At 48.1% G+C, this 922,746-nt stretch carries 850 protein-coding genes, 14 tRNA genes, 3 rRNA genes, 51 pseudogenes, 2 riboswitches and 1 other annotated feature (2 of these 921 cut by a window edge); of the genes and pseudogenes, 588 read left to right on the top strand and 330 right to left on the bottom strand.

The genetic code is table 11. The features are described 5' to 3' along the window. The 4 genes in view from LA360_RS19135 to LA360_RS19120 are tightly spaced (at most 37 nt apart) and all read left to right on the top strand, a layout consistent with a single transcriptional unit that may run on beyond the window. On the top strand, positions 1-1,035 hold the 3' portion of the coding sequence (locus LA360_RS19135; RefSeq protein WP_022200259.1) for a YfcC family protein. 372 nt of this gene lie to the left of the window's left edge; only the last 1,035 of its 1,407 coding nucleotides appear in the window; its start codon lies beyond the left edge, outside the window; it ends in the stop codon at positions 1,033-1,035. Positions 1,036-1,072: 37 nt separating this feature from the next. Further along, positions 1,073-2,263, top strand: coding sequence for a M20 metallopeptidase family protein (locus LA360_RS19130; protein WP_022200258.1), 1,191 nt, complete (start codon positions 1,073-1,075; stop codon positions 2,261-2,263). Between the two features lie 18 nt (positions 2,264-2,281). Next, positions 2,282-3,199 (top strand): dihydrodipicolinate synthase family protein, encoded by a 918-nt coding sequence (locus tag LA360_RS19125; protein WP_022200257.1) that lies wholly within the window; start codon positions 2,282-2,284, stop codon positions 3,197-3,199. Between the two features lie 16 nt (positions 3,200-3,215). Next, positions 3,216-4,571 carry an FAD-dependent oxidoreductase gene (locus LA360_RS19120; RefSeq protein ID WP_022200256.1) on the top strand — a complete coding sequence of 452 codons (1,356 nt, stop codon included), beginning with the start codon at positions 3,216-3,218 and terminating at the stop codon, positions 4,569-4,571. Between the two features lie 83 nt (positions 4,572-4,654). Here LA360_RS19120 and tadA read toward each other — a convergent pair whose 3' ends face one another. Continuing rightward, the gene (gene tadA / locus LA360_RS19115) at positions 4,655-5,347 is read right to left on the bottom strand and encodes a tRNA adenosine(34) deaminase TadA (protein WP_089776417.1); all 693 of its coding nucleotides are present in this window, start codon (positions 5,345-5,347) and stop codon (positions 4,655-4,657) included. 94 nt (positions 5,348-5,441) lie between these two features. Here tadA and LA360_RS19110 point away from each other — a divergent pair, with 94 nt between their 5' ends. After that, positions 5,442-6,140 carry an anaerobic ribonucleoside-triphosphate reductase activating protein gene (locus LA360_RS19110; protein ID WP_022202139.1) on the top strand — a complete coding sequence of 233 codons (699 nt, stop codon included), beginning with the start codon at positions 5,442-5,444 and terminating at the stop codon, positions 6,138-6,140. Positions 6,141-6,245: 105 nt separating this feature from the next. Here the strand turns inward: LA360_RS19110 and LA360_RS19105 are convergent, their stop codons facing one another. Next, positions 6,246-8,771 carry a DUF6128 domain-containing protein gene (locus LA360_RS19105; RefSeq protein ID WP_057572343.1) on the bottom strand — a complete coding sequence of 842 codons (2,526 nt, stop codon included), beginning with the start codon at positions 8,769-8,771 and terminating at the stop codon, positions 6,246-6,248. Between the two features lie 209 nt (positions 8,772-8,980). Between LA360_RS19105 and nagB the strand changes: the two genes are divergently transcribed. After that, entirely contained in the window at positions 8,981-9,706 is a 726-nt protein-coding gene (gene nagB / locus LA360_RS19100; protein ID WP_022202140.1) for a glucosamine-6-phosphate deaminase, read from the top strand. 153 nt (positions 9,707-9,859) lie between these two features. Here the strand turns inward: nagB and LA360_RS19095 are convergent, their stop codons facing one another. After that, complete coding sequence (locus tag LA360_RS19095; RefSeq protein WP_057572342.1) at positions 9,860-10,120, bottom strand: hypothetical protein; 261 nt, start codon at positions 10,118-10,120, stop codon at positions 9,860-9,862. Between the two features lie 116 nt (positions 10,121-10,236). Here LA360_RS19095 and LA360_RS19090 point away from each other — a divergent pair, with 116 nt between their 5' ends. Beyond that, a complete protein-coding gene (locus LA360_RS19090) occupies positions 10,237-10,413 on the top strand; it encodes a hypothetical protein (protein WP_022202142.1) in 177 nt (58 codons plus the stop codon). Positions 10,414-10,510: 97 nt separating this feature from the next. Then, complete coding sequence (locus tag LA360_RS19085) at positions 10,511-10,669, top strand: hypothetical protein (RefSeq protein WP_160116307.1); 159 nt, start codon at positions 10,511-10,513, stop codon at positions 10,667-10,669. Between the two features lie 139 nt (positions 10,670-10,808). Here the strand turns inward: LA360_RS19085 and LA360_RS19080 are convergent, their stop codons facing one another. The 7 genes from LA360_RS19080 to LA360_RS19050 all read right to left on the bottom strand — a co-directional run bounded on the left by LA360_RS19080 (position 10,809) and on the right by LA360_RS19050 (position 17,707). Next, entirely contained in the window at positions 10,809-11,381 is a 573-nt protein-coding gene (locus LA360_RS19080; protein ID WP_057572341.1) for a GerMN domain-containing protein, read from the bottom strand. Positions 11,382-11,409: 28 nt separating this feature from the next. Then, a complete protein-coding gene (locus tag LA360_RS19075; RefSeq protein ID WP_330364527.1) occupies positions 11,410-11,859 on the bottom strand; it encodes a MarR family winged helix-turn-helix transcriptional regulator in 450 nt (149 codons plus the stop codon). 123 nt (positions 11,860-11,982) lie between these two features. Next, entirely contained in the window at positions 11,983-13,332 is a 1,350-nt protein-coding gene (gene murD / locus LA360_RS19070) for a UDP-N-acetylmuramoyl-L-alanine--D-glutamate ligase (protein WP_022202144.1), read from the bottom strand. An 11-nt stretch (positions 13,333-13,343) separates the two neighbouring features. Then, on the bottom strand, positions 13,344-14,780 hold the full coding sequence (locus tag LA360_RS19065) for a MurL-like N-terminal domain-containing (protein ID WP_057572340.1): 1,437 nt from the start codon (positions 14,778-14,780) through the stop codon (positions 13,344-13,346). Positions 14,781-15,007: 227 nt separating this feature from the next. Then, the gene (locus LA360_RS19060) at positions 15,008-15,535 is read right to left on the bottom strand and encodes a spore maturation protein (RefSeq protein WP_002584508.1); all 528 of its coding nucleotides are present in this window, start codon (positions 15,533-15,535) and stop codon (positions 15,008-15,010) included. A 165-nt stretch (positions 15,536-15,700) separates the two neighbouring features. Next, complete coding sequence (gene cysK, locus LA360_RS19055; RefSeq protein WP_022202146.1) at positions 15,701-16,633, bottom strand: cysteine synthase A; 933 nt, start codon at positions 16,631-16,633, stop codon at positions 15,701-15,703. Between the two features lie 150 nt (positions 16,634-16,783). Beyond that, positions 16,784-17,707: a LysR family transcriptional regulator gene (locus LA360_RS19050; protein ID WP_022202147.1), complete on the bottom strand. Its 924-nt coding sequence runs from the start codon at positions 17,705-17,707 to the stop codon at positions 16,784-16,786. Between the two features lie 350 nt (positions 17,708-18,057). Here LA360_RS19050 and LA360_RS19045 point away from each other — a divergent pair, with 350 nt between their 5' ends. Genes LA360_RS19045 through LA360_RS19005 form a run of 9 tightly spaced genes read left to right on the top strand, consistent with a single transcriptional unit; the run spans position 18,058 to position 26,933 of the window. Then, positions 18,058-20,325 (top strand): hydratase, encoded by a 2,268-nt coding sequence (locus tag LA360_RS19045; protein WP_022202148.1) that lies wholly within the window; start codon positions 18,058-18,060, stop codon positions 20,323-20,325. Between the two features lie 18 nt (positions 20,326-20,343). After that, the gene (locus LA360_RS19040; RefSeq protein ID WP_022202149.1) at positions 20,344-21,495 is read left to right on the top strand and encodes a 2-methylaconitate cis-trans isomerase PrpF family protein; all 1,152 of its coding nucleotides are present in this window, start codon (positions 20,344-20,346) and stop codon (positions 21,493-21,495) included. Between the two features lie 12 nt (positions 21,496-21,507). Beyond that, positions 21,508-22,773, top strand: a complete 1,266-nt coding sequence (locus LA360_RS19035; protein WP_022202150.1) for an SLC13 family permease — start codon at positions 21,508-21,510, stop codon at positions 22,771-22,773. 17 nt (positions 22,774-22,790) lie between these two features. Next, entirely contained in the window at positions 22,791-23,090 is a 300-nt protein-coding gene (gene citD, locus LA360_RS19030) for a citrate lyase acyl carrier protein (RefSeq protein WP_022202151.1), read from the top strand. Beyond that, on the top strand, positions 23,087-23,989 hold the full coding sequence (locus LA360_RS19025) for an aldolase/citrate lyase family protein (RefSeq protein WP_112481479.1): 903 nt from the start codon (positions 23,087-23,089) through the stop codon (positions 23,987-23,989). The genes citD and LA360_RS19025 overlap by 4 nt, the downstream gene beginning before the upstream one ends. A gap of 1 nt (position 23,990) precedes the next feature. Further along, positions 23,991-25,553, top strand: coding sequence for a citrate lyase subunit alpha (citF, locus tag LA360_RS19020; RefSeq protein WP_057572334.1), 1,563 nt, complete (start codon positions 23,991-23,993; stop codon positions 25,551-25,553). A 29-nt stretch (positions 25,554-25,582) separates the two neighbouring features. Beyond that, entirely contained in the window at positions 25,583-26,134 is a 552-nt protein-coding gene (locus tag LA360_RS19015) for a citrate lyase holo-[acyl-carrier protein] synthase (RefSeq protein WP_049589450.1), read from the top strand. Next, positions 26,040-26,714, top strand: coding sequence for a triphosphoribosyl-dephospho-CoA synthase (locus tag LA360_RS19010; protein ID WP_225537616.1), 675 nt, complete (start codon positions 26,040-26,042; stop codon positions 26,712-26,714). Before LA360_RS19015 ends, LA360_RS19010 begins: the two co-directional genes overlap by 95 nt. Positions 26,715-26,717: 3 nt before the next feature. Continuing rightward, on the top strand, positions 26,718-26,933 hold the full coding sequence (locus LA360_RS19005) for a hypothetical protein (RefSeq protein ID WP_112481478.1): 216 nt from the start codon (positions 26,718-26,720) through the stop codon (positions 26,931-26,933). A 108-nt stretch (positions 26,934-27,041) separates the two neighbouring features. Here the strand turns inward: LA360_RS19005 and LA360_RS19000 are convergent, their stop codons facing one another. Further along, entirely contained in the window at positions 27,042-27,728 is a 687-nt protein-coding gene (locus tag LA360_RS19000; protein ID WP_002584520.1) for a nucleoside recognition protein, read from the bottom strand. A gap of 280 nt (positions 27,729-28,008) precedes the next feature. Between LA360_RS19000 and LA360_RS32185 the strand changes: the two are divergent. Beyond that, positions 28,009-28,119, top strand: a pseudogene (locus LA360_RS32185) (YitT family protein); the annotation flags it as partial. A gap of 7 nt (positions 28,120-28,126) precedes the next feature. Here LA360_RS32185 and LA360_RS18995 read toward each other — a convergent pair. From LA360_RS18995 to LA360_RS18980, 4 genes and pseudogenes are all read right to left on the bottom strand, one after another. After that, positions 28,127-28,402: pseudogene (locus LA360_RS18995) on the bottom strand (relaxase/mobilization nuclease domain-containing protein); the annotation flags it as partial. A gap of 251 nt (positions 28,403-28,653) precedes the next feature. Further along, positions 28,654-29,121, bottom strand: a complete 468-nt coding sequence (locus LA360_RS18990; RefSeq protein WP_225537786.1) for a transposase — start codon at positions 29,119-29,121, stop codon at positions 28,654-28,656. A gap of 137 nt (positions 29,122-29,258) precedes the next feature. Continuing rightward, complete coding sequence (locus LA360_RS18985; protein WP_112481453.1) at positions 29,259-29,753, bottom strand: helix-turn-helix domain-containing protein; 495 nt, start codon at positions 29,751-29,753, stop codon at positions 29,259-29,261. Between the two features lie 345 nt (positions 29,754-30,098). Then, positions 30,099-30,743, bottom strand: a pseudogene (locus LA360_RS18980) (PrgI family protein); the annotation flags it as partial. A gap of 213 nt (positions 30,744-30,956) precedes the next feature. Here LA360_RS18980 and LA360_RS18975 point away from each other — a divergent pair. Continuing rightward, on the top strand, positions 30,957-31,640 hold the full coding sequence (locus LA360_RS18975) for a YitT family protein (protein WP_057571856.1): 684 nt from the start codon (positions 30,957-30,959) through the stop codon (positions 31,638-31,640). 33 nt (positions 31,641-31,673) lie between these two features. On the opposite strand, the gene LA360_RS18970 is transcribed toward LA360_RS18975, so the two are convergent. From LA360_RS18970 to LA360_RS18915, 12 genes are all read right to left on the bottom strand, one after another. After that, positions 31,674-32,510 (bottom strand): MerR family transcriptional regulator, encoded by an 837-nt coding sequence (locus LA360_RS18970; protein WP_057571865.1) that lies wholly within the window; start codon positions 32,508-32,510, stop codon positions 31,674-31,676. A 260-nt stretch (positions 32,511-32,770) separates the two neighbouring features. Then, complete coding sequence (locus LA360_RS18965) at positions 32,771-33,904, bottom strand: NAD(P)H-dependent flavin oxidoreductase (RefSeq protein ID WP_089775936.1); 1,134 nt, start codon at positions 33,902-33,904, stop codon at positions 32,771-32,773. Continuing rightward, positions 33,904-35,628 (bottom strand): acetyl-CoA carboxylase carboxyl transferase subunit, encoded by a 1,725-nt coding sequence (locus tag LA360_RS18960; RefSeq protein WP_002584542.1) that lies wholly within the window; start codon positions 35,626-35,628, stop codon positions 33,904-33,906. The genes LA360_RS18965 and LA360_RS18960 overlap by 1 nt, the downstream gene beginning before the upstream one ends. A 147-nt stretch (positions 35,629-35,775) precedes the next feature. After that, positions 35,776-37,128 carry an acetyl-CoA carboxylase biotin carboxylase subunit gene (locus LA360_RS18955; RefSeq protein ID WP_089775939.1) on the bottom strand — a complete coding sequence of 451 codons (1,353 nt, stop codon included), beginning with the start codon at positions 37,126-37,128 and terminating at the stop codon, positions 35,776-35,778. A gap of 20 nt (positions 37,129-37,148) precedes the next feature. Beyond that, a complete protein-coding gene (gene fabZ / locus LA360_RS18950) occupies positions 37,149-37,574 on the bottom strand; it encodes a 3-hydroxyacyl-ACP dehydratase FabZ (protein ID WP_002594172.1) in 426 nt (141 codons plus the stop codon). A gap of 27 nt (positions 37,575-37,601) precedes the next feature. Then, positions 37,602-38,120, bottom strand: coding sequence for an acetyl-CoA carboxylase biotin carboxyl carrier protein (gene accB / locus LA360_RS18945; RefSeq protein WP_002594173.1), 519 nt, complete (start codon positions 38,118-38,120; stop codon positions 37,602-37,604). A 16-nt stretch (positions 38,121-38,136) separates the two neighbouring features. Further along, a complete protein-coding gene (gene fabF, locus LA360_RS18940; protein ID WP_089775941.1) occupies positions 38,137-39,375 on the bottom strand; it encodes a beta-ketoacyl-ACP synthase II in 1,239 nt (412 codons plus the stop codon). A 50-nt stretch (positions 39,376-39,425) separates the two neighbouring features. Then, on the bottom strand, positions 39,426-40,166 hold the full coding sequence (gene fabG / locus LA360_RS18935) for a 3-oxoacyl-[acyl-carrier-protein] reductase (protein WP_002594175.1): 741 nt from the start codon (positions 40,164-40,166) through the stop codon (positions 39,426-39,428). 17 nt (positions 40,167-40,183) lie between these two features. Next, on the bottom strand, positions 40,184-41,107 hold the full coding sequence (gene fabD, locus LA360_RS18930; RefSeq protein ID WP_002594176.1) for an ACP S-malonyltransferase: 924 nt from the start codon (positions 41,105-41,107) through the stop codon (positions 40,184-40,186). A 66-nt stretch (positions 41,108-41,173) separates the two neighbouring features. Continuing rightward, a complete protein-coding gene (fabK, locus tag LA360_RS18925; protein WP_002594177.1) occupies positions 41,174-42,100 on the bottom strand; it encodes an enoyl-[acyl-carrier-protein] reductase FabK in 927 nt (308 codons plus the stop codon). Positions 42,101-42,198: 98 nt separating this feature from the next. Next, positions 42,199-42,432 (bottom strand): acyl carrier protein, encoded by a 234-nt coding sequence (acpP, locus tag LA360_RS18920; RefSeq protein WP_002594178.1) that lies wholly within the window; start codon positions 42,430-42,432, stop codon positions 42,199-42,201. A 50-nt stretch (positions 42,433-42,482) separates the two neighbouring features. Beyond that, entirely contained in the window at positions 42,483-43,445 is a 963-nt protein-coding gene (locus LA360_RS18915) for a beta-ketoacyl-ACP synthase III (RefSeq protein WP_038292510.1), read from the bottom strand. Between the two features lie 270 nt (positions 43,446-43,715). Between LA360_RS18915 and LA360_RS18910 the strand changes: the two genes are divergently transcribed. Beyond that, positions 43,716-43,979 carry an AbrB/MazE/SpoVT family DNA-binding domain-containing protein gene (locus LA360_RS18910; RefSeq protein ID WP_002565794.1) on the top strand — a complete coding sequence of 88 codons (264 nt, stop codon included), beginning with the start codon at positions 43,716-43,718 and terminating at the stop codon, positions 43,977-43,979. Positions 43,980-44,076: 97 nt separating this feature from the next. Here LA360_RS18910 and rsmI read toward each other — a convergent pair whose 3' ends face one another. From rsmI to LA360_RS18875, 7 genes are all read right to left on the bottom strand, one after another. Next, a complete protein-coding gene (gene rsmI / locus LA360_RS18905; RefSeq protein WP_112481476.1) occupies positions 44,077-44,922 on the bottom strand; it encodes a 16S rRNA (cytidine(1402)-2'-O)-methyltransferase in 846 nt (281 codons plus the stop codon). 76 nt (positions 44,923-44,998) lie between these two features. Continuing rightward, positions 44,999-45,781 (bottom strand): tRNA1(Val) (adenine(37)-N6)-methyltransferase, encoded by a 783-nt coding sequence (locus LA360_RS18900; protein WP_051077474.1) that lies wholly within the window; start codon positions 45,779-45,781, stop codon positions 44,999-45,001. Further along, positions 45,771-46,703: a PSP1 domain-containing protein gene (locus LA360_RS18895; protein ID WP_002594182.1), complete on the bottom strand. Its 933-nt coding sequence runs from the start codon at positions 46,701-46,703 to the stop codon at positions 45,771-45,773. Before LA360_RS18895 ends, LA360_RS18900 begins: the two co-directional genes overlap by 11 nt. Before the next feature lie 35 nt (positions 46,704-46,738). Beyond that, positions 46,739-47,728: a DNA polymerase III subunit delta' gene (holB, locus tag LA360_RS18890; RefSeq protein ID WP_022203397.1), complete on the bottom strand. Its 990-nt coding sequence runs from the start codon at positions 47,726-47,728 to the stop codon at positions 46,739-46,741. Positions 47,729-47,921: 193 nt separating this feature from the next. Further along, positions 47,922-48,683, bottom strand: coding sequence for a response regulator transcription factor (locus LA360_RS18885; RefSeq protein WP_002594184.1), 762 nt, complete (start codon positions 48,681-48,683; stop codon positions 47,922-47,924). Beyond that, the gene (locus tag LA360_RS18880) at positions 48,676-50,394 is read right to left on the bottom strand and encodes a sensor histidine kinase (RefSeq protein WP_022203398.1); all 1,719 of its coding nucleotides are present in this window, start codon (positions 50,392-50,394) and stop codon (positions 48,676-48,678) included. The genes LA360_RS18885 and LA360_RS18880 overlap by 8 nt, the downstream gene beginning before the upstream one ends. Then, entirely contained in the window at positions 50,391-51,542 is a 1,152-nt protein-coding gene (locus LA360_RS18875) for an ABC transporter substrate-binding protein (RefSeq protein ID WP_002594186.1), read from the bottom strand. Before LA360_RS18875 ends, LA360_RS18880 begins: the two co-directional genes overlap by 4 nt. A gap of 175 nt (positions 51,543-51,717) precedes the next feature. Between LA360_RS18875 and LA360_RS18870 the strand changes: the two genes are divergently transcribed. Continuing rightward, positions 51,718-52,572 (top strand): hypothetical protein, encoded by an 855-nt coding sequence (locus LA360_RS18870; RefSeq protein ID WP_022203399.1) that lies wholly within the window; start codon positions 51,718-51,720, stop codon positions 52,570-52,572. Between the two features lie 306 nt (positions 52,573-52,878). On the opposite strand, the gene LA360_RS18865 is transcribed toward LA360_RS18870, so the two are convergent. From LA360_RS18865 to LA360_RS18770, 20 genes are all read right to left on the bottom strand, one after another. Beyond that, complete coding sequence (locus tag LA360_RS18865) at positions 52,879-54,318, bottom strand: phosphoglucomutase/phosphomannomutase family protein (protein ID WP_002594189.1); 1,440 nt, start codon at positions 54,316-54,318, stop codon at positions 52,879-52,881. Between the two features lie 69 nt (positions 54,319-54,387). After that, positions 54,388-56,040, bottom strand: coding sequence for an ABC transporter permease (locus LA360_RS18860; protein ID WP_002594190.1), 1,653 nt, complete (start codon positions 56,038-56,040; stop codon positions 54,388-54,390). Further along, complete coding sequence (locus LA360_RS18855; RefSeq protein WP_002594191.1) at positions 56,034-57,113, bottom strand: ABC transporter ATP-binding protein; 1,080 nt, start codon at positions 57,111-57,113, stop codon at positions 56,034-56,036. The genes LA360_RS18860 and LA360_RS18855 overlap by 7 nt, the downstream gene beginning before the upstream one ends. 179 nt (positions 57,114-57,292) lie before the next feature. Beyond that, positions 57,293-58,420, bottom strand: a complete 1,128-nt coding sequence (locus tag LA360_RS18850; protein WP_002594192.1) for an ABC transporter substrate-binding protein — start codon at positions 58,418-58,420, stop codon at positions 57,293-57,295. Between the two features lie 246 nt (positions 58,421-58,666). Next, entirely contained in the window at positions 58,667-59,806 is a 1,140-nt protein-coding gene (locus LA360_RS18845; protein WP_002594193.1) for an aminotransferase class V-fold PLP-dependent enzyme, read from the bottom strand. 53 nt (positions 59,807-59,859) lie between these two features. Next, entirely contained in the window at positions 59,860-60,096 is a 237-nt protein-coding gene (locus LA360_RS18840) for a putative Se/S carrier protein (RefSeq protein ID WP_002584566.1), read from the bottom strand. A 137-nt stretch (positions 60,097-60,233) separates the two neighbouring features. Continuing rightward, a complete protein-coding gene (locus tag LA360_RS18835) occupies positions 60,234-60,440 on the bottom strand; it encodes a sulfurtransferase TusA family protein (protein WP_002584567.1) in 207 nt (68 codons plus the stop codon). Positions 60,441-60,452: 12 nt separating this feature from the next. Next, positions 60,453-61,547 carry a YedE family putative selenium transporter gene (gene yedE / locus LA360_RS18830; protein WP_112481475.1) on the bottom strand — a complete coding sequence of 365 codons (1,095 nt, stop codon included), beginning with the start codon at positions 61,545-61,547 and terminating at the stop codon, positions 60,453-60,455. Positions 61,548-61,692: 145 nt separating this feature from the next. Next, positions 61,693-62,625 (bottom strand): selenium metabolism-associated LysR family transcriptional regulator, encoded by a 933-nt coding sequence (locus tag LA360_RS18825; RefSeq protein ID WP_002594194.1) that lies wholly within the window; start codon positions 62,623-62,625, stop codon positions 61,693-61,695. A gap of 6 nt (positions 62,626-62,631) precedes the next feature. After that, positions 62,632-64,551 (bottom strand): selenocysteine-specific translation elongation factor, encoded by a 1,920-nt coding sequence (gene selB, locus LA360_RS18820; RefSeq protein WP_002594195.1) that lies wholly within the window; start codon positions 64,549-64,551, stop codon positions 62,632-62,634. A gap of 4 nt (positions 64,552-64,555) precedes the next feature. Further along, entirely contained in the window at positions 64,556-65,968 is a 1,413-nt protein-coding gene (gene selA, locus LA360_RS18815) for an L-seryl-tRNA(Sec) selenium transferase (protein WP_002594196.1), read from the bottom strand. Positions 65,969-65,998: 30 nt separating this feature from the next. After that, positions 65,999-66,092, bottom strand: a tRNA-Sec gene (locus LA360_RS18810). Between the two features lie 212 nt (positions 66,093-66,304). Then, the gene (gene grdD, locus LA360_RS18805) at positions 66,305-67,426 is read right to left on the bottom strand and encodes a glycine/sarcosine/betaine reductase complex component C subunit alpha (protein ID WP_022202086.1); all 1,122 of its coding nucleotides are present in this window, start codon (positions 67,424-67,426) and stop codon (positions 66,305-66,307) included. 27 nt (positions 67,427-67,453) lie between these two features. Further along, positions 67,454-69,010 (bottom strand): glycine/sarcosine/betaine reductase complex component C subunit beta, encoded by a 1,557-nt coding sequence (gene grdC / locus LA360_RS18800; protein ID WP_002584573.1) that lies wholly within the window; start codon positions 69,008-69,010, stop codon positions 67,454-67,456. 212 nt (positions 69,011-69,222) lie between these two features. Further along, on the bottom strand, positions 69,223-69,696 hold the full coding sequence (gene grdA / locus LA360_RS18795; RefSeq protein ID WP_080567077.1) for a glycine/sarcosine/betaine reductase complex selenoprotein A: 474 nt from the start codon (positions 69,694-69,696) through the stop codon (positions 69,223-69,225). Positions 69,697-69,824: 128 nt separating this feature from the next. Then, a complete protein-coding gene (trxA, locus tag LA360_RS18790; RefSeq protein ID WP_002584575.1) occupies positions 69,825-70,142 on the bottom strand; it encodes a thioredoxin TrxA in 318 nt (105 codons plus the stop codon). Positions 70,143-70,176: 34 nt separating this feature from the next. Further along, positions 70,177-71,118 (bottom strand): thioredoxin-disulfide reductase, encoded by a 942-nt coding sequence (gene trxB / locus LA360_RS18785; protein ID WP_022202085.1) that lies wholly within the window; start codon positions 71,116-71,118, stop codon positions 70,177-70,179. 206 nt (positions 71,119-71,324) lie between these two features. Beyond that, positions 71,325-72,632, bottom strand: a complete 1,308-nt coding sequence (gene grdB / locus LA360_RS18780) for a glycine reductase complex selenoprotein B (RefSeq protein WP_080633457.1) — start codon at positions 72,630-72,632, stop codon at positions 71,325-71,327. Positions 72,633-72,641: 9 nt separating this feature from the next. After that, positions 72,642-73,922, bottom strand: coding sequence for a glycine/sarcosine/betaine reductase component B subunit (locus tag LA360_RS18775; protein ID WP_112481474.1), 1,281 nt, complete (start codon positions 73,920-73,922; stop codon positions 72,642-72,644). 21 nt (positions 73,923-73,943) lie between these two features. Beyond that, positions 73,944-74,321, bottom strand: a complete 378-nt coding sequence (locus LA360_RS18770; RefSeq protein ID WP_112481473.1) for a GrdX family protein — start codon at positions 74,319-74,321, stop codon at positions 73,944-73,946. A gap of 406 nt (positions 74,322-74,727) precedes the next feature. Between LA360_RS18770 and LA360_RS18765 the strand changes: the two genes are divergently transcribed. Further along, on the top strand, positions 74,728-75,750 hold the full coding sequence (locus tag LA360_RS18765; RefSeq protein WP_022202081.1) for a sigma-54 interaction domain-containing protein: 1,023 nt from the start codon (positions 74,728-74,730) through the stop codon (positions 75,748-75,750). Positions 75,751-75,858: 108 nt separating this feature from the next. Here the strand turns inward: LA360_RS18765 and LA360_RS18760 are convergent, their stop codons facing one another. From LA360_RS18760 to LA360_RS18735, 6 genes are all read right to left on the bottom strand, one after another. After that, a complete protein-coding gene (locus LA360_RS18760; protein ID WP_057571852.1) occupies positions 75,859-76,485 on the bottom strand; it encodes a nucleoside/nucleotide kinase family protein in 627 nt (208 codons plus the stop codon). A gap of 78 nt (positions 76,486-76,563) precedes the next feature. Beyond that, positions 76,564-78,105 carry an aminotransferase class I/II-fold pyridoxal phosphate-dependent enzyme gene (locus LA360_RS18755; protein WP_022202079.1) on the bottom strand — a complete coding sequence of 514 codons (1,542 nt, stop codon included), beginning with the start codon at positions 78,103-78,105 and terminating at the stop codon, positions 76,564-76,566. After that, positions 78,105-78,638: a DNA topology modulation protein gene (locus LA360_RS18750; protein WP_002594199.1), complete on the bottom strand. Its 534-nt coding sequence runs from the start codon at positions 78,636-78,638 to the stop codon at positions 78,105-78,107. Before LA360_RS18750 ends, LA360_RS18755 begins: the two co-directional genes overlap by 1 nt. Before the next feature lie 137 nt (positions 78,639-78,775). Next, positions 78,776-80,284, bottom strand: coding sequence for a DUF4153 domain-containing protein (locus LA360_RS18745; RefSeq protein ID WP_112481472.1), 1,509 nt, complete (start codon positions 80,282-80,284; stop codon positions 78,776-78,778). Then, a complete protein-coding gene (locus tag LA360_RS18740) occupies positions 80,274-80,504 on the bottom strand; it encodes a helix-turn-helix domain-containing protein (RefSeq protein ID WP_002584586.1) in 231 nt (76 codons plus the stop codon). The genes LA360_RS18745 and LA360_RS18740 overlap by 11 nt, the downstream gene beginning before the upstream one ends. Before the next feature lie 15 nt (positions 80,505-80,519). Continuing rightward, entirely contained in the window at positions 80,520-80,966 is a 447-nt protein-coding gene (locus tag LA360_RS18735) for a DUF2975 domain-containing protein (RefSeq protein ID WP_022200272.1), read from the bottom strand. A 346-nt stretch (positions 80,967-81,312) separates the two neighbouring features. Here LA360_RS18735 and LA360_RS18730 point away from each other — a divergent pair, with 346 nt between their 5' ends. The 3 genes from LA360_RS18730 to LA360_RS18720 all read left to right on the top strand — a co-directional run bounded on the left by LA360_RS18730 (position 81,313) and on the right by LA360_RS18720 (position 83,385). Next, positions 81,313-81,750 (top strand): MarR family winged helix-turn-helix transcriptional regulator, encoded by a 438-nt coding sequence (locus LA360_RS18730; protein WP_022200271.1) that lies wholly within the window; start codon positions 81,313-81,315, stop codon positions 81,748-81,750. 38 nt (positions 81,751-81,788) lie between these two features. Next, a complete protein-coding gene (locus LA360_RS18725; RefSeq protein WP_022200270.1) occupies positions 81,789-82,469 on the top strand; it encodes a DUF554 domain-containing protein in 681 nt (226 codons plus the stop codon). Between the two features lie 118 nt (positions 82,470-82,587). Continuing rightward, positions 82,588-83,385: an ATP-binding protein gene (locus LA360_RS18720; protein ID WP_022200269.1), complete on the top strand. Its 798-nt coding sequence runs from the start codon at positions 82,588-82,590 to the stop codon at positions 83,383-83,385. 148 nt (positions 83,386-83,533) lie between these two features. Here LA360_RS18720 and LA360_RS18715 read toward each other — a convergent pair whose 3' ends face one another. From LA360_RS18715 to LA360_RS18700, 4 genes are read right to left on the bottom strand one after another with little or no spacing between them, the layout of a single operon-like run. After that, complete coding sequence (locus tag LA360_RS18715; RefSeq protein ID WP_022200268.1) at positions 83,534-84,418, bottom strand: class II fructose-bisphosphate aldolase; 885 nt, start codon at positions 84,416-84,418, stop codon at positions 83,534-83,536. A gap of 36 nt (positions 84,419-84,454) precedes the next feature. Further along, complete coding sequence (locus tag LA360_RS18710; RefSeq protein ID WP_022200267.1) at positions 84,455-85,540, bottom strand: PTS fructose transporter subunit IIC; 1,086 nt, start codon at positions 85,538-85,540, stop codon at positions 84,455-84,457. Further along, positions 85,540-85,848, bottom strand: a complete 309-nt coding sequence (locus LA360_RS18705) for a PTS fructose transporter subunit IIB (protein WP_002584593.1) — start codon at positions 85,846-85,848, stop codon at positions 85,540-85,542. Before LA360_RS18705 ends, LA360_RS18710 begins: the two co-directional genes overlap by 1 nt. Before the next feature lie 2 nt (positions 85,849-85,850). Next, positions 85,851-86,306 carry a PTS sugar transporter subunit IIA gene (locus LA360_RS18700; RefSeq protein WP_225537614.1) on the bottom strand — a complete coding sequence of 152 codons (456 nt, stop codon included), beginning with the start codon at positions 86,304-86,306 and terminating at the stop codon, positions 85,851-85,853. A 392-nt stretch (positions 86,307-86,698) separates the two neighbouring features. Between LA360_RS18700 and LA360_RS18695 the strand changes: the two genes are divergently transcribed. Next, positions 86,699-87,877, top strand: a complete 1,179-nt coding sequence (locus LA360_RS18695; protein WP_022200265.1) for an iron-containing alcohol dehydrogenase — start codon at positions 86,699-86,701, stop codon at positions 87,875-87,877. 296 nt (positions 87,878-88,173) lie between these two features. On the opposite strand, the gene LA360_RS18690 is transcribed toward LA360_RS18695, so the two are convergent. The 4 genes from LA360_RS18690 to LA360_RS18675 form a co-directional block, all read right to left on the bottom strand. Then, positions 88,174-89,136, bottom strand: a complete 963-nt coding sequence (locus LA360_RS18690) for a D-2-hydroxyacid dehydrogenase (protein WP_022200264.1) — start codon at positions 89,134-89,136, stop codon at positions 88,174-88,176. After that, the gene (locus LA360_RS18685; RefSeq protein ID WP_112481471.1) at positions 89,133-90,029 is read right to left on the bottom strand and encodes a sugar phosphate isomerase/epimerase family protein; all 897 of its coding nucleotides are present in this window, start codon (positions 90,027-90,029) and stop codon (positions 89,133-89,135) included. Before LA360_RS18685 ends, LA360_RS18690 begins: the two co-directional genes overlap by 4 nt. Positions 90,030-90,204: 175 nt before the next feature. Continuing rightward, positions 90,205-91,317, bottom strand: coding sequence for a hypothetical protein (locus LA360_RS18680; RefSeq protein WP_022200739.1), 1,113 nt, complete (start codon positions 91,315-91,317; stop codon positions 90,205-90,207). 91 nt (positions 91,318-91,408) lie between these two features. After that, positions 91,409-91,906: a reverse transcriptase family protein gene (locus LA360_RS18675; RefSeq protein ID WP_225537613.1), complete on the bottom strand. Its 498-nt coding sequence runs from the start codon at positions 91,904-91,906 to the stop codon at positions 91,409-91,411. Between the two features lie 221 nt (positions 91,907-92,127). Between LA360_RS18675 and LA360_RS18670 the strand changes: the two genes are divergently transcribed. Further along, on the top strand, positions 92,128-92,352 hold the full coding sequence (locus LA360_RS18670) for a hypothetical protein (protein ID WP_146774920.1): 225 nt from the start codon (positions 92,128-92,130) through the stop codon (positions 92,350-92,352). 23 nt (positions 92,353-92,375) lie between these two features. Here LA360_RS18670 and ltrA (LA360_RS18665) read toward each other — a convergent pair whose 3' ends face one another. Beyond that, positions 92,376-93,791 carry a group II intron reverse transcriptase/maturase gene (gene ltrA, locus LA360_RS18665; protein ID WP_112481470.1) on the bottom strand — a complete coding sequence of 472 codons (1,416 nt, stop codon included), beginning with the start codon at positions 93,789-93,791 and terminating at the stop codon, positions 92,376-92,378. 221 nt (positions 93,792-94,012) lie between these two features. On the opposite strand from ltrA (LA360_RS18665), the gene LA360_RS18660 reads away from it, so the two are divergent. Further along, positions 94,013-94,198 (top strand): hypothetical protein, encoded by a 186-nt coding sequence (locus tag LA360_RS18660; protein WP_146774919.1) that lies wholly within the window; start codon positions 94,013-94,015, stop codon positions 94,196-94,198. Between the two features lie 30 nt (positions 94,199-94,228). Here LA360_RS18660 and LA360_RS18655 read toward each other — a convergent pair whose 3' ends face one another. Genes LA360_RS18655 through LA360_RS18635 form a run of 5 tightly spaced genes read right to left on the bottom strand, consistent with a single transcriptional unit; the run spans position 94,229 to position 101,442 of the window. After that, a complete protein-coding gene (locus tag LA360_RS18655; protein ID WP_022203508.1) occupies positions 94,229-96,184 on the bottom strand; it encodes a BglG family transcription antiterminator in 1,956 nt (651 codons plus the stop codon). Between the two features lie 50 nt (positions 96,185-96,234). Next, positions 96,235-97,413 carry a thiolase family protein gene (locus tag LA360_RS18650; protein WP_022203507.1) on the bottom strand — a complete coding sequence of 393 codons (1,179 nt, stop codon included), beginning with the start codon at positions 97,411-97,413 and terminating at the stop codon, positions 96,235-96,237. A gap of 16 nt (positions 97,414-97,429) precedes the next feature. Beyond that, complete coding sequence (locus tag LA360_RS18645; RefSeq protein ID WP_022203506.1) at positions 97,430-98,278, bottom strand: 3-hydroxyacyl-CoA dehydrogenase family protein; 849 nt, start codon at positions 98,276-98,278, stop codon at positions 97,430-97,432. Between the two features lie 58 nt (positions 98,279-98,336). Next, positions 98,337-99,920, bottom strand: coding sequence for an acyl CoA:acetate/3-ketoacid CoA transferase (locus LA360_RS18640; protein WP_022203505.1), 1,584 nt, complete (start codon positions 99,918-99,920; stop codon positions 98,337-98,339). Between the two features lie 4 nt (positions 99,921-99,924). Continuing rightward, positions 99,925-101,442 carry a class I adenylate-forming enzyme family protein gene (locus LA360_RS18635; protein ID WP_225537785.1) on the bottom strand — a complete coding sequence of 506 codons (1,518 nt, stop codon included), beginning with the start codon at positions 101,440-101,442 and terminating at the stop codon, positions 99,925-99,927. Between the two features lie 386 nt (positions 101,443-101,828). Here LA360_RS18635 and LA360_RS18630 point away from each other — a divergent pair, with 386 nt between their 5' ends. Then, positions 101,829-102,860, top strand: coding sequence for a LacI family DNA-binding transcriptional regulator (locus LA360_RS18630; RefSeq protein ID WP_112481469.1), 1,032 nt, complete (start codon positions 101,829-101,831; stop codon positions 102,858-102,860). Positions 102,861-103,033: 173 nt separating this feature from the next. On the opposite strand, the gene thrS is transcribed toward LA360_RS18630, so the two are convergent. Beyond that, the gene (thrS, locus tag LA360_RS18625; protein ID WP_112481582.1) at positions 103,034-104,788 is read right to left on the bottom strand and encodes a threonine--tRNA ligase; all 1,755 of its coding nucleotides are present in this window, start codon (positions 104,786-104,788) and stop codon (positions 103,034-103,036) included. 627 nt (positions 104,789-105,415) lie between these two features. Here thrS and LA360_RS18620 point away from each other — a divergent pair. Continuing rightward, entirely contained in the window at positions 105,416-105,838 is a 423-nt protein-coding gene (locus tag LA360_RS18620; protein WP_002584624.1) for a DUF3842 family protein, read from the top strand. Continuing rightward, entirely contained in the window at positions 105,825-106,067 is a 243-nt protein-coding gene (locus tag LA360_RS18615; RefSeq protein ID WP_002565746.1) for a hypothetical protein, read from the top strand. Before LA360_RS18620 ends, LA360_RS18615 begins: the two co-directional genes overlap by 14 nt. 26 nt (positions 106,068-106,093) lie before the next feature. On the opposite strand, the gene LA360_RS18610 is transcribed toward LA360_RS18615, so the two are convergent. The 21 genes from LA360_RS18610 to dnaA all read right to left on the bottom strand — a co-directional run bounded on the left by LA360_RS18610 (position 106,094) and on the right by dnaA (position 125,710). Beyond that, entirely contained in the window at positions 106,094-107,899 is a 1,806-nt protein-coding gene (locus tag LA360_RS18610; protein WP_112481468.1) for a DUF5050 domain-containing protein, read from the bottom strand. Between the two features lie 138 nt (positions 107,900-108,037). Beyond that, a tRNA-Phe gene (locus LA360_RS18605) sits at positions 108,038-108,110 on the bottom strand. A gap of 6 nt (positions 108,111-108,116) precedes the next feature. After that, positions 108,117-108,189 (bottom strand) — tRNA-Lys (locus LA360_RS18600). Between the two features lie 27 nt (positions 108,190-108,216). Further along, a tRNA-Met gene (locus tag LA360_RS18595) sits at positions 108,217-108,290 on the bottom strand. Positions 108,291-108,342: 52 nt separating this feature from the next. Then, positions 108,343-108,424 (bottom strand) — tRNA-Tyr (locus LA360_RS18590). A gap of 43 nt (positions 108,425-108,467) precedes the next feature. Further along, positions 108,468-108,540: transfer RNA gene (locus LA360_RS18585), tRNA-Val, on the bottom strand. Between the two features lie 37 nt (positions 108,541-108,577). After that, positions 108,578-108,651, bottom strand: a tRNA-Asp gene (locus LA360_RS18580). Between the two features lie 78 nt (positions 108,652-108,729). Then, positions 108,730-111,619, bottom strand: a 23S ribosomal RNA gene (locus LA360_RS18575). Positions 111,620-112,026: 407 nt separating this feature from the next. After that, a 5S ribosomal RNA gene (gene rrf, locus LA360_RS18570) occupies positions 112,027-112,144 on the bottom strand. Positions 112,145-112,209: 65 nt separating this feature from the next. Further along, a 16S ribosomal RNA gene (locus tag LA360_RS18565) occupies positions 112,210-113,741 on the bottom strand. Together the 16S, 23S and 5S rRNA genes with 7 tRNA genes alongside form the textbook arrangement of a ribosomal RNA operon. Positions 113,742-114,150: 409 nt before the next feature. Then, positions 114,151-114,238: transfer RNA gene (locus tag LA360_RS18560), tRNA-Ser, on the bottom strand. Positions 114,239-114,315: 77 nt separating this feature from the next. Next, the gene (locus LA360_RS18555; protein WP_022201708.1) at positions 114,316-115,047 is read right to left on the bottom strand and encodes a lysophospholipid acyltransferase family protein; all 732 of its coding nucleotides are present in this window, start codon (positions 115,045-115,047) and stop codon (positions 114,316-114,318) included. Between the two features lie 9 nt (positions 115,048-115,056). Beyond that, positions 115,057-115,608 (bottom strand): Fe-S-containing hydro-lyase, encoded by a 552-nt coding sequence (locus LA360_RS18550; protein ID WP_022201707.1) that lies wholly within the window; start codon positions 115,606-115,608, stop codon positions 115,057-115,059. 22 nt (positions 115,609-115,630) lie between these two features. Next, entirely contained in the window at positions 115,631-116,473 is an 843-nt protein-coding gene (locus LA360_RS18545) for a fumarate hydratase (protein ID WP_057572744.1), read from the bottom strand. A gap of 42 nt (positions 116,474-116,515) precedes the next feature. Beyond that, positions 116,516-117,010: an EAL domain-containing protein gene (locus tag LA360_RS18540; RefSeq protein ID WP_022201705.1), complete on the bottom strand. Its 495-nt coding sequence runs from the start codon at positions 117,008-117,010 to the stop codon at positions 116,516-116,518. A 99-nt stretch (positions 117,011-117,109) separates the two neighbouring features. Next, the gene (gene gyrA, locus LA360_RS18535) at positions 117,110-119,635 is read right to left on the bottom strand and encodes a DNA gyrase subunit A (RefSeq protein WP_112481467.1); all 2,526 of its coding nucleotides are present in this window, start codon (positions 119,633-119,635) and stop codon (positions 117,110-117,112) included. Between the two features lie 31 nt (positions 119,636-119,666). Beyond that, positions 119,667-121,580, bottom strand: coding sequence for a DNA topoisomerase (ATP-hydrolyzing) subunit B (gene gyrB, locus LA360_RS18530; protein ID WP_057572742.1), 1,914 nt, complete (start codon positions 121,578-121,580; stop codon positions 119,667-119,669). A gap of 33 nt (positions 121,581-121,613) precedes the next feature. After that, a complete protein-coding gene (gene recF / locus LA360_RS18525; protein WP_022201324.1) occupies positions 121,614-122,699 on the bottom strand; it encodes a DNA replication/repair protein RecF in 1,086 nt (361 codons plus the stop codon). 19 nt (positions 122,700-122,718) lie between these two features. Then, the gene (locus LA360_RS18520; RefSeq protein ID WP_022201323.1) at positions 122,719-122,928 is read right to left on the bottom strand and encodes an RNA-binding S4 domain-containing protein; all 210 of its coding nucleotides are present in this window, start codon (positions 122,926-122,928) and stop codon (positions 122,719-122,721) included. 12 nt (positions 122,929-122,940) lie between these two features. After that, positions 122,941-124,059, bottom strand: coding sequence for a DNA polymerase III subunit beta (gene dnaN, locus LA360_RS18515; RefSeq protein WP_022201322.1), 1,119 nt, complete (start codon positions 124,057-124,059; stop codon positions 122,941-122,943). Between the two features lie 280 nt (positions 124,060-124,339). Next, complete coding sequence (dnaA, locus tag LA360_RS18510; RefSeq protein WP_022201321.1) at positions 124,340-125,710, bottom strand: chromosomal replication initiator protein DnaA; 1,371 nt, start codon at positions 125,708-125,710, stop codon at positions 124,340-124,342. Positions 125,711-126,157: 447 nt separating this feature from the next. Here dnaA and LA360_RS18505 point away from each other — a divergent pair, with 447 nt between their 5' ends. The 9 genes from LA360_RS18505 (at position 126,158) to rsmG (ending at position 134,155) form a co-directional block, all read left to right on the top strand. Further along, on the top strand, positions 126,158-126,799 hold the full coding sequence (locus LA360_RS18505) for an ECF transporter S component (RefSeq protein WP_022201320.1): 642 nt from the start codon (positions 126,158-126,160) through the stop codon (positions 126,797-126,799). A 228-nt stretch (positions 126,800-127,027) separates the two neighbouring features. After that, entirely contained in the window at positions 127,028-127,162 is a 135-nt protein-coding gene (rpmH, locus tag LA360_RS18500) for a 50S ribosomal protein L34 (RefSeq protein ID WP_038259243.1), read from the top strand. A 116-nt stretch (positions 127,163-127,278) separates the two neighbouring features. Beyond that, complete coding sequence (gene rnpA, locus LA360_RS18495) at positions 127,279-127,623, top strand: ribonuclease P protein component (RefSeq protein ID WP_022201319.1); 345 nt, start codon at positions 127,279-127,281, stop codon at positions 127,621-127,623. Between the two features lie 7 nt (positions 127,624-127,630). Continuing rightward, positions 127,631-127,843, top strand: coding sequence for a membrane protein insertion efficiency factor YidD (yidD, locus tag LA360_RS18490; RefSeq protein ID WP_074664212.1), 213 nt, complete (start codon positions 127,631-127,633; stop codon positions 127,841-127,843). An 18-nt stretch (positions 127,844-127,861) separates the two neighbouring features. Continuing rightward, positions 127,862-129,178, top strand: a complete 1,317-nt coding sequence (locus LA360_RS18485) for a YidC/Oxa1 family membrane protein insertase (protein ID WP_022201318.1) — start codon at positions 127,862-127,864, stop codon at positions 129,176-129,178. An 11-nt stretch (positions 129,179-129,189) separates the two neighbouring features. Next, entirely contained in the window at positions 129,190-129,981 is a 792-nt protein-coding gene (gene jag / locus LA360_RS18480) for an RNA-binding cell elongation regulator Jag/EloR (RefSeq protein ID WP_022201317.1), read from the top strand. Between the two features lie 96 nt (positions 129,982-130,077). After that, the gene (gene mnmE / locus LA360_RS18475) at positions 130,078-131,457 is read left to right on the top strand and encodes a tRNA uridine-5-carboxymethylaminomethyl(34) synthesis GTPase MnmE (RefSeq protein WP_022201316.1); all 1,380 of its coding nucleotides are present in this window, start codon (positions 130,078-130,080) and stop codon (positions 131,455-131,457) included. 29 nt (positions 131,458-131,486) lie between these two features. Next, positions 131,487-133,364 carry a tRNA uridine-5-carboxymethylaminomethyl(34) synthesis enzyme MnmG gene (gene mnmG / locus LA360_RS18470; RefSeq protein ID WP_057572745.1) on the top strand — a complete coding sequence of 626 codons (1,878 nt, stop codon included), beginning with the start codon at positions 131,487-131,489 and terminating at the stop codon, positions 133,362-133,364. Between the two features lie 11 nt (positions 133,365-133,375). Then, positions 133,376-134,155, top strand: coding sequence for a 16S rRNA (guanine(527)-N(7))-methyltransferase RsmG (gene rsmG / locus LA360_RS18465; RefSeq protein WP_022202913.1), 780 nt, complete (start codon positions 133,376-133,378; stop codon positions 134,153-134,155). A 363-nt stretch (positions 134,156-134,518) separates the two neighbouring features. Here the strand turns inward: rsmG and LA360_RS18460 are convergent, their stop codons facing one another. Both LA360_RS18460 and LA360_RS18455 read right to left on the bottom strand, forming a co-directional pair. Next, positions 134,519-135,349, bottom strand: a complete 831-nt coding sequence (locus tag LA360_RS18460) for a deoxyribonuclease IV (RefSeq protein WP_112481466.1) — start codon at positions 135,347-135,349, stop codon at positions 134,519-134,521. 127 nt (positions 135,350-135,476) lie between these two features. Beyond that, positions 135,477-136,427 (bottom strand): alpha/beta fold hydrolase, encoded by a 951-nt coding sequence (locus tag LA360_RS18455; protein WP_022202911.1) that lies wholly within the window; start codon positions 136,425-136,427, stop codon positions 135,477-135,479. 292 nt (positions 136,428-136,719) lie between these two features. Between LA360_RS18455 and LA360_RS18450 the strand changes: the two genes are divergently transcribed. From LA360_RS18450 to LA360_RS18440, 3 genes are read left to right on the top strand one after another with little or no spacing between them, the layout of a single operon-like run. After that, positions 136,720-137,490, top strand: coding sequence for a ParA family protein (locus LA360_RS18450; protein ID WP_002585031.1), 771 nt, complete (start codon positions 136,720-136,722; stop codon positions 137,488-137,490). Beyond that, positions 137,490-138,410 carry a ParB/RepB/Spo0J family partition protein gene (locus LA360_RS18445; protein ID WP_022202910.1) on the top strand — a complete coding sequence of 307 codons (921 nt, stop codon included), beginning with the start codon at positions 137,490-137,492 and terminating at the stop codon, positions 138,408-138,410. The genes LA360_RS18450 and LA360_RS18445 overlap by 1 nt, the downstream gene beginning before the upstream one ends. 24 nt (positions 138,411-138,434) lie before the next feature. Then, entirely contained in the window at positions 138,435-138,947 is a 513-nt protein-coding gene (locus LA360_RS18440; RefSeq protein WP_022202909.1) for a DUF4446 family protein, read from the top strand. An 824-nt stretch (positions 138,948-139,771) separates the two neighbouring features. Here LA360_RS18440 and LA360_RS18435 read toward each other — a convergent pair. Beyond that, a complete protein-coding gene (locus tag LA360_RS18435) occupies positions 139,772-140,293 on the bottom strand; it encodes a hypothetical protein (protein ID WP_160116305.1) in 522 nt (173 codons plus the stop codon). Between the two features lie 263 nt (positions 140,294-140,556). Between LA360_RS18435 and LA360_RS18430 the strand changes: the two genes are divergently transcribed. From LA360_RS18430 to adhE, 6 genes are all read left to right on the top strand, one after another. Then, positions 140,557-143,037 carry a hypothetical protein gene (locus LA360_RS18430; protein ID WP_022201306.1) on the top strand — a complete coding sequence of 827 codons (2,481 nt, stop codon included), beginning with the start codon at positions 140,557-140,559 and terminating at the stop codon, positions 143,035-143,037. Positions 143,038-143,200: 163 nt separating this feature from the next. Continuing rightward, on the top strand, positions 143,201-144,493 hold the full coding sequence (locus LA360_RS18425; protein WP_002585037.1) for a UDP-N-acetylglucosamine 1-carboxyvinyltransferase: 1,293 nt from the start codon (positions 143,201-143,203) through the stop codon (positions 144,491-144,493). Between the two features lie 107 nt (positions 144,494-144,600). After that, entirely contained in the window at positions 144,601-145,629 is a 1,029-nt protein-coding gene (locus LA360_RS18420) for a transglutaminase domain-containing protein (protein ID WP_022201307.1), read from the top strand. Between the two features lie 129 nt (positions 145,630-145,758). Beyond that, the gene (locus LA360_RS18415) at positions 145,759-147,603 is read left to right on the top strand and encodes a 5'-nucleotidase C-terminal domain-containing protein (RefSeq protein WP_112481464.1); all 1,845 of its coding nucleotides are present in this window, start codon (positions 145,759-145,761) and stop codon (positions 147,601-147,603) included. 95 nt (positions 147,604-147,698) lie between these two features. Further along, positions 147,699-147,846: riboswitch (SAM riboswitch) on the top strand. A 116-nt stretch (positions 147,847-147,962) separates the two neighbouring features. Further along, positions 147,963-149,150: a methionine adenosyltransferase gene (metK, locus tag LA360_RS18410; protein WP_002585040.1), complete on the top strand. Its 1,188-nt coding sequence runs from the start codon at positions 147,963-147,965 to the stop codon at positions 149,148-149,150. Between the two features lie 287 nt (positions 149,151-149,437). Then, positions 149,438-152,050: a bifunctional acetaldehyde-CoA/alcohol dehydrogenase gene (adhE, locus tag LA360_RS18405; protein ID WP_022201310.1), complete on the top strand. Its 2,613-nt coding sequence runs from the start codon at positions 149,438-149,440 to the stop codon at positions 152,048-152,050. 89 nt (positions 152,051-152,139) lie between these two features. Here the strand turns inward: adhE and LA360_RS18400 are convergent, their stop codons facing one another. Beyond that, positions 152,140-152,400, bottom strand: coding sequence for a helix-turn-helix domain-containing protein (locus LA360_RS18400; protein ID WP_002585042.1), 261 nt, complete (start codon positions 152,398-152,400; stop codon positions 152,140-152,142). Positions 152,401-152,534: 134 nt separating this feature from the next. Between LA360_RS18400 and LA360_RS18395 the strand changes: the two genes are divergently transcribed. After that, positions 152,535-152,795: a hypothetical protein gene (locus LA360_RS18395; protein WP_022201311.1), complete on the top strand. Its 261-nt coding sequence runs from the start codon at positions 152,535-152,537 to the stop codon at positions 152,793-152,795. Positions 152,796-152,870: 75 nt separating this feature from the next. On the opposite strand, the gene LA360_RS18390 is transcribed toward LA360_RS18395, so the two are convergent. Both LA360_RS18390 and LA360_RS18385 read right to left on the bottom strand, forming a co-directional pair. Continuing rightward, positions 152,871-153,860: a WYL domain-containing protein gene (locus LA360_RS18390; RefSeq protein ID WP_022201312.1), complete on the bottom strand. Its 990-nt coding sequence runs from the start codon at positions 153,858-153,860 to the stop codon at positions 152,871-152,873. Positions 153,861-153,866: 6 nt separating this feature from the next. Then, positions 153,867-155,168, bottom strand: coding sequence for a WYL domain-containing protein (locus LA360_RS18385; RefSeq protein ID WP_057572830.1), 1,302 nt, complete (start codon positions 155,166-155,168; stop codon positions 153,867-153,869). 323 nt (positions 155,169-155,491) lie between these two features. On the opposite strand from LA360_RS18385, the gene LA360_RS18380 reads away from it, so the two are divergent. From LA360_RS18380 to LA360_RS18345, 8 genes and pseudogenes are all read left to right on the top strand, one after another. Continuing rightward, positions 155,492-156,727, top strand: coding sequence for an RtcB family protein (locus LA360_RS18380; protein ID WP_022201314.1), 1,236 nt, complete (start codon positions 155,492-155,494; stop codon positions 156,725-156,727). Positions 156,728-157,003: 276 nt separating this feature from the next. Then, positions 157,004-157,592 (top strand): annotated as a pseudogene (locus LA360_RS18375) (SPFH domain-containing protein); the annotation flags it as partial. Between the two features lie 50 nt (positions 157,593-157,642). Beyond that, a tRNA-Tyr gene (locus LA360_RS18370) sits at positions 157,643-157,730 on the top strand. Between the two features lie 159 nt (positions 157,731-157,889). Then, positions 157,890-158,145, top strand: a pseudogene (locus LA360_RS18365) (hypothetical protein). Between the two features lie 177 nt (positions 158,146-158,322). Beyond that, positions 158,323-159,657 (top strand): NADP-specific glutamate dehydrogenase, encoded by a 1,335-nt coding sequence (gdhA, locus tag LA360_RS18360; RefSeq protein ID WP_112481462.1) that lies wholly within the window; start codon positions 158,323-158,325, stop codon positions 159,655-159,657. A 579-nt stretch (positions 159,658-160,236) separates the two neighbouring features. Then, on the top strand, positions 160,237-161,517 hold the full coding sequence (gene ltrA / locus LA360_RS18355) for a group II intron reverse transcriptase/maturase (RefSeq protein WP_002578445.1): 1,281 nt from the start codon (positions 160,237-160,239) through the stop codon (positions 161,515-161,517). Positions 161,518-161,825: 308 nt separating this feature from the next. Beyond that, positions 161,826-162,989 (top strand): DUF819 family protein, encoded by a 1,164-nt coding sequence (locus LA360_RS18350; RefSeq protein WP_057572998.1) that lies wholly within the window; start codon positions 161,826-161,828, stop codon positions 162,987-162,989. A 170-nt stretch (positions 162,990-163,159) separates the two neighbouring features. Continuing rightward, positions 163,160-163,858 (top strand): GntR family transcriptional regulator, encoded by a 699-nt coding sequence (locus tag LA360_RS18345; protein ID WP_022202136.1) that lies wholly within the window; start codon positions 163,160-163,162, stop codon positions 163,856-163,858. A gap of 173 nt (positions 163,859-164,031) precedes the next feature. On the opposite strand, the gene LA360_RS18340 is transcribed toward LA360_RS18345, so the two are convergent. The 3 genes from LA360_RS18340 to LA360_RS18330 are packed head-to-tail and all read right to left on the bottom strand — an operon-like array spanning position 164,032 to position 165,176. Next, positions 164,032-164,649, bottom strand: a complete 618-nt coding sequence (locus LA360_RS18340; RefSeq protein ID WP_022202135.1) for a manganese catalase family protein — start codon at positions 164,647-164,649, stop codon at positions 164,032-164,034. A gap of 19 nt (positions 164,650-164,668) precedes the next feature. Further along, positions 164,669-164,965 carry a spore coat protein CotJB gene (locus LA360_RS18335; protein ID WP_002585054.1) on the bottom strand — a complete coding sequence of 99 codons (297 nt, stop codon included), beginning with the start codon at positions 164,963-164,965 and terminating at the stop codon, positions 164,669-164,671. Beyond that, positions 164,958-165,176 (bottom strand): spore coat associated protein CotJA, encoded by a 219-nt coding sequence (locus LA360_RS18330; RefSeq protein WP_002585055.1) that lies wholly within the window; start codon positions 165,174-165,176, stop codon positions 164,958-164,960. The genes LA360_RS18335 and LA360_RS18330 overlap by 8 nt, the downstream gene beginning before the upstream one ends. Positions 165,177-165,407: 231 nt before the next feature. Between LA360_RS18330 and LA360_RS18325 the strand changes: the two genes are divergently transcribed. Continuing rightward, on the top strand, positions 165,408-165,641 hold the full coding sequence (locus LA360_RS18325) for a hypothetical protein (protein ID WP_057572999.1): 234 nt from the start codon (positions 165,408-165,410) through the stop codon (positions 165,639-165,641). 117 nt (positions 165,642-165,758) lie between these two features. Here the strand turns inward: LA360_RS18325 and LA360_RS18320 are convergent, their stop codons facing one another. Together LA360_RS18320 and LA360_RS18315 are read right to left on the bottom strand one after the other, a co-directional pair. Beyond that, positions 165,759-167,648: a PEP/pyruvate-binding domain-containing protein gene (locus LA360_RS18320; RefSeq protein ID WP_057573000.1), complete on the bottom strand. Its 1,890-nt coding sequence runs from the start codon at positions 167,646-167,648 to the stop codon at positions 165,759-165,761. A 68-nt stretch (positions 167,649-167,716) separates the two neighbouring features. Further along, positions 167,717-168,682: a LysR family transcriptional regulator gene (locus LA360_RS18315; RefSeq protein ID WP_022202133.1), complete on the bottom strand. Its 966-nt coding sequence runs from the start codon at positions 168,680-168,682 to the stop codon at positions 167,717-167,719. A 130-nt stretch (positions 168,683-168,812) separates the two neighbouring features. On the opposite strand from LA360_RS18315, the gene LA360_RS18310 reads away from it, so the two are divergent. The 5 genes and pseudogenes from LA360_RS18310 to LA360_RS18290 all read left to right on the top strand — a co-directional run. Then, entirely contained in the window at positions 168,813-170,099 is a 1,287-nt protein-coding gene (locus LA360_RS18310) for an aspartate aminotransferase type Ic (RefSeq protein ID WP_022202132.1), read from the top strand. 52 nt (positions 170,100-170,151) lie between these two features. Next, positions 170,152-171,414, top strand: coding sequence for a Glu/Leu/Phe/Val family dehydrogenase (locus LA360_RS18305; protein ID WP_022202131.1), 1,263 nt, complete (start codon positions 170,152-170,154; stop codon positions 171,412-171,414). Between the two features lie 338 nt (positions 171,415-171,752). Further along, a complete protein-coding gene (locus LA360_RS18300) occupies positions 171,753-172,583 on the top strand; it encodes a helix-turn-helix transcriptional regulator (RefSeq protein ID WP_022202130.1) in 831 nt (276 codons plus the stop codon). Between the two features lie 129 nt (positions 172,584-172,712). Further along, positions 172,713-174,023: an O-acetylhomoserine aminocarboxypropyltransferase/cysteine synthase family protein gene (locus LA360_RS18295; protein ID WP_022202129.1), complete on the top strand. Its 1,311-nt coding sequence runs from the start codon at positions 172,713-172,715 to the stop codon at positions 174,021-174,023. Positions 174,024-174,199: 176 nt separating this feature from the next. Beyond that, positions 174,200-174,454: pseudogene (locus LA360_RS18290) on the top strand (tryptophan synthase subunit beta); the annotation flags it as partial. Positions 174,455-174,521: 67 nt separating this feature from the next. Here the strand turns inward: LA360_RS18290 and LA360_RS18285 are convergent. Further along, positions 174,522-175,718 (bottom strand): NADP-dependent isocitrate dehydrogenase, encoded by a 1,197-nt coding sequence (locus tag LA360_RS18285; protein ID WP_002585062.1) that lies wholly within the window; start codon positions 175,716-175,718, stop codon positions 174,522-174,524. A 220-nt stretch (positions 175,719-175,938) separates the two neighbouring features. On the opposite strand from LA360_RS18285, the pseudogene LA360_RS31950 reads away from it, so the two are divergent. Together LA360_RS31950 and LA360_RS18275 are read left to right on the top strand one after the other, a co-directional pair. Then, positions 175,939-176,952, top strand: a pseudogene (locus tag LA360_RS31950) (ABC transporter ATP-binding protein); the annotation flags it as partial. Then, a pseudogene (locus LA360_RS18275) lies at positions 176,855-177,352 on the top strand (carbohydrate ABC transporter permease); the annotation flags it as partial. The pseudogenes LA360_RS31950 and LA360_RS18275, both read left to right, overlap by 98 nt. Here LA360_RS18275 and LA360_RS31480 read toward each other — a convergent pair. The 3 genes from LA360_RS31480 to LA360_RS18260 all read right to left on the bottom strand — a co-directional run bounded on the left by LA360_RS31480 (position 177,236) and on the right by LA360_RS18260 (position 179,419). Beyond that, entirely contained in the window at positions 177,236-177,631 is a 396-nt protein-coding gene (locus tag LA360_RS31480; protein WP_242997624.1) for a Gfo/Idh/MocA family oxidoreductase, read from the bottom strand. The pseudogene LA360_RS18275 and the gene LA360_RS31480 sit on opposite strands and share 117 nt — an antisense overlap. Positions 177,632-177,881: 250 nt before the next feature. Continuing rightward, positions 177,882-178,724 (bottom strand): DUF4397 domain-containing protein, encoded by an 843-nt coding sequence (locus tag LA360_RS18265; protein WP_022202125.1) that lies wholly within the window; start codon positions 178,722-178,724, stop codon positions 177,882-177,884. A 197-nt stretch (positions 178,725-178,921) separates the two neighbouring features. Then, on the bottom strand, positions 178,922-179,419 hold the full coding sequence (locus tag LA360_RS18260; RefSeq protein WP_057573099.1) for a hypothetical protein: 498 nt from the start codon (positions 179,417-179,419) through the stop codon (positions 178,922-178,924). Positions 179,420-179,448: 29 nt separating this feature from the next. Between LA360_RS18260 and LA360_RS18255 the strand changes: the two are divergent. The 7 genes and pseudogenes from LA360_RS18255 to LA360_RS18225 all read left to right on the top strand — a co-directional run. Further along, positions 179,449-179,754: pseudogene (locus LA360_RS18255) on the top strand (hypothetical protein); the annotation flags it as partial. Positions 179,755-179,763: 9 nt separating this feature from the next. Continuing rightward, on the top strand, positions 179,764-180,177 hold the full coding sequence (locus LA360_RS18250) for a hypothetical protein (protein ID WP_057573100.1): 414 nt from the start codon (positions 179,764-179,766) through the stop codon (positions 180,175-180,177). A 60-nt stretch (positions 180,178-180,237) separates the two neighbouring features. Then, positions 180,238-180,549 carry a hypothetical protein gene (locus LA360_RS18245; protein ID WP_225537608.1) on the top strand — a complete coding sequence of 104 codons (312 nt, stop codon included), beginning with the start codon at positions 180,238-180,240 and terminating at the stop codon, positions 180,547-180,549. 25 nt (positions 180,550-180,574) lie between these two features. Continuing rightward, entirely contained in the window at positions 180,575-180,823 is a 249-nt protein-coding gene (locus tag LA360_RS18240) for a hypothetical protein (protein ID WP_225537607.1), read from the top strand. 126 nt (positions 180,824-180,949) lie between these two features. Then, positions 180,950-181,549 (top strand): type IV toxin-antitoxin system AbiEi family antitoxin domain-containing protein, encoded by a 600-nt coding sequence (locus tag LA360_RS18235; RefSeq protein ID WP_057573101.1) that lies wholly within the window; start codon positions 180,950-180,952, stop codon positions 181,547-181,549. Further along, positions 181,546-182,385: a nucleotidyl transferase AbiEii/AbiGii toxin family protein gene (locus tag LA360_RS18230; protein WP_057573102.1), complete on the top strand. Its 840-nt coding sequence runs from the start codon at positions 181,546-181,548 to the stop codon at positions 182,383-182,385. Before LA360_RS18235 ends, LA360_RS18230 begins: the two co-directional genes overlap by 4 nt. 411 nt (positions 182,386-182,796) lie before the next feature. Further along, a complete protein-coding gene (locus LA360_RS18225; RefSeq protein ID WP_166433542.1) occupies positions 182,797-182,994 on the top strand; it encodes a helix-turn-helix domain-containing protein in 198 nt (65 codons plus the stop codon). A gap of 41 nt (positions 182,995-183,035) precedes the next feature. On the opposite strand, the gene LA360_RS18220 is transcribed toward LA360_RS18225, so the two are convergent. Next, complete coding sequence (locus tag LA360_RS18220; protein WP_146774919.1) at positions 183,036-183,221, bottom strand: hypothetical protein; 186 nt, start codon at positions 183,219-183,221, stop codon at positions 183,036-183,038. A 221-nt stretch (positions 183,222-183,442) separates the two neighbouring features. Here LA360_RS18220 and ltrA (LA360_RS18215) point away from each other — a divergent pair, with 221 nt between their 5' ends. Next, a complete protein-coding gene (gene ltrA, locus LA360_RS18215; RefSeq protein WP_166433694.1) occupies positions 183,443-184,858 on the top strand; it encodes a group II intron reverse transcriptase/maturase in 1,416 nt (471 codons plus the stop codon). Positions 184,859-185,101: 243 nt separating this feature from the next. After that, positions 185,102-185,557, top strand: coding sequence for an IS200/IS605 family transposase (gene tnpA, locus LA360_RS18210; protein ID WP_057572902.1), 456 nt, complete (start codon positions 185,102-185,104; stop codon positions 185,555-185,557). A gap of 157 nt (positions 185,558-185,714) precedes the next feature. Here tnpA (LA360_RS18210) and LA360_RS18205 read toward each other — a convergent pair whose 3' ends face one another. Next, the gene (locus LA360_RS18205; RefSeq protein WP_057573247.1) at positions 185,715-186,929 is read right to left on the bottom strand and encodes an ATP-binding protein; all 1,215 of its coding nucleotides are present in this window, start codon (positions 186,927-186,929) and stop codon (positions 185,715-185,717) included. A 144-nt stretch (positions 186,930-187,073) separates the two neighbouring features. On the opposite strand from LA360_RS18205, the gene LA360_RS18200 reads away from it, so the two are divergent. The 5 genes and pseudogenes from LA360_RS18200 (at position 187,074) to LA360_RS18180 (ending at position 191,603) form a co-directional block, all read left to right on the top strand. Beyond that, complete coding sequence (locus LA360_RS18200) at positions 187,074-187,571, top strand: DUF5720 family protein (RefSeq protein WP_057573246.1); 498 nt, start codon at positions 187,074-187,076, stop codon at positions 187,569-187,571. Between the two features lie 168 nt (positions 187,572-187,739). Beyond that, positions 187,740-189,068 (top strand): IS4 family transposase, encoded by a 1,329-nt coding sequence (locus LA360_RS18195; RefSeq protein WP_112481460.1) that lies wholly within the window; start codon positions 187,740-187,742, stop codon positions 189,066-189,068. 333 nt (positions 189,069-189,401) lie between these two features. After that, positions 189,402-189,602: pseudogene (locus LA360_RS18190) on the top strand (tyrosine-type recombinase/integrase); the annotation flags it as partial. Beyond that, a complete protein-coding gene (locus LA360_RS18185; protein ID WP_057572797.1) occupies positions 189,599-190,588 on the top strand; it encodes a tyrosine-type recombinase/integrase in 990 nt (329 codons plus the stop codon). The pseudogene LA360_RS18190 and the gene LA360_RS18185, both read left to right, overlap by 4 nt. Further along, positions 190,575-191,603, top strand: a complete 1,029-nt coding sequence (locus LA360_RS18180) for a tyrosine-type recombinase/integrase (RefSeq protein ID WP_112481459.1) — start codon at positions 190,575-190,577, stop codon at positions 191,601-191,603. The genes LA360_RS18185 and LA360_RS18180 overlap by 14 nt, the downstream gene beginning before the upstream one ends. A 156-nt stretch (positions 191,604-191,759) precedes the next feature. On the opposite strand, the gene LA360_RS18175 is transcribed toward LA360_RS18180, so the two are convergent. The 7 genes from LA360_RS18175 to LA360_RS18150 form a co-directional block, all read right to left on the bottom strand. Continuing rightward, entirely contained in the window at positions 191,760-191,957 is a 198-nt protein-coding gene (locus tag LA360_RS18175) for a DUF3847 domain-containing protein (protein WP_057573001.1), read from the bottom strand. A 158-nt stretch (positions 191,958-192,115) separates the two neighbouring features. Further along, positions 192,116-192,472, bottom strand: coding sequence for a hypothetical protein (locus LA360_RS18170; protein WP_089776159.1), 357 nt, complete (start codon positions 192,470-192,472; stop codon positions 192,116-192,118). After that, positions 192,469-193,410 carry a ParM/StbA family protein gene (locus LA360_RS18165; protein ID WP_112481458.1) on the bottom strand — a complete coding sequence of 314 codons (942 nt, stop codon included), beginning with the start codon at positions 193,408-193,410 and terminating at the stop codon, positions 192,469-192,471. Before LA360_RS18165 ends, LA360_RS18170 begins: the two co-directional genes overlap by 4 nt. A gap of 182 nt (positions 193,411-193,592) precedes the next feature. Further along, positions 193,593-193,850, bottom strand: coding sequence for a hypothetical protein (locus LA360_RS32180; RefSeq protein ID WP_330411084.1), 258 nt, complete (start codon positions 193,848-193,850; stop codon positions 193,593-193,595). A 114-nt stretch (positions 193,851-193,964) separates the two neighbouring features. Beyond that, on the bottom strand, positions 193,965-195,575 hold the full coding sequence (locus LA360_RS18160; RefSeq protein ID WP_330411083.1) for a recombinase family protein: 1,611 nt from the start codon (positions 195,573-195,575) through the stop codon (positions 193,965-193,967). Then, positions 195,572-195,787, bottom strand: coding sequence for a transposon-encoded TnpW family protein (locus LA360_RS18155; RefSeq protein ID WP_021633033.1), 216 nt, complete (start codon positions 195,785-195,787; stop codon positions 195,572-195,574). Before LA360_RS18155 ends, LA360_RS18160 begins: the two co-directional genes overlap by 4 nt. 173 nt (positions 195,788-195,960) lie before the next feature. Further along, entirely contained in the window at positions 195,961-196,329 is a 369-nt protein-coding gene (locus tag LA360_RS18150) for a cysteine-rich VLP protein (RefSeq protein ID WP_089776162.1), read from the bottom strand. Between the two features lie 159 nt (positions 196,330-196,488). Here LA360_RS18150 and LA360_RS18145 point away from each other — a divergent pair, with 159 nt between their 5' ends. Genes LA360_RS18145 through LA360_RS18135 form a run of 3 tightly spaced genes read left to right on the top strand, consistent with a single transcriptional unit; the run spans position 196,489 to position 199,446 of the window. Then, a complete protein-coding gene (locus tag LA360_RS18145) occupies positions 196,489-197,439 on the top strand; it encodes a hypothetical protein (RefSeq protein WP_057573003.1) in 951 nt (316 codons plus the stop codon). A 49-nt stretch (positions 197,440-197,488) separates the two neighbouring features. After that, positions 197,489-198,400, top strand: a complete 912-nt coding sequence (locus LA360_RS18140) for a hypothetical protein (protein WP_112481457.1) — start codon at positions 197,489-197,491, stop codon at positions 198,398-198,400. A gap of 17 nt (positions 198,401-198,417) precedes the next feature. After that, a complete protein-coding gene (locus tag LA360_RS18135; protein WP_057573005.1) occupies positions 198,418-199,446 on the top strand; it encodes a virulence RhuM family protein in 1,029 nt (342 codons plus the stop codon). A 51-nt stretch (positions 199,447-199,497) separates the two neighbouring features. Here LA360_RS18135 and LA360_RS18130 read toward each other — a convergent pair whose 3' ends face one another. The 4 genes and pseudogenes from LA360_RS18130 to LA360_RS18115 form a co-directional block, all read right to left on the bottom strand. After that, positions 199,498-199,869 (bottom strand): TnpV protein, encoded by a 372-nt coding sequence (locus tag LA360_RS18130; RefSeq protein WP_057573006.1) that lies wholly within the window; start codon positions 199,867-199,869, stop codon positions 199,498-199,500. Positions 199,870-199,942: 73 nt separating this feature from the next. Further along, the gene (locus LA360_RS18125; RefSeq protein WP_166433540.1) at positions 199,943-200,098 is read right to left on the bottom strand and encodes a hypothetical protein; all 156 of its coding nucleotides are present in this window, start codon (positions 200,096-200,098) and stop codon (positions 199,943-199,945) included. A gap of 93 nt (positions 200,099-200,191) precedes the next feature. Beyond that, positions 200,192-200,635, bottom strand: a pseudogene (locus LA360_RS18120) (type IV secretory system conjugative DNA transfer family protein); the annotation flags it as partial. A gap of 33 nt (positions 200,636-200,668) precedes the next feature. Continuing rightward, positions 200,669-200,842, bottom strand: a complete 174-nt coding sequence (locus LA360_RS18115) for a transposon-encoded TnpW family protein (protein WP_330411082.1) — start codon at positions 200,840-200,842, stop codon at positions 200,669-200,671. 202 nt (positions 200,843-201,044) lie between these two features. On the opposite strand from LA360_RS18115, the gene LA360_RS18110 reads away from it, so the two are divergent. The 3 genes from LA360_RS18110 to LA360_RS18100 all read left to right on the top strand — a co-directional run bounded on the left by LA360_RS18110 (position 201,045) and on the right by LA360_RS18100 (position 203,854). Next, positions 201,045-201,473, top strand: coding sequence for a winged helix-turn-helix domain-containing protein (locus LA360_RS18110; protein ID WP_170321168.1), 429 nt, complete (start codon positions 201,045-201,047; stop codon positions 201,471-201,473). 385 nt (positions 201,474-201,858) lie between these two features. Next, positions 201,859-202,710: a tyrosine-type recombinase/integrase gene (locus tag LA360_RS18105; protein ID WP_112481455.1), complete on the top strand. Its 852-nt coding sequence runs from the start codon at positions 201,859-201,861 to the stop codon at positions 202,708-202,710. Beyond that, on the top strand, positions 202,703-203,854 hold the full coding sequence (locus tag LA360_RS18100) for an IS91 family transposase (protein ID WP_057573010.1): 1,152 nt from the start codon (positions 202,703-202,705) through the stop codon (positions 203,852-203,854). The genes LA360_RS18105 and LA360_RS18100 overlap by 8 nt, the downstream gene beginning before the upstream one ends. Before the next feature lie 414 nt (positions 203,855-204,268). Here LA360_RS18100 and LA360_RS31475 read toward each other — a convergent pair whose 3' ends face one another. The 7 genes from LA360_RS31475 to LA360_RS18065 all read right to left on the bottom strand — a co-directional run bounded on the left by LA360_RS31475 (position 204,269) and on the right by LA360_RS18065 (position 209,117). Then, positions 204,269-204,490 carry an isochorismatase family protein gene (locus LA360_RS31475; RefSeq protein WP_081031271.1) on the bottom strand — a complete coding sequence of 74 codons (222 nt, stop codon included), beginning with the start codon at positions 204,488-204,490 and terminating at the stop codon, positions 204,269-204,271. A gap of 25 nt (positions 204,491-204,515) precedes the next feature. Then, a complete protein-coding gene (locus tag LA360_RS18090; protein WP_057573261.1) occupies positions 204,516-205,799 on the bottom strand; it encodes an IS630 family transposase in 1,284 nt (427 codons plus the stop codon). A 107-nt stretch (positions 205,800-205,906) separates the two neighbouring features. Continuing rightward, a complete protein-coding gene (locus LA360_RS18085; RefSeq protein ID WP_225537783.1) occupies positions 205,907-206,524 on the bottom strand; it encodes a transposase in 618 nt (205 codons plus the stop codon). A gap of 137 nt (positions 206,525-206,661) precedes the next feature. Beyond that, positions 206,662-207,156, bottom strand: coding sequence for a helix-turn-helix domain-containing protein (locus LA360_RS18080; protein WP_112481453.1), 495 nt, complete (start codon positions 207,154-207,156; stop codon positions 206,662-206,664). Positions 207,157-207,358: 202 nt separating this feature from the next. Further along, entirely contained in the window at positions 207,359-208,675 is a 1,317-nt protein-coding gene (locus tag LA360_RS18075) for a hypothetical protein (RefSeq protein WP_225537605.1), read from the bottom strand. Positions 208,676-208,686: 11 nt separating this feature from the next. After that, positions 208,687-208,890: a hypothetical protein gene (locus tag LA360_RS18070; RefSeq protein WP_057573184.1), complete on the bottom strand. Its 204-nt coding sequence runs from the start codon at positions 208,888-208,890 to the stop codon at positions 208,687-208,689. After that, positions 208,878-209,117 (bottom strand): hypothetical protein, encoded by a 240-nt coding sequence (locus tag LA360_RS18065; RefSeq protein ID WP_112481452.1) that lies wholly within the window; start codon positions 209,115-209,117, stop codon positions 208,878-208,880. Before LA360_RS18065 ends, LA360_RS18070 begins: the two co-directional genes overlap by 13 nt. A 617-nt stretch (positions 209,118-209,734) precedes the next feature. Between LA360_RS18065 and LA360_RS18060 the strand changes: the two genes are divergently transcribed. The 27 genes from LA360_RS18060 (at position 209,735) to LA360_RS17930 (ending at position 236,872) form a co-directional block, all read left to right on the top strand. After that, positions 209,735-209,938, top strand: a complete 204-nt coding sequence (locus LA360_RS18060; RefSeq protein WP_057573185.1) for a helix-turn-helix domain-containing protein — start codon at positions 209,735-209,737, stop codon at positions 209,936-209,938. Between the two features lie 15 nt (positions 209,939-209,953). Next, on the top strand, positions 209,954-211,348 hold the full coding sequence (locus LA360_RS18055) for a site-specific integrase (protein WP_112481451.1): 1,395 nt from the start codon (positions 209,954-209,956) through the stop codon (positions 211,346-211,348). A 1,031-nt stretch (positions 211,349-212,379) separates the two neighbouring features. Then, a complete protein-coding gene (ltrA, locus tag LA360_RS18050; protein WP_002578445.1) occupies positions 212,380-213,660 on the top strand; it encodes a group II intron reverse transcriptase/maturase in 1,281 nt (426 codons plus the stop codon). Between the two features lie 229 nt (positions 213,661-213,889). Beyond that, complete coding sequence (locus tag LA360_RS18045; RefSeq protein WP_002578444.1) at positions 213,890-214,978, top strand: hypothetical protein; 1,089 nt, start codon at positions 213,890-213,892, stop codon at positions 214,976-214,978. Further along, entirely contained in the window at positions 214,971-215,288 is a 318-nt protein-coding gene (locus LA360_RS18040) for a hypothetical protein (RefSeq protein ID WP_007037474.1), read from the top strand. Before LA360_RS18045 ends, LA360_RS18040 begins: the two co-directional genes overlap by 8 nt. Continuing rightward, positions 215,281-215,997 carry a hypothetical protein gene (locus LA360_RS18035; RefSeq protein WP_007037475.1) on the top strand — a complete coding sequence of 239 codons (717 nt, stop codon included), beginning with the start codon at positions 215,281-215,283 and terminating at the stop codon, positions 215,995-215,997. The genes LA360_RS18040 and LA360_RS18035 overlap by 8 nt, the downstream gene beginning before the upstream one ends. 183 nt (positions 215,998-216,180) lie before the next feature. After that, entirely contained in the window at positions 216,181-216,495 is a 315-nt protein-coding gene (locus tag LA360_RS18030; protein ID WP_002578441.1) for a YdcP family protein, read from the top strand. Between the two features lie 21 nt (positions 216,496-216,516). After that, positions 216,517-216,894: a YdcP family protein gene (locus LA360_RS18025; protein ID WP_002578440.1), complete on the top strand. Its 378-nt coding sequence runs from the start codon at positions 216,517-216,519 to the stop codon at positions 216,892-216,894. 36 nt (positions 216,895-216,930) lie between these two features. Further along, entirely contained in the window at positions 216,931-218,328 is a 1,398-nt protein-coding gene (locus LA360_RS18020; protein ID WP_112481450.1) for an FtsK/SpoIIIE domain-containing protein, read from the top strand. Between the two features lie 152 nt (positions 218,329-218,480). Beyond that, entirely contained in the window at positions 218,481-219,704 is a 1,224-nt protein-coding gene (mobT, locus tag LA360_RS18015; protein ID WP_048928902.1) for a MobT family relaxase, read from the top strand. 51 nt (positions 219,705-219,755) lie between these two features. Beyond that, positions 219,756-219,977 (top strand): hypothetical protein, encoded by a 222-nt coding sequence (locus LA360_RS18010; protein ID WP_002578437.1) that lies wholly within the window; start codon positions 219,756-219,758, stop codon positions 219,975-219,977. 130 nt (positions 219,978-220,107) lie between these two features. Further along, on the top strand, positions 220,108-220,596 hold the full coding sequence (locus LA360_RS18005; protein ID WP_038282373.1) for an antirestriction protein ArdA: 489 nt from the start codon (positions 220,108-220,110) through the stop codon (positions 220,594-220,596). 92 nt (positions 220,597-220,688) lie between these two features. Next, positions 220,689-221,081, top strand: coding sequence for a conjugal transfer protein (locus LA360_RS18000; protein WP_007037480.1), 393 nt, complete (start codon positions 220,689-220,691; stop codon positions 221,079-221,081). Continuing rightward, positions 221,065-223,518, top strand: coding sequence for a conjugal transfer ATPase TcpF (gene tcpF, locus LA360_RS17995; RefSeq protein WP_007037481.1), 2,454 nt, complete (start codon positions 221,065-221,067; stop codon positions 223,516-223,518). The genes LA360_RS18000 and tcpF overlap by 17 nt, the downstream gene beginning before the upstream one ends. Next, a complete protein-coding gene (locus LA360_RS17990; protein ID WP_002578433.1) occupies positions 223,515-225,896 on the top strand; it encodes a CD3337/EF1877 family mobilome membrane protein in 2,382 nt (793 codons plus the stop codon). Before tcpF ends, LA360_RS17990 begins: the two co-directional genes overlap by 4 nt. Next, positions 225,893-226,897, top strand: coding sequence for a bifunctional lytic transglycosylase/C40 family peptidase (locus LA360_RS17985; protein WP_002578432.1), 1,005 nt, complete (start codon positions 225,893-225,895; stop codon positions 226,895-226,897). Before LA360_RS17990 ends, LA360_RS17985 begins: the two co-directional genes overlap by 4 nt. Positions 226,898-226,912: 15 nt before the next feature. Further along, positions 226,913-227,821 (top strand): conjugal transfer protein, encoded by a 909-nt coding sequence (locus LA360_RS17980; protein WP_002578431.1) that lies wholly within the window; start codon positions 226,913-226,915, stop codon positions 227,819-227,821. Between the two features lie 130 nt (positions 227,822-227,951). Further along, entirely contained in the window at positions 227,952-229,043 is a 1,092-nt protein-coding gene (locus LA360_RS17975) for a hypothetical protein (protein ID WP_002578430.1), read from the top strand. Positions 229,044-229,599: 556 nt separating this feature from the next. Then, positions 229,600-230,271: a hypothetical protein gene (locus tag LA360_RS17970; RefSeq protein ID WP_002578429.1), complete on the top strand. Its 672-nt coding sequence runs from the start codon at positions 229,600-229,602 to the stop codon at positions 230,269-230,271. 368 nt (positions 230,272-230,639) lie between these two features. Beyond that, on the top strand, positions 230,640-231,053 hold the full coding sequence (locus tag LA360_RS17965; protein ID WP_002578428.1) for a BlaI/MecI/CopY family transcriptional regulator: 414 nt from the start codon (positions 230,640-230,642) through the stop codon (positions 231,051-231,053). After that, positions 231,034-232,452: a M56 family metallopeptidase gene (locus LA360_RS17960; RefSeq protein ID WP_022200996.1), complete on the top strand. Its 1,419-nt coding sequence runs from the start codon at positions 231,034-231,036 to the stop codon at positions 232,450-232,452. Before LA360_RS17965 ends, LA360_RS17960 begins: the two co-directional genes overlap by 20 nt. A gap of 125 nt (positions 232,453-232,577) precedes the next feature. After that, positions 232,578-232,931: a hypothetical protein gene (locus LA360_RS17955; RefSeq protein WP_225537604.1), complete on the top strand. Its 354-nt coding sequence runs from the start codon at positions 232,578-232,580 to the stop codon at positions 232,929-232,931. 271 nt (positions 232,932-233,202) lie between these two features. Then, complete coding sequence (locus LA360_RS17950; RefSeq protein ID WP_002578425.1) at positions 233,203-233,739, top strand: VanZ family protein; 537 nt, start codon at positions 233,203-233,205, stop codon at positions 233,737-233,739. A gap of 255 nt (positions 233,740-233,994) precedes the next feature. Further along, positions 233,995-234,417, top strand: a complete 423-nt coding sequence (locus LA360_RS17945; protein WP_002578424.1) for an RNA polymerase sigma factor — start codon at positions 233,995-233,997, stop codon at positions 234,415-234,417. Beyond that, on the top strand, positions 234,414-234,653 hold the full coding sequence (locus LA360_RS17940; protein ID WP_002578423.1) for a helix-turn-helix domain-containing protein: 240 nt from the start codon (positions 234,414-234,416) through the stop codon (positions 234,651-234,653). Before LA360_RS17945 ends, LA360_RS17940 begins: the two co-directional genes overlap by 4 nt. Before the next feature lie 538 nt (positions 234,654-235,191). Then, positions 235,192-235,392: a helix-turn-helix domain-containing protein gene (locus LA360_RS17935; RefSeq protein ID WP_002578422.1), complete on the top strand. Its 201-nt coding sequence runs from the start codon at positions 235,192-235,194 to the stop codon at positions 235,390-235,392. 19 nt (positions 235,393-235,411) lie between these two features. Then, complete coding sequence (locus LA360_RS17930) at positions 235,412-236,872, top strand: site-specific integrase (protein WP_007036287.1); 1,461 nt, start codon at positions 235,412-235,414, stop codon at positions 236,870-236,872. Between the two features lie 231 nt (positions 236,873-237,103). Here LA360_RS17930 and LA360_RS17925 read toward each other — a convergent pair. The 3 genes from LA360_RS17925 to LA360_RS17915 all read right to left on the bottom strand — a co-directional run bounded on the left by LA360_RS17925 (position 237,104) and on the right by LA360_RS17915 (position 239,114). After that, positions 237,104-237,180: transfer RNA gene (locus tag LA360_RS17925), tRNA-Arg, on the bottom strand. A gap of 330 nt (positions 237,181-237,510) precedes the next feature. Then, on the bottom strand, positions 237,511-238,383 hold the full coding sequence (locus LA360_RS17920) for a DUF3881 family protein (RefSeq protein WP_057572196.1): 873 nt from the start codon (positions 238,381-238,383) through the stop codon (positions 237,511-237,513). 314 nt (positions 238,384-238,697) lie between these two features. Continuing rightward, positions 238,698-238,841, top strand: a riboswitch (glycine riboswitch). A 39-nt stretch (positions 238,842-238,880) separates the two neighbouring features. After that, positions 238,881-239,114: a hypothetical protein gene (locus tag LA360_RS17915; RefSeq protein WP_146774918.1), complete on the bottom strand. Its 234-nt coding sequence runs from the start codon at positions 239,112-239,114 to the stop codon at positions 238,881-238,883. A gap of 221 nt (positions 239,115-239,335) precedes the next feature. Here LA360_RS17915 and ltrA (LA360_RS17910) point away from each other — a divergent pair, with 221 nt between their 5' ends. The 8 genes from ltrA (LA360_RS17910) to LA360_RS17875 all read left to right on the top strand — a co-directional run bounded on the left by ltrA (LA360_RS17910) (position 239,336) and on the right by LA360_RS17875 (position 248,612). Further along, positions 239,336-240,751, top strand: coding sequence for a group II intron reverse transcriptase/maturase (ltrA, locus tag LA360_RS17910; protein WP_112481449.1), 1,416 nt, complete (start codon positions 239,336-239,338; stop codon positions 240,749-240,751). A 113-nt stretch (positions 240,752-240,864) separates the two neighbouring features. Continuing rightward, positions 240,865-241,974: a glycine cleavage system aminomethyltransferase GcvT gene (gcvT, locus tag LA360_RS17905; RefSeq protein WP_022202282.1), complete on the top strand. Its 1,110-nt coding sequence runs from the start codon at positions 240,865-240,867 to the stop codon at positions 241,972-241,974. A 68-nt stretch (positions 241,975-242,042) separates the two neighbouring features. After that, the gene (gene gcvH / locus LA360_RS17900; RefSeq protein ID WP_022202283.1) at positions 242,043-242,423 is read left to right on the top strand and encodes a glycine cleavage system protein GcvH; all 381 of its coding nucleotides are present in this window, start codon (positions 242,043-242,045) and stop codon (positions 242,421-242,423) included. A gap of 53 nt (positions 242,424-242,476) precedes the next feature. Next, positions 242,477-243,844 carry an aminomethyl-transferring glycine dehydrogenase subunit GcvPA gene (gene gcvPA / locus LA360_RS17895; protein WP_022202284.1) on the top strand — a complete coding sequence of 456 codons (1,368 nt, stop codon included), beginning with the start codon at positions 242,477-242,479 and terminating at the stop codon, positions 243,842-243,844. Further along, positions 243,841-245,274 carry an aminomethyl-transferring glycine dehydrogenase subunit GcvPB gene (gene gcvPB, locus LA360_RS17890; RefSeq protein ID WP_022202285.1) on the top strand — a complete coding sequence of 478 codons (1,434 nt, stop codon included), beginning with the start codon at positions 243,841-243,843 and terminating at the stop codon, positions 245,272-245,274. The genes gcvPA and gcvPB overlap by 4 nt, the downstream gene beginning before the upstream one ends. Positions 245,275-245,399: 125 nt before the next feature. Then, positions 245,400-246,428: a lipoate--protein ligase gene (locus LA360_RS17885; protein WP_022202286.1), complete on the top strand. Its 1,029-nt coding sequence runs from the start codon at positions 245,400-245,402 to the stop codon at positions 246,426-246,428. 35 nt (positions 246,429-246,463) lie between these two features. After that, positions 246,464-247,894, top strand: coding sequence for a dihydrolipoyl dehydrogenase (gene lpdA / locus LA360_RS17880; protein WP_022202287.1), 1,431 nt, complete (start codon positions 246,464-246,466; stop codon positions 247,892-247,894). 124 nt (positions 247,895-248,018) lie between these two features. After that, complete coding sequence (locus tag LA360_RS17875; RefSeq protein ID WP_022202288.1) at positions 248,019-248,612, top strand: SOS response-associated peptidase; 594 nt, start codon at positions 248,019-248,021, stop codon at positions 248,610-248,612. 295 nt (positions 248,613-248,907) lie between these two features. On the opposite strand, the gene LA360_RS17870 is transcribed toward LA360_RS17875, so the two are convergent. The 4 genes from LA360_RS17870 to LA360_RS17855 form a co-directional block, all read right to left on the bottom strand. Continuing rightward, positions 248,908-250,209 (bottom strand): TRAP transporter large permease, encoded by a 1,302-nt coding sequence (locus LA360_RS17870; protein ID WP_002586662.1) that lies wholly within the window; start codon positions 250,207-250,209, stop codon positions 248,908-248,910. Then, positions 250,209-250,709, bottom strand: coding sequence for a TRAP transporter small permease (locus tag LA360_RS17865; RefSeq protein WP_022202289.1), 501 nt, complete (start codon positions 250,707-250,709; stop codon positions 250,209-250,211). The genes LA360_RS17870 and LA360_RS17865 overlap by 1 nt, the downstream gene beginning before the upstream one ends. 14 nt (positions 250,710-250,723) lie before the next feature. Continuing rightward, positions 250,724-251,749: a TRAP transporter substrate-binding protein gene (locus LA360_RS17860; RefSeq protein ID WP_022202290.1), complete on the bottom strand. Its 1,026-nt coding sequence runs from the start codon at positions 251,747-251,749 to the stop codon at positions 250,724-250,726. Positions 251,750-251,817: 68 nt separating this feature from the next. Beyond that, the gene (locus LA360_RS17855; RefSeq protein ID WP_089775781.1) at positions 251,818-254,319 is read right to left on the bottom strand and encodes a glycoside hydrolase family 31 protein; all 2,502 of its coding nucleotides are present in this window, start codon (positions 254,317-254,319) and stop codon (positions 251,818-251,820) included. A gap of 209 nt (positions 254,320-254,528) precedes the next feature. Here LA360_RS17855 and LA360_RS17850 point away from each other — a divergent pair, with 209 nt between their 5' ends. From LA360_RS17850 to LA360_RS17835, 4 genes are all read left to right on the top strand, one after another. Next, on the top strand, positions 254,529-255,368 hold the full coding sequence (locus LA360_RS17850) for an AraC family transcriptional regulator (RefSeq protein WP_089775783.1): 840 nt from the start codon (positions 254,529-254,531) through the stop codon (positions 255,366-255,368). Positions 255,369-255,402: 34 nt separating this feature from the next. Then, positions 255,403-255,573: a hypothetical protein gene (locus tag LA360_RS17845; RefSeq protein ID WP_225537603.1), complete on the top strand. Its 171-nt coding sequence runs from the start codon at positions 255,403-255,405 to the stop codon at positions 255,571-255,573. A gap of 230 nt (positions 255,574-255,803) precedes the next feature. Next, positions 255,804-256,034, top strand: a complete 231-nt coding sequence (locus tag LA360_RS17840) for a hypothetical protein (RefSeq protein ID WP_057571235.1) — start codon at positions 255,804-255,806, stop codon at positions 256,032-256,034. Then, positions 256,016-256,423 (top strand): ATP-binding protein, encoded by a 408-nt coding sequence (locus LA360_RS17835; RefSeq protein ID WP_089775788.1) that lies wholly within the window; start codon positions 256,016-256,018, stop codon positions 256,421-256,423. Before LA360_RS17840 ends, LA360_RS17835 begins: the two co-directional genes overlap by 19 nt. On the opposite strand, the gene LA360_RS17830 is transcribed toward LA360_RS17835, so the two are convergent. The 6 genes from LA360_RS17830 to LA360_RS17805 form a co-directional block, all read right to left on the bottom strand. After that, entirely contained in the window at positions 256,420-256,605 is a 186-nt protein-coding gene (locus tag LA360_RS17830; protein ID WP_002586670.1) for a PspC domain-containing protein, read from the bottom strand. The genes LA360_RS17835 and LA360_RS17830 overlap by 4 nt on opposite strands. 26 nt (positions 256,606-256,631) lie before the next feature. Beyond that, positions 256,632-257,489: a DUF4097 family beta strand repeat-containing protein gene (locus LA360_RS17825; RefSeq protein ID WP_089775790.1), complete on the bottom strand. Its 858-nt coding sequence runs from the start codon at positions 257,487-257,489 to the stop codon at positions 256,632-256,634. Positions 257,490-257,494: 5 nt separating this feature from the next. Beyond that, positions 257,495-258,304 (bottom strand): DUF1700 domain-containing protein, encoded by an 810-nt coding sequence (locus LA360_RS17820; protein ID WP_022202296.1) that lies wholly within the window; start codon positions 258,302-258,304, stop codon positions 257,495-257,497. After that, positions 258,301-258,621 (bottom strand): PadR family transcriptional regulator, encoded by a 321-nt coding sequence (locus LA360_RS17815; protein ID WP_002569085.1) that lies wholly within the window; start codon positions 258,619-258,621, stop codon positions 258,301-258,303. Before LA360_RS17815 ends, LA360_RS17820 begins: the two co-directional genes overlap by 4 nt. 323 nt (positions 258,622-258,944) lie before the next feature. After that, the gene (locus LA360_RS17810) at positions 258,945-259,103 is read right to left on the bottom strand and encodes a hypothetical protein (protein ID WP_160116304.1); all 159 of its coding nucleotides are present in this window, start codon (positions 259,101-259,103) and stop codon (positions 258,945-258,947) included. Positions 259,104-259,122: 19 nt separating this feature from the next. Then, positions 259,123-260,511: a sodium-dependent transporter gene (locus tag LA360_RS17805; RefSeq protein WP_112481448.1), complete on the bottom strand. Its 1,389-nt coding sequence runs from the start codon at positions 260,509-260,511 to the stop codon at positions 259,123-259,125. Positions 260,512-260,824: 313 nt separating this feature from the next. Between LA360_RS17805 and LA360_RS17800 the strand changes: the two genes are divergently transcribed. The 13 genes from LA360_RS17800 to LA360_RS17740 all read left to right on the top strand — a co-directional run bounded on the left by LA360_RS17800 (position 260,825) and on the right by LA360_RS17740 (position 274,098). Continuing rightward, complete coding sequence (locus tag LA360_RS17800) at positions 260,825-261,970, top strand: ABC transporter substrate-binding protein (protein WP_112481447.1); 1,146 nt, start codon at positions 260,825-260,827, stop codon at positions 261,968-261,970. Then, a complete protein-coding gene (locus LA360_RS17795; RefSeq protein WP_057571236.1) occupies positions 261,963-263,696 on the top strand; it encodes an ABC transporter permease in 1,734 nt (577 codons plus the stop codon). Before LA360_RS17800 ends, LA360_RS17795 begins: the two co-directional genes overlap by 8 nt. Continuing rightward, entirely contained in the window at positions 263,686-264,444 is a 759-nt protein-coding gene (locus tag LA360_RS17790) for an ABC transporter ATP-binding protein (RefSeq protein ID WP_089775794.1), read from the top strand. The genes LA360_RS17795 and LA360_RS17790 overlap by 11 nt, the downstream gene beginning before the upstream one ends. A gap of 11 nt (positions 264,445-264,455) precedes the next feature. Next, entirely contained in the window at positions 264,456-265,082 is a 627-nt protein-coding gene (locus tag LA360_RS17785) for a PHP domain-containing protein (RefSeq protein ID WP_022202301.1), read from the top strand. A 156-nt stretch (positions 265,083-265,238) separates the two neighbouring features. Then, a complete protein-coding gene (locus tag LA360_RS17780) occupies positions 265,239-266,591 on the top strand; it encodes a sodium-dependent transporter (protein ID WP_022202302.1) in 1,353 nt (450 codons plus the stop codon). Between the two features lie 77 nt (positions 266,592-266,668). Further along, entirely contained in the window at positions 266,669-267,400 is a 732-nt protein-coding gene (locus LA360_RS17775) for a FadR/GntR family transcriptional regulator (RefSeq protein ID WP_022202303.1), read from the top strand. Between the two features lie 156 nt (positions 267,401-267,556). Further along, positions 267,557-268,618, top strand: coding sequence for a TRAP transporter substrate-binding protein (locus LA360_RS17770; RefSeq protein WP_022202304.1), 1,062 nt, complete (start codon positions 267,557-267,559; stop codon positions 268,616-268,618). A 20-nt stretch (positions 268,619-268,638) separates the two neighbouring features. Continuing rightward, positions 268,639-269,142 (top strand): TRAP transporter small permease, encoded by a 504-nt coding sequence (locus tag LA360_RS17765; RefSeq protein WP_022202305.1) that lies wholly within the window; start codon positions 268,639-268,641, stop codon positions 269,140-269,142. After that, positions 269,139-270,413, top strand: coding sequence for a TRAP transporter large permease (locus tag LA360_RS17760; RefSeq protein ID WP_022202306.1), 1,275 nt, complete (start codon positions 269,139-269,141; stop codon positions 270,411-270,413). The genes LA360_RS17765 and LA360_RS17760 overlap by 4 nt, the downstream gene beginning before the upstream one ends. Before the next feature lie 12 nt (positions 270,414-270,425). Next, on the top strand, positions 270,426-270,923 hold the full coding sequence (locus tag LA360_RS17755) for a hypothetical protein (RefSeq protein WP_225537602.1): 498 nt from the start codon (positions 270,426-270,428) through the stop codon (positions 270,921-270,923). A 22-nt stretch (positions 270,924-270,945) separates the two neighbouring features. Then, positions 270,946-272,025 (top strand): iron-containing alcohol dehydrogenase family protein, encoded by a 1,080-nt coding sequence (locus LA360_RS17750; RefSeq protein WP_022202308.1) that lies wholly within the window; start codon positions 270,946-270,948, stop codon positions 272,023-272,025. Positions 272,026-272,037: 12 nt separating this feature from the next. Next, positions 272,038-273,285 (top strand): enolase C-terminal domain-like protein, encoded by a 1,248-nt coding sequence (locus tag LA360_RS17745; protein WP_022202309.1) that lies wholly within the window; start codon positions 272,038-272,040, stop codon positions 273,283-273,285. A 36-nt stretch (positions 273,286-273,321) separates the two neighbouring features. Then, a complete protein-coding gene (locus LA360_RS17740; RefSeq protein ID WP_022202310.1) occupies positions 273,322-274,098 on the top strand; it encodes an SDR family oxidoreductase in 777 nt (258 codons plus the stop codon). A 159-nt stretch (positions 274,099-274,257) separates the two neighbouring features. Here LA360_RS17740 and LA360_RS17735 read toward each other — a convergent pair. From LA360_RS17735 to abc-f, 6 genes and pseudogenes are all read right to left on the bottom strand, one after another. Further along, a pseudogene (locus LA360_RS17735) lies at positions 274,258-277,196 on the bottom strand (insulinase family protein). A 54-nt stretch (positions 277,197-277,250) separates the two neighbouring features. Beyond that, positions 277,251-277,953 (bottom strand): annotated as a pseudogene (locus LA360_RS31470) (hypothetical protein). Next, positions 277,950-278,707, bottom strand: a pseudogene (locus LA360_RS31465) (ATP-binding cassette domain-containing protein). The pseudogenes LA360_RS31470 and LA360_RS31465 overlap by 4 nt, the downstream one beginning before the upstream one ends. Beyond that, a complete protein-coding gene (locus LA360_RS17715; RefSeq protein ID WP_022202316.1) occupies positions 278,704-279,543 on the bottom strand; it encodes an ABC transporter permease in 840 nt (279 codons plus the stop codon). The pseudogene LA360_RS31465 and the gene LA360_RS17715 overlap by 4 nt, the downstream one beginning before the upstream one ends. Further along, complete coding sequence (gene modA, locus LA360_RS17710; protein ID WP_022202317.1) at positions 279,521-280,366, bottom strand: molybdate ABC transporter substrate-binding protein; 846 nt, start codon at positions 280,364-280,366, stop codon at positions 279,521-279,523. The genes LA360_RS17715 and modA overlap by 23 nt, the downstream gene beginning before the upstream one ends. A 79-nt stretch (positions 280,367-280,445) precedes the next feature. After that, positions 280,446-281,909: a ribosomal protection-like ABC-F family protein gene (gene abc-f / locus LA360_RS17705; protein WP_089775796.1), complete on the bottom strand. Its 1,464-nt coding sequence runs from the start codon at positions 281,907-281,909 to the stop codon at positions 280,446-280,448. A 549-nt stretch (positions 281,910-282,458) separates the two neighbouring features. On the opposite strand from abc-f, the gene LA360_RS17700 reads away from it, so the two are divergent. Both LA360_RS17700 and LA360_RS17695 read left to right on the top strand, forming a co-directional pair. Continuing rightward, a complete protein-coding gene (locus tag LA360_RS17700; RefSeq protein WP_022202320.1) occupies positions 282,459-283,634 on the top strand; it encodes a PhoH family protein in 1,176 nt (391 codons plus the stop codon). A 212-nt stretch (positions 283,635-283,846) separates the two neighbouring features. Next, positions 283,847-284,263, top strand: a complete 417-nt coding sequence (locus LA360_RS17695; protein ID WP_002586695.1) for a hypothetical protein — start codon at positions 283,847-283,849, stop codon at positions 284,261-284,263. A 118-nt stretch (positions 284,264-284,381) separates the two neighbouring features. Here LA360_RS17695 and LA360_RS17690 read toward each other — a convergent pair whose 3' ends face one another. Next, positions 284,382-285,281, bottom strand: coding sequence for an AraC family transcriptional regulator (locus LA360_RS17690; protein WP_022202321.1), 900 nt, complete (start codon positions 285,279-285,281; stop codon positions 284,382-284,384). 237 nt (positions 285,282-285,518) lie between these two features. Between LA360_RS17690 and gnpA the strand changes: the two genes are divergently transcribed. The 11 genes from gnpA to phoU all read left to right on the top strand — a co-directional run bounded on the left by gnpA (position 285,519) and on the right by phoU (position 297,999). Then, positions 285,519-287,798 carry a 1,3-beta-galactosyl-N-acetylhexosamine phosphorylase gene (gene gnpA / locus LA360_RS17685; RefSeq protein WP_022202322.1) on the top strand — a complete coding sequence of 760 codons (2,280 nt, stop codon included), beginning with the start codon at positions 285,519-285,521 and terminating at the stop codon, positions 287,796-287,798. Between the two features lie 233 nt (positions 287,799-288,031). Beyond that, a complete protein-coding gene (locus LA360_RS17680) occupies positions 288,032-289,366 on the top strand; it encodes an ABC transporter substrate-binding protein (RefSeq protein ID WP_057571240.1) in 1,335 nt (444 codons plus the stop codon). Positions 289,367-289,492: 126 nt separating this feature from the next. Further along, positions 289,493-290,398, top strand: coding sequence for a carbohydrate ABC transporter permease (locus LA360_RS17675; protein ID WP_022202324.1), 906 nt, complete (start codon positions 289,493-289,495; stop codon positions 290,396-290,398). A 16-nt stretch (positions 290,399-290,414) separates the two neighbouring features. Next, entirely contained in the window at positions 290,415-291,305 is an 891-nt protein-coding gene (locus LA360_RS17670; protein WP_022202325.1) for a carbohydrate ABC transporter permease, read from the top strand. A 56-nt stretch (positions 291,306-291,361) separates the two neighbouring features. Then, on the top strand, positions 291,362-292,297 hold the full coding sequence (locus LA360_RS17665) for a nucleotidyltransferase family protein (RefSeq protein WP_057571241.1): 936 nt from the start codon (positions 291,362-291,364) through the stop codon (positions 292,295-292,297). Next, the gene (locus tag LA360_RS17660) at positions 292,294-293,400 is read left to right on the top strand and encodes a phosphotransferase enzyme family protein (protein WP_022202327.1); all 1,107 of its coding nucleotides are present in this window, start codon (positions 292,294-292,296) and stop codon (positions 293,398-293,400) included. The genes LA360_RS17665 and LA360_RS17660 overlap by 4 nt, the downstream gene beginning before the upstream one ends. Positions 293,401-293,695: 295 nt before the next feature. Further along, positions 293,696-294,652 carry a phosphate ABC transporter substrate-binding protein gene (locus LA360_RS17655; protein WP_112481446.1) on the top strand — a complete coding sequence of 319 codons (957 nt, stop codon included), beginning with the start codon at positions 293,696-293,698 and terminating at the stop codon, positions 294,650-294,652. Positions 294,653-294,679: 27 nt separating this feature from the next. After that, positions 294,680-295,618 (top strand): phosphate ABC transporter permease subunit PstC, encoded by a 939-nt coding sequence (gene pstC / locus LA360_RS17650; RefSeq protein ID WP_022202329.1) that lies wholly within the window; start codon positions 294,680-294,682, stop codon positions 295,616-295,618. After that, on the top strand, positions 295,608-296,513 hold the full coding sequence (gene pstA, locus LA360_RS17645; RefSeq protein ID WP_112481445.1) for a phosphate ABC transporter permease PstA: 906 nt from the start codon (positions 295,608-295,610) through the stop codon (positions 296,511-296,513). The genes pstC and pstA overlap by 11 nt, the downstream gene beginning before the upstream one ends. Positions 296,514-296,553: 40 nt before the next feature. Then, on the top strand, positions 296,554-297,315 hold the full coding sequence (pstB, locus tag LA360_RS17640; protein ID WP_022202331.1) for a phosphate ABC transporter ATP-binding protein PstB: 762 nt from the start codon (positions 296,554-296,556) through the stop codon (positions 297,313-297,315). A gap of 21 nt (positions 297,316-297,336) precedes the next feature. Continuing rightward, the gene (gene phoU, locus LA360_RS17635) at positions 297,337-297,999 is read left to right on the top strand and encodes a phosphate signaling complex protein PhoU (protein WP_057571242.1); all 663 of its coding nucleotides are present in this window, start codon (positions 297,337-297,339) and stop codon (positions 297,997-297,999) included. Between the two features lie 105 nt (positions 298,000-298,104). On the opposite strand, the gene LA360_RS17630 is transcribed toward phoU, so the two are convergent. The 4 genes from LA360_RS17630 to LA360_RS17615 form a co-directional block, all read right to left on the bottom strand. Beyond that, positions 298,105-299,499 carry a M56 family metallopeptidase gene (locus tag LA360_RS17630; RefSeq protein ID WP_022202333.1) on the bottom strand — a complete coding sequence of 465 codons (1,395 nt, stop codon included), beginning with the start codon at positions 299,497-299,499 and terminating at the stop codon, positions 298,105-298,107. After that, positions 299,492-299,866, bottom strand: a complete 375-nt coding sequence (locus tag LA360_RS17625) for a BlaI/MecI/CopY family transcriptional regulator (protein ID WP_002586711.1) — start codon at positions 299,864-299,866, stop codon at positions 299,492-299,494. Before LA360_RS17625 ends, LA360_RS17630 begins: the two co-directional genes overlap by 8 nt. A gap of 139 nt (positions 299,867-300,005) precedes the next feature. Then, the gene (locus tag LA360_RS17620) at positions 300,006-300,527 is read right to left on the bottom strand and encodes a hypothetical protein (protein ID WP_022202334.1); all 522 of its coding nucleotides are present in this window, start codon (positions 300,525-300,527) and stop codon (positions 300,006-300,008) included. Positions 300,528-300,580: 53 nt separating this feature from the next. Further along, positions 300,581-300,955 (bottom strand): hypothetical protein, encoded by a 375-nt coding sequence (locus tag LA360_RS17615; RefSeq protein ID WP_225537599.1) that lies wholly within the window; start codon positions 300,953-300,955, stop codon positions 300,581-300,583. Positions 300,956-301,289: 334 nt separating this feature from the next. Here LA360_RS17615 and LA360_RS17610 point away from each other — a divergent pair, with 334 nt between their 5' ends. The 7 genes from LA360_RS17610 to LA360_RS17580 all read left to right on the top strand — a co-directional run bounded on the left by LA360_RS17610 (position 301,290) and on the right by LA360_RS17580 (position 308,452). Continuing rightward, complete coding sequence (locus LA360_RS17610) at positions 301,290-301,712, top strand: hypothetical protein (protein WP_022202335.1); 423 nt, start codon at positions 301,290-301,292, stop codon at positions 301,710-301,712. Between the two features lie 376 nt (positions 301,713-302,088). After that, a complete protein-coding gene (locus LA360_RS17605) occupies positions 302,089-303,009 on the top strand; it encodes a sugar phosphate isomerase/epimerase family protein (protein WP_022202336.1) in 921 nt (306 codons plus the stop codon). A gap of 35 nt (positions 303,010-303,044) precedes the next feature. Beyond that, entirely contained in the window at positions 303,045-304,136 is a 1,092-nt protein-coding gene (locus LA360_RS17600) for a sugar ABC transporter substrate-binding protein (protein WP_057571243.1), read from the top strand. A gap of 75 nt (positions 304,137-304,211) precedes the next feature. Then, a complete protein-coding gene (locus LA360_RS17595; RefSeq protein ID WP_112481444.1) occupies positions 304,212-305,699 on the top strand; it encodes a sugar ABC transporter ATP-binding protein in 1,488 nt (495 codons plus the stop codon). Between the two features lie 2 nt (positions 305,700-305,701). Then, positions 305,702-306,676 (top strand): ABC transporter permease, encoded by a 975-nt coding sequence (locus LA360_RS17590; RefSeq protein ID WP_022202339.1) that lies wholly within the window; start codon positions 305,702-305,704, stop codon positions 306,674-306,676. A gap of 21 nt (positions 306,677-306,697) precedes the next feature. Continuing rightward, positions 306,698-307,633, top strand: a complete 936-nt coding sequence (locus LA360_RS17585; RefSeq protein ID WP_112481443.1) for a ribokinase — start codon at positions 306,698-306,700, stop codon at positions 307,631-307,633. A gap of 108 nt (positions 307,634-307,741) precedes the next feature. Then, positions 307,742-308,452, top strand: coding sequence for a DeoR/GlpR family DNA-binding transcription regulator (locus tag LA360_RS17580; protein WP_022202341.1), 711 nt, complete (start codon positions 307,742-307,744; stop codon positions 308,450-308,452). 90 nt (positions 308,453-308,542) lie between these two features. Here the strand turns inward: LA360_RS17580 and fsa are convergent, their stop codons facing one another. The 4 genes from fsa to LA360_RS17560 all read right to left on the bottom strand — a co-directional run bounded on the left by fsa (position 308,543) and on the right by LA360_RS17560 (position 312,298). After that, a complete protein-coding gene (gene fsa, locus LA360_RS17575) occupies positions 308,543-309,196 on the bottom strand; it encodes a fructose-6-phosphate aldolase (RefSeq protein WP_002586721.1) in 654 nt (217 codons plus the stop codon). 228 nt (positions 309,197-309,424) lie between these two features. Next, on the bottom strand, positions 309,425-310,174 hold the full coding sequence (locus LA360_RS17570) for a DeoR/GlpR family DNA-binding transcription regulator (RefSeq protein ID WP_002576844.1): 750 nt from the start codon (positions 310,172-310,174) through the stop codon (positions 309,425-309,427). A gap of 1 nt (position 310,175) precedes the next feature. Next, on the bottom strand, positions 310,176-311,024 hold the full coding sequence (locus LA360_RS17565) for an alpha/beta hydrolase (RefSeq protein WP_022202342.1): 849 nt from the start codon (positions 311,022-311,024) through the stop codon (positions 310,176-310,178). 143 nt (positions 311,025-311,167) lie between these two features. Further along, complete coding sequence (locus tag LA360_RS17560; protein ID WP_022202343.1) at positions 311,168-312,298, bottom strand: glycoside hydrolase family 88/105 protein; 1,131 nt, start codon at positions 312,296-312,298, stop codon at positions 311,168-311,170. A gap of 440 nt (positions 312,299-312,738) precedes the next feature. On the opposite strand from LA360_RS17560, the gene LA360_RS17555 reads away from it, so the two are divergent. The 15 genes from LA360_RS17555 to LA360_RS17485 all read left to right on the top strand — a co-directional run bounded on the left by LA360_RS17555 (position 312,739) and on the right by LA360_RS17485 (position 330,500). Further along, positions 312,739-314,094: an ABC transporter substrate-binding protein gene (locus LA360_RS17555; protein WP_022202344.1), complete on the top strand. Its 1,356-nt coding sequence runs from the start codon at positions 312,739-312,741 to the stop codon at positions 314,092-314,094. Between the two features lie 125 nt (positions 314,095-314,219). Continuing rightward, complete coding sequence (locus LA360_RS17550) at positions 314,220-314,546, top strand: hypothetical protein (protein WP_225537598.1); 327 nt, start codon at positions 314,220-314,222, stop codon at positions 314,544-314,546. Between the two features lie 19 nt (positions 314,547-314,565). Continuing rightward, positions 314,566-315,459 carry a carbohydrate ABC transporter permease gene (locus LA360_RS17545; RefSeq protein WP_057571249.1) on the top strand — a complete coding sequence of 298 codons (894 nt, stop codon included), beginning with the start codon at positions 314,566-314,568 and terminating at the stop codon, positions 315,457-315,459. 6 nt (positions 315,460-315,465) lie between these two features. After that, entirely contained in the window at positions 315,466-316,317 is an 852-nt protein-coding gene (locus tag LA360_RS17540) for a carbohydrate ABC transporter permease (protein WP_057571250.1), read from the top strand. A 116-nt stretch (positions 316,318-316,433) separates the two neighbouring features. Further along, on the top strand, positions 316,434-318,002 hold the full coding sequence (locus LA360_RS17535; protein WP_057571251.1) for a glycoside hydrolase family 28 protein: 1,569 nt from the start codon (positions 316,434-316,436) through the stop codon (positions 318,000-318,002). Between the two features lie 91 nt (positions 318,003-318,093). Continuing rightward, positions 318,094-319,104: a LacI family DNA-binding transcriptional regulator gene (locus LA360_RS17530; protein ID WP_002586727.1), complete on the top strand. Its 1,011-nt coding sequence runs from the start codon at positions 318,094-318,096 to the stop codon at positions 319,102-319,104. Next, entirely contained in the window at positions 319,101-319,625 is a 525-nt protein-coding gene (locus LA360_RS17525) for an adenine phosphoribosyltransferase (protein ID WP_022202349.1), read from the top strand. The genes LA360_RS17530 and LA360_RS17525 overlap by 4 nt, the downstream gene beginning before the upstream one ends. A 310-nt stretch (positions 319,626-319,935) precedes the next feature. Further along, positions 319,936-322,221 carry a RelA/SpoT family protein gene (locus LA360_RS17520; protein WP_022202351.1) on the top strand — a complete coding sequence of 762 codons (2,286 nt, stop codon included), beginning with the start codon at positions 319,936-319,938 and terminating at the stop codon, positions 322,219-322,221. 21 nt (positions 322,222-322,242) lie between these two features. Further along, positions 322,243-322,929 (top strand): MBL fold metallo-hydrolase, encoded by a 687-nt coding sequence (locus LA360_RS17515; protein WP_112481442.1) that lies wholly within the window; start codon positions 322,243-322,245, stop codon positions 322,927-322,929. Positions 322,930-322,961: 32 nt separating this feature from the next. Further along, complete coding sequence (hemZ, locus tag LA360_RS17510) at positions 322,962-324,482, top strand: coproporphyrinogen dehydrogenase HemZ (RefSeq protein ID WP_112481441.1); 1,521 nt, start codon at positions 322,962-322,964, stop codon at positions 324,480-324,482. 119 nt (positions 324,483-324,601) lie between these two features. Beyond that, positions 324,602-325,867 carry a histidine--tRNA ligase gene (hisS, locus tag LA360_RS17505; protein WP_112481440.1) on the top strand — a complete coding sequence of 422 codons (1,266 nt, stop codon included), beginning with the start codon at positions 324,602-324,604 and terminating at the stop codon, positions 325,865-325,867. Positions 325,868-325,889: 22 nt separating this feature from the next. Further along, on the top strand, positions 325,890-327,692 hold the full coding sequence (aspS, locus tag LA360_RS17500; protein ID WP_022202355.1) for an aspartate--tRNA ligase: 1,803 nt from the start codon (positions 325,890-325,892) through the stop codon (positions 327,690-327,692). A 184-nt stretch (positions 327,693-327,876) separates the two neighbouring features. After that, positions 327,877-328,236 (top strand): ArsR/SmtB family transcription factor, encoded by a 360-nt coding sequence (locus LA360_RS17495; protein WP_002586735.1) that lies wholly within the window; start codon positions 327,877-327,879, stop codon positions 328,234-328,236. A gap of 77 nt (positions 328,237-328,313) precedes the next feature. Next, positions 328,314-328,532, top strand: a complete 219-nt coding sequence (locus tag LA360_RS17490) for a cation transporter (RefSeq protein ID WP_002586736.1) — start codon at positions 328,314-328,316, stop codon at positions 328,530-328,532. Positions 328,533-328,565: 33 nt separating this feature from the next. Beyond that, positions 328,566-330,500 (top strand): heavy metal translocating P-type ATPase, encoded by a 1,935-nt coding sequence (locus LA360_RS17485; RefSeq protein ID WP_089776526.1) that lies wholly within the window; start codon positions 328,566-328,568, stop codon positions 330,498-330,500. 160 nt (positions 330,501-330,660) lie between these two features. Here LA360_RS17485 and LA360_RS17480 read toward each other — a convergent pair whose 3' ends face one another. Both LA360_RS17480 and LA360_RS17475 read right to left on the bottom strand, forming a co-directional pair. Next, a complete protein-coding gene (locus LA360_RS17480; protein ID WP_022202357.1) occupies positions 330,661-331,230 on the bottom strand; it encodes a nitroreductase family protein in 570 nt (189 codons plus the stop codon). Between the two features lie 10 nt (positions 331,231-331,240). Then, a complete protein-coding gene (locus LA360_RS17475) occupies positions 331,241-331,621 on the bottom strand; it encodes a metal-dependent transcriptional regulator (RefSeq protein ID WP_074662976.1) in 381 nt (126 codons plus the stop codon). 211 nt (positions 331,622-331,832) lie between these two features. Between LA360_RS17475 and LA360_RS17470 the strand changes: the two genes are divergently transcribed. The 8 genes from LA360_RS17470 to LA360_RS17435 all read left to right on the top strand — a co-directional run bounded on the left by LA360_RS17470 (position 331,833) and on the right by LA360_RS17435 (position 339,726). Then, positions 331,833-332,015 (top strand): FeoB-associated Cys-rich membrane protein, encoded by a 183-nt coding sequence (locus tag LA360_RS17470; RefSeq protein WP_002586740.1) that lies wholly within the window; start codon positions 331,833-331,835, stop codon positions 332,013-332,015. Between the two features lie 490 nt (positions 332,016-332,505). Continuing rightward, entirely contained in the window at positions 332,506-333,735 is a 1,230-nt protein-coding gene (locus tag LA360_RS17465; RefSeq protein WP_022202358.1) for an ROK family transcriptional regulator, read from the top strand. A gap of 75 nt (positions 333,736-333,810) precedes the next feature. Then, positions 333,811-334,866, top strand: a complete 1,056-nt coding sequence (locus tag LA360_RS17460; RefSeq protein WP_057571257.1) for a substrate-binding domain-containing protein — start codon at positions 333,811-333,813, stop codon at positions 334,864-334,866. 102 nt (positions 334,867-334,968) lie between these two features. Further along, complete coding sequence (locus tag LA360_RS17455; protein ID WP_057571258.1) at positions 334,969-336,471, top strand: sugar ABC transporter ATP-binding protein; 1,503 nt, start codon at positions 334,969-334,971, stop codon at positions 336,469-336,471. Beyond that, the gene (locus tag LA360_RS17450) at positions 336,464-337,444 is read left to right on the top strand and encodes an ABC transporter permease (RefSeq protein ID WP_022202362.1); all 981 of its coding nucleotides are present in this window, start codon (positions 336,464-336,466) and stop codon (positions 337,442-337,444) included. Before LA360_RS17455 ends, LA360_RS17450 begins: the two co-directional genes overlap by 8 nt. A gap of 37 nt (positions 337,445-337,481) precedes the next feature. After that, positions 337,482-338,321 carry a transketolase gene (locus LA360_RS17445; RefSeq protein ID WP_057571259.1) on the top strand — a complete coding sequence of 280 codons (840 nt, stop codon included), beginning with the start codon at positions 337,482-337,484 and terminating at the stop codon, positions 338,319-338,321. 4 nt (positions 338,322-338,325) lie between these two features. Next, positions 338,326-339,270 (top strand): transketolase family protein, encoded by a 945-nt coding sequence (locus LA360_RS17440; protein ID WP_022202364.1) that lies wholly within the window; start codon positions 338,326-338,328, stop codon positions 339,268-339,270. Positions 339,271-339,450: 180 nt separating this feature from the next. Next, positions 339,451-339,726 (top strand): hypothetical protein, encoded by a 276-nt coding sequence (locus tag LA360_RS17435; protein ID WP_057571260.1) that lies wholly within the window; start codon positions 339,451-339,453, stop codon positions 339,724-339,726. Here the strand turns inward: LA360_RS17435 and LA360_RS17430 are convergent. The 3 genes from LA360_RS17430 to LA360_RS17420 all read right to left on the bottom strand — a co-directional run bounded on the left by LA360_RS17430 (position 339,723) and on the right by LA360_RS17420 (position 342,735). Further along, on the bottom strand, positions 339,723-339,935 hold the full coding sequence (locus tag LA360_RS17430; protein WP_057571261.1) for a hypothetical protein: 213 nt from the start codon (positions 339,933-339,935) through the stop codon (positions 339,723-339,725). The two genes, LA360_RS17435 and LA360_RS17430, sit on opposite strands and share 4 nt — an antisense overlap. A 69-nt stretch (positions 339,936-340,004) precedes the next feature. Then, entirely contained in the window at positions 340,005-341,210 is a 1,206-nt protein-coding gene (locus LA360_RS17425; RefSeq protein ID WP_174713906.1) for an IS256 family transposase, read from the bottom strand. Positions 341,211-341,397: 187 nt separating this feature from the next. Then, positions 341,398-342,735 (bottom strand): RHS repeat domain-containing protein, encoded by a 1,338-nt coding sequence (locus LA360_RS17420; protein ID WP_225537597.1) that lies wholly within the window; start codon positions 342,733-342,735, stop codon positions 341,398-341,400. 190 nt (positions 342,736-342,925) lie between these two features. Here LA360_RS17420 and LA360_RS17415 point away from each other — a divergent pair, with 190 nt between their 5' ends. Continuing rightward, entirely contained in the window at positions 342,926-343,111 is a 186-nt protein-coding gene (locus LA360_RS17415; RefSeq protein WP_174517522.1) for a hypothetical protein, read from the top strand. A gap of 910 nt (positions 343,112-344,021) precedes the next feature. Here LA360_RS17415 and LA360_RS17410 read toward each other — a convergent pair. Both LA360_RS17410 and LA360_RS17405 read right to left on the bottom strand, forming a co-directional pair. After that, positions 344,022-344,381, bottom strand: a complete 360-nt coding sequence (locus tag LA360_RS17410) for a hypothetical protein (protein WP_170321181.1) — start codon at positions 344,379-344,381, stop codon at positions 344,022-344,024. Between the two features lie 12 nt (positions 344,382-344,393). Continuing rightward, positions 344,394-346,760 (bottom strand): RHS repeat-associated core domain-containing protein, encoded by a 2,367-nt coding sequence (locus LA360_RS17405; RefSeq protein WP_112481438.1) that lies wholly within the window; start codon positions 346,758-346,760, stop codon positions 344,394-344,396. A 149-nt stretch (positions 346,761-346,909) separates the two neighbouring features. Between LA360_RS17405 and tnpA (LA360_RS17400) the strand changes: the two genes are divergently transcribed. The 3 genes from tnpA (LA360_RS17400) to tnpC (LA360_RS17390) all read left to right on the top strand — a co-directional run bounded on the left by tnpA (LA360_RS17400) (position 346,910) and on the right by tnpC (LA360_RS17390) (position 349,273). Continuing rightward, on the top strand, positions 346,910-347,305 hold the full coding sequence (gene tnpA / locus LA360_RS17400; protein WP_057571583.1) for an IS66 family insertion sequence element accessory protein TnpA: 396 nt from the start codon (positions 346,910-346,912) through the stop codon (positions 347,303-347,305). 14 nt (positions 347,306-347,319) lie between these two features. Beyond that, positions 347,320-347,673 (top strand): IS66 family insertion sequence element accessory protein TnpB, encoded by a 354-nt coding sequence (gene tnpB / locus LA360_RS17395; RefSeq protein ID WP_166433513.1) that lies wholly within the window; start codon positions 347,320-347,322, stop codon positions 347,671-347,673. Positions 347,674-347,737: 64 nt separating this feature from the next. After that, the gene (gene tnpC / locus LA360_RS17390; protein ID WP_112481437.1) at positions 347,738-349,273 is read left to right on the top strand and encodes an IS66 family transposase; all 1,536 of its coding nucleotides are present in this window, start codon (positions 347,738-347,740) and stop codon (positions 349,271-349,273) included. A 1,052-nt stretch (positions 349,274-350,325) separates the two neighbouring features. On the opposite strand, the gene LA360_RS17385 is transcribed toward tnpC (LA360_RS17390), so the two are convergent. From LA360_RS17385 to LA360_RS17320, 14 genes are all read right to left on the bottom strand, one after another. After that, positions 350,326-351,021, bottom strand: coding sequence for a hypothetical protein (locus tag LA360_RS17385; protein WP_089774438.1), 696 nt, complete (start codon positions 351,019-351,021; stop codon positions 350,326-350,328). An 11-nt stretch (positions 351,022-351,032) separates the two neighbouring features. Continuing rightward, positions 351,033-352,412 (bottom strand): Tox-REase-5 domain-containing protein, encoded by a 1,380-nt coding sequence (locus LA360_RS17380; protein WP_225537596.1) that lies wholly within the window; start codon positions 352,410-352,412, stop codon positions 351,033-351,035. A 454-nt stretch (positions 352,413-352,866) separates the two neighbouring features. After that, entirely contained in the window at positions 352,867-354,180 is a 1,314-nt protein-coding gene (locus LA360_RS17375) for a DUF1266 domain-containing protein (RefSeq protein ID WP_112481436.1), read from the bottom strand. A 249-nt stretch (positions 354,181-354,429) separates the two neighbouring features. Continuing rightward, positions 354,430-354,585 carry a hypothetical protein gene (locus LA360_RS17370; RefSeq protein WP_160116301.1) on the bottom strand — a complete coding sequence of 52 codons (156 nt, stop codon included), beginning with the start codon at positions 354,583-354,585 and terminating at the stop codon, positions 354,430-354,432. Positions 354,586-354,587: 2 nt separating this feature from the next. Next, on the bottom strand, positions 354,588-354,758 hold the full coding sequence (locus tag LA360_RS17365; protein ID WP_160116300.1) for a hypothetical protein: 171 nt from the start codon (positions 354,756-354,758) through the stop codon (positions 354,588-354,590). A gap of 316 nt (positions 354,759-355,074) precedes the next feature. Then, complete coding sequence (locus tag LA360_RS17360) at positions 355,075-355,470, bottom strand: hypothetical protein (RefSeq protein ID WP_112481434.1); 396 nt, start codon at positions 355,468-355,470, stop codon at positions 355,075-355,077. A 150-nt stretch (positions 355,471-355,620) separates the two neighbouring features. Continuing rightward, on the bottom strand, positions 355,621-355,794 hold the full coding sequence (locus LA360_RS17355) for a hypothetical protein (protein ID WP_155245153.1): 174 nt from the start codon (positions 355,792-355,794) through the stop codon (positions 355,621-355,623). A gap of 117 nt (positions 355,795-355,911) precedes the next feature. After that, complete coding sequence (locus LA360_RS17350) at positions 355,912-356,757, bottom strand: hypothetical protein (RefSeq protein WP_225537595.1); 846 nt, start codon at positions 356,755-356,757, stop codon at positions 355,912-355,914. Between the two features lie 50 nt (positions 356,758-356,807). Beyond that, positions 356,808-364,808, bottom strand: a complete 8,001-nt coding sequence (locus tag LA360_RS17345; protein ID WP_416824153.1) for a DUF6531 domain-containing protein — start codon at positions 364,806-364,808, stop codon at positions 356,808-356,810. 1,973 nt (positions 364,809-366,781) lie between these two features. Beyond that, the gene (locus LA360_RS17340) at positions 366,782-367,897 is read right to left on the bottom strand and encodes an ABC transporter substrate-binding protein (RefSeq protein ID WP_112481432.1); all 1,116 of its coding nucleotides are present in this window, start codon (positions 367,895-367,897) and stop codon (positions 366,782-366,784) included. 29 nt (positions 367,898-367,926) lie between these two features. Further along, entirely contained in the window at positions 367,927-368,724 is a 798-nt protein-coding gene (locus LA360_RS17335) for an ABC transporter permease (protein ID WP_002586755.1), read from the bottom strand. After that, on the bottom strand, positions 368,724-369,563 hold the full coding sequence (locus tag LA360_RS17330; protein WP_002594371.1) for an ABC transporter permease: 840 nt from the start codon (positions 369,561-369,563) through the stop codon (positions 368,724-368,726). Before LA360_RS17330 ends, LA360_RS17335 begins: the two co-directional genes overlap by 1 nt. Beyond that, positions 369,556-370,632 (bottom strand): ABC transporter ATP-binding protein, encoded by a 1,077-nt coding sequence (locus tag LA360_RS17325; RefSeq protein WP_002586757.1) that lies wholly within the window; start codon positions 370,630-370,632, stop codon positions 369,556-369,558. Before LA360_RS17325 ends, LA360_RS17330 begins: the two co-directional genes overlap by 8 nt. 31 nt (positions 370,633-370,663) lie before the next feature. Next, positions 370,664-371,197, bottom strand: coding sequence for a helix-turn-helix domain-containing protein (locus LA360_RS17320; protein ID WP_002586758.1), 534 nt, complete (start codon positions 371,195-371,197; stop codon positions 370,664-370,666). 298 nt (positions 371,198-371,495) lie between these two features. Between LA360_RS17320 and LA360_RS17315 the strand changes: the two genes are divergently transcribed. From LA360_RS17315 to rpiB (LA360_RS17305), 3 genes are read left to right on the top strand one after another with little or no spacing between them, the layout of a single operon-like run. Further along, positions 371,496-372,554, top strand: coding sequence for a lactonase family protein (locus LA360_RS17315; protein WP_002586759.1), 1,059 nt, complete (start codon positions 371,496-371,498; stop codon positions 372,552-372,554). Between the two features lie 48 nt (positions 372,555-372,602). Continuing rightward, on the top strand, positions 372,603-373,742 hold the full coding sequence (gene aroC, locus LA360_RS17310) for a chorismate synthase (protein WP_002586760.1): 1,140 nt from the start codon (positions 372,603-372,605) through the stop codon (positions 373,740-373,742). A 46-nt stretch (positions 373,743-373,788) separates the two neighbouring features. Then, on the top strand, positions 373,789-374,229 hold the full coding sequence (rpiB, locus tag LA360_RS17305) for a ribose 5-phosphate isomerase B (protein WP_002586761.1): 441 nt from the start codon (positions 373,789-373,791) through the stop codon (positions 374,227-374,229). 206 nt (positions 374,230-374,435) lie between these two features. On the opposite strand, the gene rbr is transcribed toward rpiB (LA360_RS17305), so the two are convergent. The 11 genes from rbr to LA360_RS17250 form a co-directional block, all read right to left on the bottom strand. After that, positions 374,436-374,975 (bottom strand): rubrerythrin, encoded by a 540-nt coding sequence (gene rbr / locus LA360_RS17300; RefSeq protein ID WP_002586762.1) that lies wholly within the window; start codon positions 374,973-374,975, stop codon positions 374,436-374,438. A gap of 193 nt (positions 374,976-375,168) precedes the next feature. Continuing rightward, on the bottom strand, positions 375,169-375,714 hold the full coding sequence (locus LA360_RS17295) for an NADH peroxidase (RefSeq protein ID WP_002586763.1): 546 nt from the start codon (positions 375,712-375,714) through the stop codon (positions 375,169-375,171). Positions 375,715-375,833: 119 nt separating this feature from the next. Then, entirely contained in the window at positions 375,834-376,886 is a 1,053-nt protein-coding gene (locus tag LA360_RS17290; protein WP_002586764.1) for a hypothetical protein, read from the bottom strand. Beyond that, positions 376,873-378,456 (bottom strand): MBOAT family O-acyltransferase, encoded by a 1,584-nt coding sequence (locus LA360_RS17285; RefSeq protein WP_112481431.1) that lies wholly within the window; start codon positions 378,454-378,456, stop codon positions 376,873-376,875. The genes LA360_RS17290 and LA360_RS17285 overlap by 14 nt, the downstream gene beginning before the upstream one ends. Positions 378,457-378,467: 11 nt before the next feature. After that, complete coding sequence (locus LA360_RS17280) at positions 378,468-378,695, bottom strand: acyl carrier protein (protein WP_002586766.1); 228 nt, start codon at positions 378,693-378,695, stop codon at positions 378,468-378,470. A 23-nt stretch (positions 378,696-378,718) separates the two neighbouring features. Beyond that, positions 378,719-379,972, bottom strand: coding sequence for an alanine racemase (locus LA360_RS17275; RefSeq protein ID WP_002586767.1), 1,254 nt, complete (start codon positions 379,970-379,972; stop codon positions 378,719-378,721). Continuing rightward, positions 379,965-381,482, bottom strand: a complete 1,518-nt coding sequence (locus LA360_RS17270) for an amino acid adenylation domain-containing protein (protein WP_002586768.1) — start codon at positions 381,480-381,482, stop codon at positions 379,965-379,967. Before LA360_RS17270 ends, LA360_RS17275 begins: the two co-directional genes overlap by 8 nt. Positions 381,483-381,673: 191 nt before the next feature. Further along, the gene (locus LA360_RS17265; RefSeq protein ID WP_002586763.1) at positions 381,674-382,219 is read right to left on the bottom strand and encodes an NADH peroxidase; all 546 of its coding nucleotides are present in this window, start codon (positions 382,217-382,219) and stop codon (positions 381,674-381,676) included. Between the two features lie 320 nt (positions 382,220-382,539). Next, a complete protein-coding gene (locus LA360_RS17260) occupies positions 382,540-382,899 on the bottom strand; it encodes a Fur family transcriptional regulator (RefSeq protein WP_225537593.1) in 360 nt (119 codons plus the stop codon). A gap of 146 nt (positions 382,900-383,045) precedes the next feature. Then, a complete protein-coding gene (locus LA360_RS17255; protein ID WP_002586770.1) occupies positions 383,046-384,011 on the bottom strand; it encodes a LysR family transcriptional regulator in 966 nt (321 codons plus the stop codon). Continuing rightward, entirely contained in the window at positions 384,008-384,817 is an 810-nt protein-coding gene (locus LA360_RS17250; protein WP_002586771.1) for a phosphatase, read from the bottom strand. The genes LA360_RS17255 and LA360_RS17250 overlap by 4 nt, the downstream gene beginning before the upstream one ends. A gap of 212 nt (positions 384,818-385,029) precedes the next feature. Between LA360_RS17250 and LA360_RS17245 the strand changes: the two genes are divergently transcribed. From LA360_RS17245 to LA360_RS17215, 7 genes are all read left to right on the top strand, one after another. Then, the gene (locus LA360_RS17245; protein ID WP_002586772.1) at positions 385,030-385,806 is read left to right on the top strand and encodes a S1 RNA-binding domain-containing protein; all 777 of its coding nucleotides are present in this window, start codon (positions 385,030-385,032) and stop codon (positions 385,804-385,806) included. Positions 385,807-385,829: 23 nt separating this feature from the next. Further along, the gene (locus LA360_RS17240; protein ID WP_002586773.1) at positions 385,830-386,489 is read left to right on the top strand and encodes a GTP pyrophosphokinase; all 660 of its coding nucleotides are present in this window, start codon (positions 385,830-385,832) and stop codon (positions 386,487-386,489) included. Continuing rightward, complete coding sequence (locus LA360_RS17235; RefSeq protein WP_002586774.1) at positions 386,490-388,292, top strand: glycerophosphodiester phosphodiesterase; 1,803 nt, start codon at positions 386,490-386,492, stop codon at positions 388,290-388,292. Positions 388,293-388,308: 16 nt separating this feature from the next. Further along, on the top strand, positions 388,309-388,764 hold the full coding sequence (gene dtd, locus LA360_RS17230; protein ID WP_002568982.1) for a D-aminoacyl-tRNA deacylase: 456 nt from the start codon (positions 388,309-388,311) through the stop codon (positions 388,762-388,764). A 107-nt stretch (positions 388,765-388,871) separates the two neighbouring features. Further along, positions 388,872-389,291 (top strand): DUF3783 domain-containing protein, encoded by a 420-nt coding sequence (locus LA360_RS17225; RefSeq protein ID WP_002586775.1) that lies wholly within the window; start codon positions 388,872-388,874, stop codon positions 389,289-389,291. Continuing rightward, the gene (locus LA360_RS17220; RefSeq protein ID WP_002586776.1) at positions 389,288-390,649 is read left to right on the top strand and encodes a vWA domain-containing protein; all 1,362 of its coding nucleotides are present in this window, start codon (positions 389,288-389,290) and stop codon (positions 390,647-390,649) included. The genes LA360_RS17225 and LA360_RS17220 overlap by 4 nt, the downstream gene beginning before the upstream one ends. 44 nt (positions 390,650-390,693) lie before the next feature. Further along, entirely contained in the window at positions 390,694-392,217 is a 1,524-nt protein-coding gene (locus tag LA360_RS17215; RefSeq protein WP_112481430.1) for an AAA family ATPase, read from the top strand. A 94-nt stretch (positions 392,218-392,311) separates the two neighbouring features. Here LA360_RS17215 and LA360_RS17210 read toward each other — a convergent pair whose 3' ends face one another. Beyond that, positions 392,312-393,154: a dicarboxylate/amino acid:cation symporter gene (locus tag LA360_RS17210; protein WP_112481429.1), complete on the bottom strand. Its 843-nt coding sequence runs from the start codon at positions 393,152-393,154 to the stop codon at positions 392,312-392,314. Positions 393,155-393,319: 165 nt separating this feature from the next. On the opposite strand from LA360_RS17210, the gene LA360_RS31455 reads away from it, so the two are divergent. From LA360_RS31455 to LA360_RS17070, 28 genes and pseudogenes are all read left to right on the top strand, one after another. Continuing rightward, positions 393,320-393,571, top strand: a complete 252-nt coding sequence (locus LA360_RS31455) for an AbgT family transporter (protein ID WP_089776323.1) — start codon at positions 393,320-393,322, stop codon at positions 393,569-393,571. A 1-nt stretch (position 393,572) separates the two neighbouring features. After that, a pseudogene (locus LA360_RS31450) lies at positions 393,573-393,752 on the top strand (MATE family efflux transporter); the annotation flags it as partial. 73 nt (positions 393,753-393,825) lie between these two features. After that, positions 393,826-394,536, top strand: coding sequence for an MBL fold metallo-hydrolase (locus LA360_RS17195; RefSeq protein ID WP_002586780.1), 711 nt, complete (start codon positions 393,826-393,828; stop codon positions 394,534-394,536). A 96-nt stretch (positions 394,537-394,632) separates the two neighbouring features. Next, a complete protein-coding gene (locus LA360_RS17190; protein ID WP_112481428.1) occupies positions 394,633-395,949 on the top strand; it encodes a dihydroorotase in 1,317 nt (438 codons plus the stop codon). After that, positions 395,924-396,619: a YjjG family noncanonical pyrimidine nucleotidase gene (locus LA360_RS17185; RefSeq protein ID WP_112481427.1), complete on the top strand. Its 696-nt coding sequence runs from the start codon at positions 395,924-395,926 to the stop codon at positions 396,617-396,619. Before LA360_RS17190 ends, LA360_RS17185 begins: the two co-directional genes overlap by 26 nt. Before the next feature lie 174 nt (positions 396,620-396,793). Then, the gene (locus LA360_RS17180) at positions 396,794-397,705 is read left to right on the top strand and encodes an amino acid ABC transporter substrate-binding protein (protein ID WP_112481426.1); all 912 of its coding nucleotides are present in this window, start codon (positions 396,794-396,796) and stop codon (positions 397,703-397,705) included. Positions 397,706-397,807: 102 nt separating this feature from the next. Then, positions 397,808-398,467, top strand: coding sequence for an amino acid ABC transporter permease (locus tag LA360_RS17175; protein WP_022203074.1), 660 nt, complete (start codon positions 397,808-397,810; stop codon positions 398,465-398,467). A 20-nt stretch (positions 398,468-398,487) separates the two neighbouring features. Next, positions 398,488-399,252: an amino acid ABC transporter ATP-binding protein gene (locus LA360_RS17170; RefSeq protein WP_022203073.1), complete on the top strand. Its 765-nt coding sequence runs from the start codon at positions 398,488-398,490 to the stop codon at positions 399,250-399,252. Between the two features lie 353 nt (positions 399,253-399,605). After that, positions 399,606-399,770 (top strand): hypothetical protein, encoded by a 165-nt coding sequence (locus LA360_RS17165; protein WP_022203072.1) that lies wholly within the window; start codon positions 399,606-399,608, stop codon positions 399,768-399,770. 28 nt (positions 399,771-399,798) lie between these two features. Then, entirely contained in the window at positions 399,799-400,434 is a 636-nt protein-coding gene (locus tag LA360_RS17160) for a hypothetical protein (protein ID WP_022203071.1), read from the top strand. A gap of 153 nt (positions 400,435-400,587) precedes the next feature. Next, positions 400,588-402,225: an ABC-F family ATP-binding cassette domain-containing protein gene (locus LA360_RS17155; protein WP_057571382.1), complete on the top strand. Its 1,638-nt coding sequence runs from the start codon at positions 400,588-400,590 to the stop codon at positions 402,223-402,225. A 130-nt stretch (positions 402,226-402,355) separates the two neighbouring features. Beyond that, a complete protein-coding gene (locus tag LA360_RS17150) occupies positions 402,356-402,841 on the top strand; it encodes an S-ribosylhomocysteine lyase (RefSeq protein WP_022203069.1) in 486 nt (161 codons plus the stop codon). A gap of 78 nt (positions 402,842-402,919) precedes the next feature. Further along, positions 402,920-403,675, top strand: coding sequence for an exodeoxyribonuclease III (locus LA360_RS17145; protein ID WP_057571381.1), 756 nt, complete (start codon positions 402,920-402,922; stop codon positions 403,673-403,675). 12 nt (positions 403,676-403,687) lie between these two features. Beyond that, positions 403,688-405,535, top strand: coding sequence for an ABC-F family ATP-binding cassette domain-containing protein (locus LA360_RS17140; RefSeq protein ID WP_022203067.1), 1,848 nt, complete (start codon positions 403,688-403,690; stop codon positions 405,533-405,535). Positions 405,536-405,715: 180 nt separating this feature from the next. Continuing rightward, positions 405,716-407,743, top strand: coding sequence for an alpha-amylase (locus tag LA360_RS17135; RefSeq protein WP_089776326.1), 2,028 nt, complete (start codon positions 405,716-405,718; stop codon positions 407,741-407,743). Positions 407,744-407,822: 79 nt separating this feature from the next. After that, positions 407,823-408,800 carry a M20/M25/M40 family metallo-hydrolase gene (locus tag LA360_RS17130; RefSeq protein ID WP_089776329.1) on the top strand — a complete coding sequence of 326 codons (978 nt, stop codon included), beginning with the start codon at positions 407,823-407,825 and terminating at the stop codon, positions 408,798-408,800. 82 nt (positions 408,801-408,882) lie between these two features. Further along, positions 408,883-409,056, top strand: a complete 174-nt coding sequence (locus tag LA360_RS17125; protein ID WP_207657882.1) for a hypothetical protein — start codon at positions 408,883-408,885, stop codon at positions 409,054-409,056. Next, entirely contained in the window at positions 409,040-411,754 is a 2,715-nt protein-coding gene (locus tag LA360_RS17120; protein WP_022203064.1) for a cation-translocating P-type ATPase, read from the top strand. Before LA360_RS17125 ends, LA360_RS17120 begins: the two co-directional genes overlap by 17 nt. Positions 411,755-411,877: 123 nt before the next feature. Beyond that, positions 411,878-412,774: a fumarylacetoacetate hydrolase family protein gene (locus LA360_RS17115; RefSeq protein WP_112481425.1), complete on the top strand. Its 897-nt coding sequence runs from the start codon at positions 411,878-411,880 to the stop codon at positions 412,772-412,774. A 16-nt stretch (positions 412,775-412,790) separates the two neighbouring features. Next, positions 412,791-413,255, top strand: a complete 465-nt coding sequence (locus LA360_RS17110) for a methylglyoxal synthase (RefSeq protein ID WP_022203062.1) — start codon at positions 412,791-412,793, stop codon at positions 413,253-413,255. 69 nt (positions 413,256-413,324) lie between these two features. Beyond that, positions 413,325-416,267, top strand: coding sequence for a 1,4-alpha-glucan branching protein GlgB (gene glgB / locus LA360_RS17105; protein WP_112481424.1), 2,943 nt, complete (start codon positions 413,325-413,327; stop codon positions 416,265-416,267). A 210-nt stretch (positions 416,268-416,477) separates the two neighbouring features. After that, a complete protein-coding gene (locus LA360_RS17100) occupies positions 416,478-417,980 on the top strand; it encodes a sensor histidine kinase (RefSeq protein ID WP_057571399.1) in 1,503 nt (500 codons plus the stop codon). Between the two features lie 10 nt (positions 417,981-417,990). After that, a complete protein-coding gene (locus LA360_RS17095; RefSeq protein ID WP_022203059.1) occupies positions 417,991-418,782 on the top strand; it encodes a response regulator transcription factor in 792 nt (263 codons plus the stop codon). A 191-nt stretch (positions 418,783-418,973) separates the two neighbouring features. Then, entirely contained in the window at positions 418,974-420,095 is a 1,122-nt protein-coding gene (locus LA360_RS17090) for a TRAP transporter substrate-binding protein (RefSeq protein ID WP_022203058.1), read from the top strand. Positions 420,096-420,167: 72 nt separating this feature from the next. Then, positions 420,168-420,692, top strand: coding sequence for a TRAP transporter small permease (locus LA360_RS17085; protein ID WP_022203057.1), 525 nt, complete (start codon positions 420,168-420,170; stop codon positions 420,690-420,692). Next, positions 420,692-421,987, top strand: a complete 1,296-nt coding sequence (locus tag LA360_RS17080; RefSeq protein ID WP_022203056.1) for a TRAP transporter large permease — start codon at positions 420,692-420,694, stop codon at positions 421,985-421,987. The genes LA360_RS17085 and LA360_RS17080 overlap by 1 nt, the downstream gene beginning before the upstream one ends. Positions 421,988-422,091: 104 nt before the next feature. Beyond that, on the top strand, positions 422,092-422,577 hold the full coding sequence (locus tag LA360_RS17075) for a YcxB family protein (protein WP_022203055.1): 486 nt from the start codon (positions 422,092-422,094) through the stop codon (positions 422,575-422,577). Positions 422,578-422,644: 67 nt separating this feature from the next. Beyond that, the gene (locus tag LA360_RS17070; protein WP_022203054.1) at positions 422,645-423,664 is read left to right on the top strand and encodes a TRAP transporter substrate-binding protein; all 1,020 of its coding nucleotides are present in this window, start codon (positions 422,645-422,647) and stop codon (positions 423,662-423,664) included. A gap of 115 nt (positions 423,665-423,779) precedes the next feature. Here the strand turns inward: LA360_RS17070 and LA360_RS17065 are convergent, their stop codons facing one another. Beyond that, positions 423,780-425,033, bottom strand: coding sequence for a hypothetical protein (locus tag LA360_RS17065; protein ID WP_057571377.1), 1,254 nt, complete (start codon positions 425,031-425,033; stop codon positions 423,780-423,782). 210 nt (positions 425,034-425,243) lie between these two features. Here LA360_RS17065 and LA360_RS17060 point away from each other — a divergent pair, with 210 nt between their 5' ends. From LA360_RS17060 to LA360_RS16995, 14 genes are all read left to right on the top strand, one after another. Continuing rightward, the gene (locus LA360_RS17060) at positions 425,244-425,822 is read left to right on the top strand and encodes an HD domain-containing protein (RefSeq protein WP_022203053.1); all 579 of its coding nucleotides are present in this window, start codon (positions 425,244-425,246) and stop codon (positions 425,820-425,822) included. Further along, positions 425,819-427,183: a polysaccharide deacetylase family protein gene (locus tag LA360_RS17055; RefSeq protein ID WP_022203052.1), complete on the top strand. Its 1,365-nt coding sequence runs from the start codon at positions 425,819-425,821 to the stop codon at positions 427,181-427,183. The genes LA360_RS17060 and LA360_RS17055 overlap by 4 nt, the downstream gene beginning before the upstream one ends. Before the next feature lie 414 nt (positions 427,184-427,597). Beyond that, positions 427,598-428,620 (top strand): hypothetical protein, encoded by a 1,023-nt coding sequence (locus LA360_RS17050; protein WP_022203051.1) that lies wholly within the window; start codon positions 427,598-427,600, stop codon positions 428,618-428,620. Positions 428,621-428,694: 74 nt separating this feature from the next. Further along, on the top strand, positions 428,695-429,528 hold the full coding sequence (locus LA360_RS17045; RefSeq protein ID WP_022203050.1) for a purine-nucleoside phosphorylase: 834 nt from the start codon (positions 428,695-428,697) through the stop codon (positions 429,526-429,528). Positions 429,529-429,671: 143 nt separating this feature from the next. After that, a complete protein-coding gene (locus tag LA360_RS17040; protein WP_022203049.1) occupies positions 429,672-430,505 on the top strand; it encodes a hypothetical protein in 834 nt (277 codons plus the stop codon). 215 nt (positions 430,506-430,720) lie between these two features. Continuing rightward, positions 430,721-433,312 (top strand): ATP-dependent chaperone ClpB, encoded by a 2,592-nt coding sequence (clpB, locus tag LA360_RS17035; RefSeq protein WP_022203048.1) that lies wholly within the window; start codon positions 430,721-430,723, stop codon positions 433,310-433,312. A gap of 311 nt (positions 433,313-433,623) precedes the next feature. Beyond that, on the top strand, positions 433,624-433,803 hold the full coding sequence (locus LA360_RS17030; protein WP_002576758.1) for a DUF4250 domain-containing protein: 180 nt from the start codon (positions 433,624-433,626) through the stop codon (positions 433,801-433,803). A 101-nt stretch (positions 433,804-433,904) separates the two neighbouring features. Next, positions 433,905-435,095, top strand: a complete 1,191-nt coding sequence (locus LA360_RS17025; protein ID WP_057571375.1) for a type II secretion system F family protein — start codon at positions 433,905-433,907, stop codon at positions 435,093-435,095. A 10-nt stretch (positions 435,096-435,105) separates the two neighbouring features. Next, complete coding sequence (locus LA360_RS17020) at positions 435,106-436,563, top strand: hypothetical protein (RefSeq protein WP_022200433.1); 1,458 nt, start codon at positions 435,106-435,108, stop codon at positions 436,561-436,563. Continuing rightward, complete coding sequence (locus LA360_RS17015; protein ID WP_022200434.1) at positions 436,550-437,185, top strand: chromo domain-containing protein; 636 nt, start codon at positions 436,550-436,552, stop codon at positions 437,183-437,185. The genes LA360_RS17020 and LA360_RS17015 overlap by 14 nt, the downstream gene beginning before the upstream one ends. Further along, a complete protein-coding gene (locus tag LA360_RS17010) occupies positions 437,169-437,501 on the top strand; it encodes a type IV pilus modification PilV family protein (protein ID WP_022200435.1) in 333 nt (110 codons plus the stop codon). Before LA360_RS17015 ends, LA360_RS17010 begins: the two co-directional genes overlap by 17 nt. A 13-nt stretch (positions 437,502-437,514) precedes the next feature. Beyond that, on the top strand, positions 437,515-437,784 hold the full coding sequence (locus tag LA360_RS17005; protein WP_225537592.1) for a type II secretion system protein: 270 nt from the start codon (positions 437,515-437,517) through the stop codon (positions 437,782-437,784). Between the two features lie 233 nt (positions 437,785-438,017). After that, positions 438,018-438,185, top strand: a complete 168-nt coding sequence (locus LA360_RS17000; protein WP_225537591.1) for a hypothetical protein — start codon at positions 438,018-438,020, stop codon at positions 438,183-438,185. Further along, complete coding sequence (locus LA360_RS16995; RefSeq protein WP_112481422.1) at positions 438,182-438,955, top strand: hypothetical protein; 774 nt, start codon at positions 438,182-438,184, stop codon at positions 438,953-438,955. Before LA360_RS17000 ends, LA360_RS16995 begins: the two co-directional genes overlap by 4 nt. 24 nt (positions 438,956-438,979) lie before the next feature. On the opposite strand, the gene LA360_RS16990 is transcribed toward LA360_RS16995, so the two are convergent. Beyond that, positions 438,980-439,735, bottom strand: coding sequence for a prepilin peptidase (locus tag LA360_RS16990; protein ID WP_002586821.1), 756 nt, complete (start codon positions 439,733-439,735; stop codon positions 438,980-438,982). Between the two features lie 72 nt (positions 439,736-439,807). Between LA360_RS16990 and LA360_RS16985 the strand changes: the two genes are divergently transcribed. The 10 genes from LA360_RS16985 (at position 439,808) to LA360_RS16940 (ending at position 451,882) form a co-directional block, all read left to right on the top strand. Beyond that, positions 439,808-441,514 carry a GspE/PulE family protein gene (locus LA360_RS16985; protein WP_089775961.1) on the top strand — a complete coding sequence of 569 codons (1,707 nt, stop codon included), beginning with the start codon at positions 439,808-439,810 and terminating at the stop codon, positions 441,512-441,514. A gap of 39 nt (positions 441,515-441,553) precedes the next feature. Further along, on the top strand, positions 441,554-441,910 hold the full coding sequence (locus tag LA360_RS16980) for a type II secretion system protein (protein WP_002586823.1): 357 nt from the start codon (positions 441,554-441,556) through the stop codon (positions 441,908-441,910). After that, a complete protein-coding gene (locus LA360_RS16975; protein WP_057571372.1) occupies positions 441,894-442,403 on the top strand; it encodes a type IV pilin protein in 510 nt (169 codons plus the stop codon). The genes LA360_RS16980 and LA360_RS16975 overlap by 17 nt, the downstream gene beginning before the upstream one ends. Positions 442,404-442,418: 15 nt before the next feature. Next, positions 442,419-443,951: a cardiolipin synthase gene (gene cls, locus LA360_RS16970; RefSeq protein ID WP_022200440.1), complete on the top strand. Its 1,533-nt coding sequence runs from the start codon at positions 442,419-442,421 to the stop codon at positions 443,949-443,951. 103 nt (positions 443,952-444,054) lie between these two features. Then, entirely contained in the window at positions 444,055-444,558 is a 504-nt protein-coding gene (locus tag LA360_RS16965) for a putative ABC transporter permease (RefSeq protein WP_022200441.1), read from the top strand. A 105-nt stretch (positions 444,559-444,663) separates the two neighbouring features. Beyond that, on the top strand, positions 444,664-445,416 hold the full coding sequence (locus LA360_RS16960) for a lysophospholipid acyltransferase family protein (protein ID WP_022200442.1): 753 nt from the start codon (positions 444,664-444,666) through the stop codon (positions 445,414-445,416). 2 nt (positions 445,417-445,418) lie between these two features. After that, positions 445,419-446,555 carry a bifunctional chorismate mutase/prephenate dehydratase gene (locus LA360_RS16955; protein WP_112481421.1) on the top strand — a complete coding sequence of 379 codons (1,137 nt, stop codon included), beginning with the start codon at positions 445,419-445,421 and terminating at the stop codon, positions 446,553-446,555. A 16-nt stretch (positions 446,556-446,571) separates the two neighbouring features. Next, a complete protein-coding gene (locus LA360_RS16950; protein WP_112481420.1) occupies positions 446,572-447,840 on the top strand; it encodes an ATP-binding protein in 1,269 nt (422 codons plus the stop codon). Between the two features lie 116 nt (positions 447,841-447,956). After that, positions 447,957-449,522 carry a Ppx/GppA phosphatase family protein gene (locus LA360_RS16945; RefSeq protein ID WP_022200445.1) on the top strand — a complete coding sequence of 522 codons (1,566 nt, stop codon included), beginning with the start codon at positions 447,957-447,959 and terminating at the stop codon, positions 449,520-449,522. Positions 449,523-449,524: 2 nt separating this feature from the next. After that, a complete protein-coding gene (locus tag LA360_RS16940) occupies positions 449,525-451,882 on the top strand; it encodes an RNA degradosome polyphosphate kinase (protein ID WP_022200446.1) in 2,358 nt (785 codons plus the stop codon). An 85-nt stretch (positions 451,883-451,967) separates the two neighbouring features. Here LA360_RS16940 and LA360_RS16935 read toward each other — a convergent pair whose 3' ends face one another. Genes LA360_RS16935 through LA360_RS16925 form a run of 3 tightly spaced genes read right to left on the bottom strand, consistent with a single transcriptional unit; the run spans position 451,968 to position 456,320 of the window. Further along, complete coding sequence (locus LA360_RS16935) at positions 451,968-453,089, bottom strand: anaerobic sulfatase maturase (RefSeq protein ID WP_002594399.1); 1,122 nt, start codon at positions 453,087-453,089, stop codon at positions 451,968-451,970. Positions 453,090-453,102: 13 nt separating this feature from the next. Beyond that, complete coding sequence (locus tag LA360_RS16930) at positions 453,103-454,647, bottom strand: response regulator transcription factor (protein ID WP_022200448.1); 1,545 nt, start codon at positions 454,645-454,647, stop codon at positions 453,103-453,105. Continuing rightward, entirely contained in the window at positions 454,644-456,320 is a 1,677-nt protein-coding gene (locus tag LA360_RS16925; protein ID WP_225537590.1) for a sensor histidine kinase, read from the bottom strand. Before LA360_RS16925 ends, LA360_RS16930 begins: the two co-directional genes overlap by 4 nt. A 245-nt stretch (positions 456,321-456,565) precedes the next feature. Between LA360_RS16925 and LA360_RS16920 the strand changes: the two genes are divergently transcribed. Genes LA360_RS16920 through LA360_RS16905 form a run of 4 tightly spaced genes read left to right on the top strand, consistent with a single transcriptional unit; the run spans position 456,566 to position 461,137 of the window. Next, positions 456,566-457,921, top strand: a complete 1,356-nt coding sequence (locus LA360_RS16920) for an ABC transporter substrate-binding protein (protein WP_022200450.1) — start codon at positions 456,566-456,568, stop codon at positions 457,919-457,921. Positions 457,922-457,935: 14 nt separating this feature from the next. After that, on the top strand, positions 457,936-458,826 hold the full coding sequence (locus LA360_RS16915; RefSeq protein ID WP_057571371.1) for a carbohydrate ABC transporter permease: 891 nt from the start codon (positions 457,936-457,938) through the stop codon (positions 458,824-458,826). Positions 458,827-458,840: 14 nt separating this feature from the next. After that, the gene (locus LA360_RS16910; RefSeq protein WP_002586837.1) at positions 458,841-459,671 is read left to right on the top strand and encodes a carbohydrate ABC transporter permease; all 831 of its coding nucleotides are present in this window, start codon (positions 458,841-458,843) and stop codon (positions 459,669-459,671) included. Between the two features lie 5 nt (positions 459,672-459,676). Then, on the top strand, positions 459,677-461,137 hold the full coding sequence (locus LA360_RS16905) for a sulfatase-like hydrolase/transferase (protein WP_225537589.1): 1,461 nt from the start codon (positions 459,677-459,679) through the stop codon (positions 461,135-461,137). A gap of 210 nt (positions 461,138-461,347) precedes the next feature. Here LA360_RS16905 and LA360_RS16900 read toward each other — a convergent pair whose 3' ends face one another. The 3 genes from LA360_RS16900 to LA360_RS16890 form a co-directional block, all read right to left on the bottom strand. Next, entirely contained in the window at positions 461,348-462,700 is a 1,353-nt protein-coding gene (locus LA360_RS16900) for a GntP family permease (RefSeq protein ID WP_002586839.1), read from the bottom strand. Positions 462,701-462,722: 22 nt separating this feature from the next. Beyond that, a complete protein-coding gene (locus LA360_RS16895; RefSeq protein WP_022200453.1) occupies positions 462,723-463,871 on the bottom strand; it encodes a CdaR family transcriptional regulator in 1,149 nt (382 codons plus the stop codon). A gap of 62 nt (positions 463,872-463,933) precedes the next feature. Next, complete coding sequence (locus tag LA360_RS16890) at positions 463,934-464,746, bottom strand: MBL fold metallo-hydrolase (protein WP_170321159.1); 813 nt, start codon at positions 464,744-464,746, stop codon at positions 463,934-463,936. A 318-nt stretch (positions 464,747-465,064) separates the two neighbouring features. On the opposite strand from LA360_RS16890, the gene LA360_RS16885 reads away from it, so the two are divergent. From LA360_RS16885 to LA360_RS16835, 11 genes are all read left to right on the top strand, one after another. Next, positions 465,065-465,931 (top strand): tyrosine-type recombinase/integrase, encoded by an 867-nt coding sequence (locus tag LA360_RS16885; RefSeq protein ID WP_112481419.1) that lies wholly within the window; start codon positions 465,065-465,067, stop codon positions 465,929-465,931. Beyond that, on the top strand, positions 465,924-467,081 hold the full coding sequence (locus tag LA360_RS16880) for an IS91 family transposase (RefSeq protein ID WP_112481418.1): 1,158 nt from the start codon (positions 465,924-465,926) through the stop codon (positions 467,079-467,081). The genes LA360_RS16885 and LA360_RS16880 overlap by 8 nt, the downstream gene beginning before the upstream one ends. A gap of 513 nt (positions 467,082-467,594) precedes the next feature. Next, the gene (locus LA360_RS16875) at positions 467,595-468,299 is read left to right on the top strand and encodes a response regulator transcription factor (RefSeq protein ID WP_112481416.1); all 705 of its coding nucleotides are present in this window, start codon (positions 467,595-467,597) and stop codon (positions 468,297-468,299) included. Then, a complete protein-coding gene (locus tag LA360_RS16870) occupies positions 468,289-469,425 on the top strand; it encodes a sensor histidine kinase (protein WP_022200456.1) in 1,137 nt (378 codons plus the stop codon). Before LA360_RS16875 ends, LA360_RS16870 begins: the two co-directional genes overlap by 11 nt. Before the next feature lie 34 nt (positions 469,426-469,459). Continuing rightward, positions 469,460-471,976 carry a hypothetical protein gene (locus LA360_RS16865; protein WP_022200457.1) on the top strand — a complete coding sequence of 839 codons (2,517 nt, stop codon included), beginning with the start codon at positions 469,460-469,462 and terminating at the stop codon, positions 471,974-471,976. Further along, entirely contained in the window at positions 471,976-472,938 is a 963-nt protein-coding gene (locus tag LA360_RS16860) for an ABC transporter ATP-binding protein (protein WP_022200458.1), read from the top strand. The genes LA360_RS16865 and LA360_RS16860 overlap by 1 nt, the downstream gene beginning before the upstream one ends. Continuing rightward, positions 472,916-473,848, top strand: coding sequence for an ABC transporter permease (locus LA360_RS16855; RefSeq protein ID WP_022200459.1), 933 nt, complete (start codon positions 472,916-472,918; stop codon positions 473,846-473,848). Before LA360_RS16860 ends, LA360_RS16855 begins: the two co-directional genes overlap by 23 nt. A gap of 2 nt (positions 473,849-473,850) precedes the next feature. Continuing rightward, complete coding sequence (locus LA360_RS16850) at positions 473,851-475,131, top strand: SPFH domain-containing protein (protein WP_022200460.1); 1,281 nt, start codon at positions 473,851-473,853, stop codon at positions 475,129-475,131. Positions 475,132-475,158: 27 nt separating this feature from the next. Beyond that, positions 475,159-476,244 carry a TFIIB-type zinc ribbon-containing protein gene (locus LA360_RS16845; RefSeq protein WP_022200461.1) on the top strand — a complete coding sequence of 362 codons (1,086 nt, stop codon included), beginning with the start codon at positions 475,159-475,161 and terminating at the stop codon, positions 476,242-476,244. Beyond that, positions 476,241-477,197, top strand: coding sequence for a TPM domain-containing protein (locus tag LA360_RS16840; RefSeq protein WP_022200462.1), 957 nt, complete (start codon positions 476,241-476,243; stop codon positions 477,195-477,197). Before LA360_RS16845 ends, LA360_RS16840 begins: the two co-directional genes overlap by 4 nt. Positions 477,198-477,480: 283 nt before the next feature. Continuing rightward, positions 477,481-477,795 (top strand): GIY-YIG nuclease family protein, encoded by a 315-nt coding sequence (locus tag LA360_RS16835; protein ID WP_022200463.1) that lies wholly within the window; start codon positions 477,481-477,483, stop codon positions 477,793-477,795. On the opposite strand, the gene trhA is transcribed toward LA360_RS16835, so the two are convergent. Further along, positions 477,743-478,414 (bottom strand): PAQR family membrane homeostasis protein TrhA, encoded by a 672-nt coding sequence (gene trhA, locus LA360_RS16830; RefSeq protein ID WP_002586851.1) that lies wholly within the window; start codon positions 478,412-478,414, stop codon positions 477,743-477,745. The two genes, LA360_RS16835 and trhA, sit on opposite strands and share 53 nt — an antisense overlap. A 257-nt stretch (positions 478,415-478,671) precedes the next feature. Between trhA and LA360_RS16825 the strand changes: the two genes are divergently transcribed. Next, the gene (locus LA360_RS16825) at positions 478,672-479,496 is read left to right on the top strand and encodes an RluA family pseudouridine synthase (RefSeq protein WP_022200464.1); all 825 of its coding nucleotides are present in this window, start codon (positions 478,672-478,674) and stop codon (positions 479,494-479,496) included. A 147-nt stretch (positions 479,497-479,643) separates the two neighbouring features. After that, positions 479,644-480,012, top strand: a complete 369-nt coding sequence (locus LA360_RS16820) for a DUF6465 family protein (protein WP_022200465.1) — start codon at positions 479,644-479,646, stop codon at positions 480,010-480,012. Between the two features lie 38 nt (positions 480,013-480,050). On the opposite strand, the gene LA360_RS16815 is transcribed toward LA360_RS16820, so the two are convergent. The 4 genes from LA360_RS16815 to LA360_RS16800 all read right to left on the bottom strand — a co-directional run bounded on the left by LA360_RS16815 (position 480,051) and on the right by LA360_RS16800 (position 485,191). Further along, the gene (locus LA360_RS16815) at positions 480,051-481,376 is read right to left on the bottom strand and encodes a sensor histidine kinase (RefSeq protein WP_112481415.1); all 1,326 of its coding nucleotides are present in this window, start codon (positions 481,374-481,376) and stop codon (positions 480,051-480,053) included. After that, positions 481,373-482,092 (bottom strand): LytR/AlgR family response regulator transcription factor, encoded by a 720-nt coding sequence (locus LA360_RS16810; RefSeq protein WP_022200467.1) that lies wholly within the window; start codon positions 482,090-482,092, stop codon positions 481,373-481,375. The genes LA360_RS16815 and LA360_RS16810 overlap by 4 nt, the downstream gene beginning before the upstream one ends. A 12-nt stretch (positions 482,093-482,104) precedes the next feature. Continuing rightward, complete coding sequence (locus LA360_RS16805) at positions 482,105-483,157, bottom strand: LCP family protein (RefSeq protein WP_022200468.1); 1,053 nt, start codon at positions 483,155-483,157, stop codon at positions 482,105-482,107. A gap of 477 nt (positions 483,158-483,634) precedes the next feature. After that, positions 483,635-485,191 carry an ABC-F family ATP-binding cassette domain-containing protein gene (locus LA360_RS16800; RefSeq protein ID WP_022200470.1) on the bottom strand — a complete coding sequence of 519 codons (1,557 nt, stop codon included), beginning with the start codon at positions 485,189-485,191 and terminating at the stop codon, positions 483,635-483,637. Between the two features lie 297 nt (positions 485,192-485,488). On the opposite strand from LA360_RS16800, the gene LA360_RS16795 reads away from it, so the two are divergent. Further along, complete coding sequence (locus tag LA360_RS16795) at positions 485,489-486,055, top strand: RNA polymerase sigma factor (RefSeq protein WP_112481580.1); 567 nt, start codon at positions 485,489-485,491, stop codon at positions 486,053-486,055. Continuing rightward, positions 486,052-486,852, top strand: coding sequence for a hypothetical protein (locus LA360_RS16790; RefSeq protein WP_057571365.1), 801 nt, complete (start codon positions 486,052-486,054; stop codon positions 486,850-486,852). Before LA360_RS16795 ends, LA360_RS16790 begins: the two co-directional genes overlap by 4 nt. Positions 486,853-487,010: 158 nt before the next feature. On the opposite strand, the gene LA360_RS16785 is transcribed toward LA360_RS16790, so the two are convergent. The 5 genes from LA360_RS16785 to pflB form a co-directional block, all read right to left on the bottom strand. After that, positions 487,011-487,727: a gamma-glutamyl-gamma-aminobutyrate hydrolase family protein gene (locus LA360_RS16785; protein ID WP_022200472.1), complete on the bottom strand. Its 717-nt coding sequence runs from the start codon at positions 487,725-487,727 to the stop codon at positions 487,011-487,013. 97 nt (positions 487,728-487,824) lie between these two features. Further along, positions 487,825-487,995: a DUF362 domain-containing protein gene (locus LA360_RS16780; RefSeq protein WP_002566904.1), complete on the bottom strand. Its 171-nt coding sequence runs from the start codon at positions 487,993-487,995 to the stop codon at positions 487,825-487,827. Positions 487,996-488,103: 108 nt separating this feature from the next. Next, a complete protein-coding gene (gene pflA, locus LA360_RS16775) occupies positions 488,104-488,856 on the bottom strand; it encodes a pyruvate formate-lyase-activating protein (RefSeq protein ID WP_057571397.1) in 753 nt (250 codons plus the stop codon). Positions 488,857-488,947: 91 nt separating this feature from the next. After that, the gene (grcA3, locus tag LA360_RS16770) at positions 488,948-489,193 is read right to left on the bottom strand and encodes an autonomous glycyl radical cofactor GrcA3 (protein WP_002566902.1); all 246 of its coding nucleotides are present in this window, start codon (positions 489,191-489,193) and stop codon (positions 488,948-488,950) included. Between the two features lie 46 nt (positions 489,194-489,239). Next, complete coding sequence (gene pflB, locus LA360_RS16765; RefSeq protein WP_002586864.1) at positions 489,240-491,348, bottom strand: formate C-acetyltransferase; 2,109 nt, start codon at positions 491,346-491,348, stop codon at positions 489,240-489,242. Between the two features lie 341 nt (positions 491,349-491,689). Here pflB and LA360_RS16760 point away from each other — a divergent pair, with 341 nt between their 5' ends. The 4 genes from LA360_RS16760 to LA360_RS16745 all read left to right on the top strand — a co-directional run bounded on the left by LA360_RS16760 (position 491,690) and on the right by LA360_RS16745 (position 494,900). Beyond that, a complete protein-coding gene (locus tag LA360_RS16760; protein WP_002586865.1) occupies positions 491,690-491,893 on the top strand; it encodes a DUF1858 domain-containing protein in 204 nt (67 codons plus the stop codon). A 191-nt stretch (positions 491,894-492,084) separates the two neighbouring features. After that, on the top strand, positions 492,085-493,152 hold the full coding sequence (uxuA, locus tag LA360_RS16755) for a mannonate dehydratase (protein WP_002586866.1): 1,068 nt from the start codon (positions 492,085-492,087) through the stop codon (positions 493,150-493,152). 19 nt (positions 493,153-493,171) lie between these two features. Continuing rightward, on the top strand, positions 493,172-494,191 hold the full coding sequence (yiaK, locus tag LA360_RS16750; RefSeq protein ID WP_112481414.1) for a 3-dehydro-L-gulonate 2-dehydrogenase: 1,020 nt from the start codon (positions 493,172-493,174) through the stop codon (positions 494,189-494,191). 31 nt (positions 494,192-494,222) lie between these two features. Further along, a complete protein-coding gene (locus tag LA360_RS16745) occupies positions 494,223-494,900 on the top strand; it encodes a GntR family transcriptional regulator (protein ID WP_057571361.1) in 678 nt (225 codons plus the stop codon). Positions 494,901-495,040: 140 nt separating this feature from the next. Here LA360_RS16745 and LA360_RS16740 read toward each other — a convergent pair whose 3' ends face one another. Next, positions 495,041-495,790: an adaptor protein MecA gene (locus LA360_RS16740; RefSeq protein WP_022200475.1), complete on the bottom strand. Its 750-nt coding sequence runs from the start codon at positions 495,788-495,790 to the stop codon at positions 495,041-495,043. Positions 495,791-496,112: 322 nt separating this feature from the next. Here LA360_RS16740 and LA360_RS16735 point away from each other — a divergent pair, with 322 nt between their 5' ends. From LA360_RS16735 to LA360_RS16710, 6 genes are all read left to right on the top strand, one after another. Continuing rightward, positions 496,113-497,600 (top strand): serine/threonine protein kinase, encoded by a 1,488-nt coding sequence (locus LA360_RS16735; RefSeq protein WP_084414847.1) that lies wholly within the window; start codon positions 496,113-496,115, stop codon positions 497,598-497,600. Continuing rightward, positions 497,597-498,127, top strand: coding sequence for a hypothetical protein (locus tag LA360_RS16730; protein WP_002586871.1), 531 nt, complete (start codon positions 497,597-497,599; stop codon positions 498,125-498,127). The genes LA360_RS16735 and LA360_RS16730 overlap by 4 nt, the downstream gene beginning before the upstream one ends. Before the next feature lie 105 nt (positions 498,128-498,232). Continuing rightward, positions 498,233-498,505: a hypothetical protein gene (locus LA360_RS16725; protein ID WP_002586872.1), complete on the top strand. Its 273-nt coding sequence runs from the start codon at positions 498,233-498,235 to the stop codon at positions 498,503-498,505. A 229-nt stretch (positions 498,506-498,734) separates the two neighbouring features. Beyond that, the gene (locus LA360_RS16720; RefSeq protein WP_022201275.1) at positions 498,735-500,417 is read left to right on the top strand and encodes a glycosyl hydrolase family 18 protein; all 1,683 of its coding nucleotides are present in this window, start codon (positions 498,735-498,737) and stop codon (positions 500,415-500,417) included. A 28-nt stretch (positions 500,418-500,445) separates the two neighbouring features. After that, positions 500,446-501,906: a metallophosphoesterase gene (locus LA360_RS16715; RefSeq protein WP_022201276.1), complete on the top strand. Its 1,461-nt coding sequence runs from the start codon at positions 500,446-500,448 to the stop codon at positions 501,904-501,906. 66 nt (positions 501,907-501,972) lie between these two features. After that, positions 501,973-502,686 carry an N-acetylmuramoyl-L-alanine amidase gene (locus LA360_RS16710; RefSeq protein ID WP_002586875.1) on the top strand — a complete coding sequence of 238 codons (714 nt, stop codon included), beginning with the start codon at positions 501,973-501,975 and terminating at the stop codon, positions 502,684-502,686. Between the two features lie 154 nt (positions 502,687-502,840). On the opposite strand, the gene LA360_RS16705 is transcribed toward LA360_RS16710, so the two are convergent. Both LA360_RS16705 and LA360_RS16700 read right to left on the bottom strand, forming a co-directional pair. Further along, positions 502,841-502,912, bottom strand: a tRNA-Gly gene (locus LA360_RS16705). Between the two features lie 174 nt (positions 502,913-503,086). Further along, positions 503,087-504,115: a LacI family DNA-binding transcriptional regulator gene (locus LA360_RS16700; RefSeq protein WP_112481413.1), complete on the bottom strand. Its 1,029-nt coding sequence runs from the start codon at positions 504,113-504,115 to the stop codon at positions 503,087-503,089. 312 nt (positions 504,116-504,427) lie between these two features. Here LA360_RS16700 and LA360_RS16695 point away from each other — a divergent pair, with 312 nt between their 5' ends. The 10 genes from LA360_RS16695 (at position 504,428) to LA360_RS16650 (ending at position 514,066) form a co-directional block, all read left to right on the top strand. Beyond that, entirely contained in the window at positions 504,428-506,839 is a 2,412-nt protein-coding gene (locus LA360_RS16695; protein WP_112481412.1) for a glycyl radical protein, read from the top strand. 59 nt (positions 506,840-506,898) lie between these two features. Further along, a complete protein-coding gene (locus tag LA360_RS16690) occupies positions 506,899-507,807 on the top strand; it encodes a glycyl-radical enzyme activating protein (protein ID WP_022201278.1) in 909 nt (302 codons plus the stop codon). A gap of 19 nt (positions 507,808-507,826) precedes the next feature. Continuing rightward, positions 507,827-509,287: a rhamnulokinase gene (locus LA360_RS16685; protein ID WP_174713903.1), complete on the top strand. Its 1,461-nt coding sequence runs from the start codon at positions 507,827-507,829 to the stop codon at positions 509,285-509,287. Positions 509,288-509,297: 10 nt separating this feature from the next. Then, the gene (locus LA360_RS16680; RefSeq protein ID WP_022201280.1) at positions 509,298-509,633 is read left to right on the top strand and encodes an ATP-binding cassette domain-containing protein; all 336 of its coding nucleotides are present in this window, start codon (positions 509,298-509,300) and stop codon (positions 509,631-509,633) included. Between the two features lie 73 nt (positions 509,634-509,706). After that, positions 509,707-510,201, top strand: a complete 495-nt coding sequence (locus LA360_RS16675) for a helix-turn-helix domain-containing protein (protein ID WP_112481410.1) — start codon at positions 509,707-509,709, stop codon at positions 510,199-510,201. Beyond that, complete coding sequence (locus LA360_RS16670; RefSeq protein ID WP_112481409.1) at positions 510,171-510,956, top strand: transposase; 786 nt, start codon at positions 510,171-510,173, stop codon at positions 510,954-510,956. Before LA360_RS16675 ends, LA360_RS16670 begins: the two co-directional genes overlap by 31 nt. Positions 510,957-511,062: 106 nt before the next feature. Further along, entirely contained in the window at positions 511,063-511,209 is a 147-nt protein-coding gene (locus tag LA360_RS30625) for a hypothetical protein (protein WP_225537585.1), read from the top strand. Between the two features lie 2 nt (positions 511,210-511,211). After that, the gene (locus tag LA360_RS16660) at positions 511,212-512,177 is read left to right on the top strand and encodes an ABC transporter permease (RefSeq protein WP_002586881.1); all 966 of its coding nucleotides are present in this window, start codon (positions 511,212-511,214) and stop codon (positions 512,175-512,177) included. Positions 512,178-512,225: 48 nt separating this feature from the next. Then, on the top strand, positions 512,226-513,314 hold the full coding sequence (locus LA360_RS16655; protein ID WP_022201471.1) for a sugar ABC transporter substrate-binding protein: 1,089 nt from the start codon (positions 512,226-512,228) through the stop codon (positions 513,312-513,314). A gap of 104 nt (positions 513,315-513,418) precedes the next feature. Then, positions 513,419-514,066 (top strand): class II aldolase/adducin family protein, encoded by a 648-nt coding sequence (locus tag LA360_RS16650; RefSeq protein WP_022201472.1) that lies wholly within the window; start codon positions 513,419-513,421, stop codon positions 514,064-514,066. A 74-nt stretch (positions 514,067-514,140) separates the two neighbouring features. On the opposite strand, the gene LA360_RS16645 is transcribed toward LA360_RS16650, so the two are convergent. Further along, a complete protein-coding gene (locus LA360_RS16645; RefSeq protein ID WP_146774916.1) occupies positions 514,141-514,329 on the bottom strand; it encodes a hypothetical protein in 189 nt (62 codons plus the stop codon). A 221-nt stretch (positions 514,330-514,550) separates the two neighbouring features. On the opposite strand from LA360_RS16645, the gene ltrA (LA360_RS16640) reads away from it, so the two are divergent. Continuing rightward, on the top strand, positions 514,551-515,966 hold the full coding sequence (gene ltrA, locus LA360_RS16640; protein WP_166433694.1) for a group II intron reverse transcriptase/maturase: 1,416 nt from the start codon (positions 514,551-514,553) through the stop codon (positions 515,964-515,966). A 122-nt stretch (positions 515,967-516,088) separates the two neighbouring features. Here the strand turns inward: ltrA (LA360_RS16640) and LA360_RS16635 are convergent. From LA360_RS16635 to rpoN, 3 genes are all read right to left on the bottom strand, one after another. Then, positions 516,089-516,159: transfer RNA gene (locus LA360_RS16635), tRNA-Gly, on the bottom strand. Positions 516,160-516,186: 27 nt separating this feature from the next. Further along, positions 516,187-516,259: transfer RNA gene (locus LA360_RS16630), tRNA-Phe, on the bottom strand. Positions 516,260-516,457: 198 nt separating this feature from the next. Beyond that, the gene (rpoN, locus tag LA360_RS16625; protein ID WP_022202591.1) at positions 516,458-517,843 is read right to left on the bottom strand and encodes an RNA polymerase factor sigma-54; all 1,386 of its coding nucleotides are present in this window, start codon (positions 517,841-517,843) and stop codon (positions 516,458-516,460) included. Between the two features lie 114 nt (positions 517,844-517,957). Between rpoN and LA360_RS16620 the strand changes: the two genes are divergently transcribed. The 3 genes from LA360_RS16620 to LA360_RS16610 are packed head-to-tail and all read left to right on the top strand — an operon-like array spanning position 517,958 to position 520,978. Continuing rightward, the gene (locus LA360_RS16620; protein WP_057572465.1) at positions 517,958-518,251 is read left to right on the top strand and encodes a hypothetical protein; all 294 of its coding nucleotides are present in this window, start codon (positions 517,958-517,960) and stop codon (positions 518,249-518,251) included. Then, on the top strand, positions 518,241-519,788 hold the full coding sequence (locus LA360_RS16615) for an MBOAT family O-acyltransferase (protein ID WP_112481408.1): 1,548 nt from the start codon (positions 518,241-518,243) through the stop codon (positions 519,786-519,788). The genes LA360_RS16620 and LA360_RS16615 overlap by 11 nt, the downstream gene beginning before the upstream one ends. Positions 519,789-519,802: 14 nt before the next feature. Beyond that, the gene (locus LA360_RS16610) at positions 519,803-520,978 is read left to right on the top strand and encodes an alginate O-acetyltransferase AlgX-related protein (RefSeq protein WP_022202589.1); all 1,176 of its coding nucleotides are present in this window, start codon (positions 519,803-519,805) and stop codon (positions 520,976-520,978) included. A gap of 97 nt (positions 520,979-521,075) precedes the next feature. On the opposite strand, the gene LA360_RS16605 is transcribed toward LA360_RS16610, so the two are convergent. Continuing rightward, positions 521,076-521,939: a YitT family protein gene (locus LA360_RS16605; protein WP_112481407.1), complete on the bottom strand. Its 864-nt coding sequence runs from the start codon at positions 521,937-521,939 to the stop codon at positions 521,076-521,078. A gap of 328 nt (positions 521,940-522,267) precedes the next feature. Between LA360_RS16605 and LA360_RS16600 the strand changes: the two genes are divergently transcribed. From LA360_RS16600 to LA360_RS16565, 8 genes are all read left to right on the top strand, one after another. Continuing rightward, positions 522,268-524,514 carry a ribonucleoside-diphosphate reductase subunit alpha gene (locus tag LA360_RS16600; RefSeq protein WP_170321178.1) on the top strand — a complete coding sequence of 749 codons (2,247 nt, stop codon included), beginning with the start codon at positions 522,268-522,270 and terminating at the stop codon, positions 524,512-524,514. Positions 524,515-524,554: 40 nt separating this feature from the next. Continuing rightward, the gene (locus tag LA360_RS16595; protein ID WP_022202586.1) at positions 524,555-525,598 is read left to right on the top strand and encodes a ribonucleotide-diphosphate reductase subunit beta; all 1,044 of its coding nucleotides are present in this window, start codon (positions 524,555-524,557) and stop codon (positions 525,596-525,598) included. Positions 525,599-525,630: 32 nt separating this feature from the next. Continuing rightward, complete coding sequence (locus tag LA360_RS16590) at positions 525,631-526,941, top strand: M20 family metallopeptidase (protein WP_022202585.1); 1,311 nt, start codon at positions 525,631-525,633, stop codon at positions 526,939-526,941. A 50-nt stretch (positions 526,942-526,991) separates the two neighbouring features. Further along, on the top strand, positions 526,992-527,915 hold the full coding sequence (locus LA360_RS16585) for a sugar phosphate nucleotidyltransferase (RefSeq protein ID WP_022202584.1): 924 nt from the start codon (positions 526,992-526,994) through the stop codon (positions 527,913-527,915). A 326-nt stretch (positions 527,916-528,241) separates the two neighbouring features. Beyond that, on the top strand, positions 528,242-528,751 hold the full coding sequence (gene yyaC, locus LA360_RS16580; RefSeq protein ID WP_002566873.1) for a spore protease YyaC: 510 nt from the start codon (positions 528,242-528,244) through the stop codon (positions 528,749-528,751). A 59-nt stretch (positions 528,752-528,810) separates the two neighbouring features. Beyond that, positions 528,811-530,244, top strand: a complete 1,434-nt coding sequence (locus tag LA360_RS16575; RefSeq protein WP_022202583.1) for a LysM peptidoglycan-binding domain-containing protein — start codon at positions 528,811-528,813, stop codon at positions 530,242-530,244. Positions 530,245-530,347: 103 nt separating this feature from the next. Beyond that, positions 530,348-531,637, top strand: coding sequence for a DUF5711 family protein (locus LA360_RS16570; RefSeq protein ID WP_022202582.1), 1,290 nt, complete (start codon positions 530,348-530,350; stop codon positions 531,635-531,637). A gap of 34 nt (positions 531,638-531,671) precedes the next feature. Further along, positions 531,672-532,616, top strand: a complete 945-nt coding sequence (locus tag LA360_RS16565) for an ROK family glucokinase (RefSeq protein WP_022202581.1) — start codon at positions 531,672-531,674, stop codon at positions 532,614-532,616. A 133-nt stretch (positions 532,617-532,749) separates the two neighbouring features. On the opposite strand, the gene LA360_RS16560 is transcribed toward LA360_RS16565, so the two are convergent. The 4 genes from LA360_RS16560 to LA360_RS16545 form a co-directional block, all read right to left on the bottom strand. Further along, a complete protein-coding gene (locus LA360_RS16560) occupies positions 532,750-533,790 on the bottom strand; it encodes a hypothetical protein (protein WP_022202580.1) in 1,041 nt (346 codons plus the stop codon). Between the two features lie 165 nt (positions 533,791-533,955). Next, positions 533,956-535,362: a HAMP domain-containing sensor histidine kinase gene (locus LA360_RS16555; protein WP_057572206.1), complete on the bottom strand. Its 1,407-nt coding sequence runs from the start codon at positions 535,360-535,362 to the stop codon at positions 533,956-533,958. After that, entirely contained in the window at positions 535,359-536,069 is a 711-nt protein-coding gene (locus LA360_RS16550) for a response regulator transcription factor (protein WP_002566867.1), read from the bottom strand. The genes LA360_RS16555 and LA360_RS16550 overlap by 4 nt, the downstream gene beginning before the upstream one ends. 27 nt (positions 536,070-536,096) lie before the next feature. After that, a complete protein-coding gene (locus LA360_RS16545; RefSeq protein ID WP_057572205.1) occupies positions 536,097-538,535 on the bottom strand; it encodes an endonuclease MutS2 in 2,439 nt (812 codons plus the stop codon). 189 nt (positions 538,536-538,724) lie between these two features. On the opposite strand from LA360_RS16545, the gene LA360_RS16540 reads away from it, so the two are divergent. From LA360_RS16540 to LA360_RS16465, 16 genes are all read left to right on the top strand, one after another. Next, on the top strand, positions 538,725-540,065 hold the full coding sequence (locus LA360_RS16540; protein ID WP_022200843.1) for a S1C family serine protease: 1,341 nt from the start codon (positions 538,725-538,727) through the stop codon (positions 540,063-540,065). Between the two features lie 304 nt (positions 540,066-540,369). Continuing rightward, on the top strand, positions 540,370-541,314 hold the full coding sequence (locus tag LA360_RS16535) for a 3'-5' exoribonuclease YhaM family protein (protein ID WP_022200842.1): 945 nt from the start codon (positions 540,370-540,372) through the stop codon (positions 541,312-541,314). A gap of 252 nt (positions 541,315-541,566) precedes the next feature. Beyond that, positions 541,567-543,060, top strand: a complete 1,494-nt coding sequence (rlmD, locus tag LA360_RS16530) for a 23S rRNA (uracil(1939)-C(5))-methyltransferase RlmD (RefSeq protein ID WP_022200841.1) — start codon at positions 541,567-541,569, stop codon at positions 543,058-543,060. A gap of 61 nt (positions 543,061-543,121) precedes the next feature. Continuing rightward, positions 543,122-546,772 (top strand): hypothetical protein, encoded by a 3,651-nt coding sequence (locus LA360_RS16525; RefSeq protein WP_022200840.1) that lies wholly within the window; start codon positions 543,122-543,124, stop codon positions 546,770-546,772. A 395-nt stretch (positions 546,773-547,167) separates the two neighbouring features. Next, the gene (locus LA360_RS16520) at positions 547,168-548,154 is read left to right on the top strand and encodes a virulence RhuM family protein (protein WP_057572887.1); all 987 of its coding nucleotides are present in this window, start codon (positions 547,168-547,170) and stop codon (positions 548,152-548,154) included. Positions 548,155-548,733: 579 nt separating this feature from the next. After that, on the top strand, positions 548,734-549,228 hold the full coding sequence (locus LA360_RS16515; RefSeq protein WP_112481404.1) for a helix-turn-helix domain-containing protein: 495 nt from the start codon (positions 548,734-548,736) through the stop codon (positions 549,226-549,228). Continuing rightward, positions 549,198-549,983, top strand: a complete 786-nt coding sequence (locus tag LA360_RS16510) for a transposase (RefSeq protein WP_112481403.1) — start codon at positions 549,198-549,200, stop codon at positions 549,981-549,983. Before LA360_RS16515 ends, LA360_RS16510 begins: the two co-directional genes overlap by 31 nt. 177 nt (positions 549,984-550,160) lie before the next feature. Continuing rightward, on the top strand, positions 550,161-553,115 hold the full coding sequence (locus LA360_RS30030; RefSeq protein WP_225537584.1) for an ATP-dependent DNA helicase: 2,955 nt from the start codon (positions 550,161-550,163) through the stop codon (positions 553,113-553,115). 702 nt (positions 553,116-553,817) lie between these two features. Next, positions 553,818-554,024 (top strand): virulence RhuM family protein, encoded by a 207-nt coding sequence (locus LA360_RS16500; protein ID WP_070104039.1) that lies wholly within the window; start codon positions 553,818-553,820, stop codon positions 554,022-554,024. 57 nt (positions 554,025-554,081) lie between these two features. Further along, positions 554,082-555,086, top strand: a complete 1,005-nt coding sequence (locus tag LA360_RS16495; protein WP_022200837.1) for a virulence RhuM family protein — start codon at positions 554,082-554,084, stop codon at positions 555,084-555,086. A gap of 415 nt (positions 555,087-555,501) precedes the next feature. Next, positions 555,502-556,977 (top strand): TIGR02677 family protein, encoded by a 1,476-nt coding sequence (locus LA360_RS16490; RefSeq protein ID WP_022201503.1) that lies wholly within the window; start codon positions 555,502-555,504, stop codon positions 556,975-556,977. Next, a complete protein-coding gene (locus LA360_RS16485) occupies positions 556,974-558,110 on the top strand; it encodes a TIGR02678 family protein (protein WP_057573076.1) in 1,137 nt (378 codons plus the stop codon). Before LA360_RS16490 ends, LA360_RS16485 begins: the two co-directional genes overlap by 4 nt. Next, positions 558,107-562,174, top strand: a complete 4,068-nt coding sequence (locus LA360_RS16480) for a TIGR02680 family protein (RefSeq protein ID WP_112481880.1) — start codon at positions 558,107-558,109, stop codon at positions 562,172-562,174. The genes LA360_RS16485 and LA360_RS16480 overlap by 4 nt, the downstream gene beginning before the upstream one ends. Next, positions 562,164-563,462 carry a TIGR02679 domain-containing protein gene (locus tag LA360_RS16475; protein ID WP_022201342.1) on the top strand — a complete coding sequence of 433 codons (1,299 nt, stop codon included), beginning with the start codon at positions 562,164-562,166 and terminating at the stop codon, positions 563,460-563,462. Before LA360_RS16480 ends, LA360_RS16475 begins: the two co-directional genes overlap by 11 nt. A 442-nt stretch (positions 563,463-563,904) precedes the next feature. Then, complete coding sequence (locus LA360_RS16470; protein WP_022201343.1) at positions 563,905-564,861, top strand: PDDEXK nuclease domain-containing protein; 957 nt, start codon at positions 563,905-563,907, stop codon at positions 564,859-564,861. Positions 564,862-565,094: 233 nt separating this feature from the next. After that, the gene (locus LA360_RS16465) at positions 565,095-565,415 is read left to right on the top strand and encodes a hypothetical protein (protein ID WP_225537583.1); all 321 of its coding nucleotides are present in this window, start codon (positions 565,095-565,097) and stop codon (positions 565,413-565,415) included. A gap of 301 nt (positions 565,416-565,716) precedes the next feature. Here the strand turns inward: LA360_RS16465 and LA360_RS16460 are convergent, their stop codons facing one another. Genes LA360_RS16460 through LA360_RS16435 form a run of 6 tightly spaced genes read right to left on the bottom strand, consistent with a single transcriptional unit; the run spans position 565,717 to position 568,660 of the window. Beyond that, complete coding sequence (locus LA360_RS16460; RefSeq protein ID WP_089776393.1) at positions 565,717-565,962, bottom strand: hypothetical protein; 246 nt, start codon at positions 565,960-565,962, stop codon at positions 565,717-565,719. A 45-nt stretch (positions 565,963-566,007) separates the two neighbouring features. After that, positions 566,008-566,820 carry an ExeA family protein gene (locus LA360_RS16455; RefSeq protein ID WP_112481890.1) on the bottom strand — a complete coding sequence of 271 codons (813 nt, stop codon included), beginning with the start codon at positions 566,818-566,820 and terminating at the stop codon, positions 566,008-566,010. Next, a complete protein-coding gene (locus LA360_RS16450; RefSeq protein ID WP_170321110.1) occupies positions 566,813-566,986 on the bottom strand; it encodes a hypothetical protein in 174 nt (57 codons plus the stop codon). Before LA360_RS16450 ends, LA360_RS16455 begins: the two co-directional genes overlap by 8 nt. Beyond that, a complete protein-coding gene (locus LA360_RS16445; RefSeq protein ID WP_242997662.1) occupies positions 566,983-567,618 on the bottom strand; it encodes a DDE-type integrase/transposase/recombinase in 636 nt (211 codons plus the stop codon). Before LA360_RS16445 ends, LA360_RS16450 begins: the two co-directional genes overlap by 4 nt. A 14-nt stretch (positions 567,619-567,632) precedes the next feature. Beyond that, a complete protein-coding gene (locus LA360_RS16440) occupies positions 567,633-568,451 on the bottom strand; it encodes a hypothetical protein (RefSeq protein WP_225537582.1) in 819 nt (272 codons plus the stop codon). Further along, the gene (locus LA360_RS16435) at positions 568,448-568,660 is read right to left on the bottom strand and encodes a DUF6431 domain-containing protein (protein WP_139017793.1); all 213 of its coding nucleotides are present in this window, start codon (positions 568,658-568,660) and stop codon (positions 568,448-568,450) included. The genes LA360_RS16440 and LA360_RS16435 overlap by 4 nt, the downstream gene beginning before the upstream one ends. 475 nt (positions 568,661-569,135) lie before the next feature. On the opposite strand from LA360_RS16435, the gene tnpA (LA360_RS16430) reads away from it, so the two are divergent. The 3 genes from tnpA (LA360_RS16430) to tnpC (LA360_RS16420) all read left to right on the top strand — a co-directional run bounded on the left by tnpA (LA360_RS16430) (position 569,136) and on the right by tnpC (LA360_RS16420) (position 571,650). Continuing rightward, the gene (tnpA, locus tag LA360_RS16430; protein ID WP_112481882.1) at positions 569,136-569,507 is read left to right on the top strand and encodes an IS66 family insertion sequence element accessory protein TnpA; all 372 of its coding nucleotides are present in this window, start codon (positions 569,136-569,138) and stop codon (positions 569,505-569,507) included. Next, a complete protein-coding gene (gene tnpB / locus LA360_RS16425) occupies positions 569,500-569,853 on the top strand; it encodes an IS66 family insertion sequence element accessory protein TnpB (protein WP_112481884.1) in 354 nt (117 codons plus the stop codon). Before tnpA (LA360_RS16430) ends, tnpB (LA360_RS16425) begins: the two co-directional genes overlap by 8 nt. Before the next feature lie 147 nt (positions 569,854-570,000). Beyond that, positions 570,001-571,650: an IS66 family transposase gene (gene tnpC / locus LA360_RS16420; RefSeq protein WP_112481885.1), complete on the top strand. Its 1,650-nt coding sequence runs from the start codon at positions 570,001-570,003 to the stop codon at positions 571,648-571,650. Between the two features lie 313 nt (positions 571,651-571,963). Here tnpC (LA360_RS16420) and LA360_RS16415 read toward each other — a convergent pair whose 3' ends face one another. Then, positions 571,964-573,166 carry an AraC family transcriptional regulator gene (locus LA360_RS16415; RefSeq protein WP_057573111.1) on the bottom strand — a complete coding sequence of 401 codons (1,203 nt, stop codon included), beginning with the start codon at positions 573,164-573,166 and terminating at the stop codon, positions 571,964-571,966. A gap of 125 nt (positions 573,167-573,291) precedes the next feature. On the opposite strand from LA360_RS16415, the gene LA360_RS16410 reads away from it, so the two are divergent. From LA360_RS16410 to LA360_RS16395, 4 genes are read left to right on the top strand one after another with little or no spacing between them, the layout of a single operon-like run. Next, positions 573,292-574,788: an MFS transporter gene (locus LA360_RS16410; protein WP_089776113.1), complete on the top strand. Its 1,497-nt coding sequence runs from the start codon at positions 573,292-573,294 to the stop codon at positions 574,786-574,788. Between the two features lie 15 nt (positions 574,789-574,803). Continuing rightward, positions 574,804-577,038, top strand: coding sequence for a glycoside hydrolase family 2 protein (locus LA360_RS16405; RefSeq protein WP_057573110.1), 2,235 nt, complete (start codon positions 574,804-574,806; stop codon positions 577,036-577,038). Between the two features lie 28 nt (positions 577,039-577,066). Continuing rightward, complete coding sequence (locus LA360_RS16400; protein WP_225537581.1) at positions 577,067-578,203, top strand: glycoside hydrolase family 88 protein; 1,137 nt, start codon at positions 577,067-577,069, stop codon at positions 578,201-578,203. Between the two features lie 22 nt (positions 578,204-578,225). Continuing rightward, complete coding sequence (locus tag LA360_RS16395) at positions 578,226-578,798, top strand: hypothetical protein (protein ID WP_089776111.1); 573 nt, start codon at positions 578,226-578,228, stop codon at positions 578,796-578,798. Positions 578,799-578,958: 160 nt separating this feature from the next. Here LA360_RS16395 and LA360_RS16390 read toward each other — a convergent pair whose 3' ends face one another. From LA360_RS16390 to LA360_RS16375, 3 genes are all read right to left on the bottom strand, one after another. Beyond that, positions 578,959-579,576 carry a transposase gene (locus LA360_RS16390; RefSeq protein ID WP_225537780.1) on the bottom strand — a complete coding sequence of 206 codons (618 nt, stop codon included), beginning with the start codon at positions 579,574-579,576 and terminating at the stop codon, positions 578,959-578,961. A 137-nt stretch (positions 579,577-579,713) separates the two neighbouring features. Then, positions 579,714-580,208 carry a helix-turn-helix domain-containing protein gene (locus tag LA360_RS16385; RefSeq protein WP_112481888.1) on the bottom strand — a complete coding sequence of 165 codons (495 nt, stop codon included), beginning with the start codon at positions 580,206-580,208 and terminating at the stop codon, positions 579,714-579,716. 692 nt (positions 580,209-580,900) lie between these two features. Then, the gene (locus tag LA360_RS16375; RefSeq protein WP_057573176.1) at positions 580,901-581,320 is read right to left on the bottom strand and encodes a pyridoxamine 5'-phosphate oxidase family protein; all 420 of its coding nucleotides are present in this window, start codon (positions 581,318-581,320) and stop codon (positions 580,901-580,903) included. Positions 581,321-581,414: 94 nt separating this feature from the next. Here LA360_RS16375 and LA360_RS16370 point away from each other — a divergent pair, with 94 nt between their 5' ends. Beyond that, a complete protein-coding gene (locus LA360_RS16370; RefSeq protein ID WP_057573177.1) occupies positions 581,415-582,356 on the top strand; it encodes a helix-turn-helix transcriptional regulator in 942 nt (313 codons plus the stop codon). A 305-nt stretch (positions 582,357-582,661) separates the two neighbouring features. Here LA360_RS16370 and LA360_RS16365 read toward each other — a convergent pair whose 3' ends face one another. Next, positions 582,662-583,246: a helix-turn-helix domain-containing protein gene (locus LA360_RS16365; RefSeq protein ID WP_057573178.1), complete on the bottom strand. Its 585-nt coding sequence runs from the start codon at positions 583,244-583,246 to the stop codon at positions 582,662-582,664. A 482-nt stretch (positions 583,247-583,728) separates the two neighbouring features. Between LA360_RS16365 and LA360_RS16360 the strand changes: the two genes are divergently transcribed. Both LA360_RS16360 and LA360_RS16355 read left to right on the top strand, forming a co-directional pair. After that, complete coding sequence (locus tag LA360_RS16360; protein ID WP_278336734.1) at positions 583,729-584,790, top strand: replication initiation factor domain-containing protein; 1,062 nt, start codon at positions 583,729-583,731, stop codon at positions 584,788-584,790. After that, positions 584,790-585,026, top strand: coding sequence for an excisionase (locus tag LA360_RS16355; protein WP_057573180.1), 237 nt, complete (start codon positions 584,790-584,792; stop codon positions 585,024-585,026). Before LA360_RS16360 ends, LA360_RS16355 begins: the two co-directional genes overlap by 1 nt. A gap of 222 nt (positions 585,027-585,248) precedes the next feature. Here the strand turns inward: LA360_RS16355 and LA360_RS16350 are convergent, their stop codons facing one another. Further along, positions 585,249-586,424 carry an IS91 family transposase gene (locus tag LA360_RS16350; protein WP_027641388.1) on the bottom strand — a complete coding sequence of 392 codons (1,176 nt, stop codon included), beginning with the start codon at positions 586,422-586,424 and terminating at the stop codon, positions 585,249-585,251. Further along, positions 586,421-587,269 (bottom strand): tyrosine-type recombinase/integrase, encoded by an 849-nt coding sequence (locus tag LA360_RS16345; protein ID WP_027641389.1) that lies wholly within the window; start codon positions 587,267-587,269, stop codon positions 586,421-586,423. The genes LA360_RS16350 and LA360_RS16345 overlap by 4 nt, the downstream gene beginning before the upstream one ends. A 265-nt stretch (positions 587,270-587,534) precedes the next feature. Between LA360_RS16345 and LA360_RS16340 the strand changes: the two genes are divergently transcribed. The 5 genes and pseudogenes from LA360_RS16340 (at position 587,535) to LA360_RS16320 (ending at position 591,516) form a co-directional block, all read left to right on the top strand. Next, a complete protein-coding gene (locus tag LA360_RS16340) occupies positions 587,535-588,224 on the top strand; it encodes a hypothetical protein (protein WP_330657126.1) in 690 nt (229 codons plus the stop codon). Positions 588,225-588,298: 74 nt separating this feature from the next. Beyond that, positions 588,299-588,655: pseudogene (locus LA360_RS16335) on the top strand (23S rRNA (uracil-5-)-methyltransferase RumA); the annotation flags it as partial. Positions 588,656-588,894: 239 nt separating this feature from the next. Next, on the top strand, positions 588,895-589,503 hold the full coding sequence (locus LA360_RS16330) for a type IV toxin-antitoxin system AbiEi family antitoxin domain-containing protein (protein ID WP_028087997.1): 609 nt from the start codon (positions 588,895-588,897) through the stop codon (positions 589,501-589,503). After that, entirely contained in the window at positions 589,503-590,435 is a 933-nt protein-coding gene (locus tag LA360_RS16325; RefSeq protein WP_089774755.1) for a nucleotidyl transferase AbiEii/AbiGii toxin family protein, read from the top strand. Before LA360_RS16330 ends, LA360_RS16325 begins: the two co-directional genes overlap by 1 nt. Next, complete coding sequence (locus LA360_RS16320; RefSeq protein WP_057573197.1) at positions 590,419-591,516, top strand: hypothetical protein; 1,098 nt, start codon at positions 590,419-590,421, stop codon at positions 591,514-591,516. Before LA360_RS16325 ends, LA360_RS16320 begins: the two co-directional genes overlap by 17 nt. Here LA360_RS16320 and LA360_RS16315 read toward each other — a convergent pair. Further along, positions 591,409-592,056 (bottom strand): annotated as a pseudogene (locus LA360_RS16315) (IS256 family transposase); the annotation flags it as partial. The gene LA360_RS16320 and the pseudogene LA360_RS16315 sit on opposite strands and share 108 nt — an antisense overlap. Positions 592,057-592,526: 470 nt before the next feature. Continuing rightward, on the bottom strand, positions 592,527-593,012 hold the full coding sequence (locus LA360_RS16310) for a DUF6512 family protein (protein ID WP_089774753.1): 486 nt from the start codon (positions 593,010-593,012) through the stop codon (positions 592,527-592,529). A 153-nt stretch (positions 593,013-593,165) separates the two neighbouring features. Between LA360_RS16310 and LA360_RS16305 the strand changes: the two genes are divergently transcribed. The 8 genes from LA360_RS16305 to LA360_RS16270 all read left to right on the top strand — a co-directional run bounded on the left by LA360_RS16305 (position 593,166) and on the right by LA360_RS16270 (position 601,083). Further along, entirely contained in the window at positions 593,166-593,795 is a 630-nt protein-coding gene (locus LA360_RS16305) for a DUF3841 domain-containing protein (RefSeq protein WP_022200778.1), read from the top strand. Beyond that, positions 593,776-594,489, top strand: a complete 714-nt coding sequence (locus LA360_RS16300) for a TetR/AcrR family transcriptional regulator (RefSeq protein ID WP_022200777.1) — start codon at positions 593,776-593,778, stop codon at positions 594,487-594,489. The genes LA360_RS16305 and LA360_RS16300 overlap by 20 nt, the downstream gene beginning before the upstream one ends. Before the next feature lie 104 nt (positions 594,490-594,593). Further along, positions 594,594-595,184: a DUF3841 domain-containing protein gene (locus tag LA360_RS16295; RefSeq protein ID WP_089774751.1), complete on the top strand. Its 591-nt coding sequence runs from the start codon at positions 594,594-594,596 to the stop codon at positions 595,182-595,184. Between the two features lie 150 nt (positions 595,185-595,334). Then, positions 595,335-596,660: a glycine/sarcosine/betaine reductase component B subunit gene (locus LA360_RS16290; RefSeq protein WP_022200775.1), complete on the top strand. Its 1,326-nt coding sequence runs from the start codon at positions 595,335-595,337 to the stop codon at positions 596,658-596,660. A gap of 26 nt (positions 596,661-596,686) precedes the next feature. Continuing rightward, on the top strand, positions 596,687-598,006 hold the full coding sequence (locus tag LA360_RS16285; protein WP_089774749.1) for a glycine/betaine/sarcosine/D-proline family reductase selenoprotein B: 1,320 nt from the start codon (positions 596,687-596,689) through the stop codon (positions 598,004-598,006). Positions 598,007-598,182: 176 nt separating this feature from the next. Beyond that, the gene (locus tag LA360_RS16280; protein WP_022200773.1) at positions 598,183-599,667 is read left to right on the top strand and encodes a glycine betaine uptake BCCT transporter; all 1,485 of its coding nucleotides are present in this window, start codon (positions 598,183-598,185) and stop codon (positions 599,665-599,667) included. A gap of 242 nt (positions 599,668-599,909) precedes the next feature. Continuing rightward, positions 599,910-600,296: a heavy-metal-associated domain-containing protein gene (locus tag LA360_RS16275; protein ID WP_022200772.1), complete on the top strand. Its 387-nt coding sequence runs from the start codon at positions 599,910-599,912 to the stop codon at positions 600,294-600,296. A gap of 193 nt (positions 600,297-600,489) precedes the next feature. Then, the gene (locus LA360_RS16270) at positions 600,490-601,083 is read left to right on the top strand and encodes a 5-formyltetrahydrofolate cyclo-ligase (protein ID WP_089774747.1); all 594 of its coding nucleotides are present in this window, start codon (positions 600,490-600,492) and stop codon (positions 601,081-601,083) included. A gap of 523 nt (positions 601,084-601,606) precedes the next feature. Here the strand turns inward: LA360_RS16270 and LA360_RS16265 are convergent. Both LA360_RS16265 and LA360_RS16260 read right to left on the bottom strand, forming a co-directional pair. Beyond that, positions 601,607-602,764, bottom strand: a complete 1,158-nt coding sequence (locus LA360_RS16265; RefSeq protein WP_112481418.1) for an IS91 family transposase — start codon at positions 602,762-602,764, stop codon at positions 601,607-601,609. Beyond that, on the bottom strand, positions 602,757-603,623 hold the full coding sequence (locus tag LA360_RS16260) for a tyrosine-type recombinase/integrase (protein WP_112481419.1): 867 nt from the start codon (positions 603,621-603,623) through the stop codon (positions 602,757-602,759). Before LA360_RS16260 ends, LA360_RS16265 begins: the two co-directional genes overlap by 8 nt. A 372-nt stretch (positions 603,624-603,995) precedes the next feature. Between LA360_RS16260 and LA360_RS16255 the strand changes: the two genes are divergently transcribed. Next, positions 603,996-604,430 (top strand): DUF3788 domain-containing protein, encoded by a 435-nt coding sequence (locus LA360_RS16255; RefSeq protein WP_170321118.1) that lies wholly within the window; start codon positions 603,996-603,998, stop codon positions 604,428-604,430. Between the two features lie 145 nt (positions 604,431-604,575). On the opposite strand, the gene LA360_RS16250 is transcribed toward LA360_RS16255, so the two are convergent. Further along, positions 604,576-604,761 (bottom strand): hypothetical protein, encoded by a 186-nt coding sequence (locus tag LA360_RS16250; protein WP_009295925.1) that lies wholly within the window; start codon positions 604,759-604,761, stop codon positions 604,576-604,578. A gap of 55 nt (positions 604,762-604,816) precedes the next feature. Next, positions 604,817-605,920 carry an IS91 family transposase gene (locus tag LA360_RS32175; RefSeq protein WP_442345930.1) on the bottom strand — a complete coding sequence of 368 codons (1,104 nt, stop codon included), beginning with the start codon at positions 605,918-605,920 and terminating at the stop codon, positions 604,817-604,819. Positions 605,921-606,586: 666 nt separating this feature from the next. On the opposite strand from LA360_RS32175, the gene ltrA (LA360_RS16230) reads away from it, so the two are divergent. Further along, the gene (gene ltrA / locus LA360_RS16230) at positions 606,587-607,885 is read left to right on the top strand and encodes a group II intron reverse transcriptase/maturase (RefSeq protein WP_112481811.1); all 1,299 of its coding nucleotides are present in this window, start codon (positions 606,587-606,589) and stop codon (positions 607,883-607,885) included. Between the two features lie 169 nt (positions 607,886-608,054). Here the strand turns inward: ltrA (LA360_RS16230) and LA360_RS16225 are convergent, their stop codons facing one another. Continuing rightward, positions 608,055-608,240, bottom strand: coding sequence for a hypothetical protein (locus tag LA360_RS16225; RefSeq protein ID WP_009295925.1), 186 nt, complete (start codon positions 608,238-608,240; stop codon positions 608,055-608,057). A gap of 55 nt (positions 608,241-608,295) precedes the next feature. Further along, positions 608,296-609,399, bottom strand: a complete 1,104-nt coding sequence (locus LA360_RS32170; protein WP_465245345.1) for an IS91 family transposase — start codon at positions 609,397-609,399, stop codon at positions 608,296-608,298. Between the two features lie 307 nt (positions 609,400-609,706). Between LA360_RS32170 and LA360_RS16205 the strand changes: the two genes are divergently transcribed. The 18 genes from LA360_RS16205 (at position 609,707) to LA360_RS16125 (ending at position 620,191) form a co-directional block, all read left to right on the top strand. Next, positions 609,707-609,958 (top strand): recombinase family protein, encoded by a 252-nt coding sequence (locus LA360_RS16205; RefSeq protein WP_225537578.1) that lies wholly within the window; start codon positions 609,707-609,709, stop codon positions 609,956-609,958. 32 nt (positions 609,959-609,990) lie between these two features. Then, positions 609,991-610,116 carry a hypothetical protein gene (locus LA360_RS29760; RefSeq protein WP_263870234.1) on the top strand — a complete coding sequence of 42 codons (126 nt, stop codon included), beginning with the start codon at positions 609,991-609,993 and terminating at the stop codon, positions 610,114-610,116. Beyond that, a complete protein-coding gene (locus tag LA360_RS16200) occupies positions 610,113-611,393 on the top strand; it encodes a recombinase family protein (RefSeq protein ID WP_225537577.1) in 1,281 nt (426 codons plus the stop codon). The genes LA360_RS29760 and LA360_RS16200 overlap by 4 nt, the downstream gene beginning before the upstream one ends. Further along, a complete protein-coding gene (locus tag LA360_RS16195) occupies positions 611,356-612,669 on the top strand; it encodes a recombinase family protein (RefSeq protein ID WP_242997650.1) in 1,314 nt (437 codons plus the stop codon). The genes LA360_RS16200 and LA360_RS16195 overlap by 38 nt, the downstream gene beginning before the upstream one ends. Positions 612,670-612,766: 97 nt before the next feature. Next, the gene (locus LA360_RS16190; protein ID WP_160116323.1) at positions 612,767-613,396 is read left to right on the top strand and encodes a P-loop NTPase fold protein; all 630 of its coding nucleotides are present in this window, start codon (positions 612,767-612,769) and stop codon (positions 613,394-613,396) included. Positions 613,397-613,431: 35 nt separating this feature from the next. Further along, complete coding sequence (locus LA360_RS16185; protein ID WP_112481803.1) at positions 613,432-613,644, top strand: hypothetical protein; 213 nt, start codon at positions 613,432-613,434, stop codon at positions 613,642-613,644. Between the two features lie 10 nt (positions 613,645-613,654). Beyond that, the gene (locus LA360_RS16180; RefSeq protein ID WP_112481801.1) at positions 613,655-613,987 is read left to right on the top strand and encodes a hypothetical protein; all 333 of its coding nucleotides are present in this window, start codon (positions 613,655-613,657) and stop codon (positions 613,985-613,987) included. Positions 613,988-614,060: 73 nt separating this feature from the next. Continuing rightward, positions 614,061-614,555 (top strand): helix-turn-helix domain-containing protein, encoded by a 495-nt coding sequence (locus tag LA360_RS16175; RefSeq protein ID WP_089776580.1) that lies wholly within the window; start codon positions 614,061-614,063, stop codon positions 614,553-614,555. Beyond that, on the top strand, positions 614,525-615,310 hold the full coding sequence (locus tag LA360_RS16170) for a transposase (protein WP_112481403.1): 786 nt from the start codon (positions 614,525-614,527) through the stop codon (positions 615,308-615,310). The genes LA360_RS16175 and LA360_RS16170 overlap by 31 nt, the downstream gene beginning before the upstream one ends. Before the next feature lie 48 nt (positions 615,311-615,358). Further along, positions 615,359-615,727 (top strand): hypothetical protein, encoded by a 369-nt coding sequence (locus tag LA360_RS16165; RefSeq protein ID WP_112481799.1) that lies wholly within the window; start codon positions 615,359-615,361, stop codon positions 615,725-615,727. Continuing rightward, a complete protein-coding gene (locus LA360_RS16160; protein WP_112481797.1) occupies positions 615,711-616,607 on the top strand; it encodes a hypothetical protein in 897 nt (298 codons plus the stop codon). Before LA360_RS16165 ends, LA360_RS16160 begins: the two co-directional genes overlap by 17 nt. After that, on the top strand, positions 616,600-617,181 hold the full coding sequence (locus LA360_RS16155) for a TatD family hydrolase (protein ID WP_112481795.1): 582 nt from the start codon (positions 616,600-616,602) through the stop codon (positions 617,179-617,181). Before LA360_RS16160 ends, LA360_RS16155 begins: the two co-directional genes overlap by 8 nt. A 27-nt stretch (positions 617,182-617,208) precedes the next feature. Next, positions 617,209-617,679: an IS200/IS605 family transposase gene (tnpA, locus tag LA360_RS16150; protein WP_112481777.1), complete on the top strand. Its 471-nt coding sequence runs from the start codon at positions 617,209-617,211 to the stop codon at positions 617,677-617,679. Between the two features lie 47 nt (positions 617,680-617,726). Then, positions 617,727-617,945: a TatD family hydrolase gene (locus LA360_RS16145; RefSeq protein WP_112481793.1), complete on the top strand. Its 219-nt coding sequence runs from the start codon at positions 617,727-617,729 to the stop codon at positions 617,943-617,945. Between the two features lie 87 nt (positions 617,946-618,032). Next, a complete protein-coding gene (locus LA360_RS16140; RefSeq protein WP_112481791.1) occupies positions 618,033-618,539 on the top strand; it encodes a hypothetical protein in 507 nt (168 codons plus the stop codon). A gap of 136 nt (positions 618,540-618,675) precedes the next feature. Next, on the top strand, positions 618,676-619,302 hold the full coding sequence (locus LA360_RS16135) for an antirestriction protein ArdA (RefSeq protein ID WP_225537576.1): 627 nt from the start codon (positions 618,676-618,678) through the stop codon (positions 619,300-619,302). After that, complete coding sequence (locus LA360_RS16130) at positions 619,299-619,943, top strand: hypothetical protein (RefSeq protein WP_225537575.1); 645 nt, start codon at positions 619,299-619,301, stop codon at positions 619,941-619,943. The genes LA360_RS16135 and LA360_RS16130 overlap by 4 nt, the downstream gene beginning before the upstream one ends. A gap of 5 nt (positions 619,944-619,948) precedes the next feature. After that, entirely contained in the window at positions 619,949-620,191 is a 243-nt protein-coding gene (locus tag LA360_RS16125; RefSeq protein ID WP_225537574.1) for a hypothetical protein, read from the top strand. Between the two features lie 217 nt (positions 620,192-620,408). Here LA360_RS16125 and LA360_RS16120 read toward each other — a convergent pair whose 3' ends face one another. The 3 genes from LA360_RS16120 to LA360_RS16110 form a co-directional block, all read right to left on the bottom strand. Further along, a complete protein-coding gene (locus LA360_RS16120; RefSeq protein WP_225537777.1) occupies positions 620,409-621,026 on the bottom strand; it encodes a transposase in 618 nt (205 codons plus the stop codon). A gap of 137 nt (positions 621,027-621,163) precedes the next feature. Then, a complete protein-coding gene (locus LA360_RS16115) occupies positions 621,164-621,658 on the bottom strand; it encodes a helix-turn-helix domain-containing protein (protein WP_112481787.1) in 495 nt (164 codons plus the stop codon). A 124-nt stretch (positions 621,659-621,782) separates the two neighbouring features. Next, on the bottom strand, positions 621,783-621,980 hold the full coding sequence (locus LA360_RS16110; protein ID WP_027642682.1) for a hypothetical protein: 198 nt from the start codon (positions 621,978-621,980) through the stop codon (positions 621,783-621,785). Between the two features lie 138 nt (positions 621,981-622,118). Here LA360_RS16110 and LA360_RS16105 point away from each other — a divergent pair, with 138 nt between their 5' ends. The 6 genes and pseudogenes from LA360_RS16105 (at position 622,119) to LA360_RS16080 (ending at position 627,678) form a co-directional block, all read left to right on the top strand. Beyond that, a complete protein-coding gene (locus tag LA360_RS16105; protein WP_022202973.1) occupies positions 622,119-622,364 on the top strand; it encodes a DUF1016 N-terminal domain-containing protein in 246 nt (81 codons plus the stop codon). A gap of 911 nt (positions 622,365-623,275) precedes the next feature. Continuing rightward, positions 623,276-624,025, top strand: a pseudogene (locus LA360_RS16100) (IS66 family transposase); the annotation flags it as partial. Positions 624,026-624,075: 50 nt separating this feature from the next. Continuing rightward, positions 624,076-624,246 carry a hypothetical protein gene (locus tag LA360_RS16095; RefSeq protein WP_022202971.1) on the top strand — a complete coding sequence of 57 codons (171 nt, stop codon included), beginning with the start codon at positions 624,076-624,078 and terminating at the stop codon, positions 624,244-624,246. Positions 624,247-624,555: 309 nt separating this feature from the next. Continuing rightward, a complete protein-coding gene (locus LA360_RS16090) occupies positions 624,556-625,518 on the top strand; it encodes a type 2 periplasmic-binding domain-containing protein (RefSeq protein WP_022202970.1) in 963 nt (320 codons plus the stop codon). Positions 625,519-625,651: 133 nt separating this feature from the next. Next, a complete protein-coding gene (locus LA360_RS16085) occupies positions 625,652-626,149 on the top strand; it encodes a tripartite tricarboxylate transporter TctB family protein (protein WP_057572218.1) in 498 nt (165 codons plus the stop codon). Between the two features lie 14 nt (positions 626,150-626,163). Continuing rightward, the gene (locus tag LA360_RS16080; RefSeq protein WP_044917944.1) at positions 626,164-627,678 is read left to right on the top strand and encodes a tripartite tricarboxylate transporter permease; all 1,515 of its coding nucleotides are present in this window, start codon (positions 626,164-626,166) and stop codon (positions 627,676-627,678) included. On the opposite strand, the pseudogene LA360_RS31425 reads toward LA360_RS16080, so the two are convergent. Next, positions 627,668-628,205: pseudogene (locus LA360_RS31425) on the bottom strand (transposase); the annotation flags it as partial. The gene LA360_RS16080 and the pseudogene LA360_RS31425 overlap by 11 nt on opposite strands. Before the next feature lie 104 nt (positions 628,206-628,309). Here LA360_RS31425 and LA360_RS16070 point away from each other — a divergent pair. The 4 genes from LA360_RS16070 to LA360_RS16055 all read left to right on the top strand — a co-directional run bounded on the left by LA360_RS16070 (position 628,310) and on the right by LA360_RS16055 (position 632,648). Beyond that, the gene (locus LA360_RS16070) at positions 628,310-629,668 is read left to right on the top strand and encodes a sulfatase family protein (RefSeq protein ID WP_057572215.1); all 1,359 of its coding nucleotides are present in this window, start codon (positions 628,310-628,312) and stop codon (positions 629,666-629,668) included. A gap of 71 nt (positions 629,669-629,739) precedes the next feature. Continuing rightward, complete coding sequence (locus tag LA360_RS16065; RefSeq protein ID WP_022202965.1) at positions 629,740-630,858, top strand: GntR family transcriptional regulator; 1,119 nt, start codon at positions 629,740-629,742, stop codon at positions 630,856-630,858. Between the two features lie 14 nt (positions 630,859-630,872). Next, positions 630,873-631,967 (top strand): radical SAM/SPASM domain-containing protein, encoded by a 1,095-nt coding sequence (locus LA360_RS16060; protein WP_022202964.1) that lies wholly within the window; start codon positions 630,873-630,875, stop codon positions 631,965-631,967. A 336-nt stretch (positions 631,968-632,303) separates the two neighbouring features. Beyond that, complete coding sequence (locus LA360_RS16055; protein WP_057572214.1) at positions 632,304-632,648, top strand: TIGR04076 family protein; 345 nt, start codon at positions 632,304-632,306, stop codon at positions 632,646-632,648. Between the two features lie 338 nt (positions 632,649-632,986). Here LA360_RS16055 and LA360_RS16050 read toward each other — a convergent pair whose 3' ends face one another. Beyond that, entirely contained in the window at positions 632,987-633,481 is a 495-nt protein-coding gene (locus LA360_RS16050) for a DUF6512 family protein (protein WP_022202962.1), read from the bottom strand. 175 nt (positions 633,482-633,656) lie between these two features. Between LA360_RS16050 and LA360_RS32165 the strand changes: the two are divergent. The 13 genes and pseudogenes from LA360_RS32165 to LA360_RS15990 all read left to right on the top strand — a co-directional run. After that, a pseudogene (locus LA360_RS32165) lies at positions 633,657-633,737 on the top strand (DUF3841 domain-containing protein); the annotation flags it as partial. A 4-nt stretch (positions 633,738-633,741) separates the two neighbouring features. Further along, positions 633,742-633,968, top strand: a pseudogene (locus LA360_RS16045) (BCCT family transporter); the annotation flags it as partial. A gap of 227 nt (positions 633,969-634,195) precedes the next feature. Next, positions 634,196-634,558: pseudogene (locus LA360_RS16040) on the top strand (heavy-metal-associated domain-containing protein); the annotation flags it as partial. A gap of 28 nt (positions 634,559-634,586) precedes the next feature. After that, positions 634,587-635,180, top strand: coding sequence for a 5-formyltetrahydrofolate cyclo-ligase (locus LA360_RS16035; RefSeq protein WP_027642692.1), 594 nt, complete (start codon positions 634,587-634,589; stop codon positions 635,178-635,180). An 81-nt stretch (positions 635,181-635,261) separates the two neighbouring features. Further along, entirely contained in the window at positions 635,262-636,236 is a 975-nt protein-coding gene (locus tag LA360_RS16030; RefSeq protein WP_112481785.1) for a leucine-rich repeat protein, read from the top strand. Between the two features lie 71 nt (positions 636,237-636,307). Beyond that, entirely contained in the window at positions 636,308-637,702 is a 1,395-nt protein-coding gene (locus LA360_RS16025; RefSeq protein WP_112481783.1) for an aminopeptidase, read from the top strand. A 166-nt stretch (positions 637,703-637,868) separates the two neighbouring features. Beyond that, positions 637,869-639,038: a trigger factor gene (gene tig / locus LA360_RS16020; protein ID WP_002587228.1), complete on the top strand. Its 1,170-nt coding sequence runs from the start codon at positions 637,869-637,871 to the stop codon at positions 639,036-639,038. Between the two features lie 35 nt (positions 639,039-639,073). Next, positions 639,074-639,658: a xanthine phosphoribosyltransferase gene (locus LA360_RS16015; protein ID WP_002587229.1), complete on the top strand. Its 585-nt coding sequence runs from the start codon at positions 639,074-639,076 to the stop codon at positions 639,656-639,658. Further along, positions 639,636-640,445 carry an HAD-IIB family hydrolase gene (locus LA360_RS16010; protein WP_002587230.1) on the top strand — a complete coding sequence of 270 codons (810 nt, stop codon included), beginning with the start codon at positions 639,636-639,638 and terminating at the stop codon, positions 640,443-640,445. Before LA360_RS16015 ends, LA360_RS16010 begins: the two co-directional genes overlap by 23 nt. A gap of 34 nt (positions 640,446-640,479) precedes the next feature. Then, positions 640,480-642,042: a metallophosphoesterase gene (locus LA360_RS16005; RefSeq protein WP_022202955.1), complete on the top strand. Its 1,563-nt coding sequence runs from the start codon at positions 640,480-640,482 to the stop codon at positions 642,040-642,042. A gap of 101 nt (positions 642,043-642,143) precedes the next feature. Beyond that, the gene (locus tag LA360_RS16000) at positions 642,144-644,138 is read left to right on the top strand and encodes a gluzincin family metallopeptidase (RefSeq protein ID WP_112481781.1); all 1,995 of its coding nucleotides are present in this window, start codon (positions 642,144-642,146) and stop codon (positions 644,136-644,138) included. A gap of 198 nt (positions 644,139-644,336) precedes the next feature. Continuing rightward, entirely contained in the window at positions 644,337-645,542 is a 1,206-nt protein-coding gene (locus LA360_RS15995) for an IS256 family transposase (RefSeq protein WP_173876956.1), read from the top strand. A gap of 45 nt (positions 645,543-645,587) precedes the next feature. Further along, positions 645,588-645,800, top strand: coding sequence for a hypothetical protein (locus tag LA360_RS15990; protein ID WP_002583243.1), 213 nt, complete (start codon positions 645,588-645,590; stop codon positions 645,798-645,800). On the opposite strand, the gene LA360_RS15985 is transcribed toward LA360_RS15990, so the two are convergent. Continuing rightward, on the bottom strand, positions 645,797-646,072 hold the full coding sequence (locus tag LA360_RS15985) for a hypothetical protein (protein WP_002583244.1): 276 nt from the start codon (positions 646,070-646,072) through the stop codon (positions 645,797-645,799). The genes LA360_RS15990 and LA360_RS15985 overlap by 4 nt on opposite strands. Before the next feature lie 184 nt (positions 646,073-646,256). Then, positions 646,257-648,404, bottom strand: coding sequence for a M13-type metalloendopeptidase (locus LA360_RS15980; protein WP_112481779.1), 2,148 nt, complete (start codon positions 648,402-648,404; stop codon positions 646,257-646,259). Positions 648,405-648,618: 214 nt separating this feature from the next. On the opposite strand from LA360_RS15980, the gene tnpA (LA360_RS15975) reads away from it, so the two are divergent. From tnpA (LA360_RS15975) to prfH, 3 genes are all read left to right on the top strand, one after another. Next, a complete protein-coding gene (gene tnpA, locus LA360_RS15975) occupies positions 648,619-649,089 on the top strand; it encodes an IS200/IS605 family transposase (RefSeq protein WP_112481777.1) in 471 nt (156 codons plus the stop codon). 384 nt (positions 649,090-649,473) lie between these two features. Next, entirely contained in the window at positions 649,474-650,064 is a 591-nt protein-coding gene (locus LA360_RS15970; protein WP_002587234.1) for an RtcB family protein, read from the top strand. A gap of 10 nt (positions 650,065-650,074) precedes the next feature. Further along, on the top strand, positions 650,075-650,665 hold the full coding sequence (gene prfH / locus LA360_RS15965) for a peptide chain release factor H (RefSeq protein ID WP_002587235.1): 591 nt from the start codon (positions 650,075-650,077) through the stop codon (positions 650,663-650,665). Between the two features lie 117 nt (positions 650,666-650,782). Here the strand turns inward: prfH and LA360_RS15960 are convergent, their stop codons facing one another. The 3 genes from LA360_RS15960 to LA360_RS15950 form a co-directional block, all read right to left on the bottom strand. Beyond that, positions 650,783-651,985, bottom strand: coding sequence for a DUF3810 domain-containing protein (locus LA360_RS15960; RefSeq protein WP_057572211.1), 1,203 nt, complete (start codon positions 651,983-651,985; stop codon positions 650,783-650,785). 132 nt (positions 651,986-652,117) lie between these two features. Then, positions 652,118-653,185 (bottom strand): sporulation integral membrane protein YtvI, encoded by a 1,068-nt coding sequence (gene ytvI, locus LA360_RS15955; protein ID WP_022202952.1) that lies wholly within the window; start codon positions 653,183-653,185, stop codon positions 652,118-652,120. 178 nt (positions 653,186-653,363) lie between these two features. Then, positions 653,364-654,935, bottom strand: coding sequence for a FeoB small GTPase domain-containing protein (locus LA360_RS15950; protein WP_022202951.1), 1,572 nt, complete (start codon positions 654,933-654,935; stop codon positions 653,364-653,366). A 219-nt stretch (positions 654,936-655,154) separates the two neighbouring features. Here LA360_RS15950 and LA360_RS15945 point away from each other — a divergent pair, with 219 nt between their 5' ends. The 6 genes from LA360_RS15945 to LA360_RS15920 all read left to right on the top strand — a co-directional run bounded on the left by LA360_RS15945 (position 655,155) and on the right by LA360_RS15920 (position 663,143). Next, positions 655,155-655,550 carry a DUF6483 family protein gene (locus LA360_RS15945; protein WP_022202950.1) on the top strand — a complete coding sequence of 132 codons (396 nt, stop codon included), beginning with the start codon at positions 655,155-655,157 and terminating at the stop codon, positions 655,548-655,550. A gap of 73 nt (positions 655,551-655,623) precedes the next feature. Next, positions 655,624-657,621: a helicase-related protein gene (locus tag LA360_RS15940; protein WP_112481775.1), complete on the top strand. Its 1,998-nt coding sequence runs from the start codon at positions 655,624-655,626 to the stop codon at positions 657,619-657,621. Between the two features lie 28 nt (positions 657,622-657,649). After that, positions 657,650-658,903, top strand: coding sequence for a uracil permease (uraA, locus tag LA360_RS15935; RefSeq protein ID WP_022202948.1), 1,254 nt, complete (start codon positions 657,650-657,652; stop codon positions 658,901-658,903). Positions 658,904-659,365: 462 nt separating this feature from the next. After that, the gene (gene iorA / locus LA360_RS15930; protein WP_112481773.1) at positions 659,366-661,246 is read left to right on the top strand and encodes an indolepyruvate ferredoxin oxidoreductase subunit alpha; all 1,881 of its coding nucleotides are present in this window, start codon (positions 659,366-659,368) and stop codon (positions 661,244-661,246) included. Positions 661,247-661,300: 54 nt separating this feature from the next. After that, entirely contained in the window at positions 661,301-661,894 is a 594-nt protein-coding gene (locus LA360_RS15925; protein WP_074662369.1) for an indolepyruvate oxidoreductase subunit beta, read from the top strand. A gap of 16 nt (positions 661,895-661,910) precedes the next feature. Beyond that, positions 661,911-663,143, top strand: coding sequence for a phenylacetate--CoA ligase family protein (locus LA360_RS15920; RefSeq protein WP_002587244.1), 1,233 nt, complete (start codon positions 661,911-661,913; stop codon positions 663,141-663,143). Positions 663,144-663,183: 40 nt separating this feature from the next. Here LA360_RS15920 and LA360_RS15915 read toward each other — a convergent pair whose 3' ends face one another. Further along, positions 663,184-663,423: a FeoA family protein gene (locus LA360_RS15915; protein ID WP_002587245.1), complete on the bottom strand. Its 240-nt coding sequence runs from the start codon at positions 663,421-663,423 to the stop codon at positions 663,184-663,186. 133 nt (positions 663,424-663,556) lie between these two features. Between LA360_RS15915 and LA360_RS15910 the strand changes: the two genes are divergently transcribed. Further along, positions 663,557-663,925, top strand: coding sequence for a hypothetical protein (locus tag LA360_RS15910; RefSeq protein WP_112481771.1), 369 nt, complete (start codon positions 663,557-663,559; stop codon positions 663,923-663,925). A gap of 127 nt (positions 663,926-664,052) precedes the next feature. Here the strand turns inward: LA360_RS15910 and sfsA are convergent, their stop codons facing one another. Continuing rightward, a complete protein-coding gene (gene sfsA / locus LA360_RS15905) occupies positions 664,053-664,799 on the bottom strand; it encodes a DNA/RNA nuclease SfsA (protein ID WP_112481769.1) in 747 nt (248 codons plus the stop codon). A gap of 205 nt (positions 664,800-665,004) precedes the next feature. Between sfsA and thrC the strand changes: the two genes are divergently transcribed. The 10 genes from thrC (at position 665,005) to rho (ending at position 680,363) form a co-directional block, all read left to right on the top strand. Then, positions 665,005-666,501 (top strand): threonine synthase, encoded by a 1,497-nt coding sequence (gene thrC, locus LA360_RS15900; RefSeq protein ID WP_112481767.1) that lies wholly within the window; start codon positions 665,005-665,007, stop codon positions 666,499-666,501. Between the two features lie 90 nt (positions 666,502-666,591). Further along, positions 666,592-667,455 (top strand): class II fructose-1,6-bisphosphate aldolase, encoded by an 864-nt coding sequence (gene fba / locus LA360_RS15895; RefSeq protein ID WP_002587249.1) that lies wholly within the window; start codon positions 666,592-666,594, stop codon positions 667,453-667,455. A gap of 312 nt (positions 667,456-667,767) precedes the next feature. Further along, the gene (locus tag LA360_RS15890; protein WP_002587250.1) at positions 667,768-669,882 is read left to right on the top strand and encodes a glutamine synthetase III family protein; all 2,115 of its coding nucleotides are present in this window, start codon (positions 667,768-667,770) and stop codon (positions 669,880-669,882) included. A gap of 212 nt (positions 669,883-670,094) precedes the next feature. Further along, complete coding sequence (locus tag LA360_RS15885; RefSeq protein ID WP_002587251.1) at positions 670,095-671,966, top strand: phosphotransferase; 1,872 nt, start codon at positions 670,095-670,097, stop codon at positions 671,964-671,966. 107 nt (positions 671,967-672,073) lie between these two features. After that, complete coding sequence (locus LA360_RS15880) at positions 672,074-673,135, top strand: PspC-like choline-binding domain-containing protein (protein ID WP_002587252.1); 1,062 nt, start codon at positions 672,074-672,076, stop codon at positions 673,133-673,135. Between the two features lie 89 nt (positions 673,136-673,224). After that, positions 673,225-675,036: a GH25 family lysozyme gene (locus tag LA360_RS15875; protein ID WP_002587253.1), complete on the top strand. Its 1,812-nt coding sequence runs from the start codon at positions 673,225-673,227 to the stop codon at positions 675,034-675,036. Positions 675,037-675,227: 191 nt separating this feature from the next. Continuing rightward, on the top strand, positions 675,228-675,956 hold the full coding sequence (locus tag LA360_RS15870) for a polysaccharide deacetylase family protein (protein ID WP_002587254.1): 729 nt from the start codon (positions 675,228-675,230) through the stop codon (positions 675,954-675,956). Between the two features lie 13 nt (positions 675,957-675,969). Further along, entirely contained in the window at positions 675,970-677,286 is a 1,317-nt protein-coding gene (locus tag LA360_RS15865; protein ID WP_022202942.1) for a replication-associated recombination protein A, read from the top strand. A gap of 560 nt (positions 677,287-677,846) precedes the next feature. Then, a complete protein-coding gene (locus LA360_RS15860) occupies positions 677,847-678,173 on the top strand; it encodes a hypothetical protein (protein ID WP_022202941.1) in 327 nt (108 codons plus the stop codon). A 546-nt stretch (positions 678,174-678,719) separates the two neighbouring features. Next, positions 678,720-680,363, top strand: a complete 1,644-nt coding sequence (rho, locus tag LA360_RS15855) for a transcription termination factor Rho (protein WP_022202077.1) — start codon at positions 678,720-678,722, stop codon at positions 680,361-680,363. A gap of 5 nt (positions 680,364-680,368) precedes the next feature. On the opposite strand, the gene mscL is transcribed toward rho, so the two are convergent. Further along, on the bottom strand, positions 680,369-680,821 hold the full coding sequence (gene mscL, locus LA360_RS15850; RefSeq protein ID WP_022202076.1) for a large-conductance mechanosensitive channel protein MscL: 453 nt from the start codon (positions 680,819-680,821) through the stop codon (positions 680,369-680,371). A gap of 169 nt (positions 680,822-680,990) precedes the next feature. Between mscL and LA360_RS15845 the strand changes: the two genes are divergently transcribed. The 5 genes from LA360_RS15845 (at position 680,991) to LA360_RS15825 (ending at position 686,151) form a co-directional block, all read left to right on the top strand. Then, a complete protein-coding gene (locus LA360_RS15845) occupies positions 680,991-682,082 on the top strand; it encodes an L-threonylcarbamoyladenylate synthase (RefSeq protein ID WP_022202075.1) in 1,092 nt (363 codons plus the stop codon). A 20-nt stretch (positions 682,083-682,102) separates the two neighbouring features. Beyond that, positions 682,103-682,807 carry a FadR/GntR family transcriptional regulator gene (locus tag LA360_RS15840; RefSeq protein ID WP_022202074.1) on the top strand — a complete coding sequence of 235 codons (705 nt, stop codon included), beginning with the start codon at positions 682,103-682,105 and terminating at the stop codon, positions 682,805-682,807. Positions 682,808-683,074: 267 nt separating this feature from the next. Then, positions 683,075-684,535 (top strand): NAD(P)/FAD-dependent oxidoreductase, encoded by a 1,461-nt coding sequence (locus LA360_RS15835; protein ID WP_057571912.1) that lies wholly within the window; start codon positions 683,075-683,077, stop codon positions 684,533-684,535. A gap of 3 nt (positions 684,536-684,538) precedes the next feature. Then, on the top strand, positions 684,539-685,771 hold the full coding sequence (locus LA360_RS15830) for an NAD(P)/FAD-dependent oxidoreductase (RefSeq protein ID WP_057571911.1): 1,233 nt from the start codon (positions 684,539-684,541) through the stop codon (positions 685,769-685,771). Next, positions 685,765-686,151, top strand: coding sequence for a DUF1667 domain-containing protein (locus LA360_RS15825; protein WP_002587268.1), 387 nt, complete (start codon positions 685,765-685,767; stop codon positions 686,149-686,151). Before LA360_RS15830 ends, LA360_RS15825 begins: the two co-directional genes overlap by 7 nt. A gap of 579 nt (positions 686,152-686,730) precedes the next feature. On the opposite strand, the gene LA360_RS15820 is transcribed toward LA360_RS15825, so the two are convergent. Beyond that, positions 686,731-687,630 (bottom strand): hypothetical protein, encoded by a 900-nt coding sequence (locus LA360_RS15820; RefSeq protein ID WP_174713914.1) that lies wholly within the window; start codon positions 687,628-687,630, stop codon positions 686,731-686,733. 502 nt (positions 687,631-688,132) lie between these two features. Here LA360_RS15820 and LA360_RS15815 point away from each other — a divergent pair. From LA360_RS15815 to nth, 3 genes are read left to right on the top strand one after another with little or no spacing between them, the layout of a single operon-like run. After that, positions 688,133-688,627: a deoxycytidylate deaminase gene (locus LA360_RS15815; protein ID WP_002587272.1), complete on the top strand. Its 495-nt coding sequence runs from the start codon at positions 688,133-688,135 to the stop codon at positions 688,625-688,627. A 4-nt stretch (positions 688,628-688,631) separates the two neighbouring features. Next, complete coding sequence (locus tag LA360_RS15810; protein ID WP_112481765.1) at positions 688,632-690,470, top strand: B12-binding domain-containing radical SAM protein; 1,839 nt, start codon at positions 688,632-688,634, stop codon at positions 690,468-690,470. A gap of 56 nt (positions 690,471-690,526) precedes the next feature. Continuing rightward, positions 690,527-691,222: an endonuclease III gene (gene nth, locus LA360_RS15805; protein WP_022202070.1), complete on the top strand. Its 696-nt coding sequence runs from the start codon at positions 690,527-690,529 to the stop codon at positions 691,220-691,222. Positions 691,223-691,259: 37 nt separating this feature from the next. Here nth and LA360_RS15800 read toward each other — a convergent pair. Continuing rightward, positions 691,260-691,412: pseudogene (locus LA360_RS15800) on the bottom strand (helix-turn-helix domain-containing protein); the annotation flags it as partial. Between the two features lie 27 nt (positions 691,413-691,439). On the opposite strand from LA360_RS15800, the gene LA360_RS15795 reads away from it, so the two are divergent. From LA360_RS15795 to LA360_RS15745, 10 genes and pseudogenes are all read left to right on the top strand, one after another. Then, positions 691,440-692,864, top strand: coding sequence for a sugar ABC transporter ATP-binding protein (locus LA360_RS15795; protein WP_242857889.1), 1,425 nt, complete (start codon positions 691,440-691,442; stop codon positions 692,862-692,864). 8 nt (positions 692,865-692,872) lie between these two features. After that, positions 692,873-693,811, top strand: coding sequence for an ABC transporter permease (locus tag LA360_RS15790; protein ID WP_057571915.1), 939 nt, complete (start codon positions 692,873-692,875; stop codon positions 693,809-693,811). A 49-nt stretch (positions 693,812-693,860) separates the two neighbouring features. After that, positions 693,861-694,841, top strand: a complete 981-nt coding sequence (locus LA360_RS15785; protein WP_022201304.1) for an ABC transporter permease — start codon at positions 693,861-693,863, stop codon at positions 694,839-694,841. Beyond that, positions 694,831-695,683, top strand: a pseudogene (locus LA360_RS15775) (hypothetical protein). The gene LA360_RS15785 and the pseudogene LA360_RS15775 overlap by 11 nt, the downstream one beginning before the upstream one ends. A 93-nt stretch (positions 695,684-695,776) precedes the next feature. Beyond that, complete coding sequence (locus LA360_RS15770; RefSeq protein WP_022201301.1) at positions 695,777-696,514, top strand: 3'-5' exonuclease; 738 nt, start codon at positions 695,777-695,779, stop codon at positions 696,512-696,514. Between the two features lie 183 nt (positions 696,515-696,697). Next, positions 696,698-698,278: a VanW family protein gene (locus tag LA360_RS15765; RefSeq protein ID WP_089776095.1), complete on the top strand. Its 1,581-nt coding sequence runs from the start codon at positions 696,698-696,700 to the stop codon at positions 698,276-698,278. Then, positions 698,278-698,871 (top strand): AIR synthase family protein, encoded by a 594-nt coding sequence (locus LA360_RS15760; protein WP_022200978.1) that lies wholly within the window; start codon positions 698,278-698,280, stop codon positions 698,869-698,871. Before LA360_RS15765 ends, LA360_RS15760 begins: the two co-directional genes overlap by 1 nt. Positions 698,872-698,919: 48 nt before the next feature. Next, entirely contained in the window at positions 698,920-699,402 is a 483-nt protein-coding gene (locus LA360_RS15755) for an Lrp/AsnC family transcriptional regulator (RefSeq protein ID WP_002593995.1), read from the top strand. Next, a complete protein-coding gene (locus LA360_RS15750) occupies positions 699,399-700,571 on the top strand; it encodes an aminotransferase class I/II-fold pyridoxal phosphate-dependent enzyme (RefSeq protein WP_022200977.1) in 1,173 nt (390 codons plus the stop codon). The genes LA360_RS15755 and LA360_RS15750 overlap by 4 nt, the downstream gene beginning before the upstream one ends. 19 nt (positions 700,572-700,590) lie before the next feature. Beyond that, the gene (locus LA360_RS15745; protein WP_022200976.1) at positions 700,591-701,097 is read left to right on the top strand and encodes a tRNA (cytidine(34)-2'-O)-methyltransferase; all 507 of its coding nucleotides are present in this window, start codon (positions 700,591-700,593) and stop codon (positions 701,095-701,097) included. 103 nt (positions 701,098-701,200) lie between these two features. Here LA360_RS15745 and LA360_RS15740 read toward each other — a convergent pair whose 3' ends face one another. From LA360_RS15740 to LA360_RS15725, 4 genes are read right to left on the bottom strand one after another with little or no spacing between them, the layout of a single operon-like run. Continuing rightward, positions 701,201-702,544, bottom strand: coding sequence for an MFS transporter (locus tag LA360_RS15740; protein ID WP_057571906.1), 1,344 nt, complete (start codon positions 702,542-702,544; stop codon positions 701,201-701,203). 12 nt (positions 702,545-702,556) lie between these two features. Then, positions 702,557-704,620 carry a beta-glucosidase family protein gene (locus LA360_RS15735; RefSeq protein ID WP_057571905.1) on the bottom strand — a complete coding sequence of 688 codons (2,064 nt, stop codon included), beginning with the start codon at positions 704,618-704,620 and terminating at the stop codon, positions 702,557-702,559. After that, positions 704,620-705,228 carry a helix-turn-helix domain-containing protein gene (locus LA360_RS15730; RefSeq protein WP_225537569.1) on the bottom strand — a complete coding sequence of 203 codons (609 nt, stop codon included), beginning with the start codon at positions 705,226-705,228 and terminating at the stop codon, positions 704,620-704,622. Before LA360_RS15730 ends, LA360_RS15735 begins: the two co-directional genes overlap by 1 nt. Further along, on the bottom strand, positions 705,218-705,550 hold the full coding sequence (locus LA360_RS15725; protein ID WP_225537568.1) for a cupin domain-containing protein: 333 nt from the start codon (positions 705,548-705,550) through the stop codon (positions 705,218-705,220). Before LA360_RS15725 ends, LA360_RS15730 begins: the two co-directional genes overlap by 11 nt. A 289-nt stretch (positions 705,551-705,839) precedes the next feature. On the opposite strand from LA360_RS15725, the gene LA360_RS15720 reads away from it, so the two are divergent. After that, positions 705,840-706,958: a protein kinase family protein gene (locus LA360_RS15720; RefSeq protein ID WP_057571904.1), complete on the top strand. Its 1,119-nt coding sequence runs from the start codon at positions 705,840-705,842 to the stop codon at positions 706,956-706,958. A 152-nt stretch (positions 706,959-707,110) separates the two neighbouring features. Continuing rightward, entirely contained in the window at positions 707,111-708,847 is a 1,737-nt protein-coding gene (locus tag LA360_RS15715; RefSeq protein ID WP_112481763.1) for a phospho-sugar mutase, read from the top strand. Positions 708,848-708,938: 91 nt separating this feature from the next. Here LA360_RS15715 and LA360_RS15710 read toward each other — a convergent pair whose 3' ends face one another. From LA360_RS15710 to LA360_RS15685, 6 genes and pseudogenes are all read right to left on the bottom strand, one after another. Continuing rightward, the gene (locus LA360_RS15710) at positions 708,939-710,084 is read right to left on the bottom strand and encodes a putative ABC transporter permease (RefSeq protein WP_002587293.1); all 1,146 of its coding nucleotides are present in this window, start codon (positions 710,082-710,084) and stop codon (positions 708,939-708,941) included. A 42-nt stretch (positions 710,085-710,126) separates the two neighbouring features. Next, positions 710,127-710,507, bottom strand: a pseudogene (locus LA360_RS15705) (tyrosine-type recombinase/integrase); the annotation flags it as partial. Positions 710,508-710,593: 86 nt separating this feature from the next. Continuing rightward, positions 710,594-711,439 carry a tyrosine-type recombinase/integrase gene (locus LA360_RS15700; RefSeq protein WP_002587295.1) on the bottom strand — a complete coding sequence of 282 codons (846 nt, stop codon included), beginning with the start codon at positions 711,437-711,439 and terminating at the stop codon, positions 710,594-710,596. 22 nt (positions 711,440-711,461) lie between these two features. After that, a complete protein-coding gene (locus tag LA360_RS15695; protein ID WP_002587296.1) occupies positions 711,462-712,331 on the bottom strand; it encodes a tyrosine-type recombinase/integrase in 870 nt (289 codons plus the stop codon). A gap of 254 nt (positions 712,332-712,585) precedes the next feature. Continuing rightward, the gene (locus tag LA360_RS15690) at positions 712,586-713,572 is read right to left on the bottom strand and encodes a choline-binding protein (RefSeq protein ID WP_112481759.1); all 987 of its coding nucleotides are present in this window, start codon (positions 713,570-713,572) and stop codon (positions 712,586-712,588) included. A gap of 127 nt (positions 713,573-713,699) precedes the next feature. Next, positions 713,700-715,505, bottom strand: coding sequence for an argininosuccinate lyase (locus tag LA360_RS15685; RefSeq protein WP_112481757.1), 1,806 nt, complete (start codon positions 715,503-715,505; stop codon positions 713,700-713,702). Positions 715,506-716,188: 683 nt separating this feature from the next. Here LA360_RS15685 and mreB point away from each other — a divergent pair. The 10 genes from mreB to rplL all read left to right on the top strand — a co-directional run bounded on the left by mreB (position 716,189) and on the right by rplL (position 724,357). Then, positions 716,189-717,232: a rod shape-determining protein gene (gene mreB, locus LA360_RS15680; RefSeq protein ID WP_002566632.1), complete on the top strand. Its 1,044-nt coding sequence runs from the start codon at positions 716,189-716,191 to the stop codon at positions 717,230-717,232. An 84-nt stretch (positions 717,233-717,316) separates the two neighbouring features. Next, positions 717,317-719,608, top strand: coding sequence for an SF1B family DNA helicase RecD2 (gene recD2, locus LA360_RS15675; protein WP_112481755.1), 2,292 nt, complete (start codon positions 717,317-717,319; stop codon positions 719,606-719,608). Between the two features lie 41 nt (positions 719,609-719,649). Then, positions 719,650-720,426 (top strand): ComF family protein, encoded by a 777-nt coding sequence (locus tag LA360_RS15670; protein WP_002587300.1) that lies wholly within the window; start codon positions 719,650-719,652, stop codon positions 720,424-720,426. A gap of 157 nt (positions 720,427-720,583) precedes the next feature. Further along, entirely contained in the window at positions 720,584-720,733 is a 150-nt protein-coding gene (gene rpmG, locus LA360_RS15665; RefSeq protein ID WP_007038517.1) for a 50S ribosomal protein L33, read from the top strand. 26 nt (positions 720,734-720,759) lie between these two features. Next, the gene (secE, locus tag LA360_RS15660) at positions 720,760-721,020 is read left to right on the top strand and encodes a preprotein translocase subunit SecE (protein ID WP_002587301.1); all 261 of its coding nucleotides are present in this window, start codon (positions 720,760-720,762) and stop codon (positions 721,018-721,020) included. A 45-nt stretch (positions 721,021-721,065) separates the two neighbouring features. Continuing rightward, complete coding sequence (nusG, locus tag LA360_RS15655) at positions 721,066-721,584, top strand: transcription termination/antitermination protein NusG (protein WP_002566636.1); 519 nt, start codon at positions 721,066-721,068, stop codon at positions 721,582-721,584. Between the two features lie 97 nt (positions 721,585-721,681). Beyond that, positions 721,682-722,107, top strand: a complete 426-nt coding sequence (rplK, locus tag LA360_RS15650; protein WP_002587303.1) for a 50S ribosomal protein L11 — start codon at positions 721,682-721,684, stop codon at positions 722,105-722,107. A gap of 159 nt (positions 722,108-722,266) precedes the next feature. Beyond that, positions 722,267-722,962: a 50S ribosomal protein L1 gene (rplA, locus tag LA360_RS15645; protein WP_002566638.1), complete on the top strand. Its 696-nt coding sequence runs from the start codon at positions 722,267-722,269 to the stop codon at positions 722,960-722,962. A 165-nt stretch (positions 722,963-723,127) separates the two neighbouring features. Then, positions 723,128-723,275 (top strand) — a sequence feature (ribosomal protein L10 leader region). A gap of 131 nt (positions 723,276-723,406) precedes the next feature. Continuing rightward, positions 723,407-723,907, top strand: a complete 501-nt coding sequence (gene rplJ, locus LA360_RS15640; protein WP_002566639.1) for a 50S ribosomal protein L10 — start codon at positions 723,407-723,409, stop codon at positions 723,905-723,907. A gap of 75 nt (positions 723,908-723,982) precedes the next feature. Beyond that, a complete protein-coding gene (gene rplL, locus LA360_RS15635) occupies positions 723,983-724,357 on the top strand; it encodes a 50S ribosomal protein L7/L12 (protein WP_002587304.1) in 375 nt (124 codons plus the stop codon). Positions 724,358-724,521: 164 nt separating this feature from the next. Here rplL and LA360_RS15630 read toward each other — a convergent pair whose 3' ends face one another. Then, the gene (locus LA360_RS15630) at positions 724,522-724,752 is read right to left on the bottom strand and encodes a hypothetical protein (RefSeq protein WP_081031182.1); all 231 of its coding nucleotides are present in this window, start codon (positions 724,750-724,752) and stop codon (positions 724,522-724,524) included. 198 nt (positions 724,753-724,950) lie between these two features. On the opposite strand from LA360_RS15630, the gene LA360_RS15625 reads away from it, so the two are divergent. The 9 genes and pseudogenes from LA360_RS15625 (at position 724,951) to LA360_RS15595 (ending at position 734,652) form a co-directional block, all read left to right on the top strand. Next, complete coding sequence (locus LA360_RS15625; RefSeq protein WP_089775069.1) at positions 724,951-726,288, top strand: tagaturonate reductase; 1,338 nt, start codon at positions 724,951-724,953, stop codon at positions 726,286-726,288. A 468-nt stretch (positions 726,289-726,756) separates the two neighbouring features. Next, the gene (locus tag LA360_RS15620; protein WP_112481753.1) at positions 726,757-728,481 is read left to right on the top strand and encodes a PspC-like choline-binding domain-containing protein; all 1,725 of its coding nucleotides are present in this window, start codon (positions 726,757-726,759) and stop codon (positions 728,479-728,481) included. A 148-nt stretch (positions 728,482-728,629) separates the two neighbouring features. Continuing rightward, complete coding sequence (locus LA360_RS15615; RefSeq protein WP_065549803.1) at positions 728,630-729,784, top strand: PspC-like choline-binding domain-containing protein; 1,155 nt, start codon at positions 728,630-728,632, stop codon at positions 729,782-729,784. 147 nt (positions 729,785-729,931) lie between these two features. Beyond that, a pseudogene (locus LA360_RS15610) lies at positions 729,932-730,612 on the top strand (IS256 family transposase); the annotation flags it as partial. A gap of 620 nt (positions 730,613-731,232) precedes the next feature. Next, on the top strand, positions 731,233-731,463 hold the full coding sequence (locus LA360_RS15605; protein ID WP_112481751.1) for a hypothetical protein: 231 nt from the start codon (positions 731,233-731,235) through the stop codon (positions 731,461-731,463). 522 nt (positions 731,464-731,985) lie between these two features. After that, positions 731,986-732,252, top strand: a pseudogene (locus tag LA360_RS29750) (reverse transcriptase/maturase family protein); the annotation flags it as partial. Between the two features lie 9 nt (positions 732,253-732,261). Then, complete coding sequence (locus LA360_RS29745) at positions 732,262-733,164, top strand: group II intron reverse transcriptase/maturase (protein WP_318653999.1); 903 nt, start codon at positions 732,262-732,264, stop codon at positions 733,162-733,164. Positions 733,165-733,307: 143 nt separating this feature from the next. Further along, positions 733,308-733,499, top strand: coding sequence for an HNH endonuclease (locus LA360_RS31945; protein WP_416388438.1), 192 nt, complete (start codon positions 733,308-733,310; stop codon positions 733,497-733,499). 34 nt (positions 733,500-733,533) lie between these two features. After that, positions 733,534-734,652: an IS110 family RNA-guided transposase gene (locus tag LA360_RS15595; RefSeq protein WP_225537566.1), complete on the top strand. Its 1,119-nt coding sequence runs from the start codon at positions 733,534-733,536 to the stop codon at positions 734,650-734,652. Positions 734,653-734,738: 86 nt separating this feature from the next. Here LA360_RS15595 and LA360_RS15590 read toward each other — a convergent pair whose 3' ends face one another. The 7 genes and pseudogenes from LA360_RS15590 to LA360_RS31940 all read right to left on the bottom strand — a co-directional run. Continuing rightward, a complete protein-coding gene (locus LA360_RS15590; RefSeq protein WP_465245344.1) occupies positions 734,739-735,647 on the bottom strand; it encodes an IS701 family transposase in 909 nt (302 codons plus the stop codon). Continuing rightward, entirely contained in the window at positions 735,631-735,864 is a 234-nt protein-coding gene (locus LA360_RS32160; protein WP_162201273.1) for a hypothetical protein, read from the bottom strand. Before LA360_RS32160 ends, LA360_RS15590 begins: the two co-directional genes overlap by 17 nt. A gap of 398 nt (positions 735,865-736,262) precedes the next feature. Then, positions 736,263-736,880 (bottom strand): annotated as a pseudogene (locus tag LA360_RS15585) (IS110 family RNA-guided transposase); the annotation flags it as partial. A 156-nt stretch (positions 736,881-737,036) separates the two neighbouring features. Next, positions 737,037-737,510, bottom strand: coding sequence for a transposase (locus LA360_RS15580; RefSeq protein WP_225537565.1), 474 nt, complete (start codon positions 737,508-737,510; stop codon positions 737,037-737,039). 155 nt (positions 737,511-737,665) lie between these two features. Beyond that, complete coding sequence (locus LA360_RS15575; RefSeq protein WP_112481748.1) at positions 737,666-738,160, bottom strand: helix-turn-helix domain-containing protein; 495 nt, start codon at positions 738,158-738,160, stop codon at positions 737,666-737,668. Between the two features lie 124 nt (positions 738,161-738,284). Beyond that, positions 738,285-739,568 (bottom strand): IS630 family transposase, encoded by a 1,284-nt coding sequence (locus LA360_RS15570; protein WP_112481746.1) that lies wholly within the window; start codon positions 739,566-739,568, stop codon positions 738,285-738,287. A 105-nt stretch (positions 739,569-739,673) separates the two neighbouring features. After that, positions 739,674-740,857: pseudogene (locus LA360_RS31940) on the bottom strand (hypothetical protein); the annotation flags it as partial. Positions 740,858-741,053: 196 nt separating this feature from the next. On the opposite strand from LA360_RS31940, the gene LA360_RS15550 reads away from it, so the two are divergent. From LA360_RS15550 to LA360_RS15505, 10 genes are all read left to right on the top strand, one after another. Continuing rightward, positions 741,054-742,460, top strand: a complete 1,407-nt coding sequence (locus LA360_RS15550; RefSeq protein WP_225537564.1) for an exopolysaccharide biosynthesis polyprenyl glycosylphosphotransferase — start codon at positions 741,054-741,056, stop codon at positions 742,458-742,460. Further along, a complete protein-coding gene (locus LA360_RS15545; protein WP_225537563.1) occupies positions 742,444-743,595 on the top strand; it encodes a glycosyltransferase family protein in 1,152 nt (383 codons plus the stop codon). Before LA360_RS15550 ends, LA360_RS15545 begins: the two co-directional genes overlap by 17 nt. Before the next feature lie 62 nt (positions 743,596-743,657). Then, positions 743,658-744,785 (top strand): glycosyltransferase family 4 protein, encoded by a 1,128-nt coding sequence (locus tag LA360_RS15540; protein WP_225537562.1) that lies wholly within the window; start codon positions 743,658-743,660, stop codon positions 744,783-744,785. After that, positions 744,782-745,903, top strand: a complete 1,122-nt coding sequence (locus tag LA360_RS15535) for an EpsG family protein (protein WP_112482320.1) — start codon at positions 744,782-744,784, stop codon at positions 745,901-745,903. The genes LA360_RS15540 and LA360_RS15535 overlap by 4 nt, the downstream gene beginning before the upstream one ends. Positions 745,904-746,002: 99 nt before the next feature. Then, positions 746,003-746,791, top strand: a complete 789-nt coding sequence (locus LA360_RS15530) for an ABC transporter permease (RefSeq protein ID WP_225537561.1) — start codon at positions 746,003-746,005, stop codon at positions 746,789-746,791. 13 nt (positions 746,792-746,804) lie between these two features. Beyond that, positions 746,805-747,545, top strand: coding sequence for an ABC transporter ATP-binding protein (locus LA360_RS15525; protein WP_112482324.1), 741 nt, complete (start codon positions 746,805-746,807; stop codon positions 747,543-747,545). A gap of 16 nt (positions 747,546-747,561) precedes the next feature. Then, positions 747,562-748,536: a hypothetical protein gene (locus LA360_RS15520; protein WP_112482326.1), complete on the top strand. Its 975-nt coding sequence runs from the start codon at positions 747,562-747,564 to the stop codon at positions 748,534-748,536. Continuing rightward, positions 748,536-750,041: a nucleotidyltransferase family protein gene (locus LA360_RS15515; RefSeq protein WP_225537560.1), complete on the top strand. Its 1,506-nt coding sequence runs from the start codon at positions 748,536-748,538 to the stop codon at positions 750,039-750,041. The genes LA360_RS15520 and LA360_RS15515 overlap by 1 nt, the downstream gene beginning before the upstream one ends. Next, the gene (locus LA360_RS15510; protein ID WP_225537559.1) at positions 750,010-750,657 is read left to right on the top strand and encodes an SIS domain-containing protein; all 648 of its coding nucleotides are present in this window, start codon (positions 750,010-750,012) and stop codon (positions 750,655-750,657) included. The genes LA360_RS15515 and LA360_RS15510 overlap by 32 nt, the downstream gene beginning before the upstream one ends. Beyond that, on the top strand, positions 750,654-751,025 hold the full coding sequence (locus tag LA360_RS15505) for an HAD family hydrolase (protein WP_112482221.1): 372 nt from the start codon (positions 750,654-750,656) through the stop codon (positions 751,023-751,025). Before LA360_RS15510 ends, LA360_RS15505 begins: the two co-directional genes overlap by 4 nt. A 218-nt stretch (positions 751,026-751,243) precedes the next feature. Here LA360_RS15505 and LA360_RS15500 read toward each other — a convergent pair. From LA360_RS15500 to istA (LA360_RS15475), 6 genes and pseudogenes are all read right to left on the bottom strand, one after another. Continuing rightward, a pseudogene (locus LA360_RS15500) lies at positions 751,244-751,927 on the bottom strand (IS91 family transposase); the annotation flags it as partial. Positions 751,928-752,212: 285 nt separating this feature from the next. Further along, positions 752,213-752,692: pseudogene (locus LA360_RS15495) on the bottom strand (IS91 family transposase); the annotation flags it as partial. After that, positions 752,685-753,197 carry a tyrosine-type recombinase/integrase gene (locus LA360_RS15490; RefSeq protein WP_242997689.1) on the bottom strand — a complete coding sequence of 171 codons (513 nt, stop codon included), beginning with the start codon at positions 753,195-753,197 and terminating at the stop codon, positions 752,685-752,687. The pseudogene LA360_RS15495 and the gene LA360_RS15490, both read right to left, overlap by 8 nt. After that, complete coding sequence (locus LA360_RS15485) at positions 753,185-753,544, bottom strand: phage integrase N-terminal SAM-like domain-containing protein (RefSeq protein ID WP_225537556.1); 360 nt, start codon at positions 753,542-753,544, stop codon at positions 753,185-753,187. Before LA360_RS15485 ends, LA360_RS15490 begins: the two co-directional genes overlap by 13 nt. A gap of 220 nt (positions 753,545-753,764) precedes the next feature. Next, positions 753,765-754,541, bottom strand: coding sequence for an IS21-like element helper ATPase IstB (gene istB / locus LA360_RS15480; RefSeq protein WP_027643473.1), 777 nt, complete (start codon positions 754,539-754,541; stop codon positions 753,765-753,767). Between the two features lie 6 nt (positions 754,542-754,547). Beyond that, a pseudogene (gene istA / locus LA360_RS15475) lies at positions 754,548-755,669 on the bottom strand (IS21 family transposase); the annotation flags it as partial. A gap of 150 nt (positions 755,670-755,819) precedes the next feature. Between istA (LA360_RS15475) and LA360_RS15470 the strand changes: the two are divergent. The 3 genes from LA360_RS15470 (at position 755,820) to LA360_RS15460 (ending at position 761,772) form a co-directional block, all read left to right on the top strand. Then, positions 755,820-756,263 (top strand): hypothetical protein, encoded by a 444-nt coding sequence (locus LA360_RS15470; RefSeq protein WP_112482218.1) that lies wholly within the window; start codon positions 755,820-755,822, stop codon positions 756,261-756,263. A 9-nt stretch (positions 756,264-756,272) separates the two neighbouring features. Beyond that, positions 756,273-758,375, top strand: coding sequence for a glycosyltransferase (locus LA360_RS15465; RefSeq protein ID WP_112482216.1), 2,103 nt, complete (start codon positions 756,273-756,275; stop codon positions 758,373-758,375). A gap of 298 nt (positions 758,376-758,673) precedes the next feature. Then, positions 758,674-761,772, top strand: coding sequence for a polysaccharide pyruvyl transferase family protein (locus LA360_RS15460; protein WP_160116343.1), 3,099 nt, complete (start codon positions 758,674-758,676; stop codon positions 761,770-761,772). A 224-nt stretch (positions 761,773-761,996) separates the two neighbouring features. Here LA360_RS15460 and LA360_RS15455 read toward each other — a convergent pair whose 3' ends face one another. The 3 genes and pseudogenes from LA360_RS15455 to istA (LA360_RS15445) all read right to left on the bottom strand — a co-directional run bounded on the left by LA360_RS15455 (position 761,997) and on the right by istA (LA360_RS15445) (position 765,754). Beyond that, positions 761,997-763,280 (bottom strand): IS630 family transposase, encoded by a 1,284-nt coding sequence (locus LA360_RS15455; RefSeq protein ID WP_112482212.1) that lies wholly within the window; start codon positions 763,278-763,280, stop codon positions 761,997-761,999. A 201-nt stretch (positions 763,281-763,481) separates the two neighbouring features. Next, a pseudogene (gene istB / locus LA360_RS15450) lies at positions 763,482-764,257 on the bottom strand (IS21-like element helper ATPase IstB). Next, positions 764,254-765,754 (bottom strand): annotated as a pseudogene (istA, locus tag LA360_RS15445) (IS21 family transposase). The pseudogenes istB (LA360_RS15450) and istA (LA360_RS15445) overlap by 4 nt, the downstream one beginning before the upstream one ends. Positions 765,755-766,440: 686 nt before the next feature. Here istA (LA360_RS15445) and LA360_RS15440 point away from each other — a divergent pair. The 3 genes from LA360_RS15440 to LA360_RS15430 all read left to right on the top strand — a co-directional run bounded on the left by LA360_RS15440 (position 766,441) and on the right by LA360_RS15430 (position 769,133). Then, positions 766,441-767,415 carry a glycosyltransferase gene (locus LA360_RS15440; RefSeq protein ID WP_112482210.1) on the top strand — a complete coding sequence of 325 codons (975 nt, stop codon included), beginning with the start codon at positions 766,441-766,443 and terminating at the stop codon, positions 767,413-767,415. Between the two features lie 254 nt (positions 767,416-767,669). Continuing rightward, positions 767,670-768,875: an IS256 family transposase gene (locus LA360_RS15435; RefSeq protein WP_173876956.1), complete on the top strand. Its 1,206-nt coding sequence runs from the start codon at positions 767,670-767,672 to the stop codon at positions 768,873-768,875. 45 nt (positions 768,876-768,920) lie between these two features. After that, entirely contained in the window at positions 768,921-769,133 is a 213-nt protein-coding gene (locus LA360_RS15430) for a hypothetical protein (RefSeq protein WP_002583243.1), read from the top strand. Here LA360_RS15430 and LA360_RS15425 read toward each other — a convergent pair. The 11 genes and pseudogenes from LA360_RS15425 to LA360_RS15370 all read right to left on the bottom strand — a co-directional run bounded on the left by LA360_RS15425 (position 769,130) and on the right by LA360_RS15370 (position 777,590). Beyond that, entirely contained in the window at positions 769,130-769,405 is a 276-nt protein-coding gene (locus tag LA360_RS15425) for a hypothetical protein (RefSeq protein WP_002583244.1), read from the bottom strand. The two genes, LA360_RS15430 and LA360_RS15425, sit on opposite strands and share 4 nt — an antisense overlap. A gap of 156 nt (positions 769,406-769,561) precedes the next feature. Beyond that, positions 769,562-770,227, bottom strand: a pseudogene (gene tnpC, locus LA360_RS15420) (IS66 family transposase); the annotation flags it as partial. A gap of 140 nt (positions 770,228-770,367) precedes the next feature. Beyond that, a complete protein-coding gene (locus LA360_RS15415; protein ID WP_112482208.1) occupies positions 770,368-771,105 on the bottom strand; it encodes an ATP-binding protein in 738 nt (245 codons plus the stop codon). After that, the gene (locus LA360_RS15410; RefSeq protein WP_146774947.1) at positions 771,095-771,511 is read right to left on the bottom strand and encodes a hypothetical protein; all 417 of its coding nucleotides are present in this window, start codon (positions 771,509-771,511) and stop codon (positions 771,095-771,097) included. The genes LA360_RS15415 and LA360_RS15410 overlap by 11 nt, the downstream gene beginning before the upstream one ends. Before the next feature lie 14 nt (positions 771,512-771,525). Further along, complete coding sequence (gene istA / locus LA360_RS15405) at positions 771,526-772,707, bottom strand: IS21 family transposase (protein WP_160116342.1); 1,182 nt, start codon at positions 772,705-772,707, stop codon at positions 771,526-771,528. A 98-nt stretch (positions 772,708-772,805) separates the two neighbouring features. Continuing rightward, complete coding sequence (locus tag LA360_RS15400; protein WP_225537554.1) at positions 772,806-773,792, bottom strand: IS66 family transposase; 987 nt, start codon at positions 773,790-773,792, stop codon at positions 772,806-772,808. 85 nt (positions 773,793-773,877) lie between these two features. Then, positions 773,878-774,063 (bottom strand): hypothetical protein, encoded by a 186-nt coding sequence (locus LA360_RS15395; protein ID WP_225532691.1) that lies wholly within the window; start codon positions 774,061-774,063, stop codon positions 773,878-773,880. Between the two features lie 55 nt (positions 774,064-774,118). Then, positions 774,119-775,362, bottom strand: a pseudogene (locus LA360_RS32155) (IS91 family transposase). Positions 775,363-775,688: 326 nt separating this feature from the next. Beyond that, positions 775,689-776,042 carry an IS66 family insertion sequence element accessory protein TnpB gene (tnpB, locus tag LA360_RS15375; protein ID WP_112482195.1) on the bottom strand — a complete coding sequence of 118 codons (354 nt, stop codon included), beginning with the start codon at positions 776,040-776,042 and terminating at the stop codon, positions 775,689-775,691. A 130-nt stretch (positions 776,043-776,172) separates the two neighbouring features. After that, the gene (tnpA, locus tag LA360_RS31935; protein ID WP_416822205.1) at positions 776,173-776,379 is read right to left on the bottom strand and encodes an IS66 family insertion sequence element accessory protein TnpA; all 207 of its coding nucleotides are present in this window, start codon (positions 776,377-776,379) and stop codon (positions 776,173-776,175) included. A gap of 65 nt (positions 776,380-776,444) precedes the next feature. Then, on the bottom strand, positions 776,445-777,590 hold the full coding sequence (locus LA360_RS15370) for a glycosyltransferase family 4 protein (protein ID WP_160116341.1): 1,146 nt from the start codon (positions 777,588-777,590) through the stop codon (positions 776,445-776,447). Between the two features lie 164 nt (positions 777,591-777,754). Between LA360_RS15370 and LA360_RS15365 the strand changes: the two genes are divergently transcribed. The 5 genes and pseudogenes from LA360_RS15365 (at position 777,755) to LA360_RS15345 (ending at position 783,205) form a co-directional block, all read left to right on the top strand. Then, positions 777,755-779,362: an O-antigen ligase family protein gene (locus tag LA360_RS15365; protein WP_112482191.1), complete on the top strand. Its 1,608-nt coding sequence runs from the start codon at positions 777,755-777,757 to the stop codon at positions 779,360-779,362. A 115-nt stretch (positions 779,363-779,477) separates the two neighbouring features. After that, a pseudogene (tnpA, locus tag LA360_RS15360) lies at positions 779,478-779,912 on the top strand (IS200/IS605 family transposase). A gap of 233 nt (positions 779,913-780,145) precedes the next feature. Beyond that, complete coding sequence (locus LA360_RS15355) at positions 780,146-781,840, top strand: phospho-sugar mutase (protein WP_112482190.1); 1,695 nt, start codon at positions 780,146-780,148, stop codon at positions 781,838-781,840. Between the two features lie 115 nt (positions 781,841-781,955). Then, a complete protein-coding gene (locus tag LA360_RS15350) occupies positions 781,956-782,450 on the top strand; it encodes a helix-turn-helix domain-containing protein (protein WP_112482188.1) in 495 nt (164 codons plus the stop codon). Beyond that, the gene (locus tag LA360_RS15345; RefSeq protein ID WP_112482186.1) at positions 782,420-783,205 is read left to right on the top strand and encodes a transposase; all 786 of its coding nucleotides are present in this window, start codon (positions 782,420-782,422) and stop codon (positions 783,203-783,205) included. Before LA360_RS15350 ends, LA360_RS15345 begins: the two co-directional genes overlap by 31 nt. A gap of 57 nt (positions 783,206-783,262) precedes the next feature. Here the strand turns inward: LA360_RS15345 and LA360_RS15340 are convergent, their stop codons facing one another. Beyond that, positions 783,263-784,546, bottom strand: coding sequence for an IS630 family transposase (locus LA360_RS15340; protein ID WP_112481746.1), 1,284 nt, complete (start codon positions 784,544-784,546; stop codon positions 783,263-783,265). Positions 784,547-784,847: 301 nt separating this feature from the next. Between LA360_RS15340 and LA360_RS15335 the strand changes: the two are divergent. From LA360_RS15335 to LA360_RS15305, 7 genes and pseudogenes are all read left to right on the top strand, one after another. Continuing rightward, a pseudogene (locus tag LA360_RS15335) lies at positions 784,848-785,693 on the top strand (phosphohexomutase domain-containing protein); the annotation flags it as partial. A gap of 59 nt (positions 785,694-785,752) precedes the next feature. After that, positions 785,753-786,124 carry an IS66 family insertion sequence element accessory protein TnpA gene (gene tnpA / locus LA360_RS15330; protein WP_112482183.1) on the top strand — a complete coding sequence of 124 codons (372 nt, stop codon included), beginning with the start codon at positions 785,753-785,755 and terminating at the stop codon, positions 786,122-786,124. Beyond that, positions 786,117-786,470: an IS66 family insertion sequence element accessory protein TnpB gene (tnpB, locus tag LA360_RS15325; RefSeq protein WP_112482182.1), complete on the top strand. Its 354-nt coding sequence runs from the start codon at positions 786,117-786,119 to the stop codon at positions 786,468-786,470. Before tnpA (LA360_RS15330) ends, tnpB (LA360_RS15325) begins: the two co-directional genes overlap by 8 nt. 147 nt (positions 786,471-786,617) lie before the next feature. Continuing rightward, positions 786,618-788,267, top strand: a complete 1,650-nt coding sequence (tnpC, locus tag LA360_RS15320) for an IS66 family transposase (RefSeq protein WP_112482180.1) — start codon at positions 786,618-786,620, stop codon at positions 788,265-788,267. Positions 788,268-788,353: 86 nt separating this feature from the next. Next, entirely contained in the window at positions 788,354-788,677 is a 324-nt protein-coding gene (locus LA360_RS15315; protein ID WP_225537552.1) for a hypothetical protein, read from the top strand. A gap of 171 nt (positions 788,678-788,848) precedes the next feature. Then, positions 788,849-789,961 carry a hypothetical protein gene (locus tag LA360_RS15310; protein ID WP_022202623.1) on the top strand — a complete coding sequence of 371 codons (1,113 nt, stop codon included), beginning with the start codon at positions 788,849-788,851 and terminating at the stop codon, positions 789,959-789,961. 14 nt (positions 789,962-789,975) lie between these two features. Then, the gene (locus tag LA360_RS15305) at positions 789,976-790,554 is read left to right on the top strand and encodes a nucleotide-binding protein (protein ID WP_225537551.1); all 579 of its coding nucleotides are present in this window, start codon (positions 789,976-789,978) and stop codon (positions 790,552-790,554) included. A 175-nt stretch (positions 790,555-790,729) separates the two neighbouring features. Here the strand turns inward: LA360_RS15305 and LA360_RS15300 are convergent. The 11 genes and pseudogenes from LA360_RS15300 to LA360_RS15245 form a co-directional block, all read right to left on the bottom strand. Beyond that, positions 790,730-791,292: pseudogene (locus LA360_RS15300) on the bottom strand (ATP-binding protein); the annotation flags it as partial. A gap of 2 nt (positions 791,293-791,294) precedes the next feature. Further along, positions 791,295-791,447, bottom strand: a pseudogene (locus LA360_RS31930) (Mu transposase domain-containing protein); the annotation flags it as partial. A gap of 73 nt (positions 791,448-791,520) precedes the next feature. Beyond that, a complete protein-coding gene (tnpC, locus tag LA360_RS15295; RefSeq protein ID WP_112482176.1) occupies positions 791,521-793,134 on the bottom strand; it encodes an IS66 family transposase in 1,614 nt (537 codons plus the stop codon). A gap of 86 nt (positions 793,135-793,220) precedes the next feature. Continuing rightward, entirely contained in the window at positions 793,221-793,406 is a 186-nt protein-coding gene (locus LA360_RS15290; protein WP_009295925.1) for a hypothetical protein, read from the bottom strand. 55 nt (positions 793,407-793,461) lie between these two features. Then, entirely contained in the window at positions 793,462-794,565 is a 1,104-nt protein-coding gene (locus LA360_RS32150; RefSeq protein WP_442345930.1) for an IS91 family transposase, read from the bottom strand. Positions 794,566-794,894: 329 nt separating this feature from the next. After that, positions 794,895-795,248, bottom strand: coding sequence for an IS66 family insertion sequence element accessory protein TnpB (gene tnpB / locus LA360_RS15270; protein ID WP_089776306.1), 354 nt, complete (start codon positions 795,246-795,248; stop codon positions 794,895-794,897). Next, the gene (tnpA, locus tag LA360_RS15265; protein ID WP_057573074.1) at positions 795,241-795,612 is read right to left on the bottom strand and encodes an IS66 family insertion sequence element accessory protein TnpA; all 372 of its coding nucleotides are present in this window, start codon (positions 795,610-795,612) and stop codon (positions 795,241-795,243) included. The genes tnpB (LA360_RS15270) and tnpA (LA360_RS15265) overlap by 8 nt, the downstream gene beginning before the upstream one ends. Before the next feature lie 61 nt (positions 795,613-795,673). After that, positions 795,674-796,546: pseudogene (gene istA / locus LA360_RS15260) on the bottom strand (IS21 family transposase); the annotation flags it as partial. 350 nt (positions 796,547-796,896) lie between these two features. Beyond that, positions 796,897-797,319, bottom strand: a complete 423-nt coding sequence (locus LA360_RS15255) for a protein-export chaperone SecB (protein WP_160116340.1) — start codon at positions 797,317-797,319, stop codon at positions 796,897-796,899. 7 nt (positions 797,320-797,326) lie between these two features. After that, a complete protein-coding gene (locus LA360_RS15250) occupies positions 797,327-797,971 on the bottom strand; it encodes a hypothetical protein (RefSeq protein ID WP_112482172.1) in 645 nt (214 codons plus the stop codon). After that, a complete protein-coding gene (locus LA360_RS15245; RefSeq protein WP_112482170.1) occupies positions 797,968-798,441 on the bottom strand; it encodes a hypothetical protein in 474 nt (157 codons plus the stop codon). The genes LA360_RS15250 and LA360_RS15245 overlap by 4 nt, the downstream gene beginning before the upstream one ends. A 397-nt stretch (positions 798,442-798,838) precedes the next feature. Between LA360_RS15245 and tnpA (LA360_RS15240) the strand changes: the two genes are divergently transcribed. The 3 genes and pseudogenes from tnpA (LA360_RS15240) to LA360_RS15230 form a co-directional block, all read left to right on the top strand. After that, positions 798,839-799,210, top strand: coding sequence for an IS66 family insertion sequence element accessory protein TnpA (tnpA, locus tag LA360_RS15240; protein ID WP_065549657.1), 372 nt, complete (start codon positions 798,839-798,841; stop codon positions 799,208-799,210). Continuing rightward, the gene (tnpB, locus tag LA360_RS15235; RefSeq protein ID WP_112481961.1) at positions 799,203-799,556 is read left to right on the top strand and encodes an IS66 family insertion sequence element accessory protein TnpB; all 354 of its coding nucleotides are present in this window, start codon (positions 799,203-799,205) and stop codon (positions 799,554-799,556) included. The genes tnpA (LA360_RS15240) and tnpB (LA360_RS15235) overlap by 8 nt, the downstream gene beginning before the upstream one ends. Positions 799,557-799,703: 147 nt before the next feature. Next, positions 799,704-800,645: pseudogene (locus tag LA360_RS15230) on the top strand (IS66 family transposase); the annotation flags it as partial. 8 nt (positions 800,646-800,653) lie between these two features. On the opposite strand, the gene LA360_RS15225 reads toward LA360_RS15230, so the two are convergent. Beyond that, positions 800,654-802,204 carry an IS1634 family transposase gene (locus LA360_RS15225; RefSeq protein ID WP_112482168.1) on the bottom strand — a complete coding sequence of 517 codons (1,551 nt, stop codon included), beginning with the start codon at positions 802,202-802,204 and terminating at the stop codon, positions 800,654-800,656. A 155-nt stretch (positions 802,205-802,359) separates the two neighbouring features. Between LA360_RS15225 and tnpC (LA360_RS15220) the strand changes: the two are divergent. Continuing rightward, positions 802,360-803,094, top strand: a pseudogene (gene tnpC / locus LA360_RS15220) (IS66 family transposase); the annotation flags it as partial. A gap of 240 nt (positions 803,095-803,334) precedes the next feature. Here the strand turns inward: tnpC (LA360_RS15220) and LA360_RS15215 are convergent. Further along, complete coding sequence (locus LA360_RS15215) at positions 803,335-804,372, bottom strand: DDE-type integrase/transposase/recombinase (protein WP_112482166.1); 1,038 nt, start codon at positions 804,370-804,372, stop codon at positions 803,335-803,337. Positions 804,373-805,082: 710 nt separating this feature from the next. Further along, positions 805,083-805,244 carry an IS66 family insertion sequence element accessory protein TnpA gene (tnpA, locus tag LA360_RS31920; protein ID WP_416822204.1) on the bottom strand — a complete coding sequence of 54 codons (162 nt, stop codon included), beginning with the start codon at positions 805,242-805,244 and terminating at the stop codon, positions 805,083-805,085. A 215-nt stretch (positions 805,245-805,459) separates the two neighbouring features. Here tnpA (LA360_RS31920) and LA360_RS15210 point away from each other — a divergent pair. The 13 genes and pseudogenes from LA360_RS15210 to LA360_RS15150 form a co-directional block, all read left to right on the top strand. Then, a pseudogene (locus tag LA360_RS15210) lies at positions 805,460-806,152 on the top strand (PDDEXK nuclease domain-containing protein); the annotation flags it as partial. 315 nt (positions 806,153-806,467) lie between these two features. Continuing rightward, positions 806,468-806,962, top strand: a complete 495-nt coding sequence (locus LA360_RS15205; RefSeq protein ID WP_112482164.1) for a helix-turn-helix domain-containing protein — start codon at positions 806,468-806,470, stop codon at positions 806,960-806,962. A 155-nt stretch (positions 806,963-807,117) separates the two neighbouring features. After that, on the top strand, positions 807,118-807,504 hold the full coding sequence (locus LA360_RS15200) for a transposase (protein WP_112482162.1): 387 nt from the start codon (positions 807,118-807,120) through the stop codon (positions 807,502-807,504). A 51-nt stretch (positions 807,505-807,555) separates the two neighbouring features. Continuing rightward, positions 807,556-807,795 carry a cysteine-rich KTR domain-containing protein gene (locus LA360_RS15195; RefSeq protein ID WP_465245346.1) on the top strand — a complete coding sequence of 80 codons (240 nt, stop codon included), beginning with the start codon at positions 807,556-807,558 and terminating at the stop codon, positions 807,793-807,795. A 153-nt stretch (positions 807,796-807,948) separates the two neighbouring features. Further along, positions 807,949-808,227, top strand: coding sequence for a hypothetical protein (locus LA360_RS15190; RefSeq protein ID WP_146774945.1), 279 nt, complete (start codon positions 807,949-807,951; stop codon positions 808,225-808,227). Positions 808,228-808,324: 97 nt separating this feature from the next. Next, positions 808,325-808,474: pseudogene (locus LA360_RS15185) on the top strand (RNA polymerase subunit sigma-70); the annotation flags it as partial. Positions 808,475-808,550: 76 nt separating this feature from the next. Continuing rightward, the gene (locus LA360_RS15180; protein ID WP_112482156.1) at positions 808,551-808,817 is read left to right on the top strand and encodes a hypothetical protein; all 267 of its coding nucleotides are present in this window, start codon (positions 808,551-808,553) and stop codon (positions 808,815-808,817) included. A 355-nt stretch (positions 808,818-809,172) separates the two neighbouring features. Next, positions 809,173-809,565, top strand: a complete 393-nt coding sequence (locus tag LA360_RS15175; RefSeq protein ID WP_112482155.1) for a MerR family transcriptional regulator — start codon at positions 809,173-809,175, stop codon at positions 809,563-809,565. Between the two features lie 13 nt (positions 809,566-809,578). Further along, positions 809,579-810,688, top strand: coding sequence for an aldo/keto reductase (locus tag LA360_RS15170; RefSeq protein WP_112482153.1), 1,110 nt, complete (start codon positions 809,579-809,581; stop codon positions 810,686-810,688). Positions 810,689-810,701: 13 nt separating this feature from the next. Beyond that, entirely contained in the window at positions 810,702-811,811 is a 1,110-nt protein-coding gene (locus LA360_RS15165; RefSeq protein ID WP_112482151.1) for an aldo/keto reductase, read from the top strand. Further along, complete coding sequence (locus tag LA360_RS15160) at positions 811,811-812,311, top strand: flavodoxin (RefSeq protein ID WP_112482150.1); 501 nt, start codon at positions 811,811-811,813, stop codon at positions 812,309-812,311. Before LA360_RS15165 ends, LA360_RS15160 begins: the two co-directional genes overlap by 1 nt. A 206-nt stretch (positions 812,312-812,517) precedes the next feature. Continuing rightward, complete coding sequence (locus tag LA360_RS15155) at positions 812,518-813,348, top strand: SDR family oxidoreductase (protein WP_112482146.1); 831 nt, start codon at positions 812,518-812,520, stop codon at positions 813,346-813,348. Positions 813,349-813,361: 13 nt separating this feature from the next. After that, a complete protein-coding gene (locus LA360_RS15150) occupies positions 813,362-814,033 on the top strand; it encodes a flavodoxin (protein WP_112482144.1) in 672 nt (223 codons plus the stop codon). 125 nt (positions 814,034-814,158) lie between these two features. Here LA360_RS15150 and LA360_RS31915 read toward each other — a convergent pair. Together LA360_RS31915 and LA360_RS15145 are read right to left on the bottom strand one after the other, a co-directional pair. Next, positions 814,159-814,298: pseudogene (locus tag LA360_RS31915) on the bottom strand (transposase domain-containing protein); the annotation flags it as partial. Positions 814,299-814,309: 11 nt separating this feature from the next. Next, complete coding sequence (locus LA360_RS15145; RefSeq protein ID WP_112482142.1) at positions 814,310-815,242, bottom strand: hypothetical protein; 933 nt, start codon at positions 815,240-815,242, stop codon at positions 814,310-814,312. 218 nt (positions 815,243-815,460) lie between these two features. Between LA360_RS15145 and LA360_RS15140 the strand changes: the two genes are divergently transcribed. The 7 genes from LA360_RS15140 (at position 815,461) to LA360_RS15110 (ending at position 823,286) form a co-directional block, all read left to right on the top strand. Next, positions 815,461-815,634: a hypothetical protein gene (locus LA360_RS15140; protein ID WP_166433706.1), complete on the top strand. Its 174-nt coding sequence runs from the start codon at positions 815,461-815,463 to the stop codon at positions 815,632-815,634. A gap of 14 nt (positions 815,635-815,648) precedes the next feature. Beyond that, entirely contained in the window at positions 815,649-815,894 is a 246-nt protein-coding gene (locus LA360_RS15135) for a spore coat protein (protein ID WP_002587328.1), read from the top strand. 85 nt (positions 815,895-815,979) lie between these two features. Further along, the gene (locus LA360_RS15130) at positions 815,980-816,375 is read left to right on the top strand and encodes a hypothetical protein (RefSeq protein WP_225537548.1); all 396 of its coding nucleotides are present in this window, start codon (positions 815,980-815,982) and stop codon (positions 816,373-816,375) included. An 85-nt stretch (positions 816,376-816,460) separates the two neighbouring features. Beyond that, positions 816,461-817,006: a hypothetical protein gene (locus LA360_RS15125; protein ID WP_022202165.1), complete on the top strand. Its 546-nt coding sequence runs from the start codon at positions 816,461-816,463 to the stop codon at positions 817,004-817,006. A 58-nt stretch (positions 817,007-817,064) separates the two neighbouring features. Next, positions 817,065-820,226: a hypothetical protein gene (locus LA360_RS15120; protein WP_022202166.1), complete on the top strand. Its 3,162-nt coding sequence runs from the start codon at positions 817,065-817,067 to the stop codon at positions 820,224-820,226. Positions 820,227-820,302: 76 nt separating this feature from the next. Beyond that, positions 820,303-822,282, top strand: a complete 1,980-nt coding sequence (locus LA360_RS15115; RefSeq protein ID WP_112482140.1) for a clostripain-related cysteine peptidase — start codon at positions 820,303-820,305, stop codon at positions 822,280-822,282. A gap of 23 nt (positions 822,283-822,305) precedes the next feature. Further along, the gene (locus LA360_RS15110; protein WP_022202168.1) at positions 822,306-823,286 is read left to right on the top strand and encodes a hypothetical protein; all 981 of its coding nucleotides are present in this window, start codon (positions 822,306-822,308) and stop codon (positions 823,284-823,286) included. A gap of 235 nt (positions 823,287-823,521) precedes the next feature. On the opposite strand, the gene LA360_RS15105 is transcribed toward LA360_RS15110, so the two are convergent. Together LA360_RS15105 and LA360_RS15100 are read right to left on the bottom strand one after the other, a co-directional pair. Continuing rightward, the gene (locus LA360_RS15105) at positions 823,522-824,286 is read right to left on the bottom strand and encodes a LytTR family DNA-binding domain-containing protein (RefSeq protein WP_022202169.1); all 765 of its coding nucleotides are present in this window, start codon (positions 824,284-824,286) and stop codon (positions 823,522-823,524) included. 199 nt (positions 824,287-824,485) lie between these two features. After that, on the bottom strand, positions 824,486-824,890 hold the full coding sequence (locus LA360_RS15100) for a sigma-70 family RNA polymerase sigma factor (protein ID WP_022202170.1): 405 nt from the start codon (positions 824,888-824,890) through the stop codon (positions 824,486-824,488). A gap of 336 nt (positions 824,891-825,226) precedes the next feature. Here LA360_RS15100 and LA360_RS15095 point away from each other — a divergent pair, with 336 nt between their 5' ends. Next, positions 825,227-826,510 (top strand): 4Fe-4S dicluster domain-containing protein, encoded by a 1,284-nt coding sequence (locus LA360_RS15095; protein WP_112482138.1) that lies wholly within the window; start codon positions 825,227-825,229, stop codon positions 826,508-826,510. Positions 826,511-826,580: 70 nt separating this feature from the next. On the opposite strand, the gene LA360_RS15090 is transcribed toward LA360_RS15095, so the two are convergent. Then, positions 826,581-828,131 (bottom strand): IS1634 family transposase, encoded by a 1,551-nt coding sequence (locus LA360_RS15090; RefSeq protein WP_112482136.1) that lies wholly within the window; start codon positions 828,129-828,131, stop codon positions 826,581-826,583. Positions 828,132-828,462: 331 nt separating this feature from the next. Here LA360_RS15090 and LA360_RS15085 point away from each other — a divergent pair. The 13 genes and pseudogenes from LA360_RS15085 to LA360_RS15025 form a co-directional block, all read left to right on the top strand. Next, a pseudogene (locus tag LA360_RS15085) lies at positions 828,463-828,831 on the top strand (SDR family NAD(P)-dependent oxidoreductase); the annotation flags it as partial. Between the two features lie 54 nt (positions 828,832-828,885). Then, positions 828,886-829,422, top strand: coding sequence for a TRAP transporter small permease (locus LA360_RS15080; protein WP_022202173.1), 537 nt, complete (start codon positions 828,886-828,888; stop codon positions 829,420-829,422). Then, positions 829,419-830,711 (top strand): TRAP transporter large permease, encoded by a 1,293-nt coding sequence (locus LA360_RS15075; RefSeq protein WP_112482135.1) that lies wholly within the window; start codon positions 829,419-829,421, stop codon positions 830,709-830,711. Before LA360_RS15080 ends, LA360_RS15075 begins: the two co-directional genes overlap by 4 nt. 12 nt (positions 830,712-830,723) lie before the next feature. Then, complete coding sequence (locus LA360_RS15070) at positions 830,724-831,488, top strand: 3-ketoacyl-ACP reductase (RefSeq protein WP_112482133.1); 765 nt, start codon at positions 830,724-830,726, stop codon at positions 831,486-831,488. A gap of 16 nt (positions 831,489-831,504) precedes the next feature. Further along, positions 831,505-833,487: an FAD-binding protein gene (locus LA360_RS15065; RefSeq protein WP_112482262.1), complete on the top strand. Its 1,983-nt coding sequence runs from the start codon at positions 831,505-831,507 to the stop codon at positions 833,485-833,487. 23 nt (positions 833,488-833,510) lie between these two features. Then, the gene (locus tag LA360_RS15060) at positions 833,511-834,512 is read left to right on the top strand and encodes a LacI family DNA-binding transcriptional regulator (RefSeq protein ID WP_112482131.1); all 1,002 of its coding nucleotides are present in this window, start codon (positions 833,511-833,513) and stop codon (positions 834,510-834,512) included. A gap of 53 nt (positions 834,513-834,565) precedes the next feature. After that, positions 834,566-834,943 (top strand): cupin domain-containing protein, encoded by a 378-nt coding sequence (locus LA360_RS15055; RefSeq protein WP_002594522.1) that lies wholly within the window; start codon positions 834,566-834,568, stop codon positions 834,941-834,943. A gap of 391 nt (positions 834,944-835,334) precedes the next feature. After that, a pseudogene (locus LA360_RS32145) lies at positions 835,335-835,604 on the top strand (IS110 family transposase); the annotation flags it as partial. A gap of 81 nt (positions 835,605-835,685) precedes the next feature. Continuing rightward, positions 835,686-836,192, top strand: a complete 507-nt coding sequence (locus tag LA360_RS15045; protein ID WP_022202179.1) for a YkgJ family cysteine cluster protein — start codon at positions 835,686-835,688, stop codon at positions 836,190-836,192. A 4-nt stretch (positions 836,193-836,196) separates the two neighbouring features. Next, positions 836,197-837,213, top strand: coding sequence for a DUF7309 domain-containing protein (locus tag LA360_RS15040; RefSeq protein WP_112482129.1), 1,017 nt, complete (start codon positions 836,197-836,199; stop codon positions 837,211-837,213). Between the two features lie 214 nt (positions 837,214-837,427). After that, the gene (locus tag LA360_RS15035; RefSeq protein ID WP_057571768.1) at positions 837,428-838,429 is read left to right on the top strand and encodes a DUF1848 domain-containing protein; all 1,002 of its coding nucleotides are present in this window, start codon (positions 837,428-837,430) and stop codon (positions 838,427-838,429) included. Between the two features lie 114 nt (positions 838,430-838,543). Further along, positions 838,544-839,167 (top strand): undecaprenyl diphosphate synthase family protein, encoded by a 624-nt coding sequence (locus LA360_RS15030; RefSeq protein ID WP_002587348.1) that lies wholly within the window; start codon positions 838,544-838,546, stop codon positions 839,165-839,167. Positions 839,168-839,276: 109 nt separating this feature from the next. Beyond that, positions 839,277-840,023, top strand: coding sequence for a LytR/AlgR family response regulator transcription factor (locus tag LA360_RS15025; RefSeq protein WP_022202182.1), 747 nt, complete (start codon positions 839,277-839,279; stop codon positions 840,021-840,023). A 94-nt stretch (positions 840,024-840,117) separates the two neighbouring features. On the opposite strand, the gene LA360_RS15020 is transcribed toward LA360_RS15025, so the two are convergent. The 3 genes from LA360_RS15020 to LA360_RS15010 form a co-directional block, all read right to left on the bottom strand. Continuing rightward, positions 840,118-840,723: a cytidylate kinase-like family protein gene (locus LA360_RS15020; RefSeq protein WP_089776531.1), complete on the bottom strand. Its 606-nt coding sequence runs from the start codon at positions 840,721-840,723 to the stop codon at positions 840,118-840,120. 147 nt (positions 840,724-840,870) lie between these two features. Beyond that, the gene (locus LA360_RS15015) at positions 840,871-841,404 is read right to left on the bottom strand and encodes a hypothetical protein (protein WP_022202184.1); all 534 of its coding nucleotides are present in this window, start codon (positions 841,402-841,404) and stop codon (positions 840,871-840,873) included. A gap of 190 nt (positions 841,405-841,594) precedes the next feature. Beyond that, positions 841,595-842,971, bottom strand: coding sequence for a PspC-like choline-binding domain-containing protein (locus LA360_RS15010; RefSeq protein WP_057571766.1), 1,377 nt, complete (start codon positions 842,969-842,971; stop codon positions 841,595-841,597). A gap of 249 nt (positions 842,972-843,220) precedes the next feature. On the opposite strand from LA360_RS15010, the gene LA360_RS15005 reads away from it, so the two are divergent. From LA360_RS15005 to clpX, 11 genes are all read left to right on the top strand, one after another. Further along, the gene (locus tag LA360_RS15005) at positions 843,221-845,227 is read left to right on the top strand and encodes a thiamine pyrophosphate-binding protein (protein ID WP_022202186.1); all 2,007 of its coding nucleotides are present in this window, start codon (positions 843,221-843,223) and stop codon (positions 845,225-845,227) included. Between the two features lie 65 nt (positions 845,228-845,292). Beyond that, entirely contained in the window at positions 845,293-846,288 is a 996-nt protein-coding gene (locus LA360_RS15000) for an NAD-dependent epimerase/dehydratase family protein (RefSeq protein ID WP_022202187.1), read from the top strand. Next, complete coding sequence (locus LA360_RS14995; RefSeq protein WP_022202188.1) at positions 846,285-847,418, top strand: class I SAM-dependent methyltransferase; 1,134 nt, start codon at positions 846,285-846,287, stop codon at positions 847,416-847,418. The genes LA360_RS15000 and LA360_RS14995 overlap by 4 nt, the downstream gene beginning before the upstream one ends. A gap of 13 nt (positions 847,419-847,431) precedes the next feature. Continuing rightward, a complete protein-coding gene (locus LA360_RS14990; RefSeq protein WP_022202189.1) occupies positions 847,432-848,385 on the top strand; it encodes an NAD-dependent epimerase/dehydratase family protein in 954 nt (317 codons plus the stop codon). A gap of 6 nt (positions 848,386-848,391) precedes the next feature. Then, complete coding sequence (locus tag LA360_RS14985) at positions 848,392-849,357, top strand: glycosyltransferase family 2 protein (RefSeq protein WP_022202190.1); 966 nt, start codon at positions 848,392-848,394, stop codon at positions 849,355-849,357. Continuing rightward, positions 849,354-851,582, top strand: coding sequence for a glycosyltransferase family 2 protein (locus tag LA360_RS14980; protein ID WP_112482127.1), 2,229 nt, complete (start codon positions 849,354-849,356; stop codon positions 851,580-851,582). The genes LA360_RS14985 and LA360_RS14980 overlap by 4 nt, the downstream gene beginning before the upstream one ends. Then, entirely contained in the window at positions 851,575-852,636 is a 1,062-nt protein-coding gene (locus LA360_RS14975) for a glycosyltransferase family 2 protein (RefSeq protein ID WP_225537547.1), read from the top strand. Before LA360_RS14980 ends, LA360_RS14975 begins: the two co-directional genes overlap by 8 nt. A gap of 110 nt (positions 852,637-852,746) precedes the next feature. Continuing rightward, on the top strand, positions 852,747-854,165 hold the full coding sequence (locus LA360_RS14970; RefSeq protein ID WP_022202193.1) for an undecaprenyl-phosphate glucose phosphotransferase: 1,419 nt from the start codon (positions 852,747-852,749) through the stop codon (positions 854,163-854,165). Between the two features lie 130 nt (positions 854,166-854,295). Further along, on the top strand, positions 854,296-856,686 hold the full coding sequence (locus LA360_RS14965; RefSeq protein ID WP_022202194.1) for an LCP family glycopolymer transferase: 2,391 nt from the start codon (positions 854,296-854,298) through the stop codon (positions 856,684-856,686). Positions 856,687-856,862: 176 nt separating this feature from the next. Then, positions 856,863-858,290, top strand: a complete 1,428-nt coding sequence (locus LA360_RS14960; protein WP_022202195.1) for a S1C family serine protease — start codon at positions 856,863-856,865, stop codon at positions 858,288-858,290. 133 nt (positions 858,291-858,423) lie between these two features. Next, complete coding sequence (clpX, locus tag LA360_RS14955) at positions 858,424-859,857, top strand: ATP-dependent Clp protease ATP-binding subunit ClpX (RefSeq protein ID WP_022202196.1); 1,434 nt, start codon at positions 858,424-858,426, stop codon at positions 859,855-859,857. Between the two features lie 44 nt (positions 859,858-859,901). Here clpX and LA360_RS14950 read toward each other — a convergent pair whose 3' ends face one another. Continuing rightward, the gene (locus LA360_RS14950; protein ID WP_112482125.1) at positions 859,902-861,653 is read right to left on the bottom strand and encodes a S8 family peptidase; all 1,752 of its coding nucleotides are present in this window, start codon (positions 861,651-861,653) and stop codon (positions 859,902-859,904) included. A 118-nt stretch (positions 861,654-861,771) separates the two neighbouring features. Between LA360_RS14950 and LA360_RS14945 the strand changes: the two genes are divergently transcribed. After that, positions 861,772-862,260, top strand: coding sequence for a signal peptidase II (locus LA360_RS14945; RefSeq protein WP_022201443.1), 489 nt, complete (start codon positions 861,772-861,774; stop codon positions 862,258-862,260). A 98-nt stretch (positions 862,261-862,358) separates the two neighbouring features. Here LA360_RS14945 and LA360_RS14940 read toward each other — a convergent pair whose 3' ends face one another. Continuing rightward, positions 862,359-862,718, bottom strand: a complete 360-nt coding sequence (locus LA360_RS14940) for a TIGR04086 family membrane protein (RefSeq protein ID WP_022201444.1) — start codon at positions 862,716-862,718, stop codon at positions 862,359-862,361. A 170-nt stretch (positions 862,719-862,888) separates the two neighbouring features. Here LA360_RS14940 and scfA point away from each other — a divergent pair, with 170 nt between their 5' ends. From scfA to LA360_RS14915, 5 genes are all read left to right on the top strand, one after another. Further along, entirely contained in the window at positions 862,889-863,035 is a 147-nt protein-coding gene (gene scfA, locus LA360_RS14935) for a six-cysteine ranthipeptide SCIFF (protein ID WP_002566540.1), read from the top strand. 125 nt (positions 863,036-863,160) lie between these two features. Further along, entirely contained in the window at positions 863,161-864,561 is a 1,401-nt protein-coding gene (gene scfB, locus LA360_RS14930) for a thioether cross-link-forming SCIFF peptide maturase (RefSeq protein ID WP_022201445.1), read from the top strand. A gap of 13 nt (positions 864,562-864,574) precedes the next feature. Beyond that, on the top strand, positions 864,575-865,735 hold the full coding sequence (tgt, locus tag LA360_RS14925; protein WP_022201446.1) for a tRNA guanosine(34) transglycosylase Tgt: 1,161 nt from the start codon (positions 864,575-864,577) through the stop codon (positions 865,733-865,735). 47 nt (positions 865,736-865,782) lie between these two features. After that, complete coding sequence (gene yajC, locus LA360_RS14920; protein WP_002587369.1) at positions 865,783-866,061, top strand: preprotein translocase subunit YajC; 279 nt, start codon at positions 865,783-865,785, stop codon at positions 866,059-866,061. A gap of 105 nt (positions 866,062-866,166) precedes the next feature. Then, the gene (locus LA360_RS14915) at positions 866,167-866,784 is read left to right on the top strand and encodes an HAD family hydrolase (protein WP_022201447.1); all 618 of its coding nucleotides are present in this window, start codon (positions 866,167-866,169) and stop codon (positions 866,782-866,784) included. Between the two features lie 367 nt (positions 866,785-867,151). On the opposite strand, the gene LA360_RS14910 is transcribed toward LA360_RS14915, so the two are convergent. After that, positions 867,152-867,225 (bottom strand) — tRNA-Val (locus LA360_RS14910). 208 nt (positions 867,226-867,433) lie between these two features. On the opposite strand from LA360_RS14910, the gene ade reads away from it, so the two are divergent. The 5 genes from ade to LA360_RS31400 all read left to right on the top strand — a co-directional run bounded on the left by ade (position 867,434) and on the right by LA360_RS31400 (position 871,277). Continuing rightward, on the top strand, positions 867,434-869,200 hold the full coding sequence (ade, locus tag LA360_RS14905) for an adenine deaminase (RefSeq protein WP_022201448.1): 1,767 nt from the start codon (positions 867,434-867,436) through the stop codon (positions 869,198-869,200). Positions 869,201-869,332: 132 nt separating this feature from the next. Further along, entirely contained in the window at positions 869,333-870,223 is an 891-nt protein-coding gene (locus tag LA360_RS14900; protein ID WP_002587372.1) for a S8 family peptidase, read from the top strand. Positions 870,224-870,277: 54 nt separating this feature from the next. Next, the gene (locus LA360_RS14895) at positions 870,278-870,496 is read left to right on the top strand and encodes a dihydroxy-acid dehydratase domain-containing protein (RefSeq protein WP_057571760.1); all 219 of its coding nucleotides are present in this window, start codon (positions 870,278-870,280) and stop codon (positions 870,494-870,496) included. Next, on the top strand, positions 870,493-870,924 hold the full coding sequence (locus tag LA360_RS14890) for a dihydroxy-acid dehydratase domain-containing protein (protein ID WP_057571759.1): 432 nt from the start codon (positions 870,493-870,495) through the stop codon (positions 870,922-870,924). The genes LA360_RS14895 and LA360_RS14890 overlap by 4 nt, the downstream gene beginning before the upstream one ends. Further along, positions 870,849-871,277 (top strand): TRAP transporter small permease, encoded by a 429-nt coding sequence (locus LA360_RS31400; protein ID WP_242997695.1) that lies wholly within the window; start codon positions 870,849-870,851, stop codon positions 871,275-871,277. Before LA360_RS14890 ends, LA360_RS31400 begins: the two co-directional genes overlap by 76 nt. On the opposite strand, the gene LA360_RS14875 is transcribed toward LA360_RS31400, so the two are convergent. Then, complete coding sequence (locus LA360_RS14875) at positions 871,222-872,082, bottom strand: class I SAM-dependent methyltransferase (RefSeq protein WP_112482123.1); 861 nt, start codon at positions 872,080-872,082, stop codon at positions 871,222-871,224. The two genes, LA360_RS31400 and LA360_RS14875, sit on opposite strands and share 56 nt — an antisense overlap. A 252-nt stretch (positions 872,083-872,334) precedes the next feature. Between LA360_RS14875 and LA360_RS14870 the strand changes: the two genes are divergently transcribed. The 42 genes from LA360_RS14870 to rpsI all read left to right on the top strand — a co-directional run bounded on the left by LA360_RS14870 (position 872,335) and on the right by rpsI (position 899,509). Beyond that, positions 872,335-873,690: a PspC-like choline-binding domain-containing protein gene (locus LA360_RS14870; RefSeq protein WP_022201451.1), complete on the top strand. Its 1,356-nt coding sequence runs from the start codon at positions 872,335-872,337 to the stop codon at positions 873,688-873,690. A gap of 470 nt (positions 873,691-874,160) precedes the next feature. Next, positions 874,161-874,478, top strand: coding sequence for a 30S ribosomal protein S10 (gene rpsJ, locus LA360_RS14865; protein WP_002566515.1), 318 nt, complete (start codon positions 874,161-874,163; stop codon positions 874,476-874,478). A 194-nt stretch (positions 874,479-874,672) separates the two neighbouring features. Then, positions 874,673-875,308 (top strand): 50S ribosomal protein L3, encoded by a 636-nt coding sequence (gene rplC / locus LA360_RS14860; RefSeq protein WP_002566514.1) that lies wholly within the window; start codon positions 874,673-874,675, stop codon positions 875,306-875,308. Positions 875,309-875,336: 28 nt separating this feature from the next. Continuing rightward, positions 875,337-875,957, top strand: coding sequence for a 50S ribosomal protein L4 (gene rplD / locus LA360_RS14855; protein WP_003525121.1), 621 nt, complete (start codon positions 875,337-875,339; stop codon positions 875,955-875,957). Beyond that, positions 875,957-876,256, top strand: a complete 300-nt coding sequence (gene rplW / locus LA360_RS14850; protein ID WP_022201452.1) for a 50S ribosomal protein L23 — start codon at positions 875,957-875,959, stop codon at positions 876,254-876,256. Before rplD ends, rplW begins: the two co-directional genes overlap by 1 nt. Positions 876,257-876,486: 230 nt before the next feature. Next, a complete protein-coding gene (gene rplB, locus LA360_RS14845) occupies positions 876,487-877,332 on the top strand; it encodes a 50S ribosomal protein L2 (protein WP_022201453.1) in 846 nt (281 codons plus the stop codon). Between the two features lie 20 nt (positions 877,333-877,352). Continuing rightward, complete coding sequence (gene rpsS / locus LA360_RS14840) at positions 877,353-877,637, top strand: 30S ribosomal protein S19 (RefSeq protein WP_002566510.1); 285 nt, start codon at positions 877,353-877,355, stop codon at positions 877,635-877,637. A gap of 30 nt (positions 877,638-877,667) precedes the next feature. Then, positions 877,668-878,054 (top strand): 50S ribosomal protein L22, encoded by a 387-nt coding sequence (gene rplV / locus LA360_RS14835; protein ID WP_002566509.1) that lies wholly within the window; start codon positions 877,668-877,670, stop codon positions 878,052-878,054. 9 nt (positions 878,055-878,063) lie between these two features. Continuing rightward, positions 878,064-878,720, top strand: coding sequence for a 30S ribosomal protein S3 (rpsC, locus tag LA360_RS14830; protein ID WP_002587379.1), 657 nt, complete (start codon positions 878,064-878,066; stop codon positions 878,718-878,720). Further along, on the top strand, positions 878,720-879,157 hold the full coding sequence (rplP, locus tag LA360_RS14825) for a 50S ribosomal protein L16 (RefSeq protein ID WP_002566507.1): 438 nt from the start codon (positions 878,720-878,722) through the stop codon (positions 879,155-879,157). Before rpsC ends, rplP begins: the two co-directional genes overlap by 1 nt. After that, the gene (gene rpmC, locus LA360_RS14820) at positions 879,147-879,350 is read left to right on the top strand and encodes a 50S ribosomal protein L29 (protein WP_002566506.1); all 204 of its coding nucleotides are present in this window, start codon (positions 879,147-879,149) and stop codon (positions 879,348-879,350) included. The genes rplP and rpmC overlap by 11 nt, the downstream gene beginning before the upstream one ends. A 122-nt stretch (positions 879,351-879,472) precedes the next feature. Continuing rightward, the gene (gene rpsQ / locus LA360_RS14815) at positions 879,473-879,727 is read left to right on the top strand and encodes a 30S ribosomal protein S17 (RefSeq protein WP_002587380.1); all 255 of its coding nucleotides are present in this window, start codon (positions 879,473-879,475) and stop codon (positions 879,725-879,727) included. A gap of 24 nt (positions 879,728-879,751) precedes the next feature. After that, positions 879,752-880,120, top strand: coding sequence for a 50S ribosomal protein L14 (gene rplN, locus LA360_RS14810; protein WP_002587381.1), 369 nt, complete (start codon positions 879,752-879,754; stop codon positions 880,118-880,120). 12 nt (positions 880,121-880,132) lie between these two features. Continuing rightward, positions 880,133-880,438 carry a 50S ribosomal protein L24 gene (rplX, locus tag LA360_RS14805; protein WP_002587382.1) on the top strand — a complete coding sequence of 102 codons (306 nt, stop codon included), beginning with the start codon at positions 880,133-880,135 and terminating at the stop codon, positions 880,436-880,438. Between the two features lie 22 nt (positions 880,439-880,460). Next, complete coding sequence (gene rplE, locus LA360_RS14800) at positions 880,461-881,000, top strand: 50S ribosomal protein L5 (protein WP_002566502.1); 540 nt, start codon at positions 880,461-880,463, stop codon at positions 880,998-881,000. A gap of 16 nt (positions 881,001-881,016) precedes the next feature. Next, positions 881,017-881,202 carry a type Z 30S ribosomal protein S14 gene (locus tag LA360_RS14795; RefSeq protein ID WP_002566501.1) on the top strand — a complete coding sequence of 62 codons (186 nt, stop codon included), beginning with the start codon at positions 881,017-881,019 and terminating at the stop codon, positions 881,200-881,202. Between the two features lie 132 nt (positions 881,203-881,334). Next, entirely contained in the window at positions 881,335-881,736 is a 402-nt protein-coding gene (gene rpsH, locus LA360_RS14790; protein WP_002566500.1) for a 30S ribosomal protein S8, read from the top strand. 73 nt (positions 881,737-881,809) lie between these two features. Further along, on the top strand, positions 881,810-882,352 hold the full coding sequence (gene rplF, locus LA360_RS14785) for a 50S ribosomal protein L6 (protein WP_002587383.1): 543 nt from the start codon (positions 881,810-881,812) through the stop codon (positions 882,350-882,352). Positions 882,353-882,369: 17 nt separating this feature from the next. After that, complete coding sequence (rplR, locus tag LA360_RS14780; protein WP_002566498.1) at positions 882,370-882,738, top strand: 50S ribosomal protein L18; 369 nt, start codon at positions 882,370-882,372, stop codon at positions 882,736-882,738. Positions 882,739-882,755: 17 nt separating this feature from the next. Beyond that, positions 882,756-883,265, top strand: coding sequence for a 30S ribosomal protein S5 (gene rpsE / locus LA360_RS14775; RefSeq protein ID WP_002566497.1), 510 nt, complete (start codon positions 882,756-882,758; stop codon positions 883,263-883,265). A gap of 15 nt (positions 883,266-883,280) precedes the next feature. After that, positions 883,281-883,463, top strand: a complete 183-nt coding sequence (rpmD, locus tag LA360_RS14770) for a 50S ribosomal protein L30 (protein ID WP_002566496.1) — start codon at positions 883,281-883,283, stop codon at positions 883,461-883,463. A 25-nt stretch (positions 883,464-883,488) separates the two neighbouring features. Beyond that, the gene (gene rplO, locus LA360_RS14765; protein ID WP_002587384.1) at positions 883,489-883,929 is read left to right on the top strand and encodes a 50S ribosomal protein L15; all 441 of its coding nucleotides are present in this window, start codon (positions 883,489-883,491) and stop codon (positions 883,927-883,929) included. Beyond that, on the top strand, positions 883,929-885,245 hold the full coding sequence (gene secY / locus LA360_RS14760) for a preprotein translocase subunit SecY (protein WP_002587385.1): 1,317 nt from the start codon (positions 883,929-883,931) through the stop codon (positions 885,243-885,245). Before rplO ends, secY begins: the two co-directional genes overlap by 1 nt. A 377-nt stretch (positions 885,246-885,622) precedes the next feature. Next, entirely contained in the window at positions 885,623-886,267 is a 645-nt protein-coding gene (locus LA360_RS14755; protein WP_022200415.1) for an adenylate kinase, read from the top strand. Between the two features lie 3 nt (positions 886,268-886,270). Continuing rightward, positions 886,271-887,017: a type I methionyl aminopeptidase gene (map, locus tag LA360_RS14750; RefSeq protein WP_022200414.1), complete on the top strand. Its 747-nt coding sequence runs from the start codon at positions 886,271-886,273 to the stop codon at positions 887,015-887,017. Between the two features lie 14 nt (positions 887,018-887,031). Then, positions 887,032-887,295: a KOW domain-containing RNA-binding protein gene (locus tag LA360_RS14745; protein WP_002587388.1), complete on the top strand. Its 264-nt coding sequence runs from the start codon at positions 887,032-887,034 to the stop codon at positions 887,293-887,295. Positions 887,296-887,308: 13 nt separating this feature from the next. Beyond that, entirely contained in the window at positions 887,309-887,527 is a 219-nt protein-coding gene (gene infA / locus LA360_RS14740; RefSeq protein WP_002566490.1) for a translation initiation factor IF-1, read from the top strand. A 186-nt stretch (positions 887,528-887,713) separates the two neighbouring features. Next, positions 887,714-887,827: a 50S ribosomal protein L36 gene (rpmJ, locus tag LA360_RS14735; protein WP_003497809.1), complete on the top strand. Its 114-nt coding sequence runs from the start codon at positions 887,714-887,716 to the stop codon at positions 887,825-887,827. A gap of 26 nt (positions 887,828-887,853) precedes the next feature. Beyond that, positions 887,854-888,222, top strand: a complete 369-nt coding sequence (gene rpsM, locus LA360_RS14730) for a 30S ribosomal protein S13 (RefSeq protein WP_002576420.1) — start codon at positions 887,854-887,856, stop codon at positions 888,220-888,222. Between the two features lie 155 nt (positions 888,223-888,377). Then, positions 888,378-888,782, top strand: coding sequence for a 30S ribosomal protein S11 (rpsK, locus tag LA360_RS14725; protein WP_002566488.1), 405 nt, complete (start codon positions 888,378-888,380; stop codon positions 888,780-888,782). A 26-nt stretch (positions 888,783-888,808) separates the two neighbouring features. After that, complete coding sequence (gene rpsD, locus LA360_RS14720) at positions 888,809-889,402, top strand: 30S ribosomal protein S4 (protein WP_002587389.1); 594 nt, start codon at positions 888,809-888,811, stop codon at positions 889,400-889,402. Between the two features lie 173 nt (positions 889,403-889,575). After that, positions 889,576-890,538 carry a DNA-directed RNA polymerase subunit alpha gene (locus tag LA360_RS14715; protein WP_002566486.1) on the top strand — a complete coding sequence of 321 codons (963 nt, stop codon included), beginning with the start codon at positions 889,576-889,578 and terminating at the stop codon, positions 890,536-890,538. A 193-nt stretch (positions 890,539-890,731) separates the two neighbouring features. Further along, positions 890,732-891,268, top strand: a complete 537-nt coding sequence (locus LA360_RS14710) for a bL17 family ribosomal protein (protein ID WP_022200413.1) — start codon at positions 890,732-890,734, stop codon at positions 891,266-891,268. A gap of 197 nt (positions 891,269-891,465) precedes the next feature. Beyond that, positions 891,466-892,716 (top strand): hypothetical protein, encoded by a 1,251-nt coding sequence (locus LA360_RS14705; protein WP_022201697.1) that lies wholly within the window; start codon positions 891,466-891,468, stop codon positions 892,714-892,716. Between the two features lie 88 nt (positions 892,717-892,804). Further along, positions 892,805-893,800 carry a hypothetical protein gene (locus LA360_RS14700; RefSeq protein ID WP_057571757.1) on the top strand — a complete coding sequence of 332 codons (996 nt, stop codon included), beginning with the start codon at positions 892,805-892,807 and terminating at the stop codon, positions 893,798-893,800. 45 nt (positions 893,801-893,845) lie between these two features. After that, positions 893,846-894,832, top strand: a complete 987-nt coding sequence (locus tag LA360_RS14695; protein WP_112482121.1) for a PspC-like choline-binding domain-containing protein — start codon at positions 893,846-893,848, stop codon at positions 894,830-894,832. A gap of 279 nt (positions 894,833-895,111) precedes the next feature. After that, positions 895,112-895,966 (top strand): energy-coupling factor transporter ATPase, encoded by an 855-nt coding sequence (locus LA360_RS14690; RefSeq protein ID WP_112482119.1) that lies wholly within the window; start codon positions 895,112-895,114, stop codon positions 895,964-895,966. 17 nt (positions 895,967-895,983) lie between these two features. After that, positions 895,984-896,862, top strand: coding sequence for an energy-coupling factor transporter ATPase (locus LA360_RS14685; RefSeq protein ID WP_022201701.1), 879 nt, complete (start codon positions 895,984-895,986; stop codon positions 896,860-896,862). After that, positions 896,855-897,655 carry an energy-coupling factor transporter transmembrane component T family protein gene (locus tag LA360_RS14680; RefSeq protein WP_022201702.1) on the top strand — a complete coding sequence of 267 codons (801 nt, stop codon included), beginning with the start codon at positions 896,855-896,857 and terminating at the stop codon, positions 897,653-897,655. The genes LA360_RS14685 and LA360_RS14680 overlap by 8 nt, the downstream gene beginning before the upstream one ends. A gap of 38 nt (positions 897,656-897,693) precedes the next feature. Beyond that, complete coding sequence (gene truA, locus LA360_RS14675; protein ID WP_022201703.1) at positions 897,694-898,437, top strand: tRNA pseudouridine(38-40) synthase TruA; 744 nt, start codon at positions 897,694-897,696, stop codon at positions 898,435-898,437. Positions 898,438-898,663: 226 nt separating this feature from the next. Then, positions 898,664-899,092 (top strand): 50S ribosomal protein L13, encoded by a 429-nt coding sequence (gene rplM, locus LA360_RS14670; protein ID WP_002566477.1) that lies wholly within the window; start codon positions 898,664-898,666, stop codon positions 899,090-899,092. A 24-nt stretch (positions 899,093-899,116) separates the two neighbouring features. Further along, a complete protein-coding gene (gene rpsI / locus LA360_RS14665) occupies positions 899,117-899,509 on the top strand; it encodes a 30S ribosomal protein S9 (protein WP_002566476.1) in 393 nt (130 codons plus the stop codon). A gap of 179 nt (positions 899,510-899,688) precedes the next feature. Here rpsI and LA360_RS14660 read toward each other — a convergent pair whose 3' ends face one another. Together LA360_RS14660 and ymfI are read right to left on the bottom strand one after the other, a co-directional pair. Further along, positions 899,689-900,144: a hypothetical protein gene (locus LA360_RS14660; RefSeq protein WP_022202105.1), complete on the bottom strand. Its 456-nt coding sequence runs from the start codon at positions 900,142-900,144 to the stop codon at positions 899,689-899,691. 194 nt (positions 900,145-900,338) lie between these two features. Continuing rightward, entirely contained in the window at positions 900,339-901,070 is a 732-nt protein-coding gene (gene ymfI / locus LA360_RS14655; protein WP_022202106.1) for an elongation factor P 5-aminopentanone reductase, read from the bottom strand. A 168-nt stretch (positions 901,071-901,238) separates the two neighbouring features. Here ymfI and trxB (LA360_RS14650) point away from each other — a divergent pair, with 168 nt between their 5' ends. Together trxB (LA360_RS14650) and LA360_RS14645 are read left to right on the top strand one after the other, a co-directional pair. Beyond that, the gene (trxB, locus tag LA360_RS14650; RefSeq protein ID WP_022202107.1) at positions 901,239-902,162 is read left to right on the top strand and encodes a thioredoxin-disulfide reductase; all 924 of its coding nucleotides are present in this window, start codon (positions 901,239-901,241) and stop codon (positions 902,160-902,162) included. A gap of 16 nt (positions 902,163-902,178) precedes the next feature. Beyond that, positions 902,179-903,678 (top strand): C40 family peptidase, encoded by a 1,500-nt coding sequence (locus tag LA360_RS14645; protein WP_057571755.1) that lies wholly within the window; start codon positions 902,179-902,181, stop codon positions 903,676-903,678. A gap of 87 nt (positions 903,679-903,765) precedes the next feature. Here the strand turns inward: LA360_RS14645 and hpf are convergent, their stop codons facing one another. Next, positions 903,766-904,296 carry a ribosome hibernation-promoting factor, HPF/YfiA family gene (gene hpf, locus LA360_RS14640; protein ID WP_057571754.1) on the bottom strand — a complete coding sequence of 177 codons (531 nt, stop codon included), beginning with the start codon at positions 904,294-904,296 and terminating at the stop codon, positions 903,766-903,768. Between the two features lie 800 nt (positions 904,297-905,096). On the opposite strand from hpf, the gene secA reads away from it, so the two are divergent. From secA to LA360_RS14615, 5 genes are all read left to right on the top strand, one after another. Further along, positions 905,097-907,670 (top strand): preprotein translocase subunit SecA, encoded by a 2,574-nt coding sequence (secA, locus tag LA360_RS14635; RefSeq protein ID WP_089774442.1) that lies wholly within the window; start codon positions 905,097-905,099, stop codon positions 907,668-907,670. Between the two features lie 125 nt (positions 907,671-907,795). Beyond that, positions 907,796-908,933, top strand: a protein-coding gene (gene prfB / locus LA360_RS14630) for a peptide chain release factor 2 (RefSeq protein ID WP_370804723.1) whose coding sequence is annotated in 2 segments (ribosomal slippage) — positions 907,796-907,858 and positions 907,860-908,933 — 1,137 coding nt in all. Because the reading frame shifts where the segments join, the coding sequence is not laid out codon by codon here. A gap of 244 nt (positions 908,934-909,177) precedes the next feature. After that, on the top strand, positions 909,178-909,621 hold the full coding sequence (locus LA360_RS14625; protein WP_002566467.1) for an ACT domain-containing protein: 444 nt from the start codon (positions 909,178-909,180) through the stop codon (positions 909,619-909,621). Between the two features lie 57 nt (positions 909,622-909,678). Then, positions 909,679-910,920 (top strand): homoserine dehydrogenase, encoded by a 1,242-nt coding sequence (locus LA360_RS14620; RefSeq protein ID WP_022202112.1) that lies wholly within the window; start codon positions 909,679-909,681, stop codon positions 910,918-910,920. 3 nt (positions 910,921-910,923) lie between these two features. Beyond that, the gene (locus LA360_RS14615) at positions 910,924-911,289 is read left to right on the top strand and encodes a DUF2752 domain-containing protein (RefSeq protein ID WP_002587462.1); all 366 of its coding nucleotides are present in this window, start codon (positions 910,924-910,926) and stop codon (positions 911,287-911,289) included. Between the two features lie 61 nt (positions 911,290-911,350). Here the strand turns inward: LA360_RS14615 and LA360_RS14610 are convergent, their stop codons facing one another. Beyond that, a complete protein-coding gene (locus tag LA360_RS14610) occupies positions 911,351-911,806 on the bottom strand; it encodes a DUF4190 domain-containing protein (protein ID WP_089774444.1) in 456 nt (151 codons plus the stop codon). Between the two features lie 213 nt (positions 911,807-912,019). Between LA360_RS14610 and LA360_RS14605 the strand changes: the two genes are divergently transcribed. From LA360_RS14605 to LA360_RS14585, 5 genes are all read left to right on the top strand, one after another. Further along, positions 912,020-914,167 (top strand): Tex family protein, encoded by a 2,148-nt coding sequence (locus tag LA360_RS14605; protein WP_112482117.1) that lies wholly within the window; start codon positions 912,020-912,022, stop codon positions 914,165-914,167. 19 nt (positions 914,168-914,186) lie between these two features. Then, entirely contained in the window at positions 914,187-914,615 is a 429-nt protein-coding gene (gene tsaE, locus LA360_RS14600; protein ID WP_002587465.1) for a tRNA (adenosine(37)-N6)-threonylcarbamoyltransferase complex ATPase subunit type 1 TsaE, read from the top strand. Next, positions 914,612-915,364 carry a tRNA (adenosine(37)-N6)-threonylcarbamoyltransferase complex dimerization subunit type 1 TsaB gene (gene tsaB, locus LA360_RS14595; protein ID WP_022202116.1) on the top strand — a complete coding sequence of 251 codons (753 nt, stop codon included), beginning with the start codon at positions 914,612-914,614 and terminating at the stop codon, positions 915,362-915,364. Before tsaE ends, tsaB begins: the two co-directional genes overlap by 4 nt. 52 nt (positions 915,365-915,416) lie before the next feature. Then, a complete protein-coding gene (gene rimI, locus LA360_RS14590) occupies positions 915,417-915,866 on the top strand; it encodes a ribosomal protein S18-alanine N-acetyltransferase (protein ID WP_002587467.1) in 450 nt (149 codons plus the stop codon). Positions 915,867-916,001: 135 nt separating this feature from the next. After that, complete coding sequence (locus LA360_RS14585) at positions 916,002-916,244, top strand: hypothetical protein (protein ID WP_022202117.1); 243 nt, start codon at positions 916,002-916,004, stop codon at positions 916,242-916,244. Between the two features lie 54 nt (positions 916,245-916,298). On the opposite strand, the gene LA360_RS14580 is transcribed toward LA360_RS14585, so the two are convergent. From LA360_RS14580 to rpiB (LA360_RS14570), 3 genes and pseudogenes are all read right to left on the bottom strand, one after another. Further along, complete coding sequence (locus LA360_RS14580) at positions 916,299-917,531, bottom strand: 6-phosphofructokinase (protein ID WP_057571750.1); 1,233 nt, start codon at positions 917,529-917,531, stop codon at positions 916,299-916,301. Between the two features lie 17 nt (positions 917,532-917,548). Further along, positions 917,549-918,339, bottom strand: a pseudogene (locus tag LA360_RS14575) (triose-phosphate isomerase family protein). 13 nt (positions 918,340-918,352) lie between these two features. Then, positions 918,353-918,811, bottom strand: a pseudogene (gene rpiB / locus LA360_RS14570) (ribose 5-phosphate isomerase B). A gap of 269 nt (positions 918,812-919,080) precedes the next feature. On the opposite strand from rpiB (LA360_RS14570), the gene LA360_RS14565 reads away from it, so the two are divergent. The 7 genes and pseudogenes from LA360_RS14565 to tsaD form a co-directional block, all read left to right on the top strand. Further along, the gene (locus LA360_RS14565) at positions 919,081-919,842 is read left to right on the top strand and encodes a DeoR/GlpR family DNA-binding transcription regulator (RefSeq protein ID WP_057571749.1); all 762 of its coding nucleotides are present in this window, start codon (positions 919,081-919,083) and stop codon (positions 919,840-919,842) included. Between the two features lie 40 nt (positions 919,843-919,882). After that, entirely contained in the window at positions 919,883-920,611 is a 729-nt protein-coding gene (locus LA360_RS14560) for a DeoR/GlpR family DNA-binding transcription regulator (protein ID WP_057571748.1), read from the top strand. Further along, positions 920,577-920,909 (top strand): annotated as a pseudogene (locus LA360_RS14555) (4-hydroxythreonine-4-phosphate dehydrogenase PdxA); the annotation flags it as partial. The gene LA360_RS14560 and the pseudogene LA360_RS14555, both read left to right, overlap by 35 nt. A 117-nt stretch (positions 920,910-921,026) precedes the next feature. Continuing rightward, the gene (locus tag LA360_RS29735) at positions 921,027-921,158 is read left to right on the top strand and encodes a hypothetical protein (protein WP_263870233.1); all 132 of its coding nucleotides are present in this window, start codon (positions 921,027-921,029) and stop codon (positions 921,156-921,158) included. Beyond that, positions 921,155-921,520, top strand: coding sequence for a YcxB family protein (locus LA360_RS14550; RefSeq protein WP_225537546.1), 366 nt, complete (start codon positions 921,155-921,157; stop codon positions 921,518-921,520). Before LA360_RS29735 ends, LA360_RS14550 begins: the two co-directional genes overlap by 4 nt. Positions 921,521-921,661: 141 nt before the next feature. After that, entirely contained in the window at positions 921,662-922,573 is a 912-nt protein-coding gene (locus LA360_RS14545; RefSeq protein WP_057571746.1) for a ribonuclease Z, read from the top strand. Positions 922,574-922,621: 48 nt separating this feature from the next. Further along, positions 922,622-922,746 carry the start of a tRNA (adenosine(37)-N6)-threonylcarbamoyltransferase complex transferase subunit TsaD gene (tsaD, locus tag LA360_RS14540; RefSeq protein ID WP_057571745.1) on the top strand. 910 nt of this gene lie beyond the right edge of the window, so the window shows 125 of its 1,035 coding nt (coding positions 1-125); its start codon is at positions 922,622-922,624; the stop codon falls past the right edge of the window.

Raw genomic sequence — 922,746 nt, 5'->3', positions numbered from 1 at the left:
ATGTCCCTGGGCGGAGCCACTGGTGTATTCGGAAATGCAACCCTTGTTTTAATTCCCATTGGGATCTTCCTGTCACAGGCAATGGGATTTGATAAGACTCTTGGATTCTTTATGATTTTCTTCGGACAGTTTGCCGGTTTTAATGTCGGCTGGGCTAATGCGGGAGTATTGGGGGTGGCGCAGTCAATAGCAGAGGTACCACTGTTTTCCGGTTTCAGTGCCAGAGTGATTTTCCATATCGTAAACTTTACATTAAGTTATGCGTTCGTTATCTTTTATCTCCATCAGATAAAAAAGGACCCTTTCAGAAGCCTGAACTATGAGCAAGGCTTGAAAGTAAATGATATCATGGGATATCAGGACGGTGAATTAGGTGATTCCCCCGTAACAAAAGTTCAGGTACTGTCTATGCTGTGTATGGCGACAGGTCTGGCTGCGGTAGTAATCGGCGCATTGAATTTTAAATGGGGCGCTGACAAAATATCCGCAACATTTCTGGTCGTTTGTCTCTTAATAGGATGTGTAAGCTGCAAGGATATAAATGTAGGTTTTGACCGTTTCATTAAAGGCTGCGCAAGTACAGTAAGCGCTGCATTCATCGTGGGCTTTGCAAATTGCCTGACTGTACTAATGAGTAATGGCATGATTCTGGATACAATTGTATACTGGCTGGCAAAACCAATCAGCCACATGGGTGCTGTCTTAGGGGCAGGATTCATGTTCCTTGCTAATGCTCTTATTAATTTTTTCATTTCTTCCGGTTCCGGTCAGGCAGCAGCAGTTATGCCAATTATGGTTCCAATTGCAGATTTGACGGGCATTACAAGACAGGTTGCTGTACAGGCATTCCAGTTCGGAGATGGATTTACAAACTGTGTCATTCCTACCATCGGTACTTTGATGGGAGGTCTAGGTTTTGCAGGTATTTCTTATGGGAAATACTTAAAGAAGGCAATGCCTCTTATTCTTGTTCAGATAATTCTGGCGTTTTTTACACTAATGTTTCTTCAGAGCATAGGTTGGACCGGACTTTAGATACTTAAGATACCAATGTAGCAAGAAGGAGGATAACATGACAATACATGAATTAGTCGCTTCACTTGAACCTGAAATTAATACAATCCGCGAACAAATCCACGAAAATCCTGAGCTCGGACTTAAAGAATACAATACAAGCGCTCTCATAGAAAAAGAATTGCGAGCAAAAACTCATGTTGACAGAATTGAGCATATCGGCGAAACCGGACTTCTGGTGGAAATAAAGGGAACGAAACCGGGCATTGCTCACTGCATCGCACTTCGAGGAGACATGGATGCCCTCCCTATAAAAGAAGATGAGAACCATAAACTGAGAAGCAGGACAGACGGCATAATGCATGCCTGTGGACATGATGTACACACGTCCATCTTATTGGGAGCAGTGAGAGTTCTTGAGCATTACAGAAACCAGATTGCCGGATCCATTCTATTCTTTTTTCAACCGTCAGAGGAAACGTTACAAGGTGGAAAACTGTTTGCTGAAAGCCCCAAAATTGACTTCCATACCATTGACGGCGTGGCTGCCTTGCATGTAACACCTGACTTATGTGCTGGCAAAATTGGAGTGCGCTATGGCGCAATTCTGGGAAGCTCAGACGAGCTTACTATTACAGTAAAAGGAAAAGGCGGGCATGGCGCCCATCCGGACACAGTTATCGATCCCATCCTGTTAGCTTCCCAAATTGTACAGGCACTGCAGATGCTGGTATCCCGTGAGCTTGCGGCAGACCAATCTGGCGTTGTCTCCCTCTGCTCCATCCAGGGCGGAAACGCATTTAATATTATCCCCGACTCCGTTGTATTAAAGGGCACTATCCGCGCTCTGGATTCAAGAGTCCGGGAGCATATATTAAAAAGAATTCCCGAAATTTGTAAAGGTGTGGCTGCAGCTGGACGGGGTGATGCAGAAGTGAGCATCAAACTGGGCCCTCCTCCGCTAATTAATGACAGCCAATGGGTTGATCGGGTAAAGCGCTGCGGCAGCAAACTTCTTGGTCATGAAAATGTAATCGAGCTGGAACATCCCAGTATGGGAGCCGAAGATTTTGCGTTTGTAATGCAGAAGGCACCTGGTGTTTTCGTTAGATTTGGTTCACGAAGTGAAGGGGGGCCTTATGGGGGGCTCCATAGCCCTCACTTTTACTGTGACCGAAAAGCTCTCACCACAGGTATACTTACACTTGCTGGTATTGCTTTAGATTTCTTTGGGGTCGATTTTGAATAATGAAAAAGGAGATAAACAATGATCCAATTACACGGTTCATGGGTAGCAATGCCTACCCCATTTACAGAGAATAATAAAATTGATTTTAATGGTTTTGAAACCCTGATTGACCGTCAAATAAAGTATGGGACTTCACAAATTTTCATTCTTGGTTCGGCAGGGGAGGTGACCCTGCTTACATTGGAAGAGAAAAAAGCCATCGTACATGAAGTGATTAAAATTGTAAACGGAAGAATTCCTGTGTTTTTCAGTGCAGCATCTATGACCACACAGGCAAGCACAGATTTCGCCCAATATTGTGAAAAGGAGGGAGCTGACGGGGTCATTTTTACAGTTCCACCATACGTTTTGATTAACCAGACAGCCACTTTTATTCATATGGATACTTGTATGAGTTCTGTAAGCATACCATGTGGTATCTATAACAATCCCTCCAGGCTTGGAGTTCAGGTTATGCCGGAAACAATTAAAAAACTATCCGATGCACATCCGAATTTTGTAGTCGACAAGGAAGCTCTTCCAAATGTAGAACAACTGGTTCAGGTACAGCGTCTCTGTCAAGGTAAAGTTAAGATTATGTGCTGTGATTTCCCGAAATATTCTATTGTACTTCCAACCCTAGCTGTAGGCGGAACCGGAACAGCAAATATTGGCGGTAATATCATTCCAGAGGAAGCGGCATTGTATTCCCGCCCCTGGACGGATATGAAAATTATTGAGGAATGCAGAGAGAATTATTTTAAATGGTTTCCTCTTCTTCAGGAACTGTACACTTTCTCTAATCCAGTTGTCATTAAAGCTGCTTTAAATATTCTTGGCCTTCCGGGAGGACACCTGAGAAAGCCTTATCAGGATTATGCCGGTAACAAACTGAAAGAGCTTGAAAATTTGATGGGTGAGATGGGTGTCATTGACAAATATGGAGTAAAGAATTGAAAACCGGAGGTTCAACATGGCAGAGAAATTGATTGTTATAGGAGGTACTGCTGCTGGCCTAAGCGCGGCATCCCGAGCACGTAAAGAGAAACCTGACATGGAGATCCAAGTCTTTGAAAAATCCGGATTTGTCAGTTATGGAGCATGCGGTCTTCCCTATTTTGTAGGGGGAATCATTCATGATATCAATGAGTTGGTGGCAATTAACGCAGAATCGTTAAAAAGCAAGCGGAATATATCCGCCTGGATACACCATGAGGTGATTCTCATTGACCCGGAAAAAAAGGAGGTTTCTGTAAAAAATTTAGATACAGACAGAGTCAGTATACATCCTTATGATAAACTGGTGATTGCCACTGGAGCAATACCAGTAGTACCGCCTATTCCCGGAATTCACTCAAATGGAGTATACTATCTGAGAAACATGGAAGATGGCATCCGTCTAAAAGCTGCAGCAAAGGAAAATGGGAGAGTCTGTATCATCGGCGGCGGAGCTATCGGACTTGAGACCGCCGAGGAGCTGAGCAAAGCCGGGCTTTCTGTATCCTTATATGAGCAATTCCCACGACTCCTTCCATTTTTAGACAACGCATTTTCTAAAGCGCTGGAGGATACTCTTATGAAGCGCGGCATAAAAGTACACACGGGCACACAGATATCTGAAATCCTTTGTGAAAACGGAGAAGCCAAAGGTATTCGGACAGCCTATGGAGAGAACGAACCATCAGACATAATCCTTGTATCGGCTGGCGTAAAACCGGCCAGTGCTCTGGCCGAGAAAGCCGGACTTGCACTGGGCCTGAATGGAGGAATTATTGTGGATGATGAGATGCGCACAAGCCACAAGGATATCTGGGCCTGTGGAGACTGCGTACAGATGAAAAACAGGATTACAGGAAAACCAGCTTACGTTCCTCTAGGTACAACCGCTAACAAGCAAGGACGTATTGCGGGTGGTAACGTGGCCGGCGGACATGACACCTTTAAGGGAGTATTGGGTTCCATGGTGACAAAAGTGTTTGAGCTTTTTATTGCCGCAACTGGCCTATCACAAGAGCAAGCAGTCAGAGAGGGATTTGACGCGATATCGGTCAGCATCACGAAAGCAGACCGCGCTTCCTATTATCCTGGCGGCCGCGACAATCACATCTGCCTGATAGTGGATAAAAAAACCGGCCTCCTTCTGGGTGCTCAGGGCATTGGAAGTGAAAGTATCCCAGGAAGAATTAATGTACTCGCAACTGCAATTACTTGTGGCATGACTGTAGAAGAGATAAATGAATTAGACTTAGTTTACGCCCCTCCCGCAGCTCCTGTTTATGATCCAATCCTCATCGCAGCAAGTCAGGCAATGAAAAAAATCACAGAATAAACGGTAATCGTTCAGGACGGTGCTTCTTAACCGGATTTTTCGTTCAAGAAGATATGCCGTCCTGCACCGTTACAATAAGAAAATTATTTTTTGCGTTCACGCAGGTTCTGGAAGAAATCCGACATCAGCTTTGAACATTCCTGTTCCAGCACCCCCTCCGCCACCTCTGCCTGATGATTAAATCCCGGCACATGGAGCATATCCAGTACGGACCCCGCGCAGCCGGCCTTGGGATTCATGCATCCCACCGCAATCCTGGGTATACGCGCCTGCACAATCGCTCCGGCACACATGGGGCATGGTTCCAGTGTCACATACATGGTGCAATCCTCCAAACGCCAGTCTCCCATCTTTTTGCATGCCTTTTTAATGGAAATAATTTCAGCATGGGACAGCACACTCTTATCCGCGTTACGCCGGTTATATCCCCTGGCTATGATCCTGTCCCCGCAGACAATCACGCATCCGATGGGCACGTCCCCGATGGCGGCCGCCTTTTTAGCCTGGCGAAGCGCCTCCCTCATAAACCCTTCATCCCGCTTTCTCTGCTTCAAACGCTGCTCCTCTGCCGCAAGGGCCGCAAGACGCCGCTTCTCCATTCTCTTTTCATAATTCCTGCGCCGTGTTTCCTGCCCCTTTAGACGGGCTGCTTCTGTTTCTGCTGCCTTTCTGTCGCGGGGTTGGCGGTTTGGTTCTGTGGGTTCCTGGTTCGATGCCATATCTTCCTGATTTAATGCCATATTTTCCTCTCCTATATCAATTGGCCCTTTTGCCATGATTTGATTCCTCTTTTTTTAAGGCTTCATGTGTGTTATACTTTTTTATTATAAAGAATAAATCAAAAATTGAAAAGGGACAGGTTAAGAGGCTATGAAAATATGCGGACTGCAAAAGACTACGCTGCTGGACTTTCCGGGCAGGGTGGCCGCAACTATATTTACAGGAGGGTGTAATTTCCGGTGTCCCTTCTGCCATAACAGCGGACTTCTGGGCTCAGACGCAGAAGAATATGAAACCCAGGAGGATATCCTGGCGTTCCTGGAAAAACGCAAGCGGGTACTGGAAGGAGTCTGCATCACAGGAGGTGAGCCTACCCTACAGCCGGACCTGGAGGAGTTCATACGGAAGGTGCGAAGCCTGGGACTGGCTGTGAAGCTGGATACCAATGGCTACATGCCCGGAATACTGAAAGATTTGTGTGCCAAAGAGCTTTTGGATTGCGTTGCAATGGACATTAAAGCCGGACGGAACCACTATGAAGAGGCAGCCGGGGTATCCGGTCTTTCCATGGAACGGATAGATGAGAGTATCGAATTTCTGCTGTCAGGCAGCGTTCCCTACGAATTTCGGACCACCGTTGTCCGCGGTCTTCACACATCGGATGATTTCAGGCAGATTGGACCGTGGATTAAGGGTTGTCCTGAATACTACCTGCAGTGTTTCACGGAATCCGGAGAAGTACTTGTCCCCGGAGTCTATTCAGATTTTACAAAGGATGAAATGACGGCGTTTGCTGATTTGGTACGCCCCTATGTGGGGCAGGTTTCCCTGCGGGGAATTGATTACTAACCCGAATAAGGGTTATGTGATAAATTTTGTATGGCATTTAAGTTAATTGCATCCATGTTTCGCCCCTTCCGGCAAAGTCAGACCGTACCGAAAGGGACGAATTATTTAATCCTGGTTTTCTAACCGCACATCCGTATACCAGTATCCAAAGCGGCCGTCCTGTGACGGCTGTTTTCTTGCCAGCACGAAATGTGGAAAGCCGAACATGGATGCCATGTATTTTTCATTGCTGTAATAATTGCCGGGGACCCCAAGTATGTATCGGGTCCGCCCCTTTGTCTCATCTCCGATACGGGCTAATATCAGATAACGGTAATTATAGTATCCGTGCAGCAGAAAGCTGTTATTGCCATAATTCCAGTTCTCCCGTGGCAGCAGTCCGATATCCTGAGGCTTAATTGTCAGAATCTCACACCCATTGGCGCTGTCAAATGCCTGTATCTTGGGATACCGCTTGCGCAAGCCATCCCACAGCCTGCCCGGGAAATCAGATTGCTGTTCTTCCTGCTCCAGCCGTTCTAACTCCTGGAAATTTCCCAGTATCATGGTTTCCTCGCCTGCATCAACAACGGGCACTCTTTCCTCAGCCTGCCCAACTGTTTCGCCGCTGTCACCGGTCTCCGGCCCGGCCGGCCGCATGAAGGGCTTCCTGCCCTGGTATACCTGTTGGTTTACCGGGCGCCGGGATGGCATGGGCTGCTGGTTCTGTGGCCGTTGATTTGGTGCGGGCTGTTGGTTTGACATCGGCTGCTGGTTTGACATCGGCTGCTGGTTTGGCATCGGCTGCTGGTTTGGCATCGGCTGCTGGTTTGGTACTGGCTGACGGGTTTGCATTGGCTGCCGATTTGGTACCGGCTGCTGGCTCATCGAACTCTGCCCCGGCGTTTGTTGACGTGACGGCATTATCTGACTGCTCGGCATCAGCTGGCGGGGTGCCCTTGACTGTTGATTCGACGTTGGCTGCTGCCCCGGCATTGGATGCTGACCCGGCATTGGCTGCTGACCCGGCATTGGCTGCTGACCCGGCATTGGCTGCTGCCCCGGCATAGACTGACGGCTCCGCATTGGCTGCTGATTCATTGGTCCCATTCCCTGTGATGGCTGCTGATTCACCGGATACTGTTCCATCAGCCGTTCCTTCTCCAACTGGCCTCCGGAAGAACCCGTATGCACTGTTCCCGCAGGCATATGCCTGCGTGGCATCCCGGGCCTGGTCATTATGTTTGGTCTGGGAACCGTCCTGTTTTCCGGCATACTATCAGGCTGCAGAGGAATACGGGTATCAGGAACCATTTCTTCCTGCCTGGGCGCTCCCATATTCAGCGGGTCTTGGACGGTCTGAGGCTCACGGGGCATTCTTTCATTTTCCTGAAAAAGCTGTTCTCTTATAGATGTCACATTCTTTTCATCACAGCTGTGCTGAGGCTTTTGCCGCTCCCCAAAATTCCATTTGTCTTTCCAGGCCCCACGGTCTGATTCCTGCTCTCTACCCGCATTTGGCGTCATCATGCCATTCGTCTGTTCCACATCTTCTATTGGCATGATTCCCGCCGGACCTCTATTTCGTAAAACCACTGTTTTCTCCGGCTCTGCCTCCTTCTCCGATTGGCACTCTAATCGGGAATCCGGGATGTCTCCTGATTCCTGTGCCTCCTGTATTCCATCCGGCATTTCATCCGGCAGGGATTCCGGCTCCAGCTCCATACTGTCTTCTGCATCAGGCAACAGCTCCGGTTCCAGCGCCAAATCGCCTCCGGCATCCGGGGTACCAAAAGTCTCCATCTGCTTTACAGCTTCCTCTGACTCCTGATTGTTTTGCTGGACGCTGCCGCCCTGCTCATTCTGATTTTCGGACATTTCGGCCGGCTCTGCCTCTACTGACTCCGATACAATTTCTTCTGCCCCGACTGTTTTTTCCGCTGCCTGTTCCAATACTTCTGTCCTTTGACTGGATTCTGCTGTCTGGTTGGCCTCATCCTCCGCCTGGAATACTTCCTCTGACATTCCGGCCGATACCTCTGCCTCCTGTACGGCCTCCACAGTCTCCGCGGCACGTTTTAAAGAGGATTCCTGTGTACCGTTCTGTTTTCCCGCAACGCGCATCTGACGGACCTCTGCCGGAGAACTGCTGAGCACAGGACCGTCCCCGCCTTCCGCTGCCTTTTCCCCGGACCGCAGCTCCTGATTCAGTTCTTCCATTTTTCTATGTATCTGCGCCTCTGCATCTCCCAGCTTACTGGAGGTCACATCCGCCAGCTCCACTTCCGCTGCATGGGCCACCGCATCCTCCCAGATGGTTGTATATGCCCGCCATGTATCCCCCTGTTCGTGTATGGTCAGACCGTAGCACTGGTCCATGCTGCAGCCGGAATCAGCGGCATTTTCCACATTTACCACGGCGCGGAACTCACCGCATCCGCTGCGGATAAATATACTGCCCAGGAAAATCTCCTTTCCCGAAGCCAGCAGATAAACCCCCAGGTCGCTGCTTCCAACGTAAACCTTCTTTACATTTACGCTGAGTTTGCATTGCCCATTCCGGGATTCCAGCTTGGCAAACCCGATATTCTTTCCCTTTACCTCACCTTCATAGGCGTAGATATAAGATATCAATCTCCGATAATTGGTCATACTTTCACTCCTCGCACCCATAATCTGCAGCTGCCCTGAACACGGCCTATCTGCTTTTATAAATATTTTATGCATTTACCCCTTGAAAGTATGTTAGGAAAATGTTATCCTGTATTTAAAGATTAATAAAAATTTTTTCCAAAGCAGTGACCCTCTGGAAATCCGGGGCACCGCAACTACTAATAATGTATGGAAAGGTGGCAATTATTATGAAAATCTACAAAGCAAAAGATTACGAAGAATTAAGCCGCAAGGCAGCCAGCATCATCGCTTCCCAGGTACTGATGAAGCCTGACTGTGTTCTTGGTCTGGCAACCGGTTCCACCCCAATCGGCACTTACAAGCAGCTGATTGAATGGTACAACAAAGGCGATTTGGATTTCTCCAGTGTAAAGAGCGTGAACCTGGATGAATACAGAGGTCTTACCAGGGATAATGACCAGAGCTACTACTACTTCATGTATAACAATCTTTTCAAGCACATTAACATCAACATGGATTGTACCAATGTTCCCGACGGCACCCAGTCTGACAGCGATAAGGAATGCTCCCGCTATGAGGACGTGATTAAGAGCCTGGGCGGTATTGACCTGCAGCTTCTGGGTCTGGGACATAATGGCCATATCGGTTTTAACGAGCCGGACGAAGAGTTTGCCAAGACCACTCACTGTGTGAATCTGACCCAGAGCACCATCGAGGCCAATAAGCGTTTCTTTGCTTCCATTGACGAGGTTCCGAAGCAGGCTTATACCATGGGTATCGGAACCATTATGAAGGCTAAAAAAATTCTTCTGGTTGTCAGCGGCTCTGACAAGGCTCAGATCCTCCATGATGTGCTCAGCGGCCCTGTAACTCCTCATGTTCCTGCATCTGTACTCCAGCTCCACAACGATGTGATCGTTGTTGCAGATGAAGCAGCCATGGCTAAATTCTAATATCAGTGCTGCTTATTACCGGCCTGCTTATTACCGGCATACTTAATAATGATATTTTATCATGGGAAATCTTATATTAAAAAAAGCCATGCCCCTATCCCCAACCGGAAAGAGGCATGGCTTTTTTAACTTCACATCACATATCAACAAAGCTTAAGACGGCTGCTCCCGCCCCATCTCCTGAGCCATCTTATTCCGTGACAGCTTTATGCATCCCAGGGCTGCCACCAATGTAAATGCCATGGATACCGCACAGACAGGCCAGATAATACTGTAGTTTTTCGTAATGTCATAGATCAGGGATACCAGCAGTGTTCCCGCCACGCCGCCAAACCGGTTCACGGAAACCGCCATTCCATAGATAAGGCTGTAATCCCTGTTTCCGAATATCCTGCTGGTAAGAAGGGTGGGCATGCTGGAGGTAATGCCGGCAGAAGCAGATATTTACCATTTCCCAAAAATCCACGGAAACCTGCCGGGAGCTGCTGACGCTGAGCAATGAGAACCGTGATACGGACCTGACCCGCGTCATGTTCGACTACTCCTTCTGCATTCCCAATATGTATTTCAAGTCCGCCAACCGGTATCTGGAGAAAGAAATCCAGCACGAAAAAATGTATGCCTCTATATTGCAGAACATGACTCTGGATGAACTGCTGGATACAGATGAGACAATCATCACCAATGCGGCGGCAGCCTGGATATAGAAGAAGTTTCTCCTGGACTTTAGCCGGGAGAATACCACCGGTATCCTGTTAAAGAAAACATTGCAGGGATTTGAAATCCATACCACACAGCAGGTGCTTGAACGGATTACCGAACATTTCACGGTCTGCCCTGGAACTGATTGGAGCCAGGGAGATCACGACCCAGGAGTTTGACTGCACCTTACAGATCACGGCGGCCAACACACCAACCGTTTTCTCAACGCCCTTCAGCAGAATGGCTTTGCCCAGATTGTAGGTGAAAAAAGTCCCTGATGAAGGGACGTCCCAGCCGTATTTACCGCCTGGAGCTGTAAATGCCTTATAAGGACAGAAGATCAGAGACGGCTGCCCTCAAGTGGAGTCTCCACTTACGGGCAGCCGCCTCTTTCACTTATTTATTCAACAGACTCATAGTCCGCATTATAGGTGAGATAGTCACTATCTCCCTGTTTAATGTCATCGCCTTCATAATTGGCGCCGTTCACCTTAAGCTTAAGCTTGGACAGCTCAAAGTTCTCCGTGAAGGTATTGCCAATCTCAGTGAGGAACATCTTGTCGGAACATCCCTCTGCGCTCTCAGCCTGACTTAAGTCCAGGGTTCCGACCGCGTTCTCATCCTTGCCCTCAACGTCAAAACTGAGGACCTTCGTACCGTCAGTCAGCACGCCGTATTCAATCAGCTTGTCTACCAGAAGCTGTGCGTCCAGCCCTTCCGTATCAAGGGAGTCCATATCCTGCACCAGACTTCCCTCGCCGCCGTGATATACGGAAATCACAGCTACCGGCATAACGTTGGGGTCCGGAACTTTATCGCTGGCTCCGCCTGTGCTTGGCGGCACCATATCCTCCTGGGATTTAGCTGCTGTAGCAGCGGTGGTTTCTTTTTTCTGTTTTTCAGTGGTAGGTGTACAGGCTGCCAGGGATACTGCCATCAGGACGGTCATGACACCAATCAACCATTTTTTCATAATTGTAAAGCCTCCTTAAATAATCCTCTTAAAAGCTTCTGAACCAGGTATTGAGCTTTGTCAGCGCCTTTACCAGGGCCTCCAGCTCCTCCTCTGTCAGTTCTTTTACCACGCTGTCTATCATCTGTTCGTGGAACTTCTTATGATGATAATAAGCCTTAACTCCTTTTTCTGAAAGGGATATGAATACGACCCTGCGGTCCTCACTGCTGCGGTTACGGACTACATAGCCCTTTTTCACCAGGCTGTTCACGGATATAGTCAATGTTCCCACCGTGACCGACAGTTCCCGGGCAATGGATGACATGTTCTTTGGCCTGTCTATGCCGATGGCGTCTATGACATGCATATCGTTATTGGTAATATCACTAAATTCCGAGATGATAATTGCCTTCTGCTCTATATCATTGACATCGCGGAACAGGCTAACCAAAACTTCATTCAGCGTCTCGTAAGCTCCCACGTTTCTCCCTTTCACTTTCTGCTTCAAAAGCTTCTTACTGATTGTACAGTATTTTAAGTGTTCACACAACCCCCTAAATCCTTATAAAATTCTTAAAAGGTTGTGATTTTTTTGTTTCATTTACATTCTTATCCAGATTTACTTTTTAAATACAAGACGCGAAAATGTTTCTCCCCGTTCCTCAAAATTCCGGAAGATGCCATAGCTGGCAGCGGCCGGAGACAGCACGCAGCTTGTACCGGGCCTCGTTATCTGACGCGCCCGCTTGACCCCGTCCTCCAGATGCTCCGCCAGTATAAGCCTGGCCCTGTTCTTAAATTCTGGATAATATTTATGTATTTCCTGGTATATCCTCTTGCCCGTGGCCTCCATCAGGATAATATGCGGCACCGGACATTCCGACAGATACTCAATCAGTTCCCTGTAGTCGATTCCCCTGTCCATGCCGCCTATGAGTACTGTATCCGTATCCTTCAGCGTCTTAAGGGCCTGAATGGTGGTATCGCAAATCGTGGAGATGGAGTCGTCATAATATTTCACGCCCTCCCGTTCCCCAATATACTGAAGCCGGTGGGGAAGGGGTTCATACGTCTTAAGCCCCCGGGCAAAAACCCGGTCATCGATTCCCAGTATGCTGCACACCCCATAGGCCACGCCGATGTCAAAATAATTATGCTGTCCCAGCAGCTTAATCTCATCCGTGGGTATGCAGAATTTCCTTCCCCGGAAATGAATCCAGGTGCCGTCCTGTTCCTGAACCACATCCAGCTCTTTGCCGCTGCCGTCCATGCCCGCCCTTATCAGCCCGGAGGGGCAGGTTCCCTCCTCCGGCAGGCACTGCACGTTGCAGATCAGGATATCGTCCGGGCGCTGGTTCTTAAAAATGTGGTGTTTTGCCTCCACATACTTTTCCATGGTTCCGTAATGGTCCAGATGTTCCTCGTGGATGTTCACCAGAATTCCTATATGGGGCGAGACCGTCATATATTCCAGCTGATGGCAGGAAAGCTCAAACACAATCCTTGTGTCCGGCTTCACTTCCTCCATGTGGTCCAGGGCCGGTATGCCTATATTCCCCACCAGAAGGGCATCCATGCCCGCCTGCTTAAGCAGGTGATACAGGAGGGTCGTGACCGTACTCTTGCCCTTGGTTCCCGTGATTCCGATAATCTGATCCCGAAAGCACTGGAAAAACACCTCTGTCTGGGACAATATACTGCACTTGTATTCTTTTTCGGGCCGTTCCAGGACAATTCCGGGACTTTTAAATACAACATCATAGTCATCCATACACTTCTGGTAATCCGGGCCGGTATGCCACACCGTACCGTCCTCCGGCACGGCAGCCGGAGCCTTTAAATCCGCTATATCCAGGACCTCATATGTTCCCAGCCGCCTGAGGACATTCCATGTGGACTGCCCTTCCCTGCCATAGCCCAGAAGCAGTATGCGCTTCCCCTTAATCCAGGGTTCTATCTTCTCAATCACGTTCTTTCTCCTTATAAGCCGTCTGCACAGTATTTCCTCACCAGCCGCGCCAGGTCATCCGGAACCAGGTTATTCCCGTCATAATAGGATGAGTACTGGTCCCCTTTGGCCTCATAGGTCCGGTACAAATCCGTGGTTTTATAATAGGAAAGAAGACGGGGCAGCGCTTCGCCCGCTTCCTCCAGCTCTTTGATCGTAAGCACTATGGCTGTATTTATTTCATCGCGGCTGCCCACACACTCAAACGGTTTCTCTTTCTCTATCCCAATGAGCTGGTCCAGGGTTTCCTTCATGTCCCAGTCGTCCAGCATGTTCCGGCCAAAAATATCCATGACCTCCTGCGGCGTAAGAAAGGGCGACAAAATCAGGTACACAAACAGGCACTTGGGGCAGTGTCCGCACCAGGAGTCAGTCCTGCTTCCGGCATTACAGCTCCGGAATATGCCATGGTACTGCTTCTGCCCCGCAAAATACCTGGCAATCTGGAATTCACTCAAAGGGCGCAGCAGACTAAAATAGTACGCGCTACCCCTCAGATATGTGTTCTGATAATAATGGAAATCCTCCTCAAACTTAAAGCTCTTGGAATACTGATGGTTTACCGTGCTTCCCTGGACCGTGCTCTCGTTGGCACTGGATTCATTGGACAGGGCCACCATGGACAGGCCGTGCATCCTGGCAGCTATGATGCCGGAAAATGCCACCAGCGCGGAAAACGGCGTATGCCCGTTCAGATATCCCTGCCGGTTAAGCTCCAGCATATTGGGGTCCAGGGTACGCTTTGCACTTATGACATGGGCCTCGTCCAGGCCCGCCGCCTCGGTGGTGTGTATGGTAGCTCCCCTGGGATTGATGATATAGGCGTAGATGGTCTTTCCCGCCAAGCGCAGAAGCTCCAGCGTCACCACGGAATCCTTTCCTCCGCCAATGGGAACCAGGACCCCGCCGGATGCCAGGGAATCACTGTTTACGGCGCTGATGCCCGCCGCTTTCCCATTCCCATCTATCTCCGCACCCCATGCTGCATGCCGCTCTTTACATTGGCCTGCACACCGGATATTCATAAAATGATTGGGTTCCGCTTCCTCTATGCCATTTACATAGAAAAATTCACCCAATCCGTTAAAATACAGATCCTTCCACCAGTCAATCTGGTCCTGGTTCAGCCATCCGGCCTCCACTGCCACTGTGGGCGGGCAGGCAATTTTCCAGTAGCTCACCAGCTCCACCATTCCCAGGGAAAATATCATGTCCTGCATGAGCCTGTCTTTTGACCATCTGTGACAGTCCCCCTCTGCCTTCGGAAACACCCAAACCGGCGCAAACTCAGACAGTCCCACTGTCTCAAACCGGTATGTGATCCTCAGACAGCTTTCATTTTCCTCTATCTCATATCCTCTGTAAGCAAAGCGGGGATACTGCTCCCGCAGGCTCAGATACTGTTTCATTCCTTATTCCTCTTCTCTCCACAGCATAAACCCGCTGTACGCTAGCGTATGTCCGGATCGTCCAGCCGGAATGTCCATTCCAGCTGCCCGCAGGCACACCCTAAGGCCCTGATATAATCATATACAGGGCGCACATACAACGGATTCCCTTTTTCTATGGCTATTATAGTCAATAACCCTTGATATTGCAATGTTTTTTTATGCTCCGGACAGCAACGGCCGCAGCTTTATCTAACCGCACCGGCCAGTACCACGCTGGCCGCCACTCCCGCCGCCGTGGCAATCATCCCCCCGGCCAATGTGTACCTGGTCCTGGTAATGCCTACACTGCCAAAATATACGCTCAGACAGTACAGCACTGTCTCCGTACTGCTCATGAGCACGGATGCAATAAGTCCCAGAGAGGAGTCTGTACCGTACTCCTTAAATATGTCCAGCACCAGCCCTGTGGCCGCTGAGTTGGATACCAGACGCACCAGGACCACAGGTACGATTTGGGGAGGTATATGTAAAAGGGCCGCAGGCATCTTAAGCAGCTCTCCCAGAAAATCCAGAAAACCGGATGCCCTGAGGACTCCCACCGACACCATAAGTCCCACCAGGGTTGGCAGGATACCGGCTACTGTCTTCATGCCGTCCTTTGCCCCGTCGATGAAATCGTCCAGCACCGGACGCCCGGACAAAAGGCCAAAGCCCACAATATAAAAAATCATCAGAGGGACCATTGCCTCTGACAAAAAAATCAGGAATTTCATATATCAGTTCCAGGTCCGTTTGTTTATTACATCTTATTCCATTGATGCTTGTTTCATGACGGGAAAAGACTGCCCGCTTGGACCACCTTATCCTTGGGCGCCGGAGCCGTCACAGCGTCCGGCGCATCCGCAAACCGTGTGATTCTTATTAATATCTAATCCTGATTACTCCACAAACAGCGCTGTGGAATAATACCTGTCCCCGCTGTCAGGAAGCAGCACGACAATGGTCTTGCCCTCATTCTCAGGCCGTCTGGCAACCTCAATGGCTGCGTACAGGGCTGCTCCTGATGAAATTCCGGTCAGAAGTCCCTCTGTCCTGGCTAACATCTTCGCAGTGGCAAAGGGCGCTTCATTGTCCACGGTTATGATTTCATCATATATATGGGTGTCCAGCACCTTGGGAATGAAACCGGCTCCGATTCCCTGGATCTTATGGGGGCCGGCGCTTCCTCCGGAAAGAACCGGTGATGTGGATGGCTCCACGGCTATAACCTTGATGCGGGGATTCTTTTCCTTCAAATATGTTCCGGTACCTGTAAGGGTTCCTCCTGTTCCCACGGACGCCACAAATATATCTACCTGCCCGTCCGTGTCATGCCAGATTTCCGGCCCCGTGCTCTCCATATGCGCCCTTGGGTTCACCGGATTATCAAACTGCCCCGGTATGAAGCTGTCCGGTATCTCCCTTGCCAGCTCCTCCGCCTTTTCAATAGCCCCGCTCATTCCCTTCTCACCGGGTGTCAGAACTATTTCGGCCCCGTATGCCTTCAGTATATTGCGGCGCTCCACGCTCATGGTATCGGGCATGGTCAGTATCATCCTATAGCCCTTGACCGCAGACACAGCAGCCAGGCCAATGCCTGTATTGCCTGACGTGGGCTCAATGATGACAGAACCCGGTTTCAGCCTGCCGGTGCGTTCCGCATCCTCAATCATGGCTTTTCCCACTCTGTCCTTAACGCTCCCGGCCGGATTGAAGTATTCCAGCTTCACCAGAAGACGCGCTTTCAGCCGCTCCTTCTTCTCGATATTGGTCACCTCTACCAATGGGGTGTTGCCTACCAGTTCAATGGCTCCCTTATAAATCTTAGACATAGCTTCCACCGTTCCCTCACAGGCGTGCAGGGCCTTTCTTTTTATTCATAGTTAATCACTAGGTTTTCTAGGATTATATGACCGCCGCAGGGATTTGTCAAGCATTAATTCCCTGCGCCGGCTAAAAAATAGAAAACTGTTGGCGGCAGGCTATATATTGATATAAAGGCGTTTGGCCAGTTCAATAAAATCATTGGCAAAAGATGGGAGATAACTGTTTTTGCGGGTTGCAACGACTAATGCGGAGGTAGTCCGCGGTTCTCCGAAGCTGAAGCATGAGATGGGATTTCTAAAATTATGATGTAATATATGAGGTTCAAATAAAAAGCTGACACCATATCCAACAGAAATAAGTTCCATGATTGCAGGAATGTTACTGGTATGCAGGATATTTTCAAGAACAACGCCCTGCTGGTGAAGATACTGGTCGATAATCTGGCGGGTTCGTTGGTTTTTCAGCATTAGCAGAATGGTTTCATTTTGCAGCAGGCGAACATCAAGTCTGGGATATTTGCTGGCAGGATTTGGCTGGGCAAAACGTTCCATAGGGTGGCCTTTTTTTACACAGATCAGAAGTTCTTCTTCTCCGAGAATTTCTGTCTGGATTAATGGATTGGTGTCTCCAAAACGCTGGTTATAAAAAGCAAGATCCACTTCCATGTTTAACAGTTTTTTGTCAAGCTCAGCGGAAGGTCCTTCCACAATCTGGGTTTTTACATTGGGAAACATCTCCTGAAATGCGGGAAGAATGGCTGGCAGCATATAGGTACAGCGCATGGTGGGAAAACCAAGACGTAATACGCCTACATTTCTTTTAACGATATCAGCCAGTTCCGCATCCAGATCGGATTTTAACTGCAGGATCTGCTCTGCTTTTTCCAGATATCGTTCTCCCACATAGGTCAGGTGATATTTATGACCGGCTTTGCGAAAAAGGCTGACGCCAAGTTCGTCTTCCAGATTCTTGAGAAACTTGCTTAATGTAGGCTGTCCGATATACAGAGATTCGGCAGCTTTTGTTATATTCTGATATTTGGCAATTGCGATGACATATTGAAATTCCCGAAATTCCATAGAAAAACCTCCTTTTAAAAAGTATAGCATACCTAAAAACGGAATTCAATAAATATTCCTTTTATGAATGAAAAATATAAAAAATATGAATATTAGCGAAAGCGCAGGACTTGAATAAAAAACCAAGGAATTCTGATATAAAAACGCATTTTTTGTAAGTTTTACATAAAAAAATAGAGATATATTTGTAAGTTTTCCACATAATAAATGATTAAAATGAATGATTTTTATGAATACTATGAATTTGATTATCAAATATTGTTTTGTTATGATGGATTCATAGGCAAGGTACCTTTGCAGTCAGGGAATTGTGCACTTCCCGGATAAACGTACAGTAAAGGAGAAAAACCATGATTAAGCTTTATGATGAAGGCGTCTATCTTTTGAACGGCAATACATTGGTTCCGGAATCTCAGGCAGCTCCTGAATTGATGAGAAAAAAAGAAGATGCTCATAAAGGAACTATTTCTTACAGTATCTTACAGGCTCATAACGTCAGTGGAAATGAAGAACAGTTAAAAATCAAATTTGATTCTATAACCAGTCATGACCTGACTTATGTGGGAATTATACAGACAGCGAAAGCTTCCGGTCTTGAAAAATTCCCGCTTCCATATGTACTGACCTGCTGTCATAACAGTCTTTGTGCAGTTGGAGGAACAATTAATGAGGATGACCACTTATTCGGTCTTTCTGCATGTAAAAAATATGGCGGAATTTATCTGCCGCCGCATATGGGAGTTATTCATCAGTACATGCGCGAAAGCATGGCTGGATGCGGAAAAATGATTCTTGGTTCGGACAGTCACACTCGCTATGGTGCATTGGGAACGATGGCAGTCGGTGAAGGCGGCGGTGAGCTGGTTAAGCAGCTGTTGGAACAGACCTGGGATGCAGAATATCCGGAAGTTATCGCCGTATATCTGGATGGAAAACCAAATCCGGGTATCGGACCCCAGGATATTGCAATTGCCGTTGTAAGTGCCGTATTTAAAAACGGCTATGTAAAAAATAAAGTTATGGAATTTGTAGGACCTGGAGTTTCTTCCATGTCAACAGATTATCGTAACGGTATCGATGTTATGACAACGGAAACAACCTGTTTATCCAGTATCTGGCGCACGGATGAAGATACAAAAGCGTATCTGGACAAACATGGCCGCCCGGAAGATTACAGACAGCTTGATCCGGCACAAACTGCCCATTATGACGGATGTATTTACATAGATCTATCCACTATTCACAGCATGATCGCTCTTCCCTTCCATCCGTCAAATGGGTATGAAATACGTGAATTAAATGAAAATATGGATGATATTCTTCATGAAGTTGAAGAAAATGCTTCTAAACTGATTAAAAATCCGAACCTGGGGCTGAATCTCAGAGATAAGGTGCGAAACGGAGCGCTTTATGCTGATCAGGGAACTATTGCAGGATGTGCCGGAGGTACATACAGCAACATTATGGAAGCGGCACATATTCTGAAAGGCAAGAGTACCGGAACGGATGAATATGCACTTGGAATTTATCCAAGCAGTCAGGCCGTTATGCTGGAATTGACACGAAATGGAGCACTGGCGGATCTGATTGAAGCAGGAGCAACCATTCGGACAGCATTCTGTGGCCCATGCTTTGGAGCAGGTGATACACCAGCACATAAAGGACTTTCTATCAGACATACCACCAGAAATTTCCCGAACAGAGAAGGTTCTAAACCAGGTAATGGACAGCTGGCAAGTGTTGCATTGATGGATGCACGTTCCATTGCAGTTTCTTCAGCAAATAGAGGACGGATTATGGCAGCGGATGAAGCTGGTTATGAGTTTGAATGTCCGGAATATCATTATGATCCAAAAGCATATCAGCATCGTGTGTTCCAGGGTGTGGGCAAAGGGTGTTCAGAAGAAACCGTTATCTGTGGACCGAACATTAAAGACTGGCCGGAACTTCCGGAATTAAACGACCATATGCTTCTGAAAGTATGTGCATATATTACAGATCCGGTTACAACTACGGATGAATTGATCCCCTCCGGTGAAACAGGTTCTTTCCGTTCCAATCCGATGGGACTTGCAGAATTTACACTCAGTCGCCGTGTTCCGGAATATGTGGGAAAAGCAAAAGCGGTAATGGAAAATGAAAAGGCAAGAAAAGCAGGAAATTGTCCGGCAGAAGTTGCAGATATTATTTCCAGGATTCGAAATATTTCCGGATTTGAAGAAATTCAGGAAGAAAAAATTGATCTTTCCAGTACGATTTATGCTGTAAAGCCTGGCGATGGAAGTGCCAGAGAACAGGCTGCTTCCTGTCAGAGAGTTCTTCTTGGCGGAGCAAATATTACCGTGGAATATGCAACTAAAAGATATCGTTCCAATCTGATCAACTGGGGCATGATTCCGTTTATCATGAATGGAAATCCTGACTTTGAAGACGACGATTATATCTTTGTCCCGGATATTAAAAAAGCACTGGATGGTGACATGAGTGATATTCCGGCATATGTAATCGGAAAAGAAATAAAGAAGCTTTCCCTTGCAATTGCACCTTTGACAGATGAAGAAAAAGAAATCATTCAATGTGGTTCTCTGATCAATTATAACAAAGCTCATAAAGCATAGACATGGGAGGGAAGAAAAATGTACAATGAAGATAAAAACAGATTCCTTCTTCCGGCTATGATTATTCGCGGAGGAACAAGTAAAGGTGTTTACCTTCTGGAAGAAGACCTTCCGGAAGATAAGAGCCAATGGGATTCCCTGCTTCTTAGCATGATGGGAAGCCCTGATAAAAAACAGATTGACGGACTTGGCGGTGCGCAGTCCGTTACCAGCAAAGTTGCAATTGTAAAAAAATCCTCAAGAGAGGATGCGGATGTGGATTACACATTTGCACAGGTTTCGGTAGATAAGGACCTGGTAAGTTATAAAGGAAACTGTGGAAATATTTCTTCCGGTGTGGGACCATTTGCCATTGAAAAAGGTCTTATTCAGACAAAAGAGGGAACAACTCCGGTAAGAATTTTTAACACAAATACCAATAAAGTCATTATTGCAGATGTTCAGACAGAAAAGGGCAGTGTGGTGTATGATGGTGATTTTGCCATTGCCGGTGTTCCGGGCACAGCGGCTCCGATCAAACTGAAGTTTGTTGAACCGGCAGGAACTCTTGGAAACGGACTTCTTCCCACAGGAAATGTAGTGGATATTCTGGAGGTTCCCAATTTTGGAAAAGTAGAGGTATCAATCGTAGATGCAGCCAATCCGCTTGTATTTGTAAAAGCGAAGGATCTGGGGATGACAGGTCTTGAACTTCCGGAAGAAGTAAATGCAGATGCGGATAAGCTTGCTTTACTGGAAACAGTAAGAGGACTTGCAGCTGTGATGATTGGTCTGATTGAAGATTACACCCGTTCCGCCTGGGAAACTCCAGGGATTCCGAAAATGACATTTGTTGCTGAGGCAGCAGATTATGTGACAGCAGAGGGTGTTTCTATTTCCAAAGAAAACGTTGATCTGCTTTCACGAATGATGTCTATGCAGAAAGCACATCCAAGCTATGCCATGACGGGGGCCATGTGTACAGCAGCTGCTGCGGTTGTTCCGGGAAGTGTTGTTAATCAGGTGCTTTCTGAAAATGTGGATACACAGTTTATCCGTATCGGACATCCCAGCGGTGTTCTGGAGTGTGGCGTAGATTATGAGGAAAACGGCGCAGAGCCGGTTGTAGCAGATACATTTGGATTCCGTACAGCAAACCTGCTGATGGACGGAACCGCACATATTAAATAGGGGGAGTTCATCATGAATCTTGCAATTATTAGTTTGATCGTATTGGTGATGGTTGTTGCTATTGGATTTATTAAAAAAGTTAATCTGGGTTTTCTTTCTTTAGGGGTAGCATTTATTTTAGGTACCATAGGTGATATGAGTGCAAAAGAAATCTCTAATGGTTTCAGCAGTTCTATGTTTGTAACACTTGTTGGTGTCACCTTTTTGTTTGGTATGGCGTCGAATAATGGAACGCTGGAACTGTTTTCAAAGAAAATTGTAGCGCTTGTAGGAAAAAAAACCGTATTGATTCCAATCCTTATGTTTGTACTGTCCGCTTTTATTTCCGCAATCGGACCGGGACATATTGCAGCCGGAATCCTAATGACTACATTTGCAATGTATCTTGCATTTGAAATGAAAATCAATCCAATTGCTACTGCGTTGTATGCAAAACTGGGTGCGAATGCAGGATGTGCATCACCGTTGTCTTTGACTGGTGTTCTTGCAAAAAGTCTTTCTGATCCGTTAGGATATTCCGGATTTGGCCTGCACCTGTTTCTGAGTACACTGATTTCTGGTTTTATCTTTACTTTGATTTTATATGTGGCATTTAAAGGTTATAAAGTAAAAGCAGACAACCCTCTGAAGCTTTCTGAAATTCCTAAATTTAATCGTGAACAGAGATATACCATTATCGGCATTATTGTTATGGTAGTTTGCTGTATCGGATTTAAATTAGATACAGGTCTTTTTGCCTTTGTTGTAGCTGCAGTACTGATTCTTCTGGGATGTGCAGATGAAAAGAAAGCCATTAAGAGCATTCCATGGGGAACACTGGTATTTATCTGTGGCGTAGGTACACTGATCAATGTAATCAACACACTTGGCGGTATCGAACTGATTTCAAATTTCCTGACAGGAATGATGAATGAAAAAACAGCAACTCCGATCCTTTCTGCAACTTCCGGTATTTTATCCTGGGTAAGTTCTACAACAGGTGTGGTTATGCCGGCATTGTTCCCGATCGCAGCAGATGTAGCAGCCTCTTTTGCAGGCAGTGTAAACTATGTGGAATTGATTTCCGCAATTGTAGCGACTTCCTTTGCAGCAGCAATCAGCCCATTATCAACAGGCGGTGCGATTATCATGTCTTCCTATTCTGCAGCAAAAGAAACAACAAATGACGAGCTGAACAAAATGTTTAAACAGCTGTTTCTTCTTTCAGTTGGAAACGTATTGCTGAATGTTGTTTTATCAGCTCTTGGCCTCTTTAATCTGGGCGGACTGTTTTATTAAGAAAAGGAGATTTTATCATGGAAATTATCAGGCCGGCAATAGCCGGAACATTGGAATCCAGTGACTGTCAGGTTACTGTAGAGGCTGGAAACGGCAGTATCGAGTTTGAACTGGAAAGTTCTGTGCTGAACCAGTATGGAAATCAGATTAAAAAAGTTACAATGGAAACATTAAAAAATCTTGATATTGACAGTGTGAAAATCAAAATTGTGGACAAGGGTGCATTAGACTGTACCATCAAAGCCCGTATTGAGGGTGCTGTATATCGTTCTATGCAGCAGTTTAAGGATTTGCCATGGGGAGGTGCGATCAGATGAATTGTCCAAATAAAAAACGTCTGAGAAGAACCATGATGTTCTTAAATGCTCAGAAACCAAGTCTGATTAAAGACCCGTATATTTATAAACCGGATTCCATTATGCTGGATCTGGAAGATGCAGTAGCAGAAAATCAGAAAGACGCAGCAAGATTTTCCCTGTACCATGCGCTGAAAACACTGGACTATCATGGATGTGAAAGAGTTGTCCGCATCAACGGTCTCGATACAGATCTCTGGAGAGAGGATATCCGCTGTGCAGTGGCAGGTGGCTGTGATTCCATTCGTATTCCGAAAACTGAATGTCCGGAAGATGTGGCAGCAGTGGAAAAGGCGATTGTAGCCGCTGAAAAGGAATTTGATCGTCCGGAAGGAAGCGTTTTGATCATGGCTGCTATTGAATCCGCAAAAGGTGTTCTGAAATCCTATGATATCTGTACTGCTTCTGAAAGATTGTTTGGTATTGCGCTTTCCGGCGGAGATTATACAAAAGATCTTCAGACCAACATTACAGGTACCGGAATTGAGCTGATGGGAGCCCGTTCTCAGATGGTGATTTCCGCGAGAGCTGCCGGCGTACAGTGCTTTGACACTGTTTACACAGATCTGGATAATATGGAAGGTTTCCGTAAAGATGTAGAAGGAATTCACTTAATGGGGTTTGATGGAAAATCTATTATTAATCCACGTCAGATCAATATTGTACATGAAATTTTTACACCATCTCAGAAAGACATAACCTTTGCACAGAAGGTTGTTAATGAAATTGAAACCAAGAAGGCACAGGGCATCGGGGTATTTGCCGTAGACGGCAAGATGATCGATATTGCATTTTATGATGGTGCAAAACGTACACTGGAGCTGGCTAAGGCATCCGGCGTGTATAAGGAGGTGCAGTAAAATGATTAATGCAGTAGGAAGAGACATTCCGGAACAAATTCTGAAAATTACCGGAAAAGAAGTATTCCAGGGCAATCATTATAAAGATGGTGTGGAATTTAAAAAAGTAGGTTCTAATGTAAAACCGATTATGAATAACACCGAGAGTAAACTGGCAGATTCCATTCATGATGTTCTTGTAAAATGTGGAGCACATGATGGAATGACAGTCAGCTTCCATCATCATTTCAGAGATGGAGATAAAGTTGTAAATATGGTAATGGAAGAAATTCATAAAATGGGACTGAAAGACATTACTATTTGTGCGAGCTCTCTTGGAAAAGCGCACGCTCCGCTTGTTCCGATGATTGAAGACGGAACGGTTACCAATATTGAATCATCAGGTGTGCGTGGTGCGATCGGCGAAGCTATCTCACAGGGAAAACTGAAAGGTCTTGCTATCATGCGTTCTCATGGCGGTCGTGTAAGAGCCATAATTACAGGTGAAGCGCACATTGATATTGCATTTATCGGTACACCGACCTGCGACGATTATGGAAACTGTCGTGGTATCGGCGGTAAAGCAGACTGTGGTGTTCTTTCTTATTCTCATGTTGATGGAAACCATGCAGATAAAGTAGTTGCGATTACGGACTGTCTTGTGCCGTTTCCGAATTATCCGGCACATATACCGATGCAGAGAGTGGATTATGTATGTGTTGTTGATGAAATCGGTGATCCTGCAAAAATTGCAACAGGGGCGGCAAAACCGACAACAGATCAGAGAAAGCTTCTGATGGCGGAATACTGTACACAGGTAGTTGCCAATACTCCTTATTTTAAAGATGGTTTTTCCTATCAGACAGGTGTAGGCGGTGCTTCGATTGCTTCTACGATTTCTCTTACCAAAATAATGGAAGATCGTGGAATCAAGATGGGCTTTGGTGTAGGCGGTCTGACAAAACCTATGTGTGATCTTCTGGAACGCGGTATGGTCCGCTGTCTGCTGGATACACAGGATTTCGACCTGGATGCGATCAAAAATGTGAAGAATCCGAATCATTTCAGAATCAGTGCGGGAGCGTATGCAAATCCGTTCAACAAAGGTTCTTTTGTTAATAAACTGGATTATGTAATTCTGGCGGCACTGGAAGTGGATGTAAACTTTAACTGTAATGTAGTAGTAGGGTCTGACGGTGTGATTACAGGAGCACAGGGAGGACATCCGGATACAGCTGCCGGAGCAAAATGTACGATTGTACTTGCTCCGCTTCTGCAGGGAAGAATCCCGGCAATCTGTTCTGATGTTACCACTGTTACAACACCGGGAGAAAGCATTGATATTGTGGTTACAGATTATGGTGTGGCTGTTAATCCGCGCAGACCGGACCTTCTGGAAGCGTTGAAGGCAGCAGATTGTATTCCGTTAAAGACGATCCAAGAATTGCGCGACATCGCATATTCTATTGTCGGAGAACCGGAAAAGGTTCAGTTCGCAGACCGTGTAGTAGGTATAATTGAAGCACGTGACGGCACAATTATGGATGTGGTTCGCCAGATCAAACCATTTGAATTTGCAGAATAATTTAAATCGTATCTGTTATAAAAAGCAGAGTGGTCCGTCCTCCTATCGGACCCTCTGCACAAATAAGAAACCGGAAACAATGTGAAAAGGGAGACGATATTTTAAGACATCAGCTTGTCAGTGCCGGAATAGAATGTCTGCATCAGGAATGTTATTGCGAAAATACGGGAAATGTATGTTATTATTGTGTAAAAGGCAATGCTGTGGAGATAAAAAAAATAACAGTGGAAATAGAAAATAATCTGTCGGTTGGGCGTCTCTTTGATATGGATGTTCTTGATGAAAACGGTACTCATATAGAGCGTATGGAAATCGGCGAAAGTCCCAGAACCTGTCTGCTCTGTGGTAACCCGGCGAAGGAATGTGCCAGAAGCAGAACCCATTCTGTTGCAGAGCTTGAGCAGACCACAAAGGAACTCCTGCTGAAGGAATTTCAGGAGCAGGATAGCCGGAGGATTGCGGAACTGGCTTGCAGAAGCCTGTTGTATGAAGTGTGCACAGATGGGAATGGAAACAGCCCAGGAACCTCCAAAAGAAACCTTTCGCAGACTGCGCTGGGCAGGAAAAATTGCCGGTTATGATATGAATCAGGCTACAAATGGTGTAAATACACATAAAGGTGCGTTGTTTTCTATTGGAATACTTTGTGGTGCTCTTGGTCGTCTTCCCCGGGAAAAATGGAAAAATGTAAAAGTTGTATTGGGAGAATGTGCGGCGATGACAAAAGGAATTGTTGAACATGATTTTCGGGAAGTGACAGAAGAGAATGCCGGAACAACAGGAGAAAAACTGTATGTAAAATATGGAATCACGGGAATCCGCGGTCAAGCGGAAAAAGGGGTTCCCGCAGTTATGGAGGCTGGATTACCGGCTCTGGAAAGAGGACTGAAAAAAGGTTTATCTCTGGAACAGGCAGGGTGCGCAGCTTTGTTGGCATTGATGGTATCTACGGTAGATACAAATCTGATTGGGAGAAGCAATCGGGAAACTCAGCTTCAGGTGACAGAAGAAATAAAAGAAATTCTGGAAAAAAATCCTTATCCGGAGGAAGATATGCTGGAGATTCTTGACAGGGCATTTATCAGTAAAAATCTTTCGCCCGGAGGAAGCGCGGACCTGTTGGCCTTTACATACTTTTTGTATTTCTTAAAGGAGCAATAGATTATGGGAATTGTGATTTCACAGATTTATCCAAATGACCATCGGGGGATAAAACAGGTAAAAGTGCTACTGGAAAAAGAAGGAATTACTTTGGATAAAAATCTGGATTATACATGCTGTTTGAAAGTTCCGGATACAACCTGGAATTACTTTACTTCAGCAGAAGCACAGAAAATAATTGCGGCAATTCAGAATTCGGACAACGTTATACATTATTAAATCAGGCTGTGGGATATGTCTTCGCATAGAGCCGTTCCCACAGCCTCCCTTCATCTGTTGTATCCGGTATAGCGTCTCTTTCGTCATCCTTCAATGCACCGCCCGCACCTACCGGTCCATGACCCTACAGAATATCACCGCAACCACTGTGCTGATAAAGGTAGCCGCCAGGGCCGGACCTACAATGGCAGTAGGATTCACGCTTCCGTACTGGCTCCGGTACGCAATCATGTTCATGGGTATAAGCTGCAGCGAGGATATGTTGATAATGAGAAATGTACACATCTCATTGCTGGCAGTCCCCGCCTGTCTGGCCGCAGCTCTCTGCCCGGCTGTCTCTTCTTGTCCTGGCGTATCTTTCCGCCCGGCCGTATCTTCTTGTCCTGGCGTATCTTTCCGCCCGGCCGCGCCTCCCTTTCTGCGCTCCTCCTCCACCTTTTTCAGCTCCTCCATGGCCTTTAAACCGGCCGGCGTGGCGGCCCACCCCAGTCCCAGTATGTTGGCAATCATATTGACGCTTATCTGCTTCCTTGCCTCTCCGTCCGGGTCCAGCCTTGGAAAAAGGAAGGTGAGTATTGGTCCCATTCTTCCTGCCAGCTGGTCCACCAACCCAGAGCGGTGCCCGATCTCCAGTACCCCGGTCCACAGAGTCATGACGCCCAGCATGGTGATGCACAGCGTCACCGCCTCCTTTGATGCCTGGATTGCACCATCGGTCACAGCCGTCATCTGACCGTGAAGCGCCCCCCAGAGTATTCCCGTCAGTGTCATTCCTGCCCATAGATAATTCAGCATGTTTCTCCGCCTGTTTCATGGCATTCTTATTCCATTCTATTCCCGGTCCAGTGGAATATACCCATACAGTACTACAAGACAGGCAGCAAGGGCAGAATCGTGGATTCCAGCACGGAAAAACCAAACTGATAACGGTCTGTGAAGTCCCCACTTGACAGCCACCCCCACCCCCGGATGCATGAGATATACTGGTACTGCAACATAACAGACGGCCCGGAATCCCCGGGATTCCCGTACCGCCCCTAACCGGTTTTATAACCCATTTACAGGACGTTTTATTATGAAGCAGCTGAAGAAGCCGGCTTGCCGCGCTGTACAGGAATTATCCTTAACCTTTCCCCCAAGAACTGTGTTATCCATCATCCTCGGTACAGCCATTACCACCTTTGGCAGTCGCCGCCACCCGTAAAACGGGCAATGTTTTTCCAGACGGGGGCCTTGAGCCGGATCGCTTTCCCGCGCCGGGATACTTCGCAGCCCATCTCGGAAAGCAGTTTCAGCAGCTCATCAAAGTCTGCGGGCTTTTGCTCCAGCGCCCGGTCAATCATCACCCGCAGCCGCTCCCGGCGGGAGGGCTTGGCCTGATCGCCCAGCCACTTGTAGTAGCTTTTTCCGTGGGGCTTGGGATTCTCCACAATGGATAAGCCGTTCTCGATGCATATGGTGTCGCTGACAGCTTGGCTCTCGGTGCGGCCCTTGCCGATGTGCAGCGGCATGATGCGTTTGGTTGCCATAGTGGGTTCCTCCTAGTACAGTATTGCTTAAATATCAGTGATTAAATTACTAATGGTATCCCGGCATATGTCCACTTAAATGGGTGTGCTGTAAGATTGTATTGTTCAATAAAGCGCAGGATGCTTGCTTCCAGTTCTTCTATTGATAGGCAGCTTTTCCGCTTCAGCAGCTTCCGGTTAATGATGCCAAACTATATCTCAATCTGGTTCATCCAGGAACTGTGTTTCGGAGTATAGACAAAGCGGAGCCGGTGGGAAGGGTCATGCAGGAAATCCGCCCGGCTTTCCATACTTTTAAGGATCCCTGTTTTCCCTTTTTTGCCCAGTTCCACGCCAAGGGCACAGGCTTCTGCCACATAGCGGACAAGGGCTTCCGACTTATGGGTGTTTAGGCCATCGCATATAAATGTCCATGGGGCTTGCGGGTCTGTCCCTGCCAATGCTTTCACGGCTTCCACAAAATCCTCTTCTGTGCGTGTGGAGTTTAAATACGGCATTTCCATACGGCCCGTTGCAACATCAAAGAACCCGATGAGGCTGGTCGTGCCATGGCGGATATACTCAAACTCCATTTTGGCGCACTGGCCGGGTAATGGGAGCTTGTCAGGATATTTATGTTCCAGCGCTTGTACCCCGGTCATTTCATCCGTGGAAACAATGTGTGCACCTTCCCGGCTTTGTTCCTGGGCACTCTGGTACAGGCCGCAGATTTCGTTTACTTTCCGCGCAAAAGATTCCGGGGCTTCCGTCTTTTCCGAAGAATGAAGCCGGTAACGGATTTTGTGGGGATGTAAATCTACCTCATTTTTAAAAAACGGCTGACAGATTTCTCAGAAATCTGTTCAGCGATCCCCTGCTTTTTAATTTCTGCCACTAACAGCGGGAGGCTCCACTGGCTTACTTCGTACCCAAAATCATTTGGGCTGCTGCAGGCAAGGCCGATGATCCGCATGATCTGGTCCGGCGTAAAAACAGACGGGGCACCGGGGCGTTTTTTATCGGACAGGACTGCCCGTATCTCATCTTCAAGCTTTTCCGGGTCGTCCATTTCAATCCTCCGCAAGGCTGGGAGCGCCGCGAGGAACCGACTGCGCCAGGTGGCAACATTATTATAATGAAGCCCGACCTGTGGTGCAATATTCTGGTTGAGTTCCCCCTGTGACGCAAGCAGGACAATGCTGGCTCTTTTGACCAGTCCTGACGGAAGGGAGCGGCTTTTTGAAAAAGCAGATAATATGTTTTTCATGGCATCAGATAAAACCGGGATAGTATCAATTGTTTTCCTTCGCATAATAACCCATCCATTCTTTAGTGATAGAATTATTATGCACCGACTACAATAAAAAAGCAACGTCTATTCATTATTATTTTGGCAATGCCGTACTAGACATGACTATTTTATAGCTTCTTGCGGTTATCCAGACTGTCTCAAGTCTCTTCCCCGCTTTTCACCGAGCTTCGTACAATCCATCTGTCACAATGAAATGCACGTCGGATATTAGAATTTTTGTAACCCGTCACACCGGGTCAGACAGGAACTTCCCCTGTCAAATCGAATATAAAGTTCAGATTTCAAAAGAAATCTGTCTTGCTTTGTTCCATATTTCTATGGAGATTAATAAGAAACAAAGCGCACATCCAGGGCAACGAACATGCCCACGGTCAGCAGGTCCCCGGTCAGGGAAGAGATATCCAGCACGGTATATTTGTTATCCAGGGACACGTTGGTCTGCTGGTTGAAGGTGCTGGCGGAGCCGTTCACCAGGCGGTTCAGGATATTTGCCAGCCGTTTTGTAGCAGCCGATTTCTTCAGTATTTCATAAAGGTCGCCCAGTACCGGCATTTCCCGGTATCGTTCCGGTTTTTGGGGGTCTGCCAGGGAAGCGTTGTCATGGGTGATTCCCTTCTTGTTGTAGGTGTGAATCAGGGCTTCGTCCAAAAGCTGGCGCTCCTCATGGTTCATATCCGGGATCAGCAGGCTGAAAAAGATATGGAGCCGCTGGATCTTCTCCGCCAGTTCCGAGAGCTGGATGCCGGGGCCGTCCAGCAGTTCGTTCACGGTGCGGTCCACCTGCCGGATCTCCATCACGTTGATACAGTGGGGGCTTGCCGGGGAGACCTGGATGAACTCGCCGTCCACGTTGGCGCAGGCCCGGTGGAACTGATGCCCTTTTAGCGGGGCAATGATGAAAATGGGGATTCCCTTGCGCCGCATCCGCAGGGCCATGAGCTGCATGGTGAAGGTCTTGCCCGCGCCGGAAGTGCCCAGGAGCGCCATGTTGAGTCTTTGATTAAATTTATGGTTGAATTTACGGTTGAATTTACGGTTGGTTTTACGGTTGAATCTCCGGTTGGATGAAGTCTCCCCTTGACAGCCCCCGGGGTACATGAGGTATACTGGTACTACAGCATAACAGGGCGGCCCGGAATCCCTTGGATTCCCGGACCGCCCCTAACCGGTTTTATAACCCATTTACAGAAAGGACGTTTTATTATGAAGCAGCTGAAGAAGCTGGCTTGCCGCGCTGTACAGGAATTATCCTTAACCTTTCACCCAAAGACTGTGTTATCCATCATCCTCGGTACAGCCATTACCACCTTTGGCATTTACAATATCCACCAGCAGGCGGATATAACGGAGGGAGGTATTCTGGGACTGATACTGCTCTTTCATTTCTGGTTTGGCATGTCATCTTCCATACTGTCACCTGTGCTGGACGCCTTAAGCTATGCCCTGGGCTTTCGTTTCCTGGGCAGGGAATTCCTTAAGACCTCCGTCTTTGCAACCTTATGTATGGCCGGATTCTTCCGGCTCTGGGAACTGTTTCACCCGGTACTTCCAAGTCTGGCTGATTACCCCCTTCTGGCGGCTTTGGCAGGCGGATGCTTCATCGGTACCGGCTGCGGCCTGGTGGTCCGCCAGGGAGCTTCCTGCGCCGGGGACGATGCCCTGGCCCTGGTCATCTCCAAGGTAACGGGCTGCCGTATATCCAGGGCATACCTGCTGACGGACGTATCCGTGCTGGTGCTGTCCCTGTCGTATATCCCGGCAGTACGTATCGTATACTCACTTATAACAGTGATCGTATCCTCCTTTATGATTGACTTCATACAGAACTTCGGCGTTCACAAGGAGGATGAGAACAGCGGCAAGGAAACACTGGCTGATAACGGGTAAGGATAAAGATACGGGCAAGAACCCTTACCAGTATCATACCGGCGACGCAATCCTCTTAAAAGGCATGTAGATTTCCAGACAGTACGTAGTCTTGTCCTTTGCGAAAAAGGAAGTCATATCATTGGCGTATACGCGCTCCATGGGCTCCAGGCCATGTTTATGGGCCCACTGGACCATCTTGTGAATCATGTCAAAATCCGGATGAGTATACTCTGATTCAATAATGGTATAGATACATTCCGGCTCCTCCGTCATAGAATACAGACTCCGGTTAAACTCCTGGCCCAGCCCCTTCTCCAGTCCCTCATAGAGCAGAAGCTGGGTTTCTTTTTCTTCCAGATCCTGTCCCGTGTAGGTGAGTACATTATAAAAATAAGCCATATCCAGTCCCGGAATGGTAGAGGACAGCTTAAACCACGTTCTTAACCCCTCCTGCAGGTCAGAACAGTTGGCAATCACATATGCTTTGGGGAATTTCCTTATGGAATACCTGCCCATGCACGCCTCTATGCGGCTTATATCCTTTTCAAACAGCTTAAGCCTCATAATTGCCTGGTTGTGCCGCCTGAGGGCTTCCTCCTCCTCGGCCATGCGCTGCCTGACATGCTGTCTCATAGCGGATGTGGAGTTCTGCCCGCTCATAAGGCCCCCTATCTCTTCCAGGCTGGTATTCATCTTTCTGTGATAAAGTATATACATCAATCTGTAGATATCGGCCTCTGAATAATATCTGTATCCGTTTTCCTTCTTATCTGCATGGATGATTCCCTTTTTCTCATAAAAACGCAGGGCATCCCTGCTCAGGCCAACCATCTGGGCAACGTCGCCTATGAGATACCCCCCTGTTTTCTCCGCCAACGCTTTTTCCATCTTCACCCCCTCTGTTTCATTCAGTTTCTTCATAGCTACATTTTAAGATCTTCCCTTTTGAGGGTCAATGGGCAGAGGGAAAATGAAAGAGAACCGTAATAAAAATGACAGATAGAATGGCCATGGCACAGCTCCGGATATCCGGTGGTGGATAATGTGGATATCTTGTGGATATCTTTGTTAATTATCTGGGGATAAGGGTTGTCCGGCTGTTCCCGGCAGCAGAAATTCCTTGTAAAATAAGGAAAAAAGAGCCGGCATTAAGCCAGCTCTCCTGTTAATTCCTTCATGACGTTATCCACAGTATCAATTTTCTCCGCACGGTAAGCATTGCTTCCGCAGAATAAAAGGCCATGGTCTGTATCCCCCTCTGCCGCATTTACCAGCGCCATGGTAATGCAATAGGGAATGGTCCTGATGTCACAGTGCTCAAGACACTGGAAACAGGACTTGATAGCCGGCCTGCCGCCGCCCTTTATCCGGCTTAAGAAAGGATTTAAGATTGCCCTTCCCGGCATGCCCACAGGACTCTGGGTGATGACAATATCTTCCTTGCCGGCATTTATATAAGCCTGCTTATAGGCGTCAGAGGCATCACACTCCTCGGTCGTCACAAACCTGGTGGCAACCTGGACGCCGTCAGCCCCCAGCTCAAGCTGGTGCATCACGTCCTCGTGGGTGTAGATGCCGCCTGCAGTGACCACAGGTATATGCCTGCCGTACTTGGCTCCATATTCCTCCACTACCTTTATGACAGCCTTTACTTCCCTGTCATAGGCATCCCGGTCATAGGTGGCCGGCACATCGGCGGTGTCTGCGCCATAGGCGGATAACTGGTCCGGTGAGAATCCCAGATGGCCTCCGGCCAGCGGTCCTTCCACCACAACCAGATCAGGGGCAATGTGGCATTTCCTGTCCCACATCTTGCAGATGACCATGGCCGACTTGGCGGACGACACAATGGGCGCCAGCTTAATCCTGCGGGCCGGCTTTTCCTCCATCTCAGCATAGGCAGCTTCCACGTATTCAGGCAGGGATACAGGAAGTCCGGCACCTGATATGATGATGTCGGCGCCTGCCTTCACAGCCTCCTTAACCCACATGTCATAGTGCTTGGTAGCCACCATGATGTTGAAACCAATCGCTCCCTGGGGTGCGATTTCCCTGGCCAGCTTCATCTCCCTGCGGATGGACCTTAGGTTTGCTTCCACGAAATTGGTGGTGAAATCCGGCTCCCTGAAACCAATCTGGGCGGCAGATATGATGCCCATGCCGCCGGCCTTTGCCACGGCTCCGGCCAGCCTGTGCAGGCTGATGCCCACGCCCATTCCTCCCTGGATGATTGGTTTTTCAACTACTAAATCACCGATTACCAATGGTTTTAACTCACTCATTACATTCTCCTAAATCTCTGGTACCTGTGCTCCCTAAGCTCCTCATCGCTCATGGCGAGATACGTTTTAAAGAACTCTGCCATGGCGCTGTCCATATATTCAGCGAGACGGTAGAGATTATCCGTGCATGCTGGCTGTTCCTCAGGCACGATACGTTCAATCAGCTTAAGCTGTAAAAGGTCCTTAGCCGTCACCTTCATGACCTTGGCGGCATCCGGCGCCTTCTTGCTGTCCTTATACAGAATGGAGGCAAATCCCTCCGGTGAAAGGATGGAGTAAATGGCATTTTCCAGCATCCACACCTCGTCGGCCACAGCCATGGCCAATGCGCCGCCGCTTCCGCCCTCTCCGATTACAATGGACAGCACCGGCACCTTGAGGTCAGATATCTCGAACAGGTTTCTGGCAATGGCCTCTCCCTGTCCCCTCTCCTCTGCCTCCAGTCCGCAAAAAGCTCCCGGCGTATCCACAAAGCAGACTACCGGACGTCCGAAGGTCTCTGCCTGCTTCATCAGGCGCAGCGCCTTGCGGTAGCCGTCAGGGGACGGCATTCCGAAGTTGCGGGTGATGTTGTCCTTGGTATTCTTGCCCTTCTGCTGTCCGATAACCGTTACGGGCATGCCGTGGAACATGGCAACGCCGCCCACAATGGCTCCGTCATCCTTAAAATACCGGTCCCCGTGGAATTCAATGAATTCATCAAACAGAGCGTTGATATAATCCGTGGCAACGGGGCGGTCAGATTTTCTGGAAAGAAGAACCGTATCCCAGGCAGTTTTTCCACCATCCTCCTGTGACTCAGATGGTTTATCCACAAAAGTCCTGGCTGTCTCCACCGGATTCTTTGATTCTATATTCATCTTGTGGCTGCGGTGCATGTACAGAATCTGTCCAATGACTCTTTTCTGGTCCTTCCGCTCCACAATCTTATCCACAAACCCATGTTCCAGCAGGAATTCAGAACGCTGGAACCCTTCCGGCAGCTTCTGTCCAATGGTCTGCTCAATGACCCTGGGACCCGCAAAACCAATCAGCGCGTGGGGCTCTGCCAGGATGATGTCGCCCAGCATGGCAAAGCTGGCCGTGACGCCTCCCGTGGTAGGGTCCGTAAGCACGCTGATAAACAGCTGCCCCGCCTCGTGATGGCGCTTTAAGGCAGCGGAGGTCTTGGCCATCTGCATCAGGGATACGATGCCCTCCTGCATCCTGGCTCCGCCTGAGCAGGCAAAGAGGATAACCGGCATTTTTTCCCTGGTGGCGCGCTCTATGGCGTCGGTGATCTTCTCACCCACTACATGGCCCATGCTGCTCATGATAAAACGGGCATCGCAGACGCCCACGACCGCGGGATTTCCGTCAATTTTGCATTTGCCTGTGACAATGGCCTCGTTGAGGCGGCTTTTTTCCCTGGCAGCCAGGACCTTTTTCTCGTATCCCGGAAAGTTCAGGGGGTTGGAAAAGGGCATTTCCTTGTTCCACTCCTCAAAGGTTCCCTCATCCGCCAGCATCTCGATACGGCGGTATGCATGAACACGGAAATAGCCGTTGCACTTGGGACATACGTAGTAATTGTTCTTTACATCTTCCACATAGATTGGCTGCCCGCACTTGTTACATTTGCGCCATAATCCTTCCGGGATTACCGGCTCCTGGTCGGAACCGGCCTGGGGCTTATATTTCGTATCTATTTTCGTATACGTTTTTTTGAACATGTTCCGCAACATTGCAATTTCCTTTCTGCATTGAGCACTTGCATTGAGCGCTTAGCGCCTGTCCTCCAGGCGTTTACGCGGGAAAGAACTTCGCAATACTCAGCAAGGTCTTTTCGAGCTTAGTATCGTCAAAGTTTCCTTTCCGCCAGGGAAGCAAAATCACCGCACATAGTCCGGGAAATGCTTCTCAATAAAGCTGGTATCTGTATCTCCCTGCTGGAATGCATCATTTTCCAGGATTTCGTACTGGAAGTTGATATTTGTCTCAATTCCCTCTATGATTACCTCACCCAGGGCGCTGCGCATCTTGGAGATGGCTGCCTCCCGGTCCTTGTCATACACTATCAGCTTCATCAGCATGGAGTCATAGTTTGCAGGCACCTTATAATCATTGTAAATATGAGTGTCCACACGGACTCCGTTGCCTCCGGGAATGTGAACATTGGTGATGCGTCCCGGACAGGGCATAAAGTTCTTAGCCGGATTCTCGGCATTGATACGGCACTCAATGGCATGGCCTTCAATCCTCACATCCTCCTGGCTGACGCTTAAGTTTTCCCCTGCCGCCACCCGGATTTGCTCCTTAATCAGGTCCATTCCCGTGACCATCTCAGTAACAGGATGCTCAACCTGAATCCTGGTATTCATCTCCATGAAATAGAAGTTCTTATCCTTATCCAGAAGGAATTCAATGGTTCCCGCGTTCTCATATCCCACTGCCTTGGCTGCCTTTACAGCGGTGTCGCCCATGGCTTTTCGCAGGCCGGGGGAAATCACATCACAGGGGGCTTCCTCCAGCACCTTCTGGTGGCGTCTCTGGATGGAGCAGTCACGCTCTCCCAGATGTACCACATTGCCGTGCTTGTCGGCCATGATTTGGAATTCCACATGCCTTGGCTTTTCAATGTATTTCTCAATATACATGGTGTCGTCGGAAAATCCCTTAACCGATTCCATCTGAGCCGCGTTGAACAGCTCCGTAAAGTCCTCCTGGCTCCTGGAAATCCTCATGCCCTTACCGCCGCCGCCGGATGATGCCTTAATCATCACCGGGAAGCCGGTTTCTTTTGCCATAGCCAGACCGTCCTCAGCCGTGTGCACCGGTTCCCTGCTGCCAGGCACCACAGGCACCCCGGCTTCCATCATGGTCTTTCGGGCTTCGGATTTATTGCCCATCTTATTGATGATTTCCGCGCTGGGTCCGATAAACGCAATATTGCACTCGGCGCACAGCTTGGCAAACCTGGCATTCTCAGACAGGAAGCCGAATCCCGGATGGATGGCGTCCGCCTTCATGGCCACCGTTGCAGCCAGAATCCTCTCAATATTCAGATAACTGTCCGTGGACGGCGCCGGCCCGATACAGATGGCCTCGTCAGCCAGCATGGTGTGAAGACAGTCCCTGTCAGCCTCGGAATATACGGCCACGGTCTGAATTCCCATCTCACGGCAGGCCCGGATAACGCGGACCGCAATCTCACCTCTATTGGCAATCAAAATCTTGTTAAACATCGGCATTCTCCCTCGATTCCCTAACCTACCATGAATGTAAGCTCTGCGCTCACCGCCAGCTTTCCGTCAACCGTTGCGGTGGCCTTGCCCACGCCAACCGGTCCCTTCTGCTTGATGATTTCGCATTCCAGCTTTACCTTGTCGCCCGGCACTACCTTGCGTTTGAACTTGGCCTTTTCGATGCCGCCAAAATAAGCCACCTTTCCCTTGAACCCTTCCTGGGACAGAATGGCGACTGCCCCTGTCTGGGCCAGGGCCTCAATCAGCAGCACGCCCGGCATGACCGGCTCCTGGGGAAAGTGTCCCTTGAAAAATGACTCATCATAGGTCACGCATTTATAGCCAACGGCGCGCACGCCCGGTTCCAGCTCCTCGATACAGTCCACCAGCAGGAAAGGATGCCTGTGCGGTATGATTTCCTGGATTTCTTTAACTCCCATCAACATATCCCTAAATCCCTCCGTCTTTTGATGTTATTTGATGCGGAACAATGGCTGGCCGTATTCCACCACTTCCTCGTTGTTCACAAGGACAGCTTCCACTACGCCGTCGTATTCGCTCTCAATCTCATTCATCAGCTTCATGGCTTCGATAATTCCCAGTACCTGGCCCTTTTTCACGGTATCTCCCGCCTGTACAAAGGGTGCTGCATCCGGTGAGGAGGCATTGTAGAAGGTTCCCACTAAGGGGGAGGTAACTACCTTGTCTGAACCGATATCAGCGCCGGAAGCCGTATCCCGGGCTGCCTGAGGCGTCATCACGCCCTGGGGCATCATGGCCGGGGACATCATGGACGGGCCTGCCAGGCCGTTCTGCACAGCTGCCATCTGCATGGACACCGCGTCTGCGGAAGGAGCGCTTACCGTCACAATTTGAGGCATCTCTTTTTCACGCTTCAGCGAAAGCTTAAGCTCCCCTTCCTTTAACTCCAGGCTGGTCAGCCCGTTTTCGGAAACTGCCTGCATCAATTTTATGATTTCATCTACGTTCATAGCTCATGGCCTCCTATTATTCGCTGAACTTTTTAACAATCAGGCTGGCATTATGTCCGCCAAATCCCAGGGAATTACTGATGGCCACATCCACGTTCATGGATACGCCGTCGCCCATGGTGTAATCCAGATCGCAGCCCTCTCCCGGCTTCTTAAGTCCTGCTGTGGCATGGACAAATCCATCCTGGATGGACTTCACACAGGTGATAAACTCCACGCCGCCTGCTGCTCCCAGGAGATGGCCAATCATGGATTTGGTGGAGTTGATCTTCACCTTTTCCGCATGGTCTCCCAAAGCCAGCTTGATGGCCTTTGTCTCAAACAAATCATTGTGATGGGTGCTGGTGCCGTGGGCATTGACATAGTCAATATCCTCCGCCGTGATGCCTGCATCCTTCATGGCGTTCTCCATGGCACGGGCAGCGCCGCTTCCGTCCTCTGCCGGGGAAGTGATGTGGAATGCGTCACAGGTGGCGCCGTATCCCACTACCTCTGCCAGGATATTGGCTCCTCTGGCCTTTGCGTGTTCCAGGGACTCCAGCACTACCACGCCTGCTCCCTCGCCCATAACAAAACCATTCCTGTCCTCGTCAAAGGGGATGGATGCCCTGGAAGCGTCCTCTGTGGTGTTCAGAGCTGTAAGGGAGGTAAATCCCGCAATGCCGATTGGCGTAATGCTGGCCTCTGCTCCGCCGGCCACCATCACATCCGCCTCGCCGTACTGAATGGAACGGAATGCCTCACCGATGGAATGGGTTCCGGTTGCGCATGCAGTTACCACGTTGAAGCATTTTCCCTTAAGTCCGAACTGGATGGCAACATTGCCTGCTGCCATGTTGCTTATCATGAGGGGAACCAGAAGGGGATTCACACGGCTGGGTCCCTTCTCGTTAAGCTTCTTCACATCCTTTTCCATGGCCTGGAGAGAGCCGATGCCGGATCCCACGCACACGCCTACGCGGTAGGGATCCTCCTTCTCCATATCAATGCCGGACTGCTCCAGAGCTTCCTTGGAGGCAGCCACCGCAAACTGTGAAAATGCCTCCATACGGCGGGCTGCCTTGGCATCCATGTACTGTTTGGGGGCAAATCCCTTTACCTCCGCGGCCAGCTTGCACTTATATTCGGTTGTGTCAAAATAAGTAATGGGGCCGATTCCAACTGTCTTATCCTTAAGTCCCTGCCAGAAGCTCTCCACATCATTTCCAATGGGAGTAATGGCGCCCATGCCGGTTACTACTACTCTTGTTTTCATACTAATCTCACTCCTGTTCTTTTACAGCCCGGAACGTATTCCGGGGCATCCTACATGGCCATTCCGCCGTCTACGCTTAAGACCTGGCCTGTGATATATCCTGCCTTATCGGAAGCCAGGAAAGCAACTGTCTCTGCAATGTCCTGCGTGCTTCCGAAATGTTTCATTGGAATCTGCTCCGTGGCAGCTGCCTTTACGCTGTCACTGAGAACATCGGTCATCTCCGTGGCAATGAAACCAGGAGCCACCGCATTCACCGTAATTCCCCTGCTGGCCAGCTCCCTGGCAGCTGATTTGGTGATGCCGATGACGCCGGCCTTGGCCGCGCAGTAATTGGCCTGGCCCGCGTTGCCCAGAACCCCTGATACGGAGGAGATGTTGATGATTCTTCCTGCCTTCTGCTTTAACATCTGGCGGGAAATGTGCTTGATGCAGTTAAATACGCCCTTCAGGTTAGTGCTGATGACAGCGTCGAAATCTTCCTCTGACATCTTCATGAGCAGGTTGTCCCTGGTGATTCCCGCGTTGTTCACCAGGATATCCAGACGGCCATACCTGGAAACCACGTCCGCCATCATCCTGCCGCAGCTCTCAAAATCGGAAACATTGCACTGAACCGCCTCTGCCCTGCCTCCTGCTGCTTCGATTTCCTTCACTACTTCCTCTGCCTTTGCCGCAGAGCCATTATAATTTACGATTACGGCTGCGCCTTCCCGGCCCAGTGTAAGGGCAATCTGACGGCCGATTCCGCGGCTTGCGCCTGTTACCAGTGCAATCTTTCCTTCCAGCATATGGTCTCTCCTCCTGCTTATGATTTAAGTGCTTCCACTGCTTTACCGATATCTTCTAATTTTTCCACATTGAGGGTCTTCACGTCCCGGCTTATCTTCCTCATGAAACCGGCCAGGGTCTTACCGGGGCCAATCTCGATGAAGGTGTCCACGCCGTCCCCAATCATGGCCTCCACGCTCTGCTGCCATCTGACTGAGGATGAAACCTGCCTTGTAAGCAGTTCCTTCACCTCTCCGGCGCTCTTTACATACTGTGCCGTCACATTGGCCACATAAGGAATCCGGGGCTCATGAAGCTCCACCCGGGAAAGGACCTGTCCCAGCTTTTCGCCTGCGGCTGTCAGCATACCGGAATGGAAGGGGCCGCTGACATTTAACATCACTGCCCTCTTTGCCCCGGCTGCCTTTAACTTCTCACACGCTTCTTCCACAGCTGCCTTCTCACCGGAAATTACAATCTGTCCCGGACAGTTATAATTGGCAATCCACACGCCTTCCATGGCTCCTGTCACTTCTTCAATCACTGCCGCGTCCAGGGCCAGAATGGCTGCCATGGCGCCCTCGCCCACAGGTACAGCCTCCTGCATAAGTATTCCCCTCTGGCGGACCGTCCGGATGGCATCCTCATCACTCATGACTCCGGCCGCTGCCAGGGCGCAGTATTCTCCAAGGCTGAGTCCCGCCGCCACATCCGGCTTGATTCCATTTTCTTCCAGAACACGCATCATGGCGATGCTGGCGGTTACCATGGCTGCCTGGGTGTATTCCGTGATATCCAGCCTGTCATTTTCCTCAAAGCACAGCTGGGGCATGGAAAATCCCATTAACTGTGTCGCCTTGTCAAAGATTCTTTTTCCGGTCTCAGTCTGCTCATAGAAATCCTTACCCATTCCGCAGGCCTGGGCTCCCTGTCCAGGGAAAATAAATGCAATCTTGCTCATACCTGTAATCTCCTTATCTTAAATCCTGTTTGTTTCCATCCAATCCGGCGCCTGCGTCCCAGGTCCCTAATTCCAATGCATCAATTTTCCTGCCTGCGCCATGATTTCCTCAATCATCTCCTTGCAGGTCTGCTCCTTGGATATCATACCTGCAATCTGTCCGGCCATAACGGTTCCCCTGTTTACATCGCCTTCCATGACTGCCTTGCGCAGGGTTCCCAGAGTCAGGTACTCCAGCTCCTCAAAGGACTTGCCCTCCTGCTCCAGCTTGATGTATTCCCTGGTCATCTGGTTCCTGAGTCCTCTTACAGGATGGCCGTGGCTGCGTCCTGTAACCGTGGAATCAATGTCCTTGGCCTTGATAATGCGCTGCTTATAATTTTCATGTACAATGGACTCTTTGGCAACCACAAACCTGGTTCCCATCTGGACTGCCTCAGCGCCCAGCATAAAAGCCGCGGCCATTCCTCTTCCGTCTCCGATACCGCCTGCCGCGATAACCGGAATGGAAACAGCGTCCGCTACCTGGGGAACCAGAGTCATGGTGGTCTGCTCTCCTATATGGCCGCCGGACTCCATGCCCTCAGCCACCACTGCGTCCGCCCCATACTTCTCCATACGGCGGGCCAGGGCCACGCTTGCAACCACGGGAATCACCTTAATGCCCGCTGCCTTCCACATTTCCATATATTTTTCGGGGTTTCCGGCGCCGGTGGTAACCACCTTGATGCCTTCCTCCACAACCACCTTTGCCACATCGTCCGCATGGGGACTCAGCAGCATGACATTAACGCCAAAAGGCTTATCTGTCAGCTCCCTGGCCTTGCGAATCTCGTCGCGCACCACTTCCCCAGGTGCGTTAGCACCGCCAATCAGTCCGAAACCGCCTGCCTCGGATACGGCAGCTGCCAGGTTGTGTTCTGCTACCCAGGCCATGCCGCCCTGAATAATAGGATATTCAATTCCTAACATTTCTGTAATTCTTGTTTTCATTGTTCTACCTCCAGCTCTACATTTCCTGGGTTCTCCCCTATTAAAGTAACAGCGTGCTTCAATTCATCCACACGCCGTTGTCAAACCCTATCTGCTATTTATGCCTCTACGCCCTTGCCTTTTAAGTAGTTCATAACCTCGCCCACAGTGGTTAACTGCTCTAAGTCCTCAGCAGGAATCTCTACGGAGTACTCATCCTCAAGAGCCATAACCAGCTCGAACAGGTCTAAGGAATCAGCGCCTAAATCTTCTTTGAAGGAGGAAGCCTCTGTAACAGAGTCTGCCTCTACGCTTAACTGCTCTGCAATAATTTCTTTCATTTTCTCTAACATGGTTGTTGTTCTCCTTTTACATTTTCTTAATTTATATTATAATTTTATTTTTACCACTCCAACAGTGCCGCACCCCAGGTAAGGCCCGCACCGAATCCGGACAGCACCACTTTATCTCCGGCTGAAAGCATTCCCTTCCGGTTCATCTCATCTAACAGGATGGGAACCGATGCCCCTGATGTATTGCCATAGTGTTCCATGTTGACCGGGAAACGGTCCACATTTACCTTCAGGCGTTTTGCTATGGATTCAATGATCCGGTAATTGGCCTGATGGATTGCAAAGTACCTGACGTCCTCCGCCTTCACTCCTGTGTCTTCCAGCACCTCGGTGATACACTGGGGTACCTTTTTTACTGCGAATTTGAATACTTCCTGGCCGTCCATGGTCATATATCCCAGCTCCGGCTTCTTGCCCAGGAGGAAATTTCCATTGGTCCTGGAACCGCAGGTCAGCACTCCGCCTTTTGTTCCGTCTGAGTGCATGTTCATTCCCAGAATACCGGTTTCATCGGCCTTTACCACCACTGCGCCCGCGCCGTCTCCAAATAACACACAGGTTCCCCGGTCCGTCCAGTCAATCAGCTTGCTGAGCACATCCGCGCCAATCACCAAGGCCGTCTTATAGATGCCGCTGCTTATGAACGCATGGGCTGTGTTCAGCGCGTAGACAAAACCGGTGCAGGCCGCGCTTATGTCAAAGCAGGCCGCGTTTATCGCGCCTATCCTGCCCTGTACCTCACATGCCCCATTGGGAAAACAGTAATCCGGCGATGAGGTAGCCAGCAGTATAAGGTCTATTTCCTCAGGTTTTACACCTGCATTCTCCAGCGCATTGACTGAGGCTTCAGCCGCCATATAGGAGGTACTTTCGTTTGTGGCAATCCTTCTCGCCCCTATCCCCGTCCGGCTGCGGATCCACTCGTCGTTGGTCTCCACAATCTTTGCAAGGTCGTCATTGGTCACAATCTGCTCCGGTACATAGGAACCGGTTCCTACGATTCTTGTTGTCATTCTTCTTACCCATCCCGAATCCATCAGCAATCAGCGGACTCCTGCCTTCCTTCTTTTGCTTGCTCAGAGGAAATACTTTGAACATCAAAGTAATACTACAGGAAACGTAAGTATTTGTCAAGAAATATTTTTGTCGCTTTTTGTTAACTTTACTGTTCTCTTACATTTCTTACCAATTCTGACATTTACATATATTGACTTTGCTCCCTGAATTTGGTAAGTTAGACTTGTACAAATGGGGCGAATACATTTCACAAGGGGGTATTAACCATGAAAACTACAGGTGTTATCCGTAAATTGGATGAACTCGGCAGAATCACCCTTCCCATCGAATTAAGAAGAAGCCTTGATTTGGATGTGAAAGATGGTCTTGAAATTACGGTTCAGGATGACTGCATTATCCTGAAGAAGGCAGAATGTGCTGACATCTTCACCGGAAGCACTGACGATTTGCTGGAATATGAGGGCAAGAAAGTATCCCGTCAGTCCGTTGTTGCGCTGGCTAAGTTAGCCGGCCTTAATGTCACCGAGTAATCAAAACACGTACATAGAGAGAACCTGCGGCTCCTTCTCAAAATCAGAAGGCACATAAGCCGCAGGTTTTTTCTATATCTTATGCTCTTGCGTCCATTTACAGAAGTTTCTGGTACACATCCCGCTTTGTGATTCCCCGGTCCCTTGCCACGGCCTTCATGGCTTCCTTCTTATCCATGCCCTGGTCCGTATAGCAGGCCAGATGCTCCTGGATTTCCATCTCCTCCCAGCGGCTTATCTGCTCCTTTCGCAGCTCTTCCAGCGGCTTTCCTTCTATTACTATGACACACTCACCTCTAGGCTCTTCCTCACGGCAGCGTTCCAGGGATTCCCGGAACGTGGTCCTGCAGGCTGCCTCATATTTTTTCGTAAGCTCCCTGCATATGGTTATGTTCCTGTCTCCAAGGACTTTATATAAATCTTCAAGGGTTCTCGCCAGATGGTGGGGCGCCTCATACACGATAATGGTCCTGGTCTCCCGCTTCAGCTCCTCCAGGATTCTGGCACGCTCCTTTTTATCCCCCTTCTCAGAGGGAAGAAAGGCCTCAAAGCAGAATCTCCTGGTGGAAAGCCCCGACATGGTGAGGGCCGTGATACACGCTGCCGGACCGGGTAGGGAGGTGACCTGGATTCCCGCCTCATAGCACTGCCTTACCAGCTCCTCTCCCGGATCCGATATACCGGGGGTGCCCGCGTCCGTAATCAGGGCTATGTTCACCCCTTCCTCCAGCCGGCCCACCAGGTATCTGGCCTTGTCCACCTTGTTATACTCGTGGTAGCTGGTCATGGGCGTTTTTATATCAAAATGATTCAGAAGCTTGATGCTGTGGCGTGTATCCTCTGCCGCAATCAAATCCACTTCCTTTAATGTCCTGAGTACCCTGAAGGTAATATCCTCCAGATTGCCGATTGGCGTGGCGCAGAGATAAAGTGTTCCTGCCATGAGCCTCTCCCTTCTATCCATTGGGCGCTTTGCGTCTGTTTTTTTAGACGCTTTCCCTCATAAGTCTGATAATCCGTCAATATCCGTAGGTGGTCCGTATCTCCCGTGAATACTCCCCGTTCTGATCAAAGACAATGACCGGGGCTTCCATCTTAAGGAGAGGACCGCCTCCCCTCACGGCCTCTATGAGCACCATGTTGGCCTCCCGGTCCGCATAAGGGTGAACCATCTTCATGCGCTTTGGCTCCAGGCCATGGCGCTTCATGACAGTAATAATTTCAATCAGCCGTCTGGGCCTGTGGACCATGCAGAAACGGCCTCCCGGCTTCAGTACCCGGGTTCCCTCCCTCACCACATCCTCCAGCGTACACTTCACCTCATGGCGGGCAATGGCCTTGGCATCCCCGGGATTCTTAAGCCCATGGGATTCATTCATATAAGGGGGATTGGCTGTTACCACATCAAAAGAAGCCAGTGCAAATAACCTGCTGGCCTCCACTAAATCGCCGGTGACGATGTCTACCTTGCCTTCCAGATGATTATATGCCACACTCCGCCTGGCCATGTCCGCCGACTCTTCCTGTATCTCCAGACCGGTAAAGTGGCTTCCCTCAGTCTTAGCCGTCAGGAGGATGGGGATGATGCCCGTGCCTGTTCCCAGGTCCAGCACCTTTTCCCCCTTTTTCACAACGGCGAAGCCGGACAGAAGGACGGCGTCCATGCCAAAGCAGAATGCGCCCTTCCTCTGGATAATTCCGTAATGGTTGCGCTGCAAATCATCGATCCGCTCGTCGTCCCGCAGCATGATGGTACCTTCCTGACGCCAAGTGTGTTTCACCGTAACTGTATCAGTTGTCATCCAGCTTCGACTTTCCTTCCTTCTTCTCAAGGGCTTCCAGCTGTTTAAGCTCTGCGTCCGGCGTGTCGCCTCCGTGCTTTTCCCCGCCGCCTTTGCCCTTCTTTTTCCTGGGCTTGAACTTGAGCTGGTCCACCTTGTATTCCCTGATTTCTTTCTCGTCCCGTTCCACGGTCACAATGACCTTAACCTGCTGGCGCAGCACGTTGACGCTGTGTACCTCGCCCTTTAACCCGTCGCTTGTGGTCACATAGTCTCCCGGATTGGGAAGCTTGCTGTTTAACACCTCGTATGTTTCCTCTTCATTTTTAAGGCAGCACATAAGGCGTCCGCACACACCTGATATCTTGGTGGGATTCAGGGAGAGGTTCTGTTCCTTTGCCATCTTGATGGACACAGGAATGAATTCAGACAGATAGGAATGGCAGCAAAGCGCCCTTCCGCAGATGCCGATGCCTCCCATAATTTTAGTCTCGTCCCTGACTCCTACCTGGCGCAGCTCAATCCTGGTCTTAAACACGCTGGCCAGGTCCTTCACCAGCTCCCTGAAATCAATTCTGCCGTCGGCAGTAAAGTAAAACAGCACCTTGTTGTTGTCAAATGTGTATTCGGCGTCAATGAGCTTCATCTCCAGGTGATGCTTTTTGATTTTTTCCTGGCAGATTTTAAAGGCATCCCTTTCCTTCTGCTTGTTCCTGGCCTCTGCCGCCTCATCCTCATCCGTCGCCATGCGGATAACTGATTTTAAGGGCGGGACCACCTTGGATTCATCCACTTCCCGGTTTCCCAGGACCACATACCCGTATTCAATGCCCCTGGCCGTCTCCACGATGACGTGGTCGCCTGTTTTAATCCGGCGGCCTGCGGGGTCAAAATAATATATCTTTCCTGCGGTGCGGAAGCGCACCCCGATTACTGTAATCATTCTGTGTTCTCCTTCTCTTACAGCCCTGACACGTTCTAATTCTCCTTCATGGTAAGAAGCATCAGCTCCATGACCAGTTCGGTGTTCACGTTGGCGTCCAGCCTGATTCTGGCCTTGTCAATGGCTTCCAGAATTTTCTCCAGACCGTCATAGCCGCTTGTGGTGCTGATACTCTTGACAGCGGAGAATTCATCCTTGAATATCAGCAGGTTAATATCCTTTGTGGTTTTATACATCAGGATATCCCTGTACCACATCTGCATAAAGTCCAGGCATTCCCGGATATCCAGGTTCTCCTCCTTAACCTTGTGGATGTAGTCTAAAAGCCCGGATATATCCGTATCCTTGATGTGCTTCAGGAGATGGAGCATCTCCCTGTACATCACCCCAAACGCCTCTGACCGGGCCAGATGGATGGCCTTGCCCAGATTGCCCCTGGCAAAAGCGGCATAAATATCAGCCTCGCTCTCATTTTCTCCCAGAGACTGAACCAGATATTCCTTCACCACAGAATCCTTTAAGGGCTTCAGCTTAAGCTGCACACACCTTGACAGGATGGTGGGCAGGAACGCGTCCTGATTGGTGGTCAAAAGCAGGATAACTGCATAGGCAGGGGGCTCTTCAATGGTCTTAAGAAGGGCATTCTGCGCCTGTACGGTCATCTTCTCCGCCTCATCCACTATATATATCTTATAATAACTGCTGTAGGGACGTACCTGGATGGTATCATTAATCTGCTCCCTTATATCGTCCACGCCGATGCTGGCGGGCTTTTCATGTGTCACGTAAATAAGATCCGGGTGGTTTCCGGAAAGTACCTGCCTGCAGGCATGGCACTGCATACAGGGCTTTGCCGTCCCCTTCTCGCAAAGCAGGCTGAGGGCAAATGCGTTAGCCAGGGATTTCCTTCCCATGCCTGCCTCGCCGCTCAGTATATAAGCATGGGAAACCTTCCCTGTCTGCACTGCGTTGCGGAAATGTTCCTTTATTTGTTCATGTCCTAATATATCGTTAAATCCCAACATAGTGATTGGTTCCCCCTTACGCTGCCGGCCTGGTTTCCAAAAATCCTGAAAATGCCCTAAACCGGTATATCCGGACCTCCATCCCGGCAGGGACAGACATCCTCAATAAGTATAGCATAAGAATTTTTCAATGTATAGTACTACATTTTTCCCTGCTTTCCCTGTTTATTATAACCTGTCCGGACTGTTGCAGCTATCTGCACCTGTCCTGATACTCCGACGGTGATACCCCCAGTATCTTCTTAAACTGCGCGCTGAAATAGGCTGTATCTGAATATCCCACCTGGTCCGCCACCTCGTATACCTTTACCCTGCAGTCCTTTAACAGGTTCATGGCAATCTGCATCCGGTAATAGGCCAGATAGTTGGTAAAGGTGTAGTCGGTTTCCTTCTTAAAGACTCTGCTTAAGTATCCCTCGCTGATTTCCAGAAAAGCGGCTACGGTACTGATGGTGATATCTTCCCGGTAATGTTCCCTGATATACCGGGTGGCCGCCTCCACATACTTGTTCTTGGATTTTTTATCGGAATGAAAGCGCAGGACCGGGGCAGCGTCTGTTTCCTCCTCCCTTGGCGGGCGTTCTTCCATCCGCTCTCTGATGTGCCCCACCGCATGTTCCAAATCTCCGTCCCTCAAAGGCTTCAGTAGATAATCGCTGACTCCCAGCCTCAGGGCGCTCTGGGCGTATTTAAAATCGCTGTAGGCGGTCAGGATAATAAATTTGGCGCGGCAGCCCTGTTCCCGCAGTTTTGTTATCATCTCCACGCCGTCCATTCTGGGCATCTTCACATCCGTCACAATTATATCCGGGGACAGGCGGACCGCCAGCTCTGCCCCTTCCTCCCCGTTCGCAGCCTCCCCTGCAATCACACAGTCCAGGGCCGCCCAGTCAATGGTCAGGATAATCCCCCGCCTGACCATTGTCTCGTCTTCCACCACAATGACTTTATACATCCGGTACCTCCTTCTGAACCGGCAGCCTGAGGGTGACGGTAGTCCCATCCTCCGTGACAGCTGCCTTCATACCATACTCCTGTCCGTAATATATTTTCAATATGTTGATAACATTGTATAATCCCAGATGGCCGTCCCTCTTTGCCGGAGCGCCGCTGTTAATCCAGTCCGCCATCCCCCGGCTCATGCCGCATCCGTCGTCAGTCACCGATATGTTCAGTATTCCCTCTTTCTGGAACGCGTAAATGCAGATGTAGCCGTGCTCGCATCCTTCCAGCCCATGGATGATGGCGTTCTCAACCAGGGGCTGCAATATCATCTTGGGCACCATACAGTCCTCCAGCTGATCCGGTATCTCTGTCTCATACAGGAACCGTCCTGTAAAACGTATTTTCTGTATCTCCACATAGCTCTCGATGGTCTCCAACTCCTCCCTCAGGGTGATGAAGGGCCGGCTGGATATGCTCTTTCTCAGGATGACAGCCAGATTTTCCGCCAGCACCGCAATCTCAGGCACCTGGTTGATCCTGGCGCTCCATTTGATGGAATCCAGGGTATTATAGAGGAAATGGGGATTCAGCTGGGTCTGATACAGCCTGAGGGTGGTCTTATTTAAATCCTTCTGCTTCTGCACCGTATCATCCAGGTACTTCTGAAGGTCCCCGGTCATCTGGTTAAAGCTTTCTGTCAGCCTGCCCAGTTCATCCTGACGGTTGGTGCGGATGCGGATGGACAAATCCCCCTTCTTCACCTTTGCCATGGCCTTGTCCAACAGGCTCACCGGCTGGCCGATGCTCCGGGACAACGCGCCTGCTATGAGGAGGCAGAGCACCAGTCCCAGGCCGGACAGCGCAAGGCTAACCGTACCCATGGTGCGCACGGCCGGGGCGCTGATGGGTGCCGAACAGCGCAGCAGGATGTAGAAGCCCTGGGAAGGTTCCCTGGTCCACAGATATTTGGTATAAACCCCCTTTTTCTCCGTCCCGCCCTGGCCCGATATGGTGTGCCCTATAATATCACTGATTTCACGCTCCCCGTATTCCGGCCTGGAACAGTAAAGGGGCTTTTGGTGGGAATCCAGTACCAGCAGCGTATCGCCGGACGAATAAAAACCGTTCAGCACGTTGTCGAAATTTTCCCTGGTAAAGTTCAGCACCACATACCCGGTTCTGGCACCATGGGTGCTCTCCAGAGAGAATGCACCCTGCATCAGAACGTCGCTGCCGGATGACGGCAGGTAAGGGTCCGTCCTGTAATAGGTGATTCCCTGTTCCTCCGACGCCTTGTTGAGCAGTCCCCAATTCACAGGCAGACGGCTGCTCTTAGGCGCTGTATCCGTCGTAAAACGCAGTTTTCCGCCAGCGTCGTAGATGCAAAACTGCGCATGGCTGTAAATCTCCTGAACCGCCTGGTACATGGACAAATACAAATCCTTCTGGAACTCTATGGTCTTATTGTCAATCATGACCCAGGCCGCGGAACCGTCCTCTGTCAGCGTTTCACAGGCTTTCTGGCAATTCTCTAACAGCTGGGTAAACCGTTCCCTGACTTCTTCCAGCTGCTGGTTTCCGTCCACGGTTATCTGACGGTTGATTGAGGCTGTAAACAGACGCATCATCACAACACTTGAAAATGTAAGGGGCACCAAAGCCACCAGAAGGCAGCCCAGGAATACCCTGGCCTTAAAAGAGAGTCTCCTGTACCACTTCATTCCACAGGCCTCCCTTCCCGCCGGGACAGAATGCCGTTCCACCTGGCCAGTACGTCCTTCTTTTCCCTGGTAAGCTCCTCCAGGTCCATCTCAATCAACGGCAGCCTGCCAATGGGAGAAAGTCCCGGCAGCGGCGGCACATCGCTTCTCACGGAACGGCGGTTTAAGTCAGACACCAGAATCCTCTGGGTATCCCTGCTCACCGTAAAATCCAGAAACTGCCTGGCAGCGTCAGGATTCGAGCATCCCTTTACAATGGCCGTACCGTCCGGAAGGGCCGTGGTCCCCTCCTGGGGATAGATATAATCCACGTCGGCCCCCTCTGACAGCAGAGCCTGGGCGGACTCCTCCATGGTGACCCCAAGGGAATACCGCCCATCCAGGATACCGGCATTTACTTCCTGCATGCTGTTCAGGGTGCCGTATTCCAGATTTTCCATAAACTGTTCCAGGTAATCCCCCCTTTTCTCCCATGTATGGACAGCCGTCACAAGGGCAGCCGAATACACATCAGACCTACGCGGGTCCACAAAGGCAATCCTTCCCTTCCACCTGGGCTCCAGAAGGCTGTTCCATCCCACCGGCAGTTCGCGGTAGGTCACCACATTTGTATTGTACATGATGACCAGGGGCAGGGCGGAGAAGCTGGTCCACCGGTTATCCTCACATTGGAAGCTCTCTGTTATAAACGCTGCTTCCGGACTTTTATATACCTGCCAATGTTCCTTAGACTGTTCCAGTGTCTCTATGCCCACTCCGAACACCACATCCCAATCCGGCCTTTCCTCCTCATACTCCAGCCTGCCTGTCATTTCCTCGGAGGACCCCCGTTCCACCTTCACCATCAGGTTGGTTCGCTCCTCAAATTCCTTGATGATGGGTTCGTATATCTCTTCCTCCTGAGCCGTATAGAGAACCAGGTCCGGCACAGCAGGCATGGGAGCTGTCTCCGGCCCTGACTGGCACGAAGAAAGAACAGCCGTGCAGAAAAGGCACAGGATGGAGAATGTGAATTTTCGTTTTCCCCCGGCAGCCCTGCCTGGGCCGGCGGCCGCCGCTTTTATACTCCTTACAGCCGCCTTCATCCCCCTCGAAGCCGCCTTCATACTCCTCACATCTGCCTTCATACCCATGACAGTCTCTTTCATCTTAATGTCCGTTCCTCCCCCCTGGCATTGGCGCCTCAATGCCAATCAGTCCCGTTTGCTACATTATACCAGAGAAAAACCTATTTTTCCATTGACGAAGCCATTGAAATCATTCCCGTCCCGTGTTACCCTTAAGACAGAACGCGGGAATTATCGTTAAACGGAGGCAAACAATATGGGAGTCCAAATCATTGAACAATTTATCTGCTCCAAATACCCGGACCAGCAAACATGCGAGGACGGCCTTTTTATCAGCAGTGACTTTATCGCTGTCATAGACGGTGTCACCAGCAAGGGAGAGCTTACATGGCCGGAGCCGTCAGAGGGCGGAGCCGGTTTTCTTCCTCCTATGACCAGCGGGCGCTATGCCAGGGAAATACTGACACAGGCTCTTAAAACCATGGAGCCCGGCATTGACGCCGCTTCTGCAATGGAATATTTAAACCAGGCCCTGGCAACGGCCGCCGGCGGCCGCCGCGATTTCCTGAGGGACCACCCTGAGGAACGGCTCCAGGCAGTAGTCATCCTGTATAGCTGTCAGAAAAAGGAGGTGTGGGCCTTTGGGGACTGTCAGTGCCTTATAGGAGATACCCTTCACTCCCACAGCAAGGAAATTGACGGCCTCATGGCGGAAATCCGCTGTCTCTATAACCAGGCTGAACTTATTTTAGGAAGATCCGAGGATGAATTAGCCCGCCATGACCCGGGCCGGGCCTGCATCCTTCCTCTGCTGCGCAGCCAGTTCCTGCTGGCCAACCGGGACCGGCCCTATGGTTATGATGTGCTTGACGGTTTTGCCATCCAGCCTCATCATGTATCCGTCTATCCGGTGCCGCCCCAAACCCAGGTCGTGCTGTCCAGCGACGGCTACCCCGTATTAAAGGGCACCTTGGCTGAAAGCGAGAAAGCCCTGGATGAACTGCTGCAAAAGGACCCTCAGTGCCTCCGGGAAAACAGAGGAACAAAAGGGCTTGTAAAAGGAAACCGGAGTTTTGATGACCGGACCTATGTGCGGTTTGTGGTTTTGTAACCAGAGCCTGATTTTCCCTGATACTCTTAATAAGGATGACCGCCGCTGCAGCGCCTGCGGTACATGTTCCGCAATCTACACTCCGGAGAAACAGCATATCATGGAAATGGTTGCATAGGATATGGACAGTGCTCCATATTCCTCGTTGCTAAAAAAGGCCGCGATCCCACTGGCTCATGCCAATGAAACCGCAGCCTCCATCGTACAATAATACTTAAACCCCTTAACATTTGACTTCATTAACCCTGATTCAAATATTTCTTCAGGCCTGCCCCAAACAGCCGCTCCCGCTGTCCGGTCCGTTTCCTACAGTCCCAGATACTCCTCAAACAGATTGCACACCCTGACCGTATCCGGCTCATGCTCCATCTCACAGAATATGCGAAGCAAAGGCTCTGTACCTGAGAATCTGGCGATAACCCAGCCGCCGTTCTTAAAATATACCTTGCATCCGTCCATATAGGAAACATGGTCTGTCTCAAAGGGCATTTCCGGCAGTTTCCTTTCCTCCATAAGGATGTTATGGATTCGTTCCTTTTCCTCAGGCGTGAACCTGTAATCCCGCTCTGCCATATGGATGGCTCCATATTCCTTCCTGATATCCGCCGCAATCTCCGACAGCTTCTTACCGCTGACAGCTATCATCTCCACCAGAAGTGCCGCCGCATAAATGCCGTCCTTTCCGTGTATATGTCCCTTTACCGTCAGTCCTCCTGAGGACTCGCCGCCTATAATGGCATCCGTTTCCTGCATTTTCGCGGATATATGCTTGAATCCCACCGGCACCTCGTAGCATTTCTGTCCAAAGCTCTCCGCCACCTTGTCCAGCACATGGGTGGTTGCCAGGTTGCGCACAGCAGGTCCCCGCCATCCCTTGTATTTCAGCAGGTAATAATAGAGCATGACCAGTATGCCGTTTGCGTGGAGATAATGTCCCTGGTCATCAATGACCCCCAGCCTGTCCGCATCCCCGTCCGTGGCTATGCCGATATCACAATACCGGTCCAGCACATAATTCTGGAGATTCCGCAGAGTACGCTCCGTGGGCGCCGGCATCTTTCCGCCAAACAGGGTGTCGTGCCTGGAATTAATGGTTTCTATGGTGCACCTTGCAACGGAAAGGATGGTGCTCAGCGCAGTCAGGCTCACACCGTACATGGGGTCAATGGCAACGCGCAAATCACGCTCCTTGATGGCGTCCATGTTAATTACGGAAATGATGTTATCCAGATATTCGTTCATGGGATTGATTTCCCTGACCATGCCCTGCCTTACAAGCTTCAGGTAGGATGGAGGCGGCATCTGCCCGTTTTCCTCCTCATTGGGTTCATAGAGCTTCTCTGCCTGTTCCAGGTAATACTCAATCTCCGCTGTCTGTCTCTCATCCGCATCCCGGCCCCCGTATGTAAACACCTTGATTCCGTTATAGATGGCCGGATTATGGCTGGCTGTCACCATCATGCCGTAGCTCAGCTCATGCTTCATCACATAGAACATTACCAGGGGAGTAGGCGAGCTGCGGTTTACGAACCACACCCTGATTCCCTGGTTTCCAAATATTTCGCAGGACCATATGATGGCCTCCTTTGAAAGGAACCGCCTGTCATACCCCATGACAACGCCCTGGTTCTCCACGCCTTCTTCCTTCATCTTAAGGCATATGGCCAGCGCCAGCTTCTGTATGTTCTCCTTTGTAAATTCTTCCCCGATGATGGCTCTCCAGCCGCCCGTCCCGAACTTTACCATATGTTTTCTCCTCATTTTCCTCATAAAAGCCTGAAGGTTTCCACAAAACGCTTCAGGCTTTTGCACATACTACACGATTGACACCTTTCCTTTGCTCACCTTCAGGAATATCAGCAGCATGACAACCGTACTCACAGTCAGAATCGACGCCAGCGCCGCCGCGGTGCCATAGCTGTTGCGGACCACCTCAGTATAGATGGCTACGGAGATGGTACTTGTCTTGCCGCCATAGAGCATGACGCTGGATGACAGCTCATTGATACAGGTAATCCAGCTGAGGATGGCTCCGGACAGGACGCCGGGCGCCATGAGCCTGGCGGTCACCTTGCCGAAGGTCTTCATGGGCGACACTCCCAGACTGATGGACGCCTCCTCCACACTTGGGTCCATCTGCTGCAGGAAGGCGCTTCCCGACCGAACCGTATAGGGCAGCTTCCTGACCACAAAGGCGATAATGATGATCAGGGCCGTACCTGTAAGAATCACTGGAGGCTTATTGAATGCAACAATTAAGCTGATACCGAGAACAGCTCCGGGAATGACAAACGGAAACATAATAATTAGGTCCATCAGCTGCCCGGCCACGCCCTTCTGGCGGACCACGATATAGGAAATCAGCATACCCAGCGCTATGATGAACACAATGGCAACCGTGGAAAATACAAATGTATTCCTGATGTTGGTCCACAGGCGGTTGAATATGGTGATATAGCTGCCCAGGCTGAACCCTTTCTGGAAGCCCGTGAAATCACATTTGATAAAGCTGGTGATGAGCACCACAATCTGAGGCAGGATTCCCACAAAGGTAACCAGCATCACAGGGAATGTGACCAGGAAACGCTTGAATCCGCGAAGCACCTCTTCCTTTGGCGGACGCATGGCTGTCATGACGTAATTCTTTCTGGATACATAATACTTCTGCACCAGCAGCACTGTGGTGGAACAGAGCACGATGATAACAGACAGTGCGCTGGCCAGATGGGCGTTGCCGCCAATCTCACTCATGTATTCATTGTATACCAGAACCGGAAGAACCATGTAGCCCTCGCCGATGAGCATGGGGGTTCCGAAATCAGCCAGGCTGGTCATGAATACCATGATGGCTCCAGCCGCGATGGACGGAAGCACCACCGGAAGGGTAATGGTCCACAGCCTGCGAAACTTATTGCTTCCCAGATTCTCCGCGGCCTCCTCCAGGCTGGAATCAATGCTTCCCATGGCCCCTGAGGTATACAGATACACATATGGGAACAGCTTAAAGGTAAATACGATGATAATACCCATCTTGCCGTAAATGCTTGGCAGATGGATGCCGATATTTGCAAACAGACTGGTGATAAAACCGGAACGTCCAAACAGGGTAATCCAGCTGTAAGCCCCGATAAAGGGCGGGCTCATAAGGCTCATGATGATGAAAATGTGGATGAACCGCTTTCCCGCCACATTATATCTGGACATGACATAAGCGATGGGCACACCCACCACCAATGTTGTGAGTGTGGTGACCACGGACACAAACAGGCTTCGCCCAAGGGCGTTGTAATAATACTTTTTTGTAAAGAACCGGATATAGTTCTCCAGGGTAAAACCGGCTGCATTTTTTGAAAAGAAGCTTCGTGTAATCAGGGTGCAGAAGGGATAAAACAGGAAAATAAGCATGAATCCCACTACCAGTACCTTGACCCAGAACCAAAAGTCCAGCTTTTTTTGCGACTTTACCATGAAATCACCTCCTGGTTCCGGGCGTCGTAAACTCCTACCGCGTTGATATCGAAGTTAACCTTGACCCGCTGTCCGTCCGGGCGAAGTTCCCGGACATCCTTGGTGTACTCGTTGAGCTGTACGGTCTGTCCGTTATCCAGTTCAATCTCATATTCAATGAAATCTCCCAGGAAGGTGGATATCACGATTTTTCCCGGCAGACCCTCCTTTTCGTCAAAAAACAGCTGCTCCGGTCTGGCTGAAATGATGCCCTCTCCCTTAAAGGGAGCCTTCAGACTGCATGTAATCGTGCACTCGCCCTTGATATCAAGGACAGCCGCCTCCGGATTTTCACCGTTTACATCACATTCCACGAAATTGGAGACCCCTATGAATCCTGCCACAAAAGTGTTCTGTGGTTTTTTGTATATATTCTCAGGGGATCCCACCTGCATTACCTCGCCCTCTTTGATAACCGCGATACGGTCAGAGATGGCCAGTGCCTCCTCCTGGTCATGGGTCACATAAATAGTGGTGATCCCCAGCCGGCGCTGCAGCTTTTTGATGACTGTCCTCATCTGCACCCTGAGCTTTGCATCCAGGTTGGACAGCGGTTCATCCATCAGCAGCACGCCCGGCTCTATGACAAATGCCCTTGCAAGGGCCACCCTCTGCTGCTGACCGCCTGACAGCTCGTTAGGCTTTCTGTCCTTCAGATTCTTAATCTGAACCAGGTCAAGGGCCTCCTCCACCTTGCCGGGAATCTGGTCTTTGGGATATTTTTTTGCCTTTAAACCATAGGCCACATTCTCTGCCACAGTCAGATGGGGGAAAATGGCATAGTTCTGGAACACCATGCCGATATCCCTTTTGTGGGCCTCCAGGTTATTGATGACCTTGTCGTCAAAGCGGATTTCTCCGCCGTCCACGCTGTTAAAACCCGCTATCATTCTAAGCAAGGTGGTCTTGCCGCATCCGGAGGGCCCTAACAGTGTAAAAAATTCGCCCTGTTTTATCTCCAGATTCACTCCCTTTAACGCTGTAAAATCACCGTACCTCTTAACGGCGTCCTTTATGATAACTCCATGGCTCATACCAGTTTCCTCCTTATATGCTGACGCTGCCTGTATCCCGGCCCATCTTCCAATCCTGATTCAATCATATCCTTTACGTGAAAGACTGTCCCGCCCTTCCGGGTCCGGACAGCCTTTTCACCGTGTTACTCTGATTCTTATCTCTGCTGCTTATATATAATACGCAATACTCCCACAGGTTAATCTACCATGATGTCATTGAAATGCTCAATGATGGCTTCCTTCTCATTGGCTGCCCAGTCAAAGTCATAGTCAACCAGAGGAATGTCCTCCAGTTTAGCCATGCCTTCGCCAACTTCCATGTCGCTTCTTACAGGACGGCGGCCCCAGTTTTCACTCTGCTCTGTCTGGCACTCTTTAGATGTAACGAAATCAATAAACAGCTTAGCGTTCTCCTCATTGGGGCATCCCTTAACCAGGGCCACGCCATCCGGTACTGCGCTGGTTCCGTCCTTAGGATATACAAATCCTACCGACGGGTCATCCTTGTACTGCACAGCGGCCTTCTCCAGAGTCAGTCCCACATAGAACTCACCGTCAGCCACCATTTTATGGCACTTGCCTGAAGAGTCAACAATCTTTCCGTCCAGGTTATCATATAATTTCTTGATGAAATCCCAACCGTCTTCCTTGCCGCCATGGCCCAAAATCATGGTACATAACTGTGTGTAAGCGGAACCGGATTTGGACGGCAGACAGTACGCAATCTTGCCCTTCCACTCAGGCTTTGTCAGGTCTTCCCATGTCTCAGGAATGGTCAGGCCGTCCTTCTCAATCAAGTCTTTGTTATAGAAAATAACCATTGGCAGCGGACTCTCGCCAATCCACAGTCCGTCCGGGTCCTTGTAAGCAGCTCCTATAAATTCGTCGTTAGCGCATACATAGGGCTCAAAATATTCTTTGAAGGCTGCCAGGGAATCAGCGCCTCCGCCCCACAGTACATCCGCGATGGGATTGGCTGTCTCGGCCGCAATACGGTTGCACAGCTCGCCGGTACCTGCCGCCACTACCTCAACCTTGACATTGGGATACTTCTCCATGAACAGGTTAACGCCTGCATTCAGAGGATCTGCGTCATGGGGCGAATATACCACCACGGTTCCCTTATAATCCTCAGGAGCCTTCCCGCCTGTAGCTTCCGCCTCTGCCTTAGTCTCCTCTGCTTTGTCCTCCGCTTTGGTATCAGCCGGTGCCTCTGTGGCTGCAGGAGCTGCCGTGGTATCGGCCGCCTTTTCACCGCCGCCGCATGCTGCCAGGCTTAAAACCATCATTGTTGCCAGTGAAGCTGCTAAAAACCGTTTCTTCATAATACACCTCTCCTTTTATATCATATTTTCAGTTCACGTATTCATTGGGAGTTTTTACCTCCGATAGTCATATTATATGACTTTACTGTGCGCTTTTCCATTTGTTATTCTTACATTTCTTTTGTTATTCTGAACTATTGCATATATTTTATGATATTTTTAATCTTTATATATGTATATTGCCCAACTAAAAGTTTTTTTCCCTCCACCGTCATTGTTTCTTTTGTTACCACCAGACTTAACGGACTACTCCTCTGCCGCCAGTTCCCTCACGGCCTGAATCCCGGCATCTATCTCTTCCTCCGTATTAAAGCAAGAAAAGCTGAACCGCACCATTCCCTGTTCCACGGTCTTAAAGGATTCATGCATCAGAGGCGCACAATGGGCGCCGGGGCGGGTGGATATTCCGTATGTGACAGCCAGTTCGTCGCTGACCTCCGAGGAATCGTAATCTCCGATATTCAGAGCCACGATGGCCGCCCTCTCATCGGAAGAAAAATCGCCGTACACCCGGACTCCCGGTATCTGCACCACGCCGTCATAAAAACGGCGCATCAGTTCTGCCTCCCGCCGGTGAATGATTTCCACCCCGGTTTCCTTTATAAAGCCAAGGGCTGCATGAAGGCCTGCGATTCCATGGCCGTTCAGGGTCCCTGCCTCCAGGGCCGTGGGCATGTCCCGGGGATGTTCCTTCAAATAGGTGTGAACACCGCTTCCTCCTGTCTTGAGGGGCCTTATGTGTATGCCGTCCCCCACACAGATACCGCCTGTTCCCTGGGGGCCCAGAAGCCCCTTATGACCAGTAAAGCACAGCACGTCTATATGCATCCTCTTCATGTCAATGGGAAGGACTCCCGCTGTCTGGGACGCATCTACCACCAGGCGGATTCCGTGCCTGAGGCATATTTCACCAATCCGGTCCAAATCCATCCTGTTGCCGGTCAGGTTGGAGGCATGGGTACACACCACCGCCTTTGTCTCCGGACGTATGCTTTCCTCCAGCCGGTCATAACACAGGACTCCCTGCTCATCACAGGGCAGAATGGTCAGGCTGATTCCCCGTTTTTCCATAAGATAAAGAGGCCGAAGCACAGAATTGTGCTCCAGCACCGTGGTAATCACATGATCCCCTTCGGAGAACAGGCCCTGGATGGCCGTATTCAGGCTCTCCGTGGAATTACTGGTAAATGCAACCTGCAGGGGATTACCCAGGTTAAACAATTCCGAGATTCGCTCCCTGGTCTCGTATATCATCCTGGACGCGTCCAGGGATGCCTCGTGGGCTCCTCTGCCCGAATTGCCGAAATTCTTCATGGCATCCGCCACTGCATCTATGACACAGTCCGGTTTTCTCATGGTAGTAGCTGCATTGTCAAAATAAATCATGATAGCGCCTTCCTTTCCGCCCTAATCGCAACCGTTGAGCCATGCCCTCTAAATCAATACATGAGCCGGACCATTTCTTCATGCTCCATGCCCTTTTCCTTCATGAACTCAGCCATTTCCTGTTCCATGTCAGGTTCACAGCACCAGGCAAGGCCGCAGCCCGCGGATATTTCCCTGGGAACCGGTATCATCCTCCCTGACTTTTGGTTTTCCTTACAAAGCTTCTCCATGGCAATGGCTTCAGCCGTGGTATGAAACGTAATAATTAATTTTGGTTCTTTTTTTCTCATCCCATAAATCCTTTCGTATCTAAAAATATGCTGCAGCAGACTGTCACCAGGCTGTCAAACAGCCTGACTGCCTTCCACTGCAGCATCCGGTTTCAGAAGCCCTGGTTCAGACACGCTGTGAATCCGGGACATCTGTATTATTCAATCACAATCTCAAATTCAGACCCTTTTTCGGTTACTGTAGCCGTCTTACCCTGGCTCTTTGCGTATTTCTCAACATTCATCCTGGTGTGAGGTTCACTGACCAGCACCTTCACAGACTCACCCTTGTGCTTCTTGAGGGCTGCTGCGGTCAGCATCACAGGTTCAGGACAGGATAATCCTCTTGCATCCACTTCATACATATCTCTTACCTCCTATTTCCCTTCCTCTGACTTTGGCACAAACCCGATGATAAACAGAATGACAATGCATCCAATCACCGCAACCTTACCAGCCATGACAAGGCCGCCCGGCGCAGCGGGGGTATCTGCGGTGGCTGCCGCTGCCGCCGATGCGGCCAGTCCAAAGTTGTGGCAGAAAGCAGCTCCCACCAGAAGTCCAAGGAATGTCACGGCGGAATCAGATGAACCCTGGCCAGCTAAAACCAGTTGGCGCAGCGGGCATCCGCCTGCCAGGACAGCAGCGAAGCCAACGGCGTAAAGTCCCAGAATATTCCAGATATGTTGTGAATGTGCAACCGGCTGTCCTGCAAAGGAAAGCTTGAATCCGCCTGTAGCCAGATTAAACACCAGCATGACCGCAAACAGTCCGCCGATTACAGTAATCAAATCAAAATTTCTCATTAAAATGACGTCACGGATACTGCCCGCAAAGCAGGTCCTGCATTTCTGCGCTATGGCTCCAAACAGCAGGGCCACAACCAAAGCAAGAAGAGCAGGCGCATGCATGCTGCCCGGACCTTTTTCACTGAACGCAAACAATGTGGTAGTCAGACTCAGCACAAACAGCACCGCCAGGACAACCGGAAGCACTGCCCCGTTTATCTTTCCTGTTTCGTGGGCCCTTCCCAGTGAAAATCCATTCTTTAAAGCGATTGTTCCGGTAAATACTCCGGCTGCAAATCCGATGAATCCCACATACGCATTCAAATCACCTGCCGCCATGCGGATTACCATGCGCAGCGGGCATCCCAAAAACGCCAGGGAGCCAATCATCATGATGACACCCAGGATAAAGCGCAGCATAGGAGACGACCCTGCCGTGGAACGGTATTCCCTGGTAGCCAGGGCAATCAGGAAGGAACCGCAGACAAAACCCACGATTTCGGGCCTGAAATACTGCACCACCGCCGCGGTGTGAAGCTTCATGGCTCCTGCGGAGTCCCTGATAAAGCAGGCCACGCAGATTGCCATGTTCTTTGGATTGCCAAAGTAAGCGAGAATACATGCCAGTATTCCCAGTGCCACTCCGGACAGGAGCAGCGTTTTTTTAGAGCTTGTCAGATTCATAATCATATCCCCTTTTCTTTTGGTAAAACTACCTTCATCTTACCAAAGTGAAAGGGGCAAATCCAATTCAAAAAAACATGGTATCTTTTTTTGTTATAGACATTTTCTATGCAAAATCCTGTGCAGGACAAGCCTGCATAAACACTTACATAAACCGCCCGATATCCTGCTGCCAGTTCCTGTCCCTGTAGTCAATCACAAGGTCCCGGAAGGCTTCCGCTATGGGTGAAAGACGTATGTTTTTGCTGTATACCATGTAAAAAGTCCGTTTCTTCTCCAGGCCGTCTATCTTAAAGTACTTAATCCGGTGGGTTCCTTCTTTTTCCCCGGCAGCCATCCTGGACAGGATGGAGATTCCCAGGCCTCCGGCCACTGCCTGTTTGATAGCCTCGGTACTGTTCATCCGGGCAATCACGTCCACGTTTTTAAACACAGGTACACCGTGAATTTCCGCCTTTTCCATCTCCTGTTTTGTACCTGATCCCTCCTCCCGAAGGATGAAGGTCTCATGTTCAAAGTCCCGGAAGCTCACCGTACTCCCCTTCTTCCATCGGGAATACTTCTCCGTATCAGGCACAATGAGCACCAGCTCATCCATAAAGACAGGCTCATATACCAGACTGTTATGCATCTTATAGCCTGTGAGTCCAATCTCGCCCTTCTGGCTCATGACATCTTCAATCACTGTCTTGCTGTCCGACTGCTCCACATAAAAACGGATTTTCGGGCATTTGGCGTGAAACTCCCCTATGAGCCGGGGCAGATAGTACTGACCCGGAATGCTGGATGCATATACGTCCAGAACACCGTCCATTGCCTCGCATTGGGCCTGTACCGTGGCCAGCGCCTGCGACCTGGTATGGAGCATATCAATGGCATAAGGGTAAAACAGCTCCCCCTGCTTTGTCAGGGTTATCTCCCTTCCTGTCCGGTTCACAAGGGTTGTCCCCATCTCATTCTCCAGGTTATTGATATGGGCGCTGATCGTGGGCTGGGTCAGAAAGGAGGCGTCCGCTGCCTTTGAAAAACTTTTGTACTTTACCGCATTTACGAATGCTTCTAATTGTCTGAATTCCATATCCGCCTACCTCGACTTCTGGACAAGGATACGCACATCGTCCTGTTTCCGTGTTATCTTCTGCTGGTCGCAGTACTCCAGGAACAAAACAGCATACTTCCTGGAGGTTCCCAGCAGATCCCTGTAATCTCCCAGTGAAATGGTTGGATGGTCCTCAAAGTATTTCTTAAGAAGCCCCATGGCCTTTTCCCAATTGTCCCTGTGAATCATGGCACCAGGATTTATCTTTACCAATGCGCCCTTCTTTACCAAATCATTCACAATCTGTTTCGACAGTTTCTTATCCTTAAACTTGTTAACCACATCGTCTGTGGCCGGTATCTCATACCCTGCCATCAAGTAGGTATCTTCAATCTCCTTTAACATTCCCTTTATTTCATGGGAATATTCGGCATTAAATCCGGCTGCCGCAATCGCACTGCCTATGGTAACCGTAATGCCGCGCTTTATCATCTCATTTAAAAGGACATCTGCTTTCTTAGACTCCTGAATCCTGAAATTATCCAGTATACGGCTTTTAAATTCTTCCTTCTCCATTCCGTCGGAAATAGGATTCTCCTTGTGGAACTGATTCAGAAGCTCTGTACCGTATTGGGTAATTTCATTCCAGTAATATTTATGAATATAGCTGCCATCGCTGAGACGGACAGCCTTCTTCCCCTTGACCAGGGCCTCCAGCTGATCCTCTGTCTCCTGATTTGTCCAGTTGAGCTTGGCAGCCAGTATCTTAGGAACAGGGAAGTACCGGCTCTCCTCTTTAAGCTCCAGTTCCAGGACCTCTAAATCAGTGCCCAGCTCCTTTATACGAAGGCTGTCAATGACATCCTCATGATTCCTCTTATGCTTTAACGCCTCTGCCTCCAGCACGATGCCTCCGCCAAAGGTAATGGTGGGAGAATAGAAACGGATGATGAACCGGTCATTCCTCCTCACGGCCACAGGCTCGTCAAACCGGAACTGCACATAGGCCTCCTCACCCGCGGACAGCACATCCTTGTCAAGCAGCACTGCCTTGCATATGGCCTGGGCCGACCCATAGTTGATGTGGACCCTGTCCCCGTTTCTCAGTTCTCTGTCCGTGGAAGAGAACAACTGTACCTTAGCGTCTATGAACTGACTTTTCAAAAGAGAATCCTGGGCAGCCAGAACCTCTCCCCTGTTAATCTCGTCCTTCTTGATATTGACCAGATTCAGGGCCGTTCTCTGACCGGCATAGGCCATGTCCACCCTGTGACCGTGGGTCTGTATCTCCCTGATTTTGACGGTTCTCTCGGTGGGATAGAGCTCCACCTCCTGCCCCACCTGGCAGCAGCCCTCCAAAAGAGTTCCTGTGACAACTGTGCCGAATCCTTCCATGGTAAATACACGGTCTATAGGCAGACGGAACAATTCCTTCTCCTGACGCCTGGCGCCTGCAGCCCTTACCTTATCCACTATCATCTGTTTTAACACATCAATGTTTTTTCCGGTATAGGCGGATACCTGAATGCGGTCGGCATTTTCCATGAAGGTTCCCCTAACCAGGTTGTCCACATCATCATTTACAAGCCCGGCCCATTCCTCATCCACCAGGTCGGCCTTGGTAAATACCACAATACCCTGTTTGATATGGAGCATCTTAAGAATCTCAAAATGCTCTACGGTCTGAGGCATGACGCCTTCATCCAGAGCAACCACCAGAAGCACCAGATCGATGCCCCCAATACCTGCCAGCATGTTTTTCACAAACTTCTCATGGCCCGGAACATCGATGATTCCAATATGGATTCCGGCGTCATTGGGCAGGTTGGCAAATCCCAGCTCAATGGTAATTCCCCTTTTCTGCTCCTCCTTCAGCCTGTCCGTATCCGTCCCTGTAAGGGCCTTTATGAGACATGTCTTGCCGTGATCCACATGACCGGCTGTTCCCACTATCACATTCTGCATATCATCACCCCTCAACCTGTCTGCTGTCCATTGCGGTAAACGCTGCTACAATATATTCAAACTCATCTTCCCTGATGGTCCTCACATCCAGATATACCTGGTTATGGGTAATCCTTACAATAATTGGAATTTCTTCCCTGCGAAGAAGGCGCTCAATCTTTTCCGGCGCCAATGTTTTTCCCTGAACGGCCACCGCATATCCGTCCAATAGCACGGTGGGCGCGGAGCCTCCCCCTACCTGGTCCTTACACGCCTCCACCTCCACGGTGAAGTTATGGACCGCACTGCGGATGTCCCCGGCCAGCCTCTCTGCCCTGTCCTTAAGCTCTCCGGCCGGCGTGGTTATCATGTTCAGCACCGGTATGGTCCTGCGGGCCTGGCGGATATCCGAATACTCAAAGAAGGTAGCCTCCATGGCCGCCAGCGTCATCTTGTCCACCCGAAATGCCCTTGCCATGGGATGGGCCTTCATTTTATCAATGAACTCTTTCTTTCCTGCGATGATACCGCCCTGGGGTCCGCCTAACAGCTTGTCCCCGCTGAACAGAATCACGTCTATGCCGGTCTTTAAGGCGTCCAGAACCGTGGGCTCGTCCACCCCATAGTCTGTAAGGTCAGCCATGAGACCGCTTCCCATATCGTAGATAACCGGAAGATTTAATTTCTTACCCAGCTCCACCATCTCAGGAAGCTCCACCTCCTGGGTGAATCCCAGTATCCTGTAATTACTCGTGTGGACCTTCATCAGTGCGCCGGTCTCACCTTCGTGGTAGGCGTTCAGATAGTCCGAGGGCTTAGTCTTGTTTGTGGTTCCCACATCCATCAGCTTGGCGCCGCTCTGTTCCATGATTTCCGGCACACGGAAGGAACCGCCGATTTCCACCAGCTCCCCTCTGGAGACAATGACCTCCTTGTCCTTTGCCAGGGCGGAGAGACAGAGCATGGTTGCCGCCGCGTTGTTGTTGACCACCATGGCGGCTTCCGCCCCGGTAATCTTGGTCAGGATTTTCTCCACATGGTCATGGCGGGATCCTCTGGAGCCGCGCTTCACATCATATTCCAGATTGGTATAGTTCCTGGCTACGTCCATGATGCTCTCGCATGCCTTGTCCGATAGATTTGCCCTTCCCAGGTTGGTGTGAAGCACCACCCCTGTTGCATTGATGACGCGCCGCAGGCTCTTTTTCTTCTTGCCTGTAATGCGGGCCACGATTTCTGTCATCAGTGTTTCCTTGGTACCCACCTGATTCCTTCTGCCTTCCAGGATATCCTTCCTCAACTCCTGGGTGACTTCCCTGACCGATTCCACAATCACTGCTCTGGGCGTACTTTCCGTAAAAAAAAAGAGACGCTCATCCTGCAGCACCTCGTCTATCTTCGGAATCTTTCGGAGTAACTCTCTTCTATCTTCCATCATATATTACCTCCACTACAGATATGGTTTAAACGGAGGAGGTGGGAATCGAACCCACCCAGAGGGCTCTTAACCCCCCACAACGGTTTTGAAGACCGCGAGGCACACCAGCAACCTATCAACCTCCATATCCTTTGGATAGCATTTAGCTTAAATATACTATCATGTATTCAGTTGTATGTCAATCCGTAACTTCCGAAAAAGTTATCGCGAAAACTTAAGCTTCTTCTGAGTTTCCGCCCCGCGAAAACGTTGTTTCGCGGGTACGGAACATGTATAACTTATGAATGAATGGCTTTATTTATGATATCAGGCCCGTACAGCCAGACCGGTATATATTTAGCTGACGTATCCGGCTGCCTTCAGAATCTCATGTGCCTTATCCTTGTTGGCATCAGACATCAGTACGATGGGGCCTGTGCATCCCATGCCGCTCTCAGCATAGATACCGGCTTTCCACAGCGCCTTAACAGCGTCCTCCAGGTCCATTACCTCGATACCCGGAATCTGTGAAGTAACTACTTCCTTAGGAGGCATCTTCACTTCCTCGGATGCCGCGCCTGCGTCCTTCCTGCCCGCGGACTTCAGCTCATTGATGATATCCTTAAGTCCGGCCTCGTTAGCCTTCTCAAATTCTTCATCAGCAACCTTCTTCCAGTCATGGCGGACCAGGTTGGTGGCGAACTCCATGGCTCCTGCAATGACAGGCGCGCCGGAAGCACGCGACACGATCATGATGAGACGGTCATATCCCTCGCCCACGCCGGGACCGTAACCGAATCCTAAGGACTCGTAATTACCGCCTGTGGTGTAGGATGAGAACACCTTCATCATCAGGTTGCCTGTCAGGGAATCCATAACCATGATATCAGGAGTTCCTCCCAACAGGTCATTTCCTCTCATGACAATACCGCCGTCAGCCCTTACAGACTCTGCGAAGTTAATATCATAGCCGTTCTCAGCCAGCTTGAGAAGTGCCTTCTCTGTCTGGCGGGCGCCGTCAATGTTGGCAATGCCTACGGTCGGGTTTTTCACGCCGTCAGCCTTTGCCGCAATGATTCCATAGATTGCGTTCTTAACCATGCCGCTGATACGGTCTGTGTCGGACGTACCTGTGGTGGTGGCAATATACATAGGTTTTCCCTTGCCCGGGGTGATAACCTTTCCCACTGTGGACACACCGATGGGGAATGGATAATGCATGGTTACAGCGCCGTCGATCTCGCCGGAATCCAGCATTTCTTCCATCTTCTTATGAAGGTCTTCCCCCTCGATCAGGACAGCCTTAAGTCCCTTCATCTCGGCAATTTTCATGGCTTCTTCTATATTATCCTGGCCATGTTCGCTGCCTTCTGAGGCGAAGCCGATAACCGGCTTTTTGCCATATTGTCCTGTTTCAAGAGCATCGGCCACCTCAAGAAAAGTATTAGCAATCATAGCTTTTATTTTCTTATCAGACATAACTTATTTCCTTTCTCTCGGTGAAAATTATTCCTCTTCGCCCATCAGACCCTGGGCAAACGCTCTCATGGCCTGGCCAATCATAGCCTTTACCTTGCTCTCATCTACACCGCCGCTCTCCTTTGAAGCAGAACCATCGTTGGCCTGAACCACGAAGGATACGCCGTCGAACAGATTGGTCATTCTTCCAAGGAATAAGCTTCCCTTACCGATAATCATGGCGCGCTTTGTCTCGCCTGCCAGAATTTCGTCTCTCAGAAGTCCAAGGTAAGGAACGCCTGAAGGAATATGTCCCTGGGTTGGAGCCCAGCCGGTCATACCATGCTCCTTAACGAAATCCGCAATCTCATTGCGCTGTAATTCGCCCCTCTTAACGCCAAGAGCAGCAATCATCTTGTAGTTAGCCTCAGGAACATCGCCTGCGCCTGCCGGCTTTGTGATGTCCGGATTCTGCATCTCAGGAGAGTACTTGTCGATATCCACAATCTTTAAACCAGCCTCATCCAGAGGATTAGTTACCAGGGAAGATATAACGTTCTGAGGAGCGGATCCTGTTCCAACTGTATGGCGTCCTACGATATCAGTTCTGATCTGTGGGTTTACGCCGTCGTCAGCACTTACTAATACGGAGAATCCTGCGATAGCGTCTTCCAGAATCGGAAGTCCCTTCTTCACATGGTCCTTGCCGTTCATACCTAATTTAGCGGTACAGCCGCCTGCCGTAACCACAACGTTCTTGAATGTTCCTGCCTTTACCAGGGCAGCTGCATGAAGCATTGCATGAGCTGGCCCTGCGCAGAAACCTCTTACGTCAGAACCGGTTGCATTAACAAATCCGGCAACCTCAGCGGCTGCCTTTGCAAAGTTGCCGCCGCCTCTCTGGTTCATATCGCCGCAGGCTTCCTCGCAGCAGTCAACAACATAATCTATGTCAGCGGGATTAACTCCTGCTTTTTTTACCAAGTTAAGTAAGGATAATACATTAGAAGCCTTTGTTACCAGGTTCTCTAACATAACGTGTGCGGATAAGTTAACATCCACGTCATGAGCTCTCTTAACAGCGCCAACCAGTGCATTGTTGAAGTACAGCGGCTCTGCGTGCTCGTCATTTACCAGAGCAGCGATTTCTTCCTGTGTTGTCTCACTGTTCTTATCAAGGATTGCTACATGCTCGTCTGTGAACATATGATGTGCATCCAGCTTTGCCTTAATGTCAGCTGCAAATCCCTTTTCCAGTTTAACCAGGTCAAATACGTCGCAGATCTGAATCAGGCCGTAGAACTCATCCTCAGGCATAATCTCTCCGTACTTGCCGTCCTTGCTGGCCCCATCCATTAATTTGTCATACCATGGAAATCCAACTTCAGCCATTTTCTGTGGCTTTTCATTGCCAATATATACCTGGTTCGGCATATAGTTAACGGCATCCTCAAAACTTCTAAGGTGGCTTGGAAGCTCCTTCAAATATTCCGACTCAGGATTAACAATCATCTCTGTTGTCTGTGTTGTACCATTGTGAATAACCATATCAGGTGTAACCGCCAATGTATAGCTGGCACCCTTTAAAACTGCATAACCGTTCATTCCTTCACCTCACCATAATTTATGACATCTAGTACTGCGTTGCGCAAGTCTCAGTCCGCGGCCGTCTTCGCGCGGCCGCTGCAAAGTACAGCTATGTATCATACTGGAACTTGCGCAATGCAGTACTAGCATAGTTGTGCAATAAAAACCCCTTTATTACACAAAACCCCCCGGAGCCCCCATGAAGAGCCTCCAGGGGAATTACATTTTAATTATAAATATTTGCAATACTGCTCTCTGATGGAAGACATCTCCTTAGCGATGTCATCAACGTCCATAACCATCTCCATCATGCTGATCTGATCGTCATAAACGCTGCTGTCAACCTCATCTTTGATCTCGTTCTCACAAACATGGAATACACTTAGTCCCAACTGGACTCCTGCTAGCGGACCTGCATAAGTTGGATCGCCTGCTGTAACGGTTTCTGCAGCTAAACCAGCTGCCTCACCCTCTGCTGCTCCAAGAACAACTACAATGTTCTCTGGGCCATACTGCTCAGCGAAATCTTTAACTCTCTTCTGATTTTCCAGATCCATAGCACCAGCGGCCGTTCAGACGAAGCATTCAGTTGAAGAATATACAACTTCAGCGCCTGCGGTCTTTACGCATTCTTCTATGGCTGGTCCCGGAATACCGTCACGGTCTCCGATGATAATGACCTTTTTGTCTTTCAAAATTGCCATATCCGTTTTCCTCCTTGTTTTATTTTTGGTATTTGATTTGGCCGCCGGGTATTAGCCCGGCACCATAATATAGACAAACGTCAGTATTGACGGTTGCTAGTAAAATAATGCAGTTATCTGAGGACAAATTATAAGTTAGCCTCAATCATAGCCTTGATGTTCTCAACAGTTGCATCGTCCTTAACGCACTCAGCAACCTTCTCGCCGCCCTTGTAGATAGCGATAACAGGAAGACCAAGAATCTTCTGTCCGATTGCCAGACGGCGTGCCTTGGTGGTGTTTAAAGAGGTGAATTTAATCTTATCGCCGTAATCACCCTCCATAGCATGGATATGTGGCATAAGCGCCGCGCAGGGTACGCATCCGTCGCCATAAAAATCAACCAGTACTGTGCCTTCAGCCTTCAATACTTCTTCTTCAAAATTGTCCTTGGTTAAATCTACCATTGGTATTACCTCCCTATTCTCAACTATGAATCACTTATTTCTGCTCTGCAAGCCATCTCTCAACCTGCATGGAAGCGATTGCTCCGTCTGCAGCAGCAGTAACAACCTGTCTTAAGCTCTTTACGCGGATATCGCCAACCGCGTACACGCCTTCCACATTGGTGTGCATGTCTTCGTCGGTCTTGATGTATCCGCGGTCCATCTCTAACTTGCCTTCAAACAGTTCGCTTCTTGGGTTGTATCCGATGAAGCCGAATACGCCGAACAGGCCGTCGTCTTCGTCTGCATCGATTCTTGTAAGCTCGCCTGTCTTAACATTCTTAACAGTCATGCCGGAAAGGATGCCGTCTCCGTGAAGCTCTTCCACAACCGTGTCCCACATGAAGAACAGCTTAGGATTCTTGAACGCGCGCTCCTGGATGGATTTTGCTGCACGCAGTTCATCACGGCGATGGATGACAGTAACTTTTCTTGCAAACTTTGTCAGGTACATGGCTTCCTCAACAGCAGAATCGCCGCCGCCAACTACGAATACCTCCAGACCCTCGAAGAAGGAAGCATCGCAGGTTGCGCAGTAGGAAACGCCCTTGCCCATGAACTCGCCCTCGCCCTTGCAGCCGATTGGCCTTGGGAAAGCGCCGGTAGCGATGATCAGGGTACGTGCCTTATAAGTTCCGTTGCTGCCAACCAGTGTCTTTACCGGGCCTTCGATATCAACGCTGACAATGGTATCGCAGACACGCTCAGCACCAAATTTCTCGACCTGCTTGGTCATTCTTTCAATCAGGGAAGGACCGCTCTCGCCGTCTACCATCTGTCCAGGATAATTCTCAATCTCGTCTGTGATGGCAATCTGGCCGCCGTCTTTTCCTTTTTCAATGAGCAGCGTATCCAGACGCGCTCTTCCCGCATAGATTCCGGCTGCAAGTCCGCTAGGACCCGCACCCAGAATGATGACATCATAAATCTTGTCCATCAGAATATCTCCTTACACATCAATTGAATTTCAGGGTTCACAAAATGCCGCTTCAAATTACATTTTATCATCAAATAAACAGTTTGCAAACTCTTTTTTTGTGCAATTACACCATTTTCAGAACGTTGTTGAATCATACCATGGTAACTTTAGCACCATTGGAGGGACCCGGCAATGTTCTTTTTTACGGATGTCGAACTTTCAGTTTACTCAAATACAGTCTGCTCTGTAACCGGGGTCTCCAGTGCTGTCAGAGCCTTTGTCAGTATATGTCTCCTGATTTCCTTCTCTTCTTCCATGGTCAATGCAGGATTGCCAAGAGGATGAGGAATAGCGATAGCAGGAACAATACGGTTAGCTCCTACTGTCAGCGAAATCGGAACTACAGTTGCAATATGAACTACTGGGATTCCTGCTCTTTCAATTTCTTTTACCATCGTTGCACCGCAACGTGTACAGGTACCTCAGGTAGAGGTCAGAATGACCGCGTCTACCCCGTCATTCCTCAGCTCCTGTGCGAACTCTGCAGCGAATCTCTTAGCGTTAGCTACGGATGTACCGTTGCCAACTGTAGTATAGAAATATCTGTGCAGGCTGCCGATTTTTCCTTCTTTTTCAAATTCTCTTAAAACGTCAACAGGAAGGACTCTGTCTGCGTCTTCGTTTGCATATACCGGGTCGTATCCGCCGTGAGCAGTCTCATATGTGGCCTCTGTCAGGTCCATGACACCGTCTATGTCATACTTGCCGTACTTGGAAGCACTGGAGGACTCGATGTGGTCCGGATTGCCCTTTGGTACAATACCGCCGGAGGTAACCAAAGCGATTTTTGCATGAGCCATATCCTTAACAGCCGGATTAGGATCTACCCTGTCGAAATCAGGCATTGGGAACTCGGTTGTGAATTCCTTGCCGGCCAGCTTCTTAACCAGCATCTCAACTGCTCTCTGAGAGCCTCTCTTGTCCTCGAAGAAGTTGACACGGATGCCGTTTGGCATATAGCCCTCTTCCTTGGAGGAACCAAGCTTCTCACCCTTGGCAAGCTTAATTGCCAGAGGAGCCATGGTGGCAACAGCACTTCTCATGCCGGCTGCGCTGTTCCTGGTCTCAACGATATATACTTTTGTCTTGTACATATCAGCGCCCGGGTTTTCTTTGTACATACCTGTCAGAACCGGAATGTTTAATTCTTCCTTAACTGCCAGTGCAACGGTACCGCAGGCAACGCCGTAGCGTCCTGCATTAAATGCCGGTCCGCAGATAACTGCGTCTGGCTTCTGGCTGCTGATCATATCCAGAATGGTCTTCTTAGCAGCTTCAACGTTCTCGTTGAAATAGGAGTCGCCGCAGATAACGGTAGCCACGATTTCTGCCTCATCTCCAAATGCCTGGTTGAACGCCATACCAGGGCCTACAATGCCTTCTCTTAATTCCGGCTGGTAATCAGCCTTTTCCTCGCCGCCGATGTTAGCGAAGAACTGGTTAATATAATGAACAATTCTTAACTTTGACATCTTATCCTCCTATCTGGCACTTAATTTATTGAAGCCCATCTCATTTGTTGCTCCTGTGATTACCTGAAGCTCAGCAACAATGGAGCCGTCTTCATGTAAGCTTCCGTCGAATCCGCCTGCAATGATATCAGCTACCTCAGGATAGCCGATTACCTTGTCCATTGCCGGTAAATTGATAACCATGTTTGCGTTTCCGCCTGTAACAACCGCATTGGCACTTGCATCTGCATCTGCCAGGGACTGGGAAGCTCCGTCGCGTCCTGCGTACTCATCGGTAATGATAACAGTCTTAACGCCTTTTCCTTCAATCTTCTTGCAGTTCATGATAAGGTCAGTATCCGGGTTACCGAAGCCCTCCTGGGAAACGATAGCGCCGTCAACGCCTAAGAACTCGCAAAGCTTGGATGTCCAGTCAGAAGAACGCATCTTGTCGGCAAGGTATACGTTCTCGTTGGTGATGATGACACCTACAAAGTTCAGGGTCTTTCCGTGCTGTTCAAATAAGTCTGCGACAACAGGGTTATTAAGGTGGTGATAGGTTGTGTTCTTGTCGCACGCAGATACGCAGTTACCGCTTAAAACAGCGCCGTCCATTAATTCGGTCGGGTTTAAGATGGTTGGCAAGGACTGTTTCATATCTACGCCGTATACATATGTATCATGCATCAGGCCCTGGCTCTGAAGCATAAGTACGTAAGCTACTCTTGGAAGCTCAGGATACTTTTCAATTCCCTCTTTAACGGAACAGGTCTCATATACTTTAACTTCATCAGGCTCTACGTCCTTAGCCAGCTTGCCGATGTAATCAGCAGCCTTCAGGCCTGCGAATCTGACAGCCTTCTCATGAGCATGCTTTGCAAGTCCGTCGATTGGCTCGCATACAACAACCAGGTTGTTTAACTGGGAGAATGGTGTGTACTTCGCTCCCTCGCCGCACATATCGATGATACCTTCCTGGAAGCCGACAATCTTACCTGTGGTAACAACCGCGGAACCCTTTAATACGTTGGTTCTTCCGCTTCCCACTGTCTCCACCTTGGAAATAACGCCCGGGAATAAGTTTCCACCTCCGTTGACTTTTACACGTGGCTCGATCACGTCCTTTACCGGCATGATACGGACACTCTCTCCTGGTTTTGCAATCTCAAACTCAACAGACTTCAGGTTCTCATCTTCCAACAAAAGTGCCTTTAACTCTTCTGCATTAACATAAATAGTTCCGTTTTCCACTTTTGATTCAGATGCAAACTGAATGTCGTTAATCTGAACGAACCCCAACTCAAGTTTCATCTAATCACTCCTCCTTGTATATTATTTTTTTACAGCTCCTTCAATCAAAGATAAATCAACGTCCCTGAAGTCTTCCAGTATATTTTCCGGCCAATCAGGAGTCCGTCTGTCCTTCATGAATTTCTCACAGGACTGAATACTGTTCTCCATCACCATCTCAAACTGGTAAAATTCTTCTCTTTCAACCTCAGAGTCGGAAATTATGATTGTTTTGTAAGGAATCTGGTTAGGCTTCAGGCTCCCTGCCATAGGATGGGTTTCCAGGCGATAACCTTTATGTATATAGTTTCTCACCTTGATTAACACATCAATGTAGGAACCATTTTCCAGGAAGTCCACTTTTAATTTGTCCTGATATCTGTCCCTGCACTTCATGTTGTTTGTCACTACGATGTACATGATGTTTCACCCTTTGAATCTTTCTTAATTTATTAGGCATAGGATTCCATTCCACATAATAATAGAGCAATTATCGTGCCAACTTTTTCTAAAGTGGGATTTTTTTTTATTTTTTATCTTTTAACCAATGAAAATTCATTTTTTCTATTGCTTTTCCGTCCTTTATAGGTTTTCTATATTGTCTATTTTGTCATTCTTTTAACTTCTTACTTTTTTTAAATTTCTTTTTTTCGTGAACTATTTTTCTTGATAGTGAAATAAATTTCAGCTATAATAGGGGGTAGAGAGGGATTCTTTTTATTTTTGTCATTCATTTTTCCCTTCTTTTACAATTTTTATGTTATTTTTTTCTCAATTTTATACATAATTAATAAAATTTGAAAATCTAACTACAGGAGACCCGCTTATGGACGAAAACGATATGAAAAAAAAGTTTTTTTTCAACACAAAATCCCCTGCCTACCGGAGGGCATTGGAAGACTGCGAACGTGTGGCAGCATCCAATGTAAACGTCCTCCTTATTGGGGAATCCGGTTCCGGCAAGGATGTGGCTGCCCAGTACATACATGCCTGCAGCCGCCGTTCCGACATGCCGCTCATAGCGGTCAACTGTAATGCCTATACGGAATCCCTTCTGGAAGCAGAGCTGTTTGGCCATGAGCAGGGCGCGTTTACAGGCGCCATCAAGGGCCGGGCCGGTAAGTTTGAGCTGGCGGATAAAGGCACCCTGTTCTTAGACGAGGTGGGCGACATCAACCTGACCACCCAGGTCAAGCTGCTGCGCGCCATTGAGACAAAGAGAATTGAACGAATCGGCGGCAACAACAGCAAACAGCTGGATTTCCGGCTGATAACAGCTACCAACCGCGACCTGGTGGCCAAGGTGCGCAACAGTACCTTCCGGGAGGATTTCTTCTACCGTATCAGCACCATTGTCATCCGCATCCCCGCCCTTAAGGAAAGGAAGGAGGATTTGGTGGACATGATTCACTTCTTCCTGGAGGAATCCCAGAGAGTGAATCAAATCAGAATCGACCGCATTGACGAGAAAGCCTGGGATTTCCTTATTAATTATGATTATCCGGGCAACATCAGGGAGCTGAGAAACCATGTGGACCGAATGGTGGTCCTCTCCAAGAACCATGTCATCACCACGGAAGGTATTCCCATTCTCTATAATCTGAAGACAACGGATGACGACAGTACTTCCAGCTCCTTCACCCAGGCGGGCATCGTGCCCTGGCGGGAATTCAAGCGTCGCAGTGAGAAGGAGTACCTGCAGTGGGTCTTAAACCAGATGGGGTGGAACATATCAGCCACTGCCTATAAGCTGGGAATCAGCGCCAGGCAGCTGTTTAATAAGATTAATGAATATAATCTGGAAAATCCCCAGACTGGCAGGCCTCAGAAGCCGGTGCACAGTATCTGAGGCCAGGTAAAGCAGTGATTTTTTTGTAATATTTTTCATACAAAAATAACGTGCTGCGAAAGCCGAATCCAGTCGGCATTCACAGCACGTATTTTATAATGACCGTTTTCAGATATTCTGAAATTCCGGCTGTCCTATATCTTGTTCCCTATGACAAATCCCCTCAATCTCCTGCACAATCTCCCTAAGACAATCCTCCAGCACCACATTTTCATACTGCCTTGTTATGCTGCTCTCTTCCAGATGGCTTGGGCTGAAATCCTCCTCATCTGCCAGGAAACGTCTGCACATTTCCTTATACTTAGGCACGGTCTGCTGCTGTTCCCGTTCCAGAGCCCGCCGCAGCCTCAATCCATCCTCCACATAAATATAGAGCGGGACAAGGGCCTCCTCTCCATAATAAGCACGCATCTTCCCGTAGGATTCCAGGGTACCCATAATCAGATAATTGCCTGTTTTCAAATCAATCTGCCCATCGTCAGCTGTAAAATAACTCCACGGGCCGTAAACCGTGTCATAGGTCCGGCACTCAATCAAAATACCATCCTTCCTGCACTGTTCCAGATAAGAACGGTCCACAAAAAAATACTCCACCCCATTTTGTTCCCCGTCCCGTATGGGTCTGGTTGTATACATGGTAACCGTCTTAAGTTCCGGCATCCTGCTGTGGAGCCTCTTATATATGGTATCTTTTCCGGAGGCACTCTTGCCCATGACATAAAATATTTTTCCCATGATTCACACTGCACTTTCTTATCTCATTCAGTCTTTCTGTTCCGTCCCTTTTTCTGTTTCATTCTTCCTGATATCCCGTCAGTCCTTCTGAACTATGCGGATAGTCCTGAGGGACTTGTCCGCAGGGCCCTGCACCGGAAGCCCCTTATCCCTGTATTCCAGAATCACCTCCAGGGTGGGCCCGCTAATCCATTCCCCCGGAGCCACAATGGGTATGCCCGGCGGATAGATATAAACAAACTCCCCGGAAATACACCCTGCGCTGTCCTCCAGACCAACGGACTTCATATTTCTGTCCATGGCCTCACCCATGGACATGGCCGTGTCACACCGCATACTGTATACACTGCCTCTGTGCATATCCTCTCCACCTGATTTATCATCCGTTCCCGTGACAGGCTCTTTGCCGTTTTTCCTGCGGGCATCCGAACCGCGGGATGCCAAACAGCTGTCAATCCGGGTCAGTGCATCCCCCAGGCGTTCCAGGCCCTGTGCGCTGTCCATGGCCGTCGTAATGGCTGTCACGTAATCAGCTCCGCACATTTCCATCTCCAGATGATATTCCCTGCGCAGAATATCGTCCAGCCGGGCGCCGGTAAAGCCGGTATCTCCATTTTCCTGTGAAACCAGGTACGTTCCCCTGGTTGAAACCACGATTTTAGAGATATCCAGGTCCTTGATTCCTGCCTGTCCTATGATTCCTGTATCCGCCAGGCGCAGATGCCTCATCTGACCCAGCCCCGACCGCAGCTTGTGAAGCTGTCTCCCATAGGACGTCATATCCATATGTTCCATCTGGAATATACTGTTTTCTATGCTGGCCATGAGCAAATAGGAAGGACTGCTGCTCTGTACCATGTGAAGATACCGGTCAATGCGCTCCCGGTCAGCATAGCATCCGCCGCCCGGCCGGTTGCACTTAATATGGAGCAGAGCTGTCTGGGTCAGGCTGGGAAGGGTCTTATGCACGCTCTGAATCACCACATCTGCCCCCAGGTCCAGTGCGGACGCCGGAAACATGGCGTCATACCGGAAATGGGCTCCATGGGCTTCATCCACAATCAGCGGAAGTCCTGCCCTGTGAACGATTTGGGCAATGGCCTCTATGTCGGATACGATTCCGTCATAGGTGGGGCATACAATGAGGACTGCCTGTGTGTCCATATACCGCTTAAGCATCCTGTCCACATCTTCCGCCGTGATTCCTCCCTGTATCCCCAATCCTTCTATCTCCTGTGGATAAACATAGGAGGTTTTAAGCTGATTCAGATAAATTCCGTGGTACACGGATTTATGGCAGTTCCTGCTCACCAGGATTCTGCCGCCTCTGGGTACTGCTCCGCATACAGCGGCAAGAATCCCGCTGGTACTTCCATTAATCAGATAATAGGTCTGGTCCGCCCCGTAGACATCCGCCGCCCATTTCATGGAATCCCTCAGGATTCCTTCCGGGTGGTGAAGATTATCAAACCCGTCAATCTCCGTTATGTCCACTGTCCAGGGATTGGCAAAGCTGTCCATAGGGCCCGGCATGCGCTTATGCCCGGGCATATGGAAGGGATACATGTCCGAACCGGCATAAGCAGCCAGGCGGTTAATCAGAAGTTCTTCCTGTTTCATCACAATGTCCTCTCACGGCTCCGTAATATCAGCCTTGTCATGCTGTCCTTTAACTGTTTCCGATTGCGGACCACCAGCGTCTTATGCGGATATCTGGCTTTAATGGACTGATGACTGTGGGCTTCATCCCGCCCGTCACGGAGAATCCATTTCACGAAGTCCCAGTCAATCTTCTCACGGCAGCCTTCGGCCATGCTCTCCCTGGTTTTATCTCTGTACTCCAAATACCGTTTTACTGCCTGCCACAGGCAGATTCTTCTGGTATAATCCATGAAAACGATGAGGTCCGCTTCCTCCAGACGCCGTTCCTGGCAGAATTTTGCGTAGTTGCCGTCAATAATCCAGCCCGTGTCCTGATTCTCGTCCAGGAATGCCTCTGCCATACGCTTCGCCTCCTCCCGGTCCCTCTCTTTCCATCCGGGTTCAAATTGTATCCTGTCCAAATACAGAACAGGGCAGTCATAGAGCCTGCCCAGTTTCTTAGCCAGTGTGGATTTTCCCGCACCGCTGTATCCCATCACTGCTATTTTCATATAGTCAACTCCATATCATCCGCGTTTTTCTTTTCATAGTATACATGAAAAACCATCGGATTCATAGAGGGATTCTCAGAGTTTTCTGCTTATAGCTGTACCCTGCATGAACCTCCTGCGCCGGTTTCCTGGCAGCCTTAATGACTTTTGAGATACGATCTGGCTTTCAGAACTGAAAAATTGCAGGTCCGAAGTCCCATTGGCTCCCCGTCATCCCATACCTCATATCTTCCGGCATACCAGGACAGCAGGCGCTCCTTTATCGCAGAATCCGCCATTCCCTCCAGGGCAGGGGCAGCATCCGTGGAAAGGCGCATAAAGTCATTCTGTTCTTCCCGGGCAATGTTGTCTCTGTGGGATACATTATAACGGGCCGTTATATAGTCCGGACGCGCCCACGCGAACACTAGATAGAAGGAAGATACTACTGCCAGGCAGAACCGGAACAAAGGGAAATCGTGATTAAAAATAAGAATTACCACCCCCGCAATCAGCACAAACAGCATGGCCAGGAACCACAGCACCAGGATTCTGAGAAATGTCAGCTGATACTGCTGCACATACAGCACCATCCTGTACACGGCAGATGCCAGCATCACATAGGTACAAAGGCTGACCAACAGCAAAAAAACGTTTAACAGGGCATGTTCACGAAAATACTTAAGGCACATGAGCACCATCACAAGATTCAGGACAGCCACAAAGAGAAGCTGGAAAAATCCCTGCCTGGCATACTGGGAATATGTCATTCCCAGGGGCAGGCTTCCCTTTCCCATAAAAAGGTACACAATCTGAATGACGCAGAATACCAGGTACACAAAACCTACCATGGCCATGAAGCTGACCGCTGCCACCGGCGAATGCCTGCGTACATTGACCATACCGTCACTGATGCTTCCCCCATAGGCGCTGCAAACCAGGCAGTACATGGCCAGTGACCAGAATATGGTCTGGAGCACCACCAGGAACAGGGTAACCGGATTGAGAAACTTTGAAATGACAACTGACAGCATATTCCTGAATACCATATCCGCCCCTGACAAAAGCACGCACAGGAATATGACGGCCGGGATAGCCGCACAGGCGCCGGCCAGCAGCCGGAACACATTCCGGCTCCGTTTATCCTTCAAGGACAGTATATATTCCCCTAAATGGCGGAAGGGATAGAAAACCATACCCACGGCCTGAGCCAGATACAGAATAATGGAGGCCATATATTTTCCTATATTCCACTTATTATCCTGATGACACTGGTGTAGGATGAATATGCAGAACAAAAGAATCAGGGCCAGCCGGTTCATATAGTACCCAACTGCCATATTTCCCGTAAAACAGGTGGAGAGCCCAATCAGCAGAGATACTGCTGCCAGCAGATAAGAATCCTTTTTAATGACCACTCCCATTTTCCTGAATATCAGAAATGCCGCCCCATAGGTCACTGCCACAAACAAAGGGACTGTAATCCCCAGAGGATTTCTAAAAAGGCAGAAACTGGCGCTTACGCCATAAAAGATGCTGAGTACCCCGAAAAATCCAAAATCCCTTCCTATCCGCTGCAGACGTCCGCCCAATTTTTCCTCTGTCCGGTCCCCTCTGCCGCTTACTTCCCCCTGGGCTGCCGCGTTCAAATACATCTTATCTTCCATTCTCGTCCTCTCCTTCCTCTTTTTCATAACTTAATATGTCTCCCGGCTGGCAGTCCAGGGCCTTACAGATCGCCTCCAGGGTTGAAAACCGGATCGCCTTTGCTTTATTATTTTTCAGGATGGACAGATTCGCCATGGTAATGTCCACTTCCGCGGACAATTCCTTCAGGCCCTTTTTTCTCCTGGCCATCATCACATCCAAATTGATTACAATTCCCATGCCAATCCTCCCTGTCTATATGGTCAAATCATTTTCCTGCTTGTAACGTATTGCCTGTTCAAATACCAGGCAAAGCACGAAACAGAAAAGACCCGCTATTGAAAAAACAATAATAATCACTGCTGTGGCCGGAGTAAATGCCACAAAAAGACGCAGAATGGACAGGAAGGCTATGAGGAAGCTGTATTTTCCCATTCGCTTTAAGGACGCCGCATTTTCCATGACAAATGCATCATCTGCCAGCACAGTGGCAAACATCCGCCGCAGCTCCAGCACAAGCAAAAGAGCCAGCACCCCGGATGCCATGTATAGCACACACTGGACCACATAATAGGTCCTGAACTTCTCAATATACATGCCTACATAATGAAAAAGAACCGGAATCGCCACTGTTATGGCCATCCCCACATAAAACATGATGTCCAGAAGCCCCTTTGTAAATCTTACCAAACGCATATTCATACTACAATCCACCTTTCTGTATTGCTTATGTGCCCCTTGGAGGGCTTTTTCCTTACTCGAAATTCTATTCAAAATCCTTAATTGGAATATAACACCGTTTATATTATTTTTCAATATTTATTTATTGATAATCGATAAATTAATATTGATATATAATAAGAATTAAGAAGATTGTAAGGACTGCAGGTGGGATGCGGGGGGGTGATGCTGGGAGGGGGGGATACAGAGGAATAAAGGGGGCGCAGAGGTGCGGAAGGGCAGGGATGCGGAAATCGGTTGACACCGCCTATAGTTAGAATTATAATGGTTAGGATTCTAATTATTGTGAAAGGCGGTCCGTTTATCCATGAATTTTCATTATCTGTTAATGTCAGGCCATGCCATTTATTTAAAGCAGCTTATGGCCCAGCTAAACCATACCGGCCTGACACCCGGCCAGCCCAAGGTCCTGGACTATCTCATGGCCCATGATGGAGCAAACCAGAGGGAGATTGCAGACGCCTGTCACATAGAGGCCGCCACCCTCACATCCGTACTCAACGGAATGGAGGCAAAATCCCTTATTGAACGGAGACGGACGGATGGCGACCGGCGTTCTTTTTATATTTATTTGACTGGCAGCGGGAAAGAGATGGGGCAGAAAGTAACAGAGGCATTTTCCAGACTGGAAGAGGATACATTCCGGGATATCCCGCCTGAAAAGGTACAGGAATTTATGGAACTGTTCCGGGAACTATATTTAAGAATGCAGCGGAATTTTGATACAGGAGAACCCGCGAAGTAAACATTGGAACAAATATCAGCAAAGGAGACAACTGTCATATGCCATATGGAATCATAACCAACTGCATTGCCGTATTCCTGGGAGGTGTGCTGGGGGCATTTTTAAAAAACCATTTTCCTCAGAAATTAAAGGAAGCTCTCCCCAATATCTTTGGCCTGTCAGCCATTACCATGGGAATCAGCCTTATTATCATGTTAAAAAGTCTGTCTGCCGTGGTGCTGGCCCTTATTGTGGGAACTGTCATAGGAGAACTTCTGAACCTGGAGGATAACCTGCTAAAGGGGCTTCACCGGCTGGAGGAACAGCTTCCCCTGACACTGGATGACGAACAGATGGATGTGTTAATCAGTATGATAATCCTGTTCTGTTTCAGCGGAACCGGGGTATTTGGCGCCATGAACTCAGCCATGACCGGGGACCATTCCATCCTCTATGCCAAGGCCGTCATGGACTTTTTTACAGCCATTATCTTCGGGACCACAGCCGGCTATCTGGTGGGCTTTATTGCCGTGCCTCAGTTTGCCGTGGGTATCCTGCTGTTTGGAGGTGCTTCTTACATACTCCCCCTGGTCACCGACACCATGCTGGCTAATTTTAAGGCCTGCGGGGGAATCATCACCCTGGCAGTGGGTTTGAAAATTGCAGGTATCAAGCGGACCAAGGTCTTAAATATTCTTCCGGCCATTGCCATCATTTTCCCGCTGTCCTGCCTGCTTTAAAAAATATGGTAAAAATCAGCAGATGAGATGTTGTCATAACAACATACATTTCCCGTTATCCATAGTATACTTCCAGCATAACAACAATTTACTGTTTTGCAACAAGGAGGATAAAGGAATGATTAGAAGAATTATTAAGATAAATGAAGACCTGTGCAACGGATGCGGCGCATGTGCCGCCGCCTGCCACGAAGGAGCCATCGGAATGGTGGATGGAAAAGCCAGGCTTTTAAAGGATGATTACTGTGACGGCCTCGGAGACTGTCTGCCCACCTGCCCTACCGGGGCCATTACCTTTGAGGAACGGGAGGCCGCTGCCTATGACGAGGCAGCTGTAAAAGCCCGCATGGCCCAGGGCCGGAATGCATCCGGCGCAGCCCCCTGCCCTTCCGCCGGTGTCTCCTCCAATGTCTCCCCTTCCGCCGTTTCCCCATTTGCAGCACCTCATCACAGCGGATGTCCGGGAAGCCGGTCCCGGAGCATTGCCAGGGAAGCAAGGGAAAACACTGTCTCCACAGGAACCCTTTTCCCGGAAAAAACCGTTTCCATGGAGAGCCGGCTGTCCCAGTGGCCTGTGCAGATTAAACTGGCTCCTGTCCAGGCCCCCTATTTTAAGGATGCCCGTCTTTTGATAGCCGCTGACTGTACTGCCTTTGCTTATGGCAATTTCCACAATGATTTTATAGCCGGACGCATCACCCTGATAGGATGCCCGAAGCTGGATATGGTGGATTACTCTGAAAAGATGACGGAAATCATCCGTCTCAATGATATCAGGGATGTCACCATTGTCCGCATGGAGGTTCCATGCTGCGGCGGTATTGAAAATGCAGCGAAACGCGCACTCCAGGCCAGCGGGAAGTTCATACCGTGGCAGGTTGTGACGGTGAGGACGGATGGCAGCCTGGTGCGGTAATAATAAATATGCCTGAGGAAAACCGATTTGTAATGGACAGCTCATAAATGGCAAGGGAGTGTCGCAACTAGCATTAGCTAGTTTTGCAACACCCCCATCGTTTGTAAGCGAAAATTCTTGCCTGTCTCTTATTTAAGGATTATATTTTTCAATCCAGCTCCGGTCCCTGGTCCTTTTCAAAGGTATAACGCCCACTGGAACCTATCAGCCGCATATATCTCTTGATAAACACCTTCATGGCTTCCTGGGCTACCATACACACATCCATATAATCAATAGACGGATCAGCGGCAATGGCATCGGCCATGGCCTGTCTTGCATGCTTAAACAAATCTGTACATACGTTAATTTTGTTAATTCCGCATCCAACTACTTTTTTAATATTTTCATCCCCTGCCCCTGAACCGCCGTGAAGAACCAGCGGCATCTTAAGAGTATCCTTGAGAAGCCTCAGCCGGTCAAAGTCCAGTTTTGGCACAAATCCCTTTGGATAGCTTCCGTGGGCTGTACCGATGGCAACAGCCAGGCAATCGCAGTGGGTTCTGGCTACGAATTCCTTTGCCTGTTCCGGATTTGTATAAAGGTCAGTTCTGGTATTATCCGACTGGTTTGCCATTCCCACATGGCCCAGTTCTGCCTCGCAGGACAAACCCATACCGTGAGCCAAGGCCGCCACTGTTTTGGTCCTCCTGACATTCTCCTCGAATTCGTAGCTGGAGGAATCAATCATTACACTGGAAAATCCGCATTCCATGGCATAGGTTATATCCTCCAGATTGGCACCGTGGTCTAAATTAAACGCAACCGGCACCGGAACCTTTTCTGCCATGTTCTTAATCATAGGAGCCATGATATTCCCATGTCCATGAGCTTTCATTTGCCTCGGGGAAATATTGATAATAACAGCGGAATGTTCCTCTGAGGCAGACTGGATGATAGCCTTGGCCTGCTCCATATTAACACAATTGATGGCCATGACCGCATAGTTATTCTCATGGGCATTCCACAGCATTTCTTTCATTGATACATACATTACACATTCCTTCTTTCCGGTATTGTAGCTGCTATATTACAGCAGCGGACTATCCATATCCTCGTCCACATATCCTTCCGGCAGCGGCTTTCTGAGAATCGCATACAGAACGCCGGTAACACAGGCTCCCAGAGTCCACAGTCCGATAAACAAAAGAGGATTAGAAGTCATGGCGATAACAAAAGCACCGCCGTGAACAGCCGGGGATTCCAGTGCCGTCACCATACACAGACCGCCGGTGATGGCGCCACCTGTCATGCAGGAGATAGCCACTCGTACCGGATCTTTCATCAGGAACGGGATAACACCTTCCTGTACATAACAGCAGGACAGGATTGCCAATGATTTCGCCTGCTCACGCTCACCTGGACTGAATTTCTTCTTACCGCCCAGAACCGTTGCAAGAGCAATACCCAAGGGCGCCGTCATACCTGCACACATTTTAGCTGAGGTAGGAATCAGGAAACCATCTGCGTTGAGTCCGTTTACAAACAGAGCGGCTGTCTTGTTGATGGGACCGCCATGATCAAAACAGATCATTGCGCCAATCACTGCGCCCATTACAAACTTTGAACCTGTGCTTAAAGATAAAAGCATTCCGGTAAGCGCTCCCATAAATGCCTTAATCGGCACACCAAATACATAATACATCAAAAGGCCTGAAATCAAGGTTGCAAATGTAGGTATAATCATAATCGGCATGATACCGGATAATGCCTTTGGCACTTTTAGTTTTTTAAATGCGATAACAATATATCCCACCAGCAATCCGCCTACAACACCCCCTACGAAACCGGTGTTAATAGAGTTGGCAAGAGCGCCCATTGCAAGACCTGGTGCTATACCTGGCTTATCAGCCATTGCATATGCAATGAATGCCGCGATAGCCGGGACCGTAAAGTTCATCAGTGACTGACCAATCAACATAATAACCTTGGCAAGGGTATCAATCTCCTGCATATGGCTTCCGATATCGTAACCACCCATCATCTTGGCGATTGCCTGGAGAACACCCCCGCCTACAATAACAGGAATCATATAAGAAATACCTGTCATAATAGAATCCTTAATAAACATTCCCTGACTTTTCTTTGTGTTTGTTTTTCTTTTTATCTCTGCCATTATGAAATCGCCTCCAGTAATTCTTCTACTATTGCTTTTGCATCTTTAACCGCTTCGCTTACACCTACCGTCAGTGTGGGTACAGGTTCGAATCTTCCGGAATTTTTAATACGGACATCACTTGCAATGATGCATCCATCCGCACGTCCTATATCCTCCGCGGTAATCTCGTTTTCCACGCCCTGGGCTCCCTGAGTCTCAACCTTCACTTCGTGCCCCTTTGCCTTAACTGCTTTTTCAAGGTTAGCAGCAGCCATATAAGTATGGGCAATTCCTACCGGACAGCTTGTTACGCATACAATATACATATTTAATCCCCTTTCTTAAAACATTTTTTAATATCTTCAATGGATGAGGCGCAAAGCAAACCATCTCTAAAATCATCATCCATTAAATCTCTGGCCAATTGTGAAAGCATACGCAGATGAACATTATCTGCGCTGTCAGGCGCCGCCAGCTGTATCACAAATTTTACCGGCTCACCATCTAAGGATCCCCATTCAATGGGATTTTTAAGTTTTATTAATGCAAACGCGGCATCATTGACCGCATCACTCTTGCAATGAGGAATGGCAACCCCCATTCCGATTCCCGTGGCGCATTCCGTTTCCCTCTTAAATACCGCCTCTATGTACTTTTCCTTATCATTAACAATTCCAGCCTCTGCCATCATCTGGCCAACAGAACGTATTACCTCATCCTTACTGGCCGCCTGATATTCAAACTGAACCAGTTTCTGGTTTACCATACTGCTTAAATCCATCATCCATCCTCCTTACCAATTAACAGCCGACAGTAAATCTCAGGTATTTCTCGCTCCTTTTCTGCCTCAGTTTCATTCCTCCGTCCGACTGTACCTTAAGTATATCACCCATTTTTACCATAGAAAAACCATTTGGTTGCACCATGATAGTGCAAATTTAGATTATTTTTAATATTACTGCGTATATAAATATGCATAATTACCTGTTTTTCTTTCTTATCATCCCCCTCAGCCCAGATTATTTGGTATATTTTCATACTCTTTTCCAATTCGACATTTTCCTGCACCATGAAGATGCAATCTTTTGATTATTCTATCAATCAGTTTTCATACTATAATAGGTCCGAAACAGATGACACCAACAGCTTTGATTTTAAAACGGAGGAAAGGATACTATGAATAATTTTGAATTTTACAATCCTACAAAAGTGATTTTCGGCAAAGGAACCGAAGAAGAGGTTGGAAAAGAGATTCAGGACAGAGGCTTTAAAAAAGTTTTGATTCACTTCGGCGGTACATACCTGTATGAAAACGGTACTCTAGACCGGGTCCATAAGAGCCTGTCTGACTGTGGTATCGGATATGTGGATTTGGGCGGCGTGGTACCTAATCCCAGACTTGGCCTGGTCAAAGAAGGTATACAGCTCTGCAGAAAGGAAGGCATCGATTTTATTTTAGCTATCGGCGGCGGAAGTCCCATTGACTCCGCCAAGGGAATTGCATACGGACTTGCTAATGATTTTGATGTAGAAGATCTTCTCATGGGCCGCGTTACCACCAACAGAATTGCTCCCCTTGGATGTATTTCCACCATTGCGGCCACAGGTTCTGAAACAAGCAACTCCATGGTTATCACCATTGAGGAGGGAATGCTTAAACGTTCCTACAACCACGACTGTGCCCGTCCTCTCTTTGCCATTATGAATCCGGAACTGACCTACACACTGCCGCCGTATCAGACGGCCAGCGGTGCCACCGATATCATGATGCACACCATGGAACGCTACTTTACTAATACGGAACATGTAGAGCTTATTGACCGCATGGCAGAAGGCCTGCTGGTTTCTGTCCGTGAGGCAGCTCTTCTGGCCATGAAGGAACCTGATAATTATAATGCCCGGGCTGATCTCATGTGGGCCGGAAGCCTGTCCCACAACGGTCTCACAGGCACTGGCCGAGTATCTGACTTTGCCTCTCACAAGATTGAACATGAGATGGGCGGCATGTTTGACGTTGCCCACGGAGCCGGGCTTTGCGCTATTTGGGGGAGCTGGGCAAGGTATGTTTATAAAGTAAATCCGGCCCGTTTCGCCCAGTTTGCTGTCAATGTGTTTGATGTTCCCATGGACTTTCACGATTTAGAGGGAACCGCTTTAAAGGGAATTGAGGCATGGGAAGATTGGTGCCGCAGACTGGGCATGCCTACATCCATGACCGAGCTGGGAATTCAGCCAACCGAAGGCCAGATTGAGGAAATGGCAGAGAAATGCGTTGCCACAGGAGGAGGACATGTAGGGTTCTTTAAAACACTCTATAAGGACGATGTCATAAACATTTATCATATGGCTGAATAGATATCATCACAGAACTAAAGAGACCTCGACCTAACCCACCTGTTGTTTTCATTATTCATTCTAAGAAATTGATTTTACTAGTTTTCCTTTGGGATTTCATCTATGCGCCTTCGATAATCGTGCATTTTTTCTGCTATATGACAAAATACAGAATAGAAACATTTTGATTCTTATCACAAAATTGGGGTGAAATCTATAAAAATCTCACCCCAACCATCAGCAAAGAGCCAAGGAGCATATCAGTAGTAAAATGTCCTTATGCTATCAGTATCCCTTTTCCTTCAAAAAGTAATTTATCAGTTTACCACATGGATAGGAGAGCCAGCAATATATGCTTTCACGTTCTCTACCGTATGGTCCATAATCCTCTTCCTGCTCTCCTTTGGGGCCCAGGAAATATGAGGCGTAATGATGCAGTTCTTTGCCTTCAGAAGCGGATTGTCTCCCTTAATCGGTTCTGCGGATACCACATCCAGACCTGCACCGGAAACCTTGCCGGAATTCAGTGCGTCTGCCAAATCCTTCTCCACAACCAGAGGACCCCGGGAATTGTTAAGGATTATTACCCCGTCCTTCATTTTTGCAATGGCTTCCTTGTTGATGATCCCCTGTGTTTCGGGGAACAGCGGGCAATGAAGGGCAATGACATCCGATTTCGCGTACAGCGTATCCAGATCCACATATTTGGCCATCTCTTTTCCGGATTCATTGGGGTATTTGTCATAGGCCAGGATATTCATACCCATGGCTTTGGCGATCTTTCCCGTCTGCTGTCCGATTCGTCCGAAACCTATGATACCCATGGTCCTGCCGTCCAGCTCTATCAGGGGGTAATCCCAATAGCACCAGTCCTGGCAGTGTTCCCATTTGCCTTCATGTACCGTCTGGCTGTGATGGGCCACATGGTGGCACAGCTCCAGCAGCATGGCGATTGCAAACTGACCCACGGAAGCAGTTCCGTAAGAAGGCACATTGGAAAGGGGGATCCCTTTTTCCCTTGCATATACATAATCCACCACATTGTAGCCGGTGGCCAGCATGGCGATGTATTTTATTCCTGGGCATGCATCCATGATATTCTTTGTGATCGGTGTCTTGTTGGTGATGACCACCTCAGCATCTCCGATACGGGAAATAATCTCATTTTCGTCCGTTACGCTGGTCCTGTCATAAACCGTAAGCTCACCTAATTTTTCCAATTTTTCCCAGTTTAGTTCCCCGGGATTCTCCGTATAACCATCCAGAACTACTATCTTCATGCGTTATCCTCCAGCAGAGCCCATGCCCGGTTCAGCACCCTCTTGGTATTGGCCAGGACAATATCCTCATCCTCACCTGGATGCAATGTCACTTCCATAGACAGTACATAAGGGTTCTCTGCATCAAAGAAGCCTTCCTCTTTCATGACTTTGAGATAATCCAGCAACTGCGGTGTGTCATTGGCGCTGTTGGGATATCCGAATCTTGGATGGAGGTCACCGTAGCCATCGCAGCCTTTTACGACAACTGCATTTCCAAAGTGGAAATGGGTGATATATGGCCTCAGTGTGCGTATTACGAACCGGCTTGTTTCATAGGTGGTTGGGAAATGGCTTAAATCCACCAGAAGTCCAAAGTTGCTGTGGGTGGTGCGCATATCAGCGGCGAACTCCGCTGCATAGGGCGCCGGGCCGATGAGTGCAGCCTTATCCATATCGTAATCAAACACCTCCAGCTCCACCATCATGCCCTTTTCTGCGGCATAATCGCATACGGCCCGTGTTGTCTTTAAAAGCTGCATATAAGCCTGCTCCTTTGTCTCCGGCTGCCATTTACCTGCCAGAAATGCAATTCCCTTTGCACCCAGGTATTCAGCCTCATCAACTGCTTCGATCAGTGTTGCTTCCGCCTTCTTGCGCCCTTCCTCGTCAAGGTCGTTGGGGTTTAACTTTCCGCCCAGAAGACGTGGCTGTGCGCCGTAGCAAACCTTCAGATGGCTCTGTTCCAGAAGCCTTTTCGCCTCCTCATTCTTATCGCCGTAGCCTTTTAACCCAATAGCATCAAAGAAATCATCTTTGCAAATAGCCTTCAATGATTCCATGGGATTTCCCTGGGGATAGCTCATCCATTGAATGGTTCCTACCTGAAAATATTTGTGAATTGAATCTTCCATTTTGTTTTCTCCTCTCGTGTCTGCTCTGGGCTTTTTACAAATTGAAGCAAATGATAAGAAAAGAGCCATTATCGCAATTGCCCGAATGATTCTCACTGCTATTTACCAGATTCTGTCTGCTGGCAAAGAGTGGAATCCGAGTGATTTGTATAAAATTGATATACCTGAGATACTATTAGCCGATAATGGGAAACATTTTTTTCCATACAATCTCAAATGTACTCCATGTCTCTACTCTTGCAGCCGAGACTGTCAGTATCCTCTCTTTATTCCGGACAACCACCGCTTTGGGACCCAAAAGAACTTTTACATCAGCACCCGACACCCCAGGAGGAAGGAGTAGGTTGAACTCCACATCTACCAGAGGCACCATCTTCATCAAAGGCCGTCCTCCCACTGAATTAATTAAGTGAAGCAGCGCTCCATTCTGGGTTTGGTACAAAACCGCTTCCAGTCCGGGACAGGGTTCCATGCGAAATACACGAGAATCCTTCAATGCCCAGTCTATCATATTTTCCAAAAGCCGCAAGTCATCAGGAAGGCCATACTCCCTCAGAAGACAACCAAACGCAAAGGGCAGATAAAGCACTGCCCCATCCCCCTCCTTATGTGTCACACACAGGGGCAGCTGCGTCCGTTGCACCGGGATGCTTGCCCGTTCCGGCGGAGCTCCTACCGCATCTAAAGGAGCAAAGGGTGGCACCAGGGTTGCTTCAGTGACAGAACTTTCCTTTACTGTACAATACAGGGTTTCCCCCTGGTGCGGCAGTAATAGAGTCTCCTCCAGATTTCTCCGAAGGCTGTCTGTCTCAAACCTCCAATAAGCAGCCTTTAGCTCCCCTCCTCCCTGTACTTCCTCCTCGATTCCAAGAAATTCATGTGACTCCCTTGCCCAGGAGGCGCGGTGTTCTTCTATCAGCAGGCTGACCCCTCTGCGTACGCACTCCTCCAGTTCCCTTTTCTTTGTTTCCAACATTTTTCCGCCTGACGGTACAATAACCGCTTGATACCGGCAGGCGCGCTGCACGCTAAAGCGTTTTTCATCCTCTACATCAAACTGGATCTGTGTATTAAGAAGCTCTCCAATCCATCCCTCAGCGCTTTTGGTACTATTCCATACCACCAAAACCTGAGCAGCACTTTTTGCACCATTCATGGCCATCTCCACCTGGACGGCATCCTGGTTCACTGCTTTGATGGTTCGTAAAAGTCTCTGGTCACCAATGGTCTCTTTAAATCCGGTAAGGCTGTGCCACAAATTTGCACCATTAGCTGCAACCCGACTCATCCAGCTTTGGTACTCCGCTTCAGGCAATCCGGCATGCCGCCAGTCCATCCCCGGGCAGGAATGGATGATGCCAAATGGAGCCGGCATATGTTCAGGCACTGATCCGTATTTTGCATTCAGGGAAGGAAGCCAAAAGGGGGTGATATTTTCTATCCCCTGGGAAAGAATATCCTGAGCTTCCGCACACAACACATACCGTGGGTATCCCCAGTTTCCTTGTTTTTCCTTTCTCCTCTTTGGGTATTTCTACCCTTCGGACTGGGTTTGGCTTGTATTTGCCTTCCCTCACCTGCTCGACCAATTCGGACTGGTGTTCTCTCAGGTAGGGTAGAAGTTCATCCACCTGCATTCCGTCAATCCCACCAACGCCTTTGTTCGTTTTGACCTTCTTATAGGCGGCATTTAGATTGTCGCTTCTAAGAATCGTATCTAGCAGGTTGTCCGTCCGAAAGTCCGTGTTGGTGTCGGGGTTCCCGGTAATCCTTTCATGGGCGTACTCTCCTGTTTCCCTTCCCTGTTCCGCAGGTATCTCTCGCAGGTAGTCCTCAATATGAAGTTGTCTGTACTTAATTCCATGTCCGGTTTCCATTTGGTAACGACACCTCCTACTGTTCAGTCCTTCCCGGTGCGTTTGCGACCGCCCGGTACTATGACCTCTGCTGACTTCTCACGGCAGGCTTTACTCCGTGACAGCGAATGTTTTATCGCCACTTTCACGTCCGTGAGACCTCCCCGGGTACTCACACGTTCTTTCCCACTTATACCTGCCCCGTTTACTGCTGGCGTTCCGTGCAGTTATTGGACTTTAGTTTGTTAGGCAACCTCATCCACGCTTCACAGCCTATCCGGACAACTTTTACAGGCCAGTGGTTTGCCTCCGGCTTCCTTCAGACCCCACCTCACGATGACGCCCTTGCCATTGGCTGCACCCTTCCCACTGCCGGGCGGGTCAGGGACTTTCACCCGTTAGAACGTGCGCCCGCCGGGCGCACATCGGATAGGGGAGATTTTAACCTCCCCTTCCACACCACGTAGCGTACCGTTCGGTACTACGCGGTTCAATAGTTTACTCGGACTTTCAGATAGTGGGCAGTCATATCGGGATAACCAAGTCTGTCCACTATGATTCTTTTGGTGAGTGCCGAGTTGAGCATTCCCGCCGCTCTCCACACTCCCTTTCGGCAGTTCGCCATCTCATGCACCTTCCACTCTGGTAAATGTAACGCCCGCAACATTTTATATCTTGTGCGTACCTTCTTCCATTGTTTCCAGTACACCGCTCGGATTCTGTGGCGCAGCCACTCATCCGTCTGTTCCATCAGGCTTTTCATGTCTGCATATCGATAATAGTTAATCCATCCCCTTGCATAGCTTCGGCGTTTTTCTTCCCTCTCCTGATTGCTCCATTTGTTCCCTCTGGTTGTCAGCTCCCGTATCCGGTTCTTCATTTTTGCCACCGACTTCGGGTGTATCCTCATGCGGCATTTCCCTTTATGCCGGTAAAAGCCGTAGCCCAGGTATTTTATCTTGCTGACGTGGCTCACTGTCGTTTTCTGAAGATTGACTTTCAGAAACACTTTTCCTGTGATGAATGGCACAATGTTTTCCATCGTCCTCTCTGCGCTTTTCCTGCTTTTGCACAGAATCAGGCAGTCATCCGCATACCTCACATACTTGTGTCCCCTGCGCTCCAGTTCCTTGTCCAACTCATTCAGCATGACATTTCCACATAAGGGACTTAGCGGGCCTCCCTGCGGCACGCCCTCGGTCGTTGCGTGAAATCCTCCGTCCTCCATTACTCCGGCTTTCAGGTACTTGTGTATCAGCGAGATTACCCTCCCGTCCTTCACCGTCCTCGACAGCACCTCTATCAGCTTGCTGTGGTTCACCGTGTCAAAGTAGGATTGTAAATCCATGCTGACCACGTAGACATATCCTTCGTTGATATATTTCCTACATCTTTCCAGTGCGTCATGCGCCCCTCTGCCGGGACGGAATCCGATGCTGTTGTCAGAGAACTGTTCTTCATATAAGGGCGTCAGTTCCTGTGCGATTGCCTGTTGGATTACCCTGTCTACCACTGTGGGTATCCCCAGTTTCCTTGTTTTTCCTTTCTCCTCTTTGGGTATTTCTACCCTTCGGACTGGGTTTGGCTTGTATTTGCCTTCCCTCACCTGCTCGACCAATTCGGACTGGTGTTCTCTCAGGCAGGGTAGAAGTTCATCCACCTGCATTCCGTCAATCCCACCAACGCCTTTGTTCGTTTTGACCTTCTTATAGGCGGCATTTAGATTGTCGCTTCTAAGAATCGTATCTAGCAGGTTGTCCGTCCGAAAGTCCGTGTTGGTATCGGGGTTCCCGGTAATCCTTTCATGGGCGTACACTCCTGTTTCCCTTCCCTGTTCCGCAGGTATTTCTCGCAGGTAGTCCTCAATATGAAGTTGTCTGTACTTAATTCCATGTCCGGTTTCCATTTGGTAACGACACCTCCTACTGTTCAGTCCTTCCCGGTGCGTTTGCAACCGCCCGGTACTATGACCTCTGCTGACTTCTCACGGCAGGCTTTACTCCGTGACAGCGAATGTTTTATCGCCACTTTCACGTCCGTGAGACCTCCCCGGGTACTCACACGTTCTTTCCCACTTATACCTGCCCCGTTTACTGCTGGCGTTCCGTGCAGTTATTGGACTTTAGTTTGTTAGGCAACCTCATCCACGCTTCACAGCCTATCCGGACAACTTTTACAGGCCAGTGGTTTGCCTCCGGCTTCCTTCAGACCCCACCTCACGATGACGCCCTTGCCATTGGCTGCACCCTTCCCACTGCCGGGCGGGTCAGGGACTTTCACCCGTTAGAACGTGCGCCCGCCGGGCGCACCTAAAAAAGATCCGGAATTCAATCCGAATCTTTTTTAGTTCCTTATTTTAATATCACTGAGGCGTTCAGCGTTAAGAATCTGTTCAATGGCCCACTTATTTTTTGTGATTGCTGCCAGTTCGGAAAATATCTCCCTGAATTGCTCCTGCTCTCTTATATCAATGGACAGCATCATGATAATCTGCACCTTTTCATTTCCCCAGACAATTGGTTTTTTAAGTGTCATCAGACCGATTCCTGTTTTCAGCACATATCCCTCAAAGGCATGGGGAACTGCAAACTTGTCGCCGATAGATGTAGGGGCAAGTTCCTCCCTCTTAAGCACAGATTCAATGAATCCCTCTTTTACGTATTTCTCGTGAATCAGACGGCGACCCATAAGGCTTATTACCTCTTCCAGCGAGCGACAGTCACACTTAAAGATTGATATACGCTCGCTCATGAGTGCAAACAAGGCCGGATACTTCTCTTTTCCTGATATCAGCAACTGTCTGCGCTCCGGATGAATTCGCTCTTCAATCAGAAGGGCGTCCCTCTCTCCCAGCATGGGAGATACATTAAGCACCTCTATGCCCTCCAGCTCCAGCGGAACCGTTGCCAGCACAAAGTCCTGCGTATCCTTTCCAATCTCATACCTGGCCCTTGATATAGGTACTATCTTTCTCACCTGTATCTCTGGAAAAATCCGGCCTAGCTTTGCCTCAAAAAACTGTGAAGTACCGATTCCGGAACCGCAGACAATGGTAACCACAGGACTTTGGCGGTTTCTCATGGCCCGTTCCCGTTCCAGGCTGGCCCCCAGATAGAGCGCGATATCACATATTTCATCTTCACCCAGATCCGCATGGAATTCCTCTTTAATGAGCTTGGCCACATAGGTGGCTACCTCAAACTCATATACCAGTTCTTCCCGTACCATACGCTTCATGGGGTTTTCCAGATGAATCTGGTGCTGCAATCTGTTAAACATGGCTTTCAAATGCAGAAACATGGCAATTTTAAGCGTTTCATCTCCTATCAGATTCTCACGAAACATATCTCCGGCGTGTCTGAGTATATCCTCCCACTGCTCCAGCATCTGTCCGGAGTCCGCTCCATCATCCCCCCAGGAATATGTCTCTGCCGGGATATGTTCCTGCATCCTTGTACCCAGCAGATTCATCATAAGATAAGAGCGGTCTCCTTCCGTCATATGGACAGAAAAGCTCTTTTCCAGGGCATCTGCTATAAACCCGCAGATGCCCCATTCCTTCATTTCACTATATGCCCTGAGCTCCGTCTCATCTATGGCGCACACTTTTCCCTTCCGGATTCTTCTCACAATAATGGAACAATGGATCAGCAGTTCCGAGTAGGAAGCATCTGAAAGGATGAAGCCAAAATGCTCCTCTGCCTCCTGTAGGATAGCATTAATATGTTCAATATTTAAATCCTCAAAAAATGGCTGCAGCTTCCGGGATACTTGGCTCCCCTGGTACACCACAATCTTACGGATTACAGATGCCTTTGCAATGCGCAGCTGACTCTCTTTTCCAAGAAGGCGTATTCCATATTTCACCCTTTTTTCCAGTGTCAGACCCTGCTTCTCAAAGAAAGGAATCAACTCATTAATGTCGTTGGTCGCGGTTCCTTTGCTGATATACATGGAATTTGATATGGATTCAGTGGATATATATGTATCGCTGTCCAAAAGTTGAAGCGCAATATAATACTTTCTGGTTTTCGGATCCATGGATGAAGCACATTCACCTCCCAGCAAAAGACTGTCCAGGTACTTCTTTCCCTGACTGTCATAGGACAGCCATATACCCTTTCCTGCTTTTGTGAGTATCTCACAGCCCGTCTTTTCTAATTCCTCCCTGATTCTCTTGATATCAGTTTTTACCGTACGCAGGCTGATATGCAGAGCTGCAGCCAGTTCAGAAGATGTATATCCCTGTTTTTTTGCATACAGTATCTCCAGAATTCTTTTTTCCCGAGGCAATAGCATAATTTCCACCCTTCCTATACACACCAAGGAACTTTATTATATCACGCTTATTACGGCTTCGTAAAGTACATAGATATACCCTGTCCTCCGCCAATACACATGCTCACCATGGCATCCTTCTTGTCTGTCCTCTGAAGCTCATACATTACCTTAACCGCAAGAATCACACCCGTGGCGCCAATGGGATGGCCGATTGAAATTCCACCCCCATATATATTCGTCCTCTCCGGATCCAACCATAAATCCCTTCTCACAGCATAGGCCTGGCTGGCAAATGCTTCATTAATCTCAACCATATCAATGGATGTAAGATCCAAGCCCAGTTTAGCAGCCAGCTTTTCGCTGGAAAGCTTTGGTGCATATCCCATAACAGCTCCGTCATTACCGGCCACAGCATATCCCTTGATTGTAAGGAGAGGCTTACATCCCAGCTCCTTTGCCTTTTCACCTGACATAATTACCACAGCCCCAGCTCCGTCATTCAGGCTGGACGCATTTCCGGCCGTCACGGTTCCGCTCTTAACAAAGCATGGTTTCAGCTTCTGAAGCTTCTCTATAGTCAAGCCCTCCCTTGGCCCTTCGTCCGTATCAAATATAGTAATATTTCCCTTCCTGTCCTTCAGCTCTACTGGCACGATTTCATCCTTAAACTTACCTGCCTTGATGGCTTGCACAGCCCTTCTGTGGCTCTCCAGTGCAAATGCATCCTGCTCTTCCCTGCTTACATGATACTGCTCCGCCACGTTTTCAGCGGTAACGCCATTGTGGTAGGGGCCCAGGGGCCAGGTAAGGATGTCGATGACTCCGTCCTCAAACACCTTATGTCCCATTCTGGCTCCCCACCGGGCATCCTTTATATAATATGGAAGTCTGGAAATGTTCTCAGTACCGCAGGCCACACATACGTCAGCCTGCCCTGTCTGTATCTCCATTACTGCCTCAGCTATGGCCTGAAGCCCTGAGCCACACTGTCTGTTCACAGAATAAGCCGTTGTCTCCTGGGGAAGTCCCGCCTTTAAGGATACAGCCCTCCCCACAAACCCATCCTCTGCAATCTGTCCTACCTGTCCTATAATTACCTCATCCACTGCCTCCGGGCTGATACCCGCCCGCGTAACAGCCTCTTTTATGACCAGCGCACCCAAGTCCTGGGCTGATATGTCCTTTAAACTTCCTCCAAAGCTTCCCACTGCCGTCCGGACTCCGCTTACTATTACTATATCGTTCATCTCCATTATCCTCCTGTTAGATATACTGATAGAATCCCTGTCCCGTCTTGCGCCCCAGATGTCCTGCCTTCACCATATTCTCCAATATGGGACACGGTCTGTATTTGCTGTCCCTGAAGCCGTTATACAACCCGGTCATGGTAGCCAGCATAATATCCACCCCCACAAAGTCACACAGCTCCAACGGCCCCATAGGGTGATTTGCCCCCAGTTTCATGGCATTATCCACATCCTCAGGTTTACATCCCTCCATAACCAGGAAGGCCGCTTCGTTCATCATTGGCACCAGAATACGGTTTACTATAAAGCCCGGTAACTCCGGACAATCTGCCACTTCCTTTTTAATATCAATGGCAAACGCCCTGACCTTCCCATATGTATCATCCGATGTTGCGATACCCCGTATTAACTCAGCCAACTTCATAACAGGGGCCGGATAAAAGAAATGAACTCCCATCACCTTATCCGCTCTCCCGGTAGCGGATGCAATTTCGGATATACTTAATGCAGATGTATTGGACACAATAATGGTATCCGGATCAGCCAGCTCGTCCACCTTCTTAAATGTATCCCTTTTGATCTCCATTTTCTCAGGAACCGCTTCAATCACAATACCGGTACCTTTCACATCGCCAAAATCGCAGCTATAAGTCAGCCTGTCCATAATCTCGGCCTTTTCCCCTTCTGTCATTGTTCCCTTGGCTATCTTCCTGTCAAACAACTTCTCAATATTAGACTTGGCCTTATCAAGAGCTGGTGCATAGAAATCAATATTAACCACCTCATACCCTGCCTGGGCGCATGTCTGTGCAATTCCGCCTCCCATAAGCCCTGCTCCAATCACCGCTACCTTAAAATCTTTCATATCAAAAATACTCCCTTCTTTTATTGTCCAATCCCGCTTCCGGGCATTAAACTGTGCGTCAACACTGTATCATCTGTTCCTTAAGGCCAAAGGGTCCATCCTGGATAAACAGCCTCTTATCCATCTCCTTAAGGTCCCTGTTGACAATCGGTTTAAAATCCATCATATCAAGCACCTGTGTCTTAAGGTCAATCCCCGGGGCTATTTCCGTAAGAACCACGCCTTCCTCCCTCAGTTCAAATACAGCCCGCTCCGTAACAATAAAGACCGGCTGCCTCTTTTCCCTGGCCAAAGGTCCGTTAAACGATATCTGGGCCACCTGCCTAACCATTTTACGTATCTTACCCTCTTCCAGAATCACCAGTCTGCCGTTCTCAAACCGGTATCTGGCTCCGCCGGTAGTAAATGTGCCAAGAAAGACCACCTTTTTCGCATTCTGTGTTATGTCGATAAAACCTCCTGCCCCTGTACACCGCGGACCCATTTTAGTGGAATTTACATTTCCCATTTCGTCCAGCTCCCCTAGACCCATATAGGTAATGTCAACTCCGGCACCGTTATAATAATCCATCTGTTCATGATGTCCTATCATGGCATACAGGTTCTGTCCGATACCAAAATCTATACCACCTGCCTGCACGCCTCCATAGATGCCTGACTCCACCGTAATCATCACATCTTCCGACACCCTTTCTTCGTTACACACCTTTCCCACCATATCATTGGGGATACCTGTTCCAAGGTTAATTACAGCTCCCGGGTACAGTTCCATGGTACCTCTTCTGGCTATAAATTTTCTCTCGTTAAACAGAACCGGTTCTATATTGCCCTGAGGGACTCGAAGCTGTCCGCAGTAGGACGGGTCAAAATACCAGGAAGATGTCTGTCTATGGTCCTCCCACGGATTATCACACACCACGATGGCATCTATAAATACCCCCGGAACTGTCACGTCCTTTGGATTCAGGGTCCCCGTCTGGGCTACATGCTTGACCTGGGCAATCACCTTCCCGCCATACCGTTTGGCTGCCAGCACTGCCGGAAGGACTTCCAGTTTCATAGCTTCCTCCGTGGTGGTCAGATTACCCATCTCATCGCAGACAGTGCCCCGGATGATGCATACGTCAATGGGGATCTCCCTGTAAAACATATACTCTTCTCCCCGGTACTCCATAATATCAATGATATCCTCCAGCGGTTTTGTCCTGTCATTCATCTTACCGCCCTCATATCTGGGATCAATGAAGGTTCCAAGCCCCACTTTGGACATCTTACCGGGAAGGCCACAGGCCATGCTGTGATAGAGCTGAGCAATCTGCCCCTGGGGAAGGCAGTATGCCTCCACCTGGTTGCCAGCAATCATTTCCATCCACCTGGGCTGAAGTCCCCAGTGTGAACCGATGATGCGCTTTATCATTCCTTCATGTGCAAAGTGCTGGATACCATCCTTTCGGTCACTCTGACCGCACGAATGTAAAAGCGTCATACCGCAGGGGTGCCCTGTCTCAATGAAATCCTTCTCAAGAGCCTTTAATATGCTCTCGCTAGCGCTGACCAGAGTCATACCTACGGTACAGACCGTATCTCCATCCTTCACCATGGCAGCTGCTTCCCGGGCTGTCACAAAATTTGCTTTAATCATATCCTTATCCTCCAAACATTGTTCTAATATGCTTTTTATCCACTTTAAGCCCTGGCGTTTTAGGTATCTCATCCACAAACAGAATTTTTTGGGGTATTTTGTACCTTGCAACCCTGTCCTTCAGTTCATCCTGTATCTGTTCCCGGCTCAGGCGGGTCCCGGGATGCGCCACCACCACGGCCGCTGCGACTTCCCCATAAACCGCATCGGGAATACCGGCTACAGCCACCTCTTTGACGCCTGGAATCCTCTGTATTTCATCCTCAATATCCGTACACCATATTTTTTCACCGCCCCGGTTGATCATATCCTTTTTACGGTCCACTATGTACACGTAATATTTTTCATTGTAATATCCCATATCTCCAGTATTAAGCCAATGGTCAGAGGTTATGAGCCCTGTTTCCATCTTGTAATACTGTTCCAGCACCATACTCCCACGTACCCAAACCTCGCCCACCTGTCCGGGACCAAGCTCCTTCCCCTTATCATCCAGGAATTTGAACTGAATACCTGGCACAGGCCATCCCGCCGCCCCTGCATACTCGCTGACAGACGAGTCTCCTGGAAATATAAGGGCTGGAGAAGATGTCTCAGTCATACCATATATCACCTGAAACTTCGTATCAGGCAGCCATCTGTGAAACTCCTTCATCTTCTCTACTGGCATATAACTGCTGCCGCAGGCCATAACTTTCAAAGACGGAAGCTCCGGATACTCCTCCTTAAAGTCCATCATCTTGCCATAGACCGTAGGGGAGCCGTGCATAAAAGTAATTTCTTCCTTTCTGATACACTCCAGTATGCGTCTGGCATCATATCTGCGGTACAGATATAAGGAGCCTCCCGCATAGATAAAAAGTCCTAATAGCGCAATCAGCCCAGTAATATGATATATAGGTACTGGTATAATAGTCTTATCCCCAGGCTTAATATCCAATACCCTGCAATACGTCATAATTGCATGAACCGCGTTGTAATTGCGCAACACCACCCCTTTGCTCTGAGATGTTGTGCCGGAAGTAAACATAATGATGATTGGATCTTCAAGTTTCCCCCTGGAAGGAGTATATTCTCTTCCTATCCACTCATCTGTCAGCAGATGCCTGAATCCGAATCCATTTTCTTCATCCTGGGACCGAAAACACCTCACATGTTCCAGCGGAAAGCCCTGTACCCATTCTTCAAATTGTTCATGATATATCAAAACATCCAAATCCGCTTTCTCAACCAAAGCTCTTAATTCCGGTTCCCTGTACTTAGTGGGAAATGGTATTGAAACCGCTCCCATTTTTGCCAATGCATAAAAGGTCACGCAAAACTCCCTGCTGTTGTGTAACAGCATACCTACGTGCGACCCTTTTTTTACCCCGGCCTCCCCTTCCAGCCATGCGGCCATTTGATCTACCCTGCGTTTCAAGGATGCATACGTCTCACTATGGCCCCAGTTATCATATATCCCGCATTTTTCAGGGTATTTATCCGCTGTCCGGGCCAGCATCTCATACAGGTTTTCTGGCATATCCAAAAAAGTAAACATCTCAATTCCATGTATGGTCCGCATCCCCATTTCTCTTGTGGCGGATGGTCCCCATATTTCATTACCTGTTATCATTTTTCTGCCCTCTGACTCTTTTTATGGGAGCGCTCTCATTTTTATTACGTGGTTTTAATATATACCCACTGGCATAATTTCGTCAATGGGTATTTTTTAACATAATACTATTATTTTTTTGTGCATTTTATATAGATATATTTATTTCATAAGACATCCTATATGAAATCGCTCCCATACTTAGCAAAATCATCTTTTACTATTCAATGAAATATGATATACTCCAATCATATATAGCAGTCATGGTGTATCTATATCGCTTTGACTCTGCTACCAGAATGAGGAATCAATATATGGAACAAAAAAAAGTAGATATTGAATATATTGCAAAAGTAGCTGGTGTATCCCGCTCAACTGTATCCCGGGTTCTTACCAATAAATCCAATGTAAAAAAAGATACCAAGCTCCGCGTCCAAGAGGTCATGAGGGAGCTGAATTATCATCCCAGTATCATGGCCCGTGGTCTTGCCACAGGAAAGCTGAATATAGTTGCCTTAATTGTCTCGGATATCCGCAATCCCTTTTATTCCGAGCTTGTCTGGTCTATCAACGATCATCTTCGGCAAAAGGGGTATCTTATGACTCTGTACAACAGTTCCCAGAACACAGGTGAAAACGATCGCCATCTGCAGAGCCTTTTTGATTATGGCTTTTCAGGCATCATCATAGCAGACGCAAGAAATGAAGCCTCTTTTACGGAGCTTTTAGGCCAGTCAAACTGCCCCATCGTCCTAGTCAACAGGGAATTAACCTTAGCTTCCGGCACCAGCTATGACACAGTATCCGTGGACAACCGCCAGGGAGGATACCTGGCAACCATGCACCTCCTTAAACTGGGCCATCGGAAAATCAGCATGCTCAGAGGTCCTAAGATATCCACCACCAGCCAGGCCAGGTATGAAGGATACCTGCAAGCCCTGTCAGAATATGGCCTGACCCCGGAACCACACCATGTATATGCAGGTACGCTGAATATGGAATCCGGCCACGAATTTGCCAGAAAGATTATTGCCGGTTCAGAAAATCCGCCCTCTGCCGTATTTGTGGGCGGCGACCTTACCTCTTTCGGTGTTATAGACGAATGTATGAAACTTGGAATCTCAATACCACAAGATTTAAGTATTGCTGGGTTTGATGATGTCCCCATGTCACAGACTCGCATGATTGATCTGACTACCATCAGCCACCCCTACGACATCATGGGGCAGCTTGTGGCAGAGCGTATCATTAACCGGATTAACGGCGACAATAGTCCTATCCTAAAGACAGTGCTGATGCCTACTCTTAAAATACGCGGCAGTACGGCTCCCTATCATAAATCATAATTTTGTGCTTTTTTATAGGGCCAACATTCATGACTTTTCCTTATTAACCGACTTTTCAGCATCATGATGTACTTACCAAGAACCATTCAGTGCCGTACGTAAAACTGCATATATGCTTAAAGGCGCTTAAGATACATATAGAACCCTATCTTAAGCGCCTTTTTTTGCAGTTGTTATTTCTCTTTCGTCTCAATCATCTTTTTAATATCTTCAATAAACGCATCCAGCTGCGCAGCGCCCAGGTCACCCTTATCACGGCTTCTCACCGTAATTGCGCCCTCTGCCGCTTCCTTTTCACCCAGGACCAGCATATAGGGAACCTTTTCCAGCTGAGCCTGACGAATCTTGTAGCCTACCTTCTCGTCCTTGTGGTCCAGCTCTGTGCGGATGCCGGCTGCCTTTAACTTCTCATATACCCCGGTTGCATAATCCATGGACTTCTCAGAAACAGGGATTACCTTAACCTGTACAGGAGCCATCCATACCGGGAACTTTCCTGCAAAATGCTCAATCAGAATACCGATGAAACGCTCAATGGAGCCGAAGCATACACGGTGAATCATGATAGGACGCTTCTTGGAGCCGTCCTCAGCCGTATATTCCAGGTCAAACCTCTGAGGCATCTGGAAATCCAGCTGGATGGTGCCGCACTGCCATGTTCTGCCCAGGGAATCCCTCAGGTGGAAATCAATCTTAGGTCCGTAGAACGCGCCGTCGCCTTCATTGACAATATAATCAAGGCCCATGTCCTCCAGCGCCTTCTTAAGGCCGTTTGTAGCCATCTCCCAATCCTCGTCAGAACCCATGGAATCCTCCGGCCTGGTGGACAGCTCCACAAAATACTCAAAGCCAAACTGTGTATACACTTCATTAATCAGCTTTGTTACGCCCTTAATCTGGTCCTCAATCTGGTCATCCCTCATGAAGATATGAGCATCATCCTGGGTAAAGCAGCGCACGCGCATCAGACCGTGAAGCTGGCCGCTCTTCTCATGACGGTGAACCAGCCCCAGCTCGCCCACCTTTAAAGGCAGGTCGCGGTAAGAGTGGGGCTGATTCTTATAAACCAGCATTCCTCCCGGACAGTTCATTGGCTTGACAGCATAGTCCTCCTCGTCAATGACAGTGGTATACATATTATCCTTATAATGGTCCCAATGGCCTGAATTCTCCCACAGCTTACGGCTCAGGATAATGGGAGTGGAAACCTCCTGGTACCCGTCCCTGCAGTGAATCTCACGCCAGTAATCAATCAGGGTATTCTTTAATGTCATTCCCTTTGGAAGGAAGAATGGGAACCCAGGCCCTTCCTCCGCAAACATGAACAGGCCCAGCTCCTTGCCCAGCTTCCTGTGGTCGCGCTTCTTTGCCTCCTCCATCATGGTAAGGTAGCTCTCCAGGTCCGTCTTGTTGGCAAACGCGGTTCCGTATATCCTGGTCAGCATCTTATTCTTCTCGCTGCCTCTCCAGTAAGCGCCTGCTATGCTTGTAAGCTTAAATGCCTTTACGCCCTTTGTATACATGATATGGGGTCCTGCGCACAGGTCCACAAACTCGCCCTGCTGGTAAAAGCTGATTGTCTCCTCCTCCGGCAGGTCCTCAATAAGCTCTACCTTATAAGGTTCTCCCTTTTCCTCCATGAACTTAATGGCCTCAGCCCTTGGCAGTACAAAGGGCTTAACCGGCAGATTTTCCTTTACAATCCTGGTCATCTCCGCCTCTAACTTTTCAAGGTCCTCAGGAGTGAAACCTCCTTCCCTGTCAAAATCATAGTAAAAACCGTCATCAATGGCCGGTCCAATGGCCAGCTTTGTGTCTGGATACAATCTCTTCACTGCCTGTGCCAGTACATGGGATGCTGTGTGGCGTATGGCCCTCAACTCATCCTCTGCTTCCTGTACACTTCCGTCCGGTAAAATAATTTTCATACAAATCTCCTTTCTTTTCACGGGCCTTTTCCGGCCCCATGTCTTTGGTATTAGCCTGCTGTGATGACTCCGGCTGCTGTAATGATTCCGGCCGCTGTAGTGATTTCGGCTGTTCTGCGGAATCCGCTTCCTACTGAATATGTCCGCCGCCGGAATCCTGTAAAAAACGGGAAAATAAAAACCCCTGGACATATTCATATGTCCAAGGGTGCATTCACACGGTTCCACCTTGATTTTCACTCATTTATCCCTTAACGCGGGGTACGGCGCCATTTCCCATCCTTCTTTGTGTAGTAACACCTGCCCGGACATCCCTGACGCGGCTCAGGACCGGTCTTCGTCAGTCTTTGGTATGCGGCCTTTCCACCAACCGGCCTGCTCTCTGGATACTTCCCACTGACTACTGTTTCCCTCAATGCCTTTGCTTCTTATTGCTAATCTTGATTATATCACCTGACTCTGATTTGTCAAGACCGGCTTACACTGCTTTTTATTCCCATATAAGATCGTTCCGTTCATCTTTATCCACAATTTCACCCTCATTCCCCACCCATCTGTGGATAACATTTACTTTCCCCCACATTTCTGTTAAAATATATCCAGCACAAAAGAAAAGAAGGTGAATCCATGAAAATTGTCATCATAGACGGACAGGGCGGAAAAATGGGAAAGTCAGTCATTGAGCAGCTGAAAAAGCGCTTCCCAAGTCTGGAGACATATGCCATCGGAACAAACAGCATTGCCACCTCCGCCATGCTGAAGGCAGGCGCCACCTATGGCGCTACGGGTGAAAACCCGGCCATAGTCAATGCTCAGGATGCAGATATCATCATCGGCCCTATCGGCATTGTCATGGCGAATTCCCTTTTAGGGGAAATTACGCCTGCCATGGCCACGGCCATCGGCATCAGTAAAGCATATAAGATACTGATTCCGGTGAACCGGTGCAATCACTACATCGTAGGCTGCCAGAACAGCACCTTATCTGACTATATCAATATGGTATGTGATGAAGTAGGAAAGGAAGCAGGTATCAATGAGAACCATTGAATTTAAGATGGAACGCCAGGGCCTTGTGAACAAAGGCGATAAAGTAAAAATAATCGAGCGGGAAGGAACCAGCAGCTACAGTTATATCATCGACCCTGCTGTAGCTATGTCCGGCTGCTTCGCCGCCCGTTACCGTATCAAGTCTGAATACGGAATCGTAAAAGACATCCGCGAAAATTCACGGGGTTTTTATGTGATAGTAGATTTTGATGAGGACGAACCCCGTTAACAGGTAACACTTCTCTTAATCCAATTTTAACCCAGGGGCACTATCTTCACCTCTGCGGACGATTCCGTTACCGGCGGAATGGTAGGAGCCGGAGCCGGCAGCGTGTGAGCAGCTGTTTCCGTATGAGGCCCTTCCGTACTGATTACAGGGTCATTATCCACAGAAGGCTCCACCGGTGAAACAGTTTCCGCAGAGGAAGGGGGCATGGTCTCAATTGGCTGAATAATGTCCCCTGACTCCTGGGCCTCGCTGCTCTCCTGTGTTTTTGCAGAAGGAACCATATCAATCAGGCTCCTGTCACCGGCATCCAGTTCAATGGCTTTGCTCCACAGAATACTGGTTATTCCGCTGTTTCTGTCCCACTCACAATCATGCCACAGGCAAATGACCTTACCATCCTTAGCCATAATGATTTCCAGCATATCATTTCCGTCCACATGCTTTCCGGTCCGCGCGGCTGTATCATTTATCTGATAAATATTCCCGTCTCTTGATATTATAGCAGCTGTCCCATAGGCCTGTTTCCAGATAGCCGGATTGTATTCCCCAAATATCTGTCCCTCATCCTCGTAGTAGTACATATTCTGCATCACACCGGGGAAACGCTCCGACACTGCCTGTTTATTCTGTCCATTCAAATCCGTCCTGAATATCTGGCTGTACCATTCTCCTCCCGTACCTTTATCCACATAACTGCTGTAATAAATCTGATTATCCACAATGCAATAGCTCTGTACACCATAGTTTTCCCTGATAATGGCAGTATCGTTCCCTTCGCTCTTTGCACTGACAGAAGATTTTGTTCCGCTGCCGCTCAGATAATACGTCTTTCCTCCTATAGTTACCTGGCCATGTTTTACATATTTTATCTTTCCGTCTTCCTCAATCCGGTAAACACGGTCCCCAATGCTGACACTGCTGCCGCTTTCAGCCACTGCAGGATTGCCCATGTCATCTACCAGATAACAATTTCCATCCTTTATGACCACCGAATATCTGGCTTCCCCAGTGGCCACCTCGGTGCCTGAGGTGGTGCTGTAAATCTTCCCGGCCCGGGAGTAATAGATTGTATCCCCCATCACCATATACCCGTCCACGTTCTCCGCAATCAGCTCTTTGGTATCGCTTCCCGGCCTCATCCTAAACAGCTTATCGCAAAGCCCCCTCTCAGCCTCGGAAAGGCCCTGTTTCTGGCTTTCCTTTACCTTAGGCAGGAAATATACGTAATCGCCGTAAGCACGCATAGAATTCCTTGTGGTCTTTTCCGAGGCCGTCTCCCCTCCCAGTACCATCACCTTGTTCTCTACGGTCTTGCGGTACAGGATGGTCTTAAACAGTCCTGCGTCTTCCGCCCTCAGATAACACCAGAACGCATTGGTCCTCACCAGGCTGTCCAGGTTTTCTCCTGTACTCTCAGGTTTGTAGTCCAAATCAATTTGGATATCCTTCAGATAGCCCTTTGTATCGTGGCAGGTATAGGTCTGGCCCTCCTGTTTTAATACCCCGGTGGCCATGATACCGTCGCTGTCAAAGTAATACAGAAACCCCTCTATATCCTTCCACTGGTCCGTCACGTACTCTTCTTCATCCAAATAATACATCCATCCATTATCAGTCTCATTCCATCCTGGCTTTGGTTCCTCCCTGGTATCTATGGTAATGGAAGGCATCTCCTTCTGCTCAGTACTGAAATCCAGATTTTTATAATCTGACCGTATTTTCCCAACCACTGACATAACAACATACACGGCTGCCGTCATAATAACAGCTGCCATAATAATCAAAAATACAGTCTTGATTGGTGAATCCTTTTTTTTGCGCCGTCTGCTCATTAATTTTCCCCTGGTATCTTTTGTTAGTAGTATACTTAATTCTTAAAACATTATTTATACTATCAGACTTTCGGCTTTTTTACAATGAAGTAAATCTTACAATAAAAAAGCACCCATCCGTCAAGGATAAGTGCTGAGTGCCCAAAGTCGGAATCGAACCAACGACACGAGGATTTTCAGTCCTCTGCTCTACCAACTGAGCTATCTGGGCATCTGATGAGCGTGCCGGGATTCGAACCCGGGACAACTTGATTAAAAGTCAAGTGCTCTACCGACTGAGCTACACGCCCATAAGGTTTAAGTTTTTACAAAAAAAATTGCGGGGGCAGGATTTGAACCTACGACCTTCGGGTTATGAGCCCGACGAGCTTCCAGACTGCTCCACCCCGCGCTAATATATAATTATAAATGTTTTAAAATGTTTTGTCAACCAACATTTTAAATGGGCGAAGGTGGATTCGAACCACCGAAGGCATTGCCAGCAGATTTACAGTCTGTCCCCTTTGGCCACTCGGGAATTCGCCCTTATTGAATTAGTATATACACTTTTCTGTAAAAAATACTTAAATGGGGCCTACAGGGCTCGAACCTGTGACCCTCTGCTTGTAAGGCAGATGCTCTCCCAGCTGAGCTAAGACCCCAATAGGTATCTCTTTCAGCGTGTATATGAAAGAAAAACGACCCGGAACGGGTTCGAACCGTCGACCTCCGCCGTGACAGGGCGGCGCTCTAACCAGCTGAGCCACCGGGCCATTAAAGGCATATACATACCTTCAAAACCGCATATTGAATTCCGATTGCTTCACAAACCAACTTTTTCCCTTAACCTTTTGGATAAGCCCTCGACCGATTAGTATTAGTCAGCTACGTACATTACTGCACTTCCACCTCTAACCTATCTACCTCGTCGTCTTCAAGGGGTCTTACTCGCTTTCGCGATGGGATATCTCATCTTGAGGGGGGCTTCACGCTTAGATGCCTTCAGCGTTTATCCCGTCCAGACTTGGCTACCCTGCCATGGCCTTGGTAGGCCAACAGGTACACCAGCGGTCTGTCCATCCCGGTCCTCTCGTACTAAGGACAGCTCCTCTCAGATATCCTGCGCCCGCGCCGGATAGGGACCGAACTGTCTCACGACGTTCTGAACCCAGCTCGCGTACCGCTTTAATGGGCGAACAGCCCAACCCTTGGGACCTGCTACAGCCCCAGGATGCGATGAGCCGACATCGAGGTGCCAAACCACTCCGTCGATGTGAACTCTTGGGAGTGATAAGCCTGTTATCCCCAGGGTAGCTTTTATCCGTTGAGCGATGGCAATCCCACTTTCATACCACCGGATCACTAAGTCCTACTTTCGTACCTGCCCGACCCGTCGGTCTCGCAGTCAAGCTCCCTTATGCCTTTGCACTCTCTGGATGGTTTCCAACCATCCTGAGGGAACCTTTGAGCGCCTCCGATACCCTTTCGGAGGCGACCGCCCCAGTCAAACTCCCCGCCTGACATTGTCCCCCGCCCGGCTCACGGGCGCAGGTTAGAAACCCAATATCGCAAGGGTGGTATCCCAACATTGGCTCCACACAGACTGGCGTCCATGCTTCTCAGCCTCCCACCTATCCTGTACATGCAATACCGAATCCCAGTATCAAACTGGAGTAAAGCTCCATGGGGTCTTTCCGTCCTGGCGCAGGTAACCAGCATCTTCACTGGTATTTCAATTTCACCGGGTGCATTGTTGAGACAGCGCTCAAATCATTACGCCTTTCGTGCGGGTCGGAACTTACCCGACAAGGAATTTCGCTACCTTAGGACCGTTATAGTTACGGCCGCCGTTTACTGGGGCTTAAATTCAAAGCTTCGCTTGCGCTAACCTCTCCTCTTAACCTTCCAGCACCGGGCAGGCGTCAGCCCATATACCTCACCTTACGGTTTTGCATAGACCTGTGTTTTTGCTAAACAGTTGCTTGAGCCTATTCTCTGCGGCCACATCTCTGCGGCACCCCTTCTCCCGAAGTTACGGGGTCATTTTGCCGAGTTCCTTAACAATGCTTCTCCCGCCGGCCTTAGGATTCTCTCCTCATCTACCTGTGTCGGTTTACGGTACGGGCATGTATCACACGATAGCGGCTTTTCTTGACAGCCGGAATCACACACTTCGCTACTTTTGTTCGCTCCGCGTCACGTATTCGGATTGCACGGCGGTTTTTCCAGCCGTACTCCTACCACGCTTGCCCCGGTATTCCCATTCCCGGGATGTGCTGTCCTTCTGTGTCCCCACAGTTCTGATGATACACGGTACAGGAATTTCAACCTGTTGTCCATCGACTACGCCTCTCAGCCTCGCCTTAGGCCCCGACTTACCCAGAGCAGATCAGCTTTACTCTGGAAACCTTGGATATTCGGCCTGGAGGATTCCCACCTCCATCTCGCTACTCATTCCGGCATTCTCTCTTCTCAGCACTCCACGGCTCCTTACCGGTACCGCTTCTCCGTCCTGAGAATGCTCCTCTACCAATGTCTTACGACATTCCTAAGCTTCGGTGTTGTGTTTCAGCCCCGGACATTTTCGGCGCAGGACCTCTCGACTAGTGAGCTATTACGCACTCTTTGAATGTGTGGCTGCTTCTGAGCCAACATCCTAGTTGTCTTTGAAATCCCACATCCTTTTCCACTTAACACACACTTTGGGACCTTAGCTGTAGGTCTGGGCTCTTTCCCTTTTGACTGCCCAACTTATCTCGTGCAGTCTGACTCCCATACATCATTTACGCGGCATTCGGAGTTTGATATCCCTTGGTAAGCTTTGACGCCCCCTTAGGAATTCAGTGCTCTACCTCCGCTAAACTAATATGAGGCTAGCCCTAAAGCTATTTCGAGGAGAACCAGCTATCTCCGGGTTCGATTGGAATTTCTCCCCTATCCACACCTCATTCCCACCCTTTTCAACGGATGTGGATCCGGTCCTCCACGGAATTTTACTTCCGCTTCAACCTGGACATGGATAGGTCACCCGGTTTCGGGTCTGCCTGTACTGACTTGACGCCCATTTGAGACTTGGTTTCCCTTCGGCTCCGAGCCTTAAGCTCTTAACCTTGCCAGTACCGGCAACTCGCCGGACCGTTCTACAAAAAGTACGCGGTCGCACCTTAACGTGCTTCCACAGCTTGTAAACACAGGGTTTCAGGTTCTTTTTCACTCCCCTCCCGGGGTCCTTTTCACCTTTCCTTCACAGTACTATGCGCTATCGGTCACTAAGGAGTATTTAGCCTTGGAGGGTGGTCCCTCCTACTTCCCACAAGGTTTCTCGTGTCTCGTGGTACTCTGGATCCTGCTGCTTCCTATTGCTTTCGTGTACGGGGCTTTCACCCTCTCCGGCCTGACTTCCCAGACAGTTCCACTAACAATTCGGTTCACGTACGCAGTCCTTAACCCCAGCATGCACGCACGCTGGTTTGGGCTCTTCCCATTTCGCTCGCCGCTACTTTGGGAATCGATGTTTCTTTCTCTTCCTCCGGCTACTTAGATGTTTCAGTTCACCGGGTTCCCCCTGCATGGCTATGGATTCACCATGCAGTGACTGAGGTTTGCTCAGCCGGGTTTCCCCATTCAGATATCTCCGGATCAAAGGATATTTGCTCCTCCCCGAAGCTTTTCGCAGCTTATCACGTCTTTCATCGGCTCTTAGTGCCAAGGCATCCACCCTGCGCTCTTTATAGCTTAACCAAAATGATTCCCCGCGGCGGGTTGCTGCGGTTCCTCTCACGTCCATAGCGTTGGACGCTTTGGTTCTAGGTTTGTTTATAAACGCTTTCGCATTTACAAGTTTGTTTCTTCCATACAATCTCTTGTATGGCCTCGGATGTCTTGATATTCTGATTTTGAATATTCAATTCATTTTTATCCAATATGCGGTTTTCAAGGTACGTATGTGACTGATGTTTTATCAGTCATTAGTGAACTCGATTTGCTCAAATCCACTAATCACTGGTAAAAACCAGCTATATGGAACAGCACTTCCCTGCTGACGTAGGTTAACATGTTCTTTAAAACACAGGTTTCGCTTTTACCTCCACCCATTGAAACATGTCTGTTCTATATAAAACACTCTTTCGAGTGAGTTTTTTTGATGAATCCGGCAGCCACCTGCTCTCCCATGCCGTCTCCAGCATAGTACCATCGGCCGCTTAAGTCTTAACCATCGTGTTCGGAATGGGTACGGGTGTTTCCCCTAAGCGCATCGCCACCGGAATTTCTTTGTGTCCTTTTCATTGAACACTAGACAGTATCTAAAACCCTTACTTCTTCTTCCTTAGAAAGGAGGTGATCCAGCCGCACCTTCCGATACGGCTACCTTGTTACGACTTCACCCCAGTTACCTGCCCCGCCTTCGGCAGCTCCCTCCTTTCGGTTGGGTCACTGACTTCGGGCGTTGCTGACTCCCATGGTGTGACGGGCGGTGTGTACAAGACCCGGGAACGTATTCACCGCGACATTCTGATTCGCGATTACTAGCGATTCCAGCTTCGTGTAGTCGGGTTGCAGACTACAGTCCGAACTGGGACGTTATTTTTGGGATTTGCTCCACATCACTGTCTCGCTTCCCTTTGTTTACGCCATTGTAGCACGTGTGTAGCCCAAATCATAAGGGGCATGATGATTTGACGTCATCCCCACCTTCCTCCAGGTTATCCCTGGCAGTCTCCCTAGAGTGCCCACCTTCACGTGCTGGCTACTAAGGATAAGGGTTGCGCTCGTTGCGGGACTTAACCCAACATCTCACGACACGAGCTGACGACAACCATGCACCACCTGTCTCCCCTGTCCCGAAGGAAAGGCCGCGTTACCGGCCCGTCAGGGGGATGTCAAGACTTGGTAAGGTTCTTCGCGTTGCTTCGAATTAAACCACATGCTCCACCGCTTGTGCGGGTCCCCGTCAATTCCTTTGAGTTTCATTCTTGCGAACGTACTCCCCAGGTGGAATGCTTACTGCGTTTGCGGCGGCACCGAAGGGCTTTGCCCCCCAACACCTAGCATTCATCGTTTACGGCGTGGACTACCAGGGTATCTAATCCTGTTTGCTCCCCACGCTTTCGAGCCTCAACGTCAGTTATCGTCCAGTAAGCCGCCTTCGCCACTGGTGTTCCTCCTAATATCTACGCATTTCACCGCTACACTAGGAATTCCACTTACCTCTCCGACACTCTAGCAAAACAGTTTCCAAAGCAGTCCCAGGGTTGAGCCCTGGGTTTTCACTTCAGACTTGCTTCGCCGTCTACGCTCCCTTTACACCCAGTAAATCCGGATAACGCTTGCCCCCTACGTATTACCGCGGCTGCTGGCACGTAGTTAGCCGGGGCTTCTTAGTCAGGTACCGTCATTTTCTTCCCTGCTGATAGAGCTTTACATACCGAAATACTTCTTCACTCACGCGGCGTCGCTGCATCAGGCTTTCGCCCATTGTGCAATATTCCCCACTGCTGCCTCCCGTAGGAGTTTGGGCCGTGTCTCAGTCCCAATGTGGCCGGTCACCCTCTCAGGTCGGCTACTGATCGTCGCTTTGGTGGGCCGTTACCCCGCCAACTGGCTAATCAGACGCGGATCCATCTCACACTACCGGAGTTTTTCACACACTGCCATGCGGCACTGTGCGCTTATGCGGTATTAGCAGTCATTTCTAACTGTTATCCCCCAGTGTGAGGCAGGTTATCCACGCGTTACTCACCCGTCCGCCACTCAGTCAATCAAGATTCCATCCGAAAACTTCATCTTAATTGCTTCGTTCGACTTGCATGTGTTAGGCACGCCGCCAGCGTTCATCCTGAGCCAGGATCAAACTCTCATGTTCAAAAGTTGATTCCAGGTTTTCAGACTACTTAGCTTGGCTAGTTATCTTTAACCTTCATTACTTGGTTTTGTTCTGAATTTTCTCAAATCCAAAGGCCTAAACCAGACCTTTTGCTTTTAGAATTTTCAGGGTTTTACATACTGTCTAATCTTCAATTATCAAGGTTCTTTGTTGTCGGCTTGTTCAGCAGCAACTTTTATATCTTATCACAGTCGCTCGTATTTGTCAACAACTTTTTTAAGGTTTTTTGATTTTTGTTTTCAGCCAAAGGGCTTTCCTCAATCGTCAAACGCTGTTTTTTGTCCAGCGGGTATTAACTATACCACAACTGTCATTTACTGTCAACATCTTTTTAATTTTTTTCATCTTTCAAACAAGAGTGAAAAAAATAATCATTTGGAAAACAGAGCGGAGAAAGAGGGATTTGAACCCTCGCGCCGGTTTCCCGACCTACACCCTTAGCAGGGGCGCCTCTTCGGCCTCTTGAGTATTTCTCCGAATTGATATTTTCCATATGATTGCTTCTTTAGACATGCTTGCCCTCAGACGCATTGACCATTATACTAAATAGACTTTAGCTTGTCAAGCCATTTTGGGTGAGATTTTTATTTATTTCTTCCTGTATCCGGTCGTGCACAAGATGTGCTATTTCTGAGGTTTTCATTTCCATATATTGATCCGGCAGAATGGGCTTCATGTAGTGAACCTGCACTTCTTCCCTTTTTAATGAGTTCATATCAAAGGGCCGGAAGGAATTAATCAGTGCCACAGGTACAATGGGACAGCCTGCTTTTACAGCGCTTTTAAATGTACCGCTCTTAAAATCCAGTATCTCGTTTCCGTTGCGGCTCCGGTGGCCTTCCGCAAATATAACAAAGTTACGGCCTGACTTTACCAGTTTGGTGACTTCCGTTATGATGCGTACCTGGTCTTTTATATCATCCCTGTTCATGGCAAGGCTATTGGTAGCCCCCAGAACCTGCTTTACCAGAATCCAGTTGGATGCCTCTTTCTTTATTACAACAGATAAAGGTCTTGGACAGGTTGAAAACAGGGCAAGCATATCAAACAGCCCCTGATGGTTCGGAAACAGTATAAACCCATCCTCAGACGGAATATACTCTGTTCCCGTTGCAGTGACCGTAACCCTTCCCCTTCTGTTAATCCTCTTTACCATCTCTGATATATACCCATACTTCTCAGCGGCTGTCCTTGTATCCTCTTCCCTGGCCATACGTGCAATGGTGAAGAACCACATGGGTGCATGGAGTAAATTCATGAGTACCATATATATAATCCGCTTCATATCCCCTCGCTACAGAGTACAAAATTCCTTTACTGCTGTTTCATATAGATTATTACCAAGTGTATCCATTACCACAACCACCGGAAAATCCTGAATGGTCAGTCTGCGGACTGCCTCCGTGCCTAAATCTTCATATGCAACAATTTCGGATGAAAGAATGCATTTGGACAAAATGGCTCCTGCTCCTCCCACAGCGGCAAAATAAACAGCCCCGCCGCGCACAATGGCATCCATAACATCCCTGTTTCTCTTTCCCTTTCCTATCATAGCTCTCATGCCCAGATCCAGAAGCCGGGGCGTATACTTATCCATACGGCTGGCTGTAGTTGGACCGGCAGAGCCGATGGGTCTTCCCTCCCTGGCAGGGGACGGTCCCATGTAATATATGATGCTGCCCTCTATATCAAACGGCAGTGCTTCCCCTCTGTCCAGGGCCTCGTCCATCCGCTTATGGGCGGCATCCCTGGCCGTATAAATGGTTCCTGTAAGATATACATAATCTCCTGCCTTTAAGGAGGCAGCTTTCTCTTTTGTCATGGGTACATTTATATGCCGATTCATCTGAACAGGACTCCTTTCTCATTTACAGTACTCTGCGGGCATGACGGTTTACATGGCAGCATATGTTTACGGCAAGGGGAAGGCCGGCAATATGGGTGGCAAAGGTCTCTATGTTCACGGCAAGGGCTGTCACCCTTCCTCCCAGTCCTCCGGGACCGATGCCGGACTGGTTGATTCGCTTTAACATATCCTCTTCCAGCTCTCTGACCCACTGCCTTTCAGGCTTATTCTCTATATCCCTGGTCAGGGCGTGCTTTGCCATCTGGGCGCATTTCTCAAAGGTCCCGCCTATGCCCACCCCCACCACCATGGGCGGACAGGCATTGGGTCCTGCCTCTCTCACTGCCTGAAGGATGGATTCCTTTACCCCTTCCAGGCCATCAGCCGGCTTTAACATGAATACACGGCTCATATTCTCACTTCCAAATCCCTTGGGAGCCACTGTTATGTCAATCTGTTCCCCATCTGTAATTTCACAGTGAATAACCGCCGGCGTATTGTCCTTTGTATTGATTCTCTCAATAGGGTCCCCCACCACGGATTTACGGAGATATCCCTGTTCATATCCCTGACGTACGCCTTCATTGACAGCATCAGCCAGTCTTCCCCCTGTGATATGTACATCCTGTCCTATTTTCATGAATACCACAGCCATACCTGTATCCTGACAAATAGGTATGCTGTCCTCTCCCGCAATTCTAAGATTCTCCTTAAGCTGTTCCAGAACCTGGCGCCCCAGAGGGGATTCCTCCTCCTCCACTGCTTTTTCAAAGACCTTTCTCATATCCGGAGCCAGTCCGTAATTGGCCTCAATACACATATCCCTTATTGCTTTTGTAATGGTTGCTGCGGATATCTCCCTCATTTTCTTTGTTCCTCCCATCCTTTTGCTATGGCAGCCTTAAATTCATCTTCGGGCATGGACTTTCCGTAGACTTCTGTCCAGCTTGATGTACTCAAGGGGAAGGGACAGGGCGCAGGATATATTGGAATATCCGGTACCGAAATCATCCAGATAAAACCCAAATCCTTCTCCTGTCATCTCCTCCATAATCATTTTCATATAGTCCATGTCCTGGAGCAGGACCCGTTCCGTAACCTCAATTTTCAGTTTATCCGGACTGAGTCCGGACCGTTTCAGACATTCATGGATTCTCCCGGAGAGACTGCGGTCCTCGAACTGCTGCATGGAAAGATTGATGGATACGGAATCTATTTTGCCCCGACTCTGTCCGAAAAGCATGCAGATCTCCTCCAGCACAATCCAGCTCAGGTCATCGATAAGGCCGGTCTCTTCTGCCAAAGGTATGAATTCCGACGGAGATACGGGTTCACCGTCATAATCCCTGAGACGCCGAAGGGCTTCCGCGGAAGAGAACCTGCTGGTTTTTAAGTTAAACACAGCACCGGGCAGTATGCAGTCCGGCTCCCTGGCAATATTATATTAAATCTTTTCGTAAAAAGGCTGTCGTAACTGACAGCCTTTTCATGGAACTAAATCTTAAACCGTTTCATCTGAATCTACATCTGCTTCGCTCTCTTCCTTGTAATACTCTTCATCATATACATTGCTGTCCTTGGTAACGCTTTCCCTTACCTTGGCTATACTTGCCACCTTGATGTCAGAATCCTGATTAATGCTCATAAGCTTGACGCCGGAGGTATTGCGTCCAATCACGGATATATCGTCAACCTTCATGCGGATAATAATGCCTTCTGTCGTTATTATCATGATTTCCCTGCCGTCATTTACCAGCTTGGCACCTACAAGATAACCTGTCTTATCCGTACACTTGTAGCAGATAACACCCTTTCCGCCCCTGTTCTGGGAGCTGAATTCCGTAATCATAGTGCGTTTGCCCATGCCGTTCTCGGAAACCACCAGAAGGCTGTCTCCCTGGCTCTGCATCTGCATTCCGATGACTTCGTCATCTTCCTCAAAACGCATTCCGATGACGCCTATAGATACACGGCCGGTCACTCTTACGTCTGTCTCGTTGAAACGGATACACATTCCCTTGCGTGTGACAAGAAGGATATCCTGGGTATTATCTGTTGCCTTTACCTCTATCAGCTCATCGCCGTCACGAAGCACAATGGCCTGAAGTCCATTCTTGCGCACATGCTCATACTCAACCATAGGCGTTTTCTTGACCATGCCGTTTTGGGTAGCCATGAACAGATATTTGTCATCGTTGAATTCACGCATGGGGATAATGGCCGTAATCTTTTCCTCCGGCATCAGCTGCAGAAGGTTTATAATAGCCGTTCCCCTGGCCGTACGTCCTGCCTCCGGTATCTCATATGCCTTCAGACGGTATACGCGTCCGGTATTGGTAAAGAACATCATATAGTGATGGTTGGTGGTCATGAGAAGGTCCTCAATATAGTCCTCCTCAATGGTCTGCATGCCCTTGATTCCCTTACCTCCCCTGTTCTGGCTCCTGAAATTATCCACGTCCATGCGCTTGATATAACCCAGATGGGTCATAGCAATGATGGTATCCTCGTCCGGAATCAGGTCCTCCATGGACATATCGTCGTCATATCCAATGGCCGTGCGGCGGTCATCCCCGTATTTATCAGAGATGATCATGATCTCGTCCCGGATAACGGTAAGCAGCTTCTTCTCATCTGCAAGGATTGCCTTCAACTCCTCGATCTTTGCCTGAAGTTCCCTGTACTCGTTCTCCAGCTTCTCACGTTCCAAACCTGTGAGAGCGCGGAGCCTCATATCCACAATGGCCTGTGACTGTGCGTCGGAAAGCCCGAAGCGCTCCATCAACTGGTTCTTGGCATCCGCCACATTAGCTGATCCGCGGATGATGCGGATTACCTCGTCAATGTGATCCAGGGCAATGAGCAGTCCCTTTAATATATGGGCTCTTTCTTCTGCCTTGTTTAAATCATACTGGGTCCTTCTGGTAACTACCTCTTCCTGATGCTTTAGGTACTCCTCCAGCATCTGGTGCAGGTTCAGTACCTTTGGCTGGTTATTAATGAGAGCCAGCATGATAACGCCGAAGGTGTCCTGAAGCTGGGTATGCTTTAACAGCTGGTTCAGGATTACATTGGCATTTACATCCCGGCGCAGCTCTATGTTGATCCGCATGCCTTCACGGTTAGACTCATCTCCAATGTAGGTAATGCCGTCAATTTTCTTTTCCTTGACCAGGTCTGCGATTTTCTCAATGAGACGTGCCTTATTTACCATGTAGGGAAGTTCCGTCACAATAATTCTGGACTTTCCGTTGGCCATGGTCTCTATGTTGGTCACGGCGCGCACCTTGATTTTCGCGCGGCCCGTGCGGTAAGCTTCCTCGATTCCTCTTCTTCCCAGAATGGTGGCGCCAGTGGGGAAATCAGGTCCCTTTACAATCTCCATGATTTCTTCCAGGGAGGTCTCCCTATCCTCCTCCACCCTGTTGTCAATCATCTTGACCACCGCGCCGATGATTTCCCTCAGATTGTGAGGCGGTATGTTGGTGGCCATACCAACGGCAATACCGGAGGTGCCGTTTACCAGCAGGTTAGGGTATCTGGAAGGAAGGACAAGGGGCTCCCTCTCGGTTTCATCGAAGTTAGGTACGAAGTCCACGGTATCTTTATTGATATCTGCCAGCATTTCCATGGAAATCTTGCTTAAGCGGGCCTCGGTATAACGCATGGCTGCCGCGCCGTCGCCGTCCACAGAACCAAAGTTTCCGTGTCCGTCCACCAGGGGATAACGGGTGGACCACTGCTGCGCCATGTTAACCAGCGCGCCGTAGATGGAGCTGTCTCCATGGGGATGGTACTTACCCATTGTATCACCGACGATACGGGCGCACTTACGATGCGGCTTATCCGGACCGTTGTTCAGCTCTATCATGGAATAAAGCACACGCCTCTGTACGGGCTTAAGGCCGTCCCTGACATCAGGCAGGGCCCTGGCGCTGATAACACTCATGGCATAGTCGATATAAGACTGTTCCATGGTTTTCTTAAGGTCTACTTCATGAACCTTGTCAAATACATTTGGTTCCATATTCAATCTCCTTTATGTTTGCAGTCTAAAATCAGATATCTAAGTTCTTCACCTTTTTCGCGTTGGCCTCAATGAATTCCCTTCTGGGTTCTACCTGGTCGCCCATGAGGGTGGTGAAGGTCAAATCTACTTCAGACGTGGTTTCCTCATCCATGGTGACACGCAGAAGTATCCTGCGCTCCGGATCCATGGTTGTCTCCCACAGCTGCTCCGCATCCATCTCTCCCAAACCTTTGTAACGCTGGATTTTATTGCTGTTGTCGCGTCCAATGTCCATGAGGATGGAATTCAGCTCCTCGTCACTGTACGCGTACCATACCTTTTTATTCTTCTCCACCTTATACAGAGGCGGCTGGGCCAGATATACATATCCCTGTTTGATTAACTCCGGCATAAACCTGTAAATAAAGGTCAGAAGAAGGGTACTGATATGAGCTCCGTCCACATCGGCATCCGTCATGATGATGATTTTGTGGTAGCGGAGTTTGGATATATCAAAATCGTCATGAATACCTGTTCCAAATGCAGTTATCATGGCCTTGATTTCCGCATTGCCGTAAATACGATCCATTCTGGCCTTCTCCACGTTGAGAATTTTACCGCGCAGGGGAAGTATGGCCTGAGTGGCACGTGAACGTGCTGTCTTTGCGGAACCGCCTGCGGAATCTCCCTCTACAATGTAAATCTCGCAGTTTTCCGGATTTTTGTCAGAACAGTCAGCCAGTTTGCCCGGAAGGGCCATGCCGTCCAGGGCTGATTTGCGGCGCGTTAAGTCCCTGGCCTTTCTGGCAGCCGCACGGGCCCTCTGTGCCAGTATGGATTTCTCACACATGGACTTGGCCACAGCCGGATTCTGCTCAAGGAAATAGGTCAGCTGCTCGCTGACAATATTATCCACCGCTGCACGGGCCTCGCTGTTGCCCAGCTTCTGTTTTGTCTGGCCCTCAAACTGAGGATCCTCGATCTTAACACTGATGATGGCTGTCAGGCCCTCACGTATGTCCTCGCCGGACAGGTTATCCTCGCTGTCCTTTAAGAGCTTTTTCTCCCTGGCATAGTCGTTGAAGGTCTTGGTCAGAGCATTCTTAAAGCCGGTGAGGTGAGTGCCTCCCTCAGGCGTATTAATGTTGTTTACAAATGTGTATATATTCTCGGTATAGGAATCATTGTGCTGCATGGACACTTCCACATACACGCCTTCCCTGGTTCCCTCACAGTAAATAACCTGATCATAGATAGGGGTCTTTCCCTTGTTCAGGTATGTGACGAATTCCTTGATTCCGCCTTCATAATGGAATACCTTTTCTTTTTTTTCTTCCCTGTTATCCTTAAGGATGATCTTCAGGTTCTTCGTCAGGAACGCTGTCTCCCTGAGCCGGATTTTCAGAGTATCGTAATCATAGACTGTCTCCTCAAATATTTCCTTGTCAGGCAGAAAGGTGACCTTTGTGCCATGCTGTTCCGGACCGCATTTGCCCACTATCTTTAAGGGATATGTTACCTTTCCCCTTTCATACCGTTGCTGGTAAATATTTCCATCTTTATAGACCTGGACCTCCAGCCATTCAGACAATGCATTGACAACCGAAGCACCAACGCCATGAAGTCCGCCGGATACCTTATATCCGCCGTTGCCGAACTTACCGCCCGCATGGAGGATGGTGAATACAACTTCCACGGCAGGAAGTCCTGCCTTTTTCTGGATATCCACCGGAATACCGCGGCCGTCATCCACCACTGTGATGGAATTGTCCTCGTTGATGGTCACATCGATGGAATCACAATATCCCGCCAAGGCTTCATCTACCGCATTATCTACAATCTCATACACCAGATGATGGAGACCTCTGGCAGATGTGCTGCCTATATACATGCCAGGCCGTTTCCTGACCGCCTCAAGTCCTTCCAAAATCTGAATCTGATCTGCTCCGTATTGCTCTCCCATGTTATATAATCATCCTTTCTTTCTAGTACGGCATTAATTCTCGTTGATGACAGTTCCGTCAATTACCTTGAATACCTTATCAATCTGGAACCTGTTATTGACAAAATCATCCAGACCCGTGCAGGTAATCATAGTCTGTATATGTTTAATGGCTGACAGCAGATGGTTCTGCCTGCTGCTGTCAAGCTCTGATAACACATCATCCAAAAGCAGGATTGGGTCGTTATGGCTCAATTGCTTGACCAGCTCAAGCTCTGACAGCTTAAGGGACAGGGCCGCAGTGCGCTGCTGCCCCTGGGACCCAAACCTGCGTATATCAATACCATTTACAATAAAGCTTATGTCATCCCTGTGAGGTCCCGACAATGTGGTCTTCTGTTTCATGTCCTGGGCCCGGTTCCTCTTAAGGACATCCTCCATCTGGTCTTCCTGGGTGTAGGGTTCATAGGAAATGGTAATATCCTCCCTGCCGCCTGTGAGACTCAGATGAATGGCGTGTATGATTTCATTGAGCTGCTTAATGAAATCCCTCCGGAACTTAATCACTTCACGTCCGTAATTCACCAGCTGCATATCCCATACATCCAGGGTTTCCTCATACTCCGGCCTGAAATACAGTTCCTTTAACAGCTTGTTGCGCTGAAGGAGGACCTTATTGTACTGTACAAGGGAATGGACATAGAGTTTATTCAGCTGGCACAGTTCCATATCAATGAACCGCCTCCTCTCGGAAGGCCCGTTCTTTATGATATTCAGGTCCTCCGGCGAGAAGAATACCACATTGGCTATGCCGAACAGTTCGCTGGCCTTGCGTATGGGAACCCCATTGATGGCAATGCCCTTTGGCTTGTTCTTTTTCAGATGCATGTCAATGCGGTAAGGGACATTGTTCTTCCTTATCTGCAATTTAATATGGGATTCATCCTGATTGAACCGGATGATATCCCTGTCCTTGGCGCTTTTATGTGATTTGGACGTGCAGCACACATACACTGCCTCCAGGATATTGGTCTTTCCCTGGGCATTGTCCCCATAGAGTATATTGGTTCCCTGATTAAACTCCATATGTAGTTCTTTGTAATTGCGGTAATTTTTCAGTTCTATGGATTCAATAATCATGGATTTCCCTGCCAGTCTGTCACTTCGTGATTTTAATGGTTTCACCCTTATAGGTGACCACATCACCGTCCACCAGTTTTTTCCCACGCTGATAAACAGTCTCGCCGTTTACCTGTATAAGGCCGTCCTGGGCAGCATATTTGGCTTCTACGCCTGATTCTGCCAGGCCAGCCGCTTTCAGCGCCTGACCCAGCTTGATATAGTCTTCCCTAAGCTTAATTATTTCCATACTTTTCCTCTCTTAGACAGTGGCAGCATTAAAATTAACAGGAAGAATCAGATAAATGTAACTTTCCTCCTCGTCCTTGATAAAGCATGGGGACTTGGGATTCATCATATAAATATTGATATCCTCGCCGTCAATGACGCGCAGCGCATCGATGAGGAACTTGGGATTAAATCCAATCATGATGTCCTTACCTGTCTTGTGAATCATCAATTCCGCATTCATGGAGCCAAAACTGGAGTTCAGCTTCAGCTCCATGGAGTTATCTCCGATATTGATTATAAGAGGCTTCTTGTCATTTTCACGGATCAGGATAGTGGCCCGTTCAATACAGTCCAGGAATTCCTTCTTGTTCACAGATACCCTTGTCTCATAATCGCTGGAAAGCATCTGGCTGATTCTGAAATATTCACCTTCAATCAGACGGGACACCACCATTGTATTGTCAAATTCAAAGAGAATATGGTTGGTGCTGAAATAAATCAGCACTTCTTTTTCATTATCTCCGCCTAATATTTTGCTGACCTCGCTGAGGGTCTTGCCCGGTACGATTACCTTGGTGTCCTCATAGTGGTCTTTTAAGCGCACCTTGCGGATGGAGATTCTGTGTCCGTCTAAGGAGACCACCTTCAGCTGGTTTTCATTGACTTCAAACAGCTCTCCGGCCATCATCTTATTGCTGTCATTAGGGGCGATGGAGAAGATGGTCTGCTGGATGACCTCCTTTAAGGTGAACTGGGACAGGCAGATATATTTATCCTTTTCTATATAGGGAAGGTATGCAAACTCTTCCCCGTCACGTCCCTGGATATTGAACACGGAGTTTTCACAGCGTATGGTTGTGTTGAACTTATCGTCTGATTCAATGGTAACGGACGCATTTTCGCTGGAAAGCCTTCTGGTAATTTCAGAGAACAGCTTTGCATCTAACGCGATCTTGCCGTGTTCCAGTATGTCTCCCTCAACCCTTGTCTCGATTCCTAATTCCATATCATTGCCTGTAAGCTTGATTTCGCTGGTGCTGGCGTCAATGAGTATGCATTCAAGAATGGTCATGGTGGTCTTGGAAGGTACAGCTTTCATTACAATATTAATTCCATTAACAATGGCGTCTTTTTGAAATCTTAACTTCATAATGTTGATAACTTCCTTTCAGAGTAATTGTGTGCCCGATGTGTCATCTGTGAGTGAAGATATAAATAATTTTCGAAGAAACCGTAGTAGGGGCTGTGGGTTTGTGTAAAACTGTCTGAAGTCCTTGATAATTAAGGACAAGCACCTGTGGAACAGGATGTGGAAACCATCCACTTTCATGAGGGAAAACTTAAAGTTTATCCACAGGTGGTTAAAAGTCATTCACAAGTCCTTCAGAAACGATCAGTTATCAACAGCCCGTCCACATGGATTCCACTGTCTATTGTGGATTGATCTTCTTTTTCAGTATCTCTATGGTATTTCTCAATGTGTCGTCCTTTGCCATGTCACCGGTTATCTTCTCGGCGCCATGTATAATGGTGGTATGGTCCCTTCCTCCCAGGTACCGTCCGATAGTCTGGAGAGGAGTGGCCGTCATATCCCTGCACAGGTACATGACGATCTGCCTTGGGTATACGATTTCCTTATTACGTTTCTGGGATGAGATATCCAGGGGGGTAAGGCCAAAATGATCGGAAACCACCTGAATAATCAGGTCCGGTGTCACTTCCCTCTGGGCATTGGGGGAAATGATGTCCTTTAAGGCTTCCTCGGCCAGTTCCAGTGTGATGTCGCATTTGTTAAGCCTTGATAACGCGACGATTTTTGTCAGGGCTCCCTCCAGCTCACGGATATTGGATTTGATATTGGTAGCGATGTATTTAATTACCTCGTTATCTATATTATATCCTTCCATCTCCTCCTTTTTGCGCAGAATCGCCATTCTTGTCTCATAATCAGGGGACTGGATGTCCACGGTCAGGCCCCATTCAAAACGGGATCGGAGACGTTCCTCCAGTGTCTCAATTTCTTTTGGCGGTTTATCTGAGGATATTATAATCTGCTTCTTTGATTCATATAATGTGTTAAAGGTATGGAAGAACTCCTCCTGGGTGCTTTCCTTACCTATGATGAACTGGATATCGTCGATGAGAAGGACATCGTTGTTCCTGTATTTTTCCCTGAATTCCGTGGTGGTTATGTTGTTTTTATTACGGATGGCGTCAATCAGCTCGTTGGTAAAGGTTTCTGAGGTGACGTACAGTATCTTGGATTTCGCGTTGTTCTTTAATATGAAGTGGGCGATGGCATGCATCAGATGGGTTTTGCCAAGTCCCACGCCTCCATATATAAAGAGAGGGTTGTATATCTCACCCGGGGATTCAGCCACGGCCAGGGCAGCAGCATGGGCCAGGTTGTTATTTCCGCCTACAACAAAGGTATCAAAGGTATACTTGGGATTTAAGTTGGCACTCTGTATGACATCGGGGCTGACAGAAACCTTGTTATTCTTAATCAGCTGGGGCGCAGACGGTTCCTCCGTCTCCGCGATTTGCTCCTTAACTTTGAAATCCACCTCGCATTCCTTTTCAAGGAATTCCGAGATGGTTACCTTTAATAAAAATCCGTATTTTTTATTTACATATTGTAAAAAGGTCTGTTCGGGAACAATGATGGTTACTGTGTTGTCTTTAAAAGAGTGCGGCTTTAAGGGTTCCAGCCAGGTACTGTAGGAGATATTGGATATTTCGTGTTCTTCTTTTAAAGTAAGTAAGATTTTGTCCCAGTTTTCTTTGATTTTTTCGATCATTTTTTGTCTCCTAAAACTGTATTGCAGAATTGCCCAATCTAAATCTATTGTATACTAAAGTAAAAATTTTTTCAATGACAAGTGTAAAATATTGTGGATAACTTTGTGAATTGGGGGTGGAAGCCTTGTGTAAGCAGTGTGGAAAGATCTTTTGTCCACAAAAATCGTGAGAAAGTTAACTGGAGTTTTACACATGGTGGAAATATTCATAAATTCTGGATTTTTTAGATCGGGCTGGGGAAAAAACGGCCATTATCCCATACTTATCCACAACTTATCCACATTTTGTGGATAATGTTATGTTAATCTGGGATCCGATGTGAAAATAACCTTGCACAGAAAGGAAAACATAAGCATGAAACATTGACGCTGGGGTGATTTTTACTTATAATTACGTTGTAGCATTGCATTGTATCTTTATCATAAGAACAGTAGCAGGAGGAAAAAATGAATACTTTATCCAAAACCCGCGACCTGGTATTGGCAGCAGTCATTGCAGCCATTATCGTAATCATGGCCTTTGTGCCATTCTTAGGGTACATTCCGCTTGGATTCATGAATGCGACCACCGTTCATATCCCTGTGATTATCGGAGCCATTATTCTGGGACCGAAATATGGGGCATTCCTGGGGTTGACATTCGGCCTGACCAGTTTGTGGAAGAATACCTTCATGCCAAATCCCACGTCTTTTGTGTTTTCACCCTTTGTTACCATGGGACAGTTTCACGGAAATCCGGGAAGCCTGGTTATCTGCCTGGTTCCGCGAATACTGATTGGGGTTGTGGCCTATTATGTGTACCGTCTGTTTATGAGGATGCTTAAGAACAGGAGAAATAAGCAGGGGACCGCATTGTTTGCGGCAGGCGTAGCCGGATCCCTGACTAACACACTTCTGGTTATGAACTTGATTTATCTTTTGTTTGGGGATCAGTATGCGTCTGCTGCCAGCTGGACAGCCAAATGGGTATATGGAGTAATATTGGGAATCATCGGTATGCAGGGAGTGCCGGAAGCCCTGGTGGCAGGAATTATCGTGACGGCTGTGGCCGGAATCCTGCTGAAGGTAATACCAGACAGCAGAGGATAGGCAGGGAACCGGATTTATACTAAATATAGTAATGTAGTTTTGCAATGCACACATCTTGTTGGGACAGTCTCTGAGACTGTCCTTTTTTGCAGCTTTTTTGTTGATTTTTGAGAAAATCCGCTTGACGAAGGCGGATTTCTTCTATATAATTGAGAAGATGTTTAATTATACTAGTCTAAATGTGTGTTTTCACATTGCCACATAATTTTTGATAGGAGGTGCCCGGATATGAAGATGACATTTCAGCCCAAGAAGAGACAGAGAGCGAAAGTTCATGGCTTTAGAGCAAGAATGAAGACTACAGGCGGTAGAAAAGTTATTGCTGCCAGAAGATCTAAAGGTAGAGCAAGATTATCTGCTTAATTGTTTCAAGCTTAAAGCAAAAGAACTACGGGCCACAGCATCATGTGGCCTTTTCTTTTCTTACCTTCCCGGAAAAAAGGGGAGTGTTTTGACAACCTGATTGTAAGGAGTTTCGGATGAAACGATTTCCTTCCGTTAAGAAGAACAGTGAGTTCCAGGTGATATACAGGAATGGAACTTCCTATGCGAACAGACTGCTGGTGATGTATGTGATGAAAACCGGGGAAGATGAAAACCGCATTGGCATATCTGTGAGCAAAAAAGTGGGCAACAGCGTTGTCCGCCATCATATAACAAGGCTTTTAAGAGAGATTTTCCGTTTAAACAATTACAGAATAAAGACTGGGTTAAACATCATCCTGGTAGCGAGAGGCGCTGCCAGACAATCGGATTACAAACATTTGGAGGGTGCTTACCTGCACCTGTGCGGACTGCATCACATTTTAAAAGAATCGAAGTGAAGTGATTATGGCAAGATGTCTGATTTTGTTTGTAAGGGGCTACCAGAAATTTCTGTCACCCCTTAAAGTAAGAACTCACTGTATTTACACACCTACATGCTCTCAATACGCCATTGAGGCATTGAAGAAGTATGGTGCGTTAAAAGGTACATGGTTGGCCTGCAAGAGGATACTCCGTTGTCACCCATTTGCAGAAGGCGGTTATGATCCAGTTCCGTAGATCGAAGGAGGTAGTGTATTGAACAGTATAGCTGGCGCAGTATTATTGACAAAAACAGGAGGTATTCTGGGGCCGATAGCTGATATCCTGGGGGGGATCATGGACTTATTGTTCCGTTTTACCAGTGCCTTCGGGATATTGAATATTGGTTTATGTATCATTTTATTTACCCTTGTAACAAAGGTGCTGATGATACCTCTTACCATTAAGCAGCAGAAATCATCAAAACTCATGGCGGTCATGCAGCCCGAAATTACAGCCATTCAGAAAAAGTACAAGGGCAAGGAAAATGACCAGAAGTACGCCATGATGATGCAGACCGAAATTAAGGCGGTTTATGAGAAGTACGGCACATCCATGACAGGCGGATGCCTCCCTCTTCTGATCCAGATGCCTATTATTTTCGCGTTGTACCGCGTCATCTACAATATTCCTGCATACGTACAGTCCGTAAGGGTATATTATGAAGCAGTGGTAAGCAAGCTTCCCAGCGGATATGAGGCGTCTCAGGCATTTACAGACCTGGCGCAGGCCCACAAGATGGTGGGTGAGAGATTTGACTATACCAATGTAAACACAGTCATTGATTTATTATATAAGCTGACAGGACAGCAGTGGGATTCACTGGTCAACGCTTTTTCTTCCGTGGGACAGGCAGTTACGGAAACCGGCGTAAGAGTAGTGGATGCCATTGAGAACATGCAGAACTTCTTTGGTCTGAACATTGCATACACACCTATGCAGGTTATCATGAACTATTTTAATAAGGTTGACAACACCACGCTGATGACTGCAATTGCGGCGCTTTGTATTCCGCTGCTGGCAGGTTTGAGCCAGTGGTACAGCACCAAGCTGATGACGGCCAATCAGCCCCAGCAGTCTGAAGATGCTCCGGGCGCAAACATGATGAAGAGCATGAATGTGACCATGCCTTTAATGTCCGTATTCTTCTGTTTCTCATTTGCATCCGGTATCGGACTTTACTGGGTTGCACAGAGTGTATTCACCATTATCCAGCAGGTGGGAATCAATTCTTACCTTAATAAAGTTGATATTGACGACCTGGTTCAGAAGAACATTGAAAAGACCAACAAGAAGCGTGCAAAGAAAGGCCTTCCTCCTACAAAAGTGGGCAATGTAGACGAGATGCTCAAGAAGATTGAGGCAAGGGAAGAAAAGGCAGAACAGGCCCAGATGGCTAAGATCGCTAAGACTAAGTCCATTGTTGAGGAGTCTACCAAGTACTATAATGATAATGCCAAGCCCGGAAGTCTGGCGGCTAAGGCTAACATGGTTTCCAAGTATAATGAGAAGCACGAGAAGGGTAAAAAGTAGGAGGGTTTTGTATGGATATGATTACAGTTACTGCCAAGACAGTGGACGAAGCAGTTACAAAGGCGTTAATCGAACTTGAAACCACCAGCGACAAACTGGAATATGAAGTGGTTGATAAAGGAAGTACAGGATTCCTTGGTATCGGCGCAAAACCAGCCATCATTCGTGCTAAGAAAAAAGAGTCCATTGAGGATAGAGCGATGGATTTCCTGTCTCAGATATTTGAGGCAATGAATATGCAGGTGAACATTACGGCTGCATATAACCAGGAGGAGCAGGAGTTGTCCTTAAACCTGGAAGGCGAGGATATGGGAATCCTTATCGGCAAGAGAGGCCAGACCCTGGATTCTCTTCAGTATCTGGTGAGCCTTATTGTGAACAAGGGAACGGAAGGATATCTCAGGGTTAAGCTGGATACTGAGAATTACCGTGAGAGAAGGAAGGAAACCCTGGAGACCCTGGCTAAGAACATTGCCTATAAGGTTAAGAGGACTAAGAGACCGGTATCCCTTGAACCTATGAATCCTTATGAAAGAAGAATCATCCATGCGGCCCTTCAGAATGATAAGTATGTTACCACCAGAAGCGAAGGGGAAGAACCCTTCCGCCATGTGGTGATTGCGCTTAAGAAGGAAGCTGCATCCGGCGACCGCAAAGGACGCTATGACAGGAATAAAGGGGGACGTTATGAACGTTCCGACCGTTCCGGCGGATATAGGAATAACCGCCGCACCAATGGAAACAGTGCATCTCAGACAAGTTCAGATGCATCAGCAGAGACTGCTGCCGGTGAAGAAGAATAAGCCCATCCACGGTTGATTGGATGCAGGCAGTAATGAAACAGGTTAAGAGGCTGTTGCTGAAGCGACGGCCTTTTTGCTCTATTGTGAGGAGAGCTTATGAAGACAGATACGATAGCGGCCATAGCCACAGGCATGAGCAACTCAGGAATCGGAATCGTGCGAATCAGCGGAGAGGAAGCATTTTCCGTGATCGATTCCATATTCCGAAACAGGAAGGGAGAGAGGGTAAGTCTGAGTCTTGCCCAGTCCCATACAGTCCATTACGGGTATATATATGACGGGGATGAAAAGGTGGACGAGGCCCTGGTGATCATTATGAAGGGACCCCACAGCTATACGGCTGAGGATACGGTGGAGATTGACTGCCATGGGGGAGTGCTTATGGTCAGGCGGATTCTGGAGACCGTTCTTCACGCGGGGGCCAGAACAGCTGAGCCGGGAGAGTTTACAAAGAGGGCTTTCTTAAATGGAAGGCTGGATTTGTCTCAGGCCGAGGCGGTGGCAGATGTGATTCACGCCACCAATGAGTATGCGCTGAAAAGCTCGGTGAGCCAGCTGAGCGGTTCGGTGTCCAATAAGATTAAGGAACTGCGCAGCCAGATATTGTATCAGATTGCGTTTATCGAATCAGCTCTCGATGACCCGGAACACATATCACTGGATGGATATGGGAGTCAGCTTATGGATGCGCTGGCACCCATGATTGATGAGGCGAGAAAGCTTCTCCTGTCCGCAGATGACGGCAGGGTTATGTCTGAAGGGGTAAAGACAGTCATACTGGGCAAGCCCAATGCAGGTAAATCCTCCCTGATGAATGTGCTTTTAGGAGAAGAGAGGGCCATTGTCACCGAGGTTGCGGGAACCACCAGGGATACTCTGGAAGAGCATATATATTTGCAGGGAATCAGCCTTAATGTGGTGGATACGGCGGGAATCAGGGATACGGAGGATGTGGTTGAGAAAATCGGTGTGGACCGGGCGCTGAAAGCGGCCAGGGATGCTGATTTGATTATCTATGTGGTGGATGGTTCCAGGCCGCTGGATGAAAGCGACAGGGAAATCATGGATTTTATCCGTGGCAGGAAAACCATTGTATTGCTGAATAAATCGGATTTGGATCTGGAAGTGGGGACAGAGGAGCTGGAACAGCTCTGCAGTCATAAGGTGATCCCTGTTTCAGCAAAGGAAGAACAGGGAATTGAGCTGCTGGAGCAGGAAATCAAGAAGCTGTTTTATCATGGCGACCTGTCTTTTAATGACCAGGTTTACATTACCAATGCGCGCCATAAGGAGGCGCTGGAGCAGTGCCTGGAGAGCCTTTTGATGGTAAAGGGAAGCGTTGAAGACAGCATGCCGGAGGATTTTTATTCGATTGACCTGATGAATGCATATGAACAGCTGGGATTCATTATCGGGGAGTCAGTGGATGATGATGTTGTGAATGAGATATTTGCAAAATTCTGTATGGGTAAATAGGGGAATTTAAGATGGAAGAGGAACGTGGAATGATGCCTTATGTAGAAGAAACATACGATGTGGTGATTGTCGGCGCCGGTCATGCAGGATGTGAGGCCGCCCTGGCCAGTGCAAGACTGGGCATGGAAACGATCATGTTCACTGTCAGCGTGGACAGCATAGCGCTGATGCCCTGTAATCCCAACATAGGAGGGAGTTCCAAGGGCCATCTGGTCAGAGAGCTGGACGCACTGGGCGGAGAGATGGGGAAGAACATAGACAGGACCTTCATACAGTCCAAGATGCTCAACGAATCCAAGGGACCGGCTGTTCATTCCCTGCGGGCTCAGGCTGATAAACAGGATTACAGCAGGCATATGAGAAAGACCCTGGAAAACACAGAGCATCTCACCATACGTCAGGCGGAAGTGTCGGAAATTATGGTGAAGGACGGGAAAATCAGGGGCGTAAAGACATTTTCCGGCGCGGTGTATCACGCAAAGGCTGTGGTACTGTGCACAGGAACGTATCTGAAAGCCAGGTGTATCTATGGGGATGTGAGCAATCCTACAGGGCCTAACGGCCTTCAGGCAGCCAACCATCTCACGGATTCCCTGAAGGAAAATGGGATTGAGATGTTCCGGTTCAAGACAGGGACACCGGCCAGGGTGGATAAGAGGAGTATTGATTTTTCCAAAATGGAAGAGCAGTTTGGGGATTCCCGGGTGGTGCCCTTTTCCTTTTCGACGAATCCGGATGAAATCCAGAAGGAACAGGTTTCCTGCTGGCTGACGTATACCAATGAAGATACTCACCGCATCATCAAGGATAATCTGGACCGTTCACCTCTGTTTTCAGGGGCTATTGAGGGAACCGGGCCAAGGTATTGTCCTTCTATCGAGGATAAGGTGGTCAAATTTCCGGATAAGAACCGCCATCAGGTATTTGTGGAGCCGGAGGGGCTATACACCAATGAAATGTATCTGGGAGGCATGAGCAGTTCCCTGCCGGAGGATGTACAGTATGCAATGTACCGTACGGTTCCGGGACTTGAAAAGGTAAAGATAGTGAGAAATGCCTATGCCATTGAATATGACTGCATTAACGCGCTTCAGCTTAAGCCTACCCTGGAGTTTAAGAAGATTTCCGGCTTGTTTGCGGGCGGACAGTTTAACGGAAGCTCAGGGTATGAGGAAGCGGCCGTCCAGGGATTCATGGCTGGTGTGAATGCCGCGATGAAGATACAGGGACGGGAGGCCGTGGTTCTGGACCGTTCACAGGCATATATAGGCGTTCTTATTGATGACCTGGTAACAAAGGAAAACCATGAACCATACCGGATGATGACTTCCAGGGCAGAATACAGGCTTTTGCTCCGCCAGGATAATGCAGATATCAGACTCAGGAAAATCGGTCATGATATCGGCCTGGTAAGCGATGAAGAGTATGAACATCTTTTAAAGAAGGTGGATGATATACAGTCAGAGATCAAACGGTTGGAAAAGACTGTTATAGGAGTAAACGGTCAGGCACAGACTTTTTTGGAAAAATATGGAAGTACTTTATTGAAGTCTGGAATTACACTGGCAGAGCTGGTCAAGAGGCCGGAATTGGATTATGATAAACTGGAGGAACTGGATGAGGACAGGCCCCGGCTTCCTGATGATGTCAGAGAACAGGTTAATATTGAGATTAAATATGAAGGTTATATAAAGCGTCAGATGCAGCAGGTGGCATCGTTTAGGAAACTGGAGGATAAGAAGCTGCCGGAGGATTTTGACTATTCAGAGGTCAACAGTCTTCGCAGGGAGGCAGTGCAGAAGTTGAATAAAGTGCAGCCGGCTACCATTGGACAGGCATCCCGTATATCAGGTGTTTCACCGGCAGACATATCTGTTTTGCTGGTGCATTTTACAAGAAAGCAGTGAGAGGGTCTGATATGACAGATACATTTAGACAGCAGATGGACCGGGAGCTGGGGCTTCTGGGGATAAAGTTAAATGAGAAACAATTGGACCAATTTTTTACTTATTATGAAATGCTGGTGGAAAAGAATAAGGTCATGAATCTGACAGCCATAACAGATGAGGCAGATGTTGTATCCAAACACTTTAGTGACAGCGTGTCACTTTTTAGAGTATTGAAAAAGGTGATGGATTCTGGCGATGGATGCTGCGGCAGCGGCGTGTATGAGGAAGATATGTTGAAGGGAAAATCCATTATTGATGTGGGTACAGGGGCTGGATTTCCCGGAATACCTCTTAAGATAGCTTTTCCCGTAATAAAACTTACCTTGCTGGATTCCTTAAATAAGAGAGTTAAATTTCTGGAGGAAGTCTGTAATGAGTTGGGGTTACAAAACGTGGAATTTATTCACGGAAGAGCGGAGGATATAGGAAGACAGAAAGAGCACAGGGAAATGTATGATTTGTGCGTATCCAGGGCTGTGGCAAATTTGGCTTCTTTGTCTGAGTATTGTATGCCTTTTGTGAAGATTGGCGGATTCTTTGTTCCATATAAATCCGGAGAGATAGAAGATGAGCTTAGGTCCGCAGGTAAGGCTGTTGGAATATTGGGGGGAGAGCTGGTATTTGTAGATAAATTCATGCTGCCCGGTACAGATGTTTCCAGATCTTTGGTGATAATTAAGAAGGTGAAAGGAATATCAAAGAAGTATCCAAGGAAAGCGGGAATGCCGACCAAGGAGCCTTTGGGGTAGAAGTGGTTGCGGGGATGTTTCACGTGAAACATCCTTTTTTTGGTGCTATTTTGAGATTTTTTGGAATGATCGATATAATTTAGTTACCTATCATTTAAAATGTGCTAAGGGTATTTACATATGCTTTGTATATTAATTTTCTATATTAAATAAGAAGGCACGGTGTCATTTGTGCCTTCCTATTATTTTATTCATATAGGTATTTATATAGGTAATCATATAGGTAATCATATAGATATTCAGATAGTCATTCATACAGTTATTCATATAAGTATTTATGTAAGCATTTGTATAAATGTATATAAGTGTTATATAAATTCATGAGAATGTTTATACTCATTAAAAATTTCCATACAATCAGATTTAATCTGCGGCCTCACGCATCATTTGTATTTCATGTGCATATCCATCCAAATCATTAGGGGTTTCCAGATAAAATGGGAGATGTCTCAATTCGGGGTGAGTGACAATACGCTTAAAGGTGTCCAATCCTATATATCCTTCACCTAACTTTGCATGTCTGTCTTTATGCGCGCCCAACGGATTCTGACTGTCGTTTAAGTGTATGGCCTTTAAACGTTTTAACCCGATTTTATTATCGAACTCTGTCAGGATATCATCTAAGTGATTGGCTATATCATATCCTCCATCCCATATATGGCATGTATCAAGGCAGACACCCATGTGGCTGTTTAATTCAATTAAATCAAGAATCTGTCTCAATTCTTCAAAAAATCCCCCTACCTCGCTGCCTTTTCCTGCCATTGTTTCCAGCAAAACAGTAGTGGTCTGTTCCGGAGAAAGAATGTCATTTAACATCTCAGCAATAAATTGTATGCCAATTTCAGTACCTTGTTTTACATGGCTTCCCGGATGAAAATTATACATATTGCCAGGAGTATACTCCATTCTAACTAAATCATCAGCCATGGTTCGTTTGGCAAAGTCTCTTAATTTAGGATCGGTCGAACAGGCGTTTAAGGTGTAAGGGGCATGGGCTAATATAGGATTAATGTCCAGTGACTGGGCTTCCGCCAGAAATTCTTTTACATCATTTTCATCTATGGATTTGGCGTTTCCTCCCCGCGGGTTACGGGTGAAAAACTGAAATGTATTTGCGTTTATTTTTTTTGCGTCCTTTGCCATGGCACGGTATCCTTTTGATGAGGACAAATGACATCCAATTCGTAGCATATTGTGTTTTCCTTTCTTTATATAGGTTCTGTAGTTAATCAACGGGTTTCATCATCTAGCAGCGATAGTAAAAACGGCTCGGAGTATATATCCGAACCGTATGTTTCACGTGAAACATTATCTTGTTTTAGGATAAATAAGTTTGAATCACATCGAATACTTCTGTAGGCTTCTCTAAATGTGGAAGTGATTTTGTATTGGGTACAACAGTCCATTCAATAGCTGGATTGTATTCTTTGTATTCTTCCATGCATTCACTTATATCATCTATGGCATCTCCGCCTAACAGGTATATGCTGTTATCAATTTTCTTTAAGGCAGCCGCAATATTGCATTTAACATAATTGCATTTTAAGCTGGCATAGACAGACTTGGGCGACTCACCTAAATGAGCTGATTCATGATACGCGTCAATTATCCTGGTTTTTACTGAGTAAGGATTATAATAGTAATTGGTTAAGAATTCTTTTGTTATAAACTGTTTACTGCAGGCTATATTATATATCAAGGTTCCCACAATGGGCAAATCTAATATAATCTTGTAAAGCTTTGCATTCTTTCCAGGCACCTGACTGCAGGAGAGAAGGCTCTCCGGATTTATGAATAATAACTGATTAAATAATTCGGGACTATTGCTGCAAGCCATGATTCCCAGAGCAGCAGATGAACCGCTGGCAACTATGTCTGTCCTGTGTCCGATTTCTGATTTTATGAAATCAGAGAGAAGCTGTACATACAGATAATTTGTATAGGTAAGATTGGGCTTTTCTGAACGTCCAAATCCCAGCAAATCAATGGTATATACAGTATATGTCTCAGCAAGTTTACCAACCAGATTCTTCCATTCGTACCCGCTGGAAGCAGGAGCAAGGTCATGTACCATCAGAATCGGTTTACCGGTTCCTGTCTTAGTATAATGTATATTTCCTAAACGCCACTTATAACACAGTGCCTCTGGTTCTTCCAATACATTTCGGGACGTGGCCGAAAGTTTTATCGCTTTGTTAATCAGAGCAGTAGCAGCAGCAGCTCCGGATGACAGTATGAGTAAGGTCAGTAATTTATTCCTTGTTTTCATTCAATAGTCTCCTGAAATTATATATTATATAACCGGTTTTTTGATTCTTCTCCATTATAATACAAGCTGGGGGCTATTACAACGGTTAGAGAATTAAATTATTATTAAGACACAATAGAATTAGGATGCCACTTTTCTGCCTTAAAAATGTTTCACGTGAAACATTTTTTTGTATAAAACATGAAAATTCTCCTTTTCTCCTAATTTCCCGTAGGAAAAGAATAGGACTTGTGTTATAATCGTAAAAGTAATCGAAGAAAGGTTTGTTTTTTCGAGAAAGGAATTTATACGTATGGGACGAATCATAACAATAGCCAATCAGAAAGGCGGTGTAGGTAAGACTACCACAGCCATTAATCTTTCCGCCTGTTTGGCTGAAGCAGGACAACATGTTATGCTGGTGGATTTTGATCCCCAGGGAAATGCCAGCAGCGGACTGGGGTTGGAACAGGAAGATTTTGATAGAACTGTTTACGATATGATGATTGAAGAGGCATCTGTGGATGAATGTATTATTAAGGAAATACAGCCGAATCTGGATGTGCTTCCTTCTGACATGAACCTGGCAGGAGCGGAGATTGAATTTCAGGAAGTCGAGAATAAGGAAAAGCTTCTGAGCAGTTGTCTAAATCAAGTTCGAGATACATATGATTTTATCATCATTGATTGTCCCCCGTCTCTAAATATATTGACTATAAATGCATTGACGGCAGCAGATACCGTACTGGTTCCTATACAGTGTGAGTACTATGCCCTGGAGGGACTCAATCAGGTATTAAAGACAGTGGACCTGGTTAAAAGAAAGTTGAATCCGGAATTGGAATTGGAAGGCGTTGTATTTACCATGTATGATGCAAGGACAAATCTATCACTGGAAGTAGTGGAAAGTGTTAAGAGCAGTTTGAACAGAACAATTTATAAAACCATTATACCGAGAAATGTACGTCTGGCTGAGGCACCCAGCCATGGCATGTCTATTAATCTTTACGATTCCAGATCAACGGGGGCCGAGAGCTACAGGATGCTTGCGGCAGAAGTAATGAGCAGAGGAGAAGAATTGTAATGGCTAAAAAAGGATTGGGTAAAGGATTGGGAGCCATCTTTGGAGAAGATGTTATAAAGGAAAGCGAAGAGGAGATTGCAAAAGCAAAAGCGGCTACGACTGAAAAAGAGGATGGCAAAAGCGGGGAATTGATGGTAAAAATGGCATTGATTGAACCCAATAGAGAACAGCCCAGAAAAGATTTTAATGAGGAACAGCTGGCTGAGCTGGCTGATTCCATCAGGCGATACGGAATTTTACAGCCCCTTTTGGTTCAGAAAAAGGGGACATTTTATGAGATAATTGCCGGAGAACGCAGATGGCGTGCAGCCAAGATAGCCGGATTAAAGGAAATCCCCGTTGTGCTGCGGGAGTACAATAAGCAGGAGAGCATGGAAATAGCACTGATTGAAAATGTGCAGAGAGCTGACTTAAATCCTATTGAAGAGGCATTGGCTTATCAGCGTTTGGTGACAGAATTTAAGCTGACTCAGGAGGAAATAGCAGTCAGAGTATCTAAAAACAGAGCTACCATTACCAATTCCATGCGCCTTTTAAAATTGGATGGACAGATACAGGAAATGCTGATTCAGAATCTTATTTCCAGCGGCCATGCGAGAGCTTTATTATCCCTGGAGGATAAAGGGCTTCAATTGAAGGCCGCAAAAATGATATTGGATGAATCGCTCAGTGTCAGAGAAACAGAGCGCCTTGTAAAGCGCCTTGCAAAGGAAGCAGAGACCGGGGAAGAGAAGAAGGATAAATCTAAGGACGAGGCCCTGGCTTTGATATATCAGAGTTTGGAAGAACGTATGAAAAGCGTCATGGGTACAAAGGTCAGCATCCATAACAAGGATAAAAATAAAGGACGCATTGAAATTGAATATTATTCTGAAGCAGAATTAGAGCGGATTGTAGAAATGATTGAATCAATTCGCTAGGTACAAAGGAGAGATGGATATTATATGGAGAACAGCATCTTAAATCAAATTCCCTTTGATCCTGCATACATAATAGCGGGATTATTGATATTAGTGGTTCTGCTGCTGATATTGACGATTACGACAATGACAAAAGTAAGAAGGCTGGATCGCCAATATGACTATTTTATGAGAGGAAAAGATGCAGAGACTCTGGAAGATGTCATTCTGGACCAGATTGAGGAAATCAGAGATTTAAGGGCCGAAGACAGGTCAAATAAGGATTCCATCCGAACATTGAACCGGAATCAGAGAGCTTCGTTCCAAAAGTATGGGCTTGTAAAATACAATGCCTTTAAAGGGATGGGAGGAAATCTCAGTTTTGCATTTGCCATGTTGGATTATACAAACAGCGGATTTGTATTAAACTGCGTCCACAGCCGAGAGGGTTGTTATCTGTATATCAAGGTGGTGGATATGGGACAGACCGATATTGTTCTGGGGAATGAGGAACAGGAGGCATTGGAGCAGGCTCTTGGCTATATTAAGAAAAGTTAAATCTGCAATAATTGTAAAAGACTGGAAAACATCCGGTCTTTTATTTATTTTATGAAATGTGCGGGAAGTTGGCGCATAATGGATTTTGCCCGCATATGATATTGGTAAGAGAAAACTGGAAAAGGGAGAGTAGATGCAGGACATTGAATACCTGAAAAGCATGTATCCGTCAGGAATACGAATCCTACAGGGTTATGTGGCAGAAGCTTGCGACAGATTAGATTATAAAAATAGTCCCATGTATGATGAGTATCCTGACCATATGATGATTAACCGTCTTTGTGATACAATTTGTGATACGGTGATTGCATCCGAAGGCGCGGAAAAGGTCAGAGGCATGTGGAACATATCAGAAAATGATAAAGCTGTTATGGAAATGGCAGAACTCAAAAAAGATATGAAACGGCTGGACGAAGATTTATTTACAGAGGATGATGACGCACAGATGGAGCAGGATTTAGAGAATGCTCCGGCTGAAAACATAAGTGAGGCTGAGGTGTCAACCACAGAAGAATCACAGGAGGAACAGTCTGTTTCCAATATCCATAATGATTTCCGGGGGTACAGGGAATCAGTGGTAAATCCATCCGGAATCATAATGGAAACCCAGGAAATGAGAGGAAGAGAACCTGGATTTCCGGGAAATGGAAGAATGGGTGGACGACCTAATATGGGTCAGGGATCAGGCAGAGCACCCATGGAAAATAATTCAGGGAGGCCGCCTATGGGCCCCGGCCCGGAACGCCCACCCATGGGGCCGGGACCAGTAAGACCGCCGGCGGGACCTAATCAGGGCAGACCGCCAGTGGGAGGTCCCGGACCAGTTAGGCCGCCACAGCCACCACAGCCGCCGCAGCCGCCGCAGCCGCCGAGGCCGACACCGCCCCCGCCGAGACCGCCGCAGCCACCGAGGCCGACACCGCCCCCGCCGAGACCGCCGCAGCCGCCAAGGCCGCCACAGCCGCCGAGGCCGACACCGCCTCCGCCGCCAAGGCCGCCACAGCCGCCGAGGCCGACACCGCCCCCGCCGAGACCGCCGCAGCCGCCGAGGCCGACACCGCCTCCGCCGAGACCGCCGCAGCCGCCGAGGCCGACACCGCCGCAGCCGAGACCGCCGCAGCCGCCGAGGCCGACACCGCCTCCGCCGAGACCGCCGCAGCCGCCGAGGCCGACACCGCCTCCGCCGAGACCGCCGCAGCCGCCGAGGCCGACACCGCCCCCGCCGAGACCGCCGCAGCCACCGAGGCCGACACCGCCTCCGCCGAGACCGCCGCAGCCGCCGAGGCCGACACCGCCTCCGCCGAGACCGCCGCAGCCGAGACCGCCGCAGCCGCCGAGGCCGACACCGCCCCCGCCGAGACCGCCGCAGCCTCCCAGACCGGTTCCGCCTCCTAAGCACGGAAACAGGCCATCCTGGCTTAGAGACATGGTTAAGGTGCTTCTGTTGAATGAAATGTTCCACAGAAGGTGCGCCAGAGGTCTTTGCGCCTTGTAGGAACAGCAAAGAGATTATTAATAAAATTCCGAAAAGATTAAGTTGTAGTTTTACTGGATATTATATAAAATAGAAATGATACAGAGTAACCGGTATAAAGGATAAAAATCACATATGAAAAAAATATTGCAAAAAGCAGGGATTTTGTTCCTGATATTTATAGGAGCGCTGGTAGTGTATTTCATCAGTGCCAGAAACACAATGGAAAAAGAATCAGCTGTATATACATCCATGGAAGAACCGTCTTTGCCGGTGGTTTATACCCAACTGGGCGGTCAGGAAATCAATTGTCTGCATGGATACATGCAGGACATGGGGAATCAGGCAGCCAGGGAGAGCATCTCTGTGCTGCCTGAAGACCGTGGGCTGCATATCCGGATTCAGGAGTATGGAAACACCGTTACCGGAATCAGTTATGAGGTGAGAAATCTTACCATGGACAGGCTGGTGGAGAGAACGGAAGTGGAAGATTGGGACAGCGGGGACGGAAGTGTCAGCGCGGTGCTTCCGATTCAAAACCTGCTGGCCAGGAATGAAACTTATCTTTTGTCAATCACCGTGTCCACGGGTGAAAAGGAACTGCATTATTATACCAGAATCATGTGGCCGGACAATACCTATGCGTCAGATATGGTCAGGCTGGCCGGGGAATTTACCAGGAAGAGCCTGGACTATAATCAGGCAAGAGACCTGGTATCCTATCTGGAAACCAATGACACAGAGGATAACAGCTCCTTAGGCCATGTTACCATCAGGGCTAATTTCAGCCATTTGACCTGGGATGGTCTGGATGTGGAGATGGTGGGAGAGCCACAGGTGACTCTCCAGGAGTTTGACGGCATCATGGGTCAAATTCAGATTCGGTATCAGGTTGCCATCAATGAGGAGGACGGAACACGTTCCCTGGTTGACGCGGAAGATAATTTTACCATGAAGTGGAATGAGCAGAGAATCTACCTGATGAATTATGAACGGAATGCCAATGAAGTGTTTGACGGCGGTCACCAGTCTTTTTCAGGTAAAAAGATTCTTCTAGGAATTACAAATGACAACAAGGTGAGGACGATGGAGAGTCCAAAATCCAAGTATGTGGCATTTAAAACAGGCGGAGACCTGTGGTGTTATGATTATGATGATAAGCAGGCGGTGTGCGTATTTTCCTTCAGAAGCAATTCGGATGACGGTGTCAGAAGCGGTTACGACAGACACGATATAAAGATATTGTCCATGCAGGACGACGGCGCCATGGATTTTCTGGTGTATGGATACATGAACCGGGGCAAGTACGAAGGCCGGATGGGAGTGGTATTTTATCACTATGATAAGGAGCAGGACACGGTACAGGAAAAATTCTTCCTGCCTGCGTCTGAATCCTACGATATGGTGAAAGCTGACATTGATAAATTGTCCTATCTCAGCGAGAATGATATGATGTACATTATGCTTCAGGGCACTGTGTACGGTATCGATCTTAAGAGCAATGAATCCCTTGTATTGGCCCAGGGGCTGACAGAGGGAAGCTATGCTGTCAGCGGAGATGCCAGCCGGTTTGCATGGCAGGAAGGACAGAACCTGTATGAATCTGAGAAGGTTCATGTCATGGATTTTAATACTTCCCAGAAACAGGAAATCGTGGGGGAGGTAAATGATTACGTCAGAGTATTGGGATTTGTTGGAAATGATTTGATATATGGGCTGAGCAGCTCCAAGGACAAGTGGATTGTCAATGGACGCATGAAGGGTATGCCTATGTATGCAATGTACATTGTGGATACACAGATGCAGGTGGAGAGTGAATACAGAAAGGACGGCATCTATATAACGGATGTGGTGGCCCAGGACGGGAGGATTCACCTGAAGCGTTTGGTGCCGCTGGGAGAAAATCAGTATCTGTATCAGAACGAGGATACCATTGTATGCAACCAGAGGGTGGAAAAGGACCCCCTGGAGGGAATCGGCTGGTTTGCTTCCCAGGATAAGGGGAAGGTTTATTTTGTTCAGTCAGATTCGGAAATAAACGGGGATAAGGTCCGTACATCTGCGCCAAAGGCATTTTCCTATGAATATACAAGCGTTCTGGATACGGGAAGCGCTGCTTCCTCGTCATCTGATAACAGTATGGTATTTAAGGCTTACGGTGGCGGACATTATATTGGTTCATCCAGAAACTTCAGCCAGGCAGTGGAAATGGCCTATGGGCAGATGGGCTATGTGACGGACAGCAGCCAGCATATTGTGTGGGACAGAATCAACAGGCAGCCCATACGCAATATCAAATCCCCGGTGGATGAGGCCAGAAAGGTGACAAAGTATCTGGATTCATTTGACGGCAGCCGCGTCTATGAGGACGGGCTTATACTCATCGACGCGGGAGGATGCAGCCTGATCCAGATGCTGTATTATATTGACAAGGGTATTCCTGTGATTGCCTATGTGGAATCAGGCCAATATGTGCTTTTGTCCGGCTATGACCAGTACAATGTGACTCTCTATAATCCTCAGACCCAGGAGACACAGAAGATGGGACTGAATGATGCCACAGAGTATTTCAAGAACCTGCAGAATGATTTTCTGTGCGCTTTGGCAGTGGAGTAGACAGTGTACTTTAGAGCGTGCATTTTCGTTTTACTTTACAAATCTGATTCTTATGGTATAATCTAAGAAGATGTAAATAAAATATGAACAAATTTTTAAAGATTTCTTTAGGAGTATTTTCCTTATATATTGGATTTGTTTAAATAAAAATCAGAGGTGTGGAATGGAACAATATATTATCAAAGGCGGGAATCCACTGGTGGGAGATGTGACCATAAGCGGAGCCAAGAATGCCGCACTGGGAATACTGGCTGCTTCTATCATGACTGACGATGATGTGGTGATTGATAATCTGCCGGATGTAAGGGATATCAATGTACTGTTAGAGGCGATTCAGGAAATTGGTGCAAGGGTTGACAGGATTGACCGACACACTGTAAAGATAAACGGAAGCAATATAAGCGAGGTATCTGTGGATGATGAGTATATACGCAGGATACGTGCTTCTTACTATTTCATAGGAGCCCTTTTGGGCAAGTATAAGAGTGCGCAGGTTCCCCTTCCAGGGGGATGCAATATCGGCAGCAGGCCCATTGACCAGCATATCAAGGGATTCAGGGCATTGGGGGCTGAGGTGACCATTGAGCGCGGGGCTGTCATAGCCCATGCCATCGACCTGGTGGCAAGCCACATTTATCTGGATGTGGTGTCTGTGGGAGCTACTATTAATATCATGATGGCCGCAGCCCTGGCAGAGGGACAGACCATTCTGGAGAATGCTGCCAAGGAACCCCATATTGTAGATGTTGCCAACTTCTTAAACAGCATGGGCGCCAATATAAAGGGAGCCGGTACTGATACAATTCGTATCAGGGGTGTAAACCGTCTCCATGGAACCGAGTATTCCATTATACCGGACCAGATTGAGGCAGGTACGTTCATGTGCGCCGCGGCTGCCACCAGAGGCGATATCATGGTTAAGAACGTGATTCCCAAGCATCTGGAGGCCATTTCCGCCAAGCTGACGGAGATAGGCTGTGAGGTGATTGAATTTGATGACGCTGTCCGCGTGGTGGGAAAACCTTCCCAGAGACACACGGATATAAAGACCCTTCCTTATCCCGGCTTTCCTACGGATATGCAGCCTCAGATGTCGGTTGCCCTGGTCCTGGCCAACGGCACCAGTATGGTGACGGAGAGTATTTTTGAGAACAGATTCAAATATGTGGACGAGCTGGCCCGCATGGGCAGCAATATAAAGGTAGAGGGCAACGTGGCTGTTATAGACGGCGTAAAACGCCTGACAGGAGCCCAGGTCAATGCACCGGACCTGAGAGCGGGAGCAGCCCTTGTGATTGCGGGATTGGCCGCTGACGGGTATACAGTGGTGGATGAAATCGGTTATATCCAGCGCGGATATGAGTGTTTTGAAGAAAAGCTCCAGGGACTGGGAGCCATGATAGAAAAAGTAGATTCCGACCGGGAAGTACAGAAGTTTAAATTGCGGGTCGGCTGATAACAGGAGAGAATACAAGGCAGGAGGATGTACCGGAAGGTGCATGGATCCTGCCTTTTCTTTCAGAGGCAGGACAAACAGACTTAAGAAGGATATGTGGAACGGATATGAAACAGGAATTTTATTACCAGCAGATGAATAAAGCGCAGCAGAACGCCTACAGGGCCATGCTGGATGGATTTGAGTCACTGTCGCCGGAATTTCCGGTTCTGGGCCTGGATGGAAAAGAACTGTCAGATATTTTTTTCCGGTTGCGCCTGGACCATCCGGCCATATTTTATGTGGAGGGCTTTCACTACAGGTTTGCCCGGAATTCAGAATATGTGCAGATGATTCCGGAATATATGTTTGAGAAGAAGAAAATAAAAGAGATGAAAACAGCCCTGGAGGCCAGAATCAGCCGCCTGGTGCGGCAGGCAGAGGGGATGACGCCGGAGGAAAAGGAGAAGTACGTGCATGAATTCATCTGCTCCAATGTAACCTATGACAAACTGAAAAAACAGTATTCTCATGAAATTATAGGGCCTCTCCAGCAGGGAATCGGCGTGTGCGAAGGCATTGCAAAGACCGTGAAAATACTGTGCGACAGGCTGGGGCTGGAGTGCCTGATAGCCATAAGTGAATCAGCTCCTGACAGGGGAATCCGGTATCGCCATGCATGGAATCTGGTGAAGCTGAAAAACACATGGTACCATCTGGATGCGACCTTTGATAATTCCCTGGGCCGGTATGGACAGAAGCGGTTTGATTATTTTAATCTGGATGACAGGATGATATTTAAGGATCATCAGCCCCTGGTATATAAGGTGCCGGCATGTACGGACGGGGCAAGGTTTTATTACAGGGAGAACCGGCTGTCCCTGACTAAGTTGGAGGACGTGGCCGGACGCTTTAAGGTGGTACTGAGAAAAAAACAGCCCTATTATGTTTTCCACTGGCGGGGAGGATATCTGACCAGGGAGGTGCTGGAGCAGATTGCGGGAATTGCGTCTGAGGCAGCCAGGGAAAAAGGAAAATATGTCAGGATATCTGTAAATTATTCCCAGTCTGTGATGGAGCTGGCTGTGACGGATTACCAATCCGCACAGGAGATATGCAGGGAAGAGGCGAACGAGGGGGAGCTGGCCGGGGATTGATTTGGCGGATATCCGGATCTGCCGGAGCACCTGCTGTTTCATTTGGCTTTTGATGGAAAATATGATATGATGGTTATATGATACGAGCAGCAAAATGTTTGAAGAAAAGGGTGAAGAAGGAGGAAAATCATGAAAAACAAGAGTTTTAAATGGCTGCAGAGTCTGCTTCTCGCAATTGTCCTGACCGCAGTGGCAGTGACGGGCCTGCCGCTGGCAGGCGGTCCAATCACGGCACTGGCAGCGGACAAGGATATCGTGGTGCTGTACACCAATGATGTCCACTGCGGAGTGGATGACAATATCGGCTATGCCGGTCTGGCATTATATAAGAAGGAGATGCAGCGGCAGACCCCTTATGTGACCCTGGTGGATACAGGGGATGCCATTCAGGGAGCGCCCATTGGCACGCTTTCCGACGGCGGTTATCTTATTGATATCATGAACTATGTGGGATATGATTTTGCGGTTCCGGGAAACCATGAGTTTGACTATGGCATGTCCAGATTTCTGGAACTGGCCGGGAAATTAAATTGCGGATATTATTCCTGCAATTTTATAAACAGCGCAACAGGCACACCTGTTTTTGCGCCCTATAGGATGTTTACATATGGAGATACTCAGGTGGCGTTTGTGGGTGTGACCACGCCTGAGTGCTTTACAAAATCCACTCCGGCGTATTTCCAGGACAGCCAGGGCAATTATATTTATTCCTTCTGTGAGGACGAGAGCGGCCAGAAGCTGTATAATCAGGTGCAGGCCAGCGTGGACGCCGCCAGGACAGAGGGTGCTGATTATGTGATTCTGGCCGGCCATCTTGGGGAAAACGGCATTACCCAGAAATGGTCCTCCGCCAATGTGATTGCCAATACCACGGGAATTGACGCATGTATTGACGGTCATTCCCATGAAACGGTTCCGTCGGAGAACGTAAAGAATAAAAATGGACAGAATGTGGTTCTGACACAGACGGGAACCAAGCTGAACCATATCGGTAAGCTGACCATATCCGCCGATGGTTCCATACGCGCCGAGCTGATATCAGAGGTGCCTGCCGCGGATCCGGACAGGGAGTACACAGTACAGGAACATGACACCTTAAGCAGGATTGCAAAGAGAGAGCTGGGAAGTTATAACCGTTGGATTGATATTTATAACAGTAACCTGGATAAGATAAAGAATGCGGATGTGATTCCGGCGGGGCTTACTATTGTGATTCCCGGAGGAAGCTATATTAGCAAGGACGGAAAGGCTGCGGACTATGGAACCTGGCAGTTTATCCAGTCAATCGAGAACCAATACAATGAGACCTTAAAGACGGTTCTGGGCGCTACGCCGTATGAACTGACGGTTAATGATCCTGCCACAGGGAACCGTATTGTCAGAAACGCTGAGACGAATCTGGGTGATTTGACAGCGGATGCTTACCGTGTGGAGCTGGGGGCTGATATCGGGCTCAGCAACGGAGGTGGAATCCGCAGCGTTATTAAGCCGGGAAACATTACCTATAACGATACCCTGGCTGTGTTCCCTTATGGAAATATGGGATGTGTCATAGAGGCCACAGGACAGCAGATTAAGGATGCACTGGAGATGGCGTCTAAAAATTGTCCGGAAGAGAGCGGGGGCTTCCTTCAGGTTTCCGGTCTGACCTACACCATCGACACATCCGTTAGGTCCGGCGTACAGACGGATGACAAGGGCAATTTCACCGGCGTGTCAGGAGCCTACAGGGTAACGGATATTAAAGTGGCGGGAGAGCCCATTGACCTTAATAGGACATATACCGTAGCGTCCCATAACTACATGCTGAAACAGGGAGGCGACGGCATGACTATGTTTAAAGGATGCAATGTAATCCGGGATGAGGTCATGGTGGATGTGGATATATTATCTTCCTATATCAGGCGGATGGGAGGCTTTGTGACATCTGAGTATGCAAATCCCGCCGGACAGGGAAGGATTACCATAAGGTAGAATAGGAAATGATAAATTTTAGTATTGACATATAGATATAATTGCTATAAGATATTGAAAGTAACACATTTTACAATTAAAGAGTTCGTAAATATCCCTTATTCAGAGTGATGGAGGTACAAAGGACCTGTGAAGTCACGGCAACCCCGGTTGAGTATATCAGCAAGATATGCGAAAGGGCCGGAAGGTGCCAGCCTGAGCGAGGAGTATGCTGCAAGAGCATACTTGGTCGAGCAATAAGAGGATTTGAAGATTTAAAGATATTTTCAAGTCCGCAATTGCTGCGGACTTTGTTTTTTGTAAATGGTTGATGTTACAGCTGCTATTAATCATTTATCTGAAAGAAGGAGAGACTTAAAATGGAGAGAAGACTTTTTACATCTGAATCCGTAACAGAAGGGCATCCGGACAAAATGTGCGACGCCATATCCGACGCGATTTTAGATGCTCTGATGGAGCAGGACCCAATGAGCCGCGTAGCATGTGAGACAGCTACCACAACAGGACTGGTTCTGGTCATGGGAGAGATAACCACCAACGCCTATGTGGATATTCAGAAGCTGGTGCGTGAGACTGTGCGTGAGATAGGCTATGACCGTGCCAAATATGGCTTTGACTGCGATACCTGCGGTGTTATCACAGCTATTGACGAGCAGTCCCAGGATATTGCGCTGGGAGTGAATAAGGCGTTAGAGGCAAAGGAAAATAAGATGTCTGACCAGGAGCTGGATGCTATCGGAGCAGGAGATCAGGGCATGATGTTTGGTTTTGCCACCAATGAGACAGAGGAATTCATGCCTTATCCCATTTCCCTGGCCCATAAGCTGGCTAAGCGTCTTACGGAAGTCCGCAAAAACGGTACGCTTAAGTATCTCCGTCCGGACGGCAAGAGCCAGGTAACGGTGGAGTATGATGAAAATGACAAGCCGGTCCGCCTGGATGCGGTGGTATTATCCACGCAGCACGATGAGAGCGTGACCCAGGAACAGATTCATGCGGATGTGAAGAAGTACATCTTTGACGAGATACTTCCTCAGGATATGATTGACGGGAACACGAAGTTTTTCATCAACCCCACGGGACGTTTCGTTATCGGCGGACCTCAGGGGGACAGCGGTCTGACAGGACGTAAAATAATCGTTGACACCTACGGCGGTTATGCGCGTCACGGCGGCGGCGCATTCTCCGGAAAGGACTGCACCAAGGTGGACCGTTCTGCTGCATATGCTGCCCGCTATGTTGCCAAGAACATCGTGGCGGCCGGTCTGGCTGACAAGTGCGAGATTCAGCTGTCCTATGCCATTGGCGTTGCTCATCCTACCTCCATCATGGTGGATACCTACGGAACCGGGAAATTGAGCAATGAGAAGCTGGTGGACATCATCCGCTCCAATTTTGACCTCCGTCCGGCCGGAATTATCAAGATGCTGGACCTGCGCCGTCCGATTTATAAGCAGACAGCTGCTTATGGTCACTTTGGCCGCAATGATTTGGACCTGCCCTGGGAGAGACTGGATAAGGTGGAATTATTAAAAAGTTATCTATAGGAAGGCCCTTGAGATTTGGCCATTGTGTTCGATTGTTAATTACAGCTATCCTCTATTGCCATTGCGGTAGAGGATAGCTCTTTTCTTTCTTATATTGCCCTCTCTTTAAAAAATTTATAAAATCTTTCATTTACATATTGACATTTTTTTAACGAAGGTTTATAATGCAAACAGTGAGATTGTTAATTAATTGTCAATAGCGGTTGAGTAACAATTTAAAATGACTTGACAGGCAGGTACAGCCTAAATGTACTGATGCAAACACAAGGAAAATGGAGGATAAGGAAATGGCAAAGAAAATCGAGCAGGTTGTTCCGGAAATCATTGACAGCGTAGACGGACTAAATGCAAAAATGAACGCAATGCGCGAAGCGCAGAAAGCTTTTTCTACCTTTACACAGGAGCAGGTAGATAAAATCTTTTTTGCGGCAGCAAGCGCAGCCGATAAGATGCGTCTTCCGCTTGCAAAGATGGCAGTAGAAGAGACCGGCATGGGCGTGGTTGAGGATAAGGTCATCAAAAACAACTACGCGGCAGAGTATATCTACAACGCATACAAGGACACCAAGACAGTTGGTGTGATTGAGGAAGATAAGGAATACGGCATTAAGAAGATTGCCGAGCCAATCGGCCTGATTGCAGCTGTTATTCCTACCACCAATCCTACTTCCACAGCTATCTTTAAGACGCTGATTGCCTTAAAGACACGCAACGCAATCATCATTTCCCCACATCCCCGTGCTAAGAAATGTACCATTGCGGCGGCTAAGGTGGTTCTGGACGCGGCAGTGAAGGCCGGAGCACCGGAAGGCATTATCGGATGGATTGATGTTCCCTCACTGGAACTGACCAATGAGGTAATGAGAGATGCGGACCTGATTCTGGCAACAGGCGGTCCCGGCATGGTAAAGGCTGCCTATTCTTCAGGAAAGCCTGCTCTGGGCGTTGGCGCCGGCAACACACCGGTCATTATCGACGACACAGCAGATATTAAGATGGCGGTTAACTCCATCATTCATTCCAAGACATTTGACAACGGTATGATTTGTGCTTCCGAGCAGTCCGTTACAGTCATGGAATCCATTTACAACGAAGTAAGAAAAGAATTTGAATACAGAGGCTGCTATTTCTTAAAGCAGGGCGAGATTGATAAGGTCCGCAAGACCATCATTGTAAACGGCGCCCTGAATGCCAAGATTGTGGGTCAGAAAGCGGCAACCATTGCCAAGCTGGCAGGCGTTGAAGTACCGGAGGATACCAAGATTCTGATTGGCGAGGTTGAGTCTGTGGATATCAGCGAAGAGTTCGCCCATGAGAAACTGTCTCCTGTGCTGGCTATGTACAAGGCCAAGACATTTGACGAGGCTCTGGATAAGGCAGAGCGTCTGGTGGCAGACGGAGGCTACGGCCATACCTCATCCCTGTATGTGAATGTAAATGAGGAAGAGAAAATTTTAAAGCACGCAGCAAGGATGAAGACCTGCCGTATCGTAATCAACACTCCTTCTTCCCACGGCGGTATCGGTGACCTGTATAACTTCAAGTTAGCTCCGTCCTTAACACTGGGCTGCGGTTCCTGGGGCGGCAACTCCGTTTCTGAGAACGTTGGGGTTAAGCACTTACTGAATATCAAGACCGTTGCTGAAAGGAGAGAGAACATGCTGTGGTTCCGTGCACCTGAGAAGGTTTACTTTAAGAAGGGCTGTCTGCCTGTAGCATTAAATGAGCTGAAGGACGTTTTAGGCAAGAAGAGGGCGTTCATCGTAACAGACTCCTTCCTGTATAAGAACGGATACACCCATGTCATCACAGACCGTCTGAGCGAGATGGGAATCACATATACCGTATTCTCCGATGTACAGCCTGACCCCACACTGGCTAACGCACAGGCTGGCGCCAAGCTCATGAGAGAATTTGAGCCGGATGTAATCCTGGCTATGGGCGGCGGTTCCGCTATGGACGCGGGCAAGATTATGTGGGTGCTGTATGAGCATCCGGAAGTGGATTTCATGGATATGGCCATGCGCTTCATCGATATCAGGAAACGTGTATACACCTTCCCGAAGATGGGCGAGAAAGCATATTTCATCGCTGTTCCTACTTCCTCCGGTACAGGTTCAGAGGTTACTCCTTTCGCAGTTATCACAGACCAGGAGACCGGTATCAAGTATCCTCTGGCAGACTATGCGCTTCTGCCTAACATGGCAATCGTTGATACAGACAACATGATGAGCCAGCCGAAAGGTCTGACCAGCGCATCCGGCGTTGACGTACTGACCCATGCACTGGAGGCATATGCATCCGTCATGGCTACCGACTATACAGACGGCCTTGCACTTAAGGCCATGAAGAACGTATTTGATTACCTTCCAACAGCTTACAATGAGCCTACAAATGTTGAGGCGCGTCAGAAGATGGCGGATGCCTCCTGTATGGCTGGTATGGCGTTTGCCAATGCATTCCTGGGCGTATGCCACTCCATGGCTCATAAGCTGGGTGCATTCCATCACCTGCCACACGGTGTTGCCAATGCCCTGCTGATTTCCCTGGTGGTTGATTTCAATGCTGCAGAGAATCCGCGTAAGATGGGTACATTCTCCCAGTATCAGTATCCACATACCCGTGAAAGGTATGCGGAGTGCGCAAGATTCTGCGGAATCCAGGCTAAGGATGATGCAGAGGCGGTTAAGAAGCTGATTGTGAAGATTGAGGAGCTTAAGAGGAGCGTAGGCATCAAGTCCTGCATCAAGGATTATGGCATTGATGAGAAAGACTTTTTAGACAGGCTGGATGAAATGGTTGAGCAGGCCTTTGATGACCAGTGCACCGGCGCTAACCCAAGATATCCGCTGATGAGCGAGATTAAAGAAATGTATTTAAAAGCATACTACGGTAAATAATTCGTACCCATTGCGGGTAAATACCTTTATCCTTTGTGTTTGGAACAGGCCGTCTGTCGTTTGACAGGCGGCCTGTTCATGTTGTTTTGTTATTGTCTATCCCTGTGGTTCAGCATGATTCCATCAAAAAAAGATTCATAATTGATGTTAAAGATTTCCTTCATGGCAGCCAGCTCGGAGATTCGTATATTGTATGTGCCGCTTTCTATCTGGGAATATATGCTGCGTGAAATATTGATCCCCATCAGCTGCATCTTTGCAGTGACCTGATCCTGTGTAAGATGTGACTGCAGACGGTATTTTCGGATGTTTGGCCCTATCCTTAAATCCTGCTTTAATTTTTGATCCATGGCATCCTCCGGAATATGCAAGAAATAGGTTGCATTTCCTTGATTTTACGACAAATGTCATATATAATTGCAATGTATAGATTGCACAGAGGAAATTGGAAATATACATGCAGAAAGTAGAAGAGGAGTTTTATATGATGCCAGATAAATCCCAGGGGGGGCTGTTGGCCAGATTGCAGGATCTCTCAGGCTGCCAGTACCTTTCGGACCTTCACAGTCCGTTTTACATAGAGGATATTTTATATGCCGTGCGCATGGTAAGCATATCATCTTATTCCATGAGCGAATGGGAGGAGGCTTTCCGGTATATTACTGACGTCAGGATGGAATTTAAGAGTAAGGAAGAGCTTGTTAAGAATTTGATTCTAAGATTAGAGGAAAATAAGGAACCATAGAGTAAAAGGATGCCGAATGGCGGTCCTGGTGCATACATAGTATACCCGGTCTGCACAACGGCATCCTTTTTAAATTTATCCTTTCTCACTGTTGAACAGCTCATGCTGCCTTTTGACCCGTCTGCGAATCTGCCGTACAAAGGATGAAGGGCCAAGTACGCGGACCACGGGGCCAAAGGAGAGTATATCTATGAGAAGTTCTGTTTCATCTGTCAGATCATAGTGGATGGAACAGATCCAGCATTTCTTTTCCACGTCATATTCCGTGTGCTTTTCATAGTTGGCAAAATGCAGCATACACCGCTCCAGGGAGTTGCGTTCCCCGCTGATTTCCAGGACCACTGGTTCAGAAGCCTTTTGAACAGGCTGGAAACAGCGGGATTCCAGGTCGCCGGGACATGCTTTGGCGGTGACGTGGCAGTCCTTTATCCGCGCTAAATTCAGTATGGTGCTGCGGCTGAACGTATTCCTGTGGAACTGGAGACAGCAGAGCCGGAATTTATCGTCCTTGGAGGAATACTGAAGCTGGTAAGGGGCGGCCTCAAAGGAGTGGACACGGCCGTGTTTTCCCTCATAGGCCACCAGAAGAACGCGTTCCTCCTGAATCGCTTTGAGAATGGCCTGGAAATGCTTCCTGTAGTCGGAGGAACCATAGGAGTCCCCATCCCTGTAGCGGTCATAGCAGTAAAAATCGTCCTCACGGTAAAGGGAGGGCAGACCGTCCCATTCCCGGGCCAGAAGTTCCAACTGTCCGTCTGTGAAAAACAGCTGGAAACGGGGGTCCTGCATCAGGGATTTCAGCCATGCTTTTTGGAGGTTCGTAAGCGGGACGGTGGGAACGGCGTGTTCCAGACGGGACGTAAAGGTATGTTTGTCCTGTTCCTCCAGAAGGGCCCATGTGCCGTCCGTCAGTTTGGGGATAATGGACAGGGCGCTTTCCTGGAAACCGTAAGAACGGCATATATCCTCCATGTCCTGCCTGGTTATGGGGCTGTGCCAGGCTTTATCCAGTATGTGGCGGACCACATTGTAATAACAGCTGTATATTTTATGAAATAATTCCATGGTATTCTACTCCTCATTCCCGCAGTACATCTCATACATCTTTTCCCAATCGCGGGTTATCTTGGCTATGGAAAATAAATTCGTGCCCTGAATGTCCATGATACGGCCCGTAAAGGTTTTGACCCAGGACAGCATTTCATTGGTATCGAAAAATGTACCCGTGTAGAGAAACTGGTTCTCACGTATCTTCAGGACCTCTCCTCCCCGGCCTTCACGGTAAAGACGGTTTAGGATGTAAGGTTCCTTTTCCTCGTCTATATAGAGCTTGATACAGACCTCCTCCATTCGGTTTGCACCGCCTCCAAAAGACACGCCCCAGCATTTCTCCTTATTCTTTTCCAAATCACGGAGTACTTCCTCATAAAATGTACATGGCTCCAGAAGAGTCACACGGGTGATGGAGTCCAGCCGGGAGTTGCTGAAGCGGCGGCGCTCCGGCAGATACAGACACAGATACCTGCGCCCGGTCTGGGTGCTGACAAATATCTTCAGGGGAACCCCTGACAGGGTGGAAATCTGTCCGCTGCGGCTGCTTTTGTTCTCAAACCGGATCAAGCGCTGTTCACGGACAGCGGTCAGTATGTCGGCCAGAATGCCGTCCTCCAGCGTATGTACGATGAAATGGTGCTTGAATTGAAACAAATCATTGGATTCATCCTGACGGTCCAGGATGGTGCTGCCTATGTAGCCAAAGGGGGTGGCCTCCTGGAAGTATTTCACGGCTGTGGTGAGGCACTGCCACAGGTTCTGTTCCCCGTCCTCTGTCTCATCCGGTTTCATGACACTGGAATTTACGCGCCGGGGGTCTGTTTCCATGGGCATAAGGGGAGCCAGGGCGTAGGACAGGGTCTTGCCGTCCTTACGGGATACCAGTATTCCGAGGGTTTCATATTCTTTCAGCTTCAGGCGCACGGTCTGGGTGTCAAATACCACTCCATAGTTATGGGATATGAGGTCGGTTACAGCGCCGGACGACATGCCATCCGGACAATCCCATAAAAGGTCCAGAATGAAGAAATGGAGCATCAGGTCATTGTCTGTAAAGCTTTTGGACTTCCAGGCGGCGTACAGGGGATTTTGGGGGATGGTCTTGCTGTCCACATTGATGTAGACATGCTTTCCCTTGGAGGTGTAATCGGACTTTGTGTACCGGGAGAGCCAGCTCTCAATGCGGCGGCGTTCATTGTCATAGGTCCGGGAGCTCTTTTCGCTGAAATCGTTCCTTACCTTGAACCCGTATACGTAAAATTGGCGCATATAGTCCCGGATGCGGTCAAAGTTCTTTATTAATTCCTGAAATTCAGCCATGGCTGTCCCCTCCTGTATGTGGATTTCTGATAAGTTTGTTTTATATATTATTATCTTTCATTTTAATGTAATGGTCTGTTTTGTCAAGTTAACACACCTGCTATTACAGAATACTTCTAAATATAAAATTAATAGTAAATAATGGAAGTTCGCAACTTTTTTTAAATGATACCCACGTTAAGATCGGGTATTATAAGCATGTAGTTAAGATACATACGCAAATATATGAACGGTAAGACAGATTACCACGGCGCCGGCAGGGTGGGATTCATCCCAAAATCCATTGACGGCGTACAGAGTGAGGAAGAAAGGATGTGAGATATATGTTTGTGATGTATGAAAAAGAAAATATGAAGGTTCCGGTAAGGGTATGGCTGAAGGAACGCAAGGATTTGGAAGGCAGTTGCCTGGAACAGGCATATCATCTTTCACAGCTTCCCTTCCTTCACAAGTGGGTGAGTCTGATGCCGGATACACACGCCGGAAAGGGAATGCCCATTGGAGGCGTCATTGCGGCGGACGGCGTGGTGATTCCCAATGCTGTGGGCGTGGACATCGGCTGCGGCATGGCTTATACGGAGACCAACATCAGGGTGGCTGACATCAGGGAGGTTATCACGGGCAACGGTTCCCTCATCCAGGCTATCGTAGGCGATATCATGCGCAACGTGCCCGTGGGATTTGCACACCATAAGACCATGATGCCCAGCTATACCATGGACTGCGCCTTTGAGGAAATGGACCGGTATGAGGAGGATGCGGAGCTTCTGGGACAGCTGGAGGCAGGATATTACCAAATCGGTACGCTGGGAGGCGGAAATCATTTTATTGAGCTCCAGGAGGACGACGACGGTTATCTGGCTGTGATGATTCACTCGGGAAGCCGCCATTTCGGAAAGTCGGTCTGCGATTACTTCCACTATAAGGCAAGACAGCTAAACCAGACATGGTTCAGCTCTGTGCCGGATGAATACAGGCTGGCCTTCCTGCCGGTGGACACCAGAGAGGGGAAACAATACCTGAACTGGATGCAGCTGTCCATGGATTTTGCCAAAGAGAACAGGGAAAAGATGATGTTAGCTGTGAAAGCCATTCTGGAAAAATGGATTGGCAAGTATACCGAACTTTCACTGGAATTCTCCCATGACATAAACTGCCACCACAATTATGCCTCCTTTGAAAACCACTATGGAAAGGATGTGTGGGTCCATAGGAAGGGCGCTGTCAGCGCTCAGAACGGAGAATTAGCCGTGATTCCGGGGGCCATGGGTTCTTACAGCTATGTGGTCATGGGAAAAGGAAATCCGGAGAGCTTCTGCTCTTCATCCCATGGAGCCGGCCGTCAATATTCGAGAAAAGGCGCCATGGCGGCATTTTCCTGTGAGGAAGTCATTCTGGATTTACAGAAACAGGGTGTGATTCTGGGTAAGAAGGGAAAGGCTGACGTGGCGGAGGAGAGCCGGTTTGCCTATAAGAACATCGAGGAGGTTATGAATAACCAGCAGGATCTGGTGGTTCCTGTGAAGCGCCTTAAGACCATAGGTGTGGTGAAGGGATAGAAGGCCGCGGCAGTATGCCGGGGCCGGGAAAAATCAAGCAGGCGCCCGTCAGAGGGACGGGATGCCCGCCCTACATAAATATTGGCAGTTTGCCTTAAGAGGCGGAGTTTACTTCCTGGGACTCCCCGGTGCCCGGCTCTGCTTCGGGCCAGGGCCGCAGTGGCCTGCCCTTTCAGGATGTGCTTAAGCAGGAGCCCGCAGCAGGAGAATGGAGCCGGGCATCCGCCTTTTCCATCAAACAAGTTTTACAGATTCAAAATAAAGAGGGAATCAGATATGATGATAAAGAAATATATAATCAAAGAGCAGGAATGCGGCTGCCTGATGAAGGATGGCCGGTTTGTGGAAATGTTGACAGCAGGCAAGTATTCTTACTTAGACATGTTGGGATATGAGGTACAGACAGTGCCCATGACAGGGGAGGTCAGGACATGCCAAATACCGGAGGAGATCCTTATGAAGGATGAGAAGTTTGCCTCCAGGGTAGTGAAGGCAGTGCTGCCGGATGAGTGCATAGCCCTGCGGTTTGTGAATAAGGCGTACAGGGAAGTGATCACAAAGCCTGAGACATTGTACTGGAATGTATTTGAGAAAAATGAGTTCCAGCTCATCCATATAACACGGCCGCATATGGAGGATACACTTCCCAGGATGTATATGGACCTGATGGCAGCTTGACATCTCCGGCCAGGAAATTCTCACCGCAGATAAAGTGGCTGTGCGGTTAAATGTAATCTGCAGCTACCGGATTACCAATCCGGAGAAGCTGGTTCAGACCGTGGAAGGGGTGGCTTCCCAACTCTATACCTGTGTCAAGCTGAAGCTTCGGGAATATGTGGGACGGTACAGGCTGGATGAGCTCCTGGTATAGTACTGACATAAGAGAACGGAGGCCGCCGGGGCCTCCCTCCATAAGCGTCGGTATGCAAATGGTTGAAGCAAGCGGTCTGTAAAACTGTGACCCAGGTGGTGAACATTGTTGGATCGAATCCAACCCGGCGCATCAGGGCTGTTGACAGACTGGTTCCGGGTGGGCCCATGATGGCAGAAGAAGCTTTCATAAAGACCAGATTCTATAGTTATGGGCAGTCCGGTGCCGGCAGTTATTTATACCATGGCAGCGGACTGCCCTTTTTTGATGCGGAAAGCGAGGAAGATTCACATGCATCAGACCATGTTTCCACTATTGATTGTCAATATTTGTCAACAGGGAGTTTGGACCCTTTGCCATGGAGAAGGAGCAGCTTATGAACCGGTCCACGGTGACGCGGATTCTGGATGCCATGGAATTCTGGACCGGGGAAGGAAATCTGCTTAATTTTAAGGTGACACAGTGCGGTTCGGAGAATAAAAAGCTGTTCTGCCTGGAGAATATAAGGGGGACGAAGGGGATTTCCGGACAGGCTTCAGGGGAGTAAATGATGAAATATCCGGTAAAAATGCGGTAAAATTCGGTAAGTTGGATTTTAATCGGTTTACATACTTCTTGACTTTAGCATATTAACTTGCTATACTTTTTCTAAAGTGTTTGCCGGATCCACTGCCGGCACAGCATCCCCACACTTCACAAACAAAAATCCAGGAGGTAGATTGAAATGTCATACGTTGATGAGATTTACGAGAGAGTTGTAGCGCAGAACCCGGGTGAGCCGGAGTTCCATCAGGCTGTGAAGGAAGTATTGGATTCCTTAAAGCTGGTCATCGATGCCAATGAGGAGAAGTTCCGCAGAGAAGGTATCCTTGAGCGCTTCACGGAGCCGGAAAGAGTTGTTTCCTTCAGGGTACCGTGGATAGACGACAATGGGGCAGTCCAGGTAAACAAGGGATACAGGGTGCAGTTCAACAGCGCCATCGGACCATATAAGGGCGGCTTACGTTTCCATCCATCTGTAAACCAGAGCATTCTTAAGTTCCTTGGTTTTGAGCAGACACTTAAGAACTCCCTGACGGGCCTCCCCATGGGCGGCGGCAAGGGCGGTTCCAACTTCGATCCCAAGGGTAAATCAGACCGTGAGGTCATGGCTTTCTGCCAGAGCTTCATGACAGAGCTGTACCGCCATATTGGCAAGGATACGGATATCCCGGCCGGAGATATCGGTGTAGGCGGCAGGGAGGTAGGATACCTCTTCGGGCAGTATAAGAGAATCACAGGATTATATGAGGGCGTTCTTACAGGCAAGGGACTTACCTTTGGCGGCTCCCTGGCCAGGACCCAGGCAACCGGATATGGCCTGGTATACATTCTGAACGAGATGTTAAAGCACAACGGCAAGGATATGGCAGGCAAGACCGTAGTTGTATCAGGTTCCGGCAATGTGGCTATCTACGCAACTGAGAAGGCGCAGCAGCTGGGAGCAAAGGTAGTGGCTTTAAGTGATTCCAACGGCTATATCTATGACAAGGACGGCATTCAGCTGGATATTGTCAAGGAAATCAAGGAAGTGCGCAGAGGACGTATCAAGGAGTATGTGGATGAGGTTCCAACCGCGGTGTATACAGAGGGAAGAGGAATCTGGAGCATCCCATGTGATATCGCCCTTCCATGCGCAACCCAGAATGAGCTGAATCTTGACGATGCCCAGACACTTCTTGCCAACGGATGCTTTGCTGTGGCAGAGGGCGCTAACATGCCTTCCACCAGAGAGGCCACAGACCTGTTTGTGGAGAAGAAGATCCTTTTCATGCCGGGCAAGGCTGCCAATGCGGGCGGCGTGGCAACATCCGGACTGGAGCAGAGCCAGAACTCCTTAAGGATGTCATGGTCCTTTGAGGAAGTGGATGATAAGCTTCACACAATCATGGTAAATATCTTTGCAAAGGTATCAGAGGCGGCAGAGCGCTACGGAGTTGCCGGCAACTATGTGGCTGGTGCCAATATCGCCGGATTTGAGAAGGTGGTTGAGGCTATGCTGGGACAGGGCATTGTGTAGTTTGCCGGGGTATCGCGCATTCTCAATATAATACAGTCTGAATATAATATGCAGAGTGAGTCCCGCAGACAGGCCATATGGGTTTGTCCGCGGGATTTTGTTTGCCCAGCATGGGCGTTTTCTAATGGGTGAAAGTCCCAAGTGCGCGTAGGCAACAACGAAGCACATAGCCGAACAGCAAGGGTGTCCGCCGTGAGACGGAATCTGAAAGAAGCTGTAAGCAAACCTCTGACCTGACGGACAGGAACCGCATATAAGGCTCGGAAATACGGATAAGGTGGCAAAAGGCACTGAAGTCCAAAAGGTTGCCGGAAGTACGAGTAAATGCGGCAGGTACATGGAGGAAAAGAACACGCACCTTAACTGGGGAGGTCTCACAGGCGGTCTCATTAGCCGTAGTAACAACGAATTGTGAGAAGTCAGCAGAAGCCATAGTAGTGAGGAAGTTCCTGTAATGGGGACGGAGCGAAGGGCTGAACAATCAATCAGTTGAAGTACGTTCCACTTCGTAGCCGGAGCATACGCCTGTCGATGACTTCAAAGGCGGCAAAGGCAAAAGGGGCAGAAAGGAAACAACGCATGGACACAAGCAGTCTCATGGAGCAGATATTAAGCAGGGATAATCTAAATGCGGCGTATCTGCAAGTCGTAAGGAATAAAGGAGCGGCAGGCGTGGACGGGATGACCGTTGAAGAACTTGGCGCATATCTTTCGGAAAACGGCGAAAACATTAAGGAACAGTTGCGGACGAGGAAGTATAAGCCGAAGCCAGTCCGCAGGGTGGAGATACCCAAACCCGATGGTGGTACAAGAAATCTTGGAGTGCCAACAGCAGTAGACCGCTTTGTACAGCAGGCGGTGGCACAGGTGCTTACCCCGATATTTGAGGAGCAGTTTCACGACCACAGCTATGGATTCAGACCCAAGCGGTGTGCACAGCAGGCAGTCCTTAAAGCATTGGAAATGATGAATGACGGACACAACTGGATAGTGGATATCGACCTAGCGAAATTCTTTGACACAGTAGACCATGACAAGCTGATGACGATTTTCGGACGGACAATAAAGGACGGAGATGTCATATCGGTGGTAAGAAAGATTCTGGTCAGCGGCGTAATGATTGATGATGAGTATGAAGATACGGTAGTCGGCACACCGCAGGGTGGAAATATCTCGCCGCTGTTAGCAAATATCATGTTAAATGAGCTGGACAAAGAACTGGAAGCAAGGAGGCTGGATTTCGTCCGGTATGCAGATGACCTTATTATAATGGTCGGGAGCAGACAGGCGGCAGAGCGGGTAATGAAGAGCGTGGCTCGGTTTATAGAGGAAAAGCTTGGACTGAAAGTGAACGCGGAAAAGAGCAGGGTTGATAAACCAAAGGGCATTAAGTATCTGGGGTTTGGATTTTACTATGACTCATTTGCCAAAGGGTACAAAGCCAGACCACACCCGAAAGCGGCAGCAAAGTTCAAGGCGCAGATGAAGAAATATACAAGCAGGAGCTGGGGAGTGGGCAATGGTTATAAAATTGGGAAACTCAACCGGCTTATCCGAGGGTGGATAAATTATTTCAAAATCGGAAGCATGAAAAGGCTGTGCGCAAAAATGGACGGACAGATTCGGTATCGACTGCGCATGTGCATATGGAAACACTGGAAAACGCCAAAGAACAGGGAAAAGAATCTTATCAAACTTGGTCTGCCGCCAAATGCGGCACATGGCATTTCATATGCCAAAGGATATGCCAGAGTGTGCAGAAGCTGGAATCTCCACATTTGTATCAGTAAAGAGAGACTAGCTAAGTTTGGTCTTGTATCCATGGAAGACTACTACGCCGAAAAGGCTGTTACATGTTAAGTTGATTGAACCGCCGTATACCGAACGGTACGTACGGTGGTGTGAGAGGTCGGAAGGCGAAATAATCGCCTTCCTCCTACTCGATTCTCTTTTTAAATATTCGTATCCGGCACGGGAAGACAGTCAGGCCTGATTCATCCCGAAAAATCAACAGAAACTGGAAATATGCATAAAAAATAGAGTTTTTACTTTTAGATGTTGAATATATTTGAAAGCTGTGTTAATATTGTGTTAATACAGATTGTTGACAATCCACAATCCACAATCTACAATCGTCAATACATATGAAAGGTGAAGAGGAAAAAGAGATGGGAGCACTTATTACACGTACCGAAGGCCTGATATTCGTGATTTTAATCATGGTAGCATTTGCGCTTTGGTTACAGAGATTCAAAGTATTTAAGTCACTGGGGCCGGTTTTGACCGTTGTGGTATTGGGAATCATTCTTTCCAACACCCATGTGGTGCCTATTTCACATGATTTTTACAGCGCGTTGTCTACGTACTGCGTGACGCCCGCCATATCCATCTGTCTGCTCAGCATGAACATGCGTGAGCTGAAGAAGCTGAACAGGGAGCCGGTCATTGCTCTGATATCCGCTATTTTTTCCGTATGTTTTATTGCCATCATACTGGGATTCATTTTTGCCCCAAGGATTACCGAGGGCTGGAAGTGCGCCGGCATGTTTGTAGGCACTTACACAGGCGGAACCCCTAACCTGACAGCCATCGCAACGGGTCTGGACTGTTCACGTGAGACTCTTGCGGCAGCCAACGCAGCCGATTATGTGGTGTCCACCCCATTAATGGTATTTTTGTTTGCTGCTCCGGTCATCCTGAAGGCTTCCAAGCGTTGGAATAAGCTGTGGCCGTATCAGTTTACAAAAGATGAGCTGGACGACGGAGATGACGAGCCACTGATGTCCGATAAGAGATGGTCCATCCGGGATATTGCATGGCTTTTAACCATTGGTTTCGGCGTGTCCTTTGTATGTACTGTGATTGCGCAGTCCATTTTTCCGGATACCTTCTGGAAGGCGGGGCGGCTTCTGATTCTTACCACGGTATCCATCGGGCTGGCACAGTTAAAACCTGTCCAGAAGCTGCGCGGAAATCTTGACCTGGGTCTGTTTATTTCCCTGACCTTCCTTGCAACCATTGGATTTGCGGTGGATTTGCAGCAGTTTATCGGATCCGCGCTCATGATGACCCTGTATGTACTGTTCATGCTGATTGGATGTATCGTACTGCACCTTATTATCTGCCGCATATTTAAGATTAAGTATGAGTATGTGATCCTGTCCATGGTGGGATGTATTGTAGACGGACCAACCTCATCCCTGACCGCGGCAGGTGCGGACTGGAAATCCCTGATTAACGTCGGCTTAATCATGGGAGTAATAGCCGGAGCCTGCGGAAATTATGTGGGCATCTTTGTATCCTATGTGGTAAAGGGTATATGCGGCCTGTAAACATAAGAAAGGCGTAAGCCTAAGACAAACTCCGGCGCTTGTGGTATAAGGTGCCGGAGTTTTGCCATTTTTTCAGCCAACATGTTTACCCTGGGATTTTCTTATGATAATATTATTTTGTGACAGAATACTTGAGAATTGTTGTTGGATTATGAAAAGGAATTGCTTTTATGGGAAAATTAACGTATCAGACACTGCGTGAAAATGTAGTGGACGTCATTCGTATGAAAATTTTAAACCACGAGCTGGTGCCGGGAATGAGAATTATTGAACAGGATATTTCGGACGAACTTGGGGTGAGCCGCGGTCCCATTCGGGAGGCCCTGAGACAGCTGGAACAGGAAGGCCTGGTGGAATATGTGAGAAATGTGGGATGTTCGGTGAGGAATATCACCCTGGAGGACATTTACGAGATTTATCTGCTGAGGGCCACCTATGAGATTTTGGCAGTGAAGCTGTGCAGGGGAGTGTTTTCAGAGGCTGCCTTTGCGGAGATGGATGCGGCATTGGAGTCTATGAGGGATTTAAAGGATACGGATTATAACAAATCCATTGCCTGTGATAACACGCTTCATGAGGCTATCATACGATCCACCGGATTGCCGCGGCTGATAAAGGGATGGACGGACTTAAACTATGGAAACGCCATCAATTATTATGCGGGCAATCCCGACAGCAGGGCCATGATTGACCGCCAGTACCCCATCCACAAGGAGCTGGTGGACGTGTGCCGAACCGGGAATACGGAGGATATATGCAGGGCCATATCAAACCATTATATGAAGACCATCAGACGGCGGCTTAAGGAACAGGGCATGCCGGAGGACCATTTTAAATTCTCCATTGATGTGATAGACGGCTGGGTGTGAGGCCGGGAGCTCGTATCGGACAGCAGCAGAAGATGACCATATCTGCCTTGGAGGGAACGATGGCCTGGCAGACAGGTTCAGAAAGGTTAAAACCTCCAAAGCTTGTGTATCTCTTATGTAGTCCGCCGCTTTGCATACGGTTCCGTACACGAAGCGGCGTTGTAATTTATCCTTTATTTCTCGTTCTGTACAAACTGCTTATCAAACTCCGGATTGAAATAGTAGAAATTCTTTTCATCCAGCTTGTACTTTATCTTTTCCAGCGCCTCCCCGAAACGCTGAAAATGAACGACTTCCCTGGCCCGGAGAAATTTAAGGGGTTCTCTTACCTCCGGGTTTTCAATAATTCGGATCAGGTTGTCATAGGTGGTCCTGGCTTTCTGTTCTGCCGCCAGGTCCTCATGGAGATCTGTTATGGCATCGCCCTTGGACTGGAATTCACAGGCATTAAAGGGAACGCCCGCAGCAGCCGTTGGCCACAGGGCTGTGGTATGGTCGATATAATAAGCGTCAAAGCCCGCTGTCTTGGCCTGTTCCGGTGTCAGATTTTTGGTCAGCTGATAGATAATGGCGCAGATCATTTCCAGATGGGCAAGCTCTTCTGTGCCAATATCTGTCAGCAGTCCGCCCACTTCCTTGCATGGCATGGTGTAACGCTGGGAAAGATAACGCATGGAAGCAGCTAATTCGCCGTCAGGACCGCCGAACTGGCTGATAATCAGGGACGCTGTCTTGGGACAGGTCTGGGTAATTTTTACGGGAAATTGTAACCGTTTTTCATAAGTCCACATGGTTAGACACCTCCTTATTTTAATGTTCCGGGCAGTCCCATGGAAGAGGTCCGTCTGACCAGGTAAAATGCTTCTGGCCGGGGTACTTGGTATGGGATTCGGACTTGTTATTGGTTTCAGGGCAGACACAGTTCAGGGTAAGGGGCTCATATTCCTTGGCAAAGGAATCCAGAAGCTGTTTTCTCTGTGCCATGGCCTGGCTGAACGCGTCCAATGCCTTGTCGTCTGTGGGGTGGGTATCCAGATACAGGTTCAGGTCATTGACAACAAAACTTATCTCATTAATCTGCTGAAGCAGCTGGCAGCGGTCAGGCATTTTTTTCACCTCCTACTATAAAAAACGGCAGATCCAGGCAGGGGAAAATAGTCCCCTGTTTCAGGGCTTTGGATGGCTCATAGGGTGTTTCCCAGGGCTGCATGGGAACAGTGGCAATGGCCAGCTGTACTCCTGGTCCGGGGGCGGGAAGCTCCTTGCCGCACCCGCATTGTGATACAGGAACTTTGGCGTCACAATTGCATAAATTCATATGATTCACTCCTTTCTGTTGATTGGCCTTTTGAAGGCTTCATGATTAGTATGAGCTTGATGCGTTTTTTTAGGTTATTTAAAAACTGTCAGTATATCCAGAAATAGTCGGAGTGTTTATTATGGTATTATTGTTAAGAAAGTCTATTTACATTTTAGCTTCACAAGTTGAAAGTGCGGGTATTAGCAGGCCAATGCTAGAAAATACTTAGAGGTTGGCAAACTGGAGCGTGTGCGAAAGGGCCTCTATACCCAAGCTATCAAAGCGTATCTCAAAGAGCAACCCAAAAGCCGAAAACTTTTGAAATATGGAAAAGCCTTTGGTGTTGAAGATAAAATAAGAACCTGTATGGAGTATTTGCTCTGGAATAGCTACGCTGTGGAAAATAGCTACGCAGATAAACTGACATTTTCAGATGTGTTGGAGACAACGCAGCAGCTTGCTGCTGCTCTTAATCTTGGATAAAAGGAAAATCAGTGCCCGGACTTGCGTCCTGAGCACTGATTTATTTACAGTCTGGCATGATACAGAGTATCATGGCTCAGTGGTTTCCCGCCTTTTGTCAGGCGCGCGGTCAGCCCGTTACCGCTCGGCAGTCTGCGCCGTGCCCCGTATCCGGCACACGGCGCGGCCCTCCTGGGCATCCAGGGTCAGGGTGGCTCCGGACCGGCTTACGTCATGGACCTTTACGATGTCAGCAAGCTCCTGGGATTCACCGGGCAGAATATCCTTTAACACCTCAGGATACCGGGTGAGGAGTTCTGGCCGGTACAGCCTGGTTTTGCTGTTGTCGTTGATTGCGCCGTAATACACATCCGCCTCCACCATGTCCTGGAACATGTGGCTGCCGTAAGATAGATCCGGATGGTAGCCTGCCTTTCCGTAGGCCACCTCACAGATGGCGCTGAACTGGCTGATTTCCGCGTAGACCACAGGTACGCCTAATTCGGGGGATGAGGTTCCGATGCGGCCCGGCACCAGCAGCATCAGCTTCTTATCCGTGTCCTCGAAATGCTGGTTGATGCGGCTGATTAAACGGGCCACATCCGGTTTTTTGGCATATTCGTATTCATAGTATTTCTGAGGATCCACCCACACAATATAGTCGATTGGTTCCTCCTTGGACCGGCGCATGGATGTCCTGCGCACGTCAAAGAGAAATTGGTGGTCCACGCCGTCCGGTATATGTACCTGCTCGGATTTGGCAGTCTGAAGGGGACGGCATTGCAGCAGGTTCAGCCTCCACACGCCTTCCTCAGGATTTGTGACGGCAAACTCCACATCCACCGGGCGTTCATATTCTTTCTCCAGCATCTTCATAAGGGAGCGCATCATTCGTATGAACTCCAGATTGTCCACCAGTCCCTGGCAGTCCGCAAAATAGATGGTTCTGTATATATGGCGTTCGGCCAGCATGTCCTCGGCATCCGTATCCCTGCTGAGGACCATTTTTTTCTGCCATTTGGGTAAGAGGTCCAGTATTTTTTCCAGGGATTTGGTGCAGAGCGACTTGGTGCAAAAGTCCAGGACATCCACCTTGCGCTGGGAGAACTTATGGCGTTCAGCCAGGGTGGTTCTTAAATTGGCCTGAGCCCTGTCGAGACCGATGAGGCGGGGATAATCGCCGGGCGTTCTCTCTACAGCCCTGGTCCCCAACCCCATGACCATGCGCAGCATTCCCGCTTCCGGGTTTAAGTGTTCCATCCATTTATAAGGGTTATAGGAACAGCCCATACCAGCGGCCACCGGCATATAGAGGCCGCCGTACTGCTGTCCGGCCACCTGCTGAATCAGCAGGGCCATCTGCTCATCCACATCTAACAGATGGCGTTTCCTTCGGTATTCAATGGCCTGTTCGTTCATGGTGCTGGCGTATACGCGGCGGATAGCCTCCTCCAGTTCCTCCATCCGTTCTTCTTTGGTGCCCTGGTTCATGCAGAAAATGGATTCGTATTTGCCGGAGAACGCATTGCCGTATCCGTCCTCCATGATGCTGCTGGAGCGGACAATGATGGGGGTGGTCCCGTAGTGGTCCAGCATATCGCTCAGCTCTTCACGGATATCTTCGGGAAGGGAACCGCCACGCAGCCGTTTGGTCAGCTCCTCGGTCTCCTTAAAATGTTCCTTTTCCAGACGGTGCCTGGCCCTTAACTCCGCACAGCGGTTATACACCAGATAACGGTAGAAAACATCCGTGCCGATGAAAAAGGAGTTATGGGGCTCAACATGTCCTGCGTACTCAGGCATGTTGAGCTCAATCAGCTTCCTGGCGACCAACAGGCCGCAGGCCTTGCCGCCAATCACGCCTCCGCCAATCTTGCGCATCCAGACACTGCGGAAATCCTCCTCCGTGAAATGCTTCAGTATGAGCTGCTCCATGTGGCTCTCCGTGGTCATGAGCCGGTTGCAGATACATTTTTTTTCTTCTCTTGTCAGGTTTTCCTTTTTAAGGATTTCTGGCCATCCAACCATTTTTCCTACCCCCTTATGTGTTTGTTATTTAAGCAAAAATAGCACTTATAACACTTATAAGCATATGCTTATACATATTTTTCTGAGTTTTTCTCAATGCCAGGAATGGCCATTTTGATGAATTCAATCATGCTCCGGGTCAGGTATTTATTTTTCTTATAATAAAGATAAACATCTCTTACCGCCTCAGGGTCGTCAATTTTATAATAAATGATATCCGGGTTTTCCGGAAGGCACTTGACCACGGTGTCGCTGACAAATGAAGCGCCCATGCCATACTCTGTCAGGTGATAGGTGGTTAAGAGCTGGTTCAGCTTTAAGGTATAGTTTAGCTGGATTCCCGCCCGGCCCAGTATGGCCTCCACGCGTTCCCTGGTATCATTGTGGGACCGCAGCATTACAAAGGGCTCGTCCTTGAATTTCTTTAAGGATACGGCCGGAAAGGTGTCGTTCTGGTGAAGACAGCGCTTTATGTCGGAAGCCTTAAGCTGGTATTTCACCGCCCGCCGGTTGCTGTCAAAGGAGGAGGGGACAGCCAGCAGCAGACGTTCCTCCATGAAGCGTTCCTTTTCATAGATACCCGCGTCCAGCAGATAGTTGTCAATGATAATGTCCAATTCCCCGGCAAAGAGCTTCTGTTCCAGTAGGGGTGTGTGGCCCTCAAACAGGTTCAGCTTTACGTGCGGGTAGGCCCTGCGGAATTTATCTATGATGGGCGGGAATATGAAGGAGGAGAAGAGATAGGTGCCGCCCACGGACAGGCGGCCGGTTTTCAGCTCCTGGAGATTGCCCACATAGTAGGCGAATTCATTTTCCAGGTCCATGATTTTCTCGGCGGTCTTTATGTACTTTTTGCCGCATTCCGTCAGCTGGATGGGGCTGGTGCTCCGGTCAAAGAGGGGCATGCCTATCTTTGTCTCAATCTTCTTGATCATGGAACTGAGGGCCGGCTGGGATATGTAAAGGTTCTCAGCAGCCTTGGAAAAGCTCTGTTCCTTATAGACTTCATATACGTAATTCATCCCGCTGAACATAGCTGCACCTCCTATAAGTTTTTGATTATAAGTTTTATTCAAATATAAATATTTGTTTTTATTCTAGGATATTTTTATAATAAAGGCAAGAACAAATATATCTGACTAATGTCTGATGCGGAGACCGGGAATGAAACATGTAACGGAATATTCCAAACAGGAACTGAATGATATGTTAAAAGAGCTTACCATACAGTTCCAGGAAGCCAAGAAATTGAATTTGAAACTGAATATGGCCAGGGGAAAGCCCTCAGCAGACCAGTTGGATATGAACATGGGCCTGTTGGAGTTTCCAAAGGGCTTTATGCTGGAGGACGGCACGGATGCGAGGAACTACGGCGTACTGGAAGGGATTCCTGAATGCAGGCGTTTGTTTGGCCAGCTTTTGGGTCTGGATCCGGACCTGATTATAATAGGCGGTAATTCCAGCCTGAACCTGATGTTTGATACGATTTCATTCCACTGTCTTTTCGGAACAGAGGGAGAAAAGCCATGGAGCTTCTATGGATATGAGGGCAGCCCGGTAAAATTTCTCTGTCCGGTTCCGGGATACGACAGGCATTTCCAGATTTGCGGGGAGCTGGGAATCCAGATGATTCCCGTACCCCTTCTGGAGGACGGACCGGATATGGAGATGGTGGAAACCATGGTAAGGGAGGATGCGTCCATCAAAGGAATCTGGTGTGTTCCCCTTCACTCCAATCCTCAGGGCGTGTGCTACAGCGACCGGGTGGTGGACCGCCTGGCGTCCATGGAGACGGCAGCCCCGGATTTCAGAATATTCTGGGACAATGCCTACGGCGTGCACCATATCTACGAGGAAGTGCCTCTTAAGAATATTCTGGAGGCATGTGAGGCTGGCGGCCATCCCAACAGGACTTACTATTTCTTCTCAACCTCCAAGATAACTTTTCCGGGAGCAGGCGTTTCGCTTATTGCATCAGGCCCGGACAACATGAAGGAGCTGAAGGGACATCTGTCCTCACAGACCATCGGACACGATAAGCTGAACCAGTTAAGGCATGTGCAGTATTTTAAAACGCCGGAGAATATCCGCGCCCATATGAAGGCTCTGGCAAAGGTGCTGAGGCCAAAATTCGACATGGTGCTTAAACGTCTGGAGGAAGAACTGGAAGGGAGCGGACTGGCGGTGTGGAGTCATCCAAAGGGAGGCTATTTCATTTCTCTGGATACCCTTGAGGGATGTGCAAAGCGCACCGTAGAGCTGGCTAAGGAGGCGGGTGTCACGCTCACAGGCGCAGGGGCAACCTATCCCTACAAGAAGGATCCGAAGGACAGGAATATACGCATTGCTCCCACCTATCCCACGCCGGAGGAGTTAAAGGCTGCCATGGACATATTCATTCTGTGTGTGAAGATTGCGGGAATCGAGTCAGTGGTGAATCAGGGGAACTAAGTATTGGGAAGTAATGAACAGGCAGCAGTATGGAAGAAAAAGGAGAACAGGTATGGAAAAAGTATATAATCCTTATGACAATGTGTTAAAGATAGTAAAGGAAGCAGCCGATATACTGGGCTATACGGACAGTGACATAGAGGCCATCAAATACCCGGAGAGGGAACTTAAGGTTGCGATCCCGGTACGGATGGACGATGGAACAACCAAGGTATTTGAGGGATACAGGGTACAGCACTCCACATCCCGCGGACCGGCCAAGGGCGGAGTCCGTTTCCATCCGGCAGTCAATCCTGACGAGGTCAGGGCCCTGGCAGCCTGGATGACATTCAAGTGCGCAGTGGTGAACATTCCTTACGGCGGCGGCAAGGGCGGCGTTGTCTGCGACCCCAATGAGCTGTCTGAAAATGAAATCCGGGCAATCACCAGAAGATACACGGCAGCCATTGCTCCCCTTATAGGGCCGGAACAGGATATCCCGGCTCCTGATGTAGGCACTAACGCGGCTGTTATGGGCTGGATGATGGACACCTACAGCATGCTGAAGGGCCACTGTATCCACGGTGTGGTTACAGGCAAGCCCATCTGCCTGGGCGGCGCACTCGGGAGAAATGAGGCCACCGGACGGGGCGTCATGTATACCACGAAAAATATACTGAATAAAATGGGAATCCCGGCGGAGGGAACCACGGTAGCCATTCAGGGAATGGGAAATGTGGGCAGCATCACGGCAAAGCTGCTTTACAGGGAAGGAATGAAAATCATAGCTGTCAGCGATGTATCCGGCGGAATCTATAATCCGGATGGACTTAATGTACCGGCTATCCTGGATTATCTCTCTCTTAACAGGAAGAATCTGTTAAAGGATTATAATGAAGAGGGAATGAGCCGCATTACCAATGAGGAACTGCTGGAGATGGATGCCAGGGTACTGGTGCCGGCAGCCCTTGAAAATCAGATTAACGCTTCCAATGCACATAAAATCCGTGCGGAAGTCATTGTGGAGGCAGCAAACGGCCCGGTTGCCGCAGACGCGGACGGCATACTCCAGGACAGAGGCATTACCGTTGTTCCCGATATTCTGGCCAATGCAGGCGGCGTGGTGGTTTCTTATTTTGAATGGGTTCAGAATATCCAGTCCGTGAGCTGGACCGAGGAAGAAGTCAATGAGAAGCTGAAGAATATAATGGATCCGGCCTTTGAGGCGGTATGGGATATTGCCATGAAACAGAACGCCACATTGCGCACCGGCGCTTACCTGATTGCCGTGAGGCGGGTAGTGGAGGCCAAGGCGGCAAGGGCAATCTGGCCATAAAAAGAATCATAGAAAAAGCAGCATAGAAAATATCAGAAAGCAACAGTTACAGAAAGACCAGGCACTGGGGATGCCTGGTCTTTTACTGTGTATAAAGGGGGATAAAATGTGTGAAAGGGGGAGGGCCCTTTCGGTTTTTGCAACAATTTATTTGCTGTGTTTCTCTTGCTTACAGGACATATTATAATACAGGTATATTGCAAAAACCATTGTCATAAGACAAAGAAATATTGCAATTAGCACAAGCTGTGATAGAATAGGATTAAATGTATCCCCGGCATGTGTCCGCAGAGGACAGGGACGGCTGCGGACAGCCGGTTTTTGAAAGGAGGAGGCCCATGTACCAGGAAGAAAGCTTTAAGACCCAGAAGGTGGTATATGCCCATACGCGCAGCGATGAAGCGGAGATGGAGTATAAGATGCACTGCCATGATGTATACGAGTTTTATTACATGATTTCAGGCAATGTAGAGTATCTGCTGGAGGGCAGGACCTACACACCCAGGCCGGGAAGCCTGATTATCATACCGCCGGGCTGTTTTCACGGGTTAAGGGTACTGGATTCGGATGAATATAACCGGATACGCCTGCACTTCGCCCCCGAACTTCTGGAGGAAGATGAACGGGCGCTGTTGCTGGAGCCCTTTGGGGCCGCATGGTGCTGTTATGAGGAACAGTTCCAGCTGGAGTGGTATTTTCATTCCCTGGAGGAGTGCGGGAATTATGGAAAGGGTTTACAGTATATTGCAATCCGCGCACGGGTCCTGTCTCTTTTGACTAAGATTTTTGCAATATTCAGGGAGGCATCAGGGACTTCCCGCGGAAAGGAAGGACAGGTACAGGAAATCATCCGTTACATCAACCAGAACCTGTCTGCCCCTCTGACACTGGAAGGGCTGGCCCAGACCTTCTATATGAGTAAGAATCATCTGACAGCTGTATTTAAGAGGGCCACGGGAACCACAGTGGCCCGCTACATCCTCTATAAGCGCATGGCAATCGTGAGAAAGGAGCTGGCAATGGGGGTGCCGGCGGCAGAGGCGGCGTCCAGAGCGGGATTTGGAGACTATTCCAGTTTTTTCAGGGCTTACAAAAAAATGTTTGGATGCGCGCCTTCTGATAAGAACGCGCCGGGAATGCCTGAAATGGATAAGGGAAGTACGGTTTAAAAATGCGCGGGGCCCCAAATGTGAGGTTAAAGAATTTACTAAAATAAATTCTTGACAGGAAAAAAGTACCATGATATTATCAATTAAACCTATAGAAATAGTAGGAATAAAAAGACGGAGGACAATATCATGGGAGAGAAGCGTAAGAGAGCAGACAGACATTTTAAATTTGAGACAACCCAGCTTCACGGAGGTCAGGAGCATCCGGATTCTACGACTGGGGCAAGGGCGGTACCGATTTACCAGACATCATCGTATGTATTTGACAACTGTAACCATGCGGCGGCGCGGTTCAATCTCAGTGATCCGGGGAATATATACAGCCGTCTTACAAATCCTACTTTGGATGTATTTGAGCAGAGAATGGCTCGGCTGGAAGGCGGCGTGGCGGCACTGGCCACGGCTTCCGGGGCAGCGGCCCTGTCCTATACATTCCAGAACCTGACACGGGCAGGGGATCATATTGTGTCCTCCGGTCATATTTACGGAGGCACCTATAATTACCTGGCCCACACCTTTCCTGAATATGGGGTGGAGACTACCTTTGTGGACCCGTCCGATTTAGAGGCGGTAGAGGCGGCGATCCGGGATAATACAAAGGCTGTCTTTATAGAGACTCTGGGAAATCCAAATTCCGATATCGCTGATATAGAAAAAATCGCATCCATTGCGCACCGGCATCAGATTCCCCTGATCATAGATAATACCTTTGCCACGCCATACCTTGTCCGTCCAATTGAGTACGGCGCCGATATCGTGGTACACTCAGCCACAAAGTTCATCGGCGGTCATGGAACCACGGTGGGCGGGGTGATTGTGGACGGCGGAAGATTTGACTGGGCTGCCTCCGGCAAGTTTCCCGGACTTACAGAGCCAAACGCCAGCTATCACGGCATCCGTTTTGCCCAGGACGTGGGAGCGGCTGCCTTTGTCACCCGGATAAGGGCCATTCTCCTAAGGGATACAGGGGCTACTCTGTCACCCTTCCACGGATTTCTGTTTCTGCAGGGGCTGGAGACACTGTCTCTGAGGGTGGAACGCCATGTGGAAAATGCGCTTAAGGTGGTGGAATACCTGAAGGCCCATCCCCAGGTGGAAGAGGTTCATCATCCCAGTGTGAGCCAGGATCCGATCCAGCAGCAGCTTTACAAAAAGTATTTCCCCAGGGGAGGCGGATCTATCTTTACATTTGAAATAAGAGGCGGGGCTGAGAAGGCCAGGGAGTTCATCGACAATCTGGAACTGTTCTCCCTTCTTGCCAATGTGGCGGATGTAAAGTCACTGGTGATCCATCCGGCCTCCACCACCCATTCCCAGATGAATGAGAAGGAGCTTCTGGAGCAGGGAATCCGTCCCGGAACCATCCGCCTGTCCATCGGAACCGAGCATATCGACGACATATTGGAGGATCTGGAGGAAGCTTTCCGGTCTGTTTTATAGATATGAGAGGTCTCAGGGATATATAATTTTTATAGTCTATACAGCCTGAAAAGCCAATCCGTGACTGCAAACAGCCATGGCCTGGCTTTTGGGCCTTAAGGAGGAACTGGAGCCGGAGGCATGTTTTGAATTCTGATACAGAAGAATTCAGGCATCCAATGTTACCGGGATGAAAATATAAGGATTCTATTTACTGTATCGGCTCTGCCCTGGCCCCTCATCCCTTCCCGCTTATGGTCAGGGATTTCCAGTCTGTTGTGGGATATGAGGCAAGGAAGCAGTTTCTTGAGATGACAGGCATGATGCCGGACGAGGTCTGCGCCTGCGTGGGCGGAGGCAGTAACTCCATCGGTATGTTTATACCCTTTCTGGATGATCCGGTGGACATCACAGGGGTGGAGCACTATGGTTATGGAGATCAGTTTATGGATTAATATGACGGGGAGGCCCCAGGGGCCTCCCTTTTTATGGCCGGAAACAGCTTTAGGCAGCTATTTTTTACAGCCTCTTCGCAATAGCCTTAATAAAGTCTCCGCTGTTAAGTACCACTGGGTTTGGAATGGTGGTAATCAGAGCCAGATCTTTTGTCATCTCACCGCCCTCAATGGTGTCGATGGTGGCCTTTTCCAGCTTATCCGCAAATTCCATCAGCTCTTTGTTGCCATCCAGCTCGCCGCGTTTGCGCAGTGCTCCGGTCCAGGCAAAGATGGTTGCCACGGAGTTGGTAGAGGTCTCCTCTCCCTTTAAGTGCTTGTAGTAATGGCGCTGTACGGTTCCGTGGGCAGCCTCGTATTCATAGTTGCCGTCCGGGGATACCAGGACAGAAGTCATCATGGCCAGGGAGCCGAAGGCAGAGGATATCATGTCGCTCATGACATCGCCGTCGTAGTTCTTGCAGGCCCAGATATAGCCGCCCTCGGATTTCATGACGCGGGCCACGGCGTCGTCAATCAGGGTGTAGAAATAGGTGATGCCGGCAGCTTCAAATTTTTCTGCATACTCACTGTCGAAAATCTCCTGGAAGATATCCTTGAAGGTATGGTCATACTTCTTGGAGATGGTATCCTTGGTGGCAAACCAGAGTTCCTGCTTTGTATCCAGGGCATAGTTGAAGCAGCTTCTGGCAAAGCTTTCAATGGATTTATTGATATTGTGCATGCCCTGTACGATGCCCGGGCAGGTGAAGTCGTGAACCAGCTCCCGGCTCTCGGAACCATCCCCGGCAGTGTAAACCAGTTCCACCTTTCCCGGACCAGGTATCTTCATCTCAGAACCCTTGTAAACATCGCCGTAAGCATGTCTGGCAATGGTGATGGGCTTTTTCCAGTTCTTAACACATGGATCGATTCCCTTTACCACAATAGGTGCACGGAACACGGTTCCGTCCAGGATGGCACGTATGGTTCCGTTGGGACTCTTCCACATTTCCTTCAGGTGGTATTCCTCCACGCGGGCAGCGTTGGGGGTGATGGTGGCACATTTAACAGCCACGCCGTACTTTTTGGTGGCATTGGCGGAATCAATGGTTACCTGGTCGTTAGTCTCGTCCCTGTATTCCAGTCCAAGGTCATAGTACTCTGTCTTTAAATCTATGTATGGCAGCAGCAGGTCGTCTTTGATCATCTGCCAGAGAATTCTAGTCATCTCATCGCCGTCCATCTCAACAATCGGGGTGGTCATCTTAATCTTGTCCATACTGTATCCTCCTGAATTTTCGCATTATTTTATAGTATACGACGAATTGGAGTTTCACACAAGAGTTTAACAGGGCTGTTTCTGCCAAAAAATACGCTGTCAGTATGAAAAAGAGCAAAACAAGCATAAAAAAGAGCAAAAGCGGATTCGGACATCAATGCTATAGTTATGTCAGAGACAGGCAGAACTGTATGAAACAATACGAAAGGGAGAGATACATATGGGGGCAATCCAATTAAAAAATGTTAGGAAGAAGTTTGGGAATGATATTGTGATTGATAATCTTAACCTGGAAATCGAGGATGGTTCGTTCACTGTTCTGGTAGGGCCGTCAGGATGCGGTAAATCCACAACCCTCCGCATGATTACCGGCCTGGATGAACCGACCTCAGGGGATATACTGATTGACGGACATAAAATCAATGACCTTACTCCGGGAAAGAGGGACATAGCTATGGTATTCCAGAACTATGCATTGTATCCCACTATGACAGTCAGGGAAAATATTGAATTTGGTCTGGAAAATAAAAAGGTTCCAAAGGAAGAACGGCAGCGCCGTATAAAAGATATATGTGAAATTGTAGGACTGACCGAATATCTGGACAGAAAGCCGTCCACCTTATCCGGTGGTCAGAGACAGAGGGTGGCTCTTGCCAGGGCCATGGTTAAACAGCCCAAAGTATTTCTCATGGATGAGCCGCTGTCAAATCTGGATGCAAAGCTCAGGGGACAGATGAGAGTGGAATTAATCAGCCTTCATAAAAAGCTGGGGACCACCTTTGTCTATGTAACACACGATCAGGTGGAAGCCATGTCAATGGCGGACGATATTGTATTGATGAAGGATGGGTACATTGTCCAGCAGTCCAATCCACGCCAACTGTATCAGAACCCTAACTGCATCTATGCTGCCCAGTTTATCGGCACCCCCCAAATGAATATTATAAATAATGTGCTTCCCAATGGCATGCAGCTTGGATTCCGGCCTGAAAAAGTTTATTTGCAGAGGGTGGAGGAAGACTATGTTTCCATACAGGCAGAGGTCGTGACAAAGGAAATGCTGGGTTCCGAGACTATATACTCCCTTAGCAGTGTATATGGTACGCTGATGGTAAAATCCGAGCATGAGGTAGAGAATGACTGTCTCCTGGACCTGTCCATTCCCTTTTCAGCCATGTATCTTTTTAACAGGGAAGGAAAAAGAGCAGACCTGGGTCAGCCGGAACGTCATATCCATGGTGTCTGTATCCATTGTATTTTTATGGCTTATGGACCCGGATACCGGATTTCTGAACATGATTATCACGAAGCTGGAATTTCCAAAGTTCCCATTTCTGTCCAGTCCGTCCACATCCATGTTCTCGCTGGTACTGGTCATGGTGTGGAAAAGTGTGGGATATTATGTACTGTTAATCATGGCTGCCCTGCAGACAGTACCGTCCAGTATCTATGAAGCGGCAGAGCTGGATGACACGCCTAAAATCCGTACCTTTTTCAAAATTACTCTGCCTATGATTTCACCTACCATCCTGTTCACATCTGTGGTGGCGTCCATTGCCTCCTTTAAGATATTTGACTCTGTCAATGTCATGACACAGGGCGGTCCGGTGGATTCCACAAATACGTTGGTCTACTATATCTATTCCTTTGCCTTCCGATATGGAAAACCGGGAATGGCCTGCGCAGCAGGCGTGGTACTGCAGTACATGTTTTCCATGGGATAAGAGAAGTGCGGCCTGTCCATAGTGGAGTCTGTTTGGGCTGGCAATATAGACAGCGTCCAGGTCATCAGCACAGGCAAAGGCTTTCAGGTCTGTGTAGGTTGTTTTAACTCCATATTTTGCCGCGAAGCTGCTGGCTGTCTCCTGATTTCTGGAATAGACGGCTGCATAGTAAAGGCTGGGATTTTCCATTGCGGCTTCCTGGAAATGGTCCACGATAAAGTTAGTTCCTATGGTTCCATAGCGTATCATTGGCAGATTTTCCTTTCTGTATGGCTCAGTGTTCTGTACTATTTTATCACAAACAGAGCCATAAACACAGGTTTTCATACGAAATTAAGGAGGCAAATAAGCTGCACAAATAAGCAGCCAATAAGGGGAAAATAAGCGGAAAATAAGGAGGGAGCCGCATTCATTTATGCGGCTCCCTCATGATTGCTGATTAACCTCTCCGGTCTTCTACCAAAAGTGTCTGTATGGTATCCGCGGAAGGGTTCCAGTTTAATACATACAGGGTATAAATCCGGGATGGATTCAAGGTTATTGGCGTGGTAACAAGGGTGTTATCCGGTCGGGCGGAACGGGCGACACGCAGGGTATAGTTACCGGAGCTGAGCCGGCTGAAGCTGGCTGCATCGGCAAAGTTTACAGAGTTAAAATAGATATTGCCAAGGGAGGCATTGACAGGTCCGCTGTAATAGGCTAAATTGCAGACTCGGAAGCAGGATGAGGTCCAGTCCGTGGGGCATGCCGTATCATGGATAGAAACCAGGTCCAGGCCCGTGGAAGAGTTGACAATGGCGATGGTGGCCATTCCGTCACCTACATACATGGATTTGCGGAGATATACGTAACCATTTGAGCCCATGATGGAGAATGTATGATAGCCCTGGGATAGCTGGCGGTACTGGGTCACTTCAGAGAAATCCAGTCCGGAAAACACAGCCCTGTTATCTATATACACGGTAAATGGGTTATATCCGGTAGCTGCATTTAACAGACGAATTCCGCCGCGAATCCACTGGTTATTGTTGCAGAACACGCAGGGGATGGGATAATATGACGGGTAATTGGGGCGTACAGGATAATCCGGACGCACAGGGTAGTCCGGACGTACAGGGTAGTCTGGGTAGTAAGGGGGCATGACAGAAAAATCAGGGTCGATTTCCTCGTCGGGAGATGGTATTACGACGTCAGTATCAGGATATGTGAAACCTGGATCAACCGGGTCTTCTACCTGGGTCATCCTGAGTGATGGTACAGAGTAGGGCTTATTGTTATTCATATACAATGGTCCTCGGTTTGTGCTTTTATGATAATATATGTCTGGTATGCCGAAGGTGTACGGTGAAAAACAAAAAAAGCCGAAAACCAGGTGAAATCGAGGGCACTGAAAAACTCCCGTTTTTTTGTGGGAGTTTTTCTTTCATCTATAATATAGTGTCAGAGATTATGATTCACTAAAAAATATGGGCTGTTTTATCATCCGGCCAGTGCAATCAACTTCGTTATTCTCTTAATATTTGCTACGAATGCCGTAAAATTCATTTGCAATTCCATAGCAAACAATCCCACTGAATCTGCTCTGCCTAATCCGTGGGCTTCCTTTAATTCCCCATTCTTTTCTTCAATCATTGCCAGATGGTTCTTGTACCCATAAAATGTACTCGAGGGTGTCTTGTGCCCAAACCGGGCATCTTCGTCATCTTTTGACCTGATTTCCCGGATCTTATCCGTATCTAATAATCCCCGTATCCTTTCCGCCAGGTCCTGTATTTTTTTGTCCCCGCAGGCGGCAATCCCTTCCTCCAGGACGGAAAGCAATTCCTTCGTATAGGCAATTTCCTCATCCAGGCCCGCTTCCAGGGATGGCTTCTCCGGAAAGATAAGTGCTGAAACTGATCGTGCAAAGAATCTTACGGAAAGGGATACGCCGCAGCGCTCTCCGGGCAAGCTCCCCTGTTTTTTAATCCTGTTCAACTTTGTACCTCCTAATTATTGTGATTTTTTCTGTGCTGCTGACAATAATCGGAGTCTGTGCCAGCGGCTCCGTGGCCTTACTCGTCCTGATTTTGGTCTGGAACTACATTAAACTGTTTTTTGAGGCTGCCGAACGGTACGTGCTTCTTGGTGTGCTGGTCTATACCGCGCCGATGGCATTTGCTACCGGCGCCTCTCAAAGTACCGCTAACATTTTCAAATCCTGGTGCCGTATGTTCGGAGGCCAGGTATTCCTGCTGGTGTTGAATGCCTGGTGCCTTCGTCTTTTCACCAGCATGGTTGGCAATTTTATCGCCAATCCACTGTCATTATAGGAGGTCACAATGAAATTATGGAAAAATACACTGACTGTCCCATTTCTGGCAGCCACTTTACTCTTATTACAGGCGGTACCCTCTATGGCCGCCGTTACAGAAGCCGACGTCCAGGCTGTCGGGAAAGAAACCGCAGCCGGAAATGTCCTGATCTGGTTTCTGTGTGCAGTAGCCTTTTTGAAAATCAGCCAGAAGATTGACAGCTTCATGAGCAGCTTAGGAATCAATGTTGGCCATACCGGTGGCAGTATGATGGCTGAACTTATGATTGCAGCAAAGGGAGTGACAACCGCGAAGAATGTAGCCGGTGGCGGCATGTTCCGTGGCGGTTCCTTTCGAGGCGGTTCCAGTTCCAAGCATATGAGCAGCGCTTCCTTTATGTCTGGTATGTCTGGGGGGCTGGTTGGCGCAGTAAGCCGATAGTTCACGAACGGAGCTGTTCAAAGCGCAACCGGACAAGGAGGAAATCCCATCAGCCGAAAGATGTTTGAATCCTCAGTACAAAAAGGAGGTTCATTTGCCAATGACGTCACCGGGGCGGTTGCCAAAGGTAATATCAACTATACCGGCACCATGTCCGGTCCACAGGCAGCGCAGGCCCTGACTTCCTACCTCGGCCAGACTGGAGTTGCAGACGCATCGGCCTATAAAGATGTGGAAAACGGCGTCAGACAAATCGAGATACCTGCTCCACCGGATTTGGAGGAGGTGCGGGCCTTCTGGAAACAGTTTAAGGCACTCGACCCGCCACCCCAATCCACTGACATATCAGATGGCCTTAAACCTACCGGATGATTTATACCGCCATTTTCTGGCTCATATGATTCTGGAAGATGAAGAAGTTTACCGTCTTGTGGAAAAAGGGCTGGTAACAGAAAACGAATATCTGGATATCCGGCTATGGTATCACAACGGACCTTTCCGGGATCACTGGCTGGGACCGCTTGGAGTGGATGGCACAGGCTACCTATATGGGTTAACGCGACTTTACAGAAAGCCAAATACTTATGAAATGCACTTTTATGTTATGGATGACTATTACCGCCGTATGAACCACCTGCCGGAATAAATATCACAGCTTCATGTATAAATCCTGTCAATCTGCATAAACTAAATCTTAGTATCTTTTTTACAATCGTACTTCAATAATGATATAATCGAAGTGCGATTGTAAATCGAGTTGGAGGTGATGTATATGGATGGTGTTTGGAAACAGATTGGAGCTATTGCAGATGAAAACAGCGGTATCATAACAACTGCTCAGGTTGAAGCTGCCGGGATCAGCCGTACTGCCCTGAAGCGCTATGTTGATGAAAAGCAGCTTATACGGGTCTGTAAAGGACTGTATGTATTGGAAAAAGGGATGGTGGATGAATATGCGCTGCTGCAGGCCCGGAGCGGAAAAGTCCTGTATTCTTATGGAACAGCGCTTTTTCTGTGGGGCCTGTCTGACAGGGTGCCGCACACGATTGATTTAACCGTGCCGCACGGTACAAATGTAAGCAAAATCAAACGGGATAATCCACAAATTCGCTTTCACTATGCACAGCCACCGCTGTTTGAAATCGGCTGGACGGAAACTAAATCGCCACAGGGCGGCACAGTGCGGCTTTATGACAAGGAACGCTGTATCTGTGATTTAATTCGTGATAAAAAGGAAATTGATATGCAGCTTTATACCCAGGCAATCAAAGATTATTTTCGTAGCGGCGCTAATAGCCGGAAATTACTCAAATACGGAAAGCAGTTTGGAATCGAAGAACAAATAAGAACATACATGGAGGTACTAACATGAGAATACCGGAACAGCTAAAAGGTGCTATCCGCAACATTGCCTCCTCCAAAAATCTGCGCTCTCAGGAGGTCTTACAGATGTTCCTGTTTGAACGCATTTTGGAACGGTTGCCTGTCTCCCGTTACCGCAGCAACTTTATTCTCAAGGGCGGTCTGTTGATCTCGTCCATGCTTGGCATCAGTGAGCGCACCACGACGGATATGGATACGACCGTCAGTGGACTGCCAATGGAGAAAGAACAGATTACCAGCATAGTTCAGAATATCCTGTCGCTCGATGTAAATGATGGTATCCAGTTCCGTTTTCAGCGTATCGAGCCCATACGGGGAGATGACGCCTACAATAATTTTCGCATTCATTTGGGAGCCCTGTACGGTAAAATAAATAGTCCCATGAAAATTGACATTACTACCGGAGATGAAATCACTCCTGCTGCTATCTGCTATGATTACCCGTTTCTGTTTGAACGAAAGAGTGTTCCCATTATGGCCTATACGCTGGAGACAATTCTTGCTGAGAAGTATGAAACCATCCTGCGCCGCAATATTGGCACAACGCGGGCAAGGGATTTTTACGATTTACATACCCTGTTCTGTCTGCGCCGTGACGAAGTACGCCCGGAGATCTTACGCCAAGCCATCCAGCATACTGCTGAAAAACGTGGCTCTACTGTCGAACTTAAAGAATGGGTGGACATTTTATCGGATATGAAGGAAGAACCAGCTCTGGTCTCCCTGTGGGATAACTATATCAGGGAAAATACATACGCTTCCGACTTTTCTTTCTCCGAAGTGTTATCCACGGTGGAACAGATCAGCCTGCTAATATGTGAATAGCATTGCGAGACACAATATATTGTAGATGCAATTATGAGATAAGTAGAAACTACAGAGGACTTCCTGTATTTCACCTGGAATTTAGCAAATAAAAAGCCGGATCCCCCTAAAGGTTTCCGGCTGTATCCAGTGTTCCTGAGCGGATTCGAACCGCTGGCCTTCCGCTTAGGAGTATGGCGTATCACATGATACACGGTTCGGGTGTAACTTCCAATACCTTACCTTACGTAGAATGACTTGTAGTAAACGAACATTATGGTGCAAAATGCTCATCCTGACGCGCTTTTATGGCTCCGTCGGATGGTCCTATTAGCAAATTCTTAGCAGGAAGCCCTCCGTTGAAGGCCGATTATTACTGTCATTCTACGCCCTTTTGTTCAATTTAACAAGGCATAGAACATGGAGGTTACTATGGACAGCAAAGAAAAAAAGCCGTTGCCGGAACCACGCGCCTATACCGTGGAACAGATTGCAGCCATGCTCAACATCGGACGCACGACCGCATACCAGCTCGTCAAGAAGGAACAATTTAAGACCGTCCGCATAGGCAACGCTATTCGGGTTTCAAAGAAATCCTTTGATGAATGGCTGGAAAGTTTGGAATTATAAATATCGACCAGAACGCCATAGGCTCAAAAACCTATGGCGTTTTATGTGCGCCCGGCGGGCGCACGTTCTAACGGGTGAAAGTCCCTGACCCGCCCGGCAGTAGGAAGGGTGCAGCCAATGGCAAGGGCGTCATCGTGAGGTGGGGTCTGAAGGAAGCCGGAGGCAAACCACTGGCCTGTAAAAGTTGTCCGGATAGGCTGTGAAGCGTGGATGAGGTTGCCTAACAAACTAAAGTCCAATAACTGCACGGAACGCCAGCAGTAAACGGGGCAGGTATAAGTGGGAAAGAACGTGTGAGTACCCGGGGAGGTCTCACGGACGTGAAAGTGGCGATAAAACATTCGCTGTCACGGAGTAAAGCCTGCCGTGAGAAGTCAGCAGAGGTCATAGTACCGGGCGGTCGCAAACGCACCGGGAAGGACTGAACAGTAGGAGGTGTCGTTACCAAATGGAAACCGGACATGGAATTAAGTACAGACAACTTCATATTGAGGACTACCTGCGAGAGATACCTGCGGAACAGGGAAGGGAAACAGGAGAGTACGCCCATGAAAGGATTACCGGGAACCCCGACACCAACACGGACTTTCGGACGGACAACCTGCTAGATACGATTCTTAGAAGCGACAATCTAAATGCCGCCTATAAGAAGGTCAAAACGAACAAAGGCGTTGGTGGGATTGACGGAATGCAGGTGGATGAACTTCTACCCTACCTGAGAGAACACCAGTCCGAATTGGTCGAGCAGGTGAGGGAAGGCAAATACAAGCCAAACCCAGTCCGAAGGGTAGAAATACCCAAAGAGGAGAAAGGAAAAACAAGGAAACTGGGGATACCCACAGTGGTAGACAGGGTAATCCAACAGGCAATCGCACAGGAACTGACGCCCTTATATGAAGAACAGTTCTCTGACAACAGCATCGGATTCCGTCCCGGCAGAGGGGCGCATGACGCACTGGAAAGATGTAGGAAATATATCAACGAAGGATATGTCTACGTGGTCAGCATGGATTTACAATCCTACTTTGACACGGTGAACCACAGCAAGCTGATAGAGGTGCTGTCGAGGACGGTGAAGGACGGGAGGGTAATCTCGCTGATACACAAGTACCTGAAAGCCGGAGTAATGGAGGACGGAGGATTTCACGCAACGACCGAGGGCGTGCCGCAGGGAGGCCCGCTAAGTCCCTTATGTGGAAATGTCATGCTGAATGAGTTGGACAAGGAACTGGAGCGCAGGGGACACAAGTATGTGAGGTATGCGGATGACTGCCTGATTCTGTGCAAAAGCAGGAAAAGCGCAGAGAGGACGATGGAAAACATTGTGCCATTCATCACAGGAAAAGTGTTTCTGAAAGTCAATCTTCAGAAAACGACAGTGAGCCACGTCAGCAAGATAAAATACCTGGGCTACGGCTTTTACCGGCATAAAGGGAAATGCCGCATGAGGATACACCCGAAGTCGGTGGCAAAAATGAAGAACCGGATACGGGAGCTGACAACCAGAGGGAACAAATGGAGCAATCAGGAGAGGGAAGAAAAACGCCGAAGCTATGCAAGGGGATGGATTAACTATTATCGATATGCAGACATGAAAAGCCTGATGGAACAGACGGATGAGTGGCTGCGCCACAGAATCCGAGCGGTGTACTGGAAACAATGGAAGAAGGTACGCACAAGATATAAAATGTTGCGGGCGTTACATTTACCAGAGTGGAAGGTGCATGAGATGGCGAACTGCCGAAAGGGAGTGTGGAGAGCGGCGGGAATGCTCAACTCGGCACTCACCAAAAGAATCATAGTGGACAGACTTGGTTATCCCGATATGACTGCCCACTATCTGAAAGTCCGAGTAAACTATTGAACCGCGTAGTACCGAACGGTACGCTACGTGGTGTGGAAGGGGAGGTTAAAATCTCCCCTATCCGATTGTGGCTTTAGCCAGTTGAAGGCATTGGAGTTTTTCGTGTTCCGAAAAATGGAAATGCCTGAAACAGAAAACCACCTGCTTCGCGGGTGGTGTAACAAGTGCTTATAGCACAAAAATCACCTTTCCGTTAGAATAGAGTTGTTCAAGCTACTATCTAAGAAAGGAAAGGTGATTTTAATGGCACACAAGAATCATGATATGGCACATACAAAGTGGATGTGCAAATACCACATTGTGTTCACTCCTAAGTATAGACGAAAAGCGATTTATAATCAATACAGAGAAAGTATCCGAGATATTTTAAAGACGTTATGCGGATACAAGGGAGTGGAAATCATAGAGGGTCACTTAATGCCAGATCATATCCATATGCTGGTAAGTATACCGCCGAAATATAGTATAACCAGCTTCATGGGGTACTTAAAGGGAAAGAGTGCGCTGATGATATTCGATCAGCACGCAAATCTAAAGTATAAATACGGTAACCGTCACTTTTGGGCAGAAGGTTATTATGTAAGTACAGTAGGCCTAAATGAGGCAACAATAAGAAAATACATTCAGGAGCAGGAGAAATATGATATAGCAATGGATAAATTGAGTGTAAAGGAACATGAGGACCCCTTTAAGGGGTAGCCGGTAATACAAACGCCCTTTAAAGGGCGGCGACGAGTCAAGGGCATAGTGGCTTGAACGAAGTGAAAGCCAGCGTCTTTAGGCGCTGGCCGGTAACTGCCCCTTATAGGGGCGAGCAAACCACCCGTTTGACGGGTGGTCATGATTATGCCCTGATTCAGTTCCATTCCTCCGCCAGCAGGAAATCGCGGATGTTACGGTGCTTGATTCCGTCACGGCTCATATCAAATTCATCCAGCGTGACAACGTACTTGGGGAAGTTATCACGGACACCGGAAAAAGCGCCAAACTCCCGCTTGACAGTATCCTCCGAAGCCAGCAGATAGGCAACCTGAACATACAGCTTGTTTCCCTGATCCTCGCATGCAAAGTCAATCTCTTTGTCTGTGACTTTCCCGACTGTGACCGTATAGCCACGGCGCAGCAGCTCCATGTAAACGATATTTTCCAGGACAAGGTTGATATCTTTCATGTTTCCGCCGAACACCGCCTCACGGACGCCATGATCGGCCACATAGTATTTTTCGTTGACAGTCAGGATTTTCTTTCCTTGAAGGTCCTGGCGCTTTACCTGATAGAACAGGAACGCATCGGTGCAGGCCTTGATATAGTTCAGCACCGTTTCCGCTGACACGGAGCGTCCTTCACTTTTCAGATACTTGGAGATCGCTGTGGAGGAGAAGGTCGTTCCTATATTGGCGGTGACGTAGGAAATAATCCTCTCCAGCATATCCACGTCCCGGATATTATTCCGCTTGACGATATCTTTCAGCTCCACGGAGTTGAACAGATCACGCAAATACTGACGGCTTGCGGCTTCATCGTAACGGAGATTGCTCAAATACGGCATACCGCCCAGCGTCAGGTATTTTGTAAAGCACTGCCGAATGTCCGTATCCGGGTAAACGGTCCGGTACAGCTCAATAAACTCACCGAAGGAAAAGGGATAGATCACAAATTCCACATACCGGCCGGCCAGGTATGTGGCAAGCTCGCCGGAAAGCAGTCTGGCGTTAGAGCCGGTGATATAAATATCGCAGTCCAGTTCCACTCGGAAGGAGTTGATACATTTTTCCCACGATGTAACCTCCTGTATCTCGTCGAAAAACAGATACACCTTCCCACCGATCTTGTTTGCCCTGCGAAGGATTTCACCATGCAGGGCTGCCGCAGTACAAAGATGGGCGTTGCTCATGTTTTCAAAGTTGAGGGAAATAAACTGCCCGCGATCCACGCCGCTTTCGGCAAGCTCATCCTGGATCAAGTCCAGCATAACCGACTTGCCACTGCGTCGGATGCCGGTCAACACCTTAATCAGCTCGTTTCCGATGAAAGGACGGATGCGGTTCATATAAGTTTCTCGTTTAATCATATAGACCAGCCTCCTTTCTGAGACTGCCTATATGGTAACACGGATATATCTGATTTTCAAGCTGAATTTTCTGTTTTTATCATATATACTTGATAAAATTGCTTTTTCGACACAATCAGACAGATAGGAAGAAAGGAGCGAAAAATGAAACTGAATGAAGCAGAAATGAGGATGGCCTTCCAGGTTGAAAGCACCAGCCAGAACGCCGCCCTGAATGAGATTTACCTAATGGCGCGCTATGCGCGGAACCAGGAGACGAAGGACACGGCGGAAAGCCTCCTGCGGAAGCTGCGCCCCCTGTCCGACCAGGAGTGCATGGACGTGATCCGGGAGGTACAGAGAAATTACCGTCTGCCGGGAAAGGCCCGGACCGTCGGGGAAATGCTGGCGGAGGCCAGGCAGCAGTCCGGGGCGCAGAAGTTGTCCGGACATGACATCATGGCCCTGGAGCGGTTCGACCCGGAGACCCGCCACATGATCGTCTTTGATGTCCTCTCCCATGATTCGCCTATGGGCTGGAAGGGGGAGAAAATGCGCCTGTTCCTGACCGAAGCCGGTTATGGGAAGGCCCTGGAAAACCAGGAGAAGGGACACATCAGGATCCAATGTCATTTAGTTAACGCTTTGCAATATTATGGTTAGATTCTTAATGAAGGGTGTCTAACCATATTTTTCCCTTTTTTCATAAAAACAGTTGACATACACCACAAAATGTGCGGCCGCTCTCGCTACTGATTGACTTTAATAGGTAGCGAGAGCGGCCCTTGGATTAGAATCATAAATTCATTCTAATTCAAGGAGGTACACACAATGTTCCATCAAAAAATTAAACAATGCTTTTCCCATTCCGTCCATCTTGTTTCATCCGTAATCTCCGAATTTACCTATTCGGACACCGATCTGACAAGGAACAGGAAGTTCCCCGCCGATAAGCTTATCACTTTCCTTGTTTCCCAAGGCTCCTCCAGCACAAAAAATGAATTGCTGGACTTCTTCGACATGGATCCACAGTCGCCAACTGCTTCGGCACTCAACCAGCAACGCGCAAAGCTTAGCCCGGATGCCCTGGAAGCTGTATTTCGGCATTTTAACCATTTTGCTTCTTTTTATGACCAAAAAAAGCTACGCTACCGCTTTCTTGCTGCAGATGGCTCCACCTTTACCTTTTTCAGTAAACCTGCTTTCGCCCCAGAAGAGTATCATGTCTCTGAAGGACATTCAATAAAGGGCTTTTACAGTATGCATCTGAATGCTTTTTACGACTTACAGAAGCACACTTATTCCGATGCGCTGATCCAGCCGATCCATCAGAAAGATGAATTTAGTGCTTTCTGTGAAATAGTCGACCGCCACGATTTACTGACTGGTACAAAAGATGTTTTTATCGGTGACAGGGGCTATTGTTCTTACAACAACATGGCACATGTGAAGGAAAAAGGCCAGTATTTTTTATTTCGCACCAAAGATATCCATTCCAAAGGACTTGTTGGAAATTTTGAGTTTCCAGATGCAGACTCCTTTGATATTCAGGTAAATGTAACTCTGGTTCGCAGTCATAAAAAGAAGATATCGATTAAAGAAGGTTATTACAAACGCTTTGTGGATGCGGCTGCATCGTTTGATTACGTTGCATATGGTTCCTTGGATACCTACGATTTATCTTTTAGAATCGTACGGTTTCCGATATCGGATGATTCTTATGAATGCATCGTCACTAATCTGCCTTCAGATGAATTCCCGTCGGAACAAATAAAACTTCTATACTATGCCAGATGGGCCATTGAGGGGTCTTTCCGTAAGCTGAAATATACGGTCGGATTGAGTAACTTCCATGCCTACAAACCAGAATATATCAAACAGGAAATTTGGGCAAAGTTAATCGCTTACAACATAACAGAAACACTAATCAATCATGCAATTATAGAAAAGGGAAACACGAAATATGAATACAAAGTAAATTTCAGTATGGCTGCTCATATTTGTAGAGTCTTTCTCCGTCCGAACACAGAGAAAGACTCCATAGATGTGATGTCCCTGCTGACAAAAGAGCTGATTCCGATACGGAATGATCGACAGTATCCACGACTCCAAACGGCACACTTCCGAAAACCTCGATATTTTATATATCGAGCAGCATAAGTAACAGTTTCATCAATATCTATAATACCCTTTTTTGAAGCAGATGTAAATCTGCTTGTTTGCCTTGCGGTAAAATATTTACAAAACTACTTCTGATAAATAATCCCTATATCCTTCTCTTCAATCTATCCGTTTGGAACGTCAGATCTCTATTTTAAAGAAACATTCTTTCTTTTACAAAAAGTTAACTAAATGACATTGAAGACTTAGGACATACAAAGTATTGGACAGAGCCGCCGAAAAAAACAGGCATTACCGCGCCACTCTGAAAGAACAGGATAAGGCATATGATGAACTGTATAAGGCAGGACTGGACAGGGAGCACATGCTTTTCGTTCATCCCTTGCAAGCTCCATGGTCAATGACAACATCCCTTATGAAGCAGTAAGAAAAACCCTTGGGCATACAGACCAGAACGCCATCCGCTCCTATGCCAGACTTGATCTGGAACAGCTCCGTGGGTATGCACTCCCGGTCATGGAGGCGACGGGCATCTTTGCCGCATTCCTGGAGGGGAGGTGGGGCCTGTCATGAAAGAATTTCAATCCATTTTCAAAAATGAGCTTGCAGAATATATTGAAATCAGCCAAGGGACAATCAGCAAGGATACCTTGCGGAATACGCACAGAGTATTGCTTTCATTCGATTCACTGCTGGCAGGAGAAAATGCCAAAGAGATATCGGAAACGTTTATCAACCAATGGATCAGGGCGCTCCATCAGGCAAACGCCCCAAAAACGGTCAGCGACAAGGTGAGTTATCTCCGCAAATTCCTGCGGTATCTCCGGTATGAGGGATACTGTGTTTTCATGCCTGACTGCCCCAAAACATCAGACAGCTATGTCCCGTACATCTTTTCAGACGATGAGATACAGACGCTTCTGGAAGGTGCTGACAAATGGGCTGACAGGCATCCAGACCCGAAAACCCGCCAGACGGACATGGAGTTCTGTATGCTGCTGCGGATGCTCCTTGGGTGCGGGTTCCGGTTGGGCGAGCCGCTTGCCGCCAAAGTAAAGGATGTGAATTTCCATGCCGGGACCATCCTGATCCGCCATGCAAAAAATGACAAGCAGCGTGCCGTCCCGATGGACCAGACCCTGACGCAGATTCTGGAAAGGTACTGCATTGCAATGGGCATCAGGACAGACCCGGAAAGCTACCTGTTCCCGGCATCCAGAAACGAGGGGGCTGCCGTCAGCAAAGGGACTTTTGATTTACGGTTCAGGAACCTTTTGCGGGAAACCGGCCTGTATGTACCTGGGAAACCCCATTCCAGAGGCCAGTGCCTCCACTGCTTCCGCCATTATTTCGCCATTCATTCCTTTGCGCGGGCTGAGAAGAATGGGCGTCCGGCAGACGATTCCGTGCCATTTTTATCTGTCTATCTTGGGCACCATGACATGGACGAGACGGAGAAATACCTGAAATTCAGCGGGGACATGTTCCCTGAATATTCGGGGCTGTTTGAGGAGTATGCCGTCGGCGTATTCACGGAGGTGGCCTGTGAGGAAAAATAAACTCCCTGAATTCATGCTTCTCCTGGAGCAGTTTTTTACGGAATACATGCCGCTCTCATCAGGGCTTTCCCAGAACACCGTCAGGTCATACAAACATTCTTTCCGGCTTCTGTTCCAGTATGTTTACCAGACGAAAAAGAAAGAGGCTGGTGAGATCCGGTTCCGGGATCTGGATTTTGAGACAGTTGATGGGTTCCTGAAATGGATTGAGACAGAACGGGGCTGCTCCGTGTCTACAAGGAACCTCCGGCTGTCGGCACTTTCCTCTTTTGCCGCTTATGCACAGAACAGAAATTTTGAAGCTGCGACGGTGTTTGCCAACGCAGTCAGGAGAATTCCTGCAAAAAAGCAATCCGTACAGCCAAGGATTGCCTTTTACCTTGATGAGGTGTCAGCCCTGCTCCGGCTCCCTGATCCCGAAAAACGTCTGGGACTGCGTGACCAGGTTCTTTTAAACCTGATGTATGCCAGCGGTGCGAGGGCGCAGGAAATCTGCGACCTGAAAGTCAGGGACTTTTTTGTGGAGAAAAACCTTTATAAGCTGACGGTCACAGGAAAAGGGAACAAGGCACGCCGGATTGTGCTTGCCAAACCCAGTGGAATTCTCCTGAAACGGTATCTGGAGGAAACAGGCCATGCCGGACAGTTGGAAGCCTATATCTTTTCCAGCCAGACACATCCACAGATGACTATTTCCTGCATTGAGGAGATTTACAAAAAATATATCGCCATCGCAAGGGCAGAGCATCCGGGAATGTTTTTGGAGAAAAGCTATACCCCGCATACCATGAGGCACACAACCGCCACACATATGTTAGAGGCCGGTGTTCCGATTGTGGCAATCAAAAATTTCCTCGGACATTCCTCGATTTCCACAACGGAACGGTACGCTGAACTTTCACAGGGAGCAGTGAACAGGCATATCCGGGATTGGAACGAGAAATGGTTTTCCCATCAAAAGGAAACTCATGCTAATCAGAAAAAGGAGAATCCGTTGCCCGACTTCCTGAAATAGCGCTTACATTATCCGAGGAAATCTTCTTGAAAGCCTTTACGAATGGGACTTTTTATGAATTTCCTCGGATAATTGAAAATCTCGGATAATGCGCCCTTTCGGGCCCTTTCGGGAAAAAGAGAAGCGCCCCGGTTGCCCGGAACGCTTCAAAATGCTTCATCGTAATGCCCAATATAGAAAATCCTCCAGCTTTGTCAAGTCCATCCCAGCCGCAGCCGGATAGACCTTTTCTAAAATTGCACCTTCCTGTATCAGCCGCCGTGTCCTCGCTTTTCGCTCCTTTTGACGGTCACGCATCTCGGCTTCTTCCAATCTGTGCTTGGTTTGCAATAATTTTTTCTCGTCTGTGGTCATAGAAAATCCTCCTGTGGTAGTAAAAAGTTGGTTGTTTGATAGCAGCGTGACACTAATTATCTGTCTATTTGGTATCACGCTTTTTCTAAAAATCGTTGTAGCATCAAAAATGCCCCCGTTTGGTATTGCAGTAATACCAAACGAGGGCAATCGTAGTATCAGAAGCTGTCAGCGAAGTCCAATGCCGCCGAAATGTTCTCGTCATCCTCGGCAGACGGAGCTTCAACGGCGGCAGGCGTTGTGAACGGGAGCATACCGACGGGCGCAAACCGCAAGCCCTGTTCAATGGCTTCTGTTATCCGTTTGAGAAAAGCATCCTCTTTTTCACGGGTTTCCAGATACGGGTCACTTTCAAGCCGTGCCTGCCGTTCAAAATGGTCAATGATGGCGGAAACAATCGCCTTGCTGTAAGATCGATACTGCTTTTTGTCCATTCTCTGCAAATGCTCGTAGGCTCGGCGGTCATCCTCGTCTGCAAGGTTTAGGCGCAGAGTGGTCGTGTAGATCTGCTTCATACGATACCGCCTTTTCTGCTCTGCTTCTGCTCGGCAAGCAGTTCATAGCCCTTTGCGGTAGCGCAAATATCATCGTTGATGATAACACGGTCTTTGTCATATCTGCCGAAGTTTTTGAGAATACAGCTTCCGCCGCCTACCACATACAGGCGCATCAGTTCAGGATCGTATTCATGCTCACGCAGTCTGCGGAAGATGCCCTCTGCATACTCGGCTGCGGTATCACGGATGGCGGTCAGATAACGCTGGCTGATGTCTGCCGTACCGTGACGGATGACACGCTCAAGGACGCTTTCATCCACCGATACGCCAAACTGCTTCATCAGATTTTCACGCACGGCAAGCGTACATTGGTTGGTGCCGTACTTTTCGGTAAAGCACTTTTTCGCAAGAGGGCGGCACTCATTGATATACATGACATTCATCGTGCCGTTGCCAATATCGCAGAGCATATTGATGCCCTTGAACTCACGGAGCTTGTCTGCAACCGCAGAAAAGCCCTGCGGAAAAATATCCGCACCCGCAAATTCAACGTGATAGTCAATGCCTCGAAAAGTAAAGCCGGCACTGTCGTTTTGCAGGAGATATTCTTTGAAGCTGTCCTTCTGTTCGCTCACCCAGGTCAGAGGAAGTCCCGCCGCAAGGTGGACACGGGCAGAGGTCTGCTTGCGGATATTCAGCTCACGGGCAACAGCGGCAAGGGTGAGAATATAATAGTCGCTGTCTGTCATTTTGTCGGAGATAAATTCCTTGTGTTCCTCACCGATGAGATAGTATCTGTCCTTATAGACAAGCAGATTGCTTTTGAAGGTTGGCTCTTTGTCGTAGGCGGCAACGCCCGTCTTGAAGCAGCAGTGGGCGGTCTTGATGTTGCCGTAGCCATGGTCGATACCGATGATAATGGGATTGGTGCTGTTGCAGTTGTTCATAAAATTCATAGAGTTTCCTTTCTGCCGCTTTGCGGCGATCGTTATTGGTAAGTTCCCAAGTTGGGGACTTGAAAAAAAGAAGCGGATCGACCTACATCAATCCGCTTCCATTATCGTTATGCTGCTTTCTGTTCTTTATCCGGCAATGCCGGTTCGTGCTTTGTCTCCCGCAAGGCTTTCTTTCGTGCGCCCTACCGTTTGATCTGCGCCGCATACCGGCACTCGTCACAGCAGAACTTGACATCCGATCTCGTTGTGGTAAAGGTCATGCCGCAGTTCTCACAGACGCATTCCCGCTTTCGGTTTTCCGCCGCTTCCTGCCGGTAGAATTTTGCCCGGCAGTTGGGGCCGCAGAACAAAGTATTGGACCGCTTGGATTCAAACTCCTTACCGCAGCATTTACAGATCAGTTTGAACGGCTGTCCAACAGTGTGTTCCCCGGCTTTCATCTGCTGGTAGCGCTCCCGGCTCTTGATGCGGTGTCTGCGAAGCTGTTCCTGCCGCTTGATCTCCTCCGGTGTTAGCTCCGGTTCGGGCAGTTTAAACCGTCCGATAAATTTCTGTCAAATCTCAACCTCCTGCACCCGAACCCCGTCAATCTTTTCCGGGGCGTGGACAATGATTTTGTCAATAAATTCATTGATCATCGGGGTGGTCAGTTCAGAAAAGTCGGTGTACTTCTTCGCCAGCGCAAGGAACTGCGCTGCACGTCCGGTATCTTCCTCAAAAGAGGACAGATGCGATTCTGCGTCTGATACGGAGGCGGTAAGGGATTTCTGTTCCGCCTCATATTCGGCAAGCAGGGTATCAAAGCGTTCGTCGGTTATGCGTCCGATAGCGAAGGACTCATAGAGCTTTTTGATAATGGTATCCAGCTCTGCAATCCTCTTTTTCTCCCTGTTCAGTTTCCGCTCGGTTTCCTTTGCCGCTTCTGCCTGCCGGATCTGAGAGGCAGAACGCACCTTTTTCATAAACTCATCCTGATTGGCGATGGCAAAGGTGCTGGCTGTCCGGATGGTTTCCAGAACAAGCTCTCTGACCGCTTTTGTCCGGATATAGTGACCGCTGCAAGCGTGGGTGCGCTTTTGATGCGCCAGCGTGTAGGTGGAGCAATCGTAAAAATCAGAGGGATAAGGATTGTTCTCCGTACCGCCTCTGGAACGGTGATTGGTCATCTTCGCTCCGCAGTCCGCACAGAACAGAAGCCCCGTCAAGGGATTGGCTTCGCCCAGAGTGTCGTGCCGCCGTGGCGTCTTGCGGAGCTTCTGCGCAAGCTCCCAGGTTTCCTTATCCACGATGGCTTCGTGGGTATCTTCAAAGATCAGCCAGTCCTCCTGCGGATTCATAACCGGGTTTTTGTCCTTGTAGGACTGCTTGTGGGAACGGAAGTTTACCGTATGCCCCATATACTCCGGCTTGGAGAGAATCTGCCCGACGATATAGCCGCTCCAGTTATATGGGTTGGGAAATTCCTCTTTGCTTTTCCAGACGCCACGCCCCTGCATTGCGGCATAGACCGCAGGGGTTTCCACCTTATCATCATAGAGGATACGGGCGATGTCATAGGGACCGTTGCCCTCGATGGTCAGCCGGAAAATACGGCGGACAACCGCAGCTGCTTCCTCGTCGATATACCAACTGTACTTATCACCCGGCATTTTCTTGTAGCCATAAATGGCGCAGTTTGTAGTAGGCTTGCCCGATTCGCATTTCACACGGATCGCTGTTTTCTGCTTGCGGCTCAGATCACGAAGATACCACTCGTTCATAATATTAAGGAACGGGGCAAACTCATTGCTGTTCTGGTCGTCGCTGTCCACGCTGTTGGCGATCGCTACAAAGTGAACATGATGCTGACGGAAGAACACCTCCGTGTAAAAGCCTGTTTGCAGATAGTCACGCCCCGCCCTGCTCATATCTTTTACAATGACATGGGCGACTTTGCCCGCTTCAATGTCTGCAATGAGCTGTTTCCACGCAGTGCGCTCAAAATTCCCTCCACTCCAACCGTCATCCGTATAGTGCTGACAGTTTGTATAACCTCTCTGATGGGCATAGCTTTCGAGGTATTTTTTCTGATTAACAATGCTGTTGCTATCTCCGGTCTGGTCATCATCACGGGATAGTCTTTCATATAAAGCTGTGATTTTTCCTTCAGTCTGTTTTACGCTCATGATGCGCTCCTTTCAGACTGCCGGCTCATTTGTGGTGAATCCATTATACCACAAGTTCCGCCAGTTGTAACCGTTTCATTGCGAATCATCCGTAAAATTTTATCCTCCATCGTTTCCTTCTCTGTATCGCTGAATACTACTTTAACTTTATAGGTGGTGCCGCCAATGCGGCGAATCATATAAGAAAAATTACTGTTCTCGTTTTTTGCCATAGGCAGTTACCTCCGTGTTGAAAAGTTCATGGTTTTTTCGTATAATAGGTTTGGTTCCGGCAAAGTGTAACCATTTGCATGGTTAAAATCGAGCAAAAGGTATTAACACCCTGCCAATGCAGAAATACCCTCAAAAAAGCCTTGCGGCACAAGGCTTTCCGAGGGCAAAAGCGTTACATCTGTTGTTGTTTCTCCCGATACTTACGCACCCGTGCTGCGGTCTGCCTGCGGCAAGCTTCTTCGGCACAGTGCTGTGAGCAGTACACCCGTTTCCCGTCAGTTGGGAACGGCTTGCCGCATTGTTTGCAATGAGTGGTCGGTGTTTGCGTGAATACGGCTTCCAACTCTGCATCTTCCGGCAGGACAGATTTGCGGAAATATCTACATAGTGCGCTGTTGGTAAAGCAGATACCAAACATTGGACAGTCACAGTCCAGCGGCAGGCAGCCGTACTCTTTGTCGTAGTTGGCGCAGAGGGAAGTGACCAGCTTTTTGATCCACTGTTTCTCCCTACCCGTCAGCTCACGATCGTTGTTTGACATAGGCGTTTTCCTCCTTTCATTTAGTGTCGAGAGTAATCTTATAATAGACAAAATAGATTACATCCTCACTAATAGGAGAAATACGGGGTACTTAGCGGAACTGTTTTTACGGAGAATCCAAGAAATTTTCGAAAATATTTTTGAAGGGAGATGTCTGCGGTGTTCGACGATCCCGAACGATATGATAATGACGGTCTTTATGAAGAAGATATCGACTATGAAGATGAATATGAAGCGGACGATTCCGATTACATAGCCGATGACGAAGAAGATGAAAACGCCCTTTGGGACGATGAGGAAGAAGAATCCGCTGACGATCTTCCCGAAAAGAAACGAAGGAAGCGAAAGAAACAAGCTGTTCTTGCTGACAATGATACGGATACCGAAGAAACCGAATTATTCGAACAAGCCCGGCGGCAGATCGCAAAAGAAGAACAGCTCATCGAAGAACTGGAAGCCGAAGCCAAGGAACATCCCTTTGAGGACGATACCGACAAGGAAGAACCGGAGCGCAAGAAGCTCAAACGAGAACTGCGGGCAGAAGCCCTTGCACGATTGGAGGATTCCGCCAGAACACAGCGGGATTTTGAAAATGTGATTGCCTGGTGGGACAGGCTGGACGCTAACCGGGAGCGCCGGGAACGCTATCACGAACTCAGCAGAAGCGGCGATGATGTTCCTCTCGATTACGGTGCGTCTGTCAATGAACTCTTTTTCCCGGATACGCTGAACGATGTACTGGAAAAGCAGCTCCGCAAAGGGGATTTTATCGACGCCATTTTCTACTGCCCTTACGATATACACGAGCTTGTGACGGAAGAATACCTTTCCAGAATCCTCTGGGAATTGAATGAGGAACACAAGGAGCTGCTGTTTCTCTGCGCCGTCCGGCTGTTCAGCTCCACCCGGATCGCCAAAATACGGAAGCAAAGCGACCGGAACATCCGCAAGATGCGTGGCACGATGCTGGGAAAGATACGAAAAAAGCTGCTCCCCGCACTTTTGGATAAGGCAGAAAAGCAGCAGCCAATGACCATATTGGAGAAAGATTTTTTAGAAGAATCTGGAATGGAGATTGATTCCGGGGAAAAGAAATCGTATAATGGATAATATAAATCGGAGTTATTCGGGTTACAATATATAGCGGAGGGTTTTGTATATGAAGAACCTTTTTGAACGCACCAGCTCTAATTGGGTGCGATACAGCGAATACGAATGGAGGGCGGCAGAGGACGGAACTCTGTACCTCACGCCGACAGAAACTGCGCAGCCGAGTATCTATGATCCGCTCGCAGAGTATCAGCGGATTGTACTGGACGCGATCAATATCGGGCGGATGGGTATGAGCAAGAAGCCGGATGCCGAAATCCAGAAGGGCATCCAGCAATTTGCGGTAAAATACGGCTTGTTTGGACTGATGACTGCGTTGCCTACCACGCCAAACTTTATGGAATATGAGGCGGTGTACCTGCCGAAAAACCACTTTATCAAAGAAGAAACCATGTCCACCGAAAACTATCTGGCGCTGTTCTTTCCCTTTGATAAGCTGGATGTGATCAAGCGTGGTATCGAGTCCATGTGGAATATCCAGAATGGCCGGGTGATGATGGCACTGGCTTTGACCATGACGGATAAGCCGATGGCGGTCAACATGAGCTTTCAGCGAGAATATGCGGAGCGGTATGACTGGATGAAGCAGCAGTTCATCGACTGGGCGTTTACCTATATCAACAGCTTCCTCTACTACGAGGATTATGATACGCTGAACGATGAAACCCGGCAGATGATGCAGCAGAGCATGGCGGCTTTCGGCGGCATAGCACCGACCTACCACATCGCCCTACTGGATAAGCCGACCATTATCTGGGACTTTCATTCCCTGCTGCTGGGCGTACAGATGATGTTCAGTTTCATGCTGACCGACAGCGAAAATCCGATTAAGCTTTGCAAGCACTGTACCAAAGCCTTTGTCGCAAGCAGACCAAGCGCCGTATTTTGCAGCCCTCAGTGCAAGAATAAGCATAATGTTTATAAGAGCAGAGCAAAGAAAAACAATCCCGATAAGGAATGATTGGAGGGTGATACATAATGGCTGAGAACAAGAACACAAAATTGCAGATCCGAAACAGCACTGTGGATTTTCTTGTATTTACCAAGGATGCCCACGAAGACGGCATTGAAGTCCGTGTGCAGGATCACGATGTATGGCTGACACAAAAAGCGATTGGCCAGCTTTTCGATGTAGACAGAAGCGTTGTCACAAAACATTTGAAAAATATCTATGAAAGCGGCGAATTATCTGAAGATTCAACTTGTGCAAATTTTGCACAAGTTGCGGATAACGGAAAAACCTATCAATATAAGTTTTATTCGCTATCTGCCATAATTGCCGTTGGCTACCGTGTCAACTCTGGTAGGGCAACACAATTCCGGCAATGGGCAACAAAAGTGCTGGATACCTTTGCGAAGCAAGGGTATGTTTTAGATAAGAGCAGATTGATTAACGGTCAAATTTTCGACGAGGATTATTTTGACCACTTAATTTCTGAGATACAGGAGATTCGAGCCAGTGAGCGCCGTTTCTATCAAAAGATTACAGACATCTATGCTACTGCCGTTGATTATTCCCTTGATAGCCAAATCACAAAAGATTTCTTTGCGACAGTACAGAATAAGATGCACTATGCCGTTCACGGAAATACCGCAGCGGAAGTCATTGTAGCAAGAGCAGACCACACAAAAGAACATATGGGATTGACCTCATGGCGTAATGCACCCGATGGGAAAATTGTCAAAGCAGATGTGTCGATTGCAAAGAATTACTTATCTAAGGGTGAAATGCAGGAACTTAACGAGATCGTCACGATGTATCTGGACTACGCTACAAGACAGGCACGGCGGCATATTCCCATGACGATGGCAGATTGGGCTTCCAAACTGGATGCGTTCCTGCAATTCAACGATGCGGAAGTCTTGCAAAACAAGGGTAAAGTCACAGCCGCAATCGCAAAAGCCTTTGCGGAAAGTGAATTTGAGCAGTACCGTGTAATACAAGATCGTCTGTATCAAAGTGATTTTGACCGTCTTGTTGCCAGCACAGAAGAAAAAAACGACTAACGACAGAAACTCCCGTTATCAGCCATATCACAGCCGATAACGGGATTTCGTTTAAGCATATACAAGTTCGGTTAAGATAATTTCTTCCGCACGGTTGCGAATGGAATTGATACGGCGCACCCATTCCATTTGGTCAGCCGCTTTGAGTGCTTCGGTTACGCCCTCCTGCTTTGCCATAGCAGAAACGACGATTTCCATACGCTCGTTGCAGTCTTGGTCGATTTCAGCAAGATGCTTGAACAGCGTTCCCTCTAACAGGTAATTGTTATACAGGATTGGATGATGCTCTTTCAGATAACTGCGGCGCATACGCCCGTATTTGCCAATCTGATAATTGCCGGTATCCGGCAAGACAAGGTTTGGGATGAAGTAATCACCCACTTGACGATATGTACCGCCCATTTCTTCAAATAGAGATTTCATAGAATATCAGCTCCTTTTGTGTTGATTTTCAGCGGTTATAAGGCTTTTTTGACTCCTTTCTTACAACTGCTTTTCAATTCACCACAAATGAGCCGCAGTCATATGTATTAGATGGCAGAAACCACCCTTTACATATTAACTCTTGGTTGGAAATGCTGTTGCTTTCGCCTTGCAATTCATCGTCACGGGAAAGCCGCTCGTACAGCGGGGTGATTTTTGTTTTCAGCATAGCGTTGTCCTCCTTGCATGAAAAATGCTCTAAATGGTTCTTCACTAACCACGAGAAAACTTCGTGATTAAGAAGTCATTTAGAGCATATAACACCCGCCGCCATCTTGAATTTGCGGTACTGCTTGACGGCGAAATGGTCCGGGTCTTTTTCCTCCAACTGCTGAAAGAGGATATCCACCGGGCTTTGGTATTCCTCGTCGTCCTCCCTGGCTTCGCTGGCATTGATAAGGTCCAGGAGGGTGATGAAATTCCGTTCTTCCTCCGGGGCTTCGTACCAGATGTAGCCGATCAGGGCACAGTAATACAGGCGCTCCGCCTTGACCCAGAAATCTTTGGAACTCTTTTCCCCTTCACCTTTCGTATTCAGGATCAGTGCGTTCACCAGCTTTAAGATATCCTTCTCGGAGCGGATGTACGCCAGAGGGTTATATTTCATGGACTTCTTGAAATTGATCAGGTTTAAGCACTTGATCCGGTATTTCTTCCGCTCCAGGAAGGAGCCGATCTCCGGCAGGAGGGTTCCTTTATCGTCCGTGCCGTCAAGACAAAAAAAGTGTGAACATGAAATTTAATAATTTCCGCTCTGAATATCCCTTATAATCATGCGTTTTAGCTTATCCTGCAAGGTTTCCCTGCTCGTTTCGCTAAAGTGGCACGTCACAAGGTAGGTCGTTTTGCCTATGGTCTTTACAAGGTGCGGTCGGCGTTCTTTGGTCTGCTGTTGTTTTTTGTTTTCTGACATATACATAAATCTCCTTTACATGAAAAGAGGGCATACAGAGTAATCTCCATACGCCCGCTGTTGATAGTGGCTGTCGTTCCCTTATCCGCATGAAATTGACAGTGCGGTTTCCGGCATATATACTTGTGGCTTACTGTCAAATAAAGGTAAACAGTGCAGAAAAAATGTTGTATCAATGCAACGGATAAGAGAGGTAATGAACATGGAAAAAATGATAGTGCTGACGTTTTCGGACAGTGAGGAAACAGTCTTTCAGAGGGCGGTTTCGCTCTTGGCAGGCGAATTGCAGATTGAAGCGGAACAACAACCTGTTTCCTTGTCTGTATTGTCCTTTCAAGGCTTGGAAATACTGCAACATCAGCGCAGGGTGTTGCGGGATAGGAGAGAAGTGCGCCTTACCCGTCTTGAGTATGGTACGCTTGTTTTTCTTGCTTCCAGTCCGAACAGGGTATTTACGCAGTCGCAGATTTTTGAAGCTGTTTGGAGCATGGAAAGCAATAGCTGTCATTCAAGCGTTACGAATGTGATATACAATTTGCGGAAAAAGATTGAGCCGGACAGTAAAAACCCGACTTATCTCAAAACTGTGTTAGGCATTGGGTACAAGTTCAGTGCCGACAGTGCGGGATAGTGATATGTCATTTATGGCTTGGCTGTCTGCTTTTGGGTAAAAAAACAGCGGTAAATCTGTGATAAGTTTACCGCTGTTTGGTCTGTTGCAATTATTTAGTTTTGGTATGGACAAACTGGAATTGAACAAAATCGCTGCGCGATGGCCTGCCAAGGCTGTGGCATAGCGATTTTCTGTTTTCTATAACAAAACAGTGGAAAGCAAGTCCTAAAAGTAGTATTGTTAAGTCACCACAACCAAACAATCAAACAGGATCGACCTTCCCACTGCCTATGAAAAGAATACCACCCTTCCGCTTGGTTGGCAAGCGGTTTTATGACCCAAATGCACCTCCATATAAAGCAGTGTTTTTGATGACTACTGATTTTATATGGAGGATTTTATTATGTATGAAAAATATTTAGAACAGCTTGAGGAAGCCGGAAAAATCCGTAACCTCAAAGAACGTTCCATCAACTGTTATAAAAACTATGTCTCTTACTTTCTGAAATATCAGGGCAAGTGTCCTGAAGAACTTACCTGTCAGGATGTCAGGACTTTTCTGCTTGCAAAAAAAGAAGAAGGATTAAAAGCCACAACTCTGAACCTTTATAATTCAGCTATCCGTTTTTTCTATCGGAATGTCCTGCATATCCTTTGGGATGATATCACAGTTCCACGTATGATCCAAGAACACAGGCTTCCGACTGTACTGACTGCTGATGAAATTGACCGTTTGTTAGACGCTGTTGACGATATCAAATATAAGGCTATGCTTGCAGTCATGTATTCTTCCGGCATGCGGGTTTCTGAAGTAATTCATCTTCATTATGATGACATTTCCCGCTCAAATATGCAGATCCATGTCCGGGATACGAAGAACAGGATGGACCGCTATACCATTCTGTCTAAGCGTTGTCTGGATATCCTTACACAATACTGGTTTGAAAAAGGACGTCCACGTGGCATCCTGTTTCCTAATAAATTTACCGGCAATTACCTGACAGTCAGTACTCTGGAGCAAGTAATGCGGCGGGCAGTAGCTGATGCTGAACTTCCAAAGGAAGCGTCCCCGCACTGTCTCCGCCATAGCTTTGCAACTCATCTGATGGAGCAGGGCGTAGAACGGCAAAATATTCAGGCACTGCTTGGGCACCGTGACCCAAAATCCACGGAAGTTTATCTTCATGTCAGCAACAAATCTCTCATGGGAATCCAAAGCCCCTTTGACAGGAAAGAAGGTGCTGATTATGAATAAGCCCACCGTCCAGGATATTTTCCGGTGTTTTTATCCGGCATACCTCGAAAAGTATTTCCCTTCTCCGGAACAGACAAAAGTTGCCCGGAACATCCTGAACTGCAAAACGGGAGCTTATGGTGCAAACGTCAGCGTATGTGAAGACTGTGGTGCAGTTCATATCCACTACAACTCCTGCCGTAATCGTTGCTGTCCCATGTGTCAGGCTGTTCCAAAGGAAATGTGGATGGATGCACGCAGGGAGGATGTGCTTGATGCACCTTATTTCCACCTGGTGTTTACAGTTCCTGATATTCTGAACCCAGTCATTTACAATAATCAGAAACTGTTATATGACACCCTGTATCATGCGGCTTCTGCTACAATCCGTGAACTGACTGCTGACTCAAAGCACCTTGGCGCTTCTGTTGGTTACATCTGCATCCTGCATACATGGGGAACTGAAATGAACTTTCATCCACATATCCATACAATACTGCTTGGCGGTGGTCTGACACCGAAAAACGAGTGGAAAGACAATGGTACGGGGTTTTTTCTTCCCATATGGGCTATCTCTAAAGTCTTCCGCGGGAAATATATGGATGAGCTGAAAAATCTCTGGAATACAGATCAGCTTGAGTTCCATGGAAGTGCAGAAAAATATCGTAATCATTATGCTTTCAAAGAGCTGATGGATTCCTGTTATGATACAGAATGGATTCCTTGCTGCAAGAAAACTTTTAACGGTGCACAGTCTGTGATTGATTACCTTGGAAAATATACCCATAGGATTGCCATCAGCAATCACCGTATCATCCGTATGGACGATGAAAATGTTACTTTTTCTGTCAAGGATTACCGGAATAAAGGACAATGGAAAGAACTGACACTTTCCGGTGTTGAATTTATACGGCGTTTTCTGATGCATGTACCACCCAAACGTTTTGTCAGGATTCGGCATTACGGACTTCTTTGTACCCGCAGCAAACACAGGAAGCTCACTTTATGCCGGAATCTCCTTGGATGCCAAAAGTATCTTTCGAAGCTCCGGAATAAGGAGATGCCGGAAATACTGAAACAGCTTTATGGGATAAACATTTGTGTATGTAAATCCTGCGGTGGTCATCTTGGAAAACCACAGCTTCGAATACCACAAAGATGTTAAAATCTTATTCTTTCATACGTTTTCTGAAGCCTCAAAGTTTGAGGTTTTGTTGTCGTACCTATTTATCTGGAAACACTTGATTTCTGTAGCTTCTGCATGGGAAATCCTGTATAATCATGGGTAAGAAAAAAGATTGAAAGTCCATAAGCAACAGCTACCCGGACGCTCACTTTGTTCAATTAGGTCAAATCGAAAATGGTGTAAACGAAGGGGCAGTTCACTGGAATGCCAAAACTGCTTTTTCGTTTACCCCATCATCGATTCTAACCTAAAGAATTTGCGCGGATGAAGCATAATGTGCATGGGAGCTTGCTCACAAATGCACATTTATGCGAACAGACGCATAGCGCGACAGCGCGTCATGAGTATGCAGCGAAGCGAAATACGAATGGCACATCATCGATAAATCCCGACTTAACTTTCCATCAATTTAATTGCTTCATCAACAGATACACATGTAGCAAATCTATTTGGCCACATCATATCATTGTAATACTTATAGGTTATTTCTCCAGTCATATAGTCGTTATCAAACGTTGAATTTGCCCCTTGTGGAACAATAACTTTATATCCTCTTTCAAAAGCAGACTTCACAGTTGCATCTATACAGAAGTTTGTCTGTAGTCCAACTAGTATAACTCGATTTAAATAAGCTTACAATTTAAGCATTGGTAGTAATCTGATTTCTTGGCTTACGTGTCCGTGCTTTGGGCGCACGTTTCCCTTGGTTTTCAGGACTTGCTGCTTTCGCATTTACAACTTCATAGACGATTGTGCCCACATCCTCTTCCGAAAGATCAATCGTGTCCAAGCGGTATTTCCATTTGTAGGGGACGGGAACCTCATTGATTTCTTCAAAGTATTTCAAAATCCGTTCCTTTAGTTCCTCTTTCGAGCCTACACGAATCCCGGACAACATCTGGCGGGTCATTTTGCTGAAAAAGCCTTCCACCATATTCAGCCAGGAGCCATGTGTGGGTGTGAACACAAATTCAAACCTTCCAGGAACTGTATTCAGATATTCCTGTGTCTCCCTGGATGTATGGGCGGAGTGGTTATCCAGTATAAGCCGTATTTTGTCCCCTTTTGGGTATTTCTCATCCAATATTTTAAGGAATGTTACAAAATCGCTGCTTTTATGAGTATTGCTTACCAGTGGGATAGCTTCCCCGGTCAACAGGTCAATCGCTGCCAATAGGGAGAGCGTCCCCAGACGTTTATACTCATAATCACGCTGTACGGTGGACATTTTTTCCGTACTGGCAGCCGGGGGCCTGTCCCCGGTTGTGGTGGCAATCGCTTGGATCCCGGGCTTTTCATCATAGGATAATGTATGTACCGGCTCTTCATCACCGGCAAACGGAATCAAACTTCCATTTTCATCAAAGCGGAGTTCAACCTGTTTGTAAATGACCAGCACATCATGCATCTTCTTTTCAAAGTCAGGATCCCGTTTTTCACAATAATAGGTGACCTTATGGGGATTAAGCATTGCTTTCCTAAGTATCTTCCGGATAGAAAACTCAGATGCTGTCGCCATACGGGGATATCCTTCCTGTTCAGCAACGGAATTGATGTAGCGGGTAAGGCTCAATGGATACCATAACTCTGCCGGGAGGCCGAATGCGGAAGGCTTTTGGCAGGCAATATTGATTACCCATGCCTTTGCATCATCGGTAATTTCAATCCTGCGGCCACGGCCTTTACTGTCTTCCATGGCAGCTTTCACGCCTGATTCCATATATTTTTTCAGGCAGAGCTTTACCGTCGGTCTCGAAATATCGAGTTTGTCAGCAATGGCTTCATCTGCCATGCCATCTGATTTTAATAAGAGGATTTTGGCTCTCCTGTGGACTCTGGCTTCAACAGTCCCCTTCTGTAGAATGGACTTTAAATATGACTTATCATCATTGGAAAGAAAAATAGGCGTAGCACTCTTTGGCATCATTTTACCTCCTGAAATGGTCTATAAGTATTATACCATTTCAGGATAATAATGTAAACTTATTAAAATAGAGTCATACTAGTACAGCATTGCTTAAATATCAGTGATTAAATTACTAATGGTATCCCGGCATATGTCCACTTAAATGGGTGTGCTGTAAGATTGTATTGTTCAATAAAGCGCAGGATGCTTGCTTCCAGTTCTTCTATTGACAGGCAGCTTTTCCGCTTCAGCAGCTTCCGGTTAATGATGCCAAACCATATCTCAATCTGATTCATCCAGGAACTGTGTTTCGGAGTATAGACAAAGCGGATCCGGTGGGAAGGGTCATGCAGGAAATCCGCCCGGCTTTCCATACTTTTAAGGATCCCTGTTTTCCCTTTTTTGCCCAGTTCCACGCCAAGGGCACAGGCTTCTGCCACATAGCGGACAAGGGCTTCCGACTTATGGGTGTTTAGGCCATCGCATATAAATGTCCATGGGGCTTGCGGGTCTGTCCCTGCCAATGCTTTCACGGCTTCCACAAAATCCTCTTCTGTGCGTGTGGAGTTTAAATACGGCATTTCCATACGGCCCGTTGCAACATCAAAGAACCCGATGAGGCTGGTCGTGCCATGGCGGATATACTCAAACTCCATTTTGGCGCACTGGCCGGGTAATGGGAGCTTGTCAGGATATTTATGTTCCAGCGCTTGTACCCCGGTCATTTCATCCGTGGAAACAATGTGTGCACCTTCCCGGCTTTGTTCCTGGGCACTCTGGTACAGGCCGCAGATTTCGTTTACTTTCCGCGCAAAAGATTCCGGGGCTTCCGTCTTTTCCGAAGAATGAAGCCGGTAACGGATTTTGTGGGGATGTAAATCTACCTCATTTTTAAAAAACGGCTGACAGATTTCTCAGAAATCTGTTCAGCGATCCCCTGCTTTTTAATTTCTGCCACTAACAGCGGGAGGCTCCACTGGCTTACTTCGTACCCAAAATCATTTGGGCTGCTGCAGGCAAGGCCGATGATCCGCATGATCTGGTCCGGCGTAAAAACAGACGGGGCACCGGGGCGTTTTTTATCGGACAGGACTGCCCGTATCTCATCTTCAAGCTTTTCCGGGTCGTCCATTTCAATCCTCCGCAAGGCTGGGAGCGCCGCGAGGAACCGACTGCGCCAGGTGGCAACATTATTATAATGAAGCCCGACCTGTGGTGCAATATTCTGGTTGAGTTCCCCCTGTGACGCAAGCAGGACAATGCTGGCTCTTTTGACCAGTCCTGACGGAAGGGAGCGGCTTTTTGAAAAAGCAGATAATATGTTTTTCATGGCATCAGATAAAACCGGGATAGTATCAATTGTTTTCCTTCGCATAATAACCCATCCATTCTTTAGTGATAGAATTATTATGCACCGACTACAATAAAAAAGCAACGTCTATTCATTATTATTTTGGCAATGCTGTACTAGCGCCATGGTCGGACCGTGTTCAGGAAATATGCAGGTGACCATTATTATAGCTACATGTGCGGAATTGCTCCGGGGCTAAACGCCCCGGATTTTTTTAGTTACACCCTTAAATTAAGCGCTTACGAATTTCACAACCGAAATGGTATAAGTGATCGAATGAAAAATACTGGAAAGAAAAATAGGATTGCAAGTCCCAACCAACAATCTTTTCTATTGCGTATAAAGCCTCCATATCAAACAGGCTTAATTGTACTGGCTGCTCTTTTCTCTCCTTTTCTTTTAGCCGACGCAGATTTTCCAGTTCCGCTATCCTCTCTGGTCCCAGCCATTTATCTGCATGGCGCCGGTCTGTGCTGTATTCCTCCAGGCTCTCATATCCGTTCTCCAACAGTTTCTTTTCCAGGCGCCTGACTGCGGACTCCCGTGACTGCCGCCGTCTCTCCCGTTTATTCTCTGAATCCCGTTTTTCCATATCGGAATCATGCACGATCTGGATTCCGTTCCGGATATCCTCCAGGTCCTGCATCAGATCCCGGCTTTCCCTGCGCTCTGCACGGACGTTCTGGATCTCAAAGGAAAAATACCGGCCGTGGTATTCGGAGAAAAACAGTTCCGTAAAATAATGGTTCCGCACTTTCTCCTTTATCCTGTCCTGGCAGAGCCTGGCGCATATCTTACAGATGTCCATGCTCACCGGATGGTCAAAAATCTTTTTCCCTTTGATGATCCGGGTGTCCACCTGCCCTTCAAACAGCGTACCGTTCAGGTCATTTCTAAGATAGGATATCTTTACATCATAAAATACATTCCCCCTTTTCTTATCCAACTCATGCCCCAGGACCGGGCACATCCCTGCACATCTGTTCCGTCCGCAGTCATAAGGGTCATAGTTCATCTCCCATTCCAGCGTATCCCGGTTGAACCGCATATGCTCCCGGCAGACACGTCCTTTCTTCTGCAGTTCAAAGCTGATCTCCTGTCTCCGTATCTCATCGTCATGCAGTTTCAGGATATGTTCCACACTCCCCTCATAACAGTATTCTTCCTCCGTCATATGGACCTCGCAGTCATAACGGAGTACGCCATGCTCCTGGAGATATTCATGTTTCAGCTTACATTCTTTCTTTTCATAAGGGCAGTGGATGGTAGCCATATCATTTTCAAAAGTCCACTCAATCCCCATGTAACTCATGTTGCTGTGGCACTGGAGCCCTTTGCACTGCAGGCCGCAGGGCGTCTTAAAGGTCTGCTCAAATATCCACCATCTTTTATAGGTAAAGCCCCCATCATAATTATCAAGAGTCTTTTCCTGCCACATGGGTACGTCAACCCTTACATAGTCCGGATGGTGCTCTGCAATATATCCTTCCTCCAGCAGCCGTTTTGTCAAAGCATTGTATTCCTCATGTTCTTTTTCTCTCATTCTGTTCCTCCTTACAGTCCCTGGCATGGGCGCATACCAAAATAGTCTTCCATGCGGCCCCGCAGTCTTTCTGCCGACATATCATATTCCCCGGCAATACAGGATTCGCAGCACGGATATTTGTACGCCAGGGTTTTCGATAACCGGGCATCCCAGCTGTTTAGCTGCCTGCCGCATTTGTTACAGTCCTGATCCAGCCATCTTATTTTCTGCAATCGATCTTCACCTTCCTTTCTTTCTTCCTTGTGAATGTTGTTCTATCCCTATATGCCTTCCGGCTTTCAGGCAGCAAAAAAGCAGGAATGACTTTCTTATTCCTGGCATCCGCAGTTTCCTGTGAACCTGTGTCATTCCTGCTCTGAAAAGAGATAATAAAATTTTCCAAAATAAAAACCAGCGGTATATCACTTACAGGGCGTAGTGATACTGCTGGCACGGTCATACAAACTTAACAGCGTGTGCAATGCGGAAGTTTGCCACATGCAGGCAATTCCGGCTATATCCATAAAAGGATGCGCACAAAAATCAATTACAAGGGAAGTGTAACACAAGATATGGAATCAGTCAATGCTTCTTAACTATATATACTACAAAAGAAATTTAAAAAAATTCTGATTCTTGCAGAAATATATGATTTCCATCCTATTTTATTATTATATAGGTCATTTAAAAAGATGCCATAGAACGTACATTGACAATTTCACAGCATGGTACTGGGAGTTATACAGGTGCATGGGACAGGTCTGCCGTAAAAAACCTGCCCCTGCTTAATCGCTGCACAGCACGGCCTGAAAATACGCGGCGGGGACTCCGTCGCAGGAAGTGGCCCAGGGCGCCATGTGGATAAAGTCACATACCCACTGCAAAACCGCAGGATATGTGACTCTCGCGGCATTCGCCAAATGCCCGTGTGAACACGGCACCTGGCTCATTGCCCGCGGAAATATATTTTTTGCTAATTGCAGTTGAAATCTCAGCGGTTCACTTCGTATATTATATATGGAGAATATTTTCAAGGATTATGCTGATTCTGTTTTAGCTGCAAGGAAAGGAGTGTATATGGCAGCTGATGAAAAGATCATGAAAACGCCAGCCAGTAACGAGAAAAGGACTTATTCCGTCCAGGAGATTGCCGACATTCTGCAGATCAGCCGCAGTATGGCTTACAATCTCTGCTCCCAGTCTCTCTTTAAGACAGTCAGGGTAGGGAAGTATGTCAGGGTGTCAAAACCTTCCTTCGATGAATGGCTGGACAGCAAATAAAAAAGGAGAATCAGTATGGCATCTATTGTAAAAAGAGGAAAATCATATTCTGTTGTTTATTATCAGGGAACCGGAAAAAAGCGTCAGCAGGTCTGGGAATCCGGACTCAGTTATTCCACGGCCAAAAGCAGGAAGACCCAGATTGAACATGAGCAGGTGACAAATACCATTACTACAGTAGACAGCAAGGATATGACAGTCAGTGAATTTCTTTATGAGTTCATTGAAAAATATGGCCTGAAAAAATGGAGGGCATCTACCTATGACGGAAACAACGGACTGCTGGAAAATTATGTGCACCCCTACCTGGGTGACAAAAAGCTCCGTTCCATCAAGACAAAAACGGTAGATGACTACTATCATTTTCTGGAAACTGAAGCAGAGCCGGCTACGAATATGGGGAGGCCCATGCGGGAACACATCACGGCAGCTACCATCCATGATATCCATAAGGTACTGCGGTGTGCTTTCAATCTTGCGGTGCGTTGGGAATATATCAGCAAAAATCCATTCCTTAATGCAACCCTTCCGGAACATCACGAAAAGGAAAGGGTAATTTTGGAGCCGGAGCAGATTTTAAAGGTTCTGGAATTTACCAACCGTCCCGAATATTATGATTATTACTTAATCCACTGTGCGGTTCTGATTGCCATTGGATGTACCGTGCGCGGTGGGGAAATCGGCGGCCTGCAGTGGGACAAGATTAATTTTGAAAAGCAGATCATTTTATTTGACAGGGCAATCGACAGGGTATCCAAGAAGAATATGGATATGCCAAAGATGAACATTCTTTTCAAGTTCCCGAATCTTTATCCGGGAACCAAGACCATGATTGTTTTGAAACAACCCAAGAGTGACGACACGATACGGAATGTGGATGTTCCCCAGAGTGTTCTGAATGCACTGCTTGTATTGAAGGAAATGCAGGACAAGCTGAAAAAGGAATTAGGACCGGATGGCTACATGGATTATAACCTTACCATCTGCCAGGCCAATGGTCGTCCCATTATGACAGAACACCTGAATAAACGGTTTAAGGAAATTCTGACTGAAATGAATGACCCTGATATGGATCCCCAGGAAATTGTATTCCACAGCCTGCGGCACACCAGCGCCACCACCAAACTTCTTATGTCCGGAGGTGATTACAATTCGGTTATGCAGGCCGGCGGATGGTCCAATCTGGAGATGCTGACCAGACGTTATGGGAAACATTCTTTTGCAAGTGAGCGTGAAAAGCTGGCCGGCAAGATGGATGATTTCCTTGACGGCAAAGGCATCAGTGAGCCACAGAAAAATGATAAAGATGAAGTAAATTCTGCAGAACAGGTATTGCAGCAGCTTATGAAATCCAATCCTGAACTGCTAATAGAATTTGCCAGGTCTTTCCAAAATGCTAATAAAGAGTAAATCTATTAGCAGGCAAATGAACGGGTAAAAATACCGTATTAGCAAAAAAGAAAAAATCTGGTGTTTGAGAAGCTTCAAAATGGGAGTTTTATTAGCAGAAAAATGGGCCGGATTATTTGAACATCCGACCATTTAACTCGTATTAGCATGCAGGTTCGATTTTCAGATGTATTAGCATATTAGCAAATCCGAGTTTTGGCGCTGAAATAAAGAAAGCCGAAAACCCGCTAAAATCAAGGCTTTCGGCTATGTTTCCAGCGTTCCCGAGGTGACTCGAACACCCGACCTACCGCTTAGGAGTTCTAAAGGTCCTTTTGCAGCAAGTAGTTTCTAACCTCCTGTAATACCCTCTAACACCTTATAATACAGGAAAAGCGTGAGGTCTGTGCGGAAGATAGATTCACGAAATGTCCTGTACTGGTAACAAAAGTGTTAGCAACGTGTTAGCTGGCTCAGTTCCAGCTAGGAAACCATTTATCAAGATTATACGATACTCTTTTCCATAATGCAAGGAATAGACGTTTTGTGTGAAAACATGAAACGTCTATTTTGTTTGCCCAGCATGGGCGTTTTCTAATGGGTGAAAGTCCCAAGTGCGCGTAGGCAACAACGAAGCACATAGCCGAACAGCAAGGGTGTCCGCCGTGAGACGGAATCTGAAAGAAGCTGTAAGCAAACCTCTGACCTGACGGACAGGAACCGCATATAAGGCTCGGAAATACGGATAAGGTGGCAAAAGGCACTGAAGTCCAAAAGGTTGCCGGAAGTACGAGTAAATGCGGCAGGTACATGGAGGAAAAGAACACGCACCTTAACTGGGGAGGTCTCACAGGCGGTCTCATTAGCCGTAGTAACAACGAATTGTGAGAAGTCAGCAGAAGCCATAGTAGTGAGGAAGTTCCTGTAATGGGGACGGAGCGAAGGGCTGAACAATCAATCAGTTGAAGTACGTTCCACTTCGTAGCCGGAGCATACGCCTGTCGATGACTTCAAAGGCGGCAAAGGCAAAAGGGGCAGAAAGGAAACAACGCATGGACACAAGCAGTCTCATGGAGCAGATATTAAGCAGGGATAATCTAAATGCGGCGTATCTGCAAGTCGTAAGGAATAAAGGAGCGGCAGGCGTGGACGGGATGACCGTTGAAGAACTTGGCGCATATCTTTCGGAAAACGGCGAAAACATTAAGGAACAGTTGCGGACGAGGAAGTATAAGCCGAAGCCAGTCCGCAGGGTGGAGATACCCAAACCCGATGGTGGTACAAGAAATCTTGGAGTGCCAACAGCAGTAGACCGCTTTGTACAGCAGGCGGTGGCACAGGTGCTTACCCCGATATTTGAGGAGCAGTTTCACGACCACAGCTATGGATTCAGACCCAAGCGGTGTGCACAGCAGGCAGTCCTTAAAGCATTGGAAATGATGAATGACGGACACAACTGGATAGTGGATATCGACCTAGCGAAATTCTTTGACACAGTAGACCATGACAAGCTGATGACGATTTTCGGACGGACAATAAAGGACGGAGATGTCATATCGGTGGTAAGAAAGATTCTGGTCAGCGGCGTAATGATTGATGATGAGTATGAAGATACGGTAGTCGGCACACCGCAGGGTGGAAATATCTCGCCGCTGTTAGCAAATATCATGTTAAATGAGCTGGACAAAGAACTGGAAGCAAGGAGGCTGGATTTCGTCCGGTATGCAGATGACCTTATTATAATGGTCGGGAGCAGACAGGCGGCAGAGCGGGTAATGAAGAGCGTGGCTCGGTTTATAGAGGAAAAGCTTGGACTGAAAGTGAACGCGGAAAAGAGCAGGGTTGATAAACCAAAGGGCATTAAGTATCTGGGGTTTGGATTTTACTATGACTCATTTGCCAAAGGGTACAAAGCCAGACCACACCCGAAAGCGGCAGCAAAGTTCAAGGCGCAGATGAAGAAATATACAAGCAGGAGCTGGGGAGTGGGCAATGGTTATAAAATTGGGAAACTCAACCGGCTTATCCGAGGGTGGATAAATTATTTCAAAATCGGAAGCATGAAAAGGCTGTGCGCAAAAATGGACGGACAGATTCGGTATCGACTGCGCATGTGCATATGGAAACACTGGAAAACGCCAAAGAACAGGGAAAAGAATCTTATCAAACTTGGTCTGCCGCCAAATGCGGCACATGGCATTTCATATGCCAAAGGATATGCCAGAGTGTGCAGAAGCTGGAATCTCCACATTTGTATCAGTAAAGAGAGACTAGCTAAGTTTGGTCTTGTATCCATGGAAGACTACTACGCCGAAAAGGCTGTTACATGTTAAGTTGATTGAACCGCCGTATACCGAACGGTACGTACGGTGGTGTGAGAGGTCGGAAGGCGAAATAATCGCCTTCCTCCTACTCGATTTATATATGCAATAGCACCAAAACTTTTATTATTATGTATATATCGAAAATCCTATAAAAATTTTGATTTGTGCATGGCTTTTTGCACTTATATCAAGTATAATCAGGATAACGAAAGATATATGCACAGAAAAGAGGGATTGTATGCAGTTAAACAACTATTTAGAATATCTTGAAAAAACAGTAATGGCTTATTCAGATAAAGTAAAACGCCATTTAGTAAAACAATTCATTCAGCACGGAATTGCGACTAAACAAACAGATACTTCGGGACAGTTATACATAGAGGGGCTAGAAACTGTAGATATTTCAGAAAAAACATTATCCGAACAGCTTGTAACCTGCATTCACCAAAGCAAAAGAGCTGGATATGCTTTAGAAAAATGGGAGTTTTTAAAAGATTATAAGTATTCCGTTATTTTTACCTGCGACGATTTTTCATCAACGTTAAAAAAAGCAAAGGAAATCATTCCTCTTGAAAACACTTATGAAAATGATTACTTATATACATCTTTCGTAAAACCTGTTGCATACTCTATGGATGGATACTATTTTTTGAAATTTAATTTGGCATATGCAGCTATTCATCCTCTCACACAGGAAGAATTTTTAACTAAATATCCCTTTTTAGTTGTATTTCATGAAAAAGGAGAATTGATAGAATTTCGTTTTGATGTTTTAAAAAGGGTCTTTTTATCCGACAAAAAAGAACCGACTATATATTCCAACTTAATTGCGGAAATGTCTGATTATTTTAAAGAACATTTTGAGTGCGATTTGATTCCGCTAAATTTAGACTTTATGGTTAATGTATGCAAACGTGATGAAAATGTAAAACTTATTGCTCAATCCATGAAATTACCTAATGGTGGAAACGCACAACTGGATGTCGGCAACAATCAAGAATATATATTACCATTTATCGGAGAACTACGCTCACTATTAAATGACAATCAGGCAGAATTAGAAAAAGTACCTGATTTCAGAGAAGCCTTAGAACAATTTATGTTTGAAATGGAAGAAATGTCCGATTATCCTTGGATTGAATTGTTATGGGAAAATGAAATAAAAACACGAAGTAACCGTGTTAAGTTTGTCTTTAATTACATGAATAAATCTTATTGTTTAATACAATATTACTATAGTAATGTGCTAATTGGAATGGAGCGAATGAATTATGTTATCGAATACATTGTCAATCATAGAAATGACGATACAACACAAAATGAATAAAAATATAGATAGCATTGCCTTAACTAATTTTTTCAAGAATTATAGAAAAAATATGTGGATTTATCCTGGCGTTTTGAAAAGAAAATTTTCCTTATCTATTCCTGAAATCTATGATTTTTTATCTGAATTGGAAAAGCAAGGAATTTTGCAAAGTTATTATGAATTATATTGTAGTAATTGCCAAAAATCTATGGGGACAGTACGTTTGTTTAATGAGTTACCTGAAACTTTTGAATGTGAACTCTGCCATAGCGAACTTTCCTCAATAGAAAATTCATTTTTAATATATATGGTGGTACGTGATGATTGATATTATGCCAGATGATAAAGAAATTTCTAAGGCATTAAATGTCCTTAATAGTATATCTGATAAATTAAGATACGAAAAAATTTGTGAAATTAGTGAAGCTCAAAAAAACATTTATAAAGAATTACTTGAAAAATTCAAACAGCTTCATGACAGTTCCCCTACAGACAATGCACCTAAAAATTTACATAACTTAAAGGGAGAAGCTTTAGAAAATTTAGTTTCTTATCTCTTAACTATCTCTGGAAATATTTTTAATGTAGATAGAAACTTACGAACTTCAACGAATGAAATAGACCAAATCGTTACTTTAACTCCTCAAGGGAAAGTTTTGTTGACATATCATCTGATTGACCCAAAACTCGATACCTTTTTAGGAGAATGTAAAAATTACGACAAAGCCGTTAGTGTTACATACATAGGAAAATTTTGTAGTTTGCTTTTGACAACCAACATAAAAATAGGCATTTTATTTTCGTATTATGGTACTAGCGGAACCGGATGGAGTAATGGTGCTGGACTAATAAAAAAATTTTATCTCCATAAGGAGAAATTGGAAGATAAATATTGCATTATTGATTTCTCTATAAAAGAATTTGAAGCAATCCTTAACGATAAAAACCTATTACAAATTATAGATGAACAGTTGAAATCTTTACAATTTGACACAGATTATTCCCGTTATCTTTCAAAACATCCAGCAGAAGACTAAAAAGTTAATAAGTATTTCCCTTATAGACGTTCAAAACTGAGCGTCTATTTTTTTACCCCAAAACCAGAAAGGACGTGATACTACGAAGAAACCACCACCGCCGGAGCGTTCCCCTCCGGCTTTCAAACCAGAACCCAAAACTAACCATCAAACACAACATTCAGAAAGGACAGGTACATCTATATGGAATTAAAATTCGTTATCCCCAACATGGAAAAGACATTCGGCAACTTGGAGTTTGCCGGAGAAGACAAAACAGAACAGCGTAGAATCAACGGACGCATGGCGGTACTCTCCCGTAGCTTCAACCTGTATTCAGACGTACAGAGGGCGGATGATATTGTGGTTATCCTCCCTGCCGAAGCCGGAGAGAAACATTTTGACTTTGAGGAACGTGTGAAGCTCGTCAATCCCCGTATCACCGCAGAGGGCTATAAAATCGGCACACGGGGCTTTACCAACTACATTTTGCACGCTGACGATATGGTAAAAGCGTAAGGAAAAGGAGGACATCAGACTATGAGATTAGCAAACGGAATCGTGATTGACAAGGAAGCAACATTCGGGGCATTGAAATTTTCTGCCCTCCGCCGTGAGGTTCACCTCCAGAATGAAGATGGTTCGGTATCAGAAGAAATCAAGGAACGTACCTATGACTTAAAATCCAGAGGACAGGGGCGTATGATTCAGGTTTCCATCCCTGCCAGCGTGCCGTTAAAGGAATTTGATTACAACGCAGAGGTGGAAATCATCCATCCTGTGGCAGACACCGTGGCAACGGCTACCTTTCAAGGGGCAGAAGTGGACTGGTACATCAAGGCAGATGATATTGTCCTGAAAAAAGGGGCTGCCATGAATCCGCAGCTGCCGAAGAAAGACGCTCCCCCTGTAAAATAACAGGAACATAAAAGAAAGCGAAAGGAGGATTGTCCCATGAAGCAGCTTTTCCTCCGTGGAAAACGTATCCGTCCCACGGATAAAGACCTTGTGTTCCATACTGCCCTTGCCGCCCTGTTCCCTGTCTTCCTGCTGGTTGTCCTGCTGTTTCATATCCGGCAAATAGCCGGAACCAACTGGCAGGAAGTGTCCCTCTCACAGATAGCACAGGATGTAAATATCCCTTACCTGTTATTCAGCATGGACGTGGCAGGGCTGGTGTGTCTTGCAGTAATTCTTCTGTTCTGGCGATACCGCAGGGACGAAGTAAAGCAGCTCATCCACCGCCAAAAGCTGGCAAGGATGGTGTTAGAAAACAAGTGGTATGAATCCGAACAGAGAAAGGATGACGCTTTTTTCAAGGACTTATCTTCCAGCCGTTCCAAAGAAACCATCACTTACTTTCCCAAAATCTACTACCGGATGAAACAGGGCTTGCTCCATATCCGTGTGGAAATCACCTTGGGGAAATATCAGGAACAGCTCTTAAACTTGGAGAAAAAGCTGGAAAGCGGCTTGTACTGTGAGCTGACGGATAAGGAATTAAAGGATTCCTATGTGGAGTACACCCTGCTCTATGATACCATTGCCAGCCGTATCTCCATTGAGGACGTACAGGCAAAGGACGGCAGGCTCCGGCTCATGGAAAATGTCTGGTGGGACTATGACAAGCTCCCCCATATGCTCATTGCCGGAGGAACCGGCGGCGGAAAGACCTACTTCATCCTGACCCTTATTGAAGCCCTGCTCCGCACCAACGCCGTCCTGTCCGTGTTAGACCCAAAAAACGCCGACCTTGCGGACTTACAGGCAGTTATGCCGGATGTGTACTACAAAAAGGAAGATATGCTCGCCTGCATTGACCGTTTCTACGAAGAAATGATGAAACGCAGCGAAGACATGAAGCTCATGGACAATTACCGGACAGGGGAAAACTACGCTTACCTTGGGCTTCCGGCAAATTTCCTTATCTTTGATGAATATGTGGCATTTATGGAAATGCTCGGCACAAAGGAAAACGCTGCTGTCCTAAATAAGTTAAAACAAATCGTTATGCTTGGGCGGCAGGCTGGATTTTTCCTGATTCTCGCCTGCCAGCGTCCGGACGCAAAGTATCTGGGGGACGGAATCCGTGACCAGTTCAATTTCCGTGTGGCTCTGGGGCGGATGTCGGAAATGGGCTATGGGATGATGTTCGGGGAAACCACAAAGGATTTCTTCCTAAAGCAGATAAAAGGGCGTGGCTATGTGGATGTGGGAACCAGCGTTATCTCAGAGTTTTACACGCCCCTTGTGCCAAAAGGACACGATTTCCTCAAAGAAATAAAAAAGCTCATAGACAGCAGGCAGGGAGTGCAGGCGGCGTGCGAAGCGAAAGCCGCAGAAACGGACTGACCTGCTGTGGCTGGTGTGCCGCAAGGCACGCCAGCAGGAACCCCTCGTATCTAACAGAGGGGTACAAATCGACAGGCAACAACCAAACAACAGGGCAGAATCCCACGGTACACAAGGGATTTTCCCCATATCCGGCGTATGTCAACAAGGCTCTGAAAGTTGGCATACGCTTTTTTAGACAGGAGGGATTTTCACTGAATGAAGAAACATGGGTACGGGACATCAGGGAGAAACGGGCAGCTTACGGTATCTCACAACAGAAACTTGCGTTAGCTGCCGGAATCACCCGTCCGTACCTGAGCGATATTGAAACGGGCAAGGCTCACCCATCCAAAGCATTACAGGAAGCCATCACGGAAGCTCTGGAACGCTTCAATCCAGACGCTCCCCTTGAAATGCTCTTTGACTATGTGCGGATTCGCTTCCCCACTACGGATGTGAAGCATATCGTGGAAGACGTACTGCGGCTAAAGCTGCCTTACTTTATCCATGAAGACTACGGATTCTACTCTTACACGGAGCATTACTATCTGGGTGATATTTTCGTTCTGGTATCGCCGGAACTGGAAAAAGGGGTGCTGCTGGAACTGAAAGGGCGTGGCTGCCGCCAGTTTGAAAGCTATCTGCTGGCACAGGAACGGAGCTGGTATGAATTTTTTATGGATGTTCTCATGGAGGACGGCGTAATGAAGCGACTTGACCTTGCTATCAATGATAAAACGGGAATCCTAAACATTCCCCATCTGACAGAGAAGTGCCGGAATGAGGAATGTATCTCGGTCTTCCGCAGCTTCAAAAGCTACCGCAGCGGCGAACTGGTACGGCGTGAGGAAAAAGAATGTATGGGGAACACCCTGTATATCGGCTCCCTCCAAAGTGAGGTGTACTTCTGCATTTACGAAAAGGACTATGAGCAATACAAAAAGCATGATATTCCCATTGCGTACGCAGAGGTAAAGAACCGCTTTGAAATCCGGCTGAAAAATGAGCGTGCCTTTTACGCCATCCGTGACCTGTTAGAACATGACAATCCAGAACGGACAGCCTTTCAAATCATCAACCGCTATGTCCGGTTCGTGGACAGGGACGATACGAAGCCCCGTTCTGACTGGCGTATCAGTGAGGAATGGGCGTGGTTTATAGGGGAACACAGGGGAAGCCTGAAACTGACAACCAAACCGGAACCCTATTCCTTTGAACGCACCCTGCACTGGCTCTCCCATCAGGTAGCTCCTACATTAAAGCTGGCTCTCCGTCTGGATAAGATGAACCACACCCAAATTGTCCATGACATCATCACCCATGCAAAGCTGACAGAGAAGCACGAAAAAATCCTGAAGCAGCAAGCCGCCGCTGCAAAGGAGGTGGTGCTTTAACGGCGGCAATCTTGGAACCTAAGAACTCTTACAGGAAAGAAAGGAGCTTTTATGAATTTCGGACAGAATCTTTACAACTGGTTTTTATCCAACGCCCAGTCCCTTGTGCTGCTGGCAATCGTGGTGATTGGACTGTACCTCGGATTTAAGAGGGAATTTTCCAAACTTATCGGTTTTCTGGTGGTGTCCCTTATAGCGGTTGGTCTTGTCTTCAATGCGGATGGTGTAAAGGACATCTTACTGGAACTGTTCAATAAGATTATCGGTGCATAGAAAAAAACATATCACACTTCCGTTATGGAGCAAGCTCTGATTGCTTCATGGCGGAAGTCCACTAGGGGCTTGGGGAGTGTAACTCCCCAAAAGAAGCATGGCAGAGAATGGAGGTGACACTGTGGAAGAAATGCGGATTTACATTGCCAACTTAGGAAAATACAATGAGGGCGAATTAGTGGGGGCATGGTTCACGCCACCTGTGGACTTTGAGGAAGTCAAAGAGCGTATCGGTTTGAATGATGAATATGAGGAATACGCCATCCATGATTATGAGCTGCCATTTGAGATTGACGAATATACCCCCATTGAGGAAATCAACCGCCTGTGTGAAATGGTGGAGGACTTACCGGAATACATTCAGGAGGAACTATCAGAGCTGCAATCCTATTTTGGCAGTATCGAAGAACTCTGTGAGCATGAAGACGATATTATCTGCCATTCCGGCTGTGACGATATGGCGGACGTAGCACGCTACTATCTGGAAGAAAGCGGACAGCTTGGAGAACTTCCGGCACACTTACAAAACTATATCGACTATGAAGCCTATGGGCGTGACATGGAATTGGATGGAACTTTTATCGTCACGAACCACGGCGTATATGAAATCTTACGTTAGACCCGTCTGTATCTCTTTCAGGAAATACAGGCGGCTTTTTTGATTCAGGGGCGGCTCTTTTGCTGCCCCATCTTTTAGAAAGGACAGACAACATGAAAAAAATACGAAGCTATACCAGTATCTGGTCGGTGGAAAAGGTACTCTATTCCATCAATGATTTTAAGCTGCCATTTCCTATCACGTTCACACAGATGGCGTGGTTCGTGGTGTCAATGTTTGCGGTTATGCTCTTTGGGAACTTCCCTCCTCTTTCGTTCATTGACGGGGCATTTTTGAAATACTTCGGCGTACCCTTTGCCCTCACTTGGTTCATGTGCCAGAAGACCTTTGACGGGAAAAAGCCTTACGGCTTCCTGAAATCCGTACTGGCATATCTGGTACGCCCGAAACTGACGTATGCAGGAAAGCCCGTGAAGCTGGAAAAGGAATATCCGGCACAGCCCATCACGGCAGTAAGGAGTGATATTTATGGCATATCCGATTAAGTATATCGAAAATAACCTTGTGTTCAACCATGACGGGGAGTGTTTCGCTTACTATGAGCTGCTTCCCTACAACTATTCCTTTTTAAGCCCTGAGCAGAAATATCAGGTACATGATTCGTTCCGTCAGCTTATCGCCCAGAACAGGGATGGAAAGATTCACGCCCTGCAAATCAGCACTGAATCCAGCATACGGGCGGCACAGGAACGCTCCAAACAGGAAGTGACGGGCAAGTTAAAGGACGTTGCCTGTGCAAAGATTGACGCACAGACCGAAGCCCTGATTTCCATGATAGGGGAAAATCAGGTGGACTACCGCTTTTTTATCGGTTTTAAGCTGCTTGTCAATGAGCAGGAAGTCACCATAAAACAGTTCCGCAGGGAAGCAAAGACCGCTGTTTCCGACTTCCTCCATGAAGTCAACCACAAACTCATGGAGGATTTTGTTTCCATGAGCAATGAGGAAATCTGGCGGTTTCAGAAGATGGAAAAACTGTTGGAAAGTAAAATATCACGCCGCTTTAAAGTCCGGCGGCTTGATAAGGACGATTTTGGCTATCTGATTGAGCATTTATACGGACAGACCGGAACCGCCTATGAAGATTATGAGTATTACCTGCCGAAGAAGCGGTTTCAGGAGGAAACGCTGGTAAAATACTATGACCTTATCAAACCCACCCGTTGTCTGATAGAGGAAAACCAGCGGTATCTGAAAATCGAACAGGAAGACGGAACGGTATATGCCGCCTACTTCACCATCAACAGCATTGTGGGGGAATTGGACTTTCCATCCTCGGAAATCTTTTACTATCAACAGCAGCAATTTACTTTTCCCATTGATACCTCTATGAATGTAGAGATTGTGACAAACCGGAAAGCCCTCTCCACGGTACGGAACAAGAAAAAAGAGTTGAAAGATTTGGACAACCACGCATGGCAGAATGACAGTGAAACCAGCACAAATGTGGTGGACGCTTTAGACAGCGTAAATGAGCTGGAATCCACCTTAGACCAGAGCAAGGAATCCATGTACAAGCTGTCCTATGTGGTGCGTGTGACGGCTCCCGACTTGGAAGAACTGAAACGCCGTTGCAATGAGGTAAAAGATTTTTATGACGATTTGAACGTGAAGCTGGTCCGCCCCTTTGGGGATATGCTGGGGCTGCATGGGGAATTTCTCCCTGCCAGCAAACGGTATATGAACGATTACATCCAGTATGTCACCAGTGACTTCCTCGCGGGTCTAGGCTTTGGTGCAACCCAGATGTTGGGGGAACCGGAGGGCATTTATATCGGGTATAGCCTTGATACGGGAAGAAACGTGTACTTAAAGCCTGCCCTTGCCAGTCAGGGTGTGAAAGGCTCTGTCACCAATGCCCTTGCTGCCGCTTTTGTCGGCTCCCTCGGCGGTGGAAAATCATTCAGTAACAACATGATTGTCTACTACTGTGTATTGTTTGGGGCACAGGCACTCATTGTTGACCCGAAAGCGGAACGGGGACGCTGGAAGGAAACCCTGCCGGAAATCGCCCATGAAATCAATATCGTAAACCTGACCTCGGAGGAACAGAACAGGGGCCTGCTTGACCCTTATGTGATTATGGAGAACCCAAAGGATTCCGAATCACTGGCAATCGACATCCTGACCTTTTTAACAGGCATTTCCAGCCGTGACGGGGAGAAGTTCCCCGTCCTTCGGAAAGCCATCCGTGCGGTAACAAACAGTGAGGAGCGGGGGCTTTTAAAGGTGATTGAGGAACTACGGGCGGAGGGAACCACCATCAGCACCAGCATAGCAGACCATATTGAATCCTTTACGGACTATGACTTTGCACATCTGCTCTTTTCGGATGAGGATGTCACACAGTCCATCAGCCTTGAAAAGCAGCTCAACATCATTCAGGTGGCGGATTTGGTGCTGCCGGATAAGGAAACGACCTTTGAAGAATACACCACAATGGAGCTGCTTTCCGTGGCAATGCTCATTGTTATCAGTACCTTTGCCCTCGACTTCATCCATACCGACCGCAGCGTGTTTAAGATTGTGGATTTGGATGAAGCATGGAGCTTCTTACAGGTGGCACAGGGCAAGACCCTCTCTATGAAGCTGGTCCGTGCCGGACGTGCCATGAACGCAGGCGTTTACTTTGTGACCCAGAACACGGACGATTTGCTGGATGAAAAACTGAAAAACAATCTGGGCTTGAAGTATGCGTTCCGTTCCACGGACATCAACGAAATCAAAAAGACCCTCACCTTTTTCGGGGTGGATTCCGAAGATGAAAACAACCAGAAACGGCTCCGTGACTTAGAAAACGGACAGTGCCTTATCAGTGATTTGTACGGGCGTGTAGGAGTGATACAGTTCCACCCTATCTTTGAAGACCTGTTCCATGCCTTTGACACCAGACCGCCCGTAAGAAAAGAGGTGGAGGAATGAAGATAAGAAAGCCCATCCAGCAGGGGACAGCCCTTGTCCCTTGCCGGATAAAGGGACAAAACTCTTTAAAAAAAATCGGGAGTATAGCAGGAAAAGTGCTGCTGGCACTCCTGCTCATCCTCCTGCTGCTGGCAGTCTTCGGTACTGCCGCCCACGCTGCCGGACTGGTGGATGATACGGTGGACGCTGCCAACGAATACAGCAAATATCCTCTGGACAACTACCAGCTTGATTTTTATGTGGACAGCGGATGGGACTGGCTCCCGTGGAACTGGCTGGACGGTATCGGAAAACAGGTAATGTACGGGCTGTATGCCATCACAAATTTTATCTGGACCATCAGCCTGTACCTTTCCAACGCCACAGGGTATCTGATTCAGGAAGCCTACTCGCTGGACTTCATTTCCTCCACGGCGGATTCCATCGGGAAAAATATGCAGACCCTTGCAGGCGTTACCACAGGCGGCTTGTCCTCGGAGGGATTTTATATCGGGTTCCTGCTGATTCTCATTCTGGTGGTGGGGATTTACGTTGCCTACACAGGGCTTATCAAACGGGAAACTACAAAAGCCATCCATGCCGTTGTCAATTTTGTGGTAGTGTTCGTGCTGTCCGCTGCCTTTATCGCCTACGCTCCTGATTATATCGGGAAAATCAATGAATTTTCCGCAGACATCAGCAATGCCAGCCTGACCCTTGGCACAAAGATTGTGCTGCCCAACTCGGAAAGTCAGGGAAAAGATAGTGTGGATTTGATACGGGACAGCCTGTTTTCCATTCAGGTCAAGCAGCCGTGGCTCCTGCTGCAATATGGCAACTCGGATGTGGAAAGCATTGGAACAGACCGTGTGGAAAGCCTGCTTTCAACCAGTCCAGACGAAAACAACGGGCAGGACAGGGAAGAAATCGTGGTGGAGGAAATCGAAGACAGGGAAAACACGAACCTTACCATCACAAAGACCATCAACCGATTGGGAACTGTCTTCTTCCTGTTCATGTTCAATATCGGTATCTCCGTTTTTGTATTCCTGCTCACGGGGATAATGATTTTCTCACAGGTGCTTTTTATCATCTACGCCATGTTCCTGCCTGTGAGCTTTCTCCTTAGCATGGTTCCCTCTTTTGAGGGGATGTCAAAACGTGCCATCACGAAACTGTTCAATACCATCCTTACCAGAGCCGGAATCACCCTGATTATCACGGTAGCGTTCAGTATTTCCACCATGCTCTACAACCTGTCTGGGGAATATCCGTTCTTCCTGACGGCGTTCTTGCAGATAGTGACCTTTGCCGGAATTTATTTCAAGCTGGGGGATTTGATGGGGATGTTCTCCTTACAGAGCGGTGATTCCCAAAGCATGGGAAGCCGTATCATGCGAAGACCCCGTATGCTCATGCACGCCCATATGCACCGTTTACAGCATAAGTTAGGACGTTCTGTGACAGCTCTTGGGGCTGGAACAGCTGCATACCACGCAGGGAAACAGGCTGGCTCAGACCAGAAAAATGCTTCCAACTCCGGTTCCTCCAAACGGACACAGGCAGACCACAGCAGACCAGACGGACAGACAGCACCGGAAAAGGAATCTGCATGGAAACGGGCTGGCTCTGCGGTGGGTGCAGTGGCAGATACCAAAGATAAGATAGCCGATACTGCCGGACAGCTTCGGGAGCAGGCAAAAGATTTGCCTGTCAATGCAAAGTACGCCCTTTACCACGGGAAAACACAGGTATCAGAGGGAGTACAGGATTTTACTTCCAGCGTGACCCAGACCCGAACTGCCAGAGCCGAACAGCGGAACGCACAGGCAGAAAGCCGCAGACAGACCATTGCAGAACGCAGGGCGGAACTGGAACAGGCAAAACAGCCGCAAAAGACTGCTTCCGAAGCACCCAAAGGGGCGGCTCCTGTCCATGAACGCCCTGTTACTACAAAGCAGCCGGAAAATTTCCGAAATCATGCAGATACCGCTCATGCAGGAAAGCCAGCTATACAGCCAGCTCCCCCATCCATCAGGGAACGGGGACAGGTTTCTTATGAGGGGACTGTGGCAGAACGGGCTTCGGTTCCGGTGGTAAAAGCTGCTTCCATCCACTATGAACATACACCGCCTGTAAGGGCAGAACGCCAGATAGTCCCACCGGCTTCCCCTGTCCAGCCAGATGAAAGACAAAAGACAGCTCCAACCACCACACCTGCTGCTCCCCGTCCGGTAAGACCTATCCAGAACGATACGGCTCCTGTGATACCGGAAGGAAAACGGGCTGCTCCTGCGGTTAAGGAATCGAACTTTACCATCCGGCGTACCACAGCCAGAAAGGAGTGGACAAAAACAGTAAAAGCGGCTGCCAAACAGAAGAAAGGGGAGAAACCATGAAGTTAAGACACCTTTTCTTCGCCTGTTCCGGCGTGTTCGTGATGATGTTTTCCCTGCTCCTTTTGGTGGTGATTGTCTTCTCGGATGAGGAAGACGGCGGAAGCGGCGGAAACCTTATCTATGGGGGTATGAGCGTGTCACAGGAAGTCCTCGCTCATAAACCTATGCTGGAAAAGTATGCAAGGGAATATGGCATAGAGGAATACTTAAATGTGCTGCTCGCCATCATTCAGGTGGAATCCGGCGGCACACTGGAAGACGTTATGCAGTCCTCGGAATCTCTGGGGCTTCCCCCGAACTCCCTTAGCACAGAGGAATCCATCAAACAGGGCTGCAAATATTTCTCGGAACTGCTCGCAGCGGCAGAAACAAAGGGCTGCGACTTAAACAGTGTGATTCAGTCCTACAATTACGGTGGCGGTTTCCTAGACTATGTGGCAGGACACGGAAAAAAGTACACCTTTGAACTGGCAGAGAGCTTCGCAAGGGACAAATCCGGCGGAAAGAAAGTCACCTACACCAACCCTGTTGCCGTAGAAAAAAACGGGGGCTGGCGGTATTCCTACGGAAATATGTTTTACGTCCTTTTAGTATCGCAATACCTGACCGTGGCACAGTTTGATGATGAAACGGTGCAGGCTATCATGGAGGAAGCCTTAAAATATGAGGGCTGGACGTATGTGTACGGGGGCGATTCCCCCTCCACTTCCTTTGACTGTTCGGGACTGGTGCAGTGGTGCTATGGCAAGGCAGGAATCGCCCTGCCACGGACAGCACAGGAACAGTACAATGTAACACAGCACATCCCTCTGTCCGAAGCAAAAGCAGGGGATTTGGTCTTTTTCCACTCCACCTATAACGCCGGAACCTATATCACCCATGTGGGGCTATATGTGGGAAATAACCGGATGTACCATGCCGGAAATCCCATTGGTTATGCAGACCTGACAGGCTCCTACTGGCAACAGCACCTTGCCGGAGCCGGACGAATCAAACAATAGAAAGGATGAACCGATATGATTCAGATTAGAAAAGAGGAAAACCAGAAAAAGCAGAAAGAAAAGAAGCTGAAAGTTTACAAAGTCAATACCCACAAAAAAACCGTGATTGCCCTGTGGGTGCTTCTGGCGGTGAGTTTCCTGTTTGCCGTCTATAAGAATTTCACGGCGATAGACATCCACACTGTCCATGAAACCAAAGTGATTGAGGAAAAAATCATTGACACCCACAAGATAGAAAACTTTGTGGAGAATTTCGCAGAAGTCTACTATTCATGGGAACAGTCCGCCGCTTCCATTGATAACCGGACAAATGCTTTAAAAGGGTATCTCACCGGAGAACTGCAAGCCCTGAATGTAGATACCGTCCGAAAGGACATCCCCGTATCGTCTGCCCTGACTGACTTTCAGATATGGGAAATCATAGAAGAAAAGGAGCAGCATTATCAAGTGACCTATACGGTAGAACAGCGTATCACAGAGGGGGAATCCAGTAAAACCGTCCGTTCCGCTTATCAGGTGACAGTCTATGTGGATGGCTCTGGAAACCTGACGATTGTTCAGAATCCTACCATCACCAGCGTTCCCGTAAAATCCGGCTACACTCCAAAAGCAGTACAAAGTGACGGTACGGTGGATTCCATCACTACGGAGGAAATCAACGAATTTCTCACTACCTTTTTCAAGCTGTACCCTACGGCAACCGCAAAGGAGCTGACCTATTATGTGAATGAGGGCGTGCTGAAACCTGTGGGGAAAGAATATATCTTCTCGGAACTGGTGAATCCGGTTTACAACCGAAAAGGGAATCAGGTGACAGCTTCCCTTGCGGTGAAATATCTGGATAATCAGACTATGACAACACAGATATCACAGTTTGACCTTGTTCTAGAGAAGAATGGGGAGAATTGGAAGATTGTTAAATAAGTCAAGGCTGATAAATGATTAAATATTGACAATAGCAAAATATGTGGTATTATACAAATATAATTATATTATTTAAATATATTATATTTCTATCATTATTGATGGAGTTTAATACAAGGAGGAGATTTGATTGTTTATTACAAAAATGCCAAGATTTGTAACTTTTACAATTATACCATTGGCTTTCAGTACGATTGTTGTTGGATGTTCAAACTCTGGAAAACTTAAACAGGAGCAAATAGCGGCAGCAATAAATAGTACGGGAAAAACTGAGGTACATACATCAGAATCACCGCCAAGTTTTAATATGCAGGCCACTCCTGCCAAGTGGTCTGTAAATACAAAGATTGCAACCGATATGCCGGTTTTAGACTTTGCGGATGACAACATTATTATAATGCATGATTATTTTGGGTTATTTATTTATAATCTGACCACTGGTGAAATAGAGGATAGTATTGACTTACAGGCATTAGGATATGATTTTAGTAATGATTCTTCCTGTAAGATATCAGTCAGTCCAAATGCTGACACTATATGGATATGGTCTGCATCCTCTGAGCTTCTATATGAATATGACCGTATATCCAGAAACTTAAACTTAACAAACGATATTTCTGAAAAAGACATATTTGAAGACTTTGTTTTAACAAAAGACATCCCACCTGAGCAACTATCTGTAAAGCCGTATCGTTGTAGTAAAAAATCAGTTTTATTTGCTGACGGGAGTTATGGCATATTGAATGTTAGAAATGAAAAAATTACAGGAATATCATATATTAGAGACGACAAGGAGTGGGTACTATTCAGCGACAAGAATTGTACTATGCCGGAACTTTCAAGACAAGACGATTTTTTTTATGAACAATTCGTTAATGAGGGGGCAGAGTCGGCCTCATCGTTAATATTCTCTTATTGTACTATGATAAATTATGGTGAATATGCCGGTATTTGTGCATTATCTGAAGGTATAGAATATTCGGAAGAATTACAAAAAGAGTGGAATGCTCTGCAATTAACTGCAAGTAGTGAAGAAATAAAGACTACGAATGATAAAGCCTGTTTTAAAGTATATATCATATCCTCTGATTCATCACCAAATAGCGGTTTGCTTCAAGGTATAAATGAAAAATATATATACTTAAAAAAAGACTTGACAAATAGTTGGTATGTAGAAGGTTTTTGGAATGATACAGTTCCTAATGAGGAGTGGTGGAGTTGAATCAATCTGTTTGGTCATTTTTATGGTTTATAACCATTGGATGAAAAGGGAAAGAAATATTTATAATAACAGTATACCGTTGCATAGAATGTGTATTTTTTCCAATTAAATTTTATGTCTGATTTCCGATTATCCGAATAAATACTATACTTTCAAATATTCTGAGGTATAGAAAAACACTCATTTTACCACGAATATACCACGGTTAAATCAGAAGAGTAGTTGAAAATATAAAATGTTGTTTCTTCCGCCTGCGATATTACACATTCAAGTGAAAAGAAAGAATTTTTTTATATGATTTCTACATAAAGTATAATATGTGTCATCACATTTTTGGACAGGGTCAATGAAACACACTTTAGCGTTAAAGTAAAGGAGGTGCTGCCAATGGTCAAATAAAATTGGCGGGAAAATAAGTATTGGATAATCTGTAGAAAATAAATATAGAATTGATTGGAAATATAAAAGTATATATTGATTATATCCTTTTTGGTAGAATAATAGAGTTAATCTTAACGTTAAGTCATTTTGAACCATATTAAGAAAGGGGAATATTATGAAATCAAAAAAAATTCTAGCATTAATTTTGGTATTATCGACAACCTCAGCATTATCTTTTAGCTCAATGGCAGAGGAAGTATCACTGTTGGATAGCCTTCCAGCCGTTCAGTACGAGGTTGAAACACGGGGAAATGCAGAGACGTTATCCGAGGATGATTATCTTTTGGATGGTAACTATGAAAATGGTGAACTGATAAATGGTTCTATTTACCATAGTGAAGCAGAAGCGGTAGAAGGGGTAAAACAGGATAGAATAATGGCCAGGACAATAGCAAATAGTTCTGAATCCGAACCCGATTTAGCAAGAATATATCCCAATACAGGTATAATAGAGGGGATTAGCTCTACAGGCAGTTTCTACTACAATATCCAGACAAGTGGCACTACCCCAAGCGCTTACTGGAATGTTCATAGTACTGTATGGGTAGATTCCCAGTCTGACGTTTATTATTCTAAGAGCCAGTCTACAGGCACCAATGATAATTATAGTTATATTCTGACTGTAATGTCTGACGGAAATGCTGTAGGGAGTTTCCGGGGATATGCAGATGATGTGAAGGGTGGGGCAAACTTTACTATTCCTGGTAATTCAATGTATATTAAATTGGCTACTGAAAATTTCCCTAGGAATGAATTTCTGCATGGGTCTGGCAGTGTGGATGATTAAATAGGTTATAGAAGAAGCACTATCCACCAAAAAATTATTCCGTAAAAGTATACTTTTACGGAATAATTTTTTTGAGGAATAAGACATTTGTAAAAGTATAAAAACAGTTTTGCAGACGTTTGATATATGATTAGTACATTAGCTTTTGCCGCTGAAACATCGAGATTCCTTATCTAAAGGCTTCTCCCCTTTTTCGTCTTCATATTACTATAAAAGTATGGAATCACAAAAGAGATAAGATTAATGGATTAATATGCAGTCCAAAGATTTTTAATATTATGAACAGATTATGTATTAACAAAAACACAAATATATGGTATTATATAAATATAATTATATTAACAAATATACAGAAAGGAGGGGTATTTATGGCAAGACCTGCTGAAGCACCTTTAAATTATCTGGGTGGAAAGAAAAAACTTTCTGCTACAGAGTTTGAATTTATGAAATTTATTTGGAAACATCCAGAAGGTGTCAGTAGTGAGGAAATCTATCAGGCATTTCCACAAGCAAGAGGTACAAAAAGTACGATTTTGTATCATCTTTCTGAAAAGGGCTACGTTGATAAAAAGCAAAGTGGACTCCATCATTTCTATACGGTTTTAGTCACACAGGAAGAATATGAGCAGGCATTACTTCGCCAACAGATTGAGGGGGTATTGGGTAATACTTCTTTTGAACGCCTAGTTGCTGCCTTCTGTGGGAAGACATTGTCAAAAGCACAGATAGAAAAAACCAGAAATCTTTTAAAGGAGCTGGAAGATGAGCTGGAAGATAAGTGACATTTTGGCACTGTTAGTAACGCTATTTGTCTCATTGAATATTTTAATATCGGTTATATCCCTTTCCGGAAAACATCTGGAAAGAAGAATGGACATGGAGCATTTAAGTTTGTTTTTTAAAATGGTTCTAGTATTCAGTGCCTTTGGTATGCCGGTATTGGCTGGTGTAATTTTGTATAAATTCGTTTTTGGGGAAAGAATTTATTTGGTCAGTGATGATTTGCTTTATATGGATACCATTCACAAAAGTTCAATTAGCTACGGAACACCTTGGGGAAATCACTGGATATCTCTGTTGCTTTTTCTCGCCTGGTTTTTAGGATTTATCTATTATGGTATCTTCAAATATGCAAATGACAGAAGGATTCTCAAAAAACTAGAAAAATGCAGTAAGTATACTCAGGATAAACTTCTATTAGAGACAAAAAGAGAGGCAATGAATGAATTAGGTCTGAAGGGTCCGGTGTTGTTATTATCGAATGAAATAATTCAGTCTCCTTTTATGACAGGAATATTTGAACAGAAAATTTTCTTGCCGGAGAATAACTACACGCAGGAAGAATGGGGGTTGCTGTTAAAGCATGAGTTGGTTCACTGCAAAAATCAGGATTATTTTTTTCGCAGACTTGTATTTATTTTATGCGCTCTGCATTGGTTTAATCCGCTTATTTACAGACTATCAGATTATTTTGTTGAAGTAAATGAAATGGCCTGTGATGAGAAAGTACTTAATCGCCAGCCCATCAAAAGACATACTATGTATGCGGAACTAATTTTACAAATACAGGAAAAAGAGCTTGGTTTAACTACGGTGTCGCTTACCGGCCATACGGTAAACGGTTTGGAAAGGAGAATCAGAAATATCATGAAAAAGACTGAAAAAACAAAGAGAATATCATTTGCTGTGTTGGTAATGTCAATGGTTTTGATGTGTCCCCTTACAGTGTTTGCTGCTTCTTGGGGTATGTCAAATTTACAGGATTTAGTGGTAAAGAAACTTTGGATTACGGAAGTTGAAGTCCAGCAGGAATCTACAGAATTATCTGAGAAGACGGAATTTCACTATTCGGAAGATGTAATAGAATACCCGATACAAATAAATCCAAGGGGAGTAACGACAATTGATATAACAATTGATGGAAAAAATGTGAAGTATGGAGATAGTCTTTCTTTGACCTCAGGTAATAAAGTGGCTTTTATACTACAATCAGATAGTAGTTCTGACAGTTTTAAGGCGGGACTTGAGGATTCCAAAGGCAAGAGAATATATGTTCAGACTTCTAATGGATGGATTGACCATACATTTTCAATTGAGCAATCTGGAAGCTATAAAATATTCTTGGAGGGTACTACGTCAAAGAGTATACATATTACCGGAAGCATAACTATATTAAAATAAACAGTCTCAATATAATGCCATTGAAAGTATGTTTCCTGAGGTAGCGGCTAGAGAAAAGAGGTGGATTCCAATGGGGAATTACAAATAGAGCAGTGTCTATTAAAAATGTGGAAGGAGGATAAGTTATGTTCATAAAAAAGATATTTTCGATTTTTATTTCAATATTTTTAATGGTTTGTTTACCTATAAGTGCATATGCAGATACTTTTTCAGTTCAGATGGTCCCCACCGATGGGAGACATCTTGATTTTGTTGATGACAGCAATCCAAATTATGAGGCGATAATTATTAACGCCGATGTAAGAGGAAGCGGTACATATCGAGGTGACTTTGATATGACCGGTGGGATTTATACGAAGCAAAACTGGGTAGTTTCAGATACACCTACTTTTGATATTAATGTATGGATAGAGAGCTATGGATATCCAGGGGGCGATGATTCAGATTTATATATAGGACTGGAAAAAAATCAGCAGTGACAAATAAATGGTCTGCTACTGATTATGCTTACGTATCCGCAAAAGATGGAGGGTCTGTAACACTTACTGGAGATGGAAGTGGAACATATCGAATTTATTTAAGATTAATAGAAGCTACTGGCTACCGTGTGACAGGAACGTTAAATATTAGCTATAACTTCTAAGAAGTTGTAATATACATTGCAAAGCCTGAATAACAGAAAGGTGATATTTTTAGGGATGCAGGTGGAAGATACCTGTATCCCTTTTTATAAAGACGAGGAAGGTAATTATGTGGACATATATAAGACAGATTCCTGACTTAAAGATATTTATAATGTTATTTATTGTTCTAGGCATACTTGGAATATACTCTTTCGTTAAAAAAAACGAATCCACTTTTTATATGATAGGTTATATTCTGACTGCTTTCTACTGTGTTTTTTTAATTGGTATATATTTTTCTCCAACAGTTATAAGAAAAAGCATTGATAGTATTAGCCCATGGCTGACTTTACAAACTATCCCATTTAAAACATTGAAAAATTTGGGATTTATAAGTATAGCCGGACATATAGTATTAACAATGCCTATACCAATATTGATTTATATTATTTTGAGAGCATCTGTAAAGAAAATCAGCATTATTAGTATTTTAGCAGGTATATTTATTGAACCTATTCAGTTGCTTATTAATTTGATTACTGGCTTTCCCAATTATGTGATTGATATTGATGATTTTATGTTACAAATAGCTGGAATTTTAGTAGGATTATTTATAATTACACTAGCGGAGAAATATCATATATTAAATTGGCTTAAAGAATGAACGGTATTTATATTTAAAGAGGGAGTGCATTTTTGCGCTCTCTTTTTATTTGCCTATAAATGCAAATACCATTTTGAATTGTTTTAAAATGCCATATGCTAGATGGCTTTGCACCTATTATTTTTGTTGTGTCATTAGAAATTAGAAAATTTAACAGATAATGCAACAAACAGCCCTTTCGTGTCGGGACTAAGCACGAAAGGGGGAAGTCAAGAAATCTTCTACCCTCTTTTAAGGCAAGAAAGGGGGTGAGTAATGATGAAGCCATCTGAATTTCAGGCAACCATAGAGAACCAGTTTGATTACATCTGCAAGGTCGCTATGGAGGATGAACGCAAAGACTATCTCAAAGTGTTATCCAGACAGTGTAAACGGGAAACCCTGTTCTGTGATATGGATGATTACACCGTCAATCTGTTTTCTTCCGAAGACACATACCCATCCCATTTCCATACTTTTGAAATGGATGGATTTACTGTCCGCATTGAAAACAGCCTGTTAGCAGAAGCATTGGAACATCTGGACGAAAAGAAACGTGATGTTATCCTGAGATATTATTTTCTTGGATTTGACGATACGGAAATTTCAAAAATTCTGGAAGTCAACCGTTCTACCATCCAGAGAAGAAGACACGCCGGACTGGAATTTATCAAAAAATTTATGGAGGAAGAAGCATGACAGCAAAGCACCCTATGATTCCGTTTCCTGTGATTGTAAGGGCTGCGGACGGCGATATTGAAGCAGTCAACCAGATTGTACGCCATTATAGCGGTTTTATTGCAAGCCGTTCCATGCGTCCTATGAAAGACGAATACGGAAATACCCACATGGTTGTAGATGAAACCCTACGCCGCCGGATGGAAACACGTCTGATTGCAAAAATTTTATCTTTTGAAATCAGGGAATCAAACTAAAAATAACGCTCTCCTGTGGAAGCATGGACAAGCCCATGCTTCCCAGACAGAGCTTGCCAGTCTATTAAAATGTATTGCTGTCAGTGCATTTTAACAGGCTGACAAGCCGGATAGTTCCTTGAAAAAGAAAGCGTCTAATCAACGCAGCATAAAGCAGCCGAATACGTTTCGATAGAAAGAGAGCCGTTGGGCTGGCACGCCGTAACCCACCAAAGGAGGGATGAAACCGGATAGCGATTCCTGCCAGTGTTCCATAAGCAGCTTACTGCAGAGCTGCTGCCATGACCTTTCTATCGTGATAATGATACTTCCGTACAGCCTTAGTCCGTGTGATGATGTAGCACCGCTGGCAAAGGGTACGGCTGGATGAGAACCATGCAGGGGTGAGATTCCCATGAGCTTTAGCGAAAGCTGTTCGGCTGACTTGCTCACAGTAAAATGCACTGAACCTCTACAAAACTTTAATTTCCTGTGTTATACTCAAGATGTTAGAGAGGTGTATTTTACTGTTACCATCATAGAAAGGAGCCTTAATCTTATGTTAGATGGTAAAGAGAATACACACGGTATTACAACGTCTGAAAAAAAGACATATACGGTAGAGGAAATAGCAGCTCTTTTAAACATCAGCATGAAGTCGGCATATGCTTTAGTCAAAAGCGGTCAATTTCACTATATCAGAGCTGGCAGGATGATTAGAGTATCTAAAATATCTTTCGATAAATGGTTACACGAATAATCATTTAAGGAGAGATAATATGGCTTCAATCAAACAAAGAAAATCAAAATTTTCAGTTATTTACTGGTATATGGATGATACAGGCGAAAGAAAGCAGAAATGGGACACCCTAGAAACCAAAAAAGAAGCAAAGGCACGAAAAGCGTTTATTGAATTTTATCAACAAACCTATGGATATGTTCTCGTCCCTTTAGAAGAACAATTCGCCCATCAGCGTGAGGAAGCAGAGCAAGCAATAGATACCCCAGATGATGAAATCACTTTAAAGGAATTTCTTGTTACTTTTGTCAATCTATATGGTGTATCGAAGTGGTCTGCCAATACTTACAGCAGTAAATTGAGTTCGATTAACAACTATATCAATCCGCTTATTGGAGATTGGAAGTTAAATGAAATCACCACGAAAAAACTTTCTCAATATTACAATGGCCTGTTGAGTGTTCCAGAAGTTCCTCGTGCTAACCGAAAAGCGACTGGTCGCTGTGTGCAGCCTGCCAACATTAAGAAAATCCATGATATTATCCGCTGTGCCTTAAATCAGGCTATCCGTTGGGAATATCTGGACAGCAAAATGCGGAATCCGGCTTCCCTAGCCACCTTGCCTAAAGTACCAAAGGTAAAACGTAAGGTTTGGAATGTACAGACATTCAAGGAAGCAATCAAACTTGTGGATGATGATTTACTCCTGCTTTGTATGCACTTGGCGTTTGCCTGCTCATTAAGAGTAGGCGAAATTACGGGGCTTACTTGGGATGATGTGATTATTGATGAAGAAGCTATTGCAAATAATAATGCAAGAGTTATCGTCAATAAGGAGCTGGCAAGAATTTCTCAATCAGCTATGCAAAAGCTGAAAGAAAAAGATATTATTAAAATTTTCCCAACCCAGAAGCCCCACTGTACTACAAGGCTGGTGTTAAAAACACCCAAAACAGAAACAAGTAATCGTACCGTATGGCTGCCGACAACGCTTGCTCAATTACTGGTTCAATACAAGAAAGACCAGCAGGAATTAAAAGAGTTTTTAGGAAGTGCCTATAACGATTATAACCTCGTTATTGCTCTTGAAAATGGGAATCCCGTAGAAAGCCGCATTGTTCGGAACAGATTTACAATGCTATGTGAGGAACACAATTTTGAAACTGTTGTTTTTCACAGCCTACGCCATTTAAGCACAAAGTATAAGCTCAAAATGACGCATGGTGATATTAAATCTGTTCAGGGAGATACAGGTCACGCCGAAGCGGAGATGGTAACAGATGTTTACTCTGAAATCGTGGATGAAGACAGACGGCTTAATGCAAAGAAGCTGGATGAAGAATTTTATGACACCCTTGATACAGAGGAACCGGAACACAAGCCACTTTCGGAAGCACAGAAATCCATCAGTGATAGCGATAAACTTCTGCTTGAATTGCTAAAATCCATGACACCGGAAACGAAAGACAAGCTCTTAAAAGAATCACTTTCTTACTGTTAGCAAAGGGCTTTGTTCCAAACAGAAAAAAACTGCTAATCGAAAAGTGTTAGCAAATACAGCAAAAATCTATGAAACCATCATCTACCTTAAATGAGTGTTAGCAAGCTTTCTTGTAAAATAAATGACTTTTGGAAACTCCCACGGACATAGGCAGCCGTACATTTGCTTTCGTGTTCGTGATATTCAAAAAGCTGTAAACCCTTAAAAATAAAGGCTTACAGCGTTGTTTACTGGCGTCCATGACAGGAGTCGAACCTGCGGCGTTCCGCTTAGGAGGCGGACCCTCTATCCTACTGAGGTACATGGACTTGTATAAAATTTTCAGTGTTGGGCGATTGCTCCAACAAGCCCTTAGGAGGCGGTCGCTCTATCCAACTGAGCTACGGAAACGTGTATTAAATTGTGTGTGACTTGCTACTTCATGTCCTCCAAAAAGTTTCCGTTGTAGTTTCTCTTAGGAGGCGGACGCTCTATCCTGCTGAGCTACAGAAACACAAATATAAGGCGGGCCGTATGATACTCATGCGGTCCGCCTTATATAATAACCCATGTGGTAAAAAAAATCAAGTCCTATTTTCAAATAACCACGCCCGGCGGTTCCAAATAACCACCACTGCTGCAACCATTCGGCACAGCCCCTAAAACACCACCGTACCCTGCATCCACACCTGCCCCTTAAAGCGCCGCCCTATCCGGGGTTCGCCCAGCAGGTCCTGCTTGTTGATGGCTACATGGAATACCATGTCGTTGCAGTCCAGCTTCAGGTCATATATCTCCTCCTTGGTAATCCGGTTGGTGTTTGTACTGATTTCCGTGATTTCTCCTATGACGGAGTACTGGTCACATTCTATGCCGCACGGCATGAAACAGGTTTCTATGATGGAGTAGACATCCTCATGGGCAATCCGCCTGGATACCATGGAATAGAGGTCTATGTCCTCTATGGTCAGTGTCTCTATGGCGTCCTCATCGCCGTGTTTGGCGGCTTCCAGGAGACTGCTGCGCTTTTTGGCTGCCTGCCGGGAGTCCTCGGCCTGTTTTTCCGTCTTATTGACCGGCAGCAGTACCTTTCCCTGGACTGCCAGGCCTGTAAGGGCTGCTCCCTTTGGCTGGACAGGCTGGCGGGCGCTGCTGCGCATCCTGTACTCCATGGAATTCTCCATGTAGAAAATCAGGGATATACCCACCCTGTATTCATCAAGAAGGCCTGCATAAGTTTCGCGCTCCGTGTGGCGCTGGATGGAACATTCCGCCTCTGAACTTACATCCGGGTTCTTGACATAGGGAAAATAATATTCACGGCTGAATGTTCCTTTGGGGCTCATCTCGCCTATCATGGCGACTCCTATGCCGGGAGCCACTTCCGTGCGCAGTTCACAGAGCCTGCTGCCTTCCTGTTCCGCCAGGTGGCCGGTCATCTCCGCTTCTTTTACCAGGCGCTTTAAAAGCTTCGCCATATCCTGTTTTTTCTGGTACATACTGAATCCTACTGTCCGCATAAACTTATGCATCTTGTCACCTTCTTTCACTCAAGATTTTGCACATCAAAAACCGTACTCATACAAGAATGAGGCCAAAGGAACCCCTTCGCCTCATCACCTTTGCTCATTATATACTACTTCATAGGAGATTACCAGTATTTTTTCTAAATAAACCGTAAAATATTCGTGAAAATAAGTTTGGAAAATAGGGCGAAAAATGCGATTAATGTGTTAAAATTAAAACGCTTTTTAGCTATTGACTGAAAATCCTGCCTGTGTTAGTATGGGATTAGCACAAGGCAAGCCGGTGGGATGTGCGTTTGCGGACAATTTTATATCATCGGAAGATGGATTCGGGAGAGACTGCCCATAATGTATGGAAGATAAAGAATACACGGGATACAGCGTATCAGTGTATAATCAGCATACAGAAGGCAGCGCCGAAGGGGAAGCGGAAAACTCTCAGGCAAAAGGACCGGATACCGGACGATACTCTGGAGAGCATAGCACCGAAGAAGCCAAATCTTTCAGGTCCAAGGACAGAGCGCATGAACATCTTTTGTTCGTGCGCTTTCATAGGTGCGCCCGGCGGGCGCACGTTCTAACGGGTGAAAGTCCCTGACCCGCCCGGCAGTGGGAAGGGTGCAGCCAATGGCAAGGGCGTCATCGTGAGGTGGGGTCTGAAGGAAGCCGGAGGCAAACCACTGGCCTGTAAAAGTTGTCCGGATAGGCTGTGAAGCGTGGATGAGGTTGCCTAACAAACTAAAGTCCAATAACTGCACGGAACGCCAGCAGTAAACGGGGCAGGTATAAGTGGGAAAGAACGTGTGAGTACCCGGGGAGGTCTCACGGACGTGAAAGTGGCGATAAAACATTCGCTGTCACGGAGTAAAGCCTGCCGTGAGAAGTCAGCAGAGGTCATAGTACCGGGCGGTCGCAAACGCACTGGGAAGGACTGAACAGTAGGAGGTGTCGTTACCAAATGGAAACCGGACATGGAATTAAGTACAGACAACTTCATATTGAGGACTACCTGCGAGAGATACCTGCGGAACAGGGAAGGGAAACAGGAGAGTACGCCCATGAAAGGATTACCGGGAACCCCGACACCAACACGGACTTTCGGACGGACAACCTGCTAGATACGATTCTTAGAAGCGACAATCTAAATGCCGCCTATAAGAAGGTCAAAACGAACAAAGGCGTTGGTGGGATTGACGGAATGCAGGTGGATGAACTTCTACCCTGCCTGAGAGAACACCAGTCCGAATTGGTCGAGCAGGTGAGGGAAGGCAAATACAAGCCAAACCCAGTCCGAAGGGTAGAAATACCCAAAGAGGAGAAAGGAAAAACAAGGAAACTGGGGATACCCACAGTGGTAGACAGGGTAATCCAACAGGCAATCGCACAGGAACTGACGCCCTTATATGAAGAACAGTTCTCTGACAACAGCATCGGATTCCGTCCCGGCAGAGGGGCGCATGACGCACTGGAAAGATGTAGGAAATATATCAACGAAGGATATGTCTACGTGGTCAGCATGGATTTACAATCCTACTTTGACACGGTGAACCACAGCAAGCTGATAGAGGTGCTGTCGAGGACGGTGAAGGACGGGAGGGTAATCTCGCTGATACACAAGTACCTGAAAGCCGGAGTAATGGAGGACGGAGGATTTCACGCAACGACCGAGGGCGTGCCGCAGGGAGGCCCGCTAAGTCCCTTATGTGGAAATGTCATGCTGAATGAGTTGGACAAGGAACTGGAGCGCAGGGGACACAAGTATGTGAGGTATGCGGATGACTGCCTGATTCTGTGCAAAAGCAGGAAAAGCGCAGAGAGGACGATGGAAAACATTGTGCCATTCATCACAGGAAAAGTGTTTCTGAAAGTCAATCTTCAGAAAACGACAGTGAGCCACGTCAGCAAGATAAAATACCTGGGCTACGGCTTTTACCGGCATAAAGGGAAATGCCGCATGAGGATACACCCGAAGTCGGTGGCAAAAATGAAGAACCGGATACGGGAGCTGACAACCAGAGGGAACAAATGGAGCAATCAGGAGAGGGAAGAAAAACGCCGAAGCTATGCAAGGGGATGGATTAACTATTATCGATATGCAGACATGAAAAGCCTGATGGAACAGACGGATGAGTGGCTGCGCCACAGAATCCGAGCGGTGTACTGGAAACAATGGAAGAAGGTACGCACAAGATATAAAATGTTGCGGGCGTTACATTTACCAGAGTGGAAGGTGCATGAGATGGCGAACTGCCGAAAGGGAGTGTGGAGAGCGGCGGGAATGCTCAACTCGGCACTCACCAAAAGAATCATAGTGGACAGACTTGGTTATCCCGATATGACTGCCCACTATCTGAAAGTCCGAGTAAACTATTGAACCGCGTAGTACCGAACGGTACGCTACGTGGTGTGGAAGGGGAGGTTAAAATCTCCCCTATCCGATTCTGTTATTGTTAAGGACCAGACAATTTCATGAAGGAGGTAATGATTATGGGAACAGAAGCAGCAGAGGAGGTTTTGTTAAAAACACCTCTCTACGACACGCATGTAAAGTATAAGGGCAAGATTGTACCTTTTGCAGGGTACCTCCTGCCGGTACAGTACGAGACAGGCGTCATCGACGAGCACATGGCGGTGCGTACCAAATGCGGTCTTTTTGACGTGTCACACATGGGGGAAGTGATTTGCAAAGGACCGGATGCCCTTAAGAATCTGAACATGCTCCTCACCAATGACTATACGGTCATGGCGGAGGGCCAGGCCAGATACAGTCCCATGTGCAATGAACAGGGCGGCGTGGTGGATGACCTGATTGTGTATAAGGTTAGGGATGACTGCTATTTTATCGTGGTGAACGCTGCCAACAAGGATAAGGACTATGCATGGATGAAGGACCATCAGTCAGGGGACGTTGTTTTTGAGGATATTTCCTCCCAGGTGGCCCAGCTTGCCCTCCAGGGACCAAAGGCAATTGATGTGCTTAAGAAGGTGGCGAGGGAGGAAGATATTCCTGAAAAGTATTATACCTGCCTTTTTGACCGCATGGTGGGCGGCATGAAATGCATCATTTCAAAGACCGGTTATACCGGGGAGGACGGAGTGGAGATTTATCTGGCTCCGGAGGATGCGCCTAAGATGTGGGAACTGCTCATGGAGGCCGGAAAGGACGAGGGCCTGATTCCATGTGGTTTGGGCGCCAGGGATACCTTGAGGCTGGAAGCAGGCATGCCACTATACGGCCATGAGATGGACGATACCATTTCTCCCAAGGAAGCAGGATTGGGAATCTTTGTGAAGATGGATAAGGATGATTTCATCGGAAAACAGGCTATCCAGGATAAGGGACCTTTAACCAGAAAGCGTGTGGGATTAAAGGTAACCGGCCGCGGCATCATCAGGGAGCACCAGCGGGTCTACATAGGAGAACAGCAGGTGGGTATGACCACCTCCGGCACACATTGCCCGTTCCTGGGATATCCGGCAGCGATGGCCCTGATTGACATAGGGTTTAAGGATCCGGGAACAGCGCTGGAAGTGGATGTCAGGGGACGCCGTGTGGCCGCGGAGGTAGTGAAGCTGCCATTTTATAAACGGCAGTAATTCAGCGGATATAAAAATCAAGATTTAAAAATATAATAGAGAACAGCATGTTCAAGGAGGTATTTAGAATGAATTTTCCAGAAGATTTAAAGTATGTAAAGTCACATGAGTGGGTAAAGACCCTGGAGGACGGCACGGTTTTAGTGGGAGTATCTGATTATGCACAGGATGCTCTTGGGGATTTGGTATTTGTAAACCTGCCGGAAGCAGGGGACGAGGTGACAGAGGGAGAGCCGTTTGCTGATGTGGAATCCGTAAAGGCTGTATCCGATGTGTATTCACCGGTAAGCGGCACGGTGGCAGAGATTAACGAGGCCCTGCTGGACGCGCCGGAATCCATCAACGAAGCGCCTTATGAGGCATGGTTTATGAAGGTGGAGAATGTAACCGGCACTGCTCAGTTAATGAGCGCGGCAGAGTATGAGGAATATGTGAAGACCCTGGATTAAGGGATTCAGGTCCGGGAAGGTATTCCATCCCATGAGAGGTGAGGTGAGATTATATGGGAAGTTATGTACCAGGTACGAAGCAGGAGCAGCAGGAGATGCTTCGTGAGATTGGATATGCCGGCTTTGAGGAGATGTTCTCCCATATACCGGATGAGGTAATGCTGAAGGAAGAGGTCAATATCCCTTCAGGACTCAGCGAGCAGGCAGTTAAAGGAAGAATGGAGGACATAGCCGGTAAGAATGTTGTGTTCCGCCATATTTTCAGGGGGGCAGGGGCTTATAACCACTACATACCTTCCATTGTTTCAAGCGTGGCATCAAAAGAGGAGTTTGTTACTGCCTATACGCCCTATCAGGCGGAAATCAGCCAGGGCATCCTCCAGTCCATATTTGAGTATCAGACCATGCTCTGTGAACTCACAGGAATGGACGTCTCCAACGCATCCATATACGACGGTGCCACGGCTGCGGCGGAAGCCATTGCCATGTGTAAGGAGAGAAAGAAAACCACAGCTTATATCTCTGCGGCTGCAAACCCGGGCGTCATCAAGGTTATGAAAACATACTGCTTTGGCAGCAATACAAAGGTTGTCATGGTTCCGGAAAAAGACGGGGTAACGGATGCGGCAGCACTGGAAGAGATGCTGAAGGCAGACCCGCAGTCCGCCTGCTTCTATGTACAGCAGCCCAACTATTACGGCAATGTAGAGGACGGAGACGCCCTGGGCCGTATTGTCCATGAGGCCGGCGCCAAGTATATCATGGGCTGCAATCCCATGGCTTTAGCTGTCATGAAAACCCCGGCGGAGTACGGAGCGGATATCGCTGTGGGAGACGGCCAGCCCCTTGGCATGCCTCTGGCGTTTGGAGGACCTTATCTGGGCTTTATGACTGCCACGGCAGCCATGACCAGGAAGCTTCCGGGCCGGATTGTAGGCGAGACAGCCGATAACCAGGGCCGCAGGGCGTTTGTTCTTACCCTTCAGGCCCGTGAACAGCATATACGCCGTGAGAAGGCCAGCTCCAACGTGTGTTCCAACCAGGCATGGTGCGCCCTGACTGCCTCTGTATATATGACAGCCATGGGAGCAGACGGTATGGCTAAGGCAGCGGGCCAGTGCATGTCCAAGGCCCATTATCTCAGGGATGCATTGAAGGAAGCAGGGCTTGAGCCAAAGCATGACTGTGAATTTTTCCACGAGTTCGTTACCGTAAGCCCGGAGGGCAAGTGTACGGACAGCGCCCACATCTTAAGGGCTCTGGAAAGCAGGGGAATCCTGGGTGGACTGCCGCTTTCCGACAGGGAAATCCTCTGGTGCGCTACTGAGATGAACACCAGGGAAGAGATGGATGAACTAGCCTCCGCTGTACGGGAGGCGCTTCACAGGGAATGCGGACAAAAGGAGGTGTGCGGTTCATGAAACTTGTATTTGAAAAAGGGTCAGCCGGGAGAAAACTGGATTTAATCAGTCCCTGTGACGTGCCCCAGGTATCTTTTGAGAAAGCACATATCCGTGAGAAACAGCCCCGCCTTCCGCATATGTCGGAAAATGAAATCAGCCGCCATTATACGGAACTGGCAAAGCGTTCCCACGGTGTCAACGACGGTTTCTATCCTTTGGGTTCCTGCACCATGAAGTACAACCCCAAGGTGAATGAGGAAGCAGCCGCCTTAAGGGGATTTAGAGGAGTCCATCCGCTGCAGCCTGAGGCTACGGTGCAGGGTTCCATGGAAGTATTATATCTGGCAGAGAAATATCTCTGCGAAATCACGGGCATGGACGCAATGACATTCCAGCCGGCGGCAGGCGCCCACGGTGAGTTTACGGGACTGCTTTTAATCAAGGCATATCATGTCCATCACAATGATGCAAAGCGTACCAAAATTATTGTTCCCGACTCTGCCCACGGAACCAATCCGGCCAGCGCTGCCATGTGCGGATACGACGTGGTGAGCATTCCGTCCAGGGAGGACGGCTGCGTGGATTTGGAGCAGTTAAAGGCAGCGGTAGGAGATGACACGGCCGGCCTGATGCTGACCAACCCCAATACCGTGGGATTATTTGACAAGAACATTCTGGAAATAACCAAAATCGTACATGATGCAGGCGGACTGTGCTATTATGACGGAGCCAATCTGAACGCGGTTATGGGCATTGTGCGGCCGGGTGACATGGGATTTGACGTGGTCCATCTGAACCTGCACAAGACATTCTCCACACCCCACGGCGGCGGCGGACCGGGAAGCGGTCCTGTGGGCTGCAAGGAATTCTTAAAGCCCTTTATACCCGGCGTACGTGTGGAGAAGGAGGAGGATGCATATCACTTTGTGAAGGCGCAGGAATCCATTGGGGATGTGAAGATGTTCTACGGCAACTTCTTGGTGGTGGTTAAGGCATTGTCCTATATCCTGACCCTTGGAAAGGAGGGCATACCGGAGGCTGCCCGCAACGCGGTGCTGAATGCCAACTATATGAGGGTGAAGCTGTCGGATGTCTATGACATGGCCTACAGCGAGACCTGCATGCATGAGTTCGTCATGAGTCTGGAGAAGATGAAACACGACAAGGACGTGAATGCCATGGATATTGCCAAGGCACTTCTGGACTACGGCATTCATCCGCCGACCATGTACTTCCCGCTGATTGTACATGAGGCGCTGATGGTGGAGCCTACAGAGACAGAGTCCAAGGAGACCCTGGATGAGGCAATCGAGGTATTCCACAAGATTTATGAGCAGGCTCTGGCTGATCCTGAGGCACTTCACAGCGCTCCTCACCTTACACCGATTGGAAGACCGGATGAGGTTACCGCGGCCCGCAAGCCGGTACTGCGCTATACCTGGGAATGATGAAAATGAAATAGGACTGCCTGGACAGCCGGCATGTCCCTGGTTATGCACGGATATCCGCTATATCTGTTCATGGCCGGGGAAGGGGCTGCCCAGGCAGCCTTTCTATAAGAATGGAGACTGACATGATAAACAGACTTGTGTGGATGGAGACAGATAATACATACCCCTACCGGAATCTGGCCATGGAGGAGTACATGACCCTTCATGTTCCTCAGGGCACCTGCATTCTTTACCTGTGGCAGAACCGCCATACGGTGGTGATAGGAAAGAACCAGAACTGCTGGAGGGAATGCAGGGTGAACTTCTTAGAGCAGGAGGACGGTTATTTGGTGCGCCGCCTCTCAGGGGGAGGCGCGGTGTTCCACGATCTGGGGAATCTGAATTTTACATTTATTGTAGGCGCTGAGGATTACGATGTATCGCGGCAGCTGGACGTGATACTGGAGGCCGTAAGGAGCCTGGGAATCCATGCGGAAAAGACAGGGCGCAATGATATCACCGTGGAAGGACGCAAGTTCTCCGGCAACGCGTTTTACAGAACAGAGGACGGCTGCTACCACCATGGTACCATACTGATACGGGCGGACAAGGAAAATATGTCCCGGTATTTGAATGTATCAAAAGAAAAGCTTGCCTCCAAGGGCGTGACCTCTGTAAAGTCCAGGGTGGCCAATTTGTGCGAGTTTAAGCCTGACATCACACTGGAGGAAGTGAAAGCGGCCCTGGTGGAGGCATTTTCCAGGGTTTACGGACAGCCTGCCGTGAGGATGAAGGAAGAGGAGCTGCCCAAGCCGGAGATAGACGCCCTGACAGAGAAATTTGCTTCCTGGCAGTGGAAATACGGAAGGAAAATTCCCTTTGAGTACGAAATGGAAAAGCGGTTCCCGTGGGGCAATATACAGATACAGCTACATGTGGATGAAGGCGTGATACAGGACGTGAATGTATTCTCAGACGCCATGGACCAGGAAATGTTTGGGGCGCTGGCAAAACAGCTGAAGGGCTGCGGCTATGCGGAGGAGGATATATGCGCAGCGGTGGAAGCCGTGGGACCGGACGCGTTTCAGGCAGAGGAACAAACCGGTACGGATGTACCGCAGTCACGCCAGATCAAAGAGGATATCAAGGCCCTTGTGAGGGAATCGCTGTAAACACAGAACATAAATGGAAGAGAGGTTAAGTTTATATGGCTGACAAATTTGATTTGGTGGTGATTGGCGCGGGGCCGGGCGGATATGAGGCTGCCGTCGAAGGGGTTCAAAAGGGAATGAAGGTCGCTCTGGTGGAAAACCGCGAACTGGGAGGCACCTGCCTGAACCGGGGATGCATTCCCGCCAAAACAATACTCCATACAGCAGAGCTGTACCATGAATTACAGTCAGGGCCATCCATTGGCCTGACGGCCCGGGAACCGGTGATTGACATGGAAATGGTCCAGAAACGGAAAGACGAAGTGCTGGAACAGCTGAGAAAGGGCATTGCCTCCCTCATGAAGACCAACAGGATTTCAGTCTTTTACGGTACGGGAACCATATTGGACAGGGAGCATGTGAAGGTGGCGCTGTCTGGGGAAAAGACAGGTGAAAAAGCAGAGGAACAGCCGGACGGACAGAAACAGGACCAGGTTGTCCTGGAAACAGGTCATATTCTCATTGCCACTGGTTCTGTTCCGGCATGCCCGCCCATACCGGGCTCATCCCTGCCGGGAGTGGTCACCAGTGACGGACTGCTGGACAAGAAGGATTTGTTTGAACATCTGATTATCATAGGCGGCGGAGTAATCGGCATGGAATTTGCGTCTGTGTACAGTTCACTGGGCCATGGAGTGACTGTAATCGAGGCCCTGGACCGCATTCTGCCCACCATGGATAAGGAAATTGCCCAGAACCTGAAGATGATAATGAAGAAAAGAAACGTGGATATCCATACAGGGGCAAAGGTGGAGGAGATCCTTCGCACAGAGGATGGAGCCGGACTTATATGCCGCTATGTGGAAAAGGACAAACCCTGCGAGGCCAGGGCGGACGGCATCCTTATCGCTGCGGGGCGCAGGGCTTATACGGGCGGTCTTATAACAGACGAGAGCAGTCAGGAAGTGAAGGATATGGCCATGGAACGGGGGCGTATTGTCACGGATGAAACATATGAAACCAGCGTACCGGGCATATATGCCATAGGAGATGTGACGGGCGGCATTCAGCTGGCCCATGCAGCCACTGCCCAGGGCAGAAACGCGGTGGCGCACATGGCAGGAGAGAATATGGTAATCCGTACGGATATCGTTCCGTCCTGCGTGTATACCAACCCGGAAATCGGCTGCGTGGGAATCAGCGCGGATGAGGCCAAGGCCAGGGGAATAGAAGCCGTGACAAAGAAGTATATAATGTCTGCCAACGGAAAATCCATTCTGTCCCAGCAGGAGAGGGGATTTATAAAGGTGGTGGCGGATAGTGATTCACACCGCATCCTGGGCGCCCAGATGATGTGTGCCAGGGCCACGGATATGATCAGCCAGTTTGCGGTGGCTATAGCCAATGAGCTGACGCTGGAGGATATGGCTAAGGTTATTTTCCCGCATCCTACGTTCAGCGAGGGGATATTGGAGGCGGTGAGGTGACGGGTGTGAAGGCTGTGTCCCTGCTGAATGCCTGCATTGATTTTAAAGGGTTTGGGTATATAATACAGTAGGCGGACAAAATGCCGCCGCGGAAACTTAATACCCGGGAAAGGGCAGGAATATCATGTGCGGCAGATATCATTTCAGCGCGGAATTATTAGATGAGATAAGGGACTTAACAGAACAGAAGGACTGGAAACTGGAGCTGGGAGTGCTGGATAGGGACATCCATCCGGGCGACACGGCTCCGGTCATTACGGCGGCCGGGGACCAGGGCGGGAGCCTTAGGGCCTGCAGGCAGAAGTGGGGATATCCCGGGCCGGGCGGAAAGGGGCTGGTTTTTAATGCCAGGTCAGAGTCTGTGTTTGAAAAGCGGATGTTCCGGAACAGTGTGAGCCAGCGCCGGGCTGCGGTCCCTGTTTCATGGTTTTATGAGTGGAATAAGAATAAAGAGAAATTTACATTCACTAAGGAAGGGAGCCGGATTCTGTTTCTGGCCGGATTTTATGGCAGGTATGAGGACGGGGACCGCTTCGTTATACTGACTACCCAGGCCAATGCATCCATGGCCCCTGTCCACAGCCGTATGCCTCTGGTTCTTGAGAGGGAACAGGTCAGGGAATGGATTCTGGACAGCAAAAAGACAAAGGAACTGCTGGGGCAGGAACCGCCCCGGCTGGCAAGGGACTGTGAGTATGAGCAGCAGACCTTGTTCTGAGACGTATACGGCATGAAGCTATGAGGCGCCTGCTTTTGACATGGGTCTGAAAGGAGGCGCCTGCTGTTTCGTTTTATGGAAGTGGTCAGGGAACCGTTAAGGAATGGAAAAGGATTATCTTTCAGGCATCAATAAATCCCGGTGCTCAAGCACATACTCCGCCACTGCCATAGTGCCCGGTCGCGGTCCTTCATGCCCCGCGTTTCCCGCTGATACGTTTACGGATTGGATTTTTATATTGACTGTTTCATCTCAAAATGCTGTGTTACATACTAAAATGTATCTTATGTTTCCACTAAATTAATCCCATCAGGCTGGGTACTCCCAGTGACAGCGCAGGTATATAGGTAACAGCCAGCAGAAGGAGGAACAGTACAGCAAAGTAGGGCAACAGCGTTTTGGTCACCTGCTCGATACTGATTTTGCTGATACCGCAGCCCACGAACAGTACGGAACCAACAGGCGGCGTGATGTTGCCCAGGCACATATTGAAGATTAACATGACGCCGAACTGAATGTCAGTCATTCCTAAGCTCTGGGCGATAGGAAGGAAGATAGGGGTGAAAATCAGGATAGCCGGTGTGATATCCATGAACATGCCCACAACCATCAGAATTATGTTCATCAGCAGCAGAATCACGTATTTGTTGGTGGAGATGGACATGATGCCCTCGCTGATAGCTGCCGGGATTCCCGAGTACGCCATGACAAAGGACATGGCGGAGGAAGCGGATATCAGGAACAGGATGATGCCGCTGGTGCATGCGCTGCTTACCAGAATCTTCATAAAGGACTTCACGGTAAGGCTCTTATAGCAGATAGAGAGAATCAGGCAGTAAAGCACGCAGATACCAGCGCCCTCGGTGGCAGTGAAGATGCCTCCCACGATACCGCCGATAACAATGATGATGAGCAGCAGGCTGGGGATGGCTTCCAGCGTCACTTTAACAGCTTCCTTGGCGGGTGTGCGGCCGGATACCGGATATTTATGCTTTTTGGCGTAAATAAAAGCCACTACCATGGAACCAACTCCCATCAGGATGCCGGGAATGTATCCGGCCATGAACAGGGTGGATATGGACACGCCTCCCGCTACCGTGGAGTACACGATAAATGCGCTGGTAGGGGGAATCAGGAGTCCGGTGGGGGCTGAGGCAATGTTTACTGCCGTGGCAAAAGCCGGGTCATAGCCCTCATCCTTCTGGATAGGGTAGATACAGCCGCCCATGGCTGATGCGGCCGCCACGGAAGAACCGGACAGCGCGCCAAAGAGCATGTTGCCCACGATATTGGCCTGGGCCAGGGAACCTGGAATCCAGCCCACGAACAGCTTTGCGAAGTTTACAAGGCGTCTGGCGATACCGCCGTTGTTCATGATGTTGCCGGCCAGGATGAAGAGGGGGATGGCAAGCAGGGAGAAACTCTCCACGCCGCTGTTCATCTTCTGCATGGTGATGAATGTAATCTGGTCCCAGGACAGGCTGGAGATGGCAGTTACGATGGATGCGATTACGATGCTGACGGAGATTGGGCAGCTGAGGAACAGCAGAATGCCAAATACCGCAAACAGGATGACTGTTGTAAGTCCGATACTCATTACTCATTCCCTCCTTCGATGGTGATTCCGGTTACATCCTCATAGATATTGATAATCTGTGCCAGGATGATGAACAGTCCGGAGATGGGCGCCATGGCGTATACCAGGCTTCTGGGAATTCCCAGCAGCGCGGAGAATACCTTCTGGGCGCTTAATGCAAGCTTGAATCCGCCTAGGGTGATGACAAAGATGGCAAAGAGCAGAATCAGCACATCGATGACTGTCATCAGAATCCTGCGTCCTGCCGGGCTTAAGCTGTCACGCACCAGCACCAGGCACATGTGCTCCCTGGTGATAAAAGCATAGGCAGCGCCGATGAAACCGGTCCAAATCAGAAAGTAGCGCACCAGCTCCTCGGTAAAGGCGGCCGGGCTGTTGAGCACGTAGCGTGTAAATACCTGGTACAGGACCAGAAGGGTCATGACGGACAGCAGCACGGTGGCTATGCCGGCCAGAAGACGGGTCATCCACTTTTTGATGACAGATAATATTTCATTCATGTGATTACCTCCCCTTATTCTACCGAATCAATGATGTCAAGCAGTTCCTTTACACCCGGATACTGTGCGCAGTATTCGTTAATCATACCGCTTGTGGCCTGGCGGAACGCATCCTTGTCAACATCATTCACGAATTCCACTCCCATCTGGGTCGATGCTTCCTGGATGGCCTCATCAATGGCGGCATCCCATGCAATCTTGTGGCTTTCTGTGGATTCGTGGGCTGCTTCCAGGATGATTTGCTGGTCCTGCGGGCTGATGGTTTTCCATACCTTGGCGCTCATGACCATTACATCCGGAATCATGGCGTGCTGGTCCGTGGAGTATACCTTGCAGATTTCACCGTGCTTGCCGGTGGTAAGGGCCGTTTCATTGTTCTCTGTGCCGTCAATGATGCCGGTCTGGAGAGAAGTATATACATCGCCGTAGGACATGGCTACCGGGATACCGCCTAAGGCCTTCATCATATCGGTCTGGGATTTCATGTCCTGCACACGAATCTTCAGGCCCTTTAGGTCGGCAGGCGTGCGGATTGCCTTGTTCTTGGTGTAGAAGGAACGGGCGCCTGAGGTGTAGTAGGTCAGGGTTACGAATCCGTCGTCCGAGGAGGACAGGAAGAAATCCTGCATCTGACCGGAATCCATTACATGATAAAAGTCTTCCGTATCGTCAAAGATATAGGGAAGGCCAAAGGCATGGTAGGATTCATTATAGGTGGCAAGGCCAGGCGCGGATACCTTTGTCATGGAAATGACACCGGCCATCAGCTGTTCCATGTTCTCATTCTCAGAACCCAGCTGGCCGTTTGGAAGGATGCGCACCTGGATTCTTCCGTTTGTCCGTTCCTCCACCTTGTCTGCAAATTCTGTCATTGCAATATGTACCGTGTGGGTCTCGCTGAGGCCGTGAGCCAGAGTAAGCACCATCGGATTTTCCGCGGTGGCTTCCGTGCTGGTCTTAGCGCCGCTCTGGGCGCATCCGGTGAGCCCCAGTACAGCCAGACTCAAAGCCACTGCCATTGCTGCTGCAAATTTTTTCATTTTCCATATCCCCTTTCTATATAGCGGCTTCCCCTCTGTAAGCGGGAGGGGAAGCGTATGCTCTCTTTTTACATACCAATCAGGTCAAACTGCTCAAAGGATACAATCACCTGATAATCCTTCTTAGGATTAGGGTATTTAATCTGAACGGACTTAAGCCTCTGGCTGTAATACCATCCGCAGTCCGCCTCCTCGAATTTTCTCCTGTGGAGGAAATGAGGAATGGTCTGTCCGTCCGCCTTGACCCAGTAAGGCGCTTTCTCACGGTGTATCATATCCAGATACAGCGTCTTTACGGCTGTCTCATAATGGCCTTCCTGGCAAAAATCCAAAACAGTCCGTTCTCCGGCCGTCATGGTTATGGATGTTTTCAGATAGTCTCCGCGCTCATAATCCATGGAAATGCCGTCGTCCTCATAAAGGGCGAACCGGCCGTCCCTGTCGGCCGCGCACAGGATTCGTATGTGCTGCGCCTGTTGGGTTTTCAGGTTATCAAGCTTATCTTCCGCCATGGGAATGATGGCTCCGCTTCTCACGAACAGGGGGATGGACCCCAGGTCCACGGGAAGTTCGACGGTGCGGCCGCCCTCATAGGCTGTCCTTGTTTGAAAATCGTAGAAGGTCTCGCCCTCAGGCAGGTATACCTTTCTGGTGGAGGCGCCCTTTTCAACCACATTGGCCACCAGCAGGGAATCTCCAAACATGAAGTCCACGCCCTCCTCGTAGCATTTTACATCCTCCTGGAATGCACTGCACATGGGTTCCATGATGGGCAGTCCTGTCTCATGGGCCCGTTCCATCAGCGAGTAGAGGTAGGGACTTAACTGGTAGCGCAGCCCGATAGCCTCCCGGATATAATCCGTACAGTGGCCGTACATCCAGGGCTCAGTCACCGTGTTGTCGGTGTTGGTGGAGTGGATGGAGAAACGGGGCTGGAATATGCCGTTTTGAATCCAGCGGACCATAAGCTCTGCTTCCGGTGAGGGGCCGTAGAAGCCGCCGATGTCGCAGCCCTGGCTGGCCACGCCGGAAAGGCTCATGCCCAGGATGGTTGCAATGTTATATTTTAAGGAATCCCAGCAGGTCAGGTTATCCCCTGCCCAGGTCTGGGCATAGCGCTGTATGCCGCAGTGGCCGGAGCGGCACACAATGTAGGGACGGGTATTGGGGAAGGTTTCATGGATGGCTTCATCCGTAATATGGCACATGATGTTGGACATAACGGATTTCAGCTGGCCGATGGTGCCGCCCTTGCCCTCAAAATCACAGCGGCAGTCCTTGTCCACCAGGCTGTCATATTCGCAGTTGTCGTTCCACACAGAACTGGTGCCGTATTCCAGGACATTTTCCCTGAGCATTTCCTTCCAGTAAGTCCGGGTGGAAGGCTTGGTAAAGTCCGCGAACACGCCTTTTCCGCCCCACCAGGTTCCGATGCCCGGCTCATCGCTGTCGCTGGCCTTCACAAACATGCCCCTGGCCTTCATTTCGTCCAGCTTGGGATGGATGAGAAGGATGCCCGGTTTTACGTTGGGGGATACGGATACGCCCCTTTTATCCATCTGGGCAAAGAATTCCCTGGGGTCTTTAAACCGCTTTTTGTTCCAGGTAAAGACGCAGCGCTTGATACCCTTATCTGTCTCCACGGTGCAGTAGCCGGAGGAAAGCTGGAAACCGTCAACCGGTATCTTCTCTTCCTTTGTGGTGTCGATGAAATCCAGAATAGCGTCGTCGCAGTTCTCATCCAGTTCCGGATAATACATGGAGGAACCCAGGTATCCAAGGGCATACCGGGGAAGCATGGCGGATTTGCCTGTGAGGTCCGTATAGCGCTCCACGACCTGACGCACGGCAGGGCCTGCAATGAGGAAGAGGTCGATGTCGCCGCCGTCTGTGCGGTAACGGCTGTGGGGCTTCCAGTAGTTGCTCTTCTCACGGCCCATGTCAAAATCGCACTCGTAGGTATTGTGGTAGAAATACCCCACTGCCTTTTTTGTGCCGCGGTTTAATTTTATGTAGAAGGGGATATGCTTGTAAAGTGAGTCGGTTTCCCTGGGGTTGTATCCCATGGCGTCTTTGGGGCTCATGCCCATGAATTTCTGGGCTTTGTTGAAGTCGCCGCTCTTCTCTCCAAATCCATAGAAACAGTCCTCCGGTGAAATCTCGCTGGTGTGAATCCGGCGGTGGTTGCTGTCCTCCATATAGGCCAGGTCCACGATATCGGCGTGAAGCAGGGTTCCCTCTTTGTCATACACGCAGATGCGAAACGGGTCCTTCTCCACCACTACCTTCAGATTACGTCCCTCGATTACTGCCTCCCTGTCCCCGTCCGACAGGACTGCGTCTGCCGCTTCCACCCGCGTTCTGCGGCCTTTCAGGAAATCATCCATCCGGTCTTCCCATGCTGTCATCACAAGGCTGTAGGATTCCTCCGCGAAATCGCCGTCAAATCCGGCCCTGATACGCAGGATGGAATCTGTCAAAAAAAGAATGCGGATTTCCACACTGTCTGTCATTACTGAAAAGTAATTATCCTTTTTGGTGACCGTGTAAGCATTCGTACAAACCTTCATAACTTGTTGCCTCCTTGTTTTATTTCAACCGGTTTTATGTTATTATCATATAGAATTAAGGCCGCCTAAACTAGACAATATTTGCAGTGTTATGATGGAAATTAAACATATCTTGCTGTATTAATTTGGAAGCGCTATGATGTTTCCGTGTATTTTATGCATATAAAAATACGGGAATTGGATATAAATACCAAAAAGGAGGAAACAGATTGATAGACCAGGCTGGAATCATGATGGCCCAGGGAAGGAGCATTGCCAGCGAACGCATACAGGGGGTCAATGACAATATGTCAAAGTCCCATTATCATGATTATTTTGAATTATATTATCTGGAGGAAGGGGAACGGTACCACATTATCCAGGACCGTCTCTACTGCATCCATCCGGGAGAATTCCTCATATTTTCCCCCTACGTGATGCACCATTCCTACGGCCAGGAGAATGTGCCGTTTAAGCGGCTTCTGGTGTATTTTGCCAGGGAGGAAGTGGATTCTAAGCAGCTGTTAAAAGCGCTGGAACAGGGAACCGGGGTATATAAGCCGGATCATCGGGAAAAACAGGTGGTGCACCGCATGCTGGATGACCTGCTCAAGGAACAGGAAGATCCTCAGGCGTATCATGAGGACTATATCCATACCCTGTTAAACATGGCCTTACTGACCATTGCAAGAAAAATTCAGACACCGGTGAAGCCGGAACAGCGCAACCGTATAACAGATGTAATCAGCTATATCCATCAGAATTACCAGGAGGACATATCCATAGACCAACTGGCCCGGATGTCCTATGTAAGCCCCTGCTACCTGTGCAGGGAATTCAAGCGGTATACCAACAGCACCATCATCCAGTATGTGAACGTCACAAGGGTTATGAACGCCCAGAGGATGTTCATGGAAACGGATAAGAATATCACGGAAATCAGCCGGGATACAGGATTCTCCAACATCACGCATTTTAACAGGGTGTTTAAGTCGGTTATGGGTATGACGCCATCTAATTTCAGGAAAATGTATAAGACGGAGGCCGGGCATTGCAGAAGGACGTTTTGATGTGGTCCGGGCCGGCGGGGACCAAACCGCGGGAGTGCCAAAAGGGCTGCCCCATCCGGGACTCAATATGCAGTTTTGCATCCTGCCGGCCCTGTTTCTGGCGGAAATGGCCAAAGTGCTGCCGCGGCCGTTCCAGTGCGTATTTGACAGGTTAAGGCTTCACTGGGGATGGGACCGTCTTGGGCCGCCCGCGGGCAGGCTTTAAAGGATAGCTGTGGCGGAGAATCAGGTTGCCGTCACAGATGATGATTTCCATGCAGTGCTCCCCCTTTCTTATATGGGTTCTTATATCTGGTTCAAACATAACGTTTTTCTGCCATACTTTCAATGGGGTGGCTTCATTTTGCAGATTTTGGCCCGATTTTGCATTTGCCGTTATAGACGATTTAGACATGTGCAGACAGGAGATAAAAGAATATCTGCTGCGCTATATACGTGAGAATTGCGAGGGGGAGGAGCCGGAACCGGATTCACGGGGATAAACTGAAAATCTGGTACAGGTATGTGGTGCTGCTTATCACCTATCTGGAGAAGGAGTTAAAATATGCGTGCCGGAGCCTTATGGCTCAGAAAAGGCAGTATAAAACCATATCGGTCCATATGGAAGAAATGAATAAAGCGCGTACGGCCTGCGCCAGCATCTGGCCGTGGTCCAGTCCTGCATAGGGAGGGACGATAAGGCCGGGCTGTCTGAGTATATTAAGATATATAAGACAGAGCTGCCGCCTGATATCAGGGAAATCTACTGCCGCAGCCAGGCGGTCAATGCCCTGATCTGCTACTATGCTTCCCAGGTCCGAAGGCACAAAAACCGCTTTGAAGCCCAGGCAGCCTACCCGGAACAGTGCCCTGTCCCGGATACGGAGGTGACGGTCCTATTGGGCAACCTGCTGAAAAATGCAGCGGAGGCCCGCCTTTGTGAGAAGAATGTAAAATGCTCCATCCGGGAAATGGCGGACAGATATGGAGGAGAGACATTATTTGAACAAAAAGCCGGCATGTTCTATGCATCCGTATGGCTGCGGCTCCCGGAGGAGGTGGATTCCCGGCCTTAGTTTGGCGCCAGGGGAATGATGATGGCGGCCACAAAATATGCTATGATTCCGGGGCCGGAGCAGGCGAAGATAGCCCATATAAGGCGGACGATGGTGGGGTCAATGTTAAAGTATTCTCCTATGCCCCCGCATACGCCGCAGAGCATTTTATTTATGTTTGAACGGTATAATTTCTTATCCATACTTCTATCTCCTTTTCTGTAGAATCCTATAAGGTTTGATCAAAGTTCACAGCAATGTTTCCTACGCCGCATTCCAGTTCCATGGTGTAGGGAGCCTTGTTGTTGATGTGAGTTTCGTGGGAGAGCATGGTGTAGTGTTCAGCTCCCACGTTAATGCTGCCAACGCCGCACTCCACCTGGTAATTGTACCCGGCCTGGGAACCGGTCAGGTTCAGGGTCACATCGCCCACCCCTGTCTCGATTTCCACATCCCCGTTGACAGTGCCTGAAAATGTAATGGCGCCCACGCCTGTGTCAATCTCCAGTTTGGAGACAGTGACGCCAAGGACCGTGCACTCCGCGGCGCCCATATCCAGGGATAATTTGTCAAGCTCATATCCCGCAGGAATCAGAATCTCGATTCGCGGAGCCTCATTGCCCCGGCTGCGTCCTGATTCCCTCTTAACCTTCAGGGTGGATTCATCCATGTAGCATTGTGTGCGGTTATAGGTATCCTGTACATTGACCTGGATTTGGGAAATGCCCTCTTTTTCGGAAACGCGGATTACCCCTTTGTCTATATCCACATCCAGCTTTCTGGCCTGTGCGTATGAGGGATCGGACACCGTGCTTACCTGCGAAGAGCCGCTGGCGCGGTCTGTGTCATCCGGGTCATCCCGGCCGTTCCAATTATCCCGGTCATCCCGGCGCTCCCGGTTATCCTGCCAGTCATTGCCCCAGCGGACCAGCCATGGCATGTGGTTGTGCCATACCCTGGAGGCCAGGCGGGACGGCAGGCTGTTTGTATACCGCCCTCCCATGGCGGCTGAGACGGCAGTGATGCCCAAACCAAGAAGAAGGAGTACCAGTCCGGTGACAGCGCATATTTTTACGAATCTCTTCATTTTTATTACCTCCCTCGGTGAAGCAGGCGGCTAAGCCCATTGACGATACTTCGTATGACGAAAGGAACAAACCTTCCGTAAAACAGTACGGAAAGGGCCAGGCACAGGGCGCCGGCGCCCAGCAGGATTAATCCTGTGCCGGAGGCCATGAGTCCGTCCGGGGGATGGGAAAACATGTGGAACACACCATAGGGCAGCATGACGATTCCTCCCAGGAGCACTGCAAAGGTGGTGGCGCCCAGGGTCACCAGGATGGCTGCCAGAATGCCCAGGATACCCGCGGCCAGACCCAGCAGTCCGCCGCCAACGCTCAGGAACACGGGAAAGGCCACAATGATGAGGACAGCCCATAATATGAGTTTTATCACCCTGCTGGTCCTGGGCGGAGGTGTTCGGGAAGTGCCATTTCCCCCGGTATAAGTCTCCCCGGGTCCATGGTTAAAGCTCTGCTCCTGGTTAAAACCGTGTTCCCGGTCAAAGTCCTGTCCCCTGCCGTAGTTTCCCTGACCGCCGCTCTCCTGCTCTTCCGGCAGGTCCAGGCGCTTTGCCATGGCATAGCCGGGGTCCCGGAACCGTTCATCCTGATATCCCTGTTCTGTGAATTCACCGCCTTCCTCCAGATGTCCGGCTATGTCGGCCCGGATCATGGCGGCAATCCGCTCAGGGCTTCCCAATTCCTGTATGACCTCTGCTTCCTTATCAGGACCGGCCTCTTCAAAGTAATCTGTATAGTATTGGACCGCGTCGTCCTTGTCTTCATCCTGGATGTCCTGCAGAAGATATGCAAGCTCCTTCATAAACTCATCCCTGGTCATAGCTTCGCCTCCTTAAATATCTGGGATATCTTCTGTGAATAAGTTACCCATTCCCCCCGGTACAAATTCAGCTGTACCCTGCCTTTTTCCGTCAGCCTGTAATATCTGCGGTTCCTGCCGTCAATGGCCATATCATACACTTCCAGGCAGTCCTCCTTCTGGAGACGTCTCAGCACCGGATATAAGGTGGATTCTGAAATGTCGATGGCCTGCCGGACATCCTGGGTGATTTTATATCCATAAGTCCCTTCCGCGTCCTTAGAGACAACTGCCAGCACAATGGCGTCTAAAAGTGCGGAACCAGTGTTAAATATCATAAGCACCCCTCTGTTCTAGAAACAATATTATTAGCTGCATTATATTATACATTATATAATATGATAATACTATACAGCATATAGTATTATATGTCAACACAAGAAATTAAAAAGATTCTGTTATATTTTCTTAAGTCTCTTTAGAAACTATTTAGCAATCAGTCAAACTTATGACACAAATAGCCGGTATACTATAAGACATAAACAAGCAGTCAGAGCTTTTCATATAGATACCATACATAATAAGCCGGTGGGATTGGCAGAGGGCCTTTCTTGCCGGCTCAACCTAATTTATGGAGTTATCATTGAAAATAAGAATGGAATCAGCTGCATTGGAAGAGGATGCTTAATATCGGAATGGCAGCCTGTATCAGGTCCTCCTGACGGATGTGGCAGATTTCAGCCACTTTCTCAGGGGGATAATCCTCCATAATCTGTAAATACAGGTTCCGGAAAAACGGATACCGGAACCGTTTCTTCATGATTTACAGAATGGATTTATCAGGACAGGCCCTGTCCGCGTCCAACCGTAAAATATAATATGACCATAATAACCGCCGGAGCCAGGAACTTTAACAGAAAGGCCCATAGGCGTTTCCAGGCCATGCTGTGGCCGGAGGCTTCAATTTCTTTTGAGGCATTGTCCGTTCCCCATACCCATCCCACAAAGAGGCAGAAGAACAGGGCTCCCAGAGGAATCATCAGATTGTCGGTGAATTTTTCCATGACAGCGTTCATGGGAAGGTATTGGACGCCATTGGTAAAATCAAACCACGGAAGCTTTATGTCCATGGCTCCCTGGGACAGCGAATAGCCCGCGCTTAAGAATGACATGGGAATCATAAGAAACAGGGTGGCTTTCAGCCTGGAGAAACCGAATTCTTCCGTAAGCCATGCGATGCAGCTCTCAAGGATACTGATGGCGCTGGTCAGGGCTGCCACGAACAGCAGAAGGAAGAAGGCAGACCCGAAGAACACGCCGCCGGGCAGCCGGCTGAACACCTCAGGAAGAGCCATGAAGGCAAAACCGCCTCCCATACCCATGGCTTCGGGACCAGCGGTGATATAGACCACAGGCACGATGGCAAGTCCGGACAGGAGAGCCACAAGGCTGTCCAGAATGCAGATACAGCCGGCGCTTTTTGCCAGGTTCTCTGTCCTGGGCACATAGGAGCCATAGGTCACCATGATGCCCATTCCCACGCTGAGGGAGAAGAAGGCCTGGCCCAGGGCGGCCACCACGGTTCCTCCGTTGAATTTTGCGGGGTCCACGGCCAGCATATATTTAAGACCCTCGGCAGCCCCATCCAGAGTCATGGCATAGATGACGATCCCGGTTAACAGTACGAACAGGCCGGGCATTAAAAATTTACTGACCCGTTCAATCCCTTCCGACACGCCCCGCACAACCACGTAGATACACAGAAACAGGAAGGCAGCGCCCCATATAAGCGGTTCCCCGGGCCGTGATATGAAATCTGCAAAATAAGCGGAAAATCTGCTGCTGTCATTTCCAAAGGCGCTGAAATCCGCTCCGGTGAGATACACCGCAATGTATTTCATCACCCATCCTCCCACCACACTGTAGTAGGACATGATTACAAACAAAGTCAGGACGCCGATGCCGCCTGCAAAGCTCCAGCCCGGGTTCAGCCGGCGAAAGGCGCCAACTACATTTTTCTGGGTGCTGCGCCCGATGGAAAGCTCTGCCAGCATGACCGGGAATCCTACGAGCAGGACAATCAGGGCATAACAGATTAAAAACGCTCCGCCTCCTGCGGCGGCCACCTTTCCCGGAAATTTCCATATATTTCCCAATCCCACAGCACTTCCTGCGGCGGCCAGAATAAAACCTATGTTGCTGGCCCATTGACTTCTTTTATGTTCCATTTTCAAGACTCCTCCGTTATATCCATTAAAAATCCCGGCCGTATGCCGGGAAAATAACCTCGTTTATTCTATCACAATGCCCTGGCACCGTCCATTCCTTTTTACAAAATAATACAGGAAAAGCAGCTCTGAATAAGAATAGAATTTTTCTATCCGATTTCCTGAATGTTCGTTTTTTTCTATACAGGAAGACTCCTCATTGACTTAAGGACCGCTGCTCATTATAATTCAACAATGGTAATTACTGTCCTTAAGAGGAGGATATAGGATAGCGAGGCAAAATATTGTTATGAAAGAAAGGATACGACCACAGATGAGAAAGAAAATGATTACCCTGTTAATGGCATTGTCCATGGTGCCGGCACTGGCAGCCTGCGGGAGCAGCAATAACACAGGCAATAATACCAGCGAGTCCGCCACCGAAGCACAGACCGGGGAAACCACCGCAGCCCAGGAGACTGAAGCTCAGAGCCAGGAGGAAACCAAAGCGGAAACAAAAGCAGAAGCCCCGGCTCTCTCCGGCACCATGAAGGTGGTAGCTACCAGCGAGAATTATGTAACCCTGTTTGACAAATTCACTGAGGATACCGGCGTTAAGGCAGAGCTGCTCTCCATGTCCTCGGGAGAGGTGCTTTCCAAGCTCCGCGCGGAGGGCGGCACCCCTTCTGCCGATTTATGGTTTGGAGGCGGTATCGACGCATTCATGAGCGCAAAGGATGACGGACTGTTAGAGCAGGTTTCATTTGATGCTTCTGCGGACCTGGCGGAGGAGTTTAAGGACCCGGAAGGCTACTGGTATTCCAAGGGAATTACCATTGTAGGCTTTCTGATCAATGACGGCCTCATGGAGGAGCTCAATATAGAGGCTCCCGCCAACTGGGATGATTTGTTAAAGTCCGAATACGAAGGCGAAATCATCATGTCCAACCCGGCTGTATCTGGTACCAACTATGCCGTGGTCAATGCCCTGCTTCAGGCTAAGGGGGAAGATGAAGGCTGGTCCTATTTTGAAGGACTGAATAAGAACATAGCTTACTATGCAAAACGCGGCTCCGACCCTAAGAATAAGGTAACCGCAGATGAATATGCCATCGGCATCACATACATTGACGGTACCATCGAGTCTCTGTTAGACGAGTATGATGTGTCCATTGTTTACCCGGAGGACGGTATTCCGTGGGTACCCGAGGGAGTGGCGGCATTTAAGAACGCTGAGAACGGGGACGCGGCCAGGTACTTCATAGAGTGGCTGTTTAGCAATGACGATAATCTGCGGATGCTGGCAGAGATAGACCAGAAGAACAGCGTAAAGACCATCAAGCCATCCCTGGAAGGACTGGACCTGGGGTATGACACCGGCATGCTGATGAAGGAGGATCTGTCCCTGTTCGGTGAAAAGCGTACGGAAATCCTGGAGCATTTTGAGGCGCTGATGGGAGATAAGGCAGCAGATGAATAGGTTTGACAGCACCCATGGAAACATGAATGCAGATAAACACAGAAACATGCATGGAGACATGTATGGCAAAAGGGCATCGAAAGATGTCCTTTTTGGCATTGCGGGATATGGGGCGGATAAACTGCTGCTGGCAGTTCTGCTGGCCAGCCTTTTCCTGTTTGTGTTCTGGCCCATGCTCTGCATCCTGATTAGGAGCCTTTGGGACGGGAAATCCATAAGCTATGACTCCTATGCTTCTGTCTGGAACCAATACAGGGGAAATCTCTGTAACAGTGTGTTCGTGGGTATATGCGCATCCCTTCTCTGCACTGCCTTCTCCACGGCGGCGGCCCTGTTCCTGGCCACAAGACGGGGAGCCGTCAGACTGCTCTGCATGGCGCTTCTGCTGATTACCATGGTCTCACCGCCCTTTGTGTCATCCCTGGCTTATATCCAGCTCTATGGACGCCGGGGGTGGATTGCCTACCGGCTGCTGGGGCTGAGCTGGGACCCCTATAACTGCTGGGGTGTCATCCTGATGCAGAGCCTTTCCTTTGTACCCTTAAATGCCCTGTTCCTGGGGGGAATCCTGACCAGGCTGGATGGAGACAGCATCCGGGCAGCCAGGGACCTGGGAGCCAGCCCCAGGGCCATTTTGGGTGACATTGTACTGCCTCTGATACGGCCGGGGATCTGGGTGGCCCTGCTCCTTTCCTTTGTCCGTTCCCTGGCGGATTTTGGAACTCCGGTCATCATCGGAGGGCGGTTCAGCACAATTGCGTCAGAGATATATCTTCAGCTGGTGGGATACTCCAACCTGGAGAAGGCCTCCGCCATGAACATGGTTCTGATGCTTCCGTCCATAGCCGCGTTTTTCATTTACCGGAAACTGATGAAGCGTTCGGATATGCTGACAGAGGGAAGCAGAGGGAGACAGGAGCCGCTGGCCCTTTCACTGGGAAAATGCGGGGCGGCAGGGATTCTCTCAAACCTGGGAAGCATAATATTCTTTTTTATGATGGCTCTGCAGTACGGATGCATATTCATATCCGGCTTCCTCAAAAGCACCAGGGGAGTGTATTCCTTTACCACGCGTTATCTGGAGCAGATGGTCCGCTTTGACCTGGACACCATGGGGCGGAGCGTGGCATATGCGTTCATAGTATCCCTGGCCGGAACCCTTTTTGCAATGCTGTTCGCTTATTACATGGAGCGGAGACAGATTCCCGGCCGGAATTTCTTTGATTGTCTGGTCACGCTGCCCTATATGCTGCCGGGAACCTGCTTTGGAATCGGCTATATACTGGCCTTTAATTCTCCGCCCTTAAAGCTGACAGGAACGGCCCTGATTGTCATTTCCAACATGCTGTTCAAGCAGCTTCCCACGGCCACAAAGATTTGTTCCGCCACCCTGACACAGGTGCCCAGGGCACAGGAAAAAGCGGTGCGGGACCTGGGAGGCGGCCAGCTTTCGGTGCTTAAGACCGTAATACTGCCCGGTCTTAAGCCGGCTTTTCTCAGTTGTTTTGTATATAACTTTTCCAGCAGCATGACTACGGCGGGAGCAATCCTGTTTCTCATAGATCCGGGCCGTAAGCTGGCAGTGTTTAAACTTTTTGACGCGGTTTATACCGGGGACTACGCCCTGGCCTCCCTGATTGCCACCAGCATTATACTGGTGGTGCTGGCGGTGGAAGGCATGGCTTATTTAATAACATGGAAGGCAGGTAAGCGGCGTGTATCTTGAACTTGACCATTTAAAAAAACACTTTGACGGCAGGGAGGTGGTGCGGGATCTGTCCCTTACCCTGGAACAGGGCCAGCTTCTCTGCATCCTTGGCGCGTCAGGGTGTGGGAAGACTACGACCCTCAATATGATAGGAGGCTTTCTGGATCCGGACAGCGGCAGCGTGCGGCTGGACGGCGAGGACATTACCCATATCCCTCCGGAACAGCGTCCGGTTACAACTGTATTCCAGTCCTACGGCCTGTTTCCCCATATGACAGTGCTTCAGAATGTAATTTACGGTCTGAAATTCAGGGGAGTGAAGCGGGAGCAGGCCCGACAGAAAGGGATGCGTTATCTTGAAATGGTAGGCCTTGCAGATTATGCCCGGGCCTATATCCAGGAAATCAGCGGAGGCCAGCAGCAGAGAGTGGCCCTTGCCAGGGCGCTGATTGTAGAGCCCAAGCTGTGCCTGCTGGATGAGCCCTTCTGCAACCTGGACGCTGCCCTGCGCACCAAAATGCGCCATGAGCTGAAGCGGCTCCAGAAAGACCTGGGGCTGACCATGGTGTTCGTCACCCACGACCAGGAGGAGGCCATTATCCTGGCAGACCGCATCGCCATCATGGACCAGGGCGAGCTGGTCCAGAATGACGCGCCCCTGGAACTTTGCCGGAGGCCGGCCAGCCCGTTTGTAGCCGAATTCATGGACCTGGAGAGCCTCGTATGGACAGAGGACGGCAGGCTGCTCAAGATTATTAAGAGATAGGAGGAACCTAAATGCTGGTTGACATGCATCTTCACGAGTGTACTTATTCATCGGACAGCAAAATAAACCTGGAGGAAATCGTGACCATAGCGCGGGGCAGGGGACTGGACGCTGTCTGCATCACGGACCATGACAGCATGGGACTCAGGGGATATGCAACAGAGTATTCACACAGGACCGGTTTCCCAATTTTTGTGGGTATTGAGTTTTTTTCCCTTCAGGGGGATATCACGGCGTGGGGGATTGAAGATTATCCCGGCTGCCGGGTGGATGCCCAGGAATTTATAAACCATGTCAATAAGGCCGGCGGTTTCTGTGTCTCCTGCCATCCTTTCCGGAACAATAACCGCGGTCTGGAGGAAAACCTCCGCGTGGTCAAAGGGCTCCACGGGGTGGAGGTGCTCAACGGCAGTACGGCACTTGAAGCCAACCGCAGGGCTCTCTCGTACTGCCGGGAGTTAGGTCTTAAGACCATAGGGGCCAGCGATGCCCACACCACGGGCCAGATTGGGAAGTATGCCACCTGGCTGCCGGAGAAGGTGGACCGTCTGGAGGATTTCGTGGAACAGCTTAAGACAAGGCAGGTGCGTCCGGCTGTGTGGAACGGAAGCAGCTATGATGTGGTTGATTTGTTTTAACAGCGGAATTTTTTCTTTTTGCCGCTTTTTTGCTTTAAAGCTTTGACTAAATGGTGTTAATGGGGTAGTATAGTAAAGATGGCTTCACAGGCAGTCCTGTTTCATTTTCACGCAGGACGGCAGGCCGTCTAAATGAACGTCTTAAAAGGAGAAGTTATGAACAAGCAGAAAAAAACGGATTCATCACAGGCAGCCGTGCACCAAAACGGCGGCTTTGGAAGCAGCCTGGGATTTGTGCTGGCCTGTGTGGGTTCCGCAGTGGGTATGGGCAATATCTGGATGTTTCCGTACCGCGTGGGACAATACGGCGGCGGCGCGTTTCTGGTGCCCTATATTCTATTCATTGTATTATTCGGCCTGGTAGGGCTGTCGGCTGAGTTCGCCATTGGGCGCCGGGCCAGGACCGGAACCCTGGGAGCTTATGAATATTGCTGGGAGAAAATAGGAAAAGGCAGGCTGGGGTATTTCCTGGCCTGGATTCCTCTTTTGGGTTCCCTGGGTATTGCCATTGGATATGCCATCATCGTAGGATGGGTGATAAGAGCCCTGGCCGGTTCCGTAACAGGGGCCATCCTTACAGCGGACGCGGCGGCCTATTTCAGCCAGGCCACAGGCGAGTTCGGAAGTATTCCATGGCATGTCCTGGTGGTGGTGACAGCGGCCGGCATCCTTATGTTTGGGGCCACCAAGGGAATTGAGAAAATTAATAAGGTCCTGATGCCTTCTTTCTTTGTATTGTTCGCAATACTGGCCATCCGCGTGGCCTTCCTTCCGGGAGCGGAGGAAGGGTATAAATTCCTCTTTGCCCCGGGTTGGAGCGATTTATTAAAGGTGGATACCTGGGTCATGGCCATGGGACAGGCATTTTTCTCGCTGTCCATCACAGGATCGGGAATGATTGTGTACGGCACCTATCTGGCCAAGACAGAGGATATACCGAAGGCATCCATCCGCACCGCCTTTTTTGATACGGTGGCTGCCATGATGGCTGCCCTTGCCATCATGCCGGCTGTATTCGCATTTGGCATTGAGCCAAACGCAGGCCCGCCCCTTATGTTTATCACCCTGCCTGAGATTTTCCGGCAGATGCCCATGGGAAGGCTGTTCGCGGTGATTTTCTTCCTGTCCGTTGCTTTTGCTGGCATCACCAGCTTAATCAATATGTTTGAGGCGGTAAGCGAGTCATGGCAGAACCGGTTTAAGCTTCCCAGGAAAGCGGCAGTGGCCCTGTGCAGCGGCATTGCCCTGTTAGTGGGGATTTTCCTGGAGTCAGAGCCCAAGGTGGGATCATGGATGGATTTCATCACCATTATTGTGGTGCCCTTTGGCGCAGTGCTGGGGGCTGTATCCATCTATTATATCCTGGGATATAAGGAGATCCGGGAGGAACTGGAAGAAGGGCGTGAAAAGCCCCTGGGAGAGTTCTTCGGACCTTTGGCCAAGCATGTCTATGTGCCATTGGCCGTGATCGTGTTCATACTGGGAATCGTGTATGGCGGAATTGGATGATTGAATGGCCTGCACCCGCAGAAACCCGGCGGTATTATATATCGACAGAAAACATGATGGAAAAAGGCGGTGGCTAGGTGAGACAAAAGACGGAGACGCTCTCGGAGCGGGTGGCCGTGAAGATACGGCAGTATATTATTGAGAATGAGATGAAGGCGGGCGATAGGCTTCCAAATGAGCTGCAGATGGCGGAATACTGCGAGGTTGGCAGAGGGACTGTCCGGGACGCGATAAAGCTGCTGCGGTTTGAAGGGTTGGTGGAGGTGGTTCAAGGCAGCGGCACCTATCTTTTGAGGCAGAAGCAAAAGCCGATTGAGATCAGCGAGGGAGAGACGTCAAACCTTCTGGGAGCATTTTTGCCGGAAGAGCTGCCAAACAAAGCGCTGGAGTTTTCAGAAGTAAGGCTGATGCTGGAACCGGATATCGCTGCCCTGGCAGCTACCAACGCGACTTATGAGGACTGCCGGAAACTGATGGAGCTGGAGGCGGAGGTGCGCTGGCAGATCCAGATGCAGGAATCCCATTATGAGAAGGATATGGCGTTCCATCTTCAGATTGCCAGGTGTTCTAAGAATGAGATTGCCTGCAGGCTGATGGAGATTGTGGTTAAGGGAATCCCTTTGTTCTGTAAGGTCACAAATGATGAGCTGGCAAATCAGACTGTGAAATTCCATCACATGATTTCGGAATCTATTGAACGGGGAGATGCCAGTGGAGCCCGTTACAGTATGATCGATCACTTAAACAGTACCCGAAGAAAGATTATTGAGGAGATTGAACAGCAGAAGACGAGAAAAGTCATCGAATGATTTTTAAAAATATTGTACAATATACACAATAAATATCCGCATATATAGAAACAAAACTCAACGTATCGACAAAATATATCCGATGTGCTACACTGCATTCGTCGGATATATTTTTTTGTTTTTATCAAACAATTTAGAAAACGGAGGGAAATCAGTGTGTTGAAAAGAACGTATTTATTATCAGGAATTGCGGTACTGACAGCTCTTGGGCTTATGGCCTGCGGCTCATCCGGCAGCGGACAAACAGAGGCAAAGGGAAGCGTTTCGGGGAACAGCGGGCCGGAAGCTGCTGCCAATGAAGGAGCTCTGAATTTCACAATGGCATTGGTGGATAATTCCCAGTCAAATTATTACAAGGGAGCAGAAAAGATTGCCGAGCTGGTGAGTGAGGCCACGGAAGGAAACATCCAGCTTACCATCCAGGCGGGCGGTGTTCTGGGTGGAGAGGCAGATACCCTGGATATGGCGATCCAGGGTGATCTGGACATCGCTACCTGCGCTAATTCCGTTTTGAGCAACTATATTCCCGAGATGTCTATTTTAGACCAGGCCTTTCTCTGGGACAGCGCGGACCAGGCTAATTACGCGGTACAGAATGAGTTGGGAGATCTGATTTCTGCCGAGGCGGAAAAGCATGGACTTCACGTCATTGGCTATTTGGAGTCAGGATTTCGGGATGTGTTCTCCAAGAAACCGATTCAGACCCCGGCAGATTTCAAGGGCGTAAAGATTCGGGTGATGCAGAACGAGGGCCAGCTGGCGGCATTTACTGCTTTTGGGGCTAATCCGGTGGCCATCTCTGCCTCCGAGCAGTTCACAGCGCTGCAGCAGGGAACCATTGATGCCTGTGAGAATGCAGTATCTAACTGCTGGATTAATAAATATTATGAGGCAGGAGTGAATTCTATCACGAACACAAAGCACTGCTTCGTCTACATTCCGATCTGTATGAGCGACAACGCCTGGAACAAGATTCCTGAAGACATGAGAGAGCCCTTTGCCAATGCGGTGCAGGAGGGATGCAAGGCCCAGTGGACTTATCTGAACGAGGCTAATGCAGAGGCAGTGGAAAATTTAGAGGGTGCGGGTGTGACCTTCTATGATATTGATACCGAGGGGTTAAAGGCAAAGTATCAGGCGGCCCAGGAAAAGGCCGGTGCTTCCTACGACGAGAAATGGATAGCAGCTGTCGACGCAGCCAAGAGGGCGGTGCAGTAGGAAAAGAGGAGAGGATTCGTATGAAATTTATGAAAAAACTTCTGTCATGCGTTACATCGGCAGAATATGCAGTCATGGCCGCTGCTTTTATTGCCATGGTCGCTTCCTATTTCATTTCTGTGCTGAATCGGAATTTTATCCAGGCTTCCATGCCCTGGACAGAGGAGATAGCCGTATACAGTATGACCTATATGGCGTTGCTGGGAACAGAGGTGGGTCTAAGAGATGGCACCCAGGTGGCGGTGACTGCCGTGGTGGACAAGCTGCACGGTGTGGTCCGCAAGATTGTTGATCTTATCCGGCAGGTGATTCTGGTGGGATTTGCTTTTATCATGATTAAAGCGGGAGGGGCCCTGGTCTTAAAGCAGCTTCAAGCCGGCCAAACCACGCCTGTGATGAAGCTTCCCATGTCTCTGATGTATTTCTCGCTGGTACTGGCCTTTGGACTCATCTTCGTCATTCAGACCATTACACTGGTACAGCAGATTGCAGAATTCGGAAAGAAAGAGGGAAACAGGACATGAATGCAGGATTGATTTTATTTTTGATTTTTATTCTTTGCCTGGTGATCGGGGTACCGGTGTCCATCTCCTTGAGTGTGGCTTCTCTGACGGCCGTGGTGTTCGGGGGCCTTCCGGCCTCCTCCACGGCTATCGCCCAAAGGATCTTTGGCGGGCTGCAGTCCAGCTCTATCATGGCCATCGCATTTTTCGTGTTGGCTGGCAATCTGATGACGAAGGGTGGAATTTCCAGGCGGATTGTAGATTTTGCGGACTGCCTGGTGGGCAACGTGAGAGGCGGTATGAGCCTGGCGCTGGTACTGGCCTGTGCTTTCTTTGCTGCCCTGTCTGGATCGGCCCCGGCAACAGTCATTGCCATCGGAACCATGCTCTACGGGGATATGATCAAAAAGGGCTATCCAGGGCCGCGAACCGCAGGACTTCTGGTGGTGTCCGGTGGGCTTGGGCCCATCATCCCGCCATCTATTATCATGGTGATTTATTGTACGCTGACCGGTGCCTCTGTTGGAAATATGTTCAAGCAGGGTATGATGATTGGTATCGTGATTATGTTGGTGCTGATGGTGGAGGTGCTGTGGTTTGCCCATAAGGAAAAGTGGCCGAAACAGAATGTGAAGCGCACGCCCGCCGAGGTGGTGAAGGTTTTTCTGGACGCCATTCCGGCATTGCTTACACCCATCATTATTCTGGGAGGAATCTATTCCGGTATGTTGACCGCCACGGAGAGCGCTGCGGTGGCTGTTGTATGGGCAGCTATAGCCGGAGCTTTCATCTATCGTGAGCTGAATCTGCCGGATACGATCCAAATCATCAAGGACTCCGCCAAGAGTTCTGCTATGATACTGTTCATCATCGCCGCGTCCACAGCCTTTTCATGGGTGTTCACAATCTCAGGCGCGTCCAAGGCTCTGGTGGATACGGTGATTGGCATGAATCTAAATGCAGCAATGTTCTGCCTGGTGGTAGCAGTGATTCTCCTGATTTTCGGAACCTTTATGGAGGGGACAGCCATAGCTGTTTTGTTGGTTCCGGTGCTGTGGCCTATTGCCCAGAGCATGGGCATTAATGTAGTACATTTTGGAATAATTGTGTGCGTTTCCAATGTAGTGGGAACAATGACGCCTCCGGTAGCGGTGAACATCTACTCGGCGGCCACAGTGTCAAGGCTGAAGATGGGAGAGATCGCCAAGGCGGAGATTCCGTTTTTGGTTGGCTATGTGGGAGTATTTTTTCTGTGTGTATTCTCAGAATGGTTTTGTACGTTTCTCACCTAAGGAGGTTTGATTATGGTACAGGGAATTGTGACAAGGGAGCGGATGGAGAAAAGGAAAATCGTTTCCCCGGAGGAATATGGATTTCATAAAGTGATCGTACCTGGCAGGGAGGACTGTCAAGAGGCGGCAATGTACCGGCTGAACCTGGCGGCAAGCCAGCGCTATGAACTGAAGCCTGGCGGCGAGGAGATGAACGGTGTATGCATTAAGGGAGAGGCTGGGCTGGATCTGGCTGGCCGTCATTATCACTGCGGCCGGTTTGACTCCTTCTACACGGCGGGAGGAAACAGTGTGGCCATCGAGGCAGAGAGAGGTTTTTATGACGCTCAACCAGGAGATTCAGGCTTCCCGCCTGATTGCCGGGCTGACCTGGGGAGGCAACGGTGCCTGGACCAGTTGGCCTCCCCGGGGACACGGAATGCTTATTTTTGGGTACTGGCAGCCCACACACATGAGAGCCGTGGTTACGATCTGGCGGTATTGGATCCCAGGCGGGAACAGATGAACTGAAACAAGAAAGGTGAAAAAGACCATGAATCAATATCATTCCATTTATCTCCCCCGGTTTACGATGGGTGAGGATGCCTTTGGGACTTTCCCGGAGCGTATAGGCAGGGGGAGGAGGGCGGCCGTTATATGCGGTAAACAGGCATGGGAGGCTTCAAAAGATTATGTGCTCCCGTCCCTGGAGCGGGCAGAGATTATTTTAACCGGGGCAGTGGTTTACGGAAAGGACGCAACTTGGGAAAACGTGAAGCGGCTGGAGAGGGAACCGGCGGTTCAGGAGGCGGATGTAATTCTGGCCGTGGGAGGAGGCAAGTGTATTGACACGGTAAAAGTGGTGGGTGATAGGCTGAGTAAGCCGGTCTACACAATCCCCTCCATTGCTTCCAACTGTGCGCCCATCACGCAGATCAGCATCCTTTACCATGAGGACGGATCCTTCCGGGAGATTCTCAAGCTGAAAAATGTTCCTGTACACTGCTTTATCAACCCCAAGCTGACCCTGGCGGCGCCGGTGCGTTACCTCTGGGCAGGCCTCGGAGACGCTATGGCAAAGCACGTGGAGTCCGCCTGGTCTGCCAAGGCCGGGGAATCCCTGGATTATGGCAGTGCTCTGGGAATTACAGCAGGCAGTATGTGCTTTTATCCTATGCTGGAGAAGGCGGAGAAGGCCATGGAGGATGCCGCAAAAGGAGTGATCAGCCGGGAGCTGGAGGAGACGATTTTAAATATCATTATATCCCCAGGTATTGTTTCTGTGTCTGCCCATCCGGATTACAACGGCGGTATCGCCCACGCCCTTTTTTATGGCATGACCAGCCGCAAGTGTATCGAGGAGCGGCATCTCCATGGAGAGGTGGTCGCTTATGGGATGCTGGTCAACCTCATGGTAGACCATGACTGGGAAAAGCTTAGCAGGGCCTGGCGGCTTAGCAAAGCTATTAAGCTGCCTATCTGCTTGGGAGATCTGGAGCTGGATCCCACCGATCCGCTGGAGGATGTGTTGAAGATGACGCTGGAGAATCAGGAGTTAAAGCATACGCCGTATCCGGTAACAAAGGAGATGATCCGGGAGGCCATCACGGCGTTAGAGACTTATCAGGCATAAGGAGAAAGCACAGTGGCAGTGACAATTGAGAATATCAGAGTTATCTGCACGGCACCAGAGGGGATTAACCTTCTGGCCGTGCGGGTGGACACCAATGTGCCGGGCCTTTACGGCCTGGGCTGCGGAACCTTTTCCTATCGACATCTGGCGGTGAAGCTGGTGGTGGAAGAGTATCTGACGCCGCTTTTAAAGGGAAGAAATGCGGAAAATATAGAGGAACTATGGCAGCTAATGTATCAGAATGGATACTGGCGGGGAGGTCCCATTGAAAACAACGCGATCTCGGGAATTGATATGGCCCTTTGGGATATTAAGGGAAAATTGGCTGGTATGCCTCTGTATCAGCTGTTCGGCGGCAGGGTGCGCGAGGGAGTGCCTGTTTACCGCCACGCGGATGGAAGGGATTTGGAGGAGCTCTGCGAAAATATTGAGAGGTACCGGGAACTGGGTATCCAGAATATCCGCTGCCAGTGCAGAGGATACGGAGGGGAACGTTACGGTGTGATTCCTGAAACCGCCCCCCAAGGTGCTCTGCCAGGAGTTTACCTGGACGGAGCCCGCTATGTGCGGGACACGGTAAAGCTGTTTGCGGGAATCCGGGACAAAATCGGGTATGACGTCAAGCTGATTCACGATGTCCATGAGCGGGTGGCACCGCCGGAAGCAGTGAAGCTGGCCAGGGAGCTGGAACCCTTTGACCTGCTGTTTTTAGAGGATCCGGTGTGTGCGGAGCAAACCAAGTGGCTGCGGGAAATCCGGTGCCATAGTGAGGTACCCATTGCACAAGGGGAGCTGTTCAACCGCTCTATTGACTGGCGGGATTTGATTAGCGGGCATTTGATCGATTACATCCGGGTGCATATAAGCCAGATCGGGGGCATCACGCCTGCGCGCAAGCTCCAGATGTTCGCGGAGCAGTACGGAGTCCGGACAGCCTGGCACGGTCCTGGAGATATGTCCCCCATCGCGCATGCGGCCAATGTCCATATCGATCTGGCAGCTATGAATTTCGGGGTTCAGGAGTGGTCCGGCATTGAGCCGCCCAACTTTGTGATCCAGGATTTAAAGGGTCCCAAAGGTGCGCTTTTGGAGGTGTTTCCCGGACTTCCGGAATTTAGGAACGGCTACGTGTATCCCAACGAAAGGCCTGGTCTGGGGGTGGACATCAATGAGCGGGAGGCAGCTAAGTACCCTTGCGAGAACACGGTGACCATCTGGACCCAAACCAGGAACCGGGACGGAACTCTCCAGACGCCGTGAGAATATAGAGTATAATTGATGAGGAGTGTAAAGAAAATGGTATACGACTATAAGGAAAAATTCAGTGTCCGGGGAAAGAAGTGCATTGTGACCGGCGGGGCTCAGGGCCTGTCCAGAGGTATGGCGGAAGGGCTTTTGGAAAACGGCGCCGAGGTGGTTTTGATGGATCTCCAGAAGGAGAAGCTGGAACAAGCGGTGGAAGAATACTGCGGGAAGGGCTATAAGGCCCACGGCGTAGCCGGCGACCTGTCCAAAAAGGCAGAACTGGACCGGATGTTCGATGAGGCTATGGAACTGCTGGGAGGAAAGCTTGATGTTATGATTCCGGCCGCAGGCATCCAGAGACGTTATGAGCCATGGGAGTTTCCGGAGGAGATGTGGAACCTGGTGATTAATGTGGACTTAAATCATGTGTGGTTTATGTGCCAGCGGGCCATTCAGGTCATGCGGGACAAGGATACCGTTGGCAAGATCATCAACATCGGTTCTATGAATTCCTTCTTTGGCGGAACTACCGTGCCGGCGTATTCTGCGGCAAAAGGAGCTGTGACTCAGCTTTCTAAGAGTATTGCCTCCGACTGCGCGGATCACAGCATCTGCTGCAATGTAATCGCCCCGGGCTATATGGACACGGAGATGTGTGCTAATATGAGCCAGGAGCGCAAGGACGAGTGTACGAAGCGGATTGCCGCAGGCCGGTGGGGCAGACCCGAGGACTTAAAGGGGCCCGTACTGTTTTTAGCTTCCTCTGCCAGCGACTATTTAAACGGTGCGGTTATCCCTGTAGACGGAGGATTTCTGGTGAAGTCATAGGAAGCGGATTAGACGAATTTAAAAGTATACAATAAAAATGAGATAACCGAAAGCAAGGAGGGGATGACGCTTTAGTGCATTAGCCCCTTCTTGTTTGTAAAAGGGAGAAGAAGACAATAAAAGATGCCTATTCATAGCCGCTCATCCCGTCCCTGCCATTTACGCATAATCCGTATGATATATCAAGACCTGGTCAAACACATCCTTATCCTTCATGATACATTTCTCATTTCCCACTGTGACAATGGCGCTGCGTCCCAAAATCTCATCAATAATCCGGGCTGCCTCCTGCTGGTGGCAGAGGTCCGCATTCCTGATATCTGAAATCATTTCGTTTATTTTGCAGGAATCCATGTTCACCATGTCCCTGCGCATGTGCCGCATGCGGGTGCTTAAGGTCCCGGAGGGCGGCAGGGCCTGGGCATAGGCGTTCAGGATGTAGCCGTCCAGTTCCCCGCGGGTCAGCGGAAGTTCCATGAGCTGTGCGCCGGTTGCCAGGAACAGCTTTTGCGTACTCCTGACTTCCGGGTCCGCGGTACTCCACAGGGAGAAATAACCGGCAGGAATATAAAAGTCAATGCCGCTGTCATAGGCGCCGCCCTGGTAGCGTATGGCCGGCTTTAAATATTTATCCGCCACAGCCATGAGAAAGGGCAGATAACGCCCTTTAAAGCCGGGATTTTCATAGAAATCGCCCATGAGCCGCGTCTCCTGGCAGGAGGCCTCCACGCACACGGCCAGCCTTTGCTTCTGGTCCGGGATCCAGATGGCGGGAGCCAAAGAATCATGATCTTCCTTAAAAACGGGAAGTCTCCCCAGTATATCCACGGCAGCCTGTTCCAGATTTCCTAATACGTCCGGTGAAGCGGCTGCCAGAAATACCAGGCCACGGCGGTTTAATATGGTATGGGAAATGGTTTTAAGTTTGGAAGCCGCCATGGTCCCAAAATCAGGATCTTCCTTCAGCCGTTTCAGTACATCCTTCAGAAAATAATAATTCTCCTGGCTGTTTAACATATTGCGGAATCGGCATTCCTGTCTCGTATAGCCTTCGGACAGGCTGAAGGCCAGGGCAGAGGCATTGTCCCCCTTGGACTGGTCGTAGTCAGGCAGATATTTTTCCAGTACCTGTATGATGGTATCCGTGTCGCCGTAATCTCCGCCGCCCATTACATCCAGGAGAAAATCCAGCCCGGCCTCAAAATCTTCGGTCAGCCCGAACCAGAATACGCTCATCATGGGATGGTTTTGGGGGCCTGCCTTCCTTGCGGGATACAGCTCGTCAAAGGTACAGTCGTGAAGGTATTCCTGCTCCAGGTTCTTCTGCTGTTCCACCGTAAACCGCTTTGTATCCAGTTCCGTGAGAAGCATCTGATAAAGCGTAAGGTAGTTAAGATCGTCCTTCTCAATCCGGCTGATGTCAAAATAGAGCTGGTAACTGCCCACGCCCTGCGAGGGAGAGGGGGATGTGTAGCATGTGATGGTTCCCCACTGTCTTTTTGTGAAGGAGCATGGTTTGGCCGGCTCCGGAAGATCCTGGGGCCGGATGATAAAGTCCATATTGCTACGCTGCCTGGAATTCCAGTCATGGAAGGCGGCTGTTTCCTCTATCAGCTGTTTTTGCTCAGCCGCTGTCATGGAAGCCAGCTTTTCATTAAGATACTGTTCCTTTTCCTCCTCCAGCTGTTCAGCCAGACCGGGCACGGGCTCGGTCACGACCAGGGCGCTGGCCCGGGGATGAAGGGCAGTGGCAGCCAGCTTTTTTATGATGGCCTGGTCTGAGTCTTCCTCAAAGCGCCGGAAGGCTTCCTCATAGAGCTGAAAATAATCGGTCCGGCCTGTGGTGCTCCAGTAACGTCCAATTTCCTCAGACAGGTTAAAGCCCAGATGGGGGGCTTCCCGGGTAAGGGAGTCGGTGAGGCGGTTTTCCTTCATGGATGCCCGGTACAGTTTGGGGGACAGACCATCACGGCAGATATCCTTAAGGGCCTTTCTGATGGAGTCCAAAAATGCCTCCCTCAGACAGGAGTCACCGTTGCGCAGGCGGAATTTTAAGGAGGGGTGGGGCAGCAGAATATCCAGATAGACCTCCATCACATGGTTGAGTCCCATTTCCCTGGCATATCTGTGCCAGGGAGAGGTATCGTTATCCAGGATATCCGCAAAGAGGTCCCAGTATATGAGTTCCTCCTTTGTGCAGCCTGACAGGTCTATGCCGTAGTCCATGACAGAGGCGTGTTCCGAGGGGCTGCATGATAAGCGGGACTCTGTGCCGTACAGGTCCTAAAACCTGGTTTCACCGGTTCCTCAAACTCCCCAAGAAGGCTGCGGCCTTTTGAGGCGGCCCTGGAAAGGTGCTCCCTGTCCAGGAAATTCAGTATGGCCCTGTAATCTATATTTCCATATAGGGTAATCAGGCAGTTGGAATAGCTGTAGCACCGCTCAAAGGTTTCCCTGGCCTGCTCATAGGACAGCTCTCTGTAATGCAGGTGAGCCCGCCCCAGCAGGTTGGCAGTGCGCGAGCCCTCGTAAAGGGTATGGGACATGGCGCTGTCTGCGTTTTCCAGAATGTCGGTCAGATGGCCCCAGTCCTCGCTGAGCACCGTGCCCTGCATGGTCAGGGGGCCATTGACGGATGAGAGCTCATACCGTATGGCCTCCCTCAGATAAAAATTTTTGTCCTTCAGGGCATCCGGCTCTTCCATGCAGCACAGGAACACGTCCATCAGTTTTAGAAGCTGCTCCTGGCTCTGGCTGCACACCGGATAGCAGGTGAAGGTATTGTCCGTAAGACCGTTCATAAAGGTGGCGTAGCTCTTGCTGTCCATGTCAAAAAAGATATCCCTGCTGGGATACTTTTTACAGGAGGAAAGAATAAGATGCTCCAATATGTGGGAATTATCCCGTTCATCCATCTGAGGCGTCCGGTAAATCAGGTTAAAACCCAGTTCCCGGTCGTCATTCTGAATATATAAAAGCTGGGCGCCGCTGGATTCATGGTTAAACAGAACGGTCCTGGCGCCCAGCATGTGTATGGTTCCAAGTTCGGTGACGGTGAAACCGCTTATGGTTTCACCAATCCTTGGCAGTGAAGCCATGGTAGTCCTCCTTTAGTTGTAATCGTCCTGATGAAATCTTTCTATACTATAGCATCAGGCAGACGTATTTTGCAAGAAGGAATCCTGATAACGGTCCGCAAAGCACAGCCTTGGCAGGCCCATAAGAGGGGCGGCTCCGGCCAGGGTAGTGCCATAGAACAGGATTTTGTCCTTAAATGGAAGGAAGTCCACGATGGATCCGTTACAGACAGTGCTTCCCGTGCACAGTACCAGATCTGCCAGACGGCACAGGGACTGACTGGTCTCAGGGATGCGTCCGTCCTCAACAAGGACTCCGAAGCGCTTCTGGCCGATATTGGACGGGCTTAAGTCAACTGCCCTAACGGACCACATCCGCGGCGCAGAATTCCGGCCCTTCATTGCGGCAGTGGACCGTACAGTCCACTCTGCCCAGGTGTTTCATGACAGCGTTCAGGGCCGCTATGAACAATCCGCGGCTGTAGGGGTCATTTGCCAGGTCCAGGGAGCATATTTCTTCCAATGTGCCCCGATATGCAGAGGGGGCATCGGTAAACGCCTGTCCCAGTGCGCCCAAACATTCTGCCTGAACCATCACATCCTTTCCTGTTATGATGGGAAAATCCTTCCGTTTGGTAATACCTATGGCTTCCTCCGGCGTGAGGGATTTTGTGTTGATTACCACCTGTTCGTCCAGAATCCCTTCCTCTGTCAGCAGCTTCATGAAACGTGATCTTAATTCGCTGTAAAATGACAGCGCATCATTGATATATGTCATTGGACAATCCTCTTTTCTTTTTGGCGCTCTGGCGCAGTAATGATTTGATTTCTCCCCAGAAACCCTTCCACCTCCGCGGAAAAATGCCCGTTTATCAGCTTGGAGGTGTCGGTGACTGTCTTTAATTCCCCTTCCAGAAGAATGGCCGCGCGGCCTGCAAGGGTCCGGGCTTCCAGAAAATCGTGGGTGACGAAGATGATGGTGCAGCCAAAATGCCGGTGAATCCGGCGCAGCTCCTGATACAGGGACTGCCGGGTGGCAGGGTCCAGGGCTGAAAATGGCTCATCTAATAAAAGAACCTGGGGAGCCGGTGCCAGGGCTCTTGCCAGGGCTGTGCGCTGGCTCTCGCCTCCGCTCAGGGTTCCGGGATACTGGTCTCTTATGTGGGAGATGGACAGCATTTCCATAAGCTCCTGTGCGCGGCTGTCCTGTTCTTTTTTTGAATATCCGTGCATTTTCAGTCCATAGGAAATATTTCCTTTACCTTCATATGTGGAAACAGGCCATAGTCCTGATACACAAGGCCCAGCTTCCTCTGACCGGGCGGGATGTCCCGTATGTCAATTCCGTCAAAGAGGATGCTGCCGGTGTCCCCGGGAAACATGCCGCTGATGGCCTCCAGAAGTACGGTCTTACCCGAACCCGTGCGGTCCAGGATGGCGAAGATTTCCCCCTTTTGTATGGTAAGAGAGATGGGTGACAGTGTAAAACTGCCTCTTTTTACGGAAAAATTGTTGATAACTATTTGGTTCATCGTATGAACACCTGCCTTTTGTTTCTGTCAGCGGGACTGGTAAGCAGACGGGAGAGAAAGAGGGCCAGCCCGGAAATCATCAGCATCAGCATGGCAGTTGCCATGGCGGCCTGGTTGTCGCCGGTGGATATGCTCAGATAGATGCTGCCGGGCAGGGTTTCCGTCTTAAAACGGGTAATTCCCACCACCATAAGGGTGGCTCCGAATTCACCCAGGGCTCTGGACCAGGTCAGGATGAAGGTACTCACAAGGCTTCTGCGGCAAAGGGGAAGGAGAATGGTCAGAAAGCATTTCCAGGGGGAAGCCCCCAGGGTCCGGGCAATGAATTCCATCCGCTGGTCGGATGCCTCGAAGGCCGTGCGGATGAGCCGGATGGCATAGGGGAGATTTACCAGGATGTGGGCCATGACAATGCCCGCGGGAGAAAACACCACCTTAAAGCCCTGCTCTTTCAGCCATTTGCCTGCAGGTGATGAAAATATGATAAGGAGACTGAGTCCCAGAAGCAGGTATGGAAGGGACAAGGTCAGTTCGATGATGATGCCGGACAGCTCCTTAAAGGGCATGGAGGTCCGGGTCAGGGCATAGGCGGTGGGAAGTGCCAGAGCCATGACAATAAGGGTGGAGAGACTGGCGGTGACCGCGCTGAGACGCAGGGCAAAGAGCACTTCCTTCTGGCGTATGGTTCCGGCAAAGGCGGGAAGCCCTCCGGCTGCAATGGCGCAGACCGCGCTGCCGATGAAAAGAATCGCCAGCAGCGCCACCGCGACGGTCAGGGCTGAGAACAGGTCTGTCCCTCTACGCCTCCTATGTTTATTCCGCAATTTCATATCCATACTTTATCCAGATTTCCCGTGCCTCCCCTGAATTTAAGTAGTCCAGAAATGCCTGTCTGGCGTCATGATCCGCAGAGCAGATTAAGGAGGCCGCGGGGATGGTCTTTATGTAATCTTCCAAACCGCTGTTATCCACGATTTCCACACCTTCTGCATCGCAGTTCTCCTTCCAGATGATGGCTGCGTCAGCCTCTCCCGCGGCAATGGCAGTTGCCATCTGGGGAGCCGTGGCAGTGGATGCCGCTATCTGTACCTTGTCAAGGATACCTGCATCGCTCAGGGCCTTTTTGGCAATCTTTCCAATGGGAGTAGAGTCCGCATCGCCGATAATGAGGGACACGCCCTCTGCGGCCAGGCCGGACAGAGAGGTAATGTTTTTCGGATTGCCGCTCTGTACTGCCAGTACGGGTATATGTTTTACCAGCGCCCTGCTTTCGGATACATAGGACTCAACCGGTTTCAGTTCCTCGGCTGAACCGGCTATGAACATGTCGCCCTCTTCGGATGTGGTAATCTGGGACTGAATCTGGCCGGCATTGGCGTATGTCACGTTCATCTCGCAGCCGGTGACCGATTTAAAGCTGTCTGCTATTTCCTGGAACGGCTTTGTTATGCCCGCGCCGCAGTAGATCATCAGGGTATGGCCTGTCAGGTCTGCTGCGTCCGCGGTTGATGTACCGGCTTCGTCAGAGGCCGGAGCTGATTCCTGTGTCTGCTGTGGGGCAGAGGACTGGGCAGTGCCGGAGGATGCGGCACCGCAGCCTGTTATAAGGGCAGATCCTATGGTGCCTGCCAGTAGAATCCCCAATACATTTTTTCTCATGATACGTCTCCTCCATATGGATAATTATAGTAAATCTATCATATAATGGAAAAGCGTTATTGTCAATAAAATATAACGGTTAATATTTCCCGCTGTGCCGTGTGTCTGTTTTCTGCGCCGTGCTTTTTTGTATGTTTCCTTTTTCAAGCTGGCACACCACATCCCCTGTATGACTTATGAAGGTACGGTCGTGGCTGACGGCCAGCAGCGTTCCGTCGTAGCTTTCCAGCAGATGTTCCAGACCCTCCATGGTATACACATCCATATGGTTGGTGGGTTCGTCCAGAATCATGAAGCTGCAGCCTGATACCAGAACCTTGGCCAGGGCTGTCTTGACCTTTTCTCCTCCGGATAATACGCTGACTGGTTTAAACATATCGTCTTTAGTCATATAGAGGTTGGCCAGGACGGCCCGGCAGATATGCTGGGGATAGGCTGCATCCTCCGCTACATTTTCCAGCACGGTTTTTTCCGGGTCCAGGGTGTCCAGGTCCTGAGAAAAATAGGCGACTCTTGCTTCGGAGGCAATGAAGGTTTCGGGGGCCCTGTCCATCAGGGCTTTGATTAAGGTGGACTTCCCGGCCCCGTTATTGCCGATGATAAAGGTCCGTTTCCCTGCCTCTATTTCCAGGCTCACATCGTCCAGTACAATGCGATTCCCGTAGCTCACGGTGAGATGCCGGATAGCGGCCGCGTTTTTGGCCCGTATCCGCCCGGCGTCCGGCAGTCTCATGGACACCTGGGGCGGTTCGTCCGGGCGGTCCTTTTTATCCAGGTGCTCCAGCCGGCTCATGACAGAGGATTTATTGCTTTGCACATGACCCTGCTGGACAGCGGCGACGCCTTTGTAGAGCATCCACTCGCTGCTTCCCATGCGTTTGGGCGGCTTTGCCATTTTCCGGCTTTTTCTCTGCAAGGCGTCGGCAGCCCGCTCCAGCCGCCTTTTTTCTTTCTGGTACTGCTGGTATTCAAATTCCTGGAAGCCCCGTTCACGTTCCTTCTGAGAGGCCCAGTCAGAGTAATTGCCGTCAAAGACGCGCACGGCTGCCCGGTCCAGCTCCCATATCTGATTGCAGACCTGGTCCAAAAGCGTCCTGTCATGGGATATCATCAGGATGGCCCCCCTGTAGCCCCTCATCATTTTCTCCAACAGTGCCACGCCTTCCATATCCAAATTAGTGGTGGGTTCGTCGGCAAAGAGCAGCGGGGCCTGGCTGGAAAATGCCGCCCCGATGGCGCGCCTGGTCTTTTCGCCCCCGCTTTTTACAGCGCTGTCACGGAGCTTTAATTGGCTTAGAAGCCTGGCCTCAGGTTCATCCTCAGTTTCACCGGTCTGGAGAATCTCCGCAATGGGACAATACCTTTTCACCACGCCCTCGTCGCAGGCAATCCTTCCGGAGAGGACGCCTAAAAGGGTGGATTTCCCGGCTCCGTTGCGTCCGATGAGCCCAATCCGGTCCCCATCCCGGATTTCCAGTTTTTCAATATCCAGCACAGTCTGAATTCCATATTCTTTTTTAATATTCAGTGCATTTAACAACATAAAAAATCCCTCCTAAACGCACTTCGTTCAGAAGGGATATAAACCTGGCCTGTGAGGAAGCCGAAGGAGAGGGAATGTACAGGTCAGGAGCGGTTTGCGCGCGCCTGCCGGGACATGCCGTCTGATGCGGCGGAGGCATATGGATAGACAGATGCATCCTGTTATATAAAAATATGGCCCTGTGGAATATGATTCCCTGTATGACTGAACGAAATGACAAAGACACACAAAATCCGCCCGGCTTTTATACAGCCAGGAAAGGGTGTGTGTAAATCATCTGCTGCTGTTCAATCATCTAATAATCATATTTCAGTTAGCCGCCTTTCTCTTATACCATATTGTACTTATATTGTGGAATGCGGTCCGCGAATCAATTCTGATTATAGGGGATGGGAAATATAATGTCAAGATCTTTACTATTGTTTTACATATCTGTGGTAGAACGGGGTCAAGCAGCGGGGTATGATGGTAATTGGAAAGAAGTAATCGTAAGAAGTAACTGCAAAGAGTCCAAAACGTTTTATAAAAACCGGAAAAGGAGCCCTGTGAATGATTAAAACCTATGTATTAGATACCAATGTGCTGATTCAAGCCCCCTACGCTGTGAACTGCTTTGAGGAGAACTATATTGTGCTTCCCATGGTGGTGCTGGAAGAGTTAGATAACCTAAAGAAGGCAGAGGGAGAGCGGGGAGCCAATGCCAGGGCTTCCATCCGTATGCTGGAACAGCTGCGCATCAAGGCACAAATTATAGGGATACGGGCTGAGGACTTTATCACGGAACAGGTGTCGGACAGGGATGAGCAGTACACGGGACGCTGCGAGGTATTCATACCGGAGGAGGATGTGAAGGAGTTTAAGAAAAAAGGGATTCCTGTGGATAAAGCATACATATCTGACGAAAGCGGTGGACACAGCTGTCCGCAGCTGTGGGAAAACCAGTTTCTGCTTCTGAAAGCGGACCAGTCCGTAAAGAAAACGCTGCTGGGACGGGTTCAGGGAGACAGAATCGTGCCGCTGGAATACAAAAAGAGCAAACCATATGGCATCAGCCCTAAGAATTCAGGGCAGTACTTTCTGCAGGAGGCGCTGATGCAGCCGGCGGACAAAGCGCCTCTGGTGATTGTAAAGGGAATGGCGGGAACGGCAAAAACCTTCTATTCATTGGCCGTGGGACTGGAAAAACTGCTGAACAATCCAACGGGGGAATACCGGCGGATCATCATCAGCCGTCCCAACGCCCAGTTTGACGCGGATATAGGCTTTCTTCCGGGAGATGAACAGGAGAAGATATCGCCTCTTATGAGACCGGTAATTGACAACCTGGAGCAGCTCATTGATTCCAACGAGGAAAAACGTTATGAAGACGAGGCAGAGCTTAAGGGTAAGGTGGACGAGATATTTGACCGGGGTCTGATTCAGACAGAGGCTCTGAACTATATACGGGGCCGTTCCATTGTCAAGACCTATCTGATAATAGACGAGGCCCAGAATATGACGCCAAACCAGGTAAAGGGTATCATCACCAGGGCAGGGATGGGGACAAAAGTCATCCTTTTGGGCGATCCAAACCAGATAGACAGGACCTTTCTGGATGAACGCACCAATGGACTCAGCTATGCGTCGGAACATATGAAGGGAAGCGGGCTCTGTTGGCAGATTACGCTGAATGCCAGCGAGTGCGAGCGCTCAGAGCTTGCCATGGACGCGGTGCGGCGTCTGTGATGAGCGGCGCCTGCGATGAGCGGCGTCTGTGACGTCTAAAATCTGCGGCCTCCATTTTGATGCCTGCATTTATAAAATAATCATTAAAAACCTGTCTGTACATTGCTTTCCCATGAGAATTAGGTTATAGTTACTTTCGGATGAATGATCCGCGGCTGCCTGGGGAATGTACCGGGCAGCAGGCCGGACAATGGGGAAAGGATTGTTTGCAGATGAATAAAATCAGAGAAAAATTCCAGCGTTTCATGATAGGAAGATATGGTATGGACCAGCTGGGCCAGTTTATCATGTATGCTGTGCTCGTGCTGGTTTTCCTGAACGTTGTTGTCAGGGTAAGGATATTGTCCTCGTTTCTGTATATCCTGGAGCTGGCGGGTTTTATCTGCCTGTACTTACGGATGTTTTCAAAAAATGTGGGGAAACGCTATCAGGAAAATCAGGTTTATCTGCGCCTGCGGTTTTATGTGACGGAATATTTCAGGAAAATCAAATTCCGTTTTACAGAGGGACGGAAATACCGTATCTTTAAGTGCCCGGGATGCGGGCAGAAGGTGCGTATCCCCAGGGGACACGGGAAGGTCAGCGTTCATTGCCCGAAGTGCGGGACGGATTTTATAAAGAAGAGCTGATGGTTCTGCGGAGCCCTCCAATAGATTTTCTGAAGCGGCCATTTGGGAGGAACGGACATACTCCCGGGTGGCCATTTCTATCTGATGAAGAAAGACAGGCGAAGAGGCATTCTAAGTCCTAAGGCTTCTCCGACAGCAGCCGTATGGAGGTGGCATACTCAGAAGGCGTCATAGTGGTAATCTGCTTGAACTGCCGGGAAAAATAATGGATGGAGCTGTATCCCAGGCGGTCTGCAATCTGGGTGAAATTAAGCTGGTTGTCGCGTATCATCTGTTTGGCTGTGTCAATTTTCATCATGGAAAAGAATTCTATGACCCCGCAGCCTTTTGTGTCCCGGAACAGCTTTTGCAGCTGGGAGCGCCCCACCAGGTTGTCCCGGCAGATTCTGTCTATGGTCATGCGTTCGCCCAGATGTTCCTCCATATAGCGTACGATTCGGTTGTAGGTGTCATTCCCGCTGCTGGCCTCGGCCAGAAAGCGGGAAGAACGCACTGGCAGGGAGTAGGAAAAATATCTCCTGTAAAGATGGATAATCAGCTGTTCCAGGTAATGGCTGATGAGCTGGGCTGAACCAAAGGTCAGAGGTTCACTGTTAAAGATTAGCTCCTCCTGGTACGGGTCATCCAGCCTTCCTCTGAATGTGTTTCTGGCTTCCACGATGATTTGGGCCAGGAGCTCTTTTTCCGTATCCTGGACCGACATGAGCTGATCCTCGAATGACTTTATGGCAGGTGAATGGCATACAAATCCAATGACCACCAGGCTTGGAGAGACCTTTCCGTTGGTCAGCACGTTGTGGAACTCATTGGGCTTGTGAAACAGAATATTTCCCTTCTTTAAGGTCAGGCGCCGCTCTCCGGCCAACGCGTCGATTTCACCGCGGTCCACACATACCAGTTCCCAGAAATCGTGGCTCTCTCCGGGAAAGGAGAAGTCGCTCATATACTGGAAATAGTGGACGGAAATAACTCGGTTGATGGTAATGCTGTCTTCCAGTACTACACTTTTATAGGCCATGGAATCCTTCCTCCCGCACTGTATTTTTCTAAAACGGTCTTATATTCTTGAATTATACCACAGTAGTCAATCCCACAGAATACAATCATACAAATTAAATGATAGAATGTGCAAATAAAAATCCGTCCTCTGTCTTGTTACAAAAAAGGCTATCCGCTATACTTTATTTAAGTGAAATCAAGAGCCATGGGCTTATGAAATACAGCCCAATAGAAAGATATAAGGGAGGATACGGACATGTCTAAGACAAGAGGAAGAGTTACGCTTCCCAGTGAATCCGGTTTTTTGAACGAGACAAGGGAGCTTATGGAGCGCTGGGGCGCTGATGCCATCCGTGACAGCGACGGGACAAAGCTGGACAGGGATGTCAAATCTCTGGATGCGGAGATCTACACCACCTATTTTGTGGCAAGAGGCCACAATGAATTTGCGGTTAAGCATATGGAGGAATGCCAGCAGCTCTACCTTATGTCCCGGCGCTTTACCGCGGTGGGGAACCATCTGGAGATGGACTTTATGGAGGGGTATTTTGGCCAGCAGGTGGTTCCTGACTGTTACCATGACCCAAAGAAGTGGTGGGAGGTCATGGACCGCACCACGGGCCAGGCGGTCCCTGCCTCCCGGTGGGAGCTGACAGGAGCGTCCATGCCGGAAGGATTTGGCGATGGCAGGGAGTTTAAGGGAGTGTTTGACGGTGCCGGGGAAGCCGCAGAAACCAACGAATCAGAAGCCACTACCGCCCCCATGCGGGTGGTGATGGAGCATGCTTTGCCCTTCCACGAATACACGGTATCCTTCCTGGTATACGCGGTGTGGGATCCTACCCAGATGTACAATCACATAACCAATAACTGGGGAGATAAACCCCATGAGATTCCCTTTGACGTGCGCCAGGAGGCTTCGGGCCTGTTTGCAAGGGAGTACCTGGTACAGTGGTTAAAGGATAATCCGGATACGGATGTTGTACGGTTCACCACGTTTTTCTACCATTTTACGCTGGTATTCGGAAGCGACGCAAAGGAGAAATTTGTAGACTGGTTCGGATACGGGGCAACGGTCAGCGTCAAGGCTCTGGAGGAATTCCGGGCGGAATACGGCTATGCCCTCAGACCTGAGGATATTGTGGACAATGGGTACTATAATTCCTCATTCCGGGTTCCCACCAGACATTACAGGGATTATATGGACTTTATCCAGCGGTTTGTGGCAGGCAAAGCCAGGGAGCTGGTGGAGCTGGTCCATCAGGCGGGGCGTAAGGCCATGATGTTTTTGGGCGACAACTGGATCGGAACCGAGCCTTACGGCGCTTATTTCCCGAAAATCGGCCTGGATGCCGTGGTGGGCAGCGTGGGAGGCGGGGCAACGCTGCGCCTTATATCGGATATTCCGGGGGTGAGCTATACGGAAGGCCGTTTCCTACCCTACTTTTTTCCGGATACATTTTATGAGGGAAATGATCCTGTGCCTGAGGCGGTGGAGAACTGGATTTGCGCCCGAAGGGCCCTGATGCGCAAACCTGTTGACCGCATCGGATACGGGGGGTATCTGAGTCTGGCCTGCAAATTTCCGGGCTTTGTGGATTACATTGAAAAAGTTGCGGAAGAATTCAGGGAAATCTACGGCAATATAGGAGGAAGCAGGCCTTTTTGCGGGCTGAAGGCAGCCGTGTTAAACTGCTGGGGAAAGCTGCGCTCCTGGCAGCCATACATGGTGGCCCATGCCCTTTGGTACAAGCAGACTTACACGTATTTCGGCATTTTGGAGGCGCTGAGCGGGGCAGGCGTGGATGTGACATTTATGAGCTTTGACGATATACGCAGTTCAGGCATACCAGAGGACGTGGATGTGATCATCAATGCAGGGGATGCGGGTACGGCCTGGTCCGGCGGGGATGAGTGGCTGGATGAGCAGATTCTCACGGCAGTGAGGCGGTTTGTCTGGGAAGGCGGCGGCTTTGTGGGAGTGGGAGAGCCCAGCGCCGCAGAGCGGGGCGGACGGTATTTCCAGCTGGCAGATGTGCTGGGGGTGGATAAGGAGCAGGGATTTACCCTGTCCACGGATAAGTATCATACAAAACAGGCAGACAGCCACTTCATTACACAGGACGTTTTGAGGGATGAATCAGGAAGGCTGGTTCTGGATTTCGGGGAAGGGATGAAGAACATATATGCTTTGGGAGCGGACACGGAGATTGGGGAATTTTCAGACCATGAGGTCCATCTCAGCGCCCACCCATATGGAAGAGGACGGGGCGTGTACCTTGCGGGCCTTCCTTACAGCCATGAGAACACCAGGCTTCTCATTAGGAGCATGTACTATGCTGCCTCCAAAGAAAAGGAAATGAAGATATGGTTTTCAGACAATCTGTACTGTGAGGTGCATGGATATCCTGAGGCGGGAAAATACGCGGTGGTCAACAACACCAGCCGGGCGCAGTCAACAGTGGTCTATGACGGGGATGGACACGGGGCACCCATGGAGCTGGGGCCATGTGAGATAAGATGGTTTGACTTATAAGGCGGCTGATGTGTAAGGGATTGTATAGGGATATCTCCAATAAATATACAAAATAACCCACATGAATCTTTGATAAGAGCGATATTTGTGTATTATAGATAGGAAAAGCCTTTTTGTGCAAATAAATTAATTTATAGTGCAAAGAACTTCATGTGCATATTTACTATAATTGGATTATCAGTAGTGAATATGAATCAGCAAAAACACAATAAGATTCAAGGAGGACGTATTTTATGAAAAACAGAAAATGGATAGCATTGGCACTGGCGGCAGCCATGGTTGGTTCCCTGACAGCCTGCGGCGGCGGGTCCGGCGCCACGGAGACCACGGCAGCGGCAGCAGCTGACACCACGGCAGCTCCGGCAGCAGATACCACAGCAGCGGATGCTCAGGCACCGGCCGGAGACGGAACAGGTCTGGTATACTGGTCCATGTGGGAGTCCACAGAGCCCCAGGGCCAGGTAATCAAGGAAGCAGTTGACAAGTTTTCGGCAGACACAGGAGTGGCCGTGGACGTACAGTTCAAGGGACGTACCGGAATCCGGGAAGGATTACAGCCGGCCCTGGATGCGGGAACCAACATTGACCTGTTTGACGAGGATATTGACCGTGTGAATACTACATGGGGCGCCTACCTGATGGATTTGGAAGAACTGGCCAAGGCAGCTGATTATGACGCAACTGCCAATGCAAGCCTGATGGAAGCCTGCCGCGAGGTGGGAGGAGGAACCCTTAAGTCCATTCCTTATCAGCCTAATGTATTTGCGTTTTTCTACAATAAGGCAATCTTTGAGGAAGCAGGCGTCACCTCTGTTCCCGCCACCTGGGCAGAACTGGATGCGGCATGCCGGAAAATCAAAGACGCGGGCTATACGCCTATTACATGTGACGACGCATACATACTTTGTCTCTTCGGATACCATATGTCCAGACTCAACGGCTATGACAAGACATCGGATATCGTAAAGAACAATAAGTGGGATGATCCGTCTGTGATGGAGACAGCCAAGGCTTACGCGGATTTTGCCCAAAAGGGATATTTCTCAGAGAATATAGCATCTAACGTATTCCCGGCAGGACAGAACCAGGAGCTGGCATTGGGAACAGCAGCCATGTACCTCAATGGTTCCTGGCTTCCAAACGAAGTAAAGAACATGGCAGGCGACGACTTCCAGTGGGGATGCTTCAGCTACCCGGCAGTGGAAGGCGGTACAGACGGTCCGGAAGCGGCAAACTACGGCGGTCAGGTGCTGGCTATCAACAAGAATTCACAGAATGCAGAGGATGCTTTTAAACTGATTACCTATATTACCAAGGGCGAGTTTGACAAGAAGCTTTCTGAGGAATCCCTGGGAATCCCGTCCGACACCACAAACTCAGAGTGGCCTGTACAGCTTACAGACGTGAAGCCTGTAATGGAAAGCTTAAAGACACGTTATCCGTGGGCTGCCGGAGCAGAGGACAATGTGGATATGACGCCAATCATCAAAGAGAACATGACCAAGCTTTGCAGCGGAGCCATTACAGCGAATGAATTTGTATCCAGCCTTCAGGCGGCAGGAAAGTAATCAGATTAATACATTCGGCACATTTTGCATGGAATATGCAACAGTGAGGTGGCATCGTATAACGCTGCCGCCTCTTTTTGGACTCCGGAGCGTATCCGGAACAGGTTTATGTTAGGAGGAACCGGCGTGAAAAAAAATAAGGGAATGATAATTGTGTTCATGACACCGGCGTTGGTGATGTTCGTCCTGGTATTCCTTTATCCCATTATCAGGACTATCCTTATGAGCTTTTTCAAGATTGAGGGAATCACGGACCCCATGTCAAAATGGACCTTCAGCGGTATTGATAACTATGTGAAGCTGGCGAATACCACCTTGTTCCGCATCTCCATGTGGAACCTGGCCCGGATATGGTTTATCGGCGGTATCATCGTCATGTCCCTGGCTCTGCTGTTTGCCGTAATCATTACCAGCAGCATCCGCTTCAAAAGCTTTTTCAGGGCAATGATTTATCTGCCTAACATCGTCAGCGCGGTGGCCCTGGCGACCATGTGGCTCCAGTATGTCTACAGCCCCAAGTACGGACTGATTAAAAATTTCTTCCAGGCTTTGGGCCTGGATTCCCTGGCAAGGATACAGTGGCTGGACAACGACCACAAATTCATGGCTCTGCTCCTGGCCTACTGTTTCGGCATGGTGGGCTATCACATGCTGATATTTGCCAGCGGCATCGAGCGCATCAGCGACGATTATTTTGAGGCAGCCACTCTGGACGGGGCAAATAAGTTCGGCCAGTTCCGCTATATAACACTTCCCCTATTAAAAGGAGTGTTCAGAACCAATGTTACCATGTGGAGCGTTACCAGCGTTGGATTTTTCGTATGGTCCCAGCTGTTCTCCACGGTCACGGCTGATACCCAGACCATTACGCCCATGGTTTATCTGTACATGCAGATATTCGGGGCGGGCAACAGCGTCACGGAGCGCAATTCCGGCATTGGAGCAGCGGTCGGCGTAATGCTGAGCGTATGCGTGGTCATTGTGTTCTGGCTCTGCAATCATCTGCTTCAGGACAAAGATCTGGAATTCTAGGAAAGGGGGAAAACATATGTCGGGATTATTTCAGAAAAAAGAAAAACTGTACAGGGAACCGGTGCGCTGGAAGAAGGAACTGAAGCTGGCCCCCGGATACCTGATTCTTACCCTGTGGATTCTGTTTACCCTGGCCCTGCTGGGCTGGGTCCTGATGGCCAGCTTTTCCACCACCAAGGAGATATTCGGCAATAAGCTGCTGGAGAGCGGATTCCATATAGAAAACTATGTGAAGGCATGGGTCAATTCCAATGTATCCACTATTTTCTTTAACTCCCTGTTTTATGCGGCGGTATCCTGTACCCTGCTGATACTGATTTGCGCGCCTGCAGCCTACGCGCTGTCACGTTTTGACTTTGTGTGCAATAAACTAATACAGTCATCCCTGGTGGCTTCCATGGGAGTACCGGTAGTCATGATTGTGCTTCCGCTGTTTGCCGCGGTGGCAGGTCTCAACATCCTTAACAATGTGTCAGCAAACCGGGCGACTCTGATATTCCTGTATATCGGAATCAATGTACCCTACACCACCATTTTCCTAACTACCTTTTTTGCCAATCTGTCCAGGGCGTTTGAGGAAGCGGCTGCCATCGACGGCTGTCCGCCTGTAAAGACCTTCTGGCTGATTATGCTTCCTATGGCCCAGCCGGGAATAGTGACCGTTACAATATTCAACTTCATCAATATCTGGAATGAGTATTTCATCTCCCTGATATTCGGAAATTCCGATAAGGTACGGCCGGTGGCAGTGGGCTTGTATTCTATGATAAACTCCATGAAATATACAGGTGACTGGGCCGGTATGTTCTCTGCTGTTGTCATTGTGTTCCTGCCAACCTTCATCCTGTATATCTTCCTGTCAGAGAAGATTATAGCGGGCGTAACCGGAGGCGGCGTGAAGGGATAAGGTGAAACGGGAAGCGTGAAGGAATAAGGATATATCATGTGAGGAGGAAGGACAGCATGTCTCAGAAACCAGTATTAGTGATTATGGCGGCGGGTATGGGAAGCCGTTACGGAGGATTAAAGCAGATTGACCCCGTGGACCCCTATGGGAATATTATCATTGATTTTTCCATATTTGATGCCAGGGAGGCGGGATTTGAAAAGGTCATATTCATTATCAAGAAGGCCATTGAGAACGATTTTAAGATTCATATTGGAAACCGCGTCAGTAAATATATGGATGTGGCCTATGTTTACCAGGAGCTGGATAAGATTCCTGAGGGATACCAGGTGCCGGAGGGCAGGGTAAAGCCGTGGGGGACGGGCCATGCAGTGCTTTGCTGCAGGGATTTGATTGACGGGCCTTTTGCGGTAATCAACGCAGATGATTATTATGGAAAAGAAGCTTTTCGCATGATTTATAACCAGCTGTCCTCCGTTGAGGACACGGGCAGATACCAGTATACAATGGTGGGCTACAAGCTGTATAATACCCTGACAGACAATGGATATGTGGCAAGAGGCGTGTGCCGGACAGATGCAGACAGCCGTCTGGTGGATATCCACGAACGGACCAGGATTGAAAAGCATGGGAATCAGGCGGAATATACGGAGGATGACGGCGCCACATGGACAGAACTTCCTGAGTCCACCATTGTTTCCATGAACATGTGGGGGTTTACAAAGAGTATTCTGGGCGAGCTGGAGAACAGATTTGGGGCGTTCCTGGATAAAAACCTTCCTGTAAATCCTATGAAATGCGAATATTTCCTGCCCTTTGTGGTAGATGAACTTCTAAAGGCAGATCTGGCTGAGGTGACTGTGCTAAAGAGTGTGGACCGCTGGTATGGAGTTACCTATAAAGAAGATAAAGAGACAGTGGTAAAAGCCATTAAGGACCTTAAGGATAAGGGATTGTACCCGGAGAAACTTTGGGAGGAATATGTGAAATGAGTGCAGAAATGGATAAACATATACTCAAGGAGGCGGCCGGGGCTTTTGCCACGGATGGGGCGGCAGTGAGCTGCGAGCGCTATGGAAGCGGCCACATCAATGACACCTTCCGTCTTATATGTGAGAACCGCCCTTATATTCTTCAGAGGATGAATACGGATATCTTCCAGGACCCGGTGTCCCTTATGCGCAATATTGAGGGGGTCACCACCTTCCTGAGGCAGGAGGTCATAAAAAACAGCGGGGACCCGGACCGGGAGACCCTGAACCTCATAAAGACCAGGGAGGGAGCTCCTTTCTATGTGGACAGTCGGGGGAATTACTGGAGGATGTACTTATTTATTGAGGGAGCCACCTGCTATAACCTGGTGGAGAAGCCGGAGGACTTTTACCAGAGCGGAAAGGCATTTGGGCATTTCCAGAGACTTCTGTCCCAATATCCTGCCAGAGAGCTGGCAGAGACTATCCCGGGTTTTCATGACACTCCGGGAAGGTTCAGGGCTTTCAGGAAAGCGGTGGAGGAAGATATCTGCGGACGGGCGTCAGAGGTTCAAAATGAGATTCGGTTTGCCATGGACCGGGAGCAGGATATGGGGCTGGCCATGGATATGCTGGCTAAGGGCGAACTACCGCTGCGAGTGACCCATAATGATACCAAATTAAACAATATCATGATTGATGACAAGACCGGCCAGGCCATCTGCATCATTGATCTGGATACCGTTATGCCGGGACTTTCCATCTTTGATTTTGGGGATTCCATCCGCTTTGGCGCCAATACCGCGCAGGAGGATGAAACAGATTTAAGCAGGGTGTCCCTGTCAATTCCTCTCTTTGAAATCTATACCAGAGGCTTTCTGGAGGGGTGCGCGGGAAGCCTTACCGGAGCAGAGGTTAAAATGCTTCCTCAGGGTTCCAGGCTCATGACCCTGGAATGCGGCATCCGGTTCCTTACGGATTATCTGTCCGGCGACACTTACTTTAAGACTGCCAGGGAGAAGCATAATCTGGATCGCTGCCGCACCCAGTTCGGACTGGTGGCGGATATGGAAAAGAAGTGGGGAGAGATGGAACGTATTGTGGAGGATGTCTGTAAGGGCTGAGACAAGAATAAGACTAAAGTAAAACCGGGATAAAATAAGGTGAAAGGCGTCTGCCGTGGAGGCAGGCGTCTTTTTTGCGGGATGCACCGGTATGAGGGGCACCGGTATGAGGGGCGCCGATGTGGGGAGAGCCGGTATGAGTAGCACAGGGCCGGGGCTTCGGTTTTACATACATTTTACAGAAACTATACCATATCATGATTTCTCCGGATGTAAATCTTATGTATACTCCAAACTGTAGAAAAGATAAGAAAAAACATGATAATAAACGAAATGATTCAGGAGGAAACGTATTATGAAAATGAATGGAAAGAAGTTAACAGCACTGTTAGGCACAGCAGTTCTGGCCATGGGTATCCTGGCAGGATGCGGCAACAGCACCACAGAGACAACCGCAGCAGGGACAGCCGCTCCGGCAACAACCGCGGAGACGGCCGCAGAAGCTTCCGCTACGGCCGGAGAGACAAAAGACCAGGCTGCTACAGAGGCAAAAAATGCTCAGTCTGCCGATTTAAGCGGCGCCATCAGCATGGTGGGCTCCACTTCCATGGAGAAGTTTGCCAATGCCCTCAGCGAGTCCTTTATGGAGAAATATCCAAATGTGACGGTGACAGCTGAATTCGTTGGATCCGGCGCGGGAATCGAGGCTGTCAGCAATGGAACAGCTGATATCGGCAATTCTTCCAGGAATTTAAAGGATGAGGAGAAGGCTGGCGGCGTGGCTGAGAACATTGTTGCCATTGACGGAATCGCAGTGGTGGTTGATGGGGCCAATACGGTAGAGGACCTGACCAAACAGCAGCTGTCTGACATTTACGAAGGAAAAATCACCAACTGGAAGGATGCAGGCGGAAATGACGCTCCCATCGTAGTGGTTGGACGTGAATCCGGCTCCGGCACCAGAAGCGCCTTTGAGGAACTGTTAAAGCTGGAGGACATGTGCAAATACAGCAATGAGCTGGACAGCACCGGCGCAGTGATGGCAAAGGTGGCTTCCACGCCAGGCGCTATTGGCTATGTTTCCCTGGATGTACTGGACGATACGGTAAAGGCTGTAAAGCTGGAAGGCGCTGAGCCTACAGAGGAAAACATCAAGGCTGGCTCCTACTTCTTAAGCCGTCCGTTTGTAATGGCTACCAAGGGAGATATAAGCGAGCAGAATGACCTGGTAAAAGCCCTCTTCGATTATATCTACTCAGATGAAGGCGCAGAGATTGTGAAGTCCGTAGGACTGATTGCAGTTGATAAATAATCGGAATAGAGAAAGGAGACTTCCTGCATGAGAGCGGAGACATTTTCCATACGATCCAGTCATGGCAGCAAGTCCGCTGTCGAAAAAGCTGCACAGGGCATCTTTACTGCCTGCGGCTTTTTCGCCGTATTGGCTGTTGCATCCATCACACTGTACATGCTTATCAGCGGTACGCCCGCACTGTTTAAAGTGGGTCTGCTGGAAATCCTGTTTGGGACCGTGTGGCAGCCGGCAGCCGCATCCCCCAGCTTCGGTATACTGTTTGTCATCCTGACCTCCATAGTGGGAACCTTTCTGGCAATCCTGATTGGAGTTCCTATCGGCGTCATGACAGCCATATTCCTTGCAGAGGTAGCCCCCAAACGGCTGAGCGACATGGTCCGTCCGGCGGTCGAGCTTCTGGCCGGAATCCCCTCTGTCATATACGGCCTGCTGGGAATCCTGATTCTTAATCCTTTGATGTACAAAATGGAACTGATGCTGTTTAAAGGGTCTGAAACACATCAGTTTACCGGCGGAGCCAATCTGATATCAGCCGTGCTGGTACTGGCCCTGATGATTCTCCCCACGGTCATCAGTATCAGCGAATCTTCCCTGAGATCCGTACCGGCCCATTTAAAGAGCGCATCCCTGGCACTGGGCGCCACAAAGATACAGACCATATTCCAGGTAATTGTGCCTGCGGCCAAATCCGGCATTATAACGGCTGTTGTGCTGGGAACGGGCAGGGCTATCGGTGAAGCCATGGCCATCAGCCTTGTGTCGGGAAGCTCCGTAAACCTGCCCCTTCCTTTTAATTCCGTGCGCTTCCTCACAACAGCCATTGTATCGGAGATGGGGTATGCCGCGGGACTTCACAGACAGGTTCTTTTCACCATTGGCCTGGTACTGTTTGCATTTATCATGATTATCAACATAAGCCTTACCAGGATTTTAAAGAAGGGAGGAAACAGGAATGACAAATGATATTGCGGTCCGGGTTCATAAGGACTCCGTCGTACAGGACAGCATATACGGCAAGCGGGTACGCGGCCTGGATGTATTCCTTACAGTCATCATATATACCTGTGCCGGCTTCTCCATCCTTCTTCTGGCAGGCATCATGGGTTATGTATTTGTGGGGGGAATCCCGCATGTTACATGGGCATTTTTAAGTACTGCCTCAAGCGCGACAAAGGGAACCTTTGGAATCCTGGGAAATATCATAAACACACTGTACATTGTAATTATTACCCTGCTCATCGCCACGCCCCTGGGCATTGGCTCTGCCGTATATCTGAATGAATACGCAAAGCCGGGTAGGGTGGTGCGGATGATTGAGTTTACCACAGAAACCCTGTCCGGCATTCCGTCTATTATATTCGGCTTGTTTGGAATGGTGTTTTTTGGAAATGTTCTGGGACTGGGATACTCCATTCTTACGGGAGCCCTGACCCTGACCATTATGATTCTGCCCCTCATAACCAGAACCACCCAGGAAGCGCTTAAGACCGTGCCGGACAGCTACCGCCATGGAGCCCTTGGAATCGGAGCCACAAAATGGTATATGATACGGACTATCCTTCTTCCCAGCGCCATGCCGGGAATCCTCACAGGCGTAATCCTGGCCATCGGAAGAATTGTGGGAGAGTCAGCAGCCCTGCTGTTTACGGCGGGAAGCGGTTATTATCTTCCAAAGAATCTGCTTTCCAAGATATTTGAATCCGGAGGAACCCTCACCATACAGCTCTATCTGTTTATGCAGAAAGCAAAATATAATGAGGCCTTTGGCGTGGCCTTGGTCCTTTTAGTCATTGTACTGGGAATCAACGGTCTGGCAAAATACATGTCCCACCGGTTCAATGTGGAAGCCGGGGCATAGGGATGCGTCGGACCATTTCAATTAGCAAAGGAGAATAAGCGTGGAAAGCAAAACAAAGATTTCAACCCGGAATCTGAACCTGTACTACGGGGAGAATCATGCCCTTAAAAACATAAACCTTGATTTGTATGAACATAAGATTACTGCCTTCATAGGGCCGTCAGGCTGCGGCAAGTCCACTTACCTGAAGACACTGAACCGCATGAACGACCTGGTGCCGGGCGTTAAGATAGATGGGACCGTTCTCCTGGATGATGAGGATATTTATGATTCCCAGGTGGATACCACCCTGCTGAGAAAGAAAATCGGCATGGTATTCCAGCAGCCGAATCCTTTTCCCATGAGTATCTATGACAACATTGCCTATGGACCCAGAATCCATGGCATTAAGAATAAGGCCCAGCTGGATGAGATTGTGGAGAGCAGCCTTAAGGGGGCGGCCCTGTGGGATGAGGTCTCTGACCGTCTGAAGAAATCAGCTCTGGGACTGTCCGGCGGACAGCAGCAGCGCCTCTGTATCGCCAGGGCCCTGGCCGTGGAGCCGGAGGTCCTTCTGATGGATGAACCCACATCCGCCCTGGACCCCATATCCACCCTGAAGATTGAGGATCTGATGGATGATCTTAAGAGCAAATATACGGTGGCCATTGTGACCCATAACATGCAGCAGGCCACGCGTATAGCGGACCACACTGCATTTTTCCTGGTGGGAGAGGTAGTGGAGTATGCGACTACGGACGAACTTTTCACCATGCCGAAGGATAAAAGGACAGAAGACTATATTACAGGCCGTTTCGGATGATGGCAGAAGGAAGGTATCAGATTGAGCGTTAGGGTTACGTACGAACATGAGTTAGAAGCATTAAAACAGGATTTAAAAGAAATGGCCCATATGGTGGAGAGTGCCATTGAGCAGACCTTCACGGCATTTGAGGACCAGGATTATATGATGGCTGAGGATGTGATTAAGGGCGACAGGACAGTCAATGACATGGAGCGCGCCATCGAGTCCAGATGTCTGTCCCTGATACTGCGCCAGCAGCCGGTTGCCAGCGACCTGCGCCAGGTATCCACTGCCCTTAAGGTGGTGACGGACCTGGAGCGGATAGGGGACCATGCCTCGGATATTGCTGAGCTGATTCTGAGGATAAAAAGCGAGCATGCATATCACATTGTTAAGCATCTTCCGGTTATGGCCGCATCCGCCAACGCAATGGTTCACGACGCCATAGAAGCATTCATCGACCAGGATTTAGACGCTGCCATGGAAATTATTGAACGGGATGACGAGGTGGATACGCTGTTCAACCAGGTGAAGGATGACGTGATTCATCTGCTCCAATCCTCTCCGGACCAGGCGGACCAGGGAATTGATTTGCTGATGGTGGCCAAGTACCTGGAGCGGATAGGGGACCACGCGGTAAATGTGTGTGAGTGGACCCAGTTTTCTAAGACCGGGGCTCTTAAAAATGTTAGAATTATGTAATATCATTTATTTGTAGATAAAAAAATGCAGCACCTGTTAATTATGATATGCCCCTTGTCAAGCAGACAAGTAAAATATCTAAATTCAGGTGCTGCTTTGCGTTAACTATTCAATCCGTATCGTTCCGCTGATATGGATATCGTCGCTGCCGCTATTTGGTCCGTTCATATAAATCTTATAGTCGCCATTCTGAGGGACGGTATAGGTAGCGGATACCATTCCTTTATTGGATGAGAAGAGTCTTCCTTTTCCTGATTTATCAGTGATACTGACTGAGAAACGGTCGGAAGACTTATCGGATACGATTGATAGAGTTATTTCCTGTCCCTTTTTCAAAGAAAGAGTGTCAAACATATATGTGTTGCCTGCTTCGAGAGACATGTCAATATTGTTAATTCCTCTGGGATTAACTAATATGGCCTTTACTGCATCTGCTCTCATGTTTACGGATGATTCCTGACTCAGGAAGATATTGCTCTCTTCAATATTTTTCGTAAGTTCATTCTTTACTACTATAGATTGAGCTTCCATTACTCCGGATGCCGCAGCATATGCGGCCATTGGGCATAGTAATATAAAAAGTGCCATTGTTCCGATTAATAATGCGCTTTTTTCCTTTGTTGGTTTTTTCATAATCTCTTTAACCCTCCTTTCAATCACCTTGTAATTTCGGTCAACGAATGTGACCGTCTGTTCAGATTCCGGTCTTGTGGCGGCCAGGCTGACGATGAGACCCGCATATTGCGATTTTTGTCTGGAGTTAAAAGCTGCTGCTGTTCGTTTATCACAAGCGTATTCGCTGAAATCAAAAAAGATTATTTTATATAGATATACAATGGGATTGAACCAATGGATACAGTGTACAATGCCAATGATGGCTTTAAACAACAAGTCATTCGATTTAAGATGCATCAATTCGTGCCTCAACATTAAGTCCCACTCTTCCTCGGAAAAATCCCTGCCTGGAAATATGATTTTAGGATTGAAGATTCCTGTCAAAAATGGTGTGCTTATGAGATGAGATTTATATAACACAGGCAGCTTTCGTATATCCAGTTCTGTTTTTGCTTTTTCTATCATGTAATCCGGTTCTTTTTTTGAAATAGTTTCAGAGCTTTTAATAAGGTGATGTAACAGCCGCCTTCCCTTGATAAATGAGTTTATAAAAGTTAAGATAGCCCCCAATCCCCATATGACGAAAATACATATTGCAGCAGCCTGAATATGGGGAAGCATGGCAATATTGTAACGATTAAAACAAATGACACTCATTATATCATCCCCATGAATATCATTGATAGTATACCCCATGCTGTCCATGACAATCTTCATTATCAATATAAACATGGGGATTAGAAAGATAATTAGAACTACTTTCATCATAAAATATACGTATTCAATGTATTCAGTTTTATAAAAGCGTTCAATCAAAAGGACAGCTCCGAACATTATACTGGATACAACTGACATAACAAATATCAGTTCAAGCCAATTAATCATTATCCTCCTCTTTCAGTTCTTCAATCAATTGATATAATTTATCTACCTGCTGCTTTGTTAAACTCTTTTTACCGCATAATGTTGCAATCAGATTTTCCAACCGGCTGCTTCCGAATTTATCCTTCAATCTCATATTAATTGCCATTTTATCATACTCCAGTTTGCTAATCAGCGGGGTATAAAGGGTCTGCTTTCCTTTCTGCTGGACTGAGACATAACCTTTCTCTTTGATATGAAATAAAATAGCCCCTTTTGTGCCTTGTGCCTGCGGAAATTCGTCGTATATTAAGTTACTGTATACTCCCTGGGGGAATTTCCAAATAAATTCCATGTACTTATATTCCATTGGTGATAATTTTTTTTCCATACAATACAACCTCCTGTTTATATTTTAATACATCTTAATAAAAATATAAACATATATCTGCTTTTGACGATGATAGCTGTCAGGTAGTATTGTAGAAAATGTTGTGTTATCATTGTATCGTCTGCCAGGCGCATATGGGCTATTCTAGGTTAAAGGTTTCATCACCATCCTCAAATATGATGTAGTCTAAATTATCATCATAATTATCTGGCAATGCCTTTAAGTCTCCATATAAGCTTTGGGGAACCTGCTCTTTGACAAAAGCGATTTTATATTCGTTATCATAGAATACAATAAAAGGATTGAATTCAACATCGATATATTCAGATTTATTCTCGCTGTCAAAGTTTGTATTGACTGTGGCATTTACAAGATAAATAGAATCACTCAGTTTTTTGATTTCATGAATCGTTAATTCTTTATAATCATATCCTTGCATGGCATCACAGAATATATCTGGTAAACCGGCGTTTATTTCTGCTTTTGTAAATCGGACCTTTTTAGAAGCCTCTTCTGTATTACCGTTTTTCAAGTCTTGAAAATAGGATTCAATTAATTTGGTTTGTTGTTTTTCTGCTGTTCCACTATCATTTTGGCAGCTTACTAAAAAAAGAAAAGATGCCAGGATGACTAATATAACAATGCTGCATTTTAATTTCATAGTTGAGATGCTCCCTTATAAAATTTAAGCCGATAATTATTAGGGGGTTTCCTTTATTTCATGTATACATATGATGCGGTAAGCTTAGCAGAGCCAGTATTTTTTACGTATCCGTAATTTTTAAATGTTGGTGTCGCGGAAACTGTCCCGTAGCTATCATATCCACTTAAGGATGTTTTGCTGTTGATAATATATTTTCCCTGGCTATTATAGTATGCCAAACCAACATCAGCAGTGGTTCCGGAGCTTCTTGCAGTGCAAACCACATAGTATGTTTGTCTTGTACCGGGATTAAGTGATTTTCCATAGTCATAACCATCTACATAAGAATTGCTCTTGAGGTTTTCAACAGAGAAAGCCATAACTTGTGTTTTGCCATCCACGACGCTTGGCATTCTTGTTAGCGAGTTATAAACTTTTTCTGTCATATCAATGATGCAGATAGCTTCGGTATCCTTGTTTTCCTACTGGAAAGATTCGGTATACCCTCCCTGTGCGGCAGCTGCATGGAGTGGCATGCACAAGGATAATGCCATTGCCATTACTATACCCTCTTTTAATTTGATTCTCATACCGTTCCGCTCCTTTCATGTGTGAAAATATGTGAAAATATCGGCTTAAACTTTGTTATAAGTATAATATAATGCATGGGGGTGATATTAGTCAATAACATTTTTATATTTTTATTAAATATATAAAAATATAAAGTAGTAATACGAATTATATAAATAGCAAGTTTCATTTTTGTATGGCCTTCACCAGATGCTGGGATTTGACAACTGCCCGGAGGAGGCCGGGGCTATACGGGACTTTATACCCAATTATAAGATTAATCTGGTTACCCCGCAGAGTATGGAGGACATGAGTGTGTTCCGCACATGTTTACAGCAGATATTCAGTATGGTAAAATATAATTCAGATAAGACGCTGCTGGGAGAGCAGAAAAGACTGGCGGCCATAATGAAAAATCATGGAGAGAAGGAGGGGATGGATGTGTGCAGAGCAATTGATGAGTTGATTGAGGACGGAAAAAAAGAAGGCGAAATGAAAGGTCAAATGAAAGGCGAGGAGCGGGTCAGCAAACTGAACCTGCTGCTCATGGCTGATAAACGGTATGATGATTTGGAAAGGGCCTCAAAGGATAAGGAGTACCGCAGACAGCTTTTTGACACGTTTGGAATATAAGCTAAAAGCTAAAAATAGGATGAATGCCGCAGAATGGTGCTGTGAGTCCAGCATTGTTCTGCGGCATTTGTATTATTTTATTTAAAAATACCCATGGATAATCAAATGGCGGCATCGAAATGAAAATAAATGAAAAAATATGGAATAATAAGAAGGACCATGTTGAGCTGATTCTCACTTTAAAGCCATAAAATTAGTGAAAACAACCGTGCCAAACGTAAAAACCACTCTCGCAAAATAAAAAACGTAGAATATGGCTGGATATAAATGAAAAAATATAGAAATTTATGCCGAAAAAACAAATAAAATATTTTGAAAAGTATTGACATAATTTGAATCAAATGCTATTATGATGCTGCAAGGAGGTAGCAATCATATGAAGTACGCCACACGGATTAACTCGTTTTTGAGATTTGACAGCAACCTGCTGAATGCATTCCAGTCCATAGGAGCCATAGAGGGAGTGGATTATGTGGATTTGAATTATCCGGAACATTTTGCTGATTATGATATAGAAGTGATAAAGGCAAAGATGGAGGAATGCGGGCTGAAGTGTAATGCCATTAACCTAAGGTTCAGGGACAAGTACATAGGAGGGGAGTTTGGAAACCATGAGCCTTCCATATCACAGGACGCCATAGCATTATGCAGGGAAGCGGCAGATGCGTGCAGGAGACTGGGAGGAAACCAGATGATTATATGGCTGGGATTTGACGGTTTTGATTATTCCTTCCAGATTGATTATGTAAGCTACTGGAACCGGATTGTGAAGGCGTTCCGGGATGTGTGCGACTATTCCGGGGTGCCTGTGAGCATTGAGTACAAGCCTTATGAGGAGAGGGTCCATGCTTTCATTGACAGCTTTGGAACCGCGGTTTCCGTTCTCCACGACGTGGACAGGGAAAATCTTGGGGTCACCCTGGACTTCTGCCACATGCTGATGAAAAAGGAGAATCCTGCGTTTGCGGCAGCCTGGCTGCTGGAACGGGGGAAACTCTACAATATACATCTCAACGACGGAGAGGGTTCCACGGATGACGGCCTTATGGTGGGAACCGTGAATTTCTGGAAGACAGTGGAGGTCATGTACTACCTTAAGAAATATGACTTCCAGGGTGTGATATATTTTGACACATTCCCGAAAAGGGAGAAGGCGGTGGAGGAATGTGAGGCAAATATAAGGATGTGCCGCAGGATTGAACAGCTCATTGACACCTACGGGCTCTGCCGGATGGAGAAGGTGGTGGAACAAAACGATGCAGTAGCTGTAAGCAACATGATGGTTGCTTTACTATAAACAAAAACTATTTTAATGTAAAAGGAGAAGAGAAGATGAAAAAGAGAGGTTTGATTTTATCTATGACAGCAATTGCCATGGCAGCGGGGCTCATGGCAGGATGTACCAATAGGCAGGCGGCTGCCACGGCGCAGACAGAGACAGCGGCGGATACCTTTAATCCGGACAAGGAGGCAGGGGTCAGCATCGGGGAATTGAGAGAGAAGCTGGGGGATGTTCCGAAGCTGGACGGCGAAGTCAAATTGGGAGCAGTGGCAAAATCCTTTGATAATGAGTACTGGAGAACCCTGAGAGAGGGGTACGGCGAGTACCAGACCAAGGCTGCCGCCGCCGGCTATAATATCACCATAGACGTGACCTCGGCCCAGGGCGAGAACGACGAGCAGGGACAGCTTTCCATTGTAAAGGATATGATTAATAAGAAGTATACAGGACTTCTCCTTTCTCCTATTTCCGACGGAAACCTGACGCCGGGCGTGGAGGATGCCAAGAAGGCGGGAATCCCGGTTATCAATGTGAACGACGGCCTGATTGCCAATGCGGATTCCTTTGTGGGTCCCAAAGCGGATCAGAACGGAGAGCTGGCAGCGGAGTGGATTGCTGATAAGCTGGGCGGCAAGGGAAAGGTGGCTATTGTCATCGGTATGCCTAAGGCGTTTGCCGCAAGGCAGAGGACGGAAGGCTTTGAGAACTGGATGGCGGCCAATGCAAAGGATATTGAGATTGTGGCAAAGCAGAATGCTGACTGGGACCGCCAGAAGTCCAAAGACCTGGCGGACACATGGATTAAACAGTATCCGGACCTGAACGCCATTTTCTGCAACAACGATACCATGGCTCTGGGCGTGGTGGAGGCTGTGAAGTCTTCCGGCAAGGATATATTGGTGGTTGGCGTTGACGGCATAGGAGAGGCGTATGATTCAATCCGCAGGGGCGAGCTGGATGCCACCATTGATTCCTTCCCGTTCTATAAAGCTCAGATCGCAGGTGAAGTAATGCTCAGAAGCCTGGGCGGCCAGGAGATCCCAAGGGTGCTGTGGACGCCTCAGGCCCTCATTGATTCCGAAAACGTGGATAAGCCGGCAGAGGAAATCATTGGCTGGACCGACCCTGTATATGCAAAATAGACAAATGGAAGCAAGGAAACCATCATCAGCCAGAGGGTCAGACCCCTGGCTGATATTTCAAAGAGGGGATAGAATATGGCGACAATGATACATTTTTCTAATATAACTAAGCAGTTCCCCGGCAACAAGGCGCTGGACAGTGTGGATTTTACGGTGGATAAAGGGGAGATACACGCCCTTCTTGGGGAAAACGGCGCGGGTAAATCCACCCTTCTCAATATCCTTCACGGCATCTATCCTGATTACGATGGAAGCGTGGAGATTGACGGGAAAAAGGTAGACTTTAAGAATGCCAATGATGCCATTGAATTCGGCATCGCCAAGGTGCATCAGGAGGTAAACCTTGTGACTGAGCTGACGGTGGGGCAGAATATAGCCCTTGGCTACGAGGTGACCAGGGGGGTTCTGGTGGACTACGATGCCATGTACAGAAAGACAGATGCCATTCTGGAAAAGCTGGGCTGCAAATTCAGAAGCAGGGACCGTGTGACCTCTCTCAGCACCGGCGAGATGCAGATGATACTGATTGCCAAGGCATTGTTTCACAATGCAAGAATCATTTCCTTTGACGAACCCACATCGGCCCTGACGGACCGTGAAGTGGACCGTTTGCTTAAGATGATTATGGAACTTAAGGACCAGGGAATTACGATACTGTATATAACGCACCGTCTGGACGAGGTGTTTTCCATAGCGGACAGGGCCAGCATTCTGCGCGACGGAACGTATATCGCCACCCTGAACATAAAGGAGACTTCCAAGGAGGAGCTGATACGCCACATGGTAGGACGGGATGTGTCCGCCTATGCCGTTAGAAATAATCCACTGTGCGCCGCCGGTGAGGTGGTGCTGGAGGCCAGGGATCTGTGCAAGAACGGAGTATTTGAACATATAAGCTTTGAACTCCACAGGGGCGAGATTCTGTCCTTTGCCGGACTGGTGGGATCCAAGAGAACGGATGTGATGCGGGCCATATTTGGAGCCGACCCCTATACCAGCGGAGAAGTTTACATAAAAGGGAAAAAGGCGGAGATAAAAAGTCCTAAGGATGCCCTGCGGTACAGTCTGGGGCTGATACCTGAGAACAGAAAGACCCAAGGCTTTGTAAAGAATTTTACCAACGCCGGCAACATGGCGCTGGCCTCCATGAACCGGTTCTGCAGCAAGGGCTTCGTGAATGCCAGGAAGATATATGACAACTGTATGTATTATACGGGGGAAATGAATCTGCATCCTGCGGATCCGAATTACCTGACAGAGAGCCTGAGCGGCGGAAATGCCCAAAAAGTCATCATCGCCAAGTGGATGACCACGGACGCCGATATCATTATATTTGATGAACCCACAAAAGGAATCGACGTGGGCGCCAAGGCGGAGATATACCGCCTGATGGAGGATCTGGTAGCGGGAGGAAAGGCCATCATTATGGTGTCCTCGGAGCTGCCGGAGGTCATAGGTATGAGCGACAGGGTTGTGGTCATGAGGGAAGGCAAAATCATGGGCTTTCTGAACCACGATGAACTGAATGAAGAAGTCATAATGAGTTTTGCGATGGGAGGCTGACTATGAAGAGTATGATAAAGAAGTTTTCAAGGGAATTAGAAGTAGTTGCTGCGCTGGCTGTAATCATGGTGGTATTTGGCGTCATACAGCCCATTTATTTTTCGCCGTCCAACCTGCTTGATATCCTGGACCAGTCCGTCATCAACGGTCTTCTGGCCATCGGCATGACCCTGGTCATCATTACGGCCGGAATTGACTTGACAGTTGGCTCCACGCTGGCTATTGTAATCGTAAGCGTGGGTAATTTCCTGGTCATGGGACTGAATCCTTTTGCAGCCGTCCTTGCAGGCGCGGCCATCGGCTTTTGTCTGGGGCTTGTGAACGGAATCCTTGTGGCCAAGATGAAATTACAGCCCTTTGTGGCTACCCTGGGTATGATGTCCGTATACAGGGGAGTTGCCTACCTTATAACAGGGGGCTGGCCTGTGCTTAACATTCCCCAGAATTTCAGGGACATTATGGATGGCGATGTAATCGGCACCCTGTCCTCATCCATGATTCTGTTCCTGGTTGTGACGGTGATTGCCTATATCCTGCTGAAGCACACAAAGTTTGGAACCTATCTGTATTCCATCGGCAGCAATGAGGAAGCCACCCGCCTGTCCGGCGTCAATGTGGATTTCAACAAAATTATGTCTTATGCAATCTGCGGTGTCTGCGTTGCGTTTGCCGGAATGGTCATGCTGGCGAAACTGGGCACCGGAGAGCCGGCGGCCGGAGCCAGCTATGAGACCAATGCCATTGCGGCTGCGGCCATTGGAGGCACCAGCCTGGCAGGCGGTAAAGGAAGCATCATAGGCACATTCCTGGGAGCAATCCTTCTCCAGGCCCTGAAGGTAGGACTGGTGGTCTGCGGCGTGGATACATTCTGGCAGTATATTGCTACGGGTCTTATCATAGTGTTCGCGGTATATGTGGACGTAATCCAGGGTAAGCTTGCAGCCATGAGACTGAATAAGAAGGCAAAGGCGGAATAACCGCATAAGGGGGTTTGGACAGTGAGAGATTGCGGGAGAGATTACATTTGTGTCATCGGCAGCCTTAACTACGATATCATTATGAAGCAGAAGCGCATGCCTCTTCTGGGGGAAACATACACCGCTGACAGCATAACCTATTCCGGCGGAGGAAAGGGGGCCAATCAAGCTGTACAGTGCGCCAAGCTGGGAATCGACACCATTATGGTGGGGAAGGTGGGAAGGGACGCCTTTGGCGATGCCCTGGTGGATAAACTGAAGGACTATGGGGTGGACTGTTCCTGCATAGGCAGGAGCGGCAGCCCCACGGGTGTGGGTGTGGTCCATGCCCTGGAGGACGGGACTGTGTATGCTTCCATCATCACAGGCGCCAATTTTGATATTACGTCCCGGGAGATCGACGGGCTGGACGAGCTGGTCAGAAGCAGCAGGATTATCATTCTTCAGCTGGAGATACCCACAGGTGTGGTGGAGCATATTATCCGAAAGGCAAAGCAGTATCATGTATACACCATACTTAACGCTGCCCCGGCCAAGGAAATGGACAGGGAAGTTCTTAAAATGGTAGACTGCCTGATTGTCAATGAGACGGAGGCATCCTTTTATGCGGGAGCTGATATGACGGATGGAGACATGGTAAGGGCTCATGCGGACAGGCTGAGACAGCTGACGGACGGAACTGTTATAGTCACCCTGGGCTCCAAGGGCAGTATGCTTCTGGGGGAAGAGGGAGCGGTTCCCATTGACCCTGTAAAGGTGGAGCGCGTAACGGAGAGCACAGGGGCAGGAGATTCCTATATAGGGGCATTTGCCTATGGAAAATTCAAGGGCATGACGGATCTCCAGGCATGCTGCTTTGCGGCCAGGGCAGCATCGGTGACCGTGACCAAAATAGGAGCACAGGAGGCCATGCCCTGCTTAAGCGAGATGAACGAAAGCCGCCTGCCCGATGTCTGAACTTTTACGGAAAATGAAAAAATATGACAGAAAATGCAAGAATCATGGTTGAACTAAGGATGGGCTCTTTGATATAATAAAGTTATTATAGTTCAAAGGGGTAAGCATATGGTTCCTGAGTTGAGAAAAGAAGAGATACTGAAAAGTATCAAAAAAAGGGATATCTCTTATATAAAAGACCTGGCAGCGGAATTGAACATTTCCCTGTCCACTGTGCGCAGGGATGTCGCTGCTCTGGAACAGGAAGGCAGCGTCATCGTCATGCGCGGAGGCGCGGTTAAGTATAAGGCGGAGGACTTCGATGAACCTGTGGTAAAGAAAAAACTGATTCACAGCGAGGAGAAGGAGATCATTGCCAGGAAGGCGGCCGCGCTGGTGGAGGACGGAGACTGCGTTTACGTGGATTCAGGCACGACCACGGTGGGGATGCTTAAATATCTCCAGGGAAAACGAATCACCATTGTCTCCAGCAGCACGGAACTGCTGGACAATCTGCCCGTCAAGAACGCGAAGTGTATCCTGCTGGGGGGAGAGGTGAGGGATGATTTGGAATCCGTTCTGGGCGCCCTGACGGAAAAGATGATATCCGACATGTATTTTGACAAGGCGTTCATTGGCGCCAACGGGTATATCCCGGACGGAGGCATCTACACCTATGATGACAGAGAGGCCAGGAAAAAGGTGATTGTAAAAGACCATTCCAAGGCGGTCTATGTGCTGATGGATACATCCAAGAAGAATAAGTATGCGTTCTCCAAGGTGTTTGATTTGGGGGAGGCGGTTCTGATTACAGAGGAGGAAAATTCAGAAGATTCATAGGTACAGATTCATGGGTACAGAAGTTCGGATATAAAAAAGGCTCCCGCGCAGGAACAGCGGGAGCCTTTTAACGATACCGGTTCAGATGGATTATTCACCAAACACAGCCTTATAATCAGCCTGGAATTTGGCAATGCCCTGGTCGGTCAGAGGATGCTTTGTCATCTGCTCCAGTACCTTGTAAGGAACAGTCGCGATGTCGGCTCCGGCCTTGGCGCAGTCGATTACGTGAATCGGATTGCGGACGCTGGCAGCAATGATTTCAGTTTCAATGTTGTGCATCTGAAAAATCTCGGTGATGTCGTAAATCAGGTCGATACCCGGCATGGAGATGTCATCCAGACGTCCAAGGAACGGGGATACGTAGGACGCGCCTGCCCGTGCGGCCAGGAGAGCCTGTGCGGATGTAAATACCAGGGTAACGTTGGTCTTGATACCTTCTGCGTGAAGCGCCTTGACAGCCTTTAAGCCTTCTACTGTCATGGGAATCTTGACTACCATGTTTGGATGAATGGCGGCAATCTCGCGGCCTTCCTTAATCATGCCCTCTGCGTCAACGGTGGTAGCCTTAACCTCGCCGCTGATAGGTCCGTCCACGATGTCGGTGATTTCCTTGATGACTTCGGCAAAGTTCCTTCCCTCTTTTGCAATCAGGGATGGATTGGTGGTTACGCCGCAGATGATACCCATATCATTGGCCTTTTTGATGTCCTCAACATTAGCTGTGTCCACAAAAAATTTCATAGCAAATACCCTCCTAAAATGTGCGGGACAGGCTCGCCTGCCCGCTTCCTTTTTATCTCTAAGTGTATTATAGCGCATATACATGCTGTGTCAAGCAAATTGTTGCAAAAATATGCGTTAATATGCGATTTTTGTTAGAACGCACACAGGGGAGCGCCGAAATACAAATAAAATACCGCAAAAGTAACGCAAAAAATCGCAACAGGTTTTATGGAGCACCTGCCCTGACTATAAAAAATCCAGTCCCTTGTTCCGGTAGTCCACAGCCATTTCGCCGGACACGTCGTTGTCCGTGATTAATGTGGTGAAAGCCTCGATGCCGCACACATGGTATCTGGATACGGTATTCAGCTTAATGGGATTCACCAGGGCAATGACCCTTCGGGAGGACTGAATCAGCTGTCTCTTTATGCTGACCTCGTCCGGGTATGGTATGGTCATGCCATATTCGGGATGGATGGCGTATACGCCCATAAAGCACAGATCCGGGTGGTAGAGAGCTGCCTGGCTGGCGGCGGTTTCCCCCACATTGGTCATGGATTCCTTTAACAGCCGTCCTCCCAGGACGATTACATCCACCTGGTCCTTCATGGAACAGGCGTGGGCAATGGAATAGCTGTTGGTCAGCACGGTGAGCTTAAGGCCGTTAGGAATGTTCTTGGCAAACTGCAGGTTGGTACTGCTGCCGTCAATGGCCACCAGCTGGTCCTTCTCCAGAAAGTCCAGGGCCTTCAGCGCCAGGCGCTGCTTTAATTCCACATCCGTTGTCTCCCGGTCAAAGAAATTGATGACCGGGCGCTCCATGGGAATGGCTCCGCCGAACACACGCTTGACCTGCCCTTTCTGGTCCAGGTCCAGCAAATCGCGGCGGATGGTATCCTCGGATACATTCAGCTCCACGGCCAGCCTGCTGACAACTACCTTGCCGGAGGAGTGAAGCTTATTTAAGATTAATGCCTGCCGTTCTTCTTTTAACATATCATTCCCTGTCCTTTTCTTTTATCCATTCTTTTGCCAGTTCCATCCAGCCCTGACAGTGGGGCGCGAGGCAGTCGCCCGTGCTGTCGGAGACCTCGTCCGTAGCCAGGGACAGTCCGTGGCGTCCGCTGGGGTAGATGTGTATTTCCAGGCTGACGCCTGCCTTTTTCAGGGCCTGGGCCAGCAGCAGGGAATTTTCCACAGGCACGGACTGGTCGGTCCAGGTGTGCCACAGGAAGGTCCTGGGCGTCTGCGGTCCTGCCTGAAGTTCCAGGGAAACCAGTTCCCTGAGCCTGGGGTCGCCGGCCCTGTCTCCCAAAAGCTGTTCAAAGGAGCGCTTATGTCCGAATTCTCCGGATGTGATAACCGGATAGCACAGAATCATTCCCGTTGGCTGTATGTCCTCAGGGGCCGCATTCAGGGGGCCATAGAGAAATTCGCGGTTCCACATCATGCCCAGGCAGGCGGCCAGATGGCCTCCCGCGGAGAAACCGCACACAATAATCCGATCTGTGTCAATATTCCATTCCCGGGCATGGCTTTTCACGAAAGCCACGGATTTGGCCAGCTCCATAAGGGCCACGGGAAATGTTTCCGGGGCAACGCTGTAGTGCAGGGAAAAGACCTGGCATCCCGCTGCCAGAAATTCCATGGCCACGGGCTGGTCTTCCCTGGGAGACACAAAACCGTAACCGCCTCCCGCGCACAGGACCACGGCCGGGCGGAGAAGCTCCGGCTTGTGAGGCAGGCGATCTAACAGATAAGCAGTCAGGTCCGCCGGCTTCAGGGATGCCCTTGCATGGCCGCATTCCTGTTCAGTAACCATAATATTAAAATGTTTTATATTCATGTTCTCGCCTTTCCGGAAACAGAGGGTGAAAAATATGCAAAAAGGCTGTTTCCAGTATCATTATACTGAAAACAGCTCATGGGTTCAATCACTTTTGCCGCCTGTTTTATGCCGCTGTATATGTCACTGTTTATGCCGCTGTCTTATGGCTGGCGCCGAAACATGGTCTCAATGTACGCCAGGATAAGGGGAGCGATTCCCTTGGCTTCATTTTCAACCACAGGCTCCCTCATATAGTATTCAAAGGTGCCCTCCCGCATGTCCGTGTTGCCCAGCCCGGCAACCAGGCAGATGCCGCCCAGCTGGAGACTGCCGTCTTTCTCGGAGAGGTATGTGCTGCATATTCCCTCAAATGCCTTTTGGCCGTATTTAAAATAGTCGTCGGGAAGGTAATGGAGGCGTACGCTTTTCATGATGACATAGGCGAATATGGCGGAGCCGGATTCCTCCAGGTAGTTGGGGGCGATACCTCCCCGGTTTACCACCTGGTACCACATGCCGGTGGCCTGGTCCTGGTAGGGAAGCATGGCGTCAATCAGTTCTTTATAGATGGCGTTTAACCGCGCCTTCTGGCAGGTCATGGATTCCGGCATGACTTCCATGGTGTCGATGAGCGCCATGGCATACCAGCCCATGGCCCTGAGCCAGAAGTTCTCCGACAGTCCGGTCACCTTATCGCACCAGAACATCTGGCGTGAATCATCGTAGGCATGGTAATACAGCCCGTTGAGTGGATCCCTCATCCGATCGTATACCTGGAGGAACTGCTGGTATGAATCCTCGCAGTTTTTGCAGCCGTTATACTCTGCCTCGTACTGCATATAGAAGGGCTGGGCCATGTAAAGCCCGTCCAGCCATATCTGGTTGGGATAGATTTTCTTATGCCAGAAGTTTCCTGTGGATGTGCGGGGCTGTTCCTCTAGCTGGCTGTATACAGTATCCATGGCCCTCCTGTATTTTTCTTTTCCGGTCAGCTTGTAAAGGTCGAACAGGGTTTTGCCGGCGTTTACATTATCCAGGTTATACTCCTTTGGATCATAGGATTCAATGGAGCCGTCCTCCCTTACAAAGCGGCCGGTGAAGGCGTCTGCGAAGTTCAGATACCGGCGGTTCCTGGTTATAAGGTAGAGTTCGATAATGGCCTTAATCATGCAGCCGTCAATATAGTTCCAGGTAGATTTTGAACCCTCCCGGATTTTTTCAATGTTCCACACGGGGGCCTCAGGGGTGCTCTGCTCAATCAGCTGGTCGATGTAACGGTCCAGTATTTTCATAATCTTAACTCTCCTTTATACATATATGTACACTGAGCCTGATGTAAGGCGTCTTTGAAAAAATGGAAGTGTAAACGTTTGCAGGAAAAACAATAGTGATTTAGCTCAATTTAATCCGGGAAAAACCCGGAAATCACAGTGCATTATGTCTTTGAATTCCTCTAAATCCATTTTTTTATTCTTGAATCTATCTTAACACAAAAAAAGCGGGAAAAGAATTGGATATATTACACAAAAAAATATAAAAAAACTATACGAATCAAACAATTGACATACGATATAAATAGTGATACTATGGAATCACAAAAAAAACGATGCATGTTTGCTTAAAATGAACTAAATGTAATTACTTACAAATGGCAGATATGCATAATTTTTAAAGCAATGATGCAAACCTTTGCAAACATCTAAGCAAAGACAAAGAAAAGAGAGGGAAAGAAATGATGAAGAAGAACCTGAAAAAAGCAGTGTCCCTGGCCCTGGCATCTGTAATGGCATTATCACTGACAGCCTGCAAAGGCGGCAGCGGCAGCGGGACCACTACGGCGGCACAGGCAGAAAGCAAGGAAGCAGAGAGCGGATCTGAGGACGTGACCATCAAGTTCTGCTGGTGGGGCGGTGACTCCAGACATGAGGCAACTGAGAAGGCAGTGGACGCATTCATGGCAAAGTATCCTAACATTAAGGTGGAATGCGAATACGGAGCCTGGACCGGATGGGAAGAGAAGCAGTCCCTTGCCATTCAGGGAGGAAATGCGGCTGATGTTATGCAGATTAACTGGAACTGGATTACATCCTACAGCGGCAACGGGACCAACTTTGCAAATCTGGAGGACTACAGCGATGTCCTGGACCTGACCCAGTTTTCCCAGGACAGCCTGGACCAGTGCAAGGCAGACGGCAAGCTGATGGCAGTGCCGGTGGCCCTGACAGGACGTCTGTTCTACTGGAATAAGACCACCTTTGATGAGGTTGGATGTGAGATTCCCACAGATGAAGCTTCCCTCCTGGAGGCGGGCGCTAAGTTTAAGGCTTATAATGAAGACTATTATCCTCTGGCCATGATGGAATATGACAGGGCCATCTTCCTGGTATACTATCTGGAGAGCGTATACGGCAAGCCATGGGTTGAGAACGGGGAGCTTCAGTACACGGCCGAGGAGATTCAGGCAGGCATGGACTTTATGACAAAGCTGGAGGAAGCCCATGTGATTCCCACCATCGCTATCCTTCAGGGCGATATGGCGGATTCCTTAGATAAGAACGCAAAGGTAATCGACGGCAAATATGCAGGCGTATTTGAGTGGGATTCCGCGGTTTCCAAGGTACAGAAGGCAATCGCGGAGAGCACCACAAAGCCGGGCCAGGAGCTGGTTATCGGAGACTTCCTTAAGTTCGGCGATTACGACGGCGGCTTTACCAAGATTTCCATGGCGCTGGCAGTATCCGCAAATTCAGCGCATCCAAAGGAAGCGGCCATGCTGATTAACTACTTATTAAATGATGATGAGGCAATTGAAATCTGCGGTACTGAGCGCGGCATTCCATGCTCCGCGGAGGGTGTAAAGATTCTGGAGGAAAAGGGAATCGGTGATAAGCTGGTAATGGAGGCCAACGCAAAGGTTCTGGCCCATTCCAAATTCCCTCTGGACCCCATGTTTGAGCACAATGACCTGAAGGCCAATCCTGACGGTGTATATTACAAGGTATTTGGAAAGCTGAGCGCAGGCGACATTACTTCCGCCCAAGCAGCGGAGGATTTGATGAAGGGTATTGACGATTGTTATAACTTCTGATTTTCAGATAGGATTCAGGACGGATATTGGTATTGAAATGACAGACAGGGCCGCCGGATATGCCCCGGGCGGCCCGTATCCCGGCCTGCCCCGGGCAGCGGGGGGAGACGGGAAAGGCGCGGCTGATGACAGAAAAAGGCGGTGGCGGAAATAGTATGGATGTTAGGGAAGCAGTAAAGCACAGGGAAAATTACGACAGCATTGTTACATATTTTAAGACTTTGAAAACGCCCGGCATGGACCAGATGGTCCTGCTGATAGATACCATAGAGCGGATGTCCCCGGAAATATACGAGCATTACAGGGCGCTCCAGGACATGTTCCGCATGAGATTAAAGGAAATGCTGGCAGGAGGGAATCCTGGCCCGCGTGAGCAGCTTGCATACATCATCCAAAAGGGGTGCGGCACAGGTACGCTGCTCAGGGAGAAGTATGAGAGCTATTTAGATTAACAGGTTTGGAGGTAACCGTATGAAAAAAAGGAAAGGATTCTGGGCGTTGAATATCGGCCTGCTTTACATTCTGCCATGGCTGGTTGGATTTCTTCTGTTCAAGGTATATCCATTTGCATCTTCGCTGTATTACAGCTTTACCAACTATGATTTGTTCAACGGAATAACAAAGACCGGACTTCTGAACTACGAGAAGATATTTACGGATGAGGATATCATCAGGGCATTTGAGGTGACATTCAAATATGCGATCTTTGATGTGCCCTTAAAGCTGGCGTTTGCCCTCTTTATCGCATATATCCTCAACTTCAAGCTGAAGGGTGTAAATTTTTTCAGGACAGCATATTATATCCCGTCTATCCTGGGCGGTTCCATCGCCATTGCCATTCTCTGGAGGGCTGTGTTCAATACGGATGGACTGATTAACACGGTAATCACATTCTTCGGAGGTCCCAAGATTAACTGGATGGCCGGCGCCAACAGCGCGTTGTTTGTGATTGTGCTTCTGCGTGTCTGGCAGTTTGGTTCCGCAATGGTTATTTTCCTGGCAGCCTTAAAGGGCGTGTCCGAAGACTTGTATGAGGCTGCCTCCATTGACGGCGCAGGCAAGTGGACCCAGTTCTTTAAGATTACGGTACCCCTTATCACACCGGTTATTTTCTATAACCTGATTACCCAGCTCTGCCAGGCATTCCAGGAGTTTAACGCCCCGTTCCTGGTGACAAAGGGCGGGCCAAACGGCGCAACCACCTTGATTTCCATGCTGATTTACAACAATGCATTCCTGCGCCATAAGATGGGAATGGCCAGCGCACAGGCATGGATTCTGTTCCTGATTGTCATGACGCTGACAGCGGTGGCATTTATCAGCCAGAAAAAATGGGTGTATTATTCAGACGAGGAAGGGAGGTAGGGATGTATGACAAGAGAGACAAAACGGAAGGTCAGCACGGCAATCCGCTACACTCTGCTGATTCTGGTGGGATTCATCATGGTATACCCTCTAATCTGGATGGTTGGGGCCACCTTTAAGACCAACTCCGAAATATTTACCAGCGCATGGTTTCTGCCTAAGAACCCTGTGTTCGACGGGTACAGCAATGCCTTTAAGAGCTATGGAGGCAAGATATCCCTGATTACCTCCCTGATTAATACATATAAAATTGTGCTTCCCAAGGTGATTTTCACCGTGGTGTCCGCCACCATCGCGGCCTATGGATTCGGGCGGTTTGACTTTAAGGGAAAGAAAATTTTCTTTGCTATGCTGATGTCCACCCTGTTTCTTCCTCAGGTGGTTCTCAATGCGCCCCAGTACATCATGTTTAACAAATGGAAATGGGTCAACACCTATCTTCCTCTGATTGTACCTTCCCTGTTCGCGGCGGATACCTATTTCGTATTTATGCTGATTCAGTTCCTCAGGGGAGTGCCAAAGGAGCTGGAGGAAGCCGCCAAGATTGACGGCTGCAACACATTAAAGACACTGTGGTACGTGATTGTTCCTATGCTGAAGCCGTCTCTGGTGTCCTGCGCCCTGTTCCAGTTCATGTGGACCAACAATGATTTTCAGGGGCCGCTGATTTACATTGCGGATATGCAGAAATATACGAACTCCGTATACCTGCGCATGTCCATGGACGGAGATGTGGGCTTCCAGTGGAACCGTATCCTGGCCATGTCCCTGATTTCCATTGTACCATCGCTGATTGTATTCTTCTGCGCACAGGATTCTTTCATTGACGGTATTGCGGCAGGCGGTGTTAAGGGTTAAAATATAAAAAGGCCAGGGTCAGCCTGGATGGGAATGGGGGCTCTCCTGGGAGGGGCCCCATTCTTGAATTGATATTGCGGCCATAGAGGGTCAGAAAAGAAAAGAGGTATAATACCATGGATTTAAAGGTGATTTATAAAAATGCGCGCTGCGCCGTACTGGAGATAGAGGACGGAGGCACATATGAAACCAGCCGGATGTACCGCATTTATCTGAATGGGGAATTCATCCGGGAAACAGGAAAAGCTGTCACAAGTATTTATAATCTGAAACCGGATACCGGCTATCAGGTGGAGGCCAGAAGCGGAGATGGCCTTGTGTTTAAGACCTCCTTTGCCACGGACAGTGAATACGTGACATTGGATGTGCGTGATTTTGGGGCAAAGGGAGACGGAATTCAGGATGACACCCTGTTTATCCAGGCTGCCATTATGGCCTGCCCTGAAAAGAGCCGGGTCCTGATTCCGGCCGGGACCTACCGGATAGTGTCCCTGTTTTTAAAGGATAATGTGAACATTGAGCTGGCTGAGGGGGCGGTGCTGTCCGCGTATACGGACCGGACCCGTTTTCCTGTGTTTCAGGGCATGATCCAGAGCTATGACGAGCAGGGCGAATACAATCTGGGCACATGGGAGGGCAATCCGCTGCCCATGTTTACCGGCATCATAACTGGCGTGAACGTGAAGGAAGCCGTTATCTACGGACAGGGAATCATAGACGGGAACGCGGGGACAGGTGAGGGGAACTGGTGGCATGAGCCCAAGGTGATACACACGGCCTGCCGCCCCAGGATGATTTTCCTGGAGAGGTGCCGGCAGGTGACGGTTCAGGGAATCACAGTGAGGAACAGTCCCAGCTGGAACATCCATCCCTATTTTTCCGACCACTTAAGATTCTTTGACCTTAAGGTGCTGAGTCCCAAGGATTCGCCCAACACGGACGGACTGGACCCGGAATCCTGCAAGGATGTGGAGATTGCCGGCGTCTGCTTCTCTGTGGGAGATGACTGCATCGCCGTAAAGTCGGGAAAAATCTATATGGGTTCCACCTATAAATGTCCGTCAAAGAACATTTCCATCCGAAGATGCTGTATGCGGGACGGCCATGGATCTGTTACCATCGGAAGCGAGATGGCGGGCGGGGTAAAGGACCTGACTGTCAAGGACTGTATGTTCCTGCACACGGACAGAGGACTGCGCATCAAGACGCGCAGGGGCAGAGGAAAGGATGCCGTGGTGGACAAAATTGTCTTTGAACACATCCGCATGGACCATGTGATGACCCCCTTTGTCATCAACTGTTTCTATTTTTGTGACCCGGACGGACACAGCGAGTATGTGCGCACAAAGGAAGCGCTTCCGGTGGATGACAAAACGCCTTTTATCAAGAGCCTGTGTTTTAGGGATATAGAGGCGGAGAACTGCCATGTGGCGGCTGCCTACATGTATGGTCTTCCGGAACAGCGGATTGGACGGGTGGAGATGGAGCGTGTCCGCGTCAGCTATGCTGCGTCTGCCAGGGAAGGGCAGCCCGCCATGATGGATGGCTGTGACTCCCATATATGCCGCATGGGAATCTACGCCAATCAGATTGAGGAGCTGGTTCTCAAGGACGTGAAGGTGGAGGGACAGGACGGTCCGGCCGTCATCACGGAAAATATCGGCTGTGTCTGCGGAAGCATTTGACAGAAGGCGGAAAACGAGTTAGATTGTATTCGTACGCCTGAACGGAAATGATATGTAAACGCTTGTGGGGGATTGCAAAGAGGGGGATATTATGGCAGTGACGATAAAGGATATCGCGAAAAGGGCAGGGGTTTCCTATTCCACGGTATCCAGGGCCTTAAACGGCATAGGAGTGGAGAACACGGAAAGCAGGAAGAATATACTGCGCCTGGCCCAGGAGATGGGGTATGTGCCAAACCAGGCGGCCATCAACCTGAAGAAGTCCAGATCCTATGTAATAGGGCTGTATTTCTCTACCATCAGTAAGATGACATCGCCGTTTGTGCTCCACGACGTGCTGACAGGGGTTTACAGTGTTGCGGGAAGCAAGTATAATGTAGTGGTTAAAGGTATTGATATGCACGAACCCGGAACACTGAATCCCAGCTATTTTGACGGAATCATCGTATTGTCCCAGCGAAGCGAGGACATGGAGTTTATGAATGAGGTCCTGGACAAAAAGATTCCCATGGCAGTCATCTGCCGGGCCGTGGACGTGGACGCGCCCAATGTGACCACGGATGAGGCCCTTGCCATGGAACGGGCCATGGACTATCTGCTGGAGAACGGACACCGGAACATCGGCATCATAGAAGGAAATCCGGGACTGGATTCCAGCCGGCTGCGCCGCAGGGGATGGAGGACGTCCATGACCAGCCACGGACTGGATCCGGATGCCCTTCCCGTCATCAGCGGCAATTACCGGTATGCCAGCGGATATACCGCGGCAAAACAGCTTCTCGCCTTCCGGCCCACGGCCCTGCTGTGCTTTAACGATGAGATGGCTTTTGGAGCCAGGACAGCCATTGTGGAGGCCGGTCTTAAGGTACCGGACGATGTTTCCCTGGTGGGCTTTGACAACTGGGATATGTCAGGCTATTCGGATATGCATTTGACCACAGTGGAGCGCAACATGGGTGAGATTGCCAAAGAGGGAGCCAGGGTGCTGCTCAGGCGCCTGGATGAGGGAATCATCGACAACCGGAGGATTTACCTGAACAATAAGCTGATTATCAGGGATACGGTTAAGAATCTGAATGTGGAAGAGAGGAAACCATCATGAAAAAGTTAGAAGAGTATGTAAGAAGCATACCGGATTTTCCGGAGCCTGGAATCATATTCCGGGATGTGACCAGCATCCTGCAGGACGCGGACGGGCTTCACATGGCAGTGGACAGTCTGATTGACATGGTGAAGGACCTGGATTACGACCTGGTGATAGGTCCGGAATCAAGGGGATTTATCTTTGGAGTGCCGGTGGCCTATGCACAGCACAAGGGATTTGTGCCTGTGCGCAAAAAGGGAAAGCTTCCCTGCGAGACCATTGCCATGGAATATGATCTGGAATACGGACAGGCAACCATTGAAATGCACAAGGATGCCATCCGTCCGGGCCAGAAGGTAATCATTGTGGACGACCTGATCGCCACGGGAGGCACCACCGAGGCGATTGTGAAGCTGATTGAGCAGCTGGGCGGACAGGTGGTAAAGATCTGCTTTGTCATGGAGCTGAAAGGGCTGAACGGGCGGGAGCATCTGAAGGGATATGATGTGGATTCCGCGATTATTTATGAAGGCAAGTAGGAAAATGAAACAGATTTGGTTACAGAAAGGCCCCGTTAGAATAAAAATGGGCCTTTTTGTTATGTCCGGAGGGAATCCGAGAGCATGAAGGACCTGATAAACCGGGCGGACAGAGCCATGTACGGGGTGAAGCGCACAGAGAAAACGGGATTGCCGTCTATGACAAGTCTGACGAGGCAGGGCCGGTATAGAGCGTGTCAAAAGACCGCCTTCCGGCCCGGCCCCGCTTTTTTCCAAGCGCCCCTTGCTTTTTTACATAAAAAAAATTATAATGTATCTTGACTATCCATAGGAAAAGGTGACCGAACATATGGCAAATGAGGGAACAAAAGAAAAACTGGATATCGAATTGGAAGCGCCGGCCGACTTTACCAGCCCTGAAGTGCTGTATCAGGACTTGATTAATACAATTCGTAAATATCATCCGTCGGATGATATCACCATGATCGAAAAGGCTTACAGGATTGCGGACGAGGCCCATAAGGAACAGAAGCGCAAATCCGGGGAGCCCTATATCATCCATCCGCTCTGCGTGGCCATTATACTGGCCGATTTGGAGATGGATAAGGAGACCATTGCGGCAGGGCTTCTTCATGATGTGGTGGAGGATACCATCATGACCCTGGAGCAGCTGACCAAGGAGTTTGGCTCCGAGGTTTCCTTCCTGGTGGACGGTGTCACCAAGCTGACACAGTTAAACTGGGATAAGGACAAGGTGGAAATCCAGGCAGACAACCTGCGCAAGATGTTTTTGGCCATGGCAAAGGACATCCGCGTCATTATCATCAAGCTGGCGGACCGTCTCCACAATATGAGGACCGGTCAGTACTGGAAGCCGGAGAAGCAAAAGGAAAAAGCCAGGGAAACCATGGAGATCTATGCTCCCATCGCTGACAGACTGGGTATTTCCAAGATTAAGATTGAACTGGACGATCTGTCCCTTAAGTTCCTTCAGCCGGATGTATATTACGACCTGGTGGAGAAGGTGGCCCTCCGCAAGGATACAAGAGAGGCCTTTGTCCAGGAAATCGTGGATGAGGTCAAGAGCCATATGGAGGATGCGGGCATTGAGGCCACTGTGGGCGGACGTGTGAAGCATTTTTTCAGTATCTATAAAAAGATGGTGAACCAGAATAAGACTCTGGACCAGATATATGATTTGTTCGCAGTGCGCATCATGGTGGAGACCGTGAAGGACTGCTATGCTGCCCTGGGTGTCATCCATGAGATGTATAAGCCCATTCCGGGCCGTTTTAAAGACTATATAGCCATGCCAAAACAGAATATGTACCAGTCCCTGCACACCACCCTGATTGGAAGCAACGGGCAGCCTTTTGAGATACAGATCCGCACCTATGAGATGCACAGGACAGCGGAATACGGTATCGCCGCCCACTGGAAATATAAGGAGAGCGGAAGCGGACAGGTGGCTGCGGGAAGCGCGGAGGCAAAGCTCAGCTGGCTGCGCCAGATTCTGGAGTGGCAGAGGGATACGGACGATTCCAAGGAATTCCTGAGTATGGTCAAGGGGGATTTGGATCTGTTCTCCGACAGTGTGTACTGCTTTACACCGTCAGGGGATGTAAAGACCCTGCCCAGCGGTTCCACTCCCATTGACTTTGCATATTGTATACACAGCGCGGTGGGAAATAAGATGGTGGGAGCCAGGGTCAACGGCAAGCTGGTGCCCATCGAATATGTGATTCAAAACGGCGACCAGCTGGAAATCATCACATCCCAGAATTCCAAGGGACCCAGCCGGGACTGGCTGGGCATTGTGAAGAGTACCCAGGCCAAGAATAAGATTAACCAGTGGTTCAAGAGCCAGATGAAGGAAGACAACATCGTCAGGGGCCGGGACCAGATTGAACGCTACTGTAAGGCAAAGGGCATTAATTGGTCTGAAATCGGCAAGCCTGAGTTCATGGAAAAGGTTATGAACCGGTATGCCTATAAGGATTGGGATTCCGTTCTGGCATCCATTGGACACGGGGGCCTGAAAGAGGGCCAGGTCATCAATAAGATGCTGGAGGAGCGGGAGAAGAAGTTAAAGAGGGAGATTACGGATGCGGATGTGCTCAGCGGAATTGCCGACACAGCGGGAAGGTCTGGTGAGGCCAGCGTCCGCAGATCAAAGAGCGGCATCATGGTCAAGGGAATCCATGACCTGGCGGTCCGCTTCTCCAAGTGCTGCAACCCGGTGCCGGGGGACGAAATCGTAGGATTTGTCACCAGGGGCCGGGGCGTATCCATCCACCGCACGGACTGCGTGAACATCATCAACCTGCCGGAGGATGAACGCAGCAGGATGATTGACGCAGAATGGCAGATGGCGGAGGGAGCCGGCAGCAATGAGCAGTACTCCACGGAAATCAAGATATTTGCCAATAACCGGATTGGTATGTTTGCAGATATATCCAAGGTCTTTACGGAAAAGCAGATTGACATTACTTCCATGAATGTAAGGACCAGCAAGCAGGGCAAGGCCACCATCATCATGACATTTGACATTCATGGGACCGATGAGCTGAACCGGCTGACCGATAAGATACGCCAGATTGAGGGCGTTCTGGATATAGAGAGAACAACAGGATAGATGTGATGAAAGGGGAAGGAAATGAGCGATATTAGGATTAAGACATGTGTACTGGGACAGGTGAGTACCAACTGTTATCTGGTTTATGATGAGCAGGCCAAGGAGGGGGTGGTCATTGACCCGGCTGACAACGCTCCCTATATTCTGAATATGTGCAGCGAGCTGGGAATCAATCTCACGGCAGTCCTGCTGACCCACGGCCATTTTGACCATATCATGGCTGTGCCGGATGTGCTCAGGGCATTCCGGGTAAAGGTCTATGCATATGAGACAGAGGAAAATATGCTGGCCGATACAAAGCTTAATATGACCGGAGGATTCAGAGGCCCGCAGACCAGCCTTCATGCGGATGTGCTTCTCCATGACGGACAGGAGCTGGAGCTTTTGGGAACCAGGTGGAAGGTGCTGTTCACACCGGGACATACCGCAGGCTCCTGCTGCTTCTATCTGCCGGATGAGGGCATTGTCTTTGCAGGCGATACCCTGTTTTGCGGTTCCTATGGCAGGACAGACCTGCCCACAGGGAATACGATTCGTATTGTCAGCTCCATTGTGGACGTACTGTTTAAACTGCCGGATGATACCATGGTGTATACAGGACACGGAGATCCCACCACCATCGGGTTTGAGAAGAAGGGGAATCCCGTGCTTACGGTAAGAGACAACATCCTCCGGGTAAAAGGCCCGGATGCCTTCAAACAGGAATAAAAGAAGGCTTTATTATAGAAAGCAGGTTTTGTATGATTGGACTTTTAATACAGGATAACCGGTACGAACAGGACATCAGAGAACTTCTGATGTCCTTTTATCCAGGTGAGGCTTATGCCCATGAGGTAAAAGACGGGGTGGACTTTTACGTGGAGACACGGCTGGGAGATGGCACGGTTTCCGTCTGTATATGGGAAAATGGAGCCGCCTCAGAGGACTTAAGCGGGAACGGGACCGTGATGGAGCCGGGAAAAGATCAGGCCCCATCACGGCCGGAGGGGTTAAAGGGCTGGAAGTTATCGGATTCCCGCACCCGTCCCTCGGACCTTTCGGACCATTCCGCCACCAAGAATGTCATAAAGAAAATGTTTTACCTCATGCTGGCGGCGCGCACGGGCAAGGAAATGCCCTGGGGTTCCCTCACCGGCATCCGCCCCACCAAGATAGCCCTTACCAGGCTGGAGGAAGGCTGGAAGGAGGAGGATATCCGTTCTTTTATGAAGGAGACCTACCTTGCCAGCGATGATAAGATAGATTTGAGCATTGAGATTGCCGCCAGGGAGAAAAAACTTCTGGAACCATTGGACTATGAGCGGGGCTACAGCCTGTATGTGGGGATACCATTCTGCCCCACCACCTGTCTGTACTGTTCCTTTACCTCCTATCCCATTGAAAAATGGAGGGGGCGTACAGGTCTTTATCTGGAGGCGTTGTTTAAGGAGCTGGAATATACGGCCCGGAAGATGGAGGGAAGGCCCCTGGACACGGTCTATTTCGGCGGAGGCACCCCCACGTCCCTTCCCGCGGAGGATTTGGAAGCCCTTTTAAGCAGGCTGGAGCAGCTCTTTGACCTGAGCCGCGTGCTGGAGTTTACAGTGGAGGCCGGAAGGCCGGACAGCATTACCCCGGACAAGCTTAAGGTGCTGAGAGACCACGGCATTACCCGTATTTCCATTAATCCCCAGACCATGAACCAGAAAACCCTGGACCTCATTGGGCGCCACCACACCGTGGAGATGGTGAAGGAGCGTTTTTACATGGCCCGGGAGCTGGGATTTGACAACATCAACATGGATCTGATTATGGGGCTTCCAGAGGAGAATATGGATGATGTGCGGCGCACATTGGAGGAGGTACGGGCTCTAGGCCCGGATTCCCTTACGGTCCATTCCCTGGCCATCAAGAGGGCGGCCAGGCTCAACATGTTCAGGGAGGAGTACGGCGGGCTGAAGATTCAGAACACCCCGGAGATGATCGAGCTCAGCGCTGCCTGCGCCCGTGAGATGGGTATGGAGCCCTATTATCTGTACCGCCAGAAAAACATGGCCGGTAATTTTGAGAATGTAGGGTACTCCCTGCCCGGCAAAGCCTGTATCTACAACATCCTTATCATGGAGGAGATGCAGACCATAGCTGCCTGCGGCGCGGGAACCACCACCAAGGTGGTATTTCCTTCTGAGAACCGCAGGGAACGCTGCGAGAATGTAAAGGAAGTGGAGCAGTACATCAGCAGGATTGACGAGATGATACAGCGCAAGGAGCGCATCCTTTAACTGTAAGCCCGCGGCGGCGCGGACTCACAGGGAGGAAAAAATCATTGAAAACACTTGCAAAATCATAAAAGATGCTTAAAATAAAGATATTGAAGAAAAATCAGGATTGGAGAACGCGTATGGCATTAGCAAAGAAGCCGGTCACCGGCATGAGAGATATCACGCCTGCTGAGATGCAGATTCGTGAGTACGTGATGAATCAAATCAAAGAGACCTATAAAAGCTTTGGATTTACCCAGATAGAGACACCCTGCGTAGAGCACATCGGGAACCTGACCAGCAAACAGGGCGGAGATAATGAGAAGCTGATTTTCAAGATACTGAAAAGAGGGGACAAGCTTAACCTGGAAGGGGCAAAGGAAGAGAATGACCTGGTGGACAGCGGCCTGCGCTATGACCTGACCCTCCCCCTTTCCCGCTATTACGCCAACAATGCAGCCAACCTGCCAAGTCCCTTCAAGGCGCTTCAGATGGGAAGCGTGTGGCGCGCGGACCGCCCCCAGAAGGGCCGTTTCCGCCAGTTTGTTCAGTGTGACATCGATATTCTGGGAGATGCCACCAGCCTGGCTGAAATTGAGCTGATTCTGGCCACCACCACTGCCCTTGGAAGAATCTGCCCGGACAACGGCTTTACTGTCCGTATCAATGACAGGGGCATCCTGCGGGGCATGGCCCTGTACTGCGGTTTTCCGGAGGAGTCCATGGACCAGGTATTTATTACCCTGGACAAGATGGATAAGATTGGGTATGAAGGCGTGGAGAAGGAGCTTCTGGAATCCGGCTATTGTCCGGAGAGCGTAAGCAAATATCTGGACATGCTTAAGAACGTGACAAAGGATGCAGCCGGGGTAAGGGCCCTGGGACAGATGCTCTCAGAGGTGATGCCCGCCAATGTAAGCGAGGGCCTGGCCCACATCATGGACACGGTGGCTGAGGTGGCTGAGGCTGACTTCGGCCTGGAGTTCGACCCCACGCTGGTCAGGGGCATGTCATATTATACAGGGACTATTTTCGAGGTCTCCATGGAGGGCTTTGGCGGTTCCGTGGCAGGCGGCGGCCGCTACGATAAGATGATTGGAAAGTTTACAGGCATGGAGACACCGGCCTGCGGATTCTCCATAGGCTTTGAGCGCATTGTAACCATCCTTATGGACAATGGCTTTACCGTGCCCGGCGCTTCTGCCAGTAAGGCGTTTCTCTTTGAGAAGGGCGTGGACAGCGCCAGGCTGGCAGCTGTAATCCGCGAGGCCATGGAAGAGAGAAAGAAGGGCGTACGGGTTCTGGTTGCCCAGATGAATAAGAACAAGAAGTTCCAGAAGGAACAGCTGGGCAGGGAAGGGTATACGGAGTTTAAGGAATTTTATAAGGAAAGCCTGAAGAATTAAGGAAAATAAAGGAGATAAGACAATGGCAGAATCAATGGTTGGGTTAAAGCGTACCCATAGATGTACGGAAGTGACCACTGCCCACATCGGTCAGGAAGTGACCGTTATGGGATGGGTCCAGAAGAGCAGGAATAAGGGCGGCATCATCTTTGTGGATTTGAGGGACCGCTCCGGCATCCTTCAGATTATATTTGAGGAAAATGACTGCGGCGCAGAGAGCTTTGCAAAGGCGGAAAAGCTGAGGAGCGAGTTCGTAGTTGCCGTTACAGGACGGGTGGAGGCCCGCTCCGGCGCGGTAAATACCAATCTGGCCACAGGAGCCATAGAAATCAGGGCCAATTCCATGCGCATTCTTTCCGAGTCCGAGACACCTCCCTTCCCCATTGAGGAGAACAGCAAGACAAAGGAAGAGCTGCGCCTGAAATACCGTTTCCTGGATTTGAGAAGACCGGATATCCAGAGAAATCTTATGATTAGGAGCCGGGTGGCTACCCTGACCAGAGCTTTTCTGGCATCTGAGGGATTCCTTGAGATTGAGACTCCCACCCTGATTAAGAGTACGCCTGAGGGGGCCAGGGATTATCTGGTACCCAGCCGCGTGCATCCTGGTTCCTTCTACGCCCTGCCCCAGTCACCGCAGCTGTTCAAGCAGCTTCTCATGTGTTCCGGTTATGACCGCTATTTCCAGCTGGCCCGCTGCTACCGCGATGAGGACCTGAGGGCAGACCGTCAGCCTGAATTCACACAGATTGACATGGAGCTGTCCTTTGTGGATGTGGACGATGTGCTGGATGTAAATGAGCGCCTGTTAAAGAAGCTGTTTAAGGAAATCTGCAATTTTGATGTGCAGCTGCCCATTCCCCGCATGACCTGGCAGGAGGCCATGGACCGCTTTGGCTCTGATAAGCCGGACCTGCGTTTTGGTATGGAGCTTAAGAATGTTTCGGAGGCGGTTAAGGGCTGTGAGTTCGCGGTGTTTAAGGGCGCCCTGGAAAATGGCGGCAGCGTCCGCGGCATTAATGCCCGGGGACAGGGACATATGCCCCGTAAAAAGATAGACGCTCTGGTGGAGTATGCCAAGGGCTTTGGCGCCAAGGGACTTGCCTATGTGGCAATCAGCGAGGACGGCACCTTCAAGTCCTCCTTTGCAAAGTTCATGAAGGATGAGGAAATGAATGCCCTGATTAAGGTCATGGACGGAAAGCCGGGCGACCTGCTGCTGTTTGCCGCTGACCGGGATAAGGTGGTATTTGATGTCCTGGGCAACCTGCGTCTGGAACTGGCCAGACAGCTGGATTTGCTTAAGAAGGATGACTTTAAGTTCCTGTGGGTGACAGAGTTCCCGCTTCTGGAATATTCAGAGGAAGAGGACCGTTACGTGGCCATGCACCATCCGTTCACCATGCCCATGGATGAAGATTTACAGTATATTGATACGGATCCCGGCAGGGTTCGCGCCAAGGCTTATGATATCGTCCTGAACGGCGTGGAGATGGGAGGCGGTTCCGTGCGTATCCACCAGGCCGATATCCAGTCCAAGATGTTTGAAGTGCTGGGCTTTACGCCTGAGAGAGCCAAGGAGCAGTTCGGCTTTCTTCTGGAGGCATTTAAGTATGGTGTTCCGCCCCACGCAGGCCTGGCATATGGCCTGGACCGTGTGGTGATGTTAATGGTGGGAGCTGACAGTATCCGCGACGTTATCGCGTTCCCTAAGGTGAAGGATGCTTCCTGTCTGATGACGGAGGCGCCTGGACAGGTGGATGAGAAACAGCTGGAGGAGCTGCATATTGCGGTTGCGGCTGAGGAAGAGCAGTATCATATATAGGATTATCAGACGGAGCTGGTCCCATGGGGCCGGCTCCTTTTATTTTTGCCTGACTGAGTGGGATTTTCAAATATTTTTTAATTTTCCAGTTGACATTTTAAAATCTGAGCATATAATGTAGATATAAACATATGAACACACATTCATTTAATCAAATAAAAATAAGAAGAGGAGGTTACCAGCCATGGCAATGAATGATGTGGAATGCTGCGATTTTTACCAGGTTCATGAGGATGTGGTAAGGGCAGTCAATGACAAGATGCCGGATGAGGATAAGCTATATGACCTGGCGGAGATATTCAAGGTGTTTGGGGATTCCACCAGGATCAAGATATTGTATGTGCTCTTTGAGGCGGAGATGTGTGTCTGCGACATTGCGCAGCTGCTTAATATGAACCAGTCAGCCATATCACACCAGCTGAGAATCCTTAAGCAGAACCGCCTGGTTAAGAGCCGCAGGGACGGCAAGGCCGTATTCTATTCGCTGGCGGACAGCCATGTGAGGACCATCATCAACCAGGGTATGGAGCATATAGAGGAATAGGTTTTGCGGCAGATGCCGATGGTGCAGGGATGGAAAACGGATCATAAATAAAATAACAAATATGGAGGAGAATAAGAATGAAGAAGAAATTCAAACTGCAGGACCTGGATTGTGCCAACTGCGCAGCCAAGATGGAGGAAGCAATCAAGAAGATTGAGGGAGTCTCAGATGCAACGGTAAGCTTCATGACCCAGAAGATGACCATAGAAGCAGATGACAGCAGGTTCGATGAAATTATGAAGGAAGTAGTGTCTGTATGCAGGAAGGTGGAGCCTGACTGCGTGATCCAGCTTTAAACGCAGCAGGACGGCACCGGAAAGGAAAACGATATGACTAAGAAACAAAAGGCAATGCTGTCCCGTATCATAGCAGCCTTCATCATTTACATTACCCTGGCAGTGTCAGACCACATGGAGATTTTGCCGGAATGGCTTGGGCTGTGGGGAAAGATGGCTTTGTACCTAATTCCCTATGTTCTGATTGGATTGGATGTTGTATACAGGGCATTCCGCAATATCCGAAACGGCCAGGTTTTTGATGAGAATTTCCTGATGACAGTGGCTACCTTCGGCGCCTTTGGCGTGGGGGAATATTCGGAAGCTGTGGCGGTTATGCTGTTTTATCAGGTGGGCGAACTGTTCCAGAGCTACGCGGTGAACCGTTCCAGGCAGTCCATCACTGAGCTTATGGATATCTGCCCGGAGTATGCCAACATAGAGGAGGATGGGCAGTTAAAGCAGGTGAACCCGGACGACGTACAGGTGGGAGATATCATCGTGGTCAAGTCCGGGGAGAGAATTCCTCTTGACGGCAAAGTCGTGTTTGGGGACTCCATGGTGGATACCTCAGCGCTGACCGGTGAGTCCGTGCCACGTAAGGTAGCGGAGGGAGACGACATCATCAGCGGCTGTGTCAACGGCAGCGGCCTTCTGCGGGTGCAGGTCGCAAAGGAGTTTGATGATTCCACCGTGGCAAAGATTCTGGAGCTGGTGGAGAATGCCAGCAGCAAAAAAGCCCATGTGGAAAACTTCATCACCCGGTTTGCCAGATATTATACCCCTCTGGTGGTGATGGGAGCCGTGCTCCTGGCTGTGATTCCGCCCCTGTTCTTTGGCCAGACCTGGTCTGAGGGCGTCAGAAGGGCCTGCACCTTTCTGGTAATCTCCTGCCCGTGCGCCCTGGTGATTTCCGTGCCTATGAGCTTCTTCTCAGGCATCGGCGCTGCTTCCAAAAAGGGCGTGCTCATCAAGGGAAGCAACTATCTGGAGGCTCTGTCTGAGATGGATACCATTGTCTTTGATAAGACAGGTACGCTGACCAAGGGAGAATTCAAGGTGACTGAGATTCACGCAGTGGCCGGCAGCCCTGTCCCGGAGGCGTCTGAGGTGCCGCGGACCAGGGTGTGGGCGGCCAGCCAGCCTTCCGATGAGAAAAAGCGTTCCCTGCTGGAACTGGCGGCACTGGCGGAAAGTTATTCAGACCACCCCATCTCACGCTCCATCAAGGATGCGTGGGGAGATACCATGGACCTGAACCGTGTCAGCAATGCCCGGGAGATATCCGGCCATGGAGTGCGGGCGGAGATTGACGGTCATACCGTACTGGCCGGCAACAGCAAGCTGATGAAAGAAATGAATGTGCAGTATCAGGAATGCACCAGCATGGGCACGGTTGTGTATGTGGCTCTGGACGGCGTGTACTGCGGATATATCGTCATATCGGATTCAATCAAGGATGAGGCATTGGAGGCAATCAGGAATCTTAAAAAGGTGGGTGTCAGAAGGACAATCATGCTCACCGGAGACAAGAAAGAGGTAGGGGAAGCAGTGGCGGCCAGGCTGGGACTGGATGAGGTCCACGCGGAGCTCCTTCCGGGAGACAAGGTGGCAAAGGTTGAGGAGCTGCTGTCACGGCAGACAGGAAAGCACAGGCTGGCCTTTGTGGGAGACGGAATCAATGACGCGCCTGTTCTCTCCAGGGCGGATGTGGGAATTGCCATGGGAAGCATGGGATCAGATGCAGCCATCGAGGCGGCGGATATTGTGCTTATGGACGATAACCCTGCCAGAATCGCGGATGTGGTCCGCATATCGCGAAAGACCCTGTCCATTGTAAAGCAGAACATCGCCTTTGCGCTGGGGGTCAAGGCAGTGGTGCTCTTAATGGGCGCCGCGGGCGCGGCCAATATGTGGGAGGCAGTGTTCGCGGATGTGGGCGTGTCGGTCATTGCCATACTAAACGCAATGAGAGCCCTGTCACTGTAATAAGCGTAAAGCCTTTTGGCAGCGAAGAAATAGTTACCTTCCGGAAATATGAAAAAAGCGTATCGGGTACATGTAAAATACATGTCCGCCCGATGCGCTTTGTTTTATTCATGGCAGAATATAATGCCGCAGTGCTGAAAACCAAATCATGAAAGGAACATCACAGAAGGATGTCCTCCAGGCTGCGTTTGGGAACATAGTGAACCTGATTCCCGTCGCGGTAGTACGCAGTGGATCCATCTTCCTTTACCGGCACCAGGACTACTTCTTCCCTGGGCTTTCCAAGGGCCAGCACCAGGTCTATGCTGTAATGCTCCGGATCAAGTCCCAGGAGCCGGCCAATCTCTGACCGCATGCAGCTGCCAATCATACATCCGCCGTATCCCTTTTCCACGGCAGCCAGCATGATGGTCTGGGCCGTGATTCCGTCATCCCACTGCTTGTTTTTTCCGATAGCCAGGTCACAGGCAATGACGATGTAGGCGGAGGGTCTCTCGCCCTCCTCTGGTCCGCCCCAATCCTTCAGGGCGCCCGCCCAGGCAATATACGGGTAGATATCGGCGCATTCCTCCGGTGTGCACAGAATCTTGAATTTGAGGGCCTGGGCATTGGAGGCAGAAGCGGCCAGACGGGCCGTATCCACCATATCAGCCAGTTCATTGTATGGGATGGCGGTATCCTGATAGAATCTTCTGTAAGAGCGGCATTGTTTAACAAGGTCTTTGAGCATAGGCTTCCTCCTAATCCGGCAGTTCATGGCCGTGGGTGATGTGGCGCTTGATGGCATCAAAGCTTTCAGCGCTCAGGGTGTGTTCCATGCGGCAGGCATCCTCAGCAGCTGTCCTGGGGTCCACACCCAGGTAAATCAGCCAGTTGGACAGCAGCGTATGGCGTTCATACATGGTGTCCGCAATGGCCTGTCCGGAAGGCGTCAGCGTGATATGCCCCTGATCGTCCATCTGGACATACCCGTTCTGGCGGAGATTCTTCATGGCCACGCTGACACTGGGCTTGGAGAACCCAAGTTCATTGGCAATGTCGATGGAGCGGACATAGGGCTTTTCCCTGGCCAGCATGAGTATGGTTTCCAGATAATTCTCTGCTGATTCCTGTATTTTCAAGTCTGTAAATACCCCCGTTTATTTAGTATGATAGTTCTAAGTGTAACATATAAAAAAACGATTGACAAGAGAGTTAGAAAGTGCTAATCTGGGAATGGAGTTAGAAATGGCTAATCTGTAAGAGTGCTTATAAGAGCGCCTGTAAAAAGATTGGGAAAGGGTCAGAACCGGTGTCTGTCCAGGCATAAACAGGAAGGAGGAGAAGATACAAATGAATCTTTCGACATTAATCATTCTGGTCATATTGGTCCTGCTCACAGGGGCAATCGTCCGTGTCATGATAAAGGACAAGAAGTCAGGCAAGGGATGCGGAGGATGTGCGGGAGGATGCGGAGGTTGCGCGGGTTCCTCTATGTGTCATGGAAGCCATGAGAAGGCTGGGAAAGGGGTTTAGTGTCTGCAGGGTCTCGGGTTAAAAGCTGTCTTGAATAATGTACTAGGAATAAAACGAGGTGTATAATATGAGGAATACATCTCGTTTTTACTGTTTGTGAAGTTCTTTTTTGTTCCATAGTTATAGCGATTTTTTGTAAGGGTATCCGTGATGTGTTAAACCAGATAGGGATAAAAATAGATATGTACTGGCAGGAGCATAGATTTTCTCCTGCCTTTTCCTGTATTCAGGCTACGATAATGAAAGAGCTTCAGCCCTGCTGTGAGTTCGGTCGCAAAAGCAGGGGCTTTAAGTATATTAAGAATATATAGTTAATTAAATGAACACTATAATATAAAAAACAGTCAAACATATGTTGACAAATAGAAAATAATAATGTAATATATACAAAAGAAAAGATATTTAGGTTAATTAAATAAACTATATTGCCAAAACTTTTAGTTATATATTAAAATAATGAACATAAATAGAGAGGAGGATATGGCTGATTATGAAGTATGGAATGAATAGTAATGAAATGCAGAAGACAAACCGTACTCTTGTCCTTAAAACCCTTCTGGAAAATGGAAGTATGACAAGGACAGACCTTTCGGCGCGGATTGGACTTCAGAAAGCAACCATAACCAATATCATAAATGAATTTTTAGATTTGGGTATTATTGCTGTGGATGGAGAAAGTGCTTCGGGGAGACGTGGTGAATTGATTTGCCTTAAACTGGACGGAATTTACATCATGTCGATTAGTATTAATCGGAAAGATTACCGAGTTAGCGTGTATTCCGTTGACGGACATATGATTAATCATATACGATTTGAATTTTTGGAAAAAAGAGATATTTATGAAATTATAAGAAGGCTGAAAGAGACGGGAAAAAATCTGATAGAACAGTATGGTAAAGACCGTGTGATAGAAATTTGTCTGGGATTACCAGGACCATATATCCGTAAAGATAAAGATGTAGACCGGGAAGAATTCCTTGTATCGGGATTTGAGCAGTTAAGCTGGGTCAATATACATAAAGAACTGGAGGAGGCTTTTGGCCGCCCTATTATATCTGAACACGATGCAAAATTATTAGCCTATGCTGAGTGGAAATGTGCCGAAGAACGCCAGACAGATAGGCATGTCAGTTTAGTTGCTCTGGGCTCCGTGGGATTTGGCATCGGGGCAGGAATTATAATAAATGGAAAAATTGTAGAGGGACAGTTGGGAATCGCCGGAGAAATCGGACATATGGGTATCAATTATAACGGAAAGCATGTGCAGAATGGGATACAGGGTACCTATGAATACTGTGCGGGCACAGAAAGCGCAGTGCGGTATATGTTGGAACGTCTTTATGAATTTCCGGAAAGTCCATTAACCGAAAAAAGCTCCTATTGGGAAATATTAGATGCTTATAAAAATGGTGACCCGCTGGCGGTTTATGCAATTGATAAGATGGCGTGGATGCTTGGATATGGAATTGCCAGTATTGTTTATATTATCAACCCGGACTGTGTCATATTGGGAGCGGATTATCCAGATTTGCCGGAATTCCTCGAGAAGGTACAGCGGTCAGTCAGTCAGTTCGTCCATCCATCTATAATGGAAAATGTTTCCATAAGATGCACAAAGCTGAAAGAGGATACGGTTTTGCTGGGAGGGTATTATATTGCGCTGGAAAAGCTGTTTAAAAACAACCTATTACTGGAAAGGATTCGGCAGGCATTATGCTGACAGGATACTATTTGTCTTTTTTACGCGCGGGAAAAGATAAAAAGATATAAAACATGTTAAAAAGGAGAAGATGATATGAAAAAGAAGGGTGTACTGAGCATTATGATGGCAGTGGCAATGGCTGCAAACTTAGCTGGATGCGGAAGTTCCGGCACAGATGCGGGAAGCGGCGAACCAACAAAGACGGCGGAAGTGTCTTCTGAAAAAGAGGAAACGTCATCAGGAGCCGATAAGGCTGCATCAGCGGAGGCAAAGTCGGATAAAGTTGTATCAGATATAACGATTGCGTATGTCCCAACAACGATGAATAATCCATTTTGGACAGCTATGATGGGGGGTATCAAGGATGCCATGACTGATAAGGGAATGGATCCGGGCAGACAGTTGGTTACAGTAGATGCTGAAAGCGATCAGGCAACCATGAATAATTACATTTATGACTTGATTAACCAGGAAGTGGATGCAATCATTATGGCGCCTATGGATTGTACTGCATGTACAGAAGCGCTTTTGGCGTGTGCGGATGCCAACATTCCGGTTGTTAATGTGGATACCGCTGCAGATCGCACAGATTTAGTGGTATCGGTGATTGCTTCTGATAACTATGCGGCGGGTGTTGAATGTGCAAAAAATATGATGGAAAAGCTGGAAGAGGGATCTAAAATTTATATTATGAATCAGCCTTCGGGAACTGCGTGTGTACAGCGCGAGCAGGGATTTAGGGATACCATTGGCGGTTATTTTAATATTATAGGGACTTCTGATACTTCAGGAGATACTGCAACGACACTGCCGGTTGCTGAAGACGCAATTACAGCCGACAGCGGGCTTGCTGGCTTCTTTTGCATCAACGATATGGCTGCGCTGGGCTGTGTACAAGCGTGCGCAGCGTCCAATAGGTCTGATATTGTAATATATGGTGTTGACGGGAATCCGGATTTTATGAGTTATGTGGCAAATGGTTCTGCAACCGGTTCTGCGGCTCAACAGCCGTCTGTTGTTGGAGCTAGTGCGGTAGATGTAGCGCTCTCCTACTTGGCTGGCGAGACTGTGGAAAGTGAAATAGTTGTTCCGGTTGAACTGATTACGGCAGATAATATTGGTGATTTTGATATTTCAGATTGGCAGTAAGTCCCAACCAGTTTGCATGAAGAGTGCTCTCGAAAGGGGAAGACCTATGGGGGTTTTCCCCTTTCGAATTGTCAAGGGGTAACAAGGTAAGGAGCATAGAAGATGAAAAAAGAGCTTTTACGCATGGAAAATATAGTAAAGACTTTTCCGGGTGTACGTGCGCTCAATAATGCGGCGATTACCGTACATGAAGGCGAGGTCATGGGGCTTATGGGTGAGAACGGTGCGGGAAAGTCTACGCTCATGAATGTGCTGGGAGGCGTATTTACAGCGGATTCGGGCGACATATATATCGAAGGAAAGATGGTCAGTATCCACTCAGTCCACGACTCCCAGAATATGGGGGTGGCATTTATCCATCAGGAACTTGCGCTAGAACCGTATCTTACAATTGCAGAAAATATCTTTCTGGGCCGTGAAATGAGGAATTCTTTTGGAATGGTAAATAAAGATAAGATGGCAGAGGCCGCAAGACCCTTATTGGAACGAGTTGGCCTTGAAGTGGATCCTAATGAAAATGTCGGAAAACTTTCAATAGGACAGCAGCAGATGGTAGAAATAGCAAAGTCGTTTTCCTTAAATGCAAAGATACTCATCTTGGATGAGCCAACATCCTCGCTTTCAGAAAAGGAAGTGGACATACTTTTTAAGACTGTCGGCGATTTAAAAAAGCAGGGTATGGGGATTGTGTTCATTACGCATAAAATGGCAGAAGTGTTTCAGTTGTGTGATGCGGTTACGATCATGCGTGACGGAGAATTTATGGGTGAACTCCAATCTAAAAAATGTACAGAGGCGCAGCTTATATCCCTTATGGTTGGACGGGACTTGGGAAATTATTATGTAAGGACATTTAATGAGCTGGGACAGGTTGTGTTAGAAGCTAGAAATATATGTGCAGGAAAAAGAGCCATAAATTGCAGTTTTTCCGTGCGAAAAGGAGAGATACTCGGTTTTTACGGTCTGGTAGGTGCTGGCCGGTCGGAATTGATGAAAGTTGTTATGGGACTGGATCCTTTGGATTCAGGAGAGATATATCTGAAAGGCGAATTGGTAAAAAAGCCAGACCCAATGTTTATGCAAAAAAGAGGTGTTGCCCTCGTTCCAGAGAGCCGTAAAACAGAGGGGCTGTTATTAAAGAATACAATTGCATTTAATATATCCCTTCCTGTTCTGGACCGATTCATGAGAGGGATGCGGGTAGATGCTGATAAGGAAGCAGGGATTGTTGAACAGGGTATAGATGCACTGAAAATAAAGGCACCGTCCCCTAATGTAAATTGTTCAACTTTGTCAGGAGGCAATCAGCAAAAGGTGTTGCTTGCAAAGTGGTTGGCAACGGATCCGGAGGTGCTGATTCTGGATGAACCTACACGTGGTATTGATGTGGGGGCTAAAGCTGAGATATATACTATCATTAATAACCTGGCAAAGGAAGGATTGGCAATTATATTGATTTCTTCCGAAATGCCGGAGGTTATGAATATGAGTGACCGTGTAGTGATAATGCATGAAGGGCGGATTACAGGAGAGCTGGCACACCAAGATGGTATTTCTCAGGAGATGATTTTAACATACGCAATGGGGGTGAACAAAAATGAATAGAAGATCCAATAGTGCTATGGTTCGCGCAACACGTAACTATTTCAGGCTAAACTGCGGTATCCTTATTGCTTTATTTGCTATGGGCACGCTTTTTGCAATTTTTGGAAATAATTTCTTAACTAAAACCAATATGGTGAATTTATTGAGAACTTGCGCTACTAACTGTTATCTGGCGATTGGAGTACAGCTTGCTATTATATTGGCTGGTATTGATCTGACAGGAGGAGCCTTGGCTGCCCTTAGTGGAGTCATGTGCGTTATGACCTTTGAAAGCTTTGGACTCCCCATACCCATGGGTATTGCTGTTGGAATCCTGGTGGGGACATTTGTAGGCTTGATAAATGGCGTCATCATTACATATACAGGAATCCATCCTTTTGTGGTGACACTGGCAATGCAGTCTGTATGCAGGGGAGCCGCATATCTGATTGCAAATGGTTCTCCGGTAACTACGAAGAATACGAATTTTAGCGCGTTTGGGACGGGTTCTCTGGGAGTGGTTCCATATCCGGTTATCTATATGATAATATTCCTGATTATGGATTATTTCTTGCTAAACAAATTAAGAACCGGGCGGCATATTTACGCGGTTGGTGGAAATGAATTATCTGCCCGTTTTTCCGGAATTGATGTCAAAAAGATAAAAATTCTGGTATGGACAATTAGCGGAACGATTGCAGGATTCTGTGGAGTTGTCCTGGCGGCCAGGCTCTCCTCTGGTCAGCCTTCGACCGGAGAAGGGTATGAGACAGATGCTATTGCGGCGGCAGTACTCGGAGGAACATCCTTCTTTGGCGGTACCGGTACAGTTGGTGGTTTGATGATTGGAGTTTTAATCATTGGCGTGATTTCCAATGGTCTTAATTTGATGCATGTAAATTCATATTGGCAATTTGTCCTAAAGGGCATGATTATCATTTCCGCTGTTTATTTTGATATCCTAAAACAGAAAAAACAGAATGCATCCAAATAAGTACTGTTAATTAATATTTCAGGAGGATTTTGTAGTAATGGACGGTAAATTAAAAAGACAATTAGAACTGCAGGCTTATAAAATGCGTAAGCTTGCATTACAGACCATTGAAACCGCGGGCTCAGGACATATAGGAGGATCATTCTCCATAGCGGAGATTTTATCGGTTCTGTATTTTGATGAGATGAATGTAGATGTAAATGAGCCAAAGAAGATAGACCGTGACCGATTGGTGTTATCTAAAGGACATTGCTCCCCCTCGTTGTATACGGCTCTGGCGATGAAGGGTTTTTTTAAACCAGAACATCTTGCAACTTTTAGGAAAATTGACAGTGACCTTTCAGGACATGTGGAAATCCATGTTCCAGGGGTTGATATGTCAGGGGGATCGTTGGGACAGGGATTGTCGGTTGCACTTGGCATGGCTATGTATGGACAAAGCAGAAAACTGGGATATCGCGTATTCTGTATTATGGGAGACGGTGAAATTCAGGAAGGCCAGATCTGGGAAGCGGCTATGGCGGCTGGATTTTACAGGGTGGATAATTTAATCGCATTTGTTGACAATAATAAATTGCAATTGGATGGCTCCCTTGAAGAGGTCATGTCACCCTATCCAATTGGAGAGAAGTTCAGAGCCTTTGGGTGGAATGTAATGGAAATAGACGGAAGTGATATCGAACAGATACATAATGTGATTGAATTGGCATCTTCAACAAGTGGGAAGCCGACGGTAATTGTTGCAGATACCGTTAAGGGAAAAGGAGTGTCCATATTTGAAAATCAGGTTCGCTTCCACGGAGGAAAACCCACGGAGGAAGAATTTAAAACAGCATATGCAGAACTTGACGAAAGAATTGCAGAATTGGAGGACTGATAAAATGGGCGAAAATATTTCTACTAGAGTAGCATATGGCCTCGCATTGGAAGAATTTGGTGATAGAGATAATGTTTATGTCTTTGATGCGGATTTGAAGAGTTGTACAATGACTCAGTATTTTTCGGAGAAATATCCGGAACGTTTTTTTAATATCGGTATCGCGGAAGCAAATATGGTTGATATAGCGGCGGGTTTTGCTACCTGTGGGGCTGTTTCTCTGGTACATACCTTTGCGGTATTCGCAGCGGGGCGTACCTATGACCAAATCCGTAACAGTGTGGCATATCCAGGATTAAATGTGAAAATAATAGGAAGCCATGCCGGCTTGACCGTAGGTGAGGACGGAGCCAGCCACCAGTGCATCGAAGATATCAGTTTGATGCGTACGATTCCAAAGATGACAGTAATTGTGCCCTGTGATTCTCATGAGACACGTTTGGCAACAAAGGCAGTTTTGGAATATGAAGGGCCATGTTATTTGAGAACCGGCCGCTGCGCCCTGGATTGCGTAACGGACAATTTTGAGAATTATAAATTTGAGATTGGTAAAGGGGTACAGTTGGCTGACGGTACGGATGTAACAATTATTGCTTGTGGCCTGATGGTTCAGGAATCATTGAAGGCAGAGAAGATTCTGGAAGCGGAAGGCATAAATGCCCGTGTAATTGATATGCATACAATTAAGCCGATTGACAGGGATATTATCATTAAGGCGGCAAAAGAGACAGGGGCTATTGTGACAGCAGAAGAGCATAATGTGATAGGAGGCCTGGGCGGTTCTGTTTCGGAAGTAATAGTTGGAACGGAACCTGTTCCTATTGAGTTTATCGGTGTGGAAGATAAATTTGGTCATTCGGGTGCTCCAAAAGAACTGCTGGAATCATTTGGTTTGACGCCAGAGCATATTGCCGCGGCGGCCAAACATGCGATTCAGCGAAAGAAATAACGGGGGTATGAAAAAAAGTCTGTAAATTGAAATCTTCTATGATAGGTTAATGAGAAAGGTAGGTGGCTGTCGTGACCACCTACCTTTACTATACGGATGCTTTTGGCTTCTGTCAAGATATTTTGGAAAGATCTATCAAATGTGGTACACTTCTGATATAAGATCATCAGGAGGTATCTCATGAAGCTAAAAACAGACGAACCCTTTGTGCCAGAAAATATCAGGGTAAAAATCAATAAACTGCAGGCTTTGCTGGATCAGGCCGCAGACTTATATAATGATATCTATGAATGGTACGACCGCGAACTGAAATCTTATAACCCGAACGCTTCCGCGGATGATGAATTGTTTGACCCTGGTACAGGCACTGTTATGGAAGGGATCGATTATCTGGCGGTCATGAAATCCCTGTCCGAACTTCAGACAGCCAACGAATGTAAAGCGTGGGAGAATTAGCCCTGCGCCCCTTCAGCCTGGCTCCCGGCGATATCCGCCCGTATCAGGGATTTAATGGCTCCCTGTACGGAGGTATCCCGGCTGTATTTCTGCTTCCTGATCCAAGCAAGGATATCGGCATCTGTCTTGTTGTTCAGTTTCAGCTTGACCTGTGTGGTATTCCACTCATCATACCTTCCCTGCGCCTCATATTTTGAAAATCCATACATGGATGACTCCTTTCCGGATAGGTGTACACCTACATCCGGGCATAGGTGTACACCTATGCCTGTGTGTACTTATTCCGGCAGTCGGCCTTCATACATGATCGACAGTTCCCCGTAAACCTGCCCCCAGTTGCGGATGGGCATTGTCCATTTCTTCGTGGCCTCAAAGGTCGCCAGATACAATGCCTTCAGAAGCGCTGTGCTGCCGGGGAATACGCTCCTCTGGCGGTTGAGCTTGCGGTAGGTGGAATTGAGGCTCTCTATGGCGTTGGTCGTGTAGATCACCTTTCGCACCTCCATTGAGAACTTAAAGATCGGCGAGACTACATCCCAGTTGTCGTGCCAGCGCTTCATAGAATTCGGATATTTCGGCGTCCACTTTTCTGTCACCTTCTCCAGCGCCTCCAGGGCTTTCTCCTCGTTCGCAGCGTGGTAGATAGTTTTCAGATCTGTGGAGAATGCTTTCCGGTCTTTGTCAGAGACATATTTGAGTGTGTTGCGTACCATATGCACGATGCAGCGCTGTTGTTCCGTCTTCGGGAATGCTGCCGATATGGCCTCCTTAATGCCCGTGAGTCCGTCTGAGCAGAGGATGAGGATATCTTTCACTCCGCGGTTCTTCAGCTCATTCAGGACAGAGAGCCAGTACTTGGAACTCTCATTTTCCCCGATTTGTATACTTAAAACTTCCTTTTTCCCTTCCAGCGTGAGGCCAAGGATGACATAGGCGGCAAGCTTGCGGATCACTCCGTTCTCCCGGACAGAATAATGGATTGCGTCAATATAGACTACCGGGTAAACCTCCTCCAGCGGGCGGTTCTGCCAGTCTTCGATCTGTGGAAGAAGCTTGTCCGTCACATCCGAAATGAAACCCTCAGAAGCCTCGAACCCATAGATATCCATCAGCGTGTCGGATATCTGGCTGGTGGTCATGCCTTTTGCATACATGGAGATGATCTTCTGGTCGATACTGGAGATATCCTTTTGCCGCTTTTTTACTACCTGTGGCTCAAACGTCGACTTCCTGTCCTGGGGCACCTGGATGTCCATGCTCCCGAAGCTGCTGTTGATTCTCTTGGGCTTGTAGCCGTTGCGGTAATCGTCGGAATCAGAACGTTCCGATTTTTCATAACCGAGGTGGTCATCCATCTCAGCCTCCATCATCTCTTTCAGGGTACTTCCCAGAAGGTCTTTCAGGGCCTCCTGGATGTCCTCAGCAGTCTGGATGTCATACTCCTCCAACAACTGATGGACAATGTTCCTTTTGCCCTCCGTCATAACTACCTTGTGTACAGGTTGCTTTTCTCTTCTCGCCATAATAATAGGCCTCCTTATGATAATAGATTTTATCATAGAAGACCTACTGCTTGATAGCTATTTACAGAAAAACTTTCATACTCCCGACACGTAAGCCAAGAAATCAGATTACTATCAATGCTTAAATTGTAATCTTATTTAAATCGAGTTATACTAGGATTTCCTTTCCTACATCACATCTTGAGATTTTAGAGTCAAACTCCGCAACCAGCATCTTATCTTTTAGATAACCTGCTTCATTCAACAAGCTTAGCGCTTTTCCCGCCTGGACCGCATTATCAAACTCACCTAGATATTTTGCTCCTTTAACAACATAAGAACCCGGGGCCAGCGGAATGATTGCCGCACCTATATCCCATACTGCAAATCCTGCATTTGCCCATGATGGATCATTCATAAATCTTACTGAACTGTCTATTGCAGATACTACATCTATAACAGTCTCTACAACGTTACCACTAGGATCGGTATAATTAAGAGGGCTGCTCTTAACATAATTATACCGGTTCAGTGTCAACGGATCTGTGATATCACCAAGGTAGCTGTCCTCACTGATGAATCCGGCTGTCTTCACGCTGTAATATCTCGCCCTTAAATACTGGGCATCCATATTGGGATTGAAGCTCTCGGCATTATAGCTGTATACGTTATTGTTCTGCGGCTTGCCAAACGTGATATCTCCAAAGGCATTATACCGGTACGACTGCCAGATATATCCATCACTTCCTGTCACACCGGTCACGCTGCCTCTTGGGTCATAGGTATAGTAGCCGGTCCAGCCAGTGAAACGCTCATTGGTCAGGCGTTCATTCCCGTAGCTGTATGCCGTATCCATTATACCATTGATATTCAGCTCCATCAACACTTCCACATGGTCACGGTTCACATCGTTGACATATTCCACCAGCTCATAATTCTTCTGCTTCCCGGTGGTCTTAATCATGTCAATCAGTTCCTGCTCCAGCTCGGATACCTCCCCATCTGCCGGGAACAGGATACCGCTCTGGTTCTGGCTCCCGCCTGTATTATTGGTGTTTCCGTTAGCATTGCCATTATTGTCATTGGTTCCTCCGGTGCTGCTGTTGCCGTTGCCATTTCCGCTGTTTCCGTTTCCGTTGTTTCCGTTTCCATTGCTTCCGTTCCCCCAGCCATAATAGTTCCCATTGCCGCCGTTCCCGTTATTGCCGTTATCATTCTTTCCGGCATAGCTGGCTGCCGCATTGCCTGGGCTTACGGCACCCGGGGCTGCATTGCCTGGTGTCGCAGTCATGGTTTGCCCATAGTCAGCGTTGGCCGTATCACTGCTGTCTGTTCCTGCCTCCTCCTGGGCTGTTACAGTCTCCTCCGGGATTCCTAAATCTTCCGCCAGGCCTCCAAGGATTTCTTCACTGAAGAGACGCTCAGCCAATGCCTGGCTTACGCCGGCACCGAGTTTCCCCGCTTCCGGCTCTTCACCGGTAAAGAATTGATTTTTCAGTCTATGCAAATGGGTACAAATATTATCCCGTCGGTTCACCAACTGGCCCAGTGTCCAATATTTATCATCCGGTATCGCATCTGGCAGTTTGTCCAGCATATTAATCAGCACCAAGGCCAGGAATACAAAGTTGGGAGAGATTACGTTTGGTAATAAACCATCGGAGTTTCCGAGGCAGGTAAGGAAGGTCAGCCGTTTTGTGACAGAAGATAAGACGGCAGTGTATGGTCTGGAAAACGCCTGCGGTTATGGCCGCGCCTTGGCTGTATGGTTGATTGAAAAAGGATTCCATGTAAAAGACGTAAATACTGCTTTGTCTTACGCCCAGAGAAAAAGTGTGCCGATGTATCAAAAAAGTGACAGTTATGATGCGGAAGCTGCATGACCGCTGTGTGGGTTTCCTTATGCAGGTCAATCCCCACATAGATGATGTTTTCTTTTCTCAGATGCCATCCTTCCTTCTTTTCCTGTCTCCATCCGTAACTGTAAATCTGCCGGCAACCTCAGCTGATAAGCGTTATGTGCCGGTTTACGCCCAGGGCTACGGCCATCGCAAGGGGGAATAAGCCTACCCATTTCCACAACCTACGAACTTTACAGGTGATTCCTTCCGGAGAGAAACCTCTCTGGAAGTGTGTCGTATGTTACCTCTGGTGACAGATAGATTCAAGTCTTTTCCCGGTCCATTTTTCGATTTGTGTAAGGTGCTTCATCTATGGAACGGTTATTTGTTCCATTGTGGTATCGACTTCCGCACAAGCTGAAAATATTATGAAGCGGATGACAGAGGAAGAATGGATGACAGGTCTGCGGCGTGAAAGACGGCGTCCGGGCTATGAAATTTATCAACAGCCTATAACAGCAGAAAGAAAACACACCGTTCAGATCCATCATGGAGTGGCCGGTGTGTCTGTCTTGCTGAGATTTTTCTGGTGTGTTTCCACCCCCTTAAAACCCCCGGGTGTGCGCCATTGTAACATAGCGTCAGGGGGACTGTCAATTTCGATTCCCTTGCGTTTTTCTTACTGAAAACTTACTTGCCATGAATTTCAAAGGGTCGAACGTGTCTTACGTGGGTGGCTCGGCGGTACCCAGTTTTTCCAGTGTTCCGTATTCTGCCACCCGACGCCTCTAAAACTACCGCTGAAAATGAGAAGGGCCAATATGAAACAAAGGCATTTCTCCCCAAATCAGCCAATATGGCCAGGGTCGAAAAGTGTGCAAGTTAAAGAGGTTATGCTGGAAAACGCATAACCTCTGAGGACATCGCCCGGCAAAGCCGGGCGAATAAATACTCAATCATCATAACTATGCTTTTGATACATCAAATCAGTTTTAGTAGCTGCTTTTTCAAGCATCTCAATACCAACTGTGCTCTTAAGGATACTTTGGGTTTTTGAAAAATCAAAACCAAATTTTGTCTGGTAAAATCGTAAAAAATCAATTGCTGCGTTTATAATATTTTGACTATTAAGAAGGGATGCATCATTTCGATCTTTCCAATCATTATACACAGCTTCATCCATTGGTTTACCATCTTCCCACAATTCAGGAGATATTGACCCTAAGAACCCTCCTAAGTCATTTTCTGGGCATTGATCATAGCACTGATCTAAAATATAGAAAAACATTAAGAACGATTGCATTTCTTTCATATTTTCTCCTTATCATGGCTTTTTCAGACCTGTATCTGGATTCCACGGTTTCGGTGTATTATTAACTCCACCCTCAAAAATATTTCCATTTCTTGATTCTACCCATACTTGGCTTCCATCGCTCTGAGTCTTTGTATACCATTCATTTCCATACTTGTCGGTTCCGCGGAAATTTGCAGAATCATTGGCAACCTCTTCCAGTAATGCTCTATTTTCTGGCGTATCTGGAATATGCCCCTCTGCATCTCTAAAAATGTGTCCTGTTGTTGAATCATTATCAGGTATTTTATTCTTTTTAGAGTCAGACTCCCCCTTATTCGGTCCTCCTTGTCCATTCATAGCAAGAACACCAGCCAATGCACCTTCCGCTACCATATTTCCGATATTCTCTGCTACACCGGCATATCCACCAGACAATTCTACCTCTACTAAATAACCCTCTGGCGTTACAATTGTTCCAGTAGCTACTCCACCGCCTCCTGCTACTAAACCTCCTAACATTTTGTCCGCGTTGTTAGCTGCTACCATATACTGTATAATATACAGCATCTCTCCATCAATCGTTCCGTCACGGTACGCCACATAATCGAAATTATCTATACTGTTTATCAGTTCAGCTATATGGGCGTTCATCTCCGCATCGGATGTTATATTATCACCTCCGAACATCAACATGAACATATTTGTCATTTCAGTCTCTTTGGTATAGAAGGTTACTTTTGCACCTACTACCCAGTTCTCACAATAATTCTTTATTTCCTTTCCCTTATCTATCACCTGATTTACTGCGTTCTCTACCGCGGTCTTGAATCCAACACTGCTTGTCTGTTTCGGCAGACCCCGCCCATAACTGTCATGTGATGCTGCATACGACGGAATTGGATTATTTCCACTATCATTAGCCTGATAGTTGGCCGCATAACTGGATATTGCTTGATTTCCGCTCGGATCTATATAATTTAACGGACTGCTCTTCACATAATTATACCGGTTCAGTGTCAGCGGATCTGTGATATCACCAAGGTAGCTGTCCTCACTGATGAATCCGGCTGTCTTCACGCTGTAATATCTCGCCCTTAAATACTGGGCATCCATATTGGGATTGAAGCTCTCCGCATTGTAGCTGTATACATTGTTATACTGCGGCTTTCCAAATGTAATGTCACCAAAGGCATTATACCGGTACGACTGCCAGATATATCCATCACTTCCTGTCACACCTGTCACGCTGCCCCTTGGGTCATAGGTATAGTAACCGGTCCAGCCGGTAAAGCGCTCATTGGTCAGGCGTTCATTCCCGTAGCTGTATGCCGTATCCATTATACCATTGATATTCAGCTCCATCAACACTTCCACATGGTCGCGGTTCACATCATTGACATATTCCACCAGCTCATAATTCTTCTGTTTCCCGGTGGTCTTAATCATGTCAATCAGTTCCTGCTCCAGCTCGGATACTTCGCCCGCCACCGGGAACAGGATGCCGCTCTGGTTCTGGCTCCCGCCTGTATTATTGGTGTTTCCGTTAGCATTGCCATTATTGTCATTGGTTCCTCCGGTGCTGCTGTTGCCGTTGCCATTTCCGTTGTTGCCGTTTCCGTTTCCATTGTTTCCGTTCTCCCAGCCATAATGGTTCCCATTGCCACCGTTCCCGTTATTGCCGTTATCATTCTTTCCGGCATAGCTGGCAGCCGCATTGCCTGGGCTTACGGCACCCGGGGCTGCATTGCCTGGTGTCGCAGTCATGGTTTGCCCAGAGTCAGCGTTGGCCGTATCACTGCTGTCTGTTCCTGCCTCCTCCTGGGCTGTTACAGTCTCCTCCTGGATTCCTAAACCTTCCGCCAGTCCTCCAAGGATTTCTTCACTGAAGAGACGCTCAGCCAATGCCTGGCTTACGCCGGCACCGAGTTTCCCCGCTTCCGGCTCTTCACCGGTAAAGAATTGATTTTTCAGTCTATGCAAATGGGTACAAATATTATCCCTTCGGTTCACCAACTGGCCCAGTGTCCAATATTTATCATCCGGTATCGCATCCGGCAGTTTGTCCAGCATATTAATCAGCACCAAGGCCACGGCTTCCGCATCATAACTGTCACTTTTTTGATACATCGGCACACTTTTTCTCTGGACGTAAGACAAAGCAGTATTTACGTCTTTTACATGGAATCCTTTTTCAATCAACCATACAGCCAAGGCGCGGCCATAACCGCAGGCGTTTTCCAGACCATACACTGCCGTCTTATCTTCTGTCACAAAACGGCTGACCTTCCTTACCTGCCTCGGAAACTCCGATGGTTTATTACCAAACGTAATCTCTCCCAACTTTGTATTCCAGCATGACCGCTGTGTGGGTTTCATTATGCAGGTCAATCCCCACATAGATGATGTTTTCTTTTCTCAGATGCCATCCTTCCGTAAGCGTCAAATAAGAACGTGTAGTGAAATATTTGGCGTTCTCTTGTAAACTTGGGGTTAGAGTTTTTAGAGTTCCCTCCCAAAACTCTAAATCCAGATAAAGGAGAATACCAATGGACATTTCCGCTTTAACTCCGGATAAACAGGTAAAACTTCAGTACTGGCTGGACGTGATCCGGCAATGCAGAGCCTCCGGTCTAACAAACCAGGCATGGTGCGAACAACATCATATCTCCCTAAAAAGCTATTACTACTGGATCGCAAAGATCCGGAAACTGGCGCTTGAAGAACTGCCCCGAAAGAGTCATGGATGCAGGCCGGTCATGGAGCAGACTGCGTTGATTCCGGATGCGGCTCCGGAATTTACGGAGGTATCCCTTCACGGCAGGCAGGATCCCTGTGCCGCTCCTGCAGCAGTACTCCGTGCCGGTACGGTGACTGTTGACCTCTTTGAAGATACGCCCCGCGAGTTGCTGGAGACCATTCTGAAAGCGGTGAGATCATGTTAGGTGACCTCTCCCGGGTGGAAAAGATCTATCTGCGCACCGGGTACACAGATATGAGAAAACAGCTGGACGGTCTGGTGGATATCATCCAGTACAGCTTTCAGCTTGACCCTTACAGCAATTCCCTGTTCCTTTTCTGCGGGAAACGGGCGGACCGGATCAAGGCAGTCCATTATGAAGGGGACGGCTTCTGCCTGTTCTATAAGCGCTACGAAAACGGCCGCCTCCAATGGCCGCGGACGGGCGAAGAAGCCAGACAGATCTCCCACCAGCAGCTCCGCTGGCTGCTGGAGGGCCTGAACCCGGAGCAGCCAAAAGCGGTCCGCAGCTGGGTTCCCCCGAAGCCTGAAAACCCCGGGAATTCCTTGTAAATGCTGGAAAATCCTGCTGTTTTATGGTATAATGAATTTATCAGAACAGGAAGGTTTTCAGCCCATGCAGGATACAGAGCAGGAGTACCAAAAGCAGATCAAAGAACTGGAACAGCAGGTCCGGCTCCTTAGGGAGCAGGTTGATTTCCTTACCCGTAAACTTTATGGAATAAAATCAGAGAAGACGTCTGCCCTTGAAATAGAGGGACAGATGTCTCTTTTTAATGAAATGGAATCCTGTGCTGAGCCGGATGCCCATGAGCCGGATCTGGTGGAGGTCGAAAAACATCTGCGTAAAAGGAAATATGCCGGCCAGCGGGAAAAACTGATAAAAGACATTCCCCGCAGCAAAGTGCTCCACACGATCGATGAAAGTGAACAGATCTGTGAGAGATGCGGAGGTACCATGGTAAAAGTTGGTGAGGAGTTTGTGCGTACCGAGGTACAGTTCATCCCTGCCAGCCTCAAAGTGGTTGACCATTACCGGGAAACCTATGAATGCAGGGCATGCCGCAAAAACGGGACGCCTTATATGGAGAAATCCCCGGTGCCCCATCCTCCGGTCATGCACTCCCTTGCATCTGCTTCCACGATCGCATGGCTTGTCCATCAGAAGTTTGAACTGGGCATCCCCTTATACCGTCAGGAAAAGGAATGGGAAGCCATGGGGCTGTCTTTAAGCAGGGCAACGATGTCAAACTGGCTCCTGGCCGTCTGCCGGGACTGGCTTTCCCATGTGGTCTCCCATCTCAGACGGGAACTTCTAAAGCAGGGATATCTGCATATCGACGAGACCCACGTGCAGGTGCTGAAGGAACCAGGGAGGAAGAACACTTCGGATTCCTATATGTGGGTGTACTGCAGCACCAGGGACAGCAAACGGCCGGTCCGGTATTTTGAGTACCAGCCGGGGAGGGGTGGGAAATATCCGGAAACATTTTTAAAAGGCTATACCGGATATATCCATACGGATGCTTATTCCGGGTATAATGGGGTGAAAGGGGTTACGAGATGTCTGTGTTACACACATCTGCGCCGCGCTTTTGTGGACGCGCTGCCAAAAGACATCCATGGCCCGGAAGCCTCAAAACCTGCGGAAGCAGTCATTCGTCTGAATAAACTGTTTGAGATAGAAAAGGAACTGGACGGCCTTCCCCCGGAACAAAAGAAAAAAGAACGACTTGACCGCGAGAAGCCGCTCCTCGAGGCTTTCTGGTCGTGGGCAGAGATAAGCTCTGCCGGGGAATTGCCAAAGTCGAAGCTCCATACCGCTTTCCAGTATGCCCTGAACAACCGGCAGGAGTTCTTCAACTATCTTGGGGATGGAAACTGCTCCATCAGCAATTCCCTTGCGGAGAACTGTATCCGCCCCTTTGTGATCGGCCGGAAGAACTGGCTGTTTGCCGGAAGTCCGAAGGGTGCTGCCGCAAGTGCGGGAATCTACACCCTGGTAGAAACAGCCAAAGCCAACGGCCTGGATGCAATGAAATACATCAAGTATATCCTGGCAGATATGCCGGGGAGTAGATTTCTCGAAAATCCGGAATATCTGGATGACTATCTGCCATGGGATCCCATGGTACAGGAACGTTGCCGATAACCACTGCCCTTTTAGTATAGAGGGTTAGTGGTTATTTTTCTATCCACCATCTTATTTGACGCTTACGATCTTATATCAGAAGTGTACCACATTTGATAGATCTTTCCAAAATATCTTGACAGAAGCCAAAAGCATCCGTATAGTAAAGGTAGGTGGTCACGACAGCCACCTACCTTTCTCATTAACCTATCATAGAAGATTTCAATTTACAGACTTTTTTTCATACCCTCATCGGCAGTGTTCTTTTTTTCTGTTCTTCTTTCTGCAATATCTGTGTTTCCAGGGCATAGAAAACGGTGTGTTTTTACCCCCTTAAACCCCCGGGTGTGCGCCATTGTACCATGGAACTATCCGAAGTGTCAATTTCAATTCCCTTGCGTTTTTTTTACTGAAATCTTACTGACGAATGAATTTCAATGGGTCGAAAAAGGATGAAAATCGTTATTCATGGGTGGCTTGGCGGCACCCAGCTTTTGTGGTTTTCAGAATTCTGCCACCCGGCATCTCTAAAGCATCGCTGAAAACATGGAATTCGCTGGGTGGAAAAGCCGGAATTTGTTATGCTGGATGCCCTTGTTTTTTGAATAACTTTCTCCGGGTTTCCAGAAAAACTTATACCAGCAGACAGCGCAGATACTGCTGAGACCCACGGTTTTAAGGCATTTCCCGGCTTTTGGCAAGAAAAACCTTTAATTCAGTCAGGCTCAATCATCGAATATCATTTATTTACTGAAAAACAGAGCAGCTTTCCGTCCGAACACCGATACCCTATCTCTACCCGCCATTCTCTTACCCCTGTAACGCACCGTGACCGCCCGTGTGCCAGCTTTAAGGCCCACCTCGGAAAGATGTACCATGAGGCAGGTATTTTGGCTTTCTGGCTCGATGTGTATCAGGAAGATTTTCCTCCAAATCAAGCGGAATTGTCAGGGTCGAAAAGTGTGCGGGTTAAAGGCCGGGTGGCTTGATGCCACCCAGCCGGAGGACATTACCCGACAAAGCCGGGCAAGTAATTTGAATGGCTAAAAAATATAACTCAACCCTGTTCCATTTTAAAATCCAAGTAAACAATTTATATCTTTTTGTAATTTCATATGATTTATATTAGATATATTAATCGGTTCCTTTTGTAATCTAATGTAATACCCACTATTAATCTCTATACATTCAAAAACCTTTTTTCGTATTTCGCTAATTGGTAAATCATTAACAATATCTTCACCCCAATAATTTATATCAAAAATTGAAGTTGGAGAGTTATTAATCTTATCATAATATGTATCGAACATACTACTATTACTCCTACTTGTAATACAGCCATAAAAAGGGGCAAATACACTCACTAATTTTTTAAATACCTCCGATAATTCATCAAATTTTTCTACGCTTTGTTCTTTATAATCAAAATTTAAATCTAACACTATAGTATTTTGAAACTTGGCTTTGGAAACGCCTATACTTATTGAAATACCTACAGATTCATCATCATTTAATGATGTAAAAAAAGATATTTTTGAGCCCAATTCCTCAAACTGTTTATCTCGTTTTTTAGTAATCAGTTTCTCCACATTATCAAGAGTTAATTCAAATTCTGTGGTATTCTTTTTTCTATTAGCTGTTAGGTATTTAGGTCTAAGATAAGACACTTGACTTAAAGTAGATAATATATCAAATACTTGTTTTGTTTGAGTGTCTATCTTGTTATTGTTAGCTTTGGCCCATAATATCATTGTGTATGTATCAATCATATTTTAACTCCTTATTGCATTGGTTTAAGTATTAACTCGATATCTGTTATACCTTCATTTTTAAACAGATCTTTTACAGCATTTAATGACACCTCATCATTAAAGAACCATTGTATTTTAGTGCCATTTGCCGCATTTAATTGCCGGTTCGCTTGGCTTATTAAAGATTCTTTACCATTAAACCAAGTTTGAAATTTTCCAGTTGTTTTATTTACGAACTGTGAATAATTTCCTTTCGCTTCCATGAGTATGCCGTTTTTAAATCCATCAAATTTGACATCATTTACTTTATAAACCATACCATCTTCAGCACCAGTGACAAACTTTTGATAATTTCTGGATGCGTCACTCATCGCTTCATTAGTCTTTTCCCAAACTCCAGGTCCACTTTCCCCCTTAAATGTTTTATTGAACCAACTTTTAAGGCTCTCATATGCCTTCTTTGATTTCTCTGCAATGGATGCTTGAAGGGAATCAAGGAAATATCCTGCCTTATAAAATGCCACTCCCAGCCCCATGAGCACTGACCCTGTCTTAAAATAACCTTCCATATCTTCAAAGTTCTTATCATATTGGCTGCATAAGTCTTTGACCTCGGATGGCAATGAATCCAAATCCAGATTCTGACGTTCTGTGACGTCAATATTATATTTTGTTTTTAGAGTCCTGGCTATATCTGCACTGCTGATTCCTTTTTCGAGAACCCCTCCTATAACCATACCAACAGCCCCACCTGCCATCCCAGCCCCAATTACGGCTAGGACAGGTGCTGAAGCAGGTGCCGTCAGTACAACCAATGCTACACCTGCTGTAACCCCCATAAATGCGCCTTGATTATCATTTATACAAGAGTTGATGATTGAACAGGCTGCTTCCGTATTTGCCTTCTTTGTTATGTCATAGGATGCATTACTGTCATTTGCCACCGGTATATCACCTGTATGGACATATTTGCTAGGTGGTGTAAAGATATCTAAACCAGAGTGTCCACTCGGATCCATATAATTCAAAGGGCTTCCCTTAACGTAATTATATCGGTTCAGTGTCAATGGGTCTGTGATATCTCCCAGGTAGCTGTCCTCACTGATGAACCCGGCTGTCTTCACGCTGTAATATCTCGCCCTTAAATACTGGGCATCCATATTGGGATTGAAGCTCTCCGCATTGTAGCTGTAGACATTGTTATACTGCGGCTTGCCAAACGTGATATCTCCAAAGGCATTATACCGGTACGACTGCCAGATATATCCATCACTTCCTGTCACACCTGTCACACTCCCCCTTGGGTCATAGGTATAGTTGCCGGTCCAGCCAGTGAAACGCTCATTGGTCAGGCGTTCATTCCCGTAGCTGTATGCCGTATCCATTATACCATTGATGTTCAGCTCCATCAACACTTATCCCCACTGTGGGACTAAAACTAAACGGATTCATGATTACCGCTTTCAAGAGGTACAGGATACCCCCTTATAGGGTAAACAGGTAATACTGGCTCTTCGTTAACGGCACTATCTCTTCCCCTCCTGCAGCAAATGTTTCAACGGAATCCTACTCTCTCCTGCCCAGCTACCACCGCAGGCTTGCATTCTACATTGTTTCCCAGCTTCGCCAGACCTTTTCCACAAAACAGATCGCAGAACTTACCGGTGTTTCCGTCCAGACGGTCTGCCGGCTCCTGGACACTATTAGCTATTCTCCGCCTAAACGGCTCCCGCAAGCATCTTCCCTTGACGAATTCAAAGTCTTTTTCTCCTGAAATACAGGCATGACCTGGCAAACCATGTGAGCTGCCAGGTCATGTTTGGATTCCGCTTCCTGCGTGACGCAGGACAAAGGAGTCAATGGTTACCAGGTCTTTGTTAATGAAACACTCCACCTGATAGTAAACGGTCCGTCATCCAATTTATTAAGGTAATTATAAATAAACTGCCGGTTTTCTATTTTTTCTTCATTGTTTGACCATTTCTGGTATCCATTCATGTATGAGCGATTGAAGTCATCCCATGAAGAAAATTCAGGCTGTATCATCTTGGCAATCTCTAACTGCCTGTCTAGGCTTTCCTGTTCCGTGCAGTAGTCTACAAGATAGAACCAGGCGCTTAGCTGCATGGCGCGGCTATAGTACCAGGCTTTGGTTGAATGATCCGCATTTTGTGCGGACAGGAGCAGATTGGCCACTGCATTTTCCCCGGAGGCTCTGTCCGTTATCCCCCAATCTCTCTGGAGTAACTCTAATACACCCTCATATGAATCGAAAGAAGAATTTTTAGCATATCCCCCAAGATAGGTACATGCTCCATTATTTGATTTGGTGAGGATTGCATATGTAGCATTGAACCATTGAACAACCTCATTATGGCGATAGATATTATCATATTTATGGGCTTTTCTCACACCAATCCCGTCTTCACCAAAGTAATAATTGACCCCATTATAGAATTTTTCAATGTTGGTTTCCATATGGCCATTTCCTGCAAAACTATATAGATTTCCATCAATGCTGCAAATCTGGTCACCAACCATATATCCGTCGGAATCGAAATAATACCATATGCCTAAATCAGAAATCCAATCATTCTTTACCTTCCCTCCATCCCGGTAGAACACCCATTTTTCATTTTCTTCCCTCCATCCACCTTCAGCCGAATACTCGGATGCAAAATGTGCCTTTCCGTCAGAACCTATATTATACAGTATTCCATCTTTCTCATATGTACCGGAAGTCTGCATAATTCCTGTATTGGGTTCAAAATAATACCAATCTTCATTATATTTAAACCATCCATATTCTGCCTGTCCAATACTATCGTCTAAATAATATGTCTTTCCATTAATTGTCTGCCACCTCTTTAGCGTTCTGCCATTTTTGTCAAAATAATACCATGATATATCATAGTCGTTAAAGTAAGTATCGGAAACCGAACACAGCCACTGATTCTTTAAAAGAGTATTGTCTGATAGTTTAAACTCATCATAATATCTGGATCCCCGGCTGTATGCTAATTGACCTTCAACCTGCATGCCCATCTGGACCCCTGGTTCACCCCCGGCATAGTAATTTGTATTGGCCAGAGAAGAGAAAGAAAGAGATACTATACAAATAGTTGTGAGTAAGGTTAACTTTATGATTTTAGCTGTAATATTATTTTTAATCCACATGCCGTATGCCTCCCTGCTTTTTTACTCATGCTTTTATTGCTATTTGCGCCTAATTTGCTTATCAGTTTGTTGTATACTGATGCAAGGCAGGCGGTCGCGATGTACCACACCGCTCCTATTATGTTAATGGTTACTTGTTCACGGTTCTTCGTGATTAGAATATATAAATTGTCATCAGACATACTATGATACATATATAAAGATACATTTGCCATATAATGCATAGCTGTGTAATATTGTTTCTCGTTTTTAGGTGTAAATCCGATATACTGCGGTGGCTATAATCATACCCCCATCCCCGTTTGCAATTGCACTCAAATGCTCCTTATTAATTCTGCCGCCCAACGCCTCTAAAATACTGCTGATTTTCCGTCTGACAAGAAAATAGCTTGATTCAATCGCCATACTCAGCCTGTTTCCGGATTTCTCCTGAAAAACAGGGCGGATATCCCAACCATATGCCGGCAAGCGGTTCCTCCCCGCCGTCTCCTGGCCCTGTGACGCACCGTAACGGCCCGTGTGCCGGTTTTAAGACCCAGCTCGGAAAGATGGGCCATGAAGCGGGTATTCCAGCTCATTGAGCCGATGTGGAACAAAGGCATTTCTCCCCAAATCAGGCAATATAGCCAGGGTCGAAAAGTGTGCAGGTTAAAGAGGTTGTACTGGAAAACGCATAACCTTAGGGGACATCGCCCGTCAAAGCCGGGCGAATATATTTCATAATACAAAACGGCCAAATTTAGAAAACTTTTGGATTCATCCTTCATCACCAAAGCATGCAATTCTCTTGCTGTAAGGGTGTTAATCCTGCAAGTTACTCATATTATCCATATAAAATATCCCTCCATTAATTTTAATTCCATGGAATATTAACTGGTTTCGTTACTCCATGTTCTACCAAACCCGCAATAGCTTTCTCAACGATAGCGAAACTGCTTCATATCGTATGGAATGTCGATATCTCCATTTGTCCTGTATAGTTCCTTCTGCTAAGATTGCGATACCTGCAGGGGTTATCTCTATCTGCCCTGATACGCCAGCGGCTGCTAATATTCCGAACCCGCCGAGTGTCAGATGGAATCCTCCATGCACACTTGCCAAATCCCCTATCAGCCGACCTATTTCGAAAGCCAGAGTGTTACTTGATAAGTCACGCATGAAGTCCATGAAGGATATTGAACGCTCCTGCTCCGTCACATTCTTCATGAAGTTCACTGGCAGGTTAAATGCTGTTTCATTTTCGTATGTAGCCGCAACTGCACCATAGAGCATACTCATCAGGAAATCCATCGCACTGGCTGATACAGATGCAAGCGACTCGTTACAGCCTCCGGCCTGGGATGCCCTCTGGAGGCCTCCTAACTATCATGAGGCTGGATAATTCAAGTCATCCAGCCTTACAAATAGTCGCTTTATACGATATAAATGTTGTATTATGTATTAAGATGAAGCTATAAATACAATACAACAACCTATAAGTGCCCCAATAAAAGAAAATTTTATAATCTGTTTGGTCAGTTCATGCCCTCTCATTGCAACACCTGCCAGTATTCCTACTACAAAGGCTATATACATTAAAACATAATATAGCAAGGTGTTCAAAATTTTTATCATTATATTACTTTTCTCCTTTAACGTATTGGCTCACTTCTGTTTGACAGCAATTCTACATTTTTCCAATAGATATTCCTCCTAATACATAGACTTAGTTATTAAGAATAAAAATATTCTTTATTTTGATAAATCAACAGCTGTCCTTTCATAATTTGTTCCCTCCGGTTCTATTGTTACTACGGAACCGGGTCTTAATATTATCGGTTCTAATGATACTATTGAATCTCTTGATGAATTTGAATCAGTAATATTATCTGGGGTATGAATGACTATATCATTAGCATATCCTCCAAGCCCCATTTCTACATTCTTAATAAATTCGTTATCCATATCATCGATTAACTCCTCAAATGCATAATCATCTGCAATATAGATAGAATCTTCATATACTGAGCCGCACAAATCAACATTATAAGTTAACAAACCACTATCCACACATTTTTCTACAAAACTATAAAGAGTATTGTACCTTTCTATTAGTGTCTCCTTATTCTCCGTAATCAAAAAATTGGCATATCTTATTGTAGTTATTTGACTAACTATCTCAGAATTAGAAGACAGGTTTACCCCTATAGTTGCGATACTATCAATAGATGTCACAATAGCAACTCCTGCAGAAAATGGATTACTATATCCAGCAAGTGCCCATAAGTCACTCACGTCTGATAAACCAGAAGATATTCCTTCTTTTACCTGTTGAGCTATAGTAGTATCCATATCATATGGTTCTCCATTAACCAAAGACCCTATAAACATTTTAGAACCATTAGCTATATGTGAACCAAAAGGAAGAATCCCTACTACGTCATATCCAAAGTTTAAGATTTTATTTTCTGGTACTATACTCCATTGATCCTCATCTGGAAAATAAACTATAAATGCAGTTCTGCCACTAGTATAACTCGATTTTAATAAGTTTACATTATTATCCTGAAAACCAAGGGAAACGTGCGCCCAAAGCACGGACACGTAAGCCAAGAAATCAGATTACTACCAATGCTTAAATTGTAAGCTTATTTAAATCGAGTTATACTAGGATCAATATAATTCAGCGGGCTGCTCTTCACATAATTATACCGGTTCAGTGTCAACGGGTCTGTGATATCTCCCAGGTAGCTATCCTCACTGATGAATCCGGCTGTCTTCACGCTGTAATATCTCGCCCTTAAATACTGGGCATCCATATTGGGATTGAAGCTCTCCGCATTGTAGCTGTAGACATTGTTATACTGTGGCTTGTCAAACGTGATATCTCCAAAGGCATTATACCGGTACGACTGCCAGATATATCCATCACTTCCTGTCACACCTGTCACACTGCCTCTTGGGTCATAGGTATAGTAGCCGGTCCAGCCAGTGAAACGCTCATTGGTCAGGCGTTCATTCCCGTAGCTGTATGCCGTATCCATTATACCATTGATATTCAGCTCCATCAACACTTCCACATGGTCGCGGTTCACATCATTGACATATTCCACCAGCTCATAATCCTTCTGCTTCCCGGTGGTCTTAATCATGTCAATCAGTTCCTGCTCCAGCTCGGATACTTCGCCCGCCACCGGGAACAGGATGCCGCTCTGATTCTGGCTCCCGCCTGTATTATTGGTGTTTCCGCTGGCATTTCCGTTATTGTCATTGGTTCCTCCGGTGCTGCTGTTGCCGTTTCCATTTCCGTTGTTGCCGTTTCCGTTTCCATTGTTTCCGTTCCCCCAGCCATAATGGTTCCCATTGCCGCCGTTCCCGTTATTGCCGTTATCATTCTTTCCGGCATAGCTGGCTGCCGCATTGCTTGGTGTCGCAGTCATGGCCTGCCCGGAATCAGCGCTGTCCATGTCACTTTCTGTTGTCTCTACCTGGGCTGTTACAGTCTCCTCCTGGATTCCTAAACCTTCCGCCAGTCCTCCAAGGATTTCTTCACTGAAGAGATGCTCAGCCAATGCCTGGCTTACGCCGGCACCGAGTTTCCCCGCTTCCGGCTCTTCACCGGTAAAGAATTCTGCGATGGCTGCCGCGGCGCCCTTCTTATTGCCGTTTCCATTGCCGTTGTTGCCGCTTCCGGTGTTGTCCTTGTTGTTTCCGTTCCCATTTCCGGAATTCCCCTTCCAGTCATCATCGGTATGCAGGTTGTAGTTCAGCTGGAATATGCGGTTCCCGTCGCCGTCATAGGCCATGGCCACCAGCAGGTCGTGGGCATCACGCACTGCCTTGAGACGGTTCTCCACGCTGTACTCATAGCTCTTCTCCACCTTGCGGTTCCCATCCGGCTTGACTTCCTCTTCCAGGATCCGGTTTCCATCGGCATCATAACTATATTCCACGTTCCTGTAATGCTTCCCATCGTATTCACGGACCTTTACCATCTGGTTCGATGCATTGTAGGTGTACTCCGCGCTTTCCTGCACGCTTCCGTTCCGGGCCTTGCTGTAGAAGATACGGTTTCCCATATCATCATACTTGAACACATAGTCATAACGGCCCTGGCGGTCCTCATTCTCGGTTGCGGTCAGGAGCCTGCCGTCATCATCGTATGTGAAGGCACGTTTCGTCTCTATGATCTGGAAGTTGTAGATACCGTCCTTGTCATGTTTGTTGATATGCTTGTTGCCGTGCGGGAACAGGTCATCGTGCCAGCTCTCATGCTTCCCGTCATGCTTGTCATCCCAGGCATACGCATACAGGCTTTCAACCGCGTCCTCCGCCACGATGAACCCGCGGTCATCATAGGTGTAATCATACCGGCTGACTATCCATTCACATTCGTCGCACCGGTTGACCATGGACACGATCTGGTCCCTGGCATTGTAGGTGTTGTAGGTATTCACCCCGTTGGGGCGGTGGATTTCCGTCACACGGTTGATGGCATCATATACATAGGTGGTGACGGCGCCGGTTCGGTCTGTCACCTTTGTCAGGTTGTCATTCTTATCGTATTCATAACGGACACTCTTCCCATCCGGATAGGTGATGCTCTCCAGCTGGTCACATCCGTCATAGGCATAGGTGGTGACCTCACCGGAGCCGGTGGTTACCTTGGTAATCCGTCCAAGCCCGTCATATTCATAACTGCTGGCCCCGCTTCGGTCCATCATGGAGACACGCTGGCCCAGGACATCATAGCCATAAACCACACCTTCATTTACGGCGTTGCCGTCCCCGTCCTCATAGGCTTTCTCTACCAGGCTGTTGAGGACATCGTAATCATAGGATACCTTGTTCCCGCCATTGCTTATGTAGGAGGTCATGCGCCCCCCGATGTCATATCCCATCCGCTCAGTCCGTCCGGACGGGTCATGTATGCTGGTCATGTTGCCTTCCAGGTCATAGGTATAGGCAGTGGTGCGCTTCATGGTATCCGTCATGGAGGTCACATTCCCCATCACATCATAGGTGTAGGTAGTGGTCAGCTCACTCGGCATGGTCACACGCACCAGGTTATCCAGGATATCATAGCTGAACCGGGTCACCAGGCCATTGGTGGCCTTCACACTCAGGGTATTCCCATGCGGATCGTAGGTGTATGCTTCTGTAAGCCCCATGCGGTCCGTCACACTGGTGACACGGCTTCCCGGGTCATAGGCGGCCATGATAGTCTCCTCCAGCGGGTTCTTAAATCCTACCTGACGGTTGTCCTTGTCATACGTGTATTCATAGACGTATCCCTTGGGGTCGGTCAGTGTGGTCCTGTTATAGTTGCCATCGTAGCCCAGGCTGGTCCTGCGGTCCCCTGGCTTGGTAATGGATGAAATCTCTCCCACCAGGTTATAGGCCACTTCGGTTGCCTTGCCCTCCGGATCCACGCTCTTTGTCAGCTGGTCTACCAGGTCATAGGTATAATTCCACTTGTATCCCAGGGCATCGGTCATGCCGTTCCGGTTGCCACGTATATCATAGGTGTAGGTGGACACCCCGCCCTTGGCATTCACGGACTTAGTCAGCCGGTGCATGATGTCATACTCATAGGCAGTGGTACGGTTCAGGTTATCCGTATCCTTTACCACGTTATCCGCCGTATCATAGGTGAAGGTCCTGGTCAGTCCCAGCGGTGTGGTGATATCCGTCAGCCGGTGGACCGCGTCGTAGCCATAAGTATACTCGCCGCCGTTCTTGGCCGTCATCTTCGTCACCTGGCGGTTCAGATCCACCTCGTAGGTCGTAACATTCTTCGCCGGGTCCGTGATACTGGTCAGTTCGTCATGCTTGTCATAGGTATAGCTGGTCACGGCTCCCTTGGGGGAGATTTCCTTTATCAGGTTCCCCATGACATCATACTGGTATTCCGTAATCAGGCCGTTTGCGTCCTTACGCTTTGTCAGGTTGCCTAACGGGTCATACCGGTATTCCTCCTTATTCCCTTCCGGCGTGGTATATGCCAGGAGACGGGATAACTCGTCATACTCATACTGGGTGTTGTTACCGCGGCCGTCTGTAAACTGGGTCAGCCGGTCAATGGCGTCATAGGCGTAAGCGGTCACAGCCCCTTCCCCGTCAACGCTCCCCGTGAGGTTGCCTTTTGCATCATACTGGAAAGTCGTGGCAGCCCCTAACGGGTTCACCTTCTCTGTCAGCCGGTTGATGGCGTCATATGCATAGGTATAGACGGCCTCACCTGGCTCGGTTGTCTTAATCAGGTTGCCGACCGGATCATATTCGTATGAAGTGACCGTCCCATCCGCCTGTGTGACGCTGGTCAGCCGGTCAAGTGCATCATAGGTGTAAGATGTCGTGGCTCCGTCTGTCCCCGTCACCTGTACCAGGTGATTGAACTGGTCATACTCATAGACAGCTTCCCGGCCAATGGTATCGGTCTGCTTTATGAGGTTGCCGCTGCTGTCATATTCATACGACATCGTGTTTCCGATATTATCGGAGGCTTTTGTGATACGTCCCATGGAATCATAGGAATAACGGGTGATGACGCCTGCCTCATCCGTGCGGGTTACCATACGGTCCTCCGCATCATATGTCATAGACACGGTATCGCCGTCTGGCATAGTGGTTTTGAGCAGGTTGCCGTTCCCATCATATTCATAAAGGTAGTCATGCCCCATCGCATCCGTTATTTTTACAGTACGTTGTACGGCATCCGTTTCGTAGACAGTCTCACCTTTAAGGGCATCCATTACCTTAGATATATTTCCAACGGCGTCATATTCCATTGCGGTCACATTGCCTGCCGCATCGGTCTGGGCCAGGAGCTGCCCCAGGACATCATAATAGCAGCTTTCCGAATGTCCGTTGGCATCTGTGCCGCTTACAAGGTTTCCATTTAAGTCATACCCCAAGCCAGTAACCCCTTCCAGGGCATCCTTCATCTCCGTCAGGCGGCCAACCGCGTCATAGCCATAGGTGGCCGTATTTCCATTAGCGTCGGTTACGGCTATCTGGTTCCCAGCGCCGTCATAGGCATAGCGGGTTACGCCGCCCAGTGGGTCTTCCGTGCGGATGAGACGGTTATTATGGTCATACCCGTATTTGTACACCCGTGTTTCATCATCCTGTATCCGTATGATATTCCCGCATCCATCATAGGACAGCTCCGTCACCAGTCCGTTCCGGGCTGTCGTTGATACCATCCGGCCGGCTTTATCATATGTATATGTAACCGTACTCTTATCCGGGTACTTAACCTTGACCATATTTCCGTTTCGGTCATATTCATAACTGGTTAAGGCACCAGCCCGGTCTTTATATGAGACAGGCCGGTTGAGGACCATATCATATACAAATTCCGTATCATGTCCACGTTTATCCGTCTGTATAATGATGTTACCCGCTCCATCCAGGCTTAAGGTGACTTCATTGCCCAGAGCATCCGTATATCCTGCCATCCGGTTCCTGGAATCATATGTATAACGTGTGGTATTGCCTTTGGCATCCGTCTCGCTTACTTTGTTGTAATTAGAATCATAGGCGTAATCCAATGTATGCCCAAGGGCGTCTTCCCCTGAGATGATATTATGCATACGGTCATAGGCAAAGGCTGCCTTTGCCCCCATGGGATCCGTAATTGAGATGATCTCTCCCGCCGGGCTGAACTCATAAACAGTCTCCCCGCCATCTGCCGCCTGGGTGGATATCTCCCAACCGTTCTTATTATAAACATGGCTGGTTGTATTACCTTCCGGGTCCGTTGCGGCCAACAGACGGTTCATCTCATCATAACTGTATCTGGTTATATTACCTTCACCATCCGTTATGGACGAAGGCACTGCCTGCGTATCTTCATAACTGAAAGTTGTAGTACCGCCATTAGCATCCGTTATGGACACAATCCGGTTCAGTTCATCATAATCATACCTGGTTGTATTGCCTTCCCCGTCTGTCATGAGCAGCAGGTTCCCTGCCTCATCATATTCAAAGGTGGTCGTGTTCCCCTCATAATCCGTGGCGGTCAAAGGCAGGTTAAGTTCATTGTAGGTAAAATGGGCCTGGCTTCCATCCTGTCTTGTCTCTGTCAGTACATTCCCTTCCTCATCATATTCATAGGAAGTGGTCATGCCATTGGCATCTGTTTGTGATGCTACCCTGTTGTCAGCGGAATAGGAAGTAAGTATGGTATCGCCGTCTGCATACTCCACCTTCACGGTCCGTCCGCGGTCATCCAGATGATACAGCACATGATTTCCACGGTTATCTTTCATGATGGTTAGGTTGCGCTCGTAGGAATAGGTGCTGACATTTCCTAACGCATCTTCCTGCTCAGTGACTCTTCCTTCGCTGTCATAGGTATTCCGTATGAACATGGAATCATTCTCATCATACCATGCCGTCATGTGGTTGGCATCGTCGTATTCATACCTGCGCACACCGCCCTCCGGGTCTGTCACGGAAACAAGGTTATCCTGGTCATCAAATTCATAGTGGATTGTCCCGCCATCCGGAAGTGTGATATCGGTAATCTTCCCGTCATCATCCTGTGCAATCTCAAAAATCTTACCTGAAGGTGTGATAATCTGGCGCAGCTGATAAGCGCTGTCGTAGACATAAGATGTCTTATAGCCCTTCCTGTCCTTCTCAGTGACAAGGAGGCCGTATGCATTGAATATCTTGACACTTCCGTCCGGCTGTGTGATTTCCCATCCGATGGAAGGTTTAACGGCTCCGGTCTCTTCCCCGTCTTCCTCATCCTCAGCAGGTGTCATTTTCATAGCCGCGGAGGACGGGCTGGCTGTGCGGTATTCAGCAGATAACGGACTGGCTATACGGATTTCACCTTCCGCATCACCTGGGAACCCTTCTTCCTCCTCATCCTCGTCATCCGGGTTTTCCATGGTTGAAACTTCAATTGAATCGACCGGCATCAGGGTATAATCATAGCCATCAGGCCCCTTGTATGTTCCATCCCCGGCCTTTTTGAATATGATTCCCTTACCATCCTCCCTGGAATAGAATATCCTTCCATCCTCCAGGACCATGATTTTCTCGCCTGCAAGGGTACTCCAGCCCTTTCCGAATTCAGAACGGAAGAATGGGTTCTTTGAGTTATAACTCCTGGAGATTTCAAAGGTGCCGCCTAAGTCCTCTATGGACGCATCGGTATGCTCCATGTAATAGGAGCCGGACGACATGTTAATCGGGTCACCGCCGAAGTCATAACGCGGGTCATAACCGCCCAGTATGGCCTCCAGCAGATATTTCTCCAGCTTATCCTTAGGAATCTTAAATGTGTATGGGACATCCGTCAGAGGTTTCCTGATAAAGAGGATATCCCCGGCCGTTGTAAGCTGCCCCGCTGTCATCTGATTATCTTTTTTGATTTGACGGATTAGGATTCCATAATGCTTCGCTATCCTGGCAATATCGTCTTTGACCTGCACTTCATATAACAGGAATTCATCCGAAGTCTTTAAATCGCTGGTTTCAGTCCCATCCCCTAACGCGGGGCTGCCTTCCTCATCCTCGATTACTTCCTTTCCTTCCCCCTGTGCTGTTATGTAATATTTTGTATCTGTCTGAAGATTTTCTGTCATGAAAGCAGGGTCACCCTGCCAGTTGCCCTCTAAGTATCCGAAATTGATACAGTCATCTGATACCTTCCGGAAATCCGGATACGCCAGGGAATCTTCAGCCGTCACGCCGCCTTTGTCTGTCTCATTATCCCCTTCCGCTTCGTAAAGGTTATATGTAATCTCAGAACCTGCCTGTGATATTCCCCATGGTACGACGCCTAATGTGCTTCTGCCGCCTGCGTCACTTGGCATGACGCCTGGGTCAACATTCAGGGTAAACTCGCTCATCGGAAGGGTTAATAAGTCCTTGTCATTTAATTCTCCGGACCAGGCCACTTCCAGCCTCGGCCCATATTTCGCGTTCCAGCCATTATAAATGGTTTCAGCCCACATGACATCTTCAATGGAGTCTTTGTAAGGTAATTCTGCAAGCACCTTCAGCATCAGGCCATGACGCGTAGAGGGGTCCCGCAGCCATTTATCATATGCTTCCGTGATGTTAAAGGACATCGGCTTTGCTTCACCTTCTGAGTATTGATAATCACCCAGCTGCGGCAGGTCCCCGCCATTTAAGGCCTTATCTATCTCACCGTTATGCATCGTATACCAGCTTATTGTTTCCTGGTTCCAGGCGCGCTCTGGTGCAAGTGCAATAAACGCACTGCGCTGGACCGTATCCTTTGTCATCACATAAACAGTCAGCTGGACATCGTTGACGGATGGACCATCACCATTCTCATCCCGTCTTGCCATTAAGGATTCCCAGTCAGGACTTATCTCCATAAAGGCCCGGCAATATCCGTAATCCTCTGAGTAACCGACCATTGTATGGCCATTATCACCAAAGTAGGTTTTAGGTACGCCAGATCCCACCATGGCATATGCAAACTGGGATGGTGTTACAAGGGTGGTTCCCGGGTCAATGCGGACCGGGTATTCCCTCGCCTCACTTTCCAGCCATTTACGGTCCGGTTTGATGGTGACTGTCTTAGAGGATGAATCATAGGACAGCTTCACCTTATCAGTAGCGCACCCTGCCGCATCGACCATCATAGGAGCCGTCAAACGGAACAGAGGATCGCTGGCGCTTGCGTGATAGGCGATAACCGAATTACCTTCTTTCTTGAATTTAAGGCTTCCGGACTTAAGCTTGTAAGAAAAGCTGTCCTTTTCCTGCTTCTCCAGCAGGATGATATCCTCCTTCACAGTGCCATTCAGGATGGTATACTGGACATCCACGTTCTCATACACATCGCTATAACGGATTGCATTATCCCCCACACAGCTTAAGGTATAATCCCCACCCTCCGGTATTATTTCAAGGGAATCACTGCCTTTTGAGATGGTATACCCGCGTCCGCCGCTCATCTTTTCAGGCAAAAGCACGTTTATCGGCCCATCCTCATTCCGGTAAGTTGTCCCACCGGATACCATGCTTCTCATCCTCCTGGCGTTGGAACCTGTGGCCACGGATATTTCCTCATCCTCCACATCAGCCTCGGTCAGCATGTTGTTGGCCTCAAGGACCTCTCCGCTTTTATCCTGATACAGTCCGGAATACCCGCCAATGACAGTCACATACTCCCCATCGCCGGTTTGGTAGGTACGGTATCGGTCATTAAACTGGACCAGCTCTCCTTCCGGTTCTTCAATCAGGTCATCATAAAAGTCTTCTGGTTCTCTGGCCTCCTTTTCATCCTCTGGCTTCGAAAGAACCTCGGCAGGTAAGGTTTCCAGCTCTGCTTCTGTACTTTCTGGCACATCAGGTCCGGCAGGTCGATTACCGCCTGCTCCGCCGCTATGGCTGCCGTTCTCATCCGCTTCTTTGGATTCTTCGGTTTCTTCTGTAGATTCCTTGGTTTCGTCCTTACTTTCATCTGTATTGCTTCCAGTCTCTTTATCTGCACCACCGGACTCCTCTTCTTTTCCGGTTTCGGAATCACCGCCGGACTCCGAACCATCGCCGTTTTCGGAACCTCCGCCGGACTCGGAGCCATTGCCGGTTTCGGAACCTCCGCCGGACTCGGAGCCATCGCCGGTTTCGGAATCACCGCCGGACTCGGAGCCATTGCCGGTTTCGGAACCATCACCAGACTCCGAACCATCGCCGGTTTCGGAGCCTCCGCCGGACTCCGAACCGCCCCCTGACTCGGAGCCTCCGCCGGATTCAGAACCTCCGCCGGACTCGGAGCCTCCGTCAGGTTCGGAACCGCCAGTTCCAGAACCGCCTCCTGACTCTGATCCATCACTGCCAGAACCGTTGCTATCAGAATTAGAGCTACTGCTACCTGAATCATTGCTGGTATCGGAGCCGCTGTCATTGCCAGCCCCATCACCACCCCCGGAATTTCCCAGGTCACTAATACCTACTTCGTTCAGGGTAAGAGCCGTCGGCCTGGCAAAAGACACATAACGTGGCCTGTTATGAATGGCCTCCGCCCCATAGGCTATCAGCGGCACCATATTGGGCGCCATCAAAGTAGTTACCAATAAAAGACTGGCAGCCCTTCCTGCTAATTGTCTACATCTTTTCCGTTTTCTCACAAAACATCCCCTCTTCTTTTGTACATAAACACTTAGTTAAACTTAATTTTACACCGGTTTTTATATATTTTCAACAGTTTCTGCACGAAATGCGGTTTTTTATTGTAGATTTTTGCTTTTGGTTTAGGCTCACTATCTGACGGTAGAGAAGGAATTCGGCGTATGGAGCTATCCGTATCCCATAACCTTTCAATAGCGTTCAAAGTGCAGTTTTTTTGTAGTAAACTTAAATCCAATCTGGGCGGACAGGGACACTTGTTCCCGATGAAGAAGGAGGCGTAAAATTAGCCCGTTTAAAACCGACAAGACGCTGCCCATGGCAGGGTCCGATAAAGTGTGCCCAAAAATAAATGACAAAAAGCAGAACCCCCCTTTAGGTGCTTAATTAAAGCTGAAGAAATGGAAAAAGGACTATTACACTGAAAATTTCCTGTTTTTTCAGTGCAACAGCCCCCTCTTATGTTGTGGCCTTATTTAGGTTAAAGCGGTATATTTTACTCGGATTTAATTTCCTTCCACATGTCATTGTAGATGGTATCCACATCGTCTCCCAGATACTGGATAATCTCGCAGTTAGACAGCTTATCTAAATCAGGGAACAGGGCCTTGTTGTTCTTAAGGTCGTGGTCCAGCAAATCATAGGCGCCTGTGTTTGGCGTGGCGTAGGTGATATATTCAAAGTTCTTTTTGGCGATGTCAGGGCGGCACAGGAAGTCAATCCACTTCTCCGCATTTTCCTTGTGCTCCGCGTTAGCCGGAATAACCCAGGAGTCAATCCAGTAGTTGGTTCCCTCCTCGGGGATTACATACTCCAGGCTGTAATCCAGACCCTGTTCCGCCACTGCATCCTGGATGTAGAGCATTTCCCCGGAATAAATCACGCCCACAGCAGCCTCGCCGCCAATCATCTTATCCCTTACCTGGTCAATCACATATGCCTGGACAAGAGGCTTCTGCTCAATCAGCAGATCACGGGCCTGGGCCAGTTCATCGGAATTGGTGCTGTTTAAGGAATATCCCTTCATCTTCAGAGCCACGGTAAATGCGTCTCTTACGCTGTTCTGCATGAGAATTTCGCCGCTTAAGCGCTCATCCCACAAATCAGACCACTTGGTGGGAGCGGGAACGCCCAGCTCCTCCAGACGCTTGGTGTTGTAGAGAATTCCCATGGTTCCCCAGCAGTAGGGTACGGAATACTTGTTCTCAGGGTCAAAGCCCTTGGAGATATCCAGATATTGCTGGCCGATTTCCTTATAATTTGGAATGTTGTCAAAGCTGAGTTCAGCCAGAAGATTGTTTTCAATCATGCGCTGAATCATGTAGTCGGAGGGACATACAACGTCGTATTTCACAGCGCCGGCCTCAATGACAGGATACATCTCCTCGTTGGTCTCAAACACATCGTAGACAACCTGTATGCCGGTTTCATCCTCAAACTGGGTGATGACATCCTCGTCAATGTACTCGCCCCAGTTGTATACGTTTAACTTGTTGTCTTCCTTGTTTCCTCCTTCGGGGGAGGAACCGGATTTGCCGCAGCCGGTTAAGAGGGCGGCGGACAGAACTGCCATGGATGCGGCAGCAAGGGTGATTGTCATTTTCTTTTTCATAATCGTTCTCCTTTAATGTCTGAATTCGGTTATGCCTTTTCCGGTTTTTTAATGGACCGGAAGTTAACAAAGATGAGAAGAATCAGCACGGTCAGAAATATAATGGATGACAGTGCGTACATGGACGGCCGTATGCCGCGCCTCACTTCACTGTAAATCAGGGTGGACAGAGTGTTGATGCCTGCGCCCTTTGTGAAGTGGGTGATGATAAAGTCATCTAAGGACATGGTAAACGCCAGCAGAAAGCCGGAGAGCACGCCGGGCATGATATCCGGGAACACCACCTTGAAAAATGCGTACATAGGGGATGCGCCCAGGTCCAGGGCTGCCTCATAGGTGTATTTATCCGTCTGCTTGAGCTTGGGCATGACGCTTAGTATGACATAGGGTATATTGAATGTGATATGGGATATAAGCACAGTCTTAAATCCCAGGGAAATACCAAAGGCAATAAAGGCCAGCATCAGGGATATACCGGTTACGATGTCGGCGTTCAGCATGGGTATATTGGTTATGCCCATGACAATGGTCCTGGGCACTGTCCGCATGGAACTGATGGAGATGGCCGCTGCCGTGCCTATGATCGTAGCCACCAGGGCCGATACAAAGGCTATGATTAACGTGGTGGTCAGGGCGCTCATGATGGAGCGGCTGTCAAACATCTGGGTGTACCACTGCAGGGTAAATCCGCCCCACTGGGTCCTGGACTTGGATTTGTTGAAGGACAGGACCATCATGGTAAGGATGGGGGCATAAAGGAAGAACAGTATGAGCACCATATAAAAATCTGATATGATTTTCCGCAGTACTTTTGAACTCTTTGTCATCAGAATGCAGTCCCCTCTCCGTTTTTATCGTATTTGGCTATCATGGCCATGCTGATTAAGATAAAGACCATGAGGACCAGTGAAAGTCCGCTTCCCAGATGCCAGTTGCTTCCCCTGGTAAATTCCTGTTCAATGACATTGCCGATGAGCAGGATTTTGCTGCCGCCCAGCAAATCGGAAATAACGAAGGTGGTCAGGGAAGGGACAAACACCATGGTGATGCCGCTGATGATGCCCGGTATGCTTAAGGGTAGCCATATCCTGGTGAAACGTTCAAAGCTGTTGGCTCCCAGGTCCATGGCGGCATTTATAATATTATCGTCTATCTTGGACAGCACATTGTAAATGGGAAGCACCATAAAGGGCAGGAAGTTATATACCATGCCCAGCACAATGGCCGACGGGGTGTTAATCATGGACTGTGAAGGAAGGTGAAGCCAGTTAAGGATACCGTTAATGACTCCGTTTTTCTCCAGCAGTGTCTGCCAGGCCAGGGTTCTCAGGAGGAAGTTCATCCACATGGGAAGGATAAATATGAACACAATGAATCCTCCTGCAGCGGCTCCGCGGCCTCTCAGTATCATGGCCAGCGGGTATGCGATCAGCAGACAGAGAACCGTGCTCACCAGGGACAGTCCAAGGGACAGCCACAGCGCTTTTGCGTGGTCCGCGGAGGCAATGGCAATGACATTGGCCATGGTCAGGCCGCCTCCCTTGTCAGTCAGCCCGTACCATATAATCATAGCCAGCGGAATCAGTGTAAAGCCGGCCATCCAAATGAGATAGGGACCTGATAACAGCGCCTTGCCGATGGCGGCGCCTTTTTTTTCGCTATTCATTGACTCCCAGCGCCTCCTCGTCTTCAGAAGCAGGCTTGTTCATGATCTGGATTTCAAAGGGCTCCACATGGATGCCCACCTGCCGGCCTACAGGAAACATATCGGTGGAATGCACCAGCCATTCGAAACCGTCCGGGGTGGTCACTTCCATCTCATAGTGGACGCCCTTGAAAATCAGGTGGGTCACAACACCCTGCAGGGTGCCGTCCTCAGGCTTTACAAGGTCAATGTCCTCAGGCCGGATGACCACATCCACAGGCTTATTATTGCCAAATCCCTTGTCAACACATGCAAAGCGGGCGCCGAAGATTTCTACCAGTTCGTCCCGGATCATGATTCCGGGCACAATATTGCTCTCACCGATGAAGTCTGCCACGAACGCATTTTCGGGCTCATTATAAATCTGTTCAGGAGAACCCATCTGCTGGATGTATCCCTGGTTCATGACCACGATGGTGTCAGACATGGTCAGAGCCTCCTCCTGGTCATGGGTCACATAGATAAAGGTAATTCCCAGCTCATTCTTAAGGCGTATCAGCTCGTACTGCATATCCTGGCGCAGCTTTAAATCCAGCGCGCCAAGGGGCTCGTCAAGGAGCAGCACCCTGGGTTCGTTGACAATGGCCCGGGCAATGGCGATACGCTGCTGCTGGCCGCCGGATAAGGAGTCCACGGTCCGGTTCTCATAGCCGGGCAGGTTTACTAGCTTCAGGGCGTATTTGATTTTGTCGTCAATATAGGCTTTTGGCTTATTTTTGATCTTTAAGCCAAAGGCAATATTTTCCGCGATGTTCATGTGGGGAAACAGCGCATACTTCTGGAATACGGTATTTAACGGGCGTTTGTTGGGTGGAATCATGGAGATGTCCTGTCCGCCGAAGATTACCTTTCCTGTGTCAGGGGTGGTGAAGCCGCCTAATATACGCAGGGTAGTGGTCTTGCCGCAGCCGCTGGGGCCGAGCAAGGTGACGAAGCTGTTCTCCCTGATGGAAAGGTTCAGGTCGTCCAGGACCAGCTCGCCGTCAAAACTTTTTGATATGTGCTGTAAATCAATGAAAGGCTGGCTCATGATAATCAAAATCTCCTTTATCTTAATGTGATTAAAAACTTGGCGGCGAGCTCACCCACAGAAGAAGGGCCCCGTTCTTGCTTGTCAGGTAATGTTTCTTATCCGGCGTGAAGTAGAAGGATTCCCCTTTTTTTGCCTTGTATGTCTTGCTGCCTATATGGATGGATATGCTTCCCTGGAGCACGTATCCGAATTCCTCCCCTTCATGGGGATTATCAGGATAGGTGGAGCCTCCGGCCTTTAAGGTGAGGAGGATGGGCTCCATCACATTCTTCTGGGCATTGGGGATAATCCATTTGATTTCATTATTTAAGTCTGTATCGATTTTCTCAAAATAATCCTGTTTGCCAAATACTACCTGTTCATCCGGCGTCTCATTGAAGAATTCACCGATGGTGGTGCCCAGGCATTGCAGAATGTCCATCAGGGTGGCTATGGACGGAGATGTCAGGTCACGTTCCAGCTGGGAAATGAATCCCTTGGAAAGCTCGGCCCGGTCAGCCAGTTCTTCCTGGGTCAGACCCTTTAACACCCGCAGTTCCTTTAGTTTACTTCCAATTTCCATGGAGCTCCTCCCTGTCTCGCGTTTCTGAACAAAAAGTTTACAAATACTAACTGACTATAAAAATAAGCAAAAAGTTTAGTAATAATAAACAAGCGCGAATTTCATTATACATTAAATCAGTGGTATGTCAATACCCTTTTTAAAAGATTTGGCAGATAAGTTCAGGGACAGGTTGGGAGATGAACAGAGGGGGACAATTTCACAAACTTCCAGTTAACAAATTCACAAATTTATGATATGATGTTTTTAGTCTAAATTGAAATAAAAACCGACATAAATCAGGGAGGTACAGACAGGTATGAGCGGAAAATATATGGCATATGTAGGATCCTATTCCTACACCGGAAAAGCAAAAGGAATTACAGTGTATGACGTGGATGTGGAAAACGGGACATTTAGGGAGAGGTGTGAGATGGAAGTGGACAACTCCTCCTATGTCATTGCTTCCAGCGACGGGAAAACCCTGTACTCCATCGCGGACGAGGGGGTTGTATCCTTCCGAATCCTGCAGAACGGAAGCCTTGCAAGACTGAACAGCGCTCCCATCCGCGGCATGAGGGGCTGCCACCTGTGTACTGATATGGAAGATAAATATGTATTTGTCTCAGGCTACCATGACGGCAAGACCACGGTTCTGAGCCTTAACAAGGACGGTTCCGTGGGGCAGATTGTGGACGAGGTGTTCAATAAGGGATATGGCAGCGTGGCTGAGCGCAACTTCCGTTCCCATGTGACCTGCACCAGAAGGATGCCCGACGGCAGGTATGTTCTGTCTGTGGACAACGGAACGGACCAGGTAAAGGTATACCGTTTCAACGACAAGGATAAGAGACTGTTCCAGGTAGACGCCATTCACTGCGACCTGGAGTCAGCTCCAAGACATTTCCGCTTCAGCTCCGACGGACGGTTCCTCTATCTGATGCATGAGCTGCAGAATGTAATCTGCGTTTATTTCTATGAAACAGGCGACAGGGCGCCTGTGATTGAGAAGATACAGACCATTTCCACCACCTCCACCAGGAATCCGGGCAATCTGACGGCTGCCTGCGCCATGAGGCTGTCTCCGGACGAGAAATACGTTTACTGCACCAACGCAGGCGAAAATACAGTAAGCATCTACAGCAGGGATGAGAAATCAGGACTTCTCACCATGATTTGCTGCCTGCCTGTCAGCGGGGAATATCCAAAGGATGTGGCTGTATTCCCGGATCAGAAGCACATCGCGTCCATCAACCATGACAGCGGCAGCATCAGCTTCTTTGAGGTGGATTATGAGAAGGGCCTCATCGTTATGTGCGGACGCAGCGTCATGGTGAACGAGCCAAACTGCTGCGCCATTGCAAAGATTGGAAATTAGGCTGATAAGGCGGTTGGGCCATTGATACAGGAGGACAGGAGACAGCATATGGCAGGATCTACATTGGGAACAATATTGAGAGTGACGACCTGGGGAGAATCTCATGGAGAGGGAATCGGCGTGGTGGTGGACGGCTGCCCGGCCGGACTGCCTCTGGAGGAAGGGGACATCCAGTCCTATCTGAACCGGAGAAAGCCGGGCCAGAGCAAGTTTACCACGGCCAGACAGGAAGGGGACCAGGTGGAAATCCTGTCCGGCGTGTTCGGGGGAAGGACCACAGGAACTCCCATCGCGCTGGAGGTGCGCAATACGGACCAGCGTTCCCATGATTACAGCAATATCATGGATATTTACCGTCCCGGCCATGCGGATTACACCTTTGACCAGAAGTATGGATTCAGGGATTACAGGGGCGGCGGGCGGTCCTCAGGCAGGGAGACCATTGCCAGGGTGGCGGCGGGAGCCATCGCCTGCAGGCTTTTGGAGAGCCTGGGAATCACGGTCAGGGCCTATACGCGCGAGGTGGGCGGAATCGGTATTTCCCGGGAGCGCTTTGACCTGGACGAGATGTGGAATAACAGGCTGTACATGCCGGACGCCCAGGCGGCAGCCCGGGCAGAGACCCGGCTGGAGGAGCTGATGGCCGGGAAGGACTCCTGCGGGGGCGTGGTGGAATGTATTATCCGCGGTATGCCCGCCGGAGCAGGCGAACCTGTATTTGAGAAGCTGGATGCGAACCTGGCTAAGGCCATGGTGTCCATCGGCGCGGTCAAGGGATTTGAGATAGGAGATGGCTTTGCCGCCTCCAGGGCGCGGGGATCTGAGAATAATGACGGATTCGGCATATCCCATAAGGCGGCGGACGGCAGCCTGTATTTTAACGGCAGGATTGGAAAGCAGACCAATCACTCAGGGGGAACACTGGGAGGAATCAGCGATGGAAGCGATATCGTGATGCGGGCAGCGTTTAAGCCCACGCCCTCCATTGGGCAGCCCCAGCGCACCGTGAACCAAAAGGGTGAGGAGACCGTGGTGGAGATAAAGGGCCGCCATGACCCCATCATCGTGCCAAGGGCCGTGGTGGTGGTGGAAGCCATGGCCGCATTGACGGCGGCCGATATGCTGCTTCTGTCCATGACATCCAGGCTGGACCGGGTGCAGGCATTCTTTGCGCAGGACAGGGTATAAAAGACCAGACATAATATAGGGAATAGATAAAAGGAGAAGAGGAATCATGAAGATTGCAATTGGTAACGACCATACAGCCATTGAGCTTAAAAACATCATCAAGGAGTTTGTGGAAGGAAAGGGCTATGAGGTCATTGACCTGGGAACCAACTCCACTGAGAGCTGCGACTACCCCATATACGGCGAAAAGGTAGGACGGGCCGTGGCCGACGGCCAGGCTGACCTGGGAATCGCCATCTGCGGCACCGGCGTGGGCATCTCTCTGGCAGCCAACAAGGTAAAGGGAATACGAGCCTGCGTGTGCAGCGAGCCTTATACCGCAAAGCTGTCCAGGGTGCACAACAACTCCAACGTACTTGCCTTTGGCGCCAGGGTAGTGGGCAGCGAGCTGGCCAAGATGATAACAGAGGCGTGGCTGGACGCTGAGTTTGAGGGCGGAAGGCATGAGCGCAGGGTGAATATGATTATGGAGATTGAGAACCGGTAAGATGTGGATGGCACGCGGGTGTTCCTGGCGGAACTTGTACGTGAACCTAAATTTGAAATAATAATTTACTGCAACAAAAAAGCGCCCGTCTGTCTTTTCTCCCTAGCGTGGGAAAAGACAGCGGGCGCTTTTAAATATTTGGTGGATGAAGAGTCACGGGCGAAGTTCCCTACAAGTGTCGGCGTACCATCCCACCACTGTACCTTTTAATAGTTCTCTACTTTCCTCTCAAAATAAGCCTTCGGATGAGCACAGCAGGGACATACTTCGGGAGCTTCCGGTCCCTCGTGGACGTATCCGCAGTTTCTGCACTTCCAGCCAAGAGGCGCATCGCCCTTAAAAGTTTTGTCGTTCTTTAAGCTCTCTAACAGCTTATTGTATCTTCTCTCATGTGCAGCCTCAACCTTGGCAACCAGTTCAAACTTAACAGCCAGTTCCTCGAAGCCTTCCTCCCGTGCTTCGCGGGCCATACGGGCATACATATCGGTCCACTCGTAATTCTCGCCTGCTGCCGCGTCAGCCAGATTCTCCTCAGGAGTGCCGATGCCGTGCAGTTCCTTGAACCACATCTTGGCATGCTCTTTTTCCTGGTCCGCGGTCTCCAGATATAAAGCGGACATCTGCTCATAGCCTGCTTTCTTGGCAGCGGATGCATAATAGGTGTACTTGTTGCGTGCCTGGGACTCGCCTGAAAATGCGTCCTTTAAGTTCTGTTCCGTTTTGGTTCCTGCGTATTTTGATGCCATAAATTGTACCTCACCTTTCTCTTTTGTTTCGTTTTTTACTACCTATAAACTATTGTATCCTGTTATTTACAGAAATTCAATCTAAAAATCAATAATTTTACAGCTGTTCAGCTATGCCAGATAAGAATACAGGCAGCCCTGGGGAGACCGCCTGCATTCCTGGCTTGGAGGGTAAAATTGATTCTATGTCAAATTAGCCGAAATATCTGTTTAACAGACCCTCAAATGCCTTGCCGTGACGGGCCTCATCCTTAGCCATCTCATGAACAGTGTCATGGATTGCGTCCAGGTTCAGAGCCTTTGCTCTCTTGGCCAGGTCGAACTTGCCTGCGGTAGCGCCGTTCTCAGCTGCAACTCTCATCTCCAGGTTCTTCTTGGTGGAGGAGGTGACAACCTCGCCTAACAGCTCGGCAAACTTGGCTGCGTGCTCTGCTTCCTCAAAAGCAGCCTTGGCCCAGTACATGCCAATCTCAGGATAGCCTTCTCTGTGAGCAACCCTTGACATAGCCAGGTACATGCCCACCTCGGAGCATTCGCCTTCAAAGTTAGCTCTTAAATCCATCATGATATCTTCAGGAGCGCCCTGAGCCACGCCAACCTCATGCTCGCATGCCCATGCCATTCCCTCGGAAGCCTGCTCCTTGAACTTGGAAGCCGGAACTCCGCACTGTGGACATTTCTCAGGTGCATTCTCTCCCTCGTAAACATAACCGCAAACTGTACATACCCATTTCTTCATAATCAATATTCTCCTTTTCCTTTATAGAGCTTAATGTGAATCACCAGGGATTCATTTATTTGCTAAATTAATAATAGTAATTGTTACTGATATTAATATAAACTACTTAAAGGAATTTGTCAATAGGTATTTGAGAAAAATTCATTGTATTTTAAATTACCCTGGTCCAGGCTGCCCAGTAAGCGGCCTAACAGGGTGCTGAATTCCTGCGCTTTGATGCCGTCCATGTGGCCGTCGTAGTCCCAGTACCCCTCCATACCGCGATCCATAAGTTCAGGCTTCATATAATTGAAGTTATAATATTCCAGGCCCCAGCCTTCTAAGAGGTTTTTGAAATACTGGTGGGACTGCCCATAGGAACCGGCAAACGCATCCAGGGTTTTCTGTGGGACAGGGGTGGTGATGACAGTAAGTTCAATGCCGTTTTTCCGGCAGAACTCTGCTATGCGGTTAAAGTAAAGCTCTGCCTTGGGCTTTACCTGGCTCTCATCCCAGGGAATGTTGTTGAAGGTGCCTTTATCCTCGCCCTCCACACGGTCCCGGTAGATGAAGCCGCGGCCCGCGTAATGGCCCCCGGGGATTTCCAGGGCGGACGGGTCGTAGTTTTTATAGGAAGGGCTTTGCCTGCGGCGTATATGGTCCGGTACCTGGCCTATGAGGTTGCGGTAGTAGCTCCATGGGGCCAGTGCAGAACGGAAATCCAGATTTATGATTTTGTCCAGGAAGTAGGAAGCCTTTGACCTGGAGGCAGGGAACTCCTGATAGAAGAAAATCTGGGTGGAACCGCTTCGCTGTTCATTCATCCAGTATGAGGGGTCCAGCTCGTATACAACGCGGGAAGGCGACTGGGTTTCACAGGCCAGCCGCAGCATGTGGTACATATCGTCAGGGTAGGCGTCCGCCATGCAGAGACTGACGGAGCTGCCGCCGGAGGCAGCATCCACACAGAAGGGATCAATGCCATACTGCCCATGGGAGGTGCCAATGAAAATCGTGTCGTATGTTTCGCCGTTTCTAAGGTTATGAAGGTTGATTCTCACAGAGCTTGGGGGTATAAAACCATAGTTGAGGGCTGCCGTGATGCATACGCACAGAGCCAGAAACAGGATGGCTCTCAGCCACCCTGGGAACTGTTTGTGAAACCGGTCCGTCATTTGGTCAGAATTGCGCATATATAAAACCTCCTCCTGTCATGGTAATCTGGCCCAGTAGCGGTATGGAAAAGAGCAGCATCAGATAGACGCACCATCTGGCGGCCAGGGGCTTTGCAGCCAGGGCATCCCGCATGCTGACATGGTTTTCCTGGAGAAGGCTGACTGTGAACAGGACCACGCAGGAAAGGGCCAGGGCCCCACAGTCCTTGAGATCCAGACCCAGCCTCAGAAGGCTGCCGTCCGTTAGGGCGGACAGGGTAAAGCCGGCAACGGTATTCTTCATCATGGCCAATGCGGCTCCCAAACTTTCTGCCATGTCAAAATACCAGCTGATATTTACAAGAAGGAAGGTCCTTAAAATCCGGACCGCGGTCCAGGGGCTGGATTCAGCCGGTATATGCAGTTTCCGGGCCATTTGTGTGTAAATGGGGGCCAATAGATTGCCGGCCGCAATGATGATTCCGTTATAGAGTCCGTAGACAATGAATTTCCAGGCAGGCCCGTGCCAGACGCCTACCAGAAAGAATACCAGCAGATTGGCGATACACACAGGCAGTACCCGGCTTACATGCTTTCCAAAATGTTTTTTGCAGTATTTTCCTAATTTGTTCATGCCCTTTGAAAGAGAAAAGGGATAGAACACATAGTCCTTCATCCAGGTGCCCAGTGTGATATGCCAGCGGTGCCAGAAGTCTGATATGGACCGTGCAAAATAAGGGCGCTTAAAATTGGCGTCCAGGGATATGCCAAAGCACTCCGCGGCGCCCATGACTACATCCATGCCGCCAGAGAAATCGCCGTAGAGCTGAAGGGAATAGCACAGTACGCCGGCTATCACCAGGATGCCGTGATAGGACTGGTAATTGCCGAATACTTCACTGACAACCACAGCGGCCCTGTCCGCTATGACGATTTTCTTGAAATAGCCCCAGAGCATGAGCTGAAGTCCCCTCTCTATCCGGGTGAGGCTGAAGCGTTTCTGCCCGTATAGCTGTGATGCCAGACGGTCGTACCGTCCAATGGGCCCCTGCAGAATCTGGGGAAAGAAGGAGACAAAGAGGGCAAAACGGAAAGGATTCCGGTCCGGAGCGTATTTGCCTCTGTACACGTCGATGAGATACCCCATGGACTGGAAGGTATAAAAGGATATTCCCAGCGGCAGCAGAAGCTTTGCCGGGGAAAAATGGGTGCCGAAGAGAAGGTTCATGTTATCCGCAGCAAAATTGCGGTATTTTAATGCTGCCAGGATACCGAAGTTTATGAGGAGGACCAGAGCGGCAATCCATTTCTTGCGTTGTTTGAAGCGCTCCTTTAAGGCTTTTTTTTCGTCCGTGGAAAGGGGGTGGAGAGGATCGTCGGGGCGCAGGGCGCGCTTTAGAGCGCGGTCCGTGTGCTCCAGACACAGTCCACCCAGAAAGGTAGTGACGGTAGTGGTCAGGATGAACACTGCCGCCGCCGGGCCGGAGGCCAGATAGAATATATAGCTGAATATGAGCAGCCATACCCATTGGAGCTGTCTTGGTATCACATAATATCCTGCCACTGCCGCGGCCAGAAACAGCAGGAACTTCATTGAAAGAAAAGACATGACATACCCCTCTAATTGTCCTTAAGGCGCTCTACCATGTCCCAGAGGGCCTGGGCAGAGTTGAAATTCTCCGGAATAATGTCCACCGGAGATATCTCGATTCCAAATGCATCGTTCAGCTCGCTGACAATGGACAGGATATCAAAGGAATCCAGATACCCGTCGTCAATCAGGCCCGTGCATGTCCTGAAATCCACCGTCGGTTTTATGTCTTCTAACAGTTCTAATAATTCATCCATTTTATTGTTCTCCTTTTATGTGTTTATGTGTTGTCACCGCATCCCTGAAAACCGATTTGTGCTTGATATAGTTCCATGGCAAAGCCGTCGTTGAGTATATCCGTGGGGAAGGCGTCCCGCACCAGGGAAAGCCCCTGTTTCAGTGTGTAGGTGAGGACTACGGGAAGCTGACGGCTCAGAAAAAGATAAATGCCTTCGGTAACGGAATAAGCGCCAATGCGGTCAAATACCAGCAAATCCCCTGTCATCAGGCCCTCCAGGGGAAGATTTTTTACAAGTATGTCTCCCGATGTGCAGAGAGAGCCGCACACGGTCCACCGATCGCCGGAGGTTTGGGACGCGGGGGGCCGGGCCGGATTGTCCTGAGGCAGATACCGGTAAGCTGGCACCTTCATGGCCATGGTCTGGCCATAGTAGTTTACGTGGTTAATGCCGCCGTCCACAATGCAGTAATTCTGTCCCTGGCAGCGTTTTGCGTCCGCCACACGGGTCAGATAGCTGCCGCAGGGAGCGGCCAGGAAACGGCCTGCCTCGAGAAAAATGATACCTTTGAAATTCAGGGAATCAAGAATTTTTTTGAATTCTTGCAAAAGAGTTTCTTCGTCCGTCTGCTCCTGTCCTTCAAAATAAGGTATCTGGAAACCGGGGCCATATTCCAGCTCCCGGAACTCAAAATTCATATGTTCCCTGACAAAAACCAGAAATGAATCCAGTTTTTCCAGCTCTTTTTTTATCTTTTCCATTCCCCTTTTCTGGGTTCCGGAATAGTACTGGAGGCCTGCCAGGTCCAGATGGGGATAGCAGCCCCGGTTACGGATTGAGGCAAGGATATCCTCCTCGTCCATGCCAAACTGGTTGCCGCTGGTCAGGCGGACCAGCACCCTGACCCCGGTACGGCCTGCTGCTGCGGCACAGGTTTCCAAAAGACTGAGCTGATTTAAGGATTCAGCGGTGTAAGTGCCGGCTCCCTGCTCCGCCATGACCCAACGGATGTGGGCTTCCTCCTTATTGACCCCGGAGAGGACTATTTTTTGGGCCGGCACACGGGCGCGGCGGCAGATATCATACTCTCCTGGGGAACAGACCTCCAGGCCGCCGGCAGCCCGGGCAGCGGCAGCTGTCAGGAATGGGTTGGCCTTCATGGCGTAATAGATGTTCACCTGTTTTCCGAGGAGCTGTTCCATGCGCCGGATGCGCGAGATAAACGCGTCTAAATCAAATATATAACACGGCGTATTGTATGTCCGGGCAGCTTCCTGCAATATATTGTTATCCATAGAGCCTCCTGAGCGCCTGCCGGTCCACTTTGCCGTTCCCGGTACGGGGAAGTTCCGTCAGGTTTCTGTATAAATTGGGAAACATGTAGTGCGGCAGAAGAGATTCCAGGCCAATGGCAATGTCCCTTTTGACTGCGGTACCCTCATAGAAGGCCGCGATTTTATTTTTTTCTTCCAGGAACAGGCATACCGCCCTGTCCACGCCCTCCACGGTTTCCAGGGCCGCCTCAATCTCGCCAAGCTCGATCCGGTGTCCCATGTGCTTGATTTGAAAATCCTTACGGCCGTTGAAATACAGAAGCCCGTCCCTGCCGTAGCAGGCCAGGTCGCCGGTCCTGTATATGGTCTCAGGATAGCAGGAATTGAGGGGGTTCTGGACAAAGGCCATGGCAGTGCGCCGCGGATCCCTGTAGTAGCCCAGAGCCAGCGCGGTTCCCGCCACACAGAGTTCGCCGTTTTGCCCGGGCTCTGTAATCAGCCTGTTATTTTCATCCAGAAGAAATACTGTTTCGTTGGGAAATGGCCTCCCGATGGGAATGGGCGTTCCGGGTTCAAATTCCCGGTCCACCACATAGTAGGTGCAGTTGCAGGTAATCTCCGTGGGGCCGTACAGATTTACAAACAGGGCCTTTGGCAGGCAGCTGCGCCAGGTGTTCAGATGCTTTACCGGCATGACCTCCCCGCTGAAGAGAATCTTATTCAGATGAGAGGGCACGCGGTAGGTAAAGCCTTTCAGGGTGGTGATGATGCACAGGGCGGAAACAGCCCATATGGCCGTGGTGATTTTCCTGTCACACAGGTAGTCCAGAAGGCCGGTGGGGATGGAAAACAGTTTCTTTGGAATGACCTCCAGTGTGGCTCCTGTTTTAAGGGCAGAGTAGATGTCCTTTACGGATACGTCAAAGTCAAAGGGCGCCTGGTTGCCGATGATATCATCCTGTGTTATATGGAACAGGTCCGTAAAATGCCCGATAAAATCAATGACGGAGCGGTGGCTTGCCACCACACCCTTGGGTACGCCGGTGGAGCCGGAGGTAAAGATACCGTACAGAGGATCCGTATCTGTGGACTGTCTGCGGATGGATGCAAGGAGACCGGGATTCAGGGCGTCATCCGGAAGAGACATTAAGTCCTCCAGGGGGAGTATCTCCCCTGAAAAGGAGACAGGGCCGGCCAGACTAAGGCTTTCCTTATCTGCAATCATAAGGTCCGCCTGCAGGGTGTCCAGAATCCGGTTCAGACGTTCGGCCGGCTGGCCTGCGTCCAGGAAGACATAAAAACAGCCCGCCCGGACAATGCCCATAAAGGCGGTCAGGGTAAATACATTCTTCTCTGCCAGCACGGGAACAGGGCGGCGCGGGCCTGTTTTCTGTCCCAAAACACTGCCGATTCTCATGGACAGGTCTGACAGCCGGCGGTAGGTAAGGCTTGTATGTTCATCGGCAAAAGCCGTTTTATGGGGATAGGCTTCTGCGGATTCTTCAAGAAAACAAAGGACATTCTGTATCAATAATAGGACCTCCCACAGCAGGTATTTTTTCAAGCATTTTCGTGCTTAGTCTAGCACAGATGGATAATGGGTTCAAGGCTTTAATTATGAAGATTCTATGACAATTGCCGCATGCAGTAGAAAATAAAAAGGAGAAGATCGCGATCTTCTCCTGATTCTGTAAAAGTCATAAGCCGGACAGCGGCTGTTTATTAGCCGAAGTATCTGTTTAACAGACCCTCAAATGCCTTGCCGTGACGGGCCTCATCCTTAGCCATCTCATGAACAGTGTCATGGATTGCGTCCAGGTTCAGAGCCTTTGCTCTCTTGGCCAGGTCGAACTTGCCTGCGGTAGCGCCGTTCTCAGCTGCAACTCTCATCTCCAGGTTCTTCTTGGTGGAGGAGGTGACAACCTCGCCTAACAGCTCGGCAAACTTGGCTGCGTGCTCTGCTTCCTCAAAAGCAGCCTTGGCCCAGTACATGCCAATCTCAGGATAGCCTTCTCTGTGAGCAACCCTTGACATAGCCAGGTACATGCCCACCTCGGAGCATTCGCCTTCAAAGTTAGCTCTTAAATCCATCATGATATCTTCAGGAGCGCCCTGAGCCACGCCAACCTCATGCTCGCATGCCCATGCCATTCCCTCGGAAGCCTGCTCCTTGAACTTGGAAGCCGGAACTCCGCACTGTGGACATTTCTCAGGTGCATTCTCTCCCTCGTAAACATAACCGCAAACTGTACATACCCATTTCTTCATAATCAATATTCTCCTTTTCCTTTTTATAATGATGACCAGGAGCCGGACAATGGATGTCCGGTCATCCTGACATGTTGCTGATAATCAATAATAGTAATTATTACTGATATCAATATAAATCATTTAGGCTGGTTTGTCAATAGCTTTATCAACTTTTTTTTGTAAACAGCTGCTGCACCGTCCGTAGAACAGTACGTAGTATAACTCGATTTTAATAAGTTTACATTATTATCCTGAAAACCAAGGGAAACGTGCGCCCAAAGCACGGACACGTAAGCCAAGAAATCAGATTACTACCAATGCTTAAATTGTAAGCTTATTTAAATCGAGTTATAGTAGTGGCTGTCAATGATGCCTGGCGCATGTTCCTGGGCTTCCTTATTCAGGTCCTCCATGGCGCCTAATTCCATGTCGTAAACCTGATTACACTCGCTGCACACAAAATGGTAATGCTGACGGGTATCTCCATCAAAGTGAACAGCACCGTCCCCGCAGGTCAGCTTTCGTATCTCGCCGGTCTCAGCCAGCAGATTCAGGTTACGGTAAACCGTTCCCAGACTGATATTGGGAAATTCTTCACGGATGCTGGCGTATAGGGCGTCTGCCGTAGGATGGTCGTGACGATTCATCAGACAGGCTTTGATGGATTCCCTCTGACGGCTATACTTTAGAGCTTTCATCGCATCTCCTTCTCTTATAAAGATAATAATAATAATTACTGTTTATATTTTATCAGAGGATGGATACCCTGTCAAGGGTTGAAAATACCCTGCATCCAGCTTATGAAGGAAACAGGGTATATCATACATATATCAGGCATGATGCATTATTTTTTTGGCGCGTAGTCCAGCCGTTCTTTGGCAATGCGTATGAATTCATGGGCAGCCCGGGACATGTAGCGGCCTTTGTGGTAGCCGATTCCCAGGACGCCGTGGGCCCGCGTGTAGTTCAGGGAATAGAGGTTCAGGTGGTTCTGCTCCAGAACCGCGCTGCGGTAGGAACGGGAGGCAGGGTCCGGGGACATGAACATCTTGGGATAAAAGGTGATTCCCATACCCTTGCCGCTGAGAGCCAGCACAGTTTCAATGTTTTCTGTCTCCAGCACGATCCGGGGGCTCATCTGGGCATCCTCGAAAATCTCATCCGCTATGGTGCGCACACGGTTCCCCTTTTTTAGCAGTACAAAGGGGCAGTGCTCCAGAATCCGGATATCAGAGGTGGCGCGGAGCTTTTCCTTCATTTCCTCCACCTGGCCTGGATATGCCTTTTCCAGAATGTCATCCGGAACAACCATGAGGATCTCTTCATTACAGATGGGAACTGTCTCCACATTTTCCGCTGTAAAGGGCAGCAGGTCAATCATCAGATCAATACTTCCGTGGAGCAGGTCTGAGGCCAGCTGGCTGGAATTTCCTTCCGCCAGGTGAAGCTCGATGCCCGGAAACTGGGACTGGTAGGTGGGCAGAATTTCCGGCAGGATGACCCTGCCGCGCGTATGGGATACGCCGATGGAAAGCTGTCCCGTGGAGAAGTCCTTTATGTCGGAGATTTCCTTGTAGGTCTCATCCCGCAGATCCAGAAGCTCCCTTGCCCTGGTCTTTAAGGCCCTTCCCGCATAGGTAAGGGTCAGAGGGGAGGTGCGGTTGAAGAGAATCACGTCAAATTCCTTTTCCAGGTTGGATATATGGTTGCTCAGGGACTGCTGGGAGATGTAGAGCTTCCTGGCTGCGCGGGTAAAATTGAGCTCCTCGGCAGCCACCAGGAAATATTCCAGGTTCAGGAAATTAATCATGACTCATTTCCTCCCGGAGCGTTTCCTTCCTCCATTGTAACGGGCCGGTACAGGTGACCGCAGCGCTCATCCTCCCGCTGGGCCAGGATGGCGGCTGCTTTGGGAAGAAAGCAGCACAGCCGGTCCAGGGAGGTGTTGACTATCAGCTCCCGTGGAAAGTTCACTTCCTCCAGGAGAGCGTGCGCAAAGGCGTGATTGCCCGCGTCCGCTTCGCAGTGGGCATCGCTGTTTATAATGATGCTGGTGCCGTAGTGTCTGCACAGTTCCAGCATTTTTATATAATTATTCCTGGCTCCCACGCGGAAGCTTAAGGGGTTTAAGGAGCTGTTGTTTACCTCCAGAAGTTTATGGTGTTCTCCGGCGGCAGCCACCAGTGTATCATAGTCTATGGGGAAACGGCTGTCATCCGGATGTCCGATAATATGGATCAGGGGATTTTTAAGCGCCCCCAGGTAAGCGTTAGTATTCTGAAGCGCCGTGCCGCTGTGGATACAGGGCTGGTGCAGGCTGGCTATGGCATAGTCCAGGGGTTCCAGGACGCTCTGTTCCAGGTCCACGGTTCCGTCATAATCCATAATATTCAGTTCCACGCCCATCATCAGCCTGACGCCGTAAAGGGTTCTTGGCAGGACTTTAAAATTGATGAAATGGAAGGAATGGCAGCTGCCGGGCATGGCAGGGGCATGATCGGAGCATCCGAACAGGGACAATCCTTTGGCCGAAGCCGAGTGAACCATCTCGTAAAGGGAGTTATAGGCATGGCCGCTGGCCGTTGTATGTGTGTGCAGGTCCAGTAAATCTATCATGGAAAGCAGGTCCTTTCTAGCGAACATTGAGACGTTTTAGCCGCTGAATGCATCATATCATATTTTCAGGACAGTGAAAAGGCGTAAAAAAAGGATAAAAAATAAAAAAGGTATAATTTTCGTCATAAAACTATAGAAATATTAGGTGGGTTGTTGTTATAATGGTAAGGAATATATTTTGGTAAAATGTACAGAAGGCGAGGAGAGTAATTATGAGTGAAGAACTGAACAAAGAGCTGGAGACTGAAGTGACGGAAGAGGTAAAGGAGGCTGCGCCCGTGGAGACCATGGAGGATTATGCGGCCGAACTGGAGGCTTCCTATAAGACCCTGAACCAGAGACACATCGAGATTGCCGAGGAGGAGAGCGGCGAGGGGGAGAAATGGGCCCGGTTCGCTCAGATGATGGAGGACAGGACCGTTGTCAAGGTTAAGATTGCCGAGGCAGTGAAGGGCGGCGTGGTCACATCCCTGGAGGAAGTGAGGGCATTCATTCCCGCATCCCAGCTGTCCACAGAGTATGTGGAGAAACTGGAAGACTGGCAGGGCAAGTATGTGGAGGCTGTCATCATCACGGTTGATCCGGAGAAGAAGAGACTGGTGCTTTCCGGACGCGAGGTGGAGAAGGAGAAGAAGGAAGCGCAGAAGAAGGAGCGCATGGCCCAGTTCAAGGCCGGGGATATCGTGGAAGGCACTGTGGACAGCATCAAGCCTTACGGCGCCTTCATTAAGCTGGACGACGGCGTGGACGGACTGCTTCACGTTTCCCAGATCAGCACCCAGAGAATCAAGCATCCCAGCGCGGTCCTGACCGAGGGACAGACCGTGAAGGTAAAGATTCTCTCAACACAGGAGGGCAAGCTAAGCCTGAGCATGAAGGTTCTGGCAGAACAGCAGGCAGACAGAGAAGAGCATGAGACATTTGACTACAAGGAGACCGGTACGGTATCCACAGGGTTAGGCGACCTGTTAAAGGGGCTTAAACTCTAGGCTTAAGGTAAGGAGGGATAGGAATGACCAATATCCCCAAAGCGGACGACCAGGTTGACCAATGGCGTTCAGTGATGTTTCTCTATGATTCAGCACTAAAAAAGGTCAATACAAAGATTGAAATATTAAATAACGAGTTTGCCAACCGTTATGATTATAACCCCATCGAGCATATCAAATCCAGACTGAAGTCAGCTGAAAGCATTGTCATGAAGCTTAAGAAGGACGGATATGAGGTGACCATTGAGAATATGATGGAATGCCTCAGCGATATCGCCGGTATCAGGATTATATGTTCGTTCACGTCGGATATCTACCAGATAGCCGACATGATAGCGGCTCAGGGGGATGTGACTGTCCTTCATGTAAAGGATTATATCAAGAACCCCAAGCCCAACGGATACAAGAGTTATCATATGGTAGTAACTGTGCCGGTCTATCTCACGGATGGACCGGTGGAGACCAAGGTGGAGATTCAGATACGTTCCGTTGCCATGGATTTCTGGGCCAGCCTGGAACATAAGATTGCGTATAAGTTCGAGGGAAATGCCCCGGAGAACCTGCTGAAGGAACTAAAGGCCTGCGCCGATATGGTGGATATGCTGGATGCCAAGATGTTTTCGCTTAACGAGGCCATCACGGCATTTGCCAGGGAGCAGAAGGAAAGGTCGGAAGAATCTTAAGTGAACCGATTGATAAAAGAGACAGACCAGGTAATTAAACTGAACCTGCGCCAGCTGGTAATTTTTGAAGTATTGTTCCGGCTGGTTGCAGGCACATTCTATATCAGGCTGGTAAACCAGCTCCTAAGGTTCTCGTTGCGCATGGCAGGATACAGTTATCTGACCATGAGTAATATGGGAGCCTTTCTTCTGCGCCCGGCAACCATTGTCTGCGCCCTGGCAGCGGCGGTGCTGGGCATGGTGCTCATGGTGGTGGAAATCGGGGGCCTTATCACTGCCTACCAGTCCGCGGCCTATTCCATGCGGGTGGATTCCGTGTACATTTTAAAGGGCGCGCTGGGCAAGGCATGGGATGCGTGTAAGGGCAGGAACTGGAAGCTTCTGCCCCTGGCTCTGGCTGATTATCTGATGATGAACAGCTATCTGCTGCTGCGGATTCTCACAAGGATAAAACCCCTTAATTTTGTCATGTACGAAATCCTGCACGCGCCGGCTGCCCGACTGGGGCTGGTACTGCTGGCGGCTGCTCTGGTGCTCATAGGGATACCTACCATGCTGGTGTTCTTTGCCTGCATGATTGAGCAGAAGCAGTTTGGCGACGGCTTCAGAAGGAGCATGGAGCTTTTAAAGGGACGCAGCCTCAGGGCGGTGGTCCTGCTGGTGGTGGTGAATCTGGGGCTGGCTGTGGGACTGGTTCTCATATACGTGGTCATTGTGGTGATATCCGCCGTGATAGTCACCCTGTTTGTGGACAGCTATGCGGCCATGGCTGTTCTGTCAGCCGTGTGCGCCAGACTGGAGCTGGTGGTCCTGTTCATAGGAGGAATATTGGCTCCCCTGGTGGACTTTGGAGCCCTGACCGTGATATATTACCAGTATGGCATGAAAAGTGCCCATGGAGCGCCCTGGGATTTTACCATGCCCTATGAGCTGCATTTAAAGAGAAAATGGATACTGACCATAACAGGGGCGCTGGCAGGAGCCAGCCTGTTTCTCATATTCGATATGGTATATAACGGAACATCCCCTGACTGGGATGTGCTGGGGCAGACAGAGGTAACGGCCCACAGGGGAAGTTCCCGGATGGCCCCGGAGAATACCATGGCGGCTATTGAGGCGGCCATGGAGGAGATGGCGGATTACAGTGAGATCGATGTACAGACAACTGCGGACGGCATCGTGGTGGTATGCCACGATCTGAACCTTAAGCGGGTGGCAGGGGTGGACCGCAGGCTGGGAACCATGACCTATGACCAGGTAAGCAGGCTGGATGTGGGAAGCCATTTCAGCCCGAAGTTTGCCGGGGAGCGTATACCCACCCTGGAGGAAGTGCTGGAAGCCTGCAAGGGCCGCATGAAGCTGAATATTGAGCTTAAGAATATAGGGAATGATTCCAGTCTGCCGGAGCAGGTGGCTGCCCTGGTCCGGGAATATGGAATGGAGGAGCAATGTGTCATCACTTCGGTTAAGCTGGGATATCTGGAGCGGGTGAAGGAGATGGCTCCTGAGCTGAGGACAGGATACATCCTGGCGGCTGCCTACGGAACGTATTACGATAATGAATATATTGACTTCATCAGCATCCGTTCCAGCTTTGTGGGCAGGAAACTGGTGGAAGCAGCCCATGAAAAGGGCAAGGCGGTCCATGTATGGACCGTGAACAGCAAGACAGAGATAGAACAAATGAAACTGTTAGGTGTGGACAATATCATCACGGATTATCCGGTGCGGGCCAGGGAGATACTCTACAGGGAGGAAACCACCGAGACCCTTATGGAATATCTGAAAATGATGCTGAGATAAAAGGAGATAAAATCATATGAGAGCAGTGGTACAGCGGGTGACGCAGGCCAGCGTGACCGTGGACGGAGAATTGTTGGGAAGGATTGGAAAAGGTTTCCTTATCCTTTTGGGAGTGGCGGACGGAGACACCAGGCAGATGGCTGAGAAGATGGCGGATAAGATTTGCCGTCTGCGGATATTTGAGGATGAAAATGGAAAAACTAATCTCTCACTGGAGGATGTGGAGGGGGAATTGCTGGTGGTCAGCCAGTTTACCCTGTACGCGGACTGCCGCAAGGGAAACAGGCCCAGCTTTATAAAGGCAGGAGCTCCCCAGATGGCGGAGTCCCTGTACAAGCATTTTATGGAGCGGTGCAGGACCCATGTGGATGTGGTGGAGAAGGGACGGTTTGGAGCAGACATGAAGGTAGAGCTTCTCAATGACGGACCCTTTACCCTGATGCTTGACAGCCAGGAGCTGTTTGGAGAGTAGACAGCGGGAAGAACTGACACCGGGAAGAACTGACACCGGGAAGGCGGCGCATGACTTAGTGCGGTAAGGGGCTGTAAACAGGCCCTGATGAAAGGAGATGGCAGGACATGGCAAAGATGATGGAGACTGTGCTGTACTATAATCCGGGCAGACCGGAGACAATGAAGCATGTGGCTATGATGAAGAGCGTACTGGTCCGCATGGGCGTGCGCATAAAGAATATAGGACCGGAACAGGTCCTGGAGAAGGTTGGATATCTTGCCGGGATGGAAGGCTATGAGGCCGCTAAAGAAAGCGCCGGGGCTGTTCCGGGAAAACTTCCGGTCATACCGGAGGAGGTCATGGTATTAAAACAGTTCTCCGGCCAGAGACTGGACATGCTGCTGTCCGGACTGCGCGGGGCCGGTGTGCCCAGGATTGCCCTGAAGGCAGTGCTGACAGAACATAACAGTGACTGGACCTTCTACCATCTGTACCAGGAATTAAAGGAAGAACATGAGACCATGACGGCAGGGCAGCAGCCATGACAGATCCTGTCAGGAAAAGGCAGCTGGAGGAGCTGGACCAGGTGACATTGTGCGCCAGGATTCTCTGCCAGGCCAGAAGCGAGCTGTATGTAAACATGAAATTTCTGGATGTGTCCCTCAGCAGTCTGGGCTTTGAGGCTGACTGGGCAAGGGAGGGACTGGGGACGGACGGGCATCTGATCCACTATGGGCCGGATTATCTGCTGGGCCTGTATAAAAGGGGCAGGACGCTGGTGAACCGAGGGTATCTCCATATGCTGTTCCACTGCCTGTTTTGTCATATGTATACACGTAAGGGCAGGGATAAGGGATACTGGGACCTGTCCTGCGACATTGCCATGGAGTACGTCATTGACGGATTATACCAGAAATGTGTCCATGTGCCGAGGAGCGCCCTCAGGAGGGAGATGTATCTCAGGCTTGAGAAGGCTCTGGCGGAAAAAGGGCATGTCCTGACAGCGGAGCGGGTTTACAGGGCCCTTTTGGAGATGGAGCTTCCTGAACGCCGCCTGGACATGCTGAAGGCGGAATTCTTCGTGGACAGCCATGATCTGTGGGAGCAGGAGGACAGCCCCAAGATCGCCCGGTCCAGGCAGAATGAGTGGAATGATAACCGGGAAAAGATGCAGACGGAGCTGGAAACCGGTTCAAAGGACGCGTCTGAGGACAACCGGAGCCTGCTGGAGGAAGTGCGGGTGGAAAACCGGGAGAGATACGACTACAGCCGGTTTCTGCAAAAGTTTGCGGTTCTGAAGGAAGAAATGCAGGTGGACCCGGATTCATTTGACTACGCGTTTTATACCTACGGCTTGTCCCTCTACGGAAATATGCCCCTCATCGAGCCCCTGGAGTCCAGAGAGGTATACCGGGTGGAGGATTTCGCCATTGTCATTGACACGTCCATGTCCTGTTCCGGGGAGCTGGTGAGACGGTTCCTGGAAGAGACTTACGACGTGCTGTCTGAGACTGAGAGTTATTTTAAGAAGGTCCATTTACACATCATACAGTGTGATGACGCTGTGCGATCGGACGTGCTGGTTACAAGCCAGGAGGAACTGAAGGCTTATATGGATGATTTCGAGATTAGAGGAAGCGGGGGAACGGATTTCAGACCGGCATTTGAATATGTGAACGGGCTTAAGAAAAGCCGTCAGACAGCCTCCCTAAAGGGGCTTATTTATTTCACGGACGGCAAGGGAATCTATCCGGTTCAGGCACCCTCCTACGACACGGCCTTTGTGTTCATAGAGAATATGTTTTCCGATGAATCCGTGCCTCCCTGGGCCATGAAGGTGGTGCTGGAGGAGGAACAGATTATGGAGTACAGACCGGGAAAAAGGAACGGACATGGACAATAGAAGCAGGGATGCGTTGATTATCCCACAGAGCAGGAGAACAGGACATGAATATTAAGCGGGCTAAGGAAGAGATAAAGGATACCATTGAAGCATACCTTTTAAAGGATGAGAACGGAGAGTACGTCATACCATCCATACGGCAGAGGCCGGTGCTGCTGATCGGTCCTCCCGGAGTGGGAAAGACTCAGATAATGGAGCAGATATCCAGGGAATGCAGGATTGGACTGATATCCTATACCATCACCCATCACACCAGACAGAGCGCGGTGGGCCTTCCCTTCATTGAGAAAAAGACTTATGGAGACAGGGAGTATGCGGTGACGGAGTATACCATGAGTGAAATTGTGGCATCCATCTATGACCGGATGGAGGAAACAGGTCTTAAGGAAGGGATTCTTTTTATTGATGAAATCAACTGCGTATCCGAGACCCTGGCTCCGACCATGCTGCAATTTCTCCAGTGCAAGACCTTCGGAAGCCATAAGATACCGGAGGGCTGGATTATCGCAGCTGCCGGCAATCCGCCGGAGTATAACAAATCTGTAAGGGAATTCGATGTGGTCACCCTGGACCGGATCAAGCGGATTGACGTGGAACCGGATTTGGGGGTGTGGAAGGAGTATGCATATGCTGAGAATATCCATCCGGCCATTATCTCCTATCTGAACATCAAGGGACAGAATTTCTGCCAGATAGAGACAACAGTGGACGGAAAGCTGTTCGCCACCCCAAGGGCCTGGGAGGACCTATCCCAGCTGATTCTGGTCTATGAGAGTCTGGACAAAAGGGCTGACAGGGATGTGATCAGCCAGTATATCCAGCACCCCAGAATCGCAAAGGATTTTGCCAATTATCTGGAGCTGTATTATAAATATCAGAATGAGTATCAGGTGGATGAGATTTTGCGGGGCGTCATACGGGAGGCATTGTGCGGCCGGGTTGCCAGGGCGCCCTTTGATGAGCGTCTCAGCGTTACATGCCTGATTTTGTCCAAGCTGACGGAAGGGTTTAAGAAGCTGTGGGATAAGAATGCCTTCATGGAGCTTCTGATGGAGCAGCTTAAGAGCTACCGCCAGGAGATGGCAGGCAGGGCGGAAACATCTGCAATACCGGATAAATCCGAAGCGCCTGCCATGGTTCTGGCGTCCCTGGCTCAGGAGCTGGAGGAGGAGCGTTTTCGCAGGAAGAAAAGCGGACTGTCAGGAAGGCGGGAGGACCGCCTGTGGCTCAGCGTGCGAATCATGCTGGAGGAATATGCCCAGCAGATGAGAAAGGAAGCCGTTGAGGACAGGGAGCAGGCCTGGGAATGGGTGCGCACAAAATTCATGGAGCACAGCGACTGCTATGAGGCTATGAAGGAGGACTGCGGCAGCCGTCTGGAGCACGCCTTTGACTTCATGGAAGCTGCCTTTGGAAACGGCCAGGAAATGGTTATATTTGTCACGGAGCTGAATACCAGCGAAGCGTGTGTCCGGTTCCTGGATGAATATGAGTGTGAACGCTATTACCAGTACAATAAGGATCTGCTCTTTGATGAACAGGAGCAGGCCATAAGGCAGAAGCTGTGATAAAATGCAAAAAGCGTGTCTGCGGCTCATCCTTCCCACGGTTGATATTACCGTGAGAGGAATGAGCCGCAGACACGCTCCTTTTAATTAAAATTCAGTACTCTACTGCCTTCGTCTCATTATACACATCTCTGTCCAGGTCGCCCAGCTTGCTGGATACAAGCATGCCCACCATGACATCAACGTCAACGTTCATAAGTGTTCTGAACATTCCTGAGAACCAGTCAATACCAATAAGGATAGCGATACTTTCCAGCGGCAGCCCCAGCGAGGAGGCAAGGAAGGTATAAACGATTACGGAACCTCCCGGTACAACGATAGTTCCCATGCACATCAGACATGACAGCAGGATGGCCATTCCCATTTGAGAGGTGGTCAGCTGGACTCCTGTGGACTGTGCCATAAAGAAGATTGCAGCCACATAACAAAGGGCCGCTCCGCAGCTGTTCATGGACATTTTAGCGAATTTCTTAGGCATCTTTGCAGGATTTACTTTGCAGAGAGCAGCTGTCAGCGGCCCATAAATAAGGAACTGGACAGCGTCTCCCAGAAGCAATACTCCCAGGAATTTAATCATAGGAATAATGACCTTGAAGCCGGTGGAGCCCGCCACGTTTGCCAGCAGACAGAAGATTCCAATTGGCGCGACGTGCATGACAGCCTTGATGATATTGGTAATGATGGTATTAAAACCGGTTACCCATTCAACCAAGTTTCTGTTGCCGCTCTGGCGTGTATATGTACCCATGGCTGTGCCAAAGAACAATGCGAAGACAATACATGGAACCATAGCGCTGTCAGCCATGGAGCCGATGATATTTGTGGATACAAAGCCTAATGAGGCCCATGGCCCAATCAGAGACCCAAAGACAATACCGCCCGCTGCAGCGATTAGAATTTGTGTTGTCAGAGACAGACCTTTTTTCTTCCCCTCCATTGTTTCCCCCTTTTTCTTACCTTCTTTTGCTTTTTTTGCTGAATTTTTGTACTAATATTTCGTTTCACGTTCCCATGTCCTGCATGCTTGTATTTTAAGGCACAAAGCATTTTGAAACAATGAATCGGCTGATTGTATTTGTCAAAATGACAAAGCGCCGCAGCCGTGGTGGTGTTTCTGGGAATCATGTCCAACATAGCCTCGTCCACAGGTTATGCGGTTCTGGTCCCTCTGGGCGCTGCGCTGTTTATGGCCCGTGGGCGCCATCCCGCGGCTGGGCCGGCCCTTATTTTACGGGCTGTAGTTTTAGGAAAACACCGGATTTGTGGAAAGGGGACGGGGAGGCCATTTGAGTGCCTGATTTTTTGGGTAAATTACAGATTGACGGGGGATGGCGGTTGGAGTAGTCTTTTTTAAGAAAACGTCCGTCATCATGAACATCATCAATGTCATAGGGGACTCCCTGTTTATCTTTGTATTCCGTTGGGGTGTGGCGGGTGCCGCTGCGGCTTCCCTGATTTCGCGCATGACCGCCTGTTTTATTCTTCTCTTTCGGCTGAAAAATAAGAATCTGGACATATTTATTGGAGGAAAATGGAATAAAATAACTATACGGGGATTGCTGTTTATGTTACTATTAGACATATAAGAACGGATGGGAGATGACCGATATGAAGATAACCTATATCCATCACAGCAGTTTTATGGCGGAGCTTGACCATGCCGTACTTCTGTTTGACTATTTTGAGGGAAACATTCCGGAAACAGACAGGGAGAAGCCTTTGTTTGTGTTTGCCAGCCACCGGCATGGAGACCATTTTTCCCGTTCCATATTTGATTTGGAGGAAAGCCGCGGGAATGTGACCTATGTGCTGTCCGACGATATCTGGACAAGGCAGGTGCCGGAGGACCTTCTGGGCAGAACCGTATTCCTGGGACCGGGGGAGGAAGTGAGCCTGAAGGACGGAGCCGGGAATCCGGTGGATATCCAGGCGTTTAAGTCCACGGACGAAGGGGTGGCCTTCCTGGTCAGCCTGGAGCACAGGACCATTTACCACGCAGGGGACTTGAACAATTGGGTATGGGAGGGCGAGCCGGAGGCCGACAACCGCAGGATGAGTGAAAGTTTTCACCGGGAAATGGACAAGCTGGCAGGACGCCATATCGATGTGGCCTTTATGCTCATTGACCCCAGACAGGAGAAGGATTTTTACCTGGGAATGGATGATTTTATGAGAATGGTGGGGGCGGACGTGGTGTTTCCCATGCATTTCTGGGAGGACTTTCAGGCGGCTGCCAGATTTAAGGCCCTGGCCTGCGCCGGTGGGTATAAGGACAGAATACAGGAGATACACAGGCGGGGAGAGGAATTCCTGGTGTGACAGGCAGACAGCGGGAGAACGGCTTTCCGACACGCCCCGGACATGGATTCTGAGAAGCCAACGAAATAAAGGATGGAATAAAGAGAGGAACGGAATATGATTTTGATTCGCGCAGGACGGGTCCTGGGACCCGCGGAAGGGCTGGATATAAAAGCGGATGTTGTTTTGGACGGAGACAGGATTGCCGGGATATTTCCGGCGGACCAGGGCGGAGCGGAGGGAGCGCCCGGCTTTAGCCCGCGGGAGAGGACGTACCGGCAGATAATCGAGGCAGAGGGACTGGTGGCAGCGCCGGGACTGGTGGATGTCCATGTGCATTTTCGCGATCCGGGCCCCACATACAAGGAGGACATCCATACAGGGGCAAGGGCTGCTGCAAAGGGCGGTTTCACCACGGTTGTGTGTATGGCCAATACGAATCCCATTGTGGATAACGGGAAGACCCTGCGCTATGTGCTGGAAGAGGGAAAAAAGACAGGCATCCATGTGTTAAGCTGCGCCGCAGTGTCAAAGGGATTCGCGGGCAGGGAGCTGACCGACATGGAGGGACTTCTGGCTGCCGGGGCAGCGGGATTTACGGATGACGGAATACCCCTTATGGATGGCGCGTTTGTCAGGGCGGCCATGGAGGAAGCGGCCAGATTGGATACGGTTCTCAGCTTCCACGAGGAAGACAAGCATTTTATCAGGGAAAATGGAATTAACCACGGCAGGATTTCGGATGAACTGGGAATCTACGGCTCTCCGGCACTGGCAGAGGATTCCCTGGTGGCCAGGGACTGCATGGTAGCCCTGGATACAGGGGCAACCGTGGACATCCAGCATATCAGCTCAGGGCATTCTGTGGAGGTGGTGCGCCTGGCCAAGAGGCTGGGAGCAAAGGTATGGGCCGAGGTGACGCCCCACCATTTCACCCTAACAGAGGAAGCCGTGTTAAAGCACGGAACCCTGGCTAAGATGAACCCGCCGTTAAGGACAGAGAAAGACAGGCAGATGCTGATTGAGGGACTTAAGGATGGGACCATTGACATGATTGCCACGGACCATGCGCCCCACAGCAGGGAGGAGAAGGAGCGGCCGCTGACCCAGGCGCCCAGCGGCATACTGGGACTGGAGACTGCCCTGGCCCTGGGGATTACCAATCTGGTAAAGGCAGGCCATCTCACGCTTTTGGAGCTCATGGAGAAGATGAGCCTTAATCCGGCCAGGCTGTATAAGCTGGACTGCGGGCGCATGGAACCAGGAGCGCCGGCGGATTTGGTGCTGTTTGATGCGGACAGGCAGTGGACAGTGGAAGGGTTTGAATCCAAGTCAGCCAACAGCCCCTTCCTGGGCGAGACATTGACGGGCAAAGTAATGTACACGGTTTGCGGAGGAAAGGTGGTCTATGGAGAGCAGGGAACGGAAGTTTGATGTGATTCTTCTGGATGTGGACGGTACTCTTTTGGACTTTGGCATGTCTGAGAGGCAGGGCATGAGGGTAGTCCTTGAGCAGTATGGATTTGAGCCCACAGAGGAACGGCTTTTGCTGTACCATGAAATCAATGAGGGATTCTGGTCCGCCTTTGAGCGGGGGGAAGTGACCAAGGATAATTTGGTGCGGCAGAGATTTGAGACCTTTTTTGACCGTCTGGGCAGGGCGGTGGACGGCCATGAGGCAGAGGAGCTGTACCGGAGGCAGCTGGACGCATCCGCCTTTTTGATTGACGGAGCCCTGGAGCTGTGCGCCTATCTGAAGGACAGGTATGATTTATATGTGGTTACCAACGGTACATCGTCCACCCAGTACAAGCGGCTGGCTGCTTCCGGCTTGGACAGCTTCATGAAAGATATATTTGTGTCCGAGGATGCGGGGAGCCAGAAACCGCAGAAGGAATATTTTGATTACTGCTTTTCCAGGATACCGGATGCCAACCCGCGGCGTATGCTGCTCATAGGCGATTCACCTGCGTCCGATATCAAAGGCGGAATGGCCGCAGGCACGTATACGTGCTGGTATAACCCCGGCGGTAATGCGCTGCCTGAGGGCATACGGGCGGATTATGAAGTGGGGAGCCTTAAGGAGCTTATGAATCTGCTGTAGGCTCCTGTTTTGCCCTGATTTTCTGGGAGGGGGACCGTGACGCGGATCTTTGTCAGTTTTGCCATATAAAATGTCCTTTACACAAGCGCTTTAGTATGCTAATATGATAGCGTGTCAAAAGACCGTAAGGAGCCGCTGGACCCGAAACAGCGGAAAAAGAGGAGGACGTTTATTATGAAAAAGAGACTTTTTAGCCTGGCCCTTGCATCTGTGATGGCATTATCCCTGGCAGGATGCGGCGGTTCACAGGAAGCAGCTACAGCGGCAGGGACAAAGGCAGAAACCGAACAGGCAGCAGCGGACACGTCTGCCAAGGCTGAGGACGCAGCCGCAGAGGCGGAGACAAAGGCAGAGGACGAAACCGCGTCAGAGGCCGCCGAAGGAAGCGGCGGAGGTACATTGATAGTCGGATTTGACCAGGATTTCCCGCCTATGGGATTCATGGGAGACGACGGTGAGTATACAGGATTTGACCTGGAGCTGGCCCAGGAAGTGGCAAAGCGTCTGGGACTGGAGTACAAGGCACAGCCCATTGCATGGGATTCCAAGGACATGGAGCTGGAGGCAGGCAACATCGACTGTATCTGGAACGGATTTACCATGACAGGGCGTGAGGACGACTATACATGGTCAGAGCCGTACATGGCCAACACCCAGGTATTTGTGGTGGCCAAGGATTCCGGCATAGCCAGCCAGGAGGACCTGGCAGGCAAGATTGTGGAGTGCCAGGTGGATTCTTCCGCGGAGGCGGCGTTAAAGGAGGTGCCCGACCTGACAGCTACCTTCAAGGAGCTGCTCACCACGGCTGATTATAACTCAGCTTTCATGGATTTGGAGCAGGGCGCGGTGGACGCCATAGCCATGGACGTAATCGTGGCCGGATATCAGATCCAGCAGAGAAACGCAGACTTTGTTATCCTGGAGGACAGCCTGTCCGCGGAGGAGTACGGAGTTGGATTTAAGAAGGGCAACACACAGCTTCGTGACAAGGTACAGGCTACCCTGGAAGAGATGGCTGCGGACGGCACACTTAAGTCCATATCTGAGAAATGGTTTGGCGAGGACGTAACTACGATTGGTAAGTAATAAAGGCCGCTGTCTGGACCTGCTGTCCTGCCGGATAATCCGGCGGCAGCTCGTTTAACAGCGGCTTTATACGGCATAAATGTTAAAGGCAGGTATGAAGTTATGGGTAAAATGACAGTCCAGCAGATGTTGATTCAGTTGGCAGGAGGTATGGGAACCAGTATCCAGATATTCCTGGTGACACTAATATTTTCCCTTCCACTGGGCCTTTTGGTGGCCTTTGGGCGTATGTCCAAAAACCGGCTGCTTCAGGCCATTGTCAAGGTATATATATCCATCATGAGAGGCACGCCCCTGATGCTGCAGCTCATGGTGGTGTATTTCGGCCCCTATTATCTGTTCCGAATCAAGGTGGGCAGCGGCTACCGGCTGTGGGCCACCTTCATTGGATTTGTAATCAACTATGCCGCCTATTTTGCTGAAATCTACAGAAGCGGCATCCAGTCCATGCCTGTGGGCCAGTACGAGGCGGCTCAGATTCTGGGCTACAGCCGGTTCCAGACCTTTTTCAAAATCATACTGCCCCAGGTCATCAAACGGATTCTTCCGTCTGTAACCAACGAGGTCATCACCCTTGTCAAGGACACCTCCCTGGCCTTTACCCTCAGCGTGGCGGAGATGTTCTCTATAGCCAAGGCTCTGGCAGCGTCCCAGACCAACATGATTCCCTTTGTGGCCGCCGGTCTGTTCTACTATATTTTCAACCTGGTAGTGGCAGTTGGAATGGAGTGGGTTGAGAAAAAGATGGATTATTACCGTTAGGAACAGGAGGATTGTGGATTATGAAGCTGCTGGAATTAAATCATGTGGAAAAGTCGTTTGACGGCCTGGGTGTTATAAAGGATATGTCCCTCAGTGTGGAGGAGGGGGAAATCGTGTCTGTCATCGGCCCCTCCGGTTCGGGAAAATCCACCCTGCTGCGGTGCGCTACCATGCTGGAAACCATGGACAGCGGGGAAGTGATATACCTGGGAAAGCGGGCGGCCTGGACAGAGGACGGAAAGGCCGTGTACGCGTCAAAGAAGGATTTAAAGGAAATTCAGAGCCAGTATGGCCTGGTATTCCAGAATTTCAACCTGTTCCCCCATTATTCTGTCATGAAGAACATCACGGACGCTCCCATTCATGTGCAGAAAAGGGATAAGGCGCAGGTATATGAGGAAGCCAGGAAACTGCTCAGGAAGATGGGGCTGGAGGACAAGGAAAATGCGTTTCCATGCCAGCTGTCCGGCGGCCAGTGCCAGCGTGTGGCCATTGCCAGGGCATTGGCGTTGAATCCCAAGATACTGTTTTTTGACGAACCCACCTCAGCCCTGGACCCGGAGCTGACAGGGGAGGTTCTTAAGGTGATTAAGTCCCTGGCAGACCTTGACATCGCCATGGTCATAGTCACCCATGAGATGGCCTTTGCAAGGGATATATCGGACCGCGTGGTGTTCATGGCGGGCGGCGTCATTGTGGAGGAAGGAACGCCGGAGCAGGTGTTTGCTTCGGATAATGAGAGGACCCAGAGCTTTTTGGGGCGGTATGGGGCCTTGCTGAATTGATTTTGAACAATATAATGTCCACAGGCAGATACTTAAGAGGCATCCAGGACCATAACAACGTGGCCGGGGATGCCTTTTTGGCGATGCTGCGCTCATGGCCTCTGGAATATATAGCTGCTGCTGGTGAAGAGCTGGCAAAATTTGCGGGTTTCATTGATGACAAAGGCCTGGTTGGACAGCTGCCTCAGTTCCAGCTCACGGAATATGACACGCATGATGTCAGAGTAACAACCTCCTCTCAATCTTTTATAATATTATAGCATCTGGTACTGTCGGTTACAAGAATGTTTTTCCCATGGAAGTTTGGGCTATGGAAGTCCAGGGTATACTTAGAAAAAAAGGAAGGAACCGCCATGGAACTGTCGCCCGCGGCCAGACGTCTGGTCATACTCCTGTGTCTTCGGCATCTGCCGGGGATTCTGGGCATGAGGTTGTCCGGGGTACTGGATATGATACCGGGAAAATTAAGGGAATCTTTATTGAAATTAACAGAATATGATGGTAAGCTTCATAGGTAATCTGATATAAGACGGGAGGAATCGTAATATGAAGAGACATTCATTGATGATAACAGCCGCCGCACTGGCTGCGGCAATGGTGCTGGGAACCGGCTGTGCCAAAAAACCGGCGGTGGAGACATCTGAGACCGTTACCAGCCAGGCTTCGGCTGAGGAGACCACCAAAGCGCCGGAGACCACGGCCAAGGCCCCGGAGACAACGGAGCAGGCGGCTGAGGCAAAGGAAGTATACCATATGCTTCAGGGTACCGTCACAAAGGTGACAGAGGATGGAGCGGTGTTCACTCTTCAGGCGGACGACGGCAGGGACTATGACATCAGTCAGTCGGATATCCGGGACGTGGAGGTGGAGATTGTTGAGGGCGTGCAGATAGCCATTGCGTATATAGGGGAGCCCCTGGGCAGGCCGGAGGACGTGACCCTGGTGGTGGCTCTTCCGGAACAGGAGGAGTGGAGTATCCTTACGGAGAAAGGCACCACCACGGCTAACGCGATGAGCAGCTTTACCATGAAGACAGACGACGGACAGGAGTTAAGCTTTTTAAAGGATAACTGCCCCATAGAGGAAGGGGCCCTGGCAGGGGACAGCGGGGATAAGGTGACCGTGACCTATGTGAATTCCCAGGGAGTAAACTATCCGGTGGAGATTAAAGGAACGAAATAGACGGGCTGCCGCCATAATTTTGCGAAAAACCCTTGCAAAATAAGTGTTTTCCCTGTACAATCTGATATTGAGTAAACAGCGTGAGAGGGGCCTTACATGACCCCTCTTTTACTAGAAATATCAACAGAACAGATTAAGAGAAAGGTAACGAACATGATTAGTACAAGCAACATATCTCTTCGCGTGGGCAAGAAGGCATTGTTTGAGGATGTGAATATTAAATTCACCGAGGGCAACTGCTACGGGCTCATCGGCGCAAACGGTGCCGGAAAGTCCACATTCCTTAAAATCCTGTCAGGCCAGTTGGAGCCTACCAGCGGCGATGTCATAATCACCCCCGGACAGAGGCTGTCCTTCCTGCAGCAGGACCACTTTAAGTATGACCAGTACACGGTCCTGGATACGGTCATCATGGGAAACAAGAGACTATATGAGATAATGAAGGAAAAGGAAGCCATCTACATGAAGGAGGACTTCACGGACGAGGACGGTATCAAGGCCGCTGAGTTAGAGGGTGAATTCGCCAACATGAACGGATGGGAGGCAGAGTCGGATGCTGAAAGCCTTTTAAACGGACTTGGCATTGAGCCGGACCTGCACTATGCGCAGATGGGCTCCCTTCTGGGCGCTCAGAAGGTAAAGGTACTTCTTGCCCAGGCCCTGTTCGGCAACCCGGACATTCTGCTTCTGGATGAGCCTACCAACCACCTGGACCTGGACGCCATTGCGTGGCTGGAGGAGTTTTTGATTAACTTTGAGAACACAGTTATCGTGGTATCCCATGACCGTTATTTCCTGAATAAGGTCTGCACCCAGATAGCTGACATTGACTATGGGAAAATCCAGCTGTTCGCAGGAAACTACGATTTCTGGGTAGAGTCCAGCCAGCTGATTGTGAAGCAGATGAAGGAAGCCAACCGCAAGAAGGAGGAGAAGATTAAGGAGCTGCAGGAATTCATCCAGCGCTTCTCCGCCAATGCTTCCAAGTCCAAGCAGGCCACTTCCCGTAAGCGGGCCCTTGAGAAGATTGAGCTGGACGACATCCGTCCTTCCAGCCGCAAGTATCCGTACATTGATTTCCGTCCTTTCCGCGAGATCGGCAACGAGGTTCTGACCGTGGAGCACTTAAGCAAGACCATTGACGGTGAAAAGATACTGGACGATATCTCCTTCATCCTGGGCCGCGAGGACAAGGCTGCCCTGGTAGGACCAAATGAGCGGGCCAAGACAGTACTCTTTAAGATTCTGTCCGGTGAGATGGAGCCGGATGGGGGAAGCTATAAGTGGGGCCTTACCACCTCACAGGCATATTTCCCCAAGGACAACAGCGCCGAGTTTGACAACGACGACACCATCGTAGAGTGGCTGACCCAGTATTCTCCTGAGAAGGACGTGACCTATGTCCGCGGTTTCCTGGGACGTATGCTGTTCGCCGGCGAGGACGGCGTGAAAAAGGTGAAGGTCCTTTCCGGAGGCGAGAAGGTGCGTTGTATGCTGTCCAAGATGATGATATCCGGTGCCAATGTGCTGATGCTGGATGAGCCCACGGACCACCTGGACATGGAGTCCATCGACGCTTTGAACCGCGGTATGATTAAGTTCCCGGGCGTGATGATTTTCTCCTCCCGTGACCACCAGATAGTGCAGACCACTGCAAACCGCATCATGGAAATCATCAACGGCAAGCTGGTTGATAAGATTACCACCTACGACGAGTACCTTGAAAGCGACGAGATGGCACGTAAGAGATTTACCTTCACACTGACTGAGAGTGAAGAGGCAGATGATTAATATAGTGGCAGTGACAGGGCGGCAGGATGGATAAATCCTGCCCCTTTTCAGTCGTTACACAATTACAGGGATGAGGCGTGCGCCAAATTTCTGAACGGATATTATGGAGCGGATTGAGAGGAGAACAGATATGGAAAAGATTACAAGTTTTACCATTGACCACAATAAGCTGCAGCCTGGAGTCTATGTATCCAGGAAGGATCAGGTGGAAGGAGGAATGGTGACCACCTTCGACCTGAGGATGACCTCGCCCAATGAGGAGCCGGTGATGAACACCGCGGAAATGCATACCATCGAGCATCTGGGGGCAACCTTTTTAAGGAATCACGGCACCTTTGGCAAAAAGTGCATTTACTTTGGCCCCATGGGGTGCAGGACCGGTTTCTATCTGCTGCTGGCTGGAGACTACGAGTCCGCGGATATCCTGCCCCTGATGGTGGAGATGTATGAGTTTATCAGGGATTTTGAGGGGGAGGTGCCCGGGGCATCGCCAGAGGACTGCGGCAATTATCTGGATATGAATTTGGGTATGGCCAGATTCCTGGCCGGAAAGTACCTGGATGTACTGTACCATGTGGACCAGTTCCCGGAATCCAGGCTTGTATATCCGGAGTAGACAGCCGTTTAAAAATGACACAGGAACACACCGGGAAACCCATTCCCGGACCATGTTCCGGAGAGGAGCCATAAAGAAATGACAAAGTTGATTTCGTGGAATGTAAACGGTCTCAGGGCCTGCGTGGGTAAGGGCTTCCTGAATTTTTTCAGGGAGGCGGACGCAAATGTATTCTGTATACAGGAAAGTAAGCTTCAGGAGGGCCAGATTGAGCTGGACCTGCCCGGCTATCACCAGTACTGGAACTATGCCAGGAAAAAGGGATATTCCGGCACAGCCATGTTCACAAAGGAGGAACCCATGTCCGTGTCCTATGGCGTCGGCATGGAGGAACACGATACGGAGGGACGGGTAATTACGGCAGAGTTTCCTGAATATTATGTTGTGACCTGCTATACCCCCAATTCACAGGACGGCCTGGCAAGGCTGGATTACAGGATGAAATGGGAGGACGATTTCCTGGCATACCTTAAGAAACTGGAGAAAAACAAGCCGGTGGTATTCTGCGGGGATCTGAATGTGGCCCACAAGGAAATTGACCTTAAGAACCCTAAGACAAACAGGAAAAATGCCGGGTTCACCGATGAAGAGAGGGGAAAGTTCACCGACCTTCTGGCAGCGGGCTTCGTGGACACGTTCCGCTATTTCTATCCGGACCTGGAGGGGATATACTCCTGGTGGTCCTACCGTTTCAGCGCCAGGGCCAAGAATGCAGGGTGGCGCATTGACTACTTTTGTGTATCAGAAAGCCTTAAGGACAGACTGGTAAGCGCGTCCATCCACAATACGGTCATGGGTTCAGACCATTGTCCGGTGGAGCTGGTGATTGAATAAGAGGAAAAGACGATGAATCTGGTTACCATTGAACATTTGACAAAATCATATACGGAGAGGCTGCTGTTTGACGACACATCCTTCTCCATCAACGAGGGGGAGAAGATAGGCCTGATTGGCGTCAACGGCACAGGCAAGTCCACTCTCCTTAAGATTGTTGCGGGCCTGGAAGATGCGGACAGCGGCAGCGTGGTAAGGGGCCGCAGCCTCTACATACGCTATCTGCCCCAGATTCCGGAATTCACAGAGGGAGATACGGTGCTTGAAAGCGTTATGCGGGAAAATGCCGGGGAAACCCATTACAGTTCTCCGGATGAGATGCAGGCCACGGCCAGGAGCATGCTTAACAAGCTTGGTATCACGGAACACGATGCCCTGACATCCACCCTTTCGGGTGGACAGAGAAAGAGGGTGGCCTTGGCCAGCGTGCTTATGAGTACGGCGGACCTTCTGATTCTGGACGAGCCCACCAACCACCTGGACAGCGGTATGGCTGACTGGCTGGAGGAATATCTGAAAGCCTTCCGTGGCGCCCTTATGATGATTACCCATGACCGGTATTTTCTGGACAGCGTGGCGGGACGCATTGTGGAGCTGGATAAGGGAAAGCTTTACAGCTACCAGGCAAATTATGAGGGCTTCCTGTCCCTGAAAGCGGAGCGTATGGAAATGGCCGAGGCATCGGAGCGCAAACGGCAGGCGATTCTGCGCAACGAGATTGCCTGGATGCAGCGGGGCGCCAGGGCGCGTTCCACCAAGCAGAAGGCCCATATACAGCGCTATGAGGAGCTGAGGGACCAGAAGGGGCCGGAATATGACCGCAACGTGGAGCTGGAGTCCATAGCCAGCCGGTTAGGCAGGACCACGGTGGAGGTGAAGGATCTGTGCAAGGCTTACGGGGACAAGGTGCTGATAAAGGACTTTACCTACATTTTCCTGAAAAATGACCGTGTGGGCATCATCGGTCCCAACGGAAGCGGAAAGTCCACCCTGATGAAGATGCTGGCAGGCTGGGTGGAACCGGATTCCGGCACCATACAGATAGGACAGACCGTGAAGATGGGGTATTTCTCCCAGGAAAATGAGGCCATGGATGAAAGCCTTAGGGTGATTGACTATATTAAGAATGTGGCGGAATACGTAAAGACAAAGGACGGCAGTATCAGCGCCAGCCAGATGTTAGAGCGGTTCCTGTTCCCCTCCGGTATGCAGTATACCATCATAGGCCGCCTGTCAGGCGGGGAGAGGCGGAGGCTTTATCTGCTGCGTATCCTTATGGAGGCGCCCAATGTGATACTGTTAGACGAGCCCACCAATGACCTGGATATCCAGACTCTGACCATACTGGAGGATTATCTGGATACATTTCCGGGCATTGTTATAGCCGTATCCCATGACCGGTATTTTCTGGACCGCGTTGTGAACCGCATCTTTGCCTTTGAGGGACAGGGAAAGGTGAGCCAGTATGAGGGCGGATTCACGGATTATCAGATTGCCTGGTCCGCCAGGCATCCCCGGGAGACAGGGGAGCAGAAAGGCGGCAGAGGCGGGGACAGCGATGGCAGCGGGTCCGGCCTTTCCGTGAACCGGAATAACTGGAAGCAGTCGGCCGGCGGAGAAAAGAAGCGCAAGCTTTCCTTTAAAGAGCAGCGGGAATGGGAAACCATTGAGGCTGACATCGCTGACCTGGAACAGTCCATCGGGGATTTAGAGCGGGAAATTGGAAAATCCGCCACCAACTATACCAGGCTCAATGAGCTGATGGAGGAAAAGTCCGCCAGGGAAGCACAGCTGGAGGAGAAAATGGAGCGCTGGATGTATCTTAACGAGCTGGTGGAGCAGATAGAGGCTCAGAAATAACAGCAGGCACAGTATGGAAACTGGTTATCAGATGAGTTACATTTTTCTGATAACCAGTTTTTTTGTGTGAAATAAGATGACGATTTCTGACAAAGAGTGTTGATTTATTGACAAAATGTCGAACTAACTATATACTTTTCTTATCATGTAAGGATTGTCTTAGGAAAGGCGGTAACAGCGATGATAAAGAGATTCCGGATAGACAGGAATGATGGAAGGATATACGCGATGGGAGCGACTGCTGTCTCTGGAGGGGTGCATTTTTCTTTCGCCTCCAAGGGGGAGGCCTGTGCCGTTGTTTTTTATAGGAAAGGGGCCGGAAGTCCCAAGGGAAGAATCGGGTTTCCTGCAAATGCCAGAACAGGAGATGTCTGGAGCATGACTGTGCTGGGCGACTTTTCCGGTCTGGAGTATGTGTACGAGGTGGACGGACAGCAGGTGCCGGACCCTTATGGGAGGAGGTTTACGGGTATGGAGCGCTGGGGAAGCCTGGCGCGTCTGGACAAGCCGGTACGCACACCGGTGGATACAGAGGGGAGCGCGTACGACTGGGAGGAAGACGTCCTTCCCTGCATCCCTTATGACCAGTGTGTGATTTACCACATCCATCCCAGGGGATTTACCAAACATGTCTCCTCCGGCGTGGAGGGAGACAGCCGGGGGACATTTAAGGGCGTGGCGGAGAAGATACCTTATCTCAAAGACCTGGGGATCACCACTGTGGAGATGATGCCCCCGGTGGAGTTTGAGGAGCTAATCATACCGGAGCGTGTGGACGGAAGCCCCTTTGCAGCTGAAAAACCGGACGGAAAGCTGAATTACTGGGGATATACCAGGGGCTATTATTTTGCGCCCAAGTGTGCCTACAGCAGCGGACCTGTGAGGCAGCCTGAACGGGAGTTTAAGGATATGGTGAAGGCCCTGCACAGGGCAGGACTGGAGCTGGTCCTGGAATTGTTTTTCGACGGGAAGGAAGCGCCCTCCTATGTGCTGGATGTGGTCCGCTTCTGGGCTCAGGAATACCATGTGGACGGCGTCCGTCTGGTGGGATACGCGCCTGTGAAGCTTTTGGGTGAGGACCCTTACCTCAGCAGGCTGAAGCTGCTGGCGCCCGGGTGGGACGGTGTGGAGCCGGGGCAGGTAAAACATCTGGCGGAATATAATGACGGGTTCATGATGGATATGCGCAGCTTTCTAAAAGGGGATGAGGACCAGCTTAACCGTCTGGTATACCACATCCGGCATAATCCCCAGCAGGTGGGCGTTATCAACTACATGGCCAATACCAATGGTTTTACCCTGATGGACATGGTATCCTATGACATAAAGCACAATGAGGCCAACGGAGAAGATAACCGGGACGGAACAGACTACAACCAATCCTGGAACTGCGGAGCGGAGGGCCCCAGCAGAAAGAAACGAATCATGCAGATGCGCAGGAAGCAGATACGCAATGCCCTGCTCATGCTGTTTTTGAGCCAGGGAACTCCTCTGCTCATGATGGGAGACGAATTTGGCCGGACCAAGAAGGGAAACAACAACTCCTACTGCCAGGACAACGATATATCATGGCTTAACTGGAGCCTGTTAAATTCCAACAGCAGCATCCATGAATTTGTAAAGCATGTGATTCAATTCAGAAAGGAGCACTCGGTGTTCCATATGGAGAAGGAGCCGGCTCTGATGGATTACCGCTCCGTGGGTCTGCCGGACGTGTCCTACCACGGCCTTAAGACCTGGTGTCCCATGTTTGACCGTTTCCTCCGCCAGCTGGGCATATTATACTGCGGAAAATACGGTAAGAAGCTGGACGGAAGGGAGGACGATTACTTCTACGTTGCATTTAACATGCACTGGGAACCTCATGAGTTCGCCCTTCCCAACCTGCCAAAGGATTTTAAGTGGCATACAGCCTTTAATACGGATGAGGACCAGGTGAACGGCATGTATCCCCGGGGCGGTGAACCGGTTCTGGAGAACCAGAAGTCCATGATGATCATGGCAAGGACCATCGTGGTTCTCATGGGAAAGGAGGTTCCCGCACAGAAGAAAGCTTCCAAGGGAAAGGCAGCAGGAAAAGGGGAAAGAAAGGAAGAGGAAGCAAATGATACTGTCAGAGGAAATGATACGGTATATAGAGAACCACAGGCAGGAGGCTTACAGCCTTCTTCTGGAGCTGGCCAGGATACCGGCGCCCTCAAACCATGAGGAGAGGCGGGCTGAATTCTGTTCAGACTGGCTTAAAGCCCAGGGCGCCAGAGACGTATATATTGACCAGGCCCTTAATGTGGTGTATCCGGCGGATGTAAGGCAGGACAGGCCGGTGGAGGTGTTCATGGCCCATATGGATGTGGTGTTTCCCGATGAGAGCGAACTTCCCCTCAGGGTGGAGGATGGACGTATCTATTGTCCCGGCGTGGGGGACGACACAGCATGTCTGGTATGTCTTTTGCTGGCGGGGAAATATATAGCCGAGCATGTGGATTCCCCCCAGTGGAGGGAAATCCGCAGGGAGGATGCCCCCGGACTTCTGTTGGTGTGCAATGCAGGGGAAGAAGGGCTGGGAAACCTGAAGGGAGTGCACAAAATCTGTGAGGACTTCGGTGACAGGATAGAGCGCTTTTGTACCTTTGACAGCTCTCTTTCCAGCATCGTGGACAGGGCGGTTGGTTCCAAGCGTTTCCGGGTAAGGGTCCGCACCCGGGGCGGTCATTCCTACGATGACTTTGGAAATGATAATGCCATTGCGGGACTGGCGTCCCTGGTGGGGAAGCTGTATGGAATCCGGGTGCCGGAGGGCGGAAAGACTACCTATAATGTAGGCATGATATCAGGAGGGACATCGGTCAATACCATTGCCCAGGAAGCCGAGATGCTGTATGAGTTCCGTTCCGACCGGAGGGAGAACCTGGAATATATGGAACGGCAGTTCATGGAGGTGTTTGACCGGGCAAAGGCAGAGGGGATGGATGTATCCTTTAAGGTCATCGGGGTCAGACCCTGCGAAGGGCAGGTGGACCCGAAACGAAAACAGGCCCTGTCAGACTGGGCTCACAGGGTGGTGGAGGAGATGACCGGGCAAGCGCCGAAACACTGCGCCGGTTCCACGGACTGCAACATCCCGCTGTCTTTGGGAATTCCAAGCGTGTGCGTGGGAAGCTTCCGCGGCGCAGGGGCCCACACCTGGGAGGAATATGTGGAGACAGATTCCCTTGAGGAAGGCTATAAGGTGGCATTCGGCATGATTTTCGGCAGCAGAGATTGATTTTAAGGACAGGCTGTAAAGCTTTCTCGCCCCGGCCAGGTACGGCCGGTCATAATGATTCTTACTAATTCATAGATTTAGAGTGGGTACTCTTATGGAGTGCTCCCGGAACCAGCGCGGGTGTGCGCTTCCGGGAGCATTTTTATATCTGTTTACGCGGCGTCTGGGGGATGCCGGGGAAGCAGACGCTCTGGCGCAGGCCCATAAGAACCATGAATTCGGTAAGAGGGGAGAGACAGATGGCAGATTGGTTTGAACAGCCGGAGGCAGAGGTGCTGGCCGGACTGGACTCCGGCAGGCAGGGAATTGACAGCGGGGAAGCGCAGCAGCGTCTTAAGGAATATGGGGAAAATGTATTGGAGGAGGCCGGGCGGCTCCAGTGGTGGCAGGTATTTCTTGCGCAGTTCAAGGACCTTTTGGTGATCATCCTGATCGGAGCGGCCGCCGTGTCCATGCTCACAGGGGATCCGGAGAGCGCCATGGTCATATTTGCGGTTCTGCTGCTGAATGCGGTGCTGGGTACGGTCCAGCACCAGAAGGCGGAAAAATCCCTGGACAGCTTAAAGCGGCTTTCCTCGCCTGAAGCCAGGGTCCTCAGGGACGGGCGCAGCATGACCATACCGTCCGCTCTGGTGGTGCCGGGGGATATCCTGCTTCTGGAGACCGGAGATATGGTGGCCGCGGACGGAAGACTGCTGGAAGTGTACGGACTGACCGTCAATGAGAGCTCTCTCACAGGAGAATCCCTGGGGGTGGAGAAACACACCGGGGCAGTGAAGGCACGGGAGGGAACCGTGGCATTGGCCGACAGGACCAACATGGTATTTTCCGGCTCCCTGGTGACTTCAGGCCGCGCCGTGGCAGTGGTTACAGCCACGGGAATGAACACGGAAATCGGAAAAATAGCCGTCCTGATGAACGGAACCAAGGAACAGAAGACTCCGCTTCAGGTGAGCCTGGACCGGTTCTCCGGCCATCTGGCCATTGCCATCATCGCCATCTGCGGCCTGGTGTTTTTGCTAAGCCTGTACCGCCGGGAACCGGTGCTGGATGCCCTGATGTTTGCCGTGGCTCTGGCCGTGGCGGCCATACCCGAGGCACTGAGCTCCATCGTCACCATTGTTCAGGCCATGGGCACCCAGAAGATGGCCAGGGAACAGGCTATCATAAAAGATCTGAAGGCGGTGGAGAGCCTGGGATGCGTCTCCGTGATCTGTTCTGATAAGACAGGAACTCTGACCCAGAACCGCATGGATGTGGAGCAGGTGTATATCAACCATACGCAGCAGCAGCCGTCATGGATGGAAAATGAAACAAGAAGGAACGATGTCAGGCTCCTGCTTATGGCTGCGGTTCTTAATAACAACGCCTCCGGCCAGGATGGGGACCCTATGGAGACAGCGCTGTTCAACATGGCCAGAGAGGCGGGGCTTATACCGGAACAGGTCCGGCTCCAGAGTCCGAGAAAGGGGGAGATTCCCTTTGACTCCCGCCGCAAGCTCATGACCACCATAAATGAGATAGAAGGCAGCGATATCGTCTTTGTCAAGGGAGCCGTGGATGTGCTGCTCAAGAAATGTACCCGCCTGGCCAATCCGGCAGCCGGTCAGAAGGCTGGAACGGCCGGGCCGGGGGCCGGGGCCGCCATACCCAGCCGGACCTTGTCGTCCTCGGACCGCCAGAGGATACTGGACCAGAACAGCCGGTGGTCTGCCAGGGGACTCCGGGTCCTGGCCTTTGCATGCCGTCCGTTAAATGAGGCGGGAAAGGAGAACGGCAATTCCGGCTATGCAGAGGCGAAGGCCGGGAACAGCCGGGAACAATCATCCCTGTCAGGCAGGCTGGAGGATGACCTGGTGTTTCTGGGCCTCACCGCCATGATGGACCCGCCCAGACCGGAATCACGCCAGGCAGTGGCCAGCGCCAGGCAGGCAGGCATACGTCCTGTGATGATTACAGGGGACCACAAAGTGACTGCCATGTCCATAGCAGAGAGGATCGGTATCTTTACGCCGGGAAATATGGCGGTGACAGGAGCTGAGCTGGACCGCATGGAAGAGGAGGATTTGAACCGGAACCTGGAGCACATTTCGGTCTATGCCAGGGTGTCGCCGGAGCACAAGATACGCATTGTGAGGGCGTGGCAGAACCGGGGGCATATCGTGGCAATGACCGGAGACGGCGTCAATGACGCCCCGGCCCTTAAGAAGGCTGATATCGGCGTGGCCATGGGCATCACGGGAACCGAGGTGTCCAAGGATGCGGCGTCCATGATACTGGCGGACGACAACTTTGCCACCATCATAAAGGCGGTTTCCAACGGCAGGAATGTATACAGGAACATAAAGAATTCCATCCAGTTCCTTCTGTCGGGAAATATGGCAGGGATTTTCTGCGTATTATATACGTCTCTGCTGTCCCTGCCGCTGCCCTTTAAGCCGGTGCATCTGCTGTTCATCAACCTTATAACGGACTCCCTGCCGGCCATAGCCATAGGAATGGAGCCCCCGGAGGAAGGGCTTCTAAAGGAGCCGCCCAGAAATCCAAAGGAGGGTATCCTCACGGCCTCCTTTATACGGGATATCCTGGTCCAGGGAGCCCTGATTGCGGCAGCCACCATGTGGGCCTATACCACCGGACTTCATGAGGGCGGCGCGGGCAGGGCCTGTACCATGGCATTTTCCACCCTCACCCTGGCCCGGCTGTTCCACGGATTCAACTGCCGGAGCAGCCACTCCATCATACGTCTTGGGCTGGGAAGCAATCTGTACAGCGTCATGGCGTTCCAGCTGGGAGTGGTTTTGCTGGCAGCGGTGCTCTTTGTGCCGGGCTTGCAAATCATGTTTGCCGCAGCCGACTTAAGCCTGAGCCAGCTTACCACCCTGGCGGCGGCCGCATTCCTGCCCACCCTGGTAATCCAGATACATAAGATACTCCGGGAATCCATTTATTAGGAAGAAGACCCCTGACAGGGAGAAAGGGCGATTTCTGAAATAATGGCAAAATCGTAGAAAAATTCGGAAAAATGTGATAGAGTAAACATGAGATACACGTAATGGTATGAGCAGGAGGGCATTATGAGACTAGTTACATATGAAATCGAACACAAATCCGGACTTGGAGTCATCAGCAGGGACGGAAGCTGGGTCTATCCCCTTGCTTCCCTGGATATGGATTATAAGTCCATGCAGGAGCTGATAGAGACCATCAGCGATTCGGAGAAGCAGCTGCTGGAATACGCGTCTGGCCAGGACCCGTATAAGGTCAGGGGTGCTGCCCCTATTGGGGAGGTAAGCCTTTTAGCTCCGATTCCCCACCCGCGGCAGGATGTTATCTGCCTGGGAATCAATTATATGGCTCACGTAGAGGAATCAGCCAGATTTAAGAAGGAAGCATTTGACGGGGAAAGACCCTATGCCATCTATTTTTCCAAGCGGGTGAACCGGGCCACGGATCCCGGGGCAGGAATCCCCAGCCACCGGGATATTGTGACGGATTTGGATTACGAGGCAGAGCTGGCAGTCATCATAGGCCGCGAGGCATCCCATGTCAGAGAGGAAGAGGTAAAGGACTATATATTCGGATATACCATCATCAATGACGTCAGCGCCAGGACCCTGCAGACACGGCATAAGCAGTGGTATTTCGGCAAGGGGCTGGACGGCTTTTTGCCCATGGGACCATGCATAGCCACTGTGGATGAATTGTCTTATCCGCCCAAGGTGCAGGTACAGTCCAGGGTGAACGGCGAGCTTCGCCAGGACAGCAATACGGAACTGCTCATATTTGATATCAGCCACATTGTAAGCGAACTCTCCCAGGGAATGACCTTACAGCCCGGAACCATTATTGCCACAGGGACCCCGGCCGGAGTGGGCATGGGCTTTGACCCGCCTAAATTCCTGGTTCCGGGAGATGTGGTGGAGTGTACCATAGAAGGGATAGGAACCATCGCCAACAAAGTGACAGACTGAAAGGAGACAGATGAAAATGGATTATTTACCTATGACAATACGCAAACAGAAGAACATTGCCCTGATTGCCCACGACCAGAAGAAACGGGAACTGATACAGTGGTGCGGAGAGCATAAGGATATACTGTCCAAGCATTTCCTTTGCGGGACCGGCACAACGGCCCGTATGATTACGGATGCAACCAACCTGCCTGTAAAGGGGTATAACAGCGGCCCTCTGGGCGGCGACCAGCAGATTGGGGCCAAGATTGTGGAAGGAAAAATTGATTTTGTTATTTTCTTTTCCGACCCGCTGACAGCGCAGCCCCACGATCCGGACGTTAAGGCTTTGTTAAGGATTGCCCAGGTCTATGACATCCCCATTGCAAATAACAAGGCCAGCGCGGATTTCATGATTACTTCTCCCCTTATGGATGAAGAATACGAGCATGACGTGGTTAATTTCAGACAGAATATTGCTGAGAGGGCAAATACCCTTTAGGAGTAGGATATACAGCGGGCGTGCTGATATCAGACCGAAGAATGAATAAACTTACAAGGGGGCAATAATATGGAACAGAAATTATATGATTTGATGGATTGGGCAGGGATTGAAGAACTGGTGTATTCGGAAGCATCCAATCCCCATGCCATGCTGGGACCCCATCTGACAGAGGAGGGACTTCTGATTCAGGCGCTGGTACCCACCGCGGCTGAAATCAGTGTAAAGATTTCCTCAACCGGGAAGAAATATCCCATGGAACTGGCGGACGAGGCTGGCTTTTTCGCGGCGCTGATACCACGCAAGAGCAAGACGCCCTATACCCTGGTGGTCACCTATGACAATGGGGTGACGGAGGAACTCTATGATCCCTATTCATTTGCTCCCCAGTACCGGGAAGAAGATCTGAAGAAATTTGCAGCGGGCATCCACTATACGATTTATGAGAAGATGGGCGCCCATCCCATGACCATTGACGGAGTATCCGGCGTGTACTTTTCCGTGTGGGCGCCGTGCGCCATGCGCGTCAGCGTGGTGGGGGATTTCAACCTTTGGGATGGAAGACGCCATCAGATGCGCCGCCTGGGAGAAGGGGACGGCAGTGTGTTCGAGCTGTTCATTCCCGGCCTGCATGAAGGTGAGATATATAAGTACGAGATAAAGACAAGAGCAGGGGATCCCATGCTGAAGGCGGATCCCTATGCAAACTACGCAGAGCTGCGTCCCAATAACGCGTCTATTGTATGGAATATTGATAAATATAAATGGAACGACAAGTCATGGATGGATCAGAGGGCAAAAACAGATACAAAGGACAAGCCCATGAACATATATGAGGTTCATCTGGGCTCCTGGATCCGCAAGGAGACGGTCAAGGATGAGACAGGAAAGGACCTGGTGGGTTCCGAATTCTATAATTACCGCGAGCTGGCCCCAAGGCTGGCGGAGTACGTAAAGGACATGGGATATACCCATGTGGAGCTCATGCCTGTGATGGAGCATCCTCTGGATGAATCCTGGGGCTATCAGGTTACAGGGTATTATGCCCCAACCAGCCGTTACGGTGCTCCTGAGGATTTCATGTACTTTATGGATTATATGCACGGACAGGGAATCGGCGTCATACTTGACTGGGTGCCGGCCCATTTCCCCAGGGATGCCTATGGAATGGCTGTATTTGACGGCACCTGCGTCTATGAGCACATGGACCCCAGGAAGGGATCCCATCCCCATTGGGGCACCCTGATATACAATTACGGCCGTCCCGGCGTGTCAAATTTTCTGATTGCCAATGCGCTGTTCTGGGCGGACAAGTACCATGCGGACGGAATCAGGATGGATGCGGTTGCCTCCATGCTCTATCTGGACTATGGAAAGAATGACGGCGAGTGGGTGCCCAACCTATATGGCGGCAATGAAAATCTGGAGGCAATGGAATTCCTGAAGCATCTGAATTCCGTATTCAAGGGCCGGAAGGACGGAACGGTCATCATAGCGGAGGAGTCCACTGCGTGGCCAATGATTACAGGCGATCCGAAAGAGGGCGGCCTGGGATTTAATTATAAGTGGAACATGGGCTGGATGAATGATTTCACCAACTATATGAGATGCGATCCCCTGTTCAGGAAAAACAATTATGGGGAGCTGACATTTTCCATGCTGTATGCTTACAGCGAGGACTTTGTGCTGGTATTCTCACACGATGAGGTGGTTCACGGCAAGGGTTCCATGATTGGCAAGATGCCGGGCGAAACCCTGGAAAAGAAGGCCGAGAACCTGAGGGCTGCCTATGCCTTTATGATGGGACATCCCGGAAAGAAGCTGCTGTTCATGGGTCAGGAATACGCCCAGGTGGCAGAATGGAATGAGGGCGCGTCCCTGGAGTGGGGACTGTTGGAGTATCCTGTTCACAAAAACATGCAGGATTATGTGAAGGCGCTTAACAGGCTGTACCGCGAGCACCCGGCCCTGTATGAGATGGATTATGATCCCGATGGGTTTGAGTGGATTAATTGCAGCTATCAGAATGAGAGCATAATCATATTCCTGCGAAAGAGCAGAAAAAATAAGGAAACCCTTCTCTTTATCTGCAATTTTGACAACATGGAGCACGAGAAATTCCGCGTGGGAGTTCCCTTCCACGGCAAGTATAAGGAGATATTCAACACCGACTCCAGGGACTTTGGCGGGGAAGGCAGGGTCAACGGACGTGCCAAGACATCCCGGAAGCTGGAATGGGATGAAAAGGACAATTCCATTGAAGTCTATATACCGCCAATGAGCGTCAGCATCTACACATGCACACAGGTGGAAGAAGCCGTGAAATCTGAGGCAAAGAAGCCTGGGGTTAAAAAGGCGGCAGATAAAAAGCCTGCGGATAAAAAGCCTGCGGCCAGGAAAAAGGTGTCCGGTAAAACAGCATCTCCAAAGAAGGCAGATACCGTGGCACAGGAAGCAGAGATGGCCGCGGCTGCAAAGGATGGACAGAAGCGGATGGCTGCGTCCGGGGCAGGGCAGGAGCAGATAAGCACCTCCAGGGAAGAACAGAAGCAGATTGGCATGTCCGGGGAAGAGCAGAAGCAGATTGGCATGTCCGGGGAAGAGCAGAAGCAGATTGGCATGTCCGGGGAAGAGCAGAAGCGGATTGGCACCTCCAAGAAAGAGCAGAAGCAGATAAGCACGTCCAAGAAGAAACAGGAGCAGATAGGTACTTCCAAGAAAGAGCAGAAGCAGATAAGCACGTCCAAGGAGGAGCAGAAGCAGATAAGTACTTCCAGGGAAGAACAGAAACAGATAGGCACGTCCAAGGAGGAGCAGAAGCAGATAGCCACATCCAGGGAGGAGCAGAAGCAGATAAGCACGTCCAGGGAGGAGCAGAAACAGATAAGCACGTCCAAGGAGGAGAAGAAGCAGATAAGCACTTCCAAAAAGAGCCGGAAGCAGATTGGGACAGCTAAGAAGAACCAGAAGCAGATAACCGCTTCAAAACCCGAAGATAGTAAAACAAAATAGGCGAATGGGAATAACTGGAGCGCAAGGCCGGGGGCTTTGCGCTCCCTGTCATTATATGGTATAATGGTGAAAGACACTGGCCGGACCGTGGGCAATCCCGGAGGGATGGTATGGTAAAGGATGCATGACACGGTTACGCAGAGCGCAAATTGGACAAACAGCCGGAAGAAAGCAGGCTGCAGACACATTCTGGTGCGATTGGGGTGGGGTATGTTTTCTTATATTAAAAATCAGTGGCTTTCAATATCGTTGAAAAAAAAGCTGGGTGCATTTTCCGTCGTTGTCATTTTGGTGATGGGTCTGTCCATTGCCTTTAATATGCTGGTCATGAATTTCTCCCTGGAGAGTTTTAACGTGATACTCAATGACAATTCCCTCTGCTATGATGTGCAGGAGTCCATGGAGCAGGAAGCGGATGCCTTTGAACTCTATGTGAGGGAGCGGTCCTGGGAGAATGCAAAGCAATACAGGCTGGCCTGTTTTAAGACGGAGAGCAGTATAGACGCTCTGCCCTTTGACTATGATGTCATTGGACCAGAGCGGTATGCCAGGACGTGGAATATTAAGAATGGCTATGAAGGCTACCAGTATTTCCGGGACCAGGTCCTTCACATGGACCAGTCGGATGACGGATTTGTGATGCAATTGTACAGGGTATATGGAATGCAGGGTTATCTGCAGACCTATGCCAGAAGGCTGATGCAGTCCACCCTGAAGGAGGGAAAGCGCAGCTATCAGGAAAAGGTTCCCCTCCTCTATGACCTTCCCTACATGATTATGGCCTGTTCCGTTCTGATGATTATTACGGTCATCTGCCTGACCAAGCTTCTGTCCGATACCCTGATTGCCCCTATGGTAAAACTGGCCCACAGTTCCAGGGAGATAGCCAGAAATGATTTTGGGGGCGAGGACCTGGTGGTGGAAAACCGGGATGAGATGGGAGAGCTGGTCCAGGCATTTAATAAGATGAAACATGCCACAGAGGGGTATATCAATACCCTGAAGGAGAAAAATGAGATGGCGGAGCGCCTTCATAAGGAGGAGGTGGAGCGCATCGAGATGGAGAAACGTCTGGATGCGGCCCGCCTGGAACTTCTTAAGAGCCAGATTAATCCGCATTTCCTGTTTAATACACTGAACATGATTTCCTGCATGGCTAAACTGGAGGAAGCCCAGACCACAGAGCGGATGATATCCAGTCTGGGAAATCTCTTCCGCTATAATCTCAAGACCTCAGAGCAGATTGTGCCTCTGGACCAGGAGCTTAAGGTGGTGCAGGATTATATGTACATACAGCAGATGCGTTTTGGCAGCCGTGTCAGTCATAACTTCCGGGTGGAGGTGGACGGCAGCGAGACTATGATACCGGCCTTTACCCTTCAGCCGCTGGTGGAAAATGCCATCATACACGGCATAGCCAGGAAGGAAGAAGGGGGACGGATATTTTTAAGGATATGGAAACAGAAGGATAAGCTAGTCATTTCCCTGGCGGACACCGGAGTTGGTATGGATGAAGAGACGCTGAAACGGCTTATGGACGCACTTAAGGGACATCGGACGGCCAGGGTGGGCATTGGGCTGGGGAACATATACCAGAGGATTAAATCCATGTATGAGGATGGGGGTTTGAGAATTTACAGCAGGGCCGGCAAGGGGACTGTGGTGCAGATTATCCTGCCTGCCGTCCGGGAAGAGGACTATCAGAAGATATAAGGGGGAGCCAATGTTACGTTTACTGATTGCGGATGATGAGATGATTGAGAGACAGGTCCTTTACAAGACGCTGCAGAAGAATCTGGGGGACAGATGCCGGATATTCCAGGCAGCCAATGGCAGGGAAGCCCTTAAAATCTATGAGGAGGAAAAGATACAGATTGCTATTCTGGATATTGAGATGCCGGGTATAAACGGCATAGAAGCAGCCCAGCAGATTCGGCAGGCGGACAAGGACTGCTGCATCATATTCCTGACAGCATTTGACGAGTTTTCCTATGCAAAAAAGGCCATTACGGTAAGGGCCCTGGATTATCTTCTGAAGCCTTACGACGAGCAGGAGCTGATGCTGGTGGTGGAGGAGGCCATGCATATAGCGGGGGAGCAACGGCAGAGCGGAGGGGATGAGGATGAAAATGAGAACCCCGTGACGGCGGACACAGAAGATCCGGAGGACGGAGGACATGCCCGCCTGTCTAAGGTTACGTCATTAATCAGCCAGTACATACATGAAAATTATATGTTTGACATTTCCATGCAGGATGCCGCAAGGGCCATGAATTATTCAGAGGCCTATTTCTGCAAGCTGTTCAAGCAGTGTTTTGACCAGAATTTCACATCCTACCTGACACGGTACAGGATAAAGGAGGCCAAGAAGATGCTGGAACAGCCAACGGTTAATGTGAAGGAGATTGGAAGGGCAGTGGGCTACGGTGATTCCAATTACTTTGCAAAGGTGTTCAAGCGCATAACGGGTCAGAGTCCCACGGAGTACAGATTGTCTATTTTCCAGAAGGGATAAAGATTGTATAAAGACGATATATGTAATATTTGCATAAATGGATGAAGGAAACAGGTTAAAATCCTACTATGATTCACAAAAATTTACTATATTCAGAAACGTGAAATACTCTTATAATAAAGTCAGCGTTAAGAAAACATAAAAAAATCATGTGAGAACATGAAAAAAGTATTAAGAGGAGGACAAGTTTCATGAAAAAAAGATGGATTAGCACCGCATTGTGTGCAGCGATGGTAGCCGGTTCCCTGGCAGGCTGTGGCTTAAAGAGCCCTGATACAGCAGCCACAGCAGCTCCCGCAGCAACTGAGGCACCTGCTACAGAGGCCGCAAAGACAGAGGGGGATGCAGCCGAGGAGGCTAAGACCGAAGCAGCAGCTGATACCAGCGATATGCCGGAGGTTACCCTGGTTATGGCAGAGGTTAACCCGCTGGATACCATTGTTGGACAGACTGATTCTAAGTTTAAGGAAACCGTTGAGGAGATGTCCGGCGGCAAGATTAAGATTGACCTGCAGGCCAGCGGTGTCCTTGGTTCAGAGAACGACGTTCTTGATACCATGCTGGGCGGCGGCGGCACCATTGATATTTCCCGTATTTCCGCGTTTGCCCTGACAAGCTACGGCGCTGAGAAGTCCGTGCTTCTGTCCATTCCTTATACATTTGCAAACCGTGACCACTTCTGGAAGTTTGCTGACAGCGATCTGGCTCCTGAGTTCTTGATGGAACCGCATGACAACGGACTTGGCGTAAGAGGCCTGTACTACGGCGAGGAAGGTTTCCGTCACTTCTTCACTGTTAAGGAAGTTAAGGGCTTAGATGACTTAAAGGGCATGAAGCTGCGTGTGTCCAACGACCCGATCATGAACGGTATGGTGGAAGGCCTTGGCGCAAGCCCAACGGTAGTTTCCTTCAACGAACTGTACTCCGCGCTTCAGACAGGTGTTGTGGACGGTGCTGAGCAGCCAATCGCTAATTACAAGTCCAACGCATTCCAGGAAGTTGCTCCAAACCTGATTTTGGACGGCCATACACTGGGCGCAATCCAGGTTATCATCACGGATGAAGCTTGGGATAAGCTGACAGAAGAGCAGCAGAACATCCTGGTGGAAGCCGGCAAGGTTGCATCTCAGTTCAACAGAACTATTTCCGAGGATAAGGAAAAAGAGGTTCTTGATGCTTTGAAGGCTGAGGGTGTCAACGTGGTTGAGGTTCCTGATATCAAGCCATGGCAGGATGCTTGTAAAGACATCATCGAGTCTTCTACAAAGGACCAGGCTGAACTGTATCAGCAGATTCTTGACATGAACAAATAATAAACGGCAATCAGACAGGCACAGGGCAAATGAATAAACTCTGTGCCTGTAGTTCTTGAAAGGGGAATCAATATGCCTGTAATATTTCAAAAGATTGATAAAATCAGGCCTGCATATGATATGACATACAGGGCCGTACTGTTCCTTTGCAAGCTGCTTCTGGTAGTGGATATCCTTATCACAAGCATGGCTGTGGCAGGAAGGTACATTTCGTTCATTCCCGACCCTGCGTGGAGTGAAGAGGTAGTTCTGACCTGTATGTCCTATATGGCAGTGCTTTCGGCAGCTCTTGCCATCAGAAGGGGCGCCCATATACGCATGACCGCGTTTGACCGGTATCTGCCCCCCAAGCTGGTAAGAAGCCTGGATATCATCGCTGACTTGGCAGTGCTTGTGCTTGCAGTCATTATGATTACGGTGGGCTGGAAGTATGCCACGGGAATCGGCTCAAAGGGTACATATGTGAGCATGCCTAAGGTCTCCAGGTTCTGGATGTATTTCCCGGTGCCTCTGGCCGGCGTGGCCATGCTGGTTTTCGAAGTAGAGGCATTATATAATCATGTAAAGAGCTTCTTTGTAAAGGAGGGGATGGAGTAATGGATGCAAATAGCATGGCAATTCTGGTTTTGCTGGGCAGTTTCTTCCTGATGGTATTCCTGCGTTTTCCCATCGCCTATGCGGTGGCGCTTTCATCTGTGTTCTGCCTTCTATTCCAGGGACATAACCTGACCACCATCTGCCAGCAGATGGTAAAGGGCATTAGCTCCTTCAGCCTGATGGCAGTTCCTTTCTTTATCACCATGGGATGCCTGATGGGTTCAGGCGGTATTTCCGAAAAGCTGATTGCACTGGCCAATGCATGTGTTGGCTGGATGCGGGGCGGCATGGCAATGGTTAATATTGTCGCTTCCTACTTCTTTGGCGGTATCTCAGGTTCCGCATCAGCAGATACGGCTTCCCTTGGCTCTATCCTGATTCCCATGATGGTGGACCAGGGATACGATGACGATTTCTCAACAGCTGTAACCATTACCTCATCCTGTGAGGGACTGTTGGTGCCTCCCAGTCACAATATGGTCATCTATGCCACCACGGCAGGCGGCATCTCCGTGGGAAGCCTTTTCCTGGCAGGATATATTCCTGGAGCACTGCTGGCCGTAACGCTGATGATAGGATCCTATATCATTTCCGTTAAGCGCAATTACCCGAAGGGCGAGAAGTTCAGCATCATCAACCTGATTAAGCAGCTGAGTGTTTCCTTCTGGGCACTGGCAGCTGTGCTGATAGTTGTATTTGGCGTGGTAGGCGGCGTGTTTACGGCCACAGAGTCCGCAGCGGTTGCTGTTATCTACAGCCTGATTGTCAGCGTGTTTATCTACAAGGGACTGGACTGGAAGGGAGTCTGGAGAGTACTGGGAGACAGCGTGGACACCCTGTCTATCGTAATGATTCTGATTGCCACATCCAGTATTTTCGGATACTGCCTGACCCAGCTGCATGTGCCTGATCTGGCTGCCAGCGCAATCACAGGCATGACCAATAACCCCATTCTTCTGGCCCTGCTGCTGAACCTGATTCTTCTGGTACTTGGATGTATCATGGATATGGCGCCAATCATCCTGATTGCAACCCCCATCCTGCTTCCCATCGCAACATCCATCGGTCTGGACCCGATTCAGTTTGGTATCATGGTAGTGCTTAACTGCGGTATCGGACTTCTGACACCTCCTGTTGGTGCAGTTCTTTTCATTGGCTCTGCGGTTTCCAAGGTGCCTATGGAGCGGGTGGTTAAGGCTACGCTTCCATTCTACCTGTGTATGATTATTACTCTGCTGCTGATTACCTTTATTCCGTCTGTCAGCATGTGGCTTCCATCTGTACTGGCCCATTAATTACTGGATACGGGAAAATGATGTTTCGTGTTAAAATAATCTCAGAGTGGCGGCCCTGTCGCCACTCTGTTAAGATTCAGGACATCCGCACAAGGAGCATATGAATGAGATACACATACACATACAGGACAACGGCGCGGGATTTATGGCAGCTTTCCATGTATTATATATACGGTTCTCTGGCAGGACTTTGCAATATCATATTTACAGTGGCGGCCTTTGCACTGGGATTTTCCAGGTGGGACCAGGCCCAGGGACTCATGAGGTGCCTCATCGTTCTGGGTTGCTGCCTTTTTACAGTCATTCAGCCGCTGATGATTTATGTCAAGGCAAAAAAACAGACGGCGGGGATTACCCAGGACACCCAGGTTACCATTGACGACAATGGGCTTCACATTCGGGTGGGAAATGATACATCAGATTTGCCGTGGAATTCTGTGAAACGGATATCCAGGAAACCTGCCATGATTATCGTATTCAGCGATACCACCCATGGATTTGTATTTACAAACCGTGTGCTTGGAAATGAGAAAGAAGAATTTTACCGTTATGCCGCCTCAAAGGTGGAAGGCAGGACTGTGCATAATTAAAGGAAAGGCCTGCCTTGACCGGGTCTGGTAACTGGGGTATGATATATCCGAAGGGAGGGACGGCTGCTTGAGAAAAAATGTGATTTACCTGATGGCCTGCGCCGCTGTCATGATTCTGGCCGCATCCTGCGCAGGCAGCGGTAAGGACGGTACGGCACAGAAGACAGTTCCGGAGTTCGTCCTGACATATGCTGAGAATCAGGCGGAGGATTATCCCACCACCCAGGGAGCTTATAAATTTGCAGAGCTGGTATATGAAAAGACCGGGGGCAGGGTGGAGATACAGGTCAATGCCGGCGGTGTTCTCGGAGACGAGAAAACGGTGATTGAACAGCTGCAGTTTGGCGGCGTGGATTTTGCCAGGGTATCCCTGTCGCCCCTTGCCGAGTTCGTGCCAAAGCTGAATGTGCTTCAGATGCCCTACCTGTATACGGGACGGGAGCACATGTGGAAAGTGCTGGAGGGGCCGATTGGTACGGATTTCATGAATTCCTTCGGCGGTTCCAGCCTGGTGCCGCTGTCCTGGTATGATGCGGGCGCCCGTAATTTCTACAGTACGGACAGGCCCATTGAGTCTCTGGACGACATGAAGGGACTTAAAATCAGGGTTCAGGAATCTGAACTGATGATGGATACGATTCAGGCTCTGGGGGCAACGCCGGTACCCATGGCTTTTGGGGATGTATATTCAGGCCTGCAGACAGGGGAGATAGACGGGGCCGAGAACAACTGGCCTTCTTATGAGTCCACCAGGCATTATGAGGTGGCCAAATATTTCACTTTGGACGAACACACCAGGGTTCCGGAGCTTCAGCTGGCAGCCCAGTCCACCTGGGATAAGCTGCCGGAGGAATACGGGAACATTATACGGGACTGTGCCCGGGAATCGGCTCTGTATGAGCGTGAACTGTGGGCTGAGCGCGAGAGAACCTCAGAAGACAGGGTCAGGAGAGCAGGCTGTGTGGTGACGGAGCTGGATGCCAGGGAAAAAGAACGGTTCCGGGAAGCCGCGGCCCCTATGTACGAAAAATACTGTTCTGAATATGTGGATATCATTGACGACATTATGGATGCGGGAAGACAGTGACAGGATTTGGATAAAATATGAAATAGAATATTGGGTAAAAATAAGACCATGGTTCTGCGGAGGGAGCCATGGTCTTATTTTACAATTGATATTTTACAGATAGCTCAGATAAGTGTCAGCCCAGGGGTACGATGGTGACGTTATCTCCCGAACCGTTATCAGGCGACGGGGCCTGAGATGTCTGGGTAGGCGACGGAGACTGTGGCGTCTGGGTGGGCGACGGTGTCTGTGGCGCCTGGGTGGGCGACGGTGTCTGTGGCGCCTGGGTGGGCGACGGTGTCTGTGATGCCTGGGTGGGCGACGGCGCCTGTGATGCCTGGGTGGGCGATGGTGACTGCGGGTCGGCGGGAGGGGCAGCCGTTGTTGCCGCAGTTGACTCTTTAGCCTTGGTGGATTCTGCGGCTTTGGTGGTCTCTTTGGCTTTGGTGGATTCCTTGGCCTTGGCAGACTCCTTGACCTTGGAGGATTCTTCAGCCTTGGAGGATTCCTTGGCTTTGGCGGACTCCTTGGCCTTAGTGGACTCCTTGGCCTTAGCAGACTCCTTGGCTTTGGTGGATTCCTTGGCCTTACTGGTTTCCTTATCTGTGCCGGCTCCCTTGGAACCGCTGCCATTAGTGCCGTTGGTGCCGTCTGAGGGGAATTCCGTGTCACGGTTGCTGAGGTCTAAGCCGTCCTTCAGGCTGGTATAGGAGCTCTTTATGGTATTACCCGCGTAATCCTCCACAAAAACCACAAGGGTCTGGGTATCCATGGGGAAGGTGATCTCTCCGGATTCTTTATTGATATGGCTGGGTTTGACGGTCTTTTCATCTTCATCCGTGGCATAGACCGCATCAAAGTTAATACCTGACTGGCTGTCCTCCGCCGTGATGGTGAGGATTCCATTTTCCATCACATAGTCTTCCTGAATGGTGGGCGCCATATCGTCCAGTGCCTGAATGGTGTCGGACAGTCTGGCAGACATTCCGTTCCAGCCCTTCACAAATATCTGGAGGGTTCCGTTGTTGGTCAGGGTGGCTTTGTAGACTCCCTTTTCCTTTTCCATTTCAAGGGGCTGGGATTCCATGGTGACGCTCATCTCGCGTATAGGGAGAAGGGAGCGTATGCGGATGGATATGTCCACACTGCGGTAATCCTTGGTGTCAGATGCATCATACTCTATCTTGGGTGTGGACGTGGCCAGGATGAATATGACCAGATTGATTAAGATAAAGGGAAGTATGTAGAATACCAGGGTGTGCAGTTTTCTGTTATCGTTCCATGAACGTTTATTATAGGTGTTGCGTTTGCTGCTCCTGCCGCGGTTGCTGCCGTAAGAACCGGAAGCACGTTCGCTGCGGGGAGCCGAATATGACGAATGACGATCCATGAATTATCCTCCTTAAGTAATGCGGAAAAAATACTTCTATAGCATATCAGAAATTCTCTTTTCTTACAAGTTTAACTTGGAAAATGGCAAAGATTCCACAATACTCTTCAAAATATCCGCTGAATATGGTATGATAGGTGTGATTCCTGACATCAAAGGGAGAGGTACATAAGGAATAGAAATAATGCTATCACAGAAGGAGTAAGACCTATGATTGGAGAAGCGGCTGCGTTTGCAGATAAAGCCCACAAGGGAGCTTTCAGAAAGGGCACGAAGATTCCGTACATCACGCATCCCATGGAGACGGCAGTGATTGTGTCCGCCTTTACGGATGATGAGGAAATCATTGCGGCAGCCCTGCTCCATGATGTTATGGAGGATGCAGGAGTTACCAGGGAAGAACTGGAGGATGCGTTTGGTTCCAGGGTAGCGGACCTGGTGGTGGATGAGAGCGAAGATAAAAGCCGCAGCTGGCAGGAGCGAAAGACCCGTACGGTCAGGCATCTCTGCACGGCGTCCTGGGAGATTAAGATACTGGCCCTGGGGGACAAGCTCAGCAACATGCGCTGTACGGCCAGAGATTATCTGGTGGTGGGCGACGCCATATGGCAGCGGTTTAACGAGAAGGATAAACGGAAGCATGCCCGGTATTATTGGGGGATAGCCCATGCTCTGAAGGAGTTGGAGGACCACCTGTATTTCAAGGAATATGTGATGTTATGCAGGACTGTGTTCGGAGAGGATATCATTTCCTCAAATAAAGACATGATGCAAGGAGAATGTGAATGATCAGATGTGGGAAAAAGTCAAAGATTCTGGCTGCTGTCGTAGCAGCCGGAATTATTTTAAGTATGCAGGGAATGACGGCATTGGCCGGCAGCACGGGGGTAGGTGCGGCAAAGTCAGCCCAGACAGGGCCGGGAGTGGCAGCTCAGACCGATAGCCAGACAGCTCAGCCGGAGGAGCAGGCAGCCCGGCCGGAAGGCCAGGAGGCTCAACCGGAAGGCCAGGAGTCTCAGCCGGAGGAGCAGGCAGCTCAGCCGGAAGGCCAGGCAGTACAGCCGGTCCCGGGACAGGAATCCCTCCAGGTAAACTACAGCGCTTTCATTTTGCAGCAGGGCTGGAGCGCGGCCACGGCCGATAACAATATGTGTTCGGCCCCGGTCAACTCGTGGGTCACGGCCATAAGGGCTAATCTGATACATATTCCGGCCGGTATGCAGGTGGGAATACGCTATCAGGTGAATCTCAGCGGTTCAGGATGGCTCTCCTGGGCAGAGGATGGAGCTGAGACAGGCGGAGCGGAAGGCGTCATGCCTCTGGAGTCCATTCGTATGGAGCTGACTGGCAGCGGCGCGGCAGGATATGATTTATACTACAAAGTACTTCAGAACGGCTCCTGGACAGACTGGGCAGCCAATGGCGCATCCGCCGGACAGGAGGGTGCAGGTCTCAGGGTGGACGGCATACGGGCTTCCATCACGGCTAAGGGGGCAGGGGTTCCCGCGGACCCGGTGGTTTCCCATGGCATTGACCCGTCCAGACCTATGATTGCCCTCACATTTGACGACGGACCTAAGACATCAGTGACCGGCCGGATTCTGGACAGCCTGCAGGCCAATGGAGGAAGGGCGACTTTCTTCATGCTGGGCTCCAATGTCAACGCAAATGCAGGCGTCATTAAGCGGATGGTGGACCAGGGATGCGAGGTTGCCAACCACACCCATGACCACAAATATCTGACAAAAATCGGTGCGGAGGGAATCGTAAGCCAGGTGGGTTCCACCAACCAGAAGATCCAGGCTGTCTGCGGCGTATCTCCTGTCCTTATGCGCCCGCCGGGGGGATATATCGACGCGGCATCCCTCAATGTGCTGGGCTCCATGGGTATGCCGGCCATTATGTGGTCCATTGATACCAGGGACTGGCAGCACAGGAATGCGCAGAGGACCATTGACACCGTGCTGAGCCAGGTAAAGGATGGGGACATCATACTGATGCATGATATCTACAGTACGACAGCAGATGCGGCAGTGGTGCTGATTCCGGAGCTGACAGCGCGGGGATATCAGCTGGTGACAGTAAGTGAGCTGGCGGCCTACAGGGGAGGAATCGCTCCCGGACACAAGTACAGCCAGTTCAGACCGTAATTCAGTTGACGGTGCATTGACAGATAAGTGTAGGACGGTATTCCTTCTATAAGGAGAGGGGATGCCGTCTTTTTGACCGGCCGCGGTCAAGGGAGGGATGGGGAACGTTTTTATCGGCCAGGAGGACGTACCGTGTGAACAGCTGCATTTCTCCGGCTGCATATGAGGCGAATAATGAGGCGAATAATATCGAAATTGCCCTTGATTCCTGTCCTCAGGTTATGTATAATAAGACCACAGATTGTTTTCTTCAGACATCTGGCTGTGCATCAGCACAGAGACGAGGTTTCCTTCTGAAACCCGTAATTCCCATTTTAGCAGGCAGTTTTCATTTATGCACATTGACATTTTCATATGATTTGTATTCTGTTCTCCCGCAGTTTGTAAGATGGCGTATAGCCGGGAGGAATGCTTATGACAGATAGAGGAAAAAGAATACCGTTGGAAAAACGGATAAATTTAAGGGTGATAATGGGCAGGGCAGCATTTGCTGTGGTGGCTGCTGCTGTTTTCTGGCTGTCAGGCCGTGCGCCGGCCATGGCGGCACAGGAACCGGAGGAGGGACGATACGGGCCGGAGATTCGGATTACCCGGAACGTGGAGCCGGCAGAGGATGGGGAATTCCAGGAACCGCCAGACCGGTACTGGGACGGCGATGGAAAGGAGTACAGGCTGGATTACTGGGAGATATTGACCATTCCGGGACAGGATGCCAGCCGGCATCTGGAACGGAAGATGGTGTATACCGGTGTGGAAGGGGCTGAAGGGATTCCCGGCTCTATTTCCCTGAAAGAGGATGTATCGGGAAGCCAGGCAGAGGGAACCCTGTTCCTGAGGGAAAGCAGGATTGTAAGGGAGGAATGGAAGGATGGATTTACGGCACCTGTCACCTTCCACGCCTATGGCGCGGATGAATACCATGGAGGTTCCCTGGTCATACCGGGGGATGCGGTCTTGGAGACCTGTGTGTCCATGGGAGGGAAGCTGCTGGAGTTTATGGGGCTGTCTCCCATGGAGTACCGCATACTCTATGCAGACTGGTCAGGGGAGCCGTATGAGGATGAGGAGGGGAGAATGTGCCGTCAGGCCATGGTCCGGGGCCAAAAGCTCCTCAGAGACTATGAGGCCGCATATGAGGGGGAATTCAGCTGGACACAACCGGAAACTTATGCTCTGGAGATGGTTTACAGGCAGGTTTCCCCGGTTGCTCCCGCCTCTTTGGAAGCGGCTCAGGAAGCAGGCCATGTACCCGCGCCGGAGGTTCAGGATGAAGGCCGGGAGGGAAATCTCTGGTACTGGGTACGCAGCGGTTTTGTCATAACAGTGGGGGCAGGGCTCATAGGCATAAGCGTGGGACTGCTGGCCCTTCTGGCAGCGTGGTACAGGCAGAACCGGCGGGAACACAGAAGAAGGTGCCTGCCCCGCATTAAAGGTTGAGCCCTGTGGCTCAGGTATGATATACTTCACATAATAAAGGAGGGGTAAGCCTTCCGTAAGAAAGGAGAACAGATATGACAAATCCTGTGTATGACAAGCTGAGAAACTGCTACGACAGTATAAAGGATGAGATTCCCTTTGAACCTAAGGTGGCACTGGTGCTGGGGTCCGGCCTTGGCGACTATGCAGAGCAGCTGGAAATCCAGGGAACCATTGATTACCGTGATATAGAGGGATTTCCCGTATCCACGGTACCCGGCCATAAGGGCAGGTTTGTGTTTGCCCGCATAAATGGGGTTCCGGCAGTGCTGATGCAGGGACGGGTCCATTATTATGAGGGCTATCCCATGTCAGATGTGGTCCTCCCTGCCCGCCTGATGAAGCTTATGGGGGCAAAAATCCTCTTTCTGACCAATGCTGCGGGCGGAGTGAATTATGATTATGGGGCAGGGGATTTCATGCTCATTAAGGACCAGATATCCTGTTTTGTCCCCTCGCCCCTTATCGGGCCGAATCTGGAGGAGCTGGGACCAAGGTTCCCGGATATGAGCCACATATACGATGAGGACCTGAGGGACATCATCCGTTCCACTGCCCTTGAGCTGGGAATCAGGATACAGGAGGGGGTCTATGTACAGCTCACAGGACCTGCCTATGAAAGTCCGTATGAGGTAAAGATGTGCAGGATACTGGGCGGGGATGCAGTGGGCATGAGTACGGCCTGCGAGGCAGTGGCGGCCAATCACATGGGCATGAAGATATGCGGTATTTCCTGTATATCCAATCTGGCCTGCGGCATGACAGACGCGCCTCTGTCCCACCAGGAGGTCCAGGAGGCATCGGATAAAATGGCTCCCCTCTTCAAAAAACTGGTATCAGAGTCCATCAAAAAAATGGGGAGTATCTAAACTTTTATGAAAAATTAAAAAAAAAGACATAGTAAAATAGGGTTTTTCGTAGTAATATGTAACGTGGACGGCAGCAGGGGGAATATGCTGCCCGTCCCGGCGTATCATATGACATAGCATGATTTAGAAAAGAGGAGATTATTATGAAGAGACACTATTTGGCGGTTGCAGTCCTGGCGCTTGCATTGGGGATGACAGCTTGTTCTTCCGGCAATAAAGAAACTACAGCGGCCCCAACTACGACAGCAGCGCAGACAGAGACAGAGAAATCTGCAGAAGCAGAAGATGATATGGAACTGGAGTACTTCTATGGCTTCGTGGGAGAGGTAGCCGATAAGGTGGTTACCGTCAAGGACGACGCAGGCAGGGAAGTGAAGTTTGATGTATCTGAGGCCGAGATTGAAGGTGCGGATGCCATCGGGGAAGGCGACGAGATAGAGGTTGCATATGCAGGCGAGCTTTCCGCTGATACGACCAAGGCAAAGTCAGTGGACATCGTTACATCTGCCGCGGCAGAGGCAGCAGAAGAAGCGGCCGCTGAGGAGGATGCCATTGTCACGGGAACCATAGAGAAGGCAGATGACAATACACTGACCCTGACCACGGACGAGGGTACATATACCTTTAACACCAAGATTGCGCAGAAGGTATCCAAGGACGGCGTCAAGTCCGGCGTACAGGCGGATGTGACCTACTACGGGGACCTGGAAGACGATACCGACAAACCGGTGGCAACCAAAATCGTGACTGAGGATGCCATGGATTCAGAAGATGCTAAAATCAATACCCTTTCCGGCAAGGTGGCAGAAGTAGGGGCGGATTATGTGGTCATCGACACAGTGGACCCTGAGAATACTCTGTTTACCTTCCTGGGAAAAGAAGGCATGTTTGATAAACTGAAGATAGGGGATACCGCAACCATTATCTACAAGGGTACCCTTACTGATAAGACAATCACAGCTACCGGCGTGAAGTAAAAAATATGCAGCTGGCCGCGGCCACAGATAAATGACGTCTGTGCCGCGGCATTTTTATTTGAAAAATTAGCACTCAACCCTTGACAGTGCTAACAACATGTGTTATAGTACGACTAGAACAAAGATGACAAAGCACAATTCCGTAAGCCGCTGCTCCCGGAGGAATCACACAGGCATTCTGGTCAGAGGCGGCAGAGAAGAAAGGGGAATGGGCAATGAATATTAATAAATTTACTCAGAAGTCTATGGAAGCAGTCCAGAACTGCGAGAAGCTGGCATATGAATACGGAAACCAGCAGATTGATGAGCAGCACCTTCTGTACAGCCTGCTGACCCTGGAGGACAGCCTGATTCTTAAGCTGGTTACAAAGATGGGGATACAGGGAGATATGTTCTCCAACGAGGCAAAGCAGGCAGTGGAGCGTCTGCCCAAGGTAAGCGGCGGCGGTCAGCTTTACATCAGCAGTGATTTGAATAAGGTGCTCATAAGCGGCGAGGACGAGGCAAAGGCCATGGGTGACGAATATGTATCCGTGGAGCATTTGTTCCTGTCTCTTTTGAAGCATCCCAATAAGGATATTAAGGCGTTATTTAAGTTATATAACATAACCCGGGAGACATTCCTTCAGGCCCTGTCCACTGTAAGGGGCAACCAGAGGGTGGTCAGCGATAATCCTGAGGCCACGTATGACACATTGGCCAAATACGGATATGATCTGGTGGAGCGCGCCAGGGACCAGAAGCTGGACCCGGTAATCGGCCGTGACAGCGAGATCCGTAATGTTATCCGCATTTTATCACGTAAGACGAAGAATAACCCGGTGCTCATCGGTGAGCCCGGCGTGGGCAAGACAGCCGTGGTGGAAGGTCTGGCCCAGAGAATCGTGCGGGGGGATGTTCCGGACGGATTGAAGGATAAGAAGCTCTTTGCCCTGGATATGGGAGCCCTGGTGGCAGGAGCCAAGTACAGAGGTGAATTTGAGGAACGTCTGAAGGCTGTGCTGGAAGAAGTGAAAAAGAGCGACGGGCAGATTATTCTGTTCATCGATGAGCTGCATACCATCGTGGGGGCAGGCAAGACAGAGGGCTCCATGGACGCGGGCAATATGTTAAAGCCCATGTTAGCCAGGGGAGAACTCCACTGTATCGGCGCCACCACCCTTAATGAGTACCGCCAGTATATAGAGAAGGACGCGGCGCTGGAGCGAAGGTTCCAGCCGGTGATGGTGGATGAACCCACGGTGGAGGATACCATCTCCATACTGAGGGGGCTTAAGGAGCGCTATGAGGTGTTCCATGGGGTGAAGATAACAGACTCTGCCCTGGTGAGCGCTGCCACCTTGTCCGACCGGTATATTACCGACCGTTTCCTGCCGGATAAGGCCATCGACCTGGTGGATGAAGCCTGCGCCATGATTAAGACAGAGATGGATACCATGCCTGCGGAGCTGGATGAAATGTCCAGGAAAATCATGCAGATGGAGATAGAAGAAGCAGCCCTTAAGAAGGAAACAGACCGTCTGAGCCAGGACCGTCTGGCTGACCTCCAGAAGGAGCTGGCAGAGCTTCACGATGAGTTTGCGTCAAAAAAGGCCCAGTGGGAGAATGAGAAGGCCAGTGTGGACCGCCTCTCCGCCCTCAGGGAAGAGATAGAGAGCGTAAACAGGGAGATTCAGGATGCACAGCAGAAGTATGACCTGAATAAGGCGGCGGAACTGCAGTATGGCAGGCTGCCGGAGCTTCAAAAGGAGCTGCAGGCGGAAGAGGAACGCATCCGGAATGAGGACTTAAGTCTTGTGAGGGAGAGCGTATCAGAGGATGAGATTGCGAGAATCGTATCCAAATGGACCGGAATCCCGGTTGCCAAGCTGACAGAGAGCGAGAGAAGCAAGACCCTGCATCTGGATGAGGTTCTTCACAAACGTGTGGTGGGCCAGGATGAAGGCGTGCAGCTGGTGACCCAGTCCATCATCCGTTCCAAGGCAGGCATCAAGGACCCCACCAAGCCAATTGGATCCTTCCTGTTCCTGGGGCCCACCGGCGTGGGTAAGACGGAGCTGGCCAAAGCCCTTGCAGAGGCATTGTTTGACGACGAGTCCAACATGGTGCGGATTGATATGAGTGAGTACATGGAGAAACATTCCGTGTCACGTCTTATCGGAGCGCCTCCAGGATACGTGGGATATGACGAGGGAGGACAGCTGACAGAGGCCGTGCGACGCAAACCATACAGCGTGGTACTGTTTGACGAGATGGAGAAGGCCCACCCGGACGTGTTTAACGTACTCTTACAGGTACTGGACGATGGACGTATCACGGATTCCCAGGGCAGGACCGTGGACTTTAAGAATACCATCATTATCCTGACCTCCAACATCGGATCCCAGTATTTGCTGGAGGGAATTGATGAGAACGGAAACATCAGGCCGGAGGTGGAAAACGCGGTGATGAATGAGCTTCGCGCCCATTTCAGGCCGGAGTTCTTAAACCGTCTGGATGAGACCATACTCTTTAAGCCGTTGACCAGAGAGGATATCGGAAGAATCGTGGACCTCTGTGTGGCTGACCTGAATAAACGTCTGGCTGACAGGGAGCTGACCATGGAGCTGACGGCGGGAGCCAAGGAATTCGTTACGGATAAGGGATATGACCCGGCATACGGTGCCCGTCCCCTGAAGCGTTACCTCCAGAAGAATGTGGAGACCCTGGCGGCAAGAATCATACTGGGCGACGGAGTCCGTGAGGGAAGCACCATTGTCATAGATGTGGATGAGGACAAAACACGGCTGATTGCTTATGTGGAATGATGTTAGATAAGTATGGAATGAAGATACAGGTAAGGGAGGGAATCTGCGCAAACAGGTTCTTTCCCTTATTTTTTCCATAAAATAGGAGATATTTTTCAGAATACTTCTAATAGAGAAATATAATTCAATCAACTTCCGGCGATGACGAAAAAAGTAGGGAAAATACCCTAACTTTATGTTGAAAACGTTACTTGCAGGTGATATAATCGTTTCTGCCGAAGGCCGGAGTACCTATAGCCGGAATAGGACTAGATATAGGGTATTTGATGTTAATCGAATCAATATGAGGTAATAGAAAGCAGGTAGAAATTGTGAGTACCATTCCAAAAGACCCGGTTATTTTGCTGAGTTATGTAAACACACAGCTCCGTGACAATTATAGCTCTCTGGACGAGATGTGCCAGGCATTGGATGCGGATAAGTCCAGGATTATATCTGTACTGTCTGGTATTGGCTACCAATATGAGCCGGCTCAGAATAGTTTCCGTTAAGAAAATCATATATAAGTGTTTTGCGGCCGGCTTTGTCTGACTTATATCAGATAAAGCCGGTTTTGTACATATGAATCCGTTATGGAAAGGGGAAGGGAGCCATGCCGCGTTACAGATACAAGGCGAAAAGTGAAGATGGCAGAGTTCACTGTGGAACCGAGAAGGCAGACAGCGGCAGGGCTCTTTTTGTCATACTGAAATCCCAGGGACTCTATTGCTATGAATACAGTTCCCAGGAGAGGACGCCCGCAGCGTGTCCGGCAAAATTGAACCAGAAACAGCTTCCGCTGCTGTGCAGGCAGATAGCAGCCATGCTGACAGCCGGTGTATCTCTGTCCAGGGCCCTGGAAGTGAGTGCCGGGTCTGCCAGGGATAAGACTCTTAAAGCAGCCCTTGCCGGATTAAGGGAGAGCATTCATAAGGGGCGTACGTTGTCAGAAGCCATGGAAGAGATGAAGGGAGTATTCCCTAACCTGCTGATTTATATGACGCGCACGGGCGAGTCCAGCGGAAGGCTGGATGAACTGCTTCATAAGATGGCGGAGTACTACGGCCGGGAGGAAGAGTTAAATGGCAAGGTGCGGGCGGTCATGACCTATCCGGTCATATTGTTTTCCATTACCGTGATGGCGGCTGTATTTATGCTGACCATGGTTCTTCCGCAGTTTGCCTCCATGCTGCAGGAGCAGGAACTGCCCTGGATTACCCGGATGATGATGAGGCTCAGTTTCAGCCTCCGCAGCCACGGGTTTCTTTACATTATGCTTATTCTGATACTGATGGCCCTGTTCAAGGGGATTCTAAAATGTCCTTCCGTCCGGTTGCAGGCAGACCGGGCTGTACTGTATACTCCAATCATAGGAAAACTTTTAAGAACCGTATATACATCCCGTTTTGCATCTGCCTTTGCCGTGCTCTACGGAAGCGGGATTGGAATTCTGGATGCCATGCACACGGTGGGCCGGGTGATGGGAAACTCATATGTGGAGAAGGGGCTGGCCCAGGCCGCGGAGAGATTAAAAGGAGGCGTGATGCTGTCGCAGGCGTTGGAGGAGCAGGATTTGTTCCAGCCGGTGCTCATCTCTATGGTGGCAGCGGGAGAGGAATCCGGTGCGTTGGATATGGTGCTGGAGGATGCGGGAAGCTTTTATGAAAAGGAGGCAGCCAGAGCGGTCAACCAGATGATTGCGCTTCTGGAGCCGGCCATGATTCTCATACTTGCCCTGGTGGTGGGAAGTGTGGTCATGGCCATCATGATGCCTGTTTTTAACATGTACTCGTCGATGCTGTAAGAGGTAAAAAATGAAATATTACATATGTTTGGAAGAGGACAGGATATGGTATGTCCGCGGCAGGTTTAAACGGTGTCCGGGTTCCGGCAGCCACCGCCGCCTGGAAATAGTGGAGTGGGAATTCGTGGAGCCGGTGCCTGATGTGGTATCGGCCCTGACGCGTCTGGCTGAAAAACACGGCATGGAAGGAAAGCGGGTCAATCTGATCGTTGGACGGGATGTGAAGATGATGGGCTTCACCATTCCAAAGGCGGGGAAGAACGCTATGAAAAGAATGGCAGTCAATGAGATGTCCCTGCTGGACGCAGGCTTTGGAAATCATGCGGTGGCCCTGGATCTGAGGGCTAAAGCCGGCAGGACAAAGGCTGCTGTTACCGCTTACTATATGGAACAGCGCAGTCTGGATGCGTATAAGAAAGCGCTGGAGGACGGGAAAATGATATGCGGCCGTGTCCTGGTTCTGCCTGACTGTATGGCGCTTATGGCCAGGGAACTCTGGCGGGAAGAACGGGTGCTTTTATTGGATGTGAGCCAGGGAGGCATGGGCTTTTATGTATTGTCAGGCGGACATTGCCTGGCATGCCGCATGACAGGACTTAAGGCCGGCTGTTTTCTGCGGGAGGAAGCATTGGACATGCTCTGCGAGGAGATGGCGGAGCAGGTGGAAGGCCTGATACAGGACTGCCGCACAGAGGCGGACATACCTGTCCCGGATTGTATGGTCATCATGACCTCCTGTATTCCGGATGCCGGGGCAGCGGCGGAATATATGTCCGAAAGGTTCAAGATACCCTGCTGTGTCAGAATGCCGGAACCAGTGGACGCCACATGTCTGGCAGTTTGTGTGGCAGGTTCCCTGGAGGGAAAGAAAAAGGCGCTGGAACTGGAAGAACTGGGTTATGGGGATGGAGAGAACTCGGTTCTGGGTCACGGGCCGTTTATGACCAGGGGCCGGGCCCTGTTCCTGCTTGCCAACGGATTGGCTGCCGCGGGCCTGTCCCTTCACGCCGCCTGTCTCAACCATAGGGCAGGGAAAGAATTGGCCCGGACAGAGTATGCGATGGAAGGAGCCGAGTACAAGAGCCGTGTCCGCAAATCCATGCAGATGGAAGAAAGAATAGGAGAAATATCGCATGACATGGAGAAAACCCGGACAGCAAAGGCGCTGTTAGCCGGGAAGAATCTGTTGGGCATGGATGGATTCAGGGCGTTTACAGAGGCCATGGATCCGGATATGAGGATTGAATCCATTTCCTTTGACGGTGAGGGGCCTTTCCTTCAGATGGTGGTGTCCATGGAGCGCTCTGAGGATGTACCGGCCTACGTGGAGCGGGTGGAACATTCAGGGGTTTTCAGGCAGGTAGGACACAGCCTGTGGGAAAAGAGGGCAGAGGATAGGGAGACGTACCGGGTATATGCAACTGTTTACGGAACTCTGGGAACAGGAGGACAGGATGAAGCTCAGTAGCAGGGAGCGTTTTCTCATAGGCGTATTGTTCACCCTCATCATCTGGGCTGTGGCGCTGGAAGTATTTATCTGGCCGTGCCGCGCCGGATACCAGAAGTCCAGGGAGCTGATGGAAAGCCGGAAGCAGGAAGCGGCGGGCATGGAATTTTACCTGAGCCATTATGATGAGCTGGAGCAGAAGCTAAATGAGTGGGAGAATTTAAGGAATAAAGAAGATTTCTTCTACCGTAATATCGATGATACATTTATGGATAGGAACCTGCAGGCCATGGCAGCCAGGGCGGGGGTAAGCATATGCCGCATGAGTATAGGCGAGGCTGTTTTGGCGGATTTTCCCTATGACACAGAAATGGATGACCCCGAGGACAGCGGTAAGGAAGCTCCGGGAAACGGGCCGGCCGGCGGTACGGTAATGGAATCAGTCATTACCATGGAAATAGAATGTCCGGACGCAAAGGGTGTGATGACATTTTCCGATGAAATATACAGGGAACAGAAAAGTGTTCTGGTAAGCTTTCTGGATGTGGAAGCTGTGTATGAGAGCGGAGAGGGCGGACAGGGGACGTATCAGGGAATGAAAGGAATCATGGAGGTCAGATATTATTATGAAGAAATCGGATAGCAGGTCATCAAGAGGAGGTTTCACTCTGATTGAGGTTGTGGTGTCAACTGCCCTCCTGGCAGTTGTCTGTACTGGGTTTCTGATGATGACGGCTGCTAATGCCGGCCAGATGTCCAGGGAGCAGAGGCTGGAACAGTCCAATTATATCCTCAGCGCCCGGGCCGGCCAAGGAGAGGGAGACCCTACCGGAGAAACCATTGCGGTAGAGTTCAGCCTGGAGGGGACGAACCAGGTCCGGGAAATATTTGAACAATATGAAATCACCGAATCGGGGGAAGATGCCGGCAACCATATGACATTTTACAGGCACAGATAAAGGCGGGGAGGATATGGCGAAAGGAAGCGGGACAGGGAACAACAGCGGATTTACATTGATTGAGACAGTGGCGGCACTGTCCATTGCTGCTGTCCTGGCTGTATTTATTTCCGGTTTCATCCATCCGCAGATGAAGCTGTATTATGATTTGGACCGGATTTCCCAGGCAAAGGCAATGTGCGGCGAGGCCTACCGTGGTATGGAGGAAAAAATGAGGTACGGCTATGTGTTTTTCTGCGACTACCGGGATACAGGCGTGATATCCTACTATAACTCGATTTAAATAAGCTTACAATTTAAGCATTGGTAGTAATCTGATTTCTTGGCTTACGTGTCCGTGCTTTGGGCGCACGTTTCCCTTGGTTTTCAGGATAATAATGTAAACTTATTAAAATCGAGTTATACTACTACGTAAGGAACAGACAGGAGATTCCTGATCTGGAGGAGGGCGGGTCATATTATGAGGAACTGCCGCCGGTGGAGGACTGGCCCAGTATCTCTGCGGAGGAGCTGGATGTGACAAAGATGGACGGTATGGAATTAGAGCTGGATTTTAGCGGAACAGAGAATACCCGGGCCAGGGTGAGCATAAAGGTGAAGAGGGACGGGGATGTTATATATGAACAGAAGGCGGTCATCGGTTCCATGTATGGTTATACCATGGATGGGGAAGGCAGGACATGATGGACAGGGGAAGAACAGAAAGAGAGTATAATGGACATACCCGGGGAAGCAGCCTTATGTATGTGGTCCTGCTCATGACGCTTTTGACTGTGCTGTCCGGCGGTTATATGGCCATTTCCCGGTACAATATGAAAGCTGCCCTGAACAGCAGGCGCTATATGGAAGCCCAGCTTTCCTCCAAGACCATTCACCGTTCATTCTGCGAGGCAGTAAGCAGTGGGGAGTCCCCGGCCATGAACCTGATCTGGCAGAGCTTCCAGGAGGACTGCGACAGGTTAAGGGAAGAATTTGACGAGATGATGGACGAGGAGGAGGCTGAGGAAGAAGAGGACGGAGAACTTAAGGCAGAAGCTTCTTCTTTGGAGGAAGACATGGCTACAGAGGAGGACACGGCCGCAGAGGAAGAAATTCGCTGGGAACGGTATCTGTACCACGCGCTGGGAAACAAGGAATATGTGGTCCGTGGAAAAGGAGTTTCAGAGGATTCCGACGTCATAGATGATGACGCAGCGGAGGCTCCTGCGGCAGACAGCCCCACCACAATTGACATTACATTGACAGCGCAACCCCTTAAATCCCTGGCCACGGTCCATACCAGGGTGGTAAGCAGCGGTTACAGCTTTTCCCTGATGGCGGACATTGTATTTGACGGCAGGGACGGATCCGTGATGGTCATTCGCAAACCGTACCGGTCCAGCGGAGGGGACGGCCCGGAAGTGAAAGTTTATCTGAACGGAAACGGCGTATACCGCTATTATGAGGGCAGCTGACCATGAGAAGAAGGGCGTCATCCGTTAACGGAAAAAGCCCAGATACCACAGGAGCAGCTGGCGGAACCAAAGGCCGCATATCATCAGGGACACTGCAAAAAACGGTGCCATGGGTATCTGTGTCTTTCGGCCAACTCTTCCCCGCAAAAGGGGAACAGCATACCAGAGTCCCGCTGTGACATAGCCCATCAGAAGGGCTGTCATGGCAGGAGCGGCGCCTATCAGCAGACCGCTGGCAGCAAAGAGCTTTACGTCACCCCAGCCAACGCCGCCGCGGCTAAGCAGATTCACAAGAGCCAGGAAACCGCCTGTGAGAAGGGAGCCGCCCAGCCGGTTCATAAGGGAGGGAGCGGATCCGGCTGCCAGTGAGATACAGGACAGCAGCAAAATCAGGACATGGATGCCGTCAGGTATATACATATGCCGTGCGTCTATAAACGCGGCTGTAATGAGAATACCGGAAAACATGCACATAATGGCTGAACCCATACCTGGCCCTTTTGACAGGAGGCACAGGATGAAGGCAGATGCGGTGAGAAGCTCCACAGCCGGATATTGTATGGAAACAGGGGCCCTGCAATACCGGCACCGGCCCTTTAGGAATAACCAGGACAGAACGGGAACCATATCGTAAAAAGCCAGCACATGGCCGCAGGCAGAACAGTGGGAACGCCCGGTTACGAAATTTTGGTTTTCAGGTATGCGCAGGATACAGACATTCAGAAAACTGCCTGTCACTGCGCCGAACAGTCCGTAAAATACTAAATAGATAAAAACCATGGTATTACCTCGCTTTCATAATAATCTGCTGTCTGGCGAAAGTATACCATATGGAAGGGAGAGGAGACAACAGTGCCAGATAAAATACCCATAGAAAACATGCTGATTGACAGGGGATATCTGACCCGGGGACAACTGGACCGCGCCATGCGTCTTAAGGAGGGAAGGCCGGACAGCTCCATTGAGGAAATACTGACAGAGTTCGGTTATGTTACAGAGGCAGATCTTCTGTCCTGCGCGGCTGCCAGGGACCATATGGAGGTGGCGCCTTTCGGCCCTCTCAGGGCTGACCGCAAGGCAGCCGCCGTGATTGAGCCGTCCTTTGCCGTGAGGAACCGGATTCTTCCCATGAGATTTGAAGAGGAATGTCTTATGGTGGCAGCAGCCTATCCGGTGTCTCCCGATGTGCTGGCAGAGTTGGAAACCCTGTCCGGCATGGAGGTAAGGGCAGTGCTGGCGCAGGAGAAGGAGCTGAAGCAGGCGCTTAGAAAAGCCTATGGCAATGCGCCGGAGCATGTATACGGGGAGAATGCATATGTTTCAATGACGGAACCTGGCGCAGCGCCGGGAGGCTCTGTTTCTGAACTGTCCTTCATGGAGCGGGTGGAAAGCGCTCCCGTGGTGCGCATGGTCAATGCGGTCATCGAGGAAGCCTTTCATAAAAATGCCAGCGACATTCATGTGGAGCCGGGAAAGAACGATCTGGTCATCCGCATCAGAATCAACGGAGACCTGATGGTCCATACTACACTTAAAATGGAATTCCACCGTCCCATGATAACCAGGCTTAAGCTGATGGCCGGCATGGACATTGCGGAAAAACGTCTTCCGCAGGATGGAAAATACCACTATGAGCGGGGTGAGGTGTCCACGGACCTGAGAATCTCCACTCTGCCCTCTATCTATGGTGAAAAGGCAGTTCTCAGGCTTTTGGGAAATGACAGGGACAACTCACTGATGGATATAAGGCGCCTGGGTATGGAGGAAGAACAGAGAACCGCATTTGAACATATCCTTAAGGCGCCTCACGGTATGGTCCTGGTGACAGGTCCCACGGGAAGCGGAAAAACAACAACCCTGTACGCTGCCTTAAACCGAATGGTGAAAAAGAAAATCAACATAGTCACGGTGGAGGACCCGGCAGAGAAGGTCATGGAGGGAATTACCCAGGTCCAGGTAAATTCCAAAGCCGGCCTTACATTTGCGTCTGCCCTGCGCTCCATCCTAAGGCAGGACCCGGACGTGATCATGGTAGGTGAAATGAGGGATGAGGAGACAGTGGACATCGGAGTAAGGGCAGCTATTACAGGGCATCTGGTTCTGTCCACCCTTCACACCAATGACTGCGCTTCCACAATCCACAGACTTCGCAACATGGGAGTCCCTCCTTATATGGCAGCGGCTTCCCTGTCCGGCATCGTGGCCCAGAGGCTGGTAAAGCTGCTCTGTCCCAGCTGCCGCCAACCCTACGTTCCGGATGAGCGGGAGCGCAGGATATTCGCGGAGCGGAAGAAACATATTCCGGACAGACTGTGGAGAGCTGCGGGCTGTCCTCTTTGCGGCGGTACAGGGTATACCAGAAGGACAGCGGTCTATGAGATAATGGATGTGGATGAACAGATCAGGGCCATGATACTTGATAAGGAGCCGCTTTCATCCATCCGTGAATACCAGGAGCAGAAAGGCTCCATGCCTCTCAGGGATCATGTCCTGAGGATGGCTGCGGGCGGACAGACCGATATGGAGGAGGTTGAGAAAATGCTGTATTCCGTCCAGTAGGGGGCCCCAATCGTACAAAAGAAAAGAGGAGTCATGATAATGAGCATACATATGAAAAAGGGAAAAAAGAGAACGGAAGGATTTACGCTGGTGGAACTAATCTGTGTCATTGCCATACTGGGAATACTGGTGGCAATAGCAGTGCCCTCCTACCGGGGAATCCAGGACAAATCAGCGGAACAGGTAGCCATAACCAATGCCAGGTCGAATTATACCCTGGGAAAGGCGCAGCAGGACATGTTAGATGCGGGTGTCTTAAAGAACTCTGAGAAAGAGGAGTACCATTTTGACAAAGATAGTAACAGTGCCTACTGGGAAGGCCAGATAAACGGAAGGACGTATAAGGCTTATTATTACGGCGATACCGGTGAGGGCAAGATTGAGTCTGGAAATTAAGCCCCGCATGTGGTACAATGAGCCATTATCGGCGGCTTACGGCGGGAAATGGAAAATGAGGAAAAAGGACATGAAGAAAAAGAAAAATTCCGCGTTTACCCTGGTGGAACTGATTGCGGTGGTCGCAATCCTGTCCATACTGCTGTGTATCGCGGTGCCTAATATGATGAGCTTTATTAACGCTGCCCATGAGGCAGCGGCAAAAACAGAGGCCCAGATTTGTGTGGATGCGGTCCAGCGTTACCTGAATGACGAGAGGGAAAGGGGGACGCTGGCAGCCCCAAAGCTACTCAGGCTTATGAGTCTGGATCTCAGCAATCCCGACAGTCCGTTAAAGGATTATATTTCCGGAGGACAGAAGGAGGCCAGAATTGTCTCCGTGAAGGTGGACCTGGGCACAGGACGTCTGAGCTATCTGGAATATGGAAACCGGTACGGCACTGTGAAACTGAACATTGACGAGGAAGGAAATATAACGGAAGCGGAAAACTAGGAGAGAGGCTGTAGAATGGAAATAATCTGGAGTACGGTATTGACGGTATGGGGATGGCTGCTGGACCATCTGCTGTATATCAACCTGGCATTTTCTATTATTATCATATTTTTTCAGCGCAGGGACCCAAGAAGTGTATGGACCTGGCTTCTGGCCCTGTATTTCATCCCGGTGTTCGGAATCGTCTTTTACCTGCTCTTTGGCCAGGATATGAAAAAGAGCAGGATGTTCCGGGTGAAGGAAGTCAGCGACAGGCTGAACCTGCCGGTCAAAAGCCAGGAGGATATCATCCGCTCCGACGACATGCCGGAGGAAATGATGGACCCCATGTCCAGGGATTTTAAGAGCCTGATTATCTATAATCTGGAAACATCGGGATCCGTGCTCACCGTGAACAACCAGGTACAGATATACACAGACGGACAGGCAAAATTTGAAGCCCTGAGAAACGCCCTGCGCCAGGCCCGCCGGTTTATCCACATCCAGTACTATATCATCAAGAACGATGAACTGTTTGACTCCATTGTCCCCATTCTTCTGGATAAGGTAAGGGAAGGTGTGGAAGTGAGAATCCTGTGCGACGGCATGGGAGGCCGCTTCATGCCGAAGAAGCGTTGGGACCAGATGCGCCGCGCCGGGATTAAGGTAGGGGTATTCTTCCCTCCCTTTTTGGGATGGCTGAATCTGAGGGTGAATTACCGCAACCACCGTAAAATCGTGGTGGTGGACGGCGCCACGGGTTTTGTGGGAGGCTTCAATATAGGCCGGGAATATATATCCCGTGATCCTAAGTTTGGCTACTGGCGTGATACCCACCTGGAAATAAAGGGGGAGGCAGCCATCAGTCTTCAGATTCGCTTTGCGCTGGACTGGAACTACGTGACAGGGGAGAACCTGTTTAAGGAAATCCGGTACTTTGGGGAGGAAGCAGAGTATGCCAGGCGGTGGCTGAACGGCCAGATCCATGCTGTCTGGCCGGACCCGGAGCATGTAAGCGAGATGGTCTGCATGCAGATTATCACCAGCGGACCGGATACCAGGGAGCCCCATATACGGAATAACTACCTGGAGCTGTTTCACAAGGCAAAGCACCATATCTATATACAGACCCCTTATTTCATACCGGATGACGCCATATTTTCCAGTCTTAAGATTGCGGCCCTTTCAGGTGTGGATGTGCGGCTGATGATTCCCTGCAAGCCGGACCACCCCTTTGTGTACTGGGCCACCTGCTCCTATGCAGGGGAGCTTCTGGATTATGGGGCCAGGGTTTATGTGTATGAAAACGGCTTCCTCCACTCCAAGGGCATCATGGTAGACGGAAGGGTGAGCTGCTATGGAACAGCTAACATGGATATACGAAGCTTTGAACTGAATTTTGAGGTCAATGCCACCATTTATGACGAGGAAGTCACAGGCCAGCTGGAAGAGGCGTTTATGAATGACCTGCCCCACTGCCGGGAAATCACCAGGGAAGAGTATGGGGACAGAAACTTGTGGATGCGCATAAAGGAACAGTCCAGCCGGCTCCTGTCCCCGCTATTGTAGCCTCCGCAGCCCGGCAGCTCCGGGAAACCCTGCCCGGGGAACACGGAAAGTTCTGGAAAAGCAGCTGTCCGCGAATAGAAGGCAGCCGCTCAGGCTCATACTAATGGCTATGAGAGCGCAGACAGGACAAATCGACCACGAAAATAAAATATATGAATTATTCCTTAACTTTTGCAGATGCGGAATCGCAGGATGGTGCCTGGAGGTCATGTTTACCTCTGTGGACTCCATTATGGCCGGGGACTGGCGGCTGATAGGCCGCACCTCCCTTATTATGTTTCCCATCTACGGCATGGGGGCGCTCCTGTTTCCCATAAGCCGGTTTATCGACAGCTGGCTTACCGGGCTTCCGGGACTGGAGGACGCGGGGCAGGACAGGCTCAGCCGTGCCGGGCGGGCCATACGCCACGGACTGGTTTATATGGTGCTGATTTTTATTGCGGAGTATATAACCGGCATATGGCTGACCAGCATGGGAATCTGCCCATGGAACTACTCCCTGTGGCCCGACAATGTGGGCGGGGTCATACGGCTCAAGTTCGCACCACTCTGGTTTATGACGGGTCTCCTGTTTGAATATCTCACAAAGCCCAAGGGCGGCGATTAAATGACAAACCTGGTTGCGGGGTATTGTATTTAAGCCGTCCTTTTTGATATAATGAAAAATAAACATTTCTTGACATATAAATATGGATATATAAAGGAGAAGACAATGATACGTATCATATTGGTGGCCATGACGGTCGTACTGTACCTGATTTTTTCCGTGCCGGTACTGACCATGCTCAGACTCAGGGCCAAAAAGGATCCTGTGGGAGTCCAGGAAAAAAGTCTCAGCAAGATTCAGGGGGTGTTCCGCTTTATATTGAAGCTGGCAGGCGTTACATACGAGGTGCAGGGGCTGGAGAACATACCGTCAGACAGGGCTGTCCTCTATGTGGGGAACCACAGGAGCTATTTTGACATACTGGTAGGCTATGTGACGGTTCCGGGGCTGACCGGGTTCGTGGCTAAGAAGGAGATGTTAAAGATCCCCCTTCTGCGCACCTGGATGCAGAGGGTCAATTGTCTGTTTTTGGACCGCGTGGACATAAAAGAGGGACTGAAGACCATCCTGGAGGGCATCGAGAAGGTAAAATCCGGCGTATCCATATGGATATTTCCGGAGGGTACCCGTAATGAGAATCAGGAGCTGACCGGGCTTCTGCCTTTCCATGAGGGAAGCCTGAAGATTGCGCAGAAAAGCGGATGCCCTGTCATACCGGTGGCCATCACAGGTACGGCGGAGATATTTGAACAGCACCTGCCCTTCGTAAAGCCCAGCCATGTGTGCATACGCTATGGAACACCTATCTATATTAAGGAGCTCCCGGCTGAAGAACGTAAGTTTCCCGGGGCATATACAAGGGACGTTATAGCAGGTATGCTGAAAGATATGAAGGAAGGACAGGAGCAGGATAAATAACCATGGAGAATCTGGATTTACAGGAAATCAGGGGCCGGCTGGATGAGATAGACACCAGGCTGGTGGAACTGTTTGAGAAGCGGATGGAGCTTTGCGGCCAGGTGGCTGAATTTAAGATTGGAACGGGAAAGGCTGTTTACGACGGGCAGCGGGAAAAGCAGAAGCTGGACGCGGTGGCCGCCATGGCCCGCAATGAATTTAACAGGAAGGGAGTACACGAGCTCTTTTCACAGATTATAACCATCAGCCGCAGGCTCCAGTACCGTCTTCTGGCAGAGCACGGCAAGGGCGGGGATACCGGCTTTACCATGGTGGACGAGCTGAAGCGGGAAGGCGTGCGGGTTGTCTACCAGGGCGTGAAGGGGGCCTACGGCCACAGGGCCGCCCTCCAGTATTTTGGCGAAGATGCCGATGTATACCATGTCCCGGTCTTTGAGGATGCCATGATAGAGGTGGAGGAGGGAAGGGCTGACTATGGAGTGCTTCCCATTGAAAATTCCCTGGCTGGGGCCGTGATTGACAACTACGATAATCTGCTGAAGCATGACATATACATTGTGGCCGAGACAAAGGTGGCGGTGGACCACGCGCTTTTAGGCCTGCCGGAAGCCTCGCTTGAGGATATCAGGCGGGTGTATTCCCATCCCCAGGGACTGATGCAGTGTTCCGGGTATCTGGGCGCCCACAGGCAGTGGAGCCAGATAAGCGTGGAGAATACAGCCGGGGCAGCCAAGAAAGTGCTGGAAGAGGGGGATATATCCCAGGCAGCCGTGGCCAGTCCCACAGCAGGAGCGCTTTACGGCCTTAAGGTACTGGAATCCTCCATTAACAACAATAAGAACAATACCACCAGGTTCATTATCGTTGCCAGGAAGCCCATGTACAGGAAGGACGCGGGAAAGGTAAGCATCTGTTTTGAAGGTTTACATAAGAGCGGATCCCTGTACAATATGCTGGGAAATTTTATTTACAACGATGTGAACATGCTTATGATAGAATCCCGCCCCATAGAGGGACGCAGCTGGGAATACAGGTTCTTCGTGGACGTGGAGGGGTCGCTGAGCGACCCGGCAATCCGCAACGCGCTGTTAGGAATCTCCGAGGAAGCAGTCAGCATGAGGATTTTGGGAAATTATTAGGGAGGCAGGGAAGATCATGGATATCAAAGATTTAGTAATATATAGGAACCTGGAGTACCAGGAGCTGTTTCGTGATATCGCCCATCTGATGGGATACGCACAGGGAGGCCATGAGCCTGACGGCGCGTCCTGCGGAGGACGCCTTGCGGAGCTGGCTGTTAAGTACGGATTTGAGGGAAACCTCTGGCATTGTTTCCTGGCCTTCTGTCTGGCAAACAATGAAAATGCATACACTACCACATGCGAGATAACAGGGCCGGCAGGCGGCTCCCTGGATGAACTGGCCAGGGAGGACTGCCGTATCTTCAAGGCCCTGTTTGATTACGACATACGAAACCTGGAACCCTCCGGCCTGTGGGCCCTTATGGAAAATTATAAGCCGGCCAGGAAGGACAGCCGTGTATTTAACCGGCGGGTCAGAAACAGGATTGTGAACCTGGCAGTGCAGCTGGAGGAATCCGCGGACGCAGGGCAGTTCCAGGACCATGTGGTGGAATTCTACAGGGAATTCGGCGTAGGAAAATTCGGGCTCAATAAGGCGTTCCGCATCATCGAGAAGGAGGAAGGCCAGCCTGTCATCATAGATCCCATCATCAATGTGGAGCATATATATTTTAAGGACATAGTGGGCTATGAACTTCAGAAGCAGAAACTCATAGAGAATACAGAAGCCTTTGTGGACGGAAAGGAAGCCAACAACGTACTCCTCTTTGGAGACGCGGGAACCGGCAAGTCCTCCAGCGTCAAGGCGGTGCTCAATGAATATTATGGCAGGGGTCTGCGCATCATTGAGGTATATAAGCATCAGTTTAAGGGGCTGTCCGATGTGCTGGGGCAGATTAAGGACAGAAATTACAAGTTCATCATTTATATGGACGACCTTTCATTTGAAGATTATGAACTTGAGTATAAATATCTGAAGGCGATTTTAGAGGGAGGACTGGGCAAGCGCCCGGGCAACGTGCTTATCTATGCAACCTCCAACCGCCGCCACCTTATCCGTGAGAAGTTCAGCGACAAGCGGGAGCTGGACGACGAGCTTCACAACAACGACACGGTGCAGGAAAAGCTGTCTCTGGCAGCCAGGTTCGGGGTAACCATCTATTACGGCTCGCCGGATAAGAGACAGTTTGAGACCATAGTAAAAACGCTGGCGGATCGCCATGGCTTTGATATGCCGGAGCAGGAGCTCTTTGCCGAGGCCAACAAGTGGGAGCTGAGCCACGGAGGTTTGTCGGGAAGAACGGCCGCACAGTTCATAACCCATCTGAAGGCAAGGCGGTAGGTTATTTGCGTCCCTGCTTTACGCAAATTTTACATAGTTTTTACCGCCTTTCGATGTATGATGGGAGGAGGCCGTTTATAATAACCATGAGTCTACCTATAAGGAGTTGAAAAAAAGTGGCAGTTCGGACATTTGCGGCGATTGATGTGGGTTCATTTGAGCTGGAGCTGGGTATCTATGAGATGTCCTATAAGACAGGAATCCAGCGTATTGACCATGTACGCCATGTAATAGCTCTTGGAAGAGATACCTACAGCACAGGCAAGATAAGCTATGGGCTGGTGGAGGAGATGTGCCAGGTACTGGAGGAGTTTGTCCAGATTATGAAGTCCTATAAGGTAAGGGACTACAGGGCATATGCAACCAGCGCCATGAGGGAGGCGCACAACCGCCAGATAATCCTGGACCAGATCCGGGTGAGGACAGGGCTGACTGTGCGCATCATCAGTAATTCAGAGCAGCGGTTCATCAGCTATAAGGCCATAGCTGCCAAGGCAGCAGAATTTAATAAAATCATTCAAAAGGGGACCGCCATCGTGGATGTGGGATTCGGAAGCGCGCAGCTGTCCCTTTTTGACAAGGATTCCCTGGTGACCACCCAAAACCTGCCCCTGGGCACCCTTCGCGTAAGGGGGCTGCTGGCCAGGATACCGGCTACCGTGGAAGAACACAAGCAGCATATAGAGGAGATTGTGGACAATGAACTGTTTACCTTCCGCAAGATGTACCTGAAGGACAGGGAAATCACAAATCTCATTGGTATTGGGGAAAATATCCTCTATATCATCAACAGGCCGGACCTTAATACCTGCGGGGATAAGGTGGACGCGGCCGCTATGAACCGTTTCTACGAGCGCATGTGCCAGATGACAACGGATCAGATCGAGGAGCGCTTTGGGGTCAACAGCGAGTACGCATCCCTGCTTCTGCCAAGTGTGGTGGTATACAAACGGATTCTGGAGCTGACGGGCGCTGAAATGTTCTGGGTGCCCGGTATCCGCCTCTGTGACGGTATTGCGGCGGAATATGCCAACGAGAACAAGCTGGTCAAGTTCAGCCACAATTTCGAGAACGATATCCTGGCTGCGTCCAGGAACATTGCAAAGCGCTACAAGTGCCATACCAGCCATAATCAGGTGCTGGAACAGTATGCCCTGGGTATTTTTGACAACATGAAGAAGTTCCACGGACTGGGACAGCGGGAGCGGCTGATGCTTCAGATTGCGGTGCTGCTCCATGCCTGCGGAAAGTTTATAAGCATAAGGAATTCCAACGAATGCTCCTATAACATCATCATGTCCACGGAAATCATCGGCCTGAGTCATCTGGAGCGGGAAATCATCGCCAATGTGGTGCGGTATAATATCCGTGATTTCGATTATGACAAGGTACAGCTGGAGACCCAGGTACATCAGGAGGAGGATGCAGGAATGAGCCGCAACGCCATCACCATCCTCATTGCCAAGCTGACAGCCATCCTGCGTCTGGCCAATTCCATGGACCGCAGCCACAGGGGAAAGCTGGTGGACTGCCGCATGGCTATCCGGGAAAATGAACTGGTAATCACCACCGGTTATCCGGGAAATATGGCGTTGGAAGCCGCATCCTTTGAACAGAAGGCGGATTTCTTTGAAGAGATATTTGGCATAAGGCCGATACTCAGACAGAAAAGGAGGGTGTAGATATGGCAGAATCAGCTGGAAAGCCTCAGGCATCTAAATCCAAGACAGAGAAAGCTAAAGTAGAGAAAAATAAAGCGGAGAAATCCGATACATTAAGGGCAGCTTCGGTAAAAGGCGGCTCATCCAGGCGAAATGCCGGGATTAAGGCAGAGTCCGGGAGTAAGGCGGATAATACGGCTCAGGGAAATACCGCGGCCGGACAGGAAGCAGCAGCCATTGATTTTGCGGCGGATCCGACGAATTATGTTAACCGTGAACTGAGCTGGCTGGAATTCAACTACCGTGTGCTCAGCGAGTCCAGGGACAAGAGCATCCCGCTTTTTGAGCGTCTTAAATTCCTGAGCATAACCGCCTCCAACCTGGACGAGTTTTATATGGTACGGGTGGCCTCCTTAAAGGACATGGTACACGCAAAGTACACCAAGCCCGACATTGCGGGCCTGACGCCCCAGGAACAGCTGGACCGGATCAGCGAGAGGACCCATGAGCTGGTGGAGATGCAGTATTCCACCTATAACCGTTCCCTGGTGCCCGCCTTAAGACAGAACGGGCTGCGCATCATAACAGAACATGAGGATATGACCGGGGAAGAAGCGGCATATGCGGACGAGTATTTTAAGAAGAACGTATATCCGGTCCTGACGCCCATGGCCTTTGATTCCTCCAGGCCCTTCCCGCTGATACGGAACAAGACGCTGAACATTGCCGCCCTTTTGAAAAAGAAGAGTGGTGAGGATGAGGAACTGGAATTCGCCATGGTGCAGGTTCCTTCGGTCATTTCCAGGATTGTGGAGCTGCCCAGGGAGATAGACGAGGACGGCAAGGAGCAGAGGGTGGTCATCCTTCTGGAGGAAATCATAGAGCGGAACATGCCTGCATTGTTCCTCAATTATGACATTGTGGCCTCCCATCCATTCCGCATCATGAGGAACGCCGACCTTACCATAGACGAGGAGGAGGCCGTGGACCTGCTGGAGGAAATCCAGAAGCAGCTTAAGAAACGTCAGTGGGGCGAGGCCATCCGCCTGGAAATAGAGGACAATGTGGATAAGCGCCTCCTTAAAATCCTCCGAAAGGAATTGTCCATTAACAGCCAGGATATCTTTGAGATTAACGGTCCCCTGGACCTGACATTCCTTATGAAGATGTACGGACTGGAAGGCTTTGAACTGTTCAAGGCGCCCCGGTATGTGCCCCAGCCCGTGCCGGCCCTTATGAATGAGGATGATATATTCACCAATATCAGGAAAGGCGATATTCTGCTTCACCATCCATATCAGAGCTTTGATCCGGTGGTGAACTTTGTGCGCAGCGCCGCAAGGGATTCGGAGGTCCTGGCCATCAAGCAGACCCTGTACCGTGTCAGCGGAAATTCTCCCATTATTGCGGCTCTGGCGGAGGCAGCGGACAATGGCAAGCAGGTGTCGGTGCTGGTGGAGCTGAAAGCCCGTTTTGACGAGGAGAACAATATCAACTGGGCAAAGATGCTTGAGAAGGCCGGATGCCATGTGATTTACGGTCTGGTGGGCCTTAAGACCCACAGCAAGATTACCCTGGTGGTAAGGATGGAGGAGGATGGAATCCGCCGCTATGTACATCTGGGCACCGGCAATTACAATGATTCCACGGCCAAGCTTTACACGGACTGCGGCATACTTACCTGCAATCCCCAGATAGGGGAGGACGCCACCGCCGTATTCAACATGCTGTCCGGTTATTCCGAGCCTCTGGCCTGGAATAAGCTGTCTGTGGCCCCCCTCTGGCTCAGGGGAAGGTTCCTGCGCATGATACGCAGGGAGACGGAGCATGCCAGGGCCGGCCGGCCGGCCCACATTATGGCCAAGATGAATTCCCTGTGTGACAAGGAAATCATCACAGCTCTGTATGAGGCGTCCTGCGCGGGAGTCAAGGTGGAAATGATTATCCGCGGCATCTGCTGCCTGAAGGCAGGTGTGCCGGGACTCAGCGAGAACATATCCGTGCGCTCCATTGTAGGCAACTTTCTGGAGCACAGCCGTATCTTTTATTTCTTCAATGACGCAAGCCCGGAGGTATACATGGGCAGCGCGGACTGGATGCCCAGGAACTTAGACCGCCGGGTGGAAATCATGTTCCCTGTTGAGGACGAGATATTAAGGGAAAAGGTAATCCATATTCTGGAAGTGGAGCTGGAGGACAATGTAAAGGCCCATATACTTCAGCCGGACGGCAGTTACGAGAAGGAGGATAAGAGGGGCAAGGTCCTGGTCAATTCCCAGGAGCAGTTCTGCAGGGAAGCTGTCCTTATGGCTAAGGAGTCCGCAGATGAGGAGGATCCGGCCAGGAGCAGGGTGTTTAAGCCGGTTATGAGCAGTAATTAGGTAACGTTCCAAAAAGAATCGTTTCTAAAAGAATCCCTAGGTCGTGCAAGACTTGGGGATTCGCTTAATGTAAAAGTAATCCGGCTTATCGTTCAGTACTCTGTTTTTTCGCAATCTCCTCCATAAGAGGCAGACAGGCATCAAAGAATATGCGGTAGCTTTCACAGAAATAATTGTCATAAAGTCCGCTTTCAGGATCCAGATCCCGGTTTCTCTGGCAGCCGCCCCGGCAGATATTGTAATAGGAACAGGAAAGGCAGGAATCTTTTAATTTTTTAGAACGTTCAATAAATCCGATTTCCTGACGGCGCCGGTCAATGCTATCCAGCTGATCCGTATTAAAATTTCCCAGCCGGTATTCATCCAATACATAGAAATCACAGGGATAAACGCTGCCGTCTGCTTCCACTGCATTCTGGATATTGCATACACCGCACTGATCACAGGCTTCCGGGCGGTAGCCCATGAGGATGCCAATATAATTTTCAAACTGGCGGATATAAGGCTGGCAGCCCTTCTTCCAGTCTTCGTACCAGAGATGGAATAAAGTGATCAGGAAATCCTTGTACTGCTCAGGAGAGAGGGCATAGGAATTCTTCCCGTGCTCTTCATCTAAGGGATCAAGGCAGGCAATATACTGCTGGTAGTCCCAGTTCTGTTTCCGATAAAACTCATAGATCTCTTTTATATGGGCAGCGGTATTATTGGTTACTACTGTAAGGATATTAAAATCCACTCCGTGCTTTTCCAGCAGTTTTGCAGCCTGGAAGATCCGGTCAAAAACAGATTCACAGCCGGAAGCATGGCGGTACATGTCATTGGTTTCTTTTGTCCCGTCTAAAGACAAACCTACCAGAAAATGATTTTCCTTTAAAAAGCGGCACCATTCATCGTCCAACAGATATCCGTTTGTCTGTAATGCATTGCGGACCTGTATATGGTATCGGTTATACTGGGTTTCATAAGCAATGGCTTTCTTAAAGAAATCAATTCCCCGAAGGGTAGGCTCACCGCCCTGAAAAGCATAGGCAACAGCACCTTCTGCCCGCAGGATTGTCTTGCGGATCACATTTTTTAAAGTTTCTTCAGACATAAATCCATAAGACTTCTGAAGCCGTTTCTGGGCTTCATCACAATAAAAACAATAATCACAATGCATATTGCACATCCCGGAGGATGGCTTGATAAGTACGCTGATAGCCGGCATAGTATGTAAACTCCTAACGTTGTTCTTTTTTAAATTCTTCCGGGGATATACCCCAATATTTTTTAAAAGCTTTTCCAAAATATCCTGCATTGGAATATCCGGTTTTTTCTGCAACCTCATAGATCAGAAATTCCGGCGACTGTAAAAGCTTCCTGGCTGCCTTCATCCGGACATCCGTGAGATAAGTGGAAAAATTCACTCCCGTTTCCTTTTTAAAAAGGTTGCTTAAGTGGGACGGCGTAATATTTACCAGTTCTGCAATCAGGTTCAGGTCAATATTTTCACTGTAATGAAGCTGCAGGTATTCTTTGATCTTCAGGATTTCGGAGCGTTCACCGGAACGTTTTTCACGGATGAATTCCGTAAACTTTCTGGTAAAGCCGGACAAGACCTGTTCGCAGGAGCGAAGGGTGTGCGTCTGGCGGATCCGGCTGAAAATGTCGGCTTCACCGTCCTGCATCTGGTAAATGGAAAAATTCTGTTCTCTTGCTACCCGCACATAAATATTCAGGATCTCCTCCAGATAAGAATAGCAGAGGGAAGAAAAGAACAGTCCGCTTTTCAGCCAGAGCAAAAAGCGGGAAATCAGCTCACAGGATTTCTCTGTGTTGCCGGAGGAAAGAGAAATATAAAGCTTCTGGGCCAGGCAGCTGGTAATAAATGGGAAACCTGCAGATGTAAGCATCCGGAAAGTCAAAGGTTCTGTTTGTTCATAAAAAACACAGGTGTTTAATGTATCTTCCGCCTGTTTTAATCCGTCTTTAAACACTGAATAATCCTTCAATCTGGGACTTATGCCGAAATATACGGTCTGGTTGGCATACTGCTTCATGGCTGCAGAAATCTGACGGCAGAGAAAATCATTTTTTTCTGCATTTTGTATGATCAGATATCCTTTTTCATCCAGGGAGAACAGTTCATTCCCAGGGTAGCGCTGGCAAAGCTGGTTCAACAGATTATAAATCATTTTTCTGCGGTTGTCATCCGGTATTTTGGCTGTTTCCGGTTCAAAGGTAAAACGCATCAGGTAATAATTTTTCAGGGAAATAGTCAGCTGAATGTTGTGGAGCACATTTTCTATCTGTTCATCTGAGGTGAATCCCCGGTTCTGCAGTTTTTTTATAAAGAGATATTTCAGATCATCAGTATTTAAAGAAAAATGCGGCTCATTTTCCGGCAGGTCAGCCAGATCCTGCCGGATCTCACCGAGAACTTCCAGGATCTTTGCCGGGTCAATGGATAATTTCAGGATATAGTCCCGGGCGCCGTATTTCATGGCTTCTCTGACGAGTTCAAATTCGTCAAAGCAGCTGAGCACCACTGATTGTATGGGAACTTTCTCCTGTTTTAACTTTTTAAGCAGCGTGATACCATCCATTCCAGGCATTTTTATGTCTGTGATCAGTATATCGGGTTTCAGGGCCAGGATTTTTTCATAAGCTTCGTTTCCATCGGAGACTTCTCCAATTACATCAAAACCATGATCATTCCAGGGGATTACTGCCTTAATACCGGCTCTTACCAGTGGTTCATCATCTGCGATCAGTATTTTTATCATTGTTTTGCTTCTTTCTGTAATAAAAATGGGTCTGATTTCTGGTGTCGGGGAAAAGTGATCGTTACTTCCGTATAGGAATAGCCGTCACTGTTATATACTAATCCGTAATCAGGGCCATATGCAAGCCGGATCCGTTCTTCTACATTGCATACACCCAGTCCGGAGAAAACATAGCCTTTTTCTGCATGTGTCTTAGGCTTTAAGATCTGTTCCATCTGTTCTTTTGTCATACCGGTTCCGTTATCTTTTACACACAGGATAATAAGATCCTCAGAAAGCTTTCCGGAAATGTCAATGGAAAGATAATCGCGGTGCTCAATGTTGTGGAGAATGGAATTTTCCACAAGAGGCTGCAAGATCAGTTTTAAGGTGCGGCAGTCTAAAAGGGAATCATCTATATGGTAAAATACATTAAAACGTCCCGGATACCGTACCTGTTGGATCTGGATATAGCTTCTTATATTTTCCAGTTCTTCGCCAAGCGGAAGTACATCATTAACCTTGTTCATACTGATCTCAAGAAGGCGTCCGAGAGAGGTTATGGTCGTGGTGATGTGGTCTGTTCCGGATACCACTGACATCCATTTAATAGAGTTTAAGGTATTAAAGAGAAAGTGGGGATTGATCTGTGCTAAGAGCATTTCAAAACGCAGCTCACTTTCTCTTTTCTGAGTGGCCTGGATTTCATTGATCAGGTGGCTGATTTCATTGACCATGTTGTTAAAGGTACGAGAAAGACTGCTGATCTCGTCTCTGGAATTGGTGGTGGCCACTTCCGCATTCAGATTGCCTGACATCACCAGCTCCATTTGCTCTTTCAGCTTTAAAAGAGGCCTTAACTGAGCGTAAATAGCAGAAAATGTTACCAGAAGGCATGCCATTAATAACACTAAGGATACAGCAAATGTAAACAGACGCAGCTGGTAAATGTCCCTGTAGAGAAAATCTGTGGAAATGGTATCTTCCAATTTCCAACCGGAGAGGAAGATGGAGGTTTCTTCCCGGAAGCTTTCGTTATTTTGGGGTGAACGGACTCCGCAGATGGTATTGCCCGCAGAATCCGTCAGTTCCATGGTTCCGGCAGCAGTTCCAAGAAGCTTTGAAAAATTGTTTGCCGGAATGGAGATCACCAGATAATATGACTGAGAACAGAAGGATGGAAGTTCTCTGATATAGGAAATAAAAGTCTGGTCATTTTCAAAATTGCGATAACTTTTGTGAGCATTTGAAAAATATGTAGTGGAAACGACCTGTTCTCTGAAAAAATCCTGATACCGGAATTTCTGGTAAGAAAGTGTGGAGTATAAAAGCCGGTCTTTGGAAAGAACGCTGATATCTGCACTGGAATTTAACAGGGCGTTATTTGCATTCTGGATCTGTTCATCTACGTACTGCCAGCATTTTAAATAAGTATATCCCCTTTGTTCTGATTCACGATAGAGTACACCGTAATGATCCAGGGAGATCAGGTAATCAGAAGCCTTGGCAATGTTTAAGCAAAGGTTCTCAATGTCATTTCTTGTCTGGCTTAGGTTTTCTTTTTCCAGGGACTGTGCTTTGGTACGGATAATGCTCTCCGCTTTCCTGTAAGCCCAGGAAAAAAGGGACAGATAGGGAATCAGAAAAAGTACAATAATGATCATAAACAGACGGCAGGACAGATTCAGTTTCATAAAAGTCTGTTTCATCATTATAAACCGCCTTTCCATCAAATCAAGTGTTTACATAGAGTATACAATAAAAAAGACAGGAAAGAAAAGCTTCTTTGAAAAACGCGTAAAAAATTACCATTTTGCAAAAGAAATTACCAATCGAATAAAGGTGCATAAAAAATTACCAGTTTCCCCTTTATTTCTGCGTTCATTATAAGCAGGAACCGGTATATAATGGGGCCATCAAACAGCAGGAGGTATGGTTTATGAAAACAGGAAGAACAGTTGCGTTGGGGCTGTCTGTTATTATGGCAGCTTCTGTAATGGCAGGATGCGGCGGTTCAGGTTCCACAACCGATCAAAAAGGGGAGGCAAAGGCAGAGGCATCCGCAGAACCGGTGGTGCTCCACTGGTGGGGATCCTTTGCGGAGAATATGGGGCCGGAACAGGTATGTGAAGCTTTTAATAAGATAGATCCCAATCTTCAGGTGGAGTATACAAGATATGTCAATGATGATGCGGGAAATACCAAGCTGGATATGACGTTGATGTCAGATACTTCTATTGACGTTTTCTTCAGTATGAATGATGTTCTTTTAAAGAAGAGAATTGACAGCGGTTATACTTATCCGCTGGATGAATTATTTGACAGCGCAGGCTTTAAGCTGGATGAAGACTATGAGGATACTATTTCCCAGAAAGAAATAAACGGACATTATTACAGTCTTCCGGCAAAGAGAATTACAGAGACGATCCTTTATAATCAGCAGATGTTTGATGAAGCAGGCGTACCGTATCCAAGCAAAGACTGGACCTATGACGAATTCCTGGATACAGCCAGAAAACTCACCAAAGGAGAAGGAAATGACAAGGTTTATGGCTGGTTCTTCCCTGGATATGATGCGGGACAGCCGGCACTGCGTATGTTAAACAGTAAGCTGGGAGTGGACTGGATGTATGCCCCGGACGGAAAATCAGCGTTTATTGATACAGAAGATGTAAAAGATATAACAGAGAAATATTTACAGCGCGTCAGCGAAGGTATTGAGCCAAGCTATGTAGATGTGACCACACAGAAAATGGCGCCCGCAAGCATGCTGCTGACAGGAAAAGCAGCTATGATATTCGGCGACTGGGTAGTGAGAGATGTAAAGGATACAGCTAACTATCCTCATGATTTCAAGGTAGGCTTCGCTCCAATGCCAAGATTGTCCGCAGATCAGGAACACAATTATACTACATCTTATACGGATGACTTAAGTGTTAATTCCAAGTCAGAGCATCCGCAGGAAGCCATGAAGTTCATCAAGTGGTATATCGAGGAAGGCATGGATTATGTGGCACCTTATGCGAGAATTCCGGCATGTAAGAAGTATGATGCAGATAAGGTGGCTTCCCTTATCTTTGGTGATCAGCAGGAGCTGTTTGATATGGAGAGTGCAAAAGATGTATATTTGGCAGGAAGTGATGTCTCCATCCGTAAGAATATGACAGCCGCTGCGGAGATCAATACCATTTTAACAGAGGAATTTGATAAGGTATTTGCCGGAGCCCAGTCCGTGGAGGATACTCTGAAAATTGCCCAGAAGAGAGCGGATGAGAAGATCGCCCAGGAACAGTAGCGCAGGTGATACCTATGAATAAACGAAAAATCAAGAAGGCAAAATCTGCTATGAAGGGGTATGCCTTCATAGGGCTCAATCTGATTGGTGTACTTATATTCTGGACAGTTCCCATGCTTTTCAGTTTTATTATAAGCATATCCAAATGGGATTATTCCAAGGGAATCAAGGGAATCAGGATCCAGGGATTTTCCAACTATGTGGAAATGTGGAGGGATGCGTGGTTTAGGGCATCCCTCATCAATAACATTGTTTTTACTGTAAGTTATGTAGCTGTTCTGATTGTACTTTCATTTATGGTGGCTTATGTATTAAATGAATATGTGATTGGAAAAAAATTCGTACAGTTAGGTCTGTATTTACCCTATATTGTAAATATTGTAGCAATATCCGCTGTATGGCTGGCGCTGTTTTCTAATAACGGCCCCATTTTAAATCTGCTTCGTAAAATAGGAATGGAAAATCCGCCTGTTTTTGTGTCAGACCTTCGCTGGGCCCTTCCCGCCATTGTATTGATCTGTATCTGGCAGAACCTGGGATATACAGTGATCCTGTTTCTTTCCGGTATGATCAATGTGCCAAGAGATCTGTATGAAGCTGCAGCCATTGACGGAGCCAATGGTATTGCACGGATCTGGTATGTGACGATTCCCATGTTATCCGGTACTACATTTTTTATTGTGATCACATCCATTATCAATTCATTTAAGGTATTTGGACTGATCAACCTGATGACCCATGGCGGACCGGGAACTGCAACTACCATGCTTGTATACAATATTTACCGCACAGCATTCCAGTTCGGAAAGCTGGAATTTGCATCCGCTCAGGGGATTGTCCTTCTGGCGATTATTTTCTTCATCACCTGGATCCAGTTCCGTATCCAGAAAAGGAACGAGGCATAAGGAGGCAAGGTAAAATGAACAAAAATCATAAAACAGCAAAGATTATATGTACCGCCTGCCTGTGGTTTATGGTAATTGTCTGTACCGTTCCTTTTATATGGATGATATCAGCAAGCTTTAAGCGTGAGGCAGATGTATTCGCAGTTCCTTTCCGGTTGATTCCGGATTATCTGAACCTGCAGAATTATAGAGAGGTATGGTTCGGAAAATACAGCTATTCCCTGATGTTCCTTAATTCTGCAAAAGTAACTCTGCTTTCTGTGGTATTTGCAGTGACTACTTCTATTCTTGCGGGATATGGATTTTCAAAACTGAAGTTTCCGGGAAGAGATAAGATTTTTCTGCTCTACCTGGCTACCATGATGATTCCTCATCAGCTGCTGATGGTTCCCAAGCTTTTAATGTTTAAGGAAATCGGAATCTACAATACCCACTGGGCGCTGATTCTTCCCGCCGCATTCTCTATTTACGGTGTATTTATGGTGCGGCAGTATATGCTGCAGATCCCGGAGGAGCTTTCGGAAGCGGCCCGGATCGACGGAGCGGGGGATCTGCGGATCTGTTTTCAGATCATTGCGCCCTTGTGCAAACCGGCACTGGTAACACTGGTCATTCTTTTCTTTACCTGGAGCTGGAATGATTACGACAATGCACTGATTTTTATTAATAACAAGGATCTGTACACCATCAATCTGGGACTGGTAAATTTTATGGATGAGACAGGGCTTAAATACAGTCTGATCATGGCTGCAAGCGTAATCTCTATCCTGCCTATTTTTGCCATATTCCTGGCGGCCCAGAAGTATTATATCGGAGGCCTGACAGCAGGCGGCGTGAAAGGATGAGAAGCATGAAAAAGAAACCAAATATTATTTTTGTAATTACAGATGACCAGGGGGCATGGGCTGTAGAATCTGAGACAAACCATGATATTAAGACCCCGAATCTGAAACGCCTGGCAGAGGCGGGAGTGACCTTTGATGAATTCTACTGTACTTCTCCGGTCTGCTCACCGGCAAGAGCCAGTATCGTAACTGGAAAGATCCCTTCCTGCCATGGCATACAGGACTGGTTGAGGAAGGGAAATCTGGATGCCTGGAAATATCCTCATATGGCAATGATGGATGGATTTGATATGGAAGACAAGTCCATTGATTACCTGAAAGGCCATAAAACCTATATGGAATATCTGGCTGAAAATGGTTACCACTGTGCTTTAAGCGGAAAATGGCATATGGGAGATAATATTACAAAGAAAAAGGGATTTGAGTATTATTTTACCATTGGAAGAGGCGGCTGCCATTATTATGATGCAGATATATTTGAAGACGGAGAGTTATCCATTTCCCATGAATATATTACAGATACCATCACAAACCATGCTTTAGAGTATCTGGACCGGCTTTCAGGAGAAGGGGCCCCATTTTATTTAAGTGTCCATTATACAGCGCCTCATAGCCCCTGGGATGCAAGTGAACACCCGAAGAAATTCAGGGATCTGTATAAGGACTGCGAATTTAAAGATACACAGGATCTTCCTATTCATCCATGGCAGGCAAATAATACCTGTCCGATCGGTGATACACCTGAGAAGAGAAGGGAATATCTTACGGGATATTATGCCGCTATCTCTGCCATGGATGCAGGCGTAGGAAAGATCATGGACTGGGTAGATGCCCATGGGCTCAAAGAGGATACAGTGATCATCTTTACTTCCGATAACGGTATGAACCTGGGGCAGCACGGAATCTGGGGAAAAGGAAACGGTACCTATCCGCCAAATATGTATGATTCATCCGTAAAAATTCCATTTATCATTAAAGTTCCCGAATGCGAAGCACCTGGATCCACCTGTTCTGCTATGGCCGGACAGTATGATATTTTCCCTACTATCCTGTCACTGGCAGGATGCAAATATGAGCTGGAGCCGCTGCAGCCGGGAAAAAGCCTGTTGGAGCAGATCAATCATCCAGCGGAAAAATATGAAGACCGGATTGTTGTATTTGACGAATACAGCAAGACCCGTATGATAAAAAAGGGAAGTTTAAAATATATCCACCGCTACGGAGACAGTCCCTGCGAGTTTTATGACCTGTCAAAGGACCCGGATGAGGAAACCAACCTCTTCGGAAATCCGGAATTTGAAGAGCAGATCAGGAGCCTTAAGACAGAGCTGGAAGGATGGTTCGACCGCTATTCCGTTCCTAAAATGGATGCAAGAATATGCGGTGCTGTAGGCCGGGGACAGGAGAAAATGTGTTATGAGGAAAATGCATTTGATCAGTCTATAGAGTTATATCATCGTTCTTAAGGACCTGCATTTTGCTATTAAGGATTCCTGATCGTATTGTCAGCGCCAGCCGGCCCTTTGTCCGGCTTATTGTAAGGGGCCTTTGATGGCTGCAATGAAGCCGGAAACCTCCAGGCGATGGCTTCCGGGAACGGGAGGGGCGCTGCCCAAGCCGCATCCTGGCAGATAGGATCTACCGGAACCGGGAAGATAGTGTTTGTTCTGCAGACATTAGCTATGGACACCACAGAACACCAGAGAAAGTATAAACACAATGATAATGGTCACGATACCCATAACGCCGGTCATACCGGTCTGGCACTTATAGGCATCCTTTGTCTCCATGTCAGAGAACTGGGATACCACCCAGAAGTAGGAGTCATTGGCATGGGATACGGTCATGGAACCGGCTCCGATAGCCATAATGACAAGTACCTTTGCCAGCGGGGTGGTAAATCCCAGGGCAGGCATCAGAGGCGCAATCATAGCGGAGGTGGTAATCATGGCAACAGTGGAAGCTCCCATGGCTGTCTTTAACAGGGCCGCAATGATGAATGGAAGGAAAACGCCCACACCAAGACCCAGAAGGGATGCGCTCAGGGTATCTGCAATAGGCAGTTTCTGAAGGATGGCTCCAAATGCGCCGCCTGCGCCGGTGATGGCCAGGATGCCTGCGGAATTGGTGACACCTTCTGTAATCCAGGATAAGGTGTTTTTCTTCTCAGCAGCCGGAACCAGGGTCATGGCCAGGAACACGCCTAAAATCAGGGCAATAACAGGATTACCGATAAAGGAGAACAACATCTTCACAACTCCGTCTCCAAAGGGAGCGCTTGGAAAATCGCCTACGGATTTAAGTGCAATCAGTACGATGGGAAGCAGGATGGGCGAGAAACTGTGGAGTGCGCCGGGCAGCTTGCCGTATTTCTGAAGCAGTTCATCCACCGTGTACTCAGGGTTGGCAGGAATATCAATTTTGCCGGATACCTTTTTGGCATAGAACAGCGCTGATAAGGTGGCTGGTATGGATACCAGAAGGCCCACCAGTATGGTCAATCCCAAATCGGCTTCCAGGGTACCGGCCATGGCAATAGGGCCAGGGGTAGGGGGAACCAGACAATGGGTTGCATATAAGCCGCCGGACAGGGCGGTAGCCATGACGGCCAGGGATACATTGCTCTGGCTGGCCAGGGCTCTGGAGATCGGGCTTAAGATGACGAAGCCGGAATCGCAGAATACAGGGATGCCTGTCACATAACCGGTGATGGCCATAGTCAGAACGCTGTTTTTCTTTCCAACCAGCTTGAGAATGGTGTTGGCCATGGTCAGGGCAGCACCTGTCTTTTCAAGGATGGTCCCGATGATGGTTCCTGCCAGGATTACGATACCGATGCTGGCCAGTATGTTGCCGAAACCGCTTTTTACTGTGTTGATGACTTCCTCTGTGGGAATTTTGCAGACCAGGCCCACGGCGATGGCGATAACCGTAAGTACTATGAACGGGTGCTGGTTAAATTTAGATATGGCCAATACCATACAAACTACGGCCAGAAATATGACTAAGAATATAAATAAACCTGACATTGTAAAACCTCCTCAAATATGTTTAAGTGATATCATCTATCGGATGATATATGAAAATCAGACGGATCAGAAATTCTCTGGTAAAGGGAGTCTCGTTTTCCAGGTCCAGCAGCTGGAACAGCCGTTTCATTCTGTAAAGAAGGGTATTTTTGTGCAGATGAAGCCGTTCGGACGCCTTCTGCACACTGCCGTTCTCCTGGTAATATATCCTGGCAGTCATCAGAAGAACCTCGGCCTGCCTGGCGTCCTGGCTGGCTGTCAGTTTACGGTACAGCATTTCCGCATACTTCGTACCGCCGTGAATCAGGGACTTGTAAAGCAGATACTGAATTTTGACCTGGCTGTTCTCCAGATTACGGACCGGTCCGCCCTCCATGGAAATCAGGGTATTGGATTCCTTCATACCGCCGGGAATGTCCTCCAGCCGTGCGCAGGTACCGCTGACAGCAATGCAGAGTTCCTCCTCCCGGACCACCTGGGCTATGATTTTGTCCAGGGCCTCGTCTCCCTTCCCTTGTCTGGGAACACTGTGGATGATGATGCAGTCATTGTTCTGGATGCCGAACACATCTCTTGAACGGTCCAGAGTACCCTGCCACATCATGTTCTGGAAGAGCTGGGTGTAGTGGTTCATCTGCTCCCTGGTATTTTTCCGTTTGCATGCCCGTATCATAATAACCTTTACAGGAAACACCAGCTGGACCGGAATCAGAGCCGACAGCTGGTAAATGGTTTCCATCTGCCCCGTGTCTCCGAGAAGCAGCAGGCTCAGAAGGCGGTTCCTCACCTCAGATTCCACGTTTTGTTTCTGTGCCATGGCCTGCTGGGCAAAATGCTGTGTTACATAGACCTTCAGAAGATTGGCTACGTTCAGCATCTGCTCCTCGCATCCAAAGATGCCCACCACCCCAATCAGCTCATCCTTCAGAAAGATGGGCATGTTATAGCCCTCCTTTGCGCCGGGATACCGGGGCAGATCCTTTGTCTCAATAAGAACCGGCTTTCCGGTGGCAATGACCTCGGCCGCGCCCTGGTGGAAGGTGCCGATGCGCTCCTTTTCCGTGGAGGCGATAATGGTACCTTCCCGGTCCATGATGTTGATGGTGCGCCCTCCCACCAGGGAGGAGGTAGCCTCCACGAAATCCTGTGCCATACTGGAAAATTCCAACATATCATCCTCCCGCCGCCAGATGCGTCCCCGATGTAATCAGGGAATTAAAAGTATCAAAGGAATCAGAGGAACAGGCAGTCGCCCGCGCCCAGATACACGGTGTTCAGTTCCGGGTTTTCAGCCATCATGCTTCGTAAAAGTTCCCCGGAGCAGTGGTTAAAGCCCAGAAGTCCGATGCCCAGAGCCTTCATGGTACGGATGGTCTTGTGTATACGTTCCCGGTCAGCCTCCACCAGGTGGGTCCCTCCCACCACGGCGCGTATGGGCTGGGAGAAGCGCTGCCTTACCGTATCCAGGATGTTAAGGATGCCCGGATGGCTGCATCCCACGATAACCACCAGCGCACCTCTCTCCTCCAGCACAAGGCAGACCTCATCCTGAAAATAATCCTGCTTCCATCTGTCCTTGTCCCGTATCACAAAACGCTCCGGGACTGTCTCAAAGTCATGGGACCGCCTTATGCCGCCCATGACCCAGCATCCCCTGCCGATTGGAAGGACAGACTCACACACCATATGCCGGATGCCGTGTTCCTCCAGAAACAGGCTGTCAAATCCCGTACCCAGATAGGTTGCCTTGAGTCCGTTTCTGGCATATTTTTCCTCGAAGAACCCGTTTCCCGTAACCAGGGGACAGCTAAGGCCTGCCGCCACAAAATCCCTGTAACCCGCAGCATGGTCATAATGCCCGTGGCTCCCCACTGCAATGTCTGCCTGTTCCGGCCGGATACCCAGTCTGAGGGCATTTTCCAGGGCGTGTCTGCCTGCTCCGAAGTCAAAGAGGATGCGCATATCCCCTGTCTCCACATAAAAGGACAATCCGTGTTCTGCCTTCATGGCTTTTTGTTCTCCGGCCAGATTGTCCATAACAGTCACTATCTTGATGATCCCCACCTCCTGAAAATTTATAAAATTATTATAATGTTCATGAAATGATTGTACCAAGTCGCTAGTGCGACGGCTAGCCCAAGGTACATAAAACCACCACTTTTTTTATAAAAAATAGCAGTTTTTAAATTTATGATGTATTGTTAAGTTACCACACCAAACAACTTCATAACTTTAAGAACTGCTATGCTTATGTTATCATGGATTTCTAAACTCAACAACTATATATCTTATTTTTTTACTCGTCCACCACCTCTTTTTGAAATGTAACTACTGTTTTTATTGCATTTCAAAGGAGATTTTACTATGGACAAATATTTAAATTCTTTCAGGGAAATGATTTCCCTTCGCGGTCTTACCGACCATACCCTTAAAAATTACTGTACTTACATCCGGGCGTATCTGGATTACCTCGCAAATGTTCTTCACAAATCGCCAGAAGATGTTTCCTGGGATGAACTTCGTGACTACATCAAATGGCTACAGAAATCCAGAGACCTTTCTGACCGCACCATCAACTGTGCCATTTCACAACTGCGCTTTTTCACCATGTATGTTCTTCACAAAACATGGGATGACACACAGCTTCCCATGCGTAAGTTTGACGAGTACCTTCCCTATGTTCCCTCGAAACAGGAAACATGGCAGTTTATTTCTTCCATACCTGATTTAAAGCAGAAGACTATGGTTACACTCATGTATTCCTCAGGGCTTCGTATCGGTGAAGTATGCCGTCTGCGTTACGAGGATGTTGACCGCAAAAACATGCGGCTTCACATCACACACTCCAAAAACAGGAATGACCGCTATGCCATTCTTTCTAAAGCGGCACTTGACCTGCTGACACGCTACTGGTTTGAATACGGCAGACCAAAAGGCTTTCTTTTTCCAAAGCAAAGTGGCGAGGACAGACCCATCGACACATTCTTCCTTTCAAGACACATCCATGCCCATGAGGACAGGCTCGGATGGGAACGCAGGCTTACCTGTCATTCCTTTCGTCATGCTTTTGGTACCCATCTGTATGAAAACGGAACCGACCTGCTTACCATAAAAGCGCTTATGGGACATAAATCTTTGTCTTCCACCACTATTTATGTCCATCTTTCCGGTAATGCCATCCGCAATGCCGTCAGCCCTTTTGACCGATTGGCAGGTGAATACCATGAGTGATTACAAAATCAGGCAGATATTTGAGCAGTCCTATGAAGCTTTCTCAGCACCGGGGCACTATCAGTCGGATGTCCAACGCAAAGCCGCCCGAGCCATCTTAAACTGCAAATCCGGAAGGCTTGGTGTCAACTTAAGTCAGTGTACCGACTGTGGGCATGTGGAAGTCCACAATAATTCCTGCCGCAACCGCAACTGCCCCAACTGTCAGGCTGTGAAGAAAGAAATCTGGGTAGATAAACGCAGTGCTGAGGTCATTGATTCACCCTATTTTCATGTAGTGTTTACACTTCCACATGAATTAAATCCCCTCATTTACTGCAACCAGAAGCTTCTGTATGGACTTCTTCACAGATGCTGCGCCGAAACACTTCTGGAATTATCTGCTGATAAGAAGTGGCTCGGGGCAACACCCGGGATTATCCAAGTACTTCATACTTGGAATCAGGAGCTGGATTACCATGTACATATGCACTGCATTGTTTCCGGCGGCGGGCTTACCGGAGATGGAAAAATCCGTAAATCCTCATCTAAGTTTTTTATCCGTACGGAGGTCCTGCGGGATAAGTTTAAGGGGAAATATATGGCACACCTTGTCTCCCTTTATGAAAGCGGCTCCCTTAACTTTTCATCCTCCTGTGAAAACCTGCGTAATTCTTACCACTGGAAGGAATTTAAAAATAAGCTTTATGAAATGGACTGGTGCCCCTACATCAAGAAAACCTTCAACGGCTTCGGCAATGTCATTGAATACCTTGGACGCTACATCCACAAAATCGCCATCTCTAACAGCAGGATCCTTTCTGTTACGGAAGATACGGTAACATTCTCTGCCCGTGGAAAAAAGCCGGGTGAACCAAAACGTCAGATTACTCTTGGCAACACGGAGTTTATACGCCGTTACCTGATGCATGTGCTGCCTTCCGGCTTTCAGAAAATACGCTATTATGGTTTTCTGAACAATCGGATGAAATATAAGAATCTGAAGGTTATCTTTAAGCTTCAGAATGGACAGCGTTTCAAGCAGCGTTACGCCGGAATGTCCCTGGCAGAGCTTTTAAAAGCAGTCTGGAATTTCGATATCTGTGTGTGTCCTGAATGTGGTCATACAGCCATGAAACAGCTGGGAAGGTGTCATGTTCCTTCTTCCTGACAGGCTGCTTTCCTATATATTTTTTAAGACCTGCCATCGGGAGGTCTGCGAAGCATACCCAAAAATATGGGATACAGCTAAAATCGTCCTGCTTCTGCATTGCAGACCACCATAATCCACTATTTTAAGCTTCCCTGGGGAAATACTATCCCCATACAGCCTATGGCTAAAGTTCCGCGACTTGGTACAATTGGAAAGAATCACATTCAGAGCAGTTTATCTTTTGCATAAGCTGTTCATTTTTTTGTCGCTCTGAATCTGATACTTTCCTTAAGAATTATATCATAATTTACTTCTTTTTCTATTGTGACAGAACACAAATATTTGCAAAAAATCCTATTTTTCAGTCTATTTTTATTTAAAGTATACAAATGAAAGAAGATATTACCATTATAGGGAGGCCCGGTGTATTGTAACAGAAATTCCCACAATTTTTCAAGAAAAAAGTAAGGAAAACCTTGATATATTATGTTAGAATAGGTCATATAAGTTAACATATGAGGAGGGGACATCATGCCCGATATAAATATCCTGGTAGTAGATGATGAAAAAGAGATTGCGGATTTGATTGAGATTTATCTTGTAAGTGATGGCTATAAAGTGTATAAGGCAGAGAATGCTGCCAAGGGGCTGGAAATTCTTTCCAAAGAAGAGGTACACCTGGTGCTGTTGGACATTATGATGCCGGGGATGAACGGCCTGGAGATGTGTAAGAAGATAAGGGAAACCAACAACATCCCGATTATCATGCTCAGTGCCAAGTCCACGGATTTAGATAAGATATTAGGTCTGGGAACAGGGGCGGACGACTATGTGGTGAAGCCCTTTAACCCGCTGGAGCTGACGGCCAGGGTTAAATCACAGCTGCGCCGCTACACCCAGCTAAACCCGAACAGCGTTTCCAAGGAAAAGGCCAACAACGAGATAACCATAAAGGGAATGACCATTAACAAGGATAACCATAAAGTGATTGTGGACGATGAGGAAATCAAGCTCACACCCATTGAGTTCGATATCCTGTACCTGCTGGCTTCCAACCCGGGCAAGGTATTCAGCACCGACGAGATATTCGAGAAGGTGTGGAATGAAAAGGTATATGAGGCCAACAACACGGTCATGGTACATATCAGACGCCTGAGAGGCAAGATGAAAGAGGACACCAGACAGAATAAAATCATCACCACGGTGTGGGGAGTAGGTTATAAAATTGAAAAGTGATATGAGCAGGCGCTACCATACCCGGGTTATCACCAACATTATATACAGCGCCGTCATTTCCTGTCTGGTGGAAATATTTCTGGTGACCAACGTGTCCATGATTGCCAGATACATGGAGGAATCCGGACGTATGAACCGCCTGCTTCAGGCTGTGCTGGATTACCATGTGGCGGTAGTGCTGGTTTATGTGGTGTCCGGACTGGTGCTGTTCGCGGTGACCTTTATGATTCTGCAGGAACCCTATATCCGCTATATCAGCAATATATCGGATGCGGTTCAGAGCATATCGGAAGGCAACCTGAACACTACCATTGATGTGATTGGGGACGACGAGTTCTCCAGCATGGCTGCCAACCTTAACAGGATGGTGGAGGATATCCGGGAGCTGATGGATAAGGAGAGGGAATCGGAGCGCACCAAAAACGAGCTCATAACCAATGTGGCCCACGACCTGCGCACACCCCTTACATCCATCATCGGATACCTGGAGCTGCTGGCCGGCAACAGCAAGATACCGGCTGAGATGCAGCACAAGTACATAGAAATCGCATACGGAAAGGCGCGCCGCCTGGAGAAGCTGATTGAAGATTTGTTTGGATTTACAAAGCTCAATTACGGCAGGATATCCATGCACGTATCCCGGCTGGATGTGGTAAAGCTGCTGGGACAGCTTTTGGAGGAGGCATATCCGAACTTTGTGGAAAAGAACCTGTCATATGACCTGCAGAGCAATGTACCGGCTAAAATTATAACAGCTGACGGCAATCTGCTGGCCCGTCTGTTCGACAATCTGATTGGCAATGCCATCAAGTATGGCGCTGATGGAAAAAGAGTCCTGGTAAAGATACTGGCCCAGGAGGATGTGGTGACGGTTTCCATTACAAATTACGGCTACGTCATACCGCCGGAGGAGCTGCCTCTGATATTCAACAAGTTTTACCGGGTGGAACAGTCCCGGTCCAGCAGTACGGGTGGTACGGGTCTGGGACTTGCCATTGCAAAGGAAATCGTGGACATGCACGGGGGTACCATCAATGTGACCAGCGATTTGGACGGCACTGTGTTCACGGTAAAGCTTCAGGTGAATTTTGACATCAATAAAGAGAATTTTGGAACTATTAGCTGACTTGAACGGAGAATATAGGATGAGGAAGTGTAACATGCGGATATTTCCGGAGAAAATAAAAAGGGCGCTGAAAAGCACCCTTTTTGGCTTAATGCTGGCGGCCTCTGTCACGGTCCAGTCCCCGGGGGCCCAGGCTTTTGGGACGGACAGTACGGCTGCCAAGGAGGAAACCGTGGAACCACCCGTTGCCATGGACGTGGTCTATGGTTATCAGAATGCAGCGAAAAGCGGCCGTTTCCTGCCCCTTAAAATCGAGCTGTCCAGCCAGTCCGCACAGGCGTTTAAGGGAACCCTGTGTATTTTGGCCATGGAGTCGGATTTTCAGGGATATAACATGAACCTGGATTATGATGTATACCGGTATGAGTATCCGGTTGAAATTGAACCCGGCGAAAGCGTGAACAAATCAGTGAGCATATCCCTGGGGGCAAGGGTAGACCAAATGTATGTGCGTGTGCTGGATGAGAATGGAAATGAGGTGGTGAGCAAACGCCTGAAGCTGAATCTGAACCTGGAGACGGCAGAGCTTTTTATCGGCGTACTCAGTGACAACCCGGCGGAGCTTCTGTATTTTAATGGCGTGGGTATTAACTACAGCACCCTCAGGACCAAGACCATCGAGATGACGGCAGCCACTCTGCCGGCGTCGGAACTGGGGCTGGACCAGCTGGATGTGCTGCTGATAACGGATTTTGATTCCGGAAAGCTGTCAGGGCAGCAGATAGAGGCTGTGTGGGAGTGGGTCCGTAAGGGCGGAGTTCTGCTCATAGGAACCGGCGACAGGGGAGAGGATACCCTGAGGGGATTTGGCAAGGAACTTTTGGAGCAGCCCCTTCCCCAACCCGACGAGCGGGTCATCAACATGGGCGTGGAATATGCGGTGGACCGGCCTGAAGGCGCTTCCATCCCTCTGGTCTGCACGGATGTCATGCTGAAAGGCGGCACCGAGGTGCTGGGCAGCGACGAGCTGTCTGTCCTCTCGTCGGTTTCCGTGGGGAACGGACTGGCAGCCGTTGCCATGTATGATTTTGTGGACATAGAGGAATTCTGCCAGGCCAATATCTCCTATATTGACAACCTGTTCACCACCCTTCTGGGCGAGGATAAGATAAACGGGCTGGCAAGCGCCATGGACGGAAGCACATCCAACCAGTTCTGGTCAGTCCAGGGGCTGATAAATACAGGAAATATCAAAAATCTTCCAAAGGTGGGCCTGTATGTGACACTGGCGGTGGCCTATGTGGCTCTGGCCGGACCTGGCCTCTACTTCTTCTGGAAACAGAGGGGAATGCGCCGGTATTACCAGTTGTCCGTGGGGATTCTGTCCCTGTGCTGTACCGGCATGGTTCTTCTCATGGGCATGAGTACGCGGTTTACAGGGCCCTTCTTCACCTATGCAACCATAAAGGATACGGACAGGGATGAGATATCGGAAACCACATTCATCAACATGCGGGCCCCCTATAATAAACCGTATTCCGTAACGCTGAACCCGGAATACACCCTGTATCCCATTACGGGAAGCGCCTACTACAATATGGGCCCCCTGCCCAAATTCACGGGTGAGGAGACACCGTCCATAACCATACATTATGATGATGAGGGTACCAGGGTCAGGTCCGACAATGTGGGCGCGTTCAACTCAAAGTTCTTCATGATGGAGCGCCGCATGGAAAACGGACAGCAGGAGGGATTTACAGGCGATGTGAATTCCTTTGACGGTAAGGTGACAGGGACACTGACCAACAATTACGGCCAGGAAGTGGATAATGTGGCCATCCTTCTGTATAATCAGATGATTCTCATTGGGCACATGGAGCCGGGAGAGACCGTAAGTCTGGACGGCATGAAGGTCATATACGGAATCACCAATTTCGGTTATGCCATGGCAGAGCAGATCACCGGGGCCTCCCGCTATAAAGAGGACAAGGATATACGGGACGCGGCCTATGTGCAGGCATTGGAGAGGACCAACCTTCTGTCCTTCTATATGGGAAACTATCTGTCAGGCTATCACTCAGAGGCCAGGGTACTGGGATTCAGCAATGAGAAGGAGGAGACAGGATTCTTAAAGTCCCCCAACTATGAGACATATGGTTCCACCCTGCTTACCTCCTCCATTGATGTCAATTATGAACAGGACGGCATGATATACAAATCCGCGCTCCAGAAGCAGCCCAATGTGCTTTCAGGCGAGTATTATGCGTCCAACAACAGCATGTACGGCCTGACTCCGGTCATGTTAGAGTATTATCTGGGAAATGACATCGAGGTGGAGAAGCTGTCCTTCCATCAGATGAGCGATGAGGTGGTGCAGAGCATGCGGTATTACTATACGGTGCCATTTGCGGGCAATATGTATTTCTATAACTACAATACCGGCACCTATGATTCCATGGATACCCACGTCCAGTCTTATGACAGGGAGGCGCTGGAGCCATACCTGTCCCCGGGAAATACCCTGACCATCAAGTATGTGTACGATGCCACCGGCGATTACACCTGGAATATCATGCTGCCCATACTGACTGTGACAGGAAGGAGTAAATGATGCTGGAAATAAGAGGATTACACAAGATATACGGAAAATACCATGCATTAAGCGGCCTGGACATGACGGTGGAGACCGGCGCCCTCTACGGGTTCGTGGGGCCCAACGGAGCCGGAAAGACCACTACCATTAAAATCATGACAGGGCTCCTGGAGGCGGAGGAAGGCAGGATTACCATAAACGGCATGGACGCCCGTGCCGATCTGGGAAAGCTTAAGTCCATGATTGGCTATGTGCCGGATTTCTTCGGGGTGTACGATAACCTGACCGTGTCGGAGTACATGGAATTCTTTGCGGCCTGCCACCACATAAGCGGCCTGGTGGCAAGGAAGAGATACACGGCCCTGCTGGAGCAGGTGGGGCTGGAGGATAAGCTGGATTTCTTCGTGGACGGATTGTCCAGGGGCATGAAGCAGAGACTGTGCCTGGCCAGGGCCCTGATTCACGATCCGGCCATCCTTATACTGGATGAACCTACATCGGGGCTGGATCCCAGGACCCGCTTTGAGTTCAGGGAGATATTAAAGGAGCTCCAGGAATCGGGCAAGACCATAGTAATCAGTTCCCATGTCCTGTCCGAGCTGTCCGAGCTCTGTACGGATATAGGAATCATAGACCAGGGAAGGATGGTGCTGGAGGGAAATATAGACGATATCCTGTCCAGGGTCAATACCTCCAATCCGCTGGTTATATCCGTGTTCACCAACATTGACAAGGCGCTGTCCATTCTTAAGAGCCATCCCTGTGTGCAGACCATATCCCTGCGTGAACAGGATATCTGCGTACGGTTTGCGGGGGATGCCCAGGACGAGGCCCTGCTGCTCCAGCGGCTGATTGACAGCGACGTGCTGGTCAACGGATTCACCCGGGAAAAGGGAAGCCTGGAATCCGTATTTATGCAGCTGACAGAACATGAAGAGGAAAGGGTGGTGTTGTCATATGATGCGAAATCCGGTCTATAGCCGGGAGATGAAGGTCAGCTCCAGAAGTATCCGGCTGCCCCTCATCATCGTGCTGTTCAATGGAATCCTGTCCATGGTCACACTGCTCAATATGTATTCCGCCGTGGCCCAGGTGGAGTCCGCGGCGGTCATACAGTACAGCAGCTTCATGGATATGTATGAGTTTGTCACCACCATTGAGTTTATACTGCTGATGTTCATAGTGCCGGCCGTGACAGCGGCCAGCATAAGCGGGGAGCGGGAGCGGCAGACCCTGGAATTGATGCTCACTACCCAGATGACGGCGTCACAGGTGGTGATCGGGAAGCTGATGAGCGCGTTGAGCACGCTGCTCTTACTGATTGTGTCCAGCTTCCCAGCGGTGGCCATGGTATTTGTCTATGGGGGAATCACATGGCAGGATATCCTGTCTCTCCTTCTGTGCTATATCACGGTGGCCTTTTTTGCGGGAAGCCTGGGAATCTGTTTCTCGGCCCTGTTCAAGCGGTCTACCATATCCACGGTGGTTACCTATGGAGTGCTTATAGCCGTGGTGGCCGGGACATACTTTATAAATAAGTTTTCACTCTCCCTGTCCTCCATGAATATAAGCAATTCAGTGGCGGCCTATGGTTTCGGGGAAAATGTGGTCAAACCATCATCGGGAAATGTGATTTATCTGCTGCTTCTCAATCCTGCGGCTACATTTTATACAATCATAAACGGACAGATGGGAGGCAGCACACCCACAGCCAAGATGGCAGGTTATTTTGGGATGCAGTCCACCGGCTTTGTGATGAAGAACTGGATTATCATCAGCATTGTGATTCAGCTGGCCATAGCCGCGCTGATGATTTGGGTGGCTATCAAGGCAGTTGAGCCGGTTAAGCGCAGGCGCAGACAGAAGAAGGCAGCTAAGAAAGGGGATTAATCATGGGAATCATTAAAGCAGTTACCACAGCAGTGGGAGGAGCCCTGGCCGACCAGTGGCTGGAGGCCATAGAGCCGGATGATATGGGGGACAGAACCGTCTTTGTCCGAGGCGTCCAGGTGCGCAGGGGAAAGGGATCTAATACAAAGGGGTCATCTGATATCGTGTCAGACGGTTCCGTCATCCATGTGTATCCCAACCAGTTCATGATGCTGGTGGACGGCGGAAAGATAGTGGATTATACGGCGGAGGAAGGCTATTACAAGGTCAGCCATTCCTCCATGCCCTCCATGTTTAACGGGCAGTTTGGTGAGGCTCTGAAGGAGTCATTTAACCGTATCCGTTTTGGAGGCGTGACACCTGGGGCTCAGAAGGTATATTATGTGAATCTTCAGGAGATAAAGGGAATCAAATTCGGCACCCGCAACCCGGTGAATTATTTTGACAACTTTTACAATGCGGAGCTGTTCCTGAGGGCCCATGGAACGTACTCCATCAAAGTCACGGACCCCATTAAGTTTTACGCTGAGGTTATCCCAAAGAATGCAGACCATGTGGAAATAGACACTATCAATGAACAGTACCTGTCGGAATTCCTGGAGGCTCTGCAGACATCCATCAACCAGATGTCGGCAGACGGCACCAGGATATCCTATGTCACCTCCAGGAGCCGGGAGCTGGGACAGTATATGGCCCATACCTTGGATGAGGAATGGACCCGGATGAGAGGGATGGAGATACAGGCAGTGGGGATTGCCAGTATTACCTACGACGAGGAATCCCAGAATCTGATTAACCTGAGGAACCGGGGAGCCATGATGGGCGACCCGTCAATCAGGGAGGGTTACGTACAGACCACCATTGCGGAGGGGCTCAAAAACGCGGGATCCAACGACAGCGGAGCTATGGCCGGCTTTATGGGCATGGGGATGGGAATGCAGATGGGCGGCGGCTTCATGGGCGCGGCATCCAACACCAACATGCAGCAGATGCAGATGAACCAGGCTCCGGTAAGCCAGCCCATGGGGGACCAGCCGTCCGGCAGCCAGTGGGCTGCGCCGAACCAGATGGCAGGGGCACAGCCGGGCGGCGGGGGAATGGCCGGCCAGATGCCCGAAACCCAGCCGTCCGGGGCATGGCTCTGCCCCGGCTGCGGGACTTCTAATACAGGCAAGTTCTGCGGCGAGTGCGGACATCCCCGTCCCGATGCACCGTGGACCTGTGCCTGCGGAAACATTAATACAGGAAAGTTCTGCAGCGAATGCGGGAAACCAAGGCCCTAAAGGCATTGATTACAGGAGAGAGAGAATATGGCAGCCATAACCTACAAATGCCCCAACTGTGACGGCGGCCTTGTATTTGACCCGGCTTCACAGAAATATCACTGCGAATACTGCCTGTCTGATTTTACCCAGGAAGAACTGGAACGCCTGAGCCCGGAAATGAACCGCCGGGAACTGGAATACCAGGAACCGGATTGCCGTGAGCCAAACCGCCGGGAACCAGGCAGCGCTGAGGCTCAGCCGGTTCTTTATACCTGCCCCAGCTGCGGCTCCCAGATTGTGACGGATGAGACCACCGCGGCCACCTTCTGCTATTACTGCCATAATCCGGTGGTACTGGCAGGACGGCTGGAAGGGCAGTTCAGGCCGGATTATGTGATTCCCTTCCAGATAGACAGGCAGAAGGCAGAGGAGATTTTTTCCCAGTGGATAGGGAGAAAAAGGTATGTGCCGGAGGCATTTTACAATAAGAAGCAGATTGAGGGCATGAGCGGGGTTTATTTCCCCTATTGGCTTTACAGCTGCCGGGTGGACGGCGAGCTGGACGCCCAGGGGACCAGGCTCAGGACATGGGATACCGCAGGCATGAGGTATACAGAGACAACCGTATACGATGTAAAACGCCAGGGAACCATGGAGGTGAACCATGTGGCCAGAAATGGCCTGAGAAAGGCCAACAGGCAGCTGGTTGACAGCGTGCTCCCATACAGGATGAATGAAAAAGAGAATTTCTCCATGGGTTATCTTTCCGGATTCCTGGCCGAGAACCGGGATATGGAGAAAGAGCAGTTTGTGCTGGACGTGCAGACAGAGGTCAGGCAGTTTGCCCTTCAAAGCCTTCAGGACCAGGCCGGGAGCTACAGCAGTATGCAGGTCCGCAAAAAGGAAGCAGGCATACGGGATGAGAAATGGAGTTATGCCCTGCTTCCCGTATGGACCCTTACATATAATGACAAGGCCAGGGGAAAGATATACTATTTCGCCCTTAACGGACAGACCGGAAAAATCTGCGGAAAGCTGCCTGTGGACAGGAAGAAGATTATTATTCTCTTTTTCTCTGTATTCCTTCCGCTGTTTTTATTACTTATGACAGGAGGGTATTTCTTAGGATGACAGGACGCAGAATGGTTAGATGGCTCAGGCTCCTGGCAGTTTCGGCGGCCGTGGTGTGGCTGGGAGTCTGGAGCGGAGCGGGAAACATACTGGATTCCCGGGCACAGGAATCCGGGGTATATCACAAGTCCCAGACCTATGATAAGAATCAGAACCACAAGAATGCCCGGAGACTGTTCGACGGAGCGGGCCTTATGACATCAGAGGAAGCCGGAACCCTGGAGGAACGGATTGCTCAGTGCAGGAAAAAGACCGGGATGGACGTGGCTGTGGTCACTGCTTATAATGACGGAAGCCATACAGCCAGGGAATATGCAGATGATTTTTACGACCAGAACGGCCTGGGCACAGGCAGGAAAGCCAGCGGCGTACTGTTTCTGATTTATATGGACAGCCCCGGCAGCTATGGAGGCGAGAGCTATGTGTCCACCACCGGGAATATGATACGGATTCTCACAGACCGGCGGATCGAACAGATACAGGATGATGTGGCCTATTCCCTGAGAAACCTTGATTATGCGAGGGCGGCAGCCGAATTCCTGAAGGATGTGGAGTATTATGTGGATCGGGGAATTCAGAGGGGACAGTATAATTACGACACGGAAACAGGGGAAATCAGTATCTACAGAAGCATACGCTGGTATGAAGGAATGTCTGCATTTCTGGTATCAGCCGGGGTGGCGGGCTCGGTATGCCTGGGAGTGAAGCGGCGGTATTCCATGGAGCAGACCGAACGGGAGAGGGCCAACAGCCATCTGGCCTACCGGGCGGATGCCAAATTTGCCTTTGGCGATTCAGGAGACAATCTGATTCGCAGATTCATTACATCGGCCCCCATACCAAGACCCACGCAGAATCACTCATCCGGAGGTTCAGGACAAAGCTCAGGGCGAAGCTCCACCCACCGGTCCAGCAGCGGAAGAAGCCACGGAGGCGGGGGCAGAAGATTTTAGAGGAATAATAAATGTGTTTTATGCACATTTTAAGGGTATGCGCGATATAATAAGATATAGATGTGGTTCAGAAAAATACCTTCTATCTGGTTGTGCCGCGCATCCAGCTGGTGCTTTAATCATAGATTACAGGGCAACCTGGGCGGTGATGACGTGTTGCAAGCGTTATTACCGTTTACATAGCCGGCATTATCTGATAAAATGAAACAGAGAGGGCATTCCCTTAAAGGGACGCCCTTTTATTGCTGTCAGGAGTTTGATTACCGGGAAGGAAGGGATATCCATGAATTACACCTATATCCTCACCTGTGCGGACGGAACGTATTACTGCGGCTGGACCAATGACCTGGACAAGCGTCTGAAGGCCCATAACCAGGGTAAAGGAGCTAAGTATACCAGACCCAGACGTCCGGTGGTGCTGTCCTATTATGAGGCCTTTGAGACAAAGCAGGAGGCCATGCGCAGGGAATATGCCATTAAACATATGAGCAGGACGCAGAAGGAACATCTGATAAGGGAGACAAGTCCCCTGAGGGCAGGCTGCCTTATGCCACAAAGCGGTACATCATCACATAGTGGCAGAGGCTTCCGCCCATAACAAAGAGATGGAAAATCTCATGGGAACCAAAATACCGGTGGCGGGAGTTGAAGAATGGAAGCTTCATGGCGTAGATGATACCGCCGGCCGTATAGATGATACCGCCTGCCAGGAGCCACATAAAGCCTGCTCTGGGCATGGAGCTTAATATTTTGGTTATAGCCAGTATGCACACCCAGCCCATGGCAATGTAAATCAGGGACGAGAACCATTTGGGGCATGTAATCCACAGTGCGTTGATGAGGATACCCACAATAGCAATACCCCACACCAGCGTCAGCATGGTCCAGCCGGTTTTGTCGCCCAGGACAATCATGCATACCGGAGTATAAGTGCCTGCTATCAAAATGAAAATCATCATATGGTCTATCTTGCGGAGCAGCTTATTAATCTTAGGGGAGATATCCAGGGTATGGTATATGGTGCTGGCCGCATAAAGACCAATCATGCTCAGTATAAAAACCGCCAGCGCGCTGATGTGCATATGTCCGGAATCATGTCCTGCCTTTGAGAGCAGCGGCATGGCTGCGATGATGGCCAGAATCATAGCGATGAAGTGGGTTAATGCGCTTCCGGGATCCTTAACCTTGGTGATCCCATGTTTTAATTTTGCTGTCATAGTATCCAGCCTCCTTTTATTGAAAATACAGTTCACTTTAATCGAAACCCTGAAATGTAGTTTTGAATACTACATATGTTTGTATTATATACTATACACCTAAGACCAGAAATATGCAATACTTTTTAAGAATTACTTTGAGTATAAAACTAATTTCTGAATATAATCAACCGTGCGTAGGGAGAATCATGGTATAAACAAAAGCGTTTCTTTAGAATCATCTGTACAGGAAACAGACGGATAAGCGAGGTCGAGGTATGATACCAATATTATATGAAGATAAAGATATTATAGTAGTGCAAAAACCGGCGGGATTGGAGTCCCAGGTATCCAGGGGATTTGCGCCGGATATGGTAAGTGAGATACGCCGCTATCTACATAATCCACAAGATATCCACAGCCGTCCACAGGGAGCATCAACAGCCCAGCCGCCCTATGTGGGGGTTATCCACAGACTGGATAAGCCGGTGGAGGGAATTATGGTATATGGACTGAACCAGAAATCCACAGCATCATTAAGCGCCTCTTTGCAGGCCGGAAAAATGGAAAAATCATACCTGGCGGTGGTTTGTGGAAAACCTGTGGATAAACAGGGGACATATGTGGATTATCTGCGCCACTGCAAGGAAAACAACACATCAAAGATTGTGGATAAGTCTGATGAAAACGGCAAAAAGGCGGTTCTTAATTACCGGGTCCTGGAGGTTATCAACAACCCCGGAAAACAGGATCAGATGTTATCCTTAATAGATATAGAGCTGCTTACAGGAAGACACCACCAGATAAGGGTACAATTTGCCGGACACGCAACTCCCTTGTACGGGGATGGACGATATGGAGGCGGGTTATCCACAAAATCCACAGCCGGGACTGTGGACAGAGCAAGGAAAAAAACGGGATTTGGGGATGGACGCCAGCCTCTGGCCCTGTGCGCCCGCAGGCTGGCATTTCCACATCCGTCCGGCGGGAAAAGGATGGAATTTGCCATGGTTCCGTCGTCGGGAGCCTTTGCCTGGTTCCCGGACAGGGCCCGGAAACTGATTTCCGCACAGGAATGTGGCAAATGCCATAAAGAAGTATGACAATCTGTCAGTGTATGCCTGAAAAATTTCCATAAAGGTCATTGTTTAGCGGTTTATTTTCCATATCCGTGACATTGACAAAAAAAGGGGGCTGCCGTATAATCCCCATTGACACTGGAAATCGGATTGAAATAGGGAGGAACTAACATGGCAAGACCTAAGAGGACTATGGCTGCGGCAGCACAGGCAGGCGCCGCGCTGACCAGGACAGCAGAGGTTAAGAAAGCAGAAGATGTTAAGAAGGCAGCTGAGCCTGTGGTTAAGGAAGAAGTGAAAGAGACCGCGGCAGCTGTGAAAGAGGTTGCAAAGCCGGAGATTGAGAAGAGCGTGGTAGTGGAGTTTGGCGGCAGGCAGGTAGCGGCAAAGGATGTGCTGGCGCAGGCAGAGAAGGAATACGGTATGACTCATCCGGGAACCGTAATCAAGTCCATCGAGCTGTACATATCACCGGAGCAGAATGCAGCCTATTATGTGGTAAACGGCGAGGGTTCAGACGATTTCAGAATCCAACTGTAGAATGTAAAAATGACCTTATGTATGAATAGGGTCATTTTTTATTTGGCCTTTCCCTTAACTCCTCCCAGAAAACTTATGCTGGCTGTGAACACGCCGCCGTCATATCCATAGGTAAGCTGTCCGCCGTACTCCCGCGCGGTGGCAGATGCCCTGTTAAGACCCAGGCCGTGAAGCCGTCCGTCCTGCTTGCGGGAGATTATGGCGCCGTTTTTTACGCGGGGTGGCTCCGGCGATGGGTTGGACAGGTCTATGAAGAGCATTTCCCTGGCCTTTCTCATCTTAAAGAGAATCCAGCCCTGCCCATCCGGCATGGCGCGGGCGGCTTCATAGGCATTGTCAAGGAGGTTGGCAAAGAGACTGCATATATCCTGGTCCTTCATGGGGCGCAAATCAACGGCGTCCGCCTGTACGGTAAAGGTTATATGGGACTGGCCGCAGCGGTTTCTGGTATGATTTAAAAGCACATCCAGGGTAGAAGTGCCGGTCCAAATGGAGGGAGCCAGGCGCTCCAGGGGAATGCCCAGCTGGCCGATATAATTCCGGGCTTCCTGGTATTTTTCCTCCTTCAGCATGGTATCCATGACCAGAAGATGGTTCTTCATGTCATGGGAAAGGGACTGTTGTTCCTTTTGCAGCTGTTTGACCATCTCATATTCCTGGCGTACCATCTGGTCCTTCAGTTCAAGGATGCTTCTGAGCTCATGCTCTTTCATGTAATTAGAATAAAAGAGCAGGAGGAAGATAAAGCACAGCACCATGATAAGGCACAGGCTCCAGCTGAACAGGGTAATCACGGAAATATCCTGAAGGGTGACCGCTGACAGGAAGGTAATACCCAGGATGCCCAGTAGGGAAATGGCGAACAGCATCCGCGGACTGTAGAGCAGCCCGCCCTTAAAGGCGTGTCTGATAAGCATATATAATAAAAGCAGGAGCGCGGTATCCGCAGCCAGATAAATACAGCGAAGCAGGGACAACTGGCTCAGAATGAACTGCGCAAACTGACGGTTGCCGGCAATGACCCCCATAACGGACATACAGAAATAATTGATCACATAGAGGCACAGGATATAAAAGCTTACAAGGGATACGGCATAAAACAGATTCACCTGGAACAGCACCACCGTGGTCATACAGATATAAAATACAAACCAAAGAGTGGATATCATAGGGTCCATGCCCAGTATATCCATGGCCCGGACAGAGCCCACCAGGACCAGGGACAGGATAAAAAACGGCACCTTTCCACGGAGCCGATCCGGCAGGAACAGCCCCACGAAGCCATAGCAGAGCCACGCTTCAATGAAGTCTGAACATAATTCAAACATCTGGTACATGGACTGATACCAGTGGTTCATGGTCATAGCATTTTCCTCCAATACTTTGTTATGGCTTCACGGGTTTCCTTAAGGCGGTTCCGGCTGACCGGAAGGGCAGAGCCGTTGTCCAGGTAAATCTGTTCGCCCTCCAGTTTCTCCACATGAAACAGGTTCACGATATAGCCCCGTTCCACCATGAGAAAACTGCCTGTATGGTCCAGCTCCTCCAGTACCTGGGCCAGTGGTTTTCGCACAGGAATCTCCACGGCTTTTGCGGCTATTACGGAATATTTCTGCTGCTTATAGACATAGATGATATCCTCCACGGCTATTTTCTGAATCCGCCTGGCTGATTCGATGATATAAGTATCTGAAGAGCTTTGCTTTAAAATCCGGCAGGCATCCTTAAGGGCCAGGGGCAGGCAGGTTTCCATCTCAGACTTGGGAATGTAGCGGAAAACAGACAGTTCATATGCCTTTACCGCGTACTGGGTGTGGGAGGTGATGAAAATAATCAGGGCCATGGGAAGATGGCGGCGCAGAGATGCGGCCAGGCACATCCCGTCCTTTTCCGGCATTTCAATATCCAGCAGCAGAAGGTCAAAGTGGGCGCCCTCCTCCACATCGTAAAGCAGCTGGCCGCTGCTGGTGTAAAGGACTGTTTCCGGGGGCGGGGTAATGTCCCTGGCATGATATGCGATAATATGGTCAATCTGCTCTGTAAAGCAGCGCTCATCGTCACAGACAGCAATTCGTATCATACTCATATCTCCTTAATTTTTCACAGCACGTTTTATGATTTCTCTGCTGATGTCCTGAACCTGACCGGAGCAGATGTAGGTATCATTGCCGTACAGGAAACGGTGCAGTTCTTCCACATTGGATTCCAGCGTGCTGGGAATGACCACGCTGCCTATCTTGCCCAGGTTTGCGGTGGTCTGTTCAAAAGGAAATCCGGCCGTACCGCTGATGTGATAATCTTTAATATTATATGCAATTTCCATAAACTCTTCCTCACTTATGCTGGTCATGATTTGAGGCGCAACTGTATGGAATACCTGAATCAGGGTGGCGATATCTGCCTTTCTGGCCTTGTCAAAGACCTGCTGAGTGACAGACCGCTGCCGTTCGGTCCTCTTAAAATCAGTGTCCATCTGTCTCAGGCGCATATAGGCAACAGCCTGAACACCGTCCAGATGCTGCATGCCGGGCCCGTCCAGATGGGTGGAGGGGATTCCTGTGGTGTCCACAGTCTCCGTGATGAAGGCATTGATATAATAGAATTCCGCCTTGGACAGCTCTATGTCCACGCCGCCCAGAAGGTTGATGGCATCAGCCGCGCTGTTCCAGTTAAAGGATACAAAGTCCTCCACCTTCATGTCCAGGTTGGTGTTGATGGCTGAGATATTGCCGGATGGGCCCTGGAGAAAGTAGGATTGGTTCAGCTTTCCGTATCCGTTGTTTGCGGTGTCATTCATCAGGAGGGTGTCGCGGTATAATGATACAAGGCGTATTTCACCTGTGTCTCTGTTGATGGAGCACAGCATCTGTACGTCGGCATTATTATCTTTTCCAAGCTTCCCGTTGCGGCTGTCCACGCCAAAGACAGCAATGGTCCAGTATCCGCCCAGTTTTTCCCGGGTTTCTGTGTCCAGGTTTTCATTGGTCATGGCAGAGGCCAGTTCCGGTTCGTCCTCCGGCCGTGTAATGTGGATGGAGCCGGCCATCTTTGTGATGTAGAGAAGGCCGGAGCACAGGGCAAAGAGCAGTGTGGACAGCAGTATGATACCTGTCCTTTTTAATATGGTTTTCCAGTTAAGCTTCATGGGTGCAGCTCCTTTCAGTGAGAATGATGCGGTTTCCCGGTATGCCGCTGTACTCAGTACTGATGGTTCCATTATAGCATTGATCGGGGAGAAGTGTGGAATTTGTCCGCGAATGGAAGGAAATGGGGCATGAATGCGAGGATGTGCTATGTAAAATCATGTTATACAGCCAAGGCAGGAGAAAATACCAGGAATGTTCTTCTGCGGCGGAGTTAAACTTTAAAAGAAAGACTGGTAAAAGCAGTGTGAAACATGCTAAAACCAGTCTTTTGGAATCATTTATAATATGCCTAAAAATATCATGCAAAATCTTAACCTGCATATTGAAAATCAATATTGCCAGGCTCAGGGCCGGTCCTTCCGGTTTCAGAGACCTGGAAATCGGCAGCAGTCTCTTTTTGAGTGAAGTAAGGATGGATTATCTGGTCCACACTTGTCTTTTCATGGCCTGCTTTTTGTTTTTACCTCAGACACACTCTAGGACAGCCTCAGCGCCCATTCCCTACAATCCCACACATCGGTTGCCAATCCCTCAAAAAATTCAGGTTCATGGCAGATTAGCAGGATGCTGCCCTTATATTCCTTAAGGGCCCGTTTCAGTTCATCCTTTGCATCCACATCCAGGTGGTTGGTGGGCTCGTCTAACAGGAGCACATTGGATTCGCGGTTAATCAGCTTACAGAGCCTGACCTTGGCCTGTTCGCCTCCGCTGAGCACCCTGACCTGGCTTTCGATGTGCTCCGTGGTCAGGCCGCATTTTGCCAGGGCGGAGCGGACCTGGTACTGTGTATAGGCGGGAAATTCGTTCCATATTTCCTGAAGGCAGGTGGTAGTATTGCCGGGAGCCATCTCCTGCTCAAAGTAACCGGTGGACAGGTAGTCGCCCAGCTCCACGGTGCCGCTTAGGGCAGGCGTAAGGCCCAGTATGCTCTTTAACAGCGTGGTCTTGCCGATACCGTTGGCGCCTACCAGCACGATTTTCTGGCCCCTCTCCATGACCAGATTGAGAGGACGCGACAGCGGCTCGTCATAACCGATAATTAAATCCTTTGTCTCAAAGATATATTTACCGGGAGTACGGGCTTCCAGAAAATGGAACTCCGGCCTGGGTTTTTCCCTGGCAAGTTCAATGACGTCCATCTTATCCAGCTTTTTCTGGCGGGACATGGCCATGTTCCTGGTGGCGACCCTGGCCTTGTTCCTGGCCACGAAATCCTCCAGCTCCGCTATTTCCTGCTGCTGTCGCTTATAGGCGGCCTCCAGCTGGGACTTCTTTACAGCGTATACTTCCTGGAATTTGTTATAATCCCCCACATAGCGGTCAAGCCTCTGGTTTTCCATATGATAAATCAGGTTGATGACACTGTTGAGGAAGGGTATGTCATGGGAAATGAGGATGAAGGCATTTTCATACTCCTGCAAGTAGCGTTTCAGCCAGTCTATGTGCTGTACATCCAGATAGTTGGTAGGCTCGTCCAACAGCAGAATGTCCGGCTTTTCCAGAAGAAGCTTGCCTAAAAGCACCTTGGTGCGCTGTCCCCCGGAGAGCTCTGTCACGTCCTTGTCCAGTCCTATGTCAGCCAGGCCAAGGGCGCGTCCCACCTCATCCACCTTGGAATCAATGATATAAAAATCATGGGCCATGAGAAGATCCTGTATGGTTCCCAGCTCATCCATCATGGCGGTCATCTCATCCTCGCCGGCTTCACCCATCTTATCGCAAATCTGGTTCATATGTTCTTCCATCTCAAAGAGGAAGGCAAAAGCGCTCTTTAACACATCACGAATGGTCATGCCCTTTTCCAGCACCGCATGCTGGTCCAGATAACCGGCCCTCACGTTTTTTGCCCACTCCACCTTGCCTTCGTCAGGCATGAGCTTGCCGGTAATGATGTTCATAAAGGTGGATTTTCCCTCTCCGTTCGCCCCAATCAGGCCAATGTGCTCCCCCTTTAACAGGCGGAAGGAAACATCCTGAAAAATAGCCCGGTCCCCAAAACCGTGGCTTAAATGTTCTACGTTTAAAATGCTCATATTATCAAAAACTCCTTTTCTCTCAGCAGTATTATTCTACATGACATAATCTGTTCTGACAAGCATAAACCTTACTTTTATAAGGGGTTATTCACCGTTTATCAGGACGCGGAATGAAAATGGAGCAAATTCAAAAAAGATTCAAAATAAAATGAACCATTTGCTGCCCAATCTTCTCTATATAGCAGGTGCACCGATTAACAACACCTTCTGGCAGTTATGCCAGAAGGGATATATAATGGTTCCATATATAGGTGGTTCCAAATAAGAGACGGACCATGGAAGGAGTGGATGGACATGGAGCAGGAGACGGCAGGTCTGGTACTCCGTATGGCGGAGGGAGACAGCCGGGCATTTGACCGGTTGATGGAATATTATTATCCCAGGATACTGCGCGTGGCATATCTCATATCCGGAAGTCATGCAGACAGCGAGGATATTGTTCAGGAGACCTTTGTGCTGTGCTGGATGAACCGAAAGAAAATCAAAGAACCGGAATCTTTTGGGAACTGGCTTTATAAGACCCTTACCAGGGAAGCCTGGCGGTATTGCAGGAAGAACAGGAAAGAACAGCCGATGGAAGAGGTGTTTGGGAAGGAAGAACCTGAAACAGCCTCAGTGCTGGAGGAAGTTATGATGCGCTCCCGGGAAAAGGAGCTTTATAAGGCAATCAGGAATCTTCCGGTGAAACAGAGGACAGCCGTTGTCCTGTACTATTTTAATCAGATGTCCGTCAGGGAGATAGCAGGTATCATGGGATGTCTGGAGGGAACCGTTAAGTCCAGGCTGTATACGGCCAGGGCGAATCTGAAACAGGAATTGATGGAAGAAAACAGGAGGGTAGGAAGGGAGGTAACCTTATGAACAGACGGAGTAAACCGGTGACGCGGAAGGGACTGGAAGAGCAGATAGGCCGTACTCTTTGCAGCCGGGCAGAGTCCATACAGGTGACTTCCGCAGATACAGAGAGGATGCGGCACTCTGTTCACCGGAAAATAGAGGAGGAATCAGGAATGAGGAAATGGAATATGAAGCGTGTATTCGTGGTGGCGGCAGCTGTCTGCGTACTGGGCACCATAACAGCGGTTGCGGCCGGGAAGGTGGTATATACAAGCGGCGGAGGCAGTCATCTGGATGATTTTACCTATGATAAACTGGGAGAGATGGAGACAAAGCTGGGCTATACCACCAACGCCCCTGAAACATTCAGCAACGGATACAGGTTTGATATGGGAATGCCCATCCATCAGGATGCCATGGACCAGGATGGAAATGTGATAAAGTCCACGGAGGGCTTTTCTCTGAATTACAAAAAGGACGGAAATCAGGATGTGCTCATTACAGTCCAGGGCACAAGCCTGTATGATGAGGAGGGACAGCCGGATCAGACCTTTGACCATAACGGAATTACTTTGAACTACACCAGAGATCAGTACCGTTTTGTTCCCCCGGATTATCAGGTTTCCGATGAGGAGAAGGCAAAGGAAGCAGCAGGAGAACTCTATATCTCTTATGGAAGCGATAAGGTACAGGATAAGGTTGCCCAAAGCATGCTCTGGAAGGATGGGGAGAAGGTTTACATCATAACAGCCATGGATAATCCCATGACAGCCCGGGATATGGCCCAGATGGCCGGAGAATTGATAGATAATAAGCAGTAAAGCAGAAAAATACAGCAGATAAAAACAGAAGATAAGTGCTGGAGTTAAGTAAGAAGGCCCTGCATGATTCAAGCGGCATTCCGCAGCCTGAATCATGCAGGGCCTTCCTGTTGTCCGATCTTCCCGTTATCCAATCTTCCTGCGGGCCGCCCTTCCCGCTATCCCTGACAGGCATCCACAAAGCTTTTAAATATATTGGCGGACACAGTGTCTGTCTGCCACATATACTCCGGATGCCACTGCAGTGCCAGAAGATAGGGATAATCCGGCATCTCCAGGGCCTCGATGATGCCGTCGGGCGCATGGCCGCTGGCCATGAGGCAGGGAGCAATCCTGCGCACCGCCTGATGATGGGAACTGTTTACTGCGATTTCCGTTTTCCCCTCCGCAATTGTGTACAGCAGCGTATCCCTGCGCACATCCACATGGTGGGAAGGCAGGCAGCATGAATAGGGCTGCTTGTGGGCGATGGGAAAGACGGTTTCCGTCTGGCTGGGAATATCCTGATAGATGTCGCCTCCCAGCCCCACATTAATGATCTGGGCTCCGCGGCAGATTCCCAACACCGGCTTTCGGGCGTCCACGGCAAGCTTCAGGAGGGATAGCTCCATGGTATCCCGCGCCATGGATACATTGCCGCACTGGGTATGTGTTTCCTCCTTCAGAAGGAATGGATGAATGTCCGGGCCGCCGGAGAAGAGAAAGCCGTCGCACAGCTTGGACAGCTGTTTTAAGTCTTCTCCGGATACCTCCAGGGGAAGAAGGATGGACAGGCCGCCCGCCGCCTCAATGGCCCTCAGGTAGGTGGGGCGCGCACTTATATCGTCGTTATCCGTATTGTGGGATGGTGTTATGCCGATTACTGGTTTTTTCATGGTATTTGGATTCCTCCATGTGCTCTGTGAGTAATATATGCTGAATATATGAAAAAGAGCCCCTTCCGTCTGGAAGAGACCCTTATGTAATACTTAATTAGCCTTCGGAGATAGCTCCGGTTGGGCAGGTAGCTGCACAGGTTCCGCAGTCGATGCAGGTATCAGCATCAATAACGTACTGGCTGTCTCCCTCGGAAATTGCACTTACTGGACATTCAGCTGCACAGCTGCCGCAGCTTACACAAGCATCACTGATTACATATGCCATGATAAAATACCTCCTTAAGATTTGTCTACATTGTTATTTTATTTTATACTATAACGTCTAATTATTCAAGAGGAAAATCGTTCCTAAACCAGCGAATATTGTATAAATTTAGGAGCAATGGGTCCTTTCGTCGCGCATTCCCTGAAGAATAATTTTTCGGGCCTCTGCCGCCTTTGCGGGAGGCAAGGGGGCGGTGTCCTCTAACGGGTAGGGGATTCCAAGCTGATGGTACTTAGCCTTCCCCATATCGTGATAAGGAAGCACATCCAATGCCTTTACGTTCTTAAGCGTGCCGAGATAGCGTCCAAGGCGGTACAGATATTCCTCCCGGTCCGTTATGCCCGGAACCACCACGTGGCGGATCCATACAGGTATCCGCTTTTTCTCCAGGTATCCGGCGAAAGCCAGTATATTATCCTGGGGCTGGGAGCAGAGCTTCACATGCTCCTCAGGGTCAATATGCTTGATATCCAGGAGTATCAGGTCTGTGGAGGCCAAAAGCCGGTCAAAATGGGCCATAACTGCCTGTGAACCCGGGTTAAAGGTAATGCCGGAGGTATCCAGGCAGGTGTGTATACCTCTTTCTTTTGCTTTTTCAAAGAGCTCTGTCACAAAACCTATCTGCATCAGCGGCTCGCCGCCGCTGACCGTGATGCCCCCTTTTTTGTAAAAGGGGCGGGCCTGCTCATACTGGTTCAGTATGTCCTCCGCTGTCATGGGGGTGCCGCCCTTGGGGTCCCATGTATCTGGATTATGGCAATAGAGACATCTCATGGGGCAGCCGCTTAAAAAGATTACCATGCGGATACCGGGGCCGTCCACGGTGCCGAAGCTTTCTATGGAATGTACGCGTCCAATCATAAGGCTGTGCTCCTTTCTGAGAAACATGGATGCCGCCGATGCGGAATATCTTCCTGTCCAGGCGGCATCCAAACCAGTTTACAGACAGGATTTAGATGGAGCCGTGGAAGGTTCTTGAAATGACCTCATCCTGCTGTGCCTTCGTCAGCTTATTAAAGTTCACTGCATAGCCGGATACCCTGACTGTGAGCTGGGGATATTTTTCAGGGTGGGCCTGTGCGTCCAAAAGGGTCTCCTTGCTGAATACATTTACATTCAGATGGTGTCCGCCTTCCTGGGCATAGCCGTCTAACAGAGCCACCAGGTTATCAATCTGTGATTCACTTGCTTTTACCATAATATTAATCCTCGCTTTCTCAAGAAGTTGGTTTACATGCTGCTTATCAGGATTCCTCGATGTCGGCTTCGGAATCCAGCCCTTCAAAAAGGGTAGGTGCCTCACAGCCGCCTCCGCAGCCGTTCAGCTCCACTTCCAGGTCTCCCATGAAAATCTGGTCATCTTTGCCCAGCGCGCCCGGTATGATGGAAAAGGTATTGGAGATACCGTCCTGGGCGTCCCTGAACGGAAGCTTGGCAACAGATGCCAGGGATGCCACCGCGCCGTGGCTGTCTCTGTGGTGCATTGGGTTTGCGCCTGGCGCAAATGGCTGGCCTGCCTTTCTGCCGTCCGGTGTAGCGCCCGTATTATTTCCATACACCACGTTGGAGGTGATGGTGAGGATGGAAGTGGTGGGAATGCCGCCGCGGTAGGTGTGGTTGCCCTTTATATAGCTCATAAAGGTATGCACCAGGTCTGCTGCCAGCTCGTCAACCCGGTCGTCATTATTTCCATATTTAGGGAAATCACCTTCCACGATATAATCGGTCACAATACCCTTATCATTGCGCACCACCTTGACCTTGGCATATTTGATGGCGGACAGGGAGTCTGCCACAACGGAAAGGCCCGCGATGCCGGTTGCGAACCAGCGGGTCACCTTCTTATCATGGAGCGCCATCTGAAGTCTTTCGTAGCAGTATCTGTCGTGATTGTAATGAATGATGTTCAGGGCATTGACATATACCTTGGCCAGCCATTTCATCATATCCTTGTACTTGTCCATCACGTCGTCAAAATCCAGATACTCTGTGGTCACGGGACGGTATTTCGGTCCCACCTGCTTGCCGCTGATTTCATCGACACCGCCGTTGATGGCGTAGAGCAGGCATTTGGCCAGATTGGCTCTGGCGCCGAAGAACTGCATTTCCTTGCCGATACGCATACTGGATACGCAGCAGGCAATGGCATAATCATCGCCGTGGGTCACTCTCATCAAATCATCATTCTCATATTGGATGGAGGAGGACTCAATGGAGGTCTTGGCACAGAACCTTTTAAAATTCTCAGGGAGCTTTGTGGACCACAGTACGGTCAGGTTTGGCTCAGGGGCAGTGCCCAGGTTCTGAAGGGTGTGCAGATAACGGAAGGACATCTTGGTCACCATGTGGCGGCCGTCAATGCCGATTCCTCCGATGGATTCCGTAACCCATGTGGGGTCGCCTGAGAACAGCTCATTGTATTCCGGTGTTCTGGCAAATTTTACAAGACGCAGCTTCATAATGAAGTGGTCCACGAATTCCTGAATCTCTTTCTCCGTGTAGCGTCCTTCCTTTAAGTCACGCTCAGAGTAAATATCCAAGAAGGTGGAGGTGCGTCCCAGCGACATGGCTGCGCCGTTCTGCTCCTTGACAGCGGCCAGGTAACCCAGGTAGGTCCACTGGATGGCTTCCTTGACGTCAGAAGCAGGCTTTGAGATATCAAAACCATAGATACGTCCCAGCTCCTTCAAATCTTCCAATGCCCGGATCTGCTCAGACAGTTCCTCACGCTCTCTGATAACATCAGAGTACATGATGGTGCGTGTGGAATCCTTTTCTTCCTTTTTCTCCTGAATCAGGGCGTCCACACCGTAAAGGGCAACCCTGCGGTAGTCCCCGATTATGCGTCCGCGTCCATAGGCATCCGGCAGTCCGGTGATGATATGACTGGAACGGCAAGCCCTCATTTCCGGGGTGTACGCGTCAAATACGCCTGCGTTATGAGTTTTCCTGTGCTTGGTAAAGAATTCCACAATTTCAGGGTCAACCTCATATCCATTGTCCTGGCAGGCCTTCATAGCCATGCGGATGCCTCCATATGGCTGAAGAGAACGCTTAAAGGGTTTGTCAGTCTGAAAGCCTACAATGGTCTCCCTGTCCTTGTTTAAATATCCTGGGCCGTGGGACGTGATGGTGGAAATGATTTTGGTATCCATATCCAGAACTCCGCCGGCTTCCTGTTCCTGCTTTGACAGCTCCATAACCTGGTCCCAGAGCTCCGTTGTATTCTGGGTAGGACCTTCCAGAAACTCGTCGCTGCCGTCATAGGGGGTGTAGTTTTTCTGTATAAAGTCGCGTACATTGATTTCCCGCTGCCATACACCGCCTTTAAATGTGTTCCACTCTGTTCTCATAGACTTTTCCTCCTGTGAAATGCGTGAATCTATATATAAAAACTATTGTTAACCAAATGTTTCACAGCCATACCGGATTTACCGGATATCCATAGTCTACTAGAAAAGTCCGATATATGCTGTTGCTTTTGCAACATTTATTATATTATGCACATTGTATACACGTCAAGAGGGCATAGTGATAATATTTTTTAACAAGCCTTGATAATTATGGTTAATATGAAAAATATGTAAGCTTATGTAGGACTTGTCAAATGTCGAAAAACGTATTATGATGGTAGAAGCGTGGTAAACCGATTAATTGGTTATACTTATAGCAGAAATATAAGGAGGACAAAGAGATGCAGATTAGTAAAGACATGCTGATTGGCCAGCTTATCCAGGTCGATGAGAGCATACCGCCGATTCTGATGCGTGCCGGAATGCACTGCCTTGGCTGCCCGGCTTCCCAGGGTGAGTCTCTGGAAGAGGCCTGTATGGTACACGGCATTGACTGCGACACACTGGTTTCCCAGATTAACGAAATTCTGGCAGCGAAAGCCTGATGATAGTCTGAAGCAGTGATTGGAGGAGCCTGGCTCAGGGGATATGTGACTGGGCCGGGTTCTTTTTATGTTTTGCGGTATTGACAGTTTGTCTCACAAATAGTAATATATTAGTATATTAAAATATTTATTTCCGGAAAGCCGGAAAAACACAAAAGTACTGCACATATATTTCAAGGAGGAAATTAGTTATGGATATGACATTGCGTTGGTTCGGTGAGGGCGTGGATTCTGTATCTCTGGAGCAAATCAGGCAGATACCGGGTGTGAAAGGCGTGATTACCACCCTGTATGACATTCCGGCCGGAGAGGTCTGGCCCATGGAGCGCATTCTTCAGATGAAGGAACAGGTGGAATCCAGGGGATTAAAGGTCCTGGGAATTGAGAGTGTCAATATACACGACGCGATCAAGGTGGGAACTCCTGACAGGGAGCAGTACATTGCCAACTACATCACGACCCTGGAGCGTCTGGGCCAGGCCGGAATTCATGTGGTGTGCTATAATTTCATGCCGGTCTTTGACTGGACCCGTTCCGATCTGGCTAAGGAGCGACCGGACGGCTCCACGGTACTGGCTTACAGCCAGAAGGAGATCGATAAGATTAATCCTGAGAATATGTTCCAGACCATGGGAGAAAAGTCCAACGGATTTGAGCTTCCCGGATGGGAGCCTGAGCGCATGGCGCGCATTAAAGAGCTGTTTGACATGTATAAGGACGTGGATGAGGACCGTCTCTTTAACAATCTGGTGTATTTTCTCAAGGCAATCCAGCCGGTATGTGAGAAGTATGACATTAAGATGGCCATACATCCCGATGACCCGGCATGGCCCGTATTCGGATTAGCCAGAATCATAACCGGCAAGGAGAAGCTTCTCAAACTGATGAAAGCCGTGGACGCAAACTTTAACGGTGTCACCCTGTGTACCGGATCTCTGGGAAGCAATCCGGAAAATGACATCCCGGATATCATCCGGTCCTTAAAAGGAAGGATTCCCTTTGCACATGTGCGCAATCTGCAGTATAATGCTCCTGGAGATTTCCAGGAAGCTGCCCATCTCTCAGAAGACGGCAGCATGGATATGTATGAGATAATGAAAGCGCTGTACGACATTGGTTTTGACGGAATCATGCGCCCTGACCACGGAAGGGCTATCTGGGGTGAGGTGTCCATGCCCGGATACGGCCTCTATGACAGGGCACTTGGGGCATGCTACCTGAATGGTTTGTGGGAGGCTATCCGGAAGCAGAACCGTTAGGCGTATACAGCAGGAAAGGATGGATGCGATGAGATTAGCCTTTGGCGAAATTAAGAGTGAGATTAAGAGGGTGCTGGTTAAATACGGGATGCCTGAGGAAAAGGCGGAGACCTGCGCCCGTATTCACACGGAGACTGCCTACGACGGGGTATATTCTCATGGCACTAACCGGGTGGCCAGGTTTGTGAACTACATTCAGAAAGGATGGGTGGACGTTAATGCTGAGCCTTCCCTAGAACGTGAATTCGGCGCCATCCGGGTTTATAATGGAAACATGGGTCCCGGCATCCTGAATGCCCTGTACTGCACGGACCGGGCCATGGAACTGGCGGATCAGTACGGCATCGGCATGGTGGGAATCAGGAATACCACCCACTGGATGCGGGGCGGCACCTACGGGCTGTACGCTGCAAGAAAGGGATATGCGGCAATCATGTGGACCAACACGGAGTCCTGCATGCCGCCATGGGGAGGCAGGGAATGCCGTCTGGGCAACAATCCCTTTGTCATGGCTGTGCCGTCTGCGGACGGGAGTGAACCTCTCCAGCTGGATATGGCGATGTCACAGTATTCCTATGGAAAACTGCAGGTTACACGGCTGGCCGGGGAGAAACTGCCGTATCCCGGCGGATTTGACGACGAGGGCAATCTGACGGACGATCCGGGTGCCATCGAGAAGTCCCGCCGTGTGCTGCCTGTGGGGTATTGGAAGGGATCGGCCTTTTCCTTCATGCTGGATATCCTGGGGTCGGTGCTCACGGACGGCATAGGAGCAGCCGGCATGGACCAGAAGGGATACGGCAGCTGCGGCGGCTGTTCCCAGGTGATGATTGTGGTGGATCCGGGCAGGACCACCACGGATGCCCATATGAAGGAAATCGTGGATACAGCCGTGCGGTATGTAAAAAGCTCGGCTCCGTCGGAGGAAGGCGGCAGTGTCAGGGCGCCGGGCCAGGGAAGCGCCCGGTTCCATGAGGAGCATGACAGTCTGGGAATTTATGTGGATGATGATGTCTGGAAGGAGATACAGTCCCTGTAGGCTTGGGGACCGGTATTAGGAGGTTTTACCCATGAAGATAGAGGAAAAAAGACATGGAGAGACTGCCAGACAGTATGCGTACCGGACCCTGCGGGAGAATATCATATCTCTGGATTTGGAACCAGGGGCGCCCTTTAATGATGTGGAAATGTCGCAGATGATAGGCATCAGCCGCACGCCTGTGCGGGAAGCGGTCATACAGCTCAGCGAGGAATCCAGAATCATTGAGATATTTCCCCAGAGAGGGATGCGCATTGCGTTGATTGATGTGGAGCTGGTGGAGGAGGCGCGCTTTCTGCGCCTGGTCCTGGAGAAAGCGGCTGTGGAACTGGTCTGCGGCCAGGCGGATGAAGAGGACCTGCGGTGGCTGGATGAGAATATCAGACTTCAGGAGTTTTATTTGGAGGGAGGTTCATCCCAGAAGCTTTTGGAGCTGGACAATAAGATGCACCGGAAGCTGTTTTCCATCTGCCGTAAGGAGCTTACCTATGAGATGTGCCAGAGACTGGCGATTCACTATGACAGGATTCGCAGCCTGTCCGTGGCAACGGTTAAGGACCATAAGATAATTGAGGACCATAAGAAATTGCTGGAAGCCATACGGCGCCGCGATAAAAAGCAGGCCGCAGAGATTATGGAACTGCATCTGAACCGGTGGATGTTGAATGAGCAGATGTTCAGAAACCGGTATCCGGCATATTTTAAGTAAATTTTTAAGTAAATATTTAAGGCAGAAGTCTAAGGCAGAAGTCTAAGGCAATATAATACCCCTGCGGCAATACAGCCGCAGGGGTGTTTTATAATATTTTGATATATTAAATTTCCATATATTTTTAGCAGGCTACGCCCCTAAATTTTGGCGAGATTCTGAAGGGCATTATCCTGAATGATGACCTCATAGTGCTCCTTAAAATATGCTTCGCTGGCAGATTCACCTGAGAGCTTGGTGGCATACTCCGCCAATATATTGCACACACGGGAGAAATCCAGGTCGCCGCAGTCCAGGCGTTTTACAATGAGATAATACTGCCTGGTGCCGGGCTTCTTATACAGGGTGTTGACGCCGTCATAGATTCCGGATACGGCCCGGGAAGCCTCGCTTATGCGGTCCAGGCTGTTGAACCGGAAAATGCGGCTGCTGGCAACAGAGCCTGTATTCTTCTTGACGGCAGCTTCAGAGGCACTGTCTGCGGAGCTCTCATCCCCAACCTGTTCCACGGAACCTGGCTCCAGGTAATTCAGGGAATCGGAAGCGCCTTCCAGGAACTCGCTGGCTAACTGGGACACAAGAGAATTCTGGCTGTCGTCCGTGAAAGGTGAGAACTTGGCAAAACGGGTATCCAGCTCTTCCGGATCTTCGATTTTAGTGATGACCAGCATGATGCTTTCGCTGGACAAAGGAATCGCCTCAACCATCAAAGGAATGTCCTCCGCCTCAAAGCCCACTTCATTGGAGGCTTTCTGAATCATTTCCCTGAACAGCTTCCTGGCTTTTTCCGTTCCATAAGCCAGTTCTACCAGGTTTATGTTGCGCGCACTTAAATCAAAGCTGGTCAATGTACAGCGAATCTGGTTTTCATTGATACGTTCTATTTTCATTAGGATCACTTCCTGTTCTGTGTCAAATGTGGTAGCATCTGCCCTGGACCAGGGTGCTTTTTGGAAACTCCAGGCCGAAAGTAGACTTCTACACTTTAAATATACTACATTACAGGCGGAAATATCAATCATTTAATAAAAATTTAAAAAATATCGTGCCGCAGGATGTTTTCAGGTGGTATAAATAGCATATGAAAAGCCATGGAAGATATAACGACCATAGACAGGTGATAAAGAAAAGGGTAAAATTGGGATGTGAGATGATGTTGTGACAAAGGAGGGGTGAGTAAAGAATACCATTTTATTTGGCAAATACCGTCTGCTGCACCAATTGGGAACAGGCCGGGCAGGAACCGTATGGCTGGCAGTGCACATTGGCCTGGAGGAATACAGGGCCATAAAGCGTATCTCTAAAAGGGATGCCGACTATGACTCCTTCCGAAGGGAAGCACTGGTGCTAAAAGAACTGCACCATCCTGGGATTCCCATGATTTATGATTTAGAAGAAGATTCCGAATTTTTTTATTTAATCGAGGAATATCTTGAAGGATATTCTCTATATGCCCTGATTGCGAATCAGGGGCCTATTCAAGAGGCAGAGGCAGTCCGTTACGGGATGCAGGTCTGCGGGCTTGTGGCTTACATGCATTCTGCGTGTGAAATACCCATATTACATTTAGATTTACAACCAAATAACCTGATAATCTGCAATGGCACCGTAAAGCTGATCGATTTTGATCATGCCGCAGGCTGCCGTTGGGCAAACATTGCCCCAAAGCGATTCGGCACAGTGGGCTGCGCGGCTCCTGAACAGTATGCTTCTGACCGCATGTTGGATCAAAGGACCGACATTTATGCCATTGGTGCAGTCCTCCGTTTTATGACAGCAGGAACCCTGAGAGAGGACGCCGGACAGTCTGCCGCCCTATCGGAGGCTTTTGAGCGGATTATCAGAAAATGCATGGACTCCGATATGGAGAAACGGTACGCTTCCGCCGGCGAGGTGGAGGATGCGCTTCAGGCGCTGTGTACCAGGAAGCTGACAGAAGAAAAAGAACAAAAGGCGATACCATCTCATATTTTGATTCTGACCGGGATGAAGGCTGGGACGGGTACCACACATTTAGCCTTAGGGCTGGTATATTTTCTGAACAGGAACGGGTACCGGGCGCTTTATGAGGAACATAATGTCTCCCGGGCAGTGGCCGCCATGGCTCAAAGGGCAGGTATGCGTCCGGACCGTTTTGGAATCTATACCATGAACGGCTGCTGCTTAAAGCCGTGGTATGGACCTGCCGTAAAGCTGGATGAAGGGACAGGATTTGACATCATAGTGAAAGACTATGGAACAGACTGGCAGCAGGCGGAACTGGAATTAAAGGCGGCGAAGGCAGATTTAATTGGGACAGGCAGCGCCAGCGTCTGGGACGGCCGATACATCAGGCGGTATATATCCTGGATGAATCAGGCCTGGACGGGACGGTGCAGCGGGAACCGCGTGCTTATATTTCGGGGCACACGGGCCGTATGTCAAAAGGAGCTGAAGGCCATGGCCAAATCAGACAAGGCTTTAAAGGGAATAAAGCTGTTTGTCTCGCCGGAATACGAAAATCCTTTCAGCCAGAAAAGCGAAGATGCCTTTTTTCAGTCTTTATGGTCTGCCGTGACCGGCGGCGGGAGGTGGAAGAAAAAAAGAGGCTTATTAAGAAGATGGGATTTTCTAAGAGAATCTTTTTTAAAAACAGCCGGGAGCCTGCAAAAGGGTGCAGGGTTGTCGGAATCACAGGAACAGGACGGGGAACAGGGGTGACTCATCTCAGCGTCCTGGCGGCCAATTATATGGCCAGTGCCCTGCAGCGCAGGACTGCGGTGATTGAGTGGAATGACCATGGCGCATGGAAAACCATAAAGGATATATGCCAGGCCGGTTCCGCAAAGCAGGCGGATTCTGCGGACTACAAATACAAAATCTTCGGGGTTACATATTATATGCAGGGGGCCCCCCGCGTGCTGGCGTCCTGTCTGGATGGAACATATGACGAAGTTATAATTGATTTTGGAGAGCTGAGGCCATCCATCAGGGCGGAATGGCTCAGATGCGAAGTGAAGATTGTCATGGCTGCACTGAGCGAATGGAAGCTGGAGGCATTTTTGGAGCTTTTATCAGAGGAGGAAGGACGCAGAACAGGGTGGATATATACGGCTGCCTTTGGCAGTGAGGACACCAGAAAACAGATAGAGAGGCAGTTTGGGATTTCTCTGGCCAGGGTTCCTCTTTCAGTAGATGCGTTTTCAGTGGATTATGAGACCATGCGGTGGTTTGAGGGGATTTTGTGAAGAAAAAAGAGACAGAAGGAAACGGCGCACAAAAGTATGTCACGAAAACAACTCCTTGGTGCTGCCGTCCGGCTGTCTTGCGGTAATAGGGGAGGGCTTATCAGCATGATAAGAAATGTCGAGTATGGAGACCGGAAGAAACACCAGAGAATCTATCTGGACGGATTGAAGAGATACAAGAACAAAGGGGTTCGGATTACCATTGACGGAGTCGAGTGCCCGGAAAAAGAATGGGAGAAGATATTCGAGATGGGAGAAGACGGGGGCTTTTACATGGGAGACTATGTTGGCGCCGAGCAGGGCTGTCTGAAGGAAATCAGATTTGACAAAGTGTATCTCAGCGACCCTCCCAAAGAGAAAAAAGATGAGGATTCATGAGCAGATAATAAAAACAGATAACAACAGCAAATAACAGAGCAGATAACAAGAGCCCGGATTATGCGCTGCCATGAGTACCGTCTCAGCCTGTGCAGCCAAAGCAGGCGGCGCATACCGGGCTTTTGTTCCTGTTTCATCCATAATGACTGTAAATTGTAAGCAATTAATTGGTACATGCACTCTATTTTGTGGTAGAATAAAAACAATCATTAGGAAACTGGAGGACAGGATGAGCAGAAGAAGAAAAGGTCATGGCTGCGGAATCACGGTACTGGTTCTGCTGTTCATATTTATCCTGGCAGGCGGTGGTCTGGGAGTGCTTTTTGCCAAGAAATACATGCCCAGCAATGAGCTGGCGGATAAGAGCAGGATATTTGGTATTAAGGACGGCCAGGTGGCCCTTATTTTGGATAACCAGGTGCAGGAGGAGAAGGGAATCTACGAGGGCGGCCAGGTGTACCTGCCCGTGGACTGGGTAAATGAACATCTGAACCAGCGCTTTTACTGGGATGAGGGAGAAAAACTGCTGGTGTATGCACTGCCTGACTCCATTGTGTATGCGGATGAAAGTGCCCAGGGAGAGAAGGGACCTCTCTTTAAGGTCACACAGGATGGAATGTACCTGTCCCTTGGGGTTGTGGTGAATTATACAGATATCCGCACTCAGGCCTTTGCCACAAGCCAGATCAAGCGGGTGTTTATCGACACCTCCTGGCAGCCCTATGACACGGCAGTGCTGAAAAAAACAGGACAGGTCAGGGTCAGGGGCGGTGTAAAGAGCCAGATTATCACAGAGGCGGCGGCAGGAGAGACTGTGGATGTACTGGAGACCATGGAAAAGTGGTCCAGGGTAAGAACGTCGGACGGTTATATCGGATATGTGGAAAACCGGAAGCTGGAGGCAGGAGAGCAGGTTGCGCCTGTCAGCACCTTTGAGGCGCCTGTGTATACCAGCATTTCCATGGACGGGAAAGTAAGGCTGGGATTTCATCAGGTCACACGGCCGGAGGGAAATAATACTCTTGAGAGCTATGTATCCAATGCCGGGGGGATGAATGTGATTGTGCCCACCTGGTTCAATGTGGTGTCCGGCGACGGCACCTATACATCACTGGCCAGCAGGGATTACGTGGATAAGGCCCATGATATGGGACTGAAGGTGTGGGCCATGGTGGAGAATGTGAGTACGGAGGAAAGCGTCAAAAATCTAAACACTAAGACTCTGATGTCCTCTACCAGTACCAGGAAAAAGCTCATTGAAAAACTGATGAATGAGGCGGATACCTATGGCTTTGACGGCTTCAACCTGGATTTTGAGAGCCTGAAGGCAGAGGCGGGGCCCCATTATGTGCAGTTCATAAGGGAAATGTCGGTTGCCTGCCGCAATAAGGGACTTGTGCTGTCTGTGGACAACTATGTACCATCCTCCTATACTGCGTTTTATAACAGGAGGGAACAGGGAATTGTGGCTGACTATGTGATTGTTATGGGATATGATGAACACTATGCAGGAGGAGAAGCCGGTTCCGTATCATCCATTCCCTATGTGAGGGAAGGAATTGAGAATACTCTGAAGGAGGTCCCCAAGGAAAAGGTCATCAATGCGGTCCCCTTCTATACCAGAGTATGGACCGTGAATGAGGGAAAGACCTCTTCAAAGGCATATGGCATATCGGATGCCAGGCAGTGGGTGGAGGAGAACCAGGTGGAGCTTAGCTGGGATAAGCTTTTGGGGCAGTATTACGGTGAGACTGTTAGCGGAAGCGGACAGCAGTATATATGGATGGAAGAGGAAGATTCCATGAAGCTTAAGATTGACCTGATTAAGGAGTTTGACCTGGCAGGAGTTGCCTGCTGGAAGCTGGGATTTGAACCAGCGGACATCTGGGATATTGTGTCAGAGGTTAAATAAACGAAATGGGTGACGCCGGAGGAAGGAAATGACAGGAAGAACAAGGATAACGGGAATTATGACAGCTGTCTTCATGGCTGGAGTCATGGCAGGGTGCAGCGTACAGACTGGAAACCAGGCGGCACCCACCGCCGAAAAACAGCAGACAAAGGAAACGGTTCAGGAAACAGAGCTGCAAAAGCCCACACACCCTGAGCCTTCGCAGATACAGCCTTTTCCCGATGTTGAAAAGGAGACAAAGGCAGAGCCGCTGATTGGAGGAAAACGCATTATCCTTATGACAGATATACATTATCTGGCAGAATCCCTGACAGACCAGGGGGATATGTTTCAGGCCATGGTAGAGCACGGCGACGGAAAACTGACCAATTACGTATGGGAGATAACGGATGCCGCACTGGAGGAAATTAAACTTCTGAGCCCGGATGTCCTGATTATCAGCGGAGATTTAAGTCTTCAGGGAGAAAAGAAGAGCCATGAAGAACTGGCGAAAAAGCTGGACGAGGTGGAGAAAGCCGGTATCACGGTTTTGGTCATACCGGGCAACCATGACATTAACAATCCAAGCGCCTCCGTGTATTCCGGGGGAGACCGGTACCCGGCAGAACCTACCACTCCGGAGGATTTTGAGCGTATTTATAAGGAATTCGGATACTCAGAGGCCAGCAGCAGGGATGCCAATTCCCTCAGCTACACCTATGACCTGGGACCGTCCATGCGGCTGCTCATGCTGGATACCTGCCAGTATGAACCCCGCAATAAGGTTGGGGGGATGATAAAGACAGAAACCTATGAGTGGATAAGGGAGCAGCTTGAGCAGGCTGCCCGGGACAGCGTGATTCTTCTACCGGTGGCCCATCACAACCTGCTGGAGGAGAGCAAGGTATATGCGGATGACTGTACCATCGAGCACAGTGAGGAGCTTATACAGATGCTGGAAGGGGAGAATATCCCGCTGTTCCTCAGCGGGCACCTGCATGTGCAGCACTTTATGAGGAATAACGATATCGGTATCTATGAGGTGGTCACCAGCTCCCTGTCCACGCCTCCCTGTCAGTACGGTGTGCTGGATTACATGGAGGATGAGACATTTTATTACTATACACGCAAGGTAAATATGGAGAAATGGGCCAGGAAAAACAAGAGCACGGATGAGAACCTGCTGAACTTCGACACATACAGTCCGCCTGTTTTAAAACAGATATTCTATAATCAGGCATATGATGCCATGAAGAATTCTGCGGAGGAGGAGACGGGCAGCATATTTGTGAAGCTGACAGAATCGGAGAAGCAGCAGATGGCAAAGGTGTATGGGGATATCAATGCCGCGTGCTATGGCGGCAGGGCGTATGAGGTGGTGAAGGAGGCTGTGAAGCAGCCCGGATACTCCATGTGGAAGGAGTACTGCTATCCCAGCATTCTGTATGAATACCTGGAATATATCATAGAAGACGCGGTACAGGATTATAACGTTCTGAGTATAGAGTAAAAACAGGTTCATTTTCATCAGGCGGGTGAATATACTGGAATAAAGGTTATCAGGGAGCGCCCATTGATGAAGCATTCAGCATGGCAGACAGTGATGGGGATTCTGCTGCTTTGTATCGTGGCACTGATATCATGGCAGGCAGGAACACTGGTGGCTGTCCATAATCAGGCAGCGGAGGCAGACAAGGCAAGGCCGGTGGTGGTCATAGACGCCGGACACGGAGGCAGCGATCCGGGTAAGGTAGGGATAAATGGTCAGCTGGAAAAGGATATTAACCTGAAGATATCAGAGCAGCTGAAAGCATATCTTGAGGCCTCCGACGTAGAGGTGATCCTTACCAGGGACTCGGACCAGGGACTTTACAGCTCTGGGGACAGTCATAAAAAGATGGCGGACATGAGAAAACGGTGCGAAATCATAAATGAGGCGGCACCTGATTTGGTGGTCAGCATTCACCAGAACAGTTACCATGAGGAATATGTATCCGGAGGCCAGGTCTTTTACTATAAGACATCGGAGAAGGGAAAGTTTCTGGCGGAAATTTTGCAGAAGCGCTTTGACTATGTGCTGGGCGAGGCCAACAAGAGGATGGCCAAGGCCAATGACAACTATTATCTCCTGCTTCATGTGAAGGAGCCTATTGTCATAGTGGAATGCGGATTCCTGAGTAATGGAAAGGAAGCCAAGCGCCTGGAGGATGAGGAATATCAGGACAGGATGGCCTGGACCATACATATGGGAATCATGGAGTACCTTAATACGGTAAAACAGAAACATTAAAGGCCGGTGATTCGGCCTGGCAATCAGAAAAACAGATTTAAAAATGGGAAGGCTGCCCGCGTGAGGGCGCCTTCCCATTGCTTTATATAAGCTTTGAATCTGAAAGAAACAAAAGGCCGGAGAACTGGCAGCGCAGTCTCCGGCGTAATAAAAAAGCGCGAGACGGGATTCGAACCCGCGGCCCCCACCTTGGCAAGGTGGTGCTCCACCCCTGAGCCACTCGCGCATAAAAGTATGATATTACTTTGACGTGGTATAGTCTATCATATTTTCTCTGATAAATCAAGAGGTTTTTTGTCTGTTGGTTTAAAATAGTTTGACTGAAGTTTGACTGAAAGACCATCCGCAAAAGCATACCGTACAATTTCCGCTTTTTCGGATGGCTTCCAGGCATAAGTATTTACTTTTGGGGTGTTTCGATTCTGCTGCAGGTGGCGCCTTCTATGAAGGAGGCTTCAATGATTTTGGATACAGGCTCATCCGGCGGATTGACCACCAGCTCAAATAATTCGAGGGATATATCCCGCAGGTTCTGCTGCACAGTGGTTATCTGAGGCTGATGGAGATTGCTGATTACATTATCAAATCCTACAATGGACATGTCTGCGGGGATTTTTAACCCCAGGGAATATGCTGCGTTCAAGGCCCCTAAGGCAATGATGTCATTACAGCAGATGATTGCCGTAGGGGCGGCCGGAAGGGAGAGGAAATAATTAAGAGCCTGGCTTCCGGCCTGAAGGGTCAGTTGAAGGTTTCTGTCATAAATATATTCCTGGATAATGGGGAGTCCTTTTCCTGCCATTGTTTCTATGTAGCCATTCTGTCTGGAAATAACAGAATCCATGGGTGTTTTACAGCCGACAAAGGCAATTTTTCTGTGCCCGAGATTGTAAAGGTAGTCCACAATTGGCTGCATCATCTGCCTGTTGTTGGAACGTACGCTTGAGAATTTGCCATGCGTCTTACGGTCCAGAAATGCAATTGGAATGTGGATCCTGCAGGCTTCAAAAATATCGGAATCAACGCCTTCTGTCAGAATGATACCGGCACATCGGTTAGCCAGGCAGAAGTAAAGATATTTCTTTTCAAGTTCCGGGTTGCTTCCTGTATCACAAATAAGAAGCATATAGTTGTGTTCCAGACATATCTGGTTCAGTTCTTTAATCAGACTGATGAAAAAGGGGTTCTCCATGTCATATATAAACACGGCAATGGTATTGCTTGTCTTGGAAAAGATTTTCTTGACAGGCTGGTTCGGGATATAGTTATATTCCTCAATTACTTTTTGCACTTTCTTTCTGACCTTTTCAGATGTCATTTCTGGATTATTGATGACGCGGGATACAGTTGCGGTAGAGACTCCCGCCAGTTTGGCAATATCCCTGATTCCGATGTATCCGTTATTTTCCGGACGGCTTTCCTTGTTCATACGATTTCTCCTCCTGGTTCTGAAGGGGTGAAACTTGTTTCATAAAAAGAAAAAATAAGCTTCATCCGACCATATCATATTATAGTTTAAATAAAATTAATTGTAAACACGAAAAAATGTAACAGTTTTACTTAACACATCAAACTGGTGTAATTGGCAAGATGAAGATACAAGGAATAATCGCTAAAAAAGAGGGAAAAATAATGATTTAATATGAAAAATACACAAATGTATTATTGAAAACAAGACCATAAAGTGCTATATTGTAAATGTAACAAGTTACATACACGAAGTGAATGTGAGGGGCGGAACATGAATAAAAGAACGGAAAGGTTGAGAGAACGGTTATTTGCTGCAGACCCGCGTATTTGTCCGGAGCGGTGCGTCTATTTTACTGAGTCTATGAAGGAGACAGAGGGAAAACCAATTGCGCTGAGGCGGTCCCAGGCATTTTATGATGTGCTGAGCCGCATGACGGTTTATGTGAATGCAGACGAGCTGATTGTGGGAAACCAGGCGCAGTGGCCTAAAGCATCCCCGATATATCCGGAGTATTCCACGGACTGGCTGGAAGCGGAATTAAACGGCTCGCCTTTTTCCCCGGATAAAAGACCAGGCGATAGGTTTTACTACACACAGGAAGACAAAGACAAAATATTAGAATGTGTGGAATACTGGAAGGGGAAGTCCTTATATGAAAATCTGAGAAAGACCCTTCCTGATAAAATCAACCAGGCCTGGGACGCCAATGTGATTGACGATACATGGGTGTCCGCTGCCGGTTTGGGCAATGTAATTGTTGATTACAAAGGTGTGGTAGATAAAGGCTTATCCGATGTCATGAGACGGATAGAGAATAAGCTTAAGAGGCTGGACCCCAGAGAGCCGGGCAATACAAGAAAAAGATGGTTTCTTGAGGCCGCCCTTCAGGGCAATCAGGCCGTGGTGATGTTTTCGGGCCGTATTGCTGACCGCTGCAAAGAGCAGGCGGAGCAGGAAAAGGATGAAACACGCAGGAGGGAACTTCTCAAGCTGGAGGGCATATGCAGGAATGTTCCGTTGAATCCGGCCAGAACCTTCCACGAGGCGGTTCAGTCCATCTACATGATTCTGCTGGCGGTCCATCTGGAATCCAATGGGCATGCCATTTCACTGGGGCGTTTTGACCAGTATGTGTATCCTTACTATAAGAAGGATTTGGAGGAAGGCAGAATCACCAGAGAAGAGGCTCTGGAGATAGTCGAATGCTTCTTCATCAAATGCAATGAACTTAATAAGCTCAGGAGCTGGCCGGATACAGAGTTTTTCCTGGGGTACCAGATGTTCATTAATCTTGCCATTGCGGGCCAGACAGTGGACGGAAAGGATGCAACAAATGAAGTTTCCCATCTGTGTGTGGAAGCATGTGAAAATGTAAGGCTGTTTACACCATCCGTATCCATTAAATGGTTCGAGGGAACCAGTGATGCGTTCATGATGAAGGCGTTAAAGGCAGCACAGAGGCATCAGGGCGGCCAGCCGGCATTTTATAATGATAAGGCATTTATAAGGACGCTTGAAAATATGGGGATTGCTGAGGAAGACCGGGTGGACTGGGTGCCGGACGGATGTATCGAGGCATCGATTCCCGGGAAATGGGATTTTGCGGCCAAAGGTCCATGGCTGAATGTGGAGAAGGTGCTGGAAATCACACTGCACGACGGCACGGACCCTAAGACCGGATACCACTTTGTGGATTTGGAAAAACGTGCGGAGGACTGCGGCAGTGTAAGGGAACTGATGGAACTGTATAAGCAGACCCTGGATTATTTTATGGGTCTGCAGGTTGAAACAGAGCATATCAATGATGAAATCCATATACAGCAGGACATCAACGCATTCCGATCATCCCTGGTATATGACTGTATAGAGAGAGCGATGGACCTTGTGGAGGGCGGTTCCGTATACTCGGCGGACGGCGGGCCTACGGCAGGTACTATCAGTGCAGGGGATTCCCTGGCAGCATTAGACGAGATTGTATTTAATCAGAAGCTTCTGACCATGGAACAGGTACTTCATGCCATGAGCACCAATTATGAGGATATGGAGACAGTGCCTGCCGGGCCGGAAATCAGGGCGATACTGTTAAACAAGGCACCCAAATTTGGAAACGATGATGAGAGAACTGATAAGTGGGTAGTTGAACTGGAGGACTACATTGGTTCCAGCTACAGGTATAAATACAGAAGTTCGAAGTATGGAAAAGGGCCGGTGCCATGCTGTTACTCCTACAGCCAGAGTCCTGTGACGGGTAACATTGCTTTTGGAAAGAGCATTGGAGCCACACCGGACGGACGTAAGGACGGACAGCCGGTAAATAATGGAATCTCCCCTGCCAATGGTTCGGAGAAAAAAGGCGCCACGGCTGCCTGCAATTCAGTCATGAAACTGCCCAGCATATGGTTCCAGAAGGGCGCCATATTCAATATGCGTCTGTCCAAAGGAGCGCTGGATACGGATGAGAATAGAGAGAAGGTAATTGCCATGATTAAGGTGTTGTTTGAAAACTACGGGCAGCAGATTCAGTTTAATGTGGTGGATAACAAGGTGTTTAAGAAGGCGATGGAGCATCCGGATGAATATAAGGATTTGATGGTCAGGGTTTCTGGCTACAGTGCATTGTTTACGTCACTGTCCCCGGAGTGCCAGATGGATGTGATAAGCAGGGCTGAGCTGGAATTATAGCTTAAGTACCGCAATGCGGTGAGTGAAACGGCGGATGATGAATAGGGGGAATCACAAACATGGGGGGTTGCAATGTATTTAATATAGAACGGTATGCGACAGAGGATGGCCGCGGTATCCGCACCGTAGTATTTTTAAAGGGCTGTTCCCTCCGCTGCAGATGGTGTGCAAACCCCGAATCCCAGAGAGCTGGGACAGAGGTTCTGGTGAAGACAAATGTTTGTATCAGCTGCGCAAGATGCAGTGTTTTGTGTCCGGAAAAAGCCATAAGTTACAAGGAAGGTTACGGATATATTACAGACCAGAGTAAGTGCAGGCAATGCGGTGTATGCATCAGGGAGTGCTATGCGGACGCCAGGGAGATAATGGGCAGAAAATACAACGAGGATGAGCTTCTTGCTGAGATACTGAAGGACCGGCAATATTATGGAATGTCCGGCGGCGGCGTTACATTCAGCGGAGGAGAGCCATTATATTACAGTGAAATTATTGGGGCTATTGGAGAGCAGATGCACCGGAGAGGTTATAATACCCTGGTTGAAACATGCGGGCATGTCCCCCAAAAGGCATTGGAAGACATAAACGGGCGTGTTGATTATATATATTATGACTTCAAACAGATTGATTCTGAGAAGCATAAGGAGCTGACAGGTGTGGACAATACCCTGATACTCAGCAATCTGGAATGGCTGTGCGGTCATTACAACGGGGAACTGTCAGTCAGATATCCCTATATTCCGGGCTGCAATGATGATGAGGCGTCCATCAATGGTTTTTTCAGGTACATTAAGAGTTTAAATCATATATCCGAGATTGTATTTCTTCCTTATCACAGGCTGGGGCTGCCCAAATATCAGGGGTTAGGACGGGCGTATGAGATGGGGAATATGCCGTCCCTTAAGAAGGCGGACTTATCATTCCTTGTACAGCGGGCGGAAGGGTTTGGTCTGGAGATAAAAATTCAATAGGAGAGGGGCAGGGGTGTTGATGAAGCGGAATATGGTAGCGTTTGACTGCGGTAATTCGTCATGCAGGGTTATTCTGGGAGTGTATGACGGGGAACAAATAACCACAGAAGTCATTTCCCGGATACCAAATTATATGGTCAGGGTTCATCAGTATTTTTATTGGGATATACTGATGATTTACCAAAAATTATTAGAGGGGTTAAAAGAGGCGGTAAAGCGGGCCGGAACCATCCACTCAATCGGTATCTGTACATGGGGAGTGGATTTTGCACTGTTTGACAAACAGGGGCTTATGATTCAGAATCCATTGTCATACAGGAACGGCATAGGGGCAGAGGTTCTGGAACAGATGTCTGAGGAGCAGAGGACATATCTGTTCGGGCAGACGGGAATCCTGTGCGATAAGATTAATTCGGTCAATATGATAAAGGGAATGATGGAGAAAATGCAGTCCATTGTTTTCTGCGGCCATAAGCTTCTCATGATTCCGGATATCTTAAACTATCTCTTTACTGGCTGTATGGTGAATGAGCCCAGCGAATTGTCCACGACCCAGCTGATGGATGCCAGAAAAAGGGAGCTCAGTGAAGAAGTATTGAGGACGATGGAAATACCCTCCGATCTGTTTGCCGCCATTGGGAAACACGGTACGGCCATTGGCATGCTTCATTCTAATGTAAAGGAAATTCTGGGCATATCGTATGATGTACCGGTAATTTGCGTGCCGTCCCATGATACAGCTGCCGCTGTCCTGGCGATTCCGGCAGAGGAGGATGAATTTCTGTTTGTCAGCACAGGGACCTGGGCGCTTATCGGCATGGAGTTAGAGGAGCCAATCGTGAATGAAGAAGTGAGAAAGAGATGCCTGACCAACGAAATAGGGGCATTTAATAAAATCACCCTGCTGCGTAACAGTGCTGGTATGTTTATCATCCAACGCATTAAGGAGGAATATGAAGGGGAACATGGGAACATTGGCTGGGAAGAGCTTAACAGCCTTGGTGACCGCCATGAGGGGATAGTACCGCTGTTCCCTGTGAACGATACCAGTTTTTTTAATCCTGTACATATGTCTGACGAGATTTGGAATTATTTTGTTAAGACCGGTCAGGCTTCCGGAGAAAAAGACTGGGGTACAATCATATGCGGTTTTCAAAACTCCATGGCGCTGAGCTTTGCCTCGGTGATACAAGACCTGGAGGAAATCAGCGGAAAGAAAAAGGACACTGTCTATATGGTAGGCGGAGGCTCACGGAATGCAAGGTTATGTCAGATGACGGCGGATGCAGCGGGTAAAAGGGTAGTGACAGGGGGGAAAGAGAGTACGTCCCTGGGAAACCTGGGAGCCCAGCTCAAGTATTTTGAACCTGATCTGACAGTGAGGGAAATCAGGAGCCTTTTGGGAAAGGGCATTGAGAGTACAACTTATTGCCGCGGGAAAGATTCCGGTGAAGCGTTGAAACGGTATCAAAAACTATAAGGGTGAAACATTGTCCAACAACCTGTCCAGAAATATTGAAAAGGGAATCGTCTATCTGAGCGAGGACAGGAAGGATGAGGGGCTGGTGCTTATGCACTCCGTCATGGATAACATTGCACTGCCCAATTTAAAGCAGCTGGCCAAACCGTTCATCCGCAAAAAGGAGATGGCGGATCGCGCAAAGGATTACATCAAGAGCCTGCGGATTAAGACCCATACACATCTCACGGAGGCCAGGAACCTGTCCGGAGGGAACCAGCAGAAGGTGGTTATCGCAAAGTGGCTGTATTCCAATGCAGATGTATATATATTTGATGAACCCACTAGTACAGCATTGCCAAAATAATAATGAATAGACGTTGCTTTTTTATTGTAGTCGGTGCATAATAATTCTATCACTAAAGAATGGATGTGTTATTATGCGAAGGAAAACAATTGATACTATCCCGGTTTTATCTGATGCCATGAAAAACATATTATCTGCTTTTTCAAAAAGCCGCTCCCTTCCGTCAGGACTGGTCAAAAGAGCCAGCATTGTCCTGCTTGCGTCACAGGGGGAACTCAACCAGAATATTGCACCACAGGTCGGGCTTCATTATAATAATGTTGCCACCTGGCGCAGTCGGTTCCTCGCGGCGCTCCCAGCCTTGCGGAGGATTGAAATGGACGACCCGAAAAAGCTTGAAGATGAGATACGGGCAGTCCTGTCCGATAAAAAACGCCCCGGTGCCCCGTCTGTTTTTACGCCGGACCAGATCATGCGGATCATCGGCCTTGCCTGCAGCAGCCCAAATGATTTTGGGTACGAAGTAAGCCAGTGGAGCCTCCCGCTGTTAGTGGCAGAAATTAAAAAGCAGGGGATCGCTGAACAGATTTCTGAGAAATCTGTCAGCCGTTTTTTAAAAATGAGGTAGATTTACATCCCCACAAAATCCGTTACCGGCTTCATTCTTCGGAAAAGACGGAAGCCCCGGAATCTTTTGCGCGGAAAGTAAACGAAATCTGCGGCCTGTACCAGAGTGCCCAGGAACAAAGCCGGGAAGGTGCACACATTGTTTCCACGGATGAAATGACCGGGGTACAAGCGCTGGAACATAAATATCCTGACAAGCTCCCATTACCCGGCCAGTGCGCCAAAATGGAGTTTGAGTATATCCGCCATGGCACGACCAGCCTCATCGGGTTCTTTGATGTTGCAACGGGCCGTATGGAAATGCCGTATTTAAACTCCACACGCACAGAAGAGGATTTTGTGGAAGCCGTGAAAGCATTGGTAGGGACAGACCCGCAAGCCCCATGGACATTTATATGCGATGGCCTAAACACCCATAAATCGGAAGCCCTTGTCCGCTTTGTGGCAGAAGCCTGTGCCCTTGGCGTGGAACTGGGCAAAAAAGGGAAAACAGGGATCCTTAAAAGTATGGAAAGCCGAGCGGATTTCCTGCATGACCCTTCCCACCGGATCCGCTTTGTCTATACTCCGAAACACAGTTCCTGGATGAACCAGATTGAGATATGGTTTGGCATCATTAACCGGAAGCTGCTGAAGCGGAAAAGCTACCTATCAATAGAAGAACTGGAAGCAAGCATCCTGCGCTTTATTGAACAATACAATCTTACAGCACACCCATTTAAGTGGACATATGCCGGGATACCATTAGTAATTTAATCACTGATATTTAAGCAATGCTGTACTAGAGGAATTGACGTGGGGGGCACGCGACGAAATATACAATATTATGTATGACCTGGTCAATCAGGGGGCCTCTATTATTATGATATCTTCTGACCTTGTGGAAGTGCTTAAGATGTGCGACCGGGTTGCGGTTATGCGGGAAGGCGTCCTGGAGGCCATACTGGACAATGCCCCGGATTTGACGCAGGAAACCATATTAAAATATGCGATGCAGGGAGGAATATAGGTATGGAGAGCTACAAAGATGGTGTTAAGGCAAAGCTGCCGGCCTTGACTTTATATATTGGACTGGTTGTTATTTTTATTGTATTTGCAGTAATCTGCAGCATGATGGGAAAGAATTTTCTGACCCTTAATAATATGTTCAATATTATTACCCAGGCCAGCATTATTTCCATAATTGCAATCGGCGCCTCTCTGGTCATTGTCACAGGCGGAATTGATTTAAGCGTTGGGTCCATCGTGGGATTTGTGGGTATATTTGGGGGACTGATTTTGAAGGCAGGCATGCCCTTAATTGCCATGGGAATTTTGTGTATAGCGGCAGGAGCCGCCTTTGGTCTGGTCAATGGCTGCCTGGTCAGTTACGGAAAGGTGCCGCCTTTCATCGTGACGCTGGGAGCCATGCAGATTGCCAGGGGATTAGCGCTTCTGATTAACGGAGGACAGCCCATATCCAGTTTTCCTAAGGGACTGGGAAGTCTGATGGCTTCAAAGGTGCTTGGGACTGTTCCGGTATCTGTCATATATGTGTTTGTGTTCTACGCAGTCATTATTTTTGTCATGGCATATACAAAGTTTGGAAGACATGTCTATTCCGCGGGCGGCAATATCTGCGCCGCCAGGCTTTCAGGGATCAATGTAAACAGAACCGTGCTTATGGTATATGTTTTAAGCGGCATATTTGCTGCCATTGGAGGCATCATGCTTTTGTCACGTCTTACATATGCAGACCCAAATGCCGGCTCTGGTTATGAAATGAACGCCATAGCTTCCGCGGTCATCGGAGGAATTTCTTTATCAGGCGGAAAAGGGAAGATTGGAAATACATTGGTGGGAGCCATCATTCTCAGCACCCTGACCTGCGGGCTCCAGATTATGAATGTTGCCACCTATTACCAGACCATTGTCACGGGCATCGTCATCATAGCCGCAGTGTTTGCGGATAAGAAGAAAGAACGCCAAAGCGAGTAGGAGAGCTAAATACATTAAGTATTTGCAAATAAAAGGAGGAAATTGATTATGAAGCGAAACATGACGGCAACAGTGATGGCATTGGCAATGAGCACGTTTATGACGTCAGCGGTGCTAAGCGGATGCGGCGGCACTCCGAAGGAGACTGCGCCGGAGACAGCCAAGGAACAAAAAACGGAGGTCCGGACCGCGGATACTACTGGGGAAAGCGGAAGGGACGAAGAAAGCAGCGCCGAAGCAGCATCAGGCAGCTATGAGGATAAGACGATTGGATTTGTGGGGATGACTTTAAACAACGAATATCATATTACCCTGGCCAACGGCGCCAAAGTGGAAGCAGAGGCAAAGCACGTCAAGATTGAGGTCCAGGCCGGAGATCAGCATGCCAGCGCTGATGCGCAGCTTGGCATTATTGAAAATATGATTGCCAACAAGGTGGACGGAATCCTGCTGGTTCCCAGCTCTTCTGATGGTTTGGAATCCGCTCTTACAAAATGTAAGGAAGCAGGCATCCCTATCATCAATCTGGATACAAAGCTGACCGATGAGAGCCTTGCCAATGTGGGCCTGGATATCCCGTTTTATGGAACCAATAACTACGAAGGCGCCAAACTGGCAGGTGAATATGTGGCGAAAAACTTTGAGCAGGGAACAAAGACAGCCATACTTAAGGGGATTGAAGGACAGACCAATGCAGCGGACCGTTACAATGGATTTATAGAAGGAGCCGGGAATACGGTAACCGTTGTGGCTGAACAGACAGCAAACTGGGAAGTGGACCAGGGATATACAGCTGCCCAGAATATCATAAGCGCTAATCCGGATGTTGAACTTTTCTTCTGCTGCAACGACAATATGGGTATCGGAGCATTAAGAGCCATCAAGGAAGCTAATATGCAGGAGCAGATTCAGATTATCGGATTTGATGCTGTCAGCGAAGCGCTGAACCTGGTGGAAAACGGGGAATTCCTGGCAACCGTGGCACAGTATCCGGCTGAAATGGGAAAACTGGGTGTGGATAATATGCTTAAAATATTTGATGGCGGCGAAGCAGAATCCTATATTGACACCGGAACGGAAGTTATCACAAAGGACAATGTAGGTGAGTTTAAGGATTACTTAAAAACCTTTGAGTAGGAGCAGGGTTGGAGTCTTGCAAAGGATTTTTCATATGGGATCCGAACATACTCCAGGCCATAATAAAATGAGAGCTGCCGGCAGCAGCGGAATGAGAGGCAGAAATGGACTTTAAAAAATGTATTGTAGAGAGCGGGAAAAAGCTGGAGAATTCAGGCCTTACTGTTGAGACATGGGGAAATATCAGTATCCGCGATCCTGAGACCGGGCTGGTATACCTGACGCCCAGCGCCATGAAATACAGCACCATTGCAGAAGACGATGTAGTGGTCTGCAGGCTGGACGGAACAATCGTGGAAGGGCACAGGAAACCGACCATTGAGACAGGGCTGCACCTGGCTGTCTACAGAAACAGAGAAGAGGTAAACGCAGTCATCCATACCCATCCCATGTATTCCATGGTATACGCCACTCAGGGTAAGGACATTCCTCTGATAATAGATGAGGCAGCCCAGGCCATGGGAGACACCTGCAAATGTACACAGTATGCACTGCCCGGTTCTGAAAAACTGGCGGCTGAGTGTGAAAAGGCATTGGGAAAGGAAGCAAATTCCTGTCTTCTGCATTCCCATGGAGCTGTCTGCGTGGGGGAGAGTATGGACGCAGCGTTTAAAGTGGCAACCGTCCTGGAGGCAACAGCCAGAATTCTTTACATGATTGAAGCCACAGGCGGAAAACCGGCAGGGATATCCCCTGAAAATGTAGCGGCGATGAAGGACTTTGCCAAAAATCATTATGGACAGGGTAAATAGCGGGTTATAAGAGAGAATGGGAACATAAAAGAATAAGAAACATAAAAGGCAGCAGTGCATTTCTCTGCTGCCTTTTACTGGGTGCGCCCGGCGGGCGCACGTTCTAACGGGTGAAAGTCCCTGACCCGCCCGGCAGTGGGAAGGGTGCAGCCAATGGCAAGGGCGTCATCGTGAGGTGGGGTCTGAAGGAAGCCGGAGGCAAACCACTGGCCTGTAAAAGTTGTCCGGATAGGCTGTGAAGCGTGGATGAGGTTGCCTAACAAACTAAAGTCCAATAACTGCACGGAACGCCAGCAGTAAACGGGGCAGGTATAAGTGGGAAAGAACGTGTGAGTACCCGGGGAGGTCTCACGGACGTGAAAGTGGCGATAAAACATTCGCTGTCACGGAGTAAAGCCTGCCGTGAGAAGTCAGCAGAGGTCATAGTACCGGGCGGTCGCAAACGCACCGGGAAGGACTGAACAGTAGGAGGTGTCGTTACCAAATGGAAACCGGACATGGAATTAAGTACAGACAACTTCATATTGAGGACTACCTGCGAGAGATACCTGCGGAACAGGGAAGGGAAACAGGAGAGTACGCCCATGAAAGGATTACCGGGAACCCCGACACCAACACGGACTTTCGGACGGACAACCTGCTAGATACGATTCTTAGAAGCGACAATCTAAATGCCGCCTATAAGAAGGTCAAAACGAACAAAGGCGTTGGTGGGATTGACGGAATGCAGGTGGATGAACTTCTACCCTACCTGAGAGAACACCAGTCCGAATTGGTCGAGCAGGTGAGGGAAGGCAAATACAAGCCAAACCCAGTCCGAAGGGTAGAAATACCCAAAGAGGAGAAAGGAAAAACAAGGAAACTGGGGATACCCACAGTGGTAGACAGGGTAATCCAACAGGCAATCGCACAGGAACTGACTCCCTTATATGAAGAACAGTTCTCTGACAACAGCATCGGATTCCGTCCCGGCAGAGGGGCGCATGACGCACTGGAAAGATGTAGGAAATATATCAACGAAGGATATGTCTACGTGGTCAGCATGGATTTACAATCCTACTTTGACACGGTGAACCACAGCAAGCTGATAGAGGTGCTGTCGAGGACGGTGAAGGACGGGAGGGTAATCTCGCTGATACACAAGTACCTGAAAGCCGGAGTAATGGAGGACGGAGGATTTCACGCAACGACCGAGGGCGTGCCGCAGGGAGGCCCGCTAAGTCCCTTATGTGGAAATGTCATGCTGAATGAGTTGGACAAGGAACTGGAGCGCAGGGGACACAAGTATGTGAGGTATGCGGATGACTGCCTGATTCTGTGCAAAAGCAGGAAAAGCGCAGAGAGGACGATGGAAAACATTGTGCCATTCATCACAGGAAAAGTGTTTCTGAAAGTCAATCTTCAGAAAACGACAGTGAGCCACGTCAGCAAGATAAAATACCTGGGCTACGGCTTTTACCGGCATAAAGGGAAATGCCGCATGAGGATACACCCGAAGTCGGTGGCAAAAATGAAGAACCGGATACGGGAGCTGACAACCAGAGGGAACAAATGGAGCAATCAGGAGAGGGAAGAAAAACGCCGAAGCTATGCAAGGGGATGGATTAACTATTATCGATATGCAGACATGAAAAGCCTGATGGAACAGACGGATGAGTGGCTGCGCCACAGAATCCGAGCGGTGTACTGGAAACAATGGAAGAAGGTACGCACAAGATATAAAATGTTGCGGGCGTTACATTTACCAGAGTGGAAGGTGCATGAGATGGCGAACTGCCGAAAGGGAGTGTGGAGAGCGGCGGGAATGCTCAACTCGGCACTCACCAAAAGAATCATAGTGGACAGACTTGGTTATCCCGATATGACTGCCCACTATCTGAAAGTCCGAGTAAACTATTGAACCGCGTAGTACCGAACGGTACGCTACGTGGTGTGGAAGGGGAGGTTAAAATCTCCCCTATCCGATTGTTATGAACATCGGGTAAGCAAAAAAAGCCTCTCCAAGGCTTTTTGCATTTACAGAGCAGGTGATGGGAATCGAACCCACGTATCTAGCTTGGAAGGCTAGTGTTCTACCATTGAACTACACCTGCGTGACGACCGTTCTGTCACACGGTCAGTGCCCAAAGTCGGAATCGAACCAACGACACGAGGATTTTCAGTCCTCTGCTCTACCAACTGAGCTATCTGGGCATTTGCCTATCTGAAACAAGCAGGAATCATCAGCCGCTATCCTTACAAGCTCTGCTCCATCAGCGACATCAACAATTTTACAAGATTTCTCCGACATTGTCAAGATGATTTTTGCGTAAAATAAACTTAATTCGTTCCTGCGTATTTGGGGGAAACAAAAAGACATGGCAGACCGGCCATGTCTCTGAGAATATTTTGCTACACATACTCCTTACGCCCGCTGGCATCCGCAATGCCTTCATCTTCCCTGTATTTGGCAACGGTCCGGCGGGAGATGGATATGCCGCGTTCTGCCAGCTTTTCACCCAGGAGGCGGTCGCTGTAAGGCTTCTTTTTGTTTTCTTCCTCTATGATTTCCCGGAGCACCCGTTTGATATCCGCGGCAGTCACGGATTGGGCGCCGTTTTCATTGCCGCTGCTTTCCTGGACAGCCACGCTGCGCGAGAAGAAGTAGTTCATAGGGTATACGCCCCAGGAACACTGAAGGTATTTCTTGCTGACAGCTCTGCTGACAGTGGATTCATGGATGTCCAGTTCCTGGGCGATATCTGCCAGCCTTAATGGACTCAGATGGGCAGGCCCAAAGGTAAAGAATTCCTCCTGGTGTTCCAGGATGGCCCGGGATACCTGCATAAGTGTCTTTCCGCGCTGGGTCACACACTGCTTCACCCACTCGGCCTGCCGGATTTTATTGCCCAGATACTCCTTCAGTTCGGAGGACTCCGGATTCTGGTTCATCTGGCGGTAGTAGCTGTTAAGCTCAATGGTGGGATACATGGATTCGTTCAGCAGTATGTCAAAATGGTCCTTGAATTTTACAATGGTCACATCCGGTATAATATAGCGGAGCTGGTCCCTGCTGCTGAAGGATACGCCCGGCTTTGGATTCAGGGATTTAATAATCTGACAGTAACCGGCGGTTTCAGCGGGAGAGAGGCGCAGCTTCCTGGCAATGGCCGGAATCTGGTTCTTGGCAACCATTTCCAGGCAGTTGTCAATGATGGATTCCAGTACCGGGGTCAGCATATTCCTGCGTTCCAGCTGCAGCTTCAGGCATTCCTCCAGTGAACGCGCGCAGACGCCGGAGGGGTCCAGAGCCTGGAGGTCGGACAGAAGATCTTCCACAAGCTCGGTATCGGTCCCAAAGTAGGAGGCAATGGTCTCTATGCTCTCTTCCAGATAGCCCTTGTTGTCGAGACATTCCAGCATGAACTTAATGATTTCCGTTTCCTGGTCCGTGAAGTTTTCCGTGATGAGCTGGGACCACAGATAGTCCTGAAGGGTCTCTCCGTCGTCCGTGTTTATATTCCAGCTGGATTTAAAGTCGTAGTCATCGTCATTATTCTGGCGCTGGTACAGATAGTAATTCTCCTCATTGAAAGAATTAAGCCATTCCTGCTGTTCGATGGACTCGCGCTGTTCTTGTGCCGTGGGCGGCTCCACAATGTCGATTACCGGGTTTTCCAATGCCAGTTCATTGATATAAGTATTCAGCTCCTGAGAAGTCATCTGAAGAATCTCAGCTGACTGAATCATCCGCTGTGACAAAGTCTGGGTCTGTTTTACCTGTAATTTTAGGTCCATAACACTTCCTTCTTTCGTGATATCTCATAAGGTGATGATTGCAGCCGGGCAGTATGAGACAAAAAATGTTTCCGGTCCGCCCGGGGAAATTTTAATGAGATAATTATAACACAGATGGCCTTTTGGTACAATGATGCACTTGGACATTTAAAGGGGCTATTTAAAGTCTGTTTAAAGTTAGCAAGAAAGCAGCTGCGTGTAAACAGGAGCCAGGCAGCGCCCGGACAGATGGCCATGCAAATCAGCCTTTTAAAACCCGTGGAGGCATGTTATAATATCGCCATGGTCCACCGCAGGGAAATGGACGGAAACGGATGCCGATGTTTTGCAGGGCATTTCCAGGGCATTTTCCGGGATCCTGCGGACGGAAGAATGAATTCAGGAAGGAAAATATTTCATGCTATTTAGTTCCATGATATTTTTATGGCTGTTCCTGCCCTTTGTGCTGGTGGTCAATCTGGTGCTGCCAATCCGGTTAAGCAACCTGTTTCTGCTGGCAATGAGCTTTATTTTCTACGCGTGGGGGGAACAGGAGTATATATGGCTTCTCCTTTTGTCACTGGCAGTGAATTACGCAGGCGCCATGGGGATGGAGGCTGTGCGGGGCAGAGGGCATGACGCGGGGACAGCCGGAGCTGACGCGGGGACAGCCGGAGCTGACGCGGGGACAGCCGGAGCTGATGCGGGGGCAGCCGGGGACGCTGCCATGTCAGACAGGCAGACCACTTCCGGCGCCTCTAAGCAGACGCTCATCACCCCGGATAAGCTGCTCCTTGTGGCGCTGGTTGCGGTGAACCTGGGGTTTCTGGGGTATTTTAAATACTTCGATTTCCTGACCGGCCTGGTAAATAAGCTGGCGGGAGGCACCGTGATGGAGCCAAAGAACCTGCTGCTGCCGGTGGGCATCTCATTTTACACTTTTCAGATGATCTCTTATGGGGCGGATGTGTACCGTGGGACCATACGGGCCGAGAGAAACCTGCTGAACCTGGGACTTTACATGTCCTTTTTCCCTAAGATGATACAGGGACCTATTGAGCGTTATCAGGGGATGGGGGCATGTATCAGAAACCGTCATGTGACGCCTGAGCTGTTTGCCTGCGGAGCCAGGCGGTTTATCTACGGACTGGGCAAGAAGGTTATACTTGCCAACCAGTTCGGAAGCGTGGTGGACAAGGTTCTGGCCAATCCCATGGACCAGATTAGCGGAGGTTTGGGATGGTACGCGGGAATCCTGTATACACTTCAGATTTATTTTGATTTTTCAGGTTATTCGGATATGGCGGTGGGCCTTGGCAAAATGCTGGGCTTTGAGCTGACAGAGAATTTCAATTATCCGTATCTGGCCAGAACCGTGGGAGAGTTCTGGCGCAGATGGCATATTTCTCTTTCCGGCTGGTTTAAGGACTACCTCTATATTCCTCTGGGCGGAAGCAGGAGGGGGACGCTGGTCACCTGCCGCAATCTGATGATCGTGTTTCTTTGTACCGGATTCTGGCATGGCGCCGGCCTGTCCTTCATTGCGTGGGGAATGTATTACGGCTGCCTTCAGGTGGCGGAACGGCTGTTTTTAAAGCGGCGGCTGGATAGGCTGCCTGCCGCTGTCAGCTATATTTATATGTTCTTCGTTACCGTGGTGGGATGGACCATGTTCCGGGCGGATTCGCTTACCAGAGGACTCATGCTGCTTGGGCAGATGTTTCTTCTGCGGCCGGGGATATATGATACGGCCATGTATATGAGCCATAAGACCATAGTCTATATGGTGATTGGAATGATGCTGTGCGGCCCGTTTCAGGCCCTGGTCCCCTGTTTCAGGAAACATATGCAGGACGGCAGGAACATTTACCTGTCTGAAGGCCTGGGACTTATATTGCTGTTCGCCTACTCGATTGTGATGGCTGTGGGCAGCACCTATAATCCGTTTATTTATTTCCGGTTTTAGAGAGGAGGATGCAGGTGAGACAACGCGCAAAAGCATATATATTTGCAGGCATGTTCCTGGGGATGATGATACTTCCCAGACTCCTGTTCGTACCTCTAAAGGACTATGTGGATACGGAGAATTACGAAAACCGGATTTACCAGGAAAAGCCGGTTCTTAATTTCAGGAATCTCAGGGCGGCGGACCTTAAATCCTATCCGGGTCAGTATGACGCCTACTTTAATGACCATCTGGCCTTTAAGAATCCCATTGTGGCCTTCGGAAAACTGGCGGACATCCACGTGTTTGGGGAGGTTACATCCGATGCCGTGCTTATGGGAAAGGACGGATGGATGTTCTATAAGCTGAAGGGGGAAATGGAGGACAGCATTGCGGACTACCAGGGAACCAATCGCTACAGTGAAGAGGATCTGGAACGGTTTGCCGCGCTGCTTAAGCAGGCCGATGAAAACCTGGCTTCCGGAGGGACGAAGCTGGTTTTCTATATGGTTCCAAACAAGGAGCAGGTGTACAGTGAGTTTATGCCCTCCTCCGTGAAAGTGGTTCAGGAACAGTCCAAGGCGGATTTGCTGTACGCATATCTGAAGGAGAATACGGACTGCGATGTGTACTATCCCCTGGATGAGTTCAGGAAGGCCAAGGATGACTGGTGCCAGATATACAGGAAGTACGATACCCATTGGAATGATATGGGAGCATTTATGGCGTCCCGGATGGTGATACAGGATATAGACGGGGAGCCGTTCGGCCCGGAATCATACCGCTCTTATGATATTGAAAACAGGGGAACCTTCAGCGGGGACCTTGCAACCATGCTGAATCTTCAAAAGTACTATGACGATGATCCGTTCCTCAAGGTGTCAGGCTACAGGGAGGATGTGTCCTTTGAAATGGATTACCAGAATGAACATGAGACCATTACCCACTACTCCTCAGACGCAGAGGGGAAGGCAGAAAAAATCCTTATATGCAGGGATTCCTTCGGGGTACACATGGCTGAGTACTTTGCCAGGAACTACCCGGACGTGACGCTGATGGATTACCGGACAGAGGACTGCGGGGCAGCCGCCCTTGAGCTTCGGCCGGATGCAGTGGTGATTGAGGTGGCGGAACGGTATACGGATTATATGTTTGGACTGCTGGAACGCCTGGGGACCATTGGATACGGGATGGAATTAACCGGTGACTGAAACGGGCGGAATGGAAAAACGGCAGCGAATCTGATTGGGGTCAACCGGATTGTGCTGCCGTTATTATTATATATGATATGGAAGAGCGCAGCTAAGCTTACCCGGCCAGGAATCCTTTTCCGATGATTTCGCTGGAGTTGGATATCAGCATGAAGGCGGTGGGCTCAATGGCGCGGATATAGTTGCGCAGCTTTAATGCCTGGCTGCGTTTCATGGTGGTCATGATTACCGTCTTTTCATGATGGGTAAACGCTCCCTCTGCATGGTATACCGTGGCGCTGCGGTGCAGCGTGTTGATGATATAGTCGCAGATCGGCTCCGGGTCGTCACAGATAATATTAAAGCATTTGCACAGATTCAGATTCTCAATCACATCGTCAATGACCAGGGATTTGGCCGCCAGGCCGATGGTGGAGAACAGCCCTGTCTCAGGTCCGAAGATGAAAAATGAGGAGGCCGCGGCCGCCACATCCACCAGCATGAGGACGGTTCCTATGTTAAGACTGGTATATTTCTTAAGTATCATGGCGATGATATCTGTACCGCCGCTGGAAGCGCCCAGATTAAAGAGGATGGCTGTGCCCACTGCCGGCAGGAAAATGGCGAACAGCAGTTCCAGCAGAGGTTCGGTTGTCAGCGGCCTGCTTAAAGGACAGACACGTTCCAGCAGGGAAAGGCTGATGGACATGACCATACTTGCATAAACGGTCTTTATTCCAAACCCCTTACCCAGGAAAATGAACCCTAATACCAGCAGAGAGGTGTTCACAATAAATGTGAAGTCACTGGCGGACCAACGGCTGATTTCACTTACTACCGTGGAAAAGCCTGTAACGCCTCCGAATGCAAAATGATTGGGAAACTTGAAAAAGTAGATTCCAACCACCATAATCCAGATGCTTACTGTAATGATGCCATATTCGGCTGCCGTGTGCCAAAATGGACTTTTTATCTCGCTCATAATCTCTGCTTCCCTTGTATGAACCGAGTAACGGATACGCGGAAAGTTTACCCCCTTTGTGGCCTGAAGGTCACGTATTCATTGTTGTTCCATCCATATAATAGGCTGAAACTACTACAAGTGCAATCACATTTTTTGTTGAAACAGCCACAAGTATATAACTGTAGCCGGGAAAGCCTTGTGAATAAAGGAGAATACAGTATTTGGGGTATAGGTGGCGCAAAAACAGCTTGTAACCACTATATATATGGTTTATAATGGTGGGCGTGACATCTGGAAAAGGAATGCACGGATGTCAGGAATTAGAGAAGGAGAGCAAAAGGTCATCATGGCGAAAAGGAAAGTGGATATAGATTTGGACTATAAAGGGCTGGAACAATGCCTGGAAGGAATCGGAAGGGATTTTCAGGGGGAGGGATACGGGCTGGAGCGCCTGTTTGAAAGGTACCGATCCTTTCACAAGCAGGGGATGGAACCTGCGGAGGGCATGGAAGCCCTGATTCGTTCCGCGGCGGAACTGACTTCCAAGGAAGCACCTATGTGGGAATTTGCAGCGGCCAGGCTGCGGTACTGCCGTTTTGCCTGTGAGATGGAGGAACAGCTCAGGGGGCTGGGAATCAGGGGGCTCTATGAAAAGATTTCATATCTGACAGACCAGGGATTATATGGTGATTATATTCTGAAGCATTACGGCCGGGAGGAGATAGAGGAGGCGGAAGGATTTCTGGATGATGAGAGAAATAAGCTCTTTACCTATGCGGGACTGGATTTGCTCCTTAAGCGGTATGTGATCCAGGACCACAGCCATCATCCGTTAGAGACGCCCCAGGAAATGTATCTGGGCATTGCCCTGCACCTGGCCATGAAGGAAGATAAGGCGTGCAGGATAAAATGGGTGCGCCGGTTTTACGATATGCTCAGCCGGATGCAGGTAACCATGGCCACCCCCACCCTGTCCAATGCCAGGAAGCCGTATCATCAGCTTTCCAGCTGTTTTATTGACACTGTGCCCGACAGTCTGGAAGGAATTTACAGAAGTGTGGACAACTTTGCCCAGGTCAGCAAATTCGGCGGGGGCATGGGCTTGTATTTCGGAAAGGTCAGGGCTGCGGGAAGCAGGATCCGGGGCTTTGAGGGGGCAGCCGGAGGCGTAATCCGCTGGATTAAGCTGGTGAACGATACGGCTGTGGCAGTGGATCAGCTGGGCATGCGCCAGGGCGCTGCGGCGGTTTATCTGGACGCCTGGCACAAGGATCTGCCGGAGTTCCTTCAGCTTCGGACTAATAACGGGGACGACCGCATGAAGGCCCATGACATTTTCCCGGCCGTGTGTTTTCCTGATTTGTTCTGGAGGATGGCTAAGGAGAATCTGGACCAGAACTGGCATCTGATGTGCCCCCACGAGATTCAGACCGTAAAGGGATACTGCCTGGAGGACTGTTACGGGGAGCTGTGGGAGGAACGGTATCTGGACTGTGTGGAGGATGACAGGATATCCAAGCGCACCGTGCTGTTAAAGGATGTGGTGCGCCTGATTATCAAGTCCGCGGTGGAGACAGGCACACCCTTTATCTTTAACCGGGATACGGTAAACAGGGCCAATCCCAACAGCCACCGGGGCATCATATACTGTTCCAACCTGTGCACCGAGATTGCCCAGAACATGTCTCCCATAGAAAGTGTATCGACTCAGGTGCTGGAGGTAAATGGGGAGACCACGGTGGTCCAGACCACACGGCCGGGAGATTTTGTGGTCTGTAACCTGGCCAGCCTCTGCCTGGGGGCCATTGATGTGGATGATCCGGGCGAAGTGGAGCATATTGTTGCCAGTGCCGTGAGGGCCCTGGATAATGTGATTGACCTGAATTTTTATCCGCTGGCCTATGCCGGAATCACCAACCGGAATTACAGGGGAATCGGCCTGGGAGTCAGCGGTTACCACCATATGCTGGCAAAGCACGGCATCCGGTGGGAGAGCGGGGAGCATCTGGCCTTTGCGGACCGGGTGTTTGAGCGGATTCATTACGCGGCTGTCAGGGCCAGCGCCAATCTGGCGGCGGAGAAGGGACGTTACCGGTATTTTGAGGGAAGCGAATGGCAGACAGGAGCATACTTTGAGAAGCGCGGGCTTGTGAGCGGGGAATGGAAATCGCTGGCGGAACAGGTGGCGGAGTATGGAATGCGCAACGCCTATCTTCTGGCTGTGGCGCCTACCAGCAGCACCAGCATACTTTCCGGTACAACGGCTGGCCTGGACCCCGTGATGAAGCGGTTTTATCTGGAAGAGAAAAAGAACGCCATACTGCCCAGGGTTGCCCCGGACCTGACACCACGGACCTTCTGGCTGTATAAAAGCGGATACACCATGGACCAGACCTGGACGGTGCGGGCCGCAGGCGTGCGCCAGAGGCACATTGACCAGGCCCAGAGCGTGAACCTGTACATTACCAATGATTACACCATGCGCCAGCTGCTGAACCTCTATATACTGGCCTGGGAGAGCGGCGTAAAGACCCTGTACTATGTGCGCAGCAAGTCTTTAGAGGTGGAGGAGTGTGAAAGCTGTTCCAGCTAAGCGGTTTTTGAAAGGTATATATTAAGAAAGGATATTTGATATGAGTATATTATCGGCCAAGCCCCTGTTTAACCCTCAGGGCGACACGGATAAAAACAGCAGGAGGATGATAGGCGGAAACACCACCAATCTCAACGACTTTAATAATATGAAATACACCTGGGCCAGCAGCTGGTACCGCCAGGCCATGAATAATTTCTGGATTCCGGAGGAAATCAACCTCAGCGCGGACTTAAAGGATTATAAGAACCTGACGGCTCCGGAGAGGACTGCCTATGATAAGATACTGAGCTTTCTGGTGTTCTTAGATTCCATCCAGACAGCCAACCTGCCCTGCATTGCCCAGTATATCACAGCCAATGAGGTAAATCTGTGCCTTACGATTCAGGGATTCCAGGAGGCGGTGCACAGCCAGAGCTACAGCTATATGCTGGATTCCATCTGCAGCCCGGTGGAGCGGGACAGGATATTGTACCAGTGGAAGGAGGATGAACACCTTCTGCGCCGCAATACATTTATTGGAAATCTGTATAATGAATTCCAGGAGAGGAAGGACGATGTGACCCTTCTCAGGGTCATTATGGCAAACTATATCCTGGAGGGCATCTATTTTTACAGCGGGTTCATGTTTTTTTATAACCTGGGAAGGGGCGGAAAGATGCCCGGAAGCGTCCAGGAAATCCGCTATATCAACCGGGACGAGAATACCCATTTGTGGCTGTTTCGCAACATGATTGGGGAGCTCAGGAAAGAGGAGCCGCAGTTATTCACGCCGGAGATGGTGGGTATGCTTAAGTCCATGCTGGAGGAAGGCGTGGCGCAGGAAATCAAGTGGGGGAGCTATGTGATTGGCGATGATGTCCCGGGTCTGACCAGCGAAATGGTTACGGACTACATACGGTACCTGGGAAACCTGCGCTGGAGCGGGCTGGGCTTCGGCACCTTGTATGAGGGGGATGACGAGGAGCCGGAATCCATGAAATGGGTTAACCAGTATTCCAATGCAAATATGGTGAAAACAGACTTTTTTGAGGCAAAGAGCACGGCTTACGCAAAAAGTGCCGCCATTGTTGATGATTTATAGATATGGGGGTATAATGGGGCAGGGATACCGGCATGAGAAGCAGTATCAGAAGCAGTACCAGAAACAGTATCAGACGCCTGGTATCCAACCATATGATTGACAGGAGGAGCGAAAACGTGACAGTAGAAGAAGGGGACCGCAGGACCTGGGAGCTGGCAGGCCAGCTGGTACAGATTGACAGCTCTGACCCGGGAGCCTATGAGAGCCAAATTGAACAGTGGATATATGAATGGCTTACAGAGGAGATAGAGGAAAAGGCAGGAGCGCTTAAGAACCGGATTGAACTGATTCAAAAGGAAGTAATGCCGGGCCGCTTTAATCTTATGGCCCGCATACCAGGGAGAGAAGAAGCTGCGGCGTCTTCCCTTGTGTACATATGCCACATGGATACGGTGATGCTGGGAGAGGGATGGGAGGAAGATACCCCGGCCCTGGGAGCAGTGGTAAAGGAAGACCGCCTGTACGGAAGAGGGGCCTGTGACATGAAGTCAGGCCTGGCCTGTGCTTTGTCTGCATTTTCAGACATGGCGGAGCTGGCCGGAAGTACAGGAGAGCTTCCGGTGCGGCCTTTTGTATTTATCGGAACCGTGGACGAGGAAGATTTCATGCGGGGAGTGGAATGTGCTATCCGGGACGGCTGGGTAGGCCGGGAAGACTGGATTTTAGACACGGAGCCAACGGACGGGCAGATTCAGGTAGCCCATAAGGGCAGGACCTGGTTTGAGTTGACCATGCAGGGAATCACGGCCCATGCCAGCAATCCGTGGAAGGGCGCTGATGCCATTGCCGCCATGGCAGAGGCAGTCTGCCATATCCGCAAGGCCATTGGAAGCTGCCCGGTTCATGAAGATCTGGGTATGTCTACGGTGACCTTTGGACAGATAACAGGGGGATACCGTCCCTATGTTGTGCCGGATTCCTGTAAGGTATGGATTGACATGCGTCTGGTGCCGCCTACGGACACAGCGGCTGCGAAAAATATAGTAGAGGAAGCTGTAAAGGCGGCGGAAGCCGAGATTGCGGGAGTCAGGGGCAGTTACACCGTCACAGGTGACCGTCCCTATGTGGAAAAGGACAGCGGTTCCCGGCTCCTGGCCAGCCTTAAATCTGTCTGCGATCGTGTGACGGGGGAGGACACATATATCGGTTCCTTTAACGGCTACACAGATACAGCAGTCATTGCGGGAACCCTGGGCAACCGCAACTGCATGTCCTACGGTCCCGGCAGCCTGGAGCTGGCCCATAAGCCCAATGAGTACGTGCCGTATGAGGATGTGTGCCGGTGCAGACGTGTTCTGACTGAACTGGCACGGCAGGAGGCATTCTTTCCCTTTGCTTTTTAAGGTCAAATGTGCTATAGTGTAACCAGTTTAAATCAAAGGAGAAGTTAAGGATGAAAGATACTGCATTGGTAATCATGGCAGCCGGTATCGGAAGCCGCTTTGGAGGCGGCATCAAGCAGCTGGAGCCTGTGGGGCCAGGCGGCGAGATTATCATGGATTATTCAATCCACGATGCCATGGAAGCGGGATTTAATAAGGTAATATTCATAATCAGGAGAGATCTGGAAAAGGATTTTAAGGAAATCATCGGACACAGGATAGAGAAGCTCCTTCCGGTGGAATACGCATACCAGGAACTGCAAGACCTTCCGGCCGGCTATGAAGTGACACCCGGAAGAACCAAACCATGGGGTACGGGCCAGGCGGTCCTTTCCGTGAAAGGTATGGTAGACGGACCATTCCTTGTGATTAATGCGGATGACTACTATGGACGAGAAGGATTTCGCAGGATTCATGATTACATGGCGGAGCATATGGATTCACAGTCTGAGATATATGATATCTGCATGGGGGGGTTTGTGCTGTCCAACACCCTGAGCGACAACGGCACAGTCACCAGAGGCGTGTGCCAGGTGGATGGAGATGGATTTTTGACGAACGTGACAGAAACTTATAATATCCAGATGAAGGAAGACGGACTCCATGCCACGAACGAGAGCGGTGCGCCTGTGACCATCAGCCCGTCCCAGCCTGTTTCCATGAATATGTGGGGGCTTCCGGCCAGCTTCATCCAGGAGCTGGAGAAGGGATTCCCTGTATTTTTGGACAGTCTGAAGGAAGGGGATATTAAATCAGAATACCTGCTTCCTAAAATCATAGACAATCTGGTACAGAATAAGAAGGCGAGAGTGACCGTCCTTGACACCCCGGATAAATGGTTTGGCGTTACCTACAGGGAAGATAAACAGGCCGTGACAGATGCCATCAGAGGGCTGATTGAGTCGGGGGTTTATGAGGAGAAGCTATTTGGATAAGGGGTTTTATAACCTGAAGATATAAGCGGTATAAAACAAATAACTGCCTGGCTAAAATGGCCCAATAGGTCCTGGTCCAGCCACGATATGGCTGTCAGGCAGACAGGGACATGCGGATACTGTCAATCCGTGTGTCCTTTTTTCATGCATAATTTCAAATACCCAAGCCTATACTATAAAAACAGCCCACTTAAGCCGGGCGATGATTATAACATGTTTGGGTGGACAACTTAGCTATGAAATTATGGAAGACATTTAACGTACAAAAACGGGAAGACATATCTTATTATAATACATCAGAAGGTTTTGAAACGGAGGGTTTTGCCATGCACCTGGACCGGCTTATCAGGGAGGAGATGGCGGCCAAGGGAAAGGATGGCATCATGTTCCTGTGTATCGGCACAGACCGGTCCACCGGAGACAGTCTGGGCCCTCTGGTGGGACATATGCTCCGCAGCCGGCGGCTTAAGGGAGCGGCGGTCATCGGAACACTTGACAAGCCAGTCCATGCCATGAACCTGGATTTGTACGCCAGGTATATACGGCTTCACTATCCGGATTATGTGGTGGTTGCCATTGATGCTTCGGTGGGAAGTCTGGACCATGTGGGATACGCGACCCTGGGCCGGGGAGCGCTTCAGCCGGGATTGGGAGTATCCAAGGAGCTGCAGGCCGTGGGGGACATAGCCATAACCGGAATAGTGGGCGGAGTGGGCAGCCGGGACCCGGTCATGCTGCAGAGCGTGCGTCTGTCCATGGTTATGAAAATGGCGGACTGTATTTGCGAAAGCATTTTTCTTGTCGAACGATTATGGGAAAATGCTGCCATAATATGACAAATTCTGCGCCGGGAATCTGCTATGCTTGTTTGGATTAAAAACAGCGGGGTGATTCTATGGGAGAATTATATGAACCCTTCCCTAAGCTGCCGAAGAATTTCCGGCAGATAGGTGAGAGGGACCAGGTCTTAAAGTTATATCTGGAGGATTATGTAAATACTTATTTAAAACGCCTCCAGCCGGCAAAGGGGGCTGATTTGCGTGTGGGTCTGCTTTTGGGAAGCAGGGAGACCCATGAAGACATACCTTTTGTTTTTGTGGATGGAGCCCTGGAAATGGATTCGGTCACCGAGGAAGGCGGAAAGGTGGCATTCACCGAGGACGCCTGGAAAAAGGCCTACCAGGATGTGGAGCAGATGTTTCCCAAGCGCACGGTCCAGGGATGGTTCCTCTGCGCGGGACCCGGCTGTACCTTAAGCCCCCTGACCTATTGGAAGCAGCACAGCCAGTATTTTACCGGAAAGAACCAGCTCATGTATCTGAACTGCGGCCTGGAGGGCGAGGAAGCTGTTTACATAACATCCTCCGACGGATTTTACAAATTAAGAGGATACAGCATATATTATGAGCGGAATCAGATGATGCAGGATTACATGATACTGCGCAAGGATGTGCCAAGAGCAGAAACAGGAGTGGATGATAAGGTCATCCAGAATTTTAAGCAAAAAATGGACGAGCGCAGGGTGGAGGCAGGACGTCACCGGAGCACGGTGGGAGTTTTGTCAGGCCTTTGCAGTGTACTGGCTGTCACAGTACTGGCAGGCGGCGTGGCTATGTTCAACAACTATCAGAAAATGCACCAGATGGAAAGCGTGATTGCATCCGTGGTACCGGAAGGAAACATAAAGGACGGCCTGATGGCGTTTGCCGGAAAGGGCGGTACAGAGAATCCTTCCGGAAAGGGCTGGTCCGCTGCGGACCAGCCTGATTATGTGATTGAGGAGGCATCGGGAAAGGTATATCCCACCACGGCTCCGTCACCGGAGAATGGAGATGAGAAACCTTCCAGGGTGACTCCGGAAACCCTGGAACCGCCAAATAGCGGCCAGGCGGGCGGGACAGGCCAGGGAAATGGTCAGACGGCATCAGGTCAGGGAAGCGGTCAGACGGCAGGGACAGGCCAGGGAAGCGGCCAGGCGGCGGCATCAGGCCAGGAAAATGGCCAGGCATCCAGCCAGGACGCGTCCAAGACTGACTCAGCCAAAAAGGGAAATGAACAGACGGAATCCGGCCATAGCCAGGCGGCAGCGGAGACAAAAGCTCCTGCCGATGATTCCACACTTCCGCCAACCGGGGGCAGAGGGGAAGCTGACGACCAGACTGTGTCCGCTGCCAGCTACAAGGTGTACACCGTGGCGGACGGAGAGACATTGTATGGCATCTGCTTTAAGCTGTATCATAATCTGCAGCATATAGATGAAATCTGCCGGGTCAATTCCCTGACAGATGAAAACAGCATATTTGCGGGACAAAAGCTTCTGGTTCCGTAAGCATATGCCTGGAAACCTCTGGCGGAAAAAGATAATGCGTTTTATCCAAAATTGTTGTATACTAATGCATATACGCAAAAGACGAATTTTGGGAGAACGCAGGATGGGCAGTACCAATTCAATGAGCCGTGAAAATAAAAAAAAGCAGCTGAAACGTCAAATCGTACCTTCCGGCAGTCCCTTCCAGGAAGAGGAGGACAGCCGGGAAATCGTGCACAAGGCGCATCGGCGCGTAGTCAGGAAGCGCCTGATTATTCTGGCAGTGCTTGCTGCCCTGGCAGCCATAGCAGCCCTGGTGCTGTCCCGCTATGAACGCTACCACACCTTTACGGATTATCAGACGGTTTGGGAGCGGGATCTGGTGGCTGAGGCCCAGGAAGCCGCTGCCCAGGGTGAAGGAAGCTTCTGCGGGTACAGAGATTTTGGGGACGGAGTTCTCAAATATACAAAGGACGGGGCTGCCTATCTGGACGCCAAGGGCAAGGTGGTATGGGTACAGAGCTATGAAATGAGGTCTCCCGTTGTATCGGTCAACGGCGATTTTGCGGCTATTGGCGACCAGCAGGGCAACAGCATCTACATATGCGATCAAAACGGGACCCAGGGGCAGGCTACCACGCTGCTGCCCATATTGAGGGTCACGGTGTCTGCCAAGGGCGTGGTGGCCGCCCTTCAGGAGGATTCCAAGGCGAGCTATATCTATTTATATAAAAGGGATGGAAGCCCTCTGGACATCATGGTGAAGTCTCTGCTGTCAGGTGACGGGTATCCGGTGGACTTAAGTCTTTCGCCCAATGGCACGCAGCTTATCACATCCTATATGTATCTGGACCAGGGTATGATAAAATGCAAGATTGTGTTTTACAATTTCGGACTGGGCAAGAATGATCCCAACCGTGTTGTGGGTATATTCTTTCCCAAAGACCTGGGAGATGCCATGGCGGGCAGGGTCAGGTTTCTGGATGAGAGCCATTCCGTCATATTCGCGGATAAGGGAATACAGTTCTTTTCAACCAGGGTGGAAACATCGCCGGAGCTGGTGAGCCAGATTCCCATAGAGGAGAATATAAGAAGCATCAGCTATGCTCAGGACAAGGTTGGCATTGTTACGGATAATGTGGAAGGCGGAGATCCGTACAGACTGAGGATTTATGACAGGGAGGGAAGCCCTGTTTTTGAAAAGTCCTTTAACTACCAGTATACCGGTTTTGATATTGACGGTGATTTGATTCTTTTGTATAATGACAGTTCCTGCAAGGTTTACAACATGACAGGTACGGAGAAATACAACGGAACATTTGACTTTACGGTCAGCAAGGTATCCGCAGGAAGGTTCCCGGGAACCCTTCTTGTCATGGGACCGCAGAAAATGACGGAAATTAAGCTGCAGTGATGCAGGAATAAAAGCGAAAGGAAGTATAGATACCATGGGGATGAAATGTATCGGAGTAGATGTCGGAGGAACTTCGGTAAAAATCGGACTTTTTGAGATTACGGGAGAGCTTTTGGACAAGTGGGAAGTAAGGACCCGTAAAGAGGAGGGCGGAAAGTATATCCTTCCTGATGTGGCTCGGTCCATCCGTGATAAGATGGAGGAAATGGGCCTGAGCCTTAAGACGGACCTGGCCGGAATCGGGCTGGGAGTTCCCGGGCCGGTTATGCCGGATGGATTCGTGGAGGTATGTGTGAACCTGGGGTGGCGCCGGATGAATCCCCAGGAGGAGCTCAGCAATCTGCTGGACGGAGCCACTGTAAAGAGCGGAAATGACGCCAACGTGGCCGCCCTGGGAGAGATGTGGCAGGGCGGAGGCAAGGGATATAAGGATTTGGTCATGATTACCCTGGGAACCGGTGTGGGTGGCGGTGTCATTATTGATGAGAAAATCATTGCCGGCCGTCACGGCCTTGGCGGTGAGATTGGCCACATCCACGTAAGGGATGAGGAATGGGAGCACTGCAACTGCGGCGGAGTGGGCTGCGTGGAGCAGATTTGTTCGGCCACAGGCATTGCCAGGGAGGCCAGAAGGAAGATGGAAGCCAGCGATAAGCCCTCGGTTCTGCGGGAGCATGGCGGGAACGTCACAGCCAAGGATGTGCTGGACGCGGCCAAGGCAGGGGATGAGCTGGCCAATGAAGTGATGGATGTGGTGGGACGCTACCTGGGACTGGCTTTATCCATGGCCGTCATGATAGTTGACCCGGAAATTTTCGTTATAGGCGGAGGCGTATCCAAGGCAGGACAGTTCCTGATTGATGTTGTCCAGAAGCATTATGATTATTTTACCCCCATATCCAAATACAAGGGGAAGCTGGGACTTGCCACCCTGGGAAATGACGCAGGTATATACGGGGCCGCAAGGCTGGTACTGTAGGACTGATACTGCAGGGGTGATTAGTAAATTAATAAGGAGCAGGCACGTTTGTCTCGATGTGCCTGCTCCCTGTTTGTCTGATAAAGGAATTTTTTAACTGTAACGTATCTTTCCCCTGTAAACACCCGGTCAGCTACATTCCGGGAATCCATACGCCGGATTCATCGACCCAGCAGTTATCAGGCGTGCGTGTATTGGCATACATGGCTCCGGTGGAAGGATCCAGGTAATAACTCTTACCATCCAGTTCAATCCATCCTGTGGCCATATATCCCTCCGCGTCAAAATAGTACCACTGGCCGTCAATCTGCTGCCAGCTGGAAACCGGGTAGGATCCGTCCGCATTGCTGTACCACCAGCGGCCGTCCGCTGCTGTCTGCCAGGTGCCTGCCGCCGGCTGGGAATTATCCGTGACAGTATTGCCCAGGGCAGCGATATCTGCTTCGCTTACTGTCCATGAGCCGGATGTGTTCCAGCTGCTCTTGGCGCTGTTGCTGGACTTCACGGAGCGGACCTTAAACTGATAGGAGCCGGGCGCCGTAATCTGGTCCTTGAAATTATAGGAGGTGTTATAGATGTCCTTGATTTCACCTATGGCAGCTCCGTTTTTAATGAGCTGGGTCTGATAATATTTGGCGCTTGAAACCTCGTTCCAGGAACCGTTTCCGTTGTGAGCGGAATCCCACTGAAGGTTGGACGGGGCAGCTGCCGCGCTGGTATCCGCGTCCTTGTCAAATACCAGCTGGACTGTAAGGATAAGGGTGGCGTTGCTGTCCTTGCGCTTGGCGTTTACAAATTTAATCTTATCAAATCGGTATTTGCTGGAGGAACCTAAGGTCAGCTTGAAGTTGCTGGAAGAGGTGTTGGAAAAATAGTATTCTTCCTCATCCTCCACACCCAGGATGATGTCTACCTGAGGCGGCTTGGAGCTGCTCCAGGTGTCTCCGTCATCATTGGTGACCTCCCAGGAGTCTACATAATAAAGACTGGTATTGTCTCCGGTAGCAGTGACCTCCACGTCTCCCCCATCACGTCCGGTACGTATGTCAGAGTCAATGGTAAGGTAAATCTTGCCCACCTTCTTCTTGCTTGCCGCCATGGCTGCAGGAGCCAGGACGGAAGAAATAAGAGAGGCAACTAACAATGCGGTGCCCACTTTTTTCCATGTAATCATGTCTGCCTGTCCTTTCTTTTTCTAATCATATTGGAATGAATCGTATATCTCTCCACAATATAACTATATCACAATTTTCTGGTAAATATCTTACGATATTATAAAACATTTTTATATTGGTAAACATTCCCGGCAGTGCGGATAATCCGGTCGTGCAGGCATTATCTAAAGGCTGGTGGAACGGGGCAGTGAAAAAATGAACTCGGTTCCCACGCCTTCTGTGCTGACCACGTCAATGTTTTCGCCGTGTGCCTGTATGATTTCCTTTACTATGGACAGGCCCAGGCCGGTGCCCTTCTTGTCCTTGCCCCGGGACAGGTCGGTCTTGTAAAAACGTTCCCAGATTTTCTTTAAGCTGTCCTTGGGTATGCCGATGCCTGTGTCCTTGACCGATACAAATATCTTTTCATACCGTCCCGATGCCTGGATGTAGATGGTGGAATCGTGGTGGCTGAACTTGATGGCATTGTCAATGAGATTGTACATGACCTGCTGTATTTTTCCAAGGTCGGCAAAAACCATCTGGATGTCATCCGAGAAGGTAAGATCAAAGCTTACGTTCTTAGACTCGCAGGTGCCCTCAAAGGAGGCCGCCGTATCCTTTATAACACGGTTGATATCAAAATTGGTCCTGGAGAGATAGCCCTTGGCATCCAGAGAGTTCAGGGTAAGCATGCTTTCTGTCAGCTTGTGAAGGCGCTCTGTCTCGGATATGACCCTGGACAGGTATTTTTCATACATCTCAGCCGGTATGGTGCCGTCCAGAATGGCTTCCAGATAGCCCTTGATGGAAGTCAGGGGAGAGCGGAAATCATGGGATACATTGGCTATGAAATTCTTCTGGTATTCCTCCATCTTATTCAGCTCGTCGGACATATAATTCAGGGTGTCGGAGAGATAACCCATCTCATCGTGGGTTTTGACATTGATTCGGTAATCCAGGTTACCGGCCGCGTATTCATTGGCGCCCACTGTAATCTTGCGAAGGGGCAGATACACGGTCTGCGTGAATACCAGAAGGATAATAAGGGACAGGCCGAACAGGACAGCGGATGTGATGTAAAGTATGCTTAAGATGCCGTTCTGGGACTGGTTGATTTCGCTGATGGGAAGGTGAATCAGCACGTAGCCGTAGGTGTTGTAATTCCCTGTGATGGGAGCTGACACACTGAGCACGTTTCCGTTAAACATCCCATAGTAATCCCCTATGGTATAGGACCGGTTCCCGATGGATGCCGGGTCAAAACCGTCTATGGAGGACTGGACCCGCGAACCGCCCAGGCTGTCCATAACCACGGTGCCCTGACGGTTGACCACCCATATCTCGGCCTTCAGGTAGTGGGACAAGGCCCGTATCTGGGTGGAAACCTCCTCGGAATCCAGCCGTTTTCCCTGATACATGGTGCTGCATGACGAGGCGATGATATTTGCCTCGTCATACAGCGCGTCCGCCTTACTCTGGACCAGATAGTCACGGGTCATTTTTGATGAAAATGTGGCAATGGCGATAAAGCCCAGCAGACCGAAAATCAGATATCCCAGTATGAATTTGGAATAAAGAGAACGGGTCATCGTTTCACCTCGAATTTATAGCCTATTCCCCAGACCGTGGTGATGGCCCAGCTGTTGTGATCCTTTATCTTTTCCCGCAGACGCTTGATATGTACATCCACGGTGCGTGTATCCCCAATGTATTCATAGCCCCAGATATGGTCCAGAAGCTGTTCCCTGGTAAATACCTGGTTGGGGGAAGCCGCCAGAAAATACAGAAGCTCCAGCTCCTTTGGCGGCATTTCCACGGAGTGGCCCATATAGATTACGGAATAATTGGTAAGGTTCACAATCAGGTCCGGGTACTCCACGTATTCGCCCTGCTGCTCGGTGGACGATGGAGCCGGGGCCGGGGCTGCCTGGTAACGGCGCAGCACTGCCTTGACGCGGGCTACCAGTTCCTTGGAATCAAAGGGTTTTATCATATAATCATCAGCCCCCAGCTCCAGTCCCAGTACCTTGTCGAAAATCTCTCCCTTAGCGGACAACATTATGACCGGTACCTGGGAGGAAGCGCGCAGCTCCCTGCAGACCTGATAACCGTCTATACCGGGAAGCATCAGGTCCAGCAGTACCAGGTTGGGCTTGAATTCCGGAAATACCTTAAGGGCTTCCTCGCCGTCCCCCACAATCATTGTCTCATAACACTCTTTCATCAGGTAGAGGGAGATTAATTCTGCAATATTTGCATCATCATCCACAATCAGAATCCTCTGCTTCTCTGCCATGCTATAGTTCCTCCTTGCTGCTGATTTCTACTTAAATGTCACAACGGTTACGCCTGAATCGCCTTCACCAAACTGGCCCAGACGGAATTCCTTTACATATTTGAGCTGACGCAGGCGCTTGTGCACCGCGTTCTTAAGGGCTCCGGTTCCCCGGCCATGGACCACGCGCACTGTCTGGAGATGGGCCAGATAGGCGTCGTCCAGATATTTTTCCATGGCAGGCACTGCCTCGTCCACTGTCATACCTATGAGGTTGACTTCAGCGGACACGGTGGAGGATTTGGACATCTTAATCTGGCTGCTGCCGCTTCCCTTGCCCCTGGCAGTCTTTCCGCCATAGCTTATGGAGCTTCCGTCGCCCAGTGTGGCGCTTATGTCCTTTTCATTCAGAAGCTCCAAGTCACGGATATTCACCAGGGAGCGGAGAATACCCATCTGGACATATAAATCGCCCCTGGCATTGGGAAGCGTGCTTACAGTGCCTTTAAGGTTCATGGACAGAACTTTGACGCCGTCTCCTATTTTCAGTTTCTTTGGTGAAATGGGCTGGCTGGGTCCCTTGGGTTTCACAGCCAGCTTCTCATTTGTTTTCTTCAGCTGGTCCCTGAGTCTGGCACGTTCAGCTTCCAGTTCCTTGCCCACGCCTGAGCTGGCGGCCAGCTTGTTAATCTGCTTTATGGTCTGGTCCGCTGTTTCCTTGGCTTCCCGAAGGATGCGCTGGGCTTCCTCGGTGGCATTTTTTAGAATCTTGTCCTTGCGCTCGTCCAGACGCTCTTCCTTCTGGGTCAGGCGGGTTTTTAAGGAGGCAATCTCATCCTTATAAGCGTTGATTTCAGCCTGTTCCTTCTCAATGGTCAGCCGGCTGGATTCCAGACTGGTTAACAGGTCCTCGAAGGACTCATCCTTGGCCTCCAGATGGGATTTTGCGTCGTCAATGATATATCCGGGCAGCCCCAGCTTCTGGGAAATGGCAAAGGCATTGCTCTTGCCGGGAATACCGATGAGTAACCGGTACGTGGGCTGCAGAGTTTCCACATTGAATTCGCAGCATGCGTTTTCCACTCCGGGCGTGCTGAGAGCAAATACCTTCAGTTCGCTGTAATGGGTGGTGGCCATGGTGCGGCACTTCATGTTGTGCAGGAAGGAAAGGATGGCAATGGCCAGGGCCGCTCCCTCTGTGGGGTCCGTACCCGCGCCCAGCTCGTCAAAAAGACAGAGAGACCGGGAATCGGCTTCATTTAAAATGCGCACAATATTAGTCATATGGGCGGAAAAGGTACTTAAGCTCTGTTCAATGCTCTGTTCATCCCCAATGTCCGCGAATACCTGGTCAAACACAGCCAGCTCCGACCCCTCCCACGCAGGGATGTGAAGCCCGGACTGTCCCATAAGGGTAAACAGGCCCACTGTTTTTAAGGACACGGTTTTGCCGCCCGTATTTGGGCCGGTTACAATCAGCAGGTCGAACTCCCTGCCCAGCCATACGTTGATAGGGACAACGGACTGGGGGTTCAAAAGGGGATGGCGCCCGTCCTTGATATGGATATAGCCTTTGTCATTGAACACAGGCGCGCTGCATTTATAATGGCGGGCCAGGCCGGCCTTGGCAAAAATAAAGTCCAGCTGCGCCAGCAGCTCCATGTCCATACGAAGCTCCTCTGTATAGGGAGCCGCCTGGTTGCTCAGGGAGGCCAAAACCGCTTCAATTTCCTTTTGCTCCTGTATCTCCAGTTCCCGCATCTCATTGTTCAGCCTGATGATGGCCATGGGCTCGATGAAAAGGGTGGAACCCGTGGCTGACTGGTCGTGAACCATTCCCGATACCTGGTTTTTGTACTCTGACTTTACAGGCAGGCAGTAACGCCCGTCCCTCATGGTGATAACCGCGTCCTGAAGATAGGAACGGCAGGAGTTGAGGATGGAGTTCAGCTGGGTGTGGATGCGGTCGGCCGTCACCTTCATGGAACGGCGCACATGGGATAATCCCGGACTGGCATCATCCGCAACCTCGTCCTCAGAGAGGATGCAGCGTTTGATTTCGTTGTTCAGAGGAGTCAGGGGCTCCAGACCCGCGAACAGGGGCTCAAGAGAGTCGAAGTCATCCTGGGATTCGCCGCTTCCCCTTCCGTCCTCGTCTGCGTCATGACGTCCGTAGGCCTTGGCTCTGGCTGCCACGGTCAGGAGAGAGCTTATGGAGAGCAGTTCGGGTATGCTTAAGGAACTGCCGATATCCAGGCGCTTCAGGGAATCTCCGATATCCCTGATACCTGAAAATGACACGGAACCTTTAAGACGGATCCGTGTCACTGCATCCGTAGTCTGTGCCTGCCAGGTGCGCACCTCTTCCAAATCAGAGGAAGGGGAGAGGCTCTGGCAGAGGGCTTTCCCGAGAGGAGAAGCCGCATATTCTGTGAGCTGGTTTATGATTTTATCATATTCTAAAGTTTTTAACGCTTTCTGATTCATTGATTTCACCTGTGATTTCCGTAAAAATGCTGGATTTAAAAGGACTTTTTCCCAAAAGCCGACATTTAAATTATACCATAAAAATCGATATTTACTATCTTTTTTACTATCTTTTCATATATAAAATCTTGCATAATACTGGGAAGAAACGTATAATAGAGGATAAGAGTCTTCGCAAGGAGGAGTACTATGGCGGATAAACGTGCTGACCAGCATAGAGATTTAGACCGGCAGGAGCAGACTCCGGACAAGTCTCATCGTTTTATTAATGAGAAGATTATCCGGCAGCCCATGACCAGACGGCAGATTGCCCGGAAAATCCTGTTGACCATTTTTTGTGCCGTTCTGTTTGGCGTGTTGTCGGCCATTTGTTTTGTTGTGAGCAGACCTGTGGCTGAGAGAATTTTAGGTCAGGAGACTCCTGAGGAGAGCAGCCAGATTACCATACCAAAGGATGAACCGGAAACCACGGCACCTGTGGTGATGGAGACTGAGCCCACAGAACCGGCCATGACCGAGGCAGTGGATGAGATGGTACGCTCCGAGATGGAGAAATACCGTTATTCCATTGATGATTTGAATAAACTGTACAGCAACCTGCGCACCATTGCCAGTGACGCGGATGACAGTCTGGTGGTGGTCCATTCCATTCAGCATGAAAAAGACTGGTTTGACAATCCCATCGAGACATCAGGACAGTTCTCCGGAGTGGTCATAGCCAGGACCCGCACTGAGATTCTGGTTCTCACGCCGGACAAGGCCGTGGAGGCAGCTGATTCCATTGAGGTGGCGTTCCCGGACGGAACCATGATGGCCGGAATAGTGAAGCAGAGCGATACCATTATGGGACTGTCCGTGGTAAGCGTGGACGCGGCCCAGATGGACAGCGAGCAGTTTAAGAAGGTGGAGGCCATCAATCTGGGCAACTCTTACGGGGTAAAGCAGGGCGACATGGTGGTGGCCATCGGCGCGCCGGCAGGTATTGTCCACTCCAGCGATTATGGAAATATATCCTATGTGGCGCGCAATGTCCATACGGTGGACGGCAGCTCCAGGGTGTTCTATACCAGCGCCAGCGGAGACGCGGAGGCGGGGACATTTCTGCTGAACACTTCGGGTGAGCTCATCGGATGGGTCACGGACAAGTACGACGAGGATGGCGTGTGCAGGATGACCACGGTGGTGGCCATATCTGATTATAAAGGCATATTGGAGATGATGAGCAACGGTATTCCGGCTCCGTATTTCGGCATTAAGGGACAGGAAGTAAGCCAGGCCATGGCGGACAGCGGAATGCCTTCCGGTATCTATGTGATAGCGGCAGTGACAGACGGCCCCGCATATAACGCAGGCATACAGCCAGGGGATATCATCACATGGATGAACGGCGAGAAGGTGGGAAGCCTGAAGGATTTCCAGAACCAGGTGGAAAGCTTGCACGCAGGAGATAAGATTAAGGTGGCGGTCCTGAGAAACGGTAAGGATGAATATAAGGAAATTGAGTTTTCAGTGACGGTTGGAGCCAGGTAGCGGCTGGGGTTTTGGAAGGAACTGGAACCGGGGAAAGATGATAGCCGGAGAGTTTGGTACCCGGCGGCGGCTGTGGACAGGCGGCAGTTTACGTCAGGCAGCGTAAGAAGTCAGGCAGAGGGGCCAGGCAGTGTTAACCGCCTGGCTGCGTTGCTGTCAGGGAGTGGAATGCGTTGGACGGATGACAGATAGCGGTATGGATGGCGGTATGGACTGCCAGGCGTATAGATAGGGTAATAATTAGGTTTTTAAAGTAGGTTTATAAAATAGGTTTATAAATATAGAAAGAAGAGGAAAATTGAACATGAGATATATCGGCACCTTCAGGGAAGGTATGCACATTGCAGATGTGTACCTGTGCAAGAACAAGCAGATTGCCCTCACGAAGAATGGCAAGGAATACGGCAATCTGGTAATGCAGGACAAGACAGGTACCATTGACGCCAAGATATGGGATTTGGGTTCTCCGGGAGTCGGGGAATTTGAGACCATGGATTACGTTCGTGTAGAGGCGGATGTGACTCTGTTCCAGAACTCCTTCCAGCTGAATGTGCGCCGGATTCGCAGGGCCCAGGAGGGAGAGTATGTGGAGGCGGATTACCTGCCGATGTCAAAGAAGGATATAAAGAAAATGTATGAGGAGCTGCTGGGATACATAAGAAGTGTGAAGAATCCCTATCTTCAGAAGCTGCTGTGCGGCTATTTTGTGGAGAACGCGGCTTTTGCGAAAGCGTTCCAGTTCCATTCCGCAGCCAAGACCGTGCATCACGGATTCGTGGGCGGCCTGTTGGAACACACGCTCAGCGTGACAAAGCTGTGTGATTACTATGCCGGATATTACCCGATGATTAATCGTGATTTGCTGCTGACAGCTGCTATCTTCCACGATATTGGTAAGACCAGGGAACTTTCACGCTTTCCGGAGAATGATTATACTGACGATGGACAGCTTCTGGGCCATATTATCATCGGTACTGAGATGGTGGGTGAAAGTATCCGCTCTATACCGGGATTTCCGGAGAAGCTGGCTACAGAGCTTAAACACTGTATTCTGGCCCATCACGGGGAATTAGAGTACGGCTCACCCAAGAAGCCGGCGCTTTTGGAGGCATTGGCCCTTAACTTTGCCGATAACACAGATGCCAAGATGGAGACCATGATAGAGGCGCTGCAGTCCGGCGGGGAGAATAAAGGATGGCTGGGGTACAACCGGCTGCTGGAGTCTAATATCAGGAAGACAACGGAATAGGCGTTGAGGTTGGATAATAAAGAGAAATAACGGGACCGAATATATAAGGCTGAAAACATTTAGTTTGGGTACGGGATTGCAGGATGTGTCCTTGACCAGTGTGTTTTCGGCCTTTTGTGATAATGGGGCGGGGATGGAAGAAGTGTGTTGGTGGGCGGATGGGATGAAATAACAGGATAAGATAACAGGATGAAATAATGGAGAGCAATAATCGCTCATAATAATAATTGAATGACAGGATAGGTGAATTGTATGGAAAAGAATCAGGAATTTATTGTGACAATAGAGGATATGAATGAGGACGGAGCAGGCGTGGGAAAAGTGGATGGCTACATCTGGTTTGTCAAGGATGCGGTGATTGGCGATGTGGTGCGGGCAAAGGCCATGAAGATAAAGAAATCATATGGATTTGCCAGGCTCATGGAAGTTCTGGAACCGTCAGTTTCCCGTGTCATTCCGTCATGTCCGGTAGCAAGGCAATGTGGTGGCTGTCAGCTTCAGGCCATGAGTTATGAAGAACAGCTGAAATTTAAAGAGCGGAAGGTGATGAATAATCTGGTTCGTATAGGCAAATTTGCTGAGGATGAGATTCATATGCTTCCTATCATGGGGATGGAGGAGCCCTGGAGATACAGGAACAAGGCCCAGTTCCCCTTTGGAAAGGATAAGGACGGAAATGTAATTGCCGGATTCTATGCAGGGCGGACACATGCCATTGTTGAAGCAGAGGACTGCCTGCTGGGAGTTGAGGAAAACAGGGAGATTCTGGATATTGTAAAGCAGTTTATGAGGGAAATGAAGATTGAGCCCTATGATGAGATTTCACATAAGGGATTGGTGAGGCATGTCCTGATTCGGAAGGGATTTAAGACAGGTGAAATAATGGTATGTCTGGTGATAAATGGTAAAAAGCTTCCCGGAAAGGAGCGTTTGGTGGAGATGCTGACCGGTGGGGATGGGAAGGATAGAAAGGGACAGGGAGTAAGTGAGCAGGGAACAAAGGGGCTGGAAGTAAAAGAGCAGGAGACAAGTGAGAATGAAGCAAAAGGGTATATATCAAACAGGCATGTAAACAGGAATGGAATTAAAGGTATGGCCAGTATTTCTTATAGCGTGAATCAGGAAAGAACGAATGTAATTATGGGGAAGGAGATTGTGAATCTATATGGCCCTGGATTTATAACAGATTATATTGGAAATGTGAAATATCAGATATCGCCACTTTCATTTTATCAGGTGAATCCTGTTCAGACAGAACGGCTTTATGGGACAGCGCTGGAGTATGCCGGACTTACGGGGAATGAGATTGTTTGGGATTTGTATTGCGGAATCGGCACTATTTCATTATTCCTGGCACAGAAGGCTAAGAAAGTATATGGCGTGGAGATTGTACCCCAGGCCATAGAGGATGCCAGGAGAAATGCAGAGATAAACGGTATTGATAATGCAGAGTTTTTTGTGGGAAAGGCCGAGGAAGTACTGCCGGAACAGTTTGAAAAGAATCATGTCCAGGCGGACGTGATTGTGGTGGACCCACCAAGAAAAGGATGCGATGCGGTTTGTCTGGATACCATACTTAAAATGAGACCGGAACGGGTGGTTTATGTCAGCTGCGACTCGGCTACGCTGGCCAGGGATTTGAGGTATTTGGCAGATGGGGGGTATGTGGTGGAGAGGGGGAGGTGTTGTGATATGTTTCCGGGGACGGTGCACTGTGAAGTCTGCGTGGAATTATGTCGAAAATAGGCTTGGTTCTATAAAGTAGGTGCATAAAATTGATTAATAGATATTAGGAGGAAATAATAATATGAATGGATTAATTGTTTCTGTAGTTATTAATATATTTTCTTCTATCATATATGATGTAGTTGGTAAGGGAATAAATTTAGAATCCAAAAAACTCAAACAGATAAAAGAAAATGCAAAACAGAGTGTCAGTAGAGAATTAGCAAGAATGCAAGAACAAAGTAGGATTTTTGATACAGATGCAATGCAATCCTATTTAAAAAATATGAAACCAATCGAACAAATCTTTCAGTATGTCTTTCAGGGTGATAGTGCACTTAAAATGACATCTGATGAATTAATTTATAAACTATGTCAAAATACAGCAGAATATCTGAAAGAGCGTGGAAAAACAATTGGCGTTATGGAAAATGCAGATATTCGTGAATTTTATAGTAAAATTGAAGATATCTGTAATTTTATTTCGCATTCTTTTCTGGGTTCAGAGAGTATAGCCTTAGCAAATCTATTGCACCAGGATATGAAAAGTGAGTTTAATAGTGTAAAAGCATCTATGGCATCAAAAGCTGACGTACAAAAAAGTGAACAGAATATTATTCGTGCTTTACATGAACATGAGCAACATATGCAACAAAATACTATGGGAAGTGATAGTTTAAATAGGATACAAATAACAGTACAAAAAAATAGTATAGTAGGGACGCAACCATTTAAGTACTTTGATGGTAGTGAAAAGAATCTATATGTAAAAGGTATAACATCAAAATTAAAAAAATATGCATGGATTCATATTTACGGAAAAATGTTTACAGGAAAAACTCAAACGTTAATACGTATTGCAGAAAAACTATCTACATATTTGTGGATTACAGTTAAGGAAAAAGAATTCATTAACATAAATGTACAGGAATTGAATTTGCAAGATGGTAGTGTTTTAATTTTAGATGGGATTCCTAATATCGCGAATATCGAAGTTAAGGATAAATGTTTGCAGATCTTAAAAGAATGCAAGAAAGTAAACTGTAAATTAATTTCTAGTGGATATGAAAATCTTGAAGATTATATAAGGGGATATATCAATAAAGAAGAAATTATATCTATCGAATTAAAGGGACTTGATAAAGAAGAAATTACTGAAATAATGAAAAAACATGGAGCGCCAGACAATTTGCTGAAAACTAGAGGGTATGAGAGCTTTATAGAGGTGTGTGGCTCTTTGCCGCCTGTTGTCATGGAAGTGGTGTATCGGATGGAGAGGAATGGATGGAAAATTGATGATGAAGTATTCCTGACAGTTATTTCAAGGAAGACTGTGTCGATAGAAGAACAAATGAAATTAATGTTTATTGAAGCGATAGATGATGAACAAACGAGAAGACTCTATTATCGAATGCTTTATATAAATAGACGTGTTAATAAAGCGTGGGTTGCGCAGATTGCATCTATACCGGAAGAAGTTGAAGATAGCGATAAGTGTCTCGAAAAGCTGAAAAACAGATGGATTTATCTTGAGGGAGATGATTATTATTGCTCCAATAATATATTGGAATCTTATGCTGAAGAACAATTACAGATAGAAGAAAAAAACAGTATTGATCAATATATGATACAAAATCTGAAAAAACAAGTATTAGAACCGCTAGACATCTCGAATTTGATATCCTATTTCTACAGACTAGAAGATTTTGATTCTATGGGTTGGTTTTGCATACAATTAATGGAAGAAATGATAGAACAGGAAGTAAAAAACTATTCTATACAGGTAGAATCTTTTTGGAAGGAAACACCATTGCCTGAAAAAATGTCGCTATTTATGAAATGTTTGTTAAGAGTAGTACAACTATATTTTATAGTCTGGAAAACTGATGGAGAAGTAGCAGATCTAAATGATAGATTGGAAAAAATATGGAAGTATGCGCAAGAAGATAATAAAGTATGGACTGTAATTATTTTATTTGGTATTAAGCTTGCAATGATTAATCTCAATATATCCTTGATTTTCTTTGAAAATTATATGAAGCAATGCAAGGGCAACAATATTTATGATGATGAAATTTTTCAACTAAATCAAGAACAAATAGAAAATTTAATTCCAGATTCTTTAATGAATAAATCAGCATTTTCTGTTTATAATGAGATGCTGATGCTTAATATAGATTCAATTGAGCAATTGGAGAGTTACTTTAAAATTTCTGAACAATACTTTAGTAATAAGCAGTGGATGGAACTGGAACAGATTGAGAATATAGATGCACTTTTTCAATGTATGTTGGAGAAGGTTCGTAAGAGTTGTAAAGACCAAAAAAGATTTATCAATCAATTAGATTGTTTTTTTAAAAGAATTAAGGTTGATTCATATCCAACTTTGTGGAAGAGTATTCTTCATTCAAATATGTATTGTTTGCATGTGTCTCAGGATTACGAGGGGGTAAAAAAATTATATTATTCTAAAAAATATATAATAGAGAGCAACCCTGTGTTTTTTGCGGAGATTATTGATGAAATGGCTCGTATTGCGCATGATAATAAGGATGAAAAATTAGAACGTAAAGCATTCCAATGGGAAATGAAATTACTTCCACAGGTTGTCATGAATGTAACGGGACCAATTATGATTGATTCCTGTCTTATGTATTTGAATATCTTAGATGCAGATGACGTATCAGAAATACAGCAGGTATATGAATGCATGCTGCTTATAGCTGCCAAAATACAACCACAGGAAGAATATCCCTTAATAAAGGAAAAAATGGAAGCGGAATACTGGATGAAGCTATATACTATAGGATTAATAGAGTTATATATAAAAGAATTCCTTGAATTCATAAAACGGTTAATATGTCAATATGATGTTGAAGATAGTATTCCATTAGATTGTATTCTAACGAAAATGATGCATGCTTTGGGATATATATATGGAGATTTGTTGAATAATCGTGTACCAGACAAGTTGGCAGATGGCAGTGATTATTCGAGACCTAAGCTTCGTATGTTTTGGAACGATGTTAAGGAAAATGAAATAATACCATATTGGAATCCCGAAAAACGTGAATTACTATGCCTTTTATGTGCAAAGTTTGCAGATAAATATAGACTGAGTGCCTTGGGTATGGATTTCTTTCATATGATGACACGTAAGAGGGATTTTTGGTCTAAAAATATGGAATACATGTATAGAATAGATTCTTACTTGCAATTCAAATTTTTAGAGAATCATGAATTAGATAAATTGATATATATTCTGGGTAATGAACATGAAAAACAGGAACGTCCAGAAGCGGAAACCAGAGGAGAGTTTTTCTGGATTGTTCGTGAATTGATGATTTTTTCCATTCATATTTATGAAGTATATAAAAAGAATATAGATACTGCAGTTGCTTTCTGCCAACAGATAAGTGATGAAATTCGTGAAGATTTCTATGACGAGGTCGGAAAAAGTTATTATTATGAATATAAGAAGATTTTGGGAATTATCATTAATGAGGATACGGATTTTGCATTGTTAAAACACACCTTTTATTTAGTTCAGGAAAAAAATAATTTAGCTTATATGGATTCTGTAGTATTACCATTATTACTACTACAAGCACCTGAAAAACAAATAGATATGTTAAGAAAAAATACGGTTAAAGCGATTAGAAATCTTAAATTTGATGATTTTGTGATTGATGAGAAAATAAAGATAATAGAGCAAGGTAGCTTACAAAAATAATAATTTTGAATTAGGTGAATTGAAATATCGAGTTACTAAAGATAATATATGTTCATACTATGAACTTTCATTTTCAAATGTAGCGAATGATTTAACAGGTGAAATCGTTATTGGTTCGAAATCAAGAACAACAACGGCTGATGTTGAATTTATTTTAAGTACATACGGATATAATCCAACGAAAATAGATAATTTATATGATCAGAGATGTGTTTATATCAGAAGGTCAAATTTATCTTATAGGTAATTATAAATATATTTATGCTACTGTATTCGGTCAATATTTGTGGACGAATTTGAATGGAATATTATATTTATGATTATTAGGAAAATGTGAAATAATTACTATCAAATTTTTTGAGGGGAGAAGAAATTTGGAAAAATCAAGTATTTTAATGTACACAACTGAAGACGGAATCACTAAAGTTGAAGTTACATTTGATAATGACACAGTGTGGCTCTCGTTGGATCAGATTGCAGAGCTATTTCAAAAGAATAAGTCTACAATATCCAGGCATATCAAAAATATTTTTTCAGAAGGTGAGTTATTGGCGGAAGCAACTGTTGCAAAATTTGCAACGGTTCAAAAAGAAGGAAATAGAACTGTTGAACGACAGATTGATTTCTATAATCTTGACGTGATCATTTCGGTCGGATACCGTGTAAAGTCCCTTAGAGGAACACAATTCAGAATCTGGGCCACGAATATTTTAAAAGAATATATGAAAAAGGGGTTTGCCTTAGATGATGATCGCTTGAAGAACCTTGGAGGCGGCAATTATTTTGAAGAACTAATATCACGTATCCGTGATATTAGATCTTCAGAAAAAGTATTTTGGCGAAAAGTTCTGGAAATCTATGCGACCAGTATTGACTACAATCCTAAGGCAGAAAGTTCAGTGTTGTTTTTTAAACAGGTGCAGAATAAAATGCATTGGGCAGCACATAAGCATACTGCGGCAGAGGTGATTTACCAAAGGGCAGATGCGGATAAAGATAATATGGGGCTGACTACATGGAGCGGCAACCGTATAAAACGCTCTGATGTAGAAGTGGCGAAAAATTATCTTGATGAAAAAGAGTTGGATGCACTCAATAAAATTGTCGCGGCATATTTGGATATTGCAGAGGTACATGCTTTAAATCAGGAACCAATGTATATGAAAGACTGGCTGGAGACGATTGATGATTACCTTAGGATGACCAGACGAGATATATTAACAACAAAGGGGAAAGTAACACATCAGCAAGCATTAGAGAAAGCACATTTGGAGTATGAAAAGTATAAAAGAAATCAGGAATATATATTATCTCCGGTGGAATGTCATTTTTTAGAGAGTATAGGGGAATTAGATAAGTTGGAGGGAAAAAATAATTATTAGGATTCTGACGAAAGGTTTCCACTAAGGGAGAATTATATGTTTTCGCCATTATTATTATCCACTCACCACACTGCGAGGTTTGTGTCGAATTAGTACGGACTAAAAAATAGTGGAAGTTCAAATGATATTTAAAACGAGGTGACCATTTTGCATTTAAACAATAGTGATTTAATCAGACGTCATATTTCAACTCACTCTGAACGTTCAGCTGAAGATCGTGCGGCTGTTTCAGCCTTAGAAACATTTTTGGCCTCAGATGGGAAAATTAATACTAACTTTTCCTGTGATGATAAATGGCCCAATCATGATGGTACATTTGAATTTGTTTCGAATCCTGAAATATCTAGTATAACTCGATTTAAATAAGCTTACAATTTAAGCATTGGTAGTAATCTGATTTCTTGGCTTACGTGTCCGTGCTTTGGGCGCACGTTTCCCTTGGTTTTCAGGATAATAATGTAAACTTATTAAAATCGAGTTATACTAGTACAGCATTGCCAAAATAATAATGAATAGACGTTGCTTTTTTATTGTAGTCGGTGCATAATAATTCTATCACTAAAGAATGGATGGGTTATTATGCGAAGGAAAACAATTGATACTATCCCGGTTTTATCTGATGCCATGAAAAACATATTATCTGCTTTTTCAAAAAGCCGCTCCCTTCCGTCAGGACTGGTCAAAAGAGCCAGCATTGTCCTGCTTGCGTCACAGGGGGAACTCAACCAGAATATTGCACCACAGGTCGGGCTTCATTATAATAATGTTGCCACCTGGCGCAGTCGGTTCCTCGCGGCGCTCCCAGCCTTGCGGAGGATTGAAATGGACGACCCGAAAAAGCTTGAAGATGAGATACGGGCAGTCCTGTCCGATAAAAAACGCCCCGGTGCCCCGTCTGTTTTTACGCCGGACCAGATCATGCGGATCATCGACCTTGCCTGCAGCAACCCAAATGATTTTGGGTACGAAGTAAGCCAGTGGAGTCTCCCGCTGTTAGTGGCAGAAATTAAAAAGCAGGGGATCGCTGAACAGATTTCTGAGAAATCTGTCAGCCGTTTTTTAAAAATGAGGTAGATTTACATCCCCACAAAATCCGTTACTGGCTTCATTCTTCGGAAAAGACGGAAGCCCCGGAATCTTTTGCGCGGAAAGTAAACGAAATCTGCGGCCTGTACCAGAGTGCCCAGGAACAAAGCCGGGAAGGTGCACACATTGTTTCCACGGATGAAATGACCGGGGTACAAGCGCTGGAACATAAATATCCTGACAAGCTCCCATTACCCGGCCAGTGCGCCAAAATGGAGTTTGAGTATATCCGCCATGGCACGACCAGCCTCATCGGGTTCTTTGATGTTGCAACGGGCCGTATGGAAATGCCGTATTTAAACTCCACACGCACAGAAGAGGATTTTGTGGAAGCCGTGAAAGCATTGGTAGGGACAGACCCGCAAGCCCCATGGACATTTATATGCGATGGCCTAAACACCCATAAATCGGAAGCCCTTGTCCGCTTTGTGGCAGAAGCCTGTGCCCTTGGCGTGGAACTGGGCAAAAAAGGGAAAACAGGGATCCTTAAAAGTATGGAAAGCCGAGCGGATTTCCTGCATGACCCTTCCCACCGGATCCGCTTTGTCTATACTCCGAAACACAGTTCCTGGATGAACCAGATTGAGATATGGTTTGGCATCATTAACCGGAAGCTGCTGAAGCGGAAAAGCTACCTATCAATAGAAGAACTGGAAGCAAGCATCCTGCGCTTTATTGAACAATACAATCTTACAGCACACCCATTTAAGTGGACATATGCCGGGATACCATTAGTAATTTAATCACTGATATTTAAGCAATGCTGTACTAGATGTCCAGAACAAAATTTTATAGTCCAGATAAAAGGAACACATAATTATACAGAAACTAACGGCATAATTTCGTATAGTTTAAAAAGTTTAGCCTTTCCGGCATTTATCGCTAAAGAAGTAACTGCAGATCCAGGGATTTTATTTATTGTGTTAAACCCAGATGTTAGAGGAGAAAAACGCGTTTTTTGGAAATATGTATCTCCTGGTTTTATCAAATCAATAGATTTTGAAAAGAATAGCACAACAATTAAACTGAATGCTGAAGATGAGATAAAAGATACAGACGAAAGCGTTAATATATTCTGTAATAAACTCAAACGAATTATAGATTTTCATCTGTTCCTAAATAAATTAAATAAGAATAACCTCAAAAAAGAAGATGCCATAAAAATTATCGAGACTAGATGTGAGGATATATCATTAGAAATTGATAGGATCAATAATGAGAATAAATCTCGCGATAATATATCGAGAAGGATAGTGAATGGGCTATATGATTTATGTTATGCTACTTTGATTTTAAATGCAATAAATTTAGGATATACAGATGTTAATGAAAGGTTAGCATGGGAGTTATCCCAATTTAATATTGAAACCCAATATTTGAGCAAATTTTTGAAAGGTCTTAAATATATTGGCTCAAGAATTCCTGACGAAGGTCAATCCGAAAGGTTGATGTTGAAATACTATAGCTATCTTTGGGAGATTAGAAAATTTTTGAAAAATAATTTTAGTATTTTAGTACTAGAAAACCTAGAATCATTCCCTTTACATACTGATACTCTTGATACAGAGTATTATGAAATGGTAGTCTCAAGTATTGCTGCAATTGACTTATCTCCAAAGAATGTTAGAACCTCTCGATATTATATTCAAAAAAAGACACCGTTCTTTGTTAATGGGGAAAGATATTTTGAAATTACATTACAATTGGCCGGATTGTATGCAACTAAATTTAATCGGATTACTGTATATACGAAGCAGAATATATCGACCAATTATTCAATACAGATTGCATATGCTGATGCAGAAATCAATCTCTGGGGTGCAAATAGTAAAATTAAAGTAGTGACTAATTGGAAAGTATCCATAAATCCTTCATGTTTAAATAAACTGGGTAAAGTTTTGCATATAAGTACTAATTTAAACAAGAATTATGGTGAGTATACCTCATTGATGGACTTCCTTACTAAGACGGGTATCAATTTATTAGATTTAATTAATTTACATGAAAACAGGTATCAAAATGCTTTACACCAAATTTATGGTGGGACCAAAACGAATACTTTTGAGGAGGTGTTCTTTAAACTGAGAAGAGACTATGCATTATCTTCAAATAAGATGGGAAAGCACACTGTACGATATATATTACTAAATTTGCGGGAAGAGATATTAGAATCAGTACTGCCAAATACATTTGACAAAAAGTGTCTTACAGAGGAACTTTATATTACGAGCAGATGCTATCCATTTGAGAAAAAGCCCTTCATTTCAAATCTTGCTGGGAGGAAAACAAGTAAAGGCAATATAAATGATATCCTTGAAATAACTAATGGTTCTGAACAATATAATACTGCATATCCATATTTGACAATTGAAAGTCTGATATATAAAACAGGAGAATTGTATTTTGACGTGGATTCTGTGGCAAGCATGGAGAAGATTAAAAAATATAATGATAGCTTAGATGCATGGGAGTGTAGTAATGGTTTTCGAATTAATGAAGAAAATGGTTATTTATCTATCGACTCCTATGAAGCTAATACTTTATTTATACTTGAAAAATTATTAAAGCTTTCAAAAGTGTCTAATAGGGGACAACAGGAGTCAAATTCAAGATATCTTAGGGAAAGCAATTTAAAATTTGAAGATCCCTTAAAAAAGGTTGCGTTGCAAAAGGTATTTGTAAAATCTCAAGTAATGCTCATATACGGAGCGGCCGGTACGGGAAAAACTACATTGATTAATTATGTTTCAAATATGATGATGCAATCAAAGAAGCTATTTCTTACAAAAACACATACTGCTTTGCAAAATTTAAAAAGACGTATAGAGAATCCAGGTTCAGAGTCAGATTTTGTAAGTATCGATAGCTTTACAAAGATGGTTACCCTTACGGATTATGATGTGATTTTTATTGATGAATGCAGTACTATAGATAATAGAACTATGGGGAAAATGTTGGAAAAAATCGATGATGATACCCTGCTTGTTTTAGCAGGCGATATTTATCAAATTGAGTCTATCGATTTTGGTAACTGGTTTTATTATGCTAAAGATATCATTAAAACGGATGGCGCTAATGTTGAACTTTTAAACACTTGGAGGACAGAAAAAGAAGAGTTAAAGAGTTTATGGGATGGGGTTAGAAAAATTGAACCCATTATTACTGAAAAATTGGCAATAGACGGTCCGTTTTCTTCCGACATAGGAGAAGAAATATTCGTATCTAAGGATGAAGATGAGATTGTATTGTGCTTAAATTACGATGGGAAGTTTGGTTTAAACAATATGAACCTTTATTTCCAAAATGCCAATACCAAAAGTGAAGTATATTCATGGGCTGAGTGGACATTCAAAGTTGGAGATCCAATAATTTTTCTGGATACTAAGCGTTCATCCTTATTATATAACAATTTAAAAGGAAGAATTGTAGACATTTCAAAAAGCGATTCAGCAATTTTATTCACGCTTGATATAGATACAATTCTAACAGAACGGCAATGCAGGAATGAAAGTTTCGAATTCGTTGATGTTACCGATTTTGGAACGCGAATCTGTTTAGAGGTGATTGCAAGTATTGAAGAATTAGAAGATGATGAAGAAAGAGTTAAGACAATTATTCCTTTTCAAATTGCATATGCTGTTTCTATTCATAAGGCGCAAGGTTTAGAGTATAAATCTGTAAAGATAATTATCCCTTCCTATAACGCAGAAAAAATATCGCATTCTATTTTCTATACAGCAATAACTCGTGCAAAGGAAAAACTTAAGATATACTGGAGTGCTGAAACAATGCAAGATATTATAGAAAGCTTTACAAAGGAAAAAGATGAATCGTGGACGCACTCGATGATTAAGAAAAAGTTGGATTTGGAATAAATAGTAATACTGTTGGGAATTCAAATATCTAGCAGTATGCACATGCTCGGACAGATAATCGGCGTAATTTCGTCAAATAATATACATCCTTATAATTTATATTTGTCAGATTTATAAGACGTAAATCAATTGCGTAGAAAAAGTGCACATACAGGATTATTAATAAAAAATGATGTACACACAATAAAAGATATTCACCATAAGAAAAAGTAGCAATTGTAAGAGGCAAATTGCTTATAATTAATAGATATTCTTGAACATAGGATAAGAATTTGTTTGCGTTTTAGGGATGATATTATTGCTAAGAATGGAATCTTCAGAGGAAGGGCTGAGGGGGTGTTGGTACTAGTTGATCCAGCAATACCTATCTTATCCTGGGATACGAAAAGCCTCTTTAAATTTTTAAATCTCTGATATAGTTCAATGGCAGAGCAAAGGGAATATCAAAAAAGGATACGTTCTTATGCAGCAGGGAAGACCGCATGTCCGCCCAGGGCCAATTCTGCTCTGTGAACATCATTTTTATACACTCAACACATGTGGAAAGTATTGTCCTGTTGCAGAAAAAAAGTAATGCAAAATAATTAGGACATGGGGCTAGAGTGGATAAAAAAGAAATAGTTTTATTTACTGATAGCAATGTTGCATTAGAGGTACCCATTACACCGGAACAGGGCACCGTATGGTTAAAACCGAAATCAGATGGCCGAATTATTCGAGCAAGATGTAAAAACGATTGGAAAACGTATTAATAATGCTTTGAAAGAGGAATTGCTGGCTCAGACCGCAACTGTGGCAAATTTTGCGATAGTTCAAAAAGAAGGGGAAAGATCCGTAATGAGGCAGGTTGCTCACTATAATAAGGTAAAAATAAATATACAGTTAAGGCTATTAAGGAAATGCATATAACAAAGAACCTATACATTAAAAAAGTAAAGGCATAGAAAAGGCGAGGAGGTGAACTGAGTGAATAGTCAAGGTGATATTAATAGGAAATCAAATATTATTATCTACACAACAGAAGATGGTTTGGCAAAGATAGATACAACTTTTGATGGAGATACGGTCTGGCTGTCAATTGATCAGATGGCGGAGTTGTTTCAAAGAGATAGAAGCGTAATAGGCAAGCATGTGAGAAATGTTTTTAAAGAAGGAGAATTGTCCAAAGAAGCAGTATGGGCAAAATTTGCCTATACTGCGGCTGACGGAAAAGTTTATGATGTAGATTATTATAATCTTGACGTGATTATTTCGGTCGGTTATCGTGTGAAGTCAAAGCGCGGCACACAATTTAGAATATGGGCAACAGGCATTTTAAAAGAATATATGAGAAAAGGTTTTGCGCTGGACGATGAGCGGCTGAAGAATTTGGGTGGTGGAGGCTACTTTAAAGAATTACTCGAACGTATTAGAGATATACGTGCTTCTGAGAAGGTATTTTACAGGCAAGTCTTAGAAATTTATGCTACAAGTATTGATTATGATCCGAAAGCTGAAATATCCATTCAGTTCTTTAAAAAGGTTCAGAATAAGATTCACTATGCGATTCATGGACAAACTGCAGCAGAAGTTATTTATACCAGAGCGGATGCTGAAAAAGAGTTTATGGGACTTATGACATTTGCAGGAAATCAGCCAACATTAAAGGAGGCTGTCATTGCCAAAAACTATCTGAATGAAAAAGAGCTTCGGGCGATGGGACAACTTGTTTCAGGGTATCTTGATTTTGCGGAACGTCAGGCAGAGCGGGAACAGGTAATGACTATGAGCGATTGGGCAGCGCATTTGGATCGTATACTTACAATGAGTGGCGAACAGTTACTTCAAGGAAACGGAAGTGTTACTCATAAACAAGCAGTTGATAAAGCAACGAGTGAATACAGAAAATATAAAACCAGAACCCTCAGTGATGTGGAGAAGGATTATTTGGATTCGATAAAAATATTGGAACATAAAACGGATAAGAGTTGAAAAGGTGATATTATTCACGAGTTAATAAATAAGACAAGCGAAACTCCGCCAGGGGTGAGCCACGTCTTTTAGACATCATTATTATCCACTCACCATTTAACCACAAAATATAGCGGATTTGGTAAAAACACTGTGTTTTTATAGTTGTTATTTTTAGAGATTATGGTATGCTTAAGATTATGAATTATTAGTAAAAATTATTGGAGTATTAATTACCAATATGATATCCTGACACATAAAAATATTTTTCAGAAGGTGAACTAAGCTGGGCTTCAGTTGTTGCAAATTTTGCAACAACCGGATCCGATGGAATAAGATATCATTTGGATTTTATAATCTTGATAATATCATTTCTGCTGGTTTACAGAATGTTTTGAATTTCCTGTAAATACATATTCGGAGGCAATTCATAGAAATGGAATATTTTGAACCAATTAATGAGACATCTTATTTATCCGTTCCCAATGCACCGGTATACCGTAAAATTATGCGGTGTTTTTACCGTGAATATGAGAAGATGCATTTCCAGATATACAAAGAAGATATTTTCCAGCTGCTTAAACAGGATGAGACGTTTACGGGATATACCATGGAACAGTTGATGACAGATCTGGAAGCTTTAGTCAAGTGGAAAAATCTTACTCCGATCCAGGACCCTGGAAGGGTTTATACCATAGCGGATTACAAGAATAAGCAGTATCGCTATACCATGTCAGAGTATGCGGTTGAGATTGAACGTCTCACTGTGCGTCTTGAAAATCTTTTTTTGGAATCCGGCAATTTATCCACGAATTTTTTTGTTCGGCTGGAAAAAAGCCTGCAAAAGGCAGAAGAAATAAAAGATAGCAGTCTGAAGGAGATTAATGAGTGGTGGGGATTGCTCCAGGAGGATTTTAAAAGGCTTAACCAGAATTATCAGGATTATCTGCGGGATTTCTATTCCGGAAAAACGGAACAGCTCATGAAGTCAGTGGAATTTGTAGTACATAAGGACAAGTTTATTAAGTATTTGAATGAATTTGTGCAGGAATTGCAGCGTCATTCCAAGCGGATCGAGCAAATTTTGTCAGATAATATGCTGGTGATTGAAGAATATATTCTGTCAAAAGTGATACAGAGTGAATTGGATATTCCACATGCGGTTTTGCAGCTTCATGGAAATGCAGAGCCAAGCATACGTGAAAATGTGATGGGGAAATGGAATTCTCTGAAAAACTGGTTTATAGATTCACAGGGAAATGAGTGTGAGTGCAAAAAAGTTTTGAAAATCACGAATGATGTAATAAGAAGTATTATTCAGAATGCAGCGCTGATCGTACAGCTCCAGAATGGCGGAATCAGCAGGAAGGATGATTACCGCAAGTTTTTGGAACTGTTTCTGCAATGTGAGGATTTGGAAGAGGCTCAGAAGCTATCGGCTCATGTTTTTGGAGTACAGAAAATACAGCATTTTAAGACATTGGAACCTCGCGAGGGGGAGGGTATCAATGACAGTATTTATAAGGACGAGCCTGCTGTTTTTTTGCTGAAACCTCATACAAGAGCTTATCGGGAGAAAAAAGACCGGAGAGGATTTACAGATAAGTCTTTGGAGAAATACATGCAGAGGGAGAAGTATCTGCAGAAGATCAAACGGCAGAAAGAGATTGTTATGTATTACATCAAGGATAACAAGATCACATTTTCAGAAATAGAAGAGGTTATTTCGGAGGAGACAAGGATTACATTTTTGCAGTGGATCACGCAGGCCAATATGAATTCCCGGAAAACAGGAAGGACGGAATATGGGCAGGAATATCGTTTGACGCAGACGAAGGGAAAATGTGTGTTAAGGTGCGAGGATGGAGATCTGGTTATGCCCGCGTTTGTATTGGAGTTTATAACATTATGAATGAATTCAGAACACTATTAGAGAATTTCTGGATCTGTAAGGATACAGATAAGGAAACGTATTACAGAGTGAAGAGGGATATTCCGAATTTTCAGCGCTTTATCAGGGAGCAGCTGGGCTGGAAGCTTGTTCATACGGAAAATTTGTTAAAACTAGAGAAAAGACCGGCTCATGCGGAAGCGTTTATGGGAATCGGGGAATTTATGGAGATCAGGGACTACTGTATTTTGTGTGTAGTGCTGATGTATCTGGAGGATAAAGAGGAACAGGAGCAGTTTCTTTTGTCAGAGCTGATTGATTATGTTGAAGCGCAGCTGAAATCTTATGTATCCATAGATTGGACTTCTTTTACACAGAGAAAATCCCTGGTTCGTGTTCTGCAATATATGGAGAAACTACAGATGCTCCTGGTATATGAGGGACGCAGCGAGGCCTTTGGCTCGGAGGCAGGACAGGAAGTTTTGTATGAAAATACCGGATATTCAAAGTATTTTGCAACCAGCTTTCCAACTGGCATCTCTATATTTGAATCCTGGGAGGATTTTGAAAAGACAGATTTTGAAGAATTTCAGGAAAACAGAGGCGCATTGCGCATCAACCGTGTGTATAGGCAGTTGGCGGTGTGTCCGTCTATGTACTGGGAGAACAGTGAGGACGCAGATTCGCTGTATTTAAAAAATCAGCGTCAGTGGGTTGCAAAATATATCAATGATAACATGGGAGGAAATCTGGATCTATACAAAAATATGGCATGTATCTCATTGGACGGGGACGACTGCTATGGTTCTGTTCACCCGAGAGACGCCATGCTTCCGGAGATTGTTCTTCTGGTCTGTGGGAGGATACAAAAAGAGGTTTCAGAGGGGAATTTAGAAAAGCAGGAAAATGAATGTATTTACATGACAAGGAAACGCATTTCAGACGTGATTTTGTCCTGCCGCAGAGAGTGGAGCAGCGGGTGGAGCAAAGAATATCGGGAAATGGATGAGGAGCTGCTTGTGGAGCATGTGTTAAAATATATGAAAACCTGGCTGATGATTCGAAATGACGGAACGCAGATTGCCTTATTTCCGTCTGTGGGAAGGACAGCAGGAGTTTATCCGGAGGATTTTAAGGGAGGTACCGGGGAGTGAAAGACCGCTTTAAAATGAACCGTATAGGGTTCGTGAATTTCTGGTTATATGATGAAGAAGAGTTTGAATTTGTGGATGGAAAGCTTCTCCTGCGTGGGCAAAATGCGTCTGGTAAATCCATTACAACCCAGAGCTTCATTCCCTTTATATTGGACGGTGACCGTACGCCGAGCCGGCTGGATCCCTTTGGGTCCAGCGACAGGAGAATGGAATATTATTTCCTGGGGGAAGAAGGAAAGGATGAATCCACAGGATATTTATTTTTGGAATTCAAAAAAGAGAGGTCGGAAGAATATCGCACCATTGCCATTGGACAGAGGGCAAAAAGAGGAAAACCCATGGACTTTTGGGGTTTTATTATTTTGGACGGGCGAAGGATTGGCTATGATCTGAAGCTGTACAAGGAGATTGGTTCAAGCAAAATCCCTTATGACAGAAGGGAAATGAAAACAGAGCTTGGAGATGACAATTTTTTTACGACGAGCCAGAGTGAATATAAAAAAGCGGTCAATCAGTACATTTTTGGATTCCGGAAAGCGGAGCAGTATGAGCAGTTTATTAAATTGCTTGTGAAGGTCCGCGCTCCCAAACTTTCCAAGGAATTTAAACCCACCAAGGTATATGAGATCTTGAATGATTCTTTGCAGACGCTGACAGATGAAGATCTGCGCGCTATGGTGGATGCTATGGAAAAAATGGATGAGATTCAGGAAAGCCTGGAGATTTTGAAGCGAGCCTTTGATGATGTGAAAATCATACGGAATGAATATACCCGGTATAATCAATATATGCTTGCGAAAAAGGCACAGGCTTATATTGCAATGAAGCAGAAGATAGAGACAGAACAGTGCCAGCTTGACATACAGGAGCAGAAGCGGCAGGAGACAGAGGAGGCCAGAAACAGCAAGAGCCGGCGTCTGGCTGACTTAGAGGAGCAAAAAAAGCTAAAAGGAATTGAGCGGGCTGGACTTCTGGATGCGGATCTGGAGGGAATCGACCGCAAGTTGGAGCAGGCCAGGGGAGAGAAAGAAGAAGCTGCCGGGAAGGTTGCCGATTGGGAGAGTAAGATCCGGGATTATCAGGAAATGATCTGGCGGGGAGAACGCAGAATGAAGGAGATCATGGCCTGCCTGGAACAAATACAGCAGGAGATTGGGGAAGCCAAGTTGGAACTGGGAGAGCAGCAGGAGATTATTCAGTGGGATCAGCACGAGGCGGCTCTTCAGATGATAGACAGAGGCGAACATGAGAAAAGCAGTGAAATTGTAAAAAGCCTTGATTCGCTGAAAAAACTGCTGGCTGAATGTAAAAGGGAAATACGTGAGTATGAGGAGCGATCCAGACAGTATGATGAACTTGCGGCGCAGCTGGAGAAACTTCATACTGAAAAAGCAGAGGCTCAGCAGAACTTTAAGGCTGCACAGGAAGATGTTGTCCGCTGTGTGGATCAGTGGATCACAGATATCTATGCAGCAGAGAAAAAATCTTCTCAGTGGAGTCCTGACAGCGGGATTCTTCCAATACTGGTGGAGAAAATTCGGGAGTATCAGTCTGCAGCAGATGCAGAAACAGTACAGGCGCTTTTGCGCACCGATTATGAGCGCCAGCGCCAGGGACTCATGGATCTAAAAAGCAGTCTGGAATATCAGAAGAAAATCCAGGAGGAAGAACTGGATCAGGAAAAAGAAAAGCTTACATGCCTGCGGAATTCAGGGGAATTGGAGCCGGAGAGGGACGAGAGTATAGAGCGTTCAAGAAAGGCGCTTAAGAGGGCTGGTATCAAAGCAGTACCTTTTTATAAAACTGTGGAATTTTCTAAGAATCTGGATGAGACGTACTGTGCAAGGCTGGAGGCTCAGCTCCAGAAAATGGGAATTTTAGATGCACTTGTAGTATCTGCGGATGATTTTGAGAATATCAGAAAGCGGTGTCCCGGTTTTTTGGATACGGTTTTGTATGTGAAAGGGAATGGAGGTTCCGGCTTTTCCGGGCTGACTGTCAGCGAAGAGCTGGAACCTGCTCTGAAAGAGACCGTTCAGAGGATTCTCAGCAATATTTATGAAGATAAAGAGGATGGACAAGGAATTTACCTTGGGAAAGACGGGACTTTTAAACAGGGGATTCTGGCTGGTAAAGCAGGCAAAACCGGCAGTGCTGAGTTTGTGGGAGTTCTGGCGAGAAAAAGACGGAAGGAACAGAAAATCCGCGAGCTGGAAGGCCGGATTTCTGAAATTACAGAAATAATTGTAAGCTTGGAAAAAGAGATTACAGAGGTGCAGGAGCATTTGGAAAAGCTGCAGGAAGAATATCAGAAGCTCCCTGGCTTTTCAGAGATTAACGCTGCCTTAGACCAGGAAAGGGAATGTGAATACAAGCTGCAAAGGACATGTGAGGAATGTGGGAAGAAAGAGGCGCAGGAGCGGCAGCTGATATTTAAAAAGAACCAGCAATACCAGACAATGCTGCAAAAGTGCAAGCCATTTCCCTATGGCAGAACAGAAGAAGCCTATGAGGAAGCCAATGATGCGCTGGAAGAATATAGCCGCATCTGGCAGGAGATCAGGCAGGCAATGCTGCAGCTTCGGACGGCTCAGGAGAATCTCAGTACAGAGAAGGACAGGAACGTTCAAAGTGAACAGCTGATGGATGATGCTTTTGCAGAGAAACGCAGCTGGAGTGCGAAAGAAAAAGAGAGCGAGATTCAGATTCGGCAGTTTGAGGAGTACCTAAACCGTCCGGAAATTGCAAAAAAGGCTGGCCGCTTAAAGCAGCTGAAGAAAGAGCTGGAAGAAATTGGAACAGAGTGTGATACTTTAAAAGAAGATTTGGTTATTCTGGGGGAAAGGCTACGGGTGATTCTGGAAGATGGGCCAAAACTAAAGGAAAGCCTGCGCCAGAAAATTATAGCAGAAACCTGCCTGAGGAATTATTTTGAAGAGGAGCTTGCGCTAAAACTGGTATTTGACAGAGAAAGCCAGGGAATCTTTGAATGTGCTAAGAGAGCGGTGTCGGTATTGCGGGAAAGCGATAAGAACAGAGAGCCAACGGACCTGCTGCAGGCGCTGCATCAGGTATATCAGCGCCATAACGGAAGTCTGGTCAATTACGGTACATCTTTGGAGGAATGTTTTGACACGCCGGTGGAGGCAGCTCTGGAAACAGAGGCTGCTGGCGCAATACGAAAGCGGGTGCGGGTCGTTTCCTCATGGAATGGGAAAAGGGTATATCTGGAGGAATTTTACGGCATCTTGAAACAGGGCATTGATGAGACGGAGCTGCTGATCCAGAAGAAGGACAGGGAGCTGTTTGAGGATATTTTGTCCCAGACCATCAGCCGGCAGCTTACGGACCGGATTGCAGAAAGCCGGAAATGGGTTTCGGATATGTCGCAGCTCATGCGGGAGATGGATACCTCTATGGGTCTGATCTTTTCACTGGACTGGAAACCCTGTAAAGCAGAGAATGATATGGAGTTAGACACCGCGGAGCTTGAACAGATTCTGCTCAGAGATCATATGCTTCTGACCATAGAGGATATAGAGAAGGTTGCGGCGCATTTTAGAAGCCGAATCCGCATGGAGAAGCTGAAACTGGAAGAAAAAGGCGACATGATCAATTACATGGATCTTGTCAGGGATGCGCTGGATTATCGCAAATGGTTTGAATTTCACATGTATTTCAGGCGTGGAGAAGGAGAGCGGAAGCTGTTGACCAATGCGGCGTTTAACCGTTTCAGCGGTGGAGAAAAGGCTATGGCCATGTATGTTCCTCTTTTTGCAGCAGTCAACGCACAGTATAAAAAAGCGGAGCAGGAAGACCATCCGCGAATCATTGCTTTGGATGAGGCATTTGCAGGAGTGGATGACAAAAATATCAGTAGTATGTTTGAACTTGTGCATAAGCTGGATTTTGATTATATCATGAATTCCCAGGCTTTATGGGGATGTTTTGAGACGGTAAAAGGACTTCGGATTGCAGAACTTTCAAGGCCCCAGGATTCGCAGATTGTTTCAGTGATCCGTTATACATGGAATGGACGTGAGAAGATATTAGATGTGCAATAATAAAGAATGTGCAAATTACTTTAAAAGTCAGCGGGCATATCACAGATGCTTTGAAGAATTTAGAAAAAAATGGAAATCTTACGGAAAAGCTGCGGGAAGAATTACGCTTAAACAGACTTCGGAGGAAGAGCGGCGGGCAGTGGGCGGCATAATCGGCAAAGTATTTTATGAGGAAACAATTCGGTTTTCTTTCTTGGAATTTGAACAGGGACTGCAAAAAACACGTTTCGCGCCGGTGGATATGAAAGCGGTGCTGGAGGAATATTTCGGGGAGCCGCTGATTACCACTCAGGGGCGGCAGAGAGAAGAGCAGGAGAGAAGAAAAAAGTTTCTGGACAGAAGCTGCGGATATTTTGAAGAAAATGCCGGAAGAGAAGCTGCGGCGCTTGCATGGCTGCGGAAAATGATCTCTGAGAAAAAATATGGATATCAGCTGTTGATGAGGGAGTACGCAAAAGATGAGAAGCAGGCGGAACTGCTGGTGCGGAATGTAGGGAACGCAGTGATGAAGCTAAAAGAGCTGACGGATAAGGAAGATGAATATCCGTTAGCCGTGCTGGCTGCTGAGATAACAGATAATCCCCATTACTTTGACCGCAGCACAACAGCCGGATTGCTTTTTGTACATGCAATCTGCTGCTGCGAAAATATGGAATTGCCCGAAGACGCACATCAGTGGCGGAAACTGCTGACGCAGGTTTCGATTGTTCCGGACAATATATCTTCCATGGTTCATGGTTATGGACTCCGGCTGCTTACTAAACAGGGATGGCATGGGGCCTATGATACGTTCTGTGAGCGAAAGGAACCCTATGTTATTACCATGGAGAATATGAAAGGGATTATCGGTGTACAGGCAGTGGGGGAGAAGGCGTATATAGTTGAGAATGAGATGGTCTTCAGCTATTTGATTCATAATTTGAAAAATTCGGACTACACCCTTCTGTGTACTTCCGGTCAGCCCCGTTCTGTGGCACAGGTGCTGATTACCTATATTTTGGCCAGTGGGTCAAAAATCTACTATAATGGAGATATTGATCCGGATGGGCTCTGTATTGCGGATAGACTATGGAAGAAATTCGGGGATCGTATTCATATATGGAGAATGTCGCCGGAGGATTATGATAAAAGCCTCTCAAAAGAAAGAATAGGGGATATTGGAAGAGCAAAGCTCGAAAATATAGGTCATCCTATATTGAAGAAAACGGCAGAGTGCATGAAAGAAAAGCAGCTGGCCGGATATCAGGAAAATATGCTGAAAGAGTTGCTGGAGGATATGCAAAACTGAGGCGGGAATACAGTTAAAAATTAGGTAGGACATCTTAAAATCTTATGGTTCAGCCAAGATTGTATTTCGCTTGGGGGGAATCATAATTATTTCTCAATATATGCGGAAAGTATCATTCTGTTGCAGCAGAAAGGCAATATAAAATAGCTATGACAGGTGGATTACAATGGATAAAATGGAAATTATCTTATTTACAGATGGCCAAATTATTTGAGCGCAATGTAAAAAACAATTGGAAAACATATTAATAACGCTTTGAGAGAGGAATTGCAAGACCAACCTGCAACTGTCACAAATTTTGCGATAGTTCAAAAGGACGGGGAAAGAACCGTAGTGAGACGGGTTGATCACTATAATTTGGATGTTGTAAAAGCGTATAATATAAGTAGAGGAATTTGTCTAAAGGGAATAGCGAGGTGAGAAATTAGATAATCGAAATTATATGGGAAAGAATAAAGATGGAGTAATATTCCCTGTTGCTCCAAATCTTTCCGAGATGAGTGATGCTTATTTGAAATTTATAGAAGAAGTAAAATCGGAAATTCAAAAACAGCGGATTTCTGTTGTATTAAATGCTAATTCCAGTATGACTTGCCTGTACTGGAATATCGGCAGAGGTATTCTAAAAAAGCAGGAGGAAGAAGGCTGGGGCACAAAAATTATTGACCGTATGGCCAAGGATTTAAAGGATGCCTTCCCGGAAATGTCAGGTTTTTCTCCAAGAAACATAAAATATATGAGGAAGTTTGCGGATAGTTGTCCTGACTTTGAAATTGTGCAACGGGTCGTTGCACAAATACCATGGCGAACTAATATTTCTTTAATGGACAAACTGAAAGATGAAGAAAGTCGTATTTGGTATGCTTATAAAGTAATTGAAAATGGCTGGAGTAAAACGATTTTAGACTTGCAAATAGAAAGCAGACTAATGGAGCGTTCTGGTAGGAGTGTTAATAACTTCTCGGAAGCACTTCCGCCAGCGGATTCCGATATGGTTAATCAGGTGTTTAAAGATCCGTATCTGTTTGATTTTCTCGGAACGGATATGCCTCGGCGGGAGATAGAGATTGAACGGCAACTTACTGAACATATTCAGAGCTTTCTGTTGGAACTGGGGCAAGGGTTTGCGTTTGTAGGCCGACAGGTACATTTGGAAGTAGGCGGTGATGATTTTTATCTCGACCTTTTGTTTTACCATCTGAAACTGCGGTGCTTTGTCGTAATTGAGCTAAAAGCCTGTGACTTTGAACCAGGATTTATTAGCCAGCTAAATATGTACCAAAATGTGGTTGATGATATTCTGCGACACCCGGACAATAAGCCAACTATTGGTTTGCTGTTGGTAAAGGGTAAAAACGAAACTGTAGTAGAGTATTCTCTAGCCAAAGAGCTGGAGTAATTGTGCAACGGCTTGTTGCCTAATTCAAGTCCACTTTATGTAGAACAAAGCTGGTAAGAATAAAAGTAGATGCGACATGAAACGGTGCTTTTATTTGTGATGTAAATAAAGTTAGACAAACGAAACTCCGCCAAGGGTGAGCCACGTCTTTTAGACATCATTATTATCCACTCACCACATACAGAATGTTGCGTGAAATTAGAACGGAGAGAAAAATAGAAGAGGATAATTTTATGGAACCATCGAAACGTGATTGGAAACTTTATAGAGAGAAAGTATCTGGTTGGCAGGAACATTATATGGAGCGGCTCATTGAGGATTATGTTGCTTACTTAAACAGTAATGAACCTGCTTCAACAAAGTTTTGGACAATGGAGAAGCGTATGAGACAGGATAAGAAAACACCTGGGGTCTGTATAGAACTTAGTAAAGGAAATATGATATTTGATCTAGTCCGTTTTTTGCAGGATGAAGTAATTGTATTTGATGATTTGGACGAATTTTCAGAGGAACTAAGGGAAAACGTAAAGCTTTTGATGGAAAGATTCGGCTGATTAAAATGTAGAAGGACGGACTACTACGAATGGAGGTGTGAGTACAGATATGTATATATGGAAAAATGTTACCGAATGATTTTCAGAATCAAAAAGACATTATAAGGATTGTTATTTGGAAATAGATGAGGTGTATGATGAACATGTTGTTACTGACCTCCTGATATGACGCTGACCAGATTTGTTCATTTTTCAGCAGGCTGCTCTAACTCATGTCAGTCATTGCGGTGGCTTCTGGGTGGATTTCTCCACCCTTAAAACCATCGTTTTGATAGAGAGTGCTCCTGCATAGGCTTTTCAGTCAAATGGAAGCACGCCCTCGATCTTTGACAACTTCATACTGCTTTGCATGCGGCGATTTGAACCTGCGCAGTTTACTGCTGACGTTATCCATATGCTCCTGAAGATCTTCAAGCTGTCCGCTGATGTCATCCATGGCGATCCTGATATCCCCATGGAGCAGTTCTATGGAATTGAGGGCTACCTCCAGTTCGTCCCGGATGTCCATGTATTCCTCCAGCAGATCCAATACGCCGGACTGGCGCATGCGGTCAGCAAAGGTCTCTGCCGGGCGATGTTTTTTTCTGAACCATCAGGCCTCACCTCCCAGCATCTCATGTTCGAGGACAAACCTTACCTGATGTTCGTCCGTAAGACGCTTTCCCTGCTGGCTGGCGTACATCAGGCAGCCGTCACAGATCCGGTTGATGCGCTTTAGGATCCCCGTGGACTCGCGGAAGCTCTCGTCCATGGCCTTATCGGTAAAGATATCCTGCCTGCCTCCGGCATACGCAAGGTGGGAACGGATATATCTTTCCGTCTGCGCACGGTCAAGATGGGGCAGGATGCAGCTTAAATCAATCCGCTGCCTGACGGCCGCATACCGCTGGAGCCGGAGTTTATCCCACAGCTCCGTCTGCCCGACGAGCGCGAGTGCCATAGGGCTCATAGAATCGAATTTATAATTCAGCAGGAAGCGGAATTCCTCAATGGTCTCTTTTTCCAGAAGGTGTGCTTCATCCAGGATGCAGACGACTTTCCTGCCCTGCACGCCGCGGATGATCTCCACCTCCTTCTGAAGCTGCCTCTTGGCATCGCCGCGGTAGAACTTTGATTCCACGCCCAGCTGGTCGAGCATGCCTTTGCAGAACCATCTTGGGGTCAGTTTGGAGTCCGACAGGTAGAGGAAGATATATTCCTCTTTGGGGAGCGTCTCCACAAAACGGCGCACCAGCGTTGACTTGCCGCACCCGGCATCCGCCGTCACCACGGCGAACAGCTGGCGGTCCGCCGCATAAGACAGGCGCCCAAGGGTGTCCGCCATCGCCGGTGACTCATACAGCATCCCCGACGGGATATCGCGCACGAAAGGGAGACGCTGCAATTCGTAAAAAGCTTTATACATTGCTGCCACCATCCTTCCTGTACTGTCCGAAAGAGATGGCATCTGCCATGTGCTTTTTGGATGCTGCGCTCTTCTTTTTCAGCGCCTCCAGCATACGGGAATTATCCGGCTCCGTTTCCTGCATGGAAATCGGCAGGGGGTCTTTTTTATCACAAAACGGCCTCATTTCGAGCGGCTTTGCGGTAAACGCTTCAATCCGATAAGGGACGGTTTTGTCTCATATTTGCGGCCCTGAAAGCTGATACAGCCGCCCTTGTCAACAAGGCGTTCTTCATGGTGGAGGAACGCTTCCGCCACTACGGATGTATCCAGGAACTTTAAAGGCCGGCAGTCCCGGTTCCACTCCTGGAGAGGGGTGATCCCTTCCGGTGGGACGGGCATGCCAAGGCTCTCATAATACTCCCGGATGCCCTCGTGCGGCTGCTTATGGCAGTATTCCTCCAGGTAGTTTTTCCAGTGGCGGTTAAGCTCTTCCAGTGTTTTGACCTTATGGATCCGGGCCTCCCTGAGAAAAGCATCGGCCACCTGATGGAATTTTTCTATTTTCCCCTTTGATTTTCCGCTGCGGACTTTTGCGTGCCGAACCGTAATCCCAAGTCTGGCAAGGGAGAATTTCAGCTGTTTTGCCACATACTGCGAACCGTTGTCAAAGTATACGGCATCACAAGCCCCGGCCTTCAAGAGGACGTTCCGGAAGGTATCCTCCACGATGCTTTCCTCCTGGTTGTCATAAAACCGGGAATGGACCAGGTATCTGGAGTGGTCATCGATGGCGGAGGACAGATATGTCTGCACCATCGCCCCGTTTTTCCCTATGGGGAGCTTACACCCATACTTGACATCCTGTTGGGCTTGCAGAAACGTTTGGACGAGCTTTCGCGTGCGCTTGCGTATGTCTGCATCTGTCTCGTGCCGAAACCGGCTTTATAAAGGTGACGCTGCAGGGTAGGGCGCTTGAGTACGCCCGGCTCCGCCCAGCCCTCCTGCTCCAGGATGAAGATGAGCTGCTCCACGCTCCGCCTGGGTACTTCCTTCCTCAGTTGGATTGCCTGCTCCACAATCTTCCGGTAATTATCCGGCAGCCTCCCGGAGACAAGCGCCTGAGCCGGCACGACGGGTTTGAGACCCTCGAAGCCTTTTTCTTCATAGGCGGCAAGGTACCGGAAGATGGTACGCTCGGATAAGCCTGACTTTGAGGCTGCTTCTTCCCGCAGCTGGCTGCGTTTGGCGGGATCCAGGCTCTCATCAAGCAGTGGCGCGATCAAGGTGTAGCGTGAGAGCGCCTCGTTATCCCTCCAGTTTAAATCTTTTTTGATTGTCTGCATGGTATGCACCTCCTTTTTGGACAGCATACCGCAGAAAGCGCTGACAGCCAAAACAAAGTGGGTGCATATAAGATGTCCTCGGACGGATACCAGGAAACCGCCTGAGTTATAGACCATGCGCAGGACAGCGGGAAGCCACCTGTCACAGGATTTCCTAATTGTTTCCAAAATGGCCGCGCCGGCCAGTCCGGGATTCCTTAAGAGGCTCATAGCCTGCCGACAGTAACCTTCTGTCCGGGAAAAGTTTGCCATAAGCCAGTGGTGCCGCCGCCGTATGGTTTCATCACAAGGATAATCCTCGTTCATGGTATCCTCCGGCAGCCCTCATTGTCACACCGTCTCCGCTCAATCATCAGCCACACTACCTGTCCGCCATCCAGCTTCATGATTCGCGGTTTCCAGTCACGGTGGCTGACAGGGGACCGGCATATGGGGCATATACAATTTTCGTTACAATGGATAGTAATTACGCCATCCCCCTTGTCAGATTCCGTGTACTCTGATACAATAATCATGGTTTTATCATGAGTCTCAGAGGACACAACTTAGCGGGAGGGTCTTCTGGGACTTTCTCTTTCTGTAGAATGTTCATTGACATTATACAGAGCAAGTCCCTGACATTCAAGCAGAGCAGTATGGATGACAAATCAGCTTAGCAACAACACAGTTTCCTTCTACCAAAGACCTTGAATTTGTTTTTCTCATAAAATCGTATTAATTTTTCTTCTTCGCATTCCAGATAAACAAACTTTCCACCGACTTCGTTTTGGATTAAATATGCTTTTTCGATTGCCATTTGTAATAAATCTGTACCAGATATAAGATAATCATTTCCATTTGCAAAATTTTTTTCCAATTGTCATATTAATGGCGCAGAAACCATGTACTGGTTGGTTTTCTCATTAAAAATTCCATGTTCACGGAGTTTTCGTAAGTAGGTAATAATCAGTATCTGCAAATTTCCATCCACATTTGATAAGATAAGTTCAAATGATGGAGGTGATACCAATAAATACGAATGACAATTCAACCTCAAAGGCTGACCTTTGGGCAGACCGGTTCCATGCTTTTCAGGAAAGCGGTTTATCCCGCAAAGAATGGTGTCAGCAGAATGGAATCCCACAGTCTACACTGGGTTACTGGATCCGAAAGCTCCAGTCAGAAGCCGCTGAGACAGAAAGTGCTTCTGATCCGGTGTTTGCAAAGCTCCCTTCGGAACATGAACTCCATTTCAGTACAGCAGGTACAGGAAAACCTCCTGTGATGCTCTGTCTCCCGGAAAATATCCGGATTGAAGTTGCTGCGGACTGTCCAGCCAGACTGTTGACTGCCCTGCTTCAGGCCTTAAAGAACTATGCTTGATTTTTCCGGAAGTACTACGGTCTATCTGGCATGTGGCTACACGGACCTCCGGAAGAGCTACACTGGTTTAGCGGCCATCATCAAACTGAAATTCCATCTCGATCCGTACTCCCGCTGTATGTTCGCGTTCTGCAATCGCAGGCGCACATTGATCAAGATCCTTCAGTGGGACGGGTCAGGGTTTTGGATCCTGATGAAACGGCTGGACCGCGATTCCTTCCATTGGCCTGACACACCGGATGAACTGCAGAAGGTTACGCTGAAAGAACTCCTTTGGCCGTGCGATGGTTTATCCCTGAACCCCAGCGGCGCATTTGAAGAACGTCACCCGAAGATCGTCATATGAGCCCGGATCCTGTCAATTCGCAAAAAGCCGAAAATCACTTTGTTTTGGGCGGATTTTCCTCCGTCCCGGAATGCAGTTTCCTATAGGAACGGAATGCTTTTTCTGGTATACTTTCTGGTAGAGATTTCAGAAAGTTGAGGCTGTGTTATGGATCCGCTTTTTACAGAGGAACAACTGAACAAGATGAGCAGGGAGGATATCATCTCCCTGATGAAAACCATGCGGGAGCATTATCAGAAACAGGAAACAAAGATCCAGATCCTCGAAGAAAAAACAAAGGAACTGGAATTCCTGAACGCGATGCTTTCTGACCGTCTGACTCTTGCGCAGCGGAAACAGTTTGGCCCATCCAGCGAAAAATATGCGGATGGCTATACGCAGCTGAACCTTTTTAACGAGGCAGAGCAGGAAGCAGAGCCTGATGCGCCGGAGCCGGAAATGGAGGAGATCCATCCGTCTTCCTATAAAAGAAAGAAACGTTCCGGCAAAAAGGAGGAAGATCTTTCCGCCTTTGAGACAACGGAAGTAATTGAGTATAAGCTGACCGGCGCGGACCGAAACTGTCCGGACTGCAATACCAAATATAAAGTCGTGACAAAAGAGACGGTGAAGCGCCTGAAGTTTGTCCCTGCACGGTTTGAAGTGGCGGAGGAGGTCACCTATGTTTACAGCTGCCCAAAATGCGGGGCGATGAAACGTCCGGAAAAGGCGCCTTCCCTTCTCAAAGGCAGTGTGGCAACACCATCCCTGGCGGCAGGCATCATGAACGCAAAGTATGTGGGCGGCATGCCCCTTGCGCGTCAGGAACGGGAATTCGCCCGTTACGACCTGAACCTTTCCACAAAGACCATGGCGAATTGGATCATCCAGTGTGCGGACCGGTATCTGCAGCCGCTTTATGAACTGATGAAGGAAGAATTCCTCCGGAGCCGGTACGCTCATGGGGATGAAACCCGTGTACAGGTAATCGATGAGCCGGAACAGAAAGGTTCCACCCAGAACTGGATGTGGGTCTATCTCACTGATGAATACAGCGGCGCACCCCGGATGGTCCTCTTCCAATACGAAAGAACCCGGGCGGGATATCATCCGGTGGAATTCCTTGGGGATCAGTACCAGGGATATTTCACCTGCGATGGATACCAGGCATATCACAGCCTTCCGGAAAGGATCACCGTGACAGGATGCATGGCCCATGCGAGGCGCAGATTTGATGAATCCCTGACCGTTTTGAAAAAGGACTTTACCAAAGAGCAGCTGAAGGAAACAACCGCATATCAGGCAATGGAACGGATCGGGATGTTCTATAAGATCGAGGAGATGATCCGTGACAAGTCACCGGAAGAAAGGTATGAAGAGCGTCAAAAGCAGGCAAAGCCGCTTTTAGAGGCTTTCTTCGAGTGGCTTCATACCCTGGAGGATGCTGTGGACAGATCTTCTAAGATCGGAGAGGCGGTCCTGTATACGCTGAACCAGGAAACCTATCTGAAAAGGTATCTGGAAGATGGCCATCTGAGTATTGACAATCTAGCTGCAGAGCGGGCACTGAAAAATTTTGCCATAGGGAGACGCAACTGGCTGTTTGCCAAAAGCATCCGCGGGGCACAGGCCAGTGCGACTGTGTACAGCATCACAGAAACTGCGCTTCTGAATGGACTGAAGCCATACAACTATCTCACATATGTGATGGAAAAGATGAAAGAACTCGGTGCGTTTCCGGCAAAGGAAGAAATGCTGGAGCTTCTCCCATGGTCCTCCAATCTGCCTGATGATTGCCGCAGCAAACTTAAAAAGTAAAAAACAGATCCTCCCCCGGTAAGTGCTGGGGGATTTCTTATTTTGTCAAGATACGGATTATTACTTACTTACTGATATACAAATATGTGAATAACTTTAAAAAATTATAGATTTTACGATGTAGCAAGATAAGAGGAAGACTCTAAAATTAGGACGAAGGAAATATTGTCCCCATTTGACTATTGAATCTGAAAAATGCGGGGAGGGGCTTAAAAAAGTTATGAATTCCTCCAGAAAAACAACAGAATATAAGAAAAACAGTTATCTTGGGAATCGTTGGATAAACTTTTTCACAGCCCCTTTACGAAAAGATTTATAAGCGATAAAATTTTCGATACTGATTAGGAGTCATGGAATATTCTCTTTTAAAAAGTTTAATAAAATAATTTGCGTCAGGGATGCCGACCATAGTACTTATATTTTGAACGCTTAAATCTGTATTCGACAAAAGGTGGGAGGCTTGTGTTAGTCGTACATTTTGAATATAATTGCCTGGAGTTCTTCCTGTCTCTGTCTGAAAGACAGAGATAAGACGGTTGATATTGACGTTAAGCTCATCTGCTAATTGTCTCACGGTTAAATTTTGTGAATAGTGATGTTCAATATAATGCATTGCATTTGATACAAGGTTACTGTATTGATGGTTTTTGTGGGAAAGGATTTCCTGGCAGAAAGCATTGACCATTTTTTCCTTTTCTCTAAAAATTTCCTCAACAGATTTGGCGTTTTGGGTCGTAATTGTATTTTGAGTGGAAACTAAATCTATGACGGCGGCGGGGAGCCCGGCACGCATTGCCGAGATTCTCACCATTGTACGTACAATAGCAGCCCCAATCCGTTCGCTTTCTAAAGTAGTTCCAAGCTCTTTTAAAAAGGCCACATCCCTCTGCATGTTTCTTAAATTCAAAATTGCGGCGTGGAAATTTCCGTTTTCAACATCTCTCATAAAACGTTGCTCTAGTTGGTAACGTTCTTGAATTAATTCCGAGTAATTTTTCCGAAAAGAAAGGTCGGATTCCTGTTTCTCCGGTAAATTTGGTTTATTTGATAAATTGATATATTCCATCTCCCGATCTTTGGAGGATGGCTGCAGGGTATGAAGAAGAGAGCGAATGATATGTATCGCATTTTCTTCGCTGATAACAGGAAACTGGCTTCGGTACGATAACAGATCATTAGAAGAACATGGGGAAAGCTGATGATGACTAATATATTTCATACAGTCCTGTTTCGTCATGATTAGTGGACAGAAAGGACCTGCAACAACAGGAGCTTCATCTATAAGAAACAAGATAAAATGGATATCAAACTGGTCGATAATATAGTATAGTTTATCGGCAGCTAATGTCAGGCAAAGCCGCTTTAAGGTAGCAGGATTCAAGAAACTCTGTAAGGTATGAAGCATATAGGTTTCACTGAAAGACTGTATAACTTCGTCAGTATCCAGGTACTGAACTGACAGGTAGCAAATATCATGGATTAATTGTTGGGCGATTTGAAAGGACTGGGATATCATAAAATTCTCCTTTTTGTGATAAAGTACTATTTTACATGATTTTATTCTATCATGCAACAGAAAAATATGCTACTATTTTTACAGACAATTCGAATTGTAAAAATTACATAAAGTGAGGAGAAGTCATGAAAGAGAGTGGGCAAAAATATGTTATGGAGAAGGGAATCCATAGGGTAGAACCATGGAGAATCGTTGGATTCTCAGGGGTAAATCTGGCAGTAAACCTGTATATGGGTTTAACTATGTACATGTCTTATTATTTAAATGGATTTGTGGGTATGGCTGTTATTTTTGCTTCCAGTTTCTCGACCGTTATGAGATTGTGGGACGGGGTGACCGACCCTATGGTGGGATTTGTGGTTGACAAATTTGGATATCGGGCAGGGAAGACAAGAATATGTATGACTATAGGTGGCGTTTTGCTCTTTGTCAACAGTTTCTTCATGTTCCGTGTCACTCATCATCTGCCGGAAGGCGGAGTTGCAAGAGGTATCTTTTTTACCGTATTTGCACTGCTGTTCTATATCGGCTATACGTTCCTCAACGTAAGTATGCATACTGGTAATGTGTGCCTGACAAACGATCCGGGGCAGCGTCCGTTTTTAAGTGTTGTCGGGACAATTTTAGTGCGGATGTCCCGTTCTTTGGTTCAGATTTATGTGGCAAGTTTGGTGGTAAAGTATGGAAAAATGTCATCGATCGGAGTATTTGAGGATATGTGGCTCTTAACAGCTGTGGCGGCAAGTATTTGCATTGCAATTGCTTTCGTTTCCATTGCGCCAAAGGACATTCCTGCGTTTACTGCCATTACGAAAGAAAAGCAGGTTGTAAAATTTAAAGACTACATAAGAGTATTGAAAACCAACAAACCGCTGCAGATGCTGATTGTATCGGCAGCCACGGATAAACTGGCTTCCAGCTGCAGAATCAGTGCAGTCAGCGTTGTGGTCTTTGGTATTATTATTGGAAATTTTCAGCTTAATGGCGGCTGGTCTCTCTATACAACCATTTTGGGGCTGGTTATGATGACCCTTGGAGTTGGAGCTATTGGTGGAAAGCTGGGATTAAAAAAGGCAATGCAGGTAGGAAGCTGGGGAGTGGTAATCTTTAATACCATTATCATGGTATTGTTTGTGGTTGCAGATCCGAAAACTCTCAATCTGCCTGGGTATGTAAATGGATATGGACAGACATTTACAGGTTTTACGTTCTTCACCGTGGCATTATTTTTGTTATCTATTCTGGGAGAGGGTTCTCAGATGATCTGTACTTCTGCCATTCCGCCGATGATTGCAGATATTAATGATTATGAAGCCAGCCGCAGCGGAAAATATATGCCGGGCATGGTAGCTACTGTATATACATTTATTGACAAGCTTATTTCTGCAGCAGCTCCGTCTTTAGTAGGAATTGCCTTTGCCTGGATTGGATTTGCAGACAAGCTTCCTGATGTAGATACGCCCAGTACAACAGCCCTTTTTGTATTCGGATTGTTTTTCTATTACGGAACCTCCGTGTTGGGAGCATTGTGCAATACCATTGCCATGAAGTATTATGAACTGACGCCTCAGAGAATGGAAGAGGTGAGGGCGAAGATGGAACAGTTAAGACATGAAGGTTAAAGAGAGGAATAACAGATGGAAAATATCAATTCAGGCTGGGAGTTTCAGAAGCTTTACCAGACGGATATAGACAAAATCTGCAATATGGATGAGATTTCTTTTGATAGGGAGGCATTTGAGCAGGTGGATTTGCCCCATACATGGTATTCGGAGGAGAATCCCTATAAGGGAACGGTCGTATACCGAAAAAAAGTGATGCTGGATTATAAAGAAGATAATCAGGTTTTTCTTATTTTCCTGGCAGCAGACCGGTGGTGCAAGGTATTTGTCAATAGACATTATGTGGGAGAACATAAAGGAGGGTATTCTGCTTTTACGTTTCCTATCACCCAGTATTGCGAGCCTGGGAAGGAGAATGAACTGGATATTTTTCTGGATAACCGTTCCTGGGAGGAAATCTCTCCGCTTACAGGAGACTTTACCGTATTCGGTGGGCTGTATCGGGGTATAGATCTGATCATTACGGAAAATGTATGCTTTGACCGGAGTTATTATGGAACATCGGGATTGATTGTACGTACAAAAATTCTGGAGGATGGAACAGGAGAGATTTTGGCAGAGCCTCATTTGTACAATGCCAAAGGGAAAGATGTTCAGATAGATTATCGTGTGCTGTCGCCAAGACAGGAGATAACTGCCTGCAAAACAGAATTGGGGGAGAGTATCTGCCACATAGAAGTTCCGAATCCTGTTTTGTGGAACGGATTAAAAAAACCATCCCTATACTGCCTGCATGCGGAGCTTAAGGCAGATGGGAGAGTGGTGGATAGTGCGGATATACCCCTGGGATTTCGGAGTATTTCCATAGACGGAGAAAAAGGATTCTTTCTGAATGGGGAGAATATAAAACTCAACGGGGTTGCGAAACATCAGGATTATGATGGTGTGTTTAACGCAACAAATGAGGAGCATTGGAATCAGGATATCCATGATATTTTAGAAATTGGAGCCAACAGTGTCAGGCTTTCCCATTATCAACATCCCCAGGAAATGTACCGGTTGTGCGATGAACAGGGGCTGATTGTCTGGGCAGAGATTCCCATGCTTAAGATGACGGAAAGTGAGGCTTTGTTGGAGAATGCGTGCAGTCAGCTGGAAGAACTGATTTTGCAGAATATCCATCATCCGTCTATTTGCTTTTGGGGAATCCAGAATGAGATTGCCATGTTTGGTGAGAATCAGGGGATGTATGAGCGAGTGAAACGTCTTGGGGATTTGGCCAAACAGCTGGATCCTTCACGAATCAGTTCCTGCGCCAATCTGTTTTGCGTAAAAAATGACAGCGTTTTAAATAAACTTACGGAGGCGGTAGGATACAATATTTATTTCGGATGGTATTACGGAGAGATGAAAGACAGCGAGGCTTTTGTGGAAAAGTTTCATGAGGATAATCCCCATATACCGCTGGGTATCACGGAATATGGAGTGGACTGCAATCTGGCATTCCACTCCCAGGATCCGAAGGTAAAGGACTATTCCGAAGAATTTCAGGCTTTGTACCATGAAACCGTTTATCCCATGTTTAAAAGCAAGCCATACATATGGGGGACTTATGTGTGGAATTTGTATGATTTTAGCAGCGAGATTCGGGATGAGGGCGGTTTGAAGCATAAAAACGGAAAAGGACTCATTACATTTGACAGAAAAATTAAGAAGGACGCATACTATTATTATATGGCTCAGTGGTCATCGAAACCATTTGTAAAAATAGCCCAGAGCCGGTTCGTTAAGCGGGAACAGCCTGAAATATGCATTACCGTATATTCCAATCAAAAAGAAGTGGATTTATATGTAAACCAAAATTGCTATAAAGGTTTTTCGGAGTCCGGAGTTTTTCATTTTTATAAGATTGCTCTTGGGCAGGGAGAAAACAGGGTAAAAGCAGTAAGCGGGGAATGGGAGGACGAGGCTGTGTTCTGTGGGGTAACGGAAAAAGAACTCTCTTATGTATATGTTGATTCCAACCCGGGTTTAAATGTAAAGAACTGGTTTACGGATGTAGTTGAAGAGGAAAGGATGTTTCCCAAGGGTATGTTCTCTATCAGGGAATCCTGCAAAGATCTTTTGGAAAGTGAGCAGGCAATGGCGGTGATAGAAGAATTTTCGGCGGAGTTAGCAAAGCAGATGAGGGAACGGCAGGGAATGATGCCGCTGGAGCGTATCCTGAGTTACATGAAAAAAGAAGTTACGGATGAACAGTGCAGAGAATTAAATGGGAAGTTAATTCAAATAGCAAAGGGAAAAGAGTGAGGATTTACAGATGGATGAATCTTTGAAAATGGAAGTTCCAAATTGGCTGGACGGTGTATTTGATAAGCTAAAGACGAAAGTAAAACAAGAAGCTGAGAGGCTCAATGATATCATACCGTATATACCCAAAGATGGGAAATACAGGGATATAGATACCAGGGAAGGTATCTATATGTGGACCAATGGTTTTTGGGCGGGAATTCTCTGGCACTTATTTTATGAGACAGGGGATTGTATCTATGCTGATACTGCCAGGAAAATTGAAACAAGATTGGACGGGGCCCTTCATGGATTCGAAGGACTGTATCATGATGTAGGGTTTATGTTTTCATTATCTGCGGTTGCCGATTACCGTATTACAGAGAACAGGCAGTCAAAAATACGGGGGCTCCATGCGGCTACAATTTTAGCCGGGCGATATAATCCTACCGGAGAATACATACGGGCCTGGAATCAGCCTTCATGGACAAAAGAAGATGTATCAGGATGGGTTATTATTGACAGCATGATGAATTTACCGCTGTTATATTGGGCCGGTTTGGAAACAGGTGATTCAAGATTTGGAGACATCGCCGTCCGCCATGCAAATACAATCTTACGGTATGGACTAAGGGAAGACGGGAGCACGAATCATATCATTGTGCTAAACCCGAAGACAGGGGAGTTTGTGGATAATCCAAGGGGACAAGGGTTTGCTTCCGGTTCATCTTGGAGCAGAGGCCAGGCATGGGCATTATACGGATTTGCCTTAAGCTATCGATATACAGGAGAAAAAAAGTTTTTGGATGCTTCAAAACGTTCTGCCCACTATTGTATTGCGAATCTGTCATTGAATGACTGGCTGCCGGTAGTAGATTTCCGTTCTCCGGAGCATTTTGCAAAATTTGATTCAACTGCAGGAATGGCGATTGCGGCAGGATTGCTTGAGCTGGCGGAACATGTGGATGAATATGAGAAGGAATTGTATGATAAATCGGCAGTCAAAATTTTGAAAGCCTGTGAAAGTAAGTTCTGTAATTGGAACCCTGAGGAAGATGGTATTGTTACAGGAGGAACCGTCCTTTATCACAGCAAAGAAAATGCAAATGTTCCGATTATTTACGGAGATTACTTTTTTGCAGAAGCGGTTATGCGTTTGAGAGGGAAGCATATTTTGCTGTGGTAATGATCAAAAGAGGAAAACAGAAATGTCAGAAATGAAATTAAAGGTACTTAACAAATCATTTATAACTGTTGCTTTCAGCCGTGAAAGTACAAATCTGGCGGTGCTTACGTATTTTTCGTCATATAATGAAGGCGATGTAATCAGTTTGGAGGTAAGCGAGGCCCCTTGTTATTGCGAAATTCAATTTGATGATGCACTTAGACCGGCAGTTATATTTGTTTCAGAAAAAAGCAATTATTTTGAAATACCCTTTGGCGAAAAAAGAAAGGCATTGACACCAAAGGCATTTTCAGGAAATTGTCATGTAATAACAGCTCGCTTTTTATATGAGAGCGAGTTGGAAATACGAAGAAATTTAGCTTTAAATCCTTATGATGGATTTGTGAAGAGAGGAGTTTTCCCACATACGGAAACAAACACAGATTTGCAGATAGATGAAACTTTTGCACCCAGAAATGCAGTCGACGGTGTTTGGGCAAATATATCTCATGGTAAATTTCCTTATCAAAGTTGGGGAACAAATAAGCGTGATGATGCGGAATGGAAATTGCTACATCCTATAAAAGATTGGGCTAAAATAAATTTACTAGTATAACTCGATTTTAATAAGTTTACATTATTATCCTGAAAACCAAGGGAAACGTGCGCCCAAAGCACGGACACGTAAGCCAAGAAATCAGATTACTACCAATGCTTAAATTGTAAGCTTATTTAAATCGAGTTATACTAGTACAGCATTGCTTAAATATCAGTGATTAAATTACTAATGGTATCCCGGCATATGTCCACTTAAATGGGTGTGCTGTAAGATTGTATTGTTCAATAAAGCGCAGGATGCTTGCTTCCAGTTCTTCTATTGACAGGCAGCTTTTCCGCTTCAGCAGCTTCCGGTTAATGATGCCAAACCATATCTCAATCTGGTTCATCCAGGAACTGTGTTTCGGAGTATAGACAAAGCGGATCCGGTGGGAAGGGTCATGCAGGAAATCCGCCCGGCTTTCCATACTTTTAAGGATCCCTGTTTTCCCTTTTTTGCCCAGTTCCACGCCAAGGGCACAGGCTTCTGCCACATAGCGGACAAGGGCTTCCGACTTATGGGTGTTTAGGCCATCGCATATAAATGTCCATGGGGTTTGCGGGTCTGTCCCTGCCAATGCTTTCACGGCTTCCACAAAATCATCTTCTGTGTGTGTGGAGTTTAAATACGGCATTTCCATACGGCCCGTTGCAACATCAAAGAACCCGATGAGACTGGCCGTGCCATGGCGGATATACTCAAACTCCATTTTGGCGCACTGGCCGGGTAATGGGAGCTTGTCAGGATATTTATGTTCCAGCGCCTGTACCCCGGTCATTTCATCAGTGGAAACAATGTGTGCACCTTCCCGGCTTTGTTCCTGGGCACTCTGGTACAGGCCGCAGATTTCGTTTACTTTCCGCGCAAAAGATTCCGGGGCTTCCGTCTTTTCCGAAGAATGAAGCCAGTAACGGATTCTGTGGGGATGTAAATCTACCTCATTTTTAAAAAACGGCTGACAGATTTCTCAGAAATCTGTTCAGCGATTCCCTGCTTTTTAATTTCTGCCACTAACAGCGGGAGGCTCCACTGGCTTACTTCGTACCCAAAATCATTTGGGCTGCTGCAGGCAAGGTCGATGATCCGCATGATCTGGTCCGGCGTAAAAACAGACGGGGCACCGGGGCGTTTTTTATCGGACAGGACTGCCCGTATCTCATCTTCAAGCCTTTCCGGGTCGTCCATTTCAATCCTCCGCAAGGCTGGGAGCGCCGCGAGGAACCGACTGCGCCAGGTGGCAGCATTATTATAATGAAGCCCGGCCTGTGGTGCAATATTCTGGTTGAGTTCCCCCTGTGACGCAAGCAGGACAATGCTGGCTCTTTTGACCAGTCCTGACGGAAGGGAGCGGCTTTTTGAAAAAGCAGATAATATGTTTTTCATGGCATCAGATAAAACCGGGATAGTATCAATTGTTTTCCTTCGCATAATAACCCATCCATTCTTTAGTGATAGAATTATTATGCACCGACTACAATAAAAAAGCAACGTCTATTCATTATTATTTTGGCAATGCTGTACTAGTGGTTGAAATGTTATAAATATTCTTGATTTATACATTTATTACTAGAAGTTGATAACTGTTTAATAATAATTCACAAAACAAAATTTCATGTTTAGAACGTCTAGCAATCTGTCTTCTATGGCTTGATAATGTGCCTTTAATAACAATCATCATCAAAGCATTAAATTGTAATCTGACGATATGCTCGAAAGAAGATATCCTCACGATTTCACCTCCTTTCTACCAAAGCAAAACTATATAAACGAAATGTTTCATCATGAAAATACCGTTTATAACTTTTGAAAAACATAGAAAAAAGCCCGCATAAAACATAAAGTCTGTACGAGCCATTAAAGGTGAAATATATTCGTATGCAATTTTAAAAGTTGTATCATTAAAGTTGAGTTAAAGATGTCGGATTATATTTAAAGTGTTTCATACGATAAGCCCCTTTATAGCAAATTTATGAATTTATTTTAATTTTGCTCTGCAAATTCTAAAACTAATATCTTCCCATAATAAACACCACCTTTTTCTTAAAACTATAGCAGTATCTATCCTTAGTGAGCTACTGCTATAAATCCGTCCTATAATTAATAAATTTGTTGTGAATTATTTACAACTTGAGAGTTTTACTATTCGATAAATCTAAAGTAACGGTTGCTGTTTCAAAGTGTATTTCATATACTATCAGTGATTTCCCACCATATTCTATTGTTTCTCGATAATCAGGTATCTTCTCGCAAAAACAATCTGCCAAATCAAAAATAGTTTTTTTACTCTTGATAGCAGTTCCTCTCGCTTTTATATGCTCGTTTTCTTTTTTTGGAATTGTTGTAAAGGCAACATTCTGATTTTGTTTCATTTCTTTTACTTTGTCGTTATTTTTAAATGTTGCAAAGTATACAATATTATTTTCGGGATTGAAATAATAATTTACAACTCTAACATTTGGAATGCCGTCTGTTCCGATAGTTGCCAACGCAAGGTCAGTCTGTTCTGCCATCATTTTTTGAAATTCTTTTAGTGTATCCATAGAAATCCTCCTTTTATTGTTGATACATGAATAGTATAATATAAAAAGGTATCAGAACATGACACCATTTAACGAAATAAGGAGGTTTAAACAAATGCGTAAATCAACACGATTGAATGACATGATGATTTTTTTAAGTGATAAAAGTTTTTTTAACTTGAAAGATATTATGCAAGAGTACGGAATATCTAAAAGTACAGCAATTCGAGATATACAATCTTTAGAAGAAATCGGTATGCCCATATTTTCGGAAACTGGAAGAAATGGACGTTATGGGATTTTGAAAAATAGACTTCTTTCACCAATTATTTTTACTGTTGATGAAATGTATGCTTTGTATTTTGCTATGCTAACTTTAAACGCCTATGAATCGACTCCTTTTCATTTAAGTATTGAAAAGTTAAAGAAAAAGTTTGAAACTTGCTTGTCTGATGAACTTATTAATACTATTAATAAGATGGAACATACATTAAGCCTTGAGGGGACTAAGCATTATAATAGTAGCCCTTTACTAAAAGATATTTTAGAAATGGCAGTAAAAGATACGGTGTGCTGTATCTCTTATAAAAAAGGCGAATTTGTATCAGAAGTACAAGTGCAGTTTTTTAATATATCTTCATCTTTTGGACAATGGTATGTTACAGGTTTTAATCATGACAGGCAAAGAGTTCAAGTTTTCCGTTGTGATAAAATTATTGATATTTCAGAAAGTGAGTGCTATATACCGAAGCCAAGGCAAGAACTTCTAAATCGTTCGACAAACATATTTAAGTCTGAAAATGCTACAGATTTTGAAGTTCAAATATTAGATAAAGGAGTGGATTTATTTTATAAAGAAAATTATCCCTCAATGGAATTAGTCAAATATGATGGACAATATAAAATAAAAGGATTTTACAACGTAGGGGAAGAAAGATTTATTGCTGATTATTTCCTTTCATATGGAAAATTGATTAAGTCTATCTATCCAGAGCATTTAAAAAACCTTGTATCGAAACGAGCAAAAGAATTGTACCAATATTACGATAATCTATAAAAATAAGGCATATAATTTTATGTGTTTGTATGCTTATGAATTTATTTTACAATCTTCCAGTTGCTATCCTTATGTAGCACAAGTTCAAACTGTGATACCTACGTTGTCTTTGTCTGATTATCAATGAATTTCACGGCAACTTTGACTTTCACATTATTCTCATGGCAATAAAATCCCCCTTTATTCCTCTTGATTATCTCAAAACAGTAAAGAAAAAGTCCTGTCAAGAGCCTTGCCACCGTAGGTGGTGCTTGCACTCTTGATCGGACTTTTTGTTTGCTGTATCTTCTGTGAGAGGATAAAGGCTATTCATCTTCATCATCAAAATTCATATTTACAATAACCTTGCCTTTGCCGAATGGAACATACGGGTTCATATGCTTGTGTCCCTCTGTGCTTTCCCCGAACATATCAAGGCTGTAAAACTCATCATAGCGGTCTAAAATCTTCTGAAATTTCAAATGCTGGACAAACTCTTTGATTGGGTAAAGGTCGGACGCTGTGATGTCTTTGCCATTGATATAATCCGTGATATACTCCCTTAACTGTTCTAATTCATATTCCAGCCATTCCTCCTCGCTGTCAAAGAAGTTATCATAATGACCGTGTTTCAATTCAGCATTTAATCGTTCTTCCCCTCTGACGAACTGACAGACTTCTTTCTCTATATGAGAAGCAAATTTCCATGTACCTGACAGCATTTCATTCGGTGCGACTTCTAACACAACCATTATCTTTTCCAGTGTTTCAAAGGTAGGATAATTCACACCTCTTTCAATCTTGGAAAGGCTTTGTAGGTTGATACCGATAGCGTCGGCAAGTTCTTGCTGCTTCATCCCTTTTAGTTTCCTGACCGTCTGTATATTTTGTCCCAAATGCTTATAATTCATGGAACATCTTCTCCTTTCAATCACTTTATAAGCCTATCATACTTATTATTTTTGAAAAAGTCAAGAAAAATTTCTTGACAAGTAATTCTATTGGCGTTATTATCATAGCAGATAGAGTGATTAAGCACAATGAGGTCAATCACACGCTTGAGTAAGCATTTAGAGAAGATATTTTCACTTTGACAGCATGAATAGGCATGGACTATCCGACCGAAAACTGTGTTTCTGACTGGGGCTGGCCCGTTTAGCCACGAGCCTCCCAAAGGCTCGTGAGCGATAAGAACGGATCAGAGACAGGAAGAAAGGGAACGCCTTTAGGCGTTCGTAAAGGGCGTATATGTAACATCGCCCTGCGTATACATGTCATAGTACCTAGAAACTGTGATAAATAAAGGAAAAAATGCAATTTATACCCCGCAAAAAATCGGGGCATACGAAAGGAGTAATGAAGTATCGCAACACACGAAAATTTATCCGTTAAGATTGATTACATCAGCATTGTATTTGAAACTGCAACCGCAGAAGATGTAATCATGCACATTTTAGGATTACCGACTGATATTTTCAATGTCTATCCGGCAACCGTAAAATTCAAGACCTATCAGACACGTTGGGAGATTGGAGATATTTATGTATCGGGCGACGCAATAAAGACAGAGGACAACCCACAGGGGCTTGGCTGTTATCTCGTTATGACTGGCAGAGGTTGTGATGATATTTTCCGTATTCTCGATAGTAGGAATTATACCTTTGGGGATATGTTCAAACATTGTGAACGAAGATACGGACGGGATAACTTCCACTTCACAAGGCTTGATATTGCCATTGATGATAAGAACAAAAAGCCATTCTTTACCATAGAGCAGATAAAGAAAAAATGCGAAAAAGAGGAATTTATCTCCAATAGTGAGGGCTACCACTTTGATGAAAGCAAGTTTGACGATTTCGACACCGCAAAAACTGTTTATATCGGTGCTGGGAAATCGGGATTGTCCTACCGCTTTTATGACAAGGATAAGGAAGTCTGTTCAAAATATAATAAGACGCTTGATGAAGTCGGCAGTTGGAAACGGACAGAAATGCAACTGCGTGATGATAAGGCTCATGCTTTTGCCATGACGTTCAAGGACAGACCGCTGGAACTTGGGGAACTGGCTTTCGGACTATTGGCAAACAACCTACGCTTTGTCGTAGCAAACAGAAATGAAAGCAATAAAAGCAGGTGGAAAACGTGTCGGTTTTGGGAACGCTTTTTAGGGGCTGTGGAAGTCTTGAAACTGCATACACCCAAACCGCATAATTCCCTTGAAGAAACACAGCAATGGCTCACAGAGGGTGGCGTGATTTCCGCTGTCAAAAGTTTTTACTTCTTGGAAGAACATGACGCATTAGGTGGACTGGAACGGGTGGAAACTATGCTTGACAAGGCAAGATACAGCACTTCTCTTTCCAGTAAATTAACCGCCCACTTACAGAGGATAAACCGCACCGACCTTATTCCTTATATTCAATATGACACGAAACATGGGAAAGGGGGTATCTGATGAATAACAACGATATTCCCGTATGGGAAAAATATACCCTTACCATTGAAGAAGCGTCAAAATATTTCCGTATTGGAGAAAACAAGCTAAGACGCTTGGCAGAGGAAAACAAGGACGCTGGCTGGCTCATTATGAATGGCAACCGCATACAGATTAAACGCCGACAGTTTGAACAGGTCATTGACAAATCGTTAAGGAAAGAATCGAAGGTGGTGCAAACGAAAAAGCAGCTTTGATATTTCGATAACTGCCCTTTCGTTTGCATCAGTTTCGATTTTTCCTGGTTGAACAAAGGCGCGTCCGGGTAGCCGTTATATATGGACTTTCAATTTCCCCAGCCTTTTAGCGAAGTATACTGCATATGGATGCATGGCAGCCAGATTCGGCGTCCGGTGTCATGTTTATGGCATCAGAAATAAGCCTCCAAAGGAAGCTTAAAAAATATTCAGTTGCCTTTTTTAACATAGAAGATGCGGTTCTGGCATTGTACAAGGCTGCCCTGCCGGTAAAGGAATGATCCTTCCGCCGCAGGAAGAACACCTGCAGATATCCTTATTGTAAAGCAGCCGGATCATGGCAGGGGCATCCAGATCTTTCAGCCTTGCGATATACTTTCTACAGCCGAGGAGATTCCGGCACAAGGTGATCTTCTTATTCTTGTTCCGGGATGACAGCAGGCCATAGTGGCGTATCCGGACAAAACGCTTTGGCGGGACATGCATCAGAAATCTGCGGATAAACTCCTCACCGGAAACCGTAATCTCCTCCCACTGGCCCTGGTTTTTATAATCTTTTGCAGTAAATGTGACCATAGAATCCGTCATGCATTTGATACGATAATTGCTGATGGCAATCCGGTGTGTGTACCTTCCAAGGTACCTGATGACGGATTCCGCGCCATGGAACGGCTTCTTACAGTAGGGTATCCATTCTTTTTTGTAACAGGTATCCAATAATTCCTGTAAGGCATAATGGTTCCTGTAAGGCTCTGCCGTACCGTGGAATTCGAGTTTTCCATCTTTCCATAGCTGTTTCAGTTCAGCAAGATATTTTCCGCGGAACAGCCGGGAGACCACCCTGACCGGAAGGAAGAAGTCCTCCCCGCTGCCTTTCCAGTGATTTCCTGCATCCAGCCCGCCTCCCAGAACAATGGCATGGATATGGGGATGGAAGTTCATGGCGCTCCCCCAGGTATGCAGAATGCAGATATAGCCGATGTCAGCGCCAAGGTATTTCGGGTCAGCCGCAAGTTCACGCAGGGTATCGGACGCGGCATGGTAAAGCGCTGTATATAAAAGTTTCTGATTGCTGTAGATAACAGGGTTCAGATTTTCCGGCACAGTGAATACCATATGGAAGTATGGCGCGTCCAGCAGATCCTCCCTGCGCGCGTCAACCCATTTTTCTTTCGGGAATTCCTGACACATAGGGCAGCATCTGTCACGGCAGGAATTATAGTGGATGGAAATACAGCCGCAATCCTCACAGACGCTCACATTTACGCCAAAAGCACCGGTCTTGCAGTTCATGATGTGGTAAGCCGCCTTTCTCTGGGCAGGGGAAACATCATGGGAAGATGCATAGGAAGGATAAAAACGGTTAAAAACATCCTGGATTGTGCAGTCAGTGTTCATTCCTCACCGCCTTGCGGACCATCGAACGGGCTGCGGATGCCGAGGAGAGTCTTGTTGCTTACATGGAGGTAGACATCGGTAGAGCGGGGATCCACATGCCCGAGAAGGGACTGGATATATTTGATATCGGTCCCGCTTTCAAACAGGTGGCTGGCAAAACTGTGTCGGCACGCATGGGAAGAGACACGGCGGGTAATACCGGCAAGCCTGGCGCTTTTTTTAAAGAACTGGTTCACACTGGTTATATCCAGGTATCCACCAGTCCAGGAGCTTGGGAAAAGTATCCCCCTGGGCCGGCCGCATTTGTACCAATACTCGGTAAGAAGGTCAAGATTCTTCCGGGAGAGGATGGTATACCTGTCGATCCTGCCTTTGGTTTCACGGACATGGATGGTCATGTTGGTACGGGAAATGTCATCGTAATGGAGATGGACAGCCTCTGAGACGCGTAATCCGGAAGAGTACATCGTCGCAATGATAGCTTTATGCTTCAGGTTTTGGGTGGCCTCAATGATCGCGTTTATCTCATTACGGCTCAGGACGGCGGGAAGGTTCCGTTCCCTTTTCATGGCAGGAACTATGTCATCATCCCAAAGGATCCAGAGCACTTTTTTGTAGAAGAACTTAATTGCTGACCGATAGTGGTTGTGAGTTTCGGGAGACCTGCCTTCCAAACGTTTGGCAGAGAGGAAACTTTCCGCATCGTCAAGTGTAAGCTCAGAGGCGGTTTTCCCAATACAGCGGAGAAAGTAATTGACATTGGCACAGTACAAGTTTATGGTACTTTCCCGCAGGTTCCGTTTTTCCGCTTCATAGCGGATAGATTCAAAAATATCATCGTACATAATAAAACCTCCTGAAATAAGCAGCGTTGATCGTGGCAGCTGCCTGTCAGGAGGGGCATTGGCATCATAATTCCGCTTGCGGAAGACACCAAAAAATGCTATTGTAATCATAGGCAGTGGAGGTTTCCGTATTTGGTTGTTTTGTGTGGTAACTTAACAATACCGTATTGCGGAAGATTTTTCCACTGCTTTTTATTTAGAGGAACGTAAAAACTGCGCCACAGCCTTGGCAGGCCATCGCGTAGCGATTTTGTTCAATCGGGATTTGATCTGTAATGCCAGGGCTGACTCTGTTATTTATGACCTTGCCCCACAGCCAACCGGCAGAAGAGGCAGGCCCGCAAAGCATGGGGAACGCCTTTCTATTAAAGAGGACTTCACTCTTTCTGCTGAAAAGATAGGGGATTACTACATGGGTGTACGCCGGGTCCTTACCAATATCTTCGGGCAAAGGGAAGTTCCCGCCTATGTAACTTCTACAGAGAAAACCGGCGGCTCCAGACGCCTGTTTTTCAGTACGATTATTCCAGAGCAGATGCAGATATTCTGCGCATGGCAGGAAAAGGCGCCGCTAAACCAGACCGGGAGTGAGCGTATGCAGTTCATCCCATTATTGTGTTACACATTTCGCTGGAATATCGAGGTGAGTTATTATGAACAGAAAACGTTCTGGTCGTTATGCAGCTATATGTTACGCAGTCGGAAGGGAATCGAAATGTTGGTTAATCTGATCAACATTTCGTATTGTGCCATGAAGATACTGCCATATCAGGAAGAATCATTTTCAAAGTACCGTACAGAAAGTGTGCAGGAATTTCGGTTTGCCCTTAGTGAGCAAATCCGGCAGCAGGTATTTTATGCCACTTTCGTGAGAAATATCGAAACCAGCATAAAATCCAGTGTAGTTATGAAAGCTTTAAAACAGTTAATTCGGCAACAGTGCTGGCATTTATAAAAGTTGTAAAGTCGTGAAGATAATAAGTTACGCTATAATATTGTGTAGCACACATGATTTTTTGACATCGACTTACGGTGCACGTTGAGACGGTTGTAATGCTTTCCCACAAAAAACCCGACAGTGTAATCAACGTAAAAGTCGAGTTTGGCGAGGGTGAGGGCAAAGTGCCGCTTGATAATATAGCCAAGAGAGCCGAAGCGTACAAGCCGAAGGAACGAGTTACATACAAGATGATTAAGGAGTACATAGAAGCGAAATATGGCTTCAAAGTACATACCGCATATATCGCAGAGGTAAAGAGGGAGTTAGGATTGCCGATGTATGATGCCCCTAATGCGGTAGAGGAATTGAAACAACCGAGGAAGCATCCGACGGCGGAGAAAGCGGAAGCGATAAAGGATGCTTTGAAGCATTTTGAGGTAATTTAATAATGATGAGCGTATCATAAAAACAGTGGTACGCTTATTTTTTTACATATTTGTCTTTTCGCTGACCAATATTTTATCTGGTTATAAAAGCGGAGGACAGATTTTATACTAAACTGCCTGATTGGTACAATTAAAAGCGTTCACTTTGCTATTATTGACTTAAAGAGAAAAATCGAATATAATATAGTAAAGTGCCCAATTATTGCTTTGATTAAGGGCGATTAAATAGAGGTGAAGATATGCTTCAGAATAAAGATATTGAGACACTGAGAATGTTGTTTAGCAGTCATAATTATGTTATGACTACTGCTGAACTTACAGCTTCAAAGTTATACTATGCAGATATAAAACAACTTTTAGACGAAGGATTGATTGAAAGAGTCAGGCGAGGTTACTATCACTGGACTCAAGATTATGGAGAAAGCGAAGTTGTCATTATCAATCGATTGTTTCCCGATGCAGTGCTCTGTATGGAGACTGCCCTATTCTATTATAGATACAGTGACAGAAATCCTGCTGAGTGGAACTTTGCAATAGATAAAAATGTCTCTAAGCGGCGAACAAAAATCGATTATCCGTTTATAAAGGCATATCGTGTAGAGTCAGAGTTGGTTACGCTGGGCGAAACCGAGGGTGAAATTGATTTCCACAAAGTCCGCATTTATGACCGTGACCGTACTATTTGCGATGTGCTGCGAAATATGAACAAGATGGATAAGGAGGTTTTTAATAAAGCAGTACAGGGCTATGTTAAAGACCCGAAAAAGAATATACCGAATCTTATAGAATATGCGAAAGTTTTGCGTGTACAAACGCGTGTAAAAGAATTGATTGGAGTGTGGTTGTAATGGCAGATATAGCAGCTTCCGTTCTGGCAAAGCTGAGAAATAAAGCAAAAGCTTCTGGTATCAGCTATCAGCAATGCTTACAACTTTTTGTGCAGGAAGAATTTTTGAGAAAGCTATCAAAATCTGGGTGTGAGGATACACTAATACTCAAAGGTGGATTGTTCATTTATACTCTAACCAATTTTGAAAGTCGAGCTACCATTGATGTCGATTTCCTGCTCCGTGGATACTCTAATTCAATAGATGCTGTTAAAGATTTGATTTGTAAAATCATCGACACACCGACTGGTAACGATTATATAGAAATGCGAGCAAAAGGCTTTGAAGAGATTTCTCCGCAAAGAAAATATCACGGTATCAGTACACAGATTATTGCTCAAATAAAAAATGTGCGTGTGCCGTTCAATGTTGATATAGGCGTGGGTGATATTATAGTCCCCCGTGCCGAAGAACGCACAATCAATACTCAGCTTCCAGACTTTGAAGCACCTGTAATCAAAACTTATTCCCTTGAAAGCACCATTGCCGAGAAGTTTGATGCCACACTGCAACGCTTTGAACTGACAGGCAGAATGAAAGATTTTTATGACATTTATTATCTCTCAAGGACATTCGATTTTGAGGGTGCAAAATTGCAGGCAGCTGTATTTGAAACCTTACAGCGGCGTGGTACTCCCTATGACAGAGATAGTTTTAAGCGTGTTGTTGCACTTGCCGATGATGAAGATATGCAGAAGCGTTGGAAATTCTTTTTGAAAACCATAAAAGATAACACGCTTGAGTTTTCATTCGTTATTGCGGAAATCCAGACTTTTCTTGAGCCTGTGTTTGATGCGATTGTGAATGAGAAAGAATGGCAAAATATCTGGAAAAGCAATGCGAGAAAATGGTCAAATCTGAAGGGAGGTATTGACCGTGACAAGAGCAGTTAATGATGCAACATTGCAAAAAGCTGGTGATATATACCAGTATCTAATAGCTTTAAGAGATTGCTTTGAATTGAACGATGGCGATACTCTGCAAATTGAGACAAATGGTGATGTGAGCATTATAAATGATGTGGGTGGTCGCTTTCAGGGAGAAGTAAAACATCATTTTGGTAATAAATCTATTTTGGACAGAGATATAGATTTTTGGAAGACACTTGCAAATTGGTATGTAGACTATGAGCGTGTAAAAAACTTTTCCAATTATATACTCAGTACTACAGCTACAATTCAAAGTGATTCTCCGTTTCATAGTTGGAATAATATAAAAAAGACTGAGAAATTAAAACGCTTAAAAGATATAGGAGCTATCTCTAAGAAAAATGAAGAAACATTCAGGAATCAATATAATAGAATTTTCGGTGACTCTTATGACGAAAGTCGCCTTTTGGAAATATTAGATAAATTTACGATTGAAGCTGCCAAAACTTCAATAGACGGTATATCTAATGAATTTTCTAAATATGTAGGTCATATTCCTTCCGAAAATAGAGACGGATATATAGGTGCTTTGCTTGGCGAAATATTAATAAAAGTTAAGGAACCCCCGCATAAATGGGAGGTGACCAAGTCAGCATTTGATGAAATTCTACAGATACAATCAACAGCATATGGAACAAAAGGAACTGCACCACTTCCAAATGAGTACGCAAAAGCAGTTGTTCCTAAAGACAAAATTACTACACTCGAACAGAAAAAATTTGTTGCGTCTATTCGTGAGATTAAGTATGACAAAATGATTCCAAATGCAATGTCAGATTATTGGAAAGCGGATTTAACCGTTGCCAAATATTTTAGGGACAACCTTATGTATTTAGAAAGTCTTGAATCATATATGGAAGATTTGTCTGCAAAGATGCAATATAGTAAAGCGAATAGCGATTTGAATGCTGAAGGAGCAACCGAGGAAGAACAAATGCATCCCAAGCCAAAACTTGCTAGTTTCATTTGCCCCTACGGTGATGCTGAGGATATCCTTATACCCTTGCGTGGTAACTCCAAGAACTACATAGGCAGCCCTGCTTAAAATACGTCCATCTTCCCGTACCTTATAGTGGATGCAGTCCATGAAGATGAAAGGGTAAATAGGCGCCAAGGGGCGGGGCTGCCACTCTTTGACTTGTGGGAGAATCTTGTCAGTGATTTTGCTGACCATTTCCGCAGAGAGTTCGATCCCATAAAGCTCCTGGAGCTGGTCATGAATGTCCCTTGTGCTCATTCCCCTTGCGTACAAAGAAATGACCTTTTCTTCAATTCCTGAAATATCCCGCTGGTATTTCGGGATGAGTTTTGGTTCAAACTCCCCATTGCGGTCTCTGGGCACATCCACCTGAAATTCCCCATACTGGCTTTTGAGGGTCTTAGGGGAATGACCGTTACGCTTATTGTTTAAGGAGAGCTCTCCTTTTTGGTTCTTTTCATAACCAAGGGAAGCATCGAGTTCCGCCTCCATCAACTCCTGGAGGATGTCTTTAAAGCTCTCTTTGAGAAGGGAATAGACATCCGCCACACTGTTCAAGTTGTTTTGTGAAATAATCTGTCGAATTTGTTCCTTAGCTACTGCCATAAAAATGCTCCTTTTCGATAAGAATTGTCATATCTGAATTCTTACCAAAAAGGAGACATTTTTTTCCAAAGACACAAACTATTTTACACTACCGCAAACAAACGGATAACCAAATATAAAGAGAAATGGTGTGCATAGAAAAATGCCTGCACTCCAAACCGAAATGCAGGCATCGTCCGCACTAAATTTTAGATATTTCACCTGTCTGCTTGACAAGGGGCTGATCAAGATTATGCAGTATACCTGACGGGCATTTGCTTACGCAAATCAGCATATATGTTTTGTGAAATACAGACTATATATACATTTCAAATTGGATGATAACGGACTATTTTGAAGGCCTGTTACGGGTGATACCGGCCATTTCAAAGTCCTTTCGGGTCAGTACTTAATCACATTATAATTCCGGAAAAGCTGTCATCTATTATCATCATACCATTATCATGCCATCATCATTCTGTCGCACTCCATCATCCCTCCGGATCCTTAAAAATAGAAAATCCCGGTGGAAAATAAGTAAACAGCAGAAAACAAATCAATAAAAGAAACACGGCCATGGATGTTACATGGCTGTATTTTTCCAACAGACAGCTCCCTGACAGTCCGCGGTATATGAGAAAGGCCGCAATGACGCAGATGTAAAATATTGTTATATCCACAGCCAAAATGCTATGTCCCAGCGCGCTTGTATAAGAGTAATACAGTACCGGTATCAGGAGCGTTCCCATAAGCAGCCCTGCGTGAAATGCAGATATACGGCAGGCGTCGGTCTCGCCCTTTAAGCTCCATAGTCCAAACAGAAGCATGGGGAAAAACAGCAGTTTCATATGTTCCCAGACAGACTCGTTGACAGGGGCGATAGGGGGATTGCGGCCGGACCAGCGGTAGGTGAAATGGAGAAGGGTCCCCAGTAGGGATACGGACAGAATTCCGGCTATTGTTAGTGAAATATTCATACGCACCTCCTGTTACACTGTATGAAATAGGGACATATGATAGAACATTGGACAAAGAACGAAAGGGATTTTGTTTTCTTTTTGACAAATATTATAAAACAATGTACACTGAAAATATAGTTTAAAGTCAGGAATATGCCTACGGAGGATGACATGCTGAGGGATAATAAGGAGGACGGATTCAGTCCGGGTTCCATGCTGCATTTGTGGACAGCTCAGACAGACGCAGTCCTTGATTGTATCAGGGAGAATGGATTTTCTCAGGTAAAGATGGAATTTATTGACAGGAAGTATGGGGAGAGCGCCTGGGTGTTTAAGGAGGCGTATGGATTTTTCAAACAGAGGGCCGGGCTCTTGGTCAAACCGCCTGAAGGAGCTGAATCTCCTATCTGGCTTTTTTTCGACCGGAGCTGGGTGTATTTGTCCCAGGACAGTTTTCTGCTGGAGCTGTCCATTCCCAGGGAACGAGCGGTCCTGTTTGACCGTGAAAAGTGGCAGAAGGTTCTGAATCTTTCCTATGTGGGAAAGGATCGGGAGGACGAAGCCCGTTTTGAACAAAAGATGAACCAGATGGGTGTGTCTGCTTACTGGGAAGTGTTTCAGTCTCCCTTTTACCCATACTTGAAGTCGGAAATCAAGAAGAGTTGGAACCGTATATTTGACATAGACAATATGGAACAGACAAACCTGGGAGCCGCCGTATGGCAGCTCAGACAGGAGGATGTGGTGGGAATTAATTCCCATTCAGCTTCAGAAGAAAGGGATGGTTTCAGTGGAAAATGAACGAGTGAGGAGAAAGTATTTTAAGGATTTAAACAGAAAGGTTTACATAGAGAGGGCATTGGAAATCATTAGGGACGAGGGGACTGAGGCCATTTCCATACGCAGGATGGCCAAGGAATTTCAGTGCAGCACCACCAGCATGTACCGGTATTTTGAGAATGTGGAAGAGCTGCTCTATTATGCCAACCTGGGGTATCTGGATGAGTATCTGGAAGAGCTGAATATTCACGAGAAGGAGTGGCGTGATATCTGGGACATGCACATTGGCATATGGGAATGCTACTGCCGCATTGCCTTCCGCTATCCTCAGGCTTTCGATATCATATTTTTCAGCTCTGCCAGCCGGAATCTGACCACAGCCATCCGTGAGTACTATGATATGTTTCCGGAACGAATCAATATAGTCAGCCCCTATCTCCAGGTCATGCTCCAGTCCACGGACCTGTTTGAACGCGACATGGTCATGGCGGAGCGCTGCGCCCAGGCGGGCGTCATTACGATGGGGAATGCCATGAAGATGAACCGGATGGTCTGCCTTTTGTATAAGGGGTACCTGAAGGACATCCTGGATTATGGTCTGGAACCGGAAGAAATCGAGGATAAAGTCCAGGAGTTTAAGCGTGATGTGGAAGTCATCGTAGGTATATATGCCAGCGATACCCTGGGCCATGATTACATGGCAAATGCCAGATAAAAAACCATCAGAAACAGAATGAATCGCCGCGGCCGTCAGAAGAGACTTCCGTGGCTCATTTTTTATGAAGCCGGAAAATATGTAATGGGTCAGGAGGATTTGATATGAGCAGAAAAACAGAAAACGGATATTATACGGTTTACACCAGGCAGTCCAAAAAGGTGCTGGAGGAACTGGAAAATACGGGTGTCTACCGGGTAAAGGAGGAGTATATCAGGATGAAAAATGACTCTATTTCAGAGTATTACCTGAGGCTTTACCGGTGGTTCGCCGAGCGGTGCAGGGAGAGAATCGATGTTCCCCAGGGGTGCTCATTTCCCATATGGCTGTCCATGCATGATGAATACAGGCTGAGGAACACAGAGGATACGGTGTGTCTCACGCTCAGGATACCCGGGGAAAAGGTTTATGTCATTTCTGAGTATGCCTGGGGGTTCAGGGTCAATTATATGTATGTGCCGTTTAACCTGGAGGATGAGCGCGCGTTTAACGAGGAGCTGAAACGGTATGGGATTGAGAATGAGATGGCTCTTGTTACAGAGGCGTTTGGCAACTACTATCCCATGCTGAAAAAGAGAATCATAGCCAGCTGGGACCGGGTCTTTGAACTGGAACCTAATTCACCGTCGGACGAATTAGGGGTATGCTTTGAAATACAAAGGGAATGGATACAAAATATTGAGTCCCTTACATGATGCATAAAGTTACCATGGTATTATCCAACAATGTTCTGAAAATCGTCAAAATGCACAAAAAACCTTGCAAACCGGACAGTTAATGTTAAAATATTAAATGTTAATAGCCAGAACTATAGAAAATTTCTATAAGAAAGGAGTAGTTCATTTATGAAACTGGAACTGGGTAATTTTTATGTGAAGGACATCGTTTTTGGTGACAAAACCAAGTATGAGAACGGTATCCTTACGGTAGACAAAGAGGATTGCCTTGCCTTTGTCAAGAGAGACCCACACATCACGGAGGCAGATTTAAGGATAGTAAAGCCTGGCGACATGGTGAGACTGGTACCTGTTAAAGAGGCGGTAGAGTGCAGGGTAAAGGTAAATGGGGACGCACTGTTCCCGGGTTACACAGGACCACTGTCACAGGCTGGAGATGGAAGGACACACTGCCTGAAGGATATGAGCCTTTTGGCTGTTGGAAGTCACTGGGGAGGTTTCCAGGACGGATTGATTGACATGGGAGGGGAAGGCGCTAAATATACATATTTCTCCAAACTTAAGAATCTTGTGCTGGTTGCAGATACAGACGAGGAGTTTGAGAAACGGGAACAGCAGAAGAAAAACAGGGCTATCAGGGAGGCGGTTCACAAACTTGCCGAGTACATTGGTTCCTGTGTAAAGGATATGGAGCCGGAAGAGGTTGAAAGCTACGAGCTGGAACCGGTTATCAGGAGAGCTCCTGAGACGGAAAAGCTTCCATCCGTTGTATACGTGATGCAGCCTCAGTCTCAGATGGAGGAGATGGGTTACAACGACCTCTGCTATGGATGGGACTGCAACCATATGCTTCCCACCTTCATGAATCCCAACGAGGTTTTGGACGGAGCCATGATTTCCGGAAGCTTCATGCCATGCTCTTCTAAGTGGGCAACCTATGATTTCCAGAATTGTCCTGTTATCAAGAGGCTGTACAAGGAGCACGGCAAGACCCTTAACTTCCTGGGTGTCATCATGTCAAACCTGAATGTTGCACTGGAGCAGAAGGAGCGTTCCGCGCTGTTTGTGGCGCAGATTGCGAAATCCCTTGGAGCGGACGCCGCCCTTGTGACTGAGGAAGGCTACGGCAATCCGGACGCTGACTTTACAGGCTGCATCGTGGCTCTGGAGGACGCCGGCGTTAAGACGGTTGGTCTTACAAATGAGTGTACAGGCCGTGACGGCAAGTCCGATCCCCTGGTTTCCATGGATGAGAAGGAAGATGCCATTGTTTCTACCGGTAATGTTTCTGAATTGGTTGAACTTCCGCCAATGCCGGAGGTAATCGGCGAGCTGGAAGCCCTTGCAAGGGATGGTCTGTCAGGAGGCTGGGCCGGGGATGAGATTTTAGGGCCGTCTGTCAGGCCGGATGGATCCATCATCATGGAAAACAACGCCATGTTCTGCGGAGACCAGATTATCGGCTGGTCCACCAAGACTGTCAGGGAATTTTAAGGAAAATCAGTGAAAGGAGTTTCGTTATGAAGAACGTTATCTGTTATATCAATCAGTTCTTCGCGGGCATTGGCGGAGAAGACAAGGCTGATTACGAACCGGAAGTCAGAGACGGCGTCATGGGACCCACAGCAGCCATTAACCAGATGCTGGCAGAGATTGACGCCCGGGTTACCACAACCATTATCTGTGGTGACAACTTTATGAGCACACACAGAGATGAAGCCATTGAAAGGATTCTGACCGCATTAAAGGGCAGGGAGTTTGATCTTTTCCTGGCCGGACCGGCCTTCCAGGCAGGCCGCTACGGTGTTGCCTGCGGCGAGATTGGAAAGGCGGTTTCCGCCAAGTTCGGCGTACCGGTCATCACATCCATGCACGCGGAGAACCCCGGCGTTGAGATGTTTAAGAAGGATATGTACATCATGATGGGCAGCCATTCCGCAGCCAGCATGAAGAAGGATGCAGGCGCCATGGTAAAGCTGGCTGATAAGCTGTTAAAGGGCCAGACACCGGAGGGACCGGACGCAGAAGGGTATTATGCAAGAGGAATCCGGCATCAGGTATGGCGTGAGGACGGCGTGGCGGCAGCAGACCGCGCAGTGGATATGCTCATTGCCAAGGCTACAGGACAGCCCTATCAGTCTGAGCTGATTATTCCTAAGAAGGACCTGGTACCCATTGCACCGGCTCTTAAGGACTTAAAGCATGCCAGGATTGCATTGGCCAACACCGGCGGTATTGTTCCTGTGGACAATCCGGACAGGATTCAGTCCGCATCTGCAACACGCTGGGGCAGATATGACATCTCCAAGTTGGACCGCTTAGAGAGCGGTGAGTTTAAGACAATCCACGCGGGCTTTGACCCGGCGGCTGCCAACGCGGACCCCAACGTCATCATGCCTGTGGATGTTATGAGGGAATTCCTGAATGAGGGCAAATATGGTTCCCTCCACGATTATTTCTATTCAACCGTAGGAACCGGAACCACACAGGGAGAGGCCAGAAGAATGGCCAAGGAAATCATACCGCTTCTGAAGGAGGACCATGTGGACGCCGTTATCATGGTCTCCACCTGAGGGACCTGTACTCGTTGCGGGTCAACGATGGTAAAAGAATTTGAGCGCGCAGGCTTCCCTGTTGTACTTATGTGTAACCTTCTTCCGGTTGCCCAGACGGTTGGTGTAAATCGTATGGTTCCAACCATATCCATACCATATCCTCTCGGCAATCCTTCCACCTCCAGGGAGGAGCAGCATCTGCTCCGCCGATCCAGAGTGGAGGCAGCGCTGGATGCTCTGGCTACAGATATTAAAAAGCAGACGATTTTCAAAGTAGAAATCTAGGATACAGGGCGGTACGAAATACGGTTCTGTATGCCATGAGTGATGAGTGGCTTTGTGTGCCGCCTGGCAGGGGGGCCTGTCAGGCGGCATTTGTATTTGCTTGAGAGCTTTTGTTTGGCTGTCCAGAATCATTCTGCCGGCTATCCGCATGCTTTTAGGAGAAGGAGAGGGCCTATATGAAAGACAAAAATCAGGTATTCGTAGTTTCATTAGCAATAACCATTATCATGGCAATATGGGCGGTTGCCTTTAATGCCAACTTTACAGTTGTTTCAAATTCGGCATATTCATTTCTGACCAATAATTTCGGCTGGCTTTATCTTATGGCCATGACCGCATTTGTTATTTTTTCAGTTGCCATTGCTTTCAGCAAATGGGGAAAGATTAAGCTTGGACCGGATGACTCCAAGCCGGAATATTCCACCGTATCCTGGTTTGCCATGCTGTTTGGGGCAGGCATGGGAGTGGGTCTGGTATTCTGGGGAATCTCTGAGCCGCTGGCACATTTCTCAAACCCGATTCCCGGAATTGAGGCCGGTACGGAAGCTGCCGCAAACTTTGCCATACGTTCCAGCTATATGCACTGGGGACTTCATCCGTGGGCAAACTACTGCATCATTGGACTGGGTCTTGCCTATTTCCAGTTCCGCAAGGGAAAACCGGGCCTTATCAGCTCCATATTTGAACCCCTTATCGGTGAAAAGGGAATCAACGGATGGGTGGGAAAGACCATCGACGTACTGGCGGTGTTCGCCACTGTTGCGGGTGTTGTTACTTCCCTTGGACTGGGCGTCATGCAGATTAATGCAGGACTTAACTACCTGTTTGGCATTCCGACGACCCTGGTGATTCAAATTATTATCATTGCGGTAATAAGCGTTATCTATATCTGGTCTGCTGTTGACGGCATCAGCCGCGGTATTAAGATCATTTCCGACGCTAACTTATATATTGCCATTGGCCTGATCACTGTTACATTCCTGGTAGGGCCAAAACTTGAGATTCTTAACAACCTGACAAACGGACTGGGGCAGTATCTGCAGAACTTTTTTGGGGACAGCCTCATGATTAACAATTACGGTGACAATAACTGGGTTGGAGCATGGAGGGTGTTCTACTGGGCATGGTGGATTGCATGGGCTCCATTTGTGGGATCGTTCATTGCCCGTATCTCCAAGGGCAGGACGATTCGGGAATTCATCGCAGGCGTGGTGCTGGCACCGGCTCTGGGGTCCATTCTCTGGTTTGCCATTATGGGAAGCCTGGGTCTGCATTTGGGTATGGACGGTACGCTTTCCGTTGCCCAGCTGGCGGATATTGCAAGCAAGCCTGAGACGGGACTGTTCATTGTTATGGGCAAGTACCCTCTGGGAATGATTCTGTGCGTGGTATCCCTCATACTGTTGTGTACATTCTTCATTACCTCGGCAAACTCCGGTACCTTTGTGCTTGCCATGTTCTCCTCCAAGGGAGACTTAAATCCCAAGAACGGAAGAAAGGTGCTGTGGGGCGTTGTACAGTCTCTTCTGGCTGTGGGACTTCTGATTGCGGGAGGATTAAAACCCCTTCAGACCATTTCACTTGCAGCGGCATTCCCCTTTATATTCATTATGCTGTTTGCGGGGGCGGCCCTTGTTAAGGCATTGATGAAAGAGAAATAGTTGTGTGTTGAGAATATCATATAAAATATTCGCGGGCCCGGAGCCCGCGGAGTAAGATTATGTGTCCTGGAAGCTGCCTTTTATATGGAGGGCCGGCTTTCAGGACACGTTTGCTTTGGGGATGGGGAGAAGGCGGGGGTGGGTGAAAGAAGGAATTGACATTTGAGTTAGTCAATGCTAATCTTATTGTATAAACCATTCATCGAAACCATTTATCAGCTAATCAAAAGGGAGATGATATTATGTCAACAGCTATTATATGCGCTGTCCTGATTGTCATTGCAATCATTGGAATCAAGAGCTATGCCAAAAAACTAACCTCCGGGTGCTGCGGAGCCTCCTCCCAGCCATCGGTGAAAAAAATCAAAGTCAGGGATAAGGATAAATCACACTATCCCTATTCACGGATTCTCAAGGTGGACGGCATGTCCTGCGGTAATTGTGCCTGCCATGTGGAAAACGCCCTCAACAGCCTGGAAGGGGTGTGGGCCCAGGTGGACCTGGAAAAGGGCGAGGCCCTGGTGCGGATGAAACAGGAGCATGGTAACAATGAGCTCAAACAGGCTGTTAAGGACGCGGGATACGTGGTTTATAATATAGAAGAAAGTTCTGAGCTTTCAAACAGGTAAATAAAGCTCTTCCTCTGTTTCGTCCGTCCGTTTGATACCATTGTATCCGCTAATAAGAAAAAATACAAGTCAGAAGGTCTGCCGCTTTCCGGGTCCGCATCCCAGGCCTTTCCAGGTCCGCTTACCAGGTGGTTGTTTTCCAATATGGGGCAGTGTATAATTAGGGAAATACCCACAGGGAGGGGAAACATCTATGGCTTTGGAAGAACTGAATACATCAGAGGACCGGAAAAGAGCATTGCGCCGGGAGATAAAAGCTGCGGTTGCGGCGCTGGATAAAGGGTATACAAAGGAGGCGGACCTTCAAATATTCCGGCATGTGGCCGGTCTGCCGGAATATGAACAGGCGGGCACCCTGTTCTGCTTTGTGGGAACCAGCAGTGAGATTGATACAGCGCCCATACTGGAGGATGCCTTAAGGAGGGGAAAACGGGTGGGGGTTCCCAGGTGCATCTCCAGAGGGATTATGGAAGTACGTGAAATCAGGAGCCTTCGGGATTTGGAGGCAGGAAAATACGGTATAATGGAACCGGGAGCACATGCTCCGGTTATACAGGCGGAGGAAATCAATCTGGCCATTGTGCCATGCATGTCATGCAGCCACGACGGCAGGCGGCTGGGGTACGGCGGCGGGTACTATGACCGCTATCTGGGCAGGACCCGGGCCGTGAAGGCAGTCATATGCAGGGAACGGATCATGCGCGCGGACATACCTGTGGAGCCCCACGACCAGATGATGGATATGGTGATATCGGAAAAAGGAGTCAGGCGGTTGGTGGGTCAGTGAAATGGCACTCATCCGGCCGGGAAGAATACATTGTTTCATATTATATGTCACAGACCAGCAGTATCTTCCCTCTAACTTTATAAAAGGAGGCAGAAAGCTATGGAGGGCTGGAAAAGTATGATATGGAAGGGCTGGTTGACCTGGCAGTGTCAGGGAACAGAGACGCATTGGAGGTTGGGGGATGTGCAGGACATGGTGTTTAACCTGAAAACATGACATACAGATGTCATTTTATATGTGGTATAATTCTTAAGGAAAGTATCAGATTCAGAGCGACAAAAAAATGAACAGCTTATGCAAAAGATAAACTGCTCTGAATGTGATTCTTTCCAATTGTACCAAGTCGCGGAACTTTAGCCATAGGCTGTATGGGGATAGTATTTCCCCAGGGAAGCTTAAAATAGTGGATTATGGTGGTCTGCAATGCAGAAGCAGGACGATTTTAGCTGTATCCCATATTTTTGGGTATGCTTCGCAGACCTCCCGATGGCAGGTCTTAAAAAATATATAGGAAAGCAGCCTGTCAGGAAGAAGGAACATGACACCTTCCCAGCTGTTTCATGGCTGTATGACCACATTCAGGACACACACAGATATCGAAATTCCAGACTGCTTTTAAAAGCTCTGCCAGGGACATTCCGGCGTAACGCTGCTTGAAACGCTGTCCATTCTGAAGCTTAAAGATAACCTTCAGATTCTTATATTTCATCCGATTGTTCAGAAAACCATAATAGCGTATTTTCTGAAAGCCGGAAGGCAGCACATGCATCAGGTAACGGCGTATAAACTCCGTGTTGCCAAGAGTAATCTGACGTTTTGGTTCACCCGGCTTTTTTCCACGGGCAGAGAATGTTACCGTATCTTCCGTAACAGAAAGGATCCTGCTGTTAGAGATGGCGATTTTGTGGATGTAGCGTCCAAGGTATTCAATGACATTGCCGAAGCCGTTGAAGGTTTTCTTGATGTAGGGGCACCAGTCCATTTCATAAAGCTTATTTTTAAATTCCTTCCAGTGGTAAGAATTACGCAGGTTTTCACAGGAGGATGAAAAGTTAAGGGAGCCGCTTTCATAAAGGGAGACAAGGTGTGCCATATATTTCCCCTTAAACTTATCCCGCAGGACCTCCGTACGGATAAAAAACTTAGATGAGGATTTACGGATTTTTCCATCTCCGGTAAGCCCGCCGCCGGAAACAATGCAGTGCATATGTACATGGTAATCCAGCTCCTGATTCCAAGTATGAAGTACTTGGATAATCCCGGGTGTTGCCCCGAGCCACTTCTTATCAGCAGATAATTCCAGAAGTGTTTCGGCGCAGCATCTGTGAAGAAGTCCATACAGAAGCTTCTGGTTGCAGTAAATGAGGGGATTTAATTCATGTGGAAGTGTAAACACTACATGAAAATAGGGTGAATCAATGACCTCAGCACTGCGTTTATCTACCCAGATTTCTTTCTTCACAGCCTGACAGTTGGGGCAGTTGCGGTTGCGGCAGGAATTATTGTGGACTTCCACATGCCCACAGTCGGTACACTGACTTAAGTTGACACCAAGCCTTCCGGATTTGCAGTTTAAGATGGCTCGGGCGGCTTTGCGTTGGACATCCGACTGATAGTGCCCCGGTGCTGAGAAAGCTTCATAGGACTGCTCAAATATCTGCCTGATTTTGTAATCACTCATGGTATTCACCTGCCAATCGGTCAAAAGGGCTGACGGCATTGCGGATGGCATTACCGGAAAGATGGACATAAATAGTGGTGGAAGACAAAGATTTATGTCCCATAAGCGCTTTTATGGTAAGCAGGTCGGTTCCGTTTTCATACAGATGGGTACCAAAAGCATGACGAAAGGAATGACAGGTAAGCCTGCGTTCCCATCCGAGCCTGTCCTCATGGGCATGGATGTGTCTTGAAAGGAAGAATGTGTCGATGGGTCTGTCCTCGCCACTTTGCTTTGGAAAAAGAAAGCCTTTTGGTCTGCCGTATTCAAACCAGTAGCGTGTCAGCAGGTCAAGTGCCGCTTTAGAAAGAATGGCATAGCGGTCATTCCTGTTTTTGGAGTGTGTGATGTGAAGCCGCATGTTTTTGCGGTCAACATCCTCGTAACGCAGACGGCATACTTCACCGATACGAAGCCCTGAGGAATACATGAGTGTAACCATAGTCTTCTGCTTTAAATCAGGTATGGAAGAAATAAACTGCCATGTTTCCTGTTTCGAGGGAACATAGGGAAGGTACTCGTCAAACTTACGCATGGGAAGCTGTGTGTCATCCCATGTTTTGTGAAGAACATACATGGTGAAAAAGCGCAGTTGTGAAATGGCACAGTTGATGGTGCGGTCAGAAAGGTCTCTGGATTTCTGTAGCCATTTGATGTAGTCACGAAGTTCATCCCAGGAAACATCTTCTGGCGATTTGTGAAGAACATTTGCGAGGTAATCCAGATACGCCCGGATGTAAGTACAGTAATTTTTAAGGGTATGGTCGGTAAGACCGCGAAGGGAAATCATTTCCCTGAAAGAATTTAAATATTTGTCCATAGTAAAATCTCCTTTGAAATGCAATAAAAACAGTAGTTACATTTCAAAAAGAGGTGGTGGACGAGTAAAAAAATAAGATATATAGTTGTTGAGTTTAGAAATCCATGATAACATAAGCATAGCAGTTCTTAAAGTTATGAAGTTGTTTGGTGTGGTAACTTAACAATACATCATAAATTTAAAAACTGCTATTTTTTATAAAAAAAGTGGTGGTTTTATGTACCTTGGGCTAGCCGTCGCACTAGCGACTTGGTACAATCGTGAAATGACAGATATATGAGATGTATGATATGGAGGGCTATCATGAGGGGCTTTCATCATGGGCGGCGCTGTCCCGCTTCGTCCTCCGTCAGAATGAAAGGAAGGTACGCAATGACATGGATGGAGGTATACCCGGCTCACAGGCAGCCGGACATGGAGCAAATCGGAAGATATATAGCAAGTCCCTACTGGCAGCAGCTTTTGGCCTGGCTGGAGGACACATTTCATATATCCCCCAGGATTGAGTACAGCAGATGCTCCATGCAGGGAGGATGGAACGTAAAGTATAAGAAGGGATCCAGGGCGGTCTGCACATTGTATCCTGAGGAAGGGTATTTTATCTGCATGGTGTCGGTGGGGGCAAAGGAAGCCCCGGAGGCAGAACTGGCACTTAACGGCTGTACTGCTTATGTCCGTCAGTTGTATCATGATACCGCTCCTTTTAATGGGGGAAGATGGATGATGATAGAGGTAAGGGACGGGGACGTACTGGAGGATGTGAAGGAATTGATTGGAATTCGGATGCGGAAGAAACGGAGTGTTTAAGTTTATAGTGCGGCGGAGGCAGCAGGAAGAGGCGGGGAAATAAATCCCCCCCTTCTCTTTATTTATTATAGGAAAGTCCTTGCTGAAACGAAGTTATGTAAACTAATGATTCTGCCAAAGGAGGGTATAGAAAACAGACGGTGGTTTAGAACAGGTCGATATAGAACCCTTCTTCCCATCCATCATCGTCGAGGTCGTCATCTTCAGTTAAAAAGTAATGCATATCCAATAAATCAGAATCGGTCATATTTCTGACCAGTTTGGGTGTCATTCCTTCTGGAGGATTTTTGATGTATTTTTGTCTGAGTTCATCCACATATCTTTGATTCATTTGCAACTGCCTCCCATCTGTAATAAATGTAGTATGAAGCAGATGGGAGAGAAAGTCAAGCAGAGCGGGACCGGGGATAAAGGCCATGCCTTATCCTTGTCCTTTTGTATAATTCATCCAGAGGAACCCGTTCATGTTTATGGTACAGCTCTAGAAAGACCATTTCATGTCTGCAGTTTGGGCATTGCAGGGGGTCGTACCCCATGGTAAGAAGGAAAAGCTTACGCCAGGTGTTGAAATCGAGGAGAATCCTGTGTTTGGATTTTGGGACTGCTTTATGGAGCTGATTGTCAATCTCCCGGTGTCTGGCATAAAGCCCATAGTACCGGGTCATCTTGAAGTTTTTTTCAGGTATATGCAGAATGAGCAGCTTAATGAAATCAATGGCGGGAAGAGTCTTTTTTACAAAAGAGTTGTCTTCATGCTTATTGTAATGGAAAGTCACCATCTCCCCATCGTAGGAATCAATCCTGGAAAGAGCAATGACAGGGCGGCCAAGATAACGGCTGACATATTTAATAATGGATTTTGGGTCGCAAAGATTGGGCTTGGCATAAACGTAGAATCCATTTCTGTCCCTATGGTAAACGGCGGCTTTCATCTTTTTAAAAGAGGGACCGATGCGTTTTTCCAGTTTATTTAACAAAACAGTCTGAAAGGATTTACGGAGGTAGGAATAATTGAAATATGTGACCTTGCGCCAGACACCATCATCAGAAAACCCGCCTTCGGTAAGGAGACAGTGGATGTGTGGATTCCAACCGAGAGGGCGACCGAAGGTATGAAGGACACAGATAAACCCAGGGACAAAGTTTTTGGATTTGTTCAGGGAGAAAAAATATTCTTTGATGACATCAGAAACAGCCTCGAAAAGGCAGTTAAGCAGAGTGCGGTCTTCGAGGAAAAAGCGGCGGAGGGATTCGTCAATGGTGAAGACGAGATGGCGATGGGTACACTGTATTAATTTAAAAGACATAGCGGTAGACCTGTCATTGGAATACTTAGCGCCGCAGGAGGGGCAAAACTTGGAGTGGCAGCGGAAAGGAACGAACTTGAGGTTACCGCAATGGGGACAGCCATACATGGCGCCACCATAAGAAGGATCCCCGCAGTTAATGACCTTATCAATGTTTTCCATGACGACAGGTCTGGGTTTTATATCGTATTCAATGATTTCGTAATAGTCTCTGAGCATCTTCTGAATCACATTCATGAGATTATTATGGAATAAAATGACGCAAAAAACAAGCCCTAATTCCCCTCATGAATGAGGGGCTAGGGGAGTTGAGGTGCCGAAGGCACTTTCTTGTATTATAGGGTGCGCCCAGCTAAGGGCTTGAAATTTAGTGGGTGAGAGTCCCACGGTGTAAGGTACAAGCTATACCGCATCAAGCGAGTCTTGGGTGGACAGCAGCGATGTTGCCTGCTAAGCGTAGACAGCGGGATTGCAGGGCATAGCCGTATATAGCTTCGATATTAAAATGAAATTGGGAAGGCAGAAGTGCTCCTATACACTGAAAGCAACACAGCTGTAGTCGTTAAGAGCGAGAATGCAGCTGCTTCCCCGGGGTTTTAAGGCTGGTCATGTAATCAAGGATTTTAAGTCAACTGGGGAGGTCTGCCAGGCTCCGGGCAGGTTGCGTAAGCCCGGTATACGGAACAACGGTAGAAAGGAGAACCGTAAATGGCCGGCAGAAGTCGGATGGCCGAATAGTACACAGCAAAAAAAAGCGGTGGAAGTCGAGAGAGACCTGTCCTCGCAGGTCAGCCATGCAAAGTCATATCAAAGAGGAAACATAATCTGTACGCAGAGACAGGAGAAATTATGGAAACGAAATTGGCGAGAATATCACAGTTGTCAAGCGAACATCCGGAAATGGTATTTACGTCCATAGGGCATCTGATTAATAAAGAGTTACTGAAAGAATGCCACAAGGAGATGGATGGAAAGAAAGCGGTAGGAATTGATGGAATTACCAAAGAGGACTACGAAGTAAATTTGGAAGAAAACTTAGATGAATTAATCAGGAAAATGAAGAAGAAGGCATACAAGCCCAAACCGGCAAAACGGGTGGAAATACCAAAAGAAAATGGAAAGACCCGCCCGCTCAGTATATCCTGCTATGAGGATAAGTTAGTACAGGAAGCGCTAAGGCGAATACTGGAAGCAGTGTTCGAGCCCCATTTCTACGAAGAAATGATGGGATTCCGCCCAGGAAGGAACTGCCACATGGCATTAAGGAGACTGAATGGGATGCTGGAAAGGGAAAAGACGAATTGGGTGCTGGACGCAGACATTAAAGGGTTTTTCGACCATTTAGACCATGAATGGATAGTAAAGTTCATAGAATCGCGGATAAAAGACCCGACCATTATCAGACTGGTAAGACGGATGCTGAAAGCGGGAATCATGAGAGATTTCAGATATGAGGAGACAGAAGAAGGGGCAGGCCAAGGCTCGGACTGCTCCCCGGTCATAGCCAATATATATATGCACTATGTGCTGATATGGTGGTTCAGGGAGAAAGTACAGCCAGTGATGAGAGGATATGCGGGGCTGGTAGTCTATGCGGATGATTTTGTGGGATGCTTCCAATATAAATCAGATGCAGAAATATTTTATGAACACTTAAAGCGCAGAATGAAGTACTTTGGACTAGAATTGGAGGAAAGCAAGACAAGGTTGATTGAATCTGGCCGATTCGCAGAAAGTAACCGGAAAGACCGGGGAAAAGGGAGGCCGGAGACGTTCACATTCCTGGGATTCACGCATTACTGTTCGCATGGCAGGACGGGAAAGTTCAGAGTAAAGAGGAAAACCAGTAAGAAAAAGCTTGCAAAGAAAAGCAGGGAAATAAACGCCATGATAAGAGACATGAGGTTTCTGGAGATAAACAGGATAGTAAAGAAACTAAATGAAGTACTGACTGGTTATTATCATTATTACGGAATTACTGACAATTCAAGAAGCCTGAACTCATTCAATAATGTGGTATGGTTTAGGTTATTCTACTGGCTGAACAGAAGAAGTCAGAGAAGGAGCTATACGAAGGAAGGATATAAGGAACTAATGAGACAGTTCCCGCTTGTGCGGCCACGTATTTATGTCAGTATATACGGATAACTGTAGATGTATTAGCTTTGCAGGGAGCCGGATGCGGGAAAGCTGCATGTCCGGTTCTGAGAGGGGTAAGCCCTGTAAGGGGCTTACCTACTTACCAAAGTCCTTGCTGAAATAAAGTTATGTAAACTAATGATTCTGCCAAAGGAGGGTATAGAAAACAGACGGTGATTTAGAACAGGTCGATATAGAACCCTTCTTCCCATCCATCATCGTCGAGGTCGTCATCTTCAGTTAAAAAGTAATGCATATCCAATAAATCAGAATCGGTCATATTTCTGACCAGTTTGGGTGTCATTCCTTCTGGAGGATTTTTGATGTATTTTTGTCTGAGTTCATCCACATATCTTTGATTCATTTGCAACTGCCTCCCATCTGTAATAAATGTAGTATGAAGCAGATGGGAGAGAAAGTCAAGCAGAGCGGGACCGGGGATAAAGGCCATGCCTTATCCTTGTCCTTTTGTATAATTCATCCAGAGGAACCCGTTCATGTTTATGGTACAGCTCTAGAAAGACCATTTCATGTCTGCAGTTTGGGCATTGCAGGGGGTCGTACCCCATGGTAAGAAGGAAAAGCTTACGCCAGGTGTTGAAATCGAGGAGAATCCTGTGTTTGGATTTTGGGACTGCTTTATGGAGCTGATTGTCAATCTCCCGGTGTCTGGCATAAAGCCCATAGTACCGGGTCATCTTGAAGTTTTTTTCAGGTATATGCAGAATGAGCAGCTTAATGAAATCAATGGCGGGAAGAGTCTTTTTTACAAAAGAGTTGTCTTCATGCTTATTGTAATGGAAAGTCACCATCTCCCCATCGTAGGAATCAATCCTGGAAAGAGCAATGACAGGGCGGCCAAGATAACGGCTGACATAATTAATAATGGATTCTGGGTCGCAAAGATTGGGCTTGGCATAAACGTAGAATCCATTTCTGTCCCTATGGTAAACGGCGGCTTTCATCTTTTTAAAAGAGGGACCGATGCGTTTTTCCAGTTTATTTAACAAAACAGTCTGAAAGGATTTACGGAGGTAGGAATAATTGAAATATGTGACCTTGCGCCAGACACCATCATCAGAAAACCCGCCTTCGGTAAGGAGACAGTGGATGTGTGGATTCCAACCGGGAGGGCGACCGAAGGTATGAAGGACACAGATAAACCCAGGGACAAAGTTTTTGGATTTGTTCAGGGAGAAAAAATATTCTTTGATGACATCAGAAACAGCCTCGAAAAGGCAGTTAAGCAGAGTGCGGTCTTCGAGGAAAAAGCGGCGGAGGGATTCGTCAATGGTGAAGACGAGATGGCGATGGGTACACTGTATTAATTTAAAAGACATAGCGGTAGACCTGTCATTGGAATACTTAGCGCCGCAGGAGGGGCAAAACTTGGAGTGGCAGCGGAAAGGAACGAACTTGAGGTTACCGCAATGGGGACAGCCATACATGGCGCCACCATAAGAAGGATCCCCGCAGTTAATGACCTTATCAATGTTTTCCATGACGACAGGTCTGGGTTTTATATCGTATTCAATGATTTCGTAATAGTCTCTGAGCATCTTCTGAATCACATTCATGAGATTATTATGGAATAAAATGACGCAAAAAACAAGCCCTAATTCCCCTCATGAGTGAGGGGCTAGGGGAGTTGAGGTGCCGAAGGCACTTTCTTGCCTTTGAAAATAAGTTTCCGAAGAGCAGAAATAAAAGGCGTGGAAACGGCTTATCTGCTTGACTTATCGGGCATTCAGAGTGATTAATAGACTACCCCAAAATCCTACCTTCTTAATAGGAAGGGACGGGGCAGAAATGCATGGAGGTGAAAGCAGCATGGTGATACCGGAAAGAGTGAAGCAGGTGGCATATTATTACCGGACAACACACCGTGACCATGGATATGAGAAATATATAGAACCGGGAAAAACAGCATTGGAAGAACGGTATGGCGTGGTTAAGAAAAAAGAACATTTCTTTTGGGACGAAGGTTCCGGCGCAGACGGCAGCCGTAAGGAATTCCTGCGGCTGATGGAAGAGGTCAAAAAAGGGCATATCCATGTGGTAGTGACCAGGGATGGGTCATGATTGCCCGTGACTGGAAGCAGTTTTTGGAATTTATGAAAATCTGCGATAAGGCGAATGTGGATGTGGTGAGCATCAGCAGGGAAGCAGATGCCTGGGAGCAGTACAGCCGGATACGGCAGTTTATGAAGGATTATTTTGGGGAGGAGGCGCTTGTATGAGGATACAGATGATCGAACCGAAAAAGGCTGCAAAACCGAAGCGGAAGCGTGTATGCGCATATGCAAGGGTTTCCACGGACAGCAGAAAACAGGGCGAATCTTTGGAAAACCAGATATCCGCTTATGAGCGTTCCATTAGGTCTAATCCGGCATATGAGTTTGTTGGGGTGTTTGCAGACCAGGGAATCTCCGGATACTGCGGAAACCGTCCGGAATTCCAGAAAATGATCCAAAAAGCAAAAGCAGGGGAGATTGACCTGATTATTACAAAGTCCATCTCCCGGTTTGCCAGAAACACAACCGTGCTTCTGGAAGTGACACGGGAGCTGCGTCAGTTGGGTGTTGCTATTTATTTTGAAGAACAGAATATCAACACGTTATCCGGGGACGGCGAGATGATGCTCACTGTCCTCGCTTCTTTTGCGGAGGAAGAAAGCAGAAGCATATCAGAGAACAATAAATGGTCCATTCGGAAGCGGTTTGAGCGTGGGGAATACATGATCAACACCAGCCGTTTCATGGGATATGACAAAGACGAATTCGGGGAGCTTATTATAAATGCGAAGGAAGCCATGGTGGTGCAGTTTCTGGCGGATATGTACCTTTTGGGAGTGGGGAGCAGCCGTCTGGCACAGTTATTGAAGTTTCTGGAAATCCCGACAGTGAGTGGGGGAAAATGGACTGCCGGAACGATTACCGGAATGTTCAAGAATGAGAAATACAAGGGTGATTTCCACCTGCAGAAATATTATACACCGGAAGGCAGACGGAACCAGACCGTGAGGAACCGTGGGGAAGTCCAAAGCTATTATATGGAGGACAGCTATCCGGCGATTTTAAGCGCAGAGCAGTGGGACAGGCTTCAGGAGAAAATGAAAGAAAACCGCAGGGATAGAAGTACCACGCAGGATAATCCCTCGAAATACCAGAACAGGTATCCGCTGACCGGAATGCTGTATTGCCCGCATTGCGGACGGACGCTCCGGCGCAGGCAGGGATACAAAAAGAGGATCGAGTGGCTGTGTTCCACTTACATTGAGGAAGGAAAACAAGCATGTCCGGGGGTAAGGATTCCGGATGAATCCGCATCCCGGCAGAATATTACAGAGCCAACGGTGGCAGAGGAGGTTGTAAAGGATGGCAAGAAACATTACCGTTATACCGCCAAAGAAAAATTCGACAGCAGGGAAAGGGAAGAAAACACAGCGCCGGAAGCTCCGGGTAGCGGCGTACTGCCGGGTGAGTACAGATCAAGAAGAGCAGCTATTAAGCTATGAGAACCAGGTGCGGTTTTACACAGAGAGCATCAACAGCAACCCGGAATATGAATGCGCCGGGATATACGCGGATGAAGGGATAAGCGGCACCAATACGAAGAAAAGGGAAGAATTTAACCGGATGATTGCAGACTGCCGTGCCGGGAAGATTGACCGGATCATCACAAAATCCATTTCCCGGTTTGCCCGGAATACGCTGGACTGTCTGAATTATGTCCGGGAATTAAAAGCGCTCGGTGTTGGGATAATATTCGAGAAGGAGAATATTGACACACTGGACGCAAAGGGAGAGGTGCTGCTGACAATTCTTTCTTCTCTGGCACAGGATGAGAGCCGCAATATTTCAGAGAACAGCACCTGGGGAATCCGGAAACGGTTTGAAGTCGGCCAGCACAAAATGAGTACGGCACGGTTCCTTGGGTATGATACCAATGAATCCGGGAAACTGGTGGTGAACAAAAAGCAGGCGAAGATCGTGCAGAGACTTTATATGGAATTTCTGCATGGAAAAACTACCGATTATATCAAGCGGATCTTTGAGCGGGAAGGCGTAGTAAATTGGAACGGCAGCACAAAGTGGCAGGCCACTACGCTTGCCAGTATGCTGGAGAATGAGAAATACAAAGGAGATACCCTTTTGCAGAAAAGCTACACGGCTGATTTCCTGACAAAGAAGCGTGTGATGAATGAAGGGGAGATTCAGCAGTTTTATATTGAGGATGACCATGAAGCCATTATTGAGCCGTGGATTTGGGAGTGCGTACAGTTGGAGATGGAACGCCGGAAGCGGTATCTGGAAGAGCATGGGACAAATTCTTTTTCCCACAATACGGAGCAGAATCCATTTGCAGCTAAGATTATTTGCGGTGAGTGCAACAAAGTTTTCCATAGGAAAGGCTGGCAGAGCAGCGCTGGAGAGACGCGCAGGATCTGGCAGTGCAGTGAGCGGTATAAGGTGAAGGGAGTGTTGGGATGCTCCAATCGGCATATAGATGAAGATACCATGCGGAAGATTTATTTCATGGCATGGAATAAGCTGTTGGAATGCCGGGATGCGCTTCTGCCGGAGTGGAAGGAAAAGGCACAGGGAGAGGATTTACTGGCGAGGTTCCGGGCGATAGATTTTATGAAACTGACGGAACATACACAGCCCATACAGGAGTTGGATGTTGATTTGATGCTGCGGACACTGGATCATATCAAAGTATATGAGAGCGGCGTGGTGGTGGCGGTGTTCCTGGATGGGACGGAGATTGTGTATAAAACAGAAAATTAAAAATGGAAAGGTGATGCCAACTGAAGGGTTTTCCTTTAGTTGGCATCTTTGGATAAAAGGTCAAAATATGTTGTCGAGAATGGAGGTGAGCTATATAATGTATATAAAAAAAGGAAGGGATAAATATATGTGGTTGGATAAAGAGTCTCAAATTGATTTGTTAGCGTATAGCCCTTTTGCTGAATTGATAACGAATATAACAGCAAATAAAAGATTAAATCCATTGACAATAGGATTATTTGGACGTTGGGGTGTTGGAAAGTCAACATTACTAAAGTTAGTTGAAAAAAATATTGAAGAAAGAGATATGTCAAAGAAAAAATATGTTTGCGTTTCGTTAAATTCTTGGATATTTGAAGGATATGATGATGCTAAAAGTGCAATCATGGAAAGTCTTTTGCGGACTCTTATGGACAACCAGCCTGCTTTTGAAGGACTAAAAGATGACATAAAAAGTTTAATTGGAAGAATCAATTTAATGAAATTAGGGGCAACAGCAATTAAGCATGGGATGCCATTTATAATGAGTGCGATTAATCCGGCTGCTACTACTCTTACCTTAGCACAATACTTATCAAAAGCGAAAAGGAAAGAAATATTAGAAGATATAAAACAGGCATGGGGCGAAAAGGAAGCAGATGAAGATAAAGATACTACAGTTGAGAATATTCGTCTATTCAGAAAAGAATTTAGTGTTTTGATAAACAAATCTCAAATGCACTTATAGAAGAATTTAAGAAAAATAGCAAATTACTTGAAAAAATGCAACCAATTTATATTTGTTATCCAGAATATAGGAGTGAAATTAAGGATGTAATAAAAAAGCTGAAAGTCGCAGAAATAAATTTGCAAGGAGCAACTGTAATGTGTTCAATGTATCAAGCAGATAAATCGGGCTTCCTTGACGTGATTGAAGCTTTGAAAGGTAACGGATTGGAGCAAAATATAGTAGATATTATTATGAAGGAAAAATAGGAGGGGCGGTATGGGAACATCAAAAGGCTATATTCCACCTAAAAATGAACAATGGAGACAAGCTAAAGGTGCTGTAACTAGAATGATGAAAGATTCAAGAGGAAGTGCAGGAATTAGCAAAGCCATTTCTAAATATGCAGATGCTTATATGTCGACTCACTTGAGTAAAAGTAATGTTTCGGTTGTTGCGGGCGGACTTATGAATTTCATAAGTGCGGTCAATAAATATGGTGCTGAGAATGCAGCTAAAAATATTGGTTTAGATTCTTTATTAGATAAAAAGGGAAACGAATTATATAAAGGCTTAATTGACTACTTTGCTAGTACAGCATTGCCAAAATAATAATGAATAGACGTTGCTTTTTTATTGTAGTCGGTGCATAATAATTCTATCACTAAAGAATGGATGGGTTATTATGCGAAGGAAAACAATTGATACTATCCCGGTTTTATCTGATGCCATGAAAAACATATTATCTGCTTTTTCAAAAAGCCGCTCCCTTCCGTCAGGACTGGTCAAAAGAGCCAGCATTGTCCTGCTTGCGTCACAGGGGGAACTCAACCAGAATATTGCACCACAGGTCGGGCTTCATTATAATAATGTTGCCACCTGGCGCAGTCGGTTCCTCGCGGCGCTCCCAGCCTTGCGGAGGATTGAAATGGACGACCCGAAAAAGCTTGAAGATGAGATACGGGCAGTCCTGTCCGATAAAAAACGCCCCGGTGCCCCGTCTGTTTTTACGCCGGACCAGATCATGCGGATCATCGACCTTGCCTGCAGCAGCCCAAATGATTTTGGGTACGAAGTAAGCCAGTGGAGTCTCCCGCTGTTAGTGGCAGAAATTAAAAAGCAGGGGATCGCTGAACAGATTTCTGAGAAATCTGTCAGCCGTTTTTTAAAAATGAGGTAGATTTACATCCCCACAAAATCCGTTACTGGCTTCATTCTTCGGAAAAGACGGAAGCCCCGGAATCTTTTGCGCGGAAAGTAAACGAAATCTGCGGCCTGTACCAGAGTGCCCAGGAACAAAGCCGGGAAGGTGCACACATTGTTTCCACGGATGAAATGACCGGGGTACAAGCGCTGGAACATAAATATCCTGACAAGCTCCCATTACCCGGCCAGTGCGCCAAAATGGAGTTTGAGTATATCCGCCATGGCACGACCAGCCTCATCGGGTTCTTTGATGTTGCAACGGGCCGTATGGAAATGCCGTATTTAAACTCCACACGCACAGAAGAGGATTTTGTGGAAGCCGTGAAAGCATTGGTAGGGACAGACCCGCAAGCCCCATGGACATTTATATGCGATGGCCTAAACACCCATAAATCGGAAGCCCTTGTCCGCTTTGTGGCAGAAGCCTGTGCCCTTGGCGTGGAACTGGGCAAAAAAGGGAAAACAGGGATCCTTAAAAGTATGGAAAGCCGAGCGGATTTCCTGCATGACCCTTCCCACCGGATCCGCTTTGTCTATACTCCGAAACACAGTTCCTGGATGAACCAGATTGAGATATGGTTTGGCATCATTAACCGGAAGCTGCTGAAGCGGAAAAGCTACCTATCAATAGAAGAACTGGAAGCAAGCATCCTGCGCTTTATTGAACAATACAATCTTACAGCACACCCATTTAAGTGGACATATGCCGGGATACCATTAGTAATTTAATCACTGATATTTAAGCAATGCTGTACTAGAGATTTTTCCACAACGGATATGCAGATAATTCGAGAAAGTCTTTCGGAAACATTGAAGAGACTTGAGATAGAAACATTTAAAGATTTTGAACAAATTAATAATGAAGAGTTTTTGATAGAATTCATTATTCAATTTGCTATTAAAAATTTTGAAACCTGTTTTTCTGAAAAGATATTTACACATGCCGAGTTATCAAAAGATTATGATCGTGTTATGGATGATGTGAGCGCTGCAATCGAAAATAGAATAATGGCAGATGTTCAATTAGAAAAGAAGTTGGATTTAGATTATACAAGTAAAGAAGGGCAACAGTATATCGCCTCTGTATGCAAAGAATGTTATGCTGATTTGAAGAAAATGGAGGGACAATATGAAAGTATGGATTAATAAAACAACAGAAATCGAGCCGATTCACGGTTTTGAAGATGCCATTAGATTTGATATACTGAATGAGGGCCCGAAGTCAAATATAAAAGTTAATTTTGAAGAACTATGGAGAAGATTTAAAAAGGACAATTTGGAGCCTATTTATGAAGATTTAATAATTGTTGCTACAAGTGTTTATGCTGCGGATAAAAGGATACCTCGTGCTGGTATTTATGCGGGAGAAGTAGAAGATAATTGGACAAGAGAAATATGTATGTCCATTCCAGTATTGGAAATAGAGAGGTGGAATAGTATTAAGAGTGGGATAGAAAATATATTGGGATTTTTAAGTGGAGATTTATGGGAAATAAATTTTAGGAAAACGGATTTAAGGTTTAGAAACATTAAGTCTAAAAAGAAATATGATATTGTTGGTCAAGATTTTGATGCCGTTTCTTTATTTTCTGGAGGCTTAGATTCTTATTCAGGAGCCATAAATTTATTAGAGCAAGAGAAACATGTATGTTTTGTTGGATGCCGAGAATATAATGCGTTGGGTAATAGAATTTATGAGTTATATAGAATATTGAAAGAGAACTATCCGAATCAAAATATTGACATGGATTTTGTGAAGAATGAAAGATTCTCAAATCCAGATACAGGAAAAACAACAGATTTGAAGGCTGTATTATTATCTTTGCATTATTATCTGAAATATGGTAGTAAGGATTATTACACGAATAAATTGGTTGCGCTCGGTGGAATGAATATGAAAGAAATAGACGAATATGTAAAAGTATATATGAAATCTATGGAGGAATTATATGAATTTGTAAAGACTCAAGCGCAGTTAAATGGGGATGATTTATTGACTTTTATAGAAGGAGCGATTGATGAGTAAGTTAATTGATATGCATTTCCATCTTGATTTTTATTCGAATCATTCACAGGTTTTCAAACAAATAAACAAATTGGAACAGCATACCTTATGCGTTACAAATCAACCTGAGATTTTTGAAACATGTATAGAACTATATCAGCCAACGAATTATGTTCAATTTGGGATTGGTTTCCATCCGCAAAATGCAGGGAAGGTGAGGTTTGGAAAGGCATCTTTTATAAGAAATTTATCGACCACAAAATATGTTGGAGAAGTTGGTCTGGATTTTTCAAATGAATACTTGAACTATAAAAATGAGCAGATAGAGATCTTTGATTTTATATGTAAAATGTCTTGTGACAAAATCATGTCAGTCCATTGTCGCATGGCAGAACAACAGATATATGAGATATTGAAGAAGAATGGAAATCGTAAAGTAATTATACATTGGTATTCAGGAAATGAGATATGGTTAGAAAAATTTATTAATTTGGGAGCCTATTTTTCTGTTAATTTTAATCAAAAAGAGGGTTTAATTCCCCGCAGCTTGCTGCGTAACAAACTTTTTCAAGACATGGAGGAAGTGATATACTAGAGGAAAAAGGAAAGGAGAAATTGTGTGATGAGTGAAACAATACGCAAGTCACACAATGTATCAGTACTCATGTATCATTTCGTATGTCCAACAAAATATAGAAGAGTAGTAATAGATGAAGATGTAGATAGGGTAATCAAAGAAACGTGTGAGGGAATTCAGGAAAGGTATGAAATAAGATTTTTGGAAGTAGGTACAGATAAAGACCATATACATTTTCTTATCCAGTCAGTGCCTACATATAGTCCAAAAAAAATCATCCAAATAGTGAAGAGCATCATAGCCCGGGAGGTGTTCGCGAAATGTCCACAAGTGAAGAAAAAATTGTGGGGAGGAGAATTCTGGACAGATGGCTATTACGTAGCAACGGTGAGTGAACATGGGAATGAGCAAATCATAAGTAGATATGTGAAAGAACAGGGACAGGAAAAAAATTATAAAACAATCTATAAAAACGTAGAGAAAACAAAGCAGTATAGCATATGGGATTATATGTAGAGGTTGCAACCTTCGATACCCCGCAGCTTGCTGCGGGGTAGTTCATTATGATGAGAGGCGTTAATGGAAAACAAATAATAAAAAGAATTCCAATGGAAAGGATATTTGTAGAGAGTGATGGCCCATTTACAAAAGTGCATGGAAAGAAATATTCAATAGAGAAATTAGGTATAGTATATGATGAGTTAGCTGAATTAAAAGGAATTAATGATGCAGGAACTTTAAGTAAGCAGATAGCTAAGAATTATTTGACATTAGTCAAATAACTGATTTTTTAGCAGAAGATTTTCTTGACAAATTGGCAATCCAGAGTGATTACTGGACTACCAAATTTGTTAAGGAGTTGATATCAGATGACAAAAGAACAGCAGAAAACGATTGAGCGTCTTCGAAACATGGGATTAGGCTACCGAAAAATAGGGATCGCATTGGACCTTCCAAGGGACAAGGTCAGAAATTATTGCAAAGCAAAAGGTTTAGATGGATATGCAAAAAATCGTCTGCAAGCCAGAGAAGGAAGAAAAATGGAAGAGGTCTGTGCTGATAGTGTATGCAGACAATGCGGCAAGCCATTAGAGAAGAAGTCCGCCGGACGAAAACGGATTTATTGTTCTGATGAGTGCCGCAGATTGTGGATGAAAAACCATCCGTTTCTTTACAAGCATGAGTGTATGTTTTGCGGAAAAGAATTTGAGAGCCAAACGAAAAATCAGAAGTTTTGTAGCCATGACTGCTACATCCGTAATCGGTTCTGGCGGCAGGAGGATACCGAAGAAATTATGAAACTGATCCTTGCCGGGAAGAAAGTTCCGATGGTTCCTAAGTGGCTCAAAGACATACTCAATGGCGAAACAAATTGAGCAATAGTTTTGCCGAAGTGTATGGATGGGGTTGCGCTTTCCGAAAAGGGGTGAAAACCGCTAAAAAGGGGTAAAAATTGCCCGGTGGGGTAAGGTGAATGAGGCTTACACTACATAGCAAAAGGTGGGGATAATCTTGACCGATAACTTTTGCTATGAAGTATTCTGGTTCCGTGCTTCGCAGGAACAGGCAGAGCAGGTCCTGGAGGAGCTGGCCGGGTACCATCCTTCCAGGATGATTCCGTTCATAGGAGATGTGAAAGCCCCGGTGGCTGGGCTGGCTCCTCTGTTAATTGGGGAATTTGTGTTTCAGGATTCGAACCTGGGGCAGTTAAACTACCTTGCCGCAAAGATTGGTTCCTGGTCGGAACAGGAGCGGGCTGTCTTCGAGACTGTGCTTCAGAATGAAAAGCCGGACTCTTTGCTGCAGATTGTAGAGGCAATGGATCATTTAGACCAGTATGAATGCCATTTAGAGATAAAATCCCTGGAACAGTATGGGCGTTATCTGTTTGAGCAGGAGGGAAGAACGCTGCCGATGGAACTGAACGGCTATTTTGATTATGAGGCGTATGGCCGTTTGAATATGAAAGCGAGTGAGCGGCTGACAGAGGAGGGGCTCATCACTAGAATTAAGGCGCCAAAACCGGCAGTGGGAAAGAAACAGAATCCGAAAGTAGTGCATCCTGGATCGGCAGTATTCCGGTGTATCTGGCATTTGATAAGAGGTATCCGGAAAAGATCTGTTTTTATTTCCCTATGACGGAGAAACAACTGGAGGCCCTGGAGGAGAAGTGCAGAACATATGACGTTGATGAGGTGGCAGACTATCTTAGTAATATCTGGAAGTTGGATCAGTTCTTACCTCCACGGCTCACATTTAGAGTGTTGAACCAGATTGCGATGGAGATACAGAACCTGGCGGATAAAACCACTGTGTCAAGAAAGAAACCTCTGGCATCACTGGAGGCGGAGGTTCCCAGAGATGCATATGCAGTGTGCCGGATTATTCGTAATTATAGGGATTATGAATTCCTTCCGATTCAGGAGCTATCGGCGGAGGGCTATGCGAAGTATCTTCTGAATCTACATCAGATTTACATCGAGAAGGAACTGGAACCATATATCCGTCTCCAGGAATTTGGTTTACAGAAAATGAAAGAAAACGGGCCGTTGGAGACAATATTTGGCACACTGATCTGCAAGGGACATCCGATACAGGAATTGAGTCCGTCAGTGCAAGAGTTCCGCCTGTACAATTCATTGGCTGTAACTGCTTATTGGAATGAGAGCGACTCCTTTGTACCGGAGCTTTTAAGCGGGGAGGAGCTTCTCTCGTATGAAAGCATGATCCGGGAAAAGATCCAGGCCAGCTTAAAAGCTGCCCTGAGAAGGGGCTGGTAGAATATTTGTTTTCTGAACTGCTTAAAAAATGGGTTGCATCCATGACGCCAGACGTAGAAGCATATGCTGGCAGCCTTTGGGGTGTGCTTACGGTACGAACTTACGGAAAGTTAAATGACCGGGAACTGGCGGCTGTGATGGAAGAGTGGAAAGCGATGGCAGATAGCGGTTGGGGAGAAGAACTGTTTTACCGGCCCATTCGGACCGAGAAGGGTGAGATTTATTGGGTTCTGGGATACGGACAATAATGACAATCTGTTCATAAAAACGGAAGAGGAGTTTCGGCGGGACTGCCTGGGAGGAAGTCAGATTGGACAGGTGCCGCAGCTTTAAACGTAAGTCTTTCAATGCAAACCAAAAACAGTGGCTAAATATGAAAAGAACAAATGTTCTAAAAAACGTATTGCGATCTCATGTCTGCTCCTGTATAATAGCACTAGTACAGCATTGCTTAAATATCAGTGATTAAATTGCTAATGGTATCCCGGCATATGTCCACTTAAATGGGTGTGCTGTAAGATTGTATTGTTCAATAAAGCGCAGGATGCTTGCTTCCAGTTCTTCTATTGATAGGCAGCTTTTCCGCTTCAGCAGCTTCCGGTTAATGATGCCAAACCATATCTCAATCTGGTTCATCCAGGAACTGTGTTTCGGAGTATAGACAAAGCGGATCCGGTGGGAAGGGTCATGCGGGAAATCCGCCCGGCTTTCCATACTTTTAAGGATCCCTGTTTTCCCTTTTTTGCCCAGTTCCACGCCAAGGGCACAGGCTTCTGCCACATAGCGGACAAGGGCTTCCGACTTATGGGTGTTTAGGCCATCGCATATAAATGTCCATGGGGCTTGCGGGTCTGTCCTTACCAATGCTTTCACGGCTTCCACAAAATCCTCTTCTGTGCGTGTGGAGTTTAAATACGGCATTTCCATACGGCCCGTTGCAACATCAAAGAACCCGATGAGGCTGGTCGTGCCATGGCGGATATACTCAAACTCCATTTTGGCGCACTGGCCGGGTAATGGGAGCTTGTCAGGATATTTATGTTCCAGCGCCTGTACCCCGGTCATTTCATCCGTGGAAACAATGTGTGTACCTTCCCGGCTTTGTTCCTGGGCACTCTGGTACAGGCCGCAGATTTCGTTTACTTTCCGCGCAAAAGATTCCGGGGCTTCCGTCTTTTCCGAAGAATGAAGCCAGTAACGGATTTTGTGGGGATGTAAATCTACCTCATTTTTAAAAAACGGCTGACAGATTTCTCAGAAATCTGTTCAGCGATCCCCTGCTTTTTAATTTCTGCCACTAACAGCGGGAGGCTCCACTGGCTTACTTCGTACCCAAAATCATTTGGGTTGCTGCAAGCAAGGCCGATGATCCGCATGATCTGGTCCGGCGTAAAAACAGACGGGGCACCGGGGCGTTTTTTATCGGACAGGACTGCCCGTATCTCATCTTCAAGCTTTTCCGGGGCGTCCATTTCAATCCTCCGCAAGGCTGGGAGCGCCGCGAGGAACCGACTGCGCCAGGTGGCAACATTATTATAATGAAGCCCGACCTGTGGTGCAATATTCTGGTTGAGTTCCCCCTGTGACGCAAGCAGGACAATGCTGGCTCTTTTGACCAGTCCTGACGGAAGGGAGCGGCTTTTTGAAAAAGCAGATAATATGTTTTTCATAGCATCAGATAAAACCGGGATAGTATCAATTGTTTTCCTTCGCATAATAACCCATCCATTCTTTAGTGATAGAATTATTATGCACCGACTACAATAAAAAAGCAACGTCTATTCATTATTATTTTGGCAATGCTGTACTAGTATAGTTAACATTAAATAGCTTTATGATTCAGCTTGTTTTTGGCCTTTCCTTTTTCGTTTTGTTGGAATAGGCCGCAATAAACTCATTGGAAAGCCTCTGGGATTTTAAGAGAAGTATTTTTGCTCTTTTATAAACTCTGGCCTGAACCGTTCCTTTTTGAGTGACTGATGTCAGATATCGCAACTCGTCATCAGTAAGCGAAATTGAATTTGCGTTTTTAGGCATAAGTTCTTTCCTCCGGATTTGGTATAAATAAGAGTATACCATAAAAGGGGAATAACATAAATTTATTTAAAAACATTTATACTAGAAAGAGGAAGCGATAGTGGCGAGGTGGTATTATGACAAGCGGGACCCCCTGGCATGGATATAAGAGTATCAGTTTACGCATACTACGAGATCGGCAGAAAGATTGTCGAGGAAGAGCAGAATGGGGAGAATCGTGCCGCTTATGGCAGGCAGCTTTTAAAGGAATTATCTAAATTCCTGACAAAAAATTATGGCAAAGGCTATTCTGCAGAGAATTTAAAACTGATGCGGAGATTTTATATGGTATATTCTCAGGAGCAAATTGGGGGTGGAGTAACCAGAAGATTGTTCCGAAACTGAACGATCAGCTGATTTTGGAACATTTGCGGAAGATCCAACGCAAAAATCAGTTCGTGGGCGGCGGCTAGAAAATAGGGCGCTTTTGATGGATATGAGGTGAAATATAGGTGAATTGTTATCGCTGGCGTGACGATTTAACGAGGATTTTTTAAGAATCACTTGAATTTCATAGGTGGATTGATTATAATAGAAGTGTAATAAAAAAGGAACAACCACCTCGTACAAGAGGTTGGCCTATATCAACGATAGAAAAATCCACCCTTTTAACGGCCAAGTTTACAAGGGTGGTTTTTCTGTACCCGTTTCCGGGATTAAGAAAACGCTACTGACTAATCTTTAAGATAAAGGTCAGTAATGCGAGAATGAACATACCAAAGGCCATTAAGTCCTTGAAGTCAAATTTCATTCGCACCACCTCCCATCTTATGTAAAATGGAAGGCCAACACCTTGTAATAACATGATTGTTCCCTACGGATATTTTAGCAAATTATTTTCTATCTTTCAATGATGGAAAAACGAATTTATAAAGGCTCTTTTATATTTCACATAATTACATTATAATATATTGTATTGGAGGTATTAATATGTTTAAACTCTATTCAGAAAGAAATGCTAATCCTAACGAATTACCAGATGTATATGAATATAAAGTATCAGTGCTACTTTTTCACGAGAAATCGGAACTAAAAGTTTAGTACCCAGCAAAGGATATTTTAATGATAAGAAAAAACAAATTGAGTTTTTTATAGCATCTTGTCAGACAACATATTTTTTAGATTTCATTGATTTTATTTCTAATATTTTCTTCCAATTAAAAAAGGAGCCTCCCTATTCTTATGACACCGAATATGTAGACTGCATAGAGCAAGCCTTTATAGTTTCTGATACATCTTTTCAAAACATGAGAGGAATCGCCACTCCATCTCTGGTTGCGGGTATCATGAATGCAAAATATGTCAACGGCATGCCGCTGGCAAGACAGGAACGGGAATTCGCAGGATATGATTTAAAGCTGTCAACAAAGACCATGGCAAACTGGATCATCAACTGCGCAGACAGATACCTGAAACGGCTCTATGACCGGATGAAGGAAGAATTCCTGAAAAGCCGATATATCCATTGCGATGAGACACGTCTTCAGGTAATCGGCGAATCGGAGAAGCAAGGGTCCACTCAAAACTGGATGTGGGTTTATCTGACAGACCGTTACAGCGAAGCCCCGCAGATGGTTCTTTTTGATTATGAGCGGACACGCGCCGGTTATGATCCGGCGAACTTCCTGGGAGACCAGTTTCAGGGATATCTTACCTGCGATAGTTATCAGGCATATCATGGGCTGAAGGATTCCATCATCGTTTCCGGATGCTTTACCCATGCCAGACGCCGGTTTGACGCAGCGCTTACCGCACTGAAAAAGGATTTCACGAAGGAGCAGCTGAAAGAAACGGTCGCATATCAGGCCATGGCCAGAATCGGTGCCAGCGCCGTGGTTTACAGTATCACAGAGACAGCGCTTTTAAATGGTGTGAAACCCTATCTTTATCTTACATACGTTCTGGATCAGCTGCGGCGGATGGACCCGTTCCCGAAGCCGGAAGACCTGGATCGGCTTCTGCCCTGGTCGGGCGAACTTCCGGAAGAACTTCGAACAAAAGAATAAAATTTGAGCCGCCCTTTTGGGGCGGCTTATTTTGAAAAATCAAGGTACGGATGATTACCTACTTACGTTCTATCTTATACAAGAATATGAAGCTTTTGCAGGGAATCCTGAATTCTCTTCGTCCGGCTGTGGTAGCTATGATCGGATCTGCCGGGATCCTCATTCTGATTTCCGTATTCTGGGGAAGCGCAGAGCAGATCGCCCTAGTACATACCAACTGAGTGCTGGCAGGCATCTTCGCTGTATGCCTGGTTTTGCTGCAGAAGTGTAAGATGAATCCGATTTGGGTTATGGGCTGGCGGGGGTCATGAAAGTGGCGGTTTCGCTGTCTTTCGAAGTTTTATCGTGACAATGTGTCTAATAATTATCAAAATCCCCTACAGCTTTTGCACATAAAGCTGCAAAACCTACAGCTTTGTGAAAAAATAGAATGAAGTTGTTGAAAGTAAAAAAAACGTATGTTAATCTTGAACTAATAAATAAAGAAACTGTTGTATGAAAAAATCAAAATTAACAAAAGGAGAAGGGTCATGAAGAAAAAAATGTTAGCACTTGGGTTGGCTGCTTTGACTGCAGTCATGTCTCTTGCAGGATGTTCCGAAAAGACGGAAACCTGGACGGTTACCTGTCCGTGGGCGCCATCTGGTGTGGCAGCCATGGTAAGCCAGAAAGCAGCCAGTCTTTCAAACACTTACTCAGACAAGATTGTACTGGTGGCGGATGCCGTAAAAGGGGATGCGGCAACGGTAAACAGCTGGGTGGCAGAAACAAAAGCAAATGATTCGGAACTGGTATTTGCAGGAGAAGGTCTTTTTTCCATTACCTCGATTCTGGATCCGGCGAAGATGCAGTTCAGTTATGACGATTTTGAATTTGTTGAAAATTTGTATTCCTCCGTATTTGTCATGTCGGCAGATGCAAAGCTTGGAATCACTTCTATCGATGAATTAAAGTCTTACATGGATCAGGGAAATCAGATTTCCATTGCAACAAACGGAGCAACCGGATCGGAGGCCTTTTTGGCGGCTGCACTGTTTGGATCCATGGGCTATGGAGACCAGATCAAGATCGTTGCGTACAGCTCAGCGGCTGAGGCAGCCCAAGCTGTGGCAAAGGGAGAGACAAACTTTGCAGTATCCCATCAGTCCCAGATTTTAGAGACCTATCAGCAGAATGGTGTCAGCATTGTCTGTGCCTTTGATGGCGAGGATATTGCAGACGGTCCGTTTGCAGGAGTGGAAGGTGTCGGTAAGTACGGATATCCTTACTTCAGAAACCGTTGCCTGATCCTTGCACGCAAAGGTACGGATGCAAAGAAGATTGCGGCATTAAAAGAACTCTATGACAAAATCCTTGCAGACCAGAGTGTCAGCGAGTGGCTGGCGGATACCATGCTTCTGGAGGTAGACACCATGACCAATGATCAGGTTTTGGAACACATTGAAAACGTAAAGAGCATTGTAAACGAATACAAGGATCTGGTTGTACAGTAACCAGTGAAGGAAATATCATAATCATGAGGATGCTGTGTAACAGCAGCATTCTCATTTTACACTTAGCCGCGGCGATCTGATGTTATGTCAGCCGTGAGACATATTCATTGCAATAACGGGAGGAAGGAAAACGATGCAGGAAAAGAAACTGGATCAGATCGCATCCAGATTAAAGGAAAAGCAATTTACAATTCCGACCGATCTGGTCGGAGCCATATTATTTTTTGCATTGGGGGCATTTTTGTTTCTGATCATGCCGGAACAGGTCTCTGTTTCGGAAAGTGATGTTGTAAATGGAAGAGTATTTCCAAGACTTTTATTTTTGCTCATGATGATCTGCAGCTTAATTCTGATCATTCAGAATGTTTCAAAGCTGCTGAGAAAGGAACCGGTTCAGACGTATACGTTTCATCTGTTGACAGAGATCAAGGCATTGTTAATTCTCGGCATCCTCATTATGACTTATCTGATCTGCAAAGTAACGGATCTGTTTGTGCTGGGCGCTGTTTTCTGTGCAGTCAGTTTCCTGCTTTATTTCCGGTGCCGGAAAAAAAGCTATTATGTGATTACGCTGGGGCTGGCTGTGATGATCTGGGCGGTGTTCTGTTTTGGACTGAACGTAAAATTTTAGAGGAGGAATGTGAGATGGGTGCTTATATCGGACCGGCGCTGAAAATGCTGTTTACACCGGAAAACTTTATCTGGATGAATCTCGGGGTGTTTATCGGCTCTGTGTTTGCTGCAATTCCCGGACTTACCGTAATCTTATGCATTATCCTGTTTTTGCCGTTTACCTACAAGATGACAGCGATCCCGGGCATGATGTTTCTGCTTGGAATTTACTGCGCGGGAGGTTACGGCGGAAGCGTATCTGCAATTTTGATCAATACGCCGGGAACACCGCATGCAGCCACCACCATGCTGGACGGACATCCCCTGTCAGAAAAAGGACGGACAAAGGCGGCCTTGAAGATAGCTCTGTATGCATCTACATTTGGAGGTATATTCTCCGCTTTAACGCTTTTGTTTTTAGCACCGCAGGTGGCGAAGGTTGCAGCAAACATCGGAACGGCAGAATATTTTCTGGTTTGTGTCTTCGGTCTTACGATCATCGCCGGAATTTCCGGAAAGAGCATGCTTAAGGGAATCATCTCAGCTTGTGTCGGTCTATTTGTTTCCTGTATTGGAGCGGATCCGCAAACCAGTTATGACCGTTTTACCTTTGGCATTTCCAGACTGTATCTGGGGCTGGATCTTGCAATCTGCCTGATCGGCCTGTTTGCGCTGATTGAGATTTTGAAAAAGGCAGAACTGAAGCCGGATCGTTTAAAGCTGGATACGTCCAGAATTGCAGATGATGGAAAAATCAGTAAAGATGAGTACCGCCGCATGGTGCGCCCGGCATTTATTTCCTCGATTATAGGCACGATTATCGGAATCATTCCCGGAACCGGAGCGTCTATGGCATCCTGGTTCAGCTATGACGTGGCGAAAAATATGTCGAAGCACAAGGAAGAGTTCGGACACGGATCGGTAGAAGGAATTGCTGCTGCGGAAAGCGCAAACAACGCAGTAACCGGTGCAACGCTCATTCCTCTGCTTACGCTCGGAATTCCGGGAGACGGCTGCGTGGCCATCATGCTGTCCGCGCTGATGATCAATGGACTGAATCCTGGCTTAAGCCTCTTTACGACACAGGGAGATATTATGTACGCGATCATGATCGGGCTTTTATTTGTAAACCTTTTCATGCTGCTGCAGGGAAAATATCTGACGAAACTGTTTGCTAAGGTTGTCTCTATCCCGCAGGAAATACTTACACCGATCATTGTGATTTTCTGCTTTGCGGGAGCTTATTCGGTGAATAAGTCCTACTTCGATGTAGCAGTAACGCTGACATTTGCCGTGATTGCCTGGATCTTGTATAAGCTTGATTTCCCGACAGTTCCGATTCTCCTCGGTCTGGTGCTTGGGAATATGACAGAAACTAATTTCCGCCGTGCGCTTTTGATCTCAGAAGGAAATCCATCCATTTTTGTAAGCAGTCCGTACTGTCTGATTTTTATTGCGCTGATCGTTGGTGCAGTGGCTATGATTGTGAGAAGCAAAGTTATGGAACGCAATGCCCGGAAAGTCCAGCTAAGAAATGTCAAGGAATGATTTGAAAAAGATGTTCTGCCGCATAGCGGCTGCAGTGCTCTTCGAGCGTGATGATGTCAAAAGGCTTGTTATCCCTAAGCATGGCGAAAATAATGTTACAGATCTTGTGCATGACCGCGCCAACAGCAACATTCTTTTTCTTACAGGTACATTTGCGAATGTAATAATCGTAAATAAAGGCTTGAACCCCGCTTCGACATATGGACTTTATCCCCGTTGAACTTGCCAGACTGTTTTACAGCCGGATCAAGCCCAAAGTAAGCGTAGAGCTTCTTGGGTGAAGGGAACAGGTCAAAGGAGCCCATTTCCGCAATTAGGACAACCGCACTTAAAAAGCCGACACCACGAAGGGATTGAAGAAGGTTAATGCGTTCATAAACAGGCTTCCCTTGCAGCTTGTCTACAGCTTTGTGCAGTTCTTCCAGTATGGAGTCCAGATGCTTCTCTGTGTACATCTTGATGCGGAGTGCATTGCTGGGCAGGGCGCGCCCAAATACAGAGGCATCCCTTGCAGCGGCGCAGATGGCGTATCCTCCTTCGGCATCTATACAAATATATTTAAATTTGACTTTGTAACTATTAACCAGTAGTCACTCTTGACTACACCATTATTATACTAGGAGTTTAAACCATGAGAGAAAACATTATCTTTTATTTTACAGATCAGCAGAGAGCGGATACCTGCGGCTGTTTCGGACAGCCTCTGGACATTACGCCGAATCTGGACAGCCTCGCAAAGGAAGGCGTAAAGTTTGATCACGCTTATTCTCCGCAGCCGGTCTGCGGACCCTGCCGTGCATTGTTTCAGACGGGAAAATATCCTACGGAGACTGGGTGCTTTCGGAATAATATTATGCTTCCAAAAGGTGTAAAAACACTTGCAGATTATATCGAGGAGGCTGGATACGAGACAGCCTACATTGGAAAATGGCATTTGGCAAGTGATGGAGAACTTGAGAAAGCTCCGGTGATTGATCATACCATTACAGCCATTCCGAAAGAGCTGCGCGGCGGCTATACCGGATTCTGGAGAACGGCGGATGTTCTGGAATTTACTTCTCATGGTTATGACGGTTATGTCTTTGATGAAAATGATAACCGCATCGATTTTAAAGGCTACCGGGCAGACTGCATTATGGATATGGCGCTGCAGTTTTTTGATCAGTATGACCGGAAAAAACCGTTCTTTATGACGATTTCCCAGATTGAACCGCATCATCAGAATGATCACAAGCATTATGAAGGACCGCATGGATCCAAAGAAAAATACAAGAATTTTGTCCTTCCGGGAGATCTGGCAGCGTTAAAGGGAAATGCGGCAGAAGAGTATCCGGATTACCTGGGACAGTGTGCAAGCCTGGATGAGAATCTGGGGCGTCTGATTGAGAGACTGAAGGAAGAGCATCTGTATGAGAATACCGTCATCATTTTTGCATCAGATCATGGTTCCCATTTTATGACAAGAAATACAGACAGTCATCTGCATGGCTACGACGATTACAAGCGTACCTGCCATGCGGCGGCGACTCATGTACCGCTTGTTATAGCGGGGGGTGCCTATCAGGGCGGAAAGGAAGTAGAGGAGCTGGTCAGCACGGAGAGTCTTCCAAAGACGATTCTGGCGATTGCCGGTGTCGATGTGGGGGACGCCATGATCGGGGAGAATCTTCTTGACGTGGTCTGCGGAAAGACAGATAATAGACCTGATGAGGTGTTCTCGCAGATTTCAGAGAGCCGTGTTGGAAGATGTATCCGAACCAGGTATTATCTGTATTCTGTCTATGCACCGGATAAGGATGGAGGTGCTTGTGCAGCATCGGATCTGTATGCGGATGATTTCCTCTATGATTTGAGGACGGATCCATATGAGTTGAATAATCTGATCCATGATCCGGCATATGACAAGGTCCGGCTGGAGCTGCGGGAGAAACTGCTTGGATGGATCGAGAAGGCGGAACATAGCCGTCCGCGCATTGTAGATGGGGAATAATGTTTGAAAATGGCAGAACTTCCATCTGTAGTGTGAAGGAAAATTGAAAAAGAACTGGCGGGAGGAGTGCATTGAATACAGGGTTATCTACTAACAAAAAGAAGTCAGACATCATTTATAACCGGCTTCGCGCGTATATTGACGAAAATAAATTTTCGGCGAATCTGAGGCTCCCGTCTGAGAATGCACTCTGCCGTCAGTTTCAGGTCAGCCGGGATACAGTCAGGCTGGCCATGGCGAGACTGGTAGAGGAAAAAATTGTGATCCGGGTCAAAGGGAGCGGTTCCTATATTAATAAAGCGACTGCGCTATCCAGTCGAGTCGGTTTGCAAAACTCCTGTCTGAAGATCGGACTGATTCTGCAGGGCCAGGATTCCAACGCGAATTCCGGTCTGATTGACGGGATTCGGGAAGTACTGACCGATACGGATGCAGATCTGCAGACATTCTTTACGGACAATAAATTTTCCAGTGAGCGGAACTGTCTGGATGTGGTAGCGCATCAGGGCTTTGATGGGTTTATTGTGGATGGTGTGAAGGCAAGTCTTTTAAATCCCAATCTGGACTGTTATCGGAACATTTATTCCAAAAAAATCCCGGTGATTTTTTATAACAACTATTACAAAGAGTTAAAGTACCCCCGTGTGATCAATAATGATTATAAATGTGCTCGGGAACTGATCGGACTGCTGACTCAAGCAGGGCATAAAAATATAGCCGGCATCTTTGTGTACGATAATTATCAGAGTATTGAAAAATTCAGAGGATATGTGAGTGCATTAAGAAGCGCCGGGATTGTATTTGAAGACGATTATGTGAAGTGGTGCATTTCCAATGAAGCGCATTCGGACGGCTTTTATAAGGAGATTGGAAAATTTTTAAAGAGTCTGCAAAAATGTACTGCCGTGGTCTGCTGTAACTATATGATCCTGCAGTCTGTACTGGCCAGTCTGAAGGAGATGAAAAAGAATGTTCCGGAGGATTATTCCCTTGTCTGCTTTGATTATTCCAATAAGGACTGGAAAGAAACAGGCATTACCTGCTCGATCCATCCTGGTTATGAAATGGGAGTTTTGGTCGGAAGCCGGTTGATGCAGATGATCCGACAGAAGGATTATTCGGATAATGGATATTCGTATCTGATGAAGCCGCGCATTTATGAGGGAAGATCGATCAGGGTGATCAGATAAGAGGTGCAGATAAGATGAAACAGCTTACCGTGATGCTGAAACCGGCATCGTCACTTTGTAATCTCCGCTGCAGCTATTGCTTTTATGATGATATCAGCAGTTTGCGGGAGGTGTCCTCCTTTGGGATTATGACGGAGTCGGTTGCCAGATCAGTGCTCGATCACATTCTGACTGAACTGGAAGCCGGAGACCGGCTGACATTGTCCTTTCAGGGCGGAGAGCCAACGCTTGCAGGGCTTGATTTTTACCGGAATCTGACTGAGTATATAAAGCAAAAGAAAACAGAGGTGCAGATTTTTTACACGATTCAGACCAACGGCCTTCTTTTGAATGAGGAGTGGTGTGAATTCCTGACAGAGAATCATGTTCTGATTGGAATTTCCTGTGATATTCTTTCGCAAGCACATGATCATGCGCGGACGGACGAAAAAAAGAATGGAACATACCGTCGTGTGGTGGAAACGATCAGGCGGCTTACGCGGTATCGTGTGGAATACAATGTACTATGCACATTAACCCGGCAGATAGCCAGACATCCGAAACAGGTCTGGAATGAAATTAAAAAGCTTGGAATTGAATACGTTCAGTTTACTCCATGCTTGCGTGATCTTACGTGTTCCAAAACGGAAGCGTTTGCGCTGACGCCAGAGCGGTTTGCATCATTTTATCAGGAACTGTTTGACTTATGGTATAAGGAACTCTGTGACGGACAGTACCGGAGCGTGAAGCTGTTTGATGATCTGGTCCAGCTGCTTTCCAGAGGGCTTGTAACAGCTTGCGGAATCGGCGGATACTGCCAGCCGCAGATTGTTGTGGAGGCAGACGGAACCGTGTATCCCTGTGATTTTTACTGCCTGGATCCTTTTGCAGTAGGTAATTTGACGCGGGACTCTTTGCGTACAGTCTACGAACGTTCAGCTGTATCGGCATGCAAAAAGAGGGAGAAGCTCCCCGTACTTTGCGGCGATTGCCGATACCGGAAGCTCTGCGGTGGAGGCTGCAGGCGGATGCAGGAGGAAGTGTGCTGCAGTTTTGAAGATACATATTGCGGGTATCGGGATTTTCTGAATCATATATGGGAGAGACTTGTAAAGATCAGTAGGAGATGAACGGCTGGTCTTTCTTTGCATGAAAACTTTTTCAAGAGATGTTTGCCAATGCCATTGAGGAATCCTATCAGGAGTCTCTTACAAGAAAGCAGGCACGCGCCTCTAAAGGCAATCAGAAGGCTTATGCTGGAATCAAATGGTCTCATTACCATAGCTTTTAGAAGGGGTTATATCAAAGATGGATTGGGGAAACCCAGAAACGATATGGGACAACAGGAATACCATATCAATGAATACTTTAAATCAAGGGAATGGACGCAAATCATCCAAAAATAGGTTTAAGCTGTCCGGATATTATATCATCGGGTAACCGCAGTGACAAAGGAGGTTCGGAACATGAGGAAAGAAAAGATAACTGTTTTAAAAACCACCCTGGACAAAGAACTGGCCCGGGAATACGGGGCAGAGGGCCTGACTGCCTGTCCCATGATGAAGGAAGGGCAGGTATTTTATGCGGATTATGCAAAGCCTGAAGGGCTTTGTGATGAGGCATGGAAAGCCATTTATCAGTACGTATTTGCCCTGGCCCATGGTGCGGGAAATGAACTGTTTTATTACGGAGACTGGATTAGAAAGCCGGGAGTCGCCATATGCAGCTGCAATGACGGACTGCGGCCTGTCATATTCAAACTGGAGTCCACCGGCCAGGAGTCCGCCGTGGATTACGAGCCGGTCCGGTAAAATGAATCGACCGGTTTGACGGGTATGAATGGACCGTATTATGAGAATACAGAACCTGTATTTACAGTGTATAATGTCATTATAATCTGCATAAATGGCGAAATAGCAATGCCCGTCAGCCATACTGCATTCTAAGATTATGCAGCATGGCCGGACGGGCATTAGCTTACGCAAATCAGCGTATAATTACAGACAGTTTATAAATTCCAAAATGGACGATAACGGGCTATTTCGAAGTTCTGTTACGGGTGATATCGGCTATTTCAAAGTCCCATTCCAGTCAGTATTTAATGGCGTTAAAATTTTGGTTTCGCCGTCATTCTGCCGTCATACCTCCGTCACCCTTCCGGATCCTTAAAAATAGAAAATCCCGGCGGAAAATAAGTAAACAGCAGAAAACAAATCAATAAAAGAAACACGGTCATGGATGTCATATGACTGTATTTTTCCAAAAGACAGCTCCCTGACAGTCCGCGGTATATGAGAAATGCAGCAATTACACAAATGTAAAATAGTGTTATATCCACAGCCAAAATGCTACGTCCCAGCACGCTTGTATAGGAGTAAAACAGCACTGGCATCAGGAGCGTTCCCATAAGCAGTCCTGCGTGAAATGCAGATAAGCGGCAGGCGTCGGTCACGCCCTTTAAGCTCCATAGACCAAACAGGAGCATGGGGAAAAACAGCAGTTTCATATGTTCCCAGACAGACTCATTGACAGGGGCAATAAGGCCGATGAGAGGATTGCGGCCGGACCAGCGGTAGGTGAAATGGAGAAGGGTCCCCAGTACGGATACGAACAGAATCCCGGCTATTGTTTGTGAAATATTCATATGCACCTCCTGTTACACTATATGAAACCGGGACATATGGTAGAACATTGGACTGGAAAGGGCTTTCGTTTTCTTTTTGACAAATATTATAAAACAATGTACACTGAAAATATAGCTAAAAGTCAGGAATATGCCCATGGAGGATGATATGCTGAGGGATAATATGGAGGATGATATGCTGAGGGATAATATGGAGGATGGATTCAGCCCGGGTTCCATGCTGCATTTGTGGACAGCTCAGACAGACGCAGTCCTTATTGTCCGGTACCTTTGTGCTTGCCATGTTCTCATCCAAGGGAGACCTGAATCCGAAGAACGGAAGAAAGGTTCTGTGGGGCGTTGTACAGTCTCTTCTGGCTGTGGGACTCCTGATTGCGGGTGGATTGAAACCGCTTCAGACAATTTCCTTGCGGCGGCATTCCCCTTTATATTCATTATGCTGTTTGCGGGGGCTGCCCTTGTTAAGGCTATGATGAAAGAGAAATAGTTGTGTGTTAAGAAATATTCGCGGGCGCAGAGCCAGCAGAGTAAGATTGGGTGTCCTGGAAGCTGCCTTTTATATGGAGGGCGGGCTTTCAGGACATGTTTGCTTTGTGGGATGGGGGAGAATGCGGAAATAAAAGATTGCAGAAGGAAGGAATTGACATTTTGGTTAGCCAATGCTAATCTTATCACATAAACCACACATCAGCTAAGCATAAGGGAGATGATATTATGTCAACAGCCATTATATGTGCAGTTCTGATTGTCATTGCAATCATTGGGCTCAAGAGCTACGCCAAAAAACTAACCTCCGGGTGCTGCGGGGCCTCGTCCCAGGCATCGGTGAAAAAAATCAAAGTCAGTGATAAGGATAAGTCCCATTATCCCTATTCACGGATTCTCAAGGTGGACGGCATGTCCTGCGGTAATTGTGCCGGCCATGTGGAAAATGCCCTCAACAGCCTGGAAGGGGTGTGGGCCCAGGTGGACCTGGAAAAAGGCGAGGCCCTGGTGCGGATGAAACAGAAGTACGGAAACAATGAGCTTAAACAGGCTGTTAAGGACGCAGGATATGTGGTCTATAAAATAGAAGAAATCATACTGACAGGGAGGGGAAGCATCTATGGCTTTGGAGGATCTGAAAACATCAGAAGACCGGAAAAAAGCATTGCGTCGAGAGACAAAAGAGGCGGTTGCAGCGCTGGATGAAGGGTACACAAAGGAGGCGGACCTTCAGATATTCCGGCATGTGACCGGGCTGACGGAATATGAGCAGGCGGAGACTCTGTTCTGCTTTGTGGGAACCAGCGGTGAGATTAATACAGCGCCCATACTGGAGGAGGCTTTAAGGCAGGGAAAACGGGTGGGTGTTCCCAAGTGCACTGCCAGAGGGATCATGGAGGTACGTGAAATCAGGAGCCTTCGGGATTTGGAGGCAGGAAAATACGGTATATTGGAACCGGGAGCACATGCTCCGGTCATACAGCCGGAGGAAATCAATCTGGCCATTGTGCCATGCATGTCATGCAGTTACGACGGCAGGCGGCTGGGGTACGGCGGCGGGTACTATGACCGCTATCTGGGCGGGACCCGGGCCGTGAAGGCAGTCATATGCAGGGAACGAATCATGCGCGCGGACATACCTATGGAGCCCCACGACCAGATGATGGATATAGTGATATCGGAAAATGGAGTCAGGCGGTTGGGGAGTCAGTGAAATGGCGGTCATCCGTATGGGAATACCTGCTGGAAGTAAAATAGTCTTGAAAAAATCCACTAAACTGATTAAACTGATACCATGAGAATATTATATGAAAAAACGCTGGACGGGATCTGCCTCCAGCGTTGTTATGGTTTGGATAAAATTCTGGAGATTCCGGGGACGGCTGACGGCATGCCGGTGACAGAGCTGGCCGCCTACCTTTTTTCAGATACAGTCCGCAGGCGGGAACCGCCGCCCGGTGAGTACCAGGGAGAGCCGGAGCTTTGCGGCAGCCGGGTGGAGGTAATCAGCCTGCCGGATACAATCAGGAAGGTGGGGGCCTATGGCTTCTACAACTGCTACGGCCTGAAGAGGCTTTCATGCAGCAGTGCCGTGGAGGACTGGGGAGCCGGGGTATTTACCGGCTGTACAGGCCTGGAATGCCTGGATATCCGTATTGCCAAGGGCAGGAAGTCCTGCTTTAAGGACATCCTGTCGGAGCTTCACCAGACCCTGTCCGTAAATTACAGGTCCGGTTCGGGTACGCTTCTGGCAAAGCTTGTATTTCCGGAATTTTTTGAGGAGTCCGTGGAAAACACACCGGCCCGCATCATCATGAGGGAGATGCATGGCTGCGGTCATATGTATCGGTACTGTTTTGACGGAGGGGATTTCCGTTTCGATGAATACGACAGGCTGTTTCCCCATGTAAAGGTCCAGGAAAAGCCGGAGCTGGCGGTGCGCCTGGCCCTGTACCGCCTGTACTGGCCCTATGGTTTAAGGGAAAATGCAGAGGAGGAGTACTGGGATTATGTAAGGATTCATGCCGGGGAAGGCACAAAGGGACTGATTGAACGTGGAGAGCGGGATATCCTGGGCTTCATGGCCCGGTCAGCCCGGCTGGGAGACGCTGAGATCAAGAAGATGATAGATGCCGCCGCCAGGTCCGGTGATGCCCAGTCCTCCGCCCTGTTGCTGGATGTGAAGCACAGCCGCCGTAAGGCGGCAGGCAGGACCGGATGGGGCGGGGTGGAGCCGCGCGGCGGACGGGAACGGACATTTGAATTATAAATGCCGCAACCGTCATAACTTAAGTCAGTAAAGCATCAGTTTATAAAATAAAATATACCAGGAGGATAATAATGGCTAAGAATACAAAAGGACAGGAATTACAGGAACAGCTTACATGGGCGTTCCCTCATATTGGAAAGGATAAACCGGAGCAGGCGGAAAAGGCGTTTAAATACTGTGAGGGCTATAAGAAATTTCTGGATGCGGGAAAGACCGAGCGGGAGTGTGTGAAGGAAGCTGTAAAGATGCTTAAAAAGGCAGGCTATAAGCCTTTTGACTCCAGGGAATCCTATGAGCCCGGAGATAAGGTGTATTATGTGAACCGCGGTAAATCGCTGATTGCCACCACATTTGGAAAGAAGCCTCTGGACCAGGGCCTGAGAATCAACGGTGCCCATATTGATTCCCCCAGGTTGGATTTAAAGCCCAATCCTCTGTACGAAAAGGAGGATATCGCATTTTTTAAAACCCATTATTACGGCGGTATCCGCAAATACCAGTGGGGTACCATTCCCCTGGCCATGCACGGCGTGGTGGTAAAGAAAGACGGAGAGACCGTGGAGATTTCCATTGGAGAGGATGAGAAGGAGCCGGTATTCTGCGTGACGGACCTGCTTCCCCATCTGGCCGCCAAGCAGAATGAGCGTCCCTTAAAGGACGGATTAAAGGGAGAGGAACTGAATATTGTGGTTGGCTCCCTTCCCTTCCAGGATGAGGAGGTTAAGGAACCTGTAAAGCTGTTGGCCTTAAGCCTTTTAAACGAGAAATACGGAATTACGGAAAAGGATTTCTTCCGCGCTGAGATTGAGATGGTTCCCGCTGTAAAGGCCAGGGATGTGGGCTTTGACACCAGTATGATAGGCGCTTACGGGCAGGATGACAGGGTTTGCGCGTATACGGCCCTTACAGCTGAGATAGACGCAAAGAAGCCGGTCCACACCACGGTGACTATTCTGGCTGACAAGGAAGAGATCGGATCCGCCGGAAACACGGGACTGAATTCGGATTTTGTGCTTCATTACATAGAGGATTTGGCGGAGCAGGCAGGTGTCAGGCCAAGGGAAGTGATGAGGAAATCCCTGTGCCTTTCTTCGGATGTAAACGCTGCATTTGACCCCAGCTTCCCGGATGTGTACGAGGGCCGCAACACAAGCTATATCAGCAAAGGCTGTGTGCTGACCAAGTATACGGGAGCCAGAGGAAAGTCCGGATCCAACGACGCCAGCGCCGAGACCATGGCAAAGGTCATTGCCATTATGGAGGAAGAAGGCGTGTATTGGCAGGCCGGTGAACTGGGAGCCGTGGATGTGGGCGGCGGCGGTACCATTGCCCAGTTCGTGGCGCACATGGATGTGGATACCGTGGATTTGGGCGTGCCCATCCTGTCCATGCATTCTCCTTTTGAGCTGGCTTCCAAGCTGGATGTCTATAATACGTATAAGGCGTTTAAGGCATTCTACAAATAGTCTGTGGACGGTTGCTTAAATTTTCATGAAATTGGTGGAAAGTCTTTTTTTTCACGGACAGGTATGATATAACTATGTACAGCGCACGCTATTTGGGGATGAATGGAAAAATAAGGATAATTCAAGGTCCTGCGTGTGAAATCAGGATAGAAAAGGGATATGTAGAATGAAAAAATTAGCACTCATATGTTTATGCGGACTGGTTGCGGCCTCCATTATGACAGGCTGCGGGGCCAGCCAGACAGAAGGAAAGGAAAATCTCGGCACAGTAGAGCTGGCAGAGTATAAGGGCGTGAAGGTAAATGTACCGGCTGTCATGGTAACAGACGCCGAGGTAGAGTCAAAAATCAATCAGGTACTCAGCCAGAATCCTAAAATTGAGGAAGTGGACAGGCCCGCCGCGGAAGGCGACATTGTCAACATTGATTATGTGGGAAAACAGGACGGAGTGGAATTCGCAGGCGGCACCGGCGAAGGACAGGACCTGACCCTGGGCTCCGGCAAAATGATCGACGGATTCGAGGATGGACTGATTGGCACAAAAAAGGGCGATAAGAAGGAACTGAACCTGACGTTCCCGGAGGACTACAGCGAGAAAGCCCTGGCGGGACAGGACGTTGTATTTGAGGTGACTGTGAATGCTGTAAAGGAAAAGCAGTCAGCCGTACTGGACGACGCATTTGTACAGAGCGTTTCTGATTTTAAGACAGTGGATGAGTACAGGGCCAGCGTTAAGGAGGACCTTTTAAAGCAGAAGCAGCAGTCTGCCGACCTTCAGATTCAGCAGTATGTACTTAAGAATGTGGTTGAGAACTCCAAGTTTAAGCTGAATAAGAATACCCTTTCCAGACGCTATAATGACCGCATCAAGCAGTATGAAGAGCAGGCTAAGATGTACGGCACCAACCTGTCCGGCATGGCCAGAGCCAATGGCATGGATGTTCCCGGATTACAGGAAGCTGTTTACGCGTCAGTGAAGGATGATGTGAAGAACCAGCTGGTTATCCTTAAGGTTGCCGAGCTGGAGGGCATTACCCTGGAGGATGCCGACCGCCAGGCATTTGCGGAGATGAACGGCCAGACCCTCGAGGCCGCAGTGGAATATTTCGGCCAGGAGACCCTGGATGAAATGGCCCTGAACCAGAAGGTAATGAAGTTCATGGCGGACAACGCAGTCAACGAAGCCCAGGATGCAGCTGCTCCGGCAGAGGAGACAACGGCCGCAGAAGGGACTGCCGCCGCAGAGGAAACAACGGCAGCGGAAGAGACTGCTGCCGCAGAGGAAACCACAGCTCCGGCAGAAACCACAGCTGCAGAGACAACTGCCGCACAGTAAAGAAGGATTGCCAAAAGAAAAAGGAGGACTCGTACATGCAGATTTTAAAGGACAGGATACGCAAGGACGGCAAGATAAAAGCCGGAAACGTTCTGAAGGTGGACAGCTTCTTAAACCATCAGATGGACATCAAGCTTTTTGGAGAGATTGGGAAAGAATTCAAGCGCAGGTTCGCCGATGTGGAGGTCACCAAGATTCTTACCATTGAGGCCTCCGGAATCGGGATTGCATGTATTGTGGCCCAGTATTTTGATGTGCCGGTTGTATTTGCCAAGAAGACGCAGACCAAAAATATTGCAGGCGAGGTTTATACCACCAAGGTGGAGTCCTACACCCATGGCAGGGTTTATGATATCATTGTGTCAAAAGAGTTTCTGGGAGCCGGTGATAAGGTGCTGCTCATTGATGACTTCCTTGCCAATGGAAAGGCTCTGGAGGGCCTGGCTGCCCTTGTACGGGATTCCGGCGCTGAGCTGGTAGGCGCGGGCATTGTCATCGAGAAGGGATTCCAGGTAGGCGGAGACCTGCTGCGTTCAGAGGGAATCCGGCTGGAGTCACTGGCAATCGTGGAGAGCATGGACGAGGAAGCACAGACCATTGTGTTCAGAGATGATGAATAAGAAAACGAAAGCTTTATTTTATGATATTGACGGAACCCTCCTGTCTGAGAAAACAGGCCGGGTTCCCGAAAGTGCGGTACAGGCGCTGAAGGAGGCGCGGGCAAAGGGACATCTGGTGTTCATCAATACAGGCCGTGTATATGCCCATCTGGGTGAAATTAAGAAGCTGGTGGAAGCAGACGGATATCTGTGCGGCTGCGGGACATATATCCTTGCGGAGGGCAGGGTAATGTACAGCTACCACATTCCTCATGAGAGAGGGCTGGATATCAAGAGCCATATTGATGCGTGCGGACTGGACGGAGCCCTTGAAGCGTCGGACGGAATCCACATTCACAGGTCACAGTCACCTATTCCAAGGGTGGAGCAGCTGAAGGCGTCGCTCAGGCGTTCAGGCTGCCTGTCTGAATATGACTGGGAAGACGACTGCTATGACTATGATAAGTTTTATCTTATCTCGGATGAAAACAGCAGGCCCAAGGAGCTTTTTGGACGGCTCAGGGACATGGAAATCATAGACCGGGGAAACGGGGAATATGAATGCGTGCCCAGAGGACATTCCAAGGCAACTGCCATTGATTTGGTGCTGAAGCATTATGGAATCTCTCTGGACGACGCCTATGTGTTCGGTGACAGCGGCAATGATCTTGCCATGTTCCGCTACGCAAGCAACTGTATCCTGATGGGAAAGCATGACGAGGTGCTGGAGCCCTACGCGACGTTCGAGACAAAGGATGTGGAGGAGGACGGAATCGCGTATGCCATGAAGGAACTGGGCATAATATAACACAGCGATAGTTAATACGGAAAGAGAAGACTGCATGAAGAGAAAGACCTGGATGATAAGTGCCCTGATGTATGCCATGGTATTTATGGCATGCTTCGGGGTACTGCACGTTTTAAAAACTTTAATGGAGCCTTCAGGGTCTGCATCGGTTGAGCGCAGGGAAAGCCAGGTGCCTGAGAGCATCCGGGAAGAGGAAACAGGGGAGGAGTGGGAGGAACAGGCCGGGCCGGCATTGGCTACGGACTCCCAGGCCGGGGAAACCCAGGATGAAGTAATCCGGCAGGAGGGCTATAAGGAGTGGAAGAAGAAATTCCCCGGTATGTGGAACCCTCCGGCTCCGGAGGAACCCTACATACCGCCTAAGCTGATCCTGGCAACAGACCTTCACTATCAAAGCGCTTTAGCCGGAGACGGCGGGGAGGCTTTCCGGCTGTTCGTGGAACGGTGCGACGGGAAGGTGGTCCAGTATCTGCCTGAGCTTTTGGAAGCATTTCTGGACGAGGTCATAAAAGAACGGCCCTCTGCCCTGGTTCTCAGCGGCGATATTACCATGAACGGGGAGCGGATGAACCATGAGGAACTGGCGGCAAGACTCAAGCGGGTCCAGGACGCCGGCATACAGGTCCTGGTGATACCGGGAAACCATGATATCAATAACCACGACGCTGCGGTATACTACGGCGACCGGAAAGAGCCGGCTCCCTATATTGACGGACCTGAATTCCATGAGATTTACCATGAATACGGATATGACCAGGCATTGAGCCGGGACAGCAGCTCGCTGAGCTATGTCTACGCCCTGGATGACAGAAACTGGCTCCTGATGCTGGACTCCTGTCAATATGAGCCGGATAACAAGGTGGAGGGAAGGCTGAAAGACAGCACCATGGCCTGGGCCGATGAACAGCTGGCCAGGGCAAAGGAGGAAGGCGTGTTTGTGATACCCATTGCCCACCATAATCTGTTGGCCCAGAGCAGGATGTATACCACCCAGTGCGCCATGGACAACAATGGAGAGGTGATTTCCCTTCTTCAGAAATATGAGCTCCCGCTTTTTTTCAGCGGACATCTGCATGTGCAGCGCATCCGCAAGCATAAGAGCGAACCCGGAGTTCCGGAAGGAAGTTACGGCATACAGGAAATCGTGACAGATGCCCTCAGCATACCGCCCTGCCAGTATGGAGAGGTGCTATGGGAGGAGGACGGAAGTATTTCCTATGCCACCAGAGCCGTGGATGTGTCGGCCTGGGCCCGGAATAACGGAAGCGCCAATCCGGACCTGCTGGATTTTGAGGACTGGTCCTGCCGGTATATACAAAAGCTGATCAGTGACCAGATAAGGGGCGTTGTGAAGAACCTGGGGACAGACGTGGAGCATTCCATGGCAGCTACCTATGCGGGGGTATACATTGATTACTATGCAGGACGGGAAATTGACGTCAAAGGCATAAAGAGCACCAAGGGATACCGGTTCTGGGAGAGGAACATGCCGGACAGCTATCTGATTCGGGAGCTGGATGCCATGATTGCTGATTCGGACAGGGACAATAACTATTTTCTGCTTCCGGAGGAGGAAGGATGGCTGACCGGAGATTAGGCAGGGAGTATGGACGGGAGATTCGGCGCTAAATCAACTGGCGGTAAACCGTCCGGGATGTTACAATAGGCATATACCATAATATGTAAGGAGGGCCTGCTGTGAATAAAGGAATGTGGAAAAGGAATCTGAGGCGCGGGGCGGCGCTGGCCCTGACTTTGGTGATGTCCCTGTCCATTGCCGCCTGCGGCGCGGCTCAGGAAAGATTGGCTGCCCAGGCAGCGGGAAATGCCGGCGTGGCCGGCGTGATGGCCCATGAAGCCGTACCCTATTCCCGGAGGCCATACGAGCATTATGACCCGGCTGTCATGGAACAGGCCATGGCTGACTTTGAACAGGCCTGTGCTGTTGAAGGCCGGGATGAGGAAGTGCTGAGGCTCTACGATGCCATTGTGGATGAGTATGACCGTCTGGCCACCCTGACTTATATGGCCCAGCTGGAATATGACGCAGATGTGTCGGATGAGCAGGCTGCCTCAGAGCAGGCATATACTACGGACATTTATTCCGAGATGGGGGATAAGGCCGCGGCTTGTCTAAAAAAGGGAATGAATTCATCCTATAAAAAAGTCCTGGCGGATAAGATGGGGATTGAAAATGCGCCTTACATCGAATATTACAGGGAAAATACAGGGGAGCTGACCGAACTGAACCGGAAGGAGCAGGAGCTTCTCAGGGAGTATGATAAACTGGCTGCCGGTGATTTTACGGTGGAGCTGGAGAACGGACAGTGGAGCTACAGCCGGCTGGAACGGGAACCGGACCTTGACGATGGGCAATATGCAGAGATAGAGGATGCATTGGTCAGGGAAAAGAACCGGGTGCTGGGCAGCAAGTTCCGGGAACTTGTTCAGGTGCGCCGCCGGATAGCGGAGCTTAAGGGCTATGATAACTATGCCCAGTATTCGTTTGAGGCTGTTTACGGAAGGGACTATACCCTTCAGGATGCAGAGGAGCTTTGCGCGGATGTAAAGACCAGTATTGTTCCCCTGAATAATGACATCTGGCATATGGATGTGGCCCAGGAATCCTATGACTCCCTGGACCTTATGGAAGAGAGTTCCACAGAGGATATACTGGCCTGTGTGGGAAGAACGGTCAAGTCGGTGAATCCTGAGCTGGGTGAGATTTTCCGGTATATGCAGGACAATGAGCTGTATGATATCCGGTCAGGGGAAGACGGACAGGACCGGGTGGATAATAATTATACCGTAGGGTTCCCAAGCTATGGAGACGCATTTATTTTCATCAACAGAAACCACACATTTACGGATTACCAGTCCCTGATTCATGAATTCGGGCATTTCAGCTCCTATTATTATAATTCGGTGCCTGAGCTGTTCCAGGGTTACAGTGTGGATGTGTGCGAGGTCCAGTCACAGGGATTGGAGATGCTGGCCAACCAGTATGCGGGGGATATGTTCGGCGAAGGGGCAGAGGCCTTTGAGTTTGAGTCCGTTACGGATATGCTGTATGTGACAATTATGTCCTGCATGCTGCAGGAATTTGAGGAAGCTGTTTACATGGAGCCGGACATGAGTCTGGAGGACATGAACCGCACATTCAAAGAGATACAGGATTCCTATCATGGATGGTATTATGATGTCTACGATGAGGGTGTGTGCTATGACTGGGTGGATGTGTCCCATTTGTTTTACAGCCCCCTGTACTATATGGGATATGGAACCTCGGCGCTGTCGGCCCTTGACCTCTGGACCATGTCCAGGAGCGACTGGGACGGCGCTGTGGATACCTACATGGGACTTTTGCATGAAGGTCTGGATGCACCTTATTGCGGCACCATGAACCGCTGCGGGCTGCGGGATGTGTTTGACAGCAGGGAACTGGAATCCCTGGCCGGGGATGTGCGCAGGCTCCAGGGACTGGAGCAGGATGGTGAGGGATCCGAAGTTCCGTCACAGGAGGACGCGGGCCAGGCAGGAACGGACCTTGAGGGAAGTTCTGACAGCGGATTAAGGGTTGTAGGCCTTCTGGTGCTGGCAGGCATCTGTGTCATCCTTATATTTCAGGTTATGATTTTATGCACCGGGTTTGTAATCATCTGGCTGATTGTCAGGAAGAAGAGAGAAGAGTAATAATGGCAATACAGAGTCCGGGAGGCAGCTGCTTCCCGGACTCTGACATTTTGGATATATGAAAATATTTCTACGAGAGTATGAAAGTTTTTCTGTAAATAGCTATTAAGCATTAGGTCTTCTATGATAAAATCTATTATCATAAGGAGGCCTATTATTATGGCAAGAAGAGAAAAACAGCCCGTACACAAAGTAGTCATGACGGAGGGGAAAAGGAACATCGTCCATCAGCTCCTGGAAGAGTATGACATCCAGACTGCGGAGGATATCCAGGAAGCCCTCAAAGACCTGCTGGGGAGCACCCTGAAGGAGATGATGGAAGCGGAGATGGATGAGCATCTCGGCTATGGGAGGTCAGAACGGTCGGATTCGGATGATTACCGCAATGGCTACAAGCCCAAGCGGATCAACAGCAGCTTCGGGAGCATGGACATCCAGGTGCCCCAGGACAGGAAGTCCACGTTTGAACCCCAGGTGGTAAGAAAGCGCCAGAAGGACATTTCCGGCATTGACCAGAAGATCATATCCATGTATGCAAAAGGCATGACAACCCGCCAAATCTCGGATACCTTGATGGACATTTATGGTTTTGAGGCTTCGGAAGGGTTCATCTCGGACGTGACGGACAAGATACTGCCGCAGATTGAAGACTGGCAGAACCGCCCGCTGGAGGAAGTCTATCCCGTGGTCTACATCGACGCAATCCATTATTCCGTGCGGGAGGACGGGGTAATCCGCAAGCTTGCCGCCTATGTCATCCTCGGCCTTACGCTGGAAGGTAAAAAGGAAGTCCTGAGCATACAGATCGGGGAGAATGAAAGCTCCAAGTACTGGCTCTGCGTTCTGAACGAGTTGAAGAACCGCGGTGTGAAGGATATCCTCATTCTCTGCTCGGACGGGCTCACGGGCATTAAGGAAGCCATAACGGCGGCATTCCCGAAGACGGAGCAGCAGCGCTGCATCGTACATATGGTACGGAACACGCTGAAATACGTCTCCGACAAGGACCGGAAAGCATTTGCCACGGACCTGAAAACCATCTACCATGCCGCAAACGAGGAAAAGGCGCTGGAGGCGCTGGAGAAGGTGACGGAAAAGTGGACGCCAAAGTACCCCAACTCAATGAAACGCTGGCATGACAACTGGGATGTGGTATCCCCCATCTTCAAGTTTTCCATGGAGGTCAGGAAGGTGATCTATACTACCAACGCGATCGAGAGCCTCAACTCTACCTACCGGAAGCTCAACCGCCAGCGGAGCGTGTTCCCGGGCAGCACGGCGCTCTTAAAGGCTCTGTACCTGGCCACGTTCGAGGCGACGAAGAAGTGGACCATGCCCATCCGCAACTGGGGGCAGGTCTATGGGGAACTGTCCATTATGTACGAAGGCAGACTGCCGGAATAAGAGCGCACAGGCATAGGTGTACACCTATCCGGAAAGGAGCTTTCCATGTATGGATTTTCAAAATACGATGCTCAGGACAGGTACGACAGCTATAATACTGTACAGGTGAAGTTAAAACTGAATATGAAGACAGATGCAGATATCCTGGCCTGGGTCAGACAGCACAAATATGGCAGGGACACTTCCGTCCAAGGGGCCATCAAGGCCCTGATACGGGAAGACATCGCCAGAGGCCAGGCCGATGGGACACAAGGTTAATCCCTCTGCATTTTACATTCGTTGGCTGTCTGCAGCTCTGACAGGGATTCCATGATAGACAGGTAATCGATCCCCTCCACAACAGTCCCTGTGCCAGGGTCAAACAGTTCATCGTCTGCGGTGGCTTTCGGGTCATAGGATTTCAGTTCACTGTCATACCAGCTATAGATATCACTGTATAAGTCGGCTGCATGATCCAGCAGGGACTGCAGTCCATTGATCTTTGCCCTGATATCTTCAGGTACAAAGGGATCGTCTGTTTTTAGCTTCATGGCACACCTCCTGATGTTTTCCTGTAAGAAGTGTACCATAATTTGATGGGATTTTCCAATACATCTTGACAGAATCCAAAAGCATCCGTATAGTAAAGGTAGGTGGTCACGACATCCACCTACCTTTCTCATTAACTTATCATAGAAGATCTCAATTTACAGACTTTTTTTCATACTCTCATTTCTACCAGATATGGGGCCTGTCCTCCGGCCTGCGGTACATCCCGTCGCCCTCCTTGACTCCAAAGGCAGTATAAAAGTCATCGGTGGCGGACAGTACGGCATTTACCCTGGTGATGCCAGGGGAATGTGTATCATTGGTCATGATGTAGGAAAGGTATTCATCCCTGTATTTTGTGGCCCATATGACACCATAGGCATGGTACAGCTCCTTCAGGTCATATCCCTTTTCCCTGGCTATTTCTGTTATGCAGGAAACGCCGCCCAGGTCGGCGATATTTTCCGTAACGCTCAGTGTACCGTTTACCTGGATGCCGTTTACTTCCATGGTATCATAGTAGTCAATGACCTTTTGGGCCAGTTCCCTGAAACGCTGTTTATCCTGGGCAGTCCACCAATCCCGCAGGTTTCCCTTTTCATCATACTGGGAACCGCTTGTGTCAAATGCATGGGTGATTTCGTGGCCGATGACAGCACCGATGCCTCCCAGGTTGGCCACAGGCTCTGCCTCCGGGTCATAAAACGGGGCCTGAAGGATTCCGGCCGGAAACACGATTTCGTTGTTTCCGGGGTTATAATAGGCATTGACTGTCTGGGGCGTCATGCCCCATTCATTCCGGTCCACCGGGTCGTGTCTGGTCTTAAAGGAGTAGTCCTGGGATGCCTTCAGGATTTCCATGATATTGTCAATGTAGACGCCGCCCTCGTCCGGGGATTTCAGTACCAGGCTGTATTTGTCCTGGGGCCATTGGTCGGGATAACCAACCTTGACTGTAATGGCTTTCAGTTTTTTCCTTGCCTCCTGACGGGTGGATTCTGTCATCCATTCCATATGGGCAAGGCGGTTGTCGTATACATCTATGATTTGACGGATGATGGAAGCCACATCCTGTTTGGCGTCCTCGTTAAAATAGGTTTCACAGAATACACGGCCGCACTGGAAACCAAGTTTTTCCTGGACTGTTTCAGACACGGTCCTCTCAAAATCCTTTCTCTTTTCTATACCGCCTGCAGCTGTCTGATACTCCTGGGCAGCAGCCAGGGAAGCGGTGTCTGTCATCATGGACAGATCCGAATAGAGACAGGTTTTGACATATTCTTTCAGGAGAGGTAGGTTTTCTTCCTTCAGATAGCTTCCAAGCTTCCTGCAGGCATCCGGCTGGGAGACAACTGTCTTTTCACCTTCCAGTATGCCGAATATGCTGTTTAGAAGGCTGAAGGGCAGGGCGCCGGAATACAGGTTTGCTGCCTCGCCGGCTGTGCAGACATTGTATGTTTTTTCCGCGTCATAGACCTCCTCTATCTTAAGGGTGGAGGATGCCAGTTCCTTCATCATATCCGTTACCCGGGCTACGGTGGCCGCAGCTTCCTCCGGGCTCAGGCCGTTGTTTTCGTGAAGCTTTGTGAGATATTTTTTGTATTCCTCCACCCGCTTCTGGTTGGATGCGTCTTCGGAGAACCAGACTTCCCTCCTGAGACCGGAATCCGGCTGCGAGAGATAGAGGACCTTTACCGAGGAGTCCTCACTGTCCCCTTCATAATACCAGCCCATAAGGCTGAACAGCCCGGTATTCCTCTGGAACTGAAGGCATGCCTTCAGAAGCCCGGTGACAGAGTCCGCTGAATCTATTTCCTTTAAAAATGCTCCGGTTGTCCGGCCGTACCCTTCCCTGTCCCTGGTCTCCCGGTCCAGACCGGTCAGATTCAGCGCGCGTATGTTGTACAGGTCGCTTCCGGCTTCCTGAAGTGTCTGGCCTGCTTCGGACGACGCCTGGCGAATCAGGTCATTTACCTTGGAATAATTGTCCTCCCGCGCCTTTCTGAACCAGCTCATATCGGCCTGTTCAGCCGGAATCTCCCAGCTTTCCAGCGTGTCATGGTTTACCGCGTCATAGAAATCATCCACATAGGCTGCCGGACCTTCGCCGGATTGGCTGCCAAGGGACTGCTTGGGGCTTTCAGGCCGGTTAACTGCCGGGCCGGCCGTGATTTCAGTCTGGCTCTCCGGTTCTGTTTCTGTCCGGCCTGTACCGGAGCATCCGGTGACAGCCATGGCTGCTGCCAGTACCGCGGCTGTCAGCGCCAGGGCTGTCCGGGGGGTGGCTGCCCGGGCTGCGGTGATTCGTGCCGCCAGGCTTTTTCTTTTTTTCATTATGAATTCCTCCTCGATTGCTTGATTACAGAGCATGCTTGAACATTGCTTACGTCCTGCCCTGTATGAATAACAGCGGGCAGAGTGCCCGGCGTCTGTCACAGCATTTAATCAAAAAGAGGGTTTAATTCCCCGCAGCTTGCTGCGTAACAAACTTTTTCAAGACATGGAGGAAGTGATATACTAGAGGAAAAAGGAAAGGAGAAATTGTGTGATGAGTGAAACAATACGCAAGTCACACAATGTATCAGTACTCATGTATCATTTCGTATGTCCAACAAAATATAGAAGAGTAGTAATAGATGAAGATGTAGATAGGGTAATCAAAGAAACGTGTGAGGGAATTCAGGAAAGGTATGAAATAAGATTTTTGGAAGTAGGTACAGATAAAGACCATATACATTTTCTTATCCAGTCAGTGCCTACATATAGTCCAAAAAAAATCATCCAAATAGTGAAGAGCATCATAGCCCGGGAGGTGTTCGCGAAATGTCCACAAGTGAAGAAAAAATTGTGGGGAGGAGAATTCTGGACAGATGGCTATTACGTAGCAACGGTGAGTGAACATGGGAATGAGCAAATCATAAGTAGATATGTGAAAGAACAGGGACAGGAAAAAAATTATAAAACAATCTATAAAAACGTAGAGAAAACAAAGCAGTATAGCATATGGGATTATATGTAGAGGTTGCAACCTTCGATACCCCGCAGCTTGCTGCGGGGTAGTTCATTATGCCCTGGTATATGCAATGATATAAAAGTTCCGTGGAAACGGAGGCCCGGTGGGCTTTTTGGGTTATTCCGGGATTGACATTTTGCCGGGTTACTATTATATTATAATACAGAATACGAAGGAAGCAAATCCTTCATGAGCAAAGGAGTGGTTGTTATGTTGGCAGGGCGTAATGGTAAAGCAGAGGTGAAAACAGTATAACAGAACAGTAGGACAGGAAGCGGCATACTATGTTTTTTGATGCGCACGGCTTGTTGTCGTGTTTTTTTGTACCCTTTTTTAGGGGAAATGACAGAAGTATGGGCAGCGCTGTCAGCTTATGAAGGAGAATTTGATTTGGAGAAAGAAAACTGCATATTAATCAGCAACGGTAAGAATTGGGTGGAACAGGCGGCAAAGGACCAGCTTTTGGCAGTGAGCAGGCTCCCGGGCGTAGTGAAGGCGGTGGGGCTTCCGGACCTGCATCCCGGGCGGATTCCTGTGGGAACCGCTGTCCTGAGCAGGGGAATATTATATCCCCATCTTTTGGGAAATGATATCGGATGTGGTATGAGCCTCTTTGATACAGGAATAAAGAAAAAGAAGTTTAAACAGGAGAAATGGGTATCCAGGCTGGAGGCCATCCGGGATCTGGAGGATATTTTGTTTTCCGACCCGTATGAGGAGGAGTGCCCTATACGGGACTTGGGGACCCTGGGAGGAGGCAACCATTTTGCGGAGTTCCAATGTGTGGAGCAGATTTATGACCGGGATTCCATCCGGTACACCGGCCTTAAGAGCCGTGTGGTCTGCCACGATACCAACCTGCTGTTCGCAGAGGCGCCGGAGGCATATAAAAATGTGGAGCAGGTCATCGGAGTATTGCAGGAGTATGGGCTGATTGACATAACAGCCACCCTGCGTCCCCTGATCACGTTTAAAGGATAGGAGGGAATCTATGAGAGTACAGATTAGCTCCGGTCAGGGGCCGGCAGAATGCGAGCTGGCAGTGGCCATGCTCTATGAAGAACTGAGAAGGGAAAACGGGGATGTGCGCCTGGTAAGCTGTATGCCTGGAAAGAAGCCGGGCTGCATGTCATCTGTGGTGTTTGAGACAGACCGGAATTTGCGGGAGCTGGAGGGCAGTGTGCTGTGGATTTGTAAAAGTCCCTACCGTCCCGGACACAAGCGGAAGAACTGGTATGTGGACGTGAGCATACTGGACCAGGTCCCAAGGATATCAGAGGAAAGGATGGTGCGTTTTGAAACCTTTTGCAGCGGAGGAAAGGGCGGACAGCATGTGAATAAGGTGGAGACCGGCGTGCGGGCCATCCATATTCCCACAGGTACAGCCGTGGTGTCAACCCAGGCCAGGAGCCAGCACATGAATAAGCAGATTGCCATGAACCGGCTGTGCTGCATACTGGCAGAGATGAACGCCCGGAATCAGCAAAAAGAAAAAAGCCTTGCGTGGATGGAACACGCAAGGCTGGAGCGGGGGAACCCGGTCCGTATATATGAGGGTATGAGGTTTGAGCGGAGCCGGTAATGTTAGTTCTCCGGTACGCCTCCTGTGTGTATGCCCATTCCATCCCGGATTTGTACCAGCCAATCCAGCGCTTCGCCGGAGAGATAGGGAACCCTGCGGCCGGTGATATGGGACAGACTATAGTTGCTCCTTATAATACGCCAGCATCAAATCCACCATCCGGCCATAGCTTCTGACGCCGTCCTCCTGACTGTGCGCTTTAAGATACCTGTCATTCATCTGGGTGGAGGCCTCTGCCACCGGTCCATCAAAACGCTCCCAGAACTGGTTGTTCCAGTCCAGGTCCCGGGCTGCCTGAGGGGACAGCTTTGTATAGAGGTCATAATAACTCTCAGGGTCCGCCTTGGCCAGGGCATTGCCTGCATAGACCCAGCCGGTCAGGTAGCCGCTGTAGCGAAAGTCCGGGGAGTCAGAGCCGATACATGCCAGATATCCGATGAAGTTGGCCTCATCTTCCCGCATAAAGCCCTTCAGATGGGACAGTTCGTGGCATATGGTATGAGGGATGTTATAGTAGGGCATCTCCCTGTTGTAGTTCGCCTCTATGGTGAAGGGGGAGTAGATGCCGCAGAGCTGCTGCACGGACAGCAGTCTGGAGTTGATAAAGGGCTTTGGATAGGGATAATATCCATCCAGCTGGGGATAGGATTGGCCCAGCCGAATCATAGCAGCCCTGCCGTCCTTTCCCAGTCTAGAAAGTTCCCGGGCCGAGGGTGCGGGGGTTGCTTCCATTTGTCCGGGATACAGACCGTCCAGAAGATCGCCGGAGTGGTCTATTTCCAGCAGGGAGCTGTTGATTTGGTTGGTAAGATAACGGCACAGCGCCAGCAGCTCCTCGGTGGAGGAGCTTTCTGCGGCAATACCTGCCTCATAGGAAAAGGGAGTCCGGTAATAGTTGATGCCGCAGTTTACCGTGAACAGAAATAACAGGACACCGCAAAGAAAAAGAACACGGGAAAACAGCGCAACAGGCTGTCTGATATGCAGAATCATGTAGCATATGCAGAGCAGGCAGAGGAAATACAGCCCGATTTCGGATAGGGAAAATGGAAACAGGCTGCAGAACCGTCCTAATGTCCCTGCCAGGAAAGGGTACACGGTGGCGGAGTAAAACTGGGCAAACCCGGGCACCGTCCGGGCACAGAGCCCCAGCAGGCCGGAGACAGCAGCCAGAACCAGGCCGGCTGCGAAGAAAACCAGGGAACGGACTTTTTTTTCTGCTCTTTCAGGAGCCGCGTTTTGGTGTCCGGGTGATTTTGCTGTGTTTTTAGAGGTAAATACCGGTGGAATCTTGGCTGTAACGTTATGGAAGAACTTCATATGCAACACCTGCCTTTGGGGGATGGTTGTGTTCTTGCCTGGTGGGATGCTGGGGCCGGGGATAGTGCGGTTGAGGTGAGCGCAGTCACGGAGAGCGCAGTCATGAAGAACGCAGTCAGTAAAAGCGCTGGGTTAAGCTTGTTCCTGGGAGGGATAGGTAGTGCCGCTGCGCAGTTCTGCCAGAATGGCGGCGGCTATGGGAAACAGGAAGATACCGGTCAGGCCCAGAAGTTTGCCGCCTGCAAACATGCACAGCAGGGTGGCTGCGGGGGAAAGGCCCATCTGAAGGCCGATGATTTTCGGCTCCAGGGTCTGGCGGACCACTGCTATGAGCAGATACAGGCACACAAGACCCAGGGCCAGGCTTTTGGAACCGGTCATCCAGGCTATGAACGCCCAGGGAAGGAGCACGGTGCCCGTGCCCAGCACCGGCAGAATATCCACCAGCGAGGTGATGCAGGCCAGGGTGAATCCGGCCGGAATGCCAAGGACCAGGAATCCGATATAAAGTTCCGTAAATGTCAGAAGCATCAAAAGCGCATAAGCCCTCAGAAGCCGGCAGGCAATATCCCTTACATGGAGAAATATCTGCAGGAGCATCTGCCGTCTGTCGCCGGGAATCTGGCACAGCAGGAAATCCAGCGTCTCCCTGTAGCTGCCTGTCAGGAAAAATGAGGCTATCACGGCGATGATGAAATCAAGGAACAGGGAGGGAATCCCGCTTATGGCAGAGGCGCCCCAGCCAAGCAGTGCGGAGGAGATGCCCATGGAGGCATTCTTCATGAAATGCTCCAGGCTTTGTCCCAGGGCAGATATGTGGATGCTGTGGCCGGGAAAACTGTTCTCCAGTAAGGAAAAGAAATGGGACAGACCTGGCTCAATGGTCTGGCTGTAGATGCCGGGCAGTTTTTTTGCCTGCTCCTGGATGGAGGACAGAACGTGGCTGCCGGACACGCACATGATTGTCAGAATGGAACCATAAAAGACCAGCAGCACAACCGCGGCGGCCACACCCTTTCCACCCTTCATATGTCTGTCCAGCAAGGACACCGCCGGTTCCAGCAAGGCTGCAATAGCCATGGCTGCCATGAAGGGAATCAGTATGGGCAGGAGCTTCTTTAATCCTATATAGCAGAGCACGCCTATGATTCCAAAGTAAATAAAGCTGATGATGAACGTCCTGCGTTTTTGAATGTCCATATATGTATCCTGTTGTTTACTTAGTTCCATTATAGGCTCAGGAGACCCGGCAGTCAAGAAAGAATCCCCAGAAAATGGGGAACATGCTCTGGAAAATATTTCCAGAGCATGACCATGTTCAGGGGAATGTTTTTATGTGAGGGAAAGGTATTGCTGAATCATGATGGGAACGATGGCGTCAACCGGATACTTTGCCTGTCAGAGCGACGAGAAAGCACAGGATGATGCCGAGAATGAACACCAGCAGCCGTCCTGAAAGGAAGTACAGGGAGCGGCCGGGCTTTCTGCGCAGCTTCAGGCAGGCAGTAAGGCTTGGAAAGCGGGTCAGGGCCATGAGACAGGTGCACAGGGCTGTGCGCCAGGTCCATCCGTGATTTGCCATCAGCTGTCCTAGGATGAAGGGGGATGAAGGGGAAGGAATGCCTCCTGTTTTCAGATATATCATCATCATGGCGGGAAGCGCCATTCCATGAGAAAAAATACCCAGGATAAAAGCAGTCAGTATGGTGCCGTCCAGACCAATGAGACGGGCCGGATGATCAAAAAAACGTATGATGGCTTCCAGCAGGCTCCCGCCGTCTATGCCTGGGGACAGGAAGGCGGAAGAATCTGTTGCCGGTCCCACATATGCCATGCTGCCAAGGAACCATATGAGAATGCCGGTGGGGACAGCCGCCGCCGCTGCCCGGTCAAGGATGGGAATGGTGTGGTCCGCGGTACAGGAGAATAGGGTGGAAAATATGCCGTATGACTTGTAGCGTCTGACGGTATTACAGGGTTTTTCAATAAAAAACTCCGTTATCAGGTCTGACAGGTATACGGCCCAGAGAAAACAGCCGCTTCTTCCCAACAATCCCAACAGAGGGAACAGCAGAAAAAGCGGCGGAAGCATCACGGGTATGGTGCATGACACGGCGCAAAATGCGCCATGGATAATGGGCGCACTCAGCCAGGCAGGCAATCCAAGCCATTCTGCCCAGGCCCACAGGATGGTTTTGGTTTCAAAAAATAACGGCCATAAGCAGTCCGTGAGCCGGATTGACAGACATGCGGTAAGTCCGAATAAAAGTAATAGCAGCAGTGCTTCACATATTCTTCTGGTCCGTCCTGTTTCCGGATGTATATTCCATTGCCTTCCATGGGATGGTTTTATTTCTGTCATCATACACTCATGAGCCAGACGGCAGGGAGAAAAGTCCAGACAGTCGTAGAGAAAATCATGCTTGTGATGGGGCTGGAGGGCATAGTGGAGGGCTGCTTTTAAGTCGTCCATCTGTTCCTTGCCGTATCCATGAAGAGGAACGACCGGAATCCGGAGTACATCGTGGAGAAGTGAAAAATCAATGCGGATGCCCTGCCGTCTGGCTTCTTCACAGCGGCTGATACACAGTACAACGGGGATGGAAGAATCTCTGACCGGTCCAAGACTCAGAATTTCCTTTAAAAGCCCCAGAAGAATCTCCAGATGGAGTGCGTGGCCTGTTACCAGGATGGCATCCGGTTTTCCTGAGCAGAGATAGGATGCAGTGCAGTTGGCTTCCTCTGACGGAGAGCTGAGGGACAGGATGCCGGGAAGGTTTACTGCCTTATAGCAGCGGCTGTCATATAGAAAATCTCCATGGGGGCAGGACATGTCCCGCATGCGGGAAGGTTTAACAGATCCTTTTTGGGCGGTGAGCTTTTTGAATAAGACCTCCTTGCCAGTCTGTTCATTACCGGTAAACGCGATGATAAAATGTGGGTGTTCCATCCAGTCACTCCTGAAATATAAACTCTGCCTGTGGGCGGGCAGATTGAGTCTTAGGATAGCGTATGTGCCGCAGAACCTTTGGTGCATGGCAGACAGGTCCCTATCTGCCATTGGTTTATCATTGTGATAACAGACTGCTTGACGGAGGAAAGGTTATCAACTATACTAAGTTTAAATGTGCAAAAAACAGAATCCACTAAATTCAGGAGATGAAATGATATGGGATATCAGGATGATTATGTTATGAGGACAATCAGCGATCTGGTGAGGACGATTGCCAGGCTGGTTCTTGGCAAGAACGATATTGATTATGACCTTCCGGAGGATGAGGACAGGTATACGGACCTTGACCGGGTATATAAGAGGCTTAAGGACCTGGTGGATGAGGGAAACATCAATGATGCTGAGAACCTTCTTACCGACGAGCTGGACACGGACAGCCTGGACTGTCTGGAGATGGCCCTTACATTTTACATGTACCTCAACCAGCTGAAGGATGACGAACTCTACACCGCCAATTACTCACGGGAGGAAATCGTGGATGGAATCAACAGCGTATGTGCAGAATATGGTATATCGGGGTTTGAACATTTTGTAGATACAACCATGGTTTAATGTGCTGCCAGATGGATATGGAAACATATGCGTCTGGCTGCTTTTACGAATATTTGGAAGAAAGAGGAAGTCCATGGAGATAAAAAAGGAGTGCGAGCAGTATCTGGCGGAATATTACCAGGACCTGTTCTTTGGAAATGTGAACAAACGCTACCGGGCCATGACAGGTGCCGAACTCAGGAAACGCCTGAGCCGGTTGACTGAGGCCAACTTAAAGCCGCTGGTGAAGTCCAACGAACTCAGCGATGTCCATGCCATGCTGTCAAAGGTGTGCGCCTATCTCATGCGCAGGGAAGGACATCTGACAGGGCCCGCCCTGGAGCAGTGGGAGTCCAGCTGCCGTCAGATGAGGGAATTCTGTGAAGCCCTTGCCAGGAAGGAACTGGAATATGTAAACGGCCTGTCCCGTGAGGATTTGGAGCAGGTGCTGAAGATGCAGGGCATACGCCGTTATCTCCTCACCAATTCTCTGGAGAGGGCGTACCAGCTGTTCTACATTCCGAAAACCATCAAGCGGGGCATTCTGGAGTCTGTAAAACAGAAGCCGGAGCAGGAATACCCGGGGGCCAGGGAGATGAAACGCAGGTTTATCCTTCATGTGGGCCCTACCAACAGCGGCAAGACCCACGAAGCCCTGGAACGTCTTAAGGAGTGCAGACACGGCGCCTACTTCGGGCCTTTAAGGCTGCTGGCCCTGGAGGTCTATGACAAACTCAACACAGAGGGCCTGTCCTGTTCCATGGTCACTGGAGAGGAGACATTGGAGGTGCCCGGAGCTGTCTGCCAGTCCTGTACCGTGGAGATGCTGAATGACCATGAATATTTCGATATCGTGGTGGTGGACGAGTGCCAGATGATAGCCGACCCCTACCGCGGACATAACTGGACCAGGGCAGTGCTGGGACTTCGGGCAGAGGAAATCCACCTGTGCATGGCTCCGGAGGCAGAGGATATTGTGGTGCAGATGATTAAGCGGTGCGGCGACCGGTACAGGGTGGTGCGCCATAAGAGAAACACACGTCTGACCATGGAGAAAAAGCCTTATAATCTGAAACGAGATTTAAAAAAGGGCGATGCTCTCATCGTATTTTCCAAGAAATCAGTGCTGGCCCTGGCAGCCCACCTGGAGAACGAGGGAATCCATTGCAGCGTTATTTACGGAAGTCTGCCTCCCGCCACCAGACGTGAACAGGTGCGCAGGTTCCTGGCCAGGGAGACAGAGGTGGTGGTCAGCACTGACGCCATCGGTATGGGGTTAAACCTGCCCATACGCAGAATCGTGTTTGTGGAGACACGCAAGTTTGACGGGGTAAATAAGCGAACCCTGAATCCGGAGGAGATAAAACAGATTGCCGGACGGGCCGGAAGATACGGTCTTTACGACGAGGGATTTGTGGCTGCTATCGACGAGGCGGAGGTCATTGAAGACGGCCTTTCCAGAATGCCCATGCCCATCATGAAGGCCTATGTGGGATTCCCCGAGCAGCTCCTTAACCTTCCGGCTGAGATTGATACGCTGGTTAAGATATGGGCCGGCATGGATACGCCTTCCATCTATGAGAAAATGGAGGTGGACGAGCTGCTGGCGCTGTATATGAGCTTTGAGCATGTACACCGGGATGATATGGGGGAATACTCCCGGCAGGAAATTTATAAGCTCATCACCTGTTCCATCGATATAGACAATAAAATGGTCATGGACCTGTGGAAGGATTACTGTCGGGAGTACCGTGACGTGACGGAACTGGAGTTTCCTTACAGTCCCGGGGAAGACCTGTATGAATTGGAGAGCTACTATAAAATGCTGGACCTTTATTTCCAGTTTTCCAGGAAGGTGGGGCTTCCCGTACAGGCGGAGAACCTGGCCGAGGAGAGACGCGGCACAGAGGAGGAAATCAGCCGTATATTAAGGACAGAATGTGCCAGCTACACCCGCAAATGCTCAGCCTGCGGCAAGGAACTGTCATGGGATTACCCGTTCTCTATCTGCGGACGGTGTTTTGAGAGGGGTAAGATAAGCCGGGGGCATAGCCGCTCAGGGCGGAGGCGCGCGGCAGGAAACAGAGTATGAAACAAGTGAACAACAAAGGAGGAAGACAATGGAAAATCAACGCATCATTCAGGTAGAGGACAAGGTACCCTTTAACCTGCTGGTACCCCTCAGCATCCAGCACATGTTCGCCATGTTCGGCGCATCCATCCTGGTGCCGTTTATATTTGGCATAAACCCGGCTGTGGTGCTGTTCATGAACGGCGTGGGCACCCTGCTCTTTATAGGAGTGACAAAGGGAAAGGCGCCGGCCTACCTGGGGTCCAGCTTTGCATTTTTGGCGCCGGCAGGCGTGGTTATCAGTAATTTCGGATATGAATATGCCCTGGGAGGGTTCGTGGCAGTAGGTTTCTGCGGATGTATCCTGGCATTCATCGTATATAAATTCGGAACAGAGTGGATTGAAGTGGTCCTTCCGCCGGCAGCCATGGGCCCGGTGGTGGCGCTTATCGGACTGGAGCTCTCCGGTTCCGCGGCCAGCAATGCAGGACTCTTGGACGAGGTACTGGACCCCAGAAAGACAATCGTGTTTGTCCTTACCCTGGGAACCGCTGTATTTGGTTCTATCCTGTTCAGAAAGTTCTTCTCAGTTATCCCTATCCTCATAGCGGTTATTGTGGGCTATGTGTCGGCCCTGGCCTGCGGTATCGTGGACTTTGCAGAGGTGGCTGCGGCCCCTGTTTTTGCCCTGCCTAATTTCAGTACGCCTAAGTTCAATCTGGAAGCCATCATGACTATTCTTCCGGTGCTCCTGGTCATTACCTCTGAGCACATCGGACATCAGGTAGTCACCAGCAAGATTGTGGGAAGGGATCTGTTAAAGGATCCGGGCCTCCACCGTTCCCTGTTCGGAGATAATTTCTCCACCATGATATCAGGACTGATAGGCTCCGTGCCCACCACCACCTATGGCGAGAACATCGGAGTCATGGCAATCACCCGTGTATACAGCGTGCGCGTGATTGCGGGAGCAGCTGTGCTGTCCATTGTGTGCTCCTTCATCGGCAAGTTCTCCACCCTTATCAGCACCATACCCGGTCCTGTTATCGGCGGCATTTCCTTCCTGCTCTATGGTATGATTGGAACCTCAGGTCTGCGTATTCTGGTGGATTCCCGGGTGGATTACGGAAATTCCAGAAATCTGGCACTTACCTCAGTCATATTTGTCACAGGACTGTCGGGAATTGCCGTGAAGTTTGGAAATGTGCAGCTTACCGGTATGGTGCTGGCCTGCGTGACAGGCATGATTTTAAGCCTGGTATTTTATGTTCTGGATTACTTTAAGCTGACCAATGACCAGTAATTGACGCGGCGTGAGATTCCGGCTAAAAAATGTTTGACATCTGCGGGAAAACTTGTATAATAGATTGAAATAAACCGTTGAGGCGGAAATCAAACCGTAGAGGGCGTTCACAGAGAGCGGGGGATGGTGGAATCCCTGTAACAGGCCGGCCGGCAAATGGACCGCTGAGGGAAAGGGGAAAGGCCGTCAGCTGACAGCTTACGCGCCAAGTATCTGGACCGCAGGCCTGTGTTAAGGGCAGAGCATGTACAGTACCGATGTACTGTGCATGTTTGCGAGAGCATTAAAAAGTTAAGGTGGTAACACAGGCATTTTGAGATTCAGGCCTGTCCTTTCTTGAAAGGACGGGTCTTTTTTCATATAATAGTATTAAAACATATCAGAACGTATCGGATCGGAAAGGCCCGAAGCCTGTTTGAACGTGTTCTGACAAACAAAACGCGGTTGGGAAGGAGAAGGGGAATGTCCAAATCATTTTTAATGGGAAATGAGGCAATCGGCCTGGGGGCTGTCCGGGCAGGAGTTCAGGTGGTTTCCGGTTATCCGGGAACGCCCTCTACGGAAGTACTGGAGACGGTGGCCAAGTATAATCCCGGAGATATCTATGTAGAGTGGTCTGTCAATGAAAAGGCAGGTATGGAGGTGGCGGCCGCGGCCGCATACACCGGAGCCAGGACCATGGTAACTATGAAGCAGGTAGGGCTGAATGTGGCTTCAGATCCTCTGATGAGCCTGGCTTATGTGGGAGTAAAGGGAGGCTTGGTGGTAGTGGCGGCTGACGACCCGGGGCCCATATCTTCCCAGACAGAACAGGATACACGGCGGTTCGGCCAGTTTTCCAAGCTGCCGGTATTTGACCCCAGTTCTCCGGAAGAGGCATACGAGATGATAAAGGATGCCTTTGAATATTCTGAGAAATACCATACTCCTGTATTGTTCCGCCCGACCACAAGGCTTTGCCACGGGTGTGCCAGCGTGGAGCTTAAGGAACGGGTCAAGCTTCCGGAGCATGAGGGTTTTGTCAAGGATTCCGGCAAATGGGTTATTTTCCCCAGGCTGTCCCATGCAAACCACAGGATGATTGAGACCCGGAATCCCATGATAGGGGAGGATTTTTCAAGCTACAGGTTCAACCTGTTACATAGGGAAGAGGGAAACACGGTCAAGGGCGTCCTCACTCATGGCATCAGCTACGAGTTTGTCATGGAAGCTTTGAACGGGTACAAAGGAGCGAGAGTGCTTAAGGTATCCACTCCCAATCCCATGCCGGAGCGTCTGCTTCTGGAGTTCGCAAAAGGGCTGGATGAGGTGATGGCTGTGGAGGAACTGGATCCGGTTCTGGAACAGGAGATGCTGCTTCTCAGCGGCAGACATCACCTGCCTCTGGAAGTGAAGGGCAAGCTTACAGGGGAGGTTCAGCCCGCGGGTGAGAATTCCGTGGAGTCTGTCAGAAGGGTCCTGGAGGCGTATTTGGGAGAATCCTATATCCAGTATCTGAAAGGACTGGAGGACGGTGCAGCGGATCCGGGAGCATCGCAGCCGGAAATATCCCTGCCGGTTCCGCCGCTGCCGGTGCGTCCGCCGGTCCTCTGCGCAGGATGTCCCCATCGGGCGTCCTTCTACGCGGTAAAGAGGGCCATGGAGAAGCTGAATGAAGGCCTGGAGGAGGGCGCGAAGCCCATAGAGGGAGTTTACTGCGGCGATATCGGCTGCTACACCCTGGGCAACGCAAAGCCTCTGGATATGGTGGACACATGTCTGTGCATGGGGGCCGGGATTACCATGGCCCAGGGGCTGCAGCGGGTGGAACCGGATAAACGGTATTTTTCCTTTGTAGGGGATTCCACCTTCTTTGCCTCCGGTCTCACAGGCATTGTCAACGCGGTATACAATGAGGCCAGCCTGACCCTGTGTATCCTGGACAATTCCACCACGGCCATGACAGGCCACCAGCCCCATCCGGGCACAGGCCGGACGATGATGGGAAATGTAGTGGAGAAAGTGGATATAACAAAGGTGCTGGAGGGCATCGGTGTAAAAAATACCGTCACGGTGGACGCACTGGATTTAGATGCGTGTGTGGAGGCTGTGCTCAAGCTGTCCGCCATGAAGGGCGTGAAAGCGGTCATCTTCAAGTCTCCATGCGTGGCCATCATAAAAAGCTCCCGCAAGTGCAGGATTGCAAAGGACAGCTGTGTGAACTGCCGGACCTGCATCAATGAGATTGGCTGTCCCGCGCTGGTGCTGGAGAGGGATGTGGTGAGCATTGACAGCGGCCTGTGCACCGGATGCGGTCTGTGCAGCCAGATTTGTTCCGTAAACGCCATTGAAACGGTTAAATAGTCCTGCCTCAGACGGACAGGACAGGGAAGATGCTTGGAGAGCGAGGTATATAAGATGACAAAAAATGTATTGCTGTGCGGAGTGGGCGGTCAGGGCACCGTCCTGGCATCCCGCCTCATAGCCCTGGCAGCCATGGAGAAAGGAATGGAGGCCAAGGGGGCTGAGACCATCGGCATGGCCCAGAGGGGCGGAAGCGTGGTGAGTCATGTGCGCATCGGTGAGGAGATTTATTCTCCGCTGATACCCCATGGCGGGGCCGATGTGCTCATTGGCTTTGAACCGGCAGAGGCTGTCCGGTGTCTGCCATACCTGAAAAAAGGCGGCTGTGTGGTGGTATCCCCGGCTCCCATACGGCCGGTGACCGCCTCCCTGACGGGAGGTGGCTACACGGGCCTGGAGATGATGGAATATCTGGAGCATGCCGCGGATAACCTGGCGGTAGTGGATGCGGCATCCATTGGAATGGCATGCGGTTCCCCTAAGGTGATGAATGTGGCTCTGCTGGGAGCAGCCATTGCCAGCGGACTGATAGGAATTTCCCTGGAAGAGATGGAGGCAGCCATTGAAAAAAGGGTGCCGGAAAAGTTTAAGGATATGAATATGAAGGCCCTGAAGCTGGGCGCATCAGCCGGCCCCATGATAAGATAAACGGAGGATTAACCAGATGAAGATGAAAGAATCCCAGTTCCTTCTCATTAAGGAACAGCTCAAGAAACTGACAGCCAAGGAATGCTTTTACAAGCATAAGCTGGAAGGCGTCAATGTGAATCAGATACAGTCGCAGGAGGACTTTGAGAAGCTTCCTTTTACCTGGAAGGGTGATTTGAGGGAGGCGTATCCGCTGGGACTGATGGCTGCTCCGGAAGAGAAAATCGTTCGTATTCATTCTTCCTCAGGCACTACCGGAACACCGGTCATCATCCCCTATACCCAGAAGGATGTGGATGACTGGGCGCTGATGTTTGCGCGCTGCTATGAGATGGCCGGCATCACCAATCTGGACCGTATCCAGATTACGCCGGGATACGGTCTGTGGACAGCGGGAATCGGTTTCCAGCTGGGGGCGGAGCGCCTGGGCGCAATGACCGTTCCCATGGGGCCCGGCAATACGGATAAGCAGCTGCGCATGATGATGGATATGAAATCCACGGTCCTGTGCGCCACATCCTCCTATGCTCTTTTATTGGCCGAGGAGATTGCCAAGAGAGGGATTGGAGAGCGCATCCATCTGAGGAAGGGTGTTATTGGTTCCGAGCGCTGGGGAGAGAAAATGAGGAACAGGATAGCGGCCGAGCTGGGAGTGGACCTGTTCGACATCTACGGCCTTACGGAAGTATACGGGCCGGGTATTGCCATCAACTGCGAGAAACAGGGAGCCATGCACTACTGGGATGATTACATTTACATCGAGATTGTGGACCCCAAGACAGGTGAGGTGCTGCCTGACGGCGAGGTGGGAGAAATTGTCATCACTACCCTGAAAAAGGAAGGCGCGCCCCTGATTCGCTACCGTACCCATGACCTGTCCAGAATCGTGCCGGGGGACTGTCCCTGCGGTTCGCCATATCCCAGAATCGGCACCCTGATTGGGCGTACCGACGATATGGTCAAGGTAAAGGGCGTGAACATATTCCCAAGCCAGATAGAGGAGCTTTTGAGCTCCATAGAAGGAGCTTCAAGCGAATACCAGGTTATGGTGGACCACCTTATGGGCAAGGATGTGCTGACCTTATTTGTGGAGACAAATCCCTCCATTAACAAATATGCCCTGGAAATCGAAATCCAGAATCAGTTTAAAGGGCGGATTGGCCTGACTCCGGTGGTGAAGCTGGTGGAGCTGGGCGAGCTTCCAAGAAGCGAAAAGAAGTCCACCCGCGTATTTGACAACCGGTATTAAGGGCGAAATGATGTCCCAATCAGTTTTTCAAACTGTAATTTCAACCCGGATTCAGAACCCGGACCAGCACTTCCCTGGCATTCTGAGGCCTGAGGGCGATGACTGTGCCCTGTATCTGGTAGGCGGACATGTGGCCGCGCCGGCCCTTCAGAATACAGGTCACCTGGGCTGCCGCTGTAAAACCCAGCTCTTCCAGCCGCAGGGACATAGGCGGTTCGCTGATAACCCAGACGATTTCAGCCCGTTCTCCCGGTTTCAGTTCATGTAACGGATAAACCATAGTGAATCACCGTTCAGGTTTGTTATGATATTATATGCAGAGCACGTATCTGTGGGAATAAAAGGAGGGTTGTCACACTTTTGGCCCAGCCCCGTATAATAAAGTACAACCTAGATGAAAGGAGATTAATACTATGGACTATAATAATTGTAATGGTTGGAATGAATATGCAGGAACTTATGAGGGATCTTATTATGCAGGGGATGCAGCATTTGCCAGAACGGAGTCTGCCGGTGAAAACTGCCGCAGTACTGCGGCCGCAGCCGCGGCTGATACGTCCGGGTCATTCGGCGGAACAAGCAGGACCTGCGATTTATACTGGCAGGGATATATGGCAGGATTCTATGCCAACAACAGCTGTAATCGTTCGTCTGAGGCAAGGACGGCTGCCCGGGCAGCAGGCCGGACCGCTGAGGCTTCGAACTGCCGCTGCTCCTGCAATAACCGCAATAATTGCGGCAATTGGAACAACTGCGGCAATTGGAATAACTGCCGCTCCTAAATTAACTGCCGCCCCTGAACTGCCTGCGGCTTAGGGTTGTAATATGCAGCATGAATTCTAAACCGGCCGGGGCTTCCGCAAAGGAGGCCCCGGCCCGGAGCGTTTGAAGGGTATATTGTGACACGTTCTAATCCAGCATGACCTTTACCGGAGAATCCACAGTCATGGTATCGGGAGTTACGAGGCAGTCATATGCCAGCACATGAACGCCGGCTTCACGGGCCTGTCTGAGCGTCTCCCCAAAGGCCGGATGGGTAATATCATTGGGGGTAAAACCCTGGATGCCTTTCATCTGGATGACAAACAGGACATAGGCCTCATAACCTTCCTCATGGGCCCTTATAAGGCCCTTTAAGTGTTTGATGCCCCGTTTTGTGGGAGCGTCAGGAAACAAAGCCAGACCATTTTCCTCCAGGGTCACGCCTTTGACTTCCATGAAGGCCGGAGACACTGCTTTGGTATCCCGGTTTCTCAGGGAGAATGCCAGGTCAAACCGTGAGTCGCCGTGGGTGACTTCCCGCCGTATGTCAAAGGGTACATAAGAACCAAGAGGGTAATGGTTTTTTTCCGTATATTGGCCGCCGCCCAATGAGACCAGCCACTCCCATGCGGCCTTGTTGGGGGCCTGGGAGTCCATGTTGATGAGCAGACCGTTTTTGTACACGCCAATCAGGTCATACTCGGTCTTTCTTCCGGAAAGGACTGCATCCGGATGGAATTCCAGTATAACCGTGACTCCGGGAATCAGAAGCTCCCTGCACCGTCCGGTGTTCTTTACATGGCATACCACCGTCCTGTTCCCTGTCTCCGCATGGGCGATAAAACGGTTGGGCCGGCTTATGAAGGTTCCGGCAACTATGTGTTCATAGGTCATGATGATGTTCCTCCCGGGCTTATTGGGCCTGCCCCGTTTTCCGCGTCAGATGAGGCCCCGGCAGTATGAGGACAGGCTGTATCAGTATACCAGATAAAGGGCGGAAAAGGAAGGTATCCGTGTTTACAGTTGCGTCTGTCCGGGAAATATGTTAATATTTTGGTAACATTACTAATTGAGAATTTTAAAAGCGAGGAAAAAGAGTATGGGATTAACCTATCAGAGTACAAGAGGCGGTGAAAAGGAAGTGACAGCTTCCATGGCCATCTTACAGGGCCTTGCAAAGGACGGCGGCCTGTTCATGCCGTCCGGTATTCCGGAGCTGGATGTGCCCCTTGAAAAGCTGGCGTCCATGACATACCAGGAGACAGCGTACGAGGTTATGAAGCTGTTCCTGACAGATTATACGGAAGCAGAACTTAAGGACTGTATTGCCAGGGCCTATGACAGCAAGTTTGATACAGAAGAGATAGCCCCCCTTGCAAAGGCTGACGGAGCATATTATCTGGAGCTGTACCATGGAAGCACCATTGCATTCAAGGACATGGCGCTGTCCATCCTGCCCCATCTTATGACTACAGCGGCCAGGAAAAACCATGTGGACCGGGAAATTGTCATTCTCACAGCCACGTCCGGGGATACGGGCAAGGCGGCCATGGCCGGATTTGCGGATGTGCCCGGTACCCGGATCATTGTATTCTATCCCAAGGACGGAGTCAGCAAGGTCCAGGAGCTTCAGATGCGCACCCAGAAAGGGGACAACACCTCTGTGGTGGCAATCCGCGGAAATTTTGATGACGCCCAGACCGGCGTGAAGAAAATTTTCGGGGACAAGGACCTGGAAGCAGAGCTTGCGGGAAAGGGGTTCCGGTTTTCCTCGGCAAACTCCATTAACATTGGCCGTTTGGTTCCGCAGATTGTATACTATGTATATGCTTATGCCAAACTGTTAGAAGCGGGAGAGATAGACAAGGGCGAGAAAATCAATGTGGTGGTGCCGACAGGCAATTTCGGCAACATCCTTGCGGCCTATTTTGCGAAGCGCATGGGACTTCCTGTAAAGACGCTGGTATGCGCATCCAATGACAATAAAGTTTTATATGACTTCTTCACCACAGGAATTTATGACAGGAAGAGAGAGTTCATCCTCACCAATTCACCGTCCATGGATATCCTTATATCCAGCAACCTGGAGCGTCTCATCTATCTGAGCACAGGATGTGATGCCCGGGCCAACGCGGCCCTGATGCGGAGGCTTTCCGAGGAGGGAAGGTATGAGGTGACGCCTGAGATGCGCGTCTTCATGTCTGATTTCGCGGGAGGCTTTGCCACCCAGGAGCAGGACGCTGCCACCATCAGGAGACTGTTTGATGATACGGGCTATCTCATTGACACCCATACAGGCGTTGCGGCTGCTGTTTACGCAAATTACAGGAAGGAAAGCGGGGATGGCACAAAGACAGTCATAGCGTCCACTGCCAGCCCTTATAAATTTTCCCACAGTGTCATGGAAGCCATTGCAGGCAGGGAAGGACTGGAGGGCAAGGATGAATTTGAAATCGTGGATGCATTAAGCGCCCTGTCCGGCGTCGCTGTTCCCCAGGCAGTGGAGGAAATCCGTCATGCGGCGGTCCGCCATAACAGGGAGTGCGGCGTGGGTGATATGAAGAACGAGGTAAAGGACATCCTCGGCATCAGCTGATTTAATGAAAAACATCTTCCTTTTTGTTCGCGTATGCGATATAATGGGTGAGATGGTTAATAAAATAACAAAGTTATAAGGAGGTATAATATGTTAGTTTCAGCAAAAGACATGCTTGAAAAAGCAAGGGAAGGCAAGTACGCGGTTGGCCAGTTCAACATCAACAACCTGGAGTGGACCAAGTCCGTGCTGCTGACAGCAGAAGAACTGAAATCTCCGGTTATCCTGGGTGTATCCGAGGGCGCAGGAAAGTATATGACAGGATTTAAGACAGTTGCTGCCATGGTCCGGGCTATGATGGAAGAACTGAACATCACGGTTCCGGTTGCCCTGCATCTGGACCATGGTACTTACGATGGCTGCTATAAATGTATCAAAGCAGGATTTTCCTCCATCATGTTTGATGGTTCCCACTATCCAATCGAAGAGAACATCGAGAAGACAAAGGAGCTGGTTAAGGTAGCTCATGCCATGGGTCTGTCCCTGGAGGCAGAGGTTGGCTCCATCGGCGGCGAGGAAGACGGCGTGGTAGGCTTAGGCGAGTGCGCGGATCCCCGGGAGTGCAAGGCCATCGCTGATCTGGGAATTGACTTCCTGGCAGCAGGCATTGGCAATATCCACGGCAAATATCCTGAGAACTGGCCCGGCCTGCGTTTCGACGTATTAGAGCAGGTAAAGGCAGCCGTAGGCGATATGCCTCTGGTTCTTCACGGCGGTACAGGTATCCCTGAGGATATGATTAAGAAGGCTATCAGCCTGGGCGTTGCGAAAATCAATGTAAACACAGAGTGCCAGCTGTCCTTCGCGGCAGCCACCAGGGAATACATCGAGGCAGGCAAGGACCTGAAGGGCAAGGGCTTTGACCCAAGGAAGCTTCTGGCTCCGGGCGCTGATGCTATCAGGGCAACTGTTAAGGAAAAGATGGAGCTGTTCGGTTCCGTTGGCAAGGCATAATATACGATATACCGGCTGATTTATAACCTACATCACTATAACTGATGCTAGTTATTAATATGGCTTAACAATCCTTATTAGAATAAAAATGTATTTTTATTGAAAAACCACTTGCAATTTCGGTGAAAATGGTTTATTTTAATAAAGAACAAAGGTGTTCTCTCTCAGAGGGGGAACACCTTTTTATTATATATACGCGCGGACTTAATATAATTACGTGAAAAGAGATGTATGACCTGAGAGAGCTATGACCTGAGAATTTTGGAAACGATTTTGGAAAAGGAAGATAAAAAAGAGAGGATGGATAATTCTATGAGCGATGTGTTGAATGTATCGGAGATGTTCGGTAAAAATGTATTCAATGACGCGGTGATGAGGGACCGTCTGCCAAAGAGCGTGTACAAGAAGTTAAAGAAAACCATTGAAGACGGGGCAGAGCTGGACCCCAGTATTGCGGATGTGGTTGCCCATGCCATGAAGGACTGGGCAATCGAGAGGGGAGCCACCCACTATACCCACTGGTTCCAGCCGCTGACAGGGGTGACTGCGGAAAAGCATGATTCCTTTATCTCTGCTCCATCCGACGGAAAAGTAATCATGGAATTCTCCGGCAAGGAGCTGATTAAGGGCGAGCCGGACGCATCCTCCTTCCCATCCGGCGGCCTGCGGGCCACCTTTGAAGCAAGGGGATATACGGTTTGGGATTGTACCTCACCCGCCTTCCTGCGGGAAGACGCCATCGGCGTGACCCTGTGCATCCCCACTTCCTTCTGTTCCTATAAGGGGGAGGCGCTGGATAAGAAGACTCCGCTGCTGCGTTCCATGCAGGCTGTCAATGAGCAGGCATTAAGGATACTCCGTCTTTTTGGCAACACCACAGCCAAGCGGGTCGCACCGTCCGTAGGCGCGGAGCAGGAATATTTCCTGGTAGACAGAGAGAAATATTTGCAGCGCAAGGACCTGATTTACACCGGCCGAACCTTATTCGGCGCAATGCCTCCCAAGGGCCAGGAGCTGGAGGACCATTACTTTGGAGCCATCCGTGAGAGAATCGGTTCTTACATGAACGATGTAAATAAAGAGCTGTGGAAATTAGGCGTGCCTGCCAAGACACAGCACAACGAGGTGGCTCCGGCCCAGCATGAGCTTGCGCCTATCTACGAGGGTGTAAACCAGGCTGTTGACCACAACCAGATTGTCATGGAGACACTGAAGAAGGTGGCCGGACGCCACGGCATGGCCTGCCTCCTTCATGAGAAGCCCTTTGCGGGCGTCAATGGTTCCGGTAAGCATGACAACTGGTCGCTGACCGCGGATGACGGCACCAATCTCCTGAATCCTGGTGACACGCCTCATGAAAACATCCAGTTCCTTCTGGTACTGGCATGTATCATCAAGGCAGTGGATATCCATGCAGACCTTCTCAGGGAGTCTGCCTCCGATGTGGGAAATGACCACAGACTGGGAGCCAACGAGGCGCCGCCTGCCATCATATCCATTTTCCTGGGAGAGCAGCTTGAGGATGTAATCGACCAGCTGTGCAGCACCGGCGAAGCCACCCACTCCAAACAGGGCGGCACCTTAAAGACCGGAGTTGACATTCTTCCTGATCTGGATAAGGATGCCACGGACAGAAACCGTACATCACCCTTTGCCTTTACCGGTAATAAATTCGAGTTCCGCATGGTGGGTTCCTCGGATTCCATCGCTTCTCCCAATACCGTGCTGAACACCATCGTGGCAGAAGCCTTTAAGGAAGCGGCAGACATACTGGAGAAGGCAGATGACTTTGATATGGCTGTACATGATTTCATAAAGAAGACTCTGGCCGCCCATAAGAGAATCATTTTTAATGGAAATGGATATTCAGATGAATGGGTAGCCGAGGCAGAGAGAAGAGGACTTCCGAACATCCGCTCCATGGTGGATGCCATCCCGGCTCTGACAACGGATAAGGCGGTGAAGCTGTTTGAGGCATTTGGGGTATTTACAAAGGCTGAGCTGGAATCCCGGTCTGAGGTGGAATATGAGAACTATTCCAAGGCCATTAACATTGAGGCCAGGACCATGTACGATATGGCCAGCAAGTCCATTATCCCGGCAGTCATCAAGTATACCACACAGCTTGCCGCATCCATCGGGGCCGTGAAAGGCGTATGCCAGGAGGCGGATGTGAGCACCCAGACAGAGCTGCTCATAGAGACCTCAGAGCTGCTTACCGGGATAAAGACAGCACTTGCCCATCTTTTGGAGGCGACGGAAAAGGCCGCAGCCGCCGAGGGTGGCAAGGGCCAGGCTGTCATCTACCACAGCCAGGTAGTACCGGCCATGGAAGCGCTCAGGGCTCCTGTGGACCAGCTGGAGATGATAGTGGATAAGGAACTGTGGCCCATGCCAAGTTATGGGGATTTGATATTTGAAGTGTAAGTTTATAGATAAGAAAGCCAGATTCTGGGGAATGTTTCGGAGTCTGGTTTTTTATTTTTATGGTATCAAAAAAGGGAATATTCTCTGCCATTTTCCGGGTGCTGTCATGCTGCTTTTATGCTTGCTTTTTTTAGCGGGTGTGATATAATGTTCATATATTTCCACAAAATGATAAATTTGAACATAAACAGGCAGGAAGTGAGGATTACACAATGGACAGACATGGACTTGTATGCAGGGCAGTGCTGGAGCAGCCGGATATCACCCAGAGGGAGCTGGCCGGAAAGCTGGACGTCTCCCTGGGCACGGCCAATGGTTTGATTAAGGACTGCCTGGCAAAGGGATATATAGGAGAGAAAAGCAGCCAAAAGGGAAAAGCCAGATGGAGGCTGAGGGCTGAGGGACAGAAGCTGTTAGACCAATATAGGGTGGACGGCGCCCTTATTATCGCAGCCGGATTCGGTTCACGTTTTGTACCCCTGACCTTTGAGATGCCCAAGGGGCTCCTGGAGGTCTTTGGGGAGCGAATGATTGAGCGTCAGATTAAGCAGCTTCACGAAGTGGGGATAAGGAACATAACCATAGCAGTGGGATATCTGAAGGAGAAGTTTGAATACCTCATTGATAAATACGGTGTGGAGCTTCTGTACAATCCTGAATACACCAGCAAAAACACCCTGACCACTATATACCGGGCCAGGAAGGTGCTGGAGGGACGCAATATGTACATTCTGTCATCGGACAACTGGATGCGGGAGAACATGTATCATGCCTATGAATGTGGGGCCTGGTACAGCTCGGCTTTTCAGAGGGGAGAGACCAAGGAGTGGTGCCTTTATTTCAATAAAAAGGGAAGGATCACCGATGTGAAAGTAGGCGGACGGGACCAGTGGGTCATGTATGGTCCGGCTTATTTTTCCCGGGAATTTTCCCGGCAGTTCCTTCCCGTGCTGGAAGCCTATTATAAGACGCCGGGAACAGAGCAGTTCTACTGGGAACAGGTCTATGTTGATATGCTGGAAGGAGAGGCCAGGCGGCGGCTGGAGGAGGAAGCCGGCGGACTGTTGGAAGCGGCCCAGGAAGCCAGCGGACTGGCTGCTTCCAGATGGGATGAGATAGAGATGGATGTGAACCGCCAGCCGGATGACCAGGTATATGAGTTTGAGAACCTGGAGGAGCTGCGCCTGTTTGACCCCCGCTATCAGAATCATTCTGACAATGCGGCCATGAAGCTGGTCGCAGAGGTATTCAAGGTACCGGAATCCCACATTAAAGATATCCGCTGCCTGAAAGCGGGCATGACCAACAAGTCGTTTCTGTTTAAGGTGGAGGACCGCCACTGCATCTGCCGCATACCAGGTCCGGGAACAGAACTTCTGATTAACAGGGAACAGGAAAAAACAGTCTACGACGCCGTTGCCCCGCTTGAAATCACCGAGCATGTGCTGTACATGAACGAAAAGACGGGGTATAAGATAGCGGATTACTATGAAGGTACCAGAAATGCGGATGCAGCGGATTGGGACGATATGGAAAAATGCATGTCCATGGTGCGCTGCCTTCACCAGTCGGGTATTACGGTGGCCCATTCCTTTGACATCCGGGAGAGAATCAGCTTCTATGAAAAGCTGTGCAGGAGCCATGGAGCTCTTTTGTTTGAGGATTACGAGGAAGTGAGGGGGTGGATGGACTGGCTCATGGATACCCTGGATTCCATGGAACACCCAAAATGCCTGTGTCATATTGACGCAAATGTGGATAACTTTCTCTTTTTTGAGGACGGCAGTGTAAAACTCCTGGATTGGGAGTATGCAGGCATGTGTGACCCGGTGATGGATGTGTCCATGTGTGCGATTTATTCCTATTACAATGAAGAGGACATGGAACGTCTCTTCAGGCTTTATCTTCAGAGGGAGCCCTCTGAGGACGAGCTGTTCGCCCTATATGCCAATGCGGCCCTGGGAGGATTCCTGTGGTGCCTGTGGGCTGTATATAAAAGCATTCTGGGCGATGAGTTTGGAGAATACACCATCATCATGTACCGGTATGCAAAAAAATATTATAGGAAATTACGGAAATTGTAATAAATTTGTTACCAAATGAATATGGGATTGTGCTATAATCGGAGATATGTAAACGGTTGGGGACTACTATGCCCCTGGCCAGATATACCAGGCGAGGAGGATGACAAATGGGATATAAAAAGTACTGGGCAGCAATCGCGGCAGCCGGTATGATTGGGGCCATGTCATTGGGGTCTGTATTCACCAGCTATGGGGCGGACGGATGGAGTAAATCCAATGACAGTTGGACTTATATCTATAATGGACAGACACATACAGGATGGCTTCAGACCAGCGAGGGCTGGTATTACATGGACTTATCCACGGGACATATGTCCACGGGTTTTAAGCAGATTGACGGAAAATGGTATTTCTTCAGGCCCAACGGTCTCATGGCCATGGGCTGGATCAATCCGGAGGACGGCAAGTGGTATTATATGCTGAACGACGGAAGTATGGTTACAGGCTGGCTGAAGATTGGAAACGACTACTATTTCATGCGGGGCAACGGAACCATGGCAACCGGCTGGCGTGAGATGGACGGCGCATGGTATTATTTCCAGAGCAACGGAAAGTGCGTGGTTAATTCCTGGGCACAGATTAAGGACAACTGGTACCTCTTTGGCACGGACGGCAAGATGATGACGGGCTGGGCTAAAGTGGATAATGATTATTTCTACCTGAATACGGATGGCCGGATGCTGAGCGGCTGGCTGAGCGACAGCGAAGGCAACAAATATTATATGGATACAAGCAACGGCAAGATGTCCACAGGCTGGAAGCAGATTGATAATTCCTGGCATTACTTCAACAGCAATGGACATATGATGACGGGATGGATTCAGCTGGACGGCAAGTACTACTATCTGAACCCTGCCAACGAGGGCAAGATGATTGCGGGCACCACAGCTACCATCAATGGCGTACAGTATAACTTTGACGGCAGCGGTGTATGCCAGAATGCCAACGGCGTATCGGCCCAGACACCGGGAACCGTGAACAATAATTCCGGCAGTTCCGGCGGCAGCGGCGGACCCGGCGTGTCCGGTTCTTCCGGCTCCGGTATCAGCAGCGGCACACCGGGCGGCTCCGGAAGCAGCACCAGCGGCCCGACCAGCGGCAATTCCAATAACAGCCCATCCGGCTCGTCAACTGCGCTTGAACCAGGACGGACAGACGGACCAGGTTGATGTACAGCAGTTTAACAAGGGGGATGTGACAGCGGATGGCTGGACATCCCCTCTTTTTTTGAAAAATACAATGGTATGAGGAGAAGATTATGAAAAATACGACGCAGATAATGAGGCGCTGCCGCGCACTTGTTTTGGCGGGGCTAATCGGGGCAGGGACAATGGTGCCCGCGGGTACATCCCTGGCCGTGGGACCGGGAGAGACCCAGTCCTCCACGGTCATATCTCCCGTAGGGCCGGGGCAGAGTTCCACTGGCAGCACAGGAACCACCTCCGGTACAGGAACCACCTCCGGACAGTCTGCTTCCACCGCAAATCCCAACGCATGGAAGAAGGTAAACGGCGTATACCAGATGCCGGACGGCTCGTCCATCAATAATGTGCTGTTCCGGGGAATTGACGTGTCCAGGTGGCAGGGAGATATCAACTGGAGCCAGGTAGCCGCGGACGACGTGTCCTTCGTCATGCTGGGCACCCGTTCAAAGGGCGCAGTGGACCCTTACTTCCACAGGAATATCCAGCAGGCCAGCGCGGCAGGCGTCAAGGTGGGCGTATATATCTACTCTCTGGCCATGACGCCGGAGATGGCGGTGGAGGAGGCCAACTTTGTCCTCAACCTGATTCATGATTATCCGGTTTCCTATCCCGTGGCCTTTGACATGGAGGATTCCACCCAGGGAACCTTGTCAAAGGATGAGCTGGCAGCCATCGCCAACGCGTTCTGCGGGCGGATTTCAGAGGCGGGCTATTATCCTGTCATCTATGCCAATGACAACTGGCTTGCCAATAAGCTGGATATGAGCAAAATGAACTATCCTGTATGGGTAGCCCGCTATTCCGCCAAACCCGCCTATCAGAATCCGGTTATGTGGCAGGCAACAAGCACCGGCGCTGTAAACGGTATAAGCGGAAATGTGGATATCGATTTTCAGTTCAAGGATTTCACTTCTGTGATTCCGGCTAATACGTGGAGGACTATCAACGGGCAGACCTACTATTACCAGAACTATGCAAAGCAGAAAAACAACTGGATTCAGGATGACGGCACATGGTACTATATGAACGGGGACGGTTTGGTGTCCAGGGGCTGGCTCAACCAGTCCGGCAAGTCTTACTATCTGGATGACTCTAACGGTAAGATGATAACCGGCTGGAAATCCGACAGCGGGAAATGGTATTATTTCGGCAGCTCAGGAGCCCTTTCAAAGGGTTGGATCAATGACAACGGAACATGGTATTACAGCAATCAGGAGGGCGTGATGCAGACAGGCTGGCTGGATGACGGCGGCCGCAGATACTTCCTGGAGGGAAATGGGGCCATGGCAAAAGGCTGGACCAGTCAGAACGGGAAGTGGTACTATCTGGACAGCTCAGGAGCCCTTTCAAAGGGCTGGATCAATGACAACGGAACCTGGTATTACAGCAGCCAGGAGGGCGTGATGCAGACAGGCTGGCTGGATGACGGCGGTGAGCGGTATTACCTTAAGGGATCCGGGGCAATGGCCACGGGCTGGCGTGAGATGGATGGGGCCTGGTATTACTTTGAGAGCTCCGGACGTATGGCGAAAGGCGTGATCGATGTGGGCGGACTCCACTACTATATGGAGCCATCCACAGGACGTATGGCGGCAGGCACCACTGTGGACATAGGCGGCGTGGCGTACAATACAGACGCAAGCGGAGTGCTCAGCCAGGTTGTTCAGGAAACGGGAAATGAGACCGGGGACGGCCAGACAGGAAATGTACAGACCCAGGCGCCAGGCGGCAGCCAGGGAGGACAGGCGCCCCAGCCTTCACAGAGCGGCGGCGTATCCAATCAGGCACCGGGGTCAGGCCAGTCTGTCACAGGTACATCCGGCGGACCGGGTGTAGTGGTCACACCGATAGGAACAGCACAGTAGAAGTCAGGGAAATACGTTCTATATGATTTAAGTTCAGCTGAGCGGCGCCGGGAGCAGTCCCGGCGCTGTTTTCTTCTTTGCCCATGTTTTTTTAAGTATGTGGAAGACGGAAAAAGGTAAAAGCATTTTTACATTGTCCCCGCACATATACTGGATAGATAAGGATGTGAAATAAGAGAGGGAAAAACAGGGTGAAGCTGATAAATAAGTCAAAACTCCTGGCAGCCGTCTGCATAATGGACCTTCTGCTGCTGGGCGGCCTTATCCATGCGGTAAGGGGGGAAATGCCGGCCCATGTGTCCGTTGACGGGGGCTCCTGGGTCAGGGAGGGAGGGGATACCCTGGACCGGGCCAAGGGCCTGGAAGGGAAATGTGTGGCTCTGACCTTTGACGACGGACCAAATGAGGATTACACGGAAAAACTGCTGGACGGGCTGAAAGAGCGAAATGTCCGGGCAACCTTTTTTCTTATGGGTCAGAACATAGAGGGAAACGAGGAAATTGTAAAGCGGATGAAGGCAGAGGGGCATTTGATTGGAAATCACAGCTACAGCCATGTGCAGCTCACAAAGGCCGGATCCGACGCGGTCTGCCAGGCCGTGGACAGGACCAGCCGGATGATAGAAGAGATTACGGGAGAGCGGCCCCAGTATATGCGCCCGCCCTATGGAGACTGGAATGAGGAGCTGGAGTGCAGGGTCGGCATGACCACCGTACTGTGGTCCGTGGACTCACTGGACTGGAAACTGCGCAATACCAACCGTGTTGTGAAACGTGTGCTTAAGGATGTGGAGAACGGGGATATTATATTGATGCATGATATTTTCCCCACTTCTGTGGAAGCAGCCCTGGAAATCGTTGACACGCTGACGAAGCGGGGCTATACTTTTGTTACGGTGGATGAACTGCTGATTGACTGAGGAGAATACAGATATGGATTTATTTGATTATATGAGAGAAAAGGATATGGAGAGGGAGTCGCCTCTGGCATCCAGGCTCCGTCCCAGGACCCTGGATGAGGTGGTGGGGCAGCAGCATATTGTGGGAAAGGATAAGCTGCTGTACCGGGCCATACAGGCGGATAAGCTGGGCTCCATTATTTTTTACGGACCTCCGGGAACCGGGAAGACAACTCTGGCCAAGGTCATTGCCAATACCACCAGTGCGGATTTCAGGCAGATTAACGCCACGGTGGCGGGAAAAAGGGACATGGAGGAGGTGGTGAAGGAGGCCAAGGATAACATTGGCATGTACGGACGGAAAACCATACTGTTCGTGGATGAGATCCACCGCTTTAATAAAGGACAGCAGGATTACCTTCTGCCCTTTGTGGAGGACGGGACGCTGATACTGATAGGAGCCACTACGGAGAATCCTTATTTCGAGGTAAACGGAGCGCTTCTTTCCAGGTCCAGGATATTTGAGCTTAAGCCCCTGGAAAAGGACGATGTAAAGGAGCTGATCCGGAGGGCGGTTTATGACAAGGAACGAGGAATGGGCATTTACGATGCCGAAATCGACGAGGATGCCGCTGATTTCCTGGCAGATACGGCCAACGGGGATGCCAGGGCCGCGTTAAATGCCGTGGAGCTGGGGGTGCTGACCACTGCAAAGGGATCGGACGGGCGGATTCACATTGATATGGCAGTGGCCCAGGAATGCATTCAGAAAAGGGCGGTCCGGTATGATAAGAACGGGGACAACCACTATGATACCATATCCGCGTTCATTAAAAGCATGCGGGGGTCGGACCCGGACGCTGCCGTGTATTATCTGGCGCGGATGCTGTACGCGGGGGAAGACATCAAGTTCATAGCCAGAAGAATCATGATATGCGCTGCGGAGGATGTGGGAAACGCGGACCCTCAGGCCCTTGTGGTGGCGGTGAACGCAGCCCAGGCCGCAGAGCGAATCGGACTTCCCGAAGCCAATATCATCCTTTCACAGGCAGTTACCTATGTGGCCACGGCTCCAAAGAGCAACGCTGCCTGTATGGCGGTACAGAAGGCCATGGAAGCGGTGAGGAATGAACGGACCATGCCTGTGCCCGTCCATCTGCAGGACAAGCATTACAAGGGAGCGGAAAAGCTGGGGCATGGGGCAGGCTACCGGTATGCCCACGACTACCCCAAGCATTATGTGCAGCAGCAGTATCTGCCTGACGGTATGGAGGGAACCGTATTTTACGAACCTTCTGACAATGGTTACGAGAAACAGATAAATGCGCATATGAAATGGCTTAAAAGCTGACTTTCTGATATTTGTACATATAATACCTGACTTTGTATCAGACATTAAAAAATGGCGTCCTTATAGATGTCAATGAAAGGCGCCATTGCAGAAATGGTCTGGAGTTAGACAGTGTTGTAAAGAGGAGTCCATGAAAGGTCGGAAGCGTAGGGAACACGCCTCCGGCCTTTTCCCTTGTCCGCGGCCCTGCCGCTCACCGCTCCTGGGCCTTATATCTTTTATCCTTGTGGAACATATCAGATGCAGGGAATATAAATATACCACTCCCTCTGGCCACACTGGCCAGAAGTGACCACATAGCAAAACGCCGCCTTGTTTTCAGGGCGGCGTTGTTTGTAAGGTTGGCAGCTCTTTTTTCTGTATGCTCTTGTAAAGGGTTTCTTACTATATTGCATTATAAAGTGCATATCAGGCACCAGCGGATTTCCAGATTTAGCCACATAAACAGAAAAAAATGTTATAATAATGGGGGTGGGGGTGTTGTTTTTTTCACGAATTGTCGGTTTTTTGCACGAATTGGCACTTGAGAATAGTTGTTTTTAGGGGAGGATTATGAGAAAATGGCAGAGATAATGATTAATTTTGTGGAGGCAGGTATCTGCTGGTATCTTTTCTATCGTATTTTAGGAGGAAAGGACCATTACTGGTACCGCCAGATGCTTGGCGGCATCCTTTTGGCATTAGCAATTACATGGATTGATAAACTGTATTTCTATCCGCTCTTGCGGCTGGTCAGTGTCACCGCCCTGCAGATTGTGTATTCTTATATTTGCTTTCCAGGGCGCAGGCTAGGAAAGCTTTTATGTGGATGTACATACATGCTGATTGCCCTTACATCCGAACATATTGTATTCCGTATTACGGACCTTTTATTGGCACTACTTTAGCAGGGAAACTAGGTGCCGGCGTAAGCCAGGCATTGGTTGAGCGTCTCCGAAAAATAGATGGTGGTGTAAATTGATAGAGTAATTGATTTGACAAGAAAAAATTTTGAAAGAATTAACTTTGAAGAAGCTGTGATATTGGAGTTTGATTATTTCAGTGAACCCTTTAACAAGGTAGAGTTTGATATTTTGGGGAGCAAGATTTTTAATTAGGGATGCTAAGTGTGAAGTATTAGGCGTATGGGAAGCTTAACAGATACACCAATAATACAGGTGGAATCAGAGTGGTATCCTATTCTCATTTTAGGAAAAGCTGATTTTCTCAAATTTTAACTTTACATTCTCTGATATTCGTGTATATAATAGGGCTATACATAGATTGGCTGGCAGTTTTCTTGATGCTGCCGGCAGTCTGTTAGTCCCTGAGCAATTCCCAAATCTGGAATAAACCCCGAATTTGAATGAACAGAAGATAATGTGGATATAGACAGAAGGCGTGCACCGGCTTTTTTTGCGGGTGAAGAATTGAATTTAATAAGGAGAGATACTATGCGTGAAAAACTGCAGACCCTGCCTCTTTCAGAACTAAAGGAAATGGCCAAGAGCCGTGGAATTAAGGGCATTAGTTCATTGAGAAAGGCAGAAATCATTGATTTGCTCTGCGCTGAGGCGGAGAAAAACCCGGAAGTGAAGCCGGCGGAGATAAAAAGAGAAGAAAAGGCTGAAACGCCCCGCAGACAGGAGGCATCCCGCAGCCAGGAAGCGTACCGTCCCCAGGACCAGTCCCATGCCCCTGAGCGCAACCAGTCAAGGAGCCAGGATTATCAGGAAAACAGGAATGACAGCAGAGGAACGGATAACCGCCGCCCTGTTTCAAGAGGGTACGACAACAAATATACACAGAACAGAACCCAGTCTCCCAAGCCCCATGGAAACAGTGGCATGAATAACAGCATGAGCCAGAACAGTACGCCTTCCCAGAGTGAGGGAGAGCGTTTTACCAGAGCGGACAACAGGAGTGACTCAATGGGTTTATCCAGCCAGGACATGGCTGAGTTGGACAGCGGCATTGAGGCAAACGGCATACTGGAAGTCATGCCGGACGGATTTGGATTCATCCGCTGTGAAAATTTCCTTCCAGGTGAAAACGACGTCTATGTGGCCCCATCCCAAATCCGCCGTTTCAATCTGAAGACAGGCGATATTATAGTGGGAAACCGCAGGGTGAAGTCTGCAACGGAGAAGTTCGCGGCCCTGCTCTACATCAAGACGGTAAACGGCTATCCGTTAAGCGCCACGGAGACAAGGCCCAATTTTGAGGACCTGACCCCCATCTTTCCCAACAGGCGCCTTCACATGGAAACACCTGGAGAGAGGAATACAGTGGCCATGCGTGTTCTGGACCTTCTGGCTCCCATCGGCAAGGGACAGCGCGGTATGATCGTGTCTCCTCCAAAGGCAGGTAAGACAACACTGCTAAAGCAGGTGGCAAAGGCAGTCACAACCAATAATCCGGACATGCATCTGATGATCCTTCTGATCGACGAGCGCCCTGAGGAGGTTACAGACATAAAAGAAGCCATTGTGGGACCCAATGTGGAAGTCATTTACTCTACCTTTGACGAGCTGCCTGACCGTCATAAGAGGGTATCCGAGATGGTGATCGAGCGGGCAAAGCGTCTGGTGGAGCACGGACGTGACGTTATTATCCTGCTGGACAGCATTACCAGGCTGGCAAGAGCATACAACCTGACGGTTGCACCCAGCGGCCGTACATTATCCGGCGGTCTGGATCCGGCGGCCCTTCATATGCCAAAGCGTTTCTTCGGCGCGGCCAGAAATATGCGCGAGGGCGGAAGCCTGACCGTTCTGGCCACTGCGCTGGTGGAGACGGGAAGCCGCATGGATGATGTTGTGTATGAGGAATTTAAGGGCACCGGCAATATGGAGCTGGTGCTTGACAGGAAACTGTCTGAGAAACGTATTTTCCCGGCCATCGATATATTGAAGTCCGGTACCAGACGGGATGATCTCCTGCTTTCCCGGGAGGAAGCGGAGGCAGTGGATATCATCCGCAAGGCCACTAATTCCCTGAAACCTGAGGACGCAGTGGAAAAGGTACTTGACCTTTTCGCGAGGACCAGGAATAACAGGGAATTTGTGGAGAATGCCAAGCGGATTCGGTTCTTCTAGGGATATCAGGCCATGTCTCTGCGTTCCTTTAAAAGGTCGCGGATTTCAGCCAGAAGCTCTTCCTGTGTGGGACCAGCCGGCGCGGGCGTCTCTTCTTTGGCCTCTTCTTCATGGCGTAACCGGCTGCTGATGACGGCAACTGTCTTAATCATAAAGAACATGCACACGCCGATAATGAGAAAATCCAATATATTTTGCAGGAAGCTGCCATAGAGTATGGCGGCTTCTTCTACTTCTACCCCGTTTACCGTGGCCGCGGGATGAATGACATACTTGAGTGTGTTGAAGCTTGCGCCGCCGGTCAGGGCGCCCAGCAGGGGCATCAGGATGTCATTGACAAGGGAAGTTACAATCTTGCTGAAAGCGCCGCCGATAATGACGCCTACAGCCATGTCGATGATGTTTCCTTTGAGGATAAATGCCTTGAATTCTTTCATTACGCTGTTAATATTGCTCATTGGTAAAGCCTCCAATCATTTGTGATAACTTAAGTTTACACGAAATGTCCTTATTCTTCAAGAGACAGGCGCCAGATAGGTGAGATTTCCCGGCTTTACATTGGCTGTGGCGGGTGCTAAAATAGACTGGACATAGAGCAAACGGTATTTGACAATCGAGGTATGAATCATGGAGACAAAAAGAGTTATGATAGAGGACAGGAACCATATAAAGGATGAGGAACTGGGGGAGGCAGCCGGTATACTGCGTTCAGGGGGCCTGGTGGCATTTCCCACGGAGACCGTATACGGTCTGGGCGGCAATGCCCTGGACGAGGATGCGGCAGGGAAAATTTACGCCGCAAAAGGAAGGCCCTCGGATAATCCTCTTATTGCCCATGTATCCTGCATGGAGGAGGTAGCGCCTCTTGTAAAGGAGATCCCGGAGGCAGGCAGGAAGCTGATGGAGGCTTTCTGGCCAGGTCCCCTGACCATGATATTTCCCAAGAGTGACAAGGTCCCCTATGGCACAACAGGCGGTCTGGATACCGTGGCAATTCGTATGCCGGACGACCCGGTGGCAAACCGGCTTATTGCTCTGGCCGGAGTGCCCGTGGCCGCGCCCAGCGCCAATACATCCGGCCGTCCAAGTCCCACTACGGCCGACCATGTATGGCAGGATATGAACGGCAGGATTGAGATGATTATAGACGGAGGTCCCGTGGGAATCGGGGTGGAGTCCACCATTGTGGATGTTTCATCCGAGGTACCGGCTGTTCTGAGACCGGGGGCCATCACCATGGAAATGCTTGAGGCGGTGCTGGGGGATGTGAGCGTGGACCCGGCTATCCTGGGCCCTCTTTCTGCGGATGTCAGGCCAAAGGCGCCGGGAATGAAGTATAAGCATTATGCGCCTAAGGCCGACCTTACACTGGTGGAGCCGGAGGACGTTGACCGGGAAAATGGACTGGATGAGAAACAGCTTCAGGCCATGATTGGCAAGGTGCGGGAGCTTTCCCGCGGGAAGATTGAGGCCGGCTGCAGGGTGGGAGTCATCTGTACGGACGAGTCCAGGCATTGCTATACAGACGGCGCGGTACGCAGCATAGGCGAACGAAAAAGCCAGGCATCTGTGGCCCATAACCTTTACGCTCTGCTCAGGGAGTTTGATGATTTGGGAGTGGACTACATATTTTCGGAGAGCTTCCCGAAAGACCACCTGGGACAGGCCATCATGAACCGTCTTTCCAAGGCAGCGGGATATAAGATTGTGAAGGTGTAATGCGTCAGGCAGGAGGAGATATGGAAAAACAGACCTTAGGGGAGATTGTGTCCCAGAAGCTTTTGGAGATGATACAAAAGGATGGCTATACGGCAGGAGATAAGCTTCCCACGGAAGCCGAGCTGGTGGAACTTCTGGGGGTTGGCCGCAACACGGTGCGGGAAGCCCTTAGAATCCTTATGTCCAGAAATATCGTTACCATACGCCAGGGTTCAGGTACCTTTATTTCAGATAAAAACGGTGTATCCGATGACCCCCTGGGGTTTGCCATGATAGAGGACCGGAGAAAACTGACAGAGGATCTGATTCAGGTGCGTGTTATGCTGGAACCTCCCATTGCGGCTCTGGCAGCCCAGAACGCTGCAGAGGAGGACATCCGCGAGCTGGAGAACATCCTTCTGGGCCTGGAGGAGCAGATGATGCGCAGGGAAGACTATTCGGACAAGGATTCGCAGTTTCATGCCCAGATTGCAAATTGTTCCCATAATCTGGTCATGACTAACCTGGTGCCGGTAATCACAGACGGCGTCCGTGTATTTGCCGGCGCTGTTCAGGAAACAGAGTATGAGCAGACCCTTAAATCCCATCGCAGGATATTTGAGGCCATCCGGGACAGGAAACCCGTGGAGGCGCAGCAGGCTATGTATTTCCATCTGATGTATAATGACAACCGGTATAAAGGCGAAATGCGGGATGGGAAGCAGGGAATAAGGATTGAGGAATAATGAAAAGCAGGGAATAGAATTGATGCTGAGACGCCTCGGGTACGGCCCTCAGAATGATTTACCATGAAAAGACCGGACATCCGGTCTTTTTTAAGGTGCGGTTTTCTGATGAGGATAAATTTTCTGGTGGAATGGAAGCTACAGAGTATTCATCCTATAAATATTTGCGTTCTTAAGGATTTTGTATTGACTATATTCATCAAATGTGGTAAAAATAAAATATATTCATAGGATGAATTTGCGATAATCCTTCAGGAGGAAAACGGCATGAAACAACTGTATGATGTAATCATTATCGGCGGCGGCGTGGTGGGCAGCGCCATTGCCAGGGAAATGTCCAGGTACCGTTTGAAAATAGGCGTGTTGGAAAAGAATCTGGATGTATGTTATGAGACCAGCGGCAGAAATTCCGGCGTGGTCCATGGCGGATTTGCCTATGACACAGGCTCACTGAAGGCCAGACTCTGTGTGGAAGGCAATCGATTCATGGAACAACTGGCCGAGGAACTGGATTTTAAGTTCATCCGCTGCGGTAAGGTGCTGGTGGGCAATACGGCGGAGGATATGGAAACCCTGAAACGGACCATCCGGCAGGGGGAAGAAAATGGGGCTGCGGGGCTGGAGCTCATTGGAAAAGAGCGGCTTCATCAACTGGTTCCGGCTGTGGCAGGGGAATTTGCCATGTTTTCGGCTAACAGCGGAATCGTGGACCCATTTAATTATACCGTAGCTCTGGCTGAGAATGCACATGCCAACGGGGCAGCGTATTATTTTGACCATGAAGTGACAGGAATACGGCGGGACAGCCAGGGCAATTATATTCTTATGACGCCAAACGGCGAATTCCATACCCGGTGGGTCGTGAACAGTGCCGGACTGGGCTGCGGTAAAATATCCGGTATGCTGGGTATCCGCGGATATAAGGTGATTGGTTCCAAGGGAGATTACATTATTCTGGACAAGCGCACAGGACCGCTTCTCCCCATGCCTGTATATCCGGTTCCCAGCAATACTTACATGGGAATCCATGTGACCAACACCACAGACGGCAATGTCATTATTGGTCCCAACGCGGAGATGGTAACGGATTTTACATACTATGGCGTCCCGCAGGAAAATATGGATTACCTGGCTAAGAGTGCCTCAGACCTGTGGCCCTGTATCCATAAAAAGGATTATATCCGCAGCTATTCCGGTATTCTGCCTAAATGGGTGGATGAGAACGGTGTTATACAGGATTTTAAGATAGAGATAAGGGATGACATTGCGCCCCGCGCCATTAATCTGGTGGGCATTGAGTCTCCGGGTCTTACGGCGGCAGTCCCCATTGCCCGTCATGCGGTCTGTCTTATGGAAGAAAGGGAGAAGCTGACGCCCAATCCGGAGTTTAATCCTGTGAGAAAAGGAATTCCTCGTTTTGCGGAGATGACAAAAGAGGAACAGGAACAGATGATAAGGCAGAATCCTGATTACGGCCAGGTCGTCTGCCGGTGCGAAAAGGTAACCAGGGCGGAAATCCTGGCAGCCATCCATAATCCACTGGGGGTTGACACCATGGCAGGGATTAAATACAGGACCCGTTCCATGATGGGGCGGTGCCAGGGAGGATACTGCCAGATGCGTATTGCGCAGATGATAGAAGAGGAATCGGGAAAAAAGGAAACAGAAGTAAGGTATGCAAGAAAAGATTCACAGATGTTTTTCGGCAGAGTGCGGGAGGAGGTGTAGGGAATGGAGATTGACGTTCTCATTGTTGGCGGCGGACCGGCGGGACTGGCTGCGGCTGTCCGGTTATACAGGAAGGGAATACATAACATATTGATTGTGGAACGGGAAAAACAGTTGGGAGGAATACTCAGGCAGTGCATCCATGATGGCTTTGGGCTGACCCGTTTTAAAACCACATTGAGCGGGCCGGAATATGCCCAGAGATTTATCGATGAGGTGGAAGAATCAGGAATTCCTTATATCACGGACGCAACCGTGCTGGAGGTGACAGAAGACAGGACTGTGACCGCAGCGACACGCCAGGGGCTTAAGGTGTGGAAGGCCAGGTCCGTCATCCTTACCATGGGATGCAGGGAACGGACCAGAGGCGCTTTGGGAATTCCGGGTGAGCGGCCGGCCGGTGTGTTTACGGCCGGGGTTGCCCAGGCTTATATTAACCTCTGCAATGTAATGCCCGCAAAGGAAGTGGTCATCCTGGGATCCGGGGACATCGGCATGATTATGGCCCGCAGGCTTACGCTGGAAGGCGCCCATGTCCAGGCCGTGTTTGAGATCCAGCCATATCCCAGCGGTCTGCCCCGCAATGTGGAGCAGTGCCTGAATGATTACGGCATTCCGCTGTACCTGAGCCATACGGTAACGGCTGTCCACGGGGACAACCGCCTGACAGGCGTCACGGTGTCACGGGTGGATGAACACTTAAGACCCGTTCCGGGAACAGAAAAGGAATACAAGTGTGACACCCTGATACTTTCCGTGGGCCTGATTCCCGAAAATGAACTTTCTCTGGACGCTGGTGTTACCCTGGATGACAGGACAAAAGGCGCTGTGGTGGATGAACATTTCCAGACGGATGTGGAGGGGATTTTTGCTGCGGGAAACGTGCTCCATGTCCATGATTTAGTGGACTTTGTTTCCATGGAAGCAGAGAGCCTGGCGGATTCAGCTGCGGAATATGTGCAGAACGGATGCCTTACCCCCTGTCCCATCGAAATAGAAACGGACAGCCATATTAACCACACTGTTCCCCAGAGAGTGAGCGGCACAAGGGATTTTAAGCTGTCCCTGAGGGTAAACAGTCCCTTGAAGGAATGCCGCATTGAGGTAAGGCAGGACGGTGTATTGGTGGCGTCAAAGAAAATGAAGAAGGCAATACCGGCCGAGATGATTGAACTTACCGTTAAGGCTGATAAACTGGTGTCCCTGAGCCGGCTGGAGGTGAGCGCTGAATGTTGAGAGAATATACATGTATCATCTGCCCCAACGGATGTGATATAAGGGCGCAGATTGAGGAGAGGGAAGACGGAACCAGACGGATTTGCTCCGTGGAGGGCGCCGCGTGCCCAAAGGGCAGGGCGTATGTGGAGCAGGAAGTGACGGCCCCCCAGAGAAATATTGCCACATCTGTATTGGTAAAGGGCGGTATACTACCCCTGGCCAGTGTGAGGCTGACAAACCCCATCCCACGGGACCGGATTTTCGATGCAATGGATGAGATAAAAAAATGTACACTGACCGCCCCTGTGAAAGCGGGAACCGTTGTCATACCGCATCTGCTGGGGTATGACGCGGATGTGATTGTGACTAAGCCGGTGCCGGAAAATGGATGCAGGTAAAGTTGGGACTGATGAAAAATAAAGAAGAGTCTGCCATTGTTTTTTAATGGCATTCTCCTCTTTATTTACAATATTATTATTTCAATCCTCAGGAATTTTCCTGACGAGCCAATTGTAACATATAGGATATTTGATCTTTGGTCTATCCCTTTTGGCATTGCTTACATTCGTTTTTACGTTTTGTAAGTAGCTACATAGAAAAACCACCCTGATACTTGGCAGTTGAGTGGGTGGTATTTCTATCTTCATATTCAGCCAACCCCTTGTGGGCGGTTGCTTCTTTTTAGGTTTATATAATAACAGATTTTGGTAATTTATTCAAGGTTTTTCTAATATTGAGTTTCGGTTTATTGATGATAGTTCTGTAATCAAATATACTTAAAGCGTATTTAAATTGTACAATGTCTGCTTTACAATGATTAACATTATCCTATAACCCTAAGAAACCAGTACGAAAATACAGTTTATATTTATGCTTCTAAAGACTCACAAAAGTTTACATTACTCAATAAAGGCCAATATACAGGAACACCTCCTTAACCTGACGGGCGGTCTGCTATATAAAGTTTTTTAAAATTACTAGATTCCGAACTCCTTAAACAACTGTTCCTGATACGTCCTATCCGATGCTGCCCGGATGATGTCGTCCGCCCTTCCAGCGTCTGCCAGCTTTACAATCAGTGCATTTGCGCGCCCCAGCCCCTGCTGGACGCCTTTCTCAATTCCCTTTTCTATCCCCTTTTCCATACCGTCTTCAAACAGCATTTGACCTAAAACAGTCATTCCAATCCTCTCCTTTATCATCTTTAATTCATCTCTGTCCAAAAATTTTACCGCCAGCGCATACAGCACTGACTGCATCCTTTTTCGGTCCTCATCCCCTGCCTTAAGTTCCTCACACTGGAGAATCTCCATGCCCTGGTAAATCCGCTGGCTCATTTCCATCTTTCCCGACATCAGGGGGGTCAGAAGCAGGGGAAATACATTATGGCGTCTCAGTATCTTGCCCCGGTTGATTTTCCGCCTCAGCTTTTCAAAGACCTTGTCCGCGTTCCTGTCCCTCAGCCGCACCACTTCTACTCTGTACACGTTCATTCCGTTGACCAGTTCCTTTTTCAGGATTTTTACCCGGGATGTGCATATCACAGTTGTGGCGACCGGAACATCATATGTAAGCCCTATGTAAGCCTCATATTCACGGAACCGTCTTAAGTCCTTTTCCCGAATGCGGTCGCTCTCAAATTCCAGATGTCTCCAGGAACCGTCCTTCATGATGAAATTGAAGTCTTCTTCCAGCCTGCGCATCTCCAGATGGACATGCTCTGTAGGCGCCACGCGGGCTATCCGGCCCTTTACACCTGCATAGGGAAGCAGATCTTCCCCGAAAAACTGTGCCGCTGTTTTCATTACCTTGTCCTCCAGCTGGCTGAACCCGCTGGCCCCTGCTGATTCCTGTTCACGCAGGTATGTTCCTCCCATACAGCCTCCTTTTCCGGCAAGCCATATAAGAACCTATCCCCATTATAGCGTTTTCTGATAAACCAGACAATAGCTCCTTTGCCTTTTGATGAATTAATGGTGTGATTTAAACGTGGAAATCATTGCCCGACTCATGTGGGGCAGAATGTTTAGATAAATCTTTAAGATTCAGATATTTTCAGATATCGTAAAAGATATAGGATAATGAGCGATAGTTACTTATATTCCGCTACCGTCCGGTTGTTATAATATAGCATTTATCCCGGAAAAAGGCAAGGTCCCATAGAGTGGCCAATGCCAAGATTTGCTCAACTCTGTTGATTAAATATGCCCGGAATGTTATAATCCATTCACAGACAGAGGAAAATATAAGCAGCAATCAAGCAGCCGTTCCTGAATGTCCAAACAGGAGGCGTATACAGCGGACTCATCGGGGGAGGGGGATGCTGCGCGTGTGCAGAGACAGCCAGGGACTGCGAACAGGATAAAAGGAGGAAAAAAGATGACCGGAAAACGTGCGGATTATATAACGTGGGATGAATATTTTATGGGGGTGGCCCTGTTGTCGGGAAAACGTTCCAAGGACCCCAGCACTCAGGTGGGAGCTTGTATCGTCAGCCAGGACAATAAGATTCTGTCCATGGGATATAATGGATTCCCAAAAGGGTGTTCGGATGACGAATTTCCCTGGGGCAAGGAAAATGAGAAGGAGGACCCCTACAATTCCAAATATTTCTACTCCACACACAGCGAATTAAATGCTATCCTTAATTACAGAGGTGGAAGTCTGGAGGGAAGCAAGCTCTACGTGACCCTGTTTCCCTGTAATGAGTGCGCCAAGGCCATTATACAGGCAGGAATCAGGACCATTGTATACAGGGAAGACAAATATGCGGACACGCCGGCGGTGAAGGCGTCCAAGCGCATGCTGAATGCGGCGGGAGTGCGCTATTACCAGTACCAGTCCACAGGCCATAAAATCGAGCTAGAGGTATAGTCTCATGAAGATACTGCTGACGGCTGTCAATGCGAAATATATACATTCCAATCTGGGAATTTACAGCCTGAAGGCCTACGCGGACCAGATATTGGGGGCGGGTGAAGCGGGCGGCAGGAATGACCGGGCAATAAAACGGGAAACCGGGACATGCCGGGAGGGCCCTGCAGAGCCGTTTATTGAGCTGGCCGAGTACACCATCAACCACCAGCCGGACCTGATTCTTCAGGATATATTCAGTAGAGAACCGGATGTGATTGCCTTTTCCTGTTATATCTGGAATATAGAATACATCAGATACCTGGTGGCGGATTTGGGGAAAATACTGCCGGATGTTCCCATATGGCTGGGAGGCCCGGAGGTGTCCTTTGACGCGGCTAAAGTGCTTCGGGAGCTGCCGGAGGTAACAGGCATTATGAAGGGGGAGGGGGAGGAGACCTTTGCACAGCTGGCCGGATATTATGTGGATAAGCGGTGCGAAAAGAGGGTGGGCGGTGGAAAACGTCTGCCGGAGAGACAGGCCGGTCTGAAAGATATACCCGGGCTTTCCTTTCGCCTCCCCGACGGTTCATTGGCAGATACCGGTGTCCGCCAGGCCATGGATATGAGCCGGATACCGTTTCCTTATAAAAATATGGATATAAAGGATTTGGAGCACCGCATCATATATTACGAGAGCAGCCGGGGCTGCCCCTTCTCCTGCAGTTACTGCCTGTCCTCCATTGATAAGAGCGTACGGTTCAGAAGCCTGGAACTGGTCCTTGATGAGCTGGCCTATTTCCTTGCGGCCGGAGTGTCTCAGGTAAAGTTTGTGGACAGGACCTTTAACTGCAATAAAAAACATGCCATGGCCATTTGGAAGTTTATACAAAGTCAGGACAACGGAGTCACTAATTTTCATTTTGAGATTGCCGCTGATTTGCTGGACCAGGAGGAAATGGAGCTTTTGGGCCAGATGCGTCCCGGACTGATCCAGCTGGAGATTGGCGTCCAGTCCACCAATCCGGACACGCTTAAGGCCATACGCCGCAAGACTGACATAGACGAGATACGCCGTATTACCGGCACAATTAATAAAGGGCATAACGTCCATCAGCATCTGGACTTGATTGCGGGGCTGCCGAGTGAGAATCTGGAATGCTTCCGCCATTCATTCAATCAGGTGTATTCCATGGAGCCGGAGCAGCTTCAGCTGGGCTTCCTGAAAGTACTGAAAGGTTCTTATATGGAAGAAATGGCGCCGTCCTATGGTCTCTGCTATTCCTCCAGGCCGCCCTATGAGGTCCTGTCCACCCGCTGGCTGTCCTACAGAGACATCCTGGAGCTAAAGGGAGTGGAGGATATGACAGAGGTGTATTATAACAGCAGGCAGTTCGTCCATACCCTGGCCGAGCTTGCGGGAGCATACGGTTCGCCTTATGAAATGTTTCTGGATATGGCTGCATTTTACCGGGAGAACCATCTCACCGGCATCAGCCACAGCAGGATAGCCAGATATGAGATACTGTACAGCATCATAGCCGGACATGGGGCTGCGGGGATGGATGCCTCTGTCATGGAACGGTTCAGGGACCTTCTCATGTATGACTTATATCTCAGGGAAAATGTAAAAAGCCGTCCCTCCTTTGCCCGGGACCAAAGCCCCTATAAACAGGCTGTCCGGCAGTTTTTTCAAAGGGAGGAGGAATCCCCCCTGTATCTTACGGATTATGAAGGGTATGATTCCAGGCAGATGAGTAAGATGGCCCATATTGAGGCCATGGGAGACGGAACCCTGGTGCTGTTTGACTACAGGCACAGGGACCCGCTGACGTACAATGCAAGGGCGGTCAGGATCAGGTGATGGACCTTGCATTGTTGTAAATACAACAAAAACGTTGTGATGAAAGGATTGGATATATGCCGCAGAAAACCATTTTGAAGCGACCTGAGACTGGAAGAAAAGCCGTCAGGGAAACAAAAGCAGAACTCACCGCCCGTATTGACCGTATCCTGTCTGCACTGGACAGGGAATACGGTACGCAGTACCGCTGTTATCTGAATCACGAGACTCCCTGGCAGCTGCTGATTGCGGTCATTATGAGCGCCCAGTGCACGGATGCCAGGGTAAATATTGTGACAGCTGACTTGTTTCAAAAGTATGATACACTGGAAAAGTTTGCTATGGCGGATTTAAAGGAGCTGGAGCAGGATATCCATTCCATTGGGTTTTATCACATGAAAGCTAAGAATATCATTGCCTGCTGCCGGGACCTGGTGGAACGGTTCGGCGGAGAGGTGCCAAAAACCATAGAGGAGCTTACCTCCCTTGCCGGCGTGGGACGTAAGACAGCCAATGTCATACGCGGGAACATATACAACGAGCCCAGTATTGTGGTGGATACTCATGTAAAGCGCATTTCCAGGAAGCTGGGCCTTACAAAAGAGGAGGATCCCGAGAAGATAGAGTATGCTCTGATGAAGGTGCTGCCAAAGGACCACTGGATTCTGTGGAACATACATATCATCACCCTGGGGCGTACCATTTGCGTTGCGAGGCGCCCTAAATGCTGTGAATGCTTTCTGCGGGAGGAATGTCCGGGCAGGGAGGCGTAAGATTTTATAAATTTTTTCTCCCTGCCAGCCGTCCGCCCTACCTACGGCTCTGGTACTCAGAGGGAGATTTTCCATAATATCGTTTGAATGCGGCGCTGAAATAGGCCGCATTTTCATATCCTACCCTGGATGAAATCTCATACATTTTCATGTTGGTATTCTCAAGCAGTCCCCTGGCTTTTTCCATCCGTTTTCCTGCAGCAAGGGGGAAGTACATGTGCTGGCCGGGGAGAACGGGGCCGGAAAGAGTACCATACTTAAGATTCTTGCGGGAATCCATCAGGCGGATGAAGGGGAGATTTATTTTCATGGTAAAAAGGTGGAAATCCGGAATCCTGAGCAGTCCCAGAAACTGGGAATTGCCATGGTGTTCCAGGAGCTGACGCTGGTGGGGGAAATGACGGTCTGGGAAAATATCTATTTAAACCAGGAGCCGGTTACCCGTCTGGGAAGAATCAACAGAAGGGAAATCAAAAAGCGCATTCTGGACGTTATGGACCGCTATGGAATCCACATTGATCCGGATGCCACTGTAGGCAGCCTGCCGGTGGCTGAACAGCAGATGGCGGAAATCCTTAAGATTCTGGTCAGGGACCCGGAACTGATTATTCTGGACGAGCCGACTTCCGCATTGGCGAAAAAGGAGGTAAAGCAGCTGTATCAGATTATCCACAATCTGATTGCGGACGGAAAGACAATTATTTTCATTTCCCACCGTCTGGAGGAGCTGTTTGAGCTGGGCCACCGGATTACTGTATTCAAGGACGGATGTTATATTGGGACCAGGAACATGAACGAGATAAATGAGGATGATTTGATACGCATGATGGTGGGGCGTTCCCTGAATCATGTATTCCCTCCGTCTGTATGCCAGGCAGACCACAGCCAGGTCATATTTGAGGTAAAAAACCTGGCGGATGCGGACCATAAGCTGAACCACGTCAGCTTCCAGGTACATAAAGGAGAGATACTGGGGGTGGCCGGACTGCAGGGACACGGACAGACAGAACTGCTCAATGCTGTCAGCGGACTCTATCCCCTGTCTGAGGGAGAGATTATTGTAAATGGAAAACGGGTGGGAATAAAGAACGCGGGACAGGCCATTGCAAACGGAATTGCCCTGGTGCCCTCCGACCGGAAGAACCAGGGCCTGATGCTGGAGCTTTCCAACCGTCACAACCTGTCCATTTCCAGTATGAAAAAGCGCATGAAGGGATGTTTCATAGACAAAAAGGCGGAACAGGCATTCAGCGAGTCCATGGTGTCAAAGCTCTCCATTAAAATGGGAGGGCTGGACCTGCCTGTATCCAGTCTCTCAGGGGGAAACCAGCAGAAGGTGGTTCTTGGCAAGGAGCTGGCCACGGAGCCCAGGGTGATTCTCTTTGACGAGCCTACCCGCGGCATTGATGTGGAAGCCAAACGGGAATTCTATCAAATCATGCACGGCCTGGCGGCCCAGGGCGTGGCGGTAGTTATGAACTCCAGCGACATGCTGGAGGTAATCGGCATGAGCAGCCGGGTGATTGTCATGTACGAGGGAAGGATATCCGGTATCCTGGAGAAGGAAGATCTGACAGAAGAACGAATCATGCAGCTGGGCATGGGGCTGGGAAAGAACAGGAAGGAAGGTGAGGAAGGGTGAAGAACAGGATGAATAAGAATTTCTGGCACAAACACGGTCATACGGTCATCATATATGTATTCCTGGCAGCTCTCATGGTTTTTGTAAGCATATTTAATAAGGACTTTTTTACTCTGGGGAATTTCAAGAATCTTCTGCGTTCTTCCTTTCCGCTACTGATGGCTGCCCTGGGGCAGACGCTGATTATTCTCACGGGAGGTATTGACTTGTCCCTGGGAGGAATCGTGGCCCTGTGCAACGTGGTCTGCGTCCTGTCCATGAACCCGGACTCTGCCTGGGGGTTTGTTCCTGCCCTGGGGGCAGCGGCAGCGGTGGGGCTGGCCTGCGGGGCTGCAAACGGTGTTCTCGTCACCAAAGGGCGTCTGGCCCCCATCATTGTAACCATAGCAACCACAGCCGTATTTGACGGCATGGCTTTACTGCTCATGCCCAATCCGGGGGGAAGTGTACATAAGGCTTTTGCCAAATTCCTGACCCGGGGATATTCCGGCGCGGCTCCCTTTCTTCTTTTTATCCTCATCCTCTGTCTGGCGAGACGTCTTGCCAACAGCACGCCCTACGGCAAGGCATTGAGGGCCATTGGGGGCAGTGAAAATGCGGCCTACTCCACAGGCATCCGGGTGGGAAAGATAAAATTCCGGGCCTATTGTCTGGCCGGACTCCTGTGCGCGGTGGCCGGAATATTCTTAAGCGCCCAGATGAATTCCGCCGATGCGACTATAGGCAAAAATTACGCCATGAACGCCATCACCGCCACGGTGGTGGGCGGAACCGCCATGACAGGCGCGGTGGGGGACCCGCTGGGGACCATAGCAGGCGTGTTCATCATTTCCATCATAAATAATATGCTGAACCTGTTTGGCGTTTCTTCATTTTACCAGTTCATATGCCAGGGCCTGATACTGATTGCAGCCCTGTCGCTCAGCGCGCTGCATAAGAGGCGTTAGGGACTGTGGGGACTTATTATTTAAGGATAGAAAGGTAAGGTGAAAGAAAATGGGAGAAGAAAAGAGCAGACAGGCTTCCAAGCTACAGTTCATTCAGAAAAACGCAGGCAGTTCACAGGTTATGGTTTATGTTATACTGGTGGTATTACTGCTGGCGGCCCAGATTATGTCTCCGGGATATCTAAAGCCCACCCATGTGGCCGGAATCCTGAGGCTGGCCTCCTTTATGGGAATCGCCGCAATCGGACAGAACCTGACCATACTGACAGGAGGAATCGATTTATCCATCGCCAATACCATCACGTTTGCCAATGTGATTGCGGCCCAGATCATGATGGGCCGGGATGAAAACCTGACCGCCGCGCTTTTGGCGGTTATTGTCATGGGAGCAATGGTGGGATTTATCAACGGAGTGGGAATCCACTGGCTTAAGATACCGCCCTTTATCATGACCCTTGGCGTGGGTACGGTCATCCAGGGCGTGTTTCTTATTTACACAAAAGGCGCCCCCAAGGGCAATGCGTCCCCACTTCTAAAGGCTGTCTGCGGCCAGAGCTTCATAGGCATCCTCTCCGGTATTGTGGTCATATGGGCTGTCATGGCAGCCGTGACCATTGTGCTTTTGCGGAATACTCCCTATGGAAGGAAGATATATTCCGTGGGCACCAATGAGCAGGCGGCCAGGTTTTCGGGAATACACACAGGAAGGGTGACATTTTCCGTATATCTGATATCCGCGGTCATAGCGGCTGTCTCCGGTTTCTTCCTGGTGGGATACACGGGTACCAGCTTCCTGGATGTGGGTACCAGCTACAATACAAAGACCATAGCGGCCGTCATCATCGGGGGAACCGCCATTACCGGCGGAAAGGGCGGATATATCGGAACCATAGCGGGCGCCATTATCATGACCATACTGGATGATTTTCTGACCATTGTCAATATTCCGGAGGCAGGGCGTCAGATTATGCAGGGCGTTATCATCGTACTGCTGGTACTCATATACAGCAGGGAAAAGCATAGGAAGTAGTGCTCCATCCAGTCAGAAACAGTTTACGGGACAGTTCACGAAACAGTACAGGAAACAGGCGGAGCACGTACTGGATTACATGCTGGAGGGACTTCCGAGGGCCGGACGTATCCTCTTAGTGCCGCCGGATATCACACGCTGTTATTCCTATGGGGGTGTTATCACCTCCTATCTGTATCACCGTCTGAGCATGGAGGCCGAAGTGCGCGTTATGCCTGCGGTGGGGACCCACAGGGCCATGAGCCGTGGGGAACAGATCCGGTTCTTTGGGGAGGCCCGCCCTTCACGGCATCTTTACCGGCGCGTCCAGGCAGGTCTATGAACATGCGGCTGCTTTGGCAAAAAGACGCTGCATCACACAGGTGGAACGCCGGGCAAAAAAGGTGGTGGCTTATCTGGAGCCGGAGGAGTTCTCCACCACCTGGGTGGGAAACAAGGCCATTTACCGCACACGGATGATGATCGAGGACGGCGGGGAATTACTGGTCATTGCGCCGGGAATAAAGGGGTTTGGCGAGAATCCGGAGGTGGACGGGCTCATACGCCGTTACGGCTACAGGGGGACGCCCTATACCATGGAGCTGATGGAAAAAGGGGCGTTTCCCGGTTCTGCCATGGTACCGGCCCACATGATACACAGCTCCTCTGAGGGCAGGTTTACCATTACCTATGCAGTGAATCCGGAACATGTGTCCCAGGAGGACATACGCCGGGTTGGATATGAATTCATGGATGTGAAGGACGCGCTTGCCAGATATCCGGTTTTGGGGATGGAGGACGGATGGCAGGTGATTGAATGTTTTCTTTGTATTCTATTATTTCCAGTTCCATTTCCTCCATAAGTGTAGTAGAATGGGTCATAAATATGAGGTTTGTTTTAGAATACGGCTTCATGTGGTTTTGCGGTGTTTATTTTTTATTGGAAAGAGGAAGATATGACGAATTCATACATAGCCCTGGACCTGGAGACTACGGGATTGGAGGCCAGGCTGGAGAAGATTACGGAGATTGCCGCCTTGAGGGTGGTGGACGGCCGGGTGGAGGAGAGGTTTGTCACTCTGGTGAATCCTATGCGGCAGCTGGGAGAGCGGATTAGGGAGCTTACGGGGATTACGGATGATATGGTGAAGGACGCTCCTGTGATTGAGGATATTATTGGGGATGCGGTCCGGTTCTGCGGAAATCTGCCTTTGCTGGGGCATAATATATTGTTCGATTATGCTTTCCTGAAACGGGCGGCGGTGAACAGCGGGCTGGATTTTGAGCGGGAGGGGATTGATACCCTTGGCATCTGCCGTCTGTTTATGCCCGCGGATGTGAAACGGAATCTGACCTGCGCCTGCTCCTTTTATGAGGTTTCTCAGTCCACGGCCCACCGGGCCCAGGCGGACGCGGAGGCGGCTCATGGACTGTATCAGGCGATGATGGTCCGCCATGGCAGGGAGCATCCGGAGGCTTTTGCGGCAAAACCCTTGATTTATAAGGCAAAAAGAGAGCAGCCGCCCACAAAAAGGCAAAAAGAATACTTGCACGATTTGTTAAAATGTCATAGAATAGACATAGCTGTGCAGATAGACGCCATGAGCCGCGGTGAGGTGTCGCGGATGATTGACAATATTATCTCCCGGTACGGACGGATGACCAGAAGAATATCCGGGGAACAGAAAGACTAAAGAAGAGATTCTGAGGTATATTATTAAAAGAGGTGAATGTACAATGCTTAATATGAGAGATCCAAGGACCAAGAAAATCATTTCCACCATCATTGTTGTTGTATTAGTGCTGGCTATGATTGTTCCTATGGCCTTAAGCGCACTTATGTATTAATTGCATTACAGTTTGGAAGAGGAGAATTTATGAGGAATCGTATAGGTAATGCCGGCCTGACAGCGGTCATCAGTATGGCGCTGCTTGCGGCATTTCCAGTGATTGCCTGGGCGGCGCCTGTGCTGCCGGCCGGGATAACCGCAGGCAGCCAGAGCCTGGCCGGAATGACGGCTGAGGAGGCGAAGGCGGCGGTCCAGGAATATGTGGACGGCCTGGCGGCCCAGTCAGTGACCCTTAGCGTGGATGGACAGGACGTGGCCACCACGGCGGGGGAGCTGGGCTTTCACTGGATTAACACAGACGCAATTGATGAGGCGGCCGGCCAGTATGCCGGCGGCAGCCTGATTAAACAGTATATGATTGAAAAAGATCTGGCGGCGGCGCCCGTGGATATTGAACTGGAGACAGAGGTGGATTCCGCTAAGGTGAAGGCCTTTGTGGATACACAGTGCCAGGGAATCACGGCGGAGCCCCGGAATGCATCTATAACCAGAGAAAATGGACAGTTTGTCATTACGGACTCTGTGCCCGGACGCGTGGTTGACGTGGCGGGAACGGAGGCAGCCCTGAATGAGGCACTGGAAGCCGGTCTGGAAAAGCCCATAGAGGTAACGGCCCAGGTAACAGAAGAACAGCCGGCCATTACCAGTGAAGCCCTGGCCACCATACAGGATGTGCTGGGCACATATACAACTGATTTCAGCAGCAGCGGCGCAGCCCGCTCCACCAACCTGGCAGTAGGCGCGGCTAAGATTAACGGCCATGTGCTAATGCCGGGGGATGTCCTGTCAGGCTATGAATGCCTGCAGCCTTTTACCACAGCCAACGGGTATAAGACAGCGGCGGCTTATGAGAATGGCCAGGTGGTGGACAGTATCGGAGGAGGCGTGTGCCAGCTGGCTACCACTCTGTATAACGCTTCCCTGGAAGCGGAGGTGGAGATTGTCCAGAGACAGAACCACTCCATGATTGTCACCTATGTGAAACCATCCAGGGATGCGGCCATTGCAGGCACATATAAGGATATTAAGATACAGAACAATTACAGTACCCCTATTTATGTGGAAGGGTATACCTCCGGCAGGAAGCTTACCTTTACCATATACGGCAAGGAGACAAGGCCGGCCAACCGCAAGGTGGAATACGTGTCTGAGACCCTGGGAAGCACCAGTCCGGGCGAGCCTCAGCTCATTGTAGACAACACCCTGGCTCCGGGAGCAAGGGTCAAGGTCCAGTCCTCCCATACAGGACTCAGATCCAGATTATGGAAGGTAGTGACTGTGGACGGTGTGGAGCAGGAGAGAACCCTGCTAAACAAGGACACCTACAATGCATCCAAGGCCATTTACCGGGTAGGTCCTGATCTGCCGGTGGCATTGCCGGTGGTGCCGGATGTGACGGCGCCCGTGGATACAGCCCCGGCCGAGACAGCGCCGGTTACCGGAGTGGAGGGAGGCCCGGGCGTGACGCAGCCGGCTGCTGAGGCGGCCCCGGCCCCGGAGGCGAACCCGGCAGCGGCAAATCCGGCGCCGGCAGCGAACCCGGCGCCCGCTGCAAATCCGGCGCCGGCCGGGGGAGGCCCCACGGTCACCCCGGTGGAGGGACCATAATGCGGACGGCCGGACAGGGACCAGGCGGATTTGAGAAGCGCGACGGCTTCATGAGGCCGGGTCAGGATTTGGTGATGGCAGGTCATGCCGGATTTGCGGGGACTGTAAAGATAGGCTCAGAAAAGCGGGATGTGCTCAATGGGCGCTTTTCGCCTGTGTTCTTAAGGTGTCTGGATGAAACGGAGCCATACTCCGTGGAACAATGGATAAAACGTGAACAGAAGAAGGAGCCCTGCTCCTTCACTGCTTACGAGTATGCAGGAGAGGGCGGCGTTTTAGCTGCCCTTTGGAATTTATCAGGGATATTTAACGCGGGCATTGATGTGGACCTCAGAAGTATGCCTATGCGGCAGGTAACGGTAGAGATATGCGAGCTGTTTGAACTGAATCCCTACCGGCTGTACAGCGGAAACTGCGCCATCCTGGCCTCGGACAGGGGAGGGCAGCTGGTGAGAAGGCTCATGGCAGAGGGAATTCCCGCGGGCGTCATCGGAAGTGTGGCGGATGGAAATGCCAGGCAGATACGCCATGGACAGGAGGGAGCCGGATTTTTGGAGCGGCCCCAGCCCGATGAACTGACAAAGATAATATGAGACAGCTAAGAAGCTATATAAACATGGAAGGATGGAGGATGATATATTATGAGAGAAAAGATACTTGCAGTCATTGAGAAAAACAGCAGAATCGACCTTAAGGACCTGGCTATACTGCTGGGAGAAAGCGAAATAGCGGTGGCCAACGAGATAGCGGAGATGGAGAAGGAACACATTATCTGCGGATACCATACACTGATTAACTGGGATAATACCAGCGAGGAAAAGGTGGTGGCGTTAATCGAGGTAAAGGTAACTCCTCAGAGGGGCATGGGCTTTGACAAGATAGCGGAGCGCATTTACCAATACAGCGAGGTGGAGGCCGTGTATCTCATGAGCGGAGCCTATGACTTCACTGTGTTCATCGAGGGCAGAACCATGCGCCAGATTGCCCAGTTCGTATCCGACAAGCTGGGACCGATGGAATCCGTATTAAGCACTGCAACCCATTTCGTATTGAAAAAATACAAAGACCACGGCACCATTATCAGTGAGCAGGTGCAGGATGAAAGGATGCTGATTACTCCATGAGAAACCCATTATCAGATAAAATCGTAAAGATACCGCCGTCCGGTATCCGTAAATTCTTTGATATTGTAAGTGAGATGAAGGACGCCATCTCCCTTGGCGTGGGCGAGCCGGATTTTGAGACGCCCTGGCACATCCGTGAGGAGGGTATCTATTCCCTGGAAAAGGGGCGTACCTTCTATACCTCCAATGCCGGCTTAAAGCCCCTTAAAGTGGAGATATGCGAATATTTAAAGCGCAGATGCGGCGCTACATATGACCCGGACCAGGAGATCCTGGTAACGGTAGGCGGAAGCGAGGCCATCGACATTGCCCTGAGGGCCATGTTAAACGAGGGAGATGAGGTACTGATTCCCCAGCCCAGCTACGTGTCCTATATGCCCTGTGTTACCCTGGCAGACGGCGTGCCCGTGACCATTGAGCTGGAGGAAAAGGACCAGTTCAAGCTGACTCCGGAAAAGCTTCTGGAGAAGATTACAGACAAGACAAAGATTCTCATCCTTCCCTTCCCCAACAACCCTACGGGTGCCATTATGGAAAAAGAGGAATTGGAAAAAATTGTAAATATTGTCTTGGAAAAGGATCTGTTTGTGATTTCTGATGAGATTTATTCCGAACTGACATACAACGGCAAGCGCCATGTGACCATTGCATCCTTCCCCGGAATGAAGGAGAGGACCGTGCTCATCAATGGCTTCTCCAAGGCCTATGCCATGACGGGCTGGCGTCTGGGCTATGCCGCAGCTCCCCATATCATTCTGGAGCAGATGCTGAAGATTCATCAGTACGCCATCATGTGCGCCCCTACCACCAGCCAGTACGCAGCCGTGTCAGCCATGAAGAACGGGGATCCGGACGTGGCCATGATGCGGGAATCCTACAATCAGCGCAGGCGTTTTCTTCTCCACGCCTATGAGGAGATGGGCCTTACCTGCTTTGAGCCCATGGGCGCGTTTTATACCTTCCCCAACATCAGCCGTTTCGGAATGACATCTGAGGAATTCGCCACCCGGTTCCTGGAAGAGGAAAAGGTAGCTGTGGTGCCGGGCACCGCATTTGGGGACTGCGGGGAGGGATTCGTGAGAGTTTCCTATGCCTACTCCCTGGATAAACTGAAGGAAGCCCTGGGACGCATGGCAAGGTTCGTGAAAAGACTGGACGGCGGGGAATAGCAGAAAGGCGCAGCATACCATGATGAATATTGTACTATTAGAACCGGAAATGCCGTCCAATACAGGCAATATCGGCCGTACCTGCGTTGCCACCCGGACCAGGCTCCATCTCATCGAGCCCCTGGGCTTTAAGCTCAATGAGAAGGCATTAAAGAGGGCAGGGCTGGACTACTGGGACAAACTGAACGTGACTGTGTACAGCGATTATCAGGACTTCCTGGAGCGCAATCCCCAGGCCCGGGGCAGCATGTATTTTGCCACCACCAAAGCCCACAAGGTGTATTCCGATGTGTCCTACAGGCCGGACTGCTATCTCATGTTCGGCAGGGAAAGCGCCGGCATCCCGGAGGAGATTCTGGTGGACAATGAGGACCATTGCATCCGGATTCCCATGTGGGGCGATATCCGTTCCCTGAACCTGTCCAATTCCGCGGCCATCGTGCTGTACGAGGCGTTGAGACAGAATGGATTCGGCAAGCTGGAGCTGAACGGTCAGCTTCACCACCTGCACTGGAAGGATGAATAGACAGACAAACAGATAAATAAAAAGATAAGTGAAACACCCCCGGAACGTGTGAATTATATTACGATAATTCACACTGCTCCGGGGGTGTTTTCGGGCGGGAAGCCTATTGTCCGGCCTCAGACCTTCCCGCCGCCAAATCCCTGGAAATCTGAGGGTATATTTTGTCAATATTGGTAAACATAATGATTATCAGCCCCGCTGAAAACAGGGCAAAGGGAACTGCCGTAAACAGGATTTTGATGGCTGACACGGTTTCTGCTGTCTGGGCAGCCAGCCTGCCGTTGTAATTTCCCCAGGCCAGTCCCCATCCCACGATGGCAGAGCCCAGGCCGGCTCCTACCTTCATGCCGAAGCTGGTGGCGGAATTGGTGAGGCCGTCAATGCGGACCCCGGTTTTCCATTCGCCGTAATCAATTACGTCAGCTACCAGGGCAAACAGGCCCGCCGTATGGGGGATGCCTCCGATTCCCAGCAGTACCAGGCCCGCCACGGCAGTGCCCAGGGAGGAAGGTGTGAGGGCCATGACGGCTACTCCTGCCATTTCCAGGATGTATCCCAGAACCAGACTTTTCCATTTTCCCATTATCCTTGTAATTTGGGGATAGAGAAGGTTGCCAATCATTTTGGGCAGGATAAAACATAAGGTGAGCGTTCCCATCAGCCCTGCATTGCCAAGGACATCCCTGGCATAGAAGATGCGCAGACCGTTGTTGACACCAAGGGCTGTATAATTTATGACAAAAATCAGGGTGACAAATATAAAGTATTTATTCTTGAACAATAACCTGAAAGACTGGCCCACGGGAATCTTTTTCTCACTCTTTCCCGATATTCCCGCGATGGAGCGTTCCTTTGTAAAGAAGAAGGTAATGAGCAGCAGGACTACCGCAATGACTCCGAAGGCGAAAGCCATCCCATTCCAGCCAAAACGTTCCACCAGGTTCATGGTATTGTAGTTGATGATAAGAACAACACCCATGGTGCAGAAGAATCGCAGGGAGCTCATGAGAACCCTGTCCTTTGGGTTGGGCGCTGTCAGTGACAGAAGGGTGTTGTAGGAAAGATTGCAGGCCGTGTAGATGACAGCCGCCATTAGGGTGTATGTAATGGCTGCATATGCAATCTTTCCGCTGCTTCCCAGGGAGGCAGGAACATTGAACAGAAGAACCAGCCCCAGCCCCATGGGTACGGCGGACCAGAGGACCCACGGGCGGGCTTTGCCCCAGCGTGTGCGGGTCCTGTCTATGAGGGCCCCCATACCCAGATCCGTTACCCCGTCAAGAAGTCTTGTCAGCAGCATAATGGTGCCTATGACAGCGGCGCTGATCCCCACGCTGTCCGTGTAATATAATGTCAGGAATGAACCAATGGTGGTCCAAACGAAATTGCAGCCTCCGTCGCCAACGGCAAAGGCAAGTTTCTCCCATAAGGATGGTTTGTTTTCCATCTTGATTTCCCCCTATATTGTAATAGTTGTCATGAGCAGGTCTTCCGGCGCGCTGCTGGTGCCCATGTAAATCTCATATTCCATATGCTCTGTCTCGAAGGAACCGGTTTCCTCATTAAACCAGGCCAGTTCCTCCACAGGACAGGAGATAACGACAGTCCTCTTTTCGCCTGGCTGGAGACTGCTCCGCTTAAATCCCTTCAATGTTCGGACGGGACGGTCTACCTTTGACTGGGGGAAACCCACATACATCTGTAAGACTTCTGTCCCCTCCCTGCCGCCGGTGTTTTTTACATCGCAGCAGGCATATACCAGACCGTCTGCTGTCCAGGCCTTCATGCATTCCACTGAAAATGTGGTATAGGACAGTCCAAAGCCGTAAGGTACTGCGGGGCGGATTTCCTCCTTGTCCAGCTTCCTGTATCCATGGTAATAATCGTAATACTGGGTGGTTCCGTTCCAGTCCACGGACGGAAGCTGGTCCTCCCTATTGGGAATCACAAAGGGCAGCTTTCCGCTGGGATTCACGTCGCCGTAAATGATTTCCCCCAGGGCTGTCCCGCCTTCCATACCCGGATAGTATCCCATGAGAATGGACGCCACCTGGTCTTTCCAGCCTTCCAGCATAATCATGTTGCCTCCGATGAGGACCACGATGGAGTTTTTGTTGGCAGGACCGGCCGCCTCAATCAATTTCCTGTCCGCGCCGTGAAGGCCCAGTCCGTTTCTTCTGTCGCCGCCCACTGCGCCGGTGTAGACATCCTTTCTGTCCTCAGCCACATACTCGCCTTCGTCGTTATAATCATAACCAACAACAAATATGACCGCGTCGGCCTCCTGGGCCAGGTGCCGGCTGTGCTCCGGATTGCTGCCCTCATAATAGATAACCTCTGTTTTGGGGGATGCCGCGGCAATTCCCTTGACTGCGGTCACCACATAGGGAGGGTACACCTGGCTGGAACCTCTGTCACCTGTATTTTCCTTTTGTGCCAGCCGTCCCAGGACCACCACCTGCCTGGTGGATTTCTTGTCAAGGGGAAGCACCTGGTTTTGGTTTTTGATCAGGGTGATGCCCTCCCTGGCTGATTCCAGAGCAAGCATTGTGTGTTTTTTGCACCCAATCACATTAGGTCTTACATGTTCTTTTTTATCCTCAAATGCCAGAAGTGTGCGCACGATACGCAGGGCGGCATCGTTAATCCTGCTCGCATCCACCAGCCCCTCCTTAACCGCGTTTACCAGATTCTGGCCAAAGTATTTGGTGACACACATCTCCATGGTTTGTCCGCCGTTGGCAGCCGCCGCCGTATCCTTCACACCCCATACAAAGTCGCTCATGACGAAACCGTCAAACCCCCACTCATCCTTAAGAACCTGGTCCAGCAGATATCCGTTATGGCCGCACATGACCCCCTTGTAAAGGTTATAGGAACTCATAACGGCTCCGGCCCCCTGGTCAATACATTTCTTGAAGTGGGGAAGGAATACTTCGCGCTCCGTTCTCCTGGTGCAGTCCACATTTACTTTGAAACGGGCATTTTCCATTTGATTGAAGGCAAAATGCTTGACACACGCAATGACGCCCTTTTTCTGTATGCCCCGCACAAGGGCGGCGCCCATCTCGCCCAGATGGAAGGAGTCTTCGCCGTATGTTTCCTGGCTTCTTCCCCATCCGGGATTGTAGGGAAGATTGATACATACGCCGGCAGACAGATTCCCTCCGTAGGCCAGTACCTCCTCTGCCATGGCCTCCCCGATTTCTTCTTCCAGGTCCGTATCGAAGGAAGCCCCGCGCAGCATGGACACCGGAAAGCAGGTGCTTTTTCCATTGCCGCAGACAACGCCCCTTGGACCGTCGCAGAAAAGGACGGCGGGGATTCCTTTTTCCGGGATTCCTCCTGCGGGGTAGGGAAAATGATTATAGTGTTCCTTTGTTTTCTTCTTGATGGCTCCCCTTACTTCCTCGAACGTCATGGAACCGCTCATTAAGGAGACCCTTTCTTCCAGGGTTAGGGAATCCACGATACGGCGGGCCCTTTCTGTATAGGACAGCCTGTTTTCCTTGCTGTAATCCATTATTTCTGTTCCTCCAATATTTCCAGTATGATTGTTTCAGCCTCACATTCTTCAAAATCCAGATAGCCCTTCAGGATGCCGTTGTCCTTCTGTTCAAGTCCCTTCTGCCGGTACTCCCTGGGGGTCAGTCCGGTGCTCTGTCTGAAAATCCGGTAAAATGTGTTTTCAGAACCAAATCCGCATTCGTCAATGATGCAGTTCATGTTTTTCTCCGTGTGATTGAGAAGCTTTTTGGCCTTATCCACCTTCAGCGTGTCAACCATATCCTTAACCGACATGCCCACATGATTTTTAAGATACCGGTACACGGTCTTGCTGCTCATGCCGATTTCCCTGCACAGGTGCTTTAAGACGTCCCGGTCCTCCACGTGGTCCCTGATATAATCGATGATCTCCATCAGAAGAGTGATATCATGGTCAGACTGTCCTGTCTGCATGCTCATGTCATACTCCACATATTCAAACAGATCGGCAATCAGGGTATATACCTCGGCGCAGACGCGGTAGTATGATTTTTCCTCCTCCTTTTTAAGGGAGCCCAGTACGATTCTGGCAGCCCTCCTTACAAAATGCAGATATCCGCCTCTCACAGGCAGTTCATCGGTCACACTGTTTAATATAGAAGCGGTAGAAGATGGTCTCCCCCTTTTCATTCTTAAACAACGCCGGGTCCAGCTGCAGAACCATGCACAGGTTGTCTCCCTGCTCGCATTGAATTTCATGCACGCTTTTGGAATTGATTAATATGATATCGTTCTTTTTAAGGACCAGTACCCTGGAGCTGACTCTGACCGTAATGCTTCCTTTCAGTACTGCCAGCAGTTCGTATTCGTAGTGCCAATGGAAACTGCTGCTCTGGATAGAAGCCACAAACGCATTAACCGGATATTTCTTTTCAAATTCCACTGTTTCAAAAATATATGAGCTCATGATTCATTCCTTTGTGTGCCTTGTAAATATTTACAGAATTATTATATTGCTTTTTCAGAGGAATTGTTGTCATTTTCACATTTCTTTACTGTCATATCAGGACATTTCGGCATGATGTGGGCAATACGGCGGGAATGGTTTGTACACTATACACAAAATGGGAATTGAACCCGGTCCTCCATTTCTCCTGTCATAAACAACCAAATCTTTACATACCCTAGAAGTAGCTGAAACGGCAGCTTCCCGTTTCGACTAAATGTGATGGGATAAGAGTGTGGAGGGGTTGTGGATGAACGAGAAGTACGTGGAAGCCTTAGAACAGTATGATATGGAAGTCAGAACCGTGAGAAAGGGACGCGGCTCCTGGATATGTGAGACAGACCAGGGCTGCAGGCTTTTGAAGGAATACCGCGGGACAGCCAGGCGTCTGGAGTTTGAGGACGAGGTCCTGGGGCGGCTTGATACCAGGGGAAGTCTGAGGGCTGACCGGTACTTGAGAAACAGGGAAGGCGACCTGATGACCGTGACCAGCGACGGCACCAGATACATATTAAAGGATTGGTTTTTGGACCGGGAATGCAATATAAAGGACGGCTATGAAATACGCCAGGCACTGTCCCGGCTGGCTATGCTGCACAGCCAGCTGCGAGAGATTGAGTTTAAGGAGGAGTGGAGCATGGGCTCCATCCTCTCAGGTCCTCTGGAGGAAGAGCTGGAGCGGCACAACCGGGAAATGCAGCGGGCCCGCAATTATATAAGATCCAAACGCAAGAAGTCGGAATTTGAGCTGTGCGTCATTGGCAGCTATCAGATGTTTTACGACCAGGCCCTGGAAGCGGTACAGGGTATACGGGAATTATGGCCCGAACCCCGCCGGCAGCCGGCAGCAGGAAACGGAATGTGCGGCAGCGGAAAATGCCTGAAGCTGGGGCTGTACCAGGATGACCAGGATGCCCTGGAAGCAGCGGAGGTCCAGCCCCCAGGCCAAAAGGACAGGAAGCCCCTGTACCTGTGCCATGGGGATCTGGACCAGCACCATGTGCTCATGGGAGGCAGCTACACAGCTATCATTGAGTACAACCGGATGCATCTTGGAATACAGATATCGGACCTGTACCGTTTCATGCGCAAGGTCATGGAAAAGCACGGATGGAACCTGGACCTGGGCCTGTCCATGCTGGATTCATATGAAAGGGTGCTGCCCATGGAGCCGAAGGAAAGGGGATGCCTGTACTACCTGTTTCTTTATCCTGAAAAATACTGGAAGCAGCTGAACTTTTACTACAACGCCAACAAGGCCTGGATACCGGCCCGCAACACCGACAAACTGCGGGGCCTGGAGGAACAGCAGCAGGCCAGGAACAGCTTCCTGAAGCGCCTGAAAGCGGACTGTGAAGGCTGTGTTTGACGAAAAATAATAAGGGTTGTACTTCCTTTTTCTGGTTTGATATAGTATAATCTTAATCAGAAAATACGCTGCGGACCGGCCCTTTGGCCTGCGCTGCAGCGGGAATGCCGGCAGGTCATGCAGGGAATATCACATTCAGGAGGGAGTATAAAATGAAAGATTACATGAAGATATACCAGGAATGGTTATCAAACCCCTATTTTGATGAGGACACAAAAGCAGAGCTTCGCGCCATTGAAGGTGACGAAAACGAGATTAAAGAGCGTTTTTATATGGACCTGGAGTTCGGAACAGCAGGACTGCGCGGTGTCATTGGCGCTGGCATTAACCGGATGAATATTTATGTGGTGAGACGTGCCACCCAGGGCCTTGCAAACTACATCATCAAGCAGGGCGGAGCAGATAAGGGCGTGGCCATTGCATACGACTCCCGCCATATGTCTCCGGAATTTGCCATGGAGGCAGCCATGACACTGGCGGCCAACGGAATCAAGGCATACAAGTTCGAGTCCCTGCGTCCAACTCCTGAACTGTCCTTTGCGGTGCGGGAACTGGGATGCATAGCCGGTATTAACATCACGGCCAGCCATAACCCGCCTGAGTACAACGGATACAAGGTATACTGGGAGGACGGCGCCCAGTTTACGCCGCCTCATGACAAGGGCGTGACAGAGGAGGTACTGGCCATAGAGGACCTGTCCACGGTAAAGACCACGGACGAGGCTTCTGCCGCGGCTGCAGGCAAGTACGAGGTTATCGGCAGAGAAATCGACGACAAGTATATTGCCCAGGTCAAGGCCCAGGTCGTGAACCAGAAGGCCATTGACGAGATGCAGGACCAGATCAGCATCGTGTACACACCACTTCACGGCACAGGCAACATTCCGGCCAGAAGAGTGATGAAGGAACTGGGATTCACCCATGTATATGTAGTACCTGAGCAGGAACTGCCAGACGGGGACTTCCCTACGGTAAGCTATCCGAACCCGGAGGCTGCGGAAGCATTTGCCCTGGGCCTTAAGCTGGCCAGGGAGAAGGATGCGGACCTGGTTCTGGCTACGGATCCGGATGCAGACCGTCTGGGCGTATACGTGAAGGACGCTGTATCGGGAGAGTACATCCCTCTGACAGGCAACATGTCCGGCTCCCTTCTGTGCGAGTATGTTCTGAGCCAGAAAAAAGCAGCAGGCAAGATTCCGGAGGACGGGCAGGTTATCAAGTCCATTGTCTCCACCAACCTGATTGATGCGGTTGCAAGGGAGTACGGCTGTGAACTGATTGAAGTGCTGACCGGTTTCAAGTGGATAGGGCAGCAGGTATTAAAGAATGAAAAGACGGGCCACGGGACTTACCTCTTTGGTATGGAGGAGAGCTACGGATGCCTCATTGGCACCTATGCCCGTGACAAGGACGCCATTTCCGCGACAGCGGCCCTTTGCGAGGCGGCCGCTTACTATAAGCAGAAGGGCATGACCCTGTGGGATACCATGGTTGCCATGTATGAGAAGTACGGCTATTACAAGGATGCTGTCAAGTCTATCGGCTTATCCGGCATCGAGGGCCTGGCTAAGATTCAGTCAATCATGGAGACGCTCAGGAATAATACGCCAAAAGAGGTGGGCGGCTACAAGGTAGTGTCCGCCAGAGATTACAAGCTGGACACCATAAAGGATATGGCTGCCGGTGAAGTAAAGCCCACAGGCCTTCCTTCCTCCAACGTGCTGTACTATGATTTAAACGACGGAGCATGGATTTGTGTGAGACCTTCCGGAACAGAGCCTAAGATTAAGTTCTACTATGGTATCAAGGGCAGCTCCATGGAGGATGCCGACGCCAGGTCTGAGGCACTGGGCGCAGCCGTGATGGCTATGGTGGATAAGATGATGTAATAATTATGGAATAAAACATACCCTAATAGCAGGACGCAGAAAATAAAGCTGTGTCAAACTATTAGGGTATTTTTGGTTAAAAAACAGAATACTATTTTATATGACGTTCATCCGGGTCCTTCCTGTCCGCAACTTCACGCAGTTCCTTCAGCGCTTCTGCGAACCGGGAAGAGGAGGCGGTGGGATTGCCCTTCAGTATGCCTCTGCGGTAGAAGTCCATATGGCTTGAAAGCATATGGCGTTTTTCGGAAATGGATACAAGGCGCTGCGACAGGGCGGCCAGTTTGTCCCTGCGCTCCTGGACAACACCTTTGTTAAGCTCGTCACGCTGTATTGCCTGCTGGGCTCCCTCCGCGCGCTGGGCCAGCGTACCGGACACCCTGGCAGCCGCGTCCTCCGTAAGCTCTGACAGCCGTTCCGCTGTCCGGGCCACCTTTTCGGCTGTGTTTTCCACCAGACCGCCCATCTTTTCGGCGGTACCCTCCACGAATCCGCTCATTTTCTCCATGGTGTTCTCAACCAGCTCATTCAGGCGTTCGGCCGTGTCATCCTTAAACGCAGCCGCATGGCTGGCAGCTCCTGACTTCATCCGGCTGAGCCTGGCAGCCGCTTCCTCTCTGGCCTCGGCAACGCGCTCGCTGGTTTCTGCCTTTAACAGAGCCATCTGTACCTGTATATCGTCCAGTTCAGCCCGCATGTCTGTCATGGCATCCAGCACCTTGGCCAAATCCAGGGCGGTTTTTACGGACTCAGCCGTATCCGCTGCAAACAGCAGGGTTGTTATCAGTACAAAAACAATGTTGACCATGACAGGCAGGCCCAGGACGTAATGCTCGATGGGGCGGTGAACCACCTCTGTAAGAAAGATGGTCAGAAAACCCCAGGCAATGGAGGAGCTGAGGCAGATATATCCTTTCACGTTAAATCGCTGGCTGCTGTAATCCCAGTATTTCATCTTAAACAGCCTCTCCATGCCCCAGCCGGTGACGTATTCCAGAAGGGTGGCGGCGATGACGCCTGTCAGGTACACCAGGAGCAGGTTATCCTTTACAGGAAGGGATACCCACAACATCATAACGGCGCCTGTTCCGTAAAGGGGAAGCAGGGGAAGGCGCAGGAAACCGCGGTTCACAAAGCGGCCTGTTTTCGCGGAAACATAGGTGGATTCAAAAATCCATCCGAAAAAGCAGTATATAAAAAAGAACGTAAGCCATTGATACCAGGTATATTCGTACATATAAACCATCCTTTCCGAGTTTCTTCTATGATACTGTTTTTTTCACAAAAATGCAATCCGCCATGTGACAATTCTGTCAATAAGCTCTCTCTGCTCATCGGAAGAACGGGTCAGATAGATTCGTGTGGTCTCAATGCTCTCATGGCCCATAAGGTTGGCCAAAAGGGAAATAGCATTGAAATTTGTCAGAAGGTTTTTGGCAAAACGGTGCCGGGAGGAGTGGGGATAGACGACCTCTGGGTCCAGGCCGTACCGGACCGCGAATACCTTGAACTGAGCACGTATGCCCGATGGGGAGATGGGAGTGTGAAAACGGCTGAGGAACAGGGGACCGGTGCTTCGGTGGGCGGCGGCCAGCCATTCCTGCAGTTCATGAATCAGTCCGCGGGGAATATAGGCACGCCTCATCTTATTGCCCTTGGTCTTCCCCGGAGGAGGCGGGCGATATGAGGCGGCCTGCTGTGACTGCCGGATTCCCGATATCCGCGGCGTCATAATGCCGGCAAACATTACCAGGTAACTATTTTGTCAATCAGTTCACGCTGCTCCTGCGTTGATTTTGTAAGGTAAATGCGGGTGGTTTCAATGCTTTCGTGGCCCATCAAATCGGCAAGAAGGGAGATATCATTAAACTTTTCAAGGAAATTTTTAGCAAACCTGTGCCGGAAGGAGTGAGGATAGACTGTTTCAGGCGGAATCTGACAGCGTATGGCCAGCGTCTTAAGCTGACTGCTGATTCCGCGGGAGGTGATCTGGTTTCCATTCCGGTTGACAAATAAAAATCCGGAAGCCTGTCCCTTCGCAGCCAGCCATTCCAGGGCTTCACGGCACAGGGCATCAGGAAAATGGAGACGGCGCACTTTCCCGCCCTTTGTATAGAGGTCAATATAGCCGAGATGCAGATGCTCTGCTTTAATCTGTATCAGTTCACTGACCCTGGCTCCGGTACATGCCAGAAACCGAACAACAAAATACCACAGCAGATTTCCGTCGTCCTTAAGCATTTTCTTAAATGTCTCATAATCTTCCTGGGAAATGACATTATCCAGAAAGGCTGCCTGCTGGGTACGGATGACAGTCAGCCTGAAGTGAAGCATTTGGCCGCCGCAAAGCTCTTCAAGGCAGTCCAGGTACCGGTTGATTCCGTATATTCGATTGTTTACCGTGGCTGCTTTGTAGTGATTAATAAGATAATCCTTAAAGCAAATCAGATGATTGACAGTCAGGTCATCATACAGGGAATAATAAAGCCTGCAGGCTGCCATGCAGCTGCGGATCGTATTGGGAGAAGCCTGGGCTTTTTTCAGGTATGCATGAAAGGCAGGTTCATTTTTTTCTTGTATAGTTGTATTCATGCTGAGCGCACCTTTCATTCCATTACCAGTCAACAATCTGATTCACAATAAGGGACTGTTCCGTGCTGCTCCGTCTCAGATAGATACGGGTGGTTTCGATGCTGGTGTGGCCCAGAAGGTTGGACAGGAAAGCGATGTCTCCGCCATTTTCAATGAAATTTTTAGCGAAACGATGCCGGAATGAGTGAGGATATACTACCTTCGGATCAAGATGGTAGCGGTATGCAAATGTCTTTAACTGGGAGCGGATGCCAGAGACAGAAATACCTCGTTTGAGGTGGCTCAGAAACAGAGGGCCTTTTTTTCTGCATTCAGATTCCAGCCACTGGAGTGTATCCTCCTGCAAAGCGGTGGGGATATAGACGCGTCTCATCTTATTTCCCTTTGAATAGATGTCTTTATAGCCGTTTATCACATCCTCTATCTGAAAAGAAACCAATTCACTGACACGGACCCCGGTAGCGGTGATAAAGCGTATGATAAAATAGAAGGTATATTGTTCATCCTCACGAAGCCGGCGTTTCAGATACTCATAGTCAGCCTGGCTTATAATGTAGTCCGTATATTTTTTCTGCTGCAGCCGGAGGGCACGTATTTTATAATCACTGATGCCCTGGAATTTTAAGAAACAGTTCAGGGCGCGGATGCGCATATTGACTGTCTGTGGCTGATAGTGATCTAAAAGGTATGCTTTGTAAAGGCTGACATTATTGGAATTAAGATGATCAAAACAGGTGTAAAAATGCCTTACGCTATAGATGTAGGCAGTGATTGTATTAGAGGACATGTTATGCTGGATTAGATATTTGTGAAAAGCATTGAGACATTGAGGGGTATTGTCATCAAGAAGTTCAGCATGATCCAAGAAATTCGGGGACTCCATAAGTTCCATTATAATTTTGCTCCTTTCATTTTTTAACAAATATATTAGCTCAGGATTCCTCAAAAATAAATATACAGTTTCATTTATTTGTCTATTGATGAACAAATCCCCGCAGATTATTCACAAAAATCGGGCGATAAACGCAAATATATAGACAAATAGAAGGAGAATGTCTAACTTCCGGATAAAATGATAAGCGGCAGGGGAGTACCTGAATGGTACCCCGATTGCCGCTTATCAGTGCCGTTGCAAGAACGGCCGGATTATCCTTCAGTATCAGAAGCTGTGGTAACTCCTGGTCCGGGATTTTCACCTCCTGTAACAGCAGAGGCAGGCTGTCCATCCCATACGCCGTTGGCATCCACGTAATAGCCGTCAGGAGTGGTGGCATTGGCCAGCATGACGGCCGCCATGTCAAAATAGTACCACTTCCCATCTGCGTCCTGAATCCATTGATTGGCTGCATAATATCCGTTTTTTCTCACATATTTCCAGCTTGCGCCGTCCTGGAGCCAGCCAGGTATGTAGCTGGTCTTCTCACCCTTTGTATTTACATAATATCCATCGGGGGTAATGGTGTCGGCCAGCATGATTCCTTCTTCATTCATATAATAAGATTTTTCATCTACCTGTACCCAACTGTTTGTTATAAAGGTACCATCTGTTGTGCGATATTTCCAGATATCACCCTCCTGAACCCATCCGGATGTAATGGTCCCTTCGAAGGCACCTGCATCTGAGCCGTCTACATTGATAAGATATTTACGTACCTCAGGCGGGAGAGTAGATGTATCCACACCATTAGGAAGATGGACTACATCTACATATCGCTCCTTCGTATCCATGTTTGTATTATTGGTAAGCAGCACAATACGCGTATAAGTCTGGCTTCCTTCTGGCAATGTCCCCTCGTTTTCTGGAATGGCCCATACGCCGTCAATATTTACTAAATCAGGAACGCTGCCCCATGGTCTTGAATAGGTCATGGGATTAAAAGTATAGGCATAATCATATCCTCTGTTTAAGATTACATTGCTTTCTGAAATCGTATTTCCTCCCACAAGAATGGCAAATGCCCGCCCATTGCCACAGTCAACAGGGCGCCATTCAAAGAGATACGCTCCACAGTTTTCCATTATAATTGTATTGGAGGAGGTATCCGCCAAAACGGAAATCGGAGTGGCCGCCGCAAGAGAGACCGCAAGAGAAAACGCAAGAGAGAATGCGGCAAAAAATGTTTTCTTAATCATATCATCCTGTTCCTTTCTGGTTTAAAGTTTATTATGACAAAAAGAAGCGCTGTGGCTAACTGTCAGTCAATCAGTCACAACGCTTCCCCCTTAATTCATATTAAAACAATAGAATCGTTCCCAGAGATTAATCCTCAACATATACAGCTACAATGCTGTTGGTTCCATCGGCCTTCTTCTTGGTTACATAGTAGTAATCATTTCCGTCCTTGCTCTTTGTTTTTCCATCAACTACCTTGCCGGATGTATTTACAAGAATATACTCATACTTAACATTATCGGTTGCAGATGCCTCCTTATACGTAATGGAGTAAGCCTCGGACAAATCTTCAGCCTTTTTGGTATTGCCATTACCGATAGCTACGGAAGCATCTGAGGCCTTGCCAGTTAACTCATCCGTAGAAACTACACCTGCAGCATTCAGGAAATCTTTCGCATCGTCTAATTTAGTGTAAGTTGTTGTAGTCTTGCCATTCTCGGTTGTTGTAACCTTTTCAACTACAATATATTTATCATCGGAGTCCGCCTTCAAAAGCATACCAGACTGGTACAGCTTATTATCCTTTTCGCCGGTTACACCAGCGCCCTTGCTGCCACCTGATTTCTCGAAGTAGAAGTTATAATTATCGCCGTCAAATGGAACGGTTGTCTTATTTGTTCTCATGGCACCATCATCATCGCCACCGAAATAGTAGCACTTATAGCCATTTGGCTCATAGAAATCAACAGCATTATCCAGGAAATCATCCTCGTTATCAAAACCATATGTGCTGTCATCATCCGCATATACGGTTAAGTTATCATTACCGTTATCCAAGATGAACTTCAAGCCGCTCAGCATACGACCATCATTGCGGAATGCATACTTCTTACCTTTGATGGTCTTGAACTCACCGGCATACAGATTGCCACTACCATCTGCGTAGTACCATGCATCCTCATCGTCGTTATATTTCTCTTCATTAATATATTCAGCAGATACTACTTTGAACCAACCCTTGCTTACGCGGGAACCATCTTCAACGCTGTTGAAGTATTTCCATGCCTGGGTATATTTAGAATCAGCTGCCTTACCAGTAACAACTTCACTAGTTGACGCAATTGCAGAGCTAAAGGAAGCAATACCACCGTTGCCGAGGTCATCCTCATCAATAGACCATTCAGCTACCATTGCACCATACTGATCAAATGCATACTTCCTGCCGTTAATAGTTTTATCTTTGGTACGGTCTCCGTCTTCAGCATAAATCTTCTTACCATTGGACTTAAAATAAAACCAACGTGTCTGATCCTCATCATCGTTAAATGCTGCTGCGGTATACTTATAGTCGTCATTGGTGGCTTCATCGTATGTGATGTCAAGCTGCAGCCAGCCAACGGTCATAGCACCGTCATCCTCGCCGCCGAAGTAGTAGATACCTTCCTTAAAGCCGTCACCGTCTGTATTGTCTACACGCTCAGCACTGTTCTCATCTACCCAGCCAAACAACATCTTGCCTTCGTCATCAAAAGCATACTTTTTGCCGTTTACCGTCTTTAAAGAAACTTTGTCATTGTCTCCGTTGGTTAATGCCTTACCATTAGCCTGGAAGTAATACCAGTAATGATCCGGCTCGTCATCCTCGCCCGCATCCTCGTTGTCAATCGCTACCCACTGGTTAGCTGCCATAACACCGTTGATGTCTACATAATAATAGTTGTCGCCATCCTCAATCAGCTGATCGATAGCCATTTCGCCATCACTATCTAACCAATACCAGTTGTTACCGGATTTCTTCCACTGATCAGTTGCTCTCTCGCCATCTCTGTTGTAATATACCCAAGTACCGTCTTCCTCAGCCCATCCTGTAGCTGCGAAAGAAGTCATGGATGCACCAATAGCGAGCAGTGCTGCTGTTGATAATACAGCAACTAACTTTGTCTGCTTTCTCATAATTAATGCACTCTCCTTTTTCTTTTTGAAATACTTTTTGAAATTCCTTTTTTTGCATTACGAGTTGATTATACTTCGGATAAGGAAAAGTATAGACAGTCTTTAGTTCAGATATAGCGGGGGGTAAAGGGATAGAGAACTGCGCAGACCATGCCTGTGATTCAGGCTTGTGATATCATGCAGGCAGAAAATTTATGTGATACGGCAAAAAAGAACCGGCGTCCGTAAAATACGTCGCCAGTTCTTTTTCTGCTTTTTTTCGCATAGCTCATTGCCTGCGTGGGAATGGTAGGTATATATAAAAGAAAATGTTATAGGGGGGCCGGACGGATTACTCCGTCCGGTATGAGTATGAAAAAGCTTTGTAATTTCAAGTAATCACTTGAAACAAAGGCCTCGTCCACCTCTCGATGAACTTGTTATTATAATAAGCAATAATTGTGACGAAAATATGTCCTTGGCATGAAAAAAACATAAAGAAAATAAAAAAGAAAAAAACCCTTTGAAAACTTTACAATATTGTATATAATAGAAGCAATGCATAGAAGTAATGCAATGCAACCATTTATATTTAAGCAATTGATGCGGTCTGTCCCGGCGTCTGGTCCCCATAGGGGGACAGGCATGGAAGCCACCAGCGTGTGCGTCCGGTCCGGTTCAGTCATTGAGGAGGAACTATTTATATGTTTTCGATGATGTCCAATGATATTGGAATTGACTTAGGAACTGCCAGCATCCTTGTATATATCAAGGGAAAAGGCGTTGTGTTAAAAGAACCGTCCGTTGTGGCCATTGACCGCGATACCAACAAAATCATGGCCATCGGTGAGGAAGCCCGTCTTATGATAGGACGTACCCCGGGCAATATTGTTGCTGTCCGTCCTCTGCGTCAGGGCGTTATTTCAGATTATACCATTACAGAGAAGATGCTCAAATATTTCATCAGCAAGGCAGTGGGCAAGAAGACGCTGCGCAAGCCAAGAATCAGCGTATGTATTCCCAGCGGTGCCACAGAGGTTGAGAAAAAGGCAGTGGAGGACGCCACCTACCAGGCAGGAGCCAGGGAAGTGGCCATTATCGAGGAGCCGGTTGCGGCTGCCATCGGCGCAGGCATTGATATCGGCAAGGCCTGCGGCAATATGATCGTGGACATCGGAGGCGGTACAGCTGACATTGCGGTTATTTCCCTGGGAGGTCCTGTTGTCAGCACATCCATCAAAATTGCGGGTGATGACTTTGACGAGGCTCTGGTGCGCTATATGAGGAAGAAGCATAACCTTCTGATTGGCGAGCGCACGGCGGAGGAGATAAAGATTAACATCGGAGCGGCGTACCGCAGGCCGGAAGTCCTGACCATGGAGGTCAGAGGACGTAATCTGGTGACCGGTCTTCCAAAGACCATCGTGGTTACCTCAGACGAGACTCTGGAGGCACTCAGAGAGCCGGCTCTGCAGATTGTGGATGCCGTACACAATGTATTGGAGCGCACCCCGCCGGAACTGGCTGCCGATATTTTTGACAGAGGTATCGTGATGACAGGAGGCGGTTCCCTGCTCAGCGGCCTGGATGCCCTGATTGAGGAAAAGACGGGCATCACCACCATGATTGCGGAGGACCCGCTGACCGCGGTGGCCATTGGTACCGGCAAGTTTATTGAGTTTGCCCACGGCATGAATATGGCTATGGAGGCATCCATGGGAGTAGGCGGCGGAAGAGAAGATTACTAAAAATCAGAACCCGGCACAGCGTGATAGACTGGAGCACTCCGGACACGCCCTGGCACCGGGTTCTTTTAAACTTTTGATGAAACGATGGCGACAATAACAGGATTTATAGAGCGGATCAAGTTCCGCAACGAAGAAAACGGCTACACAGTAATGAGTGTCACGGATCAGAGCGACGGGGAAGAAGTCATCATGGTAGGCAATCTGGCTTATGCCGCAGAGGGCGATATGATAGAAGCCAGCGGCCATATGACCCAGCATCCGGTGTACGGGGAGCAGCTTCAGATAGAAAGCTATGAGATGAAGACACCCCAGGATGAACTGTCCATGGAACGCTATCTTGGCTCCGGCGCCATCAAAGGCATCGGGGCCGCTTTGGCTGCCCGAATCGTGCGCCATTTCAAGGCAGACACCTTCCGGGTCATGGAGGAGGAGCCGGAGCGCCTGTCCGAAGTAAAGGGAGTCAGCGAGAAGATGGCCATGGCCATAGCCGAGCAGGTAGAGGACAAGAAGGACATGCGTCAGGCCATGATGTTCCTCCAGAATTACGGCATTACCATAAATCTGGCAGCCAAGATATATCAGGAGTACGGTCCCGCCCTGTACGGGATTATCCGGGAGAATCCCTACCGCCTGGCAGATGATATTCCGGGAGTGGGCTTTAAGATGGCTGACGAGATAGCGGAGCGGGTGGGAATCTTCACGGATTCCGATTACCGTATCAAGGCAGGTATTCTGTACACTCTTCTTCTGGCTACCGCCAACGGCCATACCTATCTTCCCCAGGCAGAGCTGTTTGTCCAGGCATCAGAGCTTTTAAAAGTAGAGCCGTCCGCCATGGAAAAGCACCTGATGGATATGCAAATAGACCGAAAGGTGGTGGTAAAGCCATCTGCCCAGGGCGCCCTGGTCTACTCCTCCCACTACTATTATCTGGAGCTCAATGCAGCCCGTATGCTGCATGACCTGAACATCAAGGGGGATATTCCCCAGGCCGAAATCAAGGCCAATCTCCTTAAAATACAGCAGCAGGAGTCCATTCACCTGGATGAACTGCAGGAAAAGGCGGTATACGAAGCTGTGAACAGCGGCCTGCTGGTTATCACCGGTGGTCCCGGTACCGGCAAGACAACCACCATCAATACAATCATCCGGTATTTTGAGATGGAGGGAATGGAAATCCTTCTGGCAGCGCCCACGGGCCGGGCAGCCAAGCGGATGACGGAGGCAACAGGATATGAGGCCAGGACCATCCACCGTATGCTGGAGCTGGTCCCGGTGGGAATGTCCGGCAATGATGCCCCTGTGATTCCCGGCGTTCCAAGGTCAGGCAGGGGAGCCCAGAGCATGGGGATGCATTTTGACAGAAATGAGGAGAATCCTCTGGATGCCGATGTCATCATCATAGATGAGATGTCAATGGTGGATATCAGCCTCATGCATTCCCTGCTGAGGGCGGTGAATGTGGGCACCCGGCTCATCCTGGTGGGGGATGTGGACCAGCTCCCCAGCGTGGGGCCGGGAAATGTACTGCGGGATATTATCGAATCCGGCAGCTTCAATGTGGTGAAGCTGACCCACATCTTCCGCCAGGCCGCCCAGAGCGACATTGTGGTCAACGCCCACAAAATCAATGCAGGAGAGCCTGTTGACCTGGCAAAACGCAGCCAGGACTTCCTCTTTATCCGAAGGGACAATCCCGACGCTGTCATAAGCGCAGCCATCACCCTGATTCAGAAGAAGCTGCCTGACTACGTACACGCCAATGCCTTTGATATCCAGGTCATGACGCCCATGCGAAAGGGCGCCCTGGGCGTGGAGCGCCTGAACCAGATTATGCAGAATTACCTGAATCCGCCGGACAAGACAAAGAAGGAAAAAGAGGCGGGCGGTACCATCTACCGGGTGGGCGACAAGGTCATGCAGATAAAGAACAACTATCAGATGGAGTGGGAGGTCCGCAACAAGTACGGTATACCCGTGGACAAGGGAGCCGGAATTTTCAACGGCGACGTTGGAATTATCCGGGAAATCAATGAATTTGCGGAGCTGCTCACCGTTGAATTTGATGAGGGCAAGATGATAGAGTACAGCTTCAAGCAGCTGGAGGAGCTGGAATTAGCCTATGCCATCACCATCCACAAGTCACAGGGAAGCGAATACCCGGCAGTTATCATCCCCATGTACAACGGTCCCCGCATGCTTATGACCCGCAATCTCATATACACGGCCGTGACCCGCGCCCGCGCGTGCGTATGTCTGGTGGGACAGCCGGATGCATTTTACACCATGGCGGCAAACTGCGTGGAACAGAAGCGGTATTCCGGGCTTAAAAGCAGGATCGGGGAGATATATGCGCAGCCGGATTCCATTGGCTGAGAATCCGAAGATGCATTGTGAGTTAAAAAGGAATTCAGGAGGTGGTGGAGATACGGACTAAGACGCCAATTAAGACACCATTTAAGGTGCCGTTCAAGATAATTCAGGAAGGCAGTGATTTCCTGACAGATATCCTGTTTCCCCGCCGCTGCCCTGTGTGCGGCGATATTGTCCTGCCCAAAGGAAATCTCATATGTCCGGGCTGCATGGCAAAGCTGTCCTGGGTACGGCGTCCTGTCTGCAAAAAGTGCGGAAAGGAAGTGTTGGATGAGACCATCGAATACTGCCGTGACTGCGCCAGACATAAACGCAGCTTTGATTATGGACTGAGCCTTATTAATTACGATGACACGGCCAGCCGTTCCATGGCCCGGATTAAGTACAATAATAGGAGAGAATATCTGGATTTCTACAGCGAAGCCATGGTCAGGAAAATGGGAAAACGCATCCGTTCCATGGATGGGGATGCCCTTATTCCTGTGCCGGTCCATCCGTCCCGCCTTCGGGAAAGAGGATTCAACCAGGCGGAGGAATTAGCCCGCCGTCTTTCCGGCCCGCTGGGAATTCCTGTAAACACATCCGTTCTGAAAAGGGAACGAAAGACAGCTCCGCAGAAAAACCTGGATTCCAGCGGCCGGTTAAAGAATCTGGAGCAGGCCTTCACGGCGGCTGCCCTGCCGTCCGCCATGCAAAAAGTTATATTGGTGGATGATATCTACACAACAGGCAGTACCATAGAGGCGTGCGCCCGGGTCCTCAGAAAAGCCGGTGCGGAGCACGTATATTTTGTCACCATATTTATCGGCCATGGACAATGATGCCATCCCATAAATCCGCAAAAATTCCTTGACGTATGGATATTTCTATGGTATAGTAAACGGGCGAATGGAAGAGCTTAGGTCTTTTTTTTATGCTCAAAAATAAGTACCTGAGCGGCAAATGTGAACTACGATAATATAAGTGGAGGTGGAAGTCGTGCGCACAAAAATTACACTGGCATGTACAGAATGCAAACAACGCAACTACAACATGACTAAGGACAAGAAAACTCATCCGGACCGTATGGAAACAAAGAAGTACTGCAGATTCTGCAAGAAGCATACCATGCATAAGGAAACAAAGTAATCCTGCTCAGTAAAGGACGTGAAATTATGGAAGAGAATACAGTTAACGCTGTAGAAACCACAGAGAAAACGGCCAAGGCTGACAAGGTTGAGAAGAAGGCAGCTAAGAAGGACAAAAAGCCTGGCTTTTTTCACGGGCTGAAGAAAGAGTACAAGAAAATCGTCTTTGCTGACAAGGAAACCGTGGCAAAACAGACCGTGGCAGTGCTTTTCATGTCAATTGCGATTGGCGTGATGATTGCTGTCCTGGACTTCGTTATGAAGTTTGGTTTGAGCTTTATTCTTTAATTTAAGCAAACGAATGCGGATTGAAATAAAGGCGAGGGTGATTGTATGTCAGAAGCACATTGGTATGTAGTCCATACCTACTCAGGATATGAGAACAAAGTCAAGGTCGACATTGAGAAAACAATTGAAAACAGGAACCTTCAGGACCAGATCTTAGAGGTGTCCGTCCCCATGCTCCCTGTGGTTGAGCTTAAGAACGGCGTGGAGAAAAAGGCGGACAAGAAGATGTTCCCGGGGTATGTGCTCATCAACATGGTCATGAACGACGACACATGGTATGTAGTGCGGAATACCCGCGGTGTCACGGGCTTTGTGGGTCCGGGCTCCAAACCGGTTCCTCTGACAGAAGAAGAGATGGCCAGCCTGGGATTCCATAGGGAAGAAGATGTCTTAGTCGACTTTGAAGTAGGAGATATGGTAGTTGTTATCTCCGGCGCATGGAAGGATACTGTAGGGGCCATCAAGGCCATCAATGACAGTAAGAAGACCATTACCATGCACGTTGAGATGTTCGGCCGTGAAACACCGGTTGAACTTGGATTTGCCGAAGTCAAGAAGATGTAGGCGTCCGTTTGTAACACAAGGAATCAGCTTCTGCAGGGCAGGGGCTGGTGGGAGGGACATTCCCGACAATACCACATAATTTTAGGAGGTGCCTAAGATGGCAAAGAAAGTAACAGGATATATTAAATTACAGATTCCGGCTGGCAAAGCAACACCAGCGCCACCAGTTGGACCAGCACTTGGTCAGCACGGTGTCAACATCGTTCAGTTTACCAAGGAATTCAACGCAAGGACAGCAGATCAGGGCGACATGATCATCCCTGTTGTCATTACCGTATATGCGGACAGAAGCTTCAGCTTCATCACCAAGACCCCGCCGGCAGCTGTTCTGATTAAGAAGGCCTGCAACATCAAGAGCGGTTCCGGCGTTCCTAACAAGACAAAGGTAGCTGTTCTTAAGAAGGCTGATCTTCAGAAGATTGCAGAGACTAAGATGCCAGACTTAAATGCTGCCAGCTTAGAGGCTGCCATGAGCATGATTGCCGGCACTGCAAGAAGCATGGGCGTTACCATCGAGGAATAATTTCAAAGAATCATATCTGGAAATTATACCGAGGAATAATACAATTGGTGCATGAATCCGGAGACACCCGAGCAAGGTTTCCGGGTTGCTAAGGCATTTACCCGTTATATGAACGTGGGAGGGAGATTCCCCGTCAATACCACTAGGAGGTTATTTAGAATGAAATCAGGAAAAAGATATGCAGAGGCTATGAAAAACGTAGACCGTGCTGCACTTTATGACATTGCTGATGCTATCACATTAGTGAAGAAGAACGCATCCGCAAAATTTGATGAGACTGTAGAGCTTCATATCAGAACAGGATGTGACGGACGTCATGCTGACCAGCAGATTCGTGGCGCTGTTGTTCTTCCACACGGAACAGGCAAGACTGTACGTATCTTAGTATTTGCAAAGGGACCAAAGGCCGATGAGGCTCAGGCGGCGGGTGCTGATTACGTAGGAGCAGAGGAACTGATCCCGAGGATTCAGAACGACGGCTGGCTGGATTTTGACGTTGTGGTAGCTACCCCTGATATGATGGGCGTTGTAGGCCGTCTGGGCCGTGTACTGGGACCAAAGGGCTTAATGCCGAACCCAAAGGCCGGAACCGTAACCATGGACGTAACCAAGGCTATCAACGACATCAAAGCTGGTAAGATTGAATACAGACTCGACAAGACAAATATTATTCACGTGCCAGTAGGAAAAGCTTCTTTCACAGAGGAGCAGTTAGCGGACAACTTCCAGACGCTTATTGATGCGATCATGAAGGCTAAGCCAAGCACCGTTAAGGGCGCATACCTTAAGAGCGTTGCCCTGACCTCTACCATGGGTCCCGGCGTTAAGCTGAACGTTGCAAAGCTTGTGAACTAATTGATTGTTATAATATAGTGCTTTTAAGCACAGAACCCCATTCATCTGAAGGTTTATTTTACGCATTTATGCGTATGCCGTGGTTAAACATCGTGGATAAACCGTGGATAGAAACCGTGGATAAGCCTGAATGGGGCTTGACATCATTCATACAATATGATATGATACCACAGTATTGAATGCCCTGAGACAGCAGGTACCGTAAGGTGTAAGGCAAAAACGCCTGCCGAGGAACATACAAAACTCTGATTATTTATGATGAGATTTTGCGAACCTCTCTGTCTTTATGGCAGAGAGGTTTTTTGTCTGGTTCCGGCAGATGTCCGTACCTGGTATATCCGGTGCGTCCGGCATGTCCGGCGCGGAATCTTGGAACCCGGATTATGAATCGTTCCATGCTATGACGGTTTTCAATGCGAAACTATATAAGGAGGTAAACCATTCATGGCAAAAGTTGAATTAAAACAGCCAGTCGTAGATGAGATCAAGGCTATGCTGGAAGGCGCTGCCGGTGCAGTCATCGTAGACTACCGCGGCCTGACAGTAGAGCAGGATACTCAGCTGCGTAAGCAGTTAAGGGAAGCTGGGGTTGCTTACAAGGTATATAAGAATACTTTGATTAAGCGTGCGGCAGAAGGAACAGATTTTGCGGCACTTGCACCACAGCTGGAAGGACCTACCGCATTAGCGGTTTCCAAAGAAGACGCTACTGCTCCGGCACGCATCTTAGCTAACTTCGCTAAGACAGCTCCAAAGCTGGAACTGAAGGCATCTGTAGTTGAAGGAACCTACTATGACCAGGCAGGAACCCAGGTTATCGCAACCATTCCTTCCAGAGAGGAGCTTCTTGGCAAGCTGCTTGGAAGCATCCAGTCACCGATTACCAACCTGGCTCGTGTACTCAATCAGATCGCAGAGCAGCAGGGTGGAGCCGCAGAGGCATAATTTTACTGACACAAGCGCGGCAAAGGCCGTGGCTTGAAACACTAATTATTAAATATTAAACAGGAGGAACATAAAATGGCAAAGTTAACAACCGCTGAGTTTATCGAAGCTATCAAGGAATTATCCGTATTAGAACTGAATGAATTAGTAAAAGCATGTGAGGAAGAGTTTGGCGTATCCGCAGCAGCAGGTGTTGTAGTTGCAGCAGCAGGCGCTGGCGCAGCGGCAGCTGAAGAGAAGACCGAATTTGATGTAGAGCTGACTGAGGTTGGTCCTAACAAGGTTAAGGTTATCAAGGTTGTTCGCGAAGTTACCGGCTTAGGCCTGAAGGAAGCTAAGGACGTAGTTGACGGAGCTCCTAAGGTAGTTAAGCAGGGCGCATCCAAGGATGAGGCTGAGGATGTTAAGGCTAAATTAGAGGCTGAGGGCGCTAAGGTTACATTAAAGTAATTTTGGACCAGGGCTGATATAAGTCATATAATCGGGATTCAGTTGATGAGGCTGAGCTTGATTTAGATGCGCAGACCGCCGTGCTGAGATGTGGAGACATGTTGAGGCGCGGCGGTTTTCTGACGGGAAGGTTTGTTGTGTATATTAAAAGAGCTATGTGCCGGCTAATCGGCACATAGCTCTTTTTCCCTAAATCCCGCTAATATAAAATCAACAGTATAGCCGTCAATTGTAGTGCCTCGCTTCATATCTCCATTGTTCCTGTCAAAGCAATACCACTTGCCGTCCTGGCCAACATAGTACCAGATGTTTGTAATCGGAATCCGGCTGTTAGTCACCATTGCTAGTGCAGCTGCTGCCATAATTGTTGCAAGTGCTTTTGTGTGCTTTCTCATACCTGCTCCTCCTTTTATATTCATAATTTTGCAGGAAAGTCAATGTTATTAGGAAGATATATGTAAATGCTTACAAAAAAATAGTATAAACTATTGCAAAAAGTAAAAATATGATGTATAGTAATCACATAAACAAAAGAAAAATGTTGAAGTTAAAAATGTAAGCACTTACAAAAAACAACAGCGGAGGTAGCAAAAATGAGTAAATGTGTAAAAGAAACTGTGATTCAATTTGGAGAAGGAGGATTTCTGCGGGGCTTTGTAGACTATTTCTTTCACAAGCTCCAGGAGAAAGGTCTGTATGATGGAAAGATAGTCGTGGTTCAACCTATCGAAAAAGGGATGTGCCAGATGCTTTCGGAGCAAAATTGTGAATATAATCTATTCCTGCGGGGAATTGATAATGGACAGGTAGTTAATGAGCATACCCATGTAACATCTATATCCAGGGCGTTGAATCCATATACCCAATATGAAGAATATATTGCATTGGCAGAGAATCCGGATTTAAGGGTTCTTGTCTCCAATACTACCGAGGCAGGAATTGAATACCTGGGTACAGAGAAGCTGACTGATATGCCGCCAAAATCATATCCGGCTAAACTTACTCAGTTTTTATATAAAAGGTTCAAAGCCGGTTTAAAAGGACTTATTTTACTCCCGTGTGAACTGATTGATGATAACGGGGACAATTTGAAAAAATGTGTTCTGCAGTATGCAGAGTTATGGGAGCTGGAGGACGGATTTAAAACCTGGCTGGAAAATGAAAATGATTTCTGCAGCACACTGGTAGACCGTATTGTGACAGGTTACCCACGTGACGAGGTTGAGGAGCTGACGAAGCAGATTGGTTATGAGGATAAGCTTATAGATACGGCCGAGATATTTCATCTGTGGGTTATCGGCGGTCATCATGAAGACGAACTTCCATTCCAGAAGGCCGGCTATAATATTGTCTGGACAGACGATGTTCATCCGTATAAAAAAAGGAAGGTGCGCATTCTGAATGGAGGACACACTTCCATGGTATTGGGGGCGTATCTGTACGGACTTGAGACAGTTGGAGAATGCATGAAGGATGAGAAGGTGTCTGCATTCCTTAAGAAGTGTATATTTGAAGAAATCATTCCTACAATTGGAGACACAGAGGATAATCGCAAATTCGGTGCGGCTGTTCTGGAGCGTTTCTCTAATCCATTTATCAAGCATCAGCTGCTGAGCATTGCATTAAATTCAGTAAGCAAGTTCCAGGTTAGAGTTCTTCCTACTATATTGGAGTATAAAGAAAAGTTTGGTCGTTACCCAAAGGCGCTTACGTTTTCTATGGCAGCATTAATAGCCTTCTACCGTACGGATAAGGCTAATGATGGAGATGAGATAATGCAGTTCATGAAAAAGGCCTCTGTAGAAGAAATTATGAAGCGTCAGGATTATTGGCATACCGATCTTTCTGAGATGATTCCGATGATAGAGGAATATTATGAGTTGATACAGTGCAAGGGCATGGCCGGGGCTTATGAGGTTGTATTGAGATAGTAAATCAGGATTATCATAATTATGATTTGACGGAACAGTATATCTGGAGTTATATAAACGAGCATCATCCCTGGAATAATTCCCGGGTAATGATGCTCGTAAGTTATTATGGGATATAAAGATAACAAAATCATAATGTATTAATTCTGTTTTTTGCTGAAATATGAGGACATGTACATATATAAGTGCAATTTGCGGGTTGTATAACATCTTTGTAATAATTATGTAAGAAAATGCACAGGTAAAAGTTATGGTATTTTTGCGGAATTTATAATATACTAAGTGCGTGTGATGGAGCTGGTTAGCTTTCGACGGATGGAATTGTCGATATTACATAATTTTGTAGAAAATGCAAAAAATGCAAAAAAACTATTGATAATTTTCCTTATCCGAAGTATAATCAACTCGTAATGCAAAAAAAGGAATTTCAAAAAGTATTTCAAAAAGAAAAAGGAGAGTGCATTAATTATGAGAAAGCAGACAAAGTTAGTTGCTGTATTATCAACAGCAGCACTGCTCGCTATTGGTGCATCCATGACTTCTTTCGCAGCTACAGGATGGGCTGAGGAAGACGGTACTTGGGTATATTACAACAGAGACGGCGAGAGAGCAACTGATCAGTGGAAGAAATCCGGTAACAACTGGTATTGGTTAAACAGCGATGGCGAAATGGCTATCGATCAGCTGATTGAGGACGGCGACAACTATTATTATGTAGACATCAACGGTGTTATGGCAGCTAACCAGTGGGTAGCTATCGACAACGAAGATGCAGGACAGGACAATGAGCCGGATCATTACTGGTATTACTTCCAGGCAAATGGTAAGGCTTTAAAGAATGGCGACAATGCTAAGGTTGCTCTGAAGACAATTAACGGCAAGAAGTATGCTTTTGATGACGAAGGCAAGATGCTGTACGGTTGGGTTTCTGAGGACAATGCAGAGCGCGTAGATGATACAGACGGCGACGGCTTCAAGGAAGGTACCTACTACTTCGGCGGCGAAGATGATGGTGCTATGACTGTTGGCTGGCTGCAGATGGATATCACATACGATGAAGCAACTAATGATAATGAGATTGCTCCTGTATTCAACGATGATGAGGATCAGAGCCGTTGGTTCTACTTCCAGTCAAATGGTAAGAAGGTTCAGGCTAAAGATGGCGATCTCCAGAAGAGCAAGACCATCAATGGCAAGAAATATGAGTTCGACCAGTATGGCGCTATGACAGCAGAGTGGTCTCTGGATGTTGAGGCAGCTTCTAAGAATGGTACAAGAGACGGCTACAGCACATCAGCTACCAACAGTGTATCTGCTAAGTATGCTGAGCAGTGGAGATACTTCAACAGCGTTGAGGATGGTTCCCGTGTAAGCAAGGGCTGGTTCAAGGTAGTAGCAGCTGAGTATCTGAACTACGATAAGTATAATGATGATGAAGATGCTTGGTACTATGCAGACGGAAGCGGCAACCTGTATGCAGGCGAGTTCAAGACCATCAAGGGCAAGAAGTATGCGTTCCGTAATGACGGCCGTATGGTTGACGGACTTAAGTTTATCAAGGATGACGTCGGCAGTTTAGACGTAAAAGCCGACGATAATGGCAGCTATCCATTCGATGATGAAGACAGATTCGATGAGAACGCACCTAAGCTTAATAAGCTTGGTTACAAGTGCTATTACTTCGGTGATGGAAATGATGGCGCTATGAGAACAAACAAGGCCACTGTTTCTATTGATGGCGATAACTTCAGCTTCTACTTCGAGAAGTCCGGCGGAAGCAAGGGTGCTGGACGTACAGGAGAGAAGGATGATAAGTTCTATCAGTCTGGTAAGCTCTTAAGAGCTGGATCTGATGAGAAGTATCAGGTGGTTAAGGCTGTTAATGATGATGATTCTCTGGGTTACGTAAAGCTGGATGATGCAGACGATTTTGTTAAGGATCTTGGCAATAAGGTAACATCTACAGCAGTTACCAAAGAGAATATTTCTAAACTTGGTCTTAACAAGAAGACAACCGACATTAAGGAACTGTATATTATCAACGACGGTAATGGTATGGGTACTGATAAGTACTTCCTGGTAAATACATCTGGTAAAGTGATTGACAGCAAGTCCAAGAACAAGGATGGCAATGACTTCCAGTACGTAGTAGCTAAGGGCGGTAAGATTATTGGTATCTACGTAGAAGATTAATTATAAATAATAAGTCGGTGTAGTCTGGCTATAAGGGGGAAGGCGTTGTGACTGATCTATTGTATTAGTCATAGCGCTTTCTCTTTTTTATATGAAGGACATATTACCGCAAAATATAATACATAGAAAGATTTTCCTGGAGGTATTTATGATAAGAAAAAGAATCCTTATATTGGGGACCGCAATGTTAATAGGTCTGTCAAGCACGATTCCAACATTGGCAGAAACGGCTCCGTCTATAACAATGGAAAACAGCGGGGCCTACCTTTTTACATGGCGTCCGGTAGATTATGGAAATGGTCAGTCATTCGCAATCCTTGTAGGAGGTAATACCATTAACGAAAGTGATGTCATCTTGAACCGTGGCTACGATTATGGTTATACATTCCAGCCAAACAAGTATTCACGCCCATGGGGACAGGTTCCTGATTTGGTCAATGCAGGCGGTGTCTGGGCAATACCGGATAACTGGTCATCTCTTCCTGAAGGAATACAACCGACCACCCGTATTGTTTTGCTTACGAACAATAAAAATTATTCAAGCAATGAGCGTTATGTTGATGTTGTGCATTTGCCAAACGGAGTTTCTGCTTCTGAGCTGCCTCCTGAGGTCAGAAAATATCTTATTAATGTGGACGGATCAGATGCAGGAGCATATGACGGAACCATAACTTCAGGATGGATAACCGAGGGCAATCAGCGGAAATACCGTAAACCGGACGGCAATTTTGTGGCAGGCGGATGGCTCAGGGTTGATGGTGAATCCTATTATATGAATGATGAGGGTATCATGCTGGCAGATACCGTCACTCCTGACGGGATTTACGTAAATGCAAAGGGCGAAAAGACTAATTATATGCCGGGATGGAAACAGGACGAAAAAGGTTGGCGCTATCTCATGGGCACGGGCAATTATGCCGCGAATACATGGTTCAAAGATGCAGACGGAAAATGGTATTACTTCAATATAGGAGGATATATGGTAACCGATAAGGAAACTCCTGATGGTTATTATGTAAATGCTGACGGCGTTTGGGATGGAAATGCCTCCACAATCGTGAATCAAAAGAGCGGCGGGCCTGGCGAAAACAGTGCATCCAATACCTCTCAGGAAGGTTGGGAGCAATTCGGAGACACTTGGAAATATAAATTGTCGGACGGAAGCTATGTCACCAATGCCTGGAAACAGGATACGGACGGGAAATGGTATTATTTCGGTGGGGATTCTCTCATGGTCACCAGTCAGACTACGCCGGACGGATATTATGTAGGTGCAGACGGCGCATGGAGCGGGAATGAATAAATATGGAAGTTTTTATTGATATGTTTAAATGATTTAGATAAGTAGGTTGTACCCTAACAGTAAAATACAGAGAAAAGAGCTGCATTTTACTGTCAGGGTACTTTATTGTCATAGAAAATTGGATCTTTATCAATAGTTGGGGTAGGATTTATGGACTGCATCCATTATAAGGTCCGTAAAGATGGGCAGGTTCTAAGCCGGGTTGCTTATGTTGTCCTGGGTGTTACGCTGGATGGGTATAAGGATATCCTGAGCATCACAGTAGGTGTAAACGAAACCTCGAAGTTTTGGCTTATCATGTTAAATGATTTGAAGAACCGTGGGATGCAGTGTGTCTTGTTCTTTTGCGTGGATGAGCTCCCCTACTTCAAAGAGGTAATCCGGGCAATATTCCCCCAGTCAAAGATTCAGCGCTGTGTCATCCACATGCTTTGGAATCCCTTTAAATATATCAACTATAATGATTGGAGGAAGTTCTTAACCGATTTCGAGTCTGTTTATAACGCGCTAAATGAGAACGCAGCACGGGCAGAGCAGGAGGATATCCAGGACAAATGGGGAAAGAAAGACCCTCATGCAATCAGTAATTGGGAGAACAACTGGCAGGATGTAAACTCTTTTTTCAGTTTTCTGAGGAAATCAGACGGATTATGTACACGGCAAATATCATTGAAGGGCTGAACTACCAGTACCGAAAAGTAATAAAAAACCAAAAACGTATTTTCGGTAATGCCGCCCTTGAAAAGATGCGTATATCTAGCAAGTGGAAATATAAGAAAGAAGTGGAACCAGAGATACCATGGCTGTGATCAGGTACTGAATCAATAGCTTGCCCTGTATAGGGAACGGCAGAGCAACTATCTGTAGATAAAGAATGGCCGGGACAGTGTAAACTATAAATCCCGGCCACCCTATTCTTCCGGCATTCGTAGGATTAACAGAAATGTCCAGCCTTATTCATGAGGTAGGGAGTAGGCAGAGCTCACGGTCTAGAAAAACTGCTAACTCCTGTTTAGTATGTAACACGACTTTACAGCTTCTATAAATGCCAGCACTATTGCCGAATTAACTGTTTTAAAGCTTTCATAACAACACTGGATTTTATGCTGGTTTCGATATTTCTCACGAAAGTGGCATAAAAACTCTCATTCCTTTCGCTTCGCTTAGGCACAAAACAGTTATGAAATAGCAAGTTTGTGCTTCCGCTATTTTATTTTTGATGTTAAACTCTCCTCAGACAGATACACTACAGAGCACGGAGGAGGAAGTAGAATCGGTTCCTCCATTTGGGATCAAGTCCGCATAAAAACATGTGCCGGCTGTCTTCTCAAGCACAAACCAGTGACGCCTTGAGCTCGTAACCTAATCATTGTCAAAGCAATTCCTTAGGTCTTTCTTTGCTGGACAGCCAGTCAATGTCTGTCTATTTTACTTAGGAGGGCTGTTCTATGTTATCTATCAAACACTTTGTCTGCTGTGGCATGGACGTTCACAAGAAATTTGTTGTCGCTACCATTGCTCTGACAGACTACAGGGGCGTTACTTCTTATGTTAAAAAGCGGTTCGCCACCTTCAATTCCGATCTTAATTCTTTGAAAAAATGGCTTCTTTCTTTCAATTGCACTGAGATCTGCCTCGAATCCACTGGTAAATACTGCGCGCACATATGGTGCACATAACAAATCCTCCGCAAGCAGGAGGAAGGCATTGGTATAAAAATGCCGCCATCAACCGGCTGACCTGCAAGGGAAACCACAACAGGGACAAACGCATGCCGGCAACGCCGTAAGCCAATGAAATTGCCAAGTTGCGGCTGAACGGCAAGATGAACGTATCGACAAAGACAAAAGCTACACTGCCTGAAGGATAGCCCAAGGAGTCTTAGCCGGGTCACCAGCGAATGGCAATTGTAACGCTGGGTGGCAGTGATAACGGAATCCCAGTATTGTTCCGGTATATATACCCACTGCCAGCCATCCGCAGTAAGCGGAAACGGGCGAAAATCCTGTCTGAAACGGTACACGCTATGTTATGCGCATGAAATGTGGATTGCCTAAAGCGGTTATACCGCCATGGCAACGGAGTCCCCATAGTAGTCCGGGCAGCGGAAAGCGCTGTACATGGCGAAGGGGGACAGTTTGTGATTTCAATACCTAAAGGAAGGATGTGCGAGACATCATGAGAAGTCCCGAAGCTGTCATTCAGCCCTTAGCCAGATTAAAATCAACTTCACCGGGGTCAGATGGTTTATCGAAGGTGATATCCATTCCTACTTTGATATGGGAGACCATCACGTGTTGATAAGCATTCTCCGCAAAAGGATAAAGGACGAAGCCTTTATCAGCCTAATCTGGAAATTTCTAAGAGCCGGGCACCTGGAAAACGGACAATTACACAGACCGGACAGAGGACTGCACCAGGGTTCAATTATCAGTCCTATCCTTGCCAATATTTACCTGAACGAACTTGACTGTTTTATGGCGACATACAAAACCTCCTTTGATAAGGGGACAAAACGACAGCTGTCCAAAGAATACATTTCTGTCCAAAATAAAGAACAACGGTTGAGGAAGTCCATCTCCGGGCTTGCTGGGAATTCCAGAGAGAGAACCCAAAAACTAAAAGAACTTAAAGCGTTGCGCAACCAACGGGTATCTATGTCCTGCTCCCAGCCAATGGATTCTTCATTCAGAAGGATTTTCTACCAAAGGTACGCGGACGACTTCCTTATCGGAATAATCGGCAGCAAACAGGACGCTATAGCAACCAAACAGGTAATCCAGTCATTCCTGCTTAAGGAATTACATCTGGAGCTGTCCGAAGAAAAAACACTGGTTACCCATGGATATGAAAAAGCACAATTCCTCGGTTGCGAAATAACCATTGGCCGAAAAGGCGTCCCGTCCAGGGATAAGCTGGGAAAACTGTCAGACCGTCACCATGGAAGAGTCAGGCTTTACCTCCCCAAGCAAGCGTGGTTAAAGAAATTAATACAGTCTGAGGCAATAAAAATCGAACACAACGCTGATGGAAAGGAAATCTGGAAACCGAAAACAAGAAATAACCTGCTCTATCTCCCCGACCATGAAATCTTCCGTATATACAACTGGGAAATCGTCGGTTTATACCAATACTACAGGTTTGCGGACAATGCATCGGCGCTCAATGATTATTATTACATCATGAAATACAGCCTTGCTAAAACACTCGCAGGAAAACACAAAAGTTCAGTGCACAAAATAATGAGGAAATATTTCAGGGAAGGACGCATGCAGACACGTTACCAAACCCATAATGGCTTCAAAACAGTATACTTATATGACTATGGTTTCAAAAAACAACCCATCATCACAAACCATGCTAGTATAACTCGATTTTAATAAGTTTACATTATTATCCTGAAAACCAAGGGAAACGTGCGCCCAAAGCACGAACACGTAAGCCAAGAAATCAGATTACTACCAACGCTTAAATTGTAAGCTTATTTAAATCGAGTTATACTAGTAAAAAACAATCCAAGGAGTTGCTCACACGCTTCTCAAAAGACTGTTGTGAACTTTGCGGTGAAACAAAACCTGGAACAATAGTCCACCATGTAAGAAAGCTGTCAGAACTATCCGGAGTCACCGACTGGGAACGAAAAATGCTTGAAATGAACCGGAAAACCCTGGTTGTATGCGAAACTTGTTATAGCAAAATAGTAAGTGGATTTTAAGTCAACACAAATGGAGAGCCGTATGCATTGAAAGGTGCACGTACGGTTCGGGGGCAAGCACGCAAAAACTTGCCTTTGGGCAAGGCGTTGTGTGCTTAGCCTACGGATTCCAATTTTTAATATCCTGGAGGATTCCTGTCACGTTGTCGTTGCTAACCCCAAGTATGTCAGGGCTATCAAAGGACAGAAAACCGATGACAAAGACTCCGCCTGGATTGCGGATCTGTTTAAATTTGATATTGTTCCTTCCAGTTATATCCCCTGTAAGCAAATTCGCATGCTTCGGGAATTGTTCCGATACCGGCAGAAACTGACTGGCCACCGCAGCAGTGAGAAAAACCGGTTACAGAATGCTCTTACGGTTTCCAACATTGCCCTTGCATCCGTCCTCTCAGATTCCTTTGGAAAATCAGCGACCGCCATCGTTGACTATATCCTGACCTGTGAGGTATTTGGCCCCGAATACTGTAAATCCCTGCTTCTTAAAAAAGCAAAGGACAAGGCAGATGATGTTGTAACCTCCATAATCGGTTATGAACCGCGCCGTGACCAATCCGTTAAGATTAAGGTCCGCAGAAAGTATTTCGATGAAATCAATGAGTGCGTCTCCACTCTCGAAGAAACGATTTCCGACCTGGCTGAACCTTACCATAAATTTATCGAATTGGCTACTACAATTCCTGGAATTACAGAGCAGTCTGCCACCTTTATCATTGCTGAAATCGGGGTGGATATGGCGGTATTCAAATCCTCAAAACGTTTGTGCTCCTGGGCTGGGCCGGCTCCTGAAAATAACGAAAGTGCCGGTAAAAAGAAGAGCGTCCATGTTTCAAGAGCCGGGGTGTACTTAAAGCCTCTGCTGGTTCAGTGTGCAAATGCTGCCATCAAGAGTAAAAACCCTTACTTCAGATACAAATATGACCGTATAAAAAAACGTCGTGGTCATAAACGGGCAATCATTGCCATTGCACGCATGGTGTTGACTTGCATTTACCACATGTTCCAAAAGCAGGAGGTATTTAATCCTGCCGATACGGATTATTCCGCTATTCCTGAAGAAATGTACCGGAAATTTCAGGAACAGTATGACAGAAATGCCATCAAACGTTTAGAGAAACGAGGCTATGTGATTACTCCTCCTGCTATGGCCTGATACCCTTTATTCCATAGGCTCCTTTGGGGCGGCAGTTTACTGGTGCTCTTATTAAGTTACGACTTTTTTTGATTTTTTCTTTCAACCTATACCTGCTGCCGGATTTGCTCACTAAGGGCAAACCGAAATTCCTGCACACTTTCTGTACGGTACTTTGAAAATGATTCTTCCTGATATGGCAGTATCTTCATGGCACAATACGAGATGTTGATCAGGTTAACCAACATTTCGATTCCCTTCCGACTGCGTAACATATAGCTGCATAACGACCAGAACGTTTTCTGTTCATAATAACTCACCTCGGTATTCCAGCGAAATGTGTAACACAATAATGGGATGAACTGCATACGCTCACTCCCGGTCTGGTTTAGCGGCGCCTTTTCCTGCCATGCGCAGAATATCTGCATCTGCTCTGGAATAATCGTACTGAAAAACAGGCGTCTGGAGCCGCCGGTTTTCTCTGTAAAAGTTAAATAGGCGGGAACCTCCCTTTGCCCGAAGATATTGGTAAGGACCCGGCGTACACCCATGTAGTAATCCCCTATCTTTTCAGCAGAAAGAGTGAAGTCCTCTTTAATAGAAAGGCGTTCCCCATGCTTTGCGGGCCTGCCTCTTCTGCCGGTTGGCTGTGGGGCAAGGTCATAAATAACAGAGTCAGCCCTGGCATTACAGATCAAATCCAGATTTGGATATTCATCAACAATACAGGCGGGATTTTTCTTGGCGTACCAGCTGTCACAAAGGATTATGACATTCTTCTGAGAAGCAAAAGAGGGCATGACCTGACGCACCATGGCTGCGGCAAGCTCCAGTTTCGATTCTTTTTTCTGCCACATGCGGTAACCGAGAGGGACCGCCAGATAAGCAATCCGGCGGTTGCTCCATATGGGGACACAAAGCATGAGGCTGACAAAGCAATGGCCGTTCAGATAGTTGGAGCCATTGTGTGCTGCATGGTCAAAAAGTTTTGAAACATCTTCAAATTTCCTTCCAATATTTAGAAATCATGGTATCATCAATGCAGAAGAAGACCGGCTGTGACTTCAGGGAGTCAGGAATGAGTTTTAAAGCCAGGGATGCCGTTACATTCATGAATCTGGAATAATCTGCTTTGGAGCAGGAACAGGCATAATAAAAAGCAGTCAGTGACTTTTGGGTGATGGCAGACAAAAAATGTCGGTAGAGGGAACGGATGGAATCCGCCGACTCCATGGCAAGTATGGATAAAGCCAGTAGAAATAAAGTCTCCGCGGCAGGGGAAGAAAAGGTTTTAAAAATAGATGGAAAAATATTGATGAAGTCTACCAATCAGGTTCTTTTCGTTGTATAATGAGTTTGTCGTACAGGGTCACTTTCCTTTGTATATTTTGTTGGCAAACTAATTATACACCAAAGTGTCCTGTACGATATTTTTTTCTTAAAAAGTTGTAAAGTCGTGTGTGTAATAAAACCAAAAAATATAAATATTTTTCCAAAGCTGGTGATACTTTAAAGTCCAGCTAAGAAATGTCAAGGGGTGATTTGAAAATTATGAAAAAAAATTTGTTGGAAGCCGTTCCCTAAAAAAGGGTATGCTTAATAAAGGGGATGTGAAAAAAGCCCCTTAACAAAAGGTCAAAGGAGCCCATCTCCGCAATCAGGACAACGGCGCTCAGGAAACCTGCCCCGCGCAGTGGCTGGAGGAGGCGGATGCGGTTATAAACCGCCGTCCCCAGCAGCTTGCCCACAGATTCGTGGAGGGTTTCCAGAATGGTGTCAAGGTGTTTCTGGTATTCCCTGTAGCTGTCTATGTAAAGCCTTATCCTGACGGCATTGCTGGGCAGGGCGCGGCCAAAGACCGCCGCATCCCTTGCGGCGCTGCACAGGGCGTTGTACTTTGCCATGGCATACTTTTCGCCAAAGAGTGCGGTGGTGCGGATGATTTTCACAAGCTCCTCCTTTGGCGCATTGAGCATATCGGAAGCGAGAGGGTAATCCTCCAGAAGCTTCAGGGATGTCTGGGTGGTAATCTTGCTGAAGACGCCCAGATATGCGGGGAAGGACACCTTGAGTTCCGCATTCAGCTTCAGCACGATGGAGGACTGCAGGTCCTTGATATAATAGTAATCCCTGACAAGGTTACGCAGGTCAACGATCGCGTCCTCCGGGATGATGGATGTCTTGAGGGAAACATCAAGCCCGACCTTCGCGGCCTTTTTGGAATCAAATATGTCATTATGCAGTTTCCTTGGTATTTCATGTAAGTTTATCCTTTCCGGCAGGCATCCATTTCCAAAAGGTGGATACGCAACCTAGTACAGCATTGCTTAAATATCAGTGATAAAATTACTAATGGTATCCCGGCATATGTCCACTTAAATGGGTGTGCTGTAAGATTGTATTGTTCAATAAAGCGCAGGATGCTTGCTTCCAGTTCTTCTATGTGACAGGCAGCTTTTCCGCTTCAGCAGCTTCCGGTTAATGATGCCAAACCATATCTCAATCTGGTTCATCCAGGAACTGTGTTTCGGAGTATAGACAAAGCGGATCCGGTGGGAAGGGTCATGCAGGAAATCCGCTTGGCTTTCCATACTTTTAAGGATCCCTGTTTTCCCTTTTTTGCCCAGTTCCACGCCAGGGGCACAGGCTTCTGCCACATAGCGGACAAGGGCTTCCGACTTATGGGTGTTTAGGCCATCGCATATAAATGTCCATGGGGCTTGCGGGTCTGTCCCTGCCAATGCTTTCACGGCTTCCACAAAATCCTCTTCTGTGCGTGTGGAGTTTAAATACGGCATTTCCATACGGCCCGTTGCAACATCAAAGAACCCGATGAGCTTGTCAGTATATTTATGTTCCAGCGCTTGTACCCCAGTCATTTCATCCGTGGAAACAATGTGTGCACCTTCCCGGCTTTGTTCCTGGGCGCTCTGGTACAGGCCGCAGATTTCGTTTACTTTCCGCGCAAAAGATTCCGGGGCTTCCGTCTTTTCCGAAGAATGAAGCCAGTAACGGATTCTGTGGGGATATAAATCTACCTCACTTTTAAAAAACGGCTGACAGATTTCTCAGAAATCTGTTCAGCGATCCCCTGCTTTTTAATTTCTGCCGCTAACAGCGGGAGGCTCCACTGGCTTACTTCGTACCCAAAATCATTTGGGCTGCTGCAGGCAAGGCCGATGATCCGCATGATCTGGTCCGGCGTAAAAACAGACGTGGCACCGGGGAGTTTTTTATCGGACAGGACTGCCCGTATCTCATCTTCAAGCTTTTCCGGGTCGTCCATTTCAATCCTCCGCAAGGCTGGGAGCGCCGCGAGGAACCGACTGCGCCAGGCGGCAGCATTATTATAATGAAGCCCGGCCTGTGGCGCAATATTCTGGTTGAGTTCCCCCTGTGACGCAGGCAGGACAATGCTGGCTCTTTTGACCAGTCCTGACGGAAGGGAGCGGCTTTTTGAAAAAGCAGATAATATGTTTTTCATGGCATCAGATAAAACCGGGATAGTATCAATTGTTTTCCTTCGCATAATAACACATCCATTCTTTAGTGATAGAATTATTATGCACCGACTACAATAAAAAAGCAGCGTCTATTCATTATTATTTTGGCAATGCTGTACTAGTATAACTCGATTTAAATAAGCTTACAATTTAAGCATTGGTAGTAATCTGATTTCTTGGCTTACGTGTCCGTGCTTTGGGCGCACGTTTCCCTTGGTTTTCAGGACTTGCTGCTTTCGCATTTACAACTTCATAGACGATTGTGCCCACATCCTCTTCCGAAAGATCAATCGTGTCCAAGCGGTATTTCCATTTGTAGGGGACGGGAACCTCATTGATTTCTTCAAAGTATTTCAAAATCCGTTCCTTTAGTTCCTCTTTCGAGCCTACACGAATCCCGGACAACATCTGGCGGGTCATTTTGCTGAAAAAGCCTTCCACCATATTCAGCCAGGAGCCATGTGTGGGTGTGAACACAAATTCAAACCTTCCAGGAACTGTATTCAGATATTCCTGTGTCTCCCTGGATGTATGGGCGGAGTGGTTATCCAGTATAAGCCGTATTTTGTCCCCTTTTGGGTATTTCTCATCCAATATTTTAAGGAATGTTACAAAATCGCTGCTTTTATGAGTATTGCTTACCAGTGGGATAGCTTCCCCGGTCAACAGGTCAATCGCTGCCAATAGGGAGAGCGTCCCCAGACGTTTATACTCATAATCACGCTGTACGGTGGACATTTTTTCCGTACTGGCAGCCGGGGGCCTGTCCCCGGTTGTGGTGGCAATCGCTTGGATCCCGGGCTTTTCATCATAGGATAATGTATGTACCGGCTCTTCATCACCGGCAAACGGAATCAAACTTCCATTTTCATCAAAGCGGAGTTCAACCTGTTTGTAAATGACCAGCACATCATGCATCTTCTTTTCAAAGTCAGGATCCCGTTTTTCACAATAATAGGTGACCTTATGGGGATTAAGCATTGCTTTCCTAAGTATCTTCCGGATAGAAAACTCAGATGCTGTCGCCATACGGGGATATCCTTCCTGTTCAGCAACGGAATTGATGTAGCGGGTAAGGCTCAATGGATACCATAACTCTGCCGGGAGGCCGAATGCGGAAGGCTTTTGGCAGGCAATATTGATTACCCATGCCTTTGCATCATCGGTAATTTCAATCCTGCGGCCACGGCCTTTACTGTCTTCCATGGCAGCTTTTACGCCTGATTCCATATATTTTTTCAGGCAGAGCTTTACCGTCGGTCTCGAAATATCGAGTTTGCCAGCAATGGCTTCATCTGCCATGCCATCTGATTTTAATAAGAGGATTTTGGCTCTCCTGTGGACTCTGGCTTCAACAGTCCCCTTCTGTAGAATGGACTTTAAATATGACTTATCATCATTGGAAAGAAAAATAGGCGTAGCACTCTTTGGCATCATTTTACCTCCTGAAATGGTCTATAAGTATTATACCATTTCAGGATAATAATGTAAACTTATTAAAATAGAGTCATACTAGCTTTTTACTATTACAGATAACTATTATTTCTCTGTGTAAACTGCCATAATAAGACCATTACTATCAACAGAATAGTAGTAATCATTTCCGTCCTTATTCTTTGATTTGCTCTTTATAACTTTACCAGCAGTATTAACGAGAGAATACGTGTTTTTCGTAGCTTTGCCATCTTTATCAGTAGCAGGAATCACATATAACTCATCAATATCATCCGCCTTTTTACTGATTCCAAGGCTAGATAAAGAGGATACAGAGTGTGGATCAACAGTGTTCAGACCCTCGCTGCCATCAGCATTCTTAAAGTATTTCACGAATTCCTTAAACATCCTCAAGTTTTTTATAACCCTCAAGGCTTTTTCCATCATCATTGGTATCTTTGTCTTTGTCAAGAGCCTTTACTACCTGATATTTCTCGTCTTTACCCGCTCTAAGAAGCATACCGGACTGATACAGTTTCTTATCATCCTCACCAGTCTTACCAGCGCCCTTCTTGCTACCAGATTTTTCGAATAAGAAGTTAAAGTTATCGCCATCAATGGTAATAGTAGTCTTATTAGTTCTCATAGCGCCATCATCGCCATCGCCGAAGTAATAGCACTTATAGCCCTTAGCTTCCCAATATGGAGCATTATCATTGAATCCATCTTCTGTATCAAATGGATAGTCATCATCATCTGCGATTACAGATAGACCAGATCCGTTATCAGCGATAAACTTAAGTCCATTAATCATTCGTCCATCATTCCTAAATGCATATTTCTTGCCTTTGATGGTCTTGAACTCACCAGCATAAATATCGCCGTTGCCTTCTGCATAGTACCAAGCATCATCCTCATCATTATATTTTTTCGTCATTCAGATACTCAGCAGATACAACCTTGAATCAACCCTTGCTTACCTTAGCGCCATTTTCTACATCATTAAAATATCTCCACTGCTGAGCGTACTTAGCAGAAACAGACTTCTTATTTGCAGAATCACTCTTGCTGGCTACAATATCAACATGGTTATCAGAAGCTCTCTTAACATCAGCAGACCATTCAGCTACCATTGCGCCATACTGGTCATAGCCGTACTTCTTACCATTGATAGTCTTTTCCTTAAGCTCTTCAGCACCATCAGATTTTACTTTTTTACCATTAGATTTGAAGTAGAACCAATGGGTCTGATCTTCGTCATCTGTAAATACAGGTGCAATAGCATTATATGGAAAATTGTTACAAGTTAAAACTTAAGGACAATAAAAGAGAACAAAAAGTATTAAAACAAACATTAATAAAAGATTAAACAATTTCCAGCTTTTTTATAAGTACGTAAGTTGCTAAAATATAAAGGGAATGATATAATGTATTGAGGATTTAGGAGAAGAAAATAGTTAAAAACCGGCGTATGAATGAAGAAGGATGGATTTAGAAGGTGTTTATCCGATGAAGAATTTTGAGCAGTATAAACGTATTGTGCGTTTTACTTCTATAATTACACTTGTAGTATGTGAGATGGCAATATATTGGACAGTATGGCTAAGGCATTATAATATTGAAATGGAGATTCCATATAATAGAACTGGAAATTGGATGATTGTAGCTGTCTATTGTTTGATTCTCCTTATTTTCAGTAAAATGTATGGTGGACTTAAGATAGGTTATTTAAAGACTTTTAATATTATTTATTCTCAATTTTTGACAACAATATCTGCCAATGCATTGATTTATCTTCAGATTACTTTATTGATAAAGCACTTCACATCGATTGTTCCCTTGGTATATATGACGGTATTACAATTGCTGGTAATTGTACCTTGGGGGATTATATTTACACGGTTGTATAGATTTCTATACCCTGCAAGAAAAGCGCTTTTAGTATATGGGGAACGGACTGTTGATGGGTTTGTGGGTAAGGCGAATACAAGGAATGATCGTTTTATTATTACTAAAAAGATAGATTATAGAGAGGGGGTCGATGTGGTTGTAAATTGCGCCAAGCAATCGGAAGCAGTTATTTTGTGTGACCTCCCATCAGAAATACGAAATACAATACTGAAATTTTGTTATTCTCAATCAATACGTGTTTATGTTACTCCTAAATTGTCGGATATTATTATCAGAAGTGCAGAGGATTCCCATCTTATTGACAGTCCTTTATTATTATCTCGTAATAATGGGTTCACCTTTGAACAACGATTCTTTAAACGGGCTGTAGACATTGTACTTACATTAGCGTTGCTTTTTGTGTTTTCTCCTATTATGATTGTAACGGCTTTAGCTATAAAACTTTATGACAGAGGACCGGTACTCTTTTTGCAGGAGCGATATACTAAAGGCGAACAGAAGTTTATGATTTACAAATTTCGCAGTATGAAGATTAATTCGGATTCTATTAAGTATGTTCCAACTATGGAGGATGACCCGAGGGTCACCCCGGTGGGGAAGGTCATACGTCAGTTGCGGATTGATGAAATGCCCCAGTTTTTTAATATCTTAAAAGGAGAAATGAGTCTGATAGGTCCAAGAGCGGAAAGTGTCAAACTCACAGATGCTTATGTTCGGGATATACCAGAGTTTAAATATCGTTTGAAGGTGAAAAGCGGGCTGACCGGATATGCTCAGGTACATGGTAAATATAACACGACTCCATATGATAAGCTGAAGCTTGATTTGATGTATATTCAGAATTATTCATGGCTGATGGACATGGAGATAATATTTCTTACAGTCAAGATCCTCTTTATGAAGGACAGTACAGAAGGCTTTACAGAGGAGCAGTGTGCAACACTGGATATAGAGGAAGCAAAGAATGGTACGAAAAAATAAGGCGGTTATAATTACGAGTTCGTCCACTTATGAAAGCAGGGTAAATGCTATCGAGGAGTTTCTTTCTTCAAAAGGGTATAATATCCTGGTATTTGAACCGGAATTTGATCATCATTTGAAGCAAAAAAGATATTACAAAAAGAAGAATCACAGATATATTCCTATGCTGGCATATCAAAAGAATCTTTCTTTAAAACGAGTGTATTCTTTGTACGATTATGCAAAACGAGTATCTCAAATAGCCATCGACGAAGAGCCAGAGGTGCTTTATGTGTTGCTCCCAGCCAATTCTTTAGCGAAGTTTACCTCTGAAGTCAAAAAAAAGTGTGAAGGAATTCTGATTTATGATATTTTAGATATGTGGCCGGAGTCTCTGCCTTTCCGATTGGGAAAGGCATTCTGGCCTTTTTCTGTTTGGAGAAAAATGAGAGACAATAATTTAAAAAAGGCAGATTTGGTAGTAACAGAATGTGGTGTGTTTTCTGAAATGCTTAAGAAAAACTTAGGATATACTCCTCAAACTGTATATTGGCCTAAGGATATAAAAAAGCCAAAGTGGATGAAAGTACCAGATTTAGACCTTATTCATATCTGTTATTTGGGTACAGTTAATCATATTATCGATATAGAAACAATTGTAAGTATTATGGAGCGCTTAAATAGGAAAAAGAAGGTAATATGCCATATAATTGGAAAAGGTGAAAATAAAACGCAATTTATTAGAGCACTGGAGAAAGCGGGAATTGAGGTAATTGATGAGGGAGTAATTTACGATGGGGATGTTAAGGGTAGTATTATTCAACAATGTCATTATGGATTGAATATTATGAAACCTGAGGTGTGTGTGGGATTGACTATGAAGTCAGTTGAATACTTTGCATATGGGCTACCAATTCTTAATAACATATTAGGCGATACCTGGCGCTTAGTGGAAGAGGAGAAAGTCGGATTCAACTGCTATCCATCAATGAATGACGAGCAGATAAATAATATGATTCACTTGGCTGAAGATACTGTCAAGATGCGTGCTCATATAAGACATGTATACGAAGAAAAATTTTCCGTGCCTGCTTTTTATATTCAAATGGAAAAAGCCTGGAGTCAACTGGAAATACAGAGAGGAATTGAAAAATGAATATACTGCATATATCGCCATATCTTCCTTCTCTAGAAACGAATCACGCAGGTGGTGTCTGCATGGGACGTCAAATAGAAACGCTAAGAACATGGAATGAGGTGTATGTCTTAACATTTATTGCGTCGGACTTTGATCAGGTACTTGCCAACAAATTAAAAAAAGATGCAAGATATCATTTTGTGAAATTGTATAAATGGAGCAAAGCATTACATGTTTTATTTGAACCATGGTTTCCAGCATATTTTGCAGCAAGATCTTCATTTCGATTTTCAGCACTGCTTGTTTGGTGTGTGTGGCGTTATCGTATAGATGCTATTCATGGTGAATATGCATCAATGGCACAATATCAGTGGATATGTCGATTATTTCCAAGATTACGTTATTATATGACAGAACATGATGTGACAACGCAATCTTATGAGCGTAGGGCAAAGCAAGAGCAGGGATTGAAAAAAAGATATCTTTCTTATCAGATACGCAGACTATATCATTATGAGAAGATTTATTGTCGCCGTGCTGATGCAGTTATGACATTTAGTCACAAAGATAAAGTGCTTTTGGAAAAACAGTATGGATTATCTGGGATTTATGTGCTCAACCCATATTTTGGAATTGAAGATGGTATGATGGAAGAACCGAAATACCAGGAAAAAGAACGAAACACGCTATGCTTTTTGGGACAGATGGGAAGAGAGGAAAATGCTGCAGCGGCAATGAGCTTGATTCGTTTAGGAGAACAGCTAAAAAATGCAGGTTATCTGGTGAATATTTATATTGTTGGAAATAATCCTCCACCTGAGTTAAGACGGTTAGAAAGTGACACGGTTTATATTACTGGATTTGTTGAAGATGTGGACGAGTATGTATTGATGTCTGGTATTGCTGTATTTCCATTAACATTAGGTGCAGGAATTAAGCTGAAAGTTTTGCGAAGCCTAGCTCTTGGAACACCGGTTGTGACAACGAATATAGGAGCAGAAGGAATTGATGAGGAAGGCAATATTCTTTTGCTGGCAAAAACAGAATTAGAGTTTGTACAGACAATAATAGATATTATAAACATGGGAGAGAAGGAATACTGTGAATTATGTAGGAATGGGCAAGAATATGCTAAAACACATTTTGGATGGGAAAGAAGTGAACGGGTTTTAATGCGACTGTATGAAAGTGAGAAGATAGGCGTATGATGGTTTATGTATTTGTTTTTCTTTTTCTGCTAGTATTGTCTGGATGGGAAGTATTTGGAAAGCCCAGCAGAAAAATGCAGAGAAATTTCCTTATTAGCATTGTGCTTCTAATTACCTGCATATCAGCCATACGTTGGGGAGGCCCGGGAGATTTCTTCAATTATAAAAGAATGTATGATAATATGCAGTGGGGGATGGTGCTCCATGGTGGATTTGAAAAGTTTGATACGGAGCCATTGTTTAACATTCTTTTGATTCTGATAAATCGTGTGAGTGGAGGAAACTTCACTGTTTTACTTTTTGTTCAGGGGCTTCTGGTAAATGGATTATTTGCGTTGTTTATCTGGAAGATGGAAAGTGATAAAGAACAAAGGTATATTTTATTGTTTATGTTTGGAACATGGGCTATGGGGCTGTGGGGAGTATTTGTAGTGCGTCAGACCATAGCTTCAGTAATCTGTCTCTTCAGTATTATATATATAAGAAAGAAAAACGGGGCAGGTTTTTTAGTTTGTCTTTTGGCTGCTATAATGTTCCACAAAGCAGCGCTGGCGTGGATATTGGCCTATCCTATTTATCATATTTCGTTAAGCAGAAGATGGATTCTGGTGATGCTTGTAACATTTACGGTATTTGCAGCATTTATGATTAAGCCATTGTTTTTAATGATAAGCCAGATGGTGGGAGGAGAATTGGGGTACCGTATTTGGGAATATCTTAATGAAGGAAATAGTGCATATGGAGCAAATTATAGCATATTGTTTATGATACTAAAAAGGATGGCAAATTCGGTTCTTATTGTGGGGGTTATGTTTATCCTCTATAATAGATATCGAGGGGATGAGGATTTTCTGGGATGTCTTAATCTGTATTCATTTGGATTTGCAATTACAATAGGAGCTTTATTTACCAGTAATGTCTATGCAAGATTTGCAACTCCGTACTGTATGGTGAGTCTGTACCAATTTGAATATCTGTTTAGAGAAAATAGTGGTAATTGGAAATCTAAGATTATATTTGGAGTATATGGAATCTATGCTTTGTCCAGGTTGATGGTTTATGTGGGCAGTTATGATGCGTATGTGCCATTTTCTACAATATTTGGAATGATAGGATAAAAAGTACAGTTTTTCATAGTATTACGCATAGCTGCTTGGTTGCAAAAGACATGGTAAGATGTTATACTGATTTAGATTTAATTGGCTGGAGGAAAAAGAATGGGTAAGATGATGGCTCGTCTTAACGGTTTTTATTGTTACAGACATTTGTTAAAGCAGTTGGTCCAAAAAGATATAAAGCTGAAGTACAGGAGAAGTTTTTTGGGATATCTGTGGAGTATTTTAAATCCACTTTTGACCATGGCTATTATGGTTGCCGTTTTTTCGAATATATTTAGAGGCGATATTCAGAATTTTCCTGTATATTTAATTGTGGGACAGACCTTATTTAATTTCATGATAGAGGCTACAAATATGGCCCTGGGTTCGATTACTGAGAATGCAGCATTACTAAAGAAGACATACGTTCCAAAATATATATTTACCATGGCTCGTGTTACGAGTTCACTGGTAAATATGATATTTTCATTGGGAGCCATGCTTGTTGTATTTATTGTCTGCGGAGTAAACTGGAATATTTTTATGCTGTTTATACCAGTGATTATACTTCAGGTATACCTGTTTAGCTTGGGGTTGGGGCTTTTTTTAGCGCAGAGCACTGTTTTTTTCCGAGATATCCGACATCTTTATAGTGCCTTTACCATGGCGTGGATGTATCTTACTCCTATTTTCTATCCTGTAACTATGCTTCCGGATTGGCTGCGAACATCTGTAGTTATGTTTAATCCAATGTATGGATATATTCAACAATTTCGTATGATTGTATTGGATGGGCAAATGCCAGGAGGGAGAATGATTTTAATAGGTTTTGCAGTGGGGCTATTTTGGATGCTGTTGGGCACTTGGTCATTCTTAAAAACACAGAACAAATTTATATTGTATATATAATTGGAGATATAACATGGAAAATAATGAGTATATAATAGAAGTTACGGATGCAACTGTTAGATTTAACATGTCAACGGAGCGATTGGATAATTTAAAGGAATACTTTATCAAGCTTATGAATGGACAGCTTATGTTCCAGGAGTTTTTGGCTTTAAAACAGGTTGATTTAAAGGTGAAAAGGGGAGAGGCGTGGGGTATTATCGGGACAAATGGCTCTGGGAAGTCAACACTCCTAAAGCTTATATGCGGAATACTTAAACCCTATAAAGGATATGTGGCAATCAGGGGCACCATTGCACCTTTGATTGAGTTGGGCGCAGGATTTGACAGTGAACTCACAGCCCGGGAAAATATATTTCTGAATGGGGCCGTATTGGGACATAGCGAACGGTTCATGAAAGAGAAATTTGATGAAATTGTAGATTTTGCAGAGCTGAGAGATTTTTTGGATATGCCTATTAAGAATTATTCATCGGGGATGGCGGCTAGATTAGGATTTTCTATTGCGACAGTAGTACAACCGGATATATTAATTGTGGATGAAGTTTTGGCTGTAGGGGACTATGCTTTCCAGCAGAAATGTGAGACACGTATGCAAAGTATGCTTAATCAGGGAACGACATTACTATATGTTTCTCATTCAATTGAGTCTGTTAGAAATTTATGCACGAAAGCACTGTGGATAGATAAGGGGAATGTAAAAATGAGTGGCGATGTGATGGAAGTAAGTCAAAGGTATATGGAGAGCTTTTGACATTAAAGGAGTGTGTATGCTTAACCTATTAAAAAAAACAATAGTAGTTATAATACGCAATTTATATATTTCATTAATTAGAGTTCCTATATCAATTTTTTATATCATATATAATTTTAGAAATAAGTATACACATTATGTGGTTGTATGTAATCATATTGGTGATACATTATTATCTTTAGGGTATCTTAAGGCGTACAAAGAAAAAAATAACATTAAACATATGACATTCGTTACAACTAAGGGAATGGAGCCTCTTACAGAATGCTATAAACAAACTTTGGATTATGTAATGATTATACGTGGAAAGGGATTAAGACTGATTTTGGATTCAGGAAAAACTAATTTTGGCATCCATGTATTAAAAAAAATTAAAAATATTACTATTATTAATCCGGAAAATGCATTTGTTGATGAGTTCTTTTTGTATCCAGCGCGTTTCCCTATGCTGTCATTGAAAGATTGCATTAGGTATGGTGAATTGGGATTGAAAGAAAATGTGGCATTTGATGTTCCGACTTATAAAGTTGCTGATATTTCGGAAGTTTTAGGAAACATGAAGGTAAAGAAAGGATGCACCATCATTTTAGCGCCGTACGCATCGGTAACAAATCAAATTTCATTTTCTTTTTTTGATAGACTTGCCCAACTTTTTTTGAATAAAGGGTTTCAGGTCATGACAAATATTACAGATATTAATCAACCAATAGCAGAAGGAAGTCTGCCCTTACTCTGCAATATAGGTGATGTAGCTATGGTAGCAGAATATTGTGGTTATGTAATAGGACTGAGGAGCGGTTTGCTGGATTTGCTGTGTTATGCAGAGTGTAAGCTTATTGCATTGTATCCATCCGACAATCTTTATACGAACTTTTTTAGATTGGCAGCATTAGAGGATGTAAGTGCGGATGTCATAGAGTATCGGCTAAAAAATGAAAATGATGATTTAACATATATAGTAAATTACGTGGAGCAAGGGAGAGGAATATAATGATAGAATATGTAATAATTCAGGCAGGCGGTAAAGGAACACGATTAAAAAGATTAACGCAGAATAAGCCAAAGGGCATTGTGCCAGTTAATAATCTGCCAATAATATTTCATTTGTTTAATAAATACCCACAGAAAAAATTCATTATTATAGGCGATTATAAGCATGAAGTTCTGGAGGAATACCTGGAGTCCTTTTGCAAAGTAAAGTATGTGACAGTAAAGGCAAAAGGGACAGGGACATGCGCCGGAATTGGCGACGCACTGAAATATATTCCGGATGGTTTTCCGTTTATGCTGATATGGTCGGATTTGATTCTGGGGGCTGATACGGATATTAACGGATTGGGCGAAGAGAATTACATAGGAATATCAAAGGACTTTGAGTGCAGATGGTCGTATAAAGAAGATAAGTTTGTAGAGCAGCCTTCTTATGAATATGGTGTGGCTGGCATGTTTGTGTTCAAAGATAAAGAACAATTGGTAGGTATCCCTCAAGAAGGTGAACTCGTTCGATGGATGGGGGAAAACGCAAGGACATTTAAAGAAATTGGACTTTATGGTACCAGGGAAGTAGGGACCATGATAGCTCTTCAGGAAACAGAAAACGATGAGTATCGCTGCCGTCCATTCAATAGCATGGAAATTAAGGGTAATATAATTGTAAAAAGACCAATTGATGAGCAAGGGCGGAAGTTGGCAGTACGTGAAGTGAACTGGTATCGTGAAGTGCAAAAGTATAAATTTGAGCAAATTCCCAAGCTCTATGAGTTTGAACCGTTGACAATGGAAAAGATAGATGGAAAAAATATTTTTAAAACAGATTTGACACTGGAGCAGAAGCAGGTTGTTATTGATAATCTGGTATCTTCCCTTGAAAGACTGCATGATTTAAAGCGGACGTCGGCAGATTTATTCAGTATAATGGAGGCATATTATCATAAAACAATCAAGCGATTGGAAAGTGTGCGTGATCTTATTCCGTTTGCAAACCAACGATATATCCGTATTAACGGCAGGAACTGCAGAAACCCGTATTTTTACAAAGAGAATTTCAGAAAGAAAGTGAAAGAACTACTATGCGATACAAATGAATTCGCATTGATTCATGGGGACTGCACATTCTCTAATACTATGGTAGATTCAGATTTAAACATTATATTTTTGGACCCCAGAGGATACTTTGGTTTTCAGGAATTATACGGCGATGAATATTATGACTGGGCCAAGGTGTACTATTCTATCAATGGGGATTATGATCAATTTAATAATAAGCATTTTGAACTTCTGATAAAAGAAAACGAAATAATTTTAGATATTGGCACCAATGGCTGGAAAGATTTAGGGGATTATTTTTTGAGTAGAATTAAAGATTGCAATCCGATGAAAATTAAATTTTTACACGCAATTATCTGGTTGTCCTTAACTACATATGCTTGGGAGGACTATGATTCCATTTGTGGAGCGTTCTATAATGGGACGTATTTACTTGAAGAAGTATTGTGAATCTATTAAAGGAGAAAATGGAAAAATGATTAATTATTTTAATGAAATTATGGCAACAGTTAAAGAATCACTAAATTCTTTGGATGAAAATCAATTTAGACGTTTAGTAGACCATTGCAGTGAGTGCATTAATAATGGTGGCAAGATTGTGGCGAGCGGATTGGGAAAAAATGTGCCTATATGCGAGAAATTTGTTGGAACTATGAACTCGCTGGGGATGGATGCCAGATTCTTGCATACGAATACAGCGGTGCATGGAGATTTAGGAATGGTGGAAAAAGATGATATTGTCTTGCTGCTTTCTAAAAGTGGAAATACAGAAGAGTCGATAATGCTTGCCCATTATCTTCAGGAACGAGGAACGGAAACGTGGCTGTTAAGTTTTAATAAGGAGTCTAAATTAATATCAATTCTGAAAGAACACATTATATTGGAGCTTAAAAATGAGGGTGATGAATGGGATATTGTCCCCAATAATTCAACCACAGTGTACCTGATACTATTGCAGGGATTAGCAATGCAGATATGTAAAAATAGAGGGGTTACATTAGATGACTTCAAAGTAAATCATCCAGGTGGTGGGATTGGCGCTAAGTTGAGAGGGGAAATGTTATGAACCTGACTTTATCTTCATTGCCGCATACATGGATTTTAGATTTGGATGGGACTCTTGTGGAGCATAATGGTTATAAGATTTATGGAAAAGATAGATTGCTGCCTGGGGTTAGAGATTTTTTTGCGCAGATTCCAGATGAGGATTATGTTCTTATTTTAACAGCAAGGAAAGAAGATTATAAATTGCTGACAGAGAAATTCCTTGACGAAAATGGCTTGAGGTATGATTTAATACTTTATAATATGCCGGTTGGTGAGCGGATTTTAATTAATGACAATAAACCATCAGGATTGAAAATGGGGATGTCTGTAAATAAAGCAAGGGATGAAGCTGTGGGTATCAGAATAGATATCTTGAATGCTTTATAGATATAAGGAATTGTACCAATCCGCGGATGGGTCAGCCGGTCAGTGTATGGGGAAAGTATCTTTTCATTCTGGCGAAAATGCTGAAGTTCTGAAAGATATTTTTGATATTAAGTGGCGGTCTTCGTGCAGATTTACGAAAGCGGCTGATAAAAGGGCATGCGAAACAGACCTTCTCGCGGAGGCCTTTAAAAAATGTATTCAGTGAGAAGGAGCTTTTGTCAGGAAGTCCCATGCAACCTTCCAAGACTCTGCATCCGGCAGCATCCGCATTCCGGGCAGACACGGATATCGAACTTCCATACCTCCTTGACAAGCTCAGCCATGGAAAGATTGCTGTACCTTGCCCGGAAACGCTGGTGCCCCTGGAGGGTGAAGATCAGCTTCAGGTTTTTGCTTTTGCCCCGGTTATTCAGGAACCCGTAATACCGGATCTTCTGGAACCCGGATGGGAGCACATGCATCAGGTAGCGGCGTATAAATTCCGTGTTTTCCAGAGTAATTGTCCTGCGCGGCCCGCCAGGCTTCTTCCCCCTGGCAGAGAAGGAGACCTGCTTTTCATCAACGGACAAGATACGGCTGTAGGAAATGGCAATCTTATGAGTATACCTGCCAAGGTATTCAATGGCATTGCCGAACCCGTTGAAGGTTTCTTTTATGTATGGACACCAGTCCTTCTCATAAAGGGCATCGCGGAACGCAGACCATTCATAAGAATTGCGGAGTTTTTCACAGGAAGAGGAAACGTTCAGTCTGCCGTTTTTATAAAGCGAATCCAGGCAGGCAAGATATTTCCCTTTGAACTTGTCACGGAGTACCTTTACCGGTATGAAAAAACGGTCTTTTGCCTTCCGTATCTTATGGTCAGGGGTAAGGCCGCCGCCGGAGACAATACAGTGCATATAATGTAAAGCTTTACATTACATCCATAATGACAAGTAAGTAATTATTCGCTGTTCTCTGTTGCAATATTTCCATGATAGCTATGACATACTGGTATTGTTTCTGACTATTTTAGTTGCAAAGTGACACAAATTTATTCAAAACAAGTGCTAAGATGAAACGAAAAGGGATCTCACGAACTGGTTAAACTCTTTGAAACATTAAATTATGTAAAGGAAAGCAACTGAAAAAGTCCCTGTTTATCAGGAAAATACTACTTTCCTTGTCATAATATTCCGCTTGTCATTATGCATATGCACATGGTAACCGATCTCCTGGTTCCAGGTATGAAGGATCTGGATGATCCCGGGTGTTGCGCCAAGGTACTTTTTATCAGCGGACAATTCCAAGAGCGTCTGCGCACAGCATTTGTGGAGGAGCCCATAAAGGCGCTCCTGGTTGCAGTAAATGAGGGGATTGAGTTCATGCGGCAGTGTGAATACCACATGGAAGTAGGGAGCATCGATCACCTCGGCCCGGCGTTTGTCCACCCAGAGCTCTTTTTGCACAGCCTGGCAGTTGGGGCAGTTACGGTTGCGGCAGGAACAGTTGTGGAACTCCATATGCCCGCAGTCAGGGCAGATGGAGACATTGACGCCGAGCCTTCCGGATTTGCAGTTCAGGATGGCAAGGGAAGCCTTGCGCTGGACATCCGACTGGGGCTGTCCGGAATCACAGTAACTGCCATATGAAAACTGCCAGATTTTCTGGACATTGAGATCACCCAAGGGTGCCACCTCCCATCCGGTCAAGGGGGCTGACGGCATGAACTGTGCCGTTAGAGGCGAGGTGCACATAAATCGTGGTGGAATTCAGGGACCTGTGTCCAAGGAGGGCTTTTATGGTCAGAAGATCCGTGCCGTTCTCGTAAAGGTGGGTGCCAAAAGCGTGTCGGAAGGAATGGCAGGTGAGGCGCTCCTCCCATCCAAGCCTGCGCTCGTGCTCATGGATATGCCAGGAGAGATAAAAAGTGTCGATTGGCTTATCTGCGCCACGCTGTTTTGGAAAAAGCCAGCCCATCGGCTTCCCATAAGCAAACCAGTACTGTGTGAGCAGATCCAGCGCAACTTTGGAAAGGATCGCGAAACGGTCCTGACGGGCTTTGGAATGGCAGATATGGATGCGCATATTTTTCCGGTCGATATCCTCATAACGGAGATGGCAGACTTCCCCGATACGCAGGCCGGAGGAATACATGACGGCAGTCATAGTCTTCTGTTTCAGGTCGGGCATGGTAGATATAAATTTCCAGACATCCTCCTGCGAAGGGACAAATGGGAGATACGTATCAAACCTGCGCGATGGGAGCTGTCCCAGGGCTTATGTAATACGTAAATGGTAAAGAAACGGAGCTGGGAGATGGCAGCGTTTATCGTTCGGTCAGAAAGATTTTTCTCTTTCTGGAGCCAGCGGATAAAATCGCGTAGCTCCACCCAGGAAACATCTTCCGGCAGTTTGTGGAGAATGTTAGCAAGATAGTCCAGATAGACACGGATGTAGGTAGAATAAGACATAACCGTGTGGTCGGTAAGACCGCGGAGGGAGATCATCTCCCTGAATTGCTTTAAATAATCGTCCATAATGTGGGACCTCCTTCGTAATAAATGATGGAAAGACATGAAAACAATCTTTTCTCAGGAGGCGGACGATAAAAATTTTTTGATATGTAGTTGTTGAGATTAAAAAACCATGGTAAACTAATCATAGCAGTTGGCGGTTGATTATTCTTGCGCGATGAAATCGCGCTTCCGGAAATCTGGAAATCAGATAACCGGAAGACGGAAATCATCTCTTGCGAGTTTACTCGCGTAGGTTCTTATCTAATCCATACACCTCACGCATTGATCTGTCTTTTTCAGGATCGATGCTGGTGATGTTGATAACATAGCTGTCGTGAGCAATACGGTCTATGATGGCATCGGCAAGAGGGCTTGCATCCCCACCAAGCTGGTCATACCACTCGGAACGCTCATACTGGGAGCAGAAGATGGTGGATGATTTCTTCCGCCTCCTGTGCAGGAGTTCGAAGATATCACGTTGTTCTGCCTCCGTCGGCTTCAGCAGGAGCCACTCATCAAGGATCAATACCAAGGGGGTGGCATATTTTGCCATTACCTTCTTATAAGTGCCGTCAGTCCGAGCCAGCTCCAAGTCGATGAGCAGATCGGGGAGGCGGACGTATCGGGTATTGAAGTACTGCTTACAGGCCTCCATGCCGAACGCACAAGCCATGTAGGTCTTGCCGCAGCCTGTTGCACCGGTGATGAACAGGTTCCGGTGTTCAGTGATATATTCGCAGGTGGCAAGACGGCGTATGAGCTCCTTGTTCAACTTGCGCCCGGATGTGTAATTGATATCCATGATACTTGCATCCGGCTGGTCGAATCCGGCATTTTTGATCAGCCTCTTTAAGCGGTTGTTCTTCCGGCTGCTGAATTCGATATCAACCAGCATGCCGAAACGATCCTCAAACGGTACTGTTTTTAGCTTGGGATCATCCTGTTGGCTGCGGAATGCATCTGCCATTGCGGTAAGGCGCATTTCCATTAATTTATCAATCGTACTCTGATTGGTCATATAGTTTTACCTCCTGTAGTAGTCGGCACCACGCGTAATGCCGTGTGCTTTTGGTTGAGTGGTTGTGGAATCCTCGCCGGATGAGCCGGTCTGGTCGGAACCTGTTACGAGAATGTTTTTGATGCTCTTGTAACTTGGGGATGCCGTATAGGATAGAGCCTTTTGGCAGGCCGCTTCCAGACGACGGGCTGAATATTTCTCAGCCAGTTTCAGAAGCCCCATACAGCCCCGGTAGGTCTGTTGTTCCACACTTTTGGAGGTAAGTATCGCATTTACCACAGTGTACGTGTTTATGCCAATCCGCTCAGCCCACTGACGGAAGCGGTCGCCGTTCCATTCCAGATATTTCTGGTGATCCTGCGGCATATGCTCCGTGATGGTGCTGTACTGCCCGGGACGCCCCGTAAGGCGGCGGTGGGAAGCAATGCGTTTATGGTTGTAGAAAATTTCAATCGTATGTTCCGTTACCCGTACATCAACCGTTTTTTTGATGTATTCATACGGCACAGAGTATAGCATTTTTTCTATACTTATGTGATAATTGAACTGGACGGTAGCCTGTTTCCAGTCTGCCAGTTCAAAGCGGGTAGCGGGCAATGGCGACAACAATGGTTTTTCTTCCTCAAGAAACAAGCTGAGCCGGCTGCCCTCTTTCTTTTGAAAGAGCTTCCGGTTAAACAGTGTAAGCTTATCACTGATAGCACGGTTCAATTCAGCGAGGGAGAAGAACTGTTCATCCCGAAGTGCTGCAGTGATCCATGTAGATATCATACCTACGGTTCCTTCCGCATTCGGCTTGTCCTTGGGAGCTCTGACACGTGCGGGAATAATCGCAATCCCATAATGCTCTGCCATTTCCTGATACGTTTCGTTGATCTGCTGGCCTTTCCAGCCGCCATTGTGGATAACGGCAGTCTTGCAGTTATCCGGCACTAAGATTTTGGCAACGCCGCCGAAGTATTCGTACATATGGACATGGGCATTGATCCATGATTTCTGCTTCATGTCAAGGAACGCTTCGACGTATGCATACTGGCTGTACGTCATGACTCCGACAAAGATATAGGCTTTCAGTATCTCGCCCGTATCCGGATCAATGACGGTGGCAGGATCTCCTGCCCATTTTATGAACAAAGTCGTGGTTTCACGTACTTAGGGCTAGCCGCCGCGCTAGCGGCTTGGTACAATTAATTTAGCCAGAAAAATCGGGATACTTTTAATAAGAAATATAATACAGATAAAGACATAATTTATCTATTATATGAATGGAAAAGAAAAATGGAAAAAATAAATTTATTAAAAGATTTCTGCCAATGTGTGGTAGGATGGAAATGTTGGAAAAATATTAAGAGGAAGGGTGTAATCACACCTCAAACAATGTTCGTTTTTTGCCCAGGGGACAATGGTAATTGTACAGCATATGCCCGAGATTATATTAAAGCTTTGTTAGATAGTCGGCACCAATCAAATGCTGTTTTTGTTGTCACGAAGAGTGAGTCTGTGAAAATAGAAAAAAATGAATATATCATTGATGTTATATATTGTCCAGATAAACAGATAGAGAATATTGTCAAATTATACTCATTGTTTCCGTTTTATTACAATATTGTTGTGGCTTCTATCTATCAACCTAGCGTAAGAGCTGGGGAAACTATGATAGGAAAAAATGGAACTACAGAAAAGGAACTCTTTTTAAGTGGAGTATATGGAATTGATGATTAGGAGTATGAGATGAACAATAATGTTTTATTTTCTATTATAGTACCTATATATAATGTCGAGAAAGATATTCCATTATGTTTGGATAGTATATTAGCTCAGACATATGATGATTTTGAAGTTATATGTATAAATGATGGTTCTAAAGACGATAGCTTAAACGTAGTGAAATCCTATGAAAAAAAGGATTCCAGAGTAAAATGCTATAGCCATGAGAACCATGGTGTGTCATATACTCGGAATAAGGGAATAGAATTGGCTAAGGGTGATTATATCTGGTTCATTGATTCAGACGATTGGATTGATAAAGATGCATGTAGCATACTTTCTGAGGAAATCAAAAAAAATGCAAGTGATATAATTGTTTTTGGCGGCAATGTTTTTATGAGTAAAGATTGGCATGAAGAAGATGAGTATCTGGATAATGCATTTATTTATTTTAAGCAAAATTTAAATACTAGAAAAGCCTTTTATGAAGGAAAAAGTATTAATGCTTTAATGTATGAGACGGGGAGTTATCCATTAATATGGAATAAAGTTTATAAGAAAGAACTTATTGTATCAAATGATATAAAATATGAGGAATCATTGGCATTAGGGGAAGATGAGGCCTTTTTGTTTTATATCTATCCCTTAGCACAGACAATCTCTTATATTCCAAATAAATTATATCATTATCAAAGGAATAGGCCGAGTAGTGCGACAGATAAAATTGTGAGGCAATATGTTAAACGAGCTAATCAAAATTTAAGAATGGCTCAGATAATTGAGGGATATTGGAGAAAGTTAGAATTATTTCCTGAATATACATATGAATATCTTAAGCGCTATTGTTCTTTATTATATGACAGTGCGATGACAATACGATATGATAGGAAGACTTATGAAGAGTATATCAAAAATGTTAATGATTTTTTAGGAGAGAATTTTATTGAATATTTAGAGTATTCATTGAGTTCTATTGACACAAGCCAAGTCTTTGAACATAAAGAATATAAAGTCGGAAGAAAAATATACTATATTCCAAACAGAATTCATTCCATAAAAGAATATTATGAGTGTTTTGGGTTAAGAAAAACAGTTAAACGGATAAATAGATGGCTTAAGAAGAGTATTTGCAGGATAATAAAATGGGAATACTGGAAAGAACATTCAACATTCTGTAGAATGATATATTTTTATTACAAATATATTTTTAAAGGGTATTCAGACTACAAAAAAATAAAAAAACAAGTTGGAGAAAAAACTGTTTTAGTATCATGCGCAGCATTGGGAACCGGTGATATATACCAAGTCTCACTTTTGCTCAAGGAATGGATTGAAAGGAATGAAGTTAAAGATTATTGTTTTTTAGTGGTAGGAAAAAATGAAAAAAAAGTCGCAGAATCTTTATTTCCACAAATATATGAAGGACATATTCTCCAGATTGATATGTCAACACACGAACGTTTGAGAAAACTTCGTACATTTGTAGGTAAAGAAAATATTGATTTCTATTATTTTTGCCATTTTGATAATATGTCAGATTATTTGCAGATTACCTGGGCTATTCAAGGACGGCACGGATGGAATATGATGGATTTTTATAGATTTAAGGGTATGAATCTTCCTGAAGATGCCAAATTGATTGGACCTTGTCTTGCGGATAAAGCAGATGAGGTAGAAATATTATTTAAAAAATATAATTTGAAATGTGGAAAAACTGTTCTTTTAGCACCGTATGCTACTTGCGTAGACAGTTTCCCGGCCAATTTTTGGGAGAACATAGTGGATAGGTTACAAAAGAAGGGATATACTATATGTACCAATTGTGGGAAAGATGAGATTCCGGTAGTTGGCACTCAAGGCATTTTTATTCCCTATTCCTCTATAATTCAATTTTTAGATAAAGCAGGAGCATACATAGGTATAAGAAGCGGTTTAAGCGATATTATTTCTTCATCAAAATGCAAGAAAGTAGTTTTTTATACAGAACATTCAATGTTTTGGCCGGATGGAGTTGCTATGGATTACCTTAGTTTAAATGATATGGGATTGACATCTGGGGCATTAGAATTTCTTATAACACAGGGAAATAGTGATGAGATAATAGATGAGATATGTGAAGCAATATAATATGTTATAGCCTAAACGGAGACATATTATATCCGTTTAACTTTCCATTGTTTTATTATGCATTGTGTATTTTTATTATAAGAGTTTTTGATGAGGATTGTTCAATGCTAGTATAACTCGATTTTAATAAGTTTACATTATTATCCTGAAAACCAAGGGAAACGTGCGCCCAAAGCACGAACACGTAAGCCAAGAAATCAGATTACTACCAACGCTTAAATTGTAAGCTTATTTAAATCGAGTTATACTAGTACCTTTTTTAAATTTTGGGCAATAAGTGAAAGTGATGGAAACAAATATGGAAAAAAAAAGTTATGAAGTAATTAATGGGGGAGATGGTCAATTATCTTTAGCTACAGAAGAACAAATGTGGTATAAACAAATTATTGCAATATTAGGGCTTATAGATAATAATAATAATAGATTAATTGTGGATTTCAGCATTAAGGACAGGCGGCTTAATCGCATCTTACCTAATGTAATTCATTACTATTCAATTGTCCATGGGAATACTGATATAATAGCTGATATGAATGAATATCAGTTTCCGGATTACGATGCGGAAATTGCTGTATGTACAGATGTTATGGAAAATTTGAATAATCCATTATGGTTTTTGGAGCAATTGTCAATACATTACAGAAAGATAATAATTTCCTATAAAGGTAAAGAAAAATTTAAACAATCGCGTTTCTATTCTGTTGATATAATAAATGAACTTGGTAAATTAGGATTTATAATGACCAAGAGAAGCAATGCATTTGCGGATAATTGGACCTTGATAGCATGCTTCGAAAAAGTAGAACCTTCTGTTTTGAAAGAAAATATTAATTGTACAGGATGTGGGGCATGTTATAATATTTGTCCATCTAATGCCATTAAAATGTGCTATGATTCAAACGGATTCTTGAAACCATTTGTAAATAGAGATACGTGTATTAAATGTAATAAGTGCGTTGGTGTATGCCCGGCAGTAACAGTAAAGAAAAATAATCATTTTACTAATCCGGAATGTTATGCAGTATGGGCGGATGAAAAAACAAGAATGATTTCTTCGTCAGGTGGCTTTTTTTCAATAATTGCTCAAGATATTATAGAAAAAGGTGGATGGGTATTTGGTGCGAAGTGGAGCGAGGATTTTTATTGTGAATATGTCGGCACTAACAATTTAAACGATATTGAAATATTGAGAAATTCTAAATACGTACAAAGTAATATAAAGAAGTCGTATAGCCAGGTTAAGGCATTATTAGAACAGAATATACAGGTGGCCTTTTTTGGCTTTCCATGCCAGGTTGCTGGACTGAAGTCGTATTTGGGCGAAAGTTATTTGAATGATAAGCTGTTAACCATTGATCTTCTCTGTTTTTATGCACCGTCAAATGTTTTATTTAGAAATTACTTAGATGAAAATTATGGAATTGATAATGTAAGTAATATTATATTTAGAGATAAAAAACAAGGATGGTCTTCCACTGGATATAGAGTAGAACTAAAATGTGGAGAGGTATTGTATCCGTCATATGAGAAAGATTGGTATCAACAAGCCTTCCAGAATATTCTGGGAAGAAATGATACATGCGAAAATTGTAGATATGCTGACTTCCCTAGGCAGGGGGATTTCACAATTGGTGATTTCTGGGGAATTGATATGCATGATTCTTCATGGAATGACAAAATGGGGACAAGTATTGTCTTGGTTAACAGTATTAAGGCACAAACATATTGGACGCAAGCATGCAGATTATTTGCAAGATATGAAAATGTTCCATTGGAATGGGCATTAAATAAAGGAAACAGATTTCATGGTGAAGGTAGAAATAGGAATAAAAATTATTCATATTTTCTTAGACTGTTGCAGAAGAAGACTTTTAACGAATCTGTTAAGTTAGCCTTATCTGGAGAGCACGATATTGGAATTGTATGTTTGTTCAATCACAATATTGGAAATAATTTAACTAATTATGCCTTGTATCAATATTTAACAGATAGAGGCTTTACGGTTTTAATGATTGATAAAGCTGGTGATTGTAATTTTTGTAAATATGATGATAGGCTAGAGCTCTTTTTGAAGAACCCATATCAAAGATGCGATATTGCTCCTGTGTATAAAGATAAATATGCAATGGTGGACCTGAATGATAAATGTGGATGTTTTGTATTGGCTTCGGATCAGTTAGTAAGAGCTCATTTTATAGAAAATATGAATTTTTATTCTTGTTTGGATTGGGTGAAATCCAATAAGTATAAAATCGCTTATGCTGCTTCCTTTGGAACAGAGCAGTTTGAGGGAAATAAAGAATTATGTGAGAAAGCAAAATTTTTTTTAAAACGATTTCAAAAATTTTCAGTGCGGGAAGAGTCGGGAGTTTCTTTAGCTAAAGATGTTTTTGATATCGACGCAAAATGGGTTTTAGATCCCGTTTTTCTTTGCGATAAAAGTCTCTACGAAAATATGGCGCGAATAGGGAAACTTCGTTTGCCAAATGAACACTATGTTGGTGCTTATATATTAGATCCAACTCAAGACAGAGCGGATTTAATTAAAGAATTGGCCGAAAAAAAGTGTTCCGGAAATGCATTGGCAGTAATAGATACAGATGGTTATCCTAATGGGGATTTTCAATGGTCAATAGAGACATTGAAAAATGTTAAAAATGAAGAATGGTTAGCAACAATAGCAAACTCTGATTTCTTTATTACAGATTCATTTCATGGGGTATGCTTTGCTTTAATATTCCAGAGACAATTCTGCGTTGTTTATAATAAGTGGCAATGGAGAGGTGCAACAAGAATACTTTCTATACTTAAATTGCTTGGACTAGAACATCGAATGATTGAAAATAAAAATGATTTATTATCCAACGAATTTTTTAAAGAACCTATTAATTATAATGAATTAAATTATATTTTAGCAGCAAAAAGGGAAGAAAGTATTCAGTGGTTAGAAAAATCATTGGCTGGTGTTAATGGTTTTAAAGAGGAGTATACGTTATATGACATTGTCTTGGAGCAAGAACGGCTTTTTCATGACAAATATGATAAAATAGAAGAAGAGATAAGACAAGTACAATCTGATATAAAAATATTATATGAATGGCAAACGGCACAAGATGAGCGTTTAAATCAAATGAGAGACGAATTTCCAATATTATTTGATTGGGAAAAGGCACAAGATGAACGTTTGAATCAAATGCAACATGAAATTGAATGTATGCAGAAAAGATATAATTTTCTGGCAACACAAACAGAGCAAATGTGTGATAACGACATAGAACAAATGAAAAAAGAAATAAACAAGTTGAAAGGTTCTTCATTTTTTAGGTTAGATTCTGGGTGCAAAAAAATTATTAATAAATTTTTAAACATCTTAAAATCCAAAAATAAAATAGTTTAAAATTTTAAAAACTTGTATATTTCGAGATTTATGGGCTTTTTTGCATGTTTTGAGTATACCTAGTATAACTCGATTTAAATAAGCTTACAATTTAAGCGTTGGTAGTAATCTGATTTCTTGGCTTACGTGTTCGTGCTTTGGGCGCACGTTTCCCTTGGTTTTCAGGATAATAATGTAAACTTATTAAAATCGAGTTATACTAGTATAGTTAACATTAAATAGCTTTATGATTCAGCTTGTTTTTGGCCTTTCCTTTTTCGTTTTGTTGGAATAGGCGCACGCTTACCTTGATTCTCTGGACTTGCGGCTTTTGCGTTTACAACTTCATATATGATCGCGTTTATGTCCTCATTCTCAAGATGAATCGTGTCCATTTTGTATTTCCATTTGTATGGCACCGGCACCGCGTTGACCTCATTAAAGTATTGATAGATCCGCTCCTTCAACATATCCTTGGAGTCTACACGGATTCCTGACAGCATTTGGCGTGTCATTTTGCTGAAAAATCCTTCCACCATGTTCAGCCATGATCTATGAGTTGGGGTAAATACAAACTCAAATCGGTTGTGTATCCCATTCAGATATTCCTGGGTCTCCCTGGAGGTATGGGCGGAATGGTTGTCCAATATAAGACGGATTTTGTCCCCTTTGGGGTATTTTTCATCCAGGAGTTTTAAAAATGACACAAAATCACTGCTTTTATGCGTTTCACTCACCAGCGGAACCGCTTCTCCTGTAAGTAGGTCAATGGCCGCCAGCAAGGACAATGTCCCTAAACGCTTATATTCGTAGTCCCTCATAACTGTAGACAAATTTTCTCCCTCCGGGACAGGCGGCCTGTCTTCTGAAGTGGTTGCGATTGCCTGAATCCCTGGCTTTTCATCATAAGATAATGTATGGACAGCTGTCTCTCCCTCCGCAAATGGGATAAAATTGCCAGTTTTGTCAAAACAGAGTTCCAATTGCTTATAGATAACAAGGACATCATGCATTTTTTTGTCAAAGTCAGGATCCGGTTTTTCACAGTAATAGGTAATCTTATGGGGATTGAGCTGTGCCTCCCGGAGAATCTTTCTTATACTGCTTACGGACGCTGTCGCCATACGCGGATATCCCTGGGCTTGGGCAACGGAATTTACATACTTTGTCAGGCTGGCAGGATACCATAGTTCGGCGGCAAGGCCAAAAGCGGTTGGTTTTTGGCAGGCAATATTTACTACCCAGGCTTTGGAATCATCAAATATTTCCGCTTTTCGTCCCCGCCCGTGGGAATCTTCCAGAGCTGCCGCTACCCCGGATTCCATAAATTTTTGCAGGCAGAGGCGAACCGTAGGAACTGTGATGTCCAGTTTCTCCGCAATAAACTCATTGGAAAGCCTCTGGGATTTTAAGAGAAGTATTTTTGCTCTTTTATAAACTCTGGCCTGAACCGTTCCTTTTTGAGTGACTGATGTCAGATATCGCAACTCGTCATCAGTAAGCGAAATTGAATTTGCGTTTTTAGGCATAAGTTCTTTCCTCCGGATTTGGTATAAATAAGAGTATACCATAAAAGAGGAATAACATAAAGTTATTTAAAAACATTTATACTAGAAATAAAATAGCGCTCCAAGATCACAAAGTAAATTATGAATATTACGGTGCGGCGGAGCCGCCAGTCCGGAGTGGCGAGAGCCACCTGTCCGGACTAACGGAGCCCCCTGCTTTTGTTACTTAGCTTGTGCCGGATCCAGGCCATATACTTTTCTCATTGAGAGATCTTTGGTCGGATCGATGCTTTCAATATCGATTTTGTATGAATCGTAGGGTATACGATCCATGATGGCATCTGCAAGTGTACTTTCACCGCTGCAGATCTGCTGATACCATTCGTTCTCACGGAACTGAGAGCAAAAGATCGTAGAGGATTTTTGCGCCTCTTATGTATCAGTTCAAACAGGTTTCTGGCTTCAGCTTCAGTCAGTTTCAGCAGCAGCCATTCATCCAAAATCAGTAATGCTGGCTTGGTGTATTTTTTCAGAACAGCACCAAATGTGCTGTTATCCCTGGCCGCCTGTAAGTCCAGTAATAAATCCGGGAGGCGCACATACTTTACTGAATAATAATGCTTGCAGGCTTCCATGCCAAAGGCACAGGCAATGTAAGTTTTGCCGCTTCCGGTTGCTCCGGTAATAAAGATGTTCCGGTATTCTGTGATGTATTCACAGGTTGCCAGTCTGCTGATAAGTGCTTTATTCAGCTTGCGTCCGGACTGATAGTCGATTGCTGCAATACTGGCATCGCGCTGTTCCAGTTCTGCTGAACGAATCAGCCTTTTCAGACGGTTATTCTTTCGGCTGCTGTATTCAACATCGACCAGCATACCGAAACGGTCTTCAAAAGGAACATCCTTCATGCTGCTGTCATCCATCTGGATACGAAATGCATCTGCCATAGAAGTAAGACGCATTTCAATAAGTTTGTCGAGTGTACTTTGATTTGTCATGATTTTTTACCTCCATAGTATCTGGCTCCTCTGGTAATGCCATGCGGTTTTGCTTCTGCCTTAGATGCAGCGGTATCATCTGCTGTGAGATCAGGTTCGCCCTTCATGGTAGCAAGCAGGTTATTTATACTTTTATAGCTGGGCTTTCCAGAATAGGCAAGTGCCTTTGTGCATGCCTGTTCCAGTTTTGCCGGCGAATACTTTTCAGCCAACCTTAACAGTCCCATACAGCTTCTGTAGGACTGCTGTTCAACCCTGCCGGAGGTAAGGATTCCATCGACAACCTTACTTGTGTATCTGGTGATCCTGCGGTATATGTTCCGTAATAGTAGAATACTGACCGCTTCGGCCATAGAGCCTGCGGTGGGAGGCGATCCTATTGTGATTATGAAAAATTTCAATCGTTGTATCTGTTATACGCACATCGACCTTATTTTTGATATACTGATAAGGCACGGAGTAGAACATCTTCTCTACTGCGATGTGATAGCTGAACTGCACGGTGGCTTGTTTCCACTCGGCAAGTTCAAAGGGTGTAGCAGGCAGCGGAGCCAGTAATGGCATTTCTTCCCCAAGAAATAAACTCAGCCTGCTGCATTCCTTTTTCTGGAACTTACGAGCGTTATAGGCATCCAGTTTTTCTCTGATTGCAACATTTAGCTCTGACAAAGAGAAAAACTGTTCATTTCGAAGGGCTGCTGTGATCCATGTGGATATTTTTCCAACAGATCCTTCAACATTTGGTTTATCCTTGGGTTTCCGGACTCTCGCCGGAACAATGGCAAGATTATAATGCTCCGCCATCTCGTGGTATGTGGTATTCAAAGCAGTTGTATACCAATCGCTTTTTGTATGATTCACTGCAGTTGTGCAGTTATCTGAGACAAGCATTGGTGTAACGCCGCCGAAAAACTCAAACATCTGGATATGTGCTTTGATCCAGTTGTTTGTCTTTTCATCCATGTATGCTTTTACAAACGCATACTGACTGTAGGTCAGAACTCCTACGAAAACCCATGCATCCGTTATCTCACCGGTATCCGGATCAATGATGTGGGCAGGATCTCCCGCCCAGTCAACTTCGATCTGTTCACCAGGTTTCCGCTGGATATGCATGGTTGCTCTGCGTTTTTCCTCATCCTTTTGGATGTAATGGCAGAACTGGGAATACATGAGTGGTTCTTCGCCGTTCATACGGCATTCCTCACAGTATTCCACCCAGAGGAGCTTTTTGTTGACTCCGTTCCGTAACAATTCTTTACGGATGTAGTCAAAGTCAGGAATCCGTCGATTGGTGGCTGACTTATCCTTAGGAAACAAAAGTTCCTCAAGAGCCCTGTCGGTCATGTCAAAATCCAATGGCCAGGAAAGATTAATTTCCACAGCCTTTTTGGTGACTTTAGCGACAGTATTTCGAGACACGCCGCAACTATGGGCGATGTTCCGGTCACTGAATCCCAGGCTTTTTAAGCGAAGGATTTCACGATACTGGGTCATAATGGTGACCTCCTTTATCTGTATTCACACCAAAGTGTGTATCTACAGTATAAAGGAAACTATATGTAACAGAGCCAAAAGTGGCTCTGAATTACCGGAATCTGTGGCTCCCATTCTCCGGAACGGCGGCTCTCAAAGTCCGCACAGGTGGCTCAAAGAGCCCCGGAATAATTAGTAAATTAGTCAGTGAACAAAATAAAGTAGTAAATTTTGCTGGTAATTTAATTACTTGTGGTTATGCTATTCTTATGAAATATCCAGATTCTTCGTTTGAGGCATTGGAAGAAGATGGTAGTAAATTATATGCTTAATACATCGAAGAAACTTTAAATTATGGCTCTTTTTATTATTGTTGGTTCAGTGCATATGGGGATTGGGTGAAACTCAAGAGAATACAATGACAAATATATATCGAATTTAATAAGTGATGGATGCCCATTTGAATAATCATATAGCGTATATTTATGTGTTTTATGGAAGGGTGAGAGATGAAATTTCCTGTTTAAAGAGAGAGAATGATAATGAATTTGTTCAGAAGACAGAGGACGCCTAAAAATGTTATTATAAGTATAAAAACAGTATCTTCTATACTGAAAATAGTATTAGTGCTGGATATCAATTAATGAGGACGCATGAGATATTTGTACAGGAAACATTGAATGTGATAGGCTCATTTTGAGGTAATTATGGAAAGAATAGTGGCAATTACAGTAACCTATAATCGGACAGGCACATTATTTAGATGTTTGGAGTCTTTACGTGAGCAGACGGTACCTGTTTATAAAATACTGGTTATAGATAATAATAGTGGACTTATAGAGAAAGAAACCCTTAGACAATATGCAGATAAATATGACTGTATCGATGTTCTTTGGCTTTCAGAAAATACCGGTGGAGCAGGTGGGTTTGAGGCAGGAATGAAAGCCGCTAGGGATTGTTATGATGCAGATTGGTATTGGATTATGGATGATGATGCATATCCATGCCCCGACTGTCTGGAGCAACTGCTTAATTGTCAGAAGAAGTTTCCAAATGTAGGAGGAATGTGCCCCCTTATTTACGGAATTGATTTGAGGGAGTATCAGTTTTACCACCACAAGAGGTTGGAAGGATGGATGCTAAATGAAAGGCAGATTGTGCATAAGTATGAAGAGTTAGAGGATGTTGTTCAGGTAGATGCCAATGCATTTGTAGGTCCATTGTTTTCACGGAAAGCAGTGGAGACGGTAGGGATTGCTGACGGCAGTTTGTTTATTTATGGAGATGATACTGAATATACATATCGTGTTTCCAGAAAATTTGGGGTATATGTGGTTAGAGGCGCGATAATAGAACACCAGGATCCGCCCCTGTGTAATAATTATATGGCGCCGGATGCATGGTGGAAGGAGTATTATTCAATTCGTAATAAATATTTTTTGATTCGTGAATTTAAAAATAATGTAATAATTAGGATGATAGCATATTCTATTATGACATTAAAGATATTTAAGCTAATGATTGCAGCAGCGATTAAGCCCAAGTATAAAGGATATCATAAAGTCCGTCTGAAGATTTTAAATATGGCTGTTGTGGATGGTTTGAAAAACCGTCGGGGAAAGACGCTGGATCCAGTGCAATACAGAGAGTGGATAAGTAAAAAGGACCCTATGGGCGTTTAAACGTAAGTAAGTAATAATCCGTATCTTGACAAAATAAGAAATCCCCCAGCACTTACCGGGGGAGGATCTGTCTTTTACTTTTTAAGTTTGCTGCGGCAATCATCAGGCAGATTGGAGGACCATGGGAGAAGAGAGTATGAAAGTTTTTCTGTAAATAGCTATTAAGCATTAGGTCTTCTATGATAAAATCTATTATCATAAGGAGGCCTATTATTATGGCAAGAAGAGAAAAACAGCCCGTACACAAAGTAGTCATGACGGAGGGGAAAAGGAACATCGTCCATCAGCTCCTGGAAGAGTATGACATCCAGACTGCGGAGGATATCCAGGAAGCCCTCAAAGACCTGCTGGGGAGCACCCTGAAGGAGATGATGGAAGCGGAGATGGATGAGCATCTCGGCTATGGGAGGTCAGAACGGTCGGATTCGGATGATTACCGCAATGGCTACAAGCCCAAGCGGATCAACAGCAGCTTCGGGAGCATGGACATCCAGGTGCCCCAGGACAGGAAGTCCACGTTTGAACCCCAGGTGGTAAGAAAGCGCCAGAAGGACATTTCCGGCATTGACCAGAAGATCATATCCATGTATGCAAAAGGCATGACAACCCGCCAAATCTCGGATACCTTGATGGACATTTATGGTTTTGAGGCTTCGGAAGGGTTCATCTCGGACGTGACGGACAAGATACTGCCGCAGATTGAAGACTGGCAGAACCGCCCGCTGGAGGAAGTCTATCCCGTGGTCTACATCGACGCAATCCATTATTCCGTGCGGGAGGACGGGGTAATCCGCAAGCTTGCCGCCTATGTCATCCTCGGCCTTACGCTGGAAGGTAAAAAGGAAGTCCTGAGCATACAGATCGGGGAGAATGAAAGCTCCAAGTACTGGCTCTGCGTTCTGAACGAGTTGAAGAACCGCGGTGTGAAGGATATCCTCATTCTCTGCTCGGACGGGCTCACGGGCATTAAGGAAGCCATAACGGCGGCATTCCCGAAGACGGAGCAGCAGCGCTGCATCGTACATATGGTACGGAACACGCTGAAATACGTCTCCGACAAGGACCGGAAAGCATTTGCCACGGACCTGAAAACCATCTACCATGCCGCAAACGAGGAAAAGGCGCTGGAGGCGCTGGAGAAGGTGACGGAAAAGTGGACGCCAAAGTACCCCAACTCAATGAAACGCTGGCATGACAACTGGGATGTGGTATCCCCCATCTTCAAGTTTTCCATGGAGGTCAGGAAGGTGATCTATACTACCAACGCGATCGAGAGCCTCAACTCTACCTACCGGAAGCTCAACCGCCAGCGGAGCGTGTTCCCGGGCAGCACGGCGCTCTTAAAGGCTCTGTACCTGGCCACGTTCGAGGCGACGAAGAAGTGGACCATGCCCATCCGCAACTGGGGGCAGGTCTATGGGGAACTGTCCATTATGTACGAAGGCAGACTGCCGGAATAAGAGCGCACAGGCATAGGTGTACACCTATCCGGAAAGGAGCTTTCCATGTATGGATTTTCAAAATACGATGCTCAGGACAGGTACGACAGCTATAATACTGTACAGGTGAAGTTAAAACTGAATATGAAGACAGATGCAGATATCCTGGCCTGGGTCAGACAGCACAAATATGGCAGGGACACTTCCGTCCAAGGGGCCATCAAGGCCCTGATACGGGAAGACATCGCCAGAGGCCAGGCCGATGGGACACAAGGTTAATCCCTCTGCATTTTACATTCGTTGGCTGTCTGCAGCTCTGACAGGGATTCCATGATAGACAGGTAATCGATCCCCTCCACAACAGTCCCTGTGCCAGGGTCAAACAGTTCATCGTCTGCGGTGGCTTTCGGGTCATAGGATTTCAGTTCACTGTCATACCAGCTATAGATATCACTGTATAAGTCGGCTGCATGATCCAGCAGGGACTGCAGTCCATTGATCTTTGCCCTGATATCTTCAGGTACAAAGGGATCGTCTGTTTTTAGCTTCATGGCACACCTCCTGATGTTTTCCTGTAAGAAGTGTACCATAATTTGATGGGATTTTCCAATACATCTTGACAGAATCCAAAAGCATCCGTATAGTAAAGGTAGGTGGTCACGACATCCACCTACCTTTCTCATTAACTTATCATAGAAGATCTCAATTTACAGACTTTTTTTCATACTCTCTGGGAGAAGCTCCAGCATTTCTTCCTTTGCCGGAAACGCACCGAGATCTTTTATCTTTTCCATCACATATGTGAGATAGTTGTATGGCTTCAGTCCATTCAGAAGCGCAGTTTCTGTGATGCTGTACACAGTCGCACTGGCCTGTGCCCCGCGGATGCTTTTGGCAAACAGCCAGTTGCGTCTCCCTATGGCAAAATTTTTCAGTGCCCGCTCTGCAGCTAGATTGTCAATACTCAGATGGCCATCTTCCAGATACCTTTTCAGATAGGTTTCCTGGTTCAGCGTATACAGGACCGCCTCTCCGATCTTAGAAGATCTGTCCACAGCATCCTCCAGGGTATGAAGCCACTCAAAGAAAGCCTCTAAAAGCGGCTTTGCCTGCTTTTGACGCTCTTCATACCTTTCTTCCGGTGACTTGTCACGGATCATCTCTTCGATCTTATAGAACATCCCGATCCGTGCCATTGCCTGATATGCGGTTGTTTCCTTCAGCTGCTCTTTGGTAAAGTCCTTTTTCAAAACGGTCAGGGATTCATCAAATCTGCGCCTCGCATGGGCCATGCATCCTGTCACGGCGATCCTTTCCGGAAGGCTGTGGTATGCCTGGTATCCATCGCAGGTGAAATATCCCTGGAACTGATCCCTGCAGACGGCCACTTTCTGCGGCCATCAGGGCCGCATTTCCCGGCCAGTCAGGGCCATATTAAACGGTCAGTTTTGAGGATCAGCAGAGCAGAGAGTATCCTACCCTGCTGATCAGCATTGATAGTTGTCTCAGAAGGCTATGCTTTCTCAATGAATACAGTAAATCCTGTAGTCAGCCGGCGTCTGATTCCATCAAGCTTGCCGTAGCATTCCTTTTCGTCACTCAGCTGGTTCCCCCACTCATCTGGAGAATACTGACAGCTGAAGAGGGTGGAGGTACCAAGGTCATCCCGAAGTTTTATGAGATGGTACAGGATCTTGATCCCTTCCTCCGAATACCGGCTGATGGCGAAGTCATCAATGAACAGAAGCTGGATCCGTGCATAGTACTTAATCCTTTTACGGTACTTGCTCAGATCTTCCTGACGGTTGAGGACAATCAGTTCATCCAGCAGATCGCTGTAGTCTACAAACTTACAGCGGTAATTGCGCCGACATGCTTCTACACAACAGGCAGACAGAAAGTAGGACTTGCCTGCGCCAGTCACTCCATAGATCCCGACGTTTTGCCGGTTCTCAGCAAAGTGGAATTTCAGAACCTGATCAACAGTGACATCATTATAGATACGCCCGTTACCGGTTTTCAGGTTCTCGGCTGCAGCGCCTTTGTTGACCAGACTGCTGAGCCGCAGATTTGTTTCAAATCGCTTATTGATGGTTTCTATGTACTGAGGTTCCAGAACCTCACGGATGAACTGTAAAGCGGTATAGTTGCCGAATTCAGGACCCTTGGACAGTTCTGTAAAGCGCTGGGCAGCCACTGGCAGTGAAAGTGTGTCCAACATCTCATAGATATCATTAGTCTCAGTCTTCATTATCGGCCTCCGTTTCCTGACGCTTCAGCAGGTTCCTAAGGGAATACTTGCTGTCATCATCTTTGTAAGTGCCGGAAATGGTTGTTGCAGCGTCTTCTTTGCGTTTGCTCTGTGGTGACGGATTCTGCAGTGGCTCCTTGTGATAGGCAGAGACCGTATTGCAGATATAGGAATAGTTGCATTTTCCAGCCAAAACTGCGTCTTTACAGCAGCGTTCCAGGGCTTCTGGTGAGTATTTTTCCGCATACTGCAGAATACCAAAGCAGCTTCGGAATGCCTGCACCGGATAAGCGTATTTTCGGATGACTGCATCAATCAAAGCGCGGGTGCTGGGGCCGATGGCAGACGCTTTTTGCTGGAAATAAGGTACATTCCAATAACCATAGTCTTTGTATTCGGCTGGCATATCCGTCGGAATAATCACCCAGGCCTTCGGTGATAGCTGCGCTTATGCGTCCGGATGAGGTCGCCGTGTTTGTTATAAACATAGATTTCTTTTTCACCTGCCTGGATTTTAAGTTCCTGTCGCAGATATTTTCGGGGCATGCTATAATGGACCTTGTCGAAGGTGAAGGAGAAATCCTGTGCTACTTTAACCGTCTTACGTTCAAGGTATTCAAAGCGGTTGGTCGGAAGGGGCAGAAGGGTCTCCTTCTCTTCTGTTTCAAAGAGATCATACCGGGAGTAGGTGAGCCCTTGAAAGGGTCTTCTGTTCTCGGCTGCCACCTTTTCCATCAGAACGCGGTTTAAGTCATCCAGTGAATAAAAAACCATATCCTCCATGTCTACGAGGATATGCATGGTAACGATCTTTACGTGGCCTTCCACGACTGGCTTCCAGCGGGGCGATTTTACTTTGGCCGGAGTTAAAACCGTATCGTTGTGTTCTGCCCATGCCTGGAAATCTTTATTTAGGACAGGGCTGATCCAGTCCTTGTTCCGGGCAACCGCTACTTTACAGTTGTCCGGAGTGACAGTCGGGGTCACGCCGCCAAAATAGGCCAGCGCATTATTGTTCACCCGGATCCAGTTCCGGATATCGCATTCGGTCATGCCTTCGGCGTAAAAGTAATCACTGTAGGTAAGGGCAGCGATAAAGACCGTGACCTTTGTGGTCTCTTCCGGGTTCCGCCGATTGTGCAGGTAAAGTTGCTTTCCTGCATAGTCCAGTTCGAGGTTGACACCGGGGTAACGCTGGATGTGAAAGGTCAGCTGTTTGGAATCAGCCCATTCGCTGTAACGTCTGCAGTACTGCCGATAACTCATAGGCTTCTTTCCGTCTACAATACCTATGGCATTGTATTTTTGCCACAGATGTTTCAGTGTTTCCCCTTTGCGGGCCAGGGCCTTATAGACCGCTTCCTTGTCAAAATCCCGGTAGAGAAGCTGCTCCGCCGATACACCAGGCTTTTTATAAAGCAAGCTCTCGATGTATTCGTTTGTGACATCCGCCGGCAGCGGATACGAGAGTTCCTGACTTTCCCTGAAACGCTTCAGGAACTCGTTAACAGATGTTTTGCCGCAGTCGCCACAGCTTTCGGCGATCTCGCGGCTACTGAGATGATTTACAAAGTGAAGTCTCAGTACCTTTTTGTAGTCCATAGTTGAACCTCCAGTCATAATATTTCCCCTTGAGAAGGAGATGCTTATATTATAACTGGAAATTTCGGCCGTTTAATGCGTCTCTGGCTGGCCGCCATTTAAGTCACAAGCTGGCCGCCGAATATGGCATAGGTGGCCGTTTGGGCTGGCAATCTGCAATCCCCAAGGAATTCCACCGGATGATATCCGGCTCGGGTTCTTTCGTATTGGAAGAGGACCATCCGGGGTGAGCCGCTGTATTCATCAGTGAGATAGACCCACATCCAGTTCTGGGCGGAACCTTTCTGTTCCGGCTCATCGATCACCTGAACACGGGTTTCATCCCCATGAGCGTATCGGCTCCGGAGGAATTCTTCCTTCATCAGTTCATAAAGCGGCTGCAGATACCGGTCCGCACACTGGATGATCCAATTCGCCATGGTCTTTGTGGAAAGGTTCAGGTCGTAACGGGCGAATTCCCGTTCCTGACGCGCAAGGGGCATGCCGCCCACATACTTTGCGTTCATGATGCCTGCCACCAGGGATGGTGTTGCCACACTGCCTTTGAGAAGGGAAGGCGCCTTTTCCGGACGTTTCATCGCCCCGCATTTCGGGCAGCTGTAAACATAGGTGACCTCCTCCGCCACTTCAAACCGTGCAGGGACAAACTTCAGGCGCTTCACCGTCTCTTTTGTCACGACTTTATATTTGGTATTGCAGTCCGGACAGTTTCGGTCCGCGCCGGTCAGCTTATACTCAATTACTTCCGTTGTCTCAAAGGCGGAAAGATCTTCCTCCTTTTTGCCGGAACGTTTCTTTCTTTTATAGGAAGACGGATGGATCTCCTCCATTTCCGGCTCCGGCGCATCAGGATCTGCTTCCTGCTCTGCCTCGTTAAAAAGGTTCAGCTGCGTATAGCCATCCGCATATTTTTCGCTGGATGGGCCAAACTGTTTCCGCTGCGCAAGAGTCAGACGGTCAGAAAGCATCGCGTTCAGGAATTCCAGTTCCTTTGTTTTTTCTTCGAGGATCTGGATCTTTGTTTCCTGTTTCTGATAATGCTCCTGCATGGTTTTCATCAGGGAGATGATATCCTCCCTGCTCATCTTGTATATTAGGAAAGTCCTTACTGAAAACGAGTTATGTAAACCGATAACACTGCTAAATCAGGACATAGAAAATAGACGGTGATTAAAAAAGATTGATATAGAATCCTTCTTCTAACCCATCATCGTCAAGGTCATCATCTTCAGTTAAAAAGTAATGCATATCCAATAAATCGGAATCGGTCATATTTCTGACCAGCTTGGGTGTCATTCCTTCTGGAGGATTTTTGATGTATTTTTGTCTGAGTTCATCCACATATCTTTGATTCATTTGCAACCGCCTCCCATCTGTAATAAATGTAGTATGAAGCAGATGGGAGAGAAAGTCAAGCAGAGCGGGACCGGGGATAAAGGCCATGCCTTATCCTTGTCCTTTTGTATAATTCATCCAGAGGAACCCGTTCATGTTTATGGTACAGCTCTAGAAAGACCATTTCATGTCTGCAGTTTGGGCATTGCAGGGGGTCGTACCCCATGGTAAGAAGGAAAAGCTTACGCCAGGTGTTGAAATCGAGGAGAATCCTGTGTTTGGATTTTGGGACTGCTTTATGGAGCTGATTGTCAATCTCCCGGTGTCTGGCATAAAGCCCATAGTACCGGGTCATCTTGAAGTTTTTTTCAGGTATATGCAGAATGAGCAGCTTAATGAAATCAATGGCGGGAAGAGTCTTTTTTACAAAAGAGTTGTCTTCATGCTTATTGTAATGGAAAGTCACCATCTCCCCATCGTAGGAATCAATCCTGGAAAGAGCAATGACAGGGCGGCCAAGATAACGGCTGACATATTTAATAATGGATTTTGGGTCGCAAAGATTGGGCTTGGCATAAACGTAGAATCCATTTCTGTCCCTATGGTAAACGGCGGCTTTCATCTTTTTAAAAGAGGGACCGATGCGTTTTTCCAGTTTATTTAACAAAACAGTCTGAAAGGATTTACGGAGGTAGGAATAATTGAAATATGTGACCTTGCGCCAGACACCATCATCAGAAAACCCGCCTTCGGTAAGGAGACAGTGGATGTGTGGATTCCAACCGAGAGGGCGACCGAAGGTATGAAGGACACAGATAAACCCAGGGACAAAGTTTTTGGATTTGTTCAGGGAGAAAAAATATTCTTTGATGACATCAGAAACAGCCTCGAAAAGGCAGTTAAGCAGAGTGCGGTCTTCGAGGAAAAAGCGGCGGAGGGATTCGTCAATGGTGAAGACGAGATGGCGATGGGTACACTGTATTATAACTCGATTTAAATAAGCTTACAATTTAAGCATTGGTAGTAATCTGATTTCTTGGCTTACGTGTCCGTGCTTTGGGCGCACGTTTCCCTTGGTTTTCAGGATAATAATGTAAACTTATTAAAATCGAGTTATAGTATTAATTTAAAAGACATAGCGGCAGACCTGTCATTGGAATACTTAGCGCCGCAGGAGGGGCAAAACTTGGAGTGGCAGCGGAAAGGAACGAACTTGAGGTTACCGCAATGGGGACAGCCATACATGGCGCCACCATAAGAAGGATCCCCGCAGTTAATGACCTTATCAATGTTTTCCATGACGACAGGTCTGGGTTTTATATCGTATTCAATGATTTCGTAATAGTCTCTGAGCATCTTCTGAATCACATTCATGAGATTATTATGGAATAAAATGACGCAAAAAACAAGCCCTAATTCCCCTCATGAATGAGGGGCTAGGGGAGTTGAGGTGCCGAAGGCACTTTCTTGAGTTGTTCCTCTGTAAAAAGCGGATCCATAACACAGCCTCAACTTTCTGAAATCTCTACCAGAAAGTATACCAGAAAAAGCATTCCGTTCCTATAGGAAACTGCATTCCGGGACGGAGGAAAATCCGCCCAAAACAAAGTGATTTTCGGCTTTTTGCGAATTGACAGGATCCGGGCTCATATGACGATCTTCGTGTGACGTTCTTCAAATGCGCCGCTGGGGTTCAGGGATAAACCATCGCACAACCAATGGATCTCTTTCAGCGTAACTTTCTGCAGTTCATCCGGTGTGTCAGGCCAATGGAAGGAATCGCGGTCCAGCCGTTTCATCAGGATCCAAAACCCTGACCCGTCCCACTGAAGGATCTTGATCAATGTGCGCCTGCGATTGCAGAACGCGAACATACAGCGGGAGTACGGATCGAGATGGAATTTCAGTTTGATGATGGCCGCTAAACCAGTGTAGCTCTTCCGGAGGTCCGTGTAGCCACATGCCAGATAGACCGTAGTACTTCCGGAAAAATCAAGCATAGTTCTTTAAGGCCTGAAGAAGGGCAGTCAACAGTCTGGCTGGACAGTCCGCAGCAACTTCAATCCGGATATTTTCCGGGAGACAGATCATCACAGGAGGTTTTCCTGTACCTGCTGTACTGAAATGGAGTCATGTTCGATCAGAAGCACTTTCTGTCTCAGCGGGTTCTGACTGGAGCTTTCGGATCCAGTAACCCAGTGTAGACTGTGGGATTCCATTCTGCTGACACCATTCTTTGCGGGATAAACCGCTTTCCTGAAAAGCATGGATCCGGTCTGCCCAAAGGTCAGCCTTTGAGGTTGCATTGTCATTCGTATTTATTGGTATCACCTCCATCATTTGAACTTATCTTATCAAATGTGGATGGAAATTTGCAGATACTGATTATTACCTACTTACGTTTAAACGCTCATAGGGTCAATTAATTTCCCGAATAAATCAGCACTTCTTTTCAGGCTGTAATGAGATTGAAATAATTGTAGAGAGGAAAGCCGCATATCATAACGCTGCTTTTCATCAAGATGATAGTAATCAAGTATGCTTTTTTCAAAAGCGTCTATAGTATCTGCAATATATGAGTTGTTGCCATGTTGTATAACATAGCCTTCAAATGCATGGCTTGTTCCTACTACTGGCAGGGCATAGGACATGGCTTCAGCAACTTTGACTTTCATGCCAGCGCCGTCAAAGATAGGGGCAATGTATAATTCGGCATTATAAAAATATGGTGCCATATCTGCTGGTGTATTCACTATTGTAATTGAAGGTATTTTCTTTACAAAGTCTAAAAACTCAGGAGTTGGATGTGATCCAGCAACACAAAGTTCCTTTGGAATCGATAATCGGCTGTATACATTTTCTATAAACCATAATATTCCTTCAAAATTAGAACCATACCACAGTGAACCGGTTATCAGCATGCGCAATGGATGTGGGGCCTGATTTTGGTTATTAAATGAGGGCAAGTATATTTTTTTGGGCGGAATGCACACCGGAATAACAGTTATTTTCTCAGATGGAATATGGTATAATTGGCACAAACGATTTTTGTCTTTTTCTGTCAGGGCAATTAAATGATTGGCCTGATTGACAATCAACTGCTCACGGGGCTTGGAAAAGCAGGCATCAATTAAATTAAACACATTTCGGTTATGACGGTAATTGTTTTGAGAATAATCATATTCTACATTGTGTACACGAACGAACAAAGGCGTATTTCTTATTCGTTTAAGGACATAATGTAATTTAGTAAAATCCATTATAACTGCATCATATGCAGAAAAATCAATACTCAGTTTAAGCCATGACCGATAGCGACGGTTTGTATTCATGAACAGTGTATCAAATATCCTTAGCAATATGTTATTACTGGGGATTAAGTAGTAAGTTCTATCATAAAGCCAGGCCAGGGATTCATCTGCAATTTCAGGACCGATGTAGTCCACGGAGTAATTATTGTCCACGAGTGATAATAAGGTCTGCTTGACACCAATTCCTCCTCCGGACGTTGAGGAGGGCGGTTCAGGGGTAATCTGTAACAGTTTCATAGAAATCTCCAAATTTGTCATATTTTTGCTGTTAAGAGAAAGTATATTTAGTATAACATTAAATATTAAAGGCTGCAACCTTACATGTTATGACGAAGTTGCAGATTCGGGTACAAAATGGTATACTGATAAAACATTATAGTTTAAGAAAGGATAACAGACGGATGAATGAAAAAAACGGTTTAATCGTATCGTGGAAACGATCCAATGAAATTATAGCGAGCATTTATATAGTCGCAATACTGGCAATTTTTCCTTTGGTTTTTCATGATTATTATTATGATATATTAAGCGTGAAATACATGTTTTATTATGGTTCAGTGATTGCATTAGTGGTGCTCATCTTAATAACAGCGCTTATATATATGCATGTTGATGCCAGAGATTACCAGTGGGAGAACACTCGGTATGTAATTAAGCAGTTCAGAAAGAAGGCTTTGAATATAGCAGATTGGGCAATGATTATATTCATGGTTGCAGTCACAATATCAACTTTTCAATCCGATTATTTTTATGAATCTTTTTGGGGAAATGAAGGTAGATATACAGGAATGTTTTTAATTCTTTTATATTTTGTGAGCTTTTTTATCATTACCAGATGCTTAAAGTTTAAAAGATGGTATTTGGATATATTTTTGGCTGCAGGAATGATAGCATGTATTATTGGAATATTTCAGTTTTTTAAAATGGACCCGATTGGATTTAAGGTGGGACTTTCATGGGATGATTACAGGATTTTTGCTTCTACGATTGGAAATATTAATACCTACACATCATATATAGCACTTATTTCTGGTATGAGTGTGGTCCTTTTTGTTAATGAAAATACCTTTTATCGAAAAGTATGGTATACTTTTTGCGTTGTTATATCATTGTTTGCATTAATTACAGGAATCAGCGATAATGCGTATCTGGCATTGATTGCTTTATTCGGACTGTTGCCCTTATACCTATTCAATGGTATAGGTGGTATTAAAAAGTATTTACTTCTTCTAGCGCTTTTATTTTCTGAATTTCAGCTAATTGATGTCATTATTAGCAGCGTACCAGAGCATGTTTTGGAAATTAATGGTTTGTTTAATATAGTTGTAGGTTATGATAAGTTTCAATATGTAGTAGCAGGACTATGGGCAGCAACAGCGTTGATTCATATATTAGAAACCAAGTTATTTAAAGAAAGTTGCGTACAGAAAAAAAGTAATTTAGGAAGATGGATTTGGCTGATTCTTATAATAGTAGGAATATTCTGTGTGGGCTATATATTGTATGATGCAAACATTAAAGGAAATGGTGACCAATATGGTTCTTTAAAAACTTATCTTGTTATTAATGATGATTGGGGTACCCGACGAGGATATATTTGGAGAATTGGAATAGAGAGTTACCGTAAGTTTCCATTGATTCATAAGATTTTTGGCTATGGTCCAGATACATTTGGAATTATTACTGTAAATAATTATTATGAGGAGATGGCCAGCAGATTTTTTGAAAAGTTTGATAGCGCTCACAATGAGTATTTACAATACTTTATAACAATAGGTTTTGTGGGTTTAATTGCATATCTATCCCTGCTATTTACTTCAATAATGGAAATGTTTAATGCATCTTCAAAGAATTCATTTCTTATACCTATTTCATTTTCGATTATATGCTATGCTGCACAGGCAGTTGTTAATATAAGCGTTCCGATTGTTGCTCCAATTATGTTTACACTGCTGATGATTGGAGTGGCCGCTGCGCGGGAAACGGTAGATATGAGAGATAAGATATAATATTTTATTTTCCAAGCCTAAGGTAAAAACCACCGCCTTTAGGCGGTAGAGCTTCAGCGGCATTTCCTTTTCCAGGAGGCAGTGATATAATTGGCGTATCGGGAGGTACGTAGAAATGGCAAATTACAGAAATGGGAGTCATACGGTATATGATATAAAGTACCATTTTGTGTGGATAACGAAATATAGATATGAAGAATTAAAAGGAGATGTAGCCTTTAGGCTACGAGATTTGCTGAGACAAGGCTGTGACAGTCAGGGAATAAAAATATTACAAGGAAGTATACAGCCGGATCATGTACATATGCTATTGTCATGTCCAGCGAACTTGGCCCCCAGTGAGATTATGCAGAACCTGAAAGGAAAATCGTCAAAGCTGCTGCAGGAAGAATTCCCGAAGTTGAAAAAGAAATATTGGTGACAGCATATATGGGGAAGAGGATATTTTTGCGGAACGGTAGGGGAAGTAGATCAAAAAATGATAGAAGAATATATAGAGAAGCAGGGAAAAGAAGAAGGCTACGATAATTTTTCGATAGGAGAAGAATGACTACTTCAGTAGGGCTTTAGTAGACTACAGTCTAAGAAGAAAGGGCTTCAGCCCTGCTGTGAGTTCAGTCGCAAAAGCAGGGGCTTTAGCCCCCACTGCGACTTTCAGTCGCTTAACGGCGGCCTTTAGGCCGCATCAACCTACCGGCTTTAGCCGGTGGTAGTTGAGTCCATGGGTAAAAAAGAAAGCAGAAGATATATAATTCTAATTTGTGACGCAGGAAGGATAGTCTAATGAAAACAGAGACAATTTTGGATGAATACCGTCGCGGGATAGACTTTGCAGTGGAAGATGCTGATATTACAGAAGAACTAAACTGCATTGCCGACGACTGGGAAAAGATTGAAGATGCATTTTATCGCAGTCTGGAGTTTGGGACTGGTGGTCTAAGGGGGGTAATTGGAGCGGGAACCAACCGAATGAATATATATACAGTGGCAAAAGCATCTCAGGGATTGGCCAACTATATGAAAAAGCAAGGGGGTGTCACCGGAATTGCGATTAGTTATGATTCCCGAATTAAGTCGGAGTTGTTTGCAAGGATTGCTTCTGAGGTATTTGCAGGGAATGGCATTCAAGTATATTTGTTCGATGAGTTGAGGCCAACTCCTTGTTTATCATTTGCAGTGAGACAGTTAAAATGTTCGGCTGGTATTATGATAACAGCATCTCATAACCCGGCAAAGTATAATGGATATAAAGTATATGGAGCTGATGGATGTCAGATTACTACAAAGGTTGCAAGTGAAATTTTAGTTGAAGTCGAAAATGTTGATTTGTTTGAGGGGATATGTAGGTCTGGCTTTGATGAGGCGGTAGCGGCAGGGTATATTAGCTTTATTGTTCCGGAAATTATAGATGCATTTATTGATGCGGTAAAGGCTCAAAGTGTACTGGGACCAAATGATTTGATAGACAAGGAGGTGTCTATTGTCTATACTCCATTAAATGGTACAGGGCTTAAGCCAGTTCTTCGGACGTTGCAGGAAAGCGGTTTTACTAATATTACGGTGGTGAAAGAGCAGGAACAGCCGAATGGGAATTTCCCTACTTGTCCATATCCAAATCCAGAGATACACGAGGCTATGGCACTGGGAATTGAGTATGCAAGTAGATATGATGCAGACCTTCTGCTTGCAACAGATCCGGATTGTGACCGCGTAGGTATTGCTGTTAAAGACGAAAATGGGGAGTATGTGCTGCTGAGTGGAAATGAGACAGGAATGTTGTTGTTTGATTATATTTGCAGTAGAAGAATTGCCAATGGGATGATGCCGAAGAATCCGCTTCTGGTAAAGACAATAGTAACAACTGATATGGCGGAAAGAATCGCATCACATTATGGTGTAGAAACGAAAAATATGCTGACTGGTTTTAAATTTATCGGCGAGCAAATTGGGGTGTTGGAAGCAAAAGGGCAGTGCGAACGGTTTATCTTTGGATTTGAAGAGAGCTATGGATACTTAAGCGGTTCCTATGTGAGGGATAAGGATGCAGTAAACGGGGCATTTTTAATATGTGAAATGTTTTCTTATTATAAAACGAAAGGTATTGGGTTGTGGGAAAAATTGCAGGAATTATATATGACATATGGATACTGTCTAAATACGCAGCACTCTTATGCCTTTGAAGGCGTCGTTGGTTTTCAAAAGATGAAGGAAATTATGGCGTTACTACGGGAAGGCGTGGATGACATTGGTGGAAGGAGGGTCTTAGAAATTTTGGACTACTCAAAGGGTGTAGATGGATTGCCAAAGTCAGATGTATTAAAGTTTCTATTAGAAAAGTATTGCTCGGTTATAGTACGTCCATCAGGAACGGAGCCTAAAATGAAAGTGTACATGTCGGTATGCGCAGATGATATAAATGAAGCTTCGAGGATAGAAGGTGAAATGCAGGAGAGTATAGAGAAGTTTTTCAGTGATTAAAATGCTGTTTGTCGAACGACTAGTACAGCATTGCCAAAATAATAATGAATAGACGCTGCTTTTTTATTGTAGTCGGTGCATAATAATTCTATCACTAAAGAATGGATGTGTTAATATGCGAAGGAAAACAATTGATACTATCCCGGTTTTATCTGATGCCATGAAAAACATATTATCTGCTTTTTCAAAAAGCCGCTCCCTTCCGTCAGGACTGGTCAAAAGAGCCAGCATTGTCCTGCCTGCGTCACAGGGGGAACTCAACCAGAATATTGCGCCACAGGCCGGGCTTCATTATAATAATGCTGCCGCCTGGCGCAGTCGGTTCCTCGCGGCGCTCCCAGCCTTGCGGAGGATTGAAATGGACGCCCCGGAAAAGCTTGAAGATGAGATACGGGCAGTCCTGTCCGATAAAAAACGCCCCGGTGCCCCGTCTGTTTTTACGCCGGACCAGATCATGCGGATCATCGACCTTGCCTGCAGCAACCCAAATGATTTTGGGTACGAAGTAAGCCAGTGGAGCCTCCCGCTGTTAGTGGCAGAAATTAAAAAGCAGGGGATCGCTGAACAGATTTCTGAGAAATCTGTCAGCCGTTTTTTAAAAATGAGGTAGATTTACATCCCCGCAGAATCCGTTACTGGCTTCATTCTTCGGAAAAGACGGAAGCCCCGGAATCTTTTGCGCGGAAAGTAAACGAAATCTGCGGCCTGTACCAGAGTGCCCAGGAACAAAGCCGGGAAGGTGCACACATTGTTTCCACTGATGAAATGACCGGGGTACAGGCGCTGGAACATAAATATCCTGACAAGCTCCCATTACCCGGCCAGTGCGCCAAAATGGAGTTTGAGTATATCCGCCATGGCACGACCAGCCTCATCGGGTTCTTTGATGTTGCAACGGGCCGTATGGAAATGCCGTATTTAAACTCCACACGCACAGAAGAGGATTTTGTGGAAGCCGTGAAAGCATTGGCAGGGACAGACCCGCAAGCCCCATGGACATTTATATGCGATGGCCTAAACACCCATAAGTCGGAAGCCCTTGTCCGCTATGTGGCAGAAGCCTGTGCCCCTGGCGTGGAACTGGGCAAAAAAGGGAAAACAGGGATCCTTAAAAGTATGGAAAGCCGAGCGGATTTCCTGCATGACCCTTCCCACCGGATCCGCTTTGTCTATACTCCGATACACAGTTCCTGGATGAACCAGATTGAGATATGGTTTGGCATCATTAACCGGAAGCTGCTGAAGCGGAAAAGCTGCCTATCAATAGAAGAACTGGAAGCAAGCATCCTGCGCTTTGTTGAACAATACAATCTTACAGCACACCCATTTAAGTGGACATATGCCGGGATACCATTAGTAATTTAATCACTGATATTTAAGCAATACTGTACTAGTATAACTCGATTTAAATAAGCTTACAATTTAAGCATTGGTAGTAATCTGATTTCTTGGCTTACGTGTCCGTGCTTTGGGCGCACGTTTCCCTTGGTTTTCAGGACTTGCTGCTTTCGCATTTACAACTTCATAGACGATTGTGCCCACATCCTCTTCCGAAAGATCAATCGTGTCCAAGCGGTATTTCCATTTGTAGGGGACGGGAACCTCATTGATTTCTTCAAAGTATTTCAAAATCCGTTCCTTTAGTTCCTCTTTCGAGCCTACACGAATCCCGGACAACATCTGGCGGGTCATTTTGCTGAAAAAGCCTTCCACCATATTCAGCCAGGAGCCATGTGTGGGTGTGAACACAAATTCAAACCTTCCAGGAACTGTATTCAGATATTCCTGTGTCTCCCTGGATGTATGGGCGGAGTGGTTATCCAGTATAAGCCGTATTTTGTCCCCTTTTGGGTATTTCTCATCCAATATTTTAAGGAATGTTACAAAATCGCTGCTTTTATGAGTATTGCTTACCAGTGGGATAGCTTCCCCGGTCAGCAGGTCAATCGCTGCCAATAGGGAGAGCGTCCCCAGACGTTTATACTCATAATCACGCTGTACGGTGGACATTTTTTCCGTACTGGCAGCCGGGGGCCTGTCCCCGGTTGTGGTGGCAATCGCTTGGATCCCGGGCTTTTCATCATAGGATAATGTATGTACCGGCTCTTCATCACCGGCAAACGGAATCAAACTTCCATTTTCATCAAAGCGGAGTTCAACCTGTTTGTAAATGACCAGCACATCATGCATCTTCTTTTCAAAGTCAGGATCCCGTTTTTCACAATAATAGGTGACCTTATGGGGATTAAGCATTGCTTTCCTAAGTATCTTCCGGATAGAAAACTCAGATGCTGTCGCCATACGGGGATATCCTTCCTGTTCAGCAACGGAATTGATGTAGCGGGTAAGGCTCAATGGATACCATAACTCTGCCGGGAGGCCGAATGCGGAAGGCTTTTGGCAGGCAATATTGATTACCCATGCCTTTGCATCATCGGTAATTTCAATCCTGCGGCCACGGCCTTTACTGTCTTCCATGGCAGCTTTTACGCCTGATTCCATATATTTTTTCAGGCAGAGCTTTACCGTCGGTCTCGAAATATCGAGTTTGCCAGCAATGGCTTCATCTGCCATGCCATCTGATTTTAATAAGAGGATTTTGGCTCTCCTGTGGACTCTGGCTTCAACAGTCCCCTTCTGTAGAATGGACTTTAAATATGACTTATCATCATTGGAAAGAAAAATAGGCGTAGCACTCTTTGGCATCATTTTACCTCCTGAAATGGTCTATAAGTATTATACCATTTCAGGATAATAATGTAAACTTATTAAAATAGAGTCATACTAGTATAACTCGATTTTAATAAGTTTACATTATTATCCTGAAAACCAAGGGAAACGTGCGCCCAAAGCACGGACACGTAAGCCAAGAAATCAGATTACTACCAATGCTTAAATTGTAAGCTTATTTAAATCGAGTTATACTAGTTATAGAGAGTTTTAAGTTTTGTGTAAACAAGGAGAACTGATCGTAAGATATGTCATTAGTTACTGAAGGGCAAAGTCATTTTTCGCCAGAACTGCAGCAGGTGTGTTTGCTGCAAATAAAATCATAGTTCACATATATCCGGAATTAATGCCGACTCCCTCGCTGTCATTTGCAATACGGCAGCTGCACTGTAATGGCGGCATTGTTATTACGGCAAGCCATAATCCTTCAGAATATAATGGCTATAAGGTGTATGGAAAAGACGGATGCCAGATAACCACTGGGACTGCAAAGGAAATTCAGAAGGAAATAAGCCGGGTTGACATGTTTGCAGATGTGGCTCGGATGTCATTTGAGAAGGCTCAGGCAGAAGGCTTGGTTGTCTATATTGGCAAAGAAACAGTAGATGCATTTATTCAGGCTGTTTCAGAACAGGCATTATGCGAAGCGGGAATGAAAAAGGATATATCTATTGTTTATACTCCGTTGAATGGAGCTGGAGGGTATTGTGTTAAGAGAGTGTTGAAGGAAAATGGTTTTCAAAATGTTTATGCCGTAAAGGAACAAGAAATGCCGGATGGATGTTTTCCAATTTGTCCCTATCCGAATCCTGAAATTGAGCAGGCGATGGAATTGGGAATTCGCGATGCAAAGCGTTTGAACTGTGATTTGCTGCTGGCAACCGACCCGGATTGTGACCGGGTCGGTGTGGGGGTAAAGTCTGGATGTAAATATTTGCTGTTAAGCGCCAATGAAATCGGTATGCTGCTGCTTGAGTATATTTGCAAACAAAGGAATGCCGGCGGCAGTATGCCCTGCCGGCCTCTTATGATGAAGACCATAGTTACCATCGATATGGCTGAGCGGATTGCATCTGATTATGGGGTAGATACAGTGAATGTGCTGACTGGCTTTAAATATATGTAAGTAGGTAATAATCAGTATCTGCAAATTTCCATCCACATTTGATAAGATAAGTTCAAATGATGGAGGTGATACCAATAAATACGAATGACAATGTAACCTCAAAGGCTGACCTTTGGGCAGACCGGTTCCATGCTTTTCAGGAAAGCGGTTTATCCCGCAAAGAATGGTGTCAGCAGAATGGAATCCCACAGTCTACACTGGATTACTGGATCCGAAAGCTCCAGTCAGAAGCAGCTGAGACAGAAAGTGCTTCTGATCCGGTGTTTGCAAAGCTCCCTTCGGAACATGAACTCCATTTCAGTACAGCAGGTACAGGAAAACCTCCTGTGATGCTCTGTCTCCCGGAAAATATTCGGATTGAAGCTGCTGCGGACTGTCCAGCCAGACTGTTGACTGCCCTGCTTCAGGCCTTAAAGAACTATGCTTGATTTTTACGGAAGTACTACAGTCTATCTGGCATGTGGCTGCACGGACCTCCGGAAGAGCTGCACTGGTTTAGCGGCCATCATCAAACTGAAATTCCATCTCGATCCGTACTCCCGCTGTATGTTCGCGTTCTGCAATCGCAGGCGCACATTGCTCAAGATCCTTCAGTGGGACGGGTCAGGGTTTTGGATCCTGATGAAACGGCTGGACCGCGATTCCTTCCATTGGCCTGACACACCGGATGAACTGCAGAAGGTTACGCTGAAAGAACTCCTTTGGCCGTGCGATGGTTTATCCCTGAACCCCAGCGGCGCATTTGAAGAACGTCACCCGAAGATCGTCATATGAGCCCGGATCCTGTCAATTCGCAAAAAGCCGAAAATTACTTTGTTTTGGGCGGATTTTCCTCCGTCCCGGAATGCGGTTTCCTACAGGAACGGAATGCTTTTTCTGGTATACTTTCTGGCAGAGCTTTCAGAAAGTTGAGGCTGAGTTATGGATCCGCTTTTTACAGAGGAACAACTGAACAAGATGAGCAGGGAGGATATCATCTCCCTGATGAAAACCATGCGGGAGCATTATCAGAAACAGGAAACAAAGATCCAGATCCTCGAAGAAAAAACAAAGGAACTGGAATTCCTGAACGCGATGCTTTCTGACCGTCTGACTCTTGCGCAGCGGAAACAGTTTGGCCCATCCAGTGAAAAATATGCGGATGGCTATACGCAGCTGAACCTTTTTAACGAGGCAGAGCAGGAAGCAGAGCCTGATGCGCCGGAGCCGGAAATGGAGGAGATCCATCCGTCTTCCTATAAAAGAAAGAAACGTTCCGGCAAAAAGGAGGAAGATCTTTCCGCCTTTGAGACAACGGAAGTAATTGAGTATAAGCTGACCGGCGCGGACCGAAACTGTCCGGACTGCAATACCAAATATAAAGTCGTGACAAAAGAGACGGTGAAGCGCCTGAAGTTTGTGCCTGCACGGTTTGAAGTGGCGGAGGAGGTCACCTATGTTTACAGCTGCCCGAAATGCGGGGCGATGAAACGTCCGGAAAAGGCGCCTTCCCTTCTCAAAGGCAGTGTGGCAACACCATCCCTGGCGGCAGGCATCATGAACGCAAAGTATGTGGGCGGCATGCCCCTTGCGCGTCAGGAACGGGAATTCGCCCGTTACGACCTGAACCTTTCCACAAAAACCATGGCGAATTGGATCATCCAGTGTGCGGACCGGTATCTGCAGCCGCTTTATGAACTGATGAAGGAAGAATTCCTCCGGAGCCGGTACGCTCATGGGGATGAAACCCGTGTACAGGTAATCGATGAGCCGGAACAGAAAGGTTCCACCCAGAACTGGATGTGGGTCTATCTCACTGATGAATACAGCGGCGCACCCCGGATGGTCCTCTTCCAATACGAAAGAACCCGGGCGGGATATCATCCGGTGGAATTCCTTGGGGATCAGTACCAGGGATATTTCACCTGCGATGGATACCAGGCATACCACAGCCTTCCGGAAAGGATCACCGTGACAGGATGCATGGCCCATGCGAGGCGCAGATTTGATGAATCCCTGACCGTTTTGAAAAAGGACTTTACCAAAGAGCAGCTGAAGGAAACAACCGCATATCAGGCAATGGCACGGATCGGGATGTTCTATAAGATCGAAGAGATGATCCGTGACAAGTCACCGGAAGAAAGGTATGAAGAGCGTCAAAAGCAGGCAAAGCCGCTTTTAGAGGCTTTTTTCGAGTGGCTTCATACCCTGGAGGATGCTGTGGACAGATCTTCTAAGATCGGAGAGGCGGTCCTGTATACGCTGAACCAGGAAACCTATCTGAAAAGGTATCTGGAAGATGGCCATCTGAGTATTGACAATCTAGCTGCAGAGCGGGCACTGAAAAATTTTGCCATAGGGAGACGCAGCTGGCTGTTTGCCAAAAGCATCCGCGGGGCACAGGCCAGTGCGACTGTGTACAGCATCACAGAAACTGCGCTTCTGAATGGACTGAAGCCATACAACTATCTCACATATGTGATGGAAAAGATGAAAGAACTCGGTGCGTTTCCGGCAAAGGAAGAAATGCTGGAGCTTCTCCCATGGTCCTCCAATCTGCCTGATGATTGCCGCAGCAAACTTAAAAAGTAAAAGACAGATCTTCCCCCGGTAAGTGCTGGGGGATTTCTTATTTTGTCAAGATACGGATTATTACTTACTTACATACCTTTGAAGGCATGGAAGGAATTAAAAAAATGGATGGAATCATGAGTGGATTCAGAACCGCGGCTCCAAGTCAAATTGGAGGACTGAAAGTGATATCCATCAGTGATTATAAAGAGTCCCTGATTAAATATAGGGATGGAAGGGAGAATCAAATTGAGCTCCCTAAATCTAACGTGATGAAGTTTATGTTAGAAGGAAATGCATCCATGGTGGTCAGACCTTCGGGTACAGAGCCAAAGTTAAAGTTATATTTTTCAATCTGCGCAGATACCGAAGAAGACGCTAAACAATTGGAGATGAAGATAAAAGAGGATATTGAAAAGGTACTCTATTAAAGACTCTTCTGGATTAATTCTGCAGCAGCGCTTTTTCTGCGTATCTATTTTCATCACAAAACGGTTTGATTTCAACGTTTTTCGGAAGCTTATCCATATATTGTGTATTATGTAACTAAGATTTACTTTTTTTATAAGGGATAAGATACGAATAGGGGAGGAGAGTAGATAATGGGAACCATTTTAGACGCACCAGTTCAGATATTGATGGGAACGAATGTAAGGGGGGCATTCACGGCAGAGGATAACCGTGATATTTTGGACAAACTGTTGGGAACAGCTGCACCGAAGACTGGGGCCCGGTTACCAGAGGTAATTGAAAAACGGCGCAGCGATATGGCCAGCCAGGGGATGATTCTTCCACTGGTTGGATATGCAGATGATGAAAGGCTGGCTCCCAATCAGTTTTTGGTTACGGTTGCCCTGCAGACAGTCACCGGGGATATAAGAAAAGATATACTTTTCGATATGGTTGTGGATATGATAAAAGCTGTTCAGATTCAGGATCCGAGTAAGAAGGGTGTACGGGCATTATTGGTTGAGGCTGTTAATAATCTGGTTGAAAAGAACTATCAGGAATCCATGGACTGTTTCAGGAAGGTGTCCTACTGGGGCTCTATCATAGACGGATGCGAAGCAGATTGTGTACGGGCTACCTTGTGTTATGGCGCGGTGAATATGATGAATGGTCAATACCAGAGCATGACGTATGATTCTCAGCTGGCATGCAATATCGTGGATAAACCCACTTTTAGCGATCCCTACTTAAAATATGCTGCTCATAGGCTGATGGGAATCAGCTGGGTCCTTATGGAGCATCCGGAGCATGCAGTGGCATTTTTTGAGCAGGCATATCATGATTTGGAATGGGCAAACGAAGAAACGCTTTTGGTTGAGGTTCTGTTTCACGCTGTGACGGCCATGATGCAGGCACAGCAATATGATAAGTGTCGAAATGTGATTGACAGGATATACTCACTGGTGAAGGACAGTGATACATATGGAAAAGAAGCAATTAACAAATTATACGTGTTCAGGGCATTTGTCAGTGACAGAACCATAGAGCAGCTTAAGTCACAGCTATCTGAGATGGAACTGAAGTATGAAGAGATTTCCCGCAGTTTTCTCTTGGGACTAAAAGATACTGTGTTAAAAGTAGTACGGGTCGTTACGCCGTCTGTTTTAACATTTGGGCTGGGAAGTATACTGGGTAATGTCCGGGATATAAAAATGATATGGCAGAAAAGTGGAGACGGCGGAATGAATTTGGCGGACATGCCTTGATGGGAGGTGGTACATTGAACATTAAAATCATCAGCCAGATAAGTGGCGACAAAGGTGTTAATGTTGCCGGAGACACGGAAGGAGCGACAAGGATGGCAGAGTTGACGGGAAATCGGAACAATGGTAATTTTCGTTCAAAACCGACACAGACGCAGGAATATGAACGTGATGCAAACATATTTATTGTCCATGGACATGATACGTTGGCTCGTATAGAGCTTAAAGATTATCTGCAGAATACATTGGGCTTTCCAGCCCCGGTCATTCTGGCTGAACTCCCGGATTGCGGCAGGACGATTATTGAAAAGTTTGAAGAACAGGCAGACCAGGCTGATATTGTATTCGTATTGTTGACGCCGGATGATTTTAACCATGAGAATCAGGCTCGGGCCAGACAGAATGTAATTTTCGAGCTGGGATATTTTATAGGTAAAATGGGCAGGAAAAGCGGCCGGGTCATATTGCTGAGTAAGGGGAATCTGGATATACCTTCAGATTTAAGCGGCATTCTCAGAATTGATATTGGACAAGGAATACGTACGGCAGGAGAGGATATACGAAAGGCAGTCAAGAAAGCCCTGGAAACAATTTAATACGGCCGCCGAGCGCAGCATTAAATATTTTGCTATAGGAAGACGCAGCTGGCTGTTCTCCAAAGTATTCGTGAGGCAGAGGCCAGTAACAGTTGATTATTCATGCGCGATGAAGTCGCGCTTCCGGAAATCTGGAAATCAGATAACCGGAAGACGGAAATCATCTCTTGCGAGTTTACTCGCGTAGGTTCTTATCTAATCCATACACCTCACGCATTGATCTGTCTTTTTCAGGATCGATGCTGGTGATGTTGATAACATAGCTGTCGTGAGCAATACGGTCTATGATGGCATCGGCAAGAGGGCTTGCATCCCTACCAAGCTGGTCATACCACTCGGAACGCTCATACTGGGAGCAGAAGATGGTGGATGATTTCTTCCGCCTCCTGTGCAGGAGTTCGAAGATATCACGTTGTTCTGCCTCCGTCGGCTTCAGCAGGAGCCACTCATCAAGGATCAATACCAATGGTTGGCATATTTTGCCATTACCTTCTTATAAGTGCGGTCAGTCCGAGCTAGCTCCAAGTCGATGAGCAGATCGGGGAGACGGACGTATCGGGTATTGAAGTACTGCTTACAGGCCTCCATGCCGAACGCACAAGCCATGTAGGTCTTGCCGCAGCCTGTTGCACCGGTGATGAACAGGTTCCGGTGTTCAGTGATATATTCGCAGGTGGCAAGACGGCGTATGAGCTCCTTGTTCAACTTGCGCCCGGATGTGTAACTGATATCCATGATAGCCCGGGACGCCCCGTAAGGCGGCGGTGGGAAACAATGCGTTTATGGTTGTAGAATATTTCAATCGTATGTTCCGTTACCCGTACATCAACCGTTTTTTTGATGTATCCATACGGCACAGAGTATAGCATTTTTTCTATACTTATGTGATAATTGGTAAGTAAGTAATAATCCGTATCTTGACAAAATAAGAAATCCCCCAGCACTTACCGGGGGAAGATCTGTTTTTTACTTTTTAAGTTTGCTACGGCAATCATCAGGCAGATTGGAGGACCATGGGAGAAGCTCCAGCATTTCTTCCTTTGCCGGAAACGCACCGAGTTCTTTCATCTTTTCCATCACATATGTGAGATAGTTGTATGGCTTCAGTCCATTCAGAAGCGCAGTTTCTGTGATGCTGTACACAGTCGCACTGGCCTGTGCCCCGCGGATGCTTTTGGCAAACAGCCAGTTGCGTCTCCCTATGGCAAAATTTTTCAGTGCCCGCTCTGCAGCTAGATTGTCAATACTCAGATGGCCATCTTCCAGATACCTTTTCAGATAGGTTTCCTGGTTCAGCGTATACAGGACCGCCTCTCCGATCTTAGAAGATCTGTCCACAGCATCCTCCAGGGTATGAAGCCACTCGAAAAAAGCCTCTAAAAGCGGCTTTGCCTGCTTTTGACGCTCTTCATACCTTTCTTCCGGTGACTTGTCACGGATCATCTCTTCGATCTTATAGAACATCCCGATCCGTGCCATTGCCTGATATGCGGTTGTTTCCTTCAGCTGCTCTTTGGTAAAGTCCTTTTTCAAAACGGTCAGGGATTCATCAAATCTGCGCCTCGCATGGGCCATGCATCCTGTCACGGTGATCCTTTCCGGAAGGCTGTGGTATGCCTGGTATCCATCGCAGGTGAAATATCCCTGGTACTGATCCCCAAGGAATTCCACCGGATGATATCCCGCCCGGGTTCTTTCGTATTGGAAGAGGACCATCCGGGGTGCGCCGCTGTATTCATCAGTGAGATAGACCCACATCCAGTTCTGGGTGGAACCTTTCTGTTCCGGCTCATCGATTACCTGTACACGGGTTTCATCCCCATGAGCGTACCGGCTCCGGAGGAATTCTTCCTTCATCAGTTCATAAAGCGGCTGCAGATACCGGTCCGCACACTGGATGATCCAATTCGCCATGGTCTTTGTGGAAAGGTTCAGGTCGTAACGGGCGAATTCCCGTTCCTGACGCGCAAGGGGCATGCCGCCCACATACTTTGCGTTCATGATGCCTGCCACCAGGGATGGTGTTGCCACAGTGCCTTTGAGAAGGGAAGGCGCCTTTTCCGGACGTTTCATCGCCCCGCATTTTGGGCAGCTGTAAACATAGGTGACCTCCTCCACCACTTCAAACCGTGCAGGCACAAACTTCAGGCGCTTCACCGTCTCTTTTGTCACGACTTTATATTTGGTATTGCAGTCCGGACAGTTTCGGTCCGCGCCGGTCAGCTTATACTCAATTACTTCCGTTGTCTCAAAGGCGGAAAGATCTTCCTCCTTTTTGCCGGAACGTTTCTTTCTTTTATAGGAAGACGGATGGATCTCCTCCATTTCCGGCTCCGGCGCATCAGGCTCTGCTTCCTGCTCTGCCTCGTTAAAAAGGTTCAGCTGCGTATAGCCATCCGCATATTTTTCGCTGGATGGGCCAAACTGTTTCCGCTGCGCAAGAGTCAGACGGTCAGAAAGCATCGCGTTCAGGAATTCCAGTTCCTTTGTTTTTTCTTCGAGGATCTGGATCTTTGTTTCCTGTTTCTGATAATGCTCCCGCATGGTTTTCATCAGGGAGATGATATCCTCCCTGCTCATCTTGTATTATAGGAAAGTCCTTGCTGAAATAAAGTTATGTAAACTAATGATTCTGCCAAAGGAGGGTATAGAAAACAGACGGTGATTTAGAACAGGTCGATATAGAACCCTTCTTCCCATCCATCATCGTCGAGGTCGTCATCTTCAGTTAAAAAGTAATGCATATCCAATAAATCAGAATCGGTCATATTTCTGACCAGTTTGGGTGTCATTCCTTCTGGAGGATTTTTGATGTATTTTTGTCTGAGTTCATCCACATATCTTTGATTCATTTGCAACTGCCTCCCATCTGTAATAAATGTAGTATGAAGCAGATGGGAGAGAAAGTCAAGCAGAGCGGGACCGGGGATAAAGGCCATGCCTTATCCTTGTCCTTTTGTATAATTCATCCAGAGGAACCCGTTCATGTTTATGGTACAGCTCTAGAAAGACCATTTCATGTCTGCAGTTTGGGCATTGCAGGGGGTCGTACCCCATGGTAAGAAGGAAAAGCTTACGCCAGGTGTTGAAATCGAGGAGAATCCTGTGTTTGGATTTTGGGACTGCTTTATGGAGCTGATTGTCAATCTCCCGGTGTCTGGCATAAAGCCCATAGTACCGGGTCATCTTGAAGTTTTTTTCAGGTATATGCAGAATGAGCAGCTTAATGAAATCAATGGCGGGAAGAGTCTTTTTTACAAAAGAGTTGTCTTCATGCTTATTGTAATGGAAAGTCACCATCTCCCCATCGTAGGAATCAATCCTGGAAAGAGCAATGACAGGGCGGCCAAGATAACGGCTGACATATTTAATAATGGATTTTGGGTCGCAAAGATTGGGCTTGGCATAAACGTAGAATCCATTTCTGTCCCTATGGTAAACGGCGGCTTTCATCTTTTTAAAAGAGGGACCGATGCGTTTTTCCAGTTTATTTAACAAAACAGTCTGAAAGGATTTACGGAGGTAGGAATAATTGAAATATGTGACCTTGCGCCAGACACCATCATCAGAAAACCCGCCTTCGGTAAGGAGACAGTGGATGTGTGGATTCCAACCGAGAGGGCGACCGAAGGTATGAAGGACACAGATAAACCCAGGGACAAAGTTTTTGGATTTGTTCAGGGAGAAAAAATATTCTTTGATGACATCAGAAACAGCCTCGAAAAGGCAGTTAAGCAGAGTGCGGTCTTCGAGGAAAAAGCGGCGGAGGGATTCGTCAATGGTGAAGACGAGATGGCGATGGGTACACTGTATTAATTTAAAAGACATAGCGGTAGACCTGTCATTGGAATACTTAGCGCCGCAGGAGGGGCAAAACTTGGAGTGGCAGCGGAAAGGAACGAACTTGAGGTTACCGCAATGGGGACAGCCATACATGGCGCCACCATAAGAAGGATCCCCGCAGTTAATGACCTTATCAATGTTTTCCATGACGACAGGTCTGGGTTTTATATCGTATTCAATGATTTCGTAATAGTCTCTGAGCATCTTCTGAATCACATTCATGAGATTATTATGGAATAAAATGACGCAAAAAACAAGCCCTAATTCCCCTCATGAATGAGGGGCTAGGGGAGTTGAGGTGCCGAAGGCACTTTCTTGTTCAGTTGTTCCTCTGTAAAAAGCGGATCCATAACACAGCCTCAACTTTCTGAAATCTCTGCCAGAAAGTATACCAGAAAAAGCATTCCGTTCCTATAGGAAACTGCATTCCGGGACGGAGGAAAATCCGCCCAAAACAAAGTGATTTTCGGCTTTTTGCGAATTGACAGGATCCGGGCTCATATGACGATCTTCGGGTGACGTTCTTCAAATGCGCCGCTGGGGTTCAGGGATAAACCATCGCACAGCCAATGGATCTCTTTCAGCGTAACTTTCTGCAGTTCATCCGGTGTGTCAGGCCAATGGAAGGAATCGCGGTCCAGCCGTTTCATCAGGATCCAAAACCCTGACCCGTCCCACTGAAGGATCTTGAGCAATGTGCGCCTGCGATTGCAGAACGCGAACATACAGCGGGAGTACGGATCGAGATGGAATTTCAGTTTGATGATGGCCGCTAAACCAGTGTAGCTCTTCCGGAGGTCCGTGCAGCCACATGCCAGATAGACTGTAGTACTTCCGTAAAAATCAAGCATAGTTCTTTAAGGCCTGAAGCAGGGCAGTCAACAGTCTGGCTGGACAGTCCGCAGCAACTTCAATCCGGATATTTTCCGGGAGACAGAGCATCACAGGAGGTTTTCCTGTACCTGCTGTACTGAAATGGAGTTCATGTTCCGAAGGGAGCTTTGCAAACACCGGATCAGAAGCACTTTCTGTCTCAGCTGCTTCTGACTGGAGCTTTCGGATCCAGTAACCCAGTGTAGACTGTGGGATTCCATTCTGCTGACACCATTCTTTGCGGGATAAACCGCTTTCCTGAAAAGCATGGAACCGGTCTGCCCAAAGGTCAGCCTTTGAGGTTACATTGTCATTCGTATTTATTGGTATCACCTCCATCATTTGAACTTATCTTATCAAATGTGGATGGAAATTTGCAGATACTGATTATTACCTACTTACGATAATTGAACTGGACGGTAGCCTGTTTCCAGTCTGCCAGTTCAAAGCGGGTAGCGGGCAATGGCGACAACAATGGTCTTTCTTCCTCAAGAAACAAGCTGAGCCGGCTGCCCTCTTTCTTTTGAAAGAGCTTCCGGTTAGACAGTGTAAGCTTATCACTGATAGCACGGTTCAATTCAGCGAGGGAGAAGAACTGTTCATCCCGAAGTGCTGCAGTGATCCATGTAGATATCATACCTACGGTTCCTTCCGCATTCGGCTTGTCCTTGGGAGCTCTGACACGTGCGGGAAAAATCGCAGTCCCATAATGCTCTGCCATTTCCTGATACGTTTCGTTGATCTGCTGGCCTTTCCATCCGCCATTGTGGATAACGGCAGTCTTGCAGTTATCCGGCACTAAGATTTTGGCAACGCCGCCGAAGTATTCGTACATATGGACATGGGCATTGATCCATGATTTCTGCTTCATGTCAAGGAACGCTTCGACGTATGCATACTGGCTGTACGTCATGACTCCGACAAAGATATAGGCTTTCAGTATCCCGCCCGTATCCGGATCAATGACGGTGGCAGGATCTCCTGCCCAGTCAACTTCAACCTGTTCACCGGGTTTCCGGTTGATATGCATGGTTGCACGCCTTTTCTGCTCATCCTGCTGGATGTGATAGCAGAATTGCGAATACATGAGTGGTTCTTCGCCGTTAGCACGGCAGTCCTCCATGTATTCCGTCCACAATAGCTTTTTGCTCACACCGTTCCGCAGAAGTTCTTTGCGGATGTAAGCAAAATCGGGCATCCGTTTGGAAGATGATATTTTGTCTTCTTTGGGGAATAGAAGCCCTTCAAGTTTGCTGTCGGTCATAGAGTTATCCAGTACTGGCATGACGCACTTCCTGGGGAATCGAAGAAGACCCCGGATAAGACTCCTGCAGAGATTGGCTTTGATTACTGCAGCCAGTTATTCGAACTGGAAAAAGAGTATGCGGACCTTGATGCGGAGACCCGGAAAACGAAGCGGCTGGAGACCGTACTGCTCTATATGCCGGACTACAAAGATGAGCCCGAAGGTATAGAAGAGCTGATGCCCTGGTCAGAAATGATACAGCAGAGATGCCGGATCAAATCAAAAAGTTGAAGTTGGAACAGTTTGCTTTAACTATAGCTGGATGCTTTACAAAAAGATAGCCATTATTTTATTGAGCGCTTACCATAAAAAGACACCAATTAAGGTGTCTTTTCTTTATCTGATGTAAAATTTATAAATGGGATATAAAATGCTGGCATCCCACTTTGAGACGTTATTAAAGATATAATCGGTCTTGCGTAAGATAAAAGCATAGCAGGAGCATTTGTGTTTATTAATTTGGAAAAAGAATGATTAATTTGAGTACTACTATTTGAGTTTACAATTTTAAATAATGCAGTCATTTCAATTTCAAAATAAAATGGATAAATATTCGATTCATTACCCAATTTTAGTAATAAACTTACTCTTGCTTCTTCACCTGGAGTTATTACTTCTTGTGTAATTTCACTTTCTATTGACATCCCGCCATTATAGTCATCTTTATCAAAATCATCATTAATTTTAAAATTTAGCTTTGTAAGATAAGGGTTGCTAAATTGAAAATCACTTTTTTTCATCATATCTCCTTTAGGCAGCAGTATATAAATCAATCGAGGATTCATTTTTTGTTTCTTTACCGTTGTCATTTTGTGTTAAATCCAGAAAAGCAATATCTGGAGAACCACAAAAATTATTTGATAAAGCCATAAGCATATAGTTACTCAAAGATATATGTTCGGTTATTGTATGTTTTACACTATTAATTTTAACAGTTATATTTAGGTCTTTTACTTCACTATCAAGATTATAAACATAATCAATATTTTCTTCTTTAAGTAATGAAACATACTCATTAAAGCAATCAATTTTGTTTAGATATTGATTTTTTGAAGGCAATTCATCTTCATCAATATCATCAAAATTTAAAGCTTGATAATGATAATCATCACTTTCAAAATCATAATCAATAATTATTATTTTGTTGCCAGAAGTTTCAAAAGCCGACAAAACACTGATTCTATTTTGAATTACATCAATTAATATTTCATTGCTTATTTTTGTAACTATCCATGAATGAGAATCAATAATATCATCACATACACATAAATAACGATAATTATTGGAATCCTTGCATGTAAAAACAATAGGTTCATTATCGTATTCAAATAAAACCTTTTCTAAATACAAATCTCCAATATCTAAAACATTTGTAAAATAAACATTCATCTTCATAATTTCTCCATATCATTCACTTCATAATTTACAATATGAAAATCTTTAATAATAGTTTCGATTATACCTTCCTCATTATATATCCACCAGTCAATATGATTTTCATCAGCATAATCTGGTTCCCTATCTTTTGTCCTTTGTGATAAACCTCCAATACTATGTCCAACTATTACACAAGGACATGGATATTTTTTGAGATATTTGCTTTTTAAAAAACCTAAAAAATTTCGTGGACTATCATCAGTTAGCGAACATGATGTTCCAAATGATTTAATATCAGACAAACTATGTCTGAACTTTCTTTTTTCATGAAGTGATTCTTCGTATGAATTTAAAAATGTAAATCTATCAATAATTCCACTTTTCGATATACGATAAACTTTCCGGACATAATCTTCTTTGCCTTGTTCATAGATATAGTCTACTAAATCAGGAGGTATTGAATTCGACAACTTTTTTCTTTCGTTCATTAAAGTATATCCTTTTTTATATTAATATACTCAAATTATACCCCCTCCCGGAGAAAAAAGCTAGATCGAACAAATGTTTTAATAAATTATAGCTGATTTTACCTGAAAAATCAAGGCTGTATATACTTCTTAAGTTACCGTAGTTCTATCCACATACCTGCTATTTGACAGAATTAGTTATACACAACTATTTTTAATGCCTAAAATATAAGGAATCCTTACCGACTTTGTAGTAGAATTATGGTGTCTAAGCAAAAAACCACTAAACAAAAATCGGAGGATCCCTTATGACTTATTCTACTACAAATACTAAACGGGAAATTTCATCTTTTTCTAAGTAAGTAGGTAATAATCAGTATCTGCAAATTTCCATCCACATTTGATAAGATAAGTTCAAATGATGGAGGTGATACCAATAAATACGAATGACAATGTAACCTCAAAGGCTGACCTTTGGGCAGACCGGTTCCATGCTTTTCAGGAAAGCGGTTTATCCCGCAAAGAATGGTGTCAGCAGAATGGAATCCCACAGTCTACACTGGGTTACTGGATCCGAAAGCTCCAGTCAGAAGCAGCTGAGACAGAAAGTGCTTCTGATCCGGTGTTTGCAAAGCTCCCTTCGGAACATGAACTCCATTTCAGTACAGCAGGTACAGGAAAACCTCCTGTGATGCTCTGTCTCCCGGAAAATATCCGGATTGAAGCTGCTGCGGACTGTCCAGCCAGACTGTTGACTGCCCTGCTTCAGGCCTTAAAGAACTATGCTTGATTTTTCCGGAAGTACTACGGTCTATCTGGCATGTGGCTGCACGGACCTCCGGAAGAGCTGCACTGGTTTAGCGGCCATCATCAAACTGAAATTCCATCTCGATCCGTACTCCCGCTGTATGTTCGCGTTCTGCAATCGCAGGCGCACATTGCTCAAGATCCTTCAGTGGGACGGGTCAGGGTTTTGGATCCTGATGAAACGGCTGGACCGCGATTCCTTCCATTGGCCTGACACACCGGATGAACTGCAGAAAGTTACGCTGAAAGAGATCCATTGGCTGTGCGATGGTTTATCCCTGAACCCCAGCGGCGCATTTGAAGAACGTCACCCGAAGATCGTCATATGAGCCCGGATCCTGTCAATTCGCAAAAAGCCGAAAATCACTTTGTTTTGGGCGGATTTTCCTCCGTCCCGGAATGCAGTTTCCTATAGGAACGGAATGCTTTTTCTGGTATACTTTCTGGCAGAGATTTCAGAAAGTTGAGGCTGTGTTATGGATCCGCTTTTTACAGAGGAACAACTGAACAAGATGAGCAGGGAGGATATCATCTCCCTGATGAAAACCATGCGGGAGCATTATCAGAAACAGGAAACAAAGATCCAGATCCTCGAAGAAAAAACAAGGGAACTGGAATTCCTGAACGCGATGCTTTCTGACCGTCTGACTCTTGCGCAGCGGAAACAGTTTGGCCCATCCAGCGAAAAATATGCGGATGGCTATACGCAGCTGAACCTTTTTAACGAGGCAGAGCAGGAAGCAGAGCCTGATGCGCCGGAGCCGGAAATGGAGGAGATCCATCCGTCTTCCTATAAAAGAAAGAAACGTTCCGGCAAAAAGGAGGAAGATCTTTCCGCCTTTGAGACAACGGAAGTAATTGAGTATAAGCTGACCGGCGCGGACCGAAACTGTCCGGACTGCAATACCAAATATAAAGTCGTGACAAAAGAGACGGTGAAGCGCCTGAAGTTTGTGCCTGCACGGTTTGAAGTGGCGGAGGAGGCCGCCTATGTTTACAGCTGCCCGAAATGCGGGGCGATGAAACGTCCGGAAAAGGCGCCTTCCCTTCTCAAAGGCAGTGTGGCAACACCATCCCTGGCGGCAGGCATCATGAACGCAAAGTATGTGGGCGGCATGCCCCTTGCGCGTCAGGAACGGGAATTCGCCCGTTACGGCCTGAACCTTTCCACAAAGACCATGGCGAATTGGATCATCCAGTGTGCGGACCGGTATCTGCAGCCGCTTTATGAACTGATGAAGGAAGAATTCCTCCGGAGCCGGTACGCTCATGGGGATGAAACCCGTGTTCAGGTAATCGATGAGCCGGAACAGAAAGGTTCCACCCAGAACTGGATGTGGGTCTATCTCACTGATGAATACAGCGGCGCACCCCGGATGGTCCTCTTCCAATACGACCTAAAATCCCGTCCAAATTATACACATATTTAGGGGGTCAACCCATATAGCTCATAAATGTCTTTTTGAAATGGGGTAAGCTCAGTGGTGTATTTTTTTCGTGTTCCATTTATACTAACACTGCGGACAGTTTTCATTTCGCTTATTACTTTTTGAAGGTCATGATTTTTAAACCATCCAGCCGCATTCATCACCTGCTTTAACCGGGTTGTGATCAGGAGTGCTATAAACTGTATGAAAATCCTGCCTTCCATGGCTGCCGCCGAATGGATACGTAAACGCTTCATGTCAAGATCATTTTTGAGGTCATCGAAACATTTTTCAACAGCATCCTTGTCGCGATACACCTCAAGAGCTTTCGTCTTATCCTTGATGTGATTGCTTACAAGCACGAACCAGCCGATATGGTTCCTTTTATGCCTGCTGATGGCTTCCTCGTTGTAATCCACCCTGATGCCCCTTACAGGTGTTTTGTGAACCTGAAAAAACTTATTGTAATACGAGGCATGCTCCTTTACGTGTCTGCCAGCCATAAGTTCTTCATAACAGCAGTGCAGGATATGGTCAAAATTCCGTTCGTCTGTCGCCGCCTTGAAACTATCATGGTAGACGTGGATATAGAATCGTTGCCCTTTCCACGTGGAAGATTCCGTGACCGCGTACAGTTCGTCCCCAAAGACTGCACAGTAATTGTGATGTGAACGGATGCTATCCCTGTAGCGTTCTACTGCCTTGCAAGCGAAACCGACCGTAAAAGGCACTCCGACCAGGAACTTCTTATGACTGGCATACATTGCGTCAAGGTTCGGTTCACTATAAAAGCCTTTATCCATGACAAAATGACAGGTCGGACTGTCCAAAACGGATATATTCGCTATGCTGTCCTCCAGGGTGTTCACATCCTTTATGCTGCCGGGAATAATCCTGTAATACAGCGGCATATGGGAAGTGACGCCGGTGAGCATAAGGAGGTTGATCTGGGGCAGTTTTTCCCCATCACGGTTGTATCCCCAACGGACAAAGTCAATCAATTCGCTGTAGGAGGATACACTGGTGATGTCCATTGCATAGACATCTTTCTGGCGGTTTACATCAATCCACCTGCTGAAAAAGTTCTGCTGCAGCGCAGGCGTGATCCTTACAAGGAGTTCACTCACCCGCCGGCTTGCAAGCAGAGAACGGCATGGTGGCGGATACATCCGCTGCCACTGTTCAATATGACATAATGCCCCGCCTTCGCTGACAAGGTAATACGCGCACGTCAATATGCGTTTCCAGTCGTCTGGAAAAACTGCGGTGAGCGGTACCGTCAGTCCTATGTCTGAAACAGCTTTATCCAAAAGGGACTGTATGCCGGTGTTTTCAACAACACAGCGGCCAGCAGGTTCTTTCGTTTCAGCCTTTTTGCGGGCAATATCGCCTTTCCTGCGGTTGGGAACCACTTCGCCTGTTGCCGGATCCAGATGCCCGATGCTCTTGCGAATATGTTTGACCTTTTTGGTTTCCTTATCATAAACTGAAACGTTGCTATATACATAGATTTTACCATTTGGATTTTTGACATAAACCAATGACGACATGGCGCGGCTCCTTCAAATATGTGTATAATATTTCTTCTTGTATTATATAATTTATACACATATTTGTAAAGAGAGAATGCTTAAAAACCTAGTATTTTCAATGGATTCACAACATCAGTGAGCTGGTTGTGTATAATTTTTTCGGGAGATTAGGATACGAAAGAACCCGGGCGGGATATCATCCGGTGGAATTCCTTGGGGATCAGTACCAGGGATATTTCACCTGCGATGGATACCAGGCATACCACAGCCTTCCGGAAAGGATCACCGTGACAGGATGCATGGCCCATGCGAGGCGCAGATTTGATGAATCCCTGACCGTTTTGAAAAAGGACTTTACCAAAGAGCAGCTGAAGGAAACAACCGCATATCAGGCAATGGAACGGATCGGGATGTTCTATAAGATCGAAGAGATGATCCGTGACAAGTCACCGGAAGAAAGGTATGAAGAGCGTCAAAAGCAGGCAAAGCCGCTTTTAGAGGCTTTCTTTGAGTGGCTTCATACCCTGGAGGATGCTGTGGACAGATCTTCTAAGATCGGAGAGGCGGTCCTGTATACGCTGAACCAGGAAACCTATCTGAAAAGGTATCTGGAAGATGGCCATCTGAGTATTGACAATCTAGCTGCAGAGCGGGCACTGAAAAATTTTGCCATAGGGAGACGCAGCTGGCTGTTTGCCAAAAGCATCCGCGGGGCACAGGCCAGTGCGACTGTGTACAGCATCACAGAAACTGCGCTTCTGAATGGACTGAAGCCATACAACTATCTCACATATGTGATGGAAAAGATGAAAGAACTCGGTGCGTTTCCGGCAAAGGAAGAAATGCTGGAGCTTCTCCCATGGTCCTCCAATCTGCCTGATGATTGCCGCAGCAAACTTAAAAAGTAAAAGACAGATCTTCCCCCGGTAAGTGCTGGGGGATTTCTTGTAAACGCACCATAGTGCGTACCTGAAATAACACAGGCCGCAAAGCGGTGAATATTCTGCGGTGGAGGAGCCACCCAATCTCATGTGATAGAGCCACAGGATCCGTTATCGAGAGCCAGCCATCCGATGACGGGAGCCATGATGTTATATCTTGGCTCCAAATAGAATGATCTATCCTTTGATTATTCTCTTTCTTTGCTGTTAATGACCTCTAAGTTTGACCTTAACCTGCTCAGGTAGCCTGCCACTGCATGTATTCAAATGCTCTTGGAGAAGCTTAAGTTCGTCGGTTATGTCTTCCATTGCGAGTTCGATATCTGCCTTGTGATAGTATTCTTCAAGATACATGCCCCAGTAGCTGTTTAACTCCTCCAGTGTCTTGACCTTATGGATTTTTACTTCCCGCAGGAAAGCGTCCGCCACCTGATGGAATTTTTCCATTTTCCCTTTGGATTTTCCGCTTCTTGCGGGCGCATGGCGGACAGTTATGCCAAGCTTTGCAAGTGACAGCTTTAACTGCTTTGCGACATACTGGGAGCCATTGTCGAAATATGCTGTGTCAAATTTCCCGGCTTTCAGGATCACCTTACGGAAGGTATCCTCCACGATGCTTTCTTCCTGGTTATCATAAAACTGTGACTGGATAACGTACCGGGAATGGTCATCAATGGCAGAAGACAGATACGTCTGTACCATGGCACCGTTTTTACCGATTGGCAGCTTGCAGCCATATTTAATGTCTCCCTGCAGCAGCATCATCCGGTGGGGCTTACAGAAGCGTTTGGATGAACTTCCGCGTGCATCCTGACACATCTGCATCTGTTTCACACCAAATCCGGCGCGGTAAAGGCAGCGCCCAAGCGTAGAGCGTTTCAGTACCCCGGGTTCTGCCCAGTTTTCCTGCTCAAGGATGAAAATGATCTGTTCTACGGAACGCCTTGGAACTTCCTTTTTTAGCTGTATTGCCTGTTCCACGATCCTGAGGTAGTTCTCCGGGAGCTTTTTGGAAAGACTCCGTTCACCGGCGACCGGTTTTAACCCGGCAACCCCTTTTTCATGGTATGCCGCAACATAACGATACAGGCTTCTTTCTGAAACCCGGGATTCTTCAGCAATCTTACGGCGCAGGCTGCTGCGTTTGGCAGGATCCAGTGTTTCATCCAGCAAGGGTGCGATCAGTGTATAACGGATCAAAGCCTGCTGGTCCTGCCAGTTTACGTCTTTTACTGTTGTCCGCATGGCTTTATGCACCTCCTTGAGCTAAGGATACACCATGCAAAAATGACAGTAAAAACAAAGCAGGTGCAAGGGTATCATCCTCAGGAAGCCCCCCCTCCCGAGTTATATATCATACGGAGAATGGCTTCCAGCCATCTGTCGTTTGATAAGCGTAAATATTCGAGCAGAGACAGCCGGGTATTCAGCAGTTCCTCACTGAATCCCAGGAATCGGTACCCAATGGATTTCAGGTACCCGTTAATCCGGAAGTAATATCAGAATCCTCCTTGCAGGAGAGGTTCCCTGGGACTTTTTTCTTTCTGTATAATGTTACCGCCATTATACAGGTCAAATCCCAGACAGGCAAGTAGAGCAGACTTCGGTCAAATCAAGAGATCAATAACAGATAGAATCAGCAAGAGCACTGCCTCTGAGTATTCCGAGGTTCTGGTATTTGACAGGCTTTTTTGCGAAGACGGGTAACTGCATTGTAAAAACAGCTGGGAGAAATCCCGTGTTCGATACATCACGCAGCATCCGTCAGTCCACTCTGCCTGCATTCTGTTACCAGTTCCATCCATTCATCCAGAGAGCGCCCTGGAGTACGTTTACTGCTCATAGTGAAACCTCCAATTGTAGTGAATTTCAACTTTCCTATCAAGGAAGTGGAGTAAAAATCTATTTGCTATCATTATGAGCGATAAAGTAAGGAATGTATAGCTACCCAATAATTAAGCGCTCACCCAGTAACCCAGTGTAGGCTGTGGGATTCCATTCTGCTGACACCATTCTTTGCGGGATAAACCGCTTTCCTGAAAAGCATGGAACCGGTCTGCCCAAAGGTCAGCCTTTGAGACTGCATTGTCATTCGTATTTATTGGTATCACCTCCATCATTTGAACTTATCTTATCAAATGTGGATGGAAATTTGCAGATACTGATTATTACCTACTTACAAATGGTAACATAAAAAAAGACACCAAGACACTTCACATAAGGAAGTGTCCCTTTGGGCATCTATAAGTATTTGTAATGACGGTTGGATATGATGAATTTGTAGGAATAATTAAATATACTGGAGGAATCTACAATGAAATCTTTGGTACAAAACTTAAAAAGCATACGTTATTGGTACAGGTTTTACAACTCTGATGAAAATGGCTTACAGGCTGTAAGCCAAATGGAACTGATTGAAAAAATGGTAAAAGGGATTCCGTGGGGACATAACCAAAGGATTATGTATAAATGCAAAGATATTTCGGAAGCGTTATTTTATGTGCAGAAAACGATGGATAATGGTTGGAGCAGAACTGTTTTAGAGCATCAGATTGATGGCGGTCTGTATGACAGACAGGGCAAAGCTATTACCAATTTTCAACTAAAATTACCAGAGCCACAATCTGATTTGGCTGAACAGACATTGAAAGATCCATACAATTTTGACTTTCTGACTTTGAGAGAAAAATATGATGAGAAAGATATGGATTTACTTTTTTACCATGTCCGCCTCCATTGCTATGTTGTCGTGGAGTTAAAAACAGAGAAATTCAAGCCAGAGTTTGCAGGCAAATTAAACTTTTATGTAACCGCCGTTAATAAACAGATTAAAACGGAACAGGACAATCCAACAATAGGTATACTTATCTGTAAAGATAAAGATGATGTTGTTGCGGAATATGCCCTTGATGATATTTCACAGCCAATCGGAATTGCAGAATATGAATTAACAAAGGTGCTTCGTGAGGAATTTAAAAGCAACTTGCCGACAGTTGAAGAAATAGAAAGCGAGTTGTCTGAATAAATTGGCTTACGGATTGTAAGCCAATTTACAGTTTAAAAAACTCCATGACTCAAGCAAACGGTTTAGCACCGCTGATAGACTAGTATAACTCGATTTAAATAAGCTTACAATTTAAGCATTGGTAGTAATCTGATTTCTTGGCTTACGTGTCCGTGCTTTGGGCGCACGTTTCCCTTGGTTTTCAGGATAATAATGTAAACTTATTAAAATCGAGTTATACTAGTACAGCATTGCCAAAATAATAATGAATAGACGCTGCTTTTTTATTGTAGTCGGTGCATAATAATTCTATCACTAAAGAATGGATGGGTTATTATGCGAAGGAAAACAATTGATACTATCCCGGTTTTATCTGATGCCATGAAAAACATATTATCTGCTTTTTCAAAAAGCCGCTCCCTTCCGTCAGGACTGGTCAAAAGAGCCAGCATTGTCCTGCTTGCGTCACAGGGGGAACTCAACCAGAATATTGCACCACAGGTCGGGCTTCATTATAATAATGTTGCCACCTGGCGCAGTCGGTTCCTCGCGGCGCTCCCAGCCTTGCGGAGGATTGAAATGGACGCCCCGGAAAAGCTTGAAGATGAGATACGGGCAGTCCTGTCCGATAAAAAACGCCCCGGTGCCCCGTCTGTTTTTACGCCGGACCAGATCATGCGGATCATCGGCCTTGCTTGCAGCAGCCCAAATGATTTTGGGTACGAAGTAAGCCAGTGGAGCCTCCCGCTGTTAGTGGCAGAAATTAAAAAGCAGGGGATCGCTGAACAGATTTCTGAGAAATCTGTCAGCCGTTTTTTAAAAATGAGGTAGATTTACATCCCCACAGAATCCGTTACTGGCTTCATTCTTCGGAAAAGACGGAAGCCCCGGAATCTTTTGCGCGGAAAGTAAACGAAATCTGCGGCCTGTACCAGAGTGCCCAGGAACAAAGCCGGGAAGGTGCACACATTGTTTCCACGGATGAAATGACCGGGGTACAAGCGCTGGAACATAAATATCCTGACAAGCTCATCGGGTTCTTTGATGTTGCAACGGGCCGTATGGAAATGCCGTATTTAAACTCCACACGCACAGAAGCGGATTTTGTGGAAGCCGTGAAAGCATTGGCAGGGACAGACCCGCAAGCCCCATGGACATTTATATGCGATGGCCTAAACACCCATAAGTCGGAAGCCCTTGTCCGCTTTGTGGCAGAAGCCTGTGCCCTTGGCGTGGAACTGGGCAAAAAAGGGAAAACAGGGATCCTTAAAAGTATGGAAAGCCGGGCGGATTTCCTGCATGACCCTTCCCACCGGATCCGCTTTGTCTATACTCCGAAACACAGTTCCTGGATGCACCAGATATTCCGGTAACTGGTATGGCAGTTTTACAGCAGCAGTTTTTTTGGTACAGGCAATCGAACAATGGATTGCGGCGTTAAAAGAAAAATTAGAGTGATTATTATGAATGAGATAGAATGGATATTATGCCCGCTCTGCGGCGGCAAGACACGCAACAGGATTAGGGGCGATACTGTTCTGATAAATTATCCCCTATACGGTCCGAAGTGCAGGCGGGAAAGTTTGATTAAGGCAAAAAATTACTTACCAAATAACCATCATTACAGAGCCAGATGCAAAGACACAGAGCCAATGATTTTGTGAGGAAATTCACAGAGCATTGGCTCTTTCCTTTTATAAGAACAATAGCGGCAAGTCCGTCAAATAAAAAAACGGTAATTTTGACGGCGATTTTTCTATGCCCAGATAATAACGAACCCCTTCAAAATCTGTTTTCCAGTCAGAGGGTGTTCTTTTATGTGCTTTTTAAAAACAGCAATGCAGACGCTTTTGAAAGGCGGCTGTCCATATAATATATTTTCAAAGATTGGCGGATTGCCAGTTGAAAAAATCTTTGCCATCACAAATGGATTCTGCACCTTGTATGTAGAAGTAGAATCTCCATATAACAGAAATAGAAAATCTCAAATCCGTAAAGGCTTTACAGCCCTTGCGGATTTTCTTTTGTCGTTTTTTGTAGAAATACGCTGTAAGGCGCTTCTAAGGTTGGATGCCGTTCAACGCCTGCCAATTTGAATTAGTTATACACCTGTTAAACAGCAATCTTCTCGACCTAATGGGCAAGAAGTATCGCAGGCTGAAGCCTGCTCAATTCAAATTGGAGGAAAAAAGAATGGCATATAATCATGAACGTGAAGATAGAAAATGGCATATCTGGAAAGAAAGGGAAGAAAAAGTATTGCGTGAACATGGAGTTGATGAAAATACTATTGAACAGATCCGTATGGATGACAGGGCAGATTTTAATTCCAACAGACGGTTTGAAAATCAGCTTTCCCACAGGCTATAGGGTGAGGGATATTTTTCTCGCCCTATTCTTTAGAGGAGGATTATTGCAGATGAACAGTTATATAGACAAAACAACCAGAGAGGATTTTACAGAAGATGCCGCTATCCGAAAAGCAATCGACAATATTTACGATATGCTTGCCGAATTGCCAAAAGAAGAACGTCTTGCTTTTTTTAAACAAATCTCAAAACCAAAAAATTTAGATTTTGTAAAGGAGGTGGATGGTATTTATTATGTTGTCTGTTCCCACTTCGATAGGGGACAAAGAGAAGATATGATTACCAAAGTCAATCGGATATTAAGCACAGAAGTGTAAAAATGTTTCAAATTCTCACTTTAAAGCGTTGAAGCAAGGCGGCAGATATGGTAAAATGGAATCACTACAAAAATCATATCCGGCTGTCGGAAAGGAGTTTATTTTGAATAGACAGTCAAAAAAGATTACAGCTCTCTATTGCAGGCTTAGCCGTGATGATAAAAAACAGTAATCAATAAACTATTGGGCTAATCGGGTAGAAAGCAGATGCGCTACATTCAAAATTGCGCGTCTGCCTTTTATTTATGCCCATTTGTTTTGCTATAGGATATTGAAACGGCAGAAATTTTTTCTGATTTACATTTCCCTCTTGACTTGAAGTGAACTTCAAATATTATAATAGCTTTATCAGCACATTAAGGAGGCGACCACTACGACAATCAGGGATGTCAGCAAAAAATTCGGAATCTCCGCAGACGTCCTCCGCTACTACGAACGGGCTGGGATGATCCCGGCCGTCTCCCGCACAGCCGGAGGAACCCGCGACTACCAGGACGAAGACCTGCGCTGGGTGGAACTGACGCTGTGTATGAGAAGCGCAGGGCTTCCGGTAGAGGTTATCGCGGAGTATGTGCGTCTTACGCAGCTCGGCAGCGGCACGATCCCCGACCGTCTGTCTCTTCTGGAGAAGCAGCGGGAGGTCCTGCTGGAGCAGCAGCGGCAGACCAGCGCGGCTCTCGGCCGCCTGGACCACAAAATCTCAGTCTATCAAAGCGCCCTGAAAACGGGGACGCTAAATTGGAACTAGGAGGAAAACTGATATGGAACAGATCAAAAAGAATTTTGGCTTTGGGGCTATGCGTCTGCCTATGAAAGACGGCGAAGTGGATATTCCCCAAACCTGCCAAATGGTAGATGCCTTTCTGGAGGCAGGGTTCAACTACTTCGATACCGCCCACGGCTACTTAAACGGAAAGAGCGAGCCGGCCCTGCGGGAGTGCCTGACAAGCCGCTATCCCCGTGACCGCTATATCCTGACTACCAAGCTCTCCGGTTATCTGTTCAAAAGCGAGGCGGACATCCGGCCCCTGTTTGAGGAGCAGCTGCGGGACTGTGGCGTGGACTACTTCGACTTCTACCTGATGCACGCCCAGGGGGTGGAGAATTTCGCTTTTTTCAAAAAGTGCCGCGCCTATGAAACAGCTTTGGAACTGAAAGCAGAGGGGAAAATCCGGCATTTCGGCATTTCCTTCCACGATCGGGCCAAGGTACTGGAGCAGATTTTGACCGAGTACCCGCAGATCGAAGTCGTGCAGATCCAGTTCAACTATGTGGATTATGACGATCCCGCCGTAGAGAGCCGCAAGTGTTACGAAGTCTGCCGGAAATTTGGCAAGCCGGTGATCGTCATGGAGCCGGTGAAGGGCGGCAATCTGGTTAGCCTCCCGGAGAAAGCCATGGAGGTTTTCAGGGAACTGGGCAGCGCCAGCCCCGCCAGCTACGCCATCCGCTTTGCTGCCGGGTTTGAAGGGATCATGATGGTCCTCTCCGGTATGAGCAGCCTGGAGCAGATGGAGGATAACATCAGCTATATGCGGGATTTCCAGCCCTTGAACAAGAAGGAACTGGAAGCTGTGGGCAAGGTGCAGGAGATTTTCCGCTCCATGAACCTGATCCCCTGCACCGCCTGCCGGTATTGTGTGGAAGGATGCCCGCAAAAAATTTCTATCCCCGATCTGTTCGCGGTAATGAATACGAAAATGATCTACCACGACTGGAACGCCGATTATTACTACAACGAGGTCCACACCAGGCAGGGCGGCAAGGCCAGCGACTGCATCAAGTGCGGCAAGTGCGAGAAAGCCTGTCCCCAGCATCTGCACATCCGTGACCTGCTGGTAGACGTGGCGAAGGAATTTGAGAAAAATTAAGGAGGGCGCGGCCATGGAATATCGCAGACTGCCGAAAGGAACTGAGCAAATCAGTGTCTTAGGCTTTGGAGGCTCCAGTATTCATCAAGCCGGTGAAAAAGAGGGTGTCGATACCATCACCGCCGCAATGGAACATGGTATCAACTATTTTGATATGGCTGTCCCCGAGGCGGTGGCGTTTGACTACTACCGCACCGCGTTTGCCGGGAACCGGAATTGGGTGTATCTGCAGATGCACTTTGGTGCGGACTATTCCTCCGGGAAGTACGGCTGGACAACAGATCTGAACCGTATCAAGCGGGGCATGGACTGGCTTTTGGATAAACTGAACACAGATTATATTGATTTCGGCTTTATCCACTGCATAGACGAACTTTCCGATTTAAAAAATTATATCAATTCCGGCGCACTGGAACACATCCAAAATCTGAAAGCGCAAGGGGTGGCCCGGCACATTGGGCTGTCCTCCCACACCCCGGAGATCGTCAATCGTTTGCTGGACATGGGGGTGTTGGACGTGGTGATGTTCAGCATTAATCCCGCCTACGATTACCGCCATGGCGACTATGCCATCGGCGGCGTGGACGAGCGGCTGAAGCTCTATCAGCGGTGCCAAAAAGAACAGGTGGGCATCACGGTTATGAAGCCCTTCGGAGGCGGTCAACTGCTGTGCGGTGCGCTTTCTCCATTTAAGCGGGCCCTAACCGAAATTCAGTGTATTCAATATGCCCTGGATAAACCGGGAGTGCTGAATGTGCTGCCCGGATACAGAAGCCGCTCCGATCTGGACCGGGCCTTGGCCTATCTGGACGCCGCCCCGGAGGAGCGGGATTATTCCGCCCTCGGCAGCTTTGCCCCGGCGGAGGCTGAAGGTAAATGCGTTTATTGCTCCCACTGTCACCCTTGTCCCAAAGGGCTGGACATTGCCCTTATCAACAAATACTATGACCTCGCAAAGATTGGCGATTCGCTGGCGGCAGATCACTACCGCAAACTGGAACTCCATGCGGATGACTGTATCCACTGCGGCCATTGTGACAAACGCTGCCCATTCCATGCAAAGCAGGGTGAGCGGATGGATGAGATTGCAAAATATTTCGGTACTGCGGGAGGTGTCAGGTAATGGCAAAACTGGTTGTCTTTTATTCAAGAGCAGATGAAAACTATTTTGGCGGAGCCTACCGTTATATTGAGGTGGGCAACACAGAAAAGGCGGCAAACATGATTGCTGCCGCTACCGGTGCGGAACTGTTCAAGATCGAACAGGCCGAACCCTATGCCGCCGATTACGATACCTGCATCGAGCAGGCGAAAAAGGACTTGCAGGCCAAGGCCCGCCCGGAGCTGGCGCGGACGCTGGGCAGTCTGGACGGGTATGATGAAATTTACCTGGGCTATCCCAACTACTGGGGCGATATGCCTATGGCGGTCTATACCTTCCTGGAGGCTTTCGACTGGACGGGCAAGACCATCCACCCCTTCTGCACCCATGAGGGCAGCGGCCTGGCTGGCACCGAGCGGAAAATCCAGCAGACCTGCAAGGGCGCGAAGGTCGAAAAGGGCTTGGCAATCCACGGCAGCAGTGTGGACGGCGCGAAGGCCGCGGTGGAAAAGTGGGTGTAATGGACGAGGCGCAAAGGGCGAGTTATCTGGAGTCCTGCCGGGCGAAAATCGCCAGGAACCGTCACACTTATTGGACAGACCCGCGTACTGGCGGCGGTAAACATACCTGGCGGATTCAGCTTCAAATGGATCTTTTGGAGCGAAACGAAAGATGGTTTGTAGGAAAGACCACAGCCTCAACGTATTGAACTTTGGAGGGGATTTCAATGAAAAAAGTAATGCTTTTGACCGGAGCCGGACAGATCGGCATGGCAATCGCCCGCAGGATGGGCGCCGGAATGAAAATCGTAGTGGGCGATAAAAAGCCGGAAAATGCGCAGGCAATCGCCAGGACGATGAATGAGGCGGGCTTTGACGTGGTTCCCATGGAAATGGATTTGTCCAGCCGGGAATCCATTCTCGCCTTGATTGCCGAGGGACAGAAATATGGCCCCATTACCATGCTGGTGAATGCTGCGGGCGTTTCCCCCAGCCAGGCGCCCATTGAGGCAATCTTGAAGGTTGACCTCTATGGGACCGCTGTTCTGCTGGAAGAAGTGGGCAAAGTAATTGCCCCCGGCGGCGTGGGCGTCACCATTTCCAGCCAATCCGGCTGGAGGATGCCCACCTTGACAGCGGCGGAGGATGCGCTGTTGGCTACCACGCCCACCGAGGAACTGCTGTCGCTGGACATCCTTCAGCCGGAGAACATCCGTGATACTCTCCATGCTTACCAGATGGCCAAGCGGTGCAACGAGAAACGGGTTATGGCGGAGTCCGTCAAGTGGGGTGAGAGAGGGGCAAGACTGAATGATATTGCCCCCGGCATTATCGTCACGCCGTTGGCTCTGGACGAGTTCAACGGCCCCCGTGGGATTTTTTACAAGAATATGTTCGCCAAATGCCCCGCTGGCCGACCCGGTACGGCGGATGAAGTGGCAAATGTTGCCGAACTGTTGATGAGCGGCAAGGGTGCTTTTATCACAGGCTCCACCTTCCTGATTGATGGCGGCGCAACTTCCAGCTATTACTATGGTCCACTGAAGCCGGAGGCGTGAGGGAGTGAGTAGAATGTTAAAAACCGCTGTTTCTGTTTTGCTTGCTATCATCTTATCCGCTTGCGGAATATCTTCCTCAAATGAAACAGCTTCCGTTGTCCCATCTGAAAGTGAGTCGATAGTCTCGGTTGAATCTGACGTTCCTGGCGAAATATCCGAAAAAGAGCGGGAGGACGATAATGACATTTTGGTGGCTTACTTCTCTCGTACCGGCGAAAACTATGACGTGGGTGTTATTGAGAAAGGTAATACTGCTATCGTTGCGGAGATCATTGCAGCGCAGACTGGCGGAGAATTGTTTGAGATAAAGACAGTAAATGCTTATCCAGAAAATTACGAAGAATGTACCGAGATTGCCCAATCGGAAAAGAGCGAGAAGGCCCGCCCGGAATTGGCTGAAAGCATAGATAATTTAGACAGCTATGACACAATTTACCTTGGCTATCCGATCTGGTGGGGCGATATGCCTATGGCGGTCTATACGTTTTTGGAGAGCAATGATTTTGCGGGAAAGACAATTATCTCATTCTGCACTCATGCTGGAAGCGGACTGTCTGGTACTGTTGAAAATATCAGCACAGCTTGCCCAGGTGCAACTGTAAAAACCGGCTTGGCTATTGCAGGAACGACCGCCCAAAATGATAAAGCGGTAGCGGAGCAATCTGTGACGGAGTGGCTAAAGTAAGAATGTCTACCGCATGGATGGTCGGTTCGCTCTTGCTCGAATGTAGAACGATATTTACTCCCCTATTACGGAGTTTTCGTCTGCGTTGCTACTTGGCAAGCAGTTTCTGCTTGTTGGGGTAGCACTTCCATATGTTCAGTTATTATTGACAATAAGTATGGAAATACTCATATGGTTTCAGAGTGTTTGCCTTTGCTGTTTCTGCTATGCTGCAGATGATGGCAGATGCTTTTGCACCGCTGATGGCATCAAGCACCTGCCAGTTTTATATGTTCACTATTTCACAACCCGCGCCCCGGACTCCGGCGCAGCGGTATCCTTCTCAGTATTCCAGATTCCGTCGCTTCCCAGCCAATAATACAAATCCTGGTCGGATGATTTTACATAACAATCAGATTCCATATACCCATTCTGTCCAAAGTAATACCAGTTGTCGCTGATGCAGCGCCAGCTGTTTACCGGGTAGACGTTGTTTGGATATACATAGCGCCATCCGGAGGAGGTCTTATCCCATTTTCCGTTGGTGATAAACCAGGTGTCTTCGGTGCGGATGGTCAGGGGCTCGGAGTTGTCGGTCCATGGTCCGGCCTGGGAGCTGTAGGTGCCCAATGCCCGTACGGTGAATGTGTAATTTCCCTCTACATTGATGTAGGAACTGAAGTCATAGGTGGATTCGGACGTCTTTTGGGTGGTTACCAGTATTTTGTCCCGGTACAGGCGTACTTCGTAGTTTTTGCTCCCGTTTACCTTATCCCACACAGCGGTGGTCTGGTTCCAGCTGACGGATGTGGTAATAGGAAGATTACCGTCTATGGCAGGCAGATACACCTGAAGGATTAAAGCGCTACCATCTCCGTCCTTTTCAGCGGTTTTAAACTGGGCTCCGCAGCCGGTCAGCGAAAAAATGCTGCGTTTGGTGCTGGAAAAGTAGTATCCGTCCTTTGCGGAGAGCTCCACCTCCACGACGGGCCTCTCGCCATAGTCCCACTGGTCATCCTTTTTGTCGTACACGGCTCCTTCCACCTTGAATTCACTGGTGCTGGATACTGCATATACATTGCCTACCAGTTCGCCGCCCTTTGGGGCTGTGTCCCAGGAAAATGTCAAGGGTATGGATGTGATTGCTTTTTCCTGCCCATAGGCGGAGAACAGAGTGCCCATGGAGAGGAACGCTGCCAAGGCTGCGATAATGAGTGATTTTTTTGCCATTGTATATCCCTCCTTGTTGGTTCCGGAAAATTGACTGCCGGTATACATGTTACTATTACTATTGTACTGTATTTTGGGGTAAAATTACAAGTTTTATTTGTTAATAATAGGGGAACTGTTAGTATTGAGCCCGTTACATCGAACCAATTCGGGATAGATACGGATTTATGCATATCCTGAGTAGGCAGGCGGCATACTAATCATGGAGGTGATATCTTATGAGTCCAAAGGAATTAAATTATATTGAGGATGCATTAGGCCATGAGCAGTTTTTGATGAATCAGTGCCAGGAAGCCATCCAGAATCTGCAGGATCCTGCCCTTAAAAATCAGGTACAGCAGATGGAACAGAAGCACCAGCAGATTTTTGACAGTTTTTATAAACTCGTATAAGGAGGAAGCAGAGAATGGACGACAAGTGTATTATGGAGAACCTTCTTCTGACCGAGAAGGGGGTATGCGACCTGTATGTTCACGGAACCATCGAGTCTTCCACGGCTGATGTGCATCAGACCTTTAACCAGGCGCTGAATGACAGCTTGTGTATGCAGGATGACATCTATAAGCAGATGTCCGCCAAGGGATGGTATCAGACGGAGCAGGCGGAACAGCAGAAAATCATGAAGGTAAAGAATCAGTTTGCAGGTATGTAATCCGGCCTGACTGTGTTTTGATAGACTGATTGGAGGAAAGGACGTTAAGCTATGGAATGGTCCGTGGCTTAACGTCCTTTTTTGCATGCCGCCCAACAGTGCTGCCCAAACATACCGTCCAACGGCGCCGTCCTTCCGCCCGTCCATGCCGTTAAACATGCTTTCCGATGGTATGCGGCAGCTGTGTATCGCGGGGATTATACGTCTGGCAGATGAGATGGATCTGTGCCGTGACAGGAACAGTACTCTTGGAGGGGAGGAACAGATGATTTCAGATTCTTACAGCCAGTTGGTATGGAGAACCTATGCCGCGGTTAAGGGAATGGAGCTTACAGAGAAAGAGTGTATATTGTATGCGGAAGGAGGGGGCAGGAACATCTGGGGGAACTGGAAAAATGGACGTGTAAACTGCAGAAAATACGCCATTCATGCCGGTAATCATCCAAACGATGCCGTCAAGACGCAGCCGGTACCATTTTAACGGTATGATGGCTTTGCAGCCATCCGGAGGGCTGTATTGATGATAGATAGTATACAAAAATAATTAAGAAAAGGAGAGCAGCAGAATGGAAAACAACACATTAAAAGCTTCAATAGGTATTGACTTTTCCCTGATTGGGACCCAGCTTCATGCCATGTATGAAAAAAATGAGGGAGGATATGCAGTTCTTTTGATTCCGTCAGAACAGACGCCGGACAGCGGTATTTCCGTAAAGGATCTGATTGACGATATCAAGAAGATGGCCAGGGGCGTGACAGGCAGTGATACTGCCGTGGATACGGCCCAGCTTGAGAAAGCCATGACCGAGGCCGCCAAGGAGGGCGGCTCCACATCCATGAAACTGGAAGATATTGTAATCAAGCTTCAGATGGCTTATCTGTACATCTGTAAAAAGGGAGAGAATTCTGTCCTGGAGTATGCGTTTCAGCTGCAGGTGGTGACAGAAGGCCTGGTACCGGAAACCATTAAGCCCATTGTGGATGTGACGAACCTTTCCATTTCTGTCTGGAATACGGACAGAAAGAAGGTAGTGGACAAGATGGCCCTGATTACTGTGGACGAATACCTGGGCGTGGCTGCACTGCCGGACAAGAGTCAGGCCGCCAAGTAGCATAAGAAACGTAATATACAATGCATCATGGAAAGATTGCGGGAAAGGAGCGGCAGGAATGAACCAGAGGCAGATGTCGTGCAGCATAGCCGTAGAGGGCGCCGTCAGGGGGTGTCCGGCCAGGCTGGCTGTCTGGTATGATAAGAGCGAATTGTCTTTTTGCGGAGAACTTCAGATGGACCAGAGGGGGCCTGCGGGATTATTGGAGGCTGTGGATGGTGAAATGGCTTCCAAATTCGGAGGATACGCCTCCGGTCTGGTCCATGCTTCCAATAAGCGTGCCGCTCTTTCCTGCATTCATGGAATCACAGCCCTGGGTTATGGAGAACCGGGGCTGTATTTTAAAGCAGCAGCAGGCAGGGGAAGCGCAGCCATTCTTTTTTCATTTTCAGCAGATAGTAATAGGGGAAACGCGCAGGTATCCTCCCTTATGGATGCGGTGAAGAAAGCAGCAGACTTTTTTGGGATGGAGCAGTTTTATTTCTTCGGACGTGTGGGAAAGGGGCTGAGTCCCGGAGATTTGATGGATGGGGCGCCGGGAGCCGAGGCTTTTCCGGCTCAGATTGACAGGTGCAGCTTTCTGGCATACTCCCATTTGAAACTGAATGGAGACAGCGTGTTTGAGAGGGCAGTCAGGGAGCTGTTCGGCCTTGAGGAGACGCAGCTTTTTCTGGGAGCAGGTGAAGACGGATTTTTGTGTATGGCGGCAATTCCGGCAAGCAAAAACAGTTTTATGGAGAGCAGGAACATGTGTCTGGCAGTTGGGCTTAGAAGCAGCGCCTTGTCACTGGCCCTTCAGGGTACCTTTCGGTTTGTATTTGTGCCGGATATGGAGTTTCATGTAAACTGCGGCATATCCAGGACCCGCTTTATGGTGGAGGCCTTTGGGGAGGTCAGGGAGCCCATTCATCTGGCAGGCCCGTTTTCCATAGGGGATACCTGCCTGGCCATAGGGTTTGACCAGGGGCCGTCCTTTGCCATGTTTGCCAATCTTTATATACGGGAAATTCACCTGTTTGGGGCTGTGATGCTTACTGTGGCCGGATCGGTTCCAAAGCTGGATTTGCTGTCGGCAGCAGTCAGCGACCTGTCCATTCCCATTTTGGTGAGAAATCTGCTGGGGCTTTCTTTTGACGGCCTTGACAGCATTGATTTTATCCGTATATTAGGGCTTCCTTTCCAGGACATGCAGGCTTTTGACCGGGAACTGGTTAAGAATGCTAACGGATCCCGGCTGGCAGAGGCATTTAACCAGAGAGTCCATGATAACAGCCTGGTATTGGACAAGGCTCAGGTAAAGGCTTCTCCCTTTGGGGATGGGGTGGACCTGGTGGACCAGCGGCGGATGCGTCATTATTACATAGACGGTTCAGGCGGCATCAAGCTTACGGCCCAGTTTTATTATGCGGATGTGAATACCAGGCTGGGCAGCTACACGGTGGAACGGGGAATCTTTGTATGCGGAGTCATTGAGATTTTTAAGGTCCGGTTCGAGGTTCTGTTTTCCTTCCGGGAGGGGGATGGGGTGCTGGCGTATGGACGTATACCGGAGGTTAATCTGGGTTTCCTGAAATTGGGTCCCTCCAAAGCCGGGCAGGAGTCCGGGGAAGCCCTTCCTGTGCCCGCGGACAGTGTGCTGAGACAGTTTATGGGCAAGGAACAGAAGGGTATCGTATTCTTCCTGTCCGCAGGCAAGAAGGATGTGACGTTCTATCTGGACGGAAGGATTGAGCTGCTGTCCATCCTGTATTTTGAGACCAGAATTATCTTCTGCAAGGGGCTTATATCCATCGATGTGCGGTTTAACTGGCTGGCGGTTTTTGATGTGAGTATCCATCTGAAGGTGAATTACCAGGATTTTAACCGGGGCGGATTTGAATTCCGTCTGGTGATTGATACGTCCAAGCTGGCGGAAAAACTGAAGGCAGTACAGGAGAGCATCAACAGAGCCATTGACCGGCTCAGGGATAAGATTAAGAATGCTGCCAGAGAGATTGACAGAGCCCAGGCCCATGTAAATGAGCTGTATGGGCAGATTGATTCCCTGAACCGTAAAATTGAGGACTGCAAACGATCCATCAGGAATGCCAAGTGGTGGAAGAAAGCGTTTGTGGCCATTGCCAAGGGAATTGAGATAGGAGCCTATGAGGTGGCCAAGGCCGGAGTATATGTGGCAATCGGGGTGGCAACAGCTGCTCTTCAGGTGGCCAAAGCCGCGGTGCAGTTGGCCGGCAAGGTTGGAGAGGGTGTCATGAAAGCGGTAAATGCCGTGATACAGGGGGCATTGTCATTCTTCTATATCAACCGGCTGGAGCTGTATGGCAAGGCTGACATGGGCGAACAGGAATTCAGGGCATCCATTGAGTTTGTTGCCCTGGGAAAGACTTACCGGTATGAGACAAAAATGGGCCACTCTGCGCTGAAATCCGATGCGGCAGGCACGGTATCAGGCAATATGAACGGGCGGATGAAAAATGATTTGGACCACATTGAGGATGGGGCTTTCCGCAGCAATTTCAGGAGGTACAGCCACGAAACATATACCATAGAAGAACAGTGCAGGCGCCTGGCGGGAGCCAGGGAGCAGATGAAATCTTCCACAAGGCTGATGCGTTCCATGCAGGAAGCTTATATCCGGGAGTTTCGCGAACCCATGTCTGACTTTGACCAGATGAACCAGGAGTATATGAACGCTCTGGACTGTGTGGGCGGTATTCTGACTACGGGGGAACAGGCCGGGGATGTGAAGGCGCTGTCCGGCTCCATGGGCGGATTAAAGCGTAAGATTACCCTGAAAGAGAAGGAGGGGGTGTTCCGGGATGAGGAGCTGTCTGAGCTGAAGGATGTTATTCACAATTACGACCAGGCAAAGCTTTTGTATGATGAGGTAAAGAAGAGCATGTCCGCGGTTGAGAGCCAGAGGAAACAGATGCTGACGTATGCTAAGCTTCAAAAGAAGAAGACTGGTGAGCGGAAACAGAAGAAGGCGCTGTCCCCGGCGGAAGGGAGTATGGAGCGCGTGCTGAATAAGACCGAGGAAGCCATGTACCGCAGTTTCCCTGTGGACCGCAGCGGCAAGAATTACATTAATCTATCCCGGGAGGGATTGATTCACCAGTATATGGACGAAGCAAGGCAGGAATTTGGGGCCAGGACTTCTGAGAACGTGCGTGTAATGAGGAACAGGAGCCGCAAGGGCAGGTATGACAGCAGGCTGTAAAGCGGTAAGACGCGAGGCGGTAAAGATACGAAACGGCAAAATGATTTTGTAGTGATAATGAAAAGGAGATTGGCAGATGGAACAAAATAGAAAGAGGGTCACTGCGCCGCGAATCGCGGCGGCCCTCAGCGCCTTGCTGGCAGGAGCAGCTCTCTATACGGTAAGCGGCTCTGAGCGTCAGGGAATCCAGGTAAAGGAATATGCAGAGGCGGCAGAGGCGGCGGACAGTACAATTATGGTTTATATGAACGGAAGTGACCTGGAGGGGGATTACGGCGCCGCCACAGCGGACCTTTGGGAAATGATGGATGCATTGAAGGTGATGGAGCAGGAAGGAAAATCACCTTCCCTCCATGTAGTGGTTGAGGCAGGCGGTTCCACCCGGTGGGAGCTGGATGAAATGGATGGCGTACCCTATGCCAGATTTCCCCTGACAGGGGATGGAATATCATCCATGGAATCCATGGAAATCAGGAATATGGGGGATGCGGATACACTGACGGATTTTATCAACTACGGTGTCCGGTCTTATCCGGCCAATCATTATGGGTTGATTCTGTGGAATCATGGAGGCGGTCCGGTGGGAGGATACGGAAGCGACAGCCATTTTGACGGGGATGGGCTCTCACTGGAGGAGATAAGGGAGGCTTTGGGCCATTCAGTTATGGCAGACAGTGCCTTTGACTTTGTGGCGTTTGACGCCTGTCTTATGGGAAGTGCGGAGACTGCCGGCTGTCTGGATGGATATGCCGATTATGTTATTGCATCTCCGGAGCTGGAACCCCAGCATGGATATGATTACAGATGGATGACGGCTCTGGGAGACAGCCTGCCGCCTGATATGGAATGGGGAGAGGCGGTGGGCCGGTCCATGGTGGAGGCATATGGTGCCTGCTATGCCTCGGGCACTGCGCCTGTTGCAATGAGCCTTTTGGATATGAAGGAATATCCGGCATTTCATGAGGTATTTCATCAATATGTGGACGGGATACCGGAGAAACTGCGGGAAGAGCTGTACGGAGAACTGGGAAGGGACAGAATGAAAATGCTGGCATTTGGCAGCAGGCAGGCGGGCGGTTCTCCGGAGCTGGTGGATGTGCTGGAATTCCTGAATGCCTGCCAGAGGGTATATCCGGATGAAAATGCCTTTCAGACATTGAAGAATCGGATGAGGAGGCTTGTGGCGGAACAGTGGGCTAAAGGCTATCCCGTGAATCCAAGCGGTCTGACTATATACCTGCCAAGCGGCTCCAATCCCTATCTGAGTGAGGAACTGGAAACGTATGACACCACGGGATTCTGCAGTGCCTACAGGCGGCTGACAGACGGATATGCAGCGTATCTGGCCCGGGAAAGCGGAGTGGAATGGGGAAATATTAGTGCGCATAAGGACGGCACCGTGGAAATCAGCATAGCCCCTGAGGATGCTTCTGATGTGACAGGAGCGTATTTGGCTGTGTTCTGTCCTGCGGGGGATGATGAATATTATTACCTTCTCTGTACAGACAGTGATGTGGATATTGGCGTGGACGGAACCCTGCGGGCAGCGCCGGAGGACAGCTATATGGGGATGAAGGGACAGGTACTTTGTCTCATTGAGACCATGAATCTGGATGCATACACGGAATATATGGCCCCGGTGCTCTATAACGGGGAGTTGTGCACCATGCGGATAGGGTTTGACGAGGAGCATGAAGACGGGCAGATTCTTTCCGTGACACCGGCAGGCCAGACCTCTGAAGCTGCAAAGCAGATTTATGAGTTAAAGGAGGGGGACCGGGTGACTCCGCTTTATCTGGTTGAGCGTATGGAGGATGTGGGGGAGGCTCCCGGTAATACTGGTAATGCTGCAGGCCAAATCATGGAGGACAGGTACTACACGGACAGCTACTATATGGGAACTGAATTTTATATAGAGGAACCGGATGATATGCTGTTAGAGGCAGTGCCTGCATCCGGGGACGGGTATCTTTACGGCTTCATGCTGATGGATGTGCGGCAGAATATTTACTATACGGATTTTATCGGCATGGGGACAGAAGATAACGGTTCGTGAACAGAGAGAGGAGAAAATGAATCATGAGTAAGACAAGCAGGGAACTGATTGAATTCTGCAAGGGAAAGCTGGGCACGCCATATGTGTTCGGCATGAAGGGGCAGATCCTGACGGAAGCGCTGCTGCAACAGCTGGCAGCGGAGAATCCCAAGGTCTACACATCCCAGTACATAACTAAGGCGCGCAGTTTCATGGGAAAGCATTGTACGGATTGTTCCGGCCTGATTACATGGTGTACCGGCATATTGAGGGGAAGCGCCAATTATAGGGAGACTGCCCGGGAGGTGAAACCCATAGGGACATTGAATGAATCAATGACAGGCTGGGCCCTTTGGAAACCAGGACACATCGGGGTGTATATTGGAAATGGGAAATGCATCGAGGCTAAGGGAATCAATTATGGTACGGTGGAGACAAGAGCGCAGGACACGCCCTGGGTCAGTGTGCTGAAACTCAAGGATATTGATTATTCAGCTCAGGTATGCGAATCACCGGTCCCATCACCCCATCCCACAGGATGGGTCAAGGAAGATGGAGGGGTCCGTTTTTATCTGGAACCGGAACGGTATGTGTCCAATGACTGGTATCAGGACAAAGGGCAGTGGTTCTGGTTTGACGGTTCGGGGCATGCCGTGCGGGATAACTGGTATTTTTATAAAGATAACTGGTACTATTTTGGGCCGGACTTTGCAATGGTTAAGGGTATTCAGCTTATCAAAGGAAAGCCGTATTACTTTAACCGGAATGGACAGATGGCAAGGTTTGGTACACGTTTTATGGTACAGGTGGACAAAAACGGCGTTCTGCATTTTCCGGAGGAAGAATCCGTGGAGAATTCCGTTATCGCGGGAAGAATCTGGGGGGAAAATGAAACGGGTATGGAACTGGAAAATATAGCGCCTGACAAAACAGAAGGAAAAACACCTGCTCTGGCCGCATACGAGGACAGTGAATATACGGGAGGGACGGTGCCGCCGCCGGACACGAAAACAGGAACCACGTAGGTTGCAGACAGTAAAGTGGAACAAAGCGGCAGGAAAGGTACCGGAGGGACTTACCAGACGGCGGATGATGGAACGGCAGTTATTTTTATCCTGACAGGGGACAGAAGGACGGCCACTCGTGTGGCCGCAGAGAAATGACAATTAAAGTTTATAAGGGTATGGAAAGAAAGGGCAGAGGTGAGATTCTCTGCCCTTTCAATGTGCTTCGGGCAGTCTCTTCACTGTCGCCTTTCCATCATCCGCCTCCCCTTTCCGCGCGCGCATGGCTTGGATGCCCGCGGAAATAATCGGACAAATCATGCCTGTAGCTGCGGGAGCAGCAGCACGAAATTCCGCCTGTAAAGGAAAGGATGCCCGGATTTGGTTCAAAGGACCGGACATTTGACAGATTGGCAATGGTGGACGCCCGGACCTGACGAAAAGGCGGCCCCAGCTTTTCTGACAATTCTTTTATACCGGAACGGAACGTATATACCCCGTCTGAGCAGTGTATATTGCACATATGAGTCCCTTTTACGGTTTCTATATAATAAATACTGGAAAGGGGAAGCCGGGCTTCCTGTCTGCTGCCGTGCACGATTAGAAATCCGTCTGCGGAATTCACACGGCGGTTCAGGTAGGTCAGGATATTCAGGCAGGAGCGCTCTAAATTGTCATGGACAGGATGGATATAACCTGCAATGCCGCGCACGGAGCGGCTGTTGACCAGGCGGGCCGCGGTGCTGTAATCACTGCTCACCACGCAGACCATGATTTGACTGCTGTATGTTGTAAGCCTGTCCAGGACATCTGTCCAGTCAGGCCGGCTGTCGCTGTCAAAGAACATGAGCCACAGCTGCCCGGGAGAGCCGGCCGCTTCCCTGAGGAGTTCTTCCGGCGCCAGGCTTCTGAAGGCATATAGCTCCATGCCTCTCAGATGCCGGCCGGAGATGGCCGAGTCCGCGGCTGCGTAAAGTTGTCTGAAAAGCTGATTATGTTCAGTTGATATAACAATATTCAAACCAGATTCCTCCTTTGTTCCGGGTAAAAGCAATTATTAGGTGGTTACAAGATTCATCCGATAAACAGAACGTATGTTCTGACAAAAACGGATAGGAAGGGCCGTCCAGAGCCAACAGGTATGTGTATAGGTACCTGAATGTCAGCGCGGGCGGCCCTTTGGCCAAAATGCCTGTGAGAATCTGTGCAGCACCTTTCCTTCAGCCCATGAGGCTCCGCAGCTTACGGAGAATTTTTCCATGGCGGTAATGAAGGGTGGTTACAGGAACTCCGGTTTCCCTGGAAATCTGGCGCAGGGACTGGTCGTAACAGTAAATACGGCGTATGATATCCTTCTCTTTGGGCTCCAGGTCCTTCATGGCCTCAAGGAGAAGGGAGTGCTCCAGGGATTCTTCTGCCTGCTCATCCACAGGCTTGGAGCGGGTGTCCTGAAACAGATCACAGCCGTTTAAATCTTCTGTATCCAGTGCATTGTAATAAAATGTCTTGTTATGAATATCTGATTCCCGGAAATACCGCTCCTTCCTCTCTCCTTTGCAGTATAATTTATAAATCTCTTCTGAGACATATACATTCCGGTTATCAATGCGTATATAATATTGCATATTTTTCCACCTCTCATGTGGAAATTGGAATATGTGATGTATTTTAAAGATATCACTGAGGGGGGATTTTGTCAAGAAAAATAAGAACATATGTTCGGTTCGGCGGATGAATGGTATAGAGCGATAAAGAAAAACAGGATTTTGTGGAGAGGAAGCATGTGATGTACTTTCTGTTGAATATTATTTTTTGCAGTGCTAAAGTAGATGGTAAAGAGGTTGTTCCATGCCCGGATATGCCCAGGCATAGCTGACAGGAATGAATGTTCAGGCGCACCGCGGTATGTCAGGGAAAAAAACGGGAATAATCTACGAAAATCCAAGGAGGAGGTAAAGACAATGGGACATCTTACAACCCGTGACGCATACCGGAACCTGGGAGACCGTATCAACTGGTTTACCCAGGGAGCCCCGGCCTCTGAGACACTGTATAAGATACTGCAGGTTCTCTATTCTGAAAAGGAGGCTAAATGGGTGGCGCTGCTGCCGGTTCGCCCGTTTACTATAAAAAAGGCGGCAAAGATATGGGGCACATCGGAGTATAAGGCGGAAAAGCTGCTGGACCACCTGTGCGGCAAGGCATTGCTGGTGGACTCCTGGGACAAGGGTGTGCGGAAATTCGTGATGCCCCCGCCAATGGCCGGATTCATTGAATTTGCTTTGATGAGGACCAGAGGAGATATTGACCAAAAGTATCTCAGTGAATTGTATTACCAGTATATGAATGTGGAGGAGGATTTCATCAAGGACTTGTTTTATGCCACGGAGACAAAGCTGGGCCGCGTGTTCGTCCAGGAGTCGGTTCTGACCAATGACAGGATGAACCACATTCTGGATTACGAGCGGGCGACCCACATCGTGGAAGAGGCAGAATATATCGGTCTGGGGCTCTGTTACTGCCGTCATAAAATGTTCCACGCAGGCCACCCCTGCGAGATTAACGCTCCCTGGGATGTGTGCCTGACCTTTGACAATGTGGCGCGTTCCCTGGCCCAGCATGGGGATTACTGTAAACTTATCTCCAAGGAGGAGGCACTGGATGCACTGGAGCGCTCTTATGCCAGCAATCTGGTACAGATAGGGGAAAATGTGCGGGAGCACCCGGCTTTTATCTGCAACTGCTGCGGGTGCTGCTGTGAGGCCCTTCAGGCTGCCAGGCGGTTCAGCCCCATGCAGCCGGTGGCTACCACGAATTATATTCCTGATATTTCCGGGGACCAATGCGTTGGCTGCGGAAAGTGCGCAAAGGTCTGTCCGGTATTGGCCATTTCCATGGAGGATGGAGGGAACGGAAAAAAGCGTGCCGCGGTGGATAAGGATATTTGTCTTGGCTGCGGTGTATGCGCCAGGAACTGCGGCGTCAAGGCGATTCATATGGAGCGCAGGCCGGAGCAGATCATTACTCCGGTGAACAGCACCCACAGATTTGTTCTTCAGGCCATTGAGAAGGGAACACTGGCAAATCTGGTGTTTGATAACCAGGCCTTTTCCAACCACAGGGCCATGGCCGCTCTGTTCAGTGCTATCCTGGAGCTGCCGCCTCTTAAGCAGGCCATGGCCAGCAAACAGTTCAAGTCTGTTTATCTGGACCGGCTGTTGGCGGCGAAACGGGAGAAGGGGTGAACGGGGAGGCCGGTTTAAAATGTATCAATAAGAATTATAGCCTAAAATCCCGTCCAAATTATACACATATTTAGGGGGTCAACCCATATAGCTCATAAATGTCTTTTTGAAATGGGGTAAGCTCAGTGGTGTATTTTTTTCGTGTTCCATTTATACTAACACTGCGGACAGTTTTCATTTCGCTTATTACTTTTTGAAGGTCATGATTTTTAAACCATCCAGCCGCATTCATCACCTGCTTTAACCGGGTTGTGATCAGGAGTGCTATAAACTGTATGAAAATCCTGCCTTCCATGGCTGCCGCCGAATGGATACGTAAACGCTTCATGTCAAGATCATTTTTGAGGTCATCGAAACATTTTTCAACAGCATCCTTGTCGCGATACACCTCAAGAGCTTTCGTCTTATCCTTGATGTGATTGCTTACAAGCACGAACCAGCCGATATGGTTCCTTTTATGCCTGCTGATGGCTTCCTCGTTGTAATCCACCCTGATGCCCCTTACAGGTGTTTTGTGAACCTGAAAAAACTTATTGTAATACGAGGCATGCTCCTTTACGTGTCTGCCAGCCATAAGTTCTTCATAACAGCAGTGCAGGATATGGTCAAAATTCCGTTCGTCTGTCGCCGCCTTGAAACTATCATGGTAGACGTGGATATAGAATCGATGCCCTTTCCACGTGGAAGATTCCGTGACCGCGTACAGTTCGTCCCCAAAGACTGCACAGTAATTGTGATGTGAACGGATGCTATCCCTGTAGCGTTCTACTGCCTTGCAAGCGAAACCGACCGTAAAAGGCACTCCGACCAGGAACTTCTTATGACTGGCATACATTGCGTCAAGGTTCGGTTCACTATAAAAGCCTTTATCCATGACAAAATGACAGGCCGGACTGTCCAAAACGGATATATTCGCTATGCTGTCCTCCAGGGTGTTCACATCCTTTATGCTGCCGGGAATAATCCTGTAATACAGCGGCATATGGGAAGTGACGCCGGTGAGCATAAGGAGGTTGATCTGGGGCAGTTTTTCCCCATCACGGTTGTATCCCCAACGGACAAAGTCAATCAATTCGCTGTAGGAGGATACACTGGTGATGTCCATTGCATAGACATCTTTCTGGCGGTTTACATCAATCCACCTGCTGAAAAAGTTCTGCTGCAGCGCAGGCGTGAGCCTTACAAGGAGTTCACTCACCCGCCGGCTTGCAAGCAGAGAACGGCATGGTGGCGGATACATCCGCTGCCACTGTTCAATATGACATAATGCCCCGCCTTCGCTGACAAGGTAATACGCGCACGTCAATATGCGTTTCCAGTCGTCTGGAAAAACTGCGGTGAGCGGTACTGTCAGTCCTATGTCTGAAACAGCTTTATCCAAAAGGGACTGTATGCCGGTGTTTTCAACAACACAGCGGCCAGCAGGTTCTTTCGTTTCAGCCTTTTTGCGGGCAATATCGCCTTTCCTGCGGTTGGGAACCACTTCGCCTGTTGCTGGATCCAGATGCCCGATGCTCTTGCGAATATGTTTGACCTTTTTGGTTTCCTTATCATAAACAGAAACGTTGCTATATACATAGATTTTACCATTTGGATTTTTGACATAAACCAATGACGACATGGCGCGGCTCCTTCAAATATGTGTATAATATTTCTTCTTATATTATATAATTTATACACATATTTGTAAAGAGAGAATGCTTAAAAACCTAGTATTTTCAATGGATTCACAACATCAGGGAGCTGGTTGTGTATAATTTTTTCGGGAGATTAGGTTATAGGAAAGACGGAAAGGGAAGCGTAAATCTACAGCCCTTTCCGTCTTTTGCTGAAATGTTTTTAAAACTGAACAAAAATCTACAATTAACTCTTGACGAAACCGTTTTCATGAGTTAATATGTACATAACAACACAAGAAACCGTTTTCATAGGAGGGGAGGTTAAGATTTCATATGGATTCATTGTTTTCTCTTGCGGGTAAAAGGGCAGTGATTACAGGCTGTGCAACAGGCATCGGTAAAGGAATGGCAGCCGGACTTGCCAGAGCAGGAGCAGATATCATTGCACTGGATATTGGGGATTTGGAAGATACCAGAAGGGCGGTTGAAAATCTGGGGCGGGAGTGCCGGTGTTACAAAGTGGATTTGTCAGTTTCTTCGGATGTGGATGAGGTGTGGATACGTCTTTTGAAAGATGCCGGTCATGTGGATATCCTGTGTAATAATGCGGGTATGCAGTTTCGGAAGAATGCATTTGAATATCCGGAGGAGATGTTTGATAAGGTGATTGCCGTAAATCTGAAGGCGCCTATAAGGACATCATTGACCAGATTGTAGAAGCAGGAAAGTAAAGGACTGGCATATAGGAGACTGAAGATGCTGAAAGGAATAAAGAAGGTATTAATTGATATTTTCAATCTGTTTTACAAGGTTATATATGGCTATGCCAGGTGGGTCCTGGCAGTTGTAATTGTAATCATATGCGCCCAGGTATTCTGCAGGAACATACTGCGGACCAATATCCGCTGGAACCAGGAGGTGGCGCTGCTGCTTACAATTTGGATGGCGTTCCTGGGCATTGCTATTGGTGCGGAAAAGAACCTGCATATTGGCGTGGAGCTGTTTTATGATAAGTTTCCGGTAAAGATTAGGAATGTAATGGATGTGCTGAACCGGATTATTACGCTGCTGGTAGGTGCTTTTTTCACGGTCTATGGGGTCAGAATGGTGCTGTCCACCATGGATTCACGGCTTCCGGTAACAAAATGGCCGTCATCGCTGATGTATATTATGATTCCGGTCAGCGGCATTGCCATTATCTATTTTACGGTCCTGGACATTATGGGCCTGAAAGAATACAAGAAAACCGATGATGCCGGTAAGTTTAACAGAGAGGAGGAGGAAAAAGAATGAATCCAAATATAGCTATCGCAATCCTTCTCACAACCTTTGTGCTGCTTATTATGATTAAATGCCCCATTACCTTTTCAATGATTATATCCACAGCCTTCACCATGCTGTATATCCAGGTGCCTGTTATGACTCTGGTGCAGCAGATGTCCAAACAGCTTAACTCATTTTCACTGCTGGCAATCCCTTTCTTTATTCTTATGGGGGAAATTATGGCTGCAGGCGGTATATCCAGCCGCCTGCTGGCCTTCGCAAATGTATGCGTGGGGCAGATAACCGGGGGTCTGGCGCATGTAAATGTACTCGCATCCATGCTGTTTGGCGGCATTTCCGGTTCTGCCATTGCCGATGTGTCATCCCTGGGTGCGCTGGAAATACCCATGATGGAGGAGGCGGGATATGAAAAGGATTTCTCCATAGCAGTTACCGTGGCCAGCTCCTGTCAGGGGTTAATCATCCCGCCCAGCCATAACATGGTGCTGTACTCCATGGTGGCAGGAGGAGTATCTGTGGGAAGCCTGTTCTGCGCAGGCTATATCCCGGGCATCATGTTGGGAGTTTTCATTATGGTCATGTGTTATATCATTTCCAAGAAGAAGCATTATCCCAAAGGAAAAAAGCTGCCTTTTAAGGAAGCCCTCAGGGTTACCAAGGATACGTTCTTCGCCATGCTTGCAATGGTCATCATCATCGGCGGCGTATCAGCGGGATTTTTCACTGCCACGGAATCAGCGGCAGTCTCCTGCATTTACTGTTTGTTTGTAGGATTTTTCATATACAGGGAGCTTCATTTTAAGGATATACCCGTCGTGCTGGGAAATACCATTAAAACCCTTTCCATGGTATATGCGCTCATAGCCGCGGCAGGCGCGTTCGGATGGGTGATGGCATACCTGAATGTGCCGACCCTGGCCACAAACCTGCTCCTTGGCATCAGCGATAATAAGATTGTGGTACTGCTTCTGATCAACCTGATTCTGCTCTTGCTGGGATGCGTCATGGATTTGGCACCTCTGGTACTCATCATGGCTCCGATTCTGCTTCCGGTTGTGACAAAGTTCGGAATGAGTCCCATCCAGTTTGGGGTCATGATGATGCTGAATCTGGGAATCGGACTGTGTACGCCGCCGGTAGGAACAGCATTGTTTACAGGATGTGCCATTGGCAATATGAAAATTGAGAAAGTTTCAAAGGCCATGCTGCCGTTATATATTCCTATGCTCATTACATTGCTGCTTGTGACATTCATTCCGGCGTTGACGATGACGCTGCCTGAACTGATTATGAAATAGGGGGTAATGAAAATGAAGACAGCACTTGTAACAGGAGCAAGCAGGGGTATTGGTTTGGCCATTGCGCGGGAACTGGGGATAAACGGTTATCATGTTGCTGTCATGGCTACACGCGATGAATCCTTTTACCCGGAAAGTACCAAAATACTCCTGGAAGCGGGCATCTCCTATGCCTGGTATGCCGGTGACATAGGAAAGTCTGAGGACAGGATCCGTATTGTCCGGGAGGCAGCAGAGAAGTTCGGGGAAATCCATGTGCTTGTCAACAATGCAGGGGTGGCACCGAAAGTAAGGGCTGATTTGTTGGAGATGACAGAGGAGAGCTTTGACTATGTAATGGGGAGCAATACAAAAGGAAACATGTTCATGACACAGGCGGCGGCACGGCAGATGATGAAACAGCCTGTGTATGGAGGCAAGCGTGGGACAATTATCAACATTTCATCCTGCTCATCCCAGGTATCTTCCGTTAACAGAGGAGAGTATTGTGTTTCAAAGGCGGGAATCTCCATGCTTACCAAGCTGTTTGCGGACAGACTGGCTCCTGAGGGTATATTTGTATATGAGATAAGGCCCGGAGTCATCCGTACCGATATGACCAGCCAGGTGGAAGAAAAGTATACGGAACTTATCAGGCAGGGGATGTTTCCCATTGCAAGGTGGGGTGTTCCGGAGGATGTGGCAAAGGCGGTCAGGGCGTTTTGCTCCGATGATTTCTGCTACACGACAGGCAATTACATAGATGTGGATGGAGGGTTCCACATCCAACGCTTATAGGATGTGGTTTCAGCATATGGATATTAACAGGATACCTTTTTATCAATACAATACAATTATAGTCGGAACCGGGGCAGCCGGTCTTAATGCAGCCGTAACTCTTCATAAGCTGGGGCAGAAAAATATTGCCCTGATTACGGAGGGACGGTACATGGGAACGTCCAGGAATACGGGTTCAGACAAACAGACCTATTATAAACTGACCCAGTGCGGCAGTGAGCCAGACAGTGTACGGAAAATGGCAAAGACCCTGTTTGATGGGGGATGTGTGGATGGAGATATTGCCATGGCTGAGGCGGCCGGCTCTCTCAGGGCATTTTACCACCTGGTGGATATTGGAGTTCCTTTCCCTTTTAATAAGAGCGGGGAATATGTGGGGTACAAGACGGATCATGACCCGCTTAAGAGAGGTATTTCCGCAGGACCGCTGACATCCAAATACATGACCGAATGCCTGGAACGCCAGGCAGAGGAACGGGGAATCCCATTCTTTGACGGCTATCAGGCCGTGCGCCTGCTTACAGAGGAGAAGAACGGCGAAAAGTGGGCAGCAGGTATCATTGCCCTGAATAAACGGAAGGCCGCCTCAGCGGATGAACGGTATGCCGTATTTTCAGCAGTTAACATTATATGGGCCACCGGCGGGGAAGCAGGGATGTATCAGGCCAGTGTATACCCTGTCAGCCAGACCGGAGGAATGGGGATACTGCTGGAAGCGGGAGCCGTGGCAAAGAATCTGACGGAGTCCCAGTTCGGAATTGCATCTGTAAAGCACAGGTGGAATCTGTCAGGAACATTCCAGCAGTGCCTGCCCCGCTATATATCCGCGGAGCAGGACGGAAGCCATGAAAGGGAATTCCTGAATGACTATTTTGATACGCCCGGACAGCTTCTGACCGCAATCTTCTTAAAGGGGTATCAGTGGCCCTTCGACCCCAGAAAGGTTGAAGGACAGGGGTCGTCTCTCATCGACCTGCTTGTTTATCAGGAGACAGTCCTAAAGGGCAGACGGGTCTTTCTGGATTTCATGCACAACCCGTCCCCGATGATGGAAGGAGGAAATATCTCATTCCGGTATCTGACAGGTGAGGGCAGGGAATATCTTGAAAATTCCAGGGCACTTTTGGATACGCCCTATAAACGGCTGAAACATATGAATCCGTCGGCCATTGAAGTTTACGGCAGCCATCACATTGATTTGTCGGTAGAGTATCTGGAAATAGCTGTGTGCGCCCAGCATAACAACGGAGGAATTGGAGGAAACCAGTGGTGGGAGAGCAATATCAGGCACCTTTTTACGGTAGGTGAGGTGAATGGCTCCCATGGCATATACCGGCCGGGAGGAAGCGCGCTGAACGCGGGGCAGGTAGGCGCCATACGTGCCAGCCAGTATATTGCGAAGCGATATGGGGGAGAACCCTGCGGCAGGGAACAGTTCTTCGGCATCCATGCGAAAGAGGTGGAAGAGGAGACTGCCTTTGGAGAACGCGTCCTGCATGGTTCTGAAGGCTGTTTCACGGATGTGGCTGCCCATCGAAGGTTACTGGGAATCAGGATGACCAAATATGGGGCATGCATCCGATCAGAGGAAGGGATACGGACAGCTCTTGAGGAAAATCTGAAACAGAGGGAACAGCTGGAGCAGAAGGTCATGATTAAGGGACCGGAAGTGCTTAAGGATTTGTATAAACTGAAGCATCTTCTTATAAGCCAGTTTGTGTATTTAGAGGCCCTGAAGGATTATGACGCCAGAGTGGGCATCAGCAGAGGTTCCTATCTGGTATATAATGCCCAGGGACAAGTACCTAACCCGCATTTGGACGAACGGTTCAGGAACAGGACTGAGGAGACGGATACAACCGTACTCCAGGAGATTTATTATGAGGCAGACAGGAAAGCCTGCCGAGTATCCTGGAGACCGGTCAGACCCCTTCCCAGCGAGGAAATCTGGTTTGAAAATGTCTGGAAAGATTACCGTGAAGATGGTATTATAAGGTAAAAGACGGTTAAAGGAGAATACCAATGGTAGGAATTCGTGATGTTGCAAAATATGCAGGGGTTTCTCCCAGCACAGTATCCAGAGCACTGTCAGGCGTGGCATTTGTAGAGCCAGAGACAAAAGAGAAAGTGATGAAAGCTGTCAGTGATTTGAATTATAAGCCCAATCTGGCGGCCAGGAGCCTGAAAAAAGGAGGCAGCAAGCTGATTGGCCTCATCATACCGGATATCATGAATCCATATTATCCGGAGGTAGTAAAATATATGGAGGCATGCGCTACAAAGGCAGGATATTCCCTGATTCTGTGTGATGCACTGGGAGATGTGAAAAAGGAGAAGGAATATTTTAAAACCCTTAAATATCTGTTTGTAGACGGCATACTGTATATTGCATCCACAGAGGATGTAGAACATGTGAAACCATACATAGGGGAGATTCCCATGGTGATTGTAAACCGTACCTTTGATGTGGATACCCCCTGTATTAATATTGACAATGCTGATGCAGCTTACCAGGCGGTGAAGTGCCTGACAGACAATGGACACAGAAAGATTGCCCTTTATATTAATGATAAGGAACGTCAATATAACCGGGAACGTCTGTCAGGGGCCCTCAAAGCCCTTGGGGAGTGCGGGATAGAAGACTACGAAAAGTATATTGTCCGCGATGTGGAATCCGAGGACGACGCCTACTATAAAACCCTTGAATTAATGCGCCATAAGGAACGGCCCACAGGCGTATTCATGTTCAATGATTTTATGGCTTACGGCGTGTACAGGGGAATTACCAAAAGCGGGTTAAGGATACCGGATGATATATCCGTGGTTGGGTTTGATGATATTCCTCAGGTGAAATATCTGGATCCCCCTCTGACTACGCTGCGTCATTCCCTGGCAGATACGGCAGGAATCATATTTGAACAGCTGATGGAGCAGATTAAGACGCAGACCTGTGCGCATAAGAGCCAGACTTATTTTAAAGGCAGGCTCATTGAACGGGAGTCTGTGAAGAATCTGATTTCTTAGAGTGTGTCTGAAAGCGATTTTCAGTCACGTTCCAGACAATCTGGAGGAATAAAATGGAAAAAGTAAATATATGGGACATAGAGGGAACCGAATTTCCGGCCGGCAGACGCACCAGGGTAATCCTGGGCCAGAATGGCGCCATGGAGGGCAGCAAATTCTGCCAGGGCTATGTGGTGGTGTATAGAGGCGGCGGTATACCGGAGCACGACCATGAGACTGTGGAGTCCTACACGATTCTTAAAGGGCATGGGGAGATGGAGGTAGACGGCGAGAAACAGCCGGTAAAGGAAGGCGACTGTATTTTTATTCCAAGTAATCTAAAACATTCTCTGTATAACACAGGGGAAGAGGAACTGCACATGATGTTTGTGTATGCTCCCGGTATTGTGGTGGACCACTGGGCCAAGGAGCAGAGCGGGGAGATAAAATAATACGGGTAAGAATAGTTGAATCCGAGAGTATGAAAGTTTTTCTGTAAATAGCTATCAGGCAATAGGTCTTCTATGGTAAAATCTATTATCATAAGGAGACCTATTATGATGTTGGGGTCAAAAGCCCAACTATAGCACCTTGAAAAGTTCATATATTTTGTAGTATGCACAAGCATAATACACGCATTTGCTGTATAATAGAGATAGCTTACGAAAGAAGGTATTCTCTATGTCATTCAAGGAAAACACTTACCAACAGCTGTCTCTTACAGACAGTTTTTCCGTTTTAACATCCAGGGAACAAAAAGCATTGGAAAAATCCTGGGCAAAGGTTTATGAACAGAACATCCACAGCGACAGCCTGTTTATCCGTGAACATCTTGAGCGGATGGATGTGCAGGAAGCGTCTGACCTGAATGCAATGGTGGTAAATGCCAGCCATATGAAAGCTGTTCCGGGTCGGAAAACTGATGTAAAGGATGCGGAATGGATTGCTGATCTTCTGCAGCACGGATTGCTCCAGCCAAGCTATATCCCTGATAAAGATCAGCGCGAACTACGTGAACTTGTACGTTACCGCAAAAGCCCTGTTGGGGAACGTACCAGGGAGCTGAACAGTCTCCAGAAGATGCTGGAAGGCGCCAATATCAAGCTTTCCGGTAGGATGAGGATCTGGGGCTGAATATTACAACCAGTTCAATAAGGAAAAACCGACGATAAAAGCAAGGATAGGAGGCGTCTTATGATACATCCAGACAAGATAGGAATGGAAGCCAAGAAAAGAGAAGATGAGAATTACAAATTCCGTAGTTTCTTGAAGGGACATGCGGATGAAGAGGAACTGGATAAACAATTTCTGAGATTGCATAAAGAATTGTTTGCTGATTATGATTGCAATAAGTGTAGGAATTGTTGTAAAATGTATAAGGGTAGTATTCCGGAAGAGGATGTTGAAAAAGATGCGGAATATTTGGGTATTACAGTTGAGCAATTCATAGATTTCTTTTTGGAAAAAGAAGCGTGCGGTATTGGATATCATACAAAGCATATGCCCTGTGATTTTTTACAGGAAGATGGCAACTGTAAATTAGGGGATTGCAAACCGGATAGCTGCAAGAAGTATCCATATACAGACCAGCCGGAACGGTTATGTAGCTTGCTTGGCATGTTGGACACTGTCGCCATATGCCCGGTAGCTTTTGAGATATTTGAAAGACTGAAACAGGAGTACGGATTCAGAAGGAGATAGACACATGAGAAAAGAAGCGTTGTTAGAACAATGGAAACAGTTGTATGAAGTAGCAACCCGTATAAAAGAATTGAAACCATGGGAAAAGCTTTGGGATATGGATTTGATTGCTGTCAGAAGTGGCGCTAAGGAGGACACTGTATTTTATAGTATACTTGGTCGGGGCGGAGACTGTTATGGTATAGCTGTTTATGAGGGCTATGAAGGTCTTAACAGTTTTCTGATGCTTCCAATGCAGCAGAGTATGAATCTGAAACCGGAATATGCCATGTTTAATCAGAAAAATCTTACATGCTATTGGGGAAATCGCGAGGAACTAACCGGTAAGCAGAGAAAGCTTATCAAAGACTTAGGTTACTCATACCGCGGTAAAAATCAGTGGCTTTACTTTCTGTCTTTTGAGCCTGGATATTATCCATATAATATGGATGAATCTGAGGTGCTTCGGATGAGCACTTATCTTCAGGATTTAGAATTGGCATTGCGTTATTATAACGAGACCGATATTAAAGTTGATTTTGAACATGGGAATATGTTTCTATTTTCATTTGGAAAAGACAAAAAGACATGGAATTTTGGTGAGGCACCTTTACCATTTACATCATTTCAATTTGGCAATTTGCTTATCACAGATGAGGAATTGCTTTCAGACCTTGCGAAAGCTCCTAAATGTGATGCCGTTTTAGAGGCGGATGTATCAGTACTGGGTGTATCTGTTGCGGATAAGAAATATGAACGTCCCGGGAATCCGGCATTGTCATTGTTGGGAGATGCAAATACAGGAACAATCATCAAATTTGAAATGTTAGAACCGGATGATGATCCGATTGTAATGTTAGCAGAAATCCTGATAGGTTTTATATTCCAATTTGGATCACCAAAGGAGATAAGAGTATCGAATATAATTGTGGAAGCGGGATTAGAGCAGATATGTGATGTGTGTAAAATCAAGCTCCGCAGAGTAAAAAGATTGCGGGGGTTGGATGAATTTATGTTAGGAATGCAACGATTCGGACTGTAGCAATGGAAAGGAGGTCTTTGTCATGCCTGCAAATGAAATCGAAGAAAAAATCAATTTGTAAAGATTTGGTGGGAATGACTGCGAATGCCTATAAGGCAATACGGTCAACAAAACAGTGGCTTTTGGATCATAGGACTTTAGTTCACTGTCATACCAGGCACTTACTATTAGACTACACAGATTGCCACGTAAGCCAAAGAAGGGAGGCCCCGCCATGATCGTCAGTGCCAGCAGAAGGACAGATATCCCCGCGTTTTATTCAGACTGGTTTTTCAGACGGCTGGAGGAAGGGTACCTGTATGTAAAGAATCCCATGAATCCCAGGCAGGTCAGCAAGATTCTTCTGAGTCCGGATACAGTGGACTGCTTTGTGTTCTGGACAAAGGACCCGGGCCCTATGATGGAGAGGCTTTCTGTTCTGGACCGGCTGGGGTATCCTTATTATTTCCAATTCACCTTGACACCCTATGGGACGGATGTGGAACCGGGACTTCCCCATAAGAATGAGCTGGTGAGGACCTTTGGTGAGCTGTCCTGCAGGCTGGGGCCTGAGCGGGTCATATGGAGGTATGATCCGGTGCTTCTCAGTCCGTCCTATACCAGGGAATACCATTTCCAATGGTTTTCCCGGCTGTGCGGCAGCCTGGAAGGGTACACCCATACCTGTGTTATCAGTTTCCTGGATATGTACCGGAAAATAAAAGGCCGGATGGAACAGATTCAGCCCAGTACAATGACAGGGGAGGATATAGTATCCCTGGCATCCTTCATGGGTCCGGAGGCAGAAAGGCATGGCATGACCATAAGGACATGTTCAGAGGCAGGGGATTTGTCCGGATTCCATATTCAGAAGGGAAAATGCATAGATGACCAGCTGATTGCCGGATTGCTGGGCCGGCTTTTGGCGGTAAGGAAGGACCCTGCCCAGAGGGAGGAATGCGGTTGTGTCAAGAGCGTGGATATCGGCGCTTACAACACCTGTTCCCATTTCTGCAGGTATTGTTATGCGAATTTCAGTCCGGCTCAGGTGGAAGCCAACCGCAGGATGCATGACCCGGAATCGCCGCTTCTGTGCGGCCGGCTGACAGGGGAGGAACGGATTACGGAGCGGGAGATGAAGTCAGCCGTCCGCCCTGCTGACGACGGCCAGATGCGCCTTGGGTTTCACGATGCGGAATTGATGCAGCTGACAGGAAAGCCAGGGCGGATAATCTGATTACGGATAAGCCGAAGAAAATCATGGAGGACTGACACACTGCCGCTGCCTTTGGTATAGATTTTCCATTTAAGACCATACTTTCCATATAGAAGCAGGAACGGAGGAGATGGTATGAGACTGCCAAAACACATCGGAATCATCCCGGATGGAAACCGGAGATGGGCCAAAGGCCAGGGAATGGATAAATCAGAGGGGTATGTACACGGAATCTCACCCGGAATGTCCCTGTACCGTATGTGCCGGGAACTGGGCATTGGCGAAATGTCCTTTTATGGTTTTACGGCAGATAACACAAAGCGGCCCTCGGTCCAGAGACAGGCATTTACCAGGGCCTGCGTGGCAGCGGTAGAGGAGCTGGCAAAGGAAGACGCCAGCCTGCTTGTGCTGGGAAATACAAAATCCCCCATGTTTCCCCAAGAGCTTCTTCCCTTTACCGCCAGACATGATTTTGGAAAAGGCGGAATGAAGATTAACTTTCTGGTGAATTACAGCTGGGAGTGGGATTTGGGATATAAGGATGGAGCCATAGGGCCGGGGCTTAAGACGTCTGAGGTTTCCAGAATCGACCTGATTATACGGTGGGGAGGAAGGCGGCGTCTTTCTGGTTTTCTGCCTGTGCAGTCCGTTTACTCTGATTTCTATGTGGTGGATGACTACTGGCCGGACTTTAGGAGGGAACATGTGGAAGATGCCCTTAAGTGGTATGCGGCCCAGGATATTACCCTGGGAGGATGATTTTTGACAAATTTCAACGAGTAATCGCCTTTTTTCAACATTTTAACAGAAATAATACCAGGGGGGTGTAAAATACTAGAGATTAAAATTGCAGTACGGGGACAGGTGCATGATACAGATAGCAATATGTGATGATGACTTTCAGGTGTGCAGCCAGCTGGAGGACTATATCAGACGATGGAAAGAGGGACGCAGGCTGGAGGTGGAGATATTCAACACCGGTAAGGAGTTTGAGGAAGCACTTAAGGAACGGCATTATGATTTGATTTTTCTGGACATTGTGATGAGGGACAGGAGCGGAATTGAACTGGGCAGGTTCATACGGGAGGAGCTGGGCAATGATGCGAGCATGATTGTCTATATGTCGGCTTACGGGGATGAATATGCGCTGGATTTATTCCAGTTCCAGCCCTTTCATTTTTTAAAGAAGCCAATCAGGCCCGAGGACTTCCAGAATGTATTTTATAAAGCTTGCGAAAAGATAGAGGGTGATGCCGGAATCTTTGAATTCAAATCAAGCCGGACCGTTTACAGAATACCTTTAAAAGACATCCTCTATTTTGAAGGTGATAACCGGCGGGTAAAGATTGTGACTGCCGGCCATACATATCATTGCTATTCCACCTTAGAAAATTTGTTTTCCAAAATCAATATGGAGCAGGCTGGTTTCATACGGCTGCATAAGTCCTATGCCGTAAATCTCAGATATGTGGCAACCTTCAGCGTACGCATGGTGACTCTGTTTGACGGTTCGGAATTTACGGTCAGCGCGCCCTTTAAGGAGAATGCGCTGAGGCGCTATGAGGGGTATATTTCAAAGACAGGGATGGGACCGGGAGATAAGTCCGGGGAATAAAAAAAGAGAAACAGACGTACAAATACAAGGCAGGCGCCCGAAGGAAATAAAACACCTTCAGACGCCTGCCTTTTATGGACCGTTGGGAACAGGCTTAGGGAGTTTCGTAGATTCCCCTGATGATTCTTACGGTCTTGTCCATTCCAAGCTTGCTGATGTTTAAGAGCATCTGGTGGGACTCAATGCTGCCCCATTTGCGTTTGGTGTAGTTTTCATAATAGTTTTTGCGCCGGCGGTCCGTGGACTTGATGGCGTTGACAGCATCCCTCTCTGAAAAACTGTAGCGATCCATAATCCGGCGCACCCGGTCTTCCATATCGGCATAGATAAATACGTCTATCAGGTCAGGATAGCTGCGATGCACGTAATCGCCGCAGCGGCCCACGATGATGCAGGGACCCTTTTGGGCCAGGGCTTCTATAATAATGGTCTGGGTGACATAAGTGCTGTCATTCAGAGACAATCCATACCCGGTCACGGAATTAGGCTCCTTGGGAATCTGATAGACGGCCAGGAAGGAGGACAGTGCGGACTCGTCTGCCTTTTCAACGCTTACAGGAGAATGTCCCATCCGTTCGGCGGCCATCTCCACCAGATTCCGGTCATAGAGAGGAATCCCCAGCTGCTCTGACAGCCTTTGGGCGGCTTCATGGCCTCCGCTGCCGAACTGGCGGGCTATAGTGATAATCTTATGGCTCATAGTTCCACTCCTTTCCAACCTTAAAAGTATAAATGTGCACAAAACATCTCTTATATATACTATTATAACGCACTATTTGCACAAAAGATATATAAAATTGGAAATTTATATGTTTTTCAGATTTGGCTTTTTCGGATTTGCAGCCAGCTATTCTTCCTGTCCCTTTTCCGGCACGGTGGTCTGCGACATATCGGCGGCAGCGGCCTCACTGCAAGCTGCCTCGGTTTGTTCCGTTTCCACTGTTCCCTCCATGGATTTCTCCGATGGCTGCCGGTCCCGGCAGCCCCCGCAGGCGGAGATTTTGTCCTGGCCGGATTCCCGTTTTTCATGCATCAGTTCCCATATGGTATCGTGCATCCATTTCACCGTATCGCTGAGAATCTTGTTCTCTATATCCAGGTTCATGATTACGTTGTTCATTTCAGCAATGATTTCCCGGCTGTTGTAGCGCTTGTGGGGTTCGGTCAGCCGGGTGATTAGGGACGGATTGGTCTTCAGGATTTCCCTGGAGAGAAATTCGTCACGCTCATCACAGGACATCCGCATGAATTCCGTGTAATGCATCCTGACCATGTACATGGCTTCCTGAGCGCCGCATTTTGGGCACTGAGGATGACGGGATGTCTGATAGTAGGCATAGTGTCCGCATTTGGGGCAATAAAAAACAGCAAGTTCTCTCATAATATCCTCTCCTGATCAATACTTATTAATATATATAGCGTTTCAAATCGCAAAATATAACACTTTTTTCCGCGATTTTTGTAAATTCGTCAGATTGGACAAAAAAACGGCAGACTAATTGGTTAGTCTGCCGTGGACCGCCGGTGAAACGAACGGATGAAGGGGCGGTCTTATGGTTGCTGTGTGCGTGTTACTGGGCGGTGTTCTGAGACTGGATGACACCTTCTGTGTTTACGGTCCATACTTTGTCATTCTCATCCATGAAATCCTTGTAGCCGCTGCCAAGCTCAGGCATAGCGTTTGATTTGGAGGAAGATGTGGCCTTCTGTACGGCGCCGTTGCTGTTTACAAGATACTGATTGCCATTTAACTCTACAGGCGCAAAGCGCAGGTCCTTGTCGGCTTCCTGACGCAGGCCGTATACATACAGCACATTGTCCTTGATGCCGTGGAAGCCCTGGCCCTTTCTGGAGCCGTCTGTGTGGAAATACCAGTTCTGTGTCTCGCCTAAGTCCTCATCGAAGATGACCTGCTTGCCGGTCTTCATGACGCCCTCTTCATCAAAGTAGAAGTTAGCCACGTTTCCGTCCTCCAGGTTTACCACCTTCTTGCCGGTCTGCATTTCACCCTTTGTGTTAAAAGCATATTTTCCGGAGTCAATGGTGAACAGTTCAAGGCCTTTTTCTGCATGGTACGGTTTGCCGTTCTTGAAGTAGAAACGGTAAAGTTCAGCTTCCTCGCTGAGGCCTTCCACGCCTTCGATGGTTCTCCATCCGGAAGCGCGCTTTCCGTCCTCATCGTAGTACTGATAGCCGGCTGCGGTCTGCTCAGCCGCTGGCGCTGCCTCGGAAGGGGTTGCTGTCTGGGCCTCGCCGGACTCTGCTGCTGCCTGGACAGGAAGCTTGTACCAGCCTGTCTGCATGCGGCCGTCCACAAAGGTGTAGTACTGGCCGTCAATCTTTTTGTCAACTTCATTTTCAATACGCTTGCCCGTATTGTCGAAGTAGTACCATGATTCAACGTATTCCGGATCATCGGTTTCATCTGCCATAAGAATCCAGCCGGTCTTCCTGCTGCCGTCCTCGCCAAGATAGTAGTTGTAACCATCTACGGTGATGGAGCCGGTCTGCATGATGCCGTCCTCGTTGAAATAGTACCAGCTTCCGTCTATGGAAGCCCATCTGGAGGTCAGGGCCTTGCCGTCCCTTCCATAATAGTAGTACAGGAATTCAGGAGCATCGTCCTCATCCCAGAAATCTTCATTTTCCACGGAAACCCACTTCATGCTGACGCGTTTTCCGTCTTCTCCTACGTAATACTCATCAATCTGTCTGTCTGCGGCGCGGATTCCGTCTGAATCCAGGTAGTACCAGTCATCGCCATTCTTCTTCCAGGTATCGGTGATTGCCTCGCCGTAAGAATCATAGTAATACCAGTTGCCGTTTTCCTCTGTCCAGCCCACGTTTTTTGCGTAAGCAGTGGAAGCGGTGCCGATGAAGTTAGGGGTTACTGCTGCCATGAACATGGCAGTGGATAATACAGCCAGAACTTTGATCTGTTTTTTCATAATAATGAATCTCTCCTTTTTGATATGTGTGTTTGTCTGTGGCCGAAAATCCGGTGTTGCATTACGTGGTTTATTATAACGGACATGAATGTGTATTGATAGTGATGGTTGCTGGAAGTTATGGAAGGCACTGGAGGGGGGCCCCTACAGCCATTTCAGAATCCATTGTAAGAGAAAATATAGTATTATTTTAAGGCGTTTTATGCTATACTCTCCATAGTTGATAGACCGGAAGGGGGACCTTAATTTATGAAAATGAAGATTTCCAATTATATAGCAGGCAAGCTGGTGGAGGAGGGAATCAGCCAGGCCTTCATGGTGACAGGGGGAGGAGCCATGCATCTGGATGACGGCCTGGGACATCAGGAGGGGCTTCACTGTATCTATAACCACCATGAGCAGGCGTGCGCCATGGCTGCTGAGGCTTATGCCAGGATTCACAACCGCATTGCGGCGCTCTGCGTCACCACCGGTCCGGGAGGAACCAATGCCATTACCGGCGTGGTGGGGGGATGGCTGGATTCCATTCCCATGCTGGTATTGTCAGGGCAGGTGCGCTATGATACCACGGCCAGGTGGTCCGGGGTGGGCATCCGCGCCATGGGGGACCAGGAGTTTGACATATGTAAAGCCGTTGACTGTATGACAAAGTATTCAGAGATGGTCATTGATCCCATGCGGGTCCGATACTGTCTGGAGAAGGCCCTTTATCTGGCACGGTCCGGGCGTCCGGGTCCCTGCTGGCTGGATATTCCCCTGAATGTCCAGGGCGCATTTGTGGAGACAGAGGAGCTTTCCGGCTTTGACGCGGCTGACTATGAGGCCGGAGGAAACGGCTGGGCCGGAAAGGACGGGGGACATAGGATACCGGAGGACGAGGCAGGAAAGGGAGAACACCGCCAGGTGCTGCCGGAAAAGGTTGACGCTTCCACTGCCTGTACCATTATAGATAAGATAAGGGCGGCAAAGCGTCCTGTCATCAATGCGGGTAACGGCATCCGCATAGCGGGAGCCCATGATGTATTCATGGATGTGGCTGAAAAGCTGGGCGTTCCTGTGATTACGGGCTGGGACAGCGAGGATATCATGTATGATACCCACCCTCTGTACGTGGGCCGCGCAGGCAATATGGGGGACAGGCCGGGGAATTTTGCCGTTCAGAACAGCGACCTGGTGCTCTCCGTGGGAAGCCGTCTGAGCATCCGGCAGGTGGGGTATAACTTTGAGACATGGGCCAGAGAGGCTTATGTGATTGTCAATGATATAGATGAGGAGGAGCTGAAGAAGCCGTCAGTCCGCAGCGACATGCGGGTCCATGCCGATGCAAAGGATCTTCTGGAACAGCTGAACCGGGTTCTGGACCGTATTTTGGCAGAGGAAGAGGGGAGCCTTCCCGAGAGCGTCAGCCGTCCCGGCGGCAGACAGGTATTTGACGGAGGAAAGGGCCTCAGGGATATGACATGGAGCCGGACCTGCGCCATGTGGAAAGAGAAATATCCTGTTATACTGCCCAAGCACTTTGCCCATACGGATGAGGAACCGGCTAATGTGTACGCGTTTATCCATGCTGTCAGCAGCCGCCTGAGAGAGGGGCAGGTGACGGTGGTGGGCAATGGTTCCGCCTGTGTGGTAGGAGGACATGCCTATATTATTAAGAAGGGCCAGCGTTTTATCACCAATTCCGCCATTGCCTCCATGGGATATGATCTGCCGGCAGCAATCGGCGCCTGGACCGCTTCCAGGGATAAGGGCTGCTACAGCCAGGGCGGGGACAGAAGCGGGGATGACCTGATTCTGGTGACCGGGGACGGAAGCATGCAGATGAACCTTCAGGAGCTGCAGACTATTATCCACCACAGAATGGGAATCAAGATATTCGTGATTAACAACGGGGGATACCACTCCATCCGCCAAACCCAGAAGAATTTCTTTGGAGAGCCCCTGATTGGAATTGGCGTGGACAGCGGGGATTTGAGCTTCCCGGCGCTGGATAAGCTGGCGGCGGCCTACGGCTACCCCTATGTGTCGGCCAGACATAACAGCGAACTCGGGGAGGCGGTGGAGAAAACCCTGGCAGCGGAGGGGCCGGTTATCTGTGAGGTATTCGTGTCCATGGACCAGAATTTTGAACCCAAGTCTTCTGCAAAGAGACTGCCCGACGGCACCATGGTGTCGCCGCCCCTGGAGGACCTGTCTCCCTTCCTGCCGGATGAGGAGATGGATGAGAATATGATTATTCCCAGGATAAAGGGATAGATCCTGTCTGTCAATCAGCGGACGGACCTGTCACAGGATATCCGGGATAAGAAGGAGTATATTTTATGCGTGTAATCGTAACAGGAGCTACCAGTTTTATCGGAAGGGCTGTTACAAAAGAACTGCTGGCAGGCGGCCATCATGTATTTGCCGTGGTAAGGCCGGACTCTCCGGGGCTGCCCCAGCTTGAGATGCTTGCGCCGGAAGCGGAGGGAAAATCAGGCAGAAAAGGGGAATGCCTCACCTTTCTGCCCTTTGCCCTGAAGGATATCAGGAAGCTTGAATCATGTCCTGCATTGGTCCCTTCTTCCGCTTTAAAATCCCATTCTGCCCCCAAAGGGATGGCAGAACTGTGGCTTCACCTGGGCTGGGAGGGGGCCGGGAGCGCCAACCGCCAGGACCCTCATGTCCAGGCCCGGAACATCGGGTATGCCCTGGATTCCCTCCACACGGCGGCCCGTCTGGGATGCGCCAGGTTTCTTTTTTGCGGGTCCCAGGCCGAGTACGGCATCGTGGACGGCATTATGGGGGAGGAGATTTTGTGTCATCCTGTCTCTGAATACGGAAAGGACAAGCTGGAGGTATGCCGCAGGGCAGGGGAAGATGCAAAGGCCCTGGGCATTGATTATATCCATGCCAGGATTTTCAGCGTTTACGGTCCCGGAGACCACCCCTGGTCCCTGGTGTCCACCTGCCTGGATACCTTTCTTAAGGGAGGCAGGATGGAGCTTGGGGCCTGTACCCAGCAGTGGAACTTCCTTCATGTGAGGGATGCGGCCAGGGCCCTGACAGGGCTTCTGCTTGCCAAAGTACCGGCCGGCGTGTATAATGTGGCAGGAGAAGACACCCGCACCCTTAAGTCGTTCGTTGAACAGATGCACCGGCTCTGCGGGGAAAAGGGCACCTGCGAATATGGAAAACGGCCGCCCAATGCGGAGGGAGTGGTATCCCTGGTGCCGGATATCAGGAAGCTTAAGGAAGCTGCCGGATTCGCCCAGGAGATTTCGTTTGAGGATGGAATCAGGGAAATGATTGGAATATATAAGGAGAATTGTCTATGAAACGATGCATCGCCTGCGGCGCCCCGCTATGGGAGACGCCGCTGCTTACGTTAGATAATATGCCTGCCTCGGCCCAGCACCTGCCGGATGCCCAGGGGGTAAAGGAGGACCGGGGACTGACCCTGGATTTATGCCAGTGCATGGGCTGCGGACTGGTCCAGTTTGACTGTGAGCCGGTGGACTACTACCGGGATGTGATTCGGGCCGGAGGTTTTTCCAAAACCATGGTGGAGCTGCGCAGATACCAGTATAAGCATCTCATTGACAGCTATCATCTGGAGGGAAAGAAGTTCATCGAAGTGGGATGCGGCCAGGGAGAATTCTTAAAGGTCCTGTCAGAATTTCCGGTGGAGGTCCACGGCATAGAGCATGATCCCCATCTGGTGGAGCTGGCAAGGGCCCAGGGACTGGATGTGACGGAAGGGTTTACGGAGACAGAGGATACGCGGTTTGCGGGTGGACTGTATGACGTATTCCTGTCCTTTAATTTCCTGGAACACCAGCCGGACCCCGGCACCATGCTCCAGGCCATATACCGCAACCTGGAGGACGATGCCATGGGACTCATTACAGTCCCAAGCTTTGAATATATCATGGACCACAACAGCTATTATGAGCTGATACGGGACCATCTGGCCTACTATACCTTTGAGACCCTTACCCCCCTTTTAGAGCGCAACGGTTTCCTGGTGGAGGAGTGCGAGGTCATTAACCGGGACACCCTTTCCGTTATTGTGAAAAAGCGTCCGCAGATGGATACGGAGAACCTGCTGGAGTGTTATGTTAATCTGAAGCGGGAGATGGAGTCCTATATGAAGTATCTGGATGCCTGGGATAAGAAGGTGGCTGTCTGGGGAGCCAGCCACCAGGGCTTTACCCTTGCAGCCACTACCAAGCTGGGGGAAAGGGCAAGGTATATCATAGATTCCGCTCCCTTTAAGCAGGGTAAATTTGCCCCCGCCTCCCATCTGCCCATCGTTGGTCCGGACCATTTTCATGAACATCCGGTGGATGCCATCATAATCACGGCGCCCGGTTATACGGATGAGATAGCGGCCAGCATACGCCAGAAGTTCGGCACATCCGTGGAAATCAGGGCCATGCGTTCCAACCATCTGGAGATGGTTTAGGAGGGATGAGAATATGCGCATAGTAATTACCGGAGCAACCGGTTTTATAGGAAGCAGTCTGGCCAGGGTGTTTCTGGAGCAGGGGGCCCATGTGTACGCCCTGGTGCGTCCGGGCTCCCTCCATCTGGATGCCCTTCCGGTTCATGAGGGGCTGCATACAGTGGCCTGCGACCTGGCCCATGTGCTGGAATGCGTCCCACAGGTGGAACAGGCGGACGGCTTTTTCCATATGGCCTGGGGAGGCGTGAACCGGGAGGAGATAGACTCGCCCGAAGTCCAGGCCCGCAATGTGGCCGGCTCCCTGGACTGTGTGGAGGCGGCGGGACGCCTGGGCTGCCGGGTGTTCATGGACGCGGGGTCCAGAGTGGAATACGGGGCCGTGGACGGAATCATGGAGGAGGATGCGCCCTGCCGTCCCATCAATGAATACGGAAAGGCAAAATGGGAGTTTTACCAAAAGGCAGCGCCCCTTTGCGGCCGTCTGGGCCTTCACTATTACCACCTGAGATTTTTCAGCGTGTACGGCTGGGGGGATCATCCATGGTCCATCATATCCACCCTGGTGCGGGATTTAAGGCAGGATAAGAAGGTCTCCCTGAGCGCGTGCAGGCATATGTGGAATTTTATGTATATTGAGGATGCGGTACAGGCAGTATATGAATTATACAGGCAGGCTGTAATGGAAGGGCAGGATTGGAAAAAGGACGGTTCCGGCGGTCCCGTAAGCGCTATTGTCAACATAGCCAGTCAGGACACCAGGCCCCTTCGATCCTTTGTGGAGGAAATCCATGAAATTGTGGGATTTAAGGGAACGCTGGAGTACGGGACCTTTGTGCAGGCTAAGGAGGGCGCCCTGTCCATCCGGCCTGACATCAACAGACTTAAGAGACTCACAGGCGGCAGGTGGGAGGAACGGTATACCTTCCGCCAAGGCATCGAAGAAACCATAGAGAAAGAAGAAGCATAGAGAGATATGAAGAAAATCAGCGTATTGATTCCCTGTTATAATGAAGCGGAAAATGTAGGCCCTATCAGCAGGGCGGTGACGGAAATCCTGGAAAAAGAGCTGCCACGGTATGACTATGAGCTGGTATTCATTGATAATGATTCCACGGATGGCACCAGGGACATTATCCGGGGCCTGTGTGCGGACAACCCGCGCATCAAGGCCATACTCAATGCCCGGAATTTCGGTCAGTTCAATTCCCCCTATTACGGAATGCTCCAGGTCACGGGAGATTGCGTCATCGAGATGGTGGCGGATTTCCAGGACCCGGTGGAAATGATTCCCAAATATATCCGCGAGTGGGAGAAGGGATATAAAATCGTCATCGGCATCAAGACAAGCAGCAAGGAAAACCGGCTGATGTACTGGCTCAGAAGCTGCTATTACAAGACCATCAAGAAATTGTCGGACGTGGAGCAGATTGAGCATTTTACCGGTTCCGGTCTCTATGACAGGGAGTTCATTGAGGTCTTACGCAAACTGGATGACCCCACGCCTTTCCTCAGGGGAATCGTGGCTGAGCTGGGATACCGCCGCAAGGAGATTCCCTATGAGCAGCCGCGCCGCAGGGCGGGCAAGACCCATAATAACCTCTATCGTCTGTACGATGCCGCCATGCTCAGCGTTACTTCCTATACAAAGGCAGGTCTGCGTCTGGCTACGATTTTCGGCAGCATATGCGCCGTTGTCAGCATGCTCATCGCCCTGGTCTACCTGGTAATGAAGCTGATTTGGTGGGACCGTTTCCCGGCAGGCATGGCGCCCATGCTTATCGGAATGCTGTTTTTGGGGTCGGTACAGCTGTTCTTCATCGGTTTTCTGGGAGAGTATATCATGAGCATTAACCAGCGGGTGATGAAGCGGCCCCTGGTCATTGAGGAAGAGCGTATTAATTTTAACGAGGAAGAGAAAAAGGGCGGTAATGAAGCATGAAATATAAGATAGACGTGGTACGCATCCGGGAGAATTCCATTACCCTTAACGGATGGGCTATAGGTAAATCCCCTGACAGCAGGGCCACCTTCCGGGTGGAGGATGAGAAGCGCCAGCCGGTAAAATTCAAGCATGTAAATACACGCAGGGATGATGTGAGCCAGATATATTTTAAGAAGGTCCTTGACCGGGAATTTGGATTTGACATCCAGTTTCCCTATGAGCGGGGGAAGGATTATTACCTGCTGATCCGCTGCGAGGGACGCCAGGCAAAAATCAAGTATAATGAGGAGCTGATTGCAAAGCGGGCCAGCGTGGCCCACAAGCGTATGGAGAAGCTTAAGGACCTGATGAACATGGAGACAGTCCATGTGGCCATGGACTTTTGGAAGGAACATGGCCTTAAGGCCCTTGTGGTCAAGTCAAAGCACAAGCTGCAGGGAATTGACAATGATTATGATTACAGCGAGTGGTATGAGCTGACCAAACCAACGGAAGAGGAGCTGGCGGAGCAGAGAAAGCATTTATTTGACTTTGAGCCCATGCTGTCCGTTGTGATTCCCGCCTATAAGACCCCGGAGCGCTATCTCAGGGAAATGCTGGACTCTATCATGGAACAGACCTATACAAACTGGGAGATATGCGTTGCGGACGGAAGCCCCAGGGGAGAGGGACTGGAGCGTGTGCTTAAGAAGTACGCGGACCGTGACCGGCGTGTGCGCTATGAGATTCTGGGCAGCAACCGCGGAATCTCAGGCAATACCAATGCAGCCCTGGATATGGCCAGGGGAGACTTTGTCATCCTGGCTGACCATGACGATACACTTCCTCCCAATGCTTTTTATGAGGTGGTGAAGGCAATCAATGAAAATCCGGACTGCCAGGTCATTTATTCCGATGAAGATAAACTGGACATGGATGGAAAGGCTCTGTTCGACCCTCATTTCAAACCTGATTTCAACCCGGATTTGCTGACCAGCGTCAATTATATATGCCATCTGTTCGTCATAAGGCAGGATTTGTTAAAGCAGGTGGGCGGATTCCGCCAGGAATTTGACGGCGCCCAGGATTATGATTTCATTTTCCGGTGTACGGAGGCCGCTAAGAGAGTATACCACATTCCCAAGGTCCTCTATCACTGGCGCTGCCATCAGAATTCCACGGCCAGCAACCCGGAGAGCAAGATGTATGCCTTTGAGGCCGGCTCCAGAGCCATCATGGCCCACTATGAGCGGATGGGAATTCCGGCGGTGAAGGTGGAGAAGGGTGTGGATTACGGCATTTACCATACCACGTTTGAGATACAGGGTGAACCTCTGGTGTCTGTCATCATCCCCAATAAGGACCACAGCCAGGACCTGGATGTGTGCGTGCGGTCCCTGATGGAGAAATCATCGTACCGGAACCTGGAATTCATTGTCGTGGAAAATAACAGTTCCCAGAAGGATACCTTTGCCTACTACGATAAGATGCAGGCGGAGTACAGCAATTTCCGGGTGGTCACCTGGAAGCAGGGCTTCAACTATTCTGCCATCAATAATTATGGAGCTTCCTTTGCAAAGGGTGAATACCTGCTGCTGCTCAACAATGATACGGAGCTGATTGACGGGGACAGTATAAAAGAAATGCTGGGATTCTGTCAGAGGGAGGATGTGGGCATTGCAGGCTCCAGGCTTCTCTATGGGGATGACACCATACAGCATGCCGGAGTGGTCATAGGCTTTGGCGGCATTGCCGGCCATACATTCATCGGCCTTCACAAGGCGGAGAACAGCTATTTCCACAGGGCCATGTGCGCCCAGGACTACAGCGCCGTCACGGCGGCCTGCCTCATGACAAAGAAATCCGTCTTTGACCAGGTGGGCGGTTTGAGCCCGGAGCTGGCAGTGGCCTTTAATGATATTGATTACTGCATGAAAGTACGCGCCCTGGGGAAACTGGTAGTGTATGCGCCTTATTCATGCTTTTACCATTACGAATCCAAGTCCAGAGGGCTGGAGGATACGCCTGAAAAGATAGCCCGTTTTAACCGGGAGGTGGCCATCTTCATACGGAAGTGGCCGGATATCATTCAAAATGGCGACCCCTGCTACAACCCCAACCTGACGCTGCGCAAATCAAATTTTGCGCTCAGGGACCTTCTGAAGGAAAAAATAGGTGAGCCTTATGACCTTAAGGTTTACCAACAGTTTGCGCCGGAGGACGATACGAAAGCACATGAGTGACCATAGAAATGATTATGAAGCGGGACGCGGTAATGAAACAGGACGCGGTAATGAAACAGGACGCAGGGCAGGCAGGCACAGCAAAGTGACCATCGTCATACCGAACTATAACGGTCTTAAATTTATGGAGCCCTGTTTTAAAGCCCTTAATATGCAGATTTGCCGGGATTTTGACATCCTGGTGGTGGACAACGGTTCCACGGACGGAAGTGTGGAGTGGCTGAAGGAGCAGGGGATTCCGGCCATTTTCCTGCCTGAGAACACAGGGTTTTCGGGCGCGGTGAACGTGGGCATTAAGGCGGCGTCAACTCCTTATGTGATTCTGCTCAACAATGACACGGAGCCGGACTTTCACTATGTGGGAGAAATGATCAAGGCCATTGAGCGCTCCCAAAAGATATTTTCCGTCAGCTGCAAGATGATACAGCTCTGCCGAAAGGAGCTGATGGACGATGCCGGGGATATGTACAGCCTTTTGGGGTGGGCATACCAGAGGGGCGTGGGCCGCCCCTGTGCAAAATATAACAGGGCATGCCGCATCTTCTCAGCCTGCGCCGGGGCAGCCATTTACCGCCGTGAGGTGTTTGAAGAGATCGGATACTTTGACGAGATGCATTTTGCGTACCTGGAGGACCTGGACGTGGGTTACAGGGCCAGAATAGCGGGATATGACAACATTTACTGTCCCACGGCCATTGTCTATCATGTGGGAAGCGGCACCAGCGGTTCCAAGTACAATCCCTTCAAGGTAAAGCTGGCTGCCAGAAATAATATTTATCTGAATTATAAGAACATGCCCCTTTTGCAGCTGGCGGTGAACCTGCTTCCCATTCTCCTGGGAATGGGACTTAAGTATATGTTTTTTAAGAAAAAGGGATTTGGAAGGGATTATGCGGCTGGTGTGAGGGAAGGCCTGGCAACCGCTAAAAGGTGCCGGAAGGTGCCTTACAGCAGGGAACGGCTTAAAAATTATCTGGCCATTGAGTGGGAATTGATTACAGGGACCTTTATCTATGTTTATGAGTTTGCCGCAAGGCGGATTGCTAAATTATGAACTTTTTCGAAATTAAGAGAAATGTTATAGAATAATGACGGCTTATCATGTATAATAACAACGATATTTACGGTAAGAAGGGATTCCCTGAGAAACCAAGGTGAAATACAATGATAAAAGATAACCAGAAAAGGCTGAACCGCATGCATGTCCTGCTGGATATACTGGTCACTGTGGTGGCCTACGCTCTGGCATGGTTCATTGTCATCAGCGGAAAGGTGCTGCCCTTAGACGAAGGCGTGCTAAAGCCCCAGGTATATTTTATGGCGCTCATTTTTATCGTGCCCATATACCTGATTCTATATGCCAGTTTCCATCTGTATGTGCCCAAACGGATTCAGGGGCGGCGTTCGGAGCTGGCGAATATCTGCAAGGCCAATGTCATCGGCCTTATGGTCTTTACGTTCGTGCTTTTTGGCCTGCGAAGGTTCGTAAGCCATTTGAGCTATTTCTCCACAAAGATGATTCTGGCATTCTTTGCGGCCAATATCATCCTGCTGGAAGCAGAGCGGATTTCAATACGCATCTTCCTGCGCTCCCTGCGGACCAACGGCTATAATCAGAAGCATGTGCTCCTCATTGGCTACAGCCGGGCGGCCGAAGGGTTCATCGACAGGGTCAGCGTCAATCCGGAATGGGGATACCATGTCCAGGGAATCCTGGACGATCACCGGCCCGCCGGCTTTGCATATAAAAAGGTACAGGTACTGGGACCCACCAATCATCTGGAGGACTTCCTGGCATCCAATACGCTGGACGAAATAGCCATAACCCTGAGCATTAAAGAGTACTCTAATCTGGAACAGATTGTGGCCGCCTGTGAGAAATCAGGCGTGCATACAAAGTTCATACCGGATTATAATAATATAATACCGACGATTCCCTATATGGAAGACCTTCAGGGACTTCCGGTAATCCATATCCGTCATGTGCCCCTTACCGGGGTGTTTAATGCCACCATGAAGCGGATAGTGGACCTTGCCGGCGCTCTGTTTGGTCTGATTGTATTTTCGCCTCTCATGCTGGTCACGGCTCTGCTAATCAAAATCACTTCACCCGGGCCCGTGCTTTTCAGCCAGGAGAGGATAGGGCTGCACAACCGTCCCTTTAAGATGTACAAGTTCCGCTCCATGGAGGTCCAGGACCCAGGCAGGGAACGCAGCCAGTGGACAACGCCCCATGACCCCAGGGTAACGCCTGTGGGACGTTTCATACGCAAGACAAGCATTGACGAGATGCCCCAGTTTTTTAATGTTCTCATAGGCGACATGAGTCTGGTGGGGCCCAGGCCGGAACGGCCGCTGTTTGTGGAAAAATTCAAGGAAGAGATACCGCGGTATATGATTAAGCATCAGGTGCGCCCGGGGCTTACGGGCTGGGCCCAGGTCAACGGCTACCGCGGGGATACATCGATAACCAAGAGGATTGAACATGACCTGTATTACATTGAGAACTGGAGCCTGGGTTTTGACTTTAAGATCATGCTTCTCACTGTTTTCAAGGGATTTATTAATAAAAATGCATATTGATATGCATGACGTTTGCGTTAAGAATGCTCCTGTGCTTTAGCCGTGCCCGGATACAGTCTGCGGGTCAGAGGAGCGGGGCTGCTTATATGTGTTTAGCGCCTGATTTACGTGATGGAATGAGGATGGACGAATGAATCGTGAGTTTGACAATGGATTTGATGAGGAAGAAGAGAGATTAAGAGGCCGCAGCAGAAAGCGCGATCTGGGCGCGGGTGCCGGGGCTGATTCAGATACAATGCCGGGGGCGCGCGCCGGAAGCAGCAGGCGGGGGATAAATGGAGCCGGCCAGGAGGTCCGCGCAGGTTCAGGCGGCGGGGCCAGGCCAAGAACACCGGTTTTTGCTGACAGGGCGCCAGGCAGGGCGGCCTCGGATAGCCTAGGCCAAGGCCCGGCAGCCGGCTCCAGGTCCAGTGCCGGGCCCAGATCCGGTGCCGGTTCCGGCCAGCGTCCCCGCTATGCCGGAGAGGGAGCCGCGGAGCGCGCCCCAGGCATGTCAGGAAAGATCGGAACCCGCAGTGCCTATGCCGGTGAGAAAATGCCGGAACGCCCTGGATATGCGGGCGCAGGCGGCAATAACGGCGCGCGTTCGGGATATACAGGCACGGGCAGCGCGTCCGGAGAAAGGCCGGTATACGCGGCCGGCAAGTCCGTGGACCGTCCCAGATTCACAGGGGACCGGCCTGACGGAAGGCCGGGAATTTCAGGAAGCAGGCCGGGAGAACGGCCCAGGTACACAGGCGAAGGTAAAGGAGCCAGGCCGGCAGCCGGAAATTTGGGCGCTGGCGGCACTGGCGGACGCACATACAGCCGGTCCTATGCAGGGGCGGAAGACCCTGGCGCCGGTAAGGGCAGGGATTCGTCCTTTGGAAGAAACGGGGGCGGAGCAGGCGGCCGCAGGGCGGCCAGGGAAGCGGCGGCAGCGGACCCGGCCGCGGCAGCGGTTAAGCGCCGCCGTAAGATGATAATTGTATTTATCATACTGGAAATCATATTCCTTCTGGGAACAGGGCTCTACAGGTATGCGCAGAACAAGATTAGCCTGATTCAGCCAAGCCAGTTTAAACCGGCCCAGGTGACCAACCCTAATATCCCCCAAGGAAAGGTGGAGGAGATGGAGGGATACTGGACCATTGCCCTTTTTGGCGTGGACAGCCGAAACAATTCGGTTGGAAAAGGCAATAATGCCGATGTTATCATCATATGCAACATTGACCAGGGCAGCGGCGAGATTAAGCTTGTCAGCGTGTTCAGGGATACTTATCTCAGTGTAAGTGATAACGGGCTGTACAATAAGATTAACCAGGCTTATTTCCTGGGAGGTCCTAAACAGGCAGTGGAGGCCCTGAACAGAAATCTGGACCTTCAGATAGATGATTTTGCCACATTTAACTGGAAGGCAGTGGTGGATGCCGTCAATATTCTGGGCGGAGTGGATGTGGAGCTGAGCAAGGCGGAGTTTTACTATATCAATGCCTATATTACCGAGACTGTGGAGGCCACAGGGGTAGGTTCCTATCAGCTGAAACAGGCGGGTCTTAACCATCTGGACGGTGTCCAGGCGGTTGCGTACGCAAGGCTTCGTAAGATGGATACGGACTTTGCCAGGACAGAGCGCCAGCGGGAGATCATTGACCTCTGTTTCCAGAAGCTTAAGAAATCTGATTTTGCGGTGGTGAACAATGTCATGGAGGCAGTGTTTCCCCAGATTCTTTCCAGTGTCACCATTGATGACATTATACCGGCAGCCAAAAATCTGACCAAGTATACCATAGCGGATACCATGGGATTCCCGGCAGCCAGAAGTGACGCCAATATGGGCAAGAAGGGAGCCTGTGTTATTCCGCAGACACTGGAGAGCAATGTAACCCTTCTTCATCAGTTCCTGTTTGGGGATGAAAATTACCAGCCCAGTGACATGGTAAAGAAAATCAGCGCCAAGATATCAGCGGATACGGGCATGTACAATGAGGGCAAGCCAATCGACCATGTGGGAACAGACGGCGGTTATATCCCCAAGCCCACGCAGGCGACCAAGGCCACGGAAGAGACAAAAGAAAATGAGTCTGAGAGCAGCACGTCCGAGACAGATGAGTCTATCATTGACGGCGAAACGGATTTGGAGATTGAGACCGACGAGTTTGGCAATGAAGTGGACCCGCCTGAGGATGATAACGGTATATTCGGACTGCCGGGAGAAAGCAGCGGCTCCGGTACTGTCCATCCCGGAAGGCCGGGGGAGAGCAGCTCAGGCAGCATGTTCCCGGGAGCCGAGACATCAGAGGGCGACCGGACAACCGGGCCGGGCGCAATCACCTATCCGGGCCAGGATCCCGCCAGGGGAACCAGTGCCGCTTATCCCGGAGCCACCAGGGGAACCACGGCTGCGTATCCCGGAAGCCAGGGTACATCCGCGGCCTATCCGGGCAGCACCAAGGGGAGTACGGCAGCTTATCCGGGCGCCTCGTCCGATGAATACGTGCCGGAGGGACCGGGTTCCGTTATCATTGGGCCGGGAAATTAATGTAAGGATTACTCATATAAAAATTGGGAATATAAGGCTGTAAACGTGCCGGCGGGGATTTATCATTTCCTGCCGGCACGTTTTAGCCTTATATAATAAAATGGTCACACATTTATCACAAATCGCTGTTAAACTATGTACAGAATCGGGAGATTACGTGAGAAAGGGGAATTACAATGTACGACAACGACCAGAACTACGGGTGGAAGTCTTATGATAACCAGAGCTATGACAACAGGCAGTATGGCGGGGACCCATATGGGCGCCGTCCCCAGCCGGAGGATATGCCTCCAAAGAAGAAAAAGGGCGGCATTTTAAAAAAGGCGGCCCTGCTCACGGCAGGAGCCCTTCTTTTTGGTACTGTCTCAGGGGCGACCATGGTGGGAGTCAATGTGGCCGCGTCCAGATTCATGGGGAACAGCGCTGCAGCGTCGGCTGAACCGGAAAAGAAGGAAGAGATACCAAAGGCCCGGACAGAAAGCCGGGACAGCGGCCAGGATAACGGTCAGGGCAGCGCCTCCCAGGGAGACGGCGGATACCAGCAGGGCCAGAGGAATAATGGAAAAGCAGTGGCGGATGTGTCCGACATCGTGGAACAGGCCATGCCCACGGTGGTGGCAATCACCAGTACGGCGGTATACCAGAGCAATAATTACGGATACGGCTGGTTCTTCAGGGGCGGCCCCCAGACCTATGAGGTGCCCAGCAGCGGTTCGGGAATCATTATAGGCGAGAACGATAAGGAACTTCTCATCGTGACCAACAACCATGTGGTGGAGGATTCCACCTCCCTGAAGGTGGCCTTTATTGACAGTGAGGTGGTAGACGCGGCCATTAAGGGAACGGACGCAGAGACGGACCTGGCAGTTATAGCAGTGCCTCTGGAGCAGATCAAGGATGACACTAAGAGTAAGATTAAGGTGGCCAGGCTGGGCAACTCCGATGAACTGAAGGTGGGACAGGGCGTCATTGCCATCGGCAATGCGCTGGGTTATGGCCAGTCCGTGACCGTGGGGTATGTAAGCGCACTTAACCGGGAGGTCAGGGTATCAAACACCAGCACCAGGGAGCTTCTGCAGACAGATGCGGCCATCAATCCGGGCAACAGCGGAGGCGCCCTTCTCAATATGAAGGGGGAGGTTATCGGTATCAATGCCGCCAAGTATTCCTCCACCGAAGTGGAGGGAATCGGCTATGCTATTCCCATATCCAAGGCAGAGGACATCATGAACCAGCTCATGAACCGCAAGACCATGAATCCGGTGGAGGAGGCCAGGAGAGGTTATCTGGGCATACAGGGAACCAGCGTAGATGAAGAGTCCGCGGCGGCCTTCGGAATGCCAAGAGGCGTATATGTATACAAGATACTGGAGGAAGGAGCCGCGGCCCAGTCAGACCTGAGGGAAAAGGACATCATCACCAAGGTGGACGGCCAGAGTGTCCGAAACATGACGGATTTACAGGAGCTTCTGGCCTGCTACGAGATGGGGGAGCAGATCGATCTGACGGTACAGACCCAGAAGGACGGGGAATACCAGGAAAGGACAGTTACCATTGCACTGAAAGCCATGCCCCAGGAGAATACGGAAACACAGGCCCAATAACTTAAATTTTACAAAATAATATGAAATGAAAATGCTTCCTCTTGTTTGGGGAAGCATTTTGTTATATACTTTACGTTAAGCGGCGGGACGATGATTCGGCCCGGTACGCCCTTTAACAGAGAGGAGAATTTACTTGGACGAGAAAGAGTATATCCAGGATGTGGAGACATCCGGCCATGGTGAAGATAAAGACAAACAAAAGGAAGAGGACCGCTACGAAAAGGTGTGTTACATGTGCCGGCGGCCCGAGAGTAAGGCCGGCCCCATGATATCCATGCCCGGCGGCATGAATCTCTGCCATGACTGTATGCAGAAGGCATTTGATTCCGTGACAAAGGGAGGCATGGATTTTTCAAAACTCCCCAATATGCCCTACATGAACATGAACCTCAATGATCTGAATATGACACCTCCCGCAGTGGAAATTCCCAAAAAGCAGAAAATCAAGAAAAAAGCCAAGGAACAGCCGGTCCTGACCATGAAGGACATACCGGCGCCCCATGTCATCAAGGCGAAGCTGGATGAATATGTTATCGGTCAGGAAAAAGCCAAGAAGGTGATGGCAGTGGCTGTATATAACCATTATAAAAGGGCATTTCTGGACCATCCCTCTAAAGACGTGGCCGTGGAGGATGCCGGAACAGATAAGAGCATTGTCATTGAAAAGTCCAACATACTGATGATTGGCCCTACGGGAAGCGGCAAGACCTATCTGGTTAAGACCCTGGCCAGACTTCTGGACGTGCCGCTGGCCATTGCCGACGCCACCTCTCTGACAGAGGCGGGGTATATCGGCGACGACATAGAGAGCGTGGTATCCAAGCTTCTTGCTGCTGCGGATAACGATGTGGAGCGGGCTCAGAAGGGAATCATATTCATTGATGAGATTGACAAGATTGCCAAGAAGAAACAGACTAATACCAGAGATGTCAGCGGCGAATCCGTACAGCAGGAGCTTCTCAAGCTGCTGGAGGGAAGCACTGTGGAGGTGCCGGTAGGTTCCAACCAGAAGAACGCCATGACGCCCATGGCTACGGTGAATACGGATAATATCCTGTTCATCTGCGGCGGCGCATTCCCTGATCTGGAGGAGATCATTAAGGAACGCCTGATGAAGAAAACCACCATGGGCTTTGGTTCCATTTTGAAGGATACATATGATAAGGATCCCGATATTCTGGGACAGGTGACCAATGAGGATCTGCGGACCTTTGGGATGATTCCCGAGTTCCTGGGAAGGCTTCCCGTGACAGTGACCCTTCAGGGGCTGACGGAGGACATGATGGTCCGCATCCTGAAGGAGCCGAAGAACGCCATCACCAAGCAGTATGAACGGCTGCTGGAGATGGATGAGGTACGGCTGATTTTTGAGGATGAGGCTCTTAAATGGATTGCCGGTGAAGCCATCAAGAGAGGGACCGGGGCCAGGGCTCTGAGGGCCATTCTGGAGGAATTCATGCTGGATATTATGTATGAGATTCCCAAAGACCCCAATATCGGCTCCGTGGTTGTCACCCGTCCCTATCTGGAAAAGAGCGGCGGACCATTGATACAGATGCGTGGTTGATTCATACCTTTGTGAGGATTATTCATACCCTGCTGAACGTTGGATTATTCCCTGATACGCCGGAAGGTTTCATATAAATCCAGTGCTCCGTAGCCCCACTCTTCGTTGGGGTAGCGGAGTGCTGGATTTCTTTTTGCACCGCGGATTAAATAAGATTTAACGGATGCCTGGCTCATGGTAATCTGATTGCTTTCCACGATTCCCCAGCCAAAGAGGCTGGCCACAGCGCCGGCCACGTGGGCGGCAGCCACCGAGGTGCCGCTGCGGGTGGTCATGGGGATGGAGCCGTTGATTCTGCGCCCCACAGCAGGCCCCATCACATTGACGCCTGGAGCTGCCAGCTCCGGTTTTACAATACCGGAAGTGGTGAACCCGCGGCTGGAGTGGATGTAGATACTGTTGTTCAGATGGTTGTAGGCCCCCACTGTAATGGGCGCGCCCGTATTGCCGGGCATGGTAATGGTGGTATCGGGAGTGGGACGCAGAAATACGGTTTCATCCGATATCAGTCCCTCGGAGGGCAGCCATATGTTAAACTCACCTGTAAAATACTGGGTATTATAAACCCGCACCCTCCATATCCCGGTCACAGGATTTTCAAAACGCATGAATATCAGCTGTTTTCCGGCGCCGGATTCAATGAGCCGGTAATTGACCGTAATGACCGTTGGTTCCAGAAGAAAAGGGATAGAGGTCTCGTTCCTGGCTATAATAGGGATACGGGAGATTATCTCACCGCTGGGTGAGACGAAGCCCACAGAATAGGTATCGGCAGTGGAAGCCCATAGCTCCAGGGAAAAGCCGCGGCTGGATTCTTCCGGTCCCACCCGGATTTCCACATCATCCCACTCCTGTCCGGCCGGAATGGTGCCGAAATAATGATGGGCCCGGCCTGTCTCATTGCCTGCCGCAATGACCGCTGCACGGCCCAGGAAACGGATGGCATCCTGCACAACGCTGCTTAAGGGTGAGGTGCCCTCATGGCTTCCCAGATTGGATCCAAGGGCGATGAGGATGATTAGGGGGCGGCCCAGGCGGAACGCGGTCACCCGCAGGTATTTTATTCCCATCATGATGTCATTTTCCTGGTAGGCATCGGCGCCCTCGCTGACAAGGTAGAATTCCCGCAGGTAGCGTTTGGCCTGCTTCAGTTTGACCACTATGAGCTCGCACTCCGGAGCCGCGCCCGTGAAGTCCTGTTCCGGCAGGGAGCCGCCGGCGGCAATTCCGGCCAGGAAGGTGCCGTGGCCATTGGTGTCCGTGGAGGGCACCAGGTCAAGGGGGCTGTCGGAGGTAAGGGCCTGGTTGATCTGCTCCCTAGTAAATTCAGTGCCATAAGAGGCGCCGCTGAGTTCATAATAGTCTGGCACGCCGGGAGGAATGACATCCGCTCCCGCGGGGATGCTCTGGTCCCACAGGCCCGCGATTCTGGTGGAGCCGTCCGGATAGCGGAATAAGGGGTTGGTATAGTCAATGCCGGTATCCACGATACCGATAAGGGTCCCGCGCCCCCTGTTTCCCAGGGCGGGCGCGGAAAAGGCGGTGAGTATGCCGGATGCCTCCATGCTGGAGCTGTCCAGAAGGGAAAAAAGTCCGGGTACAGTATAGTAGCTGTATTGGGCCAGGGAAATGGGGGTTACGGTATCCAGAGGAGTGTAGATGATATTGTATTCCTCGTTCACATAATCCATACAGGGAATATCGGCTGGGTTGCCGCCAATCTGCTGCTGGCTTCCAATTCTGTATATGAAATCAGCAATATTCTCGTCGGCGGAATTAAATGGGCAGTCTGCCATGGCACACCTCGGGCAGGATATTTGTTATAGTATATGCTTGAATTCAGAAACCTTTCACTGGACGGAGGTGTGAAACCATAGTAAAATGAAATAAAAGGGTGGAAAGGAAGGCGAATCTATGATTTACGGCTGGATAATAGGCGGGCTGGCCGCCCTGGACCTGGGGGTCAAGAGCGTGGTTGAGGGCCAGGAGGACGACACGTTCCCAAGGGAGCTGCCGTCTGCCAAAGGATTAATAAAGCTTCATAAGAACCATAACAGCGGTTTTCCCTTTGGATTCATGAAGGAAAGGCCGGAATTGGTAAAGGGGATTCCGCTTATGGTGATTTCCGCCATGGCAGGAGCTCTGGCAGCCATGATGCAGGATAAGGGCAAGACCGGGGAAAAGCTGGGCCTGTCCCTTGTGATGGGAGGCGCCCTCAGCAACCTGTACGACCGCGTGATGCGCGGATATGTGGTGGATTATTTCACCATTGAATGGAAATCCCTTAAGAAAGTAGTGTTCAATCTGGGAGATATGTTCGTGTTTTTGGGAAGCGCTGTCTTTGTGTTGGCACAGGCTGTGAAGAGCCTGGAAGAGGCGGGTGTGAAGAAAAAAAAGAAATAAGAAAATAAGGCCCTGGGGAGGGCCGCGTGATGGAAGAGAAGAGAGAATGACCGGATTCCATGGCCATGAAAGGAAGCAGGCATTCTCTCTTATGATCATTAACTGAGCATCCCCCCTATGGTTCCTCCCAGTGCGCATATGCCCATGACAGTGACGGAGCGTTCCATATCAATGGCCGACCCCATATTCATGGCCCAGGACACTGCAAAAAGTACCAGGAAGTACAGAAGCCCTGACAGAAGCCCCCAGAAGAACCGGCGCTGCCGGATGCGTTTGCCTGCCAGGAAACCGCCGGATAAGCAGGTCAGCAGATACACGGCATACACCATCAGGTTCACCTGTCCCTCTTTCAGGCGCAGTTTATAGAGGGCAAAGGCCAGGGCAGCCAGAAGGATTCCTGACAGCACATAGGAGATGAGCAGGGAGCGGAGCATGGGCTTCACAATACCATTTTCCATATATTGTTCTCCTTTTGAAAGAATCTATGTTGCAGTATATTCCCGGAGGAGCCTTTAATATGACAAACCTTTGAAAATACCGTTGCAAGGGACTTTAACCTGTGTTATAATTTCAAAGAATTATATGTTCAAACAAATAATAATATTAAATGAATAGGAGGTGCCGTAGTATGAAGCACGTTAAGACATTGAATACCAATACCTTAAAGGACACAATGAAGAAGGGCGGATGCGGCGAGTGCCAGACTTCCTGCCAGTCAGCCTGCAAGACATCCTGTACAGTAGGAAACCAGAGCTGCGAGAACGCTAACCGCTAATCGCCGGTCAGAAGAGATACATACAGGAAATTGGTTGTAAGCCCCTATGGTCGATGGGATTATAGGGGCTTTACCATGCACAGGATTTGGGGCCCCTGGTCCTTAGAAAGAGAGAGAGTAGATTCGTGATTCATCAGTATATAAATAATGGTTATCATATTGTCCTGGATGTCAACAGCGGATCCGTCCATGTGGTGGACCCGGTTGTCTACGATGCCGTGCAGCTGGTTTCACAGCGGATTCCGGAGATGGAAGCGCCGGCTGCCCTGCCTTCAGAAGTGGAGGAGGAGGTAAGGGTCTGTCTGAAGGACAGATACAGCCAGGAAGATATAGAGGAGGCTCTGGAGGAAATCGGACAGCTGATTGATGCGGAGCAGCTTCTTACCAAGGATATTTACAGGGATTTTGTGGTAGACTTTAAAAAGAGGAAGACGGTTGTGAAGGCGCTGTGCCTGCACATTGCCCATGACTGCAATCTGGCCTGCCGTTACTGCTTTGCAGAGGAAGGCGAGTACCATGGCCGCCGCGCCCTCATGAGCTACGAGGTGGGAAAGAAGGCGCTGGACTTCCTCATTGCCAATTCCGGCAACCGGGAACACCTGGAGGTGGATTTCTTTGGCGGTGAGCCCCTGATGAACTGGGATGTGGTAAAGCGGCTGGTGAAATACGGCCGTTCCCAGGAGGAAGCCCGCCACAAGAAATTCCGTTTCACCCTGACCACAAACGGAGTTCTGTTAAATGACGAGGTGATGGAATTCTGCAACCGCGAGATGAGCAATGTGGTGCTGAGCCTGGACGGACGAAAGGATGTCAACGATAAGATGCGCCCCTTCCGTAACGGCAGCGGCAGCTATGACCTGATTGTCCCCAAGTTCCGGAAGCTTGCGGACAGCAGGAAGCAGATGAACTATTATGTCCGCGGTACATTTACCAGGAACAATCTGGACTTTGCGGATGACGTGCTTCACTATGCGGACCTGGGATTTGAGCAGATGTCCATGGAGCCGGTGGTGGCTGACCCGTCAGAGGATTACGCCATCAGAGAGGAGGACATCCCGGTCATCTTAAAAGAATACGACCGCCTGGCATTAGAGTATATCAAGCGGAAAAAGAAGGGAAGGGGATTCAACTTCTTCCATTTTATGCTGGACTTAAAGGCAGGACCATGTGTGGCCAAGCGCATGGCAGGCTGCGGTTCCGGCACCGAGTATCTGGCAGTGACCCCGTGGGGTGACCTCTATCCCTGCCATCAGTTTGTGGGCAATGAGAAATTCCTTCTGGGCAATGTGGACACAGGCGTTGTGAATACGGACATCAGGGACGAGTTCAAGACCTGCAACGTATACGCCAAGCCTAAGTGTAAGGACTGCTTTGCCAGGTTCTACTGCAGCGGCGGCTGTGCTGCCAATGCGTATAATTTCAGCGGTTCCATCAACGGGGCGTATGACATTGGCTGTGAGATGCAGAAGAAGCGGATTGAGTGCGCCATCATGATTAAAGCTGCCCTGGCAGACGATGAGGAGTAATTGAGGCTATTATATGAAATATCAAGTCATAACAAAGGACGGGCGGGCCAAGCGCGCCCGCATGGAAACAGTACACGGCACAGTGGAGACGCCTGTGTTCATGAATGTGGGAACGGTGGGCGCCATCAAGGGAGCTGTTTCAACGGATGACCTCCGGGAAATCGGCACCCAGGTGGAGCTGTCCAATACCTACCATCTCCATGTGCGCACCGGCGACAAGCTCATAAAGGAATTTGGCGGGCTTCACAGGTTCATGAACTGGGACCGCCCCATCCTTACGGATTCCGGCGGGTTCCAGGTGTTTTCCCTGGCAGGCCTGCGCAAGATTAAGGAAGAAGGGGTTTACTTTAACTCCCATATCGACGGCCACAAGATATTCATGGGGCCTGAGGAGAGCATGCGGATTCAGTCCAATCTGGGTTCCACCATTGCCATGGCGTTTGACGAATGCCCTCCCAGCCATGCAAGCGACGACTACATCCGGCATTCAGTGGAGCGCACCACCCGCTGGCTGGCGCGCTGCAAAACCGAGATGGAGCGCCTTAACTCCCTGCCGGACACGGTGAACCGGGAGCAGCTGTTGTTCGGCATCAACCAGGGCGGCGTGGTGGAGGAGATACGTATGGAACATGCAAGGACCATACGGGAAATGGACTTAGACGGCTATGCGGTGGGCGGACTGGCAGTGGGAGAGAGCCACGAGGAGATGTACCATATCCTGGACGTGACAGTGCCCTGTCTGCCGGAGGACAAGCCGGTCTATCTGATGGGTGTGGGCACCCCGGCTAATATCCTGGAAGCAGTGGACCGGGGCGTGGACTTCTTTGACTGTGTATATCCATCCAGGAACGGACGTCACGGTCACGTGTACACCAACCAGGGTAAGCTGAATCTGTTTAACCAGAAATACGAGCTGGATTCCCGCCCCATAGAAGAGGGATGCGGCTGTCCTGCCTGCCGTTCATACAGCAGGGCCTATATCCGTCATCTGCTGAAGGCAAAAGAAATGCTTGGAATGAGATTATGTACCTTGCATAATTTGTATTTTTATAATACAATGATGAAAGAGATTCGCGACGCCATCGAGGAACACCGCTATGCTGAGTATAAAGCGGCCAAGCTTGCCGGTATGGAAGGTTCCAGCCGTGCCACCGGTACGGCGTCTGATGAATAAGAAACTACTGCGGCGAGGCGGCGGTAGGTGTGAAGGAGGAAGATGGAATGACAAGTGGTCCGATGTTCTGGATTCTCTATATTGTTCTTCTGGGAGGTATGTTATATTTCATGGCAATCCGTCCTCAGAAGAAGGAGAAGCAAAGACAAAAGGAATTGCTGGAAAGCGTTGCAGTCGGTGATACCATTCTCACCAGCAGCGGATTCTATGGCGTTATCATCGACATGACAGATGATACAGTCATTGTGGAATTCGGTAACAATAAAAACTGCCGTATTCCTATGCAGAAGGCTGCCATTATCCAGGTTGAAAAACCGGAAGCCTAAGAGACATGAAACCCGGGGCCTTGTCCCGGGTTTTTGAATATGGTAGAATGTTCCCTTCAGAGGTTCCAAAGCCATAATATATATAAAAGAGAGCAGGAGGATAGGATGATTAAGAACATTGTTTTTGATATGGGAAATGTCCTGGTGGACTACACGGCGGACGGAGTATGCAGGCATTTCATAGAGGACCCGGAAACACGTAAAAAGGTCAGCACTTCCGTATTCGTATCGCCTGAGTGGATTCTGCTGGACATGGGAGTTATGCCGGAGGATATGGCCTTAAAAAAGATGCAGGCCCGTCTGGACACAGAGGAGGAGCGCAGTCTGGCAGCCCTGTGTTTTAACCGCTGGCATGAGTTCAACATGTATAAGAAGGAAGGAATGGAGGATGTGGTCAGGTGGCTTAAGTCCATGGGATATGGCATCTATCTGTGTTCCAATGCATCCGTCCGCCTTTTGAGCTGTTATAAGGACGTGCTGCCCGCGGTGGATTGTTTTGACGGTATCCTGTTCTCGGCCGATGTCCTGTGCCTGAAGCCCCAGAAGGAGATATACGGCCATCTGTTTGAGCGGTTCCATCTGAAGCCTGAAGAATGCTTTTTTGTGGATGACCTGGAGCTTAACATAGAAGGCGCCCGCCGCTGCGGGATGGACGGATATTGCTTTGATGATGGAAATGTGGAGAAATTAAGGGAAGTCCTGGCAGGACTGAACCGGAGATAAGAGCCGGAGACAGGAGACGGTGGTAAAGAAAGTCAAAATTTATGCATTACATAGAAAAAGCTCCGTACCAGGTGGTACGGAGCAATTTTCTTTAGGATTTTCGGATTTTCAAAAAGGGTTGAAGGATAGTTGTTAAACATTCGTGCATTTCTTATGTACTTAGTATAGCATGCAATCCTCCGGAATGTTTGAATGTTCTTTGAATAGATTATTAAGAAAATCTTAAAATTAATAATTCCCACCTCCCGGACAAAGCCATGGGAACAAATAAGGCAGCAGGGGAAAAAACAGAAGACTGGAAAAAACAGGCTTCTGGGGATGAAAGAAAAATGAAATGGAATCGTAAACTGAAAATGGGTATAAAAAATGGAAGTAATGGGGCTCGAACCCATGACCTTTCGCGTGTGAGGCGAACGCTCATCCCAGCTGAGCTATACTTCCATGAGACTATTATAGCACGATAAAGCGGAAATACAAGCGTTTTAGTGGTAGAATGTAAAAATTTTGCAGAATATCTAAATGAATGAAAAAGTAGTAATAATTTACATAAAAATTTAATAATATCAGAATATTGTACTTTTACATAGATTATAGTATTATGATATCAAATATATTGGGGGATAAAGAATAGACAGAAGGAGGTATTTGTGTGAGACAATACAATGATCTTAAAAAAATGATGGACGTTGCTGCCGGAAGGAGAAAGGCATCCCTTGTATTAAAAGGGGGAACAATCGTCAATGTATTTACGGAGCGCACAGAGGTTGGGGACATAGCCATTGAGGACGGCTGCATAGCCGGCATAGGGGAATATGACGGACTTATCAACGCGGACATGACGGGGAGGTATATCTGTCCCGGCTTTATTGACGGGCATATACATATTGAAAGCTCCATGGTGTCGCCGCCGGAGTTTGAAAAGGCTGTCCTTCCCCACGGCACCACAACCGTGATCACGGATCCCCATGAGATTGGCAACGTGGCAGGATGCCAGGGTGTGGACTACATGTTAAAAGCCACGGAGGGACTGTCCCTGGATACATTTTTTGTCATGCCCTCCTGCGTACCCTCCACTGGACTGGACGAGTCCGGAGCCGTGCTGGGGCCGGAGGATATAAAGCCGTATTATGAGAATTCCAGGGTTTTGGGTCTGGCAGAGGTGATGAATTCAGTGGGAGTGGTTGCCGGCCGGGAGGATCTGATGGAGAAGCTTAAGGAGGCAGGTAGCCGCGGCAAGGTTATAGACGGCCACGCGCCTTTCCTGGGAGGGAATGAGCTGAATGCTTATGTGTGCTCCGGCGTGTGGTCTGACCACGAGTGTTCGGATGCAGGGGAAGCTCTGGAAAAGCTTGGAAGGGGACAGTGGATTATGATACGGGAGGGCACGGCTGCCAGGAACCTGGAAGCGCTTATGCCCCTGTTTGAGGCCCCCTATTATGAGAGATGTATGCTGGTGACAGATGACAAGCATCCAGGCGACCTGATTTCCATGGGGCACATTGATTATATCATCCGCAGGGCAGTGGCTCTGGGAGCGGACCCCATACGGGCCATTAAGATGGGGACTTTTAATGCGGCGCAGTATTTTGGGCTGAAGGACAGGGGAGCTGTCATGCCTGGGCTGAGGGCGGATTTGGCAGTGCTTAAGGATTTGAAGGAGTTTCGGGTGGCGGCTGTATACAAGAACGGCGTCCTGACGGCAAGAGAGGGAGTATGCCTGGGAGCCGGGAAGGATATGGGCTCTGCGGGAAAAACGGCCAGTGACCTGGAAGCTGCGTTCCCAAGCGTATTTGACTCCTTCCGCATGGATGAGATTACCCTGGAGGACCTGGTGCTGGAGCAAAAGGGAACCATGGAGCGTGTTATACAGTTCAAGCCCCATGAACTTCTCACAGAGGAGCGTCTGGTGCCCTGGCAGGATACTCCGGGACTGGCACCCGGCGTCAGCCTGGAACAGGATATCGTGAAAGCGGCTGTGTTTGAACGCCATCTTCACACCGGGCACAAAGGGCTGGGCTTTGTAGGCGGATATGGTCTTAAGAAGGGGGCTGTGGCCACCAGCGTTGCCCATGATTCCCATAACCTGATTGTGGTGGGCACCAATGACTGGGATATGGTATTGGCCGCCAACGCGGTGAGAAAGAATGGAGGCGGACTGGCCGTGGCGGCAGAGGGCCGGGTATTAGGCGAGCTTGCCCTTCCCATTGGCGGAGTTATGAGCCGTTTATCCGTGCAGGAGGTGGAGGAGCGGCTGCAGGCTCTGAAGTCGTGTACGAGGGAGCTGGGAATCAGCAGCGATATAGATGCATTCATGACACTGGCATTTGTAAGCCTTCCGGTAATTCCGAAGCTGAGAATCAATACCTACGGTGTAATTGACGTGGATCGGCAGAAGCAGGTTCCGCCTTCATTTTAAAGAGAATTTTTTCTGGTTCTGTCAGGCGGATAAACCGCCTGACAGTTCTGCCTGCCTGACCGCGGCACACGGTGCCGTGGCACAGATTCCTTCATTATAGAATATCCTAATAAAAAAGGAGAAAATCGTGATGTGAATCAGGCGAGAGAAGACATTAATTGTGAAGAAGTATATTCCATGGGGATTACGGGTAGAGGAGTGGGTGTGGCAGTACTTGACACCGGAATTTACCTCCATGAGGATTTTAAGGATAGAGTGACAGCCTTTGCTGACTTTGTAAACCACCGCACATCGCCCTATGACGACAATGGCCATGGCACCCATATAGCTGCAATGATTGGGGGCAGCGGCATCTCCTCCGACGGAAAATACAGAGGAGTGGCGCCGGGATGCAGTCTGATATCAGTGAAGGTGCTGGACCAGAAGGGAAACGGCTATGCCACGGACGTACTGACAGGACTTAAATGGATCCGGGAGAACAGGGACAGATACAATATCCGCATTGTGAACATCTCCGTAGGGTCCTTGTCGCGCAGGGACATGACAGAGAACTCAATTCTGGTGCGGGGGGTGAATGCGGCCTGGGATGACGGCCTTGTGGTGGTGGTGGCAGCCGGAAATCATGGACCGGGCCGGATGACCATCACAACTCCCGGTATCAGCCGCAAGGTCATAACAGTGGGCTGCTCGGACGACCACAAGGAAGTGGATGTCATGGGAAGCCGCATGGTGGATTACTCCGGAAGAGGTCCCACACTGGCTTGTGTCTGCAAGCCGGATTTGGTAGCGCCGGGCTCATGCATCATCAGCTGCTGCAATGAGCCCGGCAAATATTTTTCAAAATCAGGTACCAGCATGTCCACGCCCCTAGTGTCGGGCGCCATAGCCCTGCTGCTGGAGAAGTACCCGGATATGAGCAACAAGGATGTGAAGCTTCGTATCAGGGAACGCGCCCTGGACCTGGGCCTGCCGCATAACCAGCAGGGGTGGGGAAAGCTGGATGTGGGACGGCTGCTGGAGTAGAATTATAAATAGTGCCGAAGTCCCGGCAGACAGAGGAACAAGTCAGTCCTGCCGATGCAGTATCTTAGAGGAAACTGCATCGGCAGTTTTTTGTATGGGCAGGGCAAACCCATCATTGCTATTGCAAACAGCTATACCAATGCGACGCCGGGACATTTTGTATTGAAACAACTGTGTGAGAGCGTAAAGGAGGGAATTATCAAGGCAGGAGGAACGCCCATGGAGTTCTCCACAGTGGCTCCTGTGCCATGCTGGGAACTGCTAATACCATGAGCGCATTATCAGAGAGCCTGGGCATGTCTCTGATGGGAAGCAGCATCATTCCGGCAGTCCTGGCAGCCCGCATGGCAAAGGGGGTTGAGACCGGGGAGAAAATTGTGGAATTGGTTCAAAAGGGAATTACCACAAGGGATATCCTAACAGAGCACGCATTTGAGAACGCAGTTATGCACCTTCTGACCATGGGCGGCTCCGCCAATGGTATCCTTCATCTCCAGGCAATTTATCACGAGGCCGGACTGGGGGAACTGCCGCGGTTTTCTTATACCAATAACGGGGACATGCTCAAAACGGCTAAAGAGCACTTTGCTCCTACAGGAGGTGCTGCGTGGTGTGTTTTCTCCAGATGCTGTTCCGCTTTGTGTTCAATCTCCCTCTGGCGTGGACAAAGGAGCTTTCCAGGTATGTATTCATTATCCTGACATACTGCGGCGCCAGCGCTGCCGTGCTGGACAATGCCCATGTCAGGGTGGAGCTATATTTGGGGATTTGGACGGTGTTCTGGTCATCCCGAAGGAGATTGAGGAGGAAGTGGTTGTCAGGGTCATTGAGAAGGCTGCCGGAGAGAAAATGGTGGCCGAGGCCATTAAGAACGGTATGGCCGCAAAAGCCTCCTTTGATAAGTACGGGATTATGTAAAACAAAAAAGAAAGAAATACGAGCCAAGCAAGAAAAAAGCCCTGCATCAGTGAATCCTGATGCGGGACTTTTTCACCGCTCTATGCCTCCCAGCGCCCGGATGCCCCGCAGGGCAGTACCAGGCCGGTTTGGGTGACGGGAAGGCCCACCTCCTCGGCGCATACTGTTCCTCCAAAGCGGGGCATGATTTCCACGCTTATCATGTAGGAAAGGACTGCGGGAGCCAGTCCGGTGGTGTAGGAGTTAATCAGAAAGAACAAGGGCTTGTCTGTCAGGAGCTGCGCGCACAGCTTGACCAGAGGATGAATGGCATCCTCTATTTTCCAGATTTCCCCTTTCGGCCCCCGGCCATAGGAGGGAGGATCCATGATGACCGCATCGTAGCGGTTTCCCCTGCGGATTTCCCGCACCACGAATTTCACACAGTCATCCACAATCCAGCGTATGGGGGCTTCGGACAGGCCGGAGGCCTGGGCGTTTTCCTTGGCCCAGGCCACCATGCCCTTGGAGGCGTCCACATGAGTGACATTGGCGCCTGCCTTAGCCGCGGCCAGGGTAGCTCCGCCGGTATATGCAAACAGGTTCAGGACCTTGACCGGGCGCCCTGCCCCTCGAATTCTGGCGCTAAACCAGTCCCAATTGGCAGCCTGTTCGGGAAACAGGCCGGTGTGTTTAAAACTGAAGGGCTTTAGATTGAATGTAAGCCCCTTATATCCAATGGACCACTGTTCAGGAAGATGGAAGAATTCCCACTGGCCCCCGCCCTTGCTGCTGCGGTGATAGCGGCCGTTCATCTTTTTCCAGCCCTTATGGTTCCTGGGAGTGTCCCAGATGACCTGTGGGTCAGGGCGCACCAGGAGGTAATCGCCCCAGCGCTCCAGTTTTTCTCCCTTTGAACAGTCTATCACTTCATAATCCTTCCACTCGTCTGCAAGCCACATATATTTATTTAACCTCGTTTCTTCCATATATAATAATGATAATAATGAGTATAGTCTAAGTGCTGCGGCTCCGTCAAGTATTCGGTACATTTTCGGAAAAATAGAAACGGTTTAGCTAAATTGTAATAGAATTGAAAGATAAATTAGGTTGAATAATTGAGGGAGCCTTGATACAATATACCATAGGATTATCAGCCTTGGCGGAATACGGGCTGATATGCGTGAATGCAGATGGGAAGAGGAGTTGAGCATATGAAGAAAAAGATGGTGGCAGTGTGGTCCCTGGCGGCAGTGCTGTGCTTTGGTACGGCTACGATATCTGCCCTGGCAGCAGAGGGTTGGGCTCAATCGGGGAGCACCTGGGTCTACTATGACTCCAACGGGAATAAAATATATAATACATGGAAAAAAGGGGCGGACAACCAGTGGCGCTATCTCAACGGCGAGGGTGTCATGGCCACCAATGCGTGGGTTGAGTCTGATTATTATATGGACAGCAACGGCATCATGCTCACTGACAAGTGGCTGAAGCTTACCGGGGACCAGGGAGAGTATGAGTGGTATTATTTCAGCAGCAGCGGCAAGGTAATCACGGATGCCTGGAAAAAAATTGATAATAAGTGGTATCACTTTAACGGTGACGGCCGTATGGAGATTGGCTGGATTCTGGACGATATGTATTATACCGGTTCTGACGGCGTTATGAGGACAGGCTGGCAGAAGCTGTATCCGCCGGATGACGATGACGACAACAGAGACAAGGTGACGCCTGGAATCGACAGCGTGACAGATGATGACGGCCGCTACTGGTACTATTTTTCCTCCAACGGCAAGAAATACGCGCCGGACAGCTCGGACGGCGATTATACGGCCCGTAAGATAGACGGAACCTATTACTGCTTTGACGAGGACGGGGCCATGCAGACGGGTTGGAAGAACGTAAAGTCCTCAACCAATGACTCTATCCAGGACTTTATGTACTTTGGTTCTGACGGCAAGGCCAAGATTGGCTGGTACTCCATTGAACCGCCTGAGGAACTGAGCGGTTATGAGGAAGCCGTGGAGTGGTTCTACTTTAACAACAGCGGCAAACCGAGGGCAGCTGATTCCGAACGCCTTACCACCAGCGACATTGTGAAGCTGAACGGTAAATCATACCTGTTCAACCACCTGGGCAATCCGGTGTATGGGCTTAAGAAGGTTTATACCGGTTCCGGCGAGGATGACTGGACCGCGTTCTACTTTGGCGATAAGAACAAGAGCTGTGTCCAGAAGGGGAAGATGAAAGTGACCGAGGACGACGGCAATAAGAGCGATTTCTATTTCCTGGACAATGGACGGGGCGTCAACGGGGTTAAGGATAACTACTTATATTATAAGGGAAAACTTCAGAAGGCAACGGACGGTCAGAAGTATGTATGCTACCGGGTAGAGGGCAGGAATTATGTGGTCAACGCTTCCGGTAAGGTTATGAAGGGCAGCAATGTAAAGAACAGCGACGGCGTTAAGTTTACAACCAACGGCTCCGGTGAGCTGACAAAGGCAGACGATGACAGTGACGTTAATTCTTACGCGCAGGAGCCCACAGAGCCGTACTGCACAGAGTAAACAGCCTGGCGTGACGGCCGGTATGCGAATGAAATGATTGATATAAGGAAAGACTTCTATATTAAATGGGAGGTCTTTCCTTTCTTGCATGATGAGACCGCGGTCTGCCTGAGTGAGAATGCTCCGGGAAAAGCTGCGAAAAGAATTAATTAAAACCAACATAACTCCCAACAAAGGCCGTAAAAGAAAATTGAAAAAATACTTGCATTTATTTGGAATGTGTGCTATTATACAAAGGCTGTGGCATGATAGCGTTGAAGCGAGAGGTTGCTGCCCACAAAGTGAGGCAGGTTTTCCGTGGAGCGAATGTCAAGTTAGGAAACTGGCGACAAGTCACTGTACCAATTAAAGAAACTGCAATGTTAGATGGCAGAATCAGTGTGGAGTTCCGTTAGGACACACACGGAAACGTGTACAGTCACCGCTTGTCGTACTTGGTTTGAAAGTGCGAAAAGGAGGCGACTTTTTTTATGGCAAGTCAAGTAATGAGAATCACTTTAAAGGCTTATGATCATCAGTTGGTAGATCAGTCCGCCGGAAAAATCATCGAGACTGTAAAGAAGACAGGATCACAGGTGAGCGGACCGGTGCCGTTACCAACCAAGAAAGAGGTAGTAACTATTCTGCGTGCGGTTCATAAGTACAAAGATTCCAGAGAGCAGTTCGAGCAGAGAACTCACAAGAGACTCATCGACATCACAGCTCCAAGCCAGAAAACAGTTGATGCGCTGTCCAGACTGGAAATGCCGGCTGGTGTGTACATCGACATCAAGATGAAAACAAAATAGAATGGCCGCAGGGCAATTTGTTTTCAAGAAAAAATGTTTATATCCTGAAGGGTTTAAATATAGAAGCAACACTGCATTTCCTGTTGAGGAATCAACATACCGCCAGGCGGTTCATAGTGTTCCACGTATATTAGGCTGTTCTAGGATGAATGCGAAAGCATTCCGCTGTAGATCATGAAACAGGAGGTAAGACAATGAAGAAAGCGATTTTAGCAACAAAAGTCGGAATGACCCAGATCTTCAATGAGAATGGTGCTTTAGTTCCGGTAACCGTACTTCAGGCAGGACCCTGTGTGGTAACACAGGTTAAGACAGCTGAGAACGATGGTTACAAGGCAGTGCAGGTTGGTTTTGTTGACAAGAGGGACAAACTGGTCAGCAAGCCACAGAAAGGCCATTTTGATAAGGCTGGCGTTTCTTACAAGAGATATGTAAGAGAATTCAAGTTTGAGAATGCTGAAGAGTATTCCGTAAAAGATGAGATTAAGGCTGACATCTTCGCAGCAGGCGATAAGATTGACGCAACCGCTATTTCCAAGGGTAAAGGCTTCCAGGGCGCCATCAAGAGATATGGACAGCACAGAGGACCTATGGCACATGGTTCCAAGTTCCATCGCCATCAGGGTTCCAACGGTTCCGCTACAACACCAGGCCGCGTATTCAAGGGCAAGGGAATGCCAGGCCACATGGGCAGCAAGCAGATTACCGTTCAGAATCTGGAGGTTGTCAAGGTTGATGTTGACAATAACCTGATTCTGGTTAAGGGCGCGGTGCCAGGACCAAAGAAGAGCCTGGTAACAATTAAAGAAACCGTTAAGGTTGAAAGGTAAGCTTTTATAGGAAAGGAGGAACACACAAATGGCAAACGTATCTGTTTACAATATGGAAGGTAAAGAAGTTGGCACATTAGAACTGAACGATGCCGTGTTCGGTGTAGAAGTTAACGAGCATCTGGTACATCTTGCAGTTGTTGCACAGCTTGCAAATAAACGTCAGGGAACACAGAAAGCAAAGACACGTTCTGAGGTTTCCGGCGGCGGCAGAAAGCCGTGGAGACAGAAAGGAACCGGTCATGCAAGACAGGGTTCAACCAGGTCTCCTCAGTGGAAGGGCGGCGGTATCGTATTCGCTCCCACACCAAGAGATTACACCATCAGACTGAACAAGAAGGAAAAGAGAGCCGCTCTCAGGTCTGCTCTGACCAGCCGTGTTCAGGACAACAAGTTTATCGTGGTAGATGAGCTTAAGTTTGACGAGATTAAGACCAGGAAGTTCCAGAATGTTATGGATAACCTGAAGGTATCCAAGGCACTGGTGGTTCTGGCTGACAATGATCAGAATACAGTATTATCTGCAAGGAACATTGCAGACGTTAAGACCTCTCAGGTCGGCTCCATCAACGTATACGACATTCTGAAGTACAACACAGTAGTGGCTACCAAAGCTGCTGTTGCATCCATCGAGGAGGTGTACGCATAATGGCAGATATCAAGTATTATGACGTCATTTTAAAACCAGTCATCACTGAGAAGAGCATGAATGCCATGGGCGATAGAAAGTATACTTTCATGGTACATGTAGACGCTAACAAGTCTATGATTAAAGAGGCTGTTGAGAAAATGTTCCCGGGCACCAAGGTCGCCGGCGTGAACACCATGAACTGCGAAGGCAAGACCAAGAGAAGGGGAATGACCTTCGGCAAGACAGCTGCTTCCAAGAAAGCAATCGTAAAGCTGACAGAAGACAGCAAAGAGATTGAGATTTTCCAGGGGCTGTGATTACTTGGTGAGATTTTTTGAACCTAGTAAGAACGCCGTTCCCGAGACTTAGCGAGGTCTTTTCGGGCTTAGTCGAGCGGAACCCGTTGCGGTTAAGAACACCTTAATCCAACAAACCATTCACCCGCCGGACACACCCGGACGGAGAACTTATACGGCATCCGGGATATCCCAGATATTCCAACCAAAGTCACGCGCCGTGAAAAGAAAAAGAAAAGGAGTAAAATGTCATGGGAATTAAGAAGTATAATGCTTATACACCTTCCAGAAGACATATGACCAGTTCTGATTTCAAGGAAATCACAAAGGACACTCCGGAGAAATCTCTGGTAGTATCCCTGAACAAGAACGCTGGTCGTAACAATCAGGGTAAAATCACTGTTCGTCACAGAGGCGGCGGCAGCAGAAGAAAATACAGAATCATCGACTTTAAGAGAAACAGCAAGGATGGTATTCCCGCAACTGTTATCGGAATCGAGTACGATCCAAACAGAACAGCTAACATCGCTCTGATCTGCTATGCAGACGGCGAGAAGGCATATATCCTGGCGCCACAGGGCTTAACCGACGGAATGAAGGTTATGAGCGGCGATACAGCAGAGGCAAAGCTTGGAAACTGCATGCCGCTGTATCACATCCCGGTTGGTACTCAGGTACACAACATTGAGTTATATCCTGGCAAGGGCGGCCAGTTAGTCCGTTCAGCCGGTAATTCAGCACAGCTGATGGCTAAGGAAGGCAAGTACGCCACCTTACGTTTACCTTCAGGCGAAATGAGAATGGTTCCAATCATCTGCCGCGCAACAATCGGTGTTGTGGGCAATGGCGAACACTCCCTGATCAACATTGGTAAAGCTGGCAGGAAGCGCAACATGGGTATCAGACCTACAGTCCGCGGTTCCGTAATGAACCCCAACGACCATCCACACGGTGGTGGTGAAGGCAAGTGCGGTATCGGCCGTCCGGGTCCGTGCACACCATGGGGCAAGCCGGCTCTGGGTCTGAAGACCAGAAAGAAAAACAAGCAGTCTAACAAGTTGATCGTAAGAAGACGTGATGGCAGAACCATCAAATAGTTAAAGGAGGTTAAGAACACATGGCTCGTTCACTGAAAAAAGGACCATTTGCAGATGCACATCTGTTAAAGAAAGTAGACGCTATGAATGCAGCAGGACAGAAGCAGGTAATCAAGACCTGGTCCCGCCGTTCTACAATCTTCCCGCAGATGGTTGGTCACACAATTGCAGTTCATGACGGCAGGAAACACGTTCCGGTATATGTAACCGAAGATATGGTAGGACATAAGCTGGGCGAATTCGTAGCAACCAGAACCTACAGAGGTCACGGTAAAGACGAGAAGAAGTCCGGCGTGAGAAAGTAATTCACGGTAAATTGAAAGGAGGTTTTACTAATGGCAAAAGGACATAGATCCCAAGTCAAGAGAGAAAGAAATGCCCAGAAGGACACAAGACCAAGCGCAACACTGTCTTACGCGAGAGTGTCTGTCCAGAAGGCTTGCTTTGTATTAGATGCCATCAGAGGCAAAGATTTACAGACCGCACTTGGTATTGTAACTTACAATCCCAGATACGCTTCCAGCTTAATCAAGAAGTTACTGGAATCAGCAGCAGCAAATGCTGAGAACAATAACGGAATGGACCCAGCGAAACTTTATGTTGAAGAGTGCTACGCTAACCAGGGCCCGACCATGAAGAGAGTCAGACCGAGAGCTCAGGGACGTGCTTACAGGATCGAGAAGAGAATGAGCCACATCACTGTTGTTCTGAATGAGAGATAGGAGGCAAATATGGGACAGAAAGTTAATCCACACGGCTTAAGAGTCGGTGTTATTAAAGACTGGGATTCCAAGTGGTATGCAGAAGCTGATTTTGCTGACTGCCTGGTTGAAGATTACAATATGAGAAAGTTCCTGAAGAAGAAACTGTTCAGTGCCGGCATTTCCAAAATTGAGATTGAGCGTGCATCTGACAGAGTTAAGATTATCATCTACACCGCTAAGCCAGGCGTGGTTATCGGTAAGGGTGGTTCTGAAATCGAGAAGCTGAAGAAGGAAGTTCAGAAGCTGACTGATAAGAAGCTGTTCATCGACATCAAGGAAATCAAACGTCCGGACAGGGATGCTCAGCTGGTTGCAGAGTCCATCGCGGGACAGCTGGAGAACCGTGTTTCCTTCCGCCGTGCAATGAAGTCCACCATGGGAAGAACCATGAAGGCCGGCGTTAAGGGTATCAAGACCGCAGTTGCAGGCCGCCTTGGCGGAGCTGATATGGCACGTACTGAATTCTACAGCGAAGGTACCATCCCGCTTCAGACATTAAGAGCAGATATTGACTATGGTTTCGCAGAAGCAGATACAACCTACGGCAAGATTGGCGTTAAGGTATGGATCTACAAGGGCGAAGTTCTTCCTACTAAAGGAAACAAGGAAGGGAGCGATAAATAATGTTAATGCCTAAGAGAGTTAAGCGTCGTAAGCAGTTCCGTGGTTCCATGGCCGGCAAGGCATTAAGAGGCAACACGATTTCTAACGGCGAGTACGGTTTAGTCTCCACTGAACCATGTTGGATCAAATCAAACCAGATTGAAGCTGCCCGTGTGGCCATGACCCGTTACATCAAGCGTGGCGGTAAAGTCTGGATTAAGATTTTCCCGGATAAACCTGTAACAGCAAAGCCAGCAGAAACCCGTATGGGTTCCGGTAAAGGCGCTCTGGAGTACTGGGTAGCAGTTGTAAAGCCAGGCCGTGTATTATTCGAAATCGCTGGTGTACCAGAGGAAACAGCTAGAGAAGCTCTGCGTCTTGCTATGCACAAGCTGCCATGCAAGTGTAAGATTGTTTCTAAAGCAGATTTAGAAGGCGGTGATAACAGTGAAAACTAATAAATTTGTAGAAGAGTTAAAGAATAAGTCAGCAAATGAGCTGAATGAAGAGTTAGTAGCTGCGAAGAAGGAACTGTTCAATTTAAGATTCCAGAATGCAACCAATCAGCTGGATAACACATCCAGGATTAAGGAAGTTCGCAAGAACATTGCCAGGATCCAGACTGTTATCACTGAGAAGGCTAACGCATGACTGTGAGCGCTTGGCGAGGCATTTTCGAGCTTAGTGCGAACGTCGTTCACGAAACTTAACGAGGTATTTTCGAGTTTAGTTGAGTGAACATACCCGGAAATCGGAAAGGAGATTAAACTACCGTGGAAAGAAATTTGAGAAAGACCCGTACCGGTAAAGTGGTCAGCAACAAGATGGATAAGACAATCGTAGTTGCTATCGAGGACCATGTAAAACATCCTGTAATCGGTAAGATCGTTAAGAAGACCGTGAAGTTGAAAGCTCATGATGAAAAGAATGAGTGCACCATCGGTGATACAGTAAAAGTAATGGAAACAAGACCACTGTCCAAGGATAAGAGATGGAGACTTGTTGAGATTATCGAGAAAGCCAGATAATGAGATGAGGAAGGAGTAACAGGTATGGTTCAGCAGGAAACAAGACTTAAGGTTGCCGACAATACCGGTGCAAAAGAACTTCTCTGCATCCGTGTATTAGGTGGTTCAACCAGGAGATATGCAAGTATCGGTGATATCATCGTTGCTTCCGTTAAAGATGCAACACCAGGCGGTGTTGTAAAGAAGGGCGATGTTGTAAAGGCTGTAGTGGTACGTACCGTTAAGGGCGCACGCCGTAAAGACGGTTCTTACATCAGATTTGATGAGAACGCAGCAGTAATTATTAAGGATGACAAGACTCCAAGAGGAACTCGTATCTTTGGGCCTGTAGCAAGAGAATTAAGAGACAAACAGTTCATGAAGATTGTCTCCTTAGCTCCCGAAGTATTATAAGGAGGTGTTACTGTGAATAAGATTAAGAAGGACGACTTAGTAGTCGTAATCGCAGGTAAAGATAAAGATAAGCAGGGAAAAGTTATCTCTGTTGATACAAAGAAGAACAAAGTTCTGGTTCAGGGCTGCAACATGGTTACCAAGCACACAAAGCAGGCTCCGGGCAAACCACAGGGCGGCATCGTTAACCAGGAAGCTCCTATTGATATCTCCAATGTAATGCTGGTAGTAGACGGCAAGGCAACCAGAGTCGGATTTGAAGAAAAAGACGGCAAGAAGGTTCGCGTAGCAAAGACAACCGGCAAAGTAATCGACTAATTCAGGAGAGGAGGAAAAAACGTTGGCTAGATTAAAAGAACAGTATCAGAACGAAATGGTAGACGCTCTGATGAAAAAATTTGGATATAAGAACGTTATGCAGGTGCCGAAGCTTGATAAGATTGTTATCAACATGGGCGTAGGCGAAGCTAAGGAAAATGCCAAGGTTCTGGATTCTGCTGTAAGGGATTTGGAAATCATCTCCGGACAGAAGGCTATAACCACCAAGGCAAAGAAGTCCATTGCTAACTTTAAGCTCCGTGAAGGCATGGCAATCGGCTGCAAGGTAACGCTGCGCGGCGAGAGAATGTATGAATTCCTTGACCGTCTGGTAAACCTGGCACTGCCCCGTGTACGTGACTTTAGAGGTGTTAACCCTAACGCATTTGATGGCAGGGGAAACTATGCGCTCGGTATCAAAGAGCAGCTGATCTTCCCTGAGATTGAGTACGACAAAGTTGACAAGGTAAGAGGTATGGATATCATCTTCGTTACCACCGCTAAGACTGACGAAGAAGCTCGTGAACTTTTGACATTATTCAATATGCCGTTTGCAAAATAGTTAGGAGGAAACTTTCATGGCTAAGACTTCAATGAAGATTAAACAGCAGCGTCCGGCTAAATTCTCCACCAGAGAGTACAACCGCTGCAGAATCTGTGGCCGTCCACATGCTTATTTAAGAAAGTACGGTATCTGCCGTATCTGTTTCCGCGAGTTAGCATACAAGGGTCAGATTCCTGGCGTTAAGAAAGCTAGCTGGTAGGCATGAAGCACTTAGTGAGGTAGTTCACGAACTTAGTGCGAAAGCCGATACTCCGAACGTAGGGAGGAGTATCTTCCTCATGAAAGGCAGTGAGGAACAGGAGAATATTTATAGAGAAGGAGGCATTTTAAAATGACAATGAGCGATCCGATTGCAGATATGCTTACAAGAATTCGTAATGCAAACACTGCAAAACATGATACAGTAGACGTACCTTCATCCAAGATGAAAATAGCCATCGCTGACATCTTGGTAAAAGAGGGGTATGTTGCAAAGTACGACATGGTAGAGGACGGCGGTTTCCAGACCATCAGAATCACCTTAAAGTACGGCAAAGACAAGAACGAGAAAATCATTTCCGGTATCAAGAGAATCTCCAAGCCGGGTCTGCGTGTATACGCTAACAAGGAAGAGCTTCCCAAGGTACTGGGCGGACTTGGTACCGCTATCATCTCCACCAACCAGGGCGTGATTACAGATAAAGAAGCACGTCAGTTAGGCGTTGGCGGCGAAGTATTGGCATTTGTTTGGTAAGGATGAGATAGAGGAAACTGAAAACAGAAGGAACGCATAGTTCCTTCCGAGAATTTAAGTAGGAGGTAAAGGCATGTCACGTATCGGTAGAATGCCAGTTGCGGTTCCGGCAGGAGTTACTGTTACAATCGCAGAAGGAAACAAAGTGACTGTAAAAGGTCCAAAGGGAACATTAGAGAGAGAGCTCCCAGTAGAAATGACCATCGAGCAGAAGGATGATCAGATTATCGTAAGCAGACCAAACGATTTAAAGAAGATGAAATCTTTACATGGTCTGACCAGAACACTGGTTAACAACATGATTCATGGTGTTACAGAGGGGTATGAGAAGGTTCTTGAAGTTAACGGCGTTGGTTACAGGGCCGCTAAGCAGGGCAAGAAGCTCACCTTGAACCTGGGTTACTCCCATCCGGTAGAGATGGAAGATCCAGAGGGCATCGAGACCGTTATGGAAGGTCAGAACAAGATTATCGTTAAAGGTATCAGTAAAGAAAAAGTTGGCCAATACGCTGCTGAAATCAGAGACAAGAGAAGACCTGAGCCGTACAAGGGCAAGGGTATCAAGTATGCTGACGAGGTTATCAGACGTAAAGTTGGTAAGACTGGTAAGAAATAATTAAGGAGAGTGTAAAAATGGTTAACAAACAGTCAAGAAGCGAAATTCGCGTAAAGAAACACAACAGAATGCGTAACCGTTTTGCTGGCACAGCAGAGAGACCGCGTCTGGCAGTGTTTAGAAGTAATAATCATATGTATGCTCAAATTATCGACGATACGGTTGGTAACACCTTGGTTGCTGCTTCCACAGTTGAGAAAGAAGTAAATGCTGAACTGGAGAAGACCAACGATAAGGCAGCTGCAGCATATGTAGGTACAGTCATTGCAAAGAGAGCCCTTGAAAAAGGTATCAAGGAAGTTGTTTTCGATAGAGGCGGCTTTATATATCAGGGCAAAGTTCAGGCATTAGCAGATGCAGCCCGCGAGGCTGGTCTGGATTTCTAATAGAGAGGAGAACAAGCATGAAGCGTACAATTATTGACGCCAGTCAGATGGAGCTGAATGACAAGGTAGTGGCAATCAAGAGAGTATCCAAGACTGTTAAAGGTGGACGTACCATGAGATTTTCCGCTCTGGTAGTAGTAGGCGATGGCAACGGCCACGTTGGCGCAGGTTTAGGAAAGGCCGGCGAGGTTCCGGAGGCCATCCGCAAAGGTAAAGAAGCCGCAATTAAGAATCTGGTAGAGATTCCTGTAGATGAGAATAAGAGTATCCCACATGATTTTATCGGTAAATTCGGAAGTGCAGCTGTTCTGTTAAAGAGAGCTCCTGAAGGTACTGGTGTTATCGCCGGCGGTCCGGCACGTTCCGTACTGGAGATGGCGGGAATCAAGAACATCCGTACAAAATCTTTAGGATCCAACAACAAGACAAATGTAGTCCTTGCAACTCTTGCAGGCCTTACTTCCTTAAAGACTCCGGAAGAATTCGCAAGACTGCGCGGCAAATCTGTGGAAGAAATCGTAGGCTAATAGGAGGAGAAAGACATGGCAGAGAAGTTAAAAATCACATTAGTCAAGTCCCCTATCGGTGCTGTTCCAAAGCAGAAAGCAACGGTTAAGGCTCTTGGACTGACCAAGATGCACAAGACGGTTGAGATGCCAGATAATGGCGCTGTCAGAGGCATGGTCGCAGCAGTGCGGCATTTAGTAAAAGTTGAAGAAGTCTAATCATATAGAGTAAGGAGGTGCAGTCATGGAATTGTCAAATTTACAGCCTGCTGCAGGTTCAAAGCATAGCGATAATTTTAGAAAAGGCCGTGGCCATGGTTCAGGTAATGGTAAAACCGCAGGTAAGGGCCATAAGGGTCAGAAAGCTCGTTCCGGAGCTACAAGGCCTGGCTTTGAAGGCGGACAGATGCCTTTATACAGACGTCTGCCAAAGCGTGGTTTCACTAATATGAATTCTAAGACCATTGTTGGTATTAACGTAAGCGCTCTGGAAAGGTTCGATAATGATGCTGAGGTTACGGTTGAGACCTTAATCAAGGCCGGCATCGTTAAGAATCCAAGAGATGGTGTAAAGATCCTTGGAAATGGAGAATTAACCAAAAAGCTGACCGTTAAGGTTAATGCATTCAGTGAAGGTGCAAAATCTAAAATCGAAGCTTTAGGTGGAACCTGCGAGGTGATCTAATGTTTAAAACGATCAGAAATGCATTCAAGGTAAAAGAGCTTCGCACTAAGATTCTCTATACCTTCATGATGCTGGTAGTCATCCGTTTTGGCAGCCAGCTGCCGATTCCGGGAATCGAGACATCGTTCTTCGCGAATTGGTTTGCGAAACAGACAACGGATGTGTTTGGCTTCTTTAATGCCATGACAGGTGGTTCATTTTCATCCATGTCCATCTTTGCCCTGAGCATTACGCCATACATCACATCTTCCATCATCATCCAGCTTCTGACCATTGCGATTCCAAAACTGGAAGAGCTGCAGAAGGATGGCGAGGACGGAAGAAAGAAGATTCAGGAATACACCCGCTATACCACCGTAGGCCTGGCACTGATTGAATCAAGTGCCATGGCCATCGGCTTCGGACGTCAGGGACTTCTGATAGATTATAACGCATGGAACATCATCATCGCCATCGTTACCATGACAACGGGCAGCGCCCTGCTCATGTGGATCGGCGAGCAGATTACGGAAAAGGGTGTTGGAAACGGTATCTCAATCGTACTGTTGTTCAACATCCTGTCAAGTGTGCCGGATGATATAAAGACCCTTTATTACCGTTTTATCTTCGGACAGACGGTTACAAAGATGATTTTCAGCGTTGTGATGATTGCCCTGATAATCCTGGCTATGGTAGTTTTCGTTATCGTGCTGAACGATGCCGAGAGGAGAATTCCGGTCCAGTATTCCAAGAAGATGGTTGGCCGTAAGATGGTTGGCGGACAGACTTCCAACATCCCACTGAAGATAAATACCGCAGGCGTTATGCCGGTAATCTTTGCTTCTTCCATCATGTCCTTCCCGGTGGTGATTTCTCAGTTCTTTACGATTGATCCCAACTCCATCGGCAGTAAGATTCTGATGGTGCTCAATTCGGGTTCATGGTGCAGGCCTGAGTATCCTATATACTCCATCGGTCTGGTGATTTATATTGCATTGCTGATTATGTTCGCTTACTTCTATACGTCCATTACCTTTAACCCGTTGGAAGTGGCCAATAACATGAAGAAGCAGGGCGGCTTTATCCCGGGCATCCGTCCTGGAAAGCCAACCAGCGATTATTTGAATAAGATATTGAATTATATTGTTTTTATTGGTGCATGCGGCCTCATAGTTATTGCGGTTGTTCCGATTCTTGCGTCCGGTTTACTCAATGTCAGCCGAATCTCATTTTCCGGAACGTCACTGATCATTATCGTGGGCGTTGTGCTTGAGACAATCAAAGCAGTAGAATCTCAGATGCTTGTGCGTTATTATAAGGGATTTTTGAACGATTAACAACCACAGTTGAATCAATCAATCTGCCTTTGTGGTATTCCACAGGGGCGGATTTGTTGTATTTATAGCTTATAACGCGCCGCTGCACTAAGCTCGTGAGAAACCTCGCTAAGTGTCAGTGGCATGTATCGCACGTAAGCGTCTAAAAGACAGACGCTAAGTGCTCATAACGAGCCACTCCACTAGGCTCGTGGAAGACCTCACCAAGTGGAGGTGACATGTATCGCACGTAAGCGGCCAAAATACGGCCGCTAAGTGCTCATAACGAGCCACTCCACTAGGCTCGTGGAAGACCTCACCAAGTGGAGATGACATGTATCGCACGTAAGCGGCCAAAATACGGCCGCTAAGTGCTCATAACGAGGAGGACTGGGTTTATGAAGATTATCATGTTAGGCGCACCTGGTGCCGGCAAGGGCACTCAGGCAAAAAAGATTGCAGCAAAATATCAGATTCCCCATATCTCTACCGGGGACATTTTCCGGGCCAACATAAAAAACGGCACGGAGCTGGGGATGAAAGCTAAGTCTTATATGGATGCAGGCGGCCTTGTGCCGGATGAAATTACCATCGGCATGCTGTTAGACCGCATCCATGAGGAGGACTGCAAAAACGGATACGTACTGGACGGATTTCCAAGGACTATCCCACAGGCTGAGAGCCTTACAAAGGCCCTGGGCGACATGGGCGAGGCCATTGACTATGCAGTCAACGTGGATGTTCCTGATGAGAACATCATAAACCGTATGTCCGGACGCCGCGCGTGCCTTTCCTGCGGGGCAACATATCACATCGTATACAATCCTCCTAAAATGGAAGGAATCTGTGATGTATGCGGCCAGCATCTGGTACTTAGAGATGACGATAAACCGGAAACTGTTAAGAAGCGTCTTGATGTCTATCATGACCAGACCCAGCCTCTCATAGAGTATTATAAAAAGGCAGGCGTTTTAGCCGAGGTAGATGGCACATTGGATATGGAAGAAGTATTCCAGGCCATCGTCAGGATTTTAGGAGCATAGAGAATGGTAACGATTAAATCAGAACGGGAAATTGAATTAATGCGGGAAGCAGGGCGCATTCTTGCCAAGATTCATGAGGAGCTTGGCAAGACCCTGGCACCGGGTATGTCTACCAAAGAAATCGACCGGATGTGTGAAGATATGATAAGAAGTCATGGATGTGTGCCATCTTTTCTGAATTATCAGGGTTTTCCGGCATCTGTGTGTATATCCATTAACGATGAGGTGGTTCACGGCATTCCGGATAAGCACCGCTATCTGGAAGAAGGAGATATCGTCAGCCTGGATACAGGCGTTATATGGAAGGGATATCAGTCCGATGCAGCCAGAACCCATATGATTGGAGAAGTGAGCGGGGAGGCCAGGAAACTGGTAGAGGTGACGCAGCAGAGCTTTTTTGAAGGTATAAAGTACGCGAAAGCTGGCAATCATCTCAATGACATTTCCAAAGCCATTCAGGAATATGCAGAAAGCTTTGGCTTCGGAGTGGTCCGGGACCTGGTAGGTCACGGAATCGGTACGGAGATGCATGAAGCACCCGAGATTCCTAATTTCGCCCAGCGCCGTAAAGGCATCAGGCTGGCAGCCGGAATGACACTCGCAATTGAACCTATGATTACTGCAGGGCGCTATGATGTAGTATGGGAGGATGACGGCTGGACCGTTGTGACAGAGGACGGCTCTCTGGCATCCCATTATGAGAACACCATCCTGATTACGGATGGCGAACCTGAGATTTTATCGCTGTAGTTTGAGGTGGCCCTATGGTAGAGTTTAAGGAAGCCGGCCTGGTAAAGAGCTTAGCAGGTCACGACAAAAATGAACTGTATATCATAATCAGTGTCCAAGGGGAATATGTTTATCTGTCAGACGGCGGGAAACACCCTTTAAGTAAACAGAAACGCAAGAACAGGAAACACTTGCAGCTCATGGATGAGCACGATGAAACCTTAAGGAAGAAGCTTACAGAAGGCGCGGCGGTGAGGGATGAGGACATAACAGGCTTCATCCGCAGCCGCAGGCAGTAGGAGGTAAAATAGAATGTCAAAAGCAGACGTAATTGAAATTGAGGGAACCGTAATTGAGAAATTACCCAACGCCATGTTCCAGGTTGAACTGGAGAACGGCCATCAGGTACTGGCACATATCAGCGGAAAGCTTCGTATGAATTATATCCGCATCCTGCCGGGAGATAAAGTAACCATTGAGCTGTCGCCATATGATTTATCCAAGGGAAGAATCATTTGGAGAGATAAATAAGGTAAGCCGGCTGTTTGGTGACAGAAGTAAGACAGAGTTCAGTTTTCTGCGGGCACAGTGATATCATACACCGCCTGTCCCGGAAAATAACATAAAACACAATAGATAAAAAAGTGCTTGCATTAATGGTAAATGTTTGATATAATGCTTTAGCAACTTTGTTGGTCTATAGAAAGGAGAATTACTGTGAAGGTTAGATCATCCGTAAAGCCGATCTGCGAAAAATGCAAGATCATAAAGAGAAAAGGCAGTATCAGAGTAATTTGTGAAAATCCAAAGCATAAACAGAGACAAGGTTAATTAAAATTAGGAGGTGTACTACACACATGGCTCGTATTTCAGGTGTTGACTTACCAAGAGAAAAACGTGTTGAGATCGGTCTTACTTACATCTACGGTATCGGTAGAGCAAGCTCCAACCGCATCTTAACGGCAGCTGGCGTTAACCCAGACACTCGTGTTAAGGATTTAACCGATGATGAGGTAAAAAAGCTGGCTAACATCATTGCTGAGACTCAGACTGTTGAAGGTGATCTTCGTAGAGAGATTGCTATGAACATCAAGAGACTTCAGGAAATTGGATGCTACAGAGGAATTCGTCATAGAAAGAGCCTGCCGGTTCGTGGCCAGAAGACAAAGACCAATGCCAGAACTTGCAAGGGTCCGAGGAAGACAGTAGCAAACAAGAAAAAGTAAGCACTTAATGAGGTAATTCACGAATTTAGTGTGAACTTTGTTCTTCGATCAGCGGAAGAAGAACATCATTAGCAACATTGTAACCGAATTCGATTTACATGTTTTAAAAGCAGGAAGAGCGAATTCAAGAAAATGAGAAAGTAGGTTAGTTTAAAATGGCTAAAAAAGTGTCCACTACAGCTAAAAAAGTGACAAAAAAGCGTGTAAAGAAAAACGTTGAACGCGGACAGGCACATATCCAGTCATCTTTTAATAACACAATTGTTACATTAACTGATGCGCAGGGTAACGCTCTTTCATGGGCTAGTGCCGGTGGTCTTGGATTTAGAGGTTCAAGAAAATCTACTCCATATGCAGCCCAGATGGCGGCAGAAACTGCTACTAAGGCAGCTCTCGTACATGGCTTAAAATCCGTAGACGTTATGGTAAAGGGTCCTGGTTCAGGACGTGAAGCAGCAATCCGTGCCCTTCAGGCATGTGGATTGGAAGTAACCAGCATTAAGGACGTGACACCGGTTCCACATAACGGATGCCGTCCGCCAAAACGTAGAAGAGTCTGATTGATTTTAATTAGGAGGTAATTAAAGTGGCAGTAGATAGAGTTCCTGTTCTTAAAAGATGTAGATCCCTTGGTCTGGATCCGATCTATTTAGGAATTGATAAAAAGTCCAACAGAGAATCCAAGAGAACAAACAAAAAGTTAAGTGAATACGGCATGCAGTTAAGAGAAAAGCAGAAAGCTAAATTCATTTACGGCGTATTAGAGAAGCCTTTCCGTAATTACTATGCTAAGGCATCCAAGATGAACGGTATGGTAGGTACTAACCTGATGATCCTGTTAGAGTGCAGACTGGACAACGTGCTGTTCCGCATGGGTCTGGGCCGTACACGTAAGGAAGCAAGACAGATTGTTGACCATAAGCACATTCTGGTTAACGGCAAGCCAGTGAATATTCCATCCTACCGCGTTAAGGCTGGTGATGTCATTGAAGTGAAGGAGAAATACAAATCCGCACAGAGATACAAAGACATCCTGGAAGTGACCGGCGGACGTATGGTTCCGGCCTGGCTGGATGTAGACCAGGAGAACCTGCGCGGTACCGTTAAGGAAATGCCGACCAGGGATGAGATTGATGTTCCGGTAAACGAAATGCTTATCGTCGAGTTGTACTCCAAGTAATCCTACAATTGATTATAAATTGTACAAGGTATGCCTGTCCTTTATGGGGCAGGCGTACTTTGCAGGATGAAAAACCCGAACTTACGCCTTGGGCTGTGTTTGGGCAGTGCACTGCTTTGCAGTGCTTTATTTCCCTCGAGATTTGATAGAAACCCAAAAAGGAGGGGCTATTAGTGTTCGATTTTGAAAAACCAAACATTGAAATCGCAGAGATTTCAGAAGACAAGAGATACGGCAAGTTTGTAGTTGAACCACTTGAGAGAGGTTACGGCACTACGCTGGGCAATTCCTTAAGAAGAATCATGCTTTCTTCTTTACCCGGAGCCGCAGTGAGTCAGGTAAAAATCGATGGCGTTTTGCATGAGTTCAGTTCCATTCCTGGAGTTAAGGAAGATGTGACTGAAATTATTATGAACATCAAAAGCTTAGCGATTAAGAACAACAGCGATACCGATGAGCCCAAGGTTGCATACATTGAATTTGAAGGCGAAGGTGTAATTACTGCAGCTGACATCCAGGCGGATGCTGATATCGAGATCATGAATCCGGATCAGATTATCGCCACCTTAAGCGGCGGTACGGACAGCAAGTTCTATATGGAACTTACCATCACCAAGGGCCGCGGCTATATCAGCGCCGATAAGAATAAGAACGACGATTTACCAATCGGGGTCATAGCGGTTGATTCCATCTACACTCCTGTGGAGCGCGTGAACATGGCGGTAGCCAATACACGTGTGGGACAGCAGACGGACTACGATAAGCTTACACTTGAGATTTACACCAACGGCACCCTGGCTCCCGACGAGGCTGTCAGCCTGGCCGCTAAGGTATTAAGCGAGCACCTGAACCTGTTCATTGACCTTTCCGAGAATGCCAAGACCGCTGAGATCATGGTAGAGAAGGAAGACAATGAGAAAGAGAAAGTGCTTGAGATGAATATCGACGAACTGGAGCTTTCCGTTCGTTCCTACAACTGTCTGAAGAGAGCCGGCATCAACACAGTGGAAGAACTGTGCAACAGGACCTCTGAGGACATGATGAAGGTTCGTAACTTAGGCCGCAAGTCCCTAGAGGAAGTACTGGCCAAGTTAAAGGAATTAGGCTTACAGCTGAATCCAAGCGACGACAACTAAGCGACCGAACGCAGCGAAGCGGAGTTTGCGTTTCCCGCACAGACCGAACGCAGTGAGGGAGCTTTACTCCCGGTCAGTAAGTCCAAAGAAGCATGACTGAGAGAGCCAAATAGAATAAGTGGGCAAAAACGCCAACGCCAGTAAGTCCAAAGAAGCATGGTGAAGGTGTTCCGCAATAATGGAGGAAAATACAATGGCAGGATATAGAAAATTAGGAAGAACTTCCGATCAGAGAAAAGCTTTAATCAGAAGCCAGGTAACAGCACTGTTATATCATGGACACATCAGGACAACTGAAACCCGCGCAAAGGAAATCCGCAAGGTTGCAGAAGGTCTGATTGCCATGGCAGTTAAGGAGAAGGATAACTTCGAGACTGTAAAGGTTACCGCTAAGGTTGCCCGCAAGGACAAAGACGGCAAGAGAGTTAAGGAAGTTGTAGACGGCAAGAAAGTTACCGTATACGATGAAGTAGAGAAGGAAATCAAGAAAGATATGCCTTCCAGACTGCATGCCAGAAGACAGATGTTAAAGGTTCTCTACGGAGTGACTGAAGTTCCGGCTGCAGCAGCAGGAAAGAAGAAGAATACCAAGTCTATTGACCTGGTAGCAAAGATTTTTGACGACGTTGCTCCAAAGTACGTAGGCCGTAATGGTGGTTACACCAGAATCGTTAAGATTGGCCAGCGTAAGGGCGATGGCGCTATGGAAGTTCTGATTGAGTTAGTATAATTATATTTGAATCATTAAGAAGGCTGCAGATATGGTAAACGTGTCTGCAGTTTTTTGTTGTTCCTGAAATAATCGTGAAAATATCGCAAGAATATCGTAAGTTGACGCAAAACTGTCCCCTGGTCTATAATAGAACCAGGAAAAGAAGATACAAGGAAAGTGAAGCAAGGGGGAATCCTTGGAGGAGGTTGAATTTCATGAGAAGCATGAAGCGATTGTTATGTCTGGCCTTGGCCACCGGTACGCTGGTTACAGCGATGCCCATTCAGTCCCTGGCAGCATCTGATTATAAGTATATCACGAACATCTCTTTGAAGGTGGATATAGACCTGGATTCAGGGGATGAAATCAATGATGGTGACAGTCTGGGAACGGATTCCAGCGACAGCGGGAACAAGGTATACACTTCATCGAACAAATACAGGGTACAGTCGGCAGAGTGGTCCAATGATAAGGAAGTGACCATTGGCGACACGCCAAAGATAACCGTATGGCTGGAGCCGGAGAGTTCCGGCAACAGCAATTATGATTACCGTTTCCGCAGCAGCTACAGTTCAGGCAGCGTCAGTGTCAGCGGCGGAACCTTTGTGTCTGCTTCCAAAAGCGGAAGTGACCTTAAGGTGGTAATCAGGGCAAACGGAATCAAGGGAACCTACGACCCGCCGGAAGACGCGGAATGGGGCAGCACCCGGGGCAGAGCCAGGTGGGAGAAACCGGAAAACGGCGGTTCCGGATATTATGACGTGTATTTATACCGGGGTTCATCCGTTGTCAAAAAGCTGGAGGAGTACAAGGGGACATCCTACAATTTTTATCCCTATATGACCAAGGAAGGCGATTATTCCTTTAAGGTAAGAACCGTTCCTCACACAGAGGAGGAAAAGAAGCGCGGCAAAAAGAGCGAATGGACAGAAGCAGGAGACTTATATATCGCTGAGGACGAGGTTTCTGACGGCAGTGGACAGGAGAACGGAAACGGCAGCACTCCCGGCGGAGGAAACACGGACGTTGGATGGCGCAAGGAAGGCGACACATGGTATTTCAAATATCCTGACGGCAACTACCAGAAAAACGGCTGGCTGAGATGGAATGATAAATGGTATCTGTTCGACGAGACCGGCAAGATGATAACAGGCTGGAAACAGACCAACAGCGGATGGTACTACCTGGGTGAAAACGGAGACATGAAGACGGGCTGGGTAAAGTCTAATAACATATGGTATTATATGAATCCCAACCAGGACGGACCGGAAGGCGCCATGGTCAAGAACAGCTGGCTTACCATTGACGGAAAGACGTACTTTATGAATGAAAGCGGCGCCATGGTAGAGGGATGGTACAAGGTCCAGGATAATTGGTACTACTTCTATCCGGGACAGGGACAGAAGGCCGTTAGCACGTCCATCAGCGGTTTCAAGTTGGACGCCAATGGAGTATGGCAGCATTAGGGTAAAGAGGTTTGTGAGTGATTTGTGGGAAAAAGAGGTATGACGGCATTTTTCATAGATAAAGAAAGGATAGTTGAAAGGAGACGCTATGAAAAAAAGCAGATTTTGTTTTACAACTGCTGCCGTTTGTTTGATGGTATTTGGCCTGAGCATGAGTGCTCAGGCTAAAACCACATATAGGCTGGAGATTACCAACCAGTATGACACGGGCGGCACCAGCAGGGACGACAATGACAAGGAAAGGGAACATCCCCTGGAGCCGGACGTGGAAGTGTCTGAGAATTCCTCTGATGCGGTGGAGCTGGCATCCGATGTGGAGTGGTCTAAGGACTCCCTCAATTGGAGCCCGGGCAATGAAGTGACCGGAACCCTGTATCTGGGCTGTTCCGGAACCCTGGGCAGGGACAGTCTGGAGCTTTATGTGACAAATGGAAGGAATGAGGCAAAGGTGTCCTCTGTTAAAAAGTATACGGGAGAGGACTATGAATCAGATCTGGGAAATGTATATCAGGTGAAATTTAAGTACCAGGCAGCGGCACAGCTGGGAGAGACTGCCTGGGCCGGCTGGGACAGTGCAAACCCCAGTCTTGCCAGGTGGAATCCTGTTAAGTACGCCACCACCTACCGGGTCGTTCTCTATAATGATCAGGGGTCTGTGGTGAGCCAGCTTGTGGAGGGCAGTACCGAGTACGATTTTTCACCGTTTATGACAAAGGAGGGGATTCAGTATTATTTTGAGGTCCAGGCCATTGCGGGAAACGGAAACCAGCAGGATTATCTTGAGGATGGCCAACCTGTAAGTTCCCTGGCCTCCGGGGCTAATACACCAGGCATTACTGACGGAACCTGGGGAGATTATCAGGAGGGCAGGCGTTTTACCTATCAGGATGGGACTGCAGCCGCAGACCGGTGGGAGCGTATCATGGGGAAATGGTACTATTTTAACCCGGAAGGCTATGCTGTTACAGGATGGAACCAGATTCAGGATACATGGTATTACATGTATGAGGATGGCGCCATGGCAGCAGGAGTCACCACACCGGACGGCTTTCAGGTAGACGGCAGCGGAGCCTGGATTCATTGACGCAGAGGCACAGTTTATGGTTTGCAGTGAAAGGGAGAGTGTGATATGGGGAGACTGAAACAGCAGGCAGTCATTTGGATGTCAGGGGCGCTGTTGATGTTTATGTGCGGGACGGCCATGGCATCCACAAGGACAGAGATAGACAGTATATCCCTGGATGTAGAGTCGAATATTGAGGCGGGTGACAGTTCCGGCGATGTGGATGTGACCTGTGATTCAGGCGACTACTATGTGGACGATATAGAGATAACCAATGAGCCTAAAAATGGATGGGACGATGGCGATAAACCAAAGCTGAAGGTCACGGTGGAGGCAGAGGATGACTATTACTTTTCTTCCGGTCTGTCTAAAAATGATGTGGACTTAAAAGGGGCGGACGGCAAAGTTACATCTGTTACCAGAAAGAGCAGCACCTTGATTGTATACATTACTCTGGATTCTCTGGACGGCAGTGACAGCGGATATGATTTAGATGTCTACGGACTGGAATGGGATGAATCCGACGGCATGGCCTCATGGGAGGACAGCGGGGATGCAAGGAAATACGAGGTAAGGCTTTACCGTAACGATAATTCAGTGACCTCTGTACTTACAACCTCGGACACCAGTTATGATTTTTCCGGTTATATAACAAAAAGCGGTGACTATATGTTTAAAGTCAGGGCTGTGTACAACTCCTCTGACAAGGGAAGCTGGGAGGAATCTGACTCATGGTATGTCTCATCTGAGGAAGCGGATGAAATCAGCGATGGCAGAAGGACATACGGCTTCTCATCATCCGATTACAAAGGCGCATGGCTGAGGGATGCGGTGGGCTGGTGGTATTGCAATGCGGATAAGAGCTATACGGTGAATAACTGGCAATATATTGATGACAGGTGGTATTTCTTCAATGCCGCGGGCTACATGGTGACGGGCTGGATTGACTGGAACGGCAGATGGTATTACTGCGGAGACGACGGAGCCATGTATTATGACACCACCACACCGGACGGGTATTATGTGGGGGATGACGGAGCCTGGGTGCAGTGACCCACAGCTGGCCGGATATGGAAAGGCGGCAGATAAGGTATAAAATACGCTGTATACATTTTGCCACAGAGAAAATCCCCGGGGAGCTTAAAAACTCTCAGGGGATATTTTTCTGCCATATGGATATCCTCCTCTCCGGGCCTGGTCTTGCGGCTGGCACTGTTTTTTGCCGCAGCCATGGCCCTGTAATGGGATTATTGCGCCGCTGCTCTTGACTTCTATAGTAATATCAACTAAAATTGAGAAACGTAGCAGAACAAAGGTTTTGAAAGGACGCATATGGGAATCGTTAAAACGGCAAAACTGGTATATGAGTATATCAGGCGCGATGAGGAAGAAAACATAGAAGAAGTGAAACGGGCCATTGACGGGGTGGATGTGGATATAAAAAAGGGTGATTTTGTGGCTGTGCTGGGCCATAATGGTTCCGGCAAGTCTACCCTGGCCAAACATGTCAACGGTCTCCTGCTGCCCACGGAGGGAACCGTATGGGTGGGAGATATGGATACCAGGGATGAGGAACATATCTGGGATGTGCGCAAGACCGCCGGCATGGTGTTCCAGAATCCGGATAACCAGATCATTGGCAATATCGTGGAGGAGGATGTGGGCTTTGGACCGGAGAATATAGGCGTGCCCACAGAAGAGATATGGAAGCGTGTGGAGGCGAGCCTGAAAGCAGTTGGAATGACCGCCTACCGGCTCCAGTCCCCCAATAAGCTTTCCGGAGGCCAGAAGCAGAGGGTGGCCATAGCAGGCGTCATGGCCATGAAGCCGGAGTGTATTATTTTGGACGAGCCCACTGCCATGCTGGACCCTAACGGCCGCAGGGAGGTCATACGGACCATACATGAGTTAAACCGGACAGAAGGCATCACGGTCCTGCTGATTACCCATTATATGGAGGAGGCCATTGAAGCTGACAGAATCATCGTCATGGACGACGGCAGGATTGCCATGGACGGACAGCCAAGGGAGATATTCTCCAGGGTCAAAGAGCTGAAGAGCCATGGACTGGACGTGCCTCAGGTGACAGAGCTGGCCTGGGAGCTTAAGGAGGCAGGGATACCCCTTGCAGATGGAATCCTTAGCAGGGAAGAGCTGGTGGAACAGCTGGTACCCCTTCTGAGATAGGGAGAAGGAGATAGAGGATGTCAATAAAAGCAGTTGATTTGAATTATGTATATGGGGGCGGCACGGCCTTTGAACAGCATGCCCTGTTTGACGTGAATCTGGAGATTGAGGACGGGGAATTCGTAGGGCTGATCGGACATACAGGATCGGGGAAATCCACCCTGATACAGCATTTAAACGGGCTGATAAAAGCCAGCGCAGGCGAACTCTACTACAATGGGGAGAATATCTACAGCCAGGGCTATGACATGAAGCAGCTGAGGAGCAAGGTGGGCCTGGTGTTCCAGTATCCGGAGCACCAGCTCTTTGAAGTGGATGTGCTGACAGACGTATGCTTTGGACCTAAGAATCAGGGACTGAGCAGTGAGGAGGCTGAAGCCAGGGCAAAAAAAGCCCTGGAGCAGGTGGGCCTGGACCCTTTCTATTACAAGCAGTCTCCCTTCGAGCTGTCCGGCGGCCAGAAACGGCGGGTGGCTATTGCCGGCGTGCTGGCCATGGAACCGGAGGTCCTTATACTTGACGAGCCAACGGCTGGTCTGGACCCCAGGGGAAGAGATGAGATTCTGGACCAGATTGACAGGCTTCACCGGGAGCGCCATATGACCATCATACTGGTTTCCCACAGCATGGAGGATGTAGCCAGGTATGCGGACCGGCTTATTGTGATGAACCATGGGCAGAAGGTGTTTGACGGTGCGCCCAAGGAGGTATTCCGCCATTACAGGGAACTGGAAACCATGGGACTGGCGGCGCCCCAGATAACCTATCTGGTCCATGATCTGAAGGCAAAAGGCATTGATATTGATAATGATATTACCACAGTGCCAGAGGCCAGGGAGGCGATTCTGGCGCTGAGGAACAAACTGACAGAAAGCAGCAGGGATAAAAATGTTTAGAGAGATTACGTTGGGCCAGTACTATCCGGTGGACTCGGCAGTTCATAGACTGGACCCCAGGACAAAGCTTTTTGGAACTATGGTATTCATAGCCTCCTTGTTTGTTGCAGACAATATATGGGGGTATGTCATTGCCACGGTGGTGCTGGCGGCTGTGATTAAGCTGACCAAGGTGCCGGTGCGTTTCATACTCAGGGGCCTGAAGGCTATCATGATTCTGCTGTTAATCAGTGTCAGCTTTAACCTGTTCCTTACAGACGGGCGCATACTGGTAAAGTTCTGGATTTTCAAGATAACCTTTGAGGGCGTGCGCATGGCCTTTTTTATGGGTCTGAGGCTTATTTATCTGGTCATCGGTTCATCCGTCATGACGCTGACCACCACGCCGAACCAGCTGACAGACGGTCTGGAGAAGGGCCTTGGCTTTCTGAAGCGGTTCAGGGTGCCGATCCACGAGGTTGCCATGATGATGTCCATTGCCCTGAGATTTATTCCCATTCTGGTGGAGGAAACCGATAAAATCATGAAGGCCCAGATGGCCAGGGGAGCTGACTTTGAGACAGGCAATCTGATACAGAAGGCAAAGGCCATGGTGCCTCTCCTGGTGCCCCTGTTTATCTCCGCTTTCCGCAGGGCCACAGACCTGGCCATGGCCATGGAAGCCCGCTGTTACCGCGGCGGCGATGGCCGCACAAAGATGAAACCCCTTCAGTACCGCCAGGCGGACCATGATGCCTATATGATATATACTCTGTATTTTGTGGTCATAATAGCGTCTAGGGTTTATCTCTAAAATGAGTATTGCTCTGCATAAACAGGAAGGTAGGACCAATGAAACGAATACGGCTTGTGGTTGCCTATGACGGCACACAATATCACGGCTGGCAGATACAGCCGGGGGCAGTGACCATAGAAGCTGTTCTCAATGAAGCCCTTACCCAGCTTATGAGGGAGCCCATCCAGGTCATAGGCGCCAGCAGAACAGATTCAGGCGTCCATGCAAGGGGAAATGTGGCTGTCTTTGACACAGAAAGCCAGATGCCGCCGGATAAGATTGGCATGGCCCTGAACCAGAGACTTCCGGAGGACATTCGGGTTCAGGTATCTGAGGAGGTGCCCTCTGACTGGCATCCCAGGAAATGTACCTGCATCAAGACATATGAATACAGGATTTTAAATCGGAGAATCAACATGCCTATGGAGCGTCTGTACTCCCATTTCTGCTATTATAAGCTGGATGTGGACAGGATGCAGGCTGCTGCGAATATGCTGGCAGGGGAACATGATTTTAAAAGTTTCTGCAGCGTCCGCACCCAGGTAACGGATACGGTAAGGACCGTTTATAAGATTGAAGTAACGAGAAATGACGATGACATCATTACCATACGCGTGACCGGAAACGGTTTTCTGTATAACATGGTGCGTATCATTGCCGGGACTCTGATGGCCGTGGGAACCGGCCACATACAGGCAGAGGATATGCCCTCCATTCTGGAGGCAAAGGACCGGCGGGCGGCAGGGCCCACGGCGCCTGCCAGGGGGCTTACCCTGATAGAAATGAAATATGAGCTGTAAATGCCGGATTATCTTCGATTATTCGGCATTTTTCTTTGTAAAGTGGTTGACAGGGAGTGTTTGGTATTATATAATATAAAACTGTGACATTAGCAAAGAATGCTCATCCAAAGCCCCGGAGTGAGCACTTTGATTGATAAATACTTCCCATATTTATCAGGCATATAGCGGGCATCCGTTGGATGTCAGGTGTATAACAAGGTTGAGATTAACAGGAGGTTAACCAATGAAGAGTTTTATGGCTAGTCCAGCGACAATTGAAAGAAAATGGTATGTAGTTGATGCTACAGGATATACATTAGGACGTCTGTCTTCAGAGATAGCAAAGGTTTTAAGAGGAAAGAACAAGCCGATTTTCACACCTCATATGGATTGCGGCGATTATGTAATCGTTGTGAACGCTGAGAAGATTAAAGTAACCGGCAAGAAGTTAGATCAGAAGATTTATTATAATCACTCTGATTACGTAGGCGGCATGAGAGAGACAACCCTGCGTGAATTAATGGCTAAGAAGCCTGAGAAGGTTATCGAGTTAGCAGTTAAGGGTATGCTTCCAAAGGGACCTCTGGGAAGAAGTATGTTTGGCAAGCTTCATGTATATGCAGGCCCAGACCATGAGCAGGCAGCACAGAAACCAGAAGTTTTAACATTTTAATGAGGATTGGAGGAAGAAAGTATCATGGCTAACGCAAAATTTTACGGAACAGGCAGAAGAAAAAAATCCATCGCCAGAGTATATTTAGTACCAGGTACCGGCAACATCACCATCAACAAAAGAGATATCAATGAGTATCTTGGTCTTGAGACTTTAAAGGTTATTGTTCGCCAGCCATTAGTAGCTACTGAGACTACTGATAAATTTGATGTAATGGTTAACGTTCGCGGCGGAGGCACAACAGGACAGGCCGGAGCAATCCGTCACGGCATCTCCAGAGCTCTCCTTCAGGTAGACGCTGATTACAGACCAGCCCTGAAGAAAGCCGGTTTCTTAACAAGAGACCCAAGAATGAAAGAGAGAAAGAAGTACGGTCTCAAAGCAGCCCGTCGTGCTCCTCAGTTCTCCAAGCGTTAATTTTGGAGTCAGCGTCTGGTTTACACCAGTATGTCCCTGCAAAAAGTTTACAGGACCTTTCGGAAAAATTTTTCCGGAAGGTCTTTTTGGCTCTTTGTTTTTTCATATCATTAGAACAGGGATGGCTGAACCTTCCGGCTCAGGCATCCCTATCCGATTGTGGATATGCAATTTACCAATTACCGTACCCCGAATTTGGTACCGCGTCTAAGTGTCCCGTTGCTGTTCCACTCTGTATAAACATATGGACCGCCGTCGGTGGTTCCGTTTTCCGTGAATGTGTGGGTCTCACCATTGAAGGTGCGTTCTCCGGTCTTTAGCTTACAGCTGTTGCTGTCGAAGTAGTAGACATTGCCGTTAATCTTCATGATTCCGCTCTGGAGCTCTCCTGTATCCGCGGCGTAATACCAGGTGCCGTCCCTCTGAATCCATCCAGTACGCATGAGTTGGTCCTCACCAAAGAAGAACCAGTGGTTTTTGTAGTTCACCCAGTTATTGGTACAATAATCTCCGGAACCCCACTGATACTTTGTTCCCTGAGAGGTGTGAACGAATCCTGCGGCAAATGATGTCATGGCACTTCCCGCGGCCAGGGCCATGGAGAGAACTGCGACTGCTAAATATTTCTTTTTCATAAGAAGCATGCCTCCTTGCGATTTATATTAGTGTATTGCTTTTCTGAGTAGATTCTACACCATGGAGCGGCTCCAAGGTCAATACAGTTAATATATTCGTAAGGATACGGAAAAGTTTCGGAAAGGTTCGGGACGCATAGCAGGCCCCCGGCCTCAATTTCCCGGCCTGAATCCGCCGGCTTAAATTCCCCGGCCTAAATCCATCCCCCGTCCAGTCCGATAACCTGTCCGGTAAGGTAAGATTCCTTGTAACCAAGGTGGTAAACCAGATCAGCCACCTCCTCAGCCCGGCCCAGACGGCCGGATGGAATTTCGTCCACCAGGGCGATAAGGTCGTCCTCGTCCATCCACTGGTTCATCTCCGTGTCAATGGCTCCGCAGGCAATGGCGTTGACCTGGATGTTGCTGGGAGCCAGCTCCTTTGCCAGGGCCTTTGTCAGGGCGTTGATGCCGCCCTTGGTGGCTGAGTAGGCTGTCTCACAGGACGCGCCCACAACGCCCCAGACAGATGATATATTGACGATTTTTCCCTGCTTTTGAGAAATCATATAGGGTACTGCCAGCTTACAGCAATTGAAAACAGATGTCAGGTTCGTGCGCAGCATGCGCTCCCAGTCCTCCGTGGACATGTCCTGCAAAAGCCCGATATAGGAGATGCCGGCATTGTTTACAAGGACGTCCACACCTCCGAACATCTTCTTAATCTTAAGGAACAGTTCCTTACAGCATGCCATGTCCCCCATATCTCCTTTGTATGCCAGGCAGGGGACCTGGAAGGATTCGATTTCCTTCTGGGTCCGCATCAGCTGTTCCTCCCTGCGGATACAGCTGATAGCTACATTATAGCCCTTCTTTGCAAACTTAACTGCTACGGCCTTGCCGATGCCCCTGGAGGCTCCGGTGACCAGTACGGTTTTACGCGGCATAAGATACACATCCTTTCTGTTATGGATTATAACATATTTTACCATACCAATGATATAATTGTAAGAAATTGAATTGTAATAAATAAATTATATGTGATATAATAATTACAAATTGTTTAAAATAGTAAGAACATTGGCTTAGATTGAATATAAGGAAAAGGTGAAACTATGTCTCATATTTATGATTTAATTATTATCGGCTCCGGACCGGCAGGTCTTGCAGCCGCTGTTTATGCCCAGAGGGCAAAGCTGGATACGCTTGTGGTTGAGAAGGCCATGGTCAGCGGAGGCCAGGTCCTGACCACATATGAGGTGGATAACTATCCCGGACTTCCCGGCATCGGCGGATACGATCTGGGGCTTAAGTTCAGGGAACACGCGGACCGTCTGGGAGCCCGGTTCGTGGAGGACGAGGTCCTGAAAATCGAGGATGGAAGCAGGGGCGCCGTCAAGAGCGTGGTGTGTCAGGGCAACACCTATGAGGCAAGGGCCCTTATACTTGCCACAGGAGCTGTCCACAGGAAGCTGGGGGTGCCGGGGGAGGAAGAACTGGCAGGAGCCGGGGTGTCCTACTGTGCCACCTGTGACGGAGCGTTTTTCCGCAATAAGGTCACGGCTGTCATCGGAGGCGGTGATGTGGCTGTGGAGGATGCCATTTTCCTGGCACGTATGTGCAGCAAGGTATATCTGATTCACAGGAGAAATGAGCTGCGGGCAGCCAAGAGCCTGCAGGAGAATCTGCTGTCCTTGGATAATGTGGAGGTAATCTGGGATACGGTGGCTGACAGTATCAATGGGGACGGAATGGTAAAGAGTCTTTCTCTGACCAATGTAAAGGACGGACAGAAAAGGGAACTGGAAGTGCAGGGCGTGTTCATTGCAGTGGGAATATCACCGGAGAGCAGGGCCTTTGAGGGCTTGGTGGATATGGACCACGGCTATATCAGGGCCGGGGAGGACGCCGCGACATCGGCGCCTGGTATATTTGCGGCAGGTGACGTGAGGACTAAGCCGCTCCGCCAGATTATCACGGCTGCCGCGGACGGGGCAAACGCGATAACCAGTGTGGAGCGGTATCTGGTAGAGAATTAGGGGAGGCAGGCTGCAGATGAATAACTGGAAGAAAGTAATCGTGCTCAGCGGTTTGTGCAGCTGCGCGCTTTCTGTGAACGCCTTTGCGTCCACGAATCTGGAGACGGGATCTTCTCTGGCTGGTATATCCGTTGCGCTGAATAATTATTATGCAGGCAACACAGAGCCGGAAAAGCAGTTGGCTTCATCCTATTCCGATATGCAAAACAAGTCTGTCCAGTCAAATACAGCCGCAGGCTCCGCCAAGAGCGGTTCCGGCAGCGGCCAGGGCAGCGGCAATAAGGGCAGCGGCCAGTCCGGCAGCGCGTCAGGGGACGCCGCAAAGGCAAAGGCTGTCCAGGAGACTGTATCCAAACCAAAGTCCTCAGCGTATGATAACATTGCAGTGTCAAAGATAAACGGCACGGTCAACATCCGTACAGAGGCTAACACCAGCAGCGGTGTGACCGGCAAGATTAACAATGATTGCGCGGCTGCCATCCTGGACACGGTGGACGGAGAGGGCGGCAAATGGTACAAGATTCAGTCCGGTTCCGTTACCGGCTACATAAAGGCAGATTATTTTGTTACAGGACAGCAGGCAGAAGCCAGGGCCAAGCAGGTGGGAACCACCTATGGCACCATAGTGGGCACTCCCAGCCTGCGTCTGAGACAGAGCCCTGACATGGAAGGAAAGACGCTGACACTGCTGTCAGAGGGCGCCCACTATGTGGTTACGGGCGAGGAAGGGGATTTCCTGAAGGTCCAGGTGGATTCGGACTTGGAAGGCTATGTGTTCAAGGAGTATATGAAGACCAGTGTGGAGTTTAACAAGGCTGTGTCGGTGGAAGAGGAGAAGGCTAAGGCGGCAGAGGAGGCCAAACGCAAGGAAGATGCGGACAAGGCCCTGAAGGCTCTGGAGGATGCCAAGAAGGCAGACGCGGCCAAGAAGACCACGGCAGCCACCACAAAGGCCCAGAAAACCACGGAAGCTCCTGCCACATCGGCTCCCAAAAAGGAGGAGACAAAGGGAACAGACGCCGTCACCACCATTGCTGCCAATCCTGAGAACGGCAAGGACAGTACGGTGGCAGCGCCCACAACGGCAAAGGCGCCTGAGACTGTGGACAGCAAGGGTCCGGGATCTTCTGGCGGAACCTCCACAGAGGTGGCCTCCGCTACCCGTAACGCAGTGGTGGCATACGCAAAACAATTCCTGGGCAACCCCTATGTGTACGGTGGGACAAGCCTGACAAGCGGAGCCGACTGTTCCGGATTTACCCAGAGCGTATTCGCCCATTTTGGAATCAGTACAGGAAGAAGCTCCAGGGACCAGGCGGCCAGAGGAAAGTCCATATCGGTCAGCGATGCCAAGCCGGGAGATCTGCTGTTCTATGCCAGCGGCGATTACATTAACCATGTGGCTATCTACATCGGCGGCGGACAGGTTATCCACGCCAGCAATCCCACCACGGGTATCTGCATCACGCCGGCAAATTACAGGACGCCCTGTAAGGCAGTGACGTTTTTGGATTAAAAGAATTATTTCTACATATAAAAGCAAGCCCGCAGATTTGCGGGCTTGTACTTATTATAAGAAAAATATTCGGTTTGAATCCGTGGTTTAGAACTCCGGCTCAATCAGTCCGTAAGTTCCGTTCTTGCGCTTATAGACTACGTTCACCTGGTCCGTATCTGCGTTCAGGAACACGTAGAAATTATGTCCCAGCATCTCCATCTGGAGGCATGCTTCCTCGGGAATGGCTGGCTTGATGGCAAATCTCTTTGTCTTGACAATCTGAATCTCGTCATCCTGTACTTCGTCCTCTTCCTCTATGAATGCCTGGGAGAAAGAGATGGCGGCCTGTTTCTTATCAATGAGTTTCTTTCTATATCTGCGGATCTGGCGCTCAATGATTTCCTCTACCAGATCAATGGATACATACATATCGGAGCTGGATTCCTCCGCGCGGATGGTATTGCCTTTGACTGGGATAGTCACCTCAATTTTTTGTCGGTCTTTCTGTGCGCTCAGCGCTACGATTACTTCGGTGTCCGGAGTGAAGAAATGTTCCAGCTTGCCAATCTTCTTTTCAACGGCAGCCTTCAAACCTGGAGTTACCTCAATATTTCGTCCTGTTATGGTATAACGCATAAACATCAACTCCTTTTCTTGGGATAGTGACATTATATCATATTTATTGCAAAATTACAATCATAACCTAAGAATTGTTTAACAATTTATCTTAATTTTTTATAAAATTTTGTTTCAAATGCGGTAAAGAGCTATTGCATTCCTAATAGAGGACTCCTTGAAATGTCAAGAGAAAACCTTGTTTTTTCTTTCGTACTTTTCAAGTTTATCAGAAGTGTACAAAAATAAAATAAATGTAAAGTCTGAGGGGGAAGAGCAAATGAAAAGTTATAGACTTGTGGATAATGTGGATAAGTTGGTGTATAACTATTTTTTGCCTTAAAATGGACAAACTGTGATGTGGATAACTTTGGGGGTAATGTGTATAAACTTCTGGGGATAATGTGGACAGGTAAAAAATCGAACACATTTTTTGTGCAATCTGCTTGGTTGACCATAAGTCTGAAGAGAATCGCTTCAAAAAAGGAGAGCATAGATTCTGTTTCATAAAACGGTGAACAGGATGAAAATGGGTAAATCATGTAAAATAACGTGGAATTGTTAAGTATATGGACAAAATGTTAATTTTTCATTAACCCGTTGAATAAATCTTTCTCAAGTGCTACAATAAGTAAGATTGTATCATAGGCGTAGTATTTGTAGTATTTTATCCAAAGGTCCGCAATGACAGGCATTGTGGAAAGGCAGGGAATAGACAGGAATCAGCAGACAGATAATAGGTGATAAGGCAGATGCTGCAGGTACAGGCGCTGGTTGAAAATTAGTTTCTATTATATAGGAAGAAGTTAGGAGAGTATACCATGAACTTGATTGAAAAGGTGTTCGGGACTCACAGTGAAAGAGAACTGAAGATGATACGGCCAATCGTGACAAAGATTGAATCGCTGCGTCCCGAGATGATGGCCATGTCTGATGAGGAACTGCGTGACCAGACCAGAATCTTTAGAGAAAGGCTTGCAGAGGGCGCAACGTTGGATGACGTTCTGCCGGAGGCGTTTGCCACTGTCCGTGAGGCGGCAAGAAGAACTCTGAATATGGAGCATTTCCCTGTACAGCTGATCGGCGGTATCGTACTGCATCAGGGCCGTATTGCCGAGATGCGTACTGGTGAAGGTAAGACTCTGGTATCCACCTGTCCCGCATACCTGAATGCATTGAAGGGAAAGGGCGTCCAGATCGTAACGGTCAATGACTATCTGGCAAAGCGTGACGCCGAGTGGATGGGTCAGGTGCACAGATTCCTGGGCATGACCGTGGGCGTTGTACTGAACGACATGACAAGTGAACAGCGTAAGGAGGCATATGCCTGCGACATTACTTACGTGACAAATAATGAGCTGGGATTCGATTACCTGCGCGATAACATGTCCATTTATAAGGAGCAGCTGGTGCTGCGCGACCTGGATTACTGTATCATCGATGAGGTTGACTCCGTGCTGATTGACGAGGCCAGGACGCCTCTTATCATTTCCGGACAGAGCGGCAAGTCCACCAAGCTGTATGAGGTGTGCGATGTACTGGCCCGCCAGTTGGAGAGAGGTACCGTATCCAAGGAATTCTCCAAGATCGACGCCATCATGGGCGAGGAGATTGAGGAGACAGGCGATTTCGTTGTGGATGAAAAGGATAAGGTAGTAAACCTGACAGAACAGGGCGTCAAGAAAGTGGAGGAGTACTTCCATATTGAAAACCTGGCAGATCCTGAGAACCTGGAGATCCAGCATAACATTATCCTGGCTCTGCGCGCCAATAACCTGATGTTCAGGGATAAGGATTATGTTGTAAAGGATGACGAGGTCCTGATTGTAGATGAATTCACAGGCCGTATTATGCCCGGCCGCCGTTATTCCGACGGACTTCATCAGGCAATCGAGGCTAAGGAGCACGTAAATGTGCGCCGGGAGTCCCGCACCCTGGCTACCGTAACATTCCAGAACTTCTTCAACAAGTATACGAAGAAGGCAGGTATGACGGGTACTGCCCAGACAGAGGAAAAAGAGTTCCGCAACATCTATGCCATGGACGTTATCGTCATCCCTACCAACAAGCCTATGATTCGTAAGGACCTGGAGGACGCCGTATATAAGACAAAGAAAGAAAAATACAAGGCGGTTGTGGACGAGGTGGAGAGAGCACACGAGAAGGGACAGCCTGTCCTGGTGGGCACCATTGCCATTGAGACTTCCGAGCTACTGAGCAAGATGCTGACTAAAAAGGGAATTCCCCATAAAGTACTGAATGCCAAGTTCCATGAGCTGGAGGCTGAAATCGTAGCAGACGCAGGTATCCACGGCTCTGTTACCATTGCCACCAACATGGCGGGCCGTGGTACGGATATTAAGCTGGACGAGGAAACCAAGGCACTGGGCGGCCTTAAGATCATCGGTACGGAGCGTCACGAGTCACGCCGTATTGACAACCAGCTGCGCGGACGTTCCGGACGTCAGGGTGACCCGGGTGAGTCCAGGTTCTACCTGTCCCTGGAGGATGACCTTTTAAGGCTCTTTGGTTCAGACCGTCTTATGGCCATGTTTGAGGCCATGGGTGTGCCGGAGGGAGAGCAGATTGAGCATAAGATGCTGTCCAATGCCATTGAGAAGGCACAGATGAAGATAGAGAGCAACAACTACGGTATCCGTGAGCAGCTCCTTAAGTTCGACGAGGTCAACAATGAGCAGCGCGAGGTTATCTACGCGGAGCGCCGCAAGGTGCTGGACGGCGACAACATGCGCGACCTTGTACTCAAGATGATTACGGACACTGTGGAGAACGCGGTGGATATCTCTGTATCCGATGACCAGACCCCGGATAAGTGGGATTTACAGGAACTGAACAACCTCCTTCTTCCGGTCATTCCCCTGAAGCCGGTAACTCTTACCGACGAACAGAAGAAGTCCATGAAGAAGAATGAGCTTAAGCACAATCTGAAGGAAGAGGCCATCAAGCTTTACGAGACAAAGGAAGCCGAGTTCCCGGAGCCGGAGCAGATTCGTGAGATTGAGCGCGTGGTTCTGCTGAAGGTAATTGACAACAAGTGGATGGCGCATCTGGATGACATGGACGCGCTGCGTGAGGGCATCGGCCTCCAGGCATACGGCCAGAGGGATCCGGTAGTTGAATACAAGATGCAGGGTTATGAGATGTACGAGTCCATGATGGCTTCCATCCAGGAGGAGACAATCCGTATCCTGTTCCATATCCGCGTGGAGCAGAAGGTGGAGCGTGAACCCGCTGCCAAGGTGACCGGCACGAACAAGGATGCGTCTGCCCCGAGCGCGCCCAAGAAGCGTGTGGAGCAGAAGATATACCCTAACGACCCATGCCCGTGCGGTTCCGGCAAGAAGTACAAACAGTGCCACGGAAGAATTAAATAATCGACGAAATACCAGGGCCGGTGTGATATCATCTGAACACCGGCCTTTATGAAAATGACTGCATATAACCATGAAACAGCCCTGAGCAGGGGCTCACAAAATATAGATTGAAAGTGGGTGAAGCTGTGGTAGAGTTAGATAATTTTAAGTATACGTTATCGACGTATGACAAGCCATTAGTGGAAGTGAGGGATTCACTTTGACCTGGACAACAAGGTCAGAAGAATCGCGGAATTAGATAAGTCCATGGAGGAGCCTGGCTTCTGGGACGATCCGGAGCAGTCCACCAGGATGGTCAGAGAGTCCAAGAACCTGAAGGATGAGGTGGATACCTACCGGGCATTGGAACAGCAGTATGAGGATATCCAGGTAATGATTCAGATGGGATACGAGGAAAATGATTCCTCTCTGATTCCTGAGATTGAGGAGATGCTGGAACAGTTTAAGGAAACATTGGAGAATATGCGGATGAAGCTCCTGCTCTCCGGAGAGTATGATTCCAATAACGCCATCCTGCGCCTGAACGCAGGGGCAGGCGGAACCGAGTCCTGTGACTGGTGCAGCATTCTGTACCGCATGTACTGCCGCTGGGCTGAGAGCAAGGGCTTTAAGGCCCATGTGCTGGATTTCCTGGACGGCGAGGAAGCGGGAATTAAATCTGTCACCGTGCAGATTGACGGTGAGAATGCATACGGATATCTGCGTTCTGAGCACGGAGTGCACCGACTGGTGCGTATATCTCCGTTTAACTCCGCGGGCAAGCGCCAGACATCCTTTGTGTCCTGCGACGTCATGCCCAACATTGAGGAGGACATAGATATTGAGGTGAATCCCGACGATATCCGCGTGGACACCTACCGGTCCAGCGGCGCCGGCGGACAGCACATCAACAAGACGTCCTCAGCCATCCGAATCACCCATTTTCCCACGGGAATCGTGGTGACATGCCAGAATGAGCGTTCCCAGTTCCAGAACAAGGAGAAGGCCATGCAGATGCTGAAGGCAAAGCTCCTTATGGTAAAGCAGGAGGAGCAGGCGGCCAAGGCGGCAGGCATTCGCGGGGATGTGAAGGATATCGGATGGGGAAGCCAGATTCGTTCCTATGTGCTGCAGCCCTATACCATGGTCAAAGACCACCGTACAGGCGAGGAAAGCGGTAATGTGGACGCTGTGTTAGACGGGGCAATTGATAACTTTATCAGTGCCTATCTTCGCTGGATGAGTCTGGGATGCCCGGATAAGAATGTAAGGGAAGACGAGTAAAGACAGGCGGGGTTACAGATCATTAAGACATGAGGCATACGAATAGAACCAATGCGCAGGGGACCGGAAACTTCCGGTCCTTTGCGCATTGGCCGCGTTTCCTCTGTGTATCGTGAAAAAAATTAGCGTGAAGAATTAGATAAAAACAGTTGCATTTAAAATAAAAATATGTTAATATCTTCCTCGTGAGTACAGATGTATTTCCAATACGGACATACACGCGGGCCTACGAAAGGATTGAACAATGGAAGACAAAAGCAAATACTTTGTGGTGAAACAGAAAGCCGTGCCTGAGGTTCTTTTGAAGGTTGTGGAGGCAAAGAAGCTGCTGGAGACAGAACGGGCCATTACGGTGCAGGAAGCCACGGATAAGGTGGGAATCAGCCGGAGTTCCTTTTATAAGTACAAGGATGACATATTTCCCTTCTATGACAACACCAAGGGGAAAACCATTACCCTGGTGGTGCAGATGGACGATGAACAGGGACTTCTCAGCGACCTGCTTCACGTGGTAGCGGTGTACAGGGCCAATATACTGACCATTCACCAGAGCATTCCGGTCAACGGCGTGGCAACGCTTACGCTGAGCGTTGAGGTAAGGGAGAATACAGGCAATGTATCCAGCATGATAGAGGAACTGGAAGTACTGGACGGTATCCATTACGTCAAAATACTTGCCAGGGAGTGACGGCCGGCTCGGGCCTTTCAATATCAGAGGAGAATAAAACACAGGGAGCGGAAGATTATGATTAAGACAGCAGTTATGGGGTATGGTACCATTGGTTCCGGCGTGGCCGAGATACTTGACAAGAACAGGGATGTAATAGCAAGCCAGGCAGGACAGGAAGTGGAGTTAAAGTATGTCCTGGATTTAAGGGAGTTCCCGGACAGTCCGGTGGCAGATAAGATCGTCCACGATTTCAAGGTGATTGAGCAGGACGAGGAAGTGAAGATTGTGGTGGAGACCATGGGCGGACTGAATCCTGCCTATCCCTTCGTGAAGGCCTGCCTCATGGCGGGCAAGCATGTGGTCACCTCCAATAAGGCGCTGGTGGCGGCCCACGGCACAGAGCTTCTGGCCATTGCCAGGAAGAAGCATGTGAATTTCTTCTTTGAGGCCAGCGTGGGCGGCGGTATCCCTATTATCCGCCCTCTTTACCGCTGTCTCATGGGTGAGCGCATCGAGGAAATCACGGGTATATTAAACGGAACCACCAACTTTATCCTGACCAAGATGGACAAAGAGGGGGAATCCTTTGAAAATGCCCTGAAGGAAGCCCAGAATCTGGGATATGCGGAGCGCAATCCTGAGGCGGATGTGGAAGGCCATGATACCTGCCGCAAGATTGCCATTCTTACAGCCATGGCAACAGGGAAAGAAGTGAATTATGAGGATATCTACACCGAGGGCATCACGCGGATCACGGATATCGACTTTAAATATGCGGAGAAGATGGGGACATCGGTGAAGCTGTTTGGAACCAGCCGAATAAAAGACGGCAGGGTTTTGGCCTATGTGGCGCCGGTGATGATTAACAAGACCAGTCCCCTGTACTCTGTGAATGATGTATTCAACGGCATCCTGGTGAAGGGAAATATGCTGGGTACCTCCATGTTCTATGGCAGCGGCGCCGGAAAGCTTCCAACGGGAAGCGCGGTGGTGGCTGATATCATTGAGGCGGCTCAGAATCTCAAAAAGAACGTGCCCATGGGCTGGACAGACGAAAAACAGGCTATCGAATCCATGGACCAGGCACAGTTCAGGTATTTTGTCAGGGCGGCCGGTTCCTACCGCAATAAGGAGCAGGATGTAAAGAACGCCTTCGGCCAGGTGGAGGTAATCGAGCTTTACGGAATGGATGAATTCGCGTTCCTCACCGCCCAGATGGCAGAGGGTGAATTCAGGAAAGTGGCTGTTTCCTATGACTCCAGGGAACAGGAGCGGTCTGAATACGGTATCAAGCAGATGATACGTGCGGTGCTGTAGCATATGGCATCGGTCATAAGCCGGATTATCGGTGAAATTGCAAGGCAGGGATTTCCCTGCCTGTTTCATCTTTTAACGGGACTTTACTGTCCCGGCTGCGGCGGCACCAGAGCGTTTCGGGCGCTGCTCGCCGGCAATCTGCTCCTGAGTATCCGGTACCATCCCCTGGTTGCCTATATGGCAGTGGTGCTGACGGCTGAACTGGTAAGCTTTGCGGTGTCCAGGGCGGCCAAAAACCCCAGATATTATCTGGGGCATGAAAAATTGCTGGTTTACACCGGCGCAGCTATTGCGCTGGTGAACTGGGTGTACAAGAACTATATGCTGGTGGTAAGAGGCGTGGACCTGCTTCCCCTGTGGCCGCGCTGACCCGTATGAATATAGCCGGAGCCGGAAGCGGACCGGGATAGCGCCGGCGTCAAAACCGGCATCAGAACCAAAGGAAGCCAGTGGTCTTGGGCAGCTGCAACTGCTGGTTCAGCTGTTCCTGGAGCCGGTTGATGAACTCATTAATCTGAGGTCCGGTCACCGGATCGCTGAGCGCCTCATAGTAGCAGGCCAGAGCGTAGAAAAAGAAAAATGTAAGGGAGATGGCTATGGCGCTTAATACCAGCCCTGCAATGGCCCTTGCGTTAAAGGACTTCCTGGGACTTATGTCGGCGTTCCGGGCCATGAGGGCAAGGATGATGCCGATAACGCCGCAGACAAGGCCGGTAGGCATGGCTGTCTGGTTATAGGCCAGGGACATGGGCAGATAGAAAAGGCTGCACACGATTCCGATGATGCCTGCTATCATGGAACAGGTGGCAAGGCGCTCGGAGGACGTGAAGTTTTTTTTCTGATTGTTTGAAGACGATTTCTGGTTATTATGAGTATCATTCATCATTCTGAATAAGAACCTTTCTTTGGTCAGGCCCAGCGGGTTGTGCTGCGCCGAAATATGGTGACTGCTATCCTGGCTATTTTATCACGAATTACCGGCACTGTCCAGATGAAGAAGCTTTCCATATACGGGGAACTTTCGGCCAGAACTTGCATAAGCGGTTGGGATGCACTATAATATAACAGTTAGTTAGATTACAGATATGCGAGGTTTACCATGGATATTATTAAAAAACTGGCGGAAGAGCTGAATATCGGACGCCATCAGGCGGAAGCAGCCGTCAAACTCATTGATGAGGGGAATACGATTCCGTTCATTGCCAGATACCGGAAGGAGGCAACCGGCTCCTTAAACGACGAGGTACTGCGCAATCTGGATGAGCGGTTAAAATACCTGCGCAACCTGGAAGACCGCAAGAGCCAGGTTATTGCCTCTATTGCGGAGCAGGAGAAGCTGACCCCGGAGCTGGAGCTTAAGATAAAGGAGGCCCAGACCCTGGTGGCGGTGGAGGACCTTTACCGTCCCTACAAGCCCAAACGCTGGACAAGGGCCATGATTGCCAGGGAAAAGGGGCTGGAGCCTCTGGCGGACCTTATCAGCATGCAGATGACAGGTGAGCCTGTTGAAAAGGCGGCTGCCGGCTTTGTGTCGGAGGAAAAAGGAGTGGCCAGCGTCCAGGAGGCCATACAGGGAGCCAGGGATATACTGGCGGAGCGCATTTCAGATAACGCGGCCTTCCGTACCTATATCAGGAACATAACCATGAACAAGGGTGTCATCCAGTCCTCTGCCAAGGATGAGAAGGCGCAGTCTGTCTATGAGATGTATTATAATTATGAGGAGCCTGTGAAGAAGGCTGCCGGCCACCGCATCCTGGCCCTGAACCGGGGCGAGAATGAAAAGATGCTGACCGTGAAGGTCCTGGCTCCTGAGGAGCAGATTCTGGGGTATTTGGAAAAGCAGACCATTGTCCGGGACAACCCATATACCACGCCCATCCTTAAGGAAGTGGCAGCCGACAGCTACGGCCGCCTCATCGGCCCCTCCATTGAGCGGGAAATCAGAAACGATTTGACGGAAAGAGCAGAGGAGGGCGCCATCAAGGTATTTGGAAAAAACCTGGAACAGCTTCTGATGCAGCCTCCCATTGTGGGACGGGTGGTTTTGGGCTGGGATCCGGCCTTCCGCACCGGATGTAAGCTGGCCGTGGTGGACAGCACGGGAAAGGTGCTGGATACAGTGGTTATTTACCCTACAGCTCCTCAGAACAAGGTGGAGGAATCCAAAAAGATACTGAAGGCTTTCATTAAAAAATACAATATTTCCCTCATATCCGTGGGAAACGGCACAGCGTCCAGGGAGTCGGAGCAGATTATCGTGGATTTGCTGAAGGAAATCAGAGAACAGGTCCAGTATGTGATTGTAAATGAGGCAGGAGCGTCCGTGTACTCTGCCAGCAGGCTGGCCACCGAGGAATTCCCTGCCTTTGACGTGGGCCAGAGGAGCGCGGTATCCATTGCCAGACGTCTCCAGGACCCGCTGTCTGAGCTGGTGAAAATTGACCCCAAGTCCATCGGCGTGGGTCAGTACCAGCATGATATGAACCAGAAGCGTCTGGGTGAGGCGCTGGAAGGCGTGGTGGAGGACTGCGTGAACAAGGTGGGCGTGGATCTGAACACAGCCTCGGCCTCCCTGCTGGAATATGTGTCCGGCATCAATAAGACACTGGCTAAGAATATTGTGGCCTACAGGGAAGAGAACGGGGCATTTAAGAGCAGAAAGCAGCTGTTAAAGGTAGCCAAGCTGGGGCCAAAGGCATTTGAGCAGTGCGCCGGCTTTATGCGTATTACAGGGGGTGAGAATCCTCTGGACGGTACCAGCGTCCATCCGGAGAGCTATGATGCAGCCGGGAAGCTTCTGGAAAAGCTGGGTTATAAGCCTGAGGAGCTGTCCCGGGGAGGTCTGGTGGGAATCAGCCGGAGGATAAAGGATTATAAGAGGACAGCGCAGGAGCTGGGCATAGGAGAGATAACCCTGCGGGATATTGCGGGAGAGCTGGAAAAGCCTGCCAGGGATCCCAGGGATGAGATGCCAAGGCCCATTCTAAGAAGCGATATCCTGGAGATGAAGGATTTGGAGCCGGGAATGGTGTTAAAGGGAACCGTGCGCAACGTCATTGATTTTGGCGCCTTTGTGGATATAGGCGTTCATCAGGACGGCCTGGTACATATCTCCCAGATGACAGACAAGTACATCAAACATCCGCTGGAGGCTGTCAGTGTGGGAGATGTTGTGGATGTGAAAATTTTGAGCGTGGATTTGGCCAAGAAGAGGATTTCACTGACCATGAAGGGCGTAAAGTAAGTATGAAACGAGGTAGGAAATGGTAATCGAGACGCGGAAACCGGAAGAAACATATGAGCTGGGAAGAAAGATGGGAGGGGAAGCAGGGCCTGGACAGATTGTCTGCCTGAGCGGTGATTTGGGCGTGGGAAAGACTGTGTTTACGCAGGGATTTGCGGCCGGCCTGGGCATAGAGGGGCCGGTGAACAGTCCCACCTTTACGATTTTGCAGCAGTATGAGGACGGACGGCTTCCGCTGTACCATTTTGACGTGTACCGTATCGGTGATGTGAGCGAGATGGACGAAATCGGCTATGAGGACTGTTTCTTCGGAGACGGCGTCTGCCTCATCGAGTGGCCCGGCCTGATTGAGGAGATACTGCCTGAGAAGGTGACCTGGGTGACCATTGAAAAGGATTTGGAAAAGGGATTTGATTACAGGCGGATTAGCGTGGAGGATAGAGGATGAGAGTACTGGGAATAGAGAGTTCATCCCTGGTGGCCAGTGTGGCCCTGGTGACAGATGACATATTGACAGCAGAGTATACAGTGGATTTTAAAAAGACTCATTCACAGACCCTGCTCCCTATGCTGGATGAGATTGTAAAGCTTCTGGAACTGGATATGGATACCATTGACGCCATAGCAGTGGCCGGCGGCCCGGGGTCCTTTACCGGGCTGCGCATAGGCGCTGCCACGGCAAAGGGGCTGGGGCTGGCTCTTAAAAAGCCCTTGGTCCATGTTCCCACCGTGGATGCCATGGCATATAATATGTGGGGGGCAGAGGGACTGATCTGTCCTATCATGGATGCAAAACGCAGCCAGGTCTATACGGGGCTCTATCATACCAGGGACGGCCTGGAGGTGGTGATGGAGCAGCAGCCCATGGATATGCGGGAGCTGGCGGGACTTCTCAATGAAAAAGGAGAGCGGGTCATATTCCTGGGAGACGGTGTGCCTGTATATAAGGATATTATCAGGGAGATGCTCACCGTGCCCCATGCCTTTGCACCGGCCCAGATGAACCGGCAGAGGGCTGCCTCCGTGGCTGCCCTGGGGATGAACGCGATTTTGGATGCAGAGGGCTGCCATGGCGTACGGGTGGTGACAGCGGCGGAGTTCACGCCGGATTATCTGAGAAAGCCCCAGGCTGAACGCCAGAGAGAGGCAGAGCAGTCTGCCCGCGGAGCTGCCGCAAAGCTCCCGGGAGATTATTAACGGCAGCAGATACATGGTCTGAACTGCTGCGGCAACAGAAAGGAGCGGGAAAATGGAGCTGATTCGCGGGGTGCGCCCCATGACAGGCCAGGATATTGAGCAGGTAGCTGATTTGGAGCAGGTATGCTTTTCGGAGAGCTGGTCTGAGAATCTGATACGTATGGGCCTGGACAGCAGGCTGGATACGTATTTTGTCTATGCGGACCACGGAGCCATCCTGGGATATGCGGTTGTGCGGATTCTGGCGGACGAGGGGGAGATACAGCGGATTGGGGTATATCCCAATTACAGGCGTCAGGGAATTGCGCGGGAACTTATGGATGCCATGGTGGCTTTTGCCAGGGCCAGAGGGGTCCGGGCCATTGCCCTGGAGGTCCGGGAAAGCAACCTGGGAGCCAGAAAACTGTATGATTCCTATGGTTTCAGGCAGGAGGCTGTCAGGAAGGGATATTACCACAATCCTGCCGAGGATGCCGTCATCATGTGGAATCGGACAATATGAAAGAATTACCACTTAAAATGTGAATATTTTATGTATATAATGGAGAGGAACCAGACATTCCTCTCCTTTTTTCTTTAAGGGGAAGATAAGGGAATGAATGAAAGGATACGATGACAGAGAAAGGCGAGGGTTCATATGAAAAGGTACAATAAAAATGGACAGCTGGAAGCAATAATGTGCAATTGCTGCGGAAAGAAGCTGGTGGTGCAGCAGGGAATCATCCGGGAAGGATGTATTAGTATCGACCATGCATGGGATTATTTTTCTGAGAAGGACGGACAGGTCCATCATTTTGATTTGTGTGAAGAATGTTATGATGAACTGGTTTCCGGCTTCAAGATACCTGTGGACAGGGAAGAACAGATTGAATTTCTGTAGGATGGGATAAGGAGAACTGCCAAAGCGGTTCTCCTTAATATGTATCCCCGGATCTCATGCGGGGGATATGGTGAAATATTCAGGAAAGCGGTTTCGATACAGCACCGGAACCTCTCCCTCGATAAGGGGCGTCAGGTAATCCGTCATTTCCCGGGTAATGTCGTTGCCCGACCGGTTAATCCACTGCCGGGGGACTGTCTTTTCGCGGTTGGCAACCAGAGACACGTCCGCGGCGGCAAACTGAATCCGGTAACGGTCCTTTGAGGGCATACGCAGGAGGGTTGCCATTTTTCCGGTCTGGCCCCGGACTGCGCACTGAACCGCTTTTGTTCCCAGAAGCCGGGATTCGTTTAAATCCGTGCGGCTGGCCAGATGGGCGGCGCAGCGCTGCATGAGATTGAGCTCCAGGGAACGGGTCTTGCATCCCAGTTCATTCCGGACAATATGAGCCAGGACGCCTCCGGTTCCCGCAATATCCTTGTGGCCGAATCGGTCGGGACTGTTGCCGGGAGTCTGTTCAGACAGATAAGTCCCATTTTCATCCCGGACGCCCTCGCTGACAGCAACCAGCAGATTTCTGTTTTCAGACTGACGGCTTCGTATGTCGTCCAGAAACCGGCTGATGGAAAAGGGAACTTCGCAGAGGTAAATAAAGTCAGGTCCGCGGTTGCCGTTTACCCTGGAAAGGGATGAGGCGGCAGTGAGCCAGCCTGCGTTCCGCCCCATGATTTCCACGATGGTGACTCCGAAGGAATCATAGACAGCCACATCCCTCTCCAGCTCCGCGAAGGTGGTGGCAATATATTTGGCTGCCGAGGCAAAACCAGGGCAGTGGTCAATCTCCATCAGATCATTGTCGATGGTCTTTGGCGCTCCGATGATTTTTATATCTTCAATCTTTTGGGAACGGCAGTATCTGGCCGGCTTATCCACTGTGTCCATGGAGTCATTCCCGCCTATGTATATGAAATAGGAGATTTCATATTTCCGGAAAATATCAATCAGAACCCGGTATTGGGCGGCATCATCTTCCGGCCCGGCCAGCTTGAAGCGGCAGGAACCCAGGGCAGCGGCAGGGGTTTGGGCCAGTTTGTCCAGGTCCATTGTGTTATTGATATAATCCAGCAAATCTATTATTTTTTCCTGTAAAATGCCCTCAATGCCATTGAGTCCCCCATATATCCGGTCAATACCGCCCTGAATCATGGCTTCTGTGATGACTCCGGACAGGGTGGCGTTGATTGCGGATGTGGGGCCGCCGGACTGGGCCACAAGCAGATTGTGCATCCGTGATTTCCCTCCTGCTATTTATTCATGTATAAAGGCATGACCTGGCGTATGATGCGGTTGAACTGTGAGGCGTCCCAGGCGCTGCGCCCGATAAAGAGGCCGTCCACATCTGGAAGTTGAATCAGTTCCTGTGCGTTTTGGGAATTCACGCTGCCGCCATAGAGAATGGGGATGCGGCTTCCCTGTTCCTCGCCAAAGCGTGCGCACAGAATCCGCCGTATGCCCGCATGGCGCTCAGCCACATAACCACTGTCCGCGGGGATACCGTTTACGCCGATGGCCCATACGGGTTCGTAGGCAATCCAGAGATGCTTTGCCTGTTCTCCGGTGATAGAATGAAGTCCCACCTTTAACTGGGTGCTCAGGGTCTCTCCGCTTAGACCGTATTCCCTCTGAATCAGGGTCTCTCCTATACACAGCAGGGGAGTGAAACCGGACTGGGCTGCCTTTGCCGTCTTTTTTCCTGGTCAAAGTCATCCTCCCTGAAAACGTGGCGGCGTTCCGAGTGGCCGATTTCCACTACGCTTACCCCCACTTCCTTAAGCATGACAGGTGAAATTTCACCGGTGAACTGTCCCTGCTCCTCCCAGCACATGTTCTGGGCCCCCAGTCGTATGTGGGATCTGGACGTAATCCTGTTAGCGGACTCCAGGGAGGTAAAAGAAGGGATGACAAACAGGGTAAGAGGGCTGTCTGCCAGGTCCTCTGTCAGCTGGCGGAGCTGCGTCAGAAATGAAGCTGTGTCCGCAATGGTTTTGTACATCTTTGTGTTTGTGCCAAGATACAACCGATTCAGTTTTTTCATCAAGCCGCCTCCGCTATTTGAGATTTTCTCCTTCGATTTCTTTGATGGCCTCCACCTTGGATGTGGATGCACAGTCCACGAATTCCAGTACCAGCCATTTTTCCAGAATCCGCTTTGCCAGCTCGGTTCCAATCACCCGCTCGCCCATGCAGATCACATTGCCGTCATTGCTCAGCTTTAAACGTTCCGCCGAGAAGATATCATGGCAGACGCCGGCGCGGATGCCCTTGAATTTGTTGGCAGTCATGGCCATGCCCAATCCTGTGCCGCAGATCAGCACACCGTGCTTCTGTTAACCGCTGTTTATGATCTCCTGGCACACCTTCTCTGCCACATAGGGATAATAGGTAGAATCCTCAGTGCTGTCGCATCCCATATTCTCCACGGTATATCCCTTTTTCTCCATAAAGTCCATGAGTTCACCTTTTAAATGTACAGCAGCATTGTCGCACCCAATTACAATTGTTCTCATATTTTGGCCTCCATATTGATGAAAATGTTAATTAATGTTATCATGAGCATATATTAGCATTTTAGAATGTAAAAATCAAGATAAATTATTAAAAAAATGTGAAATAAAATGTAAAAATAACATTTTTATAACATTATATAACATTTTTGCGTGGTCAGGAACATCTGGACATTTTCTGAAAATACAATTATAATATTTTACAGTCAGATTCGTAACGCTGTGCACCCTTGGGCCGCAGCAGGATTGCGACAGGAGGGGAAACATAACTTATGGGAAAAAGGGATCTCAGGATTTACGCGCTTTTAGATACGCTGAAGGAATCTCCCGTATTATCAATCAAGGAGCTGGCGGACCGTTTTCAGGTCTCGGAGATGACCATCCGTCGTGATATTGATTATCTGAAAGAAAACCGTCTGTTTTACGAAAATCAGGCTTCTGAGCCGGCAGCGCGGGAACACGACGAATATCTGTACTCTTCGGAGCAGATCCGCAATTTTGATAAAAAGGACAGAATCGCCCGGTTTGCGGCGGGTATGATTGAGGAGGGGGATATCCTGATTCTGGATTCGGGGACCACCACCGGCGTACTGTCCAAATATATACCGGAACAGATGCAGCTTACGGTACTCTGCTATAATTACCATATCCTGTCCCAGCTTCAGGGCAATGAGAAGCTTTCCCTGATATTTGCCGGCGGATATTTCCACCGGAACGACCTGATGTTTGAGAGCGTTGAAGGAATAGGGCTGATAAGGAGGACAAGGGCCAGCAAGATGTTCGTTTCTGCCTCCGGTGTCCATGAAAAGCTGGGCATGACCTGCGCGCACAATTATGAGGTGGTCACAAAAAAGGCGGCTCTGGAATCATCCCTGCAGAAGATACTGGTGGCGGACAGCAGCAAATTCGGTCAGGTAAAGACGGGATATTTTGCTGAACTGGAAGAGATTGATGAAATCGTGACAGATGACGGACTGAGCCAGGAATGGCAGGAGCTCATCGCAGAGAAGGATATTCCCCTCCATCTGGTGTAGGACGGCATAGCGGAGGCGTGTATGAAAAGAGAGGTTAGTCATGTCAAATAAGAGAATGGAATACATTGCCGTCCGCCTGGACAGTACCGGCAGCGTAAAGGTAGCGGAGCTGAGCAGGGAGTTAAACTGTTCAGAGGTGACCATTCGCAGTGATATAAAGAAGCTGGAGGACAAGGGCCTTGCAAAGCGGATTCACGGCGGCGCGGTAAAAGTGGGCGGACAGCTCATGGTGCCCTTTGACGCCGGGAATGTGTTTAAAAACAGCGACAGGAAACGCCGGATTGCATGGAAGGCCTATGAATACATTGAGGACCAGGACACAATTATCCTGGACGATTCCTCTGTCTGCTATTATCTGGCCCAATGTATCAGGGATGATTCCTCCAAACATCTTCTGGTCATCACCAATTCCCTGGCCAGCGCAGGCGTGCTGTCACATCTGAGCCATGTGGAGCTGTTCCTTTTAGGGGGGCAGGTGGGAGGAAAGCTGGCATCCACCGTAGGCGATGTGGCAGTCAATACATTAAAGGGGTTCAGGGCCAATAAGGCTTTTATCAGCGCTCATGGAATCAATTTTTCCGTAGGGCTTACCTCCATCGGTTCGCCTCAGATGCAGGTGAAGAAGGCGGTGCTGGCTGCTTCCGACCAGGCATATGTGCTGGCTGACAGCAGTAAGTTCGGCGGGGGGTATGTGATGGTGGTATGTTCACTGGACGAGATAAGCGCTATCATTACAGATGATTCCGGCGGTGGAGGCGGCCAGGGCTGAGGGGATCAACGCAGTGGGGCCTGTGCCGGCTGATTCAGTATTCCATATCGGTAAATCCGGAAGATACGACGCTATCCTGTCTCTGTACCATGACCAGGGCCACATTGCCTGCAAGACCCTGGACTTTGAAAAATCCGTAACCCTCACCTTTGGGCTTCCTTTTATCAGAAGCTCGGTGGACCACGGAACTGCCTTTGATATTGCCGGCAAGGGGATTGCGGGAAGCATCAGCCTGATTGAGTCCACAAGGGTGGTGGCTGAATACGCGGCGCTCATGCACAAAAAAACGGATCAATAACCAGGGGAACAAAAAACTGCCTTTTTTGACGGCTGGATGAGAAAGAATAAGAGGGGTATTTACTCCCCGGAGGGATGGGCCGCAGGAAAAGCTTGATTTAAGAGAGGGATGATTTGAATGAAGGTATATGTGAAGGTCAGGATGAAGGCTGAGTTTATCTATGATTTGCTGCTGTTTAATCAAGGCTATCCGGCTTCCTGGTCAATCTTTTGGGTCTTGCGGTTATTATCACCGGAGGCTTCCTGTTGAGAAACCAGACCATACAGCTGCATCAGGCGTTTGTGTATATTGCGGTCGGCGTTATGATTCTTATGTTTACGCCCATTAACCTCAGGCTTCAGGCAGGACGGATGATGGGACAGCCCAGGTATGATTCCGAGATACAGTACGGATTTGATGAAAACGGCATCGAGGAGAAGATGGGGGAGCAGGTCAGAACATATGGCTGGAACACGGTACAGAAGGCTGTCTCCACCCCGAAGGACATTGCCTTTTATATAGAAGAGTCATCAGATCTGGTGCTTCCCAAGGAAAGCTTTGGGGAAAACTTCATGCCGGTTATGAAGCTGGTGGTATCCAACCTTTCGCGGGACAGGATTTATATAAGATAAATATGGGGGCTGCTGCGGCAGCTCCATTTTTGTGCCTGCCGTTGGTGTTTGCCATGTTATTTTCCGGCGATACTTGATTATTAAGAGGAAAGTGTGATATGATTTTGTGAGTTAAGTTATTGAGAGAATGAGGATTACAGTATGTTGGATATATGTTTGTTAGGAACAGGAGGCATGATGCCTCTTCCGTACCGCTGGCTCACATCCATGATGGCAAGGTGTTCGGGCAGCAATCTGCTCATTGACTGCGGTGAGGGGACCCAGGTGGCCCTGAAGGAAAAGGGATGGAGTCCCAAGCCCATAGATGTCATTTGCTTTACACATTATCACGCGGACCATATAAGCGGCCTTCCCGGACTTCTGCTTACCATGGGTAATGCGGAACGAGTGGAGCCGCTGACCCTGATTGGTCCTAAGGGACTGGAACGGGTGGTGGGTGCGCTTCGCACCATTGCGCCGGAGCTGCCCTTTGAACTGCGGTTTGTGGAGCTTACGGAGAACCGGGAACACATTCAGATGGGCCCTTATGTCATTGATGCTTACAGGGTAAACCACAATGTGCTGTGTTACGGCTACTCCATCACAATCCCCCGCACAGGACGTTTTGACGTGGAGAGGGCCAGGTCCCAGGAGATTCCCCAGAAGTTCTGGAGCAGGCTGCAAAAGGGCGAAGAGATAGAGCATGAGGGACGGCTTTTGACGCCGGATATGGTGCTGGGACCGGACCGCAGAGGACTTAAGGTGACATACTGCACTGATACCAGGCCGGTGCCGGTCATTGCAGAGTATGCAGCCGGGGCAGACCTCTTTATCTGCGAGGGAATGTACGGGGAAAAGGAAAAAGCGGCTAAGGCCAGGGAATATAAGCATATGACGTTTTATGAAGCGGCAGCGCTTGCAAAGCAGGCTAATCCGAAACAGATGTGGCTTACCCATTACAGCCCCTCCCTTACCAGGCCGGAGGAGTATATGGAGGAAGTCAGATCTATTTTTCCAAGGGCAAAGGCTGCCAGGGACGGTTGGACGGCGGAGCTGGAGTTTGATGAGGACTGATAGAATGGTACAGGGTACCAGAGGATACATGGAAGTGGAGAGGATACTATGATAGGACAGGCATCAGAGGATGTTTTGATACTGGCAATCGAGAGCTCATGCGACGAGACAGCCGCGGCAGTGGTGAAAAACGGAAGGACCGTGCTGTCCAATGTGATTTCATCCCAGATTGC

The organism is Enterocloster clostridioformis, from assembly GCF_020297485.1.
Taxonomy (GTDB): Bacteria; Bacillota; Clostridia; order Lachnospirales; family Lachnospiraceae; genus Enterocloster; species Enterocloster clostridioformis.
Note: the sequence above shows the minus strand (reverse complement) of the source record. Positions and strands in the feature narration are given on the sequence as shown.

Excerpts from the sequence above, each read along its gene's own strand:
- LA360_RS19130 (WP_022200258.1), top strand. The coding sequence starts at position 1,073 with ATGACAATACATGAATTAGTCGCTTCACTTGAACCTGAAATTAATACA.
- LA360_RS19125 (WP_022200257.1), top strand. The coding sequence starts at position 2,282 with ATGATCCAATTACACGGTTCATGGGTAGCAATGCCTACCCCATTTACA.
- LA360_RS19120 (WP_022200256.1), top strand. The coding sequence starts at position 3,216 with ATGGCAGAGAAATTGATTGTTATAGGAGGTACTGCTGCTGGCCTAAGC.
- tadA (WP_089776417.1), bottom strand. The coding sequence starts at position 5,347 with ATGGCAAAAGGGCCAATTGATATAGGAGAGGAAAATATGGCATTAAAT.
- LA360_RS19110 (WP_022202139.1), top strand. The coding sequence starts at position 5,442 with ATGAAAATATGCGGACTGCAAAAGACTACGCTGCTGGACTTTCCGGGC.
- LA360_RS19105 (WP_057572343.1), bottom strand. The coding sequence starts at position 8,771 with ATGACCAATTATCGGAGATTGATATCTTATATCTACGCCTATGAAGGT.
- nagB (WP_022202140.1), top strand. The coding sequence starts at position 8,981 with ATGAAAATCTACAAAGCAAAAGATTACGAAGAATTAAGCCGCAAGGCA.
- LA360_RS19095 (WP_057572342.1), bottom strand. The coding sequence starts at position 10,120 with ATGCCCACCCTTCTTACCAGCAGGATATTCGGAAACAGGGATTACAGC.
- LA360_RS19090 (WP_022202142.1), top strand. The coding sequence starts at position 10,237 with ATGTTCGACTACTCCTTCTGCATTCCCAATATGTATTTCAAGTCCGCC.
- LA360_RS19080 (WP_057572341.1), bottom strand. The coding sequence starts at position 11,381 with ATGAAAAAATGGTTGATTGGTGTCATGACCGTCCTGATGGCAGTATCC.
- LA360_RS19065 (WP_057572340.1), bottom strand. The coding sequence starts at position 14,780 with ATGAAACAGTATCTGAGCCTGCGGGAGCAGTATCCCCGCTTTGCTTAC.
- LA360_RS19060 (WP_002584508.1), bottom strand. The coding sequence starts at position 15,535 with ATGAAATTCCTGATTTTTTTGTCAGAGGCAATGGTCCCTCTGATGATT.
- cysK (WP_022202146.1), bottom strand. The coding sequence starts at position 16,633 with ATGTCTAAGATTTATAAGGGAGCCATTGAACTGGTAGGCAACACCCCA.
- LA360_RS19050 (WP_022202147.1), bottom strand. The coding sequence starts at position 17,707 with ATGGAATTTCGGGAATTTCAATATGTCATCGCAATTGCCAAATATCAG.
- LA360_RS19045 (WP_022202148.1), top strand. The coding sequence starts at position 18,058 with ATGATTAAGCTTTATGATGAAGGCGTCTATCTTTTGAACGGCAATACA.
- LA360_RS19040 (WP_022202149.1), top strand. The coding sequence starts at position 20,344 with ATGTACAATGAAGATAAAAACAGATTCCTTCTTCCGGCTATGATTATT.
- LA360_RS19035 (WP_022202150.1), top strand. The coding sequence starts at position 21,508 with ATGAATCTTGCAATTATTAGTTTGATCGTATTGGTGATGGTTGTTGCT.
- citD (WP_022202151.1), top strand. The coding sequence starts at position 22,791 with ATGGAAATTATCAGGCCGGCAATAGCCGGAACATTGGAATCCAGTGAC.
- LA360_RS19025 (WP_112481479.1), top strand. The coding sequence starts at position 23,087 with ATGAATTGTCCAAATAAAAAACGTCTGAGAAGAACCATGATGTTCTTA.
- citF (WP_057572334.1), top strand. The coding sequence starts at position 23,991 with ATGATTAATGCAGTAGGAAGAGACATTCCGGAACAAATTCTGAAAATT.
- LA360_RS19010 (WP_225537616.1), top strand. The coding sequence starts at position 26,040 with ATGAAGTGTGCACAGATGGGAATGGAAACAGCCCAGGAACCTCCAAAA.
- LA360_RS19005 (WP_112481478.1), top strand. The coding sequence starts at position 26,718 with ATGGGAATTGTGATTTCACAGATTTATCCAAATGACCATCGGGGGATA.
- LA360_RS19000 (WP_002584520.1), bottom strand. The coding sequence starts at position 27,728 with ATGCTGAATTATCTATGGGCAGGAATGACACTGACGGGAATACTCTGG.
- LA360_RS18985 (WP_112481453.1), bottom strand. The coding sequence starts at position 29,753 with ATGCGAAGGAAAACAATTGATACTATCCCGGTTTTATCTGATGCCATG.
- LA360_RS18975 (WP_057571856.1), top strand. The coding sequence starts at position 30,957 with ATGAAGCAGCTGAAGAAGCTGGCTTGCCGCGCTGTACAGGAATTATCC.
- LA360_RS18970 (WP_057571865.1), bottom strand. The coding sequence starts at position 32,510 with ATGGAAAAAGCGTTGGCGGAGAAAACAGGGGGGTATCTCATAGGCGAC.
- LA360_RS18965 (WP_089775936.1), bottom strand. The coding sequence starts at position 33,904 with ATGAGTGAGTTAAAACCATTGGTAATCGGTGATTTAGTAGTTGAAAAA.
- LA360_RS18960 (WP_002584542.1), bottom strand. The coding sequence starts at position 35,628 with ATGTTGCGGAACATGTTCAAAAAAACGTATACGAAAATAGATACGAAA.
- LA360_RS18955 (WP_089775939.1), bottom strand. The coding sequence starts at position 37,128 with ATGTTTAACAAGATTTTGATTGCCAATAGAGGTGAGATTGCGGTCCGC.
- fabZ (WP_002594172.1), bottom strand. The coding sequence starts at position 37,574 with ATGTTGATGGGAGTTAAAGAAATCCAGGAAATCATACCGCACAGGCAT.
- accB (WP_002594173.1), bottom strand. The coding sequence starts at position 38,120 with ATGAACGTAGATGAAATCATAAAATTGATGCAGGCAGTTTCCGAAAAC.
- fabF (WP_089775941.1), bottom strand. The coding sequence starts at position 39,375 with ATGAAAACAAGAGTAGTAGTAACCGGCATGGGCGCCATTACTCCCATT.
- fabG (WP_002594175.1), bottom strand. The coding sequence starts at position 40,166 with ATGCTGGAAGGAAAGATTGCACTGGTAACAGGCGCAAGCCGCGGAATC.
- fabD (WP_002594176.1), bottom strand. The coding sequence starts at position 41,107 with ATGAGCAAGATTGCATTTATTTTCCCTGGACAGGGAGCCCAGGCCTGC.
- fabK (WP_002594177.1), bottom strand. The coding sequence starts at position 42,100 with ATGAAAACAAGAATTACAGAAATGTTAGGAATTGAATATCCTATTATT.
- acpP (WP_002594178.1), bottom strand. The coding sequence starts at position 42,432 with ATGTTAGAGAAAATGAAAGAAATTATTGCAGAGCAGTTAAGCGTAGAG.
- LA360_RS18915 (WP_038292510.1), bottom strand. The coding sequence starts at position 43,445 with ATGACAACAAGAATCGTAGGAACCGGTTCCTATGTACCGGAGCAGATT.
- LA360_RS18910 (WP_002565794.1), top strand. The coding sequence starts at position 43,716 with ATGAAAACTACAGGTGTTATCCGTAAATTGGATGAACTCGGCAGAATC.
- rsmI (WP_112481476.1), bottom strand. The coding sequence starts at position 44,922 with ATGGCAGGAACACTTTATCTCTGCGCCACGCCAATCGGCAATCTGGAG.
- LA360_RS18900 (WP_051077474.1), bottom strand. The coding sequence starts at position 45,781 with ATGACAACTGATACAGTTACGGTGAAACACACTTGGCGTCAGGAAGGT.
- LA360_RS18895 (WP_002594182.1), bottom strand. The coding sequence starts at position 46,703 with ATGATTACAGTAATCGGGGTGCGCTTCCGCACCGCAGGAAAGATATAT.
- holB (WP_022203397.1), bottom strand. The coding sequence starts at position 47,728 with ATGTTGGGATTTAACGATATATTAGGACATGAACAAATAAAGGAACAT.
- LA360_RS18885 (WP_002594184.1), bottom strand. The coding sequence starts at position 48,683 with ATGTATAAAGTCATTGTGGTGGAAGACGAGACAATGGTCAGGCGGGGG.
- LA360_RS18880 (WP_022203398.1), bottom strand. The coding sequence starts at position 50,394 with ATGAAGTGGTACAGGAGACTCTCTTTTAAGGCCAGGGTATTCCTGGGC.
- LA360_RS18875 (WP_002594186.1), bottom strand. The coding sequence starts at position 51,542 with ATGAAAGAGACTGTCATGGGTATGAAGGCAGATGTGAGGAGTATGAAG.
- LA360_RS18870 (WP_022203399.1), top strand. The coding sequence starts at position 51,718 with ATGGGAGTCCAAATCATTGAACAATTTATCTGCTCCAAATACCCGGAC.
- LA360_RS18865 (WP_002594189.1), bottom strand. The coding sequence starts at position 54,318 with ATGGTAAAGTTCGGGACGGGCGGCTGGAGAGCCATCATCGGGGAAGAA.
- LA360_RS18860 (WP_002594190.1), bottom strand. The coding sequence starts at position 56,040 with ATGGTAAAGTCGCAAAAAAAGCTGGACTTTTGGTTCTGGGTCAAGGTA.
- LA360_RS18855 (WP_002594191.1), bottom strand. The coding sequence starts at position 57,113 with ATGAGCCATGGAGTTATCATAAAGGACGCCGTTAAGAGGTACGGTGAT.
- LA360_RS18850 (WP_002594192.1), bottom strand. The coding sequence starts at position 58,420 with ATGAAGAAACGGTTTTTAGCAGCTTCACTGGCAACAATGATGGTTTTA.
- LA360_RS18845 (WP_002594193.1), bottom strand. The coding sequence starts at position 59,806 with ATGATTTATTTTGACAATGCAGCTACTACCATGAGAAAACCGGACTGT.
- LA360_RS18840 (WP_002584566.1), bottom strand. The coding sequence starts at position 60,096 with ATGAGAAAAAAAGAACCAAAATTAATTATTACGTTTCATACCACGGCT.
- LA360_RS18835 (WP_002584567.1), bottom strand. The coding sequence starts at position 60,440 with ATGTATGAAGTGGATGCAAGAGGATTATCCTGTCCTGAACCTGTGATG.
- yedE (WP_112481475.1), bottom strand. The coding sequence starts at position 61,547 with ATGAATCTGACAAGCTCTAAAAAAACGCTGCTCCTGTCCGGAGTGGCA.
- LA360_RS18825 (WP_002594194.1), bottom strand. The coding sequence starts at position 62,625 with ATGGAATTCAGACAATTAGAAGCATTCGTAAATGCGGTAAAGTACAAA.
- selB (WP_002594195.1), bottom strand. The coding sequence starts at position 64,551 with ATGCAGAATGTGATAGTGGGAACAGCCGGTCATGTGGATCACGGCAAG.
- selA (WP_002594196.1), bottom strand. The coding sequence starts at position 65,968 with ATGATGGAAGATAGAAGAGAGTTACTCCGAAAGATTCCGAAGATAGAC.
- grdD (WP_022202086.1), bottom strand. The coding sequence starts at position 67,426 with ATGTCTGATAAGAAAATAAAAGCTATGATTGCTAATACTTTTCTTGAG.
- grdC (WP_002584573.1), bottom strand. The coding sequence starts at position 69,010 with ATGAACGGTTATGCAGTTTTAAAGGGTGCCAGCTATACATTGGCGGTT.
- trxA (WP_002584575.1), bottom strand. The coding sequence starts at position 70,142 with ATGGTAGATTTAACCAAGGACAATTTTGAAGAAGAAGTATTGAAGGCT.
- trxB (WP_022202085.1), bottom strand. The coding sequence starts at position 71,118 with ATGGACAAGATTTATGATGTCATCATTCTGGGTGCGGGTCCTAGCGGA.
- LA360_RS18775 (WP_112481474.1), bottom strand. The coding sequence starts at position 73,922 with ATGAAACTTGAGTTGGGGTTCGTTCAGATTAACGACATTCAGTTTGCA.
- LA360_RS18770 (WP_112481473.1), bottom strand. The coding sequence starts at position 74,321 with ATGTACATCGTAGTGACAAACAACATGAAGTGCAGGGACAGATATCAG.
- LA360_RS18765 (WP_022202081.1), top strand. The coding sequence starts at position 74,728 with ATGGACGAAAACGATATGAAAAAAAAGTTTTTTTTCAACACAAAATCC.
- LA360_RS18760 (WP_057571852.1), bottom strand. The coding sequence starts at position 76,485 with ATGGGAAAAATATTTTATGTCATGGGCAAGAGTGCCTCCGGAAAAGAT.
- LA360_RS18755 (WP_022202079.1), bottom strand. The coding sequence starts at position 78,105 with ATGAAACAGGAAGAACTTCTGATTAACCGCCTGGCTGCTTATGCCGGT.
- LA360_RS18750 (WP_002594199.1), bottom strand. The coding sequence starts at position 78,638 with ATGAAAATAGCAGTGATGGGATACAGCGGTGCGGGAAAATCCACACTG.
- LA360_RS18745 (WP_112481472.1), bottom strand. The coding sequence starts at position 80,284 with ATGGAAGATAAGATGTATTTGAACGCGGCAGCCCAGGGGGAAGTAAGC.
- LA360_RS18740 (WP_002584586.1), bottom strand. The coding sequence starts at position 80,504 with ATGGGAATTGTAATCAATTTGGATGTGATGATGGCCAGGAGAAAAAAG.
- LA360_RS18735 (WP_022200272.1), bottom strand. The coding sequence starts at position 80,966 with ATGAATATGCGTTTGGTAAGATTTACAAAGGGGCTTCTGGACATCATG.
- LA360_RS18730 (WP_022200271.1), top strand. The coding sequence starts at position 81,313 with ATGAATTTTCATTATCTGTTAATGTCAGGCCATGCCATTTATTTAAAG.
- LA360_RS18725 (WP_022200270.1), top strand. The coding sequence starts at position 81,789 with ATGCCATATGGAATCATAACCAACTGCATTGCCGTATTCCTGGGAGGT.
- LA360_RS18720 (WP_022200269.1), top strand. The coding sequence starts at position 82,588 with ATGATTAGAAGAATTATTAAGATAAATGAAGACCTGTGCAACGGATGC.
- LA360_RS18715 (WP_022200268.1), bottom strand. The coding sequence starts at position 84,418 with ATGTATGTATCAATGAAAGAAATGCTGTGGAATGCCCATGAGAATAAC.
- LA360_RS18710 (WP_022200267.1), bottom strand. The coding sequence starts at position 85,540 with ATGGCAGAGATAAAAAGAAAAACAAACACAAAGAAAAGTCAGGGAATG.
- LA360_RS18705 (WP_002584593.1), bottom strand. The coding sequence starts at position 85,848 with ATGTATATTGTATGCGTAACAAGCTGTCCGGTAGGAATTGCCCATACT.
- LA360_RS18700 (WP_225537614.1), bottom strand. The coding sequence starts at position 86,306 with ATGATGGATTTAAGCAGTATGGTAAACCAGAAACTGGTTCAGTTTGAA.
- LA360_RS18695 (WP_022200265.1), top strand. The coding sequence starts at position 86,699 with ATGAATAATTTTGAATTTTACAATCCTACAAAAGTGATTTTCGGCAAA.
- LA360_RS18690 (WP_022200264.1), bottom strand. The coding sequence starts at position 89,136 with ATGAAGATAGTAGTTCTGGATGGTTATACGGAGAATCCCGGGGAACTA.
- LA360_RS18685 (WP_112481471.1), bottom strand. The coding sequence starts at position 90,029 with ATGGAAGATTCAATTCACAAATATTTTCAGGTAGGAACCATTCAATGG.
- LA360_RS18680 (WP_022200739.1), bottom strand. The coding sequence starts at position 91,317 with ATGAGTCGGGTTGCAGCTAATGGTGCAAATTTGTGGCACAGCCTTACC.
- LA360_RS18675 (WP_225537613.1), bottom strand. The coding sequence starts at position 91,906 with ATGGAAACCGGACATGGAATTAAGTACAGACAACTTCATATTGAGGAC.
- ltrA (WP_112481470.1), bottom strand. The coding sequence starts at position 93,791 with ATGGAAACCGGACATGGAATTAAGTACAGACAACTTCATATTGAGGAC.
- LA360_RS18655 (WP_022203508.1), bottom strand. The coding sequence starts at position 96,184 with ATGCTATTGCCTCGGGAAAAAAGAATTCTGGAGATACTGTATGCAAAA.
- LA360_RS18650 (WP_022203507.1), bottom strand. The coding sequence starts at position 97,413 with ATGAACGATATAGTAATAGTAAGCGGAGTCCGGACGGCAGTGGGAAGC.
- LA360_RS18645 (WP_022203506.1), bottom strand. The coding sequence starts at position 98,278 with ATGAAAGATTTTAAGGTAGCGGTGATTGGAGCAGGGCTTATGGGAGGC.
- LA360_RS18640 (WP_022203505.1), bottom strand. The coding sequence starts at position 99,920 with ATGATTAAAGCAAATTTTGTGACAGCCCGGGAAGCAGCTGCCATGGTG.
- LA360_RS18635 (WP_225537785.1), bottom strand. The coding sequence starts at position 101,442 with ATGCCAGAAAACCTGTATGAGATGCTGGCCCGGACAGCGGATAAATAC.
- LA360_RS18630 (WP_112481469.1), top strand. The coding sequence starts at position 101,829 with ATGGAACAAAAAAAAGTAGATATTGAATATATTGCAAAAGTAGCTGGT.
- thrS (WP_112481582.1), bottom strand. The coding sequence starts at position 104,788 with ATGAAAATTATTTTACCGGACGGAAGTGTACAGGAAGCAGAGGATGAG.
- LA360_RS18620 (WP_002584624.1), top strand. The coding sequence starts at position 105,416 with ATGAAAATTGTCATCATAGACGGACAGGGCGGAAAAATGGGAAAGTCA.
- LA360_RS18615 (WP_002565746.1), top strand. The coding sequence starts at position 105,825 with ATGAGAACCATTGAATTTAAGATGGAACGCCAGGGCCTTGTGAACAAA.
- LA360_RS18610 (WP_112481468.1), bottom strand. The coding sequence starts at position 107,899 with ATGAGCAGACGGCGCAAAAAAAAGGATTCACCAATCAAGACTGTATTT.
- LA360_RS18555 (WP_022201708.1), bottom strand. The coding sequence starts at position 115,047 with ATGAAGCGGATTATATATATGGTACTCATGAATTTACTCCATGCACCC.
- LA360_RS18550 (WP_022201707.1), bottom strand. The coding sequence starts at position 115,608 with ATGAATCGGCATATAAATGTACCCATGACAAAAGAGAAAGCTGCCTCC.
- LA360_RS18545 (WP_057572744.1), bottom strand. The coding sequence starts at position 116,473 with ATGAGGGAGATATCCGCAGCAACCATTACAAAAGCAATAAGGGATATG.
- gyrA (WP_112481467.1), bottom strand. The coding sequence starts at position 119,635 with ATGGAACCAAATGTATTTGACAAGGTTCATGAAGTAGACCTTAAGAAA.
- gyrB (WP_057572742.1), bottom strand. The coding sequence starts at position 121,580 with ATGGGAGAGCAATACGGAGCAGATCAGATTCAGATTTTGGAAGGACTT.
- recF (WP_022201324.1), bottom strand. The coding sequence starts at position 122,699 with ATGATTATTGAATCCATAGAACTGAAAAATTACCGCAATTACAAAGAA.
- LA360_RS18520 (WP_022201323.1), bottom strand. The coding sequence starts at position 122,928 with ATGGAAATAATTAAGCTTAGGGAAGACTATATCAAGCTGGGTCAGGCG.
- dnaN (WP_022201322.1), bottom strand. The coding sequence starts at position 124,059 with ATGAAGTTAAGATTTCAAAAAGACGCCATTGTTAATGGAATTAATATT.
- dnaA (WP_022201321.1), bottom strand. The coding sequence starts at position 125,710 with ATGATCGAAAAAATCAAAGAAAACTGGGACAAAATCTTACTTACTTTA.
- LA360_RS18505 (WP_022201320.1), top strand. The coding sequence starts at position 126,158 with ATGAATACTTTATCCAAAACCCGCGACCTGGTATTGGCAGCAGTCATT.
- rpmH (WP_038259243.1), top strand. The coding sequence starts at position 127,028 with ATGAAGATGACATTTCAGCCCAAGAAGAGACAGAGAGCGAAAGTTCAT.
- rnpA (WP_022201319.1), top strand. The coding sequence starts at position 127,279 with ATGAAACGATTTCCTTCCGTTAAGAAGAACAGTGAGTTCCAGGTGATA.
- yidD (WP_074664212.1), top strand. The coding sequence starts at position 127,631 with ATGGCAAGATGTCTGATTTTGTTTGTAAGGGGCTACCAGAAATTTCTG.
- jag (WP_022201317.1), top strand. The coding sequence starts at position 129,190 with ATGGATATGATTACAGTTACTGCCAAGACAGTGGACGAAGCAGTTACA.
- mnmE (WP_022201316.1), top strand. The coding sequence starts at position 130,078 with ATGAAGACAGATACGATAGCGGCCATAGCCACAGGCATGAGCAACTCA.
- mnmG (WP_057572745.1), top strand. The coding sequence starts at position 131,487 with ATGATGCCTTATGTAGAAGAAACATACGATGTGGTGATTGTCGGCGCC.
- rsmG (WP_022202913.1), top strand. The coding sequence starts at position 133,376 with ATGACAGATACATTTAGACAGCAGATGGACCGGGAGCTGGGGCTTCTG.
- LA360_RS18460 (WP_112481466.1), bottom strand. The coding sequence starts at position 135,349 with ATGCTACGAATTGGATGTCATTTGTCCTCATCAAAAGGATACCGTGCC.
- LA360_RS18455 (WP_022202911.1), bottom strand. The coding sequence starts at position 136,427 with ATGAAAACAAGGAATAAATTACTGACCTTACTCATACTGTCATCCGGA.
- LA360_RS18450 (WP_002585031.1), top strand. The coding sequence starts at position 136,720 with ATGGGACGAATCATAACAATAGCCAATCAGAAAGGCGGTGTAGGTAAG.
- LA360_RS18445 (WP_022202910.1), top strand. The coding sequence starts at position 137,490 with ATGGCTAAAAAAGGATTGGGTAAAGGATTGGGAGCCATCTTTGGAGAA.
- LA360_RS18440 (WP_022202909.1), top strand. The coding sequence starts at position 138,435 with ATGGAGAACAGCATCTTAAATCAAATTCCCTTTGATCCTGCATACATA.
- LA360_RS18430 (WP_022201306.1), top strand. The coding sequence starts at position 140,557 with ATGAAAAAAATATTGCAAAAAGCAGGGATTTTGTTCCTGATATTTATA.
- LA360_RS18425 (WP_002585037.1), top strand. The coding sequence starts at position 143,201 with ATGGAACAATATATTATCAAAGGCGGGAATCCACTGGTGGGAGATGTG.
- LA360_RS18420 (WP_022201307.1), top strand. The coding sequence starts at position 144,601 with ATGAAACAGGAATTTTATTACCAGCAGATGAATAAAGCGCAGCAGAAC.
- LA360_RS18415 (WP_112481464.1), top strand. The coding sequence starts at position 145,759 with ATGAAAAACAAGAGTTTTAAATGGCTGCAGAGTCTGCTTCTCGCAATT.
- metK (WP_002585040.1), top strand. The coding sequence starts at position 147,963 with ATGGAGAGAAGACTTTTTACATCTGAATCCGTAACAGAAGGGCATCCG.
- adhE (WP_022201310.1), top strand. The coding sequence starts at position 149,438 with ATGGCAAAGAAAATCGAGCAGGTTGTTCCGGAAATCATTGACAGCGTA.
- LA360_RS18400 (WP_002585042.1), bottom strand. The coding sequence starts at position 152,400 with ATGGATCAAAAATTAAAGCAGGATTTAAGGATAGGGCCAAACATCCGA.
- LA360_RS18395 (WP_022201311.1), top strand. The coding sequence starts at position 152,535 with ATGATGCCAGATAAATCCCAGGGGGGGCTGTTGGCCAGATTGCAGGAT.
- LA360_RS18390 (WP_022201312.1), bottom strand. The coding sequence starts at position 153,860 with ATGGAATTATTTCATAAAATATACAGCTGTTATTACAATGTGGTCCGC.
- LA360_RS18385 (WP_057572830.1), bottom strand. The coding sequence starts at position 155,168 with ATGGCTGAATTTCAGGAATTAATAAAGAACTTTGACCGCATCCGGGAC.
- LA360_RS18380 (WP_022201314.1), top strand. The coding sequence starts at position 155,492 with ATGTTTGTGATGTATGAAAAAGAAAATATGAAGGTTCCGGTAAGGGTA.
- gdhA (WP_112481462.1), top strand. The coding sequence starts at position 158,323 with ATGTCATACGTTGATGAGATTTACGAGAGAGTTGTAGCGCAGAACCCG.
- ltrA (WP_002578445.1), top strand. The coding sequence starts at position 160,237 with ATGGACACAAGCAGTCTCATGGAGCAGATATTAAGCAGGGATAATCTA.
- LA360_RS18350 (WP_057572998.1), top strand. The coding sequence starts at position 161,826 with ATGGGAGCACTTATTACACGTACCGAAGGCCTGATATTCGTGATTTTA.
- LA360_RS18345 (WP_022202136.1), top strand. The coding sequence starts at position 163,160 with ATGGGAAAATTAACGTATCAGACACTGCGTGAAAATGTAGTGGACGTC.
- LA360_RS18340 (WP_022202135.1), bottom strand. The coding sequence starts at position 164,649 with ATGTGGACTTATGAAAAACGGTTACAATTTCCCGTAAAAATTACCCAG.
- LA360_RS18335 (WP_002585054.1), bottom strand. The coding sequence starts at position 164,965 with ATGCCTGACCGCTGCCAGCTGCTTCAGCAGATTAATGAGATAAGTTTT.
- LA360_RS18330 (WP_002585055.1), bottom strand. The coding sequence starts at position 165,176 with ATGAATTTATGCAATTGTGACGCCAAAGTTCCTGTATCACAATGCGGG.
- LA360_RS18320 (WP_057573000.1), bottom strand. The coding sequence starts at position 167,648 with ATGGTTGGATGGCCAGAAATCCTTAAAAAGGAAAACCTGACAAGAGAA.
- LA360_RS18315 (WP_022202133.1), bottom strand. The coding sequence starts at position 168,682 with ATGTTCAGCGGGATGAATTACGTATATGAAGTCTATAAGGAACAGAGC.
- LA360_RS18310 (WP_022202132.1), top strand. The coding sequence starts at position 168,813 with ATGAAACATGTAACGGAATATTCCAAACAGGAACTGAATGATATGTTA.
- LA360_RS18305 (WP_022202131.1), top strand. The coding sequence starts at position 170,152 with ATGGAAAAAGTATATAATCCTTATGACAATGTGTTAAAGATAGTAAAG.
- LA360_RS18300 (WP_022202130.1), top strand. The coding sequence starts at position 171,753 with ATGTACCAGGAAGAAAGCTTTAAGACCCAGAAGGTGGTATATGCCCAT.
- LA360_RS18295 (WP_022202129.1), top strand. The coding sequence starts at position 172,713 with ATGGGAGAGAAGCGTAAGAGAGCAGACAGACATTTTAAATTTGAGACA.
- LA360_RS18285 (WP_002585062.1), bottom strand. The coding sequence starts at position 175,718 with ATGGACAAGATTAAGATGACCACCCCGATTGTTGAGATGGACGGCGAT.
- LA360_RS31480 (WP_242997624.1), bottom strand. The coding sequence starts at position 177,631 with ATGGAAAATCCCAGCCTTTACTATGCAGCCGTCTATTCCAGAAATCAG.
- LA360_RS18265 (WP_022202125.1), bottom strand. The coding sequence starts at position 178,724 with ATGAATAACAATAAGCCCTACTCTGTACCATCACTCAGGATGACCCAG.
- LA360_RS18250 (WP_057573100.1), top strand. The coding sequence starts at position 179,764 with ATGAAATTATGGAAAAATACACTGACTGTCCCATTTCTGGCAGCCACT.
- LA360_RS18245 (WP_225537608.1), top strand. The coding sequence starts at position 180,238 with ATGTTTGAATCCTCAGTACAAAAAGGAGGTTCATTTGCCAATGACGTC.
- LA360_RS18240 (WP_225537607.1), top strand. The coding sequence starts at position 180,575 with ATGATTCTGGAAGATGAAGAAGTTTACCGTCTTGTGGAAAAAGGGCTG.
- LA360_RS18235 (WP_057573101.1), top strand. The coding sequence starts at position 180,950 with ATGGATGGTGTTTGGAAACAGATTGGAGCTATTGCAGATGAAAACAGC.
- LA360_RS18230 (WP_057573102.1), top strand. The coding sequence starts at position 181,546 with ATGAGAATACCGGAACAGCTAAAAGGTGCTATCCGCAACATTGCCTCC.
- LA360_RS18225 (WP_166433542.1), top strand. The coding sequence starts at position 182,797 with ATGGACAGCAAAGAAAAAAAGCCGTTGCCGGAACCACGCGCCTATACC.
- ltrA (WP_166433694.1), top strand. The coding sequence starts at position 183,443 with ATGGAAACCGGACATGGAATTAAGTACAGACAACTTCATATTGAGGAC.
- tnpA (WP_057572902.1), top strand. The coding sequence starts at position 185,102 with ATGGCACACAAGAATCATGATATGGCACATACAAAGTGGATGTGCAAA.
- LA360_RS18205 (WP_057573247.1), bottom strand. The coding sequence starts at position 186,929 with ATGATTAAACGAGAAACTTATATGAACCGCATCCGTCCTTTCATCGGA.
- LA360_RS18200 (WP_057573246.1), top strand. The coding sequence starts at position 187,074 with ATGAAACTGAATGAAGCAGAAATGAGGATGGCCTTCCAGGTTGAAAGC.
- LA360_RS18195 (WP_112481460.1), top strand. The coding sequence starts at position 187,740 with ATGTTCCATCAAAAAATTAAACAATGCTTTTCCCATTCCGTCCATCTT.
- LA360_RS18185 (WP_057572797.1), top strand. The coding sequence starts at position 189,599 with ATGAAAGAATTTCAATCCATTTTCAAAAATGAGCTTGCAGAATATATT.
- LA360_RS18175 (WP_057573001.1), bottom strand. The coding sequence starts at position 191,957 with ATGACCACAGACGAGAAAAAATTATTGCAAACCAAGCACAGATTGGAA.
- LA360_RS18170 (WP_089776159.1), bottom strand. The coding sequence starts at position 192,472 with ATGAAGCAGATCTACACGACCACTCTGCGCCTAAACCTTGCAGACGAG.
- LA360_RS18165 (WP_112481458.1), bottom strand. The coding sequence starts at position 193,410 with ATGAATTTTATGAACAACTGCAACAGCACCAATCCCATTATCATCGGT.
- LA360_RS32180 (WP_330411084.1), bottom strand. The coding sequence starts at position 193,850 with ATGAAAGCCGGGGAACACACTGTTGGACAGCCGTTCAAACTGATCTGT.
- LA360_RS18160 (WP_330411083.1), bottom strand. The coding sequence starts at position 195,575 with ATGAGCGTAAAACAGACTGAAGGAAAAATCACAGCTTTATATGAAAGA.
- LA360_RS18155 (WP_021633033.1), bottom strand. The coding sequence starts at position 195,787 with ATGGCAAAAAACGAGAACAGTAATTTTTCTTATATGATTCGCCGCATT.
- LA360_RS18150 (WP_089776162.1), bottom strand. The coding sequence starts at position 196,329 with ATGTCAAACAACGATCGTGAGCTGACGGGTAGGGAGAAACAGTGGATC.
- LA360_RS18140 (WP_112481457.1), top strand. The coding sequence starts at position 197,489 with ATGAAGAACCTTTTTGAACGCACCAGCTCTAATTGGGTGCGATACAGC.
- LA360_RS18135 (WP_057573005.1), top strand. The coding sequence starts at position 198,418 with ATGGCTGAGAACAAGAACACAAAATTGCAGATCCGAAACAGCACTGTG.
- LA360_RS18130 (WP_057573006.1), bottom strand. The coding sequence starts at position 199,869 with ATGAAATCTCTATTTGAAGAAATGGGCGGTACATATCGTCAAGTGGGT.
- LA360_RS18125 (WP_166433540.1), bottom strand. The coding sequence starts at position 200,098 with ATGCTGAAAACAAAAATCACCCCGCTGTACGAGCGGCTTTCCCGTGAC.
- LA360_RS18115 (WP_330411082.1), bottom strand. The coding sequence starts at position 200,842 with ATGTCAGAAAACAAAAAACAACAGCAGACCAAAGAACGCCGACCGCAC.
- LA360_RS18110 (WP_170321168.1), top strand. The coding sequence starts at position 201,045 with ATGGAAAAAATGATAGTGCTGACGTTTTCGGACAGTGAGGAAACAGTC.
- LA360_RS18105 (WP_112481455.1), top strand. The coding sequence starts at position 201,859 with ATGTATGAAAAATATTTAGAACAGCTTGAGGAAGCCGGAAAAATCCGT.
- LA360_RS18100 (WP_057573010.1), top strand. The coding sequence starts at position 202,703 with ATGAATAAGCCCACCGTCCAGGATATTTTCCGGTGTTTTTATCCGGCA.
- LA360_RS18090 (WP_057573261.1), bottom strand. The coding sequence starts at position 205,799 with ATGCCAAAGAGTGCTACGCCTATTTTTCTTTCCAATGATGATAAGTCA.
- LA360_RS18080 (WP_112481453.1), bottom strand. The coding sequence starts at position 207,156 with ATGCGAAGGAAAACAATTGATACTATCCCGGTTTTATCTGATGCCATG.
- LA360_RS18075 (WP_225537605.1), bottom strand. The coding sequence starts at position 208,675 with ATGAGAGAAAAAGAACATGAGGAATACAATGCTTTGACAAAACGGCTG.
- LA360_RS18065 (WP_112481452.1), bottom strand. The coding sequence starts at position 209,117 with ATGACCGTGCCAGCAGTATCACTACGCCCTGTAAGTGATATACCGCTG.
- LA360_RS18060 (WP_057573185.1), top strand. The coding sequence starts at position 209,735 with ATGGCAGCTGATGAAAAGATCATGAAAACGCCAGCCAGTAACGAGAAA.
- LA360_RS18055 (WP_112481451.1), top strand. The coding sequence starts at position 209,954 with ATGGCATCTATTGTAAAAAGAGGAAAATCATATTCTGTTGTTTATTAT.
- ltrA (WP_002578445.1), top strand. The coding sequence starts at position 212,380 with ATGGACACAAGCAGTCTCATGGAGCAGATATTAAGCAGGGATAATCTA.
- LA360_RS18045 (WP_002578444.1), top strand. The coding sequence starts at position 213,890 with ATGCAGTTAAACAACTATTTAGAATATCTTGAAAAAACAGTAATGGCT.
- LA360_RS18040 (WP_007037474.1), top strand. The coding sequence starts at position 214,971 with ATGAATAAAAATATAGATAGCATTGCCTTAACTAATTTTTTCAAGAAT.
- LA360_RS18035 (WP_007037475.1), top strand. The coding sequence starts at position 215,281 with ATGATTGATATTATGCCAGATGATAAAGAAATTTCTAAGGCATTAAAT.
- LA360_RS18030 (WP_002578441.1), top strand. The coding sequence starts at position 216,181 with ATGGAATTAAAATTCGTTATCCCCAACATGGAAAAGACATTCGGCAAC.
- LA360_RS18025 (WP_002578440.1), top strand. The coding sequence starts at position 216,517 with ATGAGATTAGCAAACGGAATCGTGATTGACAAGGAAGCAACATTCGGG.
- LA360_RS18020 (WP_112481450.1), top strand. The coding sequence starts at position 216,931 with ATGAAGCAGCTTTTCCTCCGTGGAAAACGTATCCGTCCCACGGATAAA.
- LA360_RS18010 (WP_002578437.1), top strand. The coding sequence starts at position 219,756 with ATGAATTTCGGACAGAATCTTTACAACTGGTTTTTATCCAACGCCCAG.
- LA360_RS18005 (WP_038282373.1), top strand. The coding sequence starts at position 220,108 with ATGCGGATTTACATTGCCAACTTAGGAAAATACAATGAGGGCGAATTA.
- LA360_RS18000 (WP_007037480.1), top strand. The coding sequence starts at position 220,689 with ATGAAAAAAATACGAAGCTATACCAGTATCTGGTCGGTGGAAAAGGTA.
- tcpF (WP_007037481.1), top strand. The coding sequence starts at position 221,065 with ATGGCATATCCGATTAAGTATATCGAAAATAACCTTGTGTTCAACCAT.
- LA360_RS17990 (WP_002578433.1), top strand. The coding sequence starts at position 223,515 with ATGAAGATAAGAAAGCCCATCCAGCAGGGGACAGCCCTTGTCCCTTGC.
- LA360_RS17985 (WP_002578432.1), top strand. The coding sequence starts at position 225,893 with ATGAAGTTAAGACACCTTTTCTTCGCCTGTTCCGGCGTGTTCGTGATG.
- LA360_RS17980 (WP_002578431.1), top strand. The coding sequence starts at position 226,913 with ATGATTCAGATTAGAAAAGAGGAAAACCAGAAAAAGCAGAAAGAAAAG.
- LA360_RS17970 (WP_002578429.1), top strand. The coding sequence starts at position 229,600 with ATGAAATCAAAAAAAATTCTAGCATTAATTTTGGTATTATCGACAACC.
- LA360_RS17965 (WP_002578428.1), top strand. The coding sequence starts at position 230,640 with ATGGCAAGACCTGCTGAAGCACCTTTAAATTATCTGGGTGGAAAGAAA.
- LA360_RS17960 (WP_022200996.1), top strand. The coding sequence starts at position 231,034 with ATGAGCTGGAAGATAAGTGACATTTTGGCACTGTTAGTAACGCTATTT.
- LA360_RS17955 (WP_225537604.1), top strand. The coding sequence starts at position 232,578 with ATGTTCATAAAAAAGATATTTTCGATTTTTATTTCAATATTTTTAATG.
- LA360_RS17950 (WP_002578425.1), top strand. The coding sequence starts at position 233,203 with ATGTGGACATATATAAGACAGATTCCTGACTTAAAGATATTTATAATG.
- LA360_RS17945 (WP_002578424.1), top strand. The coding sequence starts at position 233,995 with ATGATGAAGCCATCTGAATTTCAGGCAACCATAGAGAACCAGTTTGAT.
- LA360_RS17940 (WP_002578423.1), top strand. The coding sequence starts at position 234,414 with ATGACAGCAAAGCACCCTATGATTCCGTTTCCTGTGATTGTAAGGGCT.
- LA360_RS17935 (WP_002578422.1), top strand. The coding sequence starts at position 235,192 with ATGTTAGATGGTAAAGAGAATACACACGGTATTACAACGTCTGAAAAA.
- LA360_RS17930 (WP_007036287.1), top strand. The coding sequence starts at position 235,412 with ATGGCTTCAATCAAACAAAGAAAATCAAAATTTTCAGTTATTTACTGG.
- LA360_RS17920 (WP_057572196.1), bottom strand. The coding sequence starts at position 238,383 with ATGCATAAGTTTATGCGGACAGTAGGATTCAGTATGTACCAGAAAAAA.
- ltrA (WP_112481449.1), top strand. The coding sequence starts at position 239,336 with ATGGAAACCGGACATGGAATTAAGTACAGACAACTTCATATTGAGGAC.
- gcvT (WP_022202282.1), top strand. The coding sequence starts at position 240,865 with ATGGGAACAGAAGCAGCAGAGGAGGTTTTGTTAAAAACACCTCTCTAC.
- gcvH (WP_022202283.1), top strand. The coding sequence starts at position 242,043 with ATGAATTTTCCAGAAGATTTAAAGTATGTAAAGTCACATGAGTGGGTA.
- gcvPA (WP_022202284.1), top strand. The coding sequence starts at position 242,477 with ATGGGAAGTTATGTACCAGGTACGAAGCAGGAGCAGCAGGAGATGCTT.
- gcvPB (WP_022202285.1), top strand. The coding sequence starts at position 243,841 with ATGAAACTTGTATTTGAAAAAGGGTCAGCCGGGAGAAAACTGGATTTA.
- LA360_RS17885 (WP_022202286.1), top strand. The coding sequence starts at position 245,400 with ATGATAAACAGACTTGTGTGGATGGAGACAGATAATACATACCCCTAC.
- lpdA (WP_022202287.1), top strand. The coding sequence starts at position 246,464 with ATGGCTGACAAATTTGATTTGGTGGTGATTGGCGCGGGGCCGGGCGGA.
- LA360_RS17875 (WP_022202288.1), top strand. The coding sequence starts at position 248,019 with ATGTGCGGCAGATATCATTTCAGCGCGGAATTATTAGATGAGATAAGG.
- LA360_RS17870 (WP_002586662.1), bottom strand. The coding sequence starts at position 250,209 with ATGAGTATCGGACTTACAACAGTCATCCTGTTTGCGGTATTTGGCATT.
- LA360_RS17865 (WP_022202289.1), bottom strand. The coding sequence starts at position 250,709 with ATGAATGAAATATTATCTGTCATCAAAAAGTGGATGACCCGTCTTCTG.
- LA360_RS17860 (WP_022202290.1), bottom strand. The coding sequence starts at position 251,749 with ATGAAAAAATTTGCAGCAGCAATGGCAGTGGCTTTGAGTCTGGCTGTA.
- LA360_RS17855 (WP_089775781.1), bottom strand. The coding sequence starts at position 254,319 with ATGAAGGTTTGTACGAATGCTTACACGGTCACCAAAAAGGATAATTAC.
- LA360_RS17830 (WP_002586670.1), bottom strand. The coding sequence starts at position 256,605 with ATGGATAAGAAATTATACCGTTCAAACATAAATAAAATGCTCTGCGGC.
- LA360_RS17825 (WP_089775790.1), bottom strand. The coding sequence starts at position 257,489 with ATGAAGAGATTCGTAAAAATATGCGCTGTCACCGGACTGGTACTCCTT.
- LA360_RS17820 (WP_022202296.1), bottom strand. The coding sequence starts at position 258,304 with ATGACCAGGGATGAGTTTATGAAGGAGCTTGCATATCTTCTGCAGGAC.
- LA360_RS17815 (WP_002569085.1), bottom strand. The coding sequence starts at position 258,621 with ATGATATTTAACACTGGTTCCGCACTTTTAGACGCCATTGTGCTGGCA.
- LA360_RS17810 (WP_160116304.1), bottom strand. The coding sequence starts at position 259,103 with ATGAAGAAACGGTTCCGGTATCCGTTTTTCCGGAACCTGTATTTACAG.
- LA360_RS17805 (WP_112481448.1), bottom strand. The coding sequence starts at position 260,511 with ATGGAACATAAAAGAAGTCAATGGGCCAGCAACATAGGTTTTATTCTG.
- LA360_RS17800 (WP_112481447.1), top strand. The coding sequence starts at position 260,825 with ATGAGAAAGAAAATGATTACCCTGTTAATGGCATTGTCCATGGTGCCG.
- LA360_RS17795 (WP_057571236.1), top strand. The coding sequence starts at position 261,963 with ATGAATAGGTTTGACAGCACCCATGGAAACATGAATGCAGATAAACAC.
- LA360_RS17785 (WP_022202301.1), top strand. The coding sequence starts at position 264,456 with ATGCTGGTTGACATGCATCTTCACGAGTGTACTTATTCATCGGACAGC.
- LA360_RS17780 (WP_022202302.1), top strand. The coding sequence starts at position 265,239 with ATGAACAAGCAGAAAAAAACGGATTCATCACAGGCAGCCGTGCACCAA.
- LA360_RS17765 (WP_022202305.1), top strand. The coding sequence starts at position 268,639 with ATGAAATTTATGAAAAAACTTCTGTCATGCGTTACATCGGCAGAATAT.
- LA360_RS17760 (WP_022202306.1), top strand. The coding sequence starts at position 269,139 with ATGAATGCAGGATTGATTTTATTTTTGATTTTTATTCTTTGCCTGGTG.
- LA360_RS17755 (WP_225537602.1), top strand. The coding sequence starts at position 270,426 with ATGGTACAGGGAATTGTGACAAGGGAGCGGATGGAGAAAAGGAAAATC.
- LA360_RS17750 (WP_022202308.1), top strand. The coding sequence starts at position 270,946 with ATGAATCAATATCATTCCATTTATCTCCCCCGGTTTACGATGGGTGAG.
- LA360_RS17740 (WP_022202310.1), top strand. The coding sequence starts at position 273,322 with ATGGTATACGACTATAAGGAAAAATTCAGTGTCCGGGGAAAGAAGTGC.
- LA360_RS17715 (WP_022202316.1), bottom strand. The coding sequence starts at position 279,543 with ATGGATATGAAATTGCGGAATAAACATAGGAGGCGTAGAGGGACAGAC.
- modA (WP_022202317.1), bottom strand. The coding sequence starts at position 280,366 with ATGAGAAAAAATGTATTGGGGATTCTACTGGCAGGCACCATAGGATCT.
- abc-f (WP_089775796.1), bottom strand. The coding sequence starts at position 281,909 with ATGTTGTTAAATGCACTGAATATTAAAAAAGAATATGGAATTCAGACT.
- LA360_RS17700 (WP_022202320.1), top strand. The coding sequence starts at position 282,459 with ATGATTAAAACCTATGTATTAGATACCAATGTGCTGATTCAAGCCCCC.
- LA360_RS17695 (WP_002586695.1), top strand. The coding sequence starts at position 283,847 with ATGAATAAAATCAGAGAAAAATTCCAGCGTTTCATGATAGGAAGATAT.
- LA360_RS17690 (WP_022202321.1), bottom strand. The coding sequence starts at position 285,281 with ATGGCCTATAAAAGTGTAGTACTGGAAGACAGCATTACCATCAACCGA.
- gnpA (WP_022202322.1), top strand. The coding sequence starts at position 285,519 with ATGTCTAAGACAAGAGGAAGAGTTACGCTTCCCAGTGAATCCGGTTTT.
- LA360_RS17680 (WP_057571240.1), top strand. The coding sequence starts at position 288,032 with ATGAAAAACAGAAAATGGATAGCATTGGCACTGGCGGCAGCCATGGTT.
- LA360_RS17670 (WP_022202325.1), top strand. The coding sequence starts at position 290,415 with ATGTCGGGATTATTTCAGAAAAAAGAAAAACTGTACAGGGAACCGGTG.
- LA360_RS17665 (WP_057571241.1), top strand. The coding sequence starts at position 291,362 with ATGTCTCAGAAACCAGTATTAGTGATTATGGCGGCGGGTATGGGAAGC.
- LA360_RS17660 (WP_022202327.1), top strand. The coding sequence starts at position 292,294 with ATGAGTGCAGAAATGGATAAACATATACTCAAGGAGGCGGCCGGGGCT.
- LA360_RS17655 (WP_112481446.1), top strand. The coding sequence starts at position 293,696 with ATGAAAATGAATGGAAAGAAGTTAACAGCACTGTTAGGCACAGCAGTT.
- pstC (WP_022202329.1), top strand. The coding sequence starts at position 294,680 with ATGAGAGCGGAGACATTTTCCATACGATCCAGTCATGGCAGCAAGTCC.
- pstA (WP_112481445.1), top strand. The coding sequence starts at position 295,608 with ATGACAAATGATATTGCGGTCCGGGTTCATAAGGACTCCGTCGTACAG.
- LA360_RS17630 (WP_022202333.1), bottom strand. The coding sequence starts at position 299,499 with ATGATTAATTGGCTTGAACTGATATTTGTTATGTCAGTTGTATCCAGT.
- LA360_RS17625 (WP_002586711.1), bottom strand. The coding sequence starts at position 299,866 with ATGGAAAAAAAATTATCACCAATGGAATATAAGTACATGGAATTTATT.
- LA360_RS17620 (WP_022202334.1), bottom strand. The coding sequence starts at position 300,527 with ATGAAATTAAAATGCAGCATTGTTATATTAGTCATCCTGGCATCTTTT.
- LA360_RS17615 (WP_225537599.1), bottom strand. The coding sequence starts at position 300,955 with ATGACAGAAAAAGTTTATAACTCGCTAACAAGAATGCCAAGCGTCGTG.
- LA360_RS17610 (WP_022202335.1), top strand. The coding sequence starts at position 301,290 with ATGCTGGGATTTGACAACTGCCCGGAGGAGGCCGGGGCTATACGGGAC.
- LA360_RS17605 (WP_022202336.1), top strand. The coding sequence starts at position 302,089 with ATGAAGTACGCCACACGGATTAACTCGTTTTTGAGATTTGACAGCAAC.
- LA360_RS17600 (WP_057571243.1), top strand. The coding sequence starts at position 303,045 with ATGAAAAAGAGAGGTTTGATTTTATCTATGACAGCAATTGCCATGGCA.
- LA360_RS17595 (WP_112481444.1), top strand. The coding sequence starts at position 304,212 with ATGGCGACAATGATACATTTTTCTAATATAACTAAGCAGTTCCCCGGC.
- LA360_RS17590 (WP_022202339.1), top strand. The coding sequence starts at position 305,702 with ATGAAGAGTATGATAAAGAAGTTTTCAAGGGAATTAGAAGTAGTTGCT.
- LA360_RS17580 (WP_022202341.1), top strand. The coding sequence starts at position 307,742 with ATGGTTCCTGAGTTGAGAAAAGAAGAGATACTGAAAAGTATCAAAAAA.
- fsa (WP_002586721.1), bottom strand. The coding sequence starts at position 309,196 with ATGAAATTTTTTGTGGACACAGCTAATGTTGAGGACATCAAAAAGGCC.
- LA360_RS17570 (WP_002576844.1), bottom strand. The coding sequence starts at position 310,174 with ATGTTAAAAGAAGAACGGCAGGCATTAATCTTAAATAAGCTTCACTCC.
- LA360_RS17565 (WP_022202342.1), bottom strand. The coding sequence starts at position 311,024 with ATGAATATAAAACATTTTAATATTATGGTTACTGAACAGGAATGCGGC.
- LA360_RS17560 (WP_022202343.1), bottom strand. The coding sequence starts at position 312,298 with ATGAAAATACTGGACCGTTACATCGACCAGCTGATTGAGCAGAGCACC.
- LA360_RS17555 (WP_022202344.1), top strand. The coding sequence starts at position 312,739 with ATGATGAAGAAGAACCTGAAAAAAGCAGTGTCCCTGGCCCTGGCATCT.
- LA360_RS17550 (WP_225537598.1), top strand. The coding sequence starts at position 314,220 with ATGACAGAAAAAGGCGGTGGCGGAAATAGTATGGATGTTAGGGAAGCA.
- LA360_RS17545 (WP_057571249.1), top strand. The coding sequence starts at position 314,566 with ATGAAAAAAAGGAAAGGATTCTGGGCGTTGAATATCGGCCTGCTTTAC.
- LA360_RS17540 (WP_057571250.1), top strand. The coding sequence starts at position 315,466 with ATGACAAGAGAGACAAAACGGAAGGTCAGCACGGCAATCCGCTACACT.
- LA360_RS17535 (WP_057571251.1), top strand. The coding sequence starts at position 316,434 with ATGGATTTAAAGGTGATTTATAAAAATGCGCGCTGCGCCGTACTGGAG.
- LA360_RS17530 (WP_002586727.1), top strand. The coding sequence starts at position 318,094 with ATGGCAGTGACGATAAAGGATATCGCGAAAAGGGCAGGGGTTTCCTAT.
- LA360_RS17525 (WP_022202349.1), top strand. The coding sequence starts at position 319,101 with ATGAAAAAGTTAGAAGAGTATGTAAGAAGCATACCGGATTTTCCGGAG.
- LA360_RS17520 (WP_022202351.1), top strand. The coding sequence starts at position 319,936 with ATGGCAAATGAGGGAACAAAAGAAAAACTGGATATCGAATTGGAAGCG.
- LA360_RS17515 (WP_112481442.1), top strand. The coding sequence starts at position 322,243 with ATGAGCGATATTAGGATTAAGACATGTGTACTGGGACAGGTGAGTACC.
- hemZ (WP_112481441.1), top strand. The coding sequence starts at position 322,962 with ATGATTGGACTTTTAATACAGGATAACCGGTACGAACAGGACATCAGA.
- hisS (WP_112481440.1), top strand. The coding sequence starts at position 324,602 with ATGGCATTAGCAAAGAAGCCGGTCACCGGCATGAGAGATATCACGCCT.
- aspS (WP_022202355.1), top strand. The coding sequence starts at position 325,890 with ATGGCAGAATCAATGGTTGGGTTAAAGCGTACCCATAGATGTACGGAA.
- LA360_RS17495 (WP_002586735.1), top strand. The coding sequence starts at position 327,877 with ATGGCAATGAATGATGTGGAATGCTGCGATTTTTACCAGGTTCATGAG.
- LA360_RS17490 (WP_002586736.1), top strand. The coding sequence starts at position 328,314 with ATGAAGAAGAAATTCAAACTGCAGGACCTGGATTGTGCCAACTGCGCA.
- LA360_RS17485 (WP_089776526.1), top strand. The coding sequence starts at position 328,566 with ATGACTAAGAAACAAAAGGCAATGCTGTCCCGTATCATAGCAGCCTTC.
- LA360_RS17480 (WP_022202357.1), bottom strand. The coding sequence starts at position 331,230 with ATGCTCAAAGACCTTGTTAAACAATGCCGCTCTTACAGAAGATTCTAT.
- LA360_RS17470 (WP_002586740.1), top strand. The coding sequence starts at position 331,833 with ATGAATCTTTCGACATTAATCATTCTGGTCATATTGGTCCTGCTCACA.
- LA360_RS17465 (WP_022202358.1), top strand. The coding sequence starts at position 332,506 with ATGAAGTATGGAATGAATAGTAATGAAATGCAGAAGACAAACCGTACT.
- LA360_RS17460 (WP_057571257.1), top strand. The coding sequence starts at position 333,811 with ATGAAAAAGAAGGGTGTACTGAGCATTATGATGGCAGTGGCAATGGCT.
- LA360_RS17455 (WP_057571258.1), top strand. The coding sequence starts at position 334,969 with ATGAAAAAAGAGCTTTTACGCATGGAAAATATAGTAAAGACTTTTCCG.
- LA360_RS17450 (WP_022202362.1), top strand. The coding sequence starts at position 336,464 with ATGAATAGAAGATCCAATAGTGCTATGGTTCGCGCAACACGTAACTAT.
- LA360_RS17445 (WP_057571259.1), top strand. The coding sequence starts at position 337,482 with ATGGACGGTAAATTAAAAAGACAATTAGAACTGCAGGCTTATAAAATG.
- LA360_RS17440 (WP_022202364.1), top strand. The coding sequence starts at position 338,326 with ATGGGCGAAAATATTTCTACTAGAGTAGCATATGGCCTCGCATTGGAA.
- LA360_RS17435 (WP_057571260.1), top strand. The coding sequence starts at position 339,451 with ATGAAGCTAAAAACAGACGAACCCTTTGTGCCAGAAAATATCAGGGTA.
- LA360_RS17430 (WP_057571261.1), bottom strand. The coding sequence starts at position 339,935 with ATGTATGGATTTTCAAAATATGAGGCGCAGGGAAGGTATGATGAGTGG.
- LA360_RS17425 (WP_174713906.1), bottom strand. The coding sequence starts at position 341,210 with ATGACGGAGGGCAAAAGGAACATTGTCCATCAGTTGTTGGAGGAGTAT.
- LA360_RS17410 (WP_170321181.1), bottom strand. The coding sequence starts at position 344,381 with ATGAAAGAAATGCAATCGTTCTTAATGTTTTTCTATATTTTAGATCAG.
- LA360_RS17405 (WP_112481438.1), bottom strand. The coding sequence starts at position 346,760 with ATGTGGGGATTGACCTGCATAATGAAACCCACACAGCGGTCATGCTGG.
- tnpA (WP_057571583.1), top strand. The coding sequence starts at position 346,910 with ATGGACATTTCCGCTTTAACTCCGGATAAACAGGTAAAACTTCAGTAC.
- tnpC (WP_112481437.1), top strand. The coding sequence starts at position 347,738 with ATGCAGGATACAGAGCAGGAGTACCAAAAGCAGATCAAAGAACTGGAA.
- LA360_RS17385 (WP_089774438.1), bottom strand. The coding sequence starts at position 351,021 with ATGATTGATACATACACAATGATATTATGGGCCAAAGCTAACAATAAC.
- LA360_RS17380 (WP_225537596.1), bottom strand. The coding sequence starts at position 352,412 with ATGGAGCTGAACATCAATGGTATAATGGATACGGCATACAGCTACGGG.
- LA360_RS17375 (WP_112481436.1), bottom strand. The coding sequence starts at position 354,180 with ATGTGGATTAAAAATAATATTACAGCTAAAATCATAAAGTTAACCTTA.
- LA360_RS17370 (WP_160116301.1), bottom strand. The coding sequence starts at position 354,585 with ATGGCGATTGAATCAAGCTATTTTCTTGTCAGACGGAAAATCAGCAGT.
- LA360_RS17365 (WP_160116300.1), bottom strand. The coding sequence starts at position 354,758 with ATGAGCTGGAATACCCGCTTCATGGCCCATCTTTCCGAGCTGGGTCTT.
- LA360_RS17360 (WP_112481434.1), bottom strand. The coding sequence starts at position 355,470 with ATGGATTTCCTGATGAGTATGCTCTATGGTGCAGTTGCGGCTACATAC.
- LA360_RS17355 (WP_155245153.1), bottom strand. The coding sequence starts at position 355,794 with ATGATAAAAATTTTGAACACCTTGCTATATTATGTTTTAATGTATATA.
- LA360_RS17340 (WP_112481432.1), bottom strand. The coding sequence starts at position 367,897 with ATGAAAAAGAAAATGACAATCACCCTTGCTGCCGCATCCATGGCAGTT.
- LA360_RS17335 (WP_002586755.1), bottom strand. The coding sequence starts at position 368,724 with ATGACAAAGAGTTCAAAAGTACTGCGGAAAATCATATCAGATTTTTAT.
- LA360_RS17330 (WP_002594371.1), bottom strand. The coding sequence starts at position 369,563 with ATGAATAGCGAAAAAAAAGGCGCCGCCATCGGCAAGGCGCTGTTATCA.
- LA360_RS17325 (WP_002586757.1), bottom strand. The coding sequence starts at position 370,632 with ATGAGCCAGCCTTTCATTGATTTACAGCACATATCAAAAAGTTTTGAC.
- LA360_RS17320 (WP_002586758.1), bottom strand. The coding sequence starts at position 371,197 with ATGGAAATTGGAAGTAAACTAAAGGAACTGCGGGTGTTAAAGGGTCTG.
- LA360_RS17315 (WP_002586759.1), top strand. The coding sequence starts at position 371,496 with ATGAGCGGAAAATATATGGCATATGTAGGATCCTATTCCTACACCGGA.
- aroC (WP_002586760.1), top strand. The coding sequence starts at position 372,603 with ATGGCAGGATCTACATTGGGAACAATATTGAGAGTGACGACCTGGGGA.
- rpiB (WP_002586761.1), top strand. The coding sequence starts at position 373,789 with ATGAAGATTGCAATTGGTAACGACCATACAGCCATTGAGCTTAAAAAC.
- rbr (WP_002586762.1), bottom strand. The coding sequence starts at position 374,975 with ATGGCATCAAAATACGCAGGAACCAAAACGGAACAGAACTTAAAGGAC.
- LA360_RS17295 (WP_002586763.1), bottom strand. The coding sequence starts at position 375,714 with ATGAAGAAATGGGTATGTACAGTTTGCGGTTATGTTTACGAGGGAGAG.
- LA360_RS17290 (WP_002586764.1), bottom strand. The coding sequence starts at position 376,886 with ATGCGCAATTCTGACCAAATGACGGACCGGTTTCACAAACAGTTCCCA.
- LA360_RS17285 (WP_112481431.1), bottom strand. The coding sequence starts at position 378,456 with ATGTCTTTTCTTTCAATGAAGTTCCTGCTGTTTCTGGCCGCGGCAGTG.
- LA360_RS17280 (WP_002586766.1), bottom strand. The coding sequence starts at position 378,695 with ATGGATGAATTATTAGAACTGTTAGAAGACATAAAACCGACGGTGGAT.
- LA360_RS17275 (WP_002586767.1), bottom strand. The coding sequence starts at position 379,972 with ATGGATAACAATATATTGCAGGAAGCTGCCCGGACATACAATACGCCG.
- LA360_RS17265 (WP_002586763.1), bottom strand. The coding sequence starts at position 382,219 with ATGAAGAAATGGGTATGTACAGTTTGCGGTTATGTTTACGAGGGAGAG.
- LA360_RS17260 (WP_225537593.1), bottom strand. The coding sequence starts at position 382,899 with ATGAAAGCTCTAAAGTATAGCCGTCAGAGGGAATCCATCAAAGCCTGT.
- LA360_RS17255 (WP_002586770.1), bottom strand. The coding sequence starts at position 384,011 with ATGATTAATTTCCTGAACCTGGAATATTTCCTGGTGGCTGCCGAGGAG.
- LA360_RS17250 (WP_002586771.1), bottom strand. The coding sequence starts at position 384,817 with ATGATAGATTTACTGGACCTGCACACACATACAACGGCCAGCGGCCAT.
- LA360_RS17245 (WP_002586772.1), top strand. The coding sequence starts at position 385,030 with ATGAGTGAAGAACTGAACAAAGAGCTGGAGACTGAAGTGACGGAAGAG.
- LA360_RS17240 (WP_002586773.1), top strand. The coding sequence starts at position 385,830 with ATGACCAATATCCCCAAAGCGGACGACCAGGTTGACCAATGGCGTTCA.
- dtd (WP_002568982.1), top strand. The coding sequence starts at position 388,309 with ATGAGAGCAGTGGTACAGCGGGTGACGCAGGCCAGCGTGACCGTGGAC.
- LA360_RS17225 (WP_002586775.1), top strand. The coding sequence starts at position 388,872 with ATGGCAAAGATGATGGAGACTGTGCTGTACTATAATCCGGGCAGACCG.
- LA360_RS17220 (WP_002586776.1), top strand. The coding sequence starts at position 389,288 with ATGACAGATCCTGTCAGGAAAAGGCAGCTGGAGGAGCTGGACCAGGTG.
- LA360_RS17215 (WP_112481430.1), top strand. The coding sequence starts at position 390,694 with ATGAATATTAAGCGGGCTAAGGAAGAGATAAAGGATACCATTGAAGCA.
- LA360_RS17210 (WP_112481429.1), bottom strand. The coding sequence starts at position 393,154 with ATGGAGGGGAAGAAAAAAGGTCTGTCTCTGACAACACAAATTCTAATC.
- LA360_RS17195 (WP_002586780.1), top strand. The coding sequence starts at position 393,826 with ATGAAGATAACCTATATCCATCACAGCAGTTTTATGGCGGAGCTTGAC.
- LA360_RS17190 (WP_112481428.1), top strand. The coding sequence starts at position 394,633 with ATGATTTTGATTCGCGCAGGACGGGTCCTGGGACCCGCGGAAGGGCTG.
- LA360_RS17185 (WP_112481427.1), top strand. The coding sequence starts at position 395,924 with ATGGAGAGCAGGGAACGGAAGTTTGATGTGATTCTTCTGGATGTGGAC.
- LA360_RS17180 (WP_112481426.1), top strand. The coding sequence starts at position 396,794 with ATGAAAAAGAGACTTTTTAGCCTGGCCCTTGCATCTGTGATGGCATTA.
- LA360_RS17175 (WP_022203074.1), top strand. The coding sequence starts at position 397,808 with ATGGGTAAAATGACAGTCCAGCAGATGTTGATTCAGTTGGCAGGAGGT.
- LA360_RS17170 (WP_022203073.1), top strand. The coding sequence starts at position 398,488 with ATGAAGCTGCTGGAATTAAATCATGTGGAAAAGTCGTTTGACGGCCTG.
- LA360_RS17165 (WP_022203072.1), top strand. The coding sequence starts at position 399,606 with ATGGAACTGTCGCCCGCGGCCAGACGTCTGGTCATACTCCTGTGTCTT.
- LA360_RS17160 (WP_022203071.1), top strand. The coding sequence starts at position 399,799 with ATGAAGAGACATTCATTGATGATAACAGCCGCCGCACTGGCTGCGGCA.
- LA360_RS17155 (WP_057571382.1), top strand. The coding sequence starts at position 400,588 with ATGATTAGTACAAGCAACATATCTCTTCGCGTGGGCAAGAAGGCATTG.
- LA360_RS17150 (WP_022203069.1), top strand. The coding sequence starts at position 402,356 with ATGGAAAAGATTACAAGTTTTACCATTGACCACAATAAGCTGCAGCCT.
- LA360_RS17145 (WP_057571381.1), top strand. The coding sequence starts at position 402,920 with ATGACAAAGTTGATTTCGTGGAATGTAAACGGTCTCAGGGCCTGCGTG.
- LA360_RS17140 (WP_022203067.1), top strand. The coding sequence starts at position 403,688 with ATGAATCTGGTTACCATTGAACATTTGACAAAATCATATACGGAGAGG.
- LA360_RS17135 (WP_089776326.1), top strand. The coding sequence starts at position 405,716 with ATGATAAAGAGATTCCGGATAGACAGGAATGATGGAAGGATATACGCG.
- LA360_RS17120 (WP_022203064.1), top strand. The coding sequence starts at position 409,040 with ATGGCAGATTGGTTTGAACAGCCGGAGGCAGAGGTGCTGGCCGGACTG.
- LA360_RS17115 (WP_112481425.1), top strand. The coding sequence starts at position 411,878 with ATGAGACTAGTTACATATGAAATCGAACACAAATCCGGACTTGGAGTC.
- LA360_RS17110 (WP_022203062.1), top strand. The coding sequence starts at position 412,791 with ATGGATTATTTACCTATGACAATACGCAAACAGAAGAACATTGCCCTG.
- glgB (WP_112481424.1), top strand. The coding sequence starts at position 413,325 with ATGGAACAGAAATTATATGATTTGATGGATTGGGCAGGGATTGAAGAA.
- LA360_RS17100 (WP_057571399.1), top strand. The coding sequence starts at position 416,478 with ATGTTTTCTTATATTAAAAATCAGTGGCTTTCAATATCGTTGAAAAAA.
- LA360_RS17095 (WP_022203059.1), top strand. The coding sequence starts at position 417,991 with ATGTTACGTTTACTGATTGCGGATGATGAGATGATTGAGAGACAGGTC.
- LA360_RS17090 (WP_022203058.1), top strand. The coding sequence starts at position 418,974 with ATGAAAAAAAGATGGATTAGCACCGCATTGTGTGCAGCGATGGTAGCC.
- LA360_RS17085 (WP_022203057.1), top strand. The coding sequence starts at position 420,168 with ATGCCTGTAATATTTCAAAAGATTGATAAAATCAGGCCTGCATATGAT.
- LA360_RS17080 (WP_022203056.1), top strand. The coding sequence starts at position 420,692 with ATGGATGCAAATAGCATGGCAATTCTGGTTTTGCTGGGCAGTTTCTTC.
- LA360_RS17075 (WP_022203055.1), top strand. The coding sequence starts at position 422,092 with ATGAGATACACATACACATACAGGACAACGGCGCGGGATTTATGGCAG.
- LA360_RS17065 (WP_057571377.1), bottom strand. The coding sequence starts at position 425,033 with ATGGATCGTCATTCGTCATATTCGGCTCCCCGCAGCGAACGTGCTTCC.
- LA360_RS17060 (WP_022203053.1), top strand. The coding sequence starts at position 425,244 with ATGATTGGAGAAGCGGCTGCGTTTGCAGATAAAGCCCACAAGGGAGCT.
- LA360_RS17055 (WP_022203052.1), top strand. The coding sequence starts at position 425,819 with ATGATCAGATGTGGGAAAAAGTCAAAGATTCTGGCTGCTGTCGTAGCA.
- LA360_RS17050 (WP_022203051.1), top strand. The coding sequence starts at position 427,598 with ATGACAGATAGAGGAAAAAGAATACCGTTGGAAAAACGGATAAATTTA.
- LA360_RS17045 (WP_022203050.1), top strand. The coding sequence starts at position 428,695 with ATGACAAATCCTGTGTATGACAAGCTGAGAAACTGCTACGACAGTATA.
- LA360_RS17040 (WP_022203049.1), top strand. The coding sequence starts at position 429,672 with ATGAAGAGACACTATTTGGCGGTTGCAGTCCTGGCGCTTGCATTGGGG.
- clpB (WP_022203048.1), top strand. The coding sequence starts at position 430,721 with ATGAATATTAATAAATTTACTCAGAAGTCTATGGAAGCAGTCCAGAAC.
- LA360_RS17025 (WP_057571375.1), top strand. The coding sequence starts at position 433,905 with ATGCCGCGTTACAGATACAAGGCGAAAAGTGAAGATGGCAGAGTTCAC.
- LA360_RS17020 (WP_022200433.1), top strand. The coding sequence starts at position 435,106 with ATGAAATATTACATATGTTTGGAAGAGGACAGGATATGGTATGTCCGC.
- LA360_RS17015 (WP_022200434.1), top strand. The coding sequence starts at position 436,550 with ATGAAGCTCAGTAGCAGGGAGCGTTTTCTCATAGGCGTATTGTTCACC.
- LA360_RS17010 (WP_022200435.1), top strand. The coding sequence starts at position 437,169 with ATGAAGAAATCGGATAGCAGGTCATCAAGAGGAGGTTTCACTCTGATT.
- LA360_RS17005 (WP_225537592.1), top strand. The coding sequence starts at position 437,515 with ATGGCGAAAGGAAGCGGGACAGGGAACAACAGCGGATTTACATTGATT.
- LA360_RS16995 (WP_112481422.1), top strand. The coding sequence starts at position 438,182 with ATGATGGACAGGGGAAGAACAGAAAGAGAGTATAATGGACATACCCGG.
- LA360_RS16990 (WP_002586821.1), bottom strand. The coding sequence starts at position 439,735 with ATGGTTTTTATCTATTTAGTATTTTACGGACTGTTCGGCGCAGTGACA.
- LA360_RS16980 (WP_002586823.1), top strand. The coding sequence starts at position 441,554 with ATGAGCATACATATGAAAAAGGGAAAAAAGAGAACGGAAGGATTTACG.
- cls (WP_022200440.1), top strand. The coding sequence starts at position 442,419 with ATGGAAATAATCTGGAGTACGGTATTGACGGTATGGGGATGGCTGCTG.
- LA360_RS16965 (WP_022200441.1), top strand. The coding sequence starts at position 444,055 with ATGGCTATGAGAGCGCAGACAGGACAAATCGACCACGAAAATAAAATA.
- LA360_RS16960 (WP_022200442.1), top strand. The coding sequence starts at position 444,664 with ATGATACGTATCATATTGGTGGCCATGACGGTCGTACTGTACCTGATT.
- LA360_RS16955 (WP_112481421.1), top strand. The coding sequence starts at position 445,419 with ATGGAGAATCTGGATTTACAGGAAATCAGGGGCCGGCTGGATGAGATA.
- LA360_RS16950 (WP_112481420.1), top strand. The coding sequence starts at position 446,572 with ATGGATATCAAAGATTTAGTAATATATAGGAACCTGGAGTACCAGGAG.
- LA360_RS16940 (WP_022200446.1), top strand. The coding sequence starts at position 449,525 with ATGGCAGAATCAGCTGGAAAGCCTCAGGCATCTAAATCCAAGACAGAG.
- LA360_RS16935 (WP_002594399.1), bottom strand. The coding sequence starts at position 453,089 with ATGCCGGCTATCAGCGTACTTATCAAGCCATCCTCCGGGATGTGCAAT.
- LA360_RS16930 (WP_022200448.1), bottom strand. The coding sequence starts at position 454,647 with ATGATAAAAATACTGATCGCAGATGATGAACCACTGGTAAGAGCCGGT.
- LA360_RS16925 (WP_225537590.1), bottom strand. The coding sequence starts at position 456,320 with ATGAAACTGAATCTGTCCTGCCGTCTGTTTATGATCATTATTGTACTT.
- LA360_RS16920 (WP_022200450.1), top strand. The coding sequence starts at position 456,566 with ATGAAAACAGGAAGAACAGTTGCGTTGGGGCTGTCTGTTATTATGGCA.
- LA360_RS16915 (WP_057571371.1), top strand. The coding sequence starts at position 457,936 with ATGAATAAACGAAAAATCAAGAAGGCAAAATCTGCTATGAAGGGGTAT.
- LA360_RS16910 (WP_002586837.1), top strand. The coding sequence starts at position 458,841 with ATGAACAAAAATCATAAAACAGCAAAGATTATATGTACCGCCTGCCTG.
- LA360_RS16905 (WP_225537589.1), top strand. The coding sequence starts at position 459,677 with ATGAAAAAGAAACCAAATATTATTTTTGTAATTACAGATGACCAGGGG.
- LA360_RS16900 (WP_002586839.1), bottom strand. The coding sequence starts at position 462,700 with ATGTCAGGTTTATTTATATTCTTAGTCATATTTCTGGCCGTAGTTTGT.
- LA360_RS16895 (WP_022200453.1), bottom strand. The coding sequence starts at position 463,871 with ATGTTGGAATTTTCCAGTATGGCACAGGATTTCGTGGAGGCTACCTCC.
- LA360_RS16885 (WP_112481419.1), top strand. The coding sequence starts at position 465,065 with ATGGACAAATATTTAAATTCTTTCAGGGAAATGATTTCCCTTCGCGGT.
- LA360_RS16880 (WP_112481418.1), top strand. The coding sequence starts at position 465,924 with ATGAGTGATTACAAAATCAGGCAGATATTTGAGCAGTCCTATGAAGCT.
- LA360_RS16875 (WP_112481416.1), top strand. The coding sequence starts at position 467,595 with ATGCCCGATATAAATATCCTGGTAGTAGATGATGAAAAAGAGATTGCG.
- LA360_RS16865 (WP_022200457.1), top strand. The coding sequence starts at position 469,460 with ATGCGGATATTTCCGGAGAAAATAAAAAGGGCGCTGAAAAGCACCCTT.
- LA360_RS16860 (WP_022200458.1), top strand. The coding sequence starts at position 471,976 with ATGCTGGAAATAAGAGGATTACACAAGATATACGGAAAATACCATGCA.
- LA360_RS16855 (WP_022200459.1), top strand. The coding sequence starts at position 472,916 with ATGATGCGAAATCCGGTCTATAGCCGGGAGATGAAGGTCAGCTCCAGA.
- LA360_RS16850 (WP_022200460.1), top strand. The coding sequence starts at position 473,851 with ATGGGAATCATTAAAGCAGTTACCACAGCAGTGGGAGGAGCCCTGGCC.
- LA360_RS16845 (WP_022200461.1), top strand. The coding sequence starts at position 475,159 with ATGGCAGCCATAACCTACAAATGCCCCAACTGTGACGGCGGCCTTGTA.
- LA360_RS16840 (WP_022200462.1), top strand. The coding sequence starts at position 476,241 with ATGACAGGACGCAGAATGGTTAGATGGCTCAGGCTCCTGGCAGTTTCG.
- LA360_RS16835 (WP_022200463.1), top strand. The coding sequence starts at position 477,481 with ATGAATTACACCTATATCCTCACCTGTGCGGACGGAACGTATTACTGC.
- trhA (WP_002586851.1), bottom strand. The coding sequence starts at position 478,414 with ATGACAGCAAAATTAAAACATGGGATCACCAAGGTTAAGGATCCCGGA.
- LA360_RS16825 (WP_022200464.1), top strand. The coding sequence starts at position 478,672 with ATGATACCAATATTATATGAAGATAAAGATATTATAGTAGTGCAAAAA.
- LA360_RS16820 (WP_022200465.1), top strand. The coding sequence starts at position 479,644 with ATGGCAAGACCTAAGAGGACTATGGCTGCGGCAGCACAGGCAGGCGCC.
- LA360_RS16815 (WP_112481415.1), bottom strand. The coding sequence starts at position 481,376 with ATGACCATGAACCACTGGTATCAGTCCATGTACCAGATGTTTGAATTA.
- LA360_RS16810 (WP_022200467.1), bottom strand. The coding sequence starts at position 482,092 with ATGATACGAATTGCTGTCTGTGACGATGAGCGCTGCTTTACAGAGCAG.
- LA360_RS16805 (WP_022200468.1), bottom strand. The coding sequence starts at position 483,157 with ATGAAGCTTAACTGGAAAACCATATTAAAAAGGACAGGTATCATACTG.
- LA360_RS16800 (WP_022200470.1), bottom strand. The coding sequence starts at position 485,191 with ATGAGCATTTTAAACGTAGAACATTTAAGCCACGGTTTTGGGGACCGG.
- LA360_RS16795 (WP_112481580.1), top strand. The coding sequence starts at position 485,489 with ATGGAGCAGGAGACGGCAGGTCTGGTACTCCGTATGGCGGAGGGAGAC.
- LA360_RS16790 (WP_057571365.1), top strand. The coding sequence starts at position 486,052 with ATGAACAGACGGAGTAAACCGGTGACGCGGAAGGGACTGGAAGAGCAG.
- LA360_RS16785 (WP_022200472.1), bottom strand. The coding sequence starts at position 487,727 with ATGAAAAAACCAGTAATCGGCATAACACCATCCCACAATACGGATAAC.
- LA360_RS16780 (WP_002566904.1), bottom strand. The coding sequence starts at position 487,995 with ATGGCATATGTAATCAGTGATGCTTGTGTAAGCTGCGGCAGCTGTGCA.
- pflA (WP_057571397.1), bottom strand. The coding sequence starts at position 488,856 with ATGATTGGACGCGTACATTCCATAGAAAGCTTCGGCACCGTGGACGGC.
- grcA3 (WP_002566902.1), bottom strand. The coding sequence starts at position 489,193 with ATGGTAAAAGCAAGTGAATCACAGATTGATAACCTGGTGGCTCTGTTA.
- pflB (WP_002586864.1), bottom strand. The coding sequence starts at position 491,348 with ATGAGAACAGAGTGGAACACATTTAAAGGCGGTGTATGGCAGCGGGAA.
- LA360_RS16760 (WP_002586865.1), top strand. The coding sequence starts at position 491,690 with ATGCAGATTAGTAAAGACATGCTGATTGGCCAGCTTATCCAGGTCGAT.
- uxuA (WP_002586866.1), top strand. The coding sequence starts at position 492,085 with ATGGATATGACATTGCGTTGGTTCGGTGAGGGCGTGGATTCTGTATCT.
- yiaK (WP_112481414.1), top strand. The coding sequence starts at position 493,172 with ATGGATGCGATGAGATTAGCCTTTGGCGAAATTAAGAGTGAGATTAAG.
- LA360_RS16745 (WP_057571361.1), top strand. The coding sequence starts at position 494,223 with ATGAAGATAGAGGAAAAAAGACATGGAGAGACTGCCAGACAGTATGCG.
- LA360_RS16740 (WP_022200475.1), bottom strand. The coding sequence starts at position 495,790 with ATGAAAATAGAACGTATCAATGAAAACCAGATTCGCTGTACATTGACC.
- LA360_RS16725 (WP_002586872.1), top strand. The coding sequence starts at position 498,233 with ATGATAAGAAATGTCGAGTATGGAGACCGGAAGAAACACCAGAGAATC.
- LA360_RS16720 (WP_022201275.1), top strand. The coding sequence starts at position 498,735 with ATGAGCAGAAGAAGAAAAGGTCATGGCTGCGGAATCACGGTACTGGTT.
- LA360_RS16715 (WP_022201276.1), top strand. The coding sequence starts at position 500,446 with ATGACAGGAAGAACAAGGATAACGGGAATTATGACAGCTGTCTTCATG.
- LA360_RS16710 (WP_002586875.1), top strand. The coding sequence starts at position 501,973 with ATGAAGCATTCAGCATGGCAGACAGTGATGGGGATTCTGCTGCTTTGT.
- LA360_RS16700 (WP_112481413.1), bottom strand. The coding sequence starts at position 504,115 with ATGAACAAGGAAAGCCGTCCGGAAAATAACGGATACATCGGAATCAGG.
- LA360_RS16695 (WP_112481412.1), top strand. The coding sequence starts at position 504,428 with ATGAATAAAAGAACGGAAAGGTTGAGAGAACGGTTATTTGCTGCAGAC.
- LA360_RS16690 (WP_022201278.1), top strand. The coding sequence starts at position 506,899 with ATGGGGGGTTGCAATGTATTTAATATAGAACGGTATGCGACAGAGGAT.
- LA360_RS16685 (WP_174713903.1), top strand. The coding sequence starts at position 507,827 with ATGAAGCGGAATATGGTAGCGTTTGACTGCGGTAATTCGTCATGCAGG.
- LA360_RS16675 (WP_112481410.1), top strand. The coding sequence starts at position 509,707 with ATGCGAAGGAAAACAATTGATACTATCCCGGTTTTATCTGATGCCATG.
- LA360_RS30625 (WP_225537585.1), top strand. The coding sequence starts at position 511,063 with ATGATATCTTCTGACCTTGTGGAAGTGCTTAAGATGTGCGACCGGGTT.
- LA360_RS16660 (WP_002586881.1), top strand. The coding sequence starts at position 511,212 with ATGGAGAGCTACAAAGATGGTGTTAAGGCAAAGCTGCCGGCCTTGACT.
- LA360_RS16655 (WP_022201471.1), top strand. The coding sequence starts at position 512,226 with ATGAAGCGAAACATGACGGCAACAGTGATGGCATTGGCAATGAGCACG.
- LA360_RS16650 (WP_022201472.1), top strand. The coding sequence starts at position 513,419 with ATGGACTTTAAAAAATGTATTGTAGAGAGCGGGAAAAAGCTGGAGAAT.
- ltrA (WP_166433694.1), top strand. The coding sequence starts at position 514,551 with ATGGAAACCGGACATGGAATTAAGTACAGACAACTTCATATTGAGGAC.
- rpoN (WP_022202591.1), bottom strand. The coding sequence starts at position 517,843 with ATGGACCTAAAATTACAGGTAAAACAGACCCAGACTTTGTCACAGCGG.
- LA360_RS16620 (WP_057572465.1), top strand. The coding sequence starts at position 517,958 with ATGGCCTTTTGGTACAATGATGCACTTGGACATTTAAAGGGGCTATTT.
- LA360_RS16615 (WP_112481408.1), top strand. The coding sequence starts at position 518,241 with ATGCTATTTAGTTCCATGATATTTTTATGGCTGTTCCTGCCCTTTGTG.
- LA360_RS16605 (WP_112481407.1), bottom strand. The coding sequence starts at position 521,939 with ATGAGCGAGATAAAAAGTCCATTTTGGCACACGGCAGCCGAATATGGC.
- LA360_RS16600 (WP_170321178.1), top strand. The coding sequence starts at position 522,268 with ATGGCGAAAAGGAAAGTGGATATAGATTTGGACTATAAAGGGCTGGAA.
- LA360_RS16595 (WP_022202586.1), top strand. The coding sequence starts at position 524,555 with ATGAGTATATTATCGGCCAAGCCCCTGTTTAACCCTCAGGGCGACACG.
- LA360_RS16590 (WP_022202585.1), top strand. The coding sequence starts at position 525,631 with ATGAGAAGCAGTATCAGAAGCAGTACCAGAAACAGTATCAGACGCCTG.
- LA360_RS16585 (WP_022202584.1), top strand. The coding sequence starts at position 526,992 with ATGAAAGATACTGCATTGGTAATCATGGCAGCCGGTATCGGAAGCCGC.
- yyaC (WP_002566873.1), top strand. The coding sequence starts at position 528,242 with ATGCACCTGGACCGGCTTATCAGGGAGGAGATGGCGGCCAAGGGAAAG.
- LA360_RS16575 (WP_022202583.1), top strand. The coding sequence starts at position 528,811 with ATGGGAGAATTATATGAACCCTTCCCTAAGCTGCCGAAGAATTTCCGG.
- LA360_RS16570 (WP_022202582.1), top strand. The coding sequence starts at position 530,348 with ATGGGCAGTACCAATTCAATGAGCCGTGAAAATAAAAAAAAGCAGCTG.
- LA360_RS16565 (WP_022202581.1), top strand. The coding sequence starts at position 531,672 with ATGGGGATGAAATGTATCGGAGTAGATGTCGGAGGAACTTCGGTAAAA.
- LA360_RS16560 (WP_022202580.1), bottom strand. The coding sequence starts at position 533,790 with ATGATTACATGGAAAAAAGTGGGCACCGCATTGTTAGTTGCCTCTCTT.
- LA360_RS16555 (WP_057572206.1), bottom strand. The coding sequence starts at position 535,362 with ATGACCCGTTCTCTTTATTCCAAATTCATACTGGGATATCTGATTTTC.
- LA360_RS16550 (WP_002566867.1), bottom strand. The coding sequence starts at position 536,069 with ATGGCAGAGAAGCAGAGGATTCTGATTGTGGATGATGATGCAAATATT.
- LA360_RS16545 (WP_057572205.1), bottom strand. The coding sequence starts at position 538,535 with ATGAATCAGAAAGCGTTAAAAACTTTAGAATATGATAAAATCATAAAC.
- LA360_RS16540 (WP_022200843.1), top strand. The coding sequence starts at position 538,725 with ATGGCGGATAAACGTGCTGACCAGCATAGAGATTTAGACCGGCAGGAG.
- LA360_RS16535 (WP_022200842.1), top strand. The coding sequence starts at position 540,370 with ATGAGATATATCGGCACCTTCAGGGAAGGTATGCACATTGCAGATGTG.
- rlmD (WP_022200841.1), top strand. The coding sequence starts at position 541,567 with ATGGAAAAGAATCAGGAATTTATTGTGACAATAGAGGATATGAATGAG.
- LA360_RS16525 (WP_022200840.1), top strand. The coding sequence starts at position 543,122 with ATGAATGGATTAATTGTTTCTGTAGTTATTAATATATTTTCTTCTATC.
- LA360_RS16520 (WP_057572887.1), top strand. The coding sequence starts at position 547,168 with ATGTACACAACTGAAGACGGAATCACTAAAGTTGAAGTTACATTTGAT.
- LA360_RS16515 (WP_112481404.1), top strand. The coding sequence starts at position 548,734 with ATGCGAAGGAAAACAATTGATACTATCCCGGTTTTATCTGATGCCATG.
- LA360_RS16500 (WP_070104039.1), top strand. The coding sequence starts at position 553,818 with ATGGCCGAATTATTCGAGCAAGATGTAAAAACGATTGGAAAACGTATT.
- LA360_RS16490 (WP_022201503.1), top strand. The coding sequence starts at position 555,502 with ATGGAATATTTTGAACCAATTAATGAGACATCTTATTTATCCGTTCCC.
- LA360_RS16485 (WP_057573076.1), top strand. The coding sequence starts at position 556,974 with ATGAATGAATTCAGAACACTATTAGAGAATTTCTGGATCTGTAAGGAT.
- LA360_RS16475 (WP_022201342.1), top strand. The coding sequence starts at position 562,164 with ATGTGCAATAATAAAGAATGTGCAAATTACTTTAAAAGTCAGCGGGCA.
- LA360_RS16470 (WP_022201343.1), top strand. The coding sequence starts at position 563,905 with ATGGGAAAGAATAAAGATGGAGTAATATTCCCTGTTGCTCCAAATCTT.
- LA360_RS16465 (WP_225537583.1), top strand. The coding sequence starts at position 565,095 with ATGGAACCATCGAAACGTGATTGGAAACTTTATAGAGAGAAAGTATCT.
- LA360_RS16460 (WP_089776393.1), bottom strand. The coding sequence starts at position 565,962 with ATGCGCCAGTCCGGCGTATTGGATCTGCTGGAGGAATACATGGACATC.
- LA360_RS16455 (WP_112481890.1), bottom strand. The coding sequence starts at position 566,820 with ATGTATAAAGCTTTTTACGAATTGCAGCGTCTCCCTTTCGTGCGCGAT.
- LA360_RS16450 (WP_170321110.1), bottom strand. The coding sequence starts at position 566,986 with ATGAGGCCGTTTTGTGATAAAAAAGACCCCCTGCCGATTTCCATGCAG.
- LA360_RS16445 (WP_242997662.1), bottom strand. The coding sequence starts at position 567,618 with ATGGTGCAGACATATCTGTCCTCCGCCATCGATGACCACTCCAGATAC.
- LA360_RS16440 (WP_225537582.1), bottom strand. The coding sequence starts at position 568,451 with ATGAACGAGGATTATCCTTGTGATGAAACCATACGGCGGCGGCACCAC.
- LA360_RS16435 (WP_139017793.1), bottom strand. The coding sequence starts at position 568,660 with ATGATTATTGTATCAGAGTACACGGAATCTGACAAGGGGGATGGCGTA.
- tnpA (WP_112481882.1), top strand. The coding sequence starts at position 569,136 with ATGATGGAGGTGATACCAATAAATACGAATGACAATTCAACCTCAAAG.
- tnpB (WP_112481884.1), top strand. The coding sequence starts at position 569,500 with ATGCTTGATTTTTCCGGAAGTACTACGGTCTATCTGGCATGTGGCTAC.
- tnpC (WP_112481885.1), top strand. The coding sequence starts at position 570,001 with ATGGATCCGCTTTTTACAGAGGAACAACTGAACAAGATGAGCAGGGAG.
- LA360_RS16415 (WP_057573111.1), bottom strand. The coding sequence starts at position 573,166 with ATGATATCCCAGTCCTTTCAAATCGCCCAACAATTAATCCATGATATT.
- LA360_RS16410 (WP_089776113.1), top strand. The coding sequence starts at position 573,292 with ATGAAAGAGAGTGGGCAAAAATATGTTATGGAGAAGGGAATCCATAGG.
- LA360_RS16405 (WP_057573110.1), top strand. The coding sequence starts at position 574,804 with ATGGAAAATATCAATTCAGGCTGGGAGTTTCAGAAGCTTTACCAGACG.
- LA360_RS16400 (WP_225537581.1), top strand. The coding sequence starts at position 577,067 with ATGGAAGTTCCAAATTGGCTGGACGGTGTATTTGATAAGCTAAAGACG.
- LA360_RS16395 (WP_089776111.1), top strand. The coding sequence starts at position 578,226 with ATGTCAGAAATGAAATTAAAGGTACTTAACAAATCATTTATAACTGTT.
- LA360_RS16385 (WP_112481888.1), bottom strand. The coding sequence starts at position 580,208 with ATGCGAAGGAAAACAATTGATACTATCCCGGTTTTATCTGATGCCATG.
- LA360_RS16375 (WP_057573176.1), bottom strand. The coding sequence starts at position 581,320 with ATGGATACACTAAAAGAATTTCAAAAAATGATGGCAGAACAGACTGAC.
- LA360_RS16370 (WP_057573177.1), top strand. The coding sequence starts at position 581,415 with ATGCGTAAATCAACACGATTGAATGACATGATGATTTTTTTAAGTGAT.
- LA360_RS16365 (WP_057573178.1), bottom strand. The coding sequence starts at position 583,246 with ATGAATTATAAGCATTTGGGACAAAATATACAGACGGTCAGGAAACTA.
- LA360_RS16355 (WP_057573180.1), top strand. The coding sequence starts at position 584,790 with ATGAATAACAACGATATTCCCGTATGGGAAAAATATACCCTTACCATT.
- LA360_RS16350 (WP_027641388.1), bottom strand. The coding sequence starts at position 586,424 with ATGAACACTGACTGCACAATCCAGGATGTTTTTAACCGTTTTTATCCT.
- LA360_RS16345 (WP_027641389.1), bottom strand. The coding sequence starts at position 587,269 with ATGTACGATGATATTTTTGAATCTATCCGCTATGAAGCGGAAAAACGG.
- LA360_RS16330 (WP_028087997.1), top strand. The coding sequence starts at position 588,895 with ATGCTTCAGAATAAAGATATTGAGACACTGAGAATGTTGTTTAGCAGT.
- LA360_RS16325 (WP_089774755.1), top strand. The coding sequence starts at position 589,503 with ATGGCAGATATAGCAGCTTCCGTTCTGGCAAAGCTGAGAAATAAAGCA.
- LA360_RS16310 (WP_089774753.1), bottom strand. The coding sequence starts at position 593,012 with ATGAATATTTCACTAACAATAGCCGGAATTCTGTCCGTATCCCTACTG.
- LA360_RS16305 (WP_022200778.1), top strand. The coding sequence starts at position 593,166 with ATGCTGAGGGATAATAAGGAGGACGGATTCAGTCCGGGTTCCATGCTG.
- LA360_RS16300 (WP_022200777.1), top strand. The coding sequence starts at position 593,776 with ATGGTTTCAGTGGAAAATGAACGAGTGAGGAGAAAGTATTTTAAGGAT.
- LA360_RS16295 (WP_089774751.1), top strand. The coding sequence starts at position 594,594 with ATGAGCAGAAAAACAGAAAACGGATATTATACGGTTTACACCAGGCAG.
- LA360_RS16290 (WP_022200775.1), top strand. The coding sequence starts at position 595,335 with ATGAAACTGGAACTGGGTAATTTTTATGTGAAGGACATCGTTTTTGGT.
- LA360_RS16280 (WP_022200773.1), top strand. The coding sequence starts at position 598,183 with ATGAAAGACAAAAATCAGGTATTCGTAGTTTCATTAGCAATAACCATT.
- LA360_RS16275 (WP_022200772.1), top strand. The coding sequence starts at position 599,910 with ATGTCAACAGCTATTATATGCGCTGTCCTGATTGTCATTGCAATCATT.
- LA360_RS16270 (WP_089774747.1), top strand. The coding sequence starts at position 600,490 with ATGGCTTTGGAAGAACTGAATACATCAGAGGACCGGAAAAGAGCATTG.
- LA360_RS16265 (WP_112481418.1), bottom strand. The coding sequence starts at position 602,764 with ATGAGTGATTACAAAATCAGGCAGATATTTGAGCAGTCCTATGAAGCT.
- LA360_RS16260 (WP_112481419.1), bottom strand. The coding sequence starts at position 603,623 with ATGGACAAATATTTAAATTCTTTCAGGGAAATGATTTCCCTTCGCGGT.
- LA360_RS16255 (WP_170321118.1), top strand. The coding sequence starts at position 603,996 with ATGACATGGATGGAGGTATACCCGGCTCACAGGCAGCCGGACATGGAG.
- LA360_RS16250 (WP_009295925.1), bottom strand. The coding sequence starts at position 604,761 with ATGAATCAAAGATATGTGGATGAACTCAGACAAAAATACATCAAAAAT.
- ltrA (WP_112481811.1), top strand. The coding sequence starts at position 606,587 with ATGGAAACGAAATTGGCGAGAATATCACAGTTGTCAAGCGAACATCCG.
- LA360_RS16225 (WP_009295925.1), bottom strand. The coding sequence starts at position 608,240 with ATGAATCAAAGATATGTGGATGAACTCAGACAAAAATACATCAAAAAT.
- LA360_RS16205 (WP_225537578.1), top strand. The coding sequence starts at position 609,707 with ATGGTGATACCGGAAAGAGTGAAGCAGGTGGCATATTATTACCGGACA.
- LA360_RS29760 (WP_263870234.1), top strand. The coding sequence starts at position 609,991 with ATGAAAATCTGCGATAAGGCGAATGTGGATGTGGTGAGCATCAGCAGG.
- LA360_RS16200 (WP_225537577.1), top strand. The coding sequence starts at position 610,113 with ATGAGGATACAGATGATCGAACCGAAAAAGGCTGCAAAACCGAAGCGG.
- LA360_RS16190 (WP_160116323.1), top strand. The coding sequence starts at position 612,767 with ATGTATATAAAAAAAGGAAGGGATAAATATATGTGGTTGGATAAAGAG.
- LA360_RS16185 (WP_112481803.1), top strand. The coding sequence starts at position 613,432 with ATGCAACCAATTTATATTTGTTATCCAGAATATAGGAGTGAAATTAAG.
- LA360_RS16180 (WP_112481801.1), top strand. The coding sequence starts at position 613,655 with ATGGGAACATCAAAAGGCTATATTCCACCTAAAAATGAACAATGGAGA.
- LA360_RS16175 (WP_089776580.1), top strand. The coding sequence starts at position 614,061 with ATGCGAAGGAAAACAATTGATACTATCCCGGTTTTATCTGATGCCATG.
- LA360_RS16165 (WP_112481799.1), top strand. The coding sequence starts at position 615,359 with ATGCAGATAATTCGAGAAAGTCTTTCGGAAACATTGAAGAGACTTGAG.
- LA360_RS16160 (WP_112481797.1), top strand. The coding sequence starts at position 615,711 with ATGAAAGTATGGATTAATAAAACAACAGAAATCGAGCCGATTCACGGT.
- LA360_RS16155 (WP_112481795.1), top strand. The coding sequence starts at position 616,600 with ATGAGTAAGTTAATTGATATGCATTTCCATCTTGATTTTTATTCGAAT.
- tnpA (WP_112481777.1), top strand. The coding sequence starts at position 617,209 with ATGAGTGAAACAATACGCAAGTCACACAATGTATCAGTACTCATGTAT.
- LA360_RS16145 (WP_112481793.1), top strand. The coding sequence starts at position 617,727 with ATGATGAGAGGCGTTAATGGAAAACAAATAATAAAAAGAATTCCAATG.
- LA360_RS16140 (WP_112481791.1), top strand. The coding sequence starts at position 618,033 with ATGACAAAAGAACAGCAGAAAACGATTGAGCGTCTTCGAAACATGGGA.
- LA360_RS16130 (WP_225537575.1), top strand. The coding sequence starts at position 619,299 with ATGACGGAGAAACAACTGGAGGCCCTGGAGGAGAAGTGCAGAACATAT.
- LA360_RS16115 (WP_112481787.1), bottom strand. The coding sequence starts at position 621,658 with ATGCGAAGGAAAACAATTGATACTATCCCGGTTTTATCTGATGCTATG.
- LA360_RS16110 (WP_027642682.1), bottom strand. The coding sequence starts at position 621,980 with ATGCCTAAAAACGCAAATTCAATTTCGCTTACTGATGACGAGTTGCGA.
- LA360_RS16105 (WP_022202973.1), top strand. The coding sequence starts at position 622,119 with ATGGATATAAGAGTATCAGTTTACGCATACTACGAGATCGGCAGAAAG.
- LA360_RS16095 (WP_022202971.1), top strand. The coding sequence starts at position 624,076 with ATGATTACCTACTTACGTTCTATCTTATACAAGAATATGAAGCTTTTG.
- LA360_RS16090 (WP_022202970.1), top strand. The coding sequence starts at position 624,556 with ATGAAGAAAAAAATGTTAGCACTTGGGTTGGCTGCTTTGACTGCAGTC.
- LA360_RS16085 (WP_057572218.1), top strand. The coding sequence starts at position 625,652 with ATGCAGGAAAAGAAACTGGATCAGATCGCATCCAGATTAAAGGAAAAG.
- LA360_RS16080 (WP_044917944.1), top strand. The coding sequence starts at position 626,164 with ATGGGTGCTTATATCGGACCGGCGCTGAAAATGCTGTTTACACCGGAA.
- LA360_RS16070 (WP_057572215.1), top strand. The coding sequence starts at position 628,310 with ATGAGAGAAAACATTATCTTTTATTTTACAGATCAGCAGAGAGCGGAT.
- LA360_RS16060 (WP_022202964.1), top strand. The coding sequence starts at position 630,873 with ATGAAACAGCTTACCGTGATGCTGAAACCGGCATCGTCACTTTGTAAT.
- LA360_RS16055 (WP_057572214.1), top strand. The coding sequence starts at position 632,304 with ATGAGGAAAGAAAAGATAACTGTTTTAAAAACCACCCTGGACAAAGAA.
- LA360_RS16050 (WP_022202962.1), bottom strand. The coding sequence starts at position 633,481 with ATGAATATTTCACAAACAATAGCCGGGATTCTGTTCGTATCCGTACTG.
- LA360_RS16035 (WP_027642692.1), top strand. The coding sequence starts at position 634,587 with ATGGCTTTGGAGGATCTGAAAACATCAGAAGACCGGAAAAAAGCATTG.
- LA360_RS16030 (WP_112481785.1), top strand. The coding sequence starts at position 635,262 with ATGAGAATATTATATGAAAAAACGCTGGACGGGATCTGCCTCCAGCGT.
- LA360_RS16025 (WP_112481783.1), top strand. The coding sequence starts at position 636,308 with ATGGCTAAGAATACAAAAGGACAGGAATTACAGGAACAGCTTACATGG.
- tig (WP_002587228.1), top strand. The coding sequence starts at position 637,869 with ATGAAAAAATTAGCACTCATATGTTTATGCGGACTGGTTGCGGCCTCC.
- LA360_RS16015 (WP_002587229.1), top strand. The coding sequence starts at position 639,074 with ATGCAGATTTTAAAGGACAGGATACGCAAGGACGGCAAGATAAAAGCC.
- LA360_RS16005 (WP_022202955.1), top strand. The coding sequence starts at position 640,480 with ATGAAGAGAAAGACCTGGATGATAAGTGCCCTGATGTATGCCATGGTA.
- LA360_RS15995 (WP_173876956.1), top strand. The coding sequence starts at position 644,337 with ATGACGGAGGGGAAAAGGAACATCGTCCATCAGCTCCTGGAAGAGTAT.
- LA360_RS15990 (WP_002583243.1), top strand. The coding sequence starts at position 645,588 with ATGTATGGATTTTCAAAATACGATGCTCAGGACAGGTACGACAGCTAT.
- LA360_RS15985 (WP_002583244.1), bottom strand. The coding sequence starts at position 646,072 with ATGAAGCTAAAAACAGACGATCCCTTTGTACCTGAAGATATCAGGGCA.
- LA360_RS15980 (WP_112481779.1), bottom strand. The coding sequence starts at position 648,404 with ATGAAAAAAAGAAAAAGCCTGGCGGCACGAATCACCGCAGCCCGGGCA.
- tnpA (WP_112481777.1), top strand. The coding sequence starts at position 648,619 with ATGAGTGAAACAATACGCAAGTCACACAATGTATCAGTACTCATGTAT.
- prfH (WP_002587235.1), top strand. The coding sequence starts at position 650,075 with ATGAGAGTACAGATTAGCTCCGGTCAGGGGCCGGCAGAATGCGAGCTG.
- LA360_RS15960 (WP_057572211.1), bottom strand. The coding sequence starts at position 651,985 with ATGAAGTTCTTCCATAACGTTACAGCCAAGATTCCACCGGTATTTACC.
- ytvI (WP_022202952.1), bottom strand. The coding sequence starts at position 653,185 with ATGGACATTCAAAAACGCAGGACGTTCATCATCAGCTTTATTTACTTT.
- LA360_RS15950 (WP_022202951.1), bottom strand. The coding sequence starts at position 654,935 with ATGGAACACCCACATTTTATCATCGCGTTTACCGGTAATGAACAGACT.
- LA360_RS15945 (WP_022202950.1), top strand. The coding sequence starts at position 655,155 with ATGGGATATCAGGATGATTATGTTATGAGGACAATCAGCGATCTGGTG.
- LA360_RS15940 (WP_112481775.1), top strand. The coding sequence starts at position 655,624 with ATGGAGATAAAAAAGGAGTGCGAGCAGTATCTGGCGGAATATTACCAG.
- uraA (WP_022202948.1), top strand. The coding sequence starts at position 657,650 with ATGGAAAATCAACGCATCATTCAGGTAGAGGACAAGGTACCCTTTAAC.
- iorA (WP_112481773.1), top strand. The coding sequence starts at position 659,366 with ATGTCCAAATCATTTTTAATGGGAAATGAGGCAATCGGCCTGGGGGCT.
- LA360_RS15925 (WP_074662369.1), top strand. The coding sequence starts at position 661,301 with ATGACAAAAAATGTATTGCTGTGCGGAGTGGGCGGTCAGGGCACCGTC.
- LA360_RS15920 (WP_002587244.1), top strand. The coding sequence starts at position 661,911 with ATGAAGATGAAAGAATCCCAGTTCCTTCTCATTAAGGAACAGCTCAAG.
- LA360_RS15915 (WP_002587245.1), bottom strand. The coding sequence starts at position 663,423 with ATGGTTTATCCGTTACATGAACTGAAACCGGGAGAACGGGCTGAAATC.
- LA360_RS15910 (WP_112481771.1), top strand. The coding sequence starts at position 663,557 with ATGGACTATAATAATTGTAATGGTTGGAATGAATATGCAGGAACTTAT.
- sfsA (WP_112481769.1), bottom strand. The coding sequence starts at position 664,799 with ATGACCTATGAACACATAGTTGCCGGAACCTTCATAAGCCGGCCCAAC.
- thrC (WP_112481767.1), top strand. The coding sequence starts at position 665,005 with ATGGGATTAACCTATCAGAGTACAAGAGGCGGTGAAAAGGAAGTGACA.
- fba (WP_002587249.1), top strand. The coding sequence starts at position 666,592 with ATGTTAGTTTCAGCAAAAGACATGCTTGAAAAAGCAAGGGAAGGCAAG.
- LA360_RS15890 (WP_002587250.1), top strand. The coding sequence starts at position 667,768 with ATGAGCGATGTGTTGAATGTATCGGAGATGTTCGGTAAAAATGTATTC.
- LA360_RS15885 (WP_002587251.1), top strand. The coding sequence starts at position 670,095 with ATGGACAGACATGGACTTGTATGCAGGGCAGTGCTGGAGCAGCCGGAT.
- LA360_RS15880 (WP_002587252.1), top strand. The coding sequence starts at position 672,074 with ATGGGATATAAAAAGTACTGGGCAGCAATCGCGGCAGCCGGTATGATT.
- LA360_RS15875 (WP_002587253.1), top strand. The coding sequence starts at position 673,225 with ATGAAAAATACGACGCAGATAATGAGGCGCTGCCGCGCACTTGTTTTG.
- LA360_RS15865 (WP_022202942.1), top strand. The coding sequence starts at position 675,970 with ATGGATTTATTTGATTATATGAGAGAAAAGGATATGGAGAGGGAGTCG.
- LA360_RS15860 (WP_022202941.1), top strand. The coding sequence starts at position 677,847 with ATGGCAGAGATAATGATTAATTTTGTGGAGGCAGGTATCTGCTGGTAT.
- rho (WP_022202077.1), top strand. The coding sequence starts at position 678,720 with ATGCGTGAAAAACTGCAGACCCTGCCTCTTTCAGAACTAAAGGAAATG.
- mscL (WP_022202076.1), bottom strand. The coding sequence starts at position 680,821 with ATGAGCAATATTAACAGCGTAATGAAAGAATTCAAGGCATTTATCCTC.
- LA360_RS15845 (WP_022202075.1), top strand. The coding sequence starts at position 680,991 with ATGGAGACAAAAAGAGTTATGATAGAGGACAGGAACCATATAAAGGAT.
- LA360_RS15840 (WP_022202074.1), top strand. The coding sequence starts at position 682,103 with ATGGAAAAACAGACCTTAGGGGAGATTGTGTCCCAGAAGCTTTTGGAG.
- LA360_RS15835 (WP_057571912.1), top strand. The coding sequence starts at position 683,075 with ATGAAACAACTGTATGATGTAATCATTATCGGCGGCGGCGTGGTGGGC.
- LA360_RS15830 (WP_057571911.1), top strand. The coding sequence starts at position 684,539 with ATGGAGATTGACGTTCTCATTGTTGGCGGCGGACCGGCGGGACTGGCT.
- LA360_RS15825 (WP_002587268.1), top strand. The coding sequence starts at position 685,765 with ATGTTGAGAGAATATACATGTATCATCTGCCCCAACGGATGTGATATA.
- LA360_RS15820 (WP_174713914.1), bottom strand. The coding sequence starts at position 687,630 with ATGGGAGGAACATACCTGCGTGAACAGGAATCAGCAGGGGCCAGCGGG.
- LA360_RS15815 (WP_002587272.1), top strand. The coding sequence starts at position 688,133 with ATGACCGGAAAACGTGCGGATTATATAACGTGGGATGAATATTTTATG.
- LA360_RS15810 (WP_112481765.1), top strand. The coding sequence starts at position 688,632 with ATGAAGATACTGCTGACGGCTGTCAATGCGAAATATATACATTCCAAT.
- nth (WP_022202070.1), top strand. The coding sequence starts at position 690,527 with ATGCCGCAGAAAACCATTTTGAAGCGACCTGAGACTGGAAGAAAAGCC.
- LA360_RS15790 (WP_057571915.1), top strand. The coding sequence starts at position 692,873 with ATGAATAAGAATTTCTGGCACAAACACGGTCATACGGTCATCATATAT.
- LA360_RS15785 (WP_022201304.1), top strand. The coding sequence starts at position 693,861 with ATGGGAGAAGAAAAGAGCAGACAGGCTTCCAAGCTACAGTTCATTCAG.
- LA360_RS15770 (WP_022201301.1), top strand. The coding sequence starts at position 695,777 with ATGACGAATTCATACATAGCCCTGGACCTGGAGACTACGGGATTGGAG.
- LA360_RS15765 (WP_089776095.1), top strand. The coding sequence starts at position 696,698 with ATGAGGAATCGTATAGGTAATGCCGGCCTGACAGCGGTCATCAGTATG.
- LA360_RS15760 (WP_022200978.1), top strand. The coding sequence starts at position 698,278 with ATGCGGACGGCCGGACAGGGACCAGGCGGATTTGAGAAGCGCGACGGC.
- LA360_RS15755 (WP_002593995.1), top strand. The coding sequence starts at position 698,920 with ATGAGAGAAAAGATACTTGCAGTCATTGAGAAAAACAGCAGAATCGAC.
- LA360_RS15750 (WP_022200977.1), top strand. The coding sequence starts at position 699,399 with ATGAGAAACCCATTATCAGATAAAATCGTAAAGATACCGCCGTCCGGT.
- LA360_RS15745 (WP_022200976.1), top strand. The coding sequence starts at position 700,591 with ATGATGAATATTGTACTATTAGAACCGGAAATGCCGTCCAATACAGGC.
- LA360_RS15740 (WP_057571906.1), bottom strand. The coding sequence starts at position 702,544 with ATGGAAAACAAACCATCCTTATGGGAGAAACTTGCCTTTGCCGTTGGC.
- LA360_RS15735 (WP_057571905.1), bottom strand. The coding sequence starts at position 704,620 with ATGGATTACAGCAAGGAAAACAGGCTGTCCTATACAGAAAGGGCCCGC.
- LA360_RS15725 (WP_225537568.1), bottom strand. The coding sequence starts at position 705,550 with ATGAGCTCATATATTTTTGAAACAGTGGAATTTGAAAAGAAATATCCG.
- LA360_RS15720 (WP_057571904.1), top strand. The coding sequence starts at position 705,840 with ATGAACGAGAAGTACGTGGAAGCCTTAGAACAGTATGATATGGAAGTC.
- LA360_RS15715 (WP_112481763.1), top strand. The coding sequence starts at position 707,111 with ATGAAAGATTACATGAAGATATACCAGGAATGGTTATCAAACCCCTAT.
- LA360_RS15710 (WP_002587293.1), bottom strand. The coding sequence starts at position 710,084 with ATGTACGAATATACCTGGTATCAATGGCTTACGTTCTTTTTTATATAC.
- LA360_RS15700 (WP_002587295.1), bottom strand. The coding sequence starts at position 711,439 with ATGAATACAACTATACAAGAAAAAAATGAACCTGCCTTTCATGCATAC.
- LA360_RS15695 (WP_002587296.1), bottom strand. The coding sequence starts at position 712,331 with ATGGAACTTATGGAGTCCCCGAATTTCTTGGATCATGCTGAACTTCTT.
- LA360_RS15690 (WP_112481759.1), bottom strand. The coding sequence starts at position 713,572 with ATGATTAAGAAAACATTTTTTGCCGCATTCTCTCTTGCGTTTTCTCTT.
- LA360_RS15685 (WP_112481757.1), bottom strand. The coding sequence starts at position 715,505 with ATGAGAAAGCAGACAAAGTTAGTTGCTGTATTATCAACAGCAGCACTG.
- mreB (WP_002566632.1), top strand. The coding sequence starts at position 716,189 with ATGTTTTCGATGATGTCCAATGATATTGGAATTGACTTAGGAACTGCC.
- recD2 (WP_112481755.1), top strand. The coding sequence starts at position 717,317 with ATGGCGACAATAACAGGATTTATAGAGCGGATCAAGTTCCGCAACGAA.
- secE (WP_002587301.1), top strand. The coding sequence starts at position 720,760 with ATGGAAGAGAATACAGTTAACGCTGTAGAAACCACAGAGAAAACGGCC.
- nusG (WP_002566636.1), top strand. The coding sequence starts at position 721,066 with ATGTCAGAAGCACATTGGTATGTAGTCCATACCTACTCAGGATATGAG.
- rplK (WP_002587303.1), top strand. The coding sequence starts at position 721,682 with ATGGCAAAGAAAGTAACAGGATATATTAAATTACAGATTCCGGCTGGC.
- rplA (WP_002566638.1), top strand. The coding sequence starts at position 722,267 with ATGAAATCAGGAAAAAGATATGCAGAGGCTATGAAAAACGTAGACCGT.
- rplJ (WP_002566639.1), top strand. The coding sequence starts at position 723,407 with ATGGCAAAAGTTGAATTAAAACAGCCAGTCGTAGATGAGATCAAGGCT.
- rplL (WP_002587304.1), top strand. The coding sequence starts at position 723,983 with ATGGCAAAGTTAACAACCGCTGAGTTTATCGAAGCTATCAAGGAATTA.
- LA360_RS15630 (WP_081031182.1), bottom strand. The coding sequence starts at position 724,752 with ATGAGAAAGCACACAAAAGCACTTGCAACAATTATGGCAGCAGCTGCA.
- LA360_RS15625 (WP_089775069.1), top strand. The coding sequence starts at position 724,951 with ATGAGTAAATGTGTAAAAGAAACTGTGATTCAATTTGGAGAAGGAGGA.
- LA360_RS15620 (WP_112481753.1), top strand. The coding sequence starts at position 726,757 with ATGAGAAAGCAGACAAAGTTAGTTGCTGTATTATCAACAGCAGCACTG.
- LA360_RS15615 (WP_065549803.1), top strand. The coding sequence starts at position 728,630 with ATGATAAGAAAAAGAATCCTTATATTGGGGACCGCAATGTTAATAGGT.
- LA360_RS15605 (WP_112481751.1), top strand. The coding sequence starts at position 731,233 with ATGTTATCTATCAAACACTTTGTCTGCTGTGGCATGGACGTTCACAAG.
- LA360_RS29745 (WP_318653999.1), top strand. The coding sequence starts at position 732,262 with ATGGCGACATACAAAACCTCCTTTGATAAGGGGACAAAACGACAGCTG.
- LA360_RS32160 (WP_162201273.1), bottom strand. The coding sequence starts at position 735,864 with ATGGAGTCGGCGGATTCCATCCGTTCCCTCTACCGACATTTTTTGTCT.
- LA360_RS15580 (WP_225537565.1), bottom strand. The coding sequence starts at position 737,510 with ATGACTGGGGTACAAGCGCTGGAACATAAATATACTGACAAGCTCATC.
- LA360_RS15575 (WP_112481748.1), bottom strand. The coding sequence starts at position 738,160 with ATGCGAAGGAAAACAATTGATACTATCCCGGTTTTATCTGATGCCATG.
- LA360_RS15570 (WP_112481746.1), bottom strand. The coding sequence starts at position 739,568 with ATGCCAAAGAGTGCTACGCCTATTTTTCTTTCCAATGATGATAAGTCA.
- LA360_RS15550 (WP_225537564.1), top strand. The coding sequence starts at position 741,054 with ATGGATTTAGAAGGTGTTTATCCGATGAAGAATTTTGAGCAGTATAAA.
- LA360_RS15545 (WP_225537563.1), top strand. The coding sequence starts at position 742,444 with ATGGTACGAAAAAATAAGGCGGTTATAATTACGAGTTCGTCCACTTAT.
- LA360_RS15540 (WP_225537562.1), top strand. The coding sequence starts at position 743,658 with ATGGGACGTCAAATAGAAACGCTAAGAACATGGAATGAGGTGTATGTC.
- LA360_RS15535 (WP_112482320.1), top strand. The coding sequence starts at position 744,782 with ATGATGGTTTATGTATTTGTTTTTCTTTTTCTGCTAGTATTGTCTGGA.
- LA360_RS15530 (WP_225537561.1), top strand. The coding sequence starts at position 746,003 with ATGGGTAAGATGATGGCTCGTCTTAACGGTTTTTATTGTTACAGACAT.
- LA360_RS15525 (WP_112482324.1), top strand. The coding sequence starts at position 746,805 with ATGGAAAATAATGAGTATATAATAGAAGTTACGGATGCAACTGTTAGA.
- LA360_RS15520 (WP_112482326.1), top strand. The coding sequence starts at position 747,562 with ATGCTTAACCTATTAAAAAAAACAATAGTAGTTATAATACGCAATTTA.
- LA360_RS15515 (WP_225537560.1), top strand. The coding sequence starts at position 748,536 with ATGATAGAATATGTAATAATTCAGGCAGGCGGTAAAGGAACACGATTA.
- LA360_RS15510 (WP_225537559.1), top strand. The coding sequence starts at position 750,010 with ATGGGACGTATTTACTTGAAGAAGTATTGTGAATCTATTAAAGGAGAA.
- LA360_RS15505 (WP_112482221.1), top strand. The coding sequence starts at position 750,654 with ATGAACCTGACTTTATCTTCATTGCCGCATACATGGATTTTAGATTTG.
- LA360_RS15490 (WP_242997689.1), bottom strand. The coding sequence starts at position 753,197 with ATGCCCGACCTGAAACAGAAGACTATGACTGCCGTCATGTATTCCTCC.
- LA360_RS15485 (WP_225537556.1), bottom strand. The coding sequence starts at position 753,544 with ATGGACGATTATTTAAAGCAATTCAGGGAGATGATCTCCCTCCGCGGT.
- istB (WP_027643473.1), bottom strand. The coding sequence starts at position 754,541 with ATGACCAATCAGAGTACGATTGATAAATTAATGGAAATGCGCCTTACC.
- LA360_RS15470 (WP_112482218.1), top strand. The coding sequence starts at position 755,820 with ATGGAAAAAATAAATTTATTAAAAGATTTCTGCCAATGTGTGGTAGGA.
- LA360_RS15465 (WP_112482216.1), top strand. The coding sequence starts at position 756,273 with ATGAACAATAATGTTTTATTTTCTATTATAGTACCTATATATAATGTC.
- LA360_RS15460 (WP_160116343.1), top strand. The coding sequence starts at position 758,674 with ATGGAAAAAAAAAGTTATGAAGTAATTAATGGGGGAGATGGTCAATTA.
- LA360_RS15455 (WP_112482212.1), bottom strand. The coding sequence starts at position 763,280 with ATGCCTAAAAACGCAAATTCAATTTCGCTTACTGATGACGAGTTGCGA.
- LA360_RS15440 (WP_112482210.1), top strand. The coding sequence starts at position 766,441 with ATGGAAAGAATAGTGGCAATTACAGTAACCTATAATCGGACAGGCACA.
- LA360_RS15435 (WP_173876956.1), top strand. The coding sequence starts at position 767,670 with ATGACGGAGGGGAAAAGGAACATCGTCCATCAGCTCCTGGAAGAGTAT.
- LA360_RS15430 (WP_002583243.1), top strand. The coding sequence starts at position 768,921 with ATGTATGGATTTTCAAAATACGATGCTCAGGACAGGTACGACAGCTAT.
- LA360_RS15425 (WP_002583244.1), bottom strand. The coding sequence starts at position 769,405 with ATGAAGCTAAAAACAGACGATCCCTTTGTACCTGAAGATATCAGGGCA.
- LA360_RS15415 (WP_112482208.1), bottom strand. The coding sequence starts at position 771,105 with ATGAAGACTGAGACTAATGATATCTATGAGATGTTGGACACACTTTCA.
- LA360_RS15410 (WP_146774947.1), bottom strand. The coding sequence starts at position 771,511 with ATGCCAGCCGAATACAAAGACTATGGTTATTGGAATGTACCTTATTTC.
- istA (WP_160116342.1), bottom strand. The coding sequence starts at position 772,707 with ATGGACTACAAAAAGGTACTGAGACTTCACTTTGTAAATCATCTCAGT.
- LA360_RS15400 (WP_225537554.1), bottom strand. The coding sequence starts at position 773,792 with ATGAGCAGGGAGGATATCATCTCCCTGATGAAAACCATGCAGGAGCAT.
- LA360_RS15395 (WP_225532691.1), bottom strand. The coding sequence starts at position 774,063 with ATGAATCAAAGATATGTGGATGAACTCAGACAAAAATACATCAAAAAT.
- tnpB (WP_112482195.1), bottom strand. The coding sequence starts at position 776,042 with ATGCTTGATTTTTCCGGAAGTACTACGGTCTATCTGGCATGTGGCTAC.
- tnpA (WP_416822205.1), bottom strand. The coding sequence starts at position 776,379 with ATGGAGGTGATACCAATAAATACGAATGACAATGCAACCTCAAAGGCT.
- LA360_RS15370 (WP_160116341.1), bottom strand. The coding sequence starts at position 777,590 with ATGAAACTGTTACAGATTACCCCTGAACCGCCCTCCTCAACGTCCGGA.
- LA360_RS15365 (WP_112482191.1), top strand. The coding sequence starts at position 777,755 with ATGAATGAAAAAAACGGTTTAATCGTATCGTGGAAACGATCCAATGAA.
- LA360_RS15355 (WP_112482190.1), top strand. The coding sequence starts at position 780,146 with ATGAAAACAGAGACAATTTTGGATGAATACCGTCGCGGGATAGACTTT.
- LA360_RS15350 (WP_112482188.1), top strand. The coding sequence starts at position 781,956 with ATGCGAAGGAAAACAATTGATACTATCCCGGTTTTATCTGATGCCATG.
- LA360_RS15340 (WP_112481746.1), bottom strand. The coding sequence starts at position 784,546 with ATGCCAAAGAGTGCTACGCCTATTTTTCTTTCCAATGATGATAAGTCA.
- tnpA (WP_112482183.1), top strand. The coding sequence starts at position 785,753 with ATGATGGAGGTGATACCAATAAATACGAATGACAATGTAACCTCAAAG.
- tnpB (WP_112482182.1), top strand. The coding sequence starts at position 786,117 with ATGCTTGATTTTTACGGAAGTACTACAGTCTATCTGGCATGTGGCTGC.
- tnpC (WP_112482180.1), top strand. The coding sequence starts at position 786,618 with ATGGATCCGCTTTTTACAGAGGAACAACTGAACAAGATGAGCAGGGAG.
- LA360_RS15315 (WP_225537552.1), top strand. The coding sequence starts at position 788,354 with ATGGAAGGAATTAAAAAAATGGATGGAATCATGAGTGGATTCAGAACC.
- LA360_RS15310 (WP_022202623.1), top strand. The coding sequence starts at position 788,849 with ATGGGAACCATTTTAGACGCACCAGTTCAGATATTGATGGGAACGAAT.
- tnpC (WP_112482176.1), bottom strand. The coding sequence starts at position 793,134 with ATGAGCAGGGAGGATATCATCTCCCTGATGAAAACCATGCGGGAGCAT.
- LA360_RS15290 (WP_009295925.1), bottom strand. The coding sequence starts at position 793,406 with ATGAATCAAAGATATGTGGATGAACTCAGACAAAAATACATCAAAAAT.
- tnpB (WP_089776306.1), bottom strand. The coding sequence starts at position 795,248 with ATGCTTGATTTTTACGGAAGTACTACAGTCTATCTGGCATGTGGCTGC.
- tnpA (WP_057573074.1), bottom strand. The coding sequence starts at position 795,612 with ATGATGGAGGTGATACCAATAAATACGAATGACAATGTAACCTCAAAG.
- LA360_RS15255 (WP_160116340.1), bottom strand. The coding sequence starts at position 797,319 with ATGATGAAAAAAAGTGATTTTCAATTTAGCAACCCTTATCTTACAAAG.
- LA360_RS15250 (WP_112482172.1), bottom strand. The coding sequence starts at position 797,971 with ATGAAGATGAATGTTTATTTTACAAATGTTTTAGATATTGGAGATTTG.
- LA360_RS15245 (WP_112482170.1), bottom strand. The coding sequence starts at position 798,441 with ATGAACGAAAGAAAAAAGTTGTCGAATTCAATACCTCCTGATTTAGTA.
- tnpA (WP_065549657.1), top strand. The coding sequence starts at position 798,839 with ATGATGGAGGTGATACCAATAAATACGAATGACAATGTAACCTCAAAG.
- tnpB (WP_112481961.1), top strand. The coding sequence starts at position 799,203 with ATGCTTGATTTTTCCGGAAGTACTACGGTCTATCTGGCATGTGGCTGC.
- LA360_RS15225 (WP_112482168.1), bottom strand. The coding sequence starts at position 802,204 with ATGTCGTCATTGGTTTATGTCAAAAATCCAAATGGTAAAATCTATGTA.
- LA360_RS15215 (WP_112482166.1), bottom strand. The coding sequence starts at position 804,372 with ATGCGGACAACAGTAAAAGACGTAAACTGGCAGGACCAGCAGGCTTTG.
- tnpA (WP_416822204.1), bottom strand. The coding sequence starts at position 805,244 with ATGGAGGTGATACCAATAAATACGAATGACAATGCAGTCTCAAAGGCT.
- LA360_RS15205 (WP_112482164.1), top strand. The coding sequence starts at position 806,468 with ATGCGAAGGAAAACAATTGATACTATCCCGGTTTTATCTGATGCCATG.
- LA360_RS15200 (WP_112482162.1), top strand. The coding sequence starts at position 807,118 with ATGACCGGGGTACAAGCGCTGGAACATAAATATCCTGACAAGCTCATC.
- LA360_RS15195 (WP_465245346.1), top strand. The coding sequence starts at position 807,556 with ATGGATTGCGGCGTTAAAAGAAAAATTAGAGTGATTATTATGAATGAG.
- LA360_RS15190 (WP_146774945.1), top strand. The coding sequence starts at position 807,949 with ATGTGCTTTTTAAAAACAGCAATGCAGACGCTTTTGAAAGGCGGCTGT.
- LA360_RS15180 (WP_112482156.1), top strand. The coding sequence starts at position 808,551 with ATGAACAGTTATATAGACAAAACAACCAGAGAGGATTTTACAGAAGAT.
- LA360_RS15170 (WP_112482153.1), top strand. The coding sequence starts at position 809,579 with ATGGAACAGATCAAAAAGAATTTTGGCTTTGGGGCTATGCGTCTGCCT.
- LA360_RS15165 (WP_112482151.1), top strand. The coding sequence starts at position 810,702 with ATGGAATATCGCAGACTGCCGAAAGGAACTGAGCAAATCAGTGTCTTA.
- LA360_RS15160 (WP_112482150.1), top strand. The coding sequence starts at position 811,811 with ATGGCAAAACTGGTTGTCTTTTATTCAAGAGCAGATGAAAACTATTTT.
- LA360_RS15155 (WP_112482146.1), top strand. The coding sequence starts at position 812,518 with ATGAAAAAAGTAATGCTTTTGACCGGAGCCGGACAGATCGGCATGGCA.
- LA360_RS15150 (WP_112482144.1), top strand. The coding sequence starts at position 813,362 with ATGTTAAAAACCGCTGTTTCTGTTTTGCTTGCTATCATCTTATCCGCT.
- LA360_RS15145 (WP_112482142.1), bottom strand. The coding sequence starts at position 815,242 with ATGGCAAAAAAATCACTCATTATCGCAGCCTTGGCAGCGTTCCTCTCC.
- LA360_RS15140 (WP_166433706.1), top strand. The coding sequence starts at position 815,461 with ATGAGTCCAAAGGAATTAAATTATATTGAGGATGCATTAGGCCATGAG.
- LA360_RS15135 (WP_002587328.1), top strand. The coding sequence starts at position 815,649 with ATGGACGACAAGTGTATTATGGAGAACCTTCTTCTGACCGAGAAGGGG.
- LA360_RS15130 (WP_225537548.1), top strand. The coding sequence starts at position 815,980 with ATGCCGCCCAACAGTGCTGCCCAAACATACCGTCCAACGGCGCCGTCC.
- LA360_RS15125 (WP_022202165.1), top strand. The coding sequence starts at position 816,461 with ATGGAAAACAACACATTAAAAGCTTCAATAGGTATTGACTTTTCCCTG.
- LA360_RS15120 (WP_022202166.1), top strand. The coding sequence starts at position 817,065 with ATGAACCAGAGGCAGATGTCGTGCAGCATAGCCGTAGAGGGCGCCGTC.
- LA360_RS15115 (WP_112482140.1), top strand. The coding sequence starts at position 820,303 with ATGGAACAAAATAGAAAGAGGGTCACTGCGCCGCGAATCGCGGCGGCC.
- LA360_RS15110 (WP_022202168.1), top strand. The coding sequence starts at position 822,306 with ATGAGTAAGACAAGCAGGGAACTGATTGAATTCTGCAAGGGAAAGCTG.
- LA360_RS15100 (WP_022202170.1), bottom strand. The coding sequence starts at position 824,890 with ATGCAATATTATATACGCATTGATAACCGGAATGTATATGTCTCAGAA.
- LA360_RS15095 (WP_112482138.1), top strand. The coding sequence starts at position 825,227 with ATGGGACATCTTACAACCCGTGACGCATACCGGAACCTGGGAGACCGT.
- LA360_RS15090 (WP_112482136.1), bottom strand. The coding sequence starts at position 828,131 with ATGTCGTCATTGGTTTATGTCAAAAATCCAAATGGTAAAATCTATGTA.
- LA360_RS15080 (WP_022202173.1), top strand. The coding sequence starts at position 828,886 with ATGCTGAAAGGAATAAAGAAGGTATTAATTGATATTTTCAATCTGTTT.
- LA360_RS15075 (WP_112482135.1), top strand. The coding sequence starts at position 829,419 with ATGAATCCAAATATAGCTATCGCAATCCTTCTCACAACCTTTGTGCTG.
- LA360_RS15070 (WP_112482133.1), top strand. The coding sequence starts at position 830,724 with ATGAAGACAGCACTTGTAACAGGAGCAAGCAGGGGTATTGGTTTGGCC.
- LA360_RS15065 (WP_112482262.1), top strand. The coding sequence starts at position 831,505 with ATGGATATTAACAGGATACCTTTTTATCAATACAATACAATTATAGTC.
- LA360_RS15060 (WP_112482131.1), top strand. The coding sequence starts at position 833,511 with ATGGTAGGAATTCGTGATGTTGCAAAATATGCAGGGGTTTCTCCCAGC.
- LA360_RS15055 (WP_002594522.1), top strand. The coding sequence starts at position 834,566 with ATGGAAAAAGTAAATATATGGGACATAGAGGGAACCGAATTTCCGGCC.
- LA360_RS15045 (WP_022202179.1), top strand. The coding sequence starts at position 835,686 with ATGATACATCCAGACAAGATAGGAATGGAAGCCAAGAAAAGAGAAGAT.
- LA360_RS15040 (WP_112482129.1), top strand. The coding sequence starts at position 836,197 with ATGAGAAAAGAAGCGTTGTTAGAACAATGGAAACAGTTGTATGAAGTA.
- LA360_RS15035 (WP_057571768.1), top strand. The coding sequence starts at position 837,428 with ATGATCGTCAGTGCCAGCAGAAGGACAGATATCCCCGCGTTTTATTCA.
- LA360_RS15030 (WP_002587348.1), top strand. The coding sequence starts at position 838,544 with ATGAGACTGCCAAAACACATCGGAATCATCCCGGATGGAAACCGGAGA.
- LA360_RS15025 (WP_022202182.1), top strand. The coding sequence starts at position 839,277 with ATGATACAGATAGCAATATGTGATGATGACTTTCAGGTGTGCAGCCAG.
- LA360_RS15020 (WP_089776531.1), bottom strand. The coding sequence starts at position 840,723 with ATGAGCCATAAGATTATCACTATAGCCCGCCAGTTCGGCAGCGGAGGC.
- LA360_RS15015 (WP_022202184.1), bottom strand. The coding sequence starts at position 841,404 with ATGAGAGAACTTGCTGTTTTTTATTGCCCCAAATGCGGACACTATGCC.
- LA360_RS15010 (WP_057571766.1), bottom strand. The coding sequence starts at position 842,971 with ATGAAAAAACAGATCAAAGTTCTGGCTGTATTATCCACTGCCATGTTC.
- LA360_RS15005 (WP_022202186.1), top strand. The coding sequence starts at position 843,221 with ATGAAAATGAAGATTTCCAATTATATAGCAGGCAAGCTGGTGGAGGAG.
- LA360_RS15000 (WP_022202187.1), top strand. The coding sequence starts at position 845,293 with ATGCGTGTAATCGTAACAGGAGCTACCAGTTTTATCGGAAGGGCTGTT.
- LA360_RS14995 (WP_022202188.1), top strand. The coding sequence starts at position 846,285 with ATGAAACGATGCATCGCCTGCGGCGCCCCGCTATGGGAGACGCCGCTG.
- LA360_RS14990 (WP_022202189.1), top strand. The coding sequence starts at position 847,432 with ATGCGCATAGTAATTACCGGAGCAACCGGTTTTATAGGAAGCAGTCTG.
- LA360_RS14985 (WP_022202190.1), top strand. The coding sequence starts at position 848,392 with ATGAAGAAAATCAGCGTATTGATTCCCTGTTATAATGAAGCGGAAAAT.
- LA360_RS14980 (WP_112482127.1), top strand. The coding sequence starts at position 849,354 with ATGAAATATAAGATAGACGTGGTACGCATCCGGGAGAATTCCATTACC.
- LA360_RS14975 (WP_225537547.1), top strand. The coding sequence starts at position 851,575 with ATGAGTGACCATAGAAATGATTATGAAGCGGGACGCGGTAATGAAACA.
- LA360_RS14970 (WP_022202193.1), top strand. The coding sequence starts at position 852,747 with ATGATAAAAGATAACCAGAAAAGGCTGAACCGCATGCATGTCCTGCTG.
- LA360_RS14965 (WP_022202194.1), top strand. The coding sequence starts at position 854,296 with ATGAATCGTGAGTTTGACAATGGATTTGATGAGGAAGAAGAGAGATTA.
- LA360_RS14960 (WP_022202195.1), top strand. The coding sequence starts at position 856,863 with ATGTACGACAACGACCAGAACTACGGGTGGAAGTCTTATGATAACCAG.
- LA360_RS14950 (WP_112482125.1), bottom strand. The coding sequence starts at position 861,653 with ATGGCAGACTGCCCATTTAATTCCGCCGACGAGAATATTGCTGATTTC.
- LA360_RS14945 (WP_022201443.1), top strand. The coding sequence starts at position 861,772 with ATGATTTACGGCTGGATAATAGGCGGGCTGGCCGCCCTGGACCTGGGG.
- LA360_RS14940 (WP_022201444.1), bottom strand. The coding sequence starts at position 862,718 with ATGGAAAATGGTATTGTGAAGCCCATGCTCCGCTCCCTGCTCATCTCC.
- scfA (WP_002566540.1), top strand. The coding sequence starts at position 862,889 with ATGAAGCACGTTAAGACATTGAATACCAATACCTTAAAGGACACAATG.
- tgt (WP_022201446.1), top strand. The coding sequence starts at position 864,575 with ATGAAATATCAAGTCATAACAAAGGACGGGCGGGCCAAGCGCGCCCGC.
- yajC (WP_002587369.1), top strand. The coding sequence starts at position 865,783 with ATGACAAGTGGTCCGATGTTCTGGATTCTCTATATTGTTCTTCTGGGA.
- LA360_RS14915 (WP_022201447.1), top strand. The coding sequence starts at position 866,167 with ATGATTAAGAACATTGTTTTTGATATGGGAAATGTCCTGGTGGACTAC.
- LA360_RS14895 (WP_057571760.1), top strand. The coding sequence starts at position 870,278 with ATGCAGTATCTTAGAGGAAACTGCATCGGCAGTTTTTTGTATGGGCAG.
- LA360_RS14890 (WP_057571759.1), top strand. The coding sequence starts at position 870,493 with ATGAGCGCATTATCAGAGAGCCTGGGCATGTCTCTGATGGGAAGCAGC.
- LA360_RS31400 (WP_242997695.1), top strand. The coding sequence starts at position 870,849 with ATGCTGTTCCGCTTTGTGTTCAATCTCCCTCTGGCGTGGACAAAGGAG.
- LA360_RS14875 (WP_112482123.1), bottom strand. The coding sequence starts at position 872,082 with ATGTGGCTTGCAGACGAGTGGAAGGATTATGAAGTGATAGACTGTTCA.
- LA360_RS14870 (WP_022201451.1), top strand. The coding sequence starts at position 872,335 with ATGAAGAAAAAGATGGTGGCAGTGTGGTCCCTGGCGGCAGTGCTGTGC.
- rpsJ (WP_002566515.1), top strand. The coding sequence starts at position 874,161 with ATGGCAAGTCAAGTAATGAGAATCACTTTAAAGGCTTATGATCATCAG.
- rplC (WP_002566514.1), top strand. The coding sequence starts at position 874,673 with ATGAAGAAAGCGATTTTAGCAACAAAAGTCGGAATGACCCAGATCTTC.
- rplD (WP_003525121.1), top strand. The coding sequence starts at position 875,337 with ATGGCAAACGTATCTGTTTACAATATGGAAGGTAAAGAAGTTGGCACA.
- rplW (WP_022201452.1), top strand. The coding sequence starts at position 875,957 with ATGGCAGATATCAAGTATTATGACGTCATTTTAAAACCAGTCATCACT.
- rplB (WP_022201453.1), top strand. The coding sequence starts at position 876,487 with ATGGGAATTAAGAAGTATAATGCTTATACACCTTCCAGAAGACATATG.
- rpsS (WP_002566510.1), top strand. The coding sequence starts at position 877,353 with ATGGCTCGTTCACTGAAAAAAGGACCATTTGCAGATGCACATCTGTTA.
- rplV (WP_002566509.1), top strand. The coding sequence starts at position 877,668 with ATGGCAAAAGGACATAGATCCCAAGTCAAGAGAGAAAGAAATGCCCAG.
- rpsC (WP_002587379.1), top strand. The coding sequence starts at position 878,064 with ATGGGACAGAAAGTTAATCCACACGGCTTAAGAGTCGGTGTTATTAAA.
- rplP (WP_002566507.1), top strand. The coding sequence starts at position 878,720 with ATGTTAATGCCTAAGAGAGTTAAGCGTCGTAAGCAGTTCCGTGGTTCC.
- rplN (WP_002587381.1), top strand. The coding sequence starts at position 879,752 with ATGGTTCAGCAGGAAACAAGACTTAAGGTTGCCGACAATACCGGTGCA.
- LA360_RS14795 (WP_002566501.1), top strand. The coding sequence starts at position 881,017 with ATGGCTAAGACTTCAATGAAGATTAAACAGCAGCGTCCGGCTAAATTC.
- rpsH (WP_002566500.1), top strand. The coding sequence starts at position 881,335 with ATGACAATGAGCGATCCGATTGCAGATATGCTTACAAGAATTCGTAAT.
- rplF (WP_002587383.1), top strand. The coding sequence starts at position 881,810 with ATGTCACGTATCGGTAGAATGCCAGTTGCGGTTCCGGCAGGAGTTACT.
- rplR (WP_002566498.1), top strand. The coding sequence starts at position 882,370 with ATGGTTAACAAACAGTCAAGAAGCGAAATTCGCGTAAAGAAACACAAC.
- rpsE (WP_002566497.1), top strand. The coding sequence starts at position 882,756 with ATGAAGCGTACAATTATTGACGCCAGTCAGATGGAGCTGAATGACAAG.
- rpmD (WP_002566496.1), top strand. The coding sequence starts at position 883,281 with ATGGCAGAGAAGTTAAAAATCACATTAGTCAAGTCCCCTATCGGTGCT.
- rplO (WP_002587384.1), top strand. The coding sequence starts at position 883,489 with ATGGAATTGTCAAATTTACAGCCTGCTGCAGGTTCAAAGCATAGCGAT.
- secY (WP_002587385.1), top strand. The coding sequence starts at position 883,929 with ATGTTTAAAACGATCAGAAATGCATTCAAGGTAAAAGAGCTTCGCACT.
- LA360_RS14755 (WP_022200415.1), top strand. The coding sequence starts at position 885,623 with ATGAAGATTATCATGTTAGGCGCACCTGGTGCCGGCAAGGGCACTCAG.
- map (WP_022200414.1), top strand. The coding sequence starts at position 886,271 with ATGGTAACGATTAAATCAGAACGGGAAATTGAATTAATGCGGGAAGCA.
- LA360_RS14745 (WP_002587388.1), top strand. The coding sequence starts at position 887,032 with ATGGTAGAGTTTAAGGAAGCCGGCCTGGTAAAGAGCTTAGCAGGTCAC.
- infA (WP_002566490.1), top strand. The coding sequence starts at position 887,309 with ATGTCAAAAGCAGACGTAATTGAAATTGAGGGAACCGTAATTGAGAAA.
- rpsM (WP_002576420.1), top strand. The coding sequence starts at position 887,854 with ATGGCTCGTATTTCAGGTGTTGACTTACCAAGAGAAAAACGTGTTGAG.
- rpsK (WP_002566488.1), top strand. The coding sequence starts at position 888,378 with ATGGCTAAAAAAGTGTCCACTACAGCTAAAAAAGTGACAAAAAAGCGT.
- LA360_RS14710 (WP_022200413.1), top strand. The coding sequence starts at position 890,732 with ATGGCAGGATATAGAAAATTAGGAAGAACTTCCGATCAGAGAAAAGCT.
- LA360_RS14705 (WP_022201697.1), top strand. The coding sequence starts at position 891,466 with ATGAGAAGCATGAAGCGATTGTTATGTCTGGCCTTGGCCACCGGTACG.
- LA360_RS14700 (WP_057571757.1), top strand. The coding sequence starts at position 892,805 with ATGAAAAAAAGCAGATTTTGTTTTACAACTGCTGCCGTTTGTTTGATG.
- LA360_RS14695 (WP_112482121.1), top strand. The coding sequence starts at position 893,846 with ATGGGGAGACTGAAACAGCAGGCAGTCATTTGGATGTCAGGGGCGCTG.
- LA360_RS14690 (WP_112482119.1), top strand. The coding sequence starts at position 895,112 with ATGGGAATCGTTAAAACGGCAAAACTGGTATATGAGTATATCAGGCGC.
- LA360_RS14685 (WP_022201701.1), top strand. The coding sequence starts at position 895,984 with ATGTCAATAAAAGCAGTTGATTTGAATTATGTATATGGGGGCGGCACG.
- LA360_RS14680 (WP_022201702.1), top strand. The coding sequence starts at position 896,855 with ATGTTTAGAGAGATTACGTTGGGCCAGTACTATCCGGTGGACTCGGCA.
- truA (WP_022201703.1), top strand. The coding sequence starts at position 897,694 with ATGAAACGAATACGGCTTGTGGTTGCCTATGACGGCACACAATATCAC.
- rplM (WP_002566477.1), top strand. The coding sequence starts at position 898,664 with ATGAAGAGTTTTATGGCTAGTCCAGCGACAATTGAAAGAAAATGGTAT.
- rpsI (WP_002566476.1), top strand. The coding sequence starts at position 899,117 with ATGGCTAACGCAAAATTTTACGGAACAGGCAGAAGAAAAAAATCCATC.
- LA360_RS14660 (WP_022202105.1), bottom strand. The coding sequence starts at position 900,144 with ATGAAAAAGAAATATTTAGCAGTCGCAGTTCTCTCCATGGCCCTGGCC.
- ymfI (WP_022202106.1), bottom strand. The coding sequence starts at position 901,070 with ATGCCGCGTAAAACCGTACTGGTCACCGGAGCCTCCAGGGGCATCGGC.
- trxB (WP_022202107.1), top strand. The coding sequence starts at position 901,239 with ATGTCTCATATTTATGATTTAATTATTATCGGCTCCGGACCGGCAGGT.
- LA360_RS14645 (WP_057571755.1), top strand. The coding sequence starts at position 902,179 with ATGAATAACTGGAAGAAAGTAATCGTGCTCAGCGGTTTGTGCAGCTGC.
- hpf (WP_057571754.1), bottom strand. The coding sequence starts at position 904,296 with ATGCGTTATACCATAACAGGACGAAATATTGAGGTAACTCCAGGTTTG.
- secA (WP_089774442.1), top strand. The coding sequence starts at position 905,097 with ATGAACTTGATTGAAAAGGTGTTCGGGACTCACAGTGAAAGAGAACTG.
- LA360_RS14625 (WP_002566467.1), top strand. The coding sequence starts at position 909,178 with ATGGAAGACAAAAGCAAATACTTTGTGGTGAAACAGAAAGCCGTGCCT.
- LA360_RS14620 (WP_022202112.1), top strand. The coding sequence starts at position 909,679 with ATGATTAAGACAGCAGTTATGGGGTATGGTACCATTGGTTCCGGCGTG.
- LA360_RS14615 (WP_002587462.1), top strand. The coding sequence starts at position 910,924 with ATGGCATCGGTCATAAGCCGGATTATCGGTGAAATTGCAAGGCAGGGA.
- LA360_RS14610 (WP_089774444.1), bottom strand. The coding sequence starts at position 911,806 with ATGATGAATGATACTCATAATAACCAGAAATCGTCTTCAAACAATCAG.
- LA360_RS14605 (WP_112482117.1), top strand. The coding sequence starts at position 912,020 with ATGGATATTATTAAAAAACTGGCGGAAGAGCTGAATATCGGACGCCAT.
- tsaE (WP_002587465.1), top strand. The coding sequence starts at position 914,187 with ATGGTAATCGAGACGCGGAAACCGGAAGAAACATATGAGCTGGGAAGA.
- tsaB (WP_022202116.1), top strand. The coding sequence starts at position 914,612 with ATGAGAGTACTGGGAATAGAGAGTTCATCCCTGGTGGCCAGTGTGGCC.
- rimI (WP_002587467.1), top strand. The coding sequence starts at position 915,417 with ATGGAGCTGATTCGCGGGGTGCGCCCCATGACAGGCCAGGATATTGAG.
- LA360_RS14585 (WP_022202117.1), top strand. The coding sequence starts at position 916,002 with ATGAAAAGGTACAATAAAAATGGACAGCTGGAAGCAATAATGTGCAAT.
- LA360_RS14580 (WP_057571750.1), bottom strand. The coding sequence starts at position 917,531 with ATGCACAATCTGCTTGTGGCCCAGTCCGGCGGCCCCACATCCGCAATC.
- LA360_RS14565 (WP_057571749.1), top strand. The coding sequence starts at position 919,081 with ATGGGAAAAAGGGATCTCAGGATTTACGCGCTTTTAGATACGCTGAAG.
- LA360_RS14560 (WP_057571748.1), top strand. The coding sequence starts at position 919,883 with ATGTCAAATAAGAGAATGGAATACATTGCCGTCCGCCTGGACAGTACC.
- LA360_RS29735 (WP_263870233.1), top strand. The coding sequence starts at position 921,027 with ATGAAGGTATATGTGAAGGTCAGGATGAAGGCTGAGTTTATCTATGAT.
- LA360_RS14545 (WP_057571746.1), top strand. The coding sequence starts at position 921,662 with ATGTTGGATATATGTTTGTTAGGAACAGGAGGCATGATGCCTCTTCCG.